Source organism: Pseudomonas rhodesiae, assembly GCF_013285305.1.
GTDB classification, from domain to species: domain Bacteria; phylum Pseudomonadota; class Gammaproteobacteria; order Pseudomonadales; family Pseudomonadaceae; genus Aquipseudomonas; species Aquipseudomonas rhodesiae.
Genome location: NZ_CP054205.1, coordinates 3,088,103 through 4,010,848 on the forward strand (window position 1 = coordinate 3,088,103; position 922,746 = coordinate 4,010,848).

809 protein-coding genes, 12 tRNA genes and 14 pseudogenes (2 of these 835 only partly in view) are annotated in these 922,746 nt (G+C 61.1%); 418 read left to right on the forward strand and 417 right to left on the reverse strand.

Annotated features, from left to right (window positions below; translation table 11 throughout):
- On the forward strand, positions 1–348 hold the 3' portion of the coding sequence (locus HRH33_RS13980) for an SDR family oxidoreductase (RefSeq protein ID WP_034138086.1). The gene continues 510 nt to the left of window position 1, outside the view; only the last 348 of its 858 coding nucleotides appear in the window; the start codon falls outside the window, past its left edge; the stop codon is at positions 346–348.
- Between the two features lie 5 nt (positions 349–353).
- Here the strand turns inward: HRH33_RS13980 and HRH33_RS13985 are convergent, their stop codons facing one another.
- Both HRH33_RS13985 and HRH33_RS13990 read right to left on the reverse strand, forming a co-directional pair.
- Positions 354–1,268 carry a site-specific integrase gene (locus HRH33_RS13985; RefSeq protein ID WP_167417165.1) on the reverse strand — a complete coding sequence of 305 codons (915 nt, stop codon included), beginning with the start codon at positions 1,266–1,268 and terminating at the stop codon, positions 354–356.
- A gap of 108 nt (positions 1,269–1,376) precedes the next feature.
- On the reverse strand, positions 1,377–2,189 hold the full coding sequence (locus tag HRH33_RS13990) for a M949_RS01915 family surface polysaccharide biosynthesis protein (RefSeq protein WP_167417164.1): 813 nt from the start codon (positions 2,187–2,189) through the stop codon (positions 1,377–1,379).
- Positions 2,190–2,592: 403 nt separating this feature from the next.
- Between HRH33_RS13990 and arnC the strand changes: the two genes are divergently transcribed.
- The 12 genes from arnC (at position 2,593) to HRH33_RS14050 (ending at position 15,619) form a co-directional block, all read left to right on the forward strand.
- Positions 2,593–3,624, forward strand: coding sequence for an undecaprenyl-phosphate 4-deoxy-4-formamido-L-arabinose transferase (gene arnC / locus HRH33_RS13995; RefSeq protein WP_167417163.1), 1,032 nt, complete (start codon positions 2,593–2,595; stop codon positions 3,622–3,624).
- Complete coding sequence (gene arnA, locus HRH33_RS14000; RefSeq protein WP_167417162.1) at positions 3,621–5,612, forward strand: bifunctional UDP-4-amino-4-deoxy-L-arabinose formyltransferase/UDP-glucuronic acid oxidase ArnA; 1,992 nt, start codon at positions 3,621–3,623, stop codon at positions 5,610–5,612. Before arnC ends, arnA begins: the two co-directional genes overlap by 4 nt.
- The gene (gene arnD, locus HRH33_RS14005) at positions 5,612–6,496 is read left to right on the forward strand and encodes a 4-deoxy-4-formamido-L-arabinose-phosphoundecaprenol deformylase (RefSeq protein WP_167417161.1); all 885 of its coding nucleotides are present in this window, start codon (positions 5,612–5,614) and stop codon (positions 6,494–6,496) included. The genes arnA and arnD overlap by 1 nt, the downstream gene beginning before the upstream one ends.
- Positions 6,493–8,148, forward strand: a complete 1,656-nt coding sequence (gene arnT / locus HRH33_RS14010; RefSeq protein ID WP_167417160.1) for a lipid IV(A) 4-amino-4-deoxy-L-arabinosyltransferase — start codon at positions 6,493–6,495, stop codon at positions 8,146–8,148. The genes arnD and arnT (HRH33_RS14010) overlap by 4 nt, the downstream gene beginning before the upstream one ends.
- On the forward strand, positions 8,145–8,492 hold the full coding sequence (gene arnE / locus HRH33_RS14015; RefSeq protein ID WP_040268372.1) for a 4-amino-4-deoxy-L-arabinose-phosphoundecaprenol flippase subunit ArnE: 348 nt from the start codon (positions 8,145–8,147) through the stop codon (positions 8,490–8,492). The genes arnT (HRH33_RS14010) and arnE overlap by 4 nt, the downstream gene beginning before the upstream one ends.
- Positions 8,489–8,890 carry a 4-amino-4-deoxy-L-arabinose-phosphoundecaprenol flippase subunit ArnF gene (gene arnF / locus HRH33_RS14020; protein ID WP_167417159.1) on the forward strand — a complete coding sequence of 134 codons (402 nt, stop codon included), beginning with the start codon at positions 8,489–8,491 and terminating at the stop codon, positions 8,888–8,890. The genes arnE and arnF overlap by 4 nt, the downstream gene beginning before the upstream one ends.
- Positions 8,887–10,281, forward strand: a complete 1,395-nt coding sequence (locus tag HRH33_RS14025; RefSeq protein WP_034097916.1) for a UDP-glucose dehydrogenase family protein — start codon at positions 8,887–8,889, stop codon at positions 10,279–10,281. The genes arnF and HRH33_RS14025 overlap by 4 nt, the downstream gene beginning before the upstream one ends.
- Positions 10,282–10,284: 3 nt before the next feature.
- On the forward strand, positions 10,285–11,907 hold the full coding sequence (locus tag HRH33_RS14030; RefSeq protein ID WP_167417158.1) for an ArnT family glycosyltransferase: 1,623 nt from the start codon (positions 10,285–10,287) through the stop codon (positions 11,905–11,907).
- 203 nt (positions 11,908–12,110) lie between these two features.
- On the forward strand, positions 12,111–12,344 hold the full coding sequence (locus tag HRH33_RS14035) for a type VI secretion system contractile sheath small subunit (RefSeq protein WP_034138079.1): 234 nt from the start codon (positions 12,111–12,113) through the stop codon (positions 12,342–12,344).
- A gap of 172 nt (positions 12,345–12,516) precedes the next feature.
- A complete protein-coding gene (locus HRH33_RS14040; RefSeq protein ID WP_167417157.1) occupies positions 12,517–13,227 on the forward strand; it encodes an HPP family protein in 711 nt (236 codons plus the stop codon).
- Between the two features lie 133 nt (positions 13,228–13,360).
- Positions 13,361–14,464 carry an enoyl-CoA hydratase/isomerase family protein gene (locus tag HRH33_RS14045; RefSeq protein WP_167417156.1) on the forward strand — a complete coding sequence of 368 codons (1,104 nt, stop codon included), beginning with the start codon at positions 13,361–13,363 and terminating at the stop codon, positions 14,462–14,464.
- Positions 14,465–14,467: 3 nt separating this feature from the next.
- Positions 14,468–15,619 carry an acyl-CoA dehydrogenase family protein gene (locus HRH33_RS14050; protein ID WP_167417155.1) on the forward strand — a complete coding sequence of 384 codons (1,152 nt, stop codon included), beginning with the start codon at positions 14,468–14,470 and terminating at the stop codon, positions 15,617–15,619.
- A gap of 103 nt (positions 15,620–15,722) precedes the next feature.
- On the opposite strand, the gene HRH33_RS14055 is transcribed toward HRH33_RS14050, so the two are convergent.
- Genes HRH33_RS14055 through HRH33_RS14075 form a run of 5 tightly spaced genes read right to left on the reverse strand, consistent with a single transcriptional unit; the run spans position 15,723 to position 21,283 of the window.
- The gene (locus HRH33_RS14055) at positions 15,723–16,496 is read right to left on the reverse strand and encodes an enoyl-CoA hydratase (protein ID WP_034097928.1); all 774 of its coding nucleotides are present in this window, start codon (positions 16,494–16,496) and stop codon (positions 15,723–15,725) included.
- Positions 16,497–16,507: 11 nt separating this feature from the next.
- Positions 16,508–17,635, reverse strand: a complete 1,128-nt coding sequence (locus HRH33_RS14060) for an acyl-CoA dehydrogenase (protein WP_034097930.1) — start codon at positions 17,633–17,635, stop codon at positions 16,508–16,510.
- Positions 17,636–17,647: 12 nt separating this feature from the next.
- Positions 17,648–18,832 carry an acetyl-CoA C-acyltransferase gene (locus HRH33_RS14065; protein ID WP_167417154.1) on the reverse strand — a complete coding sequence of 395 codons (1,185 nt, stop codon included), beginning with the start codon at positions 18,830–18,832 and terminating at the stop codon, positions 17,648–17,650.
- Between the two features lie 12 nt (positions 18,833–18,844).
- A complete protein-coding gene (locus HRH33_RS14070; RefSeq protein ID WP_034097934.1) occupies positions 18,845–19,612 on the reverse strand; it encodes an SDR family NAD(P)-dependent oxidoreductase in 768 nt (255 codons plus the stop codon).
- Between the two features lie 21 nt (positions 19,613–19,633).
- Positions 19,634–21,283 carry an AMP-binding protein gene (locus HRH33_RS14075; RefSeq protein ID WP_167417153.1) on the reverse strand — a complete coding sequence of 550 codons (1,650 nt, stop codon included), beginning with the start codon at positions 21,281–21,283 and terminating at the stop codon, positions 19,634–19,636.
- A gap of 238 nt (positions 21,284–21,521) precedes the next feature.
- Between HRH33_RS14075 and HRH33_RS14080 the strand changes: the two genes are divergently transcribed.
- The 4 genes from HRH33_RS14080 to HRH33_RS14095 all read left to right on the forward strand — a co-directional run bounded on the left by HRH33_RS14080 (position 21,522) and on the right by HRH33_RS14095 (position 26,873).
- The gene (locus HRH33_RS14080; RefSeq protein ID WP_123479809.1) at positions 21,522–22,415 is read left to right on the forward strand and encodes a bestrophin family protein; all 894 of its coding nucleotides are present in this window, start codon (positions 21,522–21,524) and stop codon (positions 22,413–22,415) included.
- Between the two features lie 76 nt (positions 22,416–22,491).
- Complete coding sequence (locus HRH33_RS14085) at positions 22,492–23,550, forward strand: tetratricopeptide repeat protein (protein WP_167417152.1); 1,059 nt, start codon at positions 22,492–22,494, stop codon at positions 23,548–23,550.
- A 144-nt stretch (positions 23,551–23,694) separates the two neighbouring features.
- Positions 23,695–25,197, forward strand: a complete 1,503-nt coding sequence (locus HRH33_RS14090; RefSeq protein WP_034097943.1) for an ATPase domain-containing protein — start codon at positions 23,695–23,697, stop codon at positions 25,195–25,197.
- The gene (locus HRH33_RS14095; protein WP_167417151.1) at positions 25,194–26,873 is read left to right on the forward strand and encodes a response regulator; all 1,680 of its coding nucleotides are present in this window, start codon (positions 25,194–25,196) and stop codon (positions 26,871–26,873) included. The genes HRH33_RS14090 and HRH33_RS14095 overlap by 4 nt, the downstream gene beginning before the upstream one ends.
- A 281-nt stretch (positions 26,874–27,154) precedes the next feature.
- Here the strand turns inward: HRH33_RS14095 and HRH33_RS14100 are convergent, their stop codons facing one another.
- From HRH33_RS14100 to HRH33_RS14120, 5 genes are all read right to left on the reverse strand, one after another.
- Positions 27,155–27,532, reverse strand: a complete 378-nt coding sequence (locus HRH33_RS14100) for a response regulator (RefSeq protein WP_034097949.1) — start codon at positions 27,530–27,532, stop codon at positions 27,155–27,157.
- Between the two features lie 79 nt (positions 27,533–27,611).
- Complete coding sequence (locus HRH33_RS14105; protein WP_034138069.1) at positions 27,612–28,805, reverse strand: hybrid sensor histidine kinase/response regulator; 1,194 nt, start codon at positions 28,803–28,805, stop codon at positions 27,612–27,614.
- The gene (locus HRH33_RS14110) at positions 28,799–29,398 is read right to left on the reverse strand and encodes a chemotaxis protein CheB (RefSeq protein WP_034113756.1); all 600 of its coding nucleotides are present in this window, start codon (positions 29,396–29,398) and stop codon (positions 28,799–28,801) included. The genes HRH33_RS14105 and HRH33_RS14110 overlap by 7 nt, the downstream gene beginning before the upstream one ends.
- Positions 29,395–30,225: a CheR family methyltransferase gene (locus tag HRH33_RS14115; RefSeq protein WP_371263992.1), complete on the reverse strand. Its 831-nt coding sequence runs from the start codon at positions 30,223–30,225 to the stop codon at positions 29,395–29,397. The genes HRH33_RS14110 and HRH33_RS14115 overlap by 4 nt, the downstream gene beginning before the upstream one ends.
- Positions 30,226–33,723, reverse strand: a complete 3,498-nt coding sequence (locus HRH33_RS14120; protein WP_167417150.1) for a response regulator — start codon at positions 33,721–33,723, stop codon at positions 30,226–30,228.
- A gap of 282 nt (positions 33,724–34,005) precedes the next feature.
- On the opposite strand from HRH33_RS14120, the gene HRH33_RS14125 reads away from it, so the two are divergent.
- The 5 genes from HRH33_RS14125 (at position 34,006) to HRH33_RS14145 (ending at position 42,542) form a co-directional block, all read left to right on the forward strand.
- The gene (locus tag HRH33_RS14125) at positions 34,006–37,608 is read left to right on the forward strand and encodes a hypothetical protein (RefSeq protein WP_173603514.1); all 3,603 of its coding nucleotides are present in this window, start codon (positions 34,006–34,008) and stop codon (positions 37,606–37,608) included.
- Positions 37,609–37,807: 199 nt separating this feature from the next.
- Positions 37,808–38,167, forward strand: coding sequence for a response regulator (locus tag HRH33_RS14130; protein ID WP_034097955.1), 360 nt, complete (start codon positions 37,808–37,810; stop codon positions 38,165–38,167).
- Between the two features lie 248 nt (positions 38,168–38,415).
- Positions 38,416–39,816 carry a DUF1254 domain-containing protein gene (locus HRH33_RS14135; RefSeq protein WP_167417224.1) on the forward strand — a complete coding sequence of 467 codons (1,401 nt, stop codon included), beginning with the start codon at positions 38,416–38,418 and terminating at the stop codon, positions 39,814–39,816.
- Positions 39,817–39,960: 144 nt separating this feature from the next.
- The gene (locus tag HRH33_RS14140; RefSeq protein ID WP_167417148.1) at positions 39,961–41,529 is read left to right on the forward strand and encodes a J domain-containing protein; all 1,569 of its coding nucleotides are present in this window, start codon (positions 39,961–39,963) and stop codon (positions 41,527–41,529) included.
- The gene (locus HRH33_RS14145; RefSeq protein ID WP_167417147.1) at positions 41,529–42,542 is read left to right on the forward strand and encodes a DUF3829 domain-containing protein; all 1,014 of its coding nucleotides are present in this window, start codon (positions 41,529–41,531) and stop codon (positions 42,540–42,542) included. The genes HRH33_RS14140 and HRH33_RS14145 overlap by 1 nt, the downstream gene beginning before the upstream one ends.
- Here the strand turns inward: HRH33_RS14145 and HRH33_RS14150 are convergent.
- Positions 42,539–43,210, reverse strand: a complete 672-nt coding sequence (locus HRH33_RS14150) for a DUF3313 domain-containing protein (RefSeq protein ID WP_167417146.1) — start codon at positions 43,208–43,210, stop codon at positions 42,539–42,541. The two genes, HRH33_RS14145 and HRH33_RS14150, sit on opposite strands and share 4 nt — an antisense overlap.
- A 190-nt stretch (positions 43,211–43,400) precedes the next feature.
- On the opposite strand from HRH33_RS14150, the gene HRH33_RS14155 reads away from it, so the two are divergent.
- On the forward strand, positions 43,401–44,093 hold the full coding sequence (locus HRH33_RS14155; RefSeq protein WP_094065744.1) for an aspartate/glutamate racemase family protein: 693 nt from the start codon (positions 43,401–43,403) through the stop codon (positions 44,091–44,093).
- Here HRH33_RS14155 and HRH33_RS14160 read toward each other — a convergent pair.
- From HRH33_RS14160 to HRH33_RS14175, 4 genes are all read right to left on the reverse strand, one after another.
- Positions 44,090–44,602 (reverse strand): GNAT family N-acetyltransferase, encoded by a 513-nt coding sequence (locus HRH33_RS14160; RefSeq protein ID WP_167417145.1) that lies wholly within the window; start codon positions 44,600–44,602, stop codon positions 44,090–44,092. The two genes, HRH33_RS14155 and HRH33_RS14160, sit on opposite strands and share 4 nt — an antisense overlap.
- Positions 44,603–44,662: 60 nt before the next feature.
- A complete protein-coding gene (locus HRH33_RS14165; RefSeq protein ID WP_167417144.1) occupies positions 44,663–45,730 on the reverse strand; it encodes a DUF1176 domain-containing protein in 1,068 nt (355 codons plus the stop codon).
- Between the two features lie 55 nt (positions 45,731–45,785).
- Positions 45,786–46,925, reverse strand: a complete 1,140-nt coding sequence (locus tag HRH33_RS14170; RefSeq protein WP_167417143.1) for a glycerate kinase — start codon at positions 46,923–46,925, stop codon at positions 45,786–45,788.
- Positions 46,926–47,016: 91 nt separating this feature from the next.
- Positions 47,017–48,123 carry a sugar diacid recognition domain-containing protein gene (locus tag HRH33_RS14175; RefSeq protein ID WP_034138059.1) on the reverse strand — a complete coding sequence of 369 codons (1,107 nt, stop codon included), beginning with the start codon at positions 48,121–48,123 and terminating at the stop codon, positions 47,017–47,019.
- 160 nt (positions 48,124–48,283) lie between these two features.
- On the opposite strand from HRH33_RS14175, the gene HRH33_RS14180 reads away from it, so the two are divergent.
- Positions 48,284–49,594 (forward strand): MFS transporter, encoded by a 1,311-nt coding sequence (locus tag HRH33_RS14180; RefSeq protein ID WP_167417142.1) that lies wholly within the window; start codon positions 48,284–48,286, stop codon positions 49,592–49,594.
- A gap of 154 nt (positions 49,595–49,748) precedes the next feature.
- On the forward strand, positions 49,749–50,597 hold the full coding sequence (locus HRH33_RS14185; RefSeq protein ID WP_167417141.1) for a hypothetical protein: 849 nt from the start codon (positions 49,749–49,751) through the stop codon (positions 50,595–50,597).
- Positions 50,598–50,649: 52 nt separating this feature from the next.
- Here HRH33_RS14185 and HRH33_RS14190 read toward each other — a convergent pair whose 3' ends face one another.
- Positions 50,650–51,567, reverse strand: a complete 918-nt coding sequence (locus HRH33_RS14190; RefSeq protein ID WP_167417140.1) for a LysR family transcriptional regulator — start codon at positions 51,565–51,567, stop codon at positions 50,650–50,652.
- A 100-nt stretch (positions 51,568–51,667) separates the two neighbouring features.
- Here HRH33_RS14190 and HRH33_RS14195 point away from each other — a divergent pair, with 100 nt between their 5' ends.
- The 3 genes and pseudogenes from HRH33_RS14195 to rarD all read left to right on the forward strand — a co-directional run bounded on the left by HRH33_RS14195 (position 51,668) and on the right by rarD (position 54,487).
- Positions 51,668–52,372 carry an SDR family oxidoreductase gene (locus HRH33_RS14195; protein ID WP_167417139.1) on the forward strand — a complete coding sequence of 235 codons (705 nt, stop codon included), beginning with the start codon at positions 51,668–51,670 and terminating at the stop codon, positions 52,370–52,372.
- Between the two features lie 101 nt (positions 52,373–52,473).
- Complete coding sequence (locus HRH33_RS14200) at positions 52,474–53,481, forward strand: aldo/keto reductase (protein ID WP_167417138.1); 1,008 nt, start codon at positions 52,474–52,476, stop codon at positions 53,479–53,481.
- Positions 53,482–53,605: 124 nt separating this feature from the next.
- Positions 53,606–54,487, forward strand: a pseudogene (rarD, locus tag HRH33_RS14205) (EamA family transporter RarD).
- Positions 54,488–54,550: 63 nt separating this feature from the next.
- Here the strand turns inward: rarD and hppD are convergent.
- On the reverse strand, positions 54,551–55,627 hold the full coding sequence (gene hppD / locus HRH33_RS14210; protein WP_034097982.1) for a 4-hydroxyphenylpyruvate dioxygenase: 1,077 nt from the start codon (positions 55,625–55,627) through the stop codon (positions 54,551–54,553).
- A 460-nt stretch (positions 55,628–56,087) separates the two neighbouring features.
- Between hppD and HRH33_RS14215 the strand changes: the two genes are divergently transcribed.
- Together HRH33_RS14215 and HRH33_RS14220 are read left to right on the forward strand one after the other, a co-directional pair.
- Positions 56,088–57,629: an EAL domain-containing protein gene (locus HRH33_RS14215; RefSeq protein ID WP_167417136.1), complete on the forward strand. Its 1,542-nt coding sequence runs from the start codon at positions 56,088–56,090 to the stop codon at positions 57,627–57,629.
- A 196-nt stretch (positions 57,630–57,825) separates the two neighbouring features.
- Positions 57,826–58,188 (forward strand): histone-like nucleoid-structuring protein, MvaT/MvaU family, encoded by a 363-nt coding sequence (locus HRH33_RS14220; protein ID WP_034097985.1) that lies wholly within the window; start codon positions 57,826–57,828, stop codon positions 58,186–58,188.
- Positions 58,189–58,300: 112 nt separating this feature from the next.
- Here HRH33_RS14220 and HRH33_RS14225 read toward each other — a convergent pair whose 3' ends face one another.
- Positions 58,301–58,837: a DUF4946 domain-containing protein gene (locus HRH33_RS14225; protein ID WP_167417135.1), complete on the reverse strand. Its 537-nt coding sequence runs from the start codon at positions 58,835–58,837 to the stop codon at positions 58,301–58,303.
- Positions 58,838–59,032: 195 nt separating this feature from the next.
- On the opposite strand from HRH33_RS14225, the gene gloA reads away from it, so the two are divergent.
- Positions 59,033–59,554 (forward strand): lactoylglutathione lyase, encoded by a 522-nt coding sequence (gene gloA, locus HRH33_RS14230; protein ID WP_034097989.1) that lies wholly within the window; start codon positions 59,033–59,035, stop codon positions 59,552–59,554.
- A 53-nt stretch (positions 59,555–59,607) separates the two neighbouring features.
- Here gloA and ahpF read toward each other — a convergent pair whose 3' ends face one another.
- The 3 genes from ahpF to HRH33_RS14245 form a co-directional block, all read right to left on the reverse strand.
- Positions 59,608–61,173, reverse strand: a complete 1,566-nt coding sequence (ahpF, locus tag HRH33_RS14235) for an alkyl hydroperoxide reductase subunit F (RefSeq protein WP_040268398.1) — start codon at positions 61,171–61,173, stop codon at positions 59,608–59,610.
- Positions 61,174–61,305: 132 nt separating this feature from the next.
- Positions 61,306–61,869, reverse strand: a complete 564-nt coding sequence (gene ahpC / locus HRH33_RS14240) for an alkyl hydroperoxide reductase subunit C (RefSeq protein ID WP_003191303.1) — start codon at positions 61,867–61,869, stop codon at positions 61,306–61,308.
- Positions 61,870–62,002: 133 nt separating this feature from the next.
- Positions 62,003–62,935, reverse strand: a complete 933-nt coding sequence (locus HRH33_RS14245; protein WP_034138049.1) for a site-specific integrase — start codon at positions 62,933–62,935, stop codon at positions 62,003–62,005.
- Between the two features lie 170 nt (positions 62,936–63,105).
- Between HRH33_RS14245 and HRH33_RS14250 the strand changes: the two genes are divergently transcribed.
- On the forward strand, positions 63,106–64,119 hold the full coding sequence (locus tag HRH33_RS14250) for a DNA-binding protein (RefSeq protein ID WP_167417134.1): 1,014 nt from the start codon (positions 63,106–63,108) through the stop codon (positions 64,117–64,119).
- On the opposite strand, the gene gorA is transcribed toward HRH33_RS14250, so the two are convergent.
- Together gorA and galU are read right to left on the reverse strand one after the other, a co-directional pair.
- Positions 64,120–65,478, reverse strand: a complete 1,359-nt coding sequence (gene gorA / locus HRH33_RS14255) for a glutathione-disulfide reductase (protein WP_094065758.1) — start codon at positions 65,476–65,478, stop codon at positions 64,120–64,122.
- Between the two features lie 105 nt (positions 65,479–65,583).
- Positions 65,584–66,423, reverse strand: coding sequence for a UTP--glucose-1-phosphate uridylyltransferase GalU (galU, locus tag HRH33_RS14260; RefSeq protein WP_003173830.1), 840 nt, complete (start codon positions 66,421–66,423; stop codon positions 65,584–65,586).
- 308 nt (positions 66,424–66,731) lie between these two features.
- Between galU and HRH33_RS14265 the strand changes: the two genes are divergently transcribed.
- Positions 66,732–66,917, forward strand: coding sequence for a hypothetical protein (locus HRH33_RS14265; RefSeq protein ID WP_016969599.1), 186 nt, complete (start codon positions 66,732–66,734; stop codon positions 66,915–66,917).
- A 143-nt stretch (positions 66,918–67,060) separates the two neighbouring features.
- Positions 67,061–67,342: a hypothetical protein gene (locus HRH33_RS14270; RefSeq protein WP_034098001.1), complete on the forward strand. Its 282-nt coding sequence runs from the start codon at positions 67,061–67,063 to the stop codon at positions 67,340–67,342.
- 10 nt (positions 67,343–67,352) lie between these two features.
- Here the strand turns inward: HRH33_RS14270 and HRH33_RS14275 are convergent, their stop codons facing one another.
- The 4 genes from HRH33_RS14275 to HRH33_RS14290 form a co-directional block, all read right to left on the reverse strand.
- Complete coding sequence (locus tag HRH33_RS14275; RefSeq protein ID WP_034098003.1) at positions 67,353–67,583, reverse strand: hypothetical protein; 231 nt, start codon at positions 67,581–67,583, stop codon at positions 67,353–67,355.
- 75 nt (positions 67,584–67,658) lie between these two features.
- Positions 67,659–68,582 (reverse strand): c-type cytochrome, encoded by a 924-nt coding sequence (locus HRH33_RS14280; protein ID WP_167417133.1) that lies wholly within the window; start codon positions 68,580–68,582, stop codon positions 67,659–67,661.
- On the reverse strand, positions 68,579–69,226 hold the full coding sequence (locus tag HRH33_RS14285; protein ID WP_167417132.1) for a c-type cytochrome: 648 nt from the start codon (positions 69,224–69,226) through the stop codon (positions 68,579–68,581). Before HRH33_RS14285 ends, HRH33_RS14280 begins: the two co-directional genes overlap by 4 nt.
- A gap of 174 nt (positions 69,227–69,400) precedes the next feature.
- Positions 69,401–69,751, reverse strand: a complete 351-nt coding sequence (locus HRH33_RS14290; protein WP_034098008.1) for a hypothetical protein — start codon at positions 69,749–69,751, stop codon at positions 69,401–69,403.
- Between the two features lie 213 nt (positions 69,752–69,964).
- Between HRH33_RS14290 and HRH33_RS14295 the strand changes: the two genes are divergently transcribed.
- From HRH33_RS14295 to HRH33_RS14345, 11 genes are all read left to right on the forward strand, one after another.
- Entirely contained in the window at positions 69,965–70,267 is a 303-nt protein-coding gene (locus HRH33_RS14295; RefSeq protein ID WP_003191319.1) for a DUF1883 domain-containing protein, read from the forward strand.
- Between the two features lie 24 nt (positions 70,268–70,291).
- Positions 70,292–70,459: a hypothetical protein gene (locus tag HRH33_RS14300; protein ID WP_094065762.1), complete on the forward strand. Its 168-nt coding sequence runs from the start codon at positions 70,292–70,294 to the stop codon at positions 70,457–70,459.
- Positions 70,460–70,463: 4 nt separating this feature from the next.
- Entirely contained in the window at positions 70,464–71,129 is a 666-nt protein-coding gene (gene alkB / locus HRH33_RS14305) for a DNA oxidative demethylase AlkB (RefSeq protein ID WP_040268404.1), read from the forward strand.
- Positions 71,130–71,204: 75 nt separating this feature from the next.
- Positions 71,205–72,257, forward strand: a complete 1,053-nt coding sequence (gene ada, locus HRH33_RS14310) for a bifunctional DNA-binding transcriptional regulator/O6-methylguanine-DNA methyltransferase Ada (RefSeq protein WP_167417131.1) — start codon at positions 71,205–71,207, stop codon at positions 72,255–72,257.
- 109 nt (positions 72,258–72,366) lie between these two features.
- A complete protein-coding gene (locus HRH33_RS14315) occupies positions 72,367–73,425 on the forward strand; it encodes an NAD(P)H-dependent flavin oxidoreductase (RefSeq protein ID WP_167417130.1) in 1,059 nt (352 codons plus the stop codon).
- A gap of 98 nt (positions 73,426–73,523) precedes the next feature.
- Entirely contained in the window at positions 73,524–74,276 is a 753-nt protein-coding gene (modA, locus tag HRH33_RS14320) for a molybdate ABC transporter substrate-binding protein (protein ID WP_034138041.1), read from the forward strand.
- Entirely contained in the window at positions 74,277–74,957 is a 681-nt protein-coding gene (gene modB / locus HRH33_RS14325) for a molybdate ABC transporter permease subunit (protein ID WP_034138040.1), read from the forward strand.
- 5 nt (positions 74,958–74,962) lie between these two features.
- Positions 74,963–76,042, forward strand: a complete 1,080-nt coding sequence (gene modC, locus HRH33_RS14330) for a molybdenum ABC transporter ATP-binding protein (RefSeq protein ID WP_167417129.1) — start codon at positions 74,963–74,965, stop codon at positions 76,040–76,042.
- Positions 76,043–76,121: 79 nt separating this feature from the next.
- Positions 76,122–77,171, forward strand: coding sequence for a DNA topoisomerase IB (locus HRH33_RS14335; protein ID WP_167417128.1), 1,050 nt, complete (start codon positions 76,122–76,124; stop codon positions 77,169–77,171).
- A 123-nt stretch (positions 77,172–77,294) separates the two neighbouring features.
- Positions 77,295–78,917: an ATP-binding cassette domain-containing protein gene (locus HRH33_RS14340; protein ID WP_167417127.1), complete on the forward strand. Its 1,623-nt coding sequence runs from the start codon at positions 77,295–77,297 to the stop codon at positions 78,915–78,917.
- A 69-nt stretch (positions 78,918–78,986) separates the two neighbouring features.
- Positions 78,987–79,691: a YoaK family protein gene (locus HRH33_RS14345; protein WP_034098022.1), complete on the forward strand. Its 705-nt coding sequence runs from the start codon at positions 78,987–78,989 to the stop codon at positions 79,689–79,691.
- Between the two features lie 145 nt (positions 79,692–79,836).
- On the opposite strand, the gene HRH33_RS14350 is transcribed toward HRH33_RS14345, so the two are convergent.
- Entirely contained in the window at positions 79,837–80,190 is a 354-nt protein-coding gene (locus HRH33_RS14350; protein WP_034113797.1) for a hypothetical protein, read from the reverse strand.
- 179 nt (positions 80,191–80,369) lie between these two features.
- Here HRH33_RS14350 and HRH33_RS14355 point away from each other — a divergent pair, with 179 nt between their 5' ends.
- Positions 80,370–80,585, forward strand: coding sequence for a hypothetical protein (locus HRH33_RS14355; RefSeq protein WP_034098026.1), 216 nt, complete (start codon positions 80,370–80,372; stop codon positions 80,583–80,585).
- 154 nt (positions 80,586–80,739) lie between these two features.
- Here HRH33_RS14355 and HRH33_RS14360 read toward each other — a convergent pair whose 3' ends face one another.
- From HRH33_RS14360 to HRH33_RS14370, 3 genes are all read right to left on the reverse strand, one after another.
- Positions 80,740–81,051 carry an AzlD domain-containing protein gene (locus HRH33_RS14360; protein WP_034098028.1) on the reverse strand — a complete coding sequence of 104 codons (312 nt, stop codon included), beginning with the start codon at positions 81,049–81,051 and terminating at the stop codon, positions 80,740–80,742.
- Positions 81,048–81,743, reverse strand: coding sequence for an AzlC family ABC transporter permease (locus tag HRH33_RS14365; RefSeq protein WP_047882167.1), 696 nt, complete (start codon positions 81,741–81,743; stop codon positions 81,048–81,050). The genes HRH33_RS14360 and HRH33_RS14365 overlap by 4 nt, the downstream gene beginning before the upstream one ends.
- A 71-nt stretch (positions 81,744–81,814) precedes the next feature.
- Positions 81,815–82,030 (reverse strand): hypothetical protein, encoded by a 216-nt coding sequence (locus HRH33_RS14370; protein ID WP_003191339.1) that lies wholly within the window; start codon positions 82,028–82,030, stop codon positions 81,815–81,817.
- A 174-nt stretch (positions 82,031–82,204) separates the two neighbouring features.
- Between HRH33_RS14370 and HRH33_RS14375 the strand changes: the two genes are divergently transcribed.
- The 7 genes from HRH33_RS14375 (at position 82,205) to HRH33_RS14405 (ending at position 87,190) form a co-directional block, all read left to right on the forward strand.
- Complete coding sequence (locus tag HRH33_RS14375; protein WP_034098032.1) at positions 82,205–82,561, forward strand: metalloregulator ArsR/SmtB family transcription factor; 357 nt, start codon at positions 82,205–82,207, stop codon at positions 82,559–82,561.
- Positions 82,562–82,580: 19 nt separating this feature from the next.
- Positions 82,581–83,864 carry an arsenic transporter gene (locus HRH33_RS14380; protein WP_167417126.1) on the forward strand — a complete coding sequence of 428 codons (1,284 nt, stop codon included), beginning with the start codon at positions 82,581–82,583 and terminating at the stop codon, positions 83,862–83,864.
- A 12-nt stretch (positions 83,865–83,876) separates the two neighbouring features.
- Positions 83,877–84,347 carry an arsenate reductase ArsC gene (locus tag HRH33_RS14385; RefSeq protein WP_167417125.1) on the forward strand — a complete coding sequence of 157 codons (471 nt, stop codon included), beginning with the start codon at positions 83,877–83,879 and terminating at the stop codon, positions 84,345–84,347.
- A gap of 12 nt (positions 84,348–84,359) precedes the next feature.
- A complete protein-coding gene (arsH, locus tag HRH33_RS14390; RefSeq protein ID WP_167417124.1) occupies positions 84,360–85,046 on the forward strand; it encodes an arsenical resistance protein ArsH in 687 nt (228 codons plus the stop codon).
- A gap of 53 nt (positions 85,047–85,099) precedes the next feature.
- Positions 85,100–85,891, forward strand: a complete 792-nt coding sequence (locus tag HRH33_RS14395) for an AraC family transcriptional regulator (RefSeq protein WP_123479833.1) — start codon at positions 85,100–85,102, stop codon at positions 85,889–85,891.
- A gap of 75 nt (positions 85,892–85,966) precedes the next feature.
- On the forward strand, positions 85,967–86,578 hold the full coding sequence (locus HRH33_RS14400; RefSeq protein WP_034098042.1) for a LysE family transporter: 612 nt from the start codon (positions 85,967–85,969) through the stop codon (positions 86,576–86,578).
- Between the two features lie 84 nt (positions 86,579–86,662).
- Entirely contained in the window at positions 86,663–87,190 is a 528-nt protein-coding gene (locus HRH33_RS14405; RefSeq protein WP_123479835.1) for a DinB family protein, read from the forward strand.
- A gap of 2 nt (positions 87,191–87,192) precedes the next feature.
- Here the strand turns inward: HRH33_RS14405 and HRH33_RS14410 are convergent, their stop codons facing one another.
- Complete coding sequence (locus tag HRH33_RS14410; protein WP_167417123.1) at positions 87,193–87,651, reverse strand: GFA family protein; 459 nt, start codon at positions 87,649–87,651, stop codon at positions 87,193–87,195.
- A gap of 233 nt (positions 87,652–87,884) precedes the next feature.
- Here HRH33_RS14410 and HRH33_RS14415 point away from each other — a divergent pair, with 233 nt between their 5' ends.
- The 6 genes from HRH33_RS14415 (at position 87,885) to HRH33_RS14440 (ending at position 93,021) form a co-directional block, all read left to right on the forward strand.
- Positions 87,885–88,631, forward strand: a complete 747-nt coding sequence (locus HRH33_RS14415) for a response regulator (protein ID WP_094065777.1) — start codon at positions 87,885–87,887, stop codon at positions 88,629–88,631.
- Positions 88,628–89,704 carry an ATP-binding protein gene (locus HRH33_RS14420; RefSeq protein WP_167417122.1) on the forward strand — a complete coding sequence of 359 codons (1,077 nt, stop codon included), beginning with the start codon at positions 88,628–88,630 and terminating at the stop codon, positions 89,702–89,704. Before HRH33_RS14415 ends, HRH33_RS14420 begins: the two co-directional genes overlap by 4 nt.
- A gap of 24 nt (positions 89,705–89,728) precedes the next feature.
- Positions 89,729–89,938, forward strand: a complete 210-nt coding sequence (locus HRH33_RS14425; RefSeq protein ID WP_034138025.1) for a hypothetical protein — start codon at positions 89,729–89,731, stop codon at positions 89,936–89,938.
- A gap of 20 nt (positions 89,939–89,958) precedes the next feature.
- Positions 89,959–90,357, forward strand: a complete 399-nt coding sequence (locus tag HRH33_RS14430) for a hypothetical protein (protein ID WP_167417121.1) — start codon at positions 89,959–89,961, stop codon at positions 90,355–90,357.
- A complete protein-coding gene (locus tag HRH33_RS14435; RefSeq protein WP_034138023.1) occupies positions 90,330–91,250 on the forward strand; it encodes an ABC transporter six-transmembrane domain-containing protein in 921 nt (306 codons plus the stop codon). The genes HRH33_RS14430 and HRH33_RS14435 overlap by 28 nt, the downstream gene beginning before the upstream one ends.
- A 151-nt stretch (positions 91,251–91,401) precedes the next feature.
- A complete protein-coding gene (locus HRH33_RS14440; RefSeq protein WP_167417120.1) occupies positions 91,402–93,021 on the forward strand; it encodes a methyl-accepting chemotaxis protein in 1,620 nt (539 codons plus the stop codon).
- Between the two features lie 250 nt (positions 93,022–93,271).
- Here HRH33_RS14440 and treS read toward each other — a convergent pair whose 3' ends face one another.
- Positions 93,272–95,335 (reverse strand): maltose alpha-D-glucosyltransferase, encoded by a 2,064-nt coding sequence (gene treS, locus HRH33_RS14445; protein ID WP_167417119.1) that lies wholly within the window; start codon positions 95,333–95,335, stop codon positions 93,272–93,274.
- 75 nt (positions 95,336–95,410) lie between these two features.
- On the reverse strand, positions 95,411–96,199 hold the full coding sequence (locus HRH33_RS14450) for an AraC family transcriptional regulator (RefSeq protein ID WP_047882165.1): 789 nt from the start codon (positions 96,197–96,199) through the stop codon (positions 95,411–95,413).
- A gap of 291 nt (positions 96,200–96,490) precedes the next feature.
- Here HRH33_RS14450 and HRH33_RS14455 point away from each other — a divergent pair, with 291 nt between their 5' ends.
- The 3 genes from HRH33_RS14455 to HRH33_RS14465 all read left to right on the forward strand — a co-directional run bounded on the left by HRH33_RS14455 (position 96,491) and on the right by HRH33_RS14465 (position 99,734).
- A complete protein-coding gene (locus HRH33_RS14455) occupies positions 96,491–97,417 on the forward strand; it encodes a 4-hydroxyproline epimerase (protein ID WP_167417118.1) in 927 nt (308 codons plus the stop codon).
- Between the two features lie 33 nt (positions 97,418–97,450).
- Positions 97,451–98,398: a dihydrodipicolinate synthase family protein gene (locus tag HRH33_RS14460; protein WP_034138019.1), complete on the forward strand. Its 948-nt coding sequence runs from the start codon at positions 97,451–97,453 to the stop codon at positions 98,396–98,398.
- 85 nt (positions 98,399–98,483) lie between these two features.
- Positions 98,484–99,734, forward strand: coding sequence for an NAD(P)/FAD-dependent oxidoreductase (locus HRH33_RS14465; protein WP_167417117.1), 1,251 nt, complete (start codon positions 98,484–98,486; stop codon positions 99,732–99,734).
- Between the two features lie 9 nt (positions 99,735–99,743).
- Here the strand turns inward: HRH33_RS14465 and HRH33_RS14470 are convergent, their stop codons facing one another.
- The 3 genes from HRH33_RS14470 to HRH33_RS14480 form a co-directional block, all read right to left on the reverse strand.
- Positions 99,744–100,658 (reverse strand): ADP-ribosylglycohydrolase family protein, encoded by a 915-nt coding sequence (locus HRH33_RS14470; protein ID WP_167417116.1) that lies wholly within the window; start codon positions 100,656–100,658, stop codon positions 99,744–99,746.
- Positions 100,659–100,694: 36 nt separating this feature from the next.
- Entirely contained in the window at positions 100,695–101,678 is a 984-nt protein-coding gene (locus HRH33_RS14475; RefSeq protein ID WP_167417222.1) for a GlxA family transcriptional regulator, read from the reverse strand.
- 346 nt (positions 101,679–102,024) lie between these two features.
- Positions 102,025–102,633 carry a LysE family translocator gene (locus HRH33_RS14480; protein ID WP_167417115.1) on the reverse strand — a complete coding sequence of 203 codons (609 nt, stop codon included), beginning with the start codon at positions 102,631–102,633 and terminating at the stop codon, positions 102,025–102,027.
- 259 nt (positions 102,634–102,892) lie between these two features.
- Here HRH33_RS14480 and HRH33_RS14485 point away from each other — a divergent pair, with 259 nt between their 5' ends.
- The 3 genes from HRH33_RS14485 to HRH33_RS14495 all read left to right on the forward strand — a co-directional run bounded on the left by HRH33_RS14485 (position 102,893) and on the right by HRH33_RS14495 (position 104,866).
- The gene (locus HRH33_RS14485; protein WP_167417114.1) at positions 102,893–103,156 is read left to right on the forward strand and encodes a hypothetical protein; all 264 of its coding nucleotides are present in this window, start codon (positions 102,893–102,895) and stop codon (positions 103,154–103,156) included.
- A gap of 150 nt (positions 103,157–103,306) precedes the next feature.
- A complete protein-coding gene (locus HRH33_RS14490) occupies positions 103,307–103,687 on the forward strand; it encodes a DUF1090 family protein (RefSeq protein ID WP_034138014.1) in 381 nt (126 codons plus the stop codon).
- 807 nt (positions 103,688–104,494) lie between these two features.
- On the forward strand, positions 104,495–104,866 hold the full coding sequence (locus HRH33_RS14495; RefSeq protein WP_167417113.1) for a hypothetical protein: 372 nt from the start codon (positions 104,495–104,497) through the stop codon (positions 104,864–104,866).
- Between the two features lie 1,800 nt (positions 104,867–106,666).
- On the opposite strand, the gene HRH33_RS14500 is transcribed toward HRH33_RS14495, so the two are convergent.
- The 5 genes from HRH33_RS14500 to pvdQ all read right to left on the reverse strand — a co-directional run bounded on the left by HRH33_RS14500 (position 106,667) and on the right by pvdQ (position 113,232).
- Positions 106,667–107,275, reverse strand: coding sequence for a hypothetical protein (locus tag HRH33_RS14500; protein WP_167417112.1), 609 nt, complete (start codon positions 107,273–107,275; stop codon positions 106,667–106,669).
- Between the two features lie 697 nt (positions 107,276–107,972).
- Positions 107,973–108,857: a DUF4435 domain-containing protein gene (locus HRH33_RS14505; protein ID WP_167417111.1), complete on the reverse strand. Its 885-nt coding sequence runs from the start codon at positions 108,855–108,857 to the stop codon at positions 107,973–107,975.
- The gene (locus tag HRH33_RS14510) at positions 108,858–110,240 is read right to left on the reverse strand and encodes an AAA family ATPase (protein ID WP_167417110.1); all 1,383 of its coding nucleotides are present in this window, start codon (positions 110,238–110,240) and stop codon (positions 108,858–108,860) included.
- Positions 110,241–110,656: 416 nt separating this feature from the next.
- Positions 110,657–110,730: transfer RNA gene (locus HRH33_RS14515), tRNA-Cys, on the reverse strand.
- A gap of 213 nt (positions 110,731–110,943) precedes the next feature.
- Complete coding sequence (gene pvdQ / locus HRH33_RS14520; RefSeq protein ID WP_167417073.1) at positions 110,944–113,232, reverse strand: bifunctional acylase PvdQ; 2,289 nt, start codon at positions 113,230–113,232, stop codon at positions 110,944–110,946.
- 215 nt (positions 113,233–113,447) lie between these two features.
- Between pvdQ and HRH33_RS14525 the strand changes: the two genes are divergently transcribed.
- Positions 113,448–113,825, forward strand: a complete 378-nt coding sequence (locus HRH33_RS14525) for a hypothetical protein (RefSeq protein WP_034138242.1) — start codon at positions 113,448–113,450, stop codon at positions 113,823–113,825.
- A gap of 1 nt (position 113,826) precedes the next feature.
- Here the strand turns inward: HRH33_RS14525 and HRH33_RS14530 are convergent, their stop codons facing one another.
- Positions 113,827–114,015, reverse strand: a complete 189-nt coding sequence (locus HRH33_RS14530) for a hypothetical protein (RefSeq protein WP_034098077.1) — start codon at positions 114,013–114,015, stop codon at positions 113,827–113,829.
- A 660-nt stretch (positions 114,016–114,675) separates the two neighbouring features.
- On the opposite strand from HRH33_RS14530, the gene HRH33_RS14535 reads away from it, so the two are divergent.
- The gene (locus HRH33_RS14535; protein WP_167417072.1) at positions 114,676–117,825 is read left to right on the forward strand and encodes a membrane-targeted effector domain-containing toxin; all 3,150 of its coding nucleotides are present in this window, start codon (positions 114,676–114,678) and stop codon (positions 117,823–117,825) included.
- A 49-nt stretch (positions 117,826–117,874) separates the two neighbouring features.
- Here HRH33_RS14535 and HRH33_RS14540 read toward each other — a convergent pair whose 3' ends face one another.
- Positions 117,875–118,804, reverse strand: a complete 930-nt coding sequence (locus tag HRH33_RS14540) for a LysR family transcriptional regulator (RefSeq protein ID WP_167417071.1) — start codon at positions 118,802–118,804, stop codon at positions 117,875–117,877.
- A gap of 117 nt (positions 118,805–118,921) precedes the next feature.
- Between HRH33_RS14540 and HRH33_RS14545 the strand changes: the two genes are divergently transcribed.
- The 23 genes from HRH33_RS14545 (at position 118,922) to HRH33_RS14655 (ending at position 149,412) form a co-directional block, all read left to right on the forward strand.
- A complete protein-coding gene (locus tag HRH33_RS14545; protein WP_167417070.1) occupies positions 118,922–119,917 on the forward strand; it encodes an aldo/keto reductase in 996 nt (331 codons plus the stop codon).
- A gap of 131 nt (positions 119,918–120,048) precedes the next feature.
- Positions 120,049–121,614, forward strand: coding sequence for a M91 family zinc metallopeptidase (locus tag HRH33_RS14550; RefSeq protein ID WP_243269804.1), 1,566 nt, complete (start codon positions 120,049–120,051; stop codon positions 121,612–121,614).
- Positions 121,615–121,795: 181 nt separating this feature from the next.
- Positions 121,796–123,790 (forward strand): methyl-accepting chemotaxis protein, encoded by a 1,995-nt coding sequence (locus HRH33_RS14555; RefSeq protein WP_167417069.1) that lies wholly within the window; start codon positions 121,796–121,798, stop codon positions 123,788–123,790.
- 89 nt (positions 123,791–123,879) lie between these two features.
- A complete protein-coding gene (locus HRH33_RS14560; protein ID WP_040268434.1) occupies positions 123,880–124,338 on the forward strand; it encodes an SRPBCC family protein in 459 nt (152 codons plus the stop codon).
- A gap of 80 nt (positions 124,339–124,418) precedes the next feature.
- A complete protein-coding gene (locus HRH33_RS14565; protein WP_034138247.1) occupies positions 124,419–124,865 on the forward strand; it encodes a DUF411 domain-containing protein in 447 nt (148 codons plus the stop codon).
- Positions 124,866–124,868: 3 nt separating this feature from the next.
- Positions 124,869–125,312: a YqaA family protein gene (locus HRH33_RS14570; protein ID WP_173603515.1), complete on the forward strand. Its 444-nt coding sequence runs from the start codon at positions 124,869–124,871 to the stop codon at positions 125,310–125,312.
- A gap of 45 nt (positions 125,313–125,357) precedes the next feature.
- A complete protein-coding gene (locus HRH33_RS14575; protein WP_167417068.1) occupies positions 125,358–126,359 on the forward strand; it encodes an alpha/beta fold hydrolase in 1,002 nt (333 codons plus the stop codon).
- A gap of 24 nt (positions 126,360–126,383) precedes the next feature.
- The gene (locus HRH33_RS14580; RefSeq protein WP_167417067.1) at positions 126,384–127,337 is read left to right on the forward strand and encodes a D-2-hydroxyacid dehydrogenase family protein; all 954 of its coding nucleotides are present in this window, start codon (positions 126,384–126,386) and stop codon (positions 127,335–127,337) included.
- Between the two features lie 535 nt (positions 127,338–127,872).
- The gene (glgA, locus tag HRH33_RS14585) at positions 127,873–129,426 is read left to right on the forward strand and encodes a glycogen synthase GlgA (RefSeq protein WP_080758739.1); all 1,554 of its coding nucleotides are present in this window, start codon (positions 127,873–127,875) and stop codon (positions 129,424–129,426) included.
- A gap of 19 nt (positions 129,427–129,445) precedes the next feature.
- A complete protein-coding gene (gene treZ / locus HRH33_RS14590) occupies positions 129,446–131,191 on the forward strand; it encodes a malto-oligosyltrehalose trehalohydrolase (protein WP_123479854.1) in 1,746 nt (581 codons plus the stop codon).
- Positions 131,188–133,272, forward strand: coding sequence for a 4-alpha-glucanotransferase (malQ, locus tag HRH33_RS14595; protein ID WP_167417066.1), 2,085 nt, complete (start codon positions 131,188–131,190; stop codon positions 133,270–133,272). The genes treZ and malQ overlap by 4 nt, the downstream gene beginning before the upstream one ends.
- Complete coding sequence (locus HRH33_RS14600) at positions 133,269–136,025, forward strand: malto-oligosyltrehalose synthase (protein WP_167417065.1); 2,757 nt, start codon at positions 133,269–133,271, stop codon at positions 136,023–136,025. The genes malQ and HRH33_RS14600 overlap by 4 nt, the downstream gene beginning before the upstream one ends.
- 24 nt (positions 136,026–136,049) lie before the next feature.
- Positions 136,050–136,316 carry a DUF2934 domain-containing protein gene (locus tag HRH33_RS14605; protein ID WP_034098099.1) on the forward strand — a complete coding sequence of 89 codons (267 nt, stop codon included), beginning with the start codon at positions 136,050–136,052 and terminating at the stop codon, positions 136,314–136,316.
- A 137-nt stretch (positions 136,317–136,453) separates the two neighbouring features.
- Positions 136,454–138,613: a glycogen debranching protein GlgX gene (glgX, locus tag HRH33_RS14610; RefSeq protein WP_047883020.1), complete on the forward strand. Its 2,160-nt coding sequence runs from the start codon at positions 136,454–136,456 to the stop codon at positions 138,611–138,613.
- A gap of 1 nt (position 138,614) precedes the next feature.
- Positions 138,615–139,613, forward strand: coding sequence for an acyl-CoA dehydrogenase family protein (locus HRH33_RS14615; RefSeq protein ID WP_167417064.1), 999 nt, complete (start codon positions 138,615–138,617; stop codon positions 139,611–139,613).
- A complete protein-coding gene (locus HRH33_RS14620) occupies positions 139,610–140,368 on the forward strand; it encodes a PIG-L deacetylase family protein (RefSeq protein ID WP_167417063.1) in 759 nt (252 codons plus the stop codon). The genes HRH33_RS14615 and HRH33_RS14620 overlap by 4 nt, the downstream gene beginning before the upstream one ends.
- A complete protein-coding gene (locus HRH33_RS14625) occupies positions 140,365–140,964 on the forward strand; it encodes an SAM-dependent methyltransferase (RefSeq protein WP_167417062.1) in 600 nt (199 codons plus the stop codon). The genes HRH33_RS14620 and HRH33_RS14625 overlap by 4 nt, the downstream gene beginning before the upstream one ends.
- Entirely contained in the window at positions 140,961–141,620 is a 660-nt protein-coding gene (locus HRH33_RS14630; protein ID WP_167417061.1) for a glycosyltransferase family 2 protein, read from the forward strand. The genes HRH33_RS14625 and HRH33_RS14630 overlap by 4 nt, the downstream gene beginning before the upstream one ends.
- 176 nt (positions 141,621–141,796) lie before the next feature.
- Positions 141,797–142,558 (forward strand): PIG-L deacetylase family protein, encoded by a 762-nt coding sequence (locus HRH33_RS14635; RefSeq protein ID WP_167417060.1) that lies wholly within the window; start codon positions 141,797–141,799, stop codon positions 142,556–142,558.
- Positions 142,559–142,802: 244 nt separating this feature from the next.
- Positions 142,803–145,364 (forward strand): autotransporter family protein, encoded by a 2,562-nt coding sequence (locus tag HRH33_RS14640; protein ID WP_167417059.1) that lies wholly within the window; start codon positions 142,803–142,805, stop codon positions 145,362–145,364.
- 138 nt (positions 145,365–145,502) lie between these two features.
- Positions 145,503–146,537 carry an alpha/beta fold hydrolase gene (locus HRH33_RS14645; protein WP_167417058.1) on the forward strand — a complete coding sequence of 345 codons (1,035 nt, stop codon included), beginning with the start codon at positions 145,503–145,505 and terminating at the stop codon, positions 146,535–146,537.
- On the forward strand, positions 146,537–147,022 hold the full coding sequence (locus HRH33_RS14650; RefSeq protein WP_167417057.1) for a cytochrome P460 family protein: 486 nt from the start codon (positions 146,537–146,539) through the stop codon (positions 147,020–147,022). Before HRH33_RS14645 ends, HRH33_RS14650 begins: the two co-directional genes overlap by 1 nt.
- Positions 147,023–147,252: 230 nt before the next feature.
- Positions 147,253–149,412 (forward strand): TonB-dependent siderophore receptor, encoded by a 2,160-nt coding sequence (locus HRH33_RS14655; RefSeq protein ID WP_167417056.1) that lies wholly within the window; start codon positions 147,253–147,255, stop codon positions 149,410–149,412.
- A gap of 40 nt (positions 149,413–149,452) precedes the next feature.
- Here HRH33_RS14655 and HRH33_RS14660 read toward each other — a convergent pair whose 3' ends face one another.
- The 3 genes from HRH33_RS14660 to HRH33_RS14665 all read right to left on the reverse strand — a co-directional run bounded on the left by HRH33_RS14660 (position 149,453) and on the right by HRH33_RS14665 (position 150,896).
- On the reverse strand, positions 149,453–149,794 hold the full coding sequence (locus HRH33_RS14660; protein WP_279287785.1) for a DUF2867 domain-containing protein: 342 nt from the start codon (positions 149,792–149,794) through the stop codon (positions 149,453–149,455).
- 6 nt (positions 149,795–149,800) lie between these two features.
- Entirely contained in the window at positions 149,801–149,950 is a 150-nt protein-coding gene (locus tag HRH33_RS26315) for a hypothetical protein (protein WP_207711210.1), read from the reverse strand.
- 94 nt (positions 149,951–150,044) lie between these two features.
- A complete protein-coding gene (locus tag HRH33_RS14665; protein WP_375139324.1) occupies positions 150,045–150,896 on the reverse strand; it encodes a prohibitin family protein in 852 nt (283 codons plus the stop codon).
- A 226-nt stretch (positions 150,897–151,122) separates the two neighbouring features.
- Here HRH33_RS14665 and HRH33_RS14670 point away from each other — a divergent pair, with 226 nt between their 5' ends.
- The 4 genes from HRH33_RS14670 (at position 151,123) to HRH33_RS14685 (ending at position 154,321) form a co-directional block, all read left to right on the forward strand.
- Entirely contained in the window at positions 151,123–151,641 is a 519-nt protein-coding gene (locus HRH33_RS14670; protein WP_167417055.1) for a GNAT family N-acetyltransferase, read from the forward strand.
- A 79-nt stretch (positions 151,642–151,720) separates the two neighbouring features.
- On the forward strand, positions 151,721–152,341 hold the full coding sequence (locus tag HRH33_RS14675; protein ID WP_123479867.1) for a LysE family translocator: 621 nt from the start codon (positions 151,721–151,723) through the stop codon (positions 152,339–152,341).
- A 47-nt stretch (positions 152,342–152,388) separates the two neighbouring features.
- Complete coding sequence (locus HRH33_RS14680; protein ID WP_167417054.1) at positions 152,389–152,871, forward strand: VOC family protein; 483 nt, start codon at positions 152,389–152,391, stop codon at positions 152,869–152,871.
- Between the two features lie 58 nt (positions 152,872–152,929).
- The gene (locus HRH33_RS14685) at positions 152,930–154,321 is read left to right on the forward strand and encodes a hypothetical protein (RefSeq protein ID WP_167417053.1); all 1,392 of its coding nucleotides are present in this window, start codon (positions 152,930–152,932) and stop codon (positions 154,319–154,321) included.
- Positions 154,322–154,903: 582 nt separating this feature from the next.
- Here HRH33_RS14685 and HRH33_RS14690 read toward each other — a convergent pair.
- Positions 154,904–155,941, reverse strand: coding sequence for an IS110 family RNA-guided transposase (locus tag HRH33_RS14690; protein ID WP_031891578.1), 1,038 nt, complete (start codon positions 155,939–155,941; stop codon positions 154,904–154,906).
- A 232-nt stretch (positions 155,942–156,173) separates the two neighbouring features.
- A complete protein-coding gene (locus HRH33_RS14695; RefSeq protein ID WP_167417052.1) occupies positions 156,174–158,372 on the reverse strand; it encodes an OsmC domain/YcaO domain-containing protein in 2,199 nt (732 codons plus the stop codon).
- Between the two features lie 163 nt (positions 158,373–158,535).
- Here HRH33_RS14695 and HRH33_RS14700 point away from each other — a divergent pair, with 163 nt between their 5' ends.
- Positions 158,536–160,101 carry a methyl-accepting chemotaxis protein gene (locus HRH33_RS14700; RefSeq protein ID WP_167417051.1) on the forward strand — a complete coding sequence of 522 codons (1,566 nt, stop codon included), beginning with the start codon at positions 158,536–158,538 and terminating at the stop codon, positions 160,099–160,101.
- Between the two features lie 42 nt (positions 160,102–160,143).
- Here the strand turns inward: HRH33_RS14700 and HRH33_RS14705 are convergent, their stop codons facing one another.
- The 3 genes from HRH33_RS14705 to nirB form a co-directional block, all read right to left on the reverse strand.
- The gene (locus HRH33_RS14705; protein ID WP_167417050.1) at positions 160,144–161,547 is read right to left on the reverse strand and encodes an XAC2610-related protein; all 1,404 of its coding nucleotides are present in this window, start codon (positions 161,545–161,547) and stop codon (positions 160,144–160,146) included.
- A 1,198-nt stretch (positions 161,548–162,745) separates the two neighbouring features.
- The gene (gene nirD, locus HRH33_RS14710; RefSeq protein WP_034138274.1) at positions 162,746–163,111 is read right to left on the reverse strand and encodes a nitrite reductase small subunit NirD; all 366 of its coding nucleotides are present in this window, start codon (positions 163,109–163,111) and stop codon (positions 162,746–162,748) included.
- Complete coding sequence (gene nirB / locus HRH33_RS14715; protein ID WP_167418649.1) at positions 163,111–165,672, reverse strand: nitrite reductase large subunit NirB; 2,562 nt, start codon at positions 165,670–165,672, stop codon at positions 163,111–163,113. Before nirB ends, nirD begins: the two co-directional genes overlap by 1 nt.
- Before the next feature lie 509 nt (positions 165,673–166,181).
- Here nirB and HRH33_RS14720 point away from each other — a divergent pair.
- The 3 genes and pseudogenes from HRH33_RS14720 to HRH33_RS26780 all read left to right on the forward strand — a co-directional run bounded on the left by HRH33_RS14720 (position 166,182) and on the right by HRH33_RS26780 (position 172,279).
- Positions 166,182–170,189, forward strand: coding sequence for a bifunctional nitrate reductase/sulfite reductase flavoprotein subunit alpha (locus HRH33_RS14720; RefSeq protein WP_167418650.1), 4,008 nt, complete (start codon positions 166,182–166,184; stop codon positions 170,187–170,189).
- A gap of 230 nt (positions 170,190–170,419) precedes the next feature.
- Positions 170,420–171,424 (forward strand): annotated as a pseudogene (locus HRH33_RS26775) (cache domain-containing protein); the annotation flags it as partial.
- A gap of 87 nt (positions 171,425–171,511) precedes the next feature.
- Entirely contained in the window at positions 171,512–172,279 is a 768-nt protein-coding gene (locus tag HRH33_RS26780) for a methyl-accepting chemotaxis protein (protein WP_376782731.1), read from the forward strand.
- Positions 172,280–172,292: 13 nt separating this feature from the next.
- Here HRH33_RS26780 and HRH33_RS14730 read toward each other — a convergent pair whose 3' ends face one another.
- The 3 genes from HRH33_RS14730 to HRH33_RS14740 are packed head-to-tail and all read right to left on the reverse strand — an operon-like array spanning position 172,293 to position 174,588.
- Entirely contained in the window at positions 172,293–173,063 is a 771-nt protein-coding gene (locus HRH33_RS14730; RefSeq protein ID WP_243269858.1) for a nucleotidyltransferase domain-containing protein, read from the reverse strand.
- Positions 173,060–173,539: a P-loop nucleotide/nucleoside kinase family protein gene (locus tag HRH33_RS14735; protein ID WP_167418652.1), complete on the reverse strand. Its 480-nt coding sequence runs from the start codon at positions 173,537–173,539 to the stop codon at positions 173,060–173,062. The genes HRH33_RS14730 and HRH33_RS14735 overlap by 4 nt, the downstream gene beginning before the upstream one ends.
- A 20-nt stretch (positions 173,540–173,559) precedes the next feature.
- Positions 173,560–174,588, reverse strand: coding sequence for a UV damage endonuclease UvsE (locus HRH33_RS14740; protein ID WP_034138280.1), 1,029 nt, complete (start codon positions 174,586–174,588; stop codon positions 173,560–173,562).
- Positions 174,589–174,784: 196 nt separating this feature from the next.
- Here HRH33_RS14740 and HRH33_RS14745 point away from each other — a divergent pair, with 196 nt between their 5' ends.
- Together HRH33_RS14745 and HRH33_RS14750 are read left to right on the forward strand one after the other, a co-directional pair.
- Positions 174,785–175,201: a DUF2231 domain-containing protein gene (locus HRH33_RS14745; RefSeq protein WP_167418654.1), complete on the forward strand. Its 417-nt coding sequence runs from the start codon at positions 174,785–174,787 to the stop codon at positions 175,199–175,201.
- Positions 175,198–176,490 carry a PQQ-dependent sugar dehydrogenase gene (locus HRH33_RS14750; protein ID WP_034138282.1) on the forward strand — a complete coding sequence of 431 codons (1,293 nt, stop codon included), beginning with the start codon at positions 175,198–175,200 and terminating at the stop codon, positions 176,488–176,490. The genes HRH33_RS14745 and HRH33_RS14750 overlap by 4 nt, the downstream gene beginning before the upstream one ends.
- A 42-nt stretch (positions 176,491–176,532) precedes the next feature.
- Here the strand turns inward: HRH33_RS14750 and HRH33_RS14755 are convergent, their stop codons facing one another.
- Together HRH33_RS14755 and HRH33_RS14760 are read right to left on the reverse strand one after the other, a co-directional pair.
- Positions 176,533–177,930, reverse strand: a complete 1,398-nt coding sequence (locus HRH33_RS14755; protein ID WP_167418655.1) for an MFS transporter — start codon at positions 177,928–177,930, stop codon at positions 176,533–176,535.
- 354 nt (positions 177,931–178,284) lie between these two features.
- On the reverse strand, positions 178,285–178,773 hold the full coding sequence (locus HRH33_RS14760) for an Hcp family type VI secretion system effector (RefSeq protein ID WP_040267386.1): 489 nt from the start codon (positions 178,771–178,773) through the stop codon (positions 178,285–178,287).
- A gap of 187 nt (positions 178,774–178,960) precedes the next feature.
- Here HRH33_RS14760 and ssp4 point away from each other — a divergent pair, with 187 nt between their 5' ends.
- The 4 genes from ssp4 (at position 178,961) to HRH33_RS14780 (ending at position 183,223) form a co-directional block, all read left to right on the forward strand.
- Positions 178,961–179,875: an Ssp4 family T6SS effector gene (ssp4, locus tag HRH33_RS14765; protein ID WP_167418686.1), complete on the forward strand. Its 915-nt coding sequence runs from the start codon at positions 178,961–178,963 to the stop codon at positions 179,873–179,875.
- Positions 179,872–180,444 (forward strand): hypothetical protein, encoded by a 573-nt coding sequence (locus HRH33_RS14770; RefSeq protein ID WP_167418687.1) that lies wholly within the window; start codon positions 179,872–179,874, stop codon positions 180,442–180,444. Before ssp4 ends, HRH33_RS14770 begins: the two co-directional genes overlap by 4 nt.
- 718 nt (positions 180,445–181,162) lie before the next feature.
- Complete coding sequence (gene proP / locus HRH33_RS14775) at positions 181,163–182,665, forward strand: glycine betaine/L-proline transporter ProP (RefSeq protein WP_034138284.1); 1,503 nt, start codon at positions 181,163–181,165, stop codon at positions 182,663–182,665.
- A gap of 51 nt (positions 182,666–182,716) precedes the next feature.
- The gene (locus HRH33_RS14780; RefSeq protein ID WP_034098156.1) at positions 182,717–183,223 is read left to right on the forward strand and encodes a GAF domain-containing protein; all 507 of its coding nucleotides are present in this window, start codon (positions 182,717–182,719) and stop codon (positions 183,221–183,223) included.
- Here HRH33_RS14780 and HRH33_RS14785 read toward each other — a convergent pair.
- Positions 183,220–184,119 (reverse strand): AraC family transcriptional regulator, encoded by a 900-nt coding sequence (locus tag HRH33_RS14785; protein ID WP_167417999.1) that lies wholly within the window; start codon positions 184,117–184,119, stop codon positions 183,220–183,222. The two genes, HRH33_RS14780 and HRH33_RS14785, sit on opposite strands and share 4 nt — an antisense overlap.
- Positions 184,120–184,287: 168 nt before the next feature.
- On the opposite strand from HRH33_RS14785, the gene HRH33_RS14790 reads away from it, so the two are divergent.
- The 3 genes from HRH33_RS14790 (at position 184,288) to HRH33_RS14800 (ending at position 189,198) form a co-directional block, all read left to right on the forward strand.
- Complete coding sequence (locus HRH33_RS14790) at positions 184,288–185,310, forward strand: alpha/beta hydrolase (protein WP_167418000.1); 1,023 nt, start codon at positions 184,288–184,290, stop codon at positions 185,308–185,310.
- Positions 185,311–185,374: 64 nt separating this feature from the next.
- Entirely contained in the window at positions 185,375–186,571 is a 1,197-nt protein-coding gene (locus tag HRH33_RS14795; protein ID WP_167418001.1) for an MFS transporter, read from the forward strand.
- Positions 186,572–186,645: 74 nt separating this feature from the next.
- Positions 186,646–189,198 carry a bifunctional diguanylate cyclase/phosphodiesterase gene (locus HRH33_RS14800; RefSeq protein ID WP_167418002.1) on the forward strand — a complete coding sequence of 851 codons (2,553 nt, stop codon included), beginning with the start codon at positions 186,646–186,648 and terminating at the stop codon, positions 189,196–189,198.
- Between the two features lie 9 nt (positions 189,199–189,207).
- Here HRH33_RS14800 and HRH33_RS14805 read toward each other — a convergent pair whose 3' ends face one another.
- On the reverse strand, positions 189,208–190,029 hold the full coding sequence (locus tag HRH33_RS14805; protein WP_040268478.1) for an AraC family transcriptional regulator: 822 nt from the start codon (positions 190,027–190,029) through the stop codon (positions 189,208–189,210).
- Between the two features lie 101 nt (positions 190,030–190,130).
- Between HRH33_RS14805 and HRH33_RS14810 the strand changes: the two genes are divergently transcribed.
- Together HRH33_RS14810 and HRH33_RS14815 are read left to right on the forward strand one after the other, a co-directional pair.
- Entirely contained in the window at positions 190,131–191,342 is a 1,212-nt protein-coding gene (locus tag HRH33_RS14810) for an MFS transporter (RefSeq protein WP_167418003.1), read from the forward strand.
- A 106-nt stretch (positions 191,343–191,448) separates the two neighbouring features.
- Complete coding sequence (locus HRH33_RS14815) at positions 191,449–192,612, forward strand: GGDEF domain-containing protein (protein WP_167418004.1); 1,164 nt, start codon at positions 191,449–191,451, stop codon at positions 192,610–192,612.
- 65 nt (positions 192,613–192,677) lie between these two features.
- On the opposite strand, the gene HRH33_RS14820 is transcribed toward HRH33_RS14815, so the two are convergent.
- The gene (locus tag HRH33_RS14820; RefSeq protein WP_034138288.1) at positions 192,678–193,739 is read right to left on the reverse strand and encodes an HD-GYP domain-containing protein; all 1,062 of its coding nucleotides are present in this window, start codon (positions 193,737–193,739) and stop codon (positions 192,678–192,680) included.
- Entirely contained in the window at positions 193,724–196,621 is a 2,898-nt protein-coding gene (locus HRH33_RS14825; RefSeq protein ID WP_167418005.1) for a sensor histidine kinase, read from the reverse strand. The genes HRH33_RS14820 and HRH33_RS14825 overlap by 16 nt, the downstream gene beginning before the upstream one ends.
- Positions 196,622–196,870: 249 nt before the next feature.
- On the opposite strand from HRH33_RS14825, the gene HRH33_RS14830 reads away from it, so the two are divergent.
- Both HRH33_RS14830 and HRH33_RS14835 read left to right on the forward strand, forming a co-directional pair.
- Complete coding sequence (locus HRH33_RS14830; protein WP_243269829.1) at positions 196,871–199,855, forward strand: sensor histidine kinase; 2,985 nt, start codon at positions 196,871–196,873, stop codon at positions 199,853–199,855.
- On the forward strand, positions 199,852–200,481 hold the full coding sequence (locus HRH33_RS14835) for a response regulator (protein ID WP_034138291.1): 630 nt from the start codon (positions 199,852–199,854) through the stop codon (positions 200,479–200,481). Before HRH33_RS14830 ends, HRH33_RS14835 begins: the two co-directional genes overlap by 4 nt.
- A 12-nt stretch (positions 200,482–200,493) precedes the next feature.
- On the opposite strand, the gene HRH33_RS14840 is transcribed toward HRH33_RS14835, so the two are convergent.
- The 11 genes and pseudogenes from HRH33_RS14840 to HRH33_RS14890 form a co-directional block, all read right to left on the reverse strand.
- On the reverse strand, positions 200,494–201,570 hold the full coding sequence (locus HRH33_RS14840; RefSeq protein WP_167418007.1) for a protein-glutamate methylesterase/protein-glutamine glutaminase: 1,077 nt from the start codon (positions 201,568–201,570) through the stop codon (positions 200,494–200,496).
- On the reverse strand, positions 201,570–202,079 hold the full coding sequence (locus HRH33_RS14845) for a chemotaxis protein CheD (protein ID WP_034138293.1): 510 nt from the start codon (positions 202,077–202,079) through the stop codon (positions 201,570–201,572). The genes HRH33_RS14840 and HRH33_RS14845 overlap by 1 nt, the downstream gene beginning before the upstream one ends.
- Before the next feature lies 1 nt (position 202,080).
- Complete coding sequence (locus HRH33_RS14850; RefSeq protein ID WP_167418008.1) at positions 202,081–202,884, reverse strand: CheR family methyltransferase; 804 nt, start codon at positions 202,882–202,884, stop codon at positions 202,081–202,083.
- Positions 202,881–203,405 carry a chemotaxis protein CheW gene (locus tag HRH33_RS14855; RefSeq protein ID WP_167418009.1) on the reverse strand — a complete coding sequence of 175 codons (525 nt, stop codon included), beginning with the start codon at positions 203,403–203,405 and terminating at the stop codon, positions 202,881–202,883. Before HRH33_RS14855 ends, HRH33_RS14850 begins: the two co-directional genes overlap by 4 nt.
- 73 nt (positions 203,406–203,478) lie before the next feature.
- Complete coding sequence (locus tag HRH33_RS14860) at positions 203,479–203,991, reverse strand: chemotaxis protein CheW (RefSeq protein WP_123479887.1); 513 nt, start codon at positions 203,989–203,991, stop codon at positions 203,479–203,481.
- A gap of 3 nt (positions 203,992–203,994) precedes the next feature.
- A complete protein-coding gene (locus tag HRH33_RS14865; protein ID WP_167418010.1) occupies positions 203,995–206,385 on the reverse strand; it encodes a methyl-accepting chemotaxis protein in 2,391 nt (796 codons plus the stop codon).
- 22 nt (positions 206,386–206,407) lie between these two features.
- A complete protein-coding gene (locus HRH33_RS14870; protein WP_167418044.1) occupies positions 206,408–208,537 on the reverse strand; it encodes a chemotaxis protein CheA in 2,130 nt (709 codons plus the stop codon).
- Between the two features lie 16 nt (positions 208,538–208,553).
- Positions 208,554–208,871: an STAS domain-containing protein gene (locus HRH33_RS14875; RefSeq protein WP_123479889.1), complete on the reverse strand. Its 318-nt coding sequence runs from the start codon at positions 208,869–208,871 to the stop codon at positions 208,554–208,556.
- Between the two features lie 30 nt (positions 208,872–208,901).
- Positions 208,902–209,270: a response regulator gene (locus HRH33_RS14880; protein WP_034138300.1), complete on the reverse strand. Its 369-nt coding sequence runs from the start codon at positions 209,268–209,270 to the stop codon at positions 208,902–208,904.
- 10 nt (positions 209,271–209,280) lie between these two features.
- Positions 209,281–209,883, reverse strand: a pseudogene (locus HRH33_RS26785) (methyl-accepting chemotaxis protein); the annotation flags it as partial.
- Between the two features lie 827 nt (positions 209,884–210,710).
- Positions 210,711–211,736, reverse strand: a complete 1,026-nt coding sequence (locus HRH33_RS14890) for a LacI family DNA-binding transcriptional regulator (protein WP_167418011.1) — start codon at positions 211,734–211,736, stop codon at positions 210,711–210,713.
- Positions 211,737–212,078: 342 nt separating this feature from the next.
- Between HRH33_RS14890 and HRH33_RS14895 the strand changes: the two genes are divergently transcribed.
- The 4 genes from HRH33_RS14895 to HRH33_RS14910 all read left to right on the forward strand — a co-directional run bounded on the left by HRH33_RS14895 (position 212,079) and on the right by HRH33_RS14910 (position 215,776).
- Positions 212,079–213,107, forward strand: a complete 1,029-nt coding sequence (locus tag HRH33_RS14895) for a Gfo/Idh/MocA family oxidoreductase (RefSeq protein ID WP_167418012.1) — start codon at positions 212,079–212,081, stop codon at positions 213,105–213,107.
- Positions 213,104–214,063 (forward strand): sugar phosphate isomerase/epimerase family protein, encoded by a 960-nt coding sequence (locus tag HRH33_RS14900; protein ID WP_167418013.1) that lies wholly within the window; start codon positions 213,104–213,106, stop codon positions 214,061–214,063. Before HRH33_RS14895 ends, HRH33_RS14900 begins: the two co-directional genes overlap by 4 nt.
- Before the next feature lie 94 nt (positions 214,064–214,157).
- Entirely contained in the window at positions 214,158–215,576 is a 1,419-nt protein-coding gene (locus HRH33_RS14905) for a sugar porter family MFS transporter (protein ID WP_094066559.1), read from the forward strand.
- Positions 215,577–215,617: 41 nt separating this feature from the next.
- On the forward strand, positions 215,618–215,776 hold the full coding sequence (locus HRH33_RS14910) for a hypothetical protein (protein WP_167418014.1): 159 nt from the start codon (positions 215,618–215,620) through the stop codon (positions 215,774–215,776).
- Positions 215,777–215,782: 6 nt separating this feature from the next.
- Here the strand turns inward: HRH33_RS14910 and HRH33_RS14915 are convergent, their stop codons facing one another.
- Complete coding sequence (locus tag HRH33_RS14915) at positions 215,783–217,105, reverse strand: chloride channel protein (RefSeq protein WP_167418015.1); 1,323 nt, start codon at positions 217,103–217,105, stop codon at positions 215,783–215,785.
- 229 nt (positions 217,106–217,334) lie between these two features.
- Between HRH33_RS14915 and HRH33_RS14920 the strand changes: the two genes are divergently transcribed.
- The 3 genes from HRH33_RS14920 (at position 217,335) to HRH33_RS14930 (ending at position 220,775) form a co-directional block, all read left to right on the forward strand.
- Entirely contained in the window at positions 217,335–218,288 is a 954-nt protein-coding gene (locus HRH33_RS14920) for a TAXI family TRAP transporter solute-binding subunit (protein WP_167418016.1), read from the forward strand.
- A 76-nt stretch (positions 218,289–218,364) separates the two neighbouring features.
- On the forward strand, positions 218,365–220,392 hold the full coding sequence (locus tag HRH33_RS14925) for a TRAP transporter permease (protein ID WP_167418017.1): 2,028 nt from the start codon (positions 218,365–218,367) through the stop codon (positions 220,390–220,392).
- Positions 220,389–220,775, forward strand: a complete 387-nt coding sequence (locus HRH33_RS14930; protein ID WP_034138307.1) for a DUF1850 domain-containing protein — start codon at positions 220,389–220,391, stop codon at positions 220,773–220,775. Before HRH33_RS14925 ends, HRH33_RS14930 begins: the two co-directional genes overlap by 4 nt.
- A gap of 39 nt (positions 220,776–220,814) precedes the next feature.
- Here HRH33_RS14930 and HRH33_RS14935 read toward each other — a convergent pair whose 3' ends face one another.
- A complete protein-coding gene (locus HRH33_RS14935; protein WP_167418018.1) occupies positions 220,815–220,964 on the reverse strand; it encodes a hypothetical protein in 150 nt (49 codons plus the stop codon).
- A gap of 258 nt (positions 220,965–221,222) precedes the next feature.
- On the opposite strand from HRH33_RS14935, the gene HRH33_RS14940 reads away from it, so the two are divergent.
- From HRH33_RS14940 to HRH33_RS14950, 3 genes are read left to right on the forward strand one after another with little or no spacing between them, the layout of a single operon-like run.
- On the forward strand, positions 221,223–221,987 hold the full coding sequence (locus HRH33_RS14940; RefSeq protein ID WP_094066563.1) for an OBAP family protein: 765 nt from the start codon (positions 221,223–221,225) through the stop codon (positions 221,985–221,987).
- A 24-nt stretch (positions 221,988–222,011) separates the two neighbouring features.
- Positions 222,012–222,821, forward strand: a complete 810-nt coding sequence (xth, locus tag HRH33_RS14945; protein WP_034138309.1) for an exodeoxyribonuclease III — start codon at positions 222,012–222,014, stop codon at positions 222,819–222,821.
- A gap of 22 nt (positions 222,822–222,843) precedes the next feature.
- The gene (locus HRH33_RS14950; RefSeq protein WP_034138355.1) at positions 222,844–223,167 is read left to right on the forward strand and encodes a hypothetical protein; all 324 of its coding nucleotides are present in this window, start codon (positions 222,844–222,846) and stop codon (positions 223,165–223,167) included.
- Positions 223,168–223,174: 7 nt separating this feature from the next.
- Here HRH33_RS14950 and HRH33_RS14955 read toward each other — a convergent pair whose 3' ends face one another.
- On the reverse strand, positions 223,175–224,506 hold the full coding sequence (locus tag HRH33_RS14955) for an APC family permease (RefSeq protein WP_167418019.1): 1,332 nt from the start codon (positions 224,504–224,506) through the stop codon (positions 223,175–223,177).
- Between the two features lie 131 nt (positions 224,507–224,637).
- On the opposite strand from HRH33_RS14955, the gene HRH33_RS14960 reads away from it, so the two are divergent.
- Positions 224,638–224,769: a DUF2256 domain-containing protein gene (locus HRH33_RS14960; protein ID WP_080758733.1), complete on the forward strand. Its 132-nt coding sequence runs from the start codon at positions 224,638–224,640 to the stop codon at positions 224,767–224,769.
- A gap of 26 nt (positions 224,770–224,795) precedes the next feature.
- Here HRH33_RS14960 and HRH33_RS14965 read toward each other — a convergent pair whose 3' ends face one another.
- From HRH33_RS14965 to gcvA, 5 genes are all read right to left on the reverse strand, one after another.
- Positions 224,796–225,719 carry a tetratricopeptide repeat protein gene (locus HRH33_RS14965; RefSeq protein ID WP_167418020.1) on the reverse strand — a complete coding sequence of 308 codons (924 nt, stop codon included), beginning with the start codon at positions 225,717–225,719 and terminating at the stop codon, positions 224,796–224,798.
- A 71-nt stretch (positions 225,720–225,790) separates the two neighbouring features.
- Positions 225,791–226,366, reverse strand: coding sequence for a DedA family protein (locus HRH33_RS14970; RefSeq protein WP_167418021.1), 576 nt, complete (start codon positions 226,364–226,366; stop codon positions 225,791–225,793).
- 150 nt (positions 226,367–226,516) lie between these two features.
- Positions 226,517–227,278 carry an SDR family oxidoreductase gene (locus tag HRH33_RS14975; protein WP_167418022.1) on the reverse strand — a complete coding sequence of 254 codons (762 nt, stop codon included), beginning with the start codon at positions 227,276–227,278 and terminating at the stop codon, positions 226,517–226,519.
- 30 nt (positions 227,279–227,308) lie between these two features.
- Positions 227,309–228,136, reverse strand: a complete 828-nt coding sequence (locus HRH33_RS14980; protein WP_167418023.1) for a DMT family transporter — start codon at positions 228,134–228,136, stop codon at positions 227,309–227,311.
- 29 nt (positions 228,137–228,165) lie between these two features.
- Positions 228,166–229,116, reverse strand: a complete 951-nt coding sequence (gene gcvA, locus HRH33_RS14985) for a transcriptional regulator GcvA (protein WP_167418024.1) — start codon at positions 229,114–229,116, stop codon at positions 228,166–228,168.
- A gap of 571 nt (positions 229,117–229,687) precedes the next feature.
- Between gcvA and HRH33_RS14990 the strand changes: the two genes are divergently transcribed.
- From HRH33_RS14990 to HRH33_RS15035, 10 genes are all read left to right on the forward strand, one after another.
- Positions 229,688–230,599 carry a methyl-accepting chemotaxis protein gene (locus tag HRH33_RS14990; protein WP_373873673.1) on the forward strand — a complete coding sequence of 304 codons (912 nt, stop codon included), beginning with the start codon at positions 229,688–229,690 and terminating at the stop codon, positions 230,597–230,599.
- Between the two features lie 9 nt (positions 230,600–230,608).
- Positions 230,609–230,977 (forward strand): response regulator, encoded by a 369-nt coding sequence (locus HRH33_RS14995; RefSeq protein ID WP_034097651.1) that lies wholly within the window; start codon positions 230,609–230,611, stop codon positions 230,975–230,977.
- 15 nt (positions 230,978–230,992) lie between these two features.
- On the forward strand, positions 230,993–231,280 hold the full coding sequence (locus tag HRH33_RS15000; protein WP_034097649.1) for an STAS domain-containing protein: 288 nt from the start codon (positions 230,993–230,995) through the stop codon (positions 231,278–231,280).
- A 38-nt stretch (positions 231,281–231,318) separates the two neighbouring features.
- A complete protein-coding gene (locus HRH33_RS15005) occupies positions 231,319–233,358 on the forward strand; it encodes a chemotaxis protein CheA (RefSeq protein ID WP_040268195.1) in 2,040 nt (679 codons plus the stop codon).
- 29 nt (positions 233,359–233,387) lie between these two features.
- A complete protein-coding gene (locus HRH33_RS15010; protein WP_167418026.1) occupies positions 233,388–235,043 on the forward strand; it encodes a methyl-accepting chemotaxis protein in 1,656 nt (551 codons plus the stop codon).
- A gap of 37 nt (positions 235,044–235,080) precedes the next feature.
- A complete protein-coding gene (locus HRH33_RS15015; protein WP_034138318.1) occupies positions 235,081–235,620 on the forward strand; it encodes a chemotaxis protein CheW in 540 nt (179 codons plus the stop codon).
- Positions 235,621–235,629: 9 nt separating this feature from the next.
- Complete coding sequence (locus HRH33_RS15020) at positions 235,630–236,439, forward strand: CheR family methyltransferase (RefSeq protein WP_034138319.1); 810 nt, start codon at positions 235,630–235,632, stop codon at positions 236,437–236,439.
- Entirely contained in the window at positions 236,436–236,969 is a 534-nt protein-coding gene (cheD, locus tag HRH33_RS15025) for a chemoreceptor glutamine deamidase CheD (protein ID WP_034138320.1), read from the forward strand. Before HRH33_RS15020 ends, cheD begins: the two co-directional genes overlap by 4 nt.
- Entirely contained in the window at positions 236,932–238,014 is a 1,083-nt protein-coding gene (locus HRH33_RS15030; RefSeq protein ID WP_167418027.1) for a protein-glutamate methylesterase/protein-glutamine glutaminase, read from the forward strand. Before cheD ends, HRH33_RS15030 begins: the two co-directional genes overlap by 38 nt.
- Before the next feature lie 219 nt (positions 238,015–238,233).
- Complete coding sequence (locus HRH33_RS15035; RefSeq protein WP_167418028.1) at positions 238,234–238,752, forward strand: isochorismatase family protein; 519 nt, start codon at positions 238,234–238,236, stop codon at positions 238,750–238,752.
- A 53-nt stretch (positions 238,753–238,805) separates the two neighbouring features.
- Here HRH33_RS15035 and HRH33_RS15040 read toward each other — a convergent pair whose 3' ends face one another.
- From HRH33_RS15040 to gabP, 3 genes are all read right to left on the reverse strand, one after another.
- Positions 238,806–239,003: a hypothetical protein gene (locus tag HRH33_RS15040; RefSeq protein ID WP_034097634.1), complete on the reverse strand. Its 198-nt coding sequence runs from the start codon at positions 239,001–239,003 to the stop codon at positions 238,806–238,808.
- Positions 239,004–239,111: 108 nt separating this feature from the next.
- Positions 239,112–240,194: a choline metabolism transcriptional regulator GbdR gene (gbdR, locus tag HRH33_RS15045; RefSeq protein WP_094066574.1), complete on the reverse strand. Its 1,083-nt coding sequence runs from the start codon at positions 240,192–240,194 to the stop codon at positions 239,112–239,114.
- Complete coding sequence (gene gabP / locus HRH33_RS15050; RefSeq protein WP_047882417.1) at positions 240,191–241,600, reverse strand: GABA permease; 1,410 nt, start codon at positions 241,598–241,600, stop codon at positions 240,191–240,193. Before gabP ends, gbdR begins: the two co-directional genes overlap by 4 nt.
- Positions 241,601–241,884: 284 nt before the next feature.
- Between gabP and HRH33_RS15055 the strand changes: the two genes are divergently transcribed.
- Positions 241,885–243,594: an amidase gene (locus HRH33_RS15055; protein ID WP_167418029.1), complete on the forward strand. Its 1,710-nt coding sequence runs from the start codon at positions 241,885–241,887 to the stop codon at positions 243,592–243,594.
- Positions 243,595–243,623: 29 nt separating this feature from the next.
- On the opposite strand, the gene HRH33_RS15060 is transcribed toward HRH33_RS15055, so the two are convergent.
- Together HRH33_RS15060 and HRH33_RS26425 are read right to left on the reverse strand one after the other, a co-directional pair.
- The gene (locus HRH33_RS15060) at positions 243,624–244,361 is read right to left on the reverse strand and encodes a CPBP family intramembrane glutamic endopeptidase (protein WP_167418030.1); all 738 of its coding nucleotides are present in this window, start codon (positions 244,359–244,361) and stop codon (positions 243,624–243,626) included.
- On the reverse strand, positions 244,358–244,591 hold the full coding sequence (locus tag HRH33_RS26425; protein WP_243269831.1) for a DUF6434 domain-containing protein: 234 nt from the start codon (positions 244,589–244,591) through the stop codon (positions 244,358–244,360). Before HRH33_RS26425 ends, HRH33_RS15060 begins: the two co-directional genes overlap by 4 nt.
- 243 nt (positions 244,592–244,834) lie before the next feature.
- Between HRH33_RS26425 and HRH33_RS15065 the strand changes: the two genes are divergently transcribed.
- Positions 244,835–245,266: a nuclear transport factor 2 family protein gene (locus tag HRH33_RS15065; protein ID WP_167418031.1), complete on the forward strand. Its 432-nt coding sequence runs from the start codon at positions 244,835–244,837 to the stop codon at positions 245,264–245,266.
- Between the two features lie 24 nt (positions 245,267–245,290).
- On the opposite strand, the gene HRH33_RS15070 is transcribed toward HRH33_RS15065, so the two are convergent.
- Positions 245,291–246,616 carry an aminotransferase-like domain-containing protein gene (locus tag HRH33_RS15070; protein ID WP_167418032.1) on the reverse strand — a complete coding sequence of 442 codons (1,326 nt, stop codon included), beginning with the start codon at positions 246,614–246,616 and terminating at the stop codon, positions 245,291–245,293.
- Between the two features lie 89 nt (positions 246,617–246,705).
- Here HRH33_RS15070 and HRH33_RS15075 point away from each other — a divergent pair, with 89 nt between their 5' ends.
- From HRH33_RS15075 to yghX, 3 genes are all read left to right on the forward strand, one after another.
- Positions 246,706–247,590 carry a DMT family transporter gene (locus HRH33_RS15075; RefSeq protein ID WP_094066578.1) on the forward strand — a complete coding sequence of 295 codons (885 nt, stop codon included), beginning with the start codon at positions 246,706–246,708 and terminating at the stop codon, positions 247,588–247,590.
- A gap of 99 nt (positions 247,591–247,689) precedes the next feature.
- Positions 247,690–248,184, forward strand: a complete 495-nt coding sequence (locus tag HRH33_RS15080) for a PaaI family thioesterase (protein WP_047882347.1) — start codon at positions 247,690–247,692, stop codon at positions 248,182–248,184.
- Positions 248,185–248,228: 44 nt separating this feature from the next.
- A complete protein-coding gene (gene yghX / locus HRH33_RS15085) occupies positions 248,229–249,116 on the forward strand; it encodes a YghX family hydrolase (protein WP_034138331.1) in 888 nt (295 codons plus the stop codon).
- A 93-nt stretch (positions 249,117–249,209) separates the two neighbouring features.
- On the opposite strand, the gene HRH33_RS15090 is transcribed toward yghX, so the two are convergent.
- Complete coding sequence (locus HRH33_RS15090; protein ID WP_034098185.1) at positions 249,210–250,394, reverse strand: DUF2252 family protein; 1,185 nt, start codon at positions 250,392–250,394, stop codon at positions 249,210–249,212.
- An 84-nt stretch (positions 250,395–250,478) separates the two neighbouring features.
- Positions 250,479–251,357, reverse strand: a complete 879-nt coding sequence (locus HRH33_RS15095; RefSeq protein ID WP_167418033.1) for a LysR family transcriptional regulator — start codon at positions 251,355–251,357, stop codon at positions 250,479–250,481.
- A gap of 134 nt (positions 251,358–251,491) precedes the next feature.
- Here HRH33_RS15095 and ampC point away from each other — a divergent pair, with 134 nt between their 5' ends.
- Entirely contained in the window at positions 251,492–252,634 is a 1,143-nt protein-coding gene (ampC, locus tag HRH33_RS15100; RefSeq protein ID WP_167418034.1) for a class C beta-lactamase, read from the forward strand.
- 28 nt (positions 252,635–252,662) lie between these two features.
- On the opposite strand, the gene HRH33_RS15105 is transcribed toward ampC, so the two are convergent.
- Both HRH33_RS15105 and HRH33_RS15110 read right to left on the reverse strand, forming a co-directional pair.
- Entirely contained in the window at positions 252,663–253,940 is a 1,278-nt protein-coding gene (locus HRH33_RS15105; RefSeq protein WP_167418035.1) for an ATP-binding protein, read from the reverse strand.
- Complete coding sequence (locus HRH33_RS15110) at positions 253,941–254,648, reverse strand: winged helix-turn-helix domain-containing protein (RefSeq protein WP_167418036.1); 708 nt, start codon at positions 254,646–254,648, stop codon at positions 253,941–253,943. It abuts the gene before it with no gap.
- A 160-nt stretch (positions 254,649–254,808) separates the two neighbouring features.
- On the opposite strand from HRH33_RS15110, the gene HRH33_RS15115 reads away from it, so the two are divergent.
- Positions 254,809–256,008, forward strand: a complete 1,200-nt coding sequence (locus tag HRH33_RS15115) for an MFS transporter (protein ID WP_167418037.1) — start codon at positions 254,809–254,811, stop codon at positions 256,006–256,008.
- Here the strand turns inward: HRH33_RS15115 and HRH33_RS15120 are convergent.
- Positions 255,964–256,566, reverse strand: a complete 603-nt coding sequence (locus HRH33_RS15120; RefSeq protein WP_034138336.1) for a MiaE family protein — start codon at positions 256,564–256,566, stop codon at positions 255,964–255,966. The genes HRH33_RS15115 and HRH33_RS15120 overlap by 45 nt on opposite strands.
- A gap of 150 nt (positions 256,567–256,716) precedes the next feature.
- Between HRH33_RS15120 and HRH33_RS15125 the strand changes: the two genes are divergently transcribed.
- Positions 256,717–257,580, forward strand: a complete 864-nt coding sequence (locus tag HRH33_RS15125; RefSeq protein ID WP_167418038.1) for a universal stress protein — start codon at positions 256,717–256,719, stop codon at positions 257,578–257,580.
- A gap of 134 nt (positions 257,581–257,714) precedes the next feature.
- Here the strand turns inward: HRH33_RS15125 and HRH33_RS15130 are convergent, their stop codons facing one another.
- A complete protein-coding gene (locus HRH33_RS15130; protein ID WP_034098199.1) occupies positions 257,715–258,185 on the reverse strand; it encodes a DUF1289 domain-containing protein in 471 nt (156 codons plus the stop codon).
- Between the two features lie 398 nt (positions 258,186–258,583).
- On the opposite strand from HRH33_RS15130, the gene acnB reads away from it, so the two are divergent.
- Positions 258,584–261,193 (forward strand): bifunctional aconitate hydratase 2/2-methylisocitrate dehydratase, encoded by a 2,610-nt coding sequence (gene acnB, locus HRH33_RS15135; RefSeq protein WP_034098200.1) that lies wholly within the window; start codon positions 258,584–258,586, stop codon positions 261,191–261,193.
- Between the two features lie 122 nt (positions 261,194–261,315).
- Here the strand turns inward: acnB and HRH33_RS15140 are convergent, their stop codons facing one another.
- Positions 261,316–262,593: a serine/threonine transporter gene (locus tag HRH33_RS15140; RefSeq protein ID WP_167418039.1), complete on the reverse strand. Its 1,278-nt coding sequence runs from the start codon at positions 262,591–262,593 to the stop codon at positions 261,316–261,318.
- A gap of 261 nt (positions 262,594–262,854) precedes the next feature.
- On the opposite strand from HRH33_RS15140, the gene HRH33_RS15145 reads away from it, so the two are divergent.
- The 4 genes from HRH33_RS15145 (at position 262,855) to pdxR (ending at position 267,286) form a co-directional block, all read left to right on the forward strand.
- A complete protein-coding gene (locus HRH33_RS15145; protein WP_167418040.1) occupies positions 262,855–263,808 on the forward strand; it encodes a 2-hydroxyacid dehydrogenase in 954 nt (317 codons plus the stop codon).
- Positions 263,809–263,937: 129 nt separating this feature from the next.
- On the forward strand, positions 263,938–265,005 hold the full coding sequence (locus tag HRH33_RS15150; protein ID WP_034098205.1) for a phosphotransferase family protein: 1,068 nt from the start codon (positions 263,938–263,940) through the stop codon (positions 265,003–265,005).
- Positions 265,006–265,014: 9 nt separating this feature from the next.
- Complete coding sequence (locus tag HRH33_RS15155; RefSeq protein ID WP_034098207.1) at positions 265,015–265,782, forward strand: SDR family oxidoreductase; 768 nt, start codon at positions 265,015–265,017, stop codon at positions 265,780–265,782.
- A gap of 70 nt (positions 265,783–265,852) precedes the next feature.
- Positions 265,853–267,286 (forward strand): MocR-like pyridoxine biosynthesis transcription factor PdxR, encoded by a 1,434-nt coding sequence (pdxR, locus tag HRH33_RS15160; RefSeq protein WP_167418041.1) that lies wholly within the window; start codon positions 265,853–265,855, stop codon positions 267,284–267,286.
- 115 nt (positions 267,287–267,401) lie between these two features.
- Here the strand turns inward: pdxR and HRH33_RS15165 are convergent, their stop codons facing one another.
- Positions 267,402–268,031, reverse strand: coding sequence for a DNA-3-methyladenine glycosylase I (locus tag HRH33_RS15165; protein ID WP_167418042.1), 630 nt, complete (start codon positions 268,029–268,031; stop codon positions 267,402–267,404).
- A gap of 218 nt (positions 268,032–268,249) precedes the next feature.
- Here HRH33_RS15165 and HRH33_RS15170 point away from each other — a divergent pair, with 218 nt between their 5' ends.
- The 4 genes and pseudogenes from HRH33_RS15170 (at position 268,250) to HRH33_RS15185 (ending at position 273,532) form a co-directional block, all read left to right on the forward strand.
- Positions 268,250–269,575, forward strand: coding sequence for a C4-dicarboxylate transporter DctA (locus HRH33_RS15170; protein WP_169867879.1), 1,326 nt, complete (start codon positions 268,250–268,252; stop codon positions 269,573–269,575).
- Positions 269,576–269,645: 70 nt separating this feature from the next.
- Positions 269,646–270,347: a FadR/GntR family transcriptional regulator gene (locus HRH33_RS15175; protein WP_034098214.1), complete on the forward strand. Its 702-nt coding sequence runs from the start codon at positions 269,646–269,648 to the stop codon at positions 270,345–270,347.
- 17 nt (positions 270,348–270,364) lie between these two features.
- Positions 270,365–271,051 carry a GntR family transcriptional regulator gene (locus tag HRH33_RS15180; protein ID WP_167418043.1) on the forward strand — a complete coding sequence of 229 codons (687 nt, stop codon included), beginning with the start codon at positions 270,365–270,367 and terminating at the stop codon, positions 271,049–271,051.
- A gap of 1,111 nt (positions 271,052–272,162) precedes the next feature.
- A pseudogene (locus tag HRH33_RS15185) lies at positions 272,163–273,532 on the forward strand (IS3 family transposase).
- Between the two features lie 262 nt (positions 273,533–273,794).
- On the opposite strand, the gene HRH33_RS15190 reads toward HRH33_RS15185, so the two are convergent.
- Positions 273,795–278,663: an NAD-glutamate dehydrogenase gene (locus HRH33_RS15190; protein ID WP_094066594.1), complete on the reverse strand. Its 4,869-nt coding sequence runs from the start codon at positions 278,661–278,663 to the stop codon at positions 273,795–273,797.
- Between the two features lie 477 nt (positions 278,664–279,140).
- Here HRH33_RS15190 and HRH33_RS15195 point away from each other — a divergent pair, with 477 nt between their 5' ends.
- From HRH33_RS15195 to HRH33_RS15255, 13 genes are all read left to right on the forward strand, one after another.
- A complete protein-coding gene (locus HRH33_RS15195; RefSeq protein ID WP_034138344.1) occupies positions 279,141–279,494 on the forward strand; it encodes a hypothetical protein in 354 nt (117 codons plus the stop codon).
- A gap of 276 nt (positions 279,495–279,770) precedes the next feature.
- Entirely contained in the window at positions 279,771–280,730 is a 960-nt protein-coding gene (locus tag HRH33_RS15200) for an AAA family ATPase (protein ID WP_017479925.1), read from the forward strand.
- Positions 280,731–280,735: 5 nt separating this feature from the next.
- The gene (locus tag HRH33_RS15205) at positions 280,736–281,668 is read left to right on the forward strand and encodes a DUF58 domain-containing protein (RefSeq protein WP_034098225.1); all 933 of its coding nucleotides are present in this window, start codon (positions 280,736–280,738) and stop codon (positions 281,666–281,668) included.
- Positions 281,665–282,159 carry a DUF4381 domain-containing protein gene (locus HRH33_RS15210; RefSeq protein WP_167418660.1) on the forward strand — a complete coding sequence of 165 codons (495 nt, stop codon included), beginning with the start codon at positions 281,665–281,667 and terminating at the stop codon, positions 282,157–282,159. The genes HRH33_RS15205 and HRH33_RS15210 overlap by 4 nt, the downstream gene beginning before the upstream one ends.
- The gene (locus tag HRH33_RS15215) at positions 282,152–283,240 is read left to right on the forward strand and encodes a vWA domain-containing protein (protein WP_167418659.1); all 1,089 of its coding nucleotides are present in this window, start codon (positions 282,152–282,154) and stop codon (positions 283,238–283,240) included. The genes HRH33_RS15210 and HRH33_RS15215 overlap by 8 nt, the downstream gene beginning before the upstream one ends.
- On the forward strand, positions 283,237–284,985 hold the full coding sequence (locus tag HRH33_RS15220; RefSeq protein ID WP_167418658.1) for a tetratricopeptide repeat protein: 1,749 nt from the start codon (positions 283,237–283,239) through the stop codon (positions 284,983–284,985). The genes HRH33_RS15215 and HRH33_RS15220 overlap by 4 nt, the downstream gene beginning before the upstream one ends.
- Positions 284,982–286,619, forward strand: coding sequence for a BatD family protein (locus HRH33_RS15225; protein ID WP_167418657.1), 1,638 nt, complete (start codon positions 284,982–284,984; stop codon positions 286,617–286,619). The genes HRH33_RS15220 and HRH33_RS15225 overlap by 4 nt, the downstream gene beginning before the upstream one ends.
- A gap of 192 nt (positions 286,620–286,811) precedes the next feature.
- Positions 286,812–287,573, forward strand: a complete 762-nt coding sequence (locus tag HRH33_RS15230; RefSeq protein WP_173603516.1) for a hypothetical protein — start codon at positions 286,812–286,814, stop codon at positions 287,571–287,573.
- Complete coding sequence (locus tag HRH33_RS15235; protein WP_173603517.1) at positions 287,570–287,821, forward strand: hypothetical protein; 252 nt, start codon at positions 287,570–287,572, stop codon at positions 287,819–287,821. Before HRH33_RS15230 ends, HRH33_RS15235 begins: the two co-directional genes overlap by 4 nt.
- 11 nt (positions 287,822–287,832) lie before the next feature.
- The gene (locus tag HRH33_RS15240; protein ID WP_173603518.1) at positions 287,833–291,015 is read left to right on the forward strand and encodes a YncE family protein; all 3,183 of its coding nucleotides are present in this window, start codon (positions 287,833–287,835) and stop codon (positions 291,013–291,015) included.
- A 210-nt stretch (positions 291,016–291,225) separates the two neighbouring features.
- Positions 291,226–292,467 (forward strand): exonuclease SbcCD subunit D C-terminal domain-containing protein, encoded by a 1,242-nt coding sequence (locus HRH33_RS15245; protein WP_167417719.1) that lies wholly within the window; start codon positions 291,226–291,228, stop codon positions 292,465–292,467.
- Positions 292,464–296,102 (forward strand): AAA family ATPase, encoded by a 3,639-nt coding sequence (locus HRH33_RS15250; RefSeq protein WP_167417718.1) that lies wholly within the window; start codon positions 292,464–292,466, stop codon positions 296,100–296,102. Before HRH33_RS15245 ends, HRH33_RS15250 begins: the two co-directional genes overlap by 4 nt.
- Positions 296,099–296,692 (forward strand): glutathione S-transferase, encoded by a 594-nt coding sequence (locus HRH33_RS15255; protein WP_123479932.1) that lies wholly within the window; start codon positions 296,099–296,101, stop codon positions 296,690–296,692. The genes HRH33_RS15250 and HRH33_RS15255 overlap by 4 nt, the downstream gene beginning before the upstream one ends.
- A gap of 14 nt (positions 296,693–296,706) precedes the next feature.
- On the opposite strand, the gene HRH33_RS26520 is transcribed toward HRH33_RS15255, so the two are convergent.
- The 4 genes from HRH33_RS26520 to HRH33_RS15270 form a co-directional block, all read right to left on the reverse strand.
- The gene (locus HRH33_RS26520; RefSeq protein ID WP_256203866.1) at positions 296,707–296,832 is read right to left on the reverse strand and encodes a hypothetical protein; all 126 of its coding nucleotides are present in this window, start codon (positions 296,830–296,832) and stop codon (positions 296,707–296,709) included.
- Positions 296,833–296,992: 160 nt separating this feature from the next.
- Complete coding sequence (locus HRH33_RS15260; protein WP_034138361.1) at positions 296,993–297,172, reverse strand: hypothetical protein; 180 nt, start codon at positions 297,170–297,172, stop codon at positions 296,993–296,995.
- Positions 297,173–297,328: 156 nt separating this feature from the next.
- A complete protein-coding gene (locus HRH33_RS15265) occupies positions 297,329–298,504 on the reverse strand; it encodes a lactonase family protein (RefSeq protein ID WP_167417717.1) in 1,176 nt (391 codons plus the stop codon).
- Positions 298,491–298,781 (reverse strand): DUF5629 family protein, encoded by a 291-nt coding sequence (locus tag HRH33_RS15270; RefSeq protein WP_167417716.1) that lies wholly within the window; start codon positions 298,779–298,781, stop codon positions 298,491–298,493. Before HRH33_RS15270 ends, HRH33_RS15265 begins: the two co-directional genes overlap by 14 nt.
- Before the next feature lie 149 nt (positions 298,782–298,930).
- Here HRH33_RS15270 and HRH33_RS15275 point away from each other — a divergent pair, with 149 nt between their 5' ends.
- A complete protein-coding gene (locus HRH33_RS15275; RefSeq protein WP_173603519.1) occupies positions 298,931–303,619 on the forward strand; it encodes a dermonecrotic toxin domain-containing protein in 4,689 nt (1,562 codons plus the stop codon).
- A gap of 40 nt (positions 303,620–303,659) precedes the next feature.
- A complete protein-coding gene (locus HRH33_RS15280; RefSeq protein WP_167417713.1) occupies positions 303,660–308,534 on the forward strand; it encodes a dermonecrotic toxin domain-containing protein in 4,875 nt (1,624 codons plus the stop codon).
- Between the two features lie 19 nt (positions 308,535–308,553).
- Here the strand turns inward: HRH33_RS15280 and HRH33_RS15285 are convergent, their stop codons facing one another.
- Positions 308,554–310,929, reverse strand: a complete 2,376-nt coding sequence (locus tag HRH33_RS15285) for an efflux RND transporter permease subunit (RefSeq protein ID WP_034113911.1) — start codon at positions 310,927–310,929, stop codon at positions 308,554–308,556.
- Between the two features lie 15 nt (positions 310,930–310,944).
- Positions 310,945–311,985: a WD40/YVTN/BNR-like repeat-containing protein gene (locus HRH33_RS15290; RefSeq protein ID WP_173603584.1), complete on the reverse strand. Its 1,041-nt coding sequence runs from the start codon at positions 311,983–311,985 to the stop codon at positions 310,945–310,947.
- A 308-nt stretch (positions 311,986–312,293) separates the two neighbouring features.
- Between HRH33_RS15290 and HRH33_RS15295 the strand changes: the two genes are divergently transcribed.
- A complete protein-coding gene (locus HRH33_RS15295; RefSeq protein ID WP_167417711.1) occupies positions 312,294–313,409 on the forward strand; it encodes a Gfo/Idh/MocA family protein in 1,116 nt (371 codons plus the stop codon).
- Positions 313,410–314,092: 683 nt separating this feature from the next.
- Here HRH33_RS15295 and HRH33_RS15300 read toward each other — a convergent pair.
- From HRH33_RS15300 to HRH33_RS15345, 10 genes are all read right to left on the reverse strand, one after another.
- Complete coding sequence (locus HRH33_RS15300; protein WP_167417710.1) at positions 314,093–315,796, reverse strand: AMP-binding protein; 1,704 nt, start codon at positions 315,794–315,796, stop codon at positions 314,093–314,095.
- A 31-nt stretch (positions 315,797–315,827) separates the two neighbouring features.
- Entirely contained in the window at positions 315,828–317,126 is a 1,299-nt protein-coding gene (locus HRH33_RS15305; RefSeq protein WP_167417709.1) for an acetyl-CoA C-acetyltransferase, read from the reverse strand.
- Positions 317,123–318,013, reverse strand: coding sequence for a MaoC/PaaZ C-terminal domain-containing protein (locus HRH33_RS15310; RefSeq protein ID WP_167417708.1), 891 nt, complete (start codon positions 318,011–318,013; stop codon positions 317,123–317,125). The genes HRH33_RS15305 and HRH33_RS15310 overlap by 4 nt, the downstream gene beginning before the upstream one ends.
- Positions 318,014–318,017: 4 nt before the next feature.
- Positions 318,018–319,361: a 3-oxoacyl-ACP reductase gene (locus HRH33_RS15315; protein WP_123479942.1), complete on the reverse strand. Its 1,344-nt coding sequence runs from the start codon at positions 319,359–319,361 to the stop codon at positions 318,018–318,020.
- 150 nt (positions 319,362–319,511) lie between these two features.
- Positions 319,512–322,037 carry an acyl-CoA dehydrogenase gene (locus HRH33_RS15320; RefSeq protein ID WP_167417707.1) on the reverse strand — a complete coding sequence of 842 codons (2,526 nt, stop codon included), beginning with the start codon at positions 322,035–322,037 and terminating at the stop codon, positions 319,512–319,514.
- A 229-nt stretch (positions 322,038–322,266) separates the two neighbouring features.
- Positions 322,267–323,721, reverse strand: a complete 1,455-nt coding sequence (locus HRH33_RS15325) for an outer membrane protein transport protein (RefSeq protein ID WP_034138372.1) — start codon at positions 323,719–323,721, stop codon at positions 322,267–322,269.
- 134 nt (positions 323,722–323,855) lie between these two features.
- On the reverse strand, positions 323,856–324,350 hold the full coding sequence (gene praB, locus HRH33_RS15330; protein WP_167417706.1) for an alkane oxidation protein activator PraB: 495 nt from the start codon (positions 324,348–324,350) through the stop codon (positions 323,856–323,858).
- A 133-nt stretch (positions 324,351–324,483) separates the two neighbouring features.
- Positions 324,484–324,978, reverse strand: coding sequence for an alkane oxidation protein activator PraA (praA, locus tag HRH33_RS15335; protein WP_167417705.1), 495 nt, complete (start codon positions 324,976–324,978; stop codon positions 324,484–324,486).
- Between the two features lie 133 nt (positions 324,979–325,111).
- The gene (locus tag HRH33_RS15340; protein ID WP_034113922.1) at positions 325,112–326,392 is read right to left on the reverse strand and encodes an alkane 1-monooxygenase; all 1,281 of its coding nucleotides are present in this window, start codon (positions 326,390–326,392) and stop codon (positions 325,112–325,114) included.
- Positions 326,393–326,700: 308 nt separating this feature from the next.
- A complete protein-coding gene (locus tag HRH33_RS15345; protein ID WP_167417704.1) occupies positions 326,701–327,693 on the reverse strand; it encodes an alpha/beta fold hydrolase in 993 nt (330 codons plus the stop codon).
- A gap of 277 nt (positions 327,694–327,970) precedes the next feature.
- Between HRH33_RS15345 and HRH33_RS15350 the strand changes: the two genes are divergently transcribed.
- From HRH33_RS15350 to HRH33_RS15360, 3 genes are read left to right on the forward strand one after another with little or no spacing between them, the layout of a single operon-like run.
- The gene (locus HRH33_RS15350) at positions 327,971–329,509 is read left to right on the forward strand and encodes a flavin-containing monooxygenase (protein WP_167417703.1); all 1,539 of its coding nucleotides are present in this window, start codon (positions 327,971–327,973) and stop codon (positions 329,507–329,509) included.
- The gene (locus tag HRH33_RS15355) at positions 329,506–330,396 is read left to right on the forward strand and encodes an SDR family NAD(P)-dependent oxidoreductase (protein WP_167417702.1); all 891 of its coding nucleotides are present in this window, start codon (positions 329,506–329,508) and stop codon (positions 330,394–330,396) included. Before HRH33_RS15350 ends, HRH33_RS15355 begins: the two co-directional genes overlap by 4 nt.
- A 15-nt stretch (positions 330,397–330,411) precedes the next feature.
- Positions 330,412–331,254 carry a metal-dependent hydrolase gene (locus tag HRH33_RS15360; protein ID WP_034138377.1) on the forward strand — a complete coding sequence of 281 codons (843 nt, stop codon included), beginning with the start codon at positions 330,412–330,414 and terminating at the stop codon, positions 331,252–331,254.
- Here the strand turns inward: HRH33_RS15360 and HRH33_RS15365 are convergent.
- Positions 331,251–333,326: a PTS sugar transporter subunit IIC/EAL domain-containing protein gene (locus HRH33_RS15365; RefSeq protein ID WP_167417701.1), complete on the reverse strand. Its 2,076-nt coding sequence runs from the start codon at positions 333,324–333,326 to the stop codon at positions 331,251–331,253. The two genes, HRH33_RS15360 and HRH33_RS15365, sit on opposite strands and share 4 nt — an antisense overlap.
- 320 nt (positions 333,327–333,646) lie before the next feature.
- Here HRH33_RS15365 and HRH33_RS15370 point away from each other — a divergent pair, with 320 nt between their 5' ends.
- Together HRH33_RS15370 and HRH33_RS15375 are read left to right on the forward strand one after the other, a co-directional pair.
- Positions 333,647–333,913: a hypothetical protein gene (locus HRH33_RS15370; protein WP_034138379.1), complete on the forward strand. Its 267-nt coding sequence runs from the start codon at positions 333,647–333,649 to the stop codon at positions 333,911–333,913.
- Positions 333,906–334,241: a DUF6388 family protein gene (locus tag HRH33_RS15375; RefSeq protein ID WP_167417700.1), complete on the forward strand. Its 336-nt coding sequence runs from the start codon at positions 333,906–333,908 to the stop codon at positions 334,239–334,241. The genes HRH33_RS15370 and HRH33_RS15375 overlap by 8 nt, the downstream gene beginning before the upstream one ends.
- A gap of 8 nt (positions 334,242–334,249) precedes the next feature.
- Here HRH33_RS15375 and HRH33_RS15380 read toward each other — a convergent pair whose 3' ends face one another.
- From HRH33_RS15380 to tssA, 16 genes are read right to left on the reverse strand one after another with little or no spacing between them, the layout of a single operon-like run.
- A complete protein-coding gene (locus HRH33_RS15380; protein ID WP_167417699.1) occupies positions 334,250–335,092 on the reverse strand; it encodes a serine/threonine-protein kinase in 843 nt (280 codons plus the stop codon).
- Positions 335,089–335,820, reverse strand: a complete 732-nt coding sequence (locus HRH33_RS15385; protein ID WP_244962425.1) for a PP2C family protein-serine/threonine phosphatase — start codon at positions 335,818–335,820, stop codon at positions 335,089–335,091. Before HRH33_RS15385 ends, HRH33_RS15380 begins: the two co-directional genes overlap by 4 nt.
- Complete coding sequence (gene tssM, locus HRH33_RS15390; RefSeq protein ID WP_167417697.1) at positions 335,817–339,197, reverse strand: type VI secretion system membrane subunit TssM; 3,381 nt, start codon at positions 339,195–339,197, stop codon at positions 335,817–335,819. Before tssM ends, HRH33_RS15385 begins: the two co-directional genes overlap by 4 nt.
- Before the next feature lie 15 nt (positions 339,198–339,212).
- Complete coding sequence (gene icmH / locus HRH33_RS15395; RefSeq protein WP_425326809.1) at positions 339,213–340,076, reverse strand: type IVB secretion system protein IcmH/DotU; 864 nt, start codon at positions 340,074–340,076, stop codon at positions 339,213–339,215.
- A gap of 5 nt (positions 340,077–340,081) precedes the next feature.
- Positions 340,082–341,410 (reverse strand): type VI secretion system baseplate subunit TssK, encoded by a 1,329-nt coding sequence (gene tssK, locus HRH33_RS15400; RefSeq protein ID WP_167417696.1) that lies wholly within the window; start codon positions 341,408–341,410, stop codon positions 340,082–340,084.
- A complete protein-coding gene (tssJ, locus tag HRH33_RS15405) occupies positions 341,397–341,897 on the reverse strand; it encodes a type VI secretion system lipoprotein TssJ (RefSeq protein ID WP_034138384.1) in 501 nt (166 codons plus the stop codon). The genes tssK and tssJ overlap by 14 nt, the downstream gene beginning before the upstream one ends.
- A gap of 5 nt (positions 341,898–341,902) precedes the next feature.
- A complete protein-coding gene (gene tagH, locus HRH33_RS15410; RefSeq protein ID WP_167417695.1) occupies positions 341,903–343,090 on the reverse strand; it encodes a type VI secretion system-associated FHA domain protein TagH in 1,188 nt (395 codons plus the stop codon).
- Between the two features lie 17 nt (positions 343,091–343,107).
- Positions 343,108–343,239 carry a type VI secretion protein gene (locus HRH33_RS26430; RefSeq protein WP_080758744.1) on the reverse strand — a complete coding sequence of 44 codons (132 nt, stop codon included), beginning with the start codon at positions 343,237–343,239 and terminating at the stop codon, positions 343,108–343,110.
- 55 nt (positions 343,240–343,294) lie between these two features.
- Entirely contained in the window at positions 343,295–344,830 is a 1,536-nt protein-coding gene (locus HRH33_RS15415; protein ID WP_167417694.1) for a sigma-54 interaction domain-containing protein, read from the reverse strand.
- Positions 344,827–347,394 carry a type VI secretion system ATPase TssH gene (tssH, locus tag HRH33_RS15420; protein ID WP_167417693.1) on the reverse strand — a complete coding sequence of 856 codons (2,568 nt, stop codon included), beginning with the start codon at positions 347,392–347,394 and terminating at the stop codon, positions 344,827–344,829. The genes HRH33_RS15415 and tssH overlap by 4 nt, the downstream gene beginning before the upstream one ends.
- Positions 347,395–347,407: 13 nt before the next feature.
- A complete protein-coding gene (gene tssG, locus HRH33_RS15425) occupies positions 347,408–348,409 on the reverse strand; it encodes a type VI secretion system baseplate subunit TssG (protein WP_123479956.1) in 1,002 nt (333 codons plus the stop codon).
- On the reverse strand, positions 348,373–350,148 hold the full coding sequence (tssF, locus tag HRH33_RS15430; RefSeq protein WP_167417692.1) for a type VI secretion system baseplate subunit TssF: 1,776 nt from the start codon (positions 350,146–350,148) through the stop codon (positions 348,373–348,375). Before tssF ends, tssG begins: the two co-directional genes overlap by 37 nt.
- Complete coding sequence (gene tssE / locus HRH33_RS15435; protein WP_094066673.1) at positions 350,138–350,539, reverse strand: type VI secretion system baseplate subunit TssE; 402 nt, start codon at positions 350,537–350,539, stop codon at positions 350,138–350,140. The genes tssF and tssE overlap by 11 nt, the downstream gene beginning before the upstream one ends.
- A 13-nt stretch (positions 350,540–350,552) precedes the next feature.
- Positions 350,553–352,028: a type VI secretion system contractile sheath large subunit gene (tssC, locus tag HRH33_RS15440; protein WP_034138391.1), complete on the reverse strand. Its 1,476-nt coding sequence runs from the start codon at positions 352,026–352,028 to the stop codon at positions 350,553–350,555.
- Positions 352,029–352,055: 27 nt separating this feature from the next.
- Positions 352,056–352,553 (reverse strand): type VI secretion system contractile sheath small subunit, encoded by a 498-nt coding sequence (gene tssB, locus HRH33_RS15445; RefSeq protein ID WP_034138392.1) that lies wholly within the window; start codon positions 352,551–352,553, stop codon positions 352,056–352,058.
- A 33-nt stretch (positions 352,554–352,586) separates the two neighbouring features.
- Positions 352,587–354,134: a type VI secretion system protein TssA gene (gene tssA, locus HRH33_RS15450; protein WP_167417691.1), complete on the reverse strand. Its 1,548-nt coding sequence runs from the start codon at positions 354,132–354,134 to the stop codon at positions 352,587–352,589.
- Positions 354,135–354,614: 480 nt separating this feature from the next.
- Here tssA and HRH33_RS15455 point away from each other — a divergent pair, with 480 nt between their 5' ends.
- Positions 354,615–355,130 (forward strand): Hcp family type VI secretion system effector, encoded by a 516-nt coding sequence (locus HRH33_RS15455; protein ID WP_017527976.1) that lies wholly within the window; start codon positions 354,615–354,617, stop codon positions 355,128–355,130.
- 49 nt (positions 355,131–355,179) lie between these two features.
- Here the strand turns inward: HRH33_RS15455 and HRH33_RS15460 are convergent, their stop codons facing one another.
- On the reverse strand, positions 355,180–356,001 hold the full coding sequence (locus tag HRH33_RS15460; protein WP_167417690.1) for an aldo/keto reductase: 822 nt from the start codon (positions 355,999–356,001) through the stop codon (positions 355,180–355,182).
- A 106-nt stretch (positions 356,002–356,107) separates the two neighbouring features.
- Here HRH33_RS15460 and HRH33_RS15465 point away from each other — a divergent pair, with 106 nt between their 5' ends.
- From HRH33_RS15465 to HRH33_RS15520, 12 genes are all read left to right on the forward strand, one after another.
- Positions 356,108–356,599 carry a DUF1543 domain-containing protein gene (locus tag HRH33_RS15465; RefSeq protein WP_094066675.1) on the forward strand — a complete coding sequence of 164 codons (492 nt, stop codon included), beginning with the start codon at positions 356,108–356,110 and terminating at the stop codon, positions 356,597–356,599.
- Between the two features lie 129 nt (positions 356,600–356,728).
- A complete protein-coding gene (locus HRH33_RS15470; protein ID WP_010210937.1) occupies positions 356,729–357,010 on the forward strand; it encodes a peptidylprolyl isomerase in 282 nt (93 codons plus the stop codon).
- 129 nt (positions 357,011–357,139) lie between these two features.
- Positions 357,140–359,002 carry an extracellular solute-binding protein gene (locus HRH33_RS15475; protein ID WP_167417689.1) on the forward strand — a complete coding sequence of 621 codons (1,863 nt, stop codon included), beginning with the start codon at positions 357,140–357,142 and terminating at the stop codon, positions 359,000–359,002.
- A complete protein-coding gene (locus HRH33_RS15480) occupies positions 359,002–360,063 on the forward strand; it encodes a microcin C ABC transporter permease YejB (protein ID WP_167417688.1) in 1,062 nt (353 codons plus the stop codon). Before HRH33_RS15475 ends, HRH33_RS15480 begins: the two co-directional genes overlap by 1 nt.
- On the forward strand, positions 360,063–361,085 hold the full coding sequence (locus HRH33_RS15485; protein ID WP_167417687.1) for an ABC transporter permease: 1,023 nt from the start codon (positions 360,063–360,065) through the stop codon (positions 361,083–361,085). Before HRH33_RS15480 ends, HRH33_RS15485 begins: the two co-directional genes overlap by 1 nt.
- A gap of 10 nt (positions 361,086–361,095) precedes the next feature.
- Positions 361,096–362,667, forward strand: coding sequence for an ABC transporter ATP-binding protein (locus HRH33_RS15490; protein ID WP_167417686.1), 1,572 nt, complete (start codon positions 361,096–361,098; stop codon positions 362,665–362,667).
- 43 nt (positions 362,668–362,710) lie between these two features.
- Positions 362,711–364,111 (forward strand): sigma-54 interaction domain-containing protein, encoded by a 1,401-nt coding sequence (locus HRH33_RS15495; protein WP_034099823.1) that lies wholly within the window; start codon positions 362,711–362,713, stop codon positions 364,109–364,111.
- Between the two features lie 284 nt (positions 364,112–364,395).
- Positions 364,396–365,787, forward strand: coding sequence for a GntP family permease (locus HRH33_RS15500; protein WP_034113959.1), 1,392 nt, complete (start codon positions 364,396–364,398; stop codon positions 365,785–365,787).
- A 7-nt stretch (positions 365,788–365,794) separates the two neighbouring features.
- On the forward strand, positions 365,795–366,568 hold the full coding sequence (locus tag HRH33_RS15505) for a 3-hydroxybutyrate dehydrogenase (protein ID WP_167417685.1): 774 nt from the start codon (positions 365,795–365,797) through the stop codon (positions 366,566–366,568).
- A gap of 60 nt (positions 366,569–366,628) precedes the next feature.
- Positions 366,629–368,581 (forward strand): acetoacetate--CoA ligase, encoded by a 1,953-nt coding sequence (locus HRH33_RS15510; protein WP_167417684.1) that lies wholly within the window; start codon positions 366,629–366,631, stop codon positions 368,579–368,581.
- Between the two features lie 142 nt (positions 368,582–368,723).
- Entirely contained in the window at positions 368,724–371,273 is a 2,550-nt protein-coding gene (locus HRH33_RS15515) for a PAS domain-containing hybrid sensor histidine kinase/response regulator (RefSeq protein ID WP_040268558.1), read from the forward strand.
- A gap of 31 nt (positions 371,274–371,304) precedes the next feature.
- Positions 371,305–371,580: a peptidylprolyl isomerase gene (locus HRH33_RS15520; RefSeq protein WP_034098324.1), complete on the forward strand. Its 276-nt coding sequence runs from the start codon at positions 371,305–371,307 to the stop codon at positions 371,578–371,580.
- Positions 371,581–371,684: 104 nt separating this feature from the next.
- Here HRH33_RS15520 and HRH33_RS15525 read toward each other — a convergent pair whose 3' ends face one another.
- The 8 genes from HRH33_RS15525 to HRH33_RS15560 all read right to left on the reverse strand — a co-directional run bounded on the left by HRH33_RS15525 (position 371,685) and on the right by HRH33_RS15560 (position 378,158).
- Positions 371,685–372,593: a sugar kinase gene (locus HRH33_RS15525; protein ID WP_167417683.1), complete on the reverse strand. Its 909-nt coding sequence runs from the start codon at positions 372,591–372,593 to the stop codon at positions 371,685–371,687.
- A gap of 84 nt (positions 372,594–372,677) precedes the next feature.
- A complete protein-coding gene (locus HRH33_RS15530; RefSeq protein WP_167417682.1) occupies positions 372,678–373,886 on the reverse strand; it encodes an amino acid deaminase in 1,209 nt (402 codons plus the stop codon).
- A gap of 9 nt (positions 373,887–373,895) precedes the next feature.
- Positions 373,896–374,660 (reverse strand): IclR family transcriptional regulator, encoded by a 765-nt coding sequence (locus HRH33_RS15535; protein ID WP_034098328.1) that lies wholly within the window; start codon positions 374,658–374,660, stop codon positions 373,896–373,898.
- A 74-nt stretch (positions 374,661–374,734) separates the two neighbouring features.
- Complete coding sequence (locus HRH33_RS15540) at positions 374,735–375,124, reverse strand: RidA family protein (protein ID WP_034138403.1); 390 nt, start codon at positions 375,122–375,124, stop codon at positions 374,735–374,737.
- 16 nt (positions 375,125–375,140) lie between these two features.
- Positions 375,141–375,923 carry an amino acid ABC transporter ATP-binding protein gene (locus HRH33_RS15545; protein WP_167417681.1) on the reverse strand — a complete coding sequence of 261 codons (783 nt, stop codon included), beginning with the start codon at positions 375,921–375,923 and terminating at the stop codon, positions 375,141–375,143.
- Positions 375,920–376,582, reverse strand: a complete 663-nt coding sequence (locus HRH33_RS15550; protein ID WP_034098332.1) for an amino acid ABC transporter permease — start codon at positions 376,580–376,582, stop codon at positions 375,920–375,922. Before HRH33_RS15550 ends, HRH33_RS15545 begins: the two co-directional genes overlap by 4 nt.
- Before the next feature lie 12 nt (positions 376,583–376,594).
- Positions 376,595–377,257 carry an amino acid ABC transporter permease gene (locus HRH33_RS15555; protein WP_034098333.1) on the reverse strand — a complete coding sequence of 221 codons (663 nt, stop codon included), beginning with the start codon at positions 377,255–377,257 and terminating at the stop codon, positions 376,595–376,597.
- Positions 377,258–377,309: 52 nt separating this feature from the next.
- Positions 377,310–378,158: a transporter substrate-binding protein gene (locus HRH33_RS15560; RefSeq protein WP_123479968.1), complete on the reverse strand. Its 849-nt coding sequence runs from the start codon at positions 378,156–378,158 to the stop codon at positions 377,310–377,312.
- A 304-nt stretch (positions 378,159–378,462) separates the two neighbouring features.
- Between HRH33_RS15560 and HRH33_RS15565 the strand changes: the two genes are divergently transcribed.
- Together HRH33_RS15565 and HRH33_RS15570 are read left to right on the forward strand one after the other, a co-directional pair.
- Positions 378,463–378,711, forward strand: coding sequence for a hypothetical protein (locus HRH33_RS15565; protein WP_094066721.1), 249 nt, complete (start codon positions 378,463–378,465; stop codon positions 378,709–378,711).
- Positions 378,712–378,785: 74 nt separating this feature from the next.
- Positions 378,786–379,043: pseudogene (locus HRH33_RS15570) on the forward strand (thioredoxin family protein); the annotation flags it as partial.
- Between the two features lie 52 nt (positions 379,044–379,095).
- On the opposite strand, the gene HRH33_RS15575 reads toward HRH33_RS15570, so the two are convergent.
- Together HRH33_RS15575 and sohB are read right to left on the reverse strand one after the other, a co-directional pair.
- Positions 379,096–380,664 (reverse strand): TerC family protein, encoded by a 1,569-nt coding sequence (locus HRH33_RS15575; RefSeq protein WP_167417680.1) that lies wholly within the window; start codon positions 380,662–380,664, stop codon positions 379,096–379,098.
- A gap of 584 nt (positions 380,665–381,248) precedes the next feature.
- On the reverse strand, positions 381,249–382,274 hold the full coding sequence (gene sohB / locus HRH33_RS15580; RefSeq protein ID WP_034138408.1) for a protease SohB: 1,026 nt from the start codon (positions 382,272–382,274) through the stop codon (positions 381,249–381,251).
- Between the two features lie 212 nt (positions 382,275–382,486).
- Here sohB and HRH33_RS15585 point away from each other — a divergent pair, with 212 nt between their 5' ends.
- The 4 genes from HRH33_RS15585 (at position 382,487) to HRH33_RS15600 (ending at position 390,129) form a co-directional block, all read left to right on the forward strand.
- Positions 382,487–384,184 carry a ShlB/FhaC/HecB family hemolysin secretion/activation protein gene (locus tag HRH33_RS15585; protein ID WP_243269819.1) on the forward strand — a complete coding sequence of 566 codons (1,698 nt, stop codon included), beginning with the start codon at positions 382,487–382,489 and terminating at the stop codon, positions 384,182–384,184.
- 33 nt (positions 384,185–384,217) lie between these two features.
- Positions 384,218–388,900, forward strand: a complete 4,683-nt coding sequence (locus HRH33_RS15590) for a hemagglutinin repeat-containing protein (RefSeq protein ID WP_167417679.1) — start codon at positions 384,218–384,220, stop codon at positions 388,898–388,900.
- A gap of 147 nt (positions 388,901–389,047) precedes the next feature.
- Positions 389,048–389,758 (forward strand): histidine phosphatase family protein, encoded by a 711-nt coding sequence (locus tag HRH33_RS15595; protein ID WP_167417678.1) that lies wholly within the window; start codon positions 389,048–389,050, stop codon positions 389,756–389,758.
- Positions 389,759–389,814: 56 nt separating this feature from the next.
- Positions 389,815–390,129, forward strand: a complete 315-nt coding sequence (locus HRH33_RS15600; RefSeq protein ID WP_034098342.1) for an SCP2 sterol-binding domain-containing protein — start codon at positions 389,815–389,817, stop codon at positions 390,127–390,129.
- Between the two features lie 90 nt (positions 390,130–390,219).
- On the opposite strand, the gene HRH33_RS15605 is transcribed toward HRH33_RS15600, so the two are convergent.
- A complete protein-coding gene (locus HRH33_RS15605) occupies positions 390,220–392,850 on the reverse strand; it encodes an MGH1-like glycoside hydrolase domain-containing protein (RefSeq protein WP_173603520.1) in 2,631 nt (876 codons plus the stop codon).
- A gap of 196 nt (positions 392,851–393,046) precedes the next feature.
- Between HRH33_RS15605 and hglS the strand changes: the two genes are divergently transcribed.
- From hglS to solA, 5 genes are all read left to right on the forward strand, one after another.
- Positions 393,047–394,423, forward strand: coding sequence for a 2-oxoadipate dioxygenase/decarboxylase HglS (hglS, locus tag HRH33_RS15610; protein ID WP_167417677.1), 1,377 nt, complete (start codon positions 393,047–393,049; stop codon positions 394,421–394,423).
- 162 nt (positions 394,424–394,585) lie between these two features.
- A complete protein-coding gene (locus tag HRH33_RS15615; protein ID WP_167417676.1) occupies positions 394,586–395,392 on the forward strand; it encodes a pyrroline-5-carboxylate reductase family protein in 807 nt (268 codons plus the stop codon).
- A gap of 2 nt (positions 395,393–395,394) precedes the next feature.
- Complete coding sequence (locus tag HRH33_RS15620) at positions 395,395–396,246, forward strand: methyltransferase (protein WP_167417675.1); 852 nt, start codon at positions 395,395–395,397, stop codon at positions 396,244–396,246.
- 2 nt (positions 396,247–396,248) lie between these two features.
- The gene (locus tag HRH33_RS15625) at positions 396,249–397,148 is read left to right on the forward strand and encodes an EamA family transporter (RefSeq protein WP_167417674.1); all 900 of its coding nucleotides are present in this window, start codon (positions 396,249–396,251) and stop codon (positions 397,146–397,148) included.
- Positions 397,149–397,159: 11 nt separating this feature from the next.
- Positions 397,160–398,329, forward strand: coding sequence for an N-methyl-L-tryptophan oxidase (gene solA, locus HRH33_RS15630; RefSeq protein ID WP_167417673.1), 1,170 nt, complete (start codon positions 397,160–397,162; stop codon positions 398,327–398,329).
- Between the two features lie 139 nt (positions 398,330–398,468).
- Here the strand turns inward: solA and HRH33_RS15635 are convergent, their stop codons facing one another.
- Complete coding sequence (locus HRH33_RS15635; protein ID WP_034098345.1) at positions 398,469–398,693, reverse strand: DUF465 domain-containing protein; 225 nt, start codon at positions 398,691–398,693, stop codon at positions 398,469–398,471.
- 175 nt (positions 398,694–398,868) lie between these two features.
- On the opposite strand from HRH33_RS15635, the gene tkt reads away from it, so the two are divergent.
- Positions 398,869–400,923 (forward strand): transketolase, encoded by a 2,055-nt coding sequence (tkt, locus tag HRH33_RS15640; RefSeq protein ID WP_167417672.1) that lies wholly within the window; start codon positions 398,869–398,871, stop codon positions 400,921–400,923.
- A gap of 115 nt (positions 400,924–401,038) precedes the next feature.
- Here tkt and uvrA read toward each other — a convergent pair whose 3' ends face one another.
- The 7 genes from uvrA to HRH33_RS15675 all read right to left on the reverse strand — a co-directional run bounded on the left by uvrA (position 401,039) and on the right by HRH33_RS15675 (position 411,638).
- Positions 401,039–403,558, reverse strand: a complete 2,520-nt coding sequence (gene uvrA, locus HRH33_RS15645) for an excinuclease ABC subunit UvrA (protein ID WP_173603521.1) — start codon at positions 403,556–403,558, stop codon at positions 401,039–401,041.
- An 8-nt stretch (positions 403,559–403,566) separates the two neighbouring features.
- Positions 403,567–405,267, reverse strand: coding sequence for an ATP-binding protein (locus HRH33_RS15650; RefSeq protein ID WP_167417670.1), 1,701 nt, complete (start codon positions 405,265–405,267; stop codon positions 403,567–403,569).
- A gap of 108 nt (positions 405,268–405,375) precedes the next feature.
- The gene (locus tag HRH33_RS15655; RefSeq protein ID WP_167417669.1) at positions 405,376–408,447 is read right to left on the reverse strand and encodes an error-prone DNA polymerase; all 3,072 of its coding nucleotides are present in this window, start codon (positions 408,445–408,447) and stop codon (positions 405,376–405,378) included.
- Complete coding sequence (locus HRH33_RS15660) at positions 408,444–409,859, reverse strand: Y-family DNA polymerase (RefSeq protein ID WP_034098355.1); 1,416 nt, start codon at positions 409,857–409,859, stop codon at positions 408,444–408,446. Before HRH33_RS15660 ends, HRH33_RS15655 begins: the two co-directional genes overlap by 4 nt.
- Before the next feature lie 7 nt (positions 409,860–409,866).
- Positions 409,867–410,481 (reverse strand): translesion DNA synthesis-associated protein ImuA, encoded by a 615-nt coding sequence (imuA, locus tag HRH33_RS15665; protein ID WP_034113993.1) that lies wholly within the window; start codon positions 410,479–410,481, stop codon positions 409,867–409,869.
- Positions 410,481–411,098, reverse strand: coding sequence for a transcriptional repressor LexA (lexA, locus tag HRH33_RS15670; protein ID WP_167417668.1), 618 nt, complete (start codon positions 411,096–411,098; stop codon positions 410,481–410,483). The genes imuA and lexA overlap by 1 nt, the downstream gene beginning before the upstream one ends.
- A 69-nt stretch (positions 411,099–411,167) precedes the next feature.
- Positions 411,168–411,638, reverse strand: a complete 471-nt coding sequence (locus tag HRH33_RS15675; RefSeq protein WP_034098361.1) for an Lrp/AsnC family transcriptional regulator — start codon at positions 411,636–411,638, stop codon at positions 411,168–411,170.
- A 123-nt stretch (positions 411,639–411,761) separates the two neighbouring features.
- Here HRH33_RS15675 and HRH33_RS15680 point away from each other — a divergent pair, with 123 nt between their 5' ends.
- Positions 411,762–413,006: a methionine gamma-lyase gene (locus tag HRH33_RS15680; RefSeq protein WP_040268572.1), complete on the forward strand. Its 1,245-nt coding sequence runs from the start codon at positions 411,762–411,764 to the stop codon at positions 413,004–413,006.
- Between the two features lie 63 nt (positions 413,007–413,069).
- Here the strand turns inward: HRH33_RS15680 and HRH33_RS15685 are convergent, their stop codons facing one another.
- Positions 413,070–413,978, reverse strand: a complete 909-nt coding sequence (locus HRH33_RS15685) for a LysR family transcriptional regulator (RefSeq protein ID WP_034113998.1) — start codon at positions 413,976–413,978, stop codon at positions 413,070–413,072.
- Positions 413,979–414,193: 215 nt separating this feature from the next.
- On the opposite strand from HRH33_RS15685, the gene HRH33_RS15690 reads away from it, so the two are divergent.
- Both HRH33_RS15690 and HRH33_RS15695 read left to right on the forward strand, forming a co-directional pair.
- Entirely contained in the window at positions 414,194–414,592 is a 399-nt protein-coding gene (locus HRH33_RS15690) for a helix-turn-helix domain-containing protein (RefSeq protein ID WP_034098366.1), read from the forward strand.
- A gap of 58 nt (positions 414,593–414,650) precedes the next feature.
- A complete protein-coding gene (locus tag HRH33_RS15695) occupies positions 414,651–417,422 on the forward strand; it encodes an ATP-binding protein (protein ID WP_167417667.1) in 2,772 nt (923 codons plus the stop codon).
- Here HRH33_RS15695 and HRH33_RS15700 read toward each other — a convergent pair.
- Both HRH33_RS15700 and HRH33_RS15705 read right to left on the reverse strand, forming a co-directional pair.
- A complete protein-coding gene (locus HRH33_RS15700) occupies positions 417,369–418,841 on the reverse strand; it encodes an ATP-binding protein (RefSeq protein ID WP_167417666.1) in 1,473 nt (490 codons plus the stop codon). The genes HRH33_RS15695 and HRH33_RS15700 overlap by 54 nt on opposite strands.
- Before the next feature lie 150 nt (positions 418,842–418,991).
- Positions 418,992–419,942, reverse strand: coding sequence for a GlxA family transcriptional regulator (locus HRH33_RS15705; RefSeq protein ID WP_167417665.1), 951 nt, complete (start codon positions 419,940–419,942; stop codon positions 418,992–418,994).
- A 180-nt stretch (positions 419,943–420,122) separates the two neighbouring features.
- Between HRH33_RS15705 and HRH33_RS15710 the strand changes: the two genes are divergently transcribed.
- From HRH33_RS15710 to HRH33_RS15720, 3 genes are all read left to right on the forward strand, one after another.
- Positions 420,123–420,845 (forward strand): pirin family protein, encoded by a 723-nt coding sequence (locus tag HRH33_RS15710; RefSeq protein WP_167417664.1) that lies wholly within the window; start codon positions 420,123–420,125, stop codon positions 420,843–420,845.
- Between the two features lie 147 nt (positions 420,846–420,992).
- Positions 420,993–421,418, forward strand: coding sequence for a hypothetical protein (locus HRH33_RS15715; protein WP_167417663.1), 426 nt, complete (start codon positions 420,993–420,995; stop codon positions 421,416–421,418).
- A 176-nt stretch (positions 421,419–421,594) separates the two neighbouring features.
- Positions 421,595–422,140 (forward strand): acyl-CoA thioesterase, encoded by a 546-nt coding sequence (locus tag HRH33_RS15720; protein WP_167417662.1) that lies wholly within the window; start codon positions 421,595–421,597, stop codon positions 422,138–422,140.
- Between the two features lie 1,709 nt (positions 422,141–423,849).
- Here HRH33_RS15720 and HRH33_RS15725 read toward each other — a convergent pair.
- The 5 genes from HRH33_RS15725 to HRH33_RS15745 all read right to left on the reverse strand — a co-directional run bounded on the left by HRH33_RS15725 (position 423,850) and on the right by HRH33_RS15745 (position 430,343).
- Positions 423,850–424,620 carry an energy transducer TonB gene (locus HRH33_RS15725; protein ID WP_167418614.1) on the reverse strand — a complete coding sequence of 257 codons (771 nt, stop codon included), beginning with the start codon at positions 424,618–424,620 and terminating at the stop codon, positions 423,850–423,852.
- A complete protein-coding gene (gene tolR / locus HRH33_RS15730) occupies positions 424,617–425,063 on the reverse strand; it encodes a protein TolR (RefSeq protein ID WP_034114013.1) in 447 nt (148 codons plus the stop codon). The genes HRH33_RS15725 and tolR overlap by 4 nt, the downstream gene beginning before the upstream one ends.
- A 14-nt stretch (positions 425,064–425,077) precedes the next feature.
- Positions 425,078–425,770 carry a protein TolQ gene (tolQ, locus tag HRH33_RS15735; RefSeq protein WP_034098384.1) on the reverse strand — a complete coding sequence of 231 codons (693 nt, stop codon included), beginning with the start codon at positions 425,768–425,770 and terminating at the stop codon, positions 425,078–425,080.
- Between the two features lie 63 nt (positions 425,771–425,833).
- The gene (locus tag HRH33_RS15740) at positions 425,834–427,699 is read right to left on the reverse strand and encodes a phytase (RefSeq protein WP_167418615.1); all 1,866 of its coding nucleotides are present in this window, start codon (positions 427,697–427,699) and stop codon (positions 425,834–425,836) included.
- 130 nt (positions 427,700–427,829) lie between these two features.
- Positions 427,830–430,343 (reverse strand): TonB-dependent receptor, encoded by a 2,514-nt coding sequence (locus HRH33_RS15745; protein ID WP_040268583.1) that lies wholly within the window; start codon positions 430,341–430,343, stop codon positions 427,830–427,832.
- A 548-nt stretch (positions 430,344–430,891) separates the two neighbouring features.
- On the opposite strand from HRH33_RS15745, the gene HRH33_RS15750 reads away from it, so the two are divergent.
- Positions 430,892–431,806, forward strand: a complete 915-nt coding sequence (locus HRH33_RS15750) for a GGDEF domain-containing protein (RefSeq protein ID WP_034098390.1) — start codon at positions 430,892–430,894, stop codon at positions 431,804–431,806.
- A 1-nt stretch (position 431,807) separates the two neighbouring features.
- Positions 431,808–432,845, forward strand: coding sequence for an AraC family transcriptional regulator (locus HRH33_RS15755; RefSeq protein ID WP_040268585.1), 1,038 nt, complete (start codon positions 431,808–431,810; stop codon positions 432,843–432,845).
- Here the strand turns inward: HRH33_RS15755 and HRH33_RS15760 are convergent.
- From HRH33_RS15760 to HRH33_RS15780, 5 genes are all read right to left on the reverse strand, one after another.
- The gene (locus HRH33_RS15760) at positions 432,832–433,713 is read right to left on the reverse strand and encodes a LysR family transcriptional regulator (RefSeq protein WP_034098394.1); all 882 of its coding nucleotides are present in this window, start codon (positions 433,711–433,713) and stop codon (positions 432,832–432,834) included. The genes HRH33_RS15755 and HRH33_RS15760 overlap by 14 nt on opposite strands.
- Before the next feature lie 119 nt (positions 433,714–433,832).
- Complete coding sequence (gene ycaC / locus HRH33_RS15765; protein ID WP_034098396.1) at positions 433,833–434,450, reverse strand: isochorismate family cysteine hydrolase YcaC; 618 nt, start codon at positions 434,448–434,450, stop codon at positions 433,833–433,835.
- A gap of 23 nt (positions 434,451–434,473) precedes the next feature.
- Positions 434,474–436,312: an amidohydrolase gene (locus HRH33_RS15770; RefSeq protein ID WP_167418616.1), complete on the reverse strand. Its 1,839-nt coding sequence runs from the start codon at positions 436,310–436,312 to the stop codon at positions 434,474–434,476.
- A complete protein-coding gene (locus tag HRH33_RS15775) occupies positions 436,309–436,899 on the reverse strand; it encodes an antibiotic biosynthesis monooxygenase (RefSeq protein ID WP_034098399.1) in 591 nt (196 codons plus the stop codon). Before HRH33_RS15775 ends, HRH33_RS15770 begins: the two co-directional genes overlap by 4 nt.
- A 97-nt stretch (positions 436,900–436,996) precedes the next feature.
- On the reverse strand, positions 436,997–437,584 hold the full coding sequence (locus tag HRH33_RS15780) for an NUDIX domain-containing protein (RefSeq protein ID WP_034098401.1): 588 nt from the start codon (positions 437,582–437,584) through the stop codon (positions 436,997–436,999).
- A gap of 141 nt (positions 437,585–437,725) precedes the next feature.
- Here HRH33_RS15780 and HRH33_RS15785 point away from each other — a divergent pair, with 141 nt between their 5' ends.
- Positions 437,726–438,652 carry an alpha/beta hydrolase gene (locus HRH33_RS15785; protein WP_173603522.1) on the forward strand — a complete coding sequence of 309 codons (927 nt, stop codon included), beginning with the start codon at positions 437,726–437,728 and terminating at the stop codon, positions 438,650–438,652.
- Between the two features lie 345 nt (positions 438,653–438,997).
- Positions 438,998–439,780, forward strand: coding sequence for a DeoR/GlpR family DNA-binding transcription regulator (locus HRH33_RS15790; RefSeq protein WP_167418618.1), 783 nt, complete (start codon positions 438,998–439,000; stop codon positions 439,778–439,780).
- 21 nt (positions 439,781–439,801) lie between these two features.
- On the opposite strand, the gene acpP is transcribed toward HRH33_RS15790, so the two are convergent.
- The 4 genes from acpP to HRH33_RS15810 form a co-directional block, all read right to left on the reverse strand.
- The gene (gene acpP / locus HRH33_RS15795; protein WP_167418619.1) at positions 439,802–440,041 is read right to left on the reverse strand and encodes an acyl carrier protein; all 240 of its coding nucleotides are present in this window, start codon (positions 440,039–440,041) and stop codon (positions 439,802–439,804) included.
- Between the two features lie 10 nt (positions 440,042–440,051).
- Positions 440,052–440,303, reverse strand: coding sequence for a hypothetical protein (locus HRH33_RS15800; protein WP_123479993.1), 252 nt, complete (start codon positions 440,301–440,303; stop codon positions 440,052–440,054).
- Between the two features lie 120 nt (positions 440,304–440,423).
- Complete coding sequence (locus HRH33_RS15805; RefSeq protein WP_167418620.1) at positions 440,424–441,197, reverse strand: DUF72 domain-containing protein; 774 nt, start codon at positions 441,195–441,197, stop codon at positions 440,424–440,426.
- Between the two features lie 16 nt (positions 441,198–441,213).
- Positions 441,214–441,438, reverse strand: a complete 225-nt coding sequence (locus HRH33_RS15810; RefSeq protein ID WP_167418621.1) for a hypothetical protein — start codon at positions 441,436–441,438, stop codon at positions 441,214–441,216.
- Between the two features lie 196 nt (positions 441,439–441,634).
- On the opposite strand from HRH33_RS15810, the gene HRH33_RS15815 reads away from it, so the two are divergent.
- Entirely contained in the window at positions 441,635–442,138 is a 504-nt protein-coding gene (locus HRH33_RS15815; RefSeq protein ID WP_034098409.1) for a DUF4142 domain-containing protein, read from the forward strand.
- Positions 442,139–442,221: 83 nt separating this feature from the next.
- Positions 442,222–442,782 (forward strand): type 1 glutamine amidotransferase domain-containing protein, encoded by a 561-nt coding sequence (locus HRH33_RS15820; RefSeq protein ID WP_167418622.1) that lies wholly within the window; start codon positions 442,222–442,224, stop codon positions 442,780–442,782.
- 63 nt (positions 442,783–442,845) lie between these two features.
- Here the strand turns inward: HRH33_RS15820 and HRH33_RS15825 are convergent, their stop codons facing one another.
- Complete coding sequence (locus HRH33_RS15825) at positions 442,846–443,052, reverse strand: PLD nuclease N-terminal domain-containing protein (protein WP_034098413.1); 207 nt, start codon at positions 443,050–443,052, stop codon at positions 442,846–442,848.
- Between the two features lie 280 nt (positions 443,053–443,332).
- On the opposite strand from HRH33_RS15825, the gene HRH33_RS15830 reads away from it, so the two are divergent.
- Positions 443,333–443,806: a PA2171 family ribosome-binding persister protein gene (locus tag HRH33_RS15830; RefSeq protein WP_034098414.1), complete on the forward strand. Its 474-nt coding sequence runs from the start codon at positions 443,333–443,335 to the stop codon at positions 443,804–443,806.
- Positions 443,807–443,875: 69 nt separating this feature from the next.
- Positions 443,876–444,139, forward strand: coding sequence for a hypothetical protein (locus HRH33_RS15835; RefSeq protein WP_167418623.1), 264 nt, complete (start codon positions 443,876–443,878; stop codon positions 444,137–444,139).
- Here the strand turns inward: HRH33_RS15835 and HRH33_RS15840 are convergent.
- Entirely contained in the window at positions 444,128–444,337 is a 210-nt protein-coding gene (locus HRH33_RS15840) for a DUF3079 domain-containing protein (RefSeq protein ID WP_167418624.1), read from the reverse strand. The two genes, HRH33_RS15835 and HRH33_RS15840, sit on opposite strands and share 12 nt — an antisense overlap.
- A 178-nt stretch (positions 444,338–444,515) precedes the next feature.
- Here HRH33_RS15840 and HRH33_RS15845 point away from each other — a divergent pair, with 178 nt between their 5' ends.
- Genes HRH33_RS15845 through HRH33_RS15860 form a run of 4 tightly spaced genes read left to right on the forward strand, consistent with a single transcriptional unit; the run spans position 444,516 to position 447,573 of the window.
- A complete protein-coding gene (locus tag HRH33_RS15845; protein WP_167418625.1) occupies positions 444,516–445,046 on the forward strand; it encodes an iron transporter in 531 nt (176 codons plus the stop codon).
- Positions 445,046–445,369 (forward strand): cupredoxin domain-containing protein, encoded by a 324-nt coding sequence (locus HRH33_RS15850; RefSeq protein WP_034098419.1) that lies wholly within the window; start codon positions 445,046–445,048, stop codon positions 445,367–445,369. Before HRH33_RS15845 ends, HRH33_RS15850 begins: the two co-directional genes overlap by 1 nt.
- A gap of 15 nt (positions 445,370–445,384) precedes the next feature.
- The gene (locus tag HRH33_RS15855) at positions 445,385–446,224 is read left to right on the forward strand and encodes an FTR1 family iron permease (RefSeq protein WP_167418626.1); all 840 of its coding nucleotides are present in this window, start codon (positions 445,385–445,387) and stop codon (positions 446,222–446,224) included.
- Complete coding sequence (locus tag HRH33_RS15860) at positions 446,221–447,573, forward strand: 4Fe-4S binding protein (RefSeq protein ID WP_173603523.1); 1,353 nt, start codon at positions 446,221–446,223, stop codon at positions 447,571–447,573. The genes HRH33_RS15855 and HRH33_RS15860 overlap by 4 nt, the downstream gene beginning before the upstream one ends.
- Before the next feature lie 1,599 nt (positions 447,574–449,172).
- On the opposite strand, the gene HRH33_RS15865 is transcribed toward HRH33_RS15860, so the two are convergent.
- The 4 genes from HRH33_RS15865 to HRH33_RS15880 form a co-directional block, all read right to left on the reverse strand.
- Positions 449,173–450,792, reverse strand: a complete 1,620-nt coding sequence (locus tag HRH33_RS15865; protein WP_167417488.1) for a methyl-accepting chemotaxis protein — start codon at positions 450,790–450,792, stop codon at positions 449,173–449,175.
- A gap of 65 nt (positions 450,793–450,857) precedes the next feature.
- Positions 450,858–451,553 (reverse strand): anaerobic ribonucleoside-triphosphate reductase activating protein, encoded by a 696-nt coding sequence (locus HRH33_RS15870; protein WP_167417487.1) that lies wholly within the window; start codon positions 451,551–451,553, stop codon positions 450,858–450,860.
- Positions 451,550–451,705: an anaerobic ribonucleoside-triphosphate reductase gene (nrdD, locus tag HRH33_RS26525; RefSeq protein ID WP_034098430.1), complete on the reverse strand. Its 156-nt coding sequence runs from the start codon at positions 451,703–451,705 to the stop codon at positions 451,550–451,552. The genes HRH33_RS15870 and nrdD overlap by 4 nt, the downstream gene beginning before the upstream one ends.
- A 19-nt stretch (positions 451,706–451,724) precedes the next feature.
- On the reverse strand, positions 451,725–453,716 hold the full coding sequence (locus tag HRH33_RS15880; protein WP_167417486.1) for a ribonucleoside triphosphate reductase: 1,992 nt from the start codon (positions 453,714–453,716) through the stop codon (positions 451,725–451,727).
- 227 nt (positions 453,717–453,943) lie between these two features.
- Between HRH33_RS15880 and HRH33_RS15885 the strand changes: the two genes are divergently transcribed.
- Positions 453,944–459,139 (forward strand): dermonecrotic toxin domain-containing protein, encoded by a 5,196-nt coding sequence (locus HRH33_RS15885; RefSeq protein ID WP_167417485.1) that lies wholly within the window; start codon positions 453,944–453,946, stop codon positions 459,137–459,139.
- Positions 459,140–459,221: 82 nt separating this feature from the next.
- Here HRH33_RS15885 and moaA read toward each other — a convergent pair whose 3' ends face one another.
- From moaA to HRH33_RS15925, 8 genes are read right to left on the reverse strand one after another with little or no spacing between them, the layout of a single operon-like run.
- Positions 459,222–460,208, reverse strand: a complete 987-nt coding sequence (gene moaA, locus HRH33_RS15890; RefSeq protein ID WP_167417484.1) for a GTP 3',8-cyclase MoaA — start codon at positions 460,206–460,208, stop codon at positions 459,222–459,224.
- 1 nt (position 460,209) lies between these two features.
- A complete protein-coding gene (locus HRH33_RS15895; protein ID WP_167417483.1) occupies positions 460,210–461,115 on the reverse strand; it encodes a peptidylprolyl isomerase in 906 nt (301 codons plus the stop codon).
- A gap of 10 nt (positions 461,116–461,125) precedes the next feature.
- Positions 461,126–461,803: a respiratory nitrate reductase subunit gamma gene (narI, locus tag HRH33_RS15900; RefSeq protein WP_034098438.1), complete on the reverse strand. Its 678-nt coding sequence runs from the start codon at positions 461,801–461,803 to the stop codon at positions 461,126–461,128.
- Positions 461,796–462,551, reverse strand: coding sequence for a nitrate reductase molybdenum cofactor assembly chaperone (narJ, locus tag HRH33_RS15905; protein ID WP_034098439.1), 756 nt, complete (start codon positions 462,549–462,551; stop codon positions 461,796–461,798). Before narJ ends, narI begins: the two co-directional genes overlap by 8 nt.
- Before the next feature lie 3 nt (positions 462,552–462,554).
- Positions 462,555–464,093 (reverse strand): nitrate reductase subunit beta, encoded by a 1,539-nt coding sequence (gene narH, locus HRH33_RS15910; RefSeq protein WP_034138456.1) that lies wholly within the window; start codon positions 464,091–464,093, stop codon positions 462,555–462,557.
- 1 nt (position 464,094) lies between these two features.
- Positions 464,095–467,868, reverse strand: a complete 3,774-nt coding sequence (locus tag HRH33_RS15915; RefSeq protein WP_167417482.1) for a nitrate reductase subunit alpha — start codon at positions 467,866–467,868, stop codon at positions 464,095–464,097.
- A 57-nt stretch (positions 467,869–467,925) separates the two neighbouring features.
- The gene (locus HRH33_RS15920) at positions 467,926–469,323 is read right to left on the reverse strand and encodes a NarK family nitrate/nitrite MFS transporter (RefSeq protein WP_167417481.1); all 1,398 of its coding nucleotides are present in this window, start codon (positions 469,321–469,323) and stop codon (positions 467,926–467,928) included.
- A 2-nt stretch (positions 469,324–469,325) separates the two neighbouring features.
- On the reverse strand, positions 469,326–470,582 hold the full coding sequence (locus tag HRH33_RS15925; RefSeq protein ID WP_080761449.1) for an MFS transporter: 1,257 nt from the start codon (positions 470,580–470,582) through the stop codon (positions 469,326–469,328).
- Positions 470,583–470,892: 310 nt separating this feature from the next.
- Between HRH33_RS15925 and HRH33_RS15930 the strand changes: the two genes are divergently transcribed.
- The 3 genes from HRH33_RS15930 (at position 470,893) to HRH33_RS15940 (ending at position 474,206) form a co-directional block, all read left to right on the forward strand.
- Entirely contained in the window at positions 470,893–472,695 is a 1,803-nt protein-coding gene (locus tag HRH33_RS15930) for a HAMP domain-containing protein (RefSeq protein ID WP_167417480.1), read from the forward strand.
- On the forward strand, positions 472,692–473,339 hold the full coding sequence (gene narL, locus HRH33_RS15935) for a two-component system response regulator NarL (protein WP_034098451.1): 648 nt from the start codon (positions 472,692–472,694) through the stop codon (positions 473,337–473,339). The genes HRH33_RS15930 and narL overlap by 4 nt, the downstream gene beginning before the upstream one ends.
- Positions 473,340–473,525: 186 nt before the next feature.
- Positions 473,526–474,206, forward strand: coding sequence for a Crp/Fnr family transcriptional regulator (locus tag HRH33_RS15940; protein ID WP_034138461.1), 681 nt, complete (start codon positions 473,526–473,528; stop codon positions 474,204–474,206).
- Here the strand turns inward: HRH33_RS15940 and ubiT are convergent.
- From ubiT to norR, 7 genes and pseudogenes are all read right to left on the reverse strand, one after another.
- On the reverse strand, positions 474,194–474,673 hold the full coding sequence (gene ubiT / locus HRH33_RS15945; protein WP_167417479.1) for a ubiquinone anaerobic biosynthesis accessory factor UbiT: 480 nt from the start codon (positions 474,671–474,673) through the stop codon (positions 474,194–474,196). The genes HRH33_RS15940 and ubiT overlap by 13 nt on opposite strands.
- Positions 474,667–475,557, reverse strand: coding sequence for a U32 family peptidase (locus HRH33_RS15950; RefSeq protein WP_034098457.1), 891 nt, complete (start codon positions 475,555–475,557; stop codon positions 474,667–474,669). Before HRH33_RS15950 ends, ubiT begins: the two co-directional genes overlap by 7 nt.
- A 10-nt stretch (positions 475,558–475,567) precedes the next feature.
- The gene (ubiU, locus tag HRH33_RS15955; protein ID WP_034138464.1) at positions 475,568–476,563 is read right to left on the reverse strand and encodes a ubiquinone anaerobic biosynthesis protein UbiU; all 996 of its coding nucleotides are present in this window, start codon (positions 476,561–476,563) and stop codon (positions 475,568–475,570) included.
- Between the two features lie 9 nt (positions 476,564–476,572).
- Entirely contained in the window at positions 476,573–477,805 is a 1,233-nt protein-coding gene (locus HRH33_RS15960; RefSeq protein WP_167417478.1) for a molybdopterin molybdotransferase MoeA, read from the reverse strand.
- Positions 477,802–478,356: a molybdenum cofactor biosynthesis protein B gene (gene moaB, locus HRH33_RS15965; protein ID WP_034098463.1), complete on the reverse strand. Its 555-nt coding sequence runs from the start codon at positions 478,354–478,356 to the stop codon at positions 477,802–477,804. Before moaB ends, HRH33_RS15960 begins: the two co-directional genes overlap by 4 nt.
- Before the next feature lie 84 nt (positions 478,357–478,440).
- A complete protein-coding gene (gene pdxH, locus HRH33_RS15970) occupies positions 478,441–479,088 on the reverse strand; it encodes a pyridoxamine 5'-phosphate oxidase (protein WP_040268603.1) in 648 nt (215 codons plus the stop codon).
- Between the two features lie 99 nt (positions 479,089–479,187).
- A pseudogene (gene norR, locus HRH33_RS15975) lies at positions 479,188–480,156 on the reverse strand (nitric oxide reductase transcriptional regulator NorR); the annotation flags it as partial.
- Between the two features lie 168 nt (positions 480,157–480,324).
- On the opposite strand from norR, the pseudogene HRH33_RS15980 reads away from it, so the two are divergent.
- Positions 480,325–480,795, forward strand: a pseudogene (locus HRH33_RS15980) (hemerythrin domain-containing protein); the annotation flags it as partial.
- On the opposite strand, the gene HRH33_RS15985 reads toward HRH33_RS15980, so the two are convergent.
- Together HRH33_RS15985 and HRH33_RS15990 are read right to left on the reverse strand one after the other, a co-directional pair.
- Positions 480,796–481,227 (reverse strand): hypothetical protein, encoded by a 432-nt coding sequence (locus tag HRH33_RS15985; RefSeq protein ID WP_167417475.1) that lies wholly within the window; start codon positions 481,225–481,227, stop codon positions 480,796–480,798.
- 9 nt (positions 481,228–481,236) lie between these two features.
- The gene (locus HRH33_RS15990; protein ID WP_167417474.1) at positions 481,237–482,427 is read right to left on the reverse strand and encodes an NnrS family protein; all 1,191 of its coding nucleotides are present in this window, start codon (positions 482,425–482,427) and stop codon (positions 481,237–481,239) included.
- A 222-nt stretch (positions 482,428–482,649) separates the two neighbouring features.
- On the opposite strand from HRH33_RS15990, the gene HRH33_RS15995 reads away from it, so the two are divergent.
- Positions 482,650–483,366 carry a Crp/Fnr family transcriptional regulator gene (locus tag HRH33_RS15995; RefSeq protein WP_276574144.1) on the forward strand — a complete coding sequence of 239 codons (717 nt, stop codon included), beginning with the start codon at positions 482,650–482,652 and terminating at the stop codon, positions 483,364–483,366.
- On the forward strand, positions 483,363–483,554 hold the full coding sequence (locus HRH33_RS16000) for a hypothetical protein (protein WP_034138468.1): 192 nt from the start codon (positions 483,363–483,365) through the stop codon (positions 483,552–483,554). Before HRH33_RS15995 ends, HRH33_RS16000 begins: the two co-directional genes overlap by 4 nt.
- Here the strand turns inward: HRH33_RS16000 and HRH33_RS16005 are convergent.
- The 3 genes from HRH33_RS16005 to HRH33_RS16015 form a co-directional block, all read right to left on the reverse strand.
- Complete coding sequence (locus HRH33_RS16005; RefSeq protein ID WP_167417473.1) at positions 483,548–485,392, reverse strand: nitric oxide reductase activation protein NorD; 1,845 nt, start codon at positions 485,390–485,392, stop codon at positions 483,548–483,550. The genes HRH33_RS16000 and HRH33_RS16005 overlap by 7 nt on opposite strands.
- A gap of 278 nt (positions 485,393–485,670) precedes the next feature.
- Entirely contained in the window at positions 485,671–487,092 is a 1,422-nt protein-coding gene (locus HRH33_RS16010) for a cbb3-type cytochrome c oxidase subunit I (RefSeq protein WP_167417472.1), read from the reverse strand.
- 3 nt (positions 487,093–487,095) lie between these two features.
- Positions 487,096–487,536: a c-type cytochrome gene (locus HRH33_RS16015; protein ID WP_040268608.1), complete on the reverse strand. Its 441-nt coding sequence runs from the start codon at positions 487,534–487,536 to the stop codon at positions 487,096–487,098.
- Between the two features lie 307 nt (positions 487,537–487,843).
- Here HRH33_RS16015 and HRH33_RS16020 point away from each other — a divergent pair, with 307 nt between their 5' ends.
- Both HRH33_RS16020 and HRH33_RS16025 read left to right on the forward strand, forming a co-directional pair.
- The gene (locus HRH33_RS16020) at positions 487,844–488,146 is read left to right on the forward strand and encodes a type II toxin-antitoxin system RelE/ParE family toxin (RefSeq protein WP_034138472.1); all 303 of its coding nucleotides are present in this window, start codon (positions 487,844–487,846) and stop codon (positions 488,144–488,146) included.
- A gap of 1 nt (position 488,147) precedes the next feature.
- Entirely contained in the window at positions 488,148–488,537 is a 390-nt protein-coding gene (locus tag HRH33_RS16025) for an addiction module antidote protein (RefSeq protein WP_167417471.1), read from the forward strand.
- Positions 488,538–488,643: 106 nt separating this feature from the next.
- On the opposite strand, the gene HRH33_RS16030 is transcribed toward HRH33_RS16025, so the two are convergent.
- The 3 genes from HRH33_RS16030 to HRH33_RS16040 are packed head-to-tail and all read right to left on the reverse strand — an operon-like array spanning position 488,644 to position 490,200.
- A complete protein-coding gene (locus tag HRH33_RS16030; protein WP_034098479.1) occupies positions 488,644–488,871 on the reverse strand; it encodes a cytochrome C oxidase subunit IV family protein in 228 nt (75 codons plus the stop codon).
- The gene (locus HRH33_RS16035) at positions 488,868–489,440 is read right to left on the reverse strand and encodes a cytochrome c oxidase subunit 3 (protein WP_034098480.1); all 573 of its coding nucleotides are present in this window, start codon (positions 489,438–489,440) and stop codon (positions 488,868–488,870) included. Before HRH33_RS16035 ends, HRH33_RS16030 begins: the two co-directional genes overlap by 4 nt.
- Positions 489,424–490,200, reverse strand: coding sequence for a CbbQ/NirQ/NorQ/GpvN family protein (locus tag HRH33_RS16040; protein ID WP_167417470.1), 777 nt, complete (start codon positions 490,198–490,200; stop codon positions 489,424–489,426). The genes HRH33_RS16035 and HRH33_RS16040 overlap by 17 nt, the downstream gene beginning before the upstream one ends.
- A gap of 195 nt (positions 490,201–490,395) precedes the next feature.
- Between HRH33_RS16040 and nirS the strand changes: the two genes are divergently transcribed.
- The 11 genes from nirS to HRH33_RS16095 are packed head-to-tail and all read left to right on the forward strand — an operon-like array spanning position 490,396 to position 499,300.
- Positions 490,396–492,069 carry a nitrite reductase gene (nirS, locus tag HRH33_RS16045; RefSeq protein WP_167417469.1) on the forward strand — a complete coding sequence of 558 codons (1,674 nt, stop codon included), beginning with the start codon at positions 490,396–490,398 and terminating at the stop codon, positions 492,067–492,069.
- Positions 492,070–492,093: 24 nt separating this feature from the next.
- Complete coding sequence (locus tag HRH33_RS16050; protein WP_167417468.1) at positions 492,094–492,408, forward strand: c-type cytochrome; 315 nt, start codon at positions 492,094–492,096, stop codon at positions 492,406–492,408.
- A 16-nt stretch (positions 492,409–492,424) separates the two neighbouring features.
- Entirely contained in the window at positions 492,425–492,742 is a 318-nt protein-coding gene (locus HRH33_RS16055; RefSeq protein ID WP_034098488.1) for a c-type cytochrome, read from the forward strand.
- Positions 492,739–493,908: a cytochrome D1 domain-containing protein gene (locus HRH33_RS16060; protein ID WP_167417467.1), complete on the forward strand. Its 1,170-nt coding sequence runs from the start codon at positions 492,739–492,741 to the stop codon at positions 493,906–493,908. The genes HRH33_RS16055 and HRH33_RS16060 overlap by 4 nt, the downstream gene beginning before the upstream one ends.
- Position 493,909: 1 nt before the next feature.
- The gene (locus HRH33_RS16065) at positions 493,910–494,368 is read left to right on the forward strand and encodes an Lrp/AsnC family transcriptional regulator (protein ID WP_034098492.1); all 459 of its coding nucleotides are present in this window, start codon (positions 493,910–493,912) and stop codon (positions 494,366–494,368) included.
- A 23-nt stretch (positions 494,369–494,391) separates the two neighbouring features.
- Entirely contained in the window at positions 494,392–494,880 is a 489-nt protein-coding gene (gene ahbB, locus HRH33_RS16070) for a siroheme decarboxylase subunit beta (protein ID WP_034099829.1), read from the forward strand.
- On the forward strand, positions 494,873–495,316 hold the full coding sequence (locus HRH33_RS16075; RefSeq protein WP_167417466.1) for an Lrp/AsnC family transcriptional regulator: 444 nt from the start codon (positions 494,873–494,875) through the stop codon (positions 495,314–495,316). The genes ahbB (HRH33_RS16070) and HRH33_RS16075 overlap by 8 nt, the downstream gene beginning before the upstream one ends.
- The gene (gene ahbB, locus HRH33_RS16080) at positions 495,291–495,791 is read left to right on the forward strand and encodes a siroheme decarboxylase subunit beta (RefSeq protein WP_034138478.1); all 501 of its coding nucleotides are present in this window, start codon (positions 495,291–495,293) and stop codon (positions 495,789–495,791) included. The genes HRH33_RS16075 and ahbB (HRH33_RS16080) overlap by 26 nt, the downstream gene beginning before the upstream one ends.
- A 14-nt stretch (positions 495,792–495,805) precedes the next feature.
- On the forward strand, positions 495,806–496,984 hold the full coding sequence (gene nirJ, locus HRH33_RS16085; RefSeq protein ID WP_123480020.1) for a heme d1 biosynthesis radical SAM protein NirJ: 1,179 nt from the start codon (positions 495,806–495,808) through the stop codon (positions 496,982–496,984).
- Positions 496,985–497,027: 43 nt separating this feature from the next.
- Positions 497,028–497,849, forward strand: coding sequence for a uroporphyrinogen-III C-methyltransferase (cobA, locus tag HRH33_RS16090; protein WP_167417465.1), 822 nt, complete (start codon positions 497,028–497,030; stop codon positions 497,847–497,849).
- A complete protein-coding gene (locus HRH33_RS16095; RefSeq protein ID WP_167417464.1) occupies positions 497,846–499,300 on the forward strand; it encodes a nitrite reductase in 1,455 nt (484 codons plus the stop codon). The genes cobA and HRH33_RS16095 overlap by 4 nt, the downstream gene beginning before the upstream one ends.
- Here the strand turns inward: HRH33_RS16095 and HRH33_RS16100 are convergent.
- The 4 genes from HRH33_RS16100 to HRH33_RS16115 all read right to left on the reverse strand — a co-directional run bounded on the left by HRH33_RS16100 (position 499,297) and on the right by HRH33_RS16115 (position 502,109).
- On the reverse strand, positions 499,297–500,553 hold the full coding sequence (locus tag HRH33_RS16100) for an oxygen-independent coproporphyrinogen III oxidase (protein WP_167417463.1): 1,257 nt from the start codon (positions 500,551–500,553) through the stop codon (positions 499,297–499,299). The two genes, HRH33_RS16095 and HRH33_RS16100, sit on opposite strands and share 4 nt — an antisense overlap.
- A gap of 77 nt (positions 500,554–500,630) precedes the next feature.
- The gene (locus HRH33_RS16105; RefSeq protein WP_034138483.1) at positions 500,631–501,074 is read right to left on the reverse strand and encodes a membrane protein; all 444 of its coding nucleotides are present in this window, start codon (positions 501,072–501,074) and stop codon (positions 500,631–500,633) included.
- Between the two features lie 67 nt (positions 501,075–501,141).
- Positions 501,142–501,663 (reverse strand): putative natural product biosynthesis protein, encoded by a 522-nt coding sequence (locus HRH33_RS16110; RefSeq protein ID WP_167417462.1) that lies wholly within the window; start codon positions 501,661–501,663, stop codon positions 501,142–501,144.
- A gap of 62 nt (positions 501,664–501,725) precedes the next feature.
- A complete protein-coding gene (locus HRH33_RS16115) occupies positions 501,726–502,109 on the reverse strand; it encodes a DUF2946 domain-containing protein (RefSeq protein ID WP_167417461.1) in 384 nt (127 codons plus the stop codon).
- Positions 502,110–502,304: 195 nt separating this feature from the next.
- Here HRH33_RS16115 and HRH33_RS16120 point away from each other — a divergent pair, with 195 nt between their 5' ends.
- Both HRH33_RS16120 and HRH33_RS16125 read left to right on the forward strand, forming a co-directional pair.
- Positions 502,305–502,910, forward strand: coding sequence for an SCO family protein (locus HRH33_RS16120; protein WP_034098508.1), 606 nt, complete (start codon positions 502,305–502,307; stop codon positions 502,908–502,910).
- A complete protein-coding gene (locus tag HRH33_RS16125; RefSeq protein WP_040268625.1) occupies positions 502,910–503,377 on the forward strand; it encodes a copper chaperone PCu(A)C in 468 nt (155 codons plus the stop codon). Before HRH33_RS16120 ends, HRH33_RS16125 begins: the two co-directional genes overlap by 1 nt.
- A gap of 42 nt (positions 503,378–503,419) precedes the next feature.
- On the opposite strand, the gene HRH33_RS16130 is transcribed toward HRH33_RS16125, so the two are convergent.
- The gene (locus HRH33_RS16130) at positions 503,420–503,749 is read right to left on the reverse strand and encodes a DHCW motif cupin fold protein (RefSeq protein ID WP_094065932.1); all 330 of its coding nucleotides are present in this window, start codon (positions 503,747–503,749) and stop codon (positions 503,420–503,422) included.
- A 139-nt stretch (positions 503,750–503,888) separates the two neighbouring features.
- On the opposite strand from HRH33_RS16130, the gene HRH33_RS16135 reads away from it, so the two are divergent.
- Both HRH33_RS16135 and HRH33_RS16140 read left to right on the forward strand, forming a co-directional pair.
- Positions 503,889–504,374 carry an HIT family protein gene (locus HRH33_RS16135; RefSeq protein WP_034138546.1) on the forward strand — a complete coding sequence of 162 codons (486 nt, stop codon included), beginning with the start codon at positions 503,889–503,891 and terminating at the stop codon, positions 504,372–504,374.
- 124 nt (positions 504,375–504,498) lie between these two features.
- Positions 504,499–504,768 carry a hypothetical protein gene (locus HRH33_RS16140; RefSeq protein WP_167417460.1) on the forward strand — a complete coding sequence of 90 codons (270 nt, stop codon included), beginning with the start codon at positions 504,499–504,501 and terminating at the stop codon, positions 504,766–504,768.
- A 21-nt stretch (positions 504,769–504,789) separates the two neighbouring features.
- Here the strand turns inward: HRH33_RS16140 and HRH33_RS16145 are convergent, their stop codons facing one another.
- Both HRH33_RS16145 and HRH33_RS16150 read right to left on the reverse strand, forming a co-directional pair.
- Positions 504,790–505,266, reverse strand: coding sequence for a DUF488 domain-containing protein (locus HRH33_RS16145; RefSeq protein ID WP_034114080.1), 477 nt, complete (start codon positions 505,264–505,266; stop codon positions 504,790–504,792).
- A gap of 150 nt (positions 505,267–505,416) precedes the next feature.
- A complete protein-coding gene (locus HRH33_RS16150; RefSeq protein WP_034098518.1) occupies positions 505,417–505,884 on the reverse strand; it encodes a GNAT family N-acetyltransferase in 468 nt (155 codons plus the stop codon).
- 357 nt (positions 505,885–506,241) lie between these two features.
- Here HRH33_RS16150 and HRH33_RS16155 point away from each other — a divergent pair, with 357 nt between their 5' ends.
- Entirely contained in the window at positions 506,242–506,733 is a 492-nt protein-coding gene (locus HRH33_RS16155) for a GNAT family N-acetyltransferase (protein WP_167417459.1), read from the forward strand.
- 17 nt (positions 506,734–506,750) lie between these two features.
- Positions 506,751–507,176, forward strand: a complete 426-nt coding sequence (locus tag HRH33_RS16160; RefSeq protein WP_034138547.1) for a GNAT family N-acetyltransferase — start codon at positions 506,751–506,753, stop codon at positions 507,174–507,176.
- A gap of 14 nt (positions 507,177–507,190) precedes the next feature.
- Here HRH33_RS16160 and HRH33_RS16165 read toward each other — a convergent pair whose 3' ends face one another.
- Complete coding sequence (locus HRH33_RS16165; protein ID WP_167417458.1) at positions 507,191–508,390, reverse strand: TPM domain-containing protein; 1,200 nt, start codon at positions 508,388–508,390, stop codon at positions 507,191–507,193.
- Between the two features lie 127 nt (positions 508,391–508,517).
- Here HRH33_RS16165 and HRH33_RS16170 point away from each other — a divergent pair, with 127 nt between their 5' ends.
- Positions 508,518–509,333: an alpha/beta fold hydrolase gene (locus HRH33_RS16170; protein WP_167417457.1), complete on the forward strand. Its 816-nt coding sequence runs from the start codon at positions 508,518–508,520 to the stop codon at positions 509,331–509,333.
- Complete coding sequence (locus HRH33_RS16175) at positions 509,323–510,465, forward strand: PAS domain-containing sensor histidine kinase (protein ID WP_167417456.1); 1,143 nt, start codon at positions 509,323–509,325, stop codon at positions 510,463–510,465. The genes HRH33_RS16170 and HRH33_RS16175 overlap by 11 nt, the downstream gene beginning before the upstream one ends.
- Here HRH33_RS16175 and dapF read toward each other — a convergent pair.
- Entirely contained in the window at positions 510,453–511,256 is an 804-nt protein-coding gene (dapF, locus tag HRH33_RS16180) for a diaminopimelate epimerase (protein WP_167417455.1), read from the reverse strand. The two genes, HRH33_RS16175 and dapF, sit on opposite strands and share 13 nt — an antisense overlap.
- A 79-nt stretch (positions 511,257–511,335) precedes the next feature.
- On the opposite strand from dapF, the gene HRH33_RS16185 reads away from it, so the two are divergent.
- Positions 511,336–511,836, forward strand: coding sequence for a P-loop nucleotide/nucleoside kinase family protein (locus HRH33_RS16185; RefSeq protein ID WP_167417454.1), 501 nt, complete (start codon positions 511,336–511,338; stop codon positions 511,834–511,836).
- Positions 511,837–512,002: 166 nt separating this feature from the next.
- Here HRH33_RS16185 and HRH33_RS16190 read toward each other — a convergent pair whose 3' ends face one another.
- Positions 512,003–513,604, reverse strand: coding sequence for a L,D-transpeptidase family protein (locus HRH33_RS16190; protein ID WP_167417453.1), 1,602 nt, complete (start codon positions 513,602–513,604; stop codon positions 512,003–512,005).
- 38 nt (positions 513,605–513,642) lie between these two features.
- Here HRH33_RS16190 and HRH33_RS16195 point away from each other — a divergent pair, with 38 nt between their 5' ends.
- Both HRH33_RS16195 and HRH33_RS16200 read left to right on the forward strand, forming a co-directional pair.
- Positions 513,643–514,356: a murein L,D-transpeptidase catalytic domain family protein gene (locus HRH33_RS16195; RefSeq protein ID WP_034098532.1), complete on the forward strand. Its 714-nt coding sequence runs from the start codon at positions 513,643–513,645 to the stop codon at positions 514,354–514,356.
- A gap of 30 nt (positions 514,357–514,386) precedes the next feature.
- Entirely contained in the window at positions 514,387–515,133 is a 747-nt protein-coding gene (locus HRH33_RS16200) for a creatininase family protein (protein WP_094065921.1), read from the forward strand.
- A 48-nt stretch (positions 515,134–515,181) separates the two neighbouring features.
- Here HRH33_RS16200 and HRH33_RS16205 read toward each other — a convergent pair whose 3' ends face one another.
- The gene (locus HRH33_RS16205; protein ID WP_094065920.1) at positions 515,182–515,523 is read right to left on the reverse strand and encodes a hypothetical protein; all 342 of its coding nucleotides are present in this window, start codon (positions 515,521–515,523) and stop codon (positions 515,182–515,184) included.
- Positions 515,524–515,557: 34 nt separating this feature from the next.
- Entirely contained in the window at positions 515,558–516,202 is a 645-nt protein-coding gene (locus HRH33_RS16210; protein WP_167417452.1) for an ATPase, read from the reverse strand.
- Between the two features lie 130 nt (positions 516,203–516,332).
- Between HRH33_RS16210 and HRH33_RS16215 the strand changes: the two genes are divergently transcribed.
- On the forward strand, positions 516,333–516,605 hold the full coding sequence (locus HRH33_RS16215) for a hypothetical protein (protein ID WP_034098540.1): 273 nt from the start codon (positions 516,333–516,335) through the stop codon (positions 516,603–516,605).
- On the opposite strand, the gene yfcF is transcribed toward HRH33_RS16215, so the two are convergent.
- Both yfcF and HRH33_RS16225 read right to left on the reverse strand, forming a co-directional pair.
- Positions 516,580–517,212, reverse strand: a complete 633-nt coding sequence (gene yfcF / locus HRH33_RS16220; RefSeq protein ID WP_173603524.1) for a glutathione transferase — start codon at positions 517,210–517,212, stop codon at positions 516,580–516,582. The two genes, HRH33_RS16215 and yfcF, sit on opposite strands and share 26 nt — an antisense overlap.
- A 94-nt stretch (positions 517,213–517,306) precedes the next feature.
- On the reverse strand, positions 517,307–517,861 hold the full coding sequence (locus HRH33_RS16225) for a DUF924 family protein (RefSeq protein ID WP_034114329.1): 555 nt from the start codon (positions 517,859–517,861) through the stop codon (positions 517,307–517,309).
- 124 nt (positions 517,862–517,985) lie between these two features.
- Here HRH33_RS16225 and HRH33_RS16230 point away from each other — a divergent pair, with 124 nt between their 5' ends.
- A complete protein-coding gene (locus HRH33_RS16230) occupies positions 517,986–519,140 on the forward strand; it encodes an acetyltransferase domain-containing protein (RefSeq protein WP_167417450.1) in 1,155 nt (384 codons plus the stop codon).
- A gap of 55 nt (positions 519,141–519,195) precedes the next feature.
- Here HRH33_RS16230 and metE read toward each other — a convergent pair whose 3' ends face one another.
- Together metE and HRH33_RS16240 are read right to left on the reverse strand one after the other, a co-directional pair.
- Positions 519,196–521,484 carry a 5-methyltetrahydropteroyltriglutamate--homocysteine S-methyltransferase gene (gene metE / locus HRH33_RS16235; protein ID WP_167417449.1) on the reverse strand — a complete coding sequence of 763 codons (2,289 nt, stop codon included), beginning with the start codon at positions 521,482–521,484 and terminating at the stop codon, positions 519,196–519,198.
- Positions 521,485–521,601: 117 nt separating this feature from the next.
- Entirely contained in the window at positions 521,602–522,267 is a 666-nt protein-coding gene (locus HRH33_RS16240; protein WP_167417448.1) for a DUF2268 domain-containing putative Zn-dependent protease, read from the reverse strand.
- Positions 522,268–522,451: 184 nt separating this feature from the next.
- On the opposite strand from HRH33_RS16240, the gene HRH33_RS16245 reads away from it, so the two are divergent.
- Together HRH33_RS16245 and HRH33_RS16250 are read left to right on the forward strand one after the other, a co-directional pair.
- Positions 522,452–523,549: a carboxynorspermidine decarboxylase gene (locus tag HRH33_RS16245; RefSeq protein WP_034098549.1), complete on the forward strand. Its 1,098-nt coding sequence runs from the start codon at positions 522,452–522,454 to the stop codon at positions 523,547–523,549.
- Positions 523,550–523,577: 28 nt separating this feature from the next.
- Positions 523,578–524,822 (forward strand): saccharopine dehydrogenase family protein, encoded by a 1,245-nt coding sequence (locus tag HRH33_RS16250; RefSeq protein WP_034098551.1) that lies wholly within the window; start codon positions 523,578–523,580, stop codon positions 524,820–524,822.
- Positions 524,823–524,990: 168 nt separating this feature from the next.
- On the opposite strand, the gene HRH33_RS16255 is transcribed toward HRH33_RS16250, so the two are convergent.
- The 3 genes from HRH33_RS16255 to HRH33_RS16265 all read right to left on the reverse strand — a co-directional run bounded on the left by HRH33_RS16255 (position 524,991) and on the right by HRH33_RS16265 (position 528,434).
- Positions 524,991–527,264 carry a hypothetical protein gene (locus HRH33_RS16255; protein WP_167417447.1) on the reverse strand — a complete coding sequence of 758 codons (2,274 nt, stop codon included), beginning with the start codon at positions 527,262–527,264 and terminating at the stop codon, positions 524,991–524,993.
- A gap of 52 nt (positions 527,265–527,316) precedes the next feature.
- Positions 527,317–527,391, reverse strand: a tRNA-Leu gene (locus HRH33_RS16260).
- 263 nt (positions 527,392–527,654) lie between these two features.
- Entirely contained in the window at positions 527,655–528,434 is a 780-nt protein-coding gene (locus tag HRH33_RS16265) for an IclR family transcriptional regulator (protein WP_034098552.1), read from the reverse strand.
- 212 nt (positions 528,435–528,646) lie between these two features.
- Between HRH33_RS16265 and HRH33_RS16270 the strand changes: the two genes are divergently transcribed.
- The 5 genes from HRH33_RS16270 to mddA all read left to right on the forward strand — a co-directional run bounded on the left by HRH33_RS16270 (position 528,647) and on the right by mddA (position 533,009).
- The gene (locus HRH33_RS16270; RefSeq protein ID WP_167417446.1) at positions 528,647–529,429 is read left to right on the forward strand and encodes an ABC transporter substrate-binding protein; all 783 of its coding nucleotides are present in this window, start codon (positions 528,647–528,649) and stop codon (positions 529,427–529,429) included.
- On the forward strand, positions 529,426–530,094 hold the full coding sequence (locus HRH33_RS16275; RefSeq protein ID WP_034098556.1) for an amino acid ABC transporter permease: 669 nt from the start codon (positions 529,426–529,428) through the stop codon (positions 530,092–530,094). The genes HRH33_RS16270 and HRH33_RS16275 overlap by 4 nt, the downstream gene beginning before the upstream one ends.
- Entirely contained in the window at positions 530,091–530,843 is a 753-nt protein-coding gene (locus HRH33_RS16280; RefSeq protein WP_034098558.1) for an amino acid ABC transporter ATP-binding protein, read from the forward strand. The genes HRH33_RS16275 and HRH33_RS16280 overlap by 4 nt, the downstream gene beginning before the upstream one ends.
- On the forward strand, positions 530,840–532,108 hold the full coding sequence (locus tag HRH33_RS16285) for an NAD(P)/FAD-dependent oxidoreductase (RefSeq protein ID WP_167417445.1): 1,269 nt from the start codon (positions 530,840–530,842) through the stop codon (positions 532,106–532,108). Before HRH33_RS16280 ends, HRH33_RS16285 begins: the two co-directional genes overlap by 4 nt.
- A 133-nt stretch (positions 532,109–532,241) precedes the next feature.
- A complete protein-coding gene (mddA, locus tag HRH33_RS16290) occupies positions 532,242–533,009 on the forward strand; it encodes a methanethiol S-methyltransferase (protein ID WP_167417444.1) in 768 nt (255 codons plus the stop codon).
- A 1-nt stretch (position 533,010) separates the two neighbouring features.
- Here the strand turns inward: mddA and glsB are convergent, their stop codons facing one another.
- Together glsB and HRH33_RS16300 are read right to left on the reverse strand one after the other, a co-directional pair.
- Entirely contained in the window at positions 533,011–533,919 is a 909-nt protein-coding gene (gene glsB, locus HRH33_RS16295) for a glutaminase B (RefSeq protein WP_034098563.1), read from the reverse strand.
- 55 nt (positions 533,920–533,974) lie between these two features.
- Positions 533,975–534,319, reverse strand: coding sequence for a hypothetical protein (locus tag HRH33_RS16300; protein ID WP_034114108.1), 345 nt, complete (start codon positions 534,317–534,319; stop codon positions 533,975–533,977).
- Positions 534,320–534,548: 229 nt separating this feature from the next.
- On the opposite strand from HRH33_RS16300, the gene HRH33_RS16305 reads away from it, so the two are divergent.
- Entirely contained in the window at positions 534,549–534,959 is a 411-nt protein-coding gene (locus HRH33_RS16305; protein ID WP_080761450.1) for a hypothetical protein, read from the forward strand.
- 44 nt (positions 534,960–535,003) lie between these two features.
- Positions 535,004–535,618 carry a hypothetical protein gene (locus HRH33_RS16310; protein WP_143506393.1) on the forward strand — a complete coding sequence of 205 codons (615 nt, stop codon included), beginning with the start codon at positions 535,004–535,006 and terminating at the stop codon, positions 535,616–535,618.
- A 27-nt stretch (positions 535,619–535,645) separates the two neighbouring features.
- Here the strand turns inward: HRH33_RS16310 and HRH33_RS16315 are convergent, their stop codons facing one another.
- The 3 genes from HRH33_RS16315 to HRH33_RS16325 all read right to left on the reverse strand — a co-directional run bounded on the left by HRH33_RS16315 (position 535,646) and on the right by HRH33_RS16325 (position 538,390).
- Entirely contained in the window at positions 535,646–536,833 is a 1,188-nt protein-coding gene (locus HRH33_RS16315) for a sugar transporter (protein ID WP_034138508.1), read from the reverse strand.
- A gap of 111 nt (positions 536,834–536,944) precedes the next feature.
- Complete coding sequence (locus HRH33_RS16320; protein ID WP_167417442.1) at positions 536,945–537,307, reverse strand: type 1 fimbrial protein; 363 nt, start codon at positions 537,305–537,307, stop codon at positions 536,945–536,947.
- Positions 537,308–537,391: 84 nt separating this feature from the next.
- On the reverse strand, positions 537,392–538,390 hold the full coding sequence (locus HRH33_RS16325; RefSeq protein ID WP_167417441.1) for a bile acid:sodium symporter family protein: 999 nt from the start codon (positions 538,388–538,390) through the stop codon (positions 537,392–537,394).
- Positions 538,391–538,475: 85 nt separating this feature from the next.
- On the opposite strand from HRH33_RS16325, the gene HRH33_RS16330 reads away from it, so the two are divergent.
- On the forward strand, positions 538,476–539,264 hold the full coding sequence (locus HRH33_RS16330; protein ID WP_034114127.1) for an AraC family transcriptional regulator: 789 nt from the start codon (positions 538,476–538,478) through the stop codon (positions 539,262–539,264).
- Positions 539,265–539,272: 8 nt separating this feature from the next.
- Here HRH33_RS16330 and HRH33_RS16335 read toward each other — a convergent pair whose 3' ends face one another.
- Positions 539,273–539,473 carry a hypothetical protein gene (locus tag HRH33_RS16335; protein WP_148046563.1) on the reverse strand — a complete coding sequence of 67 codons (201 nt, stop codon included), beginning with the start codon at positions 539,471–539,473 and terminating at the stop codon, positions 539,273–539,275.
- Between the two features lie 117 nt (positions 539,474–539,590).
- Here HRH33_RS16335 and HRH33_RS16340 point away from each other — a divergent pair, with 117 nt between their 5' ends.
- The 3 genes from HRH33_RS16340 to potE all read left to right on the forward strand — a co-directional run bounded on the left by HRH33_RS16340 (position 539,591) and on the right by potE (position 544,694).
- Positions 539,591–540,019, forward strand: coding sequence for a hypothetical protein (locus HRH33_RS16340; protein WP_040268658.1), 429 nt, complete (start codon positions 539,591–539,593; stop codon positions 540,017–540,019).
- 62 nt (positions 540,020–540,081) lie between these two features.
- Positions 540,082–543,315 carry an AAA domain-containing protein gene (locus HRH33_RS16345; RefSeq protein ID WP_167417440.1) on the forward strand — a complete coding sequence of 1,078 codons (3,234 nt, stop codon included), beginning with the start codon at positions 540,082–540,084 and terminating at the stop codon, positions 543,313–543,315.
- Between the two features lie 53 nt (positions 543,316–543,368).
- Positions 543,369–544,694, forward strand: a complete 1,326-nt coding sequence (potE, locus tag HRH33_RS16350; RefSeq protein ID WP_167417439.1) for a putrescine-ornithine antiporter — start codon at positions 543,369–543,371, stop codon at positions 544,692–544,694.
- A gap of 8 nt (positions 544,695–544,702) precedes the next feature.
- Here potE and HRH33_RS16355 read toward each other — a convergent pair whose 3' ends face one another.
- The 8 genes from HRH33_RS16355 to HRH33_RS16390 form a co-directional block, all read right to left on the reverse strand.
- Entirely contained in the window at positions 544,703–545,647 is a 945-nt protein-coding gene (locus HRH33_RS16355) for a methyltransferase (protein WP_034114131.1), read from the reverse strand.
- 12 nt (positions 545,648–545,659) lie between these two features.
- Positions 545,660–547,039, reverse strand: a complete 1,380-nt coding sequence (locus HRH33_RS16360) for an iron-containing redox enzyme family protein (protein ID WP_167417438.1) — start codon at positions 547,037–547,039, stop codon at positions 545,660–545,662.
- Between the two features lie 756 nt (positions 547,040–547,795).
- Positions 547,796–549,538 carry an ABC transporter substrate-binding protein gene (locus tag HRH33_RS16365; RefSeq protein WP_034114134.1) on the reverse strand — a complete coding sequence of 581 codons (1,743 nt, stop codon included), beginning with the start codon at positions 549,536–549,538 and terminating at the stop codon, positions 547,796–547,798.
- Positions 549,539–549,571: 33 nt separating this feature from the next.
- Entirely contained in the window at positions 549,572–549,844 is a 273-nt protein-coding gene (locus HRH33_RS16370; protein ID WP_003232363.1) for a DUF2160 domain-containing protein, read from the reverse strand.
- An 11-nt stretch (positions 549,845–549,855) separates the two neighbouring features.
- Positions 549,856–550,656: a carbohydrate ABC transporter permease gene (locus HRH33_RS16375; RefSeq protein WP_034098580.1), complete on the reverse strand. Its 801-nt coding sequence runs from the start codon at positions 550,654–550,656 to the stop codon at positions 549,856–549,858.
- Positions 550,657–550,666: 10 nt separating this feature from the next.
- Positions 550,667–551,533 carry a carbohydrate ABC transporter permease gene (locus HRH33_RS16380; RefSeq protein ID WP_034098582.1) on the reverse strand — a complete coding sequence of 289 codons (867 nt, stop codon included), beginning with the start codon at positions 551,531–551,533 and terminating at the stop codon, positions 550,667–550,669.
- Complete coding sequence (locus HRH33_RS16385; RefSeq protein WP_167417845.1) at positions 551,530–552,627, reverse strand: ABC transporter ATP-binding protein; 1,098 nt, start codon at positions 552,625–552,627, stop codon at positions 551,530–551,532. Before HRH33_RS16385 ends, HRH33_RS16380 begins: the two co-directional genes overlap by 4 nt.
- Complete coding sequence (locus HRH33_RS16390; RefSeq protein ID WP_123480049.1) at positions 552,627–553,721, reverse strand: ABC transporter ATP-binding protein; 1,095 nt, start codon at positions 553,719–553,721, stop codon at positions 552,627–552,629. Before HRH33_RS16390 ends, HRH33_RS16385 begins: the two co-directional genes overlap by 1 nt.
- Before the next feature lie 268 nt (positions 553,722–553,989).
- On the opposite strand from HRH33_RS16390, the gene HRH33_RS16395 reads away from it, so the two are divergent.
- On the forward strand, positions 553,990–555,819 hold the full coding sequence (locus tag HRH33_RS16395; RefSeq protein WP_173603525.1) for a sigma-54-dependent Fis family transcriptional regulator: 1,830 nt from the start codon (positions 553,990–553,992) through the stop codon (positions 555,817–555,819).
- Here HRH33_RS16395 and HRH33_RS16400 read toward each other — a convergent pair.
- The 3 genes from HRH33_RS16400 to HRH33_RS16410 all read right to left on the reverse strand — a co-directional run bounded on the left by HRH33_RS16400 (position 555,816) and on the right by HRH33_RS16410 (position 559,491).
- Positions 555,816–556,748, reverse strand: a complete 933-nt coding sequence (locus HRH33_RS16400; protein WP_167417847.1) for a FecR family protein — start codon at positions 556,746–556,748, stop codon at positions 555,816–555,818. The genes HRH33_RS16395 and HRH33_RS16400 overlap by 4 nt on opposite strands.
- Positions 556,745–557,287, reverse strand: coding sequence for a sigma-70 family RNA polymerase sigma factor (locus tag HRH33_RS16405; protein WP_034114140.1), 543 nt, complete (start codon positions 557,285–557,287; stop codon positions 556,745–556,747). The genes HRH33_RS16400 and HRH33_RS16405 overlap by 4 nt, the downstream gene beginning before the upstream one ends.
- Positions 557,288–557,373: 86 nt before the next feature.
- On the reverse strand, positions 557,374–559,491 hold the full coding sequence (locus HRH33_RS16410) for a TonB-dependent receptor family protein (RefSeq protein WP_167417848.1): 2,118 nt from the start codon (positions 559,489–559,491) through the stop codon (positions 557,374–557,376).
- Positions 559,492–559,721: 230 nt separating this feature from the next.
- Between HRH33_RS16410 and HRH33_RS16415 the strand changes: the two genes are divergently transcribed.
- On the forward strand, positions 559,722–560,003 hold the full coding sequence (locus tag HRH33_RS16415; protein WP_034098596.1) for a hypothetical protein: 282 nt from the start codon (positions 559,722–559,724) through the stop codon (positions 560,001–560,003).
- Positions 560,004–560,045: 42 nt separating this feature from the next.
- Here the strand turns inward: HRH33_RS16415 and HRH33_RS16420 are convergent, their stop codons facing one another.
- The 5 genes from HRH33_RS16420 to HRH33_RS16440 form a co-directional block, all read right to left on the reverse strand.
- A complete protein-coding gene (locus HRH33_RS16420) occupies positions 560,046–561,359 on the reverse strand; it encodes a methyl-accepting chemotaxis protein (RefSeq protein ID WP_123480054.1) in 1,314 nt (437 codons plus the stop codon).
- Positions 561,360–561,493: 134 nt separating this feature from the next.
- Positions 561,494–561,763, reverse strand: coding sequence for a hypothetical protein (locus tag HRH33_RS16425; RefSeq protein ID WP_034114144.1), 270 nt, complete (start codon positions 561,761–561,763; stop codon positions 561,494–561,496).
- Positions 561,764–561,896: 133 nt separating this feature from the next.
- Positions 561,897–562,613: a hypothetical protein gene (locus HRH33_RS16430; RefSeq protein WP_243269824.1), complete on the reverse strand. Its 717-nt coding sequence runs from the start codon at positions 562,611–562,613 to the stop codon at positions 561,897–561,899.
- A 786-nt stretch (positions 562,614–563,399) separates the two neighbouring features.
- Entirely contained in the window at positions 563,400–564,116 is a 717-nt protein-coding gene (locus tag HRH33_RS16435) for a class I SAM-dependent methyltransferase (protein WP_167417849.1), read from the reverse strand.
- Positions 564,117–564,418: 302 nt separating this feature from the next.
- Positions 564,419–564,509, reverse strand: a tRNA-Ser gene (locus HRH33_RS16440).
- Between the two features lie 152 nt (positions 564,510–564,661).
- Here HRH33_RS16440 and HRH33_RS16445 point away from each other — a divergent pair.
- On the forward strand, positions 564,662–565,333 hold the full coding sequence (locus HRH33_RS16445; RefSeq protein ID WP_034098601.1) for a Bax inhibitor-1/YccA family protein: 672 nt from the start codon (positions 564,662–564,664) through the stop codon (positions 565,331–565,333).
- Positions 565,334–565,395: 62 nt separating this feature from the next.
- Here HRH33_RS16445 and murB read toward each other — a convergent pair whose 3' ends face one another.
- From murB to HRH33_RS16485, 8 genes are all read right to left on the reverse strand, one after another.
- Positions 565,396–566,415 (reverse strand): UDP-N-acetylmuramate dehydrogenase, encoded by a 1,020-nt coding sequence (gene murB / locus HRH33_RS16450; RefSeq protein WP_167417850.1) that lies wholly within the window; start codon positions 566,413–566,415, stop codon positions 565,396–565,398.
- Positions 566,412–566,876 (reverse strand): low molecular weight protein-tyrosine-phosphatase, encoded by a 465-nt coding sequence (locus HRH33_RS16455; protein WP_167417851.1) that lies wholly within the window; start codon positions 566,874–566,876, stop codon positions 566,412–566,414. Before HRH33_RS16455 ends, murB begins: the two co-directional genes overlap by 4 nt.
- Complete coding sequence (gene kdsB, locus HRH33_RS16460) at positions 566,876–567,640, reverse strand: 3-deoxy-manno-octulosonate cytidylyltransferase (RefSeq protein WP_167417852.1); 765 nt, start codon at positions 567,638–567,640, stop codon at positions 566,876–566,878. Before kdsB ends, HRH33_RS16455 begins: the two co-directional genes overlap by 1 nt.
- Positions 567,637–567,822, reverse strand: coding sequence for a Trm112 family protein (locus tag HRH33_RS16465; protein ID WP_011060103.1), 186 nt, complete (start codon positions 567,820–567,822; stop codon positions 567,637–567,639). The genes kdsB and HRH33_RS16465 overlap by 4 nt, the downstream gene beginning before the upstream one ends.
- Before the next feature lie 23 nt (positions 567,823–567,845).
- A complete protein-coding gene (lpxK, locus tag HRH33_RS16470) occupies positions 567,846–568,856 on the reverse strand; it encodes a tetraacyldisaccharide 4'-kinase (RefSeq protein ID WP_167417853.1) in 1,011 nt (336 codons plus the stop codon).
- Complete coding sequence (locus tag HRH33_RS16475; protein WP_034098611.1) at positions 568,856–569,284, reverse strand: ExbD/TolR family protein; 429 nt, start codon at positions 569,282–569,284, stop codon at positions 568,856–568,858. Before HRH33_RS16475 ends, lpxK begins: the two co-directional genes overlap by 1 nt.
- Positions 569,281–569,916: a MotA/TolQ/ExbB proton channel family protein gene (locus HRH33_RS16480; RefSeq protein ID WP_034098613.1), complete on the reverse strand. Its 636-nt coding sequence runs from the start codon at positions 569,914–569,916 to the stop codon at positions 569,281–569,283. The genes HRH33_RS16475 and HRH33_RS16480 overlap by 4 nt, the downstream gene beginning before the upstream one ends.
- Before the next feature lie 99 nt (positions 569,917–570,015).
- Positions 570,016–572,241 (reverse strand): DNA internalization-related competence protein ComEC/Rec2, encoded by a 2,226-nt coding sequence (locus HRH33_RS16485; protein ID WP_167417854.1) that lies wholly within the window; start codon positions 572,239–572,241, stop codon positions 570,016–570,018.
- 134 nt (positions 572,242–572,375) lie between these two features.
- Between HRH33_RS16485 and HRH33_RS16490 the strand changes: the two genes are divergently transcribed.
- Positions 572,376–572,891 (forward strand): DUF2062 domain-containing protein, encoded by a 516-nt coding sequence (locus tag HRH33_RS16490; protein WP_034098616.1) that lies wholly within the window; start codon positions 572,376–572,378, stop codon positions 572,889–572,891.
- A gap of 3 nt (positions 572,892–572,894) precedes the next feature.
- Here HRH33_RS16490 and HRH33_RS16495 read toward each other — a convergent pair whose 3' ends face one another.
- The gene (locus HRH33_RS16495; RefSeq protein WP_167417855.1) at positions 572,895–574,265 is read right to left on the reverse strand and encodes a sensor histidine kinase; all 1,371 of its coding nucleotides are present in this window, start codon (positions 574,263–574,265) and stop codon (positions 572,895–572,897) included.
- Positions 574,252–574,968 (reverse strand): response regulator transcription factor, encoded by a 717-nt coding sequence (locus HRH33_RS16500; RefSeq protein ID WP_167417856.1) that lies wholly within the window; start codon positions 574,966–574,968, stop codon positions 574,252–574,254. The genes HRH33_RS16495 and HRH33_RS16500 overlap by 14 nt, the downstream gene beginning before the upstream one ends.
- 205 nt (positions 574,969–575,173) lie before the next feature.
- Here HRH33_RS16500 and HRH33_RS16505 point away from each other — a divergent pair, with 205 nt between their 5' ends.
- From HRH33_RS16505 to HRH33_RS16520, 4 genes are all read left to right on the forward strand, one after another.
- Positions 575,174–577,927 (forward strand): response regulator, encoded by a 2,754-nt coding sequence (locus HRH33_RS16505; RefSeq protein ID WP_034098619.1) that lies wholly within the window; start codon positions 575,174–575,176, stop codon positions 577,925–577,927.
- Between the two features lie 42 nt (positions 577,928–577,969).
- Positions 577,970–578,959: a 2-hydroxyacid dehydrogenase gene (locus HRH33_RS16510; protein ID WP_167417857.1), complete on the forward strand. Its 990-nt coding sequence runs from the start codon at positions 577,970–577,972 to the stop codon at positions 578,957–578,959.
- 71 nt (positions 578,960–579,030) lie between these two features.
- Entirely contained in the window at positions 579,031–579,471 is a 441-nt protein-coding gene (locus HRH33_RS16515) for a hypothetical protein (RefSeq protein WP_034098623.1), read from the forward strand.
- Complete coding sequence (locus HRH33_RS16520) at positions 579,468–579,872, forward strand: META domain-containing protein (RefSeq protein WP_167417858.1); 405 nt, start codon at positions 579,468–579,470, stop codon at positions 579,870–579,872. Before HRH33_RS16515 ends, HRH33_RS16520 begins: the two co-directional genes overlap by 4 nt.
- A 71-nt stretch (positions 579,873–579,943) precedes the next feature.
- On the opposite strand, the gene HRH33_RS16525 is transcribed toward HRH33_RS16520, so the two are convergent.
- Positions 579,944–580,405, reverse strand: a complete 462-nt coding sequence (locus tag HRH33_RS16525; RefSeq protein WP_034098627.1) for a TlpA disulfide reductase family protein — start codon at positions 580,403–580,405, stop codon at positions 579,944–579,946.
- A 115-nt stretch (positions 580,406–580,520) separates the two neighbouring features.
- Here HRH33_RS16525 and arsC point away from each other — a divergent pair, with 115 nt between their 5' ends.
- Genes arsC through HRH33_RS16540 form a run of 3 tightly spaced genes read left to right on the forward strand, consistent with a single transcriptional unit; the run spans position 580,521 to position 581,873 of the window.
- Positions 580,521–580,874 (forward strand): arsenate reductase (glutaredoxin), encoded by a 354-nt coding sequence (gene arsC, locus HRH33_RS16530; RefSeq protein WP_094065853.1) that lies wholly within the window; start codon positions 580,521–580,523, stop codon positions 580,872–580,874.
- Positions 580,871–581,485 (forward strand): NAD(P)H:quinone oxidoreductase, encoded by a 615-nt coding sequence (gene wrbA, locus HRH33_RS16535; RefSeq protein WP_167417859.1) that lies wholly within the window; start codon positions 580,871–580,873, stop codon positions 581,483–581,485. The genes arsC and wrbA overlap by 4 nt, the downstream gene beginning before the upstream one ends.
- Positions 581,469–581,873 (forward strand): DUF2069 domain-containing protein, encoded by a 405-nt coding sequence (locus HRH33_RS16540; protein WP_034098632.1) that lies wholly within the window; start codon positions 581,469–581,471, stop codon positions 581,871–581,873. The genes wrbA and HRH33_RS16540 overlap by 17 nt, the downstream gene beginning before the upstream one ends.
- A gap of 49 nt (positions 581,874–581,922) precedes the next feature.
- Here HRH33_RS16540 and HRH33_RS16545 read toward each other — a convergent pair whose 3' ends face one another.
- Both HRH33_RS16545 and ttcA read right to left on the reverse strand, forming a co-directional pair.
- Positions 581,923–582,594 carry a DNA-3-methyladenine glycosylase I gene (locus HRH33_RS16545; RefSeq protein ID WP_034098634.1) on the reverse strand — a complete coding sequence of 224 codons (672 nt, stop codon included), beginning with the start codon at positions 582,592–582,594 and terminating at the stop codon, positions 581,923–581,925.
- Positions 582,595–582,661: 67 nt separating this feature from the next.
- Positions 582,662–583,486, reverse strand: a complete 825-nt coding sequence (gene ttcA / locus HRH33_RS16550; RefSeq protein ID WP_034098636.1) for a tRNA 2-thiocytidine(32) synthetase TtcA — start codon at positions 583,484–583,486, stop codon at positions 582,662–582,664.
- Positions 583,487–583,766: 280 nt separating this feature from the next.
- Here ttcA and HRH33_RS16555 point away from each other — a divergent pair, with 280 nt between their 5' ends.
- Together HRH33_RS16555 and HRH33_RS16560 are read left to right on the forward strand one after the other, a co-directional pair.
- A complete protein-coding gene (locus HRH33_RS16555) occupies positions 583,767–584,369 on the forward strand; it encodes a Yip1 family protein (protein WP_034098638.1) in 603 nt (200 codons plus the stop codon).
- A 129-nt stretch (positions 584,370–584,498) separates the two neighbouring features.
- A complete protein-coding gene (locus HRH33_RS16560; protein ID WP_034098640.1) occupies positions 584,499–584,993 on the forward strand; it encodes a SprT family zinc-dependent metalloprotease in 495 nt (164 codons plus the stop codon).
- Positions 584,994–585,392: 399 nt separating this feature from the next.
- Here the strand turns inward: HRH33_RS16560 and HRH33_RS16565 are convergent, their stop codons facing one another.
- Positions 585,393–586,568, reverse strand: coding sequence for a CaiB/BaiF CoA transferase family protein (locus HRH33_RS16565; protein ID WP_167417860.1), 1,176 nt, complete (start codon positions 586,566–586,568; stop codon positions 585,393–585,395).
- Between the two features lie 157 nt (positions 586,569–586,725).
- Between HRH33_RS16565 and tusD the strand changes: the two genes are divergently transcribed.
- From tusD to HRH33_RS16595, 6 genes are all read left to right on the forward strand, one after another.
- Positions 586,726–587,118, forward strand: coding sequence for a sulfurtransferase complex subunit TusD (gene tusD, locus HRH33_RS16570; RefSeq protein WP_034098644.1), 393 nt, complete (start codon positions 586,726–586,728; stop codon positions 587,116–587,118).
- A 1-nt stretch (position 587,119) separates the two neighbouring features.
- Positions 587,120–587,470, forward strand: a complete 351-nt coding sequence (gene tusC, locus HRH33_RS16575) for a sulfurtransferase complex subunit TusC (RefSeq protein WP_034098646.1) — start codon at positions 587,120–587,122, stop codon at positions 587,468–587,470.
- Positions 587,470–587,748 carry a sulfurtransferase complex subunit TusB gene (gene tusB / locus HRH33_RS16580; protein WP_034114172.1) on the forward strand — a complete coding sequence of 93 codons (279 nt, stop codon included), beginning with the start codon at positions 587,470–587,472 and terminating at the stop codon, positions 587,746–587,748. The genes tusC and tusB overlap by 1 nt, the downstream gene beginning before the upstream one ends.
- Positions 587,745–588,080, forward strand: a complete 336-nt coding sequence (locus HRH33_RS16585) for a TusE/DsrC/DsvC family sulfur relay protein (protein WP_034114174.1) — start codon at positions 587,745–587,747, stop codon at positions 588,078–588,080. Before tusB ends, HRH33_RS16585 begins: the two co-directional genes overlap by 4 nt.
- A complete protein-coding gene (locus HRH33_RS16590; RefSeq protein ID WP_167417861.1) occupies positions 588,077–589,078 on the forward strand; it encodes a glycosyl transferase family protein in 1,002 nt (333 codons plus the stop codon). Before HRH33_RS16585 ends, HRH33_RS16590 begins: the two co-directional genes overlap by 4 nt.
- 88 nt (positions 589,079–589,166) lie before the next feature.
- Positions 589,167–590,162: a glutathione S-transferase family protein gene (locus HRH33_RS16595; RefSeq protein ID WP_167417862.1), complete on the forward strand. Its 996-nt coding sequence runs from the start codon at positions 589,167–589,169 to the stop codon at positions 590,160–590,162.
- A 72-nt stretch (positions 590,163–590,234) separates the two neighbouring features.
- Here the strand turns inward: HRH33_RS16595 and cysG are convergent, their stop codons facing one another.
- The 6 genes from cysG to HRH33_RS16625 are packed head-to-tail and all read right to left on the reverse strand — an operon-like array spanning position 590,235 to position 597,734.
- The gene (cysG, locus tag HRH33_RS16600; RefSeq protein WP_034098656.1) at positions 590,235–591,629 is read right to left on the reverse strand and encodes a siroheme synthase CysG; all 1,395 of its coding nucleotides are present in this window, start codon (positions 591,627–591,629) and stop codon (positions 590,235–590,237) included.
- Positions 591,630–592,910 carry a serine--tRNA ligase gene (serS, locus tag HRH33_RS16605; protein WP_034098658.1) on the reverse strand — a complete coding sequence of 427 codons (1,281 nt, stop codon included), beginning with the start codon at positions 592,908–592,910 and terminating at the stop codon, positions 591,630–591,632.
- A gap of 16 nt (positions 592,911–592,926) precedes the next feature.
- A complete protein-coding gene (gene crcB, locus HRH33_RS16610) occupies positions 592,927–593,301 on the reverse strand; it encodes a fluoride efflux transporter CrcB (RefSeq protein ID WP_034138572.1) in 375 nt (124 codons plus the stop codon).
- Positions 593,301–594,623 (reverse strand): replication-associated recombination protein A, encoded by a 1,323-nt coding sequence (locus HRH33_RS16615; RefSeq protein WP_167417863.1) that lies wholly within the window; start codon positions 594,621–594,623, stop codon positions 593,301–593,303. The genes crcB and HRH33_RS16615 overlap by 1 nt, the downstream gene beginning before the upstream one ends.
- Before the next feature lie 27 nt (positions 594,624–594,650).
- A complete protein-coding gene (gene lolA / locus HRH33_RS16620) occupies positions 594,651–595,274 on the reverse strand; it encodes an outer membrane lipoprotein periplasmic chaperone LolA (RefSeq protein ID WP_034098665.1) in 624 nt (207 codons plus the stop codon).
- A gap of 54 nt (positions 595,275–595,328) precedes the next feature.
- Positions 595,329–597,734 carry a DNA translocase FtsK gene (locus tag HRH33_RS16625; RefSeq protein ID WP_167417864.1) on the reverse strand — a complete coding sequence of 802 codons (2,406 nt, stop codon included), beginning with the start codon at positions 597,732–597,734 and terminating at the stop codon, positions 595,329–595,331.
- A 498-nt stretch (positions 597,735–598,232) separates the two neighbouring features.
- On the opposite strand from HRH33_RS16625, the gene aat reads away from it, so the two are divergent.
- From aat to infA, 3 genes are all read left to right on the forward strand, one after another.
- Positions 598,233–598,913 carry a leucyl/phenylalanyl-tRNA--protein transferase gene (aat, locus tag HRH33_RS16630; RefSeq protein WP_034138574.1) on the forward strand — a complete coding sequence of 227 codons (681 nt, stop codon included), beginning with the start codon at positions 598,233–598,235 and terminating at the stop codon, positions 598,911–598,913.
- Between the two features lie 55 nt (positions 598,914–598,968).
- Positions 598,969–599,676, forward strand: coding sequence for an arginyltransferase (locus HRH33_RS16635; protein ID WP_034098670.1), 708 nt, complete (start codon positions 598,969–598,971; stop codon positions 599,674–599,676).
- Positions 599,677–599,776: 100 nt separating this feature from the next.
- A complete protein-coding gene (infA, locus tag HRH33_RS16640; protein WP_002553999.1) occupies positions 599,777–599,995 on the forward strand; it encodes a translation initiation factor IF-1 in 219 nt (72 codons plus the stop codon).
- A 153-nt stretch (positions 599,996–600,148) separates the two neighbouring features.
- On the opposite strand, the gene clpA is transcribed toward infA, so the two are convergent.
- Positions 600,149–602,419 carry an ATP-dependent Clp protease ATP-binding subunit ClpA gene (clpA, locus tag HRH33_RS16645; protein WP_167417865.1) on the reverse strand — a complete coding sequence of 757 codons (2,271 nt, stop codon included), beginning with the start codon at positions 602,417–602,419 and terminating at the stop codon, positions 600,149–600,151.
- A gap of 29 nt (positions 602,420–602,448) precedes the next feature.
- Complete coding sequence (clpS, locus tag HRH33_RS16650; RefSeq protein WP_010567912.1) at positions 602,449–602,817, reverse strand: ATP-dependent Clp protease adapter ClpS; 369 nt, start codon at positions 602,815–602,817, stop codon at positions 602,449–602,451.
- Between the two features lie 224 nt (positions 602,818–603,041).
- Here clpS and cspD point away from each other — a divergent pair, with 224 nt between their 5' ends.
- Positions 603,042–603,347 carry a cold shock domain-containing protein CspD gene (cspD, locus tag HRH33_RS16655; RefSeq protein WP_034138575.1) on the forward strand — a complete coding sequence of 102 codons (306 nt, stop codon included), beginning with the start codon at positions 603,042–603,044 and terminating at the stop codon, positions 603,345–603,347.
- 72 nt (positions 603,348–603,419) lie between these two features.
- Here cspD and icd read toward each other — a convergent pair whose 3' ends face one another.
- Positions 603,420–604,676: an NADP-dependent isocitrate dehydrogenase gene (gene icd, locus HRH33_RS16660; RefSeq protein ID WP_034098676.1), complete on the reverse strand. Its 1,257-nt coding sequence runs from the start codon at positions 604,674–604,676 to the stop codon at positions 603,420–603,422.
- A gap of 493 nt (positions 604,677–605,169) precedes the next feature.
- Between icd and HRH33_RS16665 the strand changes: the two genes are divergently transcribed.
- On the forward strand, positions 605,170–607,395 hold the full coding sequence (locus HRH33_RS16665; protein ID WP_094065843.1) for an NADP-dependent isocitrate dehydrogenase: 2,226 nt from the start codon (positions 605,170–605,172) through the stop codon (positions 607,393–607,395).
- Between the two features lie 56 nt (positions 607,396–607,451).
- Here HRH33_RS16665 and HRH33_RS16670 read toward each other — a convergent pair whose 3' ends face one another.
- From HRH33_RS16670 to HRH33_RS16690, 5 genes are all read right to left on the reverse strand, one after another.
- Positions 607,452–608,330, reverse strand: a complete 879-nt coding sequence (locus HRH33_RS16670; RefSeq protein ID WP_047881871.1) for a LysR family transcriptional regulator — start codon at positions 608,328–608,330, stop codon at positions 607,452–607,454.
- A gap of 137 nt (positions 608,331–608,467) precedes the next feature.
- Positions 608,468–610,021, reverse strand: coding sequence for an FAD/NAD(P)-binding protein (locus HRH33_RS16675; protein WP_167417866.1), 1,554 nt, complete (start codon positions 610,019–610,021; stop codon positions 608,468–608,470).
- Between the two features lie 70 nt (positions 610,022–610,091).
- On the reverse strand, positions 610,092–611,615 hold the full coding sequence (locus HRH33_RS16680) for an acyl CoA:acetate/3-ketoacid CoA transferase (protein WP_173603526.1): 1,524 nt from the start codon (positions 611,613–611,615) through the stop codon (positions 610,092–610,094).
- The gene (locus HRH33_RS16685) at positions 611,612–612,037 is read right to left on the reverse strand and encodes a cupin domain-containing protein (protein ID WP_080761458.1); all 426 of its coding nucleotides are present in this window, start codon (positions 612,035–612,037) and stop codon (positions 611,612–611,614) included. Before HRH33_RS16685 ends, HRH33_RS16680 begins: the two co-directional genes overlap by 4 nt.
- A 38-nt stretch (positions 612,038–612,075) precedes the next feature.
- Positions 612,076–612,972: a DMT family transporter gene (locus HRH33_RS16690; RefSeq protein ID WP_034138580.1), complete on the reverse strand. Its 897-nt coding sequence runs from the start codon at positions 612,970–612,972 to the stop codon at positions 612,076–612,078.
- A gap of 165 nt (positions 612,973–613,137) precedes the next feature.
- On the opposite strand from HRH33_RS16690, the gene HRH33_RS16695 reads away from it, so the two are divergent.
- From HRH33_RS16695 to nuoN, 21 genes are all read left to right on the forward strand, one after another.
- On the forward strand, positions 613,138–613,584 hold the full coding sequence (locus HRH33_RS16695; RefSeq protein WP_034114183.1) for an NUDIX hydrolase: 447 nt from the start codon (positions 613,138–613,140) through the stop codon (positions 613,582–613,584).
- A gap of 59 nt (positions 613,585–613,643) precedes the next feature.
- Complete coding sequence (gene mnmA, locus HRH33_RS16700) at positions 613,644–614,768, forward strand: tRNA 2-thiouridine(34) synthase MnmA (RefSeq protein ID WP_167417868.1); 1,125 nt, start codon at positions 613,644–613,646, stop codon at positions 614,766–614,768.
- Positions 614,765–615,388: a high frequency lysogenization protein HflD gene (hflD, locus tag HRH33_RS16705; protein ID WP_034138583.1), complete on the forward strand. Its 624-nt coding sequence runs from the start codon at positions 614,765–614,767 to the stop codon at positions 615,386–615,388. Before mnmA ends, hflD begins: the two co-directional genes overlap by 4 nt.
- Positions 615,389–615,513: 125 nt before the next feature.
- Positions 615,514–616,884, forward strand: a complete 1,371-nt coding sequence (purB, locus tag HRH33_RS16710) for an adenylosuccinate lyase (RefSeq protein ID WP_034098692.1) — start codon at positions 615,514–615,516, stop codon at positions 616,882–616,884.
- 83 nt (positions 616,885–616,967) lie between these two features.
- Positions 616,968–618,134 carry a ribosomal protein uL16 3-hydroxylase gene (locus HRH33_RS16715; RefSeq protein WP_167417869.1) on the forward strand — a complete coding sequence of 389 codons (1,167 nt, stop codon included), beginning with the start codon at positions 616,968–616,970 and terminating at the stop codon, positions 618,132–618,134.
- Positions 618,127–618,549, forward strand: coding sequence for a GNAT family N-acetyltransferase (locus tag HRH33_RS16720; RefSeq protein ID WP_034098695.1), 423 nt, complete (start codon positions 618,127–618,129; stop codon positions 618,547–618,549). The genes HRH33_RS16715 and HRH33_RS16720 overlap by 8 nt, the downstream gene beginning before the upstream one ends.
- A 218-nt stretch (positions 618,550–618,767) precedes the next feature.
- Positions 618,768–619,505 (forward strand): secretin N-terminal domain-containing protein, encoded by a 738-nt coding sequence (locus HRH33_RS16725; protein ID WP_167417870.1) that lies wholly within the window; start codon positions 618,768–618,770, stop codon positions 619,503–619,505.
- A gap of 508 nt (positions 619,506–620,013) precedes the next feature.
- Positions 620,014–621,339: an isocitrate lyase gene (gene aceA, locus HRH33_RS16730; protein ID WP_034138586.1), complete on the forward strand. Its 1,326-nt coding sequence runs from the start codon at positions 620,014–620,016 to the stop codon at positions 621,337–621,339.
- 655 nt (positions 621,340–621,994) lie between these two features.
- Positions 621,995–622,408: an NADH-quinone oxidoreductase subunit A gene (locus tag HRH33_RS16735; RefSeq protein WP_003219575.1), complete on the forward strand. Its 414-nt coding sequence runs from the start codon at positions 621,995–621,997 to the stop codon at positions 622,406–622,408.
- Positions 622,409–622,418: 10 nt separating this feature from the next.
- Complete coding sequence (locus HRH33_RS16740; protein WP_003219572.1) at positions 622,419–623,093, forward strand: NuoB/complex I 20 kDa subunit family protein; 675 nt, start codon at positions 622,419–622,421, stop codon at positions 623,091–623,093.
- 72 nt (positions 623,094–623,165) lie between these two features.
- Positions 623,166–624,950 carry an NADH-quinone oxidoreductase subunit C/D gene (gene nuoC, locus HRH33_RS16745; RefSeq protein WP_034138587.1) on the forward strand — a complete coding sequence of 595 codons (1,785 nt, stop codon included), beginning with the start codon at positions 623,166–623,168 and terminating at the stop codon, positions 624,948–624,950.
- Positions 624,951–624,952: 2 nt separating this feature from the next.
- Complete coding sequence (gene nuoE / locus HRH33_RS16750; RefSeq protein WP_003174721.1) at positions 624,953–625,450, forward strand: NADH-quinone oxidoreductase subunit NuoE; 498 nt, start codon at positions 624,953–624,955, stop codon at positions 625,448–625,450.
- Entirely contained in the window at positions 625,447–626,805 is a 1,359-nt protein-coding gene (nuoF, locus tag HRH33_RS16755) for an NADH-quinone oxidoreductase subunit NuoF (protein WP_034098702.1), read from the forward strand. Before nuoE ends, nuoF begins: the two co-directional genes overlap by 4 nt.
- A gap of 135 nt (positions 626,806–626,940) precedes the next feature.
- Positions 626,941–629,655, forward strand: coding sequence for an NADH-quinone oxidoreductase subunit NuoG (gene nuoG, locus HRH33_RS16760; RefSeq protein WP_034098703.1), 2,715 nt, complete (start codon positions 626,941–626,943; stop codon positions 629,653–629,655).
- Entirely contained in the window at positions 629,652–630,659 is a 1,008-nt protein-coding gene (gene nuoH / locus HRH33_RS16765) for an NADH-quinone oxidoreductase subunit NuoH (RefSeq protein WP_017137518.1), read from the forward strand. Before nuoG ends, nuoH begins: the two co-directional genes overlap by 4 nt.
- Before the next feature lie 11 nt (positions 630,660–630,670).
- Positions 630,671–631,219, forward strand: a complete 549-nt coding sequence (gene nuoI / locus HRH33_RS16770) for an NADH-quinone oxidoreductase subunit NuoI (protein WP_003174725.1) — start codon at positions 630,671–630,673, stop codon at positions 631,217–631,219.
- A 9-nt stretch (positions 631,220–631,228) separates the two neighbouring features.
- The gene (gene nuoJ, locus HRH33_RS16775) at positions 631,229–631,732 is read left to right on the forward strand and encodes an NADH-quinone oxidoreductase subunit J (protein ID WP_016974048.1); all 504 of its coding nucleotides are present in this window, start codon (positions 631,229–631,231) and stop codon (positions 631,730–631,732) included.
- Positions 631,733–631,734: 2 nt separating this feature from the next.
- Positions 631,735–632,043, forward strand: a complete 309-nt coding sequence (nuoK, locus tag HRH33_RS16780) for an NADH-quinone oxidoreductase subunit NuoK (protein ID WP_003174727.1) — start codon at positions 631,735–631,737, stop codon at positions 632,041–632,043.
- The gene (gene nuoL / locus HRH33_RS16785; protein WP_034098705.1) at positions 632,040–633,893 is read left to right on the forward strand and encodes an NADH-quinone oxidoreductase subunit L; all 1,854 of its coding nucleotides are present in this window, start codon (positions 632,040–632,042) and stop codon (positions 633,891–633,893) included. Before nuoK ends, nuoL begins: the two co-directional genes overlap by 4 nt.
- Positions 633,894–633,932: 39 nt before the next feature.
- A complete protein-coding gene (nuoM, locus tag HRH33_RS16790; RefSeq protein WP_167417871.1) occupies positions 633,933–635,465 on the forward strand; it encodes an NADH-quinone oxidoreductase subunit M in 1,533 nt (510 codons plus the stop codon).
- Positions 635,466–635,472: 7 nt separating this feature from the next.
- Entirely contained in the window at positions 635,473–636,936 is a 1,464-nt protein-coding gene (nuoN, locus tag HRH33_RS16795) for an NADH-quinone oxidoreductase subunit NuoN (protein ID WP_034098709.1), read from the forward strand.
- Positions 636,937–637,190: 254 nt separating this feature from the next.
- On the opposite strand, the gene HRH33_RS16800 is transcribed toward nuoN, so the two are convergent.
- Both HRH33_RS16800 and HRH33_RS16805 read right to left on the reverse strand, forming a co-directional pair.
- Positions 637,191–637,943 carry an outer membrane beta-barrel protein gene (locus HRH33_RS16800; RefSeq protein ID WP_034136461.1) on the reverse strand — a complete coding sequence of 251 codons (753 nt, stop codon included), beginning with the start codon at positions 637,941–637,943 and terminating at the stop codon, positions 637,191–637,193.
- Between the two features lie 124 nt (positions 637,944–638,067).
- Entirely contained in the window at positions 638,068–638,907 is an 840-nt protein-coding gene (locus HRH33_RS16805) for an arylamine N-acetyltransferase family protein (protein WP_167417872.1), read from the reverse strand.
- Positions 638,908–639,026: 119 nt separating this feature from the next.
- Here HRH33_RS16805 and HRH33_RS16810 point away from each other — a divergent pair, with 119 nt between their 5' ends.
- Positions 639,027–639,263, forward strand: a complete 237-nt coding sequence (locus tag HRH33_RS16810; protein WP_034098712.1) for a DUF6555 family protein — start codon at positions 639,027–639,029, stop codon at positions 639,261–639,263.
- 49 nt (positions 639,264–639,312) lie between these two features.
- On the opposite strand, the gene HRH33_RS16815 is transcribed toward HRH33_RS16810, so the two are convergent.
- Positions 639,313–639,513 carry a DUF6021 family protein gene (locus HRH33_RS16815; RefSeq protein WP_034136463.1) on the reverse strand — a complete coding sequence of 67 codons (201 nt, stop codon included), beginning with the start codon at positions 639,511–639,513 and terminating at the stop codon, positions 639,313–639,315.
- A gap of 11 nt (positions 639,514–639,524) precedes the next feature.
- Complete coding sequence (locus HRH33_RS16820) at positions 639,525–639,704, reverse strand: hypothetical protein (RefSeq protein WP_034136464.1); 180 nt, start codon at positions 639,702–639,704, stop codon at positions 639,525–639,527.
- Positions 639,705–639,830: 126 nt separating this feature from the next.
- On the opposite strand from HRH33_RS16820, the gene HRH33_RS16825 reads away from it, so the two are divergent.
- Positions 639,831–640,352, forward strand: coding sequence for a DUF3087 domain-containing protein (locus HRH33_RS16825; protein ID WP_167417873.1), 522 nt, complete (start codon positions 639,831–639,833; stop codon positions 640,350–640,352).
- Positions 640,353–640,545: 193 nt separating this feature from the next.
- Complete coding sequence (locus tag HRH33_RS16830; RefSeq protein ID WP_167417874.1) at positions 640,546–641,286, forward strand: carbonic anhydrase; 741 nt, start codon at positions 640,546–640,548, stop codon at positions 641,284–641,286.
- A gap of 15 nt (positions 641,287–641,301) precedes the next feature.
- Here the strand turns inward: HRH33_RS16830 and HRH33_RS16835 are convergent, their stop codons facing one another.
- Complete coding sequence (locus HRH33_RS16835) at positions 641,302–642,165, reverse strand: Dyp-type peroxidase (protein WP_167417875.1); 864 nt, start codon at positions 642,163–642,165, stop codon at positions 641,302–641,304.
- Positions 642,166–642,314: 149 nt separating this feature from the next.
- On the opposite strand from HRH33_RS16835, the gene HRH33_RS16840 reads away from it, so the two are divergent.
- Together HRH33_RS16840 and HRH33_RS16845 are read left to right on the forward strand one after the other, a co-directional pair.
- On the forward strand, positions 642,315–643,931 hold the full coding sequence (locus HRH33_RS16840) for an NADP-dependent glyceraldehyde-3-phosphate dehydrogenase (protein WP_123480093.1): 1,617 nt from the start codon (positions 642,315–642,317) through the stop codon (positions 643,929–643,931).
- Positions 643,932–644,083: 152 nt separating this feature from the next.
- Complete coding sequence (locus HRH33_RS16845) at positions 644,084–645,145, forward strand: FUSC family protein (RefSeq protein ID WP_034136469.1); 1,062 nt, start codon at positions 644,084–644,086, stop codon at positions 645,143–645,145.
- Positions 645,146–645,216: 71 nt separating this feature from the next.
- Here HRH33_RS16845 and HRH33_RS16850 read toward each other — a convergent pair whose 3' ends face one another.
- Both HRH33_RS16850 and HRH33_RS16855 read right to left on the reverse strand, forming a co-directional pair.
- A complete protein-coding gene (locus tag HRH33_RS16850; RefSeq protein ID WP_173603527.1) occupies positions 645,217–649,875 on the reverse strand; it encodes a YncE family protein in 4,659 nt (1,552 codons plus the stop codon).
- Positions 649,876–650,108: 233 nt separating this feature from the next.
- Positions 650,109–650,861, reverse strand: a complete 753-nt coding sequence (locus tag HRH33_RS16855; RefSeq protein ID WP_167417763.1) for a TetR/AcrR family transcriptional regulator — start codon at positions 650,859–650,861, stop codon at positions 650,109–650,111.
- 355 nt (positions 650,862–651,216) lie between these two features.
- Between HRH33_RS16855 and HRH33_RS16860 the strand changes: the two genes are divergently transcribed.
- The 6 genes and pseudogenes from HRH33_RS16860 to HRH33_RS16885 all read left to right on the forward strand — a co-directional run.
- Positions 651,217–651,921, forward strand: coding sequence for an ABC transporter ATP-binding protein (locus HRH33_RS16860; protein ID WP_034138592.1), 705 nt, complete (start codon positions 651,217–651,219; stop codon positions 651,919–651,921).
- Positions 651,918–653,117 carry an ABC transporter permease gene (locus tag HRH33_RS16865; RefSeq protein WP_167417762.1) on the forward strand — a complete coding sequence of 400 codons (1,200 nt, stop codon included), beginning with the start codon at positions 651,918–651,920 and terminating at the stop codon, positions 653,115–653,117. The genes HRH33_RS16860 and HRH33_RS16865 overlap by 4 nt, the downstream gene beginning before the upstream one ends.
- Positions 653,110–654,588 carry a TolC family protein gene (locus HRH33_RS16870; RefSeq protein ID WP_034098732.1) on the forward strand — a complete coding sequence of 493 codons (1,479 nt, stop codon included), beginning with the start codon at positions 653,110–653,112 and terminating at the stop codon, positions 654,586–654,588. Before HRH33_RS16865 ends, HRH33_RS16870 begins: the two co-directional genes overlap by 8 nt.
- On the forward strand, positions 654,578–655,822 hold the full coding sequence (locus HRH33_RS16875; protein ID WP_173603528.1) for an efflux RND transporter periplasmic adaptor subunit: 1,245 nt from the start codon (positions 654,578–654,580) through the stop codon (positions 655,820–655,822). Before HRH33_RS16870 ends, HRH33_RS16875 begins: the two co-directional genes overlap by 11 nt.
- Before the next feature lie 39 nt (positions 655,823–655,861).
- Positions 655,862–656,281, forward strand: a pseudogene (locus tag HRH33_RS16880) (HlyD family secretion protein); the annotation flags it as partial.
- Between the two features lie 153 nt (positions 656,282–656,434).
- Positions 656,435–656,740: pseudogene (locus HRH33_RS16885) on the forward strand (HlyD family secretion protein); the annotation flags it as partial.
- 144 nt (positions 656,741–656,884) lie between these two features.
- Here the strand turns inward: HRH33_RS16885 and HRH33_RS16890 are convergent.
- From HRH33_RS16890 to HRH33_RS16940, 11 genes are all read right to left on the reverse strand, one after another.
- Positions 656,885–658,279 (reverse strand): FAD/NAD(P)-binding protein, encoded by a 1,395-nt coding sequence (locus HRH33_RS16890; RefSeq protein WP_167417760.1) that lies wholly within the window; start codon positions 658,277–658,279, stop codon positions 656,885–656,887.
- 12 nt (positions 658,280–658,291) lie between these two features.
- Positions 658,292–659,059: an ABC transporter ATP-binding protein gene (locus HRH33_RS16895; RefSeq protein WP_034098739.1), complete on the reverse strand. Its 768-nt coding sequence runs from the start codon at positions 659,057–659,059 to the stop codon at positions 658,292–658,294.
- Positions 659,060–659,062: 3 nt separating this feature from the next.
- Positions 659,063–660,403, reverse strand: coding sequence for an ABC transporter substrate-binding protein (locus HRH33_RS16900; protein WP_034138599.1), 1,341 nt, complete (start codon positions 660,401–660,403; stop codon positions 659,063–659,065).
- Between the two features lie 17 nt (positions 660,404–660,420).
- A complete protein-coding gene (locus HRH33_RS16905) occupies positions 660,421–661,470 on the reverse strand; it encodes a branched-chain amino acid ABC transporter permease (protein WP_034114208.1) in 1,050 nt (349 codons plus the stop codon).
- Between the two features lie 4 nt (positions 661,471–661,474).
- Positions 661,475–662,356 (reverse strand): branched-chain amino acid ABC transporter permease, encoded by an 882-nt coding sequence (locus HRH33_RS16910; protein WP_167417759.1) that lies wholly within the window; start codon positions 662,354–662,356, stop codon positions 661,475–661,477.
- Positions 662,356–663,126, reverse strand: a complete 771-nt coding sequence (locus tag HRH33_RS16915; RefSeq protein ID WP_034098748.1) for an ABC transporter ATP-binding protein — start codon at positions 663,124–663,126, stop codon at positions 662,356–662,358. The genes HRH33_RS16910 and HRH33_RS16915 overlap by 1 nt, the downstream gene beginning before the upstream one ends.
- A complete protein-coding gene (locus tag HRH33_RS16920; protein ID WP_167417758.1) occupies positions 663,123–663,971 on the reverse strand; it encodes an AMP-binding protein in 849 nt (282 codons plus the stop codon). The genes HRH33_RS16915 and HRH33_RS16920 overlap by 4 nt, the downstream gene beginning before the upstream one ends.
- A gap of 137 nt (positions 663,972–664,108) precedes the next feature.
- Positions 664,109–665,533 carry an LLM class flavin-dependent oxidoreductase gene (locus HRH33_RS16925; RefSeq protein ID WP_167417757.1) on the reverse strand — a complete coding sequence of 475 codons (1,425 nt, stop codon included), beginning with the start codon at positions 665,531–665,533 and terminating at the stop codon, positions 664,109–664,111.
- Positions 665,533–665,859 (reverse strand): acyl-CoA dehydrogenase, encoded by a 327-nt coding sequence (locus tag HRH33_RS16930; RefSeq protein ID WP_034098753.1) that lies wholly within the window; start codon positions 665,857–665,859, stop codon positions 665,533–665,535. The genes HRH33_RS16925 and HRH33_RS16930 overlap by 1 nt, the downstream gene beginning before the upstream one ends.
- Positions 665,860–665,871: 12 nt before the next feature.
- Positions 665,872–667,068 (reverse strand): SfnB family sulfur acquisition oxidoreductase, encoded by a 1,197-nt coding sequence (locus tag HRH33_RS16935; RefSeq protein WP_034138604.1) that lies wholly within the window; start codon positions 667,066–667,068, stop codon positions 665,872–665,874.
- Between the two features lie 155 nt (positions 667,069–667,223).
- A complete protein-coding gene (locus tag HRH33_RS16940) occupies positions 667,224–667,787 on the reverse strand; it encodes a helix-turn-helix domain-containing protein (protein WP_167417756.1) in 564 nt (187 codons plus the stop codon).
- Positions 667,788–667,879: 92 nt separating this feature from the next.
- Here HRH33_RS16940 and HRH33_RS16945 point away from each other — a divergent pair, with 92 nt between their 5' ends.
- From HRH33_RS16945 to HRH33_RS16975, 7 genes are all read left to right on the forward strand, one after another.
- The gene (locus HRH33_RS16945; protein WP_173603529.1) at positions 667,880–668,809 is read left to right on the forward strand and encodes a DMT family transporter; all 930 of its coding nucleotides are present in this window, start codon (positions 667,880–667,882) and stop codon (positions 668,807–668,809) included.
- 175 nt (positions 668,810–668,984) lie between these two features.
- Positions 668,985–671,906, forward strand: a complete 2,922-nt coding sequence (locus tag HRH33_RS16950) for a monovalent cation/H+ antiporter subunit A (protein ID WP_167417754.1) — start codon at positions 668,985–668,987, stop codon at positions 671,904–671,906.
- Entirely contained in the window at positions 671,906–672,250 is a 345-nt protein-coding gene (locus HRH33_RS16955; RefSeq protein ID WP_003202835.1) for a Na+/H+ antiporter subunit C, read from the forward strand. Before HRH33_RS16950 ends, HRH33_RS16955 begins: the two co-directional genes overlap by 1 nt.
- Complete coding sequence (locus HRH33_RS16960; protein ID WP_167417753.1) at positions 672,247–673,929, forward strand: monovalent cation/H+ antiporter subunit D; 1,683 nt, start codon at positions 672,247–672,249, stop codon at positions 673,927–673,929. The genes HRH33_RS16955 and HRH33_RS16960 overlap by 4 nt, the downstream gene beginning before the upstream one ends.
- Complete coding sequence (locus HRH33_RS16965) at positions 673,926–674,414, forward strand: Na+/H+ antiporter subunit E (RefSeq protein WP_034138608.1); 489 nt, start codon at positions 673,926–673,928, stop codon at positions 674,412–674,414. The genes HRH33_RS16960 and HRH33_RS16965 overlap by 4 nt, the downstream gene beginning before the upstream one ends.
- Entirely contained in the window at positions 674,411–674,689 is a 279-nt protein-coding gene (locus HRH33_RS16970) for a K+/H+ antiporter subunit F (protein WP_034098763.1), read from the forward strand. The genes HRH33_RS16965 and HRH33_RS16970 overlap by 4 nt, the downstream gene beginning before the upstream one ends.
- Positions 674,686–675,024 (forward strand): Na+/H+ antiporter subunit G, encoded by a 339-nt coding sequence (locus tag HRH33_RS16975; protein ID WP_034138609.1) that lies wholly within the window; start codon positions 674,686–674,688, stop codon positions 675,022–675,024. The genes HRH33_RS16970 and HRH33_RS16975 overlap by 4 nt, the downstream gene beginning before the upstream one ends.
- Before the next feature lie 539 nt (positions 675,025–675,563).
- On the opposite strand, the gene cysS is transcribed toward HRH33_RS16975, so the two are convergent.
- Positions 675,564–676,952, reverse strand: coding sequence for a cysteine--tRNA ligase (gene cysS, locus HRH33_RS16980; RefSeq protein ID WP_167417752.1), 1,389 nt, complete (start codon positions 676,950–676,952; stop codon positions 675,564–675,566).
- Positions 676,953–676,970: 18 nt separating this feature from the next.
- On the reverse strand, positions 676,971–678,671 hold the full coding sequence (locus HRH33_RS16985; protein ID WP_034114225.1) for a glutamine--tRNA ligase/YqeY domain fusion protein: 1,701 nt from the start codon (positions 678,669–678,671) through the stop codon (positions 676,971–676,973).
- Positions 678,672–678,920: 249 nt separating this feature from the next.
- Between HRH33_RS16985 and HRH33_RS16990 the strand changes: the two genes are divergently transcribed.
- Entirely contained in the window at positions 678,921–679,424 is a 504-nt protein-coding gene (locus HRH33_RS16990; protein ID WP_167417751.1) for a peptidylprolyl isomerase, read from the forward strand.
- The gene (gene lpxH / locus HRH33_RS16995) at positions 679,421–680,170 is read left to right on the forward strand and encodes a UDP-2,3-diacylglucosamine diphosphatase (RefSeq protein ID WP_034138614.1); all 750 of its coding nucleotides are present in this window, start codon (positions 679,421–679,423) and stop codon (positions 680,168–680,170) included. The genes HRH33_RS16990 and lpxH overlap by 4 nt, the downstream gene beginning before the upstream one ends.
- A gap of 79 nt (positions 680,171–680,249) precedes the next feature.
- On the opposite strand, the gene HRH33_RS17000 is transcribed toward lpxH, so the two are convergent.
- From HRH33_RS17000 to HRH33_RS17030, 7 genes are all read right to left on the reverse strand, one after another.
- Complete coding sequence (locus tag HRH33_RS17000; RefSeq protein ID WP_034098778.1) at positions 680,250–681,779, reverse strand: DHA2 family efflux MFS transporter permease subunit; 1,530 nt, start codon at positions 681,777–681,779, stop codon at positions 680,250–680,252.
- Positions 681,779–682,981, reverse strand: coding sequence for an HlyD/EmrA/EmrK family protein (locus tag HRH33_RS17005; protein ID WP_034098786.1), 1,203 nt, complete (start codon positions 682,979–682,981; stop codon positions 681,779–681,781). Before HRH33_RS17005 ends, HRH33_RS17000 begins: the two co-directional genes overlap by 1 nt.
- A gap of 15 nt (positions 682,982–682,996) precedes the next feature.
- The gene (locus HRH33_RS17010; RefSeq protein ID WP_034098788.1) at positions 682,997–684,448 is read right to left on the reverse strand and encodes an efflux transporter outer membrane subunit; all 1,452 of its coding nucleotides are present in this window, start codon (positions 684,446–684,448) and stop codon (positions 682,997–682,999) included.
- Positions 684,445–684,918 carry a MarR family winged helix-turn-helix transcriptional regulator gene (locus HRH33_RS17015; protein WP_034138617.1) on the reverse strand — a complete coding sequence of 158 codons (474 nt, stop codon included), beginning with the start codon at positions 684,916–684,918 and terminating at the stop codon, positions 684,445–684,447. The genes HRH33_RS17010 and HRH33_RS17015 overlap by 4 nt, the downstream gene beginning before the upstream one ends.
- A gap of 333 nt (positions 684,919–685,251) precedes the next feature.
- Positions 685,252–688,923 (reverse strand): translocation/assembly module TamB domain-containing protein, encoded by a 3,672-nt coding sequence (locus tag HRH33_RS17020; RefSeq protein ID WP_173603530.1) that lies wholly within the window; start codon positions 688,921–688,923, stop codon positions 685,252–685,254.
- Entirely contained in the window at positions 688,923–690,650 is a 1,728-nt protein-coding gene (locus HRH33_RS17025) for an autotransporter assembly complex protein TamA (protein WP_167417748.1), read from the reverse strand. Before HRH33_RS17025 ends, HRH33_RS17020 begins: the two co-directional genes overlap by 1 nt.
- 64 nt (positions 690,651–690,714) lie before the next feature.
- A complete protein-coding gene (locus tag HRH33_RS17030) occupies positions 690,715–691,365 on the reverse strand; it encodes a GNAT family N-acetyltransferase (RefSeq protein WP_034098795.1) in 651 nt (216 codons plus the stop codon).
- A 170-nt stretch (positions 691,366–691,535) separates the two neighbouring features.
- Between HRH33_RS17030 and xthA the strand changes: the two genes are divergently transcribed.
- Positions 691,536–692,348, forward strand: coding sequence for an exodeoxyribonuclease III (gene xthA, locus HRH33_RS17035; RefSeq protein WP_034138620.1), 813 nt, complete (start codon positions 691,536–691,538; stop codon positions 692,346–692,348).
- A 110-nt stretch (positions 692,349–692,458) separates the two neighbouring features.
- Positions 692,459–693,793 (forward strand): substrate-binding domain-containing protein, encoded by a 1,335-nt coding sequence (locus HRH33_RS17040; protein WP_167417747.1) that lies wholly within the window; start codon positions 692,459–692,461, stop codon positions 693,791–693,793.
- Positions 693,794–693,911: 118 nt separating this feature from the next.
- Here the strand turns inward: HRH33_RS17040 and HRH33_RS17045 are convergent, their stop codons facing one another.
- Complete coding sequence (locus tag HRH33_RS17045; protein WP_034114234.1) at positions 693,912–695,141, reverse strand: acyl-CoA dehydrogenase; 1,230 nt, start codon at positions 695,139–695,141, stop codon at positions 693,912–693,914.
- A gap of 151 nt (positions 695,142–695,292) precedes the next feature.
- On the opposite strand from HRH33_RS17045, the gene HRH33_RS17050 reads away from it, so the two are divergent.
- From HRH33_RS17050 to HRH33_RS17060, 3 genes are all read left to right on the forward strand, one after another.
- The gene (locus HRH33_RS17050) at positions 695,293–696,228 is read left to right on the forward strand and encodes a LysR family transcriptional regulator (RefSeq protein WP_034098802.1); all 936 of its coding nucleotides are present in this window, start codon (positions 695,293–695,295) and stop codon (positions 696,226–696,228) included.
- Between the two features lie 135 nt (positions 696,229–696,363).
- A complete protein-coding gene (locus HRH33_RS17055) occupies positions 696,364–696,756 on the forward strand; it encodes a MerR family transcriptional regulator (protein WP_034098804.1) in 393 nt (130 codons plus the stop codon).
- Between the two features lie 16 nt (positions 696,757–696,772).
- Positions 696,773–697,672: a hydroxymethylglutaryl-CoA lyase gene (locus tag HRH33_RS17060; protein ID WP_123479698.1), complete on the forward strand. Its 900-nt coding sequence runs from the start codon at positions 696,773–696,775 to the stop codon at positions 697,670–697,672.
- Positions 697,673–698,221: 549 nt separating this feature from the next.
- Here the strand turns inward: HRH33_RS17060 and HRH33_RS17065 are convergent.
- Positions 698,222–703,405: an NEL-type E3 ubiquitin ligase domain-containing protein gene (locus HRH33_RS17065; protein ID WP_173603531.1), complete on the reverse strand. Its 5,184-nt coding sequence runs from the start codon at positions 703,403–703,405 to the stop codon at positions 698,222–698,224.
- Between the two features lie 81 nt (positions 703,406–703,486).
- Positions 703,487–705,121, reverse strand: coding sequence for an AMP-binding protein (locus HRH33_RS17070; protein WP_167417744.1), 1,635 nt, complete (start codon positions 705,119–705,121; stop codon positions 703,487–703,489).
- 150 nt (positions 705,122–705,271) lie between these two features.
- Between HRH33_RS17070 and HRH33_RS17075 the strand changes: the two genes are divergently transcribed.
- Genes HRH33_RS17075 through HRH33_RS17090 form a run of 4 tightly spaced genes read left to right on the forward strand, consistent with a single transcriptional unit; the run spans position 705,272 to position 710,798 of the window.
- Positions 705,272–706,435 (forward strand): isovaleryl-CoA dehydrogenase, encoded by a 1,164-nt coding sequence (locus HRH33_RS17075; RefSeq protein ID WP_167417743.1) that lies wholly within the window; start codon positions 705,272–705,274, stop codon positions 706,433–706,435.
- 11 nt (positions 706,436–706,446) lie between these two features.
- A complete protein-coding gene (locus tag HRH33_RS17080) occupies positions 706,447–708,054 on the forward strand; it encodes a carboxyl transferase domain-containing protein (RefSeq protein ID WP_167417742.1) in 1,608 nt (535 codons plus the stop codon).
- Between the two features lie 15 nt (positions 708,055–708,069).
- On the forward strand, positions 708,070–708,876 hold the full coding sequence (locus HRH33_RS17085) for a gamma-carboxygeranoyl-CoA hydratase (protein WP_034114241.1): 807 nt from the start codon (positions 708,070–708,072) through the stop codon (positions 708,874–708,876).
- Positions 708,873–710,798: an acetyl/propionyl/methylcrotonyl-CoA carboxylase subunit alpha gene (locus HRH33_RS17090; RefSeq protein WP_167417741.1), complete on the forward strand. Its 1,926-nt coding sequence runs from the start codon at positions 708,873–708,875 to the stop codon at positions 710,796–710,798. The genes HRH33_RS17085 and HRH33_RS17090 overlap by 4 nt, the downstream gene beginning before the upstream one ends.
- Here the strand turns inward: HRH33_RS17090 and HRH33_RS17095 are convergent.
- Entirely contained in the window at positions 710,795–711,430 is a 636-nt protein-coding gene (locus HRH33_RS17095) for a LexA family protein (RefSeq protein WP_123479692.1), read from the reverse strand. The genes HRH33_RS17090 and HRH33_RS17095 overlap by 4 nt on opposite strands.
- Positions 711,431–711,561: 131 nt before the next feature.
- On the opposite strand from HRH33_RS17095, the gene HRH33_RS17100 reads away from it, so the two are divergent.
- Both HRH33_RS17100 and HRH33_RS17105 read left to right on the forward strand, forming a co-directional pair.
- On the forward strand, positions 711,562–711,912 hold the full coding sequence (locus HRH33_RS17100) for a DUF6124 family protein (RefSeq protein WP_034098818.1): 351 nt from the start codon (positions 711,562–711,564) through the stop codon (positions 711,910–711,912).
- A gap of 465 nt (positions 711,913–712,377) precedes the next feature.
- Positions 712,378–713,529, forward strand: a complete 1,152-nt coding sequence (locus HRH33_RS17105) for a M14 family metallopeptidase (RefSeq protein WP_034138627.1) — start codon at positions 712,378–712,380, stop codon at positions 713,527–713,529.
- An 18-nt stretch (positions 713,530–713,547) separates the two neighbouring features.
- Here the strand turns inward: HRH33_RS17105 and HRH33_RS17110 are convergent, their stop codons facing one another.
- From HRH33_RS17110 to HRH33_RS17125, 4 genes are all read right to left on the reverse strand, one after another.
- Positions 713,548–714,087 (reverse strand): cytochrome b, encoded by a 540-nt coding sequence (locus tag HRH33_RS17110; protein WP_167417740.1) that lies wholly within the window; start codon positions 714,085–714,087, stop codon positions 713,548–713,550.
- Positions 714,084–715,166: a catalase family peroxidase gene (locus tag HRH33_RS17115; protein WP_167417739.1), complete on the reverse strand. Its 1,083-nt coding sequence runs from the start codon at positions 715,164–715,166 to the stop codon at positions 714,084–714,086. Before HRH33_RS17115 ends, HRH33_RS17110 begins: the two co-directional genes overlap by 4 nt.
- A gap of 115 nt (positions 715,167–715,281) precedes the next feature.
- Positions 715,282–716,559 carry a hypothetical protein gene (locus HRH33_RS17120; RefSeq protein WP_167417738.1) on the reverse strand — a complete coding sequence of 426 codons (1,278 nt, stop codon included), beginning with the start codon at positions 716,557–716,559 and terminating at the stop codon, positions 715,282–715,284.
- Positions 716,552–718,132, reverse strand: a complete 1,581-nt coding sequence (locus HRH33_RS17125) for an amino acid adenylation domain-containing protein (protein WP_167417737.1) — start codon at positions 718,130–718,132, stop codon at positions 716,552–716,554. The genes HRH33_RS17120 and HRH33_RS17125 overlap by 8 nt, the downstream gene beginning before the upstream one ends.
- A 193-nt stretch (positions 718,133–718,325) precedes the next feature.
- On the opposite strand from HRH33_RS17125, the gene HRH33_RS17130 reads away from it, so the two are divergent.
- From HRH33_RS17130 to HRH33_RS17145, 4 genes are all read left to right on the forward strand, one after another.
- Positions 718,326–718,832: a sigma-70 family RNA polymerase sigma factor gene (locus HRH33_RS17130; protein WP_034114253.1), complete on the forward strand. Its 507-nt coding sequence runs from the start codon at positions 718,326–718,328 to the stop codon at positions 718,830–718,832.
- Positions 718,829–719,566 carry an anti-sigma factor family protein gene (locus tag HRH33_RS17135; protein WP_167417736.1) on the forward strand — a complete coding sequence of 246 codons (738 nt, stop codon included), beginning with the start codon at positions 718,829–718,831 and terminating at the stop codon, positions 719,564–719,566. Before HRH33_RS17130 ends, HRH33_RS17135 begins: the two co-directional genes overlap by 4 nt.
- Before the next feature lie 108 nt (positions 719,567–719,674).
- Positions 719,675–720,769 carry a cell division protein ZapE gene (gene zapE / locus HRH33_RS17140; protein WP_123479686.1) on the forward strand — a complete coding sequence of 365 codons (1,095 nt, stop codon included), beginning with the start codon at positions 719,675–719,677 and terminating at the stop codon, positions 720,767–720,769.
- Positions 720,770–720,808: 39 nt separating this feature from the next.
- Positions 720,809–722,116: a protein kinase gene (locus HRH33_RS17145; protein WP_167417735.1), complete on the forward strand. Its 1,308-nt coding sequence runs from the start codon at positions 720,809–720,811 to the stop codon at positions 722,114–722,116.
- A 169-nt stretch (positions 722,117–722,285) separates the two neighbouring features.
- On the opposite strand, the gene HRH33_RS17150 is transcribed toward HRH33_RS17145, so the two are convergent.
- Together HRH33_RS17150 and HRH33_RS17155 are read right to left on the reverse strand one after the other, a co-directional pair.
- Positions 722,286–722,993 carry a YebC/PmpR family DNA-binding transcriptional regulator gene (locus tag HRH33_RS17150; RefSeq protein ID WP_034098834.1) on the reverse strand — a complete coding sequence of 236 codons (708 nt, stop codon included), beginning with the start codon at positions 722,991–722,993 and terminating at the stop codon, positions 722,286–722,288.
- Positions 722,994–723,093: 100 nt separating this feature from the next.
- Positions 723,094–723,951 carry a LysR substrate-binding domain-containing protein gene (locus HRH33_RS17155; protein WP_040268766.1) on the reverse strand — a complete coding sequence of 286 codons (858 nt, stop codon included), beginning with the start codon at positions 723,949–723,951 and terminating at the stop codon, positions 723,094–723,096.
- Between the two features lie 110 nt (positions 723,952–724,061).
- On the opposite strand from HRH33_RS17155, the gene HRH33_RS17160 reads away from it, so the two are divergent.
- The 3 genes from HRH33_RS17160 to HRH33_RS17170 all read left to right on the forward strand — a co-directional run bounded on the left by HRH33_RS17160 (position 724,062) and on the right by HRH33_RS17170 (position 726,688).
- Positions 724,062–725,192 (forward strand): 2-aminoethylphosphonate--pyruvate transaminase, encoded by a 1,131-nt coding sequence (locus HRH33_RS17160; RefSeq protein WP_167417734.1) that lies wholly within the window; start codon positions 724,062–724,064, stop codon positions 725,190–725,192.
- Entirely contained in the window at positions 725,189–726,016 is an 828-nt protein-coding gene (phnX, locus tag HRH33_RS17165) for a phosphonoacetaldehyde hydrolase (RefSeq protein WP_167417733.1), read from the forward strand. The genes HRH33_RS17160 and phnX overlap by 4 nt, the downstream gene beginning before the upstream one ends.
- 114 nt (positions 726,017–726,130) lie before the next feature.
- Positions 726,131–726,688: a cytochrome b gene (locus HRH33_RS17170; RefSeq protein WP_167417732.1), complete on the forward strand. Its 558-nt coding sequence runs from the start codon at positions 726,131–726,133 to the stop codon at positions 726,686–726,688.
- On the opposite strand, the gene HRH33_RS17175 is transcribed toward HRH33_RS17170, so the two are convergent.
- Positions 726,678–727,568: a 1-aminocyclopropane-1-carboxylate deaminase/D-cysteine desulfhydrase gene (locus HRH33_RS17175; RefSeq protein WP_167417731.1), complete on the reverse strand. Its 891-nt coding sequence runs from the start codon at positions 727,566–727,568 to the stop codon at positions 726,678–726,680. The genes HRH33_RS17170 and HRH33_RS17175 overlap by 11 nt on opposite strands.
- Positions 727,569–727,625: 57 nt before the next feature.
- On the reverse strand, positions 727,626–729,665 hold the full coding sequence (locus tag HRH33_RS17180) for an NADPH-dependent 2,4-dienoyl-CoA reductase (protein ID WP_173603532.1): 2,040 nt from the start codon (positions 729,663–729,665) through the stop codon (positions 727,626–727,628).
- 211 nt (positions 729,666–729,876) lie between these two features.
- Between HRH33_RS17180 and HRH33_RS17185 the strand changes: the two genes are divergently transcribed.
- Together HRH33_RS17185 and HRH33_RS17190 are read left to right on the forward strand one after the other, a co-directional pair.
- Positions 729,877–731,007, forward strand: coding sequence for a carbon-nitrogen hydrolase family protein (locus HRH33_RS17185; protein WP_094066506.1), 1,131 nt, complete (start codon positions 729,877–729,879; stop codon positions 731,005–731,007).
- A gap of 4 nt (positions 731,008–731,011) precedes the next feature.
- Complete coding sequence (locus HRH33_RS17190; RefSeq protein ID WP_123479680.1) at positions 731,012–732,046, forward strand: AraC family transcriptional regulator; 1,035 nt, start codon at positions 731,012–731,014, stop codon at positions 732,044–732,046.
- 313 nt (positions 732,047–732,359) lie between these two features.
- Here HRH33_RS17190 and HRH33_RS17195 read toward each other — a convergent pair whose 3' ends face one another.
- From HRH33_RS17195 to HRH33_RS17245, 11 genes are all read right to left on the reverse strand, one after another.
- Positions 732,360–733,172 carry a DUF2242 domain-containing protein gene (locus tag HRH33_RS17195; RefSeq protein WP_167417729.1) on the reverse strand — a complete coding sequence of 271 codons (813 nt, stop codon included), beginning with the start codon at positions 733,170–733,172 and terminating at the stop codon, positions 732,360–732,362.
- Positions 733,173–733,340: 168 nt separating this feature from the next.
- Positions 733,341–735,215, reverse strand: coding sequence for a SurA N-terminal domain-containing protein (locus HRH33_RS17200; RefSeq protein ID WP_167417728.1), 1,875 nt, complete (start codon positions 735,213–735,215; stop codon positions 733,341–733,343).
- Between the two features lie 230 nt (positions 735,216–735,445).
- A complete protein-coding gene (locus tag HRH33_RS17205) occupies positions 735,446–735,733 on the reverse strand; it encodes an HU family DNA-binding protein (RefSeq protein WP_221034285.1) in 288 nt (95 codons plus the stop codon).
- Positions 735,734–735,866: 133 nt separating this feature from the next.
- Positions 735,867–738,263 carry an endopeptidase La gene (lon, locus tag HRH33_RS17210; RefSeq protein ID WP_034138642.1) on the reverse strand — a complete coding sequence of 799 codons (2,397 nt, stop codon included), beginning with the start codon at positions 738,261–738,263 and terminating at the stop codon, positions 735,867–735,869.
- A 161-nt stretch (positions 738,264–738,424) separates the two neighbouring features.
- Positions 738,425–739,708, reverse strand: coding sequence for an ATP-dependent Clp protease ATP-binding subunit ClpX (gene clpX / locus HRH33_RS17215; RefSeq protein WP_034098852.1), 1,284 nt, complete (start codon positions 739,706–739,708; stop codon positions 738,425–738,427).
- Positions 739,709–739,820: 112 nt separating this feature from the next.
- Positions 739,821–740,456, reverse strand: coding sequence for an ATP-dependent Clp endopeptidase proteolytic subunit ClpP (gene clpP, locus HRH33_RS17220; RefSeq protein ID WP_034098854.1), 636 nt, complete (start codon positions 740,454–740,456; stop codon positions 739,821–739,823).
- 91 nt (positions 740,457–740,547) lie between these two features.
- The gene (gene tig / locus HRH33_RS17225; RefSeq protein ID WP_034138643.1) at positions 740,548–741,858 is read right to left on the reverse strand and encodes a trigger factor; all 1,311 of its coding nucleotides are present in this window, start codon (positions 741,856–741,858) and stop codon (positions 740,548–740,550) included.
- Between the two features lie 326 nt (positions 741,859–742,184).
- Positions 742,185–742,260: transfer RNA gene (locus HRH33_RS17230), tRNA-His, on the reverse strand.
- Positions 742,261–742,337: 77 nt separating this feature from the next.
- Positions 742,338–742,422 (reverse strand) — tRNA-Leu (locus tag HRH33_RS17235).
- Positions 742,423–742,479: 57 nt separating this feature from the next.
- Positions 742,480–742,555, reverse strand: a tRNA-His gene (locus tag HRH33_RS17240).
- A gap of 32 nt (positions 742,556–742,587) precedes the next feature.
- Positions 742,588–742,664, reverse strand: a tRNA-Arg gene (locus HRH33_RS17245).
- Positions 742,665–742,939: 275 nt separating this feature from the next.
- Between HRH33_RS17245 and folD the strand changes: the two genes are divergently transcribed.
- Positions 742,940–743,794 carry a bifunctional methylenetetrahydrofolate dehydrogenase/methenyltetrahydrofolate cyclohydrolase FolD gene (folD, locus tag HRH33_RS17250; RefSeq protein ID WP_034098858.1) on the forward strand — a complete coding sequence of 285 codons (855 nt, stop codon included), beginning with the start codon at positions 742,940–742,942 and terminating at the stop codon, positions 743,792–743,794.
- 207 nt (positions 743,795–744,001) lie between these two features.
- Positions 744,002–744,925: a D-alanyl-D-alanine endopeptidase gene (pbpG, locus tag HRH33_RS17255; protein ID WP_034114272.1), complete on the forward strand. Its 924-nt coding sequence runs from the start codon at positions 744,002–744,004 to the stop codon at positions 744,923–744,925.
- Positions 744,926–744,973: 48 nt separating this feature from the next.
- On the opposite strand, the gene HRH33_RS17260 is transcribed toward pbpG, so the two are convergent.
- A complete protein-coding gene (locus HRH33_RS17260; protein WP_052198982.1) occupies positions 744,974–745,636 on the reverse strand; it encodes a peptidase C39 family protein in 663 nt (220 codons plus the stop codon).
- 187 nt (positions 745,637–745,823) lie between these two features.
- On the opposite strand from HRH33_RS17260, the gene HRH33_RS17265 reads away from it, so the two are divergent.
- Complete coding sequence (locus tag HRH33_RS17265; RefSeq protein ID WP_167389900.1) at positions 745,824–745,976, forward strand: hypothetical protein; 153 nt, start codon at positions 745,824–745,826, stop codon at positions 745,974–745,976.
- On the opposite strand, the gene HRH33_RS17270 is transcribed toward HRH33_RS17265, so the two are convergent.
- A complete protein-coding gene (locus HRH33_RS17270) occupies positions 745,973–746,383 on the reverse strand; it encodes a PA0061/PA0062 family lipoprotein (RefSeq protein ID WP_167417727.1) in 411 nt (136 codons plus the stop codon). The two genes, HRH33_RS17265 and HRH33_RS17270, sit on opposite strands and share 4 nt — an antisense overlap.
- Before the next feature lie 193 nt (positions 746,384–746,576).
- Between HRH33_RS17270 and HRH33_RS17275 the strand changes: the two genes are divergently transcribed.
- The 4 genes from HRH33_RS17275 to HRH33_RS17290 all read left to right on the forward strand — a co-directional run bounded on the left by HRH33_RS17275 (position 746,577) and on the right by HRH33_RS17290 (position 753,625).
- Complete coding sequence (locus tag HRH33_RS17275) at positions 746,577–749,798, forward strand: efflux RND transporter permease subunit (RefSeq protein WP_167417726.1); 3,222 nt, start codon at positions 746,577–746,579, stop codon at positions 749,796–749,798.
- Positions 749,788–750,954: an efflux RND transporter periplasmic adaptor subunit gene (locus tag HRH33_RS17280; RefSeq protein WP_167417725.1), complete on the forward strand. Its 1,167-nt coding sequence runs from the start codon at positions 749,788–749,790 to the stop codon at positions 750,952–750,954. Before HRH33_RS17275 ends, HRH33_RS17280 begins: the two co-directional genes overlap by 11 nt.
- The gene (locus HRH33_RS17285; protein ID WP_094066499.1) at positions 750,938–752,356 is read left to right on the forward strand and encodes an efflux transporter outer membrane subunit; all 1,419 of its coding nucleotides are present in this window, start codon (positions 750,938–750,940) and stop codon (positions 752,354–752,356) included. Before HRH33_RS17280 ends, HRH33_RS17285 begins: the two co-directional genes overlap by 17 nt.
- 810 nt (positions 752,357–753,166) lie before the next feature.
- Positions 753,167–753,625: an REP-associated tyrosine transposase gene (locus HRH33_RS17290; protein WP_034098871.1), complete on the forward strand. Its 459-nt coding sequence runs from the start codon at positions 753,167–753,169 to the stop codon at positions 753,623–753,625.
- A gap of 61 nt (positions 753,626–753,686) precedes the next feature.
- Here HRH33_RS17290 and HRH33_RS17295 read toward each other — a convergent pair whose 3' ends face one another.
- Both HRH33_RS17295 and HRH33_RS17300 read right to left on the reverse strand, forming a co-directional pair.
- A complete protein-coding gene (locus HRH33_RS17295) occupies positions 753,687–754,970 on the reverse strand; it encodes a Zn-dependent hydrolase (RefSeq protein ID WP_167417908.1) in 1,284 nt (427 codons plus the stop codon).
- 24 nt (positions 754,971–754,994) lie between these two features.
- On the reverse strand, positions 754,995–756,482 hold the full coding sequence (locus tag HRH33_RS17300; RefSeq protein ID WP_167417909.1) for an NCS1 family nucleobase:cation symporter-1: 1,488 nt from the start codon (positions 756,480–756,482) through the stop codon (positions 754,995–754,997).
- Between the two features lie 591 nt (positions 756,483–757,073).
- On the opposite strand from HRH33_RS17300, the gene hydA reads away from it, so the two are divergent.
- From hydA to preA, 3 genes are all read left to right on the forward strand, one after another.
- Positions 757,074–758,513: a dihydropyrimidinase gene (hydA, locus tag HRH33_RS17305; protein ID WP_167417910.1), complete on the forward strand. Its 1,440-nt coding sequence runs from the start codon at positions 757,074–757,076 to the stop codon at positions 758,511–758,513.
- Between the two features lie 147 nt (positions 758,514–758,660).
- Positions 758,661–760,028: an NAD(P)-dependent oxidoreductase gene (locus HRH33_RS17310; RefSeq protein WP_167417911.1), complete on the forward strand. Its 1,368-nt coding sequence runs from the start codon at positions 758,661–758,663 to the stop codon at positions 760,026–760,028.
- Positions 760,028–761,302 (forward strand): NAD-dependent dihydropyrimidine dehydrogenase subunit PreA, encoded by a 1,275-nt coding sequence (gene preA / locus HRH33_RS17315; RefSeq protein ID WP_034098881.1) that lies wholly within the window; start codon positions 760,028–760,030, stop codon positions 761,300–761,302. The genes HRH33_RS17310 and preA overlap by 1 nt, the downstream gene beginning before the upstream one ends.
- Positions 761,303–761,422: 120 nt before the next feature.
- On the opposite strand, the gene HRH33_RS17320 is transcribed toward preA, so the two are convergent.
- Positions 761,423–762,043, reverse strand: a complete 621-nt coding sequence (locus HRH33_RS17320; protein ID WP_034138650.1) for a TetR/AcrR family transcriptional regulator — start codon at positions 762,041–762,043, stop codon at positions 761,423–761,425.
- Between the two features lie 116 nt (positions 762,044–762,159).
- Between HRH33_RS17320 and copC the strand changes: the two genes are divergently transcribed.
- From copC to HRH33_RS17365, 9 genes are all read left to right on the forward strand, one after another.
- Positions 762,160–762,525: a copper homeostasis periplasmic binding protein CopC gene (gene copC, locus HRH33_RS17325; protein ID WP_034098885.1), complete on the forward strand. Its 366-nt coding sequence runs from the start codon at positions 762,160–762,162 to the stop codon at positions 762,523–762,525.
- Positions 762,526–762,528: 3 nt separating this feature from the next.
- A complete protein-coding gene (gene copD / locus HRH33_RS17330; protein WP_167417912.1) occupies positions 762,529–763,386 on the forward strand; it encodes a copper homeostasis membrane protein CopD in 858 nt (285 codons plus the stop codon).
- A 324-nt stretch (positions 763,387–763,710) separates the two neighbouring features.
- On the forward strand, positions 763,711–764,973 hold the full coding sequence (locus HRH33_RS17335) for an OprD family porin (protein WP_167417913.1): 1,263 nt from the start codon (positions 763,711–763,713) through the stop codon (positions 764,971–764,973).
- Positions 764,974–765,167: 194 nt separating this feature from the next.
- Complete coding sequence (locus HRH33_RS17340; RefSeq protein ID WP_040268787.1) at positions 765,168–765,986, forward strand: NAD-dependent epimerase/dehydratase family protein; 819 nt, start codon at positions 765,168–765,170, stop codon at positions 765,984–765,986.
- 30 nt (positions 765,987–766,016) lie between these two features.
- Positions 766,017–766,892, forward strand: a complete 876-nt coding sequence (locus HRH33_RS17345; RefSeq protein ID WP_167417914.1) for an SMP-30/gluconolactonase/LRE family protein — start codon at positions 766,017–766,019, stop codon at positions 766,890–766,892.
- 50 nt (positions 766,893–766,942) lie between these two features.
- The gene (locus tag HRH33_RS17350) at positions 766,943–767,914 is read left to right on the forward strand and encodes a TRAP transporter substrate-binding protein (protein ID WP_167417915.1); all 972 of its coding nucleotides are present in this window, start codon (positions 766,943–766,945) and stop codon (positions 767,912–767,914) included.
- Between the two features lie 64 nt (positions 767,915–767,978).
- Entirely contained in the window at positions 767,979–768,506 is a 528-nt protein-coding gene (locus HRH33_RS17355; protein WP_034138656.1) for a TRAP transporter small permease, read from the forward strand.
- A 1-nt stretch (position 768,507) separates the two neighbouring features.
- On the forward strand, positions 768,508–769,788 hold the full coding sequence (locus tag HRH33_RS17360) for a TRAP transporter large permease (protein WP_034098900.1): 1,281 nt from the start codon (positions 768,508–768,510) through the stop codon (positions 769,786–769,788).
- Positions 769,788–770,681 carry an aldose 1-epimerase gene (locus tag HRH33_RS17365; RefSeq protein ID WP_167417916.1) on the forward strand — a complete coding sequence of 298 codons (894 nt, stop codon included), beginning with the start codon at positions 769,788–769,790 and terminating at the stop codon, positions 770,679–770,681. Before HRH33_RS17360 ends, HRH33_RS17365 begins: the two co-directional genes overlap by 1 nt.
- Before the next feature lie 81 nt (positions 770,682–770,762).
- On the opposite strand, the gene HRH33_RS17370 is transcribed toward HRH33_RS17365, so the two are convergent.
- The 13 genes and pseudogenes from HRH33_RS17370 to pedF form a co-directional block, all read right to left on the reverse strand.
- Positions 770,763–771,908: an HlyD family secretion protein gene (locus tag HRH33_RS17370; RefSeq protein ID WP_167417917.1), complete on the reverse strand. Its 1,146-nt coding sequence runs from the start codon at positions 771,906–771,908 to the stop codon at positions 770,763–770,765.
- Positions 771,905–773,551 carry an MFS transporter gene (locus HRH33_RS17375; RefSeq protein WP_040268793.1) on the reverse strand — a complete coding sequence of 549 codons (1,647 nt, stop codon included), beginning with the start codon at positions 773,549–773,551 and terminating at the stop codon, positions 771,905–771,907. Before HRH33_RS17375 ends, HRH33_RS17370 begins: the two co-directional genes overlap by 4 nt.
- 186 nt (positions 773,552–773,737) lie before the next feature.
- Complete coding sequence (locus HRH33_RS17380) at positions 773,738–775,201, reverse strand: DASS family sodium-coupled anion symporter (protein ID WP_167417918.1); 1,464 nt, start codon at positions 775,199–775,201, stop codon at positions 773,738–773,740.
- 77 nt (positions 775,202–775,278) lie between these two features.
- Positions 775,279–776,649, reverse strand: coding sequence for an ATP-binding response regulator (locus HRH33_RS17385; protein ID WP_040268794.1), 1,371 nt, complete (start codon positions 776,647–776,649; stop codon positions 775,279–775,281).
- Positions 776,633–777,796, reverse strand: coding sequence for an alcohol dehydrogenase-like regulatory protein ErcA (gene ercA / locus HRH33_RS17390; RefSeq protein ID WP_034098911.1), 1,164 nt, complete (start codon positions 777,794–777,796; stop codon positions 776,633–776,635). The genes HRH33_RS17385 and ercA overlap by 17 nt, the downstream gene beginning before the upstream one ends.
- A gap of 127 nt (positions 777,797–777,923) precedes the next feature.
- Positions 777,924–777,995, reverse strand: a complete 72-nt coding sequence (pqqA, locus tag HRH33_RS17395) for a pyrroloquinoline quinone precursor peptide PqqA (RefSeq protein ID WP_010209364.1) — start codon at positions 777,993–777,995, stop codon at positions 777,924–777,926.
- A 492-nt stretch (positions 777,996–778,487) separates the two neighbouring features.
- Positions 778,488–778,589 (reverse strand): annotated as a pseudogene (locus HRH33_RS26790) (hypothetical protein); the annotation flags it as partial.
- Positions 778,590–778,989: 400 nt separating this feature from the next.
- A complete protein-coding gene (gene exaC / locus HRH33_RS17400; RefSeq protein WP_034110971.1) occupies positions 778,990–780,510 on the reverse strand; it encodes an acetaldehyde dehydrogenase ExaC in 1,521 nt (506 codons plus the stop codon).
- Positions 780,511–780,631: 121 nt separating this feature from the next.
- On the reverse strand, positions 780,632–782,407 hold the full coding sequence (locus HRH33_RS17405; RefSeq protein ID WP_167417919.1) for a PQQ-dependent methanol/ethanol family dehydrogenase: 1,776 nt from the start codon (positions 782,405–782,407) through the stop codon (positions 780,632–780,634).
- Positions 782,408–782,522: 115 nt separating this feature from the next.
- On the reverse strand, positions 782,523–783,455 hold the full coding sequence (locus HRH33_RS17410; protein ID WP_167417920.1) for a quinoprotein relay system zinc metallohydrolase 1: 933 nt from the start codon (positions 783,453–783,455) through the stop codon (positions 782,523–782,525).
- 16 nt (positions 783,456–783,471) lie between these two features.
- Entirely contained in the window at positions 783,472–784,221 is a 750-nt protein-coding gene (locus tag HRH33_RS17415) for a quinoprotein dehydrogenase-associated SoxYZ-like carrier (RefSeq protein ID WP_034098920.1), read from the reverse strand.
- A gap of 9 nt (positions 784,222–784,230) precedes the next feature.
- Positions 784,231–785,106, reverse strand: coding sequence for a substrate-binding periplasmic protein (locus HRH33_RS17420; protein WP_094066485.1), 876 nt, complete (start codon positions 785,104–785,106; stop codon positions 784,231–784,233).
- Positions 785,107–785,110: 4 nt separating this feature from the next.
- Entirely contained in the window at positions 785,111–785,572 is a 462-nt protein-coding gene (pedF, locus tag HRH33_RS17425) for a cytochrome c-550 PedF (RefSeq protein ID WP_034098924.1), read from the reverse strand.
- A gap of 254 nt (positions 785,573–785,826) precedes the next feature.
- Between pedF and exaA the strand changes: the two genes are divergently transcribed.
- A complete protein-coding gene (exaA, locus tag HRH33_RS17430; RefSeq protein ID WP_167417921.1) occupies positions 785,827–787,716 on the forward strand; it encodes a quinoprotein ethanol dehydrogenase in 1,890 nt (629 codons plus the stop codon).
- Positions 787,717–787,938: 222 nt separating this feature from the next.
- Positions 787,939–788,586 carry a pentapeptide repeat-containing protein gene (locus HRH33_RS17435; RefSeq protein WP_167417922.1) on the forward strand — a complete coding sequence of 216 codons (648 nt, stop codon included), beginning with the start codon at positions 787,939–787,941 and terminating at the stop codon, positions 788,584–788,586.
- An 81-nt stretch (positions 788,587–788,667) separates the two neighbouring features.
- On the opposite strand, the gene HRH33_RS17440 is transcribed toward HRH33_RS17435, so the two are convergent.
- Together HRH33_RS17440 and HRH33_RS17445 are read right to left on the reverse strand one after the other, a co-directional pair.
- Complete coding sequence (locus tag HRH33_RS17440; RefSeq protein ID WP_034110979.1) at positions 788,668–789,294, reverse strand: response regulator transcription factor; 627 nt, start codon at positions 789,292–789,294, stop codon at positions 788,668–788,670.
- Entirely contained in the window at positions 789,291–790,553 is a 1,263-nt protein-coding gene (locus tag HRH33_RS17445) for a sensor histidine kinase (protein ID WP_040269583.1), read from the reverse strand. Before HRH33_RS17445 ends, HRH33_RS17440 begins: the two co-directional genes overlap by 4 nt.
- 185 nt (positions 790,554–790,738) lie before the next feature.
- On the opposite strand from HRH33_RS17445, the gene HRH33_RS17450 reads away from it, so the two are divergent.
- From HRH33_RS17450 to HRH33_RS17475, 6 genes are all read left to right on the forward strand, one after another.
- Complete coding sequence (locus HRH33_RS17450; protein ID WP_167417923.1) at positions 790,739–791,911, forward strand: ABC transporter substrate-binding protein; 1,173 nt, start codon at positions 790,739–790,741, stop codon at positions 791,909–791,911.
- Between the two features lie 26 nt (positions 791,912–791,937).
- Entirely contained in the window at positions 791,938–792,897 is a 960-nt protein-coding gene (locus HRH33_RS17455) for a YVTN family beta-propeller repeat protein (protein ID WP_034098929.1), read from the forward strand.
- Complete coding sequence (locus HRH33_RS17460) at positions 792,894–793,634, forward strand: ABC transporter ATP-binding protein (RefSeq protein WP_047882601.1); 741 nt, start codon at positions 792,894–792,896, stop codon at positions 793,632–793,634. The genes HRH33_RS17455 and HRH33_RS17460 overlap by 4 nt, the downstream gene beginning before the upstream one ends.
- The gene (locus HRH33_RS17465; RefSeq protein WP_034138669.1) at positions 793,631–794,422 is read left to right on the forward strand and encodes an ABC transporter permease; all 792 of its coding nucleotides are present in this window, start codon (positions 793,631–793,633) and stop codon (positions 794,420–794,422) included. The genes HRH33_RS17460 and HRH33_RS17465 overlap by 4 nt, the downstream gene beginning before the upstream one ends.
- 107 nt (positions 794,423–794,529) lie before the next feature.
- Positions 794,530–795,069, forward strand: coding sequence for a PQQ-dependent catabolism-associated CXXCW motif protein (locus HRH33_RS17470; protein WP_167417924.1), 540 nt, complete (start codon positions 794,530–794,532; stop codon positions 795,067–795,069).
- Between the two features lie 23 nt (positions 795,070–795,092).
- A complete protein-coding gene (locus HRH33_RS17475; RefSeq protein WP_034098938.1) occupies positions 795,093–795,758 on the forward strand; it encodes a response regulator transcription factor in 666 nt (221 codons plus the stop codon).
- A 166-nt stretch (positions 795,759–795,924) separates the two neighbouring features.
- Here HRH33_RS17475 and HRH33_RS17480 read toward each other — a convergent pair whose 3' ends face one another.
- From HRH33_RS17480 to HRH33_RS17500, 5 genes are all read right to left on the reverse strand, one after another.
- Positions 795,925–797,943, reverse strand: a complete 2,019-nt coding sequence (locus tag HRH33_RS17480) for a PAS domain-containing hybrid sensor histidine kinase/response regulator (RefSeq protein WP_178125586.1) — start codon at positions 797,941–797,943, stop codon at positions 795,925–795,927.
- Positions 797,873–799,030 (reverse strand): nitric oxide-sensing protein NosP, encoded by a 1,158-nt coding sequence (gene nosP / locus HRH33_RS17485; RefSeq protein WP_034098939.1) that lies wholly within the window; start codon positions 799,028–799,030, stop codon positions 797,873–797,875. The genes HRH33_RS17480 and nosP overlap by 71 nt, the downstream gene beginning before the upstream one ends.
- 565 nt (positions 799,031–799,595) lie before the next feature.
- Entirely contained in the window at positions 799,596–800,402 is an 807-nt protein-coding gene (locus tag HRH33_RS17490) for a sulfite exporter TauE/SafE family protein (RefSeq protein ID WP_167417925.1), read from the reverse strand.
- Complete coding sequence (locus HRH33_RS17495) at positions 800,403–801,647, reverse strand: NAD(P)/FAD-dependent oxidoreductase (protein ID WP_167417926.1); 1,245 nt, start codon at positions 801,645–801,647, stop codon at positions 800,403–800,405.
- 51 nt (positions 801,648–801,698) lie between these two features.
- A complete protein-coding gene (locus HRH33_RS17500; RefSeq protein WP_167417927.1) occupies positions 801,699–802,034 on the reverse strand; it encodes an ArsR/SmtB family transcription factor in 336 nt (111 codons plus the stop codon).
- A 95-nt stretch (positions 802,035–802,129) separates the two neighbouring features.
- Between HRH33_RS17500 and HRH33_RS17505 the strand changes: the two genes are divergently transcribed.
- The gene (locus HRH33_RS17505) at positions 802,130–802,993 is read left to right on the forward strand and encodes an MBL fold metallo-hydrolase (RefSeq protein ID WP_034098943.1); all 864 of its coding nucleotides are present in this window, start codon (positions 802,130–802,132) and stop codon (positions 802,991–802,993) included.
- 364 nt (positions 802,994–803,357) lie between these two features.
- On the opposite strand, the gene bkdR is transcribed toward HRH33_RS17505, so the two are convergent.
- Positions 803,358–803,846 carry a Bkd operon transcriptional regulator BkdR gene (bkdR, locus tag HRH33_RS17510; RefSeq protein ID WP_034137807.1) on the reverse strand — a complete coding sequence of 163 codons (489 nt, stop codon included), beginning with the start codon at positions 803,844–803,846 and terminating at the stop codon, positions 803,358–803,360.
- A gap of 195 nt (positions 803,847–804,041) precedes the next feature.
- On the opposite strand from bkdR, the gene HRH33_RS17515 reads away from it, so the two are divergent.
- From HRH33_RS17515 to HRH33_RS17535, 5 genes are all read left to right on the forward strand, one after another.
- Entirely contained in the window at positions 804,042–805,277 is a 1,236-nt protein-coding gene (locus HRH33_RS17515) for a 3-methyl-2-oxobutanoate dehydrogenase (2-methylpropanoyl-transferring) subunit alpha (protein WP_034110996.1), read from the forward strand.
- A gap of 1 nt (position 805,278) precedes the next feature.
- Positions 805,279–806,337 carry an alpha-ketoacid dehydrogenase subunit beta gene (locus tag HRH33_RS17520; RefSeq protein ID WP_034098947.1) on the forward strand — a complete coding sequence of 353 codons (1,059 nt, stop codon included), beginning with the start codon at positions 805,279–805,281 and terminating at the stop codon, positions 806,335–806,337.
- On the forward strand, positions 806,338–807,588 hold the full coding sequence (locus HRH33_RS17525) for a dihydrolipoamide acetyltransferase family protein (RefSeq protein WP_167417928.1): 1,251 nt from the start codon (positions 806,338–806,340) through the stop codon (positions 807,586–807,588).
- A 4-nt stretch (positions 807,589–807,592) separates the two neighbouring features.
- Positions 807,593–808,972, forward strand: a complete 1,380-nt coding sequence (gene lpdA / locus HRH33_RS17530; RefSeq protein WP_167417929.1) for a dihydrolipoyl dehydrogenase — start codon at positions 807,593–807,595, stop codon at positions 808,970–808,972.
- A gap of 183 nt (positions 808,973–809,155) precedes the next feature.
- Positions 809,156–810,175, forward strand: coding sequence for a branched-chain amino acid aminotransferase (locus tag HRH33_RS17535; protein ID WP_034098950.1), 1,020 nt, complete (start codon positions 809,156–809,158; stop codon positions 810,173–810,175).
- 400 nt (positions 810,176–810,575) lie between these two features.
- Here the strand turns inward: HRH33_RS17535 and HRH33_RS17540 are convergent.
- The 5 genes and pseudogenes from HRH33_RS17540 to HRH33_RS17560 all read right to left on the reverse strand — a co-directional run.
- A pseudogene (locus HRH33_RS17540) lies at positions 810,576–811,028 on the reverse strand (GNAT family N-acetyltransferase); the annotation flags it as partial.
- 12 nt (positions 811,029–811,040) lie between these two features.
- Positions 811,041–811,874, reverse strand: a complete 834-nt coding sequence (locus tag HRH33_RS17545) for a TIGR03915 family putative DNA repair protein (protein ID WP_123479658.1) — start codon at positions 811,872–811,874, stop codon at positions 811,041–811,043.
- Positions 811,871–813,091 carry a putative DNA modification/repair radical SAM protein gene (locus HRH33_RS17550; protein ID WP_167417930.1) on the reverse strand — a complete coding sequence of 407 codons (1,221 nt, stop codon included), beginning with the start codon at positions 813,089–813,091 and terminating at the stop codon, positions 811,871–811,873. Before HRH33_RS17550 ends, HRH33_RS17545 begins: the two co-directional genes overlap by 4 nt.
- 128 nt (positions 813,092–813,219) lie before the next feature.
- Entirely contained in the window at positions 813,220–814,557 is a 1,338-nt protein-coding gene (locus tag HRH33_RS17555; protein WP_167417931.1) for a lysine N(6)-hydroxylase/L-ornithine N(5)-oxygenase family protein, read from the reverse strand.
- A 119-nt stretch (positions 814,558–814,676) separates the two neighbouring features.
- On the reverse strand, positions 814,677–815,159 hold the full coding sequence (locus HRH33_RS17560) for a sigma-70 family RNA polymerase sigma factor (protein WP_034098965.1): 483 nt from the start codon (positions 815,157–815,159) through the stop codon (positions 814,677–814,679).
- Positions 815,160–815,423: 264 nt separating this feature from the next.
- On the opposite strand from HRH33_RS17560, the gene HRH33_RS17565 reads away from it, so the two are divergent.
- From HRH33_RS17565 to HRH33_RS17580, 4 genes are all read left to right on the forward strand, one after another.
- Positions 815,424–816,593 (forward strand): efflux RND transporter periplasmic adaptor subunit, encoded by a 1,170-nt coding sequence (locus tag HRH33_RS17565; protein ID WP_034137816.1) that lies wholly within the window; start codon positions 815,424–815,426, stop codon positions 816,591–816,593.
- Positions 816,583–818,565 carry a MacB family efflux pump subunit gene (locus tag HRH33_RS17570; RefSeq protein ID WP_143521067.1) on the forward strand — a complete coding sequence of 661 codons (1,983 nt, stop codon included), beginning with the start codon at positions 816,583–816,585 and terminating at the stop codon, positions 818,563–818,565. Before HRH33_RS17565 ends, HRH33_RS17570 begins: the two co-directional genes overlap by 11 nt.
- A 25-nt stretch (positions 818,566–818,590) precedes the next feature.
- Positions 818,591–819,973: an efflux transporter outer membrane subunit gene (locus HRH33_RS17575; protein WP_167417948.1), complete on the forward strand. Its 1,383-nt coding sequence runs from the start codon at positions 818,591–818,593 to the stop codon at positions 819,971–819,973.
- A 104-nt stretch (positions 819,974–820,077) separates the two neighbouring features.
- Entirely contained in the window at positions 820,078–820,827 is a 750-nt protein-coding gene (locus tag HRH33_RS17580) for an alpha/beta fold hydrolase (protein WP_167417932.1), read from the forward strand.
- 175 nt (positions 820,828–821,002) lie between these two features.
- On the opposite strand, the gene HRH33_RS17585 is transcribed toward HRH33_RS17580, so the two are convergent.
- Positions 821,003–822,514, reverse strand: a complete 1,512-nt coding sequence (locus HRH33_RS17585; RefSeq protein WP_167417933.1) for a M10 family metallopeptidase C-terminal domain-containing protein — start codon at positions 822,512–822,514, stop codon at positions 821,003–821,005.
- A 210-nt stretch (positions 822,515–822,724) separates the two neighbouring features.
- Between HRH33_RS17585 and HRH33_RS17590 the strand changes: the two genes are divergently transcribed.
- Positions 822,725–823,588, forward strand: a complete 864-nt coding sequence (locus HRH33_RS17590) for a LysR family transcriptional regulator (RefSeq protein WP_173603533.1) — start codon at positions 822,725–822,727, stop codon at positions 823,586–823,588.
- Between the two features lie 72 nt (positions 823,589–823,660).
- Here the strand turns inward: HRH33_RS17590 and HRH33_RS17595 are convergent, their stop codons facing one another.
- Positions 823,661–825,103, reverse strand: coding sequence for a hypothetical protein (locus tag HRH33_RS17595; protein WP_034098972.1), 1,443 nt, complete (start codon positions 825,101–825,103; stop codon positions 823,661–823,663).
- A gap of 661 nt (positions 825,104–825,764) precedes the next feature.
- On the opposite strand from HRH33_RS17595, the gene HRH33_RS17600 reads away from it, so the two are divergent.
- Positions 825,765–826,112 carry a hypothetical protein gene (locus HRH33_RS17600; RefSeq protein ID WP_135948306.1) on the forward strand — a complete coding sequence of 116 codons (348 nt, stop codon included), beginning with the start codon at positions 825,765–825,767 and terminating at the stop codon, positions 826,110–826,112.
- An 81-nt stretch (positions 826,113–826,193) separates the two neighbouring features.
- Positions 826,194–826,523 (forward strand): hypothetical protein, encoded by a 330-nt coding sequence (locus tag HRH33_RS17605; RefSeq protein ID WP_167417934.1) that lies wholly within the window; start codon positions 826,194–826,196, stop codon positions 826,521–826,523.
- 260 nt (positions 826,524–826,783) lie between these two features.
- On the opposite strand, the pseudogene HRH33_RS26435 reads toward HRH33_RS17605, so the two are convergent.
- From HRH33_RS26435 to HRH33_RS17645, 10 genes and pseudogenes are all read right to left on the reverse strand, one after another.
- Positions 826,784–826,939, reverse strand: a pseudogene (locus HRH33_RS26435) (alanine racemase); the annotation flags it as partial.
- Positions 826,940–827,216: 277 nt separating this feature from the next.
- A complete protein-coding gene (locus tag HRH33_RS17610) occupies positions 827,217–827,594 on the reverse strand; it encodes a hypothetical protein (RefSeq protein ID WP_167417949.1) in 378 nt (125 codons plus the stop codon).
- 2 nt (positions 827,595–827,596) lie between these two features.
- Positions 827,597–827,974 carry a hypothetical protein gene (locus tag HRH33_RS17615; RefSeq protein WP_094066941.1) on the reverse strand — a complete coding sequence of 126 codons (378 nt, stop codon included), beginning with the start codon at positions 827,972–827,974 and terminating at the stop codon, positions 827,597–827,599.
- Between the two features lie 2 nt (positions 827,975–827,976).
- Positions 827,977–828,177: pseudogene (locus HRH33_RS26440) on the reverse strand (hypothetical protein); the annotation flags it as partial.
- Entirely contained in the window at positions 828,165–828,551 is a 387-nt protein-coding gene (locus HRH33_RS17620; protein ID WP_167417935.1) for a hypothetical protein, read from the reverse strand. The pseudogene HRH33_RS26440 and the gene HRH33_RS17620, both read right to left, overlap by 13 nt.
- A 189-nt stretch (positions 828,552–828,740) precedes the next feature.
- Positions 828,741–829,118 (reverse strand): hypothetical protein, encoded by a 378-nt coding sequence (locus tag HRH33_RS17625; RefSeq protein WP_034137827.1) that lies wholly within the window; start codon positions 829,116–829,118, stop codon positions 828,741–828,743.
- A gap of 2 nt (positions 829,119–829,120) precedes the next feature.
- Positions 829,121–830,116, reverse strand: coding sequence for a hypothetical protein (locus HRH33_RS17630; protein WP_167417936.1), 996 nt, complete (start codon positions 830,114–830,116; stop codon positions 829,121–829,123).
- 137 nt (positions 830,117–830,253) lie between these two features.
- Positions 830,254–831,318, reverse strand: coding sequence for a lipocalin-like domain-containing protein (locus HRH33_RS17635; protein WP_167417937.1), 1,065 nt, complete (start codon positions 831,316–831,318; stop codon positions 830,254–830,256).
- Positions 831,308–833,770, reverse strand: coding sequence for an ABC transporter permease (locus HRH33_RS17640; protein ID WP_167417938.1), 2,463 nt, complete (start codon positions 833,768–833,770; stop codon positions 831,308–831,310). Before HRH33_RS17640 ends, HRH33_RS17635 begins: the two co-directional genes overlap by 11 nt.
- Before the next feature lies 1 nt (position 833,771).
- On the reverse strand, positions 833,772–834,440 hold the full coding sequence (locus HRH33_RS17645; protein ID WP_167417939.1) for an ABC transporter ATP-binding protein: 669 nt from the start codon (positions 834,438–834,440) through the stop codon (positions 833,772–833,774).
- 235 nt (positions 834,441–834,675) lie between these two features.
- On the opposite strand from HRH33_RS17645, the gene pmrG reads away from it, so the two are divergent.
- From pmrG to HRH33_RS17665, 4 genes are all read left to right on the forward strand, one after another.
- A complete protein-coding gene (gene pmrG / locus HRH33_RS17650; protein ID WP_052198946.1) occupies positions 834,676–835,389 on the forward strand; it encodes a lipopolysaccharide core heptose(II)-phosphate phosphatase PmrG in 714 nt (237 codons plus the stop codon).
- Between the two features lie 184 nt (positions 835,390–835,573).
- A complete protein-coding gene (gene arnT, locus HRH33_RS17655; protein WP_167417940.1) occupies positions 835,574–837,229 on the forward strand; it encodes a lipid IV(A) 4-amino-4-deoxy-L-arabinosyltransferase in 1,656 nt (551 codons plus the stop codon).
- Complete coding sequence (locus HRH33_RS17660) at positions 837,229–838,749, forward strand: ArnT family glycosyltransferase (protein WP_173603534.1); 1,521 nt, start codon at positions 837,229–837,231, stop codon at positions 838,747–838,749. The genes arnT (HRH33_RS17655) and HRH33_RS17660 overlap by 1 nt, the downstream gene beginning before the upstream one ends.
- 372 nt (positions 838,750–839,121) lie before the next feature.
- Positions 839,122–839,901 (forward strand): helix-turn-helix transcriptional regulator, encoded by a 780-nt coding sequence (locus HRH33_RS17665; RefSeq protein ID WP_034137834.1) that lies wholly within the window; start codon positions 839,122–839,124, stop codon positions 839,899–839,901.
- 81 nt (positions 839,902–839,982) lie between these two features.
- Here HRH33_RS17665 and HRH33_RS17670 read toward each other — a convergent pair whose 3' ends face one another.
- The 4 genes from HRH33_RS17670 to HRH33_RS17685 all read right to left on the reverse strand — a co-directional run bounded on the left by HRH33_RS17670 (position 839,983) and on the right by HRH33_RS17685 (position 843,418).
- Entirely contained in the window at positions 839,983–840,909 is a 927-nt protein-coding gene (locus tag HRH33_RS17670) for a pyridoxamine 5'-phosphate oxidase family protein (RefSeq protein WP_167417942.1), read from the reverse strand.
- Between the two features lie 80 nt (positions 840,910–840,989).
- On the reverse strand, positions 840,990–841,856 hold the full coding sequence (locus HRH33_RS17675) for a LysR substrate-binding domain-containing protein (protein WP_167417943.1): 867 nt from the start codon (positions 841,854–841,856) through the stop codon (positions 840,990–840,992).
- A complete protein-coding gene (locus tag HRH33_RS17680; RefSeq protein WP_167417944.1) occupies positions 841,856–842,776 on the reverse strand; it encodes a LysR family transcriptional regulator in 921 nt (306 codons plus the stop codon). Before HRH33_RS17680 ends, HRH33_RS17675 begins: the two co-directional genes overlap by 1 nt.
- Before the next feature lie 9 nt (positions 842,777–842,785).
- On the reverse strand, positions 842,786–843,418 hold the full coding sequence (locus HRH33_RS17685) for a glutathione S-transferase family protein (protein ID WP_167417945.1): 633 nt from the start codon (positions 843,416–843,418) through the stop codon (positions 842,786–842,788).
- Between the two features lie 232 nt (positions 843,419–843,650).
- Here HRH33_RS17685 and HRH33_RS17690 point away from each other — a divergent pair, with 232 nt between their 5' ends.
- Positions 843,651–844,727 (forward strand): aldo/keto reductase, encoded by a 1,077-nt coding sequence (locus HRH33_RS17690; protein ID WP_034137839.1) that lies wholly within the window; start codon positions 843,651–843,653, stop codon positions 844,725–844,727.
- 181 nt (positions 844,728–844,908) lie between these two features.
- Complete coding sequence (locus HRH33_RS17695; protein WP_167417946.1) at positions 844,909–846,114, forward strand: DUF1835 domain-containing protein; 1,206 nt, start codon at positions 844,909–844,911, stop codon at positions 846,112–846,114.
- Between the two features lie 875 nt (positions 846,115–846,989).
- On the opposite strand, the gene gspD is transcribed toward HRH33_RS17695, so the two are convergent.
- From gspD to HRH33_RS17755, 12 genes are all read right to left on the reverse strand, one after another.
- A complete protein-coding gene (gene gspD / locus HRH33_RS17700) occupies positions 846,990–849,209 on the reverse strand; it encodes a type II secretion system secretin GspD (protein ID WP_167418460.1) in 2,220 nt (739 codons plus the stop codon).
- Positions 849,206–849,730, reverse strand: a complete 525-nt coding sequence (locus HRH33_RS17705; protein WP_167418461.1) for a general secretion pathway protein GspN — start codon at positions 849,728–849,730, stop codon at positions 849,206–849,208. Before HRH33_RS17705 ends, gspD begins: the two co-directional genes overlap by 4 nt.
- A complete protein-coding gene (gspM, locus tag HRH33_RS17710; protein ID WP_167418462.1) occupies positions 849,727–850,338 on the reverse strand; it encodes a type II secretion system protein GspM in 612 nt (203 codons plus the stop codon). The genes HRH33_RS17705 and gspM overlap by 4 nt, the downstream gene beginning before the upstream one ends.
- Complete coding sequence (locus HRH33_RS17715; protein WP_167418463.1) at positions 850,313–851,356, reverse strand: type II secretion system protein GspL; 1,044 nt, start codon at positions 851,354–851,356, stop codon at positions 850,313–850,315. The genes gspM and HRH33_RS17715 overlap by 26 nt, the downstream gene beginning before the upstream one ends.
- A complete protein-coding gene (locus HRH33_RS17720; protein ID WP_040268841.1) occupies positions 851,353–852,078 on the reverse strand; it encodes a general secretion pathway protein GspK in 726 nt (241 codons plus the stop codon). Before HRH33_RS17720 ends, HRH33_RS17715 begins: the two co-directional genes overlap by 4 nt.
- Positions 852,075–852,704, reverse strand: a complete 630-nt coding sequence (locus tag HRH33_RS17725) for a prepilin-type N-terminal cleavage/methylation domain-containing protein (protein ID WP_167418464.1) — start codon at positions 852,702–852,704, stop codon at positions 852,075–852,077. The genes HRH33_RS17720 and HRH33_RS17725 overlap by 4 nt, the downstream gene beginning before the upstream one ends.
- Positions 852,701–853,057 carry a prepilin-type N-terminal cleavage/methylation domain-containing protein gene (locus tag HRH33_RS17730; protein ID WP_034098999.1) on the reverse strand — a complete coding sequence of 119 codons (357 nt, stop codon included), beginning with the start codon at positions 853,055–853,057 and terminating at the stop codon, positions 852,701–852,703. The genes HRH33_RS17725 and HRH33_RS17730 overlap by 4 nt, the downstream gene beginning before the upstream one ends.
- Positions 853,054–853,485, reverse strand: a complete 432-nt coding sequence (locus HRH33_RS17735) for a type II secretion system protein (RefSeq protein ID WP_167418465.1) — start codon at positions 853,483–853,485, stop codon at positions 853,054–853,056. The genes HRH33_RS17730 and HRH33_RS17735 overlap by 4 nt, the downstream gene beginning before the upstream one ends.
- Before the next feature lie 3 nt (positions 853,486–853,488).
- Positions 853,489–853,914, reverse strand: a complete 426-nt coding sequence (gene gspG, locus HRH33_RS17740; protein ID WP_034111054.1) for a type II secretion system major pseudopilin GspG — start codon at positions 853,912–853,914, stop codon at positions 853,489–853,491.
- A gap of 20 nt (positions 853,915–853,934) precedes the next feature.
- Positions 853,935–855,137, reverse strand: a complete 1,203-nt coding sequence (gene gspF / locus HRH33_RS17745) for a type II secretion system inner membrane protein GspF (protein WP_167418466.1) — start codon at positions 855,135–855,137, stop codon at positions 853,935–853,937.
- Entirely contained in the window at positions 855,134–856,852 is a 1,719-nt protein-coding gene (gene gspE / locus HRH33_RS17750; protein ID WP_047882628.1) for a type II secretion system ATPase GspE, read from the reverse strand. Before gspE ends, gspF begins: the two co-directional genes overlap by 4 nt.
- A gap of 92 nt (positions 856,853–856,944) precedes the next feature.
- A complete protein-coding gene (locus tag HRH33_RS17755) occupies positions 856,945–857,172 on the reverse strand; it encodes a hypothetical protein (RefSeq protein ID WP_034099010.1) in 228 nt (75 codons plus the stop codon).
- A gap of 507 nt (positions 857,173–857,679) precedes the next feature.
- Between HRH33_RS17755 and HRH33_RS17760 the strand changes: the two genes are divergently transcribed.
- Positions 857,680–860,430: a glycoside hydrolase family 3 C-terminal domain-containing protein gene (locus HRH33_RS17760; RefSeq protein ID WP_034136902.1), complete on the forward strand. Its 2,751-nt coding sequence runs from the start codon at positions 857,680–857,682 to the stop codon at positions 860,428–860,430.
- A gap of 58 nt (positions 860,431–860,488) precedes the next feature.
- Here the strand turns inward: HRH33_RS17760 and HRH33_RS17765 are convergent, their stop codons facing one another.
- The 9 genes from HRH33_RS17765 to HRH33_RS17805 form a co-directional block, all read right to left on the reverse strand.
- Complete coding sequence (locus HRH33_RS17765; protein WP_167418467.1) at positions 860,489–861,103, reverse strand: TetR/AcrR family transcriptional regulator; 615 nt, start codon at positions 861,101–861,103, stop codon at positions 860,489–860,491.
- 66 nt (positions 861,104–861,169) lie between these two features.
- The gene (locus tag HRH33_RS17770; RefSeq protein ID WP_173603535.1) at positions 861,170–862,780 is read right to left on the reverse strand and encodes a gamma-glutamyltransferase family protein; all 1,611 of its coding nucleotides are present in this window, start codon (positions 862,778–862,780) and stop codon (positions 861,170–861,172) included.
- A gap of 36 nt (positions 862,781–862,816) precedes the next feature.
- Entirely contained in the window at positions 862,817–863,596 is a 780-nt protein-coding gene (locus HRH33_RS17775) for an amino acid ABC transporter ATP-binding protein (RefSeq protein WP_034136899.1), read from the reverse strand.
- Between the two features lie 2 nt (positions 863,597–863,598).
- Positions 863,599–864,375 carry an amino acid ABC transporter permease gene (locus tag HRH33_RS17780; protein WP_167418469.1) on the reverse strand — a complete coding sequence of 259 codons (777 nt, stop codon included), beginning with the start codon at positions 864,373–864,375 and terminating at the stop codon, positions 863,599–863,601.
- An 11-nt stretch (positions 864,376–864,386) separates the two neighbouring features.
- Positions 864,387–865,193, reverse strand: a complete 807-nt coding sequence (locus tag HRH33_RS17785; RefSeq protein WP_123479068.1) for an ABC transporter substrate-binding protein — start codon at positions 865,191–865,193, stop codon at positions 864,387–864,389.
- 61 nt (positions 865,194–865,254) lie between these two features.
- Positions 865,255–865,923, reverse strand: coding sequence for a GntR family transcriptional regulator (locus tag HRH33_RS17790; protein ID WP_047882629.1), 669 nt, complete (start codon positions 865,921–865,923; stop codon positions 865,255–865,257).
- A gap of 288 nt (positions 865,924–866,211) precedes the next feature.
- Complete coding sequence (locus HRH33_RS17795; protein WP_040268852.1) at positions 866,212–868,617, reverse strand: TonB-dependent receptor; 2,406 nt, start codon at positions 868,615–868,617, stop codon at positions 866,212–866,214.
- 800 nt (positions 868,618–869,417) lie between these two features.
- Positions 869,418–870,527, reverse strand: a complete 1,110-nt coding sequence (locus HRH33_RS17800; RefSeq protein ID WP_034099071.1) for an MFS transporter — start codon at positions 870,525–870,527, stop codon at positions 869,418–869,420.
- A 145-nt stretch (positions 870,528–870,672) separates the two neighbouring features.
- The gene (locus tag HRH33_RS17805; protein ID WP_034099072.1) at positions 870,673–871,596 is read right to left on the reverse strand and encodes a LysR family transcriptional regulator; all 924 of its coding nucleotides are present in this window, start codon (positions 871,594–871,596) and stop codon (positions 870,673–870,675) included.
- Between the two features lie 586 nt (positions 871,597–872,182).
- Between HRH33_RS17805 and HRH33_RS17810 the strand changes: the two are divergent.
- Positions 872,183–873,477 (forward strand): annotated as a pseudogene (locus HRH33_RS17810) (MFS family transporter).
- A gap of 62 nt (positions 873,478–873,539) precedes the next feature.
- Here the strand turns inward: HRH33_RS17810 and HRH33_RS17815 are convergent.
- The 3 genes from HRH33_RS17815 to HRH33_RS17825 all read right to left on the reverse strand — a co-directional run bounded on the left by HRH33_RS17815 (position 873,540) and on the right by HRH33_RS17825 (position 877,032).
- A complete protein-coding gene (locus HRH33_RS17815) occupies positions 873,540–874,994 on the reverse strand; it encodes an alanine/glycine:cation symporter family protein (RefSeq protein ID WP_167418470.1) in 1,455 nt (484 codons plus the stop codon).
- Between the two features lie 166 nt (positions 874,995–875,160).
- On the reverse strand, positions 875,161–875,979 hold the full coding sequence (locus tag HRH33_RS17820) for an alpha/beta fold hydrolase (RefSeq protein WP_034099078.1): 819 nt from the start codon (positions 875,977–875,979) through the stop codon (positions 875,161–875,163).
- 159 nt (positions 875,980–876,138) lie between these two features.
- Positions 876,139–877,032, reverse strand: a complete 894-nt coding sequence (locus tag HRH33_RS17825; protein ID WP_034099080.1) for a LysR family transcriptional regulator — start codon at positions 877,030–877,032, stop codon at positions 876,139–876,141.
- Positions 877,033–877,137: 105 nt separating this feature from the next.
- Here HRH33_RS17825 and HRH33_RS17830 point away from each other — a divergent pair, with 105 nt between their 5' ends.
- From HRH33_RS17830 to HRH33_RS17895, 14 genes are all read left to right on the forward strand, one after another.
- Complete coding sequence (locus HRH33_RS17830) at positions 877,138–877,803, forward strand: RraA family protein (RefSeq protein WP_034099082.1); 666 nt, start codon at positions 877,138–877,140, stop codon at positions 877,801–877,803.
- Positions 877,803–878,465 (forward strand): RraA family protein, encoded by a 663-nt coding sequence (locus tag HRH33_RS17835; RefSeq protein ID WP_034099083.1) that lies wholly within the window; start codon positions 877,803–877,805, stop codon positions 878,463–878,465. The genes HRH33_RS17830 and HRH33_RS17835 overlap by 1 nt, the downstream gene beginning before the upstream one ends.
- Positions 878,465–879,103: an RraA family protein gene (locus tag HRH33_RS17840; RefSeq protein ID WP_167418471.1), complete on the forward strand. Its 639-nt coding sequence runs from the start codon at positions 878,465–878,467 to the stop codon at positions 879,101–879,103. The genes HRH33_RS17835 and HRH33_RS17840 overlap by 1 nt, the downstream gene beginning before the upstream one ends.
- Positions 879,100–880,314 (forward strand): pyridoxal phosphate-dependent aminotransferase, encoded by a 1,215-nt coding sequence (locus tag HRH33_RS17845; RefSeq protein WP_034114369.1) that lies wholly within the window; start codon positions 879,100–879,102, stop codon positions 880,312–880,314. The genes HRH33_RS17840 and HRH33_RS17845 overlap by 4 nt, the downstream gene beginning before the upstream one ends.
- A gap of 173 nt (positions 880,315–880,487) precedes the next feature.
- Positions 880,488–881,027 (forward strand): thiamine pyrophosphate-binding protein, encoded by a 540-nt coding sequence (locus HRH33_RS17850; protein WP_003442221.1) that lies wholly within the window; start codon positions 880,488–880,490, stop codon positions 881,025–881,027.
- Positions 881,015–881,611 carry a thiamine pyrophosphate-dependent enzyme gene (locus HRH33_RS17855; protein WP_167418472.1) on the forward strand — a complete coding sequence of 199 codons (597 nt, stop codon included), beginning with the start codon at positions 881,015–881,017 and terminating at the stop codon, positions 881,609–881,611. Before HRH33_RS17850 ends, HRH33_RS17855 begins: the two co-directional genes overlap by 13 nt.
- Before the next feature lie 66 nt (positions 881,612–881,677).
- A complete protein-coding gene (locus HRH33_RS17860; RefSeq protein WP_034099092.1) occupies positions 881,678–882,841 on the forward strand; it encodes an acyl-CoA dehydrogenase family protein in 1,164 nt (387 codons plus the stop codon).
- A gap of 74 nt (positions 882,842–882,915) precedes the next feature.
- On the forward strand, positions 882,916–884,118 hold the full coding sequence (locus HRH33_RS17865; RefSeq protein ID WP_034099094.1) for a CaiB/BaiF CoA transferase family protein: 1,203 nt from the start codon (positions 882,916–882,918) through the stop codon (positions 884,116–884,118).
- Positions 884,119–884,181: 63 nt separating this feature from the next.
- Positions 884,182–884,931, forward strand: coding sequence for an electron transfer flavoprotein subunit beta/FixA family protein (locus HRH33_RS17870; protein WP_167418473.1), 750 nt, complete (start codon positions 884,182–884,184; stop codon positions 884,929–884,931).
- Positions 884,932–884,947: 16 nt separating this feature from the next.
- The gene (locus HRH33_RS17875) at positions 884,948–885,877 is read left to right on the forward strand and encodes an electron transfer flavoprotein subunit alpha/FixB family protein (protein ID WP_167418474.1); all 930 of its coding nucleotides are present in this window, start codon (positions 884,948–884,950) and stop codon (positions 885,875–885,877) included.
- 25 nt (positions 885,878–885,902) lie between these two features.
- On the forward strand, positions 885,903–886,748 hold the full coding sequence (locus HRH33_RS17880) for an HTD2 family dehydratase (RefSeq protein ID WP_173603536.1): 846 nt from the start codon (positions 885,903–885,905) through the stop codon (positions 886,746–886,748).
- Positions 886,745–887,560 carry an HpcH/HpaI aldolase/citrate lyase family protein gene (locus tag HRH33_RS17885; protein ID WP_167418476.1) on the forward strand — a complete coding sequence of 272 codons (816 nt, stop codon included), beginning with the start codon at positions 886,745–886,747 and terminating at the stop codon, positions 887,558–887,560. The genes HRH33_RS17880 and HRH33_RS17885 overlap by 4 nt, the downstream gene beginning before the upstream one ends.
- 61 nt (positions 887,561–887,621) lie before the next feature.
- Positions 887,622–889,013 carry an aldehyde dehydrogenase family protein gene (locus tag HRH33_RS17890; protein WP_167418477.1) on the forward strand — a complete coding sequence of 464 codons (1,392 nt, stop codon included), beginning with the start codon at positions 887,622–887,624 and terminating at the stop codon, positions 889,011–889,013.
- A 95-nt stretch (positions 889,014–889,108) separates the two neighbouring features.
- A complete protein-coding gene (locus HRH33_RS17895) occupies positions 889,109–890,023 on the forward strand; it encodes a transporter substrate-binding domain-containing protein (protein WP_034099846.1) in 915 nt (304 codons plus the stop codon).
- A gap of 170 nt (positions 890,024–890,193) precedes the next feature.
- On the opposite strand, the gene HRH33_RS17900 is transcribed toward HRH33_RS17895, so the two are convergent.
- The 9 genes from HRH33_RS17900 to thrS form a co-directional block, all read right to left on the reverse strand.
- A tRNA-Pro gene (locus HRH33_RS17900) sits at positions 890,194–890,270 on the reverse strand.
- A 90-nt stretch (positions 890,271–890,360) separates the two neighbouring features.
- The gene (locus HRH33_RS17905; RefSeq protein WP_003174972.1) at positions 890,361–890,717 is read right to left on the reverse strand and encodes a MerR family transcriptional regulator; all 357 of its coding nucleotides are present in this window, start codon (positions 890,715–890,717) and stop codon (positions 890,361–890,363) included.
- Complete coding sequence (gene ihfA / locus HRH33_RS17910) at positions 890,698–891,000, reverse strand: integration host factor subunit alpha (protein ID WP_002553164.1); 303 nt, start codon at positions 890,998–891,000, stop codon at positions 890,698–890,700. The genes HRH33_RS17905 and ihfA overlap by 20 nt, the downstream gene beginning before the upstream one ends.
- Positions 891,001–891,003: 3 nt before the next feature.
- Positions 891,004–893,382 (reverse strand): phenylalanine--tRNA ligase subunit beta, encoded by a 2,379-nt coding sequence (gene pheT, locus HRH33_RS17915; RefSeq protein ID WP_167418525.1) that lies wholly within the window; start codon positions 893,380–893,382, stop codon positions 891,004–891,006.
- Between the two features lie 26 nt (positions 893,383–893,408).
- The gene (gene pheS / locus HRH33_RS17920; RefSeq protein WP_034099107.1) at positions 893,409–894,425 is read right to left on the reverse strand and encodes a phenylalanine--tRNA ligase subunit alpha; all 1,017 of its coding nucleotides are present in this window, start codon (positions 894,423–894,425) and stop codon (positions 893,409–893,411) included.
- Positions 894,426–894,534: 109 nt separating this feature from the next.
- Positions 894,535–894,891 (reverse strand): 50S ribosomal protein L20, encoded by a 357-nt coding sequence (rplT, locus tag HRH33_RS17925; RefSeq protein ID WP_002553161.1) that lies wholly within the window; start codon positions 894,889–894,891, stop codon positions 894,535–894,537.
- Between the two features lie 30 nt (positions 894,892–894,921).
- Entirely contained in the window at positions 894,922–895,116 is a 195-nt protein-coding gene (gene rpmI / locus HRH33_RS17930; protein ID WP_002553160.1) for a 50S ribosomal protein L35, read from the reverse strand.
- 60 nt (positions 895,117–895,176) lie between these two features.
- Entirely contained in the window at positions 895,177–895,728 is a 552-nt protein-coding gene (infC, locus tag HRH33_RS17935; RefSeq protein ID WP_169850653.1) for a translation initiation factor IF-3, read from the reverse strand.
- Positions 895,728–897,650 (reverse strand): threonine--tRNA ligase, encoded by a 1,923-nt coding sequence (gene thrS / locus HRH33_RS17940; RefSeq protein WP_034114413.1) that lies wholly within the window; start codon positions 897,648–897,650, stop codon positions 895,728–895,730. Before thrS ends, infC begins: the two co-directional genes overlap by 1 nt.
- Positions 897,651–898,015: 365 nt before the next feature.
- Between thrS and HRH33_RS17945 the strand changes: the two genes are divergently transcribed.
- Positions 898,016–898,330, forward strand: a complete 315-nt coding sequence (locus HRH33_RS17945) for a hypothetical protein (protein ID WP_080761387.1) — start codon at positions 898,016–898,018, stop codon at positions 898,328–898,330.
- Between the two features lie 289 nt (positions 898,331–898,619).
- Complete coding sequence (locus tag HRH33_RS17950; protein WP_003234260.1) at positions 898,620–898,832, forward strand: cold-shock protein; 213 nt, start codon at positions 898,620–898,622, stop codon at positions 898,830–898,832.
- A 72-nt stretch (positions 898,833–898,904) separates the two neighbouring features.
- Here HRH33_RS17950 and HRH33_RS17955 read toward each other — a convergent pair whose 3' ends face one another.
- Both HRH33_RS17955 and HRH33_RS17960 read right to left on the reverse strand, forming a co-directional pair.
- A complete protein-coding gene (locus HRH33_RS17955) occupies positions 898,905–899,225 on the reverse strand; it encodes an I78 family peptidase inhibitor (protein WP_034099112.1) in 321 nt (106 codons plus the stop codon).
- Between the two features lie 145 nt (positions 899,226–899,370).
- Complete coding sequence (locus HRH33_RS17960) at positions 899,371–899,679, reverse strand: hypothetical protein (RefSeq protein ID WP_040268856.1); 309 nt, start codon at positions 899,677–899,679, stop codon at positions 899,371–899,373.
- 171 nt (positions 899,680–899,850) lie between these two features.
- Here HRH33_RS17960 and HRH33_RS17965 point away from each other — a divergent pair, with 171 nt between their 5' ends.
- Positions 899,851–900,063, forward strand: a complete 213-nt coding sequence (locus HRH33_RS17965; protein WP_034099115.1) for a hypothetical protein — start codon at positions 899,851–899,853, stop codon at positions 900,061–900,063.
- A 33-nt stretch (positions 900,064–900,096) separates the two neighbouring features.
- Here HRH33_RS17965 and HRH33_RS17970 read toward each other — a convergent pair whose 3' ends face one another.
- The 7 genes from HRH33_RS17970 to HRH33_RS18000 are packed head-to-tail and all read right to left on the reverse strand — an operon-like array spanning position 900,097 to position 907,066.
- The gene (locus HRH33_RS17970; protein WP_034136892.1) at positions 900,097–901,125 is read right to left on the reverse strand and encodes a nucleoside hydrolase; all 1,029 of its coding nucleotides are present in this window, start codon (positions 901,123–901,125) and stop codon (positions 900,097–900,099) included.
- 26 nt (positions 901,126–901,151) lie between these two features.
- A complete protein-coding gene (gene rbsD, locus HRH33_RS17975; protein ID WP_167418526.1) occupies positions 901,152–901,556 on the reverse strand; it encodes a D-ribose pyranase in 405 nt (134 codons plus the stop codon).
- Positions 901,553–902,470, reverse strand: coding sequence for a ribokinase (gene rbsK, locus HRH33_RS17980; protein WP_167418527.1), 918 nt, complete (start codon positions 902,468–902,470; stop codon positions 901,553–901,555). Before rbsK ends, rbsD begins: the two co-directional genes overlap by 4 nt.
- Before the next feature lie 23 nt (positions 902,471–902,493).
- Positions 902,494–903,516, reverse strand: coding sequence for a LacI family DNA-binding transcriptional regulator (locus tag HRH33_RS17985; RefSeq protein WP_034114417.1), 1,023 nt, complete (start codon positions 903,514–903,516; stop codon positions 902,494–902,496).
- Between the two features lie 3 nt (positions 903,517–903,519).
- On the reverse strand, positions 903,520–904,497 hold the full coding sequence (locus tag HRH33_RS17990; protein WP_034136889.1) for an ABC transporter permease: 978 nt from the start codon (positions 904,495–904,497) through the stop codon (positions 903,520–903,522).
- Positions 904,494–906,047 (reverse strand): sugar ABC transporter ATP-binding protein, encoded by a 1,554-nt coding sequence (locus tag HRH33_RS17995; RefSeq protein WP_167418528.1) that lies wholly within the window; start codon positions 906,045–906,047, stop codon positions 904,494–904,496. The genes HRH33_RS17990 and HRH33_RS17995 overlap by 4 nt, the downstream gene beginning before the upstream one ends.
- Before the next feature lie 59 nt (positions 906,048–906,106).
- Positions 906,107–907,066 (reverse strand): sugar ABC transporter substrate-binding protein, encoded by a 960-nt coding sequence (locus HRH33_RS18000; protein WP_167418529.1) that lies wholly within the window; start codon positions 907,064–907,066, stop codon positions 906,107–906,109.
- A 544-nt stretch (positions 907,067–907,610) separates the two neighbouring features.
- Between HRH33_RS18000 and HRH33_RS18005 the strand changes: the two genes are divergently transcribed.
- From HRH33_RS18005 to HRH33_RS18015, 3 genes are all read left to right on the forward strand, one after another.
- The gene (locus tag HRH33_RS18005; protein ID WP_034099126.1) at positions 907,611–908,699 is read left to right on the forward strand and encodes an asparaginase; all 1,089 of its coding nucleotides are present in this window, start codon (positions 907,611–907,613) and stop codon (positions 908,697–908,699) included.
- Positions 908,700–908,864: 165 nt separating this feature from the next.
- Entirely contained in the window at positions 908,865–909,116 is a 252-nt protein-coding gene (locus HRH33_RS18010) for a DUF1654 domain-containing protein (RefSeq protein ID WP_169869002.1), read from the forward strand.
- Positions 909,117–909,120: 4 nt separating this feature from the next.
- The gene (locus HRH33_RS18015; protein ID WP_167418530.1) at positions 909,121–909,810 is read left to right on the forward strand and encodes an endonuclease; all 690 of its coding nucleotides are present in this window, start codon (positions 909,121–909,123) and stop codon (positions 909,808–909,810) included.
- 32 nt (positions 909,811–909,842) lie between these two features.
- Here the strand turns inward: HRH33_RS18015 and HRH33_RS18020 are convergent, their stop codons facing one another.
- The gene (locus tag HRH33_RS18020; RefSeq protein WP_034099847.1) at positions 909,843–910,208 is read right to left on the reverse strand and encodes an SPOR domain-containing protein; all 366 of its coding nucleotides are present in this window, start codon (positions 910,206–910,208) and stop codon (positions 909,843–909,845) included.
- 262 nt (positions 910,209–910,470) lie between these two features.
- Here HRH33_RS18020 and csrA point away from each other — a divergent pair, with 262 nt between their 5' ends.
- Both csrA and HRH33_RS18030 read left to right on the forward strand, forming a co-directional pair.
- Positions 910,471–910,665, forward strand: a complete 195-nt coding sequence (csrA, locus tag HRH33_RS18025) for a carbon storage regulator CsrA (RefSeq protein WP_003192511.1) — start codon at positions 910,471–910,473, stop codon at positions 910,663–910,665.
- Positions 910,666–911,216: 551 nt separating this feature from the next.
- The gene (locus HRH33_RS18030; protein ID WP_167418536.1) at positions 911,217–911,513 is read left to right on the forward strand and encodes a hypothetical protein; all 297 of its coding nucleotides are present in this window, start codon (positions 911,217–911,219) and stop codon (positions 911,511–911,513) included.
- A 19-nt stretch (positions 911,514–911,532) separates the two neighbouring features.
- On the opposite strand, the gene HRH33_RS18035 is transcribed toward HRH33_RS18030, so the two are convergent.
- Entirely contained in the window at positions 911,533–912,210 is a 678-nt protein-coding gene (locus tag HRH33_RS18035; protein WP_167418531.1) for an HAD-IA family hydrolase, read from the reverse strand.
- Positions 912,211–912,414: 204 nt separating this feature from the next.
- Here HRH33_RS18035 and HRH33_RS18040 point away from each other — a divergent pair, with 204 nt between their 5' ends.
- From HRH33_RS18040 to HRH33_RS18050, 3 genes are read left to right on the forward strand one after another with little or no spacing between them, the layout of a single operon-like run.
- Positions 912,415–912,666, forward strand: a complete 252-nt coding sequence (locus tag HRH33_RS18040; protein ID WP_034136882.1) for a DUF2790 domain-containing protein — start codon at positions 912,415–912,417, stop codon at positions 912,664–912,666.
- A 42-nt stretch (positions 912,667–912,708) separates the two neighbouring features.
- Complete coding sequence (locus HRH33_RS18045; RefSeq protein WP_034136881.1) at positions 912,709–913,380, forward strand: heavy metal response regulator transcription factor; 672 nt, start codon at positions 912,709–912,711, stop codon at positions 913,378–913,380.
- Positions 913,377–914,780: a heavy metal sensor histidine kinase gene (locus HRH33_RS18050; RefSeq protein ID WP_094066749.1), complete on the forward strand. Its 1,404-nt coding sequence runs from the start codon at positions 913,377–913,379 to the stop codon at positions 914,778–914,780. The genes HRH33_RS18045 and HRH33_RS18050 overlap by 4 nt, the downstream gene beginning before the upstream one ends.
- On the opposite strand, the gene HRH33_RS18055 is transcribed toward HRH33_RS18050, so the two are convergent.
- The 7 genes from HRH33_RS18055 to HRH33_RS18085 all read right to left on the reverse strand — a co-directional run bounded on the left by HRH33_RS18055 (position 914,781) and on the right by HRH33_RS18085 (position 920,262).
- Positions 914,781–915,239 (reverse strand): anti-virulence regulator CigR family protein, encoded by a 459-nt coding sequence (locus tag HRH33_RS18055; protein ID WP_167418532.1) that lies wholly within the window; start codon positions 915,237–915,239, stop codon positions 914,781–914,783.
- A 77-nt stretch (positions 915,240–915,316) separates the two neighbouring features.
- A complete protein-coding gene (gene pcp, locus HRH33_RS18060; protein WP_167418533.1) occupies positions 915,317–915,946 on the reverse strand; it encodes a pyroglutamyl-peptidase I in 630 nt (209 codons plus the stop codon).
- Between the two features lie 7 nt (positions 915,947–915,953).
- Positions 915,954–916,904: a DUF979 domain-containing protein gene (locus HRH33_RS18065; RefSeq protein ID WP_167418534.1), complete on the reverse strand. Its 951-nt coding sequence runs from the start codon at positions 916,902–916,904 to the stop codon at positions 915,954–915,956.
- A complete protein-coding gene (locus tag HRH33_RS18070; RefSeq protein WP_094066753.1) occupies positions 916,901–917,617 on the reverse strand; it encodes a DUF969 domain-containing protein in 717 nt (238 codons plus the stop codon). The genes HRH33_RS18065 and HRH33_RS18070 overlap by 4 nt, the downstream gene beginning before the upstream one ends.
- 254 nt (positions 917,618–917,871) lie before the next feature.
- Positions 917,872–919,485 carry a histidine kinase famiy protein gene (locus HRH33_RS18075; RefSeq protein ID WP_034136876.1) on the reverse strand — a complete coding sequence of 538 codons (1,614 nt, stop codon included), beginning with the start codon at positions 919,483–919,485 and terminating at the stop codon, positions 917,872–917,874.
- 121 nt (positions 919,486–919,606) lie between these two features.
- Positions 919,607–920,029: a hypothetical protein gene (locus tag HRH33_RS18080; protein WP_167418535.1), complete on the reverse strand. Its 423-nt coding sequence runs from the start codon at positions 920,027–920,029 to the stop codon at positions 919,607–919,609.
- A 156-nt stretch (positions 920,030–920,185) separates the two neighbouring features.
- Positions 920,186–920,262: transfer RNA gene (locus HRH33_RS18085), tRNA-Val, on the reverse strand.
- 184 nt (positions 920,263–920,446) lie between these two features.
- On the opposite strand from HRH33_RS18085, the gene HRH33_RS18090 reads away from it, so the two are divergent.
- Positions 920,447–921,730, forward strand: a complete 1,284-nt coding sequence (locus HRH33_RS18090; RefSeq protein ID WP_034136874.1) for an NAD(P)/FAD-dependent oxidoreductase — start codon at positions 920,447–920,449, stop codon at positions 921,728–921,730.
- A 155-nt stretch (positions 921,731–921,885) separates the two neighbouring features.
- On the opposite strand, the gene HRH33_RS18095 is transcribed toward HRH33_RS18090, so the two are convergent.
- The 4 genes from HRH33_RS18095 to HRH33_RS18110 form a co-directional block, all read right to left on the reverse strand.
- Positions 921,886–921,962, reverse strand: a tRNA-Asp gene (locus tag HRH33_RS18095).
- Between the two features lie 103 nt (positions 921,963–922,065).
- A tRNA-Asp gene (locus tag HRH33_RS18100) sits at positions 922,066–922,142 on the reverse strand.
- Between the two features lie 54 nt (positions 922,143–922,196).
- Positions 922,197–922,272: transfer RNA gene (locus HRH33_RS18105), tRNA-Val, on the reverse strand.
- A 107-nt stretch (positions 922,273–922,379) separates the two neighbouring features.
- Positions 922,380–922,746: the final stretch of an SDR family oxidoreductase gene (locus HRH33_RS18110; protein WP_034136873.1), read on the reverse strand. Its footprint extends 398 nt past the window's final position; only the last 367 of its 765 coding nucleotides appear in the window; its start codon lies beyond the right edge, outside the window; it ends in the stop codon at positions 922,380–922,382.

A 922,746-nucleotide genomic window follows, 5' to 3' on the forward strand; every position in this document is an offset into this window, starting at 1 on the left:
AGCTCGATTATCAACACCACATCGGTCAATTCCGACATGCCCAAGCCGACATTATTGCCCTACGCCGCCACCAAAGGCGCCATCGCCAACTTCACCGGGGGCCTGGCCCAGATGCTCGGCAGCAAGGGGATTCGTGTCAACAGCGTCGCCCCTGGCCCGATCTGGACGCCGCTGATCGTGGCCACCATGACCGACGAGGATGTGCAGAACTTCGGCAGCGAAACCCCGCTGGGCCGCCCCGGGCAACCGGTGGAAGTGGCGCCGATCTATGTATTGCTGGCCTCGGACGAAGCCAGCTACATCTCCGGCTCGCGTTACGCCGTCACCGGCGGCAAGCCGATCCTCTGACCGTTCTACAAATCGAACCGATCCACTGCCCGCCGCCGCTCATTGTCGTCGCGAACGTCATAGCTGGCGGTGGTCTGGATATTGGTGTGGTGCGCCAGTTTCTGCGCAATCGACAGGTCATGCTCCTCGATCACCCGGGTGATGAACGAGCGGCGGAAGTCATGGGGCATGATCTTCACGCCGACTTGTTCGCCGCGTTGGCGGGCGATGTAGTAAATCGCGTGTTTGGTGATGCGTTCCCGGGTGATATGACTGCCACGGCGGATGCGGTTAAACAGAAAACTGTCATCCTCCTCGCCCTCCTTGAGCTGTTCACGACGAAACGCCAGCCACGCCTGCAGTTTGGCAAAGGCCCAATCCGGCGCGTATTTGACCAGTTCCTTATTGCCCTTGCCGATGACCCGCAGGCTGCGTTCGGCGAAGTCGACCTGCGCGAGGTCGAGGTTGACCGACTCCGATTTGCGCATGCCTGAGCCGTAGAGAATGCCGATCACCGCGGCATCACGCAGGCCCTGGGGACGCGGATCGGCGGCGCAGGCTTCCATCATTTCGCGGATCAACGTGCGGCGCAGATTGCGCCCCTGACCAAGGCGCGTGCCGGCGGATGCTTTGACCGTGCGCATCTTCAGCAGGTGTTCCTGAGTGATCAGGCTCATGCGCCAGGCTTCATTCATCACCCCACGTACGGCATTAACGTACAGCGATGAGGTGTTGGGTGCGTAACCGTCTTCGCGCAGCGCCGCCACCAGGGCGATGACATGTTCGGGCTGCAGCAGGTGCCAGTCGATCTCTTCAAGATTGATGTCTTCGTAGCCCAGGCGGTCGGCGGCGTCTTGCAGCACATAGCGCATGGTCAATTGGCTGGAAGGTGCCAGGCGGGTGAGGTAAAGGGTCAGGGGGTTGCGCAGAAACTCAGTCAATGTAATTCAGCCTTTGGATTAAATACCCCGATCAACTCATTGTTTCATCGAGGTATTTAGTGAATTGGCAAGGGCCGAGTCTAGCGCATGACCGGCCCTGGCACAAAATCACGGGGCGGTTTCTTCGTCCTCGGTGGGTTCCTGGGGCTGGGTCTGGGCCTGGCTCCATTCGGCGTCCTGTTTCTGCATCAGGGCAAACCAGTGCTGACGCATGAACGGCAAGTACGCCTGCGGTGCCTTGGCGAAATCCTTCTCGTCGCGGTAGCAGCCCGGCAATGGCAGCTCGGTGCCCTGCTCCTTGTACTGACTGACCAGCGCCTGTTGGCCGGCCACGCTACAGTCCTTGGGCAACGGCATGCCGCGCAGCGCGCCAGCCTCTTCATCCCACCAAGCCGCCCCGTAGCGGTCGACGCCGCGCAGGCGGTACTTCTCGGATTTGCCCACATGCATGATCAGCTTGAATTCATTGGGGCTGACGTCGCTGGTGCAGGTCAGGGAATATCCGACGACGGTCTGGGTGATGCCATCCCCGTTCAGGTCAGTGACTTTGGTGGCGGTTCGGTCGAAACGCAGGGCCGCATCGAATTGGCAGTGCTGCACATCGTCGTAGAGCATCCACATACGCTTGGGGCGTTTGCCGTCAATCAGGTACTGGGCGGCGTAGACAAATGCAGACTGGGTGCCGTCATCGTCCCGTTCGTTGAGCTGCTCGGCGAGTACCAGCAGGTTTTTGCCCTGGCGGTCGTCCCAGGTGTAGGCCGCGATCTGCTTGCCGCGTACTTCCACGCCTTCGGGCACCTGATCGATGCTGGTCAGCGCCACCCCGTCGTCGGCCCGCACCATGGAAATACAGGCCACGCCCAACAACAACCCCATCAATACCGGCCGCAACTGGCCGCGTAAAAGCTGCACGCTATTCATCCGTCTGCCCTGGCAATAGATGGCTTACTTTACCGGCACTTGAGCGCCAATGCAGAGAAGATTCTTCATGTGGCGCTGAACTGCCCATTGTGCCGTTGAGGGTGGAACCAAGGCCTTTGAAAATCGCTCCTATTCAACCGCCTAATAGAACCCGGACGCCCCTGGGTGGCTTAGCTGAACCCTGGCTGTCTACCTGTCAAATAAACGAGTTTTTCATCCGGCTTTCATATTCGTTCCACATTTTTACGCTTAATCTTAATTGCACAACTTCATAGCAATCCGCGTTTTACCGGCTAACCTGTTGATTACGTTTCATCTTTAGCTGCGCATTAACGCGCGCTCGCCTTTGTTTTGCTGCTGCTTTAACGCTCCAAGCTGCGCTAACCCCCGAGGTCATGAATCTTTGAAACCCTACCCTATTCATTGCGTGTCGATCGTTATCCCGGTCTACAACGAACAAGACAGCCTGCCTGAGTTGTTGCGTCGTACCACGGCAGCCTGCAAACAGTTGGCCTACGAATACGAAATCATCCTGGTGGATGACGGTAGCCGCGACAATTCCGCTCAATTGCTCGAAGACGCCGCCGCAGAGGATGGCAGCAACGTGGTTGCGGTGATCCTCAACCGTAACTACGGGCAGCATGCGGCGATCATGGCCGGTTTCGAGCAGTGCCGGGGCGAGGTAGTGATCACCCTGGACGCCGACCTGCAGAACCCGCCGGAAGAAATCCCGCGCCTGGTTGAACAAGCCGCCCTGGGCTACGACGTGGTCGCCACCGTGCGCAATAACCGTCAGGACTCCGCCTTCCGCCGCTGGCCATCGCGGCTGATCAACCTCGCGGTACAGCGCTCCACCGGCGTGGCCATGACCGACTACGGCTGCATGCTGCGCGCCTACCGCCGCACCATCGTCGACGCCATGCTCGCCTGCCGCGAGCGCAGTACCTTCATCCCGATCCTGGCCAACGGTTTTGCCCGCCACACCACTGAGATTCTGGTGCACCACGCCGAGCGTGAACACGGCGAATCCAAATACAGCGCCATGCGCCTGATCAGCCTGATGTTCGATCTGCTGACCTGCATGACCACCACCCCATTGCGCCTGCTGTCCATCGTCGGCTTCAGCTTGGCGGCGCTGGGCATGCTGTTTGCCTTTGCGTTGATCATCCTGCGCTTGGCCTTCGGCGCGCAGTGGGCCGGCGACGGCATGTTCGTGCTGTTCGCGGTGCTGTTCGTGTTCACCGGGGGCCAGTTCATCGGCATGGGCCTGTTGGGTGAATACCTGGGCCGCATGTACAGCGATGTGCGCGCCCGCCCGCGTTTCTTCATTGAAAAAGTGCTGCGCAACCAACCGGCGGCACCGGTGCCTGTGGTCGTCGTCGACGGCCTGGCGTCTTCCCATACTTCTACTTCTCCCGATCAGGTTCAGTCATGAGTTCAAAAGCCGTTGTATTTGCGTACCACGATATTGGATGTGCAGGCATCGAAGCGCTGCTCAATGCCGGTTACGACATCGCTGCCGTGTTCACCCATGCCGATGATCCCAAGGAAAACAATTTCTACGGCTCCGTGGCCCAGTTGTGCGCGCGCAACGGCATCCCCGTGCACGCGCCGGAAGACGCCAACCACCCGCTGTGGGTGGAGCGCATCGCCAAACTCAAACCCGACTACCTCTTCTCGTTCTACTACCGCAACCTGCTGAGCGAAGCCCTGCTGGGCACTGCCAGTAAAGGCGCGTTCAACCTGCACGGTTCGTTGCTGCCTAAATACCGCGGCCGCGCGCCGGCCAACTGGGTGCTGGTCAATGGCGAAACCGAAACCGGCGTGACCCTGCACCGCATGGTCAAACGTGCTGATGCCGGCGCGATCCTGGCTCAGCAAAAAGTCACTATCGAGCGCAGCGACACCGGCCTGACCCTGCACGCCAAACTGCGTGACGCGGCCACCACTCTTCTGCGTGACGCCCTGCCGCAACTGGCTGCGGGCAAGCTCACGGAAACCGCTCAGGACGACAGCCAGGCCACCTATTTCGGGCGCCGCACGGCCGCCGACGGCAAACTGGAGTGGAAAAAACCGGCTGAAGAACTGTTCAACCTGGTGCGCGCGGTCACCCAACCCTACCCTGGCGCCTTCTGCGCCGTGGGCGAGCACAAGCTCATCGTGTGGCAGGCCGAAGTGGTCAAGGGCAACGATGGCCTTGCGCCGGGCCGGGTGATCAGCGTCAATCCGCTGCGCATCGCCTGCGGTGAAGACTCCCTGGTGATCACGTTCGGTCAGCGTAACGACAACGGTCTATACCAGGCCGGCCCGTCCCTGGCCGACGAACTGGGCCTGGTGGACGGCTCCGTGCTGCGCGGCGCCGAATCCGGCCGTAAGCCACGCCGCACCCGCGTGCTGATCCTGGGGGTGAACGGCTTTATTGGTAACCACCTGTCCGAACGCCTGCTGCGTGACGACCGTTACGAAGTCTACGGCCTGGACATCGGCTCCGACGCCATTGAGCGCCTGCGCAGCCACCCCAACTTCCATTATGTGGAAGGCGATATCAGCATCCACACCGAGTGGATCGAGTACCACATCAAGAAGTGCGACGTGGTCCTGCCGCTGGTGGCCATCGCCACGCCAATCGAATACACCCGCAACCCGCTGCGCGTGTTCGAGCTGGACTTCGAAGAAAACCTCAAGCTGGTGCGCTACTGCGTCAAGTACAACAAGCGCGTGATCTTCCCGTCGACCTCGGAAGTCTATGGCATGTGCCAGGACCAGTACTTCGACGAAGACACCTCCAACCTGGTGGTCGGCCCGGTCAACAAGCAACGCTGGATCTACTCGGTATCCAAGCAGCTGCTGGACCGCGTGATCTGGGCCTACGGCGACAAGGGCCTGAAGTTCACCCTGTTCCGCCCCTTCAACTGGATGGGCCCACGTCTGGACCGCTTGGATTCGGCGCGTATCGGCAGCTCCCGGGCAATCACTCAGTTGATCCTGAACCTGGTGGAAGGCACGCCGATCCGCCTGTTCGACGGCGGCGAGCAGAAACGCTGCTTCACCGACATCGCCGACGGCATCGAAGCCCTGGCGCGCATCATCGATAACGATAATGACGCGTGCAACGGCCAGATCATCAATATCGGCAACCCGGAAAACGAAGCCAGCATCCGCCAGTTGGGTGAAGAGCTGCTGCGCCAGTTCGAGGCCCACCCGCTGCGTGGCAACTTCCCGCCATTCGCCGGTTTCCGCGATGTCGAAAGCAAGGCGTTCTACGGCAATGGTTACCAGGACGTGGCGCACCGCAAACCGAGCATCGAAAACGCCAAGCGTCTGTTGAACTGGGCACCGACCGTGGAGATGAGCGAAACCATCGGCAATACCCTGGACTTCTTCCTGCGTGAAGCCATGCTCGAACAGGCGGACAAGCGCTGATGCAGGCAGGTCTTCGCATCGACGTCGACACCTACCGTGGCACCCGCGAAGGCGTGCCACGGTTGCTCGAATCCCTGGATGAAGCCGGGGTAAAAGCGACGTTCTTCTTCAGCGTCGGCCCGGACAACATGGGGCGCCACCTGTGGCGCCTGATCCGCCCGCAGTTCCTGTGGAAGATGCTGCGTTCCAACGCCGCCGGCCTGTATGGCTGGGACATTCTGCTGGCCGGCACCGCCTGGCCAGGCAAGCCCATTGGCCGCGACCTGGGGCATTTGATGCGCCAAGCCAAGGCCGCCGGGCATGAAGTCGGCCTGCACGCCTGGGACCACCATGGCTGGCAAGCCAACACCGGGCGCTGGAGCGAAGCACAGTTGGTCGAGCAGATTCGGCGCGGCGTGGACACCTTGAACGACATCCTTGGCGAGCCCATCGATTGTTCCGCGGCCGCCGGCTGGCGTGCCGATGAACGCGTGGTGCAAGCCAAGCAGGGGTTCAACTTTCGCTACAACAGCGATTGCCGGGGTACCAGCCTGTTTCGACCGACACTGGCCGATGGCAGCGCGGGCACGCCACAAATTCCGGTGGACCTGCCGACCTTCGACGAAGTGGTCGGGCCGGTGGTGGCCGCCAACCACTTCAATCGCTACATCCTTGATCGCTTCGCAGCGTCGAAGCTCAACGTCTACACGATCCATGCAGAAGTAGAAGGGATTCTGATGGCTAACGATTTTCGCCAGCTGCTTGCCCAGGCAAAGCAGCGCGGCATCGACTTCACACCTCTGGGCGACTTGTTGCCCACCGATCTGACCCGCCTGCCCCAGCAGCAGCTGGTGCGTGGCGCGTTGAGCGGCCGCGAGGGGTGGCTGGGAGTGCAGCAGGCATGATGCGCCGATGGGCATTGCCCCTGCTCCTGTTGGCATTCGCGCTGTGTTACCTGGCGCCGCTGGCCACCCATGGCCTGTGGATTCCCGACGAGACCCGCTACGCGCAGATCAGCCAGGAAATGCTGCTGACCGGTAAATGGGCCGCGCCACACTTTATGGGCATCCGCTACTTCGAAAAACCGGCCGCCGGCTATTGGATGATCGCGCTCGGCCAGGCGATGTTCGGGCAGAACCTGTTTGGCGTGCGTTTCGCGTCCGCCTTGAGCACCGGCCTGAGCATCCTGCTGGTGTATCTGGTAGCGCGCCGCCTGTGGAATGACCCGCGCAAAAGCCTTGTCAGCACCTTGCTGTATATGAGTTTTGTCAGTGTGGCGGCCCTGGGCGGCTACGCCAATCTCGACCCGCAGTTCACTTTTTGGGTCAACCTGACCGGCGTTGCTTTGTGGTTTTGCTTCGACAGCCGTACCCGCAACGGGCGCCTGGGCGCGTGGGCACTCTTGGGCTTTGCCTGCGGCATGGGCTTTATGACCAAGGGTTTTCTCGCCTGGTTGCTGCCGGTATTGATCGCCCTGCCATACGCGCTGTGGCAGAAGCGTTTGCGCGAGCTGCTCGGTTACGGCCTGGTGGCGGTGCTGGTGGCGGTGGCCGTCAGCTTGCCGTGGGCGCTGGCCGTACATCTGCAAGAACCGGACTTCTGGCACTTCTTCTTCTGGCACGAGCATATCCAGCGCTTCGCCGGCGAAGATGCCCAGCACGCCGAGCCGTTCTGGTACTACCTGCCCTTGTTGGTCGGCTTCAGCCTGCCGTGGGTGGCGCTGTTGCCCGCCACCGTCAAACAGGCCTGGCTGGAGAAACGCACGGCCTCTATCGGTTTCCTGTTGCTGTGGCTGCTGATGCCCTTGGCGTTTTTCAGCCTGGCCAAAGGCAAGTTGCCCTCCTACATCATGCCGTGCCTGTTGCCGCTGGCGCTGCTGATGGGCCATGTGCTGGCCGATAAACTGGCCCAGGGCCGTGGCCGTGCGCTGCGCATCAACGGCTGGCTGAATCTGGTATTGGGCATCGTGGCGTTGCTGGCATTAAGTTGGTTCCAGTTGAAAAAGCCGGTGTATGAGCACGGTACCGAAACCCTGAGCCTGGTACTGGTCTTCGTACTGCTAATTGGCTGGATCTTCGCCAACCTGCTGCAAGCGGCACGCCCGCTGCACCTTTGGGCGGCGCCGGCCATCGGCAGCTGGTTGCTGGTAGCCCTGGCCCCGGCGGCCTTGCCCCACTCGGTGGTTTATAACAAAACCCCGGATCAGTTCATCATCGATCACCTACCGGAACTGAAACAGACCGGCGCCCTGCTGAGCAATGACCTGGGCGCCGCGTCGGCCTTGGCCTGGCGGGTCAAGCGTGCGGACGTGACCCTCTATAACACCGTCGGCGAAGTCAAATACGGCTTGGCCTTTGCTGATGCAGCCCATCACAAGGTCGACATGGCCCAGGTCCAGCAATGGATGAACGACGCGCGCAAACGCGGCGCGGTCGGCGTGGTGATGCGGGTCAAGGGTGACGACGAAGTCGCCGAAGTGAACCTGCTGCCCCAGGACGGCAAGCGCTATGAGCAAGGCAATCTGGTGATTCTGATCTTCCCGCAGGTCTCGTCATGATCACCCTGTTGCTGCTATTGGCCGCTTGCTTGCTGACCTGCATGGGCCAGGTCTCGCAGAAATTCGCCGTGGAAGGCTGGCGTGACCAGCCGCCCGGTTGGGCACTGAAGCTGCGTTCGCCGTGGTTGTGGTCCGCACTGCTGTGCCTGGGCTTCGGGCTGTTGGTGTGGCTGCTGGTGTTGCAACGCCTTGAGGTGGGCATCGCTTACCCGATGCTCAGCCTGAATTTTGTGTTGGTCACCCTGGTGGCGCGCTTTGTGTTCAAGGAGCCCATTGATACTCGCCACTGGCTGGGCGTCGCGCTGGTGATCGCCGGCGTAGTGTTGCTGGGGCGTCAGGTATGAGCCGGGCGCGCGGGTTTGCCCTGGCCTTGGGCAGCGTCGGTCTGGTCAGCGTGGCCCAGTTGGGCATGCGTTGGAGCATGACGCGTTTACCGCTGCCCCATGAATGGCTCAATGCGCAGATCGATCTCGCAGCCCTCGGGGTGGTGTTTCTGGCGATCTGTGCCTATGCCCTGTCGATGCTTTGCTGGTTGGTGGCCCTCAAGCACCTGCCACTGGGGCGGGCCTATTCGCTGCTGAGTATCAGCTACGCGCTGGTGTATCTGCTGGCGGCCGGCCTGTCGGTGTTCAACGAACATTTTTCGCTTTCGAAAACCCTCGGGGTGGCATTTGTCATCCTGGGTGTGCTGGTTATCAACTCTCGTCGCACTTGCTCTACAAGTCCCAGGAATGCCCCATGAAAATCAGCGTATTTGGTAGTGGTTACGTCGGCCTGGTGCAGGCCACTGTGTTGGCCGAAGTCGGTCATGATGTGATCTGCATGGACGTCGATCAAAACAAGGTCAAGCAGCTGCAGCAAGGCCATGTGAGCATCTTCGAGCCGGGGCTGGCCGCGATGGTCAAGGAGAACCTCGAAAGCGGTCGGCTGCACTTCACATACGACGAGAAACTCGCCGTCGAACACGGTGAAGTGCTGTTTATCGCGGTGGGCACGCCGTCGGATGAAGACGGATCGGCCGACCTGAAGTACGTGCTGTCGGTGGGTGACGCGGTGGCACGCCATCGAATCGAGCCGGTGATCCTGGTGGAAAAATCCACCGTGCCCGTAGGCACCGGCGACACCCTGCGCGCGCATATCGAGAAAGCCTTGCACCTGGCCGGGCGCAGCCTGGAATTCGATATCGTCTCCAACCCTGAATTCCTCAAGGAAGGCTCGGCGGTGACCGACTGCCGGCGCCCGGACCGGATCATCATCGGCTGCGAGCGTGAAGAAGTGCGCGAGGTGATGCGCGAGTTGTACGCGCCGTTCAACCGCAACCACGACCGCATCATATTTATGGACCTGCGCAGCGCCGAGCTGACCAAATACGCCGCCAACTGCATGCTGGCCACCAAGATCAGCTTTATCAACCAGATCGCCGAGCTGGCCGAGCACCTGGGCGCCGACATCGAAGCCGTGCGCCTGGGCATCGGCGCCGACTCGCGCATCGGCTACCACTTCATTTACCCCGGCTGTGGCTACGGTGGCTCGTGCTTTCCCAAGGACATGCGCGCGCTGATCCACAGTGCCAAGCAAGCCAACTGCTCCAGCGATCTGCTGGAAGCCGTCGAGGCGATCAACCAGCGTCAGAAGAGCAAGCTGTACGAGCGCATCAATGCGTTCTTCAAAGGCGAACTGCGCGGCAAGACTTTCGCCTTGTGGGGCCTGGCTTTCAAGCCCAACACCGATGACATGCGCGACGCCCCCAGTCGCGTGCTGATGGAGGCCTTGTGGGCCGCCGGCGCCCAGGTGCGCGCCTTCGACCCGGAAGCGATGCAGGAAACCCAGCGCATCTACGCCGACGAAAGCCGCCTGATGCTGATGGGTACGCCGGAATCAACCCTTGTAGGCGCCGATGCGCTGATTGTCTGCACCGAATGGCAGCAATTCAAGGCGCCGGACTTCGACCTGATCCACCAGCGCTTGAAAACCCCAGTGATCTTCGATGGCCGTAACCTCTATGACGGCGAGCGTCTGGCGCGCAAAGGCTTCCAGTACTTCCCGATTGGGCGCGGCGACTCCTGCCAACTGCCGATTCCCCAGCAGCAATGGCTGCCAGCGCTTGAGCTGGCGAAGGTCGCGGAAGCCTGAGACGTGAACAAAGCCCAGCCACTGCTGCTCACACCCACGCTTCGTCGGCAGTCCCTCGGTTTGGGCCTGCTGGCGTTGCTGCTGTTCATTGCCGGGAACTGGAACCAGGCAATCATCGGCTTCGATTCGCGGTTTGTGGTGTTTGCCCAGGAAATGCTGCGCCACGGGCCGAGTTTTTTCCCGACCACCTACGGCCAGCCCTATGCCGATTACCTGGCCACTTCGACGCTGCTCACCTGGCTGCTGTCGCTGCCGCTGGGGCATGTGAGCAGTTTTACCGCGTGGCTGCCCACAGCGATTGCCTCGGCCTTGATCGTGACACTGGTGTATCGCCTGACCGCGCCCTACTCCCAGCGCTGGGGCCTGCTGAGCATTGCGCTGTTGCTGTTGAGCAGCACCTTTATCAGTGAAACCCGCGCGGTGTCCCTGGATCAGATGCTCGCCGCCGTCACATTGGCAGTGTTTTACCTGGGTTATGCCCACGATCATTTCGGCGCGGGCAAGCGCCTGCATTGGCTGTACCTGTTATTGATCGTGGGGTTTGCCGTGCGCGGGCCAATCGGCCTGGTGGTTCCTACCGGTGTGCTGTGCAGCTACTACCTGATCAACCGCCAGTGGCGTCAGCTGTTCAGTTTCGGGCTGCTGGCCCTGGCGTTGCTGGGGGCCTGCGTGGGGCTGCTATTGCTGCTGGCCAAGCTCAGTGGTGGCGAGAACTTCATGCACGACGTGATCCGCATGCAGTTCCTGGGGCGCATGGATGGCAGCGAAGGCTCCAGTGGCGCGCTCTATTACTTCACCAGTTCCCTGGGCAATTACGCCCTGGCCTACCCGCTGGCGCTGCTGGTGTTGCTGGGCATCGGCGTGGCCCGGCCACAGACGCCTGAGCCGGCCCTGAAGCTGGTCGGCTATTGTGCCGCCGCCGCATTGCTGGTGATGCTGGGGCTGTCGATTCCCCAAGCAAAGAAGGCGCGCTACCTGCTGCCGATGTTGCCCATGGCGGCCATCATCGCTGCCTACCCTTTCAGCGCGATTCGAGGCCGCGTGTTCGCCTGGTTGCGGGGCTTGATGTTGGCGATATGGACCGCGTTGCCCGCACTGCTGATCGTCGGGTTGGTGGTGATGCGCCCACGTTACCCTGAGCAACTGAACCATTTGGCGCCGATATTCGCGTTGCTGGGAGCGTTGCAGGCGCTGGCGCTATTGGGCCTGTTCAAGGCGCGCCTGCGCCCTGTCGGCCCGGCAATGGCCGCCGTACTCGCGGTGTGGGCCACCTATATCCTGGTGGTCGAGCCGTTGGAACGCCGTGTATATGACACCCGCACCTTCACCCTGCAGGTCCATGAACAGGTCATGCAAGCGCGCGCGCCGGTGGTGCTGCATGGCCTGGGCAAAGACGCCAAGGCGATCAAGTACATGGTCAACCTCGATTGCGATCAGGTGCCGCTGTTTACCCAATTGCCTTCGGAACTGGCACCGCTGCAAGGGCCTGCCTGGCTGGTGATGAGCCAGGCGGATTATGAAGGGTTGCAGGAGCCGCGCTTGCGTTCCATCACCCCGACCCTCACCGGTGAATTCGACCGCAACCCTTATGTGCTGCTGTATCTGGCTAAATCGCCGCCGAAATAAACCTTGGCGGCGGGGCTCCCGGAGTAAAAACTCCTACGCAGCTATACGTAACGGCTGGTGTCATTTCACTTTCATGCCCTTGAAACCCAACGGTAAACTCGATCGCCAGTGGCGGTACTCATTTACCGCCACAGGCCAAGGATAACGACAAGGACGCTGTGGGCCGCAGCCACCACCGTGGTACTTCATGAGAGGAGAATGCCGTGCCAGACGATGTTCGTGACAATGTGCATGTGGGCTACCTGCCCGTACCGCCCTTGGATCGCCTGATGGAGCTGCGTGATGCGCTGGTCGCGCTCAAAGGTCCACTGGGCAGCGAGCCAGCCTTGCAGGAGAACCTGCGCAGACGTTTATTCAACGAGGAGGCCGATGACCGCGTGCTGGGCAAAATCAACACGCCATTACCCAGTGTGATCTGTTCCATTCCCTTCGGTTGACGCCCTTCAATCCACTTTTTTTGTACTCAACCCTCATTAATATGCATTGGCGCCGAATCTTGCTGCACGGCACACTGCGCCGGTTCCTCCCCCAATCGCAGGAACGTTCAAGGACTTTTCCGGGCAACCAGACGAGTCTTTTTTTTGCCCGCCGTTTTTATGGAACCGTTCAATGCTCGCTCGCTGGTTACCTGCCGCTATCAATACCCGTCCTTCCGAATGGAGCCGCGCCGCCATCGGCATGGCGCTGGGCACGCTGTTCAGTGTCTGGCTGTGCGGCCAAGTCTTCGGCATGGAGGTTGCGCTGCACTTGCTCGGGCCGCTGGGCGCCTCGGCGGTGTTGCTGTTCGCGGTGTCGTCCGGTGCGTTGGCGCAACCCTGGTCGATCGTCGGCAGCTACCTGTGCGCTGGCATCGTGGCGCTGCTGGTGGCGCGGGTGCTGGGGCGCACTCTGGGCGGCGCATGCCTGGCGGCGGGAATGACCGTGGTGCTGATGTGCTGGCTGCGCTGCCTGCATCCGCCGGCCGGTGGCCTGGCCATGACCCTGGTGCTGGCGGACCCGGCGTCTGCTGCCCTGGGCTGGTACGAGCTGGGCGCCGTATTGATGGGCGCTGGCGCCCTGCTCGCCTGTGCGCTGCTTTACAACAACGCCACCCGCAACCGGTACCCCAAAGGCGCCGTCGAATCGCCCGCCGTCATGTTGAATAATCCCCAAGCCGCTCGGGACCCCGCCGTCACCGCTGCCGACCTGAAACTGGCATTGGCCGAGATGGAACAGTTCTACGACGTGGCGCCCACGGAGCTGGAGCAGCTGATCCACGCCGCCGAAACCCATGCGCGCCGCCGCAGCATCGGCGAAGTGCTGGCCAGCCGCGTGCCCTGACCGCACTGCTGCATAAATGCAAGAACGACCTGCATGATTCAAGGTTGTACGGGGCAAATTTGCACTGGTACGATCGCGAGATGGTCCGTTCGCGGGCCTCTTGATAAAGAACAATAAAAGCAGGGAGTTAGAGATGACTGCTCAGGTTTCATCCGAAGCAAACCGTGCCGAGACGCCTCAGGACGAGGTGCTGGCCGAGGTCCGTAATCATATCGGCCACCTTACCCTCAACCGCCCCGCCGGCCTGAACGCCCTGACTCTTAATATGGTGCGTTGCCTGACCGCGCAGTTGCAGGCCTGGGCCGATGATCCGGCGATCCATGCCGTGGTTTTGCGCGGCGCTGGCGACAAAGCCTTCTGTGCCGGCGGCGATATCCGCTCCCTCTACGACAGCTTTAACAGCGGCGACACCCTGCACCAGGATTTTTTCGTCGAAGAATATGCACTCGATCTGGCCATCCACCATTACCGCAAGCCGGTACTGGCGCTGATGGACGGCTTTGTCCTGGGCGGGGGCATGGGCCTGGTGCAAGGCGCGGACTTGCGTGTGGTCACCGAACGCAGCCGCCTGGCCATGCCGGAGGTGGCCATCGGTTATTTCCCGGACGTGGGTGGCAGCTATTTCCTACCGCGTATCCCCGGGGAGCTGGGGATTTACCTTGGCGTCACCGGGGTGCAGATCCGCGCGGCCGATGCGCTGTACTGCAGGTTGGCGGATTGGTACCTGGACAGCGCCAAACTGGCCGAACTGGACCAGAAACTCGACCGCCTGCGATGGCATGACACGCCTCTCAAAGACCTGCAAGGTCTGCTGGCCAAGCTGGCGGTACAACACCTGCCGGATGCACCGCTGGCGGCCTTGCGCCCGGCCATCGACCATTTCTTCGCCCTGCCCGATGTTCCAAGCATTGTCGAACAGTTGCAGGAGGTCACCGTAGCCAACAGCCATGAGTGGGCGCTGAACACGGTGCACCTGATGCAGACCCGCTCGCCCCTGGCCATGGCGGTGACCTTGAAGATGCTGCGTCGTGGGCGGCGCTTGCCGCTGGAACAGTGCTTTGACCTGGAGCTGCACCTGGATCGCCAGTGGTTCGAGCGTGGCGACCTGATCGAAGGCGTGCGCGCCCTGATCATCGATAAGGACAAATCCCCACGCTGGAACCCTCCGACGCTGCAGGCGCTCGACGCTGCGCACGTCGAGAGCTTCTTCCACGACTTCGAGCAGGTTGCAAAATAACTTATGCAAGACATTGAATACACTGAAGAACAAGTGATGATCCGCGATATGGCGCGCGACTTTGCCCGTGGCGAAATCGCTCCCCATGCCCAGGCGTGGGAAAAGGCCGGCTGGATCGACGATGGCCTGGTGGCGAAGATGGGCGAACTGGGCCTGCTCGGTATGGTGGTGCCCGAAGAATGGGGCGGCACCTATGTCGATTACGTGGCCTACGCCCTGGCGGTGGAAGAGATTTCCGCCGGCGACGGTGCCACGGGCGCGCTGATGAGTATCCACAACTCAGTGGGTTGCGGGCCGATCCTCAACTACGGCAGCGAACAGCAGAAGCAAACCTGGCTGGCGGACCTTGCCAGCGGCCAGGCGATTGGCTGCTTTTGCCTGACCGAACCACAGGCCGGCTCGGAGGCGCATAACCTGCGCACCCGTGCCGAGTTGCGTGATGGGCAATGGGTGATCAATGGCGCCAAGCAATTTGTCAGCAACGGCAAGCGCGCCAAGTTGGCCATCGTATTTGCGGTAACCGACCCGACGTTGGGCAAAAAAGGCATCTCCGCATTCCTGGTGCCCACTGACACCCCTGGCTTCGTGGTGGACCGCACCGAACACAAAATGGGCATTCGCGCCTCGGACACCTGCGCCGTAACCTTCAACCAGTGCAGCGTGCCTGAAGCCAACCTGCTGGGCGAACGCGGCAAAGGCCTGGCCATCGCCCTGTCCAATCTGGAAGGTGGCCGTATCGGCATCGCCGCCCAGGCCCTGGGTATCGCTCGGGCAGCGTTCGAAGCGGCACTGACTTACGCCCGCGACCGTGTGCAATTCGACAAGGCAATCATCGAGCACCAAAGCGTGGCCAATCTGCTGGCGGACATGCAGACCCGTCTCAATGCCGCGCGTTTGTTGATCCTGCACGCTGCGCGCCTGCGTAGCGCCGGCAAGCCCTGCCTGTCGGAAGCGTCCCAGGCCAAGCTGTTCGCCTCGGAAATGGCCGAAAAGGTCTGTTCCCAGGCCATGCAGATTCACGGCGGGTACGGTTACCTGGAGGATTACCCGGTGGAGCGCTACTACCGGGATGCGCGGATCACGCAGATTTATGAAGGGACCAGTGAAATTCAACGGATGGTCATCGCCCGCGAACTGAAAAACTACCCGCTCTAAATGCCGTATGTGGGAGGGGGCTTGCCCTCGATCACAGTGTCTCAGCCTCAGTAACTGCTGACTGATCCACCGCTATCGGGGGCAAGAGCCCCCTCCCACATGTTTACTGGTCCTTGAATTCCGGCGCGCGTTTGGCCACAAAGGCCGCCATGCCTTCCTTCTGATCCTGGGTCGCAAAAGCCGCGTGGAATACCCGACGCTCAAAGCGCACGCCCTCGGACAGGCTGACTTCGAATGCACGGTTCACGCTTTCCTTGACCATCATGCTGATGGGCACCGATTTGCCGGCAATCAGCGTGGCGACCTTCAAGGCCTCATCCAGCAGTTCGTCGGCCGGCACGATACGGGCAACGATGCCGCAGCGCTCGGCTTCCACCGCGTCGATAAAGCGCCCGGTCAAGCACATTTCCATGGCCTTGGCCTTACCCACCGCGCGGGTCAGGCGCTGAGTGCCGCCCATGCCGGGCAGTACGCCCAGGTTGATTTCCGGCTGACCGAACTTGGCCCCGTCACCGGCCAGGATAAAGTCGCACATCAGCGCCAGCTCGCAACCGCCACCCAGGGCAAAGCCGTTAACGGCGGCAATGATCGGCTTGCGCCGGTTGGCCACACGGTCGCTGTCGCTGAACAGGTCGTCCATATAGATCTGCGGGTAGGTCAGCTCGGCCATTTCCTTGATATCGGCGCCGGCGGCGAAGGCTTTTTTCGAACCGGTCAGCACGATGCAGCCGATTTCCGGATTGGCTTCCAGGCCGTCCAGAGCCTGATTCAACTCGCTTACCAATTGTGCGTTCAGCGCGTTCAGCGCCTGGGGACGGTTCAAGGTGATCAGGCCAACCCGGCCCTGAACCTCAAGCAAAATAGTCTCGTAACTCATGTATCGGCTCCTTAGAGATTGCGTGAGATGACCATGCGTTGAATATCGCTGGTGCCTTCGTAGATCTGGCAAACCCGCACATCGCGGTAGATGCGCTCCAGGGGAAAGTCGTTCAGGTAACCGTAACCGCCGAGGGTTTGCAAGGCGGCCGAGCAGACTTTTTCGGCCATTTCCGAGGCAAACAATTTCGCCATCGAGGCTTCGACCAGCGCCGGCTTGCCGCTGTCCCGCAGCGCGGCGGCGTAATGCACCATCTGCCGCGCGACGGCGATCTGGGTGGCCATGTCCGCCAGGCGAAACGCCACGGCCTGGTGCTCGATCAGCGCTTTGCCGAAACTTTGGCGTTCGCGGGCATAGTCGCGGGCGGCTTCGAACGCGGCGCGGGCCATGCCGACCGATTGCGCGGCGATACCCACGCGGCCGCCCTCAAGGTTGGCCAGGGCGATCTTGTAGCCTTCGCCCTCCTCCCCCAGCCGGTTGGCCAGCGGCACCTTCACGTCTTCGAACAGAATCTGGCAGGTGTCGGAGGCATGCTGGCCGAGCTTATCCTCGACCCGCGCCACGCTGTAACCCGGTGAGTCCGTCGGCACGATAAACGCGCTGATGCCACGCTTGCCCGCAGCGGGGTCGGTGACCGCAAACACAATCACCACCCCGGCGTTCTGCCCGGAGGTGATGAACTGTTTGCAGCCGTTGAGCACGTAATGATCGCCCTCCAGCCGCGCGCGGGTTTTCAGGCTGCTGGCATCCGAGCCGGCCTGGGGCTCGGTCAAGGCGAACGCGCCAAGCATGGCGCCGCTGGCCAGGGGTGTGAGGAATTGAGCCTTTTGCTGATCATTGCCGAACTTGAGGATCGGCACGCAGCCCACGGAGTTGTGCACGCTCATGATGGTGGAACAGGCGCCATCGCCAGCGGCGATTTCCTCCAGGGCCATGGCGTAGGCCAGGTAACCGGTGTCGCAACCGCCCCACTGTTCCGGCACCAGCATGCCGAAAAAGCCCAGTTCGGCCATCTCGCCGATGGCTTCTTTGGGAAAGCGGTGCTCGCGGTCCCACTCGGCGGCGAAGGGTTTGAGGCGTTCCTGGGCAAATTGCCGGGCCGCGTCGCTGATTTGCAGCTGTTCTTCATTGGGCAGCATGGGGAGCAGTCCTTAATACAGGCATTCGACGGCCATGGCCGTGGCTTCGCCACCGCCGATACAGATAGCGGCCACGCCGCGTTTGAGGCCTTTGTGGCGCAGGGCCGCGAGCAGCGTTACCAGGATGCGGGCGCCGGACGCGCCGATGGGGTGGCCCAGGGCACAGGCACCGCCATGTACGTTAACCTTGGCATGGGGGATCTGCAGCTTGCTCATGGTTACCAGGGTCACCACGGCAAAGGCTTCGTTGATCTCGAACAGATCGACCTCGTCCAGATTCCAGCCGGTCTTGCTCATCAGCTTGCGAATCGCCCCCACTGGCGCTACCGGGAACAGCCCAGGCTCGTCGGCAAAGGCTGCGTGCCCGTGGATCACCGCCAACGGCTTGAGGCCACGCTTGAGGGCTTCGGACTCGCGCATCAGCAGCAATGCCGCCGCGCCGTCAGAGATGGAGCTGGAGTTGGCCGCCGTCACCGTGCCGCCTTCGCGGAACGCCGGTTTCAACTGAGCGATCTTGTCCAGTTTGGCCTTGGGCGGTTGCTCGTCATGCAGGATGGTTTTCTGCTCCTTACCCACGGTGACCTGCAACGGCACAATTTCCGCGGCGAAGTGCCCGTGGCTGATGGCCTCTTGAGCACGCGTCAGGGAGGCGATGGCGAACGCGTCCTGGGCTTCGCGGGTAAAGCCGTTATGCAGGGCGCACTCTTCGGCAAAGGTGCCCATCAGGCGGCCCTTGTCGTAGGCATCTTCCAGACCGTCGAGGAACATATGGTCGAGCACACGCCCATGGCCCATGCGGTAACCGCTACGGGCGCGGTCCAACAGGTACGGCGCGTTGGACATGCTTTCCATGCCGCCGGCGATCGCCACGTCGACGCTGCCAGCCACCAGCGCGTCGTGAGCCTGGATGGTGGCTTGCATGCCCGAGCCGCACATCTTGTTGAGGGTGGTGCAGCGGGTGCCTTTGTCCAGCCCGGCGCCCAGCGCCGCCTGACGGGCCGGGGCCTGGCCGAGACCGGCGGGCAGCACGCAGCCGAACATCACTTCATCCACCGCATCAGCAGCGATGCCGGCGCGTTCGACCACGGCGCGAATCGCCGCAGACCCCAGCTGGGGCGCAGTCAAGCCCTTAAGATCGCCCTGGAATCCGCCCATGGGTGTACGTGCAGCGCTGACAATCACAATCGGTTCGTTCATCGGTGGTCCTCCTTACTTGGCCGCCATGCGCAAGGCGCCGTCGAGACGGATCACCTCACCGTTGAGCATGCTGTTTTCAATAATGTGCCGTACCAGCGCGGCGTATTCGGCGGGTTTGCCCAGACGCGGCGGAAATGGCACGCCGGCGGCCAGGGACTCGCGCACCTCGGGGGTCATGCCCGCCATCATGGGGGTTTCGAAGATGCCGGGAGCGATGGTCATCACGCGGATGCCGAACCGCGCCAGTTCACGGGCGGCAGGCAATGTGAGGCTGGCAATCGCGCCTTTGGACGCGGCGTACGCGGCCTGGCCGATCTGCCCGTCGAACGCGGCCACCGAAGCCGTGTTGATGATCACGCCGCGCTCGCCCTCGGCGTTGGCCTCGGTTTCGGCGATGGCCGCCGCCGCCAAACGCAACAGGTTGAAGCTGCCGATCAGATTGACGTTGATGACCTGGGCGAAACTGGCCAGCCCATGAGGGCCGTTCTTGCCGAGGATCTTCTCGCCACGCACCACACCGGCGCAGTTGACCAACCCGTGCAGCCCGCCAAATGCCGCGACAGTGGCCTGTACCGCCGCTTCGGCCGCCGCCTCCTGGCTGATATCGGCCACGGCACTGCGGGCGTTGTCGCCCAGTTGCTGGGCTTTGGCCGCCACAGCGTCGGCGTTCAAATCCACCAGCATCACCTTGGCACCGGCGGCGACCAGCATCTCAGCGGTGGCCGCACCGAGGCCAGAAGCACCACCGCTGACCAGGAATACCTTGTTTTCAATCTGCATCATTGTGTCCTTAGAAAGGGATCAAGCCACCGCTGCTTGAGCTTTGGCGATTTCCTGATTACGCAAGATAAAACGCTGCAACTTGCCGCTTGGAGTCTTGGGCAAGTCGCTGACGAATTCGATTTCCCGAGGGTAGGCATGGGCCGCCAGACGCTGACGCACATGCAGGCGCAGTTCTTCGGCCAGTTCGGGCGTGGCGCGGTATTGCTCGTTGATCACCACAAAGGCCTTGACCAGCTCGGTGCGCTCCGGGTCAGGCTTGCCGACCACCGCCGCTTCGATCACCGCCGGGTGTTCGACCAGGGCGCTTTCCACGTCGAAGGGGCCCACGCGATAGCCGGAAGTGGTGATCACATCGTCACTGCGCCCGACAAAACTGATGCTGCCGTCCGGGTTCAATTCCACGGTGTCGCCGCTGAGGTAGTACTTGCCGACGAAAGCCTTGGTTTTCACCCCTTCATAGCCGGCAAACCAGCACATCGGCGACTGCTCGCGGTCGATGGCCAGGATGCCGGGCTGGCCGGCGGGCAATTCCTGGAAGGCCTCATCCAGCACCACGATGCGGTGCCCCGGCGAAGCGAAGCCGGCCGCGCCGACATGCACCGGATGGTCCAGGCCATGGTGATTGCACAGCACCATGCCCAATTCGGTCTGGCCATAATGGTCGTGAATGGTCACCCCCAGGTTGTCGGCGAACCAGCGGATCACTTCGGGGTTCAGCGGCTCGCCGGCGCTGCTGACAATGCGCAATTTGCCCTTGATCGACTGGGCGAACTGACTGCCGCCGGCAATCAGCAAGCGGTAAGCGGTGGGTGAACCGGTCAGGTTGGTGATCCCGTACTTATTGATCACCCGGCAGGTACTCTCCAGGGTGAACGGGCCGTCGTAGAAGGTAATCGGGTGGCCCATGGACAGCGGCCCGGTGACGCCGAAATAGATGCCATAGGCCCAGCCCGGGTCGGCGACGTTCCAGAACGCGTCTTCGGGGCGCAGGTCCACGGCGTCTCGGGTGTAGCTCTGGAACGCAACGATGGCCTTGAGCGGCACCGACAGCGCTTTGGAGGGGCCGGTGGTGCCCGAGGTGAACATCAGCAGGAACGGTTCCTCGCCGTCCAGCAGCACCGGTTCGCACAGGTTGGAATGCTTGGGCAGTTCGGCCCAGAAACTGAAGTCGCCGCGCACGATGCCTTCGCCCTTGGGGCCGGCGACCGTCACCACCGTGGGGCAATCCTGCACCTCGACAAGCTTGGGCCGATTCACGGCGTCAGTGACCACCAACGCCGCGCCTGAGCTGTTCAAGCGGTGTTCGATGGCTTTGGGCCCGAACGCCGTGAACAACGGTTGATACACCGCGCCGATGCGCCAGGTGGCCAGCACCACCACCAGCAATTCCGCCGTGCGCGGCAGCAGGCCGGCGACTTTGTCGCCACGCCCCACGCCCTGGGCCAGCAGGAAATTGGCGAAGCGGGCCGCCTGGTCCTGCAACTCGGTAAAGGTCACGGTGGCGCTGCGCCCGTCCTTGCCTTCCCAGAACAGCGCAATGCGCCCCGGCAGCGCATAGCGGTCGCAACATTCAACGCAGGCATTGAGGCCCAGCAAGCTGCCGGCCAGGGTGGCGTCGACGGTGTGTTGGTAATCGAATTCGGTAGTGGCGGCCAAGTAATCGCGCATCGCTTCAAATCCTTGCGTATTGTTATTTTCAGGACGTTTTTCAGGACAAGAACCTGCGAAATAGTCGCTCCAGAGCGTTGCGGCAGCAATGGTCAAAGCCTTCAACTTGGCTGACTGGTTTGGCCAAGCCTTTATTGATCATAGACCCCGCCGATCATCCGGTCGGCCCTGACGATTGGACGCCGCGCCCGGCAGCTTCTAACCTGATGGCCTGCGCCACCGAAGAAGTTCCCGCCTGATGATCGTGCGTCCCAAGCCCAACCTGCTGGGCATCCTGTTTTCTCTCAAAGGCTCGATTGCCAAGCGCATTGCCTTGCGCAGCCTGCTGGTGACGCTGCTGGCGTCGGTGATCGTCTTGGTGGAAACGCTGCACCCGGCCTATTTCTCCAAGGTCAACGCCACGCCCTTCACCTTGCTTGGGCTATCGCTGTCGATCTTTATGAGTTTTCGCAACAACGCCTGCTATGACCGCTGGTGGGAAGGCCGCAAGCAATTGGGGCAGTTGATCATTGAAGTGCGCTCGCTGATCCGACAGACCCAGGCGCTGACCGATACGTCCGAGCGCGCGAGCCTGTTGCGCGCCGTGTGTGGCTTCTCCCACGGCTTGATCGCGCGTCTGCGCCAGGAAGACGAAGCCCTTGCGATCCAGCCTTGGGCGAAAGTGCAGGCCGACCATCCGAACCTGCCCGACCAGGTCCTGCAGCAATTGGGTGCGCGCTTCAGTGAGCTGGCCGGACAGGGTGCAATCAGCGAATGGCGCTACACCCAATGGGAGACCCGCCTGGTCAGCCTGAGCCAGGTGCAGGCCGCGTGCGAACGTATCAAGCACACCCCGCTGCCCTTCCCTTACACCTTGCTGCTGCACCGCACCATCTACCTGTTCTGCATCCTGCTGCCGTTCGCCATGGCCGAACCCTTGGGCTGGCTGACCCCGGTGTTCACTGCCATCGTCAGCTATACGTTCTTCGGCCTTGATGAAATCGGCGACGACCTGGAAGACCCCTTCGGATTCGACGAAAACGACCTGCCCTGCAACGCCATCCTGCGCACCCTGGAGCGTGAGGTCCTGGCCGCTCTGGGGGCGACACAACTGCCGCCGGCGTTGGAGCCGGTGGAGTACGTACTCACCTGATGCGGGTTTGACACCTGCCGTGGTCTGGTCGAAGCTTGCGCCTTTCAACGAACTGCTCACGCTTTCGGACACCTGCATGCCAAAGTCACGCCGCTACGCCCTCGTTGGCCTGTGCGCCCTGCTGTTTATCGTACTAATCACTTGGTATTTCACTCGCAGCACGCCGGTGGCGGTGCCGCCCGCGATTGCCCATGGTTACTCCAAGGCATTGAAGCAGGCGCACAATGGCGAACCGGGCGCGGCGCGCGTGCTGTATCAGCAATTGACGCGGCCGGACCTGTCGCCCGAACGCCGCGCCGCCCTGCACGCGGAATTGCCCAACTACCCCAGCCCTCAAGCCTTGAAGCTGGCAGATAAAGACTTGGCCGACCCGTCGCCCCTGGTGCGCGAGGCGGCGATCCATAGCGTCGTCGGCCTGGTGCCTACCGGCCAGCGCACGCTGTTGCTCGGCCCGGTGCTCGACGACCCCGAGCAACCCGTGCGTTTTGCCGCGGCCAATGCCCTGCTGGGCTTGTCGCCGGATACCCTGGGCCTGTACTTCGGCCCGTTGCAACAGGTGCTGGACGAGTACGTCAAACACCTCAAGGCCCAACCCGAAACCGCCGAAGGCTGGATTCAATTGGCGCGCCTGTACATTCACAGTGCCCTGCTACCCGAGGCGCAGGCCGCCTTGGAACAGGCCACGCGCTTGCAACCGGATAACTTGCCGGCGGTGGTGGCGCAAATCGAGCTGCTGGACAAACAAGGTAAAACCGACGAATCGCGGCAATTGCTGGCCCGGCAATTGGCGGCGCATCCCGAGTCGGCTTACCTGCAACATGCCCTGGGCCTGTGGCTACTGCACCACGGTGAGCGGACGTACGCGTTGCTTGGTCTGTCCAAAGCAGTGGAGTTGGAACCGGACAATCAGGATTACCGCTACGACCTGGCCACCACCCTGCACGCCCAGAAGGAATTGGAAGCCGCCCAGCGTCAGTTGGAAGAAATCGTCCAGCGCCACCCGGCCAACCGCAAGGCGCGGGTGCTGTTGATCAACTACTGGAAAGAAAGCGGCCAATTGCAGAATGTGCAGGTGCTGCTCGCCCAGCTCGAACAACAGAACCCCGACGATCCCGCGCTGCAACAAGGGCTGTAGGCGTCTACAACAAATTGGAAAAAAGCCGACGCCGCGCACAAACCCGGCGAAAACGTTGAACCCCCGCAATAGCCAACGGTCAAGTGCATATGGCGCGCCCGAACGGGCGTGCACCTCTCCTCGCTTGTGACCTGAGGGCACTTCTTGTCTACATCTAAAGCGCTGTTAACCGAAAAAGCGGCCACTGGCATCGAAGGTCTTGATGACATTCTTTCCGGTGGTTTGTCCCGCAGCCATTTGTTCCTGCTCGAAGGTGAGCCGGGGACCGGCAAAACTACCGTAGCCCTGCATTTCCTGCAGGCCGGCGCGAAAAACGGTGAAACATCGTTGTACATCACCCTGTCCGAAACCGAGCGCGAACTGCGCCAGGGTGCCAAGTCCCATGGCTGGGACCTGGATGACAATATCCACATCTTCGAACTGACCCCGCCCGAAAGCCTGCTGAACGCTGAACACCAGCAGAGCCTGCTGTATTCCTCCGACCTGGAACTGGGCGAAGCCACCCGGCAGATTTTCGAAGTGGTCGAGCGCGTAAAGCCGACCCGTGTGGTGGTCGACAGCCTTTCCGAGATTCGTCTGCTCGCGCAAAGCTCATTGCGCTATCGCCGACAGATCCTTGCCATCAAGCATTACTTCGTGCGCTACGACGCCACCGTTTTGCTGCTGGACGACCTGACCACCGAATCCCTCGACAAAACCGTACACAGCGTGGCCCATGGCGTGATTCGTCTGGAAGAACTGACGCCCAACTACGGCGCTGAACGCCGACGCGTTCGGGTGGTGAAGTACCGTGGGCAGAAATACCGCGGCGGCTTCCACGATTTCACCATCATGGGCGACGGCATCCATGTGTTCCCGCGCCTGGTGGCGGCCGAGCATCGTGGCGGCTACATCCGCCAGACCCTGAGCAGCGGCATTCGCGAACTGGATGCGCTGATGGGCGGCGGCGTCGAGACCGGCTCCAGCAGCCTGATCCTCGGCCCGGCCGGTACCGGTAAGTCGCTGATCTCGATGATCTTCGCCGCCGCCGCCGTGGCCCGTGGGGAAAAAGCCGCGTTGTTCATTTTCGATGAAGAACTGGGCCTGCTGTTCGAACGTATGAAAAACATGGGCATCGACCTAGCTGCCCTGCAAGCCACCGGCAACCTGCTGATCGAGCAGGTAGACGCCGCGGAACTGTCCCCCGGCGAGTTCTCCCACCGTGTGCGCCGCTGCGTGGACGAACGCGGGATCAAAACCGTGGTGATTGACAGCATTAACGGCTATCAGGCCGCCATGCCAGAAGAGAACGCGCTGATTCTGCATATGCACGAGCTGCTGCTGTACCTCAACCGCCGTGGTGCGGCGACCTTCATGACGGTGGCCCAGCACGGCCTCGTGGGTGACATGCAGGCGCCGGTGGACATCACTTACCTGGCCGACACTGTGATTCTGCTGCGTTATTTCGAAGCACTGGGCAAGGTCCGTCGCGCCATTTCCATCATCAAGAAGCGCACAGGCACCCATGAATCGACGATTCGCGAATACCGCATCAGCAACCAGGGCATGACCGTGGGCCAACCACTGGATAATTTCCAAGGCGTGCTGCGCGGCATCCCCACTTACATGGGCGCCGGATCGCCGTTATTGAAGGAAGAGGGAGAGTGACAGACCTGTCTCCCGTCTCCGAGCGTGCCATTGTGCTGGCGCCCATGGGCCGCGACGGCACCTTGGCGCTGATGATGCTCAATGAGGCCGGCTACAGCGGCGTCATTGCCAGCAACCTCAAGGCCCTGTGCGAAGCCGTGGAACAGGGCGCAGGTCTGTTGATCATCGCTGCTGAGGCCTTGCGCGGCGTCGACCTGGAGCCGTTGCTGGAGCGTCTGCACCAGCAGCCCGCCTGGTCGGACCTGCCCATCGTGCTGCTGACCCACCACGGCGGCGGCGAGCAGAACGGCTCATCCCACCTCAGCGGCTTGTTGGGCAACGTGACGTTCCTTGAGCGACCGTTTCACCCGGTGACTTTGATCAGCCTGGTCAGCGCCGCCCTGCGCGGGCGACGCCGCCAATATGAAGCGCGGGACCGCTTGATCGACCTCAGCGAAAGCGAGCTGCGCTTGCAACGCACCCTGGAAACCCTTGAACAACAGGTCGAAGAGCGTACCGCCCAACTGCGCAACAACGAAGAAGCGCTGCGCCAATCCCAGAAAATGGAAGCGGTCGGTCAATTGACCGGCGGCATCGCCCATGACTTCAACAACATGCTCACCGGCATCATCGGTAGCCTGGAGCTGCTGCGAAGGCGTGTGGCCCGTGGCAAGCTGGACGATCTGGACAGCCTTATCGACCTGGGCGTCACCTCCGCCAACCGCGCCGCCGGCCTCACCCACCGTTTGCTGGCGTTTTCTCGCCGTCAGTCCCTCGACTCCAAACCGGTACAAATCAACCAGTTGGTCACGTCCATGGGTGAGCTGCTGCAACGCAGCATCAATGAAAGTATCGGTCTAGACATGCGTCTGAGCGAGCAATTGTGGACCGCCGAGGCCGACCCCAATCAGTTGGAAAGCGCCCTGCTCAACCTGGTGATCAATGCACGGGATGCCATGCCCAACGGCGGCAGGCTTATCGTGGAAACCACCAACCGCCATCTCGACAGCGTGTTCACTGCCGCTTATGGCTCCCTCACACCGGGCGACTACGTAGAGTTGAGTGTCAGCGACACCGGTTGCGGCATTCCCGAAAGCGTTATGGGGCGCGTGTTCGACCCGTTTTTCACCACCAAGCCGATTGGCCAGGGCACCGGGCTGGGTCTGTCGATGATCTATGGCTTTGCCCGTCAGTCCCGTGGCCATGTGATCATCCATAGCGAAGTCGGCAAAGGCACCACAGTCAGCCTGTTCCTGCCACGTTTTGTCGGCGAAGTGATCGCCCAGCAAACGCTGAATCCTACCCTGCTGCCCTACGCCACTGACGGCGAAACCGTGCTAATCGTCGAGGACGATGCGGCGGTGCGCTTGCTGGTCAGCGCAGTGCTCAAGGAGCTGGGCTACGCGTACGTCGAGGCCGGCGACGGCAACACCGCCGTGCCGATTATCCAGTCCGATCAGCGTATCGACCTACTGATCAGCGATGTCGGGCTGCCAGGCATGAACGGTCGCCAATTGGCGGAAATCGGCCGGCAGCTCAGGCCGGACCTCAAAGTGCTGTTCATCACCGGTTATGCCGAGCATGCCGCAGTGCGCGGCGGCTTTCTGGACCCGGGGATGCAGTTGATCACCAAGCCGTTCACCTTCGACTTGTTGACGGCCAAAGTACGGGAAATGATTTGCGCACCCTCAGACTGAAGGTGTTAGCGCTCTGGTAAGGCTGGGAAAAGCTATCGTTTCGGCAGAAAGCAGGACCGCTCAGCGGGTACGAAGAGCATGGGGGGAGGTAATCCCTTCCTCTGCCAGTGACTCGATCGCTTTACAGTCAACGGAAAACGCAAAAGTTCTCGGGCCCCGGTCATAGCTGGGCAGACCTCACGGGGCCGATCATGCAAGCCGCAGAGGTGCTTAGCCCAGTTAAATTCACCCATGGGAATTCAGGCTCAGCAAGAGCCTGAACTACGCCCAAGCGACTGTGCTCAGGCCAACAAACGCTGGATATGCTCTTGCAGCGTATCCAGATCAAACGGCTTGGCCAAGATCGGCGCATTGCGCGTGATCGGGCTGTCGCAGTCGAGAATTTCCTGCGGGTAACCGCTGATGAAAATGACCTTGAGTTCCGGGCGCAACTTGATTGCAGGCTCGGCGATCTGCACGCCAGAGATGCCACCCGGCAATCGATAGTCAGTCACCATCAGGTCCAGATGGGGTTTGGTGGCGAGGATTTCAAAAGCCTGTTCGCCGTTGATCGCCTTCAATACCCGGTAACCCAGGCCCGCCAGGTATTCACCCAACACAAACATAATGGACTCGTCGTCTTCGACGATCAGTACGACATCTTGTGCATCTTCACTCATGGGAAGCCTTTGTCCGGTCAATTGCTGCAACTACGACCATGGGGTCACGTAGAAGGTTGCGTCGAGGTGACGATTGAGTTCACGCCGCCGGTTCAAGGGGCAAGCACACGCGAAACAGAGCGCCCTCGCCTATCCGACTCTCGACTTCAATGGTGCCGCCGTGGGCCGCGACGATCTGCTCGGAAATAAACAGCCCCAAGCCCAATCCGGCTGCAACCTGACTGGCCGATACACGCTCGAACTGTTGGAAAATGCGTTTCTGGTTTTCCTCGCTGATGCCGATACCACGGTCGCGCACTTCGACCCGCGCCTCACCGTGTTCGCTGTACACCCGCACGTCCACCGGGCTCTTGGCGCCGTAGCGCAGTGCGTTGGTCAGCAGGTTGGTCACCACCTGCTCGATCCGGAACTCGTCCCAATGCCCCACTACCGGGCCTTCGGCCGACAACTGCATGGACGACTCAGCGGCGGCGACTTGCGGAGCGAAGTTCTCCACCAAGTTGCTAACCAGTTGCGCCAGGTCGAAGCGCGCCGGGCGAATCGACAGTTTGCCGGTACGGATGCGCGACACATCGAGCATGTCTTCGATCAGACGGATCAGGCTGCGGATCTGGCGCTCATCGCGATCAACCATGGCGTGCATCTTTTCCAGGGTGAACGCTGCGGCGTTGTCTCGCGCCAGGTGCATCTTGCGCAGCTGGGTTTCCAGAATCAGGCCGTTGAGGGGGGTGCGCACTTCATGGGCGACGATCGACATAAAGTCATCGCGCATGCGCACCGCCTGCTCCAGCTCGGCCTGAGTGGCCTGCAAGCGGTTGAGCAGCAGTTCCTGTTCGCGGCGGCTGCGCTCCAGCTCTTCGACCTGCAATTTCATCGCCTTGCTCTGGCGATACAGGTCGACAAACACATTGACCTTGCTCTTGACCGCATGGATATCCAGCGGCTTGTGCAAGAAATCCACCGCGCCACTTTCATAGCCCTTGAACGCGTAGTTGAGTTCCCGGCCAGCGGCGCTGACAAATACGATGGGGATGTTCTTGGTCTTCTCGGTGCCGCGCATCAGCTCGGCCAACTCAAAACCATTCATGCCGGGCATCTGCACATCGAGAATCGCCATGGCGAACTCATGCTCCAGCAACAGGGACAACGCTTCATCGGCGCTCAATGCCTTGAAAACCTGGCGGTCCTCACGCTTGATCAGCGCTTCGAGGGCCAGCAGGTTTTCCGGCAGATCGTCGACGATCAGCAGTTTGGCCTGGACAGTACTTAACATGGGGAAGATTCCAGCAAAACCAGCAATGAGCCTATCCGGCTCAGAGTCAGAATATGGTCAGGTGTCTGCAACGCCAGGGCTGCACGGGGCATAACGTCCACGCGTGCTTCCGCTGGGTCCTGTACAACAGTGGTGCCGTGTTGCTGTTTTACGTAGGCCAGTCCCCGTGCGCCGTCCTGGTTGGCGCCGGTCAGCAGGATCGCCAGCAGCCCGGGGCCGTAAGCATCCGCCGCCGAGGTGAACAGAAAATCAATGGACGGACGCGAGTGATGTACACGCTCTTCCTGGCTCAGGGACAGGCTGCGATCCTGCTCCACCGACAAGTGATAGCCGGGGCCGGCGAAGTACAGGGTGCCGGGCTCGATGGATTGCTTGTCCTGGGCTTCGCGCACCGGGATGCGCAGGCGCCGGGCGAATACTTCGGCCAATTGGCTGCGGCGCTCATCCGGCAAGTGCAGCACCGCGATGATGGGCAAGCCGAAGCCGTTAGGTAGTTCGCTGAAAATACCCAACAACGCTTCGACGCCGCCGGCGGACGCGCCGACGACGATGGCTTCAATCCCGCGAATCGGGCTGGCTGCAGCGTCGTTCATGATTTGCGGTAGATCCGTTCCTGCTTGACCAAGGGTTCGAAGTGTTTGTTATAGCCGGAGAAATCCAGGGTTTCCTTGCTGCCCAGCACCAGGAAGCCGCGATGGCATAGCGACTCATGAAACAATCCGAACGCTCGGTCTTGCAACTTTTTATTGAAATAAATCAATACGTTACGACAAGAAATTAATTGAGTTTCTGAGAAGACACTGTCGGTGGCCAGGCTGTGGTCGGCGAACGTCACGTTTTCCCGCAGTGTCTTGTCGAAGATCGCGTAATCGTATGCCGCCGTGTAGTAGTCGGCAAACGAACGTTGCCCGCCGGCCTGCTGATAATTGGTGGTGTAGGCCCGCACGTTCTCCAGGGAAAAAATGCCCTGTTTGGCTTTGTCCAAGGACGCTGGGTTGATATCGGTGGCGTAAATGATCGTACGCTCCAGCAAGCCCTCTTCGCGCAGCAGGATGGCCATGGAGTAGACCTCCTCCCCCGTGCTGCAACCGGCGATCCAGATCTTGATCGACGGGTAGGTCTTGAGCAGCGGCACTACTTCCTGGCGGATCGCCAGAAAGTGCGACGGGTCGCGGAACATCTCGCTTACCGGGATCGTCAGGAACTGTAATAACTGCATGAACGCCGCCGGGTCATGCAGCACCCGCTCCTGCAGCGCGGAAATGGTGGCGCAGTCGAACTGGCGCATGGCATGGGCCACGCGACGTTTGACCGACGCCCCGGAATAGTCGCGAAAGTCATAGCTGTACTTGAGGTAAATCGCCTCGATCAGCAGGCGCAGCTCAATATCGCTGCTTTTTTCCAAAAAACTTCGCTCCACTTAAATGCGTTCCATCTTCGGCAGCCATACGCGAATCAACGAGAACAGACGATCCAGGTCGATCGGTTTGGCCAGGTAATCATTGGAGCCGGCAGCCAGGCAGCGCTCCTGGTCGTCTTTCATGGCCTTGGCAGTCACAGCGATGATCGGCAGCTTTTTCCAGCGCGGGTCCTGGCGGATCAGCGCCGTGGCCTCGTAGCCGTCCATCTCCGGCATCATCACGTCCATCAGCACCAAGTCGATGTCCTCAACCTCATTGAGGCGGTCGATGGCTTCACGGCCGTTACGCCCGATCACCACGACCGCGCCTTTATGCTCCAGGGCGCTGGTCAGGGCAAAGATGTTGCGTACATCGTCGTCTACCAGCAGGATTTTGCGCCCTTCGAACACCTTGTCGCGGCTGCGGGCGGTCTTGAGCATCTTCTGGCGTTCATGGGACAGCTGGGATTCGACTTTGTGCAGAAAGAGTGTGACTTCGTCCAGCAGCCGCTCCGGCGAGCGGGCGCCCTTGATGATGATCGAGCGCGAGTATTTGCGCAGTTCGGCTTCTTCATCGCGGGTCAGGTTGCGCCCGGTGTAGACGATCACCGGCGGGAACGAGCAGATGTCCTCGGTGGCCATGCGTTTGAGCAGCTCGTTGCCGAGCATGTCCGGGAGCTTGAGGTCGATGATCATGCAGTCATAGACGTTGCTGCGCAGCAGTTCGAGGGCTTCCTGGGCAAAGCCTACGGCGGTGATCTCGATGTCATCGTCGCCGATCAGGCGGGCAATGCTGTCGCGTTGCAGGTCATCGTCCTCCACCAGCAGCACGCGTTTGACCTTTTGCGTCAGCTTGGCTTCCAGGCGCGCGAACACGTCCTTGAGTTCTTCACGGGTGGTGGGCTTGACTGCGTAGCCGATGGCGCCCATGTGCATGGCGGCCTCGACCCGGTCTTCCACGGAAATCACATGCACCGGGATGTGCCGGGTGCTGGCGTGTTCCTTCAGGCGTTGCAGCACGGTCAATCCGGAATGGTCCGGCAGGCGCATGTCGAGCAGGATCGCGTCGGGGATGTACTGCTCGGCCAGGTTGTAGCCTTCGTCGGCGCCGTGGGCGACCAGACATTGGTAGCCCAGCTCATGGGCCAGGTCGAACAGGATGCGGGCAAAGTTCGGCTCGTCTTCCACCACCAGGATGCAGCGCGTGGTGAACGGGGCCTTGTCGCGGTCGTCGGCAAAGCGCGGGATCTGCTCGGCATCGGCCACCGACAAGGGCGAGACCTTGACCTGGACCGGCGCAGGTGCGGCAACCACCGGGCGCGGCGGTTCGATGGCCTGGGGCTGTTCCTCGTGCTCGACGTACTGTTCCGGCAACGTCAGGGTAAACACACTGCCCTTGCCCGGTTCGCTGGTGACGTGGATCGAACCACCGAGCAAGGTGGCCAGGTCGCGGGAAATCGACAGGCCCAGGCCCGTGCCGCCGTAACGGCGGTTGGTGGTGCCGTCGGCCTGGCGGAAGGCTTCGAAGATGCTCTCTTGCTGGTCCGGGGCGATGCCGATCCCGGAATCGCGCACCGTGAACACAATCCCGCCTTCGGCCGCGCCGGACACCGACAGGCTCACCTGGCCCTGCTCGGTAAACTTGATCGCGTTGGACAGCAGATTCTTGAGGATCTGCTCCAGGCGCTGGCGGTCGGTGAACAGCATGGCCGGCGCCCCCTCTTGCACCTCCACCTGGAAACCCAGCTTGCGATCGGACGCCAGCGGTTCGAACATCCCCCGCAGGCCGTCCACCAGACGTGCCACGCTGGAATTTTCCGGGCGTACTTCGAGCTTGCCGGCTTCGACCTTGGAAATATCCAGGATGTCGTTGATCAGGTTGAGCAGATCGTTGCCCGCCGAGTAGATCGACTCGGCAAACTTGACCTGCTCGGCACTGAGGTTTTCCTGGGGGTTTTCCGCCAGCAATTTGGCCAGGATCAGTGAGCTATTGAGCGGCGTACGCAGCTCGTGGGACATGTTGGCGAGGAATTCGGACTTGTATTTGCTTGAACGCTGCAGCTCTTCGGCGCGGTCTTCCAGCTCCAGCTGGGCCTGGTTCAGCTCGATATTCTTGCGATCCATGGCGTCGCGCTGCTCGGCCAGGGTCTGGGTCTGCTCGGCCAACTGCTCGTTGGTCTGCTCCAGCTCTGCTTGTTGGGTCTCCAGATGAACCTGGGATTCCTTGAGGATGCGCGACTGTTCTTCGAGCTCCTCGTTGGCGGTCTTGAGTTCTTCCTGCTGCACTTGCAGCTCTTCGTTGAGCTGCTGAGTTTCGGCCAGCACTTCCTGCAAGCGTTGGCGATAGCGCGCGGCCTCGATGGACGTGCCGATATTGCCGGCGATCAGCTCCATCAATTCCGTATCGCGCTCCTGCAGCGGGCGCAGGAAACCCAATTCGATCACGCCGTTGACGCGATCATCGTCGCTGGTGGGCATCACCAGCACGCTGCGGGTGGCGCCTTCGCCCAGGCCCGAGCTGACTTTGAAGTAGTCCACCGGCACATCGTCCAGGCGGATCAGGCGGTCCAACTGCGCGGCCTGGCCGACAATACCTTCGTCGCTGTAGATCGCTTGCTCCTGCTGCTCCTGCTCGCGGGAGAAACCGTAGGTGGCGATGCGCTTGAGGCCGCCATGCTCTTCGCGCACATACAGTGCGCCGACCACCGAGCCCATGTATTGGGCAAAAAACTGCAGGATATTGCGCCCCAGCATGTTCAGGGTCAGCTGGCCCAGCACCTGCTCGGCCAGCTCGGTCTGGCCATTACGCAGCCACGCTTGCTGCTCCAAACGCCGAGCAATCTTCTGCTGTGACGCGAGGTTTGCGCTGTAACTCTCTGAAAGAGCTACCAGATTTTTACGCCCTACATAGGCAAGAAAACCGCTCAACCCCAGTACGAATACCAGGTACAGGCCAACGCTGATCACTGTGGTACGGGTCACGTCGGCATTGCGGGTGATCCGGAACTGCTGCTCCATCGCCACCGCTTCGTCGTACTCCTTGCGGATCTCATCGGTCAGGCGCTTGCCACGCCCGGCCTTGACGGCGCTGCGGTAGTCACCGCTCTGGCGCTGCATATCAATCATTGTCTGGGCGTACTTGTTCCACTCCAGTTGCAGCGCTTCCAGACGCTTGAGGCGATCGACCTGCTGCGGGTTGTCGGCGACCAGTTCTTGCAAATTGCGCAGGTCGGACATGATCCGTGGTTTGGCCACCTCGTAGGGATCGAGGAAGTGCTCGTCGCCGGTGATCAGGAAGCCGCGCATGCCGGTTTCCAGATCGACTGTCAGCTTTGACGTCTCATTGAGGTTATTGATGACCCGATCGGTGTGCTCCACCCACTGGATCACCGACAGCAAATAGGTGATCAGGCACACGAAAAACACCGCGCTGAGCACGCCCACACCCAGGGGCAATGCCACGTTTCGGCTCAGGAGGGTACGAAAGCTCTTTTCATCGACGGACGAAGCGGGAGTCATGGGCATGCCTTGGCCAAATACGGAAAAACGGGGAGTTTGCCCCAAACGTGGCAGTGAGGGCTATGTTTCTGACGCAACGAGCGGAACAAAACCTGGCGGTTAGCCACCTTTAGCGCCCTCGCCGCGCGTTGTTTGCCCTTATTTGTCTACATATAGGCTGACAACTTGGGCATGTGGCTCTGCGGAACGCTCTTGTTTGCAACGGACACCTAATGACAAGCCTCGGGTACAGGGATGTTCGTCAACAAGGCACTTCCAACCATGACCAACAGGTAGCCCGCGATGAATGCAGTCAACACCCCACGTTTGCCCACTCCCTCTGCCCTGGTGAGTCCACCATTGGCATCGGTTTCCCGATTACCGTCAGGCGCGAGCACGCCTCAAGCTCTTGCAAAGCCTGAACAGTCCTCCTCTTCCGGCACGCAGAGCCTGCAACAGGCCCTGGCCGACCAGCGTAACTGGGGCGAATTGGCGCAGGCGCTCTTCAGCCTGGCCAAGGAGCTGCCGGCAGACGCCGATGAACAGGCCGTGGCTGACGCGTTAAAAGCGCGGTCGATGCCGCGCCACCTGGCCTCTGGCACCGCCACTACCGTGAACCTTGACGCGTTTATCAGCGAACAACGCCTGGCGCAGCCTACCCGCCGCCACTACGTTGTGTACTTGGCCGAGGCAGTGGCCCAGCGGGCACTGCAGTCGCCCCTGGGCAATTTCGGCGGTGGGCTGTCCTGGCCGATCCCCTTGAGCGTTGCCGACCAGAGCAAAATCGGCACGCTGGTGGACAAAAATACCGCAGGTCTGCCCGGTCTGCCGCTGGAGGATGCGCGCAAAGGTGCCCTAGGCTATCTGCTCGAACAGACGCCGTTGTCCGATGCAGAGCTGCGAGACCCGCCCAACGCCCTGGCAAAACTGGTGGCATCCCCTCGCGCCCAGGCGCTTGGCCAGGCGATCCAGACCGAATTGGGCGGCGCTGACACCCCTGGCAGCGTCAATGACTACGTGCTCGCGGCCATCAACATGGGCCTGGACCTGGACTCGATGTTCGTCCCCCATCGCAACCATGTGGCCGGATTCGATCTGGCCAGTGAGCAGCACTGGGGCAAGGCGCCGTCCGATATCGTCAACCGGCTCAGCCTGCACTTGGTCAAGGAAGGTCGCGCCACCCACGCAACAGCGAGGTTCGCCGCGCACTTGCTACTGGCGCGGGTGGCGCCGCAACTGCTCGTCAAAGAGATACCGGCCGCGCTCACCTATGGCAGCCAGGCCTGGGCCAGTTTCTGCATCGCCGCAGCAGCGGTGGAGGCGCAAGCCCCGGGGACGGTAGCCAATATGACGTTTGCGCAAGTCATGCAGGCAGCAAAAGGGTCCGGCGCGGTGGCCCCCGAAGGTGCGCAGAGAGGGGCTTTAGTGGATTGGGCGGTGGTCAACGGTATGTTGCCCAAGCGTGAGAACGACAGTTACACCGCTGATGAGCTGGACAACGCGAGAAGCGCCTATAACGCCCAGCAATCCGAGCGACTCAACGCCTCGGCCCAACTGAGTAGCGAGCTGCCCAGCCGCGAACAGATCGCGTTGCAAAAGCTGCGCGAGACCTTTGGCGATAACGTACCGTTCGAAGAAAAACTGTTGAGCATAGACGATACCAGCACGCCCTATGAGGGGCCGCTCTATGACCCGAATCGACGACCGGCCGGGCGGTATTCGCTGCTCGACATCGCCATGATGGAGCTGCGCGATTACACCTGGAAAACCACCGACCCGCGCATTCCTATCGCAGCGGTCAACGCGCCGCTCGCGCTGGGCGTGAACAAGGCGTTCAACGAGCAATTCAAACAGACCATCGATTCACACAAGCAGGGCTTGGGGACGCTGGTCAAACAGCTTGTCTCCCAGTTGCCGCCCGCCGACCGCCAGAATCTGGAGCACGGCAAGCTGGAGTTCTTCCAGAAGAAAACCTATGAACTGGGATTGGATTTTACCTCCCGCACCCTGCACCACACGGATCAAAAACTGTTGATCAAGGCCACCGGCGCGGACGGTGTGACGGTGTATGAAGTGGATAGTAAGCGCGGCACGATCAATAAGGTGCCCGAGAGCGAACTGACCCGACGCCGGGAGCGCAACGCCAATCAAGAAGAAAAAATTGAGGCGTTCGTGCCCAAGAGCGTCGCAGCCGGCGATTTTGCGCTCAAGCCCGCGAATGGCACGCTGGCACCGGCCACCTTTACCTCGTCGCGCACTCAGTCGATTGCCGATGCGTTTGTGGAACACCTCGATATGGACAATGCACAGGTGGTCAAGCAAGCCAAGGGGGTCACCCCTCTGGACAAGCAAAACGAGGTGGAATGGAAACTGGCGGATTTCTTCTTGAACCTGGTGCCGCTCAGGTCCGCTATCGTCAACTTTCAGAATGGCAACTATGCCGATGGCGCCACGGACCTGGCACTGGATATGTTCAGTTTCGTGACCGTTGGAGTGGGAACGGCGGGCAAAGTGGCCAAGGCCGTCAAGAGTTCGGCGTCGACGACGGTCAAAGCCCTCAACACGGCGAAGGTGATCGGTGCCGCCGCCATCGGCGCCTTCAACCCCGTAAGCGGGGCCGGCGACTTACTGGTCGGGGCTGCACGGGTTACGCAGGCGGTAGGGCGAACGATTGCCAAAGGCACACGCGCCGTGGCTAACACAGGGGTTTCCCTGGTCACCCAAGGGGTCAATGCTCTGCGCGGCGCAACGGGCGCGTATGACTTAGTCCGGGCCAACAAAGGCTATGCCACGCTATCGGCGGGTACGTTCACCCTCGCGGACCGAACCGTGGAGACCACCGCAGTGCTGCACAACAACCAATGGCATGCCTACGACGTTGCCCGGCAACAGCCGTACGGCCCCGCCTTGGCGGACTTCAAACCTGCGGTGCCGCCAACCCGAGATACGCCGCTCCACGGCTTTTTCGACCGCATTTACAACCTGCTCCAGCCTGAAAACGCTCAAGGCACTGTCACCCGCCTGACCAAGGAGGAGCATAAGAACTTTACCGCCAAATATAACCACGGCATGCGTAAGGAAAACCGTGCAGCCTTTGACCAAGGTTTCGACTACGGCAATCCAAGTGATATCCCCGGTTATTCACCTAACCTGAACATTCCCGATCTGCAGCGCCTGTTGCAGTATTGTTTCTCTCCCGAAGACATAGGCACATTGGCCAAAGCCATCAAGCAAAAAGCTATCGCGGAATCTTTCCACCGCCTGGCGTACTTTGAAAAAGATATCGCCGCAGCAGGCGGGCATTTGCATCGGATGCCCCAGGACTTCTACCTCAGCCTGGTCAATATGGGCTCCGAGGGCGAATGTGCGGGGATTTCCAATGCCATGGCCCTTGCCATCGGCACCGGTAAAGAACACACGCTGCTGAGCAATTTTTACACCGCCGCCGCTAACCCGAACGTGCCAAGCAATGCCGCTTTTATCAGCAATATAGAGACCCTACAAAAGATCACCGGCACGGAAACCCTTTATCACATGGGCCAGACGCCTCGGCGTGTGCCCTATACCACCATTATCTCGGAGTTGGCCAATGCCACCGAATCAACCACGCTCAGAGTCGCATCGGAACACCACGCGCTGCTCGCGGGTGTAAAGGTCGACGGTGCGAACAAGCAATGGTTCTATTTCGATCCCAACTATGGGTACGTCACGTTTGATTCGCTAGATTCGATGAAGAATGGTCTGGAGCGCACGTTGAACAGGGGTATATCGCCCTATCGACTTGACGCCTATAAGCGCGATTCCGCTGTTCCCGAGTATCAGATAAGTCAATTCTCCCCCACAGACCTGACCCCAGACCGTACGGGTAATGTCGACGTATCGAGCCTCTCCACTGCGGTCCTATAAGCCGTGCCTGCGGCCCCGACGTTGCTGCACCCAGCGCGCCGGGGCCGACTTGCTGCCGCGCATCATCCGGGCAAGACATTCGCGCAGACTCCCGTCACAATACGCGCGCCAGGGGAACTTGCTGCGATTGACACGACTCACTAGAGGATGGTCTTTGCATTCACACGACCTGCACCTCCAATTTTCGGGAAACCTCACTATGTCCGCAGCCTCCTCCACCATCCTAGTAGTCGAAGACGACAACATCGTGCGCATGTTGATCGTCGATGTCCTCGAAGAGTTGGAGTTCACGGTCATTGAGGCGGCTGACGCAGCGGAGGCGCTGGGCATGGTCAATGATGAAAGCCAGCTGATTCAGCTGATGATGACCGATGTGGGCCTGCCGGATATGGACGGCAAAGAACTGGCAGCCAAAGTACGCGCACTGCGGCCCGGCTTGCCGATCCTGTTTGCCAGCGGCTATGCCGAAAACATCGACGCGCCGGCGGACATGCATGTGATTGGCAAACCGTTTTCCATCGATCAACTGCGTGACAAGGTCAAGTCCATCATCGGCTGACTGCCTCCGTTTCCTCGCTTGCGCCGTACCTTCAACGCCTGCCATTAGCCCTTATCGCGCAGGGCGATAGGCGCGTCGACGCCATCCCATCGATCAATCGGTCGTACAGGACAAAAGACTTCCAGCGAAACTGGGTGCAAACTCTGCCGGCCAGCGATTACCTGCCGTACGCACCCGCGCACGAGGCCTACTTCGATAAAAGCTGGAAACTCAATGACATCACCCAGTTCCCTAAGAGACGCAACAACATGATCAGAAAACCGACGCGCCTGCTGTTAGCGAGCCTCTCGATCCTCCTGAGCAGCGGCGCCTGGGCCGATTTCACCGCCACCCCGAGCGAAGCGCGGGCCATCGCCAAGGAAGCCTACCTGTATGGTTTTCCGTTAGTGGAAATGTACAAAACGCTCTACACCCAAGCCGTCGACAAGGGCGGCGCCAACTTCAAGGCGCCGTTCAACCGCATCGGCAATACCGCCCAGGTGTTAACGCCCAAGGACACCGCATTCGTAAGCCCCAACGCCGACACGCCCTACTCATTCGTGTGGATGGATCTGCGCCGCGAACCGCTGGTGCTGACCCTGCCCAAGATCGAAGACAACCGTTACTACTCGGTGCAGTTGATCGACCTCTACACCCAGAACTTCGCCTACCTGGGCACGCGCAGCACGGGTAACAACGGCGGCCACTACATGATCGCCGGGCCGGACTGGAAAGGTCAGCAGCCGGTGGACATCGATCGCGTGGTCTATAGCGAGAGCAATATCGCTTACGCGCTGTACCGCACGCAGTTGTTCGACGAAAAAGACCTGGGCAAGGTCAAGCAGATTCAGAGCGGCTATAAAGTCCAGCCGCTGAGCAGCTACGTCAAGCAAGCCGCGCCAGCCAATGTGCCAAAGGTCCAGTGGCCAAAACCCACCGCCACTATGAGCGACAGCCCGCAACTGTTCCGCTACCTGAATTTCATGCTGGCGTTCGCCGCCCCCCAGGACAGCGAGAAAGACCTGCTGGCGCGCTTTGCCAAGATTGGCGTCGCCCCGGGTGCGCCCTTCAAGTTCAACCAGCTCAGCGCCGAACAACGCAAGGCCCTGGAAGACGGGATTGCCGACGGCAAGGCCGAGTTTGCCGCGTTCAAAAAAGACAAGCTCGACACCCACCAAGTGTCTAACGGTGACCTGTACGGTAGTCGCGATCACCTCAACAACAACTACTTGTACCGCTACGCTGGTGCCAACATGGGCATCTTCGGCACCTCCAGTGACGAAACCGCCTACCTGAGTTATGTCGTCGACAGCGAAGGTAAACCGGCCAACGGTGCACGTCATAGCTACACACTGCATTTCAACAAGGACCAACTGCCGCCGGCGGACGCGTTCTGGTCGCTGACCATGTACAGCGCCAAGACCCAGCAATTGGTCCCTAACCACAAGAAGCGCTACTTGATCAATTCGCGCATGTTGCCCAGTCTCAAGCGCGATGCCGATGGTGGCCTGACCCTGGCCTTGCAACATCACGAACCGCCCAAAGCCGAACAGAGCAATTGGTTGCCCGCTCCTCCCGGTCCTTTCTACGCCGTACTGCGGATTTACCTGCCCAAGCCTGAGGTAGGTAGTGGTCAATGGAAACTGCCGCCGTTGACACCGCTCAAGTAACACCGCGAGCTCGGCACCGGCGAGTCCGGACCGAGCGCGTCACTTTCCGATATCAGGCCGACAGCGCCAACCTGCACTGCCGCTGGTTTATTGGCTGCTAAAACGGGTAAGGTGCGCGCGATTCCTCACGGAGCTGCACCGCACATGACTTGCTGGGATGTCCTTGATCTGCCCCCAGATGCCGATAGCCGCACCATCAAGCGCACCTACGCGGCGCTGCTCAAGAAAACCCGGCCGGATGATGATCCCGAGGGTTTCCAGCGCCTGCGCGAAGCGTATGAAGCGGCCCTGAACGGGCAAGAGTCGGTCATGGACGACGCGTCTGCCGCCGTTGCGGTCGAAATGGCTGCACCAGAACCGGTCGACGGCACCCTGCCCCAGCGCTATCAGCAGGCCTTGGCCCAAGGTAACGGCCTGGCATTCGAAGTGGCGCTGCTCCAACGCTGTATCAGCGACGACACCGTGAGCGATGAGGAGCTTCGCTGGGCGTTTGACACCTTCCACTGGCTCAGTGCCTGGCAGCGCCTGGAGCTGCCAGCGCAATGGCTGGATGCCCTTGCCTCTCAATGCAGGCAGGCGTTGCGCAGCCAATTGGCGCTGGCACTTGCACAACGTAATGAAGCGGACTTCCTCGATGCGTACGCCCGGCGTGACGAGCACGCCTGGTTGCGCCAGCCGGCGCACGCTCAATGGTTCAACCAGACACTTGCCACGTTGCTATGCGACGGCTACTTCTGGTTGCCTGCGTTGTTCGAGGCCGTCCGCGCCGGGCAGGGCTGGCCGCACGGTGGCGAAAACCCCTGCCCCGAGGATGAATGGCAGCACCTGTTGCGGCGTGAGCAAGGGCCGGCGTTCATTGCCCACCAGCGTGCACTGGCTGTCGCGCCGCCGCACACTGCGCAACAGCGCGCTGCTCGTTTGCTGTTGGCGCCGATGACACTGGGGCAGCGACGTGCATTCGCCCAGCGCTTGAGCGAGGCCGACTGGGAGGCGTGCCGAGCGCTGGCCGCGCGCATTAAAGCCGATCATCCCGACGTTGCGCTGTCCCTGCCAGGCGGTACGGCTTATTTCTGGCAGGAGTGGGAAACTGCTGTCGACACTTGGCCGCTGGCGCTGGCGACAGTGCTGGGCTGTGTGACAGGTGCACTGTTCCAGGCGCCGTGGTTTTCAGGAGTCCTGGTCAGCACACTGGGGCACGCGTTGGTATGGTCGATGGCCTATGTCGTGGGCGGCGCCCTGGCCTGGCAAGTGTGGCGTCCGCTGGTACATCGGCTGCGCGTCGTGGATGAAAGCCTCGCCGTCAGACTACCGACGCGACTCTGCCCTACCCGCCTGCCGTTATTGCCGCTGCGCGATCTGTTGCCGGGGGCGATCATGAGCGTGGCCATCAGTGTTCAATTCGGCGCGGTTGCGGGCCTGGTGATGGTGGCGACCCTGGTCGTGATCGGTGCGGGTAAGCGTCAAGCCCGCACGGGCTACAAAGAATGGTCCACCCGCCATCCGCGCAAGACCATCGGTGTATGGGGCCTTGTCACTTTGCTCCTGACAATGATGTTTGCAGCGCTCAAAAGCTTTGACAGTCATTATCAGGTGGGCCGCAATCAAGGCCTGCAACAGTGGACAGAGCGCGTGTGCAGCCGCATGCCGAGAACAGCACAACCCTGCCAGGCACCCGCGACCCAGGCACAGTGGTACGGTCAGGAGGCTGAGTGATGAAGCCAATCATGTTGTACCCCGTCGGGGTGGTATTGATCCTGTGCCTGTTCAGCCTGGCCGGCGCCAGCAAACAACTGCAGATTGTGCAGTGGTGGCTCAACCAATTGGACAGCCCCCAGACTGCAACGGCCGGCGCGCTTGCACCGATCATCGATTGCGTTAACCGCGTGGACCGCGATACTCGGTTGGCCTACTACTTGCTGACTCAGGTCGACGCCTCAGTCCGGACGGCTGAGCGCTCCGGCGCCGCGAACTTGCCTCGGGAAGAATTTGGCGACAGCGCCGAGCCGCAAGCCCGCCTGATCCAAAAGCAGGTATGCACCCCTGCTATTACCCTCCAGCTGGAACGCCAAGCCCCCGGCAGCCCATTGATCACGGCCACGCAGCAGTACTTGCAGACCCTTCGCAGAATCAGCGACGTCGGTACGCTGCTCAGCCCCAATCAAACCCCCGGCGCGAAAACGCCGCAGCAGCAATTATTTGGCAACGTCATGCTTGACCAGTTGAAAGCAGAACTAAGCCGTAACGGTGGCGGCTACCTGTCGGCATCCGCGGCTCTGCGTGACGATCTGACGCGTGAGGAGCTGCGTTTGCGCCCCCTACAGCTGGATTTACTGGAAGCACGTCTGGGCCGAGACCTGCATTGGCACCTGCTCAATTACATGATTGCGTCGCGCCAGGCGATCGATCGGATCGACCAAGGGGTACGCGCTGCCGACCTGACACCCCAAGCCCTGGCTGCGTTGACCGCTTCGGTTCAGCGTGCCCAAGAAAGTGCCGCAGCCTTTGTCGATCAGATGCCGGATAAAGAACTCACTGAAGAAACGCTGCACCTTTGGTACACCCTAAGAACCCCCGCCGATACCTACCTTGCTGCCCTGCAAGGCATGCTTCAAAACTGGCTCAACCACGCCACCCCGCAACAGCTGAGTGACGACTATGACCTCGTCACCCGCCGCTACGACGTCCTGCTCAGCTATTACAACCGGCCGGCACGCAATGCGTTTTAGTGCTTTTTGAATTTCACATAGGACTGATGCAGGTCTGAAGCCCAGCCGTCGATCACGTTTTTCACGTCATCGGCTTTCATCACCTGAGCGTCGTTCTCCAAGGGCTTGCCGGTGCCTTTGCGCACCACTTGGGCCAGGACTTTGCCGTTGGCACCGTCGAGGAACTGCGCCTCGGTGCCGAGGGTGGTTTCTTGATCGCGAATGCCGGTGCCGGTACTGACCGCCGCCGCCACCAGGGCTACCGGGATGAACTCATAAGGTTTAAGCCCTTCGGTCTTGCTGCTGACGGCAGTGATGGCCGCGCGCACCACGATTACGCCTGGGCCTGGGGCATTGGCCAACGGCAAGGATTTGGCCAGCTCACGCTTGAGCGCCTGGTTGTAGTAGGTGTTAATGCCGTTGAGGGTGCTGTCAGGGATTTTCGTGGTGGCCTGGGGTTTGGGATAGAACTGGGTCGGTTCGATGTACACCGCGTTATAGCGACTCAGGTCCAGTTGAGGATCGACCCAGCGCATCACTTCGACGCCTGACGGTGACTTGGCTTGCTTGAGTTGGCTGTAGTTGGAAAGAAAGCCCGAATATTCATCCGGTTGCGTGACCTGGCTGGCGCAGCCTGCAATCCCAAGCGAAGCCACGCACAACGTACTGATCATTAGCCTTAGTTTCATCATTGAACTCCCTGGCAGTCATCATCGAACGGCGGAGCTGTAGGTATAGCCAATCCTGGCGAAATGGTGCGCCCACTCGACCGATCAAGCCGAGATGACAAAAACTGCACCGGTCATTTGGCGAACAACTGCGTATGACTAATCAACCGTCGGTAAGTAAGGTGGAGCTCCCCCCTATCAGGAGCATCACATGCGCACCATCGGCCTTATCGGCGGCATGAGCTGGGAGTCCAGCGCCGAGTACTACCGCATCATCAACCAGCGCGTGCGTGATCAGCTCGGTTCGCTGCGCTCGGCGCAGGTGTTGATGTACAGCGTGGATTTCGGCCCGGTGGCGCAGGCGCAGCACGATGGGCGTTGGGACGACGCGGCGCAGGTCCTCGAAGACGCGGCGCGGCGCCTGCAGGCCGGCGGTGCGGACTGCGTGGTGCTGTGTACCAACACCATGCACTTGGTGGCGCCGCGTATCGAAGCGGCGATCTCGATTCCGTTTCTGCATATCGCCGACGCCGCCGGCCAGGCGGCCGTGGCGGCCGGCACGCTCAACGTCGGCCTGCTCGGCACGGCGTTCACCATGGAGCAGGATTTCCTCAAGGCGCGCCTGGCCGAGCATGGCTTGAATGTGCTGGTGCCGGAGGCCGAAGAGCGCCAGAGCGTGCACCGCATCATCTATGAAGAGTTGTGTGTGGGGATCATCAGCGACACCTCGCGCGACGCCTATCTGCGCATAATTGCGTCGCTGGCTGCCCGTGGTGCCCAGGCGATCATCCTCGGATGCACGGAAATCGGCCTGTTGATCAAGCCCGAACACACCAACCTGCCGCTGCTGGACACCACCGCGTTGCATGCGCAGGCCGCGGTGGCGTTTGCCTTGCAGGATTAAGTCGAAGGACGCAAACGCGCCATGCTGACGGTGTCGACGTAGACGCCGTCACGCAGGGCGTAGTCGCGCAGCACCCCTTCCACCTCGAAACCGAACGAGCGGTACAGACGTTGCGCGGCCTGGTTATCGGCAAATACCGTCAACTCGACGCGGTGCAGGTTCATCCAGTTGTCGGCCACGTCGAGGGCTGCCTTCAACAGCCGCGAGCCGACGCCCTTGCCCTGCCAGGCAGTTGTCACGCCCATGCCAAAGGTGCCGACATGGGCCTGGCGCACGCGCAGATACTGTTGCAGCCCCAATTGGCCAATCACCTCGCCGCCATGCAATGCCACCAGTTGCAGGCGGCGTTCGTCGTCCATCACCAAACGCTTGCGCCACACTTCAATCGACTGGAACGGCATCTGCAGTACCTGACGGCACACCGCCGGCTCGTTGTAGAGCGCCGCGACGCCGTCAAGGTGGGCCTCGGTAAAGCGCTGGATGACGATATGGGCTTCAGGGGCGTGCATGGGTTTCATCCTTTGAAAGACATGTGACCGGCCAGTGTAGAGGCGCCGACCGTCCGCTGCCTAGGGCGCTGGAGCGGTTGTCCACAACGAAGGCCAGTCGCCGTAGGCCACCCCGGTGCAGCGCGACATCATGTGAAACTCGCTGAGCTGGAAAGCCTTGCCGTCAAACAACCACACCGCCCCGGCCCCGCAATCGCCGAGCCCGCGTTGCTTGTAGAAGTAACTCAGGGTGCCGGTGGCTGGGTCGTAGCCCACCGAACCTTGCAGCGCGGCGCCGTCCAGAGGCAGCGGCTCAAGTTGCAATGCTGTCTGGGCATAAGGTGCCTGGCGCGCGCGACTCACCACCTCGTATTCGCAGTTGTAGGCCGCGCAGTCGTAGCTCAACACGGTCATGGCCTGCGAGGCGGTCAACGCACCGGCACTGGCTTCGGGTGGCGGCGAGTCTTCTTGCGCCGTTTCACCTTTGAGGGCCTCGGCCACCAAAGCTTGCTGCTCCTCGGCGGTCAACGCCGGCGCACCGGGGAATGGGCGCAGCAGCGGCGTCGGCAAACGCGCCGGCACGGCACTCGCCGCACCTTTGCCGGGTCGTGCCAGTGCGGTGACGTTATCCACCCGGCCTTGCACCGCATCCATCAACAGCAGCGATGCACTCAACCCACTCAGAGATACGTGGGCATCGACGTCGCCGGGCAGCTGCAAGCGCTGACCATCGCGCAAGCGTTGCAACCATCGGCGCGCGGCGGCGTCGTCAAGTACGCCAAAGGACTGCACATGGGGATCGCCGCCCTGGTCGTCCAACTCCACCTGCAATGCCTGGGTCAAGTCATTGCCCAGGGGCTGGCCATCCAGTTGCAGGGTTGACAGGTCCGCCGTCTCCCCCCGATGGTCGAAGCGCAGGCGCAAGTAGCCCTGAGGGCCGGCCTTGTGCCAGATATGCAAGGTCAGCGAGCTGTAATCTTCTTCATTGGCACCGCTCGGTGCGCTGAGGGCGTGGCAGTTGCGCAGGTTGTCGCAACCGACCAGCCATTCCTTGATGTCCCGCAGCAACGGCACGCGTTCGCTAGCGGGTTGTGCAAAGGCTTGGGCAGAGGAACCGGCCAGCAGGGCCAGGAGTACGGGGCGCAACATGGGGGACTCTCCGTGTCTGAAAAGGCGCGGATTGTCCCATGTTCGGCCTGTGGCGTCAGCGCCCGGCGGCCACGCGCCACACCCGCGCAATATCCGCCGCCCGCTCGCGCAACAAGCGCGGTGCCTCGCTGCACGCCTGCTCAAGGCTGATGGGCCCGCTGGGCAAGGCGAAGGCGGCGTCGACGCCGTGTGAGTACATCTGCTCGTAGCCTTCACCGAGGGTGCCGGCGATGACGATCACCGGTACGCCGTGTTGCCGGGCGATGCGGGCCACGCCGAATGGGGTTTTACCGCGCAGGGTCTGGGCGTCGAAGCGGCCTTCGCCGGTGATGACCAGATCTGCACCGCGCACGGCGGCATCCAGGCCCACCAAGTCGGCAACCACCTCCACCCCCGCGCGGAACTGGGCGCCGAGAAACGCCTTGGCAGCGAAGCCCAGGCCGCCAGCGGCGCCGCTGCCGGGTTCGTCGCGCACATCGGTGGGCAGCACCCTGGCGCAGTGGTCGGCAAAATGGCCCAAGGCGGCGTCGAGCTGTTGCACCTGCTGCGGGCTCGCACCTTTTTGCGGGCCGAAAATCGCCGAGGCGCCGTGGGGGCCGCAGAGGGGGTTATTGACGTCGGCGGCAATCTCGAAACGCACCTCGGCCACGCGGGGGTCCAGGCTGTCCAGGCTGATGCGCGCCAACTGCGCCAAGGCCAAGCCGCCAGGTGGAAGTGGCTGGTCGTCGGCATCGAACATTTGCACACCCAAGGCCTGCATTGCCCCCGCACCACCGTCGTTGGTGGCGCTGCCGCCGATGGCCAGGATGATGCGCCGAGCCCCCGTCTCCAGCGCTGCGCGGATCAGTTCACCGGTACCAAAGGTGGTGGTCCGGCACGCGTCGCGCTGGTCCGGCGGCAGCAGTTGCAAGCCGCTGGCTTCGGCCATTTCGATGATCGCGGTGTGGCTGTCGGCCAACCAGCCCCAGCGTGCGTCCACCGGGGCGCCGAGCGGGCCGCGCACGATCTGGCGGCGCAACTCGCCGTGGCAGGCGGCGAGCACCGCGTCCACCGTGCCTTCGCCACCATCGGCCATCGGGCACTGGATCATCTGCGCGTCCGGCCAAACCTGGGCCAACCCCTCGACAATCGCCTGGGCAACGCTTGCGGCGCTCAGGCTGTCCTTGAACGAGTCGGGGGCGATGATGATCTTCATGGGCGTTCTCCGTTTTTTATAACGCCCATGCTGCCAGTTGGCTGCGGCAATAACGCCGGGCCGATGCACAAGTGCGGCGCAGGTTTGTTGTTCATTCCGACAAATCCTGGGGCAGCAACTGCACGCCCAGGTACAAGGCGAGCATGCCATCGAGGGTCAGCGGGTCGACACCGCTGAGTTCGGCGATGCGCTCCATGCGATAACGCAGGCTGTTGCGATGGATGCCCAAAGCGTCGGCACACGCCTGGCTTTGCCCGTCGTGCTCGCACCAACTGCGCAAAGTTGCCAGTAATTGGCCGTTGCCGTCCTTGGCCAGTACTTTGCGTAGCGGGTTGAGCAATTCATCGAGGGCGTCGTCGTTGCGATGACGCCACAGCATTACCGGCAGGCGATAGCGATTGAGGGTCAGCACTTGCGTATGGGGCAGGATGTCCCGGCCATAGGCCAACAGGTCGCCGACCCGCCGATAGCAACGGCGCAGCCCGGCCAGCCCGTCGGCCTGGCCACCCACCGCCACACGCTGGATCTGCCAGCCGTGGCCGGCGAGTTTTTCCAGCAGCTTGGGATTGTCCACCGGGAGCCCGGCCGGTCGGCACCACAACAATGAAAACTGCGCCGAGCTGACGCACCAGCTGTCGGGATAACGCGCAGCCAGCCAGGCGCCCAGGTCCTGCGCGGAGGCGCCCGCGCCCAGCTCGAACAGGTATGGCGTACGCGACAGATGTGGCTTGAGCCCCAGTTGCTGGGCTTCGTCAACCAGGCGCGGCGAGTCGCCGGATTCGGCGAGTAACAACGCCAGCAGGTCATCGCACCGCTGGCGGCGCCATTGTTGTTCGGCTTGCTGATGACGATGGCTGACCAGCATCTCGGCGGTCATGCGCACCAGTTCGGCGTAGGTACGCAGCAACTGTGGTTCACCGGTGATGCCAAGCACACCGATCAGGCGTTGATCGTGCATCAGCGGCAGGTTGATGCCGGGCTGCACGCCTTTTAGGTGCTTTGCGGTCTGGCCGTCGATTTCGACCACGCGACCATTAGCCAAGACCAATTGCGCGCCCTCATGGCGAGTGTTGATGCGCTCGGGCTCGCCGCTGCCCAGGATCAAGCCCTGGCTGTCCATGACGTTGACGTTATAGGGCAGGATGGCCATGGTGCGATCGACAATCTCCTGCGCCAGGTCATGATCCAGCTCGAACATGGGGTTAACTTCCTGCAAGGCGTGGTTGGTCATCGGCACAGCGCAAAGGCACGTTCACTGTGCGCGAGCACAAAGACAGCCCCCTGCTACCTGGCCGAGACTCTTGGGGCGATCAACGTTACCCTCGCATCGCGAAAAATCATAATAAAGAGAGAACGCCATGTCACAGAGCGCCGCTGTCACCCAGGCCAACGATGACGATAAAAACGCTGTCTACAAGCGCGTGACCCTGCGCTTGATCCCCTTCATTTTTATCTGCTACCTGTTCAACTACCTCGACCGCGTCAACGTCGGCTTCGCCAAGCTGCAGATGCTCGACGCCCTCAAGTTCAGCGAAACCGTGTACGGCCTCGGGGCCGGAATCTTCTTTATCGGTTATGTACTATGCGGCGTACCGAGCAACCTGGCGCTGAGCAAATTCGGCCCACGGCGCTGGATCGCCCTGATGATGGTCGTGTGGGGCACGCTGTCCACCTGCCTGCTGTTCGTCAGCACGCCGACGCACTTCTACACCTTGCGCCTGTTTACCGGTGCGGCCGAAGCCGGCTTCTTCCCCGGCGTGGTGCTGTACCTCTCGCAGTGGTTCCCGACCTTCCGTCGCGGGCGGATTATGGCGTTGTTTATGTCGGCGATCCCCGTGTCGGGCCTATTGGGCAGCCCGTTTTCCGGCTGGATTCTCAACCACTTCGCCGCCGGCCAGGGTGGTCTGGCCGGTTGGCAGTGGATGTTCCTGCTCCAAGGCATACCCACCGTGGTGCTGGGCGCCCTCGCCTACTTCCTGCTCAGCGACAGTTTCGCCCACGCCAAATGGCTCACGCCTCAGGAACGCGCGGTGCTGGAAGCCGACCAGGCCACGGACTTGGCGAACAAGCCTAAGACCACCAGCGACTCCCTCGCCGAAGTGTTCAAGAACCCGGCGATCTGGGCATTTGGCCTGATCTACTTCTGCATCCAGAGCGGCGTGTACGCCATCAACTTCTGGCTGCCGTCGATCATCAAGAACCTCGGGTTCAGCGATAACCTGGTGATCGGTTGGCTCAGTGCAATCCCGTATTTGCTGGCGGCGGTGTTTATGCTGCTGGTGGGCCGCTCCGCCGACCTGCGCAAAGAGCGGCGCTGGCACTTGGTCGTGCCCATGCTGATGGGCGCGGTGGGCCTGGTGATCGCGGTGAATTTCGCCACCACGCCGGCCATTGCGATCCTCGGCCTGACCATCGCCACCATGGGCGCGCTTACCGGCCTGCCGATGTTCTGGCCGGTGCCGACGGCGATGCTCAGCGCGGGTGCCGCCGCCGGTGGGCTGGCGTTGATCAACTCCATGGGCCAGATGGCAGGCTTCCTCAGCCCATATATCGTCGGCTTTGTAAAAGATGCCACCGGCTCCACGGATATGGCCCTGTACCTGCTGGCGGCAGTGATTGTGGCGGGCAGTGTATTGGCACTGCGCATGACTCGCTCATTGCGCACATAAGCCATCACTCAGGATGCACCGCGGCTGGTGCATCCTGAGCCCGCATAACCGTTATAAGCTTTTTGCTTTTTAAACCTGTCAACCTTGACAGTACCCGCTGCTTTTATTTGTTCTCATACTCCAGGCGCCACCCCACTTGGATGAGGACTGCGTCATGGAGATTCTTCAACTGCCCAGAAATTCGCATCTGGCCGATGGCACGGCCAGCGCGAACATGTCCGGCGTGATCACGCGGGCATTCAAAGCGGACACGGTCAGGCTGGAAAAGACCCATGTCCAATGGGTTATTACCGCACGCCAGAGTGCAGTGGGTTCTCAACCCAGTGTCGAGCTCACCTGCTTGCTGCCCTTGAGCCTTCGCGACAATGGCAAGCCCCATACCTACAGCTTCGACGGCACACGCAAAGTGACTACGGCCTCCGCAGCAATATTTACCGCCAACACCAACTTTGTAGCCGTATCAGGTGAAATTACCGTCACCTTGAGGAAAAACCGTATCGTCGCAACGTTCAATTTTACCGCCCAGCCCTATAACCAACCGGAAGCTCAGTTGATGGTGTCCCGAGGCACCTGTGACGTACATAACGGCAACGGGAAATTCGAGGTTGAGCTCAGTGGCGGGATACTGCCTATGCCCTCATTCAAGGCTGAAAACCTGGCCGTCAATACGTTTGAGCACTTGGGTGTCGCCCCGTACTACAACATCCTAGGGTGGTCCCGTGTTTTCCCCGACACCGAGTATTTCTTCGCCGTGCAAATTGATACCAAAGTCAGAGAGGGCACATACAAAATCGTCCTGGACGATCCACGGATCGGGATTTTGACAAACCTGATTGGCTTTCAGCATCTGTATGCAACCAGCGGTCAACTCACCATCAAAAAAATGCCACATGCCGGACACGCGATCGCGGACTTCAAGGTTGAATTCAATCATCCCCCCTTGCCGGTTTATTCAGCCAAAGGCCAACTGAATATTCAGGACTACGGCCAAGCCCCAGGATGAGCGGTTCACCGACAGACGAGGATGTTTCAATAAGGATGTGGCCTGGACGTCCTTATTGATCATTTCGTACGTCGTTCAACAGCGCATGGCAGCGTTGCTGCAAAAATGCCTGGAACACTTTTACTCTTTCCGACACCTGCGCACGATGGGGACACATCAGGTTCAGCGGCGCAGGCTCACCTTGCCAGCCATAGAACAACGGCACCAAACGGCCGGCCCTTATGTCCCGTACTACATCCAGTCCAGCTTTATAGGTCACCCCATGCCCCGCCAGCGCCCACCGCCTCGCCACTTCACCGTCGTCGCACAAATAATCGCTATGCACGGGCACTTCCTGCACCACATCGCCTTTGCGAAAGCTCCATGTATTGTTAGGGCGCCCATGGCGCATGTAAATCAGCGCGCTGTGCTGCGCCAGATCGGCAGGCTCACGAGGGGTCCCGTGTCGGGCCAAGTACGCAGGGCTGGCGCAGGCCACGCGGTGGTGGTGCGCTACGATCGGTAAAGCCACCAGGCTGGAATCATTCGGCACGCCAAAGCGCAGGGCAATATCCACGGTCTCGCGGAACAGGTCGGCGTTCTTATCGTTAAGCAGTAACTGCAGGCGGATATGGGGGTGCTGTTGCTTGAAGTCATCCAACCATCCCAGCAAAACCGTGCGCCCAAAATCCGAGGGAGCGGCCAGTTGCAGTACACCGTTCAAGCCTTCGCCGTGCCGCTTCAGCCCTTGTTCCCCTTCAGACAAAGCGGCGAGCGCCAGGCGCACGCTGTCCAGGTAACAGCGACCCTCTTCAGTCAGGCGCATGCTGCGCGTAGAGCGAGCCAGCAGGCGAACGCCAAGACGTGTTTCCAGGCGCTTGAGCGCAATGCTCGCGGCGGCGGGTGTCAAGCCAAGGGTGCGTGCGGCGGCGGATAGGCTCCCGGTATCCGCCGTACGGGCAAAGACTTCAAGGTCGAGAATCGAGCTCACTGATAAAAATCCTTTAATTATCTTGTCGATTTACCGCTATTTTTTCGACATTGCCAAGCTGAGAGGATGAATATCCCTTTTTTAATGCGAGGCAGAACCCATGACATCTCCCCTCAATGGCAAAACCGTGGTGGTGATTGGCGGCAGCAGCGGCATCGGCGCGGCGGTCGCCGAGCAAGCCAAGTCACGAGGCGCGCAGGTGGTGCTGGCGGGACGACGCCTGTCTTCGGCGCTCCACAACGGCCTGCGCAGCGAACCTGTGGACGTGACGGATAATGCGTCATTGCAACGCCTGTTCGAGAGCGTGGGCCGCTTTGATCATTTGGTTTACACCGCCGGCCCTGCCGTACAGGCGAAAAATCTTCAGGACACCGACCTGCAACTGGCCCAGGACAATTTCAACGTCAAACTCTGGGGCGCGTTGCGGGCTATCCAACTGGCACTGCCATTCCTCGATGAGCATGGGAGTATCGTCCTTACGTCCGGGCAGTTGGGGCGCAAGTTAGTGCCTGGGCAATTCATCAAAATCGGCATTAACGCTGCGACCGAAGCGCTGGGTAAACAATTAGCCAAGGAGCTGGCACCGCGTCGGGTCAACGTCGTCAGCCCCGGCGTGATCGACACACCGGCGTATGCGGGGTTGTCGGAAGATCAACGCGAGGCCATGTATGCCAAGGTCGGCCAGGCCTTGCCGGTCGGACGTGTGGGGCAAGCTTACGAAGTGGCAGCCGGGTATGTACTGGCTATGGAAAATGCCTTCATGACCGGCAGCGTGATCGACATCGACGGCGGCGGTTTGCTGTAAGGCAACGGCGTAAACCGCATTCATGTCCATAGCCGGCTTGTTCGAGGATGCCGCGATCTGGTATTGCATAGGCTCTATCCCGCGACATTGAGGTGTTCTCTATGCTTTATCGTTCTCTGGGCCACTCCGGTTTGAAGGTCAGCGCACTCACCCTGGGCACCATGATGTTTGGCGAACAGACCAACACCGAGGACTCGTTGCGCATCATCGACAAGGCCTGGGACCAGGGTATCAACTTTATCGACACCGCGGATGTGTACACCGGCGGGCGCTCTGAAGAGTTGGTGGGTGAAGCCATCGCCCGTCAGCGCCAGGACTGGGTGGTGGCGTCCAAGGTCGGTTTCGGCCCGCCGGATGGGTTGCCCAACCGCAGTGGCCTGAGCCGCAAACGGATTTTCAATGCCCTCGACGCCAGCCTGACCCGCCTCGACACCGATTACCTGGACATCTACTACCTGCATCGTGAAGACCATCACACACCGCTGGAGGTAACGGTGTCGGCCATCGGCGACCTGATCCGTCAGGGCAAGATCCGTTACTGGGGCCTGTCCAACTACCGTGGCTGGCGCATTGCCGAGGTCATTCGCGTGGCAGAGCGCCTGGGGGTGGACAGACCGGTGATCAGCCAGCCGCTGTATAACATCGTCAACCGTCAGGCCGAGGTCGAGCAGATTACCGCTGCCGCCGCCTATGGCCTCGGTGTGGTGCCCTACAGCCCGCTGGCGCGCGGTGTGCTCAGCGGCAAGTACGCGCCGGACGTTACCCCTGAGGCCGGCAGCCGTGCCGCGCGCCAGGACAAGCGCATCCTGGAAACCGAATGGCGCGTGGAGTCGCTGCGTATCGCCCAGCAGATCCAGCAGTACACCCAAGGGCGCGGCGTGGGCATGGTGGAATTCGCCATCGCTTGGGTGCTCAACAACGCCGCGGTGAGTTCAGCTATCGTTGGGCCGCGCACGGAGGCGCAATGGGACGCCTACACCGGCGCGCTGGAGGTGAAGATTACGGCGGAAGATGAGGCGTTCATCGATTCGCTGGTGACGCCGGGGCATTCGTCTACGCCGGGATTCAACGATGTGGGCCATTTCGTGTCGGGACGGACGCCGCTGTAAGCGCTCTGAAAGTGCAGCGCGGCAAACTTTTGTGCAATTTGCCCCAAAACAGAGCACCCGCAGCACGCCGAAAGCACCATAATCTGCTCTTCTTTTGATTGAATCGGTTTTGGGCGAGGACAGCGTGTCTAAAGGTGTGGCGTTATCGGTGTCGGCCTCGGTGTTGTTTGCCGTGATGTATTACTTCACGTCATTGCTCACGCCATTGAGCGGCCTGGAGATTTTCGGCTGGCGCATGTTGTTGACCGTGCCGTGCATGACAGTGTTCATGGTGGTCAGCGGCGAATGGCGGCAAGTGCGGGAACTGCTGCGCAGGTTGGCGGCCGAGCCGCGTTTGATCGCTGGCGTGGTGGTGTCGTCGGCCCTGTTGGGGGTGCAATTGTGGCTATTCATGTGGGCGCCTCTCAATGGCCGCAGCCTGGATGTGTCGGTGGGTTATTTCCTGCTGCCGCTGACCATGGTGCTGACCGGGCGCCTGGTATGGGGCGAACAATTGTCCTATCTCTAAAAGATCGCGGTGTTTTTTGCAGCGCTCGGCGTGCTGAACGAGCTGTACCAGGCCGGTGGTTTCTCCTGGGCGACGTTGGTAGTGATCATCGGTTACCCGCTGTACTTCATCGCGCGCAAATACCTCAAGACCGACCATTTGGGCGGCCTGTGGCTGGACATGGCACTGATGCTGCCCGTGGCCTGGTGGTTTGTGCAGAGCGGCGAACAGGGCTTTGCAGTGATGGACGCGCAACCGAAACTCTATGCGCTGATTCCGATCCTCGGCCTGATCAGCGCCTCGGCACTGGTGAGCTACATCATCGCCAGTCGCTTGCTGGCTTTCAGCCTGTTCGGCCTGCTCAGTTATGTCGAGCCGGTGCTGTTGCTGGTAGTGGCGCTGCTGCTGGGCGAAGGGATCAAGGCGGGCCAATGGCTGACCTACATTCCGATCTGGATCGCGGTCATGGTGCTGGTGTTTGAAGGGTTCAAGCATTTGGTACGCCAGCGCCAGGCGTAACACGCAGGCGTTAAAAAGCCCGACCAGGGTCAACTCTGGTCGGGCTTTTTTCTACGCGTGGGTTCAGTCGGTGGTCAACACACCGCGCCGAACCTGATCACGCTCGATGGATTCGAACAAGGCTTTGAAGTTGCCTTCGCCGAAGCCGTCGTCGCCCTTGCGTTGAATAAACTCGAAGAACACCGGGCCCATCAGGGTTTCCGAGAAGATCTGCAACAGCAGACGCTTGTCGCCCTCGATCGAAGAACCGTCCAACAGGATTCCACGGGCCTGCAACTGGTCCACCGGCTCGCCGTGGTTCGGCAAGCGACCTTCGAGCATTTCGTAGTAGGTGTCCGGTGGCGCGGTCATAAAGCGCATACCGATTTTCTTCAACGCATCCCACGTCTTGACCAGGTCATCAGTGAGGAACGCCACATGTTGGATGCCCTCGCCGTTGAACTGCATGAGGAACTCTTCGATCTGCCCGGCGCCCTTGGACGATTCTTCGTTCAGCGGGATGCGGATCATACCGTCCGGAGCGCTCATGGCCTTGGAGGTCAGGCCGGTGTATTCGCCTTTGATGTCGAAATAACGCGCCTCACGGAAGTTGAACAGCTTCTCGTAGAAGTTGGCCCAGTACACCATGCGCCCGCGGTAGACGTTGTGGGTCAGGTGGTCGATAACCTTGAGACCGGCGCCTTGCGGGTTGCGGTCCACGCCGTCGAGAAAGACGAAATCGATGTCGTAGATCGAACTGCCTTCGCCGAAACGATCGATCAGGTACAGCGGCGCGCCACCGATGCCTTTGATCGCCGGCAGGTTAAGCTCCATCGGGCCGGTTTCGATATGAATCGGCTGCGCGCCCAGTTCCAGTGCGCGGTTGTAGGCTTTTTGGGAGTCCTTAACGCGGAACGCCATGCCGCACACCGACGGGCCGTGCTCTGCGGCAAAGTAGGAGGCGATACTGTTGGGCTCGTTGTTGAGGATCAGATTGATCTCGCCCTGGCGATACAAGTGCACATTCTTGGAGCGGTGGGTGGCGACTTTGCTGAACCCCATGATCTCGAAGATCGGCTCCAGGGTGCCGGGCGTCGGCGATGCGAATTCGATGAACTCAAAGCCCATCAGGCCCATTGGGTTTGCGTGTTGGTCGGTCATGTTCGGTGCCTCATCCTGCTCTTTGAAATAAAGAGTCTGATTAAAGAAAAATCAATTGCCAGCAAGGATGAGGTGCAGGGGTGGCGCGCAGGACAGGCCTCGCACGCTGCGGGCGAGGAAGTCACCAAAGATGAGGGGGGAGCCGAGTCGCTTCATGGTTACATCAGTCTCTGACGGCTTTAGGCTTGCGTGAGCGCAAGTCATATTCTTGTATGCGTAAACCGATTCTACACAGCGTAACCTGGTTTGTCCGTACTCTTATCAAATCCCCATTGCCCTGGCGCGTGCAAGGAGTTTGTTGCACAGGCGGAACCCCAACAGAATCACCACGCCGCCCCGCTCTGGTCGCGTACGCACAAAACCCGGATCACGCGAGCATATTCGAACCGAGCCATCTATCATCGGAGCATCCCTGACCGCTACGCCGGTCACGCTCTCTGCGCAATAGGTTTCAGACCCCATGCCCCTCAGTGTCCAAGGCCCTTCAAAGCCGATCACCCGCTATGCCATCAGCCTGTTGTGCACGCTGCTGCCGATACTGCTGGGCGTGCTTATTCTGCATTGGCAGGCCGAACGCACCCTGGAGCAGAGTACCGCGCAGACCGCCCAAGAAGCCGTGCGCCAGTTCGACCTGATGCTCGACAACACCGCCCTCGCCGCCCAGGCGCTCCTGCCGTTGGCCGGACAACCGTGCGACAGCGCTACCCAACTGGCGTTGCGCGAGCAAGTGACACGCCGGCCGTTCGTGCGGGCGACCACCCTGTCCTGGCAAAAGAACATCTATTGCACTTCGCTGTTCGGCGGCGATTACGCCTCGCCCGTCAACCCGGACGATTACGTGGACGGGCGCCTGTGGTTGATGAATGGCAACCCGGTCACACCGGATACGGCGCTGCTGGTCTACCGCCTGGTTGACGGCGACAAGGCCGCGTTCGCCTCCATAGACGGGTACCACCTGACCAACGCGCTGCGCCTGATCAGTCGGTATGCGCAGTTGATCCTGCAGGTCGGGCCGCGCTGGCTCGACGATCAAGGCCGGGTCCACGAGACACTGCCACCGGTATTTGCGGTGGCTCATCACCACCTGGCGTCGGAACGCTATCGCTACAGCGTAGAAGCAGGCGTGCCGGCCGGCGAGGTGTGGCGATATATGCAGGCTCGCTATCCTGCGCTATTGAGCCTGGTGGTGTTTTTTGGCGTGCTGGCAGGCCTGCTCGCCCATTGGCTGCAAAAGCGCTCGTCGGCGCCGACCCGTGAGCTGCAACGGGCGTTGGGCGCCAATGAGTTCATTGCTTTTTTTCAACCCGTGGTGCGCGGCGACACCCGTGAATGGGCCGGCTGTGAAGTGCTGATGCGCTGGCAGCACCCCAAGGAGGGCTTGGTTCGGCCGGACCTATTCATTCCGCTGGCCGAGGATAGCGGCCTGATCGTGCCCATGACCCGCGCCCTGCTCCGTCAGGCCGCCGCTCAATTGGCGCCCCATGCCTCACGCTTTGCGCCGGGTTTTCATATCGGTGTGAACATCACCGCGCGCCACTGTCAGGACTTGCAACTGGTGGACGACTGTCGCGAATTCCTCGCCGCGTTTGCACCTGGCCAGGTGATTCTGGTGCTGGAGCTCACCGAACGCGAATTGATCGAACCCACCGACGTCACGCGACGTCTGTTCGATGCCTTGCATGCGCTTGGGGTGATGATCGCCATCGATGACTTCGGCACCGGCCACTCCAGCCTGGGTTATTTGCGCAATTTCAATGTGGACTACTTGAAGATCGATCAGAGTTTTGTCGCCATGATCGGCGTGGATGCACTCTCCAGCCATATTCTGGACAGCATCATAGAGTTATCTGGCAAGCTCGATTTGGGCATTGTCGCCGAGGGGGTAGAAACAGCGCAGCAGTGTGAATACCTGGCCGCTCGCGGGGTGGACTATCTTCAAGGCTACCTGTTCGGCAGACCTTTACCCTGTGATGAATTCATTAAGTCCCTGGCCAGCCATTGAATAGCCATGCACTAGCAATGCGCAAATTATGTTAATGGGACAAAAGACATGATTTACTCGTGACGAATTAACTACTACAATTTTTCTTGCCTGTGCAGAACTCGCAGGAGGCTTCTTCTTAGAGTCGCCTTAAAGCGCTTGGCTTGCAGCTTTTTTACAGTTGATATCAGCCAACTACACTATTGGAGTACCTATTTTGTCCAAACTCGCCGAATTTCGCGCAGCAGAAAGAGCCCTTCAAGAGCAGCTGGCCCAGCTGGAGTCCTTGAAGAATGACGCCAGCTTGAAGAAAGAAATCGAATTCGAAGAAAAACTCCAAGGGCTGATGAAGACCTATGGCAAGAGCCTGCGCGATATCATCGCGATCCTGGATCCTAGCCTGAGCAAGGCCAGCGCGGTCGCCTCCGCGCCTAAGCAGCGCCGCGCACGCGTGGTCAAGGTTTACCAGAACCCGCATACCGGGGAACTGATCGAAACCAAAGGTGGCAACCACCGTGGCCTCAAAGCCTGGAAAGAAGAGCACGGCGCGGAAACCGTTGAATCCTGGCTGCGCAAGTGATCCACACGCACTAATAAAAAGCCCCGCACATGCGGGGCTTTTGTTATTCAACGGTTCGCAAGTGAACTTAAATAAAAGTTCATTTCGTTCAAAATCGATCGTCGCGATTGCTCTAAAGTTTCAGGCTGTCACGCACCGAACTGACTTCATTCTTGCTGGCGTCATAGGCTTGTGCCTGACCGGCGTATGAAAATACATACGCCTTATCAGTATCGACCGCACCCACCAATGTTTGTGATAGCACATGCCGCCCGTTCTCGGTGATCACGCAAGTAGTTTCCAGTGCGTCGAGGCGGCTCAATGTCGAAGGGTGCATCTTGGTGCACACGCTTTGATAGCCGCCTTGGGCAAAGTCTTTTTGAATAGACTTACGCATTTCCAGCAGAACGCCTTGAAGATTAACTTTATGCCCCGCCTCAATCGGCGTAGCGGTCAGTTCCATGACCATCAAAGTCTGGCCATTCTCGTCATTCTTGATCGCTCGCTGTCGGGATACGGCCTGAGTGCTGACGGAAGCATCGCCCTCGGGCGCCAGCTCTTCGATTTGCCAGCCGCTGGGCCAATGAACTTCCGGCTCGCCAGCCAACACCCACTGACTGGTCAACAGCACACATACAGTACTCAACAGCGGTTTACGACACTCAATCATTGCGAAAACACCCCAGGGACCAGCGGCAAAGTGTGAGGCCCGCCACCTGCCAGTCGCAAGGCCTACGCGGGCTTTTTCATTTGGCGCGGCGGACGGGCCTTGCGTATCATGGCCCGGCTGCATAAATGCTTGCCGCAAGCCAAGGGAGCACTCCACGCTGGAGTCGCGCTTGCCCCATTTTTTTCTGGAGGGCCCATGAGCCTGCACGAACTGAACACCTTCCCGGGCGTCACCGCCCAGCCTGATACCGCCACCACGAACTTCGTGTTCAACCACACCATGCTGCGGGTCAAGGACATCACCCGCTCGCTGGATTTCTACACCCGCGTCCTGGGGTTCTCCCTGGTTGAAAAGCGCGACTTCCCGGAAGCTGAATTCAGCCTGTACTTCCTGGCGCTGGTGGATAAATCCCAGATCCCGGCCGACGCGGCCGAGCGTACTCAGTGGATGAAGTCGATTCCCGGCATCCTGGAACTGACCCACAACCACGGCACCGAAAACGATGCGGACTTTGCCTACCATAACGGCAACACTGATCCGCGTGGTTTTGGCCATATCTGCATCTCGGTACCGGATATCGTTGCCGCCTGCGAGCGTTTCGAAGCCCTGGGCTGTGACTTCCAGAAACGTCTGACCGATGGCCGCATGAAAAGCCTGGCATTTATCAAAGACCCGGACGGTTACTGGGTCGAGATTATTCAACCCGCACCGATGTAAACGAAAAAAAACCCCATGATCGCTCATGGGGTTTTGCATTTCCGGGCCTGTATTTATGCTGGCGCGGAGGTGCGGATCAGGTGGTCGAATGCGCTCAAGGAAGCCTTGGCGCCCTCGCCCACGGCGATCACGATCTGCTTATACGGCACAGTAGTGACGTCGCCGGCGGCAAACACGCCAGGCAGTGAGGTCTCGCCACGGGCATCGACGATGATCTCGCCACGCGGCGTCAGCTCCACCGTGCCTTTGAGCCAATCGGTGTTGGGCAGCAGGCCGATCTGTACGAAGATACCTTCCAGGTCGAGGGTCTTGAACTCGCCGCTGTCGCGATCTTTGTACGCCAGGCCGGTGACTTTCTGCCCATCGCCTTTCACTTCGCTGGTCAACGCACTGGTGATCACGTCCACATTCGGCAGGCTGTACAGCTTGCGCTGCAGGACTGCATCGGCGCGCAACTTGCTGTCGAATTCCAGCAGCGTAACGTGGCTGACAATACCCGCCAGATCGATGGCCGCTTCGACGCCGGAGTTGCCGCCGCCGATCACTGCCACACGCTTGCCCTTGAACAGCGGGCCGTCGCAGTGCGGGCAGAAACACACGCCCTTGGCCTTGTATTCCTGCTCGCCCGGCACACCCATTTCGCGCCAGCGTGCACCGGTGGCCAGAATCACGGTCTTGGACTTGAGGGTCGCGCCGCTTTCGAAGCGGATCTCGTGCAGTTCGCCGGCACTTTTTGCCGGGATCAGACTGCTGGCACGCTGCAGGTTCATGATGTCCACGTCGTACTGGCGCACATGGGCTTCCAGAGCACTGGCCAATTTCGGCCCTTCGGTTTCCTGTACCGAGATAAAGTTTTCGATGGACATGGTGTCCAGCACCTGACCACCGAAACGCTCGGCGGCAACACCGGTGCGAATGCCTTTACGCGCAGCATAGATAGCCGCAGAGGAGCCCGCCGGGCCACCGCCGACCACCAGCACATCAAAGGCGTCTTTAGCGCTGATTTTCTCGGCGGCTTTTTCGGCGCCGCTGGTGTCGAGCTTGGCGAGGATTTCTTCCAGACCCATGCGGCCCTGGCCAAAGTTGACCCCGTTGAGGTAAACGCTGGGCACCGCCATGATCTGACGCTCATCGACTTCAGCCTGAAACAGCGCACCGTCGATAGCAACGTGGCGGATATTCGGGTTGAGCACTGCCATCAGGTTCAGCGCCTGGACCACATCCGGGCAGTTCTGGCAGGACAGCGAGAAGTACGTCTCGAAGCTGAACTCGCCTTTGAGGGCGCGGATCTGTTCAATCACTTCGACACTGGCCTTCGACGGGTGGCCACCGACTTGCAGCAGGGCCAGCACCAACGAAGTGAATTCATGGCCCATGGGGATACCGGCAAAACGCAGGCTGATCTCGGCACCCGGGCGGTTGATGGAGAACGACGGCTTACGCCCATCGTCACCATCGGTTTTCAGCGTAATCAGCGTGGTAAGGCTGGTTACGTCTTGTAAAAGAGCCAGCATTTCCTGGGATTTCGCACCGTCGTCGAGGGAGGCGACGATCTCGATCGGCTGGGTGACCCGTTCCAGGTATGACTTCAACTGAGCTTTAAGATTGGCGTCCAACATACGGGCGATTTCCTGTTCATTCGGTTTATTACAGTCGAAAAAAAACGCCCGAGCGAATCTCGCCCGGGCGTTTTGAGGGCGGTTGCAGCTTACTTCACAGGTGCGGAAACCCGCCCTAGAGACTTCACAGACTTAGATCTTGCCGACCAGGTCCAGGGACGGAGCCAGGGTGGCCTCGCCTTCTTTCCACTTGGCTGGGCACACTTCACCCGGGTGAGCGGCAACGTACTGTGCGGCCTTGATTTTGCGCAGCAGCTCGGAAGCGTCACGGCCAACACCGCCGTCGTTGAGTTCAACGATTTTGATCTGGCCTTCCGGGTTGATCACGAAAGTGCCACGGTCTGCCAGGCCAGCTTCTTCGATCAGCACGTCGAAGTTGCGGGAGATGGTCAGGGTCGGGTCGCCGATCATGGTGTACTGGATTTTGCCGATGGCTGGCGAAGTGTTGTGCCAGGCTGCGTGGGCAAAGTGGGTGTCGGTGGACACGCTGTAGATCTCGACGCCCAGTTTCTGGAATTCGGCGTAGTTGTCGGCCAGGTCTTCCAGCTCGGTTGGGCAAACGAAGGTGAAGTCGGCTGGGTAGAAGAACACCACAGACCATTTGCCTTTCAGGTCAGCGTCGGTCACATCTACGAAGCTGCCGTTTTTGAACGCAGTGGCTTTAAACGGTTTTACTTGGCTGTTGATGATAGGCATCGTTGACTCTCCGTCAGGGGTTAAGAAGTTGATGAGGTGAATCCTACCCAGTCTCTCGATAGATGGCTCATTGGCAAACCTGATGCTGATGATTGGTTTTCCCTATCAGGTCACCCTATTAATAGAAGAAAACTCAAATCAATGGCTGGTTAGCCAGCGTCATACCAAGAAAGGGCGTCGCTTCAACATAGCGCATGGCGGATTTCATGTCGTTCCAGCCGACATAACTCATCAATGACTTCATATCCCAGCCATTGCGATGGGCCCACGTAGCGAACCCCCGCCGCAGCGAATGGCTGGTGTAGTGCTCGGCCGCGATGCCGGCGCGCTCAAGTGCCTGGCGCAGCAGCGGGATGACGCTGTTGGGATGCAAGCCCTTCTCCCCTACATTGCCCCAGCGGTCGATACCACGAAACACCGGCCCGCGCACCAATGCCGCCGTACTTAGCCAATCGCCATAGGCCTGCACTGGGCACAGGCGCAGCAGAGCCGGGGTGTGGTAGGTCTTGCCCAGGTTGTCGCGATCACTTTTGCTGCGCGGCACATACAAGCTGATTCCGGCCCCCGGTGTGACCTGCACATGCTCCACTTGCAAGCGGCATAGCTCGTCACTGCGAAAGCCACGCCAGAAGCCCAGCAGGATCAACGCCCTGTCGCGCGTGGCCCGCAGCAGCCGTGCCGTGTCCTGGGACTCGTTCGCTTGCTGCGCCTCCTGCTCAAGAAAAGCCACCACCTGCTCCAACTGCTGGAGTTGCAGCGGCTCGGCTTGCTTTTCCCGCGCCGGGTGCACCGCACGGATGCCCTTGAGCACCTTACGCACCACCGGCGCCTTGGTGGGATCAGGAAAGCCTTGGCTGGTATGCCACTGCGCCAACGCCGAGAGCCGCAACTTCAAGGTATTGACCGCCAGGACACCCGCGTGCGCGACCAGGTAGCGCGCCACGCTGTCGCTGGTGGCCGGCAGAAAGCCGCCCCAGCTCACTTCGAAATGTTCAATGGCCGCGCGGTAGCTACGGCGCGTGTTATCGCGAGTGGCGGCGTTGAGGTATCGATCCAGGTCGCTCATGGAGGGCCTATTCGTACTGGAAACGGGGACAGTTGCGCTGAAGACACGCATGACGCGGGATAATACGCCAATATCCCATCTGTTAACTTCATAATTTGAACGTGAAATAATCCATGTTAGAGTACGTAACTACATACTACGTACCACAGTACCAAATCGACGGAGACCTCATGGCGCGCGGCGGCATCAATAAAGCAGTGGTTCAAACGGCACGCTTGGCGATCATCGCCAGAGGCGAACACCCCAGCATCGATGCAGTACGCATCGAGATGGGCAATACCGGCTCCAAGACCACCATTCATCGCTACTTGAAGGAGTTGGATGAGAGCGAATCACGCGTCACCATCACCGAGGCGCCCATCGACGAAGAACTGAGCGAGCTGGTCGCGCGGCTGGCCCAGCGTCTCAAAGACAAGGCTCAGGAGCCGATCGACCTGGCCTTGGCGCAATTCGAACAAGAGAAAACTGCCCTGCACGCCCAGCTGCAAACCCTGCAGGACGCCCATCAGCAGCTTCAGCAGCAATTCGATATTCAAGCCGCTGCCCTGGCGGAAGAAAGCGCAGCCTTGCAAACCGCCAGCACCAGCCTGCAAACCGAGCAGACCCGCAATGCCGGGCTCAGCCAGGCGTGCAGCGATTACGAGTTGCGCCTCAACGATAAAGATGAGCAGATCCGCTCGCTGGAAGACAAACACACCCACGCGCGGGATGCCCTGGAGCACTACCGCAGCGCCATCAAGGAACAGCGCGAGCAGGAACAGCGGCGTCACGAAGGCCAGTTGCAACAAGTTCAGGCAGAGCTACGCCAGGCCCAGCAAAGCGCCATGGTGCGTCAGGATGAGATCACTCAATTGCATCGGGATAATGAGCGGCTGCTGACCGAACACCGGGTCACAGTGAAAGAGCTGGCGGCATTGCAGGAAAAATTCCAGAAAGATCAGACCGAGCACCGCCAGCTCAGCGAACAGCTCAACCGTATCGACGGCGAGCGCACCTTGCTTCAAGAGCGTCTGCGCGTGGCGCTGCTGGACAGTCAGTCGCGACAGGCAGCACTGACTGAATACCAGCAAGCCAACAAAACCCTGGAACTGGACCTGATCAAGGCCCAGGCCAGTATCGAAGCCTTGCGTCTGGCCGCCGTCGTTGCAACGGCGCCAGCGCCAGAGACCAAGCCAACCGACTGATCAGTCGGCCACTGGCGTGCGCATGGTGACGAATTCTTCCGCCGCCGTAGGATGCACGCCTATGGTTTCGTCAAAATGCCGCTTGGTCGCGCCCGCCTTGAGCGCGATCGCCAGGCCCTGGACGATTTCGCCCGCGTCCGGACCCACCATGTGGCAGCCCAACACCTTGTCGGTATCGGCATCCACCACGAGCTTCATCAGGGTCTTTTCCTGGCAGTCCGTCAGGGTCAGTTTCATCGGGCGGAAGCGACTTTCGAAAACCTGGACGTTATGGCCGTTCTTCTTCGCCTCCTCCTCTGTCAAACCTACAGTACCGATATTTGGCAGGCTGAACACCGCCGTCGGAATCATCGCGTAATCCACTGGGCGATACTGCTCGGGTTTGAATAGGCGACGCGCCACGGCCATGCCTTCAGCCAGGGCAACCGGAGTGAGCTGCACGCGACCGATCACATCGCCAATGGCCAAAATTGAAGGCTCGGTGGTTTCATACTGATCATTGACCTGCACAAAGCCACGCTCGTCGAGGGCGACCCCGGTGTTTTCCAGGCCCAGGTTGTCCAGCATCGGACGCCGACCGGTCGCATAGAACACGCAGTCCGCTTCCAGCACACGGCCATCCTTGAGGGTGGCCTTCAGGCTGCCATCGGCTTGTTTGTCGATGCGTTCGATATCGGCGTTGAACTGCAGATCCAAGCCGCGTTTAGTCAACTCCTCCTGCAGATGCTTGCGCACCGAGCCGTCAAAGCCGCGCAAGAACAAATCACCGCGATACAGCAGGCTAGTCTGAGCGCCCAGGCCATGGAAAATCCCGGCAAACTCAACGGCGATATAACCGCCGCCCACCACCAGCACGCGCTTGGGCAACTCCTTGAGGAAAAACGCCTCATTGGAGCCAATGGCATGTTCGCGCCCTGGAATCTCCGGAATCTGCGGCCAGCCGCCCGTGGCGATCAGGATGTGCTTGGCGGTAAAACGCTCACCATTGATTTCCACCTGATGCGGGTCCACCAATCGCGCGTGCCCTTCGTGCAGGGTCACGCCGCTGTTGACCAGCAGGTTGCGGTAGATGCCATTGAGGCGATTGATCTCGCGATCCTTATTGGCGATCAACGTCGCCCAATCGAAATTCGCCTCGCCCAAGGACCAGCCAAAGCCGCTGGCCTGTTCGAAGTCTTCGGCAAAATGCGCGCCGTACACCAAGAGCTTTTTCGGCACGCAGCCCACGTTCACACAGGTGCCGCCTAGATAGCGGCTTTCCGCTACGGCAACCTTGGCGCCAAACCCTGCGGCAAAACGCGCCGCGCGAACACCGCCGGAACCGGCGCCAATTACATACAGATCAAAATCGTAGGCCATTTCACTCTCCTCGGCAGGACACCAGCATACCGACTTACATGGGGCTGAAAAACGAAAAAGCCACCCGAAGGTGGCTTTCTCTTAAAACCGGCGAACAGGCGTGAATCAGTACGCCTTGCCAGTCTTGTAGAAGTGCTCGTAGCAGAAGTTGGTGGCTTCGATGTAGCCTTCCGCGCCGCCGCAGTCGAAACGCTGGCCCTTGAACTTGTAGGCAATCACGCAGCCGTCTTTGGCTTGCTTCAACAGAGCGTCGGTGATTTGGATCTCACCGCCCTTGCCTGGCTCGGTTTCTTCGATCAACTTGAAGATGTCCGGGGTCAGGATGTAGCGACCGATGATCGCCAGGTTCGATGGAGCATCTTCCGGTGCAGGTTTCTCGACCATGTCGCGTACGCGGATCAGGCCATCACCAATGTCATCACCGGCGATCACGCCGTACTTATTGGTTTCGGTCGGGTTCACTTCCATCACAGCAACGATGGTGCAACGGTATTTCTGGTACAGCTTGACCATCTGGGTCAGTACGCCGTCGCCTTCCAGGTTTACGCACAGGTCGTCCGCCAGTACCACGGCGAACGGTTCGTCACCGATCAGCGGACGGCCGGTCAGAATCGCGTGGCCGAGGCCTTTCATTTGCGTCTGGCGGGTGTAGGAGAACGAGCACTCGTCCAGCAGCTTACGGATGCCGACCAGGTATTTTTCCTTGTCGGTGCCCTTGATCTGATTTTCCAGCTCGTAGCTGATGTCGAAGTGGTCTTCCAGGGCGCGCTTACCGCGACCGGTCACAATGGAGATTTCATTCAGACCGGCATCCAGAGCTTCTTCCACACCGTACTGAATCAGTGGCTTGTTCACCACCGGCAGCATCTCTTTGGGCATGGCCTTGGTCGCTGGCAAGAAGCGAGTGCCGTAACCGGCTGCTGGGAACAAGCATTTCTTGATCATATGGGTCCTTACAAAGGGCTATGCGTACGGAATTCGGCGCAGTCTAATCAGGCCGCAGCCACCTTACAATGGGTCCTGCTGGCGTTGCGATGTCATCATAGAGAAAAAATCTCAGCGTAAGTTCCACTTATCTTACAAACAGCACTGCCGTTACTTCGGCAAAAATACCCACTGCTTATTGTTTCAATCTGCTGAAGCCTTTTTATCACGCTGGCGCGCTGGAACATTGACCTGGATTAACTTGCCCTGAACCCTGACATTTGGCGCTATCATTGCGGCCTTGAACCAGACCACGAGATTGTTAATAGATGTCAGAACCCAAAGGTGTGAACGGCTACCTGATTACCCAGCGCGCGGACGGCTGGCATTTGATCAACTTCCACGGCGACAGCGTCGCTGGCACCTTCGCCACCGAACGTGAGGCGATCGCAGTGGCCGAAGTGTTCGTGGATGAGGCCGGCCACGCTTCGAGCAAGCGCCCGAAAGGCAAGTAAGCGTCAGCCTTCACCTATGAAGCCCCTGAGAATGGGGCTTTTTTGTGTTTGTCTGTACGCAGATGGCAGTTCGCTATAATCTTCGCCAAACGCCCCACGACAGTGTCAGCGCTCCCCTCCTACACCCTTAATGACGAACACTTATGAACAAGATTCTGGCACTTACTGCGGCACTGGCACTCGCCGGCTGCACCACCACCTCGGACGTCTACCTGAAAAACGGCGAACAAGGCCTGACCATTGATTGTTCCGGCGAAGCCAATTCCTGGGCCAGCTGTTACGAAAAGGCCGACGCTTCATGTGCAGGCACCGGCTACCGTATTGTCGGCACCGAAGGCACGCCGTCACTCAAGGAAAGCGAGAAAACCCTGGGCCAGGACGTTGGCAACTACAAAAGCCGCAGCGTCGTCGTGGTGTGCAAATAAGCGTCGGCGCTTACAGCTGAATGTCGGCGAACTTGATGCCCAGGCCGCGAATGGTCTCGATCAGATCGTCCAGGCGCTGGAACGACTCCACTTCGTCCTGATCGTCCACCAGGAAAAAACTGCGTCCACCGCTTTTTTTGAAGAAAACGATCCACTCGCCGAGGTCGGCAGGATTCTGGATGACATGGGTGGCCGAGATCTGACCCTCGGCATGGCGGGCTCTGACATCTTCACGTTTCATAACTGGCTTCCAGAAAAGACAAATACCGCGCGAACCCGGGCTCGCACGGCATTTTTGCATTGAATAGTCGACAGTCTAACGGATGCCCTGCCCGATCAGCACGCCCTCTACGGTTTGGCCATACAAATTGACGCCGTCGTTGGCGTGGAACTTCAGTCGGGTCTTTTCCACCGAGCCGTCCACCAGGCGCGGATCCTGCGGCCGTTCGTGGCTGTTGACGTAGGCCGCCACATCCCAGGCCTGCTGGTCGCTCAAACTGCCGCCTTTACCCAGTGGCATATTGTGTTTGATAAACGACGCGGCCGTATTGATGCGGTGCATGCCCGCGCCCCAGTTGTAGGAATCCTTACCCCATAGCGGTGGCATCGCATAGTCGTCACCTACCTTTTGCCCTTGGCCTTGCGGCCCATGACACACCGCACACTGCTCTCCATAGACCTGTGCGCCCCGAGCCAAGCTGTAACCGTCTGCCGGTTGCGCTACCTCTGGGTACCCGCGCCCCGGCAGCTCGACGCCCAGCGGCGCTTTACTGGCCAGCCAATAGGAATATACCGATAAAGCGGTGATTTCCGGGCTGTCGGCGGCCGGCGGGGTGCCGCCGTTCATGCTGAATTGGAAACAGCCCTGCAACCGCTCGGCGTAGGTGTTGACCTTGTCGTTCTTCTTTCTATACGCCGGATACATAGGATACGCCGCCCACAACGGCGCCGAGTTGGCCAGGCGGCCCTGGTTGAGATGGCAATTGCTGCAATTGAGGCCGTTGCCGACAAACTGCGGGGCCAGACGTTTGGTGTCGACGAACAAGGCATATCCCTGCCTGACCGACTTGCCATAGGCATTGTCGGGCAAGTCTTTCTCCGCCGGAGGCTGGAACACGCTGGCTGACGATTCGACCGAATGGGGCACTAACTGGGATTGGTCTTCCATGGCGATGGTTGCGGCATGGCTTGGCAGGACCATCAACAGCCCGACAGCGGGAGTGATCAGATGCGCCTTCATGGCTTAGCCTCCACGTTCAATGACGCGAAGTACTGAGCCACACCCTGGACTTCCTCGGCGGTCAGTGACTTGGCGATGTGCCCCATCAGATCATTGGCATCGTTGCGGCGAGTGCCGTTCTGCCAGGCGCTCAACTGCGCAGCCAGATAAGCCGCAGGCTGGCCGGCCAGTGGCGGGAACGCGTCACCGATGCCGCTGCCGGCCGGACCGTGACAACTGACGCACGCAGGAATCTGTCGCTCCCACGCGCCTTGCCAGGCAAGTTGCTGCGCGGCTGTGGTCGGCATTTCGCTGCGGTGCAGCGCAGCCGGTGCTGGCGCTGGCATCGCGGCGATGGCTTGGCTCAGTGCGTCCACCTCCGCCGGTGTCAGGGCAATTGCCAGCGGGCGCATCACCGGGTTGCTGCGGCTACCGCTTTTGAAATCTTCCAGCTGCTTGCGTACATAGGCCGCCGGCAGCCCCGCCAACCGCGGGAAACCAGCCGCCGCCATGCCTGAACCATCCGCACCATGGCAAGCCACACAGGGCATGGCGCCCGGCTGCGCACCGCCTTCCATAAAAATTTTCTTACCATCCAGCGCCTGGGCGTTATCCATCAGCAAAAGCAGCGCGCTACTCATCAGCACTCGTTGCAGAGCTTTCATCACGACTCCGTTTTTATTGTTAATGAGTTGATGCAATTACGGCATAAACCTTACAAAGCGTAGGGCAATGACCCTGCTTCCACAACATTAACGCCGAGAATAAAAAAGCCTGACACTGCAGCGGCAGGGCCAGGCTTTTATCGGATTCGAAGTCTGATGATGAGACTCAAAGGATCAGCCGGAGATGCAGTCCTCACCGGCTTTTTTCACATCGCCCGGACGAATCGGCACATTCGACATGCTCTCGTAGAGCTTGATGCTGCTGCCGCTGGAGCGTTCCTCAATTTCAAAAATCGCCGATGGGTCGGCCGAGAACTTCTGCGGCACGATCACCCTGACACCTTCCTTGTGCGGCTCGATCTGCGGTGGCCGACGGGTAGTGGAGAGTTTCTGCACAACACATGCGGCGTATTCCTGCGGCTTCTTACCGGAAATCACTGCCAACGTTGGCGGGGTCTGCTTGATGTCTGCAACCGAAGCACATCCACCCAACGCCAAGGCCAGAACCAACACACTCCACTTCATATAAAAACCTCCGATAAAGACCCTACGACAGCGGGGATGGTAAATTTCTCCCGGACACGTAGGATTTATCCCTGATCACACGGTAAATAACTGTTTTAAATTGTCGACGCCGTTGAAGACGGGCCGATAATAAACGCGCTGGGGCTGATAAACTCCATCTTAACCTACGTATCATTCTGATTTTTCAGAAAAAGCCCTTCTGGAGACACTCCCATGAAATTTATCCACCAGCGCGAGCACCTCAACGAGGGAGATATTGTCGTCATCGAATGCTCGCAAACCTGCAATATCCGTCTGATGAGCGACGCGAACTTTCGCAGCTTCAAAAACGGCGGCCGCCACACTTACCATGGCGGTGCGTTCGACAAATTCCCTGCGAAGATCACCGCGCCGAGCACCGGTTTCTGGAACATCACCCTGGATGTGGTCACCCGCCGCGCCATCAGCGTGACCCGCAAACCTGCGCTGTCCCACAAGATTCGTATCGTGCGTCGTACCAGCTCCAAGCTGAGCTGATCCGCCCTTCCACAGGAAATAACCGTGACTGCCACCACCAAATACGTGATCAAGTACAAGCTCAACGGCGAGCGCCGCTTCGAGTTTGCCCACCTGCACAGCAACGACTTGGAAGAAGCCAAGCAAGCTTTGGCGAAAATTCACGGGGCCAGTGATGAAATTACCGACATCACTGTGAGCAAGGCGCTCTAAGCCCATGCCCGGCCCCACTGCGGACCTGTTCGCCGACCACGCCTTGCAGCAACCCGCAGGGCGTGAGCAGATCGGCGAACAGTCCTACGTGCTAAGGGGTTATGCCCTGCCTTGGATTGATCGTCTTCTGCCAGAACTGCGCCGCGTGTTGGCGCAAGCACCGTTTCGCCAAATGGTTACCCCCGGTGGCTTTACCATGTCGGCAGCGTTGAGCAGTTGCGGTGACCTGGGCTGGACCACCGACACCACCGGCTATCGCTACACCCCCTTCGACCCGCGCACCCAACAGCCTTGGCCCGCCTTGCCCGAAGCCTTGCGGGCATTGGCTGTAGAGGCGGCGGCCGAGGCCGGTTTCGCCGCCTTCGCCCCCGACGCCTGCCTGATCAACCGCTATGTGGCCGGGGCCAAGATGTCGCTGCACCAGGACAAAAACGAGCGCGATTACGCAGCGCCCGTGGTGTCAATATCCCTGGGCCTGCCGGCGATCTTCCTGTTCGGTGGCCATGCCCGTGCAGACAAACCGCAGAAAGTCTCGCTGTTCCATGGTGATGTGGTGGTCTGGGGCGGGGTGGACCGCCTGCGCTTTCATGGGGTGATGCCGATCAAAGACGGGGTGCATCCGGTGATGGGCCCGCAACGCATCAATCTGACGCTACGCACCGCCGGTTGATTTGACCGCAAGCTTCGGAGTGTCAGGCGGTCTCGGCGCGGTTAATCTGACCGGGATCCGTCAAGAGTGCCAAGCATGACTATCGAACAAGATCCCCGCTGGGCTGCCATTGTGGCCCGTGACAGCAACGCCGATGGGTCGTTTGTGTATGGCGTTAAGACCACCGGTGTCTATTGCCGCCCCAGCAGCGCCTCGCGGCTGCCGCGCCCGGAGAATATTGAGTTTTTCGACACCCCGGCGCAGGCCGAAGCCGCCGGCTATCGCCCCAGCAAACGCGCGAGCGGCGACCGGACACAACTGGCCGCCCACCATTCACAATTGGTGGCCGATGCGTGCCGGCATATCGAGCAGGCCGCCACTGCGCCGAGCCTCAATACCCTCGCTGACCGAGCCGGTCTGAGCCCGTTCCATTTCCATCGCGTTTTCAGGGCCGTGACGGGCCTGACGCCCAAGGGCTACGCCAATGCCCATCGGTCCCGCAAAGTGCGCGACGGGCTTAAGGGCCAGCATTCCGTGACGGCTGCGCTGTACGACGCCGGTTTTAATTCCAACAGTCGTTTTTATGAAGCGGCCGATCAGGTGCTTGGCATGAAACCCAGCGACTACAAGGCCGGCGGCGCTCACAACGCTATTTGGTTCGCCGTCGGGCAGTGCTCGCTGGGGGCGATTTTGGTGGCGCAGAGCAGTCGAGGCGTCTGTGCGATCCTGCTGGGTGACGACCCCGAACAACTGCTGCGCGACCTGCAAGACCAATTCCCCAAGGCCGAACTGGTGGGCGCCGATGGCCCATTCGAAAGGTTGGTGGCCCAGGTCGTCGGCTTTGTCGAGGCGCCCGCGCTGGGCCTGGATTTGCCGTTGGACCTGCGTGGCACCGCGTTTCAGGAGCGTGTGTGGCAAGCCTTGCGGGATATCCCAGTGGGCAGCACCGCCAGTTATGCGCAGATCGCCCAGCGCATCGGCGCCCCCAAGTCGTTTCGTGCCGTGGCCCAGGCGTGCGGCGCTAACAGCCTTGCGGTGGCAATCCCTTGCCATCGGGTGGTGCGCAGCGACGGCGAGCTGTCCGGCTACCGCTGGGGCGTTGCGCGCAAGCAGGCATTGCTTGAGCGCGAACGTAACGGCAAAAGCTGATAGCCCTGCACGAAACGTCCACAGCGTCCAGTGAATAAAACAGACTGGCCGCGTGGCATACGCCCTGCTAAAAACAGCGAAACCACTGACCTTCGCTGGAGACCCATCCATGAGCACCTGGCCTGACACACGGATTCTCGACTTGCTCGGCATCGAGGTACCCATCATCCAGGCGCCCATGGCCGTCGGCACCACGCCCGCCATGGTGATTGCCGCCAACCAGGCAGGCGCGTTGGGCTCGTTGCCCGCGGCCGCGCTGAGTATCGAGCAGCTGCGTGAAAGCCTCAGCGTCATCCGTGCAGCCAGCAACCGGCCAATTAACGTGAACTTCTTCTGCCATCAGCCGCCAGCGCCGGACGACGCTCGCGACCAACGCTGGAAAGCCCTGCTGCAACCGTTCTACCGCGAACTGGGCGCCGATTTCGAGGCGCCGACGCCGGTGTCCAACCGTGCGCCGTTCAACGACGAGGCGTGTCAGGTGGTAGAAGCGTTCCGTCCCGAGGTCGTCAGTTTCCACTTCGGGCTGCCGGAAAAAGCCCTGTTGGATCGGGTCAAAGCCACGGGAGCCAAGGTGCTGTCGTCGGCCACCACGGTGGAAGAAGCCCTATGGCTAGAGGCCCACGGGTGCGATGCGATCATCGCCATGGGCATCGAGGCTGGAGGTCACCGGGGCATGTTCCTTAGCGATGACCTCAACACTCAGATCGGCCTGATGGCGCTGGTGCCGCAGATCGTCGACGCCGTCAGCGTGCCGGTGATCGCCGCGGGCGGTATCGGCGACGCGCGGGGCATCGTCGCGGCGTTCGCCCTGGGCGCCTCGGCGGTGCAGGTCGGCACGGCGTACCTGTTTACCCCCGAAGCCAATGTGAGCGCGGCCCATCACTATGCGTTGCGCCACGCCCAGGCCAGTGAAACCGCCTTGACCAACCTGTTCACCGGCCGCCCGGCGCGAGGCATCGTCAATCGAGTCATGCGCGAATTGGGCGCGATGAATCCAGCCGCGCCGGCATTTCCCCGCGCCGGCGGCGCCTTGATGCCGCTCAAAGCCAAGGATGAAGGCGGCTTCAGCAACCTGTGGTCAGGCCAGGCCTTGCGTCTGGGCCGTGACATCGGCACCTATGGACTGACGCGTCAATTGGCCGAGCAGGCGCTGGCCAAACTCACGTAATCCGTTGCGGCAACGTTGCACTGTACCGGCAGTGGCCAACCGCTATATAGTCCCGTACATAGCGATTACTCACGCCGTGCATTCCAAGGAGCTGCTTCATGCTGATTCATGCCTCACGCCTGGCCGTCCTGGCTACCGCCCTCGTGTTCGGCTCGGCCCACGCCGATGAAGTCCAAGTGGCGGTGGCGGCCAATTTCACCGCACCGATCCAGGCGCTGGCCGCCAGCTTCGAACAGGACACCGGCCATAAACTGGTCGCGTCCTACGGTGCCACCGGCCAGTTCTACACCCAGATCAAGAACGGCGCGCCCTTTGAAGTGTTCCTCAGCGCCGACGACAGCACCCCACAGAAACTCGAAAACGAAGGCGATACAGTCAAAGGCTCGCGCTTCACCTACGCCGTGGGTACCTTGGCGCTGTGGTCGCCTCAAGCTGGCTATGTCGATGCCAACGGTGAGGTGTTAAAACGCAATCAGTTCAAGCACTTGTCCATCGCCAACCCCAAAGCCGCGCCCTATGGCCTGGCCGCCACCCAGGTATTGGCCAAACAGGGCCTGAGCGACCAGGTCAAGGACAAGCTCGTCGAAGGCCAGAACATCACCCAGGCCTATCAGTTCGTTTCCACTGGCAACGCCGAGCTGGGCTTTGTGGCCTTGTCGCAGATCTATAAAGACGGCAAAGTCACCCGCGGTTCGGCGTGGATCGTCCCCGCGGCCTTGCATGACCCGATCAAACAGGACGCGGTGATCCTCAACAAAGGCAAAGACAGCGCCGCTGCCAAAGCGCTGGTCGAATACCTCAAAGGGCCGAAAGCCGCTGCCGTTATCAAATCCTACGGTTACGAGCTGTAAATGCCCCTATCGAGTGCCGACTTTTCCGCGATCTGGTTGACCATCAAACTGGCATCACTGACCACCGTGATCCTGCTGGTCATCGGCACTCCGATTGCCCTGTGGCTGTCACGTACGCGCTCCTGGTGGCGCGGGCCGGTGGGGGCGATCGTCGCCCTGCCCCTGGTGCTGCCACCGACGGTGATCGGCTTTTACCTGCTGCTGAGCATGGGGCCCAACGGTTACTTCGGCCAGTTCACCCAGTGGCTGGGGCTGGGCACCCTGACATTCAGCTTCGCCGGGCTCGTGATTGGTTCGGTGATCTATTCCCTGCCGTTTGTGGTGCAGCCGTTGCAGAACGCTTTTTCGGCCATCGGCACGCGGCCTTTGGAAGTCGCTGCAACACTGCGCGCCGGGCCGTGGGACACGTTCTTCAGCGTCATCCTGCCCCTGGCGCGGCCAGGGTTTGTCACCGCTTCCATTCTGGGTTTTGCCCACACCGTGGGTGAATTCGGTGTGGTGCTGATGATCGGCGGCAATATTCCGGACAAGACGCGCGTGGTGTCGGTGCAGATCTATGACCATGTCGAAGCCATGGAATACGCCCAGGCCCATTGGCTGGCCGGCGCCATGGTGGTGTTCGCCTTCTTTGTGTTGCTGGCGCTCTACTCCAGCCGTAAAACCAACATGGGCTGGAACTGATATCGATGATGGAAATACGCCTGCAACTGTCGTACTCCGGCTTTGCCCTCGATGTGGACCTGCACCTGCCCGGGCGCGGCGTCACTGCGCTGTACGGGCATTCCGGCTCGGGCAAGACCACTTGCCTGCGCTGCATCGCCGGGTTGGAGCGGGCCCGCGACGGCTTTGTGCGGATCAACGATGAGGTCTGGCAAGACAGCCGCAGCGGCCTATTCGTACCACCGCACCAGCGTCCTTTGGGGTATGTGTTCCAGGAAGCGAGCCTGTTTGCGCATTTGTCGGTGCGCGCCAACCTGGCATTCGGCCTCAAGCGCACACCGCGCGCGCGACGGCGGGTGGACATGGCTCAGGCCACCGAACTGCTGGGCATCGGCCACTTGCTCGAACGTCACCCGCAGCACCTGTCCGGCGGCGAGCGCCAGCGCATCGGCATCGCCCGCGCTCTGCTTACCAGCCCGCGCTTACTGCTGATGGATGAGCCCCTGGCGGCCCTCGACAGCCAGCGCAAAAGCGAAATCCTGCCGTACCTGGAACGCCTGCACGACGAGTTGGACATCCCGGTGCTGTACGTCAGCCATGCCCAGGATGAGGTGGCGCGCCTGGCCGATCACATCGTGCTGCTCAGCGACGGCAAGGCCTTGGCCAGCGGTCCCATCGGCGACACGCTGGCACGCCTGGACCTGCCCCTGGCGCGTGGCGATGAAGCGGGTGTGGTGATCGACGGCGTGGTCACTGCCTACGATGCGCACTACCAATTACTCACGTTGCAGTTGCCGGGCAGCGCCTCGACCATGCGCGTGGCCCACGCACCGCTGGGCGTCGGCCAGGCCCTGCGGGTCAAGGTGCAGGCTCGTGACGTGAGCCTCAGCCTGCAGGCCGAAGAACACAGCAGCATCCTCAACCGTTTGCCAGTGACCGTTACCGAGGAAATCGCCGCGGACAATAGCGCCCATGTACTGGTGCGCCTGGACGCCGGTGGCACACCGTTACTGGCGCGCATCACACGGTTTTCCCGCGATCAGTTGCAATTGCATCCCGGCCAGGCTCTGTGGGCGCAGATCAAGGCCGTGGCGGTGCTGGCCTAGCAAACCTTTTGGCACGACCGCACACAGCTGCGGTCCATCAGACATACCGGCCTGATTTTGTTGCCAAGGAACCTGACCCATGCCCGACTCCGCGCTGCCCGCCGACCTGCCTCGCGACTTGCATTACGTTGATGACACCCAACCGGGCATTCGCCGCAAGAAAGTGCGCGGCAAATTCCAGTACTTCGACCCCAAGGGCGAACGCATCACCGATGCCGAAGAGATCCATCGTCTCAACGCCCTGGCAGTGCCACCGGCCTACACCGACGTGTGGATCTGCGCCGACCCGCGCGGCCACCTGCAAGCCACCGGCCGCGACGCCCGTGGGCGCAAGCAATACCGCTACCACACGCGCTGGCGCGAAGTGCGCGACACCGACAAGTACGCGCGCTTGCAAGCCTTCGGCAATGCCCTGCCAAAACTGCGCAAGCAGCTGGAAGCACAACTGGCCGAGCCCGGTTTCACCCGCGAGAAAGTCCTGGCTACCGTGGTGATGTTGCTGGACGCCACCCTGATCCGCGTCGGCAATACCCAATACGCCCGCGACAACAAATCCTATGGCTTGACCACCCTGCGCAACCGTCATGTGGACGTCAAAGGCAGCGAAATCCAATTCCAGTTTCGCGGCAAGAGCGGCGTCGAGCACCAGCTCAGCGTGAAGGACCGCCGCCTGGCAAATGTGGTGAAACGCTGCATGGAATTGCCGGGACAGAACCTGTTCCAGTACTTGGACGAGAACGGCGAGCGCCACACGGTCAGCTCTCATGATGTGAATGCCTATCTGCACAGCCTCACCGGCGAAGACTTCACCGCCAAGGACTACCGCACCTGGGCCGGCACCGCCATGGCGTTGGCGGTGCTGCGCGAGTTGGAGTGGCAGCCCGAATCCGATGCCAAGCGCCATGTGGTGTCGATGGTCAAGGATGTCGCCAAACAGCTGGGCAATACTCCGGCGGTGTGCCGCAAGTGTTACATCCACCCGGCGGTGCTGGAGCATTTCAGCCTTGGCGAGTTGTCGAAATTGCCCAAGCCGCGAGTGCGCAAAGGCTTGAAAGCCGAGGAAGTTGCACTGGCGATGTTCCTGGAACGACTGGCGGCCGACTTGCCGCAAAAGGCCAAGGCAGGGTAGGCTCTGCCGCCCTCCTGTTCTCTAGGACGACCGCCGACGTGAACCACTAAGCCTTCCAAAATGTATCCGCAACCAGCGCCACGCGCGCTAGTTGGCCTGTCCGACATTTTTTTGGAGGTGCTGATGACTCTCGTCAAACGGCTGCCCGCAATGATTTCCCTGCAACACGTTACCTTCCAGTTCGCCAATGGCGAAACCTTGCTGGCTGACGTGAACCTGTGCATCGATCACACCTCCACCGGTATTGTGGGACGCAATGGCCGTGGCAAAAGCGTGCTCGCGCAATTGATCGCCGGGGTGCTTGTGCCGTCATCCGGCTCGATCTCCCGCTCGGCCAGCGCGGTCTATGTGCCGCAACGGGTGGTGGTCAATCCGGGAATGAGCGTTGCCGATCTTAGCGGCACTGCCAACGTGCTGGCAGCGCTGGAACGCATGGCTGCGGGCGCGGCGCACATCGACGATTTTGACCTGATCGACAATCGCTGGGATCTGCCCGAACGGCTGCGTGCGGCCCTGGATGAAGCCGGCCTGGCGTCACTGGCGGCGGATTCATCAGCCGAACAACTCAGTGGCGGCCAACTGGCGCGGGTAGTGCTGATCGGCGCCCTGTTGGCGTCGCCACAGGTGCTGGTACTCGACGAGCCCACCAACCACCTCGACAGCGATGGCCGCGCCTGGCTGATGCGAGCGCTGGGCCAGTGGCGCGGCGGCTTGGTGGTGGTCAGTCACGATCGGCCATTGCTCGATAGCCTGGGGCGCATCGTCGAAGTGTCGCCCCTCGGTCTTCACGTCTATGGCGGTAATTACGAGACTTATCGCCGGCAACGCGACGCCGAGCAACAGGCCGCCGTCGCGGCATTGGAACAGGCGCGCCTGGAGCGCAGTCGCGAACGCCGTCGCCTACAAAAGGATCACGATACACTGCAACGCAATGCCGCCCGTGCTCACCAGCACGCACAAACCGCGAATGTGGACCGGTTTACCCAGGCGCGCTGGAAGCGCACTGCCAGCGAAGTGGTCAGCAGCGTGCGCAGTGAGCAATACGCGCGTAAACAACAACTGGATACTCAGGTCCGCCAAGCCCATGAGCGCGTGGAGGAACAGTCGCCGACATTGATCCCCTTGCCGGCGTCGACGGTGCCTAAGGGGCGTCTGGTGCTGAGGTTGGTGGATGCACGCCTACCATGGTTGCATACACCCGCACTGACGCTCAGTTTGATGGGCCCCGTGCGAGTAATCGTGCAGGGCCCTAACGGTTGCGGTAAATCCACCTTGCTCAAAGTGCTGGCGGGCGATTCCCACCCAGTCAGCGGTGAGTGTTGGGTGCCGGTGCCCACCGCCTACATCGATCAGCAACTGGCCTTTCTGGAGGACCAACGTTCGGTTATCGAGCACCTCAATCTGCTCGAAACGCCGCTGGCCGAAGGCGAGCTGCGTACTCGCCTGGCTTTGCTGCAACTGAACGCCGTGCGTGTGACTCAGCCGGTCGCGCAGCTCAGCGGTGGCGAGCGTTTAAAGGCCGCGATGGCGATTGCCCTGTGGCGTGAAATCCCGGCGCAATTATTGCTGCTGGACGAACCGACCAACCACTTGGACCTGGAGTCGGTGCTTGCCTTCGAACAGGCGTTGCAAGGGTTTGCCGGCGCATTGGTGGTGGTATCCCATGACGAGGCGTTTATCCAGGCCATCGGCCCGACCCATCGGTTGCAGTGGACATCCACAGGATGGTGCCTGGAAGCTGTCTGAGATCATTGCGCGTAAGGTCAAAGCGTCCTACCGTAGTGGCCGGATAATCTCACCGAGGAACCCGCGTCCATGCTGCCTGCGCCCCGCAAACCGTACGCCAACGCTGCACTGGCTCATCGACGCTTATGGCGAGGCCGCATCGGCATGATGCTGGTGGGCAGCTTATCGGTGCTGGCGGGTATGACGGATGCCATTGGCTTTATGGCCAGCGGCGACTTCGTTTCGTTCATGAGCGGTAACACCACGCGCCTGGCGGTGGCTATCGGCGCCGGCGACCACAGCCTGACCGTACGGCTACTGTTGCTGGTCGCCACCTTTGTTCTGGGGAACGCGCTGGGGATTGTGGTCAGCCGATTCAGCCGGCGCCACGCCCTGCCGCTGCTGCTGTATATCGCTGCGCTGCTGTGCTGCGGCGCCTTTTGGCCATTCGAAGACATGTTGCCCGCGCTACTGGCTGCCATCGTGGCCATGGGCATGCTTAACGCGGCGGTCGAGGAAGTGAATGGTCTGCCGGTGGGCCTGACCTATGTGACCGGCGCACTTTCGCGTTTCGGTCGCGGGCTGGGCCGTTGGCTGCTGGGCGAACGTCGCAGCGGTTGGAGGGTGCAACTGATCCCATGGGGCGGCATGTTTGTCGGCGCCGTGATCGGTGCAGTGTTGCAGCAGCACATGGGCCTGCGCGCGCTGTGGGTCAGCGCTGCATTGGCGGCGGTGTTGGGGTTGGTGTCGTTGAAGATCCCGCGGCGTTGGCACTTGGGCTACATGCCACGCTGATCAAGGAGGGATGCTCGCCCGGCGCGACGGCCTCGACGTCCGTGTACCGGTAAAGAGCCATCACCCCGGGCGAGCGAGGTGAATCATAAGCCAATGCCCAAAGCCTGTCCCGCCGGGCGTTTCCGAATATGACTAAGGCAAGGGACTACAGACAAGTCGCCAGTGCGGCCAAGCGACGCTTGGCGGGCATCGTATCTTCGGCGGCGTAGTACTTGACGCTGGAACCTGCGCCGACGCTCTGAATGTCGACGAAGTAATCGCCGCCAGTGGTGTACACGGTGAAACCACCTGCCTCGCTCGGTTCCTTGAAGCCACCGGCGTCCACGCCGAACACACTTTCATCCTGCCAGCCGAACTGAATGCACTCGGCAACCACCAGTGTGGCCTTGTCCGATGCCAGGGTTTTGTAGGGTGCGCCGGTGCGTGCCTCGTTCATCTTCGAACCCGCGCAACCGCTCAGTACCGCCAGTGCCAGTGCGCCCAATACCACGTTCCGCATGCCATCGCTTCCTTGGAAAAAACGCGACTCTACCATTTACGGGCACCCGCCAAAGACTATTACGTTGCTCTGATGGTGCCTGATCGAGGCTGGAGTGGCATCGGCACAAACATGGCACTATGATGCCGCGGTCGGCTTCACTGATGAGGCCGACCGGTTATTTTCTACAAGGAAGCGTCATGAAAGATTTCGTTATCAGCGTTAACAACACGGTTTTGTACATCGCCCTGGCCTTCGTCTGGTTGATCGGTCTGGTGTCGATGTTCAGCGCCAGCTTCCTGTCGGGCCTGGCGGTGCTGGTAGGGGGAACGTTGACGTGGTGCATCATTTCCGGCTTCTGGTTCGTCCAGTCGGCCACCTACGAAGAGCTGCGCAAGCTCAACGCAAAAAACTGATGCCCTGAAGCGGCCCCGATTGGGGCCGCTTTGCTTTGGCAGGATAAATTTATTTTCACTGTGATACGCGCCGTAGCCACCTACACTGGCCTGGCTCATTTTTATGAAGTCTTCCTTCTGCCCGCTCTCCCGCGGGCTTTTTTTCGCCTGGGTTTTACAGCCACCAGCGCAGCAAATAGAACACCGCCATACTCAGCAACACGGTGAGCAACACATTGCGCGTCCAGACCATTAACCCCACCGCGCAGAGGCCGGCGAGCAAATACGGATTGGTCGGGCTCAGGTTGAGGTGATGGTCGGCCAGGAAAATAATCGGCCCGCAGATCGCCGTCAGCATGCCCGGCACCGCAAACCCTAGAAACTCTCGCGCACCGCGATTAAGGCGCACCGGCAGACGCGGCTCAATAAACAGATAGCGGTTGAAGAACACCACCAGGCCCATGGCCACAATCATCAGGTAAATCATCGTTGCCCTACCCCCAGTCGCTTACAGGCAAACCCGGCGCTCATGCCCAGCAAACCCGACACCACCACGGCCGACTCCCACTGCAAAAAACTCAGCCAGACCGAGCACAGCAACGCCACCGCCACGCACACCACCGTCGGTACATCGCGCACCACCGGGGTTATCAACGCGATGAAGGTCGCGGCAATCGAAAATTCGAGCCCTAGCTGGTCCAGGCCCGGAATGCTCTTGCCCAGCACAATGCCGGCCAGGGTGAACAGGTTCCAGATGATATAGAAGGTCAGCCCCACGCCCAGGGCGTACCAGCGATTGAAGGTCTGGCGGTCATAGTGGCTGACCAACGCGAAGAACTCATCGGTCAGCAAGAACCCCAGGCTGATACGCCAGCGGGTACTTAAAGGAGAAAGCACTGGCCGCAGGTGCATGCCGTAGAGCAAATGCTGAGAGGTCAGCAGCAAGGTGGTCAGTACGATCGATATCAGGCTGGCGCCACTTTTGACCATACCGATGGCCACCAACTGCGCAGCGCCGGCGAACACGATGGTCGACAGCCCCTGGGCTTGCAACGGGGTGAATTGCGCATCGATGGCCATGGAGCCGGCGAGCAGCCCCCACGGCGCGCAGGCCAGGGATAACGGAATGACGGCGATCGCACCGCGCGCGAACGCATAACGGGGTAAGGCAGCAGGCATAAAAACGGCTCATCGACGGACAGTCGCCAAGCATGCCAGCGCGCCGAGGCGCCTGTCTTGAACGATATTGCTCAGGCGAGCTTCACGGACACCTGTTCCACCGAATCCCGCGCTTCGCGCAATTCGTAGGCATCTTGGTTGAGCCGGTGAATGGTGTTGAGCAAGCGTTGACGCAACACCTCGTCGCCGAGTTTTTCCACGGCGCGCATCAGATCGAACGCCGCGGTTTCGTTATTTTCCGCGACGGAATCCAGGGTTTTGCGCAGGTTGCGAGTGGCTCGGGTCACGCGGGGTCTTCCTTCATCTGCAATGGGGAGGCACTCTAAGACATGAGTGTTTCATTTTAATTTCAAACACTTGTGGTTGATCTTCACGAACTTGATCCACATCAATCGAAACAAGATTTGACCGAAACATATGGAAATACGTATATTCGAATAAACGTATATGCGAATGGAACCATGTCAGACCTCCTGTCTCCTCCCGAACTGTTCAAATGCCTGGCCGACGCTACCCGTGCCCGCCTGACGTTGTTGATCCTGCGCGAAGGCGAACTTTGCGTGTGCGAACTGATCCATGCTCTGGGCGACAGTCAGCCGAAAATTTCCCGTCACCTTGCGCAATTGCGCAGCGGCGGGTTGCTGGTCGACCGTCGCCAAGGCCAGTGGATCTACTACCGTCTCAATCCGGCACTGCCCGACTGGGTGCATCAGGTGCTGACCACTACGTTGCAAGCCAACCAGCCATGGTTGCACGACGACGCGCAGCGTCTGGGTGCAATGGGCGACAGACCACAACGGGCCAGCAACTGCTGCTGAGCCATCGGAGCGTTAATTCATGCTTGTCGCAATCGCCATTTTTCTGTTCACCATCGTGCTGGTTATCTGGCAACCCAAAGGCCTCGGCGTCGGCTGGAGCGCCAGCCTCGGTGCGATCCTGGCCTTGGCCTGCGGTGTCATCAGCCTGGCGGATATCCCGGTGGTGTGGCACATCATCTGGAACGCCACCGGTACCTTTGTTGCGTTGATCATCATCAGCCTGTTGCTCGATGAGGCCGGCTTCTTCGCCTGGGCCGCCTTGCATGTGGCGCGGTGGGGCCGTGGGCGCGGCCGACGTCTGTTTGCGTATATGGTCCTGCTCGGTGCGCTGGTGTCGGCGCTGTTCGCCAACGACGGCGCGGCACTGATCCTTACGCCCATCGTGATGTCGATGCTGTTGGCACTGCGCTTTTCGCCGGCGGCGACCCTGGCGTTCGTGATGGGTGCGGGCTTTATTGCCGACACCGCGAGCCTGCCGTTGGTGGTATCGAACCTGGTGAATATCGTTTCGGCCGACTACTTCAAGATCGGTTTCAACCGATACGCGGCGGTGATGGTGCCGGTCAACCTGGTCAGCGTCGCGGCTACGCTGGCGGTGCTGCTGTGGTTTTTCCGCCGGGATATTCCCCAGAGCTACGACCCGGCCGACCTGGATGAGCCCGTCAGCGCGATCCACGACCGCGCCACGTTTCGCGCCGGCTGGTGGGTGCTGGGCATTCTGCTGGTCGGCTGTTTTGCCCTGGAACCGTTGGGCATTCCCATCAGCGCGATTTCCGCCGTGTGCGCCGTGCTCCTGCTGGTAATCGCCGCCAAGGGCCACAAAATCTCCACACGCAAAGTGCTCAAAGAAGCACCGTGGCAGATCGTGATTTTTTCCCTGGGCATGTATCTGGTGGTCTATGGCCTGCGCAATGCCGGTCTCACTACTTACCTGGCCACCTGGCTCGATACCTTCGCCACCTATGGCGTGTGGGGTGCGGCCATGGGCACGGGGGTACTGACGGCACTGCTGTCATCGGCGATGAATAACCTGCCGACGGTGCTGATCGGCGCGCTGTCCATCGAGTCCAGCCATGCAGTGGGCGTAGTCAAGGACGCGATGGTCTACGCCAACGTGATCGGCAGCGATCTCGGCCCGAAAATCACCCCAATCGGCAGCCTGGCCACGTTGCTGTGGCTGCATATCCTGGCGCGCAAAGGCATCACCATCACCTGGGGTTACTACTTCAAAGTCGGCATTGTGCTGACCTTGCCAGTGCTGCTGATCACCCTCGCCGCCCTCGCCTTGCGCTTGAGTGTCTGAAGGAGCCGTTTCATGAAAGTCCTGTTTATGTGTACCGCCAACAGCTGTCGCAGCATCTTGTCCGAAGCCGTGTTCAACCACCTGGCGCCGGCAGGTTTCCAAGCGGTCAGTTCCGGCAGCTTTCCCAAAGGCCAAGTGCTGCCCCGCAGCCTGAGCACGCTGCAAGCAGCCGGTATCAGCACCGAGGGTTTGTACAGCAAGGGCAACGACGCCTTCGAAGACAGCCCGCCGGACCTGGTGATCACCGTGTGCGACAAGGCCGCTGGCGAAGCCTGCCCGGTGTACTTCGGTCCGGCAATGAAAACCCATTGGGGGTTGGAGGACCCGTCCGACGTCCACGGTGATGACGCACGCCTCAATGCCGCCTTCCAGGCCACCCTGGAAACCATCGAAAGCCGTTGCCGGGCGTTTTTTGCATTGCCGTTCGAGCGTTTGTGCCCGGCAGAACTGAAGGTTGAACTGGAGCGCATTGCGCAACTGTGACAGGAGCAAACAATGAGCACGCTGCCGAATCTCGACGCTGGCCTTTCCCCCCCTCTTCACACTGGGCCGACCCCCGCGCCGCGTATCTTGCTGCTCTACGGCTCGACGCGCCCACGCTCGTTCAGCCGCTTGCTGGTGGAGGAAGCTGCACGCTTGCTGGAGCATTTCGGTGCTGAGACCCAGATATTCAACCCCAGCGGTTTGCCGCTGCCGGACGATGCTCCCAGCGACCACCCCAAGGTCCAGGAATTGCTGACGCTGATGCAGTGGTCCGAGGGCCAGGTATGGTGCTCGCCCGAGCGGCACGGTTCGATGAGCGCGGTATTCAAGGCGCAAATCGACTGGGTTCCCCTGGCACTGGGCGCCGTGCGCCCCACCCAGGGCAAGACTCTGGCGGTGATGCAAGTGTCCGGCGGTTCGCAGTCGTTCAACACCGTCAACCAACTGCGCGTCCTGGGCCGCTGGATGCGCATGTTCACCATCCCCAATCAATCCTCGGTGCCCAAGGCGTTTCTGGAATTCGATGAACACGACCGCATGAAGCCTTCGGCGTTGTATGACCGCGTTGTGGATGTGATGGAGGAACTGGTGAAGTTCACGGTGCTGCTGCGCGATCGCCCGGACCTCGTCGACCGCTACTCGGAACGCAAGGAAAGTGCCGACGAGTTATCGCAGCGGGTCAATCAACGGTCGATCTGAACGACCGGGCCCGGTTATGCTCACAAGCTTGCGTTTTCTACCGAGTCGATTGAATGAACGACATGCACCACGCCTGGCTGGGCAGCTACGAAATCAGCAGTACGCACTGCACGGGCTTGAACTTCGCCCGCCACAGCCACGACGAGTGCGTGATCGGCGTGAATCTTATCGGCGAGGAAAACGTGTGGCTCGACCGGCGTGAGTTTGTCGCCGGACCGGGCAGCATCACCCTGTACAACCCCGGACAAATCCAGGGCGGCGGCGCGGCTGACGGTGCGCCTTGGCAATTTGTCAGCCTGTATGCCACGGCGGATCAGCTGGCCCACGACCTGGGGCTGGCGTACGTGGAATTCGATCGCGCCGTGTGCTTTCAGCCAGCCCTTGCCCAGCGCCTGGCGGCTGCGGTGCACGGCGCCTTGAGTACCGATGCGCTGATACGGGAATTGAACGAGGACGCCCTGGTCCTGGCGCTCGCCGAGGTGGTCAGCCTCAGCGGCGTGCGCCTGCCCAGCGCCACGGCCCCCGGTAACAGCCTGATCAGCCGTGCACAGGAATTGCTCGCCGAGCAGTTGCATCAGGCGCTGCCGCTGGAACAGTTGGGCGATGAGCTGGGGCTGTCCAAATTCCATCTGCTGCGCACCTTCCAGAAAGAAACGGGCCTCAGCCCGCGCCAATGGGCCATGCAACTGCGCACCCGTCGTGCCAAAGGTTTACTGCGCAACGGTGTATCGGCCGGCCAGGTCGCCCATGACCTGGGCTTCGCCGATCAGAGCCACCTCAACCGGCATTTTCGCGCCGCCTATGGCATCACGCCGGGGCGCTACCAAAACGTGCTGCAGCGCTGAACAACGCAATCTGATCCAAGACACCTGTGCGACGCGGCGGCACACTGCCGACCATCACTGGATGAGAACGCGGGCATGCTGACGATTTTTCTTTACGCACTGGTATTCGGTTTTGTCTTTTGCCTCTCTCCCGGTGCGGTGCTGGCCGAGACCCTGCGCCGTGGCTTGCTGCACGGGTTCACCCCGGCGTTGCTGGTGCAAGTCGGCTCGCTGGTGGGCGATGCGGTATGGGCAGTGATCGGTCTAACCGGCATTGCGCTGTTGATCCAGCATGATGCCGTGCGTGTGCCCCTGACGGTGATCTGCGCGTTGTACCTGGCCTGGCTCGGCGTGCGCAGCCTGCTGGATGCCTGGCGCTTGCCGGCCATGGACAATGCCCCGGCCGGCTCCGGGCAGAGTGCGCTGGCAGTGGGCGCGGCGATCTCGCTGGCCAACCCGAAAAACATTGTGTACTGGGGCGCGCTGGGCAGCGCCTTGTCTGGCATCGTCGGCGCCACGCCGAGCCATGGGCAGACGCTGATGTTCTTTGCCGGGTTTATGCTCGCCTCGGTGTTGTCGTGTTTCTTGACCGCCGCGCTGGTCAACCTGATGCGCAAGCATGCCTCGGCGCGATGGCACCGCATCAGTTATGCCACGTGCGGGCTGGTTTTGATCTATCTGGCCGTACTCGCTGCGCAGGGTATTTGAAGCGGTTGCGTCCAAGCGTCCGATGATGCGGGCACGCTGCTCAAGCACTATGATGGCTCGGTCCTCCACCCCCGGGCATGGCACATGAACCGCATCGAACATTTCACACTCTTGGCCACCTACAACCAGTGGATGAACCGCAAGGTCTACGCCGCCGCCGGCAGGCTGAGCGACGCTGACTTACGCATGGACCGTCACGCGTTCTTCGGTTCGATCTTCGGCACCCTCAACCACCTGATCCTGGGCGACACCGTGTGGCTCAAACGCTTTGCCGAGCACCCTGCCGACTACCCGGCGCTGGCCCCGTTGAGCAGCGTCGCCCTGCCCCCGGACCTCAAACAACTGGCCTTCGCCGACCTGCATGAATTGTCCGCACGGCGCGCCTGGCTGGACCAGATGATTATCGACTGGGCTCACAGCCTGACCGAGAGCGACCTCGATCAGCGCCTGCACTACCACAATATGCGCGGCGTTGGCGCCAACAAACCATTCGCCAGTCTCATCGTGCATTTTTTCAATCACCAGACCCACCACCGAGGCCAGGTAACCACCCTGCTGACCCAGGCGGGCCAGGATGTGGGCGACACCGACCTGCTGGCGCTGATCGACTGAGATCAGTGCGAGGTCAGCTCGGCATAGGCCTGCATCAAGCGTGGAAAGTCCTCGGGCGCGGGCAATTGCGCGAAGCTTTCGACCGCCGGCGTGAGCGCCCACGGCAGCTTTTCACAGGTCCAGGTCTCCATGAACGGCGCAAAATCGGCCGCGCTGTCCAACATCGTTGCCCGCACGTTAACGAAGCCGCCGATGCCATGGGGGCGCGTAAATAACCAACTCATACAGTGGGGGCAGCAGTAATGGCGGTCCGCGCCGTGCAGGCCACCGATCACCGGGGAACCTTGGGTGACGGTAAACGCATCCGCGGTGAATAGCGCACTCAAAGAGAACGCACTGGCGCTCATCTTTTGGCAGCCGGTGCAATGACAGGCCATGGTCATCACCGGTGCATGGGCCACGCGCAAACGCACGCGATTACAGCGGCAACCGCCTTCTCGTGGCAGGTCTTCGATACGCATCACACTCTCCTGTTTATGATGGGACGCGCCAGCGTAGCGGTATTCGCGCCACTCTGCAGCCTCGGGTGCGGCGCCCAACCTGGCTGAGTACCGTATACGCAAATAATCCCGCGTCTCCATCATTCCTCCATAAAACCTCCCATGAAAGCGCACGCATGTGCTGCACAGTAGGCTTCGTCGCCCCGTGGTAATTGGCCATACTGCGACCATCGAACCGCACCACCGAGCCGACCATGACTGAATCGCACCTGACTTCGACACCAGCGGACTTCGCCACTCAATCCCAGGCTCTGGTATTGATCGCCGAAGACGAGCCGCAAATCGCCGACATCCTCGCCGCTTACCTCAAGCGCAGTGGCTTTCAGACCGTCCATGCCCTGGATGGGCGGCGCGCGCTGGAGCTGCATCAAGCCCTCAAGCCCGACCTGGTGCTGCTGGACGTGTTGATGCCACAACTGGATGGCTGGATGGTACTGGCCGAGATCCGCCACCGTGGCAACACCCCGGTGATCATGCTGACCGCACAGGACCAGGACATGGACAAGTTGATGGGGCTACGCATCGGCGCCGACGACTACATCGTCAAACCCTTCAACCCCGCCGAGGTGGTGGCCAGGACCCAGGCAGTCCTGCGCCGCTCCCGCGACCAGGGCTATGGCAGCGGCCAGCGCGTGTTACGGGTGGAGGGTTTTGAAATCGACGTCGACAGCCATGAAGTCAGCGTGCGAATCGGCACACGACAGCACGCATTAAGCCTGACCGCGACGGAATTCCGCTTGTTGGCGCAGTTGGCCAAAGCCCCCAGGCGCGTATTCAGTCGCGCCGAGTTGCTTGCGCTGTGCTCGCCCGAGAGCGATAGCCTGGAGCGTACGGTGGACAGCCATATCAGCAAATTGCGCCGCAAGATCGAAGACCTGGGCCTGCAAGGTGTGCCTGCGAGCATCCGCGGGGTGGGTTACCGGTTCGGGAGCCAGCCATGAGGACCGCCAATAGCTTGAGCCGGCAGATTATTCTGTCGATGTCTGCCGTGGTGCTCTGCGTGATCGCCCTCGCGGTCGTCGGCTCCTATGTGTTCTACGCGCTGCTCTGGATGTTCTGGCCACCCACGGATATCGATGTGGACGAGTGGCTGCCAACCGGGGTCGAGTGGCTCTGGATGGGATTGGTTACCGCGATCAGCCTGGCAGTGGGGGCGGTGGTGGCGATCAAATTGTCCCGGCGCATTCTGATGCCGTTGAACTCGGTGGCGGCCAGCCTTCGCCGCCTTGCCGACGGCGACCTGGATGCCCGGGCGACGGCGTCCGATCGCGCATTGGCCGAGGCCGGCGTGCTAGTGGATGACTTCAACAGCATGGCCGCACGTTTGAAGCGCATGGCCCAAGAGCAGTCATTCTGGAATGCCGCGATTGCCCATGAACTACGCACCCCGCTGACTATCCTGCGCGGTCGCCTGCAAGGGTTGGCCGAAGGGGTCTTTCCTCCGGATCAAGCACAATTCTACAGCCTGCTGGGCCAGGTCGAGGGCCTGACCCGACTGATCGAAGACCTGCGGGTCGTGGGCCTGGCAGACAATGGTTACCTGGATGTGCATATCCAACGGGCCGACTTGGCTGACGAGATCGAGGCTGACGCGCGTCTGTTCGAACCGGGCCTGCAAGCCTGCGGATTCACCCTGCATATGGACCTGCTCAAGCAACCGGTGCATTGCGACCCCGCACGCATACGTCAGGCCCTGCTAGCCATGCTCGACAACCTCAAGCGGCACGCCACTCCAGGCACCGTCACGGTGAGCCTGGGCAGCCTGGACGGCGTCAATACCTTGAGCGTCGCGGATGCAGGGCCGGGCATCGACGAAGCGTTCGCCGCGCATATCTTCGAGCCATTCCAGCGTGGGGAAAGCTCTCGCTCCCGTGCCCAGGGCGGCAGCGGCCTGGGCCTGGCGGTGGTGCGCGCCATTGCCATGGCCCACGAGGGCCGCGTGACCTGCCGCAATCTTGAGGGTGGCGGCAGCCTGTTCGAACTGACGTGGCCAGAACGACCGGTCGCTATCTGAAACCCAACCTCCCCAGGTGCAGGCATGTGTTTTTTTGTCCTCGGATTCAAGGGCGTTGAACGCTATCGCCATTTCGCCTTACTGGACACACAAGGACGCTGTATCGCTTTTAAAAGCTGCGAAGGAACGCCCCAGAACGGCAAATGGGTGCAAGTCAAACATATCAATCTGGCCTGGCTGAACCGCGTGTTGCCTGCGCAGGCGCTGACCGGGCCACCTACACCACCGTTGTAATTCACCCACGGATTGCATCCATGTCTAACTCTATTCGCGACCGGACCACGCTTGACCTGACGCAACTGGAAGACTCTATAAAGTGCTGCAGCGCTAAGCTCAGGAAGCTACAGCGCTTCTGGATTCCCCTGCAAAAACACGCGCCGCGCCTGGTGCTGTCGCTGTGGATCATCGGGGTTGTGGCCTCGTTGTTTACCCAGTGCTACTACCACTGGCTGCTGCTGGCGCCGGCCATTTGCATCTTGATCATCCTGGAGATGGTGATCGAAGAAGTGCAAACCGACCTGTTATTGATGACAGCAGAGACGCGCTACCTGCTCGACATCACGCGCGGCCTGTATGCCGGTACATCCCTGCCTCAACCCCGTACGTTACGCACACCAGGTGCCCCATGCCGTCCGTCACACCGCCATTACTGAACGAACCCAGCCGCCAGATCGGCCAACAATCGGCCAGCCAGACGCTCAAAGCCATCGCCAAAGCCTACCCCGGCAAGTTGTTCTGCACCCTGTCCCTGGTGGCGCTGGAAAATGCCTTACTGCTGGCTTACCCCTTGTTCGCGGGGTTTGCCGTGGACGCCATTATTCGTGGCGATGGCAAGAGCGCACTGCTCTATGCCGCCGTGGTCCTGGGTTTCTGGGTAGTCGGCGCGGCGAGACGCGCATTGGATACGCGAACATTTACCCGCATCTATGCTGACCTTGCGGTGCCGGTGATCCTCAATCAGCGCCTGCAACGCCACAGCACCTCCAAGTCTGCCGCGAGGGTGGTACTGGCACGGGAATTTGTGGACTTCTTTGAGAAGCACGTGCCCACGATTGCCACCGCATTGGTCTCCATCGTTGGCGCCGCCGCCATGCTGCTGGCGATCGAACCCTGGGTCGGGCTGGCATGCCTTGGAGCGCTGGGGCTGTGTTTGATGGTGGTGCCAGGCTTTGCGCGGCGCAATCAACGACTGCATGAGCGCCTGAACAACCGACTGGAAAAGGAAATCAGCCTAGTGGAGCAAGTCGGCGCTCATACGCTACGCCGTCATTACCGGGTGCTGTCACGATTGCGCATTCGCTTGTCAGACCGTGAGGCCGTCGCCTTTCTCACCATCGGGCTGTTGGCGGCCTTGCTGTTCGTGGTCGCGATTACCCAGCTGGCGCTCTCCCCTGCGGTGAAGGCCGGGCATGTGTATGCGGTGATGACTTATCTGTGGACCTTCGTCAGTTGCCTGGACGAAGCGCCCAGCGTAGTAGACCAACTGGCGCGCCTCAAGGATATCGGCGAGCGCGTGGACCCCGGTTTGGGTGAAACGTCGCCTTGACTGCTCTCACGTCGACGCCATGGCGATTGGGTATTTTCAGACTACCCTCATCCCTACCAGTCGTCCGCTCCTGCCCGTGGGTATTCAATTTTGCGGCGCCTGGCCGATAGCTTGTAAGAACTGCTCGCTTTCCTCCTTATGAGTACGCCCCATGCGCCTGAGAAACCTGAACCTTGCCCCCCGTGCCACGTTGTTTTTTTCCGCGATCATCGCCTTAGTGCTGGTACTCGGCGTAATTGCCATTTTGCAAATGGGCAAGTTGCGTGACTCGGAAAAGGATGTGGAACTCAATTGGATGGCGAGCATCCGCCAAACCGCTCTGATGAACTCGGCGGTATTGCGCCTGCGCCTGGAAACCCAGCGGGCCGTGGCCGACCCTGAAACGATTCAGAAGACGCTGGCGGATTTTCCGGGCTATCGCAAAGCATTCAGCGATGCGGTATCCAACTATGAACCACTTATTGCAAGCGATCAGGAACGTGCCCTGTTCACCGCCGTGAAAACCTCGGCTGACGGTTATTCCAAACAGCTGGACGCGCTGGAGCCGCTGCTTAAGCAGGGTGACACCGCTGGCGTCGTCAAATTGGTCGCCAGCGGCATCCGCCCGCTGACCAATGCCATGGAAGGCCAGATCAAGGCCCTGACCGACTTCAACAACGAAGGTGCAGCGAAAGCCGGCCAAGCCGCCACGGACACCTTCAACGCCGGCACCTGGCTGGTAATTGGCTTGATCGTACTGGTGATGGCGATGACCGCCGGCCTGGCGTTCCTGTTGACCCGCAGCATCACCTCGCCAATTGGCGATGCTCTGTCGGTGGCCGAACGTATTGCTAACAGTGACCTGTCCAAAGAAGTCAGTGTGCATGGCACGGATGAAGCCGGTCGACTGTTGAAAGCGCTGGCGCAGATGCAGACCAACCTGCGCAACACCATCCTGCAGATTTCCGACTCGTCCGCACAGCTGGCCGCGGCCTCCGAAGAAATGACCGCCGTCACAGAACAGTCCAGCCGTGGCCTGGTATCGCAAAACGATGAAGTGAATCAGGCGGCCACCGCTGTTACCGAAATGAGCGCGGCCGTGGATGAAGTGGCGCGCAATGCCGAGTCCGCCGCCCAGGAATCCAAACGCAGCCAGGGCTTCACCGAAGTGGGCCTGGAGCGCGTCACGCAGACGCTGCGCTCCATCGAAAAACTGTCGGGTAATGTGGAAAACACCAGCGAGCAGATCCAGGGCCTGTCCAACCGCGCCCAGAGCATCAGTAAAGTGGTGGAAGTAATCCGCGCCATTGCCGAACAGACCAACCTGCTGGCCCTTAACGCCGCTATCGAAGCCGCGCGTGCCGGTGAGCAAGGCCGTGGCTTCGCGGTGGTTGCCGATGAGGTCCGCGCGCTGGCGCACCGTACCCAGGTGTCGACCCAGGAGATCGAGCAGATGATCGCCGCAATCCAGAACGAATCCGACGACGCGGTCAAGGCCATGGGCACCAGCAAGGAACTGGCCACCGAATCCCTCGGGGTGGCCCAGGAAGCCAGCAGTTCGCTGGATCAGATTGCAGCGGCGATTATCCAGATCAACGAACGCAATATGCTGATCGCCACCGCTTCGGAAGAACAATCCCATGTCGCGCGTGAAGTGGACCGCAACCTCGTGAGCATCCGCGAACTGGCCACCCAAAGCGCCGCCGGTGCCAGCCAGACGGCCAGCGCCTGTGGGGAGATGTCGAAGCTGGCGGCGAACCTGAACCAGTTGGTCAATCGCTTCGTGGTCTGATGCCCTCCGGAAGACCCCATCGGCCCGGCGCCTGCGGGCCCATTGGGCGTTTTTTGTGGTGAGCGGGAATGTGGGAAGGGGCTTGCCCCCGATAGCGCTGGGTCAGTCAGCCTCTCTGCCACTGACACACCGCCATCGGGGGCAAGCTCCCTCCCACTTTTAATACCCATTGCCCGGGCTGGATCAACTGAGCCTTAGCTGACTGGCATTAGGGCTTGCCCCGCACTGAGACGCGAAGCGGCCCTCTCCCCTACATCGGCGTGCTGCTCACCACCCGCAACGCCAGGCCCTCGTAAGCATCCAGAGTGATGGTAAAGGCCCCGTCTTCGGTCAGGTCGCCTTCGACCCGCTCATTAATAATGTCCACCACCGGGCCCGGCGCAATGTTGGGCAGGTGCAAGGTTTCGGTGATGGGCGTGGCGCCGAAGTTCAGCGCGGTGATTTGCGTGCCCTTACCCGCCGGCAGTTCGTGGACCATGATCAGCAACCCTGGATGCTCCACATCCGGGACCAGAGTCTGGCGGCTGGCGGCAATGTCATAAGCGCGGCGCACGGCGAGAATTTTCTGCAGTTGCGAGGCGAATGACTGCGGGTCTTGCAATTGCTGGTTCAGGCTGCCGTATAGACTCTTTGAGCGCGGCATCAGGCCGGCGGACAGTTGCGCTTCCGGGTTCAGGTCTACCAGGTCGTAGGCGCCGCGATGAATCCAGCGCGTGTCGCCGTCCTGCATCAGGTGCGCCACCTCATCCGCCGCCAGCGGCAGCGCGCCCACCAGATCCCAGCCGGACAACGCAAACACCCCAGGCTGCATGGCGTTGTACATGACCAGCAACAGGTGGATCTGCTGGATCTGCTGAATATCCGCCGCCGTGATGGCGTCCAGGTCACGAATGCCCAGCGCCGCCGTGATGATACTGACGGTGGTGCAGGATACGCCGTTGGTCACGAACTTGAGGTTGTACGGCGCATGTTCGCCGGTCAGGCGCTCGTACATCTGTTCGCGGATGTGCTCGCGCAGGATGTTGCCGGGGAAGGTCTGGCCCTGATAGAGGAAGCTGTCATGGGCATGCAGGGTCCAGAAGTGCACCAGCTCCAGGGTCAGTTCATCGTGGTTTTGCAGGGCGTGGATCAGCGAGCCGGGGTCGATGCCCTGGCGGTGCATTTCGCGCAGCATCAAGCGCAGGAATTCGGCATCCCCCATCAACAGGGCGTGCTGGTACGCCGGCCGGGTGATGAAGTCATAGGACAGGTCGGCGCCGCCGTGGGACATGGAGGCGATGTCATCCACGGTGAGGTTCAACTCCTGGAAGCTGAAACCGCCGGCCTTGCGAATCGCGCCACCGATCAGTTGGTTACCGGTGATCGACAGCGGGTGGCTTTCGGACCATGCGCCGCCCTCAAGCTTGCGCTCCACACCGAGAAAACCGTTGGCGTCCAGGCGCAGGATCTTCGCGCCCATCACGTCGATAGCATGCAGCGCATCACCGATGATCATTTGCTGCGCGGCAAACGAAGGGTCGAGCCAGTTGAGCGATGGCTGGCCTTCCTTGAAGTAATGCAGGTACACCCAGCGGCGCGGCTTGCCGTCGACGCCGACCACCACCGGTGTGGCGCTCCAATCGGTTTCCTTGACGCCAGGCTCGAAGAAGATCACTCGCTGTAACTGGCCGACGATGTAGTGCTTGTCGCGCAGCGCGTCCACCTGCAATGGGCTGAGGTTCTGCGCGTCGCGCCCCTCGGCCACGTCGGGCAACAATGCCCAGTCGTCCTCGCGGATTTCCACCATGTGGTAGAGGCCGGGGTAATCCTCGTAAGCCATCTCGGCCAGGCGGAAGTCCGCGCCTTTGCCGGTGTGGGACGGGATCACGTCATCGATAATCACCGCGTTATGGGCAGCGGCCATGCGTGTCAGCGCCTGCAATTGCGCCTCGGTGCCCAGCTGTGGGTCGATCTCGAAACTGATGCGGTCGAAATTGCCGTCGATGGTCGGCGTGTGTCGCGTACCGTTAAGGCCACCGGACTTTTTCAACGGGCCGTTATGAATGCCCTGGATGCCGATTTTCGACAAGGCGTGCCACAGGCTTTCATCCCCCAGCGCCTCCAGGACCGTGCCGCCGTCGCGGGTCACGATGGACGCCGGGTACGCGGTAAACCACACCGAAGACAGCGCCGACGCATCCCGCGGCCGCGTCTGTGCGTACGGCTGTTGCCACATCCGACCCTGCCCCGAATAGAGCTTGGCGCGCTGACGCGCCGCGTGCAGCATCGATTGTTCCACCAGCCAGTTCACATGGGTGTTGTCCGCCGCCGTCATAAGCTTGATACCTGTCGTCGTAAAAAGTGACTCGTAAGCATATGAGGGGCACGGGCGCCATTCGTTGCATTGCAATCACGCCAACGCGGGCCCTCCCCCCGTCGCCTGCCGGTACTGGCGCGGCGTAAACCCCGTGGACGCCTTGAACTGCCGGGTAAACGCGCTGTGGTCGGTATAGCCGCACTGCAAGGCGACCTCGGTGATCGGCAGTTCGCTGTGCAGCAAGCGGTGGGCGTGTTCCAAGCGTACTTTCTGGATCATTTGGCGCGGCGTCAGGTTGAAGACGCGCTTGCAGTAACGCTCCAACTGCGCCACGGAAATGCCGGCGATGTGCGTCAGCTCACCGAGGGTGACGCGGCGGTTGAAGTGGCGGCGAATATGCTCATCGACGGCGGCCAGGCGCTGATAGGCCGGGTGGGTTTCGCTGGCCGATTGCAGGTCCACCGAGATACCGGCCAGGCCGATAATCGCGCCCCCACGGTTGTACAGCGGCCATTTGTGGGTCAAGCACCACCCCGGTTCGCGGCTGCCGTACAGGTGCAGTTCGAGTTGATCTGCCAGCACCAAACCCTCCTCCAGCACCCGTCGATCCTGCTCGGTATAGCCCGGCCCCAGTTGGGCGGGGAACACCTCGGCGCTGGTCTTGCCCAGCAGCGGTCGCAGTTGTTTGAGGCCACAGCGCTGCACCAACGTGCGGTTGGCCAGGGCGTAGCGAGCTTGCATATCCTTGATGAAAATCGCGGCGTTGGGGATCACATCCAGCATCGGCAGCAACTGCGCAACGGCGCTTACCAGCTGTTCGAGACTGTCGGGGCGAGCGGCTGCCTCACCCTGGCAAAGGCCCGCAAATACGCTGTGCAGCATGATCGTCTCCCCGGTTGAGCCTTTTCGCGTAGCAGATTGCATGATGCCCGCCGCACTGTCGAGCCAGGTAAAACTGTGCCGATTTCGTCATCGATGGCCGCGTAAACCATCAATCGCCTGTGCCTCGGTGAGTTCACTGTAGGGCCGTGGATGGCGCTCCAGTAACCCACAGCGCACCGACCTGATTGCGTTGACTTCTCGGCGCTACTGTCCACCGCCCACTACGTGCTGCTGGGAACCGCGTTCTTTCGGCGGCAACCGCCCTCGGCCACTCATTGATTGGAGCGTCTGATGAAACGATTACATGTGATCGACTCCCACACCGGCGGCGAACCCACGCGTCTGATCCTCAGCGGCTTTCCAGCCCTGAGCGGCGGCAGCATTGCCGCGCAGCTGGATAGCTTGCGCAACGAACACGATCAGTGGCGCCGCGCCTGCCTGTTGGAGCCCCGTGGCAATGACGTACTGGTCGGCGCGCTGTACTGCGAGCCGGTCACAGCGGGCGCCACCTGCGGGGTGATCTTCTTCAATAACGCTGGCTACCTGGGCATGTGTGGTCACGGCACCATCGGCTTGGTCGCCTCGCTGCATCATTTGGGGCATATCGCACCGGGAGTGCACATGATTGACACGCCGGTGGGTCCGGTGACCGCGACGCTGCACGAGGACGGCGCGGTCACCCTGCGCAACGTACCGGCCTACCGCTTTCGCCACCAGGTGGCGGTGGATGTGCCCGGCCACGGCGTGGTCAAGGGCGATATCGCTTGGGGCGGTAACTGGTTCTTCCTGGTCTCCGAGCATGGCAAGTCGTTGGAGATGAACAACGTCGACGCCCTCACCGAGTACACCTGGGCGATGCTCAAGGCCCTGGAAAACCAGGGTGTCCATGGCGCCGATGGCGCGCTGATCGACCATATCGAATTGTTCGCCAGCGACCCCGACGCCCATAGCCGCAACTTCGTGATGTGCCCCGGCAAAGCCTACGACCGCTCGCCCTGCGGCACTGGCACCAGCGCCAAACTCGCGTGCCTGGCCGCCGATGGAACACTCGCGCCCGGCCAGACATGGACCCAGGCCAGCATCACAGGCAGCCAGTTCACGGGCCATTACGAATGGGACGGCGAGCGGGTCATCCCCTTCATTACCGGCCGCGCCTATATGACCGCCGACAGCGTGCTGCTGATCGACGAGCAAGACCCTTTCGCCTGGGGCATTTAAGCCCACCCCCATTTGACTTGAAGGAGTACGACCATGAGCGACAGCGTTTTCGCCGGCTGCATCCCGGCCCTGATGACCCCTTGCACCGCCCAGCGCCAACCGGACTTCGATGCGCTGGTCGCCAAGGGCCGCGAACTGATCGAAGCCGGCATGAGCGCGGTGGTGTACTGCGGTTCCATGGGCGACTGGCCGCTGCTCACCGAAGCCCAACGCCAGGAAGGTGTGGCGCGGTTGGTAGCGGCTGGCGTGCCGACCATTGTCGGTACGGGGGCGGTTAATAGCCGTGAAGCGGTGTCCCACGCCGCCCATGCGGCCAAGGTCGGCGCCCATGGCCTGATGGTGATTCCTCGGGTGCTGTCCCGTGGTGCGTCCGTCACCGCACAAAAGGCGCACTTCGCGGCCATCCTCAATGCCGCGCCGGAGCTGCCGGCGGTGATCTACAACAGCCCCTACTACGGCTTCGCCACCCGCGCCGAGCTGTTCTTCGAACTGCGCCGCGAGCACCCGAATCTCATTGGCTTCAAGGAATTCGGCGGTGGCGCCGACCTGCGCTACGCCGCCGAACACATCACCTCCCAGGACGATAGCGTGACCCTGATGGTGGGTGTGGACACCCAGGTGGTGCACGGTTTCGTCAACTGCAACGCCACCGGCGCCATCACCGGTGTGGGCAATGCCCTGCCGCGGGAAGTGCTGCACTTGGTGACGCTGAGCCAGCAGGCGGCCAAGGGCGATGCCAAGGCGCGACGCCTGGCCCGCGAACTGGAAAGCGCGCTGGCGGTGTTGTCATCATTCGATGAAGGCTGCGACCTGGTGCTGTACTACAAATACTTGATGGTGCTCAACGGCGACAAAGGCTACGACCTGCACTTCAATGCGACCGACGTGCTCAGTGACGCCCAGCGGCGTTATGCCGAGCAGCAGTTCGCGCTGTTCCGCCAGTGGTACGCCAACTGGTCGGCGGAGCAGCATTGTGCCTGAGTGCGTACGCGCCGCCGTGATCGCCGCGATGGTCAACCGGCGCAACGTGAAAGCCTTGGCCGACGCACAGAGAGAGGCATAGCCGATGAGCCGTAGGGATATCGTGGTGGTCGGCGCCGGCATTATCGGCGTGGCTTGCGCGTTGCAGCTGGCGCGCCAGGGCCGCCAGGTGGTGGTCATCGATCCGCAAGCCCCGGGCATGGGCGCCTCCTATGGCAACGCCGGGCACCTGGCCACCGAGCAGGTATTCCCGATTGCCGACTATTCGATTCTCAAGCGCCTGCCCGCCATGCTGATGGACCCCATGGGCCCGCTACGCCTGGACTGGCGCTACCTGCCCCGCGCCCTGCCCTGGTTTACGCGTCTGCTGCTCAACCTGCGCGCGGCGCCTTACCAGCGCACGGTGGCCGGCCTTCGTGCGCTTAACGAGCAAAGCCTGGGCGCCTGGCAACGCTTGCTGGCCAGCCTGGATCGGCCACAGCTGATGCGCCAGAACGGCTCACTCCTGGTGTTCGAACGGGCCGAGTCGCGGGCGGATATCCAGGGGCTGCAGCACCGCATGCAGCAGCAAAACGTGCCGGTGGAGTACTGGTCTGCCGAGGCGATTCGCGCGGCGGCGCCGCAGTTGAGCGAACGCCTACAAGGGGGGCTGTTCTTCCCGGCCACCGGGCACTTTGTCGACCCGTTCTATGTGGTGGGCGAACTGGTCTGCGCCGCTGAAGCTGCAGGCGTACAGTTTCTCCGCCGTCGCGTGGTCAGCGGGAAAGTCGATGCCGAGGGCGTCTGCCTGTTCACCGACCACGCGCCGCTACTGGCGCGTCAGGTGCTGATCGCCTGCGGCGCGCATTCGGCGGCGCTGACAGCGGCCCTGACCGGTAAACCCATCCCGTTGGACACCGAACGCGGCTACCACCTGATGCTGCCCCATGAGCACCAGCGCCTGCCGTTCGCCGTAACCTCCCTGGAGCGCAAATTCATCATGACCCCCATGACCGGCGGCCTGCGCCTGGCCGGTACGGTGGAGTTCGCCGGGCTCGGACGCCCCGCCAATATGCAGCGCGCTTGGCAGTTGCAGCGCTTAAGCCATGGGCTGTTCCGCGAAGAACTGGACGCCAGGGACGCCACGCCGTGGATGGGCTTTCGACCGTCGCTACCCGACTCGCTACCGATCATCGATCGGGTGGCCGACGGCAAGGTACTCCTGGCCTTCGGGCATCAGCACCTGGGCTTGACCCAGGCAGCGATTACGGCAGAGATGGTCGCCGGGTTGGCGGCAGACGGGCCAATGCCAGCAGGGTTGCCGGCACTGGCGCCTTATCGGCTGGAGCGTTTTTAGCGGCGCGTGTCAGGCCGCATGACCTGCGGCGTTGAACAATCCGTCGGCCATGCCCTGGATCTCATCCGCCATCCATAACCGTCCCAGCCATTCGGAGGGAATCGCCGCTGCCCCGTAATAGGCACCGGCCAATTGACCGACTATGGCGGCGGTGGTGTCGGCGTCATCGCCCAGGTTGGCCGCCGCCAGTACCGCATCGGCAAAGCTATCGGTGTGATCAAAGCACCACAGCGCAGCTTCCAGGGAGGCCACCGAATAGCCCGAGCCGACAATCTCGGCGCAGGGTTTGTCACGGTACCCGCCTGCCGCAATGGCCTTCACCTTGGGTGCCATCAACGGTACATCGGCCAACTCCAGCACTTGCGCTTTCGACGCGCCGCCGAGGGCATTACAGATGGCCTGTGCCAGCACCAGGCAGCAGTCAATGGCTTCCTGGGCGGCGTGGGTGGTGCGGGAACTGTCGACGCTGAAGGTGCGGACGTTTTGCAGGTCCGGGTAATAAAACAACACCACGGGCGCCAGGCGCATCATCGAGCCGTTGCCGGCCGAATAGGGATCGGTTGAGCCGGCGAACGGGTTGTCGGTGTTCTGGAACAGCGTCAGCGCCTCGCGCACGGTCATGCCGATATCGAAACAGTCGCCGGTCGAACTCAAATAGCCCCACTGCCACCAGTTGAGGTAGCGCCCCATCTGGTCACGGGCATCGAACCCACCTTTTTGCAGCAGGCTCTCGGCCAGGCACAGAGCCATGGATGTATCGTCCGTCCACTGCCCCGGCTTGAGATTGAACGGCCCGCCGCCGACCATATCGGTGATCGGCGCAAAACTGCCCCGGCGCTTGAATTCCAGGGTTGTCCCCACAGCATCGCCGCAGGCCAGGCCCAGCAAGCTGCCACGGTAACGGTCCTTCAAGGTGATCGACATCGGCACTCCTCGGAAAAATTCCAGACGGTGCCCATGCTACTTGACCAGGCGCTTCTCTTTCGAGGGGCGGTAGCCGAAGTAGGCGCTGTAGCACTTGCTGAAATGGCTCGGCGATACGAACCCGCAGGCCACCAGCACCTCCACTTGGGACAGCTCGGTATGCTGTAGCAGTCGGCGCGCTTCGGTCACACGCAGCTCCATGTAATAGCGCTGCGGCGTGGTGCCCAGTTGCTCCTTGAACAGGCGCTCCAACTGCCGCCGCGAGCGGCCGGCGTAGACCGCCAACTGGTCGAGTTCCAGCGGTTCTTCGAGGTTGGCGTCCATCAGCTTGACCACTTCCCGCAGCGGGGCGCTGACGCTGATGTTTTCAGTCGGTTTGATACGCCGGTAGCGTGATTCCTCAAATGCGAGGATGTCTTCGATGCCTTCCACCAACGCCTTGCCATGCAGGCTCTTGATCCAGTCCAACGCCATATGGAATGCGCCCGAGGGGCTCGATGCAGTCAGGCGGTCGCGGTCGATCACAAAGGGTTCGCTGGTGACCTTGGCGGCCTTGGACACCTCGGCCAGGGCCGGGCGATGTTCCGGGTGAATGGCGCACTGATAGCCCTGCAACAGCCCGGCCCGTCCAAGAAACCAAGACCCGTTCCACAACCCGGCCAAGCCCACGCCCATCTCGGCGGCGCTGCGCAACAGGTGGATGAAGTCTTCGCTGGCCTTTAGCTCAGTGCGAAAGCCACCGCAGATCACCAGCAGGTCCAGTTCGTGCAGCACGGACGCGTCCAAGCATGCCTCAGGGCGAATCACCAGGCCCAGGTCACTGATAACCTCGCCATCGTCACAGCCAAAGGTGCGCGTGGCGAACAGCTCGGGGCGCAGCAGGTTGGCGGTGACCAGGGTGTCGAGGGTCTGGGTGAAAGCCGGCAAGGAGAAATGTTCGAGCAACAGAAACCCGACGCGGGTGACCGACGCCAGTTGCTGGGAGGTTTCGTTAAGGTAGCGCAGGTTCTTGCCCTTCATGCCACCGCTGAATTGACGTCTTTCCATCGAGGGTTGGCCCACTCTTATTGTGTTGATGCCGTGGGCGCCATCTTAGGGGCAAAAGCGTCGTCTGTCTCAAGCACTGATCTGGAAAAACCCGACGCCCTGCAAAGCCCGGTGCAGAAGCGCGACTGGTGCATCTGATACGGTTTTTTCTTTGTTATCTGCGTCTGTACCGAAAACCTGCCCGGGCGGACAATGGCCAGCGTTCCCACTCCCCTTCCCTTCGGAGGTCCAATGACCAAGATGGCACTCTTCCTGTTCGGTTTTCTGGTACTGACCATCGGCATTGGCCTGTTGGCGACCATCTCGCCGGTCTGAACGCCTACCCGGCCAAGAACATCGGGTACAGCGACAACACCAACAAACCGGCCATCACCCCGTTGAACACACGCACCCAACGCGGTTCACGCAGCAAGTTGCGCAGCCCCGTGCCGCAGCCCAACCAGACACACACGCTGGGCAGGTTGACCACGGCGAACACCAATGCAATCACCAGCACGTTGGTCACGTAGCCTTCGGCGGGGGTATAGGTGGTGATCGCGCCCAACGCCATGATCCAGGCCTTGGGGTTCACCCACTGGAACGCGGCGGCGGCGAGGAACGTCATGGGTTTGCCGCGCTCGTCCATGCTGTCGGACATGCCGCCTGCCGTGGCGATCTTCCACGCCAAATACAGCAGATACGTCGCTCCCACGTAGCGCAGCAGGGTGTAGGCCCAGGGCAATAGTTTGAACACCTCGCCCAACCCCAACCCGACTGAAATCACCAGCAGCATAAAGCCGATGCTGATGCCCAGCGCATGGGGTATGGAGCGGCGAAAACCAAAATTCACCCCCGAAGCCAGCAACATCGTGTTATTCGGGCCGGGGGTGATCGAAGAGACAAAGGCAAACAGCACAAAGGCTGACAACAAACTGGTAGGCATGACCATCCCGAGGTATCCGAACAAAGGTGGCAAGCCTGGAACACTAGTGATTTATCCCGGCGAATGCCCCGTACAGCCAGGCGCGGATCGAGGCATACACTTTTGGCGCACATTGCCATGCAGTTTCACAAACCTTTCACAGATGATCGCCTAAGGTGAATCCAGCAGCTCCTAATGAACATCCCTTTTAGCCCGCACTCCCCATCGCGGGCTTTTCTTTGCCTGAGTTTTACCGACGGTTTAATGCGCAATAGCGGAGAAGCAGATGGCGGAATTAATAAATGATCTGGATGGCCCTCGAAACGCCCAGCAGGAGCTGTTCTATGACCTGGAAGATGCGGCGGCGGTGATCGGCTGGTCGGTAGTGGAGCTAGCGACGCTGGCGGCAGATGGCGCATTGCTTAAACAGGCAGCGGCGCTGAAGAAGGTCTGTGAGTTGCTCGCGGCCCAGCAGGGCAAGCTCACGGGTTATGCGCAGGAGGTGAAACAGGAGCGCATCAGCCGGTCCGAAGTCAAATCCAAACTGTGAAATCGATCACATTTAGAGAGGCCCAGCGTTGAAGCTCAAAATTTGAGCAAATAGTATTTCGCCGCACCTGGGCGCTCATCTATAGGGAAATTGCCATGCGCCAGCCCGGGGCCACTGACCTGCGCAGGCAATCAAACATTGAGGTTTGCCATGCGCCTGTCCACTCTCGCACCTACCGCCGTTCTGCTCAGCCTGTTCACCCTGCCCGCCCACGCCGCAGACTTATCGGCCCTCACCGGCGCCCTGTCGACCGCACTGGGTGGCGCAAATAACAGCAACGCCGGCAACACCAACAACGCCGCCTCCTGCCAGCAACAAATCCGCGACCTTCAAGCCAACATCAACGCCGCCAACGCCAAAGGCGACACCCTGCGCGCGACCGCTTACCAAGCGGCACTGACCCAGACCAATAAAAGCTGCACCAACTCCACCTACAACACACAAGCTCAAGTGGACACCAGCTCACAACGCCAGCAGAACGTGAACAAAGCGGCGGATGCGATCAATGCGATTGGTGGGTTGTTTAAATAACGGAGGCAGACGCATTAGCGGTTTTGCCAGGGAACCCAGCCTGAGGCGGCCGCGCTCCACACCGGTCCACGAAAGAAAATTGGGGTCAGATCACCATTGTTTAAATGTGGTCTCACCCCATTATTTTTTCCCTGTTTGGTCAGTGCAAGACCGAAAACGTCTCCGTCTTCGCTTGGAGGATGGCGGAATCAAATCCGTTATCGATGGACCGGCGCACGAGAGAAGGCAGCAATCAAAGCGTCAGCTGATGATGGTCCCTTGCTGGCAACGAGCATTCGTCAGTTCCATTCAAGGGCATGCGGCCCAAAGCTGCTAGCGAGATCGAGCTAACGCACGCGAGCCGCGTACTAGGTCACTCCACAGAGGAAATGACCAAGAAGGTTTATCGACGAGTCGGTGAAATTGTGAAGCCTACGAAATGACCCGTTGCCAATTGTACGATAGGCAGAAATCGGCCAAAAGCGGACCGCCAGCGCGGTTCTGATTCAGCCCGATAGTCGAAGCTCACAGCATGCGACTGCATATCTAAAGTCATTCTGGCTTATTGCTTACACCCATATCCCTATTGGCTCCCTCTCGCCGTCCAGTTTACTGGGGGGGGATTGAAGACCCTCTAAGCCCAGCGGGAGCATGCTCCCTCGCCACAGGGGAACATTAAAGTCATAAGACTTGTATTGGCCACTGGGTAATTGGCATAGTGCTGCCACTCCCCAACTGACCCGGCGCCAAGGACTAAATCAGCCAGAAGCTGACGGAAGTTCAGGGCCTTGCCAGGTTGCTTGTTCCAAGGATATGGACATTTACCCCATGAAAACATACGCAGCGCTGGCCCTTGCGCTCACCACTCTGTGCAGCACCGTCCACGCGGCGAGCTGGCAGATTTGCCGGCTGGACTTACAGATCGTCAACGTCTTGAAACAACCGTACCCACAGCTGCAGGGGCGGATCCTCAAGGTCACCCCGACCACCACCACCACCACCACGCAATGTCCCCAGCAAGGCTCGATGGTCACCTTCACCCCGGAAACCACCGATTACCAGAACACCCTACCGCGTCGGCAATGGCCTCGAAAAGGCCAGTCCGTGCAGATTGACTACCGGTATCTGGATGGGGTTTGCAAGGGCGACGGCCACCCGCATCCGTGTCGCATCGAACACTATCCACTCATGGGACGCTAATCGGGCGTCACTCGCTCACGCAACTTCGCAGCAACCCATCGCATGGATATGCCCAGCACGTCTTCGCGCGAAATGCGTGGCGCTGTAGCATCATGAATTCTGCCAGCAATCCAGCCCTAAGGACGATTGATGGCTATTAACTTTGAACCCAAGATAGGGCAGATCTTGGAGCGGATTTACCATCGCTATCGATCCAGGAATCTATTCGCTGCTCAGGTGTTAACTGGCGGCAACCAGAGAGAGCCACTAAGCCTGTTAATAACAGCAGCGCGGAGGTTAGCCGACAATCGGCCCGGGATGTCATTTTAATGGTCGACACTCTTTCGTTCCTTGATATGACAAAAATCGCCATTTTACCTTGCATGCCAGACCACCGGACATTGCAACTCGATTTTTCGCCGGCAGATTGCTGCCTGTCGTGAAAGGCTCCATTCGACCCATTGCAGTCCATCGCGATCAGCGGCAGTTGGATCACGAGTCGAACGGTGAAACTGAACAACGCTATTTTTTACAACCGGCTGAGTTGCCCGCTTGAAGTATCAGAGCTCTGAGCCGCTGAATTTTCCTGATGCAATACATTCTAAAAAAATTCTTTGTTCTGGTTTAAGAAGTTTGCGTGGCGTATAGACGTGCTCATCAGGCTCCCTTAGCCACCTTGCCAAACCTCGGCTCGCGGATTCCTTGAGATTGTCCGCACGGATTGAGTCATAAAGGGAAAAGGTCTGGACTGATGGGAAAGCCCTCATCCTACGCCCGCATGGCCCCTACTGACAGCAATCGGCCCAGAGTGTGTAAAATCGCTTCGCCAAAATTGAAGTGTGCGCGTCTACGTTAAATCTGAAATTTATCAGCACATCTGTAGATATGGATTTCGCGTAGAAACGCGATTTGCGGTGCGGTTTGGAGTACCTGACGCGCTCAAAAACGTTTTTACACAGCCTGGGCCAGAAGCGGACGCTCGCCCGAGCCTTCTCTGCAAGGACCTGGTGGTCAGAATGAGTGGAAGCTATAACAAGTAGATATATGATCTTCCTACAAAATGAGATTCGATTCAGACCTATGATTCTTCAATATCCACCGGTGTGACCAGAGTACGGAAAGATGATAAGTGATTCAGATTTGGCCGAAATGGTTCCTTCAGCGCTAACGGGTGTAACTGTCGGGATCGGTTCGCAGATCCTGCTTTTTGGTGATATGGCTAGCGGGTTAATTCAGTGTCCATTCGTCAGTGATATGCTCTCGCCGGTACCTTCAATGCAGGCTACCTAGCTTATGATTTGGAGTCACTTAATCACCGCTCATTTAATCGCTGAAACAAGAGAACTTTCAGCGTCACCGCGTTGGCAAAATCCAGACGCCCCTGGATCCGCGCAAGTAGTAGAGTTGAGCACGCGCCTTAGTTCTCCAAAGGAGTACAGTGCCTTCCGAGATACCCCTGAAGGCGACTATTTGCTGTATGTAATCGAGGCATACGAGGATGCCATGAATAATGATTGGCTTCCTTATGAAATCATCGGCCTTCCACTTGAGCGGGCACGGGAATTTATCACGCAAGTCGCAAGTGAGTTGGCGTCGGGCCCGACACCTCACTTCATTCCAAACATTAGGGCAGTTTATTCAATACTCTCTGCTCTCTAAATCGACGCGACATATCTGATCTAAAGAGCTGCTTCTGGCCGATTTATGCCGTTCGTGACGGGCAGCAACCGGCCAATAGCTGACACTCCGTTTGTCTACAAATCCAGGAGCGCTTCACTGCGTAGCCGATGAAACGACTACTTTTTAAAAACTGCTAATCTTTCACTTCCGCTGATTAAAAGATCGCTTAAAAATCTGATTGATTGACATACTAAATATGGCTCGGTCAACTGTGAAATCTAATGTGTCGGATACGGCGATTAGTGACCTTAATTCTTCAGGGAAGTCTTCGATGCTAGCGCATACCGTTGGAATCAAATATCGAAAGTAGTCTCCAATTTCCGCGTCGCCCTCATAACCAATCGGATTGTCTTCGCTGGACACGTAATCTTCTAGCGCGTGATAAACATAGAAGCCTTTTATTGATGGAAGTGAATACTCCGTGAGCTCTTGATAAAAGTTCGAACTCTCTAAGACTATGCGTTCCATTTCGTCGCGCGACGAGGGTTTGAGGTGCCTGCGAAACCTATATATATCTAAAAGAGTTTGACCTTCCTTGTTTTTTGGATAACTTTGAAACTCACGCGACTCTTCCCACATAAACTCATTTATACTGTCGAGTTTTTCCTCTAGCTCTGGAATAGCCAACAAGCTCGAAGGGATAGGGCCGAAACAGTTATTCACCATTACAGCTATACGCCCATGTCGATCCATGGCGAACCACGTGAAGATAGTCCCAAAACTTGGCTGCCAATCTTTATCTAACGGCATTACTTCACCTCTGGTAAAACGTGTATATCGCCTGAGATTATTATCGCCAGTGCTGGATTGGCCCTGTTACAGAAACTTTACTGATCCAGGATCCTACCCTGTGAACTATTACCAGCGCTAGATATTTACTGACGGGATGGGGCAGTGGCATAGGCCTCTGGGTCAATTCGACGTCAGTTTCAACAGGCTCGTGCCTAACGTCCACTTTTTCCTGCTTTTGCACGGTATGATCAACGTCAGCTTGCGGCCAATAGCAGACACTTGCGATCGACCGCTACCGGAAAATTTAATGACAGAGTAAGCTATGGTTTTGGCTGAGCGCTTAGTTAGCGCTTGAGGCTGAGGGAGGGGGTAGCGTCGGACTGCTATGATTTATGCCAGAATACAAAACCTGGAAACTTCGACGAAGAAGTCGATTTCGAAACGGTTCCGTTGATCATCAAGCGAGGGGGCGATACCAACTTCACTCGTGCGATGAGGGGTTTGAGATCTACAACAGGAAAACTGGAGCATTAAGCAACACAGCAAAACCCTAAGAGTAGCGTCGGTTCGAAAGTGCCCGTGCGATTTAGAGCTGCTCATGGTTCGATTTAACGATTGCTCTGAGGGCCTACATGTTCTCCATCACGCATTAGTGAATACGTCTTCCTTGTATAATTTAGAGCCCGTCCCTGGGCAAAAATAGTAGCCAATCGCTTTAGCTGGAAATAAAATTTCTCCCCTCCATAACTTCCAACAGACAGCGCTTCAGGTCTGCGAGTCGATCAAGCCTGCAATACTTTGCAAGTTTGAACATCAAGCTTTCTGTATTAACAGTGGCGCATCCCTTTGAACGTATAAAATGATCTAAAATAGGAAGCAAAAAATCTTTCCCTGACACACCGTCGACAGCATCAATTTGTGCGGATTTGAGTTCGACCTCACTTCTAATTCTCTGCCATTCAATTTCACCAACTTGAGCAACGCAAGCCTGCTTAATGAACTCATCTAAAGTCATAATTTTTCCGACATCTACTACTGGCGGTTTTTTTCGACCTTGTTGAGTTATCACTGAACTATGACCATAAGAAACAGTTTTTAATTCAGGACAAGCAACTCTTGCAGCAGCAAAGGTTACAAATAAATTTTTTAATGCATCCACAGAGACTAGTGCTTCATGCCATTCGAGATCCGTTAGCGCCTGCTCCCGCATTACAGTGCCAGAAGACTCAACGATAAGCTCGACCGTTGCATCCTTACAAATCAAATAGTTCTCAATGCAGTATGCTCGATGCTGGAATAAATTAGTCTTCCCTACTTCTCTGACGCCTAAAAATAGATCAAGATCTCCATCAATAATAAAGAGAGCAGGAGTACTGTGATCAAAATCCTCGCAGTAGTTTAAGACATTTTTTCTTCCGTTTAGAGGGATAATTTTACGAATCTTCTTTTCGCCCTCAATCATTCGATTTAACAGTTCAAAATAAAACGCTTCAGAATTACTATCCTCAACATACACTTCAATCGGCTGAAGCTGTCTATAAAGCAATCCTATACTTTTAGACGCTGCGGATGACCAGGTCAATATTGATACGCCTGACATTCATATGCCTCCATTCAGCGGCACGTAAAAACTATTTCTACCTCCGATGATGGCAGGAGAATGCGTGGCCAATATTATTTGCAGATCTGGCCCTGCCGCTTGAACGGCTTCTAGGAACATGTCTTGCCAAGAAATATGTAATGATAGCTCTGGCTCATCCACAATAAATATACCACTTTGAGGGAGGAGGTCGTTTAAGCATAAATGAGTCAGCATAATCAGGATTTGCCGTTCTCCTGAAGACAAAATAGTCAGTGGTCGCTCAGTCCCTGAGATGCTAATAGAAACTTCGCCCCCGCTTGTAATTTCGATATTTTTACTAGTTTGCTTCAAAAATAAATTTATTAAATGCTCAAGCTTTGCCAGATCACTACTAATTGCAGTCTTGGCCTGCTCATACTCCTCGATCATTTTCAGAAGCCGATCAATTCGAGCCATCTGATGGCTATTCGAGAACCACTTACCTAGAATCTTAGAAGATTCAAGTGATAACACATCAGATTTCCCCGAAATAGGTATACCGCTTACACCTTTTTTTCTTGATGTTGCACTAGATTTAGCAGCATCTGAATTATGTTTATCAAAAACTTCATAAACGCTTTTGGAGAGAGAGATTAAATTTTCAAAGAAACTATCATACATTTGTTCGAAGTCATCAGACTTGAACTCCAGCGCGAGCAGTGCAGCCTTAATTGTTTTCTGCTTGAGCTTAAGATCTCGAGGCGTATTACTCTTGGGCAGGGACGCTCCAGAGCTCTCGTGAGCAACATGAAAGGAGTCTAGAATAATTCGATCTCTAAGCTTCTTGTCTTCTAATGCCTGACTATCTTTTACCTTCGAGCTTTTTTTGGTAATAAGTTGCAGCGCCTCATCCATGCCACTATCTACATCTGTTTTCTTTTGCTTCTCCTCCCCCCAAAAATGAGAAATCGAAACAAAGTCGCTGGGGGAGGCAGCTTTGATAAAACGTCGATCCAAGCTCAAAAACATTGGAGGCGGAAGAGAGCTAATGAAGCCAAATACTTTATTGCTTCTGAATTTTTTGGCACTAACTCGTTCTCGAGAACCTCGAAATTCCTGCAGACTGGCAATAAGCGTTTCGCTTGGCAGTGTAGAGACGCTGAGTTCCAGCACGTCCCCAACCTGCGTTGCAACAATATCAAAGCTCAGACTCTCAGAGACAGTTAAAGTTAATTTTGCCTCAGAAAAACTCAACTCAGCGAGCTCTTCAATAGATGGTTTCAGCATAGAAACTATCAGGTTTAGGGCAGTGGTTTTTCCTGCACCATTAAGACCTGCAATAAAATTGACATCCTGATTAAACGATATATTGAAGTCTAAGTGATTGTGTACATTTTTTGCTTCGAATCGTAAAAGCTTCATGAAAGCATCCATTTCACATGAGAACCCCATAATCTAACGTGATACACCACGTAGCACAATGCCACCAATCTCAGGATGGAAACCTCTTTTCCTTTGGCTTACTGAATCACAGCCCGCACTTGGCGGTACAACTCCGTCATGCTAAGCGACGGTAGCTGAGCTCGCCGCTTCTCAGTGCTGAAGTCTTCCATCGAGCTCATCGCTGTAGCGATTTAATGCCCGCTGGGAATGGCCGCTTCTGGCCGTTAGTGGACATTTAGACCCCTTAGTCTCGAGCACAATCCCACGTTCCATCAAGGAGAGCCGTACCGATAACGGCCTCTTAAGCTTCCCGAAAAAGGTAGAGTTGCGGAAACGATCCCAAATCGCAGGCAATAAAAAACCCCGTAGACGTTAATCTACGGGGTTTTTAAGAGTGGAGGCCGAGGTCGGAATCGAACCGGCGTAGGCGGATTTGCAATCCGCTGCATAACCATTTTGCTACTCGGCCTCAGACGATCAATGCCCTGATTGCTGGCACTCACCGTATGCAAACTTGAGTGGGCTGTGTAAAGCCTGCCTCTACTCTAACTCATTGAATACATTGAAGTTTTTAAAGCTTCGATGCGTTCGATGGGCGCCATTATGTACTCATTTGCCGGGGCCTGCAACCCCTTGATTTCAAAAATATTTCGCATTGGCATCAAGGGCTTGCAGGTTGGGTTCACTCCTTGATGACTTGCTGGCGGTAGTGTGGGTCGGCCTGGATTTGGTCGTCTGTGAACGGGAGCGGGCTGAGTGTTTTCTTGGAAAACGCTTGAGTTTGGTCCTTGGAATAGGGGGAGGCAGGGTTGCTGGATTGGGAGAATGCCAACACACCTTCAGCATGGGGGCCGTGGTCGTCGAAGGTGACGATCTGCAGGTAACTGCTGCCGCTGATCACTTCGCGTTTAGCATCGCTGCGGGGCACGCTTTGCATGGCGTTGTAGATGCCCAGTTCTTGAGGGCCGCCGTGGATCGGGGTTTGGCCGGATACTTGAACATCCCCCCAAGTACTTGTGGAAGTCAGCCCGCGCTTGGCAACGTCGGCGGCGGAGGCCAGCATCGCTTCGCGCACAGCCTTAGCTACCGCTGGACGCTCGATAGCCACGCCCCGTGGGGTGGTCAGGGGTTGGCTCGGATCGAAGGCGACGCGCCAGGCATCGGGGATTTGTTGCAGGTGCTCCATCAGATTGATGAAGTGCACCAGGCCCACGCCGCTGTCGAGGTTGGCGTGGCGGTCCCAGGTTTTAAGGCTGTCGCACAGCGGTTGCAGGGTCTGCGGGTCAGTCGCGAGGTGGTTGGCGCAGAATTCCAGCAGGTCCGGCATGACCTGCCCGGCCAGGTACACCTCGTTGTCCATCACCATATTGCGTAAGTCAGCGGCGTTGATCGGCCGGTTGCTGAGGCTGTGCAAGCGCTGCAAGGCGAAGCGTGCGCGCGGGCCAAGGCCGATGCGGTCCTGGCTGATCACCGGCGAGAAGCCGCTTAACGGCGCTTGCGGATTGGCCAGCCAGGCCGAGTCGTTGGAATGCTGCACGTAGTCGCTGCGTAGCAACTGCGGCAGTTGATCGGCCGCAAATATACCCGGCTGAGCGGCCTTCGGATCGATATCCCAGGCGCAGGCGCTATGGGCGCCGTCCAGCACAATCATCTGCAAACCGGCGCGCGGGTCGCTGCACTGGGCCAGTTTGGTCGTGCTGACGTTGGGCACCACCGACAGGTTCATGTATAGGCTCTGGCCCTGGTCATCAGCGGCCAGGGTGTTGACCCACGGGATGCCTTGCAAGCTCTGCACCGAGGTTTGCAGCGCCTTGACGCTACCGGCCTGGTTCATGGCGTACCACTGTTGCAGCACGCGGTCGTTGCCCAAGTTGGCGTCGCGCAGGCTGAACGCATAGCGCCGGTCCCAATCGAGCTTGCCGGGCCATTGCACCACGGGGCCGAACTGGGAGCTGTACAGCGTGTGGTTCACTTCTTTGAGGCTGCCATCGGCTTGCTTGACCTGGACCGCCACCGAGGTTTTATCCAGCGCGATGGATTTGCCGTCGAGCAGGTAGCGCGTGGCATCGTTCGGGTCCAGGGTCAGGCGGTACAAGGTAAAGTGCTTGGACGTATCGACCGTGTGGGTCCACGCCACACGCCGGTTGAAACCGATATTGATCACCGGCAACCCTGGCAACGCAGCGCCCATGACATCCAACTGGCCGGGAATGGTCAGGTGCATCTCGTAAAAACGCATACCGCCCACCCACGGAAAATGCGGGTTGGCCAACAACATGCCGCGCCCGTTGAACGAGCGCTCCTGCCCCACCGCCACGGCGTTGCTGCCGCGATCCAGGCTGAAGCGTTGCTGCTGCGCGGCGGCCAGTGCAAAAGCCTTGGCGTCGGGCTGCACACTGGCGCTCGCCTGAGGCGGTGTTGCGCCCACCAAGGCTTCGGCGAATTGGCCGACACCGCCTTCCACCAGCAGCCTGCGGGTCAGTTTGACCAGGTCCTCGGCCACCAGCGGCCGGACCCACGCACCTTGGCACTGGGCCGGCGCGCCCCGCTCTTGCAGATAACGGTTATAGCCGGCCACGTAGCCTTCGATGCGTTGCTGGATCTGCGGGCTCTGCGCCTTCCAGAACGCGGCAACCGCCTGAGGCGTGTTCAGCCAATGAAAGAACACATCGCTGGCCAGGTTGTTGCGCTCCTCCAGCGTGGCCTGCTCGGGCCCGAAGTAACGCGCGCGCTCGCCGTTGACGGTCACCACTTCGTTAGCCAGCAGGCACATATTGTCCTGGGCATAGGCGTATCCGATGCCATAGCCCAGACCGCGCTCGTCACTGGCCCGGATATGCGGCACGCCGAAACCGGTGCGCCGGATCTCGGCAGAGGCTTGCGTGGCCTGCTCGCGCGCCGATGCGGCCAGGCTGACGCCCAGCAATACTCCGAGCGCACATACCCTGGACAACCTGTTGTTAATAATCACACCGACTCCGCCGTCAAATGGAACGTCTTTACGCGGGGCGACCACCCCACCGTAAGAACGCACATCGGCCCGCGGAATTTAGCGCGCAGGTTGTGACAAAACCGATACCGACGAAATTTCTACATTCGGCGCTTCATGATTTCGCTCGCTCGTTCGTCTTATTGAATAAGAGCGCCATCATTTTCCTGATCAGGCTCTGATAAGGAGTTTTCTGCATGTACAACCCGCAAGTGCCCACGGAAGGACATCTCTCGGCCGCCGATGCCAACTTCGGCAGCGGCACGACCGCCTTCGGCAAGACGCCGGAGCAAGGCAACCAGCGTATTCGTCATTTGCTCAAATGTTTCGGTCTGCGCACCAGCCTGATCCGGCTGAAGGTCATCGACGCCCTGCTCACCGCCGCCGACAACCAGCGCACCCTCGGGGTACGCGGCGTGCACAGCCACCTGCTGGCGCTGGGCATTCCATTGTCGTTTCTCAGCGTGCGCGAAGTACTCAAACGGCTGTGCAGCGAGGGCGTGATCACCCTCAATGCGGACAAAAGCTACAGCCTCCACGAAGAGGCTGCCAAGGTGCTCGACAACAGCGCCTGACTTACGGCTTGACCTTGCGCCGCATGATGCCGTTGAGCACCACCACGACCACCGCGACGGCAATGGCGATGGTCTGGAACGTTTTTTCACTGATAGACCCGATGCTCTGCAGGTAAGACAGGCCAAACATCGTCGCCAGCACCACCAAGACAATCAGTATCGAATATTTCAAACGTTGCTTTTGCGTCATCACGACTTCCTGAATCTGAAGGTTGTATTTACGGCCTTGCGCCGAACAGGGCGCGGTGGGCGTCTATGTTACAGACGATGAGAGGCTTTGGCTTGTTCGAGGCGGTGACCTCTGGCATTACGTGGGGCCGGGGTAACGTTTCCATGCGCTACGGACACGAAGGCATACACAGTGCAAGCAGCACAGGCGGAACTTGCGCGGGCGTTTTCCGCAACCAACGGGGGTGCCTGGGGAACAGGGAACCTCCCAAAGACAGGCGCTTTTTCTTGATATGTCTGGAAAAGGTACCCGCAAATGAACAGTCTTGCATCCGCTCCCGCACTGCACCTCAACCCTCAGGGTATTTCACCGCCCCTCTATCCTCAGACAACTCCATTGCAGCCGCTGGCCAGGGTTCAATCCGGAGCCATCGCACACCAGGCCCCAGCGAGCGCCGCGCCTGCCGGAGGTGCCCTGGCGAACGCGTTGGCAGACCGGCACAACCTCAGGACGCTGGGACAACAGCTCAACGAAACCGCGAAGGGCCTTGGGCCGCAGGCGACGCCCCAGGCCGTGCGCACGGCGCTGAAAACCAGCACGATGCAAGCACATCCTGCATCCGCCTTTCCCCCACCGGGAGACTCCCCTCTCACCCTTGAAGCCTTCATCACCGCATATGGCTTGAGCCTACCCACTGACCACTTCAGCCTCGTCGCCCTAGCCGATGCGGTGCTCGACCGGGCTCGGGAGCATCCCTTGGGCAACTTCGGCGGCAGTTTGTCGTGGCCGCTTGAACTCAGCGTTCAGGCGCAGCGCACCGTGCTGGCGAGCGCCAGGGACTACGCCATGCGCCACCCAAACCCGCCGCGCATGGGGCCGAGTCTGGGAATTCTGGAATACCTGAACAGCAACCAGCCGCTCAGCGCCCAGGCCATGGATGATCCGGCCAATGCGCTGGAAACCCTGCTGAGCACGCCACGCGCTCAAGCCATGGGGCAAGCGTTACAGACCCAGCTCAACGGCATCGCCACCGCCACCAGCGCAAGCGACTATGTGTTGGCAGCCATAAATCTGGTACTGGACCCGCAATCCCTCGACGCACCCGCGTGGAACAAAGTGGCCGATTTCGACCTGACGCAAACCGAGCATTGGGGCAAACCGGCGTCGGCGATACGCGATGGGCTGAGCGCCCATCTGGTCGAGCAAGGCGATGCCACACCTGCCATGGCAAAAGTTGCCGCTCACCTGTTACTGGCCAGGAAGGCCCCCGAGTTGTTGATCAAAGACCTCCCCGACAGCGTCACCTACGGCAGCCCGGCCTGGGTCAGCCTGTCGGTCGCGGCGGCCACGATTGAAGCGCAGACACCGGGCAAGGTGCCCAACATGACCTTTGCCCAAGTCATGATGGAGGCCGAAAGCGCCGGTCTGCAGGACCTGACCGTCACCCAACAGGCCCAATCCGATGCCTTGCGGGTCTGGGGCCTGGTCAGCGGCACACTGTCGGCGCAAGAAGCTGACCGTTACGGCCCCGCGGATAAGCAGAAGGTCCGTAGCGCGTTCAATGCCCAGGCCAACGAACGCCTAGAAGCCTCGGTGCAAATCGACACCGAAATCCCAAGCCGTCGCGCGATTGCCCTGGCCAAGCTCAAGGAGCGGTTTGGTGAAGACGTGCCATTTGAAGAAAAACTGCTGACGGTCAAAGCCACTACCCAGCCCCATGACGAACCGCTGTATAACCCCAATCGCGCCCCGGCCGGCCGCCATTCGCTGCTGGATATCGCCATGAGCGGGCTGCACGCCTACCAGTGGGAAAGCCAAGACCCGCGTGTGATCGAGGCCACACGGGGCAAATCCCTGGCGTTTGACGTCAACAGTGTGTTCAACGAGCAGTTCGCCCACGCCGTCGATCTGCGCAAAAAGGGCATTGCCACAACGGTCAAGCAACTGATCGCTCGGCTGCCTTTAGAAGACAGGCAAACTCTGGAATACGCAAAACTGGAGTTCTACCAGAACCCGACCTATAGGCTGAGCACCGGCTTCACCGGTCGCACCCTTGAGCGCAAAAACCCTAAGCTGCTGATGAAAGCCACAGGCGCTGATGGCGAAAAGGTCTACGAAATTGACTTGAAACAGGGCGCCATCAGCCGGGTCCGCGACACGGTGTTGACCCAACCAAGGCCGCGTAACGGCAGCCTGGTGTATCCGATAGAGCGTTTCACCCCCGCCCACGTCAGCGAATCGGCCCTGGACTTGAACAAGGGCGTGAGCACTCCGTTGCCCATCCCCGCCAGCTTTTCAAGCGCGCGAACCCAGGCCATTGCGGATGTATTCGTCGAACATCTGGACATCGATGGCGAGGATGCGGTCAAGCGCGCCAAAGGCACCACCCGCCACGATCAGCACGTGGAAAACGAGTGGAAACTGGTCGATTTTTTTCTCGACCTGGTGCCGCTGCGCTCGGCCATCGTGAACTTTCGTGACGGCAATTACCTAGAAGGGACGTTCGATCTGGGCATGGATATTTTCGGTTTCGTCACCGGCGCTGCCGGGGCCGCCAGCAGGGTCACCAAGGTCGCGGCCAGCGCGGTGAACACGACCCGCAAAGCCGCGAAGGTGGCAAAGATTCTCGGAACCACCGTCGTCAGTGAATTGAACCCATTGAGCGGGCTGGGCAGCCTGGTTGAGGAAGGCTCGCGGCTGATCGGCAATGGGGTCAAACGCGTCAGGGGCGCAAGCGGCGGGTACGACTTGACCAAGCGGGTCAGCGCCGAACACGGGCCGGTCACGTATGGCACTTTCAAAATCGACGACCAAGCCTATGAAGCCGATACCATTGTGTCCAACGGTCAGCGCTACGCGTACGACCCGGCCAAAGCCATGCCTTACGGCCCTCCCCTGGAAGGCTTCAACCCCCTGGACACCCTGGCCCCCGTGCACCCGCCCAAACATTTCCAAGGCCATCGGAATAACCTGGTGGGCACCGATGGGCGCCCTGTGCGGCCGCGAAAACCTTTGCCCTCGGGTGACTATGTGGAAAGCATGCGGGGCAGGCTGGAGGCCGACCATTTCAAGCCGGACACCAAGGCAGAGACCGTGCGACGGTTCAACGAACAGATGGCTGAGTATTACGAGGCCATCGACCAAAATGGCCTGCCACCTCGCCCTGCCATTCCACAGGTGCCCAAGCAGGTCCCCGCATCCGAGCTGCTGACGGAAACCCTCAAGGTCTCGCCCGGCGTGGTATTGGGCGAGTCCCACAGTCAGATGGCAAGTTTCAGGGTGCTTTACGACAACGTCACTACCCTCAAGAGCGCCGGTGTCACGAAGGTTTATTTCGAAGGATTGATCGATATGCCCCAAGGGTTGATGGACGACGGGATCGGTCTCCTCGGTCGATCCCGGCAACCGCGTACCCACCCGACCTTCGAGCAACTGTGCAAAAAACTGAAGGCCCACGGCATCGAAGTCTTACCCCTTGATCACTACTACCTGACGCGCCACAAAGATCTACGCGGCGTCAACCTGCCCACCTCGGCGGGCAACGGCTCAACAACCCGGCTACGTGAGTTCAACTATTACGCCGCAGAAACCATCCAGGCCAACTCCGGGACGGAAAAGTGGGTGGCGCTGGTCGGCAATGCGCACATGAACACCAGCGAAGGCATCCCGGGTCTCGCGGAGTTGACGGGCAGCATCGGCGTTGGTGTTTCTAACAACTCCCACGTGAAGTCACAGATCGGCTTGAAGGTCAAAGGCCATACCCCCGACCCCGCCCTTCCCTTGCGCCCCGAGGATGCGCCCGGCGACTTGCAGATTTTCGTCAACCCGTAGAAACGCATACGCCCCAGCCTGCCGAACAGTCAGGCTGGGGGCCCATCGATCACCCCAGCCCCAGAGGCTGACGCTGCAAACCGGTGCCAGGCGTAGCGCACAGTTCCACCAGCCAATCCACAAAGACCCGTACCCGCAACGACAACTGACGATGGGGTGGGTACAGCGCGGTCAGGGCCATTTTCGGCACTGGCCAATGGGGCAGCACTTCTACCAGGCATCCCTCGGCCAGTTGTCGCATCGCGTGGTAATGGGGCGCCTGAATCAAGCCGTAACCGGCCTCGCACGCGGCGAAGTAGCCGTCGGAACTGTTGACCGCGACGCGCTTGGGCAGGTCGAACGGGCGCACTTGGCCGTCAATCAGAAATTCCAGACCGAAGCGCTTGCCGCTGGCGCTGGAGACGTACTCGACCATGTGATGGCGCGCCAGGTCGTCCAGATCAGCGGGCATGCCCATGCGTTCAAGGTAGGCAGGGCTTGCCAGAGTCAACTGATCCATCAGCGCCAGGGGCCGTGCCACCAGGGACTCGTCCAGGGCCAGGCCACCGCGCAGCACGCAGTCCACGCCTTCGCGGATCAAGTCTACCGGGCGGTCGTTCAAGCCGATGTCCAGTTCGATCTGCGGGTAACGCGCGGTAAAGGCCGGTAGTGCGGGGATCACGATCAAGCGGCCGATGCCCGAGGGCATGTCCACGCTCAAGGTGCCGCGCGGGTTCTGACGGCGCGTGGAAAACACCGCTTCGGTTTCTTCCAGGTCTGACAGCAACTGCACACAGCGCTGGTAGTACGCGGTGCCGTCCGGGGTGGGACTGACCTGCCGCGTGGTGCGCTGCAACAGTTGCACCCCCAGGTGCGCTTCCAGTTGTTTGATCAGGATGGTCACCGAGGCGCGGGGCAGTTGCAGGCTGTCGGCGGCTTTGGCGAAGCCGCCCAGTTCGACGATACGGGTGAACACACGCATAGCGTTGAAACGATCCAAGGGCTGGCTCCGTGTGGATTATTTAGAAAATACAAACAGTGATAGTGCTTTTAGCCGCTTTATCTCGGTTTTGTCGAGGGTAACAATGAAGTCCTTCCCAACTCAGGAGTCCCACAGATGCACACTCGTCAACTTGGCACACACGGTCCCCTCGTCTCTGCCATCGGCCTTGGCTGCATGGGCATGAGCGATTTCTACAGCCCCGGCAGCGACACCCGCGAAGCCATCGCCACCCTGCACCGCGCCTTGGAACTGGGGATCAACTTCTTCGATACCGCCGATATGTACGGCCCGCACACCAACGAGCAATTACTGGGCAAGGCATTCGCCGGCAAGCGCGACCAGGTGTTCCTGGCCAGCAAATTCGGCATTATCCGCGACCCGGCCACCCCCGCTTCGCGCGGTGTGGACGGCAGCCCCGAGTACATCCGCGCGTCCATCGACGGCACTTTGCAACGCCTGGGCGTCGACACCCTGGACCTCTACTACCAACACCGCATCGACCCGCAGGTCAGTATCGAAGAGAGCGTCGGCGCCATGGCCGAGCTGGTCAAACAGGGCAAGGTGCGTTACCTGGGCCTGAGCGAAGCGTCGGCCACCACTCTGGAGCGTGCGCATAAGGTCCACCCGATCAGCGCCCTGCAAAGCGAGTACTCGCTGTGGAGCCGCGACCAGGAAACCAACGGCTGTCTCGCCGCCTGCCAGCGCCTGGGGATTGCCTTCGTGCCTTATAGCCCGCTGGGTCGCGGCTTTCTCACCGGCACGCTGCAAAGCCCGGATGACTTCAGCGCCGATGACTACCGCCGCTCCAACCCGCGTTTCCAAGGGGATAACTTCGCGAAGAATCTGCAATTGGTCGAGCACGTGCGCAGCCTGGCCGCCGATAAGGGCGTAAGCGCCGGGCAACTGGCCTTGGCCTGGGTATTGGCCCAAGGGGACTACATCATCCCGATCCCAGGCACCAAACAGCGCAAATACCTGGAAGAAAACGCGGCGGCGGTGTCCATCGTGCTCAACCCATCCGAGCTGTCGGCCCTGGATGAGATTTTCCCCGCCGACGCCACTGCCGGTCTGCGCTACCCCGAGGCGGTGATGGCGATGTTGGAGATCTGACACAGAGCAAGCAACATCTTGCGGCGAGTATGTGGCCTATCAGCCGGAACGTTTGCGAGGCAACGTCCACGTATCGGCAAACCTGGTATCCCATCAGGTTCGCCAATTCGTGCTTAAAGGACGGACATGCCATGAAAGTTGCTGCTAACGCACAGCCAACTTGTGTAACAACACCCCCCACCCCACTTCGCTCGCCCGAAAACAACGATCCTTATGCACCTCCGGTCGATTTGACGCTTGGTATCGTCAACCGCAAAACCTACCCGTTGCACAGCGACGGCGACATTAAGATCAATAGGATCATTGACTGGTTTATGGACAGCGAGGGAAAACCGTTGATGCTCACTAATATGCTGGATGTTGAAACTGGAGGTCACCCCGACCACATCCATGTGCGCCGCTGGTCACACGACACGCTGCAATTCCTGATCAACGGCAAGCCGTTTTTAATCGACATGAAAGAGAATCGAGACCCGAGGCAAGAGCTTTGGATTACCGCCAATAGCGGCGACGACACCATCATCATCGACGATGACCTCGGGATTGGTGTGAGCATTGATTCAGGTGACGGCGACGACTACATCCAAGCCGGTGCCGGACGAACCCGGTTGTTTGGTGGCAAAGGCGACGATTTCATACGCCTGGGCAGCGGCCTTGGGTACGCCGCTGGCGGCGACGGCGACGACACAATAATCGGTGGCACTGGAAATAACGTCATCTATGGCAACAATGGCAATGACCGCCTCTATGCCGGGTTCGGCCCCTCGACCAAGCAAAATTACTTGGACGGTGGCAACGGAAACGACGAACTCCTCGCCGGCAGCGGCCACAGTGTGCTGCACGGCGGTAACGGTGACGATCATTTGACGGGCTATGACAGCACTACCTTTTACACGGGTAAAGGCCACGATCACCTTTGGCTTAACCAGCGCGATGACCGTATCTACGCAAAAGCCACCGACCATTTCGCGCGTGACAGAGGTTCAGCTTTCACCGAGGTCAAGCCCAGCAATGCCGGCAGCCAGGGATTCACGCTCAGCGTTCCGGAGAATACCTCCACGGATGAGCATATACAGCAGTTAGAACAAGGGCTCGCCGACGACTTCGAGTTCCTGCGCAGTTCACCAGCGGGCCAGTCTTTGCTCAAAAAAATGGACGAACTGGCCGTGGTCAATCGCGGGCCCGTCACGATCACTCCCGCTGTCCTCGCAGAGAACCTTTATGCCTTCGGCAGCACTGAGCTGAACGAATTGACCGATGAACAACGCCAAAACAGCGACGAGTCTATCGCAGGCTTCATAACGAAAGAAGGTACGCCCGGTGCCCACGCCGACCGGGCCACGATTGATTACGGTCCGGTCTCTATCCTCGAAAACATCGAGCGCAACAACACCGTTGTGCCTGTAACCGCACTCTTCCATGAGATGGTACATGCCTACAATGGCGCAACCGGCACTCGTCTACGAGGGCATACCCAGGAGTCGCCGGGGGAAAATGGGTTGGTCGAGAATATTGAACTTCAGGCCATTGGTGTGCCAAACGACGGCAACCCGTTTGACTTCGATAACGATCCGTCGACCCCACCGAACACAGTCAATCCTGCACCGTTTACTGAAAATGCATTGAATGCGGAAATGGGTAAACCGTTGCGGCGCAAATATGATTGGCCGGCCAGCCCACAAGGAGACGGCCAGTAGCCCTGCCTGCTTGCTGGCAATCCTGAAGACCCTAAAAGCAGCGATGCGCGCAGAGCGCATCGCTGCTGCAGTACTCAGATATTGGCACCATGGTACCTAAAGCTAATCGTACTCAAGCCGATACCCCTACGAAGCTCCAACAAAGCCGCGTCGACAATAAACGCTTCGTAAGGACGATCCCATGCCCCCACTGCGCTCCATCCAAGCCCGCTATACCCTGTTTCTGGTGTTGTTCGTCCTGGTGTTATTCGTGTTGACCATCGTCGGCATCGGCCAGTTGGTCGCGCCGACATTGCGCCACACCGAAGAGCAGGTGGTGCTCAACCGCATCGACGAGGTGGCGAAAACCATCCAGGGCGAGCTGAACAAGGTTCAGGCCCAGCAACGCAGCATCACCCAGACCATCCCGCTGCTGGACAGCGATGCCATCGACAAGGTCTTGCCTGGCCTGGTCGACCAGTACGGTGAGCTGAAGGTGTTCGGCGGCGGTATCTGGCCGCTGCCAAACCAGCGCACCCCAGGGCGCAACAAGCACAGCACGTTCTGGCACCGTGATGCCTCGGGCAAGCTGATGGTCAATACCTTCTGGAACAGCGACCCGGCCCCCAACTATTACGACCAGAGCTGGTACAAGGGCGGCCTGGCCTCGCCGCGTGGCCAATGCGCCTGGGCCGCCGCTTACAAGGACGACGCCAGCCAAGAGCCACGCACCAACTGCGCCATGGCGATCCAGCGCGATGGCGCGGCCTATGGCGTGGCCACGATTGACGTCACCCTCGGTTTCTTCAACGAACTGGTGGCCAGCAAGGAAAAAGACATCGGCGGGCAGATGCTGATCGTCGAAGGCGACGGCAAGATCATCAGCAACAGCACGCGCCTGAACAGCCCGGTGGTGTTGAAAAACATCAGCGAACTGACCGCTTCCTCAGCCTTCGCCACCCAGGTCAGCAAAGCCCTGGCCCATCGCGACCAAGGCTTGCAGCGCAGCGAGTTCGATAACGGCGGCGTGGCCAGCACCTTCTATATGCGCCCGATCGAAGGTACGCCGTGGTTCCTCGCCACCGCCCTGCCCACCTCGTTGATCACCGCGCAGCGCGATGACGTACTCGGCACTTTGGCCCTGCTGCAAATCCCCATGGTATTGCTGCTGGTGCTGCTGGCCGCGTATGCGATCCGCAAACTGGTGCAGCGCATGAAGACGCTGAAAGCCAATATCGACGCGCTGTCCACCGGCGATGCCGACCTGACGCGGCGCATCACCATCCGCGCCGAAGACGAACTGGGCGCCATCGGCCATTCCGTCAACCGCTTTATCGTCTACCTGCAAAATATGATCGGCGAAGTGACCCAGGCCACCGCGGCCATGTCCACGGGTCTTGAGCAATTGCAGCAGACTTCGGCACAGACCAACCAGATCCTGGTGCGTCATGCCTCGGAAACCGATCAGACCGTCACGGCCATCACTGAGATGAGTTCCACTGCCGAGACCGTGGCACAGAACGCCGCCGAAACCGCCGCGTTCACCCAGCGCGCCAACGAACACGCCGACCGCTCGCGCGTGGTGGTGGGAGAAGCGTCCAGCAGCGTCGGCGCGTTGATCGGCGAGGTCGCCAGCGCCACCCACACGGTGGAAAACATGCGCCAGGACGCCGCGCGCATCACCGAAACCCTTGAAGTGATCGGCGCGATTGCCGGCCAGACCAACCTGCTGGCGCTCAACGCGGCCATCGAAGCAGCGCGGGCCGGCGAGCAAGGCCGTGGTTTTGCGGTCGTGGCCGACGAAGTGCGGGCCCTGGCCGCGCGCACCCAGGCCAGCACCTCCCAGATCAACGAGATGCTCGCTCGATTGACCACGGGGGTGAGTTCCTCGGTGACCGCGATGGAAAATACCCAGTCCAGTTGCCAATCGGCGGCGGACGCGACGGCGCGGGTCAACACCGGCCTGGATGAAATGGCCGGTTCCGTCGGCCATATCCACAGCCTCAGCACCCAGATCGCCACCGCCGCCGAACAGCAAAGCGCGGTGACCGAGGAGATCAACCGCAGCATGGTGCAGATCCGACAAATGGTCGAAGACCTGGTGCAGAGCGGCCACGCCACCGAAAACAATACTCAGAGCCTGCTGGAAGCCAATGGCCGGGTTATCAGCCTGATGAGTCGCTTCAAAGTCCGTTGAGCAGCGTTTGAGAACTCCCGTGCAAAGCACGGGAGTCAGACTATTCTGACAGTTCGAGATACTTCTTCCCGCCACACAGGAGGTGTGTCATGCGCGCTGTCGAGCAGTCGGTCCGCTTGGAGCGGATCAGTCAGGAACGCTTTATCAATGCCCCCCTTGAAACTGTCTATGACTACGTAACCCAACCGGACCGCTGGCACGAATGGCACCCCACTTCCCTCGGTGCAGAGACCGGCACCAGCGGCTCTTTGGGTGCCGGTTCACGCTTTACCGAGATGATCGACCTGCTTGGCGTACGCGTCCCCATGAGCTACCGCGTGCAGATCGCCCGGCGCCCCGACGAATTCAAATGCGTGTTCACCTCCCTGGCCGTTGACGGCTCGATCCACTACTTCCTGCAACCGTTTCGCGACGGCACGCTGTTTAAACGGGTACTGACCTACGAAACCGAATTGCAACTGGCGACCTTGCACGAGCGCATGCACGAACTGTCGGCCATCGCCCTGGACCGTCTGAAGCAGCGCCTGGAACATCCGCCCTTTGTATAATTTAGAAACATTACACTGTCGTCCCGTCCGTAAAAGCGCGGAGAATGCCGGGCTTATCGCCCCGATTGGATGAGACTCCGATGAAAACCCCACTGCGATTGGCCCTGCTGTCCGCCCTCTTCACCACTACCCTGGCCCAAGCCGCCGACCTGATCCCCATCGATGTACACCGTGACGCCAACTGCGGCTGTTGCAAAAAGTGGATCAGCCATCTGGAAAACAATGGGTTCAAGGTCAATGACCATGTCGAAACCGATATGAGCGCCGTCAAACAACGCCTCGGCGTGGCGCCGCGCCTGAACTCCTGCCATACCGCCGTGATCGACGGCAAGTTCGTTGAGGGCCATGTGCCCGCCGAGCAGGTGCTGGCGCTGCGCAAGCGCGACGACCTGCTGGGCGTTGCCGCACCGGGCATGCCCATGGGCTCGCCGGGCATGGAAATGGACGGACATGCCGATGCCTACCAGGTCATCGGACTGCGCCGGGACGGCACGGATGAGGTGGTGGCCGATTACCCGGCACACTGATCGGTGCTGATGGGTTACCTGGGGCTGTTCGTCGCCGCGTTCGGTGCGGCGACGCTGCTGCCCCTGCAATCGGAAGCCGTACTGGTGGGCCTGCTGCTCAGCGGCCACTACAACGTGTGGTGGTTGTTGGCGGTCGCCACCCTGGGCAATGTGCTGGGCTCGCTGGTCAATTGGTGGCTGGGCCGCTGGGTGGAGCATTTCAAACAGCGGCGCTGGTTTCCGGTCAACGAGCGGCAACTGCAAACGGCCCGTCGCCACTACGCACGCTGGGGGCACTGGACCCTGCTGCTCAGTTGGGTGCCGATCATCGGCGACCCGCTGACCCTGGTGGCCGGTGTGATGCGCGAACCACTGTGGCGTTTTCTGGTGGTGGTCACTTTGGCCAAAGGTCTGCGCTATGGCGTGCTGGCGGCAATTACCTTGCAGTGGGTGTTAATCCCGCGTTAATCCTCTCGCAACAGCATCCCAACACCTGCTTCAGGAGACGACACCATGCCGCCAAACCGCGTCCTTTATATCGCCGGCCTGTTCATGGCCAGCAGCGTCCCCGCCCTCGCCGCGACTTACGGCCCCGAGTTACAGGGCTTTCAATACCCCTATCCGCTTGCGCATTTCAGCTTTGAGTCCCAAGGCAAAACCCTGCAAATGGGCTACATGGACGTGCCGGCCAGCGGCAAGCCCAACGGGCGCAGTGTGGTGCTGATGCACGGCAAGAACTTCTGCGCGGCCACTTGGGAGGGCTCGATCAAGGCCCTGAGTGATGCCGGTTACCGCGTGATCGCCCCGGACCAGATCGGCTTTTGTACCTCCAGCAAGCCGGAGCATTACCAGTACAGCTTCCAGCAGTTGGCGCTCAACACCCATCAACTGCTGGAAAAACTCGGCATCCCCAAGGCCACCCTGCTCGGCCACTCCACTGGCGGCATGCTCGCCACCCGGTATGCGCTAATGTACCCCGCGCAGACCGAGCAACTGGCGCTGGTCAACCCCATCGGCCTGGAAGACTGGAAAGCCCTCGGCGTGCCGTACCTGAGTGTTGATCAGTGGTACCAACGTGAGCTGAAAGTCAGCGCCGAAAGCATCCGCCAGTACCAGCTCAACACTTATTACGTCGGGCGCTGGAAGCCGGAATACGAGCGTTGGGTCGATATGTACGCCGGCTTGAGCAACGGCCCCGGGCATAAACGGGTCGCGTGGAACTCGGCGCTGATCTACGACATGATTTATTCCCAGCCGGTGTATTACGAATTCAAAGACGTACAGGTGCCGACCTTGCTACTGATCGGCACCGCCGATAACACCGCGATCAATAAGGCGATGGCGCCGCCCGAGGTCAAGGCCAAACTCGGCAACTACGCCGTGCTGGGCAAGCAAGTCGCCAAGCTGATTCCCCACGCCACTCTGGTCGAATTCCCGGGCTTGGGGCATGCGCCGCAAATGGAAGAACCGGCGCGGTTTCATCAAGCGTTGTTGCAGGGCTTGAACGCCCTTTAACCCAACATTCGGAGGCACGCGTAAATGGCGCTACAGATCGCTGTGATTGATGACTGGCAGCAAGTCGCCGCTGACGTGGTGGATTGGTCGGCCCTGGCAACCGTGGGCCAGGTGCATTTCCTCCACGATTACCCAGCGGATACCACGACCCTGATCGAGCGCTTGCAAGGGTTCGAAGTGATTTGCGTAATGCGCGAACGCACAGTGTTCGACAAAGCCCTGCTGCAAGGCCTGCCGCGCCTCAAGCTGCTGGTGACCGGCGGCATGCGCAATGCCGCCCTTGATATCGGCGCCGCCCAGGCACTGGGCATTCAGGTGTGCGGCACCGACAGCTATAAACATGCCGCGCCGGAACTGACCTGGGCGCTGATCATGGCCTGCACCCGCAACCTGCTGGCCGAAGCCAATGCCCTACGCGCCGGGGGTTGGCAGTTGGGTCTGGGTGGCGACTTGCACGGCAAGACCCTGGGGATTCTCGGGCTGGGCAGCATCGGCCAGAAGGTCGCCGGGTTCGGCCAGGCGTTCGGCATGCGCGTGATCGCCTGGAGCCAGAACCTCACGCCGGAACGCGCCGCTGCGGCGGGAGTGACCTGGGTCAGCAAGCAGCAGTTGTTCGAGCAGGCCGATGTCCTCAGCGTCCATCTGGTGCTCAGCGAACGTAGCCGGGGGCTGGTGGATGCCCAAGCCTTGGCCTGGATGAAGCCGAGCGCGCGCCTCGTTAACACCGCTCGCGGGCCGATCGTCGATGAACAGGCCCTGATCCAGGCATTGCAATCCGGCCGCTTAGCCGGCGCAGCGCTGGATGTATATGGCCAGGAGCCACTTCCCGTCGATCACCCTTTCCGGCACCTGTCCAATGTGCTGGCCACGCCTCATGTGGGTTATGTCAGCGAGCAGAACTACCGGCAGTTTTATGGGCAAATGATTGAAGACATCATCGCCTGGGCCGGGGGCGCGCCAATACGGTTGCTGGGTTGACTGCGTCGTGGAGCGAGCAGGCCTGCGCAGCGCTCTCCAATGGTGCACAGGGTGCATCAGATAGGTCGCAGGTCCTTTCTTGGGGCGACGATGTCGCCCAGCGCAGGGCAAGCCTGCTCAACCACCGAATGAATGCGGTCTTGCCTGGGGCAAATAGGTGCAAAGTGCCATCACACTCCCGCCCGCCAGCGGTTTTCCCGCATCGCATAAGGTTACAAGTTTTTTGTCCTACAAAATTCATGTAGAAACCCTACGCTGTCTGGGATCTGTCCTAGACTGATGACCGATGGGTCCCTTCCAAAACAAAAACCCCGCGAAAAAAATCTAAACTTTCCAACTCTGCCATTGGTCAGGTTTAGGTAAGGCGCGCCAGTGCGGTTTACGCCGGTTGCCGTCTATCCAACTTTTTAACGCTAACCGTGCAACTGGCATACGCCTTGCCAGATTTGTCATGCGCTTGTGCGCCTGGCCGCAGGATGCGGTCATCGGAGCTACTGGCAGCGGGCCATTAGCCGACCAACACGTGGAGAGAACTATGATCAGTGCCGCAGTAAGTATTCAGGGAGAGCGTGTTAGTCAGCCAGTTGGCGGGTCGACCTCTTTGGTCGACCTCAACACGGTGCGGCCGGTGTCCAGTTTCAACCCCAACCGAAAGAAAGTACTGTTTGTTACCTCGGAATTCGCCGATCTGGTGAAGACCGGCGGCCTGGGCGACGTATCCGCCGCCCTGCCTCGCGCCATGGCGCATCTGCATGATGTGCGCGTGTTGATCCCTGGTTACCCGCAGGTGATGGAAAGCGATAACCCGATCCATATCATCGGCGAACTGGGTGGCCACGCCGCGCTGCCGCCGTGCAAGATTGGGCGCATGGACCTCAAGGATGGCCTGGTCATCTACGTGTTGATCTGCCCCGAGCTCTATGAGCGCGAGGGCACGCCTTACGGCGCCAACAACGGTCGCGACTGGCCGGACAACCATATCCGTTTCGCCCGCCTGGGCCTGGCCGCCGCCGATATCGCCGCCAACCTGGCGCAGATCCACTGGTGCCCGGACCTGGTGCACGCCCACGACTGGCCCGCTGGCCTGGCCCCGGCGTACATGCACTGGCGTGGTTCACGCACGCCGACGTTGTTCACCATTCATAACCTGGCCTACCAGGGCGTGGTCAGCCTGGCTTCCACGCCGGAGCTGGGGATTCCGCCCCACGCACTGCAGCAGGAAGGCATGGAGTTCTACGGCAAAATGTCGTTCCTCAAGGCCGGCATGGCGTACTCCAGCCACATCACCACGGTGAGTGCCACTTACGCTCAGGAAATCACTACCCCCGAATTCGGCTGCGGCCTCGACGGTTTCCTCGCCGCCAAGACCCAGCAAGGCTTGCTCAGCGGCATTCCCAACGGCATTGATGAGAGCTGGGAAACGTCCACCGACACGCACCTGACCCACAACTTCAATATCGGTGACTGGGAAGGCAAAGCGATCAACGCCGCCCATGTGCGCAATCTGTTCGGGCTGCATGACTCCACCGGCCCGCTGTTCGCCGTGGTTTCGCGCTTGGTGTACCAGAAGGGTCTGGACCTTACCGAAGCGGTTGCCAGCTTTATCGTCGAGAACGGTGGCCAGATCGCGATTATCGGGCGCGGCGAGCCGGAAGAAGAACAGGCCATGCGCGAGCTGGCCCTGCGTTTCCCCGGCCAGATCGGCGTGCGCATCGGCTTTAACGAAACCGACGCACGGCGAATGTTCGCCGGCAGCGATTTCCTGCTGATGCCATCGCGTTACGAGCCATGCGGCCTGAGCCAGATGTACGCGCAGCGCTTCGGCTCATTGCCAGTGGCGCGCAACACCGGCGGGCTGGCGGACACCATCGAAGACGGCGTCACTGGGTTCCTGTTCAACGAATCCACGGTGGACAGCTACAAAGCCGCCCTCACCCGCGCCTTCAATGTGTTCGCCTACCCCGGCCTGCTCAACGCCATGCGCTGCCGCGCCATGACCCAGCCGTTCAACTGGACCCAGGCGGTCGAACCCTACGCCGAACTCTACGAACAACTGGTGGCCAAGGCCCTGGGGAAATCAGCTAAATAATCAAGGGAGGTCTCTATAGATGCCGTTACGGACTCTGGAAACCTGGCCCCACGGCGCAATCATGCTGGACGCGCAACACACGCGTTTCGCCTTGTGGGCGCCAGACGCGTTTTATGTCAGCGTTGAATTGGAAAACGGTAAATCCATCGCCATGCTGCCCCAGGCCGATGGATGGTTCGAAGTTGAAATCAAGTGCCCGGCGGGCACCCGGTATCGCTACAACATCGACGGGGAGCAGGATGTGCCCGATCCAGCGTCCAGGGCCCAGGCCTCGGACGTTCACGGTTGGAGCCTGGTGGTCGACCCACTGGCCTACCACTGGCGCCAGCCCAACTGGCAAGGCCGCCCCTGGCACGAGGCGGTGATCTACGAATTGCACGTCGGCGCCCTGGGGGGGTACGCCAACGTCGAGCAACACCTACCGCGCCTGGCCGAGTTGGGCGTGACCGCCATTGAACTGATGCCCTTGGCGCAGTTCCCTGGCGAACGTAACTGGGGCTATGACGGCGTACTGCCGTATGCCCCGCACTCGTCCTACGGCACCCCGGAACAACTTAAACACTTAATCGACAGCGCCCACGAACACGGCCTGGCGGTGATCCTTGACGTGGTCTACAACCACTTCGGCCCCGATGGCAACTACCTGGGCCAGTACGCGGCAAGTTTCTTCCAGGAAGACGTGCACACCCCGTGGGGCGCCGGCATTGATTTCGAGCGCCGTGAAGTGCGGGACTTTTTTCTTGATAACGCCCTGATGTGGTTGCTCGAATACCGTTTCGACGGCCTGCGCCTGGACGCCGTGCACGCCATCGATAACCCCGGTTTCTTGCAGGAACTGGCGCAGCGCGTGCGCCAGCAGGTCGATACCGGCCGTCATGTGTGGCTGGTGCTGGAAAACGAACTGAATCAGGCCAGCCTGCTCAAGCACGATTTCGACGCGCAGTGGAACGACGACTTCCACAATGTGTTGCACGTCCTGCTGACCGGCGAAACCGATGCCTACTACAGCGACTTTGCCCAAGACCCTACCGCCAAACTGGCAAGGTGCCTGGGTGAAGGGTTTATCTACCAGGGCGACACCACTCGCCATGGCCATGCCCGCGGCGAGCCGAGCGGTGGTCTGCCGCCGACTGCTTTCGTTGCGTTTCTGCAAAACCACGACCAGATCGGCAATCGCGCCCTCGGCGAACGTCTGCACCAGCTTTGCCCGCCCCAGGCGCTCAAGGCCGCCACCGCCCTGCTGCTGCTGTCGCCAATGATTCCGTTGATGTTTATGGGCGACGAAGCCAACGCCGCCGAGCCGTTCCTGTTCTTCACCGACCATCACGGCGAGCTGGCCGAAGCGGTGCGTGAAGGTCGGCGCAATGAATTTGCCGACTTTGCCGCGTTCCAGGACCCTGAACGCCGCGAACACATCCCGGACCCGAATGCGCTGTCGACCTTGCAACAGTCCATGCCAACCCTGGCCGACCAAGACCATGTGGCGTTTTACCGCGAGCTGTTGAGCCTGCGTCATCGCCATATCGTCCCGCACCTGCCTGGCAGTGTGGCGCTGGGTGCCCAGGTACTTGGCGACGCAGCGGTCAGCGCGCGCTGGCGTCTGGGTAACGGCAGCGTGTTGCAGATCGATCTGAACCTCAGTGCCACTGCCTTGGAACATTCCACGGCGCCGCACCTGATTTTTGCAACGCCCGCCGGCGACGGCACACACCTGCCGCCGTACAGCGCACGCGTCACCCTATCCCCTGCTGGAGAACACCCTTGAGCGAAGCGAAACTGGAAATCCTCGCCAGCCGCGCGGGCCTGGCCGTCGATTGGATCGACGCCAACGGCCGCCCGCAACACGTACAACCCGACGCCCTGCGCGCGGTGCTCAAAGGTCTTGGCCACCCGGCCGACACTGATGCCGAAATCGAAGCCAGCCTGGACGAACTGGAACAGGCCCAGCAGAGCAAGCATCTGCCGCCGTTGTTGACCGTCGACAGCGGTGAGAGCTTGGACCTGGCACGCTATTTCGAACCAGATACCCTGTGCCGCGTGCACTTGGAGCAAGGCGAAACCCTGGAGCTGCGGCTGGACGGCAACGCGGTGCTGCCCGGCGTGATTGCCTTGGGTTATCACCAAGTGCAGATCAACGACCAGACGTTCACCCTGGCCGTGGCCCCCACCCACTGCTACAGCGTGGCCGAAGCGGTGGACTGCCAACCCGCCCGCGCTTGGGGCATCAGTGCGCAACTCTATAGCCTGCGCCGCCTCAACGATGGTGGCTTTGGTGACACCCTGGCCCTGGAACACCTGGCCCGCGCAGCCGCCGAGCGGGGCGCCGATGCCCTGGCCATCAGCCCGATGCACGCGATGTTCAGCGCCGACCCGCAGCGATACAGCCCGTATTCGCCGTCGAGTCGGCTGTTTCTTAACAGCCTGTACGCTTCGCCGGCCTGCATCCTCGGCGAGCGCGAAGTGCGCAATGCCATCGAAGCCCTGGGCATCGCCGATGAGCTGCACGACCTCGAACAACTCGACCTGATCGACTGGCCTGCCGCCGCCCAGGCCAAGCAGCGTTTGCTGCGTGCGCTGTATGAAGATTTCCGCCACGGCCATCACCCGCAACATGCTGACTTCCTGAGTTTCCGTCAGACCGGCGGCGAGGCCCTGGAAAACCATTGCCGCTTCGAAGCGGTGCAAGCCATGCGCGCTGCCGCTGGTGAAAGCCTCGACTGGCGCCACTGGCCCGCAGAGTGGCGCACCCCGCAAAGCCCGGCGCTGGCAACATTTGCCGAAGAGCACCGCGAAGAGGTCGGCTTCTACGCCTTTGCCCAGTGGCTGATCGCGCGTTGCCTGGAGCGCGCCCAACAAGCGGCCCGTGGCAGTGGCATGGGGGTTGGCCTGATCGCTGATCTGGCGGTGGGCGCCGACGGCGGCGGCAGCCAGGCCTGGAGTCGCCAGGACGAGTTGCTGGCCGACCTCACCGTGGGGGCGCCGCCCGACATCCTCAACCGTGCCGGCCAGGGCTGGGGGATTTCCGCGTTCTCCCCCGAGGGCCTCAAGCGCCATGGCTTCCGTGCGTTTATAGAAATGCTGCGGGCCAACTTCGCCCATGCCGGCGGCTTGCGCATCGACCATGTCATGGGCCTGCAACGCCTGTGGGTGATCCCCATGGACGCCTCGCCCAAAGAAGGCGCGTACCTGTATTACCCAGTGGACGATATGCTGCGTCTGCTTGCGCTGGAGTCCCATCGTCACCAGGCCATTGTGCTAGGCGAAGACTTGGGCACCGTGCCGGACGGCCTGCGCGAAAAACTCATCGGCCGCTCCATACTCGGTATGCGTGTGCTGCTGTTCGAACAAGGCCACGACGGCCAGTTCAAGCCGATCCTCGACTGGCCCGACAACGCCCTCGCCACCACCAGCACCCACGACCTGCCGACCCTCAATGGTTGGTGGCACAGCCGCGACATCGAATGGAATATCCAGCTCGGCCTTATCGACGCGCCCACCGTGGAGCAATGGAGCGAACATCGCCTGCGCGAACGCCAGGCGCTGCGCCAAGCCCTGAGCCAGGACCCGCAGAACTTCGTCGATGAGATCCGCAACGAAACCGACCATATAATCGACGCCAGCGTGCGCTACCTGGGCCACACCCGCGCGCCCCTGGTGCTGTTGCCGCTGGAGGATGCCCTGGGCATCGAAGAACAAGCCAACCTGCCCGGCACCACCGATACCCATCCCAATTGGCGCCGCCGCCTGCCGGGCGAGGCCGCGAGCCTGCTCGACAACGCCGGCGCCGCGCGTCGCCTCGAACTGCTGGCCGTCGCGCGTAACCAAGCCTATGAGCGTGACCGATGAAAGCACTGCCCTTGCGCGCCACTCAGCGCCTGCAATTCCATAAAGGTTTCACCCTGGACGATGCGGTGCCGCTGGTGCCGTATTTTGCCCAACTGGGTATCAGCCACCTGTATGCCTCGCCGTTGCTCAGCGCGCGCGCCGGCTCCATGCACGGTTACGACGTGGTCGACCCGACCCGGGTCAACCCTGAACTGGGCGGTGAGGACGCGTTGCGCCGTCTGGTCGCGGCCCTGCGTGAACACGACATGGGCCTGATTCTGGATATCGTTTCTAACCACATGGCCGTGGGCGGCGCCGATAACCCTTGGTGGCTGGACCTGCTCGAATGGGGGCGTTTGAGCCCCTACAGCGAATTTTTCGATATCCAGTGGCACTCTCCCGACCCGCTGCTCAAAGGCCAATTGCTGATGCCGTTCCTGGGCAGCGACTACGGCGAAGCCCTGCAAAGTGGCACCTTGACCCTGCATTTCGAGGCTGACCACGGATCGTTCTACGTCGAGCATTACGAACATCGCTTCCCGATCTGCCCACGGGATTACGCGTTGATTCTGGGCAACGACGAACCGCTCAAACCACTGGCGGACCGTTTCGCTGCCCTGGCCTATCAGGACGATGCCTACGCCGAAGCCGCCTGGCTCAAACAGGCCCTGGCCGAGAGGGCCACCGAGGTACTGCCGGCCATCGAGCAGCGCTTGGCCCAGTTTGACGGTCGCCAAGCCGAGGGCTTCGAACGCCTGCATCAACTCTTGGAGCAGCAAGCCTATCGCCTGGCCAGCTGGCGCACGGCGGCGGACGATATCAACTGGCGGCGCTTCTTCGACGTCAATGAATTGGGCGGCCTGCGCGTAGAGCGCAGCGCGGTGTTCGAAGCCACCCACGGCAAAATTTTCGAGCTGATCAGCCAAGGCCTGGTGGATGGCCTGCGCATCGACCATATCGATGGCCTGGCCGACCCGCGCGGTTATTGCCGCAAGCTGCGCCGTCGGGTCGACACCTTGTCCCCTGAGCGGCACCTGCCGATTTTTGTCGAGAAGATCCTCGGCGAAGGCGAAACCCTGCGCGAAGACTGGCAAGTGGACGGCACCACGGGCTACGAATTCATGAATCAGCTGTCGCTGTTGCAGCACCAGCCCGAAGGCTTCGAGCCCCTGGCCGAGCTGTGGACGCGCCTGAGCGAGCGGCCTGCGGCGTTTATCGAAGAGGCCCGCCTGGCACGCCAACAGATCCTCAACGGCTCCCTGGGCGGCGATTTCGAAAGCGTGGCCCAGGCGCTGCTGCAAGTGGCGCGCGACGACGTAATGACCCGCGACTTCACCCTCGGCGCCATCCGCCGTGCATTGCAGGAGTTGATCGTGCACTTCCCGGTGTACCGCACCTACATCAGCGCCCGTGGCCGCAGCGCCGCCGATGACAAGGTGTTCCAACAGGCCATGGACGGCGCGCGCAGCACGTTGAGCGAAGGCGACTGGCCGGTGCTTGAGCACCTGCAAAAATGGCTCGGCGGCCAGCCGTGGCGTGATCGCCCGGTGGGGCGCGAGCGCAAGATTCTCAAACATGCCTGCGTGCGCTTCCAGCAGCTGACTTCCCCCGCCGCCGCCAAGGCCGTGGAAGACACCGCGTTCTATCGTTCGGCGGTGCTGCTGTCGCGTAACGATGTGGGTTTCAGTACCGAGCAATTCAGTGCGCCGTTGGCCGACTTCCATCAGGTCAACCAACAGCGCCTGCTGGCGTTCCCGGACAACCTGCTGGCCACCGCGACCCATGACCACAAACGCGGCGAAGACACCCGTGCGCGCCTGGCGGTGCTCAGTGAGTGCGCGCCGTGGTATGTGGCTCAAGTTGAACAGTGGCGCAGTCTGGCCGCCCCGCTGCGCGACGATGCCTGCGCGCCGTCGGCCGGTGATGAGCTGATCCTCTATCAAGTGCTGGTGGGCAGTTGGCCACTGGATCTGGACCCTGGCGCGTCGCTGGAGACTTACCAACAACGCCTGTGGCAATGGCAACAAAAAGCCCTGCGCGAAGCCAAGTTGCAAAGCAGCTGGAGCGCGCCCAACGAAGCTTATGAACAAGCGGTCGAAGCCTTCCTGTCGCGCCTGCTGTTGACCGAAGCCGGTCGCCCTTTGCGCACCGCGATTGCCGCCGCAGCTCAAGCCATCGCCCCGGCCGGCGCCCTGAATGGACTGGCGCAAACCTTGCTTCGCATGACGGTGCCGGGTGTACCGGACTTGTACCAGGGCGCCGAGTTCTGGGACTTCAGCCTGGTGGACCCGGACAACCGTCGTCCGGTGGACTTCAACGCACGGCAACAAGCGCTGAACACCCCGTCGGGCACCGATCAACTGCTGACCCACTGGTACGACGGGCGCATCAAGCAGGCGTTGATTGCCCAGGTGTTGGGCTTGCGCAGCGCCCAGCCCGAACTGTTCCGCCACGGCAGCTACACACCGCTGGAGGTACTCGGTCAACACGCCGACCGCGTGGTGGCGTTCAGCCGCGAACACCAGGGCAAACAACTGGTGGTGGTGGTGCCACGCTGGTCCCATGCGCTGCTTGAAAACGGTGTGCAGCCCCGGATTCCTGCGCAGGTTTGGGGCGATACCCGGGTGAAATTACCGTTCGCCGCGTCAACGCAAAACTGGAAGGGACTTTTTCAAACGGGCGCAGTCACACCAGACAAGGAGCTGTTGATCAGCACTGCCCTGGGGGAATTCCCGGTCAATGTCTTTATCAATTCTGATGATCAAGAAAGCTGAACATTTTCTGTGAGGAGCATTGCGATGAGCACTGAAGACAAACGTATCCGCGAATTGGCGCATCAGATCTGGGAGTCCGAGGGCAAGCCCCATGGTCAGGACGCACGTCATTGGGAGATGGCGCGCAAGCTGGCCGAATCCGAAGCCTTGACGCCGAGCAAGCCCAAGCCGGCCGCCAAGCCTAAAGCCACCGCCAAGCCTGCGGCAAAGCCCAAGCCCGCTGCGGCAGCAAGCAAGCCCGCCGCACCGGCGACCAAGAAACCTGCGGCGCCGAAAAAGCCCAAGCCGTAACCAGCCTTTCGACGCCCAACCCTCCCGCCGACGCTGTCGGCGGGGGTTTAACTTCACACTTGATCTCGTCCGCTGAAAATTCGTCAGCACGGCCGCTCTCGGCCCGAAAAAAGACCCCTTGCAGGAGCAACACCACCATGAGCAAACCGGATAAAACCCCATCGACGCCGGGCAATGAGCCGTCGCGGATTCGTGAAGGTTTGCCCTTCCCCCTCGGCGCCACCTGGGATGGCCTGGGCGTCAACTTTGCGCTGTTCTCAGCCAACGCCACCAAGGTCGAACTGTGCCTGTTCGACGACAGCGGCGAAGTCGAACTGGAGCGCATCGAGCTGCCGGAATACACCGATGAAATCTTCCACGGTTACCTGCCCGACGCCCACCCTGGGCTGATTTACGGCTACCGCGTATACGGCCCTTACGATCCGGCCAACGGTCACCGCTTCAACCATCACAAATTGCTGATCGACCCCTACGCCAAGCAGTTGGTGGGCGAACTCAAATGGTCCGAAGCGCTGTTCGGCTACACCATCGGCCACCCGGATGACGACCTGAGCTTCGACGAACGCGACAGTGCGCCCTTCGTGCCCAAGTGCAAGGTGATCGACCCGGCCCATACCTGGGGCAACGACCAGCCGGTGCGGGTGCCATGGGACCGCACGATCATTTATGAAACCCACCTGCGCGGCATCAGCATGCGTCACCCGTCCGTGGGCGAATCGGTGCGTGGCACCTGCGCCGGCCTGATGGAAGACGATGTGCTCAAGCATATTCGCCAACTGGGGATCTCCTCGGTCGAGCTGCTGCCGGTGCACGCCTTCGTCAATGACCAGCATCTGCTGGAAAAAGGCATGACCAACTATTGGGGTTACAACAGCATCGCGTTCTTCGCCCCCGACCCACGCTACCTGGCCAGCGGCAAGATCGCCGAGTTCAAGGAGATGGTCGCGCACCTGCACGAGCAGAAGCTGGAAGTGATCCTCGACGTGGTCTACAACCACACCGCCGAAGGCAACGAGCGTGGCCCGACCCTGTCCATGCGCGGCATCGACAACGCCTCCTACTATCGCCTGATGCCCGATGACAAGCGCTTCTACATCAACGATTCCGGCACCGGCAACACCCTCGACCTCAGCCACCCATGCGTGCTGCAAATGGTCACCGACTCGCTGCGCTACTGGGCCACGGAAATGCACGTGGACGGTTTCCGCTTCGACCTGGCGACGATTCTCGGGCGTTATCGCGACGGTTTCGACGAGCGCCACAGCTTCCTTGTGGCCTGCCGTCAGGATCCGATACTGCGCCAACTGAAAATGATCGCCGAACCCTGGGACTGCGGCCCAGGCGGCTACCAAGTGGGTAACTTCCCACCGGGCTGGGTCGAATGGAACGACCGTTTCCGCGATACCGTGCGCGCCTTCTGGAAAGGCGACGACGGCCAATTGGCGGACTTCGCCGGGCGTATGACAGCATCGGGCGAAATGTTCAACCATCGCGGTCGCCGGCCGTACAGTTCGGTGAACTTCATCACCGCCCACGACGGTTTCACCCTGCACGATTTGGTGTCGTACAACGACAAGCACAACGAAGCCAACGACGAAAACAACCAAGACGGCAGCAATAACAACCTGTCCTGGAACCATGGCGTCGAAGGCCCTACCGACGACCCGGAAATCAACGCCCTGCGCCTGCGCCAGATGCGTAACTTCTTCGCCACCCTGCTGCTGGCCCAAGGCACGCCGATGATCGTCGCCGGTGACGAGTTCGCCCGCACCCAGCACGGCAATAACAACGCCTATTGCCAGGACAGCGAGATCGGTTGGGTCAACTGGGATCTGGATGACGACGGCAAAGCCCTGCTCAAGTTCGTCAAGCGCTTGATCAAGCTGCGCCTGGCCTATCCGATCCTGCGTCGTGGCCGCTTCCTGGTGGGCGATTACAACGAAGACATCGGCGTGAAAGACGTCACCTGGCTGGCGCCGGATGGCAACGAAATGAGCACCGAGCAATGGCAGGACAGCAATGGTCGTTGCCTGGGCATGTTGATGGATGGCCGCGCTCAGGAAACCGGTATCCGCCGCGCCGGCGCCGACGCTACCTTGTTGCTGGTGGTCAATGCCCACCACGACATGGTCAATTTCCGCCTGCCGCCGGTGCCCGAAGGTGAGTTCTGGACCTGCCTGCTGGACACCAACGACACGACCATCAAGGCTCAGGAGCGCTTTAACTTCGATCACGAGTACGCCGTAACCGGCCGCTCACTGCTGCTGTTCGAATTGCAGCGCGACGACGAGGTGTGAAATGAACTGGCAGGGAAGCCTGGATAGCGGCCGTGCTTATGCCGACACCGAGGCGCTCGGCGCAGCCCTGAGGGCCTTGGTGGCCCAAGGGCTGGACCGGTTGCCGCTACCCGGCGGCGGCCAGACCCTGGAGCGGTTCAGGCGTCTGGCCGATGTGGCCGCGCACGACTTGCGCCTGTGCAAGTTGTTCGAAGGCCACACCGATGCATTGGCGATCATGGCCGAATTCGGCAGCCCCCCGACGCCCCAGGGCAGTACCTGGGGCACATGGGCCGCCGAACCGCCCACGGCCAAGGTGCGTGTACAACACGACGGCCATTGCTTGCGGGTGCACGGGCGTAAAGCCTGGTGCTCCGGCGCGGCGGTGGTCAGTCATGGATTATTGACCGCCTGGGATGAGCAGGACCGCCAGCAATTGGTGGCGGTGCCCATGCAACAACCGGGCGTGTGTGTGACGGATGAAGGCTGGCATGCCGTGGGCATGGCGGCCACCGGCAGTGTCGAGATTGTCTTCGACAATGCCAGCGGCGTCGCCGTAGGGGGCCCTGGCGACTACCTCGCCCGCCCCGGCTTCTGGCAAGGCGGCGTCGGTATCGCGGCGTGTTGGTACGGCGCGGCGCAGCAACTGGTCCAAGTGCTGCAGCAACACTGTGCGCGGCGCGCCGAACCCCATGCTCTCGCGCACCTGGGCGCGGTGGACAGTGCGCTACACGCCGCCGCCTGCGTGTTGCGCGACGCCGCCGAACGCATCGACCGCGCCCCCAAGGCCGATGCCAGGGAGCTGGCCCAACGGGCCCGCGCCTGCATCGAGGACGCCGTCGAGCAGGTGATCCGCCATGTCGGCCGTGCAGTCGGTGCCGGGCCGTATTGCCAGGACCCGCACATGGCCCAATTGATGGCGGATCTACCGGTGTACGTGCGCCAGAGTCATGCCGAACGCGACCTGGCGGCCCTGGGCGAATGGGTCGCCGGTCAATCCAACGAGAGGTGGCAGCTATGAAAGCCAACCCGATCGTCGGCCAGGGCACGCCGTTGCAGCACTGGCAGACGTCACCGCGCCTGGCGGCGTTGCCCTCTATCAGCGTTGAGGAATTGGTCCCGGAAGGCCATCGCGCGGTGATTATCGCGCCCCATCCGGACGACGAAGTGCTGGGGTGCGGCGGGCTGTTGCAGGGCCTGGCGGCGCTGGAGCGGCCGATCCAATTGATCTCGGTGACCGACGGCAGTGCCAGCCACCCTGGCTCGCAACGTTGGCCGGTGGAGCGATTGAGCGTGGTGCGCCCGCAGGAGTCGGCCCAGGCCCTGCATCGCCTGGGGGTGCCGCTGCACAGCCTGAAATGGCTGCGCGCAGGCTTCAGCGACAGCCAAGTAGCAGCGCGGGAGGACGAGTTGGTGGGGTTTATACAGCGCTACCTCAAGCCCACCGACGTGCTATTCACCACGTGGCGCGAAGACGGCCATTGCGATCACGAAGCGGTGGGCCGCGCCAGCGCCAAAGCCGCCGCAGCAGTGGGCGCGCGACTGTACGAGTTGCCGGTATGGACCTGGCACTGGGCAACCGCCGAAGACGCCCTGGTGCCCTGGCACCGCGCGCGCAAAATCCCCCTCACCTGTGCAGCGGTGGCGCGCAAGCGTCACGCCATCCATGCGTTCGCCAGCCAATTGGAGGGTGATCCGCAGATCGGCTTGCCGCCGGTGCTGGCCCCCTATGTGGTGGAACGCTTGCTGCAACCTTTTGAAGTGGTATTCGTATGAGTGTGGCCACCCGGTATTTCGATCAACTGTTCGCCGACAATGATGACCCCTGGGCCTTTCGTCAGCGTTGGTACGAGCGGCGTAAACGCGCCCTGACCCTGGCCTTGCTGACCAAGCCACGCTACGCCTCGATCTTCGAACCTGGCTGTGCCAATGGTGAGCTGAGCGTTGAGCTGGCCGCGCGCGGCGATCGTTTGTTGTGTTGCGACACCGCCGCGGCCGCCGTGGCGCTGGCGCGTACTCGGCTGCTCGGGTTTACCCATGCCCAGGTGCACCAGAGCCGTTTACCGCAAGAGTGGCCGGCGGGCCAATTTGACCTGATCGTGCTCAGCGAACTGTGCTACTACCTGGACGCCGATGACTTGGATCGGGTGATCGAGCGCGCGCTGGCCAGCCTGACTGCCGACGGGCAGATCCTCGCCTGCCATTGGCGCCCGCCCATCGACGGTTGCCCGCAAACCGCCGAGCAGGTGCATGCCATCTTGGACCAACGCCTGGGCATGCCCCGTGTGGCCAGCCACCCAGAACAGGATTTTCTCCTCGACCTGTGGAGCCGCGACGGTACCTCGGTCGCCACCCTTGAGGGCTTGCGATGATCGGCATTCTGATCCCGGTGCATAACGAACAAGCGCTGTTGGCCGATTGCCTGGATGCCGCGTTGATTGCCACGCGGCACCCGGACTTGCTGGGCGAACCCGTGCAGGTGCTGGTCATGCTCGACAGCTGCAGCGACGCCAGCGCCACCATCGCCCAGGCTTACCCCGTGCAGTGCCTGGAGGTACAGGCGCGCAATGTCGGGCATGCCCGTGGCGTCGGCGCGCGGCATTTGTTGAATCAAGGCGCACGCTGGATCGCCTGCACCGACGCCGACAGCCGCGTGGCACCGGACTGGCTGGCCGCGCAGTTGGCGTTGAACGTAGACGCAGTATGCGGCACGGTCACGGTGGATGCCTGGAGCGAGGGTTTCGATCCGGCCGCCCAGATTCGTTATCACCAGGGTTACGAAGCACGGGACGGCCATCGGCATATCCACGGCGCCAACCTTGGGGTAAGCGCCAGTGCTTATGTGCGCGCCGGAGGGTTTGAGCCTTTGGCCTGCCATGAAGACGTACATCTGGTACGCGAACTTGAGCGCTGCGGGGCATCAATCGCGTGGAGCCACCGCCCGCAAGTGATCACCAGTGCACGCCTGGACGCCCGCGCCCGGGGCGGTTTCGGCGATTTTCTGAAGACACTGCTGCCGGTTACCTAAAAAAACCTAAGGCCTCACTGAAAAGCGCCGCAACCTTGTCTATGCTGATGACGCCTTGCTGGTAATTCAGGGTTGGATTGCCAAGCACCCACCACGGCGGAGTCTGTGGTGACAATAAGAGAGTCGTGCCGTCAACGGCTGACGACCGCGCATCAACCGACAAGGATGTGACACCCATGAAGCCTGCCTCTTTGAGCGAAGGCCGTCGCGGCCCTCCGCAAATCTGGAACAGTGCGCCGCAGCTGGCGCAAATTACCCCGGTCGCGCCGTCCACCTTGGTGCCCCCCGGCGCCCGCGTAGTGATCATCGCGCCCCACCCTGGGGACGAAGTTCTTACCTGCGGTGGTTTACTGCAACTGCTCAGCAACCTGGAACACCCGCTGCAACTCATCTCTATGACCGATGGCAGCGCCAGCCACCCCGGCTCCCAAGTGTGGCCGGCTAGCCGCTTGAGCGTGGTGCGGCCTCAGGAAAGCGCTGAAGCCTTGCGCCGCTTGGGCATGCCATTGCACAGCCTGAAGTGGATCCGTGGCGGCTTCAGCGACAACGCCCTGGCCGCCCGTGAACCGCAACTAAGCCAATTTATCGCGCGTTACCTGCACCCTGGCGACGTGGTGTTCACCACTTGGTGCAACGATGGCAACAGCGACCACGACAGCGTCGGGCGCGCTGCGGCCAGAGCCTGCGACCTGGTGGGTGCGCGGTTATATGAGGTGCCCGTCTGGGCCTGGCATTGGCCGGCCGCTGAAAGCGCGATGATCCCCTGGCAACGCGCGCGCAAAGTGCGCCTGAACACCTGGAGCGTGGCGCGCAAACTCCATGCCGCCCATGCCTATGCCAGCCAGCTGGCGGGCGACCCGCAGATTGGCCTGGCACCGATACTGGCGCAGGTGTTGCTGGAGCGGATGCGCGAGCCTTATGAGATTGTGTTTGCCTAGCCAGACACTCGTCTATACCTGTTATTTCTGACAGTGGCGCCTGACGCGATGTGTGACTAAGGTGGGAAAAACTGCACAAGCTCAGATGCAGTCGAGAAAGCCATGCCAACCCCTTGCATTGGCCGGTGTTTTCGAACAGGTAACCCGTATTCCCTGCCTCGTATCGCTGATCCCGTTGTCATGGCATGACCCGCCCCTAGCCTTCAGGCGAATGGGGCAAGCCCCTCTCGAATGAGGACGGATCATGCGCACACGGACACGTTCCTGGCTGTACTTGGGCATTGTCTCAACCTTTGCCCTGATCACCTTGCCCCCGCCTGCTCAGGGCGCCTGCTCGATCAACAACACGGCGGGCGACGATATCTCCACCTGCGACAGCGGCAGCGCGCCGGGCTATACCGATAACGAGGGCAACAACACCCTCAACATCAGCGGCTCGGGTCGACTCACCAGTAACGTGACGTTCGGCGCCAACAACGACTTGGTTGACATTAACGGGCCTACCGCAGGTATCACGGGCAACCTCTCGATGGGTGACGGCAGCAATATCTTCCGCTCCATCCTCGGCGATATCAGCGGCTCGGTCAGCCAGGGCGGGGGCCGGGATATAGCACAGATCAGCGGCGGCAACGTGGGAGGAGCCTTCACTCAGGGCGCCGGCATCGACGATTTTGCAATGAGCGGTGGCACTGTCGCGTCGCTCGCTCAGGGCGACGGATTCGACACGTTCAGCATGAGTGGCGGCACCATCACCGGTGCTTTCGAAGATGGGGATTACGCCTTGATGTCCGGCGGCAGCATCGGCCGCGTCGACATGAAGCTGGATAACAATACGTTCGATATGTCCGGGGGCAGAATCATTGGCAACCTGGTGACAGGTTTCGGCAAAGACCTCATCAAGATTTCGGGTACCGCCTTCGTGGGGGGCAATATCAGCGTCAGCGGCGGCGATGACAGGGTGGAAGTCTCGGGTGGCGACGTCAACGGACGCATACTGATGAGCGCTGGTAATGACACTTTCGAGTGGTCGGGAGGCAATCTGCACTCTTTCGTACTCTTGGCCGATGGCGACGATAAAGCGCTGCTCAAAGGTCTGGTCAACGCACAACTGGCCCCTGCCCAACTGATCGACGGTGGCCTTGGCAATGACACGCTGACCTTGGACAACACCAAGGCCGCCGATCCGGGCTTGTTTCCCAATTGGGAAACCATCCAGTTGGACAATGGCTCGCAGTTGACACTAGGCGGCACGCTCACCTTGGGCGACAGCGCCACAGGCACCGGCAAACTGACAATCGACGGTGCCAGTCAACTGTTGGTGAACACCGGTGTGATCGCGCCGTTCACCGACGGCCAAGCCGTCAATGTCACCAACAGCGGTACCATTGATATGAGCACCGGCAGTTCCAGTACCGCCGACAGCTTGAACATCAAGGGCAATTACACCGGCAATGGGGGGCAGCTCCTGTTGCAAAGCAAACTGGGCGGCGACGGTTCGCCCAGCGACAAACTGGTGGTCAGCCAGGGCACGATGCAGGGCAATACGCTGATCAACGTCACCAACCTGGGCGGCACAGGGGCGGCCTCGTTACAGGATGGCATCCAGGTGGTGCAGGCCCTCAACGGTGCCACCAGCAGCGGTACTGCATTTACACTCGGCAAACCGGTGTCCGCTGGCGCCTTTGATTACTACCTGTTCAAAGGCGGCGTCACGGCGGGCACCTCAGAAAACTATTACCTGCGCTCGACCATCCCACCGGTGCCGATCGACCCGGTGATTATCGGCCCGTTGCCGGGCATCATCCCTGGCGAACCGCCGCTGCCGCCGAACCCCGGAGTCGACCCGCTGCCCATCTACCGCCCCGAAGTGTCGGTTTATGCCGTATTGTTCCCAGCCGTGCAACAGGTCGTTCAGGCCATGCTGGGCACTTATCACGAACGCCTGGGCGACCAGCTTCAGCAACAGCAAACCGGCGCCTTCGCGGCCGGCTGGGGCCGGGTATATGGCCACAGCAGCCGACAAAGCTACACCGGCACCGTCAGCCCAACGCTGGACAGTTCCGTGTCCGGATTCCAGGTGGGCACCGATGTCTACGCCGGCGTCCTCGACAACGGCATGCAGCAGCGGGCCGGCTTTTTCGTCGGCCACAGCACCCTCAAAGGCGACGTCAAAGGCTTCAGTGACGCGCGCAAGGACCAGGACACCGGTAACACCACCTTGCGCGGCGACAGTCTGGGCGTGTACTGGACGCTGATCGGCGCCAACCAGGCATATTTGGATCTGGTGCTGATGGGCACGCGCTTCGACGGCCACAATGAATCGGACCGTGGCGTGAAGATGAAGACCCGCGGCCACGACGTCACCGCCTCCGCCGAAGTCGGTTGGCCGCTGCCGATCAACGACACCTGGATTGCAGAGCCCCAGGCTCAGGTGATCGTCGGCAAGACCAAGCTGGATCGGCAGAACGACGGGGTTTCCGATGTGTCTTTCAACGCCGACACCCGCGTCACCACGCGCCTGGGCGTACGCCTGCGGGGTAAATACCAGGTCAGCGGCATGCCCTTCGAACCCTATGCTCGGGCCAATGTGTGGCACACCAGCGCGGGGCAGAATACCGTCACCTTTGACCACCTGACAGACATCGACACCGAGCAGAAAGCCACCACCCTGGGCCTCAGCGTCGGCGCCAGCCTAAGGGTGGCCAAAGGCATCAGCCTGTACAGCGAGGTCGGTTACAACCGCAATCTGGACAGCAATGCCTTCAATGGGCGCCAAGGCACGCTGGGCCTGCGCATGGAGTTTTGACCGCGCCTTTGTATCGCAGTGTGTATAGGGCCCGCTGCGATACATAACCTTTGACCCGGCGAGCTTCCTGAAACAGGCCAGATACAGCCCCGCGTTCAACTCTGCGCCAGGTATCTATCCCGCCGCAGGAGGCTCACCATGTATACCCCGTCGACCCGTCGCTTCACACGCCACCCCCTGGTCCTGGCCTTGGCGCTGCTGCCTCTGGGCATGGTCAGCCTGGCTCGGGCCGAAATGCCCGAGCTGAACACACCGATGCAAACCACGCCCTCCTCCGCCCTGGGCGCACTTAAGCACATCAGGGCCGGTCTGTTGGACGTGGCCTACGCCGAGGTAGGCCCTGCCAATGGCCCGGCGGTGATCTTGCTGCATGGCTGGCCCTATGACATTGACAGCTATGCGCAGGTGGCGCCGTTGCTCGCGGCCAAGGGTTACCGCGTGCTGATCCCCTACGCGCGAGGTTACGGCGGTACGCGGTTCCTGTCGGACGCCACCCCGCGCAACGGTCAACCGGCGGCGCTGGCCAAGGATGTGATCGACTTCATGGACGCGCTGAAGATCAAACAAGCGGTACTGGGGGGCTATGACTGGGGCGCACGCTCGGCGGATATCGTCTCGGCGCTGTGGCCGGAGCGGGTCAAGGCGCTGGTGTCGGTCAGCGGTTATCTGATCGGCAATCAAGCCGCCGGCCAGAACCCATTACCGCCCACAGCCGAGCGGCAGTGGTGGTATCAGTTCTACTTCGCCACCGAGCGCGGCGCCGCCGGTTACCAGAAGAACACCCACGCTTTCGCCAAGTTGATCTGGCAGACCGCCTCGCCAAAGTGGGCGTTCGACGATGCCACGTTCGACCGCAGCGCCAAGGGCCTGGACAACCCCGATCATGTGGCAATCACCCTGTTCAACTACCGCTGGCGCCTGGGACTGGTACAGGGCGAGGCCCAATACGAGCCGCTGGAACAGCAACTGGCCAAGGCGCCCGCGATCAAGGTGCCCACCATCGCCCTGGAAGGCGACGCCAACGGCGCTCCGCACCCGGCGCCCGAAGACTACGCCAAACGGTTCACCGGCAAGTATCAGTTCCGCCTGATCAACGGCGGCATCGGCCACAACTTGCCGCAGGAAGCGCCAGACGCGTTCGCCAAAGCGGTAATCGACGCGGATCACTTGTGATGAAGCGCCTGTGTATCGCCGCCCTCACCCTGGCCGGCGGCGCCGGCAGCCTGGCATTGGCCGAGGGCGCGGCTTCGCCGATCTACGGGGTCATCATTCCCGACGGCTATCGTCAATGGGAACTGGTGGCGCCGGCCCAGGAAGCCGAACCACTCAACGAACTGCGCGTGGTGCTGGGCAACAGCGCAGCTCTCAGAGCCTACCGTGACGGCAAGCTGCCCTTCCCCGACGGCACCGTGCTGGCCAAGCTTGCGTGGAAGCACACACCGTCACCGGCGTTCAAAAGCGCATCGATTCCCGGCGCGGCGACCACGCTGCAATTTATGGTCAAGGACTCGAAGAAATACGCCGCCACCGGCGGCTGGGGTTTTGGCCGTTTCATCAACGGCCAACCGGCCGATGAGGCACAGCATCAAACCTGCTTCGCGTGTCATCAGGCACTGGTGAAGGACCACGACTATGTGTTCACCCGACTGGCGCCCTGAAGGCGCCAAACCGGGTGATCTCAATCCTCTCAAAACAAGGGCGCGACCACTGCGGTTCGCGCCCTTTCCATCTCGATAGAGGCCAAACGCCACCCACCAACATGTGAAAAATTCGTTAACTAATTCTTCCCTAAGGCTTTTTCCTACAGACCGATTCTGCCAAACTAACGCGAATAGTTCTCAACATATTTCTTATTAGCCACGGACGGCACTCGGGGAGAGTCAGTTTCATGTCTGTGCAATCACACGGCGGCAATGGTTTTTCACTCAGTCTGATGACATTGGCGGTCTGTCTGGCCACCACCCACGCGGCTTACGCCGCCGACGCAGAAGCACCGGCCACCACGCTGGAACTGGGCGCCACGCAAATTTCCGGCGAAGGCCAATTGGGCCAGACCACCGAAGGCACCCAGTCCTACACCACCGGCTCGATGAGTACCGCAACCAAGCTGCCACTGACCTTGCGCGAAACCCCGCAGGCCGTCACCGTGATCACCCGTCAGCGCATGGACGACCAGGCGATGACCAGCATCAACGACGTGGTCAACGCCACGCCTGGTCTGTTCCTGAACTACTCCGACGGCCCTGGTCGGCAGACCTACACCTCCCGGGGCTTCGACATCGATAACCTGATGTATGACGGCATCCCCAGTGGCTACAACGGCGCGTCGGTGGGTGCGCAGCCGAACCTGGCGATGTTCGACCGCGTTGAAGTGGTGCGCGGCGCCACTGGCCTGGTCACTGGCGCGGGCAACCCGTCAGCCGCCATCAACATGATCCGCAAGCGTCCGTTGGATGAGCAGAAAGTTACCCTCACCGGCGCAGCCGGCAGTTGGGACGATTATCGCGGCGAACTCGACGCTTCCAGCCCGCTCAACGACAGCGGCACCCTGCGCGGCCGAGTGGTGACGTCGTACCGCGACGCCAACAGCTTTATCGACAAGGCCGAAAACAGTCACGGCCTGTTTTACGCTGTCACCGAAGCCGACCTGAGCGAAGACACCACCCTGACCTTGGGCTTCTCCAACCAGAAGGACAAAACCAACTACTTCTGGGGCGCCTCGATGATCGGCCAGGACGGCCATCACCTCGACCTGCCGCGCTCCTACAACCCCGGCACCGATTGGGAAAACAAGGATCAGGAAATCAACACGGTCTTCGCCGAACTGCGCCAGCGCCTGGCCAATGACTGGAACCTGCAAGTCAACGCCAACTATGCCGAACAGAACGCTCTGTTTTCCGGCTCGTACCAATCGCGCTGGGTCAACAACTCCCTGGCACGTACGGTGTACCAGGCCAAGTACGACGAAAACCAGGCCGGGGTCGACGCCTTTGTCAGCGGCCCGTTCCAGGCATTCGGGCGCAGCCATGAACTGGTGGTCGGCGCGAGCAAGCGCATCTACGACATGACCACCCACAACTACAGCCCCTACGACCTCAACTGGCCACTCACCGCAGGCAAGCCGGATTTCGTCCACACCAACAACCAGCGCGAAGTCACCACCCAGGACAGCGTTTACGTCACCACGCGCCTGAGCCTGGCCGACCCGTTGAAGTTGATCCTTGGCGGGCGCCTGGACTGGTACGACTACGATAACCGCGATGGCGACGGCGACTTCCACGTCACCCGTAACCTCACGCGCTACGCCGGCCTGATCTACGAGCTGGACGATCACCACTCGGTGTACGTCAGCTATAGCGACATCTTCACCCCGCAAAAAGAAAAGGACACCGGCGCCGCGCCGCTCAAGCCCATTGTCGGCAAGAACTATGAGGTCGGCATCAAGGGCGAATACCTGGGCGGCGCGCTGAACGCTAGCGTTGCGCTGTTCCGCATCGACCAGGAAAACCGCGGCGTGCAGGTGGTGGTGCCGAACTGCCCGCAGGCCTCATGCTACGAAGCCTCCGGCGAGATCCGCAGCCAGGGTATCGACTTCGAACTGCAAGGCGCATTGACCGAAAACTGGCAGGTCGGCGGTGGCTACACCTACGCACGCACCCACACCATCAAGGACGACGCCAAGCCGCAGTCGGTCAACAAACAGTTCGACACCGACGTCCCGGAACACCTGTTCAAGCTGACCACCCGCTACAACTTCCAGGGTCCGCTGGAAAAACTGCGGGTGGGCGGCAACATCTCCTGGCAGAGCCGCCTGTACAACGATATCCCGTTGGCCAACGGCAGCACCTATCGCCTGCAACAAGGCGCCTACGCCGTCACCGACTTGATGGCCGGCTACAAGGTCAACGACCACCTCGACCTGCAGGTCAACGCCAACAACATCTTCGACCGGCGCTACTACTCCACCATCGCCAACTCCGCGAGCTACGGCGGCGATGCCTACGGCAACCCGCGCAACATGATGCTGACGGCCAAGTACAGTTTCTGAGGCTCCAGGCAACACGCGTCGGCGGGCACCCCCGCCGGCGCTAGCGCTGACGGCGGCAACGCATCAGCGTTGCCCGCACCACCAGCTTGTGAAACGGGCGAATCAGCAGAATGTAGATACGCCCCAGCCGGTTGTGGGTGTGTACCGCCGTCGTGGCGATCAGCACTTCACCGCGCTCGTCGCGTCGTCGAAGCAGCGAAAGACGAAAATCCAGGTGGCTGTCATTTTCCCCCAGCACCATCTCGTCAGCGGTCTGCTCCAGCACCGGGAAAAAGTCGATATGGGCTTTATCCGAATGGGCGCGACGCACCTCGCCGGAGGTCCGCACGCCCAACGGCCCCATCACACCATCGCGGATCGAGATTAGCACCTTGAACCACACAGGCGGCTAACCCAAGGCGCGTACGACGAGGTCATTGATGGAGACGTCAGCCGCGTCGATAGGCACGACAAAACTATCAAGCAACTGCGCGTTCGCGTACCAGTCACGGATCAGGCTTTCTGGCGGTGGATCGATAGGCCGGGCAAGCAAGGTCATGTGAGGGGTTTCCCTGAATGAATGCAGCTGAGTCGTGAGCGTGGTCGGCAGTCCGGGCGCCATCGGGGGCAAGCCCCCTCCCACATTCAAAACATTATCGATCGACCTGCTTGGCGTCGATAAACGGCACCGTACTGTTTGGCAGCATGGTGGTCGGCAGTACGCCATTCCAGCGCTCGGCCTTGGTCAGCTCGATCAGGTTCTGGTTGCTGGCCAGGGCCTTGGCGCGGGCCTGGATCGCGTCGGCTTCGGCGTTGCCGCGCAAGCGCGTGGACTCAGCATCCGCCTTGGCCTGGGCCAATTGCGAGTCGGCCTCGGCTTGGGCCTGGGTCACCCGGATCTGCGCCTGCACCTGCTCGGTCTGCAGCATTTGCTCGCGGGTTTTGACTTCCACTTCGGCTTTCATGCGCAAGGCAATCGAACGTTCGTAGTCATCGCTGAAGTCGATGTTCTCGATCTGTACGCTGTCGATCACCACTGGCCCGACCACCGAATCGCGGATGGCCTTGGTCACATCTGCGACAAATTTGCCGCGATTCTGCACCGCCGACACTGCGTTGTACTGGCCAAACACGTTTTCCACCTGGGTCGGCACCTGACGGGCGATCAGGCGGTCACGCACGCCATCCAAGTCCTTGTAACTGGTGTACACCTTGGCGACATCGCTGGTAGGGATGTGCCAGGACACCGAGACCTGCAACTTGGCGGTCTGCTGGTCCTTGCTGTACGCCTGGAGGTTGGCGTACTGGGTAGCCTGGCTTTGAATGCTGATAAACCGCACCGACTCAATGAACGGCAGCTTGAACGACAGGCCCGGCTCCACCACGCCTATCATCGCGCCGTTACGCAACAGCACACCCCGCTCGGTCTCATCGACCGTGAACCAACTGGTGGCCAGAGACACCACCACGACCAACCCCACCGCTGCAGCGGCATAAGTAACCATTTTATTGTTCATCGAAACGTCGCGTCCCTTCGTTAAATTGGCGGCACGATACCCTGAACCGCGCCCCAAGTGGGGTGATAACCAGGCAAATTTGCAGTACTGATAGCAGCGTCACAGTCCTGAAACTGCGCGTAGTGCTTGCCCCAAGCCCGCGTTATTCCGTCATCGACGGACGGCCTATTGAAATACCCCGCTAGAAATACATGTCCGCACCAGGAGCCGATCAATGATTCGCAAAGCACTGCCCTCTGACGCTCGGGCCATTGCCCAGGTGCATATCAACAGTTGGCAGCACGCCTATCGTGACCTGATGCCTGCCCACTACTTGGATTCACTGGACGCAACCCTGGCTCATCGCGAATCCAACTGGCGGCGCGCGCTTGAGTTGGGAGAATCGAGCGTATGGGTGGCGCAACTGCACGAGCAGGTTGTAGGTTGGATCTGCGTGGGCGCCAGCCGTGACGAAGATTGTGTCGGGGGCAATGTGGGTGAGGTCGAAGCCCTTTACGTCGCCGCCGGCCATTGGCACACCGGCGTCGGGCTGGCCTTGTGGAACGCCGGTGTGCGAGCGCTGAAGGCGCAGGGGTTTGAGCGCCTGACACTTTGGGTCCTGAGCGGTAACGAACGGGCTCGGCGCTTTTATCGCCGGGTGGGCTGTATAGAGGAAATCGGCAGCCAGCGTCCGCTTGAGCGCGGTGGCGTCAAGCTGGGAGAGGTAAGGTACGGCTTGCAGTTACCCACCTGAAAGGTCTTCAAACAATTGTCGGGCCGGCCCACCTGCCCTTATCCTCAACGCTGCCCGCTCACCTGCACCTGGAGCCGCCATGGACCTCGCCACCCTCGCCCTCTTCATCCCCGCCTGCTTTGCGCTGAACATGGCGCCCGGCCCGAACAACCTGCTGTCGGTCAGCAACTCGACCCGCTACGGCTATCGCACCTCATGCCTGGCTGGCGTCGGCCGCCTGCTGGCATTCGCCGCGATGATCGCGCTGGCCTCTGCGGGCTTGGCAGTGGTGCTGCAAACCTCGGAGCTGTTGTTCTACGGGATCAAGATTCTCGGCGCGGCGTATCTGTTCTATCTGGCGTTTCAGCTATGGCGCGCCAATCCCGAAGCGCCAGTAGACTCAGCAACCACCAAAGTCGGTACGTGGGCGTTGGCGCGTCAGGAATTTCTGGTTGCGGCGGGCAACCCCAAAGCCATCCTGATTTTCACCGCCTTCCTCCCGCAATTTGTAGTGCCCAACCAGCCTATTACAGCGCAGTTTGCCGTGCTCGGAGCGCTGTTCCTGGGACTGGAATGGATTGCCATCTGCCTCTACGCCTATATGGGCCTGCATCTGCGTCGCTGGTTTGCCGAGCCACGGGGCAAACGGCTGTTCAATCGCTGTTGCGCGGGGTTGTTGTCGGCGGCGGCATCCGTGCTGCTGATGGCCCGCAGGGCTTGAAGTACGTGGTCTAGACTATCTCCACCCCTTCACTGTGGAGAACGAGCATGCCCAGCAAAAACACCCTCTGCCTCTGGTACAACGGCACGGCCGAAGAGGCGGCGCGCTTTTACGCCAAGACTTTTCCAAACAGCAGCGTAGACGCCATACACAAAGCACCGGGCGACTACCCGTCGGGCAAGCAAGGCGATGTGCTGACGGTAGAGTTCACCGTGATGGGCCTCCCGTGCCTGGGGCTGAACGGCGGGCCGATATTTCCTCAAACCGAGGCATTTTCGTTCCAGGTGGCCACGGATGATCAGGCCGAGACCGATCGCTATTGGCACGCGATCATCGACAACGGCGGTCAGGCCAGTGCCTGCGGATGGTGCAAGGATAAGTGGGGAGTGTCGTGGCAGATCACACCGCGGGCGTTGACCCAGGCGATCGCCCACCCCGACGCGGCCACCGCCAAGCGTGCCTTTGACGCGATGATGGGCATGGGCAAGATCGACATTGCTGCCATCGAAGCGGCCGTGAAAAAAACCTAAAGATTCACCCCCGGCGGCCGTCACCCTGGCATCCCCGAATGGACTCAATGAGGTTCTTGTGCGCGTTTTGACTTCTGTGTTGCTGGCCGGTGGCATCGCCACCCTGTCCGGTTGTGCCACCCAGTCCGGCAAAGTCGAGCAGATGCTCGCCGACACCCTGGCTCAACCATTGGTGGAGAACAGCATCGTGCGCGAAGGCGACTTGCTCAGCTTCGAGCTGCTGATGCCCGACGCTACCGGCGGCGTGCGGCGTACCATGCAGTTCGAAGCGGCGTGCTCGTCCAAGCAATTGCACCTGCTGTACCTCGATGGTTCCCAACGCGTGTACCCGCTCAAAGCCGGGCGCTATACCGAGGCGCGCAAGCTGTCTGACACGCTGTATGCCACCTTGGCCGCCAACCAGACATTTATCCGCGCCTGTGCTGAAACGCCCAAGCCCGACTGGCGCCTGGTCAGCAAAGATGCGCGCGATAACTGGGTACTGCTCGACGCCGCCAGCGTCACGACTGTGCAGGGTGAAACCCGTTTCTGGGCCGCTTTCGATAACCCGACGGTGCTCAATGACCTGCCCTACGACGCACCTTATGCGCAAAAACGCGAGCACTTTGCGGTGTCTTGCGCCAATGGCACATACAAGGAGCTGGCCGGCTACGATCTGGACGTGCGCAACCGCGTGAGCGATGGCCGGGTCGACAGCTTCCCCACGCCACAGCCTATCGCCGGCGGCGACGCCGACTATGCGCGGCTGTTCAATACCGTGTGTGTCACCCCCGAGAAAATCGCCACGCTGGAACCCTTCAAGCCGCGCCTGAAAGCACCGGCGATCATCGCCCTGTCGTCGGTGCATCCCCAGGTACTGGCCGCGCTTGCGCCCTTCAACCAGGACAAGCCGGCGCGTACCTTGAAGTACGTGCACTTTACCGGCACATCGACTCTCAAAGGCAAGACGTCCAACAGCACCAGCGAGCACTTCATCAGCCAGGACAAGGCCAGTGGTCAACTGCAGATCGTCCATCGCGGCGAAGGCTATGAGTCCCAGTCGGTGAGCTGGCGCAACCTGGTCTCGCTGGTGTCGAAGACAACCTACGGCGGCACCGGCATGGCGGAAAGCTCGACCTTGACGCAGTTGAGCTTGACCGGCAATTGGCAGGCCCTGCCGGTCGGCGAAACCGTGGTCTACCAGACCACCCGCTCGACACTCAACAGCCTGGTGGGCAGCTATAACAAGGTGCAGATCAACCGCTGCGTCGTCGAACGCGAATTGCCGGCCCGCGAACTCAACCCCAACCTGCTGGGGAATGCCAAGGCCTTGGCATGCCGCACCGATGACGATAAGTACAACCGCGTCGAACATGTGTACTACCTGAATGATTACGCCTACTTCTACGAATCGAGCACGGATAAGAACGAGTTTTTCTACGCCGATACACGCATCGATAAGTTCGAATAACAGGTAACACTTCAGCGCCTGCCTTTGGGGCCGCTGCGCAGCCCAGCGCAAGCAAGCTTGCTCACCACAGGGAAGCGCGGTGCCAGCAATCTTTGCTGAGCGGTTTCTTGTGCTGACTGGGTTCTTTTGCCGAGCAGGACTTCTGTGGTGAACAGACCTTTTGTGGTAAGCAGGACTTCTGTGGTGAGCGGGCTTGCCCCGCGCTGGGCTGCGCAGCAGCCCTCTCCCACCCACCGCGTCCTTTCAGGTCAAACCCACCGCCTGGTTTTGGGGCCGCTGCGCAGCCCAGCGCAAGCAAGCTTGCTCATACATGGACGCCCCCAGTATGCCAAGCACTCAATTCGTGAAAACACAGACGGGATAAGGTTGCAGCCATACATCCGGACTTTAAGTGAGGCGGTGCCTCTGTCCCTGATGGAATTCGCTGATCGGGCTCTTATCACCACAACGCGCTCGAAGCGCTGTGAGCAGGGCAGAGTTACCCGATCCCGGTCCTACCTGTCTTGCCATCACGTCATGATCGCCTGAGCAACCTTGGAAGTACTCCTTCTAACGCATCACTTTTTCATTTCACCGGGCCGGCTACGCCACCGTTACGTCGGGGGTGTAGTCGGGTCGGAACTTGGTGCCATGGGCCAATAATGCCCAGGCTATCCGGGCCGTTTTATTAGCCTGTGCAACGACAGCAACGTTGGTGTGACGACGAGCCAATAACCCCTTCAGCCAATCCGCCGAAGGATCTGTCTTGCTCTCCACCACTCGAACCATCGAGCGTGCGCCATGAATCAGCAAGGTGCGTAAATAACCATCGCCCCGTTTACTGATCCCCAACAACGTGGGCTTGCCTCCGCTGGAGTGTTGTCGCGGCACTAACCCCAACCATGCCGCCATTTGCCGACCGTTACTGAAGTTTTTCGCGTCACCCACTGACGCCACTAGCGCGGTTGCAGTGAGCGGGCCAACGCCTGGGATTTCTGCCAGGCGGCAGCTGCCTTCATTGCTGCGATGCCATTGTTGAATCTCTCGTTCCAACTCGACGACCTGTCGATCCAGCTCTTTGAAATGCTCCATCAAGCGCTGCATCAGTTGGCGTAACGATCCAGGAAGAGCGTTTTCATGATCTTCCAAAATATCCGGCAAACGCTCGACGATATGTCGAATGCCCTGAGGCAAGACCACGCCAAATTCTCCAAGGAGCCCACGAATCGAATTAGCTTGTGCCGTTCTGGCCTTTACAAACCCTTGCCGTGCGCAATGCACCGCCAAAATAGCTTGCTGCTCTACCGTCTTGATCGGCACAAAGCGCATGTTGGGCCGAGTAACGGCTTCACAGATCGCTTCTGCGTCAGCTACATCGTTTTTGTTCGACTTCACGTAGGGCTTCACAAATTGCGGAGCCATTAACTTGACCGTATGACCAAGTGCCTGCAGTTTTCTTGCCCAATAGTGGGCTCCGCCACATGCCTCCATGCCCACTAGGCAGGGCTCCAGGTTGGCAAAAAAAGGGACAACCTGCTCACGTTTAAGCTGCTTCCTTAGCGCTGTTTTTCCTTGTTGATCGATCGCGTGAAGTTGAAACACGTTTTTTGCCAAGTCAACCGAAACAGTCGTAAGCTGCATGAGGACGCTCCCTTCCGCTAAGTGTGGGTAACACTTTAACTTTGGCACATAGATGCCGTTAGGAAGGGGGCGTCCATTCCATTACCACAGGGTGGCGCGGTACCACCAATCTTTATGCTGACCACAGGGAAGCGCGGTGCCACCTATCTTTATGCTGACCACAAGGAATCGGGGCAAGACACACTCATTGCGGCGCGCCTGCTTTCTTTGGTGAGCAAACTGCGCAAAAGGCTTATCGGATGGACACCGCCGCTCGCGCGCTATGCAGTTTTTTATAGCTGTCGATCAGGCGCAAATGCCGGTCCAGCCCTTCGAGCTTCATGCTGGTCGGGGTCAGGCCATGGAAGCGCACGCTGCCGTTGACCGAGCCGATCACGGCGTCCATGCGTTCGTCGCCGAACATGCGCCGGAAGTTAACTTCGTAGTCCGCCAGTTCCAGATCGTCGTCCAGTTCCATCTCCAGCACGGCGTTGAGCGCCTGGTAGAACAACCCGCGCTCGGCGGTGTTGTCGTTGTATTGCAGGAACATCTCCACGCACTCCTTGGCCTCTTCGTATTGGCGCAAGGCGAGGAAGATCAGCAGTTTCAGTTCCAGGATGGTCAGTTGGCCCCACGCGGTGTTGTCGTCGAACTCAATGCCGATCAGGGTAGTGATGTCGGTGTAATCGTCCAATTCGCTTTCGATCAAGCGCTCAACCAACGCCTCAAGTTCTGCGTCGTCCAAGCGGTGCAGGTTGAGGATATCGGCGCGGAAAAACAGGGCCTTGTTGGTGTTGTCCCAGATCAGATCTTCCACCGGATAGATTTCCGAATAGTCCGGTACCAGAATCCGACAGGCCGTGGCGCCGAGGTGTTCGTACACCGCCATGTAGGACTCTTTACCCATGTTGTCGAGAATGCCGAACAGCGTCGCGGCCTCCTCGGCGTTGGAATTTTCACCCTGGCCGGAGAAGTCCCATTCGACAAACTCGTAATCCGACTGCGCACTGAAGAAGCGCCACGACACCACGCCGCTGGAGTCGATAAAGTGTTCGACGAAGTTGTTTGGTTCGGTCACTGCCTGGCCTTCGAAGGTCGGCTGCGGCAGGTCGTTCAGGCCTTCGAAACTGCGGCCTTGCAGCAGTTCGGTGAGGCTGCGCTCCAGCGCCACTTCCAGACTCGGGTGTGCGCCGAACGAAGCGAACACGCCGCCGGTGCGTGGGTTCATCAGGGTCACGCACATCACCGGGAACTCACCGCCCAAGGACGCGTCTTTGACCAGCACCGGAAAACCCTGGGCCTCCAAACCCTGAATACCCGCCAGGATGTTCGGGTACTTGGCCAGCACCTCGGCAGGCACGTCCGGCAGGGCGAATTCGCCTTCGATGATTTCGCGCTTCACCGCCCGCTCGAAGATCTCCGACAGGCACTGCACCTGGGCTTCGGCCAAGGTGTTACCAGCGCTCATGCCGTTACTGAGGTAGAGGTTTTCAATCAGGTTGGACGGGAAATACACCACCTCATCATCGGAGCGACGCACGAACGGCAGCGATACGATGCCGCGCGCCTCGTTGCCGGAGTTGGTGTCGAACAGGTGCGAGCCACGCAGTTCGCCATCGCGGTTGTAGACCTTCAGGCAATAGGCGTCGAGGATTTCCGGCGGCAGTTCATCGTTCGGGCCGGGCTGGAACCAGCGCTCATCGGGGTAATGCACGAACGCCGCGTTGGCCAGCTCTTCGCCCCAGAACTGGTCGTTATAGAAGAAGTTGCAGTTGAGCCGCTCGATGAACTCGCCCAGGGCCGATGCCAGAGCGCTCTCTTTGGTCGCGCCCTTGCCGTTGGTGAAGCACATCGGCGAGTGAGCATCGCGGATATGCAGCGACCACACGTTCGGCACGATATTGCGCCACGACGCGATTTCAATCTTCATGCCCAGGTCAGCCAGGATGCCGGACATATTGGCGATGGTCTGTTCCAGCGGCAGGTCCTTACCGGCGATATAGGTACCGCCGTCGGACAACGCGCTGGGCATCAACAAGGCCTGGGCGTCGGCGTCGAGGTTGTCTACTTCTTCGATCACGAATTGCGGCCCGGCCTGCACCACTTTCTTCACGGTGCAACGGTCAATGGAACGCAGGATGCCTTGACGGTCCTTATCGGAGATGTCCGCCGGCAACTCGACCTGAATCTTGAAAATCTGGTTGTAGCGGTTTTCCGGGTCGACGATGTTGTTCTGCGACAAGCGGATATTTTCGGTGGGGATATTGCGCGTCTGGCAGTACAGCTTCACGAAGTACGCCGCACATAGCGCCGACGACGCCAGGAAATAATCGAAGGGGCCCGGGGCCGAGCCATCGCCTTTGTAGCGAATGGGCTGGTCGGCAATCACCGTGAAGTCATCGAACTTGGCTTCAAGCCGGAGGTTGTCGAGAAAGTTGACCTTAATTTCCATGCGGGCACACCAGAATAACGGGCTAAACAAAAATGGCCGCCATTATGGGGTTTTTCCTCGGGAAGTTTCAGGCTTTTGACCAGCGGCGGATCAATTGCCAAATGAATATTAACTTTTTGTGACTTGCCGCCGATGGAGTGGGCGCAACCAGGGAGTAGTCCGAATGCGCAACAATCAGCCCGTAACACAACGCGAGATTTCCCTCGCGCCGCAGCAGAAACTCATCTCCGCCACCGATGTGCAGGGCATGATCACTTACTGCAACGATGCCTTTGTCGAAATCAGCGGCTTTGAACGTGACGATCTGATCGGTGCGCCCCAGAACATCGTGCGTCACCCCGACGTACCGCCGGCCGTATTCGCGCACATGTGGAGCGCGCTCAAACAGGGCTTGCCCTGGATGGGCATCGTCAAGAACCGCTCGAAGAACGGCGACCATTATTGGGTCAACGCCTACGTCACACCGATATTCGACGGCAGCCGGGTGGTCGGTTTCGAGTCGGTGCGGGTCAAGCCCACTGCCGATGAAATCCGCCGCGCCCAGGCCCTCTATCAACGGATCAGCCAAGGCAAAACCGCTGTACCGCGCCAGGACGCCTGGCTGCCCCATCTATTGAGCTGCGTGCCCTATATGGCCAGCGGTATTGCCGGCAGCCTGGCCGGGTTGTTTCTCAGTGCGCCAGTGGCGGTCGCGGTCGCCGTGACGGTGGCGGTGCCCATCGGCCTGCTTTGTTCGAGCGCCCGCCATGGCAGCACCTTGCGCCTGCTGCAAGGGGTCGAGCCGTCCACCTCGGATGCGTTGATCGCGCAGATGTACAGCGACGCTCGCGGCCCGCAGGCACGTTTGGAAACCGCCTTCCAGAGCCAGAACGCACGCCTGAAAACGTGCCTCACCCGCTTGCAGGACAGTGCCGAACAACTCAGCACCCTGGCCGGTCAGTCCGACCAACTGGCTTCCGCCAGCTCCCGGGGCCTGGACCGTCAGCGCGTGGAGACCGAACAGGTCTCGGCCGCCGTCAATCAGATGGCCGCCACCACCCAGGAGGTCGCCAGCCATGTGCAACGCACCGCCGACGCTACCCAGCAAGCCAACGTATTGACCGGCCGTGGCCGCGACGTGGCGCGCGATACTCGCCAGGCCATTGAGCGTTTGTCGGCGGTGGTCGGCGAGACCGGCGTCACCGTGGCGCAACTGGCCCGCGACAGCGATGAAATCGGCAGCGTGGTCGATGTGATCAAAGGCATCGCCGACCAGACCAACCTGCTGGCCCTCAACGCCGCCATCGAAGCAGCCCGCGCCGGTGAACAGGGGCGCGGCTTTGCCGTAGTGGCCGACGAAGTCCGTCAGCTGGCCCAGCGCACCACGCAATCGACCACTCAGATCCATGGGCTGATCACGCAGTTGCAGGCGTCCTCCAACAACGCCGTGCAAAGCATGCAGAACGGCCAGCGCCAAGCCCAGGAAGGCGTGGCGTGGGTGCTGGAGGCCGACCAGGCATTGGTAGGCATCAGTGAAGCGGTGTCCCATATCACCGACATGACCACCCAGATCGCCGCCGCCACCGAGGAGCAAAGCGCGGTGGCCGAAGAGATCAGCCGCAATATCACCACCATTGCCGAGCTGGCCGATCAGACCTCGGTGCAGGCCCGTCAATCGACAACCCTGAGCAAGGAGCTGACCGACACCGCGTCGACTCAGTACGCGTTGGTTGAGCGGTTCAATCGCTAGGCCAAACCTGCAGCGGTGCGCGGGGATGCATCCAAGGCAGCGTCAAGGCTGCCGGCGATACATCCCCGTCAGGTAGTCGGGGAAGTCCGGCTCCGCGTTGTGCTTGATCACCGCAAAATCTTTTACCAACTGAATGTGGTACGGGCCAGTGCCTTTGGCGGCCAGGGGTGCGCGCACGATGATCAGGTTGTCGGTTTCCATCGGCACACGCTGTTGCGTGGTGACAATGGGTTTGCCGGTGCCGGTGTCGTTGAGGGTCACGCTGAATTCAGCCACTTCCCGGCCTTGGGCGTCGCGCTGCGGCAGGATCTTCAGGTCGAGGTCACCGTCGCGACCCAGGTAGTCGTCGCGCATCTGATAGTGGCCGCTGCGTTGGTCGCGGGCCACGTCGCCGTACTTGGCGTACTCCGGCTCGCGGTCCACGGCGTGCAGTTGCACCGTCAACTCAGACGCGCCCTTCTTGCCGCTGCTGACCCAGGCACCGCTGTAATCGAACGGTTCGACGCCAGCGCGGGTGATCTGCCAGGTGCCGGTCTGATGCCCATCCTCGGTCGATTCGTGCAGGTAAACGAAGGGTTTGTCGTCGTAGTCGCCCATCGACCCCACCAGTTTGATCGGCTTGCCACTGCCACTTTTGGTGTAGCGCACTTCGCCGATCAGTACCTCGCCTTGCTGCTGATACCAGAGCTGCACCGGGATCTTGCCGTTGAGGGTGCCGGCGAGCATCTGTGGGTCTTCGTTGACCGGCCCTTCCAGTCGAGGGGTTTCGTGCCATTGGCCGTCCTTCCATTCGCCAGTGGTGCGCAGCATGTAGCCCTTGGGCATGCTGGTGTCGTCATCGTCGCTGGCGGGGACTTCTTGTTGCGTATAGGCGCTGAGTCGCACCAGCTCGCCGTTGCGCATTTGCCAACGGCTGGCGCGGGTCCAGCAGCAGCCACGGTCGGTCTGCGAATGGATGATGCCGTCCTTAGGGGTGACCGAGAACATGCCGCCGGAGGTTTCGTTAGCCAGGTCCGTGAGGGGGCGGTTGAGCACCCAGCGCGGTTGCTGGGGGTCTTGCAGGTACACATCGTAGTTCGACTGAAAGCCTGCATCGGCGCCGTCGCCGTTGCGAATCGCCAGGTCCTGGCGGCCGTCCAGGTCAATATCGGCGAAATACACCACGCCGTCTTCGCCGACCAGGCGCCAGTCCAGGGTCTTGCCGTTGATATCGAGCGGCACTCCGGCGGCGGGTGTGGAAAACTGCTGGAGGATCGCCAGGGAGGTTTTGTCGCGCAGCGTGATCAGCGCCGGCGCCAGTTGCTGCAAGTCCTGCGGCACATCCGGGAACAGCACTTCGACAAGAAACTGGCCGCTGGGGTCATTCAGCGAAAACGAGCGGGGTTCGGCCATGGCCGTGGCCGCGAACATCGTAGAGACAAGCACTGCGCTGACGAGCGAACGCATGTAAAGCATCCTTGCTGAAATCCGGGGGCCGCAGTGTAAAGGCAAACCGTGAACAAATCGCTGTTGATGCGCGCGGGTGCGCTGCTATGTTGCGTGCTTCTGACGCGAAGGGGATGCCATGGAACCGTTAGCCGACAACAAGTCCGACACAGATAAAACTGTGGGAGGGGGCTTGCCCCCGATGGCGGCGTGTCAGCTGGCTTATCCATTACTGAGCCAGCCTGATCGGGGGCAAGCCCCCTCCCACATTGGGCTCTATGCTGTCTGGGCTCATTGTGTTTCAAAGGCTAGGTTCAGCAGTCCAGCTCCGCCCCCCCCGACACCAAGCCCGGCACAGATAAAAACTGTGGGAGGGGGCTTGCCCCCGATGGCGGCGTGTCAGCTGGCTTATCCATTACTGAGCCAGCCTGATCGGGGGCAAGCCCCCTCCCACATTTGGCTCTGTGCTGTCTGGGCTCATTGTGTTTCAAAGGCTAGGTTCAGCAGTCCAGCTCCGCCCCCCCCGACACCAAGCCCGGCACAGATAAAAACTGTGGGAGGGGGCTTGCCCCCGATGGCGGCGTGTCAGCTGGCTTATCCATTACTGAGCCAGCCTGATCGGGGGCAAGCCCCCTCCCACATTTGGCTCTGTGCTGTCTGGGCTCATTGTGTTTCAAAGGCTAGGTTCAGCAGTCCAGCTCCGCCCCCCCGACACCAAGCCCGGCACAGATAAAAACTGTGGGAGGGGGCTTGCCCCCGATGGCGGCGTGTCAGCTGGCTTATCCATTACTGAGCCAGCCTGATCGGGGGCAAGCCCCCTCCCACATTGGGCTCTGTGCTGTCTGGGCTCATTGTGTTTCAAGGGCTAGGTTCAGCAGTCCAGCTCCGCCCCCCCCCGACACCAAGCCCGGCACAGATAAAAACTGTGGGAGGGGGCTTGCCCCCGATGGCGGCGTGTCAGCTGGCTTATCCATTACTGAGCCAGCCTGATCGGGGGCAAGCCCCCTCCCACATTGGGCTCCGTGCTGTCTGGGCTCATTGCGTTTCAAAGGCTAGGTTTGCAGCAGTCCAGCTCCGCCCGGCACCAAGCCAGATGCATATAAAAACTGTGGGAGGGGGCTTGCCCCCGATGGCGGCGTGTCAGCTGGCTTATCCATTACTGAGCCACCTTGATCGGGGGCAGGCCCCCTCCCACCTTGGGCTCTGTGTAGGTCAGGATTCAGCAAGACACTTGCACCTCCACCACCCCACCCTTCAACCGCGCCGGCCATACCCGCAGGCGTTGGTGCGGGGTTTCCAGGCACTGGCCGTCCTGCAAGCGGTAATGCTGTTTGTAGATCGGCGCGGCCACCACCAGCTCGCCCTTGATGTTGCCCACCAGGCCACGGCCGATCACGTTGGCGCCGGACTCCGGGTCGTGGTTGTCGATGGCGTAGAGCGTCTGCGCTTCGGCGTCAGGCAGGTAGAACAGCGCGACTTGCGCGCCATCAAGCCACACCACCACGCCGGAATTGCGCACCAGATCGCCCTCATTGCAGACGTTTTTCCAAGTGGCAAGTGTGCGTTGGGTATTGGACTGGCTCATCATGCAAGTTCCTCGGTAACAGCAATCAGGTTGAGTTCGGCGGTCATGATCGGACGGCGCTGGCCGCGCTCCTGGACGAAGTGGATGTCCGGGTCTGGGCGCTTGTCGTTGACGAAGGTGCGGAAGCGTTTGAGTTTTTCCGGGTCCTTGAGGGCGTTGGCCCATTCGCATTCATAGCGGTCGACCACCAGTTGCATCTGCGCCTCCAGCTCGGCGCCCAAACCCAGGCTGTCGTGCAGGATCACGTCCTTGAGGAAATCCAGCCCGCCTTCCAGGCTTTCGCGCCAGACCGAAGTGCGTTGCAACTTGTCGGCGGTGCGGATGTAGAACATCAGGAAACGGTCGATGTAGCGGATCAGCGTGGCGTCGTCGAGGTCGGTGGCGAACAGTTCGGCATGGCGCGGGCGCATGCCGCCGTTGCCGGCGATGTAGAGGTTCCAGCCCTTCTCGGTGGCGATCACGCCCACGTCCTTGCTCTGGGCTTCGGCGCATTCGCGGGTGCAGCCGGACACCGCGAACTTGAGCTTGTGCGGCGAGCGCAGGCCCTTGTAGCGGTCCTCGATCAGCAGCGCCATTTTCACGCTGTCTTGTACGCCGTAACGGCACCAGGTGCTGCCGACGCAGGATTTGACCGTACGCGTGGACTTGCCATACGCATGCCCCGTCTCGAAACCGGCGGCGATCAGCTCGCCCCAGATATCCGGCAGTTCGTGCAGTTGCGCGCCGAACAGGTCGATGCGCTGGCCACCGGTGATCTTGGTATAGAGGTTGTATTTCTTCGCCACCTCGCCGATCACGATCAGCTTCTCAGCAGTGATCTCGCCCCCCGGAATCCGTGGCACCACCGAGTAGGTGCCGTTCTTCTGCATATTGGCCATGAACGTGTCGTTGGTGTCCTGCAACGGCACCAGCGACGGGTCCATGATCGGCTGGTTCCAGCACGATGCCAGGATCGAGCCCACCGCCGGTTTGCACACATCGCAACCGGTGTGGCCACGGCCATGTTTGGCCAGCAGTTCGTCGAACGTGATCACCCCCTCCACGCGCACCAGGGCGTACAACTCCTGGCGGGTATAGGCGAAGTGTTCGCACAGACTCTTGTCGACACTGACGCCACGGGCCACCAGCTCATGTTCGAACACCTGCTTAAGCAGCCCGGCGCAGCCACCGCAGCCGGTGCAGGCTTTGGTCTGCGCCTTGAGCACGCCGAGGTCGCCGCAGCCGCCATCGATGGCCGCACAGATCGCGCCTTTGGTGACGTTGTGGCAGGAACACACCGTGGCCGATTCCGGCAACGCGCCAGGGCCGAGGGTCGGTGCACCGGCCGACGACGGCAGGATCAGGCTGGCGGGCTCGGCCGGCAAGGCGATGCCGTTCTGCAGATATTGCAGCAGCGTGTCGTAGTAGCTGTTGTCGCCGACCAACACCGCGCCGATTACCTGCTTGCCGGCCGCGTCCACCACCAGGCGGCGGTAGCTGGCGGTGGCCTCGTCGATAAACTGATAGCTGCGCGCGCCCGGTGTGTGGGCGTGGGCATCACCGATGGAGCCCACATCCACGCCAAGCAACTTGAGCTTGGTGGACATATCCGCGCCTACAAACGGCTCGGCGCCCTGCCCGCACAGCAACGCCGCCACGCCACGGGCCATCTGGTAGCCGGGCGCAACCAGGCCGAACAGGCTGCCGTTCCACGAGGCACACTCGCCGATTGCATAGATATGCGGGTCGCAGCTCCGGCATTCGTCGTTGATCGCCACCCCGCCGCGCGGACCGATTTCCAACCCGGCCTGGCGCGCCAGGGCGTCCTGGGCGCGGATACCGGCGGAAAACACGATAAGGTCGGTTTCCAGAAATTCGTCGTTGGCGAAATTCATGCGATAGCGGTATTGCTCACCGGCGCTGATCGATTGCGTGGCACGCGACAAATGCACGCCAACGCCCAGCCGTTCGATCTGCGCCTTGAGCGCCAAACCGCCGAAGTCATCGAGTTGCACCGGCATCAGGCGCGGCGCGAACTCCACCACATGGGCTTCCAGGCCGAGGCTTTTAAGGGCGTTGGCCGCCTCCAGGCCGAGCAACCCACCGCCGACCACCACGCCGCGCCGCGCATTGGCAGCGGCGGCACGAATGGCGTCTAGGTCTTGCAGGGTGCGGTACACTAGGCGCGAGTCACCTTCGGCACCTTCGATGGGCGGCACAAACGGGTACGAACCGGTGGCCAGCACCAGTTTGTCGTAGGTCACGCGGCCCTGGGCGGTGACCACCTGGCGCTGGGTGCGGTCGATATCCAGCACCTGCACGCCAAGGTGCAAGGTCACCCCCGGGGTCTGGTACAACGCCGCATCGGATAACGCCAGCGACTCGGCATCGCGGCCGGTGAAGTACTCGGACAAATGCACGCGGTCATAGGCACGCATCGGCTCTTCGCTGAACACATGCAGTTGGTAGTGATCCAGCGCGCCGCGTTCGATCAACTGCTCCACGCAGTGATGACCGACCATGCCATTGCCGACGACGATCAGGGTTTGCAGCTGGTTCAAACTGGCGTTATTGGCGTTCATATAAGCACCCGACAAAGCTCATCACGGTTTGAAAAAAAGCAAAAAAAAAACGCCTGAAACCTTACGGTTCCAGGCGTCTTTGCCTGTTCTTATACGGTTGGCATCGGACGACTTCGCCGATTCCACCGCTATTGCCCATGTTGTCGATCGTCGTTGACCGAAGGGGGTTGTCGGGGATCTTGCAGGCTCTGTGCCAACCTGTCGCGACCCCGTACTCACGGCATCTACACCGGTTCAAGCCTTGCGATCACGCCTCCAACTGGTGCGCGGCGCGTCATAAAAGGGCACGGGACGCTTGCTCTCGCCAGTCGGCACAACGGCAGCAAGCGCCGTCGGCACCGTCAGTAAGGCCTGTGCAGAAACATGGCGCGCCGCTTGCTAGGTACAGCGCAACAGAGCAGTCAACGCTGATTGCCCATCCACGACAAAGGCGCCGTGTAATCCCCGTTTCCAACGGAGGGTTACGCGGCGCTTTTTTTTGCCGGGCAGAAAAGGTTCGAGGGTTATCGATGGCAAACCAACACGTACGCAGTGTGTGCCCCTATTGTGGCGTGGGCTGCGGCATCGTCATGCAGGTCCAGGACAACACAGTGGTCAAGGTGATCGGCGACCCTGACCACCCCACCAACGCCGGGCGCCTGTGCACCAAGGGCACTACCTGCGGGCAAGCCATTGCCGAGTCCGGGCGCATGGAGAACGCTTACTTGCGCCAGGCTCGCGACCGCGACCCGGTACGCATCGCCATGGACGAGGCCATCGCCAAGACGGCCGGGCGCCTGCGCAACGTGCTAGAGCGACATGGCCCCGATGCCTTGGCGTTTTACGTCTCCGGGCAGATGTCACTGGAGGCCCAATACCTGGTCAACAAGTTGGCCAAGGGTTTTGTGGGCACCCGCCATATCGAATCCAATTCACGGCTGTGCATGGCCAGCGCCGGCAGCGGCTACAAACTGTCCCTGGGTTCCGACGGGCCGCCGGGCTCCTATGAAGACTTCGACCGCGCCGACCTGTTCTTCGTGATCGGCGCCAATATGGCCGACTGTCACCCCATCCTGTTCCTGCGCATGATGGACCGGGTCAAGGCCGGGGCGAAGTTGATCGTGGTCGACCCACGGCGCAGCGCCACCGCCGACAAGGCGCACCTGCACCTGCCGATCAACCCCGGCACCGACCTCGCATTGCTCAACGGTTTGCTGCACCTGCTGGTGAAAAACGGCCACACCGACCCGGCCTTTATCGCCACCTTCACCGAGGGTTGGGAGGTCATGCCCGCGTTCCTGGAGGACTATTCACCGCAGCAGGTCGCCGCCATCACCGGCCTGGCCGAAGCTGACATTCGCCAGGCCGCCACCTGGATCGGCGAGGCCGCCGAGTGGATGAGTTGCTGGACCATGGGCCTCAACCAAAGCACCCACGGCACCTGGAACACCAACGCGCTGTGCAACTTGCACTTGGCCACCGGCGCCATCTGCCGCCCGGGCAGTGGGCCGTTTTCCCTCACCGGCCAACCCAATGCCATGGGCGGGCGCGAGATGGGTTATATGGGCCCGGGCCTGCCGGGGCAACGTTCGATGCTGGTGGACGCCGACCGCGCCTTTATCGAAGACCTGTGGCAGATCCCCGCCGACCGCCTGCCGCGTCAGGCCAGCGACGGCACCGTGGCGATGTTCGAGCAAATGGCCGCCGGGCAAATCAAAGCCTGCTGGATCATCTGCACCAACCCGGTGGCCAGCGTGCCGAACCGGCAAACCGTGATCGATGGGCTGCAGGCCGCCGACCTGGTGATCACCCAGGACGCGTACCTCGACACCGAAACCAACCGCTATGCCGACATCCTCTTGCCCGGCGCGCTGTGGGCCGAAGCCGAAGGGGTAATGATCAACTCCGAGCGCAACCTGACCCTGATGCAACCAGCCGTACAGCCGCCGGGCGACACCCTGGCCGACTGGCAGATCATCGCCCGCGTCGCCTGTGCAATGGGCTATGCCGAGGCGTTCACCTACGCCGACGCCAGTGAGGTGTTCGAAGAACTCAAACGCGCCTGCAACCCCGCCACCGGCTATGACCTGCGCGGCGCCAGCTATGAGCGGCTGCGCCAGACACCGTTGCAATGGCCGCTGGCATCGGCCGAGTCGGCGCCGCGCAACCCGATCCGCTACCTCGCACACGGCACGTTGCGCTTCGCCACCGCCAGCGGCAAAGGTCAGTTCTTTGCGCGCCCGCACCTGCCACCGGCGGAACTGCCCGACGATGGCTTCCCGTTCGTGCTCAACACCGGGCGCTTGCAGCACCAATGGCACACCCTGACCAAGACCGGCAAAGTCGCCACGCTGAACAAACTCAACCCCGGCCCCTTTGTCGAGATCCACCCCGATGACGCCGTGCGCCTGGGCCTTCAGACCAAGCAGCCAGTGCAAGTGCGTTCGCGGCGCGGCTACGCGGTATTGCCTGCGTTGATCAGCGACCGCGTGCAACCGGGCCAATGTTTCGCGCCCTTTCACTGGAACGACGTGTTTGGCGAACATTTGGCGATCAACGCGGTGACTTCGGATGCGGTCGACCCGATGTCGTTGCAGCCGGAATTCAAGTGCTGCGCCGTCACCCTGGAACGTGTCGAGCTGATCGACCATCAGTTCCTCGACTCGCCCACCCAGGCGACCACCGACCTTCCCCTTTGCGCAACGGAACCCGCCATGTCGCGCATCGACGCCTTCGCCGAAATCGCTGGCCTGCGTAGCGTCATCCCGCCGCCGCTGAGCGACAGCGAACGCACCTACCTCGCCGGCTTTGTCAGCGGCCTGCGCGCCGACAACCCACGCCAGGCCGGTGGTGTGCCGGTGCTACCGCCCACGGCGCCGTTGGCCGACGAGGCGCGGCTGTGGGTCGACGGTTTGCTCGGCGGGCTGTTCAGTCGCGCCTCGCCGGCCAGTGTCGGCACACTGCCCGCCTCCCCCGCCGTGACCTTGCTGTGGGCTTCCCAGACCGGCAATGCCGAAGCATTGGCCGTGCGCTGTGCCCAGCGCCTGCGTGAGGCTGGGATCAGCGTCGAGCTGAGCGCAATGGCGGATTTCCCGGCGAGCCGACTGGCAAGCACCCAGAACCTGGCATTGATCAGCAGCACCTTCGGCGACGGCGACCCACCGGACAATGGCGAAGGTTTCTGGCACAGCCTCAGCCGTGTCGAAACGCGCCTGGAGTCCCTGCGGTTTGCGGTGCTGGCCCTGGGCGATCCGAACTACGAGCAGTTCTGCAAGCACGGCAAACGCCTTGATCAACGCCTGCTGGAGCTGGGGGCCACCCGCCTGTTGGAGCGCGTCGATTGCGACACCGAATTCCAAGCGCACGCCGATGCCTGGCTGCTGCGCTTGCAGCACAGCCTCAACCCGGCCAAGGCGCCGGCAGCCGCCACACCCGCCGGCAAGACCAAGCTGTACGGTTCGCGCCTGCTGCTCAACCGCCATCTCAACCCCCATAGCCGCCATAAAGAAACCCGCCAGTTCGCCCTGGACCTGGCCGACTCCGGGCTCAGCTATGAAGCCGGCGATGCCCTCGGCGTGCGGCCGCGCAACTGCCCCGAACTGGTCCACGAACTGCTCGACTTGACCGGTCTGAAGGCGTCGGCCAGCGTCACTATCGACACCTTCGGCGAGGTCTCGCTGCAACAGGCGTTGACCCAGCACTTCGAAATCGCCCGGCCCAGCAGCGAGACCCTGGCGTTTATCGCCGAGCGCAGCGCCGATGGAGGGCTTGAGCAGTTATTACGGCCCGAGCACAAGGCCGAATTGAACGGCTGGCTGTGGGGTCGGCAACTGGCGGACGTGCTACACGCCTACCCCATTGAGTGCTCGGCGGACGAGCTGCTGGGCACCCTGCGGCGTCTGCAACCGCGCCTCTACTCGATTGCATCCAGCGCCAAGGCCCACCCCGGTGAAGTCCACCTGACCGTCGCGGCCGTGCGCTATGGCAAACGCAAAGGCGTGTCCTCGACCTTTCTCGCCGACCGCGTCGGCGACGGTGAAGTGCCGGTGTTCGTGCAGCCGTCCAAACATTTCCGCCCCCCCAGCGACGGCGATGTGCCGATGATTATGATCGGCCCTGGAACCGGCGTGGCGCCGTTTCGCGCGTTCTTGCAGGAGCGCCGCGCTCTCGGGCACCCGGGGCGTAACTGGCTGTTCTTTGGCGAGCAGTACGCCGCCAGCGACTTTTATTACCAAGACGAGCTGCAAGGTATGCAGCGCGACGGGCTGCTGACCCACCTGAGCCTGGCGTTCTCCCGCGATCAGGCGCAAAAAATCTATGTGCAGGACCGCATCCGCGAGCAAGGCGCCGAGCTGTGGCGCTGGCTGCAGGACGGCGCCAAGGTGTACATCTGCGGAGACGCCACCCATATGGCTAAGGATGTTGACCAGGCGCTGCGCCAGATCGCGCAAACCCACGGCGGGCTGGGCCCGGAGCACGCCGTGGACTACTGGCGCCAACTGAGTGAGCAAAAACGCTATCTGCGTGATGTGTACTGATTGGATACAGAACAATCGTTGATTGTATTGTGTACAAAAAACCCTAAAGGTTTATCAAGAGCGCGCCGAAACAGCAGTGATAGCAAATCGCCTCGCCCTGTTCAGGGGGCGTGGCGATTTGGCCGCCCTCCACGCTGATGGTCGTCTCGATGAAAATAAAAAATAAGCTTGTGCTGGCTTTTGTTTCGGTTGCGTTTATCCCAGTGAGCCTGGTGGCCGTCATCTCAGTGATGAACACCCGGACTCAGGCGGTGGATCAGTTCATCGACGGCAGTACCCGGGAAATCCGCCAGATCGATGGCAATATCCGCCAGTTCTTCGACGGCACGCTGCAGAACGTCGATCAAATGGCCACAGATTCTGTATACACCTCGGTCAACACGCTAAAGAATTACCAACCCGCCGACGCGGCCGCCCAACCGCTGCCCGCCGAAGCGCAAACGGTGATCGAGCGCTTCGCCGGCTATGGCGCCACCCACCCGGCGGCGGCAATCCTGTCCATCGGTCTGGAGGACGGCACCTACGCCAAATGGCCGGACGATCCGCAACTGGCCAAATACGACCCGCGCGCACGCCCCTGGTACAAAGCGGCGATGGCCAGCCCCGGCAAGACCGTGCGCACGCCGGCCTATTACTACGATAAAGACGACGTGGCGCTGGTAGGCACCGCGCGCGCCATGCTCGACAGCGCTGGCAAACCCAAAGGGGTATTCGTAGTCAGCGTGTCGCTGAAGAACCTGACCGAACTGGTCAAGAGCATCAAGCTCGGCGACAGCGGTTACGTGATGTTGATTGAGGACGGCGTGGTGCTGGTCGACCCACGGGACGCCGCCCACAACTTCAAACCGCTGAAAGACTTGGGTACGGCCTACGCGCAATTGGCGCAAACCACGCAAGGCTCCACCGAAGTGGAGATCGACGGTGTGCGCTACATGGCCAACGTGTGGACTTCTCCCGGCCTGGGCTGGCGTTATATCGGCCTGATCGAAAAAAGCGAAGTGATGGCCGAGGCCACGCGCATGACCTACCTCACCGCCATCATCGTCGGCGTGCTGGTGTTGATTTTCGGCCTGATCGCCGCAGCGTTCTCCAAAGTGATCGTCAAGCCGATCGGCCAGGTCAGCACCGGCCTGCAGTCGATTGCCGAGGGCGAAGGCGACTTGCGCCATGAGCTGCGGGTACACGGCAAGGACGAAACCGCCGAACTGGCCGGCTGGTTCAACAAGTTTCTCGCCGCCATTCGTCAGTTGATCCAGCACATCGGCGCGGCCTCGGCCAACCTGCATAACGCGTCGAAGGTCAACAGCGAGGTGGCCCACAACATGAACGAGGCTGCCGGTCGCCAGCGCGAGGCGGTAGAACTGGTGTCCACTGCATTCAATGAAATGGTGGCCACCGCCAACGAAGTCGCCCGCTCCTGCAGCGGCGCGGCCGAATCCGCCGAGAATGGTCACCGCCGCGTGGCCGAGGGCAAACAACAGATCGAAGCGACCACCGACAACGTCAACCGCCTGGGCCGCCGCTTGAGCGAATCGTCCCAGGCCATGGTCGAGCTGGAGGCCGGCAGCCGCAGCATCAACCAAATCCTCGGCACCATCCGCGCGATTGCCGAACAGACCAACCTGCTGGCCCTCAACGCTGCCATCGAAGCGGCCCGTGCCGGCGACCAGGGCCGCGGCTTTGCCGTGGTAGCCGACGAAGTCCGCGCCCTGGCCAAGCGCACCTCCGACTCCACGGGCGAGATCGAACACCTGCTCGGCACCCTGGAAAGCAAAACCCAGGAAGTCACCCAGAAGATGGACAGCTGCATGGACCTGTCCAAAGCCAGCGTGTCGTCCATCGAAAACGCGCGGGACAGCTTCGAAGGCATCCAGACCTCGGTCAACGAAATCCGCGACCAGAACCTGCAAATCTCTGCCGCCGCCGAGGAACAACACAGCGTGGCTGAAGAGATCAACCGGCATATCCAGCAGATCTACGACGAAGCACGTTTGGTGGAAAGCCTGGCCAACTCGGCCCAGGATGACTCAGGGCGCCTGTCGAAGCTGTCGGATGAGTTAAATGGATTGGTGGGGCGGTTTAAGTCCTGAGGAGGGTTTCGCGCTACTGTGAAACCAACCACTCCACAAATACCTGCAGCCGCGCGCAGAACTGATCGCCCGCGGCGCCAGGGTTGCGCGCTTCAAACAGAAAGAACGCTACCTGTGTGACCATCGCCGGGTGGCTCTGGAGGAACATCGCCACATGCTCTTCCAGTGTTTGTGGCCACATCGTTGCCGCTTCCGAGCGCAATATCTGCGTCGCCCTGATCAGTTTGCGCGACGCTTCACGCTGCAAGCGCAGCCGATCCGCCTCGATAACCGTTTGCCCGATAGCGCAGATATAGCTGTTCAATACCGAATAGACGTCACCATTCAACGCCAGCGCGATTTCACGGCATGGGCGAAACCGCTCGAAATGGACGCAGAGGTCATTGCCCCAAATACAACGACACTGATGCTTGAGCCAGAACCCCCAAAGATTGCGGTTTTCAACCGCCATGACCTGCGCGCGCTCGCCGATATCGAAGTCGACTTTGGTGACGTGCGGGTGACGCCGTTCAAGTTCACGGCGAACGCGTTCCAATTGCTCTGCTACCTGCGGGGTCTGCGGCTCGCGCAGCACCAGTGTAAGGTCCAGGTCGGACTGGCCGGGCGTCGCGTCACCCCGTGCGACGCTGCCGTAAACATACAAGCCATCGAGCCCCAACGTTTGCTGCGACAGCAGTGAGCAGGCATCCGCCAGCACCGACTGATACTCAGGCTGCACGGGCGCCTGCGCAACGGAGCGGATAAAGCCCTCGGCGTCCAGGCCTTGTGACGCTGACACGCTCACGGCCGATGCACTTCAATCACCAGCCCCTCGACCTCGCTCGGCACACAGAAATGCCGGGTGATCAGGTCAAACTCGGTGTCGGTGGCGGCAAAGTCGTGTTCGCCGCCGGCATTGCGCGCATGCAGGCGGGCGCGGCAGGTGGCGTCGTCCAGTTCCAGGTAGTGCAGGCAGTGCGGCACTTGGGCGCTGTGTGCCAGGCTCAACAGCCATTCGCGATTGGCCAGGGTGTTGGCCGGAAAATCCAGCACCACATTGACGCCGGACTTGAGCAGGTCGATTACCAGTGGCCCCACCACCCCACGCATGCGTTGCGCACAGCGCAGGTAGTCAGCGATGGACAACACTTCACCGGGGTACAGTTGCGCCAGCCACGTGTCTTCGCTGAGCAGGATCGCACGGTGTTCAGCCACCAGGCGCCTGGCCAGTGTGGACTTTCCGGAGGCGATCTTGCCGCACAACAGGTGCAGAGTGGGCATGGAAGGAAACTCCTTTGTCTTCACGTGGCCTGGGATTGCCAATACTCGTAGAACGCCAACGATGCCACGTTCTTATCCTTGGCCTCCAGCATGATGTCGAAGCGATCCAGAAACTGCAGGGCGTAGTCGTTGGTCCAGCGGTTCCACATCTGTTCGCTATGGGCGTACAGGTCACGCTTGGACACCACCTGCAACAGCGCATCCATCTCCAGCTTGCGTTCGGCGTCGAACCCCAGGTCTTGCAGACGCTCCTGGGGCTGGGAGTAGTGCATGGTCGGGCGCACGCCGCGCCAGCTGTCGATCACCCGGGCGACCCGTGGGGAATCGGGGTCGATATAGGCCTGCTCATGAATCCAGCAATGGTGGATATCGAGTACCACCGGGGCCAGATCGGCGACTTGCAGGCAGTGATCCAGGCCGTAGGTCTTTTCATCGTTTTCGAAGGTAATGCAGTGACGCGCCACCTCCGACAGCCGCGCCCACACCGCGCGTGTACCTTCCACGCCCAGGCGGCCGGCGATATGCACGTTGCATTTGAGATCCTGGAAGCGCCGGCCATAGCCCATCATGCGGATCATATCGGCGTGGTACTCAAATTCGGCCACGCTGTTTTCCACCACATTGGGGTTTTCCGAGCCGAGCACGCAATACTGGCCGGGATGAAACGACAGGCGAATGTCCGACGCCCGCGCCAACTCGCCGATGGCGGCGAAGCCTTCGATCAGTTGCTGTTGGATGGCCGGGTCGCGGTAGACGCCCGCCACTTTGGGGTGGCTGTAAAACGGCAGCAGATCGCTGCTCAGGCGCAACATGCGCAGGGTCGGCGGCAGCGTGGCGACGTACGCCAACAGCTGCAATTGCGCCGCCAGGTTGTGGGTGACCACCTCCACCAATTTGTCCCGGGCGACGCTGGGGTCGACGCTGTCCATCCAGCGCAACGTGGTGGTACGCGGGTTGAATGGGCCTTCGATAAGTTTCAGGGCACCGGTCGAGAGCTGGCGGTCGGGGTGCTTGTATTGGCAGGCAAAGCCGATGCGAGGGTGGGTCATGGAAGGGCCTGGGCTGAGTGAGGGCGAGATCATAAGGGCTTGGGCCGGGGAACACGCAACGCGGTTCATAATATTTCGACACGTATCCTCGGCATAACATCTATGAACTTTCCTACAAATGACGCGTTCCTTTCCTATGCGAAGTCATCGCATCCCTGAGCCCAGGGCGCCGAACAAGTAAGGAGCCGCTTACCCCATGACTACCCTCCCCACCTACCCCGATATTCGGCCAGGTCCGTTGCACGCGACCTTGCTGGCCGGCGGCGTGCCGCTATTTTTGGGCGCGTTGCTCAGTGACATTGCCTACGCCCAGACCTTTCAGATTCAGTGGGCCAACTTCGCGTCCTGGCTGATTGCCGGTGCGCTGGTTTTCTGTGGTTTGGCGCTGCTGTTCGCGTTGGTGAACCTGCTGCGCGCGACCCACAAAGCCGGGCGGCCCGTCGTTTATGTGCTGCTGCTGTTGGTCACTTGGGTGCTGGGGTTGATCGATGCCTTCCAGCACGCCAAGGACGCTTACGCCATGATGCCCGCCGGCCTGGTGCTGTCGGCCATTGTGACCGTGCTGGCGATCCTCGCCACCTGGACCGGCCTGCGCACCGGAGGTGCCCGATGAAAACCTGCTTCCCATTGACCGTGCTCAGCGCCGCCCTGCTGCTGAGCGCTTGCGGCGCCGAAGGCGACAAAACCCAGGCCCGCGGCCCCGACCCCAAACTGCCGGAACAACAGAGCAGCCTGCTGCCGAGCATGAAAATCGCCGAGCCAACCCCATGGGGCGAGCAGAAACCCACCGTACCGGAGGGTTTCAGCATCACGGCGATCGCCACTGACCTTGCCATCCCACGCCAGACCCTGGTGCTGCCCAACGGCGATATCCTTGTCGCAGAAGGCCGTGGCGGCAGCGCGGCCAAGCTCAAGCCCAAGGACGTGATCGCCAGCGTGATCAAGGCCCAGGGCAACACCCAGGTCAAGAGCGGCAACCGCCTGACGCTGCTGCGCGACGCCGACGGCGATGGCACTTATGAACTCAAGACCGTATTCGCCGATAACCTCAACGCGCCCTACGGCCTGGCCTTCGCCGACGGCAAACTGTACGTGGCCAACCAGGATGCGCTGGTGCGGTTCGACTACAGCGATGGCCAGACCAAGGCCAGCGGCGCGCCGGTCAAAGTCACCGACCTGCCGGCGCAGATCAACCACCACTGGACCAAATCTCTGGCGGTGAGCGCCGACGGTCGTCAGTTGTATGTGGGGATCGGTTCCAACAGCAACATCACCGAGCGGGGCATGGAAGTAGAGATCGACCGTGCCATGGTCTGGCAGATCGATGCCCAGACCGGCGCGCACAAACCCTACGCCACCGGTTTGCGCAACCCCACCGCGCTGACGATCCAACCGGATTCCGGGCAATTGTGGACAGTCGTCAACGAACGCGACGAACTCGGCCCCGACCTGGTGCCGGATTACCTCACCTCCGTGCGTGAAGGCGCGTTCTACGGCTGGCCTTACAGCTACTGGGGCCAGAACGTCGACCCACGGGCGCAACCGCAGAACCCGGCTAAGGTCGCGGCTGCGATCAAACCCGACTACAGCCTGGGTTCCCATGTGGCCGCCCTGGGCGTGGACTTTTCCATCCCGGCCATGGGCGAACGCTTTGCCGACGGTGTGTTCGTCGGCGAGCACGGCAGTTGGAACCGCGATCAGCCGGTGGGCTACAAAGTGATCTTCGTGCCATTCAAGGATGGTAAACCGGCGGGCGAGCCCGTGGACTTCGCCACCGGGTTTCGCGGTGAAGATGGCAAAACCCGAGGGCGTCCAGTGGGGGTGACGGTGGATCCGAAAGGCGCATTGATCATCGCCGATGACTTGGCCAACACCGTGTGGCGGGTAACGCGCAACCGTTGATCGCGCACTGCCGGAGCGGTCCGACCGCTCCGGCAGGTTCACTTACAGGTCAGTGATTTCCTTGTGGCGCGGCACCAGCGCTTTCATCACGCTCCACGCGGTGAGGTAAGCCAGGGCGCAGATCGCGAACATGATCATGTAGCCGGTGTGGATGTCATTGATGGACTTGTAATAGTCGAACACCCAGCCGCCGATCTTGGTCATCACCACCCCACCCAGCCCACCGGCCATGCCGCCGATACCGACCACGGAGGCGACGGTCTTTTGCGGGAACATGTCGGAAACCGTGGTGAAGATATTGCACGACCATGCCTGGTGCGCCGAGGCGCCCACACCGATCAACAGTACCGGCACCCAGAAGCTGATGTAGCCCAAAGGCTGCGCCAGCAATACCACCAGCGGGAACAGTGCGATCACCAGCATGGCCTTCATGCGGCCGTCATAAGGCGCGTCGCCACGGGCCATAAAGTAGCTGGGGAACCAGCCGCCGCCGATGCTGCCGACCATGGTCATGCTGTACAGCACGGCCAGGGGCATCACGATATCGGCGCCTTTCATGCCGTATTGCGCCGCCAGGTAGGTGGGCAGCCAGAACAGGAAGAACCACCACACGCCGTCGGTCATAAACTTGCCGAAGGCAAAGGCCCAGGTCTGGCGGTAGGTGAGCAACCTGAACCACGAGACTTTTTTGCCAGTGGCCGGTGCAGTGGCGAACGGCTGCACGGTCTGGTCGCTACGGATATAAGCCAACTCCTCGGCCGAAAGGCGTTTCTGATCCTCAGGCTTTTTATACAGCCCGACCCAGACCGCCACCCACACGAAACCGAGCATACCGATCACCATGAATGCCGCTTCCCAGCCCCAAAAACCGGCGATCAGCGGCACGCAGATCGGCGCCAGGATCGCACCGACGTTGGCACCGGAGTTGAAGATACCAGTGGCTAGGGAGCGTTCTTTCTTGGGGAAGTATTCGGCAGTGGCTTTGATCGCAATCGGGAAATTACCCGCCTCGCCAATGGCCAGTACCGCGCGGGACAGCATAAAACCGGCGATCGAAACCGGGATCACTGCCAGGCCGATAGCACCGCTGATAGCGGCGATGCCCTCGCCCATCGGCACGGAAAACGCATGCATGATCGCGCCGGTGGACCAGATGCCGATGGCAATCACGTAAGCGGCCTTGGTGCCGATCTTGTCGACAAAGCGCCCGGCGAACAGCATCGAAATCGCGTACACGAACTGGAACACGGCGGCGATATTGGCGTAATCGGTATTGCTCCAGCCGAACTGCGTCGACAACTGCGGGGCCAGCAGGCTCAGCACCTGGCGATCGAGGTAGTTGACGGTGGTGGCGAAAAACAGCATCGCGCAGATAGTCCAACGATAGTTGCCGACGGCCTGGCCGACACGATGGGCGTTGATGGGCTCGCTTAGATTCATGGCATCACTTTTTATTTTTGTTAGATAGGACATATGTAACGTCATATGTCGTCGTACAACTGCGACTTTTATATCGGGCCCTGTGGACGCTGTCAACGTGGTTTTGCGGGTAGATGAGTCAGTCTCGCGCAAGCAAAGTCATATGACGACAAGGCTGATAATCACCGTTTCAACCTGTTGGGGCGATTCTCAGAGTTGCGCACGCCTTGGGCATCGCCAGCGTGAGAAACTCGGTGTGCTGTCGAGGGTCTGCTGCGCAGCCCAGCGCAGGGCAAGCCTGCTCACCACAGCGTTATGAGCCAGTCTTTGAGATTTGCGTTGATACTGCCGTATTTCGCCGATATGAGAGCGGCTTCAGGCCTTCACGTTCTGCCGGATATTCCAGCCGAACTTCACCGGCCCACCCTCCTTGGCGCCATCGGCTTTCTGCGGTTGGTAGCTGACGTCGACGGTGGCGAAATTCAAGGCGATGCTGTCGAAGAGCACATCGTCCTGACTATTGGCACCGGTGCCGTAAGACACCACCATCACTTCCTTCAGGGTGATCACCAGATACTCCACAGGGCTGGAACCGCCCGCTTTGCGCACCACCAATCGTGCTTCGGGATAATGCTTGCCGCTGGCACAGGCCATCATCAGGTTGGGGCTGGATTTATCCAGCGGCTTTTTCAGGTTCAGGTTGGCAATATTGACCTTGCCCGCGCCCCCTCCGGTGCCTGAGTGCATTGAGCCGGTCTGCGACAACCCCCACGCCCATTCGGTGATATCAATCTCATCGCGATGGGCCTGGTCTCGTGATTCACCCTTGATATCGCCCAGTTTCAAAAACATATCGACTGCCATATTGGCTCCTTGTCGTGTTGTGCGTCGCAAGTAACGTGGGGCGCACTGTTCTCGAACCAGGGCGGCGCTCACAAGATGGCAATGCGGGATCGAGAAGCACCTGTCTTGAAAAGGCGAAACGTCCGACATTAATTTGCGCCGCTGCATCTTTACCCTCTCGACTCCCCAAAAACCCAGGAGTTAAGGAATGACGACCGCCTTGTTCAAGGATGGATTCCCCTCGGCCCACCGCACCACCCGCCAACGCATTGAAAGCAGCATCGACCTGCGTCGATTGTTCCACGCCATCGATGCCGACCCTGTGCTGATTGGCGCAGGGGTGGTGTACATCGATGCGGACTTCAACGTGGTGACGCTGCGCGAGTTCCAGGCGATTTGCACTGTGCAGCCGATCAAAGTGGTATTGCGGGAGGCGCCCCGGTATGTGGGGCCGGTGGAGTTCAAGCGAATGCTGGAGCATGAACCGCGGGAATCTAAATTAGTGGGTGAGGCGCTGAATACGACGGTAACGTGTGCGGGGGCGATACTGAGCTGGACGGTGATCTGGAGCGGAGTTGCGTTGATGCCGTTCACCGCCGGTGCAAGTGCAATTATTTCCTTTACCGCTAAAGCGGCAGCAGTGGCCAGTACCGCGCAATGTTTTATCGGATTAAGCAGAACGAGTGTTGAAGCATTCAATCGGCAGGCTATTGATCGGCTCGACAGCGAGGCTTGGTATCAAGCCACGGTCGCTGTGCTGGATGGCATCGCCTTGCTGGGAGTTGCTACGTCCGCCCTGACGACAATAAAAACTGTCAACCTGACTAAGAAAGTAACGGGTAAACCCATTCGGGACGTGCTGAGAGGGCTCACCCGGCAGGAACGGGCAAAGCTCAATGATGAGCTGCTTAGAATCCACGACCCACGACTGACAACGAAACTGCTCAAGCTGAAACAAGCCGCAGGAACAGCCACCAAACGCATCAGTGCGGCGCAAATGCGACAAGCCACCGCCAATCACATAAGAGATGTATGGGCTGCAGCCGCAGGGTTCACGAGCAGCGCTACGTCAGGAAACGCTCGGACTTTCGCCGTCGGCATCTATGAAGAACTCGGCCAATGAAAAAGCAAAAGGCGTTGAAAGCCTTGGAGAAGTTAGGCCATGACACTAGCGTTAGCTTGCCAGACTCGAAAGCGTTGAGTGGAAGGGATTTCTTCTACGCTAAGTTTTATATAGAAGATCCACGACCATGGCGTAGACGTTACATGTTGGTCTTCGGTGGGTGGTTGCTTTCCGGGTGTTTTAGCATTGCCCTGACTGGCGTCCTGATAATGGTTACCTATCTTTCAGAAGCCCCAGAAGCTTCTTCGTTGCGTAATTGGTTTTTTGGCGGAGTGGCGATGAGCGTGGTGTTTTCCGTTGCACAAATTGAAGTGCTATATGGTCGCATCCACTGGGTCTGGGTAAACGTCGCGATATACCTCGCCTGTCTGCTGGTAGCACTTCCCAGTATCGCCTACCGCCCCAACGCCTACCTTTACTCCCTCTGCCTGCTCAGCCCCCTGATCGGCCTTTTGATCCTCAACAGCAACCGCTGCCGCGAACTGCGCCACAAAATGGTCGAAATCCGCCACAAGCGCGAAGCCATCATCGCGACCCTGAAAAAACAGGGCCGTTGGAAATGGTGGTAAGCCTCCACCCCATCCCCTTGAATGGTCCAACCTCGATATCCACACATCCTCGGTGAAAACATAACCTGAGAAAATGCGATTTTTGTGGTGAGCGGGCTTGCCCCGCGCTGGGCCGCGAAGCGGCCCCCAAGCCCAGCGCCTCGGTGTGCCCGATAAAACCACAGTGTCTGGAGTGGGGCTGCTTCGCATCCCAGCGCAGGGCAAGCCTGCTCACCACAGCGTTATGTGTCAGCCTCTGCGCCTCTGATATGCCCTTATCCGAGCATCGGTATCCACACATCCTCGGTGAAACATAACCTGAGAAAATGCGATTTTTGTGGTGAGCGGGCTTGCCCCGCGCTGGGCTGCGAAGCGGCCCCAAAACCAAGCCCCTCGGTGTGCCCGATAAAACCACAGCGTCTGGAATGGGGCTGCTCCGCAGCCCAGCACAGGGCAAGCCTGTTCACCACAAATGAGTGTGGCGTGTGTATGCCCCCTGCTGCATAGCGCCGCGAGGTTGAACAGGGTCGCCGAAGATCGCGAATAATCCCTGCACACTGTTACGGCCTGACTCACAACGAGGCATTGGGTGACTGCTGCTGAGGGGTAAGGCCGCCGACCTCATCCATAAAAAAACCCAAATAGCGGTGAATTATTTCGCATGCACTTGTATCTGAAGTGACAGAGCGGTGCTGTCGCAGTGATAGCACCTCCCCTGTTCTGTTTTAGAGTGATCCGCATGAAATCACGTAAGAAAAGCGTCAATCCCATCGGATTGAATGACATCACCATTGTCGATGACACCAAGATGCGCAAGGCGATCACCGCCGCTGCACTGGGTAACGCCATGGAATGGTTCGACTTTGGCGTCTACGGGTTTGTCGCCTATGTGCTGGGCAAGGTGTTTTTCCCGGACGCTTCGCCCAGTGTGCAAATGATCGCCGCACTGGCTACGTTCTCGGTGCCGTTCCTGATCCGTCCTTTGGGTGGCCTGTTCTTCGGCGCCCTGGGGGACAAATACGGACGACAGAAGGTGCTGGCGGCGACCATCGTGATCATGTCGCTGAGTACCTTCGCCATCGGTCTGATCCCCGGCTACGACACTATCGGTATCTGGGCGCCGATCCTGTTGCTGCTGTGCAAAATGGCCCAAGGCTTCTCGGTGGGCGGTGAATACACCGGCGCGTCGATTTTCGTTGCCGAGTATGCGCCGGACCGCAAGCGCGGCTTTCTCGGCAGTTGGCTGGACTTCGGTTCCATCGCCGGTTTCGTGCTCGGCGCGGGTGTGGTGGTGCTGATTTCCAGCATCCTCGGCGAGGAACAGTTTGAATCCTGGGGCTGGCGCCTGCCGTTCTTCCTGGCCCTGCCCCTGGGCATCATCGGTCTTTACCTGCGCCACGCGCTGGAAGAAACCCCGGCGTTCCAGCAGCACATGGACACCCTCGAACAAGGCGACCGCGAAGGTCTGTCCCACGGCCCGAAAGTGTCGTTCAAGGAAGTCGCCACCAAGCATTGGCGCAGCCTGTTGACCTGTATCGGCATTGTGGCTGCCACCAACGTGACGTACTACATGCTGCTCACCTACATGCCGAGCTACCTGTCCCACAACCTGCACTACAAAGAAAACAGCGGTGTATTGATCATCATCGCAATCATGGTCGGCATGCTATTCGTGCAACCGTTCATCGGTTTTGTCAGTGACAAAATCGGCCGCAAGCCGTTCATCATTGCCGGCAGCGTGGGTTTGCTGTTGCTGGCCATTCCAGCCTTTATGCTGATCACCAGCGGCAAGATCGGGCTGATCTTCGCCGGGCTGCTGATCCTGGCCGTTGTGCTGAACTTCTTTATCGGCGTGATGGCGTCGACATTGCCGGCGATGTTCCCTACGCACCTGCGCTACAGCGCTCTAGCCAGCGCCTTTAACGTCTCGGTGCTGATCGCCGGTCTGACCCCGACCGCTGTCGCCTGGCTGGTGGAAACCACCAATGACCTGTACATGCCCGCCTACTACTTGATGGCGTTTGCAGTGGTCGGCCTGATCACCGGCGTGACCATGAAAGAGACCGCTAACCGCCCCCTGCGCGGTGCGGCACCGGCGGCCTCGGACATGGAAGAAGCCAAGGAGCTGCTGCAAGAACACCATGACAATATCGAGCAGAAGATCGAAGATATCGACGCCGAGATCGCCGAACTAGAAGCCAAGCGCGAAAACCTGGTGCAACAGCATCCTCGTATCAACTAAGACCTGTCCGCGCGCGGTGGCCCCAGCCCCCGCGCCTTTGGAGTGTTCAGCATGCTTTCCAGCGTCACCGCACCACTGTCATTGCTCAGCCCAGAAGAACGCGCCGCCATCGCCGAAATCGAAGCCACCACCAGCATCCTGCAACTTGTCACCCGTCTGACCGGCATGCGCTTTGCCGGTATCGCCAAATTTACCGACTTGGAATGGGTCGTGTGCTCGGTGCATGACCCTTTCGACATGGGCATCCACCCGGACGACGTGCTCGATCTGGAAACCACCCTGTGCAGCGAGTTCTGCATCAACCCGCAGACCCTGTTCATTCCCCAGGTCAGCCAGAACGGCCGCTTCGCCGCGCGCCCGGTGGTCAAGCAGTACGCCATCGAGAGTTACGCCGGCACGCCCATCTTCCTCCCCGATGGGCGCCTGTTCGGTGCGCTGTGTGCGCTGGACTCCAAGGCGATGCTGTTCGACGACCCCAACCTGGCCGAAACCCTTAGCCTGTTCGCCCGCCTGATCGGCTGCATCTTCTTTGCCAACCTGACGGCCCATGAGCGCTAGTTGATGCCTTGGCGCAGCCCGGCGATATCGCGCTTGGGCGGCAAGCCGAACAGCCGGCTGTATTCGCGGCTGAATTGCGATGGGCTTTCATAGCCCACCCTGAAGGCCGCGCTGGAAACGTCATGATGCTCGTTGAGCATCAACCGGCGCGCTTCGTTCAAGCGCAACCACTTCTGGTACTGCAAAGGGCTCATTGCCGTCAGTTGGCGAAAGTGATGGTGGAACGTGGCCGCGCTCATCTGCACTCGCGCCGCCAGTTCGTCCACGCGTAGCGCCGAATCGTAGTTGAGTTTGAGCCAGTCGATGGCCTTGGCGATACGATAGCCCTGCCCGTCCACCGCACAGATGCGCCGCAGCCGCCCGGCTTGGTCGCTCTGCAAGAGCCGGTAATGGATCTCGCGCTGGATCAACGGCGCGAGTACCGGGATTGCGGCCGGTTCATCCAGCAATGCCACCAACCGCGCGAAGGCATCCAGCATGCCGCCGGTGACCGTACCGATGCCTACACCAGTCAATGCCGCTCGCTCACGGGTGGGCGGCGTCTCGCCCTGGGCGATCAATTCGGCAAGCATCCGCAGATCGAGTTTGAAGGTCAGCCCCACGCACGGCCGCTCGGCGCTGGCGCGCAGGACTTCGGAATTGGCCGGAATATCCAGGGACGTCAGCAGAAAACGCCTGGGATCGTACGCGTAGCCTTGCCCGCCGACCCACAGCTGCTTTTCGCCCTGGGCCACCAGCACGATGCACGGCTCGACCATGCACACCACAGGAGGTTGCGGCCTTTCACGTCGATAGAACCCCAGGCCGGGAATGGGCATCGGGCGATCGCCGGGGCTTGGCACGCGCCGGGTAATGGACTGGATCAGCGCGTCCAGAGGCGCTTGAGGAAGGTTCATAACGGGCTCTCTACTGTGTTCGGTGCACTGTATCCCGTCGCTGCGGGGCTGTCCCCGTAGGAGCGACAACACTCAGAGGATCAGGCAAGTAATCCAGCGTAACGCACTACAGACACCAGCTGAGCCTGGGGACAATAGGCACAACCCCTTTCCATCAAGGATTATCCGATGAAACGCCTCTTGCTCACCCTGGGTTTGCTGGTGACATCTTTTTCTTCACTGGGAGCCGATATGTCCAACGGTGCCGACAACTTCTACACCAGCTCGCAGGTGACCGTCGAAAAGGTCGCTTTTAACAACCAATACGGCATGCGGGTGGCGGGCAATCTGTTTGTGCCTAAGCATCTCGCTGCTGGCGCCAGAAGCGCTGCGCTGGTGGTCGGCCATCCGATGGGCGCGGTCAAAGAACAGAGCGCTAATCTGTACGCTACCAAAATGGCGGAACAGGGCTTTGTCACCCTGTCCCTGGACCTTTCGTTCTGGGGCGAGAGCGCCGGCCAGCCGCGCAATGCGGTGCTGCCTGACCTGTATGTGGAGGACTTCAGCGCCGCCGTGGATTTTCTTGGCACCCGCCCGGTGGTCGACCGCGAGCGCATCGGCGTAATCGGTATTTGCGGCAGCGGCAGCTTTGCCATCGCGGCGGCCAAGATCGACCCGCGCCTGAAGGCTATCGCCACGGTCAGCATGTACGACATGGGCGCAGCCAACCGTAACGGCCTCAAGCACGGCATGCCCCTGGAACAACGCCGCAAAGTCCTGCTGCAAGCCGCCAATCAACGCTATGTGGAATTCCAAGGCGGCGAGACCGTCTACACCGGCGGCACACCGCTGGCCCTGACCGGCGATGCGGTAGGCGACGAGTTCTTCGACTTCTACCGCACCCCGCGTGGCCAAGTTACCCCCGCCAGCGCCTCGGCGCAGACCACCACCCGGCCGACGCTGACAAGCAATGTGAAATTTATGAATTTCTACCCTTTCAACGACATCGAGACACTGTCCCCACGCCCCTTACTGCTGATTGCCGGTGCCGACGCGCACTCGCGGGAGTTCAGCGAGGACGCCTATCAGCGCGCCGCCGAGCCCAAGGAGCTACTGATTATCCCCGGCGCCGGCCATGTCGACCTCTATGACCGCGTCGATTTGATCCCCTTCGCCAAACTCGGCGCCTTCTTCAAGCGCCAGTTGCCGTAATCACCGACTGCGGTGGTCTGGGTCTTCCGGGCTGCCGCCGTTTACGCTCGACAGGATTTCCCCCATGACCGTTTCCCCTTCTTCCCCTCGCTGGGGCGCTGTGTTCGCGATGTCCCTCGCGGCGTTCACCCTGGTCGCCTCGGAATTCATGCCGGTGAGTCTGCTCACACCCTTGGCCGCCGACCTGCATATCAGCCCGGGCCAGGCCGGCCAGGGCATCTCGGTGTCCGGGTTGTTCGCACTGCTTACCAGCCTGATGATCGCCGCCGTGGCTGCGCGAATGGACCGTAAGCGACTGCTGCTGGGCTTGACCGCGTTGATGATCGCCTCCGGTACGGTGGTGGCCTGGGCGCCGAATTATTGGGTGTTTATGCTGGGGCGTGCGCTGATCGGTGTGGCCATTGGCGGGTTTTGGTCGTTGTCGGCGGCCACGGCGATGCGGCTGGTGCCGCAGCCCCAGGTGCCCCGCGCGTTAGCCATGGTCAACGGCGGCAATGCCTTGGCCACGGTGATCGCCGCGCCGCTGGGGAGTTTTCTCGGCGGCATCATCGGCTGGCGCGGAGCGTTTTTCTGCGTAGTACCGGTGGCCGTGGTCGCCCTGGTGTGGCTGTGGCTGAGCCTGCCGACTTTCCAGTCCTTACAGCGCACCAGCGGGGGCAACGTGTTCGCCTTGCTCAAGCGCGCGCCGGTGGCCCTCGGCATGCTCGCCGTGAGCGGCTTCTTCATGGGGCAGTTTATGTTGTTCACCTACTTGCGCCCGTTTCTGGAGCAGGTAACCCAGGTCAGCGTGTCGCTGCTGTCGTTGATCCTGCTGGTGCTCGGCGTCGCCGGGCTGGTGGGCACACTGTTGATCGAACGCTTTGTGCAACGCAGCCTGTACCGCACTTTGACGATTATCCCGGTGATCATGGCGTTACTCGCCCTGGCCCTCGTGGCCTTTGGCCGCTCGACCGCGATCACCACGCTGTTGCTAGCGCTGTGGGGCCTGGTGGCCACTGCCGCGCCGGTGGGCTGGTGGACCTGGCTGGCTCGCACCCTGCCTGATGCCGCCGAAGCCGGCGGCGGCCTGATGGTGGCGATCATTCAGTTGGCCATTGCGGCCGGGGCAATAGTCGGGGGCGCGGTGTTCGATGTTCGGGGCTATCGGGCCACCTTCGAACTGAGCGCGGCGGTCCTTAGTCTGGCGGCGGTTTTCGCCCTGCTCACGGCCCACGTCAGCCAACGCGTGCCCGAGCCGGATAGGCAAACCCGTGGCGCCTGAGCCGCTCAATATTTCGCCGAGGGTGCCGATAGCCTGTCATACCCATGACTTGCAGCGACGCCCTGCGGGAAATAATGCCGAATACTCTCGCCCCTATCGTCCGTACCCTCTCCACCCGCACCAGTCTGTCGCTGACCCGCACGTCACTGCTCAACTTCATGGCCTTGCTGGCCGGTGTGTTCGCGGCGGCGGCTTACTCGCTGGTGTACATCGCCCACGACCTGGACCATACCGAGCAGGTGGAAAGCGCTTTTTATACGCGCAAAGCCATGCAATCGATGGAGAAATCCCTGCGTGTGACCGTCAAGGACTACGCGTTCTGGAGCGATGCCTACCAGCACCTGCATATGAAGGTGGACACCGATTGGGCCTTTGTCCGTGAAAACGTCGGGCCGACGCTGTATCAGGACTTCGGCTTCCAGGGGCTGTTTGTGGTCGACGATACAGACCGCACGGTGTATGCGGTGGTCGAGGGCCAGATGCAGCACCTCGAACTGAGCCAATGGCTCGACCAGCCTATGGCCCAGATTCTCGAACAGGCCCGCGCCGGCGCCGATGACGAAACCCCGGTCACGCGGTTTATCAATGTGCATGGCACCCCCGCATTGATAGCCGCAGCGGCGATTACCCCCGGCACCGACCCCACCGTGGAAAAGGACGGCCGAAAGTCTTCTGTGCTGGTGTTTGTAGACCTGCTCACCGCCGATAAACTGGCCCTGATCGGCAATGAGTCCGGCATTCACAATCTGCACATCGCCACGCCTGACGACATCGGCAATGTGTTGCTGGTACCCCTGGGCAACAACGGCGACGCCGGCAGCCTGCATTGGGAGCCGGAGCGCCCCGGCCTGCGGCTGATGGCGGTCGGTCTGCCGCTGCTGGGCCTGGCGGCGCTGCTGGTGTGTCTGATGGCCTGGGTGATTTCCCGCCGGGCCACGGCGGCGGCGCAGGCGCTGGACGCCAGCCACGCCTCGCTGCAAGACAGCCAGAATGCCTTGGCCACCAGCGAAGCGCGGTTTCGCGATGTGGTGGAGGCCAGTTCCGATTGGGTCTGGGAGATCGATGGCCACTGGCGGTTCACCTACCTGTCGGAACGTTTTCAGAGCGTCACCGGCCTGGACCGTCACGCCTGGATCGGCGCGCCCATGCTCGACCTGCTTGGCTCCGAGGCCGGCGTGCTCTCGCAATGGCTGGGCAGCCCGGACCGGCATCCTGACCTCAGCCTGCAGTGTCGTTACCTAGACGCTCAGGGCCAGGAACGCATGACGCGCCTGGCCGCGCGACAAATGCCTTGCGGCGGCTTCCGTGGCACCGCCACCGACGTCACCGAAGAAGTCGAGGCCCGGCGGCGCATCGAGTTCCTGTCCCAACACGACGCCCTCACCGGGCTGGCCAACCGCACGCGGCTGCAAGCGTTCCTCAATGGCAAGCTCAAGACCCTGCCCTCGCCTGACCACCCGCTGGTAATGCTCAGCCTCGACCTGGACCGTTTCAAACCGGTCAACGACCTGCTCGGGCATGCCGCCGGCGACCGGGTGCTCAACGAAGTATCCGGGCGCCTGGCCGATTGCGTGCGCCACGGCGACCTGGTGGCCAGGGTCGGCGGTGATGAATTCGTGCTGATCCTCAGCGATGCCGGCAACCAGGACGAAGTCGAGAACCTGTGCCGGCGCCTGATTGCCTCCATCGAACAAGCCGTGCGTATCGATGAGCAGGAAGTGTTTATCAGCGCCAGCATCGGCATCGCGCTGGCGCCCAATGACGCCAAAGACGTTACCGAACTGCTGCGCTATGCGGATATCGCGCTGTACGAAGCCAAGTCCGCCGGGCGCAGTACTTGGCGCTTTTATTCCGGCGAAATGAACACGCGCATCATCGAGCGGCGCCGCCTGGAAAGCGATCTGCGGTTCGCGATCAAGCATGCGGAACTGCGTTTGCACTTCCAGCCGCGCTATCGCATCGCCGACGGGCAAATGGTCGGGGCCGAAGCCCTGGTGCGCTGGCAGCATCCGGTGCGCGGGCTGATCGCGCCGGATACGTTTATTCCGATTGCCGAAGAGTCCGGGCTGATCCTGGCGCTGAGCGACTGGGTGCTGGAAACCGCCTGCGCCTACGCCGCGCGCTGGCCGGACCTGTTGTTTGTGTCGGTCAACCTGTCGCCCACCGAGTTCCGGCGCGGCAACCTGGTGGAACGCGTGAGCCTGGCGTTGCAGGCGTCGGGGATCGACCCGGCGCGGGTCGAGCTGGAAATTACCGAGAGCGTGATGCTCGAAGATGCCGCCGTTGCGCTGGAGGTGATGCACGCCCTCAAGCAGCTCGGCGTGCGCATCGCCATGGATGATTTCGGCACCGGCTATTCGTCCCTCAGCTACCTGCGCGCGTTCCCGTTCGACGGGCTGAAGATCGACCGCAGCTTCCTCAATCGTCTGGAAGAAAGCGAGGACGATAAAGCCATTATTCAGGCCATCGTCGGCCTGGGTCGCGCGCTGTCGTTGACGGTGACCGCCGAAGGCATCGAGACCGCCGAGCACTTGGCGATGCTTAAATCGGTGGCCTGCGACGAAGGCCAGGGCTACTACCTGAGCCGTCCACTGGATATCACCGCGTTCCATGGTTTGCTGGGCTGACCCGCCGAGCTAGGTGAAAAACTGACTCGGCGTCTTGCCGAATTGCTTTTTGAACATGCTGGTGAAGGCGCTGGGGCTGTCGTAGCCCAGCGTCAGGGCCACGTCGATAATCTTCTCGCCCAGCGCGATGCGCTCCAACGCCAACAGCAGGCGCGCTTGTTGGCGCCATTGGCCGAAGGTCATGCCGGTGTCCTTGCGGAACAGACGCTGGATGGTTTTCTGGTCCAGCGCCAGGCGCGCGCTCCAGTCGGCCACGGTGGAGGCATCGCCCGGATCGTGTTGCCAGGCCGCGCAGATCTGCTGGATACGCGAATCGGCCGGCTGCGGCAGCGACAACGGCAAGGCCGGTAACAGGGCCAGTTCATCCAGAATCAGGTGCATGATGCGCGCGTCTCGCGAATCCTCGGCGTACGGTGGTTTAAGGCTGACCGATGCCTTGATCAACTCGCTCAGCAGCGCTGAGATGCTCACCGCTTTGGTCTCGCTCGGCAAATTCGGGAAGCTGCCGGGGCGCACGAATACGCTGCGCATTTTCAGCGCACCCACACAGCGCAGGGAGTGAACGTGGCCGCTGGGCATCCAGAAACCGCGATGGGGCGGCACCGTCCACTGGTTGTGCGCCGAACGCACGACCATCACGCCCTCGGTGGCGTACAGCAGTTGGTGCTTCTCATGACTATGGTCTGGAATCACCCAGTTTTCCGGGTAGTCGGTGGCCGAACTGATGACGGCCCAGTCGCCTTCATCGATCTCCCGCAAGAATGTATCCAGTGATTTGATCATTTCGCCCTTTTTGCGATGATTGCCGCCCCAATTTCGCGAGACAGGCATTTGCGCCGAATCTAGCATAAACACCGCGTCTAGATATGGAGCAGCGGTTCATAGCACCGCTGCCCGCTTTCACTGTTTGCTGCCTTGTATGGAATGCCTGCATGTCGACCCTGACCGCCTCACCTGCCGCCACCTCAAGCCCACCCCAAGCCAGCCCACTGGTGTTGCGCGTTATTGGCGCGTGCGCCCTGGCGCACTTGATCAATGACCTGATCCAGGCCGTGCTGCCGTCGATCTACCCGATGCTCAAGGCCAACTATGGGCTGAGCTTTACCCAGGTGGGCATGATCACCCTCACCTTCCAACTCACCGCGTCGCTGTTGCAGCCGTGGATCGGCTACCACACCGACCGGCATCCCAAGCCGTGGCTGCTGCCGGCCGGCATGGTATGCACCTTGGTCGGCATCCTGCTGCTGGCGTTTGTCGGCAGCTTTCCGGCGATCTTGTTGGCCGCGGGCCTGGTGGGCGTGGGCTCGTCGACCTTTCACCCGGAAACCTCACGCGTTGCGCGCCTGGCCTCGGGCGGGCGCTACGGCCTGGCGCAATCGACCTTCCAGGTCGGCGGCAACACCGGCAGCGCATTCGGCCCACTGCTGGCGGCGGCGATCATCATCCCGTACGGCCAGGACCATATCGCCTGGTTCGGCCTGTTTGCCGTATTCGCCATCGGTGTGCTGTATGGCTTGAGCCGCTGGTACCGCAACCACCTCAACCTGTTCAAGCTCAAGCAAGGCAGCCAGGCCACCCACGGTCTGTCCAAAGGCCGCGTGACCTTCGCTTTGGTGGTGTTGGCGGTACTGGTGTTTTCCAAGTACTTCTACATGTCCAGCCTGACCAGCTACTTCACCTTCTACCTGATCGAAAAATTCCAGCTGTCGGTGGCCAACTCCCAGTTGTACCTGTTCCTGTTCCTCGGCGCGGTGGCGGCGGGCACGTTCTTCGGCGGGCCGATCGGCGACCGCATCGGGCGTAAGAAGGTCATCTGGTTCTCGATCCTCGGCGCCGCACCGTTCACCTTGGCCCTGCCCTACGTCGACCTGTTCTGGACCGCCGTGCTCAGCGTGGTAATCGGTTTTATCCTGGCCTCGGCGTTCTCGGCCATTGTGGTGTTCGCCCAGGAACTGGTGCCGGGCAATGTGGGCATGATCGCCGGTATCTTCTTTGGCCTGATGTTCGGCTTCAGTGGGATCGGCGCAGCCTTGCTCGGCCTGCTGGCGGATAACCACGGTATCGAATACGTCTACAAGCTGTGCTCGTTCCTGCCGCTGGTGGGGATACTCACGGTGTTGCTGCCGTCGACCAAAGGGGTCTGACCGCCGGCCATCGGATGGCGGTATGCCATTACGGTTTGTGTTCTGAAAAACCTGTGTGTGCGCTTACAATTCGCGTTTAAACGCACACCAGGCAGTTCTGCACGATATGACGCTCGACCCTCCCACGATTCTGGCCCTGACCGTCGCCCTGGCGGCCGCGGCTGCGCTTTACCTGTTGATTGAATGGCGCAGTGTGCGCGAACCGTCCTTGCTGTATTGGAGCGCCGGTTTCGCCACCATCACCGTCGGCTCCACCCTGGCGCTGCTGCGCATAAACGGCTACCTGGTGATCGGCATCTGGTTCGCCAACGGTTTGCTGGTGAGCGCACATTTTCTGTTTTTGCTCGGGGTGGCGCGGTTCACCCAGGTGCGCCTTTCACCGCTTTGGGCACTGATGCTGGTGGTGTGGCTTGGCATGCTGATGCTCCCGACCGACCTGCCGTGGTCCAAAGCCATGTTGGCGGTGCAGTCGCTGTTGGTGGCCTTGCCGACCTTGCGCGCCAGTTTCCTGCTGCGTCCCCATGGCAAATCCCTGAGCGTCGGTGCGGTGCAACTGCGCTATGTGCTGCTGATTCACGGCGCCTTCTACGTGGCCAAGGCCGTGTCGGTGGTGATCCCCGGCACATTGATCGACCTGGCGGCGTTCAAGGGCGAAATCATCCAGGTGTCGCTGGTGGAAGGCGCCATGGCGATCATGCTGATCGCGTTGTCCATGACCGGCTCGGAACGCTACCGCCGCGAACAGCACATCGCCCGCCTCGCCGCCCGCGATCCACTCACCGCCCTCTACAACCGCCGCGCCCTCGACCTGCGCGCACCACGCCTGCTGGCCCAGGCCTCGGCGGCGCAACCGGGGGCGCTGCTGCTGATCGACATCGATCATTTCAAAGGCGTCAACGACTTGCACGGTCACATCGCCGGCGACCGATTGTTGATCGCCTTGAGCGAAATGATCCGCAGCGTCACCCCCGACGGCGCCCTGGCCGCGCGCCTGGGCGGCGATGAATTCGTCATCCTGCTCAACGCCACCAGCGCCGAGCAGATCGTCGACCTGGGCAACCGCCTGCGTGGGCAATTCCAGCAACTGGCCGGCCAACACTTCGCCACACCGCAACCGGTCACGCTGAGCATCGGTGCCCTGCTCTTCGACCAACCACCGGCCAGCCTGGCGGCGTTGATCGAACAGGGGGATGCGGCGCTGTATGAATCCAAGCGGGGTGGGCGCGACCGGATTGGGTTAGTGGATGGGACGGGGGGAGCATCGAGCTGAGGCTGCGCATATCGGCAGTCTATTTGAGGGCGGTATAAACGGTGATGACCCGGCAGGCGGCCATATCAGGCCTCTGACCCATCCGGCGACCGCAAGCGATCTATCTCGTCAAAGAGACTAGAAAAAATATCTACCAGGAAAGGGTCGAACTGGGTGCCGGCCTGATCGGTGATGAAACGCCTCGAACGCTCGACATCCCAAGCCTGTTTATAGGCCCGAGGCATTCTTATGGCGTCGTACACATCGCATATCGACACAATCCTTGCCGACAATGGGATTTGCGTACCCTGCAACCCGTTAGGGTAGCCGGTGCCGTCCCAACGTTCGTGATGCGCCAACGCAATCTCCGCTGCGAGATCCGTCAACGGAGAACCGTGCGGGTCACGCAGGATTTCATAACCGATGCGCGCATGCTCCTGCATGATCTGTCGTTCTTGCGGCGTGAGCGCTCCCGGCTTTTGCAGGATTGCATCGGCAATGCCGATTTTCCCGATATCGTGCAGCGGAGCCGCCATCTTCATAAGTTCGCACCACGGGGAAGGCATGCCGATTGCCTTGGCCAGCAATGCGGAGGACTCGCCGATACGAACGATATGCTGCCCCGTGTCATCGTCGCGATAGCTGGCTGCTCGATTCAAGCTGCTGCTGATCGCCTTGTAACTGGACGCCAGTTGAACGGTGCGTAACTCGACTTTGCGCTCAAGCTCGGCATTGACATCGCGTAGCTGCTTCGCCGCCTGCGACAGCTCCAGGCAATTGCGTACGCGCAGTAGAACTTCGGGCAGGTCAATGGGTTTAGAGATGAAGTCGTTGGCGCCCTTTTCCAGGCCTTTGCGCCTATTCTGCTGGTCGTTCAGGGCCGTTACGATGATGACCGGCGACTCAGTGCGGTCGCGTTTATTGAGGCGATCGAGGATCTCAAATCCGTCAGGCGCGGGCATGTCCAGGTCCAGCAGCACCAAGTCCCAGGCGTTCGAAAGCAGCCAGTCCAGCCCTTGGGCCGAATCGCTGAAGGTTGTGATGTTACGCAGGCCCACGGCCCGCAAGCATGAATCCAGAAGCCTGAGATTGGTGGGCACATCGTCGATAATCACGATCCTGCTTTCAGCATTTATTTTGGCGAACATGCGTCTGCCCTCTTCGCAATGAGCGTCAATACGAGATGACGAATACTCTGCCTCCCCAAGGGAGAAGGCACTATAGCTTGGCACTCCAAGGGGTCATCCGAGGCCTGGTCCATAGCCCCACGAACCACGATGATCGACATGGCCGCCTCGGCGAACTGCGTGCGTAAACTGCGGAAAAATGGATCCAGCACAGGCGCACGATGCGCTGTGGCGACGATCAATACGCTGACTGCCGTGTGTTCAAGCACGAGGCTGGCCTCAGGCAACGTTTCGACCCTTTGCACCTCGAAATCACCGGCCAAAGCATCCCGGACCACCTGACCATCCTCGGGGTTGCTGCTGACCAGTAGCACGCAGGGCAAACCCATGGCTGACGCCGTGGAATCGCTCCCTGGCGCTGGAAAAGCCGAAGAGCACATGTCGATCCAGAAGGTGCTTCCCACGTCGACCAGGCTTTCAAAGCCCATGGTGCCATGCATCAGGAACGCCAGGTCCCGGCACAACGCCAAGCCAATGCCAGTGCCCTGGATGGAAGAGTTCTCTTTACCCAAGCGCTGGAAGGGCCGGAACAGCTCCTTCTGCACATCCGCGGAAATGCCCAGCCCGGTATCCTTCACGTAAAGACGCAACCGCGCGCCCGTCTCGACAACCATGGCTCCCAGCGTGACATCGCCACCGGGCCGGTTGTACTTGATTGCGTTGGATAACAAATTGATCAGGACCTGCTTGAGACGACGCTTATCCGCCCAGACGTGCCATGTATCCGCAGGCGCCTCGATGTGCAAGGTTTGGCGGTGCGCGCAAACCTGCTGTTGAACCATGTCTGCGCAGTTGGATAGCAGGCTCGCCACATTCACCGGTTTGAGATCCAGCAATGGCTTCTCGGCCTGCAGGCTGGAGAGATCAAGCAGGTCGTCCACCAACTGAATAAGGTGTTCACTGGCCCCGATGATTTCCTGCAAGTTGGCCGTCTGTTGCGATGCATCGGCAGCCGGCTGCATGAGTCCCAATTGCGCAAACCCGTAAATGGCATTCAAGGGCGTTCGCAATTCATGACTCATGCTGGAGATGAACTTGGATTTGGCCGTACTGGCGGCCTCCGCCTCCAGGGTTTTCTCCCGTAGATCCAATTGGGTCTGCTTGAGCGTCGTGATGTCGACGCAGGCCACGACCACGACAGTGGAATCATCCAGCCGCGACGGTTCCAGGGTGCGGCCTCGGCAAAGGATCCAGATCAACGTGCCATGCACGTCTCTGATGCGGAACTCCGCTTCCGACGCCACGCTGGCGCTGCTGCTGGCCTCTTCCAGAAACCGCGTGAAGATCTGCCGATCTTCAATGGGAATGTTCTCCAGCAGAGTCGCCATCGGCACTTCATTGGCGGCGAAACCGAAACGCTGGCACAGGGCTCCCTTGAGAATAAAGCGCTGCCGTTGGGGGTAATACTCCCAAAGCCCTTCGGCAAAACTCTCCATGACCAATTCGAGCCGCTGCTGTGTGGAACTGCGCACGAACTCAGCCTGGGCCAACTGCCTGCCCATGCCCAGTGCCTGGTTGGACATTGACCAAAGTTCGATGATGTCCGAAGGGCTAGCAGCCGGTTGCCAGTTACCCCGACCGATCTCCCTCATCATTCGTGAGACGCCTTCCACGGGCCTACTCAGTTGGCGACTGAGATCGCGTGCGCGCCACCACATGAAGGCAAAGAACAACGCGTAGAACAGCACCAACCCCGCAATCAACAAATAGCCCACTTCACGGTAATGAGTGGCGAGCAGATTGGTCTCTTGCATAACCGCCGCCTCGTCCACTACCGCCAGCAAGAACCAACCGGTAGAGGGGATCTCATCCCAGGCGACCAGGTGGGGCCGTCCATTCAACGTCAGCGTCACGATGCCTTGTGAGTGCGCGGGTAGATTTTTGTTGAGACTGGCAAGGTCCGGATGCCTAGCGAGGTTTAAATCCGGCGATTGCAAACGCTCGTGATCAATAGGCTCACCAGCGGGCTGGTTATCGACGCGCAGGGAAAAATCACGTTGACCCGCCTTGGGGACGGCCATGACATCGAGCTTGTTGTTGACCAGCATCAGGTAGCCATCCCACGGCATCTGCAATTGCTCGATCCGCTTCAAGATCCCGTCGACCGTTACATCGACCCCGGCTACGCCTTCAAGAAAGTCACCTTTGTAGACCGGTGCGATGGCGGACATCATCCATCCCTGGCCGGCCGGGTCCAGGTAGACATCCGTCCAGACCACTTTTCTTTGCGGGTTATGCTGGGCATCGGCCAGGTAGTAGAAGTTGTATTGGGTGATGTCCATGTCATGGGGATATTGTTCGAGCGTATTGAACCAGGGATAGATCCGGTTGTAGCTGTCCCAACTGTTGAAATAGATGCTGGCAATAAGCGGATCACCATCCTTCAACTGCTTCATCATGAAATCTTGATTCGCCAGAAGCGATATCTTGTAGAGATCCTGTTTTTCCGGCGCCGTGAGATTGGAATAAAACGAGGCGGATCCGCCGTCGTTTACCGCACTGTAACGGACACCATCGGCGCTTAATGAAAGCGAGGCCGCCGTGAGATTCTGGTTTTCGGTCAGTTCATGCTCAGTGGACTTGGCATAAAGGCCGATCGCCTTGTGGATCTGCTCCAGTTGGCCTTGCACCAACAAGGCATTCTGCTGGACAGATACCTGAATGTCTCGTGTCGCACTTTGATGCAGGTACTCGATCTGGGAGTTTCGGATGGATTGGTTCGTGATGAAGTAAGTGGTGATCAGCACGCCTTCCACCAAGACGAGTGGCAACAGACTGGTACTGGCAAACGCGCGCCAGATCCATCTGCGCAGACTGACTCTCTTTTTTGGAGCTGCTTGCATAGGCACGCTCGTTGCGTTGGCAACATGAGTGATATCACAATGATATCATTGTGAGAGCATCCCTGCTCTCTGTCCATATGGGACGCCCTTACTTTTGTGCGAGACCTGGCCCATCCGGTAGGGACACCCAGCCGCGATCAAAAGCCCGTGTGTAACCTATGACCATAGTCGAACACTCGATTTTTGGGCTTACGACTTAAGCTATGCTCAAGACCGGATAACCGGAGGATGGGGCGAATGGATTCAGCCATGGCTATAGCGACACCGTCCACGCAGGATGCCGACGATGTGGGGGTCCTGCTGCTGGATGCCCAGGGGGCATTGCTCCTCATGGATGACTGCGCCAGCGGATTGCTGGGGCTCAGCGAGAGCGTCGCCGCCCTTTTGCCCGCGCCCGCGTTGTTTGCGCTCAAGCCGCAGGCGTTTGAACAACACCTGACCCATGCGCGGCTTGAAGGCCGCTGGTCTTTCCAGAGCACCTCGGCCAGTGGCGGCGCCCTAAGCGTGACGCTCGACTACAAAGCGCAGCAAGCCACGTACCTGCTGAAAATCCGTCGCGCCGATGACATCCACCTTGCCGAACAGGATTATCGCCTGGCGTTCGATTCTGCCGGCACTGGCCTGGCCTTGTTGCGAATGAGCGGTGAATGGATCGCGGCCAATCGTATGCTGTGTCAGATGCTGGGCTACACCGAAGAAGAACTGCGCGCCACCTCTTTCCAGGGTTTGACCCATCCAGACGACGCCGATATCAATAAGGACGAATTGCACAGGCTCATCCAGGGGCACCTCAAGAGCCTGACGCTGGAAAAACGCTATATCCGCAGCGACGGCAGCACACTGTGGGCACGCCTGACCGTGGGCATCGCCCGTAACGCCGATGGAGAAGCGCTTTACTTCGTATCGCAGCTGGAAGACATCAGTGAACATCTCGCCTTGCGCCAGGCATTGTTCATTAACGAACAGAAGTACCTCTCACTGGCCAAAAGCTCACAGAACATCATCCTTCGCTACAACCGGCTCGGACAACAGATCTATGCCAACCCGGAGCTTGAACGCGCCCGAGGTTTTCCCAACACTCACATTACCGAACGCGCATCGACGCCCAATCAGCTCGACGAGTACTTTCGCACACAGGTAGAACTCACCCTATCAACCGGCGTAGCAAACACGTTTCTGCTGGAAAACACAGACGCGCATTTACGTCGGCCCATGGATTTCCTGTGCAATCTGACCCCGGAGCGTGACGAAACAGGCGAGCTGTGCGGGGTGCTGGTCACCGCCCAGGATATCAGTGCGTTGCGCCGCCAGGAGCGCGCCGAGAATGCGCGCTCGGCGATTTTCCAGAAGATGGTTACCCATGACTCGCTCCAGGAGGTGCTGCCCCTGCTCGGTGCCTACCTGGATATTCTGACACCCGAGTTTCACAACGCCATGGCGTTCAAGGCTGTCCCTGGCGACGACGTCCATGGCGCCCCCCTTACGGATACGTCCTCGATCGCAACCTGCCTTGCCGAAGACCTCGTTCGACATCCGGAGCTGTTCGCACAGCATCGTTTGATCACCGATTTGAAAAGCGAGGCTTCAGACTTGGCTTTCAGCCGGCCCGCCTTGCAGGCCGGCTATCGAGGTTGTTGGGTTGAGCCGGTGACCCATAAGAACGGCGACACGATGGGCGTCATCCTGTTATTCGTCGGTAGTGACACCCCGCTGAGCGAGCAAGATCGCAAACACGCACAAATGGCCAGTCATATCGCTGCCATCGCCTGGGAGCGCTGCTCGGCCCATAGCCACCTGGCGCAAAGCCAACGCCGTTATCGCGAAGTCTTCGATCATTCCCAAGACATGCTTTGCCTGCTGGCCGTGGATGCCGACCAGCAACTCAGTTGCCTGGAGGCCAATCCAAAACTGTGCGAAATGCTCGCCAAGAGTCACTCGCAGATGATCGGGCAATCGCTGGGCCATTGCCTGGAAAAAGGAGCCGCCAGTATCGTCGAGGCCATCTGCCTGCACTGTATTGCCGTGGGCGCCCCCATCGAACTGGATGCACATCTGCCCTGCGGCCGGCGCTCACTCGTAGTCCATTTCAACCTGGTTCCGGTCGCCGATTCCACGGGGCGCTTGCATCGCTTGGTGTGTATTGCTCGCGACATTACCGACATCCTGGAAGCCCAGCGCAACGAACTGGCCCGGCAGCAGGAAATCGGCACGCTGGTTGAAAACTCCCCGGATGGTATTGCACGGCTGAGTCGAACGGCAGAACTGCTGTTCGTCAATCCCGCCCTGGAAGCCTGGCTGGATCGCCCGCAAATCGACTTGCTGCGCAAGGACCTGCTCGAAATTCTGCCGAAAAACCTGCAAAGCCAGTTATTCCACGCCGCAGTCATCGAAGCGGTGGAAAAAGGCCGGCCGTTGGAACATGAATATGTGTTCAACGAGCAACATCGTTTGCAGCGCGTCTATCACATCAGCCTCGTTCCCGAACAGGACATCCACGGCAAGATCTCTACCGTTCTGGCAGTCGTTCGCGATATATCCCAACTGCGCCTGGCCGAGACGCGCCTGGCATCGCTCAACAAGCAGCTGCGCCAATTGATGTCCAGCCGAGAAAGTGCACGGGAAGAGGAACGCAAGCTCATTGCGCAGGAGATCCACGATGAACTCGGACAGCATCTGACCGCCATACGCATGGGCACTTCGCTGCTGCGTTTCCAGTACGGCGAGCAACTGCCCCAGCTCAGCGAACAAGTGGCGCGTCTACTGCAATTGATCGACCAAACGGTGCAGGTGGTCAGGAACATTTCCACCAGCCTGCGCCCTTCCATCCTTAACATGGGCATCGTCGCGTCGTTGGAATGGCTGACCGACACGTTCAAGCAGCAATGGGGCATCGACTGCAACCTGCAGGTGCCTGCGCAAAAAGTCAGCTTGGACGATGCCAGCGCAACCGCCGCATTTCGCATCGCCCAGGAGTCGCTGACCAATATTGCCAGACACGCCGAAGCCACTCGGGTCGATATCAGGTTTGAGCAAAGCGAGCATGACTGGTCACTGGAAATCACTGACAACGGCAAGGGCTTCGAGCAGCGTGAACAATCATCCAAGACCCTTGGCTTGCTGGGCATGCGCGAACGGGGCCTGACCTTGGGCGGAACCACCACGGTATGCAGCGCCCCGGGCAGCGGCACAAGTGTCCAATTACGTGTACCCGCTTCAAGGAGTCAAGACTCATGATCCGTTTAATGGTGGCCGACGATCACACAATCATGCGCGAAGGCCTCAAGCAGTTGTTCGCCCTGGTCAAGGATATTTCCGTGGTGGCGGAAGCGGAGAACGGGGCCCGGGTCCTGGAGTTGTTGCGCCATACCGATATCGATGTACTCTTGCTTGACATGACCATGCCGGGTTCGAGTGGCGAGGACCTGATTGGCCGTATCCACGGCCATTACCCCAAACTGCCGATGCTTATCCTGAGCATGCACAATGAAGCCCACATCGCCCAGCGCGCCCTACGCGCCGGTGCCTCAGGCTACATGACCAAGGACCGCGACCCGGAAGCGCTGCTGGCGGCGATCCGCAAGGTCAGCACCGGCGCACGTTACCTCGACCCGCAACTGGCCGAACAAATCGCACTGCAAAGCAGCGGTGTGACGTCCGAGAACGCATCGCAGAGCCTGACCTCGCGTGAATTCCAGATTCTGCGCATGCTGGCCCAAGGGCTGAGCGTGAACCAGATCGCCGAGCAACTGGTGATCAGCAACAAGACCGTCAGCACACACAAGACTCGGCTGATGGAAAAGATGTGCTTTACCACCAGTACGGACCTGGTGCGCTACGCCTTGAATGAAGGGCTGGTCTAAAGACGCCGCGGCTCAGGGCTGATGGCCGCGAACGTCAAGGATGGCGCAAGCAATCTGCTCCAGGGGCAGCTCACGCTCGACCGCTCCCAGCTTGAACGCCTCGCGCGGCATTCCATACACCACGCAGGACTTTTCATTCTGCCCCAAGGTCCTGGCGCCGGCATCGCGCATTTCCTTGAGGCCACGGGCGCCGTCGTCCCCCATGCCCGTCATGATGATGCCCAAGGCATTGCTGCCTGCGCTGCGCGCGACCGAACGGAACAGTACATCCACCGAGGGTCGATGTCGGCTGACAGGAGGCCCTTGCACAATATCCACCTGGTATTGGGCGCCAGTGCGCTTGACCAGCATATGCGTGCCACCCGGTGCGATCAGCGCACGCCCGGGAATGATGCGATCACCTTGAGCCGCCTCGCGAACCTCGATCTCGCAAACGTGATTGAGGCGTTCGGCGAAGGCGGCGGTAAATTTTTCCGGCATGTGCTGCACCACGACAATGCCTGGACATGCCCGCGACAACCCTTGTAGGACCTGTTCAAGAGCCAGGGTGCCGCCAGTGGAAGTGCCGATGGCAACGATGCTTTCAGTCGTGCGCGTCATCGCTACGCACGCAGGGGGCAGAATCGAGTCGGCACTCAACCGTGGCGGTACGTCGACAGGTGCCCTGGCGCCCGTTACACATCGCATATTGGCCTTCGCCGCCGCCCTGACGGCCTGGACCAGCTCATCCGCGTTATCAGTCAGGAACTGTCGCAGGCTGGACTGTGGCTTAGTGACGATACTGACTGCACCGGCCGCCAACGCCTGCAACGTGGTCTTGGCGCCCTTCTCTGTCAGCGTCGAACAAATCACCACCGGCGTAGGCTTTTGCGCCATCAGTTTTTTCAGGAAGGTAATGCCGTCCATGCGTGGCATCTCGACGTCCAGCACAATGACGTCAGGCCATTGTTTGCTCATCTTCTCCATGGCGTAAACCGGATCGACGGCAACGTCGATCACCTGGATTCCACTGGCCTGGTTCAGAACGGCGCTCAGCACCTGACGCACCACGGCGGAATCATCCACGATCAACACCTTGATATCCGTCATCAGACATTACTCTTGGGCGATTCGAATACTTTGCGTACCGAGTCGGCGTGATTGAGTTGAAGGCGTCCGGTGCTCACATCGAACAGCAAGTGACGGTACCCCCGGCCACCGACGTGATAGACCCGGCATTGCAACCCATGGTCCTGGATCAGGCGCCTGGCCGCAGTGACGTTCTGTTGGCCAATCCCGATAGCGTCACCGCGCTTGACCCCGGGGAACATGTCAGCGCCGCCAAAAATACTCACCTCGAACTGCTCGGGCCGGGCTCCCGCCTGATGAATGCACTCGAACAACAACATCAGCGCATCCGTAGCGTAACGACCGTTCAAGTGCCCGACGATGTGGCGCCCCCGACTCGGCAACATGAAATGACACATGCCGCCCAACAAGCGTTGCGGATGCCAGAACACCAGGGCAACGCAGGACCCGAGCACCGTACCTAAGCGCATCTGGCGCCCTCCGAACGCCACCTCGCCGGGTTGCAGGAAATATTCGACCACCCGCGTCATCTCAAGCAGCCGGCTTGCGATAGATCGAGGGTTTCACCAACTGCACTTCATCGCTGATGCCATTCAGGCTTTCCGAATGGCTCACGATGAAATAGCCGCCTGGCTTCAGGTGTTTGCTCAGGCGCTTCACCACCTCGGACTTGGTCTGGTTGTCAAAGTAGATCATCACGTTACGCAGGAAGATCACGTCGAACTGCCCCACCGAAGGCAACGCATTATTCAAGTTGATCGAAGTGAAGGTGATCCGTGACGCCAACGCGCGGTCGACCATGAAAATGCCATTGTTGCAGCCCACGCCCCTCAAGCAGTACTTGTTCAACAGCGCTTCGGGAATACCGCGGATACCGTCCAGTGGGTAGCGTCCGCCTTGGGCCTTTTCCAACACACGGCTACTGATATCGGAAGCGAGGATTTCCCATGGCCGGGTGCCCAGGCTGTCGGCCAGCACCATGGCCAGGGTGTAGGGTTCTTCTCCGGTGGAGCAGGCCCCACTCCAAATGCGCACCGGACCATTACCGCCAAGCCCGGGAAGAATCACGTCGCGCAGAAACTCGAAATGCTTGGGTTCGCGGAAAAAGTAGGTTTCGTTGGTGGTCAACAAGTCCACCGCTATTTGCAGCTCGGCCCGATCCTTCATCAGCAAACGGTAATAGCTGCCGTAGGTGGTCAAGTTGAAAAACTGCAGACGCTTGGCCAGGCGGCCACTGACCAGCTGTTTCTTGGCGACGGATAAGCTGATCCCGGCGATTTCATGAATCATTGACCGAAACTGCTGGAACTCGGTGTCGGAGAGGACGGTATTCATGCTTGCAACCCGTCCGTGTTGATGTTCGAAGCAAACAGCGCTGGCCAGTCGTCGCTTGCGAGCATGTGTTCGATATCAAGTAACAAGACGAAGCGGTCACTGAGCTTGCCAATCCCCACCACGAATTCGGGGCTCAGACGCCCCTGGAGTGACGGGGCCGGCTCGATCTGCTCGGCGGGTATCTCAAGTACCTCACTGACGGCATCCACGATGATGCCCACCAGGCCTGTGCCGCCGCTGCCGTGGACCTCCAGCATAACGATACAGGTACGTGGGTTGGCCAAAGTCTGGGCGCCGCCAAAACACAACCCCAGATCCAGCACCGGAATGGCCGCACCGCGCAGATTGATGATGCCGCGCACCTTCGGCGGCGCCATTGGCAATGGGGTAATCGGGCCGTATTCGACAATCTCCCGAACGCACAGGGTGCCTACCGCAAACATTTCCTGACCCACGCTGAAGGTCAAGTATTGTGGGGCGGCCGTTCCTGGGGCGGGCAAGCGCGACGCGGATATGGACATGGTTCACTCCTCGGGCCCCACCGCATCCGGCGGCCCTTCACAAGACAACGTACGCACCCCGGGGCGCGACGACTCAATGCAACTGGCTGGCGATCTCACGAACACACAGCACCTGGTCGAGCTGAAGCACAGTCAGGAACGCCCCTCGGATCTTGACCATCCCTCGAATGAAGTCTTCACGGATCCGGTTTCCGATCGCTGGGGCGGCCTTGATGTCGGCCAGCTCGATTTCGATCACCTCGCTCACCGAGTCGACGACGATGCCCAGCACGTGGGATTCGTCTTCCTGGATCAGTTCCAGGATAACGACGCAGGTCCTGTTACTTTGCAGCGTGGCACCCTTGCCAAAGCGCGCCTGCAGATCGATCACCGGGACCACCGAACCACGCAGGTTGATCACCCCGCGGATAAAGTCCGGCATCATCGGTACGCTGGTCACCTGGCCGTATTCGATGATCTCGCGCACACACAAGGTATCGATTGCATAGACCTCCCGGGCGGACACGAACGTCAGAAACTGCAGGAATTGGCCGTCACACGCACGCTGCGGCGCCTGCTCGGGATGACTCAAGACGGCGGCGTCCATGTCTCAACTCCCGAAGCGAATAAAACCGCCTTCCTGAGCATGCTCACTGCTTTGCACGCTGCCCAGACTGGATGCGGCGACTCGGGGTACGGCAGAAACCGCCGCGCGCCCCTGGAGGGTGAAAAAGCCCATCAACGCCTGCAATTGTTCGGCCTGGCTGCTCATTTCTTCGGCGGTAGCGGCCAGCTCTTCAGACGCCGAGGCGTTTTGCTGGGTGATCTGGCTCATCTGCGACATGGCGGTATTGATCTGCTCGGAGCCGATGGACTGCTCTTCGGATGCAGCGGCAATCTCCTGGACCAAATCGGAAGTCTTGGTGATCGAGGGCACGATTTCATCCAACAAGTTGCCGGCCCGTTCAGCCAAGGCAACACTGCTTTTGGCCACATGCCCGATTTCCTGCGCCGCGACCTGGCTACGTTCGGCGAGTTTGCGCACCTCAGCGGCGACGACCGCGAAGCCCTTGCCATGTTCACCGGCACGGGCCGCTTCGATGGCCGCGTTGAGCGCCAGCAGGTTCGTCTGATAGGCAATTGAGTCGACGATGCCAATTTTCTCCGCGATGGTTTTCATGGCCGAGACGGTATCCTTCACGGCCTGCCCACCCTCACAGGCTTCTTTGCTCGCCTTGCCGGCCATGCCATCGGTCACCTTGGCGTTCTCGGTGTTTTGCGAAATCGACGCCGACATTTGCTCCATGGACGCCGAGGTTTCTTCAACCGACGTCGCCTGAATCGAAGCCGACTGACTGATGCTCTGGGCCGTGGCGGAAATCTCTTCCGAGGCGCTGGACAGCGAGTCGGCAGAACTGCGCACCTCGCCGATGATCTGCGAGAGCTTGGTCACCGTTTCGTTGACTGCGTTCTTCAGGTCTTGCAGGCTGCCTTGGTAGTCGCCTTTGACGCTGCGGGTCAGGTCACCACCGGACAGGGCCACCATGACCTCCATCGCCTCGCTGAGCGGCGCCACGATCGAGTCCAGCGTGCTATTGATCCCTGCGACGATGCGGCGGAAGTCCCCTTGATGGCGAGTACTGTCCGCACGGGTATCGAGGCGACCGACCACGGCATTCTCGCTGAGCATTTGGGTGTCTTCGATCAGCGCCTGGATGTTGCGGCGCAGTTGCTCGATGTTGTCGTTGATAAAGGCTTTTTTGCCGGGGAACTGGGCCAGGGGCGCCGACAGGTCGCCTTCACCGAAAGAACGTATGCACGCCATGGCCTGCTTTTTCACGCTGATGTGGCCATCGACCATGTCGTTGATGCCTTGGGCGATCTGACGGTACGAGCCGTGGAATCGCTGCACGTCGATATGCACATCGATGTCGCCTTTCTCATGCTCGTCCGACATGTGACGCATCTCTTCGATCAACGCCATGATGGTGCTGCGAAGCTGCTCGACGGTGTCGTTTATGAAAGCCTTCTTGCCAGGGAACGCCTGCAGCGGCGCTTGCAGATCGCCCTCGCTGATCGATTTGATGCAGGCCATGGCTTGCTTCTTGACGCTGATATGCCCATTGACCATAGCGTTGATGCCTTGGGCCATCAGCCCATAGCTGCCAGCGAAGTCTGCCGCATTGATTTGCACGTCGATGTCGCCCTTGTCGTGCTCTGCAGACATATGGTTCATATCGCTGATCAACTGTTTCAAGGTCCCGCTCAGGCGGTCCATGGAACCCATCAGTCCGGATCGCTCAACGCCATTGCCGCTGCCTTGCACATCCAGCTGACCAGCCACGAAGCGCTCGGCCAACAGGCGCACATCGTCGGGCTCGCCGCCCAAAGTGTGCAACAGCCGGCGTGCCAGGAAAAAGCCGATCAAGCCGATCACCACCAAAGTGGCGCCGCCAACCAAGGCAATGCTGTAGATCGCCGTCTGTTCGGTCGACGCCGCGACTGCTGCTTTTTTACTTCCCAGGTCCAGGTTGTACTGGCGGATATCACTCAAGGCCGAGGTGACCTTTTCCCGTGTCACGTCCAGGTCGAGCAGTGCAGTGCGGGCCTCGGGAGCAGCATTGCGCAGAGCATTGTCGAAACGCTCCACCCCCCGGTTGTATTCGTTGACTGTGCTGCGCAAGGCGCTGAGCAACGTTGCATCACGATCGTCGGAGATGAACTCTTTCTGGTAGCGATCAAGGGCCTGGAGCACCGAGTCCTTGTCATTTTGCTGGGGGCTACCGGCAGGTGCGGACAGGCTCTGCCATTGCCGGCTGTGGTTATCTGCAAGGGTCAGGGCCACCTGATCCAGCAATTGCAGGCTGGGCACGGTATTGAATTGCGCATAGCTGGCGGCGCTCCTGACCCCACCCATCAGATAAAGACTGAGACTGACCAGGATCAAGATCCCCAACAGAGCTGAGGCGACCAGCAGCGAGATATTTTTTTTGACGGTCATGATGCTGTACTCCGTGGAAAAACTATTGAGTCAATTCAGGGCTGAGGGTCGTACCGTGCTTCTGCTGGCTGGCGACTTGCCCGAGTAGTTTGGGTATATCCAGGATCAACGCGACTGCTCCGTTCCCCAGGATGGTGAAGCCGCCCAGTCCATGGGCTGTACCGAAAATCTTGCCCAGCGGCTTGATCACCGTCTGGAACTCACCCAGCAATTGGTCGACGACCAGGCCCACCCGCATCCCCGCGTAATGCACCACCACGACGTTCTCACGGCCAGGGTTAGCCCCATCGATGGCGAACATTTCGCGCAGGCGCAGAACGGGAAGCACCGCACCCCGCAGGTCGAGGAATTCTTGATTGCCGTAGTCGTCGCTCGACAGTTCGATGCACTCCTCGACCAGGTCCAGCGGCACGACATAGGAGGCATTGCCGACCCCGATCAAAAAGCCATCGATGATGGCCAGCGTCAGCGGCAGGCGGATACGCACCGTGGTGCCCACGCCCTCCTCGCTTTCCAGGCTGACCGAGCCTCGCAGGGCGACGATGTTCCGTTTGACGACATCCATCCCCACGCCGCGCCCGGACAGGTTGCTGACCTGGTCGGCGGTGGAGAAGCCGGGTTCGAAAATCAGGTTGAGAATCTCGCCGTCAGCCAACGGTTGCCCTTCGGCTACCAGGCCGCGCTCTATCGCCTTGGCCAGGATGCGTTGCTTGTTCAGGCCTCCACCGTCGTCGCTGACTTCAATAACGATGCTATTGGCCTCGTGATAGGCATTGAGGCGAACCGTGCCCTGCTCCGGCTTGCCGCGTTCACGACGCAGGTGGGAGGCTTCGATGCCGTGGTCCATGGCGTTGCGCACCAGGTGGGTCAGGGGATCGCCGATGCGCTCGACCACCGTCTTGTCCAGCTCGGTCTCAGCGCCAAGGACCTGCAGGGCAATGTCCTTGCCCAGTTCTTTGGAGACATCGCGCACCACCCGCTGGAAGCGATTGAACGTGCCACCGATCTGCACCATTCGCAGGGTCAGGGCGCAGTCGCGCACCTCCTCGACAAGACGCGAGAGCGAACTTGTCGCTTCGATCAGCTCGCCGATGCCGCTTTGGATGGCCCCCAGATTGGCGCCGGCGCCGGCGATGATCAGTTCGCCCACCAGGTTGATCAGTTGATCCAGCTTGCCGGCATCGACACGAATCAGATTGCCTTCGGCCGAACGCGGCTCTTTCGCCCCACGGTTTTTGGTCACGTCATCGCGAGTCGCCTGGTCCGGCACCACGGGGGTCGCCGCATAGGTCGTCGGCGCGCCAGAAGACGAACCGGCCAGCCATTGCTCACGAGTCACCGAACCACACGCAATAAAGGCCTCGACCATGGCATCGGGCTCGGCTTCGAGACGGCCGATCAACGCCCGTAGACCGGTTAAGTCGCCGTCGCACGGCAACACGCAGATCTGGCTGCCCTCACGAACAAAGTCGAAGGCCCCTTCAATGGTGGCCTGGCCGGCGTCACTGACAAACCCCAGTTCAAACCCCAGGTAACAGGTTTCCGGATCCATCGCCGCGATATCCGGCAGCCCCTCGGTAATGCACACGACCGCACTGATTTGCCCGAAACTGTTGAGGTAGCGCAGCAACGACAGCGGATCCATACCGTTACGCAAAGCGTCGGGACACAGGCGAAGGGACAGATGCCAACGCGCAGCGCAAGCCGATTGCGGCGGTTCGATCGGCATTGGGGCTGGCTGCGATTCGTGACGGTTGTCCAGGTAACGGTTGAGACGCTCGACCAACGCCGCGCCCTGCTGCTCGTGCTCTGCGGTCATGCCGTGCAGGTCACCGTGGCTGGCAAGCAACTCAATAAGCGTGCACAAGTGGTCCCGCACTTCGAGGAACAACGCACTCAGCGATTCGTCCACCCGCAGTTCATTGCCGCGCACCCGATCCAGGACGCTTTCCGCCACATGGGTAAAGGCAACGATCGGCGTTAAGCCAAACAGGCCGGCAGAACCTTTGATGGTGTGGGCGACGCGAAACAACGCGTTGATGGTGTCGGTATCATCCGGCGCCTGTTCGATCTGCAGCAGCGCGTCTTCCATCAAGAGCAATAGCTCCTGGCTTTCGGCGATGAACGTCTGTAGCACGTCGTCCAGATTCATGGGCGAACTCATGGTTTCAACCTCTCTGGTGACGAGGCGTGGCCGACTCGTCGAATAAGCTGTACAGCCCGCTCATGTCCAGTGCATCGAGTACCGCCGTGCTGGGGTTGCTCAGCAGCAGGCTGGAACCGTGGCGCAGTGACGCCTGCTTGATCACTACCAACAGCTGGAGCCCGGCGGTGTCGATTTCGTCCACCCCACCCAGATCCAGTTCCACTTCCTGCGCCAAGGGAAACAGCTCCAGCAACAGGTCTTTACGCTCAGCGGCGGTGTATATGGTCAGCGGCCCTTCGAGAACCAGAATCCGACGCAGACAAGCCGTGGTATTTGTCATGACAACCTCCTTTCCAGGGGCTCTGGGCGCCTAAGGCATGATCAGTTTGGAGACGGCACCGAGCATCTGGGCCGGCTGGAAGGGCTTGATAATCCAAGCCTTGGCACCGACGGCTTGGCCCTGTTGTTTCATGGCCTCCCCGGTTTCGGTGGTCAGCATGATCACGGGCGTGAACTTGTAGGGCGCCAGCAGTTTGGCGGCTTTGATAAAACTCAGGCCGTCCATGTTGGGCATGTTCACGTCACTGACAATCAGGTGGATCTTGCGACCGTCAAGCTTGGTTAGGGCATCGCGGCCGTCGACACCTTCGATGACCTCGTATCCGGCGCCCTTCAAGGTGATGCTCACCACTTGGCGAATGGAGGCAGAGTCATCGACAATCAGGATGGTTTTGCTCATGGGAAACTCCCTAGAAAAAAGTGATCTCGGATGAGGGACTGCTCGCCACAGGCTTGCCGTGATGAATCGCGTGCTGTTCAGGCATCGTGTAGGTGCTTGCCAATTGCTCAAGCCAGGTATCGGCGATGATCGGCGCAGGCGCAGCGCCGGCGAGGGCCAGTTGCTGGCGTTCGGCGATATGCGAATGCAGCTTGCAAAGATCGTTATTGACCAGGGAAAGCATCTGGCCCACCCGATCTTGGAACTGCAGAGCGACCAGTACCCCCGAGATCTCGGTGGCAACGTTTTCGCTTTGCTGCTGAAGACTGCTGCTGGTGTCGACGATGGCCTGGGCGTTATGCCGGAAGTGCGCGATCACCTGGGACACCAGGTGCTCTGACTGAGCCAAGGTGTGGGAATCCTGCTGCGCCTGATGCCGGGAAAGCTCGACGGTGCGGGAGATGGCAGCATTGACGGTGTTCACCGTTTCGCTGATTTTCTGCCCCGTCTCCCCGGACAAACTGGACAGCTTGCGCACTTCATCCGCCACCACCGCGAAGCCGCGTCCGGCATCCCCCGCCCGCGCGGCTTCAATAGCGGCGTTGAGCGCCAGCAAATTGGTCTGTTGGGCAATATCACCGACAAAGTTGGCCATTTCCTGCAACTGCGAAGTGAAATCAGAGAGGAGCAAGATCTCCTTGAGCTCCGACTCCTTGCGCAAAAGCGCATCGCGCAGCGCAACCATGATTGAATCCAGGTCCCGCTGACCCACTTCCAGGATTTCCAGCAACCGCGTGCCCGAATTCTGGCCTGCGCCGTGGGAAGCGGACGCACTGATGTCTCCCGACAACGTCGCAAAGCGGTTGCTCAGCTTGAGGATCGACTCCTCGCTGAGGATGCGCGCCGCTTCGATCTGGTGACTCCAGATCGGCAGGACCTGCGCGCACACCTCGCCCAGCCCTTCATAGGCTGAAATGGCCGGCGGCAGGTGACCTGGCTGATCGTCTTGCCGGGCGTGGGAACGGCTGCCCACTAGACGCTTGTTCCACAGACCCATGAACAGCGAGCCCAACAGCACACCAGCGCAACTGACCGCACTGCGTAGGGTGAAGTCCGCGTTGATCACAATCGCGGCGCAACCGAGCACTGCGGTCAAACCTGCCGGCAGTAGCATCAAGATCAGGGGGGAGGAAATTACCTGTCCTTTCACCTTCATCTCTCCAGTTCAGTGCGGATCCGGCGGGACCCGGCGCGCGACATCCGCTCTTGGGATGCCCGTTTTTGTTGATCTGAAGAGATGATGGCTAAGTAATGGCGACGGAACTATCAGAGCATCCTGATTTACACCTAAGGATTGCAGTTACAGAGTAGGAAAATCCCTACGCGCCCCACAGGGCCCGAGCTGGCTGCTGTTCGATCTAATGGGACGTTCGACGGCGCGGCCGAAGGCTAACAGCGCACTCAAGGACCACAGTTATATCGAGTGTGAATCAAGATTTGTGTCGAAGGTGGCGTTGTCGCCGCGCCTTCAATCGCGCCGCGTATCCAACGCACCGCGGCGGCCGTCTCGCCGACGAAATCATGGGAGATCACGTAATCCATGACGCCGGCCTCCAGCAGTGCTCGCGTATGAACCGTAAGCTCATGACCGACGAAAAAAGGCCGATCCTCAGTCGCAAGCGTCTCTATCGCCTGAGCAACGCCTCGGTTGGCGCCGGCCACGTTGTAGATGGCTGCCGGGTGCTCATGCTTGGAAAAATAACGCTTCAATTGTTCAGTGGTGGTCTGAGGGCGATCGTCGGACATCACTCGTTCGTCGATTTTCAGATACGGAAACTCGGAGCGCAGCACCCTACGAAACCCCATCTCTCGCTCTTGCTGGCAGCGAAACGGCACGCTGGTCACCAGCAGGATCTTCGCCGGTTCTTTAGGTAGTGCGTTGCCTATCAGCAACCCGGCGACACTGCCCGCGGCGTATTGATCATTCCCCACGTAAGCACTGCGCCCGGAGTTAGGAAGATCGGTGGTCAGGCACACAACGGGAATACCGAGGCTGCGCAGTTTGCGGATCGCTCGGTTGATCGCCGGATGCTCGCGCGATACGACGATCACACCATCGGCCGAGACGCCCTCGGCCTGAACCTGATCCGCAAAAGAGGCGGGATCGACCTGGTTAGTCGGCACATAGTAGCCATGCACGACGACGCCAGGGGTCGAAGCATTCACCAGCGTCTCGGCGTCGGCCAACGTAGCATTGAAGGTTTCGCCCGAGTCGCAAAATAGCTTGATCTGCAACGTTGCCATGCCGTCAGCCAGATCTTTCTTCAGCTTATCCAGCGCCGCCAGCACTTTCAGACGGGTGTTTTCCCGTACGCCGGGGCGGTTGTTCAGTACACGATCGACGGTCGCTGCCCCAACCCTGGCCACCTTGGCGACCTGTTGAACCGTGGGGCCCTTCCATAAGCGCGCCGAAGTTTGTGTGGTCATCTATAGCCCGCCCTCTTTTGATGTTTTTTACACCATATCACCGCCCTGGCCAGTGTGTTCAAGCGCAAGTACGGCTATCAACGCATTTTCGAATTTGAGGTGATTCACATCATAAAGCGCCTTTGGTGCTCCTTGATGATTGCTTTTGCGGTGCTAATAATCGCGGCATAACAAACACAACAAACCGTCAGGATCGCCCCCATGAATAACTCGCCTCATCGGTTGGATTCGACCGCCACGGCTGCGCCGCTTTTGCCCCACCGTCCATCTCCTTTCCCAATCAACCCATGCGCCTATTCGACGCAGCGTTGATGACTGTCGCCCATTGATAGGTAGTTGAATATGAGCATACGAATCGCCGTTATCGGCGCCGGAATTATGGGGGAAGACCACGCCCGCATTATTGCCCAAGACCTTCCGGGAGCCACTTTGCATGTGGTGTGCGATGCGTCGCCAGAACGAGCCAAGCTGATCGCTGACCGCTACGGCGCCGCGGACGTATCCACTGATCCGCTGTTCACGCTTTCTAGGTCCGATGTCGATGCAATTATCATCGCCAGCCCGGACGAAACCCATGCGGGCCTGACCATGGCAGCCATCGAGGCCGGGAAACCGGCACTGTGTGAAAAGCCGCTGTCTCAAAGCCCGGACCAGTGCCTGGCCGTGATCGACAGAGAGATGTCTCAGGGTCGCCACTTCGTGCAGCTGGGCTTCATGCGCCGGTTTGATCCTTCGTACAGGGAAATGAAAAATGCCTTGAGCGACGGCGTGATAGGTCGGGCGGTGATGATGCACAACTTCCACCGCAACGTAGAAGCCCCCGCCAACTTCAGCGGGCAAATGGCGATCAGTAACTCCGCGCCACATGAATTCGATGTGGCGCGTCACGTGCTCGACACCGAATACGTGGCTATTTCAGTGTTCCAACCCGCTCACACGTCCACGGACGGCGTCGGTGCTCCGGTATTCATGGTGCTGGAAACCCGTGAAGGCCAACTGGTGAACATCGAAATCAACAACAACGCCCATTATGGGTACGACGTACGTGGCGAGCTGGTGGGCGAGCAAGGTTCCGTGCAACTGGCCACACCGGTACATGCTCGCTTCAACACCCGTCTTCAGGGGTTTGAAAAGTATGCCGCCGATTGGCGGCCGCGGTTCGCCGACGCCTATCGCCTGCAAAACAAAGCATTCGTGGAATTTATCAATACAGGCATTTTCCCTGCCTTTGCCGCGAATGCCTGGGATGGCTATTGCGCAGCCGTGGTCGCCCAAGCCGGCATTGAGGCACTCAATCAGCGGCGCCGCGTGGTTTTGCCCACGCTGCAAGCCCCCCCCTTCTATCAGCCGCACGAGGGCGCTACATCATGAAACTGGGATTCGTCACCGATAGCCTCGGTAACCTGCCACTGCGCGAGATGCTCAAGCAGGCTGAACGCCTGGAAGTATCGGGCCTGGAAATCAACACCGGCGGATGGTCGACCGCGCCACACTTTAACCTGGCACAGATGCTCGCCAGTGCCGACGACCGCAAGGCACTCAAACGCAGCTTCCAGGAGCACAACCTGGAAATCATTTCCCTCAACGCCAACGGCAACCCTCTGCATCCCACGCAGCCTGAACAAGGCCAATGCCTGCGGGACACCCTACGCGTAGCCGGGGAACTGGGCGTCAAGACTGTCTGCACCATGTCTGGATTACCGGAAGGTCGGGCCGGCGACAGCATGCCGAACTGGGTGGTTGCCTCATGGCCTCCGGAAACCCAGACAATGCTGCGCTACCAATGGGAAGAACGCCTGCTGCCCTTCTGGAGCGAGATGGCCGACCTGGCCAAGGAAAATGGTGTGGAGCGTATCGCTCTGGAATTGCACGGTAACCAGTGCGTCTACAACGTCCGTTCGCTGCTGAAGCTGCGCAACGCAATCGGGCCGGTGCTGGGCGCCAACCTGGACCCTTCTCACCTGTTCTGGATGGGCGCTGATCCGCTGGTAGCCGCCGAGGCACTGGGCGACGCCATCTACCATGTGCATGCCAAAGACACCTTGCTTAATGCTCCGGTCCAGGCCGTGGACTCACTTTTGGAAAATGGCTCATTGATGGATATCTCATCCCGTAGCTGGTCCTACATCACGCTCGGGTTCGGCCACGGCGAGCAATGGTGGAGGCAGTTCTGCTATCGCCTGAAAATGGCTGGCTACGATGGCTGGCTATCGATCGAGCATGAGGACGTTTTGCTCAACAGCCTCGAGGGTTTGGAAAAATCCGTAAGACTGCTCAAGAGTGTCATGCCAGTTGCCGCCAGCGACTTCAAACCCCAGTCCATCTGAATCGCAGCGCGAGAAAACCCATGTAATTCCCTATTCGATCGCTCACCGCAACGGCGAGTGAGCACCCCAATGAGTTTCAGTCAGGAATATCACAATGACAATTAATTCCTACGGAAATACGGCGGACACTTCAGTCGCCTATGCAAGCCCTCAAAAACGCCAGGCACAGCGTTACCTGCAAAAAGTGACATGGATCGCCACGTTTGGCGGCCTGCTGTTCGGCTTCGATACCGGCGTCATCAATGGCGCCCTGCTCTACATGAAAGATGACCTGGGGCTAACGCCTTTTACCGAAGGCTTGGTCGCCAGTGCCTTGTTGATCGGCGCCATGCTGGGGGCGCTGTGCAGCGGTCGCTTATCGGACCTCAAGGGCCGGCGCCGTATCATTTTGTTCCTCGCCGTGCTGTTTTTTCTTGGCGCATTGGCGTGTGCCCTGGCGCCCACGCTCAATGTCATGGTGGCCGCCCGCTTTACCCTGGGGTTAGCGGTGGGCGGCGCATCGGTGGTGGTGCCGGCATACCTCGCAGAGATGGCTCCGTCCAGCATTCGCGGGCGCATCATTACCCGTAACGAATTGATGATCGTCACCGGGCAATTCCTGGCTTTCACCACCAACGCCACCCTGGGCAATGTGTTCGGCGATCTCGATGGTGTTTGGCGCTGGATGCTTGCCTTGGCCACGCTGCCAGCCGTAGCACTCTGGTTGGGAATGCTCTACATGCCCGAAAGCCCGCGCTGGCTGGCAACCAAAGGCCGCTTCAGAGAGGGCCTGGAAGTCCTGAAACTCGTACGGGAAGAGTACTATGCCAAGGCTGAAATGGAGGCCATCACCCAGCAGATCAGCAACGAACGATTCATCAAGAAAGGTGGCTGGCGCGACCTGTCTCAGAAAGGCGCGCGACGCATATTTTTGATTGGCATCGGTATTGCGGTGACATCGCAACTGACCGGCGTCAATTCGATCATGTACTTCGGCACCCAGATCCTTACGGAAGCCGGCCTGGAACAGCGGAGTGCACTGATCGCCAACGTCGTAAACGGCATCATCTCGATTGGCGCAACGTTCGTGGGCATTGCTCTGCTGGACCGCGTGGGCCGTCGCCCCATGATGCTGCTCGGTTTCACCGGCACCACATTGTCTTTACTGTTGATTGGCCTGGTTTCAGTTTTTGTCGACCCCTCCGTGACCCGCGCCATGCTTATCCTCGCAGCCATGGCGATGTTCCTGGCCTGCATGCAAGGGCTGATCGGGCCTGCCTTTTGGGTACTTTTGGCAGAGATTTTCCCCATGCGCATCCGCGGCGGATGTATGGGTATGGCGATCGCTGCGTTCTGGTTGACCAACGTGATGATAGGCATGTTCTTTCCATCTCTGGTGGCAACGCTCGGGATCGGCCAGACCTTCTTTGTATTCGTGGGCGCAGGGCTGCTGTCCCTGACCTTCGTCGCGGTATGGGTCCCGGAGACACGCGGCAGCACGCTCGAAGAGATTGAGCAGCGGTTGTATGGCTAGCCGGGGATGGCGCGGACCTGTTGGAAGTCGATCTGCGCCTCATGAAGGCCCTTGTAGGCCTGGCGCAGATAAACCCGGCGATGTTCAGTGCTGCCCGTACCCAGCACGCAGAATGGCTGCGCAAGCGCGCGACCATTGCGCTGGGACTGGACGAGGACCGGCACAGACTCAGGTCAGCGGCGCGACCGCTGCTGCACTGAGCCCCTCTACGAACTGGCTTTTTGCGCAGCGGCGCCACTGCTCTCCGATTGCAAAAAGCCACGTGCCAGTTGCTGATACAGTTCGGGCCCCATCCTGGCGCTGACCGCTTTGGCAATCAGCGCGACCGCCATCAGACTGATGACCATGCCATGGCTGTCGATCATCTCCATGACGATGATTGCGGAGGTGATCGGCGACTGCGTGACCGCTGCCAGAAACCCCACCATGCACAATGCAATGATGGGCTGTGCCGCCAAGGCGAAGTAGTCGGCGACATTGGCCCCGACAGCGGCGCCTACCGCCAAAGAGGGGGCAAAAATACCGCCAGGGATGCCGGAAAAGTAAGTCACTACGGTCGCAAGAAAACGCGTAATAGGCGCGTGCCAGGGTAAACCAACATCGGAAACGATGATTTGGGAGGTGATCCCGTAACCGCTGCCATAGGACATCCCCCCACTGAGCCAACCAAGCACCGCGACGATCAAGCCGCAGCCCCCTGCGAACCAGACAGGATGCAGCCGGCGCCATTCCCAGACGACAAAACGACGATAACGCTGTGGCCACAGGAGCATCCGACTGAACAAGCCGCCCATAAGGCCACAGCCAATACCTATCGCCAGTACCGGAACAACGATATCGAGATTGGCCTCTTGCACGTCGAAGTGCCCGAAATAGTTGTAGTTGCCTTGCAAGGCAATCGCGACCATCCCCGACAAAATAATAGTGCTGAGCAACACCCCGCTGGTGCGCGTTTCCAGCTTGCGCCCCAGTTCCTCTACCGCAAAGGCCACGCCGGCCAAGGGGGTATTGAAGGCGGCGGCAATACCCGCTGCGCCGCCCGCCAGGATAAGGTCTTCAGCGCGGATGATACGTGCATTGGGCAGATAGCGGTGAAAGCAATGCATGATTGAGGCGGCGACTTGCACCGAGGGGCCTTCACGGCCGGCTGAAAAGCCTCCCGTCAGGGCCAGAGTTCCAAGGCCAATCTTGGCGAAAGCCAAACGCAACGACACCAACTTATCCACGGATTTGCCTTGGTGCGCCAACCGCGTGGCCGCGATCACCTGGGGAATGCCGCTGCCTTGGGCCCCTGCAAAAAATCGCGAGGTCATCCACACCACAAACATGCCGATCAGCGGCGTATAGATAAACGGCAGCCAGGGCCGCTCGGCAGCCTGTTGGGCGAACTGCATCAGCGCCAGGTCAGCCAGCCGGGCAAACATCACAACCAGCAATCCGGCGAGGGTAGCAGCGGCCCAGAGCGTCACTCGAGTGCGCCACCGGATAGAGGCAAAGCGGCGACGTATCAGCAATATCGGTTTGATCACCCGAGCGGATTCCCGTTGTGAGACTCAATAAAATGTAATAACGAGAATAACGGGTTAAACCGTCAGGTCCAACCGGCAGTCAGCTAACCATGGCCCCCGCCTGACCGCTCCTCGACAGCCTCAGCCAGTCATTCTGATACAGAGTATGACCGTCCGTCGCCATTGCCGTGATCAATCAACTACAGTTGAGTCGCTCTGAATAAAAACAAAACAAGCCGGAGAGATTCCCATGCTGGTAAAGAACCGCTTCATTCTGTTGGCAACTGCTGCAGCCCTGGCACTGACCACCACGACACAGGCAGCCCCTGTATTCATCAACGTTCTGACCGGCGGCACCAGCGGGGTGTATTACCCCATCGGGGTCGGCCTCTCACAGATCTACAACGAAGGCATCCCCGGCGTGAAGACTTCGGTTCAGGCCACCAAGGCCTCCGTGGAGAACCTGAACCTGCTGCAATCGGGTCGAGGCGAGTTGGCGCTGGCGTTGGGCGACTCGGTGGCGGATGCGAAGAACGGCGTCGAGGAAGCGGGCTTCAGTAAACCACTGACCAAGTTGCGCGCTATTGCCGGCGCGTACCCCAACTACATTCAAATCGTGGCCAGCAAAGAGTCGGGGATCAAGACACTGGCGGACCTTAAAGGCAAGACCATCTCGGTCGGCGCGCCGAAATCGGGTACCGAGTTGAACGCACGGGCGATTTTCAAGGCGGCGGGCCTGACCTATGCAGATATGGGCAAGGTGCAATACCTGCCTTTTGCCGAGTCGGTGGAGCTCATCAAGAACCGGCAGTTGGATGCCACGCTACAGTCCTCCGGGCTGGGTATGGCTGCCATCCGTGACTTGTCATCGGTGATGCCGCTGAACTATGTGGCCATCCCTGCGGACGTGGTGGCGAACATCGGCAACGCGGCCTATCACAGCGCGATGATTCCAGCCGACACCTATGACGGCCAACCTGACCCAGTGCCGACGGTTGCCATCACCAACATTCTGGTGACCCGCTCGGACGTGCCCGATGAGTTGGCGTACCAGATGACAAAGTTGTTGTTCGAAAACCTCTCGCGTCTGGGCAACGCTCATTCGGCAGCCAAGGACATCACCCTGGAAAACGCCGCCAAGAACCTGCCGATTGCGCTGCATCCGGGCGCCGAACGCTACTACACCGAAAAAGGCGCGCTCTAGCCACGAGCGATGCACGGCGCAGCGGATCGCTGCGCCAACGTTCCGTCCTTTTTCCATGCAGTGAGGCAGGCAGCTAATGAGTGAAGAACATCAAGGCATCTCTGCGACCCCGCGAGACTGGCCAAAAACGCTGTTTTACGTCGCGTTGTTATTTTCGATCTTTCAGATCGTCACGGCAGCCTTTTCGCCCTTTTCAAGCCAGGTACTGCGCGCGATACACGTCGGCTTCTTATTGTGGATGGTCTACCTGAGCTATCCGGCCTATGGCAACCGGCGCCCCTGGCAACCGTTGGCCTGGATTCTCAGCCTCGCAGCCATTGCCACCGCGTTTTATCAATGGCGGTACGAGGCTGATCTGATCCAGCGCTCAGGGGACCTGACCACCGCAGATACGGTGATCGGCATTGTGCTGGTGCTGCTGGTGTTCGAAGCCGCTCGACGGGTGATGGGCATTGCCCTGCCAATCATCTGCGGGTTGTTCCTGGCTTATGGCCTGTTTGGCGAGTATCTGCCGGGGGAGCTGGCCCATCGAGGTTATGGTTTCGATCAAATCATCAACCAGCTGTCTTTTGGCACCGAAGGGCTGTACGGCACGCCCACCTATGTTTCGGCGACCTATATCTTCCTGTTTATCCTGTTCGGCGCATTCCTTGAACAGGCCGGCATGATCAAGTTGTTCACCGACTTTGCCATGGGCCTGTTCGGCCACAAACTGGGTGGGCCGGCCAAAGTCGCCGTGGCCTCATCGGCGCTGATGGGCACGATAACCGGCTCGGGCATCGCCAACGTGGTGACTACTGGACAATTCACCATCCCTCTGATGAAGCGCTTCGGCTACCGGGCAGCTTTTGCCGGCGGGGTGGAAGCGACCGCCAGCATGGGCAGTCAACTGATGCCGCCGGTCATGGGTGCCGTCGCGTTCATCATGGCCGAAACCATTAACGTCCCGTTCGTGGAGATCGCCAAGGGGGCGTTGATCCCCGCGATTTTGTACTTTGGCTCGATCTTCTGGATGGTTCACCTGGAAGCCAAGCGCTCCAATCTCCAGGGCTTGCCCAAGGATCAATGCCCCAGTGCGCTGGGCGCAGTGAAGGAGAACTGGTATCTGCTGATACCCCTGCTGGTATTGGTCTACTTATTGTTTTCCGGGCGTACGCCGTTGTTTTCCGGCATGGTCGGATTGGCACTCACGGCCATCGTGATTCTCGGCTCGGCAATTATTCTAAAAGTACAAAGCTTTGGCTTGCGCTGCGCGTTCTGGATTGCGCTGGGCATCCTCTGTACCGGCTTTTTCCAACTGGGCATCGGTGTGATCTTTGCCGTGATTGCGGCGCTGGTGGTGGGCTGCGGGCTCATCAAGGGCGGGCACGAAACCTTGACCATCTGCCTGCACGCCCTGGTAGAAGGCGCACGCCATGCTGTACCGGTTGGCATCGCGTGCGCCCTGGTGGGGATCATTATTGGTGTGGTCTCACTGACGGGCGTCGCCTCGACGTTTGCGGGATACATCCTGGCGATCGGCCGAGACAATCTACTGCTTTCGCTGATCCTGACGATGATCACCTGCCTGGTGTTGGGCATGGGTATTCCGACCATACCCAACTACATCATCACCAGCTCGATTGCAGCCCCCGCCCTTTTGGAATTGGGCGTACCGTTGATTGTGTCGCACATGTTCGTATTTTATTTCGGCATCCTCGCCGACCTGACGCCCCCCGTCGCCCTCGCCTGCTTTGCCGCGGCCCCGATCGCTAAAGAGACTGGGTTCAAGATCAGCCTCTGGGCGGTGCGAATTGCCCTGGCGGGGTTTGTCATACCCTTTATGGCGGTCTACAACCCGGCGTTGATGTTGCAAGGCGATAATTTGTGGATGACTGCGTACATGCTGATCAAGACCCTGTTTGCAGTCGGGCTCTGGGGCATGGCATCCACCGGTTATTTGCTGCGCAAGATGCCCCTGTGGGAACGACTGCTGAGTGTGGCGGCTGGAGCCTTGCTGGTGGTGGCGTTGCCGCTGACCGATGAATTGGGCTTCGCGCTGGGGATAGCGGTGATCCTCCAGCATGTCTGGCGGTCCCGACGTGCAGAGCTCGCCCTACCATGATCGGCGTATGCCTGGGCCTGACCAGCGTGGTGTGGGCCCAGCTGTCGGTTTCACACTTCACGCTGGCCTGGGATCACACCATTGAAAAGATCCGCTGGGAGGAAGACTACCGCGTGACCGAGCAAGGGCTAGTCCTGGAAGAGGCGCGGGTACGCGGTAACGGTGCGGGGATGGAGGTTCCAGACGACGCACGACTGGAAAATGGCAGCTGGCACTACCGGCACCCATTGCCGCCTTTGCAACCCTTGCGGCTGGGGCGAACACCGGAGGCTGGCGATTACCAGCTGTGTGTCGATGGCCAGTGTCACGCTCTGAGCCATTGGGTGGGCGCGCCAACCACGCGCCATCCCTTCATTCAACTATGGCCGTGCAACACCGGCTGACGGGCGGATGATCACTCAGTCCCCAGATGTCCCTTGCTATTACTTATGCTGATCCGCGTTGCCTTCTTGCATTTGCACGGAGGACTTGGTCGAGCTGCTATTACCTTTGGTGGCATTGTCCGAGTTATCGAAGCAACCCTGCAGGAGGAACAGGCTGCACACACTCAGGCACACATATAGCTTTTTCATGATGATTTACCCGGCAGTAGAGGAATAAGTCATGGACAAGCGCTTTATCTGCAACGGCCCATGTGTAGTCTGTCCATGGGCACTCAACGGATGTTCAACAAATTTGATCCAAGCCTGATAAGCGGTTGATGTTTCCATGCACTTAAAAAACAGCCTGGAGTTGTGCCTGTCGTCGGTGTTTCGTGCACAAATAACAAACTTTCTCGACACGAGGGTTATCCATAGGGAAGCATTCGACTCAGCGGAAGGGATTCAACCATGTCTGCAACACGTACATTCCTCGTACTCAAAACGGCTTGTGCAAGCGCAGCGGCGCTGCTGCTCGGCGCTTGCGCGGCTGACAATACAGCCTCCAATGTGGTCGCACCCGGCGATGCCCCCTCGCCGACCACACGCACCCTGGACGCCGGCGCAGCGCTATTGCAATCGCGCCCTCCGATTGATGCCTTGAACGCTTACCTCGACGGTTTCCATTTCTACAACGGCGATATGAAAGCGCAAATGGAGGCCCATCACTATTGCGCGATCCTCAACGACGAAGTGATCCAGTGCGTGATCTACGATGGCAATCGCAAGGACGCCAAGTTGATGGGTGTGGAATACATCATCAGCGAGCGCTTGTTCACCGGCCTGCCCAAGGCCGAGCAGGCGCTGTGGCACAGCCATGTGCACGAGGTGAAATCCGGCCAACTCGTGGCGCCCGGTATCCCTGAGGTGGCCGAGCATGCGCTGATGGAAAAGCTCGTGCACACCTACGGCAAGACCTGGCACACCTGGCACACCGACCTGCATAAGGACCTGCCCTTGGGCGTGCCCCAACTGATGATGGGCTTCACCGCCGACGGCCAGGCCGACCCGCAAAAAGTCGCCGAGCGCGATCAACGGTTCGGCATTGACAGCGCACAGAAGCGCAAAGACCGCGCGGATATACCGGCTCCCGCCGTGGCGCCAGGGGCGGATGCGTGGCGCCGGGGCCAGGTATTTCAGATAGCTGATCCAACCCAAACACCCCATCGGCACTGAATTCATCGATTGAGGAGCCAAGCTATGCAATCCCTCAAGATCGCCACGTTCAATGTCAATGGCATAGGCGCACGCCTGCCGAACCTGTTGCAGTGGCTGGAGCGAGAGCGGCCCGACATTGTCTGCCTGCAGGAGCTGAAAGCGCAGGACAACGCCTTCCCCGCCAAGGCGCTGGAGCAAGCAGGTTACGGCTCTGTACACCATGGCCAGGCGGCGTGGAACGGAGTCGCCATTCTGGCGCGCGATGCCGAGCCGCTGTTGATCCATAGAGGGTTACCGGGGGCCGAACATGATCCCCAGGCCCGTTATCTGGAAGCGGCGGTGCTGGGGGTAATCGTCGGCTGCCTGTACCTGCCCAACGGCAACCCTCAGCCTGGGCCGAAGTTCGATTACAAACTGCAATGGTTCGAACAGTTGATTCAACACGCTCAAACCTTACACAGCAGTGAACACCCGGTGGTGCTGGCTGGAGATTACAACGTGGTGCCTACCGATCTGGATATCTACAACACCCGCTCGTGGCTCAAGGATGCCCTCCTCCAGCCCGAGAGCCGCGCGTGCTACCAAAAGCTTCTGGACCAAGGCTGGGTCGACTCGCTTCGGCACCTGTATCCAGACGAGCGCGTATACACGTTCTGGGATTATTTCCGTCAGCATTGGCAGAAAAATTCTGGTTTGCGTATCGATCATCTATTGCTGAACCCGGTGTTGGCCCCACGCCTTGAAAACGCCGGCGTCGATGCATGGGTGCGCAACGAAGAACATGCCAGCGACCATGCACCGGTCTGGGTTCAAATCAGTGCCAAACCGCGCAAGCGTATCCAGCGTACTTGAACCTCTAGGAGCAATGCCGGTGATGTACCCAACTACCCCCGATGGCCGCTATTTCGTCGTAAGAGGTACCCTGTGGCGGTGCAGCAACCCCTCGCTGCCCGAAGACACTCGGCAGGGCCTGGTTAATCAACTGATGACCGCGCGCCGCGCGGTCAAAGCCGCCAAGGCGTCCGGTGATCCGCGCCAGTTACAGGCTGCTCGCACACAAGTGCAGAAAGCCAAGGTGGGCCTGGGTGAGCGTGGCCCGGTGTGGTGGGATGACGGTGCTGCGGATCTCAACCAGAAGAAGGTAAGCGATACGCCCTATGCCCAATGGCATGCGGCGTTGGCCGAGACGTCAGCTTAGCGCCCCATTAGCTCGGTTCTGCAATGGGTGTGGCCAGGCGATTGCAGCCATATAGCACAACCCCCAGCAGCATCAGCGCACCGCCGCGCAGCCACGTATCGAGGCTTTGCTGGCTGAGCAGAACCAGGCACGAGGTTATCGCCAATATCGGCACCCAGGTCGGCACGCGGAAGTGGTCCTTGTCGACGCGGTCCCGACGTAGCACCAGCACGGCCAGATTAGTGCTGAGGAACACAAACAACAGCAACAGCACCACCGTCTCGGCCAGGGCTGCGAGCGTGCCGGTGGCGGTCAGCGCCATGGCCACGCCGCTGGTGGCCACGATCGCCACCAGCGGCGTACGGCGTTTGGGCAGAACCCGCGACAATGGCGCCGGCAACAACCCCATGCGAGCCATGCCGTACGCCAGGCGGCTGGCCATGATCATCGTCAGCAGTGCGCCGTTGGCCACCGCCACCAAGGCAATGAAGGCGAATAACTGGGGTGGAATGTTCAGGCCCGAAGCCCGCACTACTTCCAGCAGCGGCGCTGAGGTAGCCATCAGTCGGTCCGTCGGCAACACCACAGAGGCAGCGACCCCGACCGCCATGTACACGATACCGGCGGTGACCAATGCGGCGAACAGCGCGCGCGGATACACGGTGCGCACGTTACGGATTTCTTCCGCCAGGTTGGCCGAGGTCTCAAAGCCGACAAACGAATAGAACGCCAACAATGCCGCCCCCAATACCGCGAGCATTGGGTTCACGCCAGGCTTGAATTCTACGGCGCGCCCCAGGTTCGCCTCACCGGCCTGGAAACACCAGGCCGCAGCGATGACCACGAGCAACAACCCGGACAACTCAATGCAGGTCATAACCATATTGGCGCCCAGGGACTCTTTGATACCACGCGCATTGAGCAATGCGATCACCGCCAGGAACACCAAGGCCGCCAAGGTCGGTGGCACCTCAAAAAACGCCGCCAGATAGTCGCCGGTAAACGCCAGGGACAGCCCCGCCGCACTGGTGACCGCGGCCGCGAGCATACTGAAGCCCACCAGAAACGAAACCAGCGGCGACTTGAACGCCTTCTCAGCGAACACCGACGCGGCGCCGGCGTGGGGGTACTTGGTTACCAGTTCCGCGTACGAGCCGGCGGTGAGCATGGCAAAGAACAACGCCACCAGCAGCGGCACCCAGATCGCCCCGCCCACTTGCCCGGCAATGGTGCCAGCCAACGCATAGACACCGGCGCCCAGCACATCGCCAAGGATGAACAAAAACAGCATCGGTCCGGTGACGGCGCGGCGCAGTGACAGCTTGGAAGGCGAAGCGTTGCTGAGGCTGGAATCAGTCATGGGCGGCTCTACGGGCGGGTTGCACTGTGGATTCAGCCGGCGTGAGCCGGCAATAGCAAAGTTGTTTAAACATGGAAAAGCGTTACGCTGCCATAGTTCATTTATTTGCTTATCCCACAGCCCTAAGAGCCATGAAAAAGAGTGATCTACCAGTCAAGACCTGCGTGACATGTGGCCTGCCTTTCACCTGGAGAAAGAAGTGGGCGCGTTGCTGGGACGAGGTGCGTTATTGCTCGGAGCGCTGCCGACGCAACAAACCCTGAGCATGCTCTTGGTCAACGCTGGACGATCAACTGCAGGGTTTACGACCGCATAGCCAATTCCGGTAAGGCTTGTGCTGCGGGTCCTGCACCGTGAAAAGCAGCGGCGCCTTGATTTCCAGCACCCCCGAACTGTCCGTCAAGGGCGCGGATTCGCCCATGGTCACCCGCGCGGCGGCCCTCATGACCCACTGATCCACATTGGCATCCCCCGAGGGCTCGACCATTGTCACCTGAGGGGCGCCACTGTCTGACTTGAAGCGGTAGGACAGCGTGACGCGCTTGGCCTCGCCGGTGGCGTCAACAGCCTCTAACACTTCACCCACTGCCATCCGCCGCTTTTGTAAATTGACAAAGCTGCTCAGCCACATTTGCTGATAACGTTTGGCCTGAACCTCAGTGAGCGGCTGGCCGGCTTTACGCAAACGGTTCATCGCAAGCCAAGCCTCATCGCCACAGCGTTCGGAGGCCTCCAGATATAAGGCCAGGGCGCCAGGCAGGTCCTGCGGCCCTCCTTCGCCCTCCTCCATCAAACGCCCCAACGGCAGCGCAGCGTTCTTACCGGACAGACGGTAGAACGTACGCGCCCTGGCGTAATCCACCGGCTCACCTTCGCCGCGCTCGGCCATCTGCCCGAGCAGCACATTGACAGCCGGGTCTAACTTGGCGGCTTCGACGAACAAGGCGTGGGCCTCGCGAAAGTCTTGATCGACCCCATAGCCACCCTCCTGATACAGCTTGCCGAGTATGGCCATGCACGTGGGATTGCCATAATCGGCGTAGCGCTCGATATAGCGCAGGTTGTCGCGCTCAAACGGTTTCTGGCCCGCAATCCACATGCAGCGAAAGCCAGTCATCGATGAATCGTAATCGGCGGGTCGGGTCAGGCTTTTACAGCCCATGATGGTGCTCAACAGCACCAGAAGCGTCAGGGTCTTTAACATAGCGTCCATGCATCCGGGTGAACGGGAAAACGGCATTATGCCAGTAATGACTGGATTGGCTTCACCCTAGGAGCCGCGAGTCAGGGTTGCCTGCGTTTGGATCGGTAATGGCGTATCAGCCCCACAGCCACCAACACGCCGACGACGCCTAGTGCAATAGGCAGTCGATAAGGTTTCAAGTCGCCCAAGACGCGTTGCAAAAACTCCCCAGCCCAATACCCTGCACTGGCAAACAGCGTGGCCCAGACCAGCGCGCCAATGGCATTGATGCAGGCAAACTTAAGCGGTGAAATCCTGCTCGCGCCAATCACCATCGGCCCCAACAAACGCATGCCATAGAGAAAGCGCACCGAAAAAATCGACACCGTGGGGTGTCGATGGATCAACGTTGTGATCTTGTCGATGGCCGCTTGTTTTTTATGTAAGCGCGGCAACAAACGGTCGCCGAAATAGCGCCCCGCCCAGAACAGCAATTGGTCCCCCAACATGCCGGCGAGACTGGCGTAGGCGATCACGGGAAGCAACTTGAGCACCTGCTGATGCGCCGCCACGCCTCCCAGTATCAGAATCGTTTCGCCTTCCAGTAGGCAGCCGATAAAAACGGCCCAGTAACCATAGGTGGCCAGCAGGTGATTAAGGTCGAGGTGTTCAAACATGCGCGCGCATTTACTCCATAACGGCTAAATGTCTCGGGGCCAGTGCTGATCGGTGGCGACAGCACATGGACACAGCCGTGAGCGAGACGGTTCCTTCAACAGGTGACGAGCAGCCGCTTACTGGACTCCGCGCCAGCGCCGCGCCCTGCTTTATTTACCCCCGGTCACATCGAGAAAGGTGCCGGTTACGAACGACGCCTCCGCGCCCGCCAGCCATAGAATCGCCCGTGCCACCTCTTCCGGCTGGCCGCCCCGCCCCATGGGGATCGAGTCCTTGACGCGATCGACCCGCCCAGGCTCACCGCCACTGGCGTGCATGTCGGTGTAGATATGCCCGGGGCGAATACCGTTGACGCGTATGCCTTCCCGCGCCACCTCTTTAGCCAGCCCGATGGTGAACGTTTCGAGGGCGCCCTTGGAGGCCGCATAGTCCACGTATTCATTGGGGCTGCCAAGTCGGGCCGATGCCGAAGAGACATTGATGACCACCCCACCAGCGCCATTATGACGATAGGACATGCGCCGTACCGCCTGTTGGGCACAGAGTATCGGCCCGATGGCGTTGACTGCGAAAATGCGCTGCATCCGCTCGAAGTCGAGAGCCTCCACCCGTGATTGCAGCGCCAGTACCCCGGCGTTATTGACCAGGACGTCGATGCGCCCGAACTCACGGTCGATGGCCGCGAATAGATCGGCCACCTGGCGCGGATCCGCACTGTCGGCGCGCATGGCCAAGGCTTTGCGTCCCAGTGACTGCACATCCGCAACCACCGCCTGCGCCGCGGACTCGTTGCTGACGTAGCTGATGGCCACGTCATACCCTCGCTGGGCTGCCAGCCGGGCGGTGGCGGCACCCACCCCGCGACTGCCGCCGGTTATCAGGACCAAAGGGGCCTGCGAAACAGTGGTCATGGTGAATCCCTCTCTAGGTGATTGGCCGAGTCAGCCGAGGATGATGGCGCCGCAGGCGATCACCACGCACGCCAGAATGCGGCGCGCAGTCAGCGCCTCGCCGAGGAACCCGTAGCCAATCAATGCCGCGAACAACACGCTGGTTTCGCGCAATGCGGATACTGCGCCCAAGGGCGCTTCGTTCATGGCGTAGATGACCATGGCATAGGCGAGCAAAGAGACCAGCCCGCCGAGCACCGCCGTCAGGGTGCCGGGCCGCACGCGGAACAGGCTGCGGGTATCGCGCAGAGCGATGTAAACCATGGGCATCAGCACGCCCCAGAGGGCGCTCATCCATACGGTGTAGGCCATTGGCGCGCCGGAGAGCCTGGCGCCGATGCCATCGACAACACTGTAGGCGGCGATAAAGCAGCCTGTGCCCAGGGCATAGGGCAGGCTGGGGACCGAAAGCCGGCGCCCTCTGAACGCCAGCGAAATAATCCCACCCGAGACCAACGCAATACCGAGCAACTGGCCAGGAGCGATGGTTTCCCCGGCAAAAACGGCGGCCCCCAGGGTGATCAGCACCGGCGAAGAACCACGGGAAATCGGATAGATCTGCCCCAGGTCGCCGACCCGGTAACTGCGCACCAGAAACAAGTTGTAGCCCACATGCAGCAGCCCCGACAGCAGCGCATAGCGCCAACTTTCAACCGCAGGCGGCAGCATAAACACGGCAGCGACCGCGCAGGTGATGGCGATGGCCATGCACATCACCGTCATGGACCACAGGCGATCGGCACCGCTGCGCAGCAGGGCATTCCAGCTGGCATGCAGGAGCGCGGCGAAAAGGACGAGGCAGACCAGATGAATAGGCATGCCTCATTCTATTTACGCCGGTGTCGGGACTACAGCGAAGTCTCCTCATCGAGGCATGAATGAACACTCATCATGGGCGCCTTCACGTCCCGCACTTTCAGCGCCTCACTCATTAACCATTGGCGAAAGCTGACGATGTGCGGCAACGTTTCGACGCCTTTGGGGCACACGAAGTAATAAGCCAGCGGCGATGGAAAATGCACATCGAATAGCCGCACCAGACGGCCATCGCTGATTTCCTTCTCGACATGCCCGCTGCGCACCAATGCCACGCCTTGGCCAAGCAATGCCGCCTCGACCGTCATGTTGGTATCGCCGAATCTGACACTTTCCCTGAGCGGCAGATACACCAGGCCCAGCGCCTCGAACCACGCCTCCCATTTGGGTGCCAGTTCTGCGCCATCACGGGCCAACAGCGGAAAATGCAACAACTCGGCGGGGCTCAGCGGTGTCCCGACGCGGCGCAGCAATTCGGGACTGGCCACGGGAAATACCTGTTCCCCGAACAAGAACTCCGAATACAGGCCAGGGTAACTGCCCTTGCCCAGCCTGATCGCGACGTCTGCCTGGGCGTTGGAGAAATGAATAATGGCATCCGTGGTGTCCAACGACACCAGCAGCTCGGGGTGCAGGCGAGAGAGGTTCGGCAGGCGTGGCAACAGCCATTTCAGCGCAAAGGAATAGGTGGTGCTGACGCTGAGCCGAACCCTGCCCTTCTGCTCGCGCAGGTCGTTGAGCGTCGCCTCCAGGCTCAAAAAAAACTCGCGCACGATAGGCGCCAGAGTTGCGCCCGCCGCTGTCAGGCGCAGCGCCTTGCCACGCTCGAACAACTGCACGCCCCACAGCGCCTCAAGATGCTTGAGCTGGTGACTGACAGCGCTTTGAGTCACATGCATTTCGTGGGCGGCGGCAGTAAAGGTCGGGTGGCGGGTAGCGACTTCAAAAGCGCGAAGTGTCGCGGTGGGCGGCAGGTCTCTCATCGGGGCGTATCCAGCGAGTCATCAGAGGGTGTTGCATGAACGTTAGCTCATCATAAAGCCAAGTTGATTGAATAACCTCGCCGTTGAAGCAGCCAAAATGCCTAACTTTAGGCTACAGTTCGCAATAGTGGCATTTAGACATGACTGTCGGTCACCTGATGGTAATAAACCAGACGGAAGGCACACTAGCGTGTCTAAAGTTGCGGCACATAGGGCAGATAACCCCTATGTTGTTTATATATCCGCAGTACTGTTCAAGGATCGAACTATGACCCCGCCTCCATCCAGCCGCACTTCCCTTACCGGTCATCCGCGTTTTCGTTGGTTCGCTTTCATTCCCGTGGTGCCTGCGGTGATCTGGATCCTCGTCCAATCAACCTCCGCGGCCAACCTCGTTGCGTGCGCGGCGTTGGTGCTGGTCGGTCTTGGGGCCTGCGCCTGGAGCGCGAAATCTCAGCGCGATGCCCTATGGCGCGCGACATCGAGCGCATTGGCCAATCAGGCCGATGCCGACGCAGCGCACAACAGCCAGGCGGCGCGGGCGCAACTCGATGAGGTGTTGCTGGGCGCCATGCCGATCTGGGCCAAACAGGTGGAAAGTTCACGCCAGCAGACCGAGGAAGCCATTGTCAGCCTGGCGAATCGTTTCACTGGGATCGCCGCACGCTTGCAGGAAACCGTCCAGGCTTCACAGCACGCAGCCGGTGAACTGGATGGGCAAGCCGCCGACGGCGCGCTCAAGGTGCTGGCGCGCAGTGACAGCGAATTGAGCCAGGTGATCGACTCACTTAAGGCCACCCAATCCAGCCGCGACCAAACCCTGGCGCAAGTACGCGGCCTTACCGCCTACACCGGCGAATTACGCACCATGGCCGCCGACGTCGCCGCGATTGCCGCGCAGACCAACCTGCTGGCGCTGAATGCCGCAATCGAAGCGGCCCGTGCCGGTGAAGCCGGGCGCGGTTTTGCGGTGGTGGCCGATGCGGTGCGCAGCCTGTCGAGCAAGTCCAGCGAGACCGGCCAGCAAATGTCGGCCAAGGTCGACATTATCAACAACGCCATTACCCAGCTGGTGCAGGCCGCCTCCACCAGCGCCGATCAGGACAGCCACTCCGTCGGCGCGTCCGAGCAAAGCATCCAACTGGTGCTTGAGCGCTTCCAGAACATCACCGGGCGCCTGGCCGAGTCCGCTGACCTGCTCAAGCAGGAAAGCTACGGCATCCGCGACGAAATGACGGACGTGCTGGTCAACCTGCAGTTCCAGGACCGGGTCAGCCAGATTCTCAGCCATGTGCGCGACAACATGAACGCCTTGCACGATCACTTGCGTCAGGCCAGGCAAGCGCCGGACCAGGCCGTGAGCATCGACGCCCGACAATGGCTGGCCAGTATGGAGGCCACCTACGCCACCGACGAGCAGCGGCGCACGCACCATGGCAACGACGCCGCGCAGCAGAATTCCCAAGACATCACTTTCTTTTAGGAGCCCATCATGGCGAAAAGTGTATTAGTGGTCGACGACTCCAGCAGCGTGCGGCAAGTGGTCGGTATTGCCTTGAAAAGCGCCGGTTACGACGTGATCGAGGCCAGCGATGGCAAGGACGCCCTGGGCAAACTCAACGGGCAGAAAGTGCACCTGATCATCAGTGACGTGAATATGCCCAATATGGACGGCATCACCTTCGTCAAAGAGGTGAAGAAGCTGGCCAACTACAAGTTCACCCCGATCATCATGCTGACCACCGAGTCCCAGGAATCGAAAAAGGCCGAAGGCCAGGCCGCGGGCGCCAAGGCGTGGGTGGTCAAGCCGTTCCAGCCGGCGCAGATGCTGGCGGCGGTGTCCAAGCTGATTCTGCCGTGATCCGGGGAGGCTGGCATGTCCATCACCCACGAAACCACTGACGACACGGCCCGCGTGGGCATTGAAGGCGAGCTGACGATCTACACCGTCGCCGAGCTGGCCGCCGCGCTGCTGCCGCAGGTTGGCGCCGCGGCCCGCCTTGAGCTAGACCTGTCACAGGTCACTGAGATGGATGGCGCCGGCCTGCAACTGCTCGCGGTGATCGAGCGCGAAGCCGGCATCAACGGCACGGCCCTGAGCCTGACTGGCCAGAGCCAGGCCGTCACGCAAACACTGCAACTCTGTCGCGGCGCCGCGTTGTAGGCGGCGCCACCGTTCATTGATCGACAAGGAAAGTCCAGGTGAGCATCAATCTCGATCAGGCACAGCAGACCTTCATCGTGGAGGCCCGCGAACTGTTGCAGGCCATGGAGCAATCCCTGCTGCAACTGGAGAACGAACCCGACGATCAAGACGCCATCGGTGCGATATTCCGCGCCGCGCATACCATCAAAGGCTCCGCCGGGCTGTTCGGCCTGGCGCCGATCGTGGGGTTCACGCATATCGTCGAAGATGTGCTGGACCGCCTGCGCGACGGCGATATCGCGGTGGATGCCGACTTGATCGCCCTGCTGCTCAAGTGCGGCGACCATATGCTCGAACTGATCGACGTGGTTGCCAGTCGTGGTGAAGCCCTTACACCCGCCGCATTGCAGCGCGGTGAGGCTTTGCGCGAGGCGCTGGGTGTCTACCACCCGCTTCACGCCACAACCGCCGACGCCGTAACCGCTAAGGCGGCCGACGGCGAGTCAGCCGAAGTGCTGTGGCATATTTCTCTGCGCTTCGGCGCGGACGTGTACCGCAATGGCATGGACCCGCTGTCGTTCCTGCGCTACCTCCAAACCCTGGGGCAAATGGTGCAGGTCGACACCCTCACCGACAGCATCCCGGCGCTGGAAAACTTTGACCCGGAAAGCTGCTACCTGGGCTTCGAGATCGACCTGCGCTCCACTGCCAGCCACGCCACCCTCAACGAAGTGTTCGACTTTGTGCGCGACGAGTGTGAGGTGCAGATCACGGCCGTCGATGAGGCGCCCATCAACCTGGCGAGCACCGGCACCGAGCTGGTTACCCAGGCCGAACCCACTCACCGGAGCACCGCGCCCCAGCGCGTGGCGACGGCCAGCGAGGCCAAACCCCGAGATGGCAACTATGTGCGGGTCAACGCCGACAAGCTCGATGAGTTGATCAACCTGGTCGGTGAGTTAGTGATCGCCAGCGCCGGCGCGAGTCTGTTGGCGCGCTCCTGCAACCACGACCCACTGCATGAAGCCACGTCGACGGTGTCGGGGCTGGTGGAAGAAATCCTCGATGGCGCCCTGCATCTGCGCATGATCCCCATCGGCGATACCTTCAACCGCTTCCGCCGCGTGGTGCGCGACGTCAGCCAGGAGTTGGGCAAGGACATCGACCTGCTGATCAGCGGTGCGGAAACCGAGCTGGACAAGACCGTGGTGGAGAAGATCGGCGATCCGCTGATGCACCTGCTGCGCAACGCCATGGACCACGGTATCGAAAGCGCCGAGGCGCGGCGCGCGGCGGGCAAGTCGAGCAAGGGCCATCTGAGCCTCAATGCCTATCACGACTCCGGCAGCATCGTCATCGAAATCGCCGACGACGGCGCCGGGCTCAACCGCGAGCGCATTCTGGAAAAAGCCCAGGAACGCGGGTTGGTGGCCAGCGGTGCGGTGCTGTCCGATCAGGAAATCTACAACCTGATTTTCGAAGCGGGCTTCTCCACCGCCGAGGCGGTGACCAACCTGTCCGGGCGCGGCGTTGGCATGGACGTGGTCAAGCGCAACATCACGCTGCTGCGCGGCACCGTCGATCTGGACAGTCGCCCCGGCCAGGGCACGGTAGTGCGCATTCGGCTGCCGCTGACCCTGGCAATCATCAATGGCTTCCTGGTCGGCATCGACCAAGCCACTTATGTGATTCCCCTGGACATGGTTCAGGAATGCATCGAACTGGACGAACCACAGCGCGACTCCAGCCGCGAACAAGGCTATCTGGACCTTCGCGGCGAGGTGCTGCCATTGGTTCACCTGCGCGACCACTTCAACCACGAAGGCCCCGCCGCCCGGCGCCAGAACGTGGTGGTGGTGCGTTATGCCGAGCACAAGGCCGGGCTGGTGGTGGACGACCTGCTCGGTGAGTTCCAGACCGTGATCAAACCCTTGGGCAAGCTGTTTGGCGCACTGCGCGGAATCAGCGGCTCGACCATTCTGGGCAGCGGGGCCGTGGCCCTGATCCTGGATGTGCCGGCCCTGCTCAACCAACTCGTACAAATGGAAGCTCGCACAGCCCAGGCGCCACAGTCGCCACTGGTCGTCGCTCGCTGACGTATTTGCAATTCCATGGAGGTTCCGCGATGAAATGGTTTTACGATCTAAAAATTTCCACCAAGCTGATCAGCTCGTTCCTAGTGGTCCTGGCGCTCACCGCGGCCATGGGTGCCTTCGCTATCCTCCAATTGGGGGGGGTCAACCAAGCCGCCCAGGACATCCGCGGCAATTGGATGCCGTCAATGCGCGCGGCGGCCGGTATGCGCTTCTTCGCGGCCAACTACCGCTTGAAAGAGAACCGTCATGTCGCCACCGAGGTCGCCGAGGAAAAGGCCCTGGCCGAACGCGAAGCCGCCGAGGCGCGCCAGCAGTTCGACACACGCATGGGGACCTATGAACAACTGCTATCGAATGACGAAGACCGACAGTTGCTGGACAGCGTGAAAACCGGATGGGCTGCGTACCTGGCCACCAGTAAACAGTTGCTTGAGCTGTCCAGGGAGAACCAGGAAACCCAAGCGCGCGGGCTGCTCAGGGGCGAATCCAAGACGCACTTCGATGAAGTGACCGCGCGCCTGCAAAAAATGGTCGAGCTCAATGATGCTGGCGCCACTGCTGCCGGTGACAAGGGTTCTGCGTTGTATGAAAGCTCGCGTCTGTCGATCATCGCGGCCTTGGTCGCCGCCCTGTTGATCGGCTTGGGCCTGGCGCTGTTTATCGCGCGAATTATTTCCCGTCCGTTGAGGCTGGCTGCCAACGCCGCCGAGCAATTGGCCGAAGGCAACCTCAGTGCACAGATCGAACCGGGCGCCAAAGATGAAACCGGTATGGTGCTCAATGCCATGCGCAATATGGTCGGCAAACTGGCGCATATCATCGGCGAAGTTCGCAATGCCGCCGACAATCTGGCCAGCGCTTCCGAGCAAGTCAGCGCCACGGCGCAATCGATGAGCCAGGCCACCAGCGAACAAGCGGCCAGCGTCGAGGAAACCAGTGCCTCTATCGAACAGATGAGCGCCAGCATCAACCAGAACACTGAGAACGCCAAAGTCACCGACGGCATGGCCAGCAAGGCCGCCAAGGAGGCCACCGACGGCGGTGAGTCAGTGCAGCAGACCGTGGTGGCGATGAAGAAAATCGCCCAGCGCATCAGCATCATCGATGACATTGCCTACCAGACCAATTTGCTCGCCCTCAATGCCGCCATCGAGGCCGCACGGGCCGGTGAGCACGGCAAAGGTTTCGCCGTGGTCGCCGCCGAGGTGCGCAAGCTGGCCGAACGCAGCCAGGTTGCCGCTCAGGAAATCGGCGAACTGTCTTCCAGCAGCGTCGACATGGCCGAGAAAGCCGGCAAGTTGCTTGATGAGATGGTGCCGTCGATCAACAAAACGTCCGACCTGGTGCAGGAAATCAGCGCGGCGTCCGAAGAGCAGGCCGCCGGTGTGGCGCAGATCAACACGGCGATGACCCAGCTTAACCAGGTCACCCAGCAGAACGCCTCCAGCAGCGAAGAACTGGCCGCCACCGCCGAAGAGATGAGCAGCCAGGCCGAACAATTGCAGCAGGCCATGAGTTTCTTCGTGCTCGACACGACGTCCAGGGCCGCCACCCAAAGCAGTGTCGACAGCGCCGGCAGCAAGCCGACTCGCCAGCCGCCGCGCCCCGCGCAACCGCCAGCGCGCAAGGCCTTTGCCTACAACATGGCCAGTGCCCCGGACGAATCGGAATTCACCCGTTTCTGATCGTACGCATCAATCCGGGCTCACAGGGAGTAATGAGATGGGCGCAGTGATGACTACCCGCCAGGCCGCCGTCGCGGTCGACGAGGATGCGCAATACCTGACCTTTATGCTCGGCGGCGAGATGTTCGCCATCGGCATTCTGGGAATCAAGGAAATAATCGAATACGGCAGCCTGACCGTGGTGCCGATGATGCCCGCGTTTGTGCGCGGGGTGATCAACCTGCGCGGTGCGGTGGTGCCGGTGGTGGACCTGTCGGCGCGTTTTGGCCGGGCCAATTCGCAGATCACCCGCCGTTCATGCGTGATCATTATCGAAGCCAGCACCGAGGACGGCCTGCCCCAGGATATCGGGTTGCTGGTGGACACCGTATCCGCCGTGCAGGAAATCCCGGCCGCCCAGATCGAGCCGCCGCCCAGCTTCGGCGCGCGGATTCGTGCAGACTTCATCAGCGGCATGGCCAAGGTCGAGGGCAAGTTTGTGATTGTGCTGGAGGTGGACAAAGTGCTGTCCATCGATGAGATGTCCAGCCTTGCCGAAGCCGGCCAGGCGCCGGCCCTCGACTTCGACCCGCGGTGAGGTGCGATCATGCCTGATACCACCCCGCTGGATGACCGCGAGTTCGGCCAGTTTCAGTCCTGGCTGCATCGCGCGGCGGGCATCAACCTGTCACCGGCCAAAAAGGCCCTGGTGGCCGGTCGGCTGTTCAAGCGGCTCAAGCACTATGAACTCAAGAGCTACGGCGAGTATTTCAAGCTGATCATGAGCGATCAGCGCAAAGGCGAGCTGCAAGTGGCGCTGGACCTGCTGACCACCAACGAGACCTACTTTTTCCGCGAGCCCAAGCACTTTGATTTCCTGCGCCAGCAGGTGCTGCCCAACGCCGCGCCCGGCAAGGTGTTCCGCGTGTGGAGCGCGGCCAGTTCCTCGGGCGAAGAACCCTACAGCCTGGCCATGACCCTGGCCGAAGGCCTGGGCACCACGCCTTGGGAAGTGCTCGGCTCCGATATCAGCACCCAAGTGCTGGCCAAGGCGCGCAACGGCCACTACCCCATGGAGCGCGCCGCCAACCTGCCCCAGCCATTGCTGGTCAAGTACTGCCTCAAGGGCATCGGCCGCCAGGACGGAACGTTCCTGATCGACAAGCCACTGCGCAACCGCGTCAGTTTCGTCCAGGTCAACCTTAATGAACCCCTGCCTGGCCTGGGCGAGTTCGACGTGATCTTCTTGCGTAACGTGATGATCTATTTCGACCAGCCGACCAAGACCCAGGTGGTGGCGCGACTGTTACCGCAGCTTAAATCCGGCGGTTATTTCATCATCAGCCACTCTGAAAGCCTCAACGGCGTGAATGACACGTTGAAGCTGGTGGCGCCGTCGATTTACCGCAAGCCATGAAAAAGCCAGCCAATGCCGCCGAGGTGGTGCTCGCCCCTGGCCAAGTCAGCTTTGCCACCTGCCCGACGCGTTTGCGTACCTTGCTCGGCTCCTGTGTGGCGTTCACTTTCTGGCACCCCCAACGGCGCATCGGTGGCATGTGCCATTTCATGCTGCCGGCGCGCAACCGCACGGGCCAGCCACTGGATGGCAAGTACGCTGACGAAGCCCTCGAACTGTTACTGCGCCACGCCCGCGCCAACGGTACACGGCCGCAGGATTACCAAGTCAAAGTGTTCGGCGGCGGCGAGATGTTCCCTGAGCAACCGCGCCAGCGACCGGCCCACAACGTGGCCAACCTGAATATCCGCGCCGCACTGGCCCTCGCCGAACGCCACCACCTGCACCTGGCGGCCCAGGACATGGGTAGTACCGGCTATCGCACGATTATGTTCGACCTCTGGAACGGCAACGTCTGGGTCCGGCACCAACCAATGGGAATACTCGAAAAAGATGCCTACCAAAAAAATCAGCGTGCTGCTGGTCGATGACTCAGCCGTGGTACGCCAGGTGCTGCTGGCGATTTTCAACGACACACCGGATATCCATGTCATGGGTGCGGCTTCCGACCCGATCTTCGCCATGGACAAGCTCGCGCGGGAATGGCCGGATGTGATCGTGCTGGACGTGGAGATGCCGCGTATGGACGGCATCACTTTTTTGCGCAAGATCATGAGCGAGCGCCCCACGCCAGTGGTGATCTGTTCGTCGCTGACTCAGAAAGGCGCGGAAACCTCCCTGCAGGCGTTGTCAGCCGGCGCCGTGGAGATCATCACCAAGCCCACCACCGGGCTGAAAAACTTCCTGATCGAGTCCGGCCCCGAGCTGGTGGCGGCGATTCGTGCGGCGGCCAACTCCAACGTCAAGAACCTGGGCAAGCGCATCGCCAAGCCCACACCAGCCCCCGCCCCTGCCAGCAAGCTCACGGCGGATGCGATCCTGCCCGCCGCCAATGGCCAGGCCATGGCCCAGACCACCGAACGCATCGTCGCCATCGGCACTTCCACTGGCGGTACCCAAGCGCTAGAAGCGGTGCTCACGGCGCTGCCGAGGGTGTGCCCGGGCATAGTGATCGTGCAGCACATGCCGGAAAAATTCACCGCGTCCTTTGCCGAGCGCCTCAACGGCCTGTGCCAGATCGAGGTGCGTGAAGCGCGCAATAACGACCGTATCCTGCCCGGCCTGGCCTTGATCGCCCCCGGCGGCAAACACCTGATGGTCACCCGCAGCGGTGCCTTCTATCACGCCCAGGTGATTGACGGGCCGCTGGTCAATCGCCATCGGCCGTCGGTGGATGTGCTGTTTCGCTCAGTGGCCAAATTTGCCGGCAAGAACGCCACCGGCATCATCATGACCGGCATGGGCGACGACGGCGCCCGCGGCCTCAAGGAAATGCTCGACGCCGGCGCCGCCACGGTAGCTCAGGACGAAGCCAGCTGCGTGGTGTTCGGCATGCCCAAGGAAGCCATCAAACTCAACGCCGCCCAACGCGTCATGCCGTTGCAGGAAATTCATCAGGCGATTTTGCATAAGTGACGTCCAGCGGCTGCGCCCTTGTCAGCGGGCGACCGTGTTGCTAGTGTCGATTCATGACAAATTATTGCCTCACCTCGACCACCCTCACCACGACCGCTCAAAGCGGTGCGTGCGAGGTGTCGTGAGCCCATAGCCAACGAACTTCAAAGGCCCGCCAGCGATGGACAGGGCCTTTTTTTGTGCCTTGTGTTGCTGGCGCAAACGCAAGGAGATGCACCCATGTATGCACTGTTGGTACTCGATATCCAAGTCGGCCTGGTTCATGGCCCGGAAACACCCTGGCGTTGCGACGCGATGCTCGACACCGTCAATGGCCTGATGGATCAGGCCCGTCGCGCCGGGGCTGGAATTTTCCTCGCGCGCCACGTCGGGCCCGCAGGGTCGCCGATGGCGCCGGACAGCCCGCTGACGAGGCTGGCGCCGCAGCTGATGCTTTCAGGCAATGAAGTGGTGTTTGAAAAGCAGCGGCCTAATGCTTTTGCCCAGACCGACCTGGCGAACAGCTTACGGTCTGTCGGGGCGACGGGCGTGGTGATCGCGGGTATGAAAACCCAATACTGCGTCGACAGCACCTGCCGTGCCGCCCGTGATCTTGGCTTCGATGCAGTGCTGATCGGCGATGGGCACACCTGCTCGGACACCGCAGCGCTGCAGGCCAAGGATATCGTGGCCCATCACAACGCAACGTTGCACGGGCCGTTCTGCCAGGTGATAAAAGCTGAGGACTGGTGCTTCTAGCCAGCGATGGCCAATGCGGGGAGCAAGCGCGTGCCCTCCCCGCAAACAGCACGTCAGTTGTCCGGATGCTCACTGGCGACCGAATCCGCCGCATCTACATCCGACATATCCTCTTCCAGCGGCGCTTCGTCATCGGGTGGCAATGGCAACGCGTCGTCGCCTTTGCGCGGATCATGCCCGGTCTCGTTGTCGGTGCCCCGCGTGACAGCCTGCTGTGAAAGGTTGCCCGGTGCGTTCTCATCGATATCCATGTTGGCTCTCCGTGGTGACTGAGCACGGAATACCCGCGCCTGATCATAAGAGCCAGTGGCTGACCCACGAGTGCCGAGTACTGGACGAACGGTGACCACCAAAGTCGGTCAGCCCAGGGAGGATTTGAGTCGTCGGAAACTGCCAAACGTTGCCTCGGAGCGTGCTTGCTCCAGCACACTCATGGGCATCGGCTTGCGCACGACGTTGATCACCGGCTTTTGCACCACCGTGCGCTCATGCGTCGCCAGCCGCTCATCGCTGGGCGGCACACCGAAGTACTCCCGATAACATTTGGAAAAGTGCGGCGTCGATACAAAACCGCAGAGCACCGCCAATTCGACGATAGAGATGGGCGTCTGCTTGAGCAATTGGCGCGCGCGGATCAACCGCAGCCGCAGGTAATAGCGCGACGGCGAGCAGTGCAAGTACTTCTGAAACATCCGTTCAAGCTGCCGCCGGGAGAGCTGGACATACTCCGCCAGGTGGTCCAGGTCGATGGGCTCCTCAAGGTTCGCCTCCATCAGCGTCACGATTTCCTGCAGCTTGGGCTGCTGAGTGCCGAGCATGTGCTTGAGCGGTATGCGCTGGTGGTCTTGCTCACTGCGCATGCGTTCATAGACGAACATGTCTGAAATGGCTGCTGACAGTTCATGCCCGTGATCCAGGCCGATCAAGTGCAGCATCATATCCATCGGCGCCGTGCCCCCTGAACTGGTGAGGCGGCCGCGGTCGAGGGTGAACAGGCTTGGGCTGACAGTCACTCGCGCAAACGCTTCTTGCATCGCGGCCAGCCACTCCCAGTGAACGCTGCACTCAAAGCCATCCAACAGCCCTGCCCTGGCCAATACCCAACTGCCGGTGCAGATGCCGCCCAAGCGTTTGGAGTAACGCGCCTGCGCGCGCAGCCACTTGACCAGCTCGGGGGTCACCGTGTTTTGAATGCCCGTCCCGCCGCACACGAAGATAATGTCGGCCGACGGCGCGGCATCCACCGAGCTGTCCGGCGTGATGGGCACGCCGTCGCTGGCCCAGATGGGCGTGCCGTCGAAACTGGCGGTGTACCAACGATAGAGCTCCTGCCCCGACAATTGGTTGGCCATGCGCAGCGGCTCCACCGCCGACGCCAATGAGATCAGCGTGAACCGGTCCAACAATACAAACAGGATGCTGGTCACAGGTCGTGCATTCATGGCGGCGAAACCATCGAAAGTGGGCTCTGCGCGCGCACGGGTTGGCGCGCAGTGATAACCCCCACCAGTGAAATCAGCAACGCCAACCCAATCGTCGAAGACACCTCAAGACGATGCTCTGGCGTCACCAGCATTACCCCCAGCGCGGCGCAAATAAAGGCGATGACCAGCCAGGTCAGCCAGGGGAACAACCACATCTTGAACGTCAGCGTGATATTGCGGCGCTGCATGAGCTTGCGCATACGCAGTTGCGAAATGGCGATCACCAGGTACACCAACAACGCGATCGCCCCGGAACTGGCCAGCAGGAACTGGAACAGCCCGGCGGGCATGAAGTAGCTGAGCAACGTCACGCCAGCGCCCAGCACGGTACTGGCGATCACCGCGGCCCTAGGCACGCTGGCTGCCGACGTCTTTTTCATCAACGTGGGCGCATCGCCGCGTTTGCCCAGGGAATACAACATGCGCGAGGCAATGTAGATAGAGGAGTTCATGCAACTGGCCACGGCAATCAGCACGACACCGTCGACCAGCAACTTGGCATGGGGAATATTCATCAACTCCAGTGCCCGTTGATAGGAACCGACGGACGCCAGCAGAGGGTCATTCCAAGGCACCACGGAAATCACCACGAAGATCGACAGCACATAGAACACGCCGATACGCCACATCACCGAACGTGTGGCGCGGGCGATATTCTGCGCGGGGTTGCTGGACTCCGCTGCGGCGATGGTGACCGCCTCCGTTCCGATAAAGCTGAACATGATGGTAATGAACGCGCCCACGACGGCAGACATACCGTTCGGGGCAAAACCGCCATGCTCCTCCATCAGTCGACTCAAGCCACTGGCCTCCCGCTCGGGAATCCAGCCCATCAGCACGGCGCCACCCAGGCCGATAAAGCCGATGATCGCTACGACCTTGGCCATGGCAAACCAGAACTCGAATTCTCCGTACTTGGAGACACTGAACAAATTGGTGACCACCAACAAAAAGATCGACAACAAGGCGAACAGCCAAGCGTCGATCTGGGGAAACCACTGGTTCAAGATATGCCCGGCGGCCAGGGCTTCGATCGGAATCACCAGCACCCAGAACCACCAGTACAGCCAGCCAATCGTAAACCCGGCCCAGCGTCCGATGGCCTGGTCGGCATAGGTCGAAAAGGAGCCGGTGTCCGGGTTGGCCACCGCCATCTCGCCCAGCATGCGCATGACCAGCACCACCAGCAGCCCGGAAAAAAAATACGCCAGCATGACTGCGGGGCCCGCCGCCGCAATCGCATGCCCGGACCCGACAAACAACCCAGCACCGATAATGCCGGCAATGGAGAGCATGGTGACATGACGCGGCTTGAAGCCCTGCGCCAGTTGGCCGTTCGAATCCTTGGAACTCAGGCTATTCATCGTTCTTTTTATTCTCTGTGATCGACGTTCAGACGTGCTGACCGGAGGGTCAGGCGATCATCATTTCTCAATGACGGGTCACAGTACGCGGCATGTCGCCGGTCAAAATAGCCTCATTGCGTCATCCAGACGTCTGATATCGACATTTGCTGCCGTCCGGGCAGTCGCTGGAAAGTGCCGGCCGGCACCGAACTGCCGCCACCTATGCCGCCTCCGCGCTGGTTTTGTGAAATATCTGTCCGTAGACTGCCGCCATACCTCCCCTCTGAAGGCGGCGAAAAAACGTGATGCAAGTGACTGAAGTTTCCATTGCCCAACTGCGCGCGGCGCTCGAATCCGGCCAGACCACTGCCGTTGAACTGGTCAAGGCTTACCTGGCGCGGATCGATGCCTATGACGGCCCGCAAACGAGTACCGCGCTTAACGCTGTGGTGGTGCGCAATCCCCAGGCTCTGGAAGAGGCCCAGGCGTCCGATGCGCGCCGGGCCAAGGGCGAAACCCTCGGGCCGCTGGATGGCATTCCTTATACGGCCAAGGACAGTTACTTGGTCAAAGGCCTGACAGCGGCCTCCGGCAGCCCGGCGTTCGCCAAACTGGTGGCCCATCGCGACGCGTTCACCATCGAACGCCTGCGCGCCGGGGGGGCGATCTGCCTGGGCAAGACCAATATGCCGCCGATGGCCAATGGCGGCATGCAGCGCGGTGTGTACGGCCGTGCCGAAAGCCCCTACAACGCCGATTACCTCACCGCGCCGTTCGCCTCCGGTTCGTCCAATGGCGCCGGCACCGCGACAGCAGCCAGCTTCGCCGCGTTCGGCCTGGCTGAAGAAACCTGGTCGAGCGGCCGCGGCCCGGCCTCCAACAATGGCCTGTGCGCGTACACGCCGTCCCGTGGGGTGATTTCGGTGCGCGGCAATTGGCCGTTGACCCCAACTATGGATGTGGTGGTGCCGTTTGCGCGCACCATGGCTGACCTGCTGGAAGTGCTTGATGTGGTGGTCGCCGAAGACCCCGATACCCGTGGCGACCTGTGGCGCCTGCAACCCTGGGTGCCGATCCCCTGCGTCGCCTCGGTGCGCCCGGCGTCCTACGCACAATTGGCCGCCAGCCCGTCGGACCTGGCCGGCAAGCGCTTTGGCGTGCCGCGCATGTACATCAATGCCGACCCGGATGCCGGCACCAGCGAAAAACCCGGCATCGGTGGCCCGACCGGGCAGAAGATCCACACCCGTGCCAGCGTGATCGACCTGTGGCAGGCCGCGCGCCAAGCCTTGGAAGCCGCCGGCGCGGAAGTGGTCGAGGTGGATTTCCCGCTGGTCTCCAACTGCGAAGGCGACCGCCCGGGCGCACCCACGGTGTTTACCCGTGGCCTGGTGTCCAAGCAGTTCCTGCACGATGAACTGTGGGAGCTTTCCGCCTGGGCCTTCGACGATTTCCTGCGCGCCAATAACGACCCGGCACTCAACCGCCTGGCGGACGTTGATGGCCCGCAGATATTCCCCCACGACCCCGGCACCTTGCCGAACCGCGAAGACGACCTCGCCGCCGGCATGGACGAGTACGTACGCATGGCCCAGCGCGGCATCACGCCATGGAATGAAATCGCCAGCGTGCCCGACGGCCTGCGCGGCCTGGAACAAACCCGGCGCATCGACTTGGAAGACTGGATGGACAACCTCGGCCTCGACGCGGTGCTGTTCCCCACTGTGGCCGATGTAGGCCCGGCGGACGCGGATGTCAACGAAACCAGCGCCGATATCGCCTGGAGCAACGGCATCTGGGTGGCCAACGGCAACCTCGCCATCCGCCACCTGGGCGTGCCCACCGTCACCGTGCCGATGGGCGTGATGGCGGATATCGGCATGCCGGTGGGGCTGACATTTGCCGGGCGGGCGTACGATGACTCGGCGTTACTGCGCTTCGCCTCGGCCTATGAAGCAACCGGCAGCAAACGCCTGATCCCGCCGCGCACCCCGCCACTGAACGCCCACTAACGGGTTCGATGCCTCGAACGCATTTCACGTCAGGCCACGTAGGGCACGGCAATCAGCAGGATTGCCGTGCCATGGCAGGTGGTTGCAGGCACTACCCCATAACGCATGCGCACCAGGGCACAGGCCAACCCTTCCACAAGGGTAAACAGCAGCACAGGCCATCCCAGTTGGGTCACGCTAAGGGCCAGGAAACTATGGCACGCGGCAAAGGCCACGCCGCTGATCAAGGCCGCGCGAATCGGCGCGACCTGCTGCTCCAGGTGGCCCTGTAAGAAACCGCGAAACAGCACTTCCTCCAACGCGTTGGCGCCGTAAGCCAGCACGATCATGCCCGGCAACCACAGCCAATAGCCTGGGATCTGTTGGGCGTCGATCCCTTGGTAGGTACGCAATGGCACGCCGATCAGACACCCCACCGCCAACCCCATCAACAACCCCGTTAAGCGGGTTCCTCTGTACCACACCACCAGTGCCCCCAACGGCGGGGCCACGCGCGCAAGGCCTGCGATCAACAGCAACGACAGCCCGCCTAACGCCGCGAGCACGACCGGGTTCGCGCTGAACGCGATCTGCATCTCGCTGCCAAGGGCCCACATGCGCAGCGGCGTCATTGCATCGCGCATCAGCACAAATGCCGCCAGCAGAATCAGAATGCGCATAGCCACCAGCGTTCTGGGGGTGAGCGCGAACCACAGGCCGAATAACAAAAGGCCTGGCGCCAGGTACGCTCCATAGTCCAGCAGGACCACCATTGCCTCGGCGATCATCGGTTCTCCAGCGCCGACCTGTTCACATCGTGCAAACGACCCCACTGATCGGCTAAGTCGCCCAAGGTGCTGGGTTCGCCGCTACGAAGCCACGCCATAAAGGCCCGGTCGAACTTAAACGTCGGCCCACACTGATCACGCATAAAACGCCGAACGTTCTGGGTGCTTTTGTATTGCGCGGTGATGGGGGTGGCGCGGGTGAGAACGTCACGATGCCAGTCAATGTCCATTTTGAATCTCGGCTGAGTGATATTAAGGCGCTAGCATAACGGTGCGCCGTCCGCACAGGAAAGCACCAAGCCCTGAATAGCTTTCGACGCGCACTGTTAGGACGTCACATAAATAAATCCGCTTATACATCTCTCTATTTCTCTGGATAATCCAAATTTTACTTTCCATCCCAAGCTGATTTATTGCATGGTTGTACGACGACTTAATCGTCGTCTCGCCTCCATAACAATAAGGACCTCTCCATGCAAAACATCAAAGTGCTGATCGGCTTTCTATGTCTGTTCAGCGGCTACGTCGCCGCCGGCCCTGCCGCCGACGACCAGGATGTAGCCCAAGCCGTCGACCACCTGACCCAAGCCATGCTGCATAAAGACATCAAGCAATTGCAGGCCCTCACCGCCGAGAAGCTGACCTACGGCCACTCCAGCGGCAAGATCCAGAACAAACAGGAATTTATCGCCGACATCGAAACCGGCCGCAGCGGCTTCAAGACCCTGGAAATGCAGAAGCAGACCATCACCTTGAACGGCGATACGGCACTGGTGCGCAACCACTTTCACGCCCAAGCGGTGAACAGTGGCATCGAGGTGCCGACCGATATCGAGAACTTCCAGGTTTGGCAGAAGCAAAAAGGCCACTGGCTGCTGATCGGTCGGCAAGCGTTCAAGTTCTGACACACCCGGTGAGCCCAGCGCGGCTCACCACGCCACGATGTTGCGCACCTTGAGCAACGCCTCGCGCAGCGCCGGCATGTCCACCGACCCCAGGGCCAGGCGCAGCGCATGGGGCACATGGGTCGAGACCGCGAACGGCTCGGCGGTGGACACCGACACGCCCTGGCGCTGCAAGGCCATTGCCACTTGATCGGCGCGAGCGTCTTCGGCCAGCGGTAACCACAAAAAATACGAAGACGGATGGCAGGTGTAATCCAACCCCTTGAGCACCTGCGCCGCCAACCCCTGCCGCACCTTGGCGTCCTCGCGTTTTTGCGCTTCCAACTGGGCCACAGTGCCGTCTTCCAGCCAGCCCACGGCGATGGCGCTCATGATGCCGGGCACGTTCCATGTCGTGGCCATCACCCTGCGTTCAAGCGCGCTGACCCACGCCGGCGGTGCCGCAACAAACCCCACGCGCAAACCGGTAGCGACACTCTTGGATAACCCGCCGACATATACCGTGCACTCCGGCGCCAGGCTGGCCACGGGCGGCGGTGCATCTTCGGCGAGAAACGCGTAAGCCGCGTCCTCGATGATCATTAGATTGTGCTGGCGGGCGATGTCCACCAACCGCTCGCGCTGCGTCAGGTCCATCACCCAACCGAGTGGGTTATGCAGGGTCGGCATGCTGTACACCGCGCGCACCGGGCGGCGGCGGCACAACTGCTGCAGAGCGTCCAGGTCCGGACCGTAGGCGGTGACCGGCAGAGCAAGGATTTCCAGATGCAGGGTTTCGGCCAGCACCTTGAACCCCGAGTACGTCAGCGCATCGACGGCAATCACATCGCCCGGCTTGAGCAGCGCCATCATGGTCACCGCCAGGCCATGTTGCGCACCGCTGACCACCAGCACCTGTTCGGCCGCCACCGTTAAACCGCGACTAAGCAAGTGTCGAGCGACGGCGGCGCGCTCGTGTATACGGCCGGCGTGGGGCTGGTAACGCAGCAAGGCTTCCAGGTCGCCGGACAGCGCCAACTGGCGCAGAGCCGTGCGCAGCAGGTCGGCCTGGCCGGGCAAGGACGGATAGTTGAAATTCAGATCGAGCAGGCCCGCCGCCACGTTCATCTGCCCACTGCCCTGCCCCGGCGGCAAGGCGATCTCACGGACAAAAGTGCCCCGCCCCGTCTCCCCACTGACCAGGCCCATGGCCTCCAACTCGGTGTACACCCGGCTCGCCGTTGCCAGCGCCAAGCCATGTTCGGCGGCCAACTGACGGTGCGTAGGCAGCCGGGTTCCGGGCGCCAACGCACCTGAGCGGATGGCGTGGGCGAAGCGGTCGACCAGCAGTTTGTAACGGGCTCGCGGCATGGCGGCTGTATCCATGACAATTTTTTGATTGTCCCAATCCTCGCTCCTAGGATGACGCCCACGCAACTTCTCTTTTTCAGGCAGACCTCATGGAACGTTCCCTCGACACCCCGCACACCCGCACCCAGGGCTGGATCAACGGTTTTATCGGCGTGGTGATCTTCAGTGGTTCACTGCCGGCCACGCGCCTGGCAGTGATGGAATTCGATCCAGTGTTCCTGACCGTGATCCGCGCCACCCTAGCCGCGCTGCTGGCGGTGTTGCTGCTACGGGTATTCAAGGAGAAACGCCCCACACGCCAGCAGTGGCTGCCTCTGGCGATCGTCTCGCTGGGCGTGGTGATCGGTTTCCCCCTGCTCACCGCCATGGCGTTGCAATACGTGACCTCCGCCCACTCCATCGTGTTTATCGGCCTGTTGCCGCTGGCCACTGCGGTGTTTGCGGTGTGGCGCGGTGGGGAGCGGCCGCGCCCGGTGTTCTGGTTGTTTTCGCTGCTGGGCAGCGCATTGGTGGTGGGTTACGCTTTGGCGCAGGGACTGACCGCCGCTCCGGCTGGCGATTTGCTGATGCTGCTGGCGGTGCTGGTGTGCGGCCTGGGATACGCCGAGGGTGCCACGTTGTCGCGCAGCCTCGGCGGTTGGCAGGTGATCTGTTGGGCACTGGTGGTGGCACTGCCAGTGGTGGCGCCGCTGAGCCTTTTACTGGCGCCGTCGAGCGTCTCCGGGATCAGCCTGTCGGCGTGGCTGAGCCTGGGCTACGTGGCGTTGTTCAGCATGCTGATCGGCTTCGTATTCTGGTATCGCGGCCTCGCCCAGGGCGGTATTGCGGCTGTCGGCCAGTTGCAGTTGCTGCAACCGTTCTTCGGCCTGGCGCTGGCGGCTGGATTGCTGCATGAACAGGTCAGCCTGGGCATGCTGCTGGTGACGCTCATGGTGATCGCATGTGTGGCGGGCGCCAGGCGCTTTGCGCGGTGATCCGTCGTCGCGCAGCGGCACCATTAGCTCAGCGTTTTATTCCCATTCGTCGTTTGTCCTGCTAAACAGAGCTATCGCCACAGAATAAAAGGATGCGACATGCACGCCCCTTCACTGCAGGACACTACCGCGCCGGAAGGCGTCTGCTACGGCTGCGGCAGCAGCAACCCCCATGGTCTGCATATCAAGAGTCGCTGGGACGAAGACCGCATCCATGTGATCGCCGAGCATCAGCCCGACGCTCGCTATTGCGGCTGGCCGGACCTGGTCTATGGCGGCCTGATCGCCATGCTGGTGGACTGCCACTCCAACTGGACCGCCATGGCCTATCACTATCAGGCCGAACAGCGCGAACCCGGCAGCCTGCCGCGTATCGACTGCGTCACCGGCAACCTGGGTATCAAATTCATCAAGCCCACCCCCATGGGCGTGCCGCTGACGTTGCGTGCGCGGGTCGAGGGCGAAGTCGGGCGCAAAACCCAGGTAATCTGCGAGGTGTACGCCGGCGATGTGCTCACGGCCATCGGTGATTCGGTGTTCGTGCGCGTCGATACCGGCCAATTGGCTGCCGCTGCCCACGGTCGCAACGACTGAACCTGGGCTACCCTCACTGCCATCGCTTATTGAGGACTGCACTAATGGAACGTCTGACCGCCAAAGACTTCGCTCCCGAACTGCTGGAACTCTATGACGGCTATGCCCACGGCACGATCAACCGCCGCGAATTTCTCGACCGCGCCGCGCTGTTCACCTTGGGCGGGCTGACCGCATCGGCGCTGCTGGCGGCGCTTAGCCCCAACTATGCCCTGGCCGAGCAGGTGAAATTCACTGACCCGGCCATCGTCGCCGACTACATCACCTACCCCTCGCCCCAAGGCCACGGCACGGTACGCGGCTATCTGGTGCGCCCGGCAAATGCCAGCGGCAAACTGCCGGCGGTGGTGGTGGTGCATGAAAACCGTGGCTTGAACCCTTATATCGAAGACGTCGCGCGACGCCTGGCCAAGGCCGGTTTCATCGCCCTGGCGCCGGACGGTCTCACATCGGTGGGCGGCTACCCCGGCAATGACGAAAAAGGCAAAGCGCTGCAAGAGAAAATCGACCCGACCCGACTGATGAACGACTTCTTCGCCGCCATCGACTGGCTGATGAAACACGACAGCAGCACCGGCAAAGTCGGCATCACCGGTTTCTGCTACGGCGGCGGCGTGACCAATGCGGCGGCCGTGGCCTACCCCGACCTGGGCGCGGCGGTGTCGTTCTACGGGCGCCAACCGGACGCCAAGGACGTCGCGCGTATCAAGGCGCCGATCATGCTGCACTTCGGCGAGCTGGACACGCGAATCAACGAAGGCTGGCCGGCCTATGAGCAAGCGTTGAAAGCGGCCGGGACGACCTATGAGGCGTATATCTACCAGGGCGCCAACCATGGGTTTCACAATGATTCGACACCGCGCTATGACGACGCGGCGGCGAACCTGGCGTGGGAACGCACCTTGGGGTGGTTTCGCAAATACCTGGCGTGAGATCGACTGTCAGCGGGGGCTGCCTGCCGAAAGCTAGCACATGCAACGCTTGTGATGAGCAGGCTTGCCCTGCTCATCACGGCACGCTGAGGATCAGTGTTCCAGGGCATATCGCCGGCAATGGTTGAGGTAGCCTTGTTCATGGCTGCCCACCAGCTGCACCACGCTCGTCCATAGCCATGACGGCGCATCCAGTTGTCGGGTGCGGTTTTCCTGGAGCACGGCCATCCATGCTTTGCGGGTGGCGCGATCCATCTGGCGGGCGTGGGCGATGCCGACTACGCGGGCCAGATAACCGGCTGCGTGCATGGCATCGGTTTCGCTCAGTTCATCCAGCTCCAACTTCATGTCCTGGGGCAGCAGTTCCCGGATAAAAAAGCCGTGATCCAGAAAACGCGTCGCCACCATGCGCTCGCCCAATCCTGGCGATAGATGGCGTGCGCCTTCGACCACGCGACGACCATTGTCCCGAGGCATCTTCGCCCGCGGCGCTCGAGGTGCAGCCGCGCCCACGGCTTCCTTGATATCGATCAGGCAGTATTCCTGATCATCTTTGTCACCCACGCCGAGCAATACCGCATAGCGCATCAGGCCAAGGGAACTGCAGCCTTTTACCCAATACGCGGAGTCCAGCAGTTCAACCTTGGCATCCTTTGGCCGACCTTTGAGCGAGGTGACCAACTGTTGAATGTCATCCGAGGCGCAGACGTGCTCCAACGCGCTTTTTTCCGCGCGCGACAGCGACCAGAAGTGTTTGCCCAAGGGGATCGTCGGCCGCACGCTTTCGATCCGTTCCCGCGCCAGGTTTTTCCAGGTGCGCGCCACCGCGCTGCGCATGCCGGCCTTGACCTGGGAGGGTCGCGGCGGGGCTTCATCCGGCTTGTCTTTGAAGGCTTGCTCGTAACCCAGCATCATTTCTTCGAGCATGCGCGCAGTGGTCACACCTGGCAGGTCCGAACCCCGCGCGGCGGTGGCCAGGGACAGGGCCAGGCGCACCAGATCATGGGCCGGGTTGCCGATCACCGTTTGGTCGAGGTCGCGGATATGCATGTCGATACGGCCGTTGTTGTCGCCGGTCGGGCCCAGGTTGCCGGCGTGGCAGTCGCCGCAGATCCAGATCGCCGGTCCATGGGGCAAGCGGCGCCCCGGCAGGCTGTGCAGCCACTCGTAAAACTGTACGGTGCTGCCGCGCACGTAGGCGTGAGCCGAGCGCGCCATCTTCAGATTGCGCAGTTGAGTCAGGTGCGGCATGCGAGCGGAGGGGCGTGGAATTTTCATGAACAGCCTCAGGTGGGGCCACAGTAGATCGCAGCGCCTGGGAGAATGTTTCATTTTGTTTCAAGATAATGGCATTAGGACAGTTCAGACGTCGCCGGCTTGCACTTGCAACCACTCCTTGAACGCCAGCATTGCCGAGGTTTCGGCGCGCGATTGCAGGCGTGTCAGCCAGTAACTGCCGGTGTTGATGCCGACATCGAACGGCTGGCGGATCAGATCGTTCTCCAGTTGCCGCGTGAACATCAGCGCCGGTGCCAACGCAACGCCGATGCCTTGCAGCGCCGCATCCATCATCGCCAGGGAGGAGTCGAACACGATGCTGCGCGGCACCAGGGTGTCGACGGGCAAACCCGCGGCGTGAAACCACAGGCTCCACTCATCGGCGCGATAGGAGCGCAGCAGCGTGTGTTTCAACAGGTCGTGTGGCGTACGCAGTTGCTCGGCAATCGCGGGAATGCACAGCACCGTCAGCGGCGCTTCCAGCAGATGGCAGGCATCGGTGCCATGCCAGGCGCCGGCGCCGAAGCGTACTGCGTAGTCCAACCCCTCGGCAGCCACGTCGACACGGTTGTTATGGGTGGACAAGCGCAAGTCGATAAGCGGGTAGCGGGCCTGGAAGTCGGCCAGGCGCGGCAACAGCCAGCCTACCGCGAAGGTGCCCACCGCGCCCACAGTCAGCACTTCGCGGTAATGCCCGCCTTCGAACTGGCCCAAAGTCTGGGCAATGCGATCGAAGGATTCACGCAGCACCGGCAGCAGGGTTTCGCCTTCGCGGGTGAGCATCAGCCCGCGCGGCAAGCGTTTGAACAATGTCACATTGAGTTGCGCCTCCAGGCTTTTTACCTGATGGCTGACCGCCGCCTGGGTCACGCACAGTTCAATGGCGGCGCGGGTGAAGCTCAAGTGCCGGGCCGAGGCTTCGAAGGCGCGCAAGGCATTGAGGGGCAGATGGGAACGCAACATGGGTTTGAGCCCCAATTTTTCTAATGGCAGGTGCGAGATATGATCGTTTGTCGACCGAATGAAATCCACCTAGATTTGCGGCGCCTGCGCAGGCCTTTATCGCTATCGCGACACTTATAGGGAAGCCAACCACCATGCGTCACTACGCACACACCCTCGTTCTTTCTGCGCTGCTGCTCGGAGCGGGCAGCTGCATCGCCAGTACCGACCTGCGCCCCATGGTCAACGCCAGCATCGAGCCGCTGATGCGCCAGCAAGGCATCACCGGCCTTTCGGTCGCCGTAATTCACCAAGGCCAGGTGCAATACTTTAATTACGGCCTTGCCTCCCGAGAAACCCAACAACCGGTCAGCGAAAACACGCTATTTGAAGTGGGTTCGGTCAGTAAAACCTTCGCCGCCACCCTCGGCGGCTACGCCCAAGCCACCGGCAAACTCACGCTGTCGGACAAGGCCAGCCAGCACCTGCCGGCCCTCAAGGGTAGCGCTTTCGAGCAGATCAGCCTGTTGCAACTGGCCACCTACACCGCCGGCGGTTTGCCGTTGCAGTTCCCCCAAGCCGCTGACAATGCAGGCGGCATGCTCAACTACTTCCAGCACTGGAAACCCACCTATGCGCCCGGCGCACAGCGGCTGTATTCCAACCCCAGCATCGGTCTGTTCGGTTATCTGGCGGCGCAAAGCCTACAACAACCGTACAACGTCGCCATGGAGCAAACACTGCTGCCCAAACTGGGCCTGAAACACACCTATGTGAACGTGCCAAAGGCGCAAATGGCCCTTTACGCCCAAGGCTATGACAAACAGGACAAGCCCGTGCGTGTCAGCCCCGGCGCGCTGGACAGCGAAGCCTATGGCATCAAGACCAGCGCCCACGACCTCGCACGCTACGTCCTGGCGAACATGCACCCGCAAACCCTGGAACAGCCGCTGCAACAGGCCATCGCCACCACCCATAGCGGTTATTACCGCGTGGACGGCATGACCCAGGCCCTGGGCTGGGAGTACTACCCCTACCCCATTTCGCTGCAAGCGTTGATCGACGGCAACTCCACGCCCATGGCCCTGCAACCCCATGCAGCCAGCTGGTTCACCCAGCCCCAGGCGCAACCGGCCAATGTGCTGTACAACAAAACCGGTTCCACCGGCGGGTTTGGCGCCTACGTGGCGTATGTACCGAGCCAGGACAACGGCGTGGTGATCCTGGCGAACAGGAACTACCCGAACGCCGAACGGGTGAAGGTGGCACATGCGATCTTGAGTGCACTGGCCCCATAACGCACTCAGGCGGGCGTGGTTCTGCGGGTTATTCGGCGTACGCCCAGGTCATGCGAAACGACGCCCCGCCCCATTCCGACTCCCGCACCTCGACCTGCCCGCCGTGCCACTGTGACACCCGCTGCACCAAGGCCAGCCCAAGGCCGAAGCCGCCAGTGCGGCGGTCGCGGCTGGCGTCCAGGCGCATGAAGGGTTGGAAGATTTTCGCGCGTCCGTCCTCAGGCACGCCGGGGCCGTCGTCACACACGCGCACTTCATAACCGTTGCCGAATGCAAGCAATGACACGTGCACCCGGCGTTCGGCGTAACGAATGGCGTTGCGCAACAGGTTGATCACCGCGCGGGCCATAAAGCGCGGTTCGATCTGGATAAAATCCACCTCGCACACGCGCAACGATAACTGCACACCGGCCGCTTCGGCCTCCAGCGCCACGCTGCCGATCACGCTGTCGAGCCAGCTGTGGGCTTCGATGCGCTCGCGGGTGACCTGGGTGGCGCCGCGTTCCAGGCTGGCGTAGGTGAGCAACTCCGAGACCATCTCTTCCAGTTCGCCGAGGTCTGCGTACATGTCGGCAATCAGTTCGCCGCGTTGGCGCGGGTCGGCCTGTTGCTTGAGCTGGTCGAGCTCGAACGACAACCGCGCAATCGGTGTACGCAATTCGTGGGACACGGCGTTAGTGAGTTCGCGCTGATTGGCGATCAGGCTTTCGATGCGTTCGGCCATCTGGTTGAAGTGGCCGGCCAGCTCGCGCACGGTGGAGCGGCGCGGCAGCAGGATGCGTGAGCCCAGGTCGTTATCGCCGAAACGCTGGGCAGCCAGGCGGATGTGTTCCAGGTCGCGCCAATGCGGGCGCACCCAAAAATACAGCACAAGGGCCAGGCACACCCCGAGAAGGCCATAGGCCCATAGGTACAGCCATTTGGGCTCTTCCGGCAGTTTGATCTCCAGCAACTGCGGGCCAGCGTCGATAGCGGCGAGGAACTCCTTGAAGTCGCCACGCACCACCAGCAGGCCCTGAGCCAGCAGCGCTTGCTCTCGGGAGGTTAGCGCCTGGGTGTCTTTGTGCACCAATTGCAGGCGCAGCCCATAGTGCGCTTGCAGTTCGGCGAGCCGGGCCTGGCGCTGCGCACTGGGTAATGGCCGCAGTTGTTCGACCACGCCATACGCCGGGCCACGCATGGCCTCGCGGTTGTAGGTTTCGTTGGCGTCGGGCAGCAGCTCGTCGAAGGTGTAGTTGACCAGCCAGATTGCGCCTGCCAGCCCCAACGCCAGGATCAGATACAAACGCAGGTAAAGCCGCAGCACCTAGACCTCCCACGCAAATGGATTGAACAGGTAGCCCTTGCCCCAGATGGTCTTGATGCACACCGGCTCGCGGGGGTTGTCGTTGAGCTTGGCGCGCAGCTTGCTGATGTACACGTCGACACTGCGGTTGAGGCCATCGAAAGCGATGCCGCGCATACGGTTGAGGATGTCATCGCGCGACAGGATGCTGCCAGCGTTGCTGGCCAGCAGCCAGAGCAGCTCGAACTCCATGGTGGTCAGGTCGATGCGCTCGCCCCCCAGGCTAACCACCCGGCAACTGCGGTCGATGGCCAACCGGCCAAACGCTAGGGCTCCGCGCACCGTAGGCTCCGGCGCCTGGCGGCGTTGCAATGCACGCAGGCGCGCCAGCAGCACCGGTGGTTTGATCGGTTTGATCACGTAGTCGTCGGCACCGGACTCCAAGCCCAGGATATGGTCCAGATCGTCCTCTTTGGCGGTGAGGATCACGATGGGCGTGTCCGACACCCGGCGGATCTCGCGACACACCTGCAAGCCACTCTGGCCCGGCAGCATCAAATCGAGCACCACCATCTTTGGCGTGAAGTCTAGAAAGGCCGCCAGGGCCTCGTCGCCCCGGTGTACCACGCGCACGTCAAAGCCATGCTGCGACAAAAAATGTGCGATCAGCCCTGCCAGCCGCTCGTCGTCCTCGACAAGCAGGACCTTGCCCAGCCCCAGGTTTTCCATAGGTTCTCAGTTGCAAACGGCGATTGATTGAAGAGCGCGCAGTATAGGTGGCAAGCTGCACCACTTGAGCGGCCGGCCAGCTTCGATAAGCCAAGCTTCATGTTTTTAAGAGTTTTTAACAAATAGGCCGCAGTTTTTAACGCCATCCACAGGGAGTTGTATGCGCAAAGATTACCTGGCGTTCTTTGTGTCGCTGTTCCTGTCGCGGCTGGCGGACCAGATTCTGTTGTTTATCGTACCGCTGCTCGTATTCCAGACCACCGGCAGCGTGGCGTGGGCGGGCCTTGCGTTTTTTGTCGAGTCCCTGCCGCGCTACCTGGCATTTCCGGTGTGCGGCGCGTTGTGCGACAAGTTTTCGCCGCTGCGGATGTTGCATATCAGCCAGGTCTATCGGGCATTGGCATGTGCGGTCGCGGTGGCGCTGTATGGGTTGTTCGATGGGATTTATTGGTTGGTGATCCTGTCGGCCCTGTGCGGGGTGCTGACGACCCTGGGCATTATGGCGCGGGAAGTCGTGATGCCCCATGGCTTCGCACAGTACAGCTACGCCAAGACGTTGTCCTATTCACAGATCGCCGATCAGAGCGGGCTGGTGCTCGGTCCGCTGCTGGCGGCGCTGCTGCTGGAAATATGGAGCTGGCCATGGGTGGTAGCAGGCGTGGCCGGGCTGTTTGTGCTGGCCGATCTGGCCATGCTGATCTGGCAACGCCACACCTCGATGGGCCTGCCCAGTCATGCGCAGCATTCCGACATCTGGCTGCAACCGCTGCGTATCGCCTTGGGCCACATCGGCCGCCTGGCGGCGCTGAAGCGCATCATTATTCTGGCGGTCGGCGTCAACCTGATCGTCGGTGTCACGCTGGCGACCTCGGCGGCGTTGGTTACCGGCCAGTTCGCCGCGGGCAAGGACACCTACGCCCTGCTCCAGGCTGGCGGGGCGCTGGTCACCATTGCGATTCTGTTCTACCTGGCCCGCGCCACTTTACCCTTGAAGCTGATGGGTGGGCTGGGGTATTCGATGATTGCAATCGGTGCGCTGATCACTGCGATCAGCCCTGATGTGTGGGTCTATACCGTGGGTTTCCTGCTGATCACCGGCTTCGACAAGATGTTCAACGTGTACCTGCGCAGCACCCGCCAGCGGGTGATCCCGGTTCAGGACTTCGGCAAGACGGTGGGGGTGATCACCCTGCTCAACAACCTGGCGCAACCCTTGGCGGGCTTGGCGATTGCGCTGTTGGCCACGCCCCTGGGCACGCAAAGGGTGATCCTGTTACTAACCGGGATCACCGCGCTGATCGGCCTGGCGGTCGCCTCAGGCTGGCACGCCACTGTGAAAGCGGAACTCGACGTCGGGTGACTCGATCAGCTCTTGCTCGGCCGCCCTTACCCGCTCGATCACGTGGGCGATGTCCTTGGCATCGCCATATTGGTAGGCCAGCTTCAAGTACCCCTGAAAGTGCCGGGCCTCGCTTTTGAGCAGACCGAAGTAGAACTTGCCGAGTTCGTCGTCCAGATGGGGCACCAGCGCTTCGAAACGCTCGCAACTACGCGCCTCGATAAACGCGCCGACCACCAGGGTATCCACCAATTTGACCGGCTCATGGCTGCGCACCACTTTGCGCAGTCCCGAGGCATAGCGCCCGGCGTGCAGCTGGCGCAGTTCGACCTTGCGTTTTTTCATCAGGCGCATGACCTGCTCGTGATGCACCAACTCTTCCCGGGCCAGGCGCGACATCATATTGATCAGGTCGACATGGGCGTGGTACTTGGCCATCAGGCTCAGTGCCGTACTGGCGGCCTTGAATTCACAGTTCTTGTGGTCGATCAACAGGGTGTCCTGATCGGCCAATGCGGCCTGGACCCAGGCGTCAGGGGTACGGCAACCGAGGAATTCGTGGATATCGGGCAGGTTCATCGGGCTCACGGGCAAAGGATCACAAAAGGGCGCCGATTATACCGACCGTGCCGCAGACCACCAGCCACCGGGCTTGATGTGTATCAACATGACGCCCGGCGCGGAGCAACTATAGTTGTGACACCCCCCTTGTTTCCGGAGAAACCGACCATGCATGACGTCCGCAGCATCCTGGTGGTCCTTGAAACCGAACATTCCGAGAGCCTGGCCCTCAAGCGTGCCAAGCTGATCGCCGGGGTGACCGGGGCGCATCTGCATCTGTTGGTGTGCGACCGCAAACACGAGCACTCCGCGCTGCTCAGCGTACTCAAAGCGAGCCTGACCGAAGAAGGCTACAGCGTGACCACCGAACAGGCCTGGAACGATAGCCTGCATGACACCGTCATCGCGGTGCAGCAGGCTGAAGGCTGTGGTTTGGTGATCAAGCAGCACTACCCTGATAGCCCGCTGAAAAAGGCCCTGCTGACACCGACAGACTGGAAATTGCTGCGCTACTGCCCCGCGCCGGTGCTGCTGGTCAAAACCGCCACACCGTGGGCCGGCAAAGTGATCCTGGCCGCCATCGATGTGGGCAACAGCGATGTGGAGCACCGCTCGCTGCACCATTCGATCATTGACCATGGCTTCCGCATCGCCAGCTTGGCGAAGGCGCAGTTGCATGTGATCAGCGCCCACCCGTCACCGATGTTGTCGGCGGCAGACCCCACGTTCCAGCTCAAGGAAACCATCGAGGCACGGTATCGCGCGCAGTGCCAAGCCTTCCAGGCCGAATTCGATGTGGACGATACCCACCTGCATATCGAAGAAGGCCCGGCGGATGTGCTGATTCCACATATGGCCAGCAAGCTGCAAGCGGCGGTGACCATTATCGGCACCGTGGCGCGCACCGGCCTGACCGGCGCATTGATAGGCAACACCGCGGAGGTGGTGCTGGATAAAGTGGAAAGCGATGTGCTGGTGCTCAAACCGGAGACGTTGATGGATCAGTTGCAAGAGCTGGCTGCCAAGGACTGACGCCAACTTCCAAGACAACTGAGATCCAAAGTGGGAGGGGGCTTGCCCCCGAAAGCAACCTGTCAGTTGCAACCTGTGTTAACTGACAGATTGCTTTCGGGGCAAGCCCCCCTCTCATATTTGGAATTGCGCTGTCAGTCAGCCAGCGCATCGTTCAGGAAAGCCGGCGCGATATAGCGCTGGTAGTGGGCCTCGGACAGGATAAAAAACTCACGGTCGATAGCATCGCGCAGTTCCGGCAGGGCCCAGTCACGAAACTCCGGCAACAGCACCATGCCATAGGCCTCCAAATTGGAAATCACCCGCGCTCCGCGAGCAATCAACTGATACGCCCAGCAGTACTCGGACTGGTGCGGCACGAAACGGATCTTGCGCTGTTCCAGTTGCCAGCGCAGTTTCTGCGGGTCGAATACTTCAAGCTTGCCGGCCATCACCTGCACCAGCAGCTGCTCCAAGCGCAGCCATACCGCGCGCTTTGCCTCCTCGTCGTAACCGTTCCACTGGATCACTTCGTGATGGAAACGCTTGCAGCCGCGGCACACGAGATCGCCGTAGACCGTGGAGCACAGACCGACGCAGGGGGTCTTGATGGTTGAGTTGGACATGGGCGGCAACACGCAAATCAGCGAAACAGTGCGCCATGTTAGCCCTTTGTCTAAGCTCGATCACCCGGCAAACGTGACATGGCAACTTACCTTTAGTTTTTTTTTGCCGTAGAATCATCCGGCCTTGTAAGGCGCCAATAATCCGCTGGAAGCTGTTTTCAAAGCGTCACGAGCACAGTCGTTCCTTCAGAACGGTGTTGGCGATGGTGAATGACCCGGTAGGTCGAGCATCAGCGCCAACCCTCATCAGCTCCGTTCTGCAGGCGTAAAACTTTGAAAGCAGCTTCTGTAAGGAATGCCGGCAGCGCTGGCTTTGCGGCCCAAAAAGCCCCCGAGCGCATGCGTGCCGTTCATTTCTGGATGAGCGTCCCGTGGGACCACTGATGAGGGTAATAACTGTGCTTGAAGCCTACCGCAAACATATCGAAGAGCGTGCAGCCCTGGGTATCGTTCCCCAGCCGCTTAACGCCGAACAAACCGCAGGCCTGGTCGAGCTGCTGAAGAATCCTCCGGCTGGCGAAGAAGAATTCCTCGTTGACCTGATCACCAACCGCATTCCACCAGGTGTTGACGAAGCTGCCTACGTCAAGGCCGGTTTCCTGTCTGCCCTGGCCAAGGGCGAAGCCACTTCCCCCCTGATCGACAAGAAGCGCGCCGTTGAACTGCTTGGCACCATGCAAGGCGGCTACAACATCGTGACCCTGGTCGAGCTGCTTGACGACGCCGAGCTGGCACCTGTTGCCGCCGCTCAACTCAAGCACACCCTGCTGATGTTCGATGCGTTCCACGACGTGGCAGAAAAAGCCAAGAACGGTAACGAACACGCCAAAGCGGTGCTGCAGTCCTGGGCCGACGGCGAGTGGTTCAAGAACCGCCCGACCCTGGCCGACAAGATCAGCCTGCGCGTGTTCAAGGTCACCGGCGAAACCAACACCGACGACCTGTCCCCTGCCCCGGACGCCTGGTCCCGCCCTGATATCCCGCTGCACGCCCTGGCCATGCTGAAAATGGCGCGCGAAGGCATCGTGCCGGACGAGCAAGGCAAGACCGGCCCAATGAAGCAGATCGAAGAGATGCGCGGCCAAGGTTTCCCGATCGCCTACGTCGGTGACGTAGTCGGTACCGGTTCGTCGCGTAAATCCGCTACCAACTCCGTACTGTGGTTCTTCGGCGACGACGTGCCTTACGTACCGAACAAGCGTGCCGGTGGTTTCTGCTTCGGCAGCAAGATCGCTCCGATCTTCTACAACACCATGGAAGATGCCGGCGCACTGCCAATCGAGTTCGACGTCACCAACATGCACATGGGCGACGTGATCGACCTGTACCCGCATGCTGGCAAAGTCTGCAAGCACGGCACCGATGAAGTCCTGACCACCTTCGAAATGAAGACGCCAGTGCTGTTGGACGAAGTCCGCGCCGGCGGCCGTATCCCGCTGATCATTGGCCGTGGCCTGACCGACAAGGCCCGTGCCGAGCTGGGCCTGGGCCCGACCGATCTGTTCAAGCTGCCAGAAGCCCCGGTCGATACCGGCAAAGGCTTCACCCTGGCACAGAAGATGGTCGGCAAGGCGTGCGGCCTGCCGGAAGGCAAAGGCGTGCGTCCAGGCACCTACTGCGAACCGAAGATGACCACCGTAGGTTCTCAGGACACCACCGGTCCGATGACCCGTGACGAACTGAAAGACCTGGCGTGCCTGGGCTTCTCCACCGATCTGGTGATGCAGTCGTTCTGCCACACCGCGGCCTATCCAAAGCCGATCGACGTGACCACCCACCACACCCTGCCTGACTTCATCATGACCCGTGGCGGTGTATCCCTGCGTCCAGGCGACGGCATCATCCACAGCTGGCTGAACCGCATGCTGCTGCCGGACACCGTCGGCACCGGCGGCGACTCCCACACCCGTTTCCCGATGGGCATCTCGTTCCCAGCCGGTTCCGGTCTGGTCGCGTTCGCCGCCGCCACCGGCGTCATGCCGCTGGACATGCCGGAATCGATCCTGGTGCGCTTCAAAGGCAAAATGAAACCCGGCATCACCCTGCGTGACCTGGTTCATGCCATTCCTTACTACGCGATCCAGGCTGGCCTGTTGACCGTAGAGAAGAAAGGCAAGAAAAACGCCTTCTCCGGCCGCATCCTGGAAATCGAAGGTCTGAACGACCTGACCCTGGAGCAAGCGTTCGAGCTGTCCGACGCCTCGGCCGAACGTTCGGCTGCCGGTTGCACCATCAAGCTGTCCAAAGAGTCCATCACCGAGTACCTGAACTCCAACATCACCCTGCTGCGCTGGATGATCGGTGAAGGCTACGGCGATGCACGCACCCTGGAACGTCGCGCCCAAGCGATGGAAGCCTGGGTCGCCAACCCGGAGCTGATGGAAGCCGATGCCGACGCCGAATACGCCGAAATCATCGAGATCGACCTGGCCGAGATCAACGAGCCGATCCTCTGCGCACCGAACGACCCGGACGATGCCCGTCTGCTGTCCAGCGTTGCCGGCGAGAAGATCGACGAAGTGTTCATCGGTTCGTGCATGACCAACATCGGTCACTTCCGCGCTGCCGGTAAGTTGCTGGAACAGGTCAAGGGTCAGCTGCCAACCCGTCTGTGGCTGTCGCCGCCGACCAAGATGGACGCTCACCAACTGACCGAAGAAGGCTACTACGGCATCTACGGCAAGGCTGGCGCACGCATGGAAATGCCGGGCTGCTCGCTGTGCATGGGTAACCAGGCACGGGTAGAACCGAACTCCACCGTGGTGTCGACGTCGACCCGTAACTTCCCGAACCGTCTGGGTGACGGCGCGAACGTCTACCTGGCTTCGGCTGAGCTGGCGGCTGTCGCTTCGACCCTGGGTCGCCTGCCGACCGTCGAGGAGTACATGGGCTACGCGGCCAAGCTGGACACCATGGCCAGCGACGTCTACCGCTACCTGAACTTCGACCAGATCGCCGAGTTCCGCAAGATCGCGGCCAGCGCCAACATCCCGGTGCTGCAAGCCTAACGGTGTGTTGATGTGAAAAACGCCGCGTATCGCAAGATACGCGGCGTTTTTTTGTGCCTGGAATAAGCCATTGGTGCCAAGACAAAACAATGGCGGGAGAGGACCAGCCCCTCCCACACCACTTAAGCCATCAGCGAATACACCAACGCCGTAATCGCCACCAGACCAACCGCCGTGACAAACACGTTGGACGCCTGCCCACGGTATTTGGCCATGGCCGGCACTTTGCGGATAGCGTACATCGGCATCAGGAACAGGATCGACGCAATCACCGGGCCGCCGAGGGTCTCGATCATGCCGAGGATGCTGGGGTTGAGCGTGGCGACGATCCAGCACACCACCAGCATGAAGGCGGCAGTCATACGGTCCAGGGTCTTGGCGGCCGGGCGGAGACCGGTTTTAAGCACCAAGCCCTTGAGGCCTTCACTGGCACCGATGTAGTGCCCCAGGAACGACTTGGCGATTGCCACGAACGCGATCAGCGGCGCGGCGAACGCGATGGTCGGGTTGTTGAAGTGGTTGGCCAGGTACGACAGGATCGACAGGTTCTGCGCCTTGGCTTCGGCCAACTGGGCCGGCGACAGAGTCAGCACGCAACTGAACACGAAAAACAGCACCATCGCCACCATCAATAGGTGCGCGCGGGACAGGATCTGCGAGCTGCGCTCATCGGCATTGGCGCCGTATTGGCGCTTCTGATCCACCGCGAACGCCGAAATGATCGGCGAGTGGTTGAACGAGAACACCATCACCGGAATCGCCAGCCACAGCGTATTGAGCAACGCCGATGGCGCCGGCACCTCGCGGGCGGTGCTGAGGATGCCGCCGGTCCAGTGCGGCACCAGGTACACCGCCAGGAACAGCAAGGCGACGATAAACGGATACACCATCAGACTCATGGCCTTGACGATCACCTGCTCGCCGCAGCGCACCACGGCCAGCAGGCCCAGGATCAGCACGAACGACAGGATCGCCCGTGGCGGCGGCAGGATGTGCAGTTGGTGCTCCATAAAACTGCCGACGGTGTTGGTCAGCGCCACGCTGTAGATCAGCAGGATCGGGAAAATCGCGAAGAAGTACAGCAACGTGATCAACGCCCCGGCCTTGATACCGAAATGCTCTTCCACCACGTCGGTAATGTCGGAGCCTTCACGACCGGACAGCACGAACCGCGTCAGGCCACGGTGGGCGAAGAACGTCATCGGGAATGCCAGCAGCGCCAGGATCACCAGGGGCCAGAAGCCGCCCAGTCCTGCGTTGATCGGCAAGAACAAAGTACCGGCGCCAATGGCGGTGCCGAACAGGCCGAGCATCCAGGTGGTGTCCTGGCGGCTCCAGCGCGTGAGGGTTGCAGGTGTCGTTGCATAGCGTTCGTCGACGCTATTGGCCTGATCATTCATCCAGTCGGATCTCCGCATTTACACAGCCGGGACGAGTCAGAAAAACCTGACAGGCAGCGCCCCGATCGTAGAAGGGGCCGGATTGTCCGGGATTCTCGTGGAGAAGCAAAGACTTAGCTGAGGAATGGTTGACCGGTGCAGCCGCAAACAGTCACGAACTTGCCCGATCCCACGAGCAGTAAATTTTCCTTCCCGATAAAACGCTCTGTCTTACAAATCCAGCATACTGGTCCTGTCTACCCTCCAAGGAAGAGCCTTGCGATGACCACCACTGTTCTGGTCCTGGTTGAAACCATCAACGACTACCTGCCCATCATCGAAAGCAACGACTTTCATGTGATCCTGGCGCCGACGCCCGCCGAACGCGCCCACGCCATCAAAGCCCACGGCGGGCAGATCCAGGCCGTGCTGACCCGTGGCCCATTGGGCCTGTACGCCGAGGAAATCGCCGCCTTGCCACAGCTGGAGATCATCTGCGTGATCGGCGCCGGTTATGAACACGTCGACCTGCAAGCCGCCAGCAATCGCGGGATCGTGGTTACAAACGGCGCCGGCGTGAATGCACCGTCGGTGGCCGACCACGCCATGGCGCTGTTGCTGTCACTGGTACGCGGCATCCCGCAGAACGACGCCGCCGTGCGGCGCGGCGAGTGGCCCAAAGTGATGCGCCCATCCCTGGGCGGCAAACACCTGGGCATTCTCGGGCTCGGCGCCGTCGGCCTGGAGATCGCCAAACGCGCGGCCTTGGGCTTTGGCATGGAGATCAGTTACCACAATCGCCAACCTCGGGATGATGTGGACTACACCTACTGCGCCACGGCCCTGGATCTGGCGCGCACCGCAGACTTCTTGATTCTGGCCACGCCCGGCGGCGACGGCACCCGGCACCTGATCGACCGGCGCGTACTGGACGCCCTCGGCCCCCATGGCTATTTGGTGAACATCGGACGTGGCAGCGTGGTGGTCACCGCCGACCTGATTGCCGCCCTCGAACAGCGGCGCATCGCCGGTGCGGCGCTGGATGTGTTCGACGACGAACCCAAGGTGCCCGACGCCCTCAAGCGCCTGGGCAATACCGTACTCACCTCCCATGTCGCCGGGCTGTCGCCCGAGGCCGCCCATGACACCGTGCAGCGCGTGGCCGACAATCTGGTGGAGTATTTCGCCGGGCGCCCGGTGCTCACCCCGGTCGCCCTGCCCCCGCCCGTAAAATGACCGATCAGGCACGTTGATCATCCTGCAACACGCTAACCTATTAAACCGCCCCGACCTTGTGGCTGGGCGGTGGCGCGCATTAGATTAGCCAATAGTCCGAGGCCTTTAGAATAAGCAGAAGGGATAAGCATGGCGCTGAACGACCAATCCACCCAGATTCGCCCCGGCGAGGAACTTGATGCCGGCCTGATCGATCCCTACCTCAAGGCCCACATCCCGGGGTTGAGCGGCACGCCCACCATCAGCCAGTTTCCCGGTGGCGCCTCCAACCTGACTTACCTGCTGGAATACCCCGATCAGGAATTCGTACTGCGCCGCCCACCTTTTGGGCACAAAGCCAAGTCCGCCCACGACATGGGCCGCGAGTTCCGCATTCTCAACCAACTGAAGGATGGCTTCCCCTACTGTCCCAAGGCCTACGTGCATTGCACCGATGAGTCGGTGATCGGCGCCGAGTTTTATGTGATGGAGCGCGTCAACGGCATCATCCTGCGCTCCGACCTGCCCGCCGAGCTGGGCCTGGACGCAGCGAAGACTCAGGCACTGTGCAAAAGCTTTATCGACAAATTCGTGGAACTGCATCAGGTCGACTACACCGCTTGCGGCCTGGCCGACCTGGGCAAGCCCGAAGGCTACGTGGCACGGCAGATTCGCGGCTGGAGCGACCGCTACGAAAAAGCCCTGACCCCCGATGCGCCAAAATGGGAGGCGGTACGCGCGTGGCTCAACGACAAGATGCCGGCCGATCACCCCACCTCCAGCATCGTGCATAACGACTACCGCTTCGACAACGTGATCCTCGACCCGCATAACCCGATGCAGATCATTGGCGTGCTGGATTGGGAACTGACCACCTTGGGCGATCCGCTGATGGACCTGGGCAACACCCTCGCCTACTGGATCGAAGCCGCCGACCCGGCGCCGGTGCAATTGATGCGCCGCCAGCCGAGCAACGCGCCGGGCATGCTCACTCGCCGAGAATTCGTTGACTACTACGCCGAACGCGCGGGCATCCGGATTGATAACTTCGATTTCTATTACACCTACGGCCTGTTCCGCCTGGCCGGCATCGTGCAGCAGATCTACTACCGTTTCTTCCATGGCCAGACCCAGGACAAACGCTTCGCGCAGTTCATCCAGATGAACGCATTGCTCGAGCAGATGAGCCTGAATGTCATCAGCAAATCAGCCCTTTAAGGAATCCCCATGTCCAAGACCCACCTGTTCGACCTCGACGGCAAGATCGCATTTGTCTCCGGCGCCAGCCGTGGCATCGGCGAGGCCATCGCCAAGTTGCTGGCCCAGCAAGGCGCCCATGTGATCGTGTCCAGCCGCAAGCTCGAAGGCTGCCAGCATGTGGCCGATGCGATCATCGCCGACGGCGGCAAGGCCACAGCGGTGGCCTGCCACATCGGTGAAATGGAGCAGATCAGCCAAGTATTCGCCGGTATTCGCGAGCAGTTCGGGCGCCTGGACATCCTGGTCAACAACGCCGCCACCAACCCGCAGTTCTGCAATGTGCTGGACACCGACCTCGGCGCGTTCCAAAAAACCGTGGACGTGAACATCCGTGGCTACTTCTTCATGTCGGTGGAAGCCGGCAAGCTGATGCGCGAAAACGGCGGCGGCAGCATCATCAACGTGGCCTCGATCAACGGCATCTCGCCCGGCATATTCCAGGGCATTTACTCGGTGACCAAGGCCGCGGTGATCAACATGACCAAGGTGTTCGCCAAGGAATGCGCCGAGTTCGGTATACGCTGCAACGCGCTGCTGCCGGGCCTGACCGACACCAAATTCGCCTCGGCGCTGGTCAAGAACGACTCGATCCTGAAAATGGCCCTGGCGCAGATCCCCCTCAAGCGCGTAGCCGACCCGAGCGAGATGGCGGGTGCAGTACTGTTCCTGGCCAGCGACGCCTCCAGCTACACCACCGGCGTGTCGCTGAATGTGGACGGTGGCTTCCTGTCCTGAGTGCCGGCGCAGCGGTACAGATCGATTTGCGAGTAATCTTGGCGCCGATCGATCTGTCTCAGGATGAAACATGGAACTCCACATCGTCATCAACGGGCGTAAGGACCTCGCTGCGCAGCTTTATCAGCAGTTGCGCGAAGCCATCGCCGCCGGGCGTCTCACGGCAGGTGCGCAACTGCCGCCCAGCCGCTTGCTGGCCGAGCAATTGGGCGTCTCGCGCAAGACGGTGTCCGATACCTACGCCACGTTGACCTATGAAGGCCTGCTGGTCGGCAGGATTGGCCGCGGGACCTTCGTCAACGCCTGGGCACCACAACCTGATCGCGTACAAACCGCTACAGACCTGGCCTGCTCCGCCAACCTGGCGAAGTGGCAGGCACTGCCCTCGCCCATGCATCACCCCGCCAACGACAAGCGCCTGCGCTACGAATTTATCGGCGGCGCCACCAGCCGCCAGCAGTTCCCCCTGGATGAATGGCGGCGCTGCACCCAGCATGCCCTACGGCGTATCGCCGAGCACAGCGGCTTCTACAGTCAACCCGAAGGGCTGCCGGCGTTGCGCAGTGCCATCGCCGGGCATATCGCGTTTTCCCGAGGGGTCAAATGCCGCGACAGCGACATCGTGGTCACCAACGGCGCGCAACAGGCACTGGACCTGCTCGCCCGCGTGGTGTTGGAACCGGGCAGCATTGTCGCCATGGAAGACCCCGGCTACACCCCCGCGCGCCAACTGTTCACGGCACGGGGCGCCCATGTCGCCAGCGTGCCCGTGGACGCACAGGGTATCCGGGTCGACCAGATCCCCGACGGCACGCGCCTGATCTACGTCACCCCGTCCCATCAATTCCCCCTGGGCATGCCCATGAGCCCGGCGCGCCGCGAAGCCTTGCTGGCGCGTGCGTTCGACCTGGGTGCGATCATCATCGAAGACGACTACGACAGCGAATTCCGTTACGAGGGCCGCCCTACCGACTCCCTGCAAAGCCTGGACAGTCGCGGCGTAGTGGCTTACGTCGGCACCTTTTCCAAGACCCTGCTGCCCGAGTTGCGCCTGGGCTACGTGGTGCTGCCACCGGCGATCCACGGCGCGGTGCTCAAGGCCAAGCAACTGACCGACCAGCACAGTTCCACGCTGCCGCAGTGGGCATTGGCCAAGTTCATCAGCGAGGGCTACCTGCTCAAGCACATCCGACGCTGCCACACGGTATACGCCGGACGCCGCGAACGTATCCTGGAGCGCCTGGCGGGCGATCTGTCGCCATGGTTCGAAACGGTGCCCACAGTGGCGGGGTTCCACCTGGCGGCGCTGTGCAAGGTGCCGGTCAATATTGCGCTGCTACGGGAGCTGGCGCGCCAGGTGGACGTCGGCCTATACCCACTGGAGGTGTTCTTCCATGACACGCCGGTGCGTGCAGGCTTGATTGTCGGGTTCGGCGCCATTGAACTGCTGGATATCGACCCGGCCCTGGACAGGGTGCGCGATATTCTGCTGAAGATTGCGTGACGTTCTATAACCCGGCCGCCGGGCTTGATTTTGGGTCAGTTAACGAGAGGTCGACTGACCCAGCGTCATCGGGGGCAAGCCCCCTCCCACAGTTTCAATCGCCCGATTCGGCAATTCAGGGGCGCTTGAACTGGCGCCGCAGCGCTTCAATCTGCGGGCGGCATGCGCATCCTTCGAGATGGTCATTGACCATCCCCATCGCCTGCATCAGCGCATACATCGTGGTTGGCCCTACAAACGTCCAACCACGCTTCTTCAGCGCCTTGGACAATCGCACCGAGGCCGGTGATGTCGGGTTACCCGTCCAGTAAGCCAGGTCCACCACGGCCGGGCGCTCTTGCGGGCCGGGTTCGAAGGCCCATAACCACTGCGCCAGAGAACCGGTCTCGTCCACCAGTTCACAGGCACGCCGCGCATTGTTGATGGTGGAGACGATCTTCGCTCGATTACGCACGATACCCGGGTTCTGCATCAGACGCAGGATGTCCGCCTCGCCGTACTGCGCCACGCGGCGAAAATCAAAGCCGTCGAACGCTGCACGAAACTGCTCGCGCTTGCGCAGGATGGTGATCCACGCCATCCCCGCCTGAAACCCTTCCAGGCAGATTTTCTCGTACAGCTGACTATCATCGGCCACCGGCACGCCCCACTCATGGTCGTGGTAATGCAGGTATTCCGGCGCGGCACCGCGCCAGGCGCAGTGTCGGTGCCCGTGCTTATCGGTGCTCAAACCTGGTGTGTCCATTCGCCCCCCTTCTGTGCCGAGCGCCGGATGATAAGCGAAAAATTTCGCACGCCGCCAACCGCTCAAGCATCGCCCTTACCGACCCACTGGTCAGACCGGGACCTGCCAACCGCCGAATTATTACTTGTGATTTCAAAAAAACCCGGCGTAGACTGGCCCCGCACTGGACTTACCGGTATGACCACAACAATTAAGCCCTGGAACCACCAGGGCGCCGAATAGAGATCCCTCCCATGCTCAGATGGTGCTCGCGTTCGATTTTCCTGCAAGTCGTGATCGGCCTGATGTTAGGCGTTGTTTGCGGCCTGGCCCTTCCCGAATTCTCTTCGCAACTCAAACCCCTCGGCGACGGCTTTATCAAACTGATCAAGATGCTGATCGGCCTGATCGTGTTCTGCGTAGTGGTCAGCGGCATTTCCGGCGCCGGCGACCTGAAAAAAGTCGGGCGCATCGGCCTTAAGTCGGTGATCTATTTCGAAGTGCTGACCACCATCGCGTTAGTGATCGGCCTGGTTATGGCGTTCAGCACCGGCATCGGCACCGGCGCCAATATTCATCTGGAACAGCTTTCGTCCGCCGGCCTGAACGAACTGGCCGACAAGGGCCAGCACATCCGCGGCACCAGCCAATTCCTGATGGACCTGATCCCCAACTCAGTGATCGGTGCGTTTGCCGACAACAACGTGCTGCAAGTCCTACTGTTTTCAGTGCTGTTCGGCAGCGCGCTGAACCTGGTGGGCGAAGCGGCGTCGGGCATTTCGCGACTGATCAACGAATTGAGCCATGTGATTTTCCGCATCATGGGCATGATCGTGCGCCTGGCGCCCATTGGCGTGTTCGGCGCCATCGCCTTCACCACCAGCACCTACGGCCTGGATTCCCTGCAACACCTGGGCAGCCTGGTGGGCCTTTTCTACCTGACCTGCTTTGCCTTTGTCGGCGTGATCCTCGGCGTGGTGATGCGCCTGTCGGGCCTGCGCATGCTGCCGCTGCTCAAGTACTTGCGTGAAGAGCTGCTGATCGTGATGGGCACCGCCTCTTCCGACGCCGTGCTGCCTCAGATCATGCGCAAACTGGAGCACTTGGGTATTGGCAGTTCCACCGTGGGCCTCGTGATTCCGACCGGCTACTCGTTCAACCTCGACGGGTTCTCGATCTACCTGACCCTGGCCATCGTATTTATCGCCAACGCCACCGGCACACCGCTGTCGATGACCGACCTGCTGACCATCCTGCTGGTGTCGCTGATCACCTCCAAGGGCGCCCATGGCATCCCCGGTTCGGCGCTGGTGATTCTGGCGGCCACCCTCACCGCGATCCCAGCGATTCCGGTGGTGGGCCTGGTGCTGGTGCTGGCGGTGGACTGGTTTATGGGCATCGGCCGCGCATTGACTAACCTGATCGGCAACTGCGTCGCCACCGTGGCCATTGCCCGCTGGGAAAAAGACATCGACCTCCAGCGCGCCAATAAGGTATTGGACGGCCAGCAGGGTTATGCCTTCCAGGCCAAGAAACCGGTATTGCCGGCGCACCAGGAATTCTGAAGGCGACACTACCCAGGTGGGAGCGGCAAAACTGCTCCCACCGTATCTGCATCATCAAGGAGCCATCGACGTGATCAGCACCTCAACCGTCGTCAATTCAGTGGTAGAAAAACTACGCGCCGCCCTGGCGCGGGGTCAGTGGCGCCGTGGTGAAATGCTCCCCGGCCAGCGCGAACTGGCCGAACAGCTGGGCATCAGCCGCCCTAGTCTGCGTGAAGCGGTGATCGTACTGGAAACCCTCGGCCTGGTGCGTTCCATGCCCGGCAAAGGCGTGGTCGTGTTAGAGACCAGCGTCAGCGATCCGCAGTCCAGCGACGCCGTAGCCGACGCCAGCCTCGAAGATATTCTGCAACTGCGCTACACCCTCGAACCCTTTATCGTCGGCCTGGTGGCCCAGTCCATCAGCAGCAAGGAAGTCGGCCAGTTACGCCTGACCCTGATGGACATGCGCGAAGCCCTGGACGCCGGCGATGCCGAAGCGGGCCTGAACGCCTATGTCGATTTTCATGAAGAGCTGTTCGCGCTGACTTCCAACCCGATCTTCCAGAACGTGGTGCAGCAGACCCGCAACGCCCTCAAGCAAAGCGCCCAGGTGCTGCGTAACTCGCCTGAGCACCTGGCCGAACGCCTGCAGGAAAACGAAGCCGTGGTGCGCGCCATACGTAACAAGAACAGCGCCCTGGCCAGCGCCGAAATGCGTCGGCATATCCTCCAGGAAGGTCTGCGCATGGGCATCGCCCTGAACATCCCGGATGACCATCTCGGCAGCTGATTTTTTGGAGACCGGCCATGACCGCCCACGCCTTGCAACGCAACCCGAGCCTGCCTGCCCTGCGCCTGGTGGCCGGTAAAAAACCCTCGGTGGACGACATCTACCCGCGCCTGTTCGACGCCATCCTCGAACAACGCATCGCCCCGTCCAGCCGCTTTACCGAAGAAGGCCTGGGCGAAACCTTCGGCGTGAGCCGCAGCGTGATTCGCCGGGTGCTGGCCAAACTGTCCCATCAGCAGGTGATTATCTTGCGTCCCAATCAACGCGCCCAGGTCGCCGCGCCGGACAGCCTGCAAGCCCGACAAATCCTCGAAGCCCGGCGCATGACCGAAGTCACCGTGGTGCAATTGGCCTGCGCCCAGGCCACACCCGCGCAGATTCGCCCCTTGCGCGATCTGATCGCCCGCGAACGCGAGTGCATTGAGCGCGACCAGCGTGGGCCGGCGATTCGATTATCAGGGGAGTTTCATTTGCAGTTGGCCGCGATCGCCGGTAATGCGCCGTTGGCACAGTTCCTCAACAGCCTGGTGCCATTGACATCGTTGGTCATCGCCCAATTTGAAGCAAAAGCCTGCACGTATTGCGCGTGGCAGGAACATGTGGCGATTGTGGATGCGATTGAGCAGCGCGACTCAAACACTGCGGTGAGCCTGATGACCCAACACCTGGATCACCTGGAAAGCAAACTACTGAAACATCACTGACCTTCAGATAATGAAGATCCAAATATGGGAGAGGGCCTGCCCCCGATGGCAGTGTGTCAGCCAACCTGTACATGACTGATACACCACCATCGGGGGCAAGCCCCCTCCCACAATTTTGTACGCGCCAGGCTGGGTGCCAGGGTGCTTTCTATGCCTCTTGCTGGCCAAGCCCGCATACAAACCTGAAGCCAACTGAGACCCAAATATGGGAGAGGGCTTGCCCCCGATGGCAGTGTGTCAGTCAACCTATACATGACTGATGCACCACTATCGGGGGCAAGCCCCCTCCCACAATTTTGTACGCGCCAGGCTGGGTGCCAGGGTGCTTTCCATGCCTCTTGCTGGCCAAGCCCGCATACAAACCTGAAGCCAACTGATGCCCAAATATGGGAGAGGGCTTGCCCCCGATGACAGTGTGTCAGCCAACCTGTACATGACTGATGCACCACTATCGGGGGCAAGCCCCCTCCACAATTTTGTACGCGCCAGGCTGGGTGCCAGGGTGCTTTCCATGCCTCTTGCTGGCCAAGCCCGCATATAAACCTGAAGCCAACTGAGACCCAAATATGGGAGAGGGCTTGCCCCCGATGGCAGTGTGTCAGCCAACCTATACATGACTGATGCACCACTATCGGGGGCAAGCCCCCTCCCACAATTTTGTACGCGCCAGGCTGGGTGCCAGGGTGCTTTCCATGCCTCTTGTTGGCCAAGCCCGCATACAAACCTGAAGCCAACTGAGAACCAAATGTGGGAGGGGGCTTGCCCCCGATGGCAGTGTGTCAGCCAACCTGTACATGACTGATGCACCACTATCGGGGGCAAGCCCCCTCCCGCCAACCTTTGGGTGCCAGGGTGCTTTCCATGCCTGTACGCGCCAGGCTGGGTGCCAGGACTGATGCTTTCCCACAATTTTGTACGCGCCAGGCTGGGTGCCAGGGTGCTTTCCATGCCTCTTGCTGGCCAAGCCCGCATATAAACCTGAAGCCAACTGAAGCCCAAATGTGGGAGGGGGCTTGCCCCCGATGACAGTGTGTCAGCCAACCTATACATGACTGATACACTGAAGTGCGCCCCAAAAGTTGGACACCTATCCAACTCTTGGGGCTTTTTCATGAGCAAGTACACGACGCAGTTCAAGCTTTCCGCCATTACGGCTTTTCTTGAACGAGGCCGGGGTTTTCGCCGTATCGCCGCTCAATTTCAAATGGACCCCACCTTGCTTCGCCGTTGGGTGGAGGCTTACCGGCTGCACGGTGAGGCCAGTCTGAGCAGTGCCGGTGGGCGTTACAGCGCGCTGTTCAAGTTTTCCGTTCTGCAACGCATGTGGCGCGACTCCCTCTCCTTGCGCCGCGCAGCGGCGCTTTTCAACCTGGGTGACTCCACCCAAGTGGGCAGATGGCAGCAGCAGTATTACAGTGGCGGTATTGAAGCCCTGGCCTCAGGGAAAAAGGACTGAATACCGCTATGCCAAAGCCACCTGCCAAACTGCGTAAATCTGCCGCCCCCTTACAAAAGAGGAGCTTGCGCACAAAGCCCTGCTGGATGAACTTCAGTATTTGCGCATGGAGAACGCCTACCTAAAAAAGCTTGGAGAGTTAGGCGAGGCGGTGATCAGGCGGGAGAACGAAGCGAAGAAAAAGCTCGAATAGTCACTGAGCTGAGACAAAACTTTCCGCTGGCGGACCTGCTCAAACTGCTAGGGCTGGCGCGAAGCACGTACTACTACCAACTCAAGGTCATGGGCGTTGCGGACCGCTTCGTCTCAGTCAAAGCCTCGATCCAGAGCCTTCAGGAAGAGCATAAAGGGCGCCTGGGCTACCGCCGTATGACGCTGGAACTGCGCAAAGAAAGACTACAGATCAACGGTAAAACGGTACGACGATTGATGGGAGCGTTGGGGCTCAAATGCACGGTGCGACCAAATACAGAGCATATAAAGGGCCGATGGGAGAAATCTCACCCAATACCTTGGCTCGTCGGTTCGAAGCCGAAAAGCCGAATCAGAAATGGGTGACGGATGTCACCGAGTTCAAAGTGGCAGGTAAAAAGCTGTATCTGTCGCCGATCTTGGACTTATACAACGGAGAAATCGTGGCTTATCAGACCGCCATACGCCCCCAATATGCCCTGGTTGGCGACATGCTGGAGCGAGCGCTCGAGCGCCTGCCTGAGGGCGCTAAACCCATGCTGCACTCGGATCAAGGCTGGCACTATCGATACTCGAAGTATCGCGAGCGACTAGAACAGGCGGGGCTGGAACAAAGCATGTCACGCAAAGGAAACTGCTATGACAACGCCACGATGGAGAGCTTCTTCGGCACGTTAAAGTCAGAGTTTTACTACCGCGAAAGCTTCGACAGCGCGGCTCAGTTGCAGGCTGGACTGGATCAATACATCCATTACTACAACCATAAGCGAATCAAAACGAAGCTTGGCGGACTGAGCCCTGTAGAGTACAGAGCCCGTTCCGCTGTAGCCTAGACAATTACTGTCCAACTTTTGGGGCGCACTTCACACCACTATCGGGGGCAAGCCCCCTCCCACAATTTTGTATGCGCCAGGCTGGGTGCCAGGGTGCTTTCCATGCCTCTTGCTGGCCAAGCCCGCATACAAACCTGAAGCCAACTGAGAACCAAATGTGGGAGGGGGCTTGCCCCCGATGGCAGTGTGTCAGTCAACCTATAGATGACTGATACACCACTATCGGTAGCAAGCCCCCTCCCCCAGGTGTTTCACCGGGACATCAAGCCGATTGCAGCACCGACTGACCGCTCATTGCCAGGTCCAGCAGTTCACGGTTGGCCACGGCGTACATGGCGTAGTCCGTGCCGACCGCGGCACGAATTTCCACCATCATCGCGCGCCAGCGATCGGCCATGTCCTGGTGCTGCTCAAGCCACAGGGCCACGCGGGCTTCCATGTCTTGTGGCGCATCGGCCATTTGCAGTACCGAAATGGTGATCGCGCGCTGCTGCCAGTCCACATCGTCGCGGAACGCTTCGCGGGCCTGAGCCTGCCAGTTGTTGGCCACGGGCAGATCGCTGATCTGCTGCAGGTACCACGGCAGGTCCAACGCGCTGCCTACAGCGAAGTAGGCCTTGGCCACTTCGGCAGCATCGTGCCCGGTGACGTCGGCGGCTTCGATGATCGGCAACAAGGTGTACAGGTGCGTGGTGCCTGCCACCATACGCGCCAACAACTCCGGCACGCCGGCTTCGGTGTACGCCTGGTAGCGGTTCTGCCAGCCTTCGCGAGTCGGGCCTTCCAGCAGTTCGTCGAGTTTAAGACCCAACGCAGCCAAGTGCGGACCGAAGTGTGCGGTGTCGCGACCAGCATCCTGCTCATTACGGCGGCTGCGCAGGAACCAACGCGTGGCGCGGCGGCCCAGGCGCATCAGCTCGTCCATCAGTTCCAGTTGCACGTCGGCGGAGACCTGATGATCCAGGGCTTCGATCTGACGGAACCAGTGCGGGAGATGGAAGATGTCACGCACGATCACATACGCGCCGGCCACGTTCGCCGGGCTCATGCCGGTCGACTCTTTGAGCCGCTGCACAAAGGTGATGCCCATGTGGTTGACCAGATCGTTGGCGATCTGGGTGCTGACGATCTCGCGCTTGAGACGGTGACGACGCATGGCCTCGCCGAACTTGGCCACCAGGCTCGGTGGGAACGCGGTCTCCATGTCACGGGTCAGGTAGTCGTCGTCCGGCACCAGCGACTTGAGCAAAGCTTCCTTGAGGTCGATCTTGCTATAGGAGATCAGCACCGACAGTTCCGGACGGGTCAGGCCCTTGCCAGTGGAGGCACGCTCGGTGAGCTGCTCCTCGGTCGGCAGGTACTCAATGGCGCGGTCCAGTTTGCCACGGCCTTCCAGGTCGCTCATCAGGCGCTTGTACTCGGCGGCACGCTCGTAGGCTTTGCGCGCAGCCAGGGACAGGGCCTGGGTCTGCTTGTAGTTGTTGCCCAACACCAGGCTGCCGACTTCGTCGGTCATGCTCGCCAGCAACTGGTTGCGCTGCTTGTCGGTCATGTCGCCGGCCTGCACCACTTCGTTGAGCAGGATCTTGATGTTCACTTCGTGGTCGGAGCAGTCCACGCCACCGGCGTTGTCGATAAAGTCGGTGTTGGAACCGCCGCCATTGAGACCGAATTCCACACGACCCAGCTGGGTCATGCCGAGGTTACCGCCCTCGCCCACTACCTTGCAGCGCAGTTCGTTGCCGTTGACCCGCAGCGCGTCGTTGGCCTTGTCGCCCACGTCGGCGTGGCTTTCGGTGCTGGCCTTGACATAGGTGCCGATACCGCCGTTCCACAACAAGTCCACCGGCGCCTTGAGCAAGGCGTTCAACAGTTCGGTCGGGGTCAGCTTGTCGGCCTGGATATCGAAGCGTTCTTTCATCTGTGGCGAGATCGCGATGCTCTTCGCGCTGCGCGAGAAGATACCGCCACCTTCGGACATGATGCTGGTGTCGTAGTCGGTCCAGGCCGAACGCGGCAGCTCGAACATGCGCTTACGCTCGACGAAGCTGGTGGCCGGGTTCGGGTTCGGATCGATAAAGATGTGCAGGTGGTTGAAAGCTGCGACCAGTTGCAGCTTGTCGGACATCAACAGGCCGTTACCGAATACGTCGCCGGCCATATCGCCGACGCCGACGACAGTGATGCTGTCTTCCTGCACATTGATGCCGCGTTCACGGAAGTGACGCTGCACGCCGACCCACGCGCCCTTGGCGGTGATGCCCATTTTCTTGTGGTCATAACCGGCCGAACCACCGGAGGCGAACGCATCACCCAGCCAGAAGCCGTAGTCGATGGCGATGCCGTTGGCGATGTCGGAGAAGGTCGCGGTGCCTTTGTCCGCCGCTACGACGAGGTACGGGTCATCGTCGTCATGACGCACGACATTGGCCGGCGGCACCAGGGCGCCGTCTTTCAGGTTGTCGGTGATGTCCAACAGGCCGGAGATGAAGATGCGGTAGCAAGCGATGCCCTCGGCCGCGATTTCGTCGCGGCTGCCGCCCAGTGGCAAGCGACGCGGCAGGAAGCCGCCCTTGGCACCCACCGGCACGATCACCGAGTTCTTCACCTGCTGGGCTTTTACCAGGCCCAGCACTTCGGTACGGAAGTCTTCTTCACGGTCGGACCAGCGCAGACCGCCCCGCGCAACGTTGCCGAAGCGCAGATGCACGCCTTCGACCCGTGGCGAGTACACGAAGATCTCGAACTTCGGCACCGGCTTGGGCAGCTCGGGAATGGCGCGCGGGTCGAACTTGAAGCTGAAGTACGACTTGTTCTGGCCGTTGGCGTCGGTCTGGTAGAAGTTGGTGCGCAAGGTGGCCTTGATCAGGTCCAGGTAGCGACGCAGGATGCGGTCTTCGTTGAGCACCTGAACGTCGTCCAGGGCGCTGAGGATCGCTTGTTCCAGACGCTGCTGCTTGTCTTCCAGGTCGTCGGCGGTGAGTTTGCGCGCCAGGTAGAAGCGGGTCTTGAACAACCGAGTCAACTCGCGGGCGATGTCGGTGTGGTTGTTCAGAGTGCTGGCGATGTAACCCAGGTCGAAGCCCAGGCGGATCTGCTTGAGGTAACGGGCGTAGGCACGCAGCAGCGCCACATCGCGCCATGGCAGGCCGGCGGTGAGCACCAGGCGGTTGAACGCATCGTTCTCGGCATCGCCATGCACGATGTGTACGAAGGCGTCCTGCAGGGTGTCGTTGAGCTGCTGGATATCCAGGTTCACGCCTTCGGCGGCGATAAACGCGAAGTCGTGGATCCAGAACTCGCGGCCATTGGCGTGGCGCAGGCGGTACGGGAACTCACCGAGCACGCGCAGGCCGAGGTTTTCCAGGATCGGCAGCACGTCGGACAGCGCCAGCGGCGTATCGGCGTGATACAGCTTGCAATGCAGCTCACGCTGGCCAGACACCTGGCCCAGCGGCTGGTAGAAGCTCATCACCAGCGGGTTGGCTTCGGTGAGGCTGAGCAGGTGCTGCATGTCGACCACCGCCGAATGCGCGGCGAAGCGCTCGCGGAAGCCGGCCGGGAAGCCTTTCGGGAAGTCCGCCAGCACGTTGGTGCCGTGGGCTTCGCCGAAGCTTTCCACCACCAGGCTGGCGTAGTCGTCCTGCCAGCTGCGGCAGGCCTGGATCACTTCTTTTTCCAGTTGCAGCGGGTCGATGTCCAGGCGGTTCTTCGGGTCGACCCGCAGAATCAGCTGCACGCGAGCCAGTACGGACTCGGAGAAGAAGGTCCAGAATTCGCAGTCGCTGGCCTTGAGGCGCTCCATCAGGACTTGCTGGATCTTCTGGCGCACTTCAGTGGAATAGATGTCGCGCGGCACGTAGGCCAGGCAGTAGCAGAAACGACCGTACGGGTCTTTGCGCAGGAACACGCGGATCTTGTTGCGTTCCTGGATCTGCACGATGGACATCACGGTGCTGTACAGCTCGTCCACCGGGGTCTGGAACAGGTCGTCACGGGGCAGCACTTCAACGACTTGCGCCAGCTCCTTGCCCAGGTGCGCCTTGGCCTGGAAGCCCGAGCGACGCTCGATCTCCGCGACCTTGCGGCGGATATAAGGAATCACACGTACGCTTTCGCCATACACCGACGAGGTGTACAGGCCCATGAAGCGGCATTCCTTGATGACCTTGCCGTCGGCGTCGATCTCGCGGATCGACACGTAGTCCGGATAGGCCGGACGATGCACGCGGCTTGGGTGTGCGGCCTTGGCGAACGACAATACGGTCGGCTCGCGCAAGTACGACACGGCGTAGTCTTCGATGCGCAAGTCTTCGGCGGTGAGGCCGGCGCGCAGCAACTTGGTCAGACCGAGGAACGAGCTGGCGTCATATTCGATATGACCGCCGTCCGCCTCGTCACGTACCACAAATTCTTCGTAGCCCAGGAAGGTGAAGTGGTTACCTACCAGCCACTCCAGGAAGTTCTTGATCTCGGCTTTTTCTTCGCCATCGATGCTGAACTGACTGGCGTCGATACCGGCCAACAGGTCTTGGACCTTGGCTTTCATCGGCTCGAAATCGGCCACGGCCACGCGCACTTCGCCCAGCACCTGCTCCAGCTCTTTGCTCAGCACGCTCAGTTCGGCGGCATTGGCGCAGCGGTCGATCTCCAGGTACATCAGCGATTCTTGCTGGATACCTTCGCCCTGAGTGCCTTTGGCCAGGATCTCCTGCAGCTCGCCCTTGCTGCCGCGACGCACGCTGAGCACGGTGGTTTGCAGGGTGTGGATGCTGTAGCCACGACGGTTCAGCTCGGTGCGCACCGAGTCCACCAGGAACGGCAGATCGTGGTGCAGCACTTCGACCGCAGTGTGGGTCGACTGCCAGCCGTGACGTTCGTAATCGGGGTTGTAGACCCGCACTTGCGGTTGGGTGTGGTCAAAGCGCTCAAGCAGGCGCCAGGCAGACAGGGTGCAACCGGCCAGGTCGGAAAGGCGACGCTGGGTCAGTTCGTCCAGGGAAATGATGCCGAAGAATTGTTCAGCGAACAGCGCCACTTGTGGCAGTGCCTGTTCACTGATGTGCTGCGCCAGTGCCGCTTGCAGTTGGTGCTGGAAGTCGGCCTTGCTGGCTGCGGTGAAGAACGCCATCTGTGGTACTCCGCTTGGGCTTGTTATTGATGGAAGCGTCGCGTGTTATCCCCTGGTGGGGAGACCGTCGGCTCTGTTCGTGGGTAACCATAAACGAAACAGGGCGACAGGTGGGTGAAGCTGGACAAGACAGTCAGGTCACATACAACTTCCATAAGATGCGCACCTGCCGGGTGACGGTACGACGGGCAGGTCAGGCGCCTGGAACGTGCGCATCCGTTGCGCAGCTTAACGAGTGTAGAAGGACTGCTCTTGCAGCGCTGCGACATATTCGGTCATCGGTAAGCAGGGCCAGGGTTGCGACGAGTGCAACCGAGGTTGAACGGTAAAAATTCAGTGCATTTAAACGATAAAAGCGTCAGAAATGACTGATAGACGTCGCACGGTCATCCGCCCAAGCCGACGCAGCATGCAGCACAAACGTTCGCGCAATGGCACAATTGCCAACGCCGTGCCCTTCCCCAGACAGGATTTCCCATGCTGCAACTGAAAACCGACGCCCTTATGGCCACCCCATGCGACGAAGAAGAAGACAACATGGCCATGCTGTGCTGCCACGGCAAAAACGGCGAGATGTTCATGCTCAGCCGTTATCCGGACGAAGACGAGGTGGAGCTCACCTGGGATTACGAGCCGTCGACCCTGGATGGACTGAAGGTCACCCTGAGTGATACGACGTTGCGCATCGAGCTGGCTGCCGGCGATGCCGATGCACTGGGGGGCAAGGATCATTTGGAGATCACCCACGCCACTGCCGCCTCTGACCTGGCCGAGGTGGAGCAAACTTTGCAGAACATCCTCAAAGGCACCGGCACCTACACCCGGGCTTAAGGGTGGGAGGGGGCTTGCCCCCGAGAGCGATGCGTCAGTGACAGTGGGCTAACTGACCCACTGCTATCGGGGGGCCAGTCGAATCGTCGCACCGCCCCTCTCCCATTGAGAGTGTTCACAACAGCAAGCGCACCTTCGCACAAAATTCCTACAAGTTTTGCCAAAAATACCCGTTACGCCGTTAGTCGCCACGCCCCTCGATGCATTAAAGTAGTGCCCCCCAGCCCGGTGTTTGTTTCTTAGCACGCGGGCTCATCTTTCCAGGAACCGTCATCGATGGAACATCGTGAAGCGCTGCTCGCGCTGCGAACCTTTCTTTCTACGCAGATTCTCGGCCAGGAAAAGCTCATCGAGCGCCTGCTCATCGCCCTGCTCGCCGACGGTCATATGCTGGTAGAAGGCGCGCCGGGCCTGGCCAAGACCAAGGCCATCAAAGAGTTGGCCGAGGGCATCGAAGCGCAGTTCCATCGTATCCAGTTCACCCCCGACCTGTTGCCCGCCGACATCACCGGCACCGAAATCTATCGCCCGGAAACCGGCAGCTTCGTGTTCCAGCAAGGGCCGATCTTCCACAACCTGGTGCTGGCGGACGAGATCAACCGCGCGCCGGCCAAGGTGCAATCCGCGCTGCTTGAAGCCATGGCCGAGCGCCAGGTCAGCGTAGGCCGAAGCACCTACGACCTGTCGCCGTTGTTCCTGGTGATGGCCACGCAGAACCCCATCGAGCAGGAAGGCACCTATCCACTGCCCGAAGCCCAACTCGACCGCTTCCTGATGCACGTCAAAATCGGCTTTCCCGACGCCGCCGTGGAACGGCGCATCCTCCAACAGGCCCGTGGCGAAGCGCTCAACGGCGAAACCAAGCCCGAGCGGCGCGTCAGCCAGCAGGCGATCTTTGCCGCGCGCAAGGAAATCCTCGGCCTGTACATGGCCGACGCGGTGGAGGAATACCTGGTGCAGTTGGTCATGGCCACGCGCACCCCGGCCAAGTTCGACCCGGAAATGGCCGAGTGGATCGCCTATGGCGCCAGCCCGCGCGGTTCTATCGCCCTGGATCGCTGCGCACGCGCCCATGCCTGGCTGGCTGGGCGCGACTTTGTCAGCCCCGAAGACATCCAGGCGGTGCTGTTCGACGTGCTGCGCCACCGCATCATCCTGTCGTTCGAGGCCGAAGCCGCCGGGATCGATCAGGACCGCGTGGTGCAACGCATTCTCGACGTCGTTGCCGTCGCTTGAAATTGATGAATGCCAGCGATGGAATCCGCGTCACGCTCAGCGAGCTGATTGAGATGCGCCACCGCGTGCGCGAGGTGCAGCTGTTTTCCACGCCCAGCCAACGCAGCCCGCTGATCGGCCTGCACCATTCCAAGCTGCGCGGACGCGGCGTGGACTTCGACCAGGTGCGCGTGTACCAGGCCGGCGACGACGTGCGTACCATCGACTGGCGCGTCACGGCGCGCACCCAGGAACCCCACACCAAGCTGTTCCACGAAGAGCGCGAACGCCCGATTTTCATCATGGTGGAGCAAAGCTGCCGGCTGTTTTTCGGCTCCGGCCAGATGTTCAAGTCGGTCCTCGCCGCCCAGGCCGCCAGCCTGATCGGTTGGGCGGCGCTGGGGCATAATGACCGGGTCGGCGGGCTGGTGTTCGGCGACAACGAGCACTACGAAATCAAGCCGCGCCGCAGCAAGCAAAGCCTACTGCAATTGCTCAACCGCCTGGTGCGGGTCAACCAGAGCTTGAACACCGACACCCGGCCCGAGGCCGACGCCCTGGGCATGGCCCTGCGCCGTGGCCGCGAAGTCCTGCGCCCGGGCAGCCTGGTGATCGTGATCTGTGACGAACGCGCGCTGAGCGAAGGCGCCGAGCAGCAATTGAGCCTGCTGTCGCGCCATTGCGACCTGCTGCTGTTGCCGATCTCCGATCCCCTCGACCATGCGCTGCCTGCCGCCGGGCTGCTGCGCTTCGCCGAGCGGGGCGCGCAACTGGAACTGGACACCCTCAATTACGACCTGCGCCAAGCCTACAAGGCCCAGGCCGAAGCCCGCAGTGCGCGCTGGGAATTACTCGCGCAGAAACTGCGGGTACTGCTGATGCCCTTGAGCACCCAGAGCGAAATGGTCGAGCAGTTGCGCGAATACCTCAACCCACAACGCCCGGTTAAAAAGCAATGAGCAGCCTTGAGCAACTGCAACCGCTGATCGCCCCGCCGGCCATAGGTTTTTGGCCGCCCGCACCGGGTTGGTGGCTGCTGTTGTTGCTGATTCCCCTGCTCGGCTGGGGCGTGTGGTCGCTGCGTCGCTTTCTGCCGACGCGCCGCCCGGTAGTGCGCGCCGAACAACCGCTGGACCCTTTACGCATCGCCGCCCTCGCCGAATTAGCGCTGATGCCCAAACCCTACGACGGCGCGCCCGCCGGGGCTTGGCTGCAACAACTTAATGGCCTGCTCAAGCGCCTGTGCCGCAACGACTACCCCTACAGCCAGAGCCACACCCTCAACGGCCGCAAATGGCTGGCGTTCCTCGACAACCGCTGCCCCGCCGCCGGCCTGACGCGCTGGATGGTCTTGGTGGAAGGCGCCTACAAACCCGAATGCAAACTCGACGACAAGGCCATCGCCGGTCTGACCCAAGCCGTCGACACCTGGATTCGCAAGCATGTTTGAGTTCGCCTGGCCGTGGATCTTCCTCCTGCTGCCGCTGCCCTGGCTGATGCGCCAAGTCTTGCCCGCCGCCGACAGCGGCGAGCCGGCGCTGAAAGTCAGCTACCTCAGCGACCTCGAAAGCCTGGCCCGGCGGCGCGCGCGCTCCAACCTGCCGGGCTGGCGTCAACAGGCACCGTTCGTGGTGTTGTGGCTGTTGCTGTTGACCGCCGCCGCGCGCCCCGAATGGCTCGGCGAACCGCTGCCGATCGCCGCCAGTGGGCGCGACCTGTTGGTGGCGGTGGATGTGTCGGGCTCCATGGATTTCCCCGATATGCACTGGCAGGACGAAGACATCAGCCGCCTGAACCTCGTCCAGCACCTGCTCGGCGACTTTCTGGAGAGCCGCGAAGGCGACCGCGTGGGCCTGATCCTGTTCGGCAGCCAGGCGTATTTACAGGCGCCGCTGACCTTCGACCGCCGCACCGTGCGCACCTGGCTGGATGAAGCGCGCATCGGCATTGCCGGCAAGAACACCGCCATCGGCGATGCCATCGGCCTGGCCTTGAAACGTCTGCGCCAGCGCCCGGCCCAGAGTCGCGTGTTGATCCTGGTCACCGATGGCGCCAACAACGCCGGGCAGATCGACCCGCTGACCGCGGCGCGGCTGGCTGCCGAAGAAGGCGTGAAGATCTACCCCATCGGCATCGGCGCCGACCCCGAACAAACCGGGTCACTGGGCATCCTTGGGGTCAACCCGAGCCTGGACCTCGACGAACCGGCGCTCAAAGCGATTGCCGAGGCCACTGGCGGTCAGTACTTCCGGGCCCGCGACGGTGCAGAGCTGCTAGCCATCAAAGAGGCCCTGGACACCCTCGAACCGGTCGAGCAGCAACCGACCCAGGCCCGCCCGGCACTGGCGCTGTACAGCGCGCCGTTGGCACTGGCGCTGATTTTGAGCCTATTGCTGGTGATCCAGGAGCGCTGGCCGGATAACGCGTTGCAACGCGGGTTCGACAAGTTGGCGAGCAAGGGCATGTTCCTGCAACCCAAGCCGCAGTGGCGCCAACGCCTTAAACGCCTGCGTTTGCGGAGGCGTCGATGATCGACCTATGGCCGCACTGGTTCCGCCCCTGGTGGCTATTGCTGCTGCCGCTGCTCGGCTGGTTGCTATGGCAACTGTGGCATCGGCAAAAACGCGCCGGGCGCTGGCAGATGATCCTGCCGCCGGCCTTCCACGGGGTGCTGCTCAGCGGCGGCAACGGGCGCGAAAGCAAATCGCCGTGGGTGGTGCTCGGTATCGCCTGGCTGCTGGCGCTGGTGGCCTTGCTCGGTCCCAGTTGGCAACGGGTGGAGCAGTCCAGCCAGAAACCGTCCGACCCCTTGGTGGTGCTGCTGGAATTGACCCCGGAGATGCTCGCCACCGACAGCCCGCCGAACCGCCTGGAACAGGCGCGCCGCAAGTTGTATGACTTGTTGCAGGCCCGCAGCGACGCGCAGACCGCCATCGTGGTTTACGCCGGCAGTGCCCACACCCTGGTGCCGCTGTCGGACGACCTGGCTACCAGCGGCAACCTGCTGGAAGCCTTGCGCCCCTCGATCATGCCCGAGCCCGGCCATCGTGCGGACCTGGCCGTGGAAAAAGCCCTGGGCTTGCTGAACCAGGCCGGCCTGGGCCAAGGACGGCTGTTGCTGATCGGCTCTTCGCTGTCCAAGCCGGAACGCCAAGGCATCCGTCTGCTGCTGCAAAGTGCCCAGGCGCCGAGCCTGTCGATCCTCGGCATCGGCAGCCGCGAGGGCACCCCGGTGACCCAGGAGAATGGCGAGTTCCTCAAGGACGAACAAGGCGCGATCCTGGTGCCGCGCCTGGACAGCCCGACCCTCAAGGCGTTTGCCAGTGAAATGGGCGGCCGTTACCGCGCCGCGCGGCTGGATGATAAAGACCTGCGCCAACTCGGCATGCTGGATGCGCCGCAGACCTTGCGCGACGACGGGCAACGCCTGCGCCTGGATACCTGGGCCGACCAGGGTTACTGGCTGCTGCTGCCATTGCTGCTGCTGGCGGCCTGCGCCGGTCGCCGCGGCTGGCTGTTCTGCCTGCCTTTATTACTGCTGAGCGCACCGCAACCCAGTTACGCGTTTGAGTTGACGGATCTGTGGCTGCGCCCGGACCAGCAAGGCCAATACCTGCTCAAGAAACAACGCCCGGCCCAAGCCGCCGAGCGTTTCGAAGACCCGCAGTGGCAGGGCGTGGCGCTTTACCAAGCCGGCAACTACGCCGAGGCGGCCAAGCGCTTTGCCCAAAGCAATGACGCCTACGCTCACTACAATCGTGGCAATGCCCTGGCCAAGGCCGGCGAGCTGGAGGCGGCGGTGGACGCCTATGATCAGGCGCTGGAAGCCCAGCCCGATCTGCATCCAGCGTTGAAAAACAAAGCCCTGGTGGAGGCCTTGATACAGGAACAGGCCCAGGCGCAGGCCGAGCAAAAGCCCGAGTCACCGGCGGAAAATCCGGATGACGAACCCCATCAACCGGGCCAGACTGCGCAACCGGGCGCCGACGGGCAGACCGGCACCGGCGGCGAAGCATCCCCCCAGGGCCAGGGCGAGGCCGGCAACGGCGATCCCCAGGCCGGCGCCAAACCGCCTAGCGGCGACAATGAAGTCCCGGGCAGCGAGTTGGGCGACGAACAAACCACGACGCCACCGCTGCGCCGCACCGATGCCAGTTTGGATGAACAGCGCCAGGCCCTGGAACAATGGCTGCGGCAGATCCCGGATAACCCCGGCGAACTGCTGCGGCGTAAATTCTGGTATGAACAGCAACAACATCAGGACAAGACTCGATGAGCCGCCCCACCCTTCTGCTTCTGCTCGCGTTGTCGGCCAGCACCGCCCAGGCGGCGAACCTGGTCGCCAGCGTTGACCGCAGCCGCCTCAATTCCGGGGAAACGGTGGAACTGACGGTGGAATCCAGCGATGTCACACAGTTCGGCAAGCCCGACCTGTCGCCCCTGGATGCGCAGTTTGAAGTCAGCGGCACGCGGCAGATCAACCAGCTCACCACCCTGGGCGGTGACAACCACGCCACCACGCGCTGGATCATCACTTTGCTGCCCAAGGAAAACGGCACCGTGGTGATCCCACCGCTTCAAGTGGGCGCGCTACAGACCCAGCCGATTACCCTGCAAGTGATCGAAACCGCCAGCCAGAACACCAGCGCGGAACTGGCGCCGGTATTCGTCGAGGCCAACCTCGACCAGTCCAGTGTGTACGTTCAGGCCCAGGCGCTGTTGACCGTGCGCGTGTACCACTCGGTTTCGCTGTATGACGACAGCAGCCTTACACCGTTGCAGATCGCCGATGCCCGCGTCGAGCAACTGGGAGAATCGCGTACCTATGAAAAAGTCATCAACAGCATTCGTCATGGCGTGATCGAAACCCGCTATGCGATCTACCCGCAGCACAGCGGCAGCCTGGAGGTCGGTGCTCAGACCTTCAGCGCCACCCTGGTTGAATCACGCCCGCCTCAGGAAAATACGCTGCAAGGCACCAAGCCGGGCAAGCTGATCCACGTCAGCTCCGCGCCTCTGCAATTGACCGTCAAGCCCAAACCGGCGCTCTACCCGGCCGATGCCCCGTGGCTGCCGGCCCGTAGCCTGACCCTGAGCGAAAGCTGGAACCCCGAGCCGCAACAGTTGCAGGTCGGCGACTCCCTGACGCGCAGCCTCACGGTCAAGGCCGAGGGCCTCTCCAGCGCACAACTGCCGGCCCTGCCCAGCACAGAAATCAGCGGCCTGCGTCGCTACCCGGATCAACCGGTGCTCGGCAACCAGACCAGCGACCGCGGCCTGATCGGCAGCCGCGAAGACCGCGAAGCCCTGGTGCCCAGCCGCGCCGGCGCACTGGAGCTGCCCGCCGTCGATGTGGTGTGGTGGAACACCCATGAGGACCACCTGGAGCGCACCAGCCTGCCGGCGCGCACCCTGCAGGTGGCCAATAACCCGAGCCTGATGGTGGACACCCCCGCCACCCCCACCATCATCACTGCTCCGGACGATAGCCGCCTGTGGCTGTGGCAACTGAGCACTTTGCTGCTGGCCTGCACCACCTTGCTGGGCTTCGGCCTGTGGTGGCGCGCCCGCCGACAACCAGCGGTGCAACGCGCGGCGCAAACCGGTCCCAGCCCGCGCACGTTGCTCGATGACCTCAAGCGCGCCACCCAGGCCAACGACCCGCAGGCGACCCGCCAGGCGCTGGATGCCTGGGCGCGGCAACAACCGGAAACCCTGGCCGACATGGCCGCGCGCTTCGTACCGCTGTCGGATGCGTTGGATGGCTTGAACGGTGCGCTCTACAGCGAAAGCGGCCAGTACTGGCTGGGCGAAGACTTGTGGCGCGCGATCAAGGCCATCCCCATGGCTGAACGTGAAGCGGACCCAACGACGGACACCACCAGTTTGCCGCCGTTGTATCCCAAATAGCCCCCTTCTATTTGGCCTGTGATGCCTGATCAACAGTGTCTGCACCTTGGACCGGGCGTTAGTTAGACTGCCATTGGTGACCTTTCGTCGCCACTGTCAATTCTGACAGTTACCCACCCCACCCGAATGCGGGTTTGATTCTCCTTGCATAACGCGCCAGTCCTGAGCGCGCTCCCAGCCAGGAGATTCATCATGTCCGACACCCCCCTTGACCCCGAGAACAATTCGATCTCGGGCGGTCTACCCGCCGCGTCGCTTCCAGTGCCCTATCAATCACCCAGCCTGGAACGCCCTGAACCGCGACGAATTGAAGACCTGGATCACCCATATTCGGCCTTCCCCTGGGTTGACCTCCAGCTCGCCGCCCACCCTGAGAATGCGGCCTACGGTCTGGGTATCCGCCATGTACGACCTTATGCGCTGTTCGTGTTTGAAAACTGGCAGAATCTCAACTTTCTCGACTATTTTGCTTTTTATCTTGAAGACCTGACTTTTCCCGTTGCCGAAGATTACGTGTGGAGTTCGGCAAATCCCCAACAGTACCTGGCCATCCCCTCCGAATTTATTCCTGAAGGTGAGGTGTCCAGTTATGGTCGAGTGATTCGCATAGGCAGTGGCAATGAAAGCACCTCTCCTGTGCGAACCCTTTTGATCAAGACCGACCGCCCCGGTGGTGTGGACAAAGACCCCGGCATTCCGTGGCATACCGGCCTGGTCATGCGCGTAGAAGGCTTCCCCGAAGGATCGAATATTGGCGCAGGCGATGTTGTGGGCGGCCTTTGGTGCCTGATTGATCTGTACGAACACATCCGCCAGAACGATGTCATCGAGCTGTCCTGGGATGGCGAGTTTGTGCAGCATACCGTGAGCCCGGCTGAGGCGGCCGGTCAGGACCGATTCGGGTCTTTGTGCCCAAATCGATCATTGATAAGGGAGGGCAACTTGGGAAAGTGACCCTTCGGTTTCGTGTGCATGATGTGGTGGAAAATTTTTCCGGGGAAAAGTATCAGTATTCCAAACCTTATTTCCTGGACGCCGAATTGGACCCTTCGCTGTTGGGGCCGCCGATTTTCCTGGTGGACGGCGAAGAGCTCGAATCCAGGCAGATCGACTTCGATACCCAGAGTGGCTCAACCTTCGAAGTGATCGCCCTTACAGACAAACAGTTTCCGTCCCCCTCCCCAGGCATCAGATCATTGTGACGTTGCTCGGGATGCTCGAAGACGGCACCACCCAGACAATTGTGCTGCAGCCGGTTACCGACAAGAACCTCGGTTTCACCTTTGTTCCGGTGGATGCCAGCATCATCGCTCAATGGGTTGGCGGCTCATTTCGGGTATCGTTCGAGTGGCAAACCGCCGCCGGCGTGTCGCTGGGGCAATCGGGCAGCACTACCATCACCGTGGTGGGCACCAAGGTCTTGATGCCGGCCCCCGATGTCAGCCCTATCGAGCTGGGGTTGATTCCGGCAGGTGAAGACATCACGGTCACCCTGCCGTTTTACGAACCCCATGACCCTGGCTGGCTGGAGTCGCTGTTCATCACCCACGTACCGTCGGGGGGCGGCAATGCCATTGTCTACCGTCAAAATCAACTGGCAGGCGCTCAGGGGGGCACCTACACAGTGCGCGCCGCCGAGCTGGAACAGTTCAATGGACTGGGTCACATTGATATCTATTACGAAACCAACGACGGTGTCGTTCATATCCTGGGCGGCAATGCCCTGGCGACTCGGCGCTCCCTGATGCTGGGCGCCCAAATCGGCGAGCGCGTGGCCGACATGCCCGCGCCCCGCCTGCAAGGTGCCGTGGGCAACAACGTCAACCCCGCTGACGTTACAGGTAGCGATGTACTGGTCACGTTCACTTACCTCGATACCCAGCCCGGCGACAAGCTCCATTGGTCTTGCATCGGCTCGGGCCTGGGCGGCTCCGCCAACGGCACCCTGGACATCAATGGCGCCACCGCAGGCCGGGAACTGCCCTATCCGGTCACCCGCGACATTCTCGACAAAAACAACAACGGCAGTTTACGCATCACCTACAGCCTGGAACGCCAAGGCCCGCCCCGGGTGGTACTGCGTTCGGAAGCCCTGAACCTGACGGTTGGCGTCGGCGTTCAGTTGGAGCGGCCAGAAGTCGAAGAAGCACAGAAATTCCCCGATCGCCTCGACCCCCTGGCGGCCCTGTCAGGCGCTACGGTGCTGGTGAAGTTCCGGCCGATGCTGGCAACCGATCATATTCGTGTGGACTGGATCAGCGCCGACGGCACTGGCAGCGTGGCCGTGAGTGCACAAGGCAACCCCAGCACCCACGAAGTAGAGGTGCCCATACCGTCCGAGATCATCGCCAAAGGCATCCGCGAGGGCGGCAATCGCATCAGCGTGCAATACCACTTCACGCGCGGCAGCTTCCCCTATGAGTCCGATGTGCTGGACCTGGAACTGCTGCCCCTGACCGGGCTGCCCACGCCGACCATCGACGGGGTGGGCGACAAGGTGCTGTTGGTGCTGGCAGAACTCAACGACGCCGCCCGCACGCGTATTCCGGTGTGGAGTTTCATCGCCCCCAACCAACGGATGTGGATGATCTACACAGGTATTTTTGCCAACGGCAGCATTTATAAAGAGCACACCTACACCGCCAACCTGGTGACCTCGAACGGCGTCACCCACGGCATTTTCCCTCCGACCCCGGTGGACAAACTGCGCCTGCTCAAGGATGGCTCACGGCTGACCATCGAGTTCTGGGTCACCTTGTCCGAAAGCGCTGACATAAACTCGGCCGTGCTGTTCGGTGTGCGCGAACACACGGTGCAGGCGCTGCCTTCCACCTTGCCCGCCCCGGCATTTGACAACCGGCCGGGCGCGACCCTGACCATTTACCCGCTGGACTATGAAAACACCGCGTCGGTCACGGTGAAATACGACGGCATGAACGGCGAACACGTAATCCAGTTGAAGTGGTTGTTCCCCGATGGCTCCGAAGCCGATATCCCGGCTAAGAATGGTCTGGCCGGCGGTCGTGTGGACTTTGCCATCAGCCAGCAGATCCTCGCCGCCAGCGTGGGTAAAACCATCGAGTTGATGTATATCGCCATGATCAATGGCAGCCCGGTGGACTCCTTCGAACAACGGCTGACGGTGCAAACGATCCGCGAATCGGACCTGCCACGGGTATTGATCAACGCTAAGGCCAATGGCGACACGCTGGACCTCAACACCTTTACCGGCAACGCCACCGCGGCCCTGGCCAAGTGGCGGTTGAGTATCACGGGGCAACGGGTATGGATCACCTGCAGCGCTCCGGGCGTCACGCCTCTGGAGGTCTTAAGCGCGTATGACATTAACTCACTCGAAGCCAACAATGGCCTGGCGAATAAGACGGTGCTGCGCACCTGGTTGGCGGCGTTGTCGAATAATCAGGAGATCACGGTTAGTTGTGCGGTGACGTTTGATGGAAGTACTCATCTCTCGAAGGCCGTTGCCTTCCCAACTACAAATTACACCCTAAGCATATATGAACCGAAAATCATCCATACAACAGGCTGGTTACCCACCCCACAATTCACAATATTAAACTCGTCAGGCAGTCGTGCTTACGTATCAAGTTTTACCCATGGTCAAGTTGCAGTAATCGACACCGCAACTCACCAAACCCTCCATAGACTCACATATCAGGATGCAAGCAACGCTTGGTTTATAGCACTGCACCCCAACGATTCACGTCTTTATGTAACAGACGGCGGCCAAAAAACCATTCTTACATACAATCCAACGACATACGCCCTGACCAGCATTTTCTCAGAACGATATCAATACACATCATACGGACTGGCAATCAACAGCACGGGAACTAGATTGTATATCAACCAATGGTCGGGGGGCGCAGTAGCAGTTTTTGATACTGGAACAGAAAAGCGCATTGGAGAAATTCCCGTAGACCGCCCCAAGTGTATAGTTTTAGACTCATCGGATAATCGCGCATATGTGGGCTGCTATACCCAATTTGTAGTTATTGACCTTCCATCTTTAAGAGTAATACGCACGTTCACTGATATTCGCGACACATATTCCGTTAGATACAACACCTCAGACTCGTTCGTTTACATACCCGACATACACAACAATAGCATCGCCATTCTAAACCCAACAACCCTACAGATTGAAAGGAGAATTCCGGTTAATGGAAGGCCGTATGATGTTGCATTTAGTGCAGACAATAAAAAGATGTACGTCACCAAGCTCGACAACAATGAAGTTGGAATTTACGACATACCAAGTGGCACATTAATCACCAACGTCCCAGGCTTTAATAGCCCGCGCGGTATCACCAGAATAAAAAACGGAGACTTTTATGTATCTAATCAAAATAACACAATATCAGTCCTTCGTTAGCGAATATGAAATCGATGATCAACGACGTAATGAGATATATGTGGAGTCATTTGAGTAATCACTAGCCCCACCTTATAGAGAGGTGTGTCATCACAAATGACCCTGTGGGAGAGAGGAGGCTTCTCCCACAGTGGATCTGCCTGGTTTGGAGCAACGGGTTGGCAATACAGGTAAACTCCCCTCCTTTCTCTCTACCCCACGGAGTTCGCCTTGCGTCTGTTCCACACCTCCGACTGGCACCTGGGCCAAAACCTCCATGGCCAGGAACGCGACTTCGAACATGCCTGTTTCCTTGAGTGGCTGCTGCGCCAGATCGGCACTCAGCATCCCGATGCGCTGCTGATCGCCGGCGATATCTTCGATACGGTCAACCCGCCCCTCAAGGCCCAGGAGCGGCTGTATGACTTCATTATCAGCGCCCATGAACAAAACCCCGACCTGACCATTGTGATGATCGCCGGCAACCACGATTCCGGCTCGCGCATCGAGCTGCCGGCGCCGTTGATGCGGCGCTTGCGCACCCATGCCCTCGGCCGCGTGTTGTGGCTCGATGACGGGCAACTGGATGCCGAACGCCTGCTGATTCCGCTGCCGAACGCCAAAGGCAAGATTGCCGCGTGGTGCCTGGCGTTGCCGTTTCTGCGCCCGGCGGAGGTGACAGGCGCGCAGTTGGGCGACGACTACCTGCGCGGCATCGGCCAGGTGCATGAGAAGCTGATCGCCGCCGCCAATGCCAAACGCAAAAAAGGCCAGGCGCTGATCGCCATCAGCCATGCGCATATGGCCGGCGGTTCGGTGTCGGAGGACTCCGAGCGTAGCCTGATCATCGGCAATGCCGAGGCGCTGCCCGCCAGCCTGTTCGACAACAGTGTCGGCTATGTTGCCCTGGGCCATTTGCACAAGCCGCAAAAGGTCAATGGCGAAGAGCGCATTCGCTACAGCGGCTCGCCGATTCCGTTGTCGTTTTCCGAGATCGGCTACAAACACCAGATTCTTGATGTGACCTTCCAGGGCCAATGCCTGGTGGGCGTAGAACCGATTCTGATCCCCCGCTCTGTGGAGCTGCAACGCCTGGACGCCGCACCGCTGGCGGATATCCTCAAGCAACTCGCCGATTTGCCCGACATCGATCTGCTGGCCGAAACCCAGCGCCACCCCTGGCTCGAAGTGCGCGTGCGCCTCGACGAGCCGCAGCCGGACCTGCGCCAACAGATCGAAAGCGCCCTGCACGGCAAGGCCGTGCGTCTGGTGCGCATCGCCGCCGAATACGCCGGTGTCCGCAGTGGCAATGAAAGTGACGACGAGCGCCTGATCGAACTCGACCAACTGACGCCCCAAGAGTTGTTCAGCCGCGCCTGGCAGGACAGCTATGGCAGTGAAGTGGATGAACAGACCTTGAAGGACTTCGCCATGTTGCTCCAGGAAGTGCAACAGCAGGAGGAGCAGCCATGAAAATCCTCGCCATTCGCCTGAAAAACCTCGCGTCCCTGGCCGGGCCGTTCGAGATCGACTTCACCGCCGAGCCCCTGGCCAGTGCCGGGTTGTTTGCTATCACCGGGCCGACCGGCGCCGGCAAGAGCACCTTGCTCGATGCGCTATGCCTGGCACTGTTTGGCGCAGTGCCGCGCCTGGGCGACACCGGCCAGGCGAAGATGCCGGATGCCGACAGCGATATTTCCATCGGTGACCCGCGCACCTTACTCCGGCGCGGTACCGGCGGCGGCTATGCCGAAGTGGATTTTGTCGGCGTCAGCGGCCGCCGCTATCGGGCGCGCTGGGAGGCCAATCGCGCCCGCGACAAGGCCAGCGGCAAGTTGCAGAACAGCCGGCAAAGCCTGATCGATCTGGACAGCGAGCAACTGCTGGCCAGCCAGAAAACCGAATACAAAACCCAGTTGGAACTGGCCCTGGGCTTGAATTTCGAACAGTTCACCCGCGCCGTGTTGCTGGCGCAGAGCGAGTTCAGCGCGTTCCTCAAGGCCAACGACAACGAGCGCAGCGAACTGCTGGAAAAACTCACTGACACGGCGCTATACACCCAGCTCGGCCGCCGCGCCTTCGACAAGGCCAAGGAGGCCAGGGACGCGCACAAACAACTGCAAGACCAGGCCGTGGGCGTGGTGCCGCTGAGCGCCGAAGACCGCGCCGAACTGGACCGGCAACTGGCCGAGGCTCAGCAGCAGCTCAAGGTGCAGCAAGCCCAGCTCAAGCAATTGGAAGCGCAGCACACCTGGCTCAAGGAGCTGCGCGAATGGCAGGAGCGCCAGCTAGACGCCACCCAACAGCTGCAACGGGCCCAGGCCGACTGGGACAGCCTGGGCGCGCAGCGCGAAGACCTCAGTCGCTTGGAGCAACTGGCGCCGCAGCGTCATCACTTCGCCCGCCAGACCGAGCTGGCCGCGGAGCTCACCCCGCTGGCCGCGCAGATTCAGCAGCACATCGCGCAGCAGGCCCAGTTGCTGACGCGTCAGGACCAGGCCCAACAGCAGCAAGCCAGTGCCCACGCCGCATTGGAGGCCGCGCTGCAAGCCCAGAGCGACGCCGTACCCTTGCTGCGCCAGGCCTTCGACGGGCAAAACAGCCTCGCCCATTTGACTAAAGACCTGGCCAAGCACAGCGCCGACCAGCAGCAACAGGCCGCCGCCAGCAGCGAAGGCCAAGCGCGCCTCAGCGCGTTGCAGGCTAAACAGGCCGAAGTTGCCGAGCGCCTGCAACGCCTGGCCGACGACCTTGAGCGCAGCGCCGCGCTGGCGCCCCTGGCCGATGCCTGGACCGCTTACCGCGACCGCCTGCAACACTTGATGCTGATCGGCAATCGCCTGAACAAAGGCCAGGCCGAACTGGCACAACTGGAGCACCGCGCCAACACCACCGCCGAAGCCTTTACCGGTCAGCGCGACGCCTTGGCCCTGCTGTACCAGGAAGCCGGCGCCGAGCCCCAGGCGGTGGCCGAGCAGATCCAACTGCTCGCCAGCCTGTTGCAGGACAATCGCAAGCAGCAACGCGCCGTCGAAGACCTGACGCGGCTGTGGGACAGTCAGCAGCAGCTGGATCAGCAGGCCGCCACCCTCACCCAGAAACTCGCCGACGCCCAACAGCGACGCGAACTACTGAACCAGGCCGGCCTGCAAGCCAAGGCCGATCTGAGCGTGGCCGAACAGACGCTGACGGTGACCCAGCAGCTGCTGGAACGTCAGCGCCTGGCCCGCAGCGCCAGCGTTGAAGAGTTGCGCGCACACTTGCAGGACGGCCAGCCGTGTCCGGTGTGCGGTAGTCGCGAGCACCCCTATCACCAACCCGAAGCGTTGCTGCACAGCCTTGGCCGGCATGACGACAACGAGCAAGCCACGGCGCAACAGGCGGTGGATGCGCTCAAGGAGAAACTCACCGAGCTGCGGGGCGAAGTGGGCGGTTTGATCGCCCAGCAAAAGGAATTTCTGCACCAGCAGGAGCAGTTAGCCGCGCAACAACTGGCGCTGAAGCCAAGCCTGGACGCCCACCCGCTGAGCGCCGCGCTGTTCAATCAGGACGCCCCCCAACGCAGTCCCTGGCTGGCAACCCAACTGGCTCAGCTCGGCCAGAGCATCAGCCAGGACGAGCAGCGCCAGAGCGCCCTGCTCAACCTGCAACAGAACGCCGGGCGCCTGCAGCAGCAACTGCAAGCGGCCCAGGACGCGAGCCAACAAGCCCGTCAGCAATGGCTCGACCAGCAGCGCGAATTGGCCAATGACCGCGAGCGCCTGGAACAGGAACTCAACGCATTCGCCAGCCTGTTGCCCGCCGACACCCTGGACGGCCTGCGCAACGATCCGGCCGCGACCTTTATGCAGCTCGATCAACAGGTCAGCCAGCGCCTGGAACAGTTGGGCCATCAACGGGATGAACGCGAAGAACAGCAGGAACGTCAGCAGGTCATCGAAAAAGAACAGACCCATCAACAGCATCGTCAGGCGCAATTGGAGTCGCTGAGCCAGCAAGTGGCCGAACTGACCCGCCAGCAACAGGCCGCCGCGCAAGCCCTCGCCGAGCTGTTGGGCCCTCATACCAGCGCGGAACACTGGCAGCAGCAGTTGGAGCAAGCGGTGGCGCAGGCGCGTCAGAGCGAGAGCGACGCCAACCAGCAACTCCAAGACACCCGCACCACCTTGATCCAACTGGCCGCCGACCTTAAGGCGTGGCAGGCACGCCAACAGGCGCTGCACACCGAACAACAGGCGCTCGATGCGCGCCTGAGCCAATGGCGTGCATCGCACCCGGAACTGGACGATGCCGGCCTCACTCGCTTGCTGGGCATGGATGACACGCAGGTCAGCGCACTGCGTCAGCGCCTGCAAACCAGCGAAAAAGCGGTGGAGCAAGCCAAGGTCTTGCTGCAAGAGCGTGAACAACGCTTGGCTGAACACCAGGCCCTGCACAATGGCAACCTCGACGCCGAACAGTTGGACAACCACCTCGCCGCGCTCAGCCAGCAACTGGCCGATGCGGAGAAGCAGTGCGCCGAACTGCGCGCGCGCCAGGCCGAAGACCAACGTCGCCAGCAGGCCAACAACGTGCTGGCCGAGCAGATCGCCAAGGCCTATGAAGAATGGCAACGCTGGGCCCGGCTGAATGCCCTGATCGGTTCGGCCACCGGCGACACCTTCCGCAAGATCGCCCAGGCCTACAACCTGGATCTGCTGGTGCACCACGCCAACGTGCAACTGCGCCAGCTGGTGCGGCGCTACCGCCTCAAGCGCGGCGGCAGCATGCTCGGTCTGTTGGTGCTCGACACCGAAATGGGCGATGAACTGCGCTCGGTGCATTCGCTGTCCGGCGGCGAGACTTTTCTGGTATCGCTGGCCCTGGCCCTGGGGCTGGCGTCGATGGCGTCCAGTACCTTGAAGATTGAGTCGTTGTTTATCGACGAAGGCTTCGGCAGCCTCGACCCCGAATCCCTGCAATTGGCCATGGACGCGCTGGACGGTTTGCAGGCCCAGGGGCGCAAAGTCGCCGTGATTTCCCACGTCCAGGAAATGCATGAACGCATCCCGGTGCAGATCCAGGTCAAGCGTCAGGGCAATGGCCTGAGCACCTTGGAGGTCAAATGAGCGAAGCGTTGCTGTACTCGTTCCGCCGCTGCCCCTACGCCATGCGCGCGCGGCTGGCGTTGCGCTACAGCGGCGTGGCGGTGCGCATCGTCGAGGTGAGCCTGAAGGCCAAGCCGCAAGAGATGCTGACACTGTCGCCCAAGGGCACGGTGCCGGTGTTGAGTGTGGACGGCCAGGTGATCGACGAAAGCCTGGCGATCATGCAGTGGGCGCTGGCCCAGCACGATCCCGACGATTGGTTGCTGGGCGGCGACCCGGCGGTGCAGGCGCTGATTGCCGAGAATGACGGCGGGTTCAAGCATTGCTTGAATCGCTACAAATACGCCGAACGCTACCCGGAATACCCGATGGAACACTACCGGGCCGAAGGCGCGGTGTTCTTGCACACTCTGGAAGGTTTGCTGGCTGAGCGCGCCTACTTACTGGCCGAGCACCTCAGCCTGGCGGACATGGCGCTGGCGCCGTTCGTGCGCCAGTTCGCCCACGTAGACCGCGATTGGTTTGCCCGTGCGCCCTACCCGCGCTTGCAGCAATGGCTGGATGAGTTCCTGCAATCGCCCTTGTTTATCGGCGTGATGGCCAAGGCCTAAGGTGTGCCAGCGCGTTAGCCCTGGGCCAAATTCAACAATCGCTCATGAGCCACTTCCGGCTCGCCTTCCAGGGGCTGCACGGAGGACAGGATCGGGGCGGAATACAGAAACAGAATTGCTGCAGCGAGTCGAAGGGCCATGCTGTCGTTTCCAGGAATAAACGCGTCAAAAATTGAGCGTCAAATTTAAACACATGGCAATGTGATATTACAGCGACTTTTTTCACCCCAGGCAAAAACGCCAAACCACTCGAACGCCGATTGACGTTCCAGTGGTTTGGCGTCTGCTGTTGCGCAGGGCTCAGTGTTGAGTTTTGTGATCCAGCGCGGCGTAGAAGTTGGCGCTTTGTTGCAGGTATTTCTGAGTGTAGGCACTGGTGCTGGACTTGCGACCGGTGACTTCCACGCTGGCGGCCGCCGGCAAGGCTACGGTGGCGGAAACAGCGGAAGCGGCGATGATGGAGAACAGGTTCAAATTCATGTCGGTAACCCTTGTGTACGGTTGGTTGAGTGGCCGGTGAAGGCCTTGGAACCAAACTTACGCCCGAGGGTTAAACCTTAGAAATGCTTTGAAACAGTAGCCGCTATTAATGCAATTAATACAAAAGCTCAGGCCCCGGCGTACGGGGCCTGTGGCTTATTGACGCACCAGGAATTTGAGGTCGCTGGGGGCATCGATCGGCAATTTTTGCACGGTTTTACCCAGCAGGCCGGTCTTGGGGTCGCGCTCGACCACCACGATTTCATTGCTTTTCTGGTTGGCGATCAGCAGGAACTTACCGCTCGGGTCCAGGCTGAATTCGCGCGGATGGTCACCTTCCACGCTGCGGCGTTGCAGCTCGGTGAGGTGCGCGGTGGCCGGGTCCACGCCAAACACGATGATCTGGTTGGCGGTGCCGCGGTTGCTTACGTACAAGAACTTGCCGTCACTGGACGCATGCAGCGCCGCGCCGGCCTTGTCGGACACCGGTTGCCCGGCGGCGAAGTCGACCAGTTGGGTTTGCGTGAGTTTGCCGTCGGCGTAATCGAACACCGCGACCTGAGCGCTCATCTCGGTGGTCAGCCAGGCGTGCTTGCCATCGGCGCTGAACAGCAAATGGCGGGGGCCGCTGCCCGGCGGCAATGCCACCGATGCCGGGTCGGCCGGGGTCAGGGGCAGTTCGTGGTTGGCCTTGGGGTCGTAGCGGTAGACAAAAATCTTGTCCGCCCCCAGGTCATTGGCGAACACGTACTTCCCGTCCGGCGACGACACCACCGCGTGCACATGGTTGGAGGCCTGGCGCTGCGGGTTGACCCGACTGGCCGGGTGCCCGCTCAACTGCACCGGTGCGGATAACTTGCCAGTGGCGTCCACTGGCAGGATCGCCAGGCTGCCGCCCGGGTCTTCCAGTACGGAATAGTTGGCGACGAACAGGTGACGACCGTCTGCGGCGACGCTGGAGTGGGTCGGCTCGTTGCCCAGGCTCTGCACTTGGTTGATCAGTGTGAGCTGGTGATTTTTCGGGTCGATGGCGTAGCTGCTCACGCGCCCCACCGCATCCTTCTGGCCGGGGCCATTTTCATTGACCACAAACAGCTGCTTCTGGTCCTTGGACACCGTCAGCCACGACGGGTTGGCGGCCTTGGCCGCCAGCACAGGTTTGCCCTGGAACTGCCCGGTGCGGCTGTCGAATTGCAGGCGGTAAATGCCTTCGCTGGAGCCGGCGGTGTAGCTGCCCACCAACAGTTCATAGGTGTCTGTCGGCGCGGCCTGCGCCGACATGGCACCGACACTGCCGGCCATCAGCAGCGGCCAGAATTTACGCATCATCATGCTCGTCTTCCTCGTCATTATTGTTGCCGGTGAAGGCGTTCATGCACACCAGGCGGTGTTCGCCCGAATCACCGGTGAGGGTCCAGCTTTGCAAGGCGTCGTCAAAGTTTGCCGCCTGCACCTGCGTCAGGCTGAACAACCAGCGCTTTTCGGCGCGACCGTCCATGCAGGTAACGCGCAGGCCTTTGTCGTCGGAAGTGAAATCAAAGGCATGCAAGCCATCGATTTCGAGCATGTCAGCGTTGTTAAGTTCAGCGGGCAGGCCAGTAGCAGTCATCGGGATCAGTCATCAGGAAGAAAGGCGCTGATGATAGGCCAATCCACCCTCGCCTGGCGCGCTTTGTGCGCGTGCGGTAACCGGTTATGCCCGGTCTGCGCGACGGCTTTGTCATGCTCGGCACCTTCTCATAACGCGATGGAATGCCAATGCCCGACTCAACCCCCGTCCACCCCGCCCCCCTGCTGCCGGGGGTGACCAACACTGCAGCGCAGGCGGTCGCCGCTCACTTTGCCGGGCTGCCGGATGTGGCCCACGTGGTCAGCCAACTGCTCAGCGATGCCATTGCCCAGCGCTACCCTGCCCTGGCCCTCGACCTCTCAGCGACGCGCCTGGCCACGCCCAACGGCAAGCAGTGGGTGTTTCGCCCACTGCTCTCTGTGGTGCAGGACTACCTGGGCGGCACCGCCAACCTGGATTTCAGCGACATCGGCAACCTGAGTTTCTACCTCACCACCAGCCCGCCGCGTCGGCTGACACTGCCGCAAGACGGCCAATCGCGGCTGGACATGCAGGTCATCGAGGGCCTGATCAAAGAACTGGCGGACACGGTTCCCGTGGGTTTGCAGAACGCGCTGAACGATTACTGGCGCGACCACACCGGCAACGGCCAATGGCGCTGGATGGCCCGCCTGCTCCAGGACACCCTGCATATCGCCACCCTGCGCCGGACCGACCTGGCGGAACCGGCCCGACAAACCCTCGAGCAACTGACCACCACCCCGGACCGCGAGCAACGCATGAGCCGCCACGGCGCCCAGGCGGTATTGGCCTATTGCCTGGAAACCACCCTGCGCAGCGCCGAGCGCCGTGTCACGGTGCTCGACCCACACCTGGTGCTGACCCGCCCCACCAATGGCGCTGCAACGGTATTGCTGTGCAGCCCCGGCGGCACTATCGAAGCGTTCCCGTCCATGGATGCGTTGACCCAGGCCTGGGGGCAACGCATGGCGTCCGGTTATCAACTCGACGAAGTGCTGATCCAACGCTACGAACCGGACGGCGATATATTCGACCATCAAGCCGCGCTCATCCTCAATCAACAGTTGGAACAACTTGGCGCACTGCGACTGCCGGTCAACGGCGGGTTCGCCGCGCTACAGGCGCACTGTCGCGGGCTTGTCGACCCGACGGCGTACTTTCTCGACGCGCCCAGCGTGCCCACGGATCTGTTGGCCACGCTGCGCCCCCATTTGCCCGCCGGCCTCAAGGACGCCGACAGCAGCGCCCAGGCCGCCTACCGCCGCTACAGCCTGGCCCTGGCCAGTGCCAAGCGGCGTGGCGGCGGCCGCACCTTTCTGAGTGGCATTCCGGATATTCACGCCTTCACCGTCGCCAGCCTGCTGCGCGAGCTGCAAGCCGACGCGGTGCGCCTTGAAGGCGTGGCACAGGCCGACGTGGCGGCACTGGACCCCGACCAACTGGAACTGACCTTTGCCATTTCCGCCGGTTACCCCGGCACCGTCGGCATCACCCAGCACGAACGCATGAGCCTCACCGACCTGGCGATCAATAACCTGAGCGCACGCCCCAGCGGCGAGATGCGCATCGCCCATCGCGCCGGCCTGACAGTCCCGGGTTGGCTGACCGCCGACTACCTCACCGGCTCGAACGGCCTGATCGAACGCGTCGACATCGGCCTGCATTACCCGCGATTGCTGGAGGACCAATTGCTGGGCCCCGGTGAAGAAACCCGTCGACGCGAAACACTGTTCGCCGACCAGCTCACCGTGCAACTGCCGCTGCTGGCCCTGGAGCAGAGCCTGCGCGGCGTCAACGGCATGACCCGCGACGGCGCCCGGCGTGTGGCCGCGCTCATGGCCCTGACGGTGGCCGATCAGCAGGGCGTGGTCATTCGCCACTTGGCACTGTTGCGTCATCCGGCGGCCAGCCCCGACGTGGTGACCAACATGTACCTGATCGAAGCCCAGGACATTGCCAGTGGTCCCCATATCCTCTATCGCCCGCTTTACCCCCAAGCCTTGCTGGAATTCCCCAGCCGCGCAGCGCTGTTGGAGGCCATCGCCAGCCCGGGTGAGGTGCAGAACAGCGTATTGCTGTGGATGAGCGATAGCGCGCGCCCGGTGTATGCCAACGGCGGTTTTCGTCAGCCCCATTACCTGCGTTTTGGCCAGGGCGATGAATTCGGCCCCCTGCGCACGCCTGGGCCGGCCACCCTGTCGGAGGACGGGCTGAACGATGAACTGCATCAATGCCTGATCACCGGTCGTCTGATGCAGTACCTGTACAGCAGCAACGCCCGCGCGTTGGTCGCCCAGGCCGACCGCGAATCGGTGTCCAACCACGAAAGCCGCTGGAAACTGCTGCTCGAAGGTGGCGGATTGTTGTTCAGTGGGGTGCTGTACCCGTTGTTACGCGGCCCGCTGTTGCTCAGCACCTGGCTGGGCAACCTGTACAACAGCCTTAAACAAGACATTCAGGGCCTGAACGCTATGGATGCGCAAACGCGGGAATTGGCCAGTGTCGACCTGTTGCTGAACCTAGGCCTGTCGTTGTTCGAAGGCCCGCCGTTGCCCGCTGGCGCCACTGCCCCAGCACGGAGCCGGCGCCCGCCCCTGGCATTGCCGCGCCAGCTCGCCGAGCGTTGGCCGACCCCGCCCGCGCCGCGTATCCATCAAGGCAGCGTCGGGTTGCCCGGTGTATTGCCGGGCACCGACAAAGCGCTGTTGGACTTCAGTTTCGCTCAATCCCACTGGCGCCTGACCGCCAGTCAGCGCGCACGCCTGAACAGTTACAGCACCACGCCGCCGCCCGATGTGCCCGAGCCGCTGGCGAGCGGGCCGCACAAAGGCTTGTACCGCATCGACAACCAGTGGTACGCCCAACTGGACGGTCAGTGGTATCGGGTGTGGATGGAAGCGAATACTGGCGACGTACTGATCGTCGACCCCGTCGACAGCGACCGCCGTGGCCCGCCCTTGCGCAATGATCGACAGGGGAACTGGAGCATGGATACGCGCCTGCGTCTGCGCGGCGGTATGCCGTCCAACCGCATCGCCGCACGGCGTCAGCTCAATGCCAAGCGCGTCGAGACCTTGAGCAGCGAGTACCGCCACTTTCTGGGCCAGCAAACCCAGCAGCAAAAGAGCGTGGACGTGGCCCAGGCCGTCATGGAGAAGACCCAGGACGACCCACGCTTCACACCTGCACAGCGCGCCGAAAAACGTCGGCAATTCGAAAACGCGCTGCTGGCCCAGACCCAGGCATACCAACAGATTCTCGACAGCGTGCAGGAACGACGGGCGCTGAGTATCCCGCTGTCGACGCAAACCGTCGCAGCCCTGATGGAAAACATGGTCAACAACGGGCGCAAACTGGTGGTCATCGCCGAAACCGATCGCCAAGCGCTGTACACCGCCAATGCACCGTTCACGCGCCAGGGCGCGGCGTTGAAACAGGCGGTTCTGGCCAACCGCGCCGGCCACGAGCAATTTATTAAGGACCTGCTGGCGATCAACGAGCGCTCGATCCAGTGGCTGAAAGTCAAGGACCGTTACCTCGCCCAACTGCACGAACTGGGCGGCCTGGGCCTAGACGCCTTTACCCGCCTGACCCAGGACCGCCCCGACGAAATCAGTGTGCTGGCGATCCAGGCCTTGCAGATTCGCACCCTGCGCTGGCTGGCGACGCGAGGGTCCGACTCGGTGCGGCTCGACAGGCTCGACACCCTCATAGCACCGCTGGTCGAGCAGGTGCGAACTCACAGCGAACTCAATGCCCTGGAGCTGCCCGCCAGTGAGCGCATCAGCGTGCTGGAGAGCCTGGTGGAACACTACGGACGCGCCCTGGACGCCCTGCAAGGTCTGAACATCGTCGATGTGGAAGGCCTGGAGCAAAGCTATTCGGCGCCCCTGTTCACGCTGATCGAGGAGCTGTATCAGGACGTCAACCTGCAACTGGCCAACGCCATTCAGCCAAGCGATCCCAGCCCCGTGCGTACGCCAAAGCGCCAGCCGACGGCGCCGGGCAAACCGCAGAAAAAAGTCATCCGCACGCGGCGCAAAGGCACCCTGATCGGCGACTTGAAGCCAGCCGGCAGCAGCCTGCCGATTGAAGTGGTGGAGGTGCGTTCGGAAGAGAGCAACCAATTGCTGAGCCTGTACTCCCAGGACGGCGATGAATGGGTCGAGTTCAAAGAACCCCTCGCACCGCCGCCGCCCGCCCCCTCCCGTGGCTTGAGCCTGGTCAAGGGTGAAGCCCGCAAATTGCTGGCCATGCTCGACGCCCATCTGCAACGTGCGCAGCGCTACCGCAGCGTCTGCCGTCATCCTGAGGAAGCGCAGGAAATCCTGCATTACGAGGGTACGCGCTACGACAGGTTGGCCACCGAACTAGACCGCACGATCCAGGCCCTGCCCCTGGCCGAACGCCTGGCCGCCGACCTGGCGCTGGCCAGCCAGCTGCGCGAGGCCGGCATGCGCCTGACGCGCCAGGGCGATGCCTTGCGCCTGCAATTGAGCCTGGAATTGCCCCCCACCCACGGCAACCTGGAATACCTGCTCGCGCAGAAACAAGTGGCCATCGCGCGCTACAGCGAGCGTGTGCCACTGAGCGGCGAGCGGCGCGATTTTATCCAGGAATACGCCGTCACCGACCTCAATGGCGCACCGCTGTGGTACGCGCACTTTCATTACCCCAAACACGACACGCCCAAGGCCGACTACAGCGTCGCGCACCTGAAAACCAAAGCCCAGCAGAAGCAAAGCTACTACTCGCTGCTGGCCAAGACGCAAAACCCTCAGGCGGTGGTGAACGTACACCGCGGCTTGATCGGCAAGGCCCTGGCCGAACGTTGGTTTCTGCCGCTGGCGCCGTAAGCATCGCCCTCCCATCAAGCATCAAGAAAGGACTCCCCCCATGCCCAGCCCCGATCACCTGATCCTCGCGCACGCCGTACAGGCGCGCTTCCAGGCGCGGCCGACCCTGCGCTCGGCCACCGCGCAGCGACTGAGCGACAGCCTCAAAGAACTCAGCCCGCCCCTGACCCGGCCACTGTCCGAGCTATACCTGGCCCACCCACGCGACGGTGGCGGCCGCGCCTTGCCCTCTGTGCTGCAAGTGGCCCTGACCTACCTGGCCAACGGCACCCTGCCCGACCTAGCCACCCGCGCCGGACTCGACGCCTACCTGAGCGATGCCAGCGGCAACCGCTTGACCGAACCCGCCGTCCCCCTGAACGATCTGCAACGCATCATCCGCGAGCTGCCAACCCTGCTGCCGGCGACATTGCAAACCGCGCTAAGCAGCTTCTGGGATGAGGTCGACAGCGCCGGCATCAGCCACTGGCAATGGCTTGGCGAAGTGCTGCACAGCCTGTTTCGCCAGTGTGCGATCAGCCAATCGACCAGCGACCGCGAGCAGCTCCAGGCCCTCACCGCCCTGGCGCGCTACCCAGCACGCGAAGCGCGCCGCGAGCAAACCGCCCCGGACAACAGGGTGTATGCCTATACCCTGGAAGCCCTGTTGGTACGCGGCCAGACCCGCCTGACCCTGCAATGCAGCGAGCTGTTGATCGTCAGCGGCGAACGCGTCTGGCTGTATAGCCTGCCCGGCACCGTGGAAGCCTTCGCCAGTTTGCAAGCCTTCGGGCAGGCGTGGGGCGAGCGCCTGGAGGCGCGCTACCTCGCCGACCGGATCACCTGGCGCCAGTACGAGCCCGACGGCGACATCTTCGAGCTACAAGCCGCGCTGCTGCTCAACCGGCAATTGGACGATCTGGCGGCGTTGCGCCTGCCCGCCCACACCCCATTGACCGATTTGGGAAGCCAAGTGGCCGCCCTCACCGACCTGGCGCCTAGCTTTATCAGCGCGCCAACCACGCCGGCGCAGCCTCTCGACGCCGTTGACGGCGCACTGCCCGCCTGGCTGAAAAACGCCTCCGTCAGCGAGCGCTTCAGCTATCGCCAATGCCTGCTGGAGCAGGCCAGCCTGCGTCGCCTCAACGACGGTGCGGGCTACCTGGACGGCATCGACGATATCCGCCGCTTCGCCGCCCGCCGCCTGAACCCGCAACTGTGCCAGGCGCGCAATGCGGCGCTCGAGCGCCAGGACCGCTGCACCGATAAGTCCGCGCTGGCCTATCGCGCCGAAGACCTGCAACTGACCTTTGCGGTGTCCGTCGGCACTCTGCAAAGCGGCTATGTGCAACCGGTGACCCTGAGCCTGGTGGACCTGGCGCTGAAAAACCTCTGCGGCAAACCCAGCGGCAGCGTCACCCTGCATCACCGCTCCGGGCGGCCCATCGAAGCCTGGCTGACGCCGGACTACCTGATGCGCCTGGTGCAACAGGTGGACATCGGCCGCACCTACCCCGCTTACCTGCGCGAACAATTGCTGGCGCCCAATGCGCAGGCGCAGCGACGTCAGCAGTTGTTTATCCAGCAGCATCCGGTGCGGCTCAAACTGCAAGCCCTGGAAGCCTTGATCAAGGGTGAGGCCGGGCTGACCCGGCGCGGCGTGCGCTATGTGTGTGCGGTGCTGGGCGCAAGCCGTGCGCAGCGTTGGGTGCAAGGCACTGAAATCATCATGCGCCCGCTGGCCTTCAAGCGGAAAGCCGACGCCCAGGCCGACACGGTGCCAAACATGTTCATTATCGAAGCGCGCAACGGCCAGGAAGGTCCGCACCTGCTCTACCGCCCGGCCTATCAGCCGGCGCTGTTGGAGTTCCCCAGCCGCGCACAGTTACTGAGCGCCATCACGCGCCCCGGCCCGCTGCAAGACAGTGTGCTGACCTGGCTGCCCGACAGCGCGCGGGCGATCTACAGCAATGGCGGCTTTCTGGAGCCCCATATCATCCGTTTCTACCAGGGTTCGGAGTTCGACGTATTGCCCAGTCGTCCGAGCCCGGCGACCCTGGCCGAGGCCGACGACGAGAGCGCGGATGAAATGCGCCTGTTCCTCAACAATAATCGGCTGCTGGAATACCTGTTCGGCGCCGAAGCCCGGCAATTGGTGGAACTGGCCGAGCGCGAGTCCACCTCCAACAGCGAAAGCCGCTGGGCGTTGCTGCTCGAAGGCGTGCAACTGGGCTTCAACACCCTGCTGGTGGTAGCCCGGGGACCATTGGCCGTGGTGGGCTGGATGCTGCAAATGATGCAGGGCCTCAGGCAAGACCTGCCGAACCTGCAAAGCGCCGATCCGGTGGCGCGGGAATTGGCTTGGGTCGATCTGTTGCTCAACATCGCCATGGTGCTGATGCACCAGGCCCAGGCGGGCGATACGCCGATTGAGGCGACACGGCACGCACAAACACAGGCCCGCCTGCCCCTGCGTCGGCCCCTGAGCCAACCGCTGCGCATGCGCCAGGCGGATATTCGCCGCGGCACGGTGGGCCTGCCTGCCGAGCCGCCCGGAGGTGGGCGCACCCTGCTGGACTTCGACCGCTCCCTGGCCAGCGACAGCGCCGCCGGGCGTCTGTTGGACAAGCTGCTGAGCGTGCACAAACCCTGGCCGCAACCCACCCCGAAAGCCATGGACAGTGGCGCGCTTAAGGGCTTGTTCAACATCGGCGGACGCTGGCACGCCTCGGTCGGCGGGCTGCTGTTTGAAGTGTCGGTGGTGCCGGGCTTTGGCGAGGTGTACATCATCCATCCCGAGAAGCCCGAGCACCCCGGCATCAAGCTCAAGACCGACGATCAGGGCCACTGGCGCCTGGATCGCGGACTCAAACTCGAAGGGGGCGGGCCCAAGCGCATCGCGGCGTTGCGCGAGGAAAGCCGACGCCGCAAAGAGGCGCTGGTGGAACGCCTGCAAACCTTGAGCGCCGATATCCCACCGCTGATGCGCCCATTGGAGCAGGCGCTGGACAGCCTGGCCGACGCCGACAAACGCCTGGCCGACCAGAGCCGTGTGCTGAAGCTGACCTGGAACCTGCTGGACAAAGCCAGCGAGCAGCAAAAACCCGCGCTGCGGCAACGCCATGGGCTGGAGGTGCAACGCCACAGCACGCTGCGCGCGCAGTTCGAGATTCTGCTGGAGCGCCTGAGCGAACGGCTGGACGAGAGCGTCCGCCTGCGCCAAGAACTGGTGAGCGTCGGGCAACAGTTGGAACAGGTGGGCGGTGCCGGCGTGCATGTGCAAGACCGCGCCAAAGTGCTCGAAACCCTGTGGAACCAGCAGTTTTCCCTGCATCACTACCAGCGCAACTGGGCCAATGCCTTGCTGTTTTCCGACCGCGGTGAACCCATGGCCCAGGTCGAACGGCGCATGGTGGTCGAGCGCGCCTTCGGTAACCTGAGCGCCTATTACGAACACGTCGCCCGCAGCATCGACATGGCCGATGCGCTCGATCGGCTGGCCGCCACCGCCACCGCGCTGGAGGACACCCTGGAACGTTTGGAGCACGACTCCGCCGCCGGGCGCGCAATCCGTCAGAAGCTGCTGGCACTGATCATTGAGCCGCAGAATTTCTTCGATGAGAACATGCGCCTGCGTGCGCTGTCGTCGCTGGCGAGCGTGGTCATCGTCGATACGGGTGAACACTTGCCGCCCCAGGAGGCCCTGTATGTGGAGCGCCTGGACCGCCTCGATATCCACCAGGCCGTGCAATCGCACATCAGCGTGCGCAGCAGCGAAGGATTCGCCCTGGACGATCAACGCAACCTGTATGAAAGCCTGCTGGACAGCTACCGCAGCTACGCCAACGGCGTGCAGGCGCTGAAGGCCATCAACCCCGCGCGCTTGAACGCCAGCATCGTCGAGCGGTTTGTCCAGCGTCTGGATCATGCGCAGACCCTGGCCCAGACCGAGCTGGAAAACGTCGTTCGCGCCCAGGAAGCGCTGGCCGTGAGCGTGTCGCTGGCGAAAACTCTGCGCAGCAAGCCCGCCACAAGCCGTGTGTTCAAAACCCGCAAGCGTCGCTACCGGGTCGGCGAGGTGACGCGCGGCACTCGGCAGCAGGAACAGCTGACCATCACCGACAGCTTTACCGGCAGCCCCATCAGCACCTTCGAAGCCACGCCCGACGGCTGGGCCCAGGTGCTTGAAACCCCTGAGGCGCCGGCTGTAATCACCCCATCCAAGCCGTCCTTCGCCACCCTGCGCGAAGAAGGCCGTGGGCTGATCCGTCAACGCGCGGCGATTGAGCGCACCATCGAGGCCCAGCAGCTCAAGCTCGACGACCCACGCACCCGACAATCCATCGACCCGGCGGACTGGGACCATTGGCTCGACACCCAGGCGCGCCAACTCGATGGGGTGGCCGACGCGCTGGCTGGGGAGCATGCCAACCAAACCAGCGCCATGGACCTGGCCGAGGAGTTTCGCAACCATGCACGGGATATGCGCCGTACAGCGGAGCAACGCTGCAGCGCGGCGTATAAAAAACAATGGCCGAGCCTGGACGGTATCGATTACCTATGGCGCCACCAACAGATCGATATCAACTTGACCAGCCTGGCCGACCCGCAGCGGCCCACCTTGAGCGGGGATTTTTTCACGGAGTACGCGGTGTACGACAAGGCCCAGAAACCGCCGCAAGTGTTGTGGTACGCGCACTTTCACTACGCCAGCGCCACCGCACCAGCAGCCGAATACACCCGTGCGCACCTGAAACTGCCCGAGCAGCGCAAGTACACGCAAAAAGACTTGTTGAAGGCTCCGGTGCAAGCGCGCTTGCTTGAACACAGCGAGCCAGGGGCGGTGCCGCTGCGCAGCATCTTATATGTGCGCATCACCCCGCCGCTCGACCGCTTGTTCCTGGCCATCGCACCGCCTGCGGCGACCCGTGCCTGAAGCACGGGCCGCGCACCGGTCAGTGGGCGAACAGTGAGTTGCCCTTCTGGCCGGCCAGTTTCTCCGGTTTGATCAGGAAGCGTGCCAGGGCCGGCAGCAGCCACAGCGCACCGAACATATTCCACAGCAGCATAAAGGTGAGCATCAGGCCCATGTCGGCCTGGAACTTGATGGCCGAGAAGATCCAGGTACACACGCCGATCGCCAGGCACAGGCCGGTGAACAGCACGGCTTTACCGGTGGATTTGAGGGTCTGGTAATAAGCTTCCTGCAACGGCAACCCCGCACGCAGGAAGCTTTCGAGGCGGCTATAGATGTAGATGCCGTAGTCCACGCCGATCCCCACGCCCAGGGCGACCACCGGCAAGGTCGCCACTTTGACGCCGATGCCCATAAACGCCATCAGCGCGTTGCCCAACACCGACGTCAGCACCAGCGGCAGCACGATGCACAGAGTCGCGGCCCAGGAACGGAAGGTGATCATGCACATGGTGGCCACGCACAGGTACACCAGGATCAGGATGGTCAGCTCCGACTCCTTGATCACCTCGTTGGTCGCCGCCTCGATCCCCGCGTTACCGGCGGCCAGGATAAATTCCAGGCCGTCCTTGTTGTTTTCCTTGGCGAATTCCTGCACCGCATGCACTGCGCGGTCGAGGGTCTCGGCCTTGTGGTCGTTGAGGAACACCAGCACCGGCGCCAGGGAGCAATTGTTGTTGTACAGGCCGTCGGCGCGGGCGATGGAGTTGTTCAGCACATCGGGGTTGCGCGACAGGGTTTCCCATTTCAGGTTGCCCTCGTTCATGCCCTTGATCATCTGCTTGGACACGGTCACCAGCGAGATTGCCGACTGCACGCCCTCGGTGTTCTGCATCTTCCACATCAACTGGTCGATAGGCGCCATGGCTTCATAACGCGAACAGCCTTCGGCCTTGGTCTTGACCATCACCACCAGCACGTCGGAGCTGGTGGAGTAGTTGCTGATGATGAAGTTGTTGTCTTTGTTGTAGCGCGAATCCGGGCGCAGCTCCGGCGCGCCTTGATCCAGGTCGCCGATCTTGAGGTTCTGGCTATACCAGAGGCCGCCGCCGAAGGCGACCAACGCCAGGGCGATGGAGATCGGTGCAACTTTCGGGCTGGCAAAGTTCGACAGCAGGCGCCAGAACGGATGTTCGCGGTTTGCGTCTTTCTTGCTCTTGGCAATGGCGCGCCGGCTGATGCCGACATAGGAGATCGCCACCGGCAGCAGGATCAGGTTGGTGAACACGATCACCGCCACGCCGATGGACGCGCCGATGGCCAGTTCGCGGATCACACCGATGTCGATGATCAGCAGGGTGATGAAGCCCACTGCGTCGGCGAGGATCGCGATCATGCCCGGCAGGAACAACTGCCGAAACGTGCGGCGCGCCGCGGTCAGCGCGTTATCGGCCTCGCTGGATTGCAGGGCGATACCGTTGATCTTCTGCACGCCGTGGGAAATACCGATAGCGAAGATCAGGAACGGCACCAGCATCGAATACGGGTCCAACCCGAAGCCGAAAAAGTGCATCAGCCCCAGTTGCCAGATCACCGCCACCAGGGTGGTGCTCAACACCGCGATGGTGCTGCGCAGGCAATTGGTGAACCACAGCAATAGCACCAGGGTGATGACGAACGCGACGCCGAAGAACATCACCACCATCACCAGGCCGTCGATCAGGTCGCCGACCTTCTTGGCAAAGCCGACGATATGGATCTTGACGTTAGGGTTCTGCGCTTCGAACTTGTCGCGGATCTTGTCTTCGAGTTCGTGGGAGAACTTGCGGTAGTCCAGGGCGAGCAATTTGCCCTGGTCCTGCGGGTCCGGGTACGACTCCAACAACGGGATATCGACGATGCTCGATTTGAAATCGTTGGACACCAGACGCCCGACTTGTCCGGACTTGAGCACGTTGTTGCGCAGTTGATCGAGGCTTTGCGGCGAGCCGTTGTAGCTCTGCGGGATCACCTCACCACCGGCGAAGCCTTCTTCGGTCACTTCGGTCCAGCGTACGCTGGGGCTCCACAGCGACTTGAGACCCGAGCGGTCGACGCCGGAGATATAGAAAACCTCGTCGTTGATCTGCCGCAGAGTCTCCATGTACTCCTTAGTGAAAATGTCACCGTCTTTGGCTTCCACCGAGATACGCACCGTGTTGCCCAGGTTGGCCAGGTCGTTGCGGTGCTCCATCATCTTTTCGATGAAGGGGTGCTTGAGGGGGATCATTTTTTCGAAGCTGGTGGACGGGCGAATCAACGTCGCCTGCCAGAACAGGAACGCACTCACCAACAGGCAGATCACGATCACCGCCGGGCGATTGTTAAAAATCAGGCGCTCAAGAAAGGTCGCTTTATCGTTGTGATGACTGCTCATGCTTTCTCTGCCTTCTTATTGTTTTTCGAGTTCAGCGCCGGTTGGCTGGGCGACGCGCAAACCGCCCTGCCCGGCCAGAATCAGGTTGCCATTGCCGGCCGCGGTCACTGCCGAGAGGGAAATGCGGTCCGGACGGTTGAAAACGCTGAAGGTCTGACCGTCGTCGTGGCTGACCACCACGCTGCCACCGTTGCCCACCACCACCAACGAGCCATCTTCGAGCAAAGTGGCGCCCGATAAACCGAACTCCAGGGCACCGCGCGCGGCCTTGAGTTCGACCTGTTCCCAGGTGCTGCCGAAATCCGTGGAGCGGTAAAGATTGCCGCGCAAGCCATAGGCCAGCAGCGTTTGCGGCTGGGCGGTGCCGATCACACCAAATAGCGAACCCTCGTAGGGGCCTTCGAGTTTTTCCCAGGTCTGGCCGTCGTCGCTGGAACGGAACATGCTGCCCTGCTCGCCGACGATAAACAGCCCGGCGTCCTTGATGGCGGCGATGGCGTTGAGGTGAAACTGGTCTTCGTTGTCGAGGCGGTCGCTGACATCTTCCCAGGTGTTGCCGCCGTCGTTGGTTTCCAGCAACGCACCGTAGGCGCCGACGGCCAAGCCGTGGCTAGCGTCCTTGAACCAAACGTCGAGCAACGGCGCTTCGCGCTTGAGGTCTTGATACTGCTGGGTCCACGTGGCGCCGCCGTCGCTGCTGGCGAGGATCTGCGCATCGTGGCCGACGGCCCAGCCATGTTTGTCATCGACGAAAAACACGGCGGTGAGCAACTGCCGGGTGGGGACTTTGGCCTGGGTCCAGGTGGCGCCCTGGTCATCGGAATAGAGGATATGCCCGCGATCACCGACCGCCACCAGGCGTTTGCCGGCGTGGACCACGTCGATCATCAGGCCTTTGGCGGCCTTGGGGGATTCAATCGCAAACACCGCGGCGGCGGGGGTATCGCTGGCGGCCTGGACCGCAGTCGGCCATGCAACGGCGCCAAACAGCGAGAGCGCTGTGGCCAGCAACGCAACTCTGCGTGCGGCGCGTGGGCGGCAGACAACCCAACCCATGACAGGCTCACTCATAGACCTTTCTCCCATTTATTATTGTTAGGTCTTGCCATCCCGGGCTCTGAAACCTGCAATCTAGAGCGCCTGGAGGAAGCTGGCGCCATCCTATCGGGCTTTCGAATCGTCTGACAATCGGTGCTACGTTATGTTTTGTTAACTGGCGGCGTTTGGCCATGCGGTGAATATAGCCGCATTCGTCAGGCTGATCGTGGCGGGCATGCTGAATTTTTATTCCATCTATTGAATTTCGGGAATTTTTATTCCATTAATAGCCTTCCTCACAACAATAATCCAAAGGAACAAAGGCTATGCGCGAACTCGGAATCGGCCTGATCGGCACAGGCTTTATGGGCCGTGCCCACGCCCTGGCGTTCAATAACGCCCGGGCGGTATTCGAATTGCCGGTGCACCTCAAGCTCGCCGCCCTGGCCGATGCCGACACCGAACGCGCTCAGCGCTGCGCGCGCGCCTGGGGTTTTGCCCAGGCCCACGGCGATTGGCAGGCGCTGATCGACGATCCCGCCGTCGACGTGGTGGCCATCACCACCCCCAACCACCTGCATTACCCCATGGCTATGGCAGCGATTGCCGCCGGTAAGGCGGTGTACTGCGAAAAACCCCTGGCTGTCAGCCTTGAACAGGCCGACGCCATGCGCCGGGCGGCGAGCACTGCCGGGGTGGTGACGCGGGTCGGTTACAACTATCAGCACAACCCCATGATCGGCCTGGCGCGGCAGATGATTGCCAACGGCGAGCTGGGCGAGATCATCAGTTTCCAGGGTGAATTCAGCGAAGACTTTATGGCCGACCCGCAGTCGCCGTGGTCATGGCGCTGCGAAGTCGAACATGCCGGCGGCGCCCTGGCGGACCTGGGCAGCCACTTGTTGTCGATGGCGCGATATCTGGTGGGCGACGTCGTCAGCGTGTGCGCCGACACCCAGACCGTCCACAGCCAACGCCCTGCGGTCAGCGGCAGCGCCGAACGCAAGGCCATCGCGGTGGACGATCAGGTGCATGCCCTGTTGCGCTTCGCCAATGGCGCGCGCGGCACAGTGAGCAGCAGTTGGCTCAAACAAGGTTATAAGAACCACCTGAGTTTTGAGATCAGCGGCACACAGGGCACATTGGCGTTCGATCAGGAACGTTTGAATGAACTGCGCCTGTACCGCGTCGGCCAGGACGGTTTCCAGCGCCTGCTGGCCGGCCCCGCCCTGCCCGGTTACGCGGCCTTCAGCCCGGCGGCAGGACATCAACTGGGCTACAACGAATTGAAAACCTTGGAAGTGCAGGAACTGATCATGGCGGTGGCCGGCCAGGGCGCGGACGGCACTGACTTTGAAGCGGCGTGGGCCGTGGAGCGGCTGGCGACAGCGATTCGCCTGGCGGCCCGCGAGGAACGCTGGGTCAACGTGAGCGCGGTCTGACACACAACGCAAATCCTAAAAGCTGACAAATAATTCTGTGGTGAGCCGGCTTGCCCTGCGCTGGGCCGCGAAGCGGCCCCACACCCAGGCACCTCGGCGTGTCAGCTGAAACCACATCGCCTGGAATGGCTATCAAAGGTGCGAGGGGGCTTGCCCCCGATAGCGGTGCATCAGCAAAAAAAACAACAGGCTGACACTCCGCCATCGGGGGCAGGCCCCCTCCCACCTTTAGATCAGCTGCATACATTGACATCAGCGAGCAGGCTTGCCCTGCGCTGGGCTGCGAAGTGGCCCCACAAACCCAGGCACCTCGGCGTGTCAGCTGAAACCACATCGCCTGGAATGGCTATCAAAGGTGCGAGGGGGCTTGCCCCCGATAGCGGTGCATCAGCTAAAAAACCACAGGCTGACACTCCACCATCGGGGGCAAGCCCCCTCCCACCTTTAGATCATCTGCATACATTGACATCAGCGAGCAGGCTTGCCCTGCGCTGGGCTGCGAAGCGGCCCCACACCCAGGCACCTCGGCGTGTCAGCTGAAACCACATCGCCTGGAATGGCTATCAAAGGTGCGAGGGGGTTTGCCCCCGATAGCGGTGCATCAGCAAAAAAAACAACAGGCTGACACTCCGCCATCGGGGGCTTGCCCTCTCCCACCTTTAGATCAGTTGCTTACATTTACATCAGCGCAAGGCGCGACGTAGGACCTTGCCCACGGTGGTCTTGGGCAGTTCGGTGGTGCGGAATTCCACGTAACGCGGCACTTTGTAGCCGGTCAGGTATTCCCGGCAGTGGGCAAGGATTTGCTCCTGGGTCAGGCTCGGATCCTTGCGCACCACGACAATCTTGACCCTCTCTCCGGTCACGCCGTCTTCCACGCCAATCGCCGCCACTTCGGCCACGCCGGGGTGCAGGGCCACCACGTCTTCGATTTCGTTAGGGTACACGTTGAAGCCCGAGACCAGGATCATGTCTTTTTTACGATCCACCAGGCGGATATAGCCGCGCTCGTCCATCACGCCGATGTCGCCGGTGGCGAGCCAGCCCTCGGCATCCAGCACTTCGGCGGTTTCCTTGGGGCGCTTCCAGTAGCCCTGCATCACCTGTGGGCCGCGTACTTGCAGCTCACCCTGTTCGCCGATATCGGCGACTTCGCCGTCCTCGCGCATAAAACGCACCCAGGTGGAAGGCAACGGCACGCCGATGCTGCCGGTGAATTCCATCTCGCGCATGCGCGAAATATCGATGGGGCTGATGCTCACTACCGGCGAACACTCGGTCAGGCCGTAGCCTTCGATGATCGGCAGCCCGGTGACTTCCTTCCAGCGCTTGGCGACTGCGGTGTGCGTGGCCATGCCGCCGGCGATGACCATGCGCAGATCGGAGAAGTCCCGCGCGCAGAATTCCGGGTTCTCCAGCAACCCGTTGAACAGCGTGTTGACCCCGGCAATGCCGTTGAAGCGCTCCTTGCGCAGGATCATCTGCACTCGCTTCACGTCCCGTGGGTTGGCGATCAGGATATTGCGCCCGCCCAGGCACATAAACATCAGGCAGTTCACCGTCAGGGAAAAGATGTGGTACAGCGGCAGCAAGGTCACGTTGGTTTCCTGCTTGTCCTGATCCAACTGGTCCCCGACCCACGCCTTGGCCTGCAACAGGTTCGCGATGATGTTGCGATGGCTGAGCATCACGCCCTTGGCATCCCCCGTGGTGCCGCCGGTGTATTGCAGAAACGCCAGATCATCCAGTTGCATGACCACCGGCTGCGGGTAAAGCGCCCGGCCCTGTTTCAACACTTGATTGAAGCGCACCGAGCCGCGCAGTTTGTAGGCCGGAACCTGCTTTTGCACGGAGCGCAGGATGAAGTTCATCGCCGCGCCCTTGAAGGTGCCGAGCAGGTCGCCGATGGCGGCGATTACCACGCGTTTGACGCTGCTGCCTTCGATGACTTTTTCCAGGGTGTGGGCGAAGTTTTCGAAGATCACCACAGTTTCGGCGCCGCTGTCCTTGAGCAAATGTTTGAGCTCATGGGCGGTGTACAACGGGTTGACGTTGACCACCACCGCCCCCGCCAGGATGGTGCCGAGCAAACAGATCGGGTACTGCAAGCAATTGGGCATCATCATCGCCACGCGGTCGCCGCGCTGCACGCCCTGTTCCTGCAGCCAGGCAGCGAACGCAAAGCCTTGTACCTGCCAGTCGGCGTAGGTCATTTCGGTGCCGATGCTGACGTAGGCGACACGCTCGCGGAATTTTTCCAGGTGTTCCAGGAACACCTCACGCAGCGATGGGTAGTCTTCGATGCCGGCGTCGATATCTGCCGGAACGCCGGGCAGATAAGCGTCCAACCAGATGCGTTCGCGTTGTTCCAGGCTGATAGCGTTCATGGCAGTCTCCTTGTTGTTGTTTTTGACAGCGCTATTTTTCGACGATGGCGGTAATGCCCAGCCCGCCGGCGGCGCAGATTGAAATCAGGCCACGACCGCCGCCGCGTTCATGGATCGCCTTGGCCAGCGCCGCCAACTGCCGGCCGCCGGTAGCGGCGAACGGGTGACCGCAGCCGAGGGAGCCGCCGTTGACATTCATCTTGGCCCGCTCGATTGCTCCCAGCGGTGCCGCCAAGCCTAGCCGCTCGCGGCAGTAGTCGGGGTCTTCCCAGGCTTTGAGCGTACACAGCACCTGAGCGGCAAACGCCTCATGGATCTCGAAGAAATCGAAGTCGGCAAAACTCAAGCCTTCACGTTGCAACATGCGCGGCACCGCGTAGGCCGGCGCCATCAGCAAGCCTTCGCTGCCGTCGACAAAATTCACCGCCGCCGTCTCGCCGGTGCGCAGGTAGGCCAGCACCGGCCAACCGTGCTCGGCCGCCCAGGCTTCGCTGGCCAGCAGCACCACCGAGGCGCCATCGGTGAGCGGCGTGGAATTGCCGGCGGTAAGCGTGCCGTTCTGGCGGTCATAGGCGGGGGACAAGCCGGCGAGTTTTTCCAGGCTGGCGTCGGCACGCAGGTTGTTATCCCGGGCCAGACCACGATGGGGGCTGATCAGGTCGTCGAAGAAACCGCGCTGGTACGCCGCTGCCAGGCGCTGGTGACTGGTAAGGGTCAGTTCGTCCTGGGCCAGGCGTTTGATCTGCCAGCGCTTGGCCATTTCTTCGCAGTGCTCGCCCATGGACAGGCCGGTGCGCGGCTCACCGTTGCGCGGCAGCAGCGGCTTGAAGAACATCGATGGGCGCACCTTGAGCAGCGCCTTGATCTTGTCGCCCAAGCCCTTGGCGCGGTTGGCCGCCAGCAAGGTGTGACGCAGGGACTCGTTGATGCCGATGGGTGCGTCGGAGGTGGTGTCGGCGCCCCCGGCGACCCCCACTTCGATCTGGCCAAGGGCGATTTTATTGGCCACCAGCAACGCCGCTTCCAGCCCCGTGCCGCAGGCTTGCTGCACGTCGTAGGCCGGGGTGTCGGGCGACAACGTGGTAGACAGCAACGACTCGCGCGCCAGGTTGAAATCCCGTGAATGCTTGATCACCGCACCGGCGGCGAGCTCGCCCAGGCGCTGGCCGTGCAGGTTGTAGCGATCTACCAGGCCCTGCAGCGCCGCCACCAGTAAATCCTGGTTGCTGTCGTGGGCGTACACGGTGTTGGAACGGGCGAACGGAATACGATTGCCGCCGATGATCGCCACGCGACGGGTCGGCGCCGGGTTAAAGCTGTAGTGACTCATTGAAGGTTCTCATTGATAGACAGCAGACCGCGCAGATGGGGCTTGTCGCCCGCACCGTTGCGCACTTCGAAGGCGCGACGCGGGCCGCTGACGGGTAAGTTCCACAGCGCAACCTGGCCGGGCAACAGGATCGGCAACTTGAATTCGCACTGCACCTCGGCGCGCTCCAGGCCACCCGGCGGTTGCTGGGCGGCGAGCGCGCGGCCCAAGGTCCACATGCCGTGGGCGATGGCGCGGCGAAAACCGAACAGTCTGGCGCCGATCACCGAGGTGTGGATCGGGTTGAAGTCCCCGGAGACTTTGGCAAACCGTCGCCCCAGGTCGGCCGGCAACAGCCACTTCTGAGTGCGTACCAAACTGTCTGAAGGCAGCGCCAGCGCTTCGTCCCAAGGCGCGCCGACCGGATCGGCCACGCCCCGGCGTAGGTACAGACTGTCGCCCTCCCACACCAGTGCGCCAGCGCTATAGGCACGGGTGGCGATGCTCAGCGCCTGGCCCTTGGGGTGCGCGACCCAGCGTTCGGCATACACTTCCAGCCGCAACGCCTGGCCTTCCTGCAAGCGCTGATGCTGCCGGATACGGTTGGCCAAGTGCACCATGCCACTGGCCGGGTACGGAAAACTGGGGCGGGTCAACAGCATCAAGTGCAAAGGAAAGGCCAGCACATGGGGATAGGTCAACGGCACGCCCTGCTCACGGCGAAAGCCGCAGGCGCGGCCATACGCGGCGATACCCTCAGCCGACAGCTCCACCGCCGGGCGCACCAGGCGCGCCTTGGGCAGCAGCGGCGCGCCGTCGAGCTTGGGTTTGCGCAGTGCGCGCACACCATCCAGCAGCAGTCGCGTGCGTGACGGCGGGGGGTCGATGATCTGCGTCAGGTCGTCCATGGCATCAGGCTCCCAACAGGCTTTGGCCGCACACGCGCACCACTTGGCCGTTAACCCCGCCCGACGCCGGATGGGCCAGCCAGGCAATGGTTTCGGCCACGTCGATCGGCTGCCCGCCCTGGGACAGCGAATTCATGCGCCGCCCCGCTTCGCGGATCATCAACGGGATGCGGGCAGTCATCTGCGTCTCGATAAAGCCCGGCGCCACGGCATTGACCGTAACCTGCTGGGTCGCCGCCCGTGGTGCCAGCCCTTGCACCAGGCCGATCACCCCGGCCTTGGAAGTGGCGTAGTTACTTTGCCCGAGGTTGCCGGCGATGCCGGAAATCGACGACACGCACACAATGCGCCCGCCGGGATTCAGGCCCTGGCCGTCCAGCAACGCATTGCTCAGGCACAGCGGCGCTTGCAGGTTGACCGCCAGCACGCTGTGCCACGCCGCTTCGCTCATCTTGGCGATGGTTTTATCGCGGGTGATCCCGGCGTTATGCACCACCACATCGAAGGCACCGTACTGGCTGACATGGGCCTGCAACGATGAGGCGGCGTCGGGCGCGGTGATATCCAGCGGCAATGCCGAACCGTTCACTGAGTCGGCAGCCTGTTGCAACGCAGCCTGGGCCTGGGGCACGTCCACGCACACCACGTGCGCGCCGTCGCGAGCCAGTACTTGAGCGATCGCCAGGCCGATGCCACGGGACGCGCCGGTGACCAACGCACGGCGGCCAGCGAAGGGTTTGTCCCAATTGACCGTGACGTGACCATCCACCGGTGCTTCCACGCGCACCACCTGCCCCGACACATAGGCCGAACGGCGTGACAGAAAAAACCGCAGGCTGCTGTCCAGCGCGTCTTCAGCCCCCGGCGCTACGTACAGCAACTGCACGGTGATGGCCCGGCGCAGTTCCTTGGCCAGGGACCGCACCAGACCTTCGAGGGCGCGCTGGGCGACGGCTTGGGGCAGGTCCGCGCAGTGCTCCGGCGCCGTGCCGAGCACCACCACCCGCGCGTGCTGGCCGAGGCGTTTGGCGTTGCAGTGGAAGAACGCGTACAGCTCGTCGAGTTGTTCCAGGTTGGCCACGCCGCTGGCATCGAACACCGCGCCCTGCACCTTGACCGTGGAGGGCGCCTTGAGCGTCGCTGCAGTGGCGGCCACCGTGTCGGTGGCGCTGAAGATCCGTTGCACCTGGGCCGTCAGGCGCCCTGCCCCGGCGACGATCACCGGATTGACCAGGCCCTGCTGGCCACTGCGATGGCGCTGCAGCGGCAAGGGCTGGGGCAAGCCCACCGCCTGGGCCAGGCGACGGCCCCAGGGGGAATTGACGAAGGTTAGGTAGCTGTCACTCATATCAGCAATCACTCTCAACACATTCTGACTGTGTAAACCCGATCCAATGCGGGAAGGGCTTGCCCCCGATAGCGATCTAGCCGTCACCGGCTCATGGGCTGAACCACCGCTATCGGGGGCGAGCCCCCTCCTACACTGACCGGGGTTTTCTTAGTTGACCGAGGCATTTTCGCCCTGGGTCGTACGACGCTTGGCGACCGGTTCCAGCGCCTGCTTGCGTTGCTGCAACGCCTCCAACAATCCGAAGTCCTGAGGGAAGTCATCCACCTGGATGCCGTGATCGGCGTATTCCACGTAGCGGGCGAGCAAGGTGTCTTCGTCGTCGCTGATCAAGTCCAGGGCCCGGGCCTTGACGCGCCAGGCGGTAAACGCAGTGGTCGACACCGGCAGCGGTTCGAGCAGGCCCTGCTTGATCGCCGGCTTGAGGCGCGCTTCGATCAGCTCGACCTGGGGCAGCAAACGGAAACCCAGTTCGCCGTAGGCCAGCTTGTCGATTTCCGGACGCGGAATGTAGGAATCGGCCAGCAAGCGGTCGCGGGTGGCGCCGGGGGTCTGCACTGCATCGGCGACGTCGGCCAACAGGCGGTCCGACGGTTTGCGCAAGGGCAGACCGAACGGAAAACTCAAGGCCCGCACCACACGCGCGGCGGTTTTGGAGGGGTAATTGTCGAGCACTTCGGCCAGGGCTTCATGGGCGCGCAGCAACGCGTCCTGGGCCGACCAATGCACCAGCGGCAGGTCCGCCTGGGGCCGGCCATCGTCCTCAAAGCGTTTAAGCACGCAGGACAAGATGTACAACTGCGACAGCACATCCCCCAGGCGCCCGGTGAGGCTTTCCTTGCGTTTGAGCGCACCGCCCAGCACGCCCATGGAGATATCCGAGATCAACGCCAACACCACCGACAGCCGGTTGGCCTGGCGGTAGTAGGACGCCAGCGCCGGTTCGGTCTTGGCCGGTGCGGCAATCAGCTTGCCACCGGTCAGTGCATGCACCGCCGCGCGTACGGTATTGGCCAGCACAAAACTCACGTGGCCGAACATGGCGCTGTCGAAGGCCTCCAGGGCCTGACGCCGGTCCGGGTTGCGCGCCGCTTCCATCTCGCGGAACACATAGGGATGGCAACGGATCAGGCCCTGGCCAAAGATGATCAGGCAGCGCGTCATGATGTTCGCGCCTTCCACGGTAATGGCGATGGGGCTTTGCTGATAGGCGCGGGCCAGGAAGTTATTGGGGCCCATGCAGATGCCCTTGCCGGCGACGATGTCCATGCCGTCGTTGACGATCATCCGCGCCCGCTCGGTAACGTGGTACTTGGCGATGGCCGAGATCACCGAGGGTTTCTCACCAGCATCCAGGGACGCCACCGAGACTTTGCGCACCGCGTCGCAGGCATACAAATGCCCGGCCATGCGCGCCAGCGGCGCCTGCACCCCTTCGAACTTGCCGATGGGCAGGCCGAACTGTTTACGCATGGCGGCGTAGGCCGTCGTGCCCCGTACCGCCACCTTGCCCAGGCCGACGTTGGCCGACGGCAGGGAAATCGCGCGGCCGGCGGCCAGGCATTCCATCAACATGCGCCAGCCATTGCCGACCTGCTCGCGGCCGCCGATCACCCAATCCAGTGGGATAAATACGTCTTTGCCGGTGGTCGGGCCGTTCTGGAACACCGCATTAAGCGGCCAGTGCCGCCGGCCGCTGTTGACGCCGGGGTGGGCGGTGGGAATCAACGCACAGGTGATGCCCAGGGAGCCGGCCGCGCCGAGCAGGCCGTCCGGGTCTTCGGCGCGGAATGCCAGGCCCAGCACCGTGGCGATCGGGCCGAGGGTGATGTAGCGCTTGTCCCAGGTCACGCGAAAGCCCAACACCTCCTGCCCTTCATGCACGCCTTTGCAGACGATGCCGACATCGGGAATCGCCCCGGCATCGGAGCCGGCATAGGGGCTGGTCAGGGCGAAGCACGGGATGTCTTCGCCACGGGCCAGGCGCGGCAGGTAGTAATTGCGCTGCGCCTCGGTGCCGTAATGCAGCAGCAGTTCGGCCGGGCCCAGGGAGTTGGGCACCATCACCGAAATCGCCGCCGCCGAGCAACGGGTGGACAACTTCATCACCACTTGGGAATGGGCGTAATGGGAGAAGCCTTTGCCGCCGTATTGCTTGGGAATGATCATGCCGAGAAACCCGGCGCTCTTGGTGTACTGCCAGCCTTCGGGCGACATGTCCTGCCAGACCTGGGTGGTTTCCCAATCGTTGGCGATGTCGCACAGGGTTTCCACTTCGTTATCGAGAAACGCCTGTTCCTCGGCACTCAGGCTGGCCGGAGCGGCCTGTAACAGCCGCTGCCAGTTGGGCTTGCCGCTGAATAGTTCGGCGTCCCACCACACCGTGCCGGACTCGATGGCTGCGCGCTCGGTATCAGACATGGCCGGCATGATCGTACGAAACAGGCCGAGGGCTTTACTGGTCAACAACGCGCGGCGCAAAGGCTTGATCGTCATCAGCAGCGCGGGCGCCACCACCAGCAGCGCCGCGACCGTGACGCCAACACTGGCAACCACGGAGAACAGGTAACCGAATGCCAGCCACACCAGGCTGACCCCCAACCACTGGGCCGCCGCCGCTTGTCGATACGCCAGGGCAAGCGCCGCTACGAAACCCGCCAATAACCAGATAACCATGGGATACCTCTACTCGATTCAGGGCACGGCACCTACGCAGCTCGCTCAAACGCGACAGCGGCGTAACGCCACACTACAAACTGGGAAACACAAATTCAAATTTTGTTTTGAAATTTTTATTTAATGCTTGGGCCAAAAAATAGCGGCTGAGCGGGCTCAGCCGAAGTGTTGAAAAATGGTCGAACGAGGCAGCCAGATGCGCTGACTGCCCTCGCTGATCAGCCCAGGATCAGAACGCGTAAGTGGCCGACACACTCACCACATCACCCGACGACTCGGCTTTACCGTCCAGACGCGCGCCGCCCAGGCGATCAACGTTTTGAGTCTTGAGCTTGACCTCCTGAACGAACTGGTGGGAATACGCCAAGTCCAGGCTCAAGCCTTTGACGGCTTTGACGTCGTAACCGGCGCCCAAGGACAGGAATGTACGGTCGCCGTCGGGGATCCGCGGGTCGCGCGTCGAGTTGCGGGTGGGTGTCTGGTCAAGGGCCACCCCGGCGCGCAGGGTCAATTCATCGGTCAACCGATAGTCACCGCCCAAGGAATACATCCACGTGTTCTTGTAGTTGTAGGGAATGGAGACAACGGTGGTGCCTGCGGATTCGAGGGTCAGGTCCTTGAACGATGACCACTCGGTCCAGGTGACGCTTGCGCCCATAGTGAAGCGGTCACTGAACTGATGCACCCAGTCCAGGCCCGCTGTGGCGGGAATGTCCAATTGCACGCTGGCATGGGCACCGTTCGGGTACAACTCTAGCCCTGGATAGGCGGTGTTGACCAACGTACCGGTGCCGCCAAACGGGCTCGGCTGGGTCATCAGGTTGTTGGAGAACTGATCGGCGCGGACAGTGTACTTGCCGGTCATCTTGTTCTTGATCTTGGCGTGGTAGTTCAGGCCCAGCGTGTCGCGGTCGGTGGGTTTCCACACGATACCGGTAAACCAGCCGGTCGAAATATTGTCGACCTTCACCCGCATCAGGGCGGTGCCCACATCCGACGGGAAGTTGATGCCGCCCAGCACCGAATCGGACACGGCGGCGGCGGACAGCAGGTCGACGTTCTGACTGACGAAGCCCTTGCTGTGCTGCACGATCAACCCGCCGCCAAGGGAGAACTGATCGTTGACCTTGAAGGACAAGGAGCCTGTGAGCCCCACTGTTTCGATTTTGGTGTCCACGGCAAAGTCGCGCAGTTTGGAGTTTTCATCCCAGGTGGAACGCATGCCTTGTGGGACGACCTGGCTCAAGCCAAACGCGAACCGGTCCCCAAGGGGCATAACCATAAAGCCGGTGGGTAACCAGGCGGTAAAACCGCCCTCGCCGCCGTCGTTGTTATTCTGCGTGGTCGCAGCCACGTCAGGGAAACCGTTGGCGTCCAACGGTGTGCTGGAAATCGGGTTGCCGGCGTAGTCGAAGGCATCACCCTTGTACTTGATCTTGATGCGCGCGTAGTCGACGGTGAGTTGCGCCACATTGCGGTCGACGAAGGCCATGGCGGCCGGGTTGTTATACGCCGAGCTGGGATCGTTTTTAAACAGCGAACCGCCGGCAAAGGCCCGGCCCCAGCCTGGTGCGCCATAGGTGGGTGTTGAAAAACCGCCGGCCTGAACAGGTGCGGTCATCACCACGCCGCCTATCAATGCCAGCCCCAGCAAAACCTGCATCTGTTGTTTCTTATTATTCATGCGGCACTCCTTATTATTATCGCTCTGAGCCGGCGCTGCCGGTTCGTCTTGCTGCCTGGCCCTGCTTGAACCGGCGCCCGGTCAGGGCGCCGGTTTTTTTTACGGGTGATCAGCCCTTCGTTCTCAGCCGACCATCAAGGCACGATGGTCAGCGCTGGGCTTGGGGTGACGCTCAGACTGACGACGGTGCAGCTGCCGCTCAGGGTCTGGTTGGCCGCCGTCAGCACCCCACCGCTGTAACCCACGGCGATGGTGGACGGGCCGCAATTGGAAGCCGGGTACAGAATCGAGGCAGCGATGGTGTAGCCGACGTTGGTCACGGAACCCGCCGACGGGCCGGTGGCGGTCAGGGTCCAAGGCAGCCCGGTGATTTTCGGCAAGGCGCAGAGCCCGCCACCGGTGACCGCTACGCCGGTGATTTTGGCAACGCCAGTGGCGTCGACATTCCCGGTGAAAGTGGCACCGCAGTTAACGGTGGCCTGGAAGGAAGAAGGTGATTTCACCGAAATCGTGCCTGGTGCGGTGAAGCTGGTATTGACCGGAGCGATGCTATAGGCGTTCGCCATCGACGCAGCACCCATGCAGACAGCCAAAGCAGACAACGATACGAGGGTTTTCAAGCTTTTCATTGTTTTTCCTCACATGTTATGGCGAATTCATTTCGCCAGGGGGTAATGGCCATGAACGAGAGGTCACGGTGAAACTGCAGAACTTCCCTTTCCAGCCAAATCTCAATGTAATTACCGCTATTAACCTGTGTTGCTATTCAACGACTTTGAAGTTAGGCGGCATCTTGATCGACACCGTTTTAATCTTGCAGTCTTCGCCAATCGGCACATTGGCCGCTTCCAACTTGCCGGTGGCGTTATCCCAGGTGCCGTCGGCGGTAGAAGGGCCGCACTTACCGCCCAGGCCGAAAGCATGTACGTCGACACTGATTTTCGACATAGACCCACTGCGGCTGTCTTTAGCCACCAATACCCACGGCAAGTTAATCGCTTCGACCCGGCTGCACTTGAGGCCGCCGTCGAATTCGACTTTGTCGACATTGACCGATGAACCATCGGCCGCCACTTTCCCCGCCACTTTGATGGTGCAATCGGCGCTGATCAGCGCGCCCTTGGAGAAGCTGATCGGCCCCTGAGCCGTAAAGGCGCTACCGGCCGGCTCGATACGGGCAGCCTGGGCCTGGTGGTAGGCGATCAGGCCCAACGCGGCCAGTACGACATGGGCAGTGAATTTGGTATGTGCTTGCATGATGGACGTCCTTCCCTTTAATTGTTTTTGTTCGGGTCAAACACAACTTGCTGACAACTTGAGCGGTAAATCGAGGGCGACAAAACCCCCACGCTGGATATATCTGGCGCCGTTAACGCTCGCTTTAATCACATTAGAACGGGGTCGCGTTATTCCCGTATTTTTCCAGGTACTTCAAACGCTGTGACGGCTGCAAATTGGTCAGGGTGATATCCCCGGCATAATGCTTGAGTACCCGATGGTCCATGCGTCGGCGCCACAAGTACGGCACATAAGCCCAGACAATCATGCTCGCATAACCGTAGGGAAGTTGCGGCGACTCATCGAAATGACGCAGCGACTGGTAACTGCGTGTGGGGTTGGCATGGTGATCGGAATGTCGCTGCAACTGGAACAGAAAGATATTGGTGACAATCCGATTGCTGTTCCAAGAGTGCCGTGGCGAGCAGCGCTCATAACGACCGTTGGGCAACTTCTGACGTTTAAGGCCGTAGTGTTCGACGTAGTTCACCACTTCCAGCAGCGAGAATCCGTAGATGCCCTGGATAATCAAGAATGGAATCACCGCGGCACCCAGCCAGGCGATCATCGCGCCCCACAGCACCACGCTGTACATCCAGGCACTGAGCACGCCGTTTTTCCAGTGCCAGGCCGGCAGGCCCAGTTTGCGCAGGCGTTCACGCTCCAGGTTCCACGCCGAGCGTGCGCTGAACCACACCGAGCGCGGCAGGAAGGCCCAGAAACTCTCGCCCAGACGCGAGCTGGCCGGGTCTTCCGGGGTGGCCACGCGGACGTGATGGCCACGGTTGTGTTCGGTGTAAAAGTGCCCGTAAAAGGTCGGCGCCAGGGTGACCTTGGCCAGGAACACTTCCAGGGGTTTGGGTTTGTGCCCCAGCTCATGGGCGGTGTTGATCGCAATGCCGGTGGCGGCGCCGGTCGACATGGCCATACCCAGGTAAGTGAACCAGCTCGGTTCGCCATGCAATTGCGTGCGGGCGGTGACGTAAGTGGCCAGCTGGGACATCCAGTTAGCCGGGTCGAGATGGGCGGTGGCCCGAATCAGCCCGCCGTCGATGATCCAGGCGATACCGCCCGCAGCGAGCCAGCCGGTGATCACCACCGAGGCGATGACGAACAGCACGCCGGTGTAGACGATCCAGCGGTAATAGCGTTGGGATTCGAGGTGGCCGACGGCGGATTCCGGCGGGTTGCTGACGTCTTCGCCGAGCAGGCCGTCGATCAGCGGGATCAGGCCGAAGATTACCAACACCCCGACCCACCACAGTTGCTGGATACCGGTGCTGATCGCCAATGCCCCGGACAACAGCGGTGTGGCCAGGGGCATGATGCCCAGCCACCACAGGTGGCGTTTACCGTCGGCCCATACGGTCGGTGCTGTAAGGGTCTGGTTCATGGCAGCCTCCGGGCGACACGCGCCGACAGAGGGGCACACACCAGGTGCAGGGAGCGCAAAAGGCTGCGGGACCATAAACGGGCGTCAAAAGGCGTTTTTTTCATTGTTATTCGCTCTTAGGCACTTCAAAAAATTCATTTCAAAATAAATATTGAAATATTTTTTTAAATAGATAGCGCGGAATCGTTAGGTCGTCAACTACTTTGTCGAGGGCTTTTTGATGTGACTGCGCAGTCTGTTTTTCTGCTCCGCAGTCAGGTCTCTAAAACAACCTTTTGCCTCGCCCTCGCCCACGACCCACCTCACGATTATTTATTCGCCAGCGCAACGGGCGGGGGTAGATGCGCGACGTTTTGCAGCGGCCGCACACGCTTGGCCACCTGCTGCACCAGCTCCACCACCCGCGCCGTGGCGGTAATCGGCAGCATATGGCCGCGCCCCTCCACCAGTTGCAGTTTCAGGCCCGGCACCGCGTCGGCGAGGGCCTGACCGTGCTTGCGAAAGTCCAGCACGCGGTCCTGGGCGCCGTAGATCAGGCCAATGGGCAAGGTCAGGCGCGGGTAGCGCTTGACCATCTGCGGCAGGTCATCGTTGACCAGGGCAATTTCACTGGAGGCGGCATAGAAGTTGTTCGGCCGCATGCCTAGCAAACCCCCGCCGCGGGTGGCGAAATCGTCTGGGGCGGCGTCCGGCGCGAAGACGCCCTTGACCACCGTGCGGCGGGTCAACAGGCCAATGGGCACTGTCAGCGTGTGGGCGACCCAGCGGCGCAGCCAACCGGGACGTACCGCCAGCGACCAGAACACCAGCGGCAAAGTCGGTTGGGGATGAGTCAGCGGCGCCACCAGCACCAAGCCCGCTACCGTCTCAGGATGATCCAGGGCCAGCGCCAGCGAAATCGCACCGCCCAGTGAGTGCCCCAACACCAGGGGTTTGTCCAAGCCCAGCGTCTGTATAAACCTGGCAATCTGCCGCGCCTGCCCCGGCAAGTCGGCTGCGGTGCCTGCCTGGCGCGTGGAATAACCCGAGCCCGGACGATCAAGGGTGATCACCCGAAAGTGCTCGCGCAACTGCGCGGACAAGGCGTAGGTCAGGTTGCGACTGCTGCCCATCAGCCCGTGAATCATCACCAGCGGCGGGCCTTTGCCCTCGTCCCTATAGTGGAAGCGTTCGCCGTCGACCTCGACAACACACCCGTCGCGCGGCACCGCCGCTTCAATGCGCCGCGTCATCCAGGCGCTAAAGCCCCAGGCCAGCACACACGCCCCCACACCCGCAGCCACCACCCATTCCATCGTCATGCGCTCGGTCCTCTGCATTCCCTGCCGCCGCGCACCCCACCGGAATTGGTCGGGCTTCGGCCACCGTCCACACCCTGGACCCGAACCTCATGCACAGCGTGCGCGTCCGTCGGACAAATCGCACATTTGAGACAAGGACCTAGCGTAGGCGATATTTTCAGGTAGATTATTTAAAATCTTTTTTAAAATAATTAATTAAATTTTCCTTTGCAATGGCGTTCTCTCCACACGACAAAACAAAAACAGGAGCACCTGCGATGCCCACCAAGGACAGCCTATGAATGCCCACAGTGACTCGATCGACATCGCCATCATCGGCTCAGGCTTTGCCGGCCTGTGCATGGCCATCAAACTCAAGGAAGCCGGGGTTCGCGACTTCTTCGTCGCCGAACAGGCCGACAGCCTCGGCGGCACCTGGCGCGACAACCACTACCCCGGTTGTGCCTGCGATGTGCAGTCCCATGTTTATTCGTTTTCGTTTGCGCCCAACCCGAACTGGACGCGGCAGTTCGCGCCGCAGGCGGAAATCCGCGCTTATCTGGAGCAGTGCGCCGCCCGTTTCGAGCTGGCGCCTTACCTGCGCTTCGGCATGGGGCTGACCCGTGCGGTATTCGACGAAGCACAGCAACGCTGGCAATTGAGTTTCAGCAATGGTCGCCAGGTGAGCGCACGGGTGTTGGTATCCGGGATGGGCGGCCTGTCGCGTCCGGCGCTGCCGGATATTCCGGGCTTGGACAGCTTCAAGGGCAAACGCTTTCACTCCCAGCAGTGGGACCATGAATACGCGTTGAAAGGCAAGCGCGTGGCCGTGATCGGCACCGGCGCCAGTGCGATTCAATTCGTGCCGCAGATCGCTGCGCAGGTGGCCCACCTCGACCTGTTCCAACGCACCCCACCGTGGATCATGCCCAAGCCCGACCGCGCGATCTCGCCGTTCGAACGCTGGCTGTTCAAGCACCTGCCCTTCACCCAGCGCCTGGTGCGCAGCGCGTTTTACTGGGCGTTGGAAGGTCGCGTGGTGGGCTTTGCGCTGCACCCGCGGCTGATGAAGACGGTGCAACGCATCGCCCTGCGCCATCTGCATAAACAAGTGGCGCGCCCTTCCCTGCGCAAAACCCTCACCCCGAACTACACCATCGGCTGCAAGCGCGTGCTGATCTCCAACGACTATTACCCGGCCTTGTCGCGCAGCAATGTGGAGGTGGTCACCGAGGCCGTGCAGCGCATCGAGCCGGACGGGGTGATCACCGCCGACGGCATCAAGCACCCGGCCGATTGCTTGATCTTCGGCACCGGTTTCCAAGCCAGCGACCCCCTGCCCCGTGGCTGCATCATTGGCCGCGACGGCGTGGACCTGATGGACACCTGGCGAGACGGCGCCCATGCCTATAAAGGCACCACGGTGCCGGGCTACCCGAATCTGTTCCTGATCATCGGGCCCAACACCGGGTTGGGGCACAACTCGATGATCCTGATGATCGAGGCCCAAGTGGCCTACATCCTCGACGCGCTCAAGCAGATGCAACGCCAGCGCATTGCTACGGTGGAGGTCAAACCGTCGGTGGAGCAGGCCTATAACGCCCACCTGCAGGACAAACTCAAGCGCACCATCTGGAACACCGGCGGTTGTCAGAGCTGGTACCTGGACCCGCGCACCGGCAAGAACACCACGCTGTGGCCTGGCTCGACCTGGCGCTTCAAGCAGGTCACCCGCCAGTTCGCGCTCAAGGACTATGTAGCGGGCGTGGCGACGGCCAACGCTACGCCGCGCGCAGTCGCGGTGGCCCACGCCAATATCGAAGGGAGCCTGTCATGAAGTCATTCAACGGTCGCGTGGCGGCCATTACCGGCGCCGCTTCCGGCATGGGGCGCGCCTTGGCCCTGGCCTTGGCTCGCGAAGGTTGCCACCTGGCGCTGGCGGATAAAAACGCTCAAGGCTTGGAGCACACCCAGGAATTGATCAAGACCTCCACCCTGTCGCCAGTGCGGGTTACCACCCAGGTGCTTGATGTGGCCGACCGCCAGGCCGTGGAGGACTGGGCCGCGCGCTGCGTGGACGAACATGGCCAGGTCAATCTGGTGTTCAACAATGCTGGCGTGGCGCTGTCGAGCACCGTGGAAGGCGTGGACTACGCGGACCTGGAGTGGATCGTCGGCATCAATTTCTGGGGCGTGGTCCACGGCACCAAGGCGTTCCTGCCGCACCTCAAGGCCAGCGGCGAGGGGCATGTGATCAACACCTCCAGCGTGTTCGGGCTGTTTGCCCAACCCGGCATGAGTGGCTACAACGCCACCAAGTTCGCCGTGCGCGGTTTTACCGAGGCGCTGCGCCAGGAACTCGATCTGCAACGCTGCGGCGTGTCGGCCACCTGTGTCCACCCCGGCGGCATCCGCACCGATATCTGTCGCAGTAGCCGCATCGACGCAAATATGACCGGCTTTCTGATCCACAGCGAGCAACAGGCCCGCGCCGACTTCGAAAAACTGTTTATCACTGATGCCGACCAGGCCGCCAAAGTGATCCTGCACGGCGTGCGCAAAAACAAGCGTCGCGTGTTGATCGGCCGCGACGCCTACGCCCTCGACCTGCTCGCCCGCTGCCTGCCGGCGGCCTATCAGGCGCTGGTGGTGTTCGCCAGCAAGCGCATGGCCCCCAAGCCGTGCACGCCGGTTTTCGAAACCAATGACGAGTCCCGTCTCTGAACAGGAGCACAGCCCATGCTACCCATCCGTCGCGATGTCCGTTTTGCCCTACCCGCCGAGCGCATCAAGGACTGGCACGCGCAAGGCCCGTTCGTTACGCACTTCTTCAACGCCCTGTCGCTGCTGTTTCCCCAGGGTGAGCTGTTTTTTATGGACAGCGTGCGCCACTACCGTCAGCGCATCGACGACCCGCTGCTGAAAAAGGAAATCCAGGGCTTTATCGGCCAGGAAGCCATGCACAGCCGCGAACATGTGGCCTATAACGATCTGCTGCAAGCGGCGGGCCTGCCGGCGCACACCCTCGACCGGCGCTTGAAATTCATCCTCGACTGGCAGAAAAAACACCTGCCGCCGGCCTTCAACCTGGCCGTGACCATCGCCCTGGAGCACTACACCGCCATGCTGGCCGAGATCCTGCTCAGCGACCCGTCGCGCTTCGGCCCCTCACTTAAGGGCTACCAACAAATGTGGTACTGGCACGCCCTGGAAGAAACCGAGCACAAAGCGGTGGCGTTTGACGTGTGGAATACGGTGATCAAGCCTGGGCCCGCGCGCTACCTGCTGCGCACCGGGACCATGTTGACTACCACGCTGTTGTTCTGGCTGGTGGTGCTGGATTTTCATGTGCGCTTGCTGGTGGCCGATCGCAAGGCAGGAGGCTTTTTCAAAGGCTTCTGGCGCATGCTCAAGTTTCTGTACGGCCCCAAAGGCGTATTTCCGCGCATGCTGGTGCCGTGGCTGCATTACTTCAAACCGGGCTTTCACCCATGGGATCACGACAACCGCGCGCATCTGGCCGGTATCGACGCGTTGGTCGAGGATATCGAACAGACCCGACGCCGCTACGAATCCGCCTAGGTCTGCGCCAGCGCCGCACGCTCGCGCACAAAGCCCTGCAATTGATCGCCCGGCAGCGCCTTGCTGAAATACCAGCCCTGGATAAACAGCTCGCTGCCGGTGTTCAGGAAGGCCAGTTGCTCGGCGGTCTCGACGCCTTCGACCACCACGCCCAGGTTCAGCGCTTCACAGAACCGCAGCATGCCCGTCAGGACCTGGGCGCCCTTGGGGTCGTGCTGGGCGACTACGAAACTGCGGTCGATCTTGATGAAGTCCACTGGAAACTGGTGCAGATAACTGAGGGCCGAAAACCCGGTGCCAAAATCATCGATATACACCTTGGCGCCAATCGCCTGGAGTTTCTGAATGGTCTGGCGGGTGGCCTGGATATCGCTGACCAGGGCGTCTTCGGTGATTTCCACGGAAACCAACCCGTGAGCCTGGGCCAGAATGCCGACCAGGCGTTCGCCGTAGGCGGCATCGGTCAAGGTCGCACTGGAGATATTGATAGTCATGGGCAGCGTGAATCCGAGCTTTTGCCACTGCTGGTATTGGCGCACGGCTTGGGAGGCTACCCACATATCCACGTCCGGCATCAACTGCGCCTGAGCCAGCCACTGCAGAAATTCCCAGGGCGAATGCACCGTGCCCTGGCCATCGCGGGCACGCATCAAGGCTTCGCAACCGGTGCACAGGCCGGTGCGGGTCGAGACTTGGGGTTGGAATTCCAGATAAAAATCATAGTCGCTGATCTGCTGGATGCGACTCAGCTCATTGGCCTGGCGTGCCAGGGTCTTGTGGGAGGCCAGCACCGGGTCGAGCTCACGCAGCCGGCCTTTTTCTTCCAGGCCACGGAAGGTCATGTCCAGCGACTTGAGGTACACCGTGCCGCCTTCACTGGCTTGGCGATACATGGCCCGCACATACGGCGCATAAACCAGCGTGCCCAGGCCCAGCAACGCCACCTGCAACCCGACCGCCGCCAGGTCGCCATGGGTGCTCAGATAAGCATTGAGCAGCACCGGCGAGGTGAACGGCACGCTGGCCACCGCCGGTGACACCCAGCCCATATGCACCACCCCCAGAGCCAGCATCGCGTTCGAGGCAGGTACTAACAGAAAGGGGATGAACAGCCGCGGGTTGAGGATGATCGGCAAGCCGAACAACAGTACCTCGCTGACGTTGAACAGCGACAACGGCAAACTCGCCACCGCCACCAGGCGCATGGACTGACTCTTGGAAAACAGCAGAATCGCCAGCAATAGGCACAACGCACTGCCAGAGCCACCGATAAAGGCAAAACTGCCGAGCAGACCGCTGTTCAACAGGTACTTGATCGGCTCGCCGGCCGCCAGTGCCGTGCCGTTGAGCACCACGGCCTGATCCAGCACATCGAACAGCGGCTGCATGGCGTACACGCCGTGAATCCCGAAGAACCACAGCAGCGAGTTCATCAACGTCACAAACAAGCCGCTGCCGTAAGGCGACTGCAGCGCATCCAGCACCTGCGGCCCCTGCAACTGCGCCACATAAGGCACCTGTAGCAGCAGAGACAGCACTATCACCAGAACCAGGGCGGTGATGGCGCCGGGCACCACCATATTGATGGTGCCGCGCAGGTTGTGCCCCACCAGGTCCTCATTGACCAGACGGGTCCAACGATAACGGTGCAGCCAGGCCACTGCCGGCACGTTCAATAGCGGCGAGGCGATGGCGATAAACAACACAAAGGTCGCCGAGGCTCGGGGGAAGTCACGCAGGATGAACGTCGCCACCACCACATGAGCCAGGCACAGAAAGGCAACCGGCAACTGCGGTAGGCGATGCTGGATTGCCAGCATGTAACCAATGGACGCTGCCACCAGCAGCGGGATGACCGAGCTGATCTGGTTATGCAGCCCAGCGAGGAACGCCACCACCGAGGGCTCAAACCCCAGTACCCGTGCCAACTCGGACAGAATCAAGAAACCGGCCGACACCAGCAGGCAGGGCAGAATCCACAACAACCCTTCGCGGATCGCCCGTAATGACTCAGTGCTGGCCAATGCGGCCAGGCGCTGGGTGAAGAAAAGTTTGGAGAGCGTTTGCACCATGACCCATCCCTCTGCCCATCGCATACGCCCTTTAAGGCAGGGCCCCGGAAACACGGGCTAACGCTACACGTCCTGGCATCGGGAGCGAAAGAGATTTGAAGGCTGGGCCTGCAATTTTATTGGCTGGCTGTCGCAGCATCGGTAAGTTTTCGCTGACGATTTATTGAACTTTCGGACAGGCAAAATTCCTAATCTTTCTTGAACGGGTACTATTGCCGGCTTTTGAGGCGTTATGGGCAGCCCGGTGAGGTCTCAGGCTGAGGTGCCCGTTCAGGGAACAGCGCCTGGGTGGTATCAGGTACCAAGGAGGTAAGCTCGAAATGCAACATAAGTTGTCGAATGCGATGCGCCCACTGCTGCTTAACGCAGCGTTGTGGTTAAGCGGTGTAGCGCTGCTGTTTTTGATCAAAGATGTCATCGAAGAGGTTTCGGGCCCCATTGGCGGAACCTGGATTGACCTGACGCTGGTACTGACAGCTTACTTGCTGTTCTTTATTCTCGATCCACTGCAATCCCGGGTGAACCGACACTTGCGCAAACGTGCCCGGCGCAGAAAGGCGCATCTGGAGGCGGGCTCCCGTGCTTGAATCCGACCCCGGCGACAATCACCGCTTAGCCCTCGAACGCTTTCAGGCAGCGCACCCGACGTTGGTCGCCGAGCTGGACGGTTTGAATCCTCTGGCCGCCCGTGCCAGAGGCGAAACCCTGGCCGAATACCGCGCCGAACGTTTGCACGAGGCCTTCGAAGCCGAAGCCGAGCGCCTGGGCCTGTTTGCCTGGGAGCTGACGCTCAAGCTCACCAGTGACTCTCCCGAAGCGTTCGAAGCCCAGCGCCTGGAAGTGCACAAGGAAGTGGCGCAGATGGCGGGCATGAGTTGGGCCGATTACTGCCAGTTGCACGACCTGCCCGGTTAAAGCCGCCGCTACACGAACCAGCACCGTCTGACGCCGGCCATGGCCTCGCGCAGCTGTGCCACCGTGACCTTTCGCTGCTCCGGCGTCCAATGCAAGGCCGAGCGCAACGCTGGCCAACACCGCCTGGGTAAGCCGCGCGGTCGGGGCAGCGGCTGGTCGGGCTGACGTGGCGCCGAGCGGCGGCCCTGGGCGAGTTCATAGACGACACACGCCGCGCCGTACAGGTCAGCCAAGGCCGACAGTTCCCCTCCCGCCATCAGTTCCGGTGCCGCGTACGCAGGCGTCCAGGCATTCAGACGGCTACGGCTCAAACCAGGCAACCCCGCCGCTTCTTGTGCCTGGCCGTGGCCCAGGCCGAAATCGAACAGACGCAACCCCTCGTCGCCCAACAGGATATTCGCCGGTTTTACATCGCCATGCAGAACGCCCTGCCGGTGGGCGTAGCTCAAGGCATCTAACAACTGCAGCGCCAGAGGCTGCAGTTCGCTCCACGGCAAACCCTCCGGACACTCCAACAGCAGGCGATCGAGGGTCACTCCCTGCAACAGCTCCATGGTGAAGAACGCCACTTCACGGACGGTGTCGACGTCGAAGGCGAACATCCGCACGACATGCTCATGTCGCAGGCTGCGGGTCAGGGCGAATTCGCTGTACAGCAACACATGACCATCCGGGGACTGGGCCAATGGCTCGCCCAGCAGTTTCAGGGCGACCCAGGCGTTGGCGTCGCCGAACGCCTCATGCAACAGGTCGCGAGCCCGATAGACCACGCCCATGCCGCCGGAACCCAATACGCGCTCAAGCTGATAACGCCCTGCCAGCACATCAGTCGGCCCCACCCCGGCGGTCATGGCTGAACCACCACGGCCGTCAAGTCATCCGCTGCCGGCCCACGCAGCACCTCGGTGAACAGCCGATCCACCACCTGACCGGGTGCGCCCCTACTCAGCGCGCGTCCCAAGGCGTCAAGGCCGAGGCCCTGATACAAACCATCACTGCAAAGCAAAAACACATCGCCAGGACGAGTACACAGCTCCAACACCTCCAGCGTCAGCGGTTGCCGCCCGCCCAGCGCACGGGTCAGAGACCTCGCTGCCGGGTGGGACTGCGCCTGTTGCCGGGTCAAGCGTTGCGTGTCCATCAGTTGCTGCTGCAAGGAATGGTCTCGCGATAGCTGATACAAGCGCTGCCCGCGCCACAGGTAGCAACGGCTGTCCCCTGCCCAGATGCAGGCCGCCCGATTGCCCTCCAGCAACAACGCCACAACCGTGCTGCCCATGATTGCGTACGGCGCGCGTGCATTGAGGGGCAACGCTCGGCCCAGCCGGCTGTCCAGTACCCGCAGACAATGTCGCACGGCCTTGAGCCGCTGGTCGAAATTGCTCTGGCGCGGCAGCGCGGCAAGGCTGCTGATCACCCACTGGCTGGCCACATCACCGGCGCGATGCCCGCCCATCCCATCGGCCACGGCCCAGCAACCGTGTTGCGGGCAATCGAGAAATGCATCCTCATTGCGCGCACGCGTCCTGCCTCGCTCGGTGCGCCCGGCGCTGCGGCACGGGTCGCGCAGTTGGCTCACAGCTGCTCCGGCAGACGGAAAGTTCGCCATGCCGCCATTTGGAACGGGCCCGGGTGGCGTGCGCTGCTGAGCAGGAAGTTGGCGCGCAGCCCCGCAAGATCGGCCTTGAGTACCTGGGCATTGCGACCATTGGCGGGCTCGCTTTGCATCAGATCCAAGAAGCGGAAGAACGACCAGGGCCCGCTGTTTTTCTCGATACCGAATGGCCGCTGGGCGCCACGCTCCAGCACCAGACTGCTGCGGCCGTTGTCTGCCTCTTCAGGCCAATGGAACGTCGTCGGCACGATCGGACCGTGGCGGTACTCCAGTTGCTTATCGCCGATACGCAGGACCGCGCGACTAACCGTCGGGTCCAGGCTGTAGGGTGCCAGTGTGAAACGAACGGCCCATTCGCCCTGCTCCTCACTGAAAAAACCCAGGCGAATCAGTTGAGCTTTGGCCAGTTGCTCCAGGGACGAGCGCGACATCGGCAGGCTGCGGCCATCCAAGCCGCGCAGCCGGAAGCGGCTGCCTTCGGTGCTTACAAAAGGCTTCAGGTAGCTCTCGTAAAAACGCGCCATGGCGCCCCTTGGCTTGAAGAACTCCTGAAAATCCCCCAGCGCGACCTCGCCCGCGGCTTGCGCATTGAAGGGGTATCGACGCTGGATAGCCTTGGCGTAGAAGCCATAGACCTCACTCTGATAGCGCTGATTGACGTGCACATACGCATCATCGAGCAGCAATCGCCAACTGTCGTCAGCGATAGCTTCGAGCCAGCCTTTGAGGGGCAGCGGCAGGCGCGCCGCTCTGTCGCGCAGTTGGCCTAACAGCGGCTGCTGCCCCTCCATGCGCTGCTTGACCAACTTGAACGCCGCCTGCTCCGTCGCCCCTTCGCGGTTCAGGGCGACCAATTGCAAGTGCCACTCGTGGAGCAGCCGCAAGGCCTGCAACCATTCGCCGTCGGGGTTGCGCTCGGCATCCAGCAACTGGTGCAAGGGCTCGAAGCGACGCAGCAACGCACGGCGAGCGGAGTCCGGCACCGCCTGCGCCTGGAGGCCGCTAAGCAACCCTGCGGCCGCCTCGCTCTGAGTCGAGGTACCGCGCTCGATGGCCTTCTGTACGCCACCAAGGCGCTCATGAGCCGTCGGAAAACGCGTGTGCTCATGCACCTGCTGCAACAAACGCACCAGCGGTGATTGCATCGAGGAGAGGCCCGCGAGTGTATCGACATGCTCTCGGAGGGTTTCGCTCGGTTCCAGACGGACGCGGCTCAAGGCACGGCTCCAAGTATCGGCGTACTCGCTGAAATAGCGTTGTTCCAGCTCCTGCATCAACTGCCGCATATCCATCGGACTAAGATCGCCGCCTTCACCGAGTACCCAGTTGTCCTGGACAATCCCATTGACCAGACGCTGGCCCTGCTTTTCAAAGTGCTGCACGTACTGTTGGGTAAAGAACCCCGGAATGAGGGGCTCGCCCACCGTCACCCCTGCCCCCTCCGCCAAGCGATAGGGTTCCAGATTGCGGGCCTGATCACGCAATACCCGATAGATCACACCCGCCAGCGACTCTCCGCGCAGGGCCTGGCGAGCCGCTGCCACCCGTTCGGCATTCAACGGCGATTCAAAAGATAGCCTAAGCAAATATGAGAAATGCGCGTTCAGCCTGTTCTGCGCCGAGCTATCCCCGCCATATAGCGCGGCCCACTGAGCCGCCACGCGCTCGGCCAGCCAGGTCGCGTCCCGACGCTCGGGCAAATTGAGCATCAGGTAGGCCCGCAGGTTGTCCATCAACTTTTCGCGGTCGTTCAGCGTGGCCTGCACCTGCGCTTCAAGCAACGCCGCGACCTCGGGCAATAATTGTTGGCGCAGCGCGTCCTCATAAGCCGTCACCAACACCGGGCGACTGCTCTCGCCCTGATACAGCCCAGCCCGTTCGATCCGGCGTGCATCCGTCACCGCGGGAAACACCTGGGTGGCAGCCAGCCGGCTGTCCAGCAGTGGCAGCAACGCCAGAGTGGCGTCCGAACCTGGTGTCGCCGGGGGTTGAGGCGCGATCAGCTGCACCAGTTGCATCAGGCGCTGATGATTGGCCGAATAACTGTGCGTCCACAATGCCCCACTGCCGACCACAACCCCTGATGCCGCCAATATCAGCAAGCCCTGACGAAGATGGAGGCGACGTCGCTCCGAGGTCTGCAACCCCGCAAGGCCGGCCTCGGCAAAAATCACCTGTTTGAACAAGCCTTGAACAAAATGGCCGCGCCTGTCAGCGGTTTCCGCACTCGTCAGATAGAACCCGCGCAGTCCAAAGATACGTTGGAAGCGATGAGCCGAGAACCCGGACTCCACGAACAGGCACAACCGCTCGGCGATTCGCGCGGCCTGCCGAGGAAAATCAAGCATGACGCCGCGCCGCTCGGCACTGCGCTCCTGGTGCAATCGCGGGATCAGCTCCGTGCCCAGACGCTTGAGCAAGGCTTCAAAGGCATCGCGTACCTGGGCCATCTCGGTACCGGTTTTACTGGCGGGCAAACGCTCTCCCAATACCGCTTGGGCGCTGTCCCCCTGAGGCGTATCGAAGAATTCGGCAAACCCCGGCAAGCGGTCAGCCTGGGTCAACACCAGATAAATCGGCACATCCATATGCAGCGTCTGGTGGATGTCCTGCAAGCGCGCATGCACATGACGGGCATGCAGATCCAAGTCGTGTTCGTTGCCGCCGAGCAAGGTGTCCACCGCCAGCGTCACCACCACGCCATTGAGCGGACGTGCCCGGCGCCGCGATTTGAGCAAGCCCAGCAACGTCGCCCAGCCTGCTTCGTCCACTTCACCATCGGGCTGCGTCAGATAGCGCCCGGCGCTTTCGACGATCACGGCCTCATCGGCCAGGAACCAATCAAAGTAGGCGGTCGTGCCTGAGGGTGGGTCGCTCCGGTCGAGCGGAAACCGCACGCCGCCGGCGGCCAACAACTGGCTTTTGCCACTGCCCTGTTCGCCGATCAGAAGGTACCAGGGCAAGTCATTGCGCCAACGTTCGCCATGCTCCCCATAACAGCGTGAGGTTTTCAGGGTTTGCAACGCCTCCTTGAAACGCCCGCGCACCTGCCGCCGCTCTTGGTCGATCAACACCTGACGTTGATGTCGCGCCTGGTGGTCCGGCCTGTCGAGCCATGCCGCGCGCCGCCCTCCCACTACCACCATCGCCAGGCCCCACAGCAGAAACAGCACGCTGATGCTCAGCAGACGTGCCGTGGCCCCTTGCCAGAATCGATAATCGTCCACCGCCAACAACGGCCCGAAACACCACACCAGCGCCGCCAGGCATAACACCAGCAGCAGGCTCCAGACCCAACTCTTGCGCAGCACTCTGCCCACGCCCGTGAAGAATGCGTTCATTGATTGCTCCCAGCGTTACATCGGCGCCCGCGTCTGATCCGGCGCCACGGATTGAAAGGGTTGCAGGACGGTCATGCGCTCGTTGCGCAAGACCCAGGCAAACCCGGAGTACACCACCAGCAAGCAGGCGACGGTCAGGACAACAACCCAGGTCGCCGAGATCATCCGCAACCGTGTGTCGCCTGCTCGCCCAGGCTCAACCGACGCCGCCGACTGCAGGCGTTCACCGCGCACGTGCCGGATCTGTCGATATAAACCATCGCGTACCGCTTCCAGTTGCGCCGCTCCACGCTCCATGACGCGATACTGGCCTTCGAACCCTATCGATAAGCACAGGTACATCAGTTCAAGCATGGCCAGGTGCTTGATCGGGTCGCGGGACAAACGCTCCAGCAACTGGAAAAATTTCTCGCCGCCGAAGGTTTCCTGATGAAAACGGCTCAGCAGGCTCATGGTCGACCAGTCACTGCGGGCACCCCACGCCGTCGTCACCACCGCCTCGTCAATCACACTGCACAGCACATAGCGGGCAGACATGACCTGACTCTTTTCCGCCCCCTCATGGGAGGCCCGCATTTCAAATGCCGAGACCCCCGCCGATAATCGATCGTTGAGGCTCTGCAAGCTCTCCCGGCCGGAACTGGCCTTGAGCTGCACCACCTGGGACAGCAGATCCCAGGCCGCCGTTACCAAAGTGTTGGGCCCTATATCGAAGCTCTGCACGCCCTGCAGGGCGGCCGAGTAGATCATGCGGTCTTCCAGCTGTTCGAAGCGTGGGGGCGTCGGGAAGTCCGTCAGCGCCCCCTGTGCCGGTTGGTTGCCCTCGCGGTCTAGCAGGACGGTTTTTTCGTCCTGCGGGTATTCACTGTCCATAGTCATGATGTTCAGTTCCTGATGGCCCAAAAGTTGAGTTCCAGTCCTGCGAACTCGCCGCTGGCGTGGAAGGCGAAGCCACCCGACTGCTCCAGGTGTGTGATGTCGCGGGCACTGAGATCGAGCATGAAATAGGTTTTGCCGGCATGGAACGGGATCTGCCGCGGCGCCACCGGCAGCGGCTTGAGCTTGATACCCGCCAGGTGCAGGTTGACCAACTCACGGATGCGCTCCACAGGGCCGATCTTGAGGTGCGCCGGCAGACGGTGGCGCAGTTCTTCCGAATCGCACTGCGCCTCGGCCGCCAGAATGAAGGTGGCGCAACCCAGCAGTTTGAGATCGCTGACCGGGCAAACCAGCACGCCGTATTGACGCGGTTGCAACGCGAGCTGGGTCGCATACTGCTCCAATACCCGCGACAGCGCCGTTCGAATGCCGTCCATCAAGCTTCGGAAGCTCTCACCCTGGTCGTCATGTCGGTACCGCCCCTGCGACTGCGCGCGCTTGTTATCGGTGCCGTATGTCGATAGCTCTCCGAGCAACGACAGCAACTGGCGATACACCGCTTCTGGACGGACCTGGGGCTGGCTCAAGTAGTGATGCAAGAGCAGTTCCGTACGGTTGATCAATTGCAGCATGAGGAAGTCACCTAACTGAGCGCCCGCCGATCCGCCATTACCCTGGACGCGCGTGGCAATCGCATCGCCCCGGGTAGCGAGTAGGCTGATCACCTCCTTGACGCACGACGCCACGTAGCCAGAACGCTGCAGATAGAGGAAGGTCGGTACGAAATCCGCATCCAGCGTCACGCCCCCTTCCCGCGTCGATTCCACAACCTGGGCCACCTGGAGTTTCACCAGCAGCGGATCATCGCGTTGCTCTCCCAACACCAATCGCAGGTCCGGGCGCGCGCAATGAATCTGGCAGCGCGAATCGGCACCCGCGTTGGAGTCGCCGACTTGAAGTTCACAGCTGACATACCGCGCAAGCACGTCGCCCTGCTCCGGGAGCCGCGCTTCGACCTGATTGCCGATCGCCAGCGGTAACGCCAGGTACACGGCCTGACCGCCGGCACCGACGGGAACCTGCAATACCAGCGGTTCGTCGGCACTGTCCAATGCAAACAGACTGCCGTCGGGAAACATCCCGCTGGCCTGGGTAAGCACCACCTTGCCCAGGTTGAGGTGCTGGGTATCGACGTGCAGCGTCAGGAATCCCCAACCGTCACTGCCCAACAGGCGTGTCTGATTGAGTTGCTGCTGGTAATAACGGTCGTTGTGCTGCAAGTGCTGAGGACGCAGCAGCATGCCTTCCTGCCAGATGACTTTATAGGCCTGCATTTGAGTTCCCCGACCGGCTGGCGAACGGATCCACAAGACGAATACCCGATTCGTCCAACGTCACTTCGACACGCGTGCGCTGTTGCGGGGCAACGGGCAACGCCAGCCGCCATTGCACATGGGGCAAATCCCGATAAGCGGCCAGCACGCCGACATAACGGCTCTGTGGCTCGATGCTGAGTTTGAGCGCCACCTGTTCACCGGGGCGTAGTTCCAGCTCCTCGGAGTTCACCCAGTCCTTAGGCAATGCTTGTTCAGCTCGGGCATACAGGCTGAAGAAATCGGCATTTTCGAACGCGACCGGATGGCGCAGCTCCAGCAAATGCACCACCACGGGGGAAGGCCGACCGTGCAAGTCCGGGTTCAGCGCTTCGCCGGCCGTCAATGTCAGGTCCAATTTGGTCAGGGTTGAAAACGGTCCTACATGACTGCAACCGCTCGACAGGCTCAGCGCCAACAGCATCAATGCAATAAAGGTTCGATACATAAATCTCATCCTGGGTACGCCGCATGCAACGTGGAAACCAAGCGCACCTGCTCCTCGTAGGCCTTGGAAAAATCGCTGTTCAACAGCTGTTCATCCAGGGGGAGCCCATCGACCAGATGTCGGTAGTGACGCTGATAGGCGCGCCAGCACGCGCCGTCGGTGGTGAACCTGGCCGGTTTACCTTCTCGCTCGAAGCACAGCATCAAATGGCTCGGCGCGAACGCCGCGAGCGCGCCGCGCACCGCCGCTCGACAAGCCACCACCAACGCCAACTGATGGACTTGTATCTCCCGACAGGCTTGAGCCAGCGCCAACTCGGCGGACAATTGACCCAGCTCGCCCGCGCCCAGCAATGCCGTTATGGTCGCCTGGGTATCGAGGCAGTCTTTCAGCGGGTTATGGCTTTTGAAGCCAGGCATGGCTGCGCCCAGGTTCAATTCATTGTTCAGCTCATCTCGAGTGCGCAGGCATTGCTGCATTCCCTCGACGGTTTGTCTGAACAGGCCCGCCACTTTGATCGCCAGCGCTTCGCAGGCCACGCTATCGAGCCCATCCATCCGCAGGCCCAGGGCGTCGCCAAACTGCGCCCAGAAGGCTGCCGGCAGCTCGGGCACGCTTCGGTCAGGTGGAGGGGGCGGCATGCGCTTGGAAGGTTGCGCCCATCTCGGCAGCGTCAGGTGATCGCGCTCCACGGCGCTATGGGCAAACGAACAGGTGGGCGTTTCTACACTGTGCGCCAGCGCATCCAGCTCCTCGCAAGACTCATCGCGCCGTTGCTCATGCGCCAAGGCGTGCATCGGGTCCAGTCCAAGAAATGCGTCATCTGGAATGGTGTCGGCGCAGGCCAGCGCCTGCCGGTCGTCCTGCGTCATCCAGCGCGGTCGCAAGTGCGCCCGAATGTCCAAGGCGCCCAGCTGATAGACCTCGCCGTCGGCGATCAGCCGCGCCTGCCCCTTCCTCAAACGCTCCATGCCGCCTGCCACGCCAATGCCATTACTGCTGACATCCGTCAGAAAGTACTGCCCATCTCGGTAGCCGATCAACGCATGGTGGCTGGAGAGCAACCGCGTCGCATCCGGAATTACCCAGTCGCATCCTGCGCCACGACCGATAACACCCCCGACGCGGTCAAACACCTTGCGCAGCGGCGCCTCACCGCTGGCGGTGTCACATACCTCGAACACTAATTGCATCGCTCGGCACTCCTTGCTCACTGACCACGACGCGTCGTTTGGGGGTCGCCCAGCGGACGGTAATCGGCATCATCAAAAACGTAGTTGGCGTTACAGCCGCTCAGTAGACACAGCACAAGCCCCCAGGCTTGCCACGGACGTAGAAGCATCAGGTTTCTCCCGGAAAATTCAGGTACGCGGTCGGACAACACATTCTTGATCGGCTCATTCAGCACTCCCCGCCACATCGCCACAGGGAATGTTCAGACGCGCAAGTCGATACAGCAGCGTGCGACGTGCCACGCCCAGCTCACGGGCGGTACGGGTCCGGTTACCACGGTTCTTGTGAAGGCAATCGAGCAGAAATACCCGCTCAACCCGCTCCAGGCGCTGGCGTAACGTCGCATCGACACAGGGCACTACCGGCTTCGGCTCCAGGCACAAGTGCGCCGGCAGGATCAGGTTTTCGTCACACAGCAATACCGCGCGTTCGACTCGGCATTTGAGTTCGCGAACATTGCCGGGGAACGGATGACCGGACAGTTGATCGAGCGCCGCACTCGACCATTGCACCGTTGACCGACCCAATGCGACACAGGCCTTTTCGGCGAAATGCCGCGCCAACAGCAGTACATCGCCATCTCGCTCGCGCAAAGGCGGCAGCTCGATGGGGAATTGCGCCAAACGGTAATAAAGATCCTCGCGAAATGTCCCCTCGGCCACCATGGCCGTCAGGTCGCGGTGGGTCGCGGCAATGATGCGCACATCCACCCGATGGGCCGCGCTGGCGCCCAGCGGACGGATTTCACCTTCCTGCAGCACCCGTAATAGCTTGGCCTGCAGCGACAACGGCATGTCGCCTATTTCATCCAAAAGCAAGGTGCCGCCATCGGCGGTATCGAACAAACCGATGTGGTTGCGCTCGGCGCCGGTGAAGGCGCCTTTGCGGTAGCCGAACAGCTCACTTTCCAGCAAGCCTTCGGGGAAGGCGGCACAGTTCTGCACCACGAACGCCTTGCCGTTGCGCGGGCCGGCGCTATGGATGGCGCGCGCCACCACTTCTTTGCCGGTGCCGGTCTCGCCGCTTAGCAGCACGGTGTAGGGAGCCTGCAAAACCTTGTCGATCAAACGACAGGTATCGGCCATCGCTTTGCTGGTGCCGATCAGGCCGTGAGTGCTTTGAGGGGCTCGCGCGCTGACCTGGTTCGTCGCGCGGCTGTGGGCAGGACGCACGCGGCGCAGTAAACCCAATTGCGTCAACGCAAAGCTGCCCAATTGCCCCAATGACCGGGCATAGTCCTGCAAGGGTCTGGGGCGCAGGCTGGCGCACAACAGCAAGCCTTCGAGGCATTCACGCTGACCGAACAGCGGTATACATGACAACGACTGCCACGGCGTCGCCATCGCCGGTAAGAAGCCGCTCTCGTAAACGCTACCACTCAGGTCATCCAGGTTCAGAGGGCTGGCTTGCTTGAGGACATACTGCAACAGCGGCTGATGCTGAACGTCGTCGCCGCATAGCCGTCCGCCTGGCGGCAAGGTACCCGCTAGGTGCTGGGCAATCAGCTCAAGCCGACCCGTCGTCTCGTCGTACTTATACAACTGGCTCAGTTCGCACTCGCTAAGCTGCGCCGTCGCCGCGGCACACAGCTCGGGCAAGCTCGCCTCGTCACTGTCGGTGCCCAGGCGCGTGAACCAGCCCAACAATGCTTCGGCATAAGCCAGGGGATGGGGCAGTTGGCTAAAGAGATTGTCCGTCATTGGCTGAACTCGCAGATCGGTTGTCCACGGTGGTCAAGATCGGCATGGACGCGCGACAGCGATTCACCGACGGCCATCGCCTCCAACAGACGGTCGACCATCTGTGGCATCAGATGGGTCTCGATCCATTGGTCGATATAGCGCGCGCCACTGTCGCTATGGCTGCAACGGTCAGCCATATGCGCGACCAGTTCCGCTGTATAGCTGAACGCCAGCCGGCGTCCTTCCAACCGCCGCCCGAGGCACTCCAGCTTGGCCCTGGCCAACTGCTGCAGCACATCGCCCGCGATCGGGTAATAGGGCAATACGCGCATGCGCGCCAACAGCGCCGGTTTGAAATAGTCACGCAACAGGGGATAGATCGCCGCGTGCAGCGCCTGCGCATCCGGCCGCTGGGCGCCGGAACACAGATCGGTAATGCAATCGCTGCCCAGGTTGGACGTCATCAGGATCAGCGTATTGCGAAAGTCGATTTCCCGACCTTCGCCATCGTTGGCCAGGCCCTTGTCGAAGATCTGATAAAACAGGTTCAGCACCTCCGGGTCGGCCTTTTCCACTTCATCCAGCAGGACGACCGAGTACGGTCGTTGACGCACCGCCTCCGTCAACACGCCGCCCTCGCCGTATCCGACATAACCGGGCGGCGCTCCAATCAGCCGAGATAGCGCATGTTTCTCCTGGTACTCGGACATGTTCAAGGTCGTGACAAAGCGCTCACCGCCGTAGAGCAAGTCGCCCAGGGCCAGGGCCGTTTCGGTCTTGCCTACGCCGCTGGGTCCCACCAGCAGAAACACACCGACCGGCGCGTCGGGCTTATTGAGGCCAGCGGCGACCGCTCTTAGATTACGATCCAGTGCCTGCACGGCAGGCTCCTGACCGAGGATGCGTGCACGCAGTGCCTGGGCAAACCCAGTGACCGCATCACTGTGCTCAAACGCCAGGCGTTCGACCGGAATCCCGGTCCACGCGCTGATCACTTCGGCCACCAGGCGTGGGCAAACCTCAAGATGAACCAATGGCTGCGGGCCTTGCAGTGCAGACAATGCGCGTCTCTGTTCGCCAAGTGCCTGTTCCAGGGCGTCGACGCCCTGCCCTACACGGCGAGCGTCCTCCAGGTGCCGGCGCAGAGTCAGTGCCTGTTCCGCGCACGCGCGCTGTTCGAGCCAACGCTGCTCCAATGAGTGCCGCTCGCTCTCTACTGCCGCCAAGCGAAGATCCAGCGCGTGCAAAGCCTGCGTATCCACCGGCACCCCGGCATCCCTGTCGCGAATCCATGCCAGGCGTTGTCGGGCGCCTTCGGCCAGATCCGCCTCCAGACGCTGCAACGCCTCAGGCGCGCAAACCCGGCTGATCCGCGCACGCGCGCAAGCGGTATCCAGTACATCCACCGCTTTATCGGGTAGCTGTCGACCCGCCAGATAACGGGCACTCAAGTGTGCCGCCGCCACGACGGCGTCGTCACGCACGTAGACCCCATGGCTGGTTTCGTGCACCGGCACTAGCCCACGCAGGATCGAAACCGCCTGTTCGACGCTGGGCTCACCGACATGGACAGGCTGGAAGCGCCGCGCCAGGGCCGGGTCTTTCTCGAAGTGACGCTTGTATTCGGACCAGGTGGTCGCGGCAATGGTGCGTAGCTCACCGCGCGCCAGCGCCGGCTTGAGCAGGTTGGCGGCATCAGCCCCACCTGCTGGGCCTCCCGCTCCCACCAGGGTATGGGCTTCATCGATAAACAGAATAATCGGGCGTGGGGATGCATTGACCTCCTCGATCACCCCCTTGAGGCGCCGCTCGAATTCACCTTTGATGCTGGCCCCGGCTTGCAGCATGCCCATGTCCAGGGTCAGCACGCGCACATCCTTCAACAGTTCCGGCACTTGGCCGCCGACAACGCGCAGGGCTAGTCCTTCGACAATTGCGGTCTTGCCCACTCCGGCTTCGCCGACCAATAGCGGATTGTTCTTACGTCGGCGCACAAGGATGTCGATCAACCGGCGAAGCTCATCATCCCGACACAGCACCGGGTCGATGCGCCCGGATTGCGCCTGGTGTGTCAGATCGTGGGTAAACCGTGCCAGGCAGGACTCGTCAGCCAATGCAGGCGGGGTTTCAACGGCGCGACTCGACACAAACTCAAGCACACGCTGCGTATCCACACGGCTCAACAGCTCTTGGTAAGCACAGCCGGCATGCTGCTGCGGATGCTGCAGCAGCGCCAATAGCAGCGCGGCGTGATCCACCTCGGTTTGATGCAATTGCAAGTGGGCAACGAGCAATGCCTGCTGCAACCATTGCACCAGCGCCTGGGCGAATACCGGATTACGTGACGCGTTTGCCTGCGCTTTTGGTTGCAAGATGGCTTGCAGCTCGCCGACCTCGACACCAACGTCGGCCAATGCCCGTGCCAGAAGGCAATCGCTGTGCTCCAACCAGGCCAATAGGTAGTCCTCTACCAAGACCTCATGGCCACCCCGTGTGACACATCGCTCGGCGGACCGCTCCAGATCTCGCCGTGCCTGTGGGGCCAATGTGCGGATAAGTTGTTGCAGGTCTACATTTATCATCTTTGCTGATCCCCTAATGTGCGTCGCTGGCCACGATGAGCACACCGTCAGCACAGTCGTGCGCGAGCCAGCTGGTCCATCCCAGCCGGCAGACGTTGTGTTCGCCGATGTGCAGCGGCCTGATCTCTTCTTTCGCAAGCACCAGGCGCAAGTCGTATTCCAGCGGATCGCGCGCAGTCAGCCGTATCAACGAGCACAGCTGCGGATAGTCCGCGCCAGTGGGTAAAAAACCGTGAAAGCGCTGCCAGCCCAGGTTGTGCACATGCACCCTGAATTTGCCGCCACGGTCGGCGACACGACTGCCCAGCACGTTGTCCTGGCCCAGCACACTGTTGGCGACGCCTAGCTGGTTTGTCTGGCATTGAGCGATCGCCACCGAGCGCTCAACCCATTGCTCGATCCACAAGCGGCTGTGCTTGAAGTAGTAACGCAGCACCGTTTCGATCAAGGCCGCCGAATGGGCTCGCAAGCCAAGCAGTCCCAGGTAGGGCAACAGCCGCTTGCAGTCCAGTTGGGCGGCAGCGCGAATCGGCTGGCCCCTCAAACCGATCAACGCAAACATCTGCTCGGAAAAGGCGTCCCGTGCCCCTGTCTCGAAACAGGTGCGGTAACGATATTTACGCCAGATCCCCAGCATCAGTCGCTGCAATCGATGGTGAAACAGATCCAGAAAATCGCGGGTTGCATCAGCGCCTTCGGCGCATGCCTGTTCCGCGTAAAACGCAGGCAACGGCGATCCCGCGCCACATAGGCCCATGACGTTGAGGCGAAGACGGGCGCGCAATTGACCCTGCTCAACAAAAAACTCCAAGCGATCAATATCGTGAGCGGGAAACCCCAACCCTGGATTGGCCTGAAACTCCAAGCGCTCATACAACGCGTCGTCATCCAGCAGCGGGTGCACATCGCGCAACTGCTCGATCACCCGAGCGATCGCCTGGAACAGCGAGTACTCACGGATGACTCGGCTCAGTTGCTTTAAAGCAGGGGCTGTTGGCCCATCCGGATTGGCCATTGGTACACGTCTCCTTGTGTGCTGATGACTCGTAGTTCGTGGTAAGCATTGAGGCTGGCGTACAGCGTGAAGAACTCATTGAGTACCGACGCGAACATAAAAATCTCGCCGGGCCCCAAAAAGCCCTGGGCGTCGACGGTCAAGTCGATTCGCACGCCGCGAAACGGCATGCCGCGATGCAATCGGTCGCCCCCCGTGTGCTGGATGGAGCGCAATGCGTCCAGCTTTCTCTGACTGATTTTTTGCGCCTGCCGATCGTGGTAACGCGGCAGGTCGTAGGTTTGCAGGACGACCTTCAGCGCACTGATGTCGCTCAACGACAGGTAGTTGAGCGACATGTTGCTGATCAACCGCCAAAGAAAGTCCTGATCCAGCGGCGGCGCAAAACTCTCGGTCGGCGCGCAGATATTGCGAAACGACAGGCCTTCGGGAGTTTGTTCGCAGGGCTGGTTGATTGCCCCCGCCTTGAGCGACCGAGGCACGTTGTGATTGGTGCACGTCAGCTCGACCGAGAGGGTTTCCTGGCTTTGCCCCACGCCATTGCCAAACCCCAGCCAGGTATCGAGACCGCCGTGATGTGCGGATGCGCGTTGGCGAATGCTGTAGCAGGGTGAGCCCTCGTTGGCGTCGTGCTCGAAGGATTCAAACGGCACGTATGCCTGATACCCCAACCCTCCGGGGCGCCACCCGGTCACCCGGTCAACGGAAAACACGTCGGCATTGCCCCGCTTGTATTCTCCAGGGATCAGCAAGTATTCATCCTGTTTGCCATCCAGGCGGATCGGAACCGCGTCATGTTCAAACAGGTTGACGATGGGCGTGCAGTACAGCTTCACGTTATCCAGCGTAGGTTGCTGGAGTTGCGGGCAACGACCGCTCAGCTCAAAACGCAGCGTCACACCGCACGCTTGCTGGAGGGCTGCGGTCGGCAACGTCTGCAGTACATCCAGCCCAACCAAATCGACAAACAGATACTTGTCGGGAAAGGCAAAATATTCCTGCAGGTGACGGTATCCGCGAAAGGTATTGGGCGGATAAGGGATCAGTGCATGCTCTTCAGCGAAGCCTACGGGTTGTACGCTCTGCGCGCTAATTCGCAGCGACAGATCCTGGCCATTGCCGCCATCGATTCCAACGCCGTCGCGACCGAACGGCCGTAACTCGATGCCGTCCAAATGACGCAGCAACCCCAAATACAGGCCTTGACTGATATACCGGTCCCCGGCCAGATGCAGGCGCAGTCGGTCAAATACGCACGCGCTGAAATTCCCCTCTCCGCTCATGTCCAAGCGCAAGCTCAACACCGCCCGCTCGCCCTGAACGTTGTACTCCAGGGCGCTCAGTTGAAACGGCAGAACCTGAGTGGCGTAACAAGTTCGGAAACGGCAGCGCTCACCGTCGACCGGTTCGCTCTCCACAGGTGTATCCCGCGCAACGGTCACGCCGGGGCCGGCATGTCGCAGCGGGTCGAATTGGAGGATGCTGAACGCCGGCAGCGGTCGCATATAGTTGGGCCAAAGCAAGTGCATCAGCGAATGCGTCAGCTCGGGTAACTCGTCATCCAACTTCTGCCGCAGGCGACCGGTGAGAAAAGCAAAACCCTCCAGCAAACGCTCTACGTCCGGGTCCTTGCCGGTCTCTCCCAGAAATGGCGCAAGCGCCGGGTTGCGCTCGGAAAAACGCCGGCCTAACTGACGTAGCGCGCTGAGTTCGCTCTGGTAATAGCGGTTAGCGGACATCGGCATGGACCTCGCTACGACCGGCGTCGCCAAGCCGCGCAGTGAAGGTGACGGGCTTCGTGACACCGTCAACACTCAGCGTGGCTTCAATGGAAAATGCCAGGGCCAATGGTTCCTGATCACGGGGCAAGACGCGCACCAGGACATTCTGCAAGCGCGGCTCGTAGGTCCGGATAAAGCGCTCGATCAGTAGTCGCGACCGGCTCAGGGTTTCGTGCAGGCTCTGGTTCATATCGTTGAGGTCAGGCAAGCCGTAATCCGGCAGCGTTTGGACGCTGCCGGCGCGGATGCTGAGCATCTTGCCCAGATGGGCCGCGACAGAACTCGCACAGCATTTTGAGTGAGGTGCGGAGCGATCAAGACGCTCGAAAAGGCGTTGGTTGCGCATCATCCCTGGCCCCGATTCATTCTTTGTCGAGCTTGCCGACCAGGGATAAGGTGAAGTCCGCGCCCATGTATTTGAAGTGCGGTCGCACGCTTAGATTGACCCGATACCAGCCGGGCTCGCCTTCAACGTCACTGACAACGATACGGGCCGCGCGTAACGGCCGCCGGCCACGCACTTCGGCACTAGGGTTTTCCTGGTCTGCGACGTACTGGCGAATCCACTTGTTGAGCTCCAGCTCCAGGTCGGTGCGCTCCTTCCACGAGCCCAACTGCTCGCGTTGCAGGACCTTCAAGTAATGAGCCAGGCGGTTGACCACCATCATGTAGGGTAACTGAGTGCCAAGACGGTAATTCAGCTCGGCTTGCTTGCCCTCGGCACTGATGCCGAAGTGCTTGGGCTTCTGCACGGAACTGGCGGAAAAGAACGCGGCGTTGTCGCTGCCCTTGCGCATCGTCAGAGCAATGAAGCCCTCTTGCGCCAGCTCATATTCTCGACGGTCGGACACCAATACTTCGGTGGGAATCTTGGTCTCGATTTCGCCCATGCTGTGGAAGTGATGCAACGGCAGATCCTCCACCGCGCCGCCGCTTTGTGGGCCAATGATATTGGGGCACCAGCGGAACCGCGCAAAGCTGTCGGTCAGGCGCGTGGCAAACGCATAGGCGGTATTGCCCCACAGGTAGTGCTCGTGGCTGTTCACCACGTTTTCCCGATAAGCAAAGGTCTTGACCGGGCATTCGAGGGGATCGTAAGGCGTACGAAGCAAGAAGCGCGGGACGGTGAGCCCGATATAACGGGAATCCTCGCTCTCGCGAAAGCTCTGCCATTTGGCGAACTGCGGGCCTTCGAAATGATCCTTGAGATCCTTCAGGTCAGGCAGGCCGGTGAAGCTCTCAAGGCCGAAGAACCCCGGCCCGGCCGCGGCGATAAACGGCGCATGGGCCATGCAGGCCACACTGGACGCGTATTGCATCAGTTTCACATCGGGAGCGCTGGGCGCCAGGAAGTAATTGGCGATTATCGCGCCCACCGGCTGGCCACCAAACTGACCGTATTCAGCGCTGTAGATATGCTTGTAGAGCCCCGATTGCGTCACCTCAGGCGAATCTTCGAAGTCGTCGAGCAGGTCCTGGCGCGAAACGTTCAACAGTTCGATTTTGATGTTTTCGCGGAAATTGGTGCGGTCGACCAACAGTTGCAAGCCCCTCCACGCGGATTCCAGTGCCTGGAATTGCGGATGGTGCAGAATCTCGTCCATTTGCAGGCTGAGCTTTGTGTCGATCTCGGCAATCATTCGATCGACCAGGCGCTTCTTGACCGGTTCTGCGCTGTTCTGAGGCTTGATCAGTTCTTCGATGAAGGCCGATACCCCGCGCTTGGCGATGGCATAGGCTTCGTCGTCGGCGCTGAGTAATGTTTGGGCAATAATGTTGTCGAGGATGCTGTGTTCTTCGGTGGCGTTGACCGAGGTCTGTATCGCTTGGCTGTTCATGGCGTCAGTGTCCTTTTACTGAAAATGTCAGGCGGGTTGGCTGCTCAAGCCCAGTTCCGCCAATACCCGTGCGCGGGACTCGTCATCGGCCAGCGCCTGTTCGATGGCTTTACGAAAGCTCGGCGTGTTGCCCAGAGGTCCCTTGAGCGCCACCAATGCCTCACGTAGAGCCATGAGCTTCTGCAACTCCGGAATCTGCTCCACCAGATGGGCGGGGTTGAAATCCTTCATCGAATGGATGCGCACCTGAATCCCCAGCTCCTCGACATCCGCGTCGTCCTGAAGACGATTGGGGACGTTCAGCGCCAGGCTCAGCGCCTGGTTGGCCAAGACTTCGTCAAGGCTGTTTTTGTCGATCGCGATAGGCTTGCGATCTTCGAGCTTGCGCGCGTCTTCGCGCTGGGTGAAATCTCCCAGCACCAGCAGTTTCAACGGCAGTTCGACTTCTTCCTGGGCAGCGCCGATGGCAGGTTTGAAGGTGATGTTGATGCGTTCCTTGGGTGCAACCGAACCTTCTTTGGCCATGGTGTTTCTCCTTTTTTCGAGTGGCTCGAAAGCCTATTCAAGTACCGCTTCGAGATCGAAGAGGCACAGCCTGCGGTGGGTGTCTTCCTTGCGCTCGCGTACGGCATGGCTCTGTGGCAACAGGTCACAGCAGCGGTGCAACAGCTGCGTGACGTGGACAGCGAGTTCCGGCTCCCAGCGCTCCAGCCCCGTTCGTTGCAACTCGAGGTCCAGATGGTCGAGCTGGATCTTCGCCAACTCATGTTTGCCCGCCTGCACGCACAGCCGGGCCTGTGCCAGGCGCCAGTGAAAGCGCTCGCGGTCGCTGCGAGCTCCATGCAACCCCCGCTTGAGTTCATGCACGACGGCCTTGAGCCCATCTTTGCGCAGCCTGGGCTGCAGGGCCTGCAAGGCGACTTCCCAAGGCGCCTCCTCGACGGCCTCGCACGGCGCCTCGGGCGGCCGCAGGTGACGTAAAACCTGCGTGGCGATCCAGTCCCGTGTGCCCGCATCGGCAAATGGACTACCGTCGTGGAAGCGAAACTCAGGCAGGTTCGGCAGGCGCTGCAGCAGCAGGGCAAAATTCACTTCCAGTTCAGTCATGGCCAGCTCGGCCTGCAGGGCTTCCAGGCATTGCCAGACCATGTGTAAGCCGTCGAACCAGAACATCGCGCCGGCCAGACTGGCCTCAAGTTCCAGCAGCAGATCGGCGTAATGGCCTTGGGCAAAGCGTTCGTGATGGCGTTTGAGCTTGTCCGGTGCTGGGCCGCGCAGCGCGGTGATGCGCTCACTGTCGGCGTCCGGATAGCTGAGCAGGGAGAGCCACATCAGCGTGCGATTAAGGCGCAAGGCACGCAGGTCGGTAGCGTTCTGGCGCAACCACCAGGCGCAGAGCGGACGGGCCTGCTCCTGCAATGCTCGCAGCCACTTGTGCGCATCCTTCTCACTCTCCAGCACCGGCTCAGGCTTGATCAGTTGTGTCGTGGCCTGCTTCACCTGGGCTATCACGCCGGTCAATCCTGTGGCCGGCGGTTGGCTCTGCGCGGCGCGCTCCAACTGCTGGGTCAATTGCCTGCAAATCGGCAATAGCAAAGGCGCGTCCTCTTTCAGATGACGGCTCAACAGCTCATCCAGGCCCTCCAGCTCCTCAACGACCGCACGAAAAAGCGGCTGTTGGTCCTGGAGGGCCAAGTGGCGCGCGAGCAATGCCTCCAGGCGCAATACCAACCACTGAAACGCAGCGGCACGGGTGCGCGTTTTTCGGGGATACACCTCCGACCAATGGCACTCACAGAGAAGGCGCAATAATTTCAATCCGGCCAGCAAACCAGGAAAGGACTCACGCTGATGCAGCGCCCAGGCCAACCAGACAGCCACGCGAAGATCCTTGGATTGTTCCCTTAGCAGAACCTCGGCGGTTGCCACGACTTTCTGCCAGTCCGGCTGGCACGCACCATGTATGGATTGGGCCTTGCCCAGCTCGAATTCGAGGGTTTCATACTCAGTTGAAAACCGCACATCGCCGCCCGCAAAATTCGACTGCGAGCAGGGAGCTTGCGCAAGCTCCAAATAATAAGTACAAAACTTTCCTGAATAGACCATTTAGGACCATACGCAACTAAGCATTAGATTCAAGACAAGACAATAACAACTAGACCAACCTATCAACTTGCCATCCTGGCTTCGCCTTAACTTCCACGAAGTTCGCAAACCTTAGTCATGCCAAGACCATTGAGCAAGCAGCCACCCAATACTTAAGTCATTTCCTACAAGCCTCTGAATGAGGGGCCTGCGCAGCTTTTTGCGCAGTTGAATACTCACACCCTGTACAGCCAGGCCGTGGAAACCTAGATAATTAAAGGAAGATAATAGCGAGCAATTAAATGCGCACTTATGCGCACACATTCTCCAACTTATCTGCATTTCAAGGCGTTTTTTTAGATAAACACAGACGAAGATTCGGCGCAGAGCGTGGCCCTATTGGTCATCACAGTTTTCGGCACGTTTTTTGTTATAGGCATTTGACCAACCGGCAGCATTGCGGGTTGGAACTACCTCAATAACCAGGCAAGGAAACCCGTCATGCCAACACCCGCGTATCTTTCAATCACCGGTGTCAAACAAGGTTTGATTACGGCAGGCACGTTCACTCAGGACTCGGTAGGCAATATTTATCAGGAAGGCCACGAAGACCAGATCCTGGTACAAGCCTTCTCCCATCAGGTCATCATTCCCAGGGACCCGCAATCCGGTCAACCGACCGGTCAGCGGGTGCATAAACCGCTGATGATCAGCAAGGTCTTCGATAAATCATCGCCGCTGCTGTTCAGCGCGTTGACCAGCGGCGAAGAGGTCAAGTGTCGACTGGAATGGTTCCGTACCTCTTCGGCTGGTACCCAAGAACACTACTTCACCATTGAACTGGAGGGCGCGACCCTGGTGGATATCCAATCACGCATGCCCAACTGCCAGGACCCGGACAATGCGCATTTCACCCATCTGGAAGACGTGTATTTCACCTATCGCAAGATCGTGTGGACCCATGAGGTGTCAGGTACGTCGGGGTCGGATGACTGGCGCAGCCCGGTAGCGGGTTAAACCGAACCGCAGAAACGGCGGCCATGGACGGCGCCGTTTCTGTCGTCAGCTAGACCATCGCCAAGGGATGCTTGCGTTTGGGCGCGCCGAATACACGGTCGATGGCATCGAGGTCGTGCTCATCGAGCACCAGCGCGGCAGCGGCGGCATTGAGCCGCACATGCTCGGGCGTCACCGCCTTGGGAATGGCGATCACGCCGTCCTGGCGCAGTACCCAGGCCAACGCAACCTGGGCGGGAGCTACCTCGTGACGCAGGGCGATCTGCTTGAGCGTCGGACTCGACAGCAGTGCTCCGCCCTGGGCGATGGGGCAGTAGGCCATGAGCGGCAGATGATGTTGTTGCCACCAAGGCAGCAAATCGAATTCGATGCCCCGTTCCTCGATGTTATAGAGCACCTGATTCGTGGCACACGCCGGGGCTGCCAGTTCCTGCAGGTCCGCCACATCGAAGTTGGACACACCCCAGCGGCCAATCTTACCGGCCTCGCGCAGGCGTTCGAAGGCTTCTACGGTTTCTTCAAGGGGGTGCTGGCCACGCCAGTGCAACAAATACAGATCGATATAGTCAGTGCCCAACCGTTGGAGACTGGCTTCACAGGCACGGGGCATGCCCTTTTGGCTGGCATTATGCGGATAGACCTTGCTCACCAGAAACACTTGATCGCGCCGGCCGCGAATGGCCTCGCCGACCACCATTTCGGCGCCGCCCTCACCATACATTTCGGCGGTATCGATCAGGGTCATGCCCTCGTCGATCCCCAATTGCAATGCCGCGATTTCAGCGCGGCGATGGTTCGGGTCTTCGCCCATGCGCCAGGTGCCCTGGCCGATGACGGGAACGGGAACGCCCGCCAGATCGATACTGCGCATGACAACCTCCTGATGAGTTCTTGGGTTAACCGTGTGGCATTGACCGGACAAAAGGGTTCAATCGAAGTATGGTTGGGCCCTGCCCAATCGCCAGGAAGGATCTGCAATGCTGTTTGTCGTGATGCTCGGGGGCAAACACCCTCGCGCCAGGATCGAAGTTCATGATGTGGTATTCGCCGCGGCCGATACGCTGCAAGGCACTTACCCGCAACTGCGCGAGGCGTGGTTCGGCAGCGCCAAGGGCGTGCATATCGATTCGTGGATGGCGGTCGATGGCGTCGACGGTTGGAAAGTCGAACTCAGCCACCTGGCCCCCCACGCTGACGCCCATCGCCTGTATTTCATCAACCTCGGCGGTTACGAAGCCGAGAGTTTCGGCGAGGCCCACCATTATCTGCTGGTGGTTGCCCGCAACAAACAGGAAGCTAAAAGCCAAGGCAAGCAACAGATGCGCCGGCACTGGTCCCAGGCGCATACCGACGCTGTGCTGGACGTAGATGACTGCCTGCCCATCGACCTGGTGGATGGCCGCTACGTGCATCTGGTCCAGGGTGAGCACCTTCCGATCGTCAAGCGCAACGATTACATCGTTCTATAGTGAAACATCAGCCTGCCTGCGAAAGGCATGGCCCGCCGCCGTACCGCTCAGGCAATCCCTGGGAACTTTGCCGGGAAATAACCGCCTGAATCCGGTACGCTCACCCTTTTCATTCAAGGAGTTACTCTCATGGCCAAAGCCACCGCCCGCCACATTCTCGTGTCCACCGAAGACAAGTGCAACGAACTCAAGGCCCAAATCGAAGGCGGCGCTGACTTCGCAGAAATCGCCAAAGCCAACTCCAGCTGCCCTTCCAGCCGCGATGGCGGCAACCTGGGTTCGTTCGGTCCAGGCCAGATGGTTAAAGAATTCGACACCGTGGTATTCAGCGCTCCAGTCAACACCGTGCAAGGCCCGGTCAAGACTCAGTTCGGCTACCACCTGCTGGAAGTTACCAGCCGTCAGGACTGATTTGTCCTGCGCTGATGCGTGAAACAACGGCCCGCCATTCGGTGGGCCGTTGTGCATCTGATCACTGGCGACGCTGCCGCCGTTAGCGTACAAATCCCTATTCTTTTTATCCGGCGTTCAAGGCTGACAATGCGATTGGCTTTTTTCACACCTCTTATCAGTACTGCCCTGGCCTTTGTACTGGCGAGTACCGCCGTGATCGCGGCGCCACAAACGTACCTCACGGTGTACGGCGAACCGGCCAAGTACCCGGCCGGTTTCACCCATTTCGACTATGCCAACCCCAAAGCCCCCAAGGGCGGCAGCCTGCGGCGTTCGGCCATTGAGATCGGGCGCTTCGATCATGTGTTGCCGTATATCGATAAAGGCATCGGCGTGTCCCAGGTCGACGGCTGGCTCTACGCGCCGCTGGCCCAACGCTCACTGGACGAACCCTACACGGTGTACGGGCTGGTAGCCGAGAAGATGGAGCGCGCCGAGGATGGCCTGTCGCTGCGCTTTTACCTGAACCCCAAGGCCCGCTTCGCCGACGGTAAACCGATCACCGCCGAAGACGTACGCTACAGTTTCGATCTGTTGATGACCCAAGGCAGCCTGCGCTTTCGTACGCTGTTCGCCGACGTCAAGCACGTCGAAGTGGAAGGCGAACGCCAGGTACGCTTTGACTTCTCCAGCAATGAGAACCGTACCCTGCCCCTGGATATCGCCACCCTGCCGGTATTTCCGGAGCACTGGTGGAAGACCCGCGACTTTGCCAACGGCGGCGGCTACGAGGCGCCACTGGGCAGCGGCCCGTACAAAGTCAGCAAGATCGACTCAGGCAGCACCATCACCTTTACCCGCGACCCCGACTGGTGGGGCAAGGACCTGCCCGTCAGCCGTGGCCTCTACAACTTCGATCACCTGAGCCTGGAATACTTCGGCGACACCGAAGTGGCGCGCCAGGTATTGCGCGGCGGGGCCTATGACTTCAACCGCGAGTTTTCCGCCACCGGCTATTCCATCGGCTACAACGGCCCTGCCCTCGACGATGGCCGCCTGCAACGCGCGCATTTGGCCAAGGAAATGCCGCAACCGGCGCAAGGCTATGTGTTCAATGTGCAAAAGCCGATGTTTCAGGATCGCCGCGTGCGCCAGGCCCTGGCGATGCTGTGGGACTTCGAGTGGGCCAACCGGCAGATGATGCGCAACATGTACATCCGCCAGCAGAGCTTTTTCTCTAACAGCCCGCTGGCCGCCACCCAACTGCCAAGTCAGGAAGAGCTGGCCATTCTGGAACCGCTGCGCGGGCAAATACCCGCTGAGGTATTCACCCAAGTGTTCAAGGCGCCGGTCACCGATGGCAGCGGCATGATCCGCGACAAACAATTGCAGGCCCTGGCCCTGCTTGAGCAAGCCGGCTGGAAACCCGACGGCGACAAATTGGTGAACGCCCAGGGCGAGCCGCTGGAGTTCACCTTTCTTAACGCCCAGGCCGGCCTGGAACGCCTGCTGTTGCCCTACAAACGCAACCTGGCGCAGATCGGCATCACCCTCAATATCCGCCGCATCGATTCCTCCCAATATGTAAACCGCCTGATGAGCCGGGATTACGACATGATCGTCACCGGGTTCCCGGTCACCACTTCGCCGGGGATGGAGCTGTACAACTACTTCGGTTCCGCCGCCGCGTTCGATCCGGGCGCCAACAACTACATGGTGCTCAAGGACCCGGCCGTGGACAGCCTGATCAAGGGCCTGGTCAAGGCCAACACCCAGGCCGAGATGCTGACCTACGCCCATGCCCTGGACCGGGTGCTGCAATGGAACTACCTGTGGATCCCTAATTATTACCCGCCGGGTACGTCGGCGGCGTGGTGGAACCGCTTTGGCCGCCCTGCTATCGAGGCCAAGAACGACGAGGCCCTGGAAACCTGGTGGGAAATCAGCCCGACACCGCTGACGAATGAACAAATGAAAGCCGAACTGGAAAAACGCGGGGAGGCCCGCTGATGTTTGCCTATATCGTGCGGCGCCTGCTGCTGATCATCCCCACCCTGGTGATCATCCTGCTGGTGAATTTCGTGATTGTGCAGGCTGCCCCCGGCGGCCCGGTCGAACAAGCCATCGCCCATCTGCAAGGAATTGGCGGCGGTGGCGTCGGCGGCTCGTCCGCCGAAGGCATGGGCAGCGGCTCCCGCGCCAGTCGGGGTCTGGACCCGAAGCTGATCCAAGACATCGAAAAGCAATACGGCTTCGATAAGCCCGCGCCGGAGCGTCTGTGGCTGATGCTCAAAAGCTATGCCCAGCTGGACTTCGGTAACAGCTTCTTCCGTGGCAAAACCGTGATCGACCTGATCCTCGAAAAAATGCCCGTGACCATTTCCCTCGGGCTCTGGGCCACCCTGATCACTTACCTGGTGTCGATCCCCCTGGGCATTCGTAAGGCCGTGCGCCATGGCAGCAGCTTTGATGTCTGGAGCAGCACCGCCATTGTGATCGGCTATGCCATGCCGGCGTTCCTGTTCGCGATGTTCCTGATCGTGGTGTTCGCCGGCGGCACTTCCCTGAACTGGTTTCCGGTGCGCGGCCTGGTGTCGGAGAATTTCGAAGAGCTGAGCACCGTGGGCAAGGTGGCCGATTATTTCTGGCACCTGGTACTGCCGGTGACCTCCCTGGTGATCGGCGGGTTCGCCACCTTGACCATCCTGACCAAAAACTCATTCCTGAATGAAATCACGCGTCAGTACGTGGTCACCGCGCGCGCCAAGGGCTTGAGCGAGCGCCGCGTGCTGTACGGTCATGTATTCCGCAACGCCATGTTGCTGGTGATCTCGGGGATTCCCCAGGCGTTCATCAGTGTGTTCTTTGCCGGTTCGCTGCTGATCGAAGTGATCTTCTCCCTCGACGGCCTGGGGCGCATGAGCTACGAAGCCGCCGTCTCTCGGGACTACCCGGTGGTGTTCGGCTCGCTGTTTATCTTCACCTTGTTCGGGCTGCTGATAAAACTGATCGGCGACCTCTGCTACACCCTGGTGGACCCGCGTATCGACTTCGCCGCGAGGAACGCCTGATGCTCAATCTGTCTCCGGTGGCCCGCCGACGTTTCGAGCGGTTCAAGAAAAACCGTCGCGGCTGGTGGTCGCTGTGGCTGTTTATCGGCCTGTTTACCCTGACCCTGGGCGGCGAGTTGATCGCCAACGACAAACCCTGGGTGCTGAGCTACAAGAACGAGCTGTATTTCCCGGTGTTCAAGCGCTACACCGAGCAACAGTTCGGCGGGCAGTTGCCGTTCCAGGCCGACTACCGCAGCGATTACGTACAAAAGCTGATCCAGCAGGACGGCGGTTGGATGTTGTTCCCGCCGATCCCGTTCAGCGACGATACCCCCAACTACGAACTGACCCGCCCTGCCCCCAGCCCGCCCTCGGCGGTGAACTGGCTGGGCACCGACGATCAGTCGCGGGATGTGCTGGCACGGGTGATCTTCGGCGCGCGGGTGTCGATTCTGTTTGCCCTGGCGCTCACCGCGATCAGCGCGGCCATCGGCATCGCGGCTGGCGCGTTGCAGGGTTACTACGGCGGCTGGGTGGACTTGATCGGACAGCGCGTGCTTGAAGTGTGGTCCGGTTTGCCGGTGTTGTACCTGCTGATCATTCTGTCGGGGTTCGTGGAGCCGAATTTCTGGTGGCTGCTGGGGATCATGGCGCTGTTTTCCTGGCTGGCGCTGGTGGACGTGGTGCGCGCCGAGTTCCTGCGCGGGCGCAACCTGGAATACGTCAAGGCCGCAAGGGCCCTGGGCCTGGGGGACGGCAAGATCATTGGCCGGCACATCCTGCCCAACGCCATGACTGCGACCTTGAGCTACCTGCCGTTCATTTTGACCGGGGCAATTTCCACCTTGAGCGCCCTGGACTTCCTCGGTTTCGGCATGCCGGCGGGCAGTGCGTCCCTCGGTGAATTGATCGCCCAGGGCAAACAGAACCTGCAGGCGCCGTGGCTGGGCCTGACCGCGTTTTTCACCTTGGCGCTGATCCTGTCGCTGCTGGTCTTTATCGGCGAGGCGTTGCGTGACGCCTTCGACCCACGCTCATGAGTGATTGCAAATGAACCTGATCGAGATCCGCGACCTGTGCGTCGCCTTCAACGGCCAGACCGTGGTACACAACTTGAGCCTGGATGTGCGCCCCGGCGAATGCCTGGCACTGGTGGGTGAGTCGGGCTCGGGTAAATCGGTGACCGCCCATTCGATCCTGCAACTGTTGCCCGAAGCCGGCACTGCCACCACCGGCTCGGTGAAATATCGCGGCAAGGAGCTGGTGGGCGCCCCGGCGGCGACCTTGCAGAAACTGCGCGGCAACCGTATCGCCATGATCTTCCAGGAGCCGATGACCTCCCTCAACCCGCTGCACAGCATCGAAAAGCAGATCGGTGAAACCCTGTTGCTGCACAAAGGCCTGGGCGGCAAAGCGGCGCAGGCGCGTATCTTGGAACTGCTCGACATGGTCGGCATCCAGAAACCGAGGGAACGCCTCAAGGCCTATCCCCACCAATTGTCCGGCGGCCAACGCCAACGGGTGATGATCGCCATGGCCTTGGCGTGCGAGCCGGAACTGCTGATCGCCGATGAGCCGACCACCGCGCTGGATGTGACCGTGCAGCGCAAGATCCTGCTACTGCTCAAATCCTTGCAACAACGCTTGGGCATGTCGCTGCTGCTGATCAGCCATGACCTCAACCTGGTACGCAGCATCGCCCAGCGGGTGTGCGTGATGCACGCCGGCGAGATCGTCGAGCAGGCCGAATGCCAGGCTCTGTTCAGCGCGCCGCAGCATCCTTACAGCCGCCTGCTGCTGGATGCCGAACCGGCGGGCGATGCACTGTGCAGCGAGGAACGCGAGACGGTGTTGCAAGTGGAGGACCTGAGCGTGCAGTTCCGTCTCGGTGGTGGGCTATTTCAACGCAAGACCTACCTGCGCGCCGTGGACGGTATCAGTCTCAGCGTGCAACGTGGCAAGACCCTGGGCATCGTCGGTGAATCCGGCTCGGGTAAATCCACCCTCGGCCAGGCGATCCTGCGCCTGCTGGACTCCCACGGCAGCATCCGCTTCCAGGGCCAGGCGCTCGATACCCTCAACCATCACCAGATGCGACCATGGCGCAAGCAGATGCAGGTGGTGTTCCAGGACCCTTATGGCAGCCTCAGCCCGCGCATGTCGGTGCAGCAGATCATCAGCGAAGGCCTGGAGGTGCACGCTCCGTGCAGCCTGGCCGAGCGCGAAGCGCAGGTGATCCAGGTGCTCAAGGACGTGGGCCTGGACCCCGCCAGTCGGCATCGTTACCCCCACGAGTTTTCCGGCGGCCAGCGCCAGCGCATCGCCATCGCCCGCGCGCTGGTGCTCAAGCCGGCGCTGATGCTGCTGGACGAACCCACCTCCGCCCTTGACCGCACCGTACAAAAGCAAGTGGTGGCGCTGCTGCGTGAACTGCAGGAAAAATACGGCCTGACGTACCTGTTTATCAGCCATGACCTGGCCGTGGTGCGGGCCATGGCCCACGACATGATCGTGATCAAGGAGGGCAAAGTGGTGGAGCGCGGCGCCAGCCACGATGTATTCGAGTCGCCGCAACACCCCTACACCAAGGAACTGATGGCAGCGGCGCATATTCCGCTGTAGGACGTTATGGAACTTCACTCACCCTTTTGCTGACGGCATGGGCATGAACCTCACCGATAACCTCACCGATTACCAACAGGTACGCGGCCTGGCCATCCAGTCGCTGTTCGAAATCATCGAGCAGTCCAGCGAAGGCACGGTGATCGTCGACCGCGACGCCAATATCGTGTGGATGAACGAGCGCTACGCCAAGCGCTTCGGCCTGAACAGCGCGGATGAGGCCATCGGCCAACCCTGCGAGCGGGTGATTTCCAACAGCCTGCTGCGCCAGGTGGTGCGCACCGACCGGCCGATCCTGCTGGATATCCAGGACACTCCCAAAGGCCCGCTGGTGGTGATGCGCCTGCCGATTCACAACGATGCCGGGGCGGTGATCGGTGCCATCGGCTTCGCGCTGTTCGATGAGCTGCGCAACCTGTCGCCATTGATCGAGCGCTACATGAGCATGCAGCAGGAACTGGCCTCCACCCGCTCGTTGCTGCGCTCACGCCAGAGCAAGTACACCTTCGCGCACTTTATCGGTACCAGCGCCGCGAGCCTGGAAGTCAAACGCCGGGCGCGGCGCAGCGCCAAGACTGAGTCGCCAGTGTTGCTACTGGGGGAAACCGGCACCGGCAAGGAGTTGCTGGCCCAGGCCATTCATGGCGCGTCGTCACGGGCACACAAGGCATTTGTGAGCATCAACAGCGCGGCGATCCCCCACGATTTGCTCGAAGCCGAGTTCTTCGGCACCGCGCCCGGCGCGTTTACCGGCGCCGACCGCAAGGGCCGCCCCGGCAAGTTCCAGATCGCCCAGGGCGGCACGCTGTTTCTCGACGAAATCGGCGACATGCCCCTGCCGCTGCAAAGCAAACTGCTACGGGTGTTGCAGGAAAAGGAGTTCGAACCGGTCGGCTCCAACGAGATGCTACACAGCGACGTACGGGTGATTGCGGCCACGTCGATGGACCTTGAGGCGGCGATCAAACGTGGCGAGTTTCGCGCGGACCTGTATTACCGCCTGAATGTGCTGCCGATCCAGGTCCCGCCCCTGCGCGAACGCTTGGAAGATATTCCGGCGCTTAGCGAGGCGATCCTCGAAGAACTGCGCAGCCATCACGAACTGGACCGCGAAGCCCTGGACTTATTGGCCCAGCATGCCTGGCCGGGGAATATCCGTGAGTTGCGCAACGTACTGGAGCGCGCGGCGCTGTTAAGTGATGACTTGATATTGAACGCCCAGGAAGTCCGTGCGGCCATTGGCACCTTCAGCCCGGTGGCACGTAGCACTGCCGTGGCGGCGGAGGAAGGTGAAAGCTACAACGCGGCGCGGGAGCGGTTTGACCGGCAGGTGATTGTGGCGGCGCTCAAGGCTTGTGATGGGAATGTGGTGGAGGCGGCTAAGCGGTTGGGGCTGGGGCGGTCGACGTTGTACAAGAAAATGGTCGCGCTAGGTATCACCTGATCTCAAATAAGAGACTTAATTCTTAATAAATAGACAATCACTGTGGGAGGGGGCTTGCCCCCGATAGCATTGGTTAAGGCACTCTATTTCGGGCTGATACACCGCAATCGGGGGCAAGCCCCCTCCCACACTTGATCCGCACCTGTCTCCAGATTGAGACATTAGCCGAATCCAATTGAAAAATATTCATATATTTCAACAAGTTAAGTAATTGGCACGCATCTCGCTATAGCCCTTTCCCACCGCGTCACCACAAAAATAACAATCCTATCTGGAGACACACCATGAGTGTGATCATTGCCCTGGCAGCCCTCGCGCTGCTGATGCTGGCTGCCTACCGTGGCTATAGCGTTATCTTGTTCGCCCCCATCGCCGCGCTAGGCGCGGTGCTGCTGACCGACCCCTCCGCCGTCGCCCCTGCCTTTACAGGGGTGTTCATGGAAAAAATGGTCGGCTTTATCAAACTGTATTTCCCGGTGTTCCTGCTCGGTGCGGTGTTCGGCAAGCTGATCGAACTGTCGGGGTTTTCCCGTTCGATCGTGGCCGCGGCGATCCGTTTGCTCGGCACGCGCCAGGCGATGCTGGTGATCGTGCTGGTCTGCGCTTTGCTCACCTACGGCGGCGTCTCGCTGTTTGTGGTGGTGTTCGCGGTGTACCCGTTTGCGGCGGAGATGTTCCGCCAGAGCAATATCCCCAAGCGCCTGATCCCGGCGACCATCGCCCTCGGCGCGTTTTCGTTCACCATGGACGCCCTGCCCGGCACGCCGCAGATCCAGAACATCATCCCCAGCACCTTTTTCAACACCACCGCCTGGGCGGCGCCGTGGCTGGGGCTGATCGGCACGATTTTCGTGTTCTGCGCCGGCATGCTTTACCTGGCGCGCCAGCGCAACAAGGCCCAGCGCGCCGGTGAAGGCTACGGCACCGAACTGCGCAACGAGCCGGAAACCGCCGAGAACCTGACGTTGCCCAACCCGTGGATCGCGCTGTCGCCGCTGATCCTGGTGGGGGTGATGAACCTGCTGTTCACCCACTGGATCCCGCAGTGGTACGGCAAGACCCACAGCCTTAGCCTGCCGGGCATGAGCGCGCCGGTGACCACCGAAATCGCCAAGCTCACGGCAATCTGGGCGGTGCAGGCGGCGTTGCTGGTGGGGATTATCGTGGTGCTGGTGTTCGGCTTCTCGGCGATCAAGAGCAAACTCGCCGAAGGCAGCAAAAGCGCGGTCAGCGGTGCATTGCTGGCGGCGATGAACACCGCGTCGGAATACGGCTTCGGTGCGGTCATCGCTTCGTTGCCGGGCTTTCTGGTACTGGCGGACTGGCTTAAGGGCATCCCCAACCCGTTGGTCAACGAGGCGATCACTGTGACGTTGCTGGCGGGTATCACCGGTTCCGCCTCGGGCGGCATGAGCATCGCCCTGGCGGCGATGTCCGAGAGTTTTATCGCGGCGGCCCACGCGGCCAATATCCCCCTTGAAGTGCTGCACCGGGTCGCGGCCATGGCCAGCGGCGGCATGGACACCCTGCCCCACAACGGCGCGGTGATCACCCTGCTGGCGGTCACCGGCCTGACCCACCGCGAAGCCTACAAGGACATTTTCGGCATCACGATGATCAAGACCCTTGCGGTGTTCGTGGTGATCGGTACTTTCTATGCCACTGGCATTGTGTGAGGTGAACATGACGACATTGAACGGCAAGACCGCCTTGGTCACCGGTTCCACCAGCGGCATCGGCCTGGGCATTGCACTGAGCCTGGCCAAGGCCGGCGCCAACCTGATCCTCAACGGCTTCGGCGACGCCAGTGCGGTAATCGCCCAAGTGCAAGCCTATGGCGGCCAGGTCGGCCACCATCCGGCGGACGTCAGCGACCCGGCGCAGATCGCCGACATGTTTGCCTATGCCGAGCGTGAGTTCGGCGGTGTGGACATACTGGTGAACAACGCCGGCATCCAGCATGTGGCGGCGGTAGAAGACTTCCCGGCCGAGCGCTGGGACGCCATCATCGCGATCAACCTGTCGTCGGTGTTCCACAGCACGCGCTTGGGTCTGCCGGGCATGAAGGCCAAGGGTTGGGGGCGTATCGTCAATATCGCCTCGGTGCATGGCCAGGTCGGTTCGATGGGCAAGGCAGCTTATGTGGCGGCCAAGCATGGCGTGATCGGCCTGACCAAAGTGGTGGGCCTGGAGACCGCCACCAGCAACGTGACCTGCAACGCGATCTGCCCCGGCTGGGTGCTGACGCCGCTGGTGCAGAAACAGATCGACGATCGCATCGCCCAGGGCGTGGACCCGCAGCAGGCGCAGCACGATCTGCTGGCGGAGAAACAACCGTCGCTGGAATTCGTGACCCCGTCGCAACTGGGCGAGCTGGTGCTGTTCTTATGCAGCGAGGCCGGCGCCCAGGTGCGTGGCGCGGCGTGGAATATCGATGGTGGCTGGCTGGCCCAATAGATCAAACACAGTGAAACGCTGGTGTTTGCAAGACGTGCATAAGAACAAGAGACCCTGCTGATGTCCGAGATCCTCTGGCAACCCTCCCCGGAACGCATCCGTACGACGCGCATGGACCAGTTCCGGCGCTTTATCAATGATCGCCACGCCCTGCAGCTTAGCGACTACCCGGCCCTGCACCAGTGGAGCATCGACCAGCGCGCCGAGTTCTGGCAGGCCATCGTGGCGTTCTTCGATGTGCAGTTTCGCAGCCCGCCCAGCGCCGTACTGATCGAAGGGGATGCTATGCCCAGCGCTCAGTGGTTCCCCGGCGCGACCCTGAACTTTGCCGAGCATTTGCTGCGTCGCCGCGACCATCACCCGGCCGTGATCGCCATCGGCGAAGACGGCCAGCGCGAACAACTGACCTACGCCGAACTCGCCGCTCATGTCGCCGGCCTGCAAAACAGCCTGCGAGCGGCGGGCGTTGGTCTGGGTGACCGGGTCGCGGCGTGCATGCCCAACACCTGGCAGACCCTGGTGGGTATGCTCGCCACTACCAGCCTTGGCGCGATCTGGTCGTGCTCCTCGCCGGATTTCGGCACCCAAGGCGTGATCGACCGCTTCGGCCAGATCGAACCCAAGGTGCTGATCACCTGCGCCGGTTATCGGTATGCCGGCAAAATCATCGATCAAAGCGCCAAGCTCAATGAAATCCTCGATCGCTTGCCGTCCCTGGAACAGTTGATCGTGGTGCCGTACGCACGGCCCGAGGCACGGGTCGAGGACTATCACACCCAGGCCCGCGTCACCCTGTGGCAGGACGCCTACCAACCCGGCGGCGAACCGGCGTTTGTCGCAGTGCCGTTCGATCATCCGCTGTACATCCTGTATTCCAGCGGCACCACCGGGGTGCCCAAGTGCATCATCCATGGCACCGGCGGTGTGTTGCTCACCCATCTGAAGGAACATGGCCTGCATGCCGACCTGTCCCGCGACGATTGCCTGTTCTACTACACCACCTGCGGCTGGATGATGTGGAACTGGCTAGTCTCGGTGCTGGCCCTGGGCGCCACGGCGGTGCTGTATGACGGCTCGCCGTTTCATCCGGGGCCCGAGCGCTTGATCGACCTGATCGATGCCGAACGTATCAGCGTGTTCGGCACCAGCCCCAAGTTCCTCGCCACCCTGGAAAAGGCCGGGCTGCAACCGCGTCTGAGCCATGACCTGAGCAGCCTCAAGGGCTTGATCTCCACCGGCTCGCCGTTGTCGCCCCAGAGCTACGACTACGTCTACCGCGAGATCAAGGCCGAGCTGTGCCTGTCGTCGATGTCCGGCGGCACCGATATCGTCTCCTGTTTTGTGATCGGCAACCCGGTGCTGCCGGTGCGCCGTGGCGAAATGCAATGCAAGAGCCTGGCGATGGCCATCGAGGTGTGGGACGAGAAGGCCCAGCCGTTGATCGGCGAAAAAGGGGAACTGGTGTGTACCCGTCACTTCCCGGCCATGCCCATCGGCCTATGGAACGACCACGACGGGCAGAAGCTGCGCGCGTCGTATTTCGCTCAGTTTCCCGGCGTGTGGGCCCAGGGCGACTACGCCGAGGAGCGCGCCAATGGCAGCCTGCTGATCCATGGGCGCTCGGACGCGGTGCTCAACCCCGGCGGCGTGCGCATCGGCACCGCCGAGATCTATCGCCAAGTGGAGAAGGTGCCCCAGGTGCTAGAGAGCCTGGCCATCGGCCAACGCTGGCAGGACGATGTGCGGGTGGTGCTGTTTGTGCGTCTGGACGATGGCGTCGAGCTGGATGACGCGCTGCAACAGCAGATCCGCCAGGTGATCCGCGCCAACACCACGCCACGCCATGTGCCGGCGAAGATCCTCGCCGTCCATGACATTCCGCGCACCATCAGCGGCAAGATCGTCGAACTGGCGGTACGCAATGTGGTGCACGGCGAACCGGTGAAGAACACCGATGCCCTGGCCAACCCCCAAGCACTGGAGGCTTTTCGCGACCGTCCCGAACTGGCGTGAAGATGAAAGGTTTCAGCCGTGAGCAGCTGATTTGCAAGACAAAACGCCAATGCGTGCTATTTTTCCCGGGTAGTCACCCAGGGCCGACTCACGGGATAATGGGTGTTTTCATCTTTCAAGGCGTTACGCTCAGGGCTTTTTCATGAATGGAACATCCACCGGTAGCGAAGCCGCTGCATTGATCGCGCGGCTGGACTGGGCACACAGCCCGCTCGGTGAGGCCAATGACTGGCCGCAAAGCCTGCGCACAGCGGTCGACATCGTGATCAACTCTCCGATGCCGATGCTCCTGTTGTGGGGCCACCAACTTATTCAGTTGTATAACGATGGCTTCGCCCGACTGGCGGGCAACAAGCACCCCGGCGCCATGGGCCAGCCGGCACACCAGGCTTGGCCGGAACTGGAGAGCTTCACCGCACCGATCTACAACGCCGTGCTGGAGGGGCAGGTGCGCACCTTCAGCGAGCAGCGCTTTGTGCTGCAGCGCAACCAGCGCGATACCGAGATCTGGCTGGACCTCACCTACAGCCCCATCCGCGACGAAAGCGGCGAGGTCGCTGGCATCCTGGTCACCGCCATCGAAACCAACGAGCGGCGCAGCAAAGCCCTGGAGCTGCAACAGCGCTCCGAGGCCAGCCTCAAGGCCCAACACAACAGCGAGGAACGCCTGCAACTGGCCCTGGCCGCCACCGACGCGGTGGGCACCTGGGATTGGGACATCGGCGAAGACCATTTCATCGCCGACGCCCACTTCGCCTACCTGCACGGCGTCGATCCGGCGGACGCCGGCCTGTTGCCCATCAGCGATTACCTGCAAGGCGTACACCCCGAAGACCGTGGCACGGTGACGCGCAGTATCAAGTATTGCATCACCAACGGTACCGAATACGCCGAGGAATACCGCCTGTTGCAGCCCGATGGCGAGGTGCGCTGGGTGTTCGCCCGCGGCCGCTGCTACAAGGATCAACAGGGCCGCCCGGCGCGCTTCCTTGGCGCGGCGCTGGACCTGACCGAACGCAAGCACACCGAACAGGCCCTACGCCAGAGCCAGACCGAGTTGCAGCTGATCATCAACGCCATGCCAGTGCTGATCGGTTATGTGGACCACGACGAGCGCTTTCGCCTGAACAACAGCGCGTATCTGGAGTGGTACGGCAAGACGCCCGAGGAACTGTACGGAAAAACCATCCGCGAAGTGCTCGGCGAGGAGGTGTACGCCGGGCGCGCGGACAAAATCGCCGCCGCGCTCAAGGGCAAGGCCTGTAGCTTCCTCACCGTTACGCCGCACCGCGATGGGCGGCCGCGGCACGCACTGATGAAGTACCTGCCACGCTTCAGCAACGACGGTTCGGTCAATGGTTTCTACATCTTTGTGATCGACGAGACCGAACGCAAACTCACCGAGGAGGCCTTGCGCCACCTCAACGAAAACCTCGAAGAACGGGTGGCCCAGCGCACCCAGGCCCTGGCCGAGGCCAACCAGCGCCTGCAAAACGAAATGTACGAACGTGAACGTGCCGAAGACGCCCTGCGCCATGCGCAAAAAATGGAAGCGGTGGGCCAGCTCACCGGTGGCATCGCCCACGACTTCAACAATATGCTCACCGGCATTATCGGCAGTCTGGACCTGATGCAGCGCTATATCGCCGCCGGGCGCAGCGATGAAATCGGCCGTTTTACCGACGCCGCCGTGGCCTCCGCCCATCGCGCCGCCGCCCTCACCCACCGGCTGCTGGCGTTCTCGCGCCGCCAGTCGCTGGACCGCCGCCCGCTGGACCCGAACCAATTGGTGGCATCCCTGGAAGACCTGTTTCGCCGTACCAAGGGTGCGCACATCACCCTCAAAGTGAAGCTGGGCCAGGACATCTGGCCGGTCAACACCGACGCCAGCCAGTTGGAAAACGCCCTGCTCAACCTGGTGATCAATGCCCGTGATGCCATGCCCGATGGCGGCGAGCTACTGATCGAAACCGCCAACAGCTACCTGGACGGCACCGACATCACCACCCTCGAACCGGTCAAGGCCGGCGATTACGTGATGCTCGGGGTGTGCGACAACGGCACCGGCATGGCGCCGAAAATACTCGCCAAGGCGTTCGACCCGTTCTTCACCACCAAACCCATCGGCCAGGGCACCGGCCTGGGGCTGTCGATGATCTACGGCTTTGCCCAACAGTCCGGCGGCCATGTGACCATCCAGAGCGCGCCGGGCCAGGGCACCTGTGTGCGCCTGTACCTGCCGCGCCTGCACGGCACGTCCCTGGAAAGCAGCCTGCCGGCCAGCCTCGGTGAAGCGCCGGTGGCTTTGGCGGGCGAAGCGGTGGTGGTGGTCGAGGATGACCTGGCGGTGCGCATGCTGGTGGTGAACCTGCTGGACGAATTGGGCTACACCGCGCACCAGGCGGCGGACGCCCGGACCGCCTTGCCGTTGCTGGAATCGGACCTGCGTGTGGACCTGCTGGTGACCGACGTCGGCCTGCCGGGCATGAACGGCCGGCAACTGGCGGAAATCGCCCGCCAGCACCGTCCGGGCCTCAAGGTGCTGTTTATGACCGGCTACGCCGAAACGGCTGCCGAGCGCCAAGGGTTTCTGGAGGATGGCATGGACATGGTGGCCAAGCCGTTTTCCATCGACCTGCTGGCCACCAAAATCCGCGGCATGATCGGCGTCGACGAAGGACTTCAGGCATAATCGCGCGCCGTCGCACACCTGGTAGAGATCAATGAAAGCCCAAGCCCGTCATATCCTGGTGAAAACCAGCGAAGAAGCCGAACAACTCAAGCAGCGCATTGCCAAGGGCGAAGCCTTTGATGTGCTGGCCAAGAAGTACTCCACCTGCCCGTCGGGCAAACGTGGCGGCGATTTGGGCGAGATCCGGCCGGGGCAGATGGTGGGGGCGATCGACGCAGTGATTTTCAAGAAACCGCTGCGGGTGGTGCATGGGCCGATCAAGAGCAAGTTCGGGTATCACTTGGTGCAGGTGTTTTATCGCGATTGAGGGATGCCTTTAGGGTCCTATCGGGGGCAAGCCCTCTCCCACATATATCTGGAGCAATGCAATCGACTGTGGGGGCTTGCCCCCGATCCGCCGAAGGCGCCCATTCACCCCAGGGGAATCAATGCCCCCGGCACCTGAATCACCCGACTGGCCAGACGATGTCCAGCCAATGCCGCCGCCTCGGGTGAACCACCCTGGAGCCGGCTGGCCAGATACGCCGCGCTGAACGAGTCCCCCGCCGCCGTGGTATCCACCACCTTATCGACCTTTAACGCCGGTACAGAAAACCGCTCGCCGTTGCAGCGGATCAGGCACGCATCTGCGCCACGCTTGAGCACCACCTCGGCGATGGCTGGATAGGCCGCGAACACCTGCTCGGCGTCCTCATAACCAAACAATGCGCGCTCGTCGTCTTCGGTGAGCAAGGCGATGTCCACTTCGGCCAGCACTGCGTGGTACGCCGCGCGGGCCGCTTCCACGCGGGGCCACAGGCGTGGGCGATAGTTGTTGTCGAACACTACCCGGCCACCACGGCGGCGGGTTTCGATCAGGGCTTGCAGCAGGCGCGCGCGGCCGATTTCGCCCAGGACAGCCAGGGTGATACCGCTGAAATACACCATGTCGTAGCCCGGCAGCGCCGCCAGAACGGGCTCGGCGGCAGGCGTGGTAAAGCAGTCGCGCACGGCGGCTTCGTTGCGCCAATACAGAAATTTGCGCTCGCCTTGGGCGTCGGTCTGGATGCAATACAAACCCGGCAAACGCCCCGGCAAGCGTTGCACCAGGCCCAGACCGAGACCTTCGTCGGCCCATTGCTGGCACATCGCATCGCTGAAGCTGTCATCGCCCAGGGCGGTAACGTAGTCGACGCCGCCACCAGCGCCCAGCTCACGGCGCAGGTACACCGCGGTGTTGAGGGTGTCGCCGCCGAAGCTCTGGTGCAGGCTGCCGTCGGCGCGGTGTTGCAGTTCGATCATGCATTCGCCGATCAGGGCGATGCGTGGGGTTGTGTTCATGCCTGAGTCTCTGGTGTGGCTGAGGGCCCTATCGGGGGCAAGCCCCCTCCCACATTGGAACGCATATGGTGGGGGCTGCGCGGGTTAGAAGCAGGTGTGCAAGGATTCGATCACTTGCAATTGCTCATCCACCAGGCAGCCGACGTGCCATTTGTCGAAGGTCAGGCACGGGTGCGAGGTGCCGAAGGAAATGATGTCGCCGATGCGCAGCTCCACGCCCGGCGCCACGGTCATAAAGGCGTGCTGATCCATGACGGCGGTGACGACGCAGGCGCTCACGTCATCGCCTTCAGCCGGCAGCACACCGGCCTTGTAGCGATTGAGCGGCACCGGCAGGCCGGCATCGTAGGCCACGTCACGCTTGCCCAGGGCGATCACCGCAAACCCCGGCTCCGGCAGGGATTGCACGTGGGCCCAGACTTCCAAGGCTGGGCGCAGGCCCTCGTTGAGATCGCTGCGTCGGTCGAGCACGCAGCATTGCGCGTCTTTGTAGATGCCGTGGTCGTGGGCCACGTAGCTGCCGGGGCGCAATACGCTGAGAAAACGCCCGGCGGCGTTCTGCGCTTCGAACGACTCGGCAATCAGGTCGTACCAGGCCGACCCCGAGGCGGTGACGATGGGCTTGGCCAGATCGAACGCGCCGCTGTCTTGCAGCTCCATCGCCAGGCGCACCAGGCTCGCGGCGAAATCGCGAATGCCGCGGATGGCGTGTTCGCCGTGGATCACTCCTTCGTAGCCTTCGATGCCCGTCAGCGCCAGGGCCGGCTGGGCCTTGATCGCCCGGGCCAGGTCGCGCACTTCCTGCTCGCTACGGCACCCGCAACGGCCGCCGACCACGCCGTATTCGATCATCACGTTCAGGCGCAGGCCGCGGGCAGCGAAAAACAACCCGAGGTCGGCGACGTTATCCGGGTGATCGACCATGCAATGAAAATCGAAATCCTGATCGGCCAACAGGTCAGCGATCAGCGCCATATTCGGCGCGCCCACCAACTGGTTGGCCATCAATACGCGGCGCACGCCACCGGCATAAGCAGCACGGGTCTGCACCGCGCTGGCCAGGGTAATGCCCCACGCGCCCTGTTCGATCTGCCGTTTGAACAGCGCCGGCATCATGCTGGTCTTGCCATGGGGCGCCAGCTCGGCGCCGCTGTTGCTGACAAACGTCTGCATCCAGCGAATGTTGTGTTCCAGGGCGTCACGGTGCAGCACCAGGGCCGGCAGGCTGACGTCGCGGACCAAGTGGGCGCCGATGGCGGCAGCGCCTTTTTCGACGGCGTTGAGGGCAGGCATAAGAGGTTCCTATTCGTTGATGCGACGGGCCAGGTTGTTGGCGCTGTCGATCAGCACCCGGCGATAGTCGCTGTAGTTGTTGAGGGCGTCGGCCCGGGGCGCGACGATGCACAGGGTCGCGATGCTGACCCCTTGGGCATCCCGCACCGGGGCGGCGAAGCAATGGGTGAAGGTGTCGGCCACGCTGTCGAACGAGAAAAAACCGTCGAGGCTGGCTTGACGAATCTGCGCCAGGAAAGTCTCCAGCGGCAGGCGCTGGCCGTCCGGCAGGATGAAATCTTCGGGGTCGATCAGGTCGACAATCTGCTGATCGCTCAAGTGCCCCAGTAGCAGACGCCCGGAGGCGGTCCAGGGGATGGGCGCGTTTTCGCCGATATCCGAGGAAATACGGAAATGCCGCTCACCTTCGCGCATCAGCGCCACGGTGTATTTGCGCCCGTTGAGCAGGCACATCTGGGCGGTTTCGTGGGTCTGGCTGACGATTTCCTGCAAGGCATGGTCGGCCTCGCGGGTCAGGTCGAAATGGCGCAGGTGGGCCTGACCGAGAAAGTACAGTTGGCGGCCGAGGTAGACGTGGCCGTCCTTGCCCACCGTTTCCAGGATGCGCCGTTCCAATAACGAAGCGACCAGTTCATAGACCGTGGACTTGGGGCTGCCGATGCCGCTGGCTATATCGTTCGGGCGCAGCGGTTGGCCGATTTCCTTGAGAAAATCGAGGATATCGAACGCTCGGTCCAGACCTTTGGCGCGGCGTTTGATGGTGTCTTCGGTCATGATGGTTTTCGGTCCGGTCGAATGTGGGGGGAGCCACTCCCTCCCACATGGGTTCTGTATGGAAGTCGAAGCATTTAGCCTTTTTTCTTGTAGGCCACGCAATCGATCTCGACCTTGCAATCGACCATCATGTTGGCCTGCACACAGGCCCGCGCCGGGGCGTGTTCCGGGGTGAAGTATTCGCCGAAGACTTTGTTGAAACTCCAGAAGTCCCGCGGGTCTTCCAGCCATACGCCGACCCGTACGACGTCTTTTAATTCATAGCCGGCCTCTTCCAGAATCGCCACAACGTTGCGCAGGGTCTGGTGGGTTTGCTCGACAATGCCGCCGGTGATGATTTCGCCATCCACTGCCGGCACCTGGCCTGACACGTATAACCATCCATCCGCCTCCACGGCACGCGCGAAAGGCCGAGGCTGGCCACCGCCGGCAGTGCTGCCGGCTCCGTAACGAGTGATGCTCATAACAATGTGCTCCTGATTAAAAACGAATGTTCTTCAAAAATTCCGCCAGGCGCGGCGATTGTGGACGCTCGAAGATGTCCTTCGACGAACCCTGCTCCTCAATACGCCCCTGGTTCATAAACACGATCTGGTCGGACACTTCATAGGCAAAACGCATTTCATGGGTGACCAGCAACATGGTCATGCCCTCTTCCGCCAGGCCCTTGATCACACTGAGCACTTCGCCCACCAGTTCCGGGTCGAGGGCTGAGGTGACTTCGTCGAACAGCATCAGGCTGGGGTTCATCGCAATCGCACGGGCAATCGCCACACGCTGTTGCTGGCCGCCGGACAACTGGCCGGGGAAGTGATTGCGCCGCTCTAAAAGTCCTACACGCTCCAGCCATTTTTCCGCGAGAGCAACGGCTTGGTCCTTAGGTATTTTCTTAACTTTCAATAAGCCCAAGGTAACGTTCTGCAACGCGGTCAAATGCGGGAACAGGTTGAACTGCTGGAACGCCATGCCGGTCATCGCCCGGTGCTGGGCAATCACACGCTCCGGGTGACGCACGCGCTTGCCGCCGACGTCGCTGTAGCCGATCGACTCGCCGTCCAGGGTGATCTGGCCGCCCTGGAACTCCTCCAGCAAATTGACACACCGCAGCAGCGTGGTCTTGCCCGAACCGCTGGAGCCGATCAAGGTCACCACATTACCGCGCTGCATCGACAGGTCGACGCCCTTGAGCACTTCTACCTCGCCGTACTGTTTGCGCAGGCCGCGAATATTCAGCAGCGGTTCGGTTGTGTGAGATTGGTTCATGGCAAGGCCACCCGCTTTTCAATGTAGCGCCCGAATAACTCGATGGCGTAGTTGATGACAAAGAACAAAAACCCGGCGAACAGGTAGAACTCCAGGGTCATGAAGGTGCGCGCGATCACCTGCTGAGTGCTCAGTAGCAATTCGGCCACGCCGATCACCGACAGCAAGGTCGAGGCTTTGACGATTTCCGTGGAGGAATTGACCCAGGTCGGTAGGATCTGACGCAATGCCTGAGGTAACAGCACGTAGCCCAGGGACTGTCGGAACGTCAGACCGATCGCCTTGCCCGCTTCCAGTTGCCCACGGGGAATGGCTTGCAGTGCGCCGCGTACGATTTCCGACACATGGGAGCCACAGAACAACGTCAGCCCGACCGCGCCGGCCTGGAATGCGCTGATCTGCCAGCCGAGCGCCGGCAGCATGTAGAAGCACGCCAGCACCAGCACGAACACCGGCGTGCCACGGATCAGGTCGACATACAGGCGAAACGGTGCACGCATCCAGAACTTGCCATAGGTCAGTATCAACCCGGCGACGATACCGATCAGCGTGCCGAAAAGAATGGCCAGCGCCGACACATAAACACTGGCCTGAAACCCCGCCCACAGGGTGTCTCGGGCGATCCACAACTCGTGCAGCCAGCTGGGAGATTCGTACATGGGGAACCCTCCTTAACGACGGATCGCCAGACGTTGTTCCAGGTAACGGAGCAACAGGGCAATGAGGTAACAGGCGGCCACGTAGAGCGCGGTCGTGACCAGCCAGGTTTCAATCACCCGGTAGCTTTCGACGTTGATCTTGCGGGCGTAATAGGTCAGTTCCGGTACGGCGATCGCGGCGGCCAGGGAGGTGTCCTTGAACAGCGAGATAAAATTGTTCGACAGCGCCGGCAGCACGTTGCGCAGCATCACGGGCACGGTGATATAGGCGCGGATGCGCCACTCGCCCAGGCCGATGGCCAGGCCGGCTTCGCGCAAGCCCTTGGGAATATTCAACAGCCCGGCACGGAACACTTCGGTCAGATACGCCCCGGCGTAAAGCGACAAGGTGATGATGAACGAAGGGATTTTATCCAGACGAATGCCCAGGCTGGGCAAGGCAAAGTAGATCAACAGGATCAACACCAGAATCGGTGTATTACGCACCACCGTCACGTATACCGACGCCAGGATGCGCAAGGCGCGGTGCCTGGACAGCATGGCAAACGCCATCAGCAGGCCGATCACGCAGCCGATGGCGATCGACAGCAATGCCAGTTGCAGACCCAACCCGAGCCCCGCCAGCAAGGTGTCGAAATCGCGCCAGACGGCGGCAAAGTTCAACTGATAATTCATGGTCAACGCTACCTGAGAGGGGCGCCGGTGGCGGCGCCCCGGTTTTCAAACGTCACTTGAACTCGACAGGGAAGCCAATCGCCGGCTCCGGCAGGTCCACGCCGAACCATTGCTTGAAGGAGGCTTTGTAGGTGGGGAATTCCACACCGGTCATGGCTTCATGCAGTGCCGTATTGACGAAGTTCAGCCAGTCCTGATCGCCGCGTTTGACCGCGCAGGCATAGGTCTGCGGACTCCAAGCGTAGGCCGGGCTGCGGTAGCGGCCGGGGTTTTGCACCATCAAGTATTTGACCGAAGATTGGTCGGTGGCGGCGGCATCGGCGCGCCCGGAGTTCACGGCCTGGTACATCAGGTCAACGCTGTCGTATTGATCGACCTTGGCCTTGGGCAGCGCCTGGTGCACCAACTCTTCGGCGTACACGTTCTGCAGCACGGCGACGGTAACGCCATCGCCAGCGGCCTGCAGGTCGTCGATTTCCTTGTACTTGCTGTTGTTCGGCAGCAGCAGGCCCACACCTTCACGGTAGTAAGGCAAGGTAAACGCCACCTGTTGCGCGCGGCTGGCGGTCACGGTGATGAACTGGCAACTCATGTCGACCTTGTCGGTCAGCAGGTTGGGAATCCGTGCGTCGGAAGATTGCACCACGAACTCGACCTTGCTCGGATCATTGAACAGACCTTTGGCCACGATGCGACCGATATCAATATCGAACCCTTGCAACTTGCCATCCGCTCCCTGGAAGTGCCACGGCGCATTGGTACTGCCTGTACCCACGATCAGATGCCCACGTTTGAGCACATCATCGAGCTTGCTGTCCGCTGCCTGCACAACGCTGGCGACGGAAGCCGATGCGGCGAAGAGAAAAACACACGCTTTGAACACGGAAGGTCGGTGATGCATGACAAGCACTCCAGAGGTTGTGTATTCCGCTATACCGGAACTTAGTATGTAACAACGGAATAGACAGCAGAAAGTGTGCCATAGGCGAAGGCGAAAACATACGCTGAAGGGAAATACCATGCAGATCAGCAACATAGCTCTGCAGCGTTATGCGGCGATGAGCCAGCATTTGCAGCTGGAGTGCTACCCGGGGCCCCAGGTTGGGTGAGAACGCCTCAATTGAGGGCGTTGCTGGGCGTGGAAAAATGGGCCTGGGGGGCTAGGCTGTGAAGGGGGTGGGGCTGCTTAGGATGAGGGAGTGGTAATGAAGGTAAGGATTATAGGTCTGGTGGTTTTTGCGTTGGTGGCCGGGAATGCGTTGGGCAGCGAGGATCGTCGCGCGTGCAAGGAAGAGTTGGCCAGACTCAAGGAGTCTTTCGATGCCAATTACACCAGTCAGAACCATCACGATTATCGTCGCGCCAAAGCCTCTCGCGATAACGAGGAATACAGGAAGTGCGCCAACCAGGCACGCAAGGCGCGGGAACGCGCGGAACGGGAGGCTGACCTGTAAAGGTTGACAGTAGACGCGGGAGCGGGCCCGGCTTAGCGTTGGCGAAAACCAGCTCTGTCCAAGAGGTTCACGCCATGGGGTACGCCACCGCAACTATTGCCAATGCCCAGGAATATCAACGGATATTGAACACCAAGCGTCCGGTATTCATTCTATTTGTCTCTGAGCATTGCCCAGCCTGCGTTAAGGCCGGGCCGCTGTTTGACCGAATTGCCCGACAGTACCCGCGCGTGCGCAGCCTCGTGGTGGATTGCGCGAAGACGCCAAGGCACCCTGATGTAACAGGCACCCCGACGTTGCTGATCTATATGCGCGGTACCTTGATGGAGAAACTCAAGGGCTTCGGGCCCGAGCCCCAGCAACTCAGCGTCGTGCGCAGGACCTTTAAACACTACTCACGCCGCAAGGTTGCAAAACCACTTGCGTCACCCGCCGCTCTTCTACCGCCACCACCGTCAAACGCCACCCTTCATGCTCCAGGCAGTCGCCCACCACGGGTAGACGATCGAGCAGGCTCATCACCAGTCCCGCCAAGGTTTGGTAATCCTCGGTAGCGACCGCGTTGAAGCCGATGCGCTGGCGAACCTGGTGGAGGTTCAGCGCGCCATTGGCGCGAAAGCCTGCGCCTTCCTCGACAATATCCGGCCCTTCAATTTCGCTGGCGTCCGGCAGTTCGCCAGCGATGGACTCAAGAATGTCGGTCATGCTCAGCACCCCCATAAAATCGCCGAATTCGTTGATCACAAAGGCGATATGGGTCGACTGCTGGCGCATTTGCTCCAGCGCGTTGAGGATCGAAAAACTGTCCAACAGGTTGATCGCCCGGCGCGCCAAGTGCTCCAGGTTCGGCTCGTTACCGGCCAGGTATTCCTTGAGCAATTCCTTTTTGTGTACGAAGCCTAAGGGCTCATCAACGGCACCGTTGCGGATTAACGGCAGCCGCGAGTAGGACGAATGCATCAGTTTCAGGCGAATCGTATCGAGATCGTCCGCCAGGTCGATAAAGTCGACCTTCGCCCTCGGCGTCATCAAGCTGCGGATCGGTCGCTCGGCCAGTTGCAGCACGCCGCTGATCATCACCCGCTCACGGCGGTCAAACAGCGGGCCTTGCGCTGCATCGGGCTCGCCCAGCAGATCGACCACCTCTTCACCCACCTCTTCCACCGCCAGGCTGCGTCCGCCCAACAGGCGCATGACCGCATGGGCAGTGCGCTCACGCACCGGCAGCACGCCTTGGGCCGACTTCTTGCGACGGGCACGGGCAACCTGGTTGAACACCTCGATCAAAATCGAGAAACCGATGGCCGCATACAGGTAGCCCTTCGGAATATGGAAGCCCAGGCCTTCGGCGGTCAGGGCAAAGCCGATCATCATCAGGAAGCCCAGACACAGCATGATCACCGTAGGGTGAGCGTTGACGAAGCGAGTCAACGGCTTGCTCGCGACAATCATCAACCCGATGGAAATGATCACCGCGATCATCATCACCGCCAGTTCGTCCACCATGCCCACGGCGGTAATCACCGCGTCCAGGGAGAACACCGCATCGAGCACGACGATCTGCGCCACTATCGGCCAGAACAGTGCGTATGCCGCGGTACCCGAACGTTGCGCCACGTGACCCTCAAGGCGTTCATGCAATTCCATGGTGGCCTTGAACAGCAGGAACACGCCGCCGAACAGCATGATCAAGTCACGGCCCGAGAAGCTCTTGTCGAACACCTCGAACAGCGGCTGGGTCAGCGTCACCAGCCAGGAAATACTCGCCAGCAGGCCCAGGCGCATCAGCAAGGCCAGGGACAAACCGATCAACCGCGCTCGATCACGCTGCTCCGGCGGCAGCTTATCCGCCAAAATCGCAATAAACACCAGGTTGTCGATACCCAGTACCAGTTCCAGCACAATCAAAGTCAACAAGCCGAGCCAGGCCGTTGGATCCGCTAACCATTCCATTTATAAAGTCTCTTGGTTGAATTCAGAATGCCGGACACGGCAACGCGCGGTCGTAGGACCGGCACAAGATCAGCAATCGAAAAACGGGATGTTTCAGCGGGAACGGCAGCAATAAACGTCTTGGGGAAAGACGACTGGGGGGCTCCGAGAGGGTATTCATGCAAGTCCTGCAATGAGAAAAGGACTTAAATCCTACATTCGAAACATGAATTTCCCACAACGCAAAACCATTACAAAATCTGTATCCGAGGTGTAAACCCTGTGAGAGGCGGGCTTACCCCGATGGCCGCTCTTCAAGTTCGCATAGGTTGATTGATACACCGCTATCGGGGCATAGGCATCTACTTGCCCTTCGATGAAAACAAAACCTGAAAAAATGCGTCCTTTGGGGTGAGCAGGCTTGCCCTGCGCTTGGCTGCAACGCCGCCCCCGGGCCAAGCGCCTCGGTGTGCCATATAAACCCTATTTTTTGGAGAGGGCTGCTTCGCAGCCCAGCGCAGGGCAAGCCTGCTCACCACGGCGTTTTGCATCAGCCTTTAGATACTTACGGCTATCGGGAGCAAGCCACCGCTCCCACATTGGTGTTACCAGAAGCGCTGCTGAGTCAACCGGCTCCACCACGTCAACAACACGCGGTCCACCGAACCACTGGCCGCCAGGCCAACGCGTTCCTGCAAGCTCTTGCGCTCGGCATAGTGCAGGTGAAATACCTCGGCCGTCTTGGCCTTGGTCGCCAGGTATTCATCGCTGGTCTGCAACTCATCAACCAACTGTTTATCCAGCGCGGCCACACCCAACCACACCTCACCGGTCGCCACTTCGTCGATGGCCAACTGCGGGCGATAACGCGAAACAAAGTTCTTGAACAGTTGATGGGTGATGTCCAGGTCTTCCTGGAATTTCTCCCGGCCCTTCTCGGTATTTTCGCCAAACACCGTGAGGGTGCGCTTGTACTCGCCGGCGGTGAGCACTTCGAAGTCGATATCGTGCTTTTTCAGCAGGCGGTTGACGTTGGGCAACTGCGCCACCACACCGATGGAACCCAGGATGGCAAAGGGCGCGCTGATGATCTTCTCGCCAATGCACGCCATCATGTAGCCGCCGCTGGCTGCCACCTTATCGATGCACACGGTCAACGGCACGCCGGCCTGGCGGATACGCGCCAGTTGCGACGAAGCCAGGCCATAGCTGTGCACCATGCCGCCGCCGCTTTCCAGGCGCAGCACCACCTCATCCTTGGGCGTGGCCAGGCTGAGCAATGCGGTGATTTCATGGCGCAGACTCTCGGTGGCCGAGGCCTTGATGTCGCCGTCAAAGTCCAGCACGAATACCCGTGGCTTGGCCTCGGCTTTCTGTTTGCCCTTCTTCTTTTCGGCCTTGCCCTCGGATTTTCGCAGGGCCTTGAGCTGATCCTTGTCGAGCAGGGTCGACTCCAGGCGCTCACGCAGCTCCTTGTAAAAATCGTTGAGCTTGCTGACCTGCAATTGGCCGGCGGACTTGCGCCGCCCCTTGCTGCGCAGCGCCGCGAAGCTGATCAGCACCACCAGAATGGCGACCACCAGGGTGACGGTTTTAGCTAGAAAACTTGCGTACTCGGCAAGAAACTCCATAAGACACCTATGAGGCTCGAAAGCCGCAGTCTACGGGGATTGTCGCCACCGTGTCTAACACTGTTAACCCGGCCAATATCCTACAAAAATAGCGACAAAGTCCTACTTGCGTAGTTCGATTCCCACATCATTTTCAGACCCGAAGCCCAGCAAATACGAGAGAAAACGATTTTAAACTCGGCGTTGAACACACCCACACAGGAGCGACGCCGATGCGCCCCCAGCACCTCGATACCCGCGCCTGGCTGCTCATGGCGCTGTGCATTGCATCGAGCGCCAGCCTCCCTGGCGTGGCAGCCTCCGCACAGCTCAACCCGGTCGACCTGCGCGCGCAGGAGTTCGAGCGTCGAACCCGCGAGCAACTGGAACGCGAACAGCGCCTGCGCCTGCTTGAGCGTGAGGCCACCGTGCAATCGGAGCCCGCCGCCCCGCTCCCGCAATCGTCCGCCACCGAACCGTGCTGGCAGATACGCGGCCTGCGCCTGACGGGCAATACCCTGCTCGAGCCGGCGCGCCTGCGCACGGTGCTGCAATCCCACCTCAGCGCGTGCATGGGCGCGTCGCCTATCAACCAATTGTTGGCGGCACTGACCGCGCTGTACGTCGAGGCCGGCTATATCACCAGTCGCCCCTACCTGAAACAGCCTCCCGAAGATGGCCAGCGCCTCGACATCGTCATCGAAGAAGGCTACCTCGAAAGCATCGAACTGGCGGATCCGGACCTACCGGTGTCGTTGCGCGGCGCGTTCCCCGACATGCTGGGCCGGCCGCTGCAACTGCGCGAGCTGGAACAGGGCCTCGATCAGTTGAACCGCCTGCGCTCAGTCGATCTGACGGTGGATGTACTCCCCGGCCAGCAACCTGGGGCCTCGCACCTGTTGCTGCGCCCGCGCTCCACTGCGCCGCGCCTGAGCAGCAGCGCGAGCTACAACAACCGTGGCACCGAGGCGACAGGAAGGCACACGGCGCTACTCCATCTGGCGTACGACAGCCCGCTGAGCCTGAATGACTTCATCAGTGTCAGCGCCAGTACCTCCCTGGGCGACAGCCACCGCTACAGTCGTTCCCAGGGTATCTACTACACCTTGCCCTACGGTTTCTGGACCCTGGCCTTGAGCGCCAGCCAGGCCCACTACCGTTATGGCATCGCCCTGCCCAGCCAGACCGTCAGCGCCAACGGCCAGGCCCATCAATACGGCATCGGCCTCAACCGCCTGCTGTGGCGTGATCAGCACACGTTGCTCAATGGCAACCTGCGCCTGAGCACAAAACGCTCGCAAAGCTACATCGCCGATACCTACCTGGCGATCCAGAGCCCGAGCCTGACGGTGGCCGAGGCCAGTCTCAACCTGTTGACGCTGGCGGACGGCATCTGGAACGCCAATGTCAGCTATGCCCAGGGCCTCGACGGCTTGGGCGCCGACCGCGACAGCCGGCATGAATCCCGGGACTTGCCCCGCGCGCAATTTCATAAATACCGCGTCGACATCGATTACACGCGGCACAACCCTACCGCCGACGGTGTGTGGAACAGCCAACTCGCACTGCAATACAGCCCCGACCCACTGCCGAGCCTGGAACAGTTGCTGATCACCGACCATTACGCGGTACGCGGCTTCCGCCTCGCTGCGCTGGCCGCCGCCAACGGCGCGGTGTGGCGCAACACCTTGAGCCTGCGCCGACACCTGCTGGGCCAGTTGCAGATCAGCCCGCGCGTGGGGGTGGACCTGGGCTGGAGCCAGTACCTCAAAGGCGCCGATATCCAGCGTGTAGGCGGGGCCAGCGTTGGCCTGGCCTTGAACCACCGCACCTGGCAAGTGGACGTGGATTACCAGCGCGGGCTGTTCGGCCCCGCGCTACCGATCAAGGAACGAGGTTTCTGGCTGATGGAGTTAAGCCTGCACTTATAACGCCTCCCCCAATAACAACAAGAAGGTCAAGCCATGACTAGTCATTGCCGTTTTCCATCGGTTCATCTCAAACCCTCCCATTCCCTGCGTTGGGTGATCTGCAGCCTGCTGTCGATTCACTATGGCCATCAGGCGTTCGCCGCCGATGTGGTGCCGGTGAGCGGCAATGCCCAGCGCTTCACCGTGAAGGATGTACCGGTATTGAACATCGTCGCGCCCAACCAGGCTGGGGTTTCCCACAATCGATTCGTGGACTACAACGTGCAAAGCGCAGGTCTGGTATTGAACAATGCGGTGGCGGCGGGACGCTCGAAACTGGCCGGGCAGTTACCCGCCAATCCGCAGTTCAGCGGCCGGGCGGCCGGCTTGATCCTCAACGAAGTGACCAGCCGCAAGGCCTCCCATATCAACGGCCCGCAGGAAGTGTTCGGGCGCGCGGCCGACTACGTGCTGGCCAACCCCAACGGCATCACAGTCAACGGCGCCAGCTTTATCAATACACCGCGCGCCAGCTTTGTAGTGGGCAGCCCGGAACTGGAGGACGGCAAGCTCAAGCGCCTCACCACCTTCAACGGTGCCAATCCCCTCAACGTGGGCGAGCGAGGCGTGAGCAACAGCGCCGGCGCCCTCGACCTGATCGCTCCACGCATCAGCACCCACGGTACGCTCACCGCACGGGACGATCTCAACGTCTTGATCGGGCAGAATCGCCTGCGCTACGCCGAGGCCGTCATCGAAAGCAGCGGCCGGGCAAGCGCCCGGGCGGTCGACGCGCAGCTGTTGGGCGCCATGCAGGCCGGACGCATCAACATTATCAGCACCGCCGACGGCGCCGGGGTCAAGATCGCCGCGCCGCTGACAGCGCGCGGCAATCTCAAGGTGACGTCGGCCGGCAACCTGTCCATCTCCGGCAACCCTGAGCCGGTGCGCACCCGCATCAGCAGCACCAACGGCGACGTCGCCCTCGCCGCCCACAACGATCTGACACTGTCGGCAGTTGAGGTGCAGGGTCGTGCCATCGACGCCAGCGCCGGACGCCATCTGCGCCTTGAGGCCAAAACCCGCAAAAGCCAGAGCCAACAGCAAGAGTCCTGGAAAAAGAAGGTGTTGTTCATCACTACCGAAACCTACGACAAGACCACCACCCAGATCGACGTCGAACACGTCGGCACCCAGCTCAAGGCACGCACCGATCTGACGCTCAAGGCCGGTGGCGATCTGCAATTGTCGGCCTCCAGCGCCAGCGCCGGTCGCAACCTGCACGCCACGGCCGGCAGAGACCTGCGCCTTAGCGCTTTGAACGACTCCCAGACCACCCGCGAAACCCTCAACCACCGCAAGGGCCTATGGCGTGGGGATTACGACACCTCGCGCACCACCGAAACCGCCCGCGCCAGCAGCCTGTCAAGCAACGCGGCGATGAGCGTACGCAGCGGCAAGAACCTGACGGTGCTGGGCAGCCAGGTTCAGAGTCAGGGGGACCTGACGATCGAGTCCGGCAAACAGGTCAATGTCGGCGTCACGCGCGCCGCCCAGCAACGCACGCAGAACAACTACGAAGGCGACCTGCTCTCCGGCGCCGTGTTCGGCAAAAACGACAAGGACAACCGCAGCGAAGACCAGTCCATCGGCAGCCGCGTCAGTGCCCAGGGCACCTTGCGGGTCACCTCCGACGATGTGCTGATTACCGGCAGCCAGGTGCTGGGGCAGCAGGACGCGGTATTGATCAGCAACAGCGGCTCGCTGACGATCGACGGCAGCCAAAGCCTGGTGCACTCGGAAAAGTCGCGCTCCGACAGCAAACTGTTCGGCCTATTCAAGGACCAGACTGACGAGCGGAAAAACGCCAGCAACCTGGTGCGCAGCCAGGTGAAGTCCCAGAGCAACCTGCGCCTGCAAAGCGCCAGTGATCTGAATGTGATCGGCGCGGATGTCGAAGCAAAGGCCGAGTTGAAACTGACCGCCGCGGGCGATATCAACTTGCTAGCGGGCACGAGCCGCGACACCACGGTCACGCAGACCACCCGCAACGGGTTCACCTCTTCCGCCACCGAGACCAAACAAGCGGCGCCCGGCATCAAGGGCTCGAAACAATTTCAAGCCGGGGTCGGCTATAGCCAGGAGCACAACACCACCACCCAGGACAGCCTCACCCATGAAGGCAGCCAACTCAAAGGCGCCACGGTGGACATCACTGCCGAAAATACCGTGCGGGTCAAAGCCTCGGACGTGAGCAGTACCCAGGGCGATTTGAACATCGCCGGCCACGCCATCGAACTGCTCAGCGAAGCCGACACGACCACGCGCGTCAGTGAAACCGATACCTTCGGCCTTGGCCACTTTGTCACCGGCGGCATGGATCGAGCCGGCGGCGGTTACAAGGTCGGCCAGGAAGAGGTGATGACAAGCAGCGCCTCCACCACCGTCAAATCGAGCCATCTGAGCAGCGCCGGCGATCTGAATCTGGTTGCCGACAAGGGCCAGGGCACGCTGTTGACCGAGGCCGCGCAGGTCAAGGCTGACAAAAACCTCACCCTCAGCGCCGGCAGCGTGGAGAACCGCGCGGTCTCCAACAGCACCGTCGAAACCGAGCAGGTCAAGGGCTGGACCGCCAGTATCGGCAGCAACATCGAATACAAAGACCTCACCCGCCCGGTGCAGAAACTGGTCGAAGGGGTGGATCAGAGCAAGTTCTATCAACCCTCGGTGCTCGATGCGATTGAACCACCCAACCTGGGCGTCGACCTGGCCGTCAATGTGCTGAACACCCGCGCCGAGAGCGGAGGCACCACAGCGGTGGTCAGCACCTTCGAAGGTGCCACCGTCAACGTGCAGGTTGAGGGTGCATTGACCGATACCGGCACACGCTACACGGCCACCGAGGGAGGCGTGTCGATCAAGGCCAACAGCCATACCTTCAACGCAGCCGAGAACAGCAGTTGGCAACAGGACAACGGCACCGACACCGACGTTTCGTTAAGGCTGTACACCACCACCGGCCGCGACCTGAATGCGCGGGTTCTGGGCGTGGGCGGCAGTTTCGACCTGGGTAACACCACCCGTACCGCAGTGCCAGGCAGCATCGAGGGCAAACGCGGCATCAGTGTGCAGCTGGGCAGCGACGGCCGCTATGAAGGCAGCCGCTTCGACGCGGGACGCGGTGATTTGAAGATTCAGGCCGCCGGTTCGCTGACCTTCAACCAAGCCCGCGACTGGCAGGGTTCCGGCGAAGGCACCTTGAGCGGTTTCGGCTGGGTTGAACTGGGCAGCAGCCCAGGCACCAGCAAGAAAGCCAACGCGGGCTTCCAGTTGGATAAATCCGACTTGAGCGTCGAAGACTCCCAAGGCCGCGGTGCCGATTTGATCGCCGACGGCGTGATCGAAATCGACGCCGGGCAGGACCTGACCGTGCACGGCGCCAAGGTCGGCACGTCCAACAGCGGCGATATTCGCCTCACCGCCGGAAACCGCTTTGAGTTCCTGGCCGGGGTCGATACCCACACGGCCAATGGCGACGGGATCGGCGGCGGGGCTCGCGTCAGTGCCAAAGCGACCCAGGCTGACACATCCAGCAGCAAGAGCGGCAGCGCCGGTGCCCAGTTCAGCCTGGCTGACATCGACGAAGACAGCGTGTTGCAGCGCGGTGGCACGCTCGATAGCGCGGGCACCGTGCGTATCCAGGCCGATCATGTGCGCCTGCAAGGAGTGCAGGGCCAGGCCCAGGCGTTTGAGCTGGCGGCCACCGGCGGCGACTTAGTGCTGGAGTCTGCGGTCTCCAATGAGCACCGCAACAACCGCACTATCGCCGGCGGCCTGGGTGTGAGCGGCACCCGCAGTGCGGACCCGGCCAATAACGGTTCCGGCCTGTACGCGCGCGCCAAGGGCGGCGTGGACCAACTCAGCAGTCAGACCCACGACAATACCCGCCTGCGGGCCGATCGCATTCAACTCGACAGCCGCGGCGACACGCAGTTGCTGGGGGCTACCGTCACGGCGCGCGAAGTCAGCGGCACAGTCGACGGCGACTTGGTGGTGCAGAGCCGTCAGGATCAGGTGGAGGGCTTGAAGGTGCAGGTCGACGCGCAATTGACCACGGAAAAGAACCCGGCGGGCGCGGTCGATAAGCTCAGCGTGGCCGGCGGGCCGTGGTCGGGCAAGCTCAAGACCGCCGGAAAGAACCTTTACGAAAAAACGGCAGACAAGGCGCGCACGCTCAAGGACAAGCTGAACAGCAAGGTCGGTGGCTCGCCCGCGACCCAGGCCGGTACTGGCGCGGCCACGGGGTCGTCCACGTTGAAGAACCTGCTGTTTCAAAATCCGGCCTACCGCGACACCACACCCACACTGCTGGGGGACTTCAGCTGGTTCAGCAATAACACGGTCGCCGAGGCGTCCGGCATCAACGGCGGCGACGGGGTAACGCTGCATGTGGGCGGCGCAGTCGACCTGACCGGCGCGCGCATCGCCTCCAGCCATGGCCGCGTGGCACTGGGCGAGGCGAAGATTACTGGCCGCGACATTCAAGGCCGCGACACCCGCACGGATTTCTCGCTCAACGCCTCGACCTCGCCCCAGCAACTGGGCACAGCGCTCTACGCAGCGTTCAACAACCCCCGTGACCCGCAAAGCCAGCGCGATGAGCATTTCAACCTGGGCCTGTTGCGTACCGGCGGCCACGACCAAGGCCAACACCTGGTCAGCGGAGTCGATCAATAAGCGCGTTAAAAACATCCAGGCCCCTGTGCACAGGGGCCTTGCTCAGTTGCTCCAACACGCTTTTAAAACAAGCGTATGTTTTTCCATTGACAGCTCCCCGGCATCCTCATAACCTCGCCAGACTTTCAACGTACCGGGTGAACGGACGTGGGCAGCATCTATTTGATTCGACATGGCCAGGCCTCCTTCGGTGCAGACGACTATGACGTGCTGTCCCCCATCGGCGTGGAACAAGCGCAAGTGCTCGGTCGCCACCTGGCGGACATGGGCCTGGTGTTCGACCGCTGCATAGCCGGCGACCTGCGCCGCCAGCAGCACACCGCCACTGCTGCGTTCGATCAATACCGCACCCTCGGCCTGCCGACTCCCACCCTGGAAACCGACAGCGCCTTCAACGAATTCGATGCCGACGCCATCATCCGCGCCCTGCTCCCCGACCTGCTCGACAGCGAGCCCAATGCTTTGGACATCCTGCGCAATGCCGCGCAAAACCGCGGCGAGTTCCAACGCATCTTCGCCCTGATCATCGAACGCTGGCTGGCCGGCACCTACGACCCACCAGGGCTGGAAAGCTGGCTGGGGTTTGTCGAGCGCGTCCAAGGCGGCCTGCAGCGTCTGCTGGAAGCAGCCGAAAACACCCACAAAATCGCCGTGTTCACCTCCGGCGGCACCATCACCGCCCTGCTCCACCTGATTACCCGCATCCCTGCCGTCCAAGCCTTCGAGCTGAACTGGCAGATTGTGAACACCTCGCTCAACCAGCTGAAATTCCGCGGTCGCGAGGTGGCCCTGGCTTCCTTCAACAGCCATACCCACTTGCAACTGTTGAAGGCGCCGCAGCTCATCACCTTCCGATGAACCGCGGCCAACCGTGACCCCAAGGTCACTGGACTCCACCCTTAAGGATCGAAACCATGACTGACGTAGCCAAAGCTGTAGAAGCAATGAAAGCCAAATTCAACCCAAGCGCTGCCGAAGGCTTGGACCTGGTGTTCGGTTTCCGCATCGACGACACCAAGAACTTCTCCCTGGTGGTCAAAGACAAGACCTGCGAACTCAAAGAAGGCGAGAACCCAGACGCCCAAGTCACCCTGGTGATGGACAGCGACACGCTGGAAGGCATCGTCGACGGCACCACCGACGGCATGCAGGCGTTCATGGGCGGCAAGCTGCGCACCGAAGGCGACATGATGCTGGCGATGAAGCTGAGCGAACTGTTTCCGGCCTGATAAGTCGATGCTCAAAGAATCCCGCCACCCGGCGGGATTTTTCGTTCAACCTGGCGGCCTCCGACTAACCGGATATCGGCCTTATTCCCCTCAAGCCTTCGGCGCAACACTTAATAACAACGCCACCAATGCACTCCACCCGGTTTGGTGTGACGCGCCCAGGCCGCGGCCGGTTTCGCCATGGAAATATTCGTGAAACAACACCAGCTCACGGCTGAGGGGATCAGCCTCCAACTGCGCATACCCCGCCATCGACGGGCGTGACCCGTTTTCATCCAATAGAAACAAGCGAGTCAACCGCTGGCTGAGGCCGTCGGCCACTTCTCCCAGTGACGCCAGATAACCGCTGCCCGCCGGGTACTCCACCGAGAAGTGATCGGCGTAATAACGCTCGAATTCGCGCAGCGACTCGATCAGCATGTAGTTGATGGGCATCCACAACGGCCCGCGCCAATTGGAATTACCACCGTACAGCCGCGAGTCGGACTCACCTGGCTGGTAACGCGCGCACAACGTATCGCCATTTATCTTCAGTGCCAGGGGTTGGTCCGCGAACGCCTTGGATAATGAGCGCACGCCAAACGTTGAGAGAAACTCGTCGTCAGCCAGCATGCGCCGCAGCAGATCCTTGGTGCGTTCGCCACGCAGCAGCGCCAGCAACAGGCGATTGCCCTGTCCCGGCTCGTTCCAGCGCGATACCAGTGCGGCCAAATCGGGCCGGTGGTGCATAAACCCCAGCAGGCGCTCGCGTAGCCCAGGCAAACCTTCATGCTCGCGTTGCTCCAGCACCAGCACGGCAAACAGCGGCATCAGGCCGACGATGGAGCGCAGGCGTACCGGTTCGTTCTGGCCGTCGGGGCGACGCAGCACATCGTAGAAGAACAGGTCCTGCTCATCCCATAGGCCTTCCTCGCTATCGTCGACCCGGTTGATGGCACCGGCGATATACAAGAAATGCTCGAAAAATTTCACTGCAATATCCACATACACGGGATTGCGCTTGGCCAACTCCAGAGCGATACGCATCAAATCCAGCGCATAGGCCGCCACCCACGCCGTGCCGTCGGCCTGATCGAGCTGATAGCCTGGCGGCATCGCAGCCGAGCGATCGAACAGGGCGATGTTATCCAGGCCCAGGAAGCCGCCCTGGAACAGATTGCGCCCCTCAGCGTCCTTGCGGTTGACCCACCAGGAAAAATTCAACAGCAGCTTGTGGAAAATCCGTTCAAGAAAGTCCAAATCACCGATACCGGTCAGCGCCTTGTCCTGCTGATACACGCGCCAACTGGCCCACCCATGGACCGGCGGGTTGGCATCGTCGAAACGCCATTCGTATGCCGGCAATTGGCCGTTGGGATGCATAAAGCGATCTTTGACCAGCAGTAACAACTGGTGCTTGGCATACCCCGGATCAATCAACGCCATGGCAACGGCCTGGAACCCTTGGTCCCAGGAGGCATACCAGGGGTATTCCCAAGTGTCGGGCATGGTCAGGATGTCGAAATTGGACAGGTGCCGCCAATGGCTATTGCGCAGGTGCAAGCGCTCGGGTGGCGGTGCAGGTTGGGTGGGATCGCCGTCGAGCCATTGGTTGACGTCGAAGTAGTACAGCTGTTTGGACCAAAGCAGCCCTGCCAGGGCCTGGCGCTGCACATTGCGCGCGTCTGCGTCGCTGATGCCGTGTTGCAATGCCGCGTAAAAGTCATCCGCTTCCCGGCGGCGCTGTTCGAACAGTTTGCGGGCGTGGACCTGGGGCGCTTCCACGGGGGCGAAGCGCAGGTACAGGGTCTGGCTCGCCAGGCCTGGCAGATCGAGGATGAAACGCGCGGCGACCTTGGTGCCGGCGTCGCGACGAATCGCCGAATGCGCCGCGTTCACCACGTAATCGTTGATGCCATCCTTGAACGGCCCCGATGCTGGCTGCCCGTCGAGGCGAGTGGTGTTGCTCTCGTTTTCACAGAACAGCCACTCCAGCCCGTCCTGGCCCCAGGCGCTGAGCCAGCGATCCGGCAATGCAGGATGACGCGCCAACACCTGCTCGCCGTCCAGGCTCAACCGTGGCTTAGGTGCATCGAAGGTCCAGCTCCAGTCATTGCGCGCCCACAACTGAGGCAGCACCTGCAGGCGCGTCGGCTGCGGCGAGCGGTTATGCACGATGACGCGCATGAAAATATCGTCTGGCTGGTGCTTGGCGTATTCGACGCTGACATCGCAATAGCGGTTGTCCTCGAACACCCCGGTATCGAGGATTTCATACTCGGCATCGCCCAAGCCTCGTCGGGCGTTCTCGGCGACCAAATCATCATAGGGGAACGCTGCATGCGGGTACTTGTAGAGCATGCGCATGTAGGCATGACTCGGCACGCCATCGACGAAAAAGTACAGCTCCTTGACGTCCTCCCCGTGGTTGCCTTCAGCGTTGTTCAGGCCGAAAAGACGCTCCTTGATGATCGGGTCGCGCTCGTTCCATAGCGCCAGGCCCAGGCACCAATGCTGCGCCTTGTCGCTGAACCCGGCCAGACCATCTTCGCCCCAGCGATAAGCGCGGCTACGTGCGTGATCATGGGGAAAGAAACGCCAGGCATCGCCGTCGGCACTGTAGTCCTCTCGTACCGTGCCCCACTGGCGCTCACTTAAATATGGGCCCCATACGCGCCAGGCATCGGCGCCCTCACCCACCAGGCGCTGGCCCTCGATCGTTTGCAGAATAGATGCGGTCATCCAACCCTCCATCAGGCACTGGTTGGCGGCCAGTGTAGAACCCATCCCCGTATCAATGCACATGAACTCGGTTTTACCTTGACTCATTCGTTTGCAGAATGAAGTCCAGAGGATTCTTCGTTTGCAAGCCGTCTCGGGGCTCAACAAAATCCGGGCAACGGCCACGCCCTCTTTCATTGTCATCAGGAATTTTTCTATGCCAGCCAGCGCCCATGTCAGCCCCGACGAGATCCGCAAGGGTTTTTCCAAGGCCATGTCCGAGATGTACCGCGCTGAAGTCCCGCTGTATGGCACGCTGATGGAGCTGGTGGCGCAGGTCAACGCGCAGACGCTGGAGGCTGATTCGCGGCTGGCACAGCACCTGCAGCGCACCGGCGAGATCCAACGCCTGGATATGGAACGCCATGGCGCGATTCGCCTGGGCACGGCTGCCGAGCTGGCAACCATCCGCCGTTTGTTCGCGGTTATGGGCATGCAGCCGGTGGGTTATTACGACCTGACGCCGGCGGGGGTGCCGGTGCACTCCACGGCATTTCGTGCGGTGCATGAAAGCGCGCTGCAAACCAGCCCGTTCCGCGTATTTACCTCGCTGCTGCGCCTGGAACTGATCGAAAATCCCGACCTGCGCGCCTTCGCCGAAAACGCCTTGGCCAAGCGCTCGATCTTCACCCCGGGCGCCCTGGCACTGATCGAACAAGCGGAGCGAGACGGTGGCCTAAACGTCGAGGATGCCGATGAATTTATCCGACAGGCCCTGGAAACCTTCCGCTGGCACCACACCGCGACCGTCACCGCCGCGCAGTACCAGCAACTCAGCGACCAACACCGCCTGATCGCCGACGTGGTGGCCTTCAAAGGCCCGCATATCAACCACCTCACTCCGCGCACGCTGGACATCGACCAGGTGCAAGTGGCCATGCCCGGCAAAGGCATCACACCCAAGGCCGTCATCGAAGGCCCGCCACCCCGCCAGTGTCCGATCCTGCTGCGCCAGACCAGCTTCAAAGCCCTCGACGAACCCATCGCGTTCACCGACGCCCAAGGCAGCCACAGCGCGCGTTTCGGCGAAATCGAGCAACGCGGCGTCGCACTCACGCCCAAGGGCCGCGCGCTGTATGACCGACTGCTGAACGCCGCCCGCGATGAACTGGGGGCGTTCCCCAACGAGGCGAACGCCGCGCGCTATGGTCAACTGATGGCGCACCATTTCCAGGCCTTCCCCGACACCTACGCGCAACTACGCGAACAGGGCCTGGCCTACTTCCGCTACTTCGCCACTGCGCAAGGCCTGGCGGTACGCGGCAACCCCGCACAACCCCGCACCCTGCCGGAGCTGATCGACGCAGGCCATATCGATGTGGAACCGCTGGTGTACGAGGACTTTCTACCGGTCAGCGCGGCGGGGATATTCCAATCAAACCTGGGGGACGCTGCGCAAAGCCACTACGCAGCCAACTCAAACCAGGCTGAATTCGAAAAAGCCCTCGGCAGCCCGACGATTGATGAATTGAAGTTGTATGGGGAGACACAACAGCGGTCGGTGGATGAGTGTATGCGGGTGTTGCTGGGCTGATTTAGTTGCTCGCCTCTGGAACTCTTCGAAATCTAAATTTTTGCTATCGCGCTTGGCCATGAGAAAGGGACTACATGATTTTAGGACCCTCACAATTTGATAAATTTTCTGTACGGGACGAAGCTCAAAACACAGCACTCATCGTTTCGGATAGAAAAAATCATGGAAGCGTTGAAGAAAATTATAGTCGTAGGAGCCGGTCATATGGGCAGCGCCATCGCACTTGGATTGCGACGCGCCAACCCAGAAAGCTCGATATTAGCAATTGAACCCGATGCCGTTCGCCGAGCGTCAATCATCAATGGCGGCATCACTGCGATAGAAATATTGCCAAACCCCATTGCGTCGGAGGTTTTATTCCTAGCAACGACACCTCAAGACTTTTCAAATTTCTTGGAAATAAACCTTCATATAAAAAAATACAAAGGCATCATAATTTCAGTGATGGCCGGGACGTGTATATCCGAACTTACAGACCGATTGAATTGCTCACAGGTATTTCGTGCAATGCCAAATCTTGCTTGTGCCGAGAATGAAGGCGTCACGATTGTATTGGCAGCAGCTTCTGTAACCCAGAGCAATAGTAAAAAAGTCAAAAATCTTCTTTCGGGGCTTGGCTTACTACTTTTCATTCAAAACGAAAAGCTGATGCATAGCGCCACTGCTTTAGTCGGGGGCGGGCCGGCATACCTTTCATTTTTTGCAGCAGCCCTTTACGAGTACGCAATTAGTAGCGGTTTCGAAAAAGCAAGCGCTCTGCTAATTACAGCTCAATTAATGAGCGGCACCTCCAGACTACTAAAACTAGCTCAGGACGATCCAATTAAGCTCTGCGAAAGAGTGATGACACCTGGGGGAACTACACAACAAGCAGTTAACATCTTCGAAAAAAACCAGATTAAAAAAACTATTATCGATGGATTGAAGACTGCTTGCGCGCGATCAGCGACCCTGGGAAGGAGCACGTAAAAATGCAAGGACTTCTTGATCATAATGAAACAGCCGCCAAAAAACACTTAAGCACTGAACATATCGAGAACAAATACAAAATTTATTTTGGCTTGGGGCTGTGTATAAACCTAACTCATGCACCTAAAGTTTTCAAAGTAAGCCCAGCCGGAATAAAGCTTGGAGACTACTTGGTGCGCTCATTAGACTCTAGTGCTTTTAGGCAAAGCTTTTTAGATCTTGGTACGGGCACCGGTGTTCACGCACTTTTAATGCGTAAACTCGGCAACAATGACATCACCGCTACGGACATATCCGAAATATCAATAAAACAAGCAAAATTTCATGAAAACTTAAACTTTAAAAACAACAAAATAGAATTCCATACTGGGGATTTATTCGAAGACCTATCTGAGAGACGGTTTCAAACAATAGTTTTCAACCCTCCCGGATGGCGAACACCTTCACAGGCTCTGATTAATAAATTAAGAAAAGCAGACCCAGCAACAGAATTACCCATTCAAGCCATGTTTTATGGGGATGAGGTAGTATCACGTTTTCTTGAGCAGCTCCCCGCCCACCTTAACTCCAAAGGAAAAGCAATTATAGGGCTCAATTCTTTGATCGGAATACAGGACGTACTTTCCAGGTACATTCAAAAACACCGAGGTACGCCTCCACTAGCCTACAAGCTAATAGAACGACATAAAATTCCGCTTCTCTATTACTCAAATGGCTGGCAATCCATTGAAAAAAGTTTAAAAGAGGAGTTCGAAAAATGGTCTAAACAAGACTTAGCCGCTTACTCCACAGACGTACACGGGAATATATTTTGGTCCTATGAAATCATCGAGCTTTACCATCGTGCGACCTAAACATGTTAGCAAAACACGCCTCCCGTCAAAGTTATTACTTAGCAATATTCTTTTCAGGCATAGCAAATTTTTTGCTTGGAGCCTCCGCTCTCTACTGGAAAGAATTTAGCGAAGTTCCAACTGTAACACTGGTAGCATACAGGATAGTATTATCAACTATTATCCTTGCCGCGCTGCTTTTCATCCCAAGCAACCTCAAACAAATAAAAAAACTAACAAAGAAGTCAATAACTATACATTTTTTCGCTTCTTTCCTCGTTGCTATAAATTGGGGAACTTTCATATGGGCGTCCATAAATGGATTCGTGCTGGAGAGCGGGCTTGGATACTTGCTGGCTCCGTTCACCTCCATCGGATTAAGCCTTTTAGTGTTCAATGATCAGATAAGCCGCAACAAAGCGTGGTCAATTTCGATTGCATTAATTTCGATCATTCTTCTTATATTTTGGAGTGAAAACCTCAGCCATTTTACTTATTTAATAATCGCTTTCACATGGGGCTCCTACACATACATAAAGAAGACCACCATTTTGAACGCCTTAAGCGGTTTATTTTTAGAAACGTTTTTCCTAAGCTTGTGCTTAGCATTAGCCGTATGGCTATTGAGTCTTCCGATTATTCTACCTAGCAGACTTCCCGAAGGTACAAATCAACTAATCTGGCTCGCTGGCATCGTATCTGTGACGCCCTTGTTGATGTTTTCTTTTTCTTCAGGAAAAATCCCATTATCGCTGACTGGGCTTATGCAGTTTATTTTACCGCTAACACTTCTTTCCATTGGGCTGCTTTTCGGTAATCCCGAAACACCCAACACATCACAAATAATGATTATTACAATAACAAGCATACTATTGATCCTTATCGCTTACGACACGCTTGTCACTCCCGGACCAGATAAATGAGGATTAAAAAAGTGAACAACCATTATGACGTCATTGTTATCGGCCTTGGAATCATGGGTGCAGCAACATTATGGAGGTCGTCGAAAAACTCATCGAAAATAATGGGTATTGATGCTTCAAGTCCGACTTATAGCAGAGGATCTTCCCAAGGAGCATCGAGAATTTTCAGGCAAGCTTACTGGGAAGGTTGCAAGTACCTTCCATTACTTAGACAGGCAAATCTATTATGGAATGAACTTGAACAAACAAGTCAGATGCAACTAATTGTTAGAACTGGAGGAATTTTTATTGGGCATGAGCACAGCCGCCTAGTAGCAGGAAGTATTAACACTGCCATGGAGGGAAGCGTCGATCATGAAATATGGACAGGATTGAAGATAAAAAATAATTTTCCAGCCTTCAATATATCAGAGCAAATGAAGGGCGTATTCGAACCAGGCGCATATGCAATATCGGCCAGCAATGCTAGATCGTGTATGCTAAATCAGGCGGTTAAGTCTGGCGCCACCGCTGTTTTTGGTGACTGCGTTACTGCAATCGAAAACCATAAGCGGGGAGTACTTGTCAAAACGAGACGTGGACAGATTTATGTTGCCAAATCAGTTATCGTTACGACCGGCCCATGGATTGCAAAATATTTGATGCCTGAACTGAACCACCTGTTAGATCCGCGCCAAGTTCCAGTGTATTGGTTCAAGCCGAAAAACTCGTCAAAGCAACTCTTCTCGGCTGATCATTTCCCGGTGTTCTTATACGAACGTCAGGACGGAAGCCTTCTTTATGGCTTGCCGTCAATTTGCAACTCCGAACCTGGCGTAAAAATTGGTTTTCACAATCGACAGCAAACCTCTGAAAATCCTCAATGGAAAAGCGTACCAGTACAAGATAATTACATAAATGATATATCTGAAGCTGTTAGCTTGATATTTCCGGAGCTGGAGAAAAAACCCATATGCGCAAAAAATTGTTATTACACGATGAGCATTGACGAATCTTTTCTCATAGATCGATCCCAAATAATGGAATCCGTATATTTCGCATCCGTTTGTTCTGGGCATGGCTTCAAATTCGCGCCAGCCATTGGCGATGCTTTAGCCAATATGGCCTTTGAACGACAATGTGCCGTGCCACTTTCAGAGTTTGAAGTGCAACGCTTCAATTTAATATCATGCAAATTCTAAACCCCACACGCGCCAGCAAACTTATCACTTTTTATGGTGCAGGCAAGCTGCTCGCAAATAGCCTAAGGACGCGGCGCCCAAACAGATGCGCTACGTCATCATTAGCGCTTTTCGCAAGCTAGCTTGCTCATATTTGGCATTAGCCCAACTGCGCCACAATCTTATCTTTGACCAACAAGCGTTTTTTCTTCAGTTTCTCCACGTCTTCATCGCTGGCACTTGCTCCTTCGGCCTTTACCACTTCCGCGTCGGCGACGTCGTATTGGTCGAGCAGCGAATCCAGGCGTTTGTCACTTGCCCTGCGTTCGTGAACGGCCTCCTTGCTCAACCCCAAATCCTGATACAGGTCGTGTTTCACTGGCATGGCGTACCTCCGCATGTTGATCGATGGCTTACGCCTTTGAAGCTAGACCATTCCCATGGGCTTTGTCATGTCCGGGATTGATCTTGCCCCGTTCGTCGCGGCAGGTGAGATGAGATCAAACCTTTTGCGCCGCCCTGCCCTCCACTGCAGATCGCAACCCGAGGGAGACCGGTTCATGACTCATCCAGCCACTGCTGTCGACACTCAATGCATCAACACCCTGCGTACCCTGGCGATGGATGCCGTGCAGAAGGCCAATTCCGGCCATCCCGGCACGCCCATGGGCCTGGCGCCGGTGGGGTATACGCTGTGGAGCCGATTTTTGCGCTACCACCCGGAGCAGCCTGATTGGCCTAACCGAGATCGCTTTGTGTTGTCGGTGGGGCATGCCTCGATGCTGTTGTATTCGCTACTGCACTTGGCCGGCGTGGTGGAGGTTGATGCCCACGGTCAGCGCACCGGCCAGCCGGCGATCAGCCTGGACGATATCAAGCAGTTCCGCCAAGCCGACTCGAAGACGCCGGGGCACCCGGAATACCGCATGACCACCGGTGTCGAGACTACCACCGGCCCGCTGGGCCAGGGGTGCGCCAATAGCGTCGGCATGGCCATGGCCGAGCGTTGGCTGGGTGAGCGTTTCAACCGCGACGGCCAGGTGCTGTTCGACTACAACGTCTACACCCTGTGCGGCGACGGCGACATGATGGAAGGCATCAGCAGCGAGGCCGCATCCATGGCCGGCCACCTGAAGCTGGATAACCTGTGTTGGATCTACGACAACAACACCATCAGCATCGAAGGCCATACTGAGCTGGCGTTCAGCGAGGACGTGATCAAGCGCTTCCAGGCCTATGGCTGGCACACGCTGCATGTCACCGACGCCAACGATCTGGGCGCCTTGAGCCAGGCGCTGCAAGCGTTTCAGGCCAATACCGGGGCGCCCACCCTGATCGTGGTCGACAGCGTGATCGGCTATGGCTCGCCCCATAAGCACAACACCGCCGCTGCCCATGGCGAACCCTTGGGCGATGAAGAAATCCGCCTGACCAAGGCCGCCTATGGCTGGCCCGAGGATGCTCAGTTCCTGGTGCCCGATGCCGCACGCACGGCATTGCGCGATGCGCTGTATGAGCGGGCCGAACCGTTGTTCCAACAATGGAATCAGACCCTGGCCAGCCTGGACCCACACCGTGCCGACGAACTGCGGCGCATGCGCGCCGGCGAGATGCCTGCGCACTGGCAAGACGAATTGCCAACCTTTGAAACGGACGCCAAGGGCGTCGCCAGCCGCGCTTCCGGTGGCGAAGTACTGAATGCCTTCGCCCGACAAATCCCCTGGCTGCTCGGCGGTTCGGCGGACCTGTCGCCGTCGACCAAGACCAGCCTCACGTTCGACGGCGCCGGGCGTTTCAGCGCCGACGACTACAGCGGGCGCAACCTGCATTTCGGCATCCGCGAGCACGCCATGGGCGCGATCGCCAACGGTCTGGCGCTTTCTTACCTGCGGCCCTACACCTCCACCTTTCTGGTGTTCAGCGACTACATGAAGCCGCCGATCCGCCTGGCGGCAATCATGGAGCTACCGGTGGTGTTCGTGTTTACCCATGACTCGATCGGCGTGGGTGAAGACGGGCCGACGCACCAACCCATCGAACACCTCACCCAACTGCGCGCCACCCCAGGGCTGTTGACCCTGCGCCCGGGCGACGCCAATGAAACCCTGGAATTATGGAGGGTCGCCCTGGCACAGACCCAACGGCCCAGCTGCCTGGTGCTGTCGCGCCAACCGTTGCCGACGCTTGACCGCAGCCGCTATGCGGCGGCCTGTGGTGCGGCCAAGGGCGCCTATGTGCTGGCGGCCGCTGACCAGCCTGAGGTGATCCTGATAGCCACGGGCAGCGAGGTCAGCCTGGCCGTGGACGCCTATGAACAGCTCAAGGCTGAAGGGATTGCCGCGCAGGTGGTGTCGATGCCCAGCTGGGAGCTGTTTGAAGACCAGGACCAGGCCTACCGCGACAGCGTATTGCCGCCTGCCGTGAAGGCGCGCGTGGTGATCGAACAGGCCGGCCCTCTGGGTTGGGACCGTTACGTCGGCCAGACGGGCGCCAAAGTGGTGATGAACAGCTTCGGCGCCTCGGCTCCATTGGCCAAATTGCAGGAGAAGTTCGGGTTCACGGTTGAGCATGTGGTGAAACAGGCCAGGGCTCAGATCGACCTTAACCAGCACTGATCAAAACCTGTGGGAAGGGGGCTTGCCCCGATAGCGAAGGGTCAGCGACAAATGGGCTGACTGACCCGCTGCCATCGGGGGCAAGCCCCCTCCCACCTTTGGAACCCATCACTTATTAGATCATCGCCTTGGCAAGGAACGGCGCAGTCCGGCTCTTTTTGCTTTTGGCCACCTTCTGCGGCGTGCCGCAGGCCACTACGTTGCCGCCCAGATCACCGGCTCCCGGGCCGATATCGATCACCCAGTCGCTCTGGGCCACCACGCGCATTTCATGTTCCACCACAACCACCGTGTGCCCCGCGTCCACCAGTTGATTGAGCTGGCTGAGCAAGCGGTCGACGTCCCGTGGGTGCAGGCCGGTGGTGGGTTCATCCAATACATACAAGGTGGCGCCACGGGCATTGCGTTGCAGCTCGGTGGCCAATTTGATGCGCTGCGCTTCGCCGCCGGACAGCTCCGTCGCCGGTTGGCCAAGGCGCAGGTAACCCAGGCCGATATCCCGCAACACCTCCAGCGAACGCAGCACGCCCGGCTGTTCGGCAAACACCTCCACCGCCTGGTTCACCGTCAGCCCCAGCACCTGGGCGATGTTCATGCCTTGCCACTTCACCGCCAGGGTTTCGGGGTTGTAGCGCGCGCCATGGCAGGTTGGGCACGGTGCGTAGACGCTGGGCATAAACAGCAACTCGACGCTGACAAAGCCCTCGCCCTCGCAGTTGGGGCAGCGGCCCTTGGCGACGTTGAACGAGAATTGCCCGGCATCGTAGCCGCGCTTCTTCGCTGCTGGCGTGGCGGCAAACAGTTTGCGCACGTTGTCGAACAGCCCGGTGTAGGTTGCCAGATTGGAACGCGGCGTGCGGCCGATGGGTTTCTGATCCACCTGCACCAAACGCCGGATATGTTCCAGCCCAGCGCCGATACGTCCGCCGCTGGCTTGCGGCGCGTCATCTTCCAGGCTTGGTTCGTCGTCAGTTTCCACCACGCGCCCAAGGCCACTGCCCACCAGTTCGAGCAGCGCCTGGCTGACCAGGCTGGACTTGCCTGAACCGGAAACCCCGGTGACGGCGGTAAAGCAGCCCAGCGGAAAATCCACCTGCAACTCTTTGAGGTTATTGCGCGTTACGCCCTCCAGCGTCAGCCAGGCGCTGGGCTCACGACGCGCGGCAGTGGCCGGGCGCGGTGCGGCGAACAGGTACTCGCGGGTCTGCGACGCCTGCACCTCGGCCAGGCCGGCGGGCGGCCCGCTGTACAGCACTTGCCCACCCTGCTCGCCGGCAGCCGGGCCGACGTCGATCAGCCAATCGGCGCGGCGCATGGTTTCCAGGTCGTGCTCGACTACAAACAACGAATTGCCCGCCGCCTTCAACCGCTCCAGCGCGGTAAACAAGGCTTCGCCATCGGCCGGATGCAGGCCGGCCGATGGTTCGTCCAACACATAAATCACCCCAAACAATTGCGAGCCCAACTGAGTGGCCAGGCGCAAACGCTGCAATTCGCCTGACGACAAAGTCGGCGTGCTGCGTTCCAGGGACAGGTAGCCCAAACCCAGTTCGATCAGCGTATTAACGCGTTCCAGCAGGTCCTCAGCAATACGCTGCGCCGCCAGACGCTTTTCCACCGACAGTTTCATGCGGTCTTCGCCCGCCGCCACCGGTCGCAGCAACTCGGCCAGCTGCGTCAACGACAGCTGGGACAACTCGCCGATGTCCACCCCGGCAAATTTCACCGACAACGCCGCTCGGGTCAGGCGTTTGCCCTCGCACAGCGGGCAAGGGCTGCCCTGCATAAACTGCGAGACGCGCTTTTTCATCAGCGCGCTCTGAGTGTGGCTGAAGGTGTGCAGGATATAGCGCCGCGCACCGCTGAACGTGCCTTGGTAACTGGGTTCCAACTTGCGCTTGAGCGCCTCGCGGGTCTGCTCCGGGGTGAAACCGGCATACACCGGCACCGTCGGGGTTTCTTCGGTGAAGAGAATCCAATCGCGCTGTTTTTTCGGCAGGTCGCGCCACGGGATATCCACGTCATAGCCCAGCGTCACCAGGATGTCGCGCAGGTTCTGGCCCTGCCACGCCAACGGCCAGGACGCCACCGCGCGCTGGCGGATGCTCAGGGACGGATCGGGCACCATCAGCGCCTCCGTCACCTCATATACGCGGCCCAGCCCATGGCACTGCGGGCACGCGCCCTGGGGCAGGTTCGGCGAGAAATCCTCGGCATACAGCATGGCCTGCCCTGCCGGGTATTGACCGGCGCGGGAGTACAGCATGCGAATCAGGCTCGACAAGGTGGTCACGCTGCCCACCGATGAGCGCGCGCTCGGCGTGCCGCGCTGCTGTTGCAGGGCCACCGCCGGCGGCAGGCCTTCGATGCTGTCCACATCCGGCACGCCCACCTGATCGATCAAGCGCCGCGCATACGGCGCCACCGATTCGAAATAGCGACGCTGAGCCTCGGCATACACCGTAGAAAACGCCAGGGACGATTTGCCCGAGCCGGACACGCCAGTGAACACCACCAGGGCATCGCGCGGGATGTCCACATCGACGTTGCGCAAGTTGTGTTCGCGAGCGCCGCGCACGCGCACAAAGCCAGCGGCCTGGGCCGTGAGCGGCGGGAGGTTGCGTTGTGAGGTCATGGTCAACCTTATCGAGCGGTGAGCACGCTGCGCACCCGTTGCGTCAAGGCTTCGGGGCTGTAGGGCTTACTCAGCAGATGAATGTCGGGGGTCAGAAGATGGTTGTTGGAGAGGATGTCGCGGGTGTGGCCGGAGGTGAACAGTACCGGCACCGGCGGAATCTGCTCCCGCGCCCACTCGGCCAGGTCGGTGCTTTTGACCCGGCCCGGCATCACCACATCGGTGAAAATCAGCTCCGGTTGCAGGCCCGCTTGCAGCTGGCGCATGGCCTGGTCGCCATCTTCGGCGGTGAGCACGGTGTAGCCCGATTGTTCGAGCACCTCCACCACGGTCAGGCGCACGCCCTCGTTGTCTTCCACCACCAGGATGGTTTCCCGGCCACACTCAGAGACCACCGGCTCGGCCGGCACCTCCAGGCACTCCTCGCCGAGGCTGCGCGGAAAATACAGCTGCACCACGGTGCCCTTGCCTTCTTCGCTGCACACATCCACATGGCCGCCACTCTGACGCACAAAGCCGAACACCATACTCAGGCCCAGGCCCGTGCCGTGGCCATCACGCTTGGTGGTGAAGAAGGGTTCGAACACTTTGGACTGGATGGCCGGCGACATGCCCACCCCGGTATCGGCCACGGACAGACGCACGTACTCGCCGGGGTTGACGCTTTTGCCCACGCAATCGTCGGGGTTGAGGATGATGTTTTCGCCGCTGATGCGAATCACACCCTCGCCTTTCATGGCGTCCCGGGCATTGATCGCCAGGTTGAGCAAGGCGTTTTCCAACTGGTGCCGGTCGACGTGGATGCACCAGGGGTCGCGGGGCAATTGCACGTCGATATGAATGGTTTCGCCCAAGGCGCGTTGCAGCAGTTCACCCAGGGTTTCGTAAATACGCAGCGGGTTGTACACCGCTGGCGACAGCGGCTGGCGCCGAGCAAACGCCAGCAATTGGGCCGACAGCTTGGCGCCACGGTCCACGGCGGCAATCGCGGCGCTGACCCGGCGTTGCACATGCTCATTGTGCGGCTCATGCCGCGCCAGCAAATGCAGGTTGCCGGAGATCACTTGCAGCAGGTTGTTGAAGTCATGGGCCACGCCGCCGGTGAGGCCGCCAATGGCTTCCAGTTTTTGCGACTGGCGCAACTGGTCCTCAGCGGCGGAACGCGCCTGCACTTCGGCGGCCACCCGCTGTTCCAGGTTGTGCGTGAGTTCTTGGCGCACCTGCTCGGACTTCACCAGTTCGGTGGTCTCCACCACAATCGCCAACACCCCGGCCGGTTGCTGGTCATCGCCGGCGACGGGGCTGTAGTACAGATCCAGCCACACGGTCTCCGGCAGGCCGTTGCGCAACAGCACCAGGTCTTTATTGTTGAACGATAAGGTGCCGCCAGCCAGGCAGGTGTCCACCACATGCCGATTGAAATCCGCCACTTCCGGCCAACCCAGCTCCACCGGCGTGCCCAATAGATAAGGGTGACGTCCACCGGCAAAAGCCGAGTAACTGTCGTTGTAAATCATGTAGCCCGCTCGCCCCCACAGCATCACCATCGGCACCGGAGACGCCAGCATCATTTGCACGGTGCAGGCCAGGCTGGTGGACCATCGATCGATCGGTCCAAGGTCGGTGGTTGACCAGTCGAATGCGCGAATACGCTGGGCCATTTCACCGGCCCAACCTTCACAGCCGTGTGGGTTGGATAAAAATTGCATCATTCGGCTCTGCGCAGAGAAAGGACGGTCGCAACAGTTGGAGCGCACCGGGGGCGGATCGTTTCATTTGCATACGTTAGGGGCAATTCGCCGCATATGCTACTGGGCTCAACGAAAATCCCGGCTGCGCACATCCATGCCATCGAGCAAGGCGGACAGATCGGTCAGCCGCCCGGCGATCAGGTGCCGCACCTCGCCTACCGCTTCCCAGCGGCCATCGACTTTAAGCAGGCGCGAGCCGACCAGAGCCAGGCGCTGACGTTCGGCAAGGTCGCGCCAGACCACCACGTTCAGGTTGCCGAACTCATCTTCCAGGGTCACGAAGGTCACCCCGCTCGCAGTGCCGGGCCGTTGTCGCCCGGTAACCAGCCCGGCAACGCTGACATTGCGCCCATGCTCCACCGCCATCAGCTCGCGGGAGCTGCGGCAGCGTCGTTGACGCAACTCGGCGCGCAGCAGCGCCAGTGGATGCGGGCCGAGGGTGGTGCCCAGGGTGGCATAGTCGGCGTGCAGGTCTTCGCTGACCGTGGGCGCCGGTAATACCACCGCGTCTTCGTCGGGGCTGGGCAGGCCGGCAAACAATCCCAGTTGCTTGTGCACGCCGGCCACCTCCCAGCGTGCGCGGTGGCGATTGCCGGCCAGGGCACGCAAGGCGCCGGCATCAGCGAGCAGGGCCTGGGCTCGGGAGTCCAGCGCGGCGCGACGGTCCAGGTCGGCGATGTCGCTGAATATTTGCTGCCGGCGCGCCGCTTCGATGCGCCGGGCATCCTCTTCACGAAACCCCGAGATCAGGCGCAAGCCCATGCGAATCGCCGGTTGCGCGCCGTCGATGGGCTCCAGGCTGCAATCCCAGTCGCTGGCCTGCACATCCACCGGGCGGATCTGCAAGCGATGGCGCCGCGCGTCCTGCAGGATCTGGTCCGGGCTGTAGAACCCCATGGGCCAACTGTTGATCAGCGCGCACGCGAACGCCGCCGGTTCATGGCACTTGAGCCAGCAACTGGCGTAGGTCAGCAAGGCAAAACTGGCCGCATGGGACTCGGGGAAACCGTAGCTGCCAAACCCCTTGATCTGCTCGAAGATCTGCGCGGCGAATGCCTCGGTGTAGCCGTTTTTCAGCATGCCATCGCGCAACCGCTCGCGATGGGGTTCAAGGCCGCCGTGGCGTTTCCAGGCGGCCATGGAACGGCGCAACTGGTCGGCCTCGCCGGGGCTGTAGTCGGCGGCCACCATAGCGATCTGCATCACCTGCTCCTGGAACAGCGGGATGCCCAGGGTGCGTTGCAACACGGTTTTCAGTTCGGGCGACGGGTAAGTCGTCGGTTCTTCATGGTTACGCCGCCGCAGGTACGGATGCACCATGCCGCCCTGGATCGGCCCGGGCCGCACAATGGCGACCTCGATTACCAGGTCATAAAAGACCTTGGGCCTGAGCCTTGGCAGCATGGCCATCTGCGCCCGCGACTCGATCTGGAACACGCCAATGGTGTCGGCCTTGCTGATCATGGCGTAGGTGGCCGGGTCGTCCTTGGGAATGCTGGCCAGCGACAGGTCGCGACCGCGATGCTGGCGCAGCAAATCGAAGCAACGGCGGATCGCACTGAGCATGCCCAGGGCAAGGATATCCACTTTGAGCAGGCCCACCGCGTCAAGGTCGTCCTTGTCCCACTGGATAATCGTACGCTCGGCCATGGCAGCGTTTTCCACCGGCACCAGGGTGTCCAGCGGGTACTCGGAAATCACGAACCCACCGGGGTGCTGGGACAGATGCCGAGGGAAGCCGATCAGTTGCTGGGTCAGGGTCAGCACCCGATGCAGGATCGGCGTATGCGGGTCGAAGCCTGCTTCGCGCAGGCGCTCCAGGGGCGGTGCGTCGTCACTCCAGCGCCCGCAGCAATCGGCCAGGGCGTTGATCTGATCCGGCGGCAACCCCAAGGCCTTGGCCACGTCACGCACCGCGCCGGCAGCGTGATAAGTGCTGACCACCGCGGTCAGCGCCGCGCGGTGGCGGCCGTAGCGCTGGAATACGTATTGCAGCACTTCTTCGCGGCGTTCGTGTTCGAAGTCCACATCGATATCCGGCGGCTCGTTGCGCTCCTTGGATAAAAACCGCTCGAACAACAGGTTGGTCAGGCTCGGGTCGATCTCGGTGATGCCCAGGGCAAAGCACACCGCCGAATTGGCCGCCGAGCCACGGCCCTGGCACAGGATCGAACGGCTGCGGGCGAAGCGCACAATGTCATGCACCGTGAGGAAATAGCTTTCGTAGCCCAGATCGCTGATCAGCCCCAATTCGTGGTCGATTTGCATTGACGTCTTGGCCTCAACGCCGTGGGGCCAGCGCCGCGCCATGCCTTCTTCGGTGACGGCGCGCAGCCAGGTTTTAGCGGTATGCCCCTCGGGCACCAATTCACGCGGGTAGTGATAGCGCAACTGGCCGAGGTCGAAGGTGCAACGGCGCGCGATGGCCAGGCTTTCGTCGAGCAGCGCTTGCGGGTACAGCGCGCCGAGGGCGTCAAGGCTGCGCAAGTGCCGCTCGCCGTTGGGGTGCAGGCGCGTGCCGGCCTCAGCCACGCTGACGTGATGGCGGATGGCAGTCATGGTGTCTTGCAAAGCGCGGCGCCCACGTACGTGCATATGCACATCGCCACAAGCCACCGCTGGTATTTGCAGGCTGGCGGCCAGGCTCAGGCGTTGCTGCAAGTGGCGCGCATCGTCCTGCCCGCAATGCAGATGCACCGCCAACCACAGGCGTTCGGCGAAGGTCTCGCGCAGCCATTGGATCGACGCCTGGGTGTCATCGTCAGCCGCCACCCACAACGCCAGCAGGCCGGGCATCGGTTGATCAAAATCGTCTTGCAGCAGGCGATAACGGCCCTTTTCGGCGCGGCGGCGGGCCACGGTGATCAGCCGGCACAGGTGCTGGTAGCCGCTGAGGTCTTGCACCAGCAGCACCAGTTTCGGGCCGTTTTCCAGGCGCACTTCGCTGCCGATGATCAGCGGCAGTTCCACCGCCTTGGCCGCCTGCCAGGCGCGCACGATGCCCGCCAGGCTGCACTCATCGGTGATTGCCAAGGCGCTGTAGCCTTGGGCCTTGGCCCGTTCGAACAACTCCAGGGCACTGGATGCACCGCGCTGAAAACTGAAGTTGGACAGGCAATGCAGCTCGGCGTAGCTCATGCAAACCAGCCTTGCAGCCACAAGCCATCGCTCTGCCCCACGTTGCGGAAAGCCCAGCCGCGTTGGCCGGTGCGGGTCTGCACCAAGTAATAATCGCGACGGATATCGGCGCCGTCCCACCAGCCGGATTCGATACGCTCCGGGCCCATCAGGATATGCACGCCCTGCTCGGCCAATGGGCTCGGTTGCGGCAGCAGCCAGCCGGGGCGCTGCACCTTGTTCAAGCCTTGGCAGGCACGCGGGTCCGCTGCCGCTTGCCAGGCACACTCCGGGCGATGATCGGCATGAAAGCGCAGGCCCTGCACAGCGTCATCCCCCAGGCGCGCGCGCAGGCGTTCGCGCAATTGCTCCCAGGGCAGGGTTTGTTGCGGGCGCTCGTCGAACAGGTCCTGACGCTGCGGCACAAACACCGGCAGGTCTTCGGCCAGCAGGCGAAGGCTGCGCACCGGGGCGCTGACTTGCACCTGCTCCAGGCGCCCGCGCGCCAGTTCGAACAGCATGCCCGGTTCGCGCTCGGCACTGAGCAGGCCGACTTTGATCACGCTGTCGGCAGCCTGGGCATGTTCCAGATGCAGATCGAAACGCTGCACGCCACTGTCGCGACCGCAGAGGAATGCGGACAGATCGGCGGTCAAACGGCGCAAAGGGAATAGCAGCGCCTGATGGGAATGCACGTCGAAGTTCAGTTCGATGCGCACGTCAAACCGGTCGGGTGGCTGGTAGAAGTCCAGAGCCAACGGGCGCTGGCCGCTCAAGGCATCCAGGTGCTGGAGCAGACCGGCGTCAAACCGCCGCGCCAGGGTGTGCCGAGGCAAGGCCTGCACGTGGGCCAGGGTACGCAGGCCCATGCGCGATAACGCGGTAGCCGCCTGCGGCTCCAGGCCGGCGCGGTCGATGGGCAACGGGGCCAGGGCCTGCTGTAAAGCGGAGTCATCGGCCACGGCCAGACCATCATAGAGATTGGCCAACACCCGCGCCGCCGCCGGGTTGGGTGCGGCGACAATGCGGTGGCGAAAGCCCAATTCAGTCAACTCCTTGCGCAGGCGCGCTTCGAACAGCGGCCAGGGCCCGAACAGCCCCAGGCTCGATTCGATTTCAAACAACAAGGCGCGGGGGTAATACACGCTGACCTGAGAACTGAAACGGTAGGCCCAGGCCGCCAGGAATTGCTGCCAACGCTCAATTTGCACGGGGTCGTATTCGGCGCTGGCAAAGGTCTTGACCAGCGCATGTGCCGCCGTCAGGGACTGGCCAGGCCGTAAGCCCAACGCACGCGCGGCGGCATTGACGGTTTGCAGGACGCGCCGCTGCGGCGTACCGGCGAGCAGCGCCAAGGGCGCATCCGGCTCGGGGTGCAGGCGCTGCACCCCGTCCAGCGCCAATTGCGGGAAGACAATACACACCCAGCGCATGGCAAGCTCAGTGCCCGGCCAACGCAATCGGCGCCGGATGGGCCAGCCCGCCGCGACACTTGAGCACGCGCACCTGGGCGGGCCTGGCCTCGACGGCCAGGCGCAACGCGGCAGGCGATGGGTTGATGGCTTCACTCAGGGCACGCCAGGCAAAAGCCAGGGTCTGGCCGGTTTCGGCCGCCACCTGCAAGCGGCGCAAGGCACGGTCATCGGCCTTGTGCGGCCAGCACAACACGGCGCCGCAACTGCCGGAACGCAGGCACTGTTCCACAGCCCACAGCACGTCGCGCTCCTCGGCCTGCACCAATGAGAGCTGACGCACGTCCACCCCGGCGTTCTGCCAGGCATGGGGGTACGGCGTGTAGGGCGGCGCCACCAGCACAATGCGCTCCCCCGCCGCCGATAAGCGCGCCAGGGTCGGCAGCACCAGTTGCAATTCGCCCACGCCGTCCTTGGCCATCAGGATTTCACTCAAGGCCGACGCCGGCCAACCGCCGCTGGGCAGCACCGCATCCAGCGCCGCCAGCCCGGTGGGATGCAGGCTGGCCGGTGGCGCGGCGGGCCGGCCCTTCCAGACGCGGCCACCATTGAACAGCGCGTCCAGGGCAACCACGGCGCCCATCAGCCTTGCCTCACCAGGCCGCAGAACACCCCTTCGATGGCCAGGTCCTGGTCGGGGCCCACCACAATGGGTTGGTACGCGGGGTTGCGGGGCAGCAGACGCACCGTGTCGGCGTTGCGTTCAAAACGTTTGATGGTGACTTCGCCGTCCAGGCGCGCCACCACGATCTGCCCATTCAAAGCCTCGGCACTGCGCCGCACGCCCACCAGGTCGCCGTCAAGGATGCCGTCTTCGATCATCGAGTCGCCCTGCACCCGCAGCAAGTAATCCGGGATTTTCGCGAAGGTAGCCGGGTCCAGTTGCAGGCGGCTGTGCACCTCGGCATCGGCGCCAATCGGCAGACCGGCGGCCACACGGCCAAGCACAGGCACATCCAGCCATTCGGGTCGCGCCGGCTGATTGAGCAGGCGAATACCACGGGCCTGGTTGGGGTTGACCTCGATAAAACCGGCTTCGGTCAGTGCCAGCACATGCTTGCGCGCCACGCTGCGCGAGGCAAAACCGAACGCCTCAGCGATCTCGGCGAGGCTGGGGGGCTGGCCTTGCTGCGCGATGCGGTCGCGGATAAAGGTCAGGATGGCGGTACGGCGGGGGGTCAGGGTCGTCATGGGGTACATTTGTACTCCTGTGGGAAATTTCTGACAATAGCCGTCAGTCGGGGTTGTGTTGAACCAGCGATAAGTCGATCAAGCAGGTAAGGGAATAGTCCGCAGCGGTCGCACCGACTTGTAGGAGAAGCTCGAATAGATCTCTTTGACGCACGGCAACGTCTGTAGCACCTCGCGGGCAAATTCGCCGAACGACTCCAGATCCTTGGCCACCACCTCCAGCAAGAAGTCATAGCGCCCCGACACGTTATGGCAGGCCACGATTTCCGGAATATCCAGCAGCCGCTGTTCAAAAGCGCGGGCAATCTCCTGGGTGTGACTCTCCATCATGATGCTGACAAATGCCGTCACCCCATACCCCAGCGCCTTGGGCGACAGGATCGCCTGGTAACCGCTGATTACCCCGCTTTCCTCCAGGTTTCGTACCCGGCGCCAGCATGGCGAGGTGGTTAGCGACACACGCTCGGCCAGTTCGGCCACCGTGAGACGGGCATTGCTTTGCAGGGCGTTTAACAAGGCTTTATCGGTACGATCGAGGTGAGTGGGCATAGCGTGCCTCTAAACGTTATTTTTATTGGCTTTTCATCCCCTGATACGGGATTTGGCAGCAAACTTGGCAAAGTTCGGCCGCGATTTCGAGCATAGCATTGTAGGAAACAAGGAGCGCCCGACATGCACAATAAACACAAGACATTCGGCTTTTCCACACGCGCCATCCATCACGGCTATGACCCCAAAGACCATCACGGCGCCCTGGTGCCGCCGATCTATTTGTCCGCCACCTTTGCCTTTCCCACGGCCGAATACGGCGCTGCCTGTTTCGCCGGTGAGGCCAACGGGCATTTCTATACGCGCATTTCCAACCCCACCCTCGCGCTGCTGGAATCGCGCATGGCCAGCCTGGAGAACGGCGAGGCGGCGGTGGCGTTCAGTTCCGGCATGGGCGCAATCGCCGCGACGTTCTGGACGCTGTTGCGGCCCGGCGATGAGGTGATCGTCAGCCAGACCCTTTACGGCTGCACCTTCGCCCTGCTGCACCACGGCATCGGTGAATTCGGCATCAAGGTGCGCCACGTCGACCTGACCGACCTGGCTGCGCTGCAGGCCGCGCTCAGCCCTGCCACGCGCATGATCTACTGCGAAACCCCGGCCAACCCCACCCTGCAACTGGTGGACATCGCCGCCGTGGCCGCCCTCGCCCACCAGCAGCCGAATGTGACCGTGGTGGTCGACAACACCTACTGCACTCCCTACCTGCAACGCCCCCTCGATCTCGGTGCCGACGTGGTGGTGCATTCGGCCACCAAGTACCTCAGCGGCCACGGCGATATCACCGCCGGCATTGCCGTGAGCAACCAGGCCCTGGCCCAGCGCATTCGCCTGCAAGGCCTCAAGGACTTGACCGGCGCAGTGATGTCGCCACAGGACGCGGCCTTGCTGATGCGCGGTCTCAAAACGCTGGCCCTGCGCATGGACCGCCATTGCAGTAATGCCCAAGCCGTGGCCGAAGCCTTGCAGACCCATCCCGCCGTCGAGCACGTTACCTACCCCGGCCTGCCGTCTTTCCCACAGTACGCGTTGGCAAAACGACAGATGGGTCAGGCCGGCGGCATGCTGGCCTTCGAGCTAAAAGGCGGCATCGACAGCGGCCGGCGCTTTATGAACGCCCTGCAATTGTTTACCCGCGCGGTCAGCCTGGGGGATGCCGAATCGCTGGCCCAACACCCGGCGAGCATGACCCATTCCACCTACACCCCGCAGGAACGCGCGCAGCACGGTATCAGCGAAGGTCTGGTGCGGTTGTCGGTCGGGTTGGAGGATGTGGCCGACCTGCTGGCGGATGTGCACCAGGCGTTGGCCAAGTGCATGCGCGTGGCGCCGCGTGCCAAGGCGATGGCGACCCACGCCGCGAGATAACGGCGCAGGCCTGACGCGGGGCGAGCCCGCCCATACAAGACATCACGTGGGCTTGAGCCGGACTCAAACCCTCGGTGCCATATGCTCGGCAATCCGCGCCCGTAACCAGCGCTCCGCAGGGTCATTGTCGTGCACCCCGCTCCAGACCATCGACAACTCTGCCGCATCAATCGCAAACGGCGGGTCCTCGGCGCGCAGGGTGGTGCCCTCGGTCAAGGCGCATGCCGCGTAGTCCGGCACAGTGGCGATGATCTGCGTGCCCGCCAGCAACGCCCGCAACCCGCTGAATTGCGGCACCGCCAGTACCACCCGCCGGGCGCGGCCGATGCGCGCCAGGTCCAGGTCGATATTGCCGCTCAAGTCCCCGGAAAACGACACCATTGCATGGGGGCGCTGGCAGTAATCATCCAGGCTCAGCGGCGCCACGCCGTCATCGCCGCGCAGCACTTTGCACGGAATATCCCGCAGCTTCTTGCGCTTGGCGTTCGCCGGCAATTCGGTGGTGTAGCTCACGCCTACGGAAATCTCGCCACTGGCCAGCAGCGACGACATCAACAGGTAATTGGCCCGGCGGACCACCACGATGATCCCCGGCGCTTCTTCGCGCAGTTGGCTAAGCAACGGCGGAAACAGGCCGAACTCGGCGTCATCGGACAAACCGATGCGGAACACCGCGCAGCTGGTGGATGGGTCGAAATCCTTGGCGCGGCTGACCGCGCCGGAAATGGTGTCCATGGCCGGTTGCAGCTCCTTGAGTATCGCCACTGCCCGTGGCGTGGGCTCCATGCCCCGGCCGTTGCGCAGCAGCAACGGGTCGTCGAACAGATCGCGCAAACGCCCCAGCGCTGCGCTTACCGCCGGTTGGCCCATAAACAGTTTTTCAGCGACTCGGGTCAGGTTCTTTTCGAACATCAAGGCTTCGAAAATCACCAGCAGGTTCATGTCGACGCGGCGCAGGTCGTTGCGGTTCATGGCGCTATCCAGACGGTTATCAGGCCGCCAGCTAAGCACGTAGCAGCGGCATCGGGATTGCACGCCTGTGCTGTCTTTTTCGCCAGGAAAAACCGCCTCACCTGGCAAAATTAACAACGATTAACTCGTCAGGCACAGGCACCGGCGCCAAGAATGCAGCCGTCTACACTGCATCCATTCACCGGGAACGCTCCCATCGACTGCGGATACCTGTCATGGCCCGACTTGAGTACTGTGCGCCTCGCTTGCCCGCCACTGGCGGCCTGTGCCCTCGGCGCGAACGCATCGCCAAACAACTGATCCTGGCCAACCTCGGCGAAAGCCTGACCATCGCCGAGCTGGCCCAGGCCTGCGCCCTGTCGCGCAGCCATTTTTCTCGCGCTTTCAAGTGCAGCACCGGGCTGTCGCCCCAGGAATGGATCCGCCAACAGCGCATCCAGCGTGCCAAGGAGCTGATCACCACGTCCTCCCTGAGCCTCACGCAGATCAGCCTGGAGTGCGGGTTCTGCGACCAGGCGCACTTCTGCCACATGTTTACCCGCAGTGAAGGGGTCAACCCAATGACCTGGCGAAATCACCAACTGCGTCACAAGCCCCATGTGATCGCCGCCTAGTGATCCAGACACGCCTGGCCTATGCTGGCCGCCTACCGTTCCCAGAGCATGGCCACCCATGAACGACCTCCGCGATCAGGCCGTGCAGTTCGGCCCCTACCGTATCCACCCGCGCCAACGCCTGGTGCTGGAGGCCGGTCGGCCGCTACGCCTGGGGCGGCGCGCGGTGGATATTCTGCTGATCCTGCTGGAGCAGGCCGGCAACGTGGTGAGCAAGCAGGAGCTGATCGCGCGGGTGTGGCCGACAAGCGTGGTGGAGGACGGCAACCTGCGGGTGCATATGGCGGCGTTGCGTAAAGCGTTGGGCGATGGCCAGGCCGGGCAGCGCTATATCGTCACCGTGGCCCAGCGCGGCTACAGTTTTGTTGCGCCATTGAGCATCGAACCGATGAGCCTACCCAGCGACGGTGCGCCTCAACGCCCGTGCCACAACCTGCCCCTGCGCCGCACTCGCATGATCGGGCGCCAGGCCTTGATAGACCGCCTGGTGCAACAACTGCCCACGCAACGCTTTATCACCCTGACCGGCGCCGGCGGCATCGGTAAAACCACCGTCGCCCTGCGGGTGGCGGAATTGCTGATCGGCCACTACCGCGACGGCATTCACCTGCTGGACCTGGCGCCGCTGAGCACGCCGTCGATGATCCTGCCCAACCTCGCCGCCCTGCTCGACCTGGCGCCGGGCGAACAAGGGCCGCTGGTGGCTTTCGCGCGCAGCTTGCAGGAGCGCCAGTTGCTGCTGGTGATCGACAACTGCGAACACCTGCTGGACGACATCGCACTGATCAGCGAAACCTTGCTGCGCCACGCGCCCCACCTGCACATCCTGGCCACCAGTCGCGAAGCGTTGCGCGCCGAGGGCGAGTCGGTGCAACGCCTGGAGCCGCTGGCCTGCCCACCCGCCTCCGGCAACCGTGCCCAGGCCCTGGGTTACCCGGCCTTGCAACTGTTGATCGAGCGGGCCATGGCCCATCAGGACAGCTTTGAACTGAGCGACACCGAGCTGCCCCTGGCCATCGATATCTGCCAGCGCCTCGATGGAATTCCCCTGGCCATTGAGCTGGCGGCGGCGCAGATCGAGCGTTTCGGCCTGTCGGGATTGCTGGCGCAAATCAACGATAACGTGCGCCTGCTCAACCGTGGCCAGCGCAGTGACCTGCCCCGTCATCAGACCCTGCGCGCAACCCTGGACTGGAGCTTCAACCTGCTCAGTGCCGGCGAGCAAATCTGCCTGCGCCGTCTAGCGGTGTTTCGCGACGGCTTCAGCCTGGCCAGCGCAACGGCGGTGATTGCCGGCGCAGCGCTCGCCCCGGCCGAAGTGCCCGGCTCGATCAGCCAACTGGTGGGCAAATCCCTGCTGAACGTAGAACCCAGCGATGACGATATGGTGTATCGCCTGCTGGACATCACCCGCACCTACACCCTGGAAAAACTCAGCCTCGCCGGCGAGCTGGACGCCACCCGCGAACGTCACGCGGCGCGTTGCCTGGCGCTGATGGAACAGGCACAGGCCGATTGGTCGCTACTCGCGACCCAGCCGTGGATCGACCGCTACGCCCCGCTGCGCGAAGACATCCGCGCGGCGCTGGACTGGGGCCTTGGCACGGGCGGTGCGTCGGCGCTGGCGATCAAGTTGACGGTCAGCGCCATGCCGCTGTGGCAGGAACTGTCGCTGCTGCGCGAACACGCTTTGTACGTGGGCAAGGCCCTGGCCCTGATGGACAAGGCCCAAGCGCCCTGCCCGCGCCTGGCGATGCAGCTGCAACTGGCCTTGGGCAGCCTGGTTTATCACGCAGTCGGCGGCGCGGTCCAGAGCGGCACGGCATTCGCCGAAGCCGCGCGCCTGGCCGAGCGGAGCCAGGACCTGGGCGGCCAGTTGCGCGCGATCTCCGGGCAAATGGCGGTCGACCTCTGTGGCGGGCGCTATGACCAGGCGCGGGCGCAGAGCGTGCAGTTCGATCGCCTCGATCCGCGCACCGATCCGCTGCTGGGCTTGAGCAATCAGCGCCTGCAGGTGCTGGCCCAGCATTTTACCGGCGACCAGGTCCTGGCCCGCCAGAATGCCGAACAGCTGATCCAGCGCATGGCCCACAGCGGCCACTTGAACCGGTTCGCCCACGGCATCGGCATACAGTACGACCAGAATGTTGCTTCATTGACCGTCCTGGCGCGCATCCTATGGCTGCAGGGTTACCCCGAGCGCGCCTGGCGCACCGCCAGCCAGGCATTGGAACTGGCCGTGCAGGTCAACCACGGCACCTCGATCTGCTACACCCTGGCCCTGGCCGGCGTGGTGATCGCACGCTACAACGGCGACCAGACGGCAGCGCAGCGCCTGCAAGCGCTATTGCTGGAACAGTCGCATAAACATGGGGTGCACTTGTTCCAGACCTGGGCCGGGCATTACGCCGGCATCATGGAACGCAGCGACCTGCAAGGTCTGGGGCTGATCGAAGACATTCTGGTCACGCTCGGCGCCTGCCCGGTCGATGCACAGAACGCCGCGCGTGCACGCACGGGGGCCGCCGGTTGGTGCGCGCCGGAACTATTGCGGGTAACCGCCGAGCAGATGTTGGGCCAGGGCGATACGTTGGCCGCCGAACCCCTGCTGCGCGAAGCCCTCGACCTGGCCAAAACCCAAGGCGCCCTGGCCTGGGAACTGCGCAGCGCCGCATCGATGGCACGGTTGTGGCAAAGCCTGGGCCGCGCGGATGCCGCCCGCGACCTGCTCAAAGGCGTGTACGAACGATTTAGCGAAGGGTTCGCAACGCCGGATCTAGTCGACGCTCGCCGCCTGCTCGACCAGTTGCAGGACAAACGGCCGGCCTGAACCCAGCCCCAGGTAATGCCCATAGCCCTGCTGCAAACGTTGCACTTGCCGTGGGTCGCGCAACTGCATCAGGGCATAGCCGCGCAGGCAATTGAGCAGGCGGTAACGCGGCAATCCGGGGCCAGGCTCCACGCTGAGCAGCGAGACATTCACCAAGCGTGTCAGCAGGTACGCCAGGTCGGCATGCTCCAGTTCGGTGCCGGCCACCAACGCGCTCAACGTCGGCAAGTTCACCGCGTGCTTGAACAGCCCCAATTGCAGGAACAACCAGCGCTCCGGCAGGCTCAGGCGCTGGTAGGTCCAATCCAGGGCTGCCGCGAGGGACTGATGCCGCTCAACCGCCGTGCGGCGTCCCCGAGTCAAGACCTGTAAGCCCTTGCACAGCTGCGCCTGCACACCACGCATGCCCAGCGCGTCGACCTGCGCCGCCGCCAGCTCCAGTGCCAGGGGAATGCCGTCGAGGCGCCGCACGATATCGCGCAGCGGCGCCAGATCCTGAAGGCGCAACGCAAAGCCTTGCTGACCGGCCCGCGCACGCGCCACGAACAGCTGCACCGCCGGGCAGGCCAACGCCTGTTCGACACTGGCCAGTGCCGCCGGTGCGGGCACCGCCAGGCGCGGCACGCGCAGCACCCATTCATCGGGAAGGTGCAGCGGTTCACGGCTGCTGATCAGCACGCTGACCCGGGGCGCCAGTTCACGCAATACGCGCAGCCACTGCCGGCACGCGACCAATAGCAGGTCAACGCCGTCGAGCACCAACAGCAACTGGCGCGACGCCAAGTGCCGTCCCAGCTCATGGGCGCTGCTCCCGGCTTGCAGCTGCAGCACCGCGGCCACCTGCTCCAGCATCGCCTTCGGCGTCTGCACCGTGGCCAGGTCGACCCACCATACGCCGTCGCGATAGCGCGGCAAGACACGCTCGGCCAGGGCCAATGCCAGGGTGCTCTTACCCACCCCGGCGCAACCTGTGAGGGTCATCAGGCGTTGGCCGGACAGGCGCCGCACCAGCACGCCTAATACTTCGTCACGGCCTATCACCGGCGTCAGCCGAGCAACCAGGTTATGGCACGGCGTCGCCACCGAAGGCAGTGCGCCGTGCACCGGTGCCGCGAAGCAATAGCCGCGATGAGGATCATTGAGGATGTAGCGTTGCCCATCGAACGCCCGGCGCAACGCGGCGATGTGCACACGCAGGTTATTCTCTTCCACCACGCTGCACGGCCAGACGCGCTCGATCAAGGTCGCCTTGTCGATGAATTGTCCCGGCGCTTCGAGCAGCACCGCGAGGATGTCCAGCGCGCGCCCGCCAAGCGGCACCGGCCAACCCGCCTTACTGACCAGGCGTTGCTGGCGGTGAAAGACATAAGCACCGAAGCGCAGTGTGCCATCAGCGTCCATCGACTGAGGGTTGTTCATGTCTTGTCATCGCGCTGAAACACCCGTTCTTGGGCGTTCGCGCATCCTTTTCCATGGGCTTGGCGTTATCTTGCCAGTTGGCAATGACAGGACAATGCTGGCACAGGGAGCGATACGGACAATCCGGTGCGCTAGACGGACATGGTGTCGTTAACTGAACTGTTGTCGGTACTGGGTCGGGGTCAGGCCGAGTTTTTCACTGAAGAGAAAGCGCATATGCCGCACGCTGCCGAAACCGGCGTGGAACGCCACGGTCTTGAGCGGCAGCTCGGTGGTTTCCAATAAGTGCCGCGCGCGGTCGATGCGCGCACCTTGCAGAAAGGCCATGGGCGTCATCTGCACATCCTTGGCGAACAACCGCGCAAAGTGGCGCGCGCTCATATCAACCAGAGCGGCCATGGATTCGACGGTGAAGGACTGTTCAAGATTGGCCAGAACATGGTTCTGCACTCGGGTGATCGGGGTTTCCTGGGGCGCCACGGCCGAGGTCATCGGGCTGAACTGAGCCTGGCCGCCCTGACGCTTCATCACCACCAGCAGCACCTTGGCCACTTCCACCGCCACCTGTTTGCCGTGGTCCTGAGCCACCACCGACAACGCCAGGTCGATGCCCGCGGTGACCCCGCCGGAAGTGATCAGGCGCCCGTCCTGCAAGTAGATGCGATCGGTCTCCACGATAGCCTTGGGGAACGCCTTGATCAGTCGCTCGGTGTAGTGCCAGTGAGTGGTGACGCGATGACCGTCCAGCAGCCCGGCGTACCCCAGCACAAAGGCGCCGGTGCAGATCGAACCGAAGCGCCGCGCCCGTGGCACCGCCGCCCTGAGCCACGGCAGCAACGCCGGGTGGCACTCGTTGTAGGCGCCAGGGCCGCCGGGCACCAGCAACAGGTCATAAGCGTCCTGGGCCTGCTCCAGCAACAGGTCGGCCTGCACCATCACCCCATTGGAGGCGCGCAACGGGCCGGGCTCGGTGCCCAGGGTGAGGATTCGATAATGCTGCGCAGGGGGCAGGTAGCGATTGGCAATGGAGAACACTTCGAGCGGCCCGGCCATGTCGAGCAGGAGGAAGTCCGGGAACAGCGCCATGGCCACGGTTTTCATTGTGCGGAGGATCCATAGAGAAGAAGGCGGCGCTCATTATTGCACGCTCGAAACTGTCAACCGCAAGTGGACAGTTATTCAGTTTTCATCTTCTTAATGAATTAAAAGACAACCAGTAACCTTCTTCTCAACGCCAGCGCACTGCATGTCGCAGACCGCGCTCACTTGAGGACAAAGACCATGCTGACCCTACGCAAAGCTTCCGAACGCGGCGCCGCCAATCATGGTTGGTTGAAGTCGTTCCACACCTTCTCGTTCGCCAACTACTGGAACCCCGCCGAGCAGGGTTTTTCCGACCTGCTGGTGATCAACGATGACCGCGTCGCCGCCGGCAAAGGCTTCGGCCAGCACCCGCACCGCGATATGGAGATTTTCTCCTATGTGCTCGAAGGCGCCCTGGAACACAAGGACACCCTGGGCACCGGCTCGGTGATCCGCCCCGGCGATGTGCAACTGATGAGCGCCGGCAGCGGCGTGGCCCACAGCGAGTTCAACCACAGCCAGACCCGAGGCGTGCACTTCCTGCAGATCTGGATCGTGCCCTCGGTGGCCGGCGCAGAGCCGCGCTATCAGCAAGAGCACTTCAGCGAAGCGCAGAAACGCGGACGCTTGCAGTTGATCATCTCGCCGGACGGCGCCGACGGTTCCCTCAGCGTGCGCCAGGACGCACGGGTCTACGCTGGGCTGTTCAACGCCGAAGAAACCGCGACGCTGGACCTGCCACCGGAGCGGCATGTGTACATCCATGTGGCTCGCGGCAGCGTTGAGGTCAACGGCCAGCGCCTGGAAGAAGGCGACGGCGCCCGGGTGCGGGATGAGCGCCAGATTCGCCTGAGCCACGGCAAGGATGCCGAGGTGTTGGTGTTCGACCTGCGCCCTCAGGAACTGCCACAGATGCCATGACCGACCACGCGGTGGCCCGGAAAACCGGGCCATCGCTGGCGTCGATAGTCACCATCAGCCCAATGAAGTTCTCTTAAAAAAAGCAACGCGTAACATCCAACCCATACACAGCAACACCCCCAACTTAATGACTCGGAGCACACACTCATGAAACGCCAACTCTTGCTTAGCCTTGCTTTCTCGGTACTCGCTGCCAATGCATTCGCTCACCCCGTGGTCGCCGAAGGCGGCGCGGATCGCCTGATGGAAAACCGTGTCGCCGAAGGTGGCGCCGATCGTTTACAGGAACGTGGCCTGGCTGAAGGCGGCGCGGATCGTTTGCTGGAACGCGCTCTGGCCGAAGGCGGTGCGGATCGTTTGCAGGAACGCGCTCTGGCCGAAGGCGGTGCGGATCGCTTGCAGGAACGTGCTCTGGCCGAAGGCGGTGCGGATCGCTTGCAGGAACGTGCTCTGGCTGAAGGCGGTGCGGACCGTTTGCAGGAACGTGGCCTGGTCGAAGGCGGTGCGGATCGTTTGCAGGAACGTGCTCTGGCCGAAGGCGGTGCTGACCGTCTGCTGGACAACCACGCTTAACCCCTCGCTGTTTGCGAGGCACCCCAAACCGGCCTGATCAGCCGGTTTTTTTTCGCCTGGAGTTGCGCTCAATTCACCCAATTGCACGATTTGCCTGAAATCAGTCATTTGCGGACCTACCCCAGCCCTCGTCTGCTTATTAAAGTGCCGTTTTTGATCATGGCTCGGATGGACTGATGAATCTGTGGTTTCGCTTGCTGTATATGCTGTGCCGTCGCCCGTGGCGCACACCTGCCCATGGCCTGGCCACTACGGTGGTGCGGATGCGCGTCTGGCCTCTGGACTTGGACATCAACCGGCATGTCACCAATGGTCGTTATTTCACCCTGGCGGACGTAGCGCGCATGGATTTCGTACTGCGCACCGGCGCCTTTCGCGTCGCCCTGCGGCATAAGGCATTGCCGATCGTGGGCGATACCTGGGGTAAATTCCGTCGCGAATTGAAACTGTTCGAAGCGTTCGAAGTGCACACCCGCATGCTCGGCTGGGACCATAAGTGGAGCCTGATGGAACATCGTTTCGTCAGTCGCGGTCGCGTGGTTGGGGTGGTGGTAATGCGCGGGCTATTCCGCTCGGCCAAAGGCACCTTGCCGCCGAGTGAGTTTGTTCGGGAACTGGAGCTGGAAGAAGCTTCGCCACCGATGCCGCAGTGGCTGCTGGACTGGGCACACAGCTGCGACGAGATGAGTGCGCAACTGCGTACTGAAGAGCAAATCGCCTAGGCATATTTTCGTGACCGGAACGCCGTCAAAACTGTGGGAGGGGGCTTGCCCCCGATGGGGCCTGCTCAGTCGATACCTGCGCGCCTGACCCACCGCTATCGGGGGCAAGCCCCTCCCACCCTGGTTACCACTGGCCTTTGGATGGGTGTAACACCTGACGACCGAGCCGGGGACCACTGTGCTCAAGTCAACGCCATCAAACCTGTGGGAGGGGGCTTGCCCCCGATGGGGCCTGCTCAGTCGATACCTGTGTTGCTGACCCACCGCCATCGGGGGCAAGCCCCCTCCCACCCTGGTTACCGCTGGCCTTTGGATCGGTGTAAAACCTGGCGACCGAGCCGGGGACCACTGTGTTCAAGTCAACGCCGTCAAACCTGTGGAGGGGGCTTGCCCCCGATGGGGCCTGCTCAGTCGATACCTGCGCGCCTGACCCTCCGCTATCGGGGGCAAGCCCCCTCCCACCTTGGTTACCACTGGCCTTTGGATGGGTGTAAACCCTGACGACCGAGCCGGGGGCCACTGCGCTCAAGTCAACGCCGTCAAACCTGTGGGAGGGGGCTTGCCCCCGATGGGGCCTGCTCAGTCGATACCTGTGTTGCTGACCCACTGCTATCGGGGGCAAGCCCCCTCCCACCTTGGTTACCACTGGCTTTTGGATGGGTGTAAACCCTGGCGATCGAGCCGGGGACCACTGTGTTCAAGTCAACGCCGTCAAACCTGTGGGAGGGGGCTTGCCCCCGATGGGGCCTGCTCAGTCGATACCTGGGTTGCTGACCCACCGCCATCGGGGGCAAGCCCCCTCCCACCCTGGTTACCGCTGGCCTTCGGATGGGTGTAAACCCTGGCGACCGAGCCGGGGGCCACTGTGCTCAAGTCAACGCCGTCAAAACTGTGGGAGGGGGCTCGCCCCCGATGGGGCCTGCTCAGTCGATACCTGCGCGCCTGACCCTCCGCTATCGGGGGCAAGCCCCCTCCCACCTTGGTTACCGCTGGTCTTTGGATGGTTGTAAAACCTGGCGACCGAGCCGGGGTCCAGTGTGCTCAAGTCAACGCCATCAAAACCTGTGGGAGGGGGCTTGCCCCCGATGGGGCCTGCTCAGTCGATACCTGGGTTGCTGACCCACCGCTATCGGGGGCAAGCCCCCTCCCACCTTGGTTACCACTGGCTTTTGGATGGGTGTAAACCCTGGCGATCGAGCCGGGGGCCACTGTGCTCAAGTCAACGCCGTCAAAACTGTGGGAGGGGGCTTGCCCCCGATGGGGCCCCCTCAGTCGATACCTGTGTTGCTGACCCACTGCTATCGGGGGCAAGCCCCCTCCCACCTTGGTTACCGCTGGTCTTTGGATGGATGTAAAACCGGGCGACCGAGCCGGGGGCCACTGTGCTCAAGTCAACGCCGTCAAACCTGTGGGAGGGGGCTTGCCCCCGATGGGGCCTGCTCAGTCGATACCTGGGTTGCTGACCCACCGCCATCGGGGGCAAGCCCCCTCCCACCCTGGTTACCGCTGGCCTTCGGATGGGTGTAAACCCTGGCGACCGAGCCGGGGGCCACTGTGCTCAAGTCAACGCCGTCAAACCTGTGGGAGGGGGCTTGCCCCCGATGGGGCCTGCTCAGTCGATACCTGGGTTGCTGACCCACCGCCATCGGGGGCAAGCCCCCCCACCTTGGGTTACCGCTGGTCTTAGGACTGGCGCAAGGCGCGGTCGGTCATTTGATGCGGTAGTGAAAGGTATTGCGCACCGCTGGCACGGCCACGGCCTTGCCATCAACGATCCTCGGCTGGTAGCGGAAGGTGTTGGCCGCCGCCAATGATGGGCGGATAAACAACGGGTGGCAGCCGTCCAGTACTTTGGGGTTTTCCACGCGGCCCTGGGGGTTGACGGTGTATTCCACCGAGCAGTCGCCTTCGATGTTTTTGTCCAGGGCCCGTTCGGGGTATTCCGGGGCTTCCTTGCTCAATGGCATGTATTGGCGGCTGTCGAACGCCGGAGCCGAAGCAGGTACGGCGGCGCGGGCTGTTTCGGCGGCCTGGCGTTGTTGGGCCTGGCGTTGCTGTTCCTGTTCCTGTTCACGCTCGCGCTGTTCGCTGGCCAAGCGCTGTTGTTGCTGCTCTGCTTTCTTTTCTTCGACACGCTTGCGCGCCAGGGCGGCTTTTTCGAGCTTTTGTGCTTGCACACGAGGATCGACTGCGGGTTTGACCGGCGTTGGCAGTACCACCGGTTCCGGCGCTGGCGTCACCGCAACCGGTTCGGGGGCCGGTACTGGGACCGGCGCCAGGGGCAGCATCACCAGTTGGGTGTGCATCACGCTTGGGGCCTCCGGCGTGGGCGGTTGTGGCGCCCAGCCCAGCACCAACAGCGCCAGCACGATCACATGCAAGGCCACCGCCAAACCGGCGGCCAGGCTGTTGCGCCAGAAGCCCGAAGGCGCCGCGGAGGCCATTGGCAAGGTGGGACTGTGCATGATCATCGCCGTCATTGCGGGGCCTCGGTCACCAGCCCCAGGTTGCTGACACCGCCCTTTTGCAACACCGCCATGGCAGCCACCACGCGGCCATACCCGGCATTGTCATCGGCGCGGATATACACCTGGGTGTCACTGCGCGCCGCCACCACCTGCGCGACCTTGGCGCCCATTTCTTCCAGGCTCACCGCGCTGTCGGTCTGGTGCTGGGTGTCCAGTTCCTCGCCGAGGTTCCAGTAGTAACCGCCGTCGGCCTGCACCGACAAGGTCAGGATTTGCTGGCGGGTGTCGGTGGCCAGCGCCTCGGCGGCAACCTTGGGCAGTTCGATCTTCACGCCCTGGGTCAGCATCGGCGCGGTGACCATAAAGATCACCAGCAGCACTAGCATCACGTCGATATACGGCACCACGTTCATTTCGGCCTTGGGCCCGTGCTTGCGTTGTGGCCTGACTAACATGGGAGTACTCCTGCTCAGGCGGCCGCGGCCAGGTTGATCGGCGTACCGCGCAGGGTGCGATGCAACCGCACTTGCAGCTCGTTGCCAAAGGCGTAATAGCGGGTGAGCAAGGTCTGGCTGCGCGCCGAAAAGCGGTTATAGGCAATCACCGCCGGAATCGCCGCAAACAGACCGATGGCCGTGGCGATCAACGCTTCAGCGATGCCCGGCGCCACCGTGGACAATGTGGCCTGTTGCACCTGGGACAAGCCGAGGAACGAATTCATGATGCCCCACACGGTGCCGAACAAACCGATATACGGGCTCACCGAACCCACGGTGGCAAGGAACTGCAAACCTTTTTCCAGCTCGATTTCCTGCGCGGTGATCGCCACCTGCAAGGCCCGCTCCACCCCTTCGAGCACCGCCGGATCATGGCTATGCAGGTGCTGGTATTCCTGGACCCCGGCGATGAAGATCGGCGCCACTCCACCTTCGCCCGCCTGCAGGGTGTCGCGGTACAGCCCGTGCAAATCCGGCGCCGCACGAAAGCGTTGCACAAAGCCGTTCAACTGCCGCTCCAGACGCCGCAGCACCGTGCCGCGCTGAATAATCAGGTACCAGCTGCACAACGAGGCCAGCAGCAAAGTGACCATCACCGCCTTGACCAACAGGCTGGCGTCACTGATCAAGCCCCAGATCGTCATATGTTCCATCGTCGCGTGCATGGTGAATGTCCTCTATTCGTTTAACGTGCAGTGATTAAAAAGTCATGACTGGCTGATGACAGCTCAAGGCAACTTCAACGTGCGGGTCACATCGGCCCAGGGCACGAACTTGAAGTTCTGGGTTTGCTCAGGCATGCGTTTGCGCCCGTCCTGCACTACCAGCAGGCCTTGGTTCCACGGCCCGCCGAGGTTGACGGCGGTAACTTCCAGGCCATCGGTTTCCGATGCGCCGTCGATACCGGCAGCGGCGTTCAGGCCGACCCGGAAGGCACCGCGACTGGCGAACGGCGGCTCGGCATCCAGCACCAGGTAGCTGTCATTGCCCTGGCTGGAGATCACCAGGTAGTCATGCTGCGCACTCTGGTACAGCGCCAGGCCCTCGACGTCCGCGTGCAATTGTTCGCCGACCTTGATCACGCTGGTCAGGGTCGCCGGCTGATCGGCACGGGCATCCACCGCCCACACGCCCACGTCTTCTTCGCCGATAAACAAGCGCTGGCGCTGGTCGTCGGCGACGCAGCCTTCGGGCTGGCTGTCGACCTTGAACTGGCGCACCAGCTCACCCTGCACGCGCCCGTCCGGGGCGCTGAGGCGGTATTGCAGGAAGGTGCCGTCCTTGCCGTTGGCGATCGCATAAATGTCGCCGCCGGCGGGCTGGAACAGGCACATGCCGTAGATCTCCTTGAGCGGCGTCGGCACTTCACCAGCCTCGCGCAACTCGCCGGTCTGCCGGTCGATGCTGAACAGGCTCAGGCTGTTGCGATCGCGATTGCTTGCCACGGCCAGGTCCACCGTCTGCTGGCCAAGCTTGAAACGCGGGCGCACGTCGACGTTGTTCAAGCGCCCCACCGCCAGCTCTTGCAGCAGCTTGCCGTCGAGGTCGTAGGCCAGCAGGCCCTGTTTTTTGTTGGTGCCGAGCACGCGGCTCTGCCCAGGGTGCTCGGGGTGAACCCAGATCGCCGGGTCATCCGCCGCGTCGCCCTGACGCCCCACCGGCTCGCTCTGGCGCAGCGCGGCGACCTCCGGCAGCACCGGCGCGACCGGCACGGGTTTGGCCTGCCAGTCGAGGGTGCCTTGGTACAGTTGGCCGTTGTCGTCGTCGCGTACCAGCAATTGCCGACCGTTGATTGCCAGTTGCTCCGGCTCCTTGAGGCCGGGCAGACCCAGGCTCGGTTGCTCTACCCAGCGCGCGCCGGAGGACTGAAACAGGTGCAACTGCGCGGTTTTCGGGTCCAGGGCGACCATCCCCCCCGGCACCAGCGCCATGGCCCCGGCTTCACGCTTGGAATCATCGAACAGCGCCACCGGCGTGCGTTTCACCGCGGCTTCGGGATGCGCCGGGTAGGCCCACCAGCCGACGTTTTCTTCGTTCACCACCAGTTGCTGCGTGGCGTCGTCCACCTGGCAGAACTGCGCCGACGGCGGCAACGGCACCCCGCGCACACGGCGGGCTTCAGCGAGCAGCGTCGAGCCATTGCCTACCAGCCATTGTTCGCCCTTGCCCTCCTCCCCGACCAGGAACACAAACAGGTTGGCCGCCGCGTCGCGGTACAGGCACAGACCGTTTACCGGAAAATCGCGGGGCGGCAGGTACAGCGGTTGACCCCAGGTTTTAGCGGCGCTATCGAGGTTGATCAGCAGTGCCTGCTGGCGGTCGTTGTCGAGGCTGGCGACCACTGCGTGGGGGCCGGTGGCGCGTGTATCGAGGCTGCTGAAATGACCGTTGAAACGCGCCAGTTCGGCGCCCTTGCTGTCGAGCAATTGCAGACCGTCACGGGGGCTGGCGGTGAGGCGCGTCTGACCGTCGGGCAGGAAGGCCACGGCTTCGGCCTTCAGGCTGGGCGCCCAGGGCGTCAGCGCCAGATCAGCGGCGAAGACGGGGCCGCTGGTGGCCAGGGCGATCAGCAGGTACAGCTTGGAAATTCTCATGAACGAACAAATCCTTCGGAAAAATGCAGAACGCTGTGGGCTTGGGGGGCTTCAGTGGGTCAGCTACTGATGCGCCAATTGACAGGCCCTCATCGGGGGCAAGCCCCCTCCCACATTGGAATTGAGTGAGTTAGAAATGCGTGAAGGTCAGGCCCACTTTGTAGGTGGGGCCGTACTCTTCGTACTGGCCGTTGTAGCTGCGGTGGCCTGTGTAGACGAAGTACGACTCATCGGTAAGGTTTTGGGCCTCGAAGCTGACTTGCAGGTTCTTGCTCAGTGAATAGCGCGCGCTGAAGTCGACGAAAGTCTGCGCGTCCACATGCAGGTCATGGGCCTTGTCGTTGATCGACGCCAGCTCATACAGGTAGGCCGATTTGTAGTTGGCCGACAGGCGCAGGCTGAGCTTGTCGTCTTCCCAACCAAGCATCAGGTTGCCGACGGTGTCCGACTGGCTGGGCAAACTGATGTTGCGCTTGCGGTGAGTGCCACTGGCAGCGTCGAAGCCTTCGATGTCCGCGCTGGAGCGGCTGAATGTGCTGTTGGCGCCCACCAGCAGGCCGTTCCACGGCGCCGGCAGCCAATCGAATTTCTGCGAATAGGCCAGCTCCAGGCCATACAGCTTGGCGCTGTCGCCATTGGCGTAGGTGTGGGCCTCGGCGAAGTTGGTCCAGGCCCCAGTACCGGCCAGGTCGGTGTTGTAGACGAAATTCTGGATGTCCTTGTAGAACACAAACGCCGAGACGGTGCCGGCACGCCCCATGAAATGCTCGATGCCCAGGTCCAGATTGCTCGATTCCAACGGCTTGAGGTCCGGGTTGCCGAAGGTGGCCTCGTCATCGTCGATCACAAACCCCGGCGCCAGTTGGCCGAAGGTCGGGCGCACCACGGATTTGGTCCAGGCCGCACGCACCTGGGTGTTCTTGTCGATCTGATAGCGCGCGTGCAGGCCCGGCAGCCAATGGTGGTAGCGGCGCCGGGTGTCGGTGGCGGTGAACTGACCGTCGGTGGCGCCGGTGCCCTTGGCTTCGAACTCGGTGCCTTCGTAGCGCAGGCCGGCGATAAAGCGCCAGTCGTCGATATCGATCGTGTTCATCAGGTAACCGGCGTTGATGTCTTCACGCATAGTGAAGTCGTTGACCCGGGATTCGGTCTCGTCATAGAAGTCCGCACGGTTGAGGCCGCCGATCAACTGCTTGATGCCGCTGGCGCTGATGCCAGGGCCGTAGTTGCCCAGGCGATAGTCGACGTTGCCTTTTTGAAATTGCGTCAGGCTGAGCTGCTGGTCGGTGAAGCCCAGGCTGTCGAAATCCTTGTAGACCCAGGCTTCCAGGTCGTTGTCCTTGTTGCGCCGGCTGACCTTGCCGCCGAATTTGACCTGGGACGCATAGCCGCTCAGGTCGTAGTCGCGGGCCAGGTCCAGGCGCAGGTTTTTCTCGGTGTCTTTGGTGTTCTGTTTTTCCCAGTCGACTTTGTCGAGGGTGAAGTTGGCCGGGTCGTAGAAGGCGCTGCCGATGATCGGGCGCGGTTTGTCTTTGTCATAGAAACCGCTGTTGGCGAAGTCACCGCCGTCGAAGGTGGCGCCGGCAATATGCGCGGGGCTGTCTTCGCTGGACTGGCTGTAACCGGCCTGGCCACTGAGGGTCCACAGGCCAAGCATGCGTTCGCCGCCGAACACGTAGGACTGAATTTCCTGGGTCTCTTCGCGGTTCTTGAGCTTGCGCTTGCCCTCGGCCTCGCCCAACTGGCCGGGTGCCTGCGGGTCGGCGAATTCCAGGCTGGTGGAGTTGCGGGTCTCGGTGTCCGTGTAGCGGCTGTACAGCGTGCGCAGGTAGTAGCTGCTCAGGTCATCGGGTTTGTAGTCGAAGTTCAGGCCACCGCCGGCGCGTTCGCGGCTGATGTCGTAGTCGCGCTGTTCGAATTCGTTGAGCCGGGCACCGTCGGTGAAGTCCCAGGCGCCGCCGGTCTCGACGTTGTCCGAGCCGAAGTCGCGCTTCTGCCAGCTCAGCGCCGCGGCCACGCCGAAGTTGTCGATACCATCGCCGAGGCTGAAGCGGTTACTGGCGGCCCCGGAGAATTTGGGGCTGGTCTGGCGGGTGTTCTTGTCGTAGCTGGCTTCGCTGCTGCCGGTGTAGAACAGGCCTTTGTGATCGAAGGCCGACAGGCTTTGCACATCGACGGTGCCGCCCAGGGAGTTGGCGTCCATGTCCGGGGTAAGGGTCTTGATCACCGACAGCGACTGCACCAGCTCCGACGGCAACACGTCCAGGGCCACGGCGCGGCGGGCGCTCTCAGGGGCGGGCACCAGGGTGCCGTTGATGGTCACGCTATTGAGGTCCGGGCCCAGGCCGCGCACGCTGACGAAACGCCCTTCGCCCTGGTCGCGTTCCACGCTGATGCCAGGCAGACGTTGCGCCGCTTCGGCGACGTTCTCATCCGGCAACTGCGCCACGCCATCGGCATGCACCACGCTCTTGATGCTGTCGGCACTGCGCTGCTCCTTGAGCGCCTGGCTGATCGCGGCGGCCTGGCCGACCACGTCGACATGCTCGGTGGTGGCCGCGTCGGCCGCATAGAGCCGCTCGCTGGCTATCGCCAGGGCCAAGGCGGTAAGCGTGAAGCTGACGAGCCCGGTGCGCTTGTACATGCAATCCTCCCCAAGAATCCGTTCGACGCCAGGCAAAAGGCCCGACAACTGGGAGGGCACGCTAGGGGTGGGGGATGACGGTTCTGTGACAGCGATCGGCGTAAAGCCCTGTAAACCGCGGCTTTCAGCCATGTGCTGAGATGAAATGAGCCGATATGACCTGCAAATCTCCCCTGTGGGAGGGGGCTTGCCCCGATGGCTGTCTAGCAGCCGACAGATATGCCAGCTGCCCCACCGCCATCAGGGGCATAGGTATCTACATAGCAGGAGAAAATGAGGTTGTTGTGGTGAGCGGGCTTGCCCTGCGCTGGGCTGCGAAGCGGCCCCCATTCCACGCGATGTGGTTTTAGCTGATACACCGAGGCGCCTGGGTTTGGGGCCGCTTCGCAGCCCAGCGCAGGGCAAGCCCGCTCACCACAACAAGTCCACTTTTTTGTGGCGCGGCGTGTTTGAGGTGAGCTGATTCGACCTTTCCCCGTTGTCATCCAACCGTCACATCCATCTGCTGTGCTGGCGCCCTTCGCTTCTTTGCCCAAGGACTCGCGGCTATGTTCTCCGTGCTCAAACCCCACCGCTGGAAACTCGCCCTGCTGCTGATTGCCGCCAATCTGGGGCTGATCCTGCACCTGGCCTGTGGCGAGCTCAAAAGCGTCAGCGAATGGGAGTGGCTGGATATCGTCGGCGAAGGCGGTTCGGCACTGCTGGCGCTGGTGTGGCTGGGGCTGGTGCTCAAGAGCCGCCCCGCCGGGCGCGTGACCAACTATCTGGTGCTGGGCCTGGCGTGCATCTTTTTTTCCTGGTGGATCGACAGCCTGGATGAATTTATCCGCTTGCCCGACAGCATCACCTGGGACCACTGGCTGGAGTCCGGCCCGATGCCGGTGGGCATGATCCTGCTGACCCTCGGCATCTACCACTGGCACCGCGAGCAACTGGCGATCAGCGCGCAAATGGAGAAACGCGAGCGGGTGTTCCGCGAACATCGCTTGTTTGACAAGCTCACGCCCCTGGGCGGTGCCGACTACCTCAAGCGGCAATTGGCCGAGAGCCTGCAGGACAGCCGCGAGCAGGCCCAACCGCTGTCGCTGCTGGCTCTGGATCTGGACAACTTCGCCGCCATCAACCAGGCCTATGGGCATGCCGAAGGCGATGCGGTGCTGCAAGCCCTCAGCCAGTTGCTGTTGCTCAACCTGCGCCGCCAGGACTTGCTGTGCCGCCTGGCCGGCGACCGCTTTGTGGTGCTGCTGCCCAACACCGGCGAGCGCCAGGCCAAAGACATCGCGCTGGAATTGCAGCAAGCGGTGCGTGGCCTGGCCCACAAGACCCGGCAACAAGGCGAGCGCCTGCAATTGGCGGCCTCCACAGCGGTGGTGATGGCTCTGGACGAACCGCCCCACGACCTGCTCAAACGCCTCAACCTGGCGTTGGCCAAGGCCAAGCAGCCCCTGGCGAAAAGTGCCTGACATGGCCATCAACACCCGCTGGTATGAAAGCGACTGCCGCTTTATCCCTGGGCACTATCAACCCGCCACGCTGATCGACCTGGCACTGTCGCGGGGCATCGACAGCCATCGCTTGCTGCGCGGCACCGGGCTTTTCCACGAGGACATCCTGGCCGGCAACGCGCGCCTGAGCCCGCAGCAGTTTCTGGGATTGATCGGTAACAGCCGCAAGTTGCTCGACGCCGACGACAGCAGCTTTCTGTTCGGCCAACGCCTATTGCCCGGCTACTACGGCGCCGCCAGCCACGCCCTGGGCCATGCGCAAAACCTGCACCAGGCGCTGGAGGTGCTGATCCAGTTGCAGGTGTTGCTCAGCCCGCTGGTGGCGCTGCATCTGGAGTTGGACGAGCACCACGCCTACCTGTATTGGCAGGACAGTTGCGGGGCCGGCGAGCACTGGCGCTTCCTGCTCGAAGCCAGCATGACTTCGCTGGTTGCCATGAGCCAATGGCTCAGCGGCGAGCGCCTGCCCTGGGCGTGCAGCTTCAGCCATGCCGAGCCGCGTTATGTCGAGCAGTACTGGGTAAACCTGGGTGAAAACACGCGCTTTTCACGCCCCCTGGACATGTTGTGCATTCCCCGCCAATACCTGACACGCGCCTGGCCCGGCGCCTCGGCCACTGCCGCTCAAGTCGCGCGTCAACAGGCCCATGCACAGATCGACCAGCTCGGCTTTGCCGACAGTTTTCTCGACTGCCTCTACGATTACCTGCGCGATCAGGTGCGCCAGCCACCCAACCTGGAACAGGCGGCGCAGGCGTTCGCCATGAGCCCGGCGACCCTCAAGCGCAAACTGCACAAACACGACACCGGTTTCCAGGAACAGGTCGACCGCGTGCGCAAGCAGGTGGCGTTGCACCTGTATCAGGTCAAGGGTTATAGCAACGATGAGGTGGCGGCCTACCTGAACTTCAACGACGCAGCCAACTTTCGCCGCGCCTTCAAACGCTGGACCGGCAGCACACCGAACCTGATCCGTCAGTTGTTCAACAGCCGCTAGCCAGGCGCTCGCGCAAAAACTCCACCAGCGCCTGCACTGGCCGTGAGCTTTGGCGGTGCTGGGGATACACCGCCGACAAAGTCAGCGCCTCGGGGGCGAACTCATCGAGCACCGTGACCAGGCGCCCGTCCTGCAGGGCATCGCCGACGATAAAGGTGGGCAGGTAGGTAACGCCCAGCCCGGCAATCGCGGTGTCGCGCAGCAAGTCGCCGTTGTTCACGCGCATGCGCCCGCTGACGTTCAGCGCCTGCACCTTCCCCTTGAAGCGCCATTGCACCTGGCGGCCGTGGCCGTACGGCAGGCAGTCGTGGTCGGTCAGGTCCTCGGGTTTCTGCGGCGTGCCGCGCAACGCCAGGTAGTCGGGGCTGGCGCAGTAGACCCGCGCGATGCTGGCGATGCGGCGCGCGATCAACGTGGAATCTTCCAGGGTGCCGATACGCAGCACCAGGTCGTAGCCCTCGCCGATCAGGTCCACGGGGCGGTCGCTGAGGTCGACCTCCACCGTCACCTGCGGATAGCGTTGCAGAAATAACGGCAGCAGACAGCCCAGGTGGGCGATGGCAAACGACAGCGGCGCACTGAGGCGAATGGTGCCGCGCGGCTCGCTGTTCTGCCCGGCAATGCCCTGCTCCACCTGCTCGACTTCACCGAGCAGACGCAACGCGGATTCGTAATAACTCTGCCCCAGGGGCGTGACATCCAACCGACGCGTGGAGCGATTGAGCAAGCGCACGCCCAGGCGGTCTTCCAGTTGGATCAAGCGGCGGCTGACGAACTGCTTGGACAGGCCCAGCTGTTCGGCGGCAGCGGTGAAACTGCCGGACTCCATGACCTGGCAGAACAGGCGCATGTCTTCGAAGGGGTTCATTGTCGCTTCTCGGTGGGCATTTGCAGGGCTTTATAACCGGATGATCGCAACACCACAAATCAAATGTGGGAGGGGGCAAGCCCCCTCCCACATCGATGACCTACAGGCGTGAGAACCGGTTACTTGGCGGTGAACGCCGAGTAGCTGTTCATCAGGTTGCGGTAGTTGGGGATACGCGGCGACAGCAGGTTGGCCAGGCCTTCCATGTCGTTGCGCCAGTCCACTTGCAGCTCGCAGGCCACGGCGAACCAGTTGACCAGTTGCGCACCGGCGGCGGTCATACGTGCCCACGCGGCCTGTTGCACGGTTTCGTTGAAGGTGCCGGACGCGTCGGTGACCACGAACACCTCAAAGCCTTCGGCCAGAGCGCACAGGGTCGGGAACGCTACGCACACGTCCGTCACCACACCGGCAATGATGATCTGCTTGCGGCCGGTGGCCTTGACCGCTTTGACGAAGTCTTCGTTATCCCAGGCGTTGATCTGGCCAGGTCGAGCGATGTATGGCGCGTCCGGGAACATGGCCTTGAGTTCCGGCACCAACGGGCCGTTAGGGCCGCTTTCGAAGCTGGTGGTGAGGATGGTCGGCAAGTTGAAGAATTTGGCGACATCGGCCAGGGCCAGCACGTTGTTCTTGAACTCGTTGGGGGAGAAATCCTGTACCAGGGAAATCAGGCCGGTCTGGTGATCCACCAACAGCACCACTGCGTCATCTTTGTTCAAGCGCTTGTACGTCATGGGGTTAACTCCTTGGGTTGGGATTAAAAGGCAAAGCACGAGCAGCCGAACGCGCCCCAGAAACCCTGGAAGTCGCTGACCGGCACGCTGGAAAGGCGCGCTTTTTCATGGCTGTGGGCATGCACGCCGCACGGGCCGCTGCACTGGTGAACCTGGGCCTGCAATGGCGAGCTGGGGTGCCAGTGCCCTGGCACCTTGACCACCGGCGACCAGTCCGGCAGCACCGGCACGCGCGGCGGTGCGTAGTCTTCGAAGTCGCCGGCGCCGTACACCACTTTGCCGCCGACCACGGTCAGCACCGATTCGATCCACTTGATGGCCTCTTCATCGACGCTGAAAAAATCCGCCGACAGCGCGGCGACGTCCGCCAATTGGCCGACTTTGATCTGGCCCTTCTTGCCCTGCTCCGAAGAAAACCAGGCGCTGCCATGGGTGAACAATTCCAGCGCGGTAAGGCGCGGCAGGCCCTCGGCATGCAGTTCCAGACCGCCGACAGTGCGGCCGCTGACCATCCAGTACAACGAGGTCCAGGGGTTGTAGCTCGATACGCGGGTGGCGTCGGTGCCGGCGCCGACCGGCACGCCTTCGGCCAGCATGCGCTTGATCGGCGGCGTGGCTTCGGCGGCTTTGGCGCCATAGCGCTCGACGAAATATTCGCCTTGGAACGCCATGCGGTCCTGGATCGCAATACCACCGCCCAGGGCGCGTACGCGCTCGATGTTTCTCGGGGTGATGGTTTCGGCGTGGTCGAAGAACCACGGCAGGCCGTTGAAGGGAATATCCCGATTGACCTTCTCGAACACGTCGAGCATGCGCGAGATCGATTCGTCGTAGGTGGCATGCAAGCGGAACGGCCAGCGCTGCTCCACCAGGTGACGCACCACCGGTTCCAGTTCCTGTTCCATGGTCAGCGGCAGGTCGGGGCGCGGTTCTAGGAAGTCTTCGAAGTCGGCGGCGGAGAACACCAGCATTTCACCGGCGCCGTTGTGGCGCAGGTAGTCGTCGCCCTGGTGCAGGGTGACGCTGCCGGTCCAGTTCTTGAAGTCGCTGAGTTCTTCCTTGGACTTTTGGGTGAACAGGTTGTAGGCGATGCGCACCGTCAACTGTTGGTCCTTGGCCAGTTGCTCGATCACTGCGTAGTCATCGGGATAGTTCTGGAAACCGCCGCCGGCATCGATGGCGCTGGTCAGGCCCAGGCGATTGAGTTCGCGCATGAACTGGCGAGTCGAATTGACCTGGTATTCCAACGGCAGTTTCGGGCCTTTGGCCAGGGTCGAATACAGGATCATCGCATTGGGCCGCGCTACCAGCATGCCGGTGGGGTTGCCATTGCTGTCGCGCACGATCTCGCCACCCGGCGGGTTCGGCGTGTCCTTGGTGTAGCCGGCCACGCGCAGAGCCGCGCGGTTAAGCAAGGCGCGGTCGTACAGGTGCAGCACGAACACCGGGGTATCCGGCGCGGCCTGGTTGAGTTCCTCCAGGGTCGGCATGCGCTTTTCGGCGAACTGGAATTCGTTCCAGCCACCGACCACACGCACCCACTGCGGTGTCGGCGTACGGTCGGCCTGGTCCTTGAGCATGCGCAAGGCATCGGCCAGGGACGGCACGCCTTCCCAGCGCAGTTCGAGGTTGTAGTTCAGGCCGCCACGAATCAGGTGCAGGTGCGAGTCGTTGAGACCCGGGATAACCGTGCGGCCCTTGAGGTCGATGACCTGAGTCGCGCTGCCACGCAGGGCCATCGCTTCAGCGTCGGTGCCGACGGCAACGAAACGGCCCTGGTGGATGGCGACGGCGGTCGCACGCGGGTTTTCACGGTCCACGGTGTGGAACTGGCCATTGAACAGGATCAGATCGGCGTTCATAGGGTTTCCTTTACAGAGGCTTCAAGCCAGGGAGCGAACAGGCGCGTGGCGGCCGGCATCATCACGTAGACCACCAGCACCACGATGGTCACGGTGACCAGGAACGTGGACACCACGTAGTTAGAGAGCAAGGGATGCAGGCGCAGCAGCGGGCCCCAGATAATCGGCACCAGTAGGGTCAGCGGCAGGATCACGCACAGCGACACCACCGCCTGTTTCCAGCGCGGCGGCGGCGCGCTGCCGTCGGCCAGGGGGGTGAACCAGAATTCGTTGACGGCGCCGATTTCGGTCTGGTCGCCATCGGCGAGCATCGGCGCGGCTTCGTCGATCAGGGCCTTGCGTTGGGGCGATTCGAGCCAGTGTTGCAGGTCGTCGGTGGAGCGGTAGCGCAGCACGCAGGTAAACAGCGCCAGGCCGTCCTGCTTGCCGCGCACCACGTCGACGCCCAGGTGCCCGGGCCGTTCGCCGGCAATGCGCACGATGCGCCGTAGCCAGGCTTCGTAGTCGGCCTCAAGGCCGGATTTGATGCGGTGTTTGACCACCAGGGTGACGACTTCGTCGGCCCCTGTCTTGGCGGCTGGATCCATGGCGTGCCCCTCTGCTTCCCACTATCAGCGATGAGGGAAGTGTGCCGTGGACCCGCCAAGGAAAATTGCATGTACGTGCTGTGTGGATGGGACGGGCTTACCAGCCTTCTTTCAACATCCGCAGTTCCAGATGCTGCAACAGCATGATGGTCTTGCCATCCACGATCTCGCCACTTTGCACCATCGCCAAGGCTTGTTCGAAACCCAGCTCCAGCACTTCGATGTCTTCGCCCTCTTCTTCCAGGCCACCGCCGCTGCCAACCTGATCGGCCGGTTGGTATTGGCCGATGAAGAAGTGAATTCGCTCGGTCACCGAGCCGGGGCTCATGAATGCCGCGTAGATTTTCTCGACGTGCCCGACGCGATAACCGGTCTCTTCTTCGGCTTCCAGGCGAATGCGTTCTTCGGGGCTGGCGTTGTCGAGCAGGCCGGCCGCCGCTTCGATCAGGTAGCCGTGGTAGTCATTGACGAACGTGGGCATGCGGAACTGGCGAATCAGCAACACCGTGCGTTGCGCGCGGTTGTACAGCAGGATAGTGGCGCCATTGCCACGGTCGTACACCTCACGGGTCTGGGCCTGCCAGCTACCGTCCCGGCGGCGCAGGTCGAAGCTGTATTTCTTGAGGTTGTACCAGTTGTCCGAAAGGGTCTCTTCGGCGGTGATGCGTACGGGGCTGCTGTCCATGGTCGGGCCTTTGCTCAAAGGAGCAGGAGCATGTCGCGCAGAGAGCGACAGCGTCAAGCCGCACAACGGTGGTCGAAATAATTCCTGCCGGCACGGGGCTTCTGGTAAAAACCCTGCTTCACCTTTTGACCTGGAACGTTCATGTCGTCTCGTTTGCTGTCTCGCCTGGGCCTGCGCTGGTTTCCCCTGCTGTGCATGGCGTTGTTGATCGTGGGTCTGCCGGTGGGATGCAGCATCTTGCAGCACAAAGAGCGCGAGCTGGTGTTTCGCATCGAGCCGGGCACCGCCAGTTGGTACAGCGGCCTGCCCAAGGCGGTGCAGGAATTCGAACTCAAGCCGGCCAGCTTCAAAGCCGGGCAGAACATCCATGCCTGGTGGTACCCGGCGGCCAGCAAGAATGCGCCGGCGATCCTCTACCTGCATGGCGTGCGCTGGAACCTGACCGGGCAACTGTTTCGCATCGAGCAACTGCATGCCCTGGGCTTTTCGGTGCTGGCCATCGACTACCGGGGCTTCGGCAAAAGTCACGGCGACTTGCCGTCGGAAACCACGGTATACGAAGACGCGCGCATCGCCTGGGAGCGCTTTCAGGTGCTGCAACCCGACCCACAAAAACGCCTGATCTACGGGCATTCCCTCGGCGGCGCGGTGGCCATCGACCTGGCGGCGGAACTGGGTCAGCAATCGCCGGTGCCGGTGCGTGGCCTGGTGATCGAATCCACCTTTACTTCCCTTGCCGATGTGGCCACAGCGGTGGCTAACACCTCGTTGCCGGTGCGCTGGCTACTGTCGCAGAAATTCGATTCCATCGACAAGATCGTCGATATCCGCATGCCGTTGTTGGTGGTGCATGGCCTGGACGACCGCTACGTTCCGCCGCGTTTCAGCCAGCAATTGTTTGCCGCCGCCCAAGAACCCAAACGTTTGTTGCTGGTGCCCGGTGCCAGCCACAACAACAGCATGAGCCTGGCCGGTCGCATGTATCGCCAGGCGCTCGATCAACTGATGCAATCGAAGGTTCAGACGCAAGCCATCACACACTCCACAAGCCGCGACGGCGACTCGTAAAACACTTTTCGGCACTGGTTTCGAGCGGGCCTGTCAAGCGCAAACCCTGGCCATGCTGGGCCAAACCTTAAGTTGATCAAATATTGATCTTGGGCGAAATCACCAACCCTGCCGGGGCCCGGCAAAGTTATCCACAGAGATACCCACGGTTTTCGTGGACAACTCTTTTTATTTTTTTACGATTTTTTTTGTGCGGCGGGTCGCGCCTTAAAAGGGCGCGGCCGCTAAACCGCCCCGATTCCAATCGACGGCTTGGGGCGGTTAAACGAGAGGGTGAAAGTCAAGCATTGCGTTCAACAGGGCCGGCGATTAATCTCGCACAAACCCGCAAAAAAGCGCACAAACATGCAAAACACCCACGCCGCCATCGACCTCCCCTCGTTACGCAAACAAAAGATCCTGTTGCTGCTGGAGCGCGACGGCAAAGTCACCGCAGCAGAACTGGTCGAACACTTTGCGGTGTCCCCGGACACCATCCGCCGCGACCTCGGCGAACTCGCCGCCGCCGGCCTGTTGCAGCGTGTACACGGTGGCGCCCTGCCCCGGCCTAAAGACACCGGTAAGGACTTTTTTACTCGGGTGGGTGAGACCGATGCGGTCAAGCGGCACCTGGCCCAACTAGCCGCCGAACGCGTCGAGGACGGGCAGATCGTGATGTTCGATTCCGGCTCCACCACCCTGCAGATCGCCCGCTCACTGCCGCTGTCGATCCGCCTTACGGTGGTGACGGCATCGCCGATGATTGCCATCGCCCTGGCGGACCACCCTGACGTCAAGGTGATCCTCGCCGGCGGCCAACTCAACCCGGCCACCCTCTCCACCCACGGCCACGACACCGTGCGCTTGATCCAAAGCATCAAGGCCGATCTGCTGTTTACCGGGGTCTGCGCGCTGCACCCACAGGTGGGCATGACGTCGCTGCATTTCGACGAAGTGGCGGTCAAGCAAGCCTTGCTCGACAGCGCCTCCCAGGTGGTGGCGGTGACCATGGCCGACAAACTCGGCGCCGTGGAGCCCTTCGTGGTGGCGCCGTGCAGCCGAATCCACAGCCTGATCACCGAGTGGCATGCGCCGGATATCGCGGCGTATGAACAGTTGGGGCTGGAAGTGCTGCGCGTGGATGTCTAGCCACCGCAGCGTGTGTTTGCCCTATGACTTTGCGTGCGCCGTCGCGTAATCAATGGCCAATTGGACCTGGGTGATTTTCTCGGCCTCCTCGTCCGGAATTTCAATTTCGAACTCGTCTTCCAGGGCCATCACCAGTTCCACCGTGTCCAAGGAATCGGCGCCCAAATCGTCCACGAAAGAACTCCCGTTCTTGACGTCGGCTTCAGCAATGCCTAGCTGTTCGGCGACGATTTTTTTCACTCGCTGTTCGATGTCACTCATTTGAATATCCTCACTTGGTGACCTTGGAGCCGAGCGTTTCATTGGGCGCCAGCACACCGGTGGCATGCAGCAAGTTGTTCACGGCATGCAGCACACCGAGGTCTTCAAGGGTCGCAGTTTTGTTCAGGATACGCCGCAGACAGGCATAGATTTTCAGCTCGCCGAAGGCCGCGTCGTCATAGCGCACGCGCTCGTTGAGGATGATGTTGGCTTTTTGGTCGATCTTGACTTGGAGGAACTTCTTCAATTCGGATTTAGTCATGGCCGCTCTCCCGGCTGGGCATGTATACGCCTTTGACTATATCCATCGGATGCAAAGCGGCTACTGTCAGATCTGACAGGTGTATAGATCGATTGGCAATGAACCCAAGCCATCCACCCGTTAGAGCGTGCTAAACCCCGCCAGCTGCTGCTCCAGCAGGTACAGCGCGTCGTCCAGCGCCCGGCCGCTGGCGGTGTTGTCGAAGATGCACCAGGTGGGGATGCCTTGCTCGATGGACTGCAGCAACTGGCGGGCATACGCCTGCACCCGTTCGGGGCCATAGGCGCTGTGGTAAATGCGCGGGGAACCGTGCAGGCGCCAATAGCGCACGCCTTGCCAGCCGGCTGGCAGATGGCCGCCCTCAATTGCCGCAGGGTCGGCGGCGACCCGGCCGATATGCAAATCCTGTAACAACCCTTCAGCCTCAAGCCAGCTGGCATGCCGCGGTTCCAGCACCACGGCGCCCAGATAGCGTTGGCGCAAGGCGCGGAAAAACACCGCAGCGGTCACGGGCTCGTACGCCAATGAAGGCGGTAATTGCACCAGCAGGCAGCCTAGGGAGTCGCCCAATCGCTGACACTGCGCGAGAAACTCATCCAGCGCGGCTTCGCAATGCGCCAGTCGCAGCTCATGGGTGATGAGTTTGGGCACTTTCACCGAGAACCGAAAAGTCGACGGTACCGACTGTGCCCAGCGCGCGTAGGTCGTGGGCAAGTGAGCGCGGTAAAACGAACTGTTGATTTCCACCGCATTGAAGCGCGAGGCGTAGCGCTGCAAATGCGTGCCCTCTGTGACGAATGCCGGCCAGTGTTCGCGCGGCAGGCTCCAGCCTGCGCAGCCGATGTACAAGGGGGCCGCCCAAACAGCAGCCGCGCGGCCGGCGTCGTCAGCCATGGCTTGAATGCTCCGCTCAGTGGCTCAATTTGCGCTCGGCCTTGGCGGCTTGTTCGTTGATCGCATCGGTCTGGCGCTCGGTGTCTTTGATCGAGGTGGGGGTGAGCACCTTGTCAACGGTTTCGGTGTTGGGGTTCGGGCGCTCCAGGGTCTGGCCTTTGACAGGGCTGTCGGTGCCTTTTTGCGCCTCTTCGGAGCTGACGGGGGTGGGGGTTTTATCGGCGCTCTTGTGCTCGGTCACGGGGCATTCTCCTAGTAATTGACGCGCCGCCATCACACGGCGGGCTCATTCAGCAGAGCCCTGGGCTTTTCGATAGTTCAAGGAATTTGCCGCGGCCACCGCTGGCGAAAAAAGCACAAAAAAATTTAAACCTTTTGCCCCGGTGCCGGCTCAACACCCAGGTAGCGACATCACGTCATTCACAAGGAGAGACACCATGACTACCAAGCTGATGAAACAAATGGGCCTGACTTTCGCACTGGTTGCCGGTTCGATGTCCGCAGCCTTCGCAGCCACCTCCAACGACTTCGTAGACAAGGCCGCACAGAGCGGCATCACTGAAGTCGAGGCCGGCAAACTGGCCCTGCAAAAAAGCAGCTCGGCCGACGTGAAAACCTTCGCCCAGCACATGGTCGATGACCACACCAAAGCCAACCAGGAACTGATGGCCCTGGCCAAGAAGCATGATCTGGAAGTGCCTGACGACGCCGCGCTGATGGACAAGGCCAAGAAAGCCATCCTGGAAATGCGCGATGAGTCCTTCGACAAGGCCTATGCCAACAACCAGGTGAACGCCCACGAAGAAGCCGTGGAACTGTTCAAGAAAGAGTCGACCTCTTCGGACAACGCCGAGCTGAAAGCTTTCGCCACCGAGAAGCTGCCGACCCTGGAAAAACACCTGCAAATGGCCAAAGAGCTGCAAAGCAAGTACGCCAAGTAATTCGCCCGATCACGCCCCTGCGTCAGACGACGCGGGGGCATTCGTGACGCCAATCCCCCCCTTCGCACAGGAGACACTCGATCATGAGCACCCACCTCAACGGTAAGCACATCCTGATCATCACCTCCAATACCGGTATCGAACGCGACGAACTGGTCAAGCCGCTGGAAGCATTGCGCGGTTCCGGCGCCAATGTGACCCATGCGTCCAGCAAGGGCGGCACCACCCAGACGTTCGTTGGCGACACCGAAAAGGACAAGACCGTGGAATCCGATGTGCAACTGTCGGACGTGGTCGGCAGCGACTTCGATGCCCTGGTGATTCCCGGTGGCACCGTCAACGCCGACACCCTACGCCAGGACGCGGCCGCGCTGCGCCTGATCAAAGAATTCGCCGATGCCGGCAAAACTATCGCCGCGATCTGCCACGGCCCATGGGCCTTGATCGACGCAGGCGTGATCAAAGGCAAGACCCTCACCTCCTACAAAAGCGTACGCATCGACCTGGAAAATGCCGGTGCCGCCGGTTGGGTGGATGAGCCGGTCAAGCAATGCCAGGCCAATGGCTGGACCTTGATCACCTCGCGCACGCCGGACGATCTGCCGGCGTTCAATGACGCGATTGCCAAGGCCCTCGCCGGCTGATCTGCGAACCCGTAAACAAAACAGGCGCCCCGAGGGGCGCCTGTTTGCTGTCTGAGCCATACCTCAGTGTTTACCTTGCTCCGGCATCTCACGCTTGGGCCCGAACATCGCCCAGGCAATCAGCCCCAGCAGCGGCACAAAGATCAGGATGATCAGCCACAACCCCTTGGTCTCCCAGCCACTGGTGCTGCGCAATACGGCGTTGATCGCCCACAGTTCCAACAGCAGTACAACCACCGCCAACCCGATCCAGACATATTCTAATTGCATGTTTCACCTCCTGAGGTCTAAGGCTTAGGTCAACCCATTGCGCTCAGGGTTCCATCGGATTTGCGCGAGTGTCGCAAACAGCGCGCATCAGGCCGGCGTAATGCAACGTAGTGCCTCGGCAACCATGCAAGCTGCACGACAGCAGCATTCGCATAAATTCAATAAGTTATTGATATTTAATCTATTTATTCATAACCAAGAGTTGGTACGGTGGATGCAACACCCCATCGGACGAGGCGCGCACTTCGACGTGCCCGAACCCTATCCGTGAGGTTTCACCATGAATGCCATCGACCTGCTCAAAGCCGACCATGAACGCGTCAAGACACTGCTGACCCAACTGAGCGAATCCACCGAGCGCGGCGTTAAAAAGCGCACTGAGCTGCTGGCCAAGCTCGAAATGGAAATCACCCTGCACACCAAGCTGGAAGAAGAGATTCTCTACCCGGCCTTCCGCAAAGCCGGCGGCAAAGAGCAGGACATCATGTACCACGAAGCCAAGGAAGAGCACCGCACCGTCGACAGCCTGGTTCTGCCCGACCTGAAGAAGACCGAGCCGTCCAGCACTGAGTTTTCCGGCCGCGTCAAAGTGGTCAAGGAACTGCTGGAGCACCATATCGAAGAAGAGGAAACCGAGATGTTCCCCCAAGCCCGCAAGCTGCTGGGCAAGGCACAACTGGAAGAACTCGGTGCCGAAATGGAGGCCATGAAGGCCGCGTATAAAAAAACCATGGCCAAGCCGATGGCGGCTTAACGGCTGGCCGGACCACGGGCCACGCTCCAGCGGCCCGGGGTTTGTGCAATGACATAAGGGGATTGCGTCATGAAGACCACCACGTCCCGAAGGATCGTACTTTCCGCTTGCCTGACGGCGATGCTCGCCGGGCCTGTCTTTGCGGCATTCGGCGATAACAGCGGTGCCGCAGGTTCCGCGCTGCCGCCGGGTACTTACCCCAGCAGCCCTTCAGACAGCAGCCAGAAAACCGACAACAGCACGCAGAAACAACAGCCGGCGAAACAAGCCCCCAAACCCAAACCCGCTAAACCCTCCAAAGAGCGCAAAGACACACCTCGATCAGGCAGCTGATGGTTCGTCCACGGGGGGTGGCTGCTTGGTCACGCCCCAATCGCCATGCTCGTACCAGTCGTCGCCGAGCATCTCGGCGGGGTGCATGGTGCGATCGGCACCGTTGCCACAGGCCAAATCAGTGGCAGCGCAGTAACGGTCGCAGCCCCAGCAGATTCGCTCAGGGTGTTTAGGGTGCAACGGAAACGGCTTGGCCATGACGAGTTCCTTATCAACGCGCGGTAGCCTCACCGTAACGTGTGAGGTGGCGGCTAACCTTGACCGGCATCAAGCCTGGCCAAGATGAAATATCCTCGAAACTTGACAAGAATCATTATTATCTGCGCCGCACCTTCCTAGACTCGGGCCCTCTCCCCTCACCCGTCAGGAAGTTCTCATGCGAACCCTCTCTCTGCTGCCGTTGGCCCTGCTGCTGTCCACCTCTGCCGCACTGGCAAAGGAATACCCGATTGGCGAACCGCAACACTGCCCGGGGTTGGAAATCGGCGCCGTGTACCTGCAACCGATCGAAATGGCGCCTACCGGCATGATGCGCGCCACCGCCGACTCCGACGTGCATTTGGAGGCCGATGTGCGCGCCACGGCGGACAACGCCCAAGGCTTTCAGGAAGGCAGTTTCGTGCCGTACCTGAACCTATCTTTCACCTTGAAAAAGCAAGGCAGCGACACGCCGATCACCGGCGATTTCCACGCCATGGTTGCCAATGACGGCCCGCACTACGGCGATAACGTCAAGCTACAAGGCCCCGGCAAATACACCCTCACCTTCAGCGTACTGCCGCCCACCGGCCCTCATTCGTTGGGCCGCCACACCGACAAGGAAACCGGGGTTGCGCCGTGGTTCGAGCGTTGCGAAGTGCACTACGAATTCGTCTACGCCGGCATCGGCAAGAAAGGCGGTTATTGATGCGCCGCGCCTTGCTGCTGGGTGGCCTGCTGCTCGGCGGCGCGGCCGCCGCGGCGCCGTTGCCCACCTATGAGTTGAGCCTGCGCGATGGGCACTTCACGCCGTCGCAACTGGTGGTCAAGGCCGGTGAGCGCTTCAAGATCGTGCTCACCAATGCCGGCCAGGGCCCGGCCGAATTCGAAAGCACGCCGTTGCGCGTGGAGAAGGTGTTATCGCCCGGCGTCACCACCTTTGTGGTGATCCACCCGCTCAAACCCGGCGAATACCCGTTCTTCGACGAGTTCAACCCACAGCTGCCCGAAGGCAGCCTCCTCGCTCAATAACCGCCGGAGCCGTTGATGAATCAAGCGATGTTCATTGTGTGGCGCGAAAGCGTCGAAGCGCTGCTGGTGATCGGCATCCTGCAAGCCTGGATCAGCCAGCAGGCCGGTCGCTCGCGCCTGGCGCGCTTTCTGTGGGCCGGGGTGCTGCTCGGTCTGTTGTGCTCGCTGGGCCTGGCCGGGTTGATGCTGTGGGCCGCAGAAACCATGACCGGCGCCGAAGGCGAATGGCTGCAAGCGCTGCTGACCCTGATAGCCAGCGCTCTGATGGTGCAGATGGTGTTCTGGATGCATCGCCACGGCCCCACCCTTCGCCACAGCCTGGTACGCGACGCCGACCAGCGCCTGGCACGCCAGGGCGGCTGGGGCTTGTTGCTGCTGGCGTTGCTGGCGGTGAGCCGCGAGGGCAGCGAAACCGTAGTGTTCCTATATGGCGCCGGCGCGCGTTTGCACGACACGGCCCTGAGCCTGTTCGCCATTGGCGGCGTGCTCGGCCTGGTGCTGGCCGGTCTCACGGTGCTGCTGTTGCGCAGCAGCCGCCGCGTACTGTCGTGGGCGCACTTTTTCGCCCTCAGCGAAGCCTTGCTGTTGCTACTGGGCGGCGCGTTGCTGGTGGCTGCCGTGGATCGTATCAGCGGGCAGCTGCTGGCGATGGACCTGCCGGACTGGGTCTACACGGCCTGCGGTGAGAGCCGCTGGGACAGCAGCGCACTGCTCAGCGACAGCCATGGCGTGGGCGCCCTGCTCGCCGATTTCGCCGGCTACCGCGCCGCGCCCAGCCTGATCACCCTGGCGGCGCTGCTCGGCTACTGGCTGTGGGTGAGCCACGGCCTGCGCCGGTCGCGGCACGCGGCATGAGTTGGCTGGCCCGCCTGGGCGATGGCATGCGCCGCCATGCGCGGCTGATCCGTGCGCTGCAATGGGCGGTGGTCGTGGTCTACGCGCTGCTGCTGGTGGTGCCGGCGCTGCTGCCGCTGCCCGACACTCAGGCGTACCTGGTGAATAACCTGACGCTGCTGGCGCAATTTATGTTCTGGGGTGTGTGGTGGCCGTTCGTGTTGCTGTCGATGGTGCTGTTCGGGCGCCTGTGGTGCGGCGTGCTGTGCCCGGAAGGCGCTCTAAGCGAATGGGCCAGCCAGCACGGACGCGGCCTGGGCATTCCGCGCTGGCTGCGCTGGGGCGGCTGGCCCACCGTGGGCTTTTGCCTGACCACCCTGTACGGGCAATTGATCAGCGTATACGACTACGCCCAGGCAGCATTGCTGATTCTTGGCGGCTCCACCGTAGCGGCCGTCGTGGTGGGCCTTTTGTTCGTGCGCGGCAAGCGTGTGTGGTGCCGCTACCTGTGCCCGGTCAGCGGCGTCTTCGCCCTGCTCGCGCGCCTGGCGCCGGTGCGCTTTGCGGTGGACGAGCAACGCTGGAAGGCCAACACCGCGCCGCGCCTGCCCCTGCCCAACTGCGCGCCGCTGCTGGACATCCGCCGCCTGCAAGGCGCCAGCGAGTGCCACGCCTGCGGGCGTTGCAGTGGGCAGCGCGGCGCCGTGCAACTGATCGCCCGCTCGTGCAACGAGGAAATCCTCCAGGCCCGTCATCAAGCCGCCTCGGTATGGGACGCGCGCCTGCTGCTGTTCGGCGTGATCGGCCTGGCCATGGGCGCGTTTCAATGGACCGTCAGCCCGTGGTTTATCGCCCTTAAACAACACCTGGCCGAATGGCTGGTGGTACACGATTGGCTATGGCCGCTGCAAGACACCGCGCCATGGTGGCTGCTGACCCACTACCCGCAGCTCAACGACAGTTTCAGTTGGCTGGATGGGATGTGCATCGTGCTGTACCTGGGCGCCAGCTCACTGCTGCTGGGCGGCGCATGCTGGGTGCTGATGAAGTTCAGCGCACGTGTGGCGGGCGACCGCGCACTGTTTCGGCCCCTTGCCCTGACGCTGACGCCACTCGGTGGTGCGGGGCTGTTCCTCGGCTTATCGGCGACCACGGTGAAGTTATTGCGCTACGAAGGGTTGGTATTGGCCTGGGTGCAAACGGCACGCGGGGCCATGTTGGTGGCGGCTGTTGGATGGTGTATCTGGTTGGGATGGCGGCAACTGAGCGGCCTACCGCGCAAGGCACGGATGGCGGCATGGATGGGTGTCTTGACGGCTGCCGGCTTGGTCGCAGGCGCATGGTGGTTACAGTTCTGGGGCTGGGCTTGACCGCGACTTGCCTGATGCACGGCGGTCCATTGTGGGAAAATGACGGCGGGTCAGCAACAGATGCGTCGACTGACACTCCCACATCGGGGGCAAGCCCCCCTCCCACCTTTGATTGCATTGCCTGGTCTGGATCATACGGCGCACTGCCGCACAGTTCGCGGCATGCCGGTCCAAACTGCTTCCCCAGTATTAACTGCAAAAACTCGCTCAAACTGTGGGAGGGGGCTTGCCCCCGATGGCGGCGGGACAGCAACACATGTGTCAACTGACACGCCCACATCGGGGGCAAGCCCCCTCCCACCTTTGATTGCATTGCCTGGGCTGGATCATACGGCGCACTGCCGCACAGTTCGCGGCATGCCGATCCAAACAGCTTCCCAAGCATTAACTGAAAAAACCGGCTCAAACTGTGGGAGGGGGCTTGCCCCCGATGGCGGCGGGTCAGCAACACATGTGTCAACTGATACTCCCACATCGGGGGCAAGCCCCCTCCCACCTTTGATTGCATTGCCTGGGCCAGGTCATACGGCGCACTGCCGCACAGTTCGCGGCATGCCGGTCCAAACAGCTTCCCAAGTATTAACTGAAAAAACCGGCTCAAACTGTGGGAGGGGGCTTGCCCCCGATGGCGGCGGGACAGCAACACATGTGTCAACTGACACGCCCACATCGGGGGCAAGCCCCCTCCCACCTTGATAGTCATTGCCTGGGCTGGATCATACGGCGCACTGCCGCACAGTTCGCGGCATGCCGGTCCAAACTGCTTCCCCAGTATTAACTGAAAAAACTCGCTCAAACTGTGGGAGGGGGCTTGCCCCCGATGACGGCGGGTCAGCAATACATGTGTCAACTTCAACTCCCACATCGGGGGCAAGCCCCCTCCCACCTTTGATTGCATTGCCTGGGCTGGATCATACGGCGCACTGCCGCACAGTTCGCGGCATGCCGGTCCAAACGGCTTCCCAAGCATTAACTGCAAAAACTCGCTCAAACTGTGGGAGGGGGCTTGCCCCCGATGGCGGCGGGACAGCAACACATGTGTCAACTGACACGCCCACATCGGGGGCAAGCCCCCTCCCACCTTTGATAGTCATTGCCTGGGCTGGATCATACGGCGCACTGCCGCACAGTTCGCGGCATGCCGGTCCAAACGGCTTCCCAAGCATTAACTGAAAAAACTCGCTCAAACTGTGGGAGGGGGCTTGCCCCCGATGGCGGCGGGTCAGCAATACATGTGTCAACTTCAACTCCCACATCGGGGGCAAGCCCCCTCCCACTTTTGATTGCATTGCCTGGGCCAGGTCATACGCCGCACTGCCGTGCCGTTCGCGACAGCCCGATCCAAACGGCTTCCCCAGTATTAACTGAAAAAACTCGCTCAAACTGTGGGAGGGGGCTTGCCCCCGATGACGGCGGGTCAGCAATACATGTGTCAACTTCAACTCCCACATCGGGGGCAAGCCCCCTCCCACCTTTGATTGCATTGCCTGGGCCAGGTCATACGGCGCATTGCCGCGCGGTTCGCGACAGGCCAATCCAAACGGCTTGCCCAGCATTAACTGAAAGAACCCGCTCCAAAGGTGGGATTCTGGTAGCGGCCTAGACCTTGAACCGCCCCACCATCTGGTGCAAATCCCCGGCCATGCCTGCCAGTTCCTGCCCTGCCGTCTGTGTATGAATAGCCCCCTGCAACACCTGCTGTGACAGGGTTCGAATGCCCACCAGGTTGCGATCCACTTCCCGCGCCACCAGCGCCTGTTCCTCGGTGGCGCTGGCAATCAGCATATTGCGCTCGTTGATCTGGGAAATAGACCGGGTGATTTCTTCCAGCGCCTGCCCCGAGCGCTGGGCCACGCCCAAAGTTGCCTGCACCCGTTCGCTGCTGTCGTGCATGGCCGCCACGGCGTGTTCGCTGTCCTGGCGGATGGCGCCGATCATCTGTTCGATTTCCTGGGTCGACACCTGGGTGCGATGGGCCAGCGCGCGCACTTCATCGGCCACCACCGCAAAACCACGCCCGGCGTCGCCCGCTCGGGCGGCTTCGATGGCGGCATTCAAGGCCAGCAGGTTGGTTTGATCGGCGATGCTGCGGATTACATCGAGCACGCTGCTGATGTCTTGCACGCGCCCAGCCAGTTGTTGGATGCGCTCTGAGGTTTCCACCACGCCGTTGGCCAGGGTGTTGATCGAGGCGACGGTTTCCTGGACCTGGGCCTGGCCGCGCTGGGCGGTCTGTTCCGACAGGCGCGAGGCTTCGCTGGTGCTCACCGCGTTACGCGCCACCTCGTCCACAGCGGCGGTCATCTCGTTCACGGCGGTAGCGGCCTGCTCAATCTCCTGGCCCTGCAACTGCAAGCTGCCGCTGGTCTGGGTGCTGACCGCACTGAGTTGCTCCGATGAGCTAGCCACGCCGTCCACCGACGTTGCGATATGCCGCACCATCTGCTGGAGGTTCTGCTGCATGTGATGCAGATTGCGCATCACGCTGCCCTCCGCGCTGTCACCCACCGGCACCACGATAGTCAGGTCACCGCCGGCGATATGACTCAACACCCGCGCCGCCTCATCCGGCTCGCCGCCCAGGGGCCGCAGCACACTGCGGGTGACCAGCACCGCCGCCGCCACTACCAGCGCCAGGCACAGCACAAAGAGGCCGATCATGGTGCGTCGGGCTTCGTCGTAGAGAGCCTGCGCCACCTGCTGGCGCTCGGCAAACACACGCCCCTGTAACGCCATCAAGGCGTCCAGGCTTTTGAACACCTCCAGCTCCGCCGGCATCACCTGCTGCTTGAGCTGCGCCAGGCCCTGGTCACGGGCGCCCTGCTTAATCAGCGCCTGCACTTGGGTGAACGCCGCCACGTAGGCTTCGCGATGGGTTTTCAAACGGGCGTAGGCGGCCTTGCCTTCGGCGGTATCGAGCAGCGGTTCGAGGGTGGCGAACGCCTCGGTGATGCGTTGGCGCGTGGTGCCGATGGCCGCCTGGGCCTGTTGGTTATCTTGGTCGATCAACAGGTCGCGGGTGTTGCGCCCATTGTCCCGCACGCCGGTGGCGATCACCATGATCGGCGCGATCTTCGGCCAGTCCTGCTGCACGATCTGGTCGGCCTGTTGCTTGAGCGTGGCCAGGTCGTGCAAGGCGTAGAACACCAGACCGATCAGCGCCAGAGGCGCAATCGCAAAGCCAATGACAATACGGCGTGCGGTGGTTAAGTGGATCATCTGAACATTCCTTGATGAAGGCCTGCCCACGGGGGGCAGCATCGATAAAAAATCCTGTGGAGGGCTCACCCTCGCAACACAAACGCCGGAAACAACTCGCGCATCCGCGCCCACAACTCCGGCAGCGCCGTTTGTATCGGCGCGCACGCCAACTGTGTATCGAGCATGGTGGCGGTACGGACTATCTGCACGGCGAAGCGCTTCACGCCACTGGCTTGCAAACGCTGGGCCAGGCGCAACAGGCGTGGCGGGTCGATCAGGTGCCAGTGCACCGTGGTGCGGCATTCGTAGTCGACGCCGCTGGCCAGCAAGGCGTCGAGGCTGTGCCAGTTGGCGGCGCCGCTGCCCTTGACCTGGGTGATGGATTGGCAGTCTTCGGCCAATGCCTTGACATCGAACCCGACCCAATCGGCATGGGCCAGCGCATTGGCAAAGCTGGCGGGTTTGATGCCGGCGCTGTGCAGACCGATGCGAAAACCCATCTCGCGCACTTCGTCCATGGCCGCCGGCAGGCCTTCCTGCAGCGTCGGTTCGCCGCCGCTGAACACCACCGCGTCGAGCAGATCCTGACGCCGCTGCAAAAACAGCAAAACCCGGCGCCAATCCACCTCTGCGCTACCGCGCGGTGGGATCAAGTCCGGGTTATGGCAATAACGACAGCGCCAGGCGCAGCCTTGGCAGAACAGCACGCTGGCGAGCATGCCGGGGTAGTCGAGGGTGGTCAGGGGCACCAGGCCCCCGACCCTTAGTGCTCGCGTCATTGGCGCCCAGCCGCGGCAGCCGTTTCGGTGAAGTGCACGCGCTCCTTATGCTCGGATTGCTTGCCGGGGTTGAACGCCGACACGGGCCGGTGATAGCCCATGACGCGGGTCCAGACTTCACAGCGTTGACGTTGGGGTTGCGCAGTTTGCATGGTGAGTCTCCTTGGGGGATCAAACGTAGCCGAGGGTTTCATCGCATTTGGGGCAGAACTCGTGTTCCCCCGCCAGGTAGCCGTGCACTGGGCAGATGGAAAACGTCGGGGTAATCGTCAGGTACGGCAGATGGAAGCGTCCCAGGGCTTTACGCACCAATTGCTTGCAAGCCTGGGTCGAAGAGATCTGCTCGGCCATGTACAGGTGCAGCACCGTGCCGCCGGTGTATTTGCATTGCAGTTCGTCTTGCAGTTCCAAGGCTTCGAACGGGTCTTGGGTAAAGCCCACGGGCAATTGCGAGGAGTTGGTGTAATACGGCGCGAAGTCGCTGCCGGCTTGCAGAATGTCCGGGAAGCGTTTGCGGTCTTCCTTGGCGAAGCGGTAGGTGGTGCCTTCGGCCGGCGTCGCTTCGAGGTTGTAGAGATGGCCGGTTTCTTCCTGGAAGCGCAGCAATGTGGCACGTACATGGTCGAGCAGCTTGAGGGCAAAGGCGCGCCCCTGTTCGGTGTGCATGCCCTGCTCGTCACCGCTGAAGTTGCGCAGCATCTCGTGCATGCCATTGAGGCCGATGGTGGAGAAGTGATTGCGCAAGGTCCCCAGGTAACGCTTGGTGTAGGGGTACAGGCCGGCGTCCATGTGGCGCTGGATGACCTTGCGCTTGACCTCAAGGCTTTCCATGGCCAGCTGCATCAGATGATCCAGGCGTTGCAGCAAGCCCGAGGTGTCGCCCTTGAACAGGTAGCCCAGGCGCGCGCAGTTGATCGTCACCACCCCGAGGCTGCCGGTTTGCTCCGCCGAACCGAACAAACCGCCGCCGCGTTTGAGCAATTCGCGCACATCCAGTTGCAGGCGGCAGCACATCGAACGCACCTGATTGGGCTGCATATCGGAGTTGAGAAAGTTCTGGAAATACGGCAGTCCGTAGCGTGCGGTCATCTCGAACAGGCGGTCGGCGTTGGGGCTGTCCCACGGAAAATCGTGGGTGATGTTGTAGGTGGGAATCGGAAACGTGAACACGCGCCCCTTGGCATCCCCGGCCTGCATCACCTCGATATAGGCGCGGTTGATCAGCTCCATTTCCGCTTGCAGATCGCCGTAGGCAAATGGCATTTCTTCGCCACCGATCACCGGGATCTGCTCGCGCAAATCCTGTGGGCACACCCAGTCGAAAGTCAGGTTGGTAAACGGCGTTTGGGTGCCCCAGCGCGACGGTACATTGAGGTTATAGATAAATTCCTGCAGCGCCTGGCGCACCTCGGGGTAACTCAACTGATCCTTGCGCACATAGGGCGCCAGGTAGGTGTCGAACGAGCTGAACGCTTGGGCGCCGGCCCATTCGTTCTGCAGGGTGCCGAGGAAGTTGACCATCTGTCCCAAGGCGCTGCTCAGGTGCTTGGGCGGCCCCGCCTCCACCCGGCCCGGCACGCCGTTGAGGCCTTCGTGCAGCAACGAGCGCAGCGACCAGCCGGCGCAGTAACCGGCAAGCATGTCCAGATCATGAATATGCAGATCCGCCTCGCGGTGTGCCTGGCCGATCTGCTGGCTGTAGACCTCATCCAACCAGTAATTGGCCGTGACCTTGCCCGCCACGTTCAACACCAGCCCGCCCAGGGAATAACCCTGGTTGGCATTGGCCTGCACGCGCCAGTCTTCGCGGTCGAGGTATTCGTTCATGGAGGTGGCGACTTCCACCAGGGTCTTGCGGTCGCGGCGCAGACGCCCGTGTTGCTCGCGATAGACGATATAGGCGCGCATCGACAGAAAGAAGCCGGCATCCATCAGCACCCGTTCGACACTGTCCTGGATCTGCTCGACGTCGAGCCGTTCGATACCGCGCAAACGCGCGAGCACGGCGCCCAATAGCAGGTCCACATCGGCGGGCTGATATTCGCCAGTGGCCGTGCCGGCGGCGATCAATGCCTGGCGGATTTTTTCGGCGTCGAAGGCGACCCGTGTGCCGTCGCGTTTGTGTAACAGGGTGCTGACCAGCGGGCTCGACACACTTTGCATAAGTGATCTCCGGACACTACATATAGGTGGTTTTTTATACGAAAACACAATATGCAGTGACTTTACGGCGAACCACGCCAATCGAAATTGACCGGGATCAAGGTTGGCAAACGCGTTCGGGTAAGCACCCACCGAGAGCCGTCACTGGAACCTTCGCCAGGTGCTCTCCACACAGAAGGGATCTCCACTCACAGCGAAGAAGTTCTATGCGAACAGCTCAATCCCCAATGCAGCGCTTTGCAACCGTCGCCCCGGCGCTGGAAAACACACTGTCTGTGAACACGTCGCGCCCCGGCGAAACGCTCAACAGTGGCCGATCAAAGCGCGCAGCGCCGGACGACGCGGTCACCGCCGCCGCAAAGAAGAACGCGGATTTTCTGGTGAAGGACGAAGATTATTTATTGAGCTGTTCGTTTTCCGCCGCGCTGATGGACAGAGCGATAGCATTGCTTGCCAACCCGACAGCCCCTCCACCCGCGGCGACCGTCGACGACATCCCGGCCAACTCGACGTTCGGCCAAGCGCTGGCGCGGTTTACCGCCACGCTCAAGCAAGAACCCTTCGCTTCGTTCGCGCGCAACAAAAACATCAACTTGGCGCACTTCAAAGTGTTCCCCTCAGAGGGCCGACTGGAATGGGTCAGCCATGGCGTGCCGATGAAGCTGACCCGAAACAATCCGGCATGGAACAAGGTCTCTGCGGATCTGCTTGCCGCCGCGCGGGAGTTGATGCCAACGTTGTCAGGCGCCTTCGAATTCACGGGGGCACACCGCGCGCCTGTGGACGTCATCGGCGACTTTTACGCAACTGCACGGGCGACCGACCTGCCCAGCACCCTGCGCGCCATTACCCGATTGAAGCAAACCCGGGACTTTCCTTCACTGCGCTTACATCGAGAGCCGGGCGCGAACGACGGCGCATCGGACTACCAACGCGTCAGGCAAAAACAGAGAGACGCCATCGACGCCTTAGCCACCCACCTCAGCCATGAGCCAGAGGCGCTGCCGCCGTCCAGACGTAACCTTTCCCCAGCGCAAACCGTCGAGCAATGGGACAGGGCTCTGGCGCACGCCTGCGCTATCTACCTGTACAACCAGCACAGCACATCGGCGGTCTGGAGCGACACGACCGATGCGCTCGGCGCCGCACCCGCATCTACGTTCGGCGTGGCGTGGGAGGCTTACCGCCAATCGCTGTCCAGTGAGGCGTTCAAAAGCTTTGCCAGAGACAAAGGGATCGACATCGGTAGCCTGCGCATTGAGGCCCGGTCGGGCACCTTGAGCGCCGTCGCCAACGGTCAGCGTCGCCGTTTTACGCTTGAAGACGATTCCGCATGGGCCGCCGTTGCCGCGCCCATCCTGGAGAAAGCCAGGTCTATCGCGGCGGGCTCAGCGGCCGAACTCAGCTACCCCGGGGCCGAAGTCGATCCAAGGACCGTCCTCAATTTCTATGGTGAGCCCGTCGCTCACGCCACCCAGGTAGAGATGCTCAAGCATTGCGCCGCCCTCCACCGCTCAGGTTTCGAAGCGTTGCGCGAGCACGCGCAGCCGAGCGACGAGCGTTCACGTACGGTCCAGGCTAAAAGAACCGCCGCGATCCAGGCCATCACCCCTGCCCCTCGCCAATCGTCCCCTAACGATGTCCACGAGCGACGGTTGCTCAACGCTTTCACCGATGAATTAAGCAAAGCGAACCGGGGTGAGGCGCCTGCATGGGTGCGCGTGCCCACTCAAACGGCGTTAGGTCAGTGGCTGGAGCTGTATCGCAGCCTGTTCGATCATCCGGCGGTGCAAGAATGGATGAAGGTCAAGGGCTTCGATCTGGCCCAGCTGGAGCTGATCCCCTCCACGGGCACGTTGCTGGTCAAAAAAGCCGACGACGTCACCGTGCTCTCACCGACAGACACATCCGGCTGGGGCGATATTGCCGGGCCGATCATTAAGGTGGCTCAAGTCATCGCCCCTTCCCCCGATCAATCGCTGCAGATCGCACCCGGCAACGCTTTCATTGCCACCCCGGTGGGCGTGGTGGCCGACTTCCAGGGCGAATCGCTCCAGGCTGACAGCACCTCCCAACGGGCCCGCATCACACACTTGAATACACAGCAGGCCTTTGATCCGATTGCAGCAGACGACCCGCTGCGGCCTGCCGCCGGTCGATCTGCCGCAGCCCTTGCCAACCTCAATCGCCAGGCTCAGGCGCAGTTCGCGGCAGTGGCCAAGTCGAAGGCCGACAAGCGTGATTTCGCCACGCTTATGTTCAACGTCAATCGGGATTTGCCGGATGTGCGCCAGGAGGCGAAAAAGTGGGCCGAAGCAATCATCCTGAAATTGACCGGCAAGGTCGTCGATGCCGATACCCTTTATCTGAATCGATTCAATGGCTCGCAAAGTGCAGACACCCAGACCGGATGGGAGCACATGGGCGAGGAACCGAAGTCATCACTGCGTTTGCCCGACGCGTTGCTCAACAACTTTTCGGAAAACGATGGAGTGCCTAACAACCTCGACTCCGAAGCGGGTCTGTACACCGACGGCCCCGGCAAAAGCCACTCGGGAGGCTATGGCAAGCACAACGAGTTTCCCCTGGCGCCCTCGCAGATCATGCATGAAGCCTGGTCAACTGACTTCCAGAAACACATGACCGACAAACTGGACAGTTTCTGGGCGGACAACGCCGATAAATACCGTGACACCCTCAAAGGCCAGTTTATTTACAGCGCCCGCAGCCAACTGGAAACGTACGAAAAAGCCAGCCCCGAAGACCGCGAGCGCTTGCCGGCCGAGGCGCGCTTGACCCGCAGCGACTATGAGCTGGTCATGAAAGCCGCCTCCAACGTCCCGGTAGACCCCAAGCAACCGGTGCCCGTGGAGGCGCTGCAGGCGCGTGCCCCGGTCAAGGACAAGGTCCGTGTACATGCGCTGGATATCAATGGTTTCAAGTCCACCGATATCTTGCGCTTCACCGAGTTGGACGACGGCCAATACCGCTACCTCAAAGACCGGCGGGATGGGCGGCAGATTCTGTACATTCCAGGTCACTCCCCAGAATTCCTGAGGTTCTCATCCCTCGGCAGCATGGACAAATGGATCGCCGATGAATGCAAAGACCCGGACAAACGCAACGCCTTGGCGTCGCACTTCAGCCTGTCGGATCGCCAGGATAAATCCAGCAGCACCGTCGTGAGCCTCTTCAAGGCGATCATTCCGCTGGGGGACCAGTTGATCGGGGAGCGCCCGGAGGAAGGCGTCGATACTGCCTTGCGTAACTTGAGCACGGGCTACTGGGACAACCTGGAGGGCACGGTGATCGACAAAGGCAACTTCCGGATCACAGGCGATGTTTTCGACAGTGTGATGCGGCAAACCTGTCAACGCATGAGCCGTGACGCGGATGTCACCATCAAATCCAATGATGAAGTCACACGCGATACCTGGCTGAACGACCTTTCCGTGGCCGCCGGCCTGCTGGGGAAGCTGGCCCCCATTGCCGAACCGGTGGCGGCTCTGGCGTTCCTGACCGGCATCGCCGAGGGCGTCCTAGGGGTGGAAAAATCCATCTCGGGGGACACCGAGTCCGAACGGCGCGAAGGCGCCGCTAAAGCCCTCGATGGCGTACTCAACACCCTGTTCGCCGTCGGTGCCGCCGAGCGTCCCGAGGACCCCTTCGCAGTTTCCAGCGAAGGCACGGCGATCGGAGACACGGTTGCGCTGGGTCGCAACGCGGCCCCAGGCACCACCGTGAACGACACGCCGCTGCCGATTGGCGAGGAACGTTTTGCCGATGGGTCGGCCGCTCTGGTCATCGACCCGTCCGTGTCGTCCGACGCCTACACCATCGCTCGCACCAACGGCTTCGATCTGGTGGACGGCGAGAAGGTCTATCGCTACGACACCGACCAGCCTGGGCTGTTGAGCGATTTGCAGTCCACCGAACGCGCGGACCGCCTCGACGCATTTGAGAATAGTTGCCCGGCGCCTACCTCCCTGTCCGGCAGAGCCAAACGCGGCGCCAATGACCTGTGCTTCGTCAAAGCGCTGGAGCCGGTCAATGACACGGCGGGCAAAGAGCTGCAATCGCTGGAGCACGTTCGGCTGTTCCCTGCTCCACGCAAGTCCTTGTTCAATGCGGATCGGGAAGTCATTTTCGAGAAGCGCCTCAATCGCGTGATGGATACCGAACTGGGCAACAAACTGGTGCCACTGCCAGGCAAAACCCACATCAAATACAAAACCGTGGTCAAGGGCGATATCAGTAAGAACGCGCGGTTCGGTCTCTATGGCAACAGCGAAAGTGAGTTTCTGCGCGATCGCACTTATGTCGTCAAGCTGGGCAGTATCAGCGACGCTTGTAACGATTCGCGGGAAGTCCGGGGCATCGTCGTTGCCAGTTCCAACCCCGCCGACACGCGCCGATACCTGATCGTCGAAGCGGACACCGCAGAGTTCTATAAAGCGCTGATCACGGACGGCCAGACCGGCAAAGTCAATTTCATCCGCTGCGAAGCCACCCCGTCGGACCTGGACCTGGTCAAGCAATACCGCAGTGAACTGACCCAGCGTCAAGGCGCCAACGCGGTGCCGTTCGACGCCGACCTGGTCGCCCTGCCACCCCTGGACAAGGCGTTGAAACTGTTGAAGAAAAACGGCTACACCGATGCCCAGATCCAGGAGCTCAAATCCAGCGTTTCAGGCATGACCGCCGAACAGAAACGCGAGGTGGTCTATCAATTGCAAAGTCGCCACGCCATCGAAAAGCCCGATATCGCCCTCAAGCCCGCAAGGGTCCTGCCTCTGAACAAGCCTGCCGCATTCAGCACGTTAACGGCCGAGCAAAAAAACGCGTTCTACGCAAAAAGCACCAACGCGTCGGTCAACCGCGCGCTCAAGGCCACGGGCCTGGGCCCCGGTAATCAGCTGCGGTCCGCCAGCGATATTGCGCGCGCCGAAGCGGCCTCCCACACCCTGGGATGGATGCGCCGTCTCAACACCCCCCGTGCAGCCAATCGGGGTGACATGATCCTCAAGGCCGGCGCCGGTAACTGCGGGGAAATGAGCCTGCTGTCAAAGGACATTGTCACCAAAAGCGGGGGGCGCGCTTATGAATGGTCGGCGGGGGATGCCCATGCGTTCACCGTAATTGGCGGCCCTTTGGAACGACCGCCGGCGACCCGTGATTTTTCCGAGGCCATCTGGCGCGATGCCTGGATTGTCGATCCCTGGACCGACATCGCCTGCCCGGCCAGTGAGTACACGGGCCGACTCAAAGCGGTAATGACCGAATGGCAAGCCAGTGGGCTGAAAATACTGGATGGGCCCAAAGGCCGTATGGACCCCACCGATCCAGACTGGCTGGATCAATTGATCAACCAACCCAAACAAGCTTACGAGCATGCCTATGAAGCGCCGGAGGCGGCGGCCTAGGCCATCGAGTTCGCCACACTGACCGCGAGCCCCAGGCGCTGCCTTGCAGCGCCTGGGGCCGGGCATGCCCCCATGGGCGCTTCTATCCTCCACTCATATTCATAAAACGCACCACCTGCACCTCGCCGTCCCCGCTGAAATCATGCCGCAACGGCTTGCCCTTCAACCCTTGATGCAAGGCTGCGATCAACGGCCCATCCTCCAATGGATAGCGCCGCAGCAAGCTACGAAAATCCACGGCCTTGTCCTGCCCCAGGCACAGCAACAACTGCCCTTCGACGGTCATCCTGACCCGATTGCAGCTGCCGCAAAAGTTATGGGAATTGGGCGAGATAAAGCCGATCCGCGTCTGCGGATGTTGCACCAAGCGCACGTAGCGCGCCGGGCCGCCGCTGTTTTCCGTGCTGTCGAGCAGCCCATGTTCACGAGCGATCAGCGCGCGTACGTCGTCGCTGGCACAGAAGCTCTCGCCGCGTGAGCGCCCCACATCGCCCAGGGGCATTTCCTCGATAAAACTGATGTCGATGCCCTGCTCGATGGCGTAGCGCACCAAGGCCGGCACTTCACCGAAGTTGCGCCCGTTCATCACCACGCAGTTGAGCTTGACCCGTTCGAAGCCGGCGTTGCGCGCGGCTTCGATACCGTCCAGCACCTGGCGCAGATCACCGTTGCGGGTGATTGCGCGAAAGCGTTGGGGGTCGAGGCTGTCGAGGCTGATATTCATGCGCTTGACGCCCGCCTCCACCAAGGGCCGGGCCAGCCTCGCCAGTTGTGAACCGTTGCTGGTCATCACCAGTTCGCGCAGGCCCGGCAACGCGGCAATGTTGCGGCACAGGCCGACAATGCCCGGGCGAATCAACGGCTCACCGCCGGTCAGGCGAATCTTGCGCACGCCCTGGCCGACAAACAACGCGGCCAGGCGCTCCAGCTCTTCGAGGGTCAGCACCTGCTGGCGCGGCAGGAACGTCATGTTTTTCGCCATGCAGTACACACAGCGAAAATCACAACGGTCGGTCACCGACAACCGCAGGTAGTCAATCGAGCGGCCTACCCCATCCACCAGGCTCATGTCACTGCACCAGCGGCGAGTCGGCGCCCTGCAGCGCGATGCCGCGAATGTCCGCCGCGCCGATCAGGGTTTGCAGGTACTGCACCAGCGCCTTCTGCCATACGCCCTGTTGCAGTTGGGTGCGAATCGCCGTGGCCACCGCTTCGTACGGCAGCGCCTGGCCTTCGATGCGCTGATCAACGCTGATCACGTGCCAGCCGTAGCGGCTTTCCAACGGTTTATCCGCCAGGCCCGGTGCCAGGGTGAACAGTTGGCGCTCCAGTTCGGGCACGGTCTGGCCTTTGCTGACCTGGCCCAGGGAGCCGCCCTGTGCCTTGGACGGACACGCGGAGTACTTGAGCGCCAGCTCGGCGAAACTACCGGGGTTCTGGGTCAGGCTCAGCAGCAGGACTTCGGCCTGCACATGGGCCAGGTGGCGGGCCTCGGCATCGTCCGGCGCGCATTCGAGCAGGATGTGCCGCACCGCCAGCAACGGCGCGCTGTGGAAGCGCCCGCGATTGTTCTCGAAGAAGCGCACGCAGGTGGCCTCGTCGCACTCGGGCACCTTCACTTCCCGCTCCAGCAGCAGGCGCGTGGCCGCTTCTTCTGGGTTCTCGCCGGCGCCGATGTCCACCGCCAACCCCAGCGCGGCGATGCGCTGCTGCAACAGCTCGCGGATCACCAGGGCGCGGGCGGCCAGGTACACCGCCTCTTCGCGGCTTTGCGCCGGGTGATACTGCACCTCCAGGGCCATCGCCTCCGGCGTGATCGCCACGCCGTTGACGCTGATGATCGGCCATTGCTGTTCACTGCTGGCGATCAATTCAGGCTCCAGCGCTACCGGGACTTCAAGCACCGGTTCCTGGGCCGCCGAACCGCAACCGCCGCTGCCGCCGTTACTGCCGCCACATCCGCATCCGCTAGTCATGGTGTGCTCCTCACTTCTGCCGCACGATTTGATAACGACGCCCCAGGTACCAGATCGGTGCGCTGACCATATGCACCAGACGGGTAAACGGGAACAGCACAAACAGGCTCAAGCCCAGCGCCACGTGCGCCTTGTAGATCAGCGACACCGGCGCGATCGACTCCGCCGCTTCAATCGGACGCAGCAGCACCACGTTCTGGGCCCAGTCGGCAAGCATCACCATCACCGAGCCGTCCATATGCCCAGTGGAGGCCACGATGGTCAGCAGCCCCAGCAGCAACTGCGCCAGCAACACCAGCAGGATCAGGATGTCGGAGGGGCTCGATGTGGCGCGCACCCGCGGATCGCCCAGGCGGCGCTTGACCAACATCAGCAGGCCCACCAGGCACAGCAGGCCGAAGAAGCCGCCGGACACCATCGCCAACAGTTGCTTGTGCTCGGTGCTGATCACATGGTGATAGACCGACGCTGGCGTCAGCAGGCCGACAAAGTGCCCGGCCAGCACGAACAGCACGCCGATATGGAAGAAGTTGCTCGCCACGCGCATGCCCCGGTTATTGAGCATCTGGCTGGAGCCGGCCTTCCAGGTGTACTGCGACAAGTCGAACCGCGCCCAACTGCCCAACAGGCAGATCGCCAGGGCCACGTAGGGGTAGATCCCGAATACCAGCAAATTCCACTTAGACATTACCCACCTCCCCGGCGGGCACTGCGGCCCGGCCTTCTTGCTGAAAATCCACCCAATGCAACGGCACCGCGCTTTCTTCACGGGCTTTGCCCGGCGCGCTCGGCATCGCACTGCAACGGTCCTGTTGCTCGGCCTGCATAAAGTCCACGGCCTCTTCTTCCCAGACCTTGTCCAGGGCTTCGAGGGAGTCATCGCGCGGCTCGGCGGCCACCTGGGCGCGCAGTTCGGCCACGGCCTGGTGCGGCTCCGCGCCGGCTATCTGCAACAGCGCGCGCAAGCAACTGGCATAGCCGCTCTCACGCTCCTCCAGCCGCGCAGCCAGCAAGGCCAGCAGGTGCGCCACATCCGCCAGGCCCTCACGGGCCTCGATGTCTTCGCGGGTGGACAGGAACTCCAGGTACAGCGGGATATAGTCCGGCAGCTCCTTGACGCCGATGGCGAACCCGGCGGCTTCGTACTGGGCCATCATGTCGACCATGGCCTGGCCCCGGTCCCGGGACTCGCCGTGTACATGCTCGAACAACAGCAGCGACAGCGAGCGACCACGGCCAAACAACGCGCCGTAGTGTTCCTGGCCATCCATCAGATCGTTGCCGCAGATCAGCTCCAGCAATTCGAACAGCGCGCCGCGTTGCTTGGGGCTGATTTCCCGTGCTTCGAGAATCGCTTGTTCCAGTTCGTCGCGGCCGTTCACCAAGGTCTCGGTGGGGTAGTCCAGCAGCAGCGAAATCACTTTAAGAATGCGCATGGCTCAGTCCTCCCAGATCTGGACGGTTTTCAGCACGTCGCGGCGGTTGGCCTTTTTGGCTCCGAACATATTGGTGTCGGAACTGCCGCTGCAGCCGCTGCCAAAGCTGAAACCACAGCCGGAGCGCTCGGCGAACGCGTCGCTCATGGCGTCTTCACGGTGGGCGCTGGGCACCACGAAACGGTCTTCGTAGTTGGCGATGGCCAGGTAGCGGTACATCTCTTCCACCTGCTCCACGCTCAGGTCGACGTCGCGCAGCACTTGCAAATCCTGCACGCCCTCGACCTGCTGGGAGCGCTTGTAGGCGCGCATCGCCAACAGGCGCTTGAGTGCGCGCTTGACCGGTTTTTCATCGCCGGCGGTGAGCATATTGGCCAGGTAGCGCAGCGGAATACGCAGGCTGTCCACATCCGGGATCACCCCGTTCATGCCCACGGTGCCAGCGGCCGCAGCGTTCTGGATCGGCGACAGCGGCGGCACGTACCAAACCATCGGCAAGGTGCGGTATTCCGGGTGCAGCGGCAGCGCGAGTTTCCAGTCCACCGCCATTTTGTACACTGGCGAACGCTGGGCCGAGTCGATCACCGACTGCGGCACGCCATCGGCCAGGGCCTGGCGGATCACCGCCGGGTCGTTCGGGTCGAGGAAGATTTCCAGCTGTTTTTCGTACAGGTCTTGCTCGTTGGCAGTGCTGGCCACTTCGCTGATGCGGTCGGCATCGTACAGCAGCACCCCGAGGTAGCGGATGCGCCCCACGCAGGTTTCGGCGCACACGGTGGGCATGCCGGCTTCGATACGCGGGTAGCAGAAGATGCACTTCTCGGACTTGCCGCTTTTCCAGTTGAAGTAGATTTTCTTGTACGGGCAGCCGCTGATGCACATGCGCCAGCCCCGGCATTTTTCCTGGTCGATCAGCACGATGCCGTCTTCTTCGCGCTTGTAGATCGCGCCGCTGGGGCACGACGCCGCGCACGCCGGGTTGAGGCAGTGCTCGCACAGGCGCGGCAGGTACATCATGAAGGTGTTTTCGTACTCGCCATAAATATCGGCCTGGATCTGATCGAAGTTCTTGTCCTTGCGGCGCTTGGCGAACTCGGTGCCGAGGATTTCCTCCCAGTTGGGGCCCCACTCGATCTTTTCCATGCGCTTGCCCGACACCACCGAGCGCGGCCGCGCGGTGGGCTGGTGCTCACCCAACGGTGCGGTGTGCAGGTGCTGGTAATCGAAGTCGAACGGTTCGTAGTAGTCGTCCAGGCTTGGCAGGTCGGGGTTGGCGAAGATGTTCGCCAGCACCCGGAACTTACCGCCGATGCGCGGGTTGATCGAGCCGTTGGCATTGCGCACCCAGCCGCCTTTCCATTTGTCCTGGTTTTCCCACTCTTTGGGGTAGCCGATGCCGGGTTTGGATTCGACGTTGTTGAACCAGGCGTACTCCATGCCTTCGCGGCTGGTCCACACGTTTTTGCAGGTGATCGAGCAGGTGTGGCAGCCGATGCATTTGTCCAGGTTCAGCACCATGCCGATCTGTGAGCGAATCTTCATCTCAGTTCTCCTCGATATCGGTCGGCAATGGGCGCGGCAGGTCATCGCCGCTGGAGCCATCGAGCCAGTCGACCTTGGCCATCTTGCGCACCACGACGAATTCGTCGCGGTTGCAACCGACCGTGCCGTAATAGTTGAAACCGTAGGCTTGCTGGGCGTAGCCGCCGATCATGTGGGTCGGCTTGAGCACTACGCGGGTCACCGAGTTGTGGTGGCCGCCACGGGTCTTGGTGGTTTCCGAACCCGGCACGTTCACGATGCGTTCCTGGGCGTGGTACATCATCACCATGCCTTCCTTGACGCGCTGGCTGACCACCGCACGGGCGGTCAAGGCACCGTTGACGTTGAAGCATTCAATCCAGTCGTTGTCCTCGATGCCGGCACGCTGGGCGTCGATTTCCGAGAGCCACACAATCGGGCCGCCACGGCTCAGGGTGAGCATCAGCAGGTTGTCGCTGTAGGTGCTGTGGATGCCCCACTTCTGGTGCGGGGTGATCCAGTTCAGCACGATCTCGGTTTCGCCATTGCTGCGCTTGCCTTTCACGCCGGCGATGGTGCGGGTGTTGACCGGTGGCCGGTAGCTCATCAGCTGCTCGCCGAAGGCCTGCATCCACGGGTGATCCTGGTAGAACTGCTGGCGGCCGGTGATGGTGCGCCATGGGATGTTTTCATGCACGTTGGTGTAGCCGGCGTTGTAGCTCACATGCTCGTCTTCCAGGCCCGACCAGGTGGGGCTGGAGATGATCTTGCGCGGCTGCGCCTGGATATCGCGGAAGCGGATCGCTTCGTGGGCCTTGGGCAAGGCCAGGTGGCTGTGGTCGATACCAGTGAATTCCGACAACGCCGCCCAGGCCTTGACTGCCACATGGCCGTTGGTTTCCGGGGCCAACGACAGAATCACCTCGGCCGCGTCGATAGCCGTGTCGATCTTCGGCCGGCCGTGACTGACGCCGGCGTCGCCTTCGTGGTGGTTCAGTTCGCCCAGGAACGCCACTTCATCGTCGGTGTTCCAATTGATGCCCTTGCCGCCGTTGCCGAGTTTTTCCAGCATCGGGCCCAGGGACGTGAATTTCTTATAGATATTCGGGTAGTCGCGCTCCACCACCGCCATGTTCGGCGCGTTCTTGCCCGGCACCGGTGCCACCCCGGCGCTTTTCCAGTCGGTGCCGCCAAACGGCTGGGCCAGCTCGCCGACGCTGTCGTGCATCAGCGGTACGGTCACCAGGTCTTGCTCGACACCCAGGTGCCCGACGGCCATGGCCGAGAACGCCTTGGCGATGCCTTTGTAGATTTCCCAGTCCGAACGCGACTCCCACGCCGGGTCGATGGCTGCCGACAACGGGTGGATAAACGGGTGCATGTCCGAGGTGTTCATGTCGTCTTTTTCGTACCAGGTGGCGGTCGGCAGGACGATGTCGGAATACACGCAGGTAGACGACATGCGGAAATCCAAAGTGGTCACCAGATCCAGCTTGCCGATGGCCCCGTCGTCGACCCACTCGGCTTCGGTGGGCTTGCTTTCACCGCCAAACCCGATGTCTTCGTTCATCACGCCGTTCTTGGTGCCCAGCAGGTACTTGAGCATGTACTCGTGGCCCTTGCCTGAGGACCCGAGCAGGTTGGAGCGCCAGATAAACATGTTGCGCGGGAAGTTCACCGGGCTGTCCGGCTGCTCGCAGGCAAAGCGCAGGCTGCCGTCCTGCCAGGACTTGACCACATAGTCTTTGGGGTCCATGCCGGCGGCGGCGGCGTCACGGCAAATGTGCAGCGGGTTGGCGTTGAGCTGCGGCGCACTGGGCAACCAGCCGGCGCGTTCGGCGCGGATGTTGTAGTCCAAGGCATGGGTGGGGAACTGTGCTTTGTCGGCCAGGGGCGAGAGCACGTCGTGCATGTTCATCTTCTCGTGGCGCCACTGGGAGCTGTGGCCGTAGAAGAAGCTGGTGCCGTTCATCTGGCGTGGCGGGCGGCTCCAGTCCAGGCCGAAGGCCAGGGGCAGCCAGCCGCATTGCGGGCGCAGTTTTTCCTGGCCGACGTAGTGGGCCCAGCCGCCGCCGGTCTGGCCGACGCAACCGCAGAGCATGAGCATATTGATCAGCCCGCGGTAGTTCATGTCCATGTGGTACCAGTGGTTCATCGCTGCGCCGACGATGATCATCGAACGCCCACGGGTTTTGTCGGCGTTGTCGGCGAACTCACGGGCGATCTGGATGGCTTTCTCGCGGCTGACCCCGGTGATCGCTTCCTGCCACGCCGGGGTGCCCGGTACGCTGGCGTCGTTGTAGTCCTTGGCCACATTGCTGCCGCCCAGGCCACGGTCGATGGCCAGGTTGGCCGCCGACAGGTCGAACACGGTGGCGACCTTGGCCACGCTGCCGTCGGCCAGGGTCACGCTGTGTACTGGTACGCGACGGAACTGCACGGCGTCGCCGGCCACATGCTGGAAATGCTCGTGGGCTTCGCCGGCAAAGTACGGGAACGCGACTTCGGCCACGTCGTCACCGATCAGGCTGAGCTTGAGGTCGATGGCGCGCCCTTCACCGCCCTCTTTGGCAAGGATGTTCCACTTGCCCTTCTCGCCCCAGCGGTAGCCGATGGCGCCTTGTGGCGAGACCAGCTCGCCGCTCGCGTCGAGGGCGATGGTTTTCCATTCCGGGTTGTTGTCCTGGCCGAGGTTGCCGGTGAGGTCCGAGGCGCGCAGGAAACGATCCGGCTGGAAGCCCGCGCCCGGCGCGAAGCCGCTCATGGGCTTGAGCATCACCAGCACCGGCAGGTCGGTGTAACGCTTGGCGTAGTCGGTGAAGTAGGCGCTCGGCTTGTCCAGGTGAAACTCTTTGAAGATCACATGGTTGAACGCCTGGGCCAGGGCGGCGTCGGTGCCCTGTTTGGGGTTGAGCCACAGGTCGGTGAGCTTGGCCACCTCCGAATAGTCCGGGGTGATAGCCACGGTCTTGGTGCCCTTGTAGCGCACCTCGGTGAAAAAGTGCGCGTCGGGGGTGCGGGTCTGCGGGACGTTGGAACCCCAGGCGATGATGTAGTTGGAGTTGTACCAGTCGGCCGATTCCGGCACGTCGGTCTGCTCGCCCCACACCATCGGCGAGGCCGGTGGCAGGTCGCAGTACCAGTCGTAGAAGCTCAGGCACACCCCGCCCAGCAGCGACAGGTAACGCGAACCGGCGGCATAGCTGACCATGGACATGGCCGGGATCGGCGAGAAGCCGACGATACGGTCCGGGCCGTATTGCTTGATGGTGTAGACGTTGGAGGCGGCGATGATCTCGTTGACCTCCTCCCAGTTCGAGCGGATGAAACCGCCCATGCCGCGCTTGCTTTTGTACGAGTCGGCCTTGGCCTTGTCCTCGACGATGCTCGCCCACGCCTCGACCGGTGGCAGGGTCAGGCGCGCTTCACGCCACAACTTGAGCAGCGGCTTGCGGATCTTCGGGTACTTGAGGCGGTTGGCGCTGTAGATGTACCAGCTGTAGCTGGCGCCGCGCGGGCAGCCGCGGGGCTCGTGGTTGGGCAGGTCGTTACGGGTGCGCGGGTAGTCGGTCTGCTGGGTTTCCCAAGTGATCAGGCCGTTCTTCACATAGATCTTCCACGAGCACGAACCGGTGCAGTTCACGCCATGGGTGGAGCGCACGATCTTGTCGTACTGCCAGCGCGAGCGGTAGACGTTTTCCCAGTCGCGGGACTCCTTGCGGGTCTCGCCGTGGCCCTCGGAGAATTCGTTTTGCTTGCGGTTGAAGAACCGCAATTGATCCAGTAAGTGACTCATGGTGCTTTCCTCATCAGGCGTGCCGTGGGGTGCGTTGCCCCGCGAATTCGTGGTCGATCAGCAGGGTGTGGCGCAACCTTTGCGGGCGTACCACCACCAGGTCACGACAATGCAGCTCAGGTAGAAACCGACAAACATGTAGAAGGCCATCGCCGGGCTGCCGGTGGCGGCCATGGACGTGCCGAAGGATTTGGGAATGAAAAACGCGCCGAACGCGCCCATGGCCGAACTGAAACCCAGCACGGCGGCGGATTCCTTACCGGCGTCCTTCAGGGCCTGCTCGCGCTCGGCGGCGGATTTACCGGCGCTGGCTTTTTCATGCTGGGTGCGGAAGATCACTGGGATCATGCGGAAGGTGGAGCCGTTGCCCACGCCAGTGGTGATGAACAGCAACATGAACATGCCGAGGAAGCCGTAGAAGTTGCCGCCCTCGCCGTTCTGCGGCAGAAAGTGCAGCACGCCGAACACCATCGCGATCATCAGCACGAAGTTCCACAGGGTCACTCGCGCGCCGCCGAGTTTGTCCGCCAGCCAGCCGCCGAGTGGGCGCACCAGGGCGCCGACCAGCGGGCCGAGGAAGGCAAATTTCAGCGCCACCACGTCGGGGAATGAGGTTTTGATCAGCAGCGGAAACGCCGCCGAAAAACCAATGAATGAACCGAAGGTCGCCAGGTACAGCCAGCACATCAGCCAGTTGTGCTTGCGCTTGAAAATCACCGCCTGGTCGGCGAACGAGGCGCGCGCGCTGGACAAGTCATTCATGCCAAACCACGCCGCCACAGTGACGGTGAGGATAAACGGCACCCAGATGAAGCCTGCGTTTTGCAGCCACAATTGGCTGCCGTCCGGCAGGGTCTGGGGTTGGCCGCCGATCAGGCCGAACACGCCAAAGGTGATCACCAGCGGCACGCAGAACTGCATCACCGACACCCCCAGGTTACCCAGGCCGGCATTCAGGCCCAGCGCGGTGCCCTGCTGGGCCTTGGGGTAGAAGAAACTGATGTTGGACATGCTGGAGGCAAAGTTGCCGCCGCCGAAGCCGCACAGCAGCGCGATCAGCACAAACACGCTGTAGGGGGTGCTGGGGTCTTGCACCGCAAAGCCCATCCACAGCGACGGCAGCAGCAGCGACGCGGTGCTCAGGGCGGTCCAGCGGCGGCCACCGAAGATCGGCACCATAAACGAGTAGAACACCCGCAAGGTGGCGCCGGACAGCCCCGGCAAGGCCGCCAGCCAGAACAGTTGATCGGTGCTGAAACTGAAGCCGATGGCATTGAGGCGCACGATCACCGTGCTCCACACCATCCACACGGCGAAGGCCAGCAACAGCGCGGGGATCGAGATCCACAGGTTGCGAGTGGCGGTCTTCTTGCCGCCGGCGCCCCAGAAGGCGGGGTCTTCGGGGCGCCAGTCATGGATCACCGGGCCCGACTCGGGCTTTTGCGCGATGGACATATTCATTCTCCTTGGAGACGTTGGGCGGTGTTGCCCAAAAGCGGTTGCTTGCGAATTTCGCTGAGGTACATCCAGGTCAGGGACACCCAGACCACGCCGTACATCAACATGAAGCAGGACGAGCGCACGCCGGTGAGGTCCACCAGGGCGCCGAACAGAATCGGCAGCACAAAGCCACCCAGGCCACCGGCCAGGCCGACGATGCCGGACACCGCGCCCATGTTCTGCGGGTAGTCATTGGCGATGTACTTGAACACCGAGGCTTTGCCGAAGGCGAAGGCGATGCCCATGACAAACAGCAGAACGGTGAACAGGGTCGGGCTCAGGCCGATGTGGAAATCCAGCGGGCCGTTGACGGTCATCACCTGCAGTTGGGTCTGCGGGTAGCTGAGCAGGAACAGGCAGATCCAGCTCACCCACAGCACCCACCAAGTCACGCTCTGGGCGCCCCAGCGGTCGGACATCCAACCGCCCACTGCGCGCAGTACGCCGCCAGGCAGCGAGAAACAGGCGGCCAGCAGCGCCGCGCTTTGCAGGCTGAAGCCGTATTCCTGCACGTAGTACTTGGTCACCCACAGGGCCAGTGCCACGTAGCCGCCGAACACAATCGAGTAGTACTGGCAGTAGCGCCACACGGCTGGGTCTTTCAGGCACTGCAACTGCTGGCGCAGGGTGGCGCCGCCGACGCTGCGGTGGCTCTTGTTCTCGCTGGTGAGAAACCAGAACAGCAGCGCGGTGATAAACAGGATGGCGCTGAACACTTTGGGCACCAGGTGCCAGGTGCCCAGGGCGATCAGCGCGGGGGCGAGAAACTTGGTGACCGCCGCCCCGGCATTGCCGGCGCCAAACACGCCCATGGCAAAGCCCTGGTTGTCTTTGTCGAACCACTTGGCGACGTAGGCGATGCCCACCGAAAACGAACCGCCGGCCAGGCCGACAAACAGGCCCAGCACCAGGAACTGCCAATAAGCGCTGGCGTATGTGATCAGGTACAGCGGCAACACGCAGGTCAGCATCAGCAGGAAAAACACGATGCGCCCGCCGAAACGGTCAGTGAGCAAGCCCAGGGGCAGGCGCACCAGCGAACCGGTCAACACCGGGGTCGCCGCCAGCAGGCCGAATTGGGTTTCGTTGAGTTGCAGCAGTTCTTTGATGGGCACGCCGAGCACGGCGAACATCATCCACACCATAAAGCAGACGGTGAAGGCCAAGGTGCTCATGCCCAGCACCAGGCCCTGTCTCATACGGGATTGAGTCACGGTATGCGCTCCAGAAAGTGATTCCATGGGCGCAGATTAGGGGCGACACCCCCGTGGAACTTGACTCAGGTCAACGTCCGCCTGGGGGGTATAGGGCTATGCTGGCAGCGCCTACCTCCAAGGAGGTAGACCCAACAACAAGAGAAAGCCTTTATTTATCAATGGATTGGTCTCTTGTGCCGGCTTTTATCCGTGGGAGGGTTCGCCGGCAATTCTTTAGAGGTAGTCCGCCAGGGAAGGCTGTGTTCAGTCCTTTTTTCCATGCCTGGTGCGACTATGCTGCCCCTTCGCCTGTTTCGATTACGCCGCCATGCTTGACTGGCTGCGCAGCTCCCTGCCCGCCCGCGCCGGCCTGGCCGTTATCCTGATCGCCATCCTGGCCCTGTCCAGTTCCCTGAGTGCCGGGCTGATCGCCTGGTTCAGCCAGGGCGACGCGGCCGCGATCAATACCGCCGGCTCAGTACGCATGGAGACCTACCACCTGAGCTGGAAACTCGCCGCCGCCGCGCCGGCCGACGAGGTTGACGCGATCGCGCGCAGCCTGCAAAGCCGCCTCGACAGCCAATCCCTCAAAGCCGTGCTGGAAGACGGCCCACGCAGCGCGCTGTTGCAGAGTTACCAGCAGATCCAGCAGCGCTGGCACGACGCGCTGCGCCCGGCGGTGATACGCGGCGACGCGGCGTTTTTCCAGCTCAATGCCCCGGCGTTCGTCGAGCAACTGAACCACTTCGTCAGCCTGTTGCAGCAACAAAGCGAACAGAAGCAAGGCTGGCAGCAAGGCATTCAGGGCCTGGCGCTTTTCAGCACCTTGATCATCCTGCTGATCGGCCTGTATGAACTGCAATACGGCGTGGTCAACCCGTTGGAAGAACTGGTGCACGCCACCCGACGCTTTCGCGACGGCGATTTCAAAACCCGCGTCAACCACCGCTCCGAAGACGAACTGGGACAACTGGCCCTGAGCTTCAACGCCATGGCCGAGACCATCGAAGCCTCCCATCGCACCCTCGAAACCCAGGTGCAGCTCAAGACCCTCAACCTGCAACAAGCCAACGCCGCGTTGGAGCTGCTGTACCAGAGCAGCCGCAGCCTGGCCACGCGCCTGGCCAACGCCGAAGGGCTGGACGAATTGATCCGGCGCTTCCAGCAACGCCTGCCGGGGCTGCGTCTGTCGTTGTGCCTGCAAGGCCACTTTCTCGCGCCGGCCCAGCAGATACTGGCCCTGCACGGTGGCGACAGCCGCAATGTGTGCGCCATCGGCGATTGCGCCAGCTGCCAGAAACACAAAGTGGCGCCGCCGCAGATTTTCAGCATCAGCAACCAGGGCACGGAACTGGGCGAACTCAAGGCGCATTTCCTCGACGGCCACGCGCCCCAGGACTGGGAAAAACAACTGATCCAGGCCCTGGCCAACTTGATCGGCACCTCGCTGTCCCTCAAACGCCAGCGCGAGCAGGACCACCGCCTGCTGCTGTTGGACGAGCGCACCATCATTGCCCGCGAACTGCACGATTCCCTGGCCCAGGCGCTGTCGTACATGAAGCTGCAAGTCAGCCGCATGCAGACGCTGATCCGCCGTGGCGAACCAGTGGAAACCCTGGCCACCGTCACCGCCGAATTGCGCGACGGGCTGAACAACGCCTACCGCCAACTGCGCGAACTGCTCACCACGTTCCGCCTGCAAATTCACGATGCCGGGCTGGTGCAGGAGCTGTCGGAGACCGCCGAAGAGTTCTCGCGGCGCGGTGAATTCCAGGTGCATCTGCATGTGGATGCCCTGGCCTTCCAACTGTCGGCCAGCGAGCAGATCCATGTGTTGCAGATCACCCGCGAGGCACTATCCAACTGCTTGCGCCACGCCCATGCGCAAAACGCCTGGCTGCAACTGCGCCAGGTCGGTGAGACCGTCAGTTTGAGCATCGAAGACGACGGTCGCGGCTTCAGCGGCGAGGTTGACCGGCGCGAACACCACGGCCTGACCATCATGGACGAGCGCGCCCGCAGCCTGCACGGCCAACTCGATATCAGCCCGCGCGAGCCCCAGGGCACCCGGGTGCACCTGGGTTTCCGGCCGGAATTCCTCGGCCACTCTTTAGCGAGCACTGCCTCATGAACAGCCTCCCACGCCATACCCTTCTGCTGGTGGACGATCATCCGATGATGCGCCACGGCATGCGCCAAATGCTTGAGCTGGAAGACGACCTGCGGGTGGTCGGCGAAGCCGGCAATGGCCAGGAAGCCCTCGACCTTATCGACAGCCTGCAACCGGACCTGGTGCTGCTGGACAACAACATGCCGCACATGAACGGCCTGGAAACCCTGCGCCGCCTGCGCGCCATGGACTATGCGGGCAAGGTGCTGCTGTTTACCGTGTCCGACGCCGAAGACGACATCCGCGACGCGCTGCGCCTGGATGCCAACGGCTACCTGCTCAAGGACATGGAGCCGGAACTGGTGGTGGAATACATCCGCGATGCGTTGAACGGCGCCCTGGTGATCAGCCCCGGGCTGACTCGGGTGCTGGCCCAAGCGTTGCGCTCGCCCCAGCCCCATGCGGCGGTGGAGTTGACCGAACGGGAGCGGCAAGTGCTCAAGACCATCGCCGGTGGCTACAGCAACAAGGTAATCGGGCATAAGTTGGGCATCACCGAGGGCACGGTGAAGGTGCATGTGAAGAACCTGCTGCATAAATTGGGCTTGCGCTCGCGGGTGGAAGCGGCGGTATGGGCGATGGAGCATTTGCGGCAGGCGGGTTGATACTGTTCGGGGCTGATACTCCGTTATCGGGGGCAAGCCCCCTCCCACATCTGATAACCGGTGCGGTCGGAATGTGGGAGGGGGCTTGCCCCCGATAGTAGTAGTTCAGACCACAGAGGTACCCCGACAGAGGCATATCCACACCGGCTCAAGCACCCTACGCTAGCCCTTTGCGGAGGCCCAAGCATGCTCACTCATCCCCATATCGTCCTGACCCTGCGTCGGCACCACCTGTTCAGCCAGCTCCCGGAAAAAACCTTCCAGGATGTCTGCACCCTGGCCAATCTCAAGCGCGTGCCCGGTCACACCCCGCTATTGCATCAGGGCGAGGCGGCCGAGCGTTTTTTCCTGTTGGTCAGTGGGCAGATCAAGCTGCATCGGGTCACCGGTGAAGGCCAGGAACATCTGGTGGAGGTGATCCAACCCGGTCAGACGTTCGCCGAAGCGCTGCTGTTCACTGCGGCCAAGGCGTATCCGGTAAGCGCCACGGCGCTCAAGGACAGCGTGCTGGTGAGCATCGAAGGCCAACACTACCGGCGCGCGTTGGAGGATCAGCCGAAGATCTGCCTGGCGATTCTGGGCAGCATGAGCATCCACCTGCATCAGCGCCTTAAGGACATCGACACCTTGACCCTGGCCAACGCCAGCCGCCGGGTGATCAATTTTCTGTTCCAGGAGCGCAATGCAGTCAGCGGCGAGGTGGTGTTGCAGGTCCCCAAGCGCCTGGTGGCGTCCAAGCTGGGGATCCAGCCGGAGACGTTTTCAAGGATTCTGCACCGGCTGGTGGAGGGTGGGTTGATCGAAGTCCAACGGCGCACCATCCGCATCTTGAGCGAAGAACAGTTGATGGGGTATCAGGCCGGCTGACGTTCAACCACCCCCCTCCCCATCCGCTCCAGGCTGCGCCACAGCCAAACCGGCAAGACGTCCGGGTCCAGGCTGTCGATCAGGTTCTTGACCCCCAAGCCCAACTCCGTATCGCCTTCGATCACTAGCCGGCGCCGGAAGAACAGCGTATCCGGGTCCTCCTGCCGGCTGGCCAGCAACAAGAACTCCCGCCAGTTGCCGCTGATGCTCACCTGGGCCTCGGCTTTTTCGGCGATGCGCAAGCCGTCCCGCGCCAGGGTCAGGTACCAGCACAGTCTCAGGTCGGGAATGCGCAGGCACAGCCAGCGCCCACGCAGCAGGTCGAACCCGCCGTCGCGCAGCGGTTCGGCCAGGCAGCGATTGAGAGCCTGTTGCAGCGCGTGGCGCTGCACCGTGAACGGCACATGCCGCAGCAACGGCAACAGACGGTCAGCGCCTTTGAGCAACCACGCTTTACGCTTCAGCACAGGCCCACCTCCTCGACGCGCAGCATGCCCGCTTGGCCATGCCAGTAACCGTTGCAGCCATCCACATACAGCGGCGGCGTGGCGCCGTGGCGCACCTGATCAAAGGCTTTGACGATGCCCACCATGCCCTCGGCCCGTGGGCTCAACCGCAGCAGATCGGCGCCGCACTGCACCAACCCGGCGTAGTCGGCCAACAGGTTGGTGACCTCGGCCGACATCGTCTGAATGCCATTGAGGGTAAACAGTGCCTGGCCTTCCTGGCTGGTCAGGGGCATGCCGTCGGGGTAGTTGAGGCAGCAGAAGCGGCAGTCATCCTTGGGTCGGTTTTCCGCGCGGGCGGTAAAGCAGCGTGCCGAATAGGCCAGGGGCAGATGGCCGTATGCGAAGATTTCCACTTCGGGCAATGGCCGCCCCAGTTCGCGCACCTGCTCCAGCACATCGGCGATCAGGTCCTGGGAACACTCCACTGGTGGCACCCAGCGCTGCATACCGGCGTCAAGCAGTTGCACCAGGGCGTGGCCGTTGTAGAGGTTGAGCGCCGGGCCGCCGACAAAGGGCAACTTGCGTTCCACCAGCATCTGCACCGCGCCCATGTCGTTGGCTTCCACCAGCAGCTCGCCGTTGTCGCACAGGCGGCGCAGGCTCGAAAGTTCGGAGGCGGCCTCGATCAGGGTCAGGCTCGACAACACGATCTGCGCCGAGGTGCAGGCCTGCAACTCGCGGCCCAGGCCCAGCCAATGGTCGAGGGACATGGCGCGGCGCTTGGCGCACACGGTTTCCCCCAGGTAGATCACGTCCAGGGGCAAGCCGGCCATGTCCGAATAGAAACGACCCAAGTGGTCTTTGTCCCAGTAAAACAGCACCGGTCCGAGGCTGAGTTTCATCAAGCGCTCCTTATTGCCATGCACGGTGGTAGGCGCCCAGGGTGGTCTGGCTGCCTTCGGATAACCCGGCCAACACCTGGCGCCACTGGTCCTGCACTGCAAAACGGGCAGGCGCAAGGCGGTGGGCGTCCAGCGCGGCGCGCCAGACTCGGGTGACTTGCTCCACATAGGCCGGGCTGCGTTGCCGGCCTTCGATCTTGATGGCCGCCACCCCCATGGCACTGAGTTCGGGCAACAGGTCCAGGGTGTCCAGGCTGGTGGGTTCCTCCAGGGCATGGAAGCGCTTGCCCTCCACCAGGAAGCGGCCCTTGCACAGGGTCGGGTAACCGGCCGGTTCATCGGCGGTGTAGCGGTCGATCAGCACATCGCTCAGGCGCGCGCTGAGGCCATCGGCGTCCTCGCTCCAGCGCACCGCTTTGGCCGGCGAACACACGCCGCACAGGTTGGGCGACTCGCCGGTGATGTAGGAAGACAAATGGCAGCGCCCCTCGGCCATGATGCACAGGCTGCCGAAGCCGAACACTTCGATGGGCACCGGGCTGCTGGCGGCCACCTGCTTGACCTGGGCCAGCGACAGCACGCGGGGCAGCACGGCGCGGCGGATGTCATAGCGCTCGGCGTAGAACTTCAACGCCGCGCCGTGGGTGGCCGAGCCTTGTACCGACAGGTGCAACGCCATCTGCGGATGGTGCCGGTGGGCGTAGTCGAGCACCCCGGGGTCGGCGGCGATCAGCGCGTCCACACCATGGTCCGCGGCGCGATCCACGGCGCGTTGCCAGCGCGCCCAGATCTTCGGCTGCGGATAGGTGTTGACCGCCACATAGAGCTTGCGCTGGTGCTGACGGATAAACGCGACGGCGCCGTCGAACTGCTTGTCGTCCATGTTCAGCCCGGCGAAATGTCGGGCATTGGTGTCATCGCGAAAACCAACGTACACCGCGTCGGCGCCTTGGCGCACCGCCGCTTTGAGCGCAGGCAAGTTGCCTGCCGGACAAACCAGTTGCATGGGGGTTCCTCACAGGAATTCAGTGAAAGACAAGAAGGCCACCGGGTCGTCCCTGACCACCCGCTGTTCGCGTTCGACAATGGCCAGGCCGTCGGCCCAGCACGCGGCCGACAACATCGCCGAGCTTTGCTGCGGATGCGCGGTGACGCGCAATTGCCCGTGCGCATCGCTGTCCAGACGGGCGCGCAGGTACTGGCGACGCTGGTTGGGATGGGGCCATTCGAACCCTGCCGGCACTTGCACCGGGGTGGGCAGCACCTGTGTCATGCCCTGGGCCCGTAGCAGAAACGGGCGCAGCACCACCAGCGCGGTGATCAGCGCCGCCGACGGGTTACCCGGCAGCCCCAACCAGGGCTTGCCCGCCACGGTGCCGAAAGCCAGCGGCTTGCCGGGCTGGATCGCCAGGCGCCAGAAATTCACCTGGCCCAGGGCTTCGATGGCCTGCTTGAGGTGATCCTCCTCGCCCACCGACACCCCGGCCGAGGTCAACAACAGGTCGCACTCCGACGAGGCCAGCGCCAGGGCATCGCGACTGGCCGCCAATTGGTCGGCCATCACGCCATAGTCATGCACGTCCACGCCCCAGCCGCGCAGCAGCGCCGCGAGGCAATGGCGGTTGCTGTTGTAGATCTGCCCAGGGACCAGGGTCTCGCCGGGTTCGCGCAATTCGTTGCCGCTGCTGAGCAGGCATACGCGCAACGGCCGATAGACTTTTACCCGTGGGATACCGGCCGAGGCCAGCAAGCCGATTTCCTGGGCGCGCAGGCGTTGCCCGGCACTGATCAACGTGGCGCCACGGCGTAGTTCTTCGCCCTGTTTGCGCACATGCTCACCCAGGCGCACCGGCGGGCACCACACGCGCTGCGCATACACGCGGCAGCGCTCCTGGGGCACCACGCTGTCGGCCCCAGGCGGCAACGGCGCACCGGTAAATATGCGCACCGCCTCCCCCGCCTCCAGGCTTTGCTGACGACTTTGCCCAGCGGCCACGCGCCCGGCCACCAGCAGATAGCCGCCTTCGGCCGGCACATCTGCGGCGCGAAGGGCATAGCCGTCCATGGCGCTGTTGTCCCAACTCGGCAGATCCAGGGGCGAAAACACGTCCTCGGCCACCACCCGGCCCAGGGCTTCAGACAGACCGATCACCTGGGTCGCCGGTGGCGGCGGCGCCTGGGCCAACAGCTGGGCAATGGCGTCGTCCACCGGCATCAGGTGCCCGGCGTCGCACACCGAGGCGCTCATAAGCGCGCCCCGCAGGCCGCCACGTTCTGGTTGGCCTGGGCCTTGAGGTGCGGCACGAAATTGCACGGGCCGGTGCGGCTGTCCAACTGGCCCGCGAGGATCTGGTCCCAGGCGGTGCGGCACGCGCCTGGCGAGCCCGGCATGCAGCACACCAGCACGCCGTTACTGAGGCCGGCCAGTGCGCGCGATTGCAGGGTCGAGGTGCCGATTTCGGCCAGGGACACCTGGCGGAACAGCTCGCCGAAGCCGTCGACCTGTTTATCGAGCAATGGCGCCACCGCCTGGGGCGTGTTGTCACGGGCGGTAAAACCGGTGCCGCCGGTCATCAGCACCACCTGCACGTCAGGGTCGGCGATCCACAGCGATACCTGCGCGCGGATCTGGTAGATGTCGTCGATCACCAGGCCACGGTCGACCAGCACATGACCGGCGCCTTGCAAACGGTCCACCAGGGTCTGGCCGGAGGTGTCGGTGGCGAGGGTGCGCGTGTCGCTGATGGTCAGCACGGCGATGTTCAGGGGGACAAAATCCCGTTGGGTCAAATGGGCCATGATCCAGGCTCCAGGCATTGAAAAGTGAGCGTCAGCCTGCGCCGCAATGGGCGCAGGGCCTATTCCTCCAAGGAGGTATGCCGGTCAGGGGGCCAGGCGCGTGTGCTGCCAGGTGCCCGCGTGCAGGCGGTAGTCGAGGCGGTCATGCAGGCGGTCGGGGCGGCCTTGCCAGAACTCGATGCGTTGCGGTTGCAGGCAGTAGCCGCCCCAGTGCTCGGGGCGTGGCGGTTGGCGCCCGGCGAAGCGCTCGGTGACTTCGCGCAAGCGGCCTTCCAGCTCGCTGCGATGGGCCAGAGGCTGGCTTTGGGGCGAGGCCCAGGCGCCCAACTGGCTGGCGGCCGGACGCGCGTCGAAGTAGTCATCGGACAGCTGCGTATCGGCGCGCACCACCGGCCCTTCTATGCGCACCTGGCGCTCCAGCCCCGGCCAGAAAAACGTCATGGCCGCATGGGGGTTGCTTGCCAGTTCCTGGCCCTTGGCACTCTGGTAATTGCAGAAAAAGAAAAACCCCTCGGCACTAAAACCCTTGAGCAGCAGGATGCGGCAGTGGGCATGCCCTTGGCTGTCAACGGTGGCCAGGGCCATGCTGTTGGCCTCGGCGGGCGGCACTTCGGTCTTGCGCGCCTGGCTCAGCCATTGGCCGAACAGCTCGATGGGATCGGCCTGCGCGGCTTCGTCCCGCAGACCATACAGGGTGTAGTTACGGCGCAATTGTGCAAGGGACAGGGGCATGGCGCGGTCCTCCGGAAAGTTCGCCACAGTGTGGGAACTGCCGCGGCTTTATCCCTTGATCACGATCAACATTCGTCCGTGGCATGACGCCGCATGGGGTTACTTGAGCCCCAATCTGCGCGCCAGCTTGTGCAGGTTGCTGGAATCCAGTCCCAACACCCGCGCGGCACCGGCCCAATTACCGCTGCAATGGGCAAGGGCTTGGCGGATCTTATCGCGCTGACAGTCATCCACGGCGGCGGCCAATGGCTGAAACGGCTCCCCCGGTACCGGGGCCGGTTGCGTTGTGGCCGTGCTGTCGCCCAGGCCCAGCCACTGCGGCTCCAGGCTCGTGGGCGCGCGGCGGCCGGCTCGACACAGCAGTTTTAGCGCCGCGCGGCTGATTACATGCTCCAGCTCGCGCACATTGCCCGGCCAGGCATAACTTTGCAGCGCCTGACGGGCCGTCGGCGACAGGCACAGCTCGCGCATGCCCAGGGCGGCGCGGCTGCGTTCGACAAAGTGCTCGGCCAACACCAGCACGTCGTCGCCGCGCTCGCGCAGGGCCGGGATCGCCACCGGGTACACCGAAAGGCGGTGATAGAGGTCGGCGCGAAACAGGCCGTCGCGCACGCGCTCCGCCAGATCGCGATTGGTGGCGGCGACGATACGCACATCCACGTGCAACGGGCGGTCGGCGCCCAAACGCTGGATCTCGCCGTTTTGCAGGGTGCGCAGCAACTTGGCCTGAACGCTCAGCGGCAGTTCCCCCACCTCGTCAAGAAACAGCGTGCCGCCATTGGCCGCATCGAAACGCCCGGCACGGTCGTGGCTGGCGCCGGAGAACGCACCTTTGACATGGCCGAACAGCTCGCTCTCGGCCAGCGCTTCCGGCAGCGCCGCGCAGTTGACCTGCACCAGCGGCCGCCGGCTGCGCCGCGACTGACGGTGCAGGCGCCGGGCAAACAGTTCCTTGCCCACGCCGGTCTCGCCTAGCAACAGCACCGGTAACTCGGTCTGCGCCAGCACCGCCAGCTCGTCGAGCAATTGGCGCAATACCCGGCTGTGGCCGAGGATCTCGTCGGCCGGTAGGGTCGCCTCGACCCTGATCGGGTTGGCGCTACCCTGGCATAGGGTGGTCATGATCACCTCACGTTGAAATAAAGCTCTACTTATCAATACGTTGCTGTTTGGCATGGCGCCTGCAACGGCCCGTGCAACCGTTAGCCCCGATGAGGACACCCGATGAACCTGAGCGACTGGAACACCCAACCCCAGGATCAACTGATCGATCACCTGCTGGCCCGCTACCACGCCCGGCATCGCGAGCAACTGCCGGAGCTGATTGGCCTGGCCAGCCGTGTCGAGCAAGTCCACGGTCATCATCTGCAATGCCCCAACGGCCTTGCGGACCTGCTGCGCGACATCCAGCAGGAACTGGAGAACCACATGCTCAAGGAGGAACAGGTACTGTTCCCGATGCTGCAGATGGGCATGGGCGCCCAGGCGAGCATGCCCATCCAGGTCATGCGGCATGAGCATGACCAGCACGGTGAGGCGCTGGAGCAACTGTTGAACCTGACCGATCACCTCTCGCCGCCGGCAGGCGCTTGCGGCACGTGGCGCAGCTTGTATAGCCACTTGGCGACTTTTCATGACGACCTGCGCGAGCACATCCGCCTGGAAAACCAGGTGCTGTTTGCCCGGGCGCTGAACCCGGCGGCCTGATCAGCGCACCATCAGTTTGGCCAGTACTACGATCAGCACCATATGCCCCAGGATGCTGCGGCGGATCCACGTCGCACGCCGGGGGCTCAAGCGCTGATGACTAAGCAGATAGGCCAGCCACACGTAGTGGCCGATGATGCTCAGGGCCAGCACGATCTTGAGGCTCAGCAACGCGGCAAAATGGCTGCCCCACGGCACGTTGAACACCCCGCGGTAATGCCAGGCCAAGCCGATACCGGCGCCGTACAGCACCACCACCACGGCATGCAGCACCCGCCGCGTGCGCCGGGCGATGGCGTGGTCCGAGGTGAACTGCGCCGACCACGCCAGCTCTTGGCGCGCGCTGTGCCAGATCACCACTTCAAAAAACAGCGTGCCGATAAAGGCGATGGCCGCCAGCAGATGCACAATCAGTAAGCCAGAGTAGAGCATTGCGTTCTCCTAACCGGGATGGCCATCGACACGTGGGCGGCACAGCATCGGGCCGTAGCGCCACAGGTACAGGCCGAGTCCGACGGTCCAGCAGACCGCCGCCAGCCACAGCGCGGCGAGCGGCCACACCAATACCAGCAGCACGCGGCAAACAGCGGCCAGGTTCAGCAGTACAAAGGCCAGGGTCATGCCGCTGGGCGGCTGCAATGGCCGGCCAGTGTGACCAAGGCTGACGCGGGCGATCATCGCCAGAATCAACCCGCCCATGGCGCCCACCGTCAAGGCGTGCACCGCCAGGCTGGGGTTGAGCGGCGCGCCGAAATGCCACAGCGCCATGCCCAGGCACGCCACCGCGAGCCAGGCATACGCCAGGTGCAACGACCACAGCAGCGGCACCCGCCACAGCCCCCGGTCATGCCAGCGCAACAGACGCACCACATGCCCCGCCGCCAGCGCGGCGAACAGCACGCCGGTCCAGGGGCTGGCCGCCAGCGCCAACCCCACGGCATACAACACCGCCACCAGCAACGAGCCGCCGAGCAACAGACGGTCCAGCCACGGCCACGGCTTGACCGCTTCGACCCGGCCCACACCGCGCTGGGTGAAGAACGGAATCACCCGCCCACCGATCAAGCCCATCATCGCCGCCACCAGCCACACGCCGGTCAACACCGACTGGCGCTGCCAGCCTTCGTCCTGGCGCCACAGCCCATACAGCGACAGCCCGTCCGCCACGGCCAACAGCGCCAGCACCAGCACTACCGGGTAATTGCGCGACTGCCGCACTTGCCAAAGGGTCCAGCCCATCACGCCGGCGACGGCCAGCGGGAACGCCAGTTCCAGCAGTGTGAGCACCGGCCAGGGCAAATCCAGCAGCCAACCGATGCGCGCCGCCAGCCACAACGCCGCCAGCCCCTGCAAGGCACCGCCGCTAAGCCCCGGGCGACCGGTCCAAGTCTGCACGGCCGTGAGCAAAAACCCGGCGATGATCGCCAGGCCAAAGCCGAACAGCAGTTCATGCCGATGCCAGGCCAGCCAACCGCCGGCTGGTTGCCAGGCCCCCGTGTGCCCGCCCAGGGCCAGCAGCCATAACGGGATAACCAACGCGGCCAACAGGCAGGCGCCGAGGAAAAATGGCCGGAAAGCCAGGCGAAACAATGGGGTAATCGACATGGCCTTGCGCCGATCGAGCACTTGCATAACACGGTCTCCCTTCAGGACTGTGGCGATGTTGCGCCGATGGCCGTGCGTTGCCCTTGTCGTAGATCAAGTCGCGGCCCGGCCATCGCGCGTACGCTTGCGCTACGCCAATATTGACTATCACCGTGGAGCCACGATGAAAAACGCCTACGTCCCCCTCGCCTGGTTTGTGATCCTTGGCTCCATGCTCGCTGCGGCCAGCGGCGTGTCCCTGGTGTTGGTGTGAACGCCCCGCTGATTTTCAAGGAGCCAGGCCGGGTGTTGCATCGCGTGCATCACCAGATCCTGCGCAGCCACCACCTGTTCGAACCGCTGAACGAGGAGGAACTGGACGACTTGATGAGCAGCAGTCAGTTGCTCAGCGTCGACAAAGGCGAGCCGTTGTTCCGCCAGGGCGAGCCGGCCGAGGCGTTTTATTTCGTGATTGCCGGCGCGGTGAAGATCTACCGCCTGACTCCGGATGGCCAGGAGAAGGTCTTTGAGGTGATCGGCGAGCGACAGACCTTCGCCGAGGCGATGATGCTGATGGACACTCCCAACTACGTGGCCTGCGCTGAAGCGGTGTGCCCGACCCAGTTGTACCGGTTGTCCAACGCCACCTATATGCGCCTGTTGCACAGCAACAGCCGCCTGACCTTTGCCCTGCTCGGCAAGCTGTGTGTGCGCCTGCACCAGCGGGTCAACGAGATCGAAACCCTGTCGCTGAAAAACGCTACGCACCGTGTGGTGCGCTATCTGCTGACCCAACTAATGCACTTGCACGGCGGTGACAGCCGTTTTGAACTGCCGATGGCCAAGCAGTTGATCGCCGGGCACCTGTCGATCCAGCCGGAGACGTTTTCGCGAATTATCCGGCGCTTGATCGACGAACACATCATCACTCAGGACGGTCGCCAGATCACCATTCTCGACCGTGCGCGCCTGGAGCAATTCGAGTGAAAACCTGCCTGTATTGCCAACGGCGCAACGCGCTGGAACGCGATACCTGCGAAGGCTGCGGCATGCCGCTGCCGGCGTCCGAGGCCAGCGGCATGGCCCGCCGACTGAGCCGCTTCCAATGGTTCTGCGTGGGCCTCACGCTGTTTTGCGTCGCCATGTTCTTCTGGCTGCCACGGGACATCTACTGACGTTCGGTCAATTGCCGGTACAGCTGCGGTAACCGCTGGGGCAACTGGCCGGGTTGGCGGATCAGGGTAAAGCCATGGGCACCGAACATGTACGGCAGGTAGTCGCCGGCCTGTTTGTCGATGGTGATACAGAACGGGATCAACCCCTGGCGCCGCGCCTCCAACACCGCCTGACGGGTGTCTTCGACGCCGTAGCGTCCTTCATACAGGTCCAGGTCATTGGGCTTGCCGTCGGTCAACAGCAACAGCAATTTGCGCCGTTGGGCGCAGGCCCCGAGCAACTGGGTGGCTTGGCGAATGGCCGCGCCCATGCGCGTGTAGTACCCGGGCTTGAGCGCTTGGATCGCGCCGCGGGTGTGGTCGTCGTAGGGTTGCGCAAAACTTTTGAGCTGTTGCAAACGCACCTGATGGCGACGCAGGGATGAAAACCCATACAGCGCAAAACGATCCCCCGCCCCCGCCAGGCTTTCGCCGAACAGCAAAAGGCTGTCGCGGATCACGTCGATCACGGTTTGCTCGTCGTTCAGGTGCGCATCGGTGGACATCGACACGTCCGCCAGCAGCAAGCACGCCAGGTCGCGATGATGGTGACGCTGCTCCAGGAACAGACCCCGTTCGGCGCACGCGCCGTGCTGACGCTCGACGTGAAAATCCAGCCAGGCCTGCAAGTCCAATTCACTGCCTTGGGCTTGCTGGCGCTGCCACTGGCGGTCGGTGCGCAGGCGCATAAATTGCTGGCGCAGGCGCCGGGCCTCGGCGTGTAGACGGGGCGGCAAGGGCTGCGGCTGGGCGTCGCGCGGTTGCATCGTTTGCAGATTGACGAAGCCGTCTTGCAGGCACTGGCGGCGGTAGTCCCATTCGGGCAGTTTGATGCCCTCCCCCAAGGGAATGTCATCCACATCCGCCGGCGGCAGGTCCAGGTGCAGCTTGAGGCCGCCGCTCTTGCGCACCCGCTGGCGCGACAGGCTCAAGTGGTCGAGGTCTTCGGCGACACGGGCGGCGTCGGGGTCGTGGCTGTCGTCGGACCAGCGATCAAGCTCGACGTGTTCGCTCCAACTGAACAGGTTCTCCAAGCGCACCACCAGCAGGCCGCCGTCGCGACTGTGATCGTCCACACGGCTGGCACGCTTGGGCGCGCCCTGCTGCTCCCCGGGCGGGGTGGCGAAGTCGTCGCCGTCGTCATCTTCACCGTCCAGGGCTTGAGGCGAATCCAGGTGCAACGGCGGATAGAGCCATAAGGGCAGCGGCCAGGCGGCGCGTTCGCTACGGGGCAGCTGGCGCACACTGCCCGGCTCGCGCAGGGCCTTGCGCAAGGCGTTTTCCAGGGCGGCTTCAGCGCGATTGAGGCTGGCCGGGTCGGGGCGCAGCGCGATATGGGCTTCCACCAAACGCTGGTAGCCGGGCAGCAGCGCCGGGTAGCGTTGCAGCAGCAGCCAGGTCCAGCGTTGGTTGTCCCGGGCCCAATGGGTCATGGGGCCGGCGTGGGCGGCCAGCAGCGCCAGCCAGCGGTACAACTCCAGGTTCAACGCGACGGTCGGGAACACCGCCAGGCTCGACGGCAGGCGCAGGCGGTTGCCATCGCAGCACGCCAGTGGCGCCTGCTTACAGGTGCCGGCGATGCGCATCAGCAGGTTGCGACGCAGCAGCAGGTCGCGTTCGCTGGCAGCTTCCAGGGCGATCCCGCTGGCACCGCCCAGGGCACGGAACAATAGCGCCAGGCTGCGCTGGCGGTCGGCCAGATCGACCCGCGCGAGGGGAAAATCCACGCGGGCACGGCGAGTGATAAAGCGATGCCAGACACTGCCGACCCACTCTTCCAGCTCCAGGGTAAAGGCCATGGGATGGGCTCCAACTTAGGGATTCGACGGGCACAGCGGGATCCAAATGTGTGAGGAGCTGCCGCTGGGCAGAGGTGTCTAAACAAATTCCACAGACTGACACCTGACGCTGTGGTGAGCAGGCTTGCCCTGCGCTGGGCTGCGAAGCAGTCCCATTCCAGACGATGCGTTTCATCTGGTATACCGAGGCGCCTGGCTGGGGGGCCGCTTCGCAGCCCAGCGCAGGGCAAGCCTGCTCACTACAACAAATCTGCTCCCACATTGGGATCGCGTTACTTTCAGTAGACGATCGGCACCGCTGCCCCAGCCATTCGGGCGCGTTGCCGGAAGCTGTACAGGTAGCAGAGCAGCCCAAGCAGGAACACCAGGCCGCAAACCAATCGGGCCCAGAACAGCAGGCGCAGATGCTCCACCGTGGCCATGAACGGCAGTGCCACGCCATCCACCGGCCAGCGCTGCAACCACACTTGCACGGCGCCGGCGGCGGTGAGGAACAAGGTGATCATCACCATCGACAGCACCATCATCCAGAAGCCCCACACTTCGACGGTCTGCGAGCGCGCATCCGGCGCTTCACCGATTCCGCGCAAGCGCGGCATGGCGTAGCTGATCAGGGTCATCACGATCATGGCGTAGGCGCCGAAGAACGCCAGGTGGCCGTGAGCCGCCGTGAGCTGAGTGCCGTGGGTGTAGAAGTTGACCGGTGCCAGGGTATGCAGGAACCCCCATACACCCGCGCCGAAAAACGCCGTGACCGTGGTGCCCTTGGCCCACAACGTCGCCGCGCGATTAGGGTGCTGGCGCCGCCGGCGTTTGACCATGGTGAAGGCGAACATCACCATCGCCAGGAACGGCAGCGGTTCCAGGGCCGAGAAGATCGAACCGACCCACAACCACACCTGCGGTGCGCCGATCCAGAAAAAGTGGTGGCCGGTGCCGATGATGCCGGTGATCAAGGCCATGGCGATGATCACGTACAACCATTTTTCCACCACTTCGCGGTCGACCCCGGTCACCTTGATCAGCACGAACGCCAGCATCGAGCCCATGATCAATTCCCACACGCCTTCCACCCACAGATGCACCACCCACCACCAGTAGAACTTATCCCGTGCCAGGTTGCCGGGGTTGTAGAAGGAGAACAGGAAGAACACCGCGAGGCCGATCAGACCGGTCATCATCACCAGGCTGACCGTGGTTTTGCGGCCTTTGAGCAGGGTCATGCCGATGTTGTAGAGAAAGCCCAGGCACACCACCACGATGCCCATTTTGGTGATGGTCGGTTGCTCAAGAAACTCACGCCCCATGGTCGGCAGCAGTTCGTTGTGGGTCAGTTTGGCCAGCGCCGCATACGGCACCAGCAGGTAGCCGAGAATGGTCAGCACCCCCGCCACGGCGAACACCCAGAAAAGCACGATCGCCAGTTTGGGGCTGTGCAATTCGCGGTCGGCCTCTTCGGGCACCAAGTAATACGCGGCCCCCATAAAGCCGAACAGCAGCCACACGATCAGCAGATTGGTGTGAACCATCCGCGCCACGTTGAAAGGAATCAGCGGGAACAGAAAGTCGCCGATCACGTATTGCAGGCCCATGATCAGCCCGAACAGCACCTGGCCGACGAACAGCATCAGCGCAAACACGAAGTAGGGTTTGGCCACGGCCTGGGATTGGAATTTCAGATAGGGGTTGGCGCTGTGCATGGCTCAGCCCTCCTTGTTCGGTGGCCAGTTATTGGTATCGATCTTCGAACTCCATTTAAGGAACTCGGCCATGTCATCCACCTCTTGGTCAGTAAGGTTGAATTGCGGCATGGCCCGACGCCCCGGAACCCCCAGGGGCTGCATTTTCATCCAGGCATGCAGGAACGGTTTAAACCCCTCTTCGCCCCCGCGCCGCTTGAACACATTGCCCAGCTCCGGGGCAAAGTACGCGCCCTCGCCGAGCAGGGTGTGGCAGCCGATGCAATTGTTGCGCTCCCACACGCCCTTGCCGCGCACCACCGATTCGGTGAGCTGATCAACGTTGCTGCGGGTGGGAAAGGTTTGTTCGGTGTGATAGGTCAGGGCCAGGAAAATCAGGAAGAAAAACACGCTTCCTCCGAAGTAGATATTCCTGGCCATGCCCTTGGTGAAGGTATCTGACATGGTCGCTTCCTCATGGCTTGGCGGGGGTCATGATAGGAAGGCGGCGGGCGAAAACGGCTTGATGGCGATCAAGAAATGTTGATGGTTTTGGTCGGGTATGGATCGGACCCACCTGCCACTTCATTCGGCACAAATGGGAGTGCTCTAAACGAGTTTCAGCGCATGAAGGCAGAAGGAGAAACACGCGCTAATAGTCTCGTCTGGCCGCAAGTACGACCGCTGGACTAGGTTTTTTTCTTCCGGTTCTTTGCGGAACTAAAAATCCCTAGCAATCAAGAGAAGTAGCCAGTAGGCTACATTAAACTGTATGACCAATCTCATCGGCAGGACGCCGGAGTTCGATACATGGCTCGACGGTATGAGAGATATCGATGGAAAAGCCGCTGTACTGACGCGGTTGGATCGAGCCGAGGAAAACAACTTCGGCGATTGTGAACCCGTTGGCGACGGCATGAGTGAAATGCGTGTGTTTGTCGGGCCTGGCTACAGAATTTATTTTGTGCGTACGGGTATCGCTGCTTACTTGATGCTTTGGGGCAGCGATAAAACCGACCAGAAAAGAGCGATCAAACGGGCAAAAGAGATTCTCGATGCCCTGAGAGGTGGATGAAATGACTGAATCGAAATTCAAACCCGAGGACATGCCGGTCCTCGATCTTGATACCTCCGGCACAAGCGTTTATGAGGCTTCGCGCTTCCTCGACAGCCCGGAAACCATCAGCGCTTATCTGGCGCAAAGCATGCACTCGCACGACCCGCAGTTGCTGATGAAAGCGCTTGCCGAAGTGGCCAAGGCCCAAGGTGTGAACAAGGTCGCGGAGGCCGCGGGGGTTAATCGCGAGAGCCTGTATAAAACGCTCAAGGGTGGCTCGAAAACCCGTTATGAAACGGTCCAGAAGCTGATGCTGGCCTTAGGTGTCGAACTGACTGTACAGCCGATTGCAGCAGCGAGACTCAAGAGAACTGTACGAACCAAGCCGCCGGCGCCCGGTAAGCTCTGAGCGAACGACCGTCCTCAGTGGGAGGCTTGCCTCCCAGCGCCCCAGGCCACGAGGCGCGCGGTTCAGGCATTGGTGTCCTGCCAGGTCCTTAAGGGTGATCGAATTCTCAAGCACTCAACCCCACAATCCCCGCCAACACCACCAGCCCCCACCCCAGCATCGCCACCCTCCACTTCCAGGGCCCGTGCCGCAACTCCATAAACCCATCCACAATCACCCAGCCCTTGACCATCGCCAGCAGCACCACTACCCCCGCCGCGCCACTCCACACGGTGCCGAGGCTCAGTACCATCAGGCCCGCCCAACACAGCCACAACCTCACTGAGCTGTTCATCGGATCACATACACCAGGGCAAACAACACCACCCACACCAGGTCGACCATGTGCCAATACAACACGCCGGATTCCAGCCCACTCAAGCGCGGTGCCAGGTACTGCCGTTGCCAGCAGCGCCACCCGAGCCAAGCGAGAATCACCAGGCCCAGCAGCACATGCAAAAAGTGAAAGCCGGTGACGATCCAGTACAAGGTGAAGAACGTGCTGCGCTCAAGCCCCAGCCCTGCGTCGATCAGATGGCGGTATTCGGTGAGTTTGATCCACACATACACCAGCGCCACCAGCCATGCGCCGAGCAGCAAGACACTACCGCGCCGCGCGCGACCCAGGCGCACCTGCTGCACGGCCAATGCGGCCAACGCACCCGCGCTCAACAGGCTGTAGGTCATTGCCAGGCCGGTCGAGGTATCCAGTTGCGCGCGCCCTAGGGCGAACACCTCGGGCTGGAGCCGCTGGGTCACGGCAAACGCCAGGATCAATATCGCGAACACGGTCAGTTCAGCGAGTATGAACAACCACATCGCCACGTCCCCCGGCAGGCGCCGGGGCTCAGGCAAAGTGCACATCCACCACGTCCATCAGCGCCGCGATGGTTTGCGGGTCGTCGCTCAGGGCCTGGGCCAGGCAGGCCATGCACGCTTCGCGCGGGGGCATGCCGGCGGCGATCAGGCGCGCGGTAAAAATCAGCAGGCGGGTGGAGGCCACTTCCTCCAGGTCGTGCTGATCGAGGCGCCGCAAGGCTTGGCCAAGGCGCACCACCTGGCTGGCCAGGGCGTTATCCACCTGCGCTTCGCGCGCGACGATACGCGCTTCGTCCGCCGCCGCCGGGTAGTCGAAACGCAGCGCCACGAAGCGCTGGCGAGTGCTGGGTTTCATGCCCTTGAGCAGGTTCTGGTAACCGGGGTTATACGACACCACCAGCATGAATGACGGCGGCGCCTTGACCACTTCGCCGGTGCGTTCCAGGTACAGCTCGCGACGGTCGTCGGCTACCGGGTGCAGGACCACGGCGGTGTCCTGGCGCGCTTCGACCACTTCATCCAGGTAACAGATGCCGCCGTCGCGCACAGCGCGGGTCAGCGGGCCGTCCTGCCACCAGGTGCCTTGGCTGCCGATCAGATGGCGACCGACCAGGTCGGCGGCGCTCAGATCGTCGTGGCAGGCCACGGTGTATAGGGGCAGGTTCAGGCGATGCGCCATGTGCTGCACGAAGCGGGTCTTGCCGCAGCCGGTAGGGCCCTTGATCAGCACCGGCATGCGGTGCTGCCAGGCGTGTTCGAACAGGCGCTGTTCGTTGTCGAGAGGCTGATAGAAAGGCGCGTTCATCGTGTATATCCGAGGCGGGTTCGAGGGCCACGCTAAGGGCGCCTGCGACAACCTGGCAAGCGCTAACCCAGGCAAACTTGATCGCCGTCAAGCGAGCTTTGCAACGCCACGCCATAGTCTGGCCCGGCACTAAGAACCTGCGCCACGCACCGTGTTGCGAGGCATCGCAAAGGTCTCGCCTGAGGAGTAAATGGAATGCTGACTCGCCGCACGAACCCCTTCACCTTAAGCCTCGCCAGCCTCGGCTGCGCACTGGCCCTGACCCTGCCCCTGAGCGCCCACGGCAACGCCCAGCCCGCCGTGGTCAAGACCGCCGGCGCGCCGGACATGAGCCAGGCTGATTTCGACGCGTCCAAACAGATCTATTTCGAACGCTGCGCCGGCTGCCACGGCGTGCTGCGCAAGGGAGCCACCGGCAAGCCCCTGACGCCGGACATCACCCAGGCCCGTGGCCAGGCCTACCTGGAAGCGCTGATCACCTACGGCTCGCCCGCCGGCATGCCGAACTGGGGCACCTCCAATGCGCTGACCAAAGCGCAGATCAGCAGCATGGCCACCTTTATCCAGCACACCGCGCCGACGCCGCCGGAATGGGGCATGGCCGAGACGCTCAAGACCTGGAAACTGCTGGTCAAGCCCGAAGACCGCCCGAAAAAACAGCTCAATCACCTCAACCTGCAAAACCTGTTTTCAGTGACCTTGCGCGACGACGGCAAGATCGCCCTGGTGGACGGCGACACCAAGCAGATCGTCAAGCTGATCGACACCGGTTATGCCGTGCATATTTCGCGGATCTCCGCCTCGGGTCGCTACCTGCTGGTGATCGGCCGTGACGCCAAGATCGACATGATCGACCTGTGGCCCGCCGAGCCCACCAAAGTCGCCGAAATCAAGGTGGGCATCGAGGCGCGGTCGGTGGAGACCTCGAAGTTCAAGGGCTACGAAGACAAGTACACGATTGCCGGGGCCTACTGGCCGCCGCAGTTCACCCTGATGGACGGCGAAACCCTGGAACCCAAGCAGATCGTCTCCACCCGCGGCATGACCGTCGACAAGCAGGAGTACCACCCAGAACCCCGTGTGGCGGCGATCATCGCGTCCCATGAGTGGCCGGAGTTCATCGTCAACGTCAAGGAAACCGGCAAGGTCATGCTGGTCAACTACCAGGACATCAAGAACCTCACCATCACCACCATCGACGCCGCGCCGTTCCTGCACGACGGCGGCTGGGACAGCACCCACCGCTACTTCCTCACAGCGGCCAACAACTCGAACAAGGTGGCGGTGATCGACTCCAAGGCGCGCACCCTCGCCGCGCTGGTGGACGTGGGCAAGACCCCGCACCCCGGGCGTGGCGCCAACTTTATCCACCCCACCTACGGGCCGGTGTGGGCCACCAGCCACTTGGGCGACGGCGGTATTTCGGTGATCGGCACCGACCCGATCAAGCACCCGCAATACGCCTGGAAACAGGTGGAAACCCTCAAGGGCCAGGGCGGCGGTTCGCTGTTTATCAAGACCCACCCCAACTCCCATCACCTGTACGTGGACACCACTCTCAACCCCGACGCCAAGCTCAGCCAGTCGGTGGCGGTGTTCGATATCAACCAGCTCGACAAGGGCTACACCGTGCTGCCGATCGCCGAATACTCGGGGATCAAGCAAGGCGCTCTGCGCGTGGTGCAACCGGAATACAACAAGGCCGGCGACGAGGTGTGGTTCTCGGTGTGGAACGGCCAGACCGAAGAATCGGCGCTGGTGGTGATCGATGACAAAACCCTGAAGCTCAAGCAGGTGATCAAGGACAAACGCCTGATCACCCCAACCGGCAAATTCAACGTTTACAACACCCAACACGACATTTATTGAGCCCCATCAACACGAGGTCCGCCCATGAAAAATATGCTCCTCGCACTGCTGGCTTGCAGCGCTGCGTTCAGCCTGCAGCCGGCCCTGGCTCAAGACGGCCAAGCCCTGTTCAACAGTAAGCCCTGTGTCGGCTGCCACACCCTGGACAGCAAGTTGGTAGGCCCGGCCATGAAGGATGTCGCCGCCAAGAACACCGGCGTGAAAGACGCCGCCGCGACCCTGGCCAGTCATATCAAGAACGGCACCCAGGGTAACTGGGGGCCGATCCCGATGCCGCCGAACCAGGTCACCGATGAAGAAGCCAAGGTGTTGGCCGATTGGGTCCTGAGCTTGAAATAACCACAAGGAGCACGCCATGAAAGCATCGATGTTCGGTTCGGCCATGGCGGTGCTCATGCTGATTCCCGCGTGGGCGACGGCGACACCCGACGCCGCCCGCCTCGAACACCTGCTGACTCAGGACTGCGGCGCCTGCCATGGCCTGCACCTGACCGGCGGCCTCGGCCCGCCCCTCACGCCCCAGGCCCTGGCCGGCCAACCTCGCGCCAGCCTGATCGCCACCATCACTTACGGTCGCCCAGCCCGCGCCATGCCCGGCTGGGGCCCACTGCTCAGCGCCGGCGATATTGCCTGGCTGGCCGACCGCCTGCTGCAAGGACGCCCCACCCCATGATGCGACCCGCCGTGTTCTCCCTGTGCCTGCTGCTCGGCGCCTGTGCCCAACCGACGCTGCGCGGCAGCGGTGATCTGGGCCTGGTGATCGAACGTGCCAGCGGCAGTGTGCAGATCGTTGAAAGCAGCGGCATGACCGAGCTGGCGCGCATCGAAGGGCTGGGCGATCTGTCCCACGCCTCGGCGGTGTTTTCCCGCGACCAACGCTATGCCTATGTGTTTGCCCGCGACGGCGGCTTGACCAAGGTCGACTTGCTGACCCAGCGCATCGCTAAACGCATCATCCAGGGCGGCAACAGTATTGGCGGCGCGATCAGCCAGGATGGCCGCCTGATTGCCGTGTCCAACTACCAGCCGGGCGGGGTCAAGGTGTTCGATGCCGTCACCTTGGAGCAGGTCGCCGACATTCCCGCCACGCCCCTGGCCAACGGCAAACGCTCGCGGGTGGTGGGGCTGGTGGACGCGCCGGGGCAGCGTTTCGTGTTCAGCCTGTTCGACACCGGCGAGATCTGGAGCGCGGACTTCAGCCACGGCAACACCCCAACCCTCACCCGTTTCACCGACATCGGCGAGCAGCCCTATGACGCACTGATCACCGCCGACGGTCGCTACTACATGGCCGGTCTGTTCGGCGAGGACGGCATGGCCCAGCTCGACCTGTGGCACCCGGAGCGCGGTGTGCAACGGGTACTCAAGGACTACGGACGCGGGCAGGCCAAGTTGCCGGTTTACAAAATGCCGCACCTGGAAGGCTGGGCCGTAGCCGACAACCAGGCGTTCGTGCCCGCCGTGGGCCAACACCAGGTGTTGGTGATGGACGCGCGCAGTTGGCAGCAGAGCGCCGCGATCGCCGTGGCCGGCCAGCCGATCTTCGTCACCGCACGGCCGGATGGGCGCCAGCTGTGGGTCAATTTCGCCTACCCGGACAACGACCGCGTGCAGGTGATCGACAGCGAAACCCACCAAGTGGTCGCCGACCTGCGCCCCGGCCCCGGCGTGCTGCACATGGAGTTCACCGGGCGCGGCGAACAGCTGTGGCTGTCGGTGCGCGACGGCGAGCAGGTGCAGGTCTGGGACCCGTATCGAATGACCTTGCTCAAGACCTTGCCGGCCTTGAGCCCCAGCGGAATTTTCTTCAGCACTCGTGCACAAAAAATGGGGTATTGAGATGGACCTTGATCGACTCAGCCAGCACTTGATCGAACGCTACCAGCACGGCATGCCGCTGTGCGCCGAACCGTACCGGGAAATGGCCCAGGTCTTGAAGTGCAGCGAGGCCGAACTGATGACCTGCCTGCAACGCCTGGAACTGGCCGGCGCCCTCTCGCGCGTCGGCCCGGTGTTCGAACATACCCGCGCCGGTGCCAGCACCCTGGCCGCCCTGGCAGTCCCGGCCGAGCGCCTGGAACAGGTGGCGGCGCGGGTCAGCCAATACCCGGAAGTCAATCACAACTACGCCCGCGAGCATCACTACAACCTGTGGTTCGTGGTGACCGGCCCGCACCGTCAACATCTACAGCAGATCCTCGATGAGCTGGAACAAGACACCGGCCTGACACCGCTGGATCTGCCGATGCTCAGCGCCTACCGCATCGACCTCGGGTTCTCCCTGGGAGGGCATCCGTGATCGCGCCGCTAACCCAGGAGCAGATGCTCGACCTGCGCCAGTGCCTGGAGCGCGGTTTGCCACGGGTCTCGCGGCCTTACGACGCGCTGGCGGAGCAGATCGGTGCCCATCACGACCAGGTGTTGCAGCAAATGCAGCACTGGCATGAACAAGGCTTGTTCCGGCGCGTCGGGCTGGTGCTTAACCATCGCGCCCTGGGTTTTGTGGCCAACGCCATGCTGGTGCTGGATGTGCCGGATGCCTTGGTGGATAACGTCGGCCAGCGCCTGGGCCGCGCGCCGGGGGTGAACCTGTGTTACCAGCGTCCGCGCCGCCTGCCGCAGTGGCGCTATAACCTGTTTTGTATGGTCCACGGCCGCGAGCGGGCGGTGGTCGAGGCGCACATCGAGACGCTATTGGCCGAGCACCTGCTCAACGACCTTCCCCACCAGGTGCTGTTCAGTACCCACGCGTTCAAACAATGCGGCGGACGTTTTGCGCCGCCACCGTCGCAGGTGTGGGCCCATGGATGAACGGGATCGCCAATTGATCAATCGCCTGCAGCACGGCCTGCCCCTGGTGCGTCAGCCCTGGCAGTCAGTGGCGCAGGAACTGGGCTGCGCCCCCGGTGAGGTACTCGACCGCCTGCACGCGTTGCTTGAAGACGGCGTGCTCACCCGGTTCGGCCCGATGTTTGATATCGAGCGCGTCGGCGGGGCGTTCACCTTGGCCGCGCTGGCAGTGCCCGAGGCGCGCTTCGACACCGTCGCCGAGCAGCTCAACGCCCTGCCCCAGGTGGCCCACAACTACCGCCGCGAACATGCCTGGAACATGTGGTTCGTGCTGGCCTGCGCCAGCCCTGCGGAACTCGACGCCACCCTGTCGCGCATCGAAACCCTGACCGGGTTGACGGTGCTCAACCTGCCCAAGGAGCACACCTACCATGTCGGTCTGCATTTCCCGGTCTGACAGCCCCCTGGCCCTGCGCCTGATCGCCCTCACTCAAGACGGCCTGCCGCTGCTGGAAGACCCATGGGCGTGGCTGGCCGAGCAGTTGGGGATCAGCGTCGAATCGACCCTCGACCTGCTCAAACGCCTGCAGGCCGAGGGCGTGATCCGGCGCATCGCGGCGGTGCCCAACCATTACCGCCTGGGCTATCGGCATAACGGCATGACTGTGTGGGACGTGGCCGACGAGCAACTGCCACGCCTGGGCGAACTGATCGGCGCGCAGCCGTTCGTGAGCCACTGCTACCGCCGCCCCCGGCGCGCGGGCTGGCCCTACAACCTGTTCGCCATGGTGCATGGGCGCAGCCGTGAAGAAATCGACAGCTACCGCGAGCACCTGCGTTTTTTGCTTGCCGATGCCTGCCGCGCCGACGAGATGCTGGTGAGCAGTCGCATCCTGAAAAAAACCGGCCTGCGCTTGCCGCCGGCGCACTGAAAAAGGAATAGCCCATGCTGCGAATCAGTCAGTACTTGCGCACCCTGGCCGGCCAATGCCCGGCGCCGCGCGTCTCGGCCCCCGGCAGCAAGCGGCCGCCAGTGGTGATCTGGAACCTGCTGCGCCGGTGCAACCTGACCTGCAAGCATTGCTACGCCACCAGCGCCGACAGTGTGTTCCGCGATGAGCTGGACACCGCCACCGCGCTGCGGGTGATCGATGACCTGCACGAAGCCGGCGTGCGCGTACTGATCCTTTCCGGCGGCGAGCCGCTGCTGCGCGCAGATATATTCCAGCTGAGCGCCTACGCCCGCGACAAAGGCTTTTTCGTGGCGTTGTCCACCAACGGCACGCTGATTGATGAGCGCAATATCCAGCAGATTGCCGACGCGCATTTCGACTACGTAGGCATCAGTATCGATGGCCTGGAGGCGACCCACGATGCCTTTCGCCAGTCACACGGCAGCTTTCAGCGCTCGTTGCATGGCATACGTCTGTGCCGCGAAGCCGGCATTCGCGTGGGCCTGCGGACCACCCTGACCCAGGACAACCACGCGCAGCTGCCGCAATTGCTCGCGCTGATGCGCGCTTACGACGTGCAGAAGTTCTACCTGTCGCACCTCAACTACAGCGGGCGCGGCAAGCGCAGCCGCCAACTGGACGCGCACCGGCAGATCAGCCGCGACGCCATGGCGCTGATTTTCCAGCAAGCCTGGGAGGACATCGAAAACGGCGTGGCCAGCGATTTTGTCAGCGGCAACAACGACGCCGACGCGGTGCTGTTGCTGCAATGGGTACATCGCCATCTGCCCGAGCATTACCCGCAGCTGGAGCACCTGTTGCACGGTTGGGGCGGCAATGCGTCGGGCAGCGGCATCGCCAATATCGACAACACCGGCGAGGTGCATCCGGACACCTACTGGTGGCAGCACTCGGTGGGCAATGTGCGCAACACCACATTCCGCCAGCTCTGGCTCGACCAACCCGACCCCTTGCTGCAGCGCCTGCGCGAATACCCGCGCCGCATCGGCGGGCGCTGCGCCGAGTGTCGCTGGCTGCCGATCTGCAACGGCAACACCCGTACCCGCGCCTGGGCCGATGGCGACCTGTGGGGCCCGGACCCGGGTTGCTACCTGAGCGACGATGAAATCGCCATGCGCTCGCCCAACCTGATTCCGTGCTCCACCCGGTGACACAACCGGGGCAGCGCTCCTGATGATCGACCAAGGATGTCCCATGCACACCACTGCCCTCCCCCCCAGCCTGCACAGCCCTTTGCACCCCGGTGAAGTCGCGCTGGTGGGCGCCGGACCCGGCGACCCACGCTTGCTTACCTTGCGCGCCTGGAGCCTGCTGATGCAGGCCGATGCCGTGGTATTCGACCGGCTGATCAGCGCCGAACTGCTCACGCTGATCCCGCTCACCTGCGCCCGCCATTACGTGGGCAAGGCCAGCGGCCATCACAGCCTGCCCCAGGATCAACTCAACGAACTGCTGGCGGAACTGGCCGGCGAAGGCCAGCGCGTGGTGCGCCTCAAGGGCGGCGACCCGTTTATTTTCGGGCGCGGCGCCGAGGAGCTCGAATACCTGCTGGCGCGGGATATTCCGTGCCAAGTGGTGCCAGGGATCACCGCCGCGTCCGGGTGCAGCGCCTACGCCGGAATCCCGTTGACCCATCGCGATCTGGTCAACTCGTGCCGTTTCGTCACCGGGCACCTGCAGCGCGACGGTGCGCTGAAATTACCCTGGGCCAGCCTTGCCGAGCCGAGCCAGACCCTGGTGTTCTATATGGGCCTGTCGAACCTGGCGCTGATCGCCGAACACCTGATGGCTGCCGGTTTGTCGGCGGATACCCCGGCGGCGCTGATCAGCAACGGTGCGCGCGCCGATCAACAGGTGGCCCGTGGCACCTTGCGCCAGTTGCCGACCCTGGCCGCCGACTGCGAACCCGGCGTGCCAACCCTGACGGTGATCGGCCAGGTCGTGGACCTGTTCGCCGGCGCCGCCCTGCACTTCCCGGCCAGCCTGGCAGCGCCGCGCGCAGCGGTGGCGGTATGAAACGCCTGCTGCTGGTGCCGCTGTTGTGGGCCAACGTCGCCCACGGTACGCCGGCCGAGGATTACCGCCAGTACTGCGAGCAGTGCCACGGCCTCAACCGCATCGGTGCCAGCGGCCCGGCGTTGTTGCCCGAAAGCCTGGGGCGGATCAAGCCCGACGAGGTGCGCCAGGTGATACGCGACGGCCGACCGGCCAGCCAAATGGCCGGATTCGCCGCGCAATTGGACAGCGCGCGCATCGACGGCCTGGTGGATTTTCTGCAACAGCCGCCGGCATCGCCACCGACCTGGGATGCCCAGGCGATCCGCGCCAGCCACACCGTACTGGCGGACCTGAGCCAACTGCCGACCACCCCGCAGCACCACGCCGACCCGCTCAACCTGTTTGTGGTGGTGGAATCGGGGGATCATCACATGGACATTCTCGACGGTGACACTTTCAATGTGCTGGACCGCTTCCCCACCCACTTCGCGGTACACGGCGGGCCGAAGTTTTCCCCGGATGGGCGCTTTGTGTACTTCGCCTCCCGGGACGGCTGGATCAGCCAATACGACCTGCATAACCTCAAGCTGATCGCCGAAACCCGCGTCGGCCTCAACACTCGCAACCTGGCGGTGAGCAAAGACGGGCGCTGGGTGCTGGCGGGCAACTACCTGCCGGGCAATCTGGTGCTGCTGGATGCGCGTGATCTGTCGCTGGTCAAGATTCTGGACACCGGTTCGCGGGTCAGTGCCGTGTACACCGCACCGCCGCGCAACAGCTTTATCGTCGCGCTCAAGGATCTGAACGAGGTGTGGGAACTGGCGTATGCCGACGCGCAACCGCGCTTCGAGCCCCGGCGCATCCAGGCCCAGGACGTGCTCGATGATTTTTCGTTTTCTCCCGATTACCGACAGTTGATCGCCACCTCGCGCAAGGCCGGGGGCGGCCAGGTAATCGACCTGGACAGCGGCGCGGTGGTCACCGATATCCCGCTGGCGGGCATGCCGCACCTGGGCTCGGGCACCTATTGGCAACGCGATGGGCACTGGGTGTTCGCCACACCGAATATCAGCAAAGGGCAAATCTCGGTGATCGACCTGAACACCTGGGCGCTGATCAAACAGATTCCCACCCTGGGGCCAGGCTTCTTTATGCGCAGCCATGTGAACTCACGCTATGTGTGGAGCGACGTGTTCTTCGGCCCGGACAACGACGCCATCCACCTGATCGACAAACAGACCCTGGAAATCTCCCACACCTTGCGCCCGGTGCCGGGCAAGACCGCCGCCCATGTGGAATTCACCCGCGACGGACGCTACGTGTTACTAAGCATCTGGGCCACGGACGGCGCGTTGATCGTTTACGACAGCCAAACCCTCAAGGAGGTCAAGCGCCTGCCCATGAACAAGCCGTCGGGCAAATACAACGTGGGCAATAAAATCGAATTCGCCGAGGGCACCTCCCACTAGGCCTGTTCGAACAACCCACACAGCTCATCCACCTGCCGGCGCCCGTCCGGCAGCACACACAGAAACTGCGCCGACAATTCGATCAGGCCGTCCCGCGCCCATTGCTCCAATAGCGGCCAGAGCGTGGCGAAATACTGGGAAAACACCAACCCGTAACGCCGCTCGATGGCCTGGATATCCAGTTCCAGGTCGCAGGCCAAGCGCTCCACCACGTATTCGCGCAACCCGTCGCCGACCTGGCGTTGCCAGCCCTGGCAGGTGGGGAGCTGGCCATTGTGCAGGGCTTGGGCGTAGGCCGGTTCGGTGCTGCTGTTTTGCGCGCACAAGCCGTCGATCTGGCTGATGGCGCCCAGGCCCAGGCCGATATGATCGCAATAGCCGTGCAGAGTGAACCCTTCGCTGGTGCGGCTCAGGCGGCCGCGCTCCTGGGCCTGAACCAGGTCGTCGTCGCCGCGGGCAAACAGGCCCAGGCCGATGTAGTGGTAACCCGCCGCGCCGAGGCGCTCGAAGCACAACTGGCGCATTTCGGCTTTATCCGCCGCGCTGCATTGCGCCTGGGCAGGCTGGGCCAGATAACGGCTGGGCGGCCGGGCGTAGTCAAACACCTGCAGGCGGTCCGGCTCCAGGGCGATCAGGCTGGCGAGCTTGGTATCGAAGCTGGCGAGGGTCTGCCAAGCGCTGCCGTAGCCGAGATCGACGCTGACCGAACGGAAATCGAAAGTGCGCGCCGCATCGATCAAGGACTGGATCGGCGCTGGGTCGCGGTACCAGGCCAGGGCGTGCGCCCCTTCGGCGCGCGCGTCGGGCACGCCGATACAGACGTGGTTGAAGCCCAGGTCGCGCAGCAGACCCATGCCGGCCCAATCGGTGTGGTACGGGTCGAGGTCGATGCCGTAGTCACCGCGGCCAGGGGCAAGAAAATGAAAGCGCTCGCGCATGGCCGCCATCAGTGTTTGTACCGCGCCGATGCTCGCCGCGCCGCGCCACTGGAAGTACTCCAGCGGCTGGCGAGCGCCCAGGTGGCAGCCGACCAGCTGGATCTCTTGGGCCAGGCTGCGTGGGTATTCGTCACTCGGTGGGTTGGCCGGCCAATGCAGGGTCACGGCCAGCGGGCGTTGCCGTTGGCGGCTGGTGCGCAGGGCGCGCAACATATCCAGGGAGCCTATGCCAGGGTGGAAACGGCGGATATCGGCCTGGCCATTCAGGTCCAGCACGCCTGGACCGTGACGAGCGAGGGGGATGACAGTGTGCATGGCAGGCTCCGGATCAAGGGGCGGTGAGCCATTGTCCGGCGGCGGGCCTCGACGCACCTTGATGTGCATCAAGGGCCCTACCAGCTGAGGTAGAACATGCTCTTGGCCAACAGCACGATGGCGACCATATGCCCAAACAGGCTCAGGTGTACCCCGCGCAGGTAGCGCTCGCTGGCGCGGCCACGGCGCATAAGCAGTAAGGTCGTCACAAAATGCAGCAGCACACTGGCGGCCAGTAGCAGTTTGAGCGACAGCAACATGCCAAAGGACGACGCCGTAGGCGCGGCCAGCACCGGCAGGTATCGCAGCCAGACCATGCCGAGACCGGCACCGAACAGCACCAACAGCACCCACGGCATCAGCGCCCGGGCGCGGCGGCCGATGCCTTGTTCCACCAACACCCGCGCCCGGGCGGGCAATTGCGCCTGCACCTTGGCCAAAATCAGCACTTCGAAAAACACCGTGCCGATAAAGATCAGCGCCGCGAACAGGTGGGCCAACAGAAACAGCAGATAGAGCATGATGGCCTCACAGATCGCACCGGGATTGCAGTGTGGCGCGCGCGGCGGCGGGCCACCTTGATGCCGATCAAGTCAGCACCTGCCAGCCGTAGCACTCACCGCGCTGGCTCAGCGGGCTCCAGGCGAAATCCCAGGCGGACGCTGGCAATGGCGGTTGCTCAACGGCGGCGGGCGGCGTGACTTTCCAATCGAATACCCGCAGCGCGCGCCATGCCAGCACGATGCCCTCGGCCTGGCTGTGGTCGGTATTGATCCAACTCGCCGCAGCGGCGGCCATAAACGCTTCGATGGGTTCCTCATTGATGCGCGTGCGGTAGGCCGAGCCGAGCAACCAACGGCACACGTTCAGGTGGTAGGTCCAATCTGCGGCCGGCTGGTTGCGGTAGGCCCAGGTCATAAAGCTGCGAAACAGGTTCAGGCCTTCGGGCGGGTCGAGCTTGAGCAGCGCCGGGCAGATGTCGAACAGGCTGTGCCAGTACGGCAACAGACGCGCGTCCAGGTGGACGAAACAGCGGGCATTACTGGGGTATTGCGCAGGCGCCGGTGCTGCGCGCAGGCGCAGGGCGCCGGCTGGCGATGGATGATTCATGGAACGCACTCACACTCGTGACGATAGAACGCCCCCTGGTCACAAGGGGCCCAAGGCACACGTCAGCAGGCGGGAGAAGCGCGGGGGTTGGCCGAGGGCCAGGCGTAGCGCGGCGGCGCTTTGTTGCGCTGGGCATGGGCTGCGCGCGGGGTTTGACCCAGGCCGAGCAGCCAGGCCAAGCCGATCAGGAACACCAGGGCGACGGTCAAGGCGGCGCACACCGGGCAGGCAAAGTAGTTCGAAATGTTGCTGGAAGCCGCGTTGCCCGACCCTTTATCGGAAAGTGGCGCCGGTTTGCCGTCCACCGAACAGAACGCCCCGCCGATTCCATTGAGCTGCTGGCCGAGCATCTGACCATGGCTCAAACCGCACACGAACAGGTTCATCAGCACGCAGCAGTACAGGATCCAGGCGATCAGCGAACGGTCGGGCAGGCTCAATTTCATGGCCGCGACTCTACCATCCCAGCCGCCGACGGATGAAGCGCGACGCGCCCCTGTGGCAGAACGTCGCAGATTACGCAGGCCGGCGTGGGTTGGTAGACTTGCCGCCCTCCTCGTTTCTTACTTCAAATGCCTGCTTTTTCACGGCCTGATGGGTAGATCCAGCGCAATGCAGGCGTTTCACAGGATGCACAGTTGATGAGTACGTTATTCACCCGCCGCAAGGTCCTGACCGGTATGGGCTTGTTGGGCCTGGGCCTGCTGGCCGGTTGTGACAATAGCCCCAAACTGAACTTCAAGTACGGCAAGGACTTGAGCGACAAGATCATGGGTCGCACGTTCAAGCTCAAGAACACCGAGGGCGAGACGGTCACCCTCAGTTCCTATCGCGGCCTGATGCCGGTAGTGTTCTTCGGCTTTACCCAATGCCCGGCGGTGTGCCCCACCACCCTCGCCCGCGCGGCCCAGGCCAAGAAGCTGATGGGCCGCGACGGCGAGATCATGCAGGTGATCTTTATCACCCTGGACCCAGAGCGCGACACGCCGGAGATTCTCGACAAGTACGTCAAGGCCTTCGACCCCAGCTTCGAAGCGCTGTACGGCACCCCGGAAGAAATCGCCGTGGCCGCCAAGGAATTCGGCATCTTTTATGAAAAGATCCCGGCCGGCGACACCTACACCCTGTCCCATACCGCCACCAGTTTTGTCTTCGACACCCGTGGCAACCTGCGCCTGGGGCTCCAGGCATCCCTTACCGCTCAAGAGTGCGCAGAAGACCTGCTCACCGTCATGGAGGTCTGCTAATGACTGCCGTTCAACACCTCAAGCGCCTCACCCTCGGCCTGACCCTGCTGGGCCTCGCCGCCCACGCCAGCGCCCAGGTGCAGGTCAGCGACGCCTGGGTCCGCGCGACCGTCCCGGGCCAACCCGCCAGCGGCGCATTCATGACCGTCACCGCCGACGTCGACAGCAAGCTGCTGCGCGTGGCCTCGCCGGTGGCCAAGGACGTGCAGATCCATGAAATGAGCATGCAAGACGACGTGATGCGCATGGGCCCGGTGGACTCGGTGGCCCTGCCTGCCGGCAAAGCCGTCACCCTCGACCCCAATGGCTACCATGTGATGCTGATGGGCCTGACCGGCCAGATCAAAGAAGGCGACCCGGTGCCGCTGACCCTGACCGTGGAAAACGCCAAGGGCGAACAGCAAGCCGTTGAAGTCAAAGCTATCGCTCGTGGCGTGGACGGCATGGCCCCTAGCCATAAGCATTGATTGCACCCGTTGGGTAAGGGTTGGCTCACCTCAACCCGCCCATCAATCCACGATAAACAGCTTCGCACCGTGCAGCGTCGATGAACGGTGCGCTTCCATCTCATTGCCCACCTGATAACTCATCCCGGCCGTCAACGTAAACCGACGCCCATCCGCCAGCTCGGTGTGCAACTCGCCTTCCAGACACAGCAACACATGCCCACGGGTGCACCAGTGATCCGCCAGGTACCCGGCGCTGTACTCCACCATACGCACGCGAGTCGTACCAAAGTGCCCGGTGCGCCAGGTAGCGCTACCGGTCACACCGGGGTAGATGACCGGTTCAACAGTGGACCAATCGGTGGTGCAAAACGGGACGGCGGTAAGATCCATGGGGGACTCGGTCGTGGGTTAGGGTGGCTTGAGGCTAACTGGCTGATTGGGGGGCGGGTAGACACAGATGGAGTGGTTTTGCGGCATACAGGCAAGCGTGCTTGTTATTCTGCTCGCCCATCTCCGAGGAGACATGCTGATGCTGATCGACCCCGCTTACGTCTTGTTTGAGACCGACCATTGGCAGCTCAATCATCACCTGACGTCCAGGCTACCGGGTTACTTGATGCTGGGCGCCAAGGCGCCGATAGATTCTCTTGCCGACATGCCCGACGCCGCACTGGCCGAACTGGGGGGATTGCTGGCGAGAGCCCAGCGGATTATGGAGACGCAGTTGCGGCCAAAGTGGCTCTATATCAGCCGCTATGGGCATATGCCGGGCTTCCCGTTGCATTTTCATTTGATCCCGGTGTACGACTGGGTGGAAGACGCGTTCTGGCAGGATGAACGTTATCGGCAGTTGCAACGCTTTGGCTCGCATAACCCGACCCAACTAGTGACCGACGGGGCTGAGTTGACGCTATTTGTATGGCGCGAGTTCGGCGAGAGTCCGACGACGCCGGCGACTCAAGGTCCGTCCGTCGCGCAGGTCATCAACCGCCTGCGCGCCTGTATGCGCGACTGATACCGACCTTTGCGTGAACTGACATAGCGGTGATGCAGGCGATCTGCATATGCGGTTACACGTCTATCTGGCAGTTTTCCGGTCTCTGGATACAGTTCAAATAAGACGTCTGGATATGGCCCGCATGAAACGCAAAGTTCGGATATTGATCGGTGTGGACAGCATTTGTGCGGGGAGAGTTTTGCCCGCAGGTGATTGGTGCGAGCGGCGGGTGTTGCTGGACAGGCTGAAAATTTATCAGAATTTTGACGCCTTGGATAAAGCCAGGGCTGAGCATAACGTCACGCTAGGCCTGATCAAACCTGCACGCGTCACCGCACTTCGCATTCAGAAATCAGCCTCGCAAGCATGGACTTCGGAGGAAATTGACAAGCTGCAATCAACCAGTGGTTGATCGTGAGCCTGATTTATCCGCCTAAGCCACAGAAAGAAGACGATCATCAAATAGCGTTGTTTTGAAGGGTAGGTGTTGAATGTCGAGCGAGGGCTTCAATTCCAGCGCGGCTTCAGCGATCAAACTGCGATGGCAAAAGCGGGCGTCCGCCTCATAACAGACCATACAAATCCGCTGCTGGGCTGCATTGCAAACCAGCTCGTTCAACACCGTGCCTTGGGTGCGGATATAAGCCCTGAACTCGCGCGCATAGGTTGTCCAATCACCGTCTTCCTTGTACTGCTTGCGTATGGGCTTTGGGCAGCCGAGCGACCGGTTATGCTCGTAAGCGATCCCCTGTGCGGCCAGATCCCGGGCAAAGGCATTTTTGGAAAAACCTTTTTTCCGCGATAACGGGTATTCACGCACATCCAGCACTCTGTCGATCCCGGCCTGCTTGAGTCGTGCAATGAATGCGTCGATGGTCAGTCCCTCGTAGCCTGCGGTGTAGAGGTTCATGCAGATTCTCCTAAGGCCTGCCGGCGCGATCAAATGGTAAAAAAACGCCGGGGCTATAACATCGGCTGAAATTGACGAGCCGTGGCGAGTGACGAGCGGAGCCAATCATTGCGTAACAAACCTATGGCCCTCGCTCATCAGGCCATCGGTTCAGCCAACCCGCTTCTTCATCGGGATACACGCCAACTGCAACCCCGACGGTGAGTGGTAAATGGCCTGTTCATCCCCGACATAACCACATGCTCGATAGAAACTCGCGGCGTTCAACGTCGCATCCAGCACCACCTCTTCAATCGCCAGTTCCCGCGCGAGACTTTCAAGGTGATCCAGCATCGCCTTGCCATAGCCACGCCCGGTGAAAGCGGGCAACACGAACAGCGCACCGATTTCGTTGTTGTCCAGGTCAAGCATGCCGGTGGCGACAGGCTCGTCGTTGAACCAGCCCAGATAAAACGATTTGTCCATCAGTGCGCTGTAGCCGTCCTCAGCGTTGCCACGCGTCCAGAGTGCCATTTGTTCAGCGGTGTAGGCGCCGACGCATTGGCTGCGGATGGCTTCGCGGCGGATGTCAAACGCGGCATCGGCATCGTTGAGGGTGGCGCATTTTATTTCCAGCATGAGGTCCTTCCTTCATACGTATTCATACCCGCTCGGGTGAATGAATAACGGTCGCTATCCGTGCGTAGTTGGTAAGCTTGGTTTCGCCAATGGTATGCGGCGCGGGTTCAGTGATAGATGCGCTGACCGACACGCCGCCATCGGGGGCAAGCCCCCTCCCACATTGGTATCACGGTTACCGTCAGGTTTCACACTGCCTGCTTGACGTCGACGACCATGGCCAAAATCGTCGGAAAAGTATCCGTTACCATGCTTGACGCGAACAAGCCCCTTCCCATTTTTTGAGCCCTGTTCAGCGCAGAGGCCCAGCGAGGCCGCTATGATGTGGCCTTTCGCTCAATGTCCCAGGAAACACCCATGCCTGCCCTAACCCTGCGCAACGCCCTCCCCACTGATGCCGCTCGCTGCTATGCAATCGAAATCGCCGCCTACGAAGGCGACGAAGCCGCGACGCTGGAAAAGATCGCCACGCGCATTGCGCAGTACCCCCAGGGTTTTCTGATCCTGGAGGCGGATGGCGAGGTGGTGGGGTTTATCAACAGCGGCTGCGCCCATCAGGTGGTGATGTCGGACGAGGCGTTCAAGGAGTTGGTTGGCCATGCGCCCGAGGCGCCGAATGTGGTGATCATGTCGGTGGTGGTCGACCCGGCACATCAGGGCCACGGCTATTCCAACGTGCTGATGACCGAGTTCGTGCAGCACATGCGCGTCATGGGCAAACAGACGATTCATCTGATGTGCAAAGAGCAGCACGTGCCGCTGTATACGCGCATGGGTTACACCTATGTACGGCCATCGCCTTCGGATCACGGCGGGATGGCGTGGCATGAGATGGTGATGGCGCTGTAATCCAGGGAGGATCGATGATGACCGCACCGCGCATTGAAATCAGCGACCAACCCAACCCCGAAGCCGAGCGCATTCTGGGTGGCGGTCTGGCCGCGTTCAACGAGGCCATTACCGGTTACAACGACCGCGTGCCGCTCACGCTGTTGATCAAAGATCCGGACACCCAGCAAATCCTTGGCGGCATCAGCGGTAAAACCACCCTCGGCATGGCGTTCCTCGATCTGTTTCACCTGCCCGACTCACTGCGCGGTGCCGGGTTGGGCCGGCAGTTGCTGCAGGCTTTCGAGGATGAAGCCCGGCGCCGAGGCTGCCGGCAGGCGGTGCTGTATACCCTCAGTTTCCAGGCGCCGGGGTTCTACGAAAAACACGGGTGGGTGCGGTTTGGCGAGATCCCGTGTGACCCCGTCGGCAGTAGCCGGGTGTTCTTGTCCAAGACCCTGTGAACGCTGGCGTGACTTCACCAACTCCCCGACGCCCCGCCACCGCCGCTGGAACCGCCACCACCGGATGAACTGCTGCTGGAACTTGAACTCGAACTGGAGCTGCTGGAGCTTGACCCGCCACCCGACCCGGTCCCCGCGCTGCTTTGGATAAACACAAACAGCGCCAGAAACGATGCGATCGGCACCGCGATCAGCCAGCCCTGGGCGCCTTGCCCCAGCAGCAGCCCCGCCGCTGCGTAGATCGCCGCCACCGCAAACAATCGCAGCAGAAACCCGCGCGGGCTGTTCTTCCAGGAAGCCTTGATCAGCAGAAACAGCAGCACGTACAACCCCAGGACCACCAGGCCACCCAGCGGCCACGCCAGCCAATGGACATAACTGAGGTCCACAAACCGGTTCGCTATCACCACCCCGAGGATATAGGTCAACAGCCCTATCACAGCGTAGAAGGCTGCGCGCGCCAGCCACAATGCACCGAACGTCGCGCCGCCGATCAACAGGGTCAGCGGCACCACCAGCAGGTACATAGGCCATTCGCGGCCACCGGCAAAGATCGCCAATCCGATGGTAATCACCAGTGTGGCGATCAGCGCAGCGCGCCAACCTACCTTGCGCGCCGCGATCAGCACACCACCGATGGCGCCGAGGATAAATGCCAGCAACACCGCGATAGCGCCGGGCGCAATGGCGGTATCGGCGACCGCGGGCAGATCGCCGCCATCCACTAATGTGATCAGGTCATCGACCGCTTGTTGTATCCCGCCTGCATAGTCGCCCTGGCGAAAAGCCGGGGTGATATGTTCCGCGATGATGCGGTGCGCCAGCAGGTCGGTGACCGTGCCTTCAAGGCCATAGCCCACTTCGATGCGCACCTTGCGATCGTCCTTGGCCACCAGCAACAGGATGCCATCGTTAACGTCCTTGCGCCCCAGCTTCCAGGCGCGGAACAGTTGATTGGTATAGTCCTCAAGGTCCGCGCCGCCTAGGGTGGGCACCAACAGCACGGCGACTTGCGCGCCTTTGCGCTGTTCCAAGTCAGCCAATTGTTGCTTGAGGCGGGCGGTAGTAGCGGCGTCCAAGGTATCGGTCAGGTCGATCACCCGCTGGTCCAAGGCGACGCCGATGGGAGAAGTCTCGGCGCGAACGGTCAGCAACAGGCTGGCACACACAAGCACCAGCAGACTCAAAAGTGTTTGCCGCAACCGACGCATCATATTTGTTACCTGAGGTTTCTTCCTGAAGACGCCGACTTTACTCCATCGGCGCTATAACGCGTGACCCAAAGCGCTTGACTATCTAAACTGGCCGCCAATAGCGATACGCCATAATCTTGAGATGCCCATGGATCTACGTCACCGCAACAACGTCAACGTCATGGGCAACGGGACCTCGACCCTGGTGTTCTCCCACGGTTTCGGCTGCAACCAGGCCATGTGGAACGACTTGGCGCCGCCGTTTCTAGAGCACTTTCGCGTAGTGCTCTATGACTTGGTGGGCGCGGGCCTGTCGGACCTGAGCGCGTTCGACAAGACCAAGTACGGCACGCTGGACGGCTACGCCCACGACTTGAACGAGATTATCGACGCCTATGCCGAGGGCCCGGTGATTCTGGTCGGGCATTCGGTCAGTGCAATGATCGGCACCCTCGCCGACCGCCTGGCGCCAGGGCGTATCGCGGCCCATGTGATGATCGGCCCGTCGCCGCGCTATATCGATACGGACGGTTACGTGGGCGGTTTCAAGCGCAGCGATATCGATGAGCTGCTCGACACCCTCGACAGCAACTACCTGGGCTGGTCCAGCGCCATGGCCCCGGTGATCATGGGCGCGCCGGGGCAACCGGCACTCAGCGACACCCTGACCGACAGCTTTTGCCGCACCGAGCCGGATATCGCCAAGCACTTCGCACGGGTGACGTTCACCTCGGACAACCGCCAGGACGTGATCGGCCTGGCCACCCCGGTGTTGATCCTGCAATCCAGCGATGACCTGATCGCCCCGGTGGCGGTGGGCAAGTACCTGCACAGCGTGATGCCCAACAGCACGTACTGCCTGGTGGACAACGTCGGCCACTGCCCGCATATGAGCGCCCCCCAAGCGTGCGCGGCGGCCATGCAGGGTTTCCTGGCGCCGTGGACGGCCACCCGTGCCGGCTGAGTTATTCGACAGCGCCGCGTGTGCCCTGGCCGTTACCGGCGAAGACGGCACGATCCTCAAGGCCAATGCGCGGTTCGGCGATTGGCTGGGGTTCAGTATTGCCGAGCTGTGCACGCGCAGGTTTCAGGACCTGCTGACCATGGGTGGGCGAATTTTCCACCAGACCCATCTGGCCCCTATGCTGCGCATGCACGGCAGCGTCACCGAAGTGAAACTGGACATCCTGCACCGCGATGGCCACAAGGTGACTGTGCTGCTCAACGGCAATAAACGCCAGCAGGCCGATGAGGTGGTCTACGACCTGGCGCTGTTCGGCACCACCGACCGCGACAAATACGAACGCGAACTGCTGAACGCCCGCAACCTGGCCGAAGCGTTGCTGCAGGAAAAAACCTCCACCGAACTGGCCTTGCAGAATGCCCAGGCGGAGCTGAAGCAGGCCTATGCTATCTCCCAGCGACGTGCGGTGTTCGCCGAACAAATGATGGCGATCGTCAGCCACGACCTGAAAAACCCGCTGACCGCGATTCGCATGGCCTCGGACTTTCTCAGCCGCAACGAGCGCACCGTCAAGGAGCGTCAGCTGTTGGGGCATATCGGCCAATCCTCAGAACGCGCCCAGCGCATGATCGCCGACCTGCTGGATTTCACCCAGGCGCGGGTCGGCCACGGCATCGTGATCAAAGCCGCGCCACTGGACCTGCACAACGTGATTCATCGCGCGGTGGATGAACTGCGTGTGGCCTTCCCCAAGGCCACCCTGGTGCATTGCACCGAAGGCGCGGGCGAGACGTGCCTGGACGCCGACCGCGTGCAGCAAATCATCGGCAACCTGGTGGCCAACAGCGTGGCCTATGGCGATCTACAGCAGCCCATCACCATCACCTCGTGCCTGGACAATGGCGCAGGCGCGGTATCCGTGCATAACCACGGCGCGCCGATCCCTCAAGTCTTGCTGGCCGGGCTGTTCGAACCGATGACCCGCGGCACCGACCAAGGCAGTGATGTGCGCAGCGTAGGTCTGGGTTTGTACATCGTGCGCGAATTGGCCAAGGTGCATGGCGGCGATGTGACGGTAAGTTCCTGCGCGACCGCCGGCACTACGTTTACGGTGACGTTTCAGAACACGTAGGCGTTGCCCTGCATGACCGGCTCGACACTGCCGGTCAACACCACTGCGCCTCTCCCGTCCCAATCGACCCTGACCGTGCCGCCATCGCATTGCACCTGCACCCTGCTGTCCAGCAAACCACGGCGGATACCATTGACCACTGCCGCACAACAGCACGTTCCCGAGCCCAACGGCACGCCGCCGCCGCGCTCCCAGATACGCAGGCGGATGTGGCCACGGTTGAGCACCTGGACGAAATGTACGTTGGTTCCCGCCGGGAATAATGGATGCTGCTCCAGCTCCGGACCCGCAACGGCCGGGTCGACGGCGAGGATATCCGCCACGAAAAACGTGCAATGCGGGTTGCCCATGCTGCACGCCGCCGGGCGCCCTTCGAGCGGTAAGTCAAGGGTGTCCAGGGCTTCGGCCAACGGTACTGCTGCCCACTCCAGCGACGGCGGCCCCATGCTTACCGACACCCGCCGCCCTGCCTCGCGCGTGCAAGTGAGCAAGCCGCGATCGGTCCGCAGCACAATCGAGTCACTGCCGGCTTCATGCATCAAACGGTCGGCCACCCCTCGCGTCGCACTGCCGCAGGCTTGCAAGGCCGTGCCATTGGCATTCCAGAATTTGACGCGTGCGGCGGCGTCATCGCAGTCCAGCAGCACGGCCAGTTGATTGAAGCCGATGCCGGTATGACGATTGCCCAAACGCCGAGCGATCTGCGCGGTAATGGGGTCGTCCAGACCCCGGCGGTCGATGATGATGAAGTCATCACCCAGGGCGTGCATTTTCACGAAAGGTAGAGTCACGGGCTGTCCTGAGGTCGACCGCAGAGGGAACCTGAGGATACCCTGAAGCCGCCGCCTTGACCTATCGAAGGACCGAACCATGCTTATCGTCTTCAGCGGATTGCCCGGCACCGGCAAGACCACCCTGGCCTATGAACTGGCGCGGCGGCTCAACGCGGTTCACCTGCGGATCGATGTGATCGAGCAGGCCATTCGCGATGCCGGGGTGCTGGCGGGCGATGTGGGCAGCAGCGGTTACGGTGTGGCCAATGCCGTGGCGTTGAGCAATCTGCGCTTGGGCCATTGTGTGATCGCGGACGGTGTCAACCCCGTGCGGGAAAGCCGCGCCGCTTGGCAAACGGTAGCCCTGGCGGCGGGCGTCGAGTTAGTGGACGTACAGGTGATTTGCTCTGACCGACAAGAACATCAACGCCGGGTTGAATGCCGTACGGGGGATATCCCCGGCCTGACGCCACCCACCTGGCGGTCGGTGATGGCCCATGAGTACGAAGCCTGGGCGCAGGCGCCATTGAGCGTTGACACGGCGAACCTATCGGCAGCCGAGGCGGTTGAAAGGCTGCTCGCTCATCTGGGGCGATAAGTGGAATCGCGCTGGTGTTTTTGGGGCTGCTGCGCCACCCAGCGCGGGGCAAGTCCGCTCACCCCATAAAGCCACCCTAAGCACGCTTTTGCCGTGAGCTTTTAGGTGGCGAGCGGGCTTGTGGAATCGTCGCACCGCCCGCGCGAGGGCGCGAAGCGGCCCTGTATCAGAGCACGCTGCCCATCGCCTTCATCAGCACCGGGTCGCGCCCGTAGATATCCGGCGCGTACACCAGCCCGCCTTGACGATCCACTTCCACGGTCCAGTAACTCAACAGCACCGGCACGGGAGTGGCCAGGCGGAATTCGTGGGTCACGCCGGTGGCCAGCAGTTCGTCGGTGCGAGCGCGCTCGGCAGGACTGACCAGCAGGTCGCGCAGCAGCAACGGTTGTTCAACCCGCACGCAGCCGGAGCTGAACGCGCGCGGGCCCTTGGTGAACAGCGGCTGGCTGGGGGTGTCGTGCAGGTACACCGAGTAGGGATTGGGAAAGCGCATCACGATTTTGCCCAGCGGATTGCGCGGACCGGCTTCCTGGCGCAGCAGGATATTGCCGGGGCGCGCCCAGTCGATCTGGTCCGGCGTCAGCGGGTGGCCTTCGGCATCGAGCACTTGCAGGTTCTGCTGGCGCAGGTATTCGGGGTTGAGGCGAATGGCCGGGAGCTTGTCCTCGCGCATGATAGTGGGCGGGATGGTCCAAGTGGGGTTGAGGGTCAAGCGGGTGATGCGCGACTTGAGCAACGGTGTCTGGCGCTCGGCGCGCCCCACCTGCAGACGGGTTTGCCACACGGGGATGCCGCTCTGGTACACGCTCAGTTGCGCAGCAGCGACGTTGACCAGCACGCCTTCGGGTTCCAGGTCCTGGGCCAGCCAGCGGAAGCGTTCGAGGTTGATGCGCAACTGCTCGCGCCGTACCGCCGGGCTGATATTGAGTTCGGCCACGGTGCCGGCGCCGATCACGCCATCGGCCTGCAATGAATGGCTGAGCTGAAAGGCTTTGACCGCGTCTACCAGTTCCGCGCGGTACTGCTTGCCGCCCCCCTTGGGTTCAGCGGCCAGGTAGCCGCCACTAAAGAGACGCCGTGCCAGCTCCGGTACTCGCGCGTCTTCCATGCCAGGGCGCAACAACGGGCCGCTGCCCACCGGGTCCCAATGGGGCAAGGGTTGCTGACGCACGCTGGCGTAGGCATTGCGCAGGCTGCGGTAGAGGTCGGCGCTGGGACGCGCTTGGTCGAAGGCTTGCGCCATGTCGTGCAGGCCCAATGCAGCGAAGGCCAACACCTCGGCATTCGGATCGCCGCTCGGCGGCTGCGCGTGCCACAGCGGCTCGAAGCGCGATTGCTGCAAGCGCCCGTAGTGCAAATCCTGTAGGGCTTGCAGATAGTGGCGGCTGCTGTCGATATCGCTGCACAGCACGTTGGCCGTGGCATCTACGGTTGGCAGGCTATAGTGGGAAGGGTCCAGGCCGTCGTCGGCGAGCAGTTGCAGTTGGGCATGCAAGGCTTGGCGACGGGCTTCGTCGGACCACAACGCGACATCGCCCTGCTGCTGATAAAAGGCTTGCAAACGCAGTTGCGCGGCGGCGTCGATCTGCGGCGCCAGGCCAGGGCAGACACTGGGCAACTGTGCCAGCGCCTGTTGCACGGGGGCCAGGTCGATCGGCGCCGGCGTGGTCACCGGCAAGGGTTCAACGGGCAGCGCTTCGGCCGTGGCGACCAGTGGTGCAACGAGCAAGCAAATGCTCAAGTAACATGCGTGTTTTTTGAACAATGCCTTAGCTCCAATCCACAGTGGGGGAAGTACTGTAGATGCTGACTTTTATGTGCCGCCTCGGCCTGATCACCGCAAGCCTGGCTGTGTTGAGTACATCTGTGCTCGCCGCCGACGGCAACGTTCCTTCCTTGTATAGCAGCCTGGCGCGCTCGGCTCCAGAACTCAATCCCACTGTGCTCAAAAGCGCCCTGAACGCTGTGCAATGCGCGGTCAATAATGGCGAAGAACGTTCCGAACGCCTGGCCGTGATCGATTATTCCCAACCTTCGACCGCCCGTCGCCTGTGGATCTTCGACCTGCGCAAGAAAACCCTGCTGCTGCGCGACCTGGTGGCCCACGGCGCCAAGTCCGGGGAAAACTTCGCCACGCAGTTCTCCAACCTTGAAGGCAGCCATCAATCCAGCCTGGGCCTGTTCCGCACTCAGGAGAGTTACCTGGGCACCCACGGCTATTCGCTGCGCATGGATGGCCTGGAGCCGGGCTTCAATGACTCAGCCCGCGACCGCGCCATTGTGATTCATGCCGCCGACTACGTCAGCCCGCTGTGGAGCAAGCGCGAAGGCCGTATCGGTCGCAGCCAGGGTTGCCCGGCCGTCCGCCCGCAAGTGGCGCGTCAAGTGGTGGACAAGCTCAAGGACGGGCAGTTCATGTTTTCGTGGTATCCCGACCAGCGCTGGTTGAAGTCCTCGACCTACCTCAATTGCAAACCCCAGCAGGTGGCCAGTAGTCGTACAATCCGTGGCGGTTAGCCTGTCCCCACCGATTAGAGAGAGCACTCAATGCTTCTACATAAGTCCACCTGGATCGAGATCGAGCAGTTTCTACAGCGCAGCCGCACGGTGGTGGTGCCCATCGGTTCCAACGAGCAACACGGCCCCACCGGCCTGCTGGGCACCGACTGGATGTGCCCGGAAATCATCGCCCATGAAGCGCAACGGCACGCCGATCTGCTGATCGGCCCCACGTTCAATATCGGTATGGCCCAGCACCACCTGGGGTTTCCCGGCACCATCTCGCTGCGCCCTTCCACTTTTATCGCTGCGATTGGCGACTGGGTGCGTTCGCTGGCCGGGCATGGTTTCGAGAAGATCCTGTTCTTGAACGGCCATGGCGGCAATATCGCTACCATCGAAGCGGCCTTTTCCGAGCTGTACGCTGAAGCCAGCTTTGCGCGGCGCCCGGCCGGGTTCGCGCTGAAACTGGTGAACTGGTGGGATCTGGAGGGCGTCAACGAGCTGGCCCAGCGTCAGTTCCCGGTCGGCCATGGCAGCCACGCCACACCGTCGGAAATTGCGGTGACCCAATGGGCCTATCCGGACGCAATCAAGACGGCCGAGTACTCGCCACAAATTGCCAACACCGGGCCAATCCGCGAAGCCCTGGACTTCCGCGCGCGCTTCCCCGATGGCCGCATGGGCTCGGACCCGGCACTGGCGACGGTGGAAAAAGGTGGGGAGTTGGTGGCGTTGGCTGCTCAGGGGCTGATCAAAACGGTGGGCCACTTCGCTGACGAAGCCAAACCGTAAATCGCCCTTGGTGAGAGGGGCCAAGCCCCTCTCATCGCCGTCATCGGGTTATTGGCATTCCTTGGCCGCTATCTCCAGCCGCGACGGGGTAATGGTCGATGCCAGCGGCTTGCGCTCATACAAAAACACCTTGGCGCCCTCCCCGGCCTTATAGGCTTCCAGCACATCGTCGGCAGCAATCTTGCTGGTCAACACCACTTTGGCGTGACGGGAATTTTGCGTGACCGTGGAAGAGATGCCGTGTTTTTCCAGCTTGGGCAGCACGCACTGCATATAGCTTTCAGGCGCCTTGGTGGTCTGCAAGGTCAAGCTCGGGGTGTTGGGTGCGGAAACGCATCCGGCCAGTAATACAGAAGCGAAGGCCGTGGCCGGTACGAAAAAAGAGCGCATGAAAAAATCCTGACGATAACAATAAAAGTTCATATCAACCCGCACGAATCAGGGCCTTGAGCGACGCGTCGAACTGCTTGAGGGCATCGAGCTGCACATCGCGCTGCTGTTCGATCTGCGCGGCAATCTCCGGTGCAGCCTTGTCACGCACCCACACCGACGGCACTTGCCGCTGCACCGAGCCTTCGGCTTTGGCGATGTATTGCAGGTTGGCGTCATAGAACCGCGCCACAAACCGCGCTTGGACCTGGTCATTGCGCGGTGTGAGCAACTGATTATGGGTGTCGAGCATCACCACCACATCGGGATGGGCTTGTACCAAGGCGTCCAGAGTGTCGTAAACGGTGACCGAGACAAAACTGCCCTGCAGCGAATGCATCAACCAGTCCATGGCCAGCTCCGGGTCGGAACTATTAACGAACGCCGCACGGATGCGTGAGTCGAGGGCATCCTTGGCGCCATTCAAGGCCATGTCGTGGTAGCGTTCAAGGTAGCTGAGGTTGTCGCGGGTGTAGTCGCTCAGCAAAACACCCACCGATTGCGTAGGCTGCAGAGAGTCTACGCTAGCGTCGATCGGTAGCAAATGGCCTGTACGCAGATCGCCGGCGATTGCGGGGTTGGTGAGCAAGGCAGCGCCGAGCATCAGCAACATTGAACACAGTTGAATTAAAGTCCTCATCGCGCATTTCCCTGAACGGCGTGTCGATGGGGCAATTTTGCGCTTATGCGGCAAAAACAGAACTTGCGTTACGTGATGGTGACTATTATCTGAACCGATAGTGCACCGATAAAACTGTAAGGACTATTCCATGAAGCCCCACCAGAAAACCTTCGACCGCATCCGCGAAGCCGTCCTGCCGGAGTTTCGCGATCGGGTCGCCGATTACCTGGCCGAGTACGAGCAGGTGCTGCAGGATAAGACGGTGGACGCCGACCGTTTCCAGGCCAGCGCCCACCAACTGCGCGGTTACCTGCGCGGTTTGAACACCACGCGGGTGCTGGGCATGGCCGATTGGGAAGACCTCGACCGGCGTGCCGCGCAGTTGACCGAACCGGCTACAGCGCCGGACGTTGCTGATTGACCCACGCCTGTACCGATGGGCGTTGCCATTGGCGCTGCGCATACGCCACCAGCTCGGCAGGCATCGGGTCACCGTTGAGGATCAAGCGGTTGAGCATCACTGCCAAGTCTACATCGGCGATCGACCACTGGCCGAATAGATAATCCGGATTACCCGCCAGCAGCGTCTGGGCCGCCGCGATCAGTTTGGCCGCGGCCGCTTCGGCCACCGGCGACAACGGCGGCATCTTCTGCCCGCAAAACACCACCAGCGTCGAGCGCTCCTGGCGAATCGGCAGTAAATCGCTGCGCAACCATGCCTGCACTTGGCGCGCCTTGGCCCGCTGCTTTGGGTCGGTCGGGTACACCGGCGTGTGCGGGTAGACCTGATCCAGATACTCCGTGATCGCGGAAGACTCCGATAATGCAAAGTCACCCTCAACCAGGGTCGGCACCCGTTGCGTCAGCGACAACCGGGTGTAATCGGCTGCCTGGTTCTGCGCAGCGTCCAGGTCCACGGGAATGGTGTCAAAAGCCAGGCCTTTTTCCCGCAGGGCGACGAACACCGACATGGCGTACGGACTGGTGTAGAGCGAATCGACATAAAGACGCAGCGGTTCGTGGTGCATGGCGATCTCCTTGAAATAAAGCCCACGCTACGAGATCGGCGACGATAAAGACAATGCAGGCTTTTTATGGGGGCATTCCCGGCAGGAATAGCACTTAGCCGGCAAAACCTCCTGCGTCCAGAAACGTCTGTTCCTCCGCGGTAGTGACCCGCGCCAACACGGCATTGCGATGGGGGAAACGCCCAAAACGCTCGATGATGCGCGCGTGTTCCTTGGCCCAGTGATAGGTGCTTGCGTCCAGGTGCTGGTTGAGGTCCAGGGAGCGTTGCTGGTCGGCAGGGTCTTCGGAGTGTTCAAACGGCAAGTAGCAGAATGCCCGCAGGGCCGGCTCTACCTGCTGATCCAGGCCGGCGTCGAGCAGACGCTCTGCATATAGCCGTGCCAGCGGGTCGGTGGCGAACATATGCGCCGTGCCGCGAAAGGCATTGCGCGGGAATTGATCGAGCAGGATCAGCAAGGCCAGCGCACCTTCCGCCGAATCGAGCCAGCCCTCCAGCTCGCGACGAGCGGCTTGCAGATGGGTCGCGTAGAACCTGTCGCGGAATGTGGCATCGAAGGTGTCGTTCTTGGCGAACCAGCGTTTGGGGCCCGCGGTTTTCCAAAAATCAACAACGCTGTGGGGAGTATGGCTGGCTGTTGCGTCATGCAGGGTCACGGTGGCGGCCTCCAGTGAGGGTTGAGCGAATACCGCAGAAGGTATCAGAAGCAGGACGCTGCGCACCTGAATGTTATAGGATAACACTCCGCTTATCTCTACCCTGCGACCCTAGCCCATGACCGACGCCCCTCCCCTGCGCCAACGCCTGCTCTCCATCGACGCCCTGCGCGGCTTGGTGATTCTATTTATGTTGCTCGACCATGTACGCGAGACCTTCTTACTGCACCGCCAGGTCGGCGACCCCATGAACATCGACAGCACTGAGCCGGCGCTGTTTATCAGCCGTACCCTCGCCCACCTGTGCGCGCCGGTGTTTGTGTTGCTGACCGGGCTGTCGGCGTGGTTGTACGGTCAGAAGTACCAGGGACGGCACGACGTGTCCGCGTTTCTGTTCAAGCGCGGGCTGTTTCTGGTGGCGTTGGAATTCACCTTGGTCAACTTCGCCTGGACCTTCCAACTGCCGCCCAGCGTGATCTACCTGCAGGTGATCTGGGCCATCGGCGTAAGCATGCTCGCCCTCGGCGCGCTGGTGTGGTTGCCGCGCCCGCTGTTGATCGTGTTCGCGCTGCTGCTTATCGCCGGGCACAACCTGCTCGATGGTGTGCACTTTGCGCCAGGGTCGGCGCTGCAAACCCTATGGTCGATTCTGCATGAGCGCAGTTGGATCGATGTCAGCGACAACCTGCGCCTGCGCGTCACCTACCCGGTGTTGCCGTGGATCGGCGTGATTGCCCTGGGTTACGGCCTGGGACCGTGGTTTGCCAATGCCACGCCGCCCGGCACCCGTCAGCGTTATCTGCGACTGGCGGGCGTGAGTGCGCTGGTGGGTTTTGTGGTGTTGCGCACCATCAACGGCTACGGCGAAAAGCCGTGGCAGGCGTATGACGCAGGCGTGCAAACAATGATGAGTTTTTTCAATGTGACCAAGTACCCGCCTTCACTGTTGTTTCTGGCGTTGACCCTGGGCATAGGCCTGCTGCTGTTATTGGCGTTTGAACGCGCTGGGCATCGACGCTGGATCGGGGTGTTGGCGGTGATGGGGTCGGTGCCGATGTTCTTTTACCTGCTGCATCTTTATGTGCTGAAGGTGCTGTATATCGCCTGTGTCGCGCTGTTCGGTCTCAACCATGGCAACTACTTCGGCTTCGACTCTGTGGGTGCAGTGTGGCTGCTGGCGTTGATGTTGCCCCTGGCGCTCTACCCGCCCGTGCGCTGGTTCGCCAGGCTCAAGGATCGCCGCCGCGACCTGGCCTGGCTTAAGTACCTTTGAGCTTAAGTACCTTTGATCCGACACAAATCTGGGCGGGGGCAAGCCCCCTCCCCATTCAAGCCAACTCGGCACGCAATTGGCGGGCGGCGGCGACCATATGAATCAACGCCGCCTCCGTCTCCGCCCAACCCCGCGTTTTCAAGCCGCAATCGGGGTTGACCCACAGCCGCTCGGCGGGGATGCGCCGAGCCGCCTTGCGCAGCAGGTTGGCCATCTCCGAAGCATCCGGCACGCGAGGCGAGTGGATGTCATACACGCCCGGGCCAATCTCGTTGGGGTAATCGAAGGCTTCGAAGGCCTCCAGCAGTTCCATGTCCGAACGTGAGGTTTCGATGGTAATCACATCGGCATCCATGGCCGCGATGGACTCGATCACGTCGTTGAACTCGCTGTAGCACATGTGCGTGTGGATCTGGGTTTCATCGCGCACGCCAGCGGCACACAAGCGGAACGCTTCGGTGGCCCAAGCCAGGTAGGACTGCCACTGCGCCTGACGCAACGGCAAGCCTTCACGGAATGCCGCTTCGTCAATCTGCACGATGCGGATGCCCGCGGCTTCCAGGTCCAGCACTTCATCGCCAATCGCCAGGGCCAGTTGCCGAGCCTGCGCTTCGCGGCTCACGTCTTCGCGCGGGAATGACCACATCAGCATGGTCACCGGGCCGGTCAACATGCCTTTCATTACCTTGCGGGTCAGGCCCTGAGCGTAGCGGATCCACTCGACGGTCATGGCGTGCGGACGGCTCAGATCGCCGACAATCACCGCCGGCTTCACGCAACGCGAACCATAGCTCTGCACCCAGCCAAAACGGGTGAACGCATAGCCATCCAGTTGCTCGGCAAAATACTCAACCATGTCGTTACGTTCGGCTTCGCCGTGTACCAGCACGTCCAGCCCGAGGTGTTCCTGCACCTCGACGGCGTGACGAATCTCACTGTGCATGGCTTCGACGTATTCGGCCTCACTCAACTTGCCTTGCTTGTAGGACTGACGCGCCAGGCGAATCGACGCGGTCTGCGGGAATGAACCGATGGTGGTCGTGGGAAACAGCGGTAGATTCAGGCCGGCGCGCTGTTGCTCGATACGCTGGGCAAACGGCAACTGGCGCTGGCTGTCCCTGGCGGTGATGGCCGCCACGCGCGCCTGCACCGCCGGTTTATGGATACGTGGCGACGCCGCGCGAGCGGCCTGCACGGCGCGGCTTTCCGCGAGCGCGGCGCGTACGTTGGCGGCGTCGGGTTGGTCGACTGCCTGGGCCAGCACGGCCACTTCGGCGCATTTCTGTACCGCAAATGCCAGCCAACTTTTCAGCTCGGCATCAAGTTGGTCTTCACGCCCAAGGTCCACCGGGCTGTGCAGCAACGAGCACGACGGCGCCACCCACAACCGATCGCCAAGCCGTTCGTGGGCGTGCTGCAACGTTGCCAGGGCTTTTTCCAAGTCGCAGCGCCAGACGTTGCGGCCGTTGACCACGCCCAGGGACAACACTTTGTAAGCCGGCAAACGGTCGAGGATGGTCGGGTATTGCTCCGGCGCACGTACCAGGTCGATGTGCAAGCCGTCCACCGGCAGGTTGGCGGCCAGGCCGAGGTTTTCCTCCAGGCCACCGAAGTAGGTGGCGAGCAGTTTTTTCAGCGGGTCGCGCTGGATTTGGTTGTAAGCGCGTTCGAAAGCGTTTTTCCACGCCTGCGGCAGGTCGAGCACCAGGATCGGTTCGTCGATCTGTACCCACTCCACCCCCAACTCGGCCAGGCGCTGGAAGATCTGGCCGTACAGGGGCAACAGGCGGTCAAGTAAATCGAGCTTGTCGAATTCGCCGCCCTTGGCTTTGCCCAGCCACAAGTAAGTCAGCGGACCAATGATCACTGGCTTGACGCTGTGGCCCAGCTCGCGGGCTTCCTTGACCTCATCGAACAACTGATCCCAGCCAAGGTGGAAGTGCTGGTCGGCGCTGAACTCAGGCACAAGGTAGTGGTAGTTGGTGTCGAACCACTTGGTCATTTCCTGGGCGTGGGCACCGCCGCAGCAACTGTCGCTGACACCCCGGGCCATGGCGAACAGGGTATGCAGCGTGGCCTGGCCATCGGCAGGGCGAAAGCGCTCGGGGATCACGCCGAACATCAGCGAGTGGGTCAGCACCTGGTCGTACCAGGCAAAATCGCCGGCCGGCAACAGCTCGATGCCCGCCTGTTTCTGCATATCCCAATGGGCCTTGCGCAGGTCGCGGCCAACGGCAAGCAGGCCGGCTTCGTCGAGTTCGCCCTTCCAGAATGCTTCCTGGACTTTTTTCAATTCACGATCGCGTCCAATGCGTGGAAACCCGAGGGAATGTGCGACTGCCATGACGTGCAACTCCAATGCCGTAAGTGATGGCAGGCATTGTCGGCAGACACTGATCGTGAAACAAACTCATTTTATTCTAGATGATCACGAATATAGCTCATGATCAGATACTTGCCATTAGCAACTCAGCAAGCCCTCCTTGAGCCCTACCGCCATCACCTCTTGCGCCGAAACATTGAGCCACGCCTCCACGCCTGGCTCGCCAACCGACGCCAGCCAACGCCCGACCATCTGATACCCCAACGCATACCCCAACCACCGAGGCTTGTCGCCAGTGCCGAAAAACCAGGCGCTATGGTCGTAATACCGCGCCTCAAGTTCACCCATCGGCACAGGCGCGGTTTGCAGCGCTTCAAGGCTGAACGCCCGCTCCCAGGGTTCCGCTGCGCTGCCCAACAGATGCGCCACGAACTGTCCCGCCAGCCCTTCGCTGACCAGCGCTTCTCCCAACGTCCAGCCGTAGCCGGGACCGGCCATGCGCAGGCAGTGATGCACCTCGTGCACAATGTGACGTTGCAGCGCGCCGTTGTGGAGGCTGTGGGCAAAGTACGGGTTGTCGGGGTCCAGGGTCATGGAGAACATCGTGCTGCGGTAGGCCCGTCCGACCAGACCCAGTTCGGCAAGGGTTTCGCCGGGCAGACGCTGGATCAGTACGTCGAGTCGCGGCGGCGGCATCCAGCCAGCAATCGCGCGGTAAGCACTTTCGAATGTCGCGCTCACCTCGCGGCGACACTCGGCCAAGGAGCCCGAGGCTTCCAGCCAGTGCAGTGTCCATGCATCCATTCTCACCTCTCGTCGTCCTGAATCGGTTCCATCATCGAAGGGGCCCATCATACTGACGGCCTGTCATATTGGCAGGCCAGATTAAACGGGGGCGGCAAAATCCGCCCACTAACCTTTCGATCTGTTCCAAGTGCGGGCACAATGCGTGTCCTTTTTTGGCAGGCACCGCCGCAGGCTCTGAAAAATGATCAAAACGCCGTACTACCTCATCGATAAACAGAAGCTTCTGGTCAACATGCAGAAGATCGCCTACGTGCGCGAGCAGTCCGGCGCCAAGGCGCTGTTGGCGCTCAAGTGCTTTGCGACCTGGTCGGTGTTCGACCTGATGCAGCAATACATGGATGGCACCACGTCGTCGTCGCTGTATGAGTTGAAGCTCGGCCGCCAGAAGTTCGAAGGTGAGGCGCACGCCTACAGCGTGGCCTGGGCCGACGATGAAATCGAAGAGATGCTGGAGAACTGCGACAAGATCATCTTCAACTCCATCAGCCAGTTGCAGCGTTTTGCCGAACGTTCCGAAGGCAAGACCCGCGGCCTGCGAGTCAACCCGCAGGTGAGCAGCTCCGACTACCTGCTGGCCGACCCGGCGCGTCCGTTCAGCCGCCTGGGTGAATGGGACCCGGTGAAGATCGAAGGCGTGATCGAGCAGATCAGCGGCTTCATGTTCCACAACAACTGTGAGAACGGCGATTTCAGCCTGTTCGACAAGATGCTCGGCACCATCGAAGAACGCTTCGGCGCGCTGCTGCACAAGGTCAAGTGGGTCAGCCTCGGCGGCGGCATCCACTTCACCGGCGAAGGCTATGCGCTGGACGCATTCTGCGCACGCTTGAAGGCGTTCTCCGAGAAGTACGGCGTGCAGGTCTACCTGGAACCGGGTGAAGCGGCGATCACCAACAGCGCCTCCCTGGAAGTCACCGTGCTCGACACCCTCTACAACGGCAAACACCTCGCCGTCGTGGACAGCTCCATCGAAGCCCACCTGCTGGACCTGCTGATCTACCGTCTGAACGCCAAGCTTGCGCCAAGCGAAGGCGAACACACCTACATGGTGTGCGGCAAATCCTGCCTGGCCGGGGATATCTTCGGCGAATATCAATTCGATCGTCCGCTGGCCATCGGCGATCGGCTGTCGTTCATCGACACCGCGGGCTACACCATGGTCAAGAAAAACTGGTTCAACGGCCTGAAAATGCCGTCCATCGTAGTGAAACAACTCGACGGTACAGTCGAGGTGGTTCGTGAATTTGGTTACGACGACTACCTGTCCAGCCTTTCGTAAGCTGGCGGATAAAGGAGAGATAAAGCAATTGAAAAAGAACGTTCTTATCATTGGTGCAGGAGGTGTCGCCAAGGTGGTGGCCCACAAGTGCGCGCAGCACAACGACGAACTCGGTCGTATTGCTATCGCGTCGCGCAACATCTCCAAATGCCAGGCCATCATCGACAGCGTCAAGGCCAAGGGTAGCCTGAAGGTTCCCGCCGATATCCAAGCCTTCGCGCTGAACGCCCTGGACGTGGAAGCGACCAAGGCCCTGATCCGCGAGACCGAATCGCAGATCGTCATCAACGTCGGTTCCGCGTTCCTCAACATGTCGGTCCTGCGTGCCTGCATCGACACGGGCGTAGCGTACCTCGACACCGCCATCCACGAAGAGCCGGGCAAGGTCTGCGAGACCCCGCCGTGGTACGGCAACTACGAATGGAACCACCTGCAAGAGTGCCAACAGAAGAACATCACCGCCATTCTCGGCGTGGGCTTCGACCCGGGTGTCGTCAACGCGTATGCCGCGCTGGCGCAGCAACAGCATTTCGACCGCATTGATTCGATCGACATCCTTGACGTCAATGCCGGCTCCCATGGCAAGTACTTCGCCACCAATTTCGACCCGGAAATCAACTTCCGCGAATTCACCGGACAGGTGTGGAGCTGGCAGAACAGCCAGTGGACCAGCAACACCATGTTCGAAGTCAAACGCACCGACGACCTGCCTGTGGTCGGTTCGCAGAATCTGTACCTGACCGGCCACGATGAAGTGCACTCGCTGTCGAAAAACCTCGACGTGCCCAACGTGCGTTTCTGGATGAGCTTCGGCGAGCACTACATCAACGTGTTCACCGTGCTGAACAACCTCGGCCTGCTCTCCGAAAAACCGGTCACCACCGCCGAAGGCCTGGAAGTGGTGCCGTTGAAGGTGGTCAAGGCCGTGCTGCCCGACCCGTCTTCGCTCGCCCCTGGCTACACCGGCAAGACCTGCATCGGCGACCTGGTCAAAGGCACCAAGGACGGCCAGCCGCGTGAGGTGTTCATCTACAACGTCGCCGACCACGAAGAAGCCTTCGCCGAAACCGACAGCCAGGGCATCTCCTACACCGCCGGGGTACCACCGGTAGCCGCCGCGCTGCTGGTAGCCCGTGGCGAATGGGACGTGCAACGCATGGCCAACGTCGAGGAACTGCCGGCCGAACCGTTCCTGAAGGCGCTGGATGTGATGGGCTTGCCGACTCGGATCAAAGACGAGCACGGTGATCGGGCCTGGGATGCAATGGCCTGATAGGCGATAGCGTTCCGAACAAAAAAATGCGCCCGAAGGGGCGCATTTTTTGTTTGGGCGGATACCTCTCTCCAACTGTGGGAGGGGCGGCCTTTGTTATTTCAGGTTCCGGGCCAAATGAGACGCTTGCGAGCAGTTCACACACGTCAGCATCAACCAAATGATTACCTACTGCTCAACGGCCCAGTTTGAGTCAGCGTGCTGCGAAGGCAGTAGCCAGTGACGTGTAGTAGTCCATCCCAGAAACACCCTCGCACCATCGGCTGTTGGTCCCTGCTGAGGCAATACTTCGCCTGCGACGGCCTTACGCAAACCACTCATCAACGGTAGAAATTTTTCTCGGAAAGCCACAGGCTGTGTTGCGAAATAAGCCTCGACAGACCTCAACGCATCTTGGCATTCATATTCGTCAAGCATCGCAAGGTAAAACACCATCTGACGCCAGGCGTAGGCCGTATTCTTGAGCATTATCAACCGAGCATGATAGAGCTCAGTCTGCATTTGGTGCCGTTTGCAGATCCACTCAAAACACGTCTGGACCATGCTTTCTAGTCTAGGCTTCAGTAAAACTTTCAATCCAAGCTCATCAAACAGCAGTGCGAGGTTTTGAGTGGTTAAAATCTGCTGCTGCTCAAGGATGGTGCCATTGGTTGCAGGGTGCCAAGTGCCCAATTTAGCCCCCGCGCGCTTCGCACATAGGGCGGCGAAGGCATCGTTGGAAACTCGCGCATGTCGTCGCCCTGTGGTGACCAGACGGGCCAGTTCATCGGTATCAATCGAGTAGTAACGTGCGTATAGGGTACCTGCTATTCCCCCTCCCGCTCGCCGGGCGTTGTCAGCGAACTTACGTGAGAACTGCCCCATGAAGATATCTGCAGCGACCTCTTCCACGAAGGGAAGATCGAGTCCCGCAGTTTTCGCCAGTGTTCCAAACTCCTGGAGAAGCTTGTTAGGAAGGATGGCATAAGGGAAGGAATGAATCGTCAATGCCGATGATTCAACGAGAGCTTGCCTGGCGGCACTCGCGACACCAACGCCTGACTGTCGATCACCCTCAATTGCAGCAATCCATGGCAACTCACCGAAACCGATCTGGCGCTGAAGGTTCAATAGCAATAACGAACGCCGTCGGCGGAAAGCCTGATAGGTCGAGGCGTAGAGCATCCTTAGTGCTTCGTCGCGTAACCCCGAGCTGCTGAGCTGAGCTGTCATAGCGGGCAGCACCCGTGCGACTGCGTCACCCGAAGTGATGAGTCCATGCTCGATCAATTCGTTGATTGTCCCACTGCGACAGCGTTTAACTCGCCGCTGGATCGCCGCGGGTATCGCTACACATCCGCCCGGCGCGCACTCGAAGGCCTCGTCAGCAGTGAGCGGAGCGACCAAATCGACAAAATCCGAAATACCACTTTGCGCCGGATACGTGCAGAGACGCTTTGCCACGGCACGCGCAATTAGGTGATGCTCTGGCCCTGCAACCTGGCGAAGCTGATTCGCACGGAACGCAAGGTGAGAGGCCGAATCCGGCGCGCCATGCTTGCGCACGAAGTCATCGACAATTCGCCTTATGCGACCTACCTGACGTCCTGTGAGCGATTCAGCGTCGCGGGCGCATTGCTCGAGCAGAAGAAACAACTCCTCCACACGATCGGGGGGGCATTTGTTGAGTCCAAGGCTTTTATAACGCGTATCCAATTCGGCTGCCTGCTCGCGCCACTGAGCCGGATAACTGCGGCACGGCCAGCCAGCCTGATAAGTCAGGAGGAAATGCGCAACGGCTGAATCATATAGGGGCAGACGGGCTTCAATACTCAGTTTCTGAGCAACGATCTGAGTGCGAGGCGGCAGGTTCGAAAGCAATTCCTTGACCTCACCGGCATCAACTATGTGAACCTGTGTGGCTGAAACCGGGAGCTGTCCGGAAATTGACGGAAAGAAACGCAATCGATCGAAGAAGGGAGCAATCAGGTCTATCAGTGCCCTGGCTTCATCGTTGCGCTGTTGGCCTGACAGCCAGGCCACTGTCAGTAACGCGGCCTCTTCCGGCACATCAACTCTATAGTCACAAGTGCTCAGACGCTGGTGTAGAGCATCAAGGCCATCATCCGTCAGGTGCCAGGCATTGATGTCCAACCGCTCGAACCCCGGGCGGATACCAGGAATAGAGGCGGCCAATTCCCGCTCATAGTCAGTCAATTCACCACCGGCCAAAAGATTGCCGGTGGCAAAGCCCCCCTTAACGACTTCCAGCGTAACCCAGGCGGGAAGTCCGGCAATCGGAGCGCGCGAGCCGTACTCAGCGGTGCCTTGCAGCATGTGCGTAATTACCTGCTGCCACTGTGAAATACGTCTGCCGGCATTAAAACGAGCAAGGGGACCGCAATTTTTATCGTGCGCAATCAGCGCTTTGGACAGTTGGAAAACCGCATAACCTGCGCCCATACCAGTTACCCTGTGTGCTCTGGGCATGCGTCCAGATTGCCTTGCAATGTGATGGGTCCGGAGGCTGGATTCGAACCAGCGCCCACCCGGTCCTGAGCCGAGTGTTCTACCGCTGAACTACTCCGGAACAGCGGGCGCATTGTCTGGCAATGGCTGAAGAATGTGAAGGTGCGAGGTCATCATTAAATAATGGCTGACGACCAAGTACGCGGTGGATCAGCAAAGAAGGGTTGGCTGACACATTGCCATCGGGGGCAAGCCCCCTCCCACCTTTGATAATCATTGCCTGGTCTGGATCATACGGCGTACTCAGCCAGGGCAGAAAATCACTCACTGAGTCCTTAACTGACAGGCTTTAGGACAAGCCCTCTCCCGCATCTGCGTTGCCGGTTATTCCAGGTTCCGCGCCGAATTACTCAATGCCCGCGAACACTGCAACAGCGCAGGCGCCAACTGCCGCTCCGCGTCCGCCCTGCTCCATCGACTGGTCGGCGCCACCACATGCACCGCTGCTACCGGGCGGCCATTGGCACCCAACACGGGCGCGCCGATGGTCATGTCGCCGAGGAACAACTCCTGGGTATTCACCGCGTACCCCTGCTCCCTCACCTGTTCCAGCGACGCCATGATCGCGGCCACATCCGTCAACGTATGGCTGGTGTGTGCAATACGCTGGCTATGCTCGATCAAGCCCAACGCCTCCTGCGCCGGCAGCGCGCTCAAATACGCCCTCCCCGACGCCGTGCAATACATCGGCACCCGCGAGCCGATCGGCATATGCACCGGCACAAAGCCTGAACTGACGAAGCGTGCGATGTAGGTCATGTCGTAGCCTGCCGGTTCGGTCAAGCAGGAGGTTTCGCCGGTCAGCCGCGTCAACTCGGAGAGAAACGGGTTGGCCACCTCAATCAATGAATGCGCATCCAGGTAACTGAAGCCCAGTTCCAATACCCGTGGGGTGAGTTGGTAATGCCGGGTGCGGGAGTGTTTCCGAAGGTAACCCAAGCTTTCGAGGGTAAACACCATGCGTTGGGCCGAGCTTTTGGTCATCCCGGCCGCCTCGGCCACCTCTGCGAGGCTCATGCTGCGGCGCTGGGCGCTGAATGCCTTGAGCACCGACAGGCCTTTTTCCAGGGATTGGTTGTGCAAGCTGTTGCGTTCTTCGGACATGGCGAACTCACGGTCAGGTCAATCAGGCGTGGGCTATTTCTACCTGAAAATACGAAAACAGACCATTAAATATCGCATATCGATACGAATGGTTCATTTTTTCGATTTTATACAGCGCTATGCGATTTATTAGTATCGAAATGGCACAGAGCTTGCGGTTCATCGGCAGCCGCTTGCGCTACTGACTTTCCGTTTCCTCCTGGAGTAACCCGATGAACAGTCTTTCGCCCTTGTTCCGCCGTCTCGCGTTTGGTCTTTGCGTCGCACTGTGCGTCACCACGACGCACGCTGAAAGTGCATCCACGTACAAAGTCGGTGCGACCGCCAGTGGTTCGCCGTTCACCTTCCTCGACATCAAGAGCAACAGCATCCAGGGGGTGATGGTCGATGTGGCCGAGGCTGTCGGCAAGGCCGGCGGCTTTACCAGCCAGATCGAGCAGACCAACTTCGCTGCGCTGATTCCCTCCCTCACCGCCGGCAAGCTCGACTTCATTTCCGCCGGCATGCTCAAGACCGCAGAGCGCAGCAAGGTAGTGGATTTCAGCGCGCCGGTGTACGCCTACGGTGAGGGCCTGATCGTCAACGCCGACGACAACACCGCGTACCCGGACCTGCAGCCGTTGAAAGACCAAGTGGTCGGCGTGCAAGCCGGCACGGTGTTCTATGACCAATTGAACAAGCTCGGGATCTTCAAAGAGATCCGCACCTATGACTCTATCGGCGAGATGGTCCGCGACCTGTCCCTTGGCCGCATCAAGGCTGCGGTGGGCGATCAACCGGTGGTGGCCTATCAGATCCGTCAGAAGCTGTTCAAAGGCGTGAAACTGGCTCCCGACTATCAGCCTACGAACGTCGGCGAAGTGTGCCTGGTGGTACGCAAAGGCGATGCACAAACCCTTGAACGTTTGAACAGCGCCATCGCCAGCATCCGGGCGGACGGCACCCTGGACAGCATCCTCAAGAAGTGGGGGCTCGACACCCAGGTGCGCCCATGAGCCCGGCCGAATTTTTGCAAAACGCCCAAGACTTCTTGCCGATTTTGCTGCAAGGCGCCTGGGTGACGATCCAGATCACCGTGCTGTCGTTCCTGCTCAGCAGTGCCATCGGCCTGGTGCTGGCGTTGCTCAAGCTGTCGCCGATCCGTGCGCTGTCATGGACGGCGAGCACCATCATCAACGTGATCCGGGGCCTGCCGATCATCGTGCAGCTGTTCTACATCTACTTCGTGTTGCCGGACATGGGCGTGCACCTGACGGCGTTCTACGCCGGCGTGATCGGCATGGGCATCGCCTACTCGGCGTACCAGGCGGAGAACTTCCGCACCGGCATCATCGCCGTCGAACAGGGCCAGCGTGAAGCCGCCGAAGCCCTGGGCATGCGTTCAGCGCTGATGATGCGCCGGGTAATCCTACCCCAGGCGTTTCGCATCGCACTGCCGCCTTATGGCAACACCCTGGTGATGATGCTCAAGGACTCGTCGCTGGTGTCCACCATCACCGTGGCCGAAATGACCCGCCAGGGTCAGCTGATCGCCTCGTCCACGTTCCAGAACATGACCGTCTACACCCTGGTCGCCCTGCTCTACCTGCTGATGAGCCTGCCGCTTGTGTACGGCCTGCGCCGTATGGAACAGCACTTGAGCCGGAGGAAAAAAGCATGATCGAGATTCGCCAACTGCAAAAACATTACGGCAGCCATCGCGTGTTGCACGGCGTCGACCTGGATGTGGCCAAGGGCGAAGTGGTCTGCTTGATCGGCCCATCGGGCTCGGGCAAATCCACCCTGCTGCGCTGCATCAACGCGCTGGAAGCCTACGATGGCGGCGTGATCACAGTGTTCGGCGAAACCGTGCAACGGGGCAGCAAAACCGTGCACGCCTTGCGTAGCCGCATGGGCATGGTGTTCCAGCGCTTCAACCTGTTCCCCCACCGCACAGTGCTGGAAAACGTTATGGAAGGCCCGCTATATGTGAAGGGCGAACCGCCGCAGCAAGTGCGCGAAGAAGCGCTGGTATTGCTGGAAAAAGTCGGCCTGAGCGCCAAGGCAGATGCTTACCCGGAACAGCTTTCCGGCGGCCAGCAGCAACGCGTCGCCATCGCCCGCGCTCTGGCGATGAAACCCGACGCGATGCTGTTCGATGAACCCACCTCGGCCCTCGATCCGGAGCTGGTCGGCGACGTGCTCGCGGTAATGCGCACCCTCGCCGACGAAGGCATGACCATGATCGTGGTCACCCACGAGATGGGTTTTGCCCGCGAAGTGGCCGACCGCGTGTGCTTTCTGCATGGCGGTTACATCGTTGAAAGCGGCCCGGCCGAAGAGGTGTTGGGCAATCCGCAACACGCACGCACCCAGGACTTCCTACGCCGCGTGCTGCACCCCACCGGTAACACGCGGAGCCTGTCATGAAGTCATTGTGGTCGGCGACGGCGCCGTCGGTTGTGCCGACGCCTGCGTTGAGCGAATCGGTGAAGGTGGATGTGGCGATTGTCGGTGCCGGCTACACCGGCCTGTCGACGGCCCTGCATTTGGCCGAGCGCGGGGTCAGCGTGTGTGTGCTGGAGGCTCACGAGCCGGGCTGGGGCGCTTCGGGGCGCAATGGTGGGCAGGTCAACCCGACGCTCAAATACGACCCGGAGCAATTGGTACAGATGTACGGGCCGGAACGGGCCGAGCCATTGATTTCGACGGTGTCGAATTCGGCGGACCTGGTATTCAATTTGATCAAGCGCCATAGCATCGATTGCGCACCGGTGCGTAAAGGCTGGATGCAAGTGTCGTACACCGATAAAGGCGTGGCCGGCATGCACGCGCGAGCAGATCAGTGGGCCCGCCGGGGGGTGCCGGTGCAACCGCTGGATGCCGCGGCGGTGACCGCGCGCATGGGCAGTCAGGCCTTCGCCGGCGGCTGGTTGGATGGCCGCGCCGGAGCGATTCAGCCGTTGGCATACGCCCGTGGCTTGGTGGGCGCGGCATTGGCGGCCGGTGCACGGATTCACGGCCAAAGTGCGGTGACCGGGTTACAGCGCAGCGGCGCAGGTTGGCTATTAAAGACGGCCGGCGGTGCCCATGTGACCGCCGATCAAGTGGTACTCGCGACCAATGGCTATAGCGGCAACCTGTGGCCGGGCATGGCCCAGAGCATTCTGGCGGCGAACAGCTTCATCGTCGCCACCAAGCCCCTCAGCGGTCGCGCGGCCGATTCCATTTTGCCGGGGCAGGAAACCGTCTCCACCGCGCAACGCCTGCTGCTGTATTGGCGCAAAGACAGCCATGGGCGCTTGCTAATGGGCGGGCGCGGGCTGTTCAACGACCCCACCTCGCCCACGGATTTCGCGCACCTGGAACGCTCCCTGGCGCTGCTGTTTCCGCAACTGGGTCCGCTGGAGTTCGAGTACCGCTGGGCTGGACGGATCGCAATCACGCGGGATTTTATGCCCCACGTACATGAACCGGCACCCGGGCTGACCTTGGCGCTGGGTTGCAATGGACGCGGTATCGCCTTGTGTACCAGCCTGGGCCAGCAACTGGCCGGGCGATTGTGTGACCGCCAGGCGCAGTTCGCCTACCCGGTGACGCCGCTGCAACGCTTGCCGATGCATGGGCTGCAACGCTTCTACATCGGTGCGGGGGTGGCGTGGTACAGCTTGCTGGATCGGCTCAATATCAGCTGAATCCGATTTCCAAACGCATTGAGAACGGTCATTTCTCATAGGTCGCTCGGTCTGCAAAACCCGCTAGGCTTAAGCCTGGACTGGCTGAATGGCGGGTTTTGCGGTCCATCAATCCTGTGGGAAAAACACGCTCATGAACGTCAACAACAAACCCATCGCCGGGGTCATCGGTCTGGTGTACAGCGCGTGCTGCTACGGGGTGTTCCTGTTCACCTGTTTGTATCTGATCGGCTTCGTTGGCAGCCTGGCCGTGCCCAAGAACATCAACGACGGCGTGTATATGGCGTGGCCGGCCGCTCTGTCGATCAATAGCGCGCTGATCCTGCTATTCGGTATCCAGCACTCGGTCATGGCGCGCAAACGCTTTAAGCGGTGGCTGACGGCAATCGTCCCGGCGCCGATTGAACGCCCGACCTATGTATTGCTCAGCAGCCTGGTGCTCGCAATGGTGTTCTGGCTGTGGCAACCGATGAGGTTCAACCTATGGCAGGTTGAAGCGCCATGGGCCCAGGCCCTGCTGGTTGGCCTGTTCTGGCTGGGTTGGGGCATTGCGCTGGTGTCGACTTTTCTGATCAATCACTTCGAGCTATTCGGGCTCAAGCAGCCCCTCGACCATTGGCGCGCCGTCCCACCACAAACGCCCACCTTCAGCACGCCGCTGTTCTACCAACGGGTACGTCATCCCTTGTACCTGGGCTTTCTGATCGCCTTCTGGGCGACGCCACACATGACCGCCGGGCATCTATTGTTTGCGCTGGGGATGACGGTGTATCTCTTCATTGGCGCCCGCTTTGAAGAGAGGGATCTGGTGGCGACGTTCGGTGAACGTTATCGCCGCTACCAGAAGGAGGTAGGCATGATTTTGCCGTGGACGGCGACGCGTAAAAAAGACCCTGGATGACTTAAAACACCGACCACCCAATCCGCTCACTCAATAACTCCAGCGCCTTGATCCCCGCCAGCGAATTCCCCGCTGCGTTCAACTCCGGCGACCACACGCACACCGTGAATTGCCCCGGCACCACCGCGACGATCCCGCCGCCCACACCGCTCTTGCCCGGCAAGCCCACGCGATAGGCAAAGTTGCCCGCTTCGTCATACAGCCCGCTGGTGGCCATGATCGAGTTGACTTGCTTGGTCTGGCGCGCGCTGAGGACCTGTTCGCCGCTGTGGGCGCTGACGCCTTCGTTGGCCAGGAAGCTGAACGCCTTGGCCAGGTCCAGGCAGCTCATTTGCAGCGCGCAATAGTTGAAATAGCTGTGCAGCACCGCGTCCACGTCGTTGTGGAAGTTGCCGAAGGATTTCATCAGATACGCCATGGCTGCGTTGCGCGCGCCATGCTGGGCTTCGGAGTCGGCGACCACGCTATTGACCAGGATCTGCGGGTTGCCGGACAGGCGCCGCACGAAATCGCGCATCGATAGGATTGGCACGGCGAAGCGCGATTGGTTGATGTCGCAGATCACCAACGCGCCGGCATTGATGAATGGGTTGCGCGGGCGACCGCGTTCGAATTCCAGCTGCACCAGGGAGTTGAACGGCTGCCCCGACGGCTCGTGACCGAGGCGTTCCCAGATGCTCTCGCCGCCGTGTTCGATGGCCTGCACCAGGCTGAACACCTTGGAAATACTCTGCACCGAGAACAGCGTATCGGCGTCGCCGGCGCAGTAAGCCGAGCCGTCGTTGCCGTACACCGCGATACCGAGTTGGTCGGCCGGCACATCGGCCAGCGCGGGGATATAGTCGGCGACTTTGCCGAGGCCGATCAAAGGGCGCACTTCGTCGAGAATCGACTCCAGCAGCGCCTGCATGTCTTGTCCTGTCATCGTGGATTGAATCAGTGGTAAACGGGGCGCGCAGGATACTTCAGTGGGCGCGAAAGCCCCACACAATCTCTACCACTCGCTCGGCCACGACCAGATACACCAGGATCAACAGCAGTTGCAGCGCCAGGTGATAGCGCAACTTAGCGAGGCGGCGGATGCCATCGCTGACGTTCAACAGCATCAGCATGCTCGACAACACAATCAGCCCCCACCCCGCTACGTTAGCGGCGAACACTCCGATAAACAGCGGCTGCTGCCCGAGCAACGTATTGGTGCCAGCGGCGAACAGCAGCGCGCACACCAGCAGGTTTTTCACGTTATCGAAAATCTGCGCACTCAAGTCGTTTTCCAGCAGGGCCACATATCGCTTCCAGAACGTACGCATCAGTCATCACCGGGCAGGGGTCGGTCGTCAATCAAAGTAGTTCAAATGCCCAGGTGCTGCACCGTCCCATGAACTTAGATAGGCGCCAGATTGACCCTCGCGCAACCTCCCACATAGGTGCGTTCCAAGGCTATCGCCAGCAGAACGACCGCAGCCAACAATGATGGCCCATAGCCATATTTTGCGATAGGATCAGCGCCCTTGACCTCAACACGGACGATGAACACATATGTCAGGCGAAGTAGGTTTTTCAAAGTGGCACCCGTGGTCCGACCGTGGCGAACTGCCCGATAAACACTTACCCGGGGTGTATTTCATCGCGCGCAGCAAACACAAACCAGATACTCATCGAAATTGCGATGCGACTATTTATATCGGTGAGACCACCGGTCAGAGCCTGGCTGATCGGCTGCGTCAATTCAATGTATCGGCTTTCAGCGAACGGGCCGGACACTCGGGAGGGAACACCTTCAGGCTGACGCTGCTTGAAACAACGCCCGCCGAACATATCTGGGTGTCTACTTGCCCGGTGAGTATGGGCATGCCTTACACCACCGCCTACATCAAGCATTTGGAGCGCAAGCTGCTCTGGGAATATGTATGCACATGGGGAAGGTACCCGGCGTGCAATCACAGCTGATTGCACATTCCGCACACATCATTGACCAGGCAAGCACTTAAGACATGACTCCATTGTTTTCGAAAACCACACCTTCAGAAGCCACACTGATCGCTGCTCGGATTGCTCCCGTGTTTGACGCGGTGCTGAACGAGTACGACTTCCTCAAGTATCCGGCAGCCCATTACCAAGCATTCAAGACCTCTTACTCAGCGCGAACGGCCCAGAACCCACAGATTGCAGATTCGCTGCTGTGGAAGTGGGGCCATTGGGGTAAACCGAACTACCCACAACGCCATCGCAATCTGATTGCAGAGGTAGAGGGGCTCTGGCCACGGTTCATCGGTTCCGGTTGCGCTCAAGCGCCAGACCAAACCTTCCAGTGGTGGCAGGCGCAGTTCAAACGGCAAACGACCTACATCACGTCGGCCTACATCACGCACCTTGTACATCACAGCGCGCCCCTGCCCATTATCGACCAGCACAACTTTCGCGCGATGAACGCCCTGTTCGAGACAGTGCGTCCGTCCCAGAAACGCAAGAAACGGCCATCCAGCTGGAATGACATTCAAGTGCTCAAAGACTTTATGTCGCAGGTCCTGCTAGCCATGCCTCAGCGCAGCTTTTCTGAACTGGACCGATTCCTGATGATGTATGGACGCAACCACGTCCCTCGCTGACAAAACCCGGAGTAGCCAATTGGTTGGCTACTCCCGCGGCACCACCCCCGTCCCAAACCGCCGAATCGCCAGGCAATACCCCACCAACGCCAGCGCCGCCAGCAACCCGCCCGCAGCGCCGATCCAGGCAAAGCCGAAATGGCTGCCGACCCAACTGCCCATCAGGGCGCCGCCGCCGATGCCGATGTTGTAGATACCGGAAAACATCGCCATGGCCACGTCGGTGGCGTCGGGTGCCAGCACCAGCACCTTGGACTGCATGGCCAGGCCGAAGCCCATGATCGCCATGCCCCAGAACACGCTCAAGCCCACCAGGTAGGATTCGGCGCCACTCAATGGCAGCAACAGCGCCAGGCAGCCCGCCAGCAGGAACACCGTCCCGACCACGAACAGGTGCGGGTTGAAGCGATGTACCAGGCTGAACAGCAGCGAGCCAATGATGCCGGCGCCGCCGAACACCAGCAGGATCAGGGTCACGGCGCCGCCGCCCAGGCCTGCCACGCCTTCGACGAACGGTTCGATGTAGCTGTAGGCGGTGAATTGCGCGGTCACGGTCATTGCCGTAAGCACGTACAACGCCACCAGCGCCGGGCGCTTGAACAGCAGTGGCAGGCTACGCAGGGAGCCGGAGTTCTGGCTCGGCAGCAGCGGCAAGGTGCGCGCCAGCCAGAACACCAGGCCCGCGGCAAAGGCAGCGATCACCAGGAACGTGGTGCGCCAGCCCATGGCTTCGCCGAGCAGGCGCCCCAGGGGAATGCCCAGCACCATCGCCAGGGATGTGCCGGTGGCCAACAGGCCCAGGGCTTGCACTTGCTTGCCCTGCGGCGCCAGGCGCACGGCCAGGGAGGCGGTGATCGACCAGAACAGCGCATGGGACAAGGCGATGCCGATACGACTGACCATCAATAGGCCGAAGCTGGTGGCGACACTGGACAGGATATGGCTGGCGATAAACAACCCGAACAGCACGATCAGCAACTTGCGCCGCTCAATGTTGCGGGTCAGCAGCATCACCGGCAGCGAGGTCAGCGAGACGATCCACGCATAAATCGTGAGCATCAGACCAACGTTGGCGATGGGCATGTCGAAGCTGGCGCCAATCGCACTGAGCAGCCCGACGGGGACGAATTCGGTGGTGTTGAACACAAAAGCGGCCAACGCCAGGGCGATGACCGGTTGCCAGTTGGGCTGGGGAGTTGCGGTTGAAAGGCTCATTGACGGGCGCGGTACTCTGACGGTGATCGAGCGGCCACCCAGGACAAGCGCCGCCGCCGAGCATTCTATAGGTTTCTGGGCCGACTGTTGGCGCTCATCCGCAGCGCAGAATCAGGGCGCGGTCAGCGTCACCACATACCCACCCGATTTGACCGGCTGACCGCGTCCGTCCACCAACAGGTAGCGCTGATCGTAATAACGCCCGCTGCCGCTGTCCGCCACCAGCCGCAGACTGGCCCCGTTGACGCTGACCACGGGTGCCACGCTGCGGACCGTGAACTGGTTACCTCGGCTGGCGCTGGGGCACCCCGTGACGTCAAACTGCGCGTCACTGTGCGCATTTGTCGCACACATCGGCTCGACGATACTGCCGGTAAACCCGATGGTGCCCTGACTTGCCGGCTGCGCCGCGCCGCATGCGCTTGCCCAGAGGCAAAGGAGAGCTGTCGCTGCCGAAAAACCGTTGATACGCATGCTGATACTCCTTCCTGGTGATTAAGAAGTAAGTCGTCAGCACAGGTACTAACTTGAGTTTAATCGTCGCAGAGCAACAAAATGTTATGGATCCACCTGCGCCATCAACTCCGCAACACTCTCCGCACGCTTGGCATAACGCTGTGCCAGCGCCGCACACACCATCAGTTGGATCTGGTGAAACAGCATCAGCGGCAGAATCAATACGCCCATGCTCGCCCCGGCAAACAGCACCTGGGCCATCGGCACGCCAGTCGCCAGGCTTTTCTTCGAGCCGCAGAACAGAATGGTGATGCGGTCCTCCTGATTGAACCCAAACGCCTTGCCCAACACGGTTGAGGCCACCAACACCAGCGCCAGCAGCACGCAGCAGGCCACCACCAACCCGCCCAGTTCCCACAATGGGATCTGGTGCCAAATGCCTTCGTTGACCGCCTCGCTGAACGCGCCGTACACCACCAGCAGGATCGAGCCCTGGTCGACGAATTTCAGCCACGCCTTGTTGCGCCCTACCCACTCGCCGATCCAGCGCCGCGCGATCTGCCCGGCGATAAACGGCAGCAGCAACTGCACGCTGATTTTCACGATGGCGTCGACGGTGGAGCCGCCGTCGCCATGGACATTGAGTAACAGGGTCACCAGTAACGGTGTGAGGAAGATCCCAAACAGGCTCGACGCCGCTGCGCTGCAGATCGCCGCCGGGATATTGCCGCGCGCCAGGGAGGTGAAGGCAATCGCCGACTGCACCGTGGCCGGCAACGCGCAGAGGTAGAGCATGCCCATGTACATGTCTTTGCCGATCAACGGCGACAGCACCGGTTTAAGTGCCAGGCCCAGCAACGGGAACAGCACAAAGGTCAGACTGAACACCAGCAGATGCAGACGCCAGTGGCCGGCACCGGCCACGATGGCCTGGCGCGACAGTTTGGCGCCGTGCAGGAAAAACAGCAGCGCGATAGCCAGGTTGGTGACCCAGCCGAATGCCACGGCGGTCTGGCCGCTGGCGGGCAGCAAGGAAGCGAGAATCACCGTCGCGATCAACGTGAGGGTGAAGTTGTCGGGCAGAAAGCGGGGCCGAGTCATAGTGAGGTCATCCAGGGGTTGCCAAGAGCGTCGTGGCGACTCTAACGTAACGCTTTGTTACCGACTAACGCCAACGAGCCAGTAAATGCCGCCTAAAGGACATGCCAACACCGTGCGCCGCAGCATTCCGGGGCTGTCCAGCCTGCCACGGCCGGTATACGGGCGCACTGAATCGCTGCCCAATCGCGCACTGACCCGCCGCCACAGTCACCCGTGGGTGCAATTGTCCTACGCGATTTCCGGGGTGTTGGAGATCCAGACCAGCGCCGGCCGCTTCGTCGCTCCGCCGCAACGAGCCGTATGGATTCCGGCGGGCATGCCGCACCGGGTGTACAGCACGCCCCACACCGAGATGCGCAGCCTGTACCTCGATTGCAGCGTCACCCAATGGGCGGCCGGGCACTGCCACGTACTGGAGGTGAGCAACCTGCTGCGCGAGCTGATCCGCAGCTTCAGCGAACTGCCGGTGGAATACGCCGAGGACGGCCCCGACGGGCGGCTGGCCCAGGTGATCCTCGACCAACTCGCCGCCGCGCCGCAGGTCGACCTGATGCTGCCGCTACCGGTGGACCCGCGCCTGCGCCAGATCTACCGCAGCCTCAACCTGCACCCGGAGCAGCAAACCACCTTGGGGCAATGGAGCGACAAACTGGGGGTCAGCGAAAAAACCCTCAGCCGCCTGTTCCTGCACGACACGGGCCTGACCTTCCGCGCCTGGCGCCAACGCCTGCGCCTACTCAGCGCCCTGCCCGCCCTGGAACATGGCGAACGGGTCACGGACGTGGCGCTGGCCAGCGGGTATGAGTCGACGTCGGCGTTCATCAATGCGTTTCGCCAGCAGTTCGATGCCACGCCGGGGGAGTTTTTCCGCTGAGCCCCGCGTCAGGATGAAATATCAAATACAGCAGCCAGGCGCTTACGGCCTCTCGGGGTGACCGTTAACGCGCGGGTATCGAGCGTGCGCATCAGCCAGCGCTCATGCAGCATATGCGTCAGCAACTGCGCGCCCAACGCACCGCCCAGGTGCGAGCAACGCTGGCAGGGCGATGGTGGCCGCGACAGTGGTCGTTCAGTTGCTGGCAATCCTGTCGTTCCATCGCAACTCATCCACCCGCGAGCGCAAGTAGTGCCCAAACCCGCCCTCGACTGTTATTGTGCGGCGCTTTGAAAAGCTGCCATGCCACTGCGAGGAAACGGACGTTGAACACTGACGAAAAAATGACCGGGGACCTGTTCGAGGTCGATAAGCGCCTGTCACTCAAACCGGTGGTGGACTTCAACACTTACCTGCGCAGCGCGTTCGGCGACGGCCCTTGCACCTGCATCCGCTGCACCGCCAGCGGCGGCGACGAAAGCGGTTACGCCTTCCAGCACACCTTCAGCTTCGACGGCAAACCCACCCATCGCCGCTTTGCATCCACGGCAGGCAGCGATGTGTTGCAGGCGTTGAAAAAGGCCTGGTTGTCGTATACCAAGGCAGAGCTGCCGACTACCGGTGTGCTGGCCCTGGATACCGTAAAGGAATTTGTCGAGCCGCAACTGCACAAACGCCTGGTGCCACTGTTTTTGGCCAGCGGCCTGGTCAACGAGGTCGACGGTCACTTGAACCTGTTGCCCCAACTGGCTTAAAGCCCCCCGCAATGCGCGCCGAACCGGGATGAACCGGCGTTTTACGCAAAGGATTGAGATTGATGACCCGAGAAAGCATCACCCGCTACTGGCACGCCGTGGAGCTGCTGCAACCGCAATCGGCCCCCAAAATCGAAAAGCGCGACAGTCTGTTTGCGTCGTTCCTGCATGACTGCAATGCGGCGCGGCCGGTGATGCCATGGGCTGTCGGCAGCCCGGCGCACGGCCAGCAAAAACCTAAAGACCGGGTCTGGAGCCACACCCTCTTCGCCCACCTGTACGACAGCCGTCGCGTGGCCGAAAGCCTTAAGCAACTCTACGGTGCCGACCAAGGCTATAAAGAGCCGCCGAAAACCCGCGAATCCGCGCTTTTCGCGCTGAAGTTCACCGAGCAGGGGCTGATGGTGCAAGACAGCCTGGTGCTCTCCAGCGAAGCCTGGTTCCTCGGCCGCGCCCTGGCAAACAGGGATTGGACCCGCGGCTTCGACGAGGAACAAAACTATCTGCGCGAGGACATCAAGCCGCTGATGGGCGGCCCAGTCGATGCAGCGATGTTGGTCGAGCTGACGGAGAAGATTCGAAACTTCCTCGGCCTGGACGACTTCTTCAGCGCCCCCGAGCGCTACACCCACCGCTGGCGCTCCACGCCCATCAAGGTCAAGAACCCCGCCCAGGAAGACGACCCGCTCAACAGCTTTCTGCTCGCGGACCTGGCCGACGTGGCGGACAGCCTGCGCAATGGCATCACCAGCGCACCGCTGGCGCAGTACCTGGCGCGACATGCCCCGGAACAGCGCTTACACATCGACGATGACGATGCCTCCCTGGCGTTAATCGAGCGTCTGGCGCCCAAACACTACCCGTTGGGCTGCTGGCCGGCCGAGCATCACCTGGGGCTGGTGCATTCCCAGCAATTGGCGGTGAATACCCTGCTGCATACGTTGAGCGATGGCGAAGGGGTGCTGGGCATCAACGGCCCGCCCGGCACCGGCAAAACCACCCTGTTGCGTGATCTGCTGGCCGCCGTGGTCACCCAGCGCGCCGATGCCCTGGCCGCCCTGCCCCGCGCGTCTGCCGCTTTTGTCGACGGCACGCCCGAACGGGTGAGCGACGGCACGGACTTCCAAACGGTGCATGCGCTCAACCCGTTATTGTTCGGCTTTGAGATGGTGATCGCGTCGTCCAATAACGGCGCCGTCGAAAACGTCACCTTGGAGTTGCCGCAGCGCGACAAGATCGACCCCAGTTGGCTGCCGGACGCTGACTATTTCGGCGAACTGGGTGAACTGGTCAGCGGCAAACCCGCCTGGGGCCTGATCTCCGCCGCGCTGGGCAGCAAAGCGCGGCGCCGCACCTTTATCAGCCGCTACTTCTACGGCCAGCCACCCCGCAAACCCAAGGCCAGCGACCTCGAAGAACAGGCGCACGACTGGCTGTCGGCCTTGGAGGCCGAGGAGCTGGACGACGACCAGGAAGAAGAAGACGAGCCCGGCGAAGACAGCCCAGAACAGGCGCGCCGTGGCGTCCTCGGCTGGCTCGGAACCCAGGCCGACATCAGCCGCACCTCCGCGCAACGCCTGAGCACCTGGCAGCAGGCAGTGGCGGATTATCAGGCGGCCAAGGCTCACGCCGAACGCTTGAGCGCCGACGCCCAGCGCATCAACGACCATTTGCAGGCTGTCAGCGCTTTGCGCGCGCAAATCGCTGAGCAAGAGGACGCACTCAAGCGCTTGACCCACACGATCAAAGAGACCGATGCGCGCATCGCGCAACTCGACGAGCGCGAGTTCAAGCCCGCCCACGACGCTCTGCAACACAGCCTGAACGAGGTGCAGCGGCACCTGGCTGGCAAGCCTGGGTTCTTTGCCAACCTCCTGAGCCTATGGGGCGAGCAGCGGCGTTGGAATGAAGTACAAGGTGTTATCCGCAGCCGGCACGCCCTGGCCGAAGAAAGCTTCGAACAAGTCAAACGCAGCGCCGCGCGTCTGACCGGCGAAAGCAAGGCACTCAATCACCTGAGCACGGAACACCAGCAAGCCCTGAGTGGTTTGCGCGAGCGTCAGCGCCAGCAGATCGAGCAAATCACCGCACTGGCCAAGGCGTGCAAGGCAGAGCACCTGCTGGCCTGGCTGCGCCACGGCATTATCGGACGCGGCGAGGCCATTGAGCTGATTGAACCGTGGTCGATCAAAGGCTGGCGCCAGGCCCGCGCCCGAGTGTTTATCCAGGCCCTGAAGTTGCACCAATGCTTCTTCGAGCTGGAAGCCAAGCGCGTTCGCGCCAATCTGTATTTCATCAACCGTGTGTTACAGGGCGGGCGCTTCCAGGGCGTCTCGCGCGCGGCGATCCGTTCGAGCTGGGCGTCGTTATTTATGCTCGTGCCGGTGTTGAGCAGCACCTTTGCCTCGTTCGCGCGCTCGTTCGGCTCCCTGGGGGTCGGTGAAATCGGCTGGCTGCTGGTGGACGAAGCCGGCCAGGCCACCCCGCAAGCGGCGGTCGGTGCCCTATGGCGCGCGCGCCGTGCCGTGCTGGTGGGCGATCCGCTGCAACTCAAGCCCATCGTCACCGTGTCGGAAGCGGTGCTGGAACATATGCGCACCCGCTACGGCGTCGACGAATACTGGCTGCCGACGCGCCAGTCCGCGCAAACCCTGGCCGACGAAGCCACCCGCTGGGGCCGAATGATGGGCCCGCCGCAGGCCAAGCGCTGGGTCGGCTTGCCGCTGGTGGTGCATCGTCGCTGCGACCGTCCGATGTACGCGCTGGCGAACCGCATCGCCTACGACGGCGCCATGGTCTTCGGCACTGTGCCGCCCTCCCCGGCCAAAGAAACACCGGCCAGCCTGGCCACCGGCTGGGTCCAAGCCCATGGCCCTTCGTCCGGCAACTGGGTCGCGGCTGAAGGCGATGCCCTTATGCGCCTGTTGGCGATGCTGCGCCAGGACGGTGTGAAAATCGCCGATATTGCCGTGGTCACACCCTTCCAGGCGGTGCGCGATCGCCTTAAAGAGCTGCTGCCGCGCAAAATGCTCTACGGCACCATTCACACCATGCAGGGCAAGGAGGCGCCCGTGGTGATCATGGTGCTGGGCGGCAGCAGCGAAAACGCTGGTGCGCGGGACTGGGTGGTCAGCGAGCCGAACCTGCTGAACGTGGCCGCCACCCGGGCCAAGCGCCGCTTGTACGTGATCGGCGACCGCAACGCCTGGCAAAAGCGCGCATTGTTCTGCGATGTGATGACGTTGCTGCCGCACCAGGCGCTGGCCCCTGGTCGCCCGAGCGAGACAAACGCCTGAATCCGCGCTATTGCTGACGGTCATACCGGCCCACAGGCTCAACGGAGTACTCAATGACCACGCCAAGCAAAAAGATGAGCCTGCTGGGCCTCACCACGTTGGTGACGATCAATATGATGGGCTCGGGCATCATCATGTTGCCGGCGAGCATGGCGCAATTGGGCGCGATTTCGTTGCTGTCGTGGCTGATCACGGCGGTGGGCTCGATGGCGATCGCATATGGCTTTGCCCAATGCGGCGTGTTCTGCAGACGCGCCGGGGGGATGTCGGCGTATAGCGAAGAAGCCCACGGCAAGTCGGGGTTCTTCCTGTGTTCGTTTCTGTATTTTCTGTCGCTGATCATCGCCAATGTGGCGATTGCGATTTCGGCGGTGGGCTATCTTTCGGCGTTTATTCCATGGCTGGCCAGTGGCCCGGTGCCGCTGTTTATCGGCAGCCTGGCGCTGATTTGGCTGACCACCGCCGCCAATTTCGGCGGCCCACGCCTGACCGGGCGCATAGGCGTGGTGACGGTGTGGGGCGTGATTATCCCGGTGGTGGGGCTGTGTGTGATCGGCTGGTTTTATTTCAAGGTCGAGGTGTTCGTGGCGGCCTGGAACCCGCACCAGTTTCAAGGATGGGACGCGATCAGCGCGAGCATTCCGCTGACACTGTGGGCATTCCTTGGCATGGAGTCGGCGGCCCAGGGGCATGACGCCGTGGAAGACCCGCAGCGCACCGTGCCTCTGGCCTGCCTGCTCGGCACCCTCGGCGCGGCGCTGGTGTACGTGCTGTCCACCACTGTGATCCAGGGCATCGTGCCGAACGCCGAACTGGCGAGCGCGTCCGCGCCCTTCGCGGTGGTATATGCACAGATGTTCGCGCCGTGGGTCGGCGAGGTGATCATGGCGCTGGCGGTGGTGGCCTGTATCGGTTCATTGCTGGGCTGGCAGTTCACCCTGGCCCAGACGGCCAAGATGTCGGCGGACCAGCGCATGTTTCCGCGTTTTTTCAGTCGGATCACCCAAGCCAACGCGCCACTCCTGGGCCTGTTGGCCTGCGCCGCGCTGCAAAGCCTGATCGCCTTGTCGACCATCTCGCCCACCGCCTCAGCGCAGTTCAGCAAATTGGTCAGCCTGGCGGTGGTGACCAACCTGGTGCCCTACGTCACCGCCCTCACCGGGCTAATTGTGATGATGCACAAGGCCCGCGCCCCTCAAGCGCTGCAAGTACGCAATACGCTGGTGGTGCTGGTGGCTGCGGCGTATTCACTGTATGCGATCTACGCCTGCGGCGAAGAAGCGGTGTTCGGCGCGATGCTGGTGCTGGCGTTCGGTTATGTGCTGTACGGTTTTCTGGCTAAACGCTTCGTCGATGATGGGCGGGCCGAGAGTTGCTAAACCGGCCCTCAGCGCAAACGGGTCACTGCCAATGCGACCACGGCGATCCGCTCTACGCGCTCATAACCGGGTTTTTCCAACTCTTCGCCGAATACATCCGGGTCTAGTTCGCGGTAGGTCCAGCCGTAGGCATCGCCGCCGAGCAACGGTTTGACCGCCGCGAGGAACGGATCCTCCCCGGCGACAATCGCCGCACCGGTATACAGCACCAATGTGCCGCCCACCGCCAGGCGCCCGAGGGACTCGCTGACAATCCGCACCGACAGTTGCTCGCCCAAGGCGCCGCCGCCATGCCGGTAGGCCCGCTGGCGGTCATCGTTCATATAAGGCGGGTTGGCGACGATCAAGTCGAACTCGCCTTCCACGCTGTCCAACACGTTGCTGTGATACGCGCTGATATTGCTCAGGCCGGCCAACTCAGCGTTCACTGCGGTGAGACGCAAGGCGCGCGGGTTGATGTCCACCGCAAGCACCTGGGCGTCATGCCGCGAACGGGCGATTACCAGCGCACCGACGCCGGCGCCGCAGCCGATGTCCACGGCACGCTTGATCGGCTCAAAGCGCTGTTGCAAGTGGGCATCGATCAGTTGCGCGAAGCGGTAGCTGTCAGGCCCGAAAAACACCGCATCCGCTTGGGTGGTGGGATACGCCGAGTGGGCGATCAACAGGTCATCCAGGCTCGACCAGCGCACGGCGCTGCGCCAAAGCGAATCGTGCTCTTCAACGACATCGGCGTGTTGCAACTCTTCGCGCAAGGCGTCGGGCAACAGGTCGCGGTCGAACGGCATCGACCAGCCGAAGACATCGCGCAGGTTCATGGCCAGCGGCGTCGCCAGGCGTGCGTAGACGCGGTCATGGGTCAACGGCGTGGGCGTGATAAAGCGGTAGCCGCTCTGTTGCAAACCGCGTCCCAGGTTCAGCAGCGCACGGTCGGCCAGTTGTTGTGCGGACATAAAACAGATTCCTTAGCGCAGGCGCGCGCGCAGTTGGATAAAGCGGCGGGTGGCGTACAGCCCCGCGGGGGTGCAGTGGCGACGGGCCGATAACCACGGCAGCAGCTCAGTGAGCTGCTGTTGATCGGTGAGGTTGCACAGCGATTCGACCAGCGCCTGAGTGTCCGGGTCCGTCGGCCGGTGCGCGTCGCGGGGCAGCGGTTTGCCACGACCGGGGCGCACCGCAGGCACGCGTTCGGCGCTGATCCAATCACTGGCGATCCAGTCATGCAGCACCTGTTTTTCATAGCCGCTGAACACCCCGAACATCGCCGCACCGGCGCCTTCGATCAGTTGCCAGAAGCGGCTTTCGGCGGGGTCCTGGTTGCGTTTGATCCAGCCCTTGTCTTCCAGTGCCTGGAGAAACGCGCCGATCTGCCCGGGCTTGGCGAGCCATTGGTTGACGGTCTTGCCTTCGAAGCGGCAATAGTCCGAATGCATGTGCTGACCGAAGGTGCGCTTGCGCTCGAGCATGGCCACCAGTTCGTCGTGCAGGTTGAAGCTATTGATCACGGCTGTAGTGCCCGGGCCCAAGTCATTGAGGCGATAGCCCTCGGCCACACGTCGATAGAAGTCCGCCCTGCCCTCGCCCAACGGCAACAGGTCGATGACCGATTGCGCCGCTTTGCAGGCGTGTCCGGTGCTGGCGTTGTCGATGGTTACATGGAGCGTGAAGTAATAGGGGTCGATGCCCAGTTCGCTCAATTCATACGAGGTGATCAACAGGTGCAGGGGCAACTGCTCATAGCCCAGGTTGTAGCCGATGATTTCCGGCAAGAAGTCCTCACCGCACAGACCCAGCGCCAGCTGCAGAGCGCCTTGCAGGTAGTGATCGTCGTCCAGGCCGGCTTCGCTGGTGGCATCGTGGTCGCTGAGCAGCTTGCGGTAAATCACCACATGATTCTGCGCGGCGTGGCCGTCGCCCAACTCTTCCAGGTAGGTGGTGAGCAGGCCGTCAAAGCGCGGGTCGTGCCAATGGGGCAGCAGGCCATACAGCCAGGCGCCGTCGACCTGTTTGGTCGGCGCCACGCGCTGCAGGCAATACAAGGCATGGGCCTTGTTGTGAAAAAATCGACGGGGCCGGCCTTGCTGGCGTTGCTCCAGATACTCGGCGTAGGCCTGGGCCACTTCGGCGCAGCGCTGCTCCACCCAAGCGGTCAGATGTTCAGGCACCTCGGGCAGGTCGCCGGGCAACTTGCGCGCCTGGGCCAATTGCGCTTGCACAAAATCCCGTGCGGCTTCTCCGGCACCCTCGGCTTCGCTGTACAGCTGTTGGTACAGGGCGTGATAACGACCGTGAGCCGAATGATGCATCGAGGCCGGCTGGCCTGAGAGCGCTGTGAGGAACGTCATGATGGCAGTGTCCGCAAAGTCCTAAACAACCAGGCCTCCCGACAAGGCGGCCCCATAAGCACGCTGAACGGCGCGTGTCTAGAATGCAGAGCCTCGGGAGGTGCGGAAAATTCAAATCCGATTAAGACGGGGTGGACCAGCGGTCGATTGCTGTAGCGCAGAATCGGCCTGAAAGCCTTGGCAGGGCAAGGCCTGGCAGAGGTTATGGGGTGGAGAGACTTGTGTAGTGAACGGGCACGTTTGTGTGGTGAGCGGGCTTGCCCCGCGCTGGGTTGCGAAGCAGCCCCAAACCCAGGCACCTCGGTGTGTCAGCTAAACCACATCGCCTGGAATGGGGCCGCTTCGCAGCCCAGCGCGGGGCAAGCCCGCTCACCACAGAGTTATTTCAGCCTTTGAAACGTGTGTAGAGATCTATGGCTATTGGGCCAGATGCACCGAGTTGCCGGGTGGTGGCCCAGAGGAACTTAACTGTGGGAGGGGCTCACCACAGAGCTATTTCAGCCTTAAAACTTGTGTAGAGATCTATGGCTATTGGGCCAGATGCACCGAGTTGCCGGGTGGTGGCCCAGAGGAGTTTAACTGTGGGAGGGGGCTTGCTGTGGTGAGCGGGCTTGCCCCGCGCCGGGCTGCGAAGCAGCCCCTATCTCAGGCGATGTGTCCCATCTGACACACCGAGGCACCTTAAAAAGGGGCTGCTACGCAGCCCAGCCCGGGCGGTGCGACGATTCGACAAGCCCGCTCACTACAAATAGGCGCTTACTTGCGCGCCGCCTCCCATTGTTTAAGCAGGTCGTTGTAGCCGACAGTCTCGCCTTTGGGCTTCTCGTTGGCCAGTTTCGGCTTGGGTGCGCCCGGTTGGTCGAACCAGTATTGCGCGTCACGCTCGGGGTTCATTTTCGGGCCGCACACCGGCTGCACCTTGGAGCGTTCCAGGCGCGTCATGATCGCGTCCTGCTCCTTGGCCAGGTTGTCTAACGCCTGTTGCGGGGTTTTCTCGCCGCTGGCGGCGGCGGCGATATTGCTCCACCACAGTTGCGCCAGGCGTGGGTAGTCCGGCACGTTGGTGCCGGTAGGCGTCCACTCCACGCGGGCCGGGCTGCGGTAGAACTCCACCAGCCCGCCGAGTTTCGGCGCCATGTCGGTCATGGCCTGGGAGTTGATGTCGGACTCACGAATCGGCGTCAGACCAACGATGGTTTTCTTCAGCGACACGGTTTTCGAGGTCACGAACTGCGCATAGAGCCAGGCCGCCAGTTTCTGCTTCTCGGGGGTGGACTTGAGGAACGTCCAGGAACCTACGTCCTGATAGCCCTTTTTCATGCCCTTTTCCCAGTAAGGCCCTACCGGCGACGGCGCCATGCGCCATTTCGGTGTGCCGTCGGCATTCACCACCGGCAGGCCCGGTTTGGTCATGTCGGCGGTAAACGCGGTGTACCAGAAAATCTGCTGGGCGATATTGCCCTGGGACGGCACCGGGCCGGATTCGGAGAAGGTCATGCCCGCTGCTTCCGGTGGCGCGTAGGCTTTCATCCAGTCCACGTATTTCTGGGTGGCGAACACCGCCGCCGGGCCATTGGTGTCGCCGCCACGGGTGACACTGGAACCCACCGGGTGACAGTCCTCCACGCGAATGCCCCACTCGTCCACCGGCAAACCGTTGGGCAGGCCTTTGTCGCCGCCGCCGGCCATGGAGAACCAGGCATCGGTGAAACGCCAGCCCAGGGACGGGTCTTTCTTGCCGTAGTCCATGTGCCCATAGATGCGTTTGCCGTCGATTTCCTTGACGTCTTCGCTGAAGAATTTGGCGATGTCCTCGTAGGCAGACCAGTTCACCGGCACACCGAGTTCATAGCCGTACTTTTCCTTGAACTTGGCTTTCAGCTCCGGGCGTTCGAACCAGTCGGCGCGGAACCAGTAGAGGTTGGCGAACTGTTGGTCAGGCAGTTGGTAGAGCTTGCCGTCCGGACCGGTGGTGAAGGACAGGCCGATAAAGTCCTTGAGGTCCAGGGTCGGCGAGGTGAAGTCCTTGCCTTCGTTGGCCATCAGGTCGGTGATCGATTCGGTCTTGCCATAGCGAACGTGGGTACCGATCAAGTCGGAATCGTTAACCCAGCCGTCATAGATGTTTTTATCGGACTGCATCTGGGTTTGCAGTTTCTCCACCACGTCGCCTTCCTGCAGCAGGTCGTGGGTCAGCTTGATCCCGGTGATCTCGCTAAAGGCCTTGGCCAGCACCTTGGATTCGTACTCGTGGGTGGTGAGGGTTTCCGACACCACGTTGATCTTCATCCCACGGAACGGCTCCGCAGCTTTGATAAACCACTTCAACTCTTCGAGCTGCTGGGCTTCGGTGAGGGTGGACGGTTTGAACTCGCTGCCGATCCATTTTTTCGCGGCGTCTTCGTAGGCATCGGCCCAGGCCGAAGCGCTCAAACCGCTCAGGGCCAGTACGGCGGCCAATGAAATGCTATGTCGCAGCTTATTGTTCTTATTCAACATAGAGACCTCCTGGTTGTTTATTTCATAAGGGCATCAGCCCCAACGCATCACACTCAACAGCCATACCAGGGACAGCGCGGACGCTACCCAGATGCTCCAGTCGGTAACGCCGATTACCAGCAAATGCAGGTAGGCGCTGCCGAGAAGACCGATAAACAAACGATCGCCACGGGTGGTGCTGATCGGCAGAAACCCGCGCCGCGGGATGCTCGGCGAACGCAGCTCCCAGGTAGTCATGCCCGCCAGAATCAGGGCGATGCCGCCAAAGAACAGTGCGGTGGGGGTGGTCCAGGCCATCCATTCCATCATCGAATCCTCTAGACCCGGCCCAGGGCAAAGCCCTTGGCCACGTGGTTACGAACAAACCAGATCACCAGCATGCCCGGCAGGATGGTCAACACCCCCGCCGCGGCCAGCACGCCCCAGTCGATACCGGAGGCCGACACCGTGCGGGTCATCACCGCCGCGATGGGCTTGGCGTTGACCGACGTGAGCGTGCGCGCCAGCAGCAGCTCGACCCAGGAAAACATAAAGCAGAAAAATGCCGTCACCCCGATGCCGGAGCCGATCAACGGCACAAAAATCTTCACGAAGAACTTAGGAAACGAGTAACCGTCAATGTAGGCGGTTTCGTCGATTTCCTTGGGCACGCCGGACATAAAACCTTCCAGAATCCACACCGCCAACGGCACGTTGAACAGGCAATGGGCCAGCGCCACAGCGATGTGGGTGTCGAACAGGCCGATGGAAGAGTAGAGCTGGAAAAACGGCAGCAAAAACACCGCCGGCGGCGCCATGCGGTTGGTCAGCAGCCAGAAGAACAGGTGCTTGTCCCCCAGAAAGCGGTAGCGCGAAAACGCATAGGCCGCCGGCAGCGCCACGCTCAGGGAGATCACCGTGTTCAGGCTCACGTAGTACAACGAATTGAGGTAGCCGGTGTACCAGCTCGGATCGGTGAAGATCACCTTGTAGTTGGCCAGGGTGAAATCCTGCGGAAACAACGTCAGGCCGCCGAGGATCTCGGTGTTGCTCTTGAAGGACATGTTCAGCAGCCAGTAGATCGGCACCAGCAGGAACAGGATGTACAGCAACAATGGAATCAGCTTGCGTTTGCTCATGTTGGCGGCCTCAGCGGTTGGCGTCGGAGTGGGTCATGGCGGTGTAGAACAGCCAGGACACCAACAGGATGATCAGGAAATACACCAGGGAAAACGCCGCCGCCGGGCCCAGGTCGAATTGACCTACGGCCATCTGGGTCAATGTCTGACTCAGGAACGTGGTGGCGTTACCCGGTCCGCCGCCGGTCAGGACGAAGGGTTCGGTGTAAATCATGAAGCTGTCCATAAAGCGCAGCATCACCGCGATCAACAGCACGCTCTTCATTTTGGGCAACTGGATATGTCGGAAAACTGCCCAGGCCGACGCGCGATCAATACGCGCAGCCTGGTAGTACACGTCCGGAATCGCCCGCAGGCCGGAATAACACAGCAGGGCCACCAGTGAGGTCCAGTGCCATACGTCCATCACCAGCACCGTGACCCAGGCGTCCATAGTGTTGGCCGCGTAGTTGTAGTTGATCCCCAGGGCGTTGAGGGTCGAGCCCAGTAGGCCGATATCGGCGCGGCCGAAGATCTGCCAGATGGTGCCCACCACGTTCCACGGAATCAGCAGCGGGATAGCCAGGATGATCAGCACCAGCGACGACCAGCGACCTTTGGTCGGCATGGTCAGGGCAATGGCGATACCCAGCGGGATTTCGATCAACAGCACGCAGGCCGAATAGATGAACTGGCGCAGCAACGAGTCGTGCAGGCGCGGGTCGAGCAGCACCTGCTTGTACCAGTCGGCCCCGACAAAGTAGCGGCTGGACTGGTCGAAAATATCCTGCACCGAGTAGTTGACCACGGTCATCATCGGGATCACCGCACTGAACGCCACCAGCAGGAACACCGGCAGTACCAGCCACCAGGCTTTGTTGTTCTGCACCTTGTTCATGGCAACACCTCCAGCAGGTAGTCGTCGGCGTAGAGCATCAGCCATTGCGCGGGGAAACTGATGGAAGCCTTGAGTACGGGCACCGGTTTGTCTTCGGCCAGGCGCACTTTGAGCGTCGCACCGTCAAGGTCGAGGGTCATGATCTTGTAGGTGCCGAGGTCTTCCAGATGCGTGATATCGGCTTGCAGGGCGTCAGGGTTGTGCTCGTCCCAAACGTGGATAAATTCCGGGCGGATGCCGACCTGCAACCTCTGGTAGCTGGTCTCGGCAAGGCGCTGTTGCATTGCAGTGGATAGCGGCAGGTGGGTGCCGGCAAAGCGGACCCCGCCCGCCTCGGCCTGCACCTCGATCAGATTCATCCCAGGGCTGCCGATGAAATAGCCGACAAAGGTATGGCTGGGCCGTTCGAACAGCTCTCGCGGCGTGCCGAATTGCACAATCTGCCCGCCGTACATCACCGCGATTTTGTCGGCGAAGGTCGAGGCTTCCAACTGGTCGTGGGTGACGTAGACCATGGTGATATTGAACTGCTCATGGATCTGCTTGAGCTTGCGCCGCAGCTTCCACTTCAGGTGCGGATCGATCACCGTCAACGGCTCGTCGAACAGGATCGCCGACACGTCGTCACGCACCAGGCCGCGGCCCATGGAGACTTTTTGCTTTTCGTCGGCGGTGAGGTTGCGGGCTTTTTTGTTCAGCAGGTTTTGCAGGTCGAGGACTTCAGCGATTTCCTGCACTTTGCTGTGAATTTTCGCCTCGGCCATGCCTTGGTTGCGCAATGGAAAGGCCAGGTTGTCGAACACAGTCATGGTGTCGTAGACCACCGGGAACTGGAACACCTGGGCGATGTTGCGTTTTTCCGGCGTAAGGTCGTTGACCACTTGGGTATCGAACAGCACCTGGCCTTCGGACGGACTGAGCAACCCGGAGATGATATTGAGCAAGGTCGACTTGCCGCAGCCCGAAGGGCCGAGCAAGGCGTAGGCACCGCCCTGCTCCCACACATGGTTCATTGCCCGGATCGCGTAGTCTTCAGGCCCGTTCGGCGTAGGACTGTAACTGTGCGCCAGGTTCTGCAAATGGATCTCGGCCATCAGGCAACCCTCGCGACACGGCGCCCGGGGGCCTGGACCAAGCGGCCCTGACCATCGAACACAAACAGTTTATGGGTGGGGATATACACGCGGATCGGCGCATCGACGTCGTACTCATGCACCCCCGGCAGGTGCAGCACCAGTAGGAAATGTTCGCTGCGCACATGCAAAAAGGTTTCGGAGCCGCTGATCTCAGCCACTTCCACGGTCACCGCCAGCTCCAGGTCATCGTCGTTGCTCGGCACCAGGCTGATATGGCTGGGGCGTACGCCGAAACGGAACTCGCCCTCTCCGATCGGACGCAGGTCCACGTTGAGGGGGAAATGCACGAAATTGGCGAAGCTCACTTCGTTGCCGCTGATCCGCCCGGGCATCAGGTTGATCGGTGGTTCGGAAAACAGCTCGGCGGCCAGTACCGTCTGGGGCTGGTGATAGACCTCGGCGGCCTTGCCACTCTGGATCACTCGGCCTTCGTGGAGGATGGTGGTGGTGCCGCCCAGGGCCAGGGCTTCGTTGGGCTCAGTGGTGGCATAGATGGCGATGGTGTGCCGCGCGGCGAACAGCTCGCGCATTTCCTGACGCAGCTCTTCGCGCAGTTTGTAGTCCAGGTTCACCAGCGGCTCGTCGAACAGGATCAGTTCGGCATCCTTCACCAAGGCCCGGGCCATGGCGGTACGTTGCTGCTGGCCACCGGACAGTTCGAGCGGGTGGCGTTGCAGGAATTTTTCGATGCGCAGCATCCTGGCGGTTTCCAGCACCTTGCTCTGGATCAGCTCATGGGCCATGCCGGCCTGGCGCAACGGCGAGGCGATGTTCTCGAACACGGTCATGGTCGGGTAGTTAATGAACTGCTGATAGACCATCGACACATTACGCAGGCGCACCGGCTTGTGGGTGACGTCCACGCCGTTCATCAGGACGCGGCCGCTGTCGGGCTTGTCCAGCCCAGCCATCAGACGCATCAGGCTGGTCTTGCCGGAGAGCGTCCGGCCAAGCAGAACGTTGAAGGAACCGGGTTCGAAACGCAGGTTGGCGTCGTCGATCCAAGTCTGGCCTTCGACAACGCGGGAGACATGTTCCAGGGTCAATGACATGACACGACCTTTTTATTATTGGAATGAATCTGGCCAGTCGTCAGAGCGAGTTTCGTGCCAAAAATGCAGGTACTTGATTCACAAGGAAATGGGGCTTAGGTGATGTTCAGGAGTGAACAATTTGGTTGAGCAAGTGAACAGTTTGGGGCTTGACAGTGAACAGTTCTGAACAACACTCTTTGAAGCCGATTGAATGCTCAACGCATTTTGTAGCGGTGGCGTCAGTAGATTGCGCAAGACCCCAAAACAATAAAAAGAAGGTCGCCCCATGGCCGAACCCTTGGCTCACGACACCATCATTCAGGACTCCTGGCGCCGTTGCCGCGCTTTTGGCCTGGACCACCAAAGCCCGCCCAGCTTTGACCAACTGCCTGCAGAGGGCATCAGCCAATTGCTGGAGAGCCAGCATTCCCTGGTGCAGACCACTCACCAGGAAGTCCTGCCCTACTACGAAAATATCCTCAGCAACTCCAACTGCCTGATCATGCTGGCTGACAACCAGGGCCAAGTGCTGACGTCGTGGGGCACCCAGCGTTTTATCGAACCCAAGCTGGCCCGTGGTTTCAGCGCCGGCGCCAGCTGGCTGGAGCGCGCCAGCGGCACCAATGCCATCGGCACCGCCTTGGCCTGTGCCCAGGCGGTGCACATCGCGCACGACGAACACTTTCTCAAGGCCAACCGCTTTATGACCGGTTCCGCGGCGCCGATCTTCGATGCCCAGCGCGAAATCATCGCGGTGTTGGACGTTTCCAGCGACAGCTACCTGCCACCCTCCCATACCCTCGGCATGGTCAAGATGATGAGCCAGACCGTGGAGAACCGGTTGATCCTCAACCTGTTTCGCGGCGAGCACTTCCAGCTGACCTTCAACACCGGTTTGAGCAATCTCGATAGCCAGTGGGCGGGGTTGCTGATTTTCGATGAAAGCGGCCAGGTGCTCTCGGCCAACCGTCGCGCCGACAACCTGCTGGGCATCAGTTTGTCGCGCGTGATGATCGACAGCCTGTTCAAAGTGTCGTTGCTGGAATTGCTCAACCAGCCCGAAGGCTTGCCGTTCTCATTGCAGGCGGCCGGGCGCAACCGTTTCCAGTGCCTGCTCAAGCGCCCCCTCCAGCAGCCGGTGCAGGCCCGCGTATTTACCGATCCCAAGGCTCGCGAACCGCGCCCTACGCCTGCCCCCACGGCCATCGGTCTCAAGACTCTGCACTTTGGCGACCCGCGCGTGGAAAAAGCCGTGCGCCAGGCCGAGCGCCTGCTGGAAAAAGACATTCCGCTGCTGATCCACGGTGAAACCGGGGTGGGCAAGGAAGTGTTCGTCAAAGCCTTGCACCAGGCCAGTTCCCGCAGCCGCCAGGCCTTTATCGCGGTGAACTGTGCGGCGATTCCCGCCGAATTGGTGGAATCGGAGTTGTTCGGCTACGAAAAAGGCGCGTTCACCGGTGCCAATCAGAAAGGCAGCATCGGCCTGATCCGCAAAGCGGACAAGGGCACACTGTTTCTCGATGAAATCGGCGACATGCCGCTCCCGACCCAGGCGCGGCTATTGCGGGTTTTGCAAGAACGCTGCGTGCAACCGGTGGGCAGCAGCGACCTGTTCCCGGTGAATCTGCGCATAATCTCCGCCACCAATCGAGCCTTACGCGAGTGGGTGCAGGCCGGGCGTTTCCGCGAGGATTTGTTCTACCGCATCGGCGGCCTGACCCTGGAACTGCCCCCATTGCGCGAACGCCGTGACAAACAGGCGCTGTTCCAACAACTGTGGCAACAGCATCGCGAGCCGACGCAAAGGGCCGGCTTGAGCGCCGAGGTGCTGGCGCTGTTCGAGCAGCACCCTTGGCCGGGCAATCTGCGCCAGGTCAGCAGCGTGCTGCAAGTGGCGCTGGCGATGGCCGAAGAGCAGCCGATCCGCGCTGAGCATCTGCCGGACGACTTCTTCGTCGACCTGGACCGGGCAGCGCCGGCCCCGGCCAACGATGGGCTGGACGACAGCGACGACCTGACCCGGCGCCTCAAAGCCGCCGGCGGTAATATTTCCCACCTTGCCAGGGAACTGGGAGTGAGCCGAAACACCTTGTATAAACGCCTGCGCCAGCACTAGCGCGGCTTGACCAACACCAGCAGGTCGGTGAAGTACTCGACCTGAATCGGCAGGTTATCGGCTAATGCCGACAGCGCCGCCGAGGTGTCATCCAGCTTGAACACCCCGGACACGCGCATATCGCCCAAAGCAGCGGCATCGAACCGCAACAGGCCGTGGCGATAGCTGGCCAGGGTTTGCAGCACCTCGGCCAAGGGTTGGTCGTTGACCTTGAGCAGGCCACGGGTCCAGGCGTCCGCGTCGGCATTACCGATAGACTGGGGCGGCTGGGCGCGGCCGTGATCCACCACCGAGCGTTGCCCGGCCGTGACCTTGACGCTTTCGCTGGCCTGCCCTTTGACCGCCACGGTGGACTCGATCACCGTCACCACCGTCGAGCCGTCCGCCGCGCGCTTGACCAGGTAGCGCGTACCCAACGCCGTCGCCGTGCCTTGGTCGGTGCGCACCACGAAGGGCCGTTGCGCGTCCTTGGCCACATCGACCCACAGCTCCCCCTGCAACAGCTCGATCACTCGCTGATGGCCGTCGAATTTCACGTCCAGCGCCGAGTTGCTGTTGAGCTGCAACTGGCTGCCGTCTGCCAGGGCGATTTGGCGGCGCTCGCCGACGCCGGTGCGCTGGTCGGCCATCCACACCGGCATATGTTCCAGGCTCAGCCATCCGCACAGCAACACACCGAGCAGGCCTACCACCTGGGCTCCGCGCGCGCGTGGCGTGGGAAAAGCGCGCTTCAGGGCAATGCGCGCCGGTTGCGCGGGTACGGTGTCGAAACTCCCCCACAGGCCGCGCATACGCTCGATGGCCACCCCGTGGCGCGGGTCGGCCTGGCACCAGGTCTCGAATGCCCGCCGCTCGGCTTCGCTGACATCTTCGTCGTGCAGACGCGTCAGCCAATTCGCCGCTTGCTGAATGATCTGTTCGGAACTCACGACAGCGGGTCCGCCGCGTGCAGGCTGTGGTAGCAGTGCACCAGGGCACTGGAAATGTAGTTTTTGACCGAGCTGGGGGACACGTTCAAGCGCAGGGCGATTTCGCTGTAGGTCAGCCCGTCGAGGCGGCTCAGCAGAAACGCTTCGCGGGCCTTGGCCGGCAAACCGGTGAGCATCTCGGCGATACGCTCCAAGGCTTGCAGTGCCACATGAATGGCCGCCGGATCGGGCATGCCGGCATCTTCACTCTGGATTGCCAGCGCTTGCAGGTAGGCTTTTTCAATGCGCCGCCGACGCGCGCCATCGATCAGCAGGCGCCCCGCCGTGGTCGCCAAAAAGGCTCGCGGCTCTTGGATGTGCTGCGGCTCGGACAGCATCAAGACGCGAATAAACGCATCATGGGCCAGGTCCGCAGCCTGTTGCGAGCACCCGAGTTTTTTGCGCAGCCAACCGTGCAACCAGCCATGGTGTTCGCGGTACATCGCCGTAAGGGTCTGCTGACGCACTGGATCGCCCAGCGCGGCCGGAATGTCATGCATGCGCAAAAACTTCTCAAATGGGAAATATTACCAATTGCGCGAACAATGCCAGTAAAACGCTATGGGAGCAAGGGCTGACACCCGGCTTAACGCCAGCTCCATGACACGCCGGTGTAAATGCCACGACCGTCCGCCGGGGTTGAACGCGCGGCATCCAAGCCTTTGTCGTCGTAACCGGGCGTCACGGTGTTGGCGTAACGCCGGTTGGTCAGATTGCGCAGGTCGACCCAGGCTTGCCAGTCTTGTTTGGGGGCGTCGTAACCAAGGGTGACGCCCAGTGTGGTGTAGGACGCGGCGTAGTAGGAATTGGCGTAATCCACCGCCACTCGCGACGAATGCTCAGTGTTGAGGCTGGTGTAGAACCCCGTCGGGTGGCTGTAGCGCAGTTGCGCCTGGTAGTAATGCTTGGGGATGCCCGGCAAGGTGTTGTCGCCAAAGCGCTCGTCGTCGCGGTAATGAAAGTCACTGAAGGTGTAGGCCTGGCGCAGGGCGAGCTGACCGTTGCGGCCGCCCTCCCACAGCGGACTGAGCAGGCTCAGTTCTACGCCCTGATGCACGGTGGGGCTGGCATTGGATTCGGCGATCACGGCATTGGACGTGGCTGTTTGTGCCTGGGTCTCGACGCTGAGCAGTTCGTGGCGCACCTCGGAGCGATACAGCGCCAAGTCCCACTGACCAAACCACTGCTCGCCCCGCCCGCCGATTTCCAGGGTAGTGGCGGTCTGGTTTTTCAACTTCACGCCTTCACGCTGCAAGCCAGTGGCCGGGCCGCTGTCTTTAGGGAAATAGCGGTTGGAACCCCAGATCATCGACCAGGCGTGCGGCGGCTCCACCGAGCGGCTCAGGTTGCCGTACACCTGCAATTGCGCGGTGAAGTCATAGCGCAGGCCGATGCGCGGCGCGTAGTCCCAATCGTGCTGGCTGACCGGCGTGCCCGTGGCCGGGTAGGTCACTTCGGTTTCGCGGCGGGTGTAGATCGCCGCAAGGCCAGTGGTCAGCCACAGGTCCGGAACCAGCTCCAGGTCGTTGCCCACATGCAGCACGGTGTCGGAACCCAGGTAGCTGTAGTCGCGGGTTTTAGTGCCGGGAGCGTAGGACGCGGTATTACCCGCAGGAGTGCGTACATATTCCGACGTGCCATTGTTGGGCATTGCCTGAGTGGTGCGCAGCCCCACGGTGGTCTTGCTGTCGTGGCCGAACAGCGTGTCCTGGCGGATGTAATTGAGGGTGCCGCTGATATCGGTGTAGGCGACTTTCAGGCGATTGGTGCCTTCGCGCAGGTCCATGGGGTAATCGTGGTAGGCCAGGCCTACCTCGACCCGACTGTTGTCATCCAACTGCAAGGTGGTCTTGTTGGCCAGCCAGGTGGAACCGGGTTGCAGGCGCTTGGAATCGCGGGCGGCATTGAGGCGATTGGCTGCGCGTGGATCATGGCTGATCTGGTCACGGGTGAGTTTGCCGGGAGTGTCGTTGGTGGTTTCGCGGTAGCGCAGGTAAAAACGCGTCTCCAGATTCGGGTTGAAGCGATAGCCGAAGTTGGCGGCAACCCCTTTGCCGGTGGCGGCGCTTTGGTGTTGATAGCCGTCGGACTCGGAATCGGTAAGGCTGATGTAGTAATCGGCATCCCCCAGCACCTGGCCCGAACTGATCTCACGCTGCCCGTAGCCACGGCTGCCCATCTCATAGCGCAGTTGCAGCTTGGGCGCGTCGTAGCCGGTGCGGGTCACGTAATTGACCGCCCCACCCAGCGCCAGCGCGCCTTGGTCAAAACCGTTGGCGCCACGCAACACCTCGACCCGGCTTTGCCATAGCGGGTCTTTGAGTTCGTAGGGCGTGCCGCCGGGACCAGTCAATGGCAGGCCGTCGAACATTTCGTACAAGCCGGAGGCGTGGGCGCCTGGGCCGCGATTGAGGCCCGAGCCGCGAATGGACAGTTTCACCCCTTCGTTATTAGCCGCCTTGGCGTACACCCCAGCCTGGTACTTGAACACGTCCTCGTTGGAACTGACCCGCCCCTGCTGCACGCTGTTCATGTCGATGTAGTTAGTGGCGCCAGGCACGCTGCGCAATTGCACCTGTGCCACTTCGCCAGCACTGGCCTCGCTGCTGGTGACTTCCACCGGCGCCAATTGCAGTTCTTCGGCATGCGCCAGAGAGGTCAGGGCAAAGGCAGCAAACAGAAACGGAGGTTGACGCAACAGCATGAGGGCAAATCCTTGAAATTCGGAGGCGTGCAAGGCTTGGCCCAGCACGCGGGCAGTGTTGGGAAGGCAACGGTGGGCGACAAGTCACGCCCGATTAGCACATCGAACTTTCCCACGACAGCATCAGAACCGAATGAAGGCAGAACAGCACGTCGCAACCCGACGAAACCTCCAGCACCTGCGTGAGGTCCACTGCTCAACTCACCGCGCGCATTCAAAAGGAAACCACTATGTCGCTGACACACGAAGGTACCGCCCATGTACTCCTGGCCTCACGCCACCTCGGCGCCGAGCCGGAGGAATGCCCGAACCCATCGGTCAATATTCGCCTGTCGGAAAATGGCACGCCGACCATCGTGCGCCTGGAGGCGGATGGTCCGCTGCAATGGCCGGGGCACGCCAACCATGTCACGGTGACATTGCCCCAGGGGCGGGAAATAAAGGGGGTGATCGTGGAGATCAATCGGCAAACAGATAACGCCCACTGGCTGACGTTCAGCCTGGATGACTGAACGCACTTAGCCCGTTAGTTGCCTGATCGAGCGCGTCAGGCGCTATTGCAGCTCGTTGGCAAAGCGCCCTACTGCACTGACCACTTGCTTGGCGCCGCCTTGGATTTCGGTGATGACCGCACCGGCCTGGTTGGCCAATGTCAGGCCTTGCTCGGCCTGTTCGCGGCTGCTGAACATTTCGGCGATGGCTTCATCGGCCAGCCTCTGGTTCTGTTGAACCACGCTGACAATCTCCTCCGTCGCGGCACTGGTACGACTGGCCAGCTGCCGGACCTCATCGGCGACCACTGCGAATCCTCTGCCCTGTTCACCCGCCCGCGCGGCCTCAATGGCCGCATTGAGCGCCAACAGGTTGGTTTGCGCGGCGATACCACCGATGGTCTGCACAATCGCACTGATCAACAACGATTGCTTGCCCAGCGCCTCAATGCTGCCGGTGGCCGACTGCATTTGCGTGGCGATGTTCTGCATGGTCTGCACGGTATTTTGCACCACCGCCGCGCCGCGCTCGGCGGTCACATCGGTTTGCTGTGACACTTCATAGGCCACCCCGGCAGCTTCCTTGACCTCTGACTCCCTCAAGACCTGGTCGGTTACCACACTGGCAAACTTGACCACTTTGCACAGGTTACCTTCGGCATCGTGCACAGGGTTGTAGGTCGCTTCGAGCCACACTTCATGGCCACGACTGTCCAAGCGTTTGAAACGGCTGGCCACGTATTCCCCGCGGTTGAGCGTCTGCCAGAAATGGCTGTACGCCGGCGACGCCGCTTCCTGCGCGGTGCAGAACATGCTGTGTTTCTTGCCCACGATCTGGTCGAGCGTATAACCCATGGCGTCGAGAAATTGTTTATTGGCGGTGACTACGGTGCCATCCAGCTTGAACTGGATGACCGCCGTCGAGCGCAACAACGCGTTGATAAACGCTTCGTTTTCCTTGCCGATTTCGATGGCGCGAGTGACTTCTGCGCCGTATGCCTGTACAGATGAAAGCTGGCCATCACGCCCTTTAATGGGGAGCCAGGTCAGGTGGAACCAGGCCAGGCTGCCATCGTTACGCAGGTAGCGATAATCATCGTTGACCGGCTCGCAGCGCGCGACCGCCGCATTGAAATTTCGAAAGCACGGCAGGTCCTTGACGTAAGCCGGGACAATTTCATTCAACAGGCGTCCCTCCACTTGCTCACGGGAATAGCCCAAGGCCCGCGCGAACGCCTCATTCACGACCGTGATGCGAAAGTCGGCATCCAAGCGTATCGAGATCATGCCTCGATCACATTGAGCGACGAGTTGACGGAGCAGGAAGAGTTCGTCGTCCTGGTCCAGAAGGTCCTTCTTCAAGCGTCGATTAAACATGTTGGCGTCCACTGAGGGTTGTCATCACTGCATCGGCTAAGTCGTCCAATGCTTAAACACCGGTCGACGAACTGTCATGATAGCTCTCGGTTGAAGACGCGCCAGGCCGTCTTGCGGCCTGTGGTATGAGCGTTTCAGGGGATGGGTATTTGCAGCGTCTGCATCAATTCATCGGCCTCGGAACCTGGAGTAAACCTGAAGCCCTCCATTTCCTCGGTCGCCAGTATTTCCCCAAGGGCTGCCAGCAATTGCGTTTCGTTAGGCGACTCACTCAGTAACTTATGCGCCGGCAACAGCACTTCAGCGCCGACATCCTGGACCGTTGCGGCATTGATCACAGCGAAGAGCATAAAGCGCAGGCGTATTTCGCGATCAGTAGGCCAGACCGTTTTTCGCTTACCCAAGGTAGGGCCTCGTTTTTTCAGAAAAGTCCGAGGCTATTGCCGAGGCAGAAGTGTTTCAAGCACCGCCATGCAAGATAGGCTGTTTCCTACGGAGGAAAGGGAAGCAACGCACCCGCCGGGACGAAAACGGCGATCACTGCACCGGTAGAAAATTCATCAGCAGCAGACTTTGCGCATAATTCAGGCCGATGCGCCGATAGCGCTCATCGAGCATTTGCGTGAGCAGGTCCAAGCGCGCCACTATTTTGCCGAACTCGACCGCAAAACTGAGGTTGCTGCCCTCCTCCGATATTTCGTTGGAAAACAGCAGTAGCACACCGTTCGCATCCTGGCGCTGGCTGAGCAGCCAGGTGGCTTTCTCGATATTGCGCGCCGCGTTGCTGACGAACTGCGGGTTGATCGAATCGGTCAAGTAGAACTCGGTACGCCCGCCATGGGCGGTCACGATCATACTGCCGATGGCATAGATAAACGCACCGACGCGGTCGCCCTTGAACTCTGGGCTCAACGAATAACTCAACGCCGCCAGGTCCCGACGTTCGCCCAAGGCCGCCAGCGGCCGACGTTGCTCAATGGCCTGGCGAATCTCCCGCTGCGCGCTCACCGCATCCGGGTAACCCGACTGCCGCCACTGGTTGGGGTTACGCAAATACAGCTTGCTCATCAGTAAATACAGGCTTTGCAGATTGTCACGCATACCCAGGGTGGCCATACGGTCGACGCTGGTCTGAAAGAATTCATCGGGCTTGCCATTGCTGAACTGCTTGGCGATATCACGGCCCTGCTGCTGGGTGCAACCGGAGGCCGCCAGCACGATACAAGCCATCGCTGGTAGCGACAGCCGGCGCATTCGATTAAAGATTGAAACCGTTGACCTGCGATCCATTGGCACCCGATTTGACGACTCTGCCCACGCAGGAAGTCGGCATGGGTCGGACACAGATAGATCGGAAAAATGACGAAAAGTGCAGCGCAGGTCTACAGTTGTCGTAACGGGAACGTGCTGCACCCGTGGACAATTCATTACACGACCTATACTGAATACGGGCAACGACTTGTTTAACCGGAACCTTACCGTGAGGGTCAGGGCAATGAAACATCCTATTCGTGCTCAAATGTTTGCACAGATGATTTGCCTGCTGTCGGTGGTTCAGCTTTTTTGTTGATCGCGCAGTAATGTCCGTGCGAACCGCCACTGCCATTTCATCGGCAGCGCCATTGAGCGGAAAAAGCGTCGCTGACGGATGAGTACGGCGACGCTAGCAATAGTTCGGCCAATCAACAGGCACCAGGCGCAATGCCGCTCTTGTTAAAGTCCTTCAAGGGTTCCGGTTTCTAGCCCTAAATATCGCGGTCGCGATAAGCAGGCTCAGTGGGTGGAGGCGTGACGACGCCGAGGTGTCGGCGACACGCGACATCATGGCTGTGTCTCGTCGCGGTCGCTGTGGGAGAATGCTGCGGGTGGGCGCGAAATACCGACCAGCCACATCTTGGCAAAGACCCGGCAAAAACCCTCACAGCCGGTGGCATCTGCATTGAAATTGCAGGGCGACGAAGACGTCGTGCACTTGGATCGGCTGGGGATGGTTGACCGTTTTCAACAGAATCGACCAGAAGCAGCCATTCGCGGCTATGTTCAGACCACTTTGCACGTCAACCACGCCCCCCAGAAAAGGCTGCTGAAGAAACGGGTAGCGTCTCCAAATCCGGCGTCATACAAGAGTTTTTGAACCGCCGCCTCGGAATGTGGAGGATCAGCGCCTTGAAGGATTTTCCCAAGCTTGACCTTCACTTCATCCGCGCTGGCCCCATGCTGCCGCCACCGCTGCCCCCAGGCCGCAAGCAGTAACGGCTGGCTGGCGTAAGCGTATTGATTCCCCGCGACAATCAGCGGCGCACCCGGTTTTAGATGAGCCCGAATGGATCGTAAAATTTTTCGCTTGGTTTCATCTCCATTCAGATGATGGAGTACACCGATCAAAGTCGCTGCGTCGTATGACCCATCTGCTGCCAGGTCTTCAACTTGCCCAAGATACATGATCGTTCTTTCAAGCAAGTTGTTTGCGTTTAACTGCTGCTTTGCTGCCTCCAGCATCGGCTCGGAAGGGTCAACGGCCGTAAAGCGCCAACTCGGTTCAAGCTTAGCCATCGCAATAATCTCCTGCGCCGTACCGCCAGCGCCAGCGACCAGGATTTTTGCCGAACTTGTATTACCCAGGCTTGCCGCCAGCATGCACGCAGCCAAGTCTTGGCAGGCGTCATATCCCGCTAACGCAATACGGCTCTGTCGACCGTACTCATTGGCTCGGGCGGTATCAAATTTTTCAACTGAGTCGAGAGGGGATGATTTCAATGCGGGTCTCCATGTCCTGACACCAAGCTAAGCCAGACACCGCAATAATAAAAATTCATTAGTTTTATGTGGCGCATTCCTGGAAGGAATACACAGTGCAAAAATGGCTGCACTTAAAGAGGCGACCAAACCCGCAGGGTTGATCGAGTGGCGCTACGCATTACACACCTCGCTCACAAATCTGGTGGGGACCGTAGGAAACCAGCTGAAATGATCTGGAAACGATCCATCCCTACGCTGAGAGTTTTGCCAAACCCCAGAAACACAAAAGCCCCGCAATTGCGGGGCTTTCGTTTGAATCTTGGCGGGAAACCAGGGATTCGAACCCTGGAGACGCTATTAACGTCCGCCGGTTTTCAAGACCGGTGCATTCAACCACTCTGCCAATTTCCCTTGTGCGACACAGGAGAATAATAGCCCATCCCGTCTCAGCGGGCGCCATAATACCCGAATGAAACACACTGTCAAACTCTCGCCATCGCTTGTTACAGAGCGTCTGTTATGATCTTTGCGACTGAACGTTTCAAAACCCAAGGAGTGTCGCCATGCGCGAACAGAATTACGCAGTGAATGGCAACGCCCAGGCTGAGCAGCTTGAAGTCAGCCGCGTGTTGCGCAACACCTATGGCCTGCTCGCCCTCACCCTCGCCTTCAGTGGCGTGATGGCGTTCGTGGCGCAGCAGATGCGTGTCGGCTACCCGAATATCTTTGTGGTGCTGATCGGTTTCTACGGTCTGTTCTTCCTCACCAACAAGCTGCGCGATTCGGCCTGGGGCCTGGTGTCGGCGTTTGCCTTGACCGGTTTCATGGGTTTTATCCTCGGCCCGATTCTTAACCGCTACCTTGGAATGGCTGGCGGCGCAGAAGTGGTCAGTTCGGCGTTTGCCATGACCGCGCTGGTGTTTGGTGGTCTGTCGGCTTATGTGCTGGTCACCCGTAAAGACATGAGCTTCCTGGGCGGCTTCATCACCGCAGGTTTCTTCGTGTTGCTGGCGGCTGTGGTTGCGGGCATGTTCTTCCAGATCAGTGGCCTGCAACTAGCGATCAGCGCCGGTTTCGTGCTGTTTTCCTCGGTGTGCATCCTGTTCCAGACCAGCGCCATCATCCACGGCGGTGAGCGCAACTACATCATGGCGACCGTGAGCCTGTATGTATCGATCTACAACCTGTTCATCAGCCTGTTGCAGATCTTCGGCATCATGAGCCGTGACGACTGATTCACTGCGGTATAAAAAATGCCCCGCATCGAAAGATGCGGGGCATTTTTATTTTCGCGGGATCAATACTGGTTGGGTTCCATTTCCAGCTCAACCTTGAAGCGCTCGGCAATATCGCGCTGGATGCGCTGGGCCAGGTGGGCGATGTCGTGTCCTGAGGCGCCGCCATAATTGACCAGAACCAACGCTTGCAGCGCGTGCACGCCTGCGTCGCCCTCCCGGAAGCCCTTCCACCCGGCCTTGTCGATCAGCCAGCCGGCGGCGAGTTTCATCTGCCCGTCGGCCTGGGGATAGGCCACCAGATCCGGATACAGCGCCTTGAGCTCTTCGGCCAACGCCTTGGATACCAGCGGGTTTTTGAAGAAGCTGCCGGCGTTGCCCAGCACGGCCGGGTCCGGCAGTTTTTCCTGGCGGATACTGCAAATTGCCCGGCTCACATCACTCGGCGTGGCCTCGGTAATGCCCTGCCCGGCCAATCGTTGCTGTACCGGGCCGTAATCAAGCTTGAGGTGATTGGCACGGCTGAGGGCAAAGCGCACACGCAAGATCAGCCAACGACCGGTCTCATGCTTAAACACACTGTCGCGATAGGCGAAGCCGCAGTCTTCCAGGCTAAAGTCGCGCAATTCCCCAGTGTGGCGATCCAGAGCGGTCAGGCCTGCAAACACGTCCTTGATCTCTACGCCATAGGCGCCGATGTTTTGCATGGGGGCCGCGCCGACGGTGCCTGGGATCAGGCTGAGGTTTTCCAACCCACATAAGCCCTGCGCGAGGGTCCACAGCACAAAGGGATGCCAAGCCTCCCCTGCCTCGGCTTCGACCACTACCTGCATGCCGTCATCCTGCAATATCCGGATGCCTTGGGTAGCCATGCGCAGCACCAGCGCTGGAATATCCTGGGTCAGCAGCAAGTTGCTACCGCCGCCAATCACTAACAGTGGCAGCGACCGCGTCGCAGCAAAGGCCAGCGCTTCGCGCACATCGTCATCGCTGTGGGCTTCGGCAAACAGCTGAGCACGCACATCGATGCCAAAGCTGTTGAATGGCTTGAGCGACGCTTGCGGGCGCACATGCAGAGTCATAACCGCCCCTTCAATTCAACCACCAATAAATCGCAGGCCCGCTCGATCAGGTCCAGGACCCGTTCGAAGCCTTGTTCGCCCTCATAATACGGGTCTGGCACTTCGTCCACTTCCCCTTCGTAACGGCGCAAAAACAGGTCAAGTTCCGCCTTGCCCTGAGTGGGTTGGAGCGCCTTGAGGTTGCGCAGGTTGCTATGGTCCATGGCCAGGATCAGGTCGTAACGAGCAAAATCGGCGCGCGAGAACTGCTGGGCGCGCTGGGCCGACAAGTCATAACCGCGCACCAGCGCCGCCCGCTGGCTGCGCTGGTCGGGCGGGTTGCCGACATGCCAGTCGCCGGTACCGGCCGATGCGACCTCAATTTGACCCGCCAGGCCCGCCTCACGCAATTTATGGCGCAGAACCCCCTCGGCAGTCGGCGAACGGCAGATATTGCCCAGGCAGACGAACAAAACTTCCATCAAGCCCCCAGCAAACGACGGACGCGCTCAAGGTCTTCCTGGGTATCGACACCGGCCGGCGGTGCTTCCAGGGCGTCGCCCACATGAATGCGCACGCCATGCCACAAAGCCCGCAGTTGCTCTAGGGATTCGGTGTTTTCCAACCAGCACGGGCCCCAGTTGACAAAGTCATGCAGGAACCCGGCGCGGTAGGCATAGATACCGATATGGCGGCGATAAGGCACACCTTCGGGCAACGCGTCGGGGCGCTTGGCAAACGCATCGCGCGCCCACGGCAAGGTGGAACGGCTGAAAGTCAGGGCAAGGCCATTGATATCGCTGACCACCTTGACCACGTTAGGGTTGAACAGGGTTTCGATATCTTCAATCGGCTCGGCCAGGGTCGCCATGCGCGCTTCACCATGGGCAGCCAGGTTGGCGGCGACCTGATCGATCACACTGGGCGGGATCAGCGGCTCGTCGCCTTGCACATTGACCACGATAGCGTCTGGCGCCAGACCCAGTTGCGTGGCCACTTCGGCAAGGCGATCCGTACCGGAATTGTGATCTTCACGCGTCAGCACTGCTTCAGCGCCAAAGCCTTTGCAAACGTCGATGATGCGCGGGTCGTCGGTGGCGACCACCACCCGCTCGGCGCTGCTTTTACAAGCCTGTTCCCATACCAGCTGGATCATCGGCTTGCTGCCGATCAACTGCAGCGGTTTGCCGGGCAGACGGGTCGATGCATAACGCGAGGGGATAACAACGGTAAAGGCGGTGGTCATTTATCCAGACGCTCTTCGGTGGTCAGGGTGCGGGCTTCGCTCTCCAGCATCACCGGGATGCCATCACGAATCGGATACGCCAGACCGGCGCCTTTGCTGATCAGCTCGGTTTTGTCGGCACTGAGCTTGAGCGGGCCTTTGCAGATCGGGCAAGCGAGGATATCGAGCAGTTTGGTGTCCATGAATATGTCCTGGTAGGCAGCGTTTAAGGCAAGTGACGGGTGGGCAACAGGCGTAAGAGTTGCGCATCGAACCAGGCGACGAACGCCGGCGACGGCAGCGCATCCACCGCAAGGTACCACCAGTCGGGCTGGGCAAAGGCGCGGCACTTCACCGCGTCTTTCTCGGTCATGACCAGCGGCAATGACGGGGTAAAATTCAAGACCTCGGCGCTGTACGGTGCATGGTCGGCAAAAGCATGGGGTATCGGCCGCCAGTGTAGCGTTTCAAGGGTATTGAAGAAACGTTGCGGGTTACCGATGCCGGCGACCGCATGCACCGCTTGGCCCTTGGCAAAATGATCCACCGGCCGGCGCTCACCGGTCTCTAGGTTAACCAGAGCGGTGGGTTGCAGACTGAAGGCAAACCCGTCGTCGCGGTCACGGGGGGCACCGTTGTACAGCAACGCATCGACACTCTGCAGTCGCTCCAACGGTTCGCGCAAAGGCCCGGCAGGCAGGCAACGGCGGTTGCCCAAGCCACGGGCGGCATCGATCAGCACCAGCTCCAGGTCACGGGCCAGACGGTAGTGCTGCAAGCCGTCGTCGGAGAGGATCAGGTCCAACGGTTCGCTGGCCAGTAATGCCTCGACCGCACGACTGCGGTCCGGATCGATCATCAAGGGCACACCGCAGCGCTGCACGATCAGCAAGGGTTCGTCACCCGCCGTCTCGGCGCTATGGCCGGCCTCGACCCGCCACGGCAAGTGCGGCGGCTTGGCGCCATAGCCTCGGCTAACCACGCCCACGCGCAGGCCGCTACGTCGGCAGTGCTCGATCAGCCACAGGATCAATGGCGTCTTGCCGGTGCCCCCCACGGTGATATTGCCGACCACCACCACCGGCACCGGCGCTCGATAGATCTGGCCCTCTCCCGCCAGGAATCGCGCGCGCTTGCGCTCAACCACCCGGCGATACATCGCCTCCAGCGGCCGCAACAACAGCAGCGCCGGATGACCTTCGTACCAGCCTTTAAGCAATCGATCGGACATGGCCATCAGGGTTGGCTCGCCGCCTCGACGGTGCTCATGCGCAAATGGCTGAAGCCAAGTTTGCCGGCGGCGTCCATTGCGGTGATGACGGCCTGGTGCTGGGTCTTGCCATCGGCGCTGATGGATAGCGGCATCTTGGTATCGCCACCGGACTCCTTCTGCAAAGCGTCCATCAGACTGTTGAGATCGTTTTTCTCCAGCACCTGGTTATTCACCGAAAACACGCCCTCGGCGCTGATGGCGATATCCAGTTGCTTGACCTCCTGATCTTCGGCCGGCGAACCGCTCACCGCTTCCGGCAAGTCGACACGCAGCTCGGTCTGCCGGGTGAAGGTGGTGGTGACGACAAAAAACAGCAGCAGGATAAAGACCACGTCGATCAGTGACGCGAGGTTGATATCGACATTTTCCCGTTGCTTGCGGCGAAATTTCACGCTTTGTCCCCAACCAGATCCACGTCGCGATCCCCCTGCACCACCTCGACCAGCTTGATGGCTTCCTGCTCCATGCCGACCACCAGCTCATCGACGCGCCGTTGCAGGAACCGGTGGAAGAACACCGATGGAATCCCCACCATCAAGCCCGCCGCCGTGGTAATCAGCGCCTTGGAAATACCGCCGGCCAGCACGGCCGCGTTAGCGCTCATGCCGGTGCCCATGAACGAACTGAAAATATCGATCATGCCCAGCACCGTACCCAGCAAACCGAGCAGCGGCGCCATGGCGGCGATGGTGCCGAGGGCGTTGATGTAGCGCTCCAGTTCGTGGATCACCCGCGCGGCGGCCTCTTCGATGCACTCCTTCATGATCTCGCGACCGTGCTTGGAGTTGGCCAGGCCCGCGGCCAGAATCTCACCCAGCGGCGAATCGGCGCGCAGGGCCTTGAGCTTTTCCTTGTCCAGTTGTTTGTTCTTGATCCAGGACCAGACCTGCCCCAGCAGATGCTCAGGGGTGACACGACTAGCACGCAAGGTCCACAGGCGTTCGGCAACGATGCCGAGCGCGGCGATGGAACTCAAGATGATCGGCAACATCATCCAGCCGCCGGATTTGACCAATTCCCACACAGTGAATGTCCCCTCGAAAAAGTGCGCCACTTTACCATATAGGTTCCGCAGCGGGGTTCGTCGAGCGTGGCACCGCCGACGACCTTCGCGCTTACACCGTCAGGGTAACCGTTCGCGCCAGAAACGCCGTTGACCACGGGCAACGACCGGTTCGGCAAAGGCCCCTAATTGCACGCGTACGGCGCCTTGTTCGGCGCTGTCATAGACCCGACTGCCGAGTGCCCGATAGCGCTCCATGACCTGCGGATGGGGATGACCGAAGGCGTTGCCGCGCCCGCGTGAAATAAGCACAGACCGGGGCGCCAGCCGTTGCAGGAAAGGCCTGGAGGACGAACTTCGACTGCCATGATGCGGCGCTTGCAGCCAGTCGGTGGGCACCGCCAGCGACGACTTGAGCAGCGCCCGTTCAGCGTCGCGATCGATATCGCCGGTCAGCAGCAGACGCTCACCGTTGGCTTGCACCTGCAAGACACAGGATTTGGCGTTGCCACTGATAGCATCAGGCCACTGCCACATTTCAAACATGACCCCGTCCCATTGCCACTGCTCGCCACTGACACAAGGCTGGGTGCCCAAAAACGCCGGCAAGCCCTCGGTTTCGCCGCCTACCACGCGCCTGATCGGCATGCCTCGGGCCACTGCGGCCGCGCCCCCCGCGTGATCGGCATCGGCATGGCTGAGCAATAGCAGGTCCAAGCTGCCCACGCCGAGTTTTTTCAACGACGGCAGCACCACGCGCGCGCCGAGGTCGAGCGCTCCCGAGCGTGGGCCAGCATCGTAAACCAGGGTGTGATTGCGTGTGCGCAGAATCAGCGATTGCCCTTGACCGACGTCCAACTGCAGCACCTCGACCTGCCCATAGGGCACCGATTCTCGAGGAGGGAACACCGCCAGCAGCAACATCGGCCAACCCAGCAGGCGCAACGGCACGCCTTTGGGCAATAACAGCAACACCGCGCCGAGCAGGCTGATCAGCCAGGCAGCCAAGGGCACCTGCGCCGGTACCCAAGCGGGCGCGTACCCGGCGAGCCAGCCCAAGCCGACGAATAACCCCTGCAACGCGCCACCCGCCAGCCACAACAAACCCTCCCCCACGAAGGGCACCGCCAACAGCGCGGTGCCCAGCAGCGCCAGTGGCAGCACCACCAGGCTGATCCACGGCACCGCCACCAGATTGGCCAGCGGCGCACTCATACTGATGGGCAACCCCAGCCCCAACAACACCGGAAACAGCCCGATGGCGATCACGCATTGCGGACGGGTCCACACCTGCCAAGGGCTCCACGGTCCTAAGCGGCCGCTGAACGCCAGGATCAGCACCGCCACTGCCGCAAATGATAGCCAGAAACCCGCCTGCAGACTGGCCAGGGGTTCCAGGATCAGCACCCCATTGAAGGCCAGCAGCAACGGCCACCACACGCCCAGATGGCGAAAGCGCAAACGCCAGAGCAGCACCAACCCCACCATCACGCACGCGCGCTGCACCGGCACACCGAACCCGGCCAGCAAGCCGTAACTGAGTGCAGCGGCAAAGGCCAGGCCGCACGCCCAAGGCAGCCATGGCCAACCTCGCGGCCAAACTCCGTAACGGGCCAACCCGGCAACCAGGCCATAGATCAACCCCGCCAACAGGCCGATGTGCTGCCCGGAAATCACCAGCAGATGTACGGTGCCGGTGTCCTGCAGAATCTGCCAATCCGTAGCGGACAGACCGGAGCCATCCCCCAGCACCAAAGCGGCCAGGCCCGCCTCGCGGCCTTGGGCATCCACGGCCAGCAGCCGTTGACGCAGGCCATCGCGCCACGCATTGCGCGCCGGGGCCAGGCGCTCACCGTCCTTTACCGAGCCGGTTGCACCGATGCGCTGGGCCAGCAGCCAGGCTTCGCGGTCAAAGCCGTGAAAATTCAGTAATCCGGACGGTCGTTTGAGGCTGATTGCCAGGCGCCAGCGTTCACCGCTGCGCACGGGCGGACCTCCGCGCCAGGACACGCGGATGCGCTGGGGTAATCGGGCTTTACGCGACCGCCCGTCGATCAGGTCGAAGCGCACGCCATCGTCGGTCTGTTGCGGTAACCCGGCCACCCAGCCCTCGACCCAACGCGTCTGCCCATCCAGCTTCAGCGACAGCCGATCATTCAAGGCCCACTGCGCGCTGAAACACGCCCAACTCAACCCCATCAGAAAAAACGCCAGCGGGTACGTGCGAAATGGCAACGCCATCAACGCCAGCACCAGCATGGCGATCAGCCAGCCCGTTGCGGGCAGTGCCGGTAGAAAAACCAGAGCAAGCAACCCTGATGCAAGCGCGAACATCCCTGTCTTCATGGATCATCCTTTTGAGAGATCCATTCAGTCTTAGTCGTGCATTCGGCGCGGCCTATGATGTTTTGTCACAAAGTCTGAATTTCCTGTTTATAGAATGCGGGCATACTTGCCCCTCGAATCGACCTGGACCCCTTATGCCTCGGCGCTTATTCAAACGGTACATGCCCGACCCCACCAGTATCAGGGAACACAAGTCATTACAGTTTCTCGGTACGTTGTTGCATGATCCGAACCTCTGGCACCTGAATCGGCACTCGGTGGCCCGAGCCATGGCGGTGGGCCTGTTTGCGGCGTTCATTCCGATTCCGTTGCAGATGCTGCTCGCGGCGATCCTCGCGATCACGGTACGCGGCAACATGCCGATCGCCATAAGCCTGGTATGGCTGACCAACCCGATCACTATGCCGGTGGTGTTCATTTGCACGTACCTGACCGGCGCCTGGCTGATGAACGTCCCTGCGCGCAGCCTCCCCGACGACCTCACCTGGGAATGGATCAGCGGCCAGTTGAGCACCTTGTGGCAACCGTTTTTGCTGGGTTCGGTGGTATTGGGCCTGGTACTGGGCGCATTGGCCTATTGCCTGACCATGGGTTACTGGCGGTGGTGGGTGGCCCACCAATGGAAGAAACGCAAACAGCGGCGCGGGTAAAATCTAAAGCGCCAGCAGGCGCAGATGTACCCGCAGGCCCGCACCGGTGTTTTCCGCCCATAGGCTGCCGTCCTGACGTTGCAGCGCATTGCGCGCGATGCTCAGCCCCAGGCCGAAGCCGCCATCGCCTGGGCGAGAGCCATCCAAGCGCGTGAACGGCGCAAAAATGCGTTCAAGGTCCCGCTCATCGATCCCGCCACCCTGATCTTCCAGCCATAGGTGCCAGTACTCACCCTCGCGCCGCCCGTCCAGGCACACCACCCCGTCCGTTGGAGAGTGGCGTATGGCATTACGCAGGATATTTTCCAGGGCCTGGGCCAAGCCATTCAGGTTGCCCCGCACCCAGCACTCGGGGCCCAGCAAACACGGTAGGCGCGATGCTGGCCAAGCGCTTTCAAAGCATGCGTTCTCACGCAATATGTCCCACAACGCTTGAAGCTGAATGGTTTCTTTGGTCAACGGCGTCCGTTCGGCGTCCAACCAGGCCAATTGCAGGCTGTCTTCCACCAGTCGCTGCATGGCATCGATTTCCCGGCCCAGGCGTTGACGCAGTTGCGCGAGGTCCTGCTCGCTGTCACAGGCCACCCGCAAGCGACTGAGGGGCGTACGCAGTTCATGGGACATATCGCGCAGCAACTGCTGTTGCAACACCACCGTCCCCTGCAAGCGTTCGGACATATGATCAAAAGCACGGCCCAGCTCGCCCAACTCATCCTGGCGACTGGTCGCATCCAGGGACAGACGCGTATTCAACTGGTCGGCTCGCCAGGCGTTGGCCTGCTCGCGCAATTGATTGAGGGGCATGATCAGCAAGCGGTACAGGCCTATGCACAGCAACAAGGTGAACAGACCGGGGATCACGCCGTTGGTCACCACCCGCCAGAACACTTGATAGCGACCGGGCATAAAGCGCTGTGGCAGTTCGATCACCAACGACCCGGCCTCCGGGTCGCCGGGAAACGCGATCTTCAGCCAGGGCAGCCCCTTGACATGCCGACTCACCGGCCAGTCCAGGCCGCGTAAAAAGGTCAGGCGCTGGTTTTGCGCACTACTCAAGGGGTAGCTGCTCAACGATTGCAGGTCGTTGCCAATCACGCCGATCCAAGTGGTTTCACGCTTGCCCATGGCCTGCAGCCAGGCATCGACGCCTGAAGGGCCGCCTAGGTTCCACGCCTGCTCCGCTTGCGCCGCGTACCCGCTCAGGGTGGTTTTCGCCTCCTCGGACAGATAGGCATTCTGCTGCTCCATATAGCGACCCCAGGACCAGCTCAGCCAGATCATCAGCAAACAGAACGCGATCAACAGGCAGGCCAGTTTCCAGAACAATGAGTACCTGCCCGGCAGGCGTTTCAGCGGTCGTTCAAAGGCTGTCATCGTGCCCGCTCAACACATAACCCTTGCCCCAGACGGTGCGCACTTCGCGCTCGCTGTAGCCGATGGCTTTGAGCTTGCGGCGGATCTGGCTGATATGCATGTCCAGGCTACGGTCATGGGGGGCATAACCGCGTTGCAGCACATGCTGATAAAGAAAGGCTTTGCTCAAGACCTCTTCAACGTTGCGATGCAGGGTTTCCAGCAGGCGGAATTCGCTACGGGTCAGGCCGGCGGAGTGTTGCAGGTAAAAAACATCACCTAACTCATCGTCAAAGCGCAAGCTCGGCGCGTTCTCGCGCCGCACTGGCAGAGCAGGCAGCGGCCGACGATCCAGGGCCACGCGGCGCAGGATCGCTTCAATGCGCACGCGCAGCTCAAGCATGCTGAAAGGCTTGGGTAAGTAGTCGTCCGCGCCCAGGCGAAAACCGCTGATGCGGTCGGCTTCGGCACCCAAGGCCGACATCAGAATCACCGGGGTCGAATGGCTTTTGCGCAAATACGTCAGGATCGACAGGCCGTCCAGCCCCGGCAGCAGAATATCCATCAACACCACGTCGAAAGCACGCTCACGCGCCATGTCCAGGCCCTGCTGGCCGTTCTGGCACCATGTAACCTGAAAGCCACTGCGCGCCAGCTCCTCATGGACGTAGGCGCCGAGCACGGGGTCATCTTCGATGGTCAGGATACTGGCTGCGGGATTCATTAGCGTCTGCAAGTAATTCTCAATCGCCGATTATTCAAGATTACCCCGCCACAGGCAATCGCTACTCGCCGGCCAATGGCCCGAAGATTGACTCCTGTGATGATTTTGCGAGATTCCTCGCCGCGCAAATGGCTACACTGCGCAGGTGGCGCAGGCCGGATGCCGGCGCGAAAGATTGATTCCAATGTGGTAGCAGGAGAGTGGCGTGCTTAGAAGAATGGGGATAAAAGGCCGCGTACTGTTGCTGACCTTATTGCCGACCAGCCTGATGGCGTTGTTGTTGGGCGGTTATTTCACCTGGATGCAGCTGTCGGAGCTGCAAACCCAGTTGCTGCAGCGCGGCGAAATGATCGCCGAGCAATTGGCACCGCTGGTGGCGCCGGCCCTGGGCAATAAAAACGTCGATTTACTGGAGCGCATCGCCACCCAATCCCTGGAGCAGCAGGACGTACGCACTGTATCGTTCCTCGCGCCGGACCGCAGCACCCTCGCCCACGCCGGTCCGACCATGCTCAATCAGGCGCCGGTCGGCAACAGTTCACATCTGTTGCAGCGCACGGGCAACGACGCCACCCGTTACCTGCTGCCGGTGTTCGGCCGCCATCGCAACCTGGCGGGCGAACTGATCCCCGACGAAAGCGACCGCCTGCTGGGCTGGGTCGAGGTGGAACTGTCCCACAACGGCATGCTGCTGCGCGGCTATCGAAGCCTGTTCGCCAGCCTGCTACTGATCGCCATCGGGCTGATCTTCACCGCCGCGCTGGCGCTGCGTATCAGCCGCACGATCACCTCGCCGATCGGCCTGATCAAGCAAGCCGTGGCCCAGCTCAAGGACGGCAACCTGGAAACCCGCCTGCCCGCGCTGGGCAGCCAGGAGCTGGATCAACTCGCCTCGGGCATCAACCGCATGGCCGAAACCTTGCAGAATGCCCAGGAAGAATTGCAGCACAGCATCGACCAGGCCACCGAAGACGTGCGTCAGAACCTGGAAACCATCGAGATCCAGAATATCGAGCTGGACTTGGCGCGTAAGGAGGCCCTGGAGGCGAGCCGCATCAAGTCGGAGTTTCTAGCCAATATGAGCCATGAAATTCGCACGCCCCTCAACGGCATCCTCGGCTTTACCCACCTGCTGCAAAAAAGCGAACTGACGCCGCGCCAGCTCGACTACCTGGGTACCATCGAAAAATCCGCCGACAACCTGCTGGGCATCATCAATGAGATTCTCGATTTCTCGAAAATAGAAGCCGGCAAACTGGTGCTCGACAGCATTCCATTCAACCTGCGCGATCTGCTCCAGGACACCCTGACCATCCTCGCCCCCGCCGCCCATGCCAAGCAGTTGGAACTGGTCAGCCTGGTCTACCGCGATACGCCGCTGGCGCTGGTGGGCGACCCGCTGCGGCTCAAGCAAATCCTCACCAACCTGATCAGCAACGCGATCAAGTTCACCCGCGAGGGCACCATCGTGGCTCGGGCGATGATCGAGGACGAGCAGGAAGATACCGTGCAACTGCGCATCAGCGTGCAGGACACCGGTATCGGCCTCTCCAGCCAGGACGTGCGTGCGCTGTTCCAAGCCTTCAGCCAGGCCGACAACTCGTTGTCGCGTCAACCCGGCGGCACGGGCCTGGGGCTGGTGATCTCCAAACGCTTGATCGAACAGATGGGCGGCGAAATCGGCGTCGACAGCACGCCGGGCGAAGGCTCGGAATTCTGGATCAGCCTGAACCTGCCCAAAACCCGCGATGACGTTGAAGACCTGCCCTGCGCGCCCCTGCTGGGCCACCGCGTGGCGGTGCTCGAAAACCACGAACTGGCGCGCCAGGCCCTGCAACACCAATTGGAAGATTGCGGCCTGGAGGTCACCCCGTTCAACACCCTGGAAAGTCTGACCAACGGCATTACCAGCGCCCATCAGACCGAGCAGGCTATCGACCTGGCCGTGCTCGGCGTGACCGCCAACGACATACCCCCCGAGCGCCTCAACCAGCACCTGTGGGACCTCGAACATCTGGGCTGCAAAGTGCTGGTGCTATGCCCGACCACCGAACAGATGCTGTTCAACCAGTCGGTGCCCAACCCCAATAGCCAATTGCAGGCCAAACCGGCATGCACCCGCAAACTGCGCCGGGCATTGTCCGACCTGATCAACCCGCGCCCTTCGCGCAGCGAGCCGGGCGAACCCCTGGCCAGCCGCGCGCCACGGGTGCTTTGCGTGGATGACAACCCGGCGAACCTGTTGCTGGTGCAAACTTTGCTGGAGGATATGGGTGCCAAGGTGCACGCAGTGGAAAGCGGTTACGCCGCCGTCGACGCGGTCAAGCAGGAGACTTACGATTTGGTGCTGATGGACGTGCAAATGCCGGGCATGGACGGTCGCCAGAGCACCGAAGCGATTCGTCAGTGGGAGAGCGAGCGTCATGGCTCGCCGCTGCCAGTGGTGGCGCTCACGGCCCATGCCATGGCCAACGAAAAACGCGCCTTGCTGCAAAGCGGCATGGACGATTACCTCACCAAACCCATCAGCGAACGGCAACTGGCCCAAGTAGTACTCAAATGGACGGGCCTGGCCCTGCGCAATCAGGCACCGGAACGCGCCACTGACGGCCTGGCTCCTGGCGTGCAACTGCCTGTGCTGGACCACGAGGAAGGCCTGCGTCTGGCCGCCGGTAAAACCGACCTGGCCGCCGACATGCTCGCCATGTTGCTGGCCTCCCTGGAAGCCGACCGCACCGCCATCAGCATCGCCCGCGAAGCCAATGACAACAATGCGCTGATCGAACGCGTCCACCGCCTGCACGGCGCTACGCGCTACTGTGGCGTTCCGCAACTGCGCGCCGCCTGCCAGCGCGCCGAAACCCTGCTCAAGCAGGACGATGCCAAGGCCCTGCACGCGCTGGACGAACTGGACATGGCCATTGCCCGCCTGGCCAGTGAAGCGCGAGTCAGTGCCTGATGCGTCCCTTTCCATTGATTTGAACTTGCAGGGAGCTTTGCCATGCGCATGATTCTGTTCAGCAGCCAAACCTACGACCGCGATAGCTTCCTCGGCGCCCCGCTGCCTGCAGGCCTGGAACTGCAGTTCCAGCCGGCGCGGCTGAATCTCGATACCGTGGCGCTGGCCGAGCACCACGAAGTGGTCTGCCCGTTCATCAACGACGACCTCAGCGCACCGGTGCTGGAATGCCTGGCCAAGGGCGGTACGCGCCTGATTGCGCTGCGTTCGGCCGGTTATAACCATGTCGACCTGGCCAGCGCCAAACGCCTGGGCCTGACCATCGTGCGCGTGCCCGCCTACTCGCCCCACGCCGTGGCCGAGCACGCCGTGGCGCTGATCCTGGCGCTCAATCGGCGTTTGCATCGTGCCTATAACCGCACCCGCGATGGCGATTTCAGCCTGCACGGCTTGACCGGATTCGACTTGGTGGGCAAGACCGTCGGCGTGGTCGGCACCGGGCAGATCGGCGCAACCTTCGCCAAGATCATGGCCGGATTCGGCTGCACGTTGTTGGCCTATGATCCCTTCCCCAATCCCGATGTGCAGGCGCTCGGCGCACGTTACGTGAGCCTGCCCGAGTTGCTCGCCCAAGCCCGGATCATCAGCCTGCATTGCCCGCTCACCGCCGACAGCAAGCACTTGATCAACGCCGCGTCCCTGGCGCAGATGCAGCCTGGTGCGATGCTGATCAACACCGGCCGTGGCGGCCTGGTGGACACGCCCGCATTGATTGAAGCCCTCAAGGACGGCCAACTCGGCTACCTGGGGCTGGACGTGTATGAAGAAGAGGCCCAGCTGTTTTTCGAAGACCGCTCTGACCTGCCCCTGCAGGACGACGTACTCGCGCGCCTGCTGACCTTTCCCAACGTGATCATCACCGCCCACCAGGCGTTCCTGACCCACGAGGCCCTGGCGGCAATCGCCACCACTACGCTGGACAATATCGCCGCTTGGGCCGACGGTCGCGTGCAAAACCAGGTGGCAGGTTGATCAGCGGTCACATACCGCGCTCATGATAGGCCGGCACCCGTGATAGGATGCCGCGCCTATTTGGAGGATCCATGGCCGAACACGATTTCCGCTTCAGCTTGCTGAGCCCGCAACACACCCTGATCGAATGCCGCGCCCTGGTGCCGGGCCGTTACCAAGTCACCGGCAACGGTGGTTCGATCAAGCATGGCGACGTCCTGATCGTCACCCTGCGTGGCAGTAAAACTTTGTCGATGCGCCTTACCGTCGAAGGCGATGCGCGCTACTCCATCCGCCCGGCCGGCCAATGGGTCGCCATGGCCCAGGGGCCGAAATTCGGCGAACTGGAAATTCACACCTGGAAGGTCAACTGCGACAGCTGCGACGCCGTGCTGGAGTTTGAGTTCGCCGTGGAAACCAAGCTGACCAAAGAGCCGCTGCAACCGGCCGCCAATGCACGCATTGCCGAGTTGGGCTGGGCCAGTGAAGGCGACAAGCACCGCTGCCCGAGCTGCCAGAAGGCCACCCAATGAAAGGCCTGGTGTTGCTCGCCGCACTCGGCGCCGGCTTGGCCGGCTGCGCGGGAGATGCGGTCAAACTCCAGCAGGACCACAGCTACGTGGTGGAATGGATCGGTGAGCGGCCCTTGATGGATTACGCGCACCTGACCGTCACCCTCGGCAATGACGGACGTGCCTACGGCAATGGTGGCTGCAACCACTGGTTCGCGCCCTACACCCTGGATGGCGACAAACTCAGCTTCGGCAAGATCGGCAGCACCCGCAAGCTCTGCGCCGAAGCCTTGATGGAGCAGGAGCACCGCTTCTTCCAGGCCCTGCAAGACGTGCAGCGCTGGGACATCTCGCCCATCGAGCAGACCCGTTTCTGGCCGGCCGAAGGCAAGCCGATCCGCCTGTGGCTCGAAGAAGGCTGATCCGGGTTCTGACCCGATGGACATTTAAAGGTGGGAGGAAAGCCCTCCCACCGTTGCTTTGAGATGTCGCTTTAACCGCGCAACGCCTTGAGCTTGGCCAGCACCCCCTCGGCCGTCTGCTCGCCCATCAACTGCTCGCGCACCTTACCCTTGTCATCGATGATGTAAGTCACCGGCAGCGCTTCGCTGCGCGGGATCTCGAAGATGCCATCCGGGTTCTGCGCCAGCACTGTGAACTTGATCCCAAGTTTCTCGCTGGCGGCCTTGAGTTCTTCGCCCTGCACATTGTCGAAGTTGACCCCGAACACCCCGATATTCTGGCCTTTGAGCTGCTCGGCCAACGCGTTGAGTTCAGGGATTTCCGTGCGGCACGGGCCACACCATTCCGCCCAGTAGTTGATCACCACCCACTGTTTGTCCAAACGCTCGGCCGCGACTTTCTGGCCGTATTGGTCAATGCCATAGTCATTCCCGCAGCCGCTGAGCAGCAGGGTTGTGATGATCGCCAATGCACCGATCAGTCGACGTGTCATGGGGTAATCCTTCGTGAAAATAGACGTTGGCTGCGACCGGATGCCTCTTACGGTTTAAGGACCGGGCGCCGCGCAGGTAGAATACCCGCCACCTCCTGCAAGATGCGACCCGCACATGACCGATCTGACGCTTTATCACAACCCGCGCTGCTCGAAATCCCGCGGTGCTCTCGAACTGTTGGAAGCCCGCGGCCTCGCCCCGACCGTGGTGCGCTACCTGGAAACCCCACTCAACGCCGCGCAAATCCAGGCCCTGCTGGGCAAACTCGGCCTGTCTGCGCGCCAACTGCTGCGCACCGGCGAAGACGAATACAAAAGCCTCAACCTTTCTGACCCCAACCTCAGTGAAAGCCAGTTGATCGACGCCATTGCCGCTCATCCCAAGCTGATGGAGCGCCCGATCCTGGAAACCGCCGACAAGGCCGTCATCGGCCGTCCTCCGGAAAACGTATTGGAGATCCTGCCGTGACTGCGCCTTATGTGCTGGTGCTGTATTACAGCCGTAACGGCTCGGTCAGTGAAATGGCCCGGCATATTGCCCGGGGCATCGAACTGGGCGGCATGGAAGCGCGCCTGCGCACGGTGCCGGCGGTGTCCACTGAGTGCGAAGCGGTGGCGCCGAGTATTCCGGACGAAGGCGCGTTGTATGCCAGCCTCGATGACTTGAAAAACTGCTCGGGCCTGGCCCTCGGCAGCCCGACGCGTTTCGGCAACATGGCCGCGCCGCTCAAGTACTTCCTCGACGGTACCAGCAACCTGTGGCTCACCGGCGCCCTGGTCGGCAAACCGGCCGGGGTGTTCACCTCCACCGCCAGCCTGCATGGCGGCCAGGAAACCACACTGATGTCGATGCTGCTGCCGCTGCTGCATCACGGCATGCTGATCACCGGCCTGCCCTACAGCGAACAGGCCCTGCTCGACACCCAGGGCGGCGGCACGCCGTACGGCGCCAGCCACCATGCCGGGCCGGACGGCAAACGCCTGCTCGACCCACATGAAATGACCCTATGCAAAGCCCTCGGCCTACGCCTGGCCAACACCGCCACGTTGCTGGAGAACGGCCGTGGCCAAAAAGCCTAAAGTACTGCCCCCACAAGCGTGGTTGGAGCCGCGGGTCAAGGTGGCACGCGCATTGAGCCTGCTGGCGTTTTTTGCGTTGGTGGGGTTGTTGTGCGGGTATTACCTGTTCGTTGCCGACCTGCACGGCGCACGCCCTTGGGTGATCCTGCTGATCGAGTTGGTGCCGTTGCTGATTCTGGCACCGGGCATGCTGCTCGGCAGCGCGCGCGGGCATTCGTGGATGTGCTTTGCGGTGAACCTGTATTTCATCAAGGGCGCGCTGGCGGCGTACGACCCGAACCGGCAGTGGTTCGGCGTGCTGGAAATGCTGGCAAGCCTGGCGGTGTTCTGTACCGCGCTGCTGTACGTGCGCTGGCGCCATCAGTTGAACCGACGCCTGGCCGCGTAATCCACCGTGGCGAGGTGACTCGCCACGAAAGTTGCGCTTACCGCGCGTGTCAGTGGTTGACGGTGTACGCCAGCATCATCGACAACTGGCACATCGGCCGACCACTCTCGGCATGCCACTGGTTGAACGCGCCCTGCACCGTCGCCAGATCGCGCAGGCTGGTGGGGGCCTTGTCGACGATTTTCTGCGCATTCAACGCCGCGACTACGTCGTCGCTGGGCACAAAGGTGTCCTTGCCGACCATGCGCAGAAAGCGCGGGGCCGATAGCCCACCCAACTGGTGGCCGTGCTTGCTCAAGTATTTCCACAGCCCAACGATGTCGGTCACTGGCCAATCGGCGATGAACGCGCCGAAGCTGCCTTTTTCCTGAGTGATATCCAGGATCATCTGCGCATTACGCGGCACGCTCTTGAGCTTGCCCAGGTGACGAATGATGCGGGTGTCCTGCATCAGGCGCTCCAGGTGCTCGGCGCCCATCAACACGACTTTTTCCGGATCGAAGCCAAAGAACACCTGCTCGAAGGCCGGCCACTTGGCATCTACCACGCTGTGCTTGAGCCCGGCCCGGAACACCCGCAGCGCCAGGGTCGACAGGTAGCGATCATCACTGATCTTGCGTAATTGCGCCGGGGTCTTGGGAGCCGGCAGATGGGCTTCCAGTTTGGCCGCCGAGCCGAAGCGGTTCAGACAATATTCGTGCAGCCACTTGTAATCGCGCATGCCCTCTCCTGGCAGTGGAATTGAAAACGGCGCCCGCAAGCGCCGTGTGTCAGAGCCTTGAAACGGCTCAGAGGTTCACCACATTAACGAAGCGCGACGCGGCGGTCTCGTCGATCTTCAGGCTGGTGAAGTCGAACAGGTTACGATCGGCCAACTGCGACGGGATCACATTCTGCAGGCTGCGGAAAATGCTTTCGGTACGTCCCGGGGTCTTGCGCTCCCAGTCCTGCAGCATCTCCTTGACCACCTGGCGTTGCAGGTTTTCCTGGGAGCCACAGAGGTTGCACGGGATGATCGGGAATTGCTTGAAGTCGGAATAGGCCTGGATGTCTTTCTCATTGCAGTAGGCCAACGGACGAATCACCACGTTGCGCCCGTCATCGGCGCGCAGCTTGGGCGGCATGGCCTTGAGCGAACCATTGAAGAACATATTGAGGAAAAACGTCTCGACGATATCGTCGCGGTGATGCCCCAAGGCCATTTTGGTCGCGCCGATCTCATCGGCGAAGGTGTAGAGCGTGCCACGGCGCAGGCGCGAGCACAGCGAGCAGGTGGTTTTGCCTTCCGGGATCAGTTCCTTGACCACCGAGTAGGTGTCTTTTTCGACGATGTGATACTCGATGCCCAACTCTTTCAGGTAGGCCGGCAGCACATGCTCGGGGAAGCCCGGTTGTTTCTGGTCCATGTTGACGGCAACGATCTCGAACTTGATCGGCGCGACCTTTTGCAGGTGCAGCAGCACGTCAAGCATGGTGTAGCTGTCTTTGCCGCCGGAGAGGCAGACCATCACCTTGTCGCCGTCCTCGATCATGTTGAAATCGGCGACCGCTTCACCGGCCAGGCGACGCAGGCGTTTTTGCAGTTTGTTCTGGTTGACCGTAAGAGTGCCCATGGCGCTTGGATCCGCTTGAGGTGTGTGACGAAAAGCGCAGCATTTTACCGGTATGCGCCAGCGAGTCCAATGCGCGCTTATATTGCTCTTTCTACAGAGCCTGCGGCGATTAAGCCCAGTGTTTACAGTGCAATATGCTCTAAAGGCCTTACAGTTTTTCCGGTCATCCATTCCTATACTGCGACATAAGGTCGCGCACAAGCTATCCAGACCTTTCAGGCCAACTGGCCCGTGGGCGCTCCGTTGGGGGGCGATAGTAATAACGACAGGAGTGACTGGCATGATCCATCACGTCGTGGGGCTGTTTACCCATCCCGACCAGGAATGGCGGGAAATCCGTGGCGATAAAGAAGAAAGCATCGGCCACATGTACCTCACTCACACGCTGATCCTGGCGGCCATCCCCGCCCTATCGGCTTTTATCGGCACCACCCAGGTCGGCTGGGTCATCGGCAATCGCGCACCCGTTATGCTGACCCAGGAAAGCGCATTGTGGATGACCATCATGTCCTACGCGGCCATGCTCGCCGGCGTGGCGGTGATGGGCGCCTTTATCCACTGGATGGCGCGCACCTATGACGCCAACCCCAGCATGGCGCGCTGTGTGGCCTTCGCCACTTATACCGCGACGCCGTTGTTTATCGGCGGGCTGGCGGCCTTGTACCCGCATATGTGGCTGGGCATGGTCGTGGGGACGGCGGCGATCTGCTACACGGTGTACCTGTTGTATGTCGGCGTGCCGACCTTTATGAGCATCGATCCGGATGAAGGCTTCCTGTTTTCCAGCTCCATACTGGCCGTGGGGCTGGTGGTGCTGGTGGCGATCATGGCGTTTACCGTGATTGTCTGGGGCCTGGGCGTTGGGCCGATCTACACCAACTGACGCACACCACCGCGCAGGCAGGGCCACCGCAAGGTGGCCTTGTGCGTCTGGCATGACCATTCGGCGCCTGACAGATTCGGAAACACCTGGTTTTACGGCATACTGGGCGTCTCTGGAGATAGATACAGCATGCCCGAGCAACTCAATACCCGCGTCGAAGAGTGTTTCCAGCTAGCCGAGTCCTTTTTCAAACGAAGCTTCAAGCGTCCCCAAGTCAGCCTTAAGCTGCGCGGTCAAAAGGCCGGCGTCGCGCATTTGCACGAGAACCTGCTGCGCTTCAACCCCCAGCTTTACCAGGAAAACAGCCAACACTTCCTCAAGCAGACCGTGGCCCATGAAGTGGCCCACCTGATCGCCCACCAACTATTCGGCGAGCGCATCCAGCCCCATGGCGAAGAATGGCAATTGATCATGCGCGGCGTGTACGAACTGCCGCCGGACCGCTGCCATACCTACGCGGTGAAGCGGCGCCAGGTGACCCGCTACATCTACCGTTGCCCGTGTGCCGACAGCGATTTTCCATTTTCCTCACAGCGTCACGGCCTGGTGCGTCAGGGGCGCAGGTATTTATGCCGGCGGTGTCGGCAGACACTGGTGTTTACCGGAGAGACTCGCGTGGAGTGATGGGGTCGGTGCTCATCGGGCGCTATCGAGGCAAGCGCCCATTTAGAGCCGAGCAACCGATTAAAATGTGGCAAGGGGCTTGCCCTACTAGCCCTAGGTATCACCAGTATTAACTGAAAGAACCGGCTCAAAAGATGGGAGGGGGCTTGCCCTCGATAGCAATGGGTCTGTCAGCCTATCTGCCACTGCCCCACCGCCATCGGGGGCAAGCCCCCTCCCACCTTTGATAGTCGATGTTTTCACTGAAGATAGGTGCATACCCATGCACCGATAGCAGTGGGTCTGTCAGCCTATCTGCCACTGGCCCACCGCCATCGGGGGCAAGCCCCCTCCCACCTTGATAGTCGATATTTTCACTGAAGATAGGTGCATACCCATGCACCGATAGCAGTGGGTCATTCAACCGACCACCTTGCTGCGCCGCAATTCGGCTATCCGCTGAGCACTGAAACCCAGCTTCGCCAACACTTCATCGCTGTGTGCGCCCACGGCTACGCCAATGTGTCGAGGCGCCGGCAACCCTTCTGAAAACTTCAGCGGGCAGGCAATCTGCGCCTGGCTTGAGCCATCGCCTCTGGGTACTTGGCTGACCAACGCCCGCGCCTTTAGCTGCGGATGAGCCACGGCTTCACTGAGCGTCAGCACAGGCTCCACGCACGCATCCAGCCCGGCAAACAATTCACATAGCTCATCGAAACTGCGCTTCTCGAATTCCACCTGCAACGCCTGTTTAAGAACCCGTTGCTGCTCGGGCTTGAGGTTGTGCGCCGCCAACTCGGGCCGGCCCAAGGCTGCGCACAGAGCCTGCATGAAAGCAGGCTCCAGGCTACCCACTGACATCCAGCGCCCGTCCCGCGTGCGGTAGTAATCGTAGAAACTGCCGCCATTGAGCACCTGGCTTTCCCATTCCGGCTCCACACCGCACGCCAGATACCCCGCGCCAGCCATGGCATTGAGGCTGAACGAGCAGTCCGTCATGCTCACATCCAGGTATTGCCCCACCCCACTCTGCTGCCGCGCGATCACCGCCGCCAGCAAACCGACCACTGCGTGCAGAGAACCGCCGCCCACATCCGCAACTTGCACGCCCAGAGGTAACGGCCCGCTGTCCTGACGCCCGGTGTAACTGGCCACGCCGGCCAGTGCCAGGTAATTGATATCGTGGCCGGCGCGGTCCTTGTAGGGGCCGGTCTGGCCGTAACCGGTGATCGACACGTAGATCAATCGCGGGTTGATCGCCTTCAATGCCTCATACCCCAGCCCCAGGCGCTCCATCACGCCGGGGCGGAACTGTTCGAGCACAATGTCGTAATCCGCCACCAGCGTGCGCACGATCTCCAGCGCCTCGGCCTGCTTGAGGTCCAGCGCCAGGCTGCGTTTATTGCGATTGAGGTACGCGTGGCTCGCTGAAGTGCCCCGGTCATGGGGCGGCAGCACGCGCAACAGGTCCGGACGCGTGGGCGACTCGATGCGTAGCACTTCGGCGCCCATGTCCGCCAACATCAATGAAGCAAACGGACCGGGCAGCAAGGTGGAAAAATCCAGCACTTTAAGGGACGCCAAGGGACCGGACATAGGGACTCCTGTAGGGTTGCGAGTTCCCACAGCCTAGGCAGCCTGGCGCCTATCGGCAATCGTCAGAACGGTCAGCGACACTGACCGTTTTGATCACGGCGGGCTTTTTCGCGCAGTCGGCTTTATCATTGCCCCACGTTTGCTTGCCGAGTGTTCCATGAAGTTTGCGATTGCCTTGTTTTCCGCCGCCCATGCGCCTTCTTCGCGCCGTGCCCTGCTGTTTGCCCAGGCCGCGCTCGCCGGCGGGCATGAGATTGTGCGGCTGTTTTTCTATCAGGACGGCGTTTACAGCGCGGCCAATAGCATTGTCGCCCCCCAGGATGAGCAGGACATCGCGCGCCAGTGGCGTGAGTTTGTCAGCCAGCATCAGCTCGATGGCGTGGTGTGCATCGCCGCTGCCCTGCGCCGAGGCGTGCTCAATGCCGAAGAGGCCACGCGCTATCAACGCAGCGCGGTGAACCTGGAGGCCCCCTGGGCACTCTCGGGCCTTGGCCAACTGCACGACGCTGCCCAGGCCGCCGACCGCCTGATCTGCTTTGGAGGGCCGTGACATGTCCAAATCCCTATTGGTGATCAGCCGCCAGGCGCCCTGGTCTGGGCCCAGCGCGCGGGAAGCGCTGGACATCGTACTGGCCGGCGGAGCCTTCGATTTGCCGATCGGCCTGCTGTTTATGGACGACGGCGTGTTTCAACTGGCGCCCGGCCAGGACGCCAAAGCCGTTCAGCAAAAAGACCTCAGTGCCAACCTGCAGGCCCTCGGGCTGTTTGGCATCGACGACGTGTTTGCCTGTAGCCACAGCCTCACAGAACGCGGGCTCACCCCACCCGCCAGCGCGCAGCCTATGGACAGCGCTGCGATTTCTCAATTGATTGACCGTTACGACCAGGTGATAACCCTCTGATGTCGACTCTCCATGTGGTTTCCCACTCGCCCTTTACCGATGGTCGCCTGGCCAGTTGCCTACGGGTATGCGGCGCCAAGGACGCAATCCTGCTGTGCGGTGACGGCGCCTACGCCCTGCACAACCCGGCGCTGCACAGTCAAGGTGTGAAAGTCTTTGTGCTGGCCGAAGACAGCCAGGCGCGCAACCTGCCAGTGCCGGACTGGGCCAGCAGCGTGGATTATTCGGGGTTCGTGCAGTTGTCGATCGATTACGACAAGGTCAATACCTGGCTATGAATACGCTCACGGTCGGTTCGCGCAGCCTGGAACTGGACAAGGACGGCTACCTGGTCGACCTGAATGACTGGTCCGTCGAAGTCGCCAACGCCCTGGCCGCCGCCGAGGCCTTGGAACTGACGCCGGACCACTGGCAGATCCTCAACCTGCTGCGCGAGTTCTACGCCCAATTCCAACTGTCCCCGGCCACGCGCCCGCTGATCAAATACACCGCCTTGAAGCTGGGCCCCGAAAAGGGCAACAGCCTGCACCTCAACAAACTGTTCAACGGCACTCCCGCCAAACTCGCCGCCAAGCTGGCGGGCCTGCCCAGGCCGACGAATTGCTTATGACCGACTTTGCCCCGCTGACCCTGCAAACCCCTGCCGAGCACCCCTTTGCGCAGTTCGTACGCATCCTGGGCAAAGGCAAGCGCGGTGCGCGCAACCTCACCCGTGAAGAAGCCCGCGAGGCGATGGGCATGTTGCTCGACGAAAAAGTCGAGGACACCCAACTCGGCGCGTTTCTGATGCTGCTGCGGCATAAGGAGGAAAGCCCGGAAGAGCTCGCCGGCTTTACCGAGGCGGTACGCGAGCGTCTCAACGCCCCGGCGCTGAACGTCGATATCGACTGGCCCAGCTATGCCGGTAAAAAGCGCCACCTCCCGTGGTTCCTGCTGGCCGCCAAGTGCCTGGCACAAAACGGCGTGCGTATCCTGATGCACGGCGGCGGCGCCCACACCGCCGGGCGCCTGTACACCGAGCAATTACTGCACGGCTTGCAGATTCCGCTGTGCCGCGACTGGCAGCAGGTGGAGGCCGCGTTTGACCAAGGCAACCTGGCGTTTATTCCGCTGGGCGATTGGGCGCCGCAGCTGCAGCGCATGATCGACCTGCGCAACACCCTGGGCCTGCGCTCGCCGATCCACTCCCTGGCGCGCCTGCTCAACCCACTGAACGCTCGGTGCGGCCTGCAAAGCATTTTCCACCCCGGTTACCAAGGCGTGCACCGCGATGCCAGCGGCCTGCTCGGCGACACGGTGATCGTAGTCAAGGGCGATGGCGGCGAGATCGAAATCAACCCCGATACCCTCAGCCATCTCTACGGCACCACCGGCGGCCAGAGCTGGGATGAAGAATGGCCCGCGCTGTCCGTACAACGCCACGTCAAGCCGGCAACCCTGGAGCCTGAACACCTCAAAGCCGTATGGCGCGGCGATGTCGAGGCCAGCTATCCGCAACTGGCGCTGATCGCCACCATGGCACTGGCGCTGCGCGGCCTTGGGCACCCCCGCGATCAGGCGTTTGCGATGGCGGAGGATTACTGGCAAACGCGGGATAGATCGATTTAATCGATAAGTGACCCGCAGTCTTTGCGCTTTTAAATCGAACCCTGATCTTTAGACTGGGCTCCAACGCTTATTAGTCGAGGAGCCAGTCATGGGTTTGCTGATCGAAGGACACTGGAAAGACCAGTGGTACGAAAGTAGCGCGGATGGCGCTTTCCAGCGCGAACAGGCGCAACGCCGTAACTGGGTCACCGCTGACGGCGAGCCTGGCCCCAGTGGCGAGGGCGGCTTCAAGGCCGAAGCCGGGCGCTATCACCTCTACGTTTCCCTGGCCTGCCCATGGGCACATCGCACGTTGATCCTGCGCAAGCTCAAGGGCCTGGAAAGCCTGATCGACGTGTCGGTGGTCAGCTGGCTGATGCTGGAAAACGGCTGGACCTTCGATAAGGCCACAGGCTCAACTGGTGATCGACTCGACGACTTTGCCTACATGCACCAACGCTACACCGCCGACACCGCCGACTACACTGGACGCGTTACCGTACCGGTGCTGTGGGACAAGCAACGCCAGCGCATCGTCAGCAACGAATCGGCGGAGATCATCCGCATGTTCAACAGCGCGTTCAACGGGCTGACTGGCAACGCCCTGGACTTCTACCCCGAGCCGTTGCGCCCGACCATTGACGCACTGAATGCGCGGATCTACCCAGCGGTCAACAACGGCGTGTATCGCGCGGGCTTCGCCACCTCGCAGCAAGCCTATGGAAGTGCTTTCGACGATGTATTTGCCGAGCTGGATCACTTGGAACAGCACCTGGGCGAGCATCGCTACCTGGCCGGGGAATACCTGACCGAAGCGGATGTGCGGCTGTTCACTACGCTGATTCGTTTTGATGCGGTGTATTACAGCCACTTCAAATGCAATCTGCGGCGCATTGCCGATTACGCGAACCTGTCCAATTGGCTGAGGGAAATGTATCAGTGGCCTGGCGTGGCCGAGACGGTGGATTTCGAACACATCAAAGGGCACTACTACGCCAGCCACCGCACCATCAACCCCACGGGGATTGTGCCGAAAGGACCATTGCAGACGTTCGATACCGTGCACGATCGGCAGCGGTTGAGCGGAAAAGGAGTGTGGAGCTGATCCAACAGCCTGGCTGACTGCCAGGCCGCATCGGGGGCAAGCCCCCTTCCAAAGGGTGGTGGCGCTTTAGTTTCAGACTTGAGACTGGGCGCCTTCGAACCACTTCAATTTCTCCCGCAATAACACCACTTCACCGACAATCACCAGGGTTGGGGCATGCACTTCATGCTCGGCCACCATGCGCGGCAAATCCGCCAGGGTGCCGGTGAACACGCGCTGGTTGGACGTGGTGCCCTGCTGGATCAGCGCGGCCGGGGTATCCGGGGCGCGACCATGCTGAATCAGCTGTTCGCAGATGATCGGCAAGCCAATCAAGCCCATATAGAACACCAGGGTCTGCGAAGGCCCGACCAGGTCTTGCCAGGGCAGGTCGGAGGTGCCGTCTTTCAAATGCCCTGTGATAAAACGCACGGACTGCGCATAGTCACGATGGGTCAACGGGATACCGGCATACGCCGCACACCCGCTGGCTGCGGTAATACCCGGCACGACCTGGAACGGAATGCCATGGGCGGCCAGTTCCTCGATTTCTTCGCCCCCACGACCAAAGATGAACGGATCGCCACCTTTAAGGCGCAGCACGCGCTTACCCTGCTTGGCCAGGTTCACCAGTTGCTGGTTGATCTGGTCCTGGGGCACCGCATGTTCAGCGCGACGCTTGCCGACATACACACGCTCCGCATCGCGGCGGCATAACTCCAGGATCGCCGGAGCGACCAGACGGTCATACAGCACCACGTCGGCCTGCTGCATCAGGCGCAGCGCGCGGAATGTGAGCAAATCGGGGTCACCCGGACCGGCACCCACCAGGTAAACCTCACCCGGCGCATGAGGCGGCGCTCCGTTGACCTTCGCCACCAACAGGCGCTCGGCCTCATCGCCTTGCCCGGCCAGTTGACGGTCAGCAATCGGGCCTTGAAATACCTCTTCCCAGAATGCGCGACGTTGCTGCACATCCGGATACAGACTTTTGACCTGGGCCCTGAACCGCGCGGCCAACCCGGCCAACTGGCCATAGGTAGACGGAATCCAGGTTTCCAGCTTGGCCCGGATCAAGCGCGCCAGCACCGGCGCGTCGCCGCCGCTGGACACCGCGATCACCAGCGGCGAACGATCGACGATGGCAGGGAAAATCACGCTGCATAAGGCCGGCGCATCCACCACGTTGACCGGCACGCACCGACGCTTGGCATCGCTGGACACCTGCGCATTCAGCGGCTCATCGTCCGTCGCGGCGATGATCAGGGTGCAGCCGTCCAGGTCCGCCTCCTGATAACCGCGCAAAATCAGCTCCCCGCCGCTGCCCCGTACCAACTCACGCAACTGGTCTTCGATCTGAGGCGCAACCACTCGCAGCACGGCACCGGCGTCCGCCAGCAACCGGGATTTGCGCAAGGCAATCTCCCCGCCCCCGACCACCAGCACGCGGCTGCCGCGCAGGTTATGAAACAGCGGCAGAAATTCCATTTAGCGGATGACCTCAACGCCCGCCATGTATGGCTTGAGCACCTCTGGTACACGGATCGAACCGTCGGCTTGCTGGTAGTTTTCTAGTACCGCCACCAGCGTACGGCCTACGGCCAGGCCCGAACCGTTGAGGGTGTGCACCAGTTCCGGCTTGCCGGTCTCCGGGTTACGGAAACGCGCCTGCATGCGACGGGCCTGGAAATCACCGCAGTTGGAGCACGAGGAAATCTCGCGGTACTTGTCCTGGCTGGGCACCCACACTTCGAGGTCGTAGGTTTTTACCGCGCTGAAGCCCATGTCGCCAGTGCAGAGCGCCAATACGCGATACGGCAGCTCCAGCAGTTGCAGGACGCGCTCGGCGTTGGCGGTCAGGCCTTCCAGGGCTTCCATCGACGTGGACGGCTCGACAACCTGCACCATCTCGACTTTGTCGAACTGGTGCTGGCGGATCATGCCGCGGGTGTCGCGCCCCGATGCGCCGGCTTCGCTACGGAAGCACGGCGTGTGGGCGACGAACTTGATCGGCAGTTGCTTGGCGTCGAGAATCTCGCCGGCGACGATATTGGTCAGCGACACTTCAGCGGTCGGAATCAGATAGAAATCGGCCTCGCCGTCGCGGCTGATCTTGAACAGCTCTTCCTCGAACTTCGGCAGCTGGCCGGTGCCCTGCAGCGCTGGCGCCTGAACCAGGTAAGGCGTGTAGGCTTCTTCGTAGCCGTGCTCACCGGTGTGCAGGTTGATCATGAACTGCGCCAGGGCGCGATGCAGGCGCGCGATCGGCCCGCGCAGCAAGGCAAAGCGTGCGCCGGACAGCTTGGCGGCGGTCTCGAAATCCAGGCCACCGCTCAATTCGCCCAGGGCGACGTGGTCTTTGATCGGGAAATCAAAGGCTTTCGGCGTGCCCCAGCGGCGCACTTCGACGTTGCCGTCTTCGTCTTCGCCGACCGGTACGGAGGCGTCCGGCAGGTTGGGGATGCCCAGCAGGATCTGATCCAGCTCGGACTGGATCTTGTCCAGCTCGGCCTTGCCGTCGGACAGCTCGGTGCCCATGCGCTCGACGTCCGCCATCAGCGGCGCGATGTCTTCACCGCGCTGCTTGGCCTGACCGATGGATTTGGAACGCGCATTCCGCTCAGCCTGCAGTGCTTCGGTGCGGGTCTGGACGGTCTTGCGCTGTTCTTCCAGCGCTTCGATGCGCGCGACATCCAGGGCAAAGCCACGGGAAGCCAGGCGGTCCGCTACGTCCTGAAGGTTGCTACGTAACAGTTTGGAATCGAGCATGTCGGTCTCTCGTTTATCAAAGTTTGGTCAGGGACAGGCCAGCCCAGGTGGCGAGCAGCCCGCCGAACACGCTGATACCCAGGTACCCGAAGGCGACAAGGGCCTGCCCGCTTTCCAGCAAGCGCAGCGTATCCAGTGAAAAGGATGAAAAGGTCGTCAGACCGCCTACAAAGCCGACAATCAAGCCAGCACGAATCTCAATCGGCACTTCCGGGCGCAACAGGAACCAGCCGTACAACAGCCCGATAATCAAACAGCCCACCAGGTTGACCGCCAAGGTCGCCGCATAAAAATGCTTCGGCCAGTTGGCGCTGACCCAGGTGCCGGTGGCGAAACGCAATAATGTACCAGCGATGCCGGCCATGGACACGGCAAGAATTGTCTTGAGCACTACTTTCTCCGCTGTTTGGGGCTGAGGCGATCGAGTTGCGCGAGGTGGTTGAGCTTTTCGCCGATCTTCAGCTCCAGGCCGCGCGGCACTGGCTGGTAGAACGGCTGAGGCTCCAGGGCGTCGGGAAAGTAGTCTTCGCCGGCAGCGTAGGCGTCCGGCTCATCGTGGGCATAACGGTATTCGTCACCGTAGCCCAGTTGTTTCATCAGCTTGCTCGGCGCATTGCGCAGGTGCAGCGGCACTTCCAGCGAGCCGTACTCGGCGGCCGCGCGCAGGGCGGACTTGAAGCCCATATACACCGCATTGCTTTTTGGCGCGCAGGCCAGGTAGGTGATGGCCTGGGCCACCGCCAACTCGCCTTCCGGGCTGCCGAGGCGCTCCTGCACATCCCAGGCCGCCAGGCACAGGCTCAAAGCCCGCGGGTCGGCGTTGCCGATGTCTTCGCTGGCCATGCGTACCACGCGGCGGGCCAGGTACAGGGGGTCGCAGCCACCGTCGATCATGCGCGCGAACCAATACAACGCACCGTCCGGGTTGGAGCCGCGCACGGATTTGTGCAACGCCGAAATCTGGTCGTAAAACGCTTCGCCGCCCTTGTCGAAACGCCGGCGTGTGTCACCGAGCAGGCTTTGCAACAAGTCGACACCGATTTCGCTGCCGTCTTCGGCCAGGTCCGAGGCGTTTTCCAGCAGATTGAGAAAGCGGCGGCCGTCGCCGTCTGCGGCCGTGAGCAAAATCTTGAAGGCTTCGTCGCCAACGCTCAGCCGACGCTTGCCCAGCCCCTTGTCCTCGCTCAAGGCGCGATGCAGTAGCTTTTGCATCGCTGCTTCATCGAGGCTTTTGAGCACGTAGACTCGCGCCCGCGACAGCAACGCGTTGTTAAGCTCAAATGAGGGGTTTTCGGTGGTGGCACCGATAAAAATCAGCGTGCCGTCTTCGACATACGGCAAAAACGCATCTTGCTGCGACTTGTTGAAGCGGTGCACTTCATCGACGAACAAAATGGTGCGTTTGCCATACTGACCGGCCTGCTGCTTGGCCACTTCAACGGCCTGGCGGATCTCCTTGACCCCAGCGAGCACCGCCGAGACCGTTTCGAAATGCGCATCCGAGACCTTCGCCAACAGGCGAGCCAGGGTGGTCTTGCCCACGCCTGGCGGCCCCCAGAAGATCATCGAGTGCAGCGCCCCCTGCTCCAGGGCTTCGCGCAGGGGCTTGCCGCGAGCGAGCAGGTGTTCTTGACCGACGTACTCATCCAGGTTGGTCGAACGCAAGCGCGCGGCCAGGGGCTGGGCAATCGGGTCACTTCGAAACAAATCCATGGGCAGCGTTTGAAACCTCGGGGCAGATTATTCCTGAATCACGTCGGCACCCTTGGGGATGTCGAACTTGAACTTGGACGCCGGCACCGGCTCGTTGGCCTTGACCCCGGAGAACAGGATATCGGTGCGCTGGCCGACGCTGTCGATCAGGCGCATGTTATTGATCACGCCATTGCCGAACGACAAGGACAGTGTGTCAAACAGCGTGTCCTTGGACTTAGGCTTGAGGGTGAACTCGATCACGTTGCTGGTTTGCTTGGAGGTGATGTCGAAGCTGTCGCTGATTTTCGACACATCGCCCGACAACAGCAGTGCTGGAGTCTGGTTCAGGCGCGGGTCGAGCTTCTTGATGGTCGCTTGCTCCAAGTCCGGGTCCCACAACGTGACTTTCTGGCCATCGGACACGATGGTCTGCTCGGCCTTGCCCTCGGTGTGCCAGTAGAACAGCCCTGGGCGCTGCACTGCCATTTCCCCTGCGGTTTCCTGCAGATGAGTGCCGCCGGCATCCAGGGTCAGCTGCGAAAAGCGCGCGGTCAGGGTCTTGGATTTGTCCAGCAGGTTGGTCAGGCTTTTGACGGAGGCCGGGTCGGCGTGGGCCGAAACAGCGGTCAGGGCCAGGGCCGGCAACAACAGCATGCGGATAAGACGCATGGAAATCCTCATTGAGTAAGCAGGGCACGCCGCATGCTGCCATGCGGCGCGAGGTCAGTCGCGCATTTGCCCGGGGGCAATGACTTCGCGCGAGCCGTTGGTGTTCATTGCGGTCACCACGCCGGCCATTTCCATGGCTTCGATCATGCGGGCGGCACGGTTGTAGCCGATCTTCAGCTTACGCTGCACCGCGGAGATCGAGGCACGACGGCTCTCCAGCACAAAGGCCACGGCTTCGTCGTACAGCGCATCGGTTTCGGCATCGTCGTCACCACCCCCGCCGCCGTTCTCGAAGCCGCTGCCGGCCTCTTCCACGCCGTTGAGGATGTCGTCGTTGTACTCGGGGGCGCCACGCAGCTTCCAGGCTTCCACCACGCGGTGAACTTCATCATCGGAAACGAACGCACCGTGAACACGGATCGGCAGGCTGGTGCCCGGCGGCATGTAGAGCATGTCACCGTGGCCCAGCAGCTGTTCGGCGCCACCCTGGTCGATGATGGTCCGCGAGTCGATCTTGCTCGACACCTGGAACGCCATGCGGGTCGGGATGTTGGCCTTGATCAGACCGGTGATCACGTCCACCGACGGACGCTGGGTCGCGAGGATCAGGTGAATACCGGCCGCACGAGCTTTCTGGGCGATACGCGCGATCAGTTCTTCGACCTTCTTGCCGACGATCATCATCATGTCGGCGAATTCGTCCACCACTACGACAATGGTCGGCAGCTTGGTCAGTATCGGCGCTTCGTCGTGGATGTTCTCGCGTTTGTACAGCGGGTCCGGAATGGTCTCGCCGCGCTCCTGGGCCTCCTTGATCTTGGCATTGAAGCCCGAAAGATTGCGCACGCCCATCTTCGCCATCAATTTGTAGCGGCGCTCCATCTCGGCCACGCTCCAGCGCAGGGCGTTGGCGGCGTCCTTCATGTCGGTGACCACAGGACACAACAGGTGCGGAATGCCTTCGTAGATCGACAGTTCGAGCATCTTCGGGTCGATCATGATCAGCTTGGCGTCTTCCGGGCCGGACTTGAACAGAATCGATAGGATCATGGCGTTCACGCCCACCGACTTACCGGAACCGGTGGTACCGGCCACCAGCAAGTGGGGCATCTTCGCCAGGTCGGTAATCACCGGCTTGCCGCCGATGTCATGGCCAAGAGCCAGGGTGACCGGCGATTTGAAGTTGTCGTACTCGGGAGTCGACAGCACTTCGGAGAAGCGCACGATCTGGCGGTCTTCATTGGGAATCTCGATACCCACGGTGGTTTTACCGGGGATCACTTCCACCACACGCACGCTGGTTACAGCCAGCGAACGCGCCAAGTCCTTGGCCAGGTTGGCGATGCGACTGACCTTGACGCCGGCGGCGGGCTGGATTTCGTAGCGGGTGATCACCGGGCCGGGGTGAATGGAGTCCACCGACACTTCTACGCCGAATTCCTTCAGTTTGATTTCCAGCAGATGGCCAACGGCCGCCAGGGACTCTGGGGAATAGTTGAGTTGTTTCTTTTCGGCGGGGTCGAGGATCGAGATAGGTGGCAAGGTGCCTTCGACCGCGCTGTCGATAAACAACGGGGCCTGTTTCTCTTTCTGTACGCGATGGCTCGGCTCGGGAGCCTTGGGCGGTGCCGGGGCGATCACCGGTGGCACCTGCTTCTCGCGATCCGACATGTGCTTGCTCAGGGCCTGCTCGCGCTCGATCAGGCGCTCCTTGACCTTGGCCTGCTCACGCCGATCCGGCGTGCTCGGGGCGACCACCTCGTTGACACGGGTATCCACCTCGCGCAGTTGGGCCACCATGCGCTTGCGCTCCACACGGGCGGCCCACCAGCGGTTGGCGGCGCCCTGGAACAGCTCAAGCAGATCGAGGGTGATCTTGCCGGTCACGTCCATCACCCTGAACCATGACAGGTCGGTGAACACTGTAAGGCCGAACAGGAACAGCGCGATAAACATCAAGGTGCTGCCCTGGATATTCAGGGTCTTGCGCGCCAGGTCGCCGAGGCTTTCGCCCAGCGCACCGCCCGCACCTGCTGGTAGGCCAGTAGGCGCATGGAAGTGGATATGGGCCAGAGCCGCGCCGGACAACACCAGAAACACCAGGCCGATCAAACGCCACGAGAACAGCCAGCCGCTCCACTGCCAAGGCTCATGGCGCTGGCGGAAGATCTGCCAGGTCTTGATCGCCAGCAGCAGGGGGAAGATATAGGCGAAGTAACCCAGCACCATGAACAGAATATCGGCGCTGTAGGAGCCCACGGGGCCGCCGAAGTTCTGCACGTCATCGATCTTGCTATTGTGGCTCCAGCCCGGATCGTCCTTGCCATAGGTGAGCAAGGCCATCATCAGGAACAGGCACAAAGCGCCGATCGCGATAAGCGCACCTTCCTTGAGACGATAATGCAGGTGCTGACGCCAGGCCGGCACGACTGTTTTAGGTGTCGCGGTGGATTTCTTCAAAACGGGTCTTTTCCTGCGCCTTTTAGCGCGTCCATCTGTTGAATGACTGCAAAATACTGCCGGATCCGGGCAGCTGAAAAATGAACGAACGGGTAGAAACTACTTTTAACACTGCCGATTGCCAGGCGAAACGGCGATACCGCCACAATGGCCGCATTGTACGGATTTGTGCCCGCGATGCCACGCCATTGCCGCCTACCCGACAGCCCGCCCAATTAATGTATGACAGCATGTTCAATTTGAGCATGCATTGTCTTTGCTGACAAAGGCTTATGCGCGGTTTTTACCAATCCAAGCAAGCTTGGCAAATGGCCTGCATGCGCCTGACCCGATTACGACCACACCCATGACACAGAGTTGCAGAGGCACCTGCGACGGCTGTTCCACCCTGACAACCGATTCGGGCTGGCCCCACAGCGTTGGGTCGACAATAATCAGCCTGTGCGAGACAGGCGCCAAGCCCGTCACTCCCCTCCCCTTCCGCAAACCTGGATGCCCATGCTGACCTGGCTACAACGCGACTCACTGACCTTCCCGCCGCTGGCCAAAGCCATGCGCGAACCCAATGGCCTGCTCGCCGCCGGTGGCGACCTATCGGCCGAGCGCTTGGTTGAAGCCTATCGTCATGGCTGTTTCCCATGGTTCTCGCAGGGCCAGCCCATTTTGTGGTGGTCACCGGACCCGCGCACCGTGATATTCCCCGATGAGCTGCACGTATCCCGCAGCCTGGCCAAACTGTTGCGCCAGCAGCGCTATACCGTGACCTTTGACCAGGACTTCGCCGCCGTTATCCAAGCGTGCGCCGCACCGCGAGCTTACGCCGACAGCACGTGGATCACCGAAGGCATCCAGAGTGCCTATGTGGAACTGCACAAACGTGGCTATGCCCACTCGGTGGAGGTGTGGGACGGCGAAACGCTGGTCGGCGGCCTATACGGGCTAGCGATGGGCCAGCTGTTTTTTGGCGAATCCATGTTCAGCCGCGCCGATAACGCCTCGAAATTCGGTTTTGCCACCCTCACCCGCCAGTTGCAGGCGTGGGGTTACGTGCTGATCGACTGCCAGATGCCCAACGACCATTTGCACAGCTTGGGCGCCCGCGCCATCCCGCGCCATGAGTTCGCGGGCTTTCTGCGTGAGCACTTGGACCGACCCAACACCGGACCCTGGGTTTATTAAGCGACTTGCGCTGACCTGGCTTACACTTATTCAAAGCTTATTTCGAGGGTTGATCATGACCGAGCTGGCACGCTTGAAGTTTTATGCCACTCAAGCTCACTCTTGCAGCTATCTGCCCGACGAGCAGGCGACTACGCTGTTCCTCGACCCCAGCCAGCCCATGGACGTGCATGTGTACGCCGACTTGTCGGAAATGGGCTTTCGACGCAGCGGCGACCATCTGTACCGGCCTCACTGCCAGAACTGCAATGCCTGCGTCCCGGCCCGCATCCCGGTTGCGCAATTCACGCCGGACCGCAATCAAAAGCGCATCCTCAAGCGCAACGCCGATCTGACGGTAACCTCATCCAAGCCACGCTTCACCGAAGAGTATTTCGATCTTTACCAGCGCTACATCGAACAGCGCCACGCCGACGGCGATATGTTCCCGCCCAGTCGCGACCAGTTTTCGACCTTTCTGGTGCGCGATCTGCCGTTCTCGCGATTCTATGAGTTTCGTGCACACGGGCAACTGATGGCAGTGGCGGTGACCGATCTGCTGCCTAATGGCCTGTCGGCGGTGTACACCTTCTATGAGCCGGGCGAGGAACGGCGCAGCCTGGGACGGTTTGCGATCCTCTGGCAGATTGGCGAAGCACTGCGCTTGGAACTGGAGGCGGTGTACCTCGGCTACTGGATCAAAAACTGCAAAAAGATGAACTACAAGACCCAATATCGGCCCATTGAGCTGCTGATTAATCAAAGATGGGTCACGCTTAACTAGAACCCCTTGGCTTAAACACCCTTTTTCGGGCACAATGCACGCCGCTTTTGCCTGGCGCAGTTGCACCGGGCCATTCACTGGATACCGAGGGCTTTACTGCATGTCGAAAGAAGACAGCTTCGAAATGGAAGGCACTGTCGTCGACACCCTGCCCAACACCATGTTTCGTGTGGAGTTGGAAAATGGGCACGTCGTAACCGCGCATATCTCCGGCAAGATGCGCAAGAACTACATTCGTATTCTTACCGGTGACAAAGTGCGCGTCGAGCTGACGCCCTATGACTTGAGCAAAGGGCGCATCACTTACCGCGCTCGCTAAGCAAGTCAATACAAAACGCCCGGTTATGCCGGGCGTTTTTGTGTGCCCGGGATTTTGCTGACACCTCCCACACTGGAATTAATTGCTCTTGCAATTACTTTTCCAGACAGCAAAAAGGCGCCTTTCGGCGCCTTCTGCATGGGTACGGAACGATCAGGCCATTTCCGCCGTGGTTTCGAAGTCGAAGGTCAACTCGCCGTCCTTCAGATCGATATGCACCACGCCGCCATGGTCCGCCAACTCGCCAAACAGGATCTCTTCGGCCAGCGGCCGCTTGATCTTGTCCTGGATCAGACGCGCCATCGGACGCGCGCCCATTGCCGCGTCGTAACCACCCTCTGCCAGCCAGCTGCGTGCGGCGTCCGTCACCTCCAACTGCACGCGCTTGTCTTCCAGCTGCGCCTGAAGCTCGGTAAGGAACTTGTCCACCACGCTCTTGATAACCTCATGGCTGAGGCGACCAAACTGGATAATGGTGTCCAAACGGTTGCGGAACTCTGGCGTAAAGCTCTTCTTGATCACTTCCATCGCATCGGAAGAGTGATCCTGATGGCTGAAGCCAATCGAGGCCCGCGCAGCCGTTTCGGCACCGGCGTTAGTGGTCATGATCACGATCACATTGCGGAAATCCGCCTTGCGCCCGTTGTTGTCGGTGAGGGTCCCGTGGTCCATAACCTGTAGCAGCAGGTTGAAGACTTCCGGGTGAGCCTTCTCGATTTCATCGAGCAACAATACGCAGTGAGGCTGCTTGGTGATAGCCTCGGTCAGCAGACCGCCCTGATCGAAGCCAACATAGCCTGGAGGCGCACCGATCAGACGCGACACGGTATGCCGCTCCATGTACTCGGACATGTCGAAGCGCACCAGTTCGATACCCATGGCCTTGGCCAATTGCCGCGCCGCCTCGGTCTTGCCGACGCCGGTAGGACCAGCAAACAGGAACGAACCGACGGGCTTGTCCGGCGACTTGAGGCCCGCGCGCGACAACTTGATCGCGGTGGACAACGAGTCGATGGCCGCATCCTGGCCGAACACGGTCAGCTTGAGGTCGCGCTCCAGGTTACGCAGCAGCTCTTTGTCGGAGCTGGTGACGTGCTTTGGCGGAATCCGCGCAATCTTGGCCACAATGTCTTCAACCTGTGGCACGTCGATACGCTTGACACGCTTCTCAACCGGCTGGAGACGCTGGTAAGCGCCCGCCTCATCAATCACATCGATCGCCTTATCCGGCATGTGTCGATCATTGATGTAGCGCGATGCCAGCTCTGCAGCCGAACGCAGCGCCTCGTCGGTGTACTCGATGCCATGGTGCGTTTCGAAACGCCCTTTCAGCCCGCGCAGGATGCCGATGGTGTCTTCCACCGAAGGCTCGGACACATCGACCTTCTGGAAGCGACGCGCCAAGGCGCGGTCTTTCTCGAAGATCCCGCGAAATTCCTGGAACGTGGTCGAACCGATGCAGCGGATATCACCCGACGACAGCAACGGCTTGAGTAAATTGGAGGCATCCATGACCCCGCCGGAAGCCGCACCGGCTCCGATGATGGTGTGGATTTCGTCAATAAACAGAATCGCCTGGGGACGTTTTTTCAGCTCGCCCAGCAACGCCTTGAAGCGCTTCTCAAAGTCGCCGCGGTATTTGGTACCGGCGAGCAACGCGCCCAAGTCGAGTGAGTAAACAACGCTATTGGCGAGCAGATCCGGCACCTGGTTGTCGACAATACGCTTGGCCAGGCCTTCGGCGATTGCAGTCTTGCCTACACCTGCCTCGCCGACCAGCAAGGGGTTGTTCTTGCGACGGCGCGCGAGGATCTGCGCTACTCGCTCGACCTCAAGCTCACGCCCCACCAGCGGATCGATCCGCCCTTGGCGCGCCAGTTCGTTGAGGTTGCTGGCATAGGCATCCAGTGGATTGCCCGAAGAAGAAGACTCACCGCCCTCGTCGTCCTGCATATCCTGCTCACCCTCGGAATGATCGCCGTGCCCTGGCACTTTGGAAATACCGTGGGCGATGTAGTTGACGACATCAATACGGGCAACGCTCTGCTGCTTGAGCAGAAACACAGCCTGGCTTTCCTGTTCGCTGAAGATCGCCACGAGCACATTAGCGCCCGTGACTTCGCGCTTACCGGAGCTCTGTACGTGGAACACAGCACGCTGCAATACCCGCTGAAAGCCCAGAGTAGGCTGGGTTTCACGGTCCTCGTCATGCACGGGGATCAGTGGCGTGGTGGAGTCGATAAACTCCTGCAGATCATGCTTGAGTTTGTCGAGATTGGCGCCGCACGCACGCAAAACGGTGGCGGCAGCTTCGTTATCCAAAAGTGCCAGCAGCAGGTGCTCGACGGTCATGAATTCATGACGCTTCGAGCGGGCCTCCTTGAAGGCAAGATTGAGGGTGACTTCGAGCTCGCGGTTTAACATAGCTTCACCTCATACCCAAGTGGTCGGCGTTAACCGTCCTTCTCGATTTCACAGAGTAGCGGATGCTGGCTTTCCCTGGCGTACTGGTTGACCTGCATGGCCTTTGTCTCGGCGATGTCGCGGGTAAACACTCCACATACTGCCCGTCCTTCTGTATGAACGGCCAGCATTACCTTGGTCGCCAACTCGCGGTTCAGGTTAAAAAACACCTCGAGCACTTCGACGACGAAATCCATCGGTGTGTAGTCATCGTTGAACAAAACCACCTTGTACATCGGCGGCGCCTGTAAGGCAGGCTTGGCCTCCTGAACAGCAATGCCTGCAGAACCGTCGTCATCGTGTTCGTGATCCGGTCGATCCTGATTGAATGTTAGTCGAATCTGGCTGATTGCATGCATGGAAAGAAAGGTTCGTCAGTTGTTCAATACAGTGGTGGGGGCAACCTGTCAGAATTTCAACTCTGACCTATTGGTCGCCTTGACTATCGGCAAATCGGTGTTACAACCAATAGAACCCACAGTGGGTAAAAAAGGTCCGCGCAGTCAACCTTATTTATTCGGGTTAGGACGGATAAACTGGATGATACTCCAGTGATGGAGTCTGGTGCAGAAGGAAATGGGTTATGTCTGGCGTCAAGATCAAAGGCAAGGTCAAGTGGTTCAATAATGCCAAGGGATATGGCTTTATTAATGAAGAAGGTAAAAGCGAGGACCTTTTTGCGCACTATTCAGCGATCACCATGGACGGCTACAAGACGCTGAAAGCAGGCCAAAGTGTGGAGTTCGAAATCATTCAGGGGCCAAAGGGACTGCATGCCGTCGCAATTTGTGCGGCCTGCGCGGCGGCTCCCGGGACGGCACACGACGTTACGCACGAAACAAAGCCCAAAAAAGACCAGCCCTCTAAAGAAAACAAGCAACTGGCCTGATCGCATTTGGGTAAATAGCCTGCAAAAAAACGGCCATTCTGGCTCACCAGAATGGCCGTTTTTTAGCCTGCCTTACATATGCGAAATCAACGCATCACCAAAGCCTGACGACGACACCAGCTTCGCGCCCTCCATCAAGCGCTCGAAATCATAAGTAACGGTCTTGGCCGAAATCGCCCCGTTGGTGCCCTTGATGATCAAGTCCGCAGCTTCGGTCCAGCCCATATGGCGCAACATCATTTCCGCCGATAGAATCAGCGAACCTGGGTTGACCTGGTCTTTGCCCGCATATTTGGGCGCTGTGCCGTGGGTGGCTTCGAACATCGCCACGGTGTCGGACAGGTTGGCGCCTGGCGCGATACCAATCCCGCCCACTTCCGCCGCGAGGGCATCGGACAGGTAGTCACCGTTGAGGTTAAGGGTCGCGATCACGTCATATTCGGCCGGACGCAGAAGTATCTGCTGGAGCATGGCGTCAGCAATCGCATCTTTGACCACCACGTTCTTACCGGTTTTCGGGTTCTTGAACTGCATCCAAGGACCGCCATCCAACAGAGTCGCGCCAAACTCCTGCGCAGCCACTTCGTAGGCCCATTCTTTGAAGGCACCTTCGGTGAACTTCATGATGTTGCCTTTGTGCACGATGGTCAGCGAGTCACGGTCGTTATCCACGACATATTGCAGGGCTTTACGCGCCAGACGCTGAGTACCTTCCTTGGACACCGGCTTGACGCCAATCCCGCAGTCCTGGTCGAAGCGAATCTTAGTGACGCCCATTTCCTCCTTGAGGAACTTGATCACTTTGATCGCTTCCGGCGAACCGGCCTTCCATTCGATACCGGCGTAAATATCTTCGGAGTTCTCACGGAAGATGGTCATGTCCACATCGCCGGGCTTTTTCACCGGGCTGGGCACGCCTTCGAACCAGCGCACAGGGCGCAGGCACACATACAGATCGAGTTGCTGGCGCAGGGCAACGTTCAACGAACGGATACCGCCACCCACCGGGGTAGTCAACGGGCCCTTGATCGACACCACGTAGTCCTTAACTGCATCCAGGGTTTCCTGAGGCAGCCAGGTATCTTGGTCGTAAACCTGTGTCGCTTTCTCGCCGGCATAGACCTCCATCCAGGAAATCTTGCGCTTGCCGCCGTAAGCCTTGGCAACCGCTGCGTCGACTACCTTGATCATCACCGGGCTGATGTCGACGCCAATGCCGTCACCCTCGATGAACGGGATGATCGGGTGGTCAGGAACATTGAGAGAATGGTCTGCGTTGACGGTGATTTTGTCGCCGACTGCCGGAACCTGAATCTTCTTGTATCCCATGCTGAACTCCATCGTTGGATTGAACATCTGGCTGCGTTCGAGCCTACTCCAGATAAATGGCGACTGAAACCTTGCGCCATGCTCATTTGCATCGAAAACAGCATAAATTGTCGCCTACAAGCCTGAAAGCAAAGGGAAAAACGCCAATCTTGAGCACATCGTGCGACTTTAGGCGTAAACCGGTACCTGCGACCTTTAGACCAATGGACGACCCACCTTTTGTATGAAGGCTCAGCGTAAGCATAGCGACCTATGTATAATGCCGCCGCTGACCCAAGAGTCACGCCGGCAGACCGCTCTAGAACCGGGCCCTCCGCCAGAAAGCAGGACTATTACAATAGTCCACCCGCTTGACGCTCGACTGATGCAACCCAACATCACCGCGAAGAAACCTCGATATTTCGCTCATGGATGACTTTGAACGAACGCGCTCCACCCGGCGCATCTCGAGTTTCTGCGCACGCTTTCAGCAAAGAAGAGAGTTAATCCGAATATGCCCACCCGCTCGAAGATCATCTACACCTTCACCGACGAAGCTCCAGCCCTCGCCACCTATTCACTGCTGCCTATCGTAGAGGCCTTCACCGCTTCCGCTGATATTGCCGTGGAAACCCGCGACATTTCCCTCGCCGGGCGCATCCTCGCAAGCTTCCCCGAGCAACTGGGTAACAAGGCCGTACCGGACCACCTCGCCGAACTGGGCGACCTGGCCGTAACCCCTGAAGCCAACATCATCAAACTGCCTAACATCAGCGCCTCGACCCCTCAATTGCAGGCGGCGATCAAAGAATTGCAGGCCCAGGGCTACGCCCTCCCGGACTATCCGGAAACCGTAACCACCGACGCGGAAAAAGAAACCCGTGCCCGTTACGACAAGGTCAAAGGCAGCGCCGTAAACCCGGTACTGCGCGAAGGCAACTCCGACCGCCGCGCTCCGCTGTCGGTCAAGAACTACGCACGCAAGCACCCGCACAAAATGGGCGCCTGGGCGGCGGACTCCAAGTCCCACGTCGCTCACATGAGCAACGGCGACTTCTACGGCAGCGAAAAAGCCGTACAAATCGAAGCCGCTGACGCCGTGAAGATCGAGCTGATTGCCAAAGACGGCACCGCCACCGTGCTGAAGGAAAAGACTTCCGTTCAGGCTGGCGAAATCCTCGACAGCGCCGTGCTGAGCAAGAACGCCCTGCGTTCGTTCATCGCCGCCGAGATCGAAGACGCCAAGCAAAAAGGCGTATTGCTGTCGGTCCACCTCAAAGCCACCATGATGAAGGTCTCCGACCCGATCATGTTCGGCCAGATCGTTGCCGAGTTCTATAAAGACGCCCTGACCAAGCACGCCGCCGTGCTGGAACAGATCGGCTTCAACCTGAACAACGGCATCGGCGACCTTTACGCTCGCATCAAGACCCTGCCGGCCGACCAACAAGCGCAGATCGAAGCCGACATCCAGGCCGTCTACGCCGCTCGCCCTTCCCTGGCGATGGTCAACTCGGACAAGGGCATCACCAACCTGCACGTGCCGAGCGACGTGATCGTCGACGCTTCGATGCCGGCCATGATCCGTGACTCCGGCAAAATGTGGGGCACCGACGGCCAGCTGCACGACACCAAGGCTGTGATCCCGGATCGTTGCTACGCCACCATCTACCAAGCCGTCATCGAAGACTGCAAGGCCCATGGCGCGTTCGACCCAACCACCATGGGTAGCGTGCCGAACGTTGGCCTGATGGCCAAGAAAGCCGAAGAGTACGGTTCCCACGACAAGACGTTCCAGATCAAGGCTGACGGCGTGGTCCGCGTCACCGACAGCAAGGGCAACCTGCTGATGGAACAGAGCGTCGAAGCTGGCGACATCTTCCGCATGTGCCAGACCAAAGACGCGCCGATCCAGGACTGGGTCAAACTCGCCGTAAACCGTGCCCGCGCCAGCAACACCCCGGCCATTTTCTGGCTGGACCCTAAGCGCGCCCACGACGGCGTGGTGGTCGAGAAAGTTCAGGCCTACCTGAAAGACCACAACACCGAAGGTTTGGACATCCGAATCATGTCGCCGGTCGACGCGATGAAGTTCACCCTGGAACGCACCCGCAAGGGCCTGGACACCATCTCGGTGACCGGCAACGTCCTGCGTGACTACCTGACCGACCTGTTCCCAATCATGGAACTGGGCACCAGCGCCAAAATGCTGTCCATCGTGCCGCTGATGAACGGCGGCGGCCTGTTCGAAACCGGCGCTGGCGGCTCTGCACCGAAGCACGTACAGCAACTGCTGGAAGAAAACTTCCTGCGCTGGGACTCCCTGGGCGAATTCCTGGCCCTGGCCGCGTCCCTCGAACACCTGGGCGTCACCTACAACAACCCGAAGGCCCTGGTACTGTCCAAGACCCTGGACCAGGCCACCGGTCAGTTCCTGGACAACAACAAGTCGCCATCGCGCAAAGTCGGCAACATCGACAACCGCGGCAGCCACTTCTACCTGGCGCTGTACTGGGCCCAGGCCCTGGCCGCTCAGACCGAAGACACGGCATTGCAAGCACAGTTCGGCGAACTGGCCAAAACCCTGGCTGCGAACGAAGCGACCATCGTCGCTGAGCTCAATGCCGTACAGGGCAAGCCAGTGGACATCGGTGGCTACTACGCACCAAACCCTGAGCTGACCAGCAAGGCCATGCGCCCGAGCAACACGTTTAACGCGGCGATTGCCAAGTTGAAGTAAGGTTGTAAAGCAGCATCACAAACCCCGGCCAAGTGTCGGGGTTTGTGTTTTCTAAGTCATTGCTTAATATTGGCATACTCTGAAATCCATACTGAGCGAATCAACTCAAGCACCTCGCGCCTATACACAGGATTCCAACCCGCTCGCTCTTTAGGTATCACTCCAAATTGAGGTAACTTCGGCAAACTTGAGAAATTTTCTAGACTTTTTAAACCCGATACATGCGCAATAAAAGGTAGCAATGTAATACCAATTCCCGCCTGAACTGCAGACCTCAGCGACATCAAATCCTCCGACTCATAAACACAATGCCATTTGATAGCGCAGCCCTCTAGACTCCGAATCGCCAGACTACGAAACCCGCAGGGCGGCTTGAACAAAGCGAGAGGAACGTTATGCACGTTATCGATCAAGTCAGCGCTTTCACCAGCAAACCACCTTACCGATAACGTATGCCAAGGATGCTCATGTGTTTCTTTTAATTCATCTATCACGAGGCATAGGTCGATCTTGCCCTCATTTACCGCCTCTCTTAGCAAACCAGACCTAGCGACCTTTACCACCAGCTGTATAGCAGGAAAGTGAGCAGCCATGCTGGAAATAATTTTGGGGAGCACCCCCTCACAAAAATGCTCTGGCATACCCATTACAATTATTTCTCTTTTCTCAACCACTTCAAAAAGCCTACCAATTTTATCGTTACAAACAACGATATCCTTGGCATAACCGAAAAGTTTCTCTCCTTCCACCGTCAAAAACACCTGTCGATTTTCCCTTGCAAATAACTCCACACCTAACAAATCTTCTAATCGCTTGATCTGCTGGCTAATGGCAGGCTGAGTGAGGCTTAAAGCTTCGGCTGCGCGCGTAAAACTTTTGGTTTCGCTTACTTTTATAAAGCTTCGCAAAGACTGAACATCAAGATTGACTCTCATGACGCACACCTACCAAAATAAATATTCCAATTTTGGCAAATCAACGTCTCACTCGCCACTAGCTGTTCGGCTAGGGAAAAACTGAATTTACGAGTAAAAAATACAAAAAATGTTTAATTTGAGATTTTTCCGTCATCTTATGCCAGCAATTGAGCTTTAAGCGAATGAAAATGCGCATTGGAGGTTTGCGACAATCTAGCCAAAACATACTCTGCACGTTGCGTCGAATGGCGAGAATTAATCTCTAAAGCACTAGTAAAAAAGAACGCACCGCTCGTTAGCTCTCCCAGAACAGTGATTCTGTCATCCACACATCCTGACTGATTTATCAATCCGCCCGACTCAGCAGATACCTTTAACCCTCCGAATGGGTCTACACACCCAATTCCCTGCTGAATAATATTCTGCACCAGAAGATTATCAAACTTAGTAACATCGCGAGGGGTACCTGTAGCAACCACAACAGCGTCATAACCGCGGAAATATCTTTTCGACTGCTTAGCTACTTTCAAGGTAAATCTCCCATTATATTCAATAGACTGAAGCTCTCCCTTGATGATTGATAGCTGCCCAGACTCGACTAAAGACTTGATTTTTAGAGCATTTTCAATCGGAATTGAAACACGGTATGCCATCCACCAACTTGAATAGCCCAGGAATCTTTTCTTATCCTCATCTGGCATTGCAGGCCAAATTAGATCAAGCACAGCATTCGTGGAATAGAGAACGGACTGCCAAAACCGTGGGTGACGGGCAGCAGCTATTTCCGCCTCAAGAAACTCCAAAGCCGGCCTTTGTGAACACATTGTCGACCAATCAGCATCAATCGGCTTGCCCTCCAAGGCTAATTCCTGCATCGCCCAACGAAGTACGTCTTCAAGCCGCACTACCCCAGCTCGAGAAATACAAGATCTAACAGTTTCCGGCGTTAGTATTGACGGCTTATAACGCCCCTGAGTCCCTCTGACACTAGGCAAGGCTCCCGTGCGCGAATGCATAGTAATGGGCCCTTTATGGCCATTAGCAGTAAGTCCGATCACCGCATCGATAGCACTCAGTCTTGAACCGACAATTGCAACACTCGCCTGCTTTTGAATCAGCCTGCATAGACGTTTGATAGGGTAAGGGCTGGAGAAAAAACCTTCAGCGCCAGCAAGGTGTCGGTGTTCCAGACTGCGCGCATTACCACAACTCAATACTACATGATCACTAGGGAAAGATAGATTTCCCTTTGTGGATACTACGACCCTTCCATCATGCGAAAAACTAAGATTAACGACTTCGTCATGCACTGCAATTAACTGGCAACCGAGTTCTACAGCTTTTTTAATGAGACATTGAAGCATGTGCGCAAGATATAGCCCAAATAAGGGTCGGGGTAGAAATGCATGCGGACATAGCTCAATATCAGGAAAATCATCTTCCCAAATTTCTCGATTAGCCAATAACCATCTGTAGAAATGCCCAGACTGGTCTGGGAAAGGCGAAATGAATTCGGCTCGTGTGTTTAAGATATTTGTACCGCAGTCCTCGGAATACGCAAGTCCTCGACCACATTGAGATTGCTTATCCACCAAAAAAATCGATAGATTCGAATGACATCCATGTCTCGCCAGCCCTTTTAAAAACGCGTAAATAAAAGAGACGCTTGAGGCACCTCCACCGATTATCGTTATAACCTCACCTGACATAACAACCTCCTACATAATTTTCTTACGAACACAAAACACCTAACCACTCAAAGAATTAGACACTATGCAGTTACAAAAAAAACAAATCCTCAGACATAAGCTTACAGCTGCTTGAAACTACAAACCCACCCTCTATGAACGGCATAATATCCCGCTCAACACTTATACCGGGAGCGACCTCTTCCAGATAAACAACCCTATCTCTCAATGCAAAAACAGCTCGCTCCGTTACATATATGACTCTCTGACCTAACGATTTAGAATGGTCGCCACTGAAAGTTAAATGTGAAACCTGACGAACGAATTTACTTACACGACCTTCCCGAACTATCCGGATTTGGCCCTTATTTATATTCACGATCAACCCTACCGCCGTGAAAGTGCCACAAAAAATAATACATCGTGCGGACTGAGAGATATTTATGAATCCACCTGCACCTTGTAACTTCTGACCAAACTTCGAGACATTAACATTGCCAAAGCTATCCATTTCAGCAAAGCCTAAGCACGCTACATCAATTCCGCCACCTTCATAGAAATCAAACAAAGCCGCCTGTTCAATGATACTCTGTGGGCGATAGCTGGCACCAAATGACAGCCCAGCTGCTGGCCTGCCACCTATAACGCCGGACTCAACAGTAAAGCTCATCGATTCCGCACAGCCCAACTCCTCAGCCACCTGAGCAATAGCTACCGGTATACCAATACCGAGATTGATAACTCGGGCATTTTGATGCTGAATTTCCTGCAAAGCTCTCCTAGCAATAACTCTCTCTGCACACGAAATCGACCTTGTACCAGGGGTGAGCACTCCCGGACGTGTAAACGCTGAGTCATGTGCCACGCCGTAAGTTTGAGGATGCTCACCAGGGCGCGAAACTGTCACGTAATCTACCAATAGTCCGGGGACTTTGACGTCATGCGGCTCGATATCATGCAAACCTACTAAACTTTCAACCTGCACAATCACTATTCCACCACAGTTTTTAACTGCCATTGCCTGCGCTAGAGCGTCACTATGAGACACTTCCCGCTCCATCGAAATATTGCCCAAGGGATCACAAGATGTCCCTCTTAACAACGCACAGTCGACCTTAATAGCAGGGTAAAAAAGCATTGACTTATCATTGATAAAAATTTTCTGAACGAGCGCACGTGCCGCCCGCATATTTAAGCGTCCTCCCTCATAATCAGGATCAACGAAAGTATTTAAGCCGATATTCGAAATCACCCCAGGCTTTTTCGCCGCAATCGCGCGAAAAAGCTGACTAATGACCCCCTGCGGCCAATTATGGGCCTCTATCTCTCCTAGGCGCGCCATATTTCCCAGCCGTGGAATAAGCCCCCAGAACCCTCCAATTACCTTATCCACCAGCCCACTCTGGGCCAAAACGTCTAAGCCCCTTTCTTCAAGATCTCCAGCAGCAGAGGCAAAGAGCAGACTAAGTTTACGAGGCCGCCCCTCTCGCTTGTAACGATCGCCGATTGCTCGAGTAAGTCCATCAGGATGCCCACAACTACCAAACCCCCCAGGGATAACTGTCCATCCATCTTCAATTAGCTCTGCCGCTCGTCGCTCGCTAATAACTTTCATGCTACAGCCTCTGCATTCAGACACGTCACAGGCTGAACCGGCTGCTCCCAGACGACTAAAAACGTGCATCCTGAAGGAGACGAAAGTTGGTGGGTAGAGCCAGGAGGGTACACTTGGAGCGCACCTATCGTATGTCGCCCTCTGTCATCGACAAGTTCGCCATCGACCACCAGCACCAACTCCCAGCCCAGATGTATATGCCTGGGCGTTAGAGCGCCACCGTCATAACGCACCAGTGCAGCCACTGATCCTTCCCCATTGCGCCTCGCATCATAAAGGTAAAATATTGAGACGCCCTTTCGCCCATCAATTTCATAAGGCTCAAAATTTAAACAATCAACTCCATCGATATACAACCCTCCTCCTGATCGGCAAATTTTATCGCTCAATATATTTTTATTATTTATCTCGTTTTTATTCATTGTTATTCTCCTGCTAAGCGGTACTCAGTAATTCAGGCTTATTTTGCTCGCGAATGATTCATCAAATAAACTCCTCCCCCCGAAACAATAAACCCCACAATCACTACTACGCTCGGCACCTCCCCCAACACTAACGCCGCCATGATCTGCGTAACCGCCGGAATCACATGAAATAAGTTCGTCGCTTTACTCGCCTCTCCCCGCCGAATCATCAAATACAATATCGTCAGTGCGCCTACAGAATTCATCAAACTAATCCAGGCCACCGAGGCAATAAAAGGCATCCACTGCGTCACCTGCATGGTTTCAGCGGCGCAAGCCAGCATCAACATGACCAGCGACGCAGTAACCATTTGAATGAAGCACCCCACCCACAGATTGACCCCACCCAGAAAACGCTTCTGATAAAGAGTACCGAGGGTGATGCCCAACAGCGCCAATCCCACCGCGCCATAGCCGCCTACTGGTGCGTCGGCGCCTGAAAAACTGTTGCCGACAACAATGACCACTCCTCCGACACCCAGAATCGAACCTGGCAGGTCGCGCCAGCTCAATTGCTCACCCAAACAGAAATAGGCGCCGATCACGACGAATATGGGCATCAACCCGACAATCAGTGCAGCTTGCCCGGCGGGGACGCCCTGACTTATTCCGGTGTAGAGACCGCCGAATTGCAGAGCCTGCAAGAGCACGCCCGCGACTACCGCATGAAGGTAAGGTGCAAGCCGCCTCGGCCATTCAGCCTTTATCGCAAGCGCCACCCCCAGAAACACCAGGGCAGCCAAGGCAAACCGATAGAACGTCATGGTGAAGGGCTCGCCATAACGCACACCGAACGCACCGCCGATGTAGCCGGAACTCCAAAGCAGAATGAAGGCAATGGGCAGGGGCGATGTAAGGCGTACTTCGTAGCGTTTGTGCGCAATCGGGTTCATAACACTCTCCAGACTGATAACTCTGGAGAGATAAACTGCGCCAGCAGCTGAAGTCGGTAAAATCATAAAATGTCAGGTGCATCATGCAGATTGCTTATGCACCACCCCATCATCGCTGCGATCCGGCTCCAAGACTGGGTTACATTCAGAACCAAGAGGTATCTCATGACCTGGCAACCCCACATCACCGTCGCCACCATCGTCGAAGACAACGGCAAGTTCCTGATGGTCGAAGAACTTAAGGGCGGTCGCGCCGTACTCAATCAGCCTGCCGGCCACCTCGATCCACATGAAACCCTGACCGAAGCCGCCGTACGCGAAACCCTCGAAGAGACCGGCTGGGACGTCGAAGCCACCGGCATAGTCGGCATCTACCTGTACACCGCCCCGAGCAACGGCGTGACCTACCAGCGTGTGTGCTTCATCGCCAAGGCCCTGAAACACCATCCCGACTATCAGCTCGACGAAGGCATCATGCGCGCCCGCTGGCTCACTCGCGACGAACTGATGGACCTGCGCGAGGACTGGCGCAGCGAGCTGATCATTCGCTGTATCGATGATTATCTGGCCGGCCACTGCCACAGTCTCGAATTGATCCGCCCTTCTCTTTAGCCTTAGAGGCCGCAGCCTGTTAGAATCGCGTCCTTTTTCAAGACACCCGTTGAAACCCTATGCGTGATCCAGCCCCTTCTGACACACAAAAGAAGCGCGTCATCGTCGGCATGTCCGGCGGCGTGGATTCTTCCGTTTCCGCCGTTCTGCTCATGGAGCAGGGCTATGAGGTGGAAGGCCTGTTCATGAAGAACTGGGAAGAAGACGATGGAACGGAATATTGCACCGCCATGGACGACCTGGCGGATGCCCAGGCCGTGTGCGACAAGATCGGTATCAAGCTGCACACCGCCAACTTCGCCGCCGAGTACTGGGACAACGTGTTCGAGCACTTCCTGGCCGAGTACAAGGCCGGTCGCACGCCGAACCCGGACATCCTGTGCAACCGCGAAATCAAGTTCAAGGCGTTCCTCGACTACGCCATGATGCTCGGCGCCGACCTGATTGCCACAGGCCACTATGTGCGCCGTCGCGATATCGACGGGCGCACCGAGCTGCTCAAGGGCCTGGACCCGAACAAAGACCAGAGTTACTTCCTGCATGCCGTCGGTGGCGAACAGATCGCCAAGACCTTGTTCCCCGTGGGCGAACTGGAAAAGCCCGAAGTGCGCAAGATTGCCGAGCAGCACGGCCTGGCCACCGCCAAGAAGAAGGATTCCACCGGGATCTGCTTTATCGGCGAACGCCGCTTCAGCGACTTCCTCAAGCAATACCTGCCGGCACAACCGGGCGAGATCAAGACCACCGAAGGTGAAGTCATCGGCCGTCATCATGGCCTGATGTATCACACCATCGGTCAACGCCAGGGCCTGGGGATCGGCGGCCTAAAAGACGCCGGTGAAGAACCGTGGTACGTGCTGGTTAAAGACCTGGAGCACAACGTGCTGATCGTCGGCCAGGGCAATGAACACCCACTGCTGTTCTCCGGCGCGCTGTGGGCGTCGGAAATCTACTGGGTCAACCCGATCGACCTCAGCACCCCGCGCCGCCTGACCGCCAAAGTGCGCTATCGCCAGAGCGATCAGCCCTGCACCCTGGAAAAAACCACCAACGGCTACCGCGCCACCTTCGATGACCCGCAACGCGCTGTCACCCCTGGCCAGTCCGTGGTGTTCTATGACGGCGAGATCTGCCTTGGCGGTGGCGTGATCGAAGTCGCCGAACCCTGGAGCAACCCGGCATGAGCCCGATCCAGGAGCAATTGACCGCACTGGGCGGTGTATTTCTGGCCGCCGTGCTGGTGGACAAGATCGCCAAGACCGGCCAGGTCAGCGAGGCGGGCCTGACCTGCATGCTCGGCAGCCTGCTGATCCGCGACCCCAAGGACACCCTGGAAGTCTACGGTGGCGACGACCTGGCGCTGCGTGAAGGTTATCGCGCCCTGATCGGCGCCCTGGAACGCGACCCCAGCACCTTGCAACGCGAGCCACTGCGGTACGCCCTGTCGATGCTCGGTCTGGAGCGCCAATTGGCCAAGCGCGAGGACATGCTGGAGACCATCGGCAAGCGTCTGCCACAAATCCAGTCCCAGGTGGAGCACTTCGGCCCGGCCCACGAAAACGTGATCGCCGCCTGTGGTGCGCTGTACCAAGACACCTTGAGCACCCTGCGCCAGCGCATCCAGGTGCATGGCGACATGCGCAACCTGCAACAACCGAACAACGCGTCGAAGATCCGCGCCCTGTTGCTGGCCGGTATTCGTTCGGCGCGGTTATGGCGCCAGTTGGGCGGTCATCGTTGGCAGTTGGTCATCAGCCGTCGCAAATTGCTTAAAGAGCTTTACCCGTTGATGCGCAACGAATAAGTCGCAGCAGCAGGCTGTTTTCAAGCCGTTACGCGTAATACGCCGGTCAGTTGGCGACGGACCGGCGGATTTTTTCATGTATGATACGCGCCCCATTTCGTTGCCCGACTGTCCGAGAACACCCCATGCAGCTCTCTTCGCTCACTGCGGTTTCCCCTGTTGACGGCCGCTACGCCGGCAAAACCCAGGCCCTGCGCCCAATTTTCAGCGAGTACGGCCTGATCCGTGCCCGCGTCCTGGTTGAAGTGCGCTGGCTCCAGCGCCTGGCCGCTCACCCTGCCATCAGCGAAGTGCCGGCGTTTTCCGCCGAAGCCAACGCCGTGCTCAACACCCTGGCGGAAAATTTCTCCCTGGAGCACGCCGAGCGTGTAAAAGAGATCGAGCGCACCACCAACCACGACGTCAAAGCCATCGAGTACCTGCTCAAAGAGCAAGCGGCCAAGCTGCCGGAACTGGCCCAGGTCAGCGAGTTCATCCACTTTGCCTGCACCAGCGAGGACATCAATAACCTGTCCCACGCCCTGATGCTGCGCGAAGGCCGTGATGACGTGATGCTGCCGCTGATGCGCCAGACCGCCAACGCTATCCGCGAGCTGGCGATCCGTTTCGCCGACGTGCCGATGCTGTCGCGCACCCACGGCCAACCGGCCTCGCCTACCACCCTGGGCAAAGAGCTGGCCAACGTGGTCTACCGCCTGGAGCGCCAGATCGCCCAAGTGGCCGCCGTGCCGTTGCTGGGCAAGATCAACGGCGCCGTGGGCAACTACAACGCCCACCTGTCGGCCTACCCCGAGATCGACTGGGAAGCCAACGCCCGTGCATTTATCGAAGACGAGCTGGGCCTGGGCTTCAACCCGTACACCACACAGATCGAACCGCACGACTACATCGCCGAGCTGTTCGACGCCATTGCGCGCTTCAACACCATCCTGATCGACTTCGATCGCGATATCTGGGGCTACATCTCCCTGGGCTACTTCAAGCAGCGCACCATTGCCGGCGAAATCGGTTCGTCGACCATGCCGCACAAGGTCAACCCGATCGACTTCGAAAACTCCGAAGGCAACCTCGGCATCGCCAACGCCCTGTTTCAGCACCTGGCCAGCAAGTTGCCGATCTCTCGCTGGCAGCGCGACCTGACCGATTCCACCGTACTGCGTAACCTCGGTGTGGGCTTCGCTCACAGCGTGATCGCGTACGAAGCCAGCCTCAAAGGCATCAGCAAACTGGAACTCAACGAGCAGAAAATCGCCGCTGACCTGGACGCTTGCTGGGAAGTACTGGCCGAGCCGATCCAGACCGTGATGCGTCGCTACAACATCGAAAACCCCTACGAGAAGCTCAAAGAGTTGACGCGTGGCAAGGGCATCAGCCCTGAAGCGCTGCAAACTTTCATCGATGGCCTGGATATGCCAGCTGCTGCCAAGGCCGAGCTGAAACTCCTCACCCCGGCCAATTACATCGGTAATGCCGTGGCCCAGGCCAAACGCATCTGATCCAAGCAAGACCCTTGAGACGCCCGGCCGCGCCGGGCGTTTTTATTCCAGTCTGAAAAGTGCTTTTTTTCAATAGGTTACACATGAATCCTGATATCCCTCTTCAACTTCTGGGCGGCATCACGGCACGGGATTTCCTGCGCGACTACTGGCAGAAAAAACCGTTGCTGATCCGTCAGGCCATCCCTGACTTCGAAAGCCCCATCGACGCCGACGAACTGGCCGGCCTGGCCTTGGAAGAAGAAGTCGAATCGCGCCTGGTGATCGAGCACGGCGAGCGTCCGTGGGAACTGCGCCGCGGCCCGTTTGCCGAAGACGCCTTCAGCACACTGCCCGAGCGCGAATGGACCCTGCTGGTGCAAGCGGTCGATCAGTTCGTACCGGAAGTGGCCGAACTGCTAGAGCAGTTCCGCTTCCTGCCAAGCTGGCGCATCGACGATGTGATGATCAGCTTTGCCGCGCCCGGCGGCAGCGTCGGCCCGCACTTCGATAACTACGATGTGTTCCTGCTGCAGGCCCAAGGCAAGCGCAACTGGAAGATCGGCCAGATGTGCAACTCCGAGAGCCCGCTGCTGCAACATGCCGACCTGCGCATCCTGGCTGAATTCGAAGAAAGCGCCGAATGGGTACTGGAACCGGGTGACATGCTCTACCTGCCACCGCGCCTGGCCCACTACGGCATTGCCGAAGACGATTGCATGACCTACTCCGTCGGCTTCCGCGCCCCAAGCGCAGCCGAAGTGTTGACCCACTTCACCGACTTCCTCGCTCAATACCTGACCGACGAAGAGCGCTACACCGACGCCGACGTCCAACCGGTCAGCGACCCGCACCAGATCCAGAGCGACGCCCTCGATCGCCTCAAGAGCCTGCTGGCCGAGCATATGAGCGACGAGCGCATGCTGCTGACCTGGTTCGGCCAGTTCATGACCGAGCCGCGCTATCCGGAGCTAGTGGCCGGCGAAGAGCTGGGAGAAGAGGACTTCATCAACAGCCTGGAAGACGGCGCGATTCTGGTGCGCAACCCGAGCGCGCGCATGGCCTGGTCGGAAGTGGACGATGACGTGCTGCTGTTCGCCAGCGGCCAGAGTCGCTACCTGCCGGGTAAATTGCGCGAACTGCTGAAAATGATTTGCTCCGCCGATGCCCTGCACGCCGAGAACCTCGGCCCATGGCTGGCGGACGAAGACGGTCGAGCTCTGCTGTGCGAACTGGTCAAGCAAGGAAGCCTGGGATTTGCCGATGAATAAGATTCACGTAAGTGTCGCGGACTGGCATAAGGATATCGCCGAGATTCGGCGCATTCGTGAAGCGGTGTTTATCGCTGAACAATCGGTCCCACCTGAACTGGAGTGGGACTCGGACGACGCAGATGCCATGCATTTTCTCGCGTACGAGGGTGACTTTCCGATTGGTACTGCTCGCCTGCTGCCCAGCGGCGAGATCGGCCGCGTGTCGGTACTCAAGGACTGGCGCGGTCTGAAGGTAGGCGACAAGTTGATGGAGGCGGTGATCGAAGCGGCTGAGAAACGTGGCCAGACCAAGCAATTCCTCAGCGCCCAGGTGTATGCCGCACCGTTCTATGAGCGCTTGGGTTTCGAGATCGTCAGCGATGAGTTCCTGGAAGTCGGCATCCCTCATGTCGATATGGTGCGCGGAGCCTGATTCGAGATCGCGTCGCTGCTATCGGGGGCAAGCCCCCCTTCCACATTTGAAATGTACAGGGTCAACATGTGGGAGGGGGCTTGCCCCCGATAGCTATTTCAGCACCACCAGCAATGCCCTGCCATGTGGGGCATTTTGCCGTCTACGATTCAATAAGCGACCGCCCAGGCCGACAAACTGGCACTATCACGCCTAATTGACTCGCAGAGATAACGGACATGTCCCTACGTACCCTGCTTACCGCCCTTCTCCTGGCCGTCAGCGTCTCGGCCAACGCCGACACCGAAGTCGTCAACCTCAGCAACCGCACCAGCGCCGACCTGTTGCCGGTGGCGCAGAATTTTATCGGCAAGGACGGTACTGTCAGCGCCTATGGCAACCAGCTGATCGTCAACGCGGCCCCAGACAAGGTGCAGGGATTACGCACCCTGCTGGCACAACTGGATACGCCAGCCAAGCGCCTGCTGATCACCGTCGACACCAATGAAAACAATCAGCAGGACACCGGCGACAGCCAGACCCGCATCATCAGCTACGGCACCGTCAGCCGCGACGGCGGCATTCAGCAGATCCAGGCCAGTGAAGGCGTGCCCGCACTGATCCAGGTCGGCCAGAGCGTGCCGCTGACCACCACCTCGCAAGACAGCTACGGGCGCCTGCAAAACCAGACCCAGTATCGCAACGTCACCCAAGGGTTCTATGTCACCGCCAGCGTCACCGGCGACACCGTACACCTGGCGATCAGTACCAACCGTGACCGCATGAGCCAGGAACGTCCCGATGTAGTGAACGTGCAGAGCACCGACACAACCATCAGCGGCCGCTTGGGCGAGTGGATTCCTCTGGCCGGCATCAATCGCCAGACTCAGGCCGATAAAACCTCCACAACCCGCACCTACTCTACTCAGGGCCGCGATGACCTGACATTGCGGGTCAAGGTCGACACCCTGAACTGAAGCACCAAAAACTGACTGACGAGTCGTATTAGACTAAAGATGTAGTGCCTGAAAAAAAGCACTACAAAACATTTGACGATCGAAAAAAGCCTGGGCATGATGGCCTCGCTCCCGCTAATCAGGGGCCCTGGCAAGGGCCTTCGGATCGTCGCTCCAAGCTACCCACCCGAGCCGATTCGTGTCTGTACCGCCCACAAGGCGTGTTTGACGAGGTTGCGACTGGAACGAAGTTGTCCCGAGGGACGGAAGCTAACCAGGTAACCCGGCAACACACTGATGGATCGTACAAAGGCCCACGACGCCTGAAGACCGTTCGCAGTCTGCCCTTACCTGCTCAACTCCCCCCTTGAGCCCATCGTTCACCCCGTCGCCTACCCCGTCGAACCTGACCTGACCGCCTACGCTTCTGATCAGCGAGCAGCCATGACCACGCACTGACTACAGTGGCTGGCCAACGGAATGTTCAACCCAGTAGATTTTCCACAAAGACGCGACGAGGTTTTTCCCCATGGCACTGACACGCGAACAGCAAATTGCAGCCCTTGAAAAAGACTGGGCTGAGAACCCACGCTGGAAAGGCGTGACCCGCGCTTACTCCGCTGCTGACGTCGTCCGCCTGCGCGGCTCGGTTCAACCTGAGCACACCTTTGCAAAACTCGGCGCCGAGAAGCTGTGGAACCTGGTCACTCAAGGTGCCAAGCCATCCTTCCGTCCCGACAAAGATTTCGTTAACTGCATGGGCGCCCTCACTGGCGGCCAGGCAGTCCAGCAGGTAAAAGCCGGTATCCAGGCGATCTACCTGTCCGGCTGGCAAGTGGCGGCGGACAACAACTCCGCTGAATCCATGTACCCCGACCAATCGCTGTACCCGGTGGACTCCGTACCGACCGTGGTCAAGCGCATCAACAACTCGTTCCGTCGCGCCGACCAGATCCAGTGGAAAGCCGGCAAGAACCCAGGCGACGAAGGCTACATCGACTACTTCGCGCCGATCGTGGCTGACGCCGAAGCCGGTTTCGGTGGCGTACTGAACGCCTACGAGCTGATGAAGAGCATGATCGAGGCAGGCGCTGCCGGCGTGCACTTCGAAGACCAACTGGCGTCCGTGAAGAAATGCGGCCACATGGGTGGCAAGGTGCTTGTACCGACCCAGGAAGCGGTACAGAAACTGACCGCGGCGCGTCTGGCTGCTGACGTTGCCGGCACGCCGACCATCATCCTGGCCCGCACCGACGCCAATGCCGCCGACCTGCTGACCTCGGACTGCGACCCGTACGACCAGCCGTTCGTCACGGGCGAGCGTACCCAGGAAGGCTTCTACAAAGTGCGCGCAGGTCTGGATCAAGCCATCGCCCGCGGCTTGGCCTATGCCCCGTACGCCGACCTGATCTGGTGCGAAACCGCCAAGCCGGATCTGGCCGAAGCCCGTCGCTTCGCCGAAGCAATCAAGAAGGAATACCCGGACCAACTGCTGTCCTACAACTGCTCGCCTTCTTTCAACTGGAAGAAGAACCTGGACGACGCGACCATCGCAAAATTCCAGCGCGAACTGTCCGCCATGGGCTACAAGCACCAGTTCATCACCCTGGCCGGCATCCACAACATGTGGCACAGCATGTTCAACCTGGCGCACGACTACGCCCGCAACGACATGACCGCTTACGTCAAGCTGCAGGAGCAGGAGTTCGCTGACGCCGCCAAGGGCTACACCTTCGTGGCCCACCAGCAGGAAGTGGGCACCGGCTACTTCGACGACATGACCACCGTGATCCAGGGCGGCACCTCGTCCGTGACCGCGCTGACCGGTTCGACCGAAGAAGAGCAGTTTCACTGATCGATGTGAGTACACGGCCACGGCGGACTTTTTAAAAAGCTAACCGCAGTGCCGCACGATCTGACGCCCCGACTGGTTCGGGGCGTTTTTTTGCCCGCACACACCTCATCGATTCAATAAGGACCCAATGTGAGAGCGGGCTTGCCCCCGTTAGGGGGGGATCAGCAAGAAAGCTATAGCCTGACACTCAGCCATCGGGGGCAACCCCCCTCCCGCATGAGGAACCTTGCAACCTGAAGATTTTGTACAAAACCTTGATCCAGAGCGGTATTCGTTGCAGATAAATCGGTTAAAAGTTCCGCTCCAACAACTAGCGGTAACCGAGCAAGTAACGGCAACTTCCCTCGCCACACCATGACCACCCGCTTAAAACTCGCCCAAACAATATTCATTATCATTTAGAACATAGAAACTTCGTTACAACCTAAACAAAACACAATTGATCAAATGCCCGCTAATGCCCACGCCACAAGGGCTGCAGCCCCACAAAGGTGCACTATGTCCTTATTCCATCGAATAATTTCGCCATCGGAATTTTACTTGCCCGGTGTTTAGCCATAAAATCACCGCGATTGACTACGCTGCGACATATCGTCACTGCATCGTTACTTTTTTCGAGCTCAGAGACCTTTGCTCTCTGTTAAGGATTTCCAGCATGACCGAAGCGACAGGACTCATGGCCCACAACTGGGGCTTTGCCATTTTCCTCCTCGGTGTTGTCGGCCTCTGCGCCTTCATGCTCGGCGTCTCCAGCCTCCTCGGGTCAAAAGCCTGGGGCCGCAGCAAAAACGAACCGTTCGAGTCCGGCATGCTACCTACAGGTGGCGCCCGCTTGCGGCTCTCAGCCAAATTCTATCTGGTCGCGATGCTGTTCGTGATCTTCGATATCGAAGCCCTCTTTCTCTTTGCCTGGTCTGTGTCCGTCCGCGAAAGCGGCTGGACCGGATTCGTCGAAGCTCTCGTTTTCATAGCAATTCTGTTGGCAGGTCTTGTCTACCTGTTCCGAGTGGGCGCCCTTGACTGGGCTCCGGAAGCTCGTCGCAAGCGGCAAGCGAAGCTGAAACAATGAGGCTTTGGCGATGCAATACAATCTCACCAGGATCGACCCGGATGCTCCTAACGAGCAGTACCCCATCGGCGAACGGGAAACCGTCTCCGATCCGTTAGAAGATCAAGTCCACAAAAACATCTACATGGGCAAACTCGAAGACGTGCTGAGTGGCGCGGTCAACTGGGGGCGTAAGAACTCCCTGTGGCCGTACAACTTCGGCCTTTCGTGCTGCTACGTGGAAATGACCACCGCCTTCACGGCGCCCCACGACATTGCGCGCTTCGGCGCCGAAGTGATCCGGGCCTCGCCGCGCCAGGCGGATTTCATGGTTATCGCCGGTACCTGCTTTATCAAGATGGCGCCGATCATCCAGCGTCTCTACGAGCAAATGCTCGAGCCAAAGTGGGTTATCTCCATGGGTTCGTGCGCCAACTCCGGTGGCATGTACGATATCTACTCCGTGGTCCAGGGGGTGGACAAGTTCCTGCCCGTGGACGTCTACGTGCCTGGCTGCCCGCCCCGTCCTGAAGCATTTCTGCAAGGCTTGATGCTGTTGCAGGAATCGATTGGCAAGGAGCGTCGCCCACTTTCCTGGGTTGTCGGAGATCAAGGCGTATATCGCGCCGAGATGCCGTCACAAAAGGAACAGCGCCGCGAACAGCGTATTCAGGTAACCAACCTGCGCAGCCCCGACGAAGTCTGATCCAGCGCCGCTTCTTTCATAGAACGAAAACCTGGCTTCATTCTTTACGTTGACCGAAAGCGATAAAAAACCATGACTACAGGCAGTGCTCTGTACATCCCGCCTTATAAGGCAGACGACCAGGATGTGGTCGTCGAACTCAATAACCGTTTTGGCCCTGACGCCTTCACCGCCCAGGCCACGCGCACCGGTATGCCGGTGTTGTGGGTGGCGCGCGCCAAGCTCGTCGAAGTCCTGACCTTCCTGCGCCACCTGCCCAAGCCGTACGTCATGCTCTATGACCTGCATGGCGTGGACGAGCGTCTGCGCACCAAGCGTCAGGGGCTGCCGAGCGGCGCCGATTTCACCGTGTTCTATCACCTGATGTCGCTGGAACGTAACAGCGACGTGATGATCAAGGTCGCTCTGTCCGAGAGCGACCTGAGCATCCCGACCGTGACCGGCATCTGGCCGAATGCCAGCTGGTACGAGCGCGAAGTCTGGGACATGTTCGGCATCGACTTCCCGGGTCACCCTCACCTGTCGCGCATCATGATGCCGCCGACCTGGGAAGGTCACCCGTTGCGCAAGGACTTCCCGGCCCGTGCCACGGAATTCGACCCGTTCAGCCTCAACCTCGCCAAGCAGCAGCTTGAAGAAGAGGCCGCGCGCTTCCGCCCGGAAGACTGGGGCATGAAGCGTTCCGGCGCCAACGAGGACTACATGTTCCTCAACCTGGGCCCTAACCACCCTTCGGCCCACGGTGCCTTCCGCATCATCCTGCAGCTGGACGGCGAAGAAATCGTCGACTGCGTACCGGACATCGGCTACCACCACCGTGGCGCCGAGAAGATGGCCGAGCGTCAGTCCTGGCACAGCTTCATCCCGTACACCGACCGTATCGACTACCTCGGCGGCGTGATGAACAACTTACCGTACGTGCTCTCAGTCGAGAAGCTGGCCGGCATCAAGGTGCCAGACCGCGTCGACACCATCCGCATCATGATGGCCGAGTTCTTCCGCATCACCAGCCACCTGCTGTTCCTGGGTACCTATATCCAGGACGTCGGCGCCATGACCCCGGTGTTCTTCACCTTCACCGACCGTCAGCGCGCCTACAAGGTCATCGAGGCCATCACCGGCTTCCGCCTGCACCCGGCCTGGTATCGCATTGGTGGTGTGGCCCACGACCTGCCGAACGGCTGGGAGCGCCTGGTCAAGGAGTTCGTCGAGTGGATGCCCAAGCGTCTGGACGAGTACCAGAAGGCCGCCCTGGACAACAGCATCCTCAAGGGTCGTACCATCGGCGTCGCCCAGTACAACACCAAGGAAGCCCTGGAATGGGGCGTCACCGGTGCTGGCCTGCGTTCCACCGGTTGCGATTTCGACCTGCGTAAAGCACGCCCGTATTCCGGCTATGAGAACTTCGAGTTCGAAGTACCGCTGGCGGCCAACGGCGATGCCTACGACCGTTGCATCGTACGCGTCGAAGAAATGCGCCAGAGCCTGAAGATCATCGAGCAGTGCATGCGCAATATGCCGGCAGGTCCGTACAAGGCGGATCACCCGCTGACCACGCCTCCGCCGAAAGAGCGCACGCTGCAGCACATCGAAACCCTGATCACGCACTTCCTGCAAGTTTCGTGGGGCCCGGTCATGCCGGCCAACGAATCCTTCCAGATGATCGAAGCGACCAAGGGTATCAACAGTTATTACCTGACGAGCGATGGCGGCACCATGAGCTACCGCACCCGGATTCGCACCCCAAGCTTCGCCCACTTGCAGCAGATCCCTTCGGTGATCAAAGGCGAGATGGTCGCGGACTTGATTGCGTACCTGGGTAGTATCGATTTCGTTATGGCCGACGTGGACCGCTAAGCATGAACAGCACGCTTATCCAGACAGACCGTTTCACCTTGAGTGAAACCGAGCGCTCGGCCATCGAGCACGAGCTGCATCACTACGAAGACCCGCGCGCGGCGTCGATCGAAGCCTTGAAGATCGTCCAGAAGGAACGTGGCTGGGTGCCGGACGGTGCCCTCTACGCCATCGGCGAGATCCTCGGCATCCCCGCCAGCGACGTTGAAGGCGTGGCCACGTTCTACAGCCAGATCTTCCGTCAGCCGGTCGGCCGCCACATCATTCGCGTGTGCGACAGCATGGTCTGCTACATCGGCGGTCACGAATCCGTGGTCAGCGAAATCCAGAACAAGCTGGGCATCGGCCTCGGCCAGACCACCCCGGACGGCCGCTTCACGCTGCTGCCGGTGTGCTGCCTGGGCAACTGCGACAAGGCGCCGGCGTTGATGATCGACGACGACACATTCGGTGACGTACAGCCTGCTGGCGTGACCCAATTGCTCGAGGGCTACCCATGACCCTGACTTCTTTCGGCCCAGCCAACCGCATCCAGCGGTCGCCCGAAACTCATCCATTGACCTGGCGCCTGCGCGACGATGCCGAACCGGTATGGTTTGACGAGTACCAGGCCAAGAACGGTTACGCCGCAGCGCGCAAGGCCTTCGCCGACATGGCCCAGGACGATATCGTCCAGACCGTGAAAGACGCCGGCCTCAAAGGCCGCGGCGGTGCAGGCTTCCCCACGGGCGTCAAATGGGGCCTGATGCCCAAGGACGAATCCATCAACATCCGTTACCTCTTGTGCAACGCGGATGAAATGGAGCCGAACACCTGGAAAGACCGCATGCTGATGGAGCAACTGCCCCATCTGCTGATCGAAGGCATGCTGATCAGTGCTCGCGCACTGAAGACCTACCGTGGCTACATCTTCCTGCGCGGCGAATACACCACCGCCGCCAAGCACCTCAACCGTGCCGTGGAAGAAGCCAAGGCCGCCGGCCTGCTGGGCAAGAATATCCTCGGTTCGGGTTTTGACTTCGAACTGTTCGTGCACACCGGCGCTGGGCGTTATATCTGCGGTGAAGAAACCGCGTTGATCAACTCCCTCGAAGGCCGTCGCGCCAACCCGCGCTCCAAGCCGCCCTTCCCTGCCGCCGTGGGCGTTTGGGGCAAGCCGACCTGTGTGAACAACGTCGAGACCCTGTGCAACGTGCCGGCGATCATCGCCGACGGCGTGGACTGGTACAAATCCCTGGCCCGCGAAGGCAGCGAAGACATGGGCACCAAGCTCATGGGCTTCTCCGGCAAGGTCAAGAATCCTGGCCTGTGGGAGCTGCCCTTCGGCGTGACTGCCCGCGAGCTGTTCGAGGACTACGCCGGCGGCATGCGCGACGGCTACACCTTGAAAGCCTGGCAGCCGGGTGGCGCCGGTACCGGTTTCCTGCTGCCCGAGCACCTCGACGCCCAAATGTACGCCGGCGGCATCGGGAAGGTGGGCACCCGCATGGGTACGGGCCTGGCGATGGCGGTGGACAACACCGTCAACATGGTCTCGTTGCTGCGCAACATGGAGCAGTTCTTCGCCCGTGAATCCTGCGGCTTCTGCACCCCATGCCGCGATGGCCTGCCGTGGAGCGTCAAGCTGCTGATGGCCCTGGAAAAAGGCGAAGGCCGCGAGGGTGATATCGAGACCCTGCTGGGTCTGGTCGGTTTCCTCGGCCCAGGCAAGACCTTCTGCGCTCACGCACCGGGCGCCGTGGAGCCGTTGGGCAGCGCAATCAAATACTTCCGCTCTGAATTCGAGGCCGGCATCGCGCCAACCCGCGCAGGCGATCTCAATCAGGTGGTATCACCGACCATGGTCGGTGCGTAACGCTTAAACAGGCGAAGGGTCCGTGCCCTTCGCCTTGTCATGTGCTGACGCCTTTAAGGCTGTGTAGATGCACATGAATAACAAGATTCCATTAGCCACGCCCGCTGACAACGGGCCAACGAAGAACTTTGAACCATGGCCACTATCCACGTAGACGGCAAAGCGCTCGAAGTCGATGGGGCGGACAACCTGTTACAGGCGTGTCTGTCACTAGGCCTCGACATCCCTTATTTCTGCTGGCACCCCGCGCTCGGTAGCGTCGGTGCCTGTCGCCAGTGTGCGGTCAAGCAATACACCGACGAGAACGACACCCGTGGTCGTATCGTCATGTCCTGCATGACCCCAGCCACCGACAACACCTGGATCTCCATCGACGATGAAGAATCCAAGGCGTTCCGCGCCAGTGTCGTCGAGTGGCTGATGACCAACCACCCTCACGACTGCCCGGTCTGTGAGGAAGGCGGTCACTGCCACCTGCAGGACATGACGGTGATGACCGGCCACAACGAGCGCCGCTATCGCTTCACCAAGCGTACCCACCAGAACCAGGACCTCGGCCCGTTCATCTCCCACGAGATGAACCGCTGCATCGCCTGCTACCGCTGCGTGCGCTTCTATAAAGACTACGCCGGCGGCACCGACCTTGGCGTATTCGGCGCCCACGACAACGTGTACTTCGGTCGCGTCGAAGACGGCGTGCTGGAAAGCGAGTTCTCCGGCAACCTCACCGAGGTCTGCCCGACCGGTGTGTTCACCGACAAGACTCACTCCGAGCGTTACAACCGTAAGTGGGACATGCAATTCGCCCCGAGCATCTGCCATGGCTGCTCCAGCGGTTGCAACATCTCCCCGGGCGAACGCTACGGCGAGCTGCGTCGCATCGAAAACCGCTTCAACGGTTCGGTCAACCAGTACTTCCTGTGCGACCGTGGCCGTTTCGGCTATGGCTATGTCAACCGCGAAGACCGCCCACGCCAGCCACTGTTGGCCGGCGGTGCGAAGCTGAGCACCGACGAAGCCTTGGATAAAGCCGCCGACCTGCTGCGCGGCCGCACGATCGTCGGCATCGGCTCGCCACGCGCCAGCCTCGAAAGCAACTATGCGTTGCGCGAACTGGTCGGCGCCGAGCACTTCTACAGCGGTATCGAAGCCGGTGAGCTGGAGCGTATCCGCCTGGTCCTGCAGGTGCTGAACGACAGCCCGCTGCCGGTGCCGAACATGCGCGACATCGAAGACCACGACGCCATTTTCGTGCTCGGCGAAGACCTGACCCAGACCGCCGCGCGTATCGCGCTGTCGCTGCGTCAGTCGGTCAAAGGCAAGGCTGAAGAGATGGCCGACGCCATGCGCGTACAGCCTTGGCTGGACGCCGCCGTGAAAAACATCGGCCAGCACGCGCTGAACCCACTGTTTATCGCTAGCCTGGCGGAAACCAAGCTCGACGATATCGCCGAAGAATGCGTGCACGCCGCCCCCGACGACCTGGCCCGCCTCGGTTTCGCCGTGGCTCATGCCCTGGACGCGAGCGCCCCTGCCGTCGACGGCCTGGACGCCGAAGCCGTCGAATTGGCCCAACGCATCGCCGACGCGCTGCTGGCCGCCAAACGTCCGCTGATCATCGCCGGCACCTCGCTGGGTTCCAAGGCGCTGATCGAGGCCGCCGCCAACATCGCCAAGGCCTTGAAGCTGCGCGACAAGAACGGCTCCATCAGCCTGGTGGTACCGGAAGCCAACAGCCTCGGCCTGGCCATGCTCGGTGGCGAATCCGTGGATGCCGCACTGCAAGCGGTGATCGACGGCAACGCCGACGCCATCGTGGTGCTGGAAAACGATCTGTATACCCGCACCGACGCGGCCAAGGTGGACGCCGCCTTGAACGCGGCCAAAGTGCTGATCGTCGCCGACCACCAGAAGACCGCCACCAGCGACCGTGCCGACCTGGTACTGCCAGCCGCCACCTTCGCCGAAGGCGACGGCACCCTGGTCAGTCAGGAAGGCCGTGCGCAGCGCTTCTTCCAGGTGTTCGATCCGAAGTACATGGACGCCAGCATCCTGGTTCATGAAGGCTGGCGCTGGCTGCATGCCCTGCGCTCCACCCTGCTGAACCGGCCGATCGACTGGACACAGCTCGACCACGTCACCGCCGCCACTGCCGCGAGCGCGCCGCAACTGGCACGTATCGTCGACGCCGCGCCGTCCGCCGCATTCCGCATCAAGGGTCTGAAACTGGCCCGTGAGCCGCTGCGTTATTCCGGTCGTACCGCCATGCGCGCCGATATCAGCGTGCATGAACCGCGCACGCCGCAAGATAACGACACCGCGTTCGCGTTCTCGATGGAAGGTTATTCGGGTTCGGCCGAACCGCGTCAGCAAGTGCCGTTCGCCTGGTCGCCAGGTTGGAACTCGCCACAGGCGTGGAACAAGTTCCAGGACGAAGTCGGTGGCCACATCCGCGCTGGCGACCCAGGCACTCGCCTGATCGAAACCCAGGGCGATTCGCTGAACTGGTTCGCGGCGGTCCCGCGTCCTTTCAACCCGGCCCCGGGCACCTGGCAGGTCGTGCCGTTCTTCCACCTGTTCGGCAGCGAGGAGAACTCTTCCAAGGCCGCACCGGTTCAGGAGCGCATCCCCGCCGCCTACGTGTCCATGGCCAAGTCCGAAGCCGACCGCCTGGGTGTCAACGACGGTGCCCTGCTGAGCTTGAACGTTGCCGGCCAGACCCTGCGTCTGCCGCTGCGTATCAACGAAGAGCTGAGTGCCGGCCTGGTTGCACTGCCTAAAGGCCTCGCCGGCATCCCGCCGGCGATCTTCGGCAAAACCGTTGACGGTCTGCAGGAGGCAGCGCAATGACCTGGTTCACCCCTGAAGTGATCGACGTGATCATCTCGGTCGTCAAGGCCATCGTGATCCTGTTGGCCGTGGTCGTGGCGGGCGCCCTGCTCAGCTTCGTCGAACGTCGCCTGCTGGGCTGGTGGCAGGACCGTTACGGCCCGAACCGCGTTGGCCCATTCGGCATGTTCCAGATCGCCGCCGACATGCTGAAGATGTTCTTCAAGGAAGACTGGACCCCGCCGTTTGCCGACAAGGTGATCTTCACCCTGGCGCCGGTCGTGGCCATGAGCGCCTTGCTGATCGCCTTCGCGATCATCCCGATCACCCCGACCTGGGGCGTGGCGGACCTGAACATCGGCTTGCTGTTCTTCTTTGCCATGGCCGGTCTGTCGGTCTATGCGGTGCTGTTCGCAGGTTGGTCGAGCAACAACAAGTTCGCCCTGCTGGGTAGCTTGCGGGCCTCGGCCCAGACCGTGTCCTACGAAGTGTTCATGGGCCTGGCGCTGATGGGCATCGTGGTGCAGGTCGGCTCGTTCAACATGCGCGACATCGTCGAGTACCAGGCGCAGAACCTGTGGTTCATCATTCCGCAGTTCTTCGGCTTCTGTACGTTCTTCATCGCTGGCGTGGCCGTGACGCACCGTCACCCGTTCGACCAGCCGGAAGCGGAACAGGAACTGGCCGACGGTTACCACATTGAATACGCCGGCATGAAGTGGGGCATGTTCTTCGTCGGTGAGTACATCGGCATCATCTTGATCTCGGCCCTGTTGGTCACGCTGTTCTTCGGCGGCTGGCACGGACCATTCGGCATCCTGCCGCAGCTGGCGTTCTTCTGGTTCTTCCTGAAGACCGCGTTCTTTATCATGCTGTTTATCCTGCTGCGCGCTTCCATTCCGCGTCCACGGTATGACCAGGTGATGGATTTCAGCTGGCGCTTCTGCCTGCCGCTGACCCTGATCAATTTGCTGGTGACTGCTGCCGTTGTGTTGTTGAACACGCCAGCGGGCGCGGTTCAGTGAGGATTTGACCCATGTTCAAATATATTGGCGACATCGTTAAGGGTACCGGTACCCAGTTGCGAAGCCTGGTGATGGTTTTCGGCCATGGCTTCCGCAAACGCGACACCCTGCAATACCCGGAAGAAGCGGTGTACCTGCCGCCGCGCTATCGCGGCCGCATCGTGCTGACCCGCGACCCCGATGGCGAAGAGCGTTGCGTTGCCTGCAACCTGTGCGCCGTGGCGTGCCCGGTGGGTTGCATCTCCCTGCAGAAAGCTGAAACCGAAGACGGTCGCTGGTACCCGGACTTCTTCCGCATCAACTTCTCGCGCTGCATCTTCTGCGGCCTGTGCGAGGAAGCTTGCCCGACCACCGCGATCCAGCTCACACCGGATTTCGAGATGGCCGAGTTCAAACGTCAGGACCTGGTGTACGAGAAAGAAGATCTGTTGATCTCTGGTCCCGGTAAAAACCCTGATTACAACTTCTATCGTGTTGCAGGTATGGCCGTTGCCGGTAAGCCAAAAGGCGCCGCACAAAACGAAGCCGAGCCGATCAACGTGAAGAGCTTGCTGCCTTAAGGAAGAAAGATGGAATTCGCTTTCTATTTCGCATCGGGTATCGCGGTTGTGTCCACGCTTCGCGTGATCACCAACACCAACCCCGTGCACGCCCTGCTCTACCTGATCATTTCGCTGATCGCCGTGGCCATGACCTTTTTCAGCCTCGGCGCACCGTTCGCCGGTGTACTGGAAGTGATCGCCTACGCCGGCGCCATCATGGTGCTGTTCGTGTTTGTGGTGATGATGCTCAACCTGGGGCCGGCTTCGGTCGCCCAGGAACGCGTCTGGCTCAAGCCCGGCATCTGGCTCGGCCCGGTTGTCCTCGCGGCCCTGCTGCTGGGTGAACTGCTGTATGTACTGTTCGCTCACCAGAGCGGCCAGGCCATCGGCCACACCACTGTGGATGCAAAAGCCGTGGGCATCAGCCTGTTCGGCCCGTACCTGCTGGTGGTCGAACTGGCGTCGATGCTGCTGCTCGCCGCAGCCGTCACCGCCTTCCACTTGGGCCGCAACGAAGCCAAGGAGCAATGACGATGCCTGCTATCCCCTTGGAGCATGGTCTGGCGGTCGCCGGCATCCTGTTCTGCCTTGGCCTGGTCGGCCTGATGGTTCGCCGTAACATTCTGTTCGTGTTGATGAGCCTGGAAATCATGATGAACGCCGCAGCACTGGCCTTCATCGTTGCGGGTGCACGTTGGGGCCAGCCGGATGGACAAGTCATGTTCATCCTGGTGATCAGCCTGGCAGCGGCCGAGGCCAGTATCGGCCTGGCGATCCTGCTGCAGCTGTATCGTCGCTTCCACACGCTTGATATCGACGCTGCCAGTGAGATGCGCGGATGAACATGATCTTTCTGACTTTCCTGTTTCCCCTGATCGGGTTCCTGCTGCTGTCGTTCTCTCGCGGGCGCTGGTCGGAAAACCTTTCGGCTTTGATCGGCGTGGGGTCCATTGGCCTGTCGGCGATCGTCGCCGCCTACGTCATCTGGCAATTCAACGTGGCGCCGCCGGAAGGCGGTCACTACACCCTGGTGCTGTGGCAGTGGATGTCGGTGGAGGGCTTCAAGCCCAACTTCGCCCTCTACATCGATGGCCTGTCGATCACCATGCTTGGCGTGGTGGTGGGCGTGGGTTTCCTGATCCACCTGTTCGCGTCCTGGTACATGCGCGGTGAAGCGGGCTACTCGCGCTTCTTCTCGTACACCAACCTGTTTATCGCCAGCATGCTGTTCCTGGTGCTCGGCGATAACCTGTTGTTCCTGTACTTCGGCTGGGAAGGCGTGGGCCTGTGCTCGTACCTGTTGATCGGTTTCTACTACAGCAACCGCAACAACGGTAACGCCGCACTCAAAGCGTTTATCGTCACCCGTATCGGCGACGTGTTCATGGCCATCGGCCTGTTCATCCTGTTCCAACAGGTGGGCACGCTGAACATCCAGGAACTGCTGGTGCTGGCGCCACAGAAATTCCAGGTCGGTGACTTCTGGATCACCCTGGCGACCCTGATGCTGCTGGGCGGCGCCGTGGGTAAATCCGCGCAACTGCCACTGCAGACCTGGCTGGCGGACGCGATGGCCGGTCCTACCCCGGTGTCGGCTCTGATCCACGCCGCAACCATGGTGACCGCGGGTGTCTACCTGATCGCCCGTACCCATGGCCTGTTCACCCTGGCGCCGGAGATCCTGCACCTGGTCGGCCTGGTCGGCGGCGTGACTCTGGTACTGGCCGGCTTTGCCGCGCTGGTGCAGACCGACATCAAGCGTATCCTCGCCTACTCGACCATGAGCCAGATCGGCTACATGTTCCTGGCCCTGGGCGTCGGCGCCTGGGACGCGGCGATCTTCCACCTGATGACCCACGCCTTCTTCAAGGCGCTGCTGTTCCTCGCTTCCGGTGCGGTGATCGTGGCGTGCCACCACGAGCAGAACATCTTCAAAATGGGCGGCCTGTGGAAGAAACTGCCACTGGCCTACGCCAGCTTCATCGTCGGTGGTGCCGCCCTGGCCGCCCTGCCGCTGGTGACCGCCGGTTTCTACTCCAAGGACGAAATCCTCTGGGAAGCCTTTGCCAGCGGCAACCAGAACCTGCTGTACGCAGGCCTGGTCGGTGCCTTCATGACCTCGCTGTACACCTTCCGCCTGATCTTCATCACCTTCCATGGTGAAGCCAAGACCGAAGCGCACGCAGGCCATGGCATCTCCCACTGGCTGCCACTGTCGGTGCTGATCATCCTGTCGACCTTTATCGGCGCCATGATCACCCCGCCACTGGCCGGCGTACTGCCGGAAAGCGTCGGTCATGCTGGCGGCGACGCCAAGCACAGCCTGGAAATCGCCTCGGGCGCCATTGCCATTGCCGGTATCCTGCTGGCAGCCCTGCTGTTCCTCGGCAAGCGCCGCTTCGTGACCGCCGTGGCCAACAGTGGCATCGGCCGTTTCCTGTCGGCCTGGTGGTTCGCTGCCTGGGGCTTCGACTGGATCTACGACAAACTGTTCGTCAAGCCGTACCTGGCCATCAGCCATGTACTGCGTAAAGACCCGCTCGACCAGACCATTGGTTTGATCCCGCGCGCGGCCAAAGGCGGTCACACCGCCCTGAGCCGCAGCGAGACCGGCCAATTGCGTTGGTATGCGGCTTCCATGGCGGCTGGCGCCGTGCTGGTGATCGGCGCCATCGTAGTGGTAGCGGTCTGATATGAACTTTGCGAACTTGCGAAAGGAAACGAGCCCGTCATGATTCTGCCCTGGCTAATCCTGATCCCCTTTATCGGCGGCCTGCTCTGCTGGATGGGTGAACGCTTCGGCGCCACCCTCCCCCGCTGGATTGCGTTGCTGACCATGTCCCTGGAACTCGCGCTCGGCCTCTGGCTGTGGGCCCATGGCGACTATTCATTTGCTCCGGCACCGGGTGTCGATCCCACCTTCGCGCTTGAATTCAAGCACGTGTGGATCCAGCGCTTCGGCATCAACGTGCACCTGGCCCTCGATGGCCTGTCGCTGTTGATGATCCTGCTGACCGGCCTGCTGGGTATCCTCTCGGTACTCTGCTCCTGGAAAGAAATCCAGCGTCACGTGGGCTTCTTCCACCTGAACCTGATGTGGATCCTGGGCGGTGTGGTCGGCGTGTTCCTCGCCCTCGACCTGTTCATGTTCTTCTTTTTCTGGGAAATGATGCTGGTGCCGATGTACTTCCTCATCGCGCTCTGGGGTCACAGTTCTTCGGACGGCAAGAAAACCCGGATCTACGCGGCGACCAAGTTCTTCATCTTCACTCAGGCTTCCGGCTTGATCATGTTGGTGGCGATCCTGGGTCTGGTGCTGGTCAACTTCAACAACACCGGCGTGATTACCTTCAACTACGCAGACCTGTTGAAGACCAAGATGTCCCTGACCACCGAGTACGTGCTGATGCTGGGCTTCTTCATCGCCTTCGCGGTGAAGCTGCCGGTGGTGCCGTTCCACTCCTGGTTGCCGGACGCTCACGCCCAGGCACCGACTGCCGGTTCCGTGGACCTGGCCGGTATCCTGTTGAAGACCGCTGCGTATGGTCTGCTGCGTTTTGCCCTGCCGCTGTTCCCGAATGCTTCGGCCGAATTTGCGCCGATCGCCATGACCCTCGGTCTGATCGGGATTTTCTACGGTGCGTTCCTGGCCTTCGCGCAAACCGACATCAAGCGTCTGATTGCTTTCTCGTCCGTTTCCCATATGGGCTTCGTACTGATCGGCATCTATTCCGGCAGCCAACTGGCGCTGCAAGGTGCAGTGATCCAGATGCTGGCTCACGGCGTTTCGGCCGCGGCCCTGTTTATCCTCAGTGGTCAGCTGTACGAGCGTCTGCACACCCGTGACATGCGCGAGATGGGTGGCGTGTGGTCGCGCATTGCCTACCTGCCGGCGATCAGCCTGTTCTTCGCCGCCGCGTCCCTGGGCCTGCCGGGCACCGGCAACTTCATCGGCGAATTCCTGATCCTGATGGGCGCGTTCGTACAAACGCCGTGGATCAGCGCCATCGCCACCTCCGGTCTGGTGTTCGGTTCGGTCTACTCGCTGATCATGATCCACCGCGCTTACTTCGGCCCCGCCAAGTCCGACACTGTCCTCAAAGGGATGGATGCGCGCGAACTGATCATGGTGCTCGGTCTTGCGGTATTGCTGATCTACATCGGCGTGTACCCGCAATCGTTCCTGGACACTTCTGCCGCAACGATGCATGGCGTGCAGCAGTGGTTCGGCACCGCTTTCTCTCAACTCGCTTCGGCCCGGTAAGAGCGCTATGGAATTCACGATCCAACACTTTATCGCGCTTGCGCCGCTGCTGATCACCAGCCTCACCATCGTGGTGGTGATGCTGGCGATCGCCTGGCGCCGCAATCACTCGCAAACGTTCCTGCTGTCCTGTGCCGGGTTGAACCTGGCCCTGCTGTCGATCATTCCGGCCCTCAAGGTCGCGCCGTTGGCGGTCACCCCGCTGATGATGATCGATGACTTCGCACTGCTGTACATCGCGTTGATCCTGGTGGCCACCCTGGCGTGCGTCACCCTCGCCCACGCCTACCTCGGCGAAGGCGGCACCGGCTACCCGGGCAACCGCGAAGAGCTGTACCTGCTGATCCTGCTGGCTGCGGCCGGCGGTATCGTGCTGGTCAGCGCCCAGCACCTGGCAGGCCTGTTCATCGGTTTGGAACTGCTGTCGATCCCGACGTACGGCCTGGTGGCCTATGCCTTCTTCAACAAGCGCTCTTTGGAAGCCGGCATCAAGTACATGGTGCTGTCGGCCGCCGGTTCCGCGTTCCTGTTGTTCGGTATGGCCTTGCTCTACGCCGAAGCCGGCAGCCTGAGCTTCACCGGTATCGGTCATGCCTTGGCCGCCACCAACATGCCTGCACCGATCGCCCAACTGGGCCTGGCGATGATGCTGATCGGCCTGGCCTTCAAACTGTCGCTGGTGCCGTTCCACCTGTGGACCCCGGACGTGTACGAAGGCGCCCCGGCGCCGGTGGCTGCGTTCCTGGCGACCGCGTCGAAAGTGGCAGTGTTTGCGGTGATGGTGCGTCTGTTCCAGATCTCCCCCGCTGCCAACACCGGCGTGCTGAGCAACGTACTGACCGTGATCGCCATTGCGTCGATCCTGTTCGGTAACCTGCTGGCGCTGACTCAAAACAACCTCAAGCGTCTGCTGGGTTACTCGTCTATCGCCCACTTCGGCTACCTGCTGATCGCCCTGGTGGCGAGCAAAGGCCTGGCCGTGGAAGCCATCGGTGTGTATCTGGTCACCTACGTGATCACCAGCCTTGGCGCATTCGGCGTGATTACTCTGATGTCCTCCCCTTACAAGGGCCGTGACGCTGACGCTCTGTACGAATACCGTGGCCTGTTCTGGCGCCGTCCGTACCTGACCGCTGTACTGACCGTGATGATGCTGTCCCTGGCCGGTATCCCGCTGACCGCAGGCTTTATCGGCAAGTTCTACATCATCGCTACCGGTGTCGAAGCCCATGAGTGGTGGCTGGTTGCCTCGCTGATTCTGGGCAGCGCCATCGGCGTGTTCTACTACCTGCGCGTGATGGTCACCCTGTACCTGATCGAGCCGAACCTGCGTCGTGTGGATGCCGAGCTGCATTGGGAACAGAAAGCCGGCGGCGTGATGCTGCTGGCCATCGCCCTGCTCGCCTTCTTCCTCGGCGTTTACCCACAGCCGTTGCTCACCCTGGTGCAGCACGCGGTGCTGGGTGTTTGATCGCTTAGCGGGACGTGAGTAAACAAAAACGGCGCCTTCGGGCGCCGTTTTTGCATTGTGGGGATTGGGTTGGAGGTTTGCAGCGCAGTGCCAAGCCGGGTTTAGCAATGCCTTTGGTGGGGCTACTGCGCAGCCCGGCGCGGGGCAAGCCCGCTCACCTCAAAAGCCTGTTCAGCATAAAAGCCGATACACCACAAAAGCTCAGTCGCCACAAAAGCCCCTCTTATCCAATCAGCCAGCTCACTACAAACGGGTTAGAACGCGATACCGACCTTGAACCCATACTCGTCACGCTTGAGTTTGGTGTTGTCGGCCACGGGGGAGTCTTCATCCAGTTTGTATTCGGTGCGGGTGTAGTACAGGCCCGCCATCACAGGCAGGTTGCCTTTCTGGTTCATCAGCAGGCTGACTTCCGCGTACGGGTTGGTGCGGTCCTTGAGGTCGACGGAGTCGCTGCCCAAGCCGTCAACCTTGACTTTGACGCGGCCGTCGAGGGTGTGACGAGCGCCGGCTTCAACTCGCAGGGTCATGTCATCGAACTGGTGGTTGTAACCCAGTGCCGCTTTGGCAAATGGCGACTTGGTGGTCAGCTCAAGGTCATTGCCGTTGGACTCTGGCTCGTAGCGGGTCCAGCTGTAACCACCGCCCACGATCACGTCGACAAAGTTGCGCGCATCCAGCGCGGCACGCCAGCCCAGGTCCAGATCGGCCTGGCCTTCCTTGAGTTTGTTGTCGCTCTTCTCGCCATATTTGGCTTCGAGGCCGGCTTGGTAGATAAAACCGGACTCAGCGGTAAGCTTGTTGCCGAAGTTGTAGAACAGGCCCGCTTCGGGCATGTGGTCCTTGTCGCTCTGGCTGCCGCCTTCGAGTTTGAAATCGTTGTAGCTGCCCTGCAGACCGAAGATGGAAATCGGGTCGGTGGACGGCGCTGCGAACACCATCGCCGGCGCGGTGGCCAGCGCAAGCAGCGAGGCGTTTTTGAGGAATGATCCGAATAGTTTGGACATCGTTTTACATCTCCTTGTCAGGTGGACAAATTATTCAGGAACCGCTTCGAACCTCCGCGCGCGCAAAAGGTTCGAAAAAATTCACCTGATTTTGGAGGTAAAACGGTTCAGCGAACGCTCTAGATCAAGGCTCTTGGCGGCCTGCGCGAATCAAGTCATCCAATGCGTCGCTCAAACGTGGGTGCTTAGGCACCTGAATGCCGAACGTGTCGCGTAGCAATGCCAGCAGTTCATCGCTGTGTTGCAACGTACGCTTGGCGCTGGGCCTGTCCAGATAGTGAATTGCGTAATGCGCGTTGTTCAACGTGTGCCGCTCCCCCACGGCCAGCCGCGCGACTTTGAGCTGCCCCAGAAAGGGCGAGCCAGGGTGGGTCGAGACGTACCAGTTGCCGATTTCGTAATCGATGTCGGCCTGCACTTGCAGGTCGAACACGTATAAGCCGCGCCATTCCCCGGCCACTTCGGCCCACAGCGTATAGCTGCTCTCCTGCGCATCGAATGTCAGGCGGTAAGGCTCATGGGCCGTGGCCTGCGCCGCCTGGGTATCGAGTTGCAACGGGCTGCTCGGCACCATGCCACCAAAGCCCACGTCGGCGATGTAGCGCACTCCGTCCAGGTTCACCAGGCTCAGACGATGGGTACGCGCCGTACGCGCATCCGGCGGGCCGCCCATGACAACCCGGCCGGTGATGCCGCGCGCGTCGAAGCCTAATTCCTGCAATAGCATCAGAAACATCTGGTTCAACTCGTAGCAGTAGCCGCCGCGCCCCTCGAACAATACTTTGTGCTCGACGCTCGGCAGATCGATCGGTACCGGCTGGTGCAGCAGGGTCGACAGGCTCTCAAAGGCAAAGGTGCAAACATGGCGCAATTGCAGGTCTTGCAGAGTTTGCAGGGTGGGCGGTGGCGGAGTGTCGTAGCCCAGGCGTTGCAGGTAGCGCTGGCAATGGGTGAGACGGGGCATGGCACGGTCCTTGAGCACGGTCGAAGGCGTCACTATGCCGCGCCCGCGTGCAGATTGTCATTTTGAATGAACCTTTTTAAACGCCTTCCTATCCATTTATAACAAGTCAGGGAGGCACCATGAGTACCGCAAAAATCTACACCATTAATTATCAGCTGCACGGTCAACCGAAGTCCTTTGTAGTACGCGCCGAAGTGATGAATAACGCCGAGGCCTGGCATTGGGCGGCGGTCGACGCCGACGTTGCCCATGTGAGTCGCATTGGCCGCGTGGGCCATGAGCAAGTCAAAAAAACCACCCGCCCCTGGGCGGAGAAATACGGCATCACCAATGTGACCTGGATGCCACCTAAATAACCCCCATCCCCTAAACCAAAAAGCCCCGCTCAATCGAGCGGGGCCTGCATCACTTCTTCAAGTCGCCCAACGGATCGTAAGGCGGCTTTTTTTCCGGGTGATCTTTTTTATCCTTGTCCAGCGGCGCGATGGCCGGGCCGATCGGGTCGACCTGCGGGTCGGCGACATCCGGCGAGTCCGGGTCGAAACCCAGCTCATCCTTGCCACTGGCGTGCTCGCTGGAGCGCGGGCCTTTGTCTGGAGCGGTCATGGCTATCTCCTCTAGAGCGGACGGGCTTTATCGTGAAGGGTTTCCAGGTCTTGCTCGGCTTGCTCCGTATCGTCAATGTCCTGACGATGCGCGGGATCATTGGGGCGCAGAGCGTCGTTGTCGCGCTCCTCCTCACCGGGGGTACGGTTGGGGTCTGGCGTGCCGGGCGGTGGCTGTTTGTATTCGGGCATGATGGTTCACCTCGTCATAATGGGTGGCCTGCACCGATTTAGAGAAAGCCCCGCGCACCAACGTTCAACTTGTTTGCCCCGACGTGCGATGATGCCACCCCGCCATCCTCTAGAGACCTGACCCGGATGTTCGAGCTCAAACCCTGTGACCCCGCCCTCTACCGCCAACAGACCCGCCGCAGCACTTTGACCGTGGCGGTGCTGTTCTTGGCCCTAGCCATGGTGCTGTCGAGCCTGGCGGTGACGCTGTTCGGCGAGCCCGGCGGGGATAATTTCCGCTTCAACGTCGGTGGTGTGTTCGCCGGCGTACTGATCACCCTGGCGCTGGTGCGCGGCCCCTTTTGGGGCCAGGCGTGGCTGGCACCGGCGGTGTATGGCTGGCAGCTCAAGCGTAGCCTGATGAGCGTGACTAACGTGATGCACAAGGTCACCGAGGGAGTGCAGGCCAATGATCCGACAGCCATGAAGCTGCTGCGTTTTTATCACCTGGGGCTGACTCAGATGCACGAATTGGACGCCAACTCCAGCGCCCAGGCGCAGTTGGTCGGTGAGATGCAGGCCCACGTCAGCAAGATGCAGGCGCTGGGGCTGGACACCGACCAGACCCGCCTGGACCCTGCCTGGCTCGACCACCTCAAAAGCGTCTGAGTCACAAACGATTCACGCAGGCGGCGAAGGCTCTCAGGTTTAGGGCTGGCGTTGTTCTTTTCAGCGGACGATCGACGAGCTTTCGACCTATTCGGGTTCAGCGTCCGCTGCACATGCAGAAACCTCCTACATTCTTCGCTCAGCATTCTTTGCACCCTTGGCGCTTTCGCTAACCCCTATCGAGAGCCCCTCCATGTGCAACGCCCATCGCCCCACTGATACGCCGTCGAACAACGGCCGCCGTGACTTTCTGCGTCTGACCACACTCGGCGCCAGCGCGTTGATGCTGGCCGGCGCTTTACCCAGCGGCATGGTTCAGGCCGCCCCGGTGCCGAAAGCGGCCAACAAGCTCGACCCACAACAGGCGCTGGAACGTTTGATGGAGGGCAATCAGCGCTATGCCGCCGGCGTCAAACGACGCCATGATTTCATGCACGAACGTGAGGCCTTGGTCGGCGGGCAAAACCCCTTCGTCGCGGTACTCAGTTGCGCCGACTCGCGGATCGCGCCCGAATATGCCTTCGATACCGGTCGAGGCGACCTGTTCGCCGTGCGTGTGGCCGGCAACTTCGTCACCGATGACGGACTGGCCAGCCTCGAATACGCCGTGGCGGTGCTGGGCACGCCACTGATCATGGTGCTGGGGCACGACAGTTGCGGGGCTGTGGCGGCCGGGGTCAAGGCGGTCAAAGACAACGCTCAATTCCCCGGCAAGATTCAGGGCCTGGCCGACGCGATCAAACCGTCCGTGACCAAGGTGCTGAAAGCGCCGGGCAACGTGTTGGATAACGCCATCGCACAGAACGTCATTGATACCGTCGCACGGCTCAAGACTGAATCCAGCCTGTTGGCCGACGCCCTGACCAAAGGCACCTTGCAGATTGTCGGCGGTGTGTACCGCCTCGACAGCGGCAAGGTTGAGCTGATCGGCTAGTCACGCGCGCCACTATCAACTGGCCAGCGCACTAAGATCCAGGTGCCCATCCAGGACCGGCGGGCACCAGTAGTAGCCGCCGGTCAACGGCGTACTGATGCGGTACAGGCCGTCGACAATCCCGTCTTCCAGGCCGCTCATACGGCGCAGCTGCGCCTCGAAGGCATCGAAGGAATGGCCGAAGGCGAGGAACATCAGGCCGGCCTGACCGTTTTCGGCCCACGGCATGGAGCGGCGCACCACGAAGGCCTCGGGGGTGAAGCTCTCCTGGGCGGTACGTTTGGTGTGGGCCGACTCTGGGGCGTCGTCCAGTTCTTCGTTATCGCCGTGGCGGCGGCCGATGATGTGGTCGCGTTCCTGGGCTGGCAACGCGGCGAAACCATCGAGGTCGTGCTGCCATTGCTGAAGGGCGGCGAAGCTGGCACCGCCGTCAGTCAAGGCGGCGTCCACGGCAGCATCGTCGTGAGGGTTTTCGGTGCCGTCTTCGTAGTCGGTGAGGTCGAAGCCGGTCTTGTAGCGGAAGCCTTCAATCGACTGCACCAGACGAAAGCCCGGGGCCAGGGCCTTCTCGAACGCGCGACTGCGCAGCAGCAGTTCGCCGCGATCCGCACCGTGCAGCCACACCCACAGCGCCTGTTGGGTCGACGGGTTATGCGCCCCCGGCGCGCTGATCGCCGGAAACGGCCGCAAGCCGTCAATGGTTGCGCCCAGTGCAGTGACCAGCGGCTCACCCAACCCGACCACCGCCGCCGCATCCGCCATCCGCACCAATGCGTCCAACGCAACGGGAACGGCGGCCAGGGAATCCACGGCGAAAAACAGATGGCGTGCCTGCAACGGCACCGGTGCAGCAAGAATGCCCGGCTGGTACTGACTCATATGAACTCCTTCAAGAAAGGCGCGCAGTTTACCCGGCGCCAGTCGCTCTGCGTACTGCAAAGCGCGCAAGCCTTGCCATAGAGCCCTTGGTTGGGTGACTCTCTAGTCAAGTACCAGTCAAGTTTTGTAACTATTACAGGGATAGCTCCATGACCACTCAGCCCTTGCTCGCTCAGCTGTTTCCTACTTCCACCGCCGAGATCCCAGAGCAATACCGCCTGGCAGCGCCCATCGAACAGCGTGACTACCTGGTGAACGGCCAGTTGCGGGTGTGGAATGGCCCGCTGGCCCAAGTGCACAGCCCGGTGCAACTGGGTGACCAACGGGTGGTGATCGGCAGCACGCCGCTGCTGGACGCCGACACCGCCCTCACCGCCCTCGACGCCGCCGTGCGTGCCTACGATCGTGGCCAGGGCGAATGGCCGACGATGCGCGTAGTTGACCGCATCCGCCACGTCGAAGCGTTTTTGCGGCGCATGCGCGAGCAGCGCGATGGGGTGGTCAAGCTGCTGATGTGGGAGATCGGCAAGAACCTCAAGGATTCCCAGAAAGAATTCGACCGCACCTGCGACTACATCACCGACACCATCAACGCCCTCAAAGAGCTGGATCGCCGCTCCAGCCGCTTCGAGCTGGAACAGGACACCCTCGGGCAGATCCGCCGCGTGCCGCTGGGCGTGGCGCTGTGCATGGGCCCCTACAACTACCCGCTCAACGAAACCTTCACCACCCTGATCCCGGCACTGATCATGGGTAACACCGTGGTGTTCAAGCCGGCCAAGCTCGGCGTGCTGCTGATCCGCCCACTGTTGGAAGCGTTCCGCGACAGCTTCCCGGCCGGGGTGATCAACGTGATCTATGGCAGCGGCCGCGAGACCGTTAGCGCGCTGATGGCCAGCGGCAAGATCGATATCTTTGCGTTCATCGGCACCAACAAAGCCGCCAGCGACTTGAAGAAACTGCACCCCAAGCCGCACCGCTTGCGGGCCGCTCTGGGCCTGGACGCGAAAAACCCCGGCATCGTGCTGCCCGAGGTGGACCTGGACAATGCCGTCAGCGAAGCGGTGACGGGCTCGCTATCGTTCAACGGCCAACGCTGCACCGCGTTGAAAATCCTCTTCGTGCATGAAGAGGTGGTCGAGGCTTTTATCGAAAAATTCAACGCACGCCTGGCGACGCTCAAGCCCGGGATGCCTTGGGAGGACGGCGTTTCGCTGACGCCGTTGCCGGAAGTGGGCAAGGTCGATTACCTCAACGGCTTGGTGGCCGACGCGACGCAGCACGGGGCCCAGGTGGTGAATGCCAATGGCGGGGTCAGTCGCGGTTCGTTCTTCTACCCGGCGGTGCTGTACCCAGTGAATCCGCAAATGCGCGTCTACCACGAAGAACAATTCGGCCCGGTGGTGCCGATCGTGCCCTACCGCGACCTGGATACCGTGATCGATTACGTTCTGGATTCGGACTTCGGCCAACAGCTCAGCCTGTTCGGCACCAACCCCGAAGCCATCGGGCGCCTGGTGGATACCTTTGCCAACCAGGTCGGGCGCATCAATATCAACGCTCAATGCCAGCGCGGGCCGGACACCTTCCCCTTCAACGGGCGCAAGAACTCGGCTGAAGGCACGCTGTCGGTACATGACGCGTTGCGCGTGTTTTCGATCCGCACCCTGGTGGCGACCAAGTTCCAAGAGAGCAACAAGGCACTGGTCAGCGAGATCCTGCGCAACCGTGATTCAAGTTTCCTGACCACTGACTACATCTTCTAAGTTCACCTCGGTCAAACAATGTGGGAGAGGGCTTGGCTTCGATAGTGGTGTGTCAGCTAACCGATTCTTTACTGATCCACAGTTATCGGGGGCAAGCCCCCTCCCACATTTGGATTGTTTATAGCTGGAGAGTTGAGGGTCCTTTGTTATCAATGAATCTGCCGATGTTTGCCCGGCGCCTGTTGCGCCCCTTGCTCGACCCCTACCGCCGCTACCGGCATGCCAAGCTGATCCACGCCGTGCGCGTGTCCATCGGCTTGCTGGCCACGATCCTGCTGACCACCGGCATCAACCTGCCCCACGGCGAATGGGCGTCGGTAACCATGTTGATCGTGATCGGCGGGCTGCAGCACCACGGCAATATCGGCAAAAAAGCCGTGGAACGCGCCTACGGCACCTTAATCGGTGCCAGTGTCGGTCTGCTGCTGGTGGTGCAACAGGCCTACTTCGGCCTACCGCTGCTGACCTACCTGCTAATGTCGGTGGTGTGCGGGTTCTTCTCCTATCACGCCATCGGCAAGGGCGGTTATATCGCGCTGCTGTCGGCGATCACCGTGTTTATCGTCGCCGGCCACGGTGACAACCCGTTGTCGGATGGTTTATGGCGTACCGTGGATATTCTCATCGGTATCGTCCTGGCCCTGGCGTTCTCCTTCGCCCTGCCGCTGTATGCCGTGTATTCGTGGCGCTATAACCTGGCCAGCGCCCTGCGTGACTGCGCACAGATCTACAGCCGGATCATCAGTGGAAAGTCGGTCACCGATGATGAACACGTCAAACTGCTCAACCGTTTGAATGCGGCAATGGTGCAACTGCGCTCGCTGATGCCGTCGGTATCCAAGGAAGTGCGCATTTCCATGACCGAGCTGGACGCCATCCAGCGTCATCTACGGCTGTGCATCAGCACCCTGGAGATTCTCGGCAACACCCGTCCCGACCCTCGCGACGAACAAGCGATGGCCCGTATGCAGGCCGTCTTGAAGGCCGAGCATCGGCAGATCCGTGTGCAATTGGTGGGGATGGCGCGGGCGTTGAAATCCGGCATGACCGAACGACTGGAGCGCCCAAGTACCGGCACGGGCCGCGAGCCCACGCTGGATGCGCCGGTGTACAGCGCGCTGGATGGGTATCGGTTGTTAACGCTGCAACTAGCGGCGAATGTGGATGCGATGCGGGGGCGGTTGGCGAAGAGTGGGAAGTGTTGGGGGATTTGAAACTAAGTAAAAACACGTAACGGGTTTATCTTTCAAACTCCGTTACGTGTTAATCGGCGGTGAATGGATAATCAAGTCGGCTGTAAGCACCAGGCCGGTGCTCGATAGTTGACGCCTAAACACCTGATCTGTGTTGGCAGTCGCGTGTCCCAAGCAGCATCGACTAACGTGAAGCAATACACACCGTTGTCGATACACACCCAGTAAAAGGCATCATAAGGCACTGGGAACTGCGAGGATGGACCGTAGACTTTTTGCATATGTTCAAGACCGTTGGGCCAATCCAGACCAATGGCGCCGGGTAATGATCGGCGCCAGTTATAGGCGTCAGCGCTGCTTATCGCATGGGGGTATTCGCGCACTGCCCACACGTTCGAAACGTACACATTGTAAGACAACCAGTGCCCTGCATTGTCTCGTACATCAATGGTCGTGACGCCATTGCTATAGCCTGTCACTTTACCCGTCGAGGTCACCTGGGCGATGGCTGAGTTGCGTGATACATAGGTATAGGGCGGTTGACCTCCCGTGGGTACGCGAGTTGCTGCATTTCCAGGGTAATCCTGCCCATTCCTCGGCCAGTTGAATGCAATAATCGCAAACCCTTTCAAATCCATATCGCTACGATCGATCTGGAAAGCCTGCGAGACTTTGTAAGTCGTGCTCTGAAAAGGAGTCTCTCTGCCCGGAGTCTGACTACCGTCGAGCGTCACCTGGGCCTTGAGCTCTATCTGCTGGCCGTTGGGCACAGATTCCAACCAAGTGCGTAACACCGGTTTATTCGCCAGCCCGTTTGTCGCTTCTGACTGACTGATGGGCTCACCATTGAGCACATACAGGTCTCCCACATTCGCACTGCTGCAAATCAACCACACCCGTTGACCAGCGGCACTGAACGGCCATTTCGCCAGCGTAGCCATTGCATTACCGACAAAGGTGTTCAGGTCCAGCGTCGCTCCGGCAGGGGTGTTGTTGATCAACGGCCTTGGCATGTTCCCCACGGGGATCGGCGTCACTGTCACCGTTACTACGCCGGAATTTTTGGGCGAGCCGTTCCGGGTGACCTTGTACTGGAGGGTGAAAGTCTGGTTGGTACGACCGATATTGACCCCAATAGCATGCGCTGGGATGGGGAATGGAACGGTGCCCGATACACTGCCATTTTTCTCCGGGATGTTGGGAGAACCGGCAGCGCCATTACCCACCATGGTGACTTTGATGATGTCGGTGGTCAGCATGCCGTCGTAGCTCACTTCCACCGTGCCGCCATTCAAGGCACTTAAGGGCGCCAGCGTCTGGGAGGCACCGATACCACTGGCTTGGACCAAGTTGGGCAATCGCAACTCCCCAATGGCTGTCAAGACGCGATAGGTCGTCGACGGCAAGTCCACGGCCGTTGATCTATCTGTACTTCCATCAAACGTCACCGCACAACTAACCGTGATCTCCTGATTATTCGGCAACGCCGCCAACCAGGTGCGCAGCACCGTCTTATTCGCCAGGCCATTGTTGGCTTCGAGTGAGTTAATGTCATACGCGCTTAAAACTTCCAGAGGCGTGACGCCCGGAGCGCTGCAGGTGATCCATACCCGTTGTCCCGTGATACTCAACCGCCACTTGGCCAGGGCCGCGGTGGCGTTGCCAGTAAAGGTGTTGAGGTCCAGCGTGTCGCCATTGGCCTTAGCGTTGATCAATACCCGGGGCAGGTCCGATTCGCGGATCGTTTGCACCGTCAGCCGTTGTTCGAAGGAGTCCACCGGGCTGCCATTGATCATGGCGATATACATCAACTCGATGGTTTTACCCACGCTGGCGGCGAGGATCTGCTGGCTGATGGCAAAGTCCACACGACCGCCGGCCAGACCATTCTTAGCCGGAATATCGGCTTCGGAGCCATCGGGGAACAACCACTTCAACCGGATTACGTGTTCGCCGTTCATGCCGTCGTATTTCACCGTGACCGACGCGGTGTTTTCATAGTCCAGCGGGTAGATGGTCAGGGTCGCGCCCGGCCGGTTGTCAAATGCCGGGGCGGGCAAGGTGGAAGGCAGCGCCTGCACCGTGTGTTCGCGCACACCGAACAGCACGGCCGAGTTTATGTCGTAGCTTTCGGACAAGGTGACCCAGAACTCGATGGTCAGCCGTGAGCCATCCTTGAGCAGGCGCAGTTTGTCCACCGGGGTCGGAGGGAAAATGCCATGGGTGACGCCGTTCGGGGTCACCAGGTTGGCGGTGTAGGTGTGCTCTTTATAAATGCTGCCGTTGGCGAAAGTCCCTGTGTAGGTCATCCACATCAGTTGGTTGGGGGCGATGAAACTCCACACCGGAATACGCGTACGGGCGGCATCGTTGAGTTCTGCCAGCACCAACAGCACCTTGTCGCCCACCCCGTCGATGGTCGGCGTGGGCAGCCCGGTCAGGGGCAGCAGTTCCAGGTCCAGCACATCGGACTCATAGGGGAAGCTGCCGCGCGTGAAGTGGTACTGCACGCTGATGCGATTGCCGCCCTCGCGGATGCCTTTGGCGATGACCTCGGACGGTATGGGCACCTCTACTTCGTGGGTGCTGGGGTTGCCTTGTGCACTCACGGCCACGCTGCCAGTGCCGTCGGCGCTGATCCAGTCCACACGAATCTGATCGGTTGCCAGCATCGGCCGGAACTTCACCAACACATAGGTACCGTCTACCACGGCCAGCGGGTTGAGCTGGTCAGGGAATAACGAGGCACCTCCGACCACCGGCCGCTCCAACTGAACGCCGACGCCAACCGTCAGGTTCAGGGCTTCCGAACGCAGTTCCACCCGGGGCGGGCCTTGGCGTTCCAGGCTGTAGCTGATGCGTAAACTGCCGTTGTTGTTTTTGTCGAGAATGTCGCGGGTGACCGGATAGGGCAGTTCCCGGCCGGCGGTGGCGCCATTGATGTCCAGGGTACCGTTGGCGGAGCCGCCCAGGCCCGAGCCGATGCAAGACCAATGGAGCTTGTCGCCGGGCTGGGTATCGAGGTAAGTGAACGTCACCAGTACATCGCTGCCTGTAACGTCGGCGGGGTTGACGTTGTTGCCCACGGCACCTTGCAGGCGGGGCGCGGGCATGTCGGCCACGCGCTCGCCGATTTGGGCGCCCAGCATCAGGGAGCGCCGAGTCGTCAGGGCATTGCCGCCCAGGATATGAACGACACCGTCGTTGGTTTCGTAATAGATATCAATGTGACCCAGCCCATTGAACTGTTCCAGCTCGGCGGCGCGCACTGTGTAGGTGCCCCCCTGAGCGCCTGCCAGTTGATTTTGACGGTAGACAATGGCGTTGCCGCCCCCCGACGGTACGTGGGTGATGAACAGCGTCTCCAGCCAGCCGGGGTCATGGGGTTCGTAAAACGGCAGGGTGACCGTGATGTCTTCACCTGCCGGAATCAACCCCAGCTCGATAGGGCTGACATCGGGGGCCGGCATCAAGACCTTGGTGCCGACCACGGTGATGGTAGTGCTGCCCGATTGCCCCAGCGACACGCCGGCGGCGGTTTGCCACTCGAACGATACCCGAAATGAGCCGCCAACCCATTGAGCGATGATGCTGGCATCCACCGGAACAAAGGTGAAACCGAGGTTCTTGTCGGTAACCGGCTGCAGCACAATTGTCTGGGTGGTGCCGTCTTCGAGCATCCCGAGCAACGTCACAATGATCTGATGCCTGGGGAGGGGGGACGGAAACTGTTTGTCTGTAAGGGCGATCACTTCGAAGGTTGAGCCACTCTGGGTATCGAAGTCGATCTGCCTGGATTCGAGCTCTTCGCCGTCCACCAGGAAAATCGGCGGCCCCAACAGCGAAGGGTCCAATTCGGCGTCCAGGAAATAAGGTTTGGAATACTGATACTTTTCCCCGGAAAAATTTTCCACCACATCATGCACACGAAACCGAAGGGTCACTTTCCCAAGTTGCCCTCCCTTATCAATGATCGATTTGGGCACAAAGACCCGAATCGGTCCTGACCCGGCCGCCTCAGCCGGGCTCACGGTATGCTGCACAAACTCGCCATCCCAGGACAGCTCGATGACATCGTTCTGGCGGATGTGTTCGTACAGATCAATCAGGCACCAAAGGCCGCCCACAACATCGCCTGCGCCAATATTCGATCCTTCGGGGAAGCCTTCTACGCGCATGACCAGGCCGGTATGCCACGGAATGCCGGGGTCTTTGTCCATACCACCGGGGCGGTCGGTCTTGATCAAAAGGGTTCGCACAGGAGAGGTGCTTTCATTGCCACTGCCTATGCGAATCACTCGACCATAACTGGACACCTCACCTTCAGGAATAAATTCGGAGGGGATGGCCAGGTACTGTTGGGGATTTGCCGAACTCCACACGTAATCTTCGGCAACGGGAAAAGTCAGGTCTTCAAGATAAAAAGCAAAATAGTCGAGAAAGTTAAGATTCTGCCAGTTTTCAAACACGAACAGCGCATAAGGTCGTACATGGCGGATACCCAGACCGTAGGCCGCATTCTCAGGGTGGGCGGCGAGCTGGAGGTCGACCCAGGGGAAGGCCGAATATGGGTGATCCAGGTCTTCAATTCGTCGCGGTTCAGGGCGTTCCAGGCTGGGTGATTGATAGGGCACTGGAAGCGACGCGGCGGGTAGACCGCCCGAGATCGAATCGTTCTCGGGGTCAAGAGGGGTGTCGGACATGATGAATCTCCTGGCTGGGAGCGCGCTCAGGACTGGCGCGTTATGCAAGGAGAATCAAACCCCCATTCGGGTGGGGTGGGTAACTGTCAGAATTGACAGTGGCGACGAATGGCAGCCGTTGGCGTCCCGTTGAAGTGATCAACAACTTCACACTTTCTCTTACAAATTTTTCACGCTTTATTCACATCCCGAGACGTAGGGTGAAGCCTCATCCGTTACAAATGTTGCACATCAAGCCCGCCGCCCCAGCGGGCTTTTTTTTTGCCTCGAAAAACTACCGTTCAGTGCGACGCTTTAGCGCTTGGCGCCGCAGCCTCTTCACGAATCGCGCGCTGGGTGTCCAGCACCTTGGCCAGAGCGGTTTCCGCTTCAGGGCTCTGCTGCGGCACACGGATCGCTGCCGAGACCAGGGTAATCAGCTTGGCCATGACTTCCGCATCGGTAGCCGGACGGCCGAGGCTCATAGAATTCATCAGCAGGCGCAGCTCGGTGCCGGCCATCACCCCAGAGATGGCCTTGAGTGCAAATTGCAGGCGCACCCCCAGCTCGTTGCGCGGTAAATCCGGCAAGGCCAGGGCGAAGGCTTCGAAGAAGCGTTGGAACACCGGTTGGTAATGCACTTTGAGGTATTCCTGGATAAACGGCGACGTGTCGCTGTAGACGCGCCCCAGGAACCGAATGAACGAGCGCCCTTCTCCACTGGCCGGGTCGCTGCGCTCCAGGCCCATGGCCGGAGCGAAAAGCACGCCGAGCAAGGTGTCGCAGTCCAACGGGCCATCGGATTCGGCTTCGCAACGTGCCAACAATTCCAGGCGCTGTTCGTTGAGCGGTTCCAGGCGCTGCATCAGCAGGGTTTTCATCAGGGAATCCTTGTCCCCGAAGTGGTAATTCACCGCAGCCAGGTTGACCTGGGCACGCTCGGTAATCTGCCGTAACAAAACCGCGTCATATCCGTACTTGATGAAGAGAGCCTCTGTCGCATCCAGCAAGCGAGTCTTGGTAACGTTTGGAGCGCTGAGTTTCTTCGCGACCATTAGGGATCCCACGGAAATATTGTTTTAAAAAATAATTTGATTTTTTATACCGGGGCCGTCGTGCGAAAGCAAGCTGTGACACCTTACCGTGGCATTCAAAGCCTTACCGGACGGCTACTTGAGGGCAGACTGAAGGCGTTGAGGCAACCTGCTGAGGATGTGGGGAAAAACATTTCAAAGGGTAAAACCGCTCTATATCCATGGCTGGCGAAGCCCAGGGAACACGGTTAGTATTCAAACAATATTTTAAAAACAAGAAATTAAACCAGTCCGTAACCCGTACCTGTCACCCGCGAATTTGTTACAACGCTTTGCTTGGGGATCAGGCACCGTCGAGACTGAAGGCGTAGTCAAGATGACAGGCAACTCCACGCTCCCAGGCTTGATTTCCTTGCACGGCATCGGCAAACGCTATCAATTGGCCGGGCAGGAACTGTCCATTCTCAACGACGTATGCCTCTGCATCGCCCGTGGCGACAGTTGCGGCATTCTCGGTGCCTCCGGTTCCGGCAAAAGTACCCTGCTCAACATTCTCGGCCTGCTGGACCTGCCCAACTGCGGCCAGTACCACTTCGCCGGCCACGATATTTTCAGCGCCAGCCCCGACGAACTGGCGGCGATCCGCAATCAGCAGATCGGTTTCGTATTCCAGAGCTTCAACCTGCTGCCGCGCCTGAGCGCGCTGGACAATGTCGCCCTGCCCCTGAGCTATCGCGGCGTGTCGCGCCATGCCTCGGTGGAACAGGCCCTGCGCATGCTCGAACAGGTGGGCCTGGCCGAGCGCGCCCACCATCGCCCCGCCGATCTTTCCGGCGGCCAGCGCCAACGCGTGGCCATCGCCCGCGCGCTGGTGGGCAACCCGTCGGTGATCCTCGCCGACGAACCCACCGGCAACCTCGACAGCGGCACCGCTCAGGACATCATGAACCTGCTGCTGGCCCTCAACCGCGAACAGCAGGTCACCCTGGTCATCGTCACCCACGACCCGCAGATCGCCGAGCGCCTGGAGCGCAAGATCCTGGTGCGCAACGGTGTGGTGCAAGAGGTTGGGCGCCTATGAGCCTGCGGGTCGAGCAAAGCCTCAGCCAGCTGCTGCATGAAGCCCTCGTCAGTCTGCGCACCCTGGGCAAGCGCTCGATGCTGGCGCTGCTGGGCATCGTTATCGGCAGTTCGTCGGTGGTGGCGCTGATCAATATCGGCCATAACGCTTCGGTGGATGCCGCCTTGATCTTCAAGGACATGGGCACCGACACCCTGGTGGTGCAATTCCCCCCCAAGGGCAGCGCCAACGTGCCGATGCGCACGCACTTGGACCTGGACGCCGTGCGCCAGGCCGTTCCGGGCATTGCCCATATCGGCGCGCTCAGCCTGTTCAGCGGGCCCATCGTGTTCCATGGGCGCAGCGTCAACGCCAATTTCGTCGGTAGCACGCCGGATGTCGCTGCGGCGATGCGCCTGACCTTGCAACACGGCCGCTTCCTGTCGGGCTTCGATGTCAACGAAACCTACGCCGTGATCGGCGCCGACGTTGCCCAGGCCCTGAGCGCGCCGGGGGATCCCTTGCGGCTGGGGGACCGCGTGCGCATCAACGACTACCTGTTTCTGGTGGTGGGCCTGCTGCAGCCCCAGCCACGGGCGATGCTGATGCCGGTGCAGCCCGGCGAGTCGCTGTTTCTGCCCGCCGAGGGCATGCGGCGCATCTACGCGACGCCGCAGATCAACAACCTGATCATCCGCGCCGCTGCCGGCCAGGACATGGAACACCTGGCCCGGGCCGCGGCCGACGCCCTGCGCGCCCAACTCACCGAGCACGATGTCGACATCCAGGTGCCCCAGCAAATGATCGATGGCATGACGCGCCAGAGCCGCACCTTCGCTTACTTGCTGCTGGCCCTCGGCGCGATTTCCCTGATCGGCGGCGGCGTGGGCGTGATGAACGTGATGCTGATGAATGTCTCGGAGCGCCGCCGCGAAATCGGCATCCGCATGGCGCTGGGCGCGCGGCAGCGAGATATTCGCAATCTGTTTTTGCTCGAAGCGGTCACCCTCACCGCCGTCGGCGCCCTGTGCGGCGCGGTGCTCGGCATGACCGCCGCCTGGTTGTACGCCTGGTTATCGGGCTGGGTGTTCGACCTGGCGGCCGCCGCCCTGCCCTTGGGGGTGGGCAGCACATTGTTGGTGGGCCTGTTTTTCGGCATTTACCCGGCGGTCTCGGCGTCGCGGTTGCAGCCGGTGGAGGCCCTGCGCGATGAATAGATGGCTGCTGTGCCTCGCCCTGATCAGCCTGCCCGGCATGGCGGCCGACGTGGTCATCAAACCCTCGGCGCCCAGCACCACCCGCAGCGGCTACGACCGAGGCGTCTCGCTGAAAGCCCAGATCACCGACCTGACTCTGGGCGACGCCGTGTACCTGGGCCTGCGCAACAATCCAGCGATCCGCAGCGCTTACCTGCAACGGGTGGCGCAGAAATTCGACCTGCGGGTCGCCGAAGATGTGTTCAACCCCAAGCTGACCCTCAACAGTTCCTATCGCAGCACCCGCGGCTCGGTCGACAACGCGCGCAATGCCAATGTCACGCCGTCCAGCAGCCTGCTCGGCGAGTACGGCACGCGCCTGAGCATGTCCTGGACCCAGCAACTCAACAACGCCGACCGCGCCGGCCGCTACCGCAGCGACGGCCTGGACCTGGCGATCATCCAGCCGCTGCTGCGCGGTGCCGGCTGGGATGCCACCACAGCACCGCTGCGCCTGTCACGCCTGGCGGAACAGGCCAACCGCCTGAACCTCAAGGCCACCGTTGCGCAGACCATCAGCCAGATCATCGCCACCTACCGCGAGCTGCTGCGCGCTCAGGAACAATTGAGCATTGTGCAGGATGCGCTCAAACGCTCCGGCACCTTGCTGGAAGTCAACCGGGCCTTGATCGGCGCCGGGCGCATGGCCGAGTTTGAAATCGTGCAGACCGAAGCCGATATCGCCACCCAGCAACTGGGCGTGGAAGAAGCGCAGAACCAGCTGGACACCAATCGCCTGGCCCTGCTGCGCCTGCTGGCGCTGGACCTGTCCACGCCGATCCGCGCCACCGAAGCCCTGGAGGCCCGGCCCATGCAAATCGACAAGCGCCAGGCGTTCAACCTGGCGCAGACCCAACAGCCGGAATACCTCGCCGCCCTGCTCGGCAGCCAGCAAGCCGACCTCAACCTGGTGATCGCCAAAGACTCCGGGCGCTGGCAGGTGGACCTGGTGGCCGGCGCAAACCAGATACGTGACACCTACAATAACGACGCCGGCAGCAGCAATAACCGCACATGGGACAGCTATGCCGGCGTGCAGGTGCAGATTCCCATCGGGGATATCAGCACCCGCCAGGCCGAAGTGCGCGCGCGCGTGAATGTCGAGGACCAGCAGGTGCGCATCACCGACGCCCGCCAAGAGCTGGAGCGTAGCGTCAACGATGTGGTGCGCGACCTGGGCACACGCTGGCGCCAGTATGAAATCGCCCAGCGCGCCGTGGAGCTGTCGCGGCGCAAGATCGAGATCGAAAGGGAAAAACTCAGCGCCGGACGCTCCACCAACTTCCAGGTGTTGAGCTTCGAGACCGACTTGCGCAACGCTGAAAACGCGCAGCTCAACGCGTTGATCGCTTATCTGAACGCCCAGACCCAGCTCGATCTGACCCTGGGCATGACGCTGGAAAGTTGGGAAATTGCCCTCAATGACTACTAATCGAAAAGCCCTGCTGGGCGCTGTGCTGATCCTGCTGCTGGGCGGCGTGGGGCTGGCCCTGCGCAGCCCGGCCTCCGCTCCCGACGGCACGCCCGAGCAGTGGCTGGCGGTCAAGCCCGACGCGCTGGTGCATGAGATCGGCCTGGTGGGCAAAATCGAGCCCGACACCACGCTCGTGCTCACCGCGCCGTTTGACGGCAATGTGCAGGCCAATCTGGTCGAGCAAGGCCAGCGGGTCGAGGCCGGCCAGGTGTTGCTGCGCATGGACCCGGCCACCCTCGAAGTGCAATTGCGCGATGCCCTCTCCGCCCAACTCAAGGCCCGGCGCACCGTGCAGGAAATGCAGGACTGGGACAGCAGCCCCACCGTCAGCCGCGCCCGCCGCAGCCTGCGCACCGCGCAGATGAGCGCCGACAACACGCAGCGCAAACTCACCGAAAGCGAGAATCTGTTCAAACGCGGCATCATCCCGCGCAACGAATTGGACGACCTGCGCCAGCAAGCCCAGCAGCAGCAATTGGACCTCGCCTCGGCCCGCAGCGAACTGCAACAGGCGCTGGAACAGGGCAAGGGCGAATACCGCCAGATCGCCGATATGGAGCTGACCAACGCCACCGTGAAATACGAGGCCCTGCGCACCCTGCTCGCGGCCCAAGAGGTGAAGGCGCCGTTCTCCGGCATCGTGGTACCCGCCCCCGGCAACAACGCCCCGGCCAGTGGTGGCAACGCCAACGCGCCGATCCAGGCCGGCAGCAAGGTCAGCCAGGGCCAGGTGCTGTTTGGCTTGGCGAATATCGAACGGTTGAAGATCGTTGCCAAGGTGTCGGAGCTGGATATCAACCAACTGCACCAGGGCCAGGCCGTGGAAGTCATGGGCGACGGGTTCGACGGCGAACGGCTGAAGGGCTCCGTCAGCGTGGTCAGCGGTCTGGCCATCGCCAGCGACACCCAGGGCAGCGCACAGTTTCCGGTGACCTTGTCGATCCCCACACTCACCCCAGAGCAGCTACAGCGGGTGCGGTTGGGCATGAGTGCGCGGTTGACCATCGTCACTTACAACAATCAGCAGGCGATCGTGATTCCCAGCCAGGCGATTGAGCCGGACATGACGGTGGCGTACCGCGAGGCGATGGATAAACCGGTGCAACGGGTGAAGGTCACCACCGGCCAGTCGACGGCGCAAGGGGTTGAAGTGTTCGGCCTGAAACCCGGCCTTGTGAAAATCTCAAAATAAATGCAGATCCACTGTGGGAGGGGGCTGCCCCCGATAGCGGTGGCTCAGTCAAGAATTGGCCAACTGACACACCGCCATCGGGGGCAAGCCCCCTCCCACATTAAGTCCTTTGTCAGCTTCTATCAGACCTCTGTCAGCTTCGTGGTCAGCGGTCTGGCCATCGCCAGCGACACCCAGGGCAGCGCACAGTTTCCGGTGACCTTGTCGATCCCCACACTCACCCCAGAGCAGCTACAGCGGGTGCGGCTGGGCATGAGTGCGCGGTTGACCATCGTCACTTACAACAATGAACAGGCGATCGTGATTCCCAGCCAGGCGATTGAGCCGGACATGACGGTGGCGTACCGCGAGGCGATGGATAAACCGGTGCAACGGGTGACGGTCACCACCGGGCAGTCGACGGCGCAAGGGGTTGAAGTGTTCGGCCTGAAGCCCGGCCTTGTGAAAATCTCAAAATAAATGAAGACCCACTGTGGGAGGGGGCTTGCCCCCGATAGCGGTGGCTCAGTCAAGAATTGGCCAACTGACACACCGCCATCGGGGGCAAGCCCCCTCCCACATTAAGTCCTTTGTCAGCTTCTATCAGACCTCTGTCAGCTTCGTGGTCAGCGCCTGGCCATCGCCAGCGACACCCAGGGCAGCGCACAGTTTCCGGTGACTTTGTCGATCCCCACACTCACCCCAGAGCAGCTACAGCGGGTGCGGTTGGGCATGAGTGCGCGGCTGACCATTGTCACTTACAACAATGAACAGGCAATCGTGATTCCCAGCCAGGCGATTGAGCCGGACATGACGGTGGCGTACCGCGAGGCGATGGATAAACCGGTGCAACGGGTGAAGGTCACCACCGGCCAGTCGACGGCGCAAGGGGTTGAAGTGTTCGGCCTGAAACCCGGCCTTGTGAAAATCTCAAAATAAATGCAGATCCACTGTGGGAGGGGGCTTGCCCCCGATAGCGGTGGCTCAGTCAAGAATTGGCCAACTGACACACCGCCATCGGGGGCAAGCCCCCTCCCACATTAAGTCCTCTGTCAGCTTCTTTTAGTCCTTTGTCAGCTTCTGTTAGACCGCTGCCAGCTTCGAGGCCAGGGCTTTGGCTTGCAGCGCCACATCCGTCACCGCCGTGCTCTCCCACCACATTCCGCGCAACGGCGGGCCCATGGCGAACAGTCGCGCGCTGACCTGGCCCTGGGCATCCAGCACCGCCCCCGAGGCATCCGCTGCGATGCCCAATGCCAACGGCCCGGGCTGGATCAACCCGCGCTTGAGCAACTGCTGCGGCAAGGGCCGGGCTACGCGGCGCCAGTCGTATTCGATGCCGCTGGAGTTGATCAGCGCCGCGCCCGTCACTTGAGTGAGCGTCTGTTCGCCGCGTTGGCGCACCGCGATGGTGACGCCGCTTTGCGCGGGCACCAGCCCCTTGAATGACGCCGCACGAATGCGCAACCGCCCCTCCTCATGCAAACGCGCCACTAGCTGCGCGCTCAGCGGCGGCGAGCGGTGGTGATGACTTTCCCACCACGGCCGCACATGGCGCACGAACTGGCGCTTCTCGCGCTCGCTGGCCTGGCTCCAGAGACGGCCGATATGGACACGCACGGTGTCCAGCGGCGCTTGCCAGTCGATGCCCTGGGCCTGCGCGATGCTGCATTGGCGACGCAGTTCGCGCAGCAGTTGCCGAGGGCTGCGCAAGGCCGGGTCGGCAGCCAGGAAGTCGTCCCAGGCCGGCGGTTGCCGGCGCACATGGGGCAACAGTCCATGGCGCGAAAAGATCTCGATGGGCCCGCGATGCCCGGCCTGTTCCAGGGACACCACGGCGTCCACCATGGTCAACCCGGAGCCAATAATCAGCACCGTCGAGCGTGGATCCAGGCGCCTCATGGTCGCCACGTCCCATGGGTCGACCGCCGCCGCGTTGACGCCGCTGGAGTGGGTCTGCGGCGTGCGCGCCGCCGGGAACATGCCGGTAGCCAATACCGCAAAGTTACCGCGCAACCGCTGGCCGTTATCGAGGGTCAGCAGGGTTGAATCCGCATCCACCTGCACGTCGATCACTTCGGCCCTGACATGCTCCACCGTGGACGCCGAGCGTGCCTTGGCCTCGGCCAGCCGCTGCTGCGCATACACACCAAATAGCCCGCGCGGCGGGAACAGCTCGCTGATCGGCACCGCCTGCTCGGCCGACTCCGGCCAACCGCCGGCCGCGATGTGTTCGGTGAGCCACTGCGTGAGGTCGTCGGGGTTGTCCGGGTCCACGCTCATGCGCGCGGCGTTGCCGTTGAGGGTGTGGCCCAGTTCGACCGCACTGTAAGCCTCGCCTCGACCCAGTTCGGCGCGCGGTTCTATCACCAGGATCTGGCGCCGACCGGGCAGGCGCAGCAGTTGTACGGCCAGCATCGTGCCGCTCAGGCCGCCGCCGATGATCAGCACATCAGCGTTGCGGGTGGATTCCGTCATGCAGGTTCGCCCTTACTGTTTACCCAGGTAGATGTCATGCAGGTCGCCGCGCGCCCGCAGTTCAGCGGCACTGCCGCTCAAGGCCACGCGCCCAGTATCGAGCACATAGCCATGGGCCGCATAGGTGAGCGCGACGTTGATGTTCTGCTCGGCGATCAGGAAGCTCACCTGCTGCTCGCGGTTGAGCTGCGCGATGATCTCAAAAATCTCCTGCACGATCATAGGCGCCAAACCCATGGACGGCTCGTCGAGCAGTACCAAAGTAGGACGGGTCATCAACGCTCGGCCGATGGCGACCATCTGTTGCTCGCCGCCGGAGGTCAGCCCGGCGCGGGTGTGGCGCTTGGTCTTGAGCCGTGGGAACCAGGTGTAAATGCGCTCCAGGTCCTGGGCCATGGCCTTGCGGCTCAAACGCCGCACAAAGCCGCCGCTGCGCAGGTTGTCTTCCACGCTGAGCTGGCCGAACACATGGCGGCCCTCCAGCACATGCACCATGCCCTGGCGCACGCGCTGGTTGGGATCAATGCCGGCCAAGTCCGCACCGGCATATTCGATCACCCCCCGGCTGACCTCGGCGCGCTCGGCGCGCACCAGCCCGGAAATGGCCTTGAGGGTGGTGCTCTTGCCGGCGCCATTGGCACCCAGCAAGGCGACGATGGCGCCCTTGGGCACGCTCAGTGACACCCCGGCCACCGCCAGGATCGCGCCGTCGTAGATCACCTCGATATCGTTGACAGTCAACAGCGCCGGGCTCGCCGACACACTGGCAGGTTGGTTCATGGCTTATTCATCCCCGGTGCAGGCGCGTGGCGTCAGGCCTTTTTCCTTGGCGAACGCGGCGGACTTCTCGTCGATCAGCGGGCGCAGCAGCGCACGGTCGGCGGCGATCCAATCGCTGATCAGCGTCCAGTTCGCACCGTCCCATTGCTGCACCCGCGCCGAGCCGCCGCCTTCGTGATCGCGGCACGACAGTTTCAGGTTCTGCATCAGGCCCAGGTAGCCCATGTCTTTCAAGCGCGCATCGTCGATGTTCAAGTGCTCCAGGCCCCAACGCCCCTCTTCACCGTTGAGCGGACGCTTGCCGAACTTGGCCTGGGCGGTGCGGATCGCCTCGACCGCCACGGCGGCGTTCACCAGGCCGGAGTTGTAGTAGACGCTGCCGAAGTTCTTCAGGTCCTTGAGGTCGCTGTGGCCTTTGTCGAGCACGTATTGTTTGAGGCGTTTGTGAATCTCGAAATCCGCCCCCGCCGGGTACGGTGTCAGCGCCAGGTAACCCTTGGCGGCGGCGCCGGCAGGCAGCACATCCTCGCTGGAGCTGGCCCAGATATCGCCGATGATATGGTCCACCGGAAAGCCGAAGCGCGCCGCCGTCTTCACCGCCACCGGCGTGGACACGCCCCAGGTACGCAGGAACACCCAATCCGGGTTGGCCTGGCGCACCTGGCGCCATTGCGCGGATTGTTCGTTGCCCGGATCGGCCACCGGGATCTGGATATTTTCAAAGCCGTATTTTTCCGCCAGCAGCTTCAGCGGGCCGAGGGTTTCACGTCCGTAGGCCGAGTCGTGGTACACCGTGGCAATTTTCTTGCCCTTGAGTTTGTCGAAACCGCCCTCCCGCTCGGCGATGTAGTTCACCAGACTCGATGCCTCGCTGTAGAAGGTCAGCATCACCGGGAAGTTGTAGGGGAATACGGTGCCGTCGGTGGCCTCGGTACGCCCGTAGCCGAGGGTGATCAACGGGATCTTGTCCACCTCGGCCCGCTCGCTCAGCGCATAAGCCGCTGGCGCGCCATTGGGTTGGTACACCGCGACCGGGGCGCCATCCAGACCGTTTTTAAAGCGCTCGTAGCACTCGATGCCTTTCTCGGCGGTCCACTCGGTCTCGCATTCCTGCCACACCAGTTTCACCCCGTTGATGCCACCCTCGACCTCGTTGATATAGCGCAAATAGTCGATCATCCCGGCCCACACCTGCACGCCGCTGGACGCGTAGGCGCCGACCCGGTAGGTCGCCAGCGGGATAAATTGCTGGTCCGGGGACGCCACCGCCGGGGGTACGCTGGTGGTGAACGCAGCCACGGCTAACGCGGCGCCGGCCAGGGATTGTTTGAAGGATGCACGCATAGAAAGTTCTCTTGAGGTTAGAAACGCAGCGGCCACTGGCGCAGCCGATCGCGAAGGGTGTGCAACAGGCGAATCAAACCGTCGGGTTCCTTGATCAGGAACACGATGATCAACACGCCAAAGATGATTTTCTGCAGGTTCTGCAACTGCCCCGCATCCACCGCGCCACCGAACAGCGCCTGACCGGCGTGGCTGAGGAAAATCGGCAGCAGGCTGATAAACGCGGCGCCGACAAAGTTGCCGGCGATACTGCCCATGCCGCCGATAATGATGATGAACAGAATCTGGAACGAGCGATTGATATCGAAGCTGCTGGCGCTGGCCGTGCCCAGGTAAGCGAAGGCCCACAGCGCCCCGGCGATGCCCAGATAGAACGAGCTGACCGCAAACGCCAGGCGCTTGTAGCGCGCCACCGGAATGCCGATCACCGCGGCGGCGGTGTCCATGTCGCGGATCGCCATCCAATTGCGCCCCACCTGGCTGCGCACCAGGTTCACGGCCGTCCAGGTCAACAGCAATACGCTGACCAGGGTCAGCCAATAACGGCCCAACGGGGTGTTGAGGTCATGGCCGAACAACGTCAGAGCGGGCGCGGAAATGGTGCCGGATGAACCATAGTTGTAGAACCAGGGAAACTTGACGAACAACCATTCCAGAAAAAACTGCGCGGCCAGGGTAGTGACCATCAGGTAGAACCCCTTGATCCGCGAGCTGGGCAAACCAAACAGCAGGCCCACCAGCGCGCTGATCACGCCGCCGCCGAGCAACGCCACCGGCAGGCCCAACTCAGGCAAACGCAGTAAAAAGCCATAGGTGGCAAACGCACCGACCGCCATGAAGCCCGCAGCGCCCACCGAGGTTTGCCCGGTGTAGCCGGTCAGCAGGTTCAGGCCCAGACCGGCCAGGGACAACACCAGAAACGGGATCAAAATCGCATTGAGCCAATAATCATTGCCCCACAGCGGCACCACGATAAAGGCCAAGCCCAGCAAGCCGATCAGGCCCCAGGGCACACGCCGCTGGATCAACAACAAGGGGGCGGCGTGTTCAACGACAGGGATCGACATAGGTTCAGACTCGCTCGATTGCGCGCTCGCCGAACAGGCCGGCGGGACGCATATACAGGAAGGCCAGGGCCAGGACATAGGCGAACCACGGCGTGATGCCGCCGCCGATCAGCGGGCCGATGTACACCTCGGCGAGGTTCTCCGCGGCGCCGACGATCAGCCCACCGACCATCGCCCCGCCAATCGAAGTGAAGCCACCGATGATCAACACCGGCAACGCCTTGAGCACCACCAGCGACAGCGAGAACTGCACGCCCTGGCGCGCCCCCCACAGCAGCCCCGCCACCAGCCCGACCACACCGGCCACCGCCCATACGATCTGCCAGATGCGGTTGAGGTGGATGCCGATGGACAGCGCCGCCGTGGTGTCATCCGCCACCGCCCGCAACGACACGCCGATGCGGGTCTTGTTGAACAGCAGCGCCAGCACCGTCACCAGCACCCCTGCGGCAGCCGCGGCGACCAGGTCAAACTGGCTGAGCATCAGCGGCCCGACAAACAGCGGCACGTCGTCGACCCCGAGATCCAGCGCGCGCACCTGGGAGCCCATCAGGCCCTGAGCCAAGCCTTCGATAATGAACGACAGGCCCAGGGTGGCCATGAACAAGGTGATTTGCGAACGGTTCACCAGCGGCCGCAAGACCAACCGTTCGATAAGCAACGCGCCGCCAATCATCACGATGACCGTCAGCAGTAACGCCAGGGCAAATGGCACGCCCTGGTCATGCAGGCTGACAAAAGTCAGCGCGGCAAACAGCAGCATCGCGCCCTGGGCAAAATTGAACACGCCGCTGGCCTTGTAGATCAGCACGAAGCCGATGGCGACCAGCGAATACAGGGTGCCAGCGAGCAGGCCGCCGAGCAGGGTTTCAAAGAAGAACGTCATCAGTGAACGACTCCCAGGTAGGCCGCGATTACCTCGGGGTTGGCCTGCACTTGGGCGGGCGTGCCGTCGCCGACCTTGCGCCCGTAGTCCAGCACCACCACATGGTCGGACAGGCCCATGACCACACCGATATCGTGCTCGATCAACACCACTGTGGTGCCCAGGTCGCGGTTCACATCGGCGACAAAGCGGGCCATTTCCTGTTTTTCCTCGGCGTTCATGCCGGCCATGGGCTCGTCCAGCAACAACAGGCTGGGCTCGGCGATTAGTGCGCGGCCCAATTCCACGCGCTTTTGCAGGCCGTAGGACAGATTGCCCACCAGCACATCGCGGTGGGCTTGCAACTCTAGAAATTCGAGAACGCCCTGGCCGCGCAGGCCAAACGCCTCGGCTTCGCGTCGCGCCCGGGGTAAGCCCAGGGCCTGCTCGATAAAGGTGCTGCGCATATACCGCGACAGACCGGTGAGGAGGTTGTCGAGCACGCTCATTTTTTTGAACAAGGCGTTGTTCTGAAAGGTGCGACCGATACCCCGGCGTGCCGCCCCCAAGGGGTCGATGCGCTGGAAATGCTGGTCGTCGAATATGATCTCGCCGGCATCGAAGCGATATACGCCGTTGAGTACATTGAGCAGCGAACTTTTGCCGGCGCCGTTAGGGCCGATCAACGCGCATATCTCGCCGCGCTGCACGTCGAACGACAGCCCGCTGATTGCCTTGACCCCTTTGAACGACAGCGAAATATCCCGCACTTGGAGGATGGCTTGGCTCATGCGCTTTTCCGTTTGAATTCGGCGAGCCACGTTGGCTCGACATTGGACTTGATGGGTTGCCAGATAGACGTCAGGCGCTGGAAGCCCAACAACCGGCGCACGCGATTTTTCAGCACACGACGCAGGCCACTGCGGGCATCCGCGATGGCCCACTCACACAGGCGCCGACGCCAGGTGCCGTGGGGCGCAAGGCGGCTTTCGATGTCGTCGGCCACCTGTTGCAAACGCGCCGGCGATAACAGCAGGCCCGTGGGCGCGACTTCACTGCGATCACGTCGCGCCGACGCCGGGTTCTCCGGGAAGGCCAGGCCGTGGCCGCTGTGCAGCCATTGCTCCAGCACCACCGCCAGACCGTCTTGCCACTGGGTACTGTCCTCGCTCCACAGCGCGGTTTCGGCTGTGGGTTGCCACCAACGCTGCAGGTGCTGCGCAGGGTCAACCGGGCCGAGCAGTTGGGCAAAGTCCAACCGCTGGGTAAACGCCCAATCGGGCTGGCGACCTTGCACGTAGACGTGGCTGGGACGGATACGCCATAGCTGTTGTTCCAGCGCCTGGGGTTCCAGGTTGTCGGGAAGCGTCAGCACCTGACCGCCGACGGACTGGGCCGCCAACGCCAGCAACAACAGGTTCGGCTCAAACGCGCCACTGAGCACCAAACGAGACTGATCGCTGAAACCTTGCTGGCGCAAACCATCGGCCAGCCGTTCTACGTCGCGCAGGGCGTCGATCCAGCGCCACGCGTGCCACAGGCCCTGACGCTTGTGGCGCAGGGCAATGTGCAGCGGTGTGAGTTGTGCCCAGTGGCGCAGGTGTTCCAGGAGAGCCTTGGGTTCGTGCACGCTCATAGGGGGTTGCTCCTATTGGGGTGGTGTGCGTGCGGTGGTCCGCTGGCTGAGTATTTGTGTATCAAGACAGGACAACTGTGGGAGGGGCGGTGCGAGGATTCGACTTGCCCCCGATGGCGGTGGGCCAGTTAGAGCACTCATGACTGACCCACCGCTATCGGGGGCAAGCCCCCTCCCACAGTAGTTTTTTGTACCCCAGATAAATTGCGGTAGCCCGCGCCGGGGTGGTTCGAGCCCAACCTTGCACCATCACCAAACAACTTCTCGCGCAGCGTGCCTTGGGCGTATTCGGTCTTGTACGCGCCACGCTTCTGCAACTCCGGCACTAGCCAGTCGACGGCGTCGATAAAGGTTTCGTGGGTCAACGCATAGGCCAGGTTGAAGCCGTCTACGTCGGTCTCTTCGACCCATTCCTGCAACAGGTCAGCCACGGTCTCTGGGCCGCCCACAAACAGTGGACCAAAGCCGCCGATACCGACCCAGTCGGCCAGTTCGTTGGGGGTCCAGACCTTGTTCGGGTCGGCCGTGGAGAAGGCTTCCACCGCCGATTGAATGGCGTTGGTGTGCACATGTTTGAGTGGTTCGTCGGGCTTGAACTGGCTGAAGTCGATGCCGGTCCAGCCGGAGATCAGCGCCATGGCGCCTTCGTAGCTGACGTAGGTTTTGTACTCGTCGAACTTGGCTTTGGCCTGGGCGTCGGTTTCGCCGACGATCACCGTCTGCAAGTTGAAAATCAGGATTTTCTTCGGGTCCCGCCCTGCCTCGGCCGCGCGGCGGCGAATATCGGCGACGGTCTTTTTCAGCAGCACCTTGGACGGTGCCGCGACGAACACGCACTCGGCCTGCTCGGCAGCGAACTGCTTGCCACGACTGGACGCACCGGCCTGGTACAGCACCGGCGTGCGCTGCGGCGACGGCTCGCACAGGTGGATGCCGGGCACCTGGAAGTGCTTGCCGACGTGGCGGATCTCATGGATTTTACTTGGGTCGCTGAATATCCGGCGCTCGCGATCACGCAGTACCGCGCCCTCCTCCCAACTGCCCTCCCAGAGTTTGTAGCAAACCTCCAGGTACTCTTCGGCATAGTCATAGCGCGCGTCGTGTTCGGTCTGGGCTTTCTGCCCCAGGTTCTTGGCCCCGCTTTCCAGGTACGAGGTGACGATGTTCCAGCCGATGCGGCCTTGGGTCAGGTGATCGAGGGTCGAAAGCCGGCGCGCGAACGGGTACGGGTGTTCGAACGACAGCGAGGCCGTCAGGCCAAACCCCAGGTGTTCGGTGACCATCGCCATAGGGGCGATCAGCGACAGCGGATCATTGACCGGCACTTGGGTGGCCTGGCGAATCGCTGCGTCGCCATTGCCGTTGTACACGTCGTAGATACCCAGCACATCGGCGATAAACAACCCGTCGAACTTGCCCCGCTCCAGGATTTTTGCCAGGTCGGTCCAGTACGCCAAGTCCTTGTACTGCCACGAACGATCGCGCGGGTGCGCCCATAGGCCGGGGGATTGGTGGCCGACGCAATTCATGTCGAAGGCATTCAGGCGGATTTCACGGGCCATCAGTGCACTCCGTTGAGGTGGTAGTTACCGACTGCGTGGTAGGTGTGACGCAGCGGGTTATCCAGGCTTGACGGCAGCGCGCTGCGTTGGCCGGTCAATTCGAATTCGGTGTTGCTGGCGGCAATCAGCGCTTCGGCCGCAGCAATCTGCGCTTCAGCGCGGGCGACCGGGCTGGGGTGGGTCTCGGCCCGTTCGAGCAAGGCGGCGGCCACGTCGACGCGGATCTGCAGATCGCCAAAGCGGCTGATCACGTAGGGGTCATCGCTGCGTTCGACATGTCGACGGGTGCTGTCCAGCAGTTGGCGCGCAAGGGTCAGTGTGGTCATGGGTCAGGTCTCTCAGTTCCAGGCGTGGCGTGCAGGCTTCACGCCGTTGAGTACGAAATTGCCGATCAAGTGGTATTTCCAGCGGGCCGGGTCGTGCAGGGTGTGGGTGCGGGCATTGCGCCAGAACCGGTCGAGGTTGTACTTGCCCGTCACCGAGCGCGTACCGGCCAGTTCGAACAATTTGCTGCTGGCGAGCAATGCGGTTTCCGCCGACAGCACTTTGGCCTGGGCCACCACCAGCGAAGCTTGAGCGACGCTGTCTTCATTCGGCTCGGCCAGGGCCCGGTCCACGGCCAGGCCGGCCTTGGCGAGAATGGCTTCGGTGCCGTGCACGCGCCACGCCAGGTCACCGATGGCGGCAATCGTGAAAGGGTCTTGCCAGCCGTGCTCCTGCTGGCTGTCGATCCAAGGCCGCGCCTGACGTGCGTGGAGCTTGGCCTGCTCCAAAGCGCCTACGGCGATGCCGGTGTCGACGGCGGCCTGGATGATCTGCGAGATCGGGCCATTGGCAGTGGGTCGGTCGAAGGCCAGGTGTGCGGGTATCACCGCGCTCAGGGGCACCGTTACGCCATCGAGGGTCACCCCGCCACTGGCCGTGGTGCGCTGGCCGAAGCCGTCCCAGCTGTCGATCACACTCAGCCCTGGCGCGTCGCGCTCGACGAAGGCAATCAGCGCCTGGCCGTGCTCGTTGTTGCCGACGGTGGGCACCAGGTGGGCGAACAGTGCGCCGGTGCAATAGAACTTTTCACCGTTGATCTGCGCACTGTCGCCATCGATGCGGATTTGCGTGTCGAAGGTCCCGGCGTTTTTGCTCTTGGCCTCGGAGAAGGCATTGCCGAAACGATAACCGGCGAGAATTTTGCCGAAGTAATAGCGCTTTTGTTCCTCGCTGGCGGTGTGCAGCAGCAGGTCCACCACGCCGAGGTGGTTTTGCGGGATCTGCCCGAGGGAGGGGTCGGCGGCGGAGATCAACTTGATCACCTCGGCCACCGTCACATAGGACACTTCGGCGCCACCGTAGGCTTTGGGCACGGTGATGCCCCACAGGCCGCTGGCGGAAAACTCGTCGAGCTCGGCTACCGGCAGACGACGTTCACGATCACGCTCACTGGCGCCAACGGCAAAGCGTTCGGCCAGACGCGTGGCCACCTCGATGGCTTCGGCATCCGAACGGATGATATGGGCAGGGTGCAGAGGGTGGGCTGACATAGGCCGACTCCAGGTTCCGATGGGGATGACCTGGAGATTGCAGGAGTCGTGCCTGATTTTAATCGCCAATAAAATCAGCGACTTGCTGCCTATATGCGGTGCCAGCTGATGTGTTTAACCAGCAAAGTGTGGTTCCACTGTTGCCTGGCAAACAGTTAGATCACCACGTTGCGCACAAAACGCACGGCCACCTCACCGTCATTGCGATAGGCGTGGGGTTGATGGCTGGCAAACATAAAGAACTCACCGGCACCAATGGTGTTTTCCTGGTCGCGCACCACCAGGGTCAAGCAGCCTTCGAACACGAACAGTTGCTCGCTCCAGCCTTCCAAATCGGGGTCGGGGGAGTAAATATCGCCAGGTTCCAAGCGCCATTCCCACAACTCGACCTCGCGCCGCGCGGTGGCCTTGGCCAATAACACGGCCTTGCTGCCGACGATTTCGCCGGCCCAGGCCAGCTCGTTGATACGGCTATGGTCGCGCACGTCCGGGGCTTGGATCAGGTCGCTGAAGGCAACGCCCAAAGCTTCGGCGACGCGGTCGAGCGTCGACAGGCTGACGTTCTTCTCGCCGGCCTCGATGGCCACCAGCATGCGCCGGCTGACCCCGGACTTTTCCGAAAGCGCAGTCTGGCTGAGTTCGGCGGCGTGGCGCAGGCGACGAACGTTCTGGCTGACGTGTTGCAGGACCGAAGCCCGCTGCGGATTTTCTTTGTGCACTATATTGCTCAATGGGTGGGTGTGCGCAGTATACTGCCCAGCGTGCGGCGCATTGTGCGGTCCGTGCCTTTTCCTTGCAAGACCGAGCCCACATGACCACCCCGAACTCTCCATCGCGTTTCCATCGATTCAGCAAAGCCGAGTGCATCCTGGTGTTTATCACCATGATCTGGGGCGGCACCTTTTTGCTGGTGCAGCATGCCATGGCTGTCAGCGGGCCGATGTTCTTCGTGGGCCTGCGTTTTGCCGCGGCGGCCATTGCGGTCGGTTTCTTTTCCTTGCGCACCCTGCGCGACCTGACGCTGTTCGAGCTGAAGGCCGGAATATTTATCGGCGTAGCGATCATGTTCGGCTACGGCTTGCAGACCATCGGCCTGCAAACCATCCTCAGCAGCCAATCGGCGTTTATTACCGCTTTGTATGTGCCCTTCGTGCCGTTGCTGCAATGGCTGGTACTGGGCCGTCGGCCAGGCCTGATGCCGAGCCTGGGTATCATGCTGGCGTTTGCCGGGCTGATGTTGCTGACCGGCCCTGCGGGTGCATCGCTGAATTTCAGCGCCGGGGAAATCGCGACCTTGATCGGCGCCATCGCGATTGCCGCCGAAATCATCCTGATCAGCGCGTTCGCCGGCCAGGTGGACGTGCGCCGCGTGACCGTGGTGCAACTGGCCACCGCATCGCTGTTGTCGTTTCTGATGGTGGTGCCGATGGGCGAGGTGCTCCCGGGGTTCTCGTGGTTGCTGCTGTTCAGTGCGGCGGGCCTGGGCCTGACCAGCGCGGTGATCCAAGTGGCGATGAACTGGGCGCAACAAAGCGTCTCGCCAACCCGGGCCACGTTGATCTATGCCGGCGAGCCGGTGTGGGCTGGCGTGGTCGGGCGGATTGCCGGTGAGCGCTTCCCGCCAATTGCCATGCTGGGCGCGGCGCTGATCGTGGTGGCGGTGATTGTGAGTGAAATGAAGAGGAACAGCTCGAACGTTGTCGACGCTAAGGCCGAAGTTGAACCGGAAAATCAGGGTTGATGGTCTAAGCTGTCAGCCACAAGCCGTACGAAATACGCGGCCGGCTGGTTCTCTTGCAGCTTGCCGCTTGTAGCCGTCTTCAACTGCCTCTGTAGGATCCTGCCACATCTTGCCGTTTGGTGATCCAGAAAGCGGCACGTATGATGCATCCCAAACTCCCGCAGATTAGAAGCCTATGTCCCTGATAGTTCTACTGCTTCTGCCTTTTATCGGCAGCTGTCTGGCGGCATTGCTGCCGCATAACGCACGTAATACCGAATCCCTGCTGGCCGGCCTGGTGGCGCTGGTCGGCACCATTCAAGTCGCCTTGCTGTACCCCCAGGTCGCCTACGGCGGCGTGATTCGCGAAGAATTCATGTGGCTGCCCAGCCTCGGGCTGAATTTCGTGCTGCGCATGGATGGCTTCGCCTGGCTGTTCTCGATGCTGGTGCTGGGCATCGGCACACTGGTGTCGCTGTATGCGCGTTATTACATGTCGCCGGACGACCCGGTGCCGCGCTTCTTCGCGTTTTTCCTGGCCTTTATGGGCGCCATGCTGGGCCTGGTGATCTCCGGCAATCTGATCCAAATCGTGTTTTTCTGGGAGCTGACCAGCCTGTTCTCGTTCCTGCTGATCGGCTATTGGCACCACCGCGCCGATGCGCGACGCGGTGCCTATATGGCGCTGATGGTCACCGGCGCGGGCGGTCTGTGCCTGCTGGCGGGCGTGATGCTGCTGGGGCATATCGTCGGCAGCTACGACCTGGACCTGGTACTGGCGGCGGGCGATCAGATTCGTGCGCACGCGCTGTACCCGGTGATGCTCGCGCTGGTGCTGATCGGTGCCTTGAGCAAGAGTGCGCAGTTTCCGTTCCATTTCTGGCTGCCCCACGCCATGGCCGCGCCCACGCCGGTTTCGGCCTACCTGCACTCGGCGACGATGGTGAAGGCCGGCGTGTTCCTGCTGGCCCGCCTGTGGCCGTCGCTGTCCGGCAGCGAAGAATGGTTCTGGATCGTCGGCGGTGCCGGCGCCCTCACCCTCCTCCTCGGCGCTTACTGCGCCATGTTCCAAAACGACCTCAAGGGCCTGCTGGCCTATTCCACCATCAGCCACCTCGGGCTGATCACCTTGCTGCTGGGCCTCAACAGCCCGCTGGCCGCCGTGGCCGCCGTGTTCCACATCCTCAACCACGCCACTTTTAAAGCCTCGCTGTTTATGGCTGCGGGCATCATCGACCACGAAAGTGGCACGCGGGATATCCGCAAACTCAGCGGCCTGGTGCGCCTGATCCCGTTCACCGCGACCCTGGCGATGGTGGCCAGTGCGTCCATGGCCGGCGTGCCGTTGCTCAATGGTTTCCTGTCCAAAGAGATGTTCTTCGCCGAAACCGTATTTATCTCGGCGACAAAATGGGTGGAAATCGCATTGCCGGTGATCGCCACCATTGCCGGCACCTTCAGCGTCGCCTACGCACTGCGTTTTACCGTGGATGTATTCTTCGGCCCGCCCCCCACCAACCTGCCCCACACCCCCCACGAGCCACCGCGCTGGATGCGCGCACCGGTGGAGCTGCTTGTATTCACCTGCCTGCTGGTGGGGATTTTTCCAGCGCAGATAGTCGGTTCGATCCTCGCCGCGGCCGCGTTGCCGGTGGTGGGCGGCGTGCTGCCCGAGTACAGCCTGGCGATCTGGCACGGCTGGAACGCACCGATGATCATGAGCCTGGTGGCGATGTCCGGCGGTGTGGTGCTGTACCTGATGCTACGCAAACAGCTCAAGCGCGGCCGTTTCAAGTACCCGCCGGTGATCAGTTATTTCAACGGCAAGCGCGGCTTCGAACGCAGCCTGGTGGTGATGATGCGCGGCGTGCGCAGGATCGAAAAACGCATCAGCACCAAGCGCCTGCAACCGCAGTTGTTCCTGCTGGTGTTGGTGGCGGTGATCGGCGGCCTGATCCCCATGGTCAACAGCGGCCTGAGTTGGGGCGACCGTCCGAAAATCCCCGGTTCGGTGGTGTTCGTAACCCTGTGGGTGCTGGCGATCGCCTGCGCCCTGGGCGCCGCCTGGCAAGCCAAGTACCACCGGCTTGCCGCCCTGACCATGGTCAGCGTGTGCGGGCTGATGACCTGCATTACATTCGTGTGGTTCTCGGCGCCGGACCTGGCCCTGACCCAACTGGTGGTGGAAGTGGTGACCACCGTGCTGATCCTGCTCGGCCTGCGCTGGCTGCCACGGCGGATCGAAGAGGTTTCGCCGCTGCCTAATACCTTGCGCAGGGCCAGGGTGCGCCGGGTCCGCGACTTCCTGCTGTCCACCGTGGTGGGTGGTGGCATGGCGTTGCTGTCCTACGCGATGCTGACCCGCCAGACCCCCAACGATATCTCCTCGTTCTACCTCAGCCGCGCCCTGCCCGAAGGCGGCGGCAGCAATGTGGTGAACGTGATGCTGGTGGACTTCCGGGGCTTCGATACCCTGGGCGAAATCACCGTGCTCGGCGCCGTGGCGCTGACGGTCTACGCCCTGCTGCGGCGTTTCCGCCCATCCAAGGAAAGTATGGAGCTGCCGCCACAACAACGGCAGTTGGCGCCGGACGTGGCCACCGACCTGGTCAACCCACGCCAGGCCAGCGACACCGCCCTGGGCTTTATGATGGTGCCGGCGGTGCTGGTGCGCTTGCTGCTGCCGATTGCGCTGGTGGTGTCGTTTTATCTGTTTATGCGCGGCCACAACCAACCGGGCGGCGGTTTTGTCGCGGGCCTGGTGATGTCGGTGGCGTTTATCCTGCAGTACATGGTGGCCGGCACCCAGTGGGTCGAGGCGCAGATGAGCCTGCGGCCGATGCGCTGGATGGGCTTCGGTTTGTTTTCCGCGACCCTCACCGGGCTCGGTGCGCTGTGCTTCGGCTATCCGTTCCTCACCACCCACACCCTGCATCTGAGCGTGCCGGTGCTGGGGGATATCCATATCGCCAGCGCGTTGTTCTTCGATGTGGGCGTGTACGCCATGGTGGTCGGTTCGACCCTATTGATGCTCACCGCCCTCGGCCACCAATCGGTGCGTGCGCATAAACCGAGCAACCAGCCTAAAGCAGTCGCTGCAACCGAAGGAGCCGCCTGATGGAAGAAGTCATCGCAATTGCCATTGGGGTCCTAGCGGCGTCGGGGGTGTGGCTGGTCCTACGACCACGGACTTTCCAGGTGGTGATGGGCCTGTGCCTGCTGTCCTACGGGGTCAACCTGTTCATTTTCAGCATGGGCAGCCTGTTTATCGGCAAGGAGCCGATCATCAAGGACGGCGTGCCGCAGGACCTATTGCACTACACCGACCCCCTGCCCCAGGCCCTGGTGCTGACCGCCATCGTGATCAGCTTCGCCATGACCGCGCTGTTTCTGGTGGTGCTGTTGGCATCGCGGGGCCTGACCGGCACCGACCATGTGGATGGCCGGGAGCCCAAGGAATGACGTGGGTGAACCAACTGATCGTCGCGCCGATCCTGCTGCCGTTGCTGACCGCCGCGCTGATGCTGATGCTCAGCGAGAAACGCCGGCCACTCAAGGCGCGTATCAACCTGTTTTCCAGCATGCTTGGCCTCGCCACCGCGATCCTGCTGCTGTACTGGACGCAGCAAGACGGCCCCGGCTCCATCGGTGTGTACCTGCCGGGCAACTGGCAAGTGCCGTTCGGTATTGTGCTGGTGGTGGACCAACTGTCGGCGCTGATGCTGGTGCTCACCGGGATCATCGGCGTCAGTGCGCTGCTGTTCGCCATGGCACGCTGGGACCGCGCCGGCACCAGTTTCCACGCGCTGTTCCAGATCCAGATGATGGGCCTGTACGGTGCATTCCTCACCGCAGACCTGTTCAACCTGTTCGTATTTTTCGAGGTGCTGCTGGCCGCGTCCTACGGGTTGATGTTGCATGGCTCCGGCCGCGCGCGGGTATCGTCGGGGCTGCATTACATCGCGATCAACTTGTTGGCGTCGTCGCTGTTCCTGATCGGCGCGGCGATGATCTACGGCGTCACCGGCACGCTGAACTTCGCCGACCTGGCGCTGAAAATCCCGCTGGTGCCCGAGGCCGATCGCGGCTTGCTGCACGCCGGTGCGGCGATCCTCGCCACCGCGTTCCTGGCCAAGGCTGGCATGTGGCCGCTGAACTTCTGGTTGGCGCCGGCCTACTCTTCGGCCAGTGCGCCGGTGGCGGCGATGTTCGCGATCATGACCAAGGTCGGCGTGTACACCGTGCTGCGTTTGTGGACCCTGCTGTTCTCCGGCCAGGCCGGCGCGTCGGCATTGTTCGGCGGCGACTGGCTGGTGTACGGCGGCATGGCCACGATCATCTGCGCGGCGCTGGCGATGGTAGCGGCGCAGCGGCTGGAGCGCATGGCGAGCCTGAGTATCCTGGTCTCGGCTGGGATCCTGCTATCGGCGGTAGGCTTCGCCCAACCGAGCCTGACCGCTGGCGCGTTGTTCTATCTGGTCAGCTCCACCCTGGCCTTGAGTGCCCTGTTCCTGTTGGCCGAACTGATCGAGCGTTCGCGCTCGGCCAACGACCTGCCGCTGGATGAAGAAATCGACGCCTTGCCCAAAGCCATGGAGTCCCTACACCCTCGGCCCGGCGTGAACCTGGACGACGAGCAGAAAGCCGTGATCGGCCAGGTGATCCCCTGGACCATGGCCTTCCTCGGCTTGAGCTTCGTGGCCTGCGCCCTGCTGATTATCGGCATGCCGCCGCTGTCCGGGTTTATCGGCAAGCTCAGCCTGTTGAGCGCGCTGGTCAACCCGTTGGGCCTCGGTGCCAGCGCCGACGCGCCGATCCGGCCCGCCGCGTGGGGCCTGGTGGTGCTGTTGATCCTGTCCGGCCTGGCCTCGCTGATCGCGTTTGCGCGTATGGGCATCCAGCGCTTCTGGACCCCGGAAGAACGCCCGTCGCCACTGCTGCGTCGCTATGAATGCCTGCCGATCTTCTTTTTACTGGGGCTGAGCATCGCGCTGACCTTCAAGGCAGAACCGCTGATGCGCTACACCCAGGCCACCGCCCAGAGTCTGAACAACCCCGAGCAGTACGTGATGGCCGTCATGGCCACGCGCCCGGAGCCCAGCCCTGAAGCCAAGGCCACTGCCGCACAGGTGCAACCATGAAGCGCCTATTCCCTGCCCCGTGGCTATCCCTGGCGTTGTGGCTGCTGTGGCTGGTGCTGAACCTGTCCGTCAGCCCTGGCAATCTGCTGCTCGGCGCTTTGCTGGGCTTTCTGGCCCCGCTGATGATGGCACCGTTGCGGCCGCTGCCGATCCGCATCCGCCGTCCGGGCGTGATTCTGCGCCTGTTGCTGCTGGTGGGGCGCGACGTGATCGTGTCCAACCTGCAAGTGGCCTGGGGCGTGCTGACCTGCGGCTCGCGCCCGCCGCGCTCGTGCTTTATCAAGATCCCCTTGGACCTGCGTGACCCCAACGGCCTGGCGGCGCTGTCGATGATCACCACCGTGGTGCCCGGCACCATTTGGTCGGAACTGGCTCTGGACCGCAGCATCCTGCTGCTGCACGTGTTCGATCTGGACGATGAAGCGCAGTTTATCGAGCACTTCAAAACCACCTACGAGCGGCCCCTGATGGAGATCTTCGAATGAGCCCCCTGCTCGCCAACGCGATCCTGTTCAGCCTGTTCCTGTTTTCCCTGGCCATGGTGCTGACCCTGATACGCCTGTTCAAAGGCCCATCGGCCCAAGACCGGGTTCTGGCCCTGGACTATCTGTACATCCTGGCAATGCTGATGATGCTGGTGCTGGGCATTCGTTATGCCAGTGACACCTACTTCGAAGCGGCGCTGCTGATCGCGCTGTTCGGCTTCGTGGGCTCGTTTGCCCTGGCCAAATTCCTGCTGCGTGGAGAGGTGATTGAATGATGCCGATATGGATGGAAATCGTGGTGGGCGTGCTGCTGGTACTCAGCAGCCTGTTTGCACTGATTGGCGCACTGGGGCTGCTGCGCATGAAGGACTTCTTCCAGCGCATGCACCCACCGGCCCTGGCCTCGACATTGGGCGCGTGGTGCGTGGCGTTGGCGTCGATCATCTACTTTTCGGTGCTCAAATCCGGGCCGGTGCTGCATGGCTGGTTGATCCCGATTCTGCTGTCGATCACCGTGCCGGTGACCACAGTATTGCTAGCCCGCACGGCGCTGTTTCGCAAGCGCATGGCCGGGGATGATGTGCCGGCTGAGGTCAGCAGCCGGCGCTGAGCGCTGAAAGCCTGCAAGGTCAACAAATGTATGAGGGGCTTGCCCCCGATGACGGTGGACCAGCTACAAATGAGCTGGCTGAGCCGCAATCGGGGGCAAGCCCCCTCCCACACTTGATCGTTGCTGGCAGATAGAAAGCAGCCCGGCTGTACATCTCAAGGATACCGCCAATCCCCTGTGGGAGATGTCGAGCTTTAGCGAGGCTTCGAAGGCGGCGGTACTGTTGGCAGGTATGTTGGCTGACCCACCGCTATCGGGGGCAAGCCCCCTCCCACACTTGATCGTTGTTGGCAGATAGAAAGCAGCCGGGCTGCAGATCTCATGGATACCGCCAATCCCCTGTGGGAGATGTCGAGCTTTAGCGAGGCTTCGAAGGCGGCGGCGCTGTTGGCAGGTATGTTGGCTGACCCACCGCTATCGGGGGCAAGTCGAATCGTCGCGCCGCCCCTCCCACACGGGATCGGATGAGCCGCTCACTAAAACGGTATGCAAAAAAAGCCCCGAACCAGTCGGGGCGTTTTTTATTCAGCAATCAACGGTCAAGCTTGATCAGCCAACCGCCAGGTCGTGCCGCCTTTGCCGTCTTCCAACACCACACCCATCGCGGTCAGTTGGTCACGGATACGGTCGGATTCCGCCCAGTCCTTGTTGGCCCGCGCAGCCAGACGCGCCTGGATCAGCGCATCGACTTCAGACGCATCCACACGCCCTTCGGCGCCGGCTTGCAGGAAGTCGTCGGCTTCCATCTGCAGCACGCCCAACACGCTCGCCAGTTCTTTCAAGCGTGCCGCCAGGCCTGCCGCCGCGTCGAGGTCGCTCTCGCGCAGGCGGTTGATCTCGCGCACCATTTCGAACAGCACCGCGCAGGCTTCCGGCGTGCCGAAGTCGTCGTTCATGACTTCGGTAAAGCGTGCCACGAAGGCTTCGCCGCCGGCAGGTGCAACGGCGGGCAAGCCCTTCAACGCGTGGTAGAACCGCTCCAGGGCGCCCTTGGCGTCCTTGAGGTTGTCTTCCGAGTAGTTGATGGCGCTGCGGTAGTGGCTGGACACCAGCAGGTAACGCACCACTTCCGGGTGGTACTTTTCCAGCACGTCGCGGATGGTGAAGAAGTTGTTCAAGGACTTGGACATCTTCTCGCCATTGATGCGGATCATGCCGCAGTGCATCCAGGCGTTGGCGTAGGTCTTGCCGGTGGCGGCTTCGCTCTGGGCGATTTCGTTTTCGTGGTGCGGGAACTCCAGGTCGCTGCCGCCGCCATGAATGTCGAAGGTCTCGCCCAGGCAGCAGGTCGACATCACCGAGCATTCGATGTGCCAGCCCGGGCGGCCTGCGCCCCACGGCGACTCCCAGCTCGGCTCGCCGGGCTTGGTGGCTTTCCACAGCACGAAGTCCAGCGGGTCTTGCTTGGCCTCGTCGACTTCGATGCGCGCGCCGATGCGCAGGTCTTCGATTTTCTTGCGCGACAGCTTGCCGTAGCCCATGAACTTGGCCACGCGGTAGTACACGTCGCCATTGCCCGGCGCGTAGGCGTAACCCTTGTCGATCAGGGCCTGGATCATTGCGTGCATGCCGGCGATGTGGTCGGTGGCGCGCGGTTCCATGTCCGGTTTGAGGATGTTGAGGCGCGCCTCGTCTTCGTGCATCGCGGCGATCATGCGCTCGGTCAACGCGTCGAACGACTCGCCGTTTTCGTTGGCGCGATTGATGATCTTGTCGTCGATGTCGGTGATGTTACGCACGTAGGTCAGGTCATAGCCGCTGAAACGCAGCCAGCGGGTGACCAGGTCGAAGGCCACCATGCTGCGGCCGTGGCCGATGTGGCAGTAGTCGTACACGGTCATGCCGCACACGTACATGCGCACCTTGTTGCCATCGAGCGGCTTGAAGACTTCTTTGGTCTTGCTGAGTGTGTTGTAGATCGTTAGCACAACGGCTTCCTTAGAGAATCACTGGCCCCACGAATCGCGCAGGGTCACGGTACGGTTGAATACCGGAGCACCAGGTTTCGAGTCCTTGATATCCGCGCAGAAGTAGCCTTCGCGCTCGAACTGGAAACGGTCTTCCGGCTGTGCGTCACCAAGCGATGGCTCGGCACGACAACCAGTGAGTACTTGCAGGGAGTCAGGGTTGATGTTGTCGAGGAAACTGGCGCTGTCTTCGGCCTTCTCGGGATTCGGCGAGCGGAACAGACGATCGTACAGACGCACTTCGCACTCGACGCTGGCGGCGGCCGGCACCCAGTGGATCACGCCCTTGACCTTGCGGCCTTCAGGGTTCTTGCCCAGGGTGTCCGGGTCGTACGAGCAACGCAGTTCGACGATGTTGCCGTCGGCGTCCTTGATCGCTTCGTCGGCACGGATCACGTAGCTGCCGCGCAGGCGCACTTCGCCGTTCGGCTCCAGGCGCTTGTAGCCTTTTGGCGGCTCTTCCATGAAGTCGTCACGGTCGATGTAGATTTCACGGGCGAACGGCAGCTTGCGCACGCCGAGGGCTTCGTTCTGCGGATGACGCGGCAGTTCGAGGTGGTCGACCTTATCTTCCGGGTAGTTGGTGATCACCACTTTCAACGGACGCAGTACGCACATGGCGCGCGGCGCGTTGGCGTCGAGGTCCTGGCGGATGCTGAATTCGAGCATGCCGTAGTCCACCACGCCGTCGGAGCGGTTAGTACCAACCATTTCGCAGAAGTTACGGATCGAAGCCGGCGTGTAGCCACGACGGCGGAAGCCCGACAGCGTGGACATACGCGGATCGTCCCAGCCGTTGACGTGCTGTTCGTCCACCAACTGCTTGAGCTTGCGCTTGCTGGTGATGGTGTAGTTCAGGTTCAGGCGGCTGAACTCGTACTGGCGCGGATGGGCCGGCACCGGCAGGTTGTCCAGGAACCACTCATACAGCGGACGATGGCTCTCGAACTCAAGGGTGCAGATCGAATGAGTGATGCCTTCGATGGCGTCCGACTGGCCGTGGGTGAAGTCGTAGTTGGGGTAGATGCACCACTTGTCGCCGGTCTGGTGGTGATGGGCGTGGCGGATGCGGTACATGATCGGGTCGCGCAGGTTCATGTTCGGCGAGGCCATGTCGATCTTGGCGCGCAGTACGCGGGCGCCGTCCGGGAACTCACCGGCGCGCATGCGGGCGAACCAGTCCAGGTTCTCTTGCACCGAACGGTCGCGGAACGGGCTGTTCTTGCCCGGTTCGGTCAGCGTGCCACGGTATTCCTTGGCTTGCTCCGGGCTCAGATCGTCGACGTAGGCCTTGCCGGCCTTGATCAACTCCACGGCCCAGTCGTGCAACTGGTCGAAGTACTGCGAGGCATAGCGCACTTCACCGGACCATTCGAAACCCAGCCACTTCACGTCGCTTTCGATGGCGTCGATGTATTCCTGGTCTTCCTTGGCCGGGTTGGTGTCGTCGAAACGCAGGTGCGTGACGCCGCCGAATTCCTGGGCCAGGCCGAAGTTCACACAGATCGACTTGGCGTGACCGATGTGCAGGTAGCCGTTGGGCTCAGGCGGGAAACGGGTGACGATCTGCGTGTGCTTGCCCGAATCCAGGTCCGCCTGGATGATCGGGCGCAGGAAATTGACCGGGACGGCAGGTCCGGCCTTGGAATTCGAGGTAGGGTCGACAGTGGGCTTGCTCATAGGATCCTTGAACAGACAGGTTCGTGGCCGTTTGCGGCCAGATAAAACAAAGGGCTTATCATAGCCGAAGCGGTCAAGCCGCTGACAGAGCGTGGCCCAAAACTGCTGCATTTAATGCACGGGCGGTAAAAAACCACCTCGAAATTCCCGCCGGGCACGCTAAACTGCGCGCCTTGGCCGCCGTTTAGCCAGACAGGTCAGGCGCTCTGCGCGCCCAAGCCCACGAATTCCCTGAAAAGAGTAGTGCACATGACTCAAGTCAAATTGACCACCAACCACGGTGACATCGTCATCGAGCTGAACGCCGAGAAAGCGCCGATCACCGTCGCCAACTTCATCGAATACGTTAAAGCCGGCCACTACGAAAACACCGTTTTCCACCGTGTCATCGGCAACTTCATGATCCAGGGCGGCGGTTTCGAGCCAGGCATGAAAGAAAAGAAAGACAAGCGCCCAAGCATCCAGAACGAAGCGGACAACGGCCTCTCCAACGACAAGTACACCGTCGCCATGGCCCGTACCATGGAGCCGCATTCGGCCTCCGCGCAGTTCTTCATCAACGTGGCCGACAACACCTTCCTCAACCACAGCGGCAAGAACGTGCAGGGCTGGGGTTATGCGGTGTTCGGTAAAGTCACCGAAGGCACCGATGTAGTCGACAAGATCAAAGGCGTGTCCACCACCTCCAAGGCCGGCCATCAGGACGTGCCTGCAGACGACGTGATCATCGAGAAAGCCGAGATCGTTGGGTGATATTGCTGATTTCAGATTTGCATCTGGAAGAGGAGCGCCCGGACATCACCCGGGCGTTTCTGGATCTGCTCCACGGCCGCGCCCGTGGTGCCCAGGCGTTGTACATTCTGGGGGACTTCTTCGAAGCCTGGATTGGCGACGATGGGATGACCGAATTCCAACGCTCGATTTGCGCGCACCTGCGTGAACTGAGCGACAGCGGCACCGCGATTTTCATCATGCACGGCAACCGCGATTTCTTGCTCGGCAAGGCGTTCTGCAAAGCCGCCGGCGCCACCCTGCTTAAAGACCCGAGCGTGGTGCAACTGCACGGTGAGCCCGTGCTGCTGATGCACGGCGACAGCCTGTGCACCCGCGACCTTGGCTATATGAAGTTGCGGCGCATCCTGCGCAACCCCATTGTGCTGTTTATCCTGCGCCATCTGCCCTTGGGCAGCCGCCACAAGCTGGCGCGTAAGCTGCGCAGCGAGAGCCGGGCGCAAACGCGCATGAAGGCCAATGACATTGTGGATGTCACCCCCGAGGAAGTGCCGCGGGTCATGCAGCACTTCGGCGTGCGCACACTCGTGCACGGCCATACCCACCGCCCGGCGATCCACAAGCTGCAGATCGGCGACCAGGCTGCCCGGCGCATTGTGCTCGGGGATTGGGACAAGCAGGGTTGGGCGTTGCAGGTGGATGAGCAAGGCTTTCAGTTGGCGGCGTTTGACTTCGTCAACCCGCAACTCGCATTGCCTGGCGCCTGATCCTCAAACCCACTGATAGAGATCAAAATGTGGGGGGCAAGCCCCCTCCCACAATTGATTGCATTTGAGTCTTTGCCAATCAGTGGCCGGACGCTTCCGGCCCTGCCTTGGCACCAAACGGCGGCTTGGCCAGCCACACCAGCAACATCAACGCCATGAACATCCAGCCCAGCAACGTGAAGTAATCCACGGTGGACATCATGTACGCCTGGCTGGTGAGGATGTGATCCAACTGCGTATAAGCCTTCTGCCCCGCTCCGCCCAGCGCCTGTAGGGCATCGCGGGTGGCCGAGTCATAGGGCGTCATGCTTTCGCTCATGTACGCATGGTGCTGGTCGGCGCGGCGGATCCAGATCCAAGTGGTCAGCGACGCCGCAAAGCTACCGCCCAGGGTACGCAGGAACGTGGCGAGCCCGGCACCGTCGGCGATCTGCTGCGGAGGCAGGTCGGACATCAGGATGCTCAGGGTCGGCATGAAGAACAATGCCACGCCGATCCCCATAAACAGTTGCACCAGGGCGATATGGGTAAAGTCCACTTCATTGGTGAAGCCCGCGCGCATAAAGCAGCTCAGGCCAATCGCCAGGAACGCCAGGCCCGCCAGCAGACGCAAGTCGAACTTGTGCGCGTACTTGCCCACGAACGGCGACATCAGCACCGGCAGAATACCGATCGGCGCCACCGCCAGCCCGGCCCAGGTGGCGGTGTAGCCCATCTGGGTCTGCAACCACTGCGGCAGGATCAGGTTGATGCCGAAGAAACCGGCATAGCCGAGGATCAACACGATGGTGCCAATGCGGAAGTTACGGTAAGCGAACAGCCGCAGGTTGACCACCGGATGCTCGTCGGTCATTTCCCAGATCACAAACACCGCCAGGGCAATCGCCGAGATCGCCGCACCGATAATGATGAAATTAGATTCGAACCAATCCAGGTCATTGCCCTTGTCGAGGATGATCTGCAACGCGCCAACCCCGACGATCAAGCTGAGCAACCCGACGTAATCCATGGGTTGGTAACTGGTGTGCACCGGGCGTTTCTTCAACTGCGAGCGCACCACCATCACCGCAAAGATGCCGATGGGTACGTTGATAAAGAAGATCCACGGCCAACTGTAACTGTCAGTGATCCAACCGCCGAGGATCGGCCCGGCAATCGGCGCCACCACCGTGACCATCGCCAGCAGCGCCAGGGCCATGCCGCGCTTGGCCGGCGGGTACACCGCGATCAGCAGCGTCTGGGTCATCGGGTACAACGGCCCGGCCACCAGGCCTTGCAGTACCCGAAACCCGATCAATTCGGGCATCGAGGTGGAAATCCCGCAGAGGAACGACGCCAATACAAACAACATGGTCGCCCACAGGAACAGCTTCACCTCGCCAAAGCGTCGGCTCAACCAACCGGTGAGCGGCAAGGCAATCGCGTTGCTCACCGCAAACGAGGTGATCACCCAGGTGCCCTGCTCCGAACTCACGCCCAGGTTGCCGGAGATAGTCGGCAACGCCACGTTGGCGATGGTGGTGTCGAGCACCTGCATAAAGGTCGCCAGCGACAGGCCAATAGTGGCCATCAACAGGCTGGGCGGCGTGAACGAGGCTTCCTTGCTCATCAGCGTTGCGCAGCCTTGGGAGCGGCGACGCTGTTGGCATGGATCAGTTGCGTGATCATGGCATCGGCCTCGGCCAGTTGCTGGTCATACACCGTGGTGGTGAACGACGCCTTCTGCGGCGGTTGTTGCGCCAGCACCGGGCCGCTCTGGTCATGCAGGTCGACATTGACCACCGTGCTCAAGCCCACGCGCAGCGGGTGCTTGGCCAGTTCTTCGGCGTTGATGTGGATGCGTACCGGAACACGCTGCACGATTTTGATCCAGTTACCGGTGGCGTTCTGCGCCGGCAGCAAGGCGAATGCGCTGCCGGTTCCGGCGCCGAGGCTGTCGACGGTGCCGCTGTATTTAACGTCGCTGCCGTAGATGTCCGACTCAATGTCCACCGGCTGGCCGATACGCATATCGCGCAGTTGGGTTTCCTTGAAGTTGGCGTCGATCCACAGCTGGTCCAGTGGGATCACCGCCATCAACGCCGTGCCTGGTTGCACGCGCTGGCCCAATTGCACGCTGCGCTTGGCCACGTAGCCGGTGACCGGCGCGATCAAGGTGCTGCGCGCGTTGGTCAGGTAAGCCTGGCGCAGTTGCGCGGCGGCGGCCTGCACGTCGGGGTGCGAGCTGATCACCGTGTCGTCCACCAGGGCGTTGGTGGTTTTGAGTTGCTGTTCAAGGTTGGTCAGGGCGTTCTTGGCTGCGGTCAGGCTGTCACGGGCGTGGGACAGTTCTTCCTGGGAAATCGCCCCGCCCTGGGCCAGGGTCTTACGGCGGTTGTAGTTGTCCTGAGCAGTCTGCACGTCGGCTTTCTGCGCATTGACCTGGGCTTTCATGCCGTCAACGTTGCTGTACAAGCCACGTACCTGGCGCACGGTGCGCGCCAAATTGGCCTGGGCACTTTGCAGGCCGACAGCGGCGTCGTTCGGGTCGAAATTGACCAGCACCTGGCCGGCATGCACCAGGTCGCCATCATCGGCGCCGATGCTAACCACGGTGCCGGTGACCAGCGGGGTGATTTCCACCACGTTGCCATTCACATAGGCATCGTCGGTGCTTTCATTGAAGCGCCCGTACAGTTCGTACCAACCCCACACGCCGACCACGCCCAGGATGACGATCAAGGCGAGGCCGATCAGCATGACTTTGCGCTTGCGCGGGTTGTTGTTGGTGTTCGGTTGCGGTGTGGCGTTGGAGTGTTCGGCAGTGGCCATAACAAATACCTCGAATTATTCCGTGCGGGTGGCAGGGGTGGTCGACGCGACATTACTGGCGCTGTAACCGCCGCCCAGGGCCTGCATCAATTGGATCGACAGGGTGATTTGCCCGGCATTGAGGGTCGCCAGCTGACGCTGGGCCTGCAGCAGTTGCTGCTCGATGCTGAGCACGTCCAGGTAGCTGCCGATGCCGGAGCCGTAGCGCTGGACCACCGTGTCGTAGGACTGCTGGGCAATGTCCGTAGCGTGTTGCTGGGCCTGGATCTGCCGGCCGGTGTCGCGCAGTTGCGACAAGGTGTTGCCGATATCGCCCAGGGCTTGCACCAGGGTTTTGTTGTATTGCGCCACGGCCAGGTCGTAGTCAGCGTCGCGGGCGTCAAGGTCGGCACGCAGGCGGCCGCCGTCGAAGATCGGCAACGAGACCGTCGGCGCAATATTGAAGAAGCGGCTGGCCGAACCGAACATCGCATCGCCCAGCAACGACTCGGCGCCGGCGCTGGCGCTGAGATTGAGGTTGGGGTAGAAGCGGGTTTTGCTCGCATCGATATTGCGACCCGCCGCCTCCACGCGCCAGCGCGCGGCGATCAGATCGGGGCGCCGGCCCAGCAGCTCGGCGGGCAGCACCGCAGGCACCGCCACAGCGGCGGGCTTGAGCACGGCCGGACGTGCCAGTTCGCCGCCACGGTCCGGGCCTTTACCGAGCAACACCGCCAGGGCGATCTTGGCGCTCTGCAGTTGTTTTTGCGCATCGATCAACTGCGACTCGGAACTCGCCGCCAGGCTTTCGGTTTGCTGGTACTGGTAGTGGCTGTCGATGCCCGAATCCAGGCGACGCTGGCTCAGTTCGAGCATCTGCCGGGTGCGCTTGAGGTCTTCTTCGGCGAGGTCACGCACGATATGGGCCTGGCCCAGATCGCTGTAGGCCTTGGCCACATCGGCGGCCAGGGTCAGGCGCGCGGCCTGTTGATCGACTTGGGCGGCACGCGCCTGGCCCAACGCGGCCTCCCAGGCGGCGCGCTGGCCACCCCAGAGGTCAAAGGTGTAATTGAAGCTGGCGCCGATGTTGCGCACCGTCGAGTAGGCATCGCCCTCCCCGCGCGGGTCCTGGTCTTTGGCCAGGCGCGAACGGCTCACACCGGCACTGGCATCCAGGGTCGGCATGCGCGCGGCGTCGGCGGCGTAGGCAGCCGCTTGAGCCTGATGCGCACGGGCGCTGGCTACTTGCATATCTGGGCTGTTTTGCAGGGCTTCGTTGATCAGGCCGTCGAGCTGCGGGTCGCCGAGGCTTTTCCACCAATCGGCGCTCGGCCAGGCAGCGCTGGAGAGGGTCACCCCACTCAAGGACTTGCCGGTTTGCAACGTATTGGCATCGAGGCGCTGGCCCTGGGTGTCGAGGCCGCTGTAGTTGGCGCAGCCGGCCATGCTCATGGCCATGAGCACCAGGCATAGGGCGCGTGTGTTCATGCTTTACCTACCCGCTGCAGGGTGATGGGGTCACCTGCGGCTATCAGAATTTTCTTGAGGATGCTTTCCAGGGTTTCCAGCTCGCCAGGTTCGAGCACACCAGCCAGCTGATTCAGCGCAGCGGCGCCGATGTGCGGCAGCATGTCCGCCAAGCGCTGGCCGTCGGCGGTGAGGACCAGTTGCACCTGGCGCCGGTCCTGTTCGGAGCGCTGCCGGCACAGCAAGCCTTTCTGCTCCAGGCGATCGAGCATGCGCGTCATCGAGCCGCTATCCAGGGACAGGTTGCGGCATAGCTCCGCCGGGGTGTCGACACCGAACTGGGCCATGATGATCAACACCTTGAACTGCGCGGCGGTGATGCCGTGGGGTTCCATATGGGTGTCGATGATGCGGTCCTTGAGGATCGCGGCGCGGCCCAGCAACAGGCCAAGGTGGCAGTTGTGGAAGTTGTCAGGGGTGAAGTGCGGCATAGAAAGTCACCTTATTACTGCCTAGGCAGTGAATGTGTGACGAGATATTACTGCCTAGGCAGCGAAAGTCAAATGGAATAGTTAGGTTGCTTGGTAGTTTGGCGATGGGTGGGTGAAAGACAGACTTAATGTGTAAGGGGGCTTGCTGTGGTGAGCGGGCTTGCCGTGGTGAGCGGGCTTGCCCCGCGCTGGGCTGCGAAGCGGCCCCATTCCACGCGATGTGGTTTAGCTGATACACCGAGGCGCCTGGGTTTGGGTCTGCTTCGCAGCCCAGCGCGGGGCAAGCCCGCTCACCACAGCAAGCTCCCTCTCACATTTCTATCCCCGTTGGGTTTAGAAATCGCGCTTGTAGAAGATATCCAAGGAACTGGCCACGCCGCTGGCCACTTCCAGGTAGACCTTTTTGCTCAGCAGGTAGCGCAAGGCGATGGTGTTGGCCGGTTCGAATACGCCAACCCCATAGCGCAGGCTGAGTTTCTCGGTGATTTTGCCGCTGGCGACCACGGCGGTGTTGTTGCCGCTGCCTTGGGTGTCGAGGTCGAAGTCGCGGATGCCGAGCTTGTTGGCGATGTCCGAGGTCACCCCGGCGCTGCCCATCAGGCCCAGGCCCAGGGCGGCTTGGGCGAGCATATTGTTGTCTTCGCCGGTGGTGCTCAGCGGACGCCCCAGCACCAGATAGGACAGCGCCTGTTCCTGGCTCATGGCCGGTTCCGAGAAGATCTGCGTCGTAGGTTGCTCGGCGCTACCGCTCAGGCGGATACCGGCGGTCACGTCGTCGGTCTTGCGGATCGCCTCGATGTCCAGGTACGGCTGGTCCAGCGGCCCGGCGAACAGTAGGCGTGCACGCCGCACGTCGAGCTTCTGCCCATAGGCGCGGTAGCGGCCGTCGTTGAGCCACAGCTCGCCCCGGGTGTCCAGGTTATCGCCGATATGCACCTGGCCCTGCACCTTGGCGGTAAGGCCAAAGCCGGAGAAATTCAGCCGGTCTTCACCCACCACCACGTCGATATCCATGGCCATGGCCATCGGCGGCTTGCCCTCCTCGGTCTGGCTGCCAATGATCACCGTGTCATCCGACACCTTGACCGTCGACGGCGGCAGTTCACGCACGGTGATATCGCCGCGCGGAATCTGCACCTTGCCGGCGATGGCCAGCCGGTCGTTCTTGAGGCTGATCGTCAAGTCGGGCGCCACTTCCAGCTCGGCATAGGGTTCGACGGTGACCGGCAGTTGCGCGCCTTGCAGGTGCAGGTCCACCGCCAGGGCCTGGCCCCAGTCGATCTGCCCCTTGAGGCTGCCCTGCCCGGCTTTACCGCTGCGCCAGCCGCCATTCAACTGCACACTTTCACCGGCAATCAGCGCCTGCACGTTCAGCCCTTCGAGGCTGATGGGCAGTTCGGGTCCGGACACTTCGCCGCCCACCAGGTTGACGCTGCCGTTGACCTGCGGTGCCAGCAGGCCACCGCTGATGCGGCCGTTGCCGTTGAGCTTGCCGCTGAGTTTTTCCACCATTGGCACGAATGGCCGCGCCACGGCCAGATCCAGCCCCATGAGGCTGAACTGGCCGGTGATCGGCTTGTTTTTCGGCAATGGATTGATCTGCGCCTGCAACAGCAACTCACCGAGTTTGCCGCCATGGAAGTTCAGCTGCGTGTCGATGCGCCGGGGGTTGAGGGTGGTTTCCAGCTTGAGGGTGTCGTAGGGAAAGTCCAACCACTGGGCCTTGTCCTTGACGCGCAAGGTGCCACCGCTGGCATCCACCGACACCACCCCTTTGGGGCCACTGGCGGGCAGGTCCAGTTGCAGGTCGGCGTTGAGTCGGCCCTGCCAGGCGAAATCCTTGGGCAAAAACGCCGCCAGGCTGTCGATGGGGAACTGCTTGAGGTGGTAGCGCAACTTCGGCTCGGGCATCAGCCGCTGGTCTTCGCCGCACAGGCTCGAGGCTCCGGAGACCCAGCAGTGCGCCGCAAATGTCAGTCGGCCATCGGCCAGGCGTTCGATTTTGGCCGGGGCCTGGAGCCGCCAGTCCTGGCCACCGGCCTGCACATCGCCGCTGGCCAGACGCCCGCGCCAGTTGCCCTTATCTAGAGTACCGTCCAGGGCCAGAGCCAATTTGACCAGGGGCCCGGCCAGGTCGAGCTGGACCTTTTGCTGGCGGATGTCGCCCTGGGCGCTGGCGGTAAGCGTGCCGACCTGGGTGTCACCGCTCTGGATGCCGCTGCCCTTGAGGTCGATTTTCGCGCGCTGGGCGCTATCCAACCTGGCATCGAGGCTGAGGGTTTGCAGGCGGTTGTCGGCGAACGCCAGTTGCTGGCCCTTGAGGCCGAGCTTGCCCTGGGGCGCCTTGAGCGTACCCGCCACGTCGAGCCGGCCGTTGATTTGACCGCGCAACTGCGGCCACAACTGGGCCAGGCGTGCGAGCTTGATATCGATCTGCCCGGCCAGACGCTGCTGCAGGCTGCCGCTGCCCTGGATGCGGTTGTCGCCCAGGCGCAAGTCGAGATTGGCCAGGGTCCACTGCTCGCCGGCGCCATCGGCCTTGGCCGCCAGCACGGCGGTTTGCCCGCGCAGGCGGCCTTTGAGGTCGAGGTCGGCGTTGAGTTTGAGCTGCTCGTTCTTGAATTCGCCCTTGCTGCGTAGCGGGCCGGCCAGGGTGCCGGGCAACTCCGCCACCCAGTACGCAGGGTTCAGCGCCGACAGGTCCAGCGCAGTGTCCCAGGCGATGCCATCGGCGAATTGCAGGTTCAAGTGACCTTCGGCCTTGCCCTGGCCGGCGCTCAGTTTCAGCTCCGGCAGGAACACCTGCGTAAGGTCGCCGCTGAACGGCGTGACCACCGAAAATGGGCCGGCCGGGCCATCGAGGTCGGCCGTGAGGTTGCCGAGGTAATTACCATCTTTATAAGCAACCTCGCCATTGAATGTACGTAACGTCACCTGGGGCTCGTCGATCAGCGGGTACAGGCGATGCCACGGGAAATCCAGCCAGGCGATTTTGGCATCGGCGCTGAAGCCTTGCTGCCAGTCCAGGTTGGCGCTGAGTTTCAGGCTTTGTTTGTCGCCGGCATTTACGTCCAGGCCGGCGATCTGCGCGCCTTTGGCGTCTACTTTGCCTTGCAGCAACAGATCGACCGGGCCTTTTTCCGCCGGCAACACGGCCTTGCCTTGCAGTTGGTAGCCACGGCTCAAGTCGCCCTTGGCGGTAAGGTCCAGTTGATTGAGCTGCAGGGTGTCGGGCAAATCAGCGCTGGGCTTGAAGCCATCGGCGGTGATGTGTAATTGGGCAGGCAGGTTTTCCGCCAGGGGTTGCAGTTCGCCGCTGAGCTTGGCCGGCAGGTAGCCGCTGCTGTCGGCGTCGAGTTTGAGGGTTTTGAGCAGGTCGCCGTCGACCTTCAGCGCCACTGTCCACGGCGCACCGCCGGGTGCGTAAGGCAGGCTCAGGTTGCCGCTGGCGGTCAACGGCCAATCACCGCTGGGCTGCAACAAGCCGCTCAGGTCCAGCACCAGATCATCGCGCTGCAAGTGCACGGCGTCGATCTGCATGCCCGCCGCCGTCCGGTGCGCCGCCAGTTGCAGGCCCTTGAGCTCCTCGCTGCCGTTGAACAACAGGCGACCGACGCGAACCTCGCCCAATTGCAGGGCTACCGGTAGTTTCAAGTCCGGCAGTTGGATCGGCCCGCTGCTCTCGTCGCCACTGGGGGGAAATTGCAGGCTGACCTGTTCCACCTCCAGTCGGTCGATGCACAAGGTCATGCGCAGCAAGCAAGCCGGCGACCAGGCAAACGTCGGCGCCTGGAGTTCGACGCGGCTGCTGCCCTGCTCCCAGAGCAGATGGTCGGCGCGCCATTGGCCGCCCAAACGGCCCTGGAAATTCTCCACGCTCAACCCCGGCACACGCGCCAGCGCCCAACGGCTGCCTGCCTGGGTGCCGAGTATCGCCCAACCCGTCAGCACCCCTATGGCGAGGACGGCCACCACGGCCAGCCCGGCTATTTTCACCCCACGCATCACAACTCAGGCCCCATGGAAAAGTGCAAACGAACGCCGCCCGGATCTTCCAGGGCATGGGCCAGGTCCAGACGAATCGGCCCGACCGGCGAGACCCAGCGGATGCCGACGCCGACGCCGGTCTTCAGGCTGGGCAGCTCCAGATTGTTGAAGGAGTTGCCCTGGTCGATAAAGGTCGCGATCCGCCATTTTTCGGCGATGGAATATTGATACTCGGCACTCAGCGCCACCATGTAGCGCCCACCGATGCGATCGCCGCGGTCGTTTTCGGGGGACAACGTCTGGTACTCGTAGCCGCGCACGCTTTGGTCGCCACCGGCAAAAAAACGCAGCGACGGCGGCACTGATTTATAGCCATTGGTGGCACTGCCGCCCACTTGGGCACGGGCGAGGAAGCGATGGTTGTCCCACAGGGTGGTCAGGCCTTTGACCATCGCCGTGCCGTACAGCAAATTGGTGTCTGAACCCAGCCCTTCCTTGGCCACCTTGGTGTCCAATTGCAGGCGATAGCCATGGTGCGGGTCGATGCGATTGTCACTGCGCAGGTAGGAATAACTGACGCCCGGCATCAACAGGTTGCTCAGACCCGAATCGTCACCCAGGCGGTACTCTTCGCGCTGCCATTTGAGCGAGATCACCCGCGTCCAACCGCTGGGTAGCTTGCTGTGCCATTCCGGGCCGAGGGTGAGCAATTTACTCAGGGTGTCGGTGTTGGCGATTTCTTCGTTCTGGTAGCCGCCAGCAAAGCGCAGTTTGTCGGTGAGCGGCGGGTCGAGGGGAATGTCGTACCACAGGCCGACGTTCTGCCGCGGCGCCGACAGCTCGGCTTCCCAGCCATAGCTATGGCCCTGAGGGTTGACCCAATGTCGCGTCCAGTTGGCTTTGCCGCGCGGGCCGACGTCGGTGGAGTAACCCAGGCCCAGGCCCATGGTGCGCGGCTTGCGTGTGTCCAACTGCACGGCCACCGGGATCACGTCATTGGTGGCGGCGGCGGGCGCGGCGTCCACGCGCACGCCTTCGAAAAACCCGCTGGCCTGCAAGTTCTGGTTGAGTTCGGCAATAAGCTCGGAGTCGTACGGATCGCCGCTTTTGAACGGCACCATGCGGTGCAGCAGGTCTTCGTCGAACGGCGTATCGCCGGCAAAACTGACCTTGCCGAGGGTGTAGCGCGGGCCGCTGTCATACACCAGTTCGATATCGGCGACGCCGGCCTGGGGGTCCACCGCGAGGGTCTGCCGGGTAAAGCGCCCGCTGAAAAAGCCGTAGCGCGAGGCCTGGTTCTGGATCAGACGCTTGGCGTCTTCGTAATGACCGTGGTTGAGAATGGCGCCGGATTTAAGGTCGTCGCTGGCGGGTATGCGAAACGCTTTGAGGTTCGCCGCCGGGCCGTCGACCCGAATGGTCACATCACGCAAGTGCACCGGTTCGCCAGGGTCGATGTTGAGGATCAGGCGCGGGTTCTTGCCTCCCTGCACGTCGCTGTCGATGCGCGGTTGATAAAAGCCCAGCGCCTGGGCGGCTTTGCGCGCCTGCTCCTCGGCGCCACGGCTGAACCGCAGCAGGGCCTCTTCATCACGATCGCCAACGCCGCCGATATAGCCTTCGATATTGGCTTTCAACGCGTCGTTGGCGGGTTTGATGCGCACGTCCAATTCGCTTTGTGCCAGCGCGCCGCAGCTTGTAAACAGCAGAATGAAGCTGCTGGTGAATCTTCCTGGAAACTTCATAGGCGCGGATGCTACACGAGCGGGCGAGAAACGTAGAACTCGGAAAGTTCTGAAAAAATCTGCATCACGCCGTGGCGGCCTGCAATACCTGAGGGTTGGGGTGAAAAAAAACATGCTCCAACACCGGCCCCACTGCCACTTCACCGATTTCCTCATAACCCTGGCGTTTATAAAACTCCAGGTAACGCGAATTGCCCGTGTCGAGCACCACGCCGGACGAATGCGGGTCTTCGGCGCACCAGTTATGCACCGCCTGCAACAACTGCTCACCGTAATGCTTGCCCTGGAACTGCGGATGAATCCCCAGCAGCGGCAGCATATGCACCGACTCGCTGGGCAAGCACGCCAGCACGGCATGGTGATAATCCAGATAACGCCGCGTGCCGCGCACCCCGGTGCTCAGCCACATGCGCAATTGCCAGGCCCAGCTCTCGGTGATTCCCAGGCGCCGTTGCGGGGGCGCGATCAGCGCGATGCCGATCAGACGGTCATTCACAAACAGGCCAATGGCCGGCAGCTTCTGGAAGAAGTGCTGCTTGACCAGCTCACGCACGGTGGCGCGCACCCGCTGTTCATAGCCAGGACGCTCGGCCTCAAAGATGTAGGCGAATGTCGGTTCGTGGCGGTAAGCCTGGTACAACAGGGAACGGGCTTCGCGGGAATAGCCGCTGTTGAGCACACGGATGTCGGCGATGGCAGTCGAAGTCTCAGGCATACAGTCAATCTCAGTGGGCGCCACTCAAAGGATGGCGTTCTTATGGGTACGAACCTACGCAGCACCAGTCGTTCCCAGACATTAGCAGCGCATCTGCCCTACCGCCACGCTGGCCCCCGTCTGACTTGTCGGCTAGCATCGCCCTTTTTGCCAAGACCGGACTGCCGACCATGAAAATCGTCTCCTTCAATATCAACGGGCTGCGCGCCCGCCCTCATCAGTTGGCGGCGCTGATTGAAAAGCATCAACCGGATGTGATCGGCCTGCAGGAAACCAAGGTCCACGACGACCAGTTCCCCCTCGCTGAAGTGCAAGCCCTTGGGTATCACGTGTATTACCACGGTCAGAAAGGCCACTACGGCGTGGCCCTGCTCTCGCGTCAGCCAGCGTTGAGCGTGCATAAAGGCTTTGCCAGCGATGAAGAAGACGCCCAGCGCCGCTTTATCTGGGGCACCTTTGCCGACGAGAACGGCCAGCCGGTCACCATCATGAATGGCTACTTCCCCCAAGGCGAAAGCCGCGACCACCCCACCAAATTTCCGGCCAAGCAGCGCTTCTACGAAGACCTGCAGCAATTGCTGGAAAGCCAGTTCAGCAATGACCAGGCACTGGTGGTGATGGGCGACGTGAATATTTCCCCGGAAGACTGCGACATCGGTATCGGCGCCGACAACGCCAAACGTTGGCTCAAGACCGGCAAATGCAGCTTTCTGCCCGAGGAGCGCGAGTGGATGGCGCGCCTGAAAAACTGGGGCCTGGTGGACAGTTTCCGGCACCTGAATCCGGACGTGACCGACCGTTTCAGCTGGTTCGACTACCGCAGCCGCGGCTTTGAAGATGAGCCCAAGCGCGGCCTGCGCATCGACGTGATCATGGCCTCCACGGGCTTGCTGCATCGGGTCAAGGATGCGGGGGTGGATTACGAATTGCGTGGTTTGGAAAAACCCTCGGACCATGCGCCGATCTGGCTTGAATTGAGCTGACGGGTTGTCGGGGCTCGATCAGATGTGGGCGTGGCCGCCAGTCAGTCATATTTATGCAACCTGACTGACTTAATCTCGCGGCACTCCCTTTGGCTTGAGAAGGTGCCGGCATGACGCTGCGCGTTCTGTTCCTGTTGTGTTGCCTATTGCCCCTCGCCGCCGTGGCCGTCCCCCTGCCCGCCCCCGATCATGGTCCGGCGTTGCGCATCCAAGGCTCCAACACCATTGGCGCGGCATTGGGCCCGGCACTGGTCAAGGGGTTGATGGCGCAGCAGGGTTTGCAAGACGTACACAGCGAGCCGGCCGACGGAGCCAATGAACAGCGGATCGTCGGCAAAACGCGCCAAGGCAAGACGGTGACCGTCGAGGTGGCGGCCCATGGTTCCAGCACCGGTTTTGCAGCGCTTAAAAAAACCAGCGCGGACTTGGCCGCCTCGTCCCGACCCATCAAGGACAGCGAACTGGTGGACCTCGAACCCCTGGGCGACCTGAAAAGCCCAGACGCCGAACAGGTGATCGCCATCGATGGCCTGGCCATCATCCTTAACCCACGCAACCCGCTAACGACGTTGAACACCGTGCAACTGGCGCAGATCTTCAACGGCGAGATCAGCACCTGGGAGGCGTTGGGCGGGGTCGGCGGGCCGATCCATGTGTATGCGCGGGATGATCAGTCGGGCACCTACGACACCTTCAAAGAGCTGGTGCTGCGCCTGCGCGGTAAGCCGTTGGTGGCGAGCGCCCAGCGTTTCGAATCCAGCGAGCAGTTGTCCGACGCGGTCAGCGGCGATCCCCAAGGCATCGGCTTTATCGGCCTGCCCTACGTGCGCCAGGCCAAGGCGGTGGCGGTTGTCGACGGGGATTCGCAACCGATGCTGCCGTTGAACAGCCTGATCGCCACCGAGGATTACCCGCTGTCACGCCGTTTGTACTTTTACTTGCCACCGTCGAACCGCAACCCCTGGGCCGATGCGCTGGTGGACTTTACCCAGAGCCCCAAGGGCCAGGCGATTGTGGCGGCCAACGGCTTTATCGCGCAGCAGGTGCAAGCCATGGCCGTGACACCGCGCCCCACGATGCCCGACGACTACCAGGCAATAGCCCGCGACGCCCAGCGCTTGAGCGTGAATTTTCGCTTCGAAGAAGGCAGCGCCAGCCTCGACAGCAAGGCACGCCAGGACCTGCAACGGGTGGTGGCGTACCTGAAAAGTCACGGCAAGCTCAATAAGCAGGTCACGCTAGTGGGCTTTGGCGACGCCAAGAATGACCCGCAACGCGCAGCATTACTGTCCAAGCTGCGTGCCATGGCGGTGCGGCGCGAGCTGGTTCGCAGCGGCGTGGTGCTGCGCGATATCCGTGGGTTCGGGGCGCAGATGCCGGTAGCGGCGAATACGGCGGATGAGGGGCGGATCAAGAATCGGCGGGTGGAGGTGTGGGTGTATTGAGGCTTGGGTGTTGGGTTGCTGGCACTGGCCTTATCGGGGGCAAGCCCCCTCCCACACTGACTGGAAGCACACGATCACAGGTGGGAGGGGGCTTGCCCCCGATGCAGGCGCCGCGTTCTTACTGCCCGCCGCGCATCAACTCCCGAGGCACGTACTTGCCGATCTCGAACTTGCCGATCGCCGCGCGGTGCACTTCGTCCGGGCCGTCGGCCAGGCGCAGGGTGCGCTGCATGGCGTACATGTAGGCCAAGGGGAAGTCGTTGGACACCCCGGCACCGCCGTGGATCTGGATCGCGCGGTCGATCACCTTCAGGGCGACGTTCGGCGCCACCACTTTGATCTGGGCGATTTCGCTTTTCGCCACTTTGTTACCCACGGTGTCCATCATGTACGCCGCCTTCAGGGTCAGCAGGCGCGCCATGTCGATTTCCATGCGTGAGTCGGCGATCTTGTCGATATTGCCGCCCAACCGCGCCAACGGTTTGCCGAATGCGGTACGGCTGACCGAGCGCTTGCACATCAATTCCAGCGCGCGCTCGGCCATGCCGATCGAGCGCATGCAGTGGTGGATACGGCCCGGGCCAAGGCGCCCCTGGGCTATCTCGAAGCCACGCCCTTCACCCAACAACACGTTTTCGTAAGGTACGCGCACGTTGTCGAACAGCACTTCGGCATGGCCGTGGGGCGCGTCGTCGTAACCGAACACCGGCAGCGGCCGCAGGATTTTCACCCCGGGGGTGTCCACCGGCACTAGGATCATCGAATGCTGCTGGTGACGCGGCGCATCGGGGTTGCTCAGGCCCATAAAGATCAGGATCTTGCAGCGTGGATCGCAGGCGCCGGAAGTCCACCATTTCTTGCCGTTGATCACCCACTCGTCGCCCTGGCGTTCGGCGCGGGCGGCCATGTTGGTGGCGTCCGAGGAAGCCACGTCCGGTTCGGTCATGGCGAATGCCGAGCGGATCTCGCCGCGCAGCAGTGGTTCGAGCCAGCGCTGTTTCTGTTCGGCATTGGCGTAGCGCACCAGCACTTCCATATTGCCGGTATCCGGCGCCGAGCAGTTGAACGGCTCCGGCCCCAGCAGCGAACGGCCCATGATTTCCGCCAGGGGCGCGTATTCGAGGTTGGTCAGGCCAGCGCCCAGTTCGGACTCGGGCAAGAACAAATTCCACAGGCCCTCGGCTTTAGCTTTGGCTTTGAGTTCTTCCATGATCGCAGTGGGCTGCCAACGGTCGCCTTCGCTGACCTGGCGTTCAAACACCGGCTCGGCGGGGTAAACGTAAGCGTCCATGAACGCAGTGACGCGTTCACGCAGTTCCTGAACCTTGGGCGAATAGGCGAAATCCATGAGCAGCTCCCTTCTTGGAGAGGTTGTTTAGGTCATGCAATCGATGCTAGAACAGCGTTGATAATTTACCTAGCCTATTCTCGGCGTGTATTAACATTCATCACCGATATATGATCGGCGTATGAACACCTAACAATAAGAGCGCAACGAAATGAATCTGAGCAAGGTCGACCTCAACCTCTTCATCGTCTTTGACGCGATCTACACCGAAGCCAACCTGACCCGCGCCGGGCAGATTGTCGGCATCACCCAACCGGCGGTGTCCAACGCTCTGGCCCGCCTGCGCGAGACCTTCAACGACCCGCTGTTCGTGCGCACCGCCCAAGGCATGGTGCCCACGCCGATGGCGCAGAACATCATCGGCCCGGTGCGCAATGCGCTGTCGCTGCTGCGGGTGTCGGTGCAGGAAAGCCGCATCTTCAACCCGCAACAGGCGGCCAAAACCTACCGCATCAGCATGACCGACCTTACCGAGGCGGTGATCCTGCCGCCGCTGTTCCAGCGCCTGCGCCGCCTGGCGCCCACGGTGGTGATCGAGAGTTTCCTGTCCAAGCGCCGCGAAACCACCAAGGAACTGGCCGCCGGGCGCCTGGACTTTGCCGTGGACGCGCCGCTCAATACCGACCCGCAGGTGCGTCACGTCAAGCTGATGGAGGACCGCTACGTCTGCGCCATGCGCAAGGGCCACCCGATGGCGGGCAAGGACAAATTCACCTTGGACGACTACCTGTCGCTGACCCATATCCATATCTCCAGCCGTCGCAATGGTCTGGGCCACGTCGACCTGGCGCTGGGCAAAATGGGCATCCAGCGCAAGATCGCCCTGCGCTCCCAGCATTACCTGATGGCCTCGCAAGTGCTGCAGCAGACCGACATGGTGATGACCGTGCCCGAGCGCTTTGCCCGACGCCATGAACTGCACTGGTTCAACTTGCCGGTCAACGACGTACCGCCGGTGGAAACCCACTTGTACTGGCACGAAAGCACCGACCAAGACCCGGCCAACCGCTGGATGCGCGAGCAGATGATCGAGCTGTGCCAACAAGTCACCGCCCACGAAAAGAAGCTCGACAAACAACAAGCTTGAGCGCCCCTCCCGTGCAATGGACTACCAAGGAGCCCTTTGTGGGAGGGGGCTCGCCCCCGATGGTCCGCGCAGCGGACCTTGACGTTCACGTCAACCTACCTTTAGCTTAGCGCCAGAACTTTCTTGAGCGCCGCCATGAGCACTACCTACAGTATTTCCGACCTCGCCCGCGAGCTGGATATCACCACCCGCGCCATTCGTTTCTATGAAGAACAGGGCCTGCTGGCCCCTGAGCGGCGTGGCCAGGAGCGCATTTACAGCGCGCGGGACAAGGTCAGCCTCAAGCTGATCCTGCGCGGCAAGCGCATCGGCTTTTCCCTGGCCGAGTGCCGCGAATTGATCGAACTCTATGACCCCAGCAGCGGCAACCACATCCAGCTCAACAGCATGCTGGCCAAGATCGCCGAGCGCCGTGAGCAGTTGGAACAGCAACTGCTGGATATCGAACAGATGAAGCTGGAACTGGACACCGCCGAAGAGCGTTGCACCCAGGCCCTGGCCCAAACCATGCGCCAGGCCGGCGATTGATCAGAAGGTGACCGCCATGACCCTCCCCTCCCACGTCCGCCTGGTTGAAGTCGGCCCGCGCGACGGTTTGCAGAACGAAGCCAACCCCATCAGCGTCGCGGACAAGGTTCAATTGGTCGACGCCCTCAGCGCCGCCGGCTTGAGCTATATCGAAGTCGGCAGTTTTGTTTCGCCCAAGTGGGTGCCGCAAATGGCCGGCTCCGCCGAAGTGTTCGCCCAGATCCAGCGCAAACCCGGCGTGACCTATGGCGCATTGGCACCGAACCTGCGCGGTTTCGAAGACGCGCTGGCCGCCGGGGTCAAGGAAGTGGCGGTGTTCGCGGCCGCGTCCGAGGCGTTTTCCCAGCGCAATATCAACTGTTCCATCAGCGAAAGCCTGGAACGTTTCGCGCCCATCATGGCCGCAGCCCAGCAACACGGAGTCAGTGTGCGCGGCTATGTGTCCTGTGTATTGGGCTGCCCCTATGAAGGCGAGATCGCCGCCGAACAGGTGGCGGTAGTGGCGCGGGAGTTGTATGCCATGGGCTGTTATGAAGTGTCGTTGGGCGACACTATCGGCACCGGCACGGCGGGCGCCACCCGCCGCCTGTTTGAAGTGGTCGGCGCGCAGGTGCCACGGGACAAGTTGGCCGGGCATTTCCACGACACCTATGGCCAGGCCATCGCCAACGTGTACGCCGGGCTGCTGGAAGGCATCCAGGTGTTCGACAGCTCTATTGCCGGGCTTGGCGGCTGCCCGTATGCCAAGGGCGCCAGCGGTAACGTCGCGACCGAAGACGTGCTGTACCTGCTCAATGGCCTGGGCATTCACACCGGGGTCGACTTGGACGCCTTGATCCTCGCAGGCCGGCAGATCATTCAGGTGCTGGGGCGCCCCAGCGGTTCGCGGGTGGCCAAGGCGCGTAACGCTGTGTGAGTAGCACGCCTGTGACAATGTGTTACCCAAGCCCTACACATCGAGTAACACGGGAACATATTTTGTCGTATTTGCCCTCGGTCATTTCCTACATAAAAATCAACTCATTGATTTTAAAGACATTTTAAAAGTTGGCACGGCTTCTGCTATCTCTATGGCATAACAAGAATAAAAAGCGCCAAACCTAATAAAAATAAGACGAAACGACTCTGACATAACAAAAACAACACGGCAGAGACGCAGCTAACAGATTTTTTTGGAGAAGATGTGCTTCGCAGGGTACGGCGTGCCGAGACCCGCAACCGGATAGAGAAAAATAAAACTACCTTCAGGTAGCTATCCACTGGTTGGATCGCTTGCGAAGAAGCAGATCAGCGCTCAAAAAAATACGTTTGCTCTTGATCCCGGATGGGGATCGCCAAAAACAGCGGTAAAGGGTAACGGTTGCCAAAAACAACAATAGACCGCCCCTCAATAATAAAAAAAGAGCAGGCAACGCACATTAAAGGGGACCTTCGGGTCCCCTTCGTGTTGTGGGCGTTCGGCTCCTCACACCGATGTGCCTTCGCTGGCCATGAAATTGTTCAGCACCTTTCGAGTCAGACGCTGCAATGCCTGTGTTTGCTCTTGCTGTCGCGCCGCCGCCAGTTGCTTGAGTTCCCCGTCGAAGAACGCACTGGGCATGGCGCCATCGACCAGAATGTCGTCTTTGCTTTTGCCCAACAGGCGCGCCAGCCTGTCGACCGCCGCATCATGACGGCTCAGCCAGTCCGCTTGCGCCGCCAGGTCCGCCCCCGTGTCTTGCTCGCCTTGCACATCCGAAAGCTCGAACAACGCCGAGCTTTTTTCCTCGATCAATTCAATACCCGGGCCCATCAATGCCTGGAGCTCCTGCGGGTATCGGCTGCGCAGGTGTTTCTCCCAGAATTCACGTCCCACGAAAAAAGCGCTCTCGTCAGCGGTAACACTTTCGTTCCTGAGCACTTGCCGATAAGCACTGTCGAGGGCTTGCTGGCTCACATTGGCCTGCTGGGGAAACAGCATTTCACGGGTGTTTATCGGCAGCCCCAGCCTGTCCGCCAGCCCGATCCGGTAGGCCAGGATCACTTCGACCTGCTCGGTAAAACCCGGCCCGCGGGAAGCAACGTCCTGTTCAGCCACGGCGTCCACCAGCGTTAGACGGAACAACTGGCGGGCGATGCTGATCAGTGAGCCTTCGCTGTCCGCTTCCCCCGCCTGCTCAAGCGCCTTCAACGCCAACAGCTCACTCTCAAGGTTCATGAACTCCACCGTACTGCCATCCCCGCAGGTGACACGATCATCGGCGATGCCAAACAGCGACTCGCGAATGGCCTGGCTTTGACTGGCGGCCTCCAACAAGTCCCACACCCGCTGGGTCAATGCGGCGCGGGTGACCGGCGAGGCGTATTCGGCGCTACGGGTAGTGTCAGCCAGGACCGTGAACAGGGCGGCCGAATCAGGGCAAGCCTTCACGTCGTCCCACAGCCGGGCGCGGTGCGTCTGTGCGGCGGCAGGCACCTCTCGCAACCACAGGGTCCGAGCCTCGTCCAACGTGACGTGGTCGGCCCACTGCGCCGGATCCACCGGCGCCTCCAGGCCAAGGCGTTCGCGGGTGGCCGCCGACAGCGGGTTCTCGTGCACGTTGATCCGGTCCAAGTGCTGATACGCATAGTCGGGCAAGGTTGTGATCTGGTTCGAGTGCAGGTCGATCCTGGCCAAGGACGTCAATTGCTCGGCCCCAATCGGAAAGGTCGTGGTGCCGGTGTCGGCCAGATAAAGTTGATTGAGGCTGCGCATGCCCCGCAGATCGGCGGTCCAGCCCAAGCGGCGATTGTCGGACAGATCGAGGATTTTCAGGTCTCGCATCCCTTCGAGGCGCGCACGACTGGCGTCGGTCAGTTGCAGGTCATTGCGACTCAGGTTGAGCTTGGTCAGCCCCGCCCCGCCATGGGTGAACTCCGGCAGTTGCGTGAGGTTGTTTTCGCGCATATTCAGCCAGCGCAGGCGGCCGAATGCGTTGAGAAAGGGGAGCGACTCGTCCGACAGCCCCATTCGGCCTAAATCCAGGCTGCCCACATGATCCATATTCGCCGTTATCGGCGGCAGTTCACCCACCAGTTCGTCCGATAGATCCAGAATGTGGCCAATCGGTGTTTGATCCGCCGCATACGCTTGCGGCGACTGGCGCTGCCACGCGGCCATAATCGTCCCCGCGACCCTGCGACGAATTTGGCTGTGGCCCGGCTCTGCGTCCTGATGCCAGGCGTCCAGCGTCTGCTTCAGCTGGTTGTATTCCTCTTCGAGGCTGCTGAGGCGGGCTAGAACCTGGGCATCAGTCAAACCTTGAAGCCCATACAGGGCTTCGACTTCTTCAAGTGACTTCGACGGGTACAGATACATGGCTTTCATGGTGCAGATAAACGGCCGCCGCCCCGCGCCGCCCACCGGGCTAAGCGGGTACCCAAACCGCCCGTCCGCCAGGCGCATAGGCGACTTGAACCCCGGTTTGATGGCTTGCAAGCCAAGGGCCTGGCGCGTGGCCTCTTCGCTCAAGGGCTGTTGTGCGAGCTGCTCCTTCAACGCCTGGGTGGAGGCTTTCAGTTGCCGCCAATCCGTGCGCCCGCTGTAACCCACCCGCCAGAGCGCGGTGTAGAACGCATCTTTGTCCGAGCGCCAATACTCCAGATCATCGGGACCGCTGAACAGCTTCCACTCGTTGAGGCTGATGCGCACGAGGCGTAACTGCCTGGGCGCGTCAGCACGCCCGACACGGTCCAATAATTCACCGTCATAGGTGTTAGCGCGTAACTCAAGACCCACGCCGTCAAGACGACCCGGCAGCGTCGCCAGCTTGTGCAGCGCCAGACGCACACTGTCCGGGGTGAGTTCGTTATCGAACAACAGATCGGTATGGGCGCGCAGGGCTCGGACCTTCTGCCCATAGCGGCGCGCCTCTTCAGCCAGACGCAACGGCACACGGGAGGTTTCGCCCATACGCGACAACTCCTGGTCGGTGGCGTGGGCCAGCAGGTCTTCGGCAATCAGTTTGGGCAAGCCTGGAAAGTCGCGCTGGAGCAGTTGCACATTCGCCTCACTGGACACGTCCCCGGCCGCGATTTCAAGGCCAAACAACCTGGCTTTGCTGTCCTGCGCCAACTCGCGCAATCGGTCGCGGTAACGCAGCGCCCTCGCCTGGGGTGTGCGCTGCTCGCTCATCATGCGTTCAACCAAGCGATCCGCGTACGCCTTATCGGCGGCCGTCGCCAGAAAGTCGGAATCAATTCTGCCGGTCAGCATCAGTTCATAACGCAGCGCTCGCTCGACGGCCGGCTCGTCCAACAGGTGCCGGATCTGCTCTTCGCTCAATTGGCTCAGCAGCGACGGCAGAATCACGCCATCCCGGGTCGCCGCTTGGGCCAGATCGAGCTTGACCACCTGACTGCGTTGGGCGACAGCGGCCGAACGCCAGACGATATCGCCGTCGGCATCCAAGGCGACCAGCACCCTGGCTTCAGGCCACTTGCCGCTGTCGAGCAACAACCTCATTTGCAAGTTCCAGTCGACACGCCCAAAGACGGCAGGGTCGGTACTGCTCAGGCGGTCAATGAAGCCTTGGTAGCGACGGGCAGATTCGAAGCGCCGCAGCGCTTCTCTGAACAGCGGCGGCGGCAATTGCTGATCGACGTAAACCCGGCGCAATTGCTCATCCGTGACCCCACTCAGCGCTCGGACGTGCTCCAATTGAGCGTCGCTGAAAGCGTCGACGCTGGGGCCGAGACGTCGCAACAGGGTCTTGCGATCCCACGTCAGGGGTTGTTCGAATTCATGCACCCAGGCACCCGCCCCGTTGTGGCGTACCCTGGGCCAGTAACGGGCGTCGCCATCGGGGTGGACGAGCCTGAATTCTCCCTCGGCGATGGCTTGCACCTTGTAGTGACCGCCGTGGGTCGACGGCAGGTACGTGGCGCCTTGATGCTCATACAAGCCCAGGCTGTTCGGCTTCAGCTCAGCGGGTAGGCTGATCGAGTGGGTGTACCGCGTCGGATCGAAGTCAAATAAACGGCTGCGCCCGCCGAAGTCGACATGCACCAAACGCTTGATAAAAGCGGTCTCTTTGAACGCTGCCAGCGCGGCGGGCACCGCCAGCCCCGCCAAGTTCAGACCCACCGCCGAGAAGTGCGCCCAGACCGCGCGCGCATCGCCCTCGGACCACGCCTGTATGCCTTCTGCCACGTCGTCGACCATTTGCACCGCCGCAACTATCAGCATCACTTCGCCAAGGTACGGCACCACAAATGCCGCCACGTTCAGCACATCCAGTATTTTTTTGCCCCACGACCACAGCCAGGCTTTCTCCGCATGGTCCGTAGCCTCTTGCGTGGACACGGCGCTCGCCTGAGCGTTTTCCATGATCGAGCGAACCCGCTGTTGCGCGCTGTCGATCCACACGTCACGCCAAGGCGGTGCGTAGGTGCCCTGGCGGTGAAGCCGGGCTTTGAGCGCCGGGTCGAAATCCTGCGTGGCGGTGTAAACCTCGTCGGGGTCCAGTAGTGCCTTGAGCTTGGTAAAAAACACTTCTTGCCGGGAAAGCGGGACGAACTGGCTGAAGAAGGTACGGTAGTCAGCACGGCACAGGCGCGTGGTCAGGTGGTCGACGAAGGCGGTGAGGTTGTCGTAAGCCTTGAGCGGGTGCAGCGGATCGCCGGGGATGTAGACCATGCACGGTCGCGGCAGGACCGTGGCATTTCGCAGATGGGGCTGCCACACCACCGGCCCGATGATCAGCACCTGCTCGATCACGACCGTGCACAACTGCAAGGGCGAAAAGCTGACGTCATCCTCTGCCCATGTGTGCCCGGTCTGTTGAATCAGAATCGCCTGGATCAAGCGATGGTCCTGGGGCTGGATATGGCCCTGCATCAGGGCAATTTCGGCGGCCAATTCCAACTGATTGCGGTGCGCGGTGATCAACGTGCTGTACAGCTTGCCGGTCAGGGCGCCGGGGGGCTTGGCCAGAATCGGGGCATTGATGATGCCGCGCACATGCTCGTAGTAGGACTGCCCCAGGTCCAGCGTCCGGCACAGGGCGGCAAATTCGTGGGCTTTGATCGACAGTTTGAACGACTTGACACTCGCAGGTGCATGCTTCTTTGCGCTGGAATATTGGTGGAAGTTATAGCGGGTGATCAAACGACAATCCAAGCAGATCGGCTTGCTTGCGTCGTCCTCGGTGAAATTCATCAAGGCCGCTTCAAGCAGGCTGACGCCCTTGTAGAAATACAGCGGCGACGACGCTGACGACACGGTGGTGGTCGACAGTTCTTCCGAATCGGTGCTGCACGATCTCTGCTCCATCTTGCGCGCGTAGAACACGCTCGTGACGTCGAGGCGCAGGCCGAACTTCTCTTCAATGGCCGCCACCAGCAAGGGTTCGGCATAGTCGGCGGGGCTTTTGAGTTGGCTGAACCATTGATCCAGCTGGTTTAACGACGTCCGGCTGCGGTCGTGGACCGCCTTCAATCGGTTTTTCGCTGTTGAGTCGGCGTTGGTGTACCAGGACGGGATAACCAGCTTGAGGTTGGCCAATTCGGTCTTGCGCGCTGCCAGCGCATCGGTATACCAAGCGGGGGTGTTGTCCTGAATGGGCCCCACATGGGGGCTTGGCTCATCGACATCGGGCAGGGCAAGCGGATCAGTGAGCAGATCGGTCATGGGCATCGCCTTCGAGTAGCGGAATAATCCGCCACTCTAGGCAGCTGGCGCAGGCCGAACGCGGTAGCCCAGCACCCCGTTTCAGCGCTCGGTGCTCAATTCCTGGAGGCTGATCTCGCGCATGCGAAACTTCTGGATCTTGCCCGTGACGGTCATCGGAAACTCATCCACGAACTTGAAGTGCTTAGGCGTCTTGAAGTGCGCAATGCGACCCTTGCACCAGCCCTGCAAATCCAGCTCATCGGTCGCGTGGCCCGGATGGAGTTTGATCCAGGCGACGATTTCTTCGCCGTAGCGCGCATCCGGAATGCCGATCACCTGCACATCGGCCACCGCCGGGTGGGTGAAGAAAAACTCCTCCAGCTCGCGCGGGTACACGTTCTCGCCGCCGCGAATGATCATGTCCTTATTGCGTCCAGCGATGCGCACATAGCCGTGCTCATCCATGCTTGCCAGATCGCCGGTGTGCATCCAGCCGGCCTCGTCGATGGCCTCGCGGGTTGCCTCGGGATTATTCCAGTAGCCGAGCATGACGCTGTAGCCTCGGGTGCACAGCTCGCCGATTTCACCGCGCGCGACGGTGTTGCCATCGATGTCGATGATCTTGGTTTCCAACTGCGGTTGGGTGCGGCCGACGGTGGTGACCCGGCGCTCCAGATCATCCTGCGGCCCAGTCTGCAACGACACTGGGCTGGTTTCGGTCATACCGTAGGCGATCTGCACTTCACCCATGTGCAACTCGCTGATCACGCGGCGCATCACTTCGATGGGGCACGTGGCGCCGGCCATGATGCCGGTGCGCAGGCTGGACAGCTCAAACTCACCGCGCTGCGGGTGATCAAGTAACGCGATAAACATGGTGGGCACGCCATACAGGCCAGTGGCGCGTTCTTCGGCGACGGCGCTGAGGGTCAGCAATGGGTCGAAGCCGTCGTTCGGGTAGATCATGGCGGTGCCATGGGTGATACAGCCCAGGTTGCCCATCACCATGCCAAAGCAGTGATACAGCGGCACCGGGATCACCAAGCGATCCTGGGCGGTCAGGCCCAGGCTCTCACCGACCATGTAGCCGTTATTGAGAATATTGTGATGACTGAGCGTGGCCCCCTTGGGGAACCCGGTGGTGCCGGAGGTGTACTGGATATTAACGGCTTGGTCGAAGTGCAGGCTGGCCTGGCGCTGGTGCAGTTGCTCGGGCGTTACCTCGGCGCCGAGGGCGGCCAGCGTCGACCAGGGCATAAAGCCTGCCGGCGGGCTGGGATCAAGGCTGATGACGCCGCGCAGGTCGGGTTGCAGGTCCTGGAGCATTCCGTGGTAATCGGAACCCTTGAACGCCCCGGCGCACACCAGCCACTGACAACCGGACTGTTTGAGCACGTAGTCCAGCTCGCTGGTGCGGTACGCCGGGTTGATATTGACCAGGATCACGCCGAGCTTGGCGCTGGCAATCTGGCTGATCAACCACTCGGCGCAGTTCGGCGCCCAGATGCCCAAGCGGTCGCCGGTCTGCAGGCCCAAGGCGAGGAATGCGCGGGCGTGCAGGTCGACGGTATCGGCCAGTTGCCGCCAGGTATAGCGCCGTGACTGATGACGCACCACCAGCGCTTCGCCATCGGGGAATTGCGCCACTGTGCGATCGAAGGCCTGGCCGATGGTCATGGCCAGTAAGGCTTTGTCCTGGGAGCCACGGCTGTAGCTCTGATGCGGTTGATCCATAACGACCCCTGTTATCTTTTTTGTAGGTTGACGTAAACGTAAACTACGATTGACAGCGTCACAACGCAAGCTTACGTTAACGTAAAGGTGAGCGCCCTCCCCTGGCGCGCCGACCACACAACAACAAAGCTCACATTAAGGTGCCTGTCCATGAGTTACCCGTCCCTGAACTTCGCCCTCGGCGAAACCATCGACATGCTGCGCGACCAGGTGCAGTCCTTCGTGGCCAAAGAGATCGCACCGCGCGCGGCGCAAATCGACAGCGACAACCTGTTCCCCGCCGACCTGTGGCGCAAATTCGGGGACATGGGCCTGCTCGGCATCACCGTACCGGAAGAGTACGGCGGCGCCGGCCTGGGTTACCTGGCGCATGTGGTGGCCATGGAAGAAATCAGCCGTGGCTCGGCATCGGTGGCGTTGTCCTACGGCGCTCACTCCAATCTCTGTGTGAATCAGATCAACCGCAACGGTAACCACGCACAGAAGCTCAAATACCTGCCCAAACTGATCAGCGGCGAACACGTCGGCGCCTTGGCCATGAGCGAGCCGAACGCCGGCTCCGATGTGGTCTCGATGAAGCTGCGCGCCGACAAGCGCGGCGACCACTATGTGCTCAACGGCAGCAAGACCTGGATCACCAACGGTCCCGATGCCAACACCTATGTGATTTACGCCAAGACTGACTTGGAAAAAGGCCCACATGGCATCACCGCGTTTATTGTCGAGCGCGACTGGAAGGGCTTCAGCCGTAGCAACAAGTTCGACAAATTGGGCATGCGCGGCTCCAACACCTGCGAGCTGTTTTTCGATGACGTCGAAGTGCCCGAAGACAACATCCTCGGCGTGCTCAATGGCGGCGTGAAAGTGTTGATGAGCGGCCTGGACTATGAGCGCGTGGTGCTCTCCGGCGGCCCCACCGGGATCATGCAGGCGTGCATGGACCTGATCGTGCCGTACATCCACGACCGCAAGCAATTCGGCCAAAGCATCGGCGAGTTCCAGTTGATCCAGGGCAAAGTCGCCGATATGTACACCCAACTCAACGCCAGCCGTGCCTATCTGTATGCGGTGGCCCAGGCCTGCGAACGTGGCGAGACCACGCGCAAGGACGCCGCCGGGGTGATCCTCTACAGCGCCGAACGGGCCACGCAAATGGCCCTGGATGCGATCCAGATTCTCGGTGGCAACGGCTACATCAACGAATTCCCCGCCGGGCGCCTGTTGCGCGATGCCAAGCTGTATGAAATCGGCGCCGGCACCAGTGAAATCCGGCGGATGCTGATCGGTCGCGAACTGTTCAACGAAACTCGCTGAGGGCACGCGCCATGGCCACCTTGCACACCCAGCTCAACCCGCGCTCGGCGGAGTTCGCCGCCAACACCGCGGCGATGCGCCAACAGGTCGACGCCCTGCACACTCTGCTCGCTCACGTGCAGCAAGGCGGCGGCGCCAAGGCTCAAGAGCGGCACACCTCACGGGGCAAACTGTTGCCGCGCGAACGCATCAATCGCCTACTCGATCCGGGCTCGCCGTTTCTTGAACTCAGCCAACTCGCCGCCTATCAGGTCTACGGCGAAGACGTGCCCGCGGCCGGCGTCATCGCCGGAATCGGTCGCGTCGAAGGCGTGGAGTGCATGATTGTGGCCAATGACGCCACGGTCAAAGGCGGTTCCTACTACCCGCTGACCGTGAAAAAACACCTGCGCGCCCAGACCATCGCCGAGCAGAATCGCCTGCCGTGCATCTACCTGGTGGACTCCGGCGGCGCCAACCTGCCGCGTCAGGACGAGGTGTTTCCCGACCGCGAGCACTTTGGGCGGATCTTTTTCAACCAAGCCAATATGAGCGCCCAAGGCATCCCGCAGATCGCCGTGGTGATGGGCTCATGCACCGCCGGCGGCGCCTATGTGCCGGCCATGGCCGACGAAGCCATCATGGTGCGCCAGCAGGCCACGATCTTTCTGGCCGGCCCGCCGTTGGTGAAGGCCGCCACCGGGGAAGTGGTCAGCGCCGAAGACCTTGGCGGCGCGGATGTGCATTGCAAAATTTCGGGCGTGGCCGACCACTATGCCGACAGCGATGAACACGCCCTGGCCCTGGCCCGCCGCAGCGTGGCCAACCTCAATTGGCACAAACAGGGCCAGTTGCTGCAACGTACGCCGGTGGCACCGCTGTACAGCGGCGAAGAGTTGTACGGCGTGATTCCGGCCGACCCTAAACAGCCGTTCGAAGTACGCGAAGTGATCGCGCGACTGGTGGACGGTTCGGTGTTCGATGAGTTCAAGGCGCTGTTCGGCACCACGCTGGTGTGCGGTTTCGCCCATCTGCACGGCTACCCGATTGCGATCCTGGCCAACAACGGAATCTTGTTCGCCGAAGCCGCGCAGAAAGGCGCGCACTTTATTGAACTGGCCTGCCAGCGCGGCATCCCCCTGCTGTTCCTGCAGAACATCACCGGCTTTATGGTCGGACAGAAATACGAGGCCGGCGGCATTGCCAAGCACGGCGCCAAACTGGTGACGGCAGTGGCCTGCGCCAAGGTGCCCAAATTTACCGTGATCATCGGCGGCAGCTTTGGTGCCGGTAACTACGGCATGTGCGGTCGCGCCTATGACCCGCGCTTTTTGTGGATGTGGCCGAACGCGCGTATCGGCGTGATGGGCGCCGAACAGGCGGCCGGCGTGCTGGTGCAGGTCAAGCGCGAGCAGGCCGAACGCGCGGGCGCCGGGTTCAGTGCCGAGGAGGAAGCGGCGATCAAGCAGCCGATCCTCGACCAGTACGAAACCCAGGGGCACCCCTACTATTCCAGCGCGCGCCTGTGGGATGACGGCGTGATCGATCCGTTGCAGACCCGCGACGTGCTGGCCCTGGCCCTGTCCGCGGCCTTGAACGCCCCCATCGAGCCGAGCCGCTTCGGCGTGTTCCGCATGTAAATGGAGCAGCACCCCATGAGCGATTTCAACACCCTCGAACTGATCGCCGACCGCCGTGGCTTTGCCACGCTGTGGCTCAGTCGTGAAGCCAAGAACAACGCGTTCAATGCCGAGATGATCCGCGAGCTGATCATCGCCCTCGACCAGGTGCAGGGCGATGCTTCCCTGCGGTTCCTGGTGCTGCGCGGGCGCGGTAAGCATTTCAGCGCCGGGGCCGACCTGGCCTGGATGCAGCAATCGGCCGAGCTGGATTACCACACCAATCTCGACGACGCCCGCGAACTGGCGGAACTGATGTACAACCTGGCCAAGCTGAAAATCCCCACCCTGGCGGTGGTGCAAGGTGCAGCCTACGGCGGCGCCCTGGGCTTGATCAGTTGCTGCGACATGGCCATCGGCGCCGACGATGCGCAGTTCTGCCTGTCGGAAGTGCGCATCGGCCTGGCGCCGGCGGTGATCAGCCCGTTCGTGGTGCAAGCCATCGGCGAACGCGCGGCACGGCGCTACGCCCTCACCGCCGAGCGCTTCGGCGGCCAGCGCGCGCGGGAGATCGGCCTGTTGGCTGAAAGCTACCCGGCGGACGAGCTGGAGATTCACGTCGAACACTGGATAGCCAACCTGCTGCATAACAGCCCGGCGGCGATGCGCGCCAGCAAGGATCTGCTGCGTGAAGTCGGCAACGGCGCCCTCACCCCGGCGTTGCGCCGCTACTGCGAAAACGCCATCGCCCGCATCCGCGTCAGCCCCGAGGGCCAGGAAGGCTTGCGCGCCTTCCTGCAAAAACGTCCACCGAGCTGGCAAGCGCAGGAGCCGCGTTCATGAGTACTTTGACCCGCATACTGGTGGCCAACCGGGGTGAAATCGCCTGTCGCGTGATGCGCACCGCCAAGGCCATGGGGCTGACCACGGTGGCCGTGCACAGCGCCATCGACCGCGACGCGCGCCATTGCCGCGAAGCGGATATCTGCGTCGACCTGGGGGGCAGCAAGGCCAGCGACAGTTACCTGCAAATCGACAAACTGATCGCTGCCGCCCAGGCCAGCGGCGCCCAGGCGATTCATCCGGGCTACGGGTTTCTCTCGGAAAACGCCGGGTTCGCCCGCGCCATCGAAGCCGCCGGTTTGATCTTCCTCGGCCCGCCCGCCTCTGCCATCGACGCCATGGGCAGCAAATCCGCAGCCAAAGCGTTGATGGAAACCGCCGGCGTGCCCCTGGTACCGGGTTACCACGGCGAGGCCCAAGACCTGGAGACTTTCCGCGACGCCTGTGCCCGCATCGGTTACCCGGTGCTGCTCAAGGCCACGGCCGGCGGCGGCGGCAAAGGCATGAAAGTGGTCGAGGATGTCAGCCAATTGGCCGACGCCCTGGCCTCTGCCCAGCGCGAGGCGTTGTCGTCATTTGGCAACGCCCAGATGCTGGTGGAGAAATACCTGCTCAAGCCCCGTCATGTGGAAATCCAGGTTTTCGCCGACCAGCACGGGCACTGCCTGTACCTGAATGAACGGGATTGCTCGATTCAGCGCCGTCATCAGAAGGTCGTGGAGGAAGCTCCGGCCCCCGGTTTGAGCGCTGAACAGCGCCGTGCCATGGGCGAGGCTGCCGTGCGGGCGGCCCAGGCGATCGGCTATGTCGGCGCCGGCACCGTGGAGTTTTTGCTCGACGCGCGCGGCGAGTTCTTCTTTATGGAGATGAATACGCGGTTGCAGGTCGAACACCCGGTCACCGAAGCGATTACCGGTCTGGACCTGGTGGCCTGGCAGATCCGCGTGGCCCAGGGCCAGGCGCTGCCGATCACCCAGGCACAGGTGCCCTTGATCGGGCATGCCATCGAAGTGCGTCTGTATGCCGAGGACCCGGCCAATGATTTTCTGCCCGCCACCGGGCACCTGGCGCTGTACCGCGAATCCGCTCCCGGCCCTGGGCGCCGCGTGGACAGCGGCGTGAGTGAGGGGGACAGCGTTTCGCCCTTCTACGATCCGATGTTGGGCAAGTTGATTGCCTGGGGCGAGGACCGTGAACAGGCGCGCCTGCGCTTGCTGAGCATGCTCGACGAATTCGCCGTGGGCGGGCTGAAGACCAACCTGGGCTTCCTGCGGCGCATTATTGGGCACCCGGCATTCGCCGCAGCCGAACTGGATACCGGGTTTATTCCGCGCTATCAGGAACAATTGCTGCCGCCGACCGGCGCGCTGAGTGATGATCTCTGGCAGGCCGCAGGTGCCGCGCTGATGCACAGCCTGCCCGCCGGCGACGGCCCGTGGGCAGACACCCGTGGCTTTCGCGCGGGGTTGCCCGCTGAGGTTTCGTTGCACTTGAGCTGCAACGGGCAGGACCGACTGGTGACCCTGGCGCCGGACATTACGCAGTTGCACGGCGAGCAGTTGAGCATCGAGCGCGATGGCGTGCGTCGCAGCTATCTGGCGGTCCGGCACGATGGCGGCGTGTTTGTACGCTGGGACGGTGAAATGCATGGGGTCAGTCTGTTCGACCCGATTGCCGCCGTGGAGGCCAACCAATCCCATCAGGGTGGCCTGACGGCGCCCATGAACGGCAGCATTGTGCGGGTGCTGGTGCAAGCCGGCCAGGCGGTCGAGGCCGGTACGCAACTGGTGGTGCTCGAAGCGATGAAGATGGAACACAGCATCCGTGCTCCCGAAGCCGGGGTGGTCAAGGCGCTGTTCTGTCAGGAAGGCGAAATGGTCGCCGAAGGCTGCACGCTGGTGGAGCTGGAAACGGCGGACTAGAACCTCGCCATGGCCTGCACCACTACACCGAGGATGCGACACGCCTCGGTGAACAGCTGTTTAGGGTACGTGGGGTTGAGCGGCACCAGGTAGAGCTGGCCGCTCTCCTCCCGTAACTGGCGGAAGGTCGCGTGAGGGTTGTCGGCCCATTGCGCGACCACCAGTTTACCGGGGCCGGCACTGACGGCCGGGTCTACCAGGATCATCATGCCTGCGCCGATGCTCAAGCCGCTGGGCGCGGTCATGGCATCGCCCGTGACCGGCAGCCAGAAGGCGTCGCCCCTGGCATGATAATCCGTGGTTTCATAGCGCGCGCCAGCATAGGCCGGGCGCTCCTCGCGGGCTTCGCACAGGCCTCTCCATTCGTTGACGGGGTAGCGGAAAAACGCCGTGTGCCGTGGCGTCGGCACTGCCGGTTCGGCGCGACGCTCGCGCACTTCCTGCACCACTTCCAGATCACCCAGACCCAATGCTTCCAGCACCCGGTTCATGTCCTCCAGGCTCGGCACGCGACGCTTGTTGAGCCAATGACCGACGCCCCCCTGGGACATGCCCAAGCGCTCAGCCAGTTCACCTTGCGTGACCTTGCGGTCTTTCATGTTGGCCCTGACCAACGCGATCCATTTATCCATGGGGCCAGACAATACGTCAGGTATTTTTCAGGGCAATAAACAGTTTGTAGTAATCCATAAAACGACATAAATACGATACGTACTATTATCAGGCATAAGGTTTTCAACACCCACCCAGAGTACTGCCCCTTATGACGACGAGCCCGTACCTCCTGCCTGAACCCGCTGAAAACGATGAGCTGCAAGACCTGCGCAGCAGCGGCGCCGCCCAGCGCGCGCTGGATTTCTACCTGAAAGAAGAGATGTCGACGCCGGTGGCGAACGAGGCGTTGTTCGCCATCAAAGCGGGTATCAGTCAGGAAGAAGCCTTGATACATGCCTCGGACCTGCTGCGCAGCGCGGCGGCCACTGCGTATGAATCCGCGAGCAACCACCAGGGTAATCAGCGGGACCTGGCGTTTTCAGTGGTGTATTTGATCGATATGGCGAAGGCGATGGTCGAGCGGTCGTTGCAGGTGCGCGAAGCGCAGGCGGACAGCTGATCGGCGCAAAGGAAAAATATTTCTATCCCACGGATAAAAACATTTGACTTGCAAATGATAATGATTATTATTGAACCCAGCTGATCGCGAGATCAGTCGATAAACCAAGAGACCTTAGGTCGGACTCTTGGAATATCTCCTCATCAGGCTAATCACGGTTTTTGACCCGGCTCTTTGGCCGGGTCTTTTTTTTGCCAGTTTCCCTGGCATGGCTTCAGGCTAATGAAGACTGTGTGTTGCGTGATGGCGCGCATGGTAGCAAAAGACCATCGCCGAATGAAAGCTACCCAAAGGCTCTGGCTCACATCTTTGGGAAATAGCGCTTGAGAATCAATCTCATAAATTCTAAGCTGCGGCGGCGTCAAGGATGATGCCCCCCTCCCTGCGCAACAATTTTGCATCCAGGCTTTACCGGACTCCTGTGTAATATAGCCGCCACAATACTCATAATCAGGCAACCAGACTATGACAGTGGCCTTGACCTCCATCAGAATCAGTACCGACTTCGACAGTGGCAATATCCAGGTGCTGGACGCCAGCGATGCCTATCAATTGCTGCTGGCGATCAAACCCGACACACGCAGCCAGCATTTCCAGTGGTTTCACTTCAAGGCCGAGGGTATGCATGTGGGCCATACCCACACCTTCCGCTTGAGCAATGCCGGGCGCTCTTCATATCCCCATGCCTGGAGCGGCTACAACGCCGTAGCCTCCTACGACCACGTCAACTGGTTCCGCGTGCCGACACGCTTCGATGGCGAAATCCTGCACATCAGCCTGGAGACTCGCGAGAAGCACGCCTGGTTCGCCTACTTCGAACCCTACAGCCGCGAACGTCATGATGGCTTGATCGAGCAGGCGCTCAAACACACCGGCACCCAATTGCTGGCCACCGGCAAGAGTGTCGAAGGCCGCGACATTCAGTTGCTGCGTCGGGGCAAAGGCGGCGAAGGACGACGCAACGTATGGATCATCGCCCAGCAACATCCGGGCGAACACATGGCCGAATGGTTTATGGAAGGGATCATCGAACGCTTGCAACAGGACGGCGATGCCGAGCTGAAAAAACTGCTGGCGGTGGCTGACCTGTACCTGGTGCCGAATATGAATCCGGACGGCGCCTTCCACGGGCACCTGCGCACCAACGCCATGGGCCAGGACCTCAACCGCGCGTGGCAGAGCGCGAGCCAGGACCTCAGCCCGGAAGTACTGTTCGTGCAACAGCAGATGGAACAGTACGGCGTGGACCTGTTCCTGGATATCCACGGTGACGAAGAAATCCCCTATGTATTCGCCGCTGCCTGCGAAGGCAACCCAGGCTACACGCCGCGCATCGAAGCCCTGGAAAAACACTTTCGCAGCCACCTCAGCGGCTTGACCCGTGACTTCCAGACCACTCATGGCTACACCCGCGACCTGCCGGGCGAAGCCAACATGACGTTGGCCTGCAATGCGGTCGGCCAAAAGTACGATTGCCTGTCGCTGACCTTGGAAATGCCCTTCAAGGACAACAACGACGCGCCCAACCCGAAAACTGGCTGGTCGGGCGAGCGCTCGAAACAGCTGGGCAAGGATGTACTGAGCAGCGTCGCCGATATCGTCGGCCTGTTGCGCTGACAGCAACGCGCCCCGGCATCAGTCCTTGGTGCCGGTCATGCTCTGCAATACACCATCGCGTCGGATCAGCCCATGAAACAACGCCGCCGCCAGGTGCACCAACACCGTGAGAAACAGCAGGTACGCCAGGTACCCGTGGGCCTTACGCAGCAGCGCGAACAACGGTGCGTTCGCCTCCACTAGCGCCGGTAGTCGTACGGAGCTGCTGAGCATCACCGGGTCGCCCGCCGCTGAAATCATCGCCCAGCCCAGCAGCGGCAATGCCAGCATCAAACCATACAACATCAGGTGCGATGCCTTTGCTGCCAACACTTGCCACTGCGGCAAGTCCTGGGGCAGAGGCGGTTGCTGCGTGGAAAAGCGCACCGCCAGCCTGACGATAACCAGCACCAGAATCGCAATACCTAACGGTTTATGCAGTTGGATCAGCCAGGCATGCCGCTCCGACACAGAGGCCGCCAAGCCCGCGCCGATAAACAGCATGGCGATGACCATCAGCGCCATCAGCCAGTGCAGCAGGCGCGCCAAGGGCGCGAAGAATTGTGGAGAGGCCTTCATGGTTTCGACTCCTGTGGAGCATGGTGCAAGGGGCTGACCTCGCCGGCGCGGCGCAGGTAAGAACTGGCGTATGCCGCCGAGCGGGCCGCCAGCAAGGGGTCATTGGAGGCTTGAATACCGCTGGGCAGAATCAACGGATCGAAGTTGATATCGCGGCAGTCGCCGTCGGCCTGGGGCTGGCTGCTTTGCACCACCAGGGTACCGGCGTTCAGCACCGTATGGGGGCCGGACCAGGGTTTACTGGCATCGTCCAGCACGTCGCCGGGGTTGGCCAGGGTCATGTTCAACTGCCAGCGCAGCGGCCCGGCGGCCAGGCGCTGCACCAGGTCTTTCTCCAGGAAGTCCGCACCATCGACGATGGTCTCACCCACCGCGTCTTGGCTTTGGGGCACCACCGCCCAGCGCACGGCTTGACGCTTGCCCTCGGCGTTCACCAGATAAAACGCATTGATGCCGTTATAGGTTTCGGTCGCGTAACTGGCCGACGGTTTGGCGGTCTTGACCCATGCCAGGAACGGTGCGGCCTCCGGATGGGCGGCAAAAAAGGCCGGCATGTTCGCCGGGTTCGGCTTGCCGGTGGCCGGGTCCGGCGCGCCCGCCTTGAGCAACTGATAGAACGCCTCGGGCGTGCCCACCGGGAACACCGGCATGCTGTTCATGCCGGTGCGCCATTGCTGGCCGTTGGCCTGGCTGAACTGCACGGCAAAACTGCGGATCGGCACGCTGCTATCAGGCGCGTACGGGTTGCCGCTGGGCAAGGCGAAGCGGCCGATCAACGGGGTTTTGGCCTCGCTGAACACCTCGGCGCTCGAATAGGCGCGCGCCTCGGCAGAGCTTTGGAAGTAACCCGCCACGCACACGCCTTTGGCGTGGTTGCGCCGATAGCCAGGGTGCACGCCGTTGTTGGTTTCCAGGGCATTGACCAAGGTTTTAGGCCGCAGCCGCTGCGGGTCAAGTGTGCCATTGACGTAGGCAAACGCCGCGGCCAAACCGGCCACCACAACACCGATGGCAGCAAGACGCGCCACCAGGCTTGCGGTACTCAAGGCAGGACGGGGCGGTGATGGGTGATCCAGCATAAAAAACTCCAGGGCCAAGAGCCGCAGGGGGAAAGTGCTATGAGACGAATCCCACGTAGGCTTATTCCCACTTCACTGTAGTTTTTTTCAGCGGTACGACCTCACATGCCGCGCTTCAGGAATCCCAAATCGCGCCATAGGCCGCAATGCCCCTGGCTTCAAGCTCTTGCACCACATGGCGCGTCAATGCCTGGTTGGCTATACAGATCACCGCCTCCGCCCCGCAGGCCTGCACGGCGCCATAGGCCAGTTGTACCAAGTCGGGTTTGCCGCGTTCGGCGGTGTCCCAGATCAACGCCTGGGGGTGAGCCCGCAGAATCTCGTCGACCAGGGCATCGCCATAGGTCGCTCGTGGGCTGCGGGTCGACCAGATCAACTGGATCGGCACTTTGCGCGCCAACACGTGCGGCATCACCGGGCCGATCCCGCTGCCAGTGGCGACGTACACCACCGACTTGAACAGGGTTTCCACATTGGCCACTCCCGCGGTGGTAATGCCCTTGACCCACACATGACGGGGTAACGCGTCGATAAAGCGGCCCGTCCAATCCCCGGCCCGGGAGATGACCAAACGAAACCCCGCCTCCCCCGGGGCCGGAATATTGGCAAACGCGTGCCATTCCAACAGCGGGTGCCGGCTGATAGCAGTGGATGAACCGGCAAACGGCGTGGTGTGGGCGAACCGCGTAATCACCGCATGGGACGAAGGCCGTATGTGCTCCACCGCGACTTTGCGCAAGCGCAACCATGGCAGCACGATACTGATACTCACCAGCCCCAATAGCCAGAACGCGCCATTGTGCAACAGATCGGTGGGGCGTTCTGAGGAAGCCATCAGCGTCAGCGCCCAAAACAATCCCAATGCGGACCAGCCCGCAAAGCGGTGCACCCGCTCGAAAGCGTTGTGAAACCGGCTACGCACCCACGGCTGGGCCATGATCACCATCACCACCAGCAATCCCAGCAGCGCGCTGCCCAGCCATAATGCGCTCGACGCAACCGCCTCGGCCTGCGCCCACTGCGCCTGCATCATCGCCGCAAACCAAGCCGTGGCCGCCAGGGCCGCACCACTGTGCAACCCGCCCAGGTGATACACCTTCGCCGCGCTGCGCCGGATGCGCAGTGGCCAAGTGATCGGCACCCGCGTCGCCAGCCAGAACAGGGCATTGATCACGTACTGCTGACGAATCAGGGTCGCCAGGGACAGGTTGATCAGCACCATTTGCGAAAGCACCTGCACGTCAATACGCGGCCACCACCACAAGAACGTCCCGTTACCCAGCAACACCAACCCGGCGAGACGGTTGTAATAGGAAAACAGCGGCAACGCCCGCCAGCGTCGCCATAGCGCGGGCTTGGGCGGAACCACGGTACGGCTCAGGGCATCAAGCATGGCTGGCTCCCCCTTGCCGTTCCACGGCCCACTGCAACAGCAACGCCTTGTCGACCTTGCCCCTGGCGGTCAGCGGAAAATGCTCCAAGGCAACGATCAGCGACGGCACGCAGTAATACGCCAGCCGTTGCGCACACGCCTGTCGGCAGGATTCGATATCGGCGCTGGCCGGCGACACGAACGCCACCAGGCTTCGGCTGTCGAGCTTGAGGGTGACAGCCCGCGTGCATCCTTCGCCGGCCTCGATGGCTGAGGACACTGCATCCAGCTCTACACGAAACCCACGCACCTTGACCTGGTCATCCACGCGCCCCAGGTGTTCGAGCTGGCCGTCCGCCGTCCAGCGTCCCAGGTCGCGGGTGCGGAACATCAGGTTGTCGCCGCCCAGGAACGGATCGGGGCGATATCGCTCTTGGGTCAACGCCGGGTTGTTCAAGTAGCCGGCCGTGACGCCCAACCCACCGGCCCACATTTCCCCAGGTTGGCCCAGCTCACAGGCGCGCCCTTGTTCGTCGAGCACATACACCGTGTTGTTCGGGGTTGGCCGGCCGATGGTCAGCAAGGCGCCAGGCTCATGCCGGTGCAAGGTATTGACGATGGTGGTTTCGGTGGGCCCACAACCGTTGTAGAACGTGCAGTGCGCCGCCCACTGATCGGCCAAGGCCTGCGTGCAGGGCTCGCCGGCCACCGCGACCGTCTGCAGGTCGGGGCATTGGTGAGGACTCAAGGTCGCCAGGATTGAGGGTGTGGCAATCAACACATGACAGCGCGCGGCGGTCTGTGGGATGTCCTTGCCACGGATCAACAGCGTGGCACCGTGGGCCAGGCAACCGAGGATTTCCCAGGCAGCCATGTCAAAGCCGATATTGAGAACCTGCCCGACCTTGCGGCCCGGGGCCATGCCCATGCGGCCGGGCTCGGTCAACAGGATATTGCACAGGTTGCGGTGACTGACGCGCACGCCATTGGGACGCCCGGTGGTGCCGGACGTAAACAGCACAAAGCATAGGTCGTCAGGCTCTACCACCGCGAATGCCTGTTGGTTGTCCTGGGCAACTTCGGCTTCCTCCGCCAGGAATGCGTCCAGCCACAGGCACCGGTGAGCCGCTTCTGCGGGGATGCGTTCGGCCAGGTTCGACAGGGTCAGAATCACCGGACTACTCAGTGAGTCGAGGATCATCGCCAACTGCACAGGCGGTACAATCCGCGCATCCTGCGGCACATAGGCGGCCCCCACCTTCAATACCGCCAGCAAGCCCACCAGCATGGGAATGGACCGCTCGACGAACAACGCCACGGTATCGCCCTGCTTGACCCCGCGCTCAACCAACCGCGCGGCCAGCCGATTGGCCTGGCGGTTGAGTTGTTCATAACTGATCCGCTGCCCCGCCCACTCCGCCGCGATAGCCTGAGGCGCCCTCGCGGTGTGCGCTTCGATCGCCAGATGAATGCAGCCGTATTCCGGCTGAACAATGGCGCCGCAGCCCCATTGCTCGAAAATCACTTGCTGCGCCGCCGGCAAGTGCGCCAGTTCCGGCCGCAAATAAGATGCTTTGCCTGTCAGTAATGCCATCAATACGCCCTCGCCATTGCTGCCGATCCTGTACCGGCAGTCACGAAGCTGGATTGAGGTGGGCGTGGGGCATTACAGGCCTGTGGGCTATCCAGAGAGGGAGCACCCACAAGGGCAACATTTCTTTCAGGTAGGCATGGAATAACCTACGCGGGCGAACGTCTACTCTCACAACTGGCTAGACTGACCCACCATGCATGAACTCGACGAACCGCTACGCGAACTCCTGCCCCGGCTGCGGCGCTTTGCCGTGTCCCTGACGCGCAACACCAGCAGCGCCGACGATCTGGTGCAGGCCACCTTGGAGCGTGCAATCACCCGCTGGGGCGACAAACGCCCGGAAGGCGATCTGCGCGCGTGGCTGTTCTCGATCCTCTACCGGCAGTTTCTCGATGCCCAACGCCGTACCCGCCGTTATGCGCGCATGCTCGACTTCTTTACCGGACGCGAAGACGTGCAGCCCTCGGTCGAACGCACCGTGATGGCCCAGTCGACCCTGCAAGCCTTCGATCAATTGAACACCGAGCAACGCGCGCTGCTGCTGTGGGTGTCCGTGGAAGGTTTGAGCTACAAAGAAGTCGCCGAGATTCTCGACGTGCCCCTCGGCACCGTGATGTCGCGGTTGTCACGGGCGCGCCAGGCCCTGCGTCAACTCAGCGATGGCGAAATTGCCAGCCCTTCTCTGCGGATACTCAAATGATCAGCCTGCCTCCCAACGAACATGACTTACATGCCTACGTCGATCATCAGCTTTGCGAGAATGACCGGCGTGCCCTGGACACCTGGCTGGCGACCCACCCGGAGGTGGCGGCCCAAGTGCAGGCCTGGCAACAGGACGCACACGCATTGCGCGCAGCCTTGGGTGGCGCCCTGCAGCAGCCCGCCAACCCGCAGTTGGAGCCCGCGCTGATCCGCCAGCGCATCCGGCACAATACGCGTCGCCACTTGGCTACGGCAGCGCTGTTGCTGGTGGCGGTGAGCCTCGGCGGCTGGGGCGGCTGGCAGGCCCGCGAGGCGACTCAACCGCCGCTGCAACCCATGGCCGATGCCATGCAGGCGTTCCGCCTGTTCGCCCAGGACGGCATCCTGCCCGCCGACTACCGTGCTCAGGACAGCGGCACCATGCAAGCCTGGCTCGACCGTTACTTCCAACAGGCCCAGCGTTTGCCGGACTTGAGCCAGTCGGGCTTCACGCCGGTCAGCGGGCGTCTGCTCACCACCGATCAAGGCGCCGCTGCCATGGTGCTGTACCAGGACGCGCAAGGTCGGCGTATCAGTTTCTACATCCGCCCGCCGGGCCCGGACAACGGCTTCCTGCCCCGTGGCAGCCGCACCGCCGATGGGCTACAAGCGCAGTACTGGTCCGGTGGCGGCTATAACTACGCGGTGGTCAGCCCGGTGGATCACCCGGTGGCGCCGCTGCAGACCTTCTAGTCGTGGGGGTCATGCGTTTTCGAGATGGCCGATGCGCGCCTTCGCGATTGGTCAAAACGAGAAGAGCATCCTAAAGTGAGCGACCTTTGACCCACAGAGTGATCCGCAGTGGCCGTGCCGACTTTGATCCGTCGCCTGCTTGGTAAACAACGCGCGCCACGCAGCGACGCCTCCATCCCCGAGTTTTTTGCGCACAAAGCCCAACAACAGGGCTACACCCTCAGCGCCGGGCAGACCCGAGCGATTGCCGCCATGGCCCGCGAGACCGGCCACCTGCTCGACGGCCAAGCCACCCGTGGCCTGTACCTGCACGGGCCGGTGGGGCGCGGTAAGAGCTGGCTGTTGGACGGCTTTTTCCAGGCGCTGCCGCTGGCCGAGAAACAGCGGGTGCATTTCCACGATTTCTTCGCGCGCCTGCACCGGGGCATGTTCCAGCACCGTGAACAGGATGACGCGCTGGGCGTGACCCTCGATGAGCTGTTGGCAGACTGCCGGGTGCTGTGCTTCGACGAGTTCCACGTCCACGATATCGGCGATGCCATGCTTATCAGCCGATTGTTCAAAGCCCTGTTCCAGCGCGGCATGCTGGTGCTGGTCACCTCCAACTACGCGCCCGAAGGACTGCTGCCCAACCCGCTGTACCACGAGCGCTTCAAGCCGGTGATCGATCTGATCGCCGCGCGCATGGATGTGCTCGAAGTCAGCTCGCCCCAGGACTTTCGCAGCCTGCCCCAGGCCCATGCCACGCAGCGCTTTACCGCCGGCGTCTACCTGTGGCCAGGCACGGCCGCGCAGCGTGCGGCCCTCGGCCTGCCGGCGACCCAAGGCCCAGCGCAGCAGTTGCAGGTGGGCAATCGGCAACTGGTGTGTCGCCACCACCAAGCGCGCACCATCGTCTTCACCTTCGCCGATCTTTGCGAGCAATTGACGGCGGTGATGGACTACCTCTTGCTGTGCGAGACGTTCGATCACTGGATCATCGACGGCCTGCCCCACCTGGCGCAGTGCCCGATTGCCGTACAACAACGCTTCATCAATCTGGTGGACGTGCTCTACGACCGCGACAAACACCTGACCCTGATCGGCACCGAGCCCCTGGCCGACTGCCTGGCGGGCGAGGCCATCGACCTGGCCCGCACCGCCAGCCGCCTGAGCCAATTGCAACAGGTCGACCCGCAACCCGTGCCCGACCCGGTATCATGAGCGCCCTTTACGCCCCCTTGCCGAGTGACTGCGCCGTTCATGACTACCCTCGCCCAACTCAAGGCCGGCCAATTGGCCGGTATCACGCGCCTGGATCTTTCCTGCGGGCTCACCGAGTTTCCTCGGGAAATCTTCGAACTGGCCGACACCCTGGAAATCCTCAACCTCAGCGGTAACGCCCTGAGCCGCTTGCCGGACGACCTGCATCGCCTGCCGCACCTGCGCGTGCTGTTCTGCTCGGATAACGCCTTCACCGAACTGCCGACCTGCCTGGGTCAGTGCGCGAAATTGAGCATGATCGGCTTCAAGGCCAACCGGATCAGCCAAGTGCCCGCCGCCGCCCTACCGCCGCAGCTGCGCTGGCTGATCCTCACCGACAACTGCATCCGCCAGTTGCCCGAGGCGTTGGGTGAACGGCCATTGCTGCAAAAGCTGATGCTGGCCGGCAATCAACTGGAGCAACTGCCACGCAGCTTGGCTCAGTGCCACAACCTGGAGCTGATCCGAATCGCCTCCAATCGCCTCACCCACCTGCCGGACTGGCTGCTGTCACTGCCAAGCCTGACCTGGCTGGCTTATGCCGGCAACCCAGTGGAAATGGCAGTGCAAGTCCAGGCAGACGACACCACGCCGAATATTCCCTGGGGCGAATTGGCATTGGCCGACGTCCTTGGCGAAGGGGCTTCCGGCGTGATCCACAAAGCCTTGTGGAAACCCCAGGCCCTGCCGGTGGCGGTCAAGCTCTACAAAGGCACGATTACCAGCGACGGTTCACCGCTGCACGAAATGCAGGCCTGCATCGCCGCCGGGCGGCATCCCAACCTGATCAAGGTGCAAGGTCGCGTGGTCGGCCACCCCGATGACCAGGCCGCCTTGGTGATGGACCTGATCGAGCCGAGCTACCGCAACCTGGCCGCCCTGCCCAGCCTGGCGTCCTGCACGCGCGATATCTACGCGCCCGACACCCGCTTGAGCGTCGATGTCGCACTGCGCATAGCCCGTGGCATCGCTTCGGTGGCGGCGCATCTACACCGTCACGGCATCACCCATGGCGACCTGTACGCCCACAATATTCTGTGGAACGCGACGGGCGATTGTTTGCTGGGGGATTTTGGCGCGGCGTCATTCCATGCCGTGGCGGACACCGTGGAAACCCGATCATTGCAGCGCATCGAAGTGCGGGCCTTCGGGGTGTTGTTGGGGGAATTGCTGGAGCGGATCGAGGGGGAACCCGTAGATGCGGCACTGGTGGCGCTGCAGGCGCGCTGCTGTCAGCCGGACGTGCTGGCGCGGCCGGGGTTCGAAGAGATCGAGGCGTTGCTGCACGCCATCTGCAACTTTGACTAATTAAGGCAATGTCAGAGAGGGGCTCCAAAACAGCTCGGATAGAAAATTACACAGTGCCCGCTTAGCTGGCGGGTGTTAGAGCAAGCCCATCCAGCCTTTGATATTCACTGCCTGCCTGGATCAAAATGTGGGAGGGGGCTGGCCCCCTCCCACCTTGCTCAGCCGTCAATCAGCCCGCCAGGCCGACGAACATGTCCTGCACGTCGTCGTGGTTGTCCAAGCCTTCGAGGAAGGCTTCGACTTCAGCCATCTGCTCGTCGGTCAAACCACTCACCGGATTCTTCGAGATGTAGCCCAGCTTGGCCGATAGCACGGTGAAGCCTTGCTCCGGCAGGGCTTTTTGCACGGCGTCGAGGTCGGTGGTTTCGGTGATGAACAGGGTGGTGCCCTCTTCTTCGCCGTCCTCGAAATCCTGGGCGCCGGCTTCGATGGCGGCCATTTCAGGATCGGCGTCCGGGCTGTCCGGCGAGGCCTCGATCAGGCCGACGTGGTTGAAGTCCCAGGCTACCGAACCGGAAGCGCCCAGTTGGCCTTTGCGGAATGCCACGCGGATTTCCGCCACGGTGCGGTTGATGTTATCGGTCACACACTCGACGATCAGCGGAACCTGATGGGGCGCGAACCCTTCGTAGGTCACGCGGTGGTATTGCACGGTTTCGCCGAGCAGACCGGCGCCTTTCTTGATGGCGCGGTCCAGGGTTTCCTTGGGCATCGAGGCTTTTTTGGCCTGCTCCACCACCAGACGCAGGTGGGCGTTGGTCGCGGTGTCGGCACCGTTGCGCGCGGCGATGGTGATTTCTTTCACCAGCTTGCCGAAGATTTTGCCCTTGGCATTGGCTGCCGCTTCTTTATGTTTGACTTTCCACTGTGCGCCCATGACTCGCTCTCTTCTCGTCCATCGCGCCGAAACGTCTACTGGCCGGCGCTTTGGGGGCAGAGTTTATAGCGCGAGAACGCATCGTTCCACCAAAAAACCGTCACGGCGCCAGCTCGAAAAACGCTTGGATCAGGCGCAGGGAACGACGTCGCTCCATGCAACCGAGGCTGTGCCGGTTCAGTAGCCCGGCGCCGCGGATCGGCACCGCCCGCACCCGCGGGTCCTGGCTGACCTCCATCGACGACACCACGCCGACGCCCAATTGCGCGGCGACCGCCTCGGTCACCGCCTCACGGCTATCCAGTTCCAGCAGCACCTTGGGCTGCACAGCGGCGGCTTGGCAGGCGGCATCAAAGGTGCGGCGGGTGATCGAACTGGGCTCGCGCAGCACCATGATCACCTCATCGAGTTGCTTCAGCTCGATGCCGTTGGGCAGTTCCGTCCACGGGTGGTTGGACGGGACCAAGGCGCAGATATGCGATTCGCCCAAGGGCTGCAAATGCACGCCATGGCGGGGTTCCACCTCGGTCAGCACCGCCACATCGGCATGCTCGGCCAACAGCGCGGCCAAGGTCTCCTGAGCATTGCCCAGCCGCAGGTTGACGGTGATGCCCGGGTACCGCGCGCGCAGGCTGGCAATCATCGGCATGACCAGGTGCGGACCGTCCGCCGCCACTTCCAGGCGCCCGCTGAGTAACTGGCGATTGGCTTCGAGCAGGGCCTGGGCCTCGTCCACCAGACCGAAGATCGCCCGGGTGATCGCCGCCAGCCGCGCGCCCTCCTCGGTCAACTCGACCCGCCGCGCCGTGCGGCGCAACAGCGGAATCTGGTAGTGCTCCTCCAGGGCCTTGATATGCCCGGTTACCGCTGGCTGGCTGATAAACAGCCGCGCCGCCGCACGGGTAAAACTGCCCTCGCGGGCCACGGCATCGAATGCACGCAGTTGAAACAGGTTCATGCTTATCGGCCTCGCTGATAGCTCGCATAACAATAAACAATTTGATTGATATCACGCCAAACCGCAACGTAAGCGCCGTAGATTCAACTCAACGCTGAAGAGAACCCACGATGCTCCTTACCGCGCCGATGCTGTTGACCCCAGGCCCCCTGACCACGTCTGCCCGCACCCGCCAGGCCATGCTGGTGGACTGGGGTTCCTGGGATGAGCGCTTCAACCAACTCACCGCCAGCGTCCGCGCGCAGTTGCTGGCAATCATTCATGGCGCCGACAGCCACCACTGCGTGCCCTTGCAGGGCAGCGGCACCTTCGCCGTCGAGGCAGCAATCGGCACTTTGGTGCCACGGGATGGCAAGGTGCTGGTGCTGGTCAACGGCGCCTACGGCAAACGCCTGGCGAAGATATGCGAAGTGCTCGGCCGTGCATTCAGCACCTTTGCAACCGCCGAGGACGAACCCACCACCGCCGCCGATGTGGACCGCCTGCTGCACGCCGATCCGTCGATTAGCCATGTCGCGCTGATCCATTGCGAAACCAGCACCGGCATTCTCAACCCGCTGCCGGCCATCGCCCAGGTGGTAAAAAGCCACGGCAAGCGCTTGATCGTCGACGCCATGAGTTCCTTCGGTGCGCTGCCGATCGATGCCCGCGAAGTGCCGTTCGACGCGCTGATAGCGGCCTCAGGCAAGTGCCTGGAAGGCGTGCCGGGCATGGGTTTTGTCTTTGTCGATAAACAGGCGCTGGCCGCTGCTCAAGGCAACTGCCACTCCCTGGCGATGGACCTTTTCGAGCAGCATCGTTACATGGCCGAAACCGGCCAATGGCGCTTCACCCCGCCCACCCATGTGGTGGCGGCCCTGCACGAAGCGCTGCTGCAATACCACGAAGAAGGCGGCCAGCCCGCGCGCCATCAGCGCTACGCGCACAATTGTCAGACGCTGCTTGAGGGCATGGCCGAGCTGGGCCTGCGCAGCTTCCTACCGGCGGCGATCCAAGCACCGATCATCGTCACCTTCCACGCCCCGCAACACCCGCGCTACCAGTTCAAGGAGTTCTACGAACGGGTCAAGGCCAAGGGTTTCATCCTCTACCCCGGCAAATTGACCCAGGTGGAGACCTTTCGCGTCGGCTGCATCGGCCATGTCGACGCTACCGACATGCGCGCCGCCGTAACCGCCATCGCGCAGGTATTGCGCGCCATGGACATCCCTCTTCTCTCTGCGTCCGGAGTACCCGCATGAACTATCAAAACCCCACCAAGCTCCAGGCCGCGATCCTGGATTGGGCCGGCACCGTGGTCGACTTTGGCTCCTTCGCGCCCACGCAGATTTTTGTCGAGGCCTTCGCCGAGTTCGGCGTGCAGGTATCCATCGACGAAGCCCGGGGCCCGATGGGCATGGGCAAGTGGGACCATATCCGCACCCTGTGCAATCAGCCGCAGGTGGCCGAGCGCTACCGCCAGGCATTCGGGCGCACGCCCTCCGATGACGACGTGACGGCCATTTACAAGCGCTTTATGCCCCTGCAGATCGAGAAGATCGCCGAGCATTCGGCGCTGATCCCCGGCGCGCTCGACACCATCGCCACATTGCGTGCCCAGAACATCAAGATCGGCTCTTGCTCCGGCTACCCCAAGCAGGTGATGGACAAAGTGGTCGCCCTGGCCGCGCGCAACGGCTACGTCGCCGACCATGTGGTCGCCACTGACGAAGTACCCAATGGCCGTCCATGGCCCGCCCAGGCTCTGGCGAATGTGATCGCCCTGGGCATTGACGACGTGGCAGCGTGCGTAAAAGTCGACGACACCGTACCGGGCATTCTCGAAGGCCGCCGCGCCGGCATGTGGACCGTGGCGCTGACCTGCTCCGGCAATGCGCTGGGGCTGACCTATGCGCAATTTCGCGCCCTCGACGCCGCCACGCTGGTCAGCGAACGCAGGCGAATCGAAGCGATGTTCGAAGGCTCGCGGCCCCACTACCTGATCGACACTATTAACGAGCTGCCGGCGGTCATCGCCGACATCAACCAACGCCTGGCCCGCGGCGAAATACCGCAAAGCCACTGATTGAGGTCAAAACAACGGCCATCGCAGCGGGCAAATCGTTGGAAACAGGCTTACAGTAGAAATACTTCGTCACAAAAGAACGAAGGCATGCCCTGACCAATGAGGATCCCAGCGATGCCGTGGAAAAATTCCGATACGCGCTACAGCAGCATGTCGATTGCGCTGCACTGGTTGATGGTGGTGCTGCTGGCGGTGGTTTACGCCTGCATTGAGCTACGCGGGCAGTTCCCCAAGGGCAGCGGCGCACGCACGTTGATCGTGGAAATGCACTTTATGTTCGGCCTCACCGTGTTCGTGCTGGTGTGGCTGCGCCTGTTCGCCCGGAGCCTGGGGGTCGCGCCAAAGATCATCCCCACCCCGCCGCCATGGCAGAGCCTGCTGGCCACACTGATGCACTGGGCGCTGTACGCCTTGATGATCGGCATGCCGATTGCCGGTTGGCTGATCGTCAGCGCCGAAGGGCATTCAGTGATGTTCTATGGTCTTGAGCTGCCACCGCTGATCGCTGAAAACAAGGCGCTGGCCAAAGAGATCGAAGGTTGGCATGTGCTGTTCGGCAAAATCGGCTACTGGCTGATCGGCCTGCATGCGCTGGCGGGAATCGTGCACCACTATGTGATTCGCGATAACACCGCGCTGCGGATGATGCCGGGTAAGCGCGCTAACCTGTGAACCCGCGACGGCCCTGCAAGCCACCGGTGTGCACAAAGATCAGACGCGTGCCGGGCGAGAACCGCCCGGCCTCGATCTGCTGCTTTAACGCCAACAGCGCCTTGCCGGTATAGAGCGGCTCCAACGGCAGGCCAGTGGCCCGTTCGGTGGTTTGCATAAAGTCCAGCAATGCCGCGTCGACCTTGGCAAACCCACCGCGGCTGGCCGCCAGCAATTCGTAGCCACCGGCCACAATCGCCCCCACATTCTGGGCCACGCCGTGATCATCCGGCACCGCCATCGCACCGTACACCGGGTGCGCGCCCGCTTCCGCCAGGGCCAAACCTGCTAGGGTCGTCCCCGTGCCGGCGGCCAGCCACCAAGCGTCGTAAGCGTTCCAACCCAGCTTGCTCAATTGCCCACGGACCTGTTCCACCAGCACCGCGCAACCCAGCGCACCGGGAAGCCCGCCGCCGCCTTCGGGCACCGGATACAACTGCGGGTATTGCTCACGCCACGGCAACCAGAAGTCCGCCCCGTGACGCGCGCGATAGCCGGCGTAGCCTAGCCAATGCAGGTGCATGCCAAAGGCTTTCAGGTCGAGGACGGTGGGGGTGTCTTGAGGATGGCCGCGCAACAGGCCGACAGTGGCGAAACCAAAGCGCTCACCCGCTGCCGCCAAGGCATGCAAATGGTTGGAGTAAGCCCCGCCCAGGCTGATGATGCCATGGGCACCGGCCTGCTCTGCCTGCCTCAAATGCTCGGTGAGTTTGAACCACTTGTTGCCGCTGATCAGGGGGTCTATACGGTCCAGGCGCAGCACAGCCAGCTCGATGCCGTTCAGCCAATCGAGGTGCAATGGTTCAAGGGGAGCGATGGGAAGCCAATCGAAGGGGCCCATGGGGGTGGATCTGCCTGGAAAACGGGGCGGTAGTCTAGCACCGCCCCGCTCAAGGTCTTACAGCTCGGCGGCGAGGCGCGAGCCTTGGTTGATAGCGCGCTTGGCGTCCAGCTCGGCCGCCACGTCCGCGCCGCCGATCAGGTGCACGTTCTGCCCTGCGGCGACCAGGCCGTCGTGCAAGTCGCGCAGCGGGTCCTGCCCGGCGCAGATCACAACGTTGTCCACTGCCAATAACTGCGGCTCGCCCTCGGCGCCGATACGGATATGCAGGCCTTGGTCATCGATCTTCAGGTACTCGACGCTGTTAAGCATCTGCACCTGCTTGTTCTTCAAGCCGGTGCGGTGGATCCAACCAGTGGTCTTGCCCAGGCCATCGCCGACCTTGGAAGCCTTGCGTTGCAGCAGGAACACTTCTCGCGCCGGCGCATGGGGCTGGGGCTTGATACCGGCCACACCGCCACGGGCCTGCAGTTGGGTGTCGATACCCCATTCCTTCCAGAACGCCTCACGGTCCAGGCTGGTGGACACGCCCTGATGCACTAGGAACTCCGATACGTCGAAGCCAATGCCGCCGGCGCCGATCACCGCCACGCGCTGGCCGACCGGCTGGCGTTCGAGGATCACGTCCAGGTAGCTCAGCACCTTGGGGTTGTCGATCCCTGGGATAGCCGGGGTGCGCGGCGCAATGCCGGTGGCCAGGATGATTTCGTCATAACCGCCGGCCGCCAGTTGCGCCACGTCCACGCGGGTATTGAGGCACACCTCGACATGGGTGGTCTGCAATTTGCGTTTGAAGTAGCGCAGGGTTTCGAAGAATTCTTCTTTGCCTGGCACGCGTTTGGCGATATTGAACTGACCGCCGATCTCGCTGGCGGCATCGAACAGGGTCACTTGGTGCCCACGCTCGGCGGCCACCGTCGCCGCCGCCAGACCCGCGGGGCCGGCACCGACCACGGCAATTTTCTTGATCTGTTTGACCGGCAGGTAGTTAAGCTCGGTTTCGTAACACGCACGGGGGTTGACCAGGCAGGTGGTCAGCTTGCCGCCGAAGGTGTGATCCAGGCACGCCTGGTTGCAGCCGATGCAGGTGTTGATCTCATCGGCACGCCCGGCGGCCGCCTTGTTGACGAACTCGGGGTCGGCAAGGAACGGCCGCGCCATCGACACCATGTCGGCATCGCCTTCGGCCAGGATGCGCTCGGCAATCTCCGGGGTATTGATGCGGTTGGTGGTGATCAGCGGGATCTGTACCGCGCCGCGCAACTTGGCGGTGACTTTGCTGAACGCGCCACGCGGCACTTTAGTGGCAATGGTCGGGATGCGTGCTTCGTGCCAGCCGATACCGGTGTTGATGATGGTCGCACCGGCCTGCTCGATGGCCTTGGCCAGTTGCACGATTTCTTCCCAGGTGCTGCCACCTTCCACCAGGTCGAGCATCGACAGGCGGAAGATAATAATGTAATTCGGACCCACCGCTTCGCGCACACGACGCACGATTTCCACGGCCAGGCGCATGCGGTTCTCGTAGCTGCCGCCCCAACGGTCGGTGCGGTGGTTGGTGTGCGCGGCGAGGAACTGGTTAATGAAGTAGCCTTCAGAGCCCATGATTTCTACGCCATCGTACTCGGCGACCTGAGCCAGCCGCGAGCAAGTGACGAAATCCTGGATCTGTTTTTCGATGCCTTCCTCGTCCAACTCCTTGGGCTTGAACGGGTTGATCGGCGCCTGGATCGCGCTCGGTGCCACTTGCTTGGGACTGTAGGCATACCGCCCGGCGTGGAGGATCTGCATGCAGATCTTACCGCCCGCCGCATGCACCGCTTGGGTCACGATTTTGTGCTTCTGGGCTTCTTCCTCGGTGGTCAACTTGGCCGCGCCGGCGTACACACCGCCCTCATCGTTGGGGCCAATACCGCCGGTGACCATCAAACCCACGCCACCCCGAGCGCGCTCGGCGAAATAGGCGGCCATGCGCTCGAAACCGCCGGGTTTTTCTTCCAGGCCGGTGTGCATCGACCCCATCAGGGTACGGTTGCGCAAAGTGGTAAAGCCCAGGTCCAACGGGGCCAGCAGATGCGGGTAAGCAGCGGCGGTCATGGTACAGCTCCACGGCAGGTCATCACGGGACGTGGCCGGCTCGAATGGCCAACCATCGGTTTATGCCCCACAGACTAAGAGGCGGTTACCGACTGCTCAATGACTGAAACTGACAAGTTATTGATCCAAATGTACAGCGCCCCTTGGCAAGCCAAGGCATGGGCCCTACCCTAGACGCCGAACCCAGCACCCGGTCTGTTGTCTGTTGCCCATGCGTAAACTTCTAGCGTTCACCGTCACCCTGGCCCTGGTTGCCGCCGTCACCGCGTATCTGGTCTGGACCCAGGAGCGCCCTGTGGCGCATTACCTGTCGGACCTGCGCATCACCCTGGCCGTCAACGAAGGCGTACCAGCCGACAGAGGCAACCTACTAGGCATCCAGCCGGAGCTGTTTCCCGCCGACTACCAGAGCCTGGAACGCCTGCACCTGAAACTCGCCGCGTATCTGCAAAACGCCCGCGACCAAGGCTTGATCAACGACAAGACCATTGTGGTGCTGCCCGAACACATCGGCACCTGGCTGATGCTCACCGGCGAAAAGAACGAGGTCTATCAAGCGCTGCACCTCAAGGAGGCTATGAACTGGCTATCGATCAGCAACCCGGTGCAGTTCCTGCGCGCCTGGATCAGCGCCACCGGCGCCGACCGCATGGACGACGCCTACCTGCGCATGAAAGCGCCCGCCATGGCTCGCGACTATCAGGTACTGTTCGGCGGGCTGGCCAAAGAGTTCGGCGTGACCCTGGTGGCCGGCTCCATCGCCCTGCCCAACCCGAGCATCAGCCAACGGCAACTGCAGATCGGCCACGGCGCCCTGTACAACGCCAGCGTGGTATTCGCTGCCGACGGCTTGCCCATCGGCGATCCCCAGCGTCAGCTCTACCCGATCTACGACGAGCGCGAATTTATCCAGCCAGGTGACGAAAACGTAGTCAATGTGGTGGACACGCCGGCGGGTCGCCTGGGCATATTGGTGGGCAGCGACAGCTGGTACCCGGACAATTACCGCAAACTCAACGACAGCGGCGCCCAGTTGATCGCCGTGCCGGCATTCGTGCTCGGCCGCGAGACCTGGGACCGGCCATGGCGCGGCTTCAAGAGCGTTTCCACGCCGCCGGAAGTCAGCCTCAAGCCCGAGGAACTCAGTGAGGGCGAGGCTTGGCGCCGGCTCACGCTGATCAGCCAGCAACCCGTCAGCCAGGCCAGCGCCGGCATGAGCGTGTTTCTACGCGGGCAGTTCTGGGACCTGGGCACTGCGGGGCACAGCTTCCTCAGCAGCAACGGGCAGATCAGCGCCGATGGCGACGCCCGTGGCGCGCGCATGCTGAATATCTGGCTGTAACGCTGTGAAACCAGTGCGTCTGGGGGACTTGTCGGTGGGCTTCGTGCACACCTTGGCCGACGCGGTGCACAGCCATGGCCTGGACCCGCAACCCCTGCTGCTGCAATACGGCCTCGACCCGGCGCGATTGGCCGAAGCCGGCGCGCGGTTGTCGATCCCCCGCTATATGCGACTGGGCCACGCCGCCATACAGCTCACCGGCGACCCTGCCCTGGGCCTGCGCATGGGCCAGCTCAGCCGTCTGAGCCAGGCTGGACTAGCCGGTGTAACCGCCGCTCAAGCGCCTACCGTACGCGAGGCCGCACGCACGCTGACGCGCTTTGAGCCGCTGTACGGCTCCAACTACCGCGGGCAATCGAGCTTTCACGAGGACGCCCAAGGCGCTTGGCTGCGCTTCTACTCCATCAGCCCGTATAACGCCTACAACCGCTTTGTGGTCGACTCGATCATTGCTGGCTGGCTGCATCAATTGTCCAGCCTGGCCCAGCAACCGGTGCAGGCCCAGCGGATCGAGATCGAATTTCAAGCCCCCGACTACAGCGAACGCTATAGCCTGCTGGGCGATAGCCCTGTGCAATTCGGTGCTGATCTGAACCAACTGCGTCTGAGCCAAGCCACCCTGGCCCTGCGCAACCCGCAACATTGCCCAAGTACCTGGCACCTGTTGCTGCAATTGTGCGAACGGGAGTTGGAGCAGTTGACCCGCACTCGCAGCCTGAGCGAGCGCATTACCCGTTTGCTCGGGCCGATGCTCAATGGCGGTCGGGAACCCGACCTGGAAGAAGTGGCGGCACGCTTGAAGCTGCCGACCTGGACCCTGCGACGCAAACTGGCGGAAGAAGGCACCCAGTTTCGCGCAATTCTCAATGACACCCGCCGCGACCTGGCCATGACCTATATCCGCGATACGGAACTGGCCTTCGGCGAAATCGCCTACTTGCTCGGGTTTGCCTCAGCCCAGGCCTTTCAACGCGCGTTCAGGCGATGGAACAACCAGACCCCAGGGGAGTTTCGCCGCAGTCAGCGGCATTCCGCCTAAGGTCGGTGTTACAGCTCGGTGGCATCGTCGGCCGGATCCAAAGGGTCCAGTTCAAACGCCTGATACTCCAACAGCTCTTCTTGATAATCGTCCATGGTGTGCTCCCTGTTTTGGATGAGAAAAGCCGGTGTAGAGCGGCCTTAGCAAATGACCCGCATATTCAGCCTAAAGTGCCGTGATGACGAAAAAAAGTCAGCGCCATGACGTTTCTGCACTTGAGGATTAAACGTAGCAGCAGGTCGGTGATTTAGCCCAGGGAGGCAGTGGAGGCACTCGCCGCTACGGGATCAGCGTCGATCCCGTAGCGTGTTGATTACTGTGCAGGCGTAGGCAGCGGGGGAATGGCTTCTGTCGGCGCGGGCAGGTCGGGATTGGTCGGCGCGGGAGCCGGCGTAGGTTCTGGCGCGGGGACTGCTTCGGGCGCCGCCTGAGGCGCAATCGGCGCGGGTTCTACCGGTGGAGCGAGCGGTTGCGAGGCGGCAGGCTCAGCTGGCTGTTCCTTGGGCGCCTCGACTTTCTCGGCGGCCGGCTCGGTTTTAGGCTCTGGCACCCCCAGTTCAGCCTTCGGCTTCTCCGGAATATGCTCGGCCTTCTTCACTTCCTGGGGCAGGAACACGTCCACCAGCGCAAAGTAGCGCTCATAGAACTTGGGCGCGGACACCGTTTCACTGGCGACCTTGACCATGGAGTCATCGGTGGAGCCGATCGGCATCGACACCGAACCCAGCACCCCCACTCCCAGGCTCGCCGAGTTGTTGACCTTCTTCAGCGCGTAGCGGTCCTGCAAGGCGTTGGCAAACATCGTTGAATGTTTCTTGCCTTTGCCGTCGTCGGCACACACCACGTTGAAACTGATCTGCAAATGGGTTTCGCCACTCTGCTGGAAGCTCTTGTTGCCCACCACCAGTTTTGGGTCGCTGCTGGTGATGATGTAGCCCTGGCTCAGCAACGCACGCCGTGCGGCTTCGCACGCCGCCACATCGCTGACCGGGTAGTCCCGGGAAAAGGTGCCGGAATCGTCGAAGTTCTCATGTTCATAAATAGCGGTCTTGGGTGACGAGCAGCCCGCGGCGCCCGCCAACACCAACGCCAACCCGAGGCTGCGCAAGTGAAATGATGTCGACATTGATAATCCTGAGGAAAACGATCTGGGCGGTATTGTGCAACAGAACGAGGGGCAGGCGCGCGTATTCCTGTCGGTAAAACGTCACAGGTTGACTACGCCCCCCTGAACGAACACCCAAGAAAAAGCCCCCGGACTTTTCAGGCCGGGGGCTTTTTGTTCAAGCCGGCATCAGTATTTCTTGATGTCAGCCTTGGTTTCCAACTGTTTACGGTAAGCCGCGAAGTCCTGTTGACCGACACGGGAAGCGAGGAAGCGGCGGTATTGCGCCTTTTCTTCGTCCGATGGGGCAGCTGCTTCGTTGACACCGTTCAACCGCACGATCATCAGACTACCATCGGCCAGGGTCACGGTGGTGAAGGTCGGCTTGTCCTTGGACGCAGGCTTTGGCATGCGGAACAAGGCTTGCAGCACGGCAGGATCAATCCCTTCCTGGCCGCGGGTAGCCGCTTCGGTAACTTTCCACGCCTGACCGTCAATCGGCTGGTTCAACGGGGTCTTGCCATCACGCAGGCTGGCAATCAGCTCGTCGGCATGGGTCTTGGCCGCCGCGCTGGCGCGCTCCTTGGTCATCTGTGCACGGATTGCCGTGGCAACGCTCTCCAGCGGCAATTGCGCAGGTTTGCGGTGCTCCTTGGCACGCAGCACGATGATGGTTTCAGGGTCCAGCTCGATGGCGCTACTGTTAGCGCCTTCATCCAGCACTTCCGGGCTGAATGCGGCGGTCACCACGGCCCTGTTAGCCGCGACCCCTTCACCGCCGTCACGGCCAAATGGCGCCGAGGTATGCACAGTGAGCTTGAGGTCAGACGCCGGCTGAGCCAGGTCGGACGCTTCGAACGCCGCATCCTCCAACTGCTTGGTGGCTTCGACGAAACGCTGCTCGACCTGCTGAGTCTTCAGCTCGCGGGTCAGCTTGTCTTTCAGGCTGGCAAAAGTCGGCACCTCAGGTGCTTCAACCCCCAGCAGCTTGATCAAGTGCCAACCAAAGGTGGTGCGCACCGGTGCCGAGACCTGGTCTTTGCTCAACGCGTACAGGGCGGTTTCGAAATCCGGATCGTAAACGCCAGGGCCGGCGAAACCGAGGTCGCCGCCGTTGCTGGCCGAACCGGGGTCCTGAGAGAACTCCTTGGCCAAGGCTTCGAACTTCTCACCTTTGGCCAGGCGTGCCTGGATTTCTTCGATCTTCGCTTTCGCCTGAGCGTCGGTGACCTTGTCGTTGACTTCAATCAGGATATGCGCGGCACGACGCTGTTCAGCGAGGTTGGCGATTTCCTTTTGATAAGCCGCCTGCAGCTCATCGTCCTTGACGTTGACCTGATCAAAGAAGGACGACTTCTTCAACTCGAGGTAATCGATGACCACTTGGTCAGGGGTCATGAACTCTTTGGCGTGCTGATCGTAGTAGGCCTTGACCTCCTCGTCGGTCAGCTTCACCGCTGCAGGATTGGCCTTGATGTTGACGGTGGCGAAATCGCGGGTCTGTTTCTCCAGACGGGCAAAAGCCAGCACCTCGGCGTCGGTTACGAAACCACTGCCGGCGATACCTGCGCGAACCTGGCCGATAAGCATTTCTTGCGTCAGCATCTGACGGAATTGCAAACGGGTATAGCCCAGTTGACGAATCACCTGATCAAATCGTTCTGGACTGAATTTGCCATCCACCTGGAATTCCGGTGTCTGCAGGATCACCTGATCCAGCGCGGCTTCAGAGAAGCCAAACTTGGAATCGGCGGCACCTTGCAGCAGCAGCTTGCGATCGATAAGACCCTTGAGGGCCGCCTCGCGCAGCAGTTTTTCGTCCAGCAGCGAAGCATCGAAATCTTTGCCCAGCTGTTGCATCAGCTGGCGCCGTTGCATGTCGACGGCCTGGCTCAGTTCGGTCTGGGTGATGGTTTCACCGTTGACCTTGGCCACGTCCTGCTTGGTGTTGGTCGAAGCCTGGAAAATCGCTTCGATACCGGTGAACGCCATCAATGCGACGATGATCCCGATAATGGTCTTGGCAATCCAGCCTTGTGAATTGTCCCTGATATTTTGCAGCATGCGTCCCCCAGAAACGGTTGAACTTCAAAAATTGGCAACCGTGGAGCGTGGGTAGAGTCCGGATAGAAGAAAGGCGCATCCGAGGATGCGCCTTCTCGTAACTGGCGGAGCGGACGGGGGTTTGAACCCACACCCCCGGCGTGGCGACCCAATGGATACGTGGGTCAGCTGCCGCTCCGCTGCCAGGCCAGACCTGCGTCTGACCCGGGTAGGTAAGGCTTGATCGAAACTTAGTTGACGGCTTCTTTCAGGGCTTTACCGGCTTTGAAACCTGGTTTCTTGGCAGCAGCGATTTGCAGTGCTTTGCCAGTCTGTGGGTTGCGGCCAGTGCGAGCTGGGCGGTCAGTCACAGAGAAAGTACCGAAGCCTACCAGTACCACGGAGTCGCCGGCCTTAAGAGCGCCAGTGACGGATTCGATTACTGCATCCAGCGCACGGCCAGCAGCAGCTTTCGGGATATCAGCGGATGCAGCGATAGCATCAATCAGTTCCGACTTGTTCACTCTAAGTCCCCTTATATATCTATTGAGTATGATTCTAAGTTTTTTGGTGAAAGCAAAAACCAGTGCTGAATGGCCTACAGACACTTAAGAGCCGCTTTATAACAAGGGCTCTAAAAAGCTGTCAAGGAAGCCTCCAGGCTTATTCGCATTAATGCGTGCTAATTCTTTCCTTGGAATCAGACTCTCGTTTTTCGTCCTTAGCAACTATCTCCGGGGCCACATCCGGCAAGGGCTCCGGCGCGTATTGCAGCGCAATTTGCAGGACCTCGTCAATCCATTTAACGGGTTTAATCTGAAGATCTTGCTTGATATTGTCAGGAATTTCCTTCAAGTCGCGAACATTCTCTTCAGGAATGATCACTGTCTTGATTCCACCCCGGTGCGCGGCAAGCAATTTCTCTTTCAGACCACCAATGGCCAATACTTGACCACGCAGAGTAATTTCCCCAGTCATGGCTACATCAGCGCGTACCGGAATACCGGTCAATGCCGACACCAGCGCGGTGCACATGCCCACGCCCGCGCTTGGACCATCCTTCGGGGTCGCCCCTTCCGGCATATGGATATGGGTGTCGTGCTTCTCGTGGAAGTCCAAGGGAATCCCCAGGCTCCGAGCGCGACTGCGCACCACGGTCTGCGCGGCGGTGATGGACTCGACCATCACATCCCCCAGGGAACCGGTCTTGATCAACTGGCCCTTGCCAGGAATCACCGCAGCCTCAATGGTCAGCAGCTCACCTCCCACTTGAGTCCACGCCAAACCCGTCACCTGCCCGACCTGATCCTGCTGCTCAGCCAGCCCGTAACGGAATTTGCGCACGCCCAGGAAGTGCTCCAGGGAGTCGGCCGTGACCTTCACCGCGAAGCGTTTTTCCAAAGCATGCTCTTTGACCGCCTTGCGGCAGATCTTCGCGATCTGGCGCTCAAGCCCCCGCACACCGGCCTCGCGGGTGTAGTAACGCACGATGTCGCGAATCGCTTCGACCTCGAACTCAATCTCGCCCTTCTTCAGGCCATTGGCCGATGTCTGCTTGGGCGCGAGGTACTTGACCGCGATGTTGATCTTCTCGTCTTCGGTGTAACCCGGCAGACGAATCACCTCCATCCGATCCAGCAGCGCCGGCGGAATATTCATGGAGTTGGAGGTGCACAGGAACATGACGTCGGATAAGTCGTAATCGACTTCGAGGTAATGGTCGTTGAAATTGTGGTTTTGCTCAGGATCGAGAACCTCGAGCAAGGCCGAGGCCGGATCGCCACGCATGTCGCTGCCCATCTTGTCGATTTCATCGAGCAAGAACAGCGGATTGCGCACGCCGACTTTGGTCATCTTTTGAATCAATCTTCCTGGCATCGAACCGATATAGGTGCGGCGATGGCCACGAATTTCCGCCTCATCCCGCACGCCACCCAGAGCCATACGGACGAATTTACGGTTGGTGGCATTGGCGATGGATTCGGCCAGAGAGGTCTTGCCCACGCCAGGCGGCCCGACCAGGCACAGCACCGGCCCGCGGATTTTCTTCACGCGCTTCTGTACGGCGAGGTATTCAAGGATGCGCTCCTTGACCTCTTCAAGGCCGTAGTGGTCGGCGTCGAGAATGTCTTCGGCGCGGGCCAGGTCCAGGCGCACCTTGGTCTGAGCCTTCCACGGCACCTGCACCAGCCAGTCGATGTAGGAGCGCACCACGGTGGCTTCGGCCGACATCGGCGACATTTGCTTGAGCTTGTTCAGCTCGGCGGTGGCTTTGGTCAATGCATCTTTAGGTAGACCTGCGGCATCGATGCGCTTTTTCAGCTCTTCGATTTCGTTGTGGCCTTCCTCGCTGTCGCCGAGCTCTTTCTGAATGGCCTTCATCTGCTCATTCAGGTAGTACTCACGCTGGCTGCGTTCCATCTGCTTCTTAACGCGGCCACGAATGCGCTTTTCAACCTGCAGCAGGTCGATTTCAGCATCCAACAACGCCAGCACATGCTCGACGCGAGCCGGCAGGTCGATGATTTCGAGGATGTCCTGCTTCTGTTCGATCTTCAGCGCCATATGGGCAGCCATGGTATCGACCAGGCGGCTGGGCTCATCAATGCTATTAAGAGAAGATAGGACTTCAGCCGGGACTTTCTTGCCCAACTGTACATACTGCTCGAATTGCGAGAGCAGACTGCGTACAAACACTTCAGACTCGCGCTCCGGGGCCTCGATCTCATCGATCAACGCCACCTCGGCACGTAGGTGGCCATCCACCTCCATGAAGCGTTCAACCGCGCCGCGTTGCTCGCCTTCCACCAGCACCTTGACGGTGCCATCCGGCAGTTTGAGCAATTGCAGAACAGTAGCAACAGTGCCGACCCGATACAGGGCGTCTTCGCCTGGATCATCATCAGCTGGATTTTTCTGGGCCAACAGCAGGATCTGCTTGTCGCCCGTCATCGCGGCCTCGAGGGCTTCGATAGACTTCTCGCGCCCCACGAACAGCGGGATAACCATGTGCGGATAGACGACAACATCACGCAACGGCAGGAGAGGCAATTCGATGGTGGTCTTCATGATTTCGCCTCTATGACAGTTCAAAAGTAAGCATGAAGCCAAGATGGGGGCTGCATGCAAAAAAAACAAGCTTATTGCCGGCAGTTAAACGCAGTAAGAACCTACAAAAAAACAAAGGGGCCCCTGGAGGCCCCTTTGTCTGTACCGAAACCGCGAAACGCTTACGCGTCTGGCGCAGCCTTGGCAGCCGGCTCACTGTTTTCATAGATATACAGTGGCTTGGACTTACCCTCTATAACGCTTTCGTCGATCACCACTTTACTCACCTCGGACTGCGAGGGGATTTCATACATGGTGTCGAGCAACACACCTTCGAGGATCGAGCGCAAACCGCGCGCACCGGTCTTACGCTCCAGTGCCCGCTTCGCTACAGATTTGAGCGCATCGGTACGGAACTCGAGGTCTACACCTTCCATTTCGAAAAGCTTGGCGTATTGCTTGGTCAGGGCGTTTTTCGGCTCGGTGAGGATCTGAATCAGAGCAGCCTCATCCAGCTCATCCAACGTAGCCAGGACCGGCAGACGGCCGACAAATTCCGGGATCAGACCGAACTTGACCAAATCGTCAGGCTCGACTTCACGCAGGGACTCGCCCACTTTCTTACCTTCTTCCTTGCTGCGCACTTCCGCACTGAAACCGATGCCGCCACGGGTGGAACGGTTTTGAATAACCTTTTCCAGACCGGAGAACGCACCGCCACAGATGAACAGAATATTACGTGTATCAACCTGAAGGAATTCCTGCTGCGGGTGCTTGCGGCCACCTTGCGGCGGTACGGATGCAACCGTGCCTTCAATCAGTTTCAACAGCGCTTGCTGCACACCCTCACCGGACACGTCCCGGGTGATGGACGGGTTGTCGGATTTGCGCGAAATCTTGTCGATTTCGTCGATGTAGACAATACCCATCTGGGCCTTCTCTACATCGTAATCACATTTTTGCAGCAATTTCTGAATGATGTTCTCGACGTCCTCGCCCACGTAGCCAGCCTCGGTGAGGGTGGTCGCGTCAGCGATGGTGAAGGGAACGTTCAGCAGGCGAGCGAGGGTCTCCGCAAGCAGGGTCTTACCCGAACCTGTGGGACCGATCAGCAAGATGTTGCTCTTGCCGAGTTCGACCTCTTCACCTTTCTTGTCACGCTGATTCAAGCGCTTGTAGTGGTTGTACACCGCTACGGCCAGAATCTTCTTGGCGCGCTCTTGACCGATCACATACTGGTCAAGAATGCCGCTGATTTCTTTGGGCGAAGGCAATTTATGCGCGCTGCTTTCGGCCTGGGCTTCCTGCACCTCCTCGCGGATGATGTCATTGCACAGGTCGACGCACTCGTCGCAGATAAAGACCGAGGGGCCGGCAATCAATTTGCGTACTTCATGCTGGCTTTTGCCACAGAAGGAGCAATAGAGCAGCTTGCCGTTGTCCTCGCCGTTGCGGGTGTCAGTCATTCGTTCGATCCAAATCCGATAGGCTTGCAACACAAGATGAAGGCTTATGCGGGCTTTTTCAAGCCCGCCGATGATCGGCTACGCCGACCCACCTTATTTTGAGCGGCTTATATTATGCGGGGCGGTGGTCAATCACTGCGTCGATCAACCCGTATTCACGCGCCATTTCCGCACTCATGAAATTGTCACGGTTGGTATCACGCTCGATTTCTTCCAGCGTGCGACCACTGTGCTTGGCCATCAGCGTATTCAAACGCTCGCGGATGAAGAGGATTTCCTTGGCGTGGATCTCGATATCCGACGCCTGACCCTGGAAACCACCCAATGGCTGGTGAATCATCACGCGGGAGTTCGGCAGACAGAAACGCTTGCCCGGAGCACCCGCAGTCAGCAGGAATGCGCCCATGCTGCACGCCTGGCCGATACAAGTGGTCGACACGTTTGGCTTGATGAACTGCATGGTGTCGTAGATCGACATGCCCGCAGTCACCGAACCACCCGGCGAGTTGATGTAAAGATGGATGTCCTTGTCCGGGTTTTCCGCTTCAAGGAACAGCAGTTGCGCGCAAATCAGGTTGGCCATGTAGTCCTCTACCGGACCAACCAGAAAGATCACTCGCTCCTTGAGCAGGCGCGAGTAGATGTCGTAGGCGCGTTCGCCACGAGCGGACTGCTCGACAACCATCGGGACCAGGCCGCCGGCGGCCTGGATATCAGAGTTCTGCTGAATATAGGAATTACGGAACATGCTCTGCAGTTACTCCCAAATAGTCATGTCTTGAAAACGCATAAGCCAGCGCGAGGCTGGCTTATGGTTGTATTTCCAACGAGTTGGACAATCAGTCGGCTTGTGCTGCTTCCGCCGGTTTGACTGCTTCTTCGTAAGAGACCGCTTTATCGGTCACCTTAGCCTTCTGCAGAACAGTATCCACAACTTGTTCTTCCAGCACAACCGAACGTACTTCGTTCAGTTGCTGGTCGTTCTTGTAGTACCAAGCCACGACCTGCTCAGGCTCCTGGTAGGCCGAAGCCATCTCCTGGATCATTTCACGAACGCGATCTTCGTCAGGCTTGAGGTCAAATTGCTTGACCACTTCAGCCACGATCAAACCCAGCACTACGCGACGCTTGGCTTGCTCTTCGAACAGCTCGGCAGGCAGTTGATCAGGCTTGATGTTGCCACCAAACTGCTGAACCGCTTGAACGCGCAGGCGATCCACTTCATTGGACAGCAGAGCCTTAGGTACTTCGATCGGGTTGGCGGCCAGCAGACCGTCCATGACTTGGTTCTTCACCTTGGACTTGATGGCCTGGCGTAGCTCACGCTCCATGTTCTTGCGAACTTCGGCGCGGAAACCTTCGATGCCGGTTTCTTTAATACCGAACTGAGCGAAGAACTCTTCATTCAGCTCTGGCAGCTTAGGCTCGGAAACGCTGTTGACGGTCACGGTGAACTCGGCGGTTTTACCGGCCAGGTCCAGGTTCTGATAGTCAGCCGGGAAGGTCAGGTTCAAAACGCGCTCTTCGCCGGCTTTAGCGCCAACCAGGCCATCTTCGAAACCAGGGATCATGCGGTTGGAACCCAACACCAGCTGAGTGCCCTTGGCAGAACCGCCAGCGAATACTTCGCCGTCAACCTTGCCAACGAAGTCGATGTTCAGTTGGTCTTCGTTCTGGGCGGCACGCTCGACCACTTCAAAACGGGTGTTCTGCTTGCGCAGGATTTCCAGCATGTTGTCCAGATCGGAATCGGCCACTTCAGCGCTCAGGCGCTCGATAGCGATACCCTCGAAGCCGGCAACTTCGAATTCAGGGAACACTTCGAATACGGCTACGTATTCCAGGTCCTTGCCTGCTTCCAGGGACTTAGGCTCGATCGAAGGCGAGCCGGCTGGGTTCAGCTTTTGCTCGACAACGGCTTCGTAGAAAGAAGCCTGAATGACGTCACCAACAGCTTCCTGACGCGCATCGGCACCAAAACGACGCTTGATTTCGCTCATCGGCACTTTGCCTGGACGGAAACCAGCGATCTTGGCCTTCTGGGCAGTCTGCTGCAGACGCTTGTTGACCGCAGTCTCGATACGCTCTGCCGGCACGGTGATGCTCAGGCGGCGCTCGAGAGCAGTAGTATTTTCAACAGAAACTTGCATGGATATTCCTCGTTGCACAGACGTTAGCCGGCCATTTCCGACCCCAATCAAGGGCATGCATTCTAGTGGGTCAAACTCAAGAAGTCACCCTACTGGAAATATGCTCGCAAACAGCCGGCAATTTATCGGCACGAGAGCACTGCTGCTCCTCGCCCCGCTGACAAATACAGCCAATCATGCCAGGGCTCTGTGCCGCCTCTTCTATATATAGAAGAGGCCATCACTTCCATCCCTGACACTGCGATCCGGTAGCTACGGCCGCCCACGATCCGAACCGCTAAAACCAAAAAAGGCGCCAGACTGTTAAATCTGGCGCCTTTCGAATATGGGGTGGACGAAGGGGATCGAACCCTCGACAACGGGAGTCACAATCCCGTGCTCTACCAACTGAGCTACGCCCACCATATTGCGTTAACAAAGAAACCAAACCACTTCTTTGTTGAGCCCTGCTCGATCTTACGACCGAACAAAGCTTTGATTGGTGCGGATGAAGAGACTCGAACTCTTACGCCTTGCGGCGCTGGAACCTAAATCCAGTGTGTCTACCAATTCCACCACATCCGCGCTTGAAGCTCTTAAAGCAAAGGCGCCAGACTGTAAAATCTGGCGCCTTTCAAAATATGGGGTGGACGAAGGGGATCGAACCCTCGACAACGGGAGTCACAATCCCGTGCTCTACCAACTGAGCTACGCCCACCATATAGCGCTACTTGTGCCAAAGCTGCCTAATGGCGCACCCGGCAGGACTCGAACCTGCGACCATCCGCTTAGAAGGCGGATGCTCTATCCAGCTGAGCTACGGGCGCCTTATTAATCTGTACTCTTGGAGGATTACAAACTAAATGCTTCCAGCCTTACAGAACAGTGATTCTGCTTGACCTTCTTAACCAGTGCTAGGCTGTGCCCGACAAGTGCGACGAATAGTATAGAGCGCTCTGAAACCCGTCAAATCTTTTTTGAAAAAAATTCATTTTATTTAAGGAGTTAGGGCAATTTGCAGACCAAGCGCCTTTGCCCTCACGTCTTGGCGTGCGAGAATGCGCGCACTTTTCTTCCCCCTCTCGATGGTTAATCACGCGTAATGACTGCACAACTTATCGACGGCAAATCAATCGCCGCCAGCCTGCGCCAGCAGATCGCCAAACGGGTCGCAGAGCGCAGCCAGCAAGGCCTGCGCACACCGGGACTCGCGGTGATCCTGGTCGGCAGCGATCCTGCGTCTCAGGTTTATGTCTCGCACAAGCGTAAAGACTGTGAAGAGGTCGGCTTTATTTCCAAGGCCTACGACCTGCCCGCGCAGACCACCCAGCAGGCCCTGACCGACCTGATCGACAGCCTCAACGAGGACCCGACGATAGACGGTGTGCTACTGCAACTGCCCCTGCCGGATCACCTGGACGCGTCCAAATTGCTTGAGCGCATTCGCCCGGACAAGGACGTCGACGGTTTCCATCCTTATAACGTCGGGCGCCTGGCACAGCGCATCCCGCTGCTGCGCCCCTGCACCCCCAAAGGCATCATGACCCTGCTGGAAAGCACCGGTGTCGACCTGTACGGTCTCGATGCAGTGGTGGTGGGCGCGTCGAACATCGTCGGTCGCCCGATGGCCATGGAGCTGTTGCTGGCCGGCTGCACCGTGACTGTGACCCATCGTTTCACCAAGGACCTCGCCGGCCACGTCGGACGCGCCGACCTGGTGGTGGTTGCCGCCGGCAAGCCGGGCCTGGTCAAAGGTGAGTGGATCAAAGAGGGTGCAATCGTTATCGACGTCGGCATCAATCGCCAGGAAGACGGCAAGCTGGTGGGCGACGTAGTCTACGACACCGCACTGCCCCGCGCCGGCTGGATCACGCCGGTGCCAGGCGGCGTCGGCCCGATGACTCGCGCCTGCCTGCTGGAAAATACCCTGTACGCCGCGGAAACCCTGCACGATTAATAACCGCATGTACTGAAGAAGCCCCGCCTTATCGCGGGGCTTTTTATTAGCCGGAATAAAACCTGTTTTTTCTTTGTTTTTAAGCACTTTCGTCTGGTTCTGTAAGAACATTCGACAGTTTCTGATCCATACTCCTAAAATGTAACGCCATTTATCAAAAACCCGTTTTCCTAACGGTATTTCTTACTTTTTAGCGAGTTCATCCGCGTGAAAATTCGTCTTTCCATCATCAGCCTATTTTTCGCATTCACAGGGACTATCGCGCATGCCGCCGAAACCGCCCTGGCGCCCCGCGATCCTTCCAAACTGCAAATCGCTTCCGGCAGCGCCATGCTGGTCGACTTGCAAACCAACAAAGTCATCTATGCCAGCAACCCCGACGTGGTGGTGCCCATTGCGTCTGTAAGCAAGCTGATGACCGGTCTGATCGTCCTCGAAGCCAAGCAAAACATGGACGAGTACATCGATATCAACATCACCGATACGCCAGAAATGAAAGGTGTGTTCTCCCGCGTGAAGATCGGCAGCGAAATGCCGCGCAAAGAAATGCTGCTGATCGCGCTGATGTCCTCGGAAAACCGTGCCGCCGCCAGCCTGGCCCACCACTATCCGGGCGGCTATTCGGCGTTTATCGCGGCGATGAACGCCAAGGCCAAGGCCCTCGGCATGACCAGCACCCACTATGTCGAACCCACTGGCCTGTCGATCCACAACGTATCCACCGCTCGCGACTTGAGCAAGCTGTTGGCCGCTGCGCGCAAGTACCCGATGTTGAGCCAGTTGAGCACCACCAAGGAAAAGACCGTAGCCTTCCGCAAGCCCAACTACACCCTGGGTTTCTCCAACACTGACCATCTGATCAACCGCGCCAACTGGGATATCAAGCTGACCAAGACCGGCTTCACCAACCAAGCCGGCCATTGCCTGGTGCTGGTGACCAGCATGGGCAACCGACCGGTGTCGCTGGTGATCCTCGATGCTTTCGGCAAGTACACCCACTTCGCCGACGCCAGCCGTATCCGCAGTTGGGTCGAGACCGGCAAGGGCGGCGCGGTGCCGGATGTCGCGTTGCGCTACAAAGCCGACAAAAACCTGAAAAACCGCGCGAATGCCGCCGAGGTCCGGCGCTGAATAACACCGAAGAACCGATGGGAGGGGCTCTGCGCCCTGCCCCCATTGTTATCGGTGATCCGCCAAGACTTTAAGCGCCTGCGCTGCCGCCCGCTCCTGCCCGGCTTGGGCCGTGGCATCGGCCGCCTCGCGCCAGCGCTGCGCATCCACATTGGCCGGCAACTGGCTCGGGCGCTGGGTGAGGATCGCCCAATGTCCGGCACTGGCCCATTTCGATTCAAAATCGCTGAAGCTCATCAATAGCCGCCGGTCCATGCCCGAGCGCAGTAACACCGTGCTCTTTTGCTGATTGAAGCCCACCACCACGACATACCGCGCGTCGGACCAGAGCCCGCCGCCGAGGCGTGCCATCACCGGATAACCCGCGGCCACCTGCGCCAGCACGGCGGTCAACTTGGCCTCCAACGGGTACACCATCAGCCCATATTCGCGCGCCAATTGCGGCATCGTGCGCTCCAGGTTTGCCTCGCCGCCAGGCAAATGCAGCGGTTTATCCAGCAGCCCCGGTGTCATCACAATGCCTTGTTGCGACAGCATGCTGGCTAATGCAGCAGGGCCGCTTTGATAGACCTCGCTGCGAAAGGTCGGCACGCCATTGAGTTCGACCCGCTCAGGCAGGCCCGCTAGTTTTGAGGGGTGCCCGGCACACGCGGTGAGCCCCAGGGTGAAGGCCAGCAGCAGGGACGTTGGAAGATTCGACCGTAACCGCACTTTTCCACTCTCTTGATCAGACGTCGGTGAGGGCGCTGATCATAGCCCAATCACGTTTCTGTTGGGCCTGGATATAGCGAACTCGTTGGACAGACACGACCATTGGTCAATAGCAGGCAACCGCCAGGTAGCTAGACTGTCCATTGAGAAGACTGTGTGTGCCCCCTGCGGGGCGAAGGAGGCCCAAATGAGCCTTGCAACGACGATTTTCCTGTTGATCTGCGGTTGGCTGGCGGTAGCCGGCGCCATGTTGTGGGGGGTGTTGCGCATTACCCGCCGGCACCATCACCCCCACGTCAAACCCGCTAAGCCTCACAAAGCGGTGGTGCGTCACGCTTAACCAGGCATGCAATTGAAGTCCTGTGCCGTCGCCACTTCGTGACCTTGTGCATCCTTTAGGGTGGCGCGTACGGTCATCCCCAGGCTGGACTCCACCAAGGTGTAGTGCTCGCCCGCCTTGAAATGCTTGTAATGGACACGACCCTGGCAGTCTTGCTGATTGTCGTCACCGGGTTCGTCCTCGAACAGCGTCACGTCCAAGCGATGGTCCCCCGGTGTCACCTCGAAGAAGCGTCCGTCGTCCACGCGCTTGCCGTCTACACGTTCGGCCAGCAGGTCATTGGGCGCCTCCTCTTTAAGGCCGATCCAGGCCTCGCTCGGGTCCGCCTTGGGCATCGGCCCGGCACAGGCCGATAACAGCAATACGGCGCTCAGGGCGGGGATCAATAAAAACGGTTTGAGTGACATGGCAGCGCTCCTTGGATCGTACATTCGATGGGCTACAAGCTTGAGCAGCCGCTACGCCTGAAACAAATGAAAGCCTATGAAACGATCTTCAGCGCTTACCTAAATGTTCCTTCACCTGGCTGAAAGGTGCGTGTTAGGTGGGTCGGGCAAGACTGCCGGGGTTTGCAATCCTTGCTCTGTTGGAGATCCACGCATGCTCGGGCTGGTAAAGACCGCACTGCACAAGCCGTACACGTTTATCGTGCTGGCCATATTCATTTGCATCATCGGGCCGATGGCGGCCCTGCGCACACCCACCGATGTTTTTCCGGATATCGGCATTCCCGTAGTGGCTGTGGTCTGGCAATACAACGGTCTGTCGCCGGATGCCATGGCCGGTCGGGTGATCTACACCTACGAACGTTCCCTGAGCACCACCGTCAACGACATTGAACACATCGAGTCGCAATCGCTGCCCGGCATGGGCATCGTCAAGATTTTCTTCCAGCCTGGCGTGGATATCCGCACCGCCAACGCCCAGGTCACGGCGGTATCACAAACCGTGCTCAAGCAGATGCCGCCCGGCATCACGCCGCCGCTGATCCTCAACTACAGCGCCTCCACCGTGCCCATCCTGCAAATGGCGTTTTCCAGCCCGACACTGTCGGAAGCCAAGATCCGCGACCTGGTGCAGAACAATATCCGCCTGCCCCTCAGCGCCCTGCCCGGCCTGGCGATGCCGACCCCGATGGGCGGCAAGCAACGCCAGATCACCCTCGACCTCGACCCTCAGGCGCTGGCCGCCAAGGGCTTGTCGGCCCAGGACGTGGGCACGGCGCTGGCCTTGCAGAATCAAATCATTCCGGTAGGCACCGCCAAACTCGGCACCGACGAATACACAATCCTGCTCAATAACAGCCCCAAGGCCATCGATGAGCTGAACAACCTGCCGATCAAGACCGTCGACGGTGCGCTGATTACCATCGGCCAGGTCGCCCATGTGCGCGACGGTTCGCCGCCGCAGACCAATATCGTGCGCGTCGACGGCCATCGTGCGGTGCTGATGCCGGCGCTGAAAAACGGCAGTATCTCCACCCTGTCGATCATCGACGGCATCCGCCAGATGTTGCCGCGCATCGACGAAACCCTGCCACCGTCACTCAAGACTTCGCTGCTGGGCGACGCCTCGGTGTTCGTCAAGCAATCGGTGGGCAGTGTCGCCCAGGAAGGCATCATTGCTGCGCTGCTGACCAGCGCGATGATCCTGCTGTTCCTTGGCAGTTGGCGCTCCACGCTGATCATTGCGGTATCGATCCCCCTGGCCGTGCTGTCAGCCATTGCGCTGCTGGCGGTTACCGGGCAAACCCTCAACGTCATGACCTTAGGCGGGCTGGCGTTGGCGGTGGGGATCCTGGTGGACGACGCCACGGTGACCATCGAAAACATCAATTGGCACCTGGAACAAGGCAAGGCGGTGAAGGCTGCGATTCTTGATGGCGCCGCGCAAATCGTCGGCCCGGCGTTCGTCTCGCTGCTGTGCATCTGCATCGTGTTCGTGCCGATGTTTCTGCTGCAAGGCATCGCCGGTTATCTGTTCCGGCCGATGGCATTGGCGGTGATTTTTGCCATGGCCAGTTCGTTCATTCTGTCGCGCACCCTGGTGCCGACGCTGGCGATGTTTCTGCTCAAACCGCACACACCGGAACAGGGCGCAGGGCACCATCCCGAAGACGAATTCATCAACCACCATGAGGGCGAGCAGCACCAGAAGCCACGCAATGTCGCGCTGCAGGCCGTGCTGAATTTCCAACAAGGTTTCGAGCGCCACTTCTCGAATATCCGCGACACCTACCATGGTTTGCTGACACTGGCCCTGGGCAACCGCAAGCGCTTTATCGTGGGTTTTCTCGCCTGTGTACTCGCCTCGTTCCTGCTGTTGCCCAGCCTGGGCCAGGACTTTTTCCCGGCAACCGATGAGGGTGCGCTGGCCCTGCACGTGCGCCTGCCGCTGGGTACGCGCATCGAAGAAAGCGCCGCCGCCTTCGACCGCATCGAAGCGCGGATTCGCGAAATCATTCCCGCCGAAGAGCTGGACACCGTCGTCGACAATATCGGCATTCCGCTGAGCGGCATCGATATGGCCTATAGCAGCAGCGGCACCATCGGGCCGCAGGATGGCGATATCCAAGTCACCCTGAAAAAACACCACGCGCCCACCGCCGACTATGTGAAAAAACTGCGTGAAGCCTTGCCGCAAAGCTTTCCCGGCAGCCACTTCGCATTCCTGCCGGCGGACATCAGCAGCCAGATCCTCAACTTCGGCGCGCCGGCGCCCCTGGACGTAAAAATCTCCGGGCGCAACGACGCCGAAAACCGCGCTTACGCGCTGGAGCTGGAACGCCGCCTGCAACACGTTCCGGGCATCGCCGATCTGCGCATCCAACAGTCCACCGGCTACCCATCGTTACAGGTCAATGTCGACCGCCTGCGCGCCAACGGCCTGGGCATTACCGAGCGCGACGTAACCAACAGCATGGTCGCATCACTGGCCGGCAGTTCGCAGATTGCGCCGACGTTCTGGCTCAACCCGGCCAACGGTGTGTCCTATTCCATCGTCGCCGCTACCCCGCAATATCGGCTGGACAGCCTGCCGTCGCTGGAAGCCTTGCCAGTGACCGGCGCGAGCGGCCAGTCGCAGATCCTCGGCGGCGTGGCAAGCATCTCCCGCGTGCAAAGCCCGGCGGTGGTGACCCACTACAACATCGAACCGACCCTCGACCTGTACGCCAATGTGCAAGGGCGCGACCTCGGCGGCGTGGCGCGTGACGTGCAAAAGGTGCTGGACGACACCGCGTCCATGCGCCCCAAAGGCGCAACGATCAGCCTGCATGGGCAGATCGATGCGCTGCATGAAGCTTTCAGTGGGCTGAGTTTTGGCCTGCTCGGCGCGGTGGTGCTGATCTATCTGCTGACCGTGGTCAACTTCCAGTCGTGGGTCGACCCGTTCGTGATCATCACCGCCCTGCCAGCGGCCTTGGCGGGGATCGTGTGGATGCTGTTTCTCAGCGGCACCTCATTGTCGGTGCCGGCCTTGACCGGCGCGATCCTGTGCATGGGCGTGGCCACCGCCAACTCGATCCTGGTGGTGAGTTTCTGCCGGGAACGCCTGGCCGAACACGGCGATGCCTTGAAAGCCGCACTGGAGGCCGGCTACACGCGTTTCCGGCCGGTGTGCATGACCGCCTTGGCGATGATCATCGGCATGCTGCCCCTGGCCTTGTCCGAGGAGCAGAACGCGCCCCTGGGCCGCGCCGTGATCGGCGGCCTGATTCTCGCCACCACCGCCACCCTGTTGTTTGTACCCGTGGTCTTCAGCCTGGTCCACGGTCGTCACCCTACTCGCGCCACTGCTGGAGAAACGCCCCATGTCGTCTGATCAAAAACCCTCGCGCAAGCGCCTGATGCTCCTGGGTGTCGGCGGCCTGACCCTGGCCGCCCTGTTGGTCGCCAACGGCTTGCATGCCCGTACGCTGCACGCACAGTCGGTCAGCGCCTGGACCCAGGCCGCTGCCATCCCCCATGTCAGCGTATTCCAACCGCAACACAATGCCGTCGGCGACACCCTGCGCCTGCCCGCGCACCTGGAAGCCTGGAGCACCGCACCGATTCATGCACGAGTCAGCGGTTACCTGAAGGACTGGAAGGTCGACATCGGCAGCCAGGTAAAGGCCGGGCAAGTGCTGGCCGAAATCGACAGCCCCGACCTCGATCAACAACTGGCCCAGGCCCATGCGCGATTGGTTCAGGAACAGGCGAATGCACACCTGGCAGCGACCACCGCGACGCGCTGGCAAAACCTCTTGGCCAGCCATTCGGTATCGCGTCAGGAAGCCGATGAGAAAACCTCCAACGCGGCGGCGGCCAAGGCCAACGTCCAGGCCGCCGCTGCAGACGTTGCGCGGTTGTCGGCACTGCAAAGCTACAAGACCCTGCGCGCGCCGTTCGCCGGCACCATCACCGCACGCAATACCGATATCGGCCAGCTGATCAAGGCCGATACCGACAGCGATCCGGAGCTGTTCAACATTGCCGACACCCACCAGTTGCGCCTGTACGTACCGGTGCCGCAGAACTACGCCGCGGTTATCCATCCGGGCCTGGAAGCCGAGTTGAGCGTACCCGAGCACCCCGGCATGCACTTCAAGGCGCGGTTGATCGGCGACTCCACCGCCATCGATCGGCGTTCCGGTACGCTGCTCGCGCAATTTGTCGCGGACAACCCCAACGGCGAACTGTTGCCCGGCGACTATGCCGAAGCCACCCTGCCGATCCCGACGGACACCCATGGCGTGAGCATCCCCGCCAGCGCCCTGATCTTCCGCGCCCAAGGCACCCAGGTGGCGATGCTGGACGGGCACAATCATGTGCACCTGCAAAGCATCCATATCGGCCTGGACCTGGGCGATCGGCTGGTGATCGACCAGGGCCTCAACGCTGCCGACCGTGTAGTGGACAACCCGCCCGACGCCCTGCGCGAAGGCGACCCGGTACAACTGGCCGCCGCCGGAGGTGCACATGCGCCCAAGGCTTAAACCGCTCGCCGCGCTGGTGCTGCTGGGCTTGCAAGGCTGCTCCATGGCGCCCGGCTATACCACGCCGGCGCTGGAGTTGCCGGCCCATTACCGCGAACAGACCAGCACAGGCCCGTGGCATAGCGCACAACCCAACGACCAACTGGCAGCGCAGTGGTGGACGCTCTACCACGACGCGACGCTGGATCACCTGCAACAGCAACTGCTCCAGGCCAACCCGGACCTGGCGGCGGCGCTCGCGCACTTCGATGCGGCCCAGGCATATGCCAGCCAACTGCACGCGGGGCTGTTCCCACAGATCAACGCCAGCGCGCAACCGTTGCGCCAGCGGCAGTCGGATTCGCGGCCGTTGCGGGGGACTACACAACCGTCGGTGTACAACAGCAATACGGCGGGTTTTTCGTTGAGTTACGACCTGGATCTCTGGGGCAGAATCCGCAACCAGGTCGCCGCCGGTGACGCCCAGGCCCAGGCGTCCGGCGACGATCTAGCAGTGGCGCGCCTGAGCCTGCAACGCCAGTTGGCAACCTTGTACGTACAGCTCAATGGGTTGGATGCCCAGGCGCGCATCCTCAACAGCTCCCTGGAGGATTTCAGCCAAGCCTTGCAACTGACCCGCAGCCGCTACGAAGGTCAGATCGCCTCGGAGTTGGACCTGACCCGCGCCCAGAACCAACTGTCCGAAGCCCGCGCTCAACTTGATGACGTACGCGGGCAACGCAACCTCATCGAACATGCGCTCGCAGAATTGATCGGTGTAGCGGCCAGTGACTTCACCCTAGCGCCCACTGCGCAACTGATTGCCCTGCCGGCAATTCCCTCGCAACTGCCCAGCCAGCTGTTGCAACGCCGCCCAGATATCGCCGCAGCAGAGCGCCGGGTGTTTGCCGCCAACGCCAACATCGGCGTGGCCAAGGCGGCGTGGTATCCGGATTTCAGCTTGACCGGCTTGATCGGCGGGCAGACCCAAGGCGTTGGCAATCTGCTCTCGGCCGGCAATCGGTATTGGGCGTTGGGGCCGTTGGTGAACCTGCCGATCCTTGACGGTGGGCGCTTGAGCGCCAACGAACGCCAGGCCAAGGCCGAGTTCGAAGAGGCATCGGCGCAGTATCGCAGCCAGGTGTTGAAGGCCGTACGCGAGGTGGAAGACAACTTGGCGCAACTGCGGGACTTGCAGCAGCAAGCGCAGGATGAACAGGCGGCGGCGGACGCGGCGCAGCATACGCAATCATTGGCGATGAACAGCTATCAGGCAGGCGCCGTGAGTTACCTGGATGTGGTCACCGCGCAAACTGAGGCGTTGCAGGCGCAGCGGACATTGCAGGCAGTGCAGACACGCCAGTTGCAGGCGAGCGTCGGCTTGATCACCGCCCTGGGCGGCGGTTGGCAGCCTGGAGCTTGACCGGGGGCAAGCACAGCTCGGTGATGTCAGTTAATGATGCTGTGAATGAAATAAAGCCATCGGGGGCAAGCCCCCTCCCACATGGGTCCCGCGCCAGCCACACAATGCATGAACTCCGCAGAACCGCATGTGGGAGAGGGCTTGCCCCTGATGGCGGTGAATCAGCTAATAAAATATCGGATTCAAGCCGCCCTCCACACTAATCCAGTGTCAGACACATAATGTATAAGCGCCGCCGAACCAATGTGGGAGGGGGCTTGCCCCCGATGGTGGTGAATCAGCTACTGAAATACCGGGCTCAAGCCGCCCTCCACACTGATCCTGTGTCAGACACATAATGTATAAGCGCCACCGAACCAATGTGGGAGGGGGCTTGCCCCCGATGGTGGTGAATCAGCTACTGAAATGAATCACACTGATCCTGTGTCAGACACAAAAAGCGCCACCGAACCAATATGGTGGTGAATCAGCTATATCGGGTCAAGCCGCCCTCCACACTGATCCAGTGTCAGACACATAATGTATAAGCGCCGCCGAACCAATGTGGGAGGGGGCTTGCCCCCGATGGCGGTGAATCAGCTACTGAAATACCGGGTTCAAGCCGCCCTCCACACTGATCCTGTGTCAGACACATAATGTATAAGCGCCGCCGAACCAATGTGGGAGGGGGCTTGCCCCCGATGGCGGTGAATCAGCTACTGAAATAGCCTGCCCCTCAGCCTCCTGATCCTTGTCAGACCAAATGTATAAGCGCCAGAACCAATGTGGGAGGGGCTCAAAATCAGCACAAATCTAAAGAGGGGCCAGGGAATGGCAGATCTACCCGCTTCACACCGCCTGCGCATAGGCCGCTTCAGCGAGCCGGGCCGCATCTACCTCATTACCACCAATACCCACGAACGCGTACCGATATTCAGCCATTTCCACCTCGGTCGCCTGGTGGTCTGGCAATTTCGCTTAGCCCAGTACCAAGGGCTGGCCAACTCTCTGGCATGGGTGATCATGCCGGACCATTTCCATTGGTTGCTTGAACTGAAAAAAGGCTCGCTGGCGGACTTGATGTGCCAGGTGAAGTCAAAAAGCACCAGGACCGTCAATGGCCTGAGTGGTCGCAAGGGCCGGCTCTGGCAAGAGAGCTTTCATGATCGGGCCCTTCGCAAGGACGATGACTTGGTAAAAATGGCCCGGTATGTGGTGGCTAATCCATTGCGAGCGGGTCTGGTCGAGCGGATTGGCGACTACCCACTGTGGGATGCGATCTGGGTTTAACGTCATGCACAGTCCAAATGTGGCAGGGGGCTTGCTCCCTCCCACATTTTTTACCCGCATTTCAAGCGGCGAGTTTGCCGCTGGCGATGGCGGCTGAAGCGGCCAGCATGGCACGCAACAACACCGCACACCCCGCCGCCAAATCATCCGGCGCGGCGTTCTCGATTTCGTTATGGCTGATGCCGCCTTCGCACGGGACGAAGATCATCCCCGCCGGGCCCAGTTCGGCGACGAAAATTGCGTCGTGCCCTGCTCCGCTGACGATGTCCATATTCGACAGGCCCAGGCCGTTCGCCGCGTTACGCACCGCCTCGACGCAACCTTTGTCGAAGTACAACGGCGGAAAGTCAGCCGTGGGTTCCATCTCGAAACTCAACCCGTGTTTGGCGCAGGTGTCTTCGATCACCTGGCGCACCTGGGCAATCATCGAGTCCAAACGCGCCGGTTCCAGGTGCCGGAAGTCCAGGGTCATGCGCACTTCACCGGGGATGACGTTGCGTGACCCCGGATAAGCCTGCAGGCAACCTACGGTGCCGCAGGCGTGGGGTTGATGCCCCAGCGCTGCCGCATTCACCGCCGCCACCACCGCTGCGGCGCCGACCAGGGCGTCCTTGCGCAGGTGCATCGGTGTCGGCCCGGCATGGGCTTCGACGCCGCGCAGTTTCAGGTCAAACCACTTTTGCCCGAGGGCGCCGAGTACCACGCCGATGGTTTTTTTCTCATCCTCCAGAATCGGCCCTTGTTCGATATGCGCCTCGAAATACGCGCCGACTTTATGCCCGCTCTCGGGACGAGTTCCCGCGTAGCCAATCGCGTTCAACGCCTCCCCCACACTGACGCCCTCCGCGTCAACCTTGGCCAGGGTATCGGCCAGGGTGAATTTCTCGGCGAACACCCCGGAGCCCATCATGCACGGCGGAAAGCGCGAGCCTTCCTCGTTAGTCCACACCACCACTTCCAGAGGCGCCTCGGTTTCGATCTTGAGGTCGTTGAGAGTACGCAGCACTTCCACGCCGGCCAGTACACCAAAGCAGCCATCGAACTTGCCGCCGGTAGGCTGGGTGTCGATATGGCTGCCGGTCATCACCGGTGGCAGGTCCGGGTTGCGCCCTGGGCGACGGGCAAAAATATTGCCGATGCCGTCGACGCTGACCGTACAGCCGGCCTCTTCGCACCACTGCACGAACAGGTCGCGGGCCTTGCGATCAAGGTCGGTAAGGGCCAGGCGACACACGCCGCCCTTGGGCGTGGCGCCCAGTTTGGCCAGGTCCATCAGCGACTGCCACAGGCGGTCACGGTTGATATGCGGGTGGGCCGATTGCAGAACGTCGAGGGCAGCGTTCATGGGGATCTCCTCAGGCTGTATTTCTTATGAATTGACTTTGATGACCACCGGGCTGGCCCCGCGCTTGGCATTCAGGCCGTAATACAACAGCCCGCCCAACGCCGAGCCGGTGAACCAGCCATAGCTGTAGAACCAGCTGAACGCATCGCTGCCCAAGGCCAGCAAGGTCAGCACCACCGGCACACCAAAGGCGATAAACCCGCTCCAGTTCCACGCCGGATACACGTCATCGCGGTACAGGCCGGCCAGGTCCAGTTGTTGTTTGCGGGTGATGAAATAGTCCACCACCATGATCCCGGCGATCGGTCCCAGCAGGCTCGAATAGCCCAGCAGCCAGTTGGAATACACGGTCTCCAGGCTCACATCCGAAACGATCAAACCGAGCTTCTTGAGCAGCTCATGGGCCATCAGCGCCAGCCCCACCAGGCCGGTGAGGATCACTGCGGTGGTGCGGTTGATCAGTTTGGGCGCGATGTTCTGGAAGTCGTTGGTGGGCGAAACAATGTTGGCCGCGGTGTTGGTGGACAGCGTGGCGATGATGATCAGCGCCATGGCAATGGCCACCCACACCGGGCTCTGGATATGGCCGATCAGCGTGACAGGATCAGACACACTCACCCCCACCAGTTTTACCGAAGCGGCAGTCATGATTACGCCGAGGGCGGCGAACAAGAACATGGTCAGCGGCAGGCCGAAAATCTGCCCGAGGATCTGGTCCTTCTGGCTCTTGGCATAGCGGCTGAAGTCGGGAATGTTCAGCGATAAGGTGGCCCAAAAGCCCACCATCGCAGTCAGGCCAGCCATAAAATAACCGGTCAGGCTCGCGCCTTCGGGGCGTTTGGGCGGGATCGCCATCAATTCGCTGATGGACACATTCGGCATCGCCCACACCAACAAGCCAATGCCCACCGCCACCAGCAGCGGCGCCGACAAGGTTTCCAGGCGCTTGATCGACTCGGCGCCGCGCAGCACCACCCACAGATTCAAGGTCCAGAACATCATGAACCCGATCACTTCACCGGTGCCGCCCAGGGCCTTCCAGCCCTCGAAAATCGAGCCCAGGAACAGGTGAATCGCCAGGCCGCCGAACATGGTCTGGATGCCGAACCAGCCGCACGCCACCAGCGCGCGAATCAGGCACGGCACGTTGGAACCGAGGATGCCGAACGAGGAACGCAGCAGCACCGGAAACGGAATGCCGTACTTAGTGCCGGGAAACGCGTTGAGGGTCAGCGGCAACAACACCACGATATTGGCCAGCAGGATCGCAATCAGCGCCTCGCCCACCGACAACCCGAAATACGCCGTCAGCACCCCACCCAGGGTGTACGTCGGCACGCAGATCGACATGCCGACCCACAGCGCGGTGATATGCCATTTGTTCCAGGTTCGTTCATGCACCTTGGTCGGTGCCATGTCGTGGTTGTAGCGAGGGCTGTCGAGGACGTCGGGGCCGGCGTCGAGTTCGTACAGGCCGTTGCGCTCAATGACTTGCGATCTGTTCTGTTGCATGGCCGCTCCACGGTTTTTTCGAATTATTGTTGCTCACCCCCTGCAACGCAGGAGATGGCCGGAGTACCTCGTAAACAATATGACATCACAGGCCCGGCCAGCCGCCACTGCACTCAATATTCGTGCCGTTGACCGCCGCTGCGCCCTCACCGCTTATATAACGTGCTGATGTTTATCAACTTTCCGATTGAGCCCCGGTTACTTGCTGCTGAATTTATTCAGGCATTACGCAAGTTGCCCGAACCAACCGGACTCAATCTGGTGCAACACAATTATTTTCATTTTTCATTCCCGTCAAGCGGCATATCTCAAGCGCCTGATTTGCAATAAGAAATGTTGCTCAGTTTGCAAACCTGTCAAGTGCGTCAAAATGGTGAACGCCCGCTACATTTTGGTGATTTCAATATTTTTTACTTAAATATCAATATCTTATTAACAGAATAAGCTTATAAAAAATATCCTTGCCCAATCGAAAAACTCGGGCTAGTTTCTATTCCTGTCACCGCTGTCAGGAATAACACCTGACCTCGGCACGTAGCATTACAACACTTAGAACTGGCACAAGCCGGTCAAGCCTGTGAGGAACTCGACATGTCGCTGTTGATCCGTGGCGCCACCGTTATTACCCATGATGAAAGTTACCGCGCCGATGTTTTATGCGCAGGCGGTCTAATTCGCGCCATTGGCTCTAACTTGGACGTCCCCGCCGGCACCGAAGTGCTCGACGGCAGCGGCCAATACTTGATGCCCGGCGGTATCGACCCCCACACCCATATGCAACTGCCCTTCATGGGCACTGTAGCCAGCGAAGATTTTTTCAGCGGCACGGCGGCGGGTTTGGCCGGTGGCACCACGTCGATCATCGACTTCGTGATTCCCAACCCGCAGCAGTCGTTGCTGGAGGCCTTCCACCAGTGGCGTGGCTGGGCGGAAAAATCGGCGGCCGACTACGGCTTCCATGTCGCGATCACCTGGTGGAGCGAACAGGTGCGCGAGGAAATGGCCGAGCTGGTCAGCCACCACGGCATCAACAGCTTCAAGCACTTCATGGCCTACAAGAACGCGATCATGGCGGCCGACGACACCCTGGTCGCCAGCTTCGAACGCTGCCTGGAACTGGGCGCGGTCCCCACCGTGCATGCGGAGAACGGCGAGCTGGTGTATCACCTGCAACGCAAACTGATGGCCCAGGGCATCACCGGGCCGGAAGCGCACCCGCTGTCTAGGCCGTCCCAGGTGGAAGGCGAAGCGGCCAGCCGGGCGATCCGTATCGCCGAAACCATCGGCACGCCGTTGTACCTGGTGCATGTGTCCACCCGGGAAGCCCTGGATGAGATCACCTACGCCCGTGGCAAGGGCCAGCCGGTCTATGGCGAAGTCCTTGCCGGCCATCTGTTACTGGACGACAGCGTCTACCAGCACCCCGACTGGCATACCGCCGCCGGCTACGTGATGAGCCCGCCGTTCCGTCCACGCGGGCATCAAGAGGCGCTTTGGCACGGTCTGCAATCCGGCAACCTGCACACCACCGCCACCGACCACTGCTGCTTCTGCGCCGAGCAAAAAGCCGCCGGGCGCGACGACTTCAGCAAAATCCCCAACGGCACCGCCGGGATCGAAGACCGCATGGCGCTGCTGTGGGATGAAGGGGTCAACACCGGCCGCCTGTCCATGCAGGAGTTTGTTGCGCTGACCTCCACCAACACCGCGAAGATCTTCAACCTCTACCCCCGCAAAGGCGCGATCCGCGTGGGCGCCGACGCCGATCTGGTGCTGTGGGACCCACAGGGCACGCGCACCATTTCCGCCAAGACTCACCACCAACAGGTCGACTTCAACATCTTCGAAGGCAAGACCGTGCGCGGTGTGCCGAGCCACACCATCAGCCAGGGCAAGTTGGTCTGGGCCGATGGCGACCTGCGCGCCGAGCGCGGTGCCGGGCGCTATGTGGAGCGGCCGGCGTATCCGGCGGTGTTCGAGCAGTTGAGCAAGCGGGCTGAGCATTCCAGGCCAATTGCTGTGAAGCGCTGAAACCGTCATCGGGGGCAAGCCCCCTCCCACACTTGAATGTATTCACAATCAAAATGTGGGAGGGGGCTTGCCCCCGATAAGGCCAGTACAAGCAACAAAAAATGCCCACTTAGAGGCAATCCAAAAAAAAACCGTGAGGCCACCACCGTGATCCAGACCCTGACCCATCTCCCCCATCCCGTTGAGGATGGCGCGACCCTCGCCAGCCATTTCACCGACCTGGCGCCGCCGCTCAATGCGCGCCAGGCCCACCTGGAAGCCTCGCGCTGCCTGTATTGCTACGACGCGCCGTGCGTGAACGCGTGCCCCAGCGAGATCGATATTCCGTCGTTCATCCGTAATATCCACACCGATAATGTGCAGGGCGCCGCGCAGAAGATCCTTTCGGCCAACATCCTCGGCGGTAGCTGCGCGCGGGTCTGCCCCACCGAGATCCTGTGCCAGCAAGCCTGTGTCCGTAACAACGCCGAAGAGTGCGCACCGGTGCTGATCGGCCTGTTGCAGCGCTATGCGCTGGACAACGCCCACTTCAGCGAACACCCCTTCCAGCGCGCCGCGCCCAGCGGTAAACGTATCGCCGTGGTCGGCGCCGGGCCGGCCGGTTTGGCCTGTGCTCATCGCAGCGCCATGCACGGGCACGATGTGGTGATTTTCGAAGCGCGGGAAAAGGCCGGCGGCCTGAATGAATATGGGATCGCCAAGTACAAACTGGTGGACGACTTCGCCCAGAAGGAACTGGATTTTCTCCTGCAAATCGGCGGCATCGAGATCCGCCATGGCCAGCGCCTGGGGGCCAACCTGACCCTGAGCGAACTGCACCAGCAGTTCGACGCGGTATTCCTCGGCCTCGGCCTGGCCGCCAGCAAGCAACTGGGCCTGCCCCACGAGGACGCCCCCGGCCTGCTCGCCGCCACCGATTACATCCGCGAATTGCGCCAGGCCCAAGACCTCACCCAACTGCCCGTGGCCGACCGCTGCATCGTGCTCGGCGCCGGCAACACCGCTATCGACATGGCCGTGCAAATGGCCCGCCTCGGCGCCCGCGACGTCAACCTGGTATACCGCCGTGGCCTGGCGGACATGGGCGCCACCGGCCACGAGCAGGACATCGCCAAGGCCAATCAGGTGCGCCTGTTGACCTGGGCCATGCCCGAAGAAGTGTTGCTGGACGACCAAGGCCGTGTGCGGGGGATGCGCTTTGCCCGCACCCAGATGCACGACGGCCGCTTGCAACCTACCGGCGAGACGTTCGAGCTGGCCGCCGATGCAATCTTCAAAGCCATCGGCCAAGGCTTCGACGGCGACGCGCTACACGATCCGTTGGCTCAACAACTGCACCGGGTGGGTGGGCGAATCTTCGTCGACGAGCACCTGCGCACCAGTATTCCCGGGGTGTATGCCGGCGGCGACTGCGTCAGCCTTGGTCAGGACCTCACCGTGCAGGCGGTGCAACATGGCAAGCTGGCCGCCGAGGCCATGCACGCTCAACTCATGCTGAATGTGGAGGCTGCGTAATGGCCGATCTCTCGATTGTGTTCGCCGGTATCAAAGCCCCCAACCCATTCTGGCTGGCCTCCGCGCCGCCCACCGACAAAGCCTACAACGTGGTCCGCGCGTTCGAAGCGGGCTGGGGCGGTGTGGTATGGAAAACCCTGGGCGAGGACCCGGCGGCGGTCAACGTGTCGTCCCGCTACTCGGCCCACTTTGGCGCCAACCGCGAAGTACTGGGCATCAACAATATCGAGCTGATCACCGACCGCTCGCTGGAAATCAACCTGCGGGAAATCACCCAGGTGAAAAAGGATTGGCCCGACCGCGCGCTGATCGTGTCGTTGATGGTGCCTTGCGTGGAAGCGTCGTGGAAAAACATCCTGCCGTTGGTGGAAGCTACCGGCTGCGACGGTATCGAGCTGAATTTCGGTTGCCCCCATGGCATGCCCGAACGCGGCATGGGCGCGGCGGTGGGCCAGGTGCCGGAATATGTGGAACAGGTGACACGCTGGTGCAAGACCTATTGCTCGTTGCCGGTGATCGTCAAGCTCACGCCCAACATCACCGACATCCGCGTGGCGGCACGGGCGGCGTATCGCGGCGGGGCAGATGCGGTGTCGCTGATCAACACCATCAACTCCATCACCAGCGTCGACCTGGAGCACATGGTTGCCCTGCCGACCGTCGGCACCCAGAGTACCCACGGCGGGTACTGCGGATCGGCGGTCAAGCCGATCGCCCTGAACATGGTCGCAGAAATCGCCCGCGATCCGCAGACCCAAGGCTTGCCGATCTGCGGCATCGGCGGCATCGGCACCTGGCGCGACGCCGCCGAGTTCGTGGCCCTGGGCTGCGGCGCGGTGCAGGTGTGCACGGCGGCGATGCTGCATGGGTTTCGCATCGTCGAAGAGATGAAGGACGGGTTGTCGCGCTGGATGGACAGCCAAGGCTACACAAGCCTGCAGGATTTTTCCGGGCGCGCGGTGGGCAATACCACGGACTGGAAGTACCTGGACATCAACTACCAAGTCATCGCCAAGATCGATCAAGCGGCGTGTATTGGCTGCGGGCGCTGCCACATCGCTTGCGAAGACACCTCGCACCAGGCCATCGCCAGCCTGAAACAAGCGGACGGCACGCATAAATACGAAGTGATCGATGATGAGTGCGTGGGCTGCAACCTGTGCCAGATCACCTGCCCGGTGGCCGATTGCATTGAGATGGTGCCCATCGACACGGGCAAGCCATTTTTGAATTGGACGCAGGATCCGAGGAATCCGTACAGGGAGGCGGTGTAGCCCTTCTGGCCTCATCGGGGGCAAGCCCCCTCCCACATTCGACCGAGTTTGTCTGAATGAATGCGATCAAGTGTGGGAGGGGGCTTGCCCCCGATTAGGCCCCAAGCCCCACCACGATACTCAAGGCTCCAACCCAATCCCCCGCAGAATCACACTGGTCACTGTCTGAATCGCCTTCTCGAATTGCCTGTCCGACAACGGCTGGTGATCATTCAGAATCGTCACTTGGTGATCGAAGTCGGCGTAGTGCTGGGTCGAAGCCCAGATCATGTACAACAGGCTCGATGGTTCCACCGGCAAAATGCGTTTGTCTTCCACCCACTGGCGAATTTTCGCTTCTTTCATCTTGGCCCAGTCGTACAGGCTTTCGTCCAACGCCTCACCCAGGGTCGGCGCGCCGTGGATGATCTCGTTGGCCCAGACTTTCGAGCCGTACGGCCGTGTACGCGAGCGCTGCATCTTGGCGCGGATGTAGCTGCTTAGCACCACCCGTGGGTCGTCAAAGGTTTCAAAGCTAAGGGCGTCCTGTTTCCACACGTCCAGCAGGTCGAACAGCACAGCGCTGTACAGCTCGCTTTTAGTGGTGAAGTAGTAATGCAGGTTGGAGCGCGGCAGTTGCGCTTCTTCGGCGATGTCGGCCATGGCGGTGCTGCCATAGCCTTTCTCGGCGAAGATTTTCTCCGCCGCCAGCAGGATCTTTTCGACGTTTGCCCGGCGAATGCCACTCTTGTGATTGCCCATAAGGGCTCCCTGACAACAACATGGCCTAAAGACTACCATCGGCTCTAGATCGCGGCGACAGGCGCATTCGAAACTTCGTACACTGCGCGCTTCTCTCTTTGATTGGGTATTGCACCATGTTGATCAAGAAAGCCCTGACTGCTGTCGCCCTGCTCGCTTCCCTGCTGGGGGCTTCGGCAGCATTTGCCCACGCCCACCTGAAAAGCGCCAGCCCAGCAGAGGACAGCACCGTCACCGCCCCCAAAGACCTGCGGCTGACGTTCAGCGAAGGCGTCGAGGCCACGTTCAGCAAGGTTTCGCTGAGCAAGGACGGTACTGAAGTCGCCATCAAAGGCTTGGAAACCCCGGACGCCAATAAAAAAATCCTGGTGGTCACACCGGCCGCGCCGCTGGCGGCCGGCACTTACACCGTCGAGTGGCATGCGGTCTCCGTCGACACCCACAAAAGCGAAGGCACTTATCGCTTCAAGGTCGGCCAATAACCCATGGCCACCCTGCTGGTGCTGTGCCGGTTCGTGCATTTTATGGTGGTGTTGCTGATGTTCGGCGCTTGTGCCTTCAGGCCCTGGCTGCTGGGCAAAGACACGCAGCCGGCCTTGGAACGCACGTTGCTGCGCCTCACCCGTGGGCTGGCCTGGACGGCGCTGGTATCCGGCGTGGCTTGGTTGCTGCTGATTACCGCAAGCATGGCCGGCAGTTGGGACGCCGCACTGCAGCCCGGTACCGTGGGCCTGGTGCTGGGCAAGACGTTCTTCGGCCAGGTGTGGGTCTGGCATCTGCTGCTGAACCTGCTACTGGTGATCGCCCTGATCAAGCCCTGGCCGGCGCTACGCTTGCCGCTGCTCGCGCTGTTGCTGGCCACCCTGGCCCCGGTAGGCCATGGCGCCATGCTGGACGGCCTGAACGGGCGCCTGCTGATCCTCAACCAAGTGGTGCATCTGTTGTGCGTCGGCGCCTGGCTGGGTGGGTTGCTGTTGCTGGTGCTGATCCTCAGGCAAGCGCAGCGTCACCGGCTGGAGCCGATCCTCAGGCGTTTCAGCGGCGTCGGCTATGGGCTGGTCGCCGGTTTGCTGGTGAGCGGGTTGATCAACGTGCGTGTGCTCACCGGGCAACTGTGGCCAACGCCATTGTTCAGTGGGTTTGCGCTGATTCTATTGATCAAGGTGATGCTGGTGCTGGGTATGTTGTGCTTGGCACTGCTGAACCGGCTGCGTCTGGATAGCGGCGAACAGCAGTTGGCCGGTTTGAAAGGCAGCGTGATGCTGGAGTGGCTGCTCGGTGTTTGTGCCGTAGCGGCCGTTTCGGTGCTGGGCACCTTGCCGCCGATGGTCCTGGCTGGCTGAAATGCGGGAGCGGCGGTGCGACGATTCGACTTGCCTGCGATAGCCATAGGTTTCTACACAGGTCTTAGAGGCTGACACATAACTCTGTGCTGAGCAGGCTCACCACAGCAAGCTCGCTCACCACAACAAACCCGCTCACCACAACAGTCTCAAGGGATGTTTTCACTGATACCCGTGCCGCCCCCTTCCACATTGACCTTGCGCACCTTGGTCATCGTATAACTTCTGCTTGACACTCCAGGAAAACCCCGCAAATATTCGCTCCAATGTTGTACGACGACGTATGACAAATAATAAAAACAACAAAAGAAAGGGAGCGTCACTGTGAGTCAATTCGCCCGCAATTCCTGCGTACGTCTGGGCCTTGTCGGCCTCGGCAGCCTGAGCATCACCCTACCCTTCGCCGCGCACGCCGACGGCTTTGTCGACGACGCCAAGGCCACGCTCAACCTGCGCAACGCCTATTTCAACCGTAACTTCACCAACCCGGGCAACGCCCAGGGCAAGGCTGAAGAGTGGACGCAGAGCTTCATTCTCGACGCCAAGTCCGGTTACACCCAAGGCACTCTCGGCTTCGGAATTGACGTACTGGGCCTGTATTCGCAGAAGCTCGACGGCGGCAAAGGCACCGGCGGCACCCAGTTGCTGCCGATCCACGACGACGGTCGCCCCGCCGACAACTTCGGGCGCTTGGGCGTAGCGCTGAAAACCAAACTGTCGAAGACCGAACTGAAAGTCGGCGAATGGATGCCGGTGCTGCCGATCCTACGCTCCGACGATGGTCGCTCACTGCCGCAAACCTTCCGCGGTGGCCAGATCACCTCCAATGAAATCGCCGGCCTGACCCTCTACGGCGGGCAATTTCGCGGCAACAGCCCACGCAACGACGCGAGCATGGAAGACATGTTCATGAACGGCAAAACCGCGTTCAAGTCGGACCGCTTTAACTTCGGCGGCGGCGAATACACCTTTAACGACAAACGCACCCAGGTCGGCCTGTGGTACGCCGAACTGAGCGATATCTACCAACAGCAATACGTCAACCTCATCCACAGCCAACCGCTGGGCGACTGGACCCTGGGCGCCAACCTCGGTTTTTTCAACGGCAAGGAGGACGGCAGCGCCCTGGCCGGCGACCTGGATAACAAAACCGCGTTTGCCCTGCTCTCGGCCAAGTACGGCGGCAACACGTTCTACGTGGGCCTGCAGAAACTCAGCGGCGACAGCGTGTGGATGCGCGTCAACGGCACCAGCGGCGGCACCTTGGCCAACGACAGCTACAACTCCAGCTATGACAACGCCAAGGAAAAATCCTGGCAACTGCGTCACGACTTCAACTTCGCGGTGCTCGGCGTACCCGGCCTGACCTTGATGAACCGCTATATCAGCGGCAGCAACGTGCACACCGGAACGATCACCGACGGCAAGGAATGGGGTCGCGAATCGGAACTGGCCTACACCGTGCAAAGCGGCGCACTGAAGAACCTCAACGTGAAATGGCGCAACTCCACGATGCGTCGGGACTTCAGCACTAACGAGTTCGATGAGAACCGGATATTCATCAGCTACCCGATCTCGTTGCTCTAAAGCTTGCCGAACCTGAACACTAACGCCCACCCCATGTGGGAGGGGGCTTGCCCCCGATGACGCGGGTCAGCCGATACTGCCTTTGCTGACCCACCGCTATCGGGGCGAGCCGAATCGACGTTGACAACCAGGGACTCCCTAACAATACTTCGACATAGTCATACGACAACCTACAACAAAAATCTGGAATGCCCATGACCACCACCACCCCAGCTCCCTTCCATCGCCTGCTGCTTACCGGTGCCGCCGGCGGCCTGGGCAAAGTCCTGCGCGAACGCCTTCGCCCCTACGCTCAGGTGCTGCGCCTGTCGGACATCGCCGAAATGGCCCCCGCCGCCAACGCCCAAGAAGAAGTGCAGCCCTGCGACCTTTCCGACAAACAGGCCGTGCATCACCTGGTTGAAGGCGTCGACGCGATTCTGCATTTTGGCGGCGTGTCAGTGGAGCGTCCGTTCGAGGAGGTCCTCGGCGCGAATATCTGCGGGGTTTTTCATATCTACGAAGCCGCCCGTCGCCATGGCGTCAAACGGGTGATCTTCGCCAGCTCCAACCATGTGATCGGCTTCTACAAGCAAGACGAAAAAATCGATGCCCACTCCCCGCGCCGCCCGGACAGCTACTACGGCCTGTCCAAGTCCTACGGCGAAGATATGGCGAGTTTTTACTTTGATCGCTACGGCATCGAAACCGTCAGCATCCGCATCGGCTCCTCGTTCCCCGAGCCGCAGAACCGCCGGATGATGCACACCTGGCTGAGCTTCGATGACCTGACCCAACTGCTCGAACGCGCCCTGTACACGCCCAACGTCGGCCACACCGTGGTCTACGGTATGTCGGACAACCTCGACACCTGGTGGGACAACCGCTACGCCGCGCACTTGGGCTTCGTGCCCAAAGACAACTCCGAAGTGTTCCGCGCCCAGGTCGAAGCCCAGCCGCCGGTGGCCGACAACGACCCGGCCAAGGTCTACCAGGGCGGCGCATTCTGCGCGGCTGGGCCGTTTGGCGACTGAGCGTTTACCAATCCAAGGGAATGAGTGGCCATGACTGCTGAATTAATCGTCGACGCCCGCAATGCCGTGGGCGAATGCCCGGTATGGGTGCCGGAGGAAAACGCGCTGTACTGGGTCGATATCCCCCACGGCGGCCTGCAACGCTGGAGCGCCCAGAGCGGTGAAGTACAGCGCTGGAATGCCGACACCATGCTCGCCTGCATTGCGCGCACCGAAACCGGCGGCTGGGTCGCGGGTATGGAGAGCGGTTTTTTCCAACTCACCCCCCGAGCCGGTGGGCATCTAGATACCCAACTGCTGGCCGGCGTAGAGCACCCACGCCCGGACATGCGCATGAACGACGGCCGCTGCGATCGACAAGGGCGTTTCTGGGCCGGCAGCATGGTGCTCGACATGGGTGCGAACGCCGCCGCAGGCATTCTTTACCGCTACGCCGGTGACGGCGCGGCCCATGCCCAACTGGACGGTTTCATCACCCTTAACGGCCTGGCGTTCAGCCCGGACGGGCGCACGATGTACGTCTCGGATTCGCACCCATTGGTGCAACAGATCTGGGCCTTTGACTACGACGTCGACAGCGGCACGCCGTCCAACCGCCGAGTATTTGTGGACATGCACAACCACCTCGGCCGTCCGGATGGCGCAGCGGTGGATGCCGATGGCTGCTACTGGATCTGCGCCAACGACGCCGGTCTGATCCACCGTTTCACCCCCGAAGGTCGCCTGGACCGCTCCCTGAGCGTGCCGGTGAAAAAACCCACCATGTGCGCCTTTGGCGGCAGCCGCCTGGAGACCTTGTTCGTCACCTCGATCCGGGATGACCAGGGCCCCCAGTCGCTCGCCGGCGGCGTGTTCGCCCTCAACCCCGGCGTCACCGGATTGCCGGAGCCCACCTTCGCCCTCTAGCTGCATCGCTGTGCCTTGAATACAACAATAACAAGACAGGAGTGACCCCCATGGACTTCAAACGCACCTTGCTGGCCGCTGCACTTCCCCTCAGCGTTCTTCTCAGCAGCGCCGCCCAGGCGCTGGAAATCAAGTTCGCCGACGTTCACCCCGCCGGCTACCCCACCGTGGTCGCCGAACAAAACATGGGCAAGGCCCTGACCCAGCAAAGCAACGGCGAACTGACCTTCAAGTACTTCCCCGGCGGCGTGCTGGGTTCGGAAAAAGAAGTGGTCGAACAGGCCCAGGTCGGCGCCGTGCAGATGACCCGCGTCAGCCTCGGCATCGTCGGCCCGGTGGTGCCGGATGTGAACGTGTTCAACCTGCCATTCGTGTTCCGCGACCAGGCACATATGCGCAAGGTTATCGATGGCGAAATCGGCGATGAGATCCTCGCCAAAATCACCAACTCCGAGTTCGGCCTGGTGGCCCTGGCCTGGATGGACGGCGGCACGCGCAACCTCTACACCAAAAAACCGGTACGCAAGCTTGAAGACCTCAAAGGCATGAAGATCCGCGTGCAAGGCAACCCGCTGTTCATCGATGCCTTCAATGCCATGGGCGCCAACGGCATCGCCATGGACACCGGCGAGATCTTCAGTGCCCTGCAGACCGGGGTGATCGACGGCGCGGAAAACAACCCGCCGACAATGCTGGAACACAACCACTTCCAGAACGCCAAGTACTACACCCTCACCGAGCACCTGATCCTGCCCGAGCCCATCGTGATGTCGAAAATCACCTGGAACAAGCTCACCCCTGAGCAACAGGTGATGGTGAAAAACGCCGCCAAGGCCGCCCAGGCCGATGAGCGTGTGCTGTGGGACAAAAAGTCCGCCAGCAGCGAGGAAAAGCTCAAGGCCGCCGGCGTGGAATTCATCACCGTCGACAAAAAACCCTTCTATGACGCCACCGCGCCGATTCGCGCGAAATACGGCGCGGCCTACGCCGACATCATCAAGCGCATCGACGCCGTTCAGTAACCCTCCCCTTCCCTGACAAGGCCCGGCGCGGTCGACATCGACGCGCCCGGTTACGGTGAACGCCATGAAGAATTTACTGCTGCGCATCAACGACCGCATTTACATGACCTGCATCTGGGTCGCCGGCCTCGCGGTACTCGGGGTCGCGCTGATCATTCCCTGGGGCATCTTTGCCCGCTACGTCCTCGGCACCGGCTCCAGCTGGCCGGAGCCCACCGCCATTCTGCTGATGCTGGTATTCACCTTCATCGGCGCCGCCGCCAGCTACCGCGCCGGCGCCCATATGTCGGTGGCGATGATCACCGACCGCCTGCCTCCCGCCCAACGCCGCCTCGTCGGTATTTTTACGCAACTGCTGATGGGCAGTATTTGCCTGTTTATGACGGTCTGGGGCGCCAAGCTGTGCGTGTCGACCTGGAACCAATTCATGAGCGCCATCCCCACCCTGCGCGTGGGGATCACCTATATGCCGATCCCCATCGGCGGGCTGCTCACGCTGATATTCGTAGTGGAGAAGCTCCTGCTCGGTGACCAAAGCAACCGGCGCGTGGTGCGCTTCGACCTGGTGGAAGAAAGCGAAGGGGCTGCCTGATATGGACGCATTGATTCTGTTGGGCAGCTTTATCGCCTTGATCCTGATCGGCATGCCGGTGGCCTACGCCCTGGGGCTATCAGCGTTGATCGGCGCGTGGTGGATCGACATTCCGTTCCAGGCCCTGATGATTCAGGTGGCCGGCGGGGTGAACAAGTTTTCGCTGATGGCGATCCCCTTCTTCGTGCTCGCCGGGGCAATCATGGCCGAGGGCGGCATGTCGCGGCGGCTGGTGGCGTTCGCCGGGGTACTGGTGGGCTTCGTGCGCGGCGGCCTGTCGCTGGTGAACATCATGGCCTCGACCTTCTTCGGCGCCATCTCCGGTTCGTCGGTGGCCGACACCGCCTCGGTGGGCTCGGTGCTGATCCCCGAAATGGAACGTCGCGGCTACCCCCGCGAGTTCGCCACCGCCGTTACCGTCAGCGGCTCGGTGCAGGCGCTGCTGACCCCGCCCAGCCACAACTCGGTGCTCTACTCCCTGGCGGCCGGCGGCACGGTGTCGATCGCCTCGTTGTTCATGGCCGGCGTGGTCCCCGGCCTGCTGATGAGCGCATGCCTGATGGTGCTGTGCCTGATCTTCGCCAAGAAGCGCGACTACCCCAAGGGCGAAGTCATCCCCCTCAAGCAGGCGCTGAAAATCGCCGCCGACGCGCTCTGGGGCCTGATGGCCATGGTGATCATCCTGGGCGGTATCCTCTCGGGCATCTTCACCGCCACCGAGTCGGCCGCGATTGCGGTGCTGTGGGCATTCTTCGTCACCATGTTCATCTACCGCGACTACAAATGGAGCGAGCTGCCAAAGCTGATGCACCGCACGGTGCGCACCATTTCCATCGTGATGATCCTGATCGCGTTTGCCGCCAGCTTCGGCTACATCATGACCCTGATGCAGATCCCGGCGAAGATCACCACGCTGTTCCTGACCCTGTCGGACAACCGCTATGTGATCCTGATGTGCATCAACATCATGCTGCTGTTGCTCGGCACGGTGATGGACATGGCGCCGCTGATCCTGATCCTCACACCGATCCTGCTGCCGGTGGTGCTCGGCATCGGCGTCGACCCGGTGCACTTCGGCATGATTATGCTGGTCAACCTCGGCATTGGCCTGATTACGCCGCCGGTGGGCGCGGTGCTGTTCGTCGGGGCAGCGGTGGGCAAGGTGAGCATCGAAAAAACCGTGAAAGCGCTGGTGCCCTTCTATGCCGTGCTGTTTCTGATCCTGATGGCCGTGACCTACATCCCGGCGCTGTCGCTGTGGCTGCCGAGCGTGGTGCTGTGATGCTTGAGCTTGAAGATGCGTTGACCCACCTCAGCTTGAATCCAGCGGTGGGCGGCAGCCTCGTCAATTGGCGCGTGCGCGCCACCGGCCAGCCGCTGTTGCGTCATAACGACGAACAGGCCATTGCGACCGGCCTGCCGGGCAAGCTGGGCTGCTATCCGTTGGCGCCGTGGTCCAATCGCATTGCCCACGGCGGCTTCGACAATCCCCTGGGTTGGCTGGCGCTCAAGCCCAACAGCCTGACCGACCCGCTGCCGATCCACGGCTCCGCGTGGCAGCAGGCGTGGCAGGTGGTGAGCCAGGCAACGGATGAGGTGCTGCTGGCGGTGGAGTGCGACACGCCCTTCGCTTATCGCGCCGAGCAGCGCGTGCGCTTGCATGAGGGCACGCTGAGTCTTGCGTTGCGCGTCACCCATTTGGCCGAGGAGCCGGCATGGCACGGCTTGGGCTTACACCCCTATTTTCCGCGCCGACCAGGCACGCGGTTGCAGGCCAGGGCCGCGCAGGTGTGGCTGAGTGATGCGTCCAAGCTGCCGACGGGGTTGGCATCGATACCGGCGGACTGGGATTTCCGGCTCCTCAATGAGCTGCCCGAGCGTGTGGTGGACAACGGTTTTTGCCAGTGGGACGGGGCTTGCCGGATCGAACAGCCGGAGCTGGGCTATGTATTGGAAGGCCAGGCCAGGGGGGCCGATTACTTCCTGCTGTACTGCCCACCGGGGCTGGGATTCTTTTGCATAGAGCCGGTGAGCCATCCGGTGAATGCCCATCACCTGCCGGGCAAGCCGGGCCTGAAACTGCTGGAACAAGGCCAATCAGCCCACCTCGATTTCATCCTGAAATACGTCCCCATTATGGGAGGGGGCTTGCCCCCGATGGCGGCAGGCCAGTGACATAGATGCTGTGATTGACCCCCTGCAATCGGGGGCAAGTCGAATCGTCGCACCGCCCCTCCCACAATTGGTCAAACCCCTTCAGGGCGGGCTGTTTTTGAGCCGCCCTGCCGTGTCGATACTCACGACAACCGACAACCCTGGCCTTAAGCGTTCGCTCTCGGCCTGATTCGGGTCCACCGTAATCCGCACCGGCACGCGCTGGGCAATCTTCACAAAATTGCCGGTGGCATTGTCGGCCTGCAACAGGCTGAACTCGGAACCGGTGGCCGGGGAAATATGCTGCACCGTGCCGTGAAACTTGCGATGGTTCAGCGCATCCACGGTAAAGGTCACTGGCTGGCCGACCTGCACATTGTCCATCTGGGTTTCTTTCATATTGGCGATCACCCACAGCTGCTTCGGCACCAGCGCCATCAGTTGCGCGCCGGAGTTGACGTAGGCGCCGAGGCGCACGCCGATTTGGCCCAATTGGCCGTCACGGGGCGCGGTGATGCGGGTATTGGACAGGTCGATCCGCGCCAGTTCCACCGCCGCGTCGGCACTGGCCACGGCGGCTTCCAGGGAGCCGCGATTGACGATCACCGTCTGCAAATCCTGCCGGGCGATTTCCAGGCTGGCCTGGGCCTGAGCGACCGCTGCCTGGGTCTGGGCATTCGCCGCGCGGGTCACGTCCAACTCGCGCTTGGACACCGAGCCATCGCTGATCAGTTCCTGGTTACGCCGCAGGTCGGCGGTGCTTTTGCGCGCCTGGGCCTGGCTGTCCGCCAAGGCTGCCTGACGCAGTTTGATCGTGGCTTCGGCGCTGTTGCGTTGCTGCACCACATTGGCCAGCGCGGCCTTCTGCACCGCCAGTTGCGCCAGCGCCTGGTCGAGGCGCTGCTTGTAGATGCGGTCATCCAGGCGCACCAGCAGGTCGCCGGCCTTGACGTACTGGAAGTCCTGCACCGGCACCTCGAACACATAGCCGCTGAGCTGCGGGCCAATAATCGTCACCTGACCGCGCACCAGGGCATTTTCGGTGGTTTCCACCGCGCTGCTGAACGGCGGCAATTGCCAGGCATACAGCACGATCAACACGCCGACGATGGCAATCGCGGCAAAGCCCAGGGAGGACAGGATGCGCACCCGCAATGGGCGCAGCTCGGTGGGCACGGCACCCGGCGGCGTGCTGCCCTCCGGGGTTGAAGCAATGGCGGTGGTGGTCGTGGTCGAAGGTTCGGTCATGAAGTAACGCCGCTGGGTTGAACGGGAGGAGTAGCCGCTTGGGTGGTCGTCATCAGCCATAGGCTGCGGGTAAAAATCCACAGCATGGTCAGGATCGCGATGATCGCAATCAGCATAAACACATCGTTGTAGGCCATCACATTCGCTTCACGGGTGGCCGCTGTGGCCAGGCTGCGAATGCCCATGAGGTTGCGTAATTCTGGGTCGGCCACCAGCCCGCCGTAGGCCGAACCGCCGCTCTGCACCCGCGCGGCCACGCGGGGGTCGAGCAGGGTCAGGTGTTCGACGATCATGCTGGAGTGAAACTTCTCGCGCACCACCTGGAAAGTGCCGAGCAACGCCGCGCCGATCAGCCCGCCGAGGTTCTGGCAAATGCCGAACATCACCGAAAAACTCACCAGATTGCGCGGGTTGGCCAGCACGTTTTTGGTGCCCAGTACCATGGTCGGCCCCAGAAAGAACGTACCGCCGAAGCCTAGCAGGAACTGGCTGACATACAGGTTCTGCGGCCGGGTCAGGTTGCTGGAAAAGCTGTCCATTACCGACCCGGTGGCCATCAGCGCCAGGGAGATCACCAGCGGCATCAACAGGTGCGCCGGGTTGATGGTCAACGCACTGATCGCCAGCCCGCTGATCGCCCCGGCCAGCATCACCACGTAAAGCGTGTGCATCTGCTCGTAGCTCATATTGAGCATCTGCATAAAACCCACCGCGCCGGTGGACTGCTCGGACAGCACCATACGAATCAGGATCACCGCCAGCGCCAGGCGAATCATCACGCCGCTGCCCAGCCAGCGCGTCATCAGCAACGGGTTGGCGCGGTTATGTTCGATGGCCAGGCCAGCCATGATCAGCACCAGGGAGCAGGCCGAGGCAATGCCGATCCACGGCGCTTCCAGCCACCAGTCGATACGCCCCAGGGACAGCACCGCACACAGCAGCGCCACACCGCTGGAAAGAATGGCGAAGGTGAGGAAATCGAGTTTTTCAAAGGTCTTGAAACGGTCACCGGGCGGCAGCTTGAGCAGGAACACACAACCCAGGCAGATCAGCGCCAGGCCCAATTCGAACAGGTACAGGCCGCGCCATTCGGCGATCTGCAGCAGATCCTCGGAGAACAAGCGCGCCAGCGGCAGCGCCAATTGCGCGGTGCCCAACCCCAGCACCAGCGCCTTCAAGCGCCATTTGGCCGGGAATGCCTGGATCATGTAATACAAGCCCAATGAACTGAGGGCCGCACCCACCATGCCATGGGCCGCGCGCACGGCGATGGCCGAGTTGAGGTCGTTGACGAACAGGTGGCCGAACGTCACCAGCGCATACAGCACCAGAAACACTTCGGTGAAGGCCCGCAAACCGAACTGCTGGCGAAACTTCACCAGCAGCAGGTTCATGCACACGTTGGTCATTACATAGGCGGCGGGCAGCCAGGCCATTTCGGCGGTGGTCGCACCGAGCGCGCCTTGCAGGTATTGCAGGTTGGCGATCACCAAAGAATTGCCCAGCCCGCCGGTGATCGCCACCAGCACACCGACCATCGCGAACAGCCAGCGCTTATAGGTCGGGTGCCACGGCGTCGACGGCGAACCGGGCAGGCTCGGGCGTTCGTGGGGTTGCCAGGCGCGGGGGGTGTATTTGTCCATTCAATGACCTAGATGACCCGACGGGGGCGTCGGTAATACCTCTACTCAGAGAACAGTAAACCTGAGCGGAGTTCATCTTGCCATCTTGGGGTGGAATGGGGGTCTGAAGCGGGTAGGGTCAGAAAGTGGGAGGGGCAAGCCCTCCCCCACATTGGATCTCAGGTGCATCCAGAGGCAGACTCCAAATCAAATCCAACCGAGCCAACTCCAGTAAGTCGCCGCCAACACCAACATCAGCCCATACCCGATCAACGTCACCAGAATCCCCACCTTGGCAAACTGGCGCGCGGTAAATGTGCCGGTGCCCAGGCACACCATGTTCTGCGGCGCGTTGATCGGCAGGATAAACCCGTAACTCATCACAAACCCCAGCAACAGGGTCATGCCCAAGCGGCTGAATTCGCCGGGCAAGGTTTGCAGCACCGCAATCAGGATCGGCAATAGCGCCGAGGTCAATGCGGTGGCGCTGGCAAAGCCCAGGTGGATCAGGATCAGGAACGCGCCAAGGATCGCGAACACGCCCAGCGGGCCGACCTGGTCCAAGCCGGTGTGGGCCACCACCGCAGCACCCAGCCACTGCCCGGCCTGGGTGGTCAGCAACGCCGTACCCAGGCTGATGCCCACGCCGAACACGATCACCGTGCCCCACGGAATGCGCGACTGCACATCTTTCCAGGTCATCACACCAATGCCCGGCAACAACAGGAACACCAACCCGGCATAGGTGGTCGAGGTGGTGTCGAAAGGATGCAGGCGCCCCTCTGTGGCCCACGCCAACAGCAGCAGCACCGACACCGCCAGCAAGCGTTTCTGCGGGCCGGTCATGGGGCCAATGTCCACCAGGGACTGGGCCACGGCTTCCTTGCCGCCGGGGATGCTGTCGGTTTCCGGCGGCAGCAGCTTGAGCACCAGAAACAGCAGTACCGCCGACATGATCAGCGCCCACGGCGCGCCGGCGATCAGCCAATCGAGCCATGACACGCGCTGGCCGAGCATCTTGTCCATAAAACCGACGGTCAGCAGGTTCTGCGCCGCGGCGGTCTGGATGCCGACGTTCCAGATGCTGGTGCCTTGGGCAACCACGATCATGATCCCGGCGGCGATATTCGAGCGCTTGTCCACGCCGAACGCGGCGATCACCCCCATCATGATCGGCACCACACAGGCACTGCGCGCCGTGGCGCTGGGCACCACCAGGCTGAGCAGGATCGTCACCGCGATCGCCCCCAGCAGGATGCGCCGAGTGCTGGTGCCGATACGGCTTAGCGTCACCAGGGCGATGCGCCGATCCAGGCCGGTATGGGTCATGGCCGCCGCGATAAACAGCGCCCCTGCCACCAGCGCCAGCGCCGGGTTGGCGAAGCCGGTGAGCGCCATGCTGATTGCCGGGCTGGAACCAATCAGATGCGTGGGGTCTTGCAGCGAGGGTGCCGTGCCGAGCAGAAAGGCCATGAGCGAAGTGATCATGATCGCGCTGGCCTCATAGGACACCGCCTCGGTGATCCACACCACCACGGCAAACCCCAGGATCGCCAGCATGCGCTGCCCGGCCACCGGCAGGTCGGCGGGCAGCGGCAACAGCAGCACGCCGGCCATCGCCAGCACGGCGATCACCAGGCCCAGGGGCAATTTGAAAGGTGCAGCGGTCATGGCGTACTCCAGGCCTCTAGATCAGGCCTTAAGAGTGGGGCAATGCCAGCTGCGACGTATTGACAGGTATCAAGCTTCTAGGCCAGCAATTGACTGAGTACCGCGCGCAACTTTCCGGGCTTGACCGGTTTGTTCAGCAACGGAGCATCCAGCCGGCGCAACGCACGGCGGCATTGGTCGGTGCGGTCGGCGGTGATAATCACGGCGGGGATCTTGTGACCGAAATGCTCGCGCAACTGCTTGACCACCAGGCAGCCCACCACCCCGTGGTCGAGGTGGTAGTCCGCCAGAATCAACTCCGGCGCCCTGCCCTGCAGCGCCTGCAATGCGCCGGCCTGGTCGGTGGCGGTGACCACGTCGCAACCCCATTGGCCCAGCAGCGCGCGCATGCTGTCGAGGATGCTGATCTCATTGTCGATCACCAGCAAACGCCGCCCCGGCAATGGGTTACCGGTGGTCGGCAGGGTGGGCAACTGGCTGATCGCGGGTGGCATCTCTGCGCTGATGGGCACCTCGATGCTGAACATCGAACCGCGCCCCGGCCATGACCGCACCGCCACCGGGTAGCCGAGAATCTCGGCGATGCGTTCGACAATCGCCAGCCCCAGGCCTACGCCCTTGCGCTCGGACGCGCGGCCGACATCGAGCTGGTTGAACTCCAGGAAGATCGCCTCCAGCCGGTCGGCAGCGATCCCGCGCCCGGTGTCCCACACCTCCAAGCGCAGACGATCGCCACGACGGCGGGCGCCGAGCAGGATGCAGCCTTCGTCGGTGTAGCGGCAGGCGTTGCTCAGGAAGTTGCGCAAGATCCGCGTCAGCAAACGCAGGTCCGTATGGATCGCATACCCCCCGGTGCGCGCACGCAGGTTCAGCCCGGCCGCCTGGGCCACCGACTGGAATTCCGAGACCAGCGGCGCAAACACTTCTTCCAAGCGATACACCGCCGCGTCCGGCTTGACCGCCGCCTGGTCGAGCCGCGAGATATCGAGCAGATCCGTGAGTAAGTCCTCGGCGCCTTCCAGGGCCTGATGGGTACGCTCCACCAGCACCTGCTCGACACTGGGCAACGCCCGCTCGCGCAGGGTGGCGATCAACAGGCGCGCGGCGTTCAGCGGTTGCAGCAGGTCATGACTGGCGGCGGCGAGGTATTTGTCCTTGCTGCGGTTGGCGGCCTCGGCGGCGTCGCGGGCATCGCGCAGTTGCCGTTCCACCTGTTCACGCTGGGCGATCTGCTGTTGCAGGTTGCGGTTGGCCTCCAGCAATTCATCGGTGCGCGCGGCCACGCGCTGTTCCAGTTCATCGTTGAGGCGGATATAGCGCCGGCGCTCGGCTTCCAGTTCGTCCAGGCGTGCCGTCAGTTCGGGGTAATGGCTCTTGCGCGCCGACTGGTCGCCCAGCCCGAGCAACCCGGCGAGGGCGCGCTGCTGGTCGTCAGAGAGCTTCGCCATACACGACCTCGACGTCACGCTGGCTCGACTCGCGCGGGTTGGTGAGGATGCACGGGTCGTGCATCGCATGCTGGGACAGGAACGGAATATCCGCCACGCGCACGCCATGCAAACCGAGGGTTTCATGGAAGCCAATGGCGTGTTTCAGGGCAATCAGGTGTTCCACCAGGCGCCCACAGATCTGCCGATGGTTCAGGCCCCGGCAGTCGATGCCGAAGGTCTCGGCAATCACCTTGAAGCGCTCCGGCGCCGAGTTGTAGTTGAACGCCACCACATGCTCGACCAGCACCGCGTTGCACAGGCCATGGGGCAGGTCGAGAAAGCCGCCGAGGCTATGGGACATGGCATGCACCGCGCCAAGGATCGCATTGGAAAACGCCAGGCCGGCCTGCATGCTGCCGAGCATGATCTTTTCGCGCAGGGCAATGTCCGTGGGGTTGGCGATCATCTGCACCAGGTTGCCGTTGATCAACCGCATGGCCTCCAGGGCATGGGGGTCGGTGAGCGGGCCATGACCGGTGGAAACGAACGCCTCGATGGCATGCACCAAGGCGTCGATGCCGGTGCAGGCGGACAGGAACGGGTCCATGCTGGCGGTGGTTTCCGGGTCGATCAGCGATACATCCGGCACCACCGCCTTGCTGACGATGGAGAACTTCATGCGTTCCTGCTGGTTGGAAATGATCACGAACTGCGACACATCCGCCGAGGTCCCGGCGGTGGTAGGGATCAGGATCAGCGGTGGGCTGGGCACGCGGATGGTGTCCACGCCTTCGAAGTCCAGAATGCTGCGCCCGTGGGCCACCACGATGCCGATGGCCTTGCCGCAGTCCATGGGGCTGCCGCCGCCGATGGCGACGATCACGTCGCAATGGTTTTCCCGGTACACCTCGGCGCCGAGCATCACCTCCTCCACGCGCGGGTTGGGCGATACGGCGCTGTACAGGCAGTAGTCGATGCCGATGGCCTGCAGGCTGGCTTCCACATCGGCGACCCAGCCGGCGGCGATCACACCGGGGTCGCTGACCACCAGCACCTTGCGCGCACCGAAGGTTTTGGCGTAGTTGCCAACGTTATGCCGGCAACCGGCACCGAAGATGATTTCAGGCGAGACGAATTTACGCAGGAGGCTCAGGTTTGGGCTCATTGGAAAGCCTGTTCTTATTATTTTTGGAAGATGCGCTCCACACTAACCGATCCGCAGGCGTTTGCAATCAGACCAAAGGGTCATTCCCATAGCGCACCGGCCAGCACTGAGCTGGCCGGCTGTTGAATCAACGGCTGGCGAAGTACATGGTCACTTCAAAGCCGATACGCAGGTCGGTGAAGGCGGGTTTGGTCCACATGGGAGAGTCCTCTTGTTGTGCCGGAAGATTCCGGTAAAGGCATTAATACATGGGGGGTTGGGGGGGCGAATGCTACTTTCGACGTAAATGCCGCACTGCATTAGTCGCGAATGTACAGGAAACAAAACTGTGGGAGGGGGCTTGCCCCCAATGGCTGTGGGTCAGTCAACATTTATGCCACTGACCCACCGCTATCGGGGGCAAGCCCCCTCCCACACTTGATCGCATTGCAATTAGAGGATCAGAAGAACCCCAACGGGTTGATGTCGTAGCTCACCAGCAGGTTCTTGGTCTGCTGGTAGTGGTCCAGCATCATCTTATGGTTCTCACGCCCCACACCTTGCAGCCGCCGTTGCCGCGAATGTACAGGGAACAAAACTGTGGGAGGGGGCTTGCCCCCGATGGGGGTGTGTCAGTCACAGCTGTTTAAGCTGACACTCCCTCATCGAGGGCAAGCCCCCTCCCACACTGGGTCGCATTGCAATTGGAGGATCAGAAGAAGCCCAACGGGTTGATGTCGTAGCTCACCAGCAGGTTCTTGGTCTGCTGATAGTGGTCCAGCATCATCTTGTGGTTCTCACGCCCCACACCTTGCAGCCGCCGTTGCCGCGAATGTACAGGGAACAAAACTGTGGGAGGGGGCTTGCCCCCGATAGCGGCGTGTCAGTCACAGCTGTTTAAGCTGACAATCCCTCATCGGGGGCAAGCCCCCTCCCACATTGGGTCGCATTGCAATTGGAGGATCAGAAGAACCCCAACGGGTTGATGTCGTAGCTCACCAGCAGGTTCTTGGTCTGCTGGTAGTGGTCCAGCATCATCTTGTGGTTCTCACGCCCCACACTTTGCAGCCGCCGTAGCCGCGAATGTACAGGGAACAAAACTGTGGGAGGGGGCTTGCCCCCGATGGTGGCGTGTCAGTCACAGCTGTTTAAGCTGACACTACCTCATCGGGGGCAAGCCCTCTCCCACACTGGGTCGCATTGCAATTGGAGGATCAGAAGAAGCCCAACGGGTTGATGTCGTAGCTCACCAGCAGGTTCTTGGTCTGCTGATAGTGGTCCAGCATCATCTTGTGGTTCTCGCGCCCCACACCCGACTTTTTGTAGCCGCCGAACGCCGCATGCGCCGGGTACAGGTGATAACAGTTGGTCCACACACGCCCGGCCTTGATCGCCCGGCCCATGCGGTAGGCGCGGTTGATGTCGCGGGTCCACAGGCCGGCGCCGAGGCCGAATTCGCTGTCGTTAGCGATGGCCAGGGCTTCGGCTTCGTCCTTGAAGGTGGTGATGCCCACCACCGGGCCGAAGATTTCCTCCTGGAACACGCGCATCTTGTTGTGGCCCTTGAGCAGGGTCGGCTGGATGTAATAGCCGCTGGACAGGTCGCCGTTCAAGTGTTCGGCCGCGCCGCCGGTGAGCAGCTCGGCGCCCTCCTCCTGGGCGATCTTGAGGTAGGACAGGATCTTGTCGTATTGCTGCTCGGACGCCTGGGCGCCGACCATGGTTTCGGTGTCGAGCGGGTTACCGCGCTTGATCTTGACGATCTTCTTCATCACCTCGGCCATGAACGGCTCGTAGATCGACTCCTGCACCAGCGCCCGCGACGGGCAGGTGCACACTTCGCCCTGGTTGAAAAACGCCAGCACCAGGCCCTCGGCGGCTTTCTCGATAAACTGCGGCTCGGCACGCATGATGTCTTCAAAGAAGATGTTCGGCGACTTGCCGCCCAGCTCCACGGTGGACGGGATGATGTTTTCGGCGGCCGCATGCATGATGTGCGCGCCAATCGGCGTGGAGCCGGTAAAGGCGATCTTGGCGATGCGTTTGCTGGTGGCCAGGGCCTCCCCGGCTTCGCGTCCAAAGCCCTGCACAATATTGAGCACGCCCGGCGGCAGCAGGTCATTGATCAGTTCGGCGAACACCATGATCGACAGCGGCGTCTGCTCGGCCGGCTTGAGCACGATGCAGTTCCCGGCGGCCAGGGCCGGGGCGAGTTTCCACGCGGCCATCAGCAGCGGGAAGTTCCACGGAATGATCTGCCCGACCACACCCAACGGTTCGTGGAAGTGGTAAGCGGCGGTGTGTTCGTTGATCTCGGCGGCGCCGCCTTCCTGGGCGCGGATGCAGCCGGCGAAATAACGGAAATGGTCGGCGGCCAGGGGCACGTCGGCGTTGAGGGTTTCACGAACGGCCTTGCCGTTATCCCAGGTTTCGGCCACGGCCAGCACTTCGAGGTTTTGTTCGATGCGGTCGGCGATTTTCAGTAGCACCAGGGCGCGGTCCTGGGCCGAGGTTTTGCCCCAGGCATCGGCGGCGGCGTGGGCGGCATCCAGGGCTTTATCGATGTCGGCGGCGCTGGAGCGCGGGAATTCAGCAATCGCTTGGCCGGTAACCGGCGAGGTGTTGGTGAAGTACTCGCCGCTGATCGGTGCGACGAACTCGCCGCCGATGTAATTACCATAACGCTGCTTGAAGCTGACGATAGCGCCAGGGGTGCCAGGTTGTGCGTAGATCATAGTAAAGCCTCTGTCTGGGTCCGGGCCTGTCGGTCAACAGGCGATCACCCGATAGTAAGGTGCCCCCACCGCCGGGCGAATGCGCCGTTGGCAGGAGGGCACTGCTCATTTGGTCGTAGAACTAGTGTTTGGCCACCAGGTCCTTGGGCAACTTAAAGGTCCAGAGCATGCCGCCCTGGTTGAAGTCCTTGATGCGCTTGGCCACTTCACCGCCCCACAGCGGCACCGCGCCGCCCCACCCGGAGACCACCGAGACATACTGCTCGCCGTCCATGTCCCAGGTAATCGGCGAGCCGAGCACGCCGGAGCCGGTCTGGAATTCCCAGACTTTCTCGCCGGTCTTGGCGTTGAAGGCCTGCAGGAAACCTTCCGGCGTGCCGGTGAACACCAGGTTGCCTTTGGTGGTCAGTACCCCGCCCCACAACGGCGCGTAGTTTTTGTGGCGCCAGACTTCCTTGCCGCTGACCGGGTCGATGGCGCGCAGCACGCCGATGTAGTCTTCGTTCAACGGTTTGATGGTGAACCCGGCGCCGAGGAACGCCGCGCCTTTCTTATAGGCGATGCCTTCGTTCCACATGTCCATGCCCCACTCGTTGGATGGCACATAGAACAGCCCGGTGTCGCGGTTGTAGGCCATGGGCATCCAGTTTTTCGCGCCGAGGAAGGCCGGCGCAACGAACACCGACGTGCCCTTGGCTTCACTGCCCGGCGCGCCGGGGCGGCTGGCTTCGTTGTAGATCGGCCGGCCGCTCTTATCCAGGCCGGTGGCCCAGGTGATCTTGTCGACAAACGGGAAGCCGCGGATGAACTTGCCGTTGGTGCGGTCCAGTACATAGAAGAAACCGTTGCGGTCGGCCGTGGCCGCGGCTTTGATTTCCTTGCCGCCCTCGGTGTAGTTGAACGACACCAGTTCGTTCACGCCGTCATAGTCCCAACCGTCGTGAGGCGTGCTCTGAAAGTGCCATTTGATGGTGCCGTCGTCCGGGTTGAGTGCCAGGCGCGAGGACGAGTAAAGGTTGTCGCCGGGGCGCAGGTGCGAGTTCCACGGTGCCGGGTTACCGGTGCCGAACAGCAGCAGGTTGGTTTCTGGGTCGTAGTAGCCGCCCAGCCACGGCGCCGCGCCGCCGGTTTTCCACAGGTCCCCCGGCCAGGTTTTACCCGCTTCGCCGCCGGAGATGCCGTTTTCCACGGCCTTGCCGTCCTTGTACACATAGCCCATATGGCCTTCGACCGTCGGGCGGGTCCACAGCAGGTCGCCGTTTTTCGGGTCGTAGGCTTCGATCTTGCCCACCACGCCGAATTCGCCGCCGGCCACGCCGGTGATCAGCTTGCCATTGATCACCAGCGGCGCGGCGCTGATGGAGTAGCCTTCCTTGTGGTCGGCCACGCGCTTGCTCCACACCACCTTGCCGGTGTCTTTATTCAGAGCCACCAGTTTGGCGTCCAGGGTGCCGAAGAACACCAGGTCGCCGTACAGCGCCACTCCACGGTTGATCACATCGCAGCAGGGGCGGATGTCATCCGGCAGACGCGCATCGTACTGCCAGAGTTTCTTGCCGGTGCGCGCATCCACCGCGAACACCCGCGAATAGGAACCGGTGAGGTACATCACCCCATCCTTGACCATCGGCTGCGCCTGCTGCCCGCGCTGTTTCTCGCCGCCGAAGGAGAACGCCCAGACCGGGCGCAGGTCCTTGACGTTGTCCACATTCAGAGTGTCCAGCGGGCTGTAGCGCTGGCCTTGCACACCCAGACCGTTGGTGACGATCTGCCCGGGGTTTTTCGGGTCCTGGAGAATGTCCTGATCGCTCACGGCGGCCACGGCTTGGCCGGATAACAGGATGGCACCGAGCAACACACTCAAGGCGAAGGGTTGGCGACGTGCGGGTTGGGTCATGACGGCTACCTCTGCGGTTTTTTGTTATACCCGGGAAATTTTCCCGGTCTGGTGCCGATTCTTGGGCGCAGGGGCGTTCGTCACAATTGACCGCAGTATCGAGATTGCTAGTTCCTTAGTAGCGGGTATCCAGCCGTTGCATCTGCGCGCGCTCGTAGCGCGGGTACAGGTGGCTGACGCTGCGGGTCAGTTCGTAGCGGCTCAGGTTGATCGCGGCAAAGCGTTCGGGGATGGGGCTGCGGATCAGCTCGGCCATGTCGCTGCCGTTGGCGGCGCCGTCGCGTAGCAGTTGGTCGAGCCAGCCCAGGTAATCGCGCATCTGGGCGAACGGCTGCGCATCGGCGGCCACCGGGCCGTGGCCGGGCACGATCAGGGTCCAGGGCAAGGCTTGCAGGGTGTCGAGGTCGGCCTGCCACGCCGCCAGCCCCGGGCTATGCGGCGTGGTCAGGGCGCGCTGGTAGAACACCAAGTCGCCGGTGAACAGCACCCCGGTGCGCTGGTCGAGAATGGCCAGATCGGCGCCGGTATGCCCGGTCAGCGCCAGCAAGCGCAGGTCATGCTGGCCCACGCTCAATACACCGGGTTGCAGCGCCTGGGTCGGCAATACCACTTCGGTGCCGCGCATCCAGTCGCCGACCATGCGGTAGAGGTTTTCCGCCAGGCTGTCGCCCTGCTCGTGCAGCAAGCGCGTGGTGTCGGCCAGGGCGCCGATGGGCACGTCCTTGAACGCTTGGTTGCCCAGGGCGTGGTCAGGGTGATGGTGCGTGATCAGTACCTGGATCACCGGCTTGGGGGTGACTTGGGCGATGGCTTGGCGCAGCGCTTCGCCGTAGCGCCGCGACGGCCCGGTCTCGATCACCACCACGCCGGCCTCGGTGACGATAAAAGCGGTGTTGACGATATTGCCGCCATTGGCCTTGGCAAAGTTGTCGGTGCTGCCTTCGAGCAGCCAGGTGTCGGCGGCGATCAGCCGAGGCTTGAGGGCGTAGTCCAGGTCCGCCAGGGCGGGCAGGCTCAGGCCCAGGCATAACAAGAGAATCCAGCGCATGCCGCGCTCCTTCTGGTCAGGGGATGGCCGCGTCGAACTCATTGCCGCTGTTGTCGCGCAGCACCAGGCGAGTAGGCCCCGGTGCTTCGATGTCGAAGGCCAGGTTGGGGTTCTCGCTGACCGCCGGGAACAATTCCAGCTCGGCCAGCACCTGATCGTCCTGGCCACGCAATTGCCCATGGTTGATAAAAAACTCAGGGATACCGCTGACCAGGCCGTTGTCCATCGGGTGCGCCACTTGCACGCGCACGCGGCTGAATTCGCCACGGGGGTAGCGCCCGCCGAGCACTTCGCCCAGATGCTCTTCCCAGCCCGGCTGGCTGCGCACCACACTGGGCGCGGTGCAGCCGCCGCCGGCCGCGTCGATCAGCGCCGACCCCACATGCCATATGCCGTCATCGGTAAGGACCGCGGCGCGCAACGGCGTGGCTTGCTCGATGCGGATGCGCAGCGCCAGCCACGGCAGCACCCCTTCCTTGGGCTGGAAATCGACGATTTTCGGCAGCGGGTTCAGCTCGGCCCAGGCCAGGATCCTCACCACATGCCCCTTGAACGCCCGCGCGTCGATTTCCAGCGGCACCTGGCGCGCATCCTCGGCGAACGGCGGCGCCAGCAGCTTGACCCGCGCGTCGAACACGAACGGCGCGTCGGCCAGCAGCTGCTTGTGGTAGAAGGCCCACATCACCGAGGGCACCGGGTCGACCTCCACGGCATGGGCGGCCAGTGGCAGCCAGCAGGCCAGGATGCAGCTCAGTCGCCAGTTCATCGCCTGCTCCTATTGGTACATGTCGGGCACTTCGTAGCGTAGGCCGTAGTGGCGGTAGATCGCCTGCAAACGGCCGTCGCGGATCAGACCTTCAAGGGCTTCTTCCACCGCATAGGCCAACTGGCGATTGCTTTCGTGCACCGCCATGCCGATCTCCCAGCGTTGCCGCCCCATGTTCGGGTAGGCGTTTTCCGCCAACGCCAGTTGCGGGTCATGGGCCTGCTGCACCTGCCAGTCGATTTCCCCGCGCATGGCCATGACCGCATCGACCTTGCCGGCGCGCATCGCCGCAAACGCCTGGGTCACACTGGGGTAATGCTGGGTGCTGGCCGCGAGTTGGCCGTTGAACACCGAGGTCAGGTAAAACGATGGCACGCTGTCGACTTCCACACCGATGGGGTGCTGCTGGAACACCGCCACGCTGGCGACCTTATCCAGGCGCCGGCGGTCGTAGGCCACCTGCCATTGTTCATTCTGGTACGGGCCGAACATCACCACCTGGCCGTTTTCCAGCTCGCCTTGATCGTTGCGCCGTTGTGCGTAGTCGTGGTCGTAGGGCGCGCGCAGCATCAGGTCGGCCAGCTGATGGTGATGCAAGGGGCTGCCGCGCCAGATGTAGTCGCGCAGGTCGTCGTCGAGCTTTTCGCCGGCCGGCGCCCAGATCAACTTGAGCCGCACACCGAGCGCCTCGGCCAGGGCCTGGGCCAGTTCCACATCGACGCCTCGGGGGGTGGCGCCGTCCTCGAAACTGTAGGGAGCAAAGTCCTTGTACACCGCCACTTTGATTTCGCCGGCGGCGATCATCTGGTCATAGCTGCGCACCTGCGCCTGCGCCGTGTGGCAGCACAGCAAGGCCAGGCCCAGCACCACGGCAAACAGGCGCATGGCATCACTCCTCGACGTGCACGCTGTCCAGGTAGGTGCGCACCGCCCACAAGGCTTCCTGGCTCAGGTAGTCGGCCATCTTCGGCATGTATACCCGGCCGTCGCGCACCGCGCCATGGCGTACGCGCTCGACAAACCATTCATCACCGGCCTCTCCCACATCCAGCATGCGCAGGTCCGGGGCGATGCCGCCGGATTTGGCTTCCAGGCCGTGGCAGGCGGCGCAGTTCTGGTTGAAGGCGGACGAGCCGATTTCCACGGCTTTGTCATGTTCGGGCGAATTGCGATAGGGGTTGACCGCCGCCCAGCCGTCCTCGTTGACCGGCACGCCGGCATCTTTGATGGAGGTCAGGCCTTTGGTTTCCACCGCTTGCGGGACCACGTTGCCATGGGCCCAGGCGGCCCCGGCACCAAGCACACCGACCAGCAGACCGGCGACGAGCAAGGCATTGTGTGTTGTTGTCATTGTTTTTGCCCTCAGGATTGCACGCAACACCTCATTGCAGAGGCTCTGGCAACCATCTTAGAAACCCCGGAGCGCGGGCCGTATGCTGCTTTGGTGGTCGCGCCCTCCTCCCTTGGTAGTAGGGCTTGTGGGGCACGCCTAAAACAGCGGCGGCGCGGGAAATCTTCCCGGCCACGGCGGGCGTTTTTCCGTATCCGGCCAGCGCCGCGCACCGCACCCTGTGCAGGTCAAAACCGACACTGGGAACTGCAACCATGACAATAAGATCGCTACCCGTCCGTTCACCCTTGAGCCTTGCCGTGCAGGCCCTGCTGCTGGCCGGCAGCCTGGGCCTGGGCACCGCCGCCCTTGCCGCGGAACCGCCACGCCAGACCCGCGCGGTCACCTGGGAAGACATCGCCAATGACCACCTGAGCACCCAGGACGTGCTGCAATACGGCATGGGCACCAACGCCCAGCGCTGGAGCCCGTTGGCCAAAGTCAATGACAAGAACGTGTTCAAACTCACCCCGGCCTGGTCCTATTCGTTCGGCGACGAAAAACAACGCGGCCAGGAATCCCAGGCCATCGTCAGCGACGGCGTGGTCTACGTCACCGGCTCCTATTCCCGTGTGTTCGCCCTCGACGCCAAGACCGGCAAACGCCTGTGGACCTACAACCACCGCCTGCCCGACAACATTCGCCCGTGCTGCGATGTGGTCAACCGCGGCGCGGCGATCTTCGGCGACAAAATCTACTTCGGCACCCTCGACGCACGGCTGATCGCCCTCGACAAAACCACGGGCAAAGTGGTGTGGAACAAGAAATTCGGCGACCACGCCGCCGGCTACACCCTCACCGGCGCACCGGTGCTGATCAAGGACAAGGTCAGCGGCAAGGTGCTGCTGATCCACGGCAGTTCCGGCGATGAATTCGGCGTGGTCGGCCAGTTGTATGCGCGTGACCCGGACACCGGCGAAGAGGTGTGGATGCGCCCCTTCGTCGAAGGCCATATGGGCCGTCTCAACGGCAAGGACAGCACGCCGACCGGCGACGTGAAGGCGCCGTCATGGCCGAATGACCCAAGTACACCCACCGGCAAAGTCGAGGCCTGGAGCCACGGCGGCGGCGCACCTTGGCAAAGCGCGAGTTTCGATGCCGAAACCAACACGATCATCGTCGGCGCCGGCAACCCCGGCCCGTGGAATACCTGGGCGCGCACCGCCAAGGACGGCAACCCCCACGACTTCGACAGCCTCTATACGTCCGGGCAGGTCGGCGTCGACCCCAGCACCGGCGAGGTGAAATGGTTCTACCAGCACACCCCCAACGATGCCTGGGATTTTTCCGGCAACAACGAGTTGGTGCTGTTCGACTACAAAACCCAGGACGGCAAAACCGTCAAGGCCACCGGCCACGCCGACCGCAACGGGTTTTTCTACGTGGTCGACCGCAGCAACGGCAAGTTGCAGAACGCCTTCCCCTTCGTCGACAACATCACTTGGGCCAGCCATATCGACCTGAAGACCGGGCGCCCGGTGGAGAACCCAGGCCAGCGCCCAGCCAAGCCACTGCCGGGGGAAACCAAGGGCAAAGCGGTGGAAGTCTCGCCACCGTTCCTGGGCGGCAAAAACTGGAACCCCATGGCTTACAGCCAGGACACCGGCCTGTTCTACATCCCCGGCAACCAGTGGAAAGAGGATTACTGGACCGAAGAGGTCAACTACAAAAAAGGCTCGGCGTACCTGGGCATGGGGTTCCGCATCAAGCGTATGTATGACGACCACGTCGGCACCCTGCGCGCGATGAACCCCACCACCGGCAAAGTGGTGTGGGAGCACAAGGAAGCTCTGCCGCTGTGGGCCGGCGTGCTGGCGACCAAAGGCAACCTGGTCTTCACCGGCACCGGCGACGGTTTCTTCAAAGCCTTCGACGCCAAAACCGGAGAGGAGCTGTGGAAGTTCCAGACCGGCAGCGGCATCGTCTCGCCGCCGATTACCTGGGAACAGGATGGCGAGCAGTACATCGGCGTTACCGTCGGCTACGGCGGCGCGGTGCCGTTGTGGGGTGGCGACATGGCCGAGTTGACCAAACCGGTAGCTCAGGGTGGGTCGTTCTGGGTGTTCAAGATCCCGAGTTGGGATAACAAGACCGCGCAAAAATAACCCCCCGGCGAGAATACCGGGCCACCTTTTGCGGCAAGCGGCTCCCCAGTGGGAAGCAGGCTTGCCCTGCGCTCGGCTACGCAGCAGTCGTAGACCTGAGCGCAGGGAGGTGCTGGAGGAATGCCAGGGCCGCTGCGCAGCCCAGCGCGGGCGGTGCGACGATTCGACAAGCCCGCTCATCACAACAAGCTCGCTCACCACAGGATCCCCAGAGGTCGCACGATGAACTACCTGCCCTTGTTACTCCTGCTCTGCCTGCCCCTGGCGCACGCCGACGATGGCGACGACACCCCGCTCGTTATCAATGGCTGCACCATCGCCGAACACAGCCAATGCCCCGACGCCAACCTCAAGGGTGCCAACCTGCGCAACCAGAACCTGAGCAAAATGAACCTGGCCGGCGCCGACCTGCGCGAGGCGGATTTGCGCCATGCCAACCTCGACCTGGCCAACCTGGAAAAAGCCCAATTGCAGGGCGCCAACCTGACCCGCGCCAGCCTGCAACAAAGCAACCTGCGCCTGGCCGACTTTACCGGCGCCACGTTGATGGCCGTGCAAGGCTGGGGGCTGTTCGCCCAGGGCGCGCAGTTCGAAAACGCCAACCTCAGTGCGGCCTACCTGCAATTTGCGCGGCTTTCAGGGGCGAAGATGCACAAGGTCAACCTGCGCGCGGCCGACTTGGAAATGACCTGGCTGAGCAAGGCCGACCTGCAAAGTGCCGACCTCAGCGATGCGAATTTGCAGGAAGCCAAGTTCGGTGAGAGCAACCTGGAACAGGCCACCCTCACCGGCAGTCGCCAGCACTACGCGAACTTCCAGGACGCGAATATGGAAGGTTGTACGGATTGCCCCACCAGTTGGGATCGCTAGAACACTACTGAACCTGAGAAAAGTGAGCAGGCTTGGCCTGCTCATCAGGGCGTATCAGTCGTTGCCTCTGCACGCGCCCGCTTATCCAGCCACTCGCACTACTCCCATATCGATCCCCAGATGCACCAGCTCGGCATGGGAACTGACCTGCAATTTGCTCTTGAGCAAGGTCAGGTGGTTGGACACGGTCTTGCTGCTGATACTCAGTTGTTCGGCGATCTGGCGCATCGGCGTGCCCTTGGCCAGCATCAGGAAAATCTCCAGTTCACGCGGCGTCATACCCTGCCAACGTTGATCGCCGGGGGTGTAGGCCAGTTCGGTGGCCAGGGCCTGTTCGATATAAGCGTGACCGTCGAGGATGCGCCGCACCGCTTCGATCAACACCTCGGGGGCCGAGCTTTTGGTCAGGTAGCCCGAAGCGCCCGCGTCCAGGGCCTGGCGCACCAGGGGCAGTTCATCGTGCATGCTGAAAAACAACACACGCAGCTGCGGCAGGCGCTGGCGCAGGCGGCGCAGGGTTTCCAGGCCGCTGATGCCGGGCAGCCCGACATCCATGATCACCAGGTTCGGCACGGCCTCCTGCACGCGTACCAGTGCGTCTTCGCCACTGGCGGCTTCACGCACGTCAATGGCGGGCAACACGGCACGTAACAGGCTGGCGTAGCCCTGGCGCACCACGGCATGGTCGTCCACCAAGAGAATATTCATGACACCTCCAACGGCATGTTCAGCGCCAGCGCCCAACCGGCGCCGGGATGGCTAAGGACGCTCAGTTCGCCGCCCAGGCAGCGCGCGCGTTCGCCCATCGAGTACAAGCCCACACCCGGACGCTGCGGCGGCTGGGCACCGCGCCCGTTATCCCGTACCCACAGGCGCAAACGCGCACCGCGACACTGCAGGCGCACCCGCACCTGGCTGGCCTCGGCGTGCCGCAGCACATTGGTCAGGGCCTCTTGCAGCAGGCGATACAGATGGGTCTTGCTGGTGCTCGACAGCGCCGGTAAGTCGGGGCTGACTCGCAGCTGGCATTCGATGCCATGGCGGGTTTGCCACTGGCTTACCAGCATTGCAAATGCCTCGCCCAGCGGCAGGTGTTGCAGGGCCACCGGATACAGGTCGTGGACCAGCGCGCGAAAGCCTTGCTGAAGGTGTTCACAGTGATCCTCCAACTTCGCCACCGTGCGCGCCACCAAGGCCGGTTGGTCGCTGACCAGCCGTAGCAGGCAGGCCTGGGCACGAATACCGGCCAGGTATTGGCCGAGGTCGTCGTGCAGGGTCTGGGCCAGCTGGGTGCGCTCCTGTTCCTGTACCGCCAGCAAGGTGTGGGTGAGTTGGGTGTTGTCGCGTCGGGCCTGCTCCAGGGCGTCGGTCATGCGGTTGAAGTGCAGCGCCAGTTGCCGCGCCTCCGGCGAACCCTGGGTGCGCAGGCGCACGTTGAGCTGGCCGGCGCACACCTGTTGCAGGGCGCGCAGCAAGGCGTCCAGCACACCCATGCCGCGGCGCACGGCCCAGCGGATCGTCAACAGGCTCACCAGCAGCGCCAGCCCGCACAGGCTGAGCAACTGCTGTACGGAGTCCCAGACTTCATCGATCTCATCCCGTGGGTCGACGGCAATGGACACGCGCCGGCCATCGGCTAAGTCCAGCACCCGCGCGGTGTGCTGTGCGGGAGTCAAGACCCAGCGCCCGAGCCAGGCATCCAGCCCGGTTTGCTCGGGCGCAGGTGGGGTTTGGCCGGCGGCCAGCCAGTAGACGCGCACATGGCGCAGGCTGGCAGTCAGCTGTGGTTGCAGGCTGGCGGGGTCGCGCTCGGCGGTATCGCCCAGGTAGGCCACCACCGCCGCGGCCGATTGCAATTCGCGCTCCACGTCCGCCAAGGCTTGGTGCAGCAGTAGTGCCATACACGCGCCGGTCACCAAGGTGAAGAAGCCGCACACCCACAGGTTGATGCGCCACAGGGCCGACAGCCCAGGCCGGGCGGTGAAGACGCGCATGCTCGTGTCACTCCTGTGAATGAGGCTAGGGTGACCCATGCTAAGACCGCCGCGCGCCGGCGCGGCTACTACCTTGGTACTGCCTCAGCGCTACTTTCTGCATATTTGCAGCGGGCACGGGGCTTCCTATGCTGGCGCTACCTGTCATGGAGTGCCTTATGCGCCAGTTCGCCCCTTACGCCGTGATCTGCCTGCTGGCAATTGCCTGGGCTAGCCACGGCCAGGCCGCCGAAGCGCCCTTGCAGGTGCAGATCGGCTACCTGGGCTATCGGCCCGACCCGGGGCCACTGCTCTCCAATGTAATCCCCGAGCCCGCCGATGCCGGTCAACGCGGTGCCGAGCTGGCGATCATCGACAGCAACAGCACCGGCGCATTTCTCAACCAGCGCTACAGCCTGACCAGCGCCAGCGTGGACAGCCCCGAAGCGCTGCTCGCCGCGGCCCAAGCCCAACACGCCCAGGGCCTGCGCCTGTTCGTGGTGAATGCCCCCGCCGCCAGCCTGCGCCAGCTCAGTGCCGCCCTGCCCGACAGCCTGCTGTTCAACGCCGGCAGCGCCGATGACCGCTTGCGCAGCACCGAGTGCCTGGCCAATGTGCTGCATACCCTGCCCAGCCGCGCCATGCTCGCCGATGCCCTGGCGCAGTTTCTGGTGCTGCGCAAATGGCAGAAGGCGTTGCTGATTGTTGGCCCCACCGAAGACGACCAAGCCTACGCCGCTGCCCTGCGCCGCGCCGCCAAACGCTTCGGCGTGCAGCTGGTCGCGGAAAAAGCCTGGCGCTTCGATAACGACCAACGCCGCAGCGCCCAAGCCGATATGCCGCTGTTCACCCAAACCGCCGAATACGACGTGGTGCTGGTGGCCGACGAGCGCGGTGACTTCGGTGAATACGTGCCCTATCAAACCTGGTATCCGCGCCCGGTCGCCGGCACCCAGGGCCTCACGCCCACCGGCTGGCACAAAACCGTGGAAACCTACGGCGCCGCCCAATTGCAAAAGCGCTTCGAAGCCCTGGCCGGACGCTGGATGAACGACCGCGATTTCGCTGCCTGGATGGCCGTGCGCAGCGTTGCCAGCGCGGTGAATAAACTACACCAGGTCGACCCCCAGGCAATCCGGCAACTGGAGCTGAGCGAGCAGTTGCCCCTGGATGGTTTCAAGGGCCGCAAGCTCAGTTACCGCGCCTGGAACGGCCAGTTGCGCCAACCGATTCCCATCGTGCAGCCGCGCGCCCTGGTCAGCACTTCGCCCCAAGAGGGCTTCCTGCACCCTACTAATGAAATGGACAGCCTGGGTTACGACCAACCCGAGGTGACCTGCCGCTTTCCCTGATCGCCCACAATAATAAGGAACTCGCCATGCGCCGCACCCTGCTCTCATGCGCCCTGCTGCTTGCCGCCGGGCATGCCATGGCCAGCACCGCCTGGGTCTCCAACGAGAAAGACAACAGCCTGAGCCTGATCGACCTGAACACCCTGCAGGTCACCGACACCCTCAAAGTCGGCCAGCGCCCACGTGGCCTGCTGCTGTCCCATGACAATAAGCTGCTGTACATCTGCGCCAGCGACTCGGACCGCGTGCAGGTAATGGACGTGGCCACGCGCAAGATCATCAAGGAACTGCCCTCCGGCAAAGACCCCGAGCAGTTCGCCCTGCACCCCAATAACCGTTGGTTGTACGTATCCAATGAAGACGATGCGCTGGTCACGGTGATCGACACCGAGACCGCCAAGGTGCTCGGCCAGATCAGCGTCGGCGTGGAACCCGAAGGCATGGCGGTGAGCCCGGACGGCAAGTGGGCGGTCAACACCAGTGAAACCACGAACATGCTGCACTGGATCGACACCAGCACCCAGACCCTGGCCGACAGCACCCTGGTGGATCAACGCCCGCGCTTTGTCGAATTCAGCCACGACGGCGCGCAGCTGTGGGCCTCGGCGGAAATCGGCGGCACCGTGACCATTCTCGATGTGGCCAGCCGCAAGGTGCTCAAGACCTTGACGTTCGCCATCAAGGGCGTGCACCCGGACAAGGTGCAGCCGGTCGGCATCAAACTCAGCGCCGACGGCAAGTACGGATTTGTCGCCCTCGGCCCGGCCAACCATGTGGCGGTGATCGACGCCAAGACCTTCGAGGTGCTCGATTATCTGTTGGTGGGCCGCCGCGTATGGCAGCTGGCGTTCACCCCGGATCAAAAACAACTGCTGGCCACCAACGGCGTCAGCGGCGATGTGTCGGTGATCGATGTGGACAGCCTGAAGGTGATCAAGTCGATCAAAGTGGGGCGCTATCCGTGGGGCGTGGTGGTCACGCCATGAACGCCCTGACCGTGCAGGACCTGAGCTTCGCCTACGGCCCATGTCAGGCCCTGTGCGAGGTAGGTTTCAGCCTGGCGCCAGGGCGTTTTGCCGCGCTGCTGGGGCCTAACGGTGCCGGCAAATCTACCTTGATCGCGTTGCTCACGCGGCTGTATCACCTGCAACGCGGCGAGATCCACGTCGGCGGCCACTCCCTGCGCGACGCACCGCGGGCGGCCCTTAAACAGCTGGGGGTGGTGTTCCAGCAAAGCACCCTGGACCTGGACCTGAGCGTGGAACAGAACCTGCGCTATCACGCCGCGTTGCATGGCTTGTCACGCCGGCATACCGACCTGCGCGTCGAAGCTGAGTTGGCACGCCAGGGCCTCAGCGAGCGACGCCGTGAAAAGGTCCGCGCACTCAACGGCGGGCACCGGCGCCGCGTGGAAATCGCCCGCGCCCTGCTGCATGAGCCGCGCCTGCTGTTGCTGGACGAAGCCAGCGTCGGCCTCGACCCGGCCAGCCGCCTGGGGTTGAACCAGCATGTGCGCCAGCTGTGCCGGGAGCACGATCTGAGCGTGCTGTGGACCACGCACCTGCTCGATGAAGTGCACGCCGACGACGCGCTGATGATCCTGCATCAGGGCCGGTTGGTGGCCAGCGGGCAAGTCGACGCGCTGGTGCAGGAACATGACGGCGATCTGGGTCGTCTGTTCGCCGGCCTGACCCGCCCCACCGCAACGGGAGCGCCAGCATGAATGCGTATTGGCAGTGCCTGCGCGGCATCGTGCTGCGCGAATGGCTGCGGTTTGTGTTGCAGCGCACGCGGTTTCTCAGCGCCCTGGTGCGGCCGCTGTTGTGGCTGGTGGTGTTCGCCGCCGGTTTTCGCGCCGCGTTGGGCATCTCGGTGATCGAACCCTACGACACCTACATCCCTTACGAGGTGTACATCATTCCAGGGCTGGCCTGCATGATCCTGCTGTTCAACGGCATGCAAGGCTCGCTGGCGATGGTCTACGACCGGGAGATGGGCAGCATGCGCGTGTTGCTGACCAGCCCGCTGCCACGCACGTTTTTGCTGTGCAGCAAGTTGCTGGCCACGGCGTTGATTTCCCTGTTGCAGGTGTATGGGTTCCTGGCGATTGCCTGGGTCTACGGCGTGCAGCCGCCGGCCATGGGGCTGTTGCTGGCCTTGCCCGCATTGTTGCTGGTGGCGCTGATGCTCAGTGCGCTAGGGCTGTTGCTGTCCAATGGGATCCGTCAGTTGGAGAACTTCGCCGGGGTGATGAATTTCGTGATTTTCCCGCTGTTTTTCCTGTCGTCGGCGCTGTATCCGCTGTGGAAGATGCGCGATGCCAGCCAGTGGTTGTACTGGCTGTGCGCGGTCAACCCGTTCACCCACGCGGTGGAGCTGGTGCGCTTCGCCCTGTATGAGCGTCTGGCCGGCCTGGCCCTGGCGATCTGTCTGGGCCTGACCGTGCTGTTCACCCTGCTGGCAGTGCTGACCTTCAACCCGCAACACGCGGCGTTGCGCAAACCGGGCTGAGGCCGGCAAAACTACTACTTTGGTACTGGTTTTGCTGTCTATCGTCGCATTCCCAAGGGCGTGGGACTCACGTGTAATGGGCGCATAACGATAAGGATTGCCCCGCCATGCTGCCCGCCCGATTACCCCTGCTGGCCCTGCTGTGCCTGCTCACCGCCCAGGTCCAGGCCGACACGCCACTGTTTTCCGCCGACGGCTACCGCATCAGCCTGTACCGCAGCCCTACGCCCGAGCATGTGTCGGGAGCGGCCATCGTCGACACTCCCGCCCTGCAAGCCTTGCTCGGCCAGGCGCCCGCACCGGTGCTGATCGACGTTTACCGTCGCCAATGGCTGCAAGGCCGCTTTATCGAAGACCAACCCCACGCCAACCTGCCCGGCAGCCGTTGGCTGGCCAATACCGGCGACGGCGACCTCACGCCGGAATGGCAAGGTTATTTCGTGCGGCACCTGTACAAGTACACCGGCGGCGACCTGTCGCGCCCGTTGGTGTTCTATTGCCGCTCCGATTGCTGGCTGAGTTGGAACGCGGTAAAACGTGCCGCCAACCTGGGCTATACCTCTGTGTATTGGTACCGCGACGGCTTGGATGCATGGGAAGCGGCAAACCTGCCAGTGACGGCTGCGACACCCGAGCCTTTTCAATAACCACTACAAGAAGGTGAACGGCCATGTACAAAATCCTGATTGCCGACGATCACCCGCTGTTTCGCGAGGCGATCCATAACGTCATCAGCGACGGCTTCCCCGGCAGCGAAGTGATGGAAACCGCCGACCTGGACAGTGCCCTGGCCCTGACCCAGGAACACGACGACCTCGACCTGATCCTGCTCGATCTGAACATGCCGGGCATGCACGGGCTCAACGGCCTGATCAACCTGCGCAATGAGTCGCCAACCATCCCGGTGGTGATCGTTTCTGCCGAGCAGGACAAGCAGATCGTGCTGCAAGCCATCACCTATGGCGCGGTGGGGTTTATCACCAAGTCCTCGCCGCGCCTGCAAATGACCGAGGCGATCCAGCAGATTCTCAACGGCAATGTGTACCTGCCGCCGGACATCATCCGCACCCAGAAACCCGGCGCCCAGCGCCGCCTCAACGAAAACCCGGGCTTCGCCCCCGAACTGCTGCAAGCCCTGACCCGCAAACAATTGCTGGTGCTCGAACGCATGACCAAAGGCGAGTCGAACAAACAGATCGCCTACACATTGGAAATCGCCGAGACCACGGTGAAAGCCCATGTATCGGCCATCTTGCGCAAGCTCAATGTACACAACCGCGTACAGGCCATCCTCAGCGCCGGCGACATCGACTTCGGCTCCTACCTGCGCCGCTGAGCCTCCAGACAAACGCGGGGCAAAAGGTGGGAGGGGTCCCCTCCCACATCTTGATCTGTGTGAATCAGCACCGGCTATTCTCAATCTTGGCTCATGCCTGCGACGCTGATCCTCAGACAAACGAGGGGCAAAAGGTGGGAGGGGGCTTGCCCCCGATAGCGGTGGTTCATTCAATGCATGAGCTGGCTGACAGGCCGCCATCAGGGGCTTGCCCCCTCCTCCCCTTGCCCAGTAGATGGCTCATGGCAGTTTTCAGCTTCATCGGCCGTACCGGTTTGTGCATCAAGGTGTGCCCCTGTTCGCGGATCTGTTGCTTGAGTTCGTTGCTGTAGTTGGCGGTGATCATCAGCGCCGGTATCGGACGACCGCGGCGGGCGTTGATGCGGGCCACGGCGTCGACGCCGTTCTGGTCATTGTCCAGGTGGTAGTCGGCGATCAGCAGGTCGGCCTCGGCGTGGTAGTTGTCGACCTGGCCGGCCAGGTCCTGTTCCGATAAGGCGGTGACCACCTGGCAGCCCCAGCCTTCGAGCAGGGTGCGCATGCCGGCGCAGATCGCCGCGTCGTTATCCAGCACCCATACCCGGGCGCCCTGTAAACGCTCCAGCATCGGTTCGCTCATGCTCGGTGCGGGCAAGGTCTTGGGCGCGGTGGCGCTCAAGGGCACCTCCACGGCAAACATCGAGCCCTTGCCGGGTACGGATTTGACGCTGATGCGATGGCCCAGGATGCCGGCGATCTTTTCCACAATGGCCAGGCCCAACCCCAGCCCGCGATCCTGATCGCGACGCTGCACATCGCCGCGTTTGAACTCCTGGAAAATCTCCTCCAGGCGCTCCTCGGCGATGCCCATGCCACTGTCCCACACCTGGACCGACAAGCGCTGATGCTGGCGACGACAGCCCAATACCACACGGCCGCTATAGGTGTAGCGAATCGCATTGCTCAACAGGTTGCGCAGAATCCGCGCCAGCAGCTGGATATCGCTGTGCACCAACGCCGAACACCCGATGAAATGCAATTCCAGCCCTTCGCTGCGGGCCAGTTCGGTGTATTCGGCCGCCAGGTTGTCCAGCAGCTCGCTTAGGGCGAACGGCGCGATATCGGCCTTGATCACGCCGGCGTCCAGCTTGGAAATATCCACCAGGGTGCCCAGCAGGTTTTCTACGTCTTCAAGGGAGTTGCTCACATTGCGCACCAGGGTTTCATTGGCCTGGGGCTCGCGACGCTCCAGCAAGGCGCCGGTGAACAGACGCGCGGCGTTCAGCGGTTGCAGCAGGTCGTGGCTGACGGCGGCAAGGAACTTGGTCTTCGACAGGTTGGCCTGTTCGGCTTCGCGCTTGGCTTCGCGCAGACGGGTTTCCATGCGGCGGCGCTCATCGATTTCCTTGAGCAACTGGTCGTTGAGCGCGGTGAGTTCCGAGGTGCGCTGGGCGACACGCTGCTCCAGGTTCTGATAGGCCTGATGCAGGGCCTCGGCGGTGCGTCGACGCTCGGTGATGTCGCGGATCAGCACGAAAATCCCCACTACTTCGCCCGTGGCCAGGCGGTTAGGCACGTAGGAGCGCAGCATGTAGCGCTCCTGGTTGTTGATATTGGTTTCGGCGAATTCAAAGGTCACGCTCTCCCCCGCCAGAGCGCGCGCGACATACGCATCGAGACGCTGGCAGTGCTGCTCGCTGTGGACCTCGCGCAAGCTCTGGCCGAGCATCATGCCCGGAGGCCAGCAGTACCATTGTTCGTAGACTTTATTGGTGAACTCATACACCAGGTCGGCATTCAGGTAGCCGATCAGCGCGGGGACGTGGTCGGTGATCAGGCGAATCCAGCGTTCGCTTTCCTGGGCCTTTTGCGCGGCGGCCTGCTCACGGCGCAGGGTTTCGGCGCGCAGGCGGGCATTGATCAACAAGTGGTTGCTGGCGCGCAGTTCGGCCATTGCCTGGTTCAAGGCGTCGGTGCGCTCACGTACTTGCTCGGCCAACACCACCGAGTGCTGGAACGTGGTGTACGGGTCATTGCCCTGGGACACACCGGACTCGATGCGTTCGATCAGCGCCGCGTTGATCCGCGCCAGCTTGTGGTTGTCCACCCGCAGGCGCGCCAGTTCGGCCAGCAGTTCAGTGCGGCCCAGGCGCGCGTCCTCGGGCAATGGCGACCCCGGTAAAGGTCTGGTTGATGTGCATGCCATTGAACTGTTCTCCGTAGGTGTTGAAGCCCAGCACGCGTTGGTCCTGCAGGAAACCGCCGATCTGTTCCAGGGTGTCGGCGTCTTCCAGCTCCAGGCGCCGCAGGAAACAGTCGCAGCCGATGGTCAGCAATAGGTCGCCGAGGCGCGTGTGCAGGCCGTCGAACAGGTTTTGCAGGTTTGGCAGGATCGGCCCGGGTTCCATCACGGTGAGCACGATGCCGTTTTCCACCGCGCAGTAGAAACTCAGGCTGAGATCGTCATGCACTTGCTGGATCGCGCGCACGTAATACTGGTCGTGGATGCGCACTGCCAGCGGGTGGGCAGCGAAGATGCGGTGATCGAGGTCGGCCACCGCCACGCCGATATGCCGCGCGTATTCTTCAGCGGCAGGTTCGGCATTGAGTTCGAATACCCGGCGGGACGGGCTGTCGGCCGCGGTCACCACCAGTTTTTCCGCACGCGGCAGGATGTGGTGAGTGGTGAACACTTCAAAATCCAGCCAGGTGTTGACCAACACCACCACCGCCGCGCCGCTGTGAAACGCACCGTTGAAATACACATGGGTGTGGGTCAGGAAGTTGTCGTCACCGGCCGAGCCGCCGAAGTGCGGGATATCCCCCAGGGCCGCGCTGAGGGCAGCGAGCACCATTTCTTCGCGGCTGGACAGGCCATCGAGCAAGGTCAGGGCAAAGGTGTTGCCTTTGATCGGCGCCAGGGTGTTGCTGCGGCAACCGCCCACCAGGCGTTCGACCATGTGCTGGGCATCGATCAGGCTGAAGTGCTCGACCTGGTCGATCAGTTCAGTGGCAATGGAAAAGTGCGCATGGTTAAAGCCCATCGCGGTCACGCAATTGCGCCCGTAGCCCTGGGGCGTGATCTCGCCGGCGCTGGTGCAGCCGACCACGCGCACGCTGCCGAAGCAGTGCTGCAAGGCATTGCCCAGGGCCTGCAAATCGTAGGAGGCCGAGCAGAAAAACAGCACGAAACCCAGGTACGGATGCAGCAGCTGTCGCGCCAACTCTTCGGCGGCCTGCCCGGCGTCGGTTGCCTGGGACATGGCGCTCACTACGCCTTCGTGGTTGTGCATCGTCGACTCTCCCCTCAGAGGCTTGAGTGTACGAAGGCAGAGGCGGCGGCCCTATGCTACTTGGGTACTGGGTGGGGGATGCGATGGGATGAAAGTGCGCAAACGCACAGAGGATTCAAATGTGGCAGGGGGCTTGCCCTCGATCGCGGCCTGACAGTCGACCAGGAGGTTGGATCAAACCGAGTACATATCCATTGCCGCGGTCACGGCGGCTATGGGTTCCGCCCTAACGGCGGGTCACTTTTGGAAGAGCGCCAAAAGTAACCAAAAACGCTTTGCCCCACCACTCGGCACCTCGCCTAGGCTCGGTGTGCCCGTAATTCGACATTGATTTGGGGGGCCGCCGCCACGCGCCATCCATGGCGCGGGGCGGCTAAACCGGCATCCCTGCCGGTTTACCCTCCAAATCAATGCCGAATTCCGGCCAGCGTGGTTAACGGGGCGCATGAGATCAAAAGCAAGAGCGGCTCGCTTCACATCGTGGTGACTGGGGGTTGCTACCCATTTGTATAGAGAGCTATGCCAATCAAGAGCCCTCCTCCCACATTGCAATTGCATTTCAAGTTCAGCGTAAAGCGTTCAAAAGCATTCCCGCTGCAACCACGACACATAGGCTGGCGAACCCCACCTGCAAGGTGCGTGCGGCAATCACCGAGCATAGGCGCCGGCCGATCAGCATGCCGACGATGCTCGCGGCGATAAACACCCAGCCCACGGCGTCGATACGGACGCCGGCATGGAACGCGCCGACCACGCCGATCAGCGAGATCAGGCTGATCACCATCAATGACGTGGCGACGATGCCGCGCATCTGCACGTCGGTGAGTTGCTTGAACGCTGGCACGATCAGAAAGCCGCCGCCGACGCCGAGCAAGCCCGACACCGCACCGGTGATGGCGCCCAGCGCAGCCAGGGTGGCCGTGCATTTGGCGGTCCAGGCCAGGCGCCCGGTCTGCTGGTTGAGCATGCAGTTTTTCTGGCCCCAGGAGGCGGCGCCATGGTCGCTCGGCCCGGCCTGGTTTTTTTCCCGTTGCAGCATGCGCCAGGCCACCAGCACCATCAACGCGCTGAACAGGCCCTTGAGCAACGCTTCGGGCATCTGGTGAGCGACGAACACCCCCAGCGGTGAAAACAACGCGCCGAGCAAGGCGATCAGCAAGGCGGCGCGATAACGCACCAGGCCATGGCGCAAACCGTCTATCGCCCCCACCGCCGCCGCCGCGCCCACCGCGAGCAACGACACCGGCGCGGCCTGGGTCATGCTCAAGCCCAGGCCCAGCACCAACGCGGGCACGCCGAGGATGCCGCCGCCCGCGCCGGTCAGGCCCATGACCAGGCCCATCAACACCCCCAACACACTGGCCAGTAGCATTCAGTCCACCTTGCTCAGACGGGTCAGCCACTCGCGGCCCTTGAGCATGCCGTTCCAGTAGAACCACGGCAGCAAGGTCGCCTTGAGCCACCACATGGAGCGGCGCGCTTGGGTCGGGTCGAGGGCGAAGGTCGGCAGCAATTTGCCGCCGTAGCCGAACTCAGCCAGCACCACTTTGCCCTTCTCCACCGTCAGCGGGCAGGAGCCATAACCGTCGTACTTGAGCGGCAACGGCGCCTGCTTGCGCAGGGCCAGCAGGTTTTCGGCGACCACCACGATCTGCTTGCGCACGGCGGCGGCGGTCTTGGCGTTGCTGGTGCCGCACACATCGCCCAAGCCAAAGATGGGCGCATAGCGCTGATGCTGCAGGCTGTGCGGGTGCACATCGCACCAGCCGGCAGCGTCGGCCAGCGAGCTGTGGCGGATAAATTCCGGGGCCAGTTGCGGCGGCACCACGTGCAGCAGGTCGAAGGTTTTTTCGACGCGAGTGACATTGCCCTCGGCATCCTTGACCTCGAACCAGGCTTTGCGCGCCGGGCCGTCGACCTTCACCAGGTTGGCATTGAAGGCCAGGCGCGCGTTGTATTTCTCCACGTATTTCATCAACGGCGGCACGAAGGTCGCCACGCCGAACAGCGCCGCGCCGGCCAGGTTGAATTCCACGTCGATGTTTTGCAAATGGCCCTGCTTGAGCCAGTGGTCGCACGACAGATACATAGCCTTCTGGGGCGCGCCGGCGCATTTGATCGGCATGGCCGGCTGGGTGAACAGTGCCTTGCCGGCCTTGAGTTGCTTGACTTGCTGCCAGGTATAAGCGGCGTGCTCGTAGCTGTAGTTGGAAGTCACGCCGTGCTGGCCGAGGGTGTCCTGCAAGCCTTCGATTTTCTCCCAGGCCAGGCGCAGGCCGGGGCAGACAATAAGGTTGTTCCAGGTCACGCGCTGGCCGTTGTCGAGCACCAGGCTCTGGCTGTCCGGCAGCACCTCGGTGACGGCGGCCTGCACCCAGGTCACGCCATTGGGCAGCACATCGGCCAAAGGGCGGCGGGTCTTTTTCAGGTCGTACGCGCCGCCGCCCACCAGAGTCCAGGCCGGTTGGTAGCAGTGGTAGTCGCTGGGTTCGATCAGGGTGATGTTCAGGTCGGGGTCGCGCTTGAGCAGGCTGGCCAGCAAGCCAATGCCTGCCGAACCGCCGCCGATGACAACGATGTCGCTACTGATGGTCTGGCCCCAGTGTTGGTCGGTCATGGTCTATCGCCTTTTTTTGTCAATGCACACAAGGGTCGCTGCCGGATGGCGTCACGCCCAGCTTTTTATGACCGCGCCGCAGTAAAGGCCGGACAGGGTCCTCATCACTTGGATCACTTCGTGGCTGGCCAGTCCGTAGAAAATGTATTTGCCTTCGCGACGGGTGGCCACCAGCCCTTCGTCGCGCAGGATGCCCAGCTGTTGCGACAGCGTCGGCTGGCGCACGCCGGTCATGGTTTCCAGCTCGCCCACATTGCGTTCGCCCTGGGTCAACTGGCACAGGATCAACAGGCGGTCTTCGTTGGCCAACGCCTTGAGCAAGGCACAGGCCTTGGACGCGGAAGCACGCAGTTGGGCGACTTCGCCCTCACTCAAGGTAGATTCCATTTGCTTCGGGTCCTGTGTGTCACTTAATCTGAAAACATTATGTGTAAACATAAAGTGATTGTAATCACTTTTTTCCAGCATCAGGGGCTACCGCCATGCCAGCGTTGATTCAATCCTTTCTGGACGAGGCGTCGTCGACCTACACCTACGTGGTCTATGAAGCGGACGGCGGTCCCTGTGCCATCGTCGATTCGGTGCTCAACTACGATCCGGCCTCCGGTCGCACCGACACCGCCCAGGCTGACAAGGTGATCGCATTCGTGCACGAGCACGGGTTGCAGGTGCAGTGGTTGCTGGAAACCCATGCCCACGCTGATCACCTATCCGCCGCGCCGTACCTGCGCCGCACGCTGGGCGGCAAGATCGCCATCGGCCAGTGCATCAGCCAGGTGCAAAACGTGTTTAAAAACCTGTTTAACCTGGAGCCGGAATTCCACGCCGACGGTTCACAGTTCGATCATCTGTTCGCGCCGGACGAAATCTTCCACATCGGCCGTTTGAAAGCCCAGGCGTTGCATGTGCCCGGGCATACCCCGGCAGACATGGCCTACCTGATCGACGGCAAGCTGATCCTGGTGGGCGACACACTGTTCATGCCGGATGTGGGCACCGCCCGCTGCGACTTCCCCGGCGGCGATGCGCATCAGTTGTACGCGTCGATGCGCAAGTTGTTGGCCTTCCCCCTGGAAACCCAGTTGTACGTGTGCCACGACTACCCGCCCCAGGGACGCGAGGCGAAATGCCTGACCACGGTGGCCGAGCAGCGCGCAAGCAATATTCATGTGCATGACGGCGTGGATGAAGCCGCGTTCGTGGCGATGCGCACCCAACGCGATGCCGGGTTGGGAATGCCGACGCTGCTGCTGCCGGCGATTCAGGTGAACGTACGCGCGGGGAATATGCCGCCGGCGGAAGACAACGGCGTGGTGTATTTGAAGATCCCGCTCAACCAGCTCTGAAATGCGGGACTCGAGATGCCCAAGATGGCGGTGTTACAGGCAGCTTGGCGCTAGCTGATTCACCGCCATCGGGGGCAAGCCCCCTCCCACCCGTGTGCCTGGGTGCATCAGCGACCCAGGCTGATGCCGTGACCAGGGCACGGGCATTTACTAAAGGCTGCCCCATCACTTTGTAGTGAGCGGGCTTGCCCCGCGCTGGGCTGCGCAGCAGCCCCATTCCAGGCAATGTTGTTTTACCTGGCCCACCGAGGCGGCTGGATTAGGGCCGCTGCGCGCCCCGGCGCGGGGCAAGCCCGCTCACTACAAAAACCTTGTGCTTTCACTGAAGAGGGCAAACGCCCTCCCACCTGTGTGCTTGGGTTCATCAGGAACCCAGGCTGATGCCGTTGGAGGGCAATGGCAACGCAGTCTTGTAGCGCACCTGCTTGAGCGCAAAGCTGGAGCGGATATTCGCCACGCCCGGCACTTTGGTCAGAAAGTCCATCATGAAGCGTTCCAGCGCCTGGATCGTCGGCACCAGTACGCGGATCAGGTAGTCGGGGTCGCCGGCCATCAGGTAGCACTCCATCACCTCGGGGCGATCGGCAATGGCGCTCTCGAACTGTTGCAGGGCCAGTTCGTTCTGCTTTTCCAGGCTGACGTGAATGAACACATTGACGTGCAAACCCAGCAGATCGGCGTCTAACAGGGTGACCTGCTCGCGGATCAGGCCCAGTTCTTCCATGGCCTTGACCCGGTTGAAGCACGGGGTGGGCGACAGGTTGACCGAGCGCGCCAGGTCGGCGTTGGTGATGCGCGCATTCTCCTGAAGGGCGTTGAGAATGCCGATATCGGTACGGTCCAGTTTGCGCATGAGACAAAATCACCTGTTTATTATGTTTATGCAGTTTTTTTATCCGCAAATAGTCCTGAGCGCAACGAAACACAGATAAATATTCTTCTACGCCCCGCCTATGATTGTTGTAGGACAAGATTTCTCCTACCCGGAGACTGACTGTCAGCTAGCGCGCCCACTACAAGAAATTCACAAGATAGAGCGTAGAAAGCCATGACCCAGCAGTACGAACCACTGCGCCTGCACGTTCCCGAACCCTCGGGCCGCCCAGGCTGCAAGACCGATTTCACCTACCTGCGCCTGACCGACGCCGGCCTGGTGCGCAAACCCGCCATCGATGTAGAACCCGCCGACACCGCCGACCTGGCCAAGGGCCTGATCCGCGTGCTCGATGACCAGGGTCAGGCCCTGGGGCCGTGGGCCGAAGGGGTTCCCGTGGAGGTTCTGCGCAAGGGCATGCGCGCCATGCTCAAGACGCGGATCTTCGACAACCGCATGGTGGTCGCCCAGCGTCAGAAAAAAATGTCGTTCTACATGCAGAGCCTTGGCGAAGAAGCCATCGGCAGCGCCCAGGCCCTGGCCTTGAACATCGACGACATGTGTTTCCCCACCTATCGCCAGCAAAGCATCCTGATGGCCCGCGAAGTGCCGCTGGTGGACCTGATCTGCCAGTTGCTGTCCAACGAGCGCGACCCGCTCAAGGGCCGTCAGTTGCCGATCATGTACTCGGTCAAAGACGCTGGGTTCTTTACTATTTCCGGCAACCTCGCCACCCAATTCGTACAGGGCGTGGGCTGGGGCATGGCCTCGGCGATCAAGGGCGATACCAAGATCGCCTCGGCCTGGATCGGCGACGGCGCCACCGCCGAATCGGACTTCCACACCGCCCTCACCTTCGCCCACGTCTACCGCGCGCCGGTGATTCTCAACGTGGTCAACAACCAGTGGGCCATCTCCACCTTCCAGGCCATCGCCGGCGGTGAAGCCACTACCTTCGCCGGACGCGGCGTCGGTTGCGGCATTGCCTCCCTGCGTGTGGACGGCAACGACTTCATCGCGGTGTACGCCGCTTCCGCCTGGGCCGCCGAACGTGCGCGCCGCAACCTCGGCCCGACCTTGATCGAATGGGTCACCTACCGCGCCGGCCCCCACTCCACTTCGGACGATCCGTCCAAGTACCGCCCCGCCGACGACTGGAGCCACTTCCCGCTGGGCGACCCGATTGCCCGACTCAAACAGCACCTGATCAAGATTGGCCAGTGGTCCGAAGAGGAACACGCGGCGGTCAGTGCCGAACTGGAAGCCGAAGTCATCGCCGCACAAAAACAAGCCGAGCAGTACGGCACTCTGGCCGGTGGCCAGATTCCAAGCGCCGCGACCATGTTCGAAGACGTCTACAAAGAGATGCCGGAGCACTTGAAGCGCCAGCGTCAGGAGTTGGGGATCTGACATGAACGATCACAACAACAGCATCGAACTGGAAACCGCCATGACCACCACCACCATGACCATGATCCAGGCCCTGCGCTCGGCCATGGATGTGATGCTCGAACGGGACGACAACGTCGTGGTGTTCGGCCAGGACGTCGGCTACTTCGGCGGCGTGTTCCGTTGCACCGAAGGCTTGCAGAGCAAGTACGGCACCTCGCGGGTGTTCGACGCGCCGATCTCCGAAAGCGGCATCGTTGGCGTGGCGGTAGGCATGGGCGCCTATGGTTTGCGCCCGGTGGCGGAAATCCAGTTCGCCGACTACGTGTACCCGGCCACCGACCAGATCATCTCCGAAGCCGCGCGCCTGCGTTATCGCTCGGCCGGCCAGTTCACCGCGCCGCTGACCATGCGCATGCCCTGCGGTGGCGGCATCTATGGCGGCCAGACTCACAGCCAAAGTATCGAAGCGGTGTTCACCCAGGTCTGCGGCCTGCGCACGGTGATGCCGTCCAACCCGTATGACGCCAAGGGCCTGCTGATCGCCTCCATCGAAAACGATGACCCGGTGATCTTTCTCGAACCCAAGCGCCTGTACAACGGCCCGTTCGATGGCCATCACGACCGCCCTGTCACCCCCTGGTCGAAACACCCGCAAGCCCAAGTACCGGACGGTTACTACACCGTGCCCCTGGACGTGGCCGCCATTGTGCGTCCGGGCTCGGCCGTCACCGTGCTGACCTACGGCACCACCGTGTATGTGTCACAGGTCGCCGCCGAAGAAACCGGCATCGACGCCGAAGTCATCGACCTGCGCAGCCTGTGGCCGCTGGACCTGGAAACCATCGTCAAATCGGTGAAAAAAACCGGCCGTTGCGTGGTGGTGCATGAAGCCACGCGCACCTGCGGCTTTGGCGCCGAGCTGGTAGCGCTGGTGCAGGAGCATTGCTTCCACCACCTGGAAGCGCCGATCGAACGCGTCACCGGGTGGGACACCCCCTACCCGCACGCGCAAGAGTGGGCGTATTTCCCAGGGCCGTCCCGTGTGGGCGCGGCGCTGCAACGGGTCATGGAGGTCTGAATGGGCACGCACGTTATCAAGATGCCGGACATTGGCGAAGGCATCGCGGAAGTTGAACTGTCGGTCTGGCATGTGAAGGTCGGCGATATGGTCGTCGAAGACCAGGTGCTGGCGGACGTGATGACCGACAAGGCGATGGTGGACATTCCCTCGCCGGTCCACGGTAAGGTCATTGCTCTCGGCGGCGAGCCGGGCGAAGTCATGGCCGTGGGCAGTGTGTTGATCAGCATCGAAGTGGAAGGCGCGGGCAATGCCAAGGATGTGCCTGTGACGGATGAACCAGTCAAGGCCCCCCCCGCAGTTGAAGCCAAGCCAGCGCCGGTGGCCCCTGCGGTTGAACGCAAGCCCGCACCACCCCCCGTATCCCGCGAAGCGGACGAACGCCCGCTGGCCTCCCCCGCCGTGCGCAAGCATGCGCTGGATGCCGGCATCCAACTGCGGCTGGTCCAGGGCACCGGCCCGGCCGGGCGGATCCTGCACGAAGACCTCGACGCCTATCTGCAACAAGGTTCGGCGAAGCCTTCGACGGCAGCCACCCCTTACGCCGAACGCCACGACGAAGAACAAATCCCAGTAATCGGCATGCGCCGCAAGATCGCCCAGCGCATGCAGGACGCCACCCGGCGCGCCGCGCATTTCAGCTATGTGGAAGAAATCGATGTCACTGCGCTAGACGAACTGCGCGTGCACCTCAACGAAAAACACGGTGCCACTCGGGGCAAACTGACCCTGCTGCCGTTTATTGTGCGGGCCATGGTCGTGGCGCTGCGGGACTTCCCGCAGATCAACGCACGCTACGACGACGAAGCCCAGGTCATCACTCGCCTCGGCGCGGTGCATGTGGGCGTTGCCACCCAGAGCGACGTGGGTTTGATGGTGCCGGTGGTGCGGCATGCCGAAGCGCGCAACCTGTGGGGCACCGCCGAAGAAATCACGCGCCTGGCCACGGCCGCACGCAATGGCAAGGCCAGCCGTGAGGAATTGTCTGGTTCCAGTATCACCCTGACCAGCCTCGGCGCCTTGGGCGGTATTGTCAGCACGCCGGTGCTGAATCTGCCGGAAGTGGCGATTGTCGGCGTCAACCGCATCGTCGAACGACCAATGGTGATCAAGGGCCAGATCGTGATTCGCAAGATGATGAACCTCTCCAGTTCCTTCGATCACCGCGTGGTCGATGGCATGGACGCGGCGCAATTTATCCAGGCCATTCGCGGCCTGCTCGAACAACCCGCCAGCCTGTTCCTGGAGTAAGGGCATGACACAAATTACCCATACCACCCTGCTGATCATCGGCGGCGGCCCCGGCGGTTATGTGGCGGCGATCCGCGCCGGGCAATTGGGCATTCCGACCATCCTGGTGGAAGGCCAGGCCCTGGGCGGCACCTGTCTGAATATCGGTTGCATCCCGTCCAAGGCCTTGATCCATGTGGCCGAGCAATTCCAGCAAACCGTGCACCACAGCCAGGGTTCCCAGTTGGGCATCGAAGTGGATGTACCCAGCCTGGATATCCGCAAAAGCGTGGAGTGGAAGGACGGCATCGTCGACCGCCTGACCACCGGCGTCGCCGCGTTGCTCAAGAAGCACAAGGTGCAAGTGATCCACGGCTGGGCCAAGGTGGTGGACGGCAAGACCGTCGATGTCGGCGAGCAACGCATCCAGTGCGAACACCTGCTGCTGGCCACGGGTTCGAAAAGCGTCAACCTGCCGATGCTGCCGATTGGCGGGCCGATCATTTCGTCTACCGAAGCATTGGCTCCCACTCAAGTGCCCAAGCGCCTGGTCGTAGTGGGCGGTGGCTACATCGGCCTGGAACTGGGCACGGCCTACCGCAAGCTTGGCGCAGAAGTCAGCGTGGTTGAGGCGCAGGATCGCATCCTGCCCGCCTACGATGCCGAATTGACCCAACCGGTGGCCGAATCCCTCAAGCAACTGGGGGTGAAGCTGTACCTCAAGCACAGTGTCACCGGGTTTGCCGACGGCCACCTGCAAGTGCGTGACCCCAATGGCGACACCTTGTCACTGGCCACCGACCAGGTGCTGGTTGCGGTGGGTCGCAAACCCAACACCCAGGGCTGGAACCTGGAAGCGCTGAACCTGGACATGAACGGTACGGCAATCCAAGTCGACAGCCGCTGCCAGACCAGCATGCGCAACGTGTGGGCCATCGGCGACCTGAGCGGCGAACCGATGCTGGCGCACCGGGCCATGGCCCAGGGCGAGATGGTCGCCGAACTGATCAGCGGCCTGCATCGCGAGTTCAACCCGGCGGCGATCCCGGCGGTGTGCTTTACCGACCCGGAAGTGGTGGTGGTCGGCAAGACCCCCGACGATGCCAAGGCGGCGGGGCTGGACTGCATCGTGTCGAGTTTCCCGTTCGCGGCCAATGGCCGGGCGATGACGCTGGAGTCGAAAACCGGCTTCGTGCGGGTGGTGGCGCGGCGTGACAACCACCTGATCGTCGGCTGGCAAGCAGTGGGCGTTGGCGTCTCGGAGCTGTCCACGGCCTTCGGCCTGAGCCTGGAAATGGGCGCGCGCCTGGAAGACGTGGCCGGCACCATCCATGCGCACCCGACCCTCGGCGAGGCAGTGCAGGAAGCGGCGTTGCGGGCGCTGGGCCACGCGCTGCATTTGTAGACCAGGCAGCTCCCACCTTTGGAATGCAATCAACGGTGGGGGGCCGGGCTTGCCCGCGATAGCGGCGGATCAGCCAATACAGATGTCGGATGGTCCGCCCACCTGCTCCCACACGAGCCAAGAATGCAGTATTGTTGCGCCCATCCAGAAAAAAATCCGACTTGACCAGAGATAGAGGGTGTCATGGGTAACGAAAGCATCAATTGGGACAAGCTGGGTTTTGACTACATCAAGACCGACAAGCGGTTTCTCCAGACCTGGAAGAACGGCGAATGGCAAGCTGGCACCCTGACCGACGACAACGTGCTGCACATCAGCGAGGGTTCCACCGCCCTGCACTACGGTCAGCAGTGCTTCGAGGGCCTCAAGGCCTACCGCTGCAAGGACGGCTCGATCAACCTGTTCCGCCCGGACCAGAACGCCGCCCGCATGCAACGCAGCTGCGCGCGCCTGCTGATGCCGCATGTACCGACCGACGTATTCATCGACGCCTGCAAACAAGTGGTCAAGGCCAACGAGCGCTTCATCCCGCCCTACGGCAGCGGCGGCGCGCTGTACTTGCGCCCGTTCGTGATCGGCACCGGTGACAACATCGGCGTGCGCACCGCGCCGGAGTTCATCTTCTCGGTGTTCTGCATCCCGGTTGGCGCCTACTTCAAGGGCGGCCTGGTGCCCCACAACTTCCAGATCTCCACCTTCGACCGCGCCGCGCCACAGGGCACCGGTGCAGCCAAGGTCGGTGGCAACTACGCCGCCAGCCTGATGCCAGGCTCGGAAGCGAAGAAATCCGGTTTCGCCGACGCGATCTACCTGGACCCGATGACCCACTCGAAAATCGAAGAAGTCGGTTCGGCCAACTTCTTCGGAATCACCCATGACAACAAGTTCATCACGCCGAAGTCGCCTTCGGTGCTGCCAGGCATCACCCGCCTGTCGCTGATCGAACTGGCCCAGACCCGCCTGGGCCTGGAAGTGGTCGAGGGCGAAGTGTTCATCGACAAGCTGGACCAATTCAAGGAAGCCGGCGCCTGCGGCACGGCGGCGGTTATTTCGCCGATCGGTGGTATCCAGTACAACGGCAAGCTGCACGTGTTCCACAGCGAAACCGAAGTCGGCCCGATCACCCAGAAGCTCTACAAAGAGCTGACCGGCGTGCAGACCGGCGACGTCGAAGCGCCAGCCGGCTGGATCGTAAAGGTCTAACCGCCTGTGGGAGGGGGCTTGCCCTCATGCCACTCAGTTAAGGGCTCAGTTGATCCAGCCCAGGCAATGACTTTTAAAGTTAGTGGGAGGGGGCTTGCCCCCGATAGCAGTGGCTCAGTCAATGAATCTATCGACTGATACACCGCATCGGGGGCAAGCCCCCTCCCACATTCGAGCCGGCTCTTTCAGTTAACTGAGGAGGGCGTTTGGATTCTCATATAGGGCGAGCCCCCGATAGCAATGGCTCAGTCAATGAATCCGCCGACTGATACACCGCATCGGGGGCAAGCCCCCTCCCACATTCGAGCCGGTTCTTTCAGTTAACTGAGGAGGGCGTTTGGATTCTCATATAGGGCAAGCCCCCTCCCACATTTACTTTCCGGTGTGCTCAGGCATCGCACGACAACAGCGTCTTCTCCATCACTAACGTGCGCTCATTGCCGTGATCGACCTCACGTACCGTGCGAAACCCCAGCCTGGCGTAAAACGGCTCGGCCGTCAGCGAGGACGGCACACTCAGCGTTGTCACCCCCGCTTCCCCCGCGCGCAGTTCGATTTCACTCATCAGTAACCGGCCAATACCCTGCCCTTGCCGCGTCGGGTTGACGAACACCGAGCGCACCACTTTGGCATCCAGCGCAGCGGTGCCGACGATCACCCGCCCCTGAACCGCCACCAGCACCACACGCCGCTTGAGCAGCTCGCGCACCGCGTCGGGCGTAAAGTTGCTGGCCACCCGCTCAATCACATCCGCCGGATAATCCTGTGCGTTGCTACCGTACAAAGCCGCCAGGATCACCCGGCTGATTCCCTCGGCATCGTCGGGTTGGGCGAGACGTACGACGGTAGACATGACCCCTCCTGTTTAACCCTGCCCGCTGGCAATACGCTTGCCGGGCTTGTTGCCGATCATCTTGGCCTGACCATCTTTCTGCTTACCCGTTCGCGCTTCGCTGATCAAGCTTGGGATCAACTTACCCTCCGGCAGGTTTTTCCAGAACCGACTGGGCAAGTGGCCTTCCATCACCTTGGGGTTCAACCGCGCCGGGTTGAAGATGTGGCTGTAGTAGGTCAGCCACATGGCGCTGTGGGGGTCTTCGACGTTCTGTGCCAGTTGCTGCCAGGCTTCGGGGCAATGGCGTTGATGAATCAATTGCTGGCCGTCGTAATACACGCCGTCCAACGGTGTGGCGATCATCCAGCGATGGCGGCCCATGCGCCCGATAAAGTGCTGGCTGGCCGACTTCAGAATGTCGTGGGCCGGTTCATGCCAGGCCACGTACTCCGGCAACTCCGGCCCGGCCTCTGGCGGCAGCGCGACAAAGCGTACGAACGCGTGCAGGTGATGGGCTTCGCGGCTGACCTGCTTGATCCGCCGCTGCAACTCGCTGCCCAGTTTGTCGCCGGCCAGCATCGCGGTGCGGTCGCCGTGGCTGACGCGCCACAGCACTTCATACAACAGGCTCCAGCGCTGGTCGCCGTGGTAGCAGGCGGCCGACTCCAGCAGTTCGAGCAGTGCCTTGGGGATGCGCGCCTGAAACGGCCCCAGCCCGGCAGGGATCGGCTCATCAGTGGCAAACAGGTCCGCCGCCTGGGCCTCGCCCCAACTTACCTGGCTGGGGTCGACCTGATGGCTGAGCAGCCAGCGCGCCTGTTCGCGCCAGGTGCCGAACAGGTTGTCGCATTCCAGGCTGATCATCCCCACAGCCCCATTTGCTGCGGTTGCGGCCGGTCGCGCAGTTGCTCGCGCAGCAACACACTGGTGCTGTCCGCCTGTTGCGGGTGGTAGTCGCTGGTAATGAAAAACGGCTTGGCCTTGGCCAGCACACAGCGCATGCGCGCCAGGTCTTCGAAGCGGATTTTGCGTTCGCGGCGCAGGTCCACCAAGCGCTGGGTGGTGCGCAGGCCGATGCCGGGAATACGCGCGATCAAAGTCGGTTCGGCACGATTGAGGTCCAGGGGGAACACCTCGCGATGCTCAAGGGCCCAGGCCAGTTTGGGGTCGATATCCAGCGCCAGGTGACCGGGGCCTTCGAACAACTCGCCGGCACTGAAGCCGTAGCTGCGCAGCAGGAAGTCGGCCTGGTACAGGCGGTGCTCGCGCATCAACGGTGGCGCGGCCAGGGGGACGCTTTTTGGACTGTTGGGAATGGGGCTGAACGCCGAGTAGTAGACGCGGCGCAGCTTGAAGTTGCCGTACAACGCTTCGGCGCCATGCAGGATGGTGCTGTCGTCGGTGTCGTCGGCGCCGACGATCATTTGGGTGCTCTGCCCGGCTGGAGCGAAACGCGGCGCGCGAGGCTCGTTGAGTACCGTCTGCTCGCCGGTGTAGATGGTCCGCATGGCCTGCTTGATCGAGCCGATCTGCTTTTCCGGTGCCAGGGTTTGCAGGCTGGCATCGGTGGGCAGTTCGATGTTCACGCTCAGGCGATCGGCATAACGCCCGGCCTCGGCAATCAACGCCGGGTCGGCTTCGGGGATGGTCTTGAGGTGGATATACCCACGAAAGTCGTGTTCTTCGCGCAGCAGTTTCGCCACCCGGACAAGCTGCTCCATGGTGTAGTCGGCCGAACGGATAATGCCGGAGCTTAGGAACAACCCGCTGACGCAATTGCGCCGGTAGAAATCCAGGGTCAGGGAGACCACTTCTTCCGGGCTGAACCGCGCACGGGGCACGTCGCTGGAGCGGCGGTTGACGCAGTACTGGCAGTCGTAAAGGCAGAAGTTGGTGAGCAGCACCTTGAGCAGTGACACACAGCGCCCGTCGGGCGTATAGCTGTGGCAGATGCCCATGCCATCGGTGGACCCCAGCCCCGCCTTGCCTTCGGAGCTGCGCTTAGGCGCGCCGCTGCTGGCGCAGGACGCGTCGTACTTGGCGGCGTCGGCGAGGATGCTGAGTTTTTCGATCAACTGCATGGCGGGCTACCGATACTGGTTTTTTGTACAGTATCAGCGGTAACCCTTTGTCACAAGTACCGCCCGTAGGGGCGAGCTTGGACGAAAGCACACTGCCTCGCCCTTCCGCCCCGCCCACCGGCGCGAACTCAGCTTGCGGTGGCCAGCAGCAATTCCTCGATTGACCGCCCTTGGCCGCGCCCACGGTCCAGGGCATACAGCGACGCTGCTATCTCATCCGCGCGGATCGGCAGCACCGACAGCAAGGTGTCGCTCAACCCATGGCTGGCCTGGCTGAAGCCCTGGATATAAATGCCCGCGTTGCAGCGCTCGTCGGTGACAATGCGGTAGTCGCGGCTCACTTCGAAATCGCCCATGTAGGTTTCCAGGGGGGCGAGCAGTTCGCGGTGCATCTGGCGCTCATAACCGGTGGCGAGGATGACCGCGTCGTAGTGATGCGCGGTCGTTTCACCCGTGGCGTTGTTGCGCAGAGCCAGTTCGATGCCCAGCGGGCCGGGCGTGACTTTCTCCACCACGGTCATGGTGCGGAACGCCTGGCGCGCGATGCCGGAGACTTTCTGGCGATAGAAAATGCCGTAGATGCGCTCGATCAGGTCCAGGTCCACCACCGAATAGTTGGTGTTCTGATACTCCGCCACCAACCGCTCACGCTCGGCGCCGACTTGCTGGAACACCAGGTCGGTGAACGCCGGCGAGAACACTTCGTTGACGAACGGGCTGTCATCGGCCGGCTTGAGCGCCGAACCGCGCAGGATCATGTCCACCTGCACCGAGGGGAAGCTGTCGTTGAGGTCGATAAAGGCTTCTGCCGCGCTCTGGCCGCCGCCGATGATCGCGATGCGCATCGGCTTGCCCTCAACACACGGCTGGTTGGCCATGCGCTCCAGGTACTGGGAGTGGTGGAACACGCGGTGGTCGTTCTTGAACGCCTTGAAGGTGTCGGGAATGCGCGGCGTGCCGCCAGCGCTGACCACCACCGAACGGGTGGTGCGCACATGCTGCTCGCCCAGCGCATCGTGGGAGATCACCCGCAAAGCCTCGACCTGCTGCTGATGCAGGATCGGCTCGATGGCCAGTACTTCCTCGCCGTAGCGGGCCTGGCTCTGGAAGTGCCCGGCGACCCAGCGCAGGTAGTCGTTGAACTCCATGCGGCACGGGTAGAAGGTGCCGAGGTTGATAAAGTCCACCAGACGGCCGTGGGCCTTGAGGTAGTTGACGAAGGAGTACGGGCTGGTGGGGTTGCGCAGGGTCACCAGGTCCTTGAGGAAGGAAATCTGCAATTCGCTCTGGGTCACCAGGGTATTGCCGTGCCAGCGATAGTCGGCCTGTTTGTCCAGAAACAGCACGTCCAGTTTGCCCTGCGCCTTCTCGCGCTCTTGCAGGGCGATGGCCAGTGCCAGGTTCGACGGGCCGAAACCGATGCCGATCAGGTCGTGAACCGCGGGCGAAGCAATTGCCTGTGTCATTCCAGTGTCCTCTGGATAAGCCCCGTGGCGGTGGGGCGGGAATACCTTCAAGACCTGCACAACAGGTCGTGTGTTGATAGGAAACGAGGACAGTGAAAAAAAATTTAAGCCGTCGACCCTCAGTGCGCATCCCACTCGCGCATCCGCACGCGGCAGTGTTTCATGGCATTGACGATGTTTTTTTCCACCAGAGCGCGGGAGATGCTCAGGCGTTCGGCGATTTGCAGATGGCTCAGGCCATCGAGCTTGCGCAACAGGAAACTCTCGCGGCAGACCGCCGGCAGTTCGGCCAGAGCGCGCTCAAGCAGTTCCAGACGCTGGGCCTGATCGTGACTGGCGTGGGGCGTGCCGGCGGCGAAGCGCTCTTCGCTGTCCAACACCTCCAGCGGCTCGACCTGGCGCAAGGCATTGCGCCGATGGCCGTCGATCACAAGGTTCAACGCCGTGCGGTACAAAAAGGCGCGGGGTTGCTCGATGGGGGTATCGCTGGAACGTTCCAGTACCCGCACGTAAGCGTCATGCACCACATCTTCGGCCACCTGACGGTTGCCCAGCTTGGCGTTGAGGAAACACACCAGCTCGCGATAGTAGTTTTCCAACATGACTCCCGACCATCTTGAAAACACGCTGCAGGCGCGAGCGTTGTCAGGCCTGCAGAAGGGTGCCATTCGATAATGGCAGTTTGGGTGGGTGCAATTTATAGTAATTCTCATCTACTTTTAAAGAAGACTTGTAACGCCAGCCGTTTTTTTTATGCAAAAGAGCAGTAACGGCCTGTGTAACCACTTAAATTCCAGCGCCCTTATCTCGTTTAACTGTCAGCTCTGCGCAACCGCGCCCTGAACTCTCCTGGCTGGAATCCATCCATGAAACGCCCCCGCCCCGCCCGACGCGCCTTGCTTGTTGTGGCGTGCCTGTTACCGCTGATCGCCGTCGCCGCGTGGCAGGTACTGCCCTCGGGCCGCGACGACCTGACCACCGTCACCGTGACCCGCGGCAATATCGAAAACAGCGTGACCGCCCTCGGTACCCTGCAACCGCGCCGCTATGTGGACGTGGGCGCCCAGGCGTCCGGGCAGATCCGCAAGATCCATGTCGAGGCGGGCGATCAGGTCAAGGAGGGCCAATTGCTGGTGGAAATCGACCCGTCCACCCAGCAGGCCAAGCTCGACGCCAGCCGCTACGCCATCGAAAACCTCAAGGCGCAATTGCAGGAACAGAAAGCCCAGCACGCGTTGGCGCGCCAGAAGTACCAGCGCCAGCAGCGCCTGGCCAGCGGCAACGCCACCCGTGAAGAAGACGTACAAACCGCCAAGGCCGAGCTGAGCGCGACCCAGGCCCGGGTCGACATGTTCCAGGCCCAGATCCGCCAGGCCCAGGCCAGCCTGCGCAGCGATGAAGCGGAGCTTGGCTACACACGTATTTATGCGCCAATGAGCGGCACCGTGGTGGCGGTGGACGCCCGCGTTGGCCAGACCCTCAACGCTCAACAGCAGACGCCGCTGATCCTGCGCATCGCCAAGTTGTCGCCGATGACCGTATGGGCGGAGGTGTCCGAGGCCGATATCGGCCATGTCAAACCCGGCATGAGCGCCTATTTCACCACCCTGAGCGGCGGCAACCGGCGCTGGAGCAGCACTGTGCGGCAGATCCTGCCGATCCCGCCCAAGCCGTTGAACGAAACCCAGGGCAGCGGCAGCCCCACCAGTTCCAATAAAAGCGGCACCGGCCGCGTGGTGCTGTACACCGTGCTGCTGGACGTGGACAACACCGACAACGCGCTGATGGCTGAGATGACCACTCAGGTGTTCTTCGTCGCCGGCCAGGCCAAGGACACCCTCACCGCCCCGGTCGCCGCCCTGCTCGGCAACGGCAACACCGACAAACAGATCGCCCGCGTGGTGATGCCCAACGGCAGCATCGAACAGCGCGAGGTGCGCCTGGGCCTCAGCGACCGCCTGCGGGTGCAGGTGCTCGACGGCCTGAACGAAGGCGACCACCTGTTGATCGGCCCGGTCGACGGCCATGGGGGTTGAGGTGAGTACGCCGCTGATCGAACTCAGGCACATCCGCAAATCCTACGGCGGCGGCGACAGCCCTCAGGTTGACGTATTGCGCGGTATCGACCTGGCGATTCACGCCGGCGAATTCGTGGCGATTGTCGGCGCGTCCGGCTCGGGCAAATCCACCTTGATGAATATCCTCGGTTGCCTCGACCGCCCCAGCAGTGGCGAGTACCTGTTTGCCGGGGAGAATGTCGCGCACCTGGACAGCGACGCCCTGGCCTGGCTGCGCCGTGAAGCCTTCGGTTTTGTGTTCCAGGGTTATCACCTGATCCCGTCCGGTTCGGCCCAGGAAAACGTAGAAATGCCGGCGATCTACGCCGGAATCAGCGCCGCCGAACGGCATGCACGGGCCAGCGCCCTGCTCACCCGCCTGGGCCTGGCCGAACGGACCGGCAACCGCCCGCACCAGCTCTCCGGCGGCCAGCAGCAGCGGGTGTCCATCGCTCGCGCGTTGATGAACGGCGGGCACATCATCCTCGCCGACGAACCCACCGGCGCCCTCGACAGCCACAGCGGCGCCGAGGTGATGAGCCTGCTCGACGAGCTGGCCAGCCAGGGCCATGTGGTGATCCTGATCACCCATGACCGCGAAGTCGCGGCGCGCGCCAACCGCATCATCGAGATTCGCGATGGCCTGATCATCAGCGATTCGGCATCCGCCCACGACACCGCGACCGCCGCTACCCCCGGCGCCCTGCAAGCGGTGGACCTGCGTCAGCGTCTGGCCGATGGCGCCGAACACAATGGCGCCTGGAAAGCCGAACTGGTGGACGCCGTCCAGGCGGCCTGGCGTGTGATGTGGATCAACCGCTTCCGCACCGCGCTGACGTTGCTCGGCATCATCATCGGCGTGGCGTCGGTGGTGGTGATGCTGGCCGTGGGCGAAGGCAGCAAGCGCCAGGTCATGGCGCAGATGGGTGCCTTCGGTTCCAACATCCTCTACCTCAGCGGCGCCTCACCCAACCCACGCACGCCGCTGGGCATCGTCAGTTTGGCCGACGTCGCAGCGCTGGCGGCGCTGCCTCAGGTGCAGCGCATCATGCCGGTCAACGGCAGCGAAGCCGGGGTGCGTTACGGCAACGTCGACTACATGGCGTACGTGGGCGGCAACGACACCAATTTCCCCGACATTTTCAACTGGCCGGTGGTCGAGGGCAGTTACTTCACGGCGGCCGACGAGCGCGCCGGGGCCACGGTAGCGGTGATCGGTCATCGGGTGCGCGAGAAGTTGTTCAAGGGCCTGGTCGACCCGATCGGCCAATACATCCTGATCGAAAACGTGCCGTTCCAGGTCATCGGCGTGCTGGCGGAAAAAGGCGCCAGCTCCGGCAATAAAGACAGCGACGACCGCATCGCCATTCCCTACACCGCCGCCAGCGTGCGCCTGTTCGGTAGCTACAACCCCGAGTACGTGGTGATCGCCGCCGCCGATGCACGCAAGGTGCATGAGGCCGAACAGGCCATCGACCAGTTGATGCAGCGCCTGCACCACGGCAAGCGCGACTACGAGCTGACCAACAACGCCGCGATGATCCAGGCCGAGGCGCGCACCCAGAACACCCTGTCGCTGATGCTCGGTTCGATTGCGGCGATTTCCCTGCTGGTAGGCGGTATCGGTGTGATGAACATCATGCTGATGACGGTGCGCGAGCGTACCCGCGAAATCGGTATCCGCATGGCCACCGGCGCACGCCAGCGCGACATCCTGCGCCAGTTCCTCACCGAGGCGGTGATGCTCTCGGTGGTCGGCGGCCTGTGCGGCATCGCCCTGGCCTTGCTGGTGGGCGGCGTGCTGACGCTGGCCAAGGTGGCGGTGCAGTTTTCCCTGGTGGCGGTGCTTGGCGCGTTTGGCTGTGCGTTGGTCACCGGCGTCGTATTCGGCTTTATGCCGGCCCGTAAAGCTGCCCGGCTCGATCCGGTTAAGGCATTGACCAGTGAATAAACCCTGTATCCCATCGCACCTGGGCATGCTCAGCCTGTGCCTGCTGCTCAATGCCTGCGCCGGCCAACCGCCCAGCGTCGACAGCCGCCTCGCGCCGCCGGCCGCCTGGCAGTACGCCGAACGCGAGGCCGCCCAGAACGTGAACACCCAGTGGTGGACACAGTTCGGCAGTGCGCCGCTCAATCGTTTGATCGAACAGGCGCGGCGCGACAGTTTCGATGTGGCCGCAGCGGTGGCGCGGGTGCGCCAGGCTCAGGCCAGCGCGGTGATTGCCGGCGCGCCGTTGCTGCCGGAGGTGAAGGCCAACCTCACCACCAGCCATCAGAAGTTGCTGCGCGGCCCCGGCGGCCCGGACCTCGACGCCAGCGATAGCGACGACGCGGTCAATAACTTCGGCGCCAACCTGACCGCCAGCTACGAAGTGGATTTCTGGGGCGCGCGCGCTGCCGCCCGCGACAGCGCCCTGCACAGCCTGCGGGCCAGCGAATTCGACCAGGCCACCGTGGAACTGACCCTGCTCAGCAACGTCGCCGACCGCTATGCGCAAACCCTCGCCGCCGCGCAGCGCCGGCACATCGCCGAGTTGAACCTGGCCAATGCGCGGGATGTGCTCGCGCTGGTGCAAACCCGCTATGACGCCGGCTCGGCCACCGCGCTGGAACTGGCCCAACAAAAAAGCCTGGTGGCCGGCCAGCAGCGCCAGTTGCCGTTGATCGCGCAACAGGCCGAAGAATCGCGCATCACCCTCGCCGCCCTTCTCGGCCAACCCGTGCAGGCCCTGGACCTGGGCGCCGAGCCCTTCCAGAACCTGACCTGGCCCGTCATTGGCGCCGGCCTGCCCAGCCAATTGCTCAGCCGCCGCCCGGACATCGCCAAGGCCGAAGCCCAACTGGCGGCGGCGCAGGCGGACGTGACGGTGGCCCGCGCCGCCCTGCTGCCCGCCGTGACCCTCGGCGCCACCTTGGGCTCCGACGCCTACAAGGCCGTCGATGTGCTACGCAGCCCCTATTACACGTTAACCGCCGGGCTGGTGGCACCGATCTTCAACAACGGCCGTTTAAGCGCTGAACGGGACAAGGCCCGCGCGCGCCAGGATGAACTGTTGCAAACCTACCGCGGCGCGATCATCAACGGCTTTGCTGACGTGGAAAAAGCCCTCAGCAGCATCACCCGCCTCGACCAGCAGCGCCAATGGCAGGACGAAGAACTGCAACAGGCGCAGACCGCGTTCCAAATCGCCCAACAGCGCTACCAGGCCGGGGCCGCCGACTGGCTGACGGTGCTCGAAACCCAGCGCACCCTGTACGCCGCCCAGGACCTGAACGTGCAGTTGCGACTGTCACGCCTGCAAGCCAGCATCGCGCTCTACAAAGCATTGGGTGGCGGCTGGAACTCTGGCATCCGATAAACAAAACTCCGATTTCGTACATGAGGCGTCTTCTCACCCTACATTCCCAGCCCCCAGGTCCTTGGTAAAAACGCCGCTGTCATACAGCTGCCCTGGACCTCTCGATGACTGTCGTAAAACACTTGGCGTGCGGTTGCCTCTGGCTGCTGGCAGGCCTTGCCTTTGCCGAGCCGTTGATCAAACCCACCGCCATCGATTGGTTGCTGGACTGCCCGCTGCCCGCTACCGAGCGCCTCGACCCCAGCGTGCTGGCGCGCACCCAATGCGGCCTCATATCGGTCCCGCGTAACTATGCAGCGCCCCGTCAAGGCAACCTGCGCTTGTTTGTCACCCGCGTTGGTGCCCGCGAGCCGTTAAGCCGCCAGGGCGTGGTCTTCACCCAAGCCGGCGAACCGGCGCGTAAGAACAGCAGCGGCACCTTCGCCATTCAACTGGCCAGCCGCTGGAATACCCACGCCACCCCGGCCTATCGCACGCTGCTCGATCGCTATGACGTGATCGAACTCAGCGCGCGCACTATCCGCCAGCCCAACGACGTCGAATACGCCGCCCGCGACATGGAATACGTACGCGCCCAACTCGGCGATGCCCAACTGCATTACCTGGGCAACGCCGAAGCCACGCGGCTGGGCAATCGCTACAGCGCGCTGTTCCCCGAACGCGTGGCGCGCATGGTGCTGGTCAACGCCGACCCCGACGACAGCGGCCCCCTGCAAGTCGAACAGCTGCGTCTCAAGGAGCCGGCAAAGGCGGATGCCGGCGCTTGCATCACCCGTTGGATCGGCGACTTTCTGGCCTACGGCAGGCAGCCGCCGCCCTTCACGCGCTGCCTGGATCTGGGCGATTGGCCATAGCACACTGTTTGCGACCCTTTGCCGCCGAAAGCGACCTCTCGCGTTGACGCTCCGGTCGGATCGTTATTAAGTGCTATTTATCCGCATTAATACGATAAATCGCACCCATGCTACGCATGAGCGGTGCTTCAGCGAGCGGTAGCCGATCGAAGGGCTACCGCCGCACCTTCAGGATTTATTTCACGAAATCGCCCCAACTCAACATCTGCTCGCTGTCAATTTTGAGCATAAAGTCGGCACGCCGATCGCCATCCAGATCAATCTGCAGTACTTCCTGACGGGCATTTTCGTCGTACGTCAGCATGACTTGCCGCCCTTCACCGCTGAACTTGGAAACTAATTCGACCGGTTTTTGCGCAATGTCGCGCCGTGGCCTTGTGGAATTTAAGCCGTTCCGCAATTCCTCGATCGGAGAATAGTTACTTTCATCGATATAAGTACTCTCGGGCCCGGTCGCACGGAGATTGGAAATATCGATCTTGTCCCTACCCGACACAAAGTCCGTGATTCGATCAGGCGCCTGCGGTGTCGATTGCTCAGGGGTTAAAAAGACGTAAGTGTTCTTGCCACCACCACCGGACAATTCGTTCTGTGCCGCGTTGCCAATCAATATGTCGTCGCCGGCCCCGCCTTTAGCGTTTTCTATTGTGGTGCCTTTGGCGATGAACACATTTTTTCGCATCCCTCCAATATCCGAGGGTGTGCCTTCATTGAGATTGATGACCTGGTTTTGGCTAAAGCCGGAAAAATCCAGGGTGTCCGTGCCACCACCGTCCCACACCGTGAATACCGGTGCGTCAGCGTTCGAGTGCAGGTGATAGGCCTCGCGGTCGGCATTGGAATTAAACCCATAGGTGGTATCGCCCGTACGGGTTTGATGATTGACACCGTACAGTTTTTGCATCGCCGCGATGTCATCGACCATCGGCGTTGAAGGCGAATGGTGCATGCCGTTTTTGTGAAATGACTGCCCGGAGTGGTGTTCGCTCCAATAGCTCATAATGCTGTGGCCGCCGGTGTCCTCCGCGTATGTGGCCGTGTTGTAACTCACGCCAGCGGGATGGCTTCTGAACGGATGCGCTAGCCCAAGGGCGTGCCCGACCTCGTGGGCAAGGGTTTTGTGGCCTTCGTTGTTGTGGCTCGGTGCGGTATGAGCGTCTTCCGTGCCGTTGAGCCAAACCTCGGCGACCGGCACGTTTATTTGAGCGCGGGGGCGTGATGCCATGAATTGGCGGGCGCCTTCGGAAGGTGGAAGGCTCGCGAACGCGTTGCGACCTTGGGGGTCCAGGGCGAAGTTGCCGAAACTGATGTTGCCATCCTCCTGCGTCCCTGGGCTGGCCTGGGTGAAACTCAAATTGGCAACATCCGACCAGTGCTCCATGGCCCTGAGTGCCGATTCCTTTTGCGCTTGATTGAATTCGCTGAACTGCGTGAGCCCCAGCTGGCGGAATGACTGCCCCGCCGTTGTCAGAAAACGATAGGCGATGTCCGTTTTTCCATCACTGTTAAGATCAGGCCAACGCAAATTGTCACGGGTTATCTCATCGGCCGCCTGCTGGATGCTGTAGGAAGGCTTGCCATTGATCTCGCCCCCGCCGCCGCGTTGATCGGCGTGCAGTACGCGATCCAACTGAGTGACGGTCGCGCTGGCATAGGGTGAAATGGTAATTGTGGGTGAGTTCGTCATAGCGTGTCTCCGAGGCACTCAATCAGTGAGATGACAAAAAACCGGGGGGACGTATTCCCACCGTCGCCGTCGACTCTAGGTCTGCAAACAGCGGGTTGGCAGGCGCTTTTCCTGAGTGACATCCCATACATTTCCGTCCGGCGTGTATCCCGATTCCCCCATCCCATGGCATCCCCTCTACAATGCCTCCCATTCATTCGCGGGGGCTTCATGGATATCGAACTGGCACGCACCTTCCTCGAAATCACTCGCTGCGGCAGCCTGGCCGCGGCGGCAGAGAAACTGCACGTTACCCAGACCGCCATCACCGCCCGCGTGAAAAACCTGGAGAACCAGCTGGGCTGCACGCTGTTCGTGCGCAACCGGGCCGGGGCGCGACTGACCGCCGATGGCGAAGCGTTTGTGGTGTACGCCAATCAATTGCTGCAAACCTGGGAAGCCGCGCGTCGCGACCTGCCGTTGCCCGATGGCTATCGCAATGTGCTGCATATCGGCGGCGAGGTGAGCCTGTGCAACCCGCTGATGCTCGGCTGGGCCCAAGCCCTGCGCGAACACATCCCCGGTCATGCCCTGCGTACGGAAATCCGCGAGGGCGACTATCTGTTGCGTCAACTGGAACTGGGCGTGCTTGACGCCGCGCTGGTGTTCCAGCCGCACTACTGGCCGGGGCTGCAAGTGGAGCAGGTGTTGGAGGAAAAACTGATCCTGGTGCAATTGGCGAGCAAGCCCGAACCCTACGTCTATATCGATTGGGGCCCGGGGTTTCGCCAGCAGCATGACGCCGCCCTGCCCGACCGGGCCCGCGCCGCCGTGAGTTTCAACCTCGGCCCGCTGGCACTGCAATACATCCTGGAGAACGGCGGCGCCGGGTACTTCCGCACGCGGGTGGTGCAAAGCTACCTGGACAGCGGCGTGATGCGGCGCGTAGCCAAAGCGCCCGAATTCAGCTTTCCGACGTACCTGGTGTACGCACGGGCGCGGGATTCGGCGGTGTTGCAGCAGGCGCTGGAACTGCTGCGCGGGGTGGTCAAGGCCGAAGGGAATTGGTCACAGCGCTGGGATCCATTGAGTTAAGCCATCAGCCATTGCCGCAAAAAAAGGGGGCAGCCTGTGCAGGCTGCCCCCTTTTTCACTGACGCGTCACGATCAATGCACGATGGTCTGGGTGCAGATATGCCCCAGGCTGACGTACTGCACATTGTCACCACCGACGCCTACCCCCGGAAACTCAGCCAGCTCGATGCGCCAGCCGCCCTGGTTGTAGGTGGTGTCCCACTTGTACGGCACACCGGTGCTGCTGTCGTTGATGACCGTATGGTAATCGCCGAAGCAGCTGCCGATATTCGCCGTGGCCGAGGTCGCACCTGCGCTGTTGGTGGTGGCCGGGTAGTCGACCCAGCGGTAGTCGAAGTCGATGAAGTGGTTGTCCACGCGCAGCACCGGCGTGACACCCAGCAACGGCGCACCAGTGGAGTCGGACCATTGCGTGCTCCAGTTCAGAACCCGCGCGGTTTGCGTGGCCAGTGGCATTTCCGAAACCGGCACGCGAACGATGTTGTCACCCTTCACATCGTGGTTATTGAGGCGCGGCGTGGAGCCCAGGCTCAGTTGGTACTGCTTGGTCGCATCCTGCGCCACGTTCGGGTTGGCCCGTACCCGCACTTTGACCGTGGTGCCCGGCGCCACGCTGGGGTAGGTCGACGTCGAACCGGCCGGTACCGTGACCCAATTGACCCCGTCGAAACGGTCGAAGATCCACTGGTTGCGACTGCCGGTTTCATCACCGGCCAGGTACATACTCACGCTCTGGCCGCGCACGGCCTTGAAGTCGAAGTAATCGACATCGTTGGCGTTGTCGAGGTTACCGCTGACTTTGTTCATCGAGTCCGGCAGCACGAAGGCGGTTTGCGGCGTGTCGTTGGGTTCGTAGGCATCGATATTGGTGTCTACGGCAACGCCAAAGCTGAACTGCCCGTTGCTGGCGGCATTGGCCACCATGTACCAGTAATAATCCCCCGCCGGCAGCACGCCATTGAGGTATTCATCGGCGTTGCCGGCGGCATCCGAAGAGCCGACCAGGCTCAGGTTGCCCTGGCCGTCGTCGAGGAACAGGTTCAGCGACATGTCGGTGCCGGCGCTCTGGTTGACCAGTTGCACTTGGATGCGCGCATTCTGCGGCAGGTTGAAGTGGTAGGCGAACTCGTTGCCGGTCTGCACCCCGTCCACGCTGTAGAGCGTGTTGATATCCAGCGTGGGGAACAACGGCTCGAACGCAGCAATGGCAGCGGCGCTCAATTGGGCCTGCGCCGGTTTTTTCAGTTCACCGACCACGGTGTCGAACGGTGCGGTTTTCACCGCCTGGGTCAGCGCCTTGGACTGGCCGGTCTTGGCGGCCTTGAGTTTTTGCTTGAGCGAGGCCGAAACCTTCGCCCCATCCAACTTGCCGCCGGGCTTGAGCGCCTTGTCGACCGCCTGCCGGACGGCCTGGGCACTGAGTTTCTGAGGGGTTTGCTCCGCCAGCGCAAAGGCCGAAACAAAGCAGGAGGCCGCCATGGCCGCGCCGAGCATAAAGGCTTTTTTCGATTTCATTTTTTATCCATCCATAGTTAAAAACTGAAGGTCAGGTGACATCCGGTCACCTGGGATGGACTGTAGGACACAACTGTATGCATGTACAGTATTTTTTTGAAAAAAATGTGGGATGAAGGAAAAGCGCATGTAGGAAAAGGCTGCTTCTACAGCCAGGTCCCCCAATACCCCCAAACCCACCGCCCAAACCATCACAAGGCGATAGGGCCAAACGGCCCAACGCTTGAGTGCAAGGGGGGGCCGGCTTATTTATCGACCAGTATTATCTGCGATAACGGGGACAGATTTATTTAATCAACCCACTCCTTTGGGCCGTCAGTACTCTATGGAATCTAATAGATCCGCCCCCTTTAACCCTGTTCGAGGTCGGCCACAAAGCACCATTGATCTCTTTACCTCAGCCTATCTGGTTTGCACGACACCACTTTGTCTGGCTACCGCTTTTCACGGCTTAACCGTTACATCCACCGCTAGGATATTTATCGTCAGCCACCCAAAATTTGGCTCTTGGATTATTTCAAAAAAATATAAAAAACTGTCATTTTTCACAGGTGCATTTTTATAAGAGTCACATAAAGTTAGTCTTGCAAGGTAAGTATGATCAGGCAGAGAGTAGCGTCCTGACTGTTATTTATTTTTAGGCTGCGGCGAGGGTGGAAAAATGGCAAAGGAAAATCCTGCACTTCAGGGGACTTATTTTAGTGAAACCGTTAACGGCACGTATTATACGTTTCACATAATTTTTGCAGATTATGATACCGGAGTAATAAGAGGCAGGTGGGGTAAAGGTCGATTCTTGGGGACTTCTATGGGGCGATCTGGGTATCATCGCGCCGATGACGGAAAAACCACCGATATGACACTAGATTTTATTTTTGAGAAGTGTTTATTGGTAGCCACAGACTATAACTATAATAAGTTTACAGGTAATTTGATCAATATGTTTAACGATGAAGTAATTTCTTCGATTACTTTCAACAAGTCAAAAGATCAAATTGTCAGTGGTTAAAGTATAAGTTTTTGCGGCAACATATAAAAGATTACTCGAACTTCATTATCTGTGCTTTTTATATTTTATGAGGATTGAATAATGTCGGGAAAACAAAATCCAGCTCTTCAGAAAGCGTTTATTTCTGAAACTGTTGCTGATGGCTCCTATTATACGGTGCTTGTTAATTTTGCGGACTATGACACTGGCTCTATAACGGGCACCTGGGGTAAGAACAGTGCGCCTTCAGCTGATCTTGGGCGGTCGGGTTATCACAGGCTTGATGAGTATCAACAAAGTAGCGTTACTTTCGATTTTGGCAATGAACGATGTATTTTACTGGCTAGTAACTATGAGTACCTGAGGCTAGAAGGGGAGCTTTATAATACACAGACAAAGGTTATAGTGCCTATTGTATTTAATCGGGCGTGATGTTGGTTGTGCAAACGCTAACTGTATAGAGGGCGAAGTATGCTAGGTAAAATTCATTAGAGGGGAGTGGCACATACTTAACCTTCTTCGTATGCCCATTTTCCCTGACTTAGGCTCTTGCTGCCCAACGCGCTTGAATTTGCATTGGTTAAATTGCGGGAGCGGGCTTGCCCGCGATAGCAGGGTATCAGTTTATAAATGGGTGGCTGATACACCCTCATCGCGGTCAAGCACGCTCCCACGTGTGGATGGTGTTCGGCTTATTTATCCACCAGTATTTTGGGATTGGTATTACCTAACACTGTATACAGGTCAGCCAACAATGCCTCATTAATGTCCTCTCTCTCCGCCTGAGTCGTCTGCACACTCCCCTGCTTGCCAAACAACACCACCTCATCGCCGCTCTTCACCATCGGCATATGCTGGGATGGCGGCTAACTCTGCCTCGGACACAGATCCTTCTTTCACATAGCACTTTGGAATTGAGAGGATATCGATCATCAAACCCATGCGATGAAATCTGGCGAGTCTCTGGTTACGCCCCATTTACGTTTGTGCTCAAGAACCATTTTGCTCTTACTGAAATAACTCTCCAGCTCTTCCAGCCTTCTATGTTCGGCAAATAACATCAGTCCTAACATGACGAAAGTAAAAACTATCAACAGAGTGATGTAGACAAGAAAAAATCCACAGTCAAATCCACTCTGGCCACCCATGAAACCAGATATACCAAACGCAGGATGCGACAAACCAAACGCAAGCAACACGATAAGGCCACAACGCCCATCGTTTAAGCGCTAAAGGAACAGATGCCAGTTCCGCCTCAGTCACAAGACCGGCTTTCAGAAAAGCCTTGGGCGTTGACAGAATATCGATCATCAACCCCATGCGATGAAAACGGTCAATTCGCTGATTTCTTTTCCAAAAACGATTATGTCTACAAACCTTCTCGTTTTCACTGAAATAACTTTCCAGCTCGTCGAGTTTTGTATATTCGGCATAAAGTATCAGTCCCAAAACGATAAACGCCCCGCCAAACACAACAATGGTGTAGACAAGAAAAAAATCCACAGTCAAATCCACTCTGGCCACCCATGAAACCAGATATACCAAACGCAGGATGCGACAAACCAAACGCAAGCAACACGATAAGGCCACAACGCCCATCGTTTAAGCGCTAAAGGAACAGATGCCAGTTCCGCCTCAGTCACAAGACCGGCTTTCAGAAAAGCCTTGGGCGTTGACAGAATATCGATCATCAACCCCATGCGATGAAAACGGTCAATTCGCTGATTTCTTTTCCAAAAACGTTTATGCCTACAAACTTTCTCGTTTTCACTGAAATAACTTTCCAGTTCGTCGAGTTTTGTATATTCGGCATAAAGTATCAGTCCCAAAATGACAAGCATCCCACCAAACCACACGATGGTGTAAGCAAGAAAAAGATCCATGGCTATGCGCCCTCTGGCTGGAATATCAAATCACCATTAACTTCCAGGATCTGCCCACCCAGAAACGCCCCGCCATCGCCGAACAAATTGCCGCCCTCATACCCACCCGCTGCACCTCCGATAACACTACAGATGAGTTCACCACGCCCTTTAGCCGCAATACCTAAAAAGATGTTGCATGCACGCCGACTTAATTTAGCGCCATTTCGACGCCGCACCATCTACGCCAAACGGACCAAGCGACGGTGCCGATAACCCAAATGAGGCCAAGGTAATAGGGCCACAACACCCAACGCTTGAGCGCTACCGGCACAGACGCCAGTTCGGCTTCGGTCACGACACCTGCTTTCACATAGCGTGCTGAGTCAGACAGTAAATCAAACATCAACAACATGCGGTATTGCCTGTCGATCCAATGATTTTTTCTCCAGAATCGCTTATTGGCGCGGACCCTTTCGTTATGAGTGAAATAACTTTCCACTTCGTCGAGTTTTGTATATTCGGCAAACAGCGCCAGTCCCAAAACAACAAACGCCCCAACAAAATGCACAATGGTGAAGGCAAGAAAAAACGACACGTTTAAGCCCCCTCTGGCTCGAAGATCAAATCACCGTTAACCTCCAGGATCTTTCCACTCAGTAATGCAAGCCTACCGCCTGCCCACCCGCAGCGCCGCCAATATCTGCGCACGCCAGCGCCCCTTGTCCCCTCATCGAAGCGCCCAAATGTGGATGTACAGTATTTTTTGAAAGTTATGTAAGACATTTCAGATTTCAATGCCGCCCCATCTACGCCAGACAGCCCCGATGAGCAACGCGAGAGCCCAAATGTGGCACAGGCGATAGGGCCATAGAGCCCAGCGTTTGAGAGCTAACGGAACGCAGTCCAACTCAGCCTCGGTCACAAGTCCTTTTTTCACATAGCGCTTTGGCATTGAGAGGATATCGATCATCAAACCCATGCGATGAAATCTGGCGAGTCTCTGGTTACGTCCCCATTTACGTTTGTGCTCACGAACCACTGTGTTCTTGCTGAAATAACTCTCCAGCTCTTCCAGCTTTCTATGTTCGGCAAATAACATCAGTCCCAGGATGACGAACGTCAAAATAATCAACAGGGTGACGTAGACGAAAAAAAGGTCCATGACTACGCATCTTCCGGTTGGAATATAAAAACACCATCGATTTCCATGATCTTTCCACCTACGAACCCACCGAAATCGCCAACTTCGCTACCTCCCACATACCCTGCCCCAGCACCTCCGATAATTGCGCAGGCCAGTCTGGCGTTAGCTTTCAGAGAAACCCCCAACACCATATCGCAAGCACGGCGAGCAAATGCAGCCCCGTACTTCCCCCCAACAGCCGCCCCCGACACCGCCCCCACCAACCTCCCCGTCTCCACATACTTCGCCCTCCTGCACTGCGCCTCCCGCCCCGTCACACACGCCTCCTTGATCTCCAACCCCGCCACGCCCACATCCAGCGCCACGCCGAGATAGGTCCCTTTGCCCAGCCACTTCGACATTTGCGCGGTCTCCCGAATCCGCTGTGCATACCCGGCGATCTCACCTTTATGCAGATAGCTTTTGGTCGATATTCCCAGCACCTTTTTCAACGATTCATGCCCCTGCAACCCTGTGCCAAAACGTGCCGCGCCTTGCAGTTGCAGGTCCAGGCGGCGGAACAGGGTCTGGCGCTGTTGGATAAAGGCCTCGCGGTCCAATGCGCCGTGTTTCAAGCGCTGGTGCAACTGCTCGATTTCTTCCAAGGTCTGCGCCACGTCATTCAGATGCCGCGCCCAGGCCGCTGTGGCGCTACCGATGCCTATGGAGCTGTACGCCATAAAGCTTTGTAACAAGTCATAGTTGCCGATCAAGACCTTGCCGGTGGATGAGTTCATGTCCAGGTTGCGTCGCACTGCTTCGGCATGGCGCATCAACCAGGCTTCCTCGCCGGAACAACTTACGCTGTGGGGATCGGGAATAATCACCAACTGCCCCGGCGTGACCAGGCCGGGGCGCAGGTGCCGGTTCAACACATCAAAATGTTCGGAACGTTGTCGGGTCGGGGCGCTGCCCATCAGGCGGGATTTCAAGCTGTGGTAGTCCGTGGTGCGGTCGTTGATATAGCTCTGCGCCATGCCCTACATCCGGGATGCAAAGAAGATGGCGTGGAAATATAAGCAAGCGCCTACGCCCCGGACACAAGCGCAGGTGGGGTGAAGCGCATTTGGGAAGTTGCCTACTGGGTGAGGAAATAGCGCCTACGGAAACGCCCCTAATAGCCGGTCATCTCCAAGTAACCCACCCCACCGTCAAAGCGCACCGGGCCTTCCCAGTACGGAATACTCAGGTTCATCCAGGCGTTGGGGTTAAGCGCCTCGGTGGTGATGTCCAGCTGTTTGCTGGGGATCTTCAGCGACCAGCGCGTCGGTATCTGGCGCCCGTCGATGGCGGTAGTGTGCAACGGCGTCAGTTGGATATCGCCATTGTGCAGGGTCTGGGTATGGCCTTCGCGGTCGATCCAGGTGCCGGTCAGGTAGGGCGCACCGTCGGTTTGCCGCACCCGGAACAGCATCAGTTGTGCGCCGCGATCCAGGTGCAGGGAGAACCAGTCCCAGCCGCTCTGGCTGGCGCTCAGCGGTTGGCTGCTCCATTCGCGGTCGAGCCAGGCGGGGCCGCTGACCTGATAGGTCTTGCCATCAATGCTTACGCTGCCCTCGGCGCTAAAGAATGGCTGGCTGTAGTAATACGACGCCTGGCCCTGATCGGATTTGCGGCTGTAGCCGTTGTCGCCCTGTAACACCAGCGGGCGCTGGGAGGTCAGGCGCAGGTCGTAGGCAAATTGCGCACCGTGGGCCTTGAGTTGCATGTCGGTCAATGCGCGGGTGGCACCGGGGCGGCTGGCGAAATTCCAGTCATCGATCCAGGCATTGAACGGCGCCGCTTGCGCCCCGGCCTGGCCCACGCCGCCACGGGCAAAGCGTTCGGCGGCGTAGTGGCGGGTGGCGGATGTGACGGCTGCATGTCCGAGCCACAGGGTGGAGTCGTGCCAGCCCGGTTGGGTGGGCCCGGCCTTCAGGGCGTTGCGAAACAATGTCCACTGCACACCGAACTGATTGCCCTGGGCATCCTTGAGATTGGCGGTGACGTACCACCATTCGATGCGATACCCCGCGTGGGGGCCATGGTCTTCGGGAAAGCTGAAGACTTTGCCGGGCACCACTTGGGCAAAGTCCGCCGCATCGCTGCCAAGGCCGGCGAAGCTCTCCGCGGGCGCTGGGGCTTTATCGCAGGCCGCCAGCAGCCACAGCACAGCCCAACACAACGACTTAACCTTCATGGGCAAATGTCCTCAACAAGTCCGCCGGACGGCTGCGATACAACTGCCACAGCGGCCAGGCCGAAGCCAGCAACGTGGCCAGCAGTGCCAGGCCCAGCAATTGCGCCAATTGCCACGGGAACACCTGCAACGGCAGGCGCCAGCCGAACGCCTGCACATTGATCACCGCGTCCAGGCACCACGCCAGCAGCAGCCCCAGCGGCAGCGCCAGGCACAAGGTGAGCACCGCCAACAGCCAGGTCTGGCCCAGGTTGAGCAGCATCAATTGTCGCCGCGTCACGCCCAGCGCCCACAGCGGTGCGAGTTGACCGAGGCGGCTCTGGCTCTGGGTCAGCAAGCTGATGAACAACGCCACGCCCGCCACGCCAAGGGTCAGGCTATTGAGCGCGGCGGTGGCGGCGAATGTGCGTTCGAACACCTGGCTCGACCAGCCCTTGAGTTGCTGCTGATCGATGATGCGGCTGTCCTCCAGGGCAAACACCCGTTGTAGGTCACGGATCAGCGCTGGCACATCGGACGGCGCGACTCGCAGGTTGAAACGCGACGGCGACAGGCCCGGCCAGTGGCTGAGCAAGTGGGTGGCATTGATCAGCAGATGGCCCTTGGGGTTGCCGTAGTCGGCGTAGATGCCCACCACCTTCGGCGTCCACGGCCCTTGCGGCGTCGACAGGGTCAGCGTGTCGCCCAGGCTGACGGCCAGGCGGCGCGCCAGTTGCTCGCTGAGCATCACGCTGTCGCCGTCACGCAACTGGTCCCAAGGCGCGCGCGCCGCTTCCAGCAACGGCCAGTGCTGCCGATAGGTGGGATCGTCGACCACCCCTGACAGGTCCGCCGGCCAGCCTTGCACCTGCACCGCCACCTGCCAGTTAGGCAGTACCGCACGCACCCGTGGTTGCTGCGCCAGCCAGGTGCCCAGTTGCTCGGCCTGGGCCGGGCTTTGGGGGTTGAGGTACAGCTCGGCGGTCAGGCGTTGTTCCAGCCAATGATTGAATGTATGGCGAAAGCCCGATGTCATGGAACCGGCACCGATATTGGCGGCCAGCGCCAACAGCAACGCCATCAGCGCCAAGCTCAGGGCCGGCAGTTGCTGACGGCAATCGGCGAGAAACCATTGGCCGAGCACCGAGCGACTGCGGCCCAGCACTGCTTTGAGCAAGCCGTTAAGCAACACCGGCAACCCCAGGGCGGCGCCCAGCAGCAACGCGGCCATCAACACAAAGCCGGCGGCCAGGCTATCGCCGCGCCACAGCGCCAACAGGGCCACCAGCAGCGCGGCGGCGGCCACGTAGCCTTGACGCCGCAACCAGCGCCCGTGGGCCTCGTGCCAGGCTTGGGCATTGGCCAACGCCAGCAACGGCAGGCGCGCCGCACGCCATAGGCTACTGGCGCCGGCGAGCAAGGCGCCGAGCAGGCTAACGCCCAAACCGGCCAGCCACCAGCCTGGGTTCAGGCTCAATTGCCCCGGCACTTCGGCGCCATACAGACCGCGCAGGCTGGCGGCCACATCCGGCAGCAACAGGCTGGCCAGCAGGTAACCGCTGGCCACGCCGAGCACGCCGCCGAGCAACGCCAATGCACCCAACTCCACCCCTAAGCCGACGATCAGGCAACGCGCGCTGACGCCGCAGGCACGCAAGGTGCGCAGTAACCCACGCCGCTGCTCCAGGGCCAGGCCGATGGCGGCATGCACGATAAACAGCCCGACTACGAAGGACAAAAAGCCCAGTGCGTCGAGGTTCAGGTGAAAGCTCTCGGTCAGCCGCGCGAGGTTGTTGTCCTCGCCCTGCTTGAGTTGGAGCCCGGCGGGCGGCGTGGGGTGGTCGGCGGCGAAGGCGTTGTCCAGCAACAGGCGTGACAAACCCTCGGGCATCCCCAGCAACGGCTGGGCGAAAGCGATATCCGTGAGCAACAGCCCAGGCGCCATATCCGCTTGGGCCTGCAACGGCGGCAGGCGCTGCCCGTTCAGCGTCAAGGGTTGCTCGCCCGCTTGCAGCCCGAGGGCCTGCAAGGTTTGCGGTGCGACCCAGGTGCGGCCCGGCGGCGCGAAGAACGCCAGCATCTGCGCCTGGCTCAAGCGCTGCCCCGCCACCGCGCCACTGCCCGGCAGCGACAGCGGATCGATGCCCATCAATTGCAGGCGCAGGTCTGCATGCCCTTGAAGTTGCACCCTGCCCTGCACCACCGGCGACACCGGCCACCCGGCACGGCGCAACTGGGCAAACAGTGCCTGGGGAAAACTGGCGCCGTCCGGCATCGCGAGGCTGGCCTGGGGTTCGCCGCCGATCAATTGGCTGGCGCGGGCGTAGCTGTCGCGCGCCTGGCTGTTGAGGGCTTGCACCCCGGTCAATAACGCGGTGGCCAGCCACAGGCCGGTGAGCACGCTGAAAAACTGCACGGGATGGCGTCGCCAATGGCTGAGCAAGGCGCGCAACGTCCAATACAACACCGCCACCTCAGACCGCTCCCGCCGCTACGACCTGGCCGCGATGCAGCACTACCTGGCGATCCAGTCGTGCAGCGAGGCGTGGGCTGTGGGTGACCATCAACAGGCTGGTGGGGCTGTCGCGCAACAGGTCGAGCATCAGTTGCAGCACCTCGTCGCTGGTGGCTTCGTCGAGGTTGCCGGTGGGCTCGTCGGCCAACAACAGCCGCGGACGCGAAGCCAGCGCACGCCCCACCGCGACCCGCTGCTGCTGGCCGCCTGAGAGTTGCTCCGGGTAACGCCTCAGCAAATCCCCCAGGCCCAGGCGCTCGATCAATTGGGCCTGCCAATGGGAATCGAAACGCCCCGCCAGCCGCGCCTGGAATGCCAGGTTGTCGGCCACGCGCAAACTGCCGATCAGGTTGAATTGCTGAAACACCAGGCCGATGTCCGTGCGCCGCCAGTGCGCCAGTTGCGCCTCGCTCATCCGGTCCAGGCGCTGTTCGCCGATCTGGATACGGCCGCTATCGACTCGATCCAACCCGGCCACCAAATGCAACAGCGTGCTCTTGCCGCTGCCCGACTCCCCCATCAACGCCAAGCTGCTGCGTGCGGCCAGGTGCAGATCGACACCGGCCAGCACCGTCAACGGGCCCTGAGGAGTGACATAGCTTTTAAACACGCCTTGCACCTGCAACATGGGAGCACTCGTTTGATGGGTGGCCATCGAGGATAACGGCTGCGGTCCGAGCCCACGCAAATTTTTCACATGGATTTCACCGGACGGCCACCCGTCACTCTTTAAATTGCCGGCCAAGCGTCATCCGTCGGCAACTTGTTAGTTGTTACGCCTGGCAACTTTTAAACGCTCCATGTTCAGCGAAAAGACAGCCGCTCTGTGACAGCTTCTGGCTCCACTCAAGGCACTCGCCAACATGTCGCGCCCAATAAATAAAACGCTGGCGACAGCGCCCAAGGTGAATGAAGTGGTTGACCTGACCCTGACCAAGCCACGCGCACACCGACACTTTCTCAAGCGCTTGTCAGCGCTCTGGCTGGGCATTGCGGTAGTTGCCTTGCTCGTGACTGCTTTCATGAACTGGCCCTTATCGCCACGGGACTTGGGTGTCGGCAATCGCCTGCTGAGTTCATCGGTGTTACCGCTCTGGCGCGATGGCGACTTGATCGTACTGGTGCGCCATGAAGAGCGCTGCGACCGTTCGAGCAACCCGTGCCTGGGCCCCGTCGAAGGCCTGACGATCAAAGGCAGCCAACGCGCCGAACAACTCGGCAAAGCCTTTAAATCCTTGGGCATGGAAGGCAGCGACGTGCTCGCCAGCCCGGCTATTCGTACCGCCCAGACGTCCCGCTTCATGTTCGGCAAGACCGATGTTACCGCCAGCCAGCAAGCCGTCTGCGGCGCGGCCATGGGCGAGGAATTGCTCAGCCATAAACAGCCCGGGCGCAACCTGGTGTTCGTCACGCACAGCGGCTGCATCGCCGACTTTGAAACCCATCTGGGCTACCCCCGTGCGCGGTTTCCCGAGTACGGCAGTGCACTGTTCGTGCAAGTTCTGCCCAACGGTAAGTTCAAAACCCTGGGCATTGTTAATAACCCCGATTGGCCCGCTGCCCTCAAGCAACTTTAAGCACAGTTACAACGACCGCCACAGCGTGTTCAGCAAAAAGACAGCCCTGTTCTGGCATGTTGAATTGCGTCTTTAAATCACGACGCCATGACTCTTTCTCGCCACTTAGTGAACGCTTTGGTTCTTCCGCTATGACTTTATTAGTTCAAACAGTCTCCATAAAACGTCAAGGAGCGACGTTGCCATGCCCCGCATAAAACCGTTGCACCTGCTGTTATTGGCCTTCGCAGGGTTTTATCTGCTGCCCTTGGGCCTGCACGGTTTGTGGACGCCGGATGAAACCCGCTACGCCCAGGTCAGCCAGCAAATGCTGCTCAGCGGCAACTGGGTGGCACCGCACTTTATGGGCATGCGCTATTTCGAAAAACCCGCCGGAGGCTATTGGCTGATCGCCCTGGGCCAAGCCGTGTTCGGCCAGAACCTGTTCGGCGTGCGCATCGCCTCGGCCCTGACCAGCGGCCTGAGTGTGTTGCTGGCCTATCTGCTCGCCCGCCGCCTGTGGAATGATCCGCGCAAAACCTTCGCCTGCGCCCTGCTCTACCTGAGCTTCGGCTTGATCGCCGGCCAAGCCGGGTATTCCAACCTCGATCCGCTTTTCACGCTGTGGGTCAACCTGAGTCTGGTCGCGTTGTGGTTTGCCCTCGACAGTCAAACACTGCCTGGCCGACTGAGCGCCTGGGCCATCGTGGGGCTTGCCTGCGCCATGGGCTTTATGACCAAAGGCTTTCTGGCCTGGGCGCTACCTGTATTGATCGCGGTGCCCTATATGCTCTGGCAACGGCGCCTGGGGGAATTGCTACGCTACGGCCCACTGGCGGTACTAGTGGCGGCGCTGGTGTGCTTGCCCTGGGTGTGGGCGATTCATGTGCAGGAACCGGATTTCTGGCGCTTCTTTTTCTGGAACGAACATATTCGCCGCTTCAGTGCCGAGGATGCGCAGCATGTGCGGCCGTGGTGGTTTTTCCTGCCAATCATGGCTGTGGCGTGCCTGCCCTGGGCGGGGCTGCTACCCAACACCCTGCGCAAGACCTGGCAGGAAAAAACCCAGGCCCCCATTCGCTTCCTGGCCCTGTGGCTACTGCTGCCGCTGGGATTCTTCAGCCTCAGCAACGGTAAGCTGCCGACCTATATCATGCCGTGCCTGCTGCCGCTCGCCCTGCTCATGGGGCACACCTTGATCGACCTGATCAGCCAAGGCAAAGCCCGGTCGATCTGCCTTAACGGCCTGCTTAATTTCGCCATTGGCATGGCGGCGATGATCGGCCTGATTTACCTGCAAATCGCCCGACCGCTATACGGCAATAGCCATGCCGAGATGTTCAGCCTGTCCCTGACCTTTATCGTGCTGTTGGTGTGGATTCTGACCAACCTGCTGCAAGCCTTCCGCCCGTTGACGCTGTGGGCCATGCCGACCCTGGGCATCGGCCTGCTGGTGGTACTGCTGCCGGCCGGCATGCCGGCACTGATCACCGACAACGAAATGCCCGACCAATTCGTGCAAGAACACCTGGGCGAACTGCAGCAAACCAGCGCCTTGCTGAGCAACCAACTGGAAAGCGCCAGCGCCCTCGCCTGGCGCCTGCAACGCCCTGACGTGACGCTGTACAACACCGAGGGCGAATTGCGTTACGGCCTGCAATACCCCGATGCCGCGCAGCGTAAGGTGGACGTGACGCAGGTTCAGGACTGGCTCAAAGAGGCCCGCCGTCACGGCCCGGTCGGCGTGCTGCTGCGGGTCGGCAGCACCAGCGAAATGGCCGAGGCTGGGCAACTGCCGCTGGGTGGTAAACGCTATAACAAAGGCTATCTGGAACTGACCCTGTACCCGCAGGTGCCCTGATGCCGGTCTATCCTCGCAGCGAACGTAGCGCCTTGCTGTTACTGCTCGGCGTCTGTGCCCTGTTGCTGTTGTGCGGGCTCGGCGCGCGTGACCTATGGGGGCCGGAAACCCGTTGGGCGAACATTGCCTTGCAGATGTTGCAGAGCGGCGATTACTTCGACCCCTACCTCAAAGGCGCGCCGTATTACGACAAACCCCTGCCCTCCTACTGGATGATCACCGGCATGGCGCACCTGATGGGCGGCCTGGGCCCGTGGTCGCTGCGCTTACCCTCGGTCATCGCTGCGTGGTTGAGCGTGTGGCTGATCTACCTGCTCGGCGAGCGCCTGTTTCGCAGAGGCACCGGTCTGATCGCGGGCTGGATGCTCGCCACCACGTTCTACTTCCTGTTCTGGGCGCGGGTGGCCACGGCGGATGTGCTGACTCTGTGCGGCGTCCTCGCCGCCGTATGGTGGTACTGGCGTGGGCCGGACGACACACGGCTGGGACGTTACACCGTGTTCTGCCTGTTACTGGCAGCGACGTCGCTGTTCAAAGGCTTGATCGGCGTGGTGCTGCCAGGCCTGGTGTTGCTGCCGCACCTGCTCAGCAAGCAGCGCTACAGGCAGCACCTCAACCTGCGCTTGTTACTGGCCGCACTGATTGGCGGCGCGGCATATGCGGTACCGTTCGTGTTATCTCACCTCTACGGCGCAGCGACTTACGGCGAGAGCGGCCTGGCGTTGGTGTTCCGGGAAAACGTGGTGCGCTTCTTCGATCCCTTCGACCACATGGGGCCGATCTACACCTACCTGATCTACCTGCCCGCCTACACCCTGCCCTGGACGCCGTGCTGGCTGCTGGGTCTGTGGCTGGCCGTGCGGCACTGGCGCCATACGCTTGCCAATGTGCGCTGGCTGGTTTGGGGCTTGGGTCTGTTGTTTGTGTTTTTTACCGCCAGCGGCAGCCGACGCAGTTACTACGTGCTGCCGCTGGTGCCATTCGCCCAGCTGTTGGCCGCTTGGTGGTTGAGCGAACGCCTGGCGAAAAAGCCGGCCAGTGGGACGCGCTGGCACAAGGGTTTCGCCATCGCCGCCGTGGTGATGCTCGGTGTGCTCGGCGTGGCCTACCCCTGGAGCAACGGCAATGGCGGCGTCACCCGCTTTGCCAAGGATGTACGCACCGAGGCGGTCAAAACCGCGCCGTGGGATCAATGGCAGATGGTCATGTTGGAAGTCGACAACAAGGTGCCCCTGTACCTGCAAAACCAAGGCAACGCGTTCTACTACGTCAGCCAGGCCCAAAACTTCCCGCGCCAAGGCGACAGCGCCGCGTTCATGGCTTGGCTGGACACCACCAGCGGCCGGCACTTCGACCCAGAGCGCACGATTATCGTCACAGCGTTCTCCAAGGACGACCCGACGCCACTGGCGTACCTCGCCGCAGACCATCAGGTCATCACGACACAACCGGATAACGGCGAACGGCTGTTCCGGGCGAGGCAGGACGGCAGCAAAGCATTCATTCCGCGCCAGCCCTGAAAGGGGCGATTGACTTCACTGCCGCCCTCTTGCCCCGATATCCAAACGAATAGGTCCCCACCCCTGAAGCCCGACGGCTGAAACGATTAAAGCGCTGTAAGACATTGGCTACTGATTGGCGAGGTCAACCAGAATGCTTGCCTGTCTCTCGCTAAATATTATCAATAAATTTCATATAGTTAGGATAAATCAAAAATCTGACCCCCAGATCCATATCCGGAAATGCCCTTCAGAAACGTCGAATTAATGACGCGATTTTTATGGCACGTTGTCTACCTCGTTTCAGCTGGATAAGTAGGATCAGGCGCTTATGCTTCAAGCAAACTCCCAGGGCGGCCATTAACAGTGCTGAACCTTGACGCTCGGCGGGCCATGGATGCCCAGCCACACGAACCCGAGAGCCCACATTTCTACGCGCAACTGGGCGAGGTGATTGCCCATAGCGGCCACGCCCATTTCGCCGACCATCTGCTGCAGTTGGTCAACCGATCGGTGCCTGCCCAATGGGTCGACCTCAGTGAGTGGACCCTGGGTGAATTGCCCGGGCACGTCCTCGACATCAAGCGGCTGGGCAGCGCCGGCCACCCGCACGCACGGCCGCCATGCCTGACGTCGGGGCAGGACCAGCCGTTGCTGCGGGACATGCTCGACATGCAGGACCCGTTGCTGATCCAGATAAACCCAAGGATCAACAACCTACACCAGTGCCACCTGGTGTCACGCCAAGGCAACCGACGCTGGGTGATCTCGCTGTACCGATCCGACACCGAACGCGGCTTTGCCTTGGCACAACTGTCATTCCTCAAGCGACTGTCGGATACCCTGCTGCCGCTGCTCGAACACCACGTACAACTGCTGCATCAGGTACCGCGTAATCCGGATCACGCGCTGCCCGAACAATCGCAGTTGCACCGTGCGTTCTACCAACGCCTGTCCCTGGACGCCGTCAGCCTGTCCGCGCGCGAGCAACAGGTGTGCCTGGGCCTGTTGACCGGCGGTACCGTGCCGCAGTTGGCGCAAAAGCTCAGTGTGAAAAACAGCTCGATCGAAACCTACTTCAAACGCGCCGCCACCAAGCTGGGCGTCAGCGGCCGGCACGGGTTAGCCAAGTGGATGATCGGCGCGGCAGCGTCTGGATACGAAGCAGGATGAAGCCAGGTCCGCCCACCACAGAAGTCTCACCCTTCACACCTGGCCCGCTGCTCATCCTATTTGCAGTTGCCACAGAAACGATCACCCCATCGCCAGACTGAACGGCGAGAACTCCGCAAACCGCCAGCGCAAGGCCAATGCCGCCGGGCGCCGAACCCTGTGCTCCACGGTCACTGTCCACACGCGCTGGGCGCCTTCGAACAGCGCCACTTGCGGCCCGTCCAGGATCAGCGTGGTGCGCCCGACAAGCTGCAACACATCCCCCGTGTCGAAATCGATAAACAACAGCCCTGCCACCGGGTTGGCCGCCAGGTTGCCCAGGGTGTTGAAAAACAGGTTGCCGGCGTAGTCGGGAATGGTCAGCACGTTGCCGTCGACGCGCACGAAACCGGTATTGCCGCCCCGGTGGGAAACGTCCACCGCGCGCTCGCTGCCGGTGTCGACGTAACTGGCGACGAAGAAGGTGTCGGCGTTGCGAATCAGGTGCTGCGCGGCGGCATCCAAGTGATCGTAGCGCTCAACCGCACTGCCCGGTTTGCGGGCGACGCCTTCGACCGGGCGCAATTGGATGTACTTGGGGCAATTACCGAAGGTGTGCACCACGTCCACCGACAATCCTTCGTGGTCAAGGGCGCCGATGCGGCCATTCATACGATTGCGACGACGGGTATTGAGGTCGATGCCGAGTACGCCCACCGACGCGCCCTGATGCAGCCCCGCACGGGCCGGATCGCCCGCCGAGGGCAGGCTGTCGATCTGCAAGCGCTGCGGGTCGGGCGAATGCACAAAGCCCGGCGCACCTTCCACCAGGGTCGCCCAGGGAAGGCCTTGCGCATCCACCGCGCCCAGCACCAGGTACGGCAGCAAGGGGTAGAAATCCCGGTGCTGTTCGGGCAAGTGGTCGCGAATCACCTTGGGCCCGACCATCGCCATGCGCTCGGCAACGCCGGCGCTGTGCTGCATCTGCCGCTCGCCGGCATGCCAAGGGGACTGTTCGATCGGGTTCATAGGGCCACCTCCAATTAGGGATAGGCGAATGCTGCGCCCCAATACGCGACGAGGGAATCACCACCTCCAGCAATCCACTGTTACGCCAACTGAAATGCCGGATGCCCGCGCAGCGCGCTCACACAGTGTTCGACAAAACTGCGCACGCGCATCGGCGCCTGCCTGCCCTCGCGGTACACCACCTGCACCGGCAGCGGTGGTCCGTCGAAGTCCGGCAGCACGCGGCGTAGTGCGCCGCTGAGCAAATGCTCATGCACCGGATAACTGAGGCACTGCAACAATCCAGCGCCCTGTACGGCGGCATTGATCGCGCCTTGCACCGTGGAACAGGCCAGACGTGCGCGGGTGCGGAACGGGTCGTGGGGGGCGGGGCTGGCGATCAAGCGATGCTGCTTGAGTTCATCGGGGTGGTTGGGGTCACCGTGGGCAGCCAGGTAATCGGGGCTTGCGCACAGAATGGGTCGCACCTGCCCCAAAGGTCGCGCGATCAGCGCTGAGTTGGGCAATTCGCCCACCAGGATCGCCACATCCAGCCCCTCCTCGTGCAGGTTAGGGTGAGGGTCCTGATAGCGCACCCGCAAGCGCATGTCGGGGTAGTTCGCCAGATAGTCGGCCAATACCGGCGCCATCACGTAGCGGCTGAACAGTAACGGCAAGCACACCCGCAGGCTGCCCTGAACCTGCATCTGCAAGCCCTTGGCCGAGGCTTCGGCGGCGTCGACGGCGGCCAGCAACCGCACGCAATCGGCCAGGTAGGCGGCGCCGGCAGTGGTGAGGCTGACGCCGCGGGTGCTGCGCCGCAACAACGCTACCCCCAGACGCGCCTCCAAACGGGCAATGGCGCGCACCAAGGTCGGGCCGGACACCCGTGCAGCGCGCGCCGCCGACGCCAGGCTAGGTTGCCCGGCCAGCGCGGCGAACAGCTGCATGTCGCGATAACGCTCCATCAAGGCGAGTGCCGGTGGGACGGGTTCAGCGCAGCATCCTGGCTCAGGCGCTGGCTGAGAAAGTCGACAAAGGTGTTGACCCTGGCCGGCACGCGCCCACGGTTGTGGAACACCACCTGGATCGGCAGCGGCGGCGGCTCGAAGGCGTCCAGCACAATCTCCAGCTCACCGGCCGCGACCGCCGCCGCGACCTGATACGACAGCACACGCGTCATCCCCCAGCCTAGGCGCGCCAGGTGGATCGCCGCGTTATTCGCCGAGACCACCAGGCGTGGGGTAATCGGCACCGTCAGCGAGCGACCGTCGTCGACGAATTGCCATTCGCTGACCACTTGGCTGGCGGACGAGGTGGCAATCGTAGCCTCGCGCAACTGCCCGGGATGTTCGGGCCGGCCATGCCGCTCCAGATAGCCTGGCGCAGCACATACCACGCGGCGCACTTCGCCGACCTTGAGCGCCTGCTGCCCCGGCTCATGCAGATGGCCGATACGCACGGCCACGTCGACACCTTCATCGGCCATGTTCACCACACGATCGACCAGCAGCGCGTTGATCGTCACTTGGGGGAATCGGTCAAGGTATTCGCCCAACAGCGGCGCCACATACAGCTCGCCGAACAGCACCGGGGCGGTCACCGTCAGGTGGCCCCAGGGGCTGGCGTAACTGCCCGCCGCCGCCTCCTCGGCCTCGTCCAACTCGGCGAGGATGCGTCGGCAATCTTCCAAATAACGCTGGCCGGCTTCAGTCAGGTGCAGGCTGCGGGTGGTGCGCGCCAGCAGCTGTGTGCCGAGGCGTTGTTCCATCGCGGCGATGGCACGGGTCACGCTGGGGGGCGACGTATTTAACCGCCGTGCTGCCGCAGCGAAGCCCTGCTCCTCGGCCACCGCCAGAAACACCTGCATTTCATGAAATCGGTCCATTGACGCTCCCTAGCTCGATTGCAAACCGACGGCTGTGCGCGGCATACCGACAAAACCCGGCAGGGCTTCGATGCGCCCCAACCAGGCGCGTACCTGAGGGTAGTCGGCCAACGACACATTGCCTTCCGGCGCGTGAGCTACGTAACTGTAGAACGCCACATCGGCAATGCTCGGCTGCTCGCCCACCAAAAACGGTGTCTGACTCAGTTGCTGCTCCAACAGGCTCAACAACCCATGAGCCCGGCTGATGGCCAACGGCGCATCCACATCGGCGCCAAACACCACCGCCAGCCGCGCGGTGGCAGGCCCTGCGTGCAGCGGCCCGGCGGCGGCCGACAGCCAGCGCTGGACCCGCGCCTGCCCCACCGGGTCACTCGGCAGCCATTGGCCGTTACCGTACCGGCTCGCCAGGTACACCAGGATCGCATTGGAATCGGCCAGCACCACGCCGCCGTCATCGATGGCCGGCACCTGACCGAAACTGTTGATGTTGGCCAGAAACGCCGCGCTTTTATGCGCGCCCTGCTTGAGGTCGACCAGGATAAATTCACTGGGCAGCCCCAACAGCGACAACATCAGCTCGACTCGATGGGAGTGGCCGGACAACGGAAAACCGTAGAGTTTGATCGTAGGCTGAGACATGACAGGCTCCAAAAAAGTAGTGGGTAGGCAGCGCTGACCATCTTCCAGCGCTGCTGCCACCGATGGAATCACCACGCTTCACAATCGAGTATTTCATCTGGCGAAACAATGCCTATCCACATGTATCCAGCACAGCGATGCAGCAGGCGTATCGAGGTTTCATGGAAAAAATTCAAACTATCGCCAACTGCACGGCTCAGAACTTCACGTTCAACGTTTAGCAGGAGGCGACATGCAGTATCGACAACTGGGCCATTCGGGTCTGCTGGTATCCGAAATCATCCTGGGCACCGTACCGTTTGGCGGCCGCGCCGAGTTTGAGAAATGCGGCAGCGTCGACGTGCCCCAGGCCAGACGCATGTTCGACATCGCGTTCGACGCCGGGGTGAACATGGTCGACACCGCCGACCTCTATTCCCATGGCTTGGCCGAGGAAGTGGTCGGCAAGGCGCTGGGCGACAAGCGCAACGACATCCTGCTGGCCACCAAAGGGCGCAGCCCGGTGGACAACAACCCGAACAACTCCGGCTCGTCGCGCTATCACTTGATCCGAGCCTGCGAAGCCAGTTTGAAGCGCCTGGGCACCGACCATATCGACCTGTATCAGTTGCACAACTGGGACGGTATGACGCCCATCGAGGAAACCCTCGAAGCCCTGCGTTTGTTGGTGGGTTCGGGCAAGATCCGCTATTTCGGCACCAGCAATTTCACGGCCTGGCAAATGATGAAAACCCTGGGCAAAGCCGAGTTGCACGGCATGCTCAAACCCATCACGCAACAGATCTACTACACCCCGGAATCCCGCGAGGCCGAGTACGAGTTACTGCCGCTGGCCCTCGATCAGCACGTGGGCACCCTGGTGTGGGGACCGATGGGCGAAGGTCTGTTGACCGGCTCCACCCGCCGAGGGCAAAAGCCGCCGGCCAATACCCGCCAGGGCAGCGACTGGCCGGAACCTTACGTGCATGATCAGGAGCGCGCGCTGGACATCATCGAAACCCTCGCCTCGGTAGGCGACGAGCACGGCGTCTCGGTGGCGCGTACGTGCCTGGCGTGGCTCAAGGATCGTCCGGGCATCACCTCGTTGATCGTCGGCGCGCGCACCGAGGAACACCTGCGCGATAACCTGGCGGCCACCGAGTTGAAGCTCACCGAGGCGCAATCCTCCCGCATCGAAGCCGTGACACGGCGCCAGCCGTTGTACCCGTACTGGCACCGCTTCACTGCCGGGATCGATCGCTTTGATCCGGCCGAACAGCCGTTCCTGGCCGAACACCGCAAGACCCTGGACGCGCGCCAGGACAAGTGAGGCAAAGCGGCCCTCTGCGTGAGGGCCGCCTTGCAATCGCCTGCCATGCTGCCTATATTTGCGGCCTGGCGCGATCCACGCCACCTTCCGCGGAAAGGGCTGCGCCCAGGACACCGCAACACCCATCCGATTGCTACGACTCCCCACCTGACAGCGGAAAAAGGTAAGCCCAGGAGCTCGTATGTCGCCACTTCCTATCACCTCCACCACCGATGGTCGCCTCAACCTTGAGCAGCAGCGCAAGCGCGCCAAGGAATTGCTGCCGCAGCTCAAAGCCCAAGACCCCGGTGCGACCTTGTCCCAGGCCCAATGGCAGATCGCCAAGCAGTTGGGGTTCAGCAGTTGGCCCAAGCTCAAGGCCCATGTCGACGCCCTTGACTTTGCCGCGCGCCATCCCGATTTCCACGCCAGCGACGAAGCCCGCACCACCCATTGGCGCTGCGGCAGTGACATCGCCCACACCTTGCAACTGGCCGGGTTCCAGGGCCAGTTCCGCATGCTCACCGACCCGCTGTGCATGGGCCCGGTACGCGACCTTCCCGCCGAGGCGTTTCGCGCTCTACGCAGCGCCTTTATCAGCCAGGCCTTCGCCCTGGACTTGGCCACCGTGGCGCGCCGGGTCGACGATGAATATCAGCAATTGCAGACGCTGGCCGACGACACGCCCAGTGTGTTGTGGTGCGAAGCGGACGCGTATGACCAGCTGTTCCTGATCCGCGTCCTGGCCAGCCTGGACCGTGCTCCGCGCCAGTTGGAGTTGATTGAAGTGGCGCAGATTCCAGGCGTCGAACGCTTTATCGGCATCGGCCAACTGGCCCCGGACGTGCTCGCCTGGCTGTGGCCACAGCGGCGCTTGATCGGTGACGACGCGGTACAACTGGCCAAACAGGCCTGGTCGGCCTATTGCGATCCGTCACCGCTCAAACTGGCGCAACTGGCACACGCCCATCACCCCGCCCTGCCCTTGCTGGGCCCGGCCTTGTTGCGTCAGTTGCAAGAATTGCCTGGCGCCCAGGACGGCCTGTCGCTGACCGAACGCCTGGCCTTGACCAGCCTCGCCGACACCGGGCCCATGCCCTTCGGGCGTGTATTCGCCGACCTGATGGCCAAGCGCGAACCACTGCCGTTTCTGGGGGACATGATGTTCCATGCGCTGCTCCGCCCGCTCATCGATGGCGCGCAACCGTTACTTACCGAAAGCGCAACACAACTGGAATGGCCCCGTCGCATGTTGACGCTGACGCCCCTGGGCCATCAGGTGCTCAGCGGCCAAGCCTATTGGCCCGACCACGCCTCACACGAACGCTGGGTCGGCGGCACTTGCATCCGCCCCGGCGAGCCGCATTGGGTGATCGACCATGCGCTGCGGCCGCTCTGGAAGACCTGAGAAAATAGGTTTTTTTGTGGTGAGCGGGCTTGCCCCGCGCTGGGCTGCGAAGCGGCCCCCAAGCCAAGCCCCTCGGTGTGCCCGATAAAAACACAGTGTCTGGAGTGGGGCTGCTTCGCAGCCCAGCGCAGGGCAAGCCTGCTCACCACAACGTTATGTGTCAGCCTCTGCGCCTCTGATATGCCCTTATCCGAGCATCGGTATCCACACATCCTCGGTGAAACATAACCTGAGAAAATGCGATTTTTGTAGTGAGCGGGCTTGCCACGCGCTGGGCTGCGAAGCGGCCCCAAAACCAAGCCCCTCGGTGTGCCCGATAAAAACACAGTGTTTGAAGTGGGGCTGCTTCGCATCCCAGCGCAGGGCAAGCCTGCTCACCACAACGTTATGTGTCAGCCTCTGCGCCTCTGATATGCCCTTATCCGAGCATCGGTATCCACACATCCTCGGTGAAACATAACCTGAGAAAATGCGATTTTTGTAGTGAGCGGGCTTGCCACGCGCTGGGCTGCGAAGCGGCCCCAAAACCAAGCCCCTCGGTGTGCCCGATAAAAACACAGTGTTTGAAGTGGGGCTGCTTCGCATCCCAGCGCAGGGCAAGCCTGCTCACCACAGCGTTATGAGCCAGCATTTATGATTGGCTTAGATATCTACACATCTGCGGTGAAAACAAAACCCGAGACCATGAGTTTTTTGTGGTGAGCGGGCTTGCCCCGCGCTGGGCTGCGAAGCGGCCCCCAAGCCCAGCCCCTCGGTGTGCCCGATAAAAACACAGTGTCTGAAGTGGGGCTGCTTCGCAGCCCAGCGCAGGGCAAGCCTGTTCACCACAGCGTTATGAGCCAGCCTTTGCGATGACGCAGGCAGTTCAAACCTGCTTACTGAACAGGCCGCAACAACTGCATCTGCTGGCGATAGTCATCCGTCACTTGTCGCGCCTGGCTGCTGCTGGTGATCACCCTCGGTGTGATCAGCACGATCAATTCCGTGCGGTCCTTGGACTTGCTGGTGTTGCCGAACAACCAGCGCAATCCCGGAATTTTCCCAAGGTAAGGCACCGCACTGACACTCTCGGCATTGTCCTGTTTGATCAAGCCGCCGAGCAGCACCGTTTGCCCGCTCTGCACCGCGACTTGGGTCGAGACCGAGCGTGTGGAGATGCGCGGATTATTTTGCGTGTCGCTGTTGACGGCCTGGTCCTGGGCGTCGCTGACCTGCTGCTGAATGTCCATGTACACCAGGCCGCCCGGATTGATGCGCGGCACCACGTCGAGGATCACACCGGTTTGCACGTATTCGACGCTGCTCAAGGTGGTGTCGGAGGTACCGGTGTTGACCGTGGTCTGGCTGATGGGGATGTTGTCGCCCACTTGGATCTGCGCCGGTTGGTTGTTCATCACCACCAGCGACGGCGCCGACAGCACTTGGGTACGGCCGTTGGTTTCCAGGGCGTGCAGGGCCACTTGCAGGTTGGAGCTGACGAAGGAATAGAACAACGAATCCGTCGCCCCCAGCCCTGCCCCGCCACCGCCCAGCGCACCTTGGCTACCGGCGGCGTTGGCCACGGTGGTGCTGGTGGAATTACCGGCCAGGCGCCCCAAGTACCACTGCACGCCCAGGTCCAGTTCACCGGTGAGTTTGACTTCGAGGATGCGCGTCTCGATCTGCACTTGCAGCGGCGGGTTGTCGAGGCGTTTGATCGCCGATTCGATCTCTTTCCACTGCACTGGGCGCGTGCGTACCAGCAGTTGGTTGCTGCTCTTCTGCGCAGTGATGCGGGTGCCGGCGTCAAGGCTTTTGGCCGGGGCGCCTTCACTGACGTCCTGGGCGGTGCTGTCCTGATCGGCTTCGGGCTCCTGCTCTTCATCCTCCGCGGCGGGCGGGTTGTTATTGAGGTTGTTACTCAAGCCGCCCGGCGTACTGCCGGAGGTGCTGTTGGTGCCGGGGGATGACAGGGTCGCGGTGCGCAGGCCAGGGGCGACTTTAGCCGGGGCGTCGTCCTTGATCGCGCCCGTGCCGTAGATCTGTCGCAAGTACTTGGCCAGGTCGGTGGCCTTCATATTGCGCACGTCATACACGTACATTTGCGGCTCGTTGCCGCCGCCCTCATCGATGGTGTGAATCCAGTCGCCGACTTCGCTGAGGTACTGCGGCTGCGACGAGATCGCCACCACCGAGTTGGTCCGCTCAATCGGCAGGAAGCGCACCATGCCCGCCAAGGGCATGCCACTGTCGGGGCCGAACATCTTTTGCAGCTCGGGCATCAGCTCCGCCACCGAGGCGCGTTGCAGGCCAAACACACCCACGGACATGCCTTTGAGCCAGTCCACATCGAAGGTGTCGATGGTGTCCTGATAGTTGGCCAACTCTTCCGGAGTGCCAGCCAGGCTCAGTACGTTGCGCGCCGGGTCGACCAGCAAAAATGCATTCTCGCGAGCAAATGGCTTGAGCAGTTTTTGCATCTCGGTGGCCGAGATATAGCGCAACGGAAACAGCCGCGCCGACAGCCCGCTGGACGGCTGTGCCACGCGCATTTGCGGCACCAGTTTGCCCGCCACCGCCTGGCTCGCCGGCAGGATTACATAGCGGTTGCCCTGCTGGATCATGGCATTGTCGGTCCAGGACAACAGGGTTTCGAGGATCGACAAGGCCTGCTGCTTATTCACCGGTTTGGAGGTGGAAAAGCTGACAGTGCCTTTCACGCCCTGGGCGATGCTGTAGTTCTCGTGCAGCAGGTCGCCCATCACGCTGTTGATCACCGCTTCGATGGGCTGGTCGGCGAAGTTGAACACGATGTCGCCACCGCTCTCCTCGCGACCGGCGGGCGCGGCGCTTGGGGGGCGGACGAAGGACTGGTTGCCACGGATCAACTGGCGCTGGGGTGGGGTTTTCGCGCTGGGTTGGGGATTGTCGAGCGGTGCCTGTTGCGTTGTCGGGTCCACCGGCGGGCGTTGCGAACCGGTGCCTTGCAACGCTTCGTGCAACAGCGCCGGGTCGGCGTCCAGGTGCTCGGGAAAGGTCCCGCAGCCACCGAGGGTGACGGCGGTGGCCAGGCAAAACGCAGTGGTGCGCAAAGCGCCAGGGAAAGTATCGATCAAGGGGTGGACTCGTGAGGAAGGGTAATCGGGGGCGTCGTGGACGGCGGCGGCAAACGCGGGGTATTGAGGCTCAGGGTTTGCGTGCGGCCATCCAGCACAAAACGGGCGTCGCGTGGGGTGAGCTGTTCGAGTCGCCAGCCGTTGGGCAGGGTCTGACCCTGGTGGACTTTGAGCGGCGGGCCATCCGCGCGCTTGAGCAGCGCCACCCGCACGTTGCCATCCAGAAGGACGCCGGTCAGCACCAGGCTCGACAAGCCGGACACACCGGCCTGACCGACAGCGCGGTCAGGGCTGCGATCCGGGCTGAACAGTGGCGCCTGCCAGGTGCCGGCCAGGCTGTCGAGACTTGCACTCGGTGCATTCAGCACCTTGGGCGCGGCCTGGGTGCGCGCATCCGGCGCTGGCGCCGGCAGCCATTGGGGTGCGTCGCCGATGCTGCTGAGAATGCCGGCCATCAGCAGGCCCAACAGCGCGGCCACGCCGAGCAATACCCATTCGAGGGGGCGCAATGCACTGATCATGGCTGCACCTGCCGCGCGCTCGCCGGTTGCAGGTAGCCGCGCACCAACAGGTGTACCACCAGCTTGCCGGCACCGCCACTGACCGGCGCGTTCGGCGCGCGGCGGATGCTCATTTCATCAACGAACAGAAACGGCCGCTGGTATTCCAGCTCGTGCAGAATCGCGGTCAACGGCTCAATGGCGCAATTAAGCGTGAGGCTGACTTTGACCTGGCGATAGGGCTCGCTGTTGTCTTGTTCCGGGGTGATCGGCATGCGTTGGGTCAAGCTGCAACCGCCGCCGACAGTGGCGCGGCTGTTGATCAGGTCGGCGATGCGTTGCATCAAGTCGGCGGCCACCGCGCTGGGGTCATCGCCGGGCAATAGGCTGGTGCTGCTGGTGGGGTCCTGGCGCGCCTGCTGCAACTGTTGGCGCAGGCTGTCGGCCTGGCGCAGTACCCCGGCGTAGCGTTGTTGTTGCTCGCGTAACTGCTCGGCTTGCTCGCCCATAGCGCGCAAGGGGCCGGCGAACCAGCTGTCGATCAACAGCCAGTACACGGCGCCGAGTACCAGAGCCAGGCCGATCAGGGCGGCGCCACGGCGTTCACGGGGTGTCAGGGGTCGGCGCATCAGCGGCCTCCTGGTGCAGGTGGGCGCGCAAGGAAAACTGATCCTTGCCGGTTTGCGCATCGGGTTGGATCACCCCTTCGAACTGGGCGTTTTCCAGGCTGCGGCAGCCTTTGATCCGAGTGATCAGCGCGCTGGCCTTGGCGCTTTGGCCGGAGAAGGACACCTCGGCACCGTCGCTGACTTCCAACTGGTCGAGCCAGGTGTCGGGCGGGAGGCACGCGGTCAGTTCGTTGAGCAGCGCCGACAGCGGCGGTTGCGCCATTTTGCGGCGGATCAGGTACTGCGCGGCGCCGCGGGTATTAAGCAGTTGCTGGCGCAACGCTTGAACGTCGGCCACCTGCGCTTTTTGCTCGCGCACGCTCTGCTGCATGGCCTGCAAAACCCGTTGACGGTCATCGAGCCACAGCACCATGGCGCCGATCATCAAGGCGCCGCACAGCCACGGCAGGCTGCGCTGCAAGCCCTTGCCGGCTGGACGCTGACGGCGGCGCAGCGGCGGCGGCAACAGGTCGACGCCCAGGGCGTTGCCCACAGCGTCCTGCACATCCACGGCATGGGGCTGCAACCCCAGGGCGGCGCAGTCGCTGAGGATCTGGTCCAGACGCTCACGTAAAATCGCCACCACGGTCACGTCGACATGGGTCGGCGTACGGCGCTCCTGGCGGGCGACAAAGTACAGTTGGTCCGCATCGAACGGGGTAAAGCGATCCAGTTCATAACCGACCACCGTGGACAGATTGCGCGCCGTCGCCGGCGGCAGCCGCAGGGTTTGCATCAGCACCGCCTGCGGAGCCAGCAACAACACCTGGCGCACCTCCCCCACCACTGGCGGCACGGCGGCGGTCAGTGGCCAGTGGTAGAGCCGGTCGGGGATATCGTGCAGCGACAGCCAGCGCGGCAGGCAGCCACGCAGTTCCTTGAGCCACAGTCGCCAGCCCTGTTGCAACAGGCTGCCACGCCAGCGCTGGGCGATAGGCGCCGTAAGCGGCTGCAGGCGCGCCGCGAGGAAGTCATTCATTCTTGCCAACGGAGTACTCGATAAGGTTGGGCGCTGCCTTGCGCGGGGCTCAATAACACGGTGGCCTGCAACCGGGCGTGATAGCCGCCGGGCCGTTCGGCGTGGCTGTCGATCACCAGCACCTCGCCGGGGTCGGCGCCCACCGCGCTCAGGTGCGGCAGGTTCAGGGCACGGCGCATCAGGGCGCTGGCGAAGGCTGGGTCAGGCCGGTCGAGGCCGCTCCACAGGCTGATCTCGGGTACGAGTGCGCTGTACAGCGCCTGGGTCATGCCCGGTAATTGACGCAGTTCTTCCACCACGCGAAACGGCGCCAGGCCCTGGTTACGACGCACCTCCAGGTCCCGCGCCACTTGGTTGGCCTGGGCCTGGCTGGCACCACAGGCCAGGGCCAGGCGGGCAAAATCGGCCACCTCGGCGCTGTTCAAATACAACTTGCCGCGCTCGCTGCGCAGGCTGACGCGCAGCTGCGCATCGTCGAATACCAATGGGATTTCGCGCCCATCGGCGATCCACTGTTTGCGCTGCAACGGGTCGGCGAACGCCTGCATCGCCAGGGCGATACCCGCTTCGGCCGCGAGCACCGCCTGGGTGTGCTGGCGATGCCACGCCGCCTGACGGGTTTCCAGTTGCACCCAACCGGCCAGGCCGCCCAGCAGCAGGCTGAGCAACGCCAATACCCACAGCACCAGCAGCAACGCGACGCCGCGTTGATGGCGGATCATTCCGCGGCCCCGCTGGATAGGTTCAGGCGCAGCGCAATCACTTGGGTCACCCATGGCACCGGGCCGTTGACCCGCGCGGCGATTCGCACCGCCTGCGGCAAGCGCCGCGACCATGGCCAGTCACTGAGCCAGCCGGTCGGCTGGCCCTTGGGCGACAGGCCGCGATAGCTCATCTGCAGGTCTTCGACATCGCTGAGCAACACCTGCGGCTCGCCCCGCGAGGCCGGCACACTGACCTGGGCCGGCGACTCAAACCGCGCGAACGCCACCTGCAAATCGCGCTGCGCCTGGTCACCGGTCAACTGCAAGGTAAAGCGCTGGATGCCGCCGCCGAGCACGCCGGGCAGGGTTGCGACAAACTGCATGCGCTGGGCGCTGCCGACAAAGAAGCCATCGGTCTGGCTATCATCCTCGGTAACATCCAAGGGCAGCGCCTCGCTGATCGACGTACGCAGAAACTGCTGCGCCGCGCGTACTTCATCCAGGCTTAGCGTATACCGCTGAGCCTTGAGCACCGCGCGATTGGCCCCCAGCAGCGCGCCCCCGACCAGCACCAGCAGCACCCCCAGCAAGCTGATGACGATAAGAATTTCCAGCAAGGTGAAGCCCTGTTGTCGCGTGTTCACAGGCTCGCTCCGCGCAATTTCAAGGTGCTGAATTGCGCGCTGCGCGGGCCTTCGCTGACGGTCAGGTCGAGGCGAAACAAATGCGGCTGGCCGAGGCGTCCGGGTTGTTGGGCGATACGCAACTGCCAGGCGATGCCGTCCAGTTCGCCCTGGCGCACGCCGTTGGCGAGGGGCCCGGAGGCTTCCTGGTCCATCACGCTGAGGGCGGCGTGGCTGAGGCGGTCGCTGTGGGTCACTTGCAGCAACGAACGTGCGCTTTGGCCAAAGGCGACCAGCAGCACCGTGCTGCACAGGGCCATCAACAGCAGCGCAGCGAGCATTTCCAGCAAGGTGAAACCGCCTTGGTTTTTCATGGCAACGCCTTGGATTGCACGCTGCCGGTCAGCCAGCCGATATCGATGCGCCAACGCCGCGTGCCGTGGGCCAGTAGCAGATGACCGCCGGTGGAGCTGCCGTCGGGGTAGAACTCAATCGCGGAGCCGGCCTGTTCGGCGGTGTGCAGGGTCACTTGCAGCTCGGCGGGCCAATGTTTGCGTGGGCGATCCGGAGCTTGGAAGCTCAGTGTGTTCAAGTCGAACAGCGTGCTTTGCGTGGCGCCGCTGACAATCGCCCGCGCCCGTGTGCTGCGCAGCGCTTCAACCATCTGCCCTACCACCTGGCGTTCCTTGGCCGCGCGCAGGCCCTGTTGCAGGCCAAACCCTACCAAGCCGGCCGCGACGCTGATCAGCACGATCACCACCAGCATTTCCAGCAGGGTAAAGCCGCGTTGGCGGGCGGGCATGGGTTATTCCCAATTGCCCAGGTCGGCACTGTACCCATCGCCGCCGGGCTGGCCGTCCTGGCCGTAAAAAATCAGGTCGAAGGCGCCGTGTTCACCGGGGAAGCGGTAACCGAAGGCGTGGCCGAACGGGTCTTTGAGGTCCGACGGTTTGGCATACGGACCGGCCCAGCCGGCGCTGTTGGCGGGTTTGTCGACCAATTGCTGCAAGGTCTTGGGCGGCGAGCCGACGTCCAGGCCATAGCTTTCGATCTTCATGCTCAGGCTGGCCAATTGGGCCTTGCCCGCGCCGTACTTGCCCTTGTCCACGTTGCCGCCGACCTGGCGCACCACGATGGTCGCGACGATGCCCAGCAGCACGATCACGGCGAGCATTTCCAGCAAGGTAAAACCGCCCTGGCGGCGGGCGGGTTTGAATCGGGTATGGCGCATGGGAGTGGGTCCTTGTGGGTTCATATATTGCTGGTCAGGCTCATCAGCGGCAGCATGATCGCCAGCATGATCACCGCCACCAGCACCGCCATGACCACGGTCAGCGACGGCACCAGCGCGGCTAGCAAGCGGTCGATGCCGCGCTTGGCTTCGACGTCGAACACATCGGCGACCTTGAGCAACATGCCGTCCAGGTCGCCGGCCTGTTCGCCGACTTCAATCATTTGCAGGGCCAGGTCCGGTAGCAGCGGCTCGGCGCCGAACGCACTGGCCAGGGTGCCGCCGCCCTTGACCGACTCGGCGGCCTGGGCCACCTGGGCTTGCAGGGCGCGGTTGGTGCAGACCTGTCGCGCAATCACCAATGCTTGCAGCAGGGCCACGCCGTTGCTGAGCAAGGTGCCGAGAGTGCGCGCCAGGCGTGCGGCTTCGACCCGTTGCAGCAACGGGCCGATAACGCGCAGGCCGAGCACGCGACGGTCATAGCGTTCGCGGCGCTGGGGGTCGCGCAGGCGCGCGACCAGGCCCCAGACCGTTACGATCAGACCGGCCAGCACGGCTAATCCATAGGCGCCGAGAAACTGCCCAAGGCCCAGAATCACTTCGGTGATCAGCGGGATCGGCACGCCAAGGTCTTTGAAAATCGGCACGAATTGCGGCACCACATAGGCCAACAGCAGCGCCAGGGAACCGAGTACGCCGACCACCAGAAACGCCGGATAGATCAGCGCGTTGATCACCTCGCCTCGCAGCAACTGGCTACGTTCCAGGTAATCGCTGAGTTGACGCAGGGTGTTTTCCAGGGCCCCGCCCGCCTCACCGGCGCGCACCATGCTCAGGTACAGCGGCGAGAACTGCCCGCCCTCTGCTTCCAGGGCTTTGGATAACGGCTGGCCGGCCTTGACCTGTTCGCGGATGCGCTCGATCAGCGCGCGGGTCTGCGGTTGGCCGGGTTGCTTGAGCAGAATGCCGAGGGCGCGCTCCAAGGGTTGCCCGGCGCCGAGCAACGTGGCCAGTTGCTGGGTAAAGCTGACCAGGGCGGCGCCGTTGAGCTGGCCACGGCCCAGGGCTTTATGCAGGCCACTGAGGCCCGCAGGCTCGAGCTGCAGCACCAGCAGGCCGCGCTTTTGCAACAGGGCCACGGCGGTGGGTTGATCCTTGGCGTCGAGGGTGCCGTTGTGCGGCGCACCCTGAGCATCGAGGGCGCGGTATTTGAACAGGCTCACGTGCCCTCCCCACGCGTGACGCGCAGCACTTCTTCCAGCGAGGTGATGCCGGCCAGCGCCTGGCGCAAGCCTTCTTCGTGCAGGGTGCGCAGGCCGCTGCGGCGCGCCGCCTGTTCGAGGGTGGCAGCGTCGGCCTGGCGCATCAGCAGGCTGCGCAGTTCGTCATTCATCACCAGCAATTCGGTGATGGCGCTACGGCCGCGATAACCACCAATGCCGGGGCGATAGAGCACAATCGGACGTCGGTCCGTCAGGCGATCCAGGCCATGTTCCGCGATCAATTCAGGCGGTGCTTCGAAGGCTACGCGCGTGGCTGGGTCCAGGCGGCGCACCAGGCGCTGGGCGAGGATGCCGTTGACCGTCGAGGCGATCAGGTAGCTCTCCACGCCCATGTCCAGCAGGCGCGTGATACTCGCCGCCGCGCTGTTGGTGTGCAGGGTCGACAGCACCAGGTGCCCGGTCAACGACGATTGGATCGCGATGCGGCAGGTCTCCAGGTCGCGGATCTCACCGATCATGATCACGTCCGGGTCCTGACGCACGATAGAGCGCAACGCACCGGCAAAATCCAGACCGATGGCGGGTTTGACCTGGATCTGGTTGATGCCTTCGAGTTGGTATTCCACCGGGTCTTCCACGGTGATGATCTTGCGTTCGGCGGTATTGAGCCGCGACAGCGCGGTGTACAACGTGGTGGTTTTTCCCGAGCCGGTCGGGCCGGTGACCAGCAGAATGCCGTGGGGCCGCTCCAGCACATCGAGAAAAGTTTGCAGGCGCTCGCCGTCAAAGCCCAGGCTCTGGAAGTCGAAGCGTACGGTCTGGCGGTCGAGCAAACGCATCACCACCGACTCGCCAAAACTGGTGGGCACCGTGGACACCCGCAGGTCCAGCTCCTTGCCCTGGATGCGCAGCATGATGCGGCCGTCCTGAGGCAGGCGGCGCTCGGCGATGTCCAGGCGCGCCATGATCTTTACTCGGGAAATCACCGCCGCCGACGAGCTGGACGGCGGCGCTTCGGCGTCGTGCAGCACGCCGTCGATGCGGTAGCGCACCTTGAGTTGGTTCTCGAACGGTTCGATATGGATGTCCGAGGCGCGCTGCTCGACGGCGCGTTGCAGGATCAGGTTGACCAACCGAATCACCGGCGCTTCGGAGGCCATGTCCTTGAGGTGTTCGATGTCTTCCAAGGCGCCGCCCTGCTCATCAAGGTTTTCGATCAAGGTGCCCATGGTCGAACGGCCCTGGCCGTAATAGCGCTCGATCAAGGTATCGACTTCGGTGCGCGGCCCCACCGCCAGCCACACCGGCACCCCGCACGCATAGGCCAGGGCCTGGAACGCGTAGCGCTGCGCCGGGTTGGCCGACAGCACCGTCAGCCCGCCTTCTTGCCACCCCACCGGCACCACTTGGTAATGACGCATAAAGCGCTCGGTCAACACCGGCAACGGATCGAGCAGCGCGGGCGCGGCCTCCGCCAATAGCAGCGGCGCGCCGAGCAATTGGGCCCAGGCGCGCGCCAGTTCAACTTCGGAAACCAGCCCCAGGCGCGTGAGCAGGCCGAGCAATTCGTCGTCGGCGGACGCCTGGGCCAGACGGCGAGCGCGCTCCAGATCGACGGTTTTCAGGCCGGCGTGCCGCATCAGCCAGGCGCAGACCTGGTCGGTCTCCGGGAGGGGTGTCTGGCAGGCATCGATGGGCGTTGAAGGGTTGGACATGGGTGACGGTCTGAGGGGCTATGTGAGGGACTATGTTCAACAGGCCTGTGGGAATGGCGCTTGCCATCTCCCACAGGCGATCGGTTTTCCCGTTAGTTCGAGGTTTTCGGCGCGGCCTGGTGGCTGCTGTTCAGTGGGCGACCGCCCTTGGTGGTTTCGGCCTTTTGTTTCTTGGCGGCTTTGGCATCGTGGGTCTGGGTCAGCACCGTGGAATCGGCAGCGCCAGACTGGGCATCTGCATCGGTGGAGTCGGCGGCCATGGCCGCGCCACTCAATGCAACGCCCAGCACAATACCGGCACCCAACAGGGAAACTTTCATAAATATTCTCCAGATAAAAAACAGCGTTCGGCTCAAGCGGCGCCTTGACTAAGTTCAAGACCCTACACCAAAGCAGGATGTGTTACAGCCTGTATGAAACATGGCACTTTAGAACTATTGAGCAACGCCATTAGTTCGCCATGACTGCATATATTTTCTTAAACCAATCGACTTGTAGGTTTAACGTAAGTTCCAAAACGTAAGGAATTATTTCTTATTTTTCGCAAAAATTAGCTTTTATTTGACTTATAAGCGCAAGAATTGCCTTAATTGTGACGTTTTTGCGATTCAAAATGCCATGGCGTGATATCGCATAGACACCATCCACAAGAATAATTAATACAATTTCCAACTAATACGTCCGCGAATTTCGCCAAGTATTTGCAATTAGCCATCGGCTAAAAATTGCGATCAGGGGCAACTATTGCCCTTAAAAAGTGATGAGCGCGCAGCAAACCCTGTTGTTTAACGCGCCTATTGATTGAACTGTTGTTGTCGGAGAGACCCATGAGTAAACGCAAAAAGATCGGGGCGCAGTCGGCGCTCGCCCTGCTGGCCCTGGCGGTGTCCCAAGTGCATGCGGGCACCAGCCCGGCGCTGGACGAGGGACGAATGAGCCGCGCGGAAAAAGCGGCGGATAAAACCCTGGCGAAGATGACCATGGAGGAAAAACTTGCCTACATCGGCGGTATCGGTGGCTGGGACGTCAAACCCCTGAGCCAGTACGGCATTCCACAGATCCACGGCGCCGACGGTGGCGTGGGCGTGCGCTACACCAGCGAAGGCAATGCCCAGGGCGTGGTGTACCCGTCGGGCCCGAACCTGGCAGCCAGCTGGAACCCGCGCCGCGCCATCGACTTGGGCCGGGCGCTGGGTTATGACACCGCCAGCGGCGGCTATCAGTTCGTCACCGGCCCCGGTGTGAACCTGTACCGCATGCCGTACAGCGGCCGTGCGTTCGAGTACCTGTCCGGTGAAGACCCGTTCCTCGGCGCCAGCCTGGGTCCTGCGTTGATCAACGGTATCCAGTCCCGTGGCGTGTGGGCCAATGCCAAGCATTTCGCCGCCAACGATCAGGAAAGCAACCGCTTCCACCTCAATGAAATCATCAGCGAACGCGTGCTGCGCGAGATGACGTTGCCGCCGTTCGAATCCGCGTCCAAGAACAGCAAAGTTGCGATGATGATGTGCGCCTTCCAGAAAGTGAACGGCGAGTTCGCCTGCCAGAACAAGCACCTGATGCACGACATTCTGAAAACCGAATGGGGCTATCCGGGCTTTGTGCAGAGCGACTACAACGCCGTGGTCGATGGCTTGCCCGCAGCCCAGGCCGGCACCGATCTGGACATGATGGGCTACCAGATGAACAGCACGGTGCTCAAGCCGTACCTGGACAGCGGCGAGCTGAGCAGCGCGACCATTGATGACAAAGTGCGGCGCATCCTCAAGCAGATCTACCTGTACAAGTTCGACAGCAAGGCGCCGTTGACCAGCCACAACATGAACAGCGCCACCAGCAATCGCGTGGCGCTGAATGCCGCGCGCGAAGGCATTGTGCTGCTCAAGAACCAGAACAACCTGCTGCCGCTGGATGCCAAGAAGGTCAAGCGCATCGCCGTGGTCGGCAGCCTCGCCAAGTACGCGCCGCCCACCGGTTTCGGCAGTGCCAACGTGATGGCAGCCAACTACATCAGCGAGCTGAGCGGCCTGCAGCAATTGGCGCCGGGCGCAAAGGTGGAGTTTATCGACGGCCTGTCCCTGGACCCGGCCACCTCGAGCTGGACCCACGCCGACAGCGACGGCAACCCCGTCAAGGGCTTGAAGACCGAGTTCTTCAGCAACGCCAACTGGTCCGGCGACCCGGCCGCGCGCCGCACCGACCAGCATGTCGACCTGGACTGGTCCACCGACAGCCTGCCGGTCAACGGCGATACCGCCGCCACATCGATCCGCTACAGCGGCCAGATTACCCCGACGGTCAGCGGCGAGCAGGTGTTCAAGGTGCGCGCCGACGGTGCGGTGCGCCTGTACGTGAACGGCCAGAAAGTCCTCGATAACGGCGACGGCAAGCCGCTGCCCAACAACAGCATCCCGCCGACCATTCCGGTGTTTGCCAAGGTCAAGCTGGAGGCCGGCAAACCGGTCGACATCAAGCTGGAATACTCGCGTCGCAATGGCTACCTCTCGACCATGGGCGGCCTGGTGGGCGTGCAGATGAGTTGGGCTTCGTTGGTGGCGCCAAAGGACCTGGCCAACTACGACGCGGTACTGGTCGCGGCCGGTAACAGCAACGAGTACGAAGGCGAAGGCTTCGACCACAGCTTCGATCTGCCGGAATATCAGAACCTGCTGATTCAGAGCATCGCCAAGGTCAACCCGAACACCGTCGTCACCCTGCACGGCGGCACCGGGTTGAAGATGAGCGACTGGGTCGATCAGGTGCCGGCCGCGCTGCATGCGTTCTACCCTGGACAGAACGGTGGCCAGGCGTTGGCGGAGATCCTGCTGGGCAAGGTCAACCCGTCGGCCAAACTGCCGATCAGCATCGAACGCAATATCGAAGACAACCCGATCTACGCGACCTTCCCCAAGTTCGACAACCAGGAAACCCTGGACGAGATGAGCTACAAGGACGACCTGTTCCTGGGTTATCGCGGCTACGAGAAAAAGGGCATCAAACCGCTCTACCCGTTCGGCTACGGCTTGTCGTACACCACGTTTGGCTACAGCAATATCAGCGTCACCCCTGGGGTGGCGGTGGCCGGTGCGCCGATCAAAGTCTCGTTCGACCTGGCCAACACCGGCAAGGTGGGCGGCGCCGAAGTGGCGCAATTGTATGTGGGGCAGAACAACCCGAAAGTCGAACGCGCGCTGAAGGAACTCAAGGGCTACAAAAAAGTGTTCCTCAAGCCGGGCGAAAGCAAGCGCGTCACCATCGAGCTCAATGACCGCTCGCTGGCCTACTACGACGTGGCGAGCAAGCACTGGGTGGTGGACGCCGACAGTTTCACCCTGTCGGTGGGCGCGTCGTCCCAGGACATTCGCCTGAACGCCAAGCTGGTCAACCCGTTCCGCCAGGAACTGTCGACCGGCACCAGCAACCCGCTGCCACGTTCGGCGCTGAACTCGACGTTGCGTGAATCGACGGTCAAGACCGGCGGCGTGCTGCATCAAAACCAAGGCGACAGCGGCACCAGCGACGGTGATGGCTATGACATGAGTGATGACAGCAGCCAGGGCAGCGCTGCAGGTAACTGATCCAGCGCGGTCGGGTGTGGCTGGGCTTGCGCCCTCTCACACTTGACCCGCGTTCGGCTCAGGTTCTGATGGCCGCTTCGACCCGCGCAAGGTAGGTATCGAAGCGCGTCACCAGGTCCACCCGCTCGGGAAACCGCAGCCACTGGATCTGCAGGCCATCCATCATGGCCAGGATTTCTTCCACCAGCCCAGGGATGTCCACATCGCTGCGCACTTCCCCCGCCGCCACGAGATCGGCGAACTGTCCCTGCAAACGTCGTTGGATCCCCTCATAGCGTTGCTGGAACCAGGCCCAGGCCGGCTGTGCATCGAGCAGGCTTTCGGCATTGAGAATGGTGAACGCGCGCACTACCCCCGGCGCATTGGCGTTCGCGGCATTGATCGCCCGCAGGCTGCCGAGCAACCCGCACAGCGTCTTCTCGGCGCGCACTTGATCGGCGATCCGCTGATTAATCTCGTCACGCCGTTGCAGCACGCCCATCAGCAACGAGATCTTGCTGGGATAGTGATGCAGCAACCCCGCCACCGAGAGACCGGCAACCGCCGCCACCCGCGCCACGGACGCGCCGCTGTAACCTTCGCGGGAAAACACCTGCAAGGCCGCGTCCAGCAGCTCTTCGCGGCGTTTTTCACCTTTGGGGGCGCGACGGGTTTTAGGAGCGGGATCGGTCATGGGGGCATCCTGGGGGGGCAGGTATGCACCCTATCCAAAATGCCCATGAGCCGCAAATGGTGCGTCTTACCACACCGCGATATGCCCATCTGCCCGCGGCTCGGTGCCGCCGCATAACACCCCGCTGTGTGGGTCGCGCAGGATGATCTGCCCGCGCCCGTAATCGGTGAGGTCGCTGGCGATCTGCACCTGGTGACCGCGCCGCGCCAGGGCATTTGCCAACTCGCGAGAAGCGCCGTGCTCGACGCCGACATTCATATCGCCCAACCATTGCCAGCGCGGTGCATCCAGCGCGGCCTGCGGGTTGAGGCCGAAGTCCACCAGATTCATCACCATCTGCACGTGCCCCTGGGGCTGCATGTAACCGCCCATCACACCGAATGGGCCGAGGGCCTGGCCGTTCTGGGTGAGGAAGCCGGGGATGATGGTGTGGAAGGTTTTCTTGCCGGGAGCCAGGCAGTTGGCGTGGGTGGCGTCGAGGCTGAACTCCTGGCCGCGGTTCTGCAGGGCGATGCCGCTGTCGGGCAGTACCACGCCGGAGCCGAAGCCGTGGTAGTTGCTCTGGATGAACGAGACCATGTTGCCTTCGGCGTCGGCGGTGGCCAGGTACACCGTGCCGCTGGCGTGCGGGTCGCCAGGTTTGGGCGGTTGCGCCTGCTCGCCGATCTGCGCGCGGCGACGGCTGCTGTAGCGGTCGCTGAGCAGGTCGTCCACCGCCATGCGCATGTGCAGCGGGTCGGTGATGTAATGCAGGCCGTCGCTGTAGGCCAGCTTCATGGCTTCAAGCTGACGATGCCAGGTCTGTGGGCTGTCGCGGTGATCGAAGTGAAAACCTTCGAGGATTTTCAGCGCCATCAGCGCGACCAGTCCCTGGCCGCTGGGGGGGATCTCCCAGACGTCGACGCCGCGATAGTTAATGTGGATCGGCTCCACCCATTGGGCGCGGTAATCCTTGAGATCGCTGGCGCGCAGGTAACCGCCAGTGGCGCGGGCATGCGCGTCCAGGCGCTCGGCCAGGGCGCCGCGATACAGGCTTTCGCAGCGCGTGACGGCCAGTTCCTCCAACGTGCGGGCCTGGGCCGGATTGCGGAACATCTCGCCGGTTTTGGGCGCGCGCCCATCAATGAGGAAAGTGTCGAACCAGGCATCGAGCACCGGGTCGCGATGGGGGCTGAATTCGTTCACGGCCAGTTGCCATTGATGGGCAACCACCGGCGACACTGGAAAACCATCCCGTGCCAAGCGGATGGCCGGTTGCAGCAGCGCAGCGAAGGGCAACTTGCCGAAGCGTTGCGACAGCTCCGCCCAAGCCGACGGGCAGCCAGGCACTGTCACCGGCGTCCAACCGTACAGCGGCATACGCTCGTAGCCGGCTGCCTTGACCGCCTCGATACTCAACGCTGCCGGCGCATGGCCGTTGCCGTTCAGACCGTGCAGTTGGCCTTTGCACCAGACCAGCGCAAACGCATCGCCCCCCAGGCCACAGCCGGTGGGTTCAACTACGGTGAGCGCCGCCGCCGTGGCGATGGCGGCATCGATGGCATTGCCGCCCTGCTGCATGATTTCAATACCGGCCTGAGCGGCCAGGGGCTGGGACGCGGCTACCATGCCGCGATGAGCGAACACACTTTGACGCTGCGACGGATAGGGGTACTCATGGGCAGAGAAATTCAACATGGCAAAGGCTCTTGAATACGGGGGGTTGGCGTGCGTTCAGAGCACGCGACTGAGAAACGCTCGGGTACGCGGGTGGCTGGGATGACTGAAGATCTGTTCTGGCGGCCCTTGCTCGATAAGCTCGCCTTGATCGAGCACCACCACGCGATCAGCCACCTCACGGGCAAAGCCCATTTCATGGGTCACCACCACCATGGTCATGCCCTCCTCGGCCAGTTCTTTCATCACTTGCAGCACTTCGCCGACGGTTTCCGGGTCAAGGGCGCTGGTGGGTTCGTCGAACAGCATGGCCTGGGGTTTCATTGCCAGCGCGCGGGCAATCGCTACCCGTTGCTGCTGGCCCCCGGAGAGCATTGACGGGTAGTGGCTGGCCTTGTCCGCCAGGCCCACCCGCGCAAGCAAACCGCGCGCCTGTTCCAACGCTTCGGCACGCGGGGTGCCCAGCACCTGGATCGGCGCCTCGATGATATTTTCCAGCGCGGTCATATGGGGGAACAGGTTGAACCGCTGGAACACCATGCCGATGTCGCGGCGCTGACGGGCGATGTTGCGCTCCGAATCGCGCACCAGGCTGCCGTCGCTGCGTTCGCGGTAGCCCATGGCGCGGCCGTTGACGCGAATGCGCCCGGCCTGTATGTCCTCCAGCAGGTTGATGCAGCGGATAAACGTGGTCTTGCCGGAACCGGAGGCGCCGATCAGCACCACCACTTCGCCGCGCCGCACTTGCAGGGAGATGCCTTTGAGGATCTGCAGCGCGCCGAACGATTTGTGGATATCCAGCGCCTCAATGATCAGTTCTTCACTTTGATGCGCCATGGTTAACGTCCCCTCAGCAGTTTCAGGGCACTGCGACCGAACATGCGGCTGGCTGCCGGCGGCGGTGCAGACGGCCGGTCGGACTGGCTGAAGCGCACTTCAAGCCAGCGCTGGAAAAAGCCCCACAGCGTGGTCAGCGTAAGGAAGTACAACGCGACCACCAGGTACAACTCGAACACGCGGAACGTCGCCGAGGTGATCATCTGAGTGCTGAGCAGCAGCTCCTGCACGCCGATCACGCTGACCAAGGTGGTGTTCTTGAGCATCACGTTGAACTCATTGCCCAGGGGCGGCACGATCACGCGAAACGCCTGGGGCAGCACAATGCGCCGCATCAACTTGGCGAAGCCCATGCCCAGGGAACGTCCGGCTTCGTATTGGCCCTTGTCTACCGCGCCGATACCGGCGCGGATGATTTCGGCCATGTACGCGCCTTCGTTCAGGCCCAGGGCAATGATCGCCGCCTGGATATTACCGGGGACGATCAAGCCGAACAGCTCGATGTCCTCGAAGCGGAAAATCCCGCCCGCCGCCAATGCGGTGTACAGAAACACGATCTGCACCAGTAACGGCGTGCCGCGCATCAGCCACACATAAAAGCGTACCGGCAGGTGCAGCAACGGGTTGCCGGACAGCCGCAACAACGCCGCCGCCAGGCCCAGCACACACCCCAGCGCCATGGCCAGCACACTGATCAGGCAGGTCAGCCACAGCCCGGTGAGGTACACCCCGCTGGGCTGCAATAGGTACTGCCAGAACACATCCCAATTGAAGTTCATCGCGGCGGACCTCAGTCGAGTGTGTCGCTACTGACATGCCACTTGTTCAGTAACTGCACATAGCTGCCATCGCTGCGCATATCGCTGATCACCTGCTGCACGGCGGCCGTCAGTTGCGGGTCATCCTTGCGTATGCCCAGGCCGGTGAGGATGCGGCTGAACGCAGGCACGCCCTCCTGAAACAGGTCCGGGGCCATCGCCGCGTAATAACCGGCGGTTTCCACGGTGGTGCCGTAGGCGTCCACCTGGCTGATGCGCAGGGCCTGAAAGGCGTCGGTGTCGGTGTTGTACACCACTAGTTTCATCGGTGGCTTGCCGGCCTTGGTCAGGCTGTCGTTCTGCGTGTCCAGCAGGGTTTTGATGGTGGAGCCGTTGAGCACAGCCACTTTGTGCGCGGACAAGTCGTCCAGCGTCTTGATGCCCTTGGGATTGCCCTTGGGCACCACCACCGCTTGGCTGGAATACATGTAGTTGACGATGTCGATCACTTGCCGCCGCTCGGGCTTGTCGAACAGCTGATCAACGATCATGTCGCATTGCTGGGCCAGTAACGCCGGCACCAGCCCGGAGAACGGAATCACCTTCCACTGCACCTGCTTGTCGCCCAGGCGCTTGGCGATTTCCAAGCCCAGGTCCACGGTAAGCCCCCGGGGTTTCTGAGACTCATCGAAGGAGACCAGGGGCGGTGAATCCATGCCTGAGCAATAAGTGAGTTTGTCGACGTTGCGCAATCGCTCCGGCACCTGGGGCGCGGCAACGGCCCATTGCGTGCACAGACCGAGGGAGACAGCCACCAGCAAGGCGCGGTGTTTATGCATGACCAGACACTCCAGTTCGTGGAAAAACGGGGCAGGACTCAACGTCAAAACACAGTGGGTCTTATTGTTCTGTTTGCAGGAATTGGATCAGCGCCGGCACGGTGCCTTCGATGTGCTCACGCACCACGGCCTCGGCGCGCGCGGCATCGCCGGCACGAATCGCCTCCAGGATCACCGAGTGCTCCTGGCGCGCGCTTAGGGGTTTTTCGCCGTGCTGCAGCCACAGCCGCATCGGCGCTTCGACCAGGGAATACAACGCCGAAATCTGCTTCATCAAACGCGGCCTGCCGCTGAGGCTGCACAGGTATTCGTGGAAGGCGCGGTGTCGGCTGACCCACTCGGCGCTCTCATCGCGGTAGTCATCCATTTCATCCAGCAGACGCTCCAGCGCCGCCAACTGACGCTCGCCGATGCGGCCTACCGCCACGCGTACCGCCAGCCCTTCCAGGGCGCTGCGCATCTCGAAGACTTCGTGCAACTCATCAATGTCCAGGCCACTGACAATCGCGCCACGGTTGGGACGCAAAGTCACCAGCCCTTGGGCATCCAGACGGCGAAACGCTTCGCGCACCGGCATACGGCTCATGCCGATCTCGCTGGCGATGTCTTCGGCGATCAGGCGATCGCCCTTGCGCAAGCGACCGCCGCAGATGGCGTCGAGCAGGAAGTTATAAGCCTCCTCCTCGGCGGTCAGCGGCTGACGGTCAACGTAAGCGGGAGCAAATTGCATCAGCATCACCTTTTGTATTTTTGTATCCAATTATCCACGGATACAAACACAGCAGGATATGTGCCAGATGCACCCGGCAACGTTTAAGAGACTGATTTTGCACGAAACAGCGGCACGCCCCGTCGGTTAACAAGGGCTGCCGTGTGTGGAGGTGTGCTACCAAATGGCTCACAGATGGCACCGATTGTGAGCAGAACAGTGCCAGTAACACGCCGGGGAGGAGCGCTCGGTCAGGCAGTCCGACGGCGCTTACCCTTTTGCTTAACCCGTTGCAGCCCTCGCCGGGCGTTAAAAGTCGACGGTAGCCGACAGCAGATACGTCCGCGGTGTCGACAGGGTCAGCCCCGGCTCGCTGTCGTCCGAAGCGCCTGCCGAGCTCCAGTAGCGTTTGTCGGCGACGTTCTCCACGTTGGCGCGCAGGGTGATGTGTTTGTCGTCCACCTTGAATGCGTAACGGGCGCCGACGTCGATGCGGTTCCAGGCGTCGATTTCCTTGACGTTGGACTGGTCCAGGTACTGGGAACTGGAGTGGATGCCGCGGGTAGTCAGGGTCAGGCCTTCGAGGGTCGGTACGTCCCATTCGGCCCCGAGGTTGACGTTGTACTTGGGCGTGGCCGGCGCACGGTTACCGTCGAAGGTGCCGTTAGTGGTGTTTTTCAGTTCGCTGTCGATATACATCACGCCGCCCAGCAGGCGAACACCCTTGAGCGGCTCGCCGAATACACTCAGCTCCACCCCGTCGTTCTGGCGCTTGCCATTGGGACCGAACACGCGGGTGGTGGCGTTGGTCTCGTAGGCCGGCTGCTTGATGCGAAACACGGCGGCGGTCACCGCGAAGGCACCGGCGTCGTACTTGGCGCCCACTTCCACTTGGCGGCTGATGAACGGCGCGAAGATCTGATCTTCATTGACCGAGGTGGATGGCGCGATCTTGCCCTGGCTCAGGCCTTCCATGTAGTTGGCATACAGCGACAGTTTGTCGGTGGCTTTGAACAACAGACCGCCCGAGGGCGAGATTTTTTCTTCGTCGTAGGCGGTGTCGCCTTTGACGCCATTGCTCCAGTCGTCGACCTTGACCCGCTGCCAGCGCGCACCGAGGGTGAGCAACAGGCGATCATCGAAAAAGCCCAGGGTGTCGGACAACGCCAGGCCGCTGAACTTGTTTTCGGTGTAGACCTTGGCGTCCTGGCGCGTAGGCGTCGAAGGTGTCGGCGTTTGCACCGGGTCGTACAGGTTGCTCGGTGCCGCCGCATAACGCGCGCCGCCATTGGTGAAGTCCATATAGAAGTAGCTGGCCGCCAGGTTGACTTCGTGGCTCACCGGCCCGGTGTGGAACCAGTTGCGCACGCCGGCGGTGGCGGTGCGTACGTTTTCATCGCGGGTAAAATCCCGAGGCTGCACGCTGAAGGCACCGGCCGCGTTGGTGACGGACACCGCGTGGCGCAGGAAGTCGTGGTTGCTTTTGCGCACGCCGACGCCGCCATAGAGCATCACGTTATCGCTCAGATCGAACTCGCCGTTGAACGTGCCGAACGTGTCATTGGTGCGTGCCTTGCTCCAGGATTGCGCATAGTTGCGGCGCACATCGCTGGCCCGGGGCACCGGCGCGGCGGCGGCGACTTGCACGCGCTCCTGGGGCGCGTCGGTGTCGCGTTCGGTGTGGCCGATATCGGTGGAGAGGCGCAGGCGCTCGCCGCGGAAGTCCAGACCGAGCACGGCCATTTCACGGTCGACGCTTTGGTGATCCCACTCGGTATCACCGGACTGCTTCACGCCGTTGAAGCGCAGGCCGAACTGGTTATCCTCGCCAAAGCGCCGGCCCACATCCACCGCGCCGCCGGCCTGGCTGTCGGAGGCCCAGGTGCCGGTGAACGAGGTGATGTCCTTGTCGGTGGCGCGCTTGGGCACCACGTTGATACCGCCGCCCACGCTGCCTCGCGGCGAGATGCCGTTGATCAACTGGGTCGGCCCCTTGAGGATGTCGACGCGGTCGGCCATTTCCATATCGATGCTGTAGGTCGGCAGTACGCCGTACAGACCGTTGTAAGCCACATCGCTGTTGAACAGGCTGAAGCCACGGATGGTGAATTGCTCATAGCGCCCACCGGCCGGGTTGGTGGCGCGTACCGAGGGGTCATTGGCGATCAGGTCGCCCAAGGTGCGCGCCTGCTGGTTTTTTACGGTGTCCTGGGTGTAGGTGGTGATGCTGAAGGGCGTCTCCATAAAGTCGCGGGTGCCCAGCAAGCCCTGGGAGCCACGTCGCGCCACCTGGCCGCCGGCATAGCTGTCGCCGTCATACAGGCCGGTGGTGCCGAGGATGGAAGTGGGCGCCAGTTCAAGGCTGCTGCCATCCGGCTGGGGCACCAGCATGTAGGCCTGCTCGCCCATGGGTTGCAGCTGCAGGCCGGAGCCTTGCAGCAGGCGCGCAAAGCCCTCTTCCACACCATATTCGCCGGTCAGGCCTTGGCTGCTACGCCCGCTGACCAACGCCGGGTCCACCGACAGATTGACCCCCGCCAGCCCGGCAAACCGGGTCAACGCCGCGCTCAGGCTGCCGGCCGGCACCTGGTAGCTGCGGCGCGGCGCGCTGTCTTCGGCATAGCTGACGGGGACGAACAACGGGCTGGTACTCAGGCTCAGCAGCAAACTCAGTTTCAGCAACGGGCGCAAGCGCAAGGGGCGGACGACGGGCATTGGGGAAGCTCTCGATTATGTTCACTTGCCTGGAATGACAGGCGAGGTGAAAAAAAGGGACAGGCTTCACCCCTATTTTTTGTCGATGGCTATGCGCGCCATAAAAAGGATCAGGCGGGAAATCCGCGGTGAACATGCCTCATCGCCAATATTTTGTCTTCGCCTAACAGACTTCGCGTCAGCAGCGGATCTCAAAACCGCCGCCAGCAGTTTATGAGCCAACCTACTGCTCTGCCCCCACAACGACAGCACCGTCGGAGCGCTTCTCGCTAAAGCCGCCGACGCGATGTACCAAGCCACACCAAGCAGTGGAGACACCTGCCGTTTCAGTCGAGTACGCCGGCTAGCCGATCAGGGTTGTACAGGGCACAGGGGACGCTTTGATTGGCTTATCCATTGCCGTTGCGTAGCGCATGGGCGTGAGCACGGGTGGCAGTCGTGGGATATTTTTTGGGCATGAAAAAGCCCAACCTGGGTAGATTGGGCTAAGTCATTGAATGATATGGTCGGGACGGAGTGATTCGAACACTCGACCCCTAGCACCCCATCTCCTTTTTCATACTTCTTGAAAGACTCCAAAATTTTACTCTGGATTTCTCCAAGCTAGTGTTTACTTGAGTTCCAGAGGTGTTCTGCTCTACGAGAGTCCAGGAACGTCCATCAAGAGCCGCCGTTTTTGTGGGGGGAAAAGTAGGGGTAACTCATTTTATGGCCAAAATCACCATCAAAGAACTTGAATCGCTGATCTCTGAAGATGCCAGCCGAATCCTTAGGGAAGATGACAATCAGCGCTGTTCTTTTCATACCAGTCGAATGAGCAGCAAGACCAAGAGCACGTTCAATACAGCCAGCACACTCAGTCCCGCAAGCACACCGCCAGCGCCCCAGGTCTGCAACAGGTAACCGCCTGCAAGGGGGGTCAAGGCTTGTCCTATGAGCGAAGGCCGAGCCATGCGTCCCATCAGCAAAACATAATGGGTGGGCGACATGAGGGCCAATGGCAGAAGTCCTCGAACGATCGCCCGCAAACCATTACCCGCGCCATAGATCACCAACCCCAGGGCAGTCATTGCCGGTGCGATGGTCACAAACAGCAGACCAATTGCCACGAATATCACGGAGATCAACGTCGTCCAGATTGGGTGTCGCTTACGCGAAAACACCTGTAGAACACGTGATCCTACCTGGCTCGGCCCCAGCAATGCGCTCAGTCCGACGGCGGCTGCAAGCGAGTAACCCTGCCCCTGCAACAATGAAATGAGCTGGACCGACATCGCCGTCATGATCACTGCACCCAAAGCAAAAATCAGCGTAAGCAACAAGTAGATCCGCCGGTCGATTGAGAAACTTTCGCCACCCACTGCCTGACTTTTTATGAGTGGTCCCGTGCCCCGTGCCAGCACCCAGAAATAAAGCGGCGCCACGACAATGACCAATAACACTCCATAAGCCACGCACGTCGTGCGCCAACCAACGTGTTCGATGACCAACGCAACCGCGGGCCATGACAGTGTTGTAGCAAACCCGGACACAAGCGTGATGCCCGTAATCGCACTGCCCGCTCGCTCCCCATAGAGAGAACCTAAAGCGGCGAATAGCGCTTCATACAACCCCAGCGCCATACCGACACCTATTACAGCCCAAGACAAAAAAAACATCGGCAACGAGGTCGAACTGGCCATCAGAAACAACCCGATGGCGACGCCCAGACCGCTACTGGCCAGAATAGGGCGACCGCCGTACTGGCCAATAAGCTGGCTGGTCAACGGCGCCAGCAACGCGGAAACCAGAATGCTCAGAGACAGTGCGCCATACACCCATTGGCTGGCCCAGCCGGTTTCTTTCATGATCGGATCGGCCATGACGGCCATCAGGAAGAACGAGCCTCCCCAGACCAGAACCTGCAGCATCCCCAAAATAAAAATGCCGAATACGCCAGGCAGTCGCGTTTGTTGATTCAAGACGATGTCATCAGTGGTGAGAAAGGCGGATAGCGTGACTAGCTGAGCAATTACGTTTAAACGAACGATTCACCTAGCCAACGAATCCATTGGCTCAAAGCATGTGCCCAGCCCAAATCTTACGATTGACCAGGTCGGCAGCAATTTCGATGAAGGCATCCCCGACGAATTTGGCAGCCGGACTGACACGCCTGTCGGCAGGAAAAACCTGAACAAGTTTGCGCATGGGAATGGGGTCAATCAAGGGAGCGGCACTGAGCACGCCAGCTTCGATTTGGGCGTAAATCGATGCCAAAGGCAAAGCGGTCAAACCGAACCCATTGCAGACCAAGGCAATCATCGCGCCAAAGGAATCCGCTTCGACACTGGTCTTGAGCTTGATCCCGACTTCACGCGCACAATCATCCAGAATCACGCGAAGGCTATGCCGAGCACTTGGCAACACCAATAGCTGCTCTGCCAAAGACTCGAACGACACCGGTGTATCAAGACGCAGGTTGGCGCTGGCGGGGCCGACCAGCAGCAGATTTTCCATCATCACCGGCACGATACGCAGCGTATGCAGGGGTTGGGGATCGTAAGAAATCGCCAGTTCCAATTCGCCACGCTGAACCCAATCCAGCAGATAGCCGCTGAAGGCCGAGGAAAACCTGACGGCAAGATTCGGATGCGCCTCTTTGATTTTGCGCACTAGAGGAACGGTGACGATTTCCGCTACCGTCGGCGTCGTACCGATGACGACCGTTCCCCGAAAAGAGGTCTTTCCGCCCACCACAGAACTTCGAATGGACTCCATTTCTTCCATGATTCGAGTGGCATGCGCCAAGACTTCACGGCCGGCATCGGTAATTTCCATGCCTCGTCCATGCCGATCAAAAAGGTAGGCCCCGAGTTCCTTTTCCAACAGACGAATTTGCCTACTCAGTGCCGGTTGTGCGATGTGAAGCCGGTCGGAGGCCTTGCTGAGACTGCCAAGCTCGGCCACATGAATTAGGGTCTTGAGTTGAACGACATCCATTACCTGGCCAGTCAAAGTCGGGCTCGGCGCGAAATGCGTCGAAAGTAGTATGAGTGTAAACGCATTAGCGTTCCTTGGAATGCCACAGGGCCCGCGCCGCATGGGGCCTTGCGACTTTCGAGCCGGCTGTATCCCCCAGCCCGCACGGGTTGCAAGGCAAGCTATAAAATTTCGGTATATCAGTTAGGCCTGGCTGACGGCTTATTACCCTCGTCACTCTGCGGTAGCGTGCAATCAACGTCGACGCCAAGAGCGCTCGACTGACTACAAGAATAAGATTCGAGGGCTTACGTCATGATTTACTGCATTTCTCGTTACCTGACCGACCCGCCTTACACAGTCAGCAAGCAGCTGACCTCTCATATACATCCCCCCTCTTCATGTGCCTTGGTCGTCAAAGGATCACTGCAACTGCGTTAAGCCCATCAACCCATCGAGCTTGCAACGTCGGACACGCATCAGCGTGCGCCTCGTATCGTCTCGCCTTGAAAAAAGGGTGAACAGAATGTCTGCATCAACCAGCGACTCAACACTCCACACTGAAAAGTCCGATCAGATAAAAAGTCCGAATCGCGTCAGAGCCATCATGGGTGCCTGCTCGGGCAATTTGGTGGAGTGGTACGACTTTTTCATTTACGCCTATACCGCCATCTATTTTGCGAGCTCGTTTTTCCCCAAAGGCGACACCACCAGTCAGTTGCTCGCAACCGCCGGCGTCTTCGCCGTCGGCTTTTTCATGCGGCCTCTCGGCGGCTGGATTTTCGGCTGGATTGCCGACACTCGCGGCCGCAAGGTCTCGATGATTATCTCGGTTTTTATGATGTGCGCCGGCTCCCTGCTGATTGCCGTCATGCCGACCTATGAAACCATTGGTGTGGCGGCGCCAGTTTTGCTTGTCGTCGCGAGGTTGATTCAAGGGCTGTCAGTCGGCGCGGAGTACGGCACCGGTGCCACCTACATCAGTGAGATCGCTACACCTGGGCGTCGCTGTTTCTATGGCTCGTTCCAGTACTTCACCATCATTGCCGGTCAGCTCATGGCATTGATGACTGTGGTCATTCTCCAGCAAACCCTCACCGGCGAAGAATTGCGCGAATGGGGCTGGAGGATTCCGTTCTTCATCGGTGCCCTGAGCTCAATCGTGGTGGTGTATCTGCGCCGCGCCATGCATGAACCGCCACCAAGAAAGACATGAGCCGCAAAGACGCCGGCTCGCTACGCGGCATGTTCAAGCACAAACGGGCGGTCGCGCTGGTGGTAGCGTTTACCATCGGTGGTTCTTTGTACTTCTACACCTTCACCACCTATATGCAGAAGTTCCTGGTGATCTCAGCCGGTTTCAGCCCGGAAACGGTTAGTTTCATCATGACCGCGGCCCTGGTCGGTTTCATGTTCTGCCAGCCACTGTTCGGCTTGCTGGCGGACCGTATCGGGATCAAGGCGCACATGCTGATGTTTTCCGGGTTGGCGATGCTGTTGGTGATTCCCCTGCTCTATTCACTGCAATCGGTCAGCAGCCCGTTTACGGCGTTCCTGCTGGTGTTTGGTGGCCTGGCCATTGCGTCGCTCTACACCCCGATTGCCGGGATCGTCAAAGCTGAACTGTTCCCACCTGCGGTACGCGCATTGGGCGTAGGCTTTCCGTATGCCATCGGCAATGCGGCATTCGGCGGCACCGCCGAATACGTCGCCTTGTCGCTCCGGTCCCAAGGCATTGAGGAATATTTCTTCTTCTATGTCGCGGCCGTCGTGACCATCACTTTCATCGCCGCGATGCTGATGCCGAATCTTTCGCGCTATGGATACATCAGCGGTTCCGGTGAGATCGAAGAGCGCACCGGTTTGAAGGGTTGCGCAAAGTCACACGCTGCGAGCGTTTGAAGCACTGACGATTACAGCAGGTATTTGAAAAGGGCCCATGAGATCCATGGGCCCTTTTTGCATCACTGGGTAGCAGATGCAGGTGCAACTTGAGTGACAGTTTCGGCGAGGACGTTGGCCGCGTGCTCCCGGTTCGGCCATGCATGCAAATCAAGATCAAGATCCTTGAACTGACTTGAATCGAAGACAGGCGTTTTGATGCCGGCTTTGCGTTGCTGGTCATAGTCGCGCAGCAAGCGCATGCCGACATTGAACAACAGCGCCAGGGCGATCAGATTCACGAAGGCCAGCAGCGTCATGGTGATATCGGCAAAAGCGAACACAGTGCCCAGATTTTGTACGGCCCCCCAAAGGATCAGCAGCAGCACCAAACCACGATAGACAATGACTGCAGCGCGCTTGTCGCCCAGCAGCAAGCGCAGGTTATTCTCGCCCAGGTAGTAGTTGTAGAGGATCGACGTGAAGACAAACAGCGCCAACGCCACGCTGATGAAGGTGCGTCCCCAATCTCCGACCACTGCCGCCAACGCGTTCTGAGTCAGCACCAGGCCATCGCCTTCAAAACTAGCCGTGTAAAAGCCTGACAGCAGAATCAGCAGCGCCGTACAGGTACAGATCACAAAGGTATCGAGAAAAACGCTGAAGGCCTGAACCACCCCTTGAGCCGCCGGGTGATCCACTTTCGCCACCGCGGCTACGTTGGGAGCACTCCCCAGTCCCGCCTCGTTGGCAAACACCCCACGTTTGACGCCCATGACAATGGCACTGCCGACCAGGCCGGCAAACGCCTGATCCAGGCCGAAAGCACTTTTGAAGATGGTCATCAGCATTCCGGGAACATGATCAAACTGGAGCACGATCACATAAACGGTCACGCCAATGTAAGCCAGCGTTTTGACCGGCACCAGCAGGTCCGAGACCGCGGCGATGCGCTTGATGCCGCCCATGAACACCAGGCCAAGCAATATGGCAATCGTAATTCCGGAGTAGGTCGTAGAGAAACCGAACGCATTATTCAGCGAGTGAGTCACGGCATGGGATTGCAGTCCGTTGAAGGCGAAACCAAAGGTCACCAATAGCAGTAACGCCATGACCTTGCCCAGCCAGGGTTGTTTCAGTCCGTACTGGATGTAATACGACGGCCCGCCGCGGAACTGTCCGTTAGCATCACACCGTTTGTACAACTGCCCCAGGCTGCACTCAAAGAAGCTGGTGGACATGCCCACCAGCGCGGTAACCCACATCCAGAACACCGCGCCCGGGCCGCCCAACGTTACCGCCAACCCGACACCGGCGATATTGCCCGCACCTACGCGCCCCGCCAGGCTAAGCATCAATGCCTGGAATGAGCTGATCTGCCCGGCACTCTTTTGCACGCTATCGCGGAAGGCGCCGAACATATGCAGAAAATGGCGGAACTGGACAAAGCGTGAACGCACCGTGAAGTAGCCGCCCAGGCCTACGATGAGCACGATCAGAAGCTTGCCGGAGAGAAAATCATTAATGACATCAAGCATGGGTCGAACCTCTTGTTTTTATAGGTACACGGATTTCAGGCACGCACGCGCCTGCACAAGTCGCCGCCCGAAGGCAGGAGAAGTGACTGAATCAGCTTTTGAATTTCAACTTCGTGGCCTGGCCAGGCTCCCGCGAATGATCAGGAAGCCCTCAGGACGACCGGGTTTACCCGGTAAGGCTGCTCACCTGGAAATCGGCGATCTGTTGCCACATCGCGATGGGGTTGGAATACATCGGGAAATGCCCGCAATCAGGAATGGGGGCCAGCCGGACACCTTCGGCCTGGATATGCGGCAGATAGGACAGTGACGCGTTCTGCTCGCCGTACATGAACATTCGTGGGCATTTCAAGCCGAGGAATTTGCTCATCAGATCGGCATTATCGGAAAGATCTACCATCGACTGGAATATCCCCCGCACCGCACCGGCACGCACCTTGTGCCGCAAGCTCGCGGAATAGAGTGCACTGGCATAGGCAGGGGCGTGTCGGGCACGTTCGATGAAGGCGGCGAAAAACACCTCGGGATCGTTGCTCGGATAGTCGATGATCTGCCGGCTGAGGAAGCAGTCTTCCGGGGCGATATTGCCCTCGATATCGACGAAACTGAGCACCCGGTCCGGGAACTGATGCGCCAGCATCAATGCGGTCAGACCGCCCATGGAATGGCCGACCAGATGGAAGCGTTCGATGCCGAAATGTGCCAGCACCTGCAGCGCTGTCTGCAGCACAAAGGGAATGGAAATCCTGGAAAGATCATCGCACTGGCTTTCACCACAACCCGGTGCGTCGTAAGCCACGAAAGGGTGACCGGCGAACGCGGGCTGCTGCACGATGTCGGCATAGTCCTCCTTGGTCGAACCAAAACCATGCAGGAACACGATCGGCGCAAGGACGCCGTCGCGATGGATGGCGGCCACGTTCAGTTGGACACCCTCCACCGTCAGAGGGAGTTGCACATGAGTGAACGTTTCTGGAGAAGACACGTTGTTGACTCCTTGAACGAAAAGGTAGCGCCGAACTTGGGTTGCCGGCAGCCAGACTCGCAATTTCAAGGGAATCGAGCCTTCTGTAAATTCCTAATACGGGAAGGCTCTCATACGCCAAACCTATCACTCCTGTTCACGCACAGGGCCTTGCTCGACTCACACACGGGACTGGAGTCGGGTGACCAGCTCCTGCACCAGCGGATTGGGCCGATCTGCATTCCAGGCCACCGCTGTGGTCACGACATTGAGCTTCTGGATCAGTGCTCGAAATACCACATTGTCCGGTGCCAGTTTTTTCAGCGACGCTGGTACCAGTGCGATACCCTGGCCGCAGCTGACAAAGGCAATTTGCGAGGCGACCGAGCGCACTTCATGCAGCACGCGCGGGGAAAAACCGCTGGCGCGGCAAGTCGCAATCAGATTGTCGAAGTAGACCGGACTAACCTTTCGGGAAAACATCACCAAGGGTTCAGTGGCCAGGCTGGCCAGGCTGATTCGCGTGCGCGCCGCCAAGGGGTGATCGCTGGGCAGGGCCACAACCAGGCGGTCCTGAGTCAGCGGCAGTGATTTGATCGAGGCCCCCAGATCACCGTCCAGCCGGGCGAAGGCCAGGTCGATGTCTCCGGCTTCCAGCGCCGGCACCGCTTCGACGCTGTCGATCTCCCGTACAGACACGGTGAGGTGCGGGTAATCGCTCTTCAGTTGCTCGATCAAACCCGGCAAGACATCAAACATGGCCGTAGAAATCGCGCCGATGGTCAATATCCCCGACTGCCCCGCCACCGCCTCCTCCACGGCGAGCTCCAGCCGTTCCAATTGGTCGGCGAACTTGCGCACGGCCGGCAGAATCGCCGCTCCCACCGGGGTCAGCTTCGCACCGCGTCGCGAGCGATCAAACAGCTTGACCTTGAGCGCCTGCTCCAACACTTGGATCTGCTCGCTCAGCGGTGGCTGGGACATGCCCAAACGCTTGGCCGCACGGCCGAAGTTCTGTTCTTCGGCCACCGCCAGGAACAACCAGAGATGACGAATCAGTCGAAAATTGATCATGATTAATCCATAGGTTTAACGTATCTAACGCATCTGTGATTAGTAATATACCTATCAAATTGTCTCGCTAACACTGGGCGCCTCCGTCACCACTGAGGCTTTCCCATGATCAATAAGAGTTTGCTGGATCGCTTGGCGGCGCTGGATACCAACACGGTTTCCGATGCGCTCGACTTCATCGGCCTGCCGGGTGCCACTGTTGGGCTGCGCCCACTGTGGAACTGCCCAAAGATTGTCGGCCGCGCCAGCACCGTGCTGCTGGCTCCTAAATCCGACAACGTCCCCACTGTGCACCTGATTACCCCCGTGGTGGAACAGATCGACAGCGATGATCGTGTGCTGGTGATTGCAGGTGGAATCGAAGGCATCTCCTGCTGGGGCGATATCCTCGCCAATGCAGCGGCCAGCAAGAAAGTGCGCGGCACGGTAATCGACGGTTTCAGCCGCGACATCGACGGCAGCGAGTCGATTGGCTACCCGGTTTATGGCCGCGGGGTGACCATGATCAGTGCCCGCAATCGGGTGGTGCAGATCGATGCCGCCGTAACCATCAACGTGGCCGGCGTCGACGTCAGCGAGAACGACTATGTCATCGCCGATACCTGCGGCACCGTATTCGTGCCCTCAGCCTATATCGAGAAAGTGCTCGACCTTGGCGAGCGTATCGCCCGCCGCCAGGACGGCATGGTCGAGGCTGTCCGCAGCGGTCGCTCGGTCGCCGAAGTGATGCATGACACCCAATTCGAAGCGATCCACACGGAGCACGCCTGATGAATATCGAAGACAAAGAACTGGTCGCCTTGTTTGAAGGCCTGGACACCCCGGGTGTTTCCGATGCGCTGGACAAACTCGGCCTGCCCGGCCAATGCCTCGGTGTGGCGCCACTGGACAACTACAGCAAGGTTATCGTCGGCCCGGCGTTTACCGTGCAGTACGTCTCGGCCAGCGTACCTCCGGGTACCGTTGGCGATTTCATCGAAGACGTCGCGCCCGGCGATGTGGTGGTCATCGACAACGGCGGCCGCACTGATTGCACCGTCTGGGGCGACATCATGACCCAGTACGCCGGTACTCGGCAGATCGCTGCCACAGTCATCGACGGTGTTTGCCGTGACGTGAACAAAGCACTGGGCGATGGCTACCCGATCTTCAGCAAGGGCCGCTTCATGCGCACCGGCAAAGACCGCGTACAGGTTCAGTCGGTCAACCAGCCGGTGTCCATCGGTGCCGCCCGGGTCTGTGCCCGCGACATCGTAGTCGCCGACGCCAACGGTGTGGTCGTCGTCCCCCGGGCTCGTGCAGCTGAAGTGGCAGCGTGTGCCCGTCAGATCGAATCGGTCGAAGCCGACATTCGCGCCCTGATCGCTCAGGGCAAAACCCTTAAAGAAGCCCGCGCCGCACTGGGCTACCACAGCCTGCAGAGGAAAGTTTGATGACCATACTCCCCCTCCCCCTGGATTCTTACGCACGGGCAAAAGTGCTGGGCAGTTCGACGCTGTATGAAGCGTCCCACCTGCCTTGCGCGGTCGACAGCGCGATCCGCCCGATCTGGGACGGTGCCTTTATCTCCGCTCCCGCTTACCCTCTGGAATGCTCGCCCGGCGACAACCTCGCCCTGCACCTGGCGATGGAACGTGTGCCCCGTGGCAGCGTGCTGGTCGTAGGCACGGGCAGCTTCATCGCCGGTTATTGGGGCGAAGTGCTGACCGTGGCGGCCGAAGCGGCTGGCGTGGTCGGGCTGGTGATCGATGGTGGCGTACGCGATATTGCGGCCCTGAAGAAACGCCAGTTCCCGGTGTTCGCCCGCGGCATCTCGCTGAAAGGCACAGTCAAAGCCAGTGCGCCTTCGGTGGGGCAGCCGTTCAATTTCAATGGTGCTTTCGTGACACAGGGCGACTGGGTGGTGGCCGACGATGATGGTGTGATCATCATTCCCAAGGCGGATGCCGCACGCACCTTGGCAGAAGGTGAAGCGCGGGCGGACAAGGAAGCGCAGATGATGCAGGCGTTGACCGAGGGCCGCTCGACCCTGGAACTGATGAACCTGACTGAGTGGAGAACTCGCGCATGAGCGCCGATATCCAACGTCTGAATCAGCGTCTTGCCAATGCGCAGCCGTCCGCGACTTACCGAATCATGGATCGGGTGGCAGAGCGCCGGGCGCAAGGCGCGAAAATTATTTCGCTGTGTGCCGGCGAGCCGGATTTCGATACGCCCAAGCATGTGCGTGAAGCGGCCATTCATGCCATTGAACACGGCCACACCCGCTACACCCAGGTCGCCGGTGTACGTTCACTGCGAGAAGCAGTGGCCGCCAAGTTCCGTCGTGAGAACGGTCTGGACGTAGCCTGGCAAGACACCCTTGTCTGCAACGGTGGCAAACAGGTGATCTACAACGCCTTGGCCGCGACCCTCAATGAGGGTGACGAAGTTATCGTGCCGGCGCCGTACTGGGTCAGTTACCCGGAGATGGTTCAATTGTGTGGCGGTGAAGCCCGAATCGTTACTTGCGACGCCGACACTGGCTTCAAGCTGACGCCCTCGGCGCTGGCCGCCGCGATCACACCGCAGACCCGCTGGTTGATCCTCAATTCGCCGTCCAACCCGACCGGCGCGGTGTATAGCCGGGAAGAACTGCACGCCTTGGCTGAGGTGTTGTTGGCTCACCCTCACGTGCTGATTCTGGCCGATGACATCTACGAGCATCTGATTTTTGATGATCAAGCGTTCTACACCCTGGCCCAGGTTGAACCACGACTGGCACCTCGCACCCTGACCATGAACGGTGTGTCCAAGGCCTATGCTATGACCGGCTGGCGAATCGGTTTCGCCACAGGGCCGCGCTGGTTGCTGGAAGCCATGGAAAAACTGCAAGGTCAGCAAACCTCTGGCGCCAGCTCTGTGTCGCAACAGGCTGCGCTCGCGGCACTGGAAGGTCCCAAGGATTTCATCCGTGAAAGCCGGGTGGCATTCCAGAGTCGTCGCGATTTGATGGTGGCGCTGCTGAACGACACCCCAGGCCTTGAATGCGTCAGTCCAGCCGGGGCGTTCTACGCGTTCGCGTCCTGTGCCGGATTGATCGGGCGTACCTCAGCGGGTGGCCGGGTACTGCACACCGACGAAGATGTCGCGCATGCACTGCTCGACGAAGCGGATGTGGCCGTAGTGCATGGTAGCGCTTTTGGTCTTGGCCCTTACATTCGCATCGCCTACGCCCTGGATGAGGCTTCATTGCGCCGGGCCTGCGAGGCGATCCGTACCTTCTGCACCTCACTACGTTAATCATTTCCCTTCCCATAATGCGTGGCTATCGCCGTTGCCCGGCAGGCCACGCATTCACCCCACCTGCTATACAAAATGGGCATATCTCAAAGACAAAAACGGTAGTCGCAGTCCGCTCCCAGCACTCCCAGAATGGGTGAAAACACAAAAGCAGCACTGCTTGGGAGATTGGCATGTCAACAGAAGCTGAACACACCGTGGGACAGGATTGGCAAGAGGACGTGTTCCGCGTGCTCAAGGCCCACGACGTCAAACACGTGGTCTTCGTACCGGATGCAGGTCACTCGGCGGCCATCCGCATGTCGTATGCCGACCCGGATATCAAGGCTGTCGTCCTCACCACCGAAGAAGAAGGCATCGGCTACCTCGCCGGCGCCTGGCTGGGCGGTGAGCGCGGTGCACTCTTGATGCAGTCCAGCGGCGTCGGTAACTGCATCAACACCCTGGCACTTCAAGTCTGTGCCGGCTTCCCGCTGTTGATGGTGGTCACCATGCGCGGCGACTGGGCCGAATTCAACGCGTGGCAGAACCCGATGGGCCAGGCCACAGAAGCCTCCCTGAATCTGATGAAAGTGATGACCTGGCGCGCGGACGTCCCGGAAGACGTTGCCCCGCTGCTGCACGGTGCCGCGACCATGGCCTTCAACGGTGATTCGTCCACTGCCCTGCTGCTCGGTCAGCGCCTGATTGGAGAAAAGAAATGGGTCAAGTAAGCGCAAACCACACTCTGTGCCGCCGCGAAGTGGTCAAGGCCTTGCTGGCCGACCGCAAAGACGTGCTGGTCGTGACGGGTCTCGGTTCGGCGTCCTACGACGTCATGGCTGCCGGTGACAATGATCTGAATTATTACCTGTGGGCTGCCATGGGCAGCGCGATCACTGTGGGTCTGGGCCTGGCAAATGCGCAGCCAGACAAATCGGTGGTGGTAGTCACCGGTGACGGCGAGTTGCTCATGGGCTTCGGTGCACTGGCCACGGTAGCACTGCAAACGCCCGCCAACCTGACCATCGCGGTGCTGGATAACGGTCACTTTGGTGAAACCGGCATGCAAGTCAGCCACGCCGGTTTTGGTATTTCCCTGGACCAGGTGGCGAAGACTTGCGGCTTCAGTTGGACCGATGAAATCCGCGACATGGAAGGCGTACATGACCTGCGCGAGCGCTTTGCGAGCCGCGACGGCGTCAAGCTCGCGACGATAAAGATCAAAGCGGAAAACCCGCCACGGGTGCTGCCACCGCGCGATGGTCATTACGTCAAGAATCGCTTCCGTGCCGCCTTGGGTTTCAACCCGATCTGATTGCTCTTTGCCCGGACCCGGTCACGCAGGGCAGATGCCGTGCGTGACACGTTGAGGAGAATAATAATGACTGACCGTAACTCTGAAGAGCTCAATGCCATCCGCGAGGGCGTACGTGCTCTGTGCGCTGAATTCGATGCGGCTTACTGGCGCAAAGTCGACGAAGAAAAAGGTTTTCCGGAAACCTTCGTCAAGGCCCTGACCGATGCCGGCTGGCTGGCGGCGATGATTCCTGTCGAGTACGGCGGATCCGGCCTCGGGCTGGCCGAGGCCTCGGTGATCCTTGAAGAAGTGAACCGTTGCGGCGGCAACTCCGGCACCGTCCACGGGCAGATGTACAACATGTTCACCCTGCTACGACACGGCAGCGAGGCGCAGAAAAGCTACTACCTGCCGAAACTGGCCAGCGGTGAATTGCGCCTGCAATCGATGGGCGTCACCGAACCCACTACCGGCACCGACACCACCAAGATCAAGACCACCGCGATCAAGCGCGGCGACAAGTATGTGATCAATGGGCAGAAGGTGTGGATCTCACGAATCCAGCATTCCGACTTGATGATCCTGCTAGCGCGCACCACACCCTTGGCCGAGGTGAAGAAGAAGTCCGAGGGCATGTCGATCTTCCTTGTCGATCTGCGTGAGGCCATCGGCAATGGCATGACAGTGCAACCCATCGCCAACATGGTCAACCACGAGACCAATGAGTTGTTCTTCGACAACCTGGAGATCCCCGCAGACAGTCTGATCGGCGAGGAAGGCAAAGGCTTCCGCTACATCCTCGACGGGTTGAATGCCGAGCGCACCCTCATCGCCGCCGAATGCATCGGTGACGGTCGCTGGTTTATCGAAAAGGCCAGTGCCTATGCTCGCGACCGCGTGGTGTTTGGGCGTCCTATCGGGCAGAACCAGGGCGTGCAATTCCCCATCGCCGAAGCGCACATCGAAATCGAAGCGGCCGACCTGATGCGCTGGCGCGCCTGCGAGGAATACGACAGCGGCCTCAACGCCGGGGCCAGCGCCAACATGGCCAAGTACCTGGCGGCGAAAGCCTCCTGGGAAGCGGCTAATGCCTGCTTGCAGACCCACGGAGGCTTCGGCTTTGCCTGCGAATACGACGTCGAGCGTAAATTCCGTGAAACCCGTCTGTATCAGGTGGCGCCCATCTCCACCAACCTGATCCTGTCGTACGTTGCCGAACACCTACTTGAACTGCCACGCTCCTTTTAAAGGATCAGCGTAAAGCCCAGTGCGTCGGCCCAAGCTGGCGCGGCTGGGGAGCCATGACAAGAGAGATAATAATCATGAGCCAACCCAAAGGCATCCGTCCGCTCGATGGCATTACCGTCGTCAGCCTTGAGCATGCGATTGCAGCGCCCTTCTGCACCCGACAATTGGCCGATCTTGGCGCGCGCGTGATCAAGGTCGAACGCCCAGGCACGGGTGACTTCGCCAGAGGGTACGACCAACGCGTCAACGGTCTCGCCTCGCACTTCGTCTGGACCAATCGTTCGAAAGAAAGCCTGACCCTCGATCTGAAACAAGATTCGGCCACCGAGGTGCTGGACAGCTTGCTGGCCACTGCCGATGTCCTGGTGCAGAACCTGGCGCCGGGTGCCGCAGCACGAATGGGACTTTCATTTGAGGCTTTGCATCAGCGGTTTCCGCGCCTGATCGTTTGTGACATTTCAGGCTACGGCGCAGGCGGCCCGTATGAAAAGAAAAAAGCCTATGACCTGTTGATCCAGAGCGAAGGCGGATTCCTATCGGTCACCGGCGGACCGGGTGAGGAAGAAATGGCCAAGGCCGGTTGCTCGATTGCTGACATCTCGGCCGGCATGTACGCCTACACCGGAATTCTATCTGCCTTGCTGTTGCGTGGACGCACTGGCGAAGGTAGCCACCTCGATGTGTCGATGCTGGAAAGCCTGGTCGAGTGGATGAACTACCCGATGTACTACGCCTACGACGGCGCTACACCTCCCCCTCGCGCCGGCGCCGCGCACGCCACGATCTACCCCTATGGCCCCTTCCCTATCGGTGACGGCACCACAGTCATGCTGGGGTTGCAGAACGAACGAGAGTGGCGGCTGTTTTGCGACAAGGTACTGCTTACTCCTGAACTGGCGAAAGACGAACGCTTCTCTGCCAACTTCAAGCGCGTCGAAAACCGTCAAGCGCTGCGGGCACTCATCGTTGAATCGTTCTCCACACTCAATTTCGATGCCGTGTTTGATCGGTTAGAGCATGCGCAAATTGCGAACGCCCGGGTCAACGACATGCAAGGTGTTTGGGACCATCCGCAACTTCAGGCACGTGACCGATGGCGGGAAGTCGAAACCTCCGCCGGCACCGTCCCGAGCTTGATACCTCCCGGCAGCAACAGCGCGTTCGAGCCACGTATGGATGCCGTACCGGGCCTCGGTCAGCACACCGAACAGGTGCTCAGGGAACTGGGTCTGGGTACAGACCGTATTGAACAAATGCGCGCAGCCGGGGCGATTTAGCCTTCATCTGAAAACAAAAAACCTGCCTGCAACAATCAAAGTTTTTCGAGAGAACACTGCCCAATGAAAATGCTGGTAGCTGTGAAACGAGTGGTCGACTACAACGTCAAGGTTCGCGTTAAGGCGGACAATTCCGGCGTCGACCTCGCCAACGTGAAAATGTCGATGAACCCGTTCTGCGAGATCGCCGTGGAAGAAGCCGTACGCCTGAAAGAAAAGGGTGTTGCGACCGAAATCGTTGTCGTCTCCATCGGCCCGTCCACCGCTCAAGAGCAACTGCGCACCGCGCTGGCTCAGGGTGCCGATCGCGCCATCCTCGTCGAATCCGCCGAAGATCTGACTTCCCTGGCCGTTGCCAAGCTGCTCAAGGTTGTTGTCGACAAGGAACAGCCACAGCTGGTGATCCTTGGCAAACAAGCCATCGACAGCGACAACAACCAGACTGGCCAGATGCTCGCTGCATTGAGCGGCTACGGTCAGGGCACGTTCGCTTCGAAAGTCGAAATCAGCGGCGACAGCGTGGCTGTTACCCGTGAAATCGACGGCGGCGCGCAGACAGTTTCCCTGAAACTGCCGGCCATCGTCACCACCGACCTGCGTTTGAACGAGCCGCGCTACGCGTCGCTGCCCAACATCATGAAAGCCAAGAAGAAGCCTCTCGACGTGCTGACTGCGGACGCTTTGGGCGTTTCCACCGCCTCCACCAACAAAACCCTGAAAGTCGAAGCGCCTGCTGCACGCAGCGCGGGTATCAAGGTCAAGTCGGTGGCTGAACTGGTCGAGAAACTGAAAAACGAAGCGAAGGTGCTTTGAGCTTAGGAGCCTAATCATGACTATCTTGGTAATCGCTGAACACGACAACAAAGTAGTGGCCCCGGCCACGCTGAACACCGTGGCTGCTGCCGTCAAAATCGGCGCTGACATCCACGTTCTAGTTGCAGGCCAGGGCGCTGGCGCCGTGGCTGAAGCCGCTGCGAAAGTGGCTGGCGTGGCTAAAGTGCTGGTTGCCGACAACGCTACCTACGCTCACCAGCTGCCGGAAAACGTTGCTCCTCTGGTCGCTGAACTGGGCAAGGGCTACAGCCACATCCTGGCTGCCGCTACTTCCACCGGCAAAAACATCCTGCCACGCGTTGCCGCGCAGCTGGACGTTGACCAGATCTCCGAGATCATCGCCGTGGTCAGCGCTGACACCTTCCAGCGTCCGATCTACGCCGGTAACGCCATCGCGACCGTACAGTCCAACGCTGCAGTGAAAGTGATCACCGTGCGTGCCACCGGTTTCGACCCGGTTGCCGCTGAAGGTGGTTCGGCTGCCGTTGAATCGGTGGCTGCTGCTCACGACGCCGGTACTTCCAGCTTCGTTGGTGAAGAACTGGCCAAGTCCGATCGTCCGGAACTGACCGCTGCCAAGATCGTCGTTTCCGGCGGCCGCGGCATGCAGAACGGCGATAACTTCAAGCACCTGTACGCCCTGGCCGACAAGCTGGGCGCTGCTGTTGGCGCTTCCCGCGCGGCAGTGGACGCAGGTTTCGTACCCAACGACATGCAGGTCGGTCAGACCGGCAAGATCGTTGCTCCACAGCTGTACATCGCCGTCGGTATTTCCGGCGCGATCCAGCACTTGGCCGGCATGAAAGACTCCAAAGTGATCGTTGCGATCAACAAGGACGAAGAAGCGCCGATCTTCCAGGTGGCCGATTACGGCCTGGTGGCGGATCTTTTTGAAGCGATTCCAGAAATGGCCATCCTGGCCTGATCACTGACCGACTGGAGCAAAGAATATGAGCAGCAGTTCCGATTTTTCCGCCTGGATTGGACGACGTCAGGAAAGCCAGGACCGGATCAGTTTCACTCTGGTCAGACGCATTGCCGCGACATTGGAAGAGTCGGCTCCACAACCCGGTGAGCCACTGCCGCCCCTGTGGCACTGGGCATTTTTCCAGGAGCCGGTGGGTGCCAGCGAACTGGGGCCGGACGGCCATCCAGCGCTTGGGGGATTTTTGCCGCCGGCCCATAACCGCAATCGCATGTGGGCGGGAAGCCGAATTGAGTTTTTCCAGCCATTAAAAGTGGATGCTGAAGTGACCTGTGTATCGACCATCCTCAACGTCGAGGAGAAGCACGGTCGCACGGGTTCCTTATTGTTCGTCACAGTACGCCATGAGTTTTTCCAGGACGGCAAACGCGCCCTTCAAGACGATCAGGACATTGTTTACCGTGAACCTTCCCCGCCCAAACTGAACGGTACCGAAAACCTACCTGAAGGCCAATGGCAGGAACGGATAGAGCCCACTCCAACCCTGCTGTTTCGCTATTCCGCAGTGACCTTCAATGGTCATCGTATTCACTATGACTGGCCGTATGTGACAGAGACCGAAGGTTATCCGGGGCTGGTGGTACATGGTCCATTGATCGCCACGTTGAATTTGCGTGCCTTTACCAAAGCGCATCCAACTGCGCGCCTGGAGCGTTTCGCATTCCGCGGAGTACGACCTCTGATTTCGCCTAAGCCTTTCCAGGTGGGCGGACGTCTAATCGAAAACGGCAAGGCACAGGTCTGGGCTGGCAATCAGGACGGCACAGCACAGATCGGAGAGATCGAGTTCAGCAATGGAGCAACGCCATGAGCAAATCAATTGTTCGCTCCGCCCTGTTTGTGCCGGCTACTCGACCAGAGCGCATCTCAAAAGCTATTGCCACCGGGGCGGATCGAGTCATCGTTGACTTGGAAGATGCCGTGCAAGAAAACCTCAAGGAGCAGGCGAGGGATAATCTCGACGCGTTCCTGAGCGAAGCCCCGGATGCACGGATTCTGGTCCGAGTGAATGCCCCGGATCACTGGGCGCATGTTGCGGATCTGGATCTTTGCCGACGCCACGCCGGCGTTATCGGAATTCTGCTACCCAAAGCAGAAAGCGCGAAACAGGTCACCACAGCTGCCGGTACCGAAAAACCGATTTGGCCAATCATCGAGAGCGCGAAGGGCTTGTCAGCACTCAACGAAATTGCCGGCACTCAAGGCGTTGAGCGGTTGTCGTTCGGTAGTCTGGATCTGGGTCTGGACCTGAACCTGACTACTGGCAGCCATGCCGCCGAAGAAATCCTTAGCCATGCGCGCTACGCCGTTTTGCTCGCCACCCGGGTTGCAGTGCTCGCTCCAGCGTTGGATGGAGTATTTCCGTCGATCCAGGACACCGCTGGGCTACTACGCGCGGTTCATTTTGCACGCGACATGGGCTTTGGTGGCGCGCTTTGTATCCATCCAACCCAAGTCGCGATCATTCATCAGGCGCTAAAACCAAGCCAGGAAGAATTGCACTGGGCGCAACGCATTATCGAAGCCGCTCGTTCAGATGAAGGCGTTTTCGTGCTGGATGGGCAAATGGTCGATGCGCCGGTCATTGGTCGCGCGCAATCCATTTTGGCTCGCGCGACCTGATTCAACACCGGCGCCGTTGCTTAGAAGCTATGAATCCATTCCCATCCTACAGGACGGTGTCATGACTAACGTTTCCAGCCTTACCCATGCCATTTCAATCAATCCCGCCAATGGTGAGCAGACCGGCCACTACCCCTTCGAATCCGCATCGGAACTGGAGGCATCACTGTCACGTGCTAACAAGGGGTTTTCCACCTGGCGTAGCCAACCCGTCGAAATGCGTTCGCAAGCACTGATCGCTTTGGCAAGGGCATTGCGCGACAACGCAGAAGCGATGGCGAAGATGATCACTCAAGAGATGGGCAAACCCAACACTCAGGCGCGCGGTGAGATTGAAAAGTGTGCGCAACTCTGTGAGTGGTACGCCGAGCACGGCCCCGCCATGCTAACCGCCGAACCCACTCAGGTTGAGGGCGGAAAGGCACGAATTGAATATCGTCCACTGGGTCCGATTCTCGCCGTGATGCCTTGGAACTTTCCGATCTGGCAGGTGCTGCGTGGCGCCGTCCCGGCGTTGATTGCCGGCAATACCTACGTCCTCAAACATGCGCCGAACGTGATGGGATGCGCCTATCTGCTACTAGACGCGTTCAAGCGCGCCGGCTTTGCTGAAGGTGTGTTCGAAGTCATCAATGTCACGCCCGACGGTGTCTCCACTGCGATAACAGACACTCGCATCGCCGCGGTCACGCTCACTGGCAGCGTCCGAGCGGGCATGGCTATTGGGGCACAGGCGGGTGCAGCTTTGAAAAAATGTGTGTTGGAACTGGGTGGCTCAGATCCCTTCATAGTGCTCAACGACGCCGACCTGGACGAAGCTGTCAAAGCCGCTGTGATTGGCCGCTACCAAAACACCGGACAAGTCTGCGCGGCGGCTAAACGCTTAATTGTCGAACAAGGCGTTGTCGAGGAGTTTACCCGCAAGTTTGTCGAATCCACCTCCAAGTTGGTCATCGGCGATCCACTGGCCACAGACACTTACATAGGGCCCATGGCCCGCTTTGATTTGCGCGATGAACTGGATCGTCAGGTCCGAGACACCCTGGAAGAAGGTGCGACCTTGTTGTTGGGAGGCAGAAAGGCCGAAGGCCCTGGCAACTACTACGAGCCTACGGTCTTTGGTGATGTCACCGACCAGATGACCTCATTCAAACAGGAATTGTTTGGGCCCGTGGCATCGATCATCACCGCGCGGGACGCCGCACATGCATTGGAACTGGCTAACGACAGTGAATTTGGGCTCGCCTCGACCATCTACACACGCAATGTCCAACTGGCCCAGAAGCTGGCCGGCGAACTGGAAACCGGAGGCGTGTTCATCAATGGCTATTGCGCAACCGACCCACGCGTCACCTTCGGCGGCGTAAAGAAAAGCGGGTTTGGCCGTGAGCTTTCGCATTTCGGTGTGCGCGAATTCTGTAATGCACAGACCGTCTGGCTGGACCGTCACTAACAACAAGCAAGTCGCCAGGCCCAGCGAAAACGTCCGCTGAGCCAAAGATGGGCGAGTCAGAAAAAGACTCGCCCCACCTTTATGAGGAGCTTTTGATGCGAGTCTTCCCTGCAATGCTGGGCGTTACGCTGACTGCGGCGTTAACCTTCACGCCAGCGATGGCTGCCGAACTTACCGGTACACTTAAAAAAATTAAGAACTCGGGGACCATAACCCTGGGGCACCGAGACTCTTCAATTCCGTTCTCCTACATCGCCGACGCTTCCGGCAAACCAGTTGGCTACTCGCATGACATCCAATTGAAAATTGTCGACGCTATCAAGCAGGAACTTGAGATGCCCGAGCTGAACGTACGGTACAACCTGGTGACGTCACAAACGCGCATCCCGCTTGTGCAAAACGGTACTGTCGATCTGGAGTGCGGTTCTACAACCAATACCGCAGAGAGGGCGCAGCAAGTCGAATTTTCAGTCGGCATCTTCGAAGCCAGCACTCGACTGTTGGTCCGAAAGGATTCGATCTACAAAGACTTTGACCATCTCAATGGCAAGAACGTAGTGACCACTGCTGGCAGCACTGCCGAACGGATGCTCAAGGTCATAAATGCCGAGAAAAAGATGAACATGAACGTCATCTCTGCCAAAGACATTGGAGAGTCTTACCAAATGCTCGAGTCCGGCCGCGCCATTGCGTTTATGCAGGACGACGCATTGCTGGCGGGCGAGATGGCCAAGGCAAAGAAACCGGAAGATTGGGTGGTGACCGGCACCCCGCAATCCAACGAAATCTATGGTTGCACAATGCGTCGGGGTGATCCGGATCTCAAAAAAGTCGTGGATGACTCGATCAAGTCACTTTTCGTCTCGGGCGAAATCAACGCCATCTACGATAAATGGTTTACTCAGCCCATCCCTCCCAAAGGCTTGAATCTCAAATTCCCCATGAGCGCAGAACTCAAAACAATCATCGCCCAACCCAACGACCAACCGGCGCCGGAAAAGGCTCTTTAACGGTCGCCCCCTTCTGCTCAAGCGACCAGGACACAGCGAGGCACTCTCCTCGCGCCATGACCTTTGTATCAGCTGAAAATTCCACCAAGAGCCAGAGCTTTTGTAGGGGTAAAAACGCCTAAAAATAAAAAGGGGTCGCGAGATAAAATCTCGCAACCCCTTGAATTATATGGTCGGGACGGAGTGATTCGAACACTCGACCCCTAGCACCCCATGCTAGTGCGCTACCGGACTGCGCTACGCCCCGACTAGGCGTGTTACTGGGTTCGCTTCGCAACGAAGCGATCAGGAATATACCGCAAGCTTTTGAAATGTGGAAGTATTTTAAAAGCCGGATTTACTTCTTCAAAACCACCAGCACATCTTCGAGCTCGGAGATCATCTGGCGGATCAGCTGTTTGTACTGAGTGGTGTCGTCCTTGGCTTCATCACCGGACATGCGCTGACGCGCACCACTGATGGTGAACCCTTGGTCGTACAGCAACGCACGGATCTGTCGGATCATCAGCACATCCTGGCGCTGATAATACCGACGGTTCCCGGTGCGTTTGACGGGGTTGAGTTGAGGAAACTCCTGCTCCCAATAGCGCAGCACATGCGGCTTTACCGCACACAGCTCGCTGACTTCACCAATGGTGAAGTAGCGCTTGCCTGGGATGACGGGTAGTTCGTCGTTATGACTTGGTTCCAGCATAAGCCTCAACTCGGGCCTTCAACTTCTGCCCTGGACGAAAGGTGACCACACGGCGAGCCGTGATCGGGATTTCTTCTCCCGTTTTTGGATTGCGGCCAGGCCGCTGGCGTTTGTCCCGCAGGTCAAAATTGCCGAAACCAGACAATTTGACCTGTTCGTTGTCTTCCAGAGCATGGCGGATCTCTTCAAAAAACAGCTCGACCAATTCCTTGGCCTCGCGCTTGTTAAGACCCAGCTCTTCGTACAGACGTTCCGCCATCTCAGCTTTCGTCAAAGCCCCCATACGTCACTTCCTTAACGTGGCGTTTAACCTTTGTTCAAGCGAGGTGAGGATATTTTGTGTCGTGGTATTCACCTCATCGTCATTAAGAGTGCGCGATGGATGCTGCCAGGTCAAGCCGACTGCGAGGCTTTTTCTATGCGGATCAATACCTTTACCCTGATAGACGTCAAATAGCCTGAGGTCGGTCAGCCATTCCCCTGCATTTTCACGGATTACATCCAGAACGGCAGTAGCGGCGACATCGCGATCGGCGATCAGCGCCAAGTCTCGGCGCACTTCAGGGAAACGCGACAACTCGCTGAATTTGGGCATCTTGCCAGTCGCCACTTCAGCCAACACCAGCTCGAATACAAATACCGGGCGATCAAGGCCGAGAGTTTTCGACAGTTCCGGGTGAATCGCGCCGACGAAACCGACCAAACGTCCCTCACGCTCGATGCGCGCAGTCTGACCCGGATGCAGCGCCGGGTGGCTACCCGGAACAAAGGTGAACGCGTCCAACGCACCGGCAAAGCCCAGCACGGCTTCTACGTCAGCCTTAACGTCGAAGAAGTCCACGGCTTCGCGGCCTTGGGCCCAGCCTTCCGGCAACCGGCTGCCACAGACTACACCGGCCAGCATCGGCTCTTGCTCCAAGCCATCCAACTGCCCTACAAAACGCAGGCCACTTTCGAACAGGCGCACGCGATCTTGTTGGCGGTTCAGGTTGTGAGAAAGCGCTTTCACCAAACCTGGCCACAGGGACGAACGCATGGCGGCCATATCGTTGGAGATCGGGTTGGCCAGCAACAGCGGCTCGACGCCTGGATTGAACAGTTCGAACTGCTTTGGATCGATGAAACTATAGGTCACCGCTTCTTGGTAACCACGAGCAACCAGCAGACGACGCAGCTCAGGCAAGTGCGCACGCGCCTCAGCCTTTGGCTGAGGAGCAAGACGAGCTTGCGGGTAACGGACCGGCAAACGGTTATAACCGTACAGGCGCGCCAGTTCTTCGATCAGGTCGACTTCAAGGCTGATATCGAAGCGATGGCTTGGCACCTCTACCTGCCACTGCCCTTCCCCGCCCTTAGCAATGCCAAGGCCGAGGGCTGACAACAACTGCTCGATTTCAGCAGGCTCGATCACCAGGCCAAGCATCTGCTCAACGCTTTTAGCGCGCAGGGTAATCGGCGCCACACTTGGCAGATGCTCTTCGCTGACAGCTTCGGTGATTGGGCCGGCTTCACCGCCGGTAATCTCCAACAGCAGGCCAGTGGCGCGCTCCATGGCTTCACGGGCCAGCTGCCAGTCCACACCGCGCTCGTAGCGGTGCGAAGCATCGGTGTGCAAGCCGTAGGAGCGGGCTTTACCAGCAATGGCGATCTGATCGAAGAACGCACTTTCCAGGAATACGTCGCGGGTGGTCGCGGACACGCCGCTGTGCTCGCCACCCATCACGCCGGCAATCGCCAGCGCGCGCGAGTGGTCGGCGATGACCAGTGTATCGGCACGCAGGGCCACTTCCTGGCCGTCGAGCAGTACCAGCTTTTCGCCTTCTTCGGCCATGCGCACACGAATGCCGCCGTTGATTTCGGCGAGATCAAATGCGTGCAACGGCTGGCCCAGCTCCAGCATCACGTAGTTGGTGATATCGACGGCAGCGTCGATGCTACGGACATCAGCGCGACGCAGACGCTCGACCATCCACAACGGGGTAGGCTTGGACAGGTCGACATTACGGATCACACGGCCCAGATAACGTGGGCAAGCACTCGGTGCCAGCACTTCGATCGGGCGCACTTCGTCATGCACAGCAGGCACGGCAGCCACTACGGGCCGAGTGACCGGCACGTTGTACAGAGCCCCGACTTCACGGGCCAGACCGGCGAGGGACAGGCAGTCACCGCGGTTCGGGGTCAGATCGACCTCAATGCTGGCATCCTCCAGCTCCAGGTAGACGCGGATGTCCTGACCTACCGGCGCATCGGCCGGCAGCTCCATCAAACCATCGTTACCTTCACCCACCTGCAGTTCCGCCTGGGAACACAGCATGCCGTTGGACTCGACGCCACGCAGCTTGGCCTTCTTGATTTTGAAGTCGCCCGGCAACTCGGCGCCGATCATGGCGAAAGGAATCTTCAGGCCCGGGCGCACATTGGGCGCCCCGCACACAACCTGAAAGGTTTCCGCGCCGTTGCTCACTTGGCACACACGCAACTTATCGGCATCCGGATGCTGCTCGGTGCTCAGCACCTCGCCCACTACCACGCCGCTGAAGACACCGGCGGCCGGCGTAACGCTATCGACCTCAAGACCGGCCATCGACAGACGAGCAACCAGCTCGTCGCGATCTACCTGCGGGCTTACCCAGCCACGCAGCCATTGTTCACTGAATTTCATCCTGCTCTCCTAAAGATTCGTTACGACTAGCGAAATTGCGCGAGGAACCGCAAGTCGTTGTCGAAGAACAGACGCAAGTCGTTCACGCCGTAACGCAGCATAGCCAGGCGCTCTACGCCCATGCCGAAGGCAAAGCCCGAGAACTCTTCCGGGTCGATCCCGGACATGCGCAACACATTTGGGTGAACCATGCCGCAGCCCATGACTTCCAGCCAGCCGGTCTGCTTGCACACGCGGCAGCCTTTACCGCTGCACATCACGCACTCCATGTCGACCTCAGCGGACGGCTCGGTGAACGGGAAGAACGAGGGACGGAAACGCACCGCCAGTTCTTTCTCGAAGAACACCCGCAGGAATTCTTCGATCGTGCCTTTAAGGTCGGCGAAGTTGATATCGCGATCTACCAGCAGGCCTTCGACCTGATGGAACATCGGCGAGTGGGTAATATCGGAGTCGCTGCGGTACACACGGCCTGGGCAGACGATGCGGATCGGCGGCTTGTTCGCTTCCATGGTGCGGACCTGTACCGGCGAGGTATGGGTGCGCAGCAGCATATTGGCGTTGAAATAGAAGGTGTCATGCATCGACCGGGCCGGGTGGTGGCCTGGGATGTTGAGCGCTTCGAAGTTGTGATAGTCGTCTTCGACCTCAGGGCCTTCGGCAATGCCGTAGCCAATATGGGTAAAGAACTGTTCGATACGTTCCAGAGTCCGGGTGATCGGATGCAGACCGCCCGAGGCCTGACCACGGCCAGGCAAGGTCACGTCAATGGATTCGGCGGCGAGCTTGGCCGCAAGATCGGCCTCCTCGAGCGACGCCTTACGCGCATTGAGAACCTCTGTGACACGCTCCTTGGCAACGTTGATCAGCGCACCGACTTGCGGACGCTCTTCAGCCGGCAAATTTCCCAGGGTCTTCATCACCTGAGTCAATTCACCCTTTTTGCCAAGGTAGTGAACCCGGATTTGCTCCAGGGCATTGATATCTTCAGCGCTTTGCACAGCCTCGAGAGCTTGAGCGACGAGCGCGTCCAGGTTTTCCATGTACAGACTCCAGATACGAAATAGGGGAAGAGCTTTAAGGCTCTTCCCCTATTTATGACGTTTAACACCTTGGGCTGCAGGAGCAACCCAGGGTGACTGTCGGGGGTACTTAAGCCAAGGTGGCTTTAGCTTTCTCGACAATCGCAGCAAACGCCGCTTTTTCGTTCACTGCCAGATCAGCCAGAACCTTACGGTCGATCTCGATGGACGCTTTTTTCAGGCCAGCGATGAAACGGCTGTAAGACAGACCGTTAACACGAGCACCAGCGTTGATACGAGCGATCCACAGAGCGCGGAACTGACGTTTTTTCTGACGACGGTCACGGTAGGCGTATTGGCCTGCCTTGATTACCGCTTGCTTGGCAACACGGAATACGCGTGAACGCGCGCCGTAGTAGCCTTTAGCAAGTTTCAGAATTTTTTTGTGACGTTTACGGGCAATGACGCCACGCTTTACACGAGCCATGAGTTACTTCCTCTATTCTTGATCCAAAAATTAACGAAGGCGCAGCATGCGCTCGACTTTTGCCACGTCAGACGGATGCAGCAAGCTGCTACCGCGCAGTTGACGCTTACGCTTGGTCGACATTTTGGTCAGGATGTGGCTCTTGAAAGCGTGCTTGTGCTTGATACCGTTAGCAGTTTTCAGAAACCGCTTAGCAGCACCACTTTTAGTCTTCATCTTTGGCATGTTCGGATACTCCGCATTCAGTTGATAAACATAATCAGAAGGCCTGCCGTGCCCTGTTGATTACTTCTTCTTTTTCGGGGCGATGACCATGATCAGCTGGCGTCCTTCCATCTTAGGATGCTGTTCGACCGAACCGTACTCGAGCAGGTCAGCTTCAACCCGCTTGAGGAGTTCCATCCCCAGCTCCTGGTGGGCCATCTCACGGCCGCGGAATCGCAAGGATACCTTGGCCCTGTCCCCATCACTCAGGAAACGTACCAGGTTGCGCAGTTTTACCTGGTAATCCCCTTCCTCCGTCCCTGGACGAAACTTGATTTCTTTTACTTGAATCTGCTTCTGGTTCTTCTTCGCCGCAGCAATCTGCTTCTTCTTTTCGAAGATCGATTTGCCGTAGTCCATCACCCGGCAAACAGGCGGGACTGCGTCGGCGGAGATTTCCACCAGGTCCAATTTGGACTCTTCAGCGATACGAAGCGCTTCATCAATCGAGACGATGCCAATCTGCTCGCCGTCAGCGCCAATTAACCGAACCTCGCGTGCCGAGATATTCTCGTTGATCGGGGCTTTCGGTGCAGCTCGTTTATCTTGTCTCATTTCACGCTTAATAATAATTACTCCGAATCTGGGCGACCACGCCGGGAAACCGCTTGCGCGAGGAACTCAGCGAACTGGGCGACGGGCATCGAGCCCAGGTCAGCACCTTCACGAGTACGCACAGCGACAGTCTGCATCTCGACTTCCCGATCTCCGATAACCAAAAGATAGGGAACCTTGAGCAAAGTATGCTCGCGGATTTTAAAGCCGATCTTTTCATTTCTCAAGTCGGACTTGGCACGAAATCCGCTTTCGTTGAGAGTTTTTTCAACTTCGGCGGCAAAATCTGCCTGTTTATCAGTGATATTCATGATCACTGCCTGGGTTGGAGCCAGCCACGCAGGGAATGCACCCTCGTAGTGCTCGATCAGGATTCCGACGAACCGCTCGAACGAACCGAGGATCGCCCGGTGCAGCATGACCGGGTGCTTACGGCTGTTGTCTTCAGAGACGTATTCGGCTCCCAGACGGATCGGCAGGTTAAAATCGAGCTGCAAAGTACCACATTGCCAGACACGGCCAAGGCAATCTTTCAGCGAGAATTCAATCTTAGGACCGTAGAAAGCCCCCTCACCCGGCTGCAGGTCGTATGCAAGGCCCGCGCTATCAAGGGCTGCGGCCAATGCTGCCTCGGCGCGATCCCACAGCTCGTCGGAACCGACGCGTTTTTCCGGACGAGTGGACAGCTTCATCTCAACTTCGGTAAAGCCGAAATCACGATAAACGTCCATGGTCAGCTTGATAAACGCCGCCGACTCAGCCTGCATCTGTTCTTCCGTGCAGAAGATGTGAGCGTCATCCTGCGTAAAGCCGCGCACACGCATGATGCCGTGCAGCGCACCCGATGGCTCGTTGCGGTGGCAGGCACCGAACTCCGCCAGGCGCATCGGCAACTCGCGGTAGCTCTTCAGGCCTTGGTTGAAGACCTGTACGTGGCATGGGCAGTTCATGGGCTTAATGGCGTAATCGCGGCTTTCCGACTCAGTCGTGAACATGTTGTCGGCGTAGTTGGCCCAGTGTCCGGACTTCTCCCACAGACTACGATCAACCACTTGCGGTGTCTTGATTTCCAAGTAACCGTTTTCGCGCTGAACCTTGCGCATGTACTGCTCAAGCACTTGATACAGGGTCCAGCCGTTCGGGTGCCAGAACACCATGCCCGGCGCTTCTTCCTGAAGGTGGAACAGGTTCAGGCGCTTGCCGATTTTGCGGTGGTCACGTTTTTCGGCTTCTTCGATGCGCTGGATATAAGCGGCCAACTGCTTCTTGTCAGCCCAAGCAGTGCCATAGATACGCTGCAATTGCTCGTTCTTGGCGTCGCCGCGCCAGTATGCGCCGGACAGCTTGGTCAACTTGAACGACTTGAGGAAACGCGTGTTCGGCACGTGCGGGCCACGGCACATGTCGACGTATTCTTCGTGATAGTACAGACCCATGGCCTGTTCGTCCGGCATGTCTTCCACCAGACGCAACTTGTAGTCTTCGCCTCGAGCGGTGAACACGTCGATCACTTCGGCGCGCGGCGTGACCTTCTTGATCACGTCGTAGTCTTTTTCGATCAGCGCGTGCATGCGCTGCTCGATGGCCGCGAGGTCGTCCGGAGTAAAAGGACGCTCGTAGGCGATATCGTAATAAAAGCCTTCTTCAATGACCGGACCGATCACCATTTTCGCTGTCGGGTACAGTTGCTTGACCGCATGGCCAATCAAGTGCGCGCAAGAGTGGCGAATGATCTCCAGCCCTTCTTGATCCTTGGGCGTGATGATTTGCAGGCTGGCATCGGTGGTGATCAGGTCGCTGGCATCGACCAGCTTGCCGTCGACCTTACCGGCCACGGTGGCTTTGGCCAGGCCTGCGCCAATGGATGCGGCGACCTCGGCTACGGAAACCGGATGATCGAATGAACGCTGACTGCCGTCGGGAAGAGTAATAGTTGGCATGGCGCCTCCTCTCCTAGTGGTGACCCCTACCAAAGGTCACGTGGGTTGGGATGAGCCAGTACAAGATCCAACACCAGGCCGCTCAATGCTGAACGCCTGCCTTACAGCGGCAGGAGCCTTTCGGCCAACCGATAATCGAACCAGAGTGACTGGAGTGAAAAAAACAACGTGGCCAGGCCGTCTGGAACGCGCCGATAAATAGCCAGGCCGCCGATGCTAGCACAGATGAACGGTCATCGCGCCGCCGCCGCTGCTGGTAACGATAATTTCCAGGCTTTAATAGATGCAAAAATGAACTTGGGCTGTACGCAGTGCCTCAAACCCATTGAGAATCGCCGTTCGTCCTCGACTCAAAGGAGCATCCCATGATGCGTTTCACCTCGACCCTCGCTCTCGCCGCCTCACTGACCTTCGTTTCCCTTGGCGCTCAGGCTGCGGCTCCATCGAACTGGCCAGCCGGTGCGCGCGATAGTTTCGTCAGCGACTGCAGTGCTGCGGCCAGCCAGAACGTGGACGTCAAAACCGCCAAAGCCCATTGCGAATGTGGCGCGGACAAAATCAACGCGGAATTGAGCACTGCTGAAATCAAGGAATTGATGACCAACCAGAACGCCAGTGCGGAGCTTAAAAACAAAGCTGTAGCGGCTATTTCGTCCTGCAAAGTCGTGAAGAAAAAGTAAGTTCAGTGCCCGTTCACATGGGCGACTGATTGAAAAAAAGCTCTGAAATCCGCAATTTCTCACAAATTACGCAGGTTTTACGGCTTTTTTTAACAGCCTATATTTAGCGCAAAAGCCCCGTAGATCGGGGCTTTCAGCCTGTCAAAGAGCTAAACGCAACGCTATTGATTAGCAAACAATGCCTTGGGGGGGCTCCCAAGCCGAACATTTCGACTATGATAGCCCGGTGTGCCCAGTTGGCCTGAGCAGCACAGCACTACTGAAAATATATGTTTCTTGGAGATACACCATGTCTAATCGCCAAACCGGCACCGTTAAATGGTTCAACGATGAAAAAGGCTTCGGCTTCATCACTCCTCAAGGTGGCGGTGACGACCTGTTCGTACACTTCAAAGCTATCGAAAGCGACGGTTTCAAAAGCCTGAAAGAAGGCCAAACCGTTTCCTTCGTGGCTGAGAAAGGCCAAAAGGGTATGCAAGCTGCACAGGTTCGCGGCGAGTAATTCTCCGCTGAGCTAAAAAAACCCCGTCCATGTGACGGGGTTTTTTATGGGCACTGCAAAAGCCGGTGAGGATCAGCCGCAATTGACCCGCGTGATCACCAAATTGTCATCGGTGTTCAGGTTCAGTCGGTCGGAGCGGTACTCCAGGGTGATCATGTCGTTGGGCTTGAGGATCCGGGCGTTCTGCGCACCGGAGCGCGTACGAGCCTGTTCCAACAGTTGCGGCGAGGCTTTCTGGCCAATTGTAAATTCGGCAGCCTTCGCCTCACAGCGGCTATGACCGGCATCGGTCACGGCGGCATTTTTGGCTGGCTCAGAGGTACCCGAGGTGCTGCAGCCCGCCAATGCGAGTGCTGCCAACAAAGTACCGAATGATGCGAGCTTCCAAGGCATGAAGCCTCCTATGAATAAAAAATGGACAGAGATCGTGCGACAGCGGTGTGGCGATTTGGTTTCAAGACGTAAACCGTTGAGAAGCAAGTCTGCCTGACTCTCGCCGGGCATTCGCTTGATCAATCGTGACCAGATATGAACGCGATCAGTAGATGTCGATGTAGTCATCCGACGGTTTCGGCCAGTTTTGCCGCAACGCATTGAAAATCTGCGTGACCCAGACTTCATCACTGGCCGCCACGTTACCGACATAACCGGAGCCCTTTGCCCAGGTCTCCAGCCGAAACAGCAACCCGTCGATATCCACACTGCCCACCGCCCGTCCGCTCGAAATATAGGCAAGACCGGCCTTGGTCACCCGTAACTGGGCATGCTCGTCGTCGCTGGCACTGGCCAGCAGTTGGCGTACGGCGGCCAATGTCAGATTCTCGGGGTTATTCAAATCGATATGCACGGAGCGTTTTCCGACTATTAAACAAGCTAACAGTGTCGCACAGCGCGCGCCCGCACCTAAGCCTCATGCCTAAGTATCAGTGCCAAACAGCGTGCAAGATGGTTAACTGCCTCGGCAAAAACCGCGCACCAGCGCGCTGCCCAGTATTTTTTTCTGCCTCGCGAGACCTTCATGACCACCGTAACGCTTCAAGCCGACATCAAAGCCAAATGGCCCTTGGGCCAGAGTTCCTACAGCCCAGGCAGCCCAGAGGAACTGGCAATCATCGGCATCGACCTGCTAGTCAAGGAATTGGGCACCCAGGCCGCGCAAGCATTCATCGGCCAGGTATTCGAAAAATACCCAGCCGATCACATGGGGGCAGATAACCCCGAGCGCGAGTAAGAATCGGCCGGCGAACGCCGACCGATCAGCACGTTACTTCAAGCGCGCCAGGCGTTCGGTCAGCAGATCGAAAAAGCCCTGAGCATCGCCGTTCTCAACCCAGAATGCGTTCTTCGGTTGTTTCAGGCCATCGTACCAATCGACGATGGTCTGGCCGAAGGTCGGGCCTTCACGGCTGTCGACCACAACGTTGACTTCACGCCCGCTGAACAGCGAAGGCTTGAGCAGATAGGCGACCACGGTGGCGTCGTGCACCGGCCCACCGGGAATGCCGTAGTGCTCCATGTCGCCCTTGACGTACTCGTTGAGGATATCGCCGACGATCTTGCTCGCATTGTTCTTGAGGTCGGCGATCCGCTTCAGGCGCGCTTCACTGGTGAGCACCTTGTGGGTGACGTCCAGCGGTAGGTAAGTCAGCTTGACGCCACTCTTGAGCACGATTTCTGCCGCTACCGGGTCGGCAAACAGGTTGAACTCCGCGACCGGCGTAATATTGCCGCCGTTGAAGTGCGCACCGCCCATCACCACCACTTCCTTGATGCCTTGAGTGATTTCCGGGTCTTGGGTCAATGCCAGCGCCAGGTTGGTCTGCGGGCCGAGCATAGCGATGGTGATGCTGTGAGGCTTGGCGGCACGCAGGGTCGTGACCAGGTAATCCACGGCATTGCCTGGCGCGAGGCCCTTTTTGGGCTCGTGCACGGTGACGCCGGAAATACCTTCCTTGCCATGAATGTTCTCGGCATAGATCGGCGTGCGCAACAGCGGTGCTGGCGCACCGGCGTATACCGGAATGTCCTCGCGCCCTGCCCACTCACGGGCCAGCCGGGCGTTACGGGAGGTTTTGTCCAGGCGCACATTGCCGGCGACGGTGGTGAGCGCGCGGATATTCAGCTCCTCAGGAGAAGCCATGGCGAACAGCAACGCCACCACGTCATCGGCGCCCGGGTCGGTGTCGATGATCAGGTCGATTTTTTCCGCCGCCTGGGCGCTTGCTGCAGTGAGTGCGGACAAAAGCAGAACACTCCGAAACAAATTTCTCAGGGTGGGTAGACCACGTTGCATAAAACACTCCTTGTCGTTGGGAAAGACTAGAACGTCACGCCGGACACCAGCGCAATATTGCAGTAAGGCTGGCATTCGCCAGTACGCACCACGGCGCGGGCCTGACGGCTCAGCTGTTTGAACTCATCATGACTCAGCAGACGACGCTCGCCGAGCCCGGCCTGAGCCGTCAGGGCATTCAGCTCAGTCAGCGCTAAAGGCTGCTTGAGCAGAATCTCGTTGGCCAATACATGACTCTCCACCTGCATTTCACTGAGCACAATGCGCAGGGTACTGATGAAGTCCGGAATGCCCTGGGTCAGCGCCAGGTCGATCAACTCGACACCCGGCGGCACCGGCAAACCGGCATCACCGATGACCAGGATGTCGCCGTGTCCCAGAGAAGCGATCACCCGCGACAGGGCGATATTGAGCAGTGGGGTCTTTTTCATGAGGCTACAAAACCTTGTACGTCGTGCAGCGTTGGAATGGAGGGTTGTGCGCCGGCGCGGGTGACCGACAGCGCAGCCGCGACCTGACCGAAGCGGATGGCCTCGGCCTCGCTTTTGCCAGCGGACAACGCAGCTGCAAAACCGCCTACGAAGGTGTCGCCGGCTGCGGTGGTATCCACCGCCTTGACCTTGGGTGCCACCAAGCGCTCAAACCCTTGGCCATCGGCAAACAACGCACCTTGCGCACCCAAGGTAACGATAACTTTACCGGCGCCAGCTTCGATCAGACGAGTCGCCGCCTCTTTGGCGCTGTCGAGAGAGTCGACCATCACGCCGCTGAGCGCACTGGCTTCGCTTTCGTTGGGAATCAGATAGTCGATCGAGGCGTACCACTCGGCCGGCAAAGGAGCACTGGCAGGCGCCGGATTGAGGATCACAGTCTTGCCCAGTTCACGGCCACGCTTGAGAGCGTACCCCACGGTGTCCATGGGCACTTCAAGCTGGCAGACGATCACGTCGGCCCCTTGTAGCACCGCGTCGAACGCTTGCAGTGACGCCGGCGTCAGAGCGCCATTGCTACCGGCCACGATGACGATTGCGTTCTGACTGCTGTCATCCACCACGATCAACGCGACACCGCTGGAGCCGGCGACGCTGCTGACCGCCTGGCAATCGATGCCTTCGACCAGCAATGCCTCGCGCAGTTGGCTGCCGTAGGCATCGGTGCCGACGCAGCCGATCATCGCCACCTCGCCACCCAGCCGCGCCGCCGCGACTGCCTGATTGGCGCCCTTGCCGCCGGGGACGGTGGAAAAGGTTTGGCCGATCAGCGTTTCACCGGCGCGCGGCAAGCGGCTGGCGCGGGTCACCAGGTCCATGTTCAAGCTGCCTATTACCACTACTTTTGCGGGCATACATCAGTACTCATCAATTCGGTTCAGCGGTATTGGGCAAACACACCGGCGACGGGGGCCGTCGACTCACGCAACACAATGCTCGGCGTCACGATACGTTGATCGATCGGCAGTTGAGGGTTGGCGATCCGTCGCAGTAAAAGCTCGGCAGCCGTCTCGCCCAGTTGCACGATGGACTGCCCCACCGTGGTCAGCGCAGGGTAGACGTAACGGCTCATTTGAATGTCGTCGAAACCGATCACCGACAGCTCGCCGGGCACGCGAATATTACGCTCGGCCGCCGCGCGCAATACACCGAAACCGATCATGTCGTTGCTGGCGAAAATCGCGCTGGGCGGTTTTTCAGCCAGCAGTTGCACGGCGGCGGCATAACCGCCGGTGCTGGTGAAATCGCTTTCGCGGATGCGCTCGGCCGGTACTTCCACGCCAGCCTCGTGCAACGCCCGGCGATACCCTGCCAGACGCATTTGTGCCACGCGGGTGTGGGCCGGGCCGCCGATACAGGCAATATCCCGATGACCGAGGTCGAGCAGGTGCCGGGTGGCCAGGTAAGCGCCCTCTTCGTGGTCGATACGCACCAGATCGACATCAATGCCATCCAACGCCCGGTCGACGATCACCATGGGCGTTCGCACCGCGCTTAAGCCTGCAGCCAGCCCACTGTCGTCGCCGCCCACTGAGGTGACGATCAAACCGTCGATACGCTTCTCCAGCAATACCCGCAAGTAACTGCGCTGCTTTTCAGCGTTGTCATCGGAGTTGCAGAGGATCACGCAATAACCATTACGCTCGCAATAGTCCTCGATACCACGGGCCAATTCCGCGAAATACGGGTTGAGGCTGTTGGGCACCAGCAGGCCTATGGTTGCGGTGGTCTTGGCTTTGAGCGAACGCGCAACGGCACTGGGCACGTAGTCGAGCTGCTTGATAGCGGCCTCGACCTTGAGGCGCACCGGCTCGCTGACCGGACGCGTCTTGTTCACCACATGGGACACGGTGGTGTAGGAAATACCCGCAAGCGCTGCCACATCCTTGATCGTTGCCATGGTTCAGCCTCGCCGACTGGCACGCTGGCTGCGATAGGTATCGAGCACCACGGCGATCACAATCACGGCACCGGTAATGATGCGCTTGGTCGGCTCCGTGGCGCCGATCTGTGCCAGGCCGGCAGCCAGAACCGAGATGATCAAGACGCCGAAGAACGTGCTGATCACCGAACCGCGCCCGCCCATCAGGCTGGTGCCGCCGATAACCACCGCCGCGATCACCTGCAACTCCAGACCGGAACCCGCGTTCGGATCAGCCGCCTCCAGGCGCGAGATCTGGAACAACGCGGCTACGCCGGCCAACAGGCCCATAAGGCTGAACACCAGGATCTTGTAGGGCTTGGGATTGATCCCCGCCAGGCGTACCGCTTCCTCGTTGGTGCCGATACCGATCAGATAGCGACCGAACACGGTCCGCGTCAACACCAGTTGGGCCGCAATGATCACTAGCAAGGCAATGATGAACGACGGCGAAATACCAAAGGCAACCGGATTGGACAGCCAAGCGAAGGAGTCACCGATGTAGGCGGTGCGTGAACCGGTCATTTGGTACGCGACGCCGCGGGCCATTTCCAACACACCGAGGGACACGATAAACGACGGAATGCGCCAGGCCACGGTGATCGAACCGGTGAGCGTGCCGGCCAACGCGGCACAGCCCATGCCCAACACGGCGGCCGGCAAAACGCTCCAGCCCCAGCTGAGGATCGCCACACTGACCGCCGACGCCGCCAGCGCCAGCACCGAGCCTACCGACAGGTCGATACCGCCGATGATCAGGATGAAGGTCATGCCCACCGCCAGCACCATCAGGTCCGGGATCTGGTTGGCCAGCGTACTGAACGTGTCATAGGACAGGAAGTGATCGCTCAATACCGAGAACAGCGCAATCATCGCGAGCAAGGCACCTGCCAGGCCCAGGTAAGTCCCGAGGCCGTAGAAGTTGCCGCCGGTTTTACCGGGAGAAGTGGTCGTTTTCATGGGGTATCCCTAAGCACTGCATCGTTGAGCAGCGCATCACGTTTCTGATAGCCGGCAAAGGCGGCGGCGAGCAATTCGTCCTGGGTCCAACTGTCGCGCTCGAAGGTGTCGATCAGGCGCCCGGCGGACAGCACACCGATGCGGTCGCAGATCAACATGAGTTCGCGCAGGTCGCTGGACACCACTACCAACGCCTTGCCCTGCCGGGTCAACTCGCCGAGCAAGGCGTAAATGTCGAATTTGGCGCCGACGTCGATACCGCGCGTAGGCTCGTCGAACAGCATCACAGAGCAGTCGCGCTCCAACCAGCGACCAATCACCACCTTCTGCTGGTTGCCGCCGGATAATTCCGACACCAACTGCGCCGGGCTGGAACTGCGAATGCGCATGGCATCGATCTGACGTTGGGCCAACGCGGTTTCATCGCCACTGTTAACGACGCCGCCCGCGGAAATTTCAGGCATGTTGCCCAGAGCAATGTTGGCGCTGATGGACTGGGTCAGCAGCAAGCCTTCCCCCTTACGGTCTTCGGTGATCAGCGCGATGCCATGGCCCACGGCATCCACCGGCGAACGAATGCTCACCACCTGAGCTGGCGAGCCCAGGGCCACGGTGCCGCTGTCGGCTTGGTCAGCGCCGAAGATCAGGCGCAGTAGCTCAGTACGGCCCGCGCCGATCAGCCCGGAAATGCCATAGATTTCACCGGCACGAACTTCGAACGAGACGTCGCGGACTTTGTCCGAGCGCGTGAGACCTTTGACCGTCAGCGCCGGGCCACCGATGGTGCGCGGGCCCAAATCGATGTGTTCGCCCAGTTCGCGACCGACCATCAATGTGACCAGTTGCTCGCTGTTGTAGTTGGCCATCGGCTCGACGCACACCAGTTTGCCGTCACGCAGGACCGCGATGCGCTGGGCGACACGAGCCAGCTCTTCCAGCCGATGGGAAATGTAAATAATCGCTACGCCGCGGGCCTGCAAACGGGTGATCTGCTCAAACAGCATCTCGACTTCACGGGCGGTAAGCATAGCCGTGGGTTCGTCGAGGATCAGCACATGGCAGTCGCCGATCAGGTTGCGCGCGATCTCGACCATTTGCTGGTGGCCGATCCCCAAGCTGCCAACCAGAGTGTCCGGGTCGATGGCATCCAGGCCGACCTGGGCCATGGCTTCGATCGCGGCCGTGCGCAGTTGCTTGCGGCTGATCCAGCCACCGTGGCTGGGCAGGTTATGCAAAAACAGGTTTTCGGCGACAGTCAGGGTCGGCAGCAGGTTGAGTTCCTGCATGACCATGCGCACACCCAGCGCTTCAGCCTGAGTGCGGCTACCTGGGCAGTAATCCTGGCCGTTGAACTGCATGTGCCCGGTGGTCGGGGTGACCAGCCCGCCGATGATTTTCGACAAGGTGCTTTTGCCTGCGCCGTTTTCACCCGTCAGCGCCAACACTTCGCCGCGATTGAGCGTCAGAGTGATGTCGGACAGAACTGGCTGGGCATACGTCTTACCGATACCGCTGACCGAGAGGACAGCGTTCGGGGCGGAAGATGACATAGGAAAATCTCCGAGCGTCCGCCCGGGAGCGAGCGGACGCTGTTTGGGTGCTGCCAGAATTACTTCTTGAGGACGAGTTCGACCGGGGTTTCGATCACGCCATCTTTGGCATCGACTTTTTCACCCTTGACCAGCTTGAGCGCGTTCTGGATACCGAACACGGCTTGCTGGGCAGCGGCCTGGTCGGCGGTGGCCAGCACGCGGCCGTCCTGCAGCATCGGCTTGATGGCTTCAATATTGTCGTAGCCCACCACCAGCACCTTGCCCGCTTTGCCGGCTGCACGTACGGCGGAGACAGCACCCAAAGCCATGTTGTCGTTACCAGCCAGCAGCGCCTTGAGGTCTGGGTATTCGCTCAGCATTGCGGAGGCGACTTTCTGGCCCTGGTCGATCTCCCAGTTACCCGACTGGGTGGATACGATCTTCATGCCGGCAGCATCCATCGCGTCTTTGAAACCGGCGGTGCGCTGCTGGGCGTTGGTGGTGGTCGGTACGCCTTCGATGATGCCGACCTTGTCGCCCGCGCTCATTTGCTTGGCCAGGTAATCGCCCACCAACTTGGCACCTTTGCGGTTGTCCGGGCCAACGAAGGGAATGTCCAGGTTCTTGCTTTTCAACACACCGGGGTCGAGACGATTGTCGATGTTGACCACCTTGATCCCGGCATCGGAGGCTTTTTTCAGTACGGTGACCAGCGCCTTGGAGTCGGCTGGTGCAATGACGATGGCGTTGACTTTGGACAGGATCATCTGATTGACGATATCAATCTGGGCAGCAGTATCGGTTTCATTCTTGATACCGTTCGTGATCATGTCGAAATCGGCGGGGTGGGCTTTCTGATAGTCCTTGGCACCTTCCTGCATGGTGACGAAAAACTCGTTGGCCAGGGACTTCATTACAAGACCGACTTTCGGTTTGGCGGCGGCATCGTCAGCGAATGCAGAAGAGAGCGGTAAAGCGGCGGATGCGGCAGCAAGCACAGCGATAGCGAGAAGACGTCCAGCAAATGGCAGCTTCATGGGGTCACTCCGATCTTATGATTATTGTAAGCAACGCTTGCACCGAAGAAGGCTTCGGCAGCCCGCCCACTTGGGTGGCTGATACGAGCTGTCACGTTACGCCAAGCGCATCGGAAACATCTCGCAAACGTTTGCGTTACTCAAACTATGAGAACCTTGTCGAAATTTGTCAACGGGGAAGCGTCTTTCATGCAGCTCCTTTCATCAACACCTTTGCAGCATACGCGGCAGCTTCTGAACATCGTCTCCCTTATCGCTCTCTGAACCGCTTACGCCTGGCAAGCCAATGCGGATTATTCCGTCATTATTTTCGGACAACCGAACGGCAATCGATGCCGTGTTCGGAAAGCCGGACGGCACGAAAATCGATCACACTTAAATTTCATAGAAAATCCTTTTTTATCAATAAGTTAATTTAAAAAACCATCAACCATGAGGCTGGTACAGATCCTGCTCCTAGTCAGCACCTCGCGGCATTTAGCATCGCCCGAGTGTTCTGGATGAACCTGCTACAGCACTCATCAAAAAATCAGAGAGAAAAATAATGAAATCCGCACTGAAGAACTTTGTTCCGGGCGCCTTAGCCCTCCTGCTGCTGTTCCCCGTTGCCGCCCAGGCAAAAGAAGTTGAAGCCAAGACCAAACTGTCCAACGTGGTGATTCTCGCCACCGGCGGCACCATTGCCGGCGCCGGCGCCAGTGCCGCTAACAGCGCCACCTATCAGGCGGCCAAGGTCGGTATCGAGCAATTGATCGCCGGCGTTCCTGAGCTTAGTCAGATCGCCAATGTGCGCGGCGAACAAGTGATGCAAATTGCGTCCGAAAGCATCAACAACGAGAACCTGCTGCAACTGGGTCGCCGTGTTGCGGAGCTGGCCGACAGCAAAGACGTGGATGGCATCGTGATCACCCACGGTACCGACACCCTGGAAGAAACCGCCTACTTCCTGAACCTGGTAGAGAAAACCGACAAGCCTATCGTAGTGGTCGGCTCGATGCGCCCAGGCACCGCCATGTCGGCGGACGGCATGCTCAACTTGTATAACGCAGTGGCCGTGGCCGGCAGCAAAGATGCACGCGGCAAAGGCGTACTGGTGACCATGAACGACGAAATCCAGTCCGGTCGTGACGTCAGCAAGATGATCAACATCAAGACCGAAGCCTTCAAGAGCCCATGGGGTCCACTGGGCATGGTGGTTGAGGGCAAGTCCTACTGGTTCCGCCTGCCAGCCAAGCGCCACACCATGGACTCCGAGTTCGACATCAAAACCATCAAGAGCCTGCCCGATGTGGAAATTGCCTACGGCTACGGCAACGTGAGCGACACTGCTTACAAGGCCCTGGCCCAAGCTGGCGCGAAAGCCATCATCCATGCCGGTACCGGTAACGGCTCGGTGTCTTCCAAAGTGGTGCCGACTCTGGTGGACCTGCGCAAGCAAGGCGTGCAGATCATTCGTTCTTCCCACGTCAACGCGGGTGGCATGGTGCTACGTAACGCCGAACAGCCTGACGACAAGTACGACTGGGTCGCAGCCCTGGACTTGAACCCACAGAAAGCGCGGATTCTGGCAATGGTCGCCCTGACCAAGACTCAGGACAGCAAAGAGCTGCAACGGATGTTCTGGGAATATTGATTTCTAAACATCTTCTGTAGGAGCGAATTCGCTCCTACAGCCCCTCCTCCCCCCTCCATCAGCCATCCCGAATTGCTGACAGAAGAACCTCCAGAAGTTTAAGCAGTTGCGAAATTGCCTACAGTTAAATACTGTATGCACGTACAGCAAACTAAGGAATATTCCGTGGCAAAATCTTCTGCGGCACTGCCGACAGCACCTGATGCTTATGAACGCTTGGCCGTTCGTGTGCAAAAGATCATTAACTCGACCCAGGCTCAGAAAGCCAAGGCCGCCCTCATCTTCCGCCTGCCGGATGAGCCTGAAGAGCAATGGCAGCGCCTGCTCGAGGAAATCGCTGAAAACGATAATGTCACCCTCGCCTACCGCGACGACGGTGGCGTGCAGATTTTCTGGGTTGTGCCGAAGGAAGATTGACTCAATGAGTGCCCGCTTTATTGCTGTGTGTTGCCTGTTTTTTGCCATTTCCGCCCATGCCCAAGCGCCTCGCACGTTCAGCGAAGCCAAGAAAATTGCCTGGAAACTCTACGCCCCGCAATCCACCGAGTTCTATTGCGGCTGCAAATACACCGGCAATCGCGTGGACCTGAAAGCCTGCGGGTACATTCCACGCAAAAACGCCAACCGCGCCGCGCGCATTGAATGGGAACACATTGTGCCCGCATGGCAGATCGGGCATCAGCGCCAGTGCTGGCAGAACGGCGGTCGCAAAAACTGCAGGCGCCATGATGATGTGTTCAAGCGTGCCGAAGCGGATTTGCACAACCTGGTACCCAGCATTGGCGAAGTTAACGGCGACCGTAACAACTTCAGCTTTGGTTGGCTGCCGGTACAGAGTGGGCAATACGGCTCATGCCTGACACAGGTTGACTTCAAGGCCAAGAAGGTCATGCCGCGCCCATCGATTCGCGGAATGATTGCGCGTACCTATTTCTACATGAGTAAGCAGTACGGTTTGCGCTTGTCGAAACAGGATCGCCAATTGTACGAAGCCTGGAACAAGACCTACCCCGTTCAGGCCTGGGAGCGCCAGCGTAACCAGACCGTGGCCTGCGTGATGGGGCGCGGCAATGAGTTTGTCGGCCCGGTGAACCTCAAAGCATGCGGTTGAACATGGGCGGGAGCCCCCGCCCAATCGGCCCGTTACTGGGCGGCCTTGTGCTCGATGACTTGGGACTCGGTGTCGTTCTTCTTGGCCCGCGCGAGTTTTTCAGTGAGCAGTGCCTGCTTGGCTTCTGCTTCCTCCTTGGTTGCGAACGGCCCTAGAAGCACTTCGTCCTTGCCGTCCACCTTCACGATATAAAAATTGAAACCATGTTCCAGCAACCAGGCGGTAAGGTCAGTGATCGCCTGCAGCTTGTGGTCCGGCGGGCCTACCCGTACATCCCATTCCTGCACAGCAATCGCGCCGGTCTGTGGTTGGCTTTCGCTCACGGCAGGCTTGGCCTTGGGGGTATCGACGGGCTTGCCTTCGCCACAGCCGGCCAGCGCCAACACCATCATTGCCATCACTACTTTACGCACTGCCCTGCTCCTTTAAGGATTAAAGAGGCGACTTTATCATCCACTGTCTATTCTGGCCGTCATAAACGTTGGATTAAACAATGCGAATGATGTATCGCAGACCTGTATGATGCGCCCATGGGAATTAATGTTGCCTCTATGCGTCCTAAAGAGGCAGTCACAGGGAAGCGCTTAGCAGTAAGCTATACACATCCGACACCTGCCCTGTCTGAAACATGTGTCCTTAAAAGTAATCAAGGAGAAGTCCATGCTTATACTCACCCGCAAAGTTGGTGAAAGCATAAACATCGGTGATGACATCACGATCACCATCCTGGGCGTCAGCGGCCAGCAAGTACGAATCGGCATCAACGCACCGAAAGACGTTGCCGTGCATCGCGAAGAGATCTATCAACGTATCCAGGCTGGCCTGACTGCTCCGGACAAAAACCAGACGCCTTGAAACGCCCTCAGTAGCCAGCCCTTTCGTGCACGGTAACGGCTGGCGAAAACTCTTCCCAACGGCCTGCGTTTCGGACGTGGCCAGCATCGCCATCAAGTCGGTCCACGCGACAAGATGAAACAATCTTCGGGACCGGAACTTGTTACGTCATTTACAGCCGAAACTCCTGACTGACTTCCTCAATGTGCACTCGGGAGCACGTACATGAGGTCTCATACCGCATCGCCGCGCTTTTCCAGATCCTGGCTGATCGCCTTGCTGATAGGGCTGGCTTTTATCGGCCTGGAATTGGCAATCAGGTTTGAAATTGCAGGCAGCGCTCCCACCGATCAGCATTCGGTGCTGGACCTGACGCTACTGCTATGCGGTTACCTGTTTATGTTCTGCCTCAAGCCTATACAAAAGGTTGTACACCGCAGATTCTGTCAGCGCAGCCCTGGAAAAACGTCACGCCCATAGTGACGTATCAGCTAGCAGATTGCCGGTATTTACAGTGTCGCATCGCGGCCTATGCTTGGTGTGTTTACCCGTTAGTTGAAGGCCTGAAACCGATGGATACCCTCAGCCGATCAGAAATCGAATCCGCCCTCGCAGCCCGCTTACCCAGCTATGCGGTTGCCTGCACGCTACACGCTGACGGCACCTTGTCCGTGGTGCTCAGCGGCCCGGAGACAGATCATTTCGCAATCACCGGGATCGTACGCGCGCACTATCGCGGCGCCGAAGCGATTGCACGACTGGCTAATGAGATTCTTCGCGAAATGGTGGTGTCACGACGCGGCATGAAGAGCGAACGCATGCATGCACCGCCCAACGCGATTGCGTGGCAAGAAAGCCAAGACCCGTAAAGGTCTTGGCTTTCTTGTATCAACCCGCCTCGTTGTGCAAGGTCAACCAGCCCTCGGCATTCAGCCGCACCTGCAGCCGCTCATACCCACCAATGGTTGGGTGTTGTGTCGTCAACGGCTTGAGGTGGGTCGCAGTCACCACTATCACATCCGCGCCCGCCGCCTCACCTGCGCGAATGCCCACCGACGCATCCTCAAACACCAGACACTCCTGCACCGAAACGCCCAAACGCTGGGCGCCCAGCACATAACAGGCCGGATTCGGCTTGCCGATAGCGACATCTTCTGCCGTCACCATCACCGTCGGCGGCGCAATGCCCGCCGCTTGCAGCCGGCGGATTGCCAGCTCCTTGGGCGCCGACGTCACCAACGCCCACTGATCGGCAGGCAGGCTGTCGAGAAACGCCGCAGCGCCGGAAATCGCAACCACGCCGCGCACATCGTTGATTTCAGCTTCGGTGATCCATTGCGCTTCAGCGTGCGGGTCGACGCCGAGTAACCCCTGGCGCGTGATGGTATCGATGGCGCGGGCGCCATGGATGGTGGTTAAAAACGCCGCCACATCCAGACCGTGACGTTCGGCCCAGAGGCTCCATACCCGCTCCGCGGCGGCGATGGAGTTGAGCAGGGTTCCATCCATATCGAACAGAAAAGCACGGTAGGGACGGGCAAATACAACTGAAGCGCGGATGGACACTGGATGGCTTCCTCGTGGGCGGTAACACATGAGCGGCTGCTGCAATCTACGGGGCTACCCGGTGGCTTGTAAACGCCGCCAGACCTGGGGCAACGGGTTTGATTACGAACTTGTCATCATTCTGTTGGCGGGCTGTTAGGGGTGGCTGATTACCGTGAACGTACTGCCAAAGCCTGGCAGCCACCCTTCTGGAGCAAGACCGTGATGAAACTGTTTATCCTCGGCGTCACCGCACTGCTTGCCACCGGCTCCGTATTCGCTGCCGACAACACCGGCATAATCCATGACGCCACTGGCTTCTACGTGCACCTGGACGTCGCCAAAGTACTGTCGAGCAGCGACACCGGCAGCCAATGCGGCGTTGTCCCGGCGCAATTGCGCTACCTCGACCACCAGGGGCGCGAACATGTACTGGACTACCAGGTCCAGGCCATCGGTTGCCCCAATGACAATTGATCGGATTACACTGGCGCGACGTACCGAACCCGAGCCCTTCCCATGAATATCCTTGTTGTCGAAGACGAACCCAAGGCCGGCAATTACCTGCTCAATGGCCTTCAGGAACTGGGCTATTCCGTCAGCCTTGCCCGCGATGGCGTGGACGGCCTGCACCAAGCGCTGGAAACGCCGTTCGATGTGATCGTCCTGGATGTGATGATGCCGAAAATGGACGGCTGGGAAGTGCTGCGCCGCCTGCGTAAAGAAGCTGACACACCAGTGCTTTTTCTTACCGCCCGTGATGATATCGCCGACCGCATCAAGGGCCTGGAGCTGGGTGCGGACGATTACCTGATCAAGCCCTTTTCCTTCGCTGAACTGGTAGCTCGCCTACGCACCCTGACCCGTCGCGGCCCAACCCGTGAAGAAGACCAACTGCACATCGCCGACTTGCACATTGAAGTGCTCAAACGACGCGTCACCCGCGCCGGCACACGCATTACCCTGACCAACAAGGAATTTGCCCTTCTGCACCTGTTTGCCACGCACCAGGGCCAGGTATTGTCACGCTCGCTGATCGCGTCGCGGGTATGGGATATGAACTTCGACAGCGACACCAATGTGGTGGACGTGGCCGTGCGCCGCTTGCGCCTGAAGATCGACGACCCGTTCCAGCTCAAGCTGATCCATAGCGTGCGCGGCATCGGCTACCGCTTCGATACCCAACCATGACGCCTCGCCGACATTATTCGCTGACTTTGCGCCTGGCGCTGGTGTTCGCGCTGCTCGCCTTTGCTCTGCTGGCCACCCTCGGCGTGGCGCTGTACCGGGAACTGGAGCGCGAGCTGATCCGCCGCGACGATGCCGCGCTGATCTCGCGGGTCGATCAACTGCGCAACCTGCTCAACGACAGCAACACCCTGGAGCTGATCAGGAACAAACCGGAATTGTTCCAGAACATGCTGGGCAACCGCGAATCGGTGCTGAGTATCGCAGCTCCCGGGCAACAGCCATTGCTGCTGGTGAATCCCGGAAATATCGACTTGCCGGCGGTTACACCGGTGCCCAAAGGCCATGTCCTGGACCTTGCCGATGTGCAGCACCTGCCTGGTGTCAACGGCGTTCCTTTGGCCGCCCTTGCCGCGTCTATCGACTCCGGCGACCTGGGCAACCTGCAAGTTACCAGCGGACGCTTGATGACCGAACGTACCGCCATGCTCGCCAGTTATCGATTGAGTGTGTATATCCTGGCAGGTATCGCCGCTCTGGCCCTGGCGCTGGCCGGCTATCTACTTGTGCATCGCGGCCTGCTGCCGTTGCGACGGTTGGCGCAGCATGCCCAAGGGATCGGCGTCGGCAACCTGGCCGAACGTCTCGACAGCCGGGGCGCGCCGAAAGAACTATTGCCGATGATCGATGCCTTCAACACCATGCTCGAACGCCTGGCCAAGGGGTTTGCGCAATTGAGCCAGGTGTCGACCGACATGGCCCATGAACTACGCACGCCTATCAACAACTTGTTGGGGGAAACCCAGGTTGCCCTGCATCAACAGCGCAGCGTCGATAGCTATCAGCAACTGTTGGCCTCGAATGTCGAAGAACTCGAACGGCTGGCGCGCATGCTCGACAATATGCTGTTCCTCGCACGCACTGACCCGGCCAGCGCCCTGCGCCAACGCCAGGCACTCAGCGCCGCAGATGAAGTGGAACGCATCGCGGAATACTTCGAGGGGCTGGCAAGTGATCGGGGGATGCGCATTCTCGCCGCTGGCCAAGGGGAAATCTGGGCCGAGCCCATGCTACTGCGGCGCGCCCTGGCGAACCTGTGCGCTAATGCGATCAAGTACGGCGCCGCGCATTCAGAGCTGCGTATCGAGGCGATGCCCACGGATGAGGGCCTCATCCTGCGGGTCAGCAATCAGGGGGAGACGATTGCGGCCGAACACCTGCCGCGTCTGTTCGAGCGTTTTTATCGAGTGGATGAGTCGCGGGAACGTTCGGCTCACTCCAACGGGTTAGGCCTGTCGATCGTGGCGACCATCATGCAGTTGCACAATGGCCGCTACAGCGTCAGCAGCCAGAACGGTGTCACCTGTTTCGAGCTGTTGTTCCCCGGGCGTGAAGCGGACTGATCAGTTGAACGCACCATTGAGGACTTCGTAGATGATGCCCGAAGCAATGGCCACCAGGATCAAGTCAGTGCCCGCCTGCTGCCATTCGTAGCCATCGTAATGTGGCAACTGGCCCAGCAAGCGGCCATCGAGTTTTTTCGCGATACCCGGCGGCAGCGGTTTGCCGCGTGCCAGGTTCTTCTGGATCCCCGGCGGCAAGGCCGGGCCGGGGCTCCAATAGTCGCGATAACCGCCCAGCACACTCAGTACGCTGCTGCGATCCACGTTGGGCCCATGACTGCCCGAGGCACCTTTGCCTTTGGGTTTGTCGTAGTTCTGACCGCCAGGGTTATTGCCTTTGCCGTTACCGCCGCCCTTGCCATTCCCATGGCCGTTGCCAGGATCGGCCAAGGCGAGACCACTCCCGGCAGACAACGCAAGCATTAGCACAACAGACGCAAATTTCGGGCACTTGAGCATGGCGATTTTTCCAGGGCAGAAACGTCCTTGAACTGTAGTTGAAATCGCACGGCGACGCATTGAAAGCAGCGCCCCGATCAACTTACCTGACCGCCCGCCTCCACCACATCCACCGAGGTCTGCCAGGCTGCCGTCACCGCGACGCGCAGTCCTTCGACCAGGGTCGTCAACGCCATAGACGGCTCGCTGCCCCCTGGCAAGCGCGGCACATGAATAAAGCCGCTGCGCACACCGGAGCCGGCGAGCGCATGCTGCAGGCGATAGAACACCTGGTTGCACACGAACGTACCCGCTGTATGGGACACCGAAGCGGCCACCCCAGCCTCGCGCACCGCCCGCACCATCGCCTTGATCGGCAGCGTGGTGAAGTACGCCGCCGGGCCATCCGTAACCACCGCCGTGTCGATCGGCTGCGCCCCGAGGTTATCGGCGATACGCGCATCGTTGAGATTGATTGCCACCCTTTCGATGGAAATATCGCTACGCCCAGGCCCCAGCCCCGTGGCGATAACCATCGCCGGGCGCAGTTCGTTGATCATTTGCAGCAGACAGTCCGGGGCCGTGGCAAAGGCACAGGGCAGCCGCCGCGCGACGATCCGCACGTCGTCGTCCAGTTGCAGGCCATCCAACTGGCGCACAGCCTCCCAGGACGGGTTCACCGGGTCTTGATCGAAGGGCTCAAATCCCGTCAGCAACACAGTGTGCATAGTGGCCTCACATCAACAGGTAAAGCAGGACGATATTGACCACCAGCATCATCAAGGCAGTCGGCAATTGCGCTTTGATCACCGCGTTCTTGTCCGGCAGTTCCAGCAAGGCCGCCGGGACGATATTGAAGTTGGCGGCCATCGGGGTCATCAGCGTACCGCAGTAGCCGGAGAACATACCGATGGCAGCCATGACCGCTGGGTTGCCGCCGTAGATCCCCACCAGCACCGGTACACCGACGCCGCCGGTCATCACCGGGAACGCCGCGAAACCGTTGCCCATGATCACTGTGAACAACGCCATCCCCAGCACATAGACCATCACCGCCACCAACTTGAAATCCAGGTTGATGTAGGTAGTGGTGACATGGGCGACCGCCGTGCCCACCCCAGCCTCGTTAAACAACAGGCCGAGCATGGCCAGCATCTGCGGCAAGACCATGGCCCAGCCCAGGGCTTCGGTCAGGCGACGCGACTCGCGCAAGGCTTGCACCGGTGTATCGCGGGTCAGCCAACAGGCCAGGCCGAGGGCGATCAGACAGCCGATACCGAGGGACACAAAGGTAGTGTTTTTCGGGTCCAGCAACGGCACGCCGCCGATCTCGGTGTGCTTGAGCAAGACCGAACCGATCACCGTGGTCAGGGGAATAGCCAACGCTGGAATAAACAACTTGTGCCCCAGGCGACCAGCGCTGGCGCGGGTGGCCTTGTCATGCAGTTCAGCATGGGTGCCACGCCCCACACCGCCGAAACCGGCGATCAATGCCATTACCACCACGCCGGCACCGACCACCACCGAGGGCAGACGCTCCCCCACCAGAAACGGAATCGCGAACAGCAGCCAAAAGAGCGCGCTGGACCAACGCTTGGGGTGACTGCGATCCAGCACAATCATGCCTGCCGTAATCAACAGCAGCACCCCGGCCAGCCAGTACAGGTATTGAATCGAAATAATCATTGCGCCGCCTCCACAGCCTTCACGCTGGGCGTCAGCTCGCGGGTGAGCCGTCGGTCGAAGCGGTGCAGCCGGATCCCATGCACGATAAATGCACAGATCGCCGTGGGAATGCCCCATACCGCAATGTGCAGCGGTTCCACATCAATCCCCGAGCCCAGCAGGAACGTGTGCATCAGAGCGATGGCGCCGAACGCCACAAAGATGTCTTCACCGAAGAACAGCCCAACGTTGTCTGTGGCAGCACACATGGCCAGGACCTTGTGACGCACTTTGTCCGGCAGTTTGCCGTAGCGCTTTTCCGCCGCACCTTCAGCCATCGGCGCCAGCAGCGGCCGCACCATCTGCGGATGCCCGCCCAGGCTGGTCAGGCCCATGGCCGCAGTGGATTCGCGTACGAACAGATAGATGATCAACAAGCGCCCGACCGTGGCGCGCTGGAACCGTGCGATCCAGTTCTGCGCATGCAGACGCAACCCATGACGCTCCAGCAGTCCGATGACTGCCAACGGTAACAATAGAATTAGCTGTAGGGCACGGGTCTGAAGGAAGCCATCCCCCATGGAGGCGAGGATTTTTTCCAGGGGAAAGTGAGCAGCAAGCCCGGTGGCGATCGCGGCAGCGGTGACCACCAGCAGCGGATTGAAGCGCAAAACAAAGCCGACCACGATGACGAGCACGCCAATCAACGGCCATAGATTCACAACAGTTTGCATGACGAAGAGGTCCTTTAAATGCGCGCTGCGGCGCCATTACAGCAGGATGTGAACAAAGGGTTCACAGCAAGAGGTGGCGTGCAGTCGGCTCGGTTTTTTATTGTTGACCCGGAAGGTCGAGCGTCAGTGGCGGCAACTTTGCTGCCTGGAGGCGGGAGGTGTCCAACAAGAAAAATTGTTGCTGCGATCCAATAAATTTTGTGGGTATCGGAGGGAATGGGGGCGCGTCGTCGGCAACGCCCCCTACACAAGGCTCAGCTCACGCCGTTGGGACCATCGAGCACATACCTGACCTTCTTGGCCAGCACATTGGGCAAGCACGGTTTGGAGATCACCTCGAACTCCGCGCCGCCCAGGTCGGTGCGTTCAATGGCGTTTTCCGCGTAGCCAGTGGTCAGCAGGATTTTCATGTCGGGGTACAACTGGCAGACCTCCCGCGCCAGCATCACGCCATTCATGCCGCCGGGCATGATCACGTCGGAGAACAGCAAGTCATAACGCTCTTCCCTGGCCAACACGTCCAATGCCTCGGCAGCGCCGTAGGCGATGGTGGTGTGATAGCCGTAGTCCTCCAGCACCATGCGCGCCAGCTCCGCGACATCCGGGCGGTCCTCGACGATCAGGATACGTTCCGAACCGCTGCGGGCTTCCGACACCTTGGGCTCTTCCTGGGCCGACACGCCAGCCTCATCCGCCGGGAAATACAAGCGCACCGTGGTGCCAAGGCCCTCCTCGGAGTAAATCCGCACAGCGCCGCCGGACTGCTTGGCAAAGCCGTAGACCATCGACAAGCCCAGGCCGGTGCCCTTGCCTTCATCCTTGGTGGTGAAGAACGGGTCCATAACCCGCGTAAGAATACTGTCGGGCATCCCACAGCCATTGTCGGTCAAGGCCATACTGACATAGCGTCCCGGCATCAGCCCGTCGTAGGACATGGAGCTGAGTTCGCGCACTTGGATATTGCGGGTCTCGATAGCCAAGGCAGGCTGCTCACGCTCCACCAAGGCGTCGCGCGCATTGATCACGATATTGAGGATGGCCAGCTCGGCCTGGGTCGGGTCGATGCGGCAGTTCCACAGATCGGTTTGCAGGTCGGTGCGAAAGTCGATGTTGTCGCCCATCACCCGCTCAGCGGAGCGTCTGGCCAGTTCGACGAAATGATTGAGGTTGATCACTCGCCCCTGCAATTTCTGCTTGCGGGAAAACGCCAGCAACTGCTGCGTCAGCGTGGACGCTTTCTCTACCGCCCCTTTGGTCATACTCAGGCTGCGAATCACACGATCTTCGTCCAGCACAGGCTTGCGCACGGCGCGGTCGACCATCTCGACATAGCCGCCGATGACCTGCAGCAGGTTGTTGAAGTCGTGAGCAATACCGCCGGTGAGCTGGCCCAGCGCTTCCATTTTCTGCGCCTGACGCAGCGCGTCCTCGGCATCGCGGCGGCGACTGACGTCCAGCTGCGAAGCGAAGAAGTACATCAACTGATTGGATTCGTTGTACACCGGCGAAATGAACAACGCGTTCCAGAACGTCGAGCCGTCTTTGCGGTAGTTGAGCAACTCGACCGCGACGTCTTCTTCTTCACTGATGGATTGCTTGATCTGGCCCACCACCTCGGGGTCGGTATCCGGGCCTTGTAGAAAGCGGCAGTTGCGCCCGTAGATTTCGTCGGCGCTGTAACCGGTCATATCCAGGAAGGCCTGGTTGGCAAAAATGATCGGATTATCTTCGCGATTGGGATCGGTGACGATCATGGGCATACGCGTGGTGCCGACGGCAGCAAAGAAGATGTTCTTACCTGCCGATGTGATATCACCGGTTTCAGAGTTATCCACGCGGGTGTGGAGATCTTTTGGTTGATGAGTCACGGGGCTAAATCCTGTCGGCTTGATAGAGGAGAAAACGGACTTCCTGCCTCATAGACAACCGGAGTCAAAAAATAGTTTGGCGCCCCGTGGCTCCGTTCTACAACGACCCTTTACGATCAGTTCAAGCCGTGGTGCTGAGCATTGACCCCTTCCCGCTGCCGTTCTCGGCCATGACGGCCTGCAAAAGCGCCGCGGTAACCGTCTGCAATGCCGCGTTTATGGTCGAAATCTGTGTTTGAGCCGCCATGACAGCCACAGCCTTGGCCTCTTCACTTTGTTTGCTGGACTGGGCTCTCTGCAACGCCTCCTGAGCCTGCTGAAGCTGCTTTTGCAGTTGCTCGATCTGTTTTTTCAACTCTTTGACCTGATCTGACTCCTGCGTGCCGGATAGAGCCTGGTCCCCGCCGTTCGCAGCAGCCCCCGTGGCTTTTGGATCCATACGAATGGTCAGGGCCCCGGTGTCTTCGTTCTTGGTTATCTCACTGGTGATAGACGTGGTCTGCGGGACGACTACGGAGCTGGAATTACCAACATTGATAAGCATGTCGAATGTCCGATAACGAGAGATTGCTCACTTTATCGGCTTGATTACCGGGGACTTTAGTCTTGCTGTCCATTTCCATTGCGGTAATTTCGACAACAAAAAAGGGCCCACCTTTCGGTGAGCCCTTCTAGACCGCCCAGCAGAGCGGATTTTGTTTGGTAGGCGCGATTGGACTCGAACCAACGACCCCCACCATGTCAAGGTGGTGCTCTAACCAACTGAGCTACGTGCCTGCTGTGAGGCGGCATTCTACGGAATTCCGAAGGTGTGTCAACATCTTTTTCGTAGCTAACCCTATGAATATGCGAATTTTTTATCGAGGGCCACATCACCCGCAGTTTTTGCATGGCTGGCAGCCGATTTTCAACTCAGGTAGGATCGACGCACTCGTAAAAAATATAAAACAGAGGTTCCAGGATGGCGAACACCCCCTACCCCCAGTCGTATTACGCCGCTTCCGCCAACGCCGTTACACCTCGCCCTGTGCTGCAAGGCGAGGTCGAAACCGATGTGTGTGTGATTGGCGCCGGCTATACCGGTCTTTCCAGCGCACTGTTCCTGCTGGAGCACGGCTTTCGCGTTACGGTACTGGAGGCCGCGAAAGTGGGTTTCGGCGCCTCGGGCCGCAATGGCGGACAGATCGTCAACAGCTACAGCCGCGATATCGACGTGATCGAGCGCAGCGTCGGGCCCAAGCAGGCGCAGTTGCTGGGGCAAATGGCGTTCGAAGGGGGCAAGATCATTCGCGAACGGGTGGCCAAGTACCAGATTCAGTGCGACTTGAAAGATGGTGGAGTTTTCGCCGCGCTCAACAGCAAGCACATGGCCCATCTGGAGTCGCAAAAGCGTCTGTGGGAACGCTACGGCCATACACAACTAGAGCTGCTGGACGAGCGTCGTATCCGCGAGGTGGTGGCCTGCGAGAACTACGTAGGCGGTCTGCTAGACATGAGCGGCGGCCATATCCATCCGCTCAACCTGGCATTGGGCGAAGCCGCCGCCGTGGAATCCCTGGGTGGCACGATCTACGAGCAATCGGCGGCGGTGCGTATCGAGCGAGGCGCGAGCCCCGTGGTGCATACCGCCGAAGGCAAGGTCAGAGCCAAGTTCATCATCGTTGCGGGCAATGCCTATCTGGGTAACCTGGTGCCGGAGTTGGCGGCCAAGTCGATGCCGTGTGGCACCCAAGTCATCACCACTGCGCCGCTGGGCGATGACTTGGCCAATTCGCTGCTGCCGCAGGATTACTGCGTCGAAGATTGCAATTACTTGCTCGACTACTATCGCCTGACCAGCGATAAACGCCTGATCTTCGGCGGCGGCGTGGTGTATGGCGCGCGCGACCCAGCCAACATCGAGGCGATCATCCGTCCGAAAATGCTCAAGGCCTTCCCACAACTCAAGGACGTGAAGATCGACTACGCCTGGACGGGTAACTTCCTGCTGACGCTGTCTCGCTTGCCGCAAGTCGGGCGCCTGGGCGACAACATCTACTATTCCCAAGGCTGCAGCGGCCATGGCGTGACGTACACGCACTTGGCAGGCAAGGTACTGGCGGAGGCTTTGAGAGGCCAGGCAGAGCGTTTTGACGCATTCGCCGACCTGCCGCACTACCCCTTCCCGGGCGGGCAACTGTTGCGTACGCCGTTTGCGGCAATGGGGGCGTGGTATTACGGGTTGCGGGACAAGCTGGGCTTCTGAATAGGTCGTGGGAGCCGGTTCGCCGGCTCCAACATCCGTTGCAAATCGCACAAACAAAAAACCCCGGTCTTTCGACCAGGGTTTTTGCTATCGGATCAAAACAGCTTTTAGCTTGCTTTGTGCTTCAAGGCGTTCAGTGGGCCTTGAGGCAGATATGGCGCAGCGGACGGGACTCGAACCCGCGACCCCCGGCGTGACAGGCCGGTATTCTAACCGACTGAACTACCGCTGCGTATCGCTTGACCGGCAGAGCAACATCTCTACCGTCATTAAACGTCTGACTGATCAACCTTGGCTGTTCAATCTCAGGCCCGATGTATCAGACCTGGAAAATATGGCGCAGCGGACGGGACTCGAACCCGCGACCCCCGGCGTGACAGGCCGGTATTCTAACCGACTGAACTACCGCTGCGCGTCGGTGCAACCTTAAGGCTGCGTCTTGCCCGAAGGCAAAACTCTCAAGAAGTGGTGGGTGATGACGGGATCGAACCGCCGACCCTCTGCTTGTAAGGCAGATGCTCTCCCAGCTGAGCTAATCACCCTTTGCTTCGTTGAGGCCGCGAAATTTACGCAGGTAGCAGACCTAAGTCAATAGCCCGCTTGAAGTTTTTCCAAAAAAGACAAAATTGCTTCAAGACAGCCCTGCGCCCTACTCGCTGTAAATCATCTTCTTGCTCATGCCACCGTCCACGACGAACTCTTGCCCGGTAACAAACCCGGCCTGACGCGACAGCAACCACGCCACCATCGCCGCCACATCCTCCACCGTGCCGACCCGGCCGGCCGGATGCTGAGCATGGTCGGCGTCACTCAACGGCTCAGCGCGCCGCACCGCAGGATCACGCGCATCAATCCAGCCAGGGCTGACTGCATTGACCCGCACTTCCGGCCCCAAGCTGATAGCCAGCGCGTGAGTCAGCGCCAGCAATCCGCCCTTGCTCGCCGCATAGGCTTCACAGTCCGGCTCCGATTGCCGCGCACGGGTAGAGGCCAGATTGACGATTGCGCCACCGTGG

Coding starts and splice junctions, on each gene's coding strand:
- HRH33_RS15845 (WP_167418625.1), top strand. CDS start 444,516: ATGCGAACCCTCTCTCTGCTGCCGTTGGCCCTGCTGCTGTCCACCTCT.
- HRH33_RS14405 (WP_123479835.1), top strand. CDS start 86,663: ATGAACCGCATCGAACATTTCACACTCTTGGCCACCTACAACCAGTGG.
- exaA (WP_167417921.1), top strand. CDS start 785,827: ATGACAATAAGATCGCTACCCGTCCGTTCACCCTTGAGCCTTGCCGTG.
- HRH33_RS15715 (WP_167417663.1), top strand. CDS start 420,993: ATGAAACGCCAACTCTTGCTTAGCCTTGCTTTCTCGGTACTCGCTGCC.
- ahpF (WP_040268398.1), bottom strand. CDS start 61,173: ATGTTGGACGCCAATCTTAAAGCTCAGTTGAAGTCATACCTGGAACGG.
- tkt (WP_167417672.1), top strand. CDS start 398,869: ATGACTCATCCAGCCACTGCTGTCGACACTCAATGCATCAACACCCTG.
- HRH33_RS17370 (WP_167417917.1), bottom strand. CDS start 771,908: ATGACCGAACCTTCGACCACGACCACCACCGCCATTGCTTCAACCCCG.
- HRH33_RS17300 (WP_167417909.1), bottom strand. CDS start 756,482: ATGCAACAGAACAGATCGCAAGTCATTGAGCGCAACGGCCTGTACGAA.
- HRH33_RS15920 (WP_167417481.1), bottom strand. CDS start 469,323: ATGTCCATCGCGCAAAAGCCCGAGTCGGGCCCGGTGATCCATGACTGG.
- nuoI (WP_003174725.1), top strand. CDS start 630,671: ATGTTCAAATATATTGGCGACATCGTTAAGGGTACCGGTACCCAGTTG.
- HRH33_RS17470 (WP_167417924.1), top strand. CDS start 794,530: ATGCTGCCCGCCCGATTACCCCTGCTGGCCCTGCTGTGCCTGCTCACC.
- HRH33_RS16280 (WP_034098558.1), top strand. CDS start 530,091: ATGATCGAGATTCGCCAACTGCAAAAACATTACGGCAGCCATCGCGTG.
- tusD (WP_034098644.1), top strand. CDS start 586,726: ATGAAGTTTGCGATTGCCTTGTTTTCCGCCGCCCATGCGCCTTCTTCG.
- HRH33_RS15340 (WP_034113922.1), bottom strand. CDS start 326,392: ATGAACCAGACCCTTACAGCACCGACCGTATGGGCCGACGGTAAACGC.
- murB (WP_167417850.1), bottom strand. CDS start 566,415: ATGACTCTGCATGTGCGCCCGCAAGCGTCGCTCAAGCCATTCAACAGC.
- HRH33_RS14055 (WP_034097928.1), bottom strand. CDS start 16,496: ATGAGTTACGAGACTATTTTGCTTGAGGTTCAGGGCCGGGTTGGCCTG.
- HRH33_RS14075 (WP_167417153.1), bottom strand. CDS start 21,283: ATGCGCGATTACTTGGCCGCCACTACCGAATTCGATTACCAACACACC.
- HRH33_RS17565 (WP_034137816.1), top strand. CDS start 815,424: ATGAAACGCCCCCGCCCCGCCCGACGCGCCTTGCTTGTTGTGGCGTGC.
- HRH33_RS15300 (WP_167417710.1), bottom strand. CDS start 315,796: ATGAACGCTATCAGCCTGGAACAACGCGAACGCATCTGGTTGGACGCT.
- HRH33_RS15095 (WP_167418033.1), bottom strand. CDS start 251,357: ATGTTGCGTTCCCATCTGCCCCTCAATGCCTTGCGCGCCTTCGAAGCC.
- HRH33_RS16895 (WP_034098739.1), bottom strand. CDS start 659,059: ATGAACCAACCTGCCAGTGTGTCGGCGAGCCCGGCGCTGTTGACTGTC.
- tssF (WP_167417692.1), bottom strand. CDS start 350,148: ATGTCCGCTAACCGCTATTACCAGAGCGAACTCAGCGCGCTACGTCAG.
- HRH33_RS16430 (WP_243269824.1), bottom strand. CDS start 562,613: ATGCGCCGGCTGTCGCTACCAGCGATGGCTTGTATCGTGCTGGCGGCC.
- xth (WP_034138309.1), top strand. CDS start 222,012: ATGCAATCCCTCAAGATCGCCACGTTCAATGTCAATGGCATAGGCGCA.
- HRH33_RS17585 (WP_167417933.1), bottom strand. CDS start 822,514: ATGACGAACTCACCCACAATTACCATTTCACCCTATGCCAGCGCGACC.
- HRH33_RS14470 (WP_167417116.1), bottom strand. CDS start 100,658: ATGTCGATCACCTTGAAGGACCGTTACCGTGGCAGCTTGCTGGGCCTG.
- nirJ (WP_123480020.1), top strand. CDS start 495,806: ATGCTGCGAATCAGTCAGTACTTGCGCACCCTGGCCGGCCAATGCCCG.
- HRH33_RS17110 (WP_167417740.1), bottom strand. CDS start 714,087: ATGAAGGCCTCTCCACAATTCTTCGCGCCCTTGGCGCGCCTGCTGCAC.
- HRH33_RS17000 (WP_034098778.1), bottom strand. CDS start 681,779: ATGAGCAAGGAAGCCTCGTTCACGCCGCCCAGCCTGTTGATGGCCACT.
- HRH33_RS16040 (WP_167417470.1), bottom strand. CDS start 490,200: ATGAACGCGCCTTTCTATCAGCCTCTCGACAACGAACAGCGCCTGTTC.
- HRH33_RS15575 (WP_167417680.1), bottom strand. CDS start 380,664: ATGGAATGGTTAGCGGATCCAACGGCCTGGCTCGGCTTGTTGACTTTG.
- HRH33_RS16665 (WP_094065843.1), top strand. CDS start 605,170: ATGCCCACCCGCTCGAAGATCATCTACACCTTCACCGACGAAGCTCCA.
- tssK (WP_167417696.1), bottom strand. CDS start 341,410: ATGCAGGCCTATAAAGTCATCTGGCAGGAAGGCATGCTGCTGCGTCCT.
- HRH33_RS16905 (WP_034114208.1), bottom strand. CDS start 661,470: ATGTCGATCCCTGTCGTTGAACACGCCGCCCCCTTGTTGTTGATCCAG.
- HRH33_RS16910 (WP_167417759.1), bottom strand. CDS start 662,356: ATGACGTTCTTCTTTGAAACCCTGCTCGGCGGCCTGCTCGCTGGCACC.
- gloA (WP_034097989.1), top strand. CDS start 59,033: ATGAGCCTGCACGAACTGAACACCTTCCCGGGCGTCACCGCCCAGCCT.
- gbdR (WP_094066574.1), bottom strand. CDS start 240,194: ATGAATGCACGACCTGTGACCAGCATCCTGTTTGTATTGTTGGACCGG.
- HRH33_RS14295 (WP_003191319.1), top strand. CDS start 69,965: ATGAAATTTATCCACCAGCGCGAGCACCTCAACGAGGGAGATATTGTC.
- pcp (WP_167418533.1), bottom strand. CDS start 915,946: ATGCACACTGTGTTGCTGACGGGATTTGAGCCCTTCGATCAAGACCCG.
- HRH33_RS14435 (WP_034138023.1), top strand. CDS start 90,330: ATGCCGTCCGTCACACCGCCATTACTGAACGAACCCAGCCGCCAGATC.
- HRH33_RS15815 (WP_034098409.1), top strand. CDS start 441,635: ATGACTACCAAGCTGATGAAACAAATGGGCCTGACTTTCGCACTGGTT.
- HRH33_RS15535 (WP_034098328.1), bottom strand. CDS start 374,660: ATGACCGAAGACACCATCAAACGCCGCGCCAAAGGTCTGGACCGAGCG.
- HRH33_RS16945 (WP_173603529.1), top strand. CDS start 667,880: ATGACCACCCCGAACTCTCCATCGCGTTTCCATCGATTCAGCAAAGCC.
- HRH33_RS15470 (WP_010210937.1), top strand. CDS start 356,729: ATGGCCAAAGCCACCGCCCGCCACATTCTCGTGTCCACCGAAGACAAG.
- HRH33_RS14200 (WP_167417138.1), top strand. CDS start 52,474: ATGCTTTATCGTTCTCTGGGCCACTCCGGTTTGAAGGTCAGCGCACTC.
- HRH33_RS17615 (WP_094066941.1), bottom strand. CDS start 827,974: ATGGATCTTTTTCTTGCTTACACCATCGTGTGGTTTGGTGGGATGCTT.
- HRH33_RS15850 (WP_034098419.1), top strand. CDS start 445,046: ATGCGCCGCGCCTTGCTGCTGGGTGGCCTGCTGCTCGGCGGCGCGGCC.
- HRH33_RS16315 (WP_034138508.1), bottom strand. CDS start 536,833: ATGAGCCTTTCAACCGCAACTCCCCAGCCCAACTGGCAACCGGTCATC.
- HRH33_RS15750 (WP_034098390.1), top strand. CDS start 430,892: ATGTTCTCCGTGCTCAAACCCCACCGCTGGAAACTCGCCCTGCTGCTG.
- treS (WP_167417119.1), bottom strand. CDS start 95,335: ATGACGGCGGCGGACAACACCCATGTGAACTGGCTGGTGGAACAATCG.
- HRH33_RS15155 (WP_034098207.1), top strand. CDS start 265,015: ATGTCCAAGACCCACCTGTTCGACCTCGACGGCAAGATCGCATTTGTC.
- HRH33_RS15020 (WP_034138319.1), top strand. CDS start 235,630: ATGCCTGATACCACCCCGCTGGATGACCGCGAGTTCGGCCAGTTTCAG.
- HRH33_RS14935 (WP_167418018.1), bottom strand. CDS start 220,964: ATGAAAAAGCTATATGTGTGCCTGAGTGTGTGCAGCCTGTTCCTCCTG.
- HRH33_RS16130 (WP_094065932.1), bottom strand. CDS start 503,749: ATGGATCTTACCGCCGTCCCGTTTTGCACCACCGATTGGTCCACTGTT.
- tolQ (WP_034098384.1), bottom strand. CDS start 425,770: ATGCACGCGACGATGGAACATATGACGATCTGGGGCTTGATCAGTGAC.
- tusC (WP_034098646.1), top strand. CDS start 587,120: ATGTCCAAATCCCTATTGGTGATCAGCCGCCAGGCGCCCTGGTCTGGG.
- HRH33_RS15115 (WP_167418037.1), top strand. CDS start 254,809: ATGCGCAAAGATTACCTGGCGTTCTTTGTGTCGCTGTTCCTGTCGCGG.
- HRH33_RS17875 (WP_167418474.1), top strand. CDS start 884,948: ATGACTATCTTGGTAATCGCTGAACACGACAACAAAGTAGTGGCCCCG.
- rplT (WP_002553161.1), bottom strand. CDS start 894,891: ATGGCTCGTGTAAAGCGTGGCGTCATTGCCCGTAAACGTCACAAAAAA.
- HRH33_RS15040 (WP_034097634.1), bottom strand. CDS start 239,003: ATGGATATCGATGAGAACGCACCGGGCAACCTTTCACAGCAGGCTGTC.
- lolA (WP_034098665.1), bottom strand. CDS start 595,274: ATGCGTCTTATCCGCATGCTGTTGTTGCCGGCCCTGGCCCTGACCGCT.
- nuoH (WP_017137518.1), top strand. CDS start 629,652: ATGACCTGGTTCACCCCTGAAGTGATCGACGTGATCATCTCGGTCGTC.
- HRH33_RS14060 (WP_034097930.1), bottom strand. CDS start 17,635: ATGCTGCCCAATGAAGAACAGCTGCAAATCAGCGACGCGGCCCGGCAA.
- HRH33_RS17265 (WP_167389900.1), top strand. CDS start 745,824: ATGAGCCTTGCAACGACGATTTTCCTGTTGATCTGCGGTTGGCTGGCG.
- HRH33_RS14790 (WP_167418000.1), top strand. CDS start 184,288: ATGAAACGCCTCTTGCTCACCCTGGGTTTGCTGGTGACATCTTTTTCT.
- HRH33_RS17970 (WP_034136892.1), bottom strand. CDS start 901,125: ATGCAACGTGGTCTACCCACCCTGAGAAATTTGTTTCGGAGTGTTCTG.
- HRH33_RS17050 (WP_034098802.1), top strand. CDS start 695,293: ATGAATCTGAGCAAGGTCGACCTCAACCTCTTCATCGTCTTTGACGCG.
- HRH33_RS15555 (WP_034098333.1), bottom strand. CDS start 377,257: ATGAATTATCAGTTGAACTTTGCCGCCGTCTGGCGCGATTTCGACACC.
- HRH33_RS17680 (WP_167417944.1), bottom strand. CDS start 842,776: ATGGACCGATTTCATGAAATGCAGGTGTTTCTGGCGGTGGCCGAGGAG.
- HRH33_RS17290 (WP_034098871.1), top strand. CDS start 753,167: ATGGCAGATCTACCCGCTTCACACCGCCTGCGCATAGGCCGCTTCAGC.
- HRH33_RS14165 (WP_167417144.1), bottom strand. CDS start 45,730: ATGTTGCGCCCCGTACTCCTGGCCCTGCTGGCCGGTTCCTCTGCCCAA.
- HRH33_RS15195 (WP_034138344.1), top strand. CDS start 279,141: ATGCTGCAACTGAAAACCGACGCCCTTATGGCCACCCCATGCGACGAA.
- HRH33_RS14250 (WP_167417134.1), top strand. CDS start 63,106: ATGGCGCGCGGCGGCATCAATAAAGCAGTGGTTCAAACGGCACGCTTG.
- HRH33_RS14655 (WP_167417056.1), top strand. CDS start 147,253: ATGTCTGTGCAATCACACGGCGGCAATGGTTTTTCACTCAGTCTGATG.
- HRH33_RS15780 (WP_034098401.1), bottom strand. CDS start 437,584: ATGGACAGCAGCCCCGTACGCATCACCGCCGAAGAGACCCTTTCGGAC.
- HRH33_RS14480 (WP_167417115.1), bottom strand. CDS start 102,633: ATGGTCATGCCTACCAGTTTGTTGTCAGCCTTTGTGCTGTTTGCCTTT.
- modC (WP_167417129.1), top strand. CDS start 74,963: ATGATGGAAATACGCCTGCAACTGTCGTACTCCGGCTTTGCCCTCGAT.
- HRH33_RS17560 (WP_034098965.1), bottom strand. CDS start 815,159: ATGTTGGAAAACTACTATCGCGAGCTGGTGTGTTTCCTCAACGCCAAG.
- cspD (WP_034138575.1), top strand. CDS start 603,042: ATGTCTGGCGTCAAGATCAAAGGCAAGGTCAAGTGGTTCAATAATGCC.
- HRH33_RS15290 (WP_173603584.1), bottom strand. CDS start 311,985: ATGGGTTGGGTTGTCTGCCGCCCACGCGCCGCACGCAGAGTTGCGTTG.
- HRH33_RS15530 (WP_167417682.1), bottom strand. CDS start 373,886: ATGCCTGCCCTCAACGCCGTCGAAAAAGGCGCTGCCGCCATCGGCGCC.
- HRH33_RS15210 (WP_167418660.1), top strand. CDS start 281,665: ATGAGCAGCCTTGAGCAACTGCAACCGCTGATCGCCCCGCCGGCCATA.
- HRH33_RS15465 (WP_094066675.1), top strand. CDS start 356,108: ATGCTGTTTGTCGTGATGCTCGGGGGCAAACACCCTCGCGCCAGGATC.
- HRH33_RS14455 (WP_167417118.1), top strand. CDS start 96,491: ATGAAACGATTACATGTGATCGACTCCCACACCGGCGGCGAACCCACG.
- pmrG (WP_052198946.1), top strand. CDS start 834,676: ATGTCGCGCCCAATAAATAAAACGCTGGCGACAGCGCCCAAGGTGAAT.
- HRH33_RS15950 (WP_034098457.1), bottom strand. CDS start 475,557: ATGAAACTCAGCCTCGGACCGGTGCTGTTTTACTGGGACAAAGACCAC.
- HRH33_RS14955 (WP_167418019.1), bottom strand. CDS start 224,506: ATGACTGATTCCAGCCTCAGCAACGCTTCGCCTTCCAAGCTGTCACTG.
- HRH33_RS14225 (WP_167417135.1), bottom strand. CDS start 58,837: ATGATTGAGTGTCGTAAACCGCTGTTGAGTACTGTATGTGTGCTGTTG.
- HRH33_RS17880 (WP_173603536.1), top strand. CDS start 885,903: ATGAGCAGCAGTTCCGATTTTTCCGCCTGGATTGGACGACGTCAGGAA.
- ercA (WP_034098911.1), bottom strand. CDS start 777,796: ATGAGCCCAAACCTGAGCCTCCTGCGTAAATTCGTCTCGCCTGAAATC.
- HRH33_RS17535 (WP_034098950.1), top strand. CDS start 809,156: ATGGGTAACGAAAGCATCAATTGGGACAAGCTGGGTTTTGACTACATC.
- HRH33_RS15655 (WP_167417669.1), bottom strand. CDS start 408,447: ATGAGCTACGCCGAGCTGCATTGCCTGTCCAACTTCAGTTTTCAGCGC.
- HRH33_RS16820 (WP_034136464.1), bottom strand. CDS start 639,704: ATGCCCGAATACAAACAGCCACCGCCCGGCACGCCAGACCCCAACCGT.
- HRH33_RS17125 (WP_167417737.1), bottom strand. CDS start 718,132: ATGGCATTACTGACAGGCAAAGCATCTTATTTGCGGCCGGAACTGGCG.
- HRH33_RS14025 (WP_034097916.1), top strand. CDS start 8,887: ATGAAAATCAGCGTATTTGGTAGTGGTTACGTCGGCCTGGTGCAGGCC.
- HRH33_RS14040 (WP_167417157.1), top strand. CDS start 12,517: ATGCTCGCTCGCTGGTTACCTGCCGCTATCAATACCCGTCCTTCCGAA.
- icd (WP_034098676.1), bottom strand. CDS start 604,676: ATGGGATACAAGAAGATTCAGGTTCCGGCAGTCGGCGACAAAATCACC.
- HRH33_RS18065 (WP_167418534.1), bottom strand. CDS start 916,904: ATGATTATTTCGATTCAATACCTGTACTGGCTGGCCGGGGTGCTGCTG.
- HRH33_RS17515 (WP_034110996.1), top strand. CDS start 804,042: ATGACCCAGCAGTACGAACCACTGCGCCTGCACGTTCCCGAACCCTCG.
- HRH33_RS16275 (WP_034098556.1), top strand. CDS start 529,426: ATGAGCCCGGCCGAATTTTTGCAAAACGCCCAAGACTTCTTGCCGATT.
- HRH33_RS17830 (WP_034099082.1), top strand. CDS start 877,138: ATGATCAATAAGAGTTTGCTGGATCGCTTGGCGGCGCTGGATACCAAC.
- HRH33_RS15775 (WP_034098399.1), bottom strand. CDS start 436,899: ATGGATCCAGCCGCCAAGACAGGGGCCGACGAAGTCGTCACCCTGGTG.
- HRH33_RS14285 (WP_167417132.1), bottom strand. CDS start 69,226: ATGAAAGCTCTGCAACGAGTGCTGATGAGTAGCGCGCTGCTTTTGCTG.
- HRH33_RS17200 (WP_167417728.1), bottom strand. CDS start 735,215: ATGCTGCAAAATATCAGGGACAATTCACAAGGCTGGATTGCCAAGACC.
- HRH33_RS14750 (WP_034138282.1), top strand. CDS start 175,198: ATGAAAACCTGCTTCCCATTGACCGTGCTCAGCGCCGCCCTGCTGCTG.
- HRH33_RS16020 (WP_034138472.1), top strand. CDS start 487,844: ATGACCAATCTCATCGGCAGGACGCCGGAGTTCGATACATGGCTCGAC.
- ttcA (WP_034098636.1), bottom strand. CDS start 583,486: ATGGGCACTCTTACGGTCAACCAGAACAAACTGCAAAAACGCCTGCGT.
- HRH33_RS14425 (WP_034138025.1), top strand. CDS start 89,729: ATGTGTTTTTTTGTCCTCGGATTCAAGGGCGTTGAACGCTATCGCCAT.
- HRH33_RS16195 (WP_034098532.1), top strand. CDS start 513,643: ATGCTGACTTTTATGTGCCGCCTCGGCCTGATCACCGCAAGCCTGGCT.
- HRH33_RS15680 (WP_040268572.1), top strand. CDS start 411,762: ATGCACAATAAACACAAGACATTCGGCTTTTCCACACGCGCCATCCAT.
- HRH33_RS16160 (WP_034138547.1), top strand. CDS start 506,751: ATGACCGCACCGCGCATTGAAATCAGCGACCAACCCAACCCCGAAGCC.
- HRH33_RS14160 (WP_167417145.1), bottom strand. CDS start 44,602: ATGCACGCCCCTGAAGCCCATATCGTCATCCAGCGCTTTACCGAGGCC.
- HRH33_RS16200 (WP_094065921.1), top strand. CDS start 514,387: ATGCTTCTACATAAGTCCACCTGGATCGAGATCGAGCAGTTTCTACAG.
- HRH33_RS17065 (WP_173603531.1), bottom strand. CDS start 703,405: ATGACCGATCTGCTCACTGATCCGCTTGCCCTGCCCGATGTCGATGAG.
- HRH33_RS14430 (WP_167417121.1), top strand. CDS start 89,959: ATGTCTAACTCTATTCGCGACCGGACCACGCTTGACCTGACGCAACTG.
- HRH33_RS17130 (WP_034114253.1), top strand. CDS start 718,326: ATGCATGAACTCGACGAACCGCTACGCGAACTCCTGCCCCGGCTGCGG.
- HRH33_RS16330 (WP_034114127.1), top strand. CDS start 538,476: ATGCCGCCTAAAGGACATGCCAACACCGTGCGCCGCAGCATTCCGGGG.
- HRH33_RS14525 (WP_034138242.1), top strand. CDS start 113,448: ATGTACAACCCGCAAGTGCCCACGGAAGGACATCTCTCGGCCGCCGAT.
- HRH33_RS14920 (WP_167418016.1), top strand. CDS start 217,335: ATGCTGGTAAAGAACCGCTTCATTCTGTTGGCAACTGCTGCAGCCCTG.
- HRH33_RS14045 (WP_167417156.1), top strand. CDS start 13,361: ATGACTGCTCAGGTTTCATCCGAAGCAAACCGTGCCGAGACGCCTCAG.
- hflD (WP_034138583.1), top strand. CDS start 614,765: ATGAGCCCGATCCAGGAGCAATTGACCGCACTGGGCGGTGTATTTCTG.
- HRH33_RS17105 (WP_034138627.1), top strand. CDS start 712,378: ATGACAGTGGCCTTGACCTCCATCAGAATCAGTACCGACTTCGACAGT.
- gorA (WP_094065758.1), bottom strand. CDS start 65,478: ATGGCCTACGATTTTGATCTGTATGTAATTGGCGCCGGTTCCGGCGGT.
- HRH33_RS14840 (WP_167418007.1), bottom strand. CDS start 201,570: ATGACGGATATCAAGGTGTTGATCGTGGATGATTCCGCCGTGGTGCGT.
- pheT (WP_167418525.1), bottom strand. CDS start 893,382: ATGAAATTCAGTGAACAATGGCTGCGTGGCTGGGTAAGCCCGCAGGTA.
- nuoN (WP_034098709.1), top strand. CDS start 635,473: ATGGAATTCACGATCCAACACTTTATCGCGCTTGCGCCGCTGCTGATC.
- xthA (WP_034138620.1), top strand. CDS start 691,536: ATGAAAATCGTCTCCTTCAATATCAACGGGCTGCGCGCCCGCCCTCAT.
- HRH33_RS14950 (WP_034138355.1), top strand. CDS start 222,844: ATGTACCCAACTACCCCCGATGGCCGCTATTTCGTCGTAAGAGGTACC.
- HRH33_RS15500 (WP_034113959.1), top strand. CDS start 364,396: ATGAGTGTGATCATTGCCCTGGCAGCCCTCGCGCTGCTGATGCTGGCT.
- HRH33_RS14975 (WP_167418022.1), bottom strand. CDS start 227,278: ATGACCACTGTTTCGCAGGCCCCTTTGGTCCTGATAACCGGCGGCAGT.
- gabP (WP_047882417.1), bottom strand. CDS start 241,600: ATGAATAGCCTGAGTTCCAAGGATTCGAACGGCCAACTGGCGCAGGGC.
- HRH33_RS17760 (WP_034136902.1), top strand. CDS start 857,680: ATGAGTAAACGCAAAAAGATCGGGGCGCAGTCGGCGCTCGCCCTGCTG.
- HRH33_RS17715 (WP_167418463.1), bottom strand. CDS start 851,356: ATGAATGACTTCCTCGCGGCGCGCCTGCAGCCGCTTACGGCGCCTATC.
- HRH33_RS16560 (WP_034098640.1), top strand. CDS start 584,499: ATGCCCGAGCAACTCAATACCCGCGTCGAAGAGTGTTTCCAGCTAGCC.
- HRH33_RS15805 (WP_167418620.1), bottom strand. CDS start 441,197: ATGGCTGACGACGCCGGCCGCGCGGCTGCTGTTTGGGCGGCCCCCTTG.
- HRH33_RS14345 (WP_034098022.1), top strand. CDS start 78,987: ATGCTGCCTGCGCCCCGCAAACCGTACGCCAACGCTGCACTGGCTCAT.
- HRH33_RS16375 (WP_034098580.1), bottom strand. CDS start 550,656: ATGAGCAAACGCAAGCTGATTCCATTGTTGCTGTACATCCTGTTCCTG.
- ihfA (WP_002553164.1), bottom strand. CDS start 891,000: ATGGGGGCTTTGACGAAAGCTGAGATGGCGGAACGTCTGTACGAAGAG.
- pdxH (WP_040268603.1), bottom strand. CDS start 479,088: ATGCCCCTGTCCCTTGCACAATTGCGCCGTAACTACACCCTGTATGGT.
- HRH33_RS17145 (WP_167417735.1), top strand. CDS start 720,809: ATGACTACCCTCGCCCAACTCAAGGCCGGCCAATTGGCCGGTATCACG.
- HRH33_RS17825 (WP_034099080.1), bottom strand. CDS start 877,032: ATGATCAATTTTCGACTGATTCGTCATCTCTGGTTGTTCCTGGCGGTG.
- ampC (WP_167418034.1), top strand. CDS start 251,492: ATGCGTCACTACGCACACACCCTCGTTCTTTCTGCGCTGCTGCTCGGA.
- HRH33_RS17635 (WP_167417937.1), bottom strand. CDS start 831,318: ATGAAGGTTAAGTCGTTGTGTTGGGCTGTGCTGTGGCTGCTGGCGGCC.
- HRH33_RS17085 (WP_034114241.1), top strand. CDS start 708,070: ATGAGCGATTTCAACACCCTCGAACTGATCGCCGACCGCCGTGGCTTT.
- HRH33_RS16555 (WP_034098638.1), top strand. CDS start 583,767: ATGATCCATCACGTCGTGGGGCTGTTTACCCATCCCGACCAGGAATGG.
- HRH33_RS17605 (WP_167417934.1), top strand. CDS start 826,194: ATGTCGGGAAAACAAAATCCAGCTCTTCAGAAAGCGTTTATTTCTGAA.
- HRH33_RS15455 (WP_017527976.1), top strand. CDS start 354,615: ATGCCAACACCCGCGTATCTTTCAATCACCGGTGTCAAACAAGGTTTG.
- HRH33_RS17570 (WP_143521067.1), top strand. CDS start 816,583: ATGGGGGTTGAGGTGAGTACGCCGCTGATCGAACTCAGGCACATCCGC.
- HRH33_RS14740 (WP_034138280.1), bottom strand. CDS start 174,588: ATGACCCACCCTCGCATCGGCTTTGCCTGCCAATACAAGCACCCCGAC.
- narJ (WP_034098439.1), bottom strand. CDS start 462,551: ATGCGCATTCTTAAAGTGATTTCGCTGCTGCTGGACTACCCCACCGAG.
- HRH33_RS15710 (WP_167417664.1), top strand. CDS start 420,123: ATGCTGACCCTACGCAAAGCTTCCGAACGCGGCGCCGCCAATCATGGT.
- HRH33_RS17995 (WP_167418528.1), bottom strand. CDS start 906,047: ATGTCATCTTCCGCCCCGAACGCTGTCCTCTCGGTCAGCGGTATCGGT.
- HRH33_RS17135 (WP_167417736.1), top strand. CDS start 718,829: ATGATCAGCCTGCCTCCCAACGAACATGACTTACATGCCTACGTCGAT.
- HRH33_RS16715 (WP_167417869.1), top strand. CDS start 616,968: ATGAATCCTGATATCCCTCTTCAACTTCTGGGCGGCATCACGGCACGG.
- HRH33_RS14890 (WP_167418011.1), bottom strand. CDS start 211,736: ATGACCACACAAACTTCGGCGCGCTTATGGAAGGGCCCCACGGTTCAA.
- HRH33_RS17845 (WP_034114369.1), top strand. CDS start 879,100: ATGAGCGCCGATATCCAACGTCTGAATCAGCGTCTTGCCAATGCGCAG.
- HRH33_RS16140 (WP_167417460.1), top strand. CDS start 504,499: ATGAAACGCAAAGTTCGGATATTGATCGGTGTGGACAGCATTTGTGCG.
- nrdD (WP_034098430.1), bottom strand. CDS start 451,705: ATGCAAACTGCGCAACCCCAACGTCAACGCTGTGAAGTCTGGACCCGC.
- HRH33_RS16485 (WP_167417854.1), bottom strand. CDS start 572,241: ATGAAGACAGGGATGTTCGCGCTTGCATCAGGGTTGCTTGCTCTGGTT.
- HRH33_RS16155 (WP_167417459.1), top strand. CDS start 506,242: ATGCCTGCCCTAACCCTGCGCAACGCCCTCCCCACTGATGCCGCTCGC.
- HRH33_RS14065 (WP_167417154.1), bottom strand. CDS start 18,832: ATGAACGAACCGATTGTGATTGTCAGCGCTGCACGTACACCCATGGGC.
- HRH33_RS14940 (WP_094066563.1), top strand. CDS start 221,223: ATGTCTGCAACACGTACATTCCTCGTACTCAAAACGGCTTGTGCAAGC.
- HRH33_RS15490 (WP_167417686.1), top strand. CDS start 361,096: ATGAACCTGATCGAGATCCGCGACCTGTGCGTCGCCTTCAACGGCCAG.
- HRH33_RS16950 (WP_167417754.1), top strand. CDS start 668,985: ATGTCCCTGATAGTTCTACTGCTTCTGCCTTTTATCGGCAGCTGTCTG.
- tagH (WP_167417695.1), bottom strand. CDS start 343,090: ATGCAATTAGTGTTCGAGGTATGTGACACCGCCAGCGGTGAGGCGCCG.
- HRH33_RS16010 (WP_167417472.1), bottom strand. CDS start 487,092: ATGCACAGCGCCAACCCCTATCTGAAATTCCAATCCCAGGCCGTGGCC.
- HRH33_RS15200 (WP_017479925.1), top strand. CDS start 279,771: ATGGAACATCGTGAAGCGCTGCTCGCGCTGCGAACCTTTCTTTCTACG.
- HRH33_RS14125 (WP_173603514.1), top strand. CDS start 34,006: ATGAATGCAGTCAACACCCCACGTTTGCCCACTCCCTCTGCCCTGGTG.
- HRH33_RS15485 (WP_167417687.1), top strand. CDS start 360,063: ATGCTCAATCTGTCTCCGGTGGCCCGCCGACGTTTCGAGCGGTTCAAG.
- HRH33_RS17375 (WP_040268793.1), bottom strand. CDS start 773,551: ATGGACAAATACACCCCCCGCGCCTGGCAACCCCACGAACGCCCGAGC.
- HRH33_RS16365 (WP_034114134.1), bottom strand. CDS start 549,538: ATGTTGAATAAGAACAATAAGCTGCGACATAGCATTTCATTGGCCGCC.
- HRH33_RS18070 (WP_094066753.1), bottom strand. CDS start 917,617: ATGCAAACTGTTGTGAATCTATGGCCGTTGATTGGCGTGCTCGTCATC.
- HRH33_RS14450 (WP_047882165.1), bottom strand. CDS start 96,199: ATGCTGCACAGCGTATTTGCGGGCCTTTGCCAGGGTGAGGCAGCCGCT.
- HRH33_RS17480 (WP_178125586.1), bottom strand. CDS start 797,943: ATGGCATGCACATCAACCAGACCTTTACCGGGGTCGCCATTGCCCGAG.
- HRH33_RS17665 (WP_034137834.1), top strand. CDS start 839,122: ATGGATGCCCAGCCACACGAACCCGAGAGCCCACATTTCTACGCGCAA.
- HRH33_RS14805 (WP_040268478.1), bottom strand. CDS start 190,029: ATGCCTGTCTCGCGAAATTGGGGCGGCAATCATCGCAAAAAGGGCGAA.
- tssA (WP_167417691.1), bottom strand. CDS start 354,134: ATGGTCTATTCAGGAAAGTTTTGTACTTATTATTTGGAGCTTGCGCAA.
- HRH33_RS15720 (WP_167417662.1), top strand. CDS start 421,595: ATGAATCTGTGGTTTCGCTTGCTGTATATGCTGTGCCGTCGCCCGTGG.
- uvrA (WP_173603521.1), bottom strand. CDS start 403,558: ATGACCTCACAACGCAACCTCCCGCCGCTCACGGCCCAGGCCGCTGGC.
- HRH33_RS18005 (WP_034099126.1), top strand. CDS start 907,611: ATGAAATCCGCACTGAAGAACTTTGTTCCGGGCGCCTTAGCCCTCCTG.
- nuoC (WP_034138587.1), top strand. CDS start 623,166: ATGACTACAGGCAGTGCTCTGTACATCCCGCCTTATAAGGCAGACGAC.
- HRH33_RS14880 (WP_034138300.1), bottom strand. CDS start 209,270: ATGAGCAAAACCATCCTGATTGTCGATGACTCTGCCTCCATTCGCCAA.
- HRH33_RS17965 (WP_034099115.1), top strand. CDS start 899,851: ATGACCACCGTAACGCTTCAAGCCGACATCAAAGCCAAATGGCCCTTG.
- lon (WP_034138642.1), bottom strand. CDS start 738,263: ATGAAGACCACCATCGAATTGCCTCTCCTGCCGTTGCGTGATGTTGTC.
- HRH33_RS17405 (WP_167417919.1), bottom strand. CDS start 782,407: ATGACCCAACCCGCACGTCGCCAACCCTTCGCCTTGAGTGTGTTGCTC.
- HRH33_RS16915 (WP_034098748.1), bottom strand. CDS start 663,126: ATGAGCCAAGCCATCCTCCAAGTGCGGGATATTTCGCTGTCGTTCAAA.
- HRH33_RS17840 (WP_167418471.1), top strand. CDS start 878,465: ATGACCATACTCCCCCTCCCCCTGGATTCTTACGCACGGGCAAAAGTG.
- HRH33_RS16170 (WP_167417457.1), top strand. CDS start 508,518: ATGGATCTACGTCACCGCAACAACGTCAACGTCATGGGCAACGGGACC.
- HRH33_RS16005 (WP_167417473.1), bottom strand. CDS start 485,392: ATGGCCTTTACCCTGGAGCTGGAAGAGTGGGTCGGCAGTGTCTGGCAT.
- HRH33_RS14335 (WP_167417128.1), top strand. CDS start 76,122: ATGCCCGACTCCGCGCTGCCCGCCGACCTGCCTCGCGACTTGCATTAC.
- preA (WP_034098881.1), top strand. CDS start 760,028: ATGGCCGATCTCTCGATTGTGTTCGCCGGTATCAAAGCCCCCAACCCA.
- HRH33_RS16115 (WP_167417461.1), bottom strand. CDS start 502,109: ATGAAATTGAGCCTGCCCGACCGTTCGCTGATCGCCTGGATCCTGTAC.
- ahbB (WP_034099829.1), top strand. CDS start 494,392: ATGCTCGACCTGCGCCAGTGCCTGGAGCGCGGTTTGCCACGGGTCTCG.
- HRH33_RS17350 (WP_167417915.1), top strand. CDS start 766,943: ATGGACTTCAAACGCACCTTGCTGGCCGCTGCACTTCCCCTCAGCGTT.
- HRH33_RS16245 (WP_034098549.1), top strand. CDS start 522,452: ATGATCAAAACGCCGTACTACCTCATCGATAAACAGAAGCTTCTGGTC.
- HRH33_RS15505 (WP_167417685.1), top strand. CDS start 365,795: ATGACGACATTGAACGGCAAGACCGCCTTGGTCACCGGTTCCACCAGC.
- HRH33_RS15475 (WP_167417689.1), top strand. CDS start 357,140: ATGCGATTGGCTTTTTTCACACCTCTTATCAGTACTGCCCTGGCCTTT.
- HRH33_RS17505 (WP_034098943.1), top strand. CDS start 802,130: ATGCCAGCGTTGATTCAATCCTTTCTGGACGAGGCGTCGTCGACCTAC.
- infA (WP_002553999.1), top strand. CDS start 599,777: ATGTCGAAAGAAGACAGCTTCGAAATGGAAGGCACTGTCGTCGACACC.
- HRH33_RS14755 (WP_167418655.1), bottom strand. CDS start 177,930: ATGAATCTAAGCGAGCCCATCAACGCCCATCGTGTCGGCCAGGCCGTC.
- HRH33_RS16975 (WP_034138609.1), top strand. CDS start 674,686: ATGATGCCGATATGGATGGAAATCGTGGTGGGCGTGCTGCTGGTACTC.
- HRH33_RS16565 (WP_167417860.1), bottom strand. CDS start 586,568: ATGTCCGGTCCCTTGGCGTCCCTTAAAGTGCTGGATTTTTCCACCTTG.
- HRH33_RS17015 (WP_034138617.1), bottom strand. CDS start 684,918: ATGCCGCACTTCACCCCTGACAACTTCCACAACTGCCACCTTGGCCTG.
- HRH33_RS15225 (WP_167418657.1), top strand. CDS start 284,982: ATGAGCCGCCCCACCCTTCTGCTTCTGCTCGCGTTGTCGGCCAGCACC.
- HRH33_RS14630 (WP_167417061.1), top strand. CDS start 140,961: ATGATCGGCATTCTGATCCCGGTGCATAACGAACAAGCGCTGTTGGCC.
- HRH33_RS14545 (WP_167417070.1), top strand. CDS start 118,922: ATGCACACTCGTCAACTTGGCACACACGGTCCCCTCGTCTCTGCCATC.
- HRH33_RS16955 (WP_003202835.1), top strand. CDS start 671,906: ATGGAAGAAGTCATCGCAATTGCCATTGGGGTCCTAGCGGCGTCGGGG.
- HRH33_RS15930 (WP_167417480.1), top strand. CDS start 470,893: ATGCTTGACTGGCTGCGCAGCTCCCTGCCCGCCCGCGCCGGCCTGGCC.
- arnD (WP_167417161.1), top strand. CDS start 5,612: ATGCAGGCAGGTCTTCGCATCGACGTCGACACCTACCGTGGCACCCGC.
- HRH33_RS17185 (WP_094066506.1), top strand. CDS start 729,877: ATGCGTAAACTTCTAGCGTTCACCGTCACCCTGGCCCTGGTTGCCGCC.
- HRH33_RS15755 (WP_040268585.1), top strand. CDS start 431,808: ATGGCCATCAACACCCGCTGGTATGAAAGCGACTGCCGCTTTATCCCT.
- HRH33_RS17380 (WP_167417918.1), bottom strand. CDS start 775,201: ATGACCGCTGCACCTTTCAAATTGCCCCTGGGCCTGGTGATCGCCGTG.
- HRH33_RS14510 (WP_167417110.1), bottom strand. CDS start 110,240: ATGAAGCTTTTACGATTCGAAGCAAAAAATGTACACAATCACTTAGAC.
- HRH33_RS15140 (WP_167418039.1), bottom strand. CDS start 262,593: ATGAATGATCAGGCCAATAGCGTCGACGAACGCTATGCAACGACACCT.
- HRH33_RS17005 (WP_034098786.1), bottom strand. CDS start 682,981: ATGGCCACTGCCGAACACTCCAACGCCACACCGCAACCGAACACCAAC.
- folD (WP_034098858.1), top strand. CDS start 742,940: ATGACTGCACAACTTATCGACGGCAAATCAATCGCCGCCAGCCTGCGC.
- moaA (WP_167417484.1), bottom strand. CDS start 460,208: ATGAGCCTGGTGGATGGGGTAGGCCGCTCGATTGACTACCTGCGGTTG.
- HRH33_RS14555 (WP_167417069.1), top strand. CDS start 121,796: ATGCCCCCACTGCGCTCCATCCAAGCCCGCTATACCCTGTTTCTGGTG.
- HRH33_RS15585 (WP_243269819.1), top strand. CDS start 382,487: ATGCGCCCCCAGCACCTCGATACCCGCGCCTGGCTGCTCATGGCGCTG.
- HRH33_RS17090 (WP_167417741.1), top strand. CDS start 708,873: ATGAGTACTTTGACCCGCATACTGGTGGCCAACCGGGGTGAAATCGCC.
- tolR (WP_034114013.1), bottom strand. CDS start 425,063: ATGTTAGTCAGGCCACAACGCAAGCACGGGCCCAAGGCCGAAATGAAC.
- HRH33_RS15560 (WP_123479968.1), bottom strand. CDS start 378,158: ATGCATCACCGACCTTCCGTGTTCAAAGCGTGTGTTTTTCTCTTCGCC.
- HRH33_RS14875 (WP_123479889.1), bottom strand. CDS start 208,871: ATGACAAATACCACGGCTTGTCTGCGTCGGATTCTGGTTCTCGAAGGG.
- HRH33_RS17545 (WP_123479658.1), bottom strand. CDS start 811,874: ATGATCAGCCTGGAATGCGACAACCTGTTCGGCACCTGGCGCGAACAG.
- HRH33_RS17150 (WP_034098834.1), bottom strand. CDS start 722,993: ATGGGCGCACAGTGGAAAGTCAAACATAAAGAAGCGGCAGCCAATGCC.
- HRH33_RS16545 (WP_034098634.1), bottom strand. CDS start 582,594: ATGCGCGATTACAAGTGGCTGCACGAATATTGTCTGAACCGCTTCGGC.
- HRH33_RS16920 (WP_167417758.1), bottom strand. CDS start 663,971: ATGAGCGTGCACGAACCCAAGGCTCTCCTGGAACACCTGCGCCACTGG.
- yghX (WP_034138331.1), top strand. CDS start 248,229: ATGGAACGTCTGACCGCCAAAGACTTCGCTCCCGAACTGCTGGAACTC.
- HRH33_RS17060 (WP_123479698.1), top strand. CDS start 696,773: ATGACCCTCCCCTCCCACGTCCGCCTGGTTGAAGTCGGCCCGCGCGAC.
- HRH33_RS14605 (WP_034098099.1), top strand. CDS start 136,050: ATGAGCACTGAAGACAAACGTATCCGCGAATTGGCGCATCAGATCTGG.
- HRH33_RS14960 (WP_080758733.1), top strand. CDS start 224,638: ATGAAAAAGAGTGATCTACCAGTCAAGACCTGCGTGACATGTGGCCTG.
- treZ (WP_123479854.1), top strand. CDS start 129,446: ATGCCGTTACGGACTCTGGAAACCTGGCCCCACGGCGCAATCATGCTG.
- HRH33_RS14385 (WP_167417125.1), top strand. CDS start 83,877: ATGAAAGTCCTGTTTATGTGTACCGCCAACAGCTGTCGCAGCATCTTG.
- HRH33_RS17690 (WP_034137839.1), top strand. CDS start 843,651: ATGCAGTATCGACAACTGGGCCATTCGGGTCTGCTGGTATCCGAAATC.
- pedF (WP_034098924.1), bottom strand. CDS start 785,572: ATGACAACAACACACAATGCCTTGCTCGTCGCCGGTCTGCTGGTCGGT.
- HRH33_RS16690 (WP_034138580.1), bottom strand. CDS start 612,972: ATGAACCCGATTGCGCACAAACGCTACGAAGTACGCCTTACATCGCCC.
- HRH33_RS16615 (WP_167417863.1), bottom strand. CDS start 594,623: ATGGATTTGTTTCGAAGTGACCCGATTGCCCAGCCCCTGGCCGCGCGC.
- praB (WP_167417706.1), bottom strand. CDS start 324,350: ATGAAAAGCTTGAAAACCCTCGTATCGTTGTCTGCTTTGGCTGTCTGC.
- HRH33_RS14865 (WP_167418010.1), bottom strand. CDS start 206,385: ATGACCGTCAAAAAAAATATCTCGCTGCTGGTCGCCTCAGCTCTGTTG.
- HRH33_RS14745 (WP_167418654.1), top strand. CDS start 174,785: ATGACTACCCTCCCCACCTACCCCGATATTCGGCCAGGTCCGTTGCAC.
- aat (WP_034138574.1), top strand. CDS start 598,233: ATGCTGACCTGGCTACAACGCGACTCACTGACCTTCCCGCCGCTGGCC.
- HRH33_RS17685 (WP_167417945.1), bottom strand. CDS start 843,418: ATGTCTCAGCCTACGATCAAACTCTACGGTTTTCCGTTGTCCGGCCAC.
- HRH33_RS16925 (WP_167417757.1), bottom strand. CDS start 665,533: ATGGCCCGTGAAATCCGCCTGAATGCCTTCGACATGAATTGCGTCGGC.
- HRH33_RS17945 (WP_080761387.1), top strand. CDS start 898,016: ATGATGCGTTTCACCTCGACCCTCGCTCTCGCCGCCTCACTGACCTTC.
- HRH33_RS16135 (WP_034138546.1), top strand. CDS start 503,889: ATGCTGATCGACCCCGCTTACGTCTTGTTTGAGACCGACCATTGGCAG.
- HRH33_RS15380 (WP_167417699.1), bottom strand. CDS start 335,092: ATGACCGCCGGGGTGGGGCCGACTGATGTGCTGGCAGGGCGTTATCAG.
- HRH33_RS17500 (WP_167417927.1), bottom strand. CDS start 802,034: ATGGAATCTACCTTGAGTGAGGGCGAAGTCGCCCAACTGCGTGCTTCC.
- HRH33_RS17115 (WP_167417739.1), bottom strand. CDS start 715,166: ATGCTGGATCACCCATCACCGCCCCGTCCTGCCTTGAGTACCGCAAGC.
- HRH33_RS14670 (WP_167417055.1), top strand. CDS start 151,123: ATGATTCGCAAAGCACTGCCCTCTGACGCTCGGGCCATTGCCCAGGTG.
- HRH33_RS15685 (WP_034113998.1), bottom strand. CDS start 413,978: ATGAACCGCAACGACCTGCGCCGCGTCGACATGAACCTGCTGGTGATT.
- HRH33_RS14645 (WP_167417058.1), top strand. CDS start 145,503: ATGTATACCCCGTCGACCCGTCGCTTCACACGCCACCCCCTGGTCCTG.
- HRH33_RS14365 (WP_047882167.1), bottom strand. CDS start 81,743: ATGCCTGCTGCCTTACCCCGTTATGCGTTCGCGCGCGGTGCGATCGCC.
- HRH33_RS18000 (WP_167418529.1), bottom strand. CDS start 907,066: ATGAAGCTGCCATTTGCTGGACGTCTTCTCGCTATCGCTGTGCTTGCT.
- mddA (WP_167417444.1), top strand. CDS start 532,242: ATGAACGTCAACAACAAACCCATCGCCGGGGTCATCGGTCTGGTGTAC.
- HRH33_RS15540 (WP_034138403.1), bottom strand. CDS start 375,124: ATGAGCATCACTCGTTACGGAGCCGGCAGCACTGCCGGCGGTGGCCAG.
- HRH33_RS14930 (WP_034138307.1), top strand. CDS start 220,389: ATGATCGGCGTATGCCTGGGCCTGACCAGCGTGGTGTGGGCCCAGCTG.
- HRH33_RS17355 (WP_034138656.1), top strand. CDS start 767,979: ATGAAGAATTTACTGCTGCGCATCAACGACCGCATTTACATGACCTGC.
- HRH33_RS14440 (WP_167417120.1), top strand. CDS start 91,402: ATGCGCCTGAGAAACCTGAACCTTGCCCCCCGTGCCACGTTGTTTTTT.
- HRH33_RS14550 (WP_243269804.1), top strand. CDS start 120,049: ATGAAAGTTGCTGCTAACGCACAGCCAACTTGTGTAACAACACCCCCC.
- HRH33_RS16110 (WP_167417462.1), bottom strand. CDS start 501,663: ATGAATCATCCATCGCCAGCCGGCGCCCTGCGCCTGCGCGCAGCACCG.
- tssG (WP_123479956.1), bottom strand. CDS start 348,409: ATGGCCAATCCGGATGGGCCAACAGCCCCTGCTTTAAAGCAACTGAGC.
- rpmI (WP_002553160.1), bottom strand. CDS start 895,116: ATGCCAAAGATGAAGACTAAAAGTGGTGCTGCTAAGCGGTTTCTGAAA.
- HRH33_RS14145 (WP_167417147.1), top strand. CDS start 41,529: ATGAAGCCAATCATGTTGTACCCCGTCGGGGTGGTATTGATCCTGTGC.
- HRH33_RS14835 (WP_034138291.1), top strand. CDS start 199,852: ATGATCCGTTTAATGGTGGCCGACGATCACACAATCATGCGCGAAGGC.
- HRH33_RS16930 (WP_034098753.1), bottom strand. CDS start 665,859: ATGACCACACTGACCCTTGCGCGCCAACTGCTGGACAGCACCCGTCGA.
- HRH33_RS15985 (WP_167417475.1), bottom strand. CDS start 481,227: ATGCTCTACTCTGGCTTACTGATTGTGCATCTGCTGGCGGCCATCGCC.
- HRH33_RS16500 (WP_167417856.1), bottom strand. CDS start 574,968: ATGAATCCCGCAGCCAGTATCCTGACCATCGAAGATGACCCCGTGCTC.
- HRH33_RS18045 (WP_034136881.1), top strand. CDS start 912,709: ATGAATATCCTTGTTGTCGAAGACGAACCCAAGGCCGGCAATTACCTG.
- HRH33_RS14135 (WP_167417224.1), top strand. CDS start 38,416: ATGATCAGAAAACCGACGCGCCTGCTGTTAGCGAGCCTCTCGATCCTC.
- HRH33_RS17100 (WP_034098818.1), top strand. CDS start 711,562: ATGACGACGAGCCCGTACCTCCTGCCTGAACCCGCTGAAAACGATGAG.
- HRH33_RS14155 (WP_094065744.1), top strand. CDS start 43,401: ATGCGCACCATCGGCCTTATCGGCGGCATGAGCTGGGAGTCCAGCGCC.
- HRH33_RS14860 (WP_123479887.1), bottom strand. CDS start 203,991: ATGGACGCCGCCGTCTTGAGTCATCCCGAGCAGGCGCCGCAGCGTGCG.
- HRH33_RS17645 (WP_167417939.1), bottom strand. CDS start 834,440: ATGTTGCAGGTGCAAGGCGTGTTTAAAAGCTATGTCACTCCTCAGGGC.
- HRH33_RS15675 (WP_034098361.1), bottom strand. CDS start 411,638: ATGCCCACTCACCTCGATCGTACCGATAAAGCCTTGTTAAACGCCCTG.
- HRH33_RS14980 (WP_167418023.1), bottom strand. CDS start 228,136: ATGCCTATTCATCTGGTCTGCCTCGTCCTTTTCGCCGCGCTCCTGCAT.
- narH (WP_034138456.1), bottom strand. CDS start 464,093: ATGAAGATTCGCTCACAGATCGGCATGGTGCTGAACCTGGACAAATGC.
- tssH (WP_167417693.1), bottom strand. CDS start 347,394: ATGATAAATGTAGACCTGCAACAACTTATCCGCACATTGGCCCCACAG.
- potE (WP_167417439.1), top strand. CDS start 543,369: ATGACCACGCCAAGCAAAAAGATGAGCCTGCTGGGCCTCACCACGTTG.
- HRH33_RS16875 (WP_173603528.1), top strand. CDS start 654,578: ATGACTACTAATCGAAAAGCCCTGCTGGGCGCTGTGCTGATCCTGCTG.
- HRH33_RS15345 (WP_167417704.1), bottom strand. CDS start 327,693: ATGACGATGGAATGGGTGGTGGCTGCGGGTGTGGGGGCGTGTGTGCTG.
- HRH33_RS15690 (WP_034098366.1), top strand. CDS start 414,194: ATGGCCCGACTTGAGTACTGTGCGCCTCGCTTGCCCGCCACTGGCGGC.
- HRH33_RS15060 (WP_167418030.1), bottom strand. CDS start 244,361: ATGATCGCCGAGGCAATGGTGGTCCTGCTGGACTATGGAGCGTACCTG.
- arsC (WP_094065853.1), top strand. CDS start 580,521: ATGACCGATCTGACGCTTTATCACAACCCGCGCTGCTCGAAATCCCGC.
- HRH33_RS17590 (WP_173603533.1), top strand. CDS start 822,725: ATGGATATCGAACTGGCACGCACCTTCCTCGAAATCACTCGCTGCGGC.
- HRH33_RS17095 (WP_123479692.1), bottom strand. CDS start 711,430: ATGGATAAATGGATCGCGTTGGTCAGGGCCAACATGAAAGACCGCAAG.
- HRH33_RS15030 (WP_167418027.1), top strand. CDS start 236,932: ATGCCTACCAAAAAAATCAGCGTGCTGCTGGTCGATGACTCAGCCGTG.
- nuoM (WP_167417871.1), top strand. CDS start 633,933: ATGATTCTGCCCTGGCTAATCCTGATCCCCTTTATCGGCGGCCTGCTC.
- narL (WP_034098451.1), top strand. CDS start 472,692: ATGAACAGCCTCCCACGCCATACCCTTCTGCTGGTGGACGATCATCCG.
- HRH33_RS16075 (WP_167417466.1), top strand. CDS start 494,873: ATGGATGAACGGGATCGCCAATTGATCAATCGCCTGCAGCACGGCCTG.
- HRH33_RS17720 (WP_040268841.1), bottom strand. CDS start 852,078: ATGATCCGCCATCAACGCGGCGTCGCGTTGCTGCTGGTGCTGTGGGTA.
- HRH33_RS17435 (WP_167417922.1), top strand. CDS start 787,939: ATGAACTACCTGCCCTTGTTACTCCTGCTCTGCCTGCCCCTGGCGCAC.
- HRH33_RS14800 (WP_167418002.1), top strand. CDS start 186,646: ATGCCGAATACTCTCGCCCCTATCGTCCGTACCCTCTCCACCCGCACC.
- nuoG (WP_034098703.1), top strand. CDS start 626,941: ATGGCCACTATCCACGTAGACGGCAAAGCGCTCGAAGTCGATGGGGCG.
- HRH33_RS15125 (WP_167418038.1), top strand. CDS start 256,717: ATGCATGACGTCCGCAGCATCCTGGTGGTCCTTGAAACCGAACATTCC.
- HRH33_RS16230 (WP_167417450.1), top strand. CDS start 517,986: ATGACCGACGCCCCTCCCCTGCGCCAACGCCTGCTCTCCATCGACGCC.
- HRH33_RS17180 (WP_173603532.1), bottom strand. CDS start 729,665: ATGACCGCCGCTGCTTACCCGCATCTGCTGGCCCCGTTGGACCTGGGC.
- HRH33_RS16145 (WP_034114080.1), bottom strand. CDS start 505,266: ATGAACCTCTACACCGCAGGCTACGAGGGACTGACCATCGACGCATTC.
- HRH33_RS26425 (WP_243269831.1), bottom strand. CDS start 244,591: ATGGACATTGACTGGCATCGTGACGTTCTCACCCGCGCCACCCCCATC.
- hglS (WP_167417677.1), top strand. CDS start 393,047: ATGCCAGCCAGCGCCCATGTCAGCCCCGACGAGATCCGCAAGGGTTTT.
- HRH33_RS15855 (WP_167418626.1), top strand. CDS start 445,385: ATGAATCAAGCGATGTTCATTGTGTGGCGCGAAAGCGTCGAAGCGCTG.
- bkdR (WP_034137807.1), bottom strand. CDS start 803,846: ATGCGCAAACTGGACCGTACCGATATCGGCATTCTCAACGCCCTTCAG.
- HRH33_RS14375 (WP_034098032.1), top strand. CDS start 82,205: ATGTCAGACCTCCTGTCTCCTCCCGAACTGTTCAAATGCCTGGCCGAC.
- HRH33_RS17075 (WP_167417743.1), top strand. CDS start 705,272: ATGAGTTACCCGTCCCTGAACTTCGCCCTCGGCGAAACCATCGACATG.
- HRH33_RS16385 (WP_167417845.1), bottom strand. CDS start 552,627: ATGGCCGAGATCCATTTGCAGAACCTGGCGCACAGTTACAGTCCTACG.
- HRH33_RS17320 (WP_034138650.1), bottom strand. CDS start 762,043: ATGGGCAATCACAAGAGTGGCATTCGCCGGGCAAACGTCGAAAAGATC.
- HRH33_RS16210 (WP_167417452.1), bottom strand. CDS start 516,202: ATGAGGACTTTAATTCAACTGTGTTCAATGTTGCTGATGCTCGGCGCT.
- nuoF (WP_034098702.1), top strand. CDS start 625,447: ATGACCCTGACTTCTTTCGGCCCAGCCAACCGCATCCAGCGGTCGCCC.
- HRH33_RS14340 (WP_167417127.1), top strand. CDS start 77,295: ATGACTCTCGTCAAACGGCTGCCCGCAATGATTTCCCTGCAACACGTT.
- HRH33_RS16815 (WP_034136463.1), bottom strand. CDS start 639,513: ATGACCGCTCCAGACAAAGGCCCGCGCTCCAGCGAGCACGCCAGTGGC.
- HRH33_RS17790 (WP_047882629.1), bottom strand. CDS start 865,923: ATGCAATTTGCTCCCGCTTACGTTGACCGTCAGCCGCTGACCGCCGAG.
- HRH33_RS15605 (WP_173603520.1), bottom strand. CDS start 392,850: ATGACCGCATCTATTCTGCAAACGATCGAGGGCCAGCGCCTGGTGGGT.
- HRH33_RS17675 (WP_167417943.1), bottom strand. CDS start 841,856: ATGGAGCGTTATCGCGACATGCAGCTGTTCGCCGCGCTGGCCGGGCAA.
- HRH33_RS15880 (WP_167417486.1), bottom strand. CDS start 453,716: ATGCAAAGTGTGTCGAGCCCGCTGGTCAGCACCCTGTTACACAAACGC.
- HRH33_RS14735 (WP_167418652.1), bottom strand. CDS start 173,539: ATGCCCACTCTGCACCTGTTGTGCGGCAAGATCGCCTCCGGAAAGTCC.
- HRH33_RS15015 (WP_034138318.1), top strand. CDS start 235,081: ATGGGCGCAGTGATGACTACCCGCCAGGCCGCCGTCGCGGTCGACGAG.
- HRH33_RS15110 (WP_167418036.1), bottom strand. CDS start 254,648: ATGGAAAACCTGGGGCTGGGCAAGGTCCTGCTTGTCGAGGACGACGAG.
- HRH33_RS17575 (WP_167417948.1), top strand. CDS start 818,591: ATGCTCAGCCTGTGCCTGCTGCTCAATGCCTGCGCCGGCCAACCGCCC.
- copC (WP_034098885.1), top strand. CDS start 762,160: ATGTTGATCAAGAAAGCCCTGACTGCTGTCGCCCTGCTCGCTTCCCTG.
- HRH33_RS14845 (WP_034138293.1), bottom strand. CDS start 202,079: ATGACGCGGGTGGTCGAATATTTCCTGCAACCCGGCGAGGTGGCGTTC.
- HRH33_RS17555 (WP_167417931.1), bottom strand. CDS start 814,557: ATGACACAGGCAATTGCTTCGCCCGCGGTTCACGACCTGATCGGCATC.
- HRH33_RS16185 (WP_167417454.1), top strand. CDS start 511,336: ATGCTTATCGTCTTCAGCGGATTGCCCGGCACCGGCAAGACCACCCTG.
- HRH33_RS15615 (WP_167417676.1), top strand. CDS start 394,586: ATGGAAGCGTTGAAGAAAATTATAGTCGTAGGAGCCGGTCATATGGGC.
- HRH33_RS17795 (WP_040268852.1), bottom strand. CDS start 868,617: ATGCCCGTCGTCCGCCCCTTGCGCTTGCGCCCGTTGCTGAAACTGAGT.
- HRH33_RS17070 (WP_167417744.1), bottom strand. CDS start 705,121: ATGGATCAACCGCATCAGAGCTACAGCCGTGGCTCCCAGGACAAAGCC.
- HRH33_RS17550 (WP_167417930.1), bottom strand. CDS start 813,091: ATGCAGTTGATCGAAAAACTCAGCATCCTCGCCGACGCCGCCAAGTAC.
- HRH33_RS16840 (WP_123480093.1), top strand. CDS start 642,315: ATGACCACTCAGCCCTTGCTCGCTCAGCTGTTTCCTACTTCCACCGCC.
- HRH33_RS16845 (WP_034136469.1), top strand. CDS start 644,084: ATGAATCTGCCGATGTTTGCCCGGCGCCTGTTGCGCCCCTTGCTCGAC.
- HRH33_RS15220 (WP_167418658.1), top strand. CDS start 283,237: ATGATCGACCTATGGCCGCACTGGTTCCGCCCCTGGTGGCTATTGCTG.
- HRH33_RS17835 (WP_034099083.1), top strand. CDS start 877,803: ATGAATATCGAAGACAAAGAACTGGTCGCCTTGTTTGAAGGCCTGGAC.
- hppD (WP_034097982.1), bottom strand. CDS start 55,627: ATGACCGACCAACACGCAAACCCAATGGGCCTGATGGGCTTTGAGTTC.
- HRH33_RS16310 (WP_143506393.1), top strand. CDS start 535,004: ATGACTCCATTGTTTTCGAAAACCACACCTTCAGAAGCCACACTGATC.
- HRH33_RS14900 (WP_167418013.1), top strand. CDS start 213,104: ATGAAACTGGGATTCGTCACCGATAGCCTCGGTAACCTGCCACTGCGC.
- arnE (WP_040268372.1), top strand. CDS start 8,145: ATGATCACCCTGTTGCTGCTATTGGCCGCTTGCTTGCTGACCTGCATG.
- HRH33_RS14270 (WP_034098001.1), top strand. CDS start 67,061: ATGAACAAGATTCTGGCACTTACTGCGGCACTGGCACTCGCCGGCTGC.
- HRH33_RS16670 (WP_047881871.1), bottom strand. CDS start 608,330: ATGAGAGTCAATCTTGATGTTCAGTCTTTGCGAAGCTTTATAAAAGTA.
- HRH33_RS14275 (WP_034098003.1), bottom strand. CDS start 67,583: ATGAAACGTGAAGATGTCAGAGCCCGCCATGCCGAGGGTCAGATCTCG.
- narI (WP_034098438.1), bottom strand. CDS start 461,803: ATGTCTAAGTGGAATTTGCTGGTATTCGGGATCTACCCCTACGTGGCC.
- HRH33_RS14180 (WP_167417142.1), top strand. CDS start 48,284: ATGTCACAGAGCGCCGCTGTCACCCAGGCCAACGATGACGATAAAAAC.
- HRH33_RS15280 (WP_167417713.1), top strand. CDS start 303,660: ATGCCCAGCCCCGATCACCTGATCCTCGCGCACGCCGTACAGGCGCGC.
- HRH33_RS17735 (WP_167418465.1), bottom strand. CDS start 853,485: ATGCCCGCCCGCCAACGCGGCTTTACCCTGCTGGAAATGCTGGTGGTG.
- HRH33_RS14185 (WP_167417141.1), top strand. CDS start 49,749: ATGGAGATTCTTCAACTGCCCAGAAATTCGCATCTGGCCGATGGCACG.
- HRH33_RS14170 (WP_167417143.1), bottom strand. CDS start 46,925: ATGAAGATCATCATCGCCCCCGACTCGTTCAAGGACAGCCTGAGCGCC.
- HRH33_RS15360 (WP_034138377.1), top strand. CDS start 330,412: ATGCTACCCATCCGTCGCGATGTCCGTTTTGCCCTACCCGCCGAGCGC.
- HRH33_RS15800 (WP_123479993.1), bottom strand. CDS start 440,303: ATGACTAAATCCGAATTGAAGAAGTTCCTCCAAGTCAAGATCGACCAA.
- HRH33_RS16800 (WP_034136461.1), bottom strand. CDS start 637,943: ATGTCCAAACTATTCGGATCATTCCTCAAAAACGCCTCGCTGCTTGCG.
- HRH33_RS17895 (WP_034099846.1), top strand. CDS start 889,109: ATGCGAGTCTTCCCTGCAATGCTGGGCGTTACGCTGACTGCGGCGTTA.
- HRH33_RS15415 (WP_167417694.1), bottom strand. CDS start 344,830: ATGACGGACAATCTCTTTAGCCAACTGCCCCATCCCCTGGCTTATGCC.
- clpP (WP_034098854.1), bottom strand. CDS start 740,456: ATGTTCCGTAATTCCTATATTCAGCAGAACTCTGATATCCAGGCCGCC.
- HRH33_RS17010 (WP_034098788.1), bottom strand. CDS start 684,448: ATGAACACACGCGCCCTATGCCTGGTGCTCATGGCCATGAGCATGGCC.
- HRH33_RS17775 (WP_034136899.1), bottom strand. CDS start 863,596: ATGGCGCATCAAAGTGAAGAACTGATCATTGAGGCGCTGGATATCCAC.
- HRH33_RS15295 (WP_167417711.1), top strand. CDS start 312,294: ATGCGCGAACTCGGAATCGGCCTGATCGGCACAGGCTTTATGGGCCGT.
- HRH33_RS16935 (WP_034138604.1), bottom strand. CDS start 667,068: ATGTCAGCCCACCCTCTGCACCCTGCCCATATCATCCGTTCGGATGCC.
- HRH33_RS14825 (WP_167418005.1), bottom strand. CDS start 196,621: ATGCAAGCAGCTCCAAAAAAGAGAGTCAGTCTGCGCAGATGGATCTGG.
- HRH33_RS14050 (WP_167417155.1), top strand. CDS start 14,468: ATGCAAGACATTGAATACACTGAAGAACAAGTGATGATCCGCGATATG.
- HRH33_RS17280 (WP_167417725.1), top strand. CDS start 749,788: ATGTCGTCTGATCAAAAACCCTCGCGCAAGCGCCTGATGCTCCTGGGT.
- HRH33_RS15315 (WP_123479942.1), bottom strand. CDS start 319,361: ATGAGTGACAGCTACCTAACCTTCGTCAATTCCCCCTGGGGCCGTCGC.
- HRH33_RS16835 (WP_167417875.1), bottom strand. CDS start 642,165: ATGAGTCAGTACCAGCCGGGCATTCTTGCTGCACCGGTGCCGTTGCAG.
- nirB (WP_167418649.1), bottom strand. CDS start 165,672: ATGAACGCCAATAACGCCAGTTTGAACCAGCTGCAAACCCTGATCGTC.
- HRH33_RS17175 (WP_167417731.1), bottom strand. CDS start 727,568: ATGGGCCCCTTCGATTGGCTTCCCATCGCTCCCCTTGAACCATTGCAC.
- copD (WP_167417912.1), top strand. CDS start 762,529: ATGGCCACCCTGCTGGTGCTGTGCCGGTTCGTGCATTTTATGGTGGTG.
- HRH33_RS14855 (WP_167418009.1), bottom strand. CDS start 203,405: ATGTCCATATCCGCGTCGCGCTTGCCCGCCCCAGGAACGGCCGCCCCA.
- HRH33_RS15660 (WP_034098355.1), bottom strand. CDS start 409,859: ATGCGCTGGGTGTGTATTGTCTTCCCGCAATTGGCGCTGGACGGGGTG.
- HRH33_RS16410 (WP_167417848.1), bottom strand. CDS start 559,491: ATGCTGTTGCGTCAACCTCCGTTTCTGTTTGCTGCCTTTGCCCTGACC.
- praA (WP_167417705.1), bottom strand. CDS start 324,978: ATGCAAGCACATACCAAATTCACTGCCCATGTCGTACTGGCCGCGTTG.
- HRH33_RS14505 (WP_167417111.1), bottom strand. CDS start 108,857: ATGTCAGGCGTATCAATATTGACCTGGTCATCCGCAGCGTCTAAAAGT.
- HRH33_RS15745 (WP_040268583.1), bottom strand. CDS start 430,343: ATGTACAAGCGCACCGGGCTCGTCAGCTTCACGCTTACCGCCTTGGCC.
- HRH33_RS17805 (WP_034099072.1), bottom strand. CDS start 871,596: ATGGATGTCGTTCAACTCAAGACCCTAATTCATGTGGCCGAGCTTGGC.
- HRH33_RS14350 (WP_034113797.1), bottom strand. CDS start 80,190: ATGCGGAACGTGGTATTGGGCGCACTGGCACTGGCGGTACTGAGCGGT.
- HRH33_RS16810 (WP_034098712.1), top strand. CDS start 639,027: ATGAGTACCGCAAAAATCTACACCATTAATTATCAGCTGCACGGTCAA.
- HRH33_RS13990 (WP_167417164.1), bottom strand. CDS start 2,189: ATGAATAGCGTGCAGCTTTTACGCGGCCAGTTGCGGCCGGTATTGATG.
- HRH33_RS15525 (WP_167417683.1), bottom strand. CDS start 372,593: ATGAACACAACCCCACGCATCGCCCTGATCGGCGAATGCATGATCGAA.
- kdsB (WP_167417852.1), bottom strand. CDS start 567,640: ATGACCACCGCCTTTACCGTTGTTATCCCCTCGCGTTATGCATCGACC.
- HRH33_RS14925 (WP_167418017.1), top strand. CDS start 218,365: ATGAGTGAAGAACATCAAGGCATCTCTGCGACCCCGCGAGACTGGCCA.
- clpA (WP_167417865.1), bottom strand. CDS start 602,419: ATGTTAAACCGCGAGCTCGAAGTCACCCTCAATCTTGCCTTCAAGGAG.
- HRH33_RS16255 (WP_167417447.1), bottom strand. CDS start 527,264: ATGGGCGCAGGTTATGCGGTTTTCCAACTGTCCAAAGCGCTGATTGCG.
- HRH33_RS15275 (WP_173603519.1), top strand. CDS start 298,931: ATGCCCGACTCAACCCCCGTCCACCCCGCCCCCCTGCTGCCGGGGGTG.
- HRH33_RS14895 (WP_167418012.1), top strand. CDS start 212,079: ATGAGCATACGAATCGCCGTTATCGGCGCCGGAATTATGGGGGAAGAC.
- HRH33_RS14640 (WP_167417059.1), top strand. CDS start 142,803: ATGCGCACACGGACACGTTCCTGGCTGTACTTGGGCATTGTCTCAACC.
- HRH33_RS14665 (WP_375139324.1), bottom strand. CDS start 150,896: ATGGTTACTTATGCCGCTGCAGCGGTGGGGTTGGTCGTGGTGGTGTCT.
- HRH33_RS14965 (WP_167418020.1), bottom strand. CDS start 225,719: ATGGACGCTATGTTAAAGACCCTGACGCTTCTGGTGCTGTTGAGCACC.
- HRH33_RS14280 (WP_167417133.1), bottom strand. CDS start 68,582: ATGAAGGCGCATCTGATCACTCCCGCTGTCGGGCTGTTGATGGTCCTG.
- HRH33_RS17360 (WP_034098900.1), top strand. CDS start 768,508: ATGGACGCATTGATTCTGTTGGGCAGCTTTATCGCCTTGATCCTGATC.
- HRH33_RS14460 (WP_034138019.1), top strand. CDS start 97,451: ATGAGCGACAGCGTTTTCGCCGGCTGCATCCCGGCCCTGATGACCCCT.
- HRH33_RS16405 (WP_034114140.1), bottom strand. CDS start 557,287: ATGCATGACATTCCGGCCGCGCTGGGCGATCCAGTGCGTCAGCAGACC.
- HRH33_RS16415 (WP_034098596.1), top strand. CDS start 559,722: ATGTCGCTGACACACGAAGGTACCGCCCATGTACTCCTGGCCTCACGC.
- HRH33_RS17705 (WP_167418461.1), bottom strand. CDS start 849,730: ATGATCAGTGCATTGCGCCCCCTCGAATGGGTATTGCTCGGCGTGGCC.
- HRH33_RS15600 (WP_034098342.1), top strand. CDS start 389,815: ATGACTGACGTAGCCAAAGCTGTAGAAGCAATGAAAGCCAAATTCAAC.
- HRH33_RS17800 (WP_034099071.1), bottom strand. CDS start 870,527: ATGCTGCAGGTTCTGGTCTGGGGAGGCTCGTTCTTCCTGATGGCCGTC.
- HRH33_RS14580 (WP_167417067.1), top strand. CDS start 126,384: ATGGCGCTACAGATCGCTGTGATTGATGACTGGCAGCAAGTCGCCGCT.
- HRH33_RS15825 (WP_034098413.1), bottom strand. CDS start 443,052: ATGCAATTAGAATATGTCTGGATCGGGTTGGCGGTGGTTGTACTGCTG.
- HRH33_RS17730 (WP_034098999.1), bottom strand. CDS start 853,057: ATGAAAAACCAAGGCGGTTTCACCTTGCTGGAAATGCTCGCTGCGCTG.
- tssE (WP_094066673.1), bottom strand. CDS start 350,539: ATGATGCGCAACCAACGCCTTTTCGAGCGTCTTGATCGCTCCGCACCT.
- HRH33_RS16395 (WP_173603525.1), top strand. CDS start 553,990: ATGGCCGAACCCTTGGCTCACGACACCATCATTCAGGACTCCTGGCGC.
- tssB (WP_034138392.1), bottom strand. CDS start 352,553: ATGGCCAAAGAAGGTTCGGTTGCACCCAAGGAACGCATCAACATCACC.
- serS (WP_034098658.1), bottom strand. CDS start 592,910: ATGCTCGATTCCAAACTGTTACGTAGCAACCTTCAGGACGTAGCGGAC.
- HRH33_RS17670 (WP_167417942.1), bottom strand. CDS start 840,909: ATGAACCCGATCGAACAGTCCCCTTGGCATGCCGGCGAGCGGCAGATG.
- HRH33_RS14700 (WP_167417051.1), top strand. CDS start 158,536: ATGCGCAACAATCAGCCCGTAACACAACGCGAGATTTCCCTCGCGCCG.
- HRH33_RS14850 (WP_167418008.1), bottom strand. CDS start 202,884: ATGAATACCGTCCTCTCCGACACCGAGTTCCAGCAGTTTCGGTCAATG.
- HRH33_RS17195 (WP_167417729.1), bottom strand. CDS start 733,172: ATGTCGACATCATTTCACTTGCGCAGCCTCGGGTTGGCGTTGGTGTTG.
- HRH33_RS15370 (WP_034138379.1), top strand. CDS start 333,647: ATGCAACATAAGTTGTCGAATGCGATGCGCCCACTGCTGCTTAACGCA.
- HRH33_RS16125 (WP_040268625.1), top strand. CDS start 502,910: ATGACTGCCGTTCAACACCTCAAGCGCCTCACCCTCGGCCTGACCCTG.
- gcvA (WP_167418024.1), bottom strand. CDS start 229,116: ATGAGAGACCTGCCGCCCACCGCGACACTTCGCGCTTTTGAAGTCGCT.
- HRH33_RS15840 (WP_167418624.1), bottom strand. CDS start 444,337: ATGGCCAAGCCGTTTCCGTTGCACCCTAAACACCCTGAGCGAATCTGC.
- HRH33_RS14680 (WP_167417054.1), top strand. CDS start 152,389: ATGCCCAGCAAAAACACCCTCTGCCTCTGGTACAACGGCACGGCCGAA.
- HRH33_RS15190 (WP_094066594.1), bottom strand. CDS start 278,663: ATGGCGTTCTTCACCGCAGCCAGCAAGGCCGACTTCCAGCACCAACTG.
- HRH33_RS15650 (WP_167417670.1), bottom strand. CDS start 405,267: ATGCAATTTTTATCCAACCCACACGGCTGTGAAGGTTGGGCCGGTGAA.
- HRH33_RS16455 (WP_167417851.1), bottom strand. CDS start 566,876: ATGGAAGTTTTGTTCGTCTGCCTGGGCAATATCTGCCGTTCGCCGACT.
- HRH33_RS17120 (WP_167417738.1), bottom strand. CDS start 716,559: ATGCTTGATGCCCTGAGCCGTACCGTGGTTCCGCCCAAGCCCGCGCTA.
- HRH33_RS17040 (WP_167417747.1), top strand. CDS start 692,459: ATGACGCTGCGCGTTCTGTTCCTGTTGTGTTGCCTATTGCCCCTCGCC.
- HRH33_RS17385 (WP_040268794.1), bottom strand. CDS start 776,649: ATGGCGAAGCTCTCTGACGACCAGCAGCGCGCCCTCGCCGGGTTGCTC.
- HRH33_RS17525 (WP_167417928.1), top strand. CDS start 806,338: ATGGGCACGCACGTTATCAAGATGCCGGACATTGGCGAAGGCATCGCG.
- nosP (WP_034098939.1), bottom strand. CDS start 799,030: ATGCACAACCACGAAGGCGTAGTGAGCGCCATGTCCCAGGCAACCGAC.
- HRH33_RS14175 (WP_034138059.1), bottom strand. CDS start 48,123: ATGTTCGAGCTGGATCATGACCTGGCGCAGGAGATTGTCGATCGCACC.
- HRH33_RS15940 (WP_034138461.1), top strand. CDS start 473,526: ATGCTCACTCATCCCCATATCGTCCTGACCCTGCGTCGGCACCACCTG.
- imuA (WP_034113993.1), bottom strand. CDS start 410,481: ATGGGCGCCGTGGTTGCCCTGGACGCGCTGTTCAATGGTGGCCGCGTC.
- HRH33_RS16380 (WP_034098582.1), bottom strand. CDS start 551,533: ATGAACAAGGTGCAGAACAACAAAGCCTGGTGGCTGGTACTGCCGGTG.
- mnmA (WP_167417868.1), top strand. CDS start 613,644: ATGCGTGATCCAGCCCCTTCTGACACACAAAAGAAGCGCGTCATCGTC.
- thrS (WP_034114413.1), bottom strand. CDS start 897,650: ATGCCAACTATTACTCTTCCCGACGGCAGTCAGCGTTCATTCGATCAT.
- cobA (WP_167417465.1), top strand. CDS start 497,028: ATGCACACCACTGCCCTCCCCCCCAGCCTGCACAGCCCTTTGCACCCC.
- pheS (WP_034099107.1), bottom strand. CDS start 894,425: ATGGAAAACCTGGACGCGCTCGTCGCTCAAGCTCTCGAGGCTGTGCAA.
- HRH33_RS15310 (WP_167417708.1), bottom strand. CDS start 318,013: ATGGACGACCTGACGCAGATCATCGACCCCCCGCCGTCACGCACGCGA.
- pdxR (WP_167418041.1), top strand. CDS start 265,853: ATGGAACTCCACATCGTCATCAACGGGCGTAAGGACCTCGCTGCGCAG.
- HRH33_RS16325 (WP_167417441.1), bottom strand. CDS start 538,390: ATGACTCGGCCCCGCTTTCTGCCCGACAACTTCACCCTCACGTTGATC.
- HRH33_RS16030 (WP_034098479.1), bottom strand. CDS start 488,871: ATGAACAGCTCAGTGAGGTTGTGGCTGTGTTGGGCGGGCCTGATGGTA.
- HRH33_RS14265 (WP_016969599.1), top strand. CDS start 66,732: ATGTCAGAACCCAAAGGTGTGAACGGCTACCTGATTACCCAGCGCGCG.
- HRH33_RS15325 (WP_034138372.1), bottom strand. CDS start 323,721: ATGAATAATAAGAAACAACAGATGCAGGTTTTGCTGGGGCTGGCATTG.
- HRH33_RS14820 (WP_034138288.1), bottom strand. CDS start 193,739: ATGTTCGCCAAAATAAATGCTGAAAGCAGGATCGTGATTATCGACGAT.
- HRH33_RS17630 (WP_167417936.1), bottom strand. CDS start 830,116: ATGGCGCAGAGCTATATCAACGACCGCACCACGGACTACCACAGCTTG.
- arnF (WP_167417159.1), top strand. CDS start 8,489: ATGAGCCGGGCGCGCGGGTTTGCCCTGGCCTTGGGCAGCGTCGGTCTG.
- HRH33_RS15835 (WP_167418623.1), top strand. CDS start 443,876: ATGAAGACCACCACGTCCCGAAGGATCGTACTTTCCGCTTGCCTGACG.
- HRH33_RS16510 (WP_167417857.1), top strand. CDS start 577,970: ATGCGCATGATTCTGTTCAGCAGCCAAACCTACGACCGCGATAGCTTC.
- HRH33_RS15860 (WP_173603523.1), top strand. CDS start 446,221: ATGAGTTGGCTGGCCCGCCTGGGCGATGGCATGCGCCGCCATGCGCGG.
- HRH33_RS17420 (WP_094066485.1), bottom strand. CDS start 785,106: ATGCGCCTGTTTGCCGTGGTGCTGGGCCTGGCCTTGCTGTGCTGCCAC.
- HRH33_RS15790 (WP_167418618.1), top strand. CDS start 438,998: ATGCAAAACACCCACGCCGCCATCGACCTCCCCTCGTTACGCAAACAA.
- HRH33_RS15885 (WP_167417485.1), top strand. CDS start 453,944: ATGCAGCGCTTTGCAACCGTCGCCCCGGCGCTGGAAAACACACTGTCT.
- HRH33_RS16590 (WP_167417861.1), top strand. CDS start 588,077: ATGACCGACTTTGCCCCGCTGACCCTGCAAACCCCTGCCGAGCACCCC.
- HRH33_RS16345 (WP_167417440.1), top strand. CDS start 540,082: ATGACCCGAGAAAGCATCACCCGCTACTGGCACGCCGTGGAGCTGCTG.
- HRH33_RS17860 (WP_034099092.1), top strand. CDS start 881,678: ATGACTGACCGTAACTCTGAAGAGCTCAATGCCATCCGCGAGGGCGTA.
- HRH33_RS14495 (WP_167417113.1), top strand. CDS start 104,495: ATGAAAACATACGCAGCGCTGGCCCTTGCGCTCACCACTCTGTGCAGC.
- HRH33_RS15520 (WP_034098324.1), top strand. CDS start 371,305: ATGAAAGCCCAAGCCCGTCATATCCTGGTGAAAACCAGCGAAGAAGCC.
- HRH33_RS16960 (WP_167417753.1), top strand. CDS start 672,247: ATGACGTGGGTGAACCAACTGATCGTCGCGCCGATCCTGCTGCCGTTG.
- HRH33_RS17755 (WP_034099010.1), bottom strand. CDS start 857,172: ATGAAAGTTTCCCTGTTGGGTGCCGGTATTGTGCTGGGCGTTGCATTG.
- HRH33_RS15990 (WP_167417474.1), bottom strand. CDS start 482,427: ATGCAAGTGCTCGATCGGCGCAAGGCCATGTCGATTACCCCATTGTTT.
- HRH33_RS16490 (WP_034098616.1), top strand. CDS start 572,376: ATGCCTCGGCGCTTATTCAAACGGTACATGCCCGACCCCACCAGTATC.
- HRH33_RS15820 (WP_167418622.1), top strand. CDS start 442,222: ATGAGCACCCACCTCAACGGTAAGCACATCCTGATCATCACCTCCAAT.
- HRH33_RS16465 (WP_011060103.1), bottom strand. CDS start 567,822: ATGGACACCAAACTGCTCGATATCCTCGCTTGCCCGATCTGCAAAGGC.
- HRH33_RS14070 (WP_034097934.1), bottom strand. CDS start 19,612: ATGCAGATTGAAAACAAGGTATTCCTGGTCAGCGGTGGTGCTTCTGGC.
- HRH33_RS17770 (WP_173603535.1), bottom strand. CDS start 862,780: ATGTTGAATTTCTCTGCCCATGAGTACCCCTATCCGTCGCAGCGTCAA.
- HRH33_RS15550 (WP_034098332.1), bottom strand. CDS start 376,582: ATGTACGAATCTCCCAGCTGGCTGCACGAGTTGTGGATCGCCCGAGAC.
- tig (WP_034138643.1), bottom strand. CDS start 741,858: ATGCAAGTTTCTGTTGAAAATACTACTGCTCTCGAGCGCCGCCTGAGC.
- HRH33_RS16725 (WP_167417870.1), top strand. CDS start 618,768: ATGTCCCTACGTACCCTGCTTACCGCCCTTCTCCTGGCCGTCAGCGTC.
- HRH33_RS15740 (WP_167418615.1), bottom strand. CDS start 427,699: ATGAGAATTTCCAAGCTGTACCTGCTGATCGCCCTGGCCACCAGCGGC.
- HRH33_RS17990 (WP_034136889.1), bottom strand. CDS start 904,497: ATGAAAACGACCACTTCTCCCGGTAAAACCGGCGGCAACTTCTACGGC.
- HRH33_RS17025 (WP_167417748.1), bottom strand. CDS start 690,650: ATGAAGTTTCCAGGAAGATTCACCAGCAGCTTCATTCTGCTGTTTACA.
- HRH33_RS16965 (WP_034138608.1), top strand. CDS start 673,926: ATGAAGCGCCTATTCCCTGCCCCGTGGCTATCCCTGGCGTTGTGGCTG.
- HRH33_RS14465 (WP_167417117.1), top strand. CDS start 98,484: ATGAGCCGTAGGGATATCGTGGTGGTCGGCGCCGGCATTATCGGCGTG.
- HRH33_RS16830 (WP_167417874.1), top strand. CDS start 640,546: ATGTGCAACGCCCATCGCCCCACTGATACGCCGTCGAACAACGGCCGC.
- ssp4 (WP_167418686.1), top strand. CDS start 178,961: ATGACGACCGCCTTGTTCAAGGATGGATTCCCCTCGGCCCACCGCACC.
- HRH33_RS15700 (WP_167417666.1), bottom strand. CDS start 418,841: ATGAACAACCCTCAGTCGATGGACGCTGATGGCACACTGCGCTTCGGT.
- HRH33_RS16585 (WP_034114174.1), top strand. CDS start 587,745: ATGAATACGCTCACGGTCGGTTCGCGCAGCCTGGAACTGGACAAGGAC.
- HRH33_RS15090 (WP_034098185.1), bottom strand. CDS start 250,394: ATGAAAATTCCACGCCCCTCCGCTCGCATGCCGCACCTGACTCAACTG.
- HRH33_RS14815 (WP_167418004.1), top strand. CDS start 191,449: ATGACGCTCGACCCTCCCACGATTCTGGCCCTGACCGTCGCCCTGGCG.
- ycaC (WP_034098396.1), bottom strand. CDS start 434,450: ATGACGTACAAGCGCTTGAACAAAGATGACGCAGTGGTGCTGTTGGTG.
- HRH33_RS14560 (WP_040268434.1), top strand. CDS start 123,880: ATGCGCGCTGTCGAGCAGTCGGTCCGCTTGGAGCGGATCAGTCAGGAA.
- HRH33_RS16805 (WP_167417872.1), bottom strand. CDS start 638,907: ATGCCCCGTCTCACCCATTGCCAGCGCTACCTGCAACGCCTGGGCTAC.
- cysG (WP_034098656.1), bottom strand. CDS start 591,629: ATGGAATTTCTGCCGCTGTTTCATAACCTGCGCGGCAGCCGCGTGCTG.
- alkB (WP_040268404.1), top strand. CDS start 70,464: ATGCCCGGCCCCACTGCGGACCTGTTCGCCGACCACGCCTTGCAGCAA.
- HRH33_RS14490 (WP_034138014.1), top strand. CDS start 103,307: ATGCGCCTGTCCACTCTCGCACCTACCGCCGTTCTGCTCAGCCTGTTC.
- HRH33_RS15515 (WP_040268558.1), top strand. CDS start 368,724: ATGAATGGAACATCCACCGGTAGCGAAGCCGCTGCATTGATCGCGCGG.
- HRH33_RS16825 (WP_167417873.1), top strand. CDS start 639,831: ATGTTCGAGCTCAAACCCTGTGACCCCGCCCTCTACCGCCAACAGACC.
- HRH33_RS14905 (WP_094066559.1), top strand. CDS start 214,158: ATGACAATTAATTCCTACGGAAATACGGCGGACACTTCAGTCGCCTAT.
- HRH33_RS16015 (WP_040268608.1), bottom strand. CDS start 487,536: ATGTCAGATACCTTCACCAAGGGCATGGCCAGGAATATCTACTTCGGA.
- HRH33_RS14085 (WP_167417152.1), top strand. CDS start 22,492: ATGCCAAAGTCACGCCGCTACGCCCTCGTTGGCCTGTGCGCCCTGCTG.
- HRH33_RS14475 (WP_167417222.1), bottom strand. CDS start 101,678: ATGAAGGGCAAGAACCTGCGCTACCTTAACGAAACCTCCCAGCAACTG.
- rbsK (WP_167418527.1), bottom strand. CDS start 902,470: ATGCCCGCAAAAGTAGTGGTAATAGGCAGCTTGAACATGGACCTGGTG.
- HRH33_RS15620 (WP_167417675.1), top strand. CDS start 395,395: ATGCAAGGACTTCTTGATCATAATGAAACAGCCGCCAAAAAACACTTA.
- HRH33_RS17865 (WP_034099094.1), top strand. CDS start 882,916: ATGAGCCAACCCAAAGGCATCCGTCCGCTCGATGGCATTACCGTCGTC.
- HRH33_RS16890 (WP_167417760.1), bottom strand. CDS start 658,279: ATGACGGAATCCACCCGCAACGCTGATGTGCTGATCATCGGCGGCGGC.
- exaC (WP_034110971.1), bottom strand. CDS start 780,510: ATGATCTACGCACAACCTGGCACCCCTGGCGCTATCGTCAGCTTCAAG.
- HRH33_RS17780 (WP_167418469.1), bottom strand. CDS start 864,375: ATGAACTTCAATTGGGATGTGTTCTGGCAGTACCTATTGCAGCCCAGC.
- HRH33_RS16740 (WP_003219572.1), top strand. CDS start 622,419: ATGCAATACAATCTCACCAGGATCGACCCGGATGCTCCTAACGAGCAG.
- HRH33_RS15260 (WP_034138361.1), bottom strand. CDS start 297,172: ATGAATTTGAACCTGTTCTCCATCATCGCCGCTTCCGCTGTTTCCGCC.
- HRH33_RS15205 (WP_034098225.1), top strand. CDS start 280,736: ATGAATGCCAGCGATGGAATCCGCGTCACGCTCAGCGAGCTGATTGAG.
- HRH33_RS14785 (WP_167417999.1), bottom strand. CDS start 184,119: ATGAACCTTCCTCAAGCGCCTCTGGACGCGCTGATCCAGTCCATTACC.
- HRH33_RS14635 (WP_167417060.1), top strand. CDS start 141,797: ATGAAGCCTGCCTCTTTGAGCGAAGGCCGTCGCGGCCCTCCGCAAATC.
- HRH33_RS18020 (WP_034099847.1), bottom strand. CDS start 910,208: ATGGCAATGATGGTGTTGGCGCTGGCCGGCTGTGGCGAAGGCAAGCCC.
- HRH33_RS18015 (WP_167418530.1), top strand. CDS start 909,121: ATGAGTGCCCGCTTTATTGCTGTGTGTTGCCTGTTTTTTGCCATTTCC.
- modB (WP_034138040.1), top strand. CDS start 74,277: ATGCCCCTATCGAGTGCCGACTTTTCCGCGATCTGGTTGACCATCAAA.
- HRH33_RS16720 (WP_034098695.1), top strand. CDS start 618,127: ATGAATAAGATTCACGTAAGTGTCGCGGACTGGCATAAGGATATCGCC.
- arnT (WP_167417160.1), top strand. CDS start 6,493: ATGATGCGCCGATGGGCATTGCCCCTGCTCCTGTTGGCATTCGCGCTG.
- HRH33_RS17170 (WP_167417732.1), top strand. CDS start 726,131: ATGCCGTGGAAAAATTCCGATACGCGCTACAGCAGCATGTCGATTGCG.
- HRH33_RS16270 (WP_167417446.1), top strand. CDS start 528,647: ATGAACAGTCTTTCGCCCTTGTTCCGCCGTCTCGCGTTTGGTCTTTGC.
- HRH33_RS15180 (WP_167418043.1), top strand. CDS start 270,365: ATGACCGCCCACGCCTTGCAACGCAACCCGAGCCTGCCTGCCCTGCGC.
- HRH33_RS15870 (WP_167417487.1), bottom strand. CDS start 451,553: ATGACGCGAGCACTAAGGGTCGGGGGCCTGGTGCCCCTGACCACCCTC.
- moaB (WP_034098463.1), bottom strand. CDS start 478,356: ATGGCCCATTTGACCCAACGGGATTTTGTCCCCCTGAACATCGCCGTG.
- HRH33_RS14910 (WP_167418014.1), top strand. CDS start 215,618: ATGAAGGCCCTTGTAGGCCTGGCGCAGATAAACCCGGCGATGTTCAGT.
- HRH33_RS16990 (WP_167417751.1), top strand. CDS start 678,921: ATGACTCAAGTCAAATTGACCACCAACCACGGTGACATCGTCATCGAG.
- tssC (WP_034138391.1), bottom strand. CDS start 352,028: ATGAACAGCCAAGCGATACAGACCTCGGTCAACGCCACCGAAGAACAC.
- cheD (WP_034138320.1), top strand. CDS start 236,436: ATGAAAAAGCCAGCCAATGCCGCCGAGGTGGTGCTCGCCCCTGGCCAA.
- HRH33_RS15075 (WP_094066578.1), top strand. CDS start 246,706: ATGGAACGTTCCCTCGACACCCCGCACACCCGCACCCAGGGCTGGATC.
- yfcF (WP_173603524.1), bottom strand. CDS start 517,212: ATGCACCACGAACCGCTGCGTCTTTATGTCGATTCGCTCTACACCAGT.
- HRH33_RS18055 (WP_167418532.1), bottom strand. CDS start 915,239: ATGCTCAAGTGCCCGAAATTTGCGTCTGTTGTGCTAATGCTTGCGTTG.
- HRH33_RS14675 (WP_123479867.1), top strand. CDS start 151,721: ATGGACCTCGCCACCCTCGCCCTCTTCATCCCCGCCTGCTTTGCGCTG.
- HRH33_RS17950 (WP_003234260.1), top strand. CDS start 898,620: ATGTCTAATCGCCAAACCGGCACCGTTAAATGGTTCAACGATGAAAAA.
- HRH33_RS15320 (WP_167417707.1), bottom strand. CDS start 322,037: ATGGTTATCTGGTTATTGGCGGGTTTCGTAGCGGCGCTTGCCCTGGCG.
- clpX (WP_034098852.1), bottom strand. CDS start 739,708: ATGACTGACACCCGCAACGGCGAGGACAACGGCAAGCTGCTCTATTGC.
- HRH33_RS17625 (WP_034137827.1), bottom strand. CDS start 829,118: ATGGACCTTTTTTTCGTCTACGTCACCCTGTTGATTATTTTGACGTTC.
- HRH33_RS17850 (WP_003442221.1), top strand. CDS start 880,488: ATGTCAACAGAAGCTGAACACACCGTGGGACAGGATTGGCAAGAGGAC.
- HRH33_RS15705 (WP_167417665.1), bottom strand. CDS start 419,942: ATGAAAACCGTGGCCATGGCGCTGTTCCCGGACTTCCTCCTGCTCGAC.
- HRH33_RS18030 (WP_167418536.1), top strand. CDS start 911,217: ATGGATACCCTCAGCCGATCAGAAATCGAATCCGCCCTCGCAGCCCGC.
- HRH33_RS15010 (WP_167418026.1), top strand. CDS start 233,388: ATGAAATGGTTTTACGATCTAAAAATTTCCACCAAGCTGATCAGCTCG.
- HRH33_RS16370 (WP_003232363.1), bottom strand. CDS start 549,844: ATGGAATGGATGGCCTGGACCACCCCCACCGCACTGTTCTTTGGCGGC.
- HRH33_RS14420 (WP_167417122.1), top strand. CDS start 88,628: ATGAGGACCGCCAATAGCTTGAGCCGGCAGATTATTCTGTCGATGTCT.
- HRH33_RS17985 (WP_034114417.1), bottom strand. CDS start 903,516: ATGGCAACGATCAAGGATGTGGCAGCGCTTGCGGGTATTTCCTACACC.
- HRH33_RS15305 (WP_167417709.1), bottom strand. CDS start 317,126: ATGAGTCACTACAGCTTTAACCCGGCGCCGACCCGTCGCGTGGCGATC.
- HRH33_RS18040 (WP_034136882.1), top strand. CDS start 912,415: ATGAAACTGTTTATCCTCGGCGTCACCGCACTGCTTGCCACCGGCTCC.
- HRH33_RS14245 (WP_034138049.1), bottom strand. CDS start 62,935: ATGAGCGACCTGGATCGATACCTCAACGCCGCCACTCGCGATAACACG.
- HRH33_RS16595 (WP_167417862.1), top strand. CDS start 589,167: ATGGGTTTGCTGATCGAAGGACACTGGAAAGACCAGTGGTACGAAAGT.
- HRH33_RS14410 (WP_167417123.1), bottom strand. CDS start 87,651: ATGCGTATCGAAGACCTGCCACGAGAAGGCGGTTGCCGCTGTAATCGC.
- HRH33_RS14795 (WP_167418001.1), top strand. CDS start 185,375: ATGACCGTTTCCCCTTCTTCCCCTCGCTGGGGCGCTGTGTTCGCGATG.
- HRH33_RS16685 (WP_080761458.1), bottom strand. CDS start 612,037: ATGAATAAAAACGAGATAAATAATAAAAATATATTGAGCGATAAAATT.
- HRH33_RS16150 (WP_034098518.1), bottom strand. CDS start 505,884: ATGCTGGAAATAAAATGCGCCACCCTCAACGATGCCGATGCCGCGTTT.
- HRH33_RS14530 (WP_034098077.1), bottom strand. CDS start 114,015: ATGACGCAAAAGCAACGTTTGAAATATTCGATACTGATTGTCTTGGTG.
- ada (WP_167417131.1), top strand. CDS start 71,205: ATGACTATCGAACAAGATCCCCGCTGGGCTGCCATTGTGGCCCGTGAC.
- HRH33_RS17905 (WP_003174972.1), bottom strand. CDS start 890,717: ATGCTGGAACCAAGTCATAACGACGAACTACCCGTCATCCCAGGCAAG.
- HRH33_RS15265 (WP_167417717.1), bottom strand. CDS start 298,504: ATGATGATGCGTAAATTCTGGCCGCTGCTGATGGCCGGCAGTGTCGGT.
- HRH33_RS16860 (WP_034138592.1), top strand. CDS start 651,217: ATGACAGGCAACTCCACGCTCCCAGGCTTGATTTCCTTGCACGGCATC.
- HRH33_RS17475 (WP_034098938.1), top strand. CDS start 795,093: ATGTACAAAATCCTGATTGCCGACGATCACCCGCTGTTTCGCGAGGCG.
- HRH33_RS14400 (WP_034098042.1), top strand. CDS start 85,967: ATGCTGACGATTTTTCTTTACGCACTGGTATTCGGTTTTGTCTTTTGC.
- HRH33_RS15460 (WP_167417690.1), bottom strand. CDS start 356,001: ATGCGCAGTATCGATCTGGCGGGCGTTCCCGTTCCCGTCATCGGCCAG.
- HRH33_RS14380 (WP_167417126.1), top strand. CDS start 82,581: ATGCTTGTCGCAATCGCCATTTTTCTGTTCACCATCGTGCTGGTTATC.
- HRH33_RS14150 (WP_167417146.1), bottom strand. CDS start 43,210: ATGAAACTAAGGCTAATGATCAGTACGTTGTGCGTGGCTTCGCTTGGG.
- HRH33_RS14705 (WP_167417050.1), bottom strand. CDS start 161,547: ATGCGTTCGCTCGTCAGCGCAGTGCTTGTCTCTACGATGTTCGCGGCC.
- HRH33_RS14690 (WP_031891578.1), bottom strand. CDS start 155,941: ATGCAGCTTACGACTGTTTCGGTTGACTTGGCAAAAAACGTGTTTCAA.
- HRH33_RS14215 (WP_167417136.1), top strand. CDS start 56,088: ATGCCCCTCAGTGTCCAAGGCCCTTCAAAGCCGATCACCCGCTATGCC.
- HRH33_RS14100 (WP_034097949.1), bottom strand. CDS start 27,532: ATGAGTGAAGATGCACAAGATGTCGTACTGATCGTCGAAGACGACGAG.
- HRH33_RS16495 (WP_167417855.1), bottom strand. CDS start 574,265: ATGACAGCCTTTGAACGACCGCTGAAACGCCTGCCGGGCAGGTACTCA.
- proP (WP_034138284.1), top strand. CDS start 181,163: ATGAAATCACGTAAGAAAAGCGTCAATCCCATCGGATTGAATGACATC.
- HRH33_RS17600 (WP_135948306.1), top strand. CDS start 825,765: ATGGCAAAGGAAAATCCTGCACTTCAGGGGACTTATTTTAGTGAAACC.
- HRH33_RS14695 (WP_167417052.1), bottom strand. CDS start 158,372: ATGGAAATTAAGGTCAACTTTCTCGACAACCTCCGGCTTGAAGCCAAG.
- arnA (WP_167417162.1), top strand. CDS start 3,621: ATGAGTTCAAAAGCCGTTGTATTTGCGTACCACGATATTGGATGTGCA.
- HRH33_RS17410 (WP_167417920.1), bottom strand. CDS start 783,455: ATGCGCTGGATTCTCTTGTTATGCCTGGGCCTGAGCCTGCCCGCCCTG.
- HRH33_RS17045 (WP_034114234.1), bottom strand. CDS start 695,141: ATGGATTTCGCCTATTCGCCCAAGGTTCAGGAACTGCGTGAACGCGTC.
- HRH33_RS15150 (WP_034098205.1), top strand. CDS start 263,938: ATGGCGCTGAACGACCAATCCACCCAGATTCGCCCCGGCGAGGAACTT.
- HRH33_RS15895 (WP_167417483.1), bottom strand. CDS start 461,115: ATGACTAGCGGATGCGGATGTGGCGGCAGTAACGGCGGCAGCGGCGGT.
- HRH33_RS15590 (WP_167417679.1), top strand. CDS start 384,218: ATGACTAGTCATTGCCGTTTTCCATCGGTTCATCTCAAACCCTCCCAT.
- HRH33_RS15355 (WP_167417702.1), top strand. CDS start 329,506: ATGAAGTCATTCAACGGTCGCGTGGCGGCCATTACCGGCGCCGCTTCC.
- HRH33_RS17490 (WP_167417925.1), bottom strand. CDS start 800,402: ATGCTACTGGCCAGTGTGTTGGGGGTGTTGATGGGCCTGGTCATGGGC.
- HRH33_RS16900 (WP_034138599.1), bottom strand. CDS start 660,403: ATGCGTGCATCCTTCAAACAATCCCTGGCCGGCGCCGCGTTAGCCGTG.
- arsH (WP_167417124.1), top strand. CDS start 84,360: ATGAGCACGCTGCCGAATCTCGACGCTGGCCTTTCCCCCCCTCTTCAC.
- HRH33_RS17855 (WP_167418472.1), top strand. CDS start 881,015: ATGGGTCAAGTAAGCGCAAACCACACTCTGTGCCGCCGCGAAGTGGTC.
- HRH33_RS16060 (WP_167417467.1), top strand. CDS start 492,739: ATGATGCGACCCGCCGTGTTCTCCCTGTGCCTGCTGCTCGGCGCCTGT.
- modA (WP_034138041.1), top strand. CDS start 73,524: ATGCTGATTCATGCCTCACGCCTGGCCGTCCTGGCTACCGCCCTCGTG.
- HRH33_RS17155 (WP_040268766.1), bottom strand. CDS start 723,951: ATGAACCTGTTTCAACTGCGTGCATTCGATGCCGTGGCCCGCGAGGGC.
- arnT (WP_167417940.1), top strand. CDS start 835,574: ATGCCCCGCATAAAACCGTTGCACCTGCTGTTATTGGCCTTCGCAGGG.
- HRH33_RS14575 (WP_167417068.1), top strand. CDS start 125,358: ATGCCGCCAAACCGCGTCCTTTATATCGCCGGCCTGTTCATGGCCAGC.
- HRH33_RS15830 (WP_034098414.1), top strand. CDS start 443,333: ATGAATGCCATCGACCTGCTCAAAGCCGACCATGAACGCGTCAAGACA.
- HRH33_RS14110 (WP_034113756.1), bottom strand. CDS start 29,398: ATGAACGACGCTGCAGCCAGCCCGATTCGCGGGATTGAAGCCATCGTC.
- nirS (WP_167417469.1), top strand. CDS start 490,396: ATGCTGACTCGCCGCACGAACCCCTTCACCTTAAGCCTCGCCAGCCTC.
- HRH33_RS16520 (WP_167417858.1), top strand. CDS start 579,468: ATGAAAGGCCTGGTGTTGCTCGCCGCACTCGGCGCCGGCTTGGCCGGC.
- HRH33_RS16675 (WP_167417866.1), bottom strand. CDS start 610,021: ATGTCAGGTGAGGTTATAACGATAATCGGTGGAGGTGCCTCAAGCGTC.
- HRH33_RS18090 (WP_034136874.1), top strand. CDS start 920,447: ATGGCGAACACCCCCTACCCCCAGTCGTATTACGCCGCTTCCGCCAAC.
- nirD (WP_034138274.1), bottom strand. CDS start 163,111: ATGAGCCAGTCCAATACCCAACGCACACTTGCCACTTGGAAAAACGTC.
- HRH33_RS16515 (WP_034098623.1), top strand. CDS start 579,031: ATGGCCGAACACGATTTCCGCTTCAGCTTGCTGAGCCCGCAACACACC.
- HRH33_RS18050 (WP_094066749.1), top strand. CDS start 913,377: ATGACGCCTCGCCGACATTATTCGCTGACTTTGCGCCTGGCGCTGGTG.
- HRH33_RS17495 (WP_167417926.1), bottom strand. CDS start 801,647: ATGACCGACCAACACTGGGGCCAGACCATCAGTAGCGACATCGTTGTC.
- HRH33_RS16165 (WP_167417458.1), bottom strand. CDS start 508,390: ATGATGCGTCGGTTGCGGCAAACACTTTTGAGTCTGCTGGTGCTTGTG.
- ahbB (WP_034138478.1), top strand. CDS start 495,291: ATGTCGGTCTGCATTTCCCGGTCTGACAGCCCCCTGGCCCTGCGCCTG.
- tssJ (WP_034138384.1), bottom strand. CDS start 341,897: ATGTATCGAACCTTTATTGCATTGATGCTGTTGGCGCTGAGCCTGTCG.
- HRH33_RS14565 (WP_034138247.1), top strand. CDS start 124,419: ATGAAAACCCCACTGCGATTGGCCCTGCTGTCCGCCCTCTTCACCACT.
- HRH33_RS16635 (WP_034098670.1), top strand. CDS start 598,969: ATGACCGAGCTGGCACGCTTGAAGTTTTATGCCACTCAAGCTCACTCT.
- HRH33_RS17885 (WP_167418476.1), top strand. CDS start 886,745: ATGAGCAAATCAATTGTTCGCTCCGCCCTGTTTGTGCCGGCTACTCGA.
- lexA (WP_167417668.1), bottom strand. CDS start 411,098: ATGTACCCCATGACGACCCTGACCCCCCGCCGTACCGCCATCCTGACC.
- HRH33_RS16055 (WP_034098488.1), top strand. CDS start 492,425: ATGAAAGCATCGATGTTCGGTTCGGCCATGGCGGTGCTCATGCTGATT.
- HRH33_RS14620 (WP_167417063.1), top strand. CDS start 139,610: ATGAAAGCCAACCCGATCGTCGGCCAGGGCACGCCGTTGCAGCACTGG.
- HRH33_RS15080 (WP_047882347.1), top strand. CDS start 247,690: ATGCACGCCCCTTCACTGCAGGACACTACCGCGCCGGAAGGCGTCTGC.
- HRH33_RS15250 (WP_167417718.1), top strand. CDS start 292,464: ATGAAAATCCTCGCCATTCGCCTGAAAAACCTCGCGTCCCTGGCCGGG.
- HRH33_RS15165 (WP_167418042.1), bottom strand. CDS start 268,031: ATGGACACACCAGGTTTGAGCACCGATAAGCACGGGCACCGACACTGC.
- HRH33_RS15070 (WP_167418032.1), bottom strand. CDS start 246,616: ATGCCGCGAGCCCGTTACAAACTGCTGGTCGACCGCTTCGCCCACGCC.
- nuoJ (WP_016974048.1), top strand. CDS start 631,229: ATGGAATTCGCTTTCTATTTCGCATCGGGTATCGCGGTTGTGTCCACG.
- nuoK (WP_003174727.1), top strand. CDS start 631,735: ATGCCTGCTATCCCCTTGGAGCATGGTCTGGCGGTCGCCGGCATCCTG.
- HRH33_RS17440 (WP_034110979.1), bottom strand. CDS start 789,294: ATGAATATTCTCTTGGTGGACGACCATGCCGTGGTGCGCCAGGGCTAC.
- HRH33_RS14625 (WP_167417062.1), top strand. CDS start 140,365: ATGAGTGTGGCCACCCGGTATTTCGATCAACTGTTCGCCGACAATGAT.
- galU (WP_003173830.1), bottom strand. CDS start 66,423: ATGATCAAGAAATGCTTGTTCCCAGCAGCCGGTTACGGCACTCGCTTC.
- HRH33_RS14140 (WP_167417148.1), top strand. CDS start 39,961: ATGACTTGCTGGGATGTCCTTGATCTGCCCCCAGATGCCGATAGCCGC.
- HRH33_RS17815 (WP_167418470.1), bottom strand. CDS start 874,994: ATGCTTGATGTCATTAATGATTTTCTCTCCGGCAAGCTTCTGATCGTG.
- HRH33_RS14415 (WP_094065777.1), top strand. CDS start 87,885: ATGACTGAATCGCACCTGACTTCGACACCAGCGGACTTCGCCACTCAA.
- HRH33_RS16095 (WP_167417464.1), top strand. CDS start 497,846: ATGAAACGCCTGCTGCTGGTGCCGCTGTTGTGGGCCAACGTCGCCCAC.
- HRH33_RS15495 (WP_034099823.1), top strand. CDS start 362,711: ATGAACCTCACCGATAACCTCACCGATTACCAACAGGTACGCGGCCTG.
- HRH33_RS16525 (WP_034098627.1), bottom strand. CDS start 580,405: ATGACACGTCGACTGATCGGTGCATTGGCGATCATCACAACCCTGCTG.
- HRH33_RS15785 (WP_173603522.1), top strand. CDS start 437,726: ATGTCGTCTCGTTTGCTGTCTCGCCTGGGCCTGCGCTGGTTTCCCCTG.
- HRH33_RS16420 (WP_123480054.1), bottom strand. CDS start 561,359: ATGTTTAATCGACGCTTGAAGAAGGACCTTCTGGACCAGGACGACGAA.
- HRH33_RS16320 (WP_167417442.1), bottom strand. CDS start 537,307: ATGCGTATCAACGGTTTTTCGGCAGCGACAGCTCTCCTTTGCCTCTGG.
- HRH33_RS17785 (WP_123479068.1), bottom strand. CDS start 865,193: ATGCATAAACACCGCGCCTTGCTGGTGGCTGTCTCCCTCGGTCTGTGC.
- HRH33_RS16105 (WP_034138483.1), bottom strand. CDS start 501,074: ATGCTCTATCTGCTGTTTCTGTTGGCCCACCTGTTCGCGGCGCTGATC.
- ahpC (WP_003191303.1), bottom strand. CDS start 61,869: ATGCCTATCATCAACAGCCAAGTAAAACCGTTTAAAGCCACTGCGTTC.
- HRH33_RS15725 (WP_167418614.1), bottom strand. CDS start 424,620: ATGACGGCGATGATCATGCACAGTCCCACCTTGCCAATGGCCTCCGCG.
- HRH33_RS16215 (WP_034098540.1), top strand. CDS start 516,333: ATGAAGCCCCACCAGAAAACCTTCGACCGCATCCGCGAAGCCGTCCTG.
- HRH33_RS17660 (WP_173603534.1), top strand. CDS start 837,229: ATGCCGGTCTATCCTCGCAGCGAACGTAGCGCCTTGCTGTTACTGCTC.
- HRH33_RS17270 (WP_167417727.1), bottom strand. CDS start 746,383: ATGTCACTCAAACCGTTTTTATTGATCCCCGCCCTGAGCGCCGTATTG.
- HRH33_RS16285 (WP_167417445.1), top strand. CDS start 530,840: ATGAAGTCATTGTGGTCGGCGACGGCGCCGTCGGTTGTGCCGACGCCT.
- HRH33_RS15770 (WP_167418616.1), bottom strand. CDS start 436,312: ATGAACGCCGATCTGATCCTGTTCAATGGCCAGTTCCACACCGTGGAC.
- lpxK (WP_167417853.1), bottom strand. CDS start 568,856: ATGGCCATGTCCGATCGATTGCTTAAAGGCTGGTACGAAGGTCATCCG.
- HRH33_RS14830 (WP_243269829.1), top strand. CDS start 196,871: ATGGCTATAGCGACACCGTCCACGCAGGATGCCGACGATGTGGGGGTC.
- gspE (WP_047882628.1), bottom strand. CDS start 856,852: ATGTCCAACCCTTCAACGCCCATCGATGCCTGCCAGACACCCCTCCCG.
- HRH33_RS16100 (WP_167417463.1), bottom strand. CDS start 500,553: ATGCACACTGTCATCCCCCTCGCTCGTCACGGTCCAGGCGTGCTGGAC.
- tssM (WP_167417697.1), bottom strand. CDS start 339,197: ATGAACGCATTCTTCACGGGCGTGGGCAGAGTGCTGCGCAAGAGTTGG.
- HRH33_RS14770 (WP_167418687.1), top strand. CDS start 179,872: ATGAAAAAGCAAAAGGCGTTGAAAGCCTTGGAGAAGTTAGGCCATGAC.
- HRH33_RS15625 (WP_167417674.1), top strand. CDS start 396,249: ATGTTAGCAAAACACGCCTCCCGTCAAAGTTATTACTTAGCAATATTC.
- HRH33_RS16445 (WP_034098601.1), top strand. CDS start 564,662: ATGCGCGAACAGAATTACGCAGTGAATGGCAACGCCCAGGCTGAGCAG.
- HRH33_RS15760 (WP_034098394.1), bottom strand. CDS start 433,713: ATGAACCCCTTCGAAGACATGCGCCTGTTCTGCCAGGTCATGGAGTCC.
- HRH33_RS18080 (WP_167418535.1), bottom strand. CDS start 920,029: ATGCTTATCAATGTTGGTAATTCCAGCTCCGTAGTCGTCCCGCAGACC.
- acpP (WP_167418619.1), bottom strand. CDS start 440,041: ATGAGTGACATCGAACAGCGAGTGAAAAAAATCGTCGCCGAACAGCTA.
- HRH33_RS15255 (WP_123479932.1), top strand. CDS start 296,099: ATGAGCGAAGCGTTGCTGTACTCGTTCCGCCGCTGCCCCTACGCCATG.
- HRH33_RS17020 (WP_173603530.1), bottom strand. CDS start 688,923: ATGCGTGGGGTGAAAATAGCCGGGCTGGCCGTGGTGGCCGTCCTCGCC.
- HRH33_RS17160 (WP_167417734.1), top strand. CDS start 724,062: ATGCTCCTTACCGCGCCGATGCTGTTGACCCCAGGCCCCCTGACCACG.
- HRH33_RS16360 (WP_167417438.1), bottom strand. CDS start 547,039: ATGACGTTCCTCACAGCGCTCTCAGGCCAGCCGGCCTCGATGCATCAT.
- HRH33_RS15035 (WP_167418028.1), top strand. CDS start 238,234: ATGTATGCACTGTTGGTACTCGATATCCAAGTCGGCCTGGTTCATGGC.
- HRH33_RS26520 (WP_256203866.1), bottom strand. CDS start 296,832: ATGGCCCTTCGACTCGCTGCAGCAATTCTGTTTCTGTATTCCGCCCCG.
- HRH33_RS17520 (WP_034098947.1), top strand. CDS start 805,279: ATGAACGATCACAACAACAGCATCGAACTGGAAACCGCCATGACCACC.
- HRH33_RS17890 (WP_167418477.1), top strand. CDS start 887,622: ATGACTAACGTTTCCAGCCTTACCCATGCCATTTCAATCAATCCCGCC.
- HRH33_RS17955 (WP_034099112.1), bottom strand. CDS start 899,225: ATGCCTTGGAAGCTCGCATCATTCGGTACTTTGTTGGCAGCACTCGCA.
- HRH33_RS14195 (WP_167417139.1), top strand. CDS start 51,668: ATGACATCTCCCCTCAATGGCAAAACCGTGGTGGTGATTGGCGGCAGC.
- HRH33_RS16855 (WP_167417763.1), bottom strand. CDS start 650,861: ATGGTCGCGAAGAAACTCAGCGCTCCAAACGTTACCAAGACTCGCTTG.
- HRH33_RS16035 (WP_034098480.1), bottom strand. CDS start 489,440: ATGTGCACTTTGCCTGAGCCCCGGCGCCTGCCGGGGGACGTGGCGATG.
- HRH33_RS15240 (WP_173603518.1), top strand. CDS start 287,833: ATGCTCGAAGACGGCACCACCCAGACAATTGTGCTGCAGCCGGTTACC.
- sohB (WP_034138408.1), bottom strand. CDS start 382,274: ATGGAGTTTCTTGCCGAGTACGCAAGTTTTCTAGCTAAAACCGTCACC.
- HRH33_RS17455 (WP_034098929.1), top strand. CDS start 791,938: ATGCGCCGCACCCTGCTCTCATGCGCCCTGCTGCTTGCCGCCGGGCAT.
- HRH33_RS16205 (WP_094065920.1), bottom strand. CDS start 515,523: ATGCGCTCTTTTTTCGTACCGGCCACGGCCTTCGCTTCTGTATTACTG.
- nuoL (WP_034098705.1), top strand. CDS start 632,040: ATGAACATGATCTTTCTGACTTTCCTGTTTCCCCTGATCGGGTTCCTG.
- HRH33_RS17365 (WP_167417916.1), top strand. CDS start 769,788: ATGCTTGAGCTTGAAGATGCGTTGACCCACCTCAGCTTGAATCCAGCG.
- HRH33_RS14760 (WP_040267386.1), bottom strand. CDS start 178,773: ATGGCAGTCGATATGTTTTTGAAACTGGGCGATATCAAGGGTGAATCA.
- HRH33_RS16120 (WP_034098508.1), top strand. CDS start 502,305: ATGAGTACGTTATTCACCCGCCGCAAGGTCCTGACCGGTATGGGCTTG.
- HRH33_RS15915 (WP_167417482.1), bottom strand. CDS start 467,868: ATGAGTCACTTACTGGATCAATTGCGGTTCTTCAACCGCAAGCAAAAC.
- HRH33_RS15230 (WP_173603516.1), top strand. CDS start 286,812: ATGTCCGACACCCCCCTTGACCCCGAGAACAATTCGATCTCGGGCGGT.
- purB (WP_034098692.1), top strand. CDS start 615,514: ATGCAGCTCTCTTCGCTCACTGCGGTTTCCCCTGTTGACGGCCGCTAC.
- HRH33_RS14870 (WP_167418044.1), bottom strand. CDS start 208,537: ATGAATCTGGACGACGTGCTACAGACGTTCATCGCCGAAAGCCAGGAG.
- tusB (WP_034114172.1), top strand. CDS start 587,470: ATGTCGACTCTCCATGTGGTTTCCCACTCGCCCTTTACCGATGGTCGC.
- ubiU (WP_034138464.1), bottom strand. CDS start 476,563: ATGCAACTGGTTTGTCCGGCAGGCAACTTGCCTGCGCTCAAAGCGGCG.
- HRH33_RS14500 (WP_167417112.1), bottom strand. CDS start 107,275: ATGCCGTTAGATAAAGATTGGCAGCCAAGTTTTGGGACTATCTTCACG.
- HRH33_RS17080 (WP_167417742.1), top strand. CDS start 706,447: ATGGCCACCTTGCACACCCAGCTCAACCCGCGCTCGGCGGAGTTCGCC.
- HRH33_RS15960 (WP_167417478.1), bottom strand. CDS start 477,805: ATGAGCGCCTCGGTGTGCGACGCCGGGCACCTGATGCCGGTGGACGAC.
- HRH33_RS17595 (WP_034098972.1), bottom strand. CDS start 825,103: ATGAAATCGAAAAAAGCCTTTATGCTCGGCGCGGCCATGGCGGCCTCC.
- HRH33_RS14105 (WP_034138069.1), bottom strand. CDS start 28,805: ATGTTAAGTACTGTCCAGGCCAAACTGCTGATCGTCGACGATCTGCCG.
- HRH33_RS14810 (WP_167418003.1), top strand. CDS start 190,131: ATGTCGACCCTGACCGCCTCACCTGCCGCCACCTCAAGCCCACCCCAA.
- HRH33_RS26780 (WP_376782731.1), top strand. CDS start 171,512: ATGAACGAGGCTGCCGGTCGCCAGCGCGAGGCGGTAGAACTGGTGTCC.
- HRH33_RS15635 (WP_034098345.1), bottom strand. CDS start 398,693: ATGCCAGTGAAACACGACCTGTATCAGGATTTGGGGTTGAGCAAGGAG.
- HRH33_RS15215 (WP_167418659.1), top strand. CDS start 282,152: ATGTTTGAGTTCGCCTGGCCGTGGATCTTCCTCCTGCTGCCGCTGCCC.
- HRH33_RS15350 (WP_167417703.1), top strand. CDS start 327,971: ATGAATGCCCACAGTGACTCGATCGACATCGCCATCATCGGCTCAGGC.
- HRH33_RS17870 (WP_167418473.1), top strand. CDS start 884,182: ATGAAAATGCTGGTAGCTGTGAAACGAGTGGTCGACTACAACGTCAAG.
- HRH33_RS16300 (WP_034114108.1), bottom strand. CDS start 534,319: ATGCGTACGTTCTGGAAGCGATATGTGGCCCTGCTGGAAAACGACTTG.
- csrA (WP_003192511.1), top strand. CDS start 910,471: ATGCTTATACTCACCCGCAAAGTTGGTGAAAGCATAAACATCGGTGAT.
- HRH33_RS17765 (WP_167418467.1), bottom strand. CDS start 861,103: ATGACCGATCCCGCTCCTAAAACCCGTCGCGCCCCCAAAGGTGAAAAA.
- HRH33_RS15270 (WP_167417716.1), bottom strand. CDS start 298,781: ATGACTGCTACTGGCCTGCCCGCTGAACTTAACAACGCTGACATGCTC.
- HRH33_RS14080 (WP_123479809.1), top strand. CDS start 21,522: ATGATCGTGCGTCCCAAGCCCAACCTGCTGGGCATCCTGTTTTCTCTC.
- HRH33_RS14650 (WP_167417057.1), top strand. CDS start 146,537: ATGAAGCGCCTGTGTATCGCCGCCCTCACCCTGGCCGGCGGCGCCGGC.
- HRH33_RS16390 (WP_123480049.1), bottom strand. CDS start 553,721: ATGTCATTGACCCTGGAACATGTCTCCCGCGTTGTCGAAGGCCAGACT.
- HRH33_RS15695 (WP_167417667.1), top strand. CDS start 414,651: ATGAACGACCTCCGCGATCAGGCCGTGCAGTTCGGCCCCTACCGTATC.
- gspG (WP_034111054.1), bottom strand. CDS start 853,914: ATGCGCCATACCCGATTCAAACCCGCCCGCCGCCAGGGCGGTTTTACC.
- clpS (WP_010567912.1), bottom strand. CDS start 602,817: ATGCATGCAATCAGCCAGATTCGACTAACATTCAATCAGGATCGACCG.
- HRH33_RS14970 (WP_167418021.1), bottom strand. CDS start 226,366: ATGTTTGAACACCTCGACCTTAATCACCTGCTGGCCACCTATGGTTAC.
- HRH33_RS15865 (WP_167417488.1), bottom strand. CDS start 450,792: ATGATCCACTTAACCACCGCACGCCGTATTGTCATTGGCTTTGCGATT.
- lpdA (WP_167417929.1), top strand. CDS start 807,593: ATGACACAAATTACCCATACCACCCTGCTGATCATCGGCGGCGGCCCC.
- nuoE (WP_003174721.1), top strand. CDS start 624,953: ATGAACAGCACGCTTATCCAGACAGACCGTTTCACCTTGAGTGAAACC.
- HRH33_RS15130 (WP_034098199.1), bottom strand. CDS start 258,185: ATGTCCAACTCAACCATCAAGACCCCCTGCGTCGGTCTGTGCTCCACG.
- gspM (WP_167418462.1), bottom strand. CDS start 850,338: ATGCGCCGACCCCTGACACCCCGTGAACGCCGTGGCGCCGCCCTGATC.
- HRH33_RS16050 (WP_167417468.1), top strand. CDS start 492,094: ATGAAAAATATGCTCCTCGCACTGCTGGCTTGCAGCGCTGCGTTCAGC.
- HRH33_RS16735 (WP_003219575.1), top strand. CDS start 621,995: ATGACCGAAGCGACAGGACTCATGGCCCACAACTGGGGCTTTGCCATT.
- HRH33_RS17285 (WP_094066499.1), top strand. CDS start 750,938: ATGCGCCCAAGGCTTAAACCGCTCGCCGCGCTGGTGCTGCTGGGCTTG.
- HRH33_RS15565 (WP_094066721.1), top strand. CDS start 378,463: ATGAAGGTAAGGATTATAGGTCTGGTGGTTTTTGCGTTGGTGGCCGGG.
- HRH33_RS14615 (WP_167417064.1), top strand. CDS start 138,615: ATGAACTGGCAGGGAAGCCTGGATAGCGGCCGTGCTTATGCCGACACC.
- HRH33_RS14360 (WP_034098028.1), bottom strand. CDS start 81,051: ATGATTTACCTGATGATTGTGGCCATGGGCCTGGTGGTGTTCTTCAAC.
- HRH33_RS14485 (WP_167417114.1), top strand. CDS start 102,893: ATGGCGGAATTAATAAATGATCTGGATGGCCCTCGAAACGCCCAGCAG.
- HRH33_RS14780 (WP_034098156.1), top strand. CDS start 182,717: ATGCTTTCCAGCGTCACCGCACCACTGTCATTGCTCAGCCCAGAAGAA.
- HRH33_RS14720 (WP_167418650.1), top strand. CDS start 166,182: ATGGCAAACCAACACGTACGCAGTGTGTGCCCCTATTGTGGCGTGGGC.
- HRH33_RS16970 (WP_034098763.1), top strand. CDS start 674,411: ATGAGCCCCCTGCTCGCCAACGCGATCCTGTTCAGCCTGTTCCTGTTT.
- HRH33_RS14130 (WP_034097955.1), top strand. CDS start 37,808: ATGTCCGCAGCCTCCTCCACCATCCTAGTAGTCGAAGACGACAACATC.
- HRH33_RS16695 (WP_034114183.1), top strand. CDS start 613,138: ATGACCTGGCAACCCCACATCACCGTCGCCACCATCGTCGAAGACAAC.
- HRH33_RS16305 (WP_080761450.1), top strand. CDS start 534,549: ATGTCAGGCGAAGTAGGTTTTTCAAAGTGGCACCCGTGGTCCGACCGT.
- aceA (WP_034138586.1), top strand. CDS start 620,014: ATGGCACTGACACGCGAACAGCAAATTGCAGCCCTTGAAAAAGACTGG.
- HRH33_RS17415 (WP_034098920.1), bottom strand. CDS start 784,221: ATGAACTGGCGACTGAGCTGCATCCTGGCCTGCTGGCTGCCACTGGCC.
- HRH33_RS17450 (WP_167417923.1), top strand. CDS start 790,739: ATGCGCCAGTTCGCCCCTTACGCCGTGATCTGCCTGCTGGCAATTGCC.
- HRH33_RS26430 (WP_080758744.1), bottom strand. CDS start 343,239: ATGCTTCTACGTCCGTGGCAAGCCTGGGGGCTTGTGCTGTGTCTACTG.
- HRH33_RS16240 (WP_167417448.1), bottom strand. CDS start 522,267: ATGGATGCATGGACACTGCACTGGCTGGAAGCCTCGGGCTCCTTGGCC.
- HRH33_RS17345 (WP_167417914.1), top strand. CDS start 766,017: ATGACTGCTGAATTAATCGTCGACGCCCGCAATGCCGTGGGCGAATGC.
- HRH33_RS14315 (WP_167417130.1), top strand. CDS start 72,367: ATGAGCACCTGGCCTGACACACGGATTCTCGACTTGCTCGGCATCGAG.
- HRH33_RS15365 (WP_167417701.1), bottom strand. CDS start 333,326: ATGGTGCAAACGCTCTCCAAACTTTTCTTCACCCAGCGCCTGGCCGCA.
- HRH33_RS16065 (WP_034098492.1), top strand. CDS start 493,910: ATGGACCTTGATCGACTCAGCCAGCACTTGATCGAACGCTACCAGCAC.
- HRH33_RS17695 (WP_167417946.1), top strand. CDS start 844,909: ATGTCGCCACTTCCTATCACCTCCACCACCGATGGTCGCCTCAACCTT.
- HRH33_RS17030 (WP_034098795.1), bottom strand. CDS start 691,365: ATGCCTGAGACTTCGACTGCCATCGCCGACATCCGTGTGCTCAACAGC.
- HRH33_RS15545 (WP_167417681.1), bottom strand. CDS start 375,923: ATGAACCAATCTCACACAACCGAACCGCTGCTGAATATTCGCGGCCTG.
- HRH33_RS17460 (WP_047882601.1), top strand. CDS start 792,894: ATGAACGCCCTGACCGTGCAGGACCTGAGCTTCGCCTACGGCCCATGT.
- hydA (WP_167417910.1), top strand. CDS start 757,074: ATGTCGCTGTTGATCCGTGGCGCCACCGTTATTACCCATGATGAAAGT.
- HRH33_RS16865 (WP_167417762.1), top strand. CDS start 651,918: ATGAGCCTGCGGGTCGAGCAAAGCCTCAGCCAGCTGCTGCATGAAGCC.
- HRH33_RS26315 (WP_207711210.1), bottom strand. CDS start 149,950: ATGACCTTGCTTGCCCGGCCTATCGATCCACCGCCAGAAAGCCTGATC.
- HRH33_RS16265 (WP_034098552.1), bottom strand. CDS start 528,434: ATGTCCGAAGAACGCAACAGCTTGCACAACCAATCCCTGGAAAAAGGC.
- icmH (WP_425326809.1), bottom strand. CDS start 340,076: ATGACTATGGACAGTGAATACCCGCAGGACGAAAAAACCGTCCTGCTA.
- HRH33_RS15000 (WP_034097649.1), top strand. CDS start 230,993: ATGTCCATCACCCACGAAACCACTGACGACACGGCCCGCGTGGGCATT.
- HRH33_RS15480 (WP_167417688.1), top strand. CDS start 359,002: ATGTTTGCCTATATCGTGCGGCGCCTGCTGCTGATCATCCCCACCCTG.
- HRH33_RS15510 (WP_167417684.1), top strand. CDS start 366,629: ATGTCCGAGATCCTCTGGCAACCCTCCCCGGAACGCATCCGTACGACG.
- HRH33_RS17295 (WP_167417908.1), bottom strand. CDS start 754,970: ATGAACGCTGCCCTCGACGTTCTGCAATCGGCCCACCCGCATATCAAC.
- HRH33_RS14600 (WP_167417065.1), top strand. CDS start 133,269: ATGAAAGCACTGCCCTTGCGCGCCACTCAGCGCCTGCAATTCCATAAA.
- HRH33_RS14290 (WP_034098008.1), bottom strand. CDS start 69,751: ATGAAGTGGAGTGTGTTGGTTCTGGCCTTGGCGTTGGGTGGATGTGCT.
- HRH33_RS14395 (WP_123479833.1), top strand. CDS start 85,100: ATGAACGACATGCACCACGCCTGGCTGGGCAGCTACGAAATCAGCAGT.
- HRH33_RS14120 (WP_167417150.1), bottom strand. CDS start 33,723: ATGACTCCCGCTTCGTCCGTCGATGAAAAGAGCTTTCGTACCCTCCTG.
- glgA (WP_080758739.1), top strand. CDS start 127,873: ATGATCAGTGCCGCAGTAAGTATTCAGGGAGAGCGTGTTAGTCAGCCA.
- glgX (WP_047883020.1), top strand. CDS start 136,454: ATGAGCAAACCGGATAAAACCCCATCGACGCCGGGCAATGAGCCGTCG.
- phnX (WP_167417733.1), top strand. CDS start 725,189: ATGAACTATCAAAACCCCACCAAGCTCCAGGCCGCGATCCTGGATTGG.
- HRH33_RS15285 (WP_034113911.1), bottom strand. CDS start 310,929: ATGAGCAGTCATCACAACGATAAAGCGACCTTTCTTGAGCGCCTGATT.
- rbsD (WP_167418526.1), bottom strand. CDS start 901,556: ATGAAAAAGACCCCACTGCTCAATATCGCCCTGTCGCGGGTGATCGCT.
- HRH33_RS14355 (WP_034098026.1), top strand. CDS start 80,370: ATGAAAGATTTCGTTATCAGCGTTAACAACACGGTTTTGTACATCGCC.
- HRH33_RS17055 (WP_034098804.1), top strand. CDS start 696,364: ATGAGCACTACCTACAGTATTTCCGACCTCGCCCGCGAGCTGGATATC.
- HRH33_RS17340 (WP_040268787.1), top strand. CDS start 765,168: ATGACCACCACCACCCCAGCTCCCTTCCATCGCCTGCTGCTTACCGGT.
- HRH33_RS16870 (WP_034098732.1), top strand. CDS start 653,110: ATGAATAGATGGCTGCTGTGCCTCGCCCTGATCAGCCTGCCCGGCATG.
- HRH33_RS15065 (WP_167418031.1), top strand. CDS start 244,835: ATGCAAAACATCAAAGTGCTGATCGGCTTTCTATGTCTGTTCAGCGGC.
- HRH33_RS17580 (WP_167417932.1), top strand. CDS start 820,078: ATGACTGTCGTAAAACACTTGGCGTGCGGTTGCCTCTGGCTGCTGGCA.
- HRH33_RS17465 (WP_034138669.1), top strand. CDS start 793,631: ATGAATGCGTATTGGCAGTGCCTGCGCGGCATCGTGCTGCGCGAATGG.
- HRH33_RS16680 (WP_173603526.1), bottom strand. CDS start 611,615: ATGAAAGTTATTAGCGAGCGACGAGCGGCAGAGCTAATTGAAGATGGA.
- HRH33_RS14990 (WP_373873673.1), top strand. CDS start 229,688: ATGCCGATCTGGGCCAAACAGGTGGAAAGTTCACGCCAGCAGACCGAG.
- HRH33_RS14995 (WP_034097651.1), top strand. CDS start 230,609: ATGGCGAAAAGTGTATTAGTGGTCGACGACTCCAGCAGCGTGCGGCAA.
- HRH33_RS16025 (WP_167417471.1), top strand. CDS start 488,148: ATGACTGAATCGAAATTCAAACCCGAGGACATGCCGGTCCTCGATCTT.
- HRH33_RS15120 (WP_034138336.1), bottom strand. CDS start 256,566: ATGAACCTGCCCGATATCCACGAATTCCTCGGTTGCCGTACCCCTGAC.
- HRH33_RS16355 (WP_034114131.1), bottom strand. CDS start 545,647: ATGTCCGCACAACAACTGGCCGACCGTGCGCTGCTGAACCTGGGACGC.
- HRH33_RS17275 (WP_167417726.1), top strand. CDS start 746,577: ATGCTCGGGCTGGTAAAGACCGCACTGCACAAGCCGTACACGTTTATC.
- metE (WP_167417449.1), bottom strand. CDS start 521,484: ATGGCAGTCGCACATTCCCTCGGGTTTCCACGCATTGGACGCGATCGT.
- glsB (WP_034098563.1), bottom strand. CDS start 533,919: ATGCAGGCGCTGCTGGAGTCGATTCTCGACGAAGTGCGCCCTTTGATC.
- HRH33_RS15145 (WP_167418040.1), top strand. CDS start 262,855: ATGACCACCACTGTTCTGGTCCTGGTTGAAACCATCAACGACTACCTG.
- HRH33_RS16985 (WP_034114225.1), bottom strand. CDS start 678,671: ATGAGCAAGCCCACTGTCGACCCTACCTCGAATTCCAAGGCCGGACCT.